772 protein-coding genes, 15 tRNA genes, 3 rRNA genes, 1 other RNA gene, 11 pseudogenes and 1 riboswitch (1 of these 803 only partly in view) are annotated in these 879,102 nt (G+C 62.7%); of the genes and pseudogenes, 364 read left to right on the top strand and 438 right to left on the bottom strand.

What is annotated here, in order from left to right:
- Positions 1 to 105: 105 nt before the first annotated feature.
- Positions 106 to 1,059 (bottom strand): FecR domain-containing protein, encoded by a 954-nt coding sequence (locus LGQ10_RS31325; protein ID WP_058433586.1) that lies wholly within the window; start codon positions 1,057 to 1,059, stop codon positions 106 to 108.
- A complete protein-coding gene (locus LGQ10_RS31320; RefSeq protein WP_058433585.1) occupies positions 1,056 to 1,568 on the bottom strand; it encodes a sigma-70 family RNA polymerase sigma factor in 513 nt (170 codons plus the stop codon). The genes LGQ10_RS31325 and LGQ10_RS31320 overlap by 4 nt, the downstream gene beginning before the upstream one ends.
- 303 nt (positions 1,569 to 1,871) lie before the next feature.
- Between LGQ10_RS31320 and LGQ10_RS31315 the strand changes: the two genes are divergently transcribed.
- Together LGQ10_RS31315 and LGQ10_RS31310 are read left to right on the top strand one after the other, a co-directional pair.
- Positions 1,872 to 3,590, top strand: a complete 1,719-nt coding sequence (locus LGQ10_RS31315) for a hydrogenase maturation protein (RefSeq protein WP_226524241.1) — start codon at positions 1,872 to 1,874, stop codon at positions 3,588 to 3,590.
- A gap of 144 nt (positions 3,591 to 3,734) precedes the next feature.
- Positions 3,735 to 7,019 carry a metallophosphoesterase gene (locus tag LGQ10_RS31310; protein WP_226524240.1) on the top strand — a complete coding sequence of 1,095 codons (3,285 nt, stop codon included), beginning with the start codon at positions 3,735 to 3,737 and terminating at the stop codon, positions 7,017 to 7,019.
- On the opposite strand, the gene LGQ10_RS31305 is transcribed toward LGQ10_RS31310, so the two are convergent.
- Positions 7,010 to 9,637, bottom strand: coding sequence for an MGH1-like glycoside hydrolase domain-containing protein (locus LGQ10_RS31305; RefSeq protein WP_226524239.1), 2,628 nt, complete (start codon positions 9,635 to 9,637; stop codon positions 7,010 to 7,012). The two genes, LGQ10_RS31310 and LGQ10_RS31305, sit on opposite strands and share 10 nt — an antisense overlap.
- Positions 9,638 to 9,797: 160 nt before the next feature.
- Here LGQ10_RS31305 and LGQ10_RS31300 point away from each other — a divergent pair, with 160 nt between their 5' ends.
- Positions 9,798 to 10,079: a hypothetical protein gene (locus LGQ10_RS31300; RefSeq protein ID WP_226524238.1), complete on the top strand. Its 282-nt coding sequence runs from the start codon at positions 9,798 to 9,800 to the stop codon at positions 10,077 to 10,079.
- A gap of 587 nt (positions 10,080 to 10,666) precedes the next feature.
- Positions 10,667 to 11,134, top strand: a complete 468-nt coding sequence (locus tag LGQ10_RS31295) for a hypothetical protein (RefSeq protein WP_058433504.1) — start codon at positions 10,667 to 10,669, stop codon at positions 11,132 to 11,134.
- On the opposite strand, the gene LGQ10_RS31290 is transcribed toward LGQ10_RS31295, so the two are convergent.
- The 4 genes from LGQ10_RS31290 to LGQ10_RS31275 form a co-directional block, all read right to left on the bottom strand.
- Positions 11,121 to 12,371 carry an EAL domain-containing protein gene (locus tag LGQ10_RS31290; protein ID WP_226524237.1) on the bottom strand — a complete coding sequence of 417 codons (1,251 nt, stop codon included), beginning with the start codon at positions 12,369 to 12,371 and terminating at the stop codon, positions 11,121 to 11,123. The genes LGQ10_RS31295 and LGQ10_RS31290 overlap by 14 nt on opposite strands.
- 139 nt (positions 12,372 to 12,510) lie before the next feature.
- A complete protein-coding gene (locus tag LGQ10_RS31285) occupies positions 12,511 to 13,443 on the bottom strand; it encodes a LysR substrate-binding domain-containing protein (protein ID WP_226524236.1) in 933 nt (310 codons plus the stop codon).
- Positions 13,444 to 13,495: 52 nt separating this feature from the next.
- Positions 13,496 to 14,011 (bottom strand): hypothetical protein, encoded by a 516-nt coding sequence (locus LGQ10_RS31280; RefSeq protein ID WP_226524235.1) that lies wholly within the window; start codon positions 14,009 to 14,011, stop codon positions 13,496 to 13,498.
- Between the two features lie 31 nt (positions 14,012 to 14,042).
- Positions 14,043 to 14,474: a DUF3969 family protein gene (locus LGQ10_RS31275; protein ID WP_226524234.1), complete on the bottom strand. Its 432-nt coding sequence runs from the start codon at positions 14,472 to 14,474 to the stop codon at positions 14,043 to 14,045.
- Positions 14,475 to 14,674: 200 nt separating this feature from the next.
- On the opposite strand from LGQ10_RS31275, the gene LGQ10_RS31270 reads away from it, so the two are divergent.
- Positions 14,675 to 15,850 (top strand): SRPBCC family protein, encoded by a 1,176-nt coding sequence (locus tag LGQ10_RS31270; RefSeq protein ID WP_226524233.1) that lies wholly within the window; start codon positions 14,675 to 14,677, stop codon positions 15,848 to 15,850.
- Positions 15,851 to 15,875: 25 nt separating this feature from the next.
- On the top strand, positions 15,876 to 16,985 hold the full coding sequence (locus LGQ10_RS31265) for an SMP-30/gluconolactonase/LRE family protein (protein WP_226524232.1): 1,110 nt from the start codon (positions 15,876 to 15,878) through the stop codon (positions 16,983 to 16,985).
- 259 nt (positions 16,986 to 17,244) lie between these two features.
- On the opposite strand, the gene LGQ10_RS31260 is transcribed toward LGQ10_RS31265, so the two are convergent.
- The 11 genes from LGQ10_RS31260 to lexA form a co-directional block, all read right to left on the bottom strand.
- Positions 17,245 to 17,478 (bottom strand): YdcH family protein, encoded by a 234-nt coding sequence (locus tag LGQ10_RS31260; protein WP_058435136.1) that lies wholly within the window; start codon positions 17,476 to 17,478, stop codon positions 17,245 to 17,247.
- 136 nt (positions 17,479 to 17,614) lie between these two features.
- Positions 17,615 to 20,329: an excinuclease ABC subunit A gene (locus tag LGQ10_RS31255; RefSeq protein WP_413247578.1), complete on the bottom strand. Its 2,715-nt coding sequence runs from the start codon at positions 20,327 to 20,329 to the stop codon at positions 17,615 to 17,617.
- Between the two features lie 101 nt (positions 20,330 to 20,430).
- Positions 20,431 to 20,697, bottom strand: a complete 267-nt coding sequence (locus tag LGQ10_RS31250) for a DUF1652 domain-containing protein (RefSeq protein ID WP_058433252.1) — start codon at positions 20,695 to 20,697, stop codon at positions 20,431 to 20,433.
- Positions 20,698 to 20,896: 199 nt separating this feature from the next.
- Positions 20,897 to 23,008: a hybrid sensor histidine kinase/response regulator gene (locus LGQ10_RS31245; RefSeq protein ID WP_226524230.1), complete on the bottom strand. Its 2,112-nt coding sequence runs from the start codon at positions 23,006 to 23,008 to the stop codon at positions 20,897 to 20,899.
- Positions 23,009 to 23,240: 232 nt separating this feature from the next.
- Complete coding sequence (locus tag LGQ10_RS31240; protein ID WP_226524229.1) at positions 23,241 to 23,897, bottom strand: DUF799 domain-containing protein; 657 nt, start codon at positions 23,895 to 23,897, stop codon at positions 23,241 to 23,243.
- A complete protein-coding gene (locus LGQ10_RS31235; protein ID WP_058439062.1) occupies positions 23,894 to 24,265 on the bottom strand; it encodes a DUF4810 domain-containing protein in 372 nt (123 codons plus the stop codon). Before LGQ10_RS31235 ends, LGQ10_RS31240 begins: the two co-directional genes overlap by 4 nt.
- A gap of 29 nt (positions 24,266 to 24,294) precedes the next feature.
- Complete coding sequence (locus tag LGQ10_RS31230; RefSeq protein ID WP_226526242.1) at positions 24,295 to 24,918, bottom strand: CsgG/HfaB family protein; 624 nt, start codon at positions 24,916 to 24,918, stop codon at positions 24,295 to 24,297.
- A 714-nt stretch (positions 24,919 to 25,632) separates the two neighbouring features.
- Positions 25,633 to 28,773, bottom strand: a complete 3,141-nt coding sequence (locus tag LGQ10_RS31225; RefSeq protein WP_226524228.1) for an error-prone DNA polymerase — start codon at positions 28,771 to 28,773, stop codon at positions 25,633 to 25,635.
- Complete coding sequence (locus LGQ10_RS31220) at positions 28,770 to 30,185, bottom strand: Y-family DNA polymerase (protein ID WP_226524227.1); 1,416 nt, start codon at positions 30,183 to 30,185, stop codon at positions 28,770 to 28,772. The genes LGQ10_RS31225 and LGQ10_RS31220 overlap by 4 nt, the downstream gene beginning before the upstream one ends.
- A 7-nt stretch (positions 30,186 to 30,192) precedes the next feature.
- Positions 30,193 to 30,810, bottom strand: coding sequence for a translesion DNA synthesis-associated protein ImuA (gene imuA / locus LGQ10_RS31215; RefSeq protein ID WP_058435422.1), 618 nt, complete (start codon positions 30,808 to 30,810; stop codon positions 30,193 to 30,195).
- Positions 30,810 to 31,427: a transcriptional repressor LexA gene (gene lexA / locus LGQ10_RS31210; RefSeq protein WP_226524226.1), complete on the bottom strand. Its 618-nt coding sequence runs from the start codon at positions 31,425 to 31,427 to the stop codon at positions 30,810 to 30,812. Before lexA ends, imuA begins: the two co-directional genes overlap by 1 nt.
- Before the next feature lie 192 nt (positions 31,428 to 31,619).
- Here lexA and LGQ10_RS31205 point away from each other — a divergent pair, with 192 nt between their 5' ends.
- The 3 genes from LGQ10_RS31205 (at position 31,620) to LGQ10_RS31195 (ending at position 34,922) form a co-directional block, all read left to right on the top strand.
- Positions 31,620 to 32,423, top strand: coding sequence for a helix-turn-helix transcriptional regulator (locus LGQ10_RS31205; protein WP_226524225.1), 804 nt, complete (start codon positions 31,620 to 31,622; stop codon positions 32,421 to 32,423).
- 190 nt (positions 32,424 to 32,613) lie between these two features.
- Entirely contained in the window at positions 32,614 to 33,738 is a 1,125-nt protein-coding gene (locus LGQ10_RS31200) for a class II histone deacetylase (protein ID WP_226524224.1), read from the top strand.
- Positions 33,735 to 34,922 (top strand): MFS transporter, encoded by a 1,188-nt coding sequence (locus tag LGQ10_RS31195; protein WP_226524223.1) that lies wholly within the window; start codon positions 33,735 to 33,737, stop codon positions 34,920 to 34,922. The genes LGQ10_RS31200 and LGQ10_RS31195 overlap by 4 nt, the downstream gene beginning before the upstream one ends.
- 67 nt (positions 34,923 to 34,989) lie before the next feature.
- Here the strand turns inward: LGQ10_RS31195 and LGQ10_RS31190 are convergent, their stop codons facing one another.
- Positions 34,990 to 35,874: a Dyp-type peroxidase gene (locus LGQ10_RS31190; protein ID WP_226524222.1), complete on the bottom strand. Its 885-nt coding sequence runs from the start codon at positions 35,872 to 35,874 to the stop codon at positions 34,990 to 34,992.
- Positions 35,875 to 36,119: 245 nt separating this feature from the next.
- The gene (locus LGQ10_RS31185; protein ID WP_058434495.1) at positions 36,120 to 37,154 is read right to left on the bottom strand and encodes an AraC family transcriptional regulator; all 1,035 of its coding nucleotides are present in this window, start codon (positions 37,152 to 37,154) and stop codon (positions 36,120 to 36,122) included.
- 258 nt (positions 37,155 to 37,412) lie between these two features.
- Here LGQ10_RS31185 and LGQ10_RS31180 point away from each other — a divergent pair, with 258 nt between their 5' ends.
- Positions 37,413 to 38,360, top strand: coding sequence for a transporter (locus LGQ10_RS31180; protein WP_226524221.1), 948 nt, complete (start codon positions 37,413 to 37,415; stop codon positions 38,358 to 38,360).
- A 160-nt stretch (positions 38,361 to 38,520) separates the two neighbouring features.
- Here the strand turns inward: LGQ10_RS31180 and LGQ10_RS31175 are convergent, their stop codons facing one another.
- The 8 genes from LGQ10_RS31175 to LGQ10_RS31140 all read right to left on the bottom strand — a co-directional run bounded on the left by LGQ10_RS31175 (position 38,521) and on the right by LGQ10_RS31140 (position 48,373).
- Positions 38,521 to 39,729, bottom strand: a complete 1,209-nt coding sequence (locus tag LGQ10_RS31175; protein ID WP_226526241.1) for a DSD1 family PLP-dependent enzyme — start codon at positions 39,727 to 39,729, stop codon at positions 38,521 to 38,523.
- A gap of 85 nt (positions 39,730 to 39,814) precedes the next feature.
- Positions 39,815 to 41,125, bottom strand: a complete 1,311-nt coding sequence (locus LGQ10_RS31170) for a D-arabinono-1,4-lactone oxidase (protein WP_413247644.1) — start codon at positions 41,123 to 41,125, stop codon at positions 39,815 to 39,817.
- A 103-nt stretch (positions 41,126 to 41,228) separates the two neighbouring features.
- A complete protein-coding gene (locus tag LGQ10_RS31165; protein WP_058436277.1) occupies positions 41,229 to 41,636 on the bottom strand; it encodes a c-type cytochrome in 408 nt (135 codons plus the stop codon).
- 197 nt (positions 41,637 to 41,833) lie between these two features.
- On the bottom strand, positions 41,834 to 42,637 hold the full coding sequence (locus tag LGQ10_RS31160) for an energy transducer TonB (RefSeq protein ID WP_226524220.1): 804 nt from the start codon (positions 42,635 to 42,637) through the stop codon (positions 41,834 to 41,836).
- Positions 42,634 to 43,080 (bottom strand): protein TolR, encoded by a 447-nt coding sequence (gene tolR / locus LGQ10_RS31155; protein ID WP_058436279.1) that lies wholly within the window; start codon positions 43,078 to 43,080, stop codon positions 42,634 to 42,636. Before tolR ends, LGQ10_RS31160 begins: the two co-directional genes overlap by 4 nt.
- A 16-nt stretch (positions 43,081 to 43,096) precedes the next feature.
- Positions 43,097 to 43,807, bottom strand: a complete 711-nt coding sequence (tolQ, locus tag LGQ10_RS31150; RefSeq protein ID WP_226524219.1) for a protein TolQ — start codon at positions 43,805 to 43,807, stop codon at positions 43,097 to 43,099.
- Between the two features lie 81 nt (positions 43,808 to 43,888).
- Positions 43,889 to 45,811 (bottom strand): phytase, encoded by a 1,923-nt coding sequence (locus LGQ10_RS31145; RefSeq protein WP_226524218.1) that lies wholly within the window; start codon positions 45,809 to 45,811, stop codon positions 43,889 to 43,891.
- A gap of 39 nt (positions 45,812 to 45,850) precedes the next feature.
- Positions 45,851 to 48,373, bottom strand: a complete 2,523-nt coding sequence (locus LGQ10_RS31140) for a TonB-dependent receptor (RefSeq protein WP_226524217.1) — start codon at positions 48,371 to 48,373, stop codon at positions 45,851 to 45,853.
- Positions 48,374 to 48,776: 403 nt separating this feature from the next.
- Here LGQ10_RS31140 and LGQ10_RS31135 point away from each other — a divergent pair, with 403 nt between their 5' ends.
- The 4 genes from LGQ10_RS31135 (at position 48,777) to LGQ10_RS31120 (ending at position 53,692) form a co-directional block, all read left to right on the top strand.
- Positions 48,777 to 49,691 (top strand): GGDEF domain-containing protein, encoded by a 915-nt coding sequence (locus LGQ10_RS31135; RefSeq protein ID WP_226524216.1) that lies wholly within the window; start codon positions 48,777 to 48,779, stop codon positions 49,689 to 49,691.
- A gap of 9 nt (positions 49,692 to 49,700) precedes the next feature.
- Entirely contained in the window at positions 49,701 to 50,738 is a 1,038-nt protein-coding gene (locus tag LGQ10_RS31130; RefSeq protein WP_058435960.1) for an AraC family transcriptional regulator, read from the top strand.
- Between the two features lie 172 nt (positions 50,739 to 50,910).
- A complete protein-coding gene (locus LGQ10_RS31125; RefSeq protein WP_226524215.1) occupies positions 50,911 to 52,536 on the top strand; it encodes an NADP-dependent glyceraldehyde-3-phosphate dehydrogenase in 1,626 nt (541 codons plus the stop codon).
- Between the two features lie 97 nt (positions 52,537 to 52,633).
- Positions 52,634 to 53,692 carry an FUSC family protein gene (locus LGQ10_RS31120; protein ID WP_226524214.1) on the top strand — a complete coding sequence of 353 codons (1,059 nt, stop codon included), beginning with the start codon at positions 52,634 to 52,636 and terminating at the stop codon, positions 53,690 to 53,692.
- Here LGQ10_RS31120 and glp (LGQ10_RS31115) read toward each other — a convergent pair.
- Together glp (LGQ10_RS31115) and moaB (LGQ10_RS31110) are read right to left on the bottom strand one after the other, a co-directional pair.
- Positions 53,689 to 54,891, bottom strand: a complete 1,203-nt coding sequence (gene glp / locus LGQ10_RS31115; protein WP_226524213.1) for a gephyrin-like molybdotransferase Glp — start codon at positions 54,889 to 54,891, stop codon at positions 53,689 to 53,691. The two genes, LGQ10_RS31120 and glp (LGQ10_RS31115), sit on opposite strands and share 4 nt — an antisense overlap.
- Positions 54,888 to 55,427, bottom strand: coding sequence for a molybdenum cofactor biosynthesis protein B (moaB, locus tag LGQ10_RS31110; protein WP_022639460.1), 540 nt, complete (start codon positions 55,425 to 55,427; stop codon positions 54,888 to 54,890). The genes glp (LGQ10_RS31115) and moaB (LGQ10_RS31110) overlap by 4 nt, the downstream gene beginning before the upstream one ends.
- A gap of 224 nt (positions 55,428 to 55,651) precedes the next feature.
- Between moaB (LGQ10_RS31110) and mobA the strand changes: the two genes are divergently transcribed.
- The 3 genes from mobA (at position 55,652) to fdhD (ending at position 58,128) form a co-directional block, all read left to right on the top strand.
- On the top strand, positions 55,652 to 56,266 hold the full coding sequence (gene mobA / locus LGQ10_RS31105; RefSeq protein WP_226524212.1) for a molybdenum cofactor guanylyltransferase MobA: 615 nt from the start codon (positions 55,652 to 55,654) through the stop codon (positions 56,264 to 56,266).
- Between the two features lie 96 nt (positions 56,267 to 56,362).
- Positions 56,363 to 57,256 carry a LysR family transcriptional regulator gene (locus LGQ10_RS31100; RefSeq protein WP_226524211.1) on the top strand — a complete coding sequence of 298 codons (894 nt, stop codon included), beginning with the start codon at positions 56,363 to 56,365 and terminating at the stop codon, positions 57,254 to 57,256.
- A 47-nt stretch (positions 57,257 to 57,303) separates the two neighbouring features.
- Positions 57,304 to 58,128, top strand: coding sequence for a formate dehydrogenase accessory sulfurtransferase FdhD (gene fdhD, locus LGQ10_RS31095; RefSeq protein ID WP_226524210.1), 825 nt, complete (start codon positions 57,304 to 57,306; stop codon positions 58,126 to 58,128).
- A 1,060-nt stretch (positions 58,129 to 59,188) separates the two neighbouring features.
- Here fdhD and LGQ10_RS31090 read toward each other — a convergent pair.
- Positions 59,189 to 61,468 (bottom strand): FdhF/YdeP family oxidoreductase, encoded by a 2,280-nt coding sequence (locus LGQ10_RS31090; RefSeq protein ID WP_226524209.1) that lies wholly within the window; start codon positions 61,466 to 61,468, stop codon positions 59,189 to 59,191.
- A gap of 236 nt (positions 61,469 to 61,704) precedes the next feature.
- The gene (locus tag LGQ10_RS31085; RefSeq protein WP_058436975.1) at positions 61,705 to 62,598 is read right to left on the bottom strand and encodes a DMT family transporter; all 894 of its coding nucleotides are present in this window, start codon (positions 62,596 to 62,598) and stop codon (positions 61,705 to 61,707) included.
- Between the two features lie 132 nt (positions 62,599 to 62,730).
- Between LGQ10_RS31085 and LGQ10_RS31080 the strand changes: the two genes are divergently transcribed.
- Complete coding sequence (locus LGQ10_RS31080) at positions 62,731 to 63,168, top strand: Lrp/AsnC family transcriptional regulator (protein ID WP_226524208.1); 438 nt, start codon at positions 62,731 to 62,733, stop codon at positions 63,166 to 63,168.
- An 83-nt stretch (positions 63,169 to 63,251) separates the two neighbouring features.
- On the opposite strand, the gene LGQ10_RS31075 is transcribed toward LGQ10_RS31080, so the two are convergent.
- Complete coding sequence (locus LGQ10_RS31075; RefSeq protein ID WP_058435873.1) at positions 63,252 to 63,923, bottom strand: Bax inhibitor-1/YccA family protein; 672 nt, start codon at positions 63,921 to 63,923, stop codon at positions 63,252 to 63,254.
- 123 nt (positions 63,924 to 64,046) lie between these two features.
- Here LGQ10_RS31075 and LGQ10_RS31070 point away from each other — a divergent pair.
- Both LGQ10_RS31070 and LGQ10_RS31065 read left to right on the top strand, forming a co-directional pair.
- A tRNA-Ser gene (locus tag LGQ10_RS31070) sits at positions 64,047 to 64,134 on the top strand.
- Positions 64,135 to 64,530: 396 nt separating this feature from the next.
- A complete protein-coding gene (locus tag LGQ10_RS31065) occupies positions 64,531 to 64,959 on the top strand; it encodes a hypothetical protein (protein ID WP_226524207.1) in 429 nt (142 codons plus the stop codon).
- Between the two features lie 461 nt (positions 64,960 to 65,420).
- Here the strand turns inward: LGQ10_RS31065 and LGQ10_RS31060 are convergent, their stop codons facing one another.
- The 6 genes from LGQ10_RS31060 to ykgO form a co-directional block, all read right to left on the bottom strand.
- Positions 65,421 to 65,840 (bottom strand): DapH/DapD/GlmU-related protein, encoded by a 420-nt coding sequence (locus LGQ10_RS31060; protein WP_226524206.1) that lies wholly within the window; start codon positions 65,838 to 65,840, stop codon positions 65,421 to 65,423.
- Positions 65,841 to 66,402: 562 nt separating this feature from the next.
- Complete coding sequence (locus LGQ10_RS31055) at positions 66,403 to 66,540, bottom strand: PA0050 family protein (protein ID WP_226524205.1); 138 nt, start codon at positions 66,538 to 66,540, stop codon at positions 66,403 to 66,405.
- Between the two features lie 54 nt (positions 66,541 to 66,594).
- On the bottom strand, positions 66,595 to 66,750 hold the full coding sequence (locus LGQ10_RS31050; protein ID WP_413247643.1) for a PA0050 family protein: 156 nt from the start codon (positions 66,748 to 66,750) through the stop codon (positions 66,595 to 66,597).
- A gap of 462 nt (positions 66,751 to 67,212) precedes the next feature.
- A complete protein-coding gene (locus tag LGQ10_RS31045) occupies positions 67,213 to 68,049 on the bottom strand; it encodes a bifunctional allantoicase/(S)-ureidoglycine aminohydrolase (protein WP_058433606.1) in 837 nt (278 codons plus the stop codon).
- A 177-nt stretch (positions 68,050 to 68,226) separates the two neighbouring features.
- Positions 68,227 to 69,111 carry a LysR substrate-binding domain-containing protein gene (locus LGQ10_RS31040; RefSeq protein ID WP_058433607.1) on the bottom strand — a complete coding sequence of 295 codons (885 nt, stop codon included), beginning with the start codon at positions 69,109 to 69,111 and terminating at the stop codon, positions 68,227 to 68,229.
- 158 nt (positions 69,112 to 69,269) lie between these two features.
- A complete protein-coding gene (ykgO, locus tag LGQ10_RS31035; protein ID WP_011062095.1) occupies positions 69,270 to 69,419 on the bottom strand; it encodes a type B 50S ribosomal protein L36 in 150 nt (49 codons plus the stop codon).
- 155 nt (positions 69,420 to 69,574) lie between these two features.
- Here ykgO and LGQ10_RS31030 point away from each other — a divergent pair, with 155 nt between their 5' ends.
- Positions 69,575 to 69,784 carry a hypothetical protein gene (locus LGQ10_RS31030; RefSeq protein WP_226524203.1) on the top strand — a complete coding sequence of 70 codons (210 nt, stop codon included), beginning with the start codon at positions 69,575 to 69,577 and terminating at the stop codon, positions 69,782 to 69,784.
- A 211-nt stretch (positions 69,785 to 69,995) separates the two neighbouring features.
- Here LGQ10_RS31030 and LGQ10_RS31025 read toward each other — a convergent pair whose 3' ends face one another.
- The 8 genes from LGQ10_RS31025 to LGQ10_RS30990 all read right to left on the bottom strand — a co-directional run bounded on the left by LGQ10_RS31025 (position 69,996) and on the right by LGQ10_RS30990 (position 79,791).
- Positions 69,996 to 71,228 carry a TPM domain-containing protein gene (locus tag LGQ10_RS31025; RefSeq protein WP_226524202.1) on the bottom strand — a complete coding sequence of 411 codons (1,233 nt, stop codon included), beginning with the start codon at positions 71,226 to 71,228 and terminating at the stop codon, positions 69,996 to 69,998.
- Positions 71,229 to 71,383: 155 nt separating this feature from the next.
- Positions 71,384 to 72,790, bottom strand: a complete 1,407-nt coding sequence (locus LGQ10_RS31020; protein ID WP_226524201.1) for an aldehyde dehydrogenase family protein — start codon at positions 72,788 to 72,790, stop codon at positions 71,384 to 71,386.
- 10 nt (positions 72,791 to 72,800) lie between these two features.
- Entirely contained in the window at positions 72,801 to 73,844 is a 1,044-nt protein-coding gene (locus LGQ10_RS31015) for a homoserine dehydrogenase (RefSeq protein WP_226524200.1), read from the bottom strand.
- A 298-nt stretch (positions 73,845 to 74,142) separates the two neighbouring features.
- A complete protein-coding gene (locus tag LGQ10_RS31010; protein WP_226524199.1) occupies positions 74,143 to 74,580 on the bottom strand; it encodes an Lrp/AsnC family transcriptional regulator in 438 nt (145 codons plus the stop codon).
- Between the two features lie 22 nt (positions 74,581 to 74,602).
- Complete coding sequence (gene thrC / locus LGQ10_RS31005) at positions 74,603 to 75,979, bottom strand: threonine synthase (RefSeq protein ID WP_226524198.1); 1,377 nt, start codon at positions 75,977 to 75,979, stop codon at positions 74,603 to 74,605.
- 16 nt (positions 75,980 to 75,995) lie between these two features.
- Positions 75,996 to 76,886 carry a LysR substrate-binding domain-containing protein gene (locus tag LGQ10_RS31000; RefSeq protein WP_058436264.1) on the bottom strand — a complete coding sequence of 297 codons (891 nt, stop codon included), beginning with the start codon at positions 76,884 to 76,886 and terminating at the stop codon, positions 75,996 to 75,998.
- Between the two features lie 41 nt (positions 76,887 to 76,927).
- Complete coding sequence (locus tag LGQ10_RS30995) at positions 76,928 to 78,364, bottom strand: amino acid permease (RefSeq protein WP_058436265.1); 1,437 nt, start codon at positions 78,362 to 78,364, stop codon at positions 76,928 to 76,930.
- A gap of 152 nt (positions 78,365 to 78,516) precedes the next feature.
- A complete protein-coding gene (locus tag LGQ10_RS30990) occupies positions 78,517 to 79,791 on the bottom strand; it encodes a cystathionine gamma-synthase family protein (RefSeq protein ID WP_226524197.1) in 1,275 nt (424 codons plus the stop codon).
- Between the two features lie 237 nt (positions 79,792 to 80,028).
- Between LGQ10_RS30990 and LGQ10_RS30985 the strand changes: the two genes are divergently transcribed.
- Positions 80,029 to 80,565 (top strand): DinB family protein, encoded by a 537-nt coding sequence (locus LGQ10_RS30985; protein WP_226524196.1) that lies wholly within the window; start codon positions 80,029 to 80,031, stop codon positions 80,563 to 80,565.
- Here the strand turns inward: LGQ10_RS30985 and LGQ10_RS30980 are convergent, their stop codons facing one another.
- Positions 80,566 to 80,877 carry a hypothetical protein gene (locus LGQ10_RS30980; protein ID WP_226524195.1) on the bottom strand — a complete coding sequence of 104 codons (312 nt, stop codon included), beginning with the start codon at positions 80,875 to 80,877 and terminating at the stop codon, positions 80,566 to 80,568.
- A 128-nt stretch (positions 80,878 to 81,005) separates the two neighbouring features.
- Between LGQ10_RS30980 and LGQ10_RS30975 the strand changes: the two genes are divergently transcribed.
- Positions 81,006 to 81,377 carry a YceK/YidQ family lipoprotein gene (locus tag LGQ10_RS30975; protein ID WP_226524194.1) on the top strand — a complete coding sequence of 124 codons (372 nt, stop codon included), beginning with the start codon at positions 81,006 to 81,008 and terminating at the stop codon, positions 81,375 to 81,377.
- Positions 81,378 to 81,438: 61 nt separating this feature from the next.
- Here LGQ10_RS30975 and LGQ10_RS30970 read toward each other — a convergent pair whose 3' ends face one another.
- Positions 81,439 to 82,212: an EAL domain-containing protein gene (locus LGQ10_RS30970; protein WP_226524193.1), complete on the bottom strand. Its 774-nt coding sequence runs from the start codon at positions 82,210 to 82,212 to the stop codon at positions 81,439 to 81,441.
- Positions 82,213 to 82,461: 249 nt separating this feature from the next.
- Here LGQ10_RS30970 and LGQ10_RS30965 point away from each other — a divergent pair, with 249 nt between their 5' ends.
- Positions 82,462 to 83,463 (top strand): AraC family transcriptional regulator, encoded by a 1,002-nt coding sequence (locus tag LGQ10_RS30965; protein WP_058436203.1) that lies wholly within the window; start codon positions 82,462 to 82,464, stop codon positions 83,461 to 83,463.
- A gap of 46 nt (positions 83,464 to 83,509) precedes the next feature.
- On the opposite strand, the gene LGQ10_RS30960 is transcribed toward LGQ10_RS30965, so the two are convergent.
- On the bottom strand, positions 83,510 to 84,031 hold the full coding sequence (locus tag LGQ10_RS30960) for an SgcJ/EcaC family oxidoreductase (RefSeq protein WP_226524192.1): 522 nt from the start codon (positions 84,029 to 84,031) through the stop codon (positions 83,510 to 83,512).
- Between the two features lie 172 nt (positions 84,032 to 84,203).
- On the opposite strand from LGQ10_RS30960, the gene LGQ10_RS30955 reads away from it, so the two are divergent.
- Genes LGQ10_RS30955 through LGQ10_RS30940 form a run of 4 tightly spaced genes read left to right on the top strand, consistent with a single transcriptional unit; the run spans position 84,204 to position 88,802 of the window.
- Complete coding sequence (locus tag LGQ10_RS30955) at positions 84,204 to 85,364, top strand: sensor histidine kinase (protein WP_226524191.1); 1,161 nt, start codon at positions 84,204 to 84,206, stop codon at positions 85,362 to 85,364.
- Positions 85,361 to 86,029, top strand: coding sequence for a response regulator (locus LGQ10_RS30950; RefSeq protein WP_058435379.1), 669 nt, complete (start codon positions 85,361 to 85,363; stop codon positions 86,027 to 86,029). Before LGQ10_RS30955 ends, LGQ10_RS30950 begins: the two co-directional genes overlap by 4 nt.
- Entirely contained in the window at positions 86,026 to 88,353 is a 2,328-nt protein-coding gene (locus LGQ10_RS30945; protein WP_226524190.1) for an ATP-binding protein, read from the top strand. The genes LGQ10_RS30950 and LGQ10_RS30945 overlap by 4 nt, the downstream gene beginning before the upstream one ends.
- Positions 88,350 to 88,802 carry a response regulator gene (locus LGQ10_RS30940; RefSeq protein WP_058435377.1) on the top strand — a complete coding sequence of 151 codons (453 nt, stop codon included), beginning with the start codon at positions 88,350 to 88,352 and terminating at the stop codon, positions 88,800 to 88,802. Before LGQ10_RS30945 ends, LGQ10_RS30940 begins: the two co-directional genes overlap by 4 nt.
- A 255-nt stretch (positions 88,803 to 89,057) precedes the next feature.
- Here the strand turns inward: LGQ10_RS30940 and LGQ10_RS30935 are convergent, their stop codons facing one another.
- Positions 89,058 to 89,855, bottom strand: a complete 798-nt coding sequence (locus LGQ10_RS30935) for an AraC family transcriptional regulator (RefSeq protein WP_058435376.1) — start codon at positions 89,853 to 89,855, stop codon at positions 89,058 to 89,060.
- A gap of 84 nt (positions 89,856 to 89,939) precedes the next feature.
- On the opposite strand from LGQ10_RS30935, the gene LGQ10_RS30930 reads away from it, so the two are divergent.
- The 5 genes from LGQ10_RS30930 (at position 89,940) to LGQ10_RS30910 (ending at position 94,764) form a co-directional block, all read left to right on the top strand.
- Entirely contained in the window at positions 89,940 to 90,938 is a 999-nt protein-coding gene (locus LGQ10_RS30930; protein WP_226524189.1) for a bile acid:sodium symporter family protein, read from the top strand.
- Positions 90,939 to 91,042: 104 nt separating this feature from the next.
- Positions 91,043 to 92,071: a hypothetical protein gene (locus tag LGQ10_RS30925; RefSeq protein WP_226524188.1), complete on the top strand. Its 1,029-nt coding sequence runs from the start codon at positions 91,043 to 91,045 to the stop codon at positions 92,069 to 92,071.
- A gap of 98 nt (positions 92,072 to 92,169) precedes the next feature.
- Positions 92,170 to 93,198 carry a hypothetical protein gene (locus tag LGQ10_RS30920; protein WP_226524187.1) on the top strand — a complete coding sequence of 343 codons (1,029 nt, stop codon included), beginning with the start codon at positions 92,170 to 92,172 and terminating at the stop codon, positions 93,196 to 93,198.
- Positions 93,199 to 93,350: 152 nt separating this feature from the next.
- Entirely contained in the window at positions 93,351 to 94,034 is a 684-nt protein-coding gene (locus LGQ10_RS30915) for a hypothetical protein (protein WP_226524186.1), read from the top strand.
- A 109-nt stretch (positions 94,035 to 94,143) separates the two neighbouring features.
- Positions 94,144 to 94,764, top strand: a complete 621-nt coding sequence (locus LGQ10_RS30910; RefSeq protein ID WP_226524185.1) for a LysE family translocator — start codon at positions 94,144 to 94,146, stop codon at positions 94,762 to 94,764.
- 64 nt (positions 94,765 to 94,828) lie between these two features.
- On the opposite strand, the gene LGQ10_RS30905 is transcribed toward LGQ10_RS30910, so the two are convergent.
- Positions 94,829 to 95,071: a hypothetical protein gene (locus LGQ10_RS30905; RefSeq protein ID WP_058437153.1), complete on the bottom strand. Its 243-nt coding sequence runs from the start codon at positions 95,069 to 95,071 to the stop codon at positions 94,829 to 94,831.
- Between the two features lie 86 nt (positions 95,072 to 95,157).
- Positions 95,158 to 96,036: a putrescine utilization regulator PtrR gene (gene ptrR, locus LGQ10_RS30900; protein ID WP_226524184.1), complete on the bottom strand. Its 879-nt coding sequence runs from the start codon at positions 96,034 to 96,036 to the stop codon at positions 95,158 to 95,160.
- 100 nt (positions 96,037 to 96,136) lie between these two features.
- On the opposite strand from ptrR, the gene LGQ10_RS30895 reads away from it, so the two are divergent.
- A complete protein-coding gene (locus LGQ10_RS30895) occupies positions 96,137 to 97,528 on the top strand; it encodes an aldehyde dehydrogenase family protein (RefSeq protein ID WP_226524183.1) in 1,392 nt (463 codons plus the stop codon).
- A gap of 75 nt (positions 97,529 to 97,603) precedes the next feature.
- Here LGQ10_RS30895 and LGQ10_RS30890 read toward each other — a convergent pair whose 3' ends face one another.
- On the bottom strand, positions 97,604 to 99,277 hold the full coding sequence (locus LGQ10_RS30890) for an alpha/beta hydrolase (protein WP_226524182.1): 1,674 nt from the start codon (positions 99,275 to 99,277) through the stop codon (positions 97,604 to 97,606).
- Positions 99,278 to 99,635: 358 nt separating this feature from the next.
- Here LGQ10_RS30890 and LGQ10_RS30885 point away from each other — a divergent pair, with 358 nt between their 5' ends.
- Positions 99,636 to 99,884: an Arc family DNA-binding protein gene (locus tag LGQ10_RS30885; protein WP_058436314.1), complete on the top strand. Its 249-nt coding sequence runs from the start codon at positions 99,636 to 99,638 to the stop codon at positions 99,882 to 99,884.
- A gap of 233 nt (positions 99,885 to 100,117) precedes the next feature.
- Positions 100,118 to 102,304: a TonB-dependent siderophore receptor gene (locus LGQ10_RS30880; RefSeq protein WP_226524181.1), complete on the top strand. Its 2,187-nt coding sequence runs from the start codon at positions 100,118 to 100,120 to the stop codon at positions 102,302 to 102,304.
- Between the two features lie 153 nt (positions 102,305 to 102,457).
- On the opposite strand, the gene LGQ10_RS30875 is transcribed toward LGQ10_RS30880, so the two are convergent.
- Positions 102,458 to 102,742 (bottom strand): helix-turn-helix domain-containing protein, encoded by a 285-nt coding sequence (locus LGQ10_RS30875; RefSeq protein WP_226524180.1) that lies wholly within the window; start codon positions 102,740 to 102,742, stop codon positions 102,458 to 102,460.
- Entirely contained in the window at positions 102,732 to 103,037 is a 306-nt protein-coding gene (locus LGQ10_RS30870; RefSeq protein WP_413247642.1) for a transcriptional regulator, read from the bottom strand. Before LGQ10_RS30870 ends, LGQ10_RS30875 begins: the two co-directional genes overlap by 11 nt.
- A gap of 428 nt (positions 103,038 to 103,465) precedes the next feature.
- On the opposite strand from LGQ10_RS30870, the gene LGQ10_RS30865 reads away from it, so the two are divergent.
- Genes LGQ10_RS30865 through LGQ10_RS30855 form a run of 3 tightly spaced genes read left to right on the top strand, consistent with a single transcriptional unit; the run spans position 103,466 to position 107,230 of the window.
- Positions 103,466 to 104,890, top strand: a complete 1,425-nt coding sequence (locus tag LGQ10_RS30865; RefSeq protein WP_226524178.1) for an FAD-binding oxidoreductase — start codon at positions 103,466 to 103,468, stop codon at positions 104,888 to 104,890.
- A gap of 24 nt (positions 104,891 to 104,914) precedes the next feature.
- The gene (locus LGQ10_RS30860) at positions 104,915 to 105,862 is read left to right on the top strand and encodes a LysR family transcriptional regulator (protein WP_226524177.1); all 948 of its coding nucleotides are present in this window, start codon (positions 104,915 to 104,917) and stop codon (positions 105,860 to 105,862) included.
- A gap of 48 nt (positions 105,863 to 105,910) precedes the next feature.
- Positions 105,911 to 107,230 (top strand): MFS transporter, encoded by a 1,320-nt coding sequence (locus LGQ10_RS30855; RefSeq protein WP_226524176.1) that lies wholly within the window; start codon positions 105,911 to 105,913, stop codon positions 107,228 to 107,230.
- Positions 107,231 to 107,359: 129 nt separating this feature from the next.
- On the opposite strand, the gene LGQ10_RS30850 is transcribed toward LGQ10_RS30855, so the two are convergent.
- The 3 genes from LGQ10_RS30850 to LGQ10_RS30840 form a co-directional block, all read right to left on the bottom strand.
- Complete coding sequence (locus LGQ10_RS30850) at positions 107,360 to 107,839, bottom strand: DUF4265 domain-containing protein (protein WP_226524175.1); 480 nt, start codon at positions 107,837 to 107,839, stop codon at positions 107,360 to 107,362.
- A gap of 82 nt (positions 107,840 to 107,921) precedes the next feature.
- Complete coding sequence (locus LGQ10_RS30845; protein ID WP_226524174.1) at positions 107,922 to 108,605, bottom strand: hypothetical protein; 684 nt, start codon at positions 108,603 to 108,605, stop codon at positions 107,922 to 107,924.
- Complete coding sequence (locus tag LGQ10_RS30840; protein ID WP_226524173.1) at positions 108,605 to 109,573, bottom strand: hypothetical protein; 969 nt, start codon at positions 109,571 to 109,573, stop codon at positions 108,605 to 108,607. Before LGQ10_RS30840 ends, LGQ10_RS30845 begins: the two co-directional genes overlap by 1 nt.
- 455 nt (positions 109,574 to 110,028) lie before the next feature.
- Here LGQ10_RS30840 and LGQ10_RS30835 point away from each other — a divergent pair, with 455 nt between their 5' ends.
- Positions 110,029 to 110,310: a fructose-bisphosphate aldolase gene (locus tag LGQ10_RS30835; RefSeq protein ID WP_226524172.1), complete on the top strand. Its 282-nt coding sequence runs from the start codon at positions 110,029 to 110,031 to the stop codon at positions 110,308 to 110,310.
- A 544-nt stretch (positions 110,311 to 110,854) separates the two neighbouring features.
- On the opposite strand, the gene LGQ10_RS30830 is transcribed toward LGQ10_RS30835, so the two are convergent.
- The 5 genes from LGQ10_RS30830 to LGQ10_RS30810 all read right to left on the bottom strand — a co-directional run bounded on the left by LGQ10_RS30830 (position 110,855) and on the right by LGQ10_RS30810 (position 118,219).
- Complete coding sequence (locus tag LGQ10_RS30830; protein WP_226524171.1) at positions 110,855 to 113,965, bottom strand: HsdR family type I site-specific deoxyribonuclease; 3,111 nt, start codon at positions 113,963 to 113,965, stop codon at positions 110,855 to 110,857.
- Positions 113,958 to 115,157: an AAA family ATPase gene (locus LGQ10_RS30825; protein WP_226524170.1), complete on the bottom strand. Its 1,200-nt coding sequence runs from the start codon at positions 115,155 to 115,157 to the stop codon at positions 113,958 to 113,960. The genes LGQ10_RS30830 and LGQ10_RS30825 overlap by 8 nt, the downstream gene beginning before the upstream one ends.
- A 1-nt stretch (position 115,158) precedes the next feature.
- Complete coding sequence (locus LGQ10_RS30820) at positions 115,159 to 116,364, bottom strand: restriction endonuclease subunit S (RefSeq protein WP_226524169.1); 1,206 nt, start codon at positions 116,362 to 116,364, stop codon at positions 115,159 to 115,161.
- The gene (locus tag LGQ10_RS30815; RefSeq protein ID WP_226524168.1) at positions 116,361 to 117,923 is read right to left on the bottom strand and encodes a type I restriction-modification system subunit M; all 1,563 of its coding nucleotides are present in this window, start codon (positions 117,921 to 117,923) and stop codon (positions 116,361 to 116,363) included. Before LGQ10_RS30815 ends, LGQ10_RS30820 begins: the two co-directional genes overlap by 4 nt.
- 92 nt (positions 117,924 to 118,015) lie before the next feature.
- Positions 118,016 to 118,219, bottom strand: coding sequence for a helix-turn-helix domain-containing protein (locus tag LGQ10_RS30810; protein WP_095962098.1), 204 nt, complete (start codon positions 118,217 to 118,219; stop codon positions 118,016 to 118,018).
- Between the two features lie 663 nt (positions 118,220 to 118,882).
- Here LGQ10_RS30810 and LGQ10_RS31440 point away from each other — a divergent pair.
- A pseudogene (locus tag LGQ10_RS31440) lies at positions 118,883 to 119,273 on the top strand (DUF6124 family protein).
- A 77-nt stretch (positions 119,274 to 119,350) separates the two neighbouring features.
- Here LGQ10_RS31440 and LGQ10_RS30800 read toward each other — a convergent pair.
- From LGQ10_RS30800 to LGQ10_RS30770, 7 genes are all read right to left on the bottom strand, one after another.
- A complete protein-coding gene (locus LGQ10_RS30800; RefSeq protein ID WP_226524166.1) occupies positions 119,351 to 119,644 on the bottom strand; it encodes a type II toxin-antitoxin system RelE/ParE family toxin in 294 nt (97 codons plus the stop codon).
- Entirely contained in the window at positions 119,632 to 119,904 is a 273-nt protein-coding gene (locus tag LGQ10_RS30795; RefSeq protein ID WP_226524165.1) for a CopG family ribbon-helix-helix protein, read from the bottom strand. Before LGQ10_RS30795 ends, LGQ10_RS30800 begins: the two co-directional genes overlap by 13 nt.
- A 360-nt stretch (positions 119,905 to 120,264) precedes the next feature.
- Positions 120,265 to 122,298 (bottom strand): LTA synthase family protein, encoded by a 2,034-nt coding sequence (locus tag LGQ10_RS30790; protein ID WP_226524164.1) that lies wholly within the window; start codon positions 122,296 to 122,298, stop codon positions 120,265 to 120,267.
- Positions 122,299 to 122,347: 49 nt separating this feature from the next.
- Positions 122,348 to 122,959, bottom strand: a complete 612-nt coding sequence (locus tag LGQ10_RS30785) for a hypothetical protein (protein WP_226524163.1) — start codon at positions 122,957 to 122,959, stop codon at positions 122,348 to 122,350.
- Entirely contained in the window at positions 122,959 to 124,254 is a 1,296-nt protein-coding gene (locus tag LGQ10_RS30780; RefSeq protein ID WP_226524162.1) for a sialidase family protein, read from the bottom strand. Before LGQ10_RS30780 ends, LGQ10_RS30785 begins: the two co-directional genes overlap by 1 nt.
- Before the next feature lie 43 nt (positions 124,255 to 124,297).
- Positions 124,298 to 124,843 carry a cytochrome b/b6 domain-containing protein gene (locus LGQ10_RS30775; protein ID WP_226524161.1) on the bottom strand — a complete coding sequence of 182 codons (546 nt, stop codon included), beginning with the start codon at positions 124,841 to 124,843 and terminating at the stop codon, positions 124,298 to 124,300.
- Complete coding sequence (locus LGQ10_RS30770) at positions 124,843 to 125,109, bottom strand: PepSY domain-containing protein (protein ID WP_058433935.1); 267 nt, start codon at positions 125,107 to 125,109, stop codon at positions 124,843 to 124,845. The genes LGQ10_RS30775 and LGQ10_RS30770 overlap by 1 nt, the downstream gene beginning before the upstream one ends.
- A 170-nt stretch (positions 125,110 to 125,279) precedes the next feature.
- Here LGQ10_RS30770 and LGQ10_RS30765 point away from each other — a divergent pair, with 170 nt between their 5' ends.
- From LGQ10_RS30765 to LGQ10_RS30750, 4 genes are all read left to right on the top strand, one after another.
- Entirely contained in the window at positions 125,280 to 125,942 is a 663-nt protein-coding gene (locus LGQ10_RS30765) for a response regulator (protein ID WP_226524160.1), read from the top strand.
- Positions 125,939 to 127,309 carry an ATP-binding protein gene (locus LGQ10_RS30760; protein WP_226524159.1) on the top strand — a complete coding sequence of 457 codons (1,371 nt, stop codon included), beginning with the start codon at positions 125,939 to 125,941 and terminating at the stop codon, positions 127,307 to 127,309. Before LGQ10_RS30765 ends, LGQ10_RS30760 begins: the two co-directional genes overlap by 4 nt.
- A 113-nt stretch (positions 127,310 to 127,422) precedes the next feature.
- On the top strand, positions 127,423 to 127,965 hold the full coding sequence (locus LGQ10_RS30755; RefSeq protein ID WP_226524158.1) for a hypothetical protein: 543 nt from the start codon (positions 127,423 to 127,425) through the stop codon (positions 127,963 to 127,965).
- A 94-nt stretch (positions 127,966 to 128,059) separates the two neighbouring features.
- On the top strand, positions 128,060 to 129,091 hold the full coding sequence (locus LGQ10_RS30750; protein ID WP_226524157.1) for a hypothetical protein: 1,032 nt from the start codon (positions 128,060 to 128,062) through the stop codon (positions 129,089 to 129,091).
- A gap of 42 nt (positions 129,092 to 129,133) precedes the next feature.
- On the opposite strand, the gene LGQ10_RS30745 is transcribed toward LGQ10_RS30750, so the two are convergent.
- The 8 genes from LGQ10_RS30745 to LGQ10_RS30710 form a co-directional block, all read right to left on the bottom strand.
- Entirely contained in the window at positions 129,134 to 129,907 is a 774-nt protein-coding gene (locus LGQ10_RS30745) for a 1,6-dihydroxycyclohexa-2,4-diene-1-carboxylate dehydrogenase (protein WP_226524156.1), read from the bottom strand.
- 41 nt (positions 129,908 to 129,948) lie between these two features.
- A complete protein-coding gene (benC, locus tag LGQ10_RS30740) occupies positions 129,949 to 130,962 on the bottom strand; it encodes a benzoate 1,2-dioxygenase electron transfer component BenC (RefSeq protein WP_226524155.1) in 1,014 nt (337 codons plus the stop codon).
- A 10-nt stretch (positions 130,963 to 130,972) separates the two neighbouring features.
- On the bottom strand, positions 130,973 to 131,461 hold the full coding sequence (gene benB / locus LGQ10_RS30735) for a benzoate 1,2-dioxygenase small subunit (protein ID WP_226524154.1): 489 nt from the start codon (positions 131,459 to 131,461) through the stop codon (positions 130,973 to 130,975).
- Positions 131,458 to 132,822 (bottom strand): benzoate 1,2-dioxygenase large subunit, encoded by a 1,365-nt coding sequence (gene benA / locus LGQ10_RS30730; protein WP_226524153.1) that lies wholly within the window; start codon positions 132,820 to 132,822, stop codon positions 131,458 to 131,460. The genes benB and benA overlap by 4 nt, the downstream gene beginning before the upstream one ends.
- A gap of 272 nt (positions 132,823 to 133,094) precedes the next feature.
- Positions 133,095 to 134,051: an AraC family transcriptional regulator gene (locus tag LGQ10_RS30725; protein ID WP_058436413.1), complete on the bottom strand. Its 957-nt coding sequence runs from the start codon at positions 134,049 to 134,051 to the stop codon at positions 133,095 to 133,097.
- A gap of 137 nt (positions 134,052 to 134,188) precedes the next feature.
- Positions 134,189 to 135,118: a catechol 1,2-dioxygenase gene (gene catA, locus LGQ10_RS30720; protein ID WP_058436414.1), complete on the bottom strand. Its 930-nt coding sequence runs from the start codon at positions 135,116 to 135,118 to the stop codon at positions 134,189 to 134,191.
- A 51-nt stretch (positions 135,119 to 135,169) separates the two neighbouring features.
- On the bottom strand, positions 135,170 to 135,460 hold the full coding sequence (catC, locus tag LGQ10_RS30715; protein ID WP_011062149.1) for a muconolactone Delta-isomerase: 291 nt from the start codon (positions 135,458 to 135,460) through the stop codon (positions 135,170 to 135,172).
- Between the two features lie 10 nt (positions 135,461 to 135,470).
- Positions 135,471 to 136,619 carry a muconate cycloisomerase family protein gene (locus LGQ10_RS30710; RefSeq protein WP_226524152.1) on the bottom strand — a complete coding sequence of 383 codons (1,149 nt, stop codon included), beginning with the start codon at positions 136,617 to 136,619 and terminating at the stop codon, positions 135,471 to 135,473.
- 124 nt (positions 136,620 to 136,743) lie between these two features.
- Here LGQ10_RS30710 and LGQ10_RS30705 point away from each other — a divergent pair, with 124 nt between their 5' ends.
- Complete coding sequence (locus LGQ10_RS30705) at positions 136,744 to 137,652, top strand: LysR family transcriptional regulator (RefSeq protein WP_058436416.1); 909 nt, start codon at positions 136,744 to 136,746, stop codon at positions 137,650 to 137,652.
- Positions 137,653 to 137,881: 229 nt separating this feature from the next.
- Here the strand turns inward: LGQ10_RS30705 and LGQ10_RS30700 are convergent, their stop codons facing one another.
- Entirely contained in the window at positions 137,882 to 138,634 is a 753-nt protein-coding gene (locus LGQ10_RS30700; RefSeq protein WP_226524151.1) for an outer membrane beta-barrel protein, read from the bottom strand.
- 185 nt (positions 138,635 to 138,819) lie between these two features.
- Between LGQ10_RS30700 and LGQ10_RS30695 the strand changes: the two genes are divergently transcribed.
- The 3 genes from LGQ10_RS30695 to LGQ10_RS30685 all read left to right on the top strand — a co-directional run bounded on the left by LGQ10_RS30695 (position 138,820) and on the right by LGQ10_RS30685 (position 140,419).
- Positions 138,820 to 139,275, top strand: coding sequence for an RDD family protein (locus LGQ10_RS30695; protein WP_058434616.1), 456 nt, complete (start codon positions 138,820 to 138,822; stop codon positions 139,273 to 139,275).
- A 61-nt stretch (positions 139,276 to 139,336) separates the two neighbouring features.
- A complete protein-coding gene (locus LGQ10_RS30690; protein WP_058434615.1) occupies positions 139,337 to 139,672 on the top strand; it encodes a DUF6388 family protein in 336 nt (111 codons plus the stop codon).
- A gap of 42 nt (positions 139,673 to 139,714) precedes the next feature.
- A complete protein-coding gene (locus LGQ10_RS30685; protein WP_058434614.1) occupies positions 139,715 to 140,419 on the top strand; it encodes a YoaK family protein in 705 nt (234 codons plus the stop codon).
- A gap of 12 nt (positions 140,420 to 140,431) precedes the next feature.
- Here LGQ10_RS30685 and LGQ10_RS30680 read toward each other — a convergent pair whose 3' ends face one another.
- Complete coding sequence (locus LGQ10_RS30680) at positions 140,432 to 141,181, bottom strand: SDR family oxidoreductase (protein ID WP_058434613.1); 750 nt, start codon at positions 141,179 to 141,181, stop codon at positions 140,432 to 140,434.
- 186 nt (positions 141,182 to 141,367) lie between these two features.
- Here LGQ10_RS30680 and tusD point away from each other — a divergent pair, with 186 nt between their 5' ends.
- The 6 genes from tusD to LGQ10_RS30650 all read left to right on the top strand — a co-directional run bounded on the left by tusD (position 141,368) and on the right by LGQ10_RS30650 (position 144,840).
- A complete protein-coding gene (tusD, locus tag LGQ10_RS30675; protein WP_226524150.1) occupies positions 141,368 to 141,760 on the top strand; it encodes a sulfurtransferase complex subunit TusD in 393 nt (130 codons plus the stop codon).
- A 1-nt stretch (position 141,761) separates the two neighbouring features.
- Entirely contained in the window at positions 141,762 to 142,124 is a 363-nt protein-coding gene (gene tusC, locus LGQ10_RS30670; protein WP_058434612.1) for a sulfurtransferase complex subunit TusC, read from the top strand.
- A complete protein-coding gene (tusB, locus tag LGQ10_RS30665) occupies positions 142,124 to 142,420 on the top strand; it encodes a sulfurtransferase complex subunit TusB (RefSeq protein ID WP_226524149.1) in 297 nt (98 codons plus the stop codon). The genes tusC and tusB overlap by 1 nt, the downstream gene beginning before the upstream one ends.
- A complete protein-coding gene (locus tag LGQ10_RS30660; protein WP_226524148.1) occupies positions 142,417 to 142,752 on the top strand; it encodes a TusE/DsrC/DsvC family sulfur relay protein in 336 nt (111 codons plus the stop codon). The genes tusB and LGQ10_RS30660 overlap by 4 nt, the downstream gene beginning before the upstream one ends.
- A complete protein-coding gene (locus tag LGQ10_RS30655) occupies positions 142,749 to 143,750 on the top strand; it encodes a glycosyl transferase family protein (protein ID WP_226524147.1) in 1,002 nt (333 codons plus the stop codon). Before LGQ10_RS30660 ends, LGQ10_RS30655 begins: the two co-directional genes overlap by 4 nt.
- Positions 143,751 to 143,838: 88 nt before the next feature.
- Entirely contained in the window at positions 143,839 to 144,840 is a 1,002-nt protein-coding gene (locus tag LGQ10_RS30650) for a glutathione S-transferase family protein (RefSeq protein ID WP_226524146.1), read from the top strand.
- Positions 144,841 to 144,908: 68 nt separating this feature from the next.
- Here the strand turns inward: LGQ10_RS30650 and cysG are convergent, their stop codons facing one another.
- The 6 genes from cysG to LGQ10_RS30620 form a co-directional block, all read right to left on the bottom strand.
- Positions 144,909 to 146,303 carry a siroheme synthase CysG gene (gene cysG / locus LGQ10_RS30645; protein WP_226524145.1) on the bottom strand — a complete coding sequence of 465 codons (1,395 nt, stop codon included), beginning with the start codon at positions 146,301 to 146,303 and terminating at the stop codon, positions 144,909 to 144,911.
- On the bottom strand, positions 146,304 to 147,584 hold the full coding sequence (serS, locus tag LGQ10_RS30640; protein ID WP_226524144.1) for a serine--tRNA ligase: 1,281 nt from the start codon (positions 147,582 to 147,584) through the stop codon (positions 146,304 to 146,306). It abuts the gene before it with no gap.
- A gap of 16 nt (positions 147,585 to 147,600) precedes the next feature.
- Entirely contained in the window at positions 147,601 to 147,975 is a 375-nt protein-coding gene (crcB, locus tag LGQ10_RS30635) for a fluoride efflux transporter CrcB (protein WP_058438869.1), read from the bottom strand.
- Entirely contained in the window at positions 147,972 to 149,297 is a 1,326-nt protein-coding gene (locus LGQ10_RS30630) for a replication-associated recombination protein A (RefSeq protein ID WP_226524143.1), read from the bottom strand. Before LGQ10_RS30630 ends, crcB begins: the two co-directional genes overlap by 4 nt.
- A 31-nt stretch (positions 149,298 to 149,328) precedes the next feature.
- Positions 149,329 to 149,952 (bottom strand): outer membrane lipoprotein chaperone LolA, encoded by a 624-nt coding sequence (gene lolA / locus LGQ10_RS30625; RefSeq protein ID WP_058433466.1) that lies wholly within the window; start codon positions 149,950 to 149,952, stop codon positions 149,329 to 149,331.
- Positions 149,953 to 150,021: 69 nt separating this feature from the next.
- On the bottom strand, positions 150,022 to 152,430 hold the full coding sequence (locus LGQ10_RS30620) for a DNA translocase FtsK (protein WP_226524142.1): 2,409 nt from the start codon (positions 152,428 to 152,430) through the stop codon (positions 150,022 to 150,024).
- Between the two features lie 296 nt (positions 152,431 to 152,726).
- Between LGQ10_RS30620 and trxB the strand changes: the two genes are divergently transcribed.
- From trxB to infA, 4 genes are all read left to right on the top strand, one after another.
- Positions 152,727 to 153,677, top strand: a complete 951-nt coding sequence (gene trxB / locus LGQ10_RS30615; RefSeq protein ID WP_058436917.1) for a thioredoxin-disulfide reductase — start codon at positions 152,727 to 152,729, stop codon at positions 153,675 to 153,677.
- Between the two features lie 70 nt (positions 153,678 to 153,747).
- Positions 153,748 to 154,428: a leucyl/phenylalanyl-tRNA--protein transferase gene (gene aat / locus LGQ10_RS30610; protein ID WP_226524141.1), complete on the top strand. Its 681-nt coding sequence runs from the start codon at positions 153,748 to 153,750 to the stop codon at positions 154,426 to 154,428.
- A 58-nt stretch (positions 154,429 to 154,486) separates the two neighbouring features.
- Positions 154,487 to 155,194, top strand: coding sequence for an arginyltransferase (locus tag LGQ10_RS30605; RefSeq protein ID WP_058436919.1), 708 nt, complete (start codon positions 154,487 to 154,489; stop codon positions 155,192 to 155,194).
- Positions 155,195 to 155,294: 100 nt separating this feature from the next.
- The gene (gene infA / locus LGQ10_RS30600; RefSeq protein ID WP_002553999.1) at positions 155,295 to 155,513 is read left to right on the top strand and encodes a translation initiation factor IF-1; all 219 of its coding nucleotides are present in this window, start codon (positions 155,295 to 155,297) and stop codon (positions 155,511 to 155,513) included.
- 136 nt (positions 155,514 to 155,649) lie between these two features.
- On the opposite strand, the gene clpA is transcribed toward infA, so the two are convergent.
- Positions 155,650 to 157,920: an ATP-dependent Clp protease ATP-binding subunit ClpA gene (gene clpA, locus LGQ10_RS30595; protein ID WP_226524140.1), complete on the bottom strand. Its 2,271-nt coding sequence runs from the start codon at positions 157,918 to 157,920 to the stop codon at positions 155,650 to 155,652.
- Positions 157,921 to 157,949: 29 nt separating this feature from the next.
- A complete protein-coding gene (clpS, locus tag LGQ10_RS30590) occupies positions 157,950 to 158,312 on the bottom strand; it encodes an ATP-dependent Clp protease adapter ClpS (RefSeq protein WP_058434067.1) in 363 nt (120 codons plus the stop codon).
- Between the two features lie 223 nt (positions 158,313 to 158,535).
- Here clpS and cspD point away from each other — a divergent pair, with 223 nt between their 5' ends.
- Positions 158,536 to 158,793: a cold shock domain-containing protein CspD gene (cspD, locus tag LGQ10_RS30585; RefSeq protein ID WP_058434082.1), complete on the top strand. Its 258-nt coding sequence runs from the start codon at positions 158,536 to 158,538 to the stop codon at positions 158,791 to 158,793.
- Between the two features lie 79 nt (positions 158,794 to 158,872).
- On the opposite strand, the gene icd is transcribed toward cspD, so the two are convergent.
- A complete protein-coding gene (gene icd / locus LGQ10_RS30580; RefSeq protein ID WP_226524139.1) occupies positions 158,873 to 160,129 on the bottom strand; it encodes an NADP-dependent isocitrate dehydrogenase in 1,257 nt (418 codons plus the stop codon).
- A gap of 506 nt (positions 160,130 to 160,635) precedes the next feature.
- On the opposite strand from icd, the gene LGQ10_RS30575 reads away from it, so the two are divergent.
- The 24 genes from LGQ10_RS30575 to LGQ10_RS30460 all read left to right on the top strand — a co-directional run bounded on the left by LGQ10_RS30575 (position 160,636) and on the right by LGQ10_RS30460 (position 187,703).
- Positions 160,636 to 162,861, top strand: a complete 2,226-nt coding sequence (locus LGQ10_RS30575) for an NADP-dependent isocitrate dehydrogenase (protein WP_226524138.1) — start codon at positions 160,636 to 160,638, stop codon at positions 162,859 to 162,861.
- Between the two features lie 189 nt (positions 162,862 to 163,050).
- Positions 163,051 to 163,497: an NUDIX hydrolase gene (locus LGQ10_RS30570; RefSeq protein WP_058434071.1), complete on the top strand. Its 447-nt coding sequence runs from the start codon at positions 163,051 to 163,053 to the stop codon at positions 163,495 to 163,497.
- A gap of 71 nt (positions 163,498 to 163,568) precedes the next feature.
- On the top strand, positions 163,569 to 164,702 hold the full coding sequence (gene mnmA, locus LGQ10_RS30565) for a tRNA 2-thiouridine(34) synthase MnmA (protein WP_226524137.1): 1,134 nt from the start codon (positions 163,569 to 163,571) through the stop codon (positions 164,700 to 164,702).
- A complete protein-coding gene (gene hflD, locus LGQ10_RS30560; RefSeq protein WP_058434073.1) occupies positions 164,699 to 165,322 on the top strand; it encodes a high frequency lysogenization protein HflD in 624 nt (207 codons plus the stop codon). Before mnmA ends, hflD begins: the two co-directional genes overlap by 4 nt.
- A gap of 129 nt (positions 165,323 to 165,451) precedes the next feature.
- Positions 165,452 to 166,822, top strand: coding sequence for an adenylosuccinate lyase (purB, locus tag LGQ10_RS30555; protein ID WP_226524136.1), 1,371 nt, complete (start codon positions 165,452 to 165,454; stop codon positions 166,820 to 166,822).
- Positions 166,823 to 166,905: 83 nt separating this feature from the next.
- Positions 166,906 to 168,075: a cupin domain-containing protein gene (locus LGQ10_RS30550; protein ID WP_058434075.1), complete on the top strand. Its 1,170-nt coding sequence runs from the start codon at positions 166,906 to 166,908 to the stop codon at positions 168,073 to 168,075.
- Positions 168,068 to 168,490, top strand: a complete 423-nt coding sequence (locus tag LGQ10_RS30545; protein WP_022639642.1) for a GNAT family N-acetyltransferase — start codon at positions 168,068 to 168,070, stop codon at positions 168,488 to 168,490. The genes LGQ10_RS30550 and LGQ10_RS30545 overlap by 8 nt, the downstream gene beginning before the upstream one ends.
- Before the next feature lie 170 nt (positions 168,491 to 168,660).
- Positions 168,661 to 169,431 (top strand): secretin N-terminal domain-containing protein, encoded by a 771-nt coding sequence (locus LGQ10_RS30540; protein WP_226524135.1) that lies wholly within the window; start codon positions 168,661 to 168,663, stop codon positions 169,429 to 169,431.
- 486 nt (positions 169,432 to 169,917) lie between these two features.
- Entirely contained in the window at positions 169,918 to 171,243 is a 1,326-nt protein-coding gene (gene aceA / locus LGQ10_RS30535) for an isocitrate lyase (protein ID WP_226524134.1), read from the top strand.
- 616 nt (positions 171,244 to 171,859) lie between these two features.
- Positions 171,860 to 172,273, top strand: coding sequence for an NADH-quinone oxidoreductase subunit A (locus LGQ10_RS30530; protein WP_058434079.1), 414 nt, complete (start codon positions 171,860 to 171,862; stop codon positions 172,271 to 172,273).
- Positions 172,274 to 172,283: 10 nt separating this feature from the next.
- A complete protein-coding gene (locus tag LGQ10_RS30525; RefSeq protein ID WP_058434080.1) occupies positions 172,284 to 172,958 on the top strand; it encodes a NuoB/complex I 20 kDa subunit family protein in 675 nt (224 codons plus the stop codon).
- 71 nt (positions 172,959 to 173,029) lie between these two features.
- Positions 173,030 to 174,811, top strand: a complete 1,782-nt coding sequence (gene nuoC, locus LGQ10_RS30520) for an NADH-quinone oxidoreductase subunit C/D (protein ID WP_226524133.1) — start codon at positions 173,030 to 173,032, stop codon at positions 174,809 to 174,811.
- Between the two features lie 2 nt (positions 174,812 to 174,813).
- Entirely contained in the window at positions 174,814 to 175,311 is a 498-nt protein-coding gene (nuoE, locus tag LGQ10_RS30515) for an NADH-quinone oxidoreductase subunit NuoE (protein ID WP_161757446.1), read from the top strand.
- Positions 175,308 to 176,663, top strand: a complete 1,356-nt coding sequence (nuoF, locus tag LGQ10_RS30510) for an NADH-quinone oxidoreductase subunit NuoF (protein ID WP_226524132.1) — start codon at positions 175,308 to 175,310, stop codon at positions 176,661 to 176,663. The genes nuoE and nuoF overlap by 4 nt, the downstream gene beginning before the upstream one ends.
- Before the next feature lie 137 nt (positions 176,664 to 176,800).
- On the top strand, positions 176,801 to 179,515 hold the full coding sequence (gene nuoG / locus LGQ10_RS30505; protein ID WP_226524131.1) for an NADH-quinone oxidoreductase subunit NuoG: 2,715 nt from the start codon (positions 176,801 to 176,803) through the stop codon (positions 179,513 to 179,515).
- Positions 179,512 to 180,519 carry an NADH-quinone oxidoreductase subunit NuoH gene (nuoH, locus tag LGQ10_RS30500; RefSeq protein WP_060840137.1) on the top strand — a complete coding sequence of 336 codons (1,008 nt, stop codon included), beginning with the start codon at positions 179,512 to 179,514 and terminating at the stop codon, positions 180,517 to 180,519. Before nuoG ends, nuoH begins: the two co-directional genes overlap by 4 nt.
- Positions 180,520 to 180,530: 11 nt before the next feature.
- On the top strand, positions 180,531 to 181,079 hold the full coding sequence (gene nuoI, locus LGQ10_RS30495) for an NADH-quinone oxidoreductase subunit NuoI (RefSeq protein ID WP_022639651.1): 549 nt from the start codon (positions 180,531 to 180,533) through the stop codon (positions 181,077 to 181,079).
- A gap of 9 nt (positions 181,080 to 181,088) precedes the next feature.
- Positions 181,089 to 181,589, top strand: a complete 501-nt coding sequence (nuoJ, locus tag LGQ10_RS30490) for an NADH-quinone oxidoreductase subunit J (RefSeq protein ID WP_226524130.1) — start codon at positions 181,089 to 181,091, stop codon at positions 181,587 to 181,589.
- Positions 181,590 to 181,593: 4 nt separating this feature from the next.
- Positions 181,594 to 181,917 carry an NADH-quinone oxidoreductase subunit NuoK gene (nuoK, locus tag LGQ10_RS30485; protein WP_016964784.1) on the top strand — a complete coding sequence of 108 codons (324 nt, stop codon included), beginning with the start codon at positions 181,594 to 181,596 and terminating at the stop codon, positions 181,915 to 181,917.
- Positions 181,914 to 183,767, top strand: a complete 1,854-nt coding sequence (gene nuoL / locus LGQ10_RS30480) for an NADH-quinone oxidoreductase subunit L (RefSeq protein ID WP_226524129.1) — start codon at positions 181,914 to 181,916, stop codon at positions 183,765 to 183,767. Before nuoK ends, nuoL begins: the two co-directional genes overlap by 4 nt.
- A gap of 39 nt (positions 183,768 to 183,806) precedes the next feature.
- Positions 183,807 to 185,339: an NADH-quinone oxidoreductase subunit M gene (gene nuoM, locus LGQ10_RS30475; RefSeq protein ID WP_058436308.1), complete on the top strand. Its 1,533-nt coding sequence runs from the start codon at positions 183,807 to 183,809 to the stop codon at positions 185,337 to 185,339.
- A 7-nt stretch (positions 185,340 to 185,346) separates the two neighbouring features.
- Entirely contained in the window at positions 185,347 to 186,810 is a 1,464-nt protein-coding gene (gene nuoN, locus LGQ10_RS30470) for an NADH-quinone oxidoreductase subunit NuoN (protein ID WP_058436309.1), read from the top strand.
- Positions 186,811 to 187,048: 238 nt separating this feature from the next.
- Positions 187,049 to 187,399, top strand: a complete 351-nt coding sequence (locus LGQ10_RS30465; protein ID WP_226524128.1) for a toxin — start codon at positions 187,049 to 187,051, stop codon at positions 187,397 to 187,399.
- Positions 187,386 to 187,703 (top strand): helix-turn-helix domain-containing protein, encoded by a 318-nt coding sequence (locus LGQ10_RS30460; RefSeq protein WP_226524127.1) that lies wholly within the window; start codon positions 187,386 to 187,388, stop codon positions 187,701 to 187,703. Before LGQ10_RS30465 ends, LGQ10_RS30460 begins: the two co-directional genes overlap by 14 nt.
- 72 nt (positions 187,704 to 187,775) lie before the next feature.
- On the opposite strand, the gene cysS is transcribed toward LGQ10_RS30460, so the two are convergent.
- Both cysS and LGQ10_RS30450 read right to left on the bottom strand, forming a co-directional pair.
- Complete coding sequence (cysS, locus tag LGQ10_RS30455) at positions 187,776 to 189,158, bottom strand: cysteine--tRNA ligase (protein WP_058435543.1); 1,383 nt, start codon at positions 189,156 to 189,158, stop codon at positions 187,776 to 187,778.
- An 18-nt stretch (positions 189,159 to 189,176) separates the two neighbouring features.
- Entirely contained in the window at positions 189,177 to 190,874 is a 1,698-nt protein-coding gene (locus LGQ10_RS30450; protein ID WP_058435544.1) for a glutamine--tRNA ligase/YqeY domain fusion protein, read from the bottom strand.
- Between the two features lie 269 nt (positions 190,875 to 191,143).
- Here LGQ10_RS30450 and LGQ10_RS30445 point away from each other — a divergent pair, with 269 nt between their 5' ends.
- On the top strand, positions 191,144 to 191,647 hold the full coding sequence (locus LGQ10_RS30445; RefSeq protein ID WP_058435545.1) for a peptidylprolyl isomerase: 504 nt from the start codon (positions 191,144 to 191,146) through the stop codon (positions 191,645 to 191,647).
- Positions 191,644 to 192,396, top strand: a complete 753-nt coding sequence (locus LGQ10_RS30440) for a UDP-2,3-diacylglucosamine diphosphatase (protein ID WP_226524126.1) — start codon at positions 191,644 to 191,646, stop codon at positions 192,394 to 192,396. Before LGQ10_RS30445 ends, LGQ10_RS30440 begins: the two co-directional genes overlap by 4 nt.
- Before the next feature lie 114 nt (positions 192,397 to 192,510).
- Here the strand turns inward: LGQ10_RS30440 and LGQ10_RS30435 are convergent, their stop codons facing one another.
- The 7 genes from LGQ10_RS30435 to LGQ10_RS30405 form a co-directional block, all read right to left on the bottom strand.
- Positions 192,511 to 194,040, bottom strand: a complete 1,530-nt coding sequence (locus LGQ10_RS30435) for a DHA2 family efflux MFS transporter permease subunit (protein WP_226524125.1) — start codon at positions 194,038 to 194,040, stop codon at positions 192,511 to 192,513.
- A gap of 68 nt (positions 194,041 to 194,108) precedes the next feature.
- Positions 194,109 to 195,308 (bottom strand): HlyD family efflux transporter periplasmic adaptor subunit, encoded by a 1,200-nt coding sequence (locus tag LGQ10_RS30430; protein ID WP_058436158.1) that lies wholly within the window; start codon positions 195,306 to 195,308, stop codon positions 194,109 to 194,111.
- 15 nt (positions 195,309 to 195,323) lie between these two features.
- A complete protein-coding gene (locus LGQ10_RS30425; RefSeq protein ID WP_226524124.1) occupies positions 195,324 to 196,793 on the bottom strand; it encodes an efflux transporter outer membrane subunit in 1,470 nt (489 codons plus the stop codon).
- The gene (locus tag LGQ10_RS30420; RefSeq protein ID WP_058436160.1) at positions 196,790 to 197,263 is read right to left on the bottom strand and encodes a MarR family winged helix-turn-helix transcriptional regulator; all 474 of its coding nucleotides are present in this window, start codon (positions 197,261 to 197,263) and stop codon (positions 196,790 to 196,792) included. The genes LGQ10_RS30425 and LGQ10_RS30420 overlap by 4 nt, the downstream gene beginning before the upstream one ends.
- A gap of 210 nt (positions 197,264 to 197,473) precedes the next feature.
- Entirely contained in the window at positions 197,474 to 201,145 is a 3,672-nt protein-coding gene (locus tag LGQ10_RS30415; RefSeq protein WP_226524123.1) for a translocation/assembly module TamB domain-containing protein, read from the bottom strand.
- A complete protein-coding gene (locus LGQ10_RS30410) occupies positions 201,142 to 202,869 on the bottom strand; it encodes an autotransporter assembly complex protein TamA (RefSeq protein ID WP_226524122.1) in 1,728 nt (575 codons plus the stop codon). Before LGQ10_RS30410 ends, LGQ10_RS30415 begins: the two co-directional genes overlap by 4 nt.
- 64 nt (positions 202,870 to 202,933) lie before the next feature.
- Positions 202,934 to 203,584 carry a GNAT family N-acetyltransferase gene (locus LGQ10_RS30405; RefSeq protein ID WP_058437994.1) on the bottom strand — a complete coding sequence of 217 codons (651 nt, stop codon included), beginning with the start codon at positions 203,582 to 203,584 and terminating at the stop codon, positions 202,934 to 202,936.
- A gap of 173 nt (positions 203,585 to 203,757) precedes the next feature.
- Here LGQ10_RS30405 and xthA point away from each other — a divergent pair, with 173 nt between their 5' ends.
- Positions 203,758 to 204,570 (top strand): exodeoxyribonuclease III, encoded by an 813-nt coding sequence (gene xthA, locus LGQ10_RS30400; protein WP_226524121.1) that lies wholly within the window; start codon positions 203,758 to 203,760, stop codon positions 204,568 to 204,570.
- Between the two features lie 48 nt (positions 204,571 to 204,618).
- On the opposite strand, the gene LGQ10_RS30395 is transcribed toward xthA, so the two are convergent.
- A complete protein-coding gene (locus LGQ10_RS30395) occupies positions 204,619 to 204,951 on the bottom strand; it encodes a DUF1508 domain-containing protein (protein ID WP_058438000.1) in 333 nt (110 codons plus the stop codon).
- A 293-nt stretch (positions 204,952 to 205,244) separates the two neighbouring features.
- Between LGQ10_RS30395 and LGQ10_RS30390 the strand changes: the two genes are divergently transcribed.
- Positions 205,245 to 206,627 (top strand): substrate-binding domain-containing protein, encoded by a 1,383-nt coding sequence (locus LGQ10_RS30390; RefSeq protein ID WP_226524120.1) that lies wholly within the window; start codon positions 205,245 to 205,247, stop codon positions 206,625 to 206,627.
- A gap of 40 nt (positions 206,628 to 206,667) precedes the next feature.
- Here LGQ10_RS30390 and LGQ10_RS30385 read toward each other — a convergent pair whose 3' ends face one another.
- The gene (locus tag LGQ10_RS30385; RefSeq protein WP_058437355.1) at positions 206,668 to 207,900 is read right to left on the bottom strand and encodes an acyl-CoA dehydrogenase; all 1,233 of its coding nucleotides are present in this window, start codon (positions 207,898 to 207,900) and stop codon (positions 206,668 to 206,670) included.
- A 202-nt stretch (positions 207,901 to 208,102) separates the two neighbouring features.
- On the opposite strand from LGQ10_RS30385, the gene LGQ10_RS30380 reads away from it, so the two are divergent.
- The 3 genes from LGQ10_RS30380 to LGQ10_RS30370 all read left to right on the top strand — a co-directional run bounded on the left by LGQ10_RS30380 (position 208,103) and on the right by LGQ10_RS30370 (position 210,530).
- A complete protein-coding gene (locus LGQ10_RS30380) occupies positions 208,103 to 209,038 on the top strand; it encodes a LysR family transcriptional regulator (protein WP_058437356.1) in 936 nt (311 codons plus the stop codon).
- Positions 209,039 to 209,166: 128 nt separating this feature from the next.
- Entirely contained in the window at positions 209,167 to 209,571 is a 405-nt protein-coding gene (locus LGQ10_RS30375) for a MerR family transcriptional regulator (RefSeq protein WP_058437357.1), read from the top strand.
- 59 nt (positions 209,572 to 209,630) lie between these two features.
- Positions 209,631 to 210,530: a hydroxymethylglutaryl-CoA lyase gene (locus LGQ10_RS30370; protein ID WP_226524119.1), complete on the top strand. Its 900-nt coding sequence runs from the start codon at positions 209,631 to 209,633 to the stop codon at positions 210,528 to 210,530.
- A 626-nt stretch (positions 210,531 to 211,156) separates the two neighbouring features.
- Here LGQ10_RS30370 and LGQ10_RS30365 read toward each other — a convergent pair.
- Positions 211,157 to 212,856: pseudogene (locus LGQ10_RS30365) on the bottom strand (AMP-binding protein).
- Between the two features lie 253 nt (positions 212,857 to 213,109).
- Between LGQ10_RS30365 and LGQ10_RS30360 the strand changes: the two are divergent.
- The 4 genes from LGQ10_RS30360 to LGQ10_RS30345 all read left to right on the top strand — a co-directional run bounded on the left by LGQ10_RS30360 (position 213,110) and on the right by LGQ10_RS30345 (position 218,762).
- Positions 213,110 to 214,273, top strand: a complete 1,164-nt coding sequence (locus LGQ10_RS30360; protein WP_226524118.1) for an isovaleryl-CoA dehydrogenase — start codon at positions 213,110 to 213,112, stop codon at positions 214,271 to 214,273.
- 105 nt (positions 214,274 to 214,378) lie between these two features.
- Positions 214,379 to 215,983, top strand: coding sequence for a carboxyl transferase domain-containing protein (locus LGQ10_RS30355; RefSeq protein ID WP_058433340.1), 1,605 nt, complete (start codon positions 214,379 to 214,381; stop codon positions 215,981 to 215,983).
- A 17-nt stretch (positions 215,984 to 216,000) separates the two neighbouring features.
- Positions 216,001 to 216,816 (top strand): gamma-carboxygeranoyl-CoA hydratase, encoded by an 816-nt coding sequence (locus tag LGQ10_RS30350; RefSeq protein ID WP_226524117.1) that lies wholly within the window; start codon positions 216,001 to 216,003, stop codon positions 216,814 to 216,816.
- Positions 216,816 to 218,762, top strand: coding sequence for an acetyl/propionyl/methylcrotonyl-CoA carboxylase subunit alpha (locus LGQ10_RS30345; RefSeq protein ID WP_226524116.1), 1,947 nt, complete (start codon positions 216,816 to 216,818; stop codon positions 218,760 to 218,762). Before LGQ10_RS30350 ends, LGQ10_RS30345 begins: the two co-directional genes overlap by 1 nt.
- A 60-nt stretch (positions 218,763 to 218,822) precedes the next feature.
- On the opposite strand, the gene LGQ10_RS30340 is transcribed toward LGQ10_RS30345, so the two are convergent.
- On the bottom strand, positions 218,823 to 219,488 hold the full coding sequence (locus LGQ10_RS30340) for a LexA family protein (protein WP_226524115.1): 666 nt from the start codon (positions 219,486 to 219,488) through the stop codon (positions 218,823 to 218,825).
- 132 nt (positions 219,489 to 219,620) lie between these two features.
- On the opposite strand from LGQ10_RS30340, the gene LGQ10_RS30335 reads away from it, so the two are divergent.
- Positions 219,621 to 219,968, top strand: coding sequence for a DUF6124 family protein (locus tag LGQ10_RS30335; RefSeq protein WP_226524114.1), 348 nt, complete (start codon positions 219,621 to 219,623; stop codon positions 219,966 to 219,968).
- A gap of 479 nt (positions 219,969 to 220,447) precedes the next feature.
- Positions 220,448 to 221,602, top strand: coding sequence for a M14-type cytosolic carboxypeptidase (locus LGQ10_RS30330; RefSeq protein ID WP_226524113.1), 1,155 nt, complete (start codon positions 220,448 to 220,450; stop codon positions 221,600 to 221,602).
- 45 nt (positions 221,603 to 221,647) lie between these two features.
- Here the strand turns inward: LGQ10_RS30330 and LGQ10_RS30325 are convergent, their stop codons facing one another.
- A complete protein-coding gene (locus tag LGQ10_RS30325) occupies positions 221,648 to 222,094 on the bottom strand; it encodes a winged helix-turn-helix transcriptional regulator (RefSeq protein ID WP_058436848.1) in 447 nt (148 codons plus the stop codon).
- A 102-nt stretch (positions 222,095 to 222,196) separates the two neighbouring features.
- Here LGQ10_RS30325 and LGQ10_RS30320 point away from each other — a divergent pair, with 102 nt between their 5' ends.
- Positions 222,197 to 223,426 (top strand): MFS transporter, encoded by a 1,230-nt coding sequence (locus LGQ10_RS30320; protein WP_226524112.1) that lies wholly within the window; start codon positions 222,197 to 222,199, stop codon positions 223,424 to 223,426.
- A 3-nt stretch (positions 223,427 to 223,429) separates the two neighbouring features.
- Here the strand turns inward: LGQ10_RS30320 and LGQ10_RS30315 are convergent, their stop codons facing one another.
- From LGQ10_RS30315 to LGQ10_RS30285, 7 genes are all read right to left on the bottom strand, one after another.
- Positions 223,430 to 224,407, bottom strand: a complete 978-nt coding sequence (locus LGQ10_RS30315; protein WP_226526239.1) for a spore coat protein U domain-containing protein — start codon at positions 224,405 to 224,407, stop codon at positions 223,430 to 223,432.
- Between the two features lie 59 nt (positions 224,408 to 224,466).
- Positions 224,467 to 226,824 (bottom strand): fimbria/pilus outer membrane usher protein, encoded by a 2,358-nt coding sequence (locus LGQ10_RS30310; RefSeq protein ID WP_226524111.1) that lies wholly within the window; start codon positions 226,822 to 226,824, stop codon positions 224,467 to 224,469.
- Positions 226,825 to 226,940: 116 nt separating this feature from the next.
- A complete protein-coding gene (locus tag LGQ10_RS30305) occupies positions 226,941 to 227,690 on the bottom strand; it encodes a molecular chaperone (RefSeq protein WP_226526238.1) in 750 nt (249 codons plus the stop codon).
- Positions 227,691 to 227,778: 88 nt separating this feature from the next.
- Positions 227,779 to 228,279: a spore coat U domain-containing protein gene (locus tag LGQ10_RS30300; RefSeq protein WP_226524110.1), complete on the bottom strand. Its 501-nt coding sequence runs from the start codon at positions 228,277 to 228,279 to the stop codon at positions 227,779 to 227,781.
- A gap of 4 nt (positions 228,280 to 228,283) precedes the next feature.
- Positions 228,284 to 228,820: a spore coat U domain-containing protein gene (locus LGQ10_RS30295; protein ID WP_058436844.1), complete on the bottom strand. Its 537-nt coding sequence runs from the start codon at positions 228,818 to 228,820 to the stop codon at positions 228,284 to 228,286.
- Between the two features lie 20 nt (positions 228,821 to 228,840).
- Positions 228,841 to 229,371 carry a spore coat U domain-containing protein gene (locus LGQ10_RS30290; protein ID WP_058436843.1) on the bottom strand — a complete coding sequence of 177 codons (531 nt, stop codon included), beginning with the start codon at positions 229,369 to 229,371 and terminating at the stop codon, positions 228,841 to 228,843.
- Between the two features lie 102 nt (positions 229,372 to 229,473).
- Positions 229,474 to 229,974 carry a spore coat U domain-containing protein gene (locus LGQ10_RS30285; RefSeq protein WP_226524109.1) on the bottom strand — a complete coding sequence of 167 codons (501 nt, stop codon included), beginning with the start codon at positions 229,972 to 229,974 and terminating at the stop codon, positions 229,474 to 229,476.
- Between the two features lie 439 nt (positions 229,975 to 230,413).
- Here LGQ10_RS30285 and LGQ10_RS30280 point away from each other — a divergent pair, with 439 nt between their 5' ends.
- From LGQ10_RS30280 to LGQ10_RS30270, 3 genes are all read left to right on the top strand, one after another.
- The gene (locus tag LGQ10_RS30280) at positions 230,414 to 231,028 is read left to right on the top strand and encodes a hypothetical protein (protein WP_226524108.1); all 615 of its coding nucleotides are present in this window, start codon (positions 230,414 to 230,416) and stop codon (positions 231,026 to 231,028) included.
- Positions 231,015 to 231,389: a hypothetical protein gene (locus tag LGQ10_RS30275; protein WP_226524107.1), complete on the top strand. Its 375-nt coding sequence runs from the start codon at positions 231,015 to 231,017 to the stop codon at positions 231,387 to 231,389. The genes LGQ10_RS30280 and LGQ10_RS30275 overlap by 14 nt, the downstream gene beginning before the upstream one ends.
- 98 nt (positions 231,390 to 231,487) lie before the next feature.
- Positions 231,488 to 232,801, top strand: a complete 1,314-nt coding sequence (locus LGQ10_RS30270; protein ID WP_058437769.1) for a leucine-rich repeat-containing protein kinase family protein — start codon at positions 231,488 to 231,490, stop codon at positions 232,799 to 232,801.
- A 66-nt stretch (positions 232,802 to 232,867) separates the two neighbouring features.
- Here the strand turns inward: LGQ10_RS30270 and LGQ10_RS30265 are convergent, their stop codons facing one another.
- The 3 genes from LGQ10_RS30265 to LGQ10_RS30255 form a co-directional block, all read right to left on the bottom strand.
- On the bottom strand, positions 232,868 to 233,572 hold the full coding sequence (locus tag LGQ10_RS30265) for a YebC/PmpR family DNA-binding transcriptional regulator (protein WP_058437768.1): 705 nt from the start codon (positions 233,570 to 233,572) through the stop codon (positions 232,868 to 232,870).
- A gap of 109 nt (positions 233,573 to 233,681) precedes the next feature.
- Complete coding sequence (locus tag LGQ10_RS30260; RefSeq protein WP_226524106.1) at positions 233,682 to 235,073, bottom strand: FAD-dependent oxidoreductase; 1,392 nt, start codon at positions 235,071 to 235,073, stop codon at positions 233,682 to 233,684.
- A gap of 23 nt (positions 235,074 to 235,096) precedes the next feature.
- Positions 235,097 to 236,416 carry an MFS transporter gene (locus tag LGQ10_RS30255; RefSeq protein ID WP_226524105.1) on the bottom strand — a complete coding sequence of 440 codons (1,320 nt, stop codon included), beginning with the start codon at positions 236,414 to 236,416 and terminating at the stop codon, positions 235,097 to 235,099.
- Between the two features lie 285 nt (positions 236,417 to 236,701).
- Between LGQ10_RS30255 and LGQ10_RS30250 the strand changes: the two genes are divergently transcribed.
- A complete protein-coding gene (locus tag LGQ10_RS30250) occupies positions 236,702 to 237,586 on the top strand; it encodes a LysR substrate-binding domain-containing protein (protein ID WP_058434600.1) in 885 nt (294 codons plus the stop codon).
- Between the two features lie 106 nt (positions 237,587 to 237,692).
- Here LGQ10_RS30250 and LGQ10_RS30245 read toward each other — a convergent pair whose 3' ends face one another.
- Complete coding sequence (locus LGQ10_RS30245; RefSeq protein ID WP_226524104.1) at positions 237,693 to 238,559, bottom strand: LysR substrate-binding domain-containing protein; 867 nt, start codon at positions 238,557 to 238,559, stop codon at positions 237,693 to 237,695.
- 110 nt (positions 238,560 to 238,669) lie between these two features.
- On the opposite strand from LGQ10_RS30245, the gene LGQ10_RS30240 reads away from it, so the two are divergent.
- The 3 genes from LGQ10_RS30240 (at position 238,670) to LGQ10_RS30230 (ending at position 241,458) form a co-directional block, all read left to right on the top strand.
- A complete protein-coding gene (locus LGQ10_RS30240) occupies positions 238,670 to 239,779 on the top strand; it encodes a 2-aminoethylphosphonate--pyruvate transaminase (RefSeq protein WP_058434602.1) in 1,110 nt (369 codons plus the stop codon).
- 104 nt (positions 239,780 to 239,883) lie between these two features.
- A complete protein-coding gene (phnX, locus tag LGQ10_RS30235; protein WP_058434603.1) occupies positions 239,884 to 240,711 on the top strand; it encodes a phosphonoacetaldehyde hydrolase in 828 nt (275 codons plus the stop codon).
- A 192-nt stretch (positions 240,712 to 240,903) separates the two neighbouring features.
- Positions 240,904 to 241,458, top strand: a complete 555-nt coding sequence (locus LGQ10_RS30230; protein ID WP_226526237.1) for a cytochrome b — start codon at positions 240,904 to 240,906, stop codon at positions 241,456 to 241,458.
- On the opposite strand, the gene LGQ10_RS30225 is transcribed toward LGQ10_RS30230, so the two are convergent.
- Positions 241,449 to 242,378, bottom strand: coding sequence for a 1-aminocyclopropane-1-carboxylate deaminase/D-cysteine desulfhydrase (locus LGQ10_RS30225; RefSeq protein WP_058434604.1), 930 nt, complete (start codon positions 242,376 to 242,378; stop codon positions 241,449 to 241,451). The genes LGQ10_RS30230 and LGQ10_RS30225 overlap by 10 nt on opposite strands.
- 221 nt (positions 242,379 to 242,599) lie before the next feature.
- The gene (locus tag LGQ10_RS30220; protein ID WP_226524103.1) at positions 242,600 to 244,639 is read right to left on the bottom strand and encodes an NADPH-dependent 2,4-dienoyl-CoA reductase; all 2,040 of its coding nucleotides are present in this window, start codon (positions 244,637 to 244,639) and stop codon (positions 242,600 to 242,602) included.
- A 210-nt stretch (positions 244,640 to 244,849) separates the two neighbouring features.
- Here LGQ10_RS30220 and LGQ10_RS30215 point away from each other — a divergent pair, with 210 nt between their 5' ends.
- Together LGQ10_RS30215 and LGQ10_RS30210 are read left to right on the top strand one after the other, a co-directional pair.
- Positions 244,850 to 245,977, top strand: a complete 1,128-nt coding sequence (locus tag LGQ10_RS30215) for a nitrilase-related carbon-nitrogen hydrolase (RefSeq protein WP_226524102.1) — start codon at positions 244,850 to 244,852, stop codon at positions 245,975 to 245,977.
- Positions 245,978 to 245,981: 4 nt separating this feature from the next.
- Positions 245,982 to 247,022 carry an AraC family transcriptional regulator gene (locus LGQ10_RS30210; protein WP_058434051.1) on the top strand — a complete coding sequence of 347 codons (1,041 nt, stop codon included), beginning with the start codon at positions 245,982 to 245,984 and terminating at the stop codon, positions 247,020 to 247,022.
- 342 nt (positions 247,023 to 247,364) lie between these two features.
- Here the strand turns inward: LGQ10_RS30210 and LGQ10_RS30205 are convergent, their stop codons facing one another.
- Both LGQ10_RS30205 and LGQ10_RS30200 read right to left on the bottom strand, forming a co-directional pair.
- Positions 247,365 to 248,213 (bottom strand): DUF2242 domain-containing protein, encoded by an 849-nt coding sequence (locus tag LGQ10_RS30205; protein ID WP_226524101.1) that lies wholly within the window; start codon positions 248,211 to 248,213, stop codon positions 247,365 to 247,367.
- A gap of 92 nt (positions 248,214 to 248,305) precedes the next feature.
- Positions 248,306 to 249,205: a LysR family transcriptional regulator gene (locus LGQ10_RS30200; RefSeq protein ID WP_058434053.1), complete on the bottom strand. Its 900-nt coding sequence runs from the start codon at positions 249,203 to 249,205 to the stop codon at positions 248,306 to 248,308.
- A 115-nt stretch (positions 249,206 to 249,320) separates the two neighbouring features.
- On the opposite strand from LGQ10_RS30200, the gene LGQ10_RS30195 reads away from it, so the two are divergent.
- The gene (locus LGQ10_RS30195; RefSeq protein WP_226524100.1) at positions 249,321 to 250,532 is read left to right on the top strand and encodes an MFS transporter; all 1,212 of its coding nucleotides are present in this window, start codon (positions 249,321 to 249,323) and stop codon (positions 250,530 to 250,532) included.
- An 81-nt stretch (positions 250,533 to 250,613) separates the two neighbouring features.
- On the opposite strand, the gene LGQ10_RS30190 is transcribed toward LGQ10_RS30195, so the two are convergent.
- From LGQ10_RS30190 to LGQ10_RS30150, 9 genes are all read right to left on the bottom strand, one after another.
- Complete coding sequence (locus LGQ10_RS30190; protein ID WP_226524099.1) at positions 250,614 to 252,485, bottom strand: SurA N-terminal domain-containing protein; 1,872 nt, start codon at positions 252,483 to 252,485, stop codon at positions 250,614 to 250,616.
- A 227-nt stretch (positions 252,486 to 252,712) separates the two neighbouring features.
- The gene (locus LGQ10_RS30185; RefSeq protein ID WP_022639715.1) at positions 252,713 to 252,985 is read right to left on the bottom strand and encodes an HU family DNA-binding protein; all 273 of its coding nucleotides are present in this window, start codon (positions 252,983 to 252,985) and stop codon (positions 252,713 to 252,715) included.
- A 147-nt stretch (positions 252,986 to 253,132) separates the two neighbouring features.
- Complete coding sequence (gene lon, locus LGQ10_RS30180; protein ID WP_226524098.1) at positions 253,133 to 255,529, bottom strand: endopeptidase La; 2,397 nt, start codon at positions 255,527 to 255,529, stop codon at positions 253,133 to 253,135.
- A 163-nt stretch (positions 255,530 to 255,692) separates the two neighbouring features.
- On the bottom strand, positions 255,693 to 256,976 hold the full coding sequence (gene clpX / locus LGQ10_RS30175; RefSeq protein ID WP_058437181.1) for an ATP-dependent Clp protease ATP-binding subunit ClpX: 1,284 nt from the start codon (positions 256,974 to 256,976) through the stop codon (positions 255,693 to 255,695).
- Between the two features lie 112 nt (positions 256,977 to 257,088).
- On the bottom strand, positions 257,089 to 257,724 hold the full coding sequence (clpP, locus tag LGQ10_RS30170; protein ID WP_226524097.1) for an ATP-dependent Clp endopeptidase proteolytic subunit ClpP: 636 nt from the start codon (positions 257,722 to 257,724) through the stop codon (positions 257,089 to 257,091).
- Between the two features lie 92 nt (positions 257,725 to 257,816).
- Positions 257,817 to 259,127, bottom strand: coding sequence for a trigger factor (gene tig / locus LGQ10_RS30165; protein WP_058435918.1), 1,311 nt, complete (start codon positions 259,125 to 259,127; stop codon positions 257,817 to 257,819).
- A gap of 403 nt (positions 259,128 to 259,530) precedes the next feature.
- A tRNA-Leu gene (locus LGQ10_RS30160) sits at positions 259,531 to 259,615 on the bottom strand.
- Positions 259,616 to 259,676: 61 nt separating this feature from the next.
- Positions 259,677 to 259,752, bottom strand: a tRNA-His gene (locus tag LGQ10_RS30155).
- Between the two features lie 32 nt (positions 259,753 to 259,784).
- Positions 259,785 to 259,861 (bottom strand) — tRNA-Arg (locus LGQ10_RS30150).
- Positions 259,862 to 260,141: 280 nt separating this feature from the next.
- On the opposite strand from LGQ10_RS30150, the gene folD reads away from it, so the two are divergent.
- Both folD and pbpG read left to right on the top strand, forming a co-directional pair.
- On the top strand, positions 260,142 to 260,996 hold the full coding sequence (gene folD, locus LGQ10_RS30145) for a bifunctional methylenetetrahydrofolate dehydrogenase/methenyltetrahydrofolate cyclohydrolase FolD (RefSeq protein WP_058435919.1): 855 nt from the start codon (positions 260,142 to 260,144) through the stop codon (positions 260,994 to 260,996).
- A 291-nt stretch (positions 260,997 to 261,287) separates the two neighbouring features.
- Entirely contained in the window at positions 261,288 to 262,226 is a 939-nt protein-coding gene (gene pbpG, locus LGQ10_RS30140) for a D-alanyl-D-alanine endopeptidase (protein ID WP_226524096.1), read from the top strand.
- A gap of 60 nt (positions 262,227 to 262,286) precedes the next feature.
- Here the strand turns inward: pbpG and LGQ10_RS30135 are convergent, their stop codons facing one another.
- The gene (locus LGQ10_RS30135; protein ID WP_058435921.1) at positions 262,287 to 262,961 is read right to left on the bottom strand and encodes a hypothetical protein; all 675 of its coding nucleotides are present in this window, start codon (positions 262,959 to 262,961) and stop codon (positions 262,287 to 262,289) included.
- Between the two features lie 222 nt (positions 262,962 to 263,183).
- Here LGQ10_RS30135 and LGQ10_RS30130 point away from each other — a divergent pair, with 222 nt between their 5' ends.
- Positions 263,184 to 263,354, top strand: a complete 171-nt coding sequence (locus LGQ10_RS30130) for a hypothetical protein (RefSeq protein ID WP_226524095.1) — start codon at positions 263,184 to 263,186, stop codon at positions 263,352 to 263,354.
- A 73-nt stretch (positions 263,355 to 263,427) separates the two neighbouring features.
- On the opposite strand, the gene LGQ10_RS30125 is transcribed toward LGQ10_RS30130, so the two are convergent.
- Positions 263,428 to 264,183: a TerC family protein gene (locus LGQ10_RS30125; RefSeq protein WP_226524094.1), complete on the bottom strand. Its 756-nt coding sequence runs from the start codon at positions 264,181 to 264,183 to the stop codon at positions 263,428 to 263,430.
- Positions 264,184 to 264,213: 30 nt separating this feature from the next.
- Positions 264,214 to 264,462: a hypothetical protein gene (locus tag LGQ10_RS30120; RefSeq protein WP_058435922.1), complete on the bottom strand. Its 249-nt coding sequence runs from the start codon at positions 264,460 to 264,462 to the stop codon at positions 264,214 to 264,216.
- Between the two features lie 133 nt (positions 264,463 to 264,595).
- Between LGQ10_RS30120 and nhaR the strand changes: the two genes are divergently transcribed.
- Complete coding sequence (nhaR, locus tag LGQ10_RS30115; RefSeq protein WP_058435923.1) at positions 264,596 to 265,501, top strand: transcriptional activator NhaR; 906 nt, start codon at positions 264,596 to 264,598, stop codon at positions 265,499 to 265,501.
- Position 265,502: 1 nt separating this feature from the next.
- Here the strand turns inward: nhaR and LGQ10_RS30110 are convergent, their stop codons facing one another.
- The gene (locus LGQ10_RS30110; protein ID WP_226524093.1) at positions 265,503 to 266,660 is read right to left on the bottom strand and encodes an MFS transporter; all 1,158 of its coding nucleotides are present in this window, start codon (positions 266,658 to 266,660) and stop codon (positions 265,503 to 265,505) included.
- A gap of 350 nt (positions 266,661 to 267,010) precedes the next feature.
- Between LGQ10_RS30110 and sstT the strand changes: the two genes are divergently transcribed.
- Positions 267,011 to 268,243 (top strand): serine/threonine transporter SstT, encoded by a 1,233-nt coding sequence (gene sstT / locus LGQ10_RS30105; RefSeq protein WP_058435924.1) that lies wholly within the window; start codon positions 267,011 to 267,013, stop codon positions 268,241 to 268,243.
- Between the two features lie 79 nt (positions 268,244 to 268,322).
- Here sstT and LGQ10_RS30100 read toward each other — a convergent pair whose 3' ends face one another.
- Together LGQ10_RS30100 and LGQ10_RS30095 are read right to left on the bottom strand one after the other, a co-directional pair.
- Positions 268,323 to 268,832, bottom strand: a complete 510-nt coding sequence (locus LGQ10_RS30100) for a DUF1993 family protein (RefSeq protein ID WP_058435925.1) — start codon at positions 268,830 to 268,832, stop codon at positions 268,323 to 268,325.
- Positions 268,833 to 268,902: 70 nt separating this feature from the next.
- Complete coding sequence (locus LGQ10_RS30095; RefSeq protein WP_226524092.1) at positions 268,903 to 269,931, bottom strand: AraC family transcriptional regulator; 1,029 nt, start codon at positions 269,929 to 269,931, stop codon at positions 268,903 to 268,905.
- A 162-nt stretch (positions 269,932 to 270,093) separates the two neighbouring features.
- Between LGQ10_RS30095 and LGQ10_RS30090 the strand changes: the two genes are divergently transcribed.
- On the top strand, positions 270,094 to 272,598 hold the full coding sequence (locus LGQ10_RS30090) for a flavin-containing monooxygenase (protein ID WP_226524091.1): 2,505 nt from the start codon (positions 270,094 to 270,096) through the stop codon (positions 272,596 to 272,598).
- Positions 272,599 to 272,814: 216 nt separating this feature from the next.
- Complete coding sequence (locus tag LGQ10_RS30085) at positions 272,815 to 273,465, top strand: YceH family protein (protein ID WP_226524090.1); 651 nt, start codon at positions 272,815 to 272,817, stop codon at positions 273,463 to 273,465.
- 15 nt (positions 273,466 to 273,480) lie between these two features.
- Here the strand turns inward: LGQ10_RS30085 and LGQ10_RS30080 are convergent, their stop codons facing one another.
- The gene (locus LGQ10_RS30080; protein ID WP_058435929.1) at positions 273,481 to 274,299 is read right to left on the bottom strand and encodes a shikimate 5-dehydrogenase; all 819 of its coding nucleotides are present in this window, start codon (positions 274,297 to 274,299) and stop codon (positions 273,481 to 273,483) included.
- A 241-nt stretch (positions 274,300 to 274,540) separates the two neighbouring features.
- Between LGQ10_RS30080 and LGQ10_RS30075 the strand changes: the two genes are divergently transcribed.
- The 3 genes from LGQ10_RS30075 to LGQ10_RS30065 all read left to right on the top strand — a co-directional run bounded on the left by LGQ10_RS30075 (position 274,541) and on the right by LGQ10_RS30065 (position 275,639).
- Positions 274,541 to 274,894 carry a hypothetical protein gene (locus LGQ10_RS30075; RefSeq protein ID WP_058435930.1) on the top strand — a complete coding sequence of 118 codons (354 nt, stop codon included), beginning with the start codon at positions 274,541 to 274,543 and terminating at the stop codon, positions 274,892 to 274,894.
- A 249-nt stretch (positions 274,895 to 275,143) separates the two neighbouring features.
- Positions 275,144 to 275,338 (top strand): hypothetical protein, encoded by a 195-nt coding sequence (locus LGQ10_RS30070; protein WP_058435931.1) that lies wholly within the window; start codon positions 275,144 to 275,146, stop codon positions 275,336 to 275,338.
- A 118-nt stretch (positions 275,339 to 275,456) separates the two neighbouring features.
- Positions 275,457 to 275,639, top strand: coding sequence for a hypothetical protein (locus LGQ10_RS30065; RefSeq protein ID WP_058435932.1), 183 nt, complete (start codon positions 275,457 to 275,459; stop codon positions 275,637 to 275,639).
- A 33-nt stretch (positions 275,640 to 275,672) separates the two neighbouring features.
- Here LGQ10_RS30065 and LGQ10_RS30060 read toward each other — a convergent pair whose 3' ends face one another.
- On the bottom strand, positions 275,673 to 276,734 hold the full coding sequence (locus LGQ10_RS30060) for an AI-2E family transporter (protein WP_058435933.1): 1,062 nt from the start codon (positions 276,732 to 276,734) through the stop codon (positions 275,673 to 275,675).
- Positions 276,735 to 276,891: 157 nt separating this feature from the next.
- Here LGQ10_RS30060 and yegQ point away from each other — a divergent pair, with 157 nt between their 5' ends.
- Both yegQ and LGQ10_RS30050 read left to right on the top strand, forming a co-directional pair.
- Positions 276,892 to 278,217, top strand: coding sequence for a tRNA 5-hydroxyuridine modification protein YegQ (yegQ, locus tag LGQ10_RS30055; RefSeq protein WP_058435934.1), 1,326 nt, complete (start codon positions 276,892 to 276,894; stop codon positions 278,215 to 278,217).
- A gap of 337 nt (positions 278,218 to 278,554) precedes the next feature.
- Positions 278,555 to 279,568 carry a LysR family transcriptional regulator gene (locus LGQ10_RS30050; RefSeq protein WP_058435935.1) on the top strand — a complete coding sequence of 338 codons (1,014 nt, stop codon included), beginning with the start codon at positions 278,555 to 278,557 and terminating at the stop codon, positions 279,566 to 279,568.
- Here the strand turns inward: LGQ10_RS30050 and LGQ10_RS30045 are convergent.
- Entirely contained in the window at positions 279,512 to 280,258 is a 747-nt protein-coding gene (locus LGQ10_RS30045; RefSeq protein WP_058435936.1) for an SDR family oxidoreductase, read from the bottom strand. The genes LGQ10_RS30050 and LGQ10_RS30045 overlap by 57 nt on opposite strands.
- Positions 280,259 to 280,519: 261 nt before the next feature.
- Between LGQ10_RS30045 and LGQ10_RS30040 the strand changes: the two genes are divergently transcribed.
- The 5 genes from LGQ10_RS30040 to LGQ10_RS30020 are packed head-to-tail and all read left to right on the top strand — an operon-like array spanning position 280,520 to position 288,230.
- On the top strand, positions 280,520 to 284,749 hold the full coding sequence (locus tag LGQ10_RS30040; RefSeq protein WP_319003938.1) for an amino acid adenylation domain-containing protein: 4,230 nt from the start codon (positions 280,520 to 280,522) through the stop codon (positions 284,747 to 284,749).
- Between the two features lie 31 nt (positions 284,750 to 284,780).
- Entirely contained in the window at positions 284,781 to 285,536 is a 756-nt protein-coding gene (locus LGQ10_RS30035; protein WP_226524089.1) for an SDR family oxidoreductase, read from the top strand.
- Positions 285,537 to 285,568: 32 nt separating this feature from the next.
- On the top strand, positions 285,569 to 286,384 hold the full coding sequence (locus LGQ10_RS30030) for a 2OG-Fe(II) oxygenase (protein WP_226524088.1): 816 nt from the start codon (positions 285,569 to 285,571) through the stop codon (positions 286,382 to 286,384).
- A gap of 53 nt (positions 286,385 to 286,437) precedes the next feature.
- The gene (gene serB, locus LGQ10_RS30025; RefSeq protein WP_058435939.1) at positions 286,438 to 287,331 is read left to right on the top strand and encodes a phosphoserine phosphatase SerB; all 894 of its coding nucleotides are present in this window, start codon (positions 286,438 to 286,440) and stop codon (positions 287,329 to 287,331) included.
- The gene (locus tag LGQ10_RS30020; protein ID WP_226524087.1) at positions 287,328 to 288,230 is read left to right on the top strand and encodes a DMT family transporter; all 903 of its coding nucleotides are present in this window, start codon (positions 287,328 to 287,330) and stop codon (positions 288,228 to 288,230) included. Before serB ends, LGQ10_RS30020 begins: the two co-directional genes overlap by 4 nt.
- A 68-nt stretch (positions 288,231 to 288,298) precedes the next feature.
- Here LGQ10_RS30020 and LGQ10_RS30015 read toward each other — a convergent pair whose 3' ends face one another.
- Entirely contained in the window at positions 288,299 to 289,615 is a 1,317-nt protein-coding gene (locus LGQ10_RS30015) for a Na+/H+ antiporter family protein (protein ID WP_226526235.1), read from the bottom strand.
- A gap of 382 nt (positions 289,616 to 289,997) precedes the next feature.
- On the opposite strand from LGQ10_RS30015, the pseudogene LGQ10_RS31700 reads away from it, so the two are divergent.
- Both LGQ10_RS31700 and LGQ10_RS31695 read left to right on the top strand, forming a co-directional pair.
- Positions 289,998 to 291,287 (top strand): annotated as a pseudogene (locus LGQ10_RS31700) (HAMP domain-containing protein); the annotation flags it as partial.
- A gap of 102 nt (positions 291,288 to 291,389) precedes the next feature.
- On the top strand, positions 291,390 to 292,145 hold the full coding sequence (locus tag LGQ10_RS31695; RefSeq protein ID WP_413247641.1) for a methyl-accepting chemotaxis protein: 756 nt from the start codon (positions 291,390 to 291,392) through the stop codon (positions 292,143 to 292,145).
- A 153-nt stretch (positions 292,146 to 292,298) separates the two neighbouring features.
- Here LGQ10_RS31695 and LGQ10_RS30005 read toward each other — a convergent pair whose 3' ends face one another.
- The 4 genes from LGQ10_RS30005 to LGQ10_RS29990 are packed head-to-tail and all read right to left on the bottom strand — an operon-like array spanning position 292,299 to position 294,899.
- Positions 292,299 to 293,612 carry a sensor histidine kinase gene (locus LGQ10_RS30005; protein WP_226524085.1) on the bottom strand — a complete coding sequence of 438 codons (1,314 nt, stop codon included), beginning with the start codon at positions 293,610 to 293,612 and terminating at the stop codon, positions 292,299 to 292,301.
- The gene (locus LGQ10_RS30000) at positions 293,609 to 294,277 is read right to left on the bottom strand and encodes a response regulator transcription factor (protein ID WP_226524084.1); all 669 of its coding nucleotides are present in this window, start codon (positions 294,275 to 294,277) and stop codon (positions 293,609 to 293,611) included. Before LGQ10_RS30000 ends, LGQ10_RS30005 begins: the two co-directional genes overlap by 4 nt.
- On the bottom strand, positions 294,277 to 294,591 hold the full coding sequence (locus tag LGQ10_RS29995) for a PepSY domain-containing protein (protein ID WP_058438085.1): 315 nt from the start codon (positions 294,589 to 294,591) through the stop codon (positions 294,277 to 294,279). The genes LGQ10_RS30000 and LGQ10_RS29995 overlap by 1 nt, the downstream gene beginning before the upstream one ends.
- Positions 294,591 to 294,899, bottom strand: coding sequence for a PepSY domain-containing protein (locus LGQ10_RS29990; protein ID WP_226524083.1), 309 nt, complete (start codon positions 294,897 to 294,899; stop codon positions 294,591 to 294,593). The genes LGQ10_RS29995 and LGQ10_RS29990 overlap by 1 nt, the downstream gene beginning before the upstream one ends.
- A 159-nt stretch (positions 294,900 to 295,058) precedes the next feature.
- On the opposite strand from LGQ10_RS29990, the gene LGQ10_RS29985 reads away from it, so the two are divergent.
- The 16 genes from LGQ10_RS29985 to codA all read left to right on the top strand — a co-directional run bounded on the left by LGQ10_RS29985 (position 295,059) and on the right by codA (position 309,416).
- Complete coding sequence (locus LGQ10_RS29985) at positions 295,059 to 296,138, top strand: patatin-like phospholipase family protein (RefSeq protein WP_226524082.1); 1,080 nt, start codon at positions 295,059 to 295,061, stop codon at positions 296,136 to 296,138.
- A gap of 128 nt (positions 296,139 to 296,266) precedes the next feature.
- Positions 296,267 to 296,623 (top strand): 6-carboxytetrahydropterin synthase QueD, encoded by a 357-nt coding sequence (gene queD / locus LGQ10_RS29980; protein ID WP_022639769.1) that lies wholly within the window; start codon positions 296,267 to 296,269, stop codon positions 296,621 to 296,623.
- 225 nt (positions 296,624 to 296,848) lie between these two features.
- Positions 296,849 to 297,301 (top strand): GNAT family N-acetyltransferase, encoded by a 453-nt coding sequence (locus LGQ10_RS29975; RefSeq protein WP_226526234.1) that lies wholly within the window; start codon positions 296,849 to 296,851, stop codon positions 297,299 to 297,301.
- 17 nt (positions 297,302 to 297,318) lie between these two features.
- Entirely contained in the window at positions 297,319 to 297,825 is a 507-nt protein-coding gene (locus LGQ10_RS29970; RefSeq protein WP_226524081.1) for a nucleoside 2-deoxyribosyltransferase, read from the top strand.
- A 140-nt stretch (positions 297,826 to 297,965) separates the two neighbouring features.
- Complete coding sequence (locus LGQ10_RS29965; RefSeq protein WP_226524080.1) at positions 297,966 to 298,826, top strand: MurR/RpiR family transcriptional regulator; 861 nt, start codon at positions 297,966 to 297,968, stop codon at positions 298,824 to 298,826.
- A 32-nt stretch (positions 298,827 to 298,858) separates the two neighbouring features.
- Complete coding sequence (gene ddpX, locus LGQ10_RS29960) at positions 298,859 to 299,416, top strand: D-alanyl-D-alanine dipeptidase (protein ID WP_226524079.1); 558 nt, start codon at positions 298,859 to 298,861, stop codon at positions 299,414 to 299,416.
- A 151-nt stretch (positions 299,417 to 299,567) separates the two neighbouring features.
- Positions 299,568 to 301,145, top strand: a complete 1,578-nt coding sequence (locus LGQ10_RS29955) for an ABC transporter substrate-binding protein (RefSeq protein WP_226524078.1) — start codon at positions 299,568 to 299,570, stop codon at positions 301,143 to 301,145.
- A 119-nt stretch (positions 301,146 to 301,264) separates the two neighbouring features.
- Complete coding sequence (locus LGQ10_RS29950; protein WP_058437095.1) at positions 301,265 to 302,281, top strand: ABC transporter permease; 1,017 nt, start codon at positions 301,265 to 301,267, stop codon at positions 302,279 to 302,281.
- A 1-nt stretch (position 302,282) separates the two neighbouring features.
- Positions 302,283 to 303,182: a D,D-dipeptide ABC transporter permease gene (gene ddpC, locus LGQ10_RS29945; protein WP_058437096.1), complete on the top strand. Its 900-nt coding sequence runs from the start codon at positions 302,283 to 302,285 to the stop codon at positions 303,180 to 303,182.
- Positions 303,179 to 304,174 (top strand): ABC transporter ATP-binding protein, encoded by a 996-nt coding sequence (locus tag LGQ10_RS29940; RefSeq protein ID WP_226524077.1) that lies wholly within the window; start codon positions 303,179 to 303,181, stop codon positions 304,172 to 304,174. Before ddpC ends, LGQ10_RS29940 begins: the two co-directional genes overlap by 4 nt.
- Positions 304,171 to 305,142: an oligopeptide/dipeptide ABC transporter ATP-binding protein gene (locus LGQ10_RS29935; protein ID WP_226524076.1), complete on the top strand. Its 972-nt coding sequence runs from the start codon at positions 304,171 to 304,173 to the stop codon at positions 305,140 to 305,142. The genes LGQ10_RS29940 and LGQ10_RS29935 overlap by 4 nt, the downstream gene beginning before the upstream one ends.
- A 101-nt stretch (positions 305,143 to 305,243) precedes the next feature.
- On the top strand, positions 305,244 to 305,867 hold the full coding sequence (locus tag LGQ10_RS29930) for an NUDIX hydrolase (protein WP_226524075.1): 624 nt from the start codon (positions 305,244 to 305,246) through the stop codon (positions 305,865 to 305,867).
- A gap of 82 nt (positions 305,868 to 305,949) precedes the next feature.
- Positions 305,950 to 306,324, top strand: coding sequence for a hypothetical protein (locus LGQ10_RS29925; protein ID WP_058435311.1), 375 nt, complete (start codon positions 305,950 to 305,952; stop codon positions 306,322 to 306,324).
- Positions 306,321 to 306,518, top strand: coding sequence for a helix-turn-helix transcriptional regulator (locus tag LGQ10_RS29920; protein WP_226524074.1), 198 nt, complete (start codon positions 306,321 to 306,323; stop codon positions 306,516 to 306,518). The genes LGQ10_RS29925 and LGQ10_RS29920 overlap by 4 nt, the downstream gene beginning before the upstream one ends.
- 190 nt (positions 306,519 to 306,708) lie before the next feature.
- Positions 306,709 to 307,974: a cytosine permease gene (gene codB / locus LGQ10_RS29915; RefSeq protein ID WP_226524073.1), complete on the top strand. Its 1,266-nt coding sequence runs from the start codon at positions 306,709 to 306,711 to the stop codon at positions 307,972 to 307,974.
- Between the two features lie 179 nt (positions 307,975 to 308,153).
- Positions 308,154 to 309,416: a cytosine deaminase gene (codA, locus tag LGQ10_RS29910; protein WP_226524072.1), complete on the top strand. Its 1,263-nt coding sequence runs from the start codon at positions 308,154 to 308,156 to the stop codon at positions 309,414 to 309,416.
- A 311-nt stretch (positions 309,417 to 309,727) separates the two neighbouring features.
- Here codA and LGQ10_RS29905 read toward each other — a convergent pair whose 3' ends face one another.
- Together LGQ10_RS29905 and LGQ10_RS29900 are read right to left on the bottom strand one after the other, a co-directional pair.
- Positions 309,728 to 310,723 (bottom strand): diaminopimelate epimerase, encoded by a 996-nt coding sequence (locus LGQ10_RS29905; RefSeq protein WP_226524071.1) that lies wholly within the window; start codon positions 310,721 to 310,723, stop codon positions 309,728 to 309,730.
- A 67-nt stretch (positions 310,724 to 310,790) separates the two neighbouring features.
- Positions 310,791 to 311,789, bottom strand: coding sequence for a cyclase family protein (locus LGQ10_RS29900; RefSeq protein WP_226524070.1), 999 nt, complete (start codon positions 311,787 to 311,789; stop codon positions 310,791 to 310,793).
- Positions 311,790 to 311,888: 99 nt separating this feature from the next.
- Between LGQ10_RS29900 and LGQ10_RS29895 the strand changes: the two genes are divergently transcribed.
- The gene (locus LGQ10_RS29895; RefSeq protein ID WP_226524069.1) at positions 311,889 to 312,779 is read left to right on the top strand and encodes a LysR family transcriptional regulator; all 891 of its coding nucleotides are present in this window, start codon (positions 311,889 to 311,891) and stop codon (positions 312,777 to 312,779) included.
- A 3-nt stretch (positions 312,780 to 312,782) separates the two neighbouring features.
- Here LGQ10_RS29895 and LGQ10_RS29890 read toward each other — a convergent pair whose 3' ends face one another.
- Positions 312,783 to 313,253 carry an Lrp/AsnC family transcriptional regulator gene (locus LGQ10_RS29890; protein WP_226524068.1) on the bottom strand — a complete coding sequence of 157 codons (471 nt, stop codon included), beginning with the start codon at positions 313,251 to 313,253 and terminating at the stop codon, positions 312,783 to 312,785.
- Here LGQ10_RS29890 and LGQ10_RS29885 point away from each other — a divergent pair.
- Together LGQ10_RS29885 and LGQ10_RS29880 are read left to right on the top strand one after the other, a co-directional pair.
- Entirely contained in the window at positions 313,252 to 313,788 is a 537-nt protein-coding gene (locus tag LGQ10_RS29885; RefSeq protein WP_226524067.1) for a hypothetical protein, read from the top strand. The two genes, LGQ10_RS29890 and LGQ10_RS29885, sit on opposite strands and share 2 nt — an antisense overlap.
- On the top strand, positions 313,742 to 314,893 hold the full coding sequence (locus LGQ10_RS29880) for an MFS transporter (RefSeq protein ID WP_226524066.1): 1,152 nt from the start codon (positions 313,742 to 313,744) through the stop codon (positions 314,891 to 314,893). Before LGQ10_RS29885 ends, LGQ10_RS29880 begins: the two co-directional genes overlap by 47 nt.
- A gap of 370 nt (positions 314,894 to 315,263) precedes the next feature.
- On the opposite strand, the gene LGQ10_RS29875 is transcribed toward LGQ10_RS29880, so the two are convergent.
- The 26 genes from LGQ10_RS29875 to LGQ10_RS29750 all read right to left on the bottom strand — a co-directional run bounded on the left by LGQ10_RS29875 (position 315,264) and on the right by LGQ10_RS29750 (position 340,616).
- The gene (locus tag LGQ10_RS29875; protein WP_226524065.1) at positions 315,264 to 317,708 is read right to left on the bottom strand and encodes a TonB-dependent siderophore receptor; all 2,445 of its coding nucleotides are present in this window, start codon (positions 317,706 to 317,708) and stop codon (positions 315,264 to 315,266) included.
- Positions 317,709 to 317,805: 97 nt separating this feature from the next.
- Positions 317,806 to 318,789: a FecR family protein gene (locus LGQ10_RS29870; RefSeq protein WP_058438420.1), complete on the bottom strand. Its 984-nt coding sequence runs from the start codon at positions 318,787 to 318,789 to the stop codon at positions 317,806 to 317,808.
- Between the two features lie 40 nt (positions 318,790 to 318,829).
- Positions 318,830 to 319,330 (bottom strand): RNA polymerase sigma factor, encoded by a 501-nt coding sequence (locus LGQ10_RS29865; protein ID WP_226524064.1) that lies wholly within the window; start codon positions 319,328 to 319,330, stop codon positions 318,830 to 318,832.
- A 183-nt stretch (positions 319,331 to 319,513) separates the two neighbouring features.
- Positions 319,514 to 319,870: a tail fiber assembly protein gene (locus LGQ10_RS29860; protein WP_226524063.1), complete on the bottom strand. Its 357-nt coding sequence runs from the start codon at positions 319,868 to 319,870 to the stop codon at positions 319,514 to 319,516.
- Complete coding sequence (locus tag LGQ10_RS29855) at positions 319,870 to 321,339, bottom strand: hypothetical protein (RefSeq protein ID WP_226524062.1); 1,470 nt, start codon at positions 321,337 to 321,339, stop codon at positions 319,870 to 319,872. The genes LGQ10_RS29860 and LGQ10_RS29855 overlap by 1 nt, the downstream gene beginning before the upstream one ends.
- Positions 321,339 to 321,914, bottom strand: coding sequence for a YmfQ family protein (locus tag LGQ10_RS29850; RefSeq protein WP_226524061.1), 576 nt, complete (start codon positions 321,912 to 321,914; stop codon positions 321,339 to 321,341). The genes LGQ10_RS29855 and LGQ10_RS29850 overlap by 1 nt, the downstream gene beginning before the upstream one ends.
- Complete coding sequence (locus tag LGQ10_RS29845; protein ID WP_226524060.1) at positions 321,911 to 322,981, bottom strand: baseplate J/gp47 family protein; 1,071 nt, start codon at positions 322,979 to 322,981, stop codon at positions 321,911 to 321,913. The genes LGQ10_RS29850 and LGQ10_RS29845 overlap by 4 nt, the downstream gene beginning before the upstream one ends.
- The gene (locus LGQ10_RS29840; protein WP_226524059.1) at positions 322,982 to 323,332 is read right to left on the bottom strand and encodes a phage GP46 family protein; all 351 of its coding nucleotides are present in this window, start codon (positions 323,330 to 323,332) and stop codon (positions 322,982 to 322,984) included.
- Between the two features lie 58 nt (positions 323,333 to 323,390).
- Positions 323,391 to 323,933, bottom strand: a complete 543-nt coding sequence (locus tag LGQ10_RS29835) for a phage baseplate assembly protein V (RefSeq protein WP_226524058.1) — start codon at positions 323,931 to 323,933, stop codon at positions 323,391 to 323,393.
- Position 323,934: 1 nt separating this feature from the next.
- Positions 323,935 to 325,059 (bottom strand): phage baseplate assembly protein, encoded by a 1,125-nt coding sequence (locus tag LGQ10_RS29830; protein WP_226524057.1) that lies wholly within the window; start codon positions 325,057 to 325,059, stop codon positions 323,935 to 323,937.
- Entirely contained in the window at positions 325,043 to 326,371 is a 1,329-nt protein-coding gene (locus tag LGQ10_RS29825) for a DNA circularization protein (RefSeq protein ID WP_226524056.1), read from the bottom strand. The genes LGQ10_RS29830 and LGQ10_RS29825 overlap by 17 nt, the downstream gene beginning before the upstream one ends.
- Positions 326,368 to 328,617 (bottom strand): phage tail tape measure protein, encoded by a 2,250-nt coding sequence (locus LGQ10_RS29820; RefSeq protein ID WP_226524055.1) that lies wholly within the window; start codon positions 328,615 to 328,617, stop codon positions 326,368 to 326,370. Before LGQ10_RS29820 ends, LGQ10_RS29825 begins: the two co-directional genes overlap by 4 nt.
- A gap of 440 nt (positions 328,618 to 329,057) precedes the next feature.
- Positions 329,058 to 329,426, bottom strand: a complete 369-nt coding sequence (locus LGQ10_RS29815) for a hypothetical protein (protein WP_226524054.1) — start codon at positions 329,424 to 329,426, stop codon at positions 329,058 to 329,060.
- Positions 329,427 to 329,430: 4 nt separating this feature from the next.
- Positions 329,431 to 329,802 (bottom strand): phage tail protein, encoded by a 372-nt coding sequence (locus tag LGQ10_RS29810; RefSeq protein WP_226524053.1) that lies wholly within the window; start codon positions 329,800 to 329,802, stop codon positions 329,431 to 329,433.
- Between the two features lie 12 nt (positions 329,803 to 329,814).
- The gene (locus tag LGQ10_RS29805; protein ID WP_226524052.1) at positions 329,815 to 330,912 is read right to left on the bottom strand and encodes a phage tail sheath C-terminal domain-containing protein; all 1,098 of its coding nucleotides are present in this window, start codon (positions 330,910 to 330,912) and stop codon (positions 329,815 to 329,817) included.
- A complete protein-coding gene (locus LGQ10_RS29800) occupies positions 330,909 to 331,136 on the bottom strand; it encodes a hypothetical protein (protein WP_226524051.1) in 228 nt (75 codons plus the stop codon). The genes LGQ10_RS29805 and LGQ10_RS29800 overlap by 4 nt, the downstream gene beginning before the upstream one ends.
- Positions 331,136 to 331,705 carry a phage protein Gp37 gene (locus LGQ10_RS29795; protein ID WP_226524050.1) on the bottom strand — a complete coding sequence of 190 codons (570 nt, stop codon included), beginning with the start codon at positions 331,703 to 331,705 and terminating at the stop codon, positions 331,136 to 331,138. The genes LGQ10_RS29800 and LGQ10_RS29795 overlap by 1 nt, the downstream gene beginning before the upstream one ends.
- Positions 331,705 to 332,196: a phage protein Gp36 family protein gene (locus LGQ10_RS29790; protein WP_226524049.1), complete on the bottom strand. Its 492-nt coding sequence runs from the start codon at positions 332,194 to 332,196 to the stop codon at positions 331,705 to 331,707. Before LGQ10_RS29790 ends, LGQ10_RS29795 begins: the two co-directional genes overlap by 1 nt.
- Positions 332,196 to 332,846 carry an HI1506-related protein gene (locus LGQ10_RS29785; protein ID WP_226524048.1) on the bottom strand — a complete coding sequence of 217 codons (651 nt, stop codon included), beginning with the start codon at positions 332,844 to 332,846 and terminating at the stop codon, positions 332,196 to 332,198. The genes LGQ10_RS29790 and LGQ10_RS29785 overlap by 1 nt, the downstream gene beginning before the upstream one ends.
- A gap of 2 nt (positions 332,847 to 332,848) precedes the next feature.
- Positions 332,849 to 333,757: a Mu-like prophage major head subunit gpT family protein gene (locus LGQ10_RS29780; RefSeq protein ID WP_226524047.1), complete on the bottom strand. Its 909-nt coding sequence runs from the start codon at positions 333,755 to 333,757 to the stop codon at positions 332,849 to 332,851.
- 25 nt (positions 333,758 to 333,782) lie between these two features.
- Complete coding sequence (locus tag LGQ10_RS29775; protein WP_226524046.1) at positions 333,783 to 334,178, bottom strand: hypothetical protein; 396 nt, start codon at positions 334,176 to 334,178, stop codon at positions 333,783 to 333,785.
- 2 nt (positions 334,179 to 334,180) lie between these two features.
- Positions 334,181 to 335,161, bottom strand: a complete 981-nt coding sequence (locus LGQ10_RS29770; RefSeq protein ID WP_226524045.1) for a phage protease — start codon at positions 335,159 to 335,161, stop codon at positions 334,181 to 334,183.
- Between the two features lie 292 nt (positions 335,162 to 335,453).
- Positions 335,454 to 336,002, bottom strand: a complete 549-nt coding sequence (locus LGQ10_RS29765; protein ID WP_226524044.1) for a phage virion morphogenesis protein — start codon at positions 336,000 to 336,002, stop codon at positions 335,454 to 335,456.
- A 24-nt stretch (positions 336,003 to 336,026) separates the two neighbouring features.
- Entirely contained in the window at positions 336,027 to 337,298 is a 1,272-nt protein-coding gene (locus tag LGQ10_RS29760) for a PBECR2 nuclease fold domain-containing protein (RefSeq protein WP_226524043.1), read from the bottom strand.
- Positions 337,299 to 337,524: 226 nt separating this feature from the next.
- Positions 337,525 to 339,075: a DUF935 domain-containing protein gene (locus tag LGQ10_RS29755; protein ID WP_226524042.1), complete on the bottom strand. Its 1,551-nt coding sequence runs from the start codon at positions 339,073 to 339,075 to the stop codon at positions 337,525 to 337,527.
- Positions 339,075 to 340,616, bottom strand: a complete 1,542-nt coding sequence (locus LGQ10_RS29750; RefSeq protein ID WP_264194086.1) for a hypothetical protein — start codon at positions 340,614 to 340,616, stop codon at positions 339,075 to 339,077. Before LGQ10_RS29750 ends, LGQ10_RS29755 begins: the two co-directional genes overlap by 1 nt.
- Before the next feature lie 56 nt (positions 340,617 to 340,672).
- On the opposite strand from LGQ10_RS29750, the gene LGQ10_RS29745 reads away from it, so the two are divergent.
- On the top strand, positions 340,673 to 341,140 hold the full coding sequence (locus tag LGQ10_RS29745) for a hypothetical protein (protein ID WP_226524041.1): 468 nt from the start codon (positions 340,673 to 340,675) through the stop codon (positions 341,138 to 341,140).
- A 2-nt stretch (positions 341,141 to 341,142) separates the two neighbouring features.
- Here the strand turns inward: LGQ10_RS29745 and LGQ10_RS29740 are convergent, their stop codons facing one another.
- The 22 genes from LGQ10_RS29740 to LGQ10_RS29635 all read right to left on the bottom strand — a co-directional run bounded on the left by LGQ10_RS29740 (position 341,143) and on the right by LGQ10_RS29635 (position 353,233).
- On the bottom strand, positions 341,143 to 341,655 hold the full coding sequence (locus LGQ10_RS29740) for a DUF3486 family protein (RefSeq protein WP_226524040.1): 513 nt from the start codon (positions 341,653 to 341,655) through the stop codon (positions 341,143 to 341,145).
- On the bottom strand, positions 341,655 to 341,963 hold the full coding sequence (locus LGQ10_RS29735) for a hypothetical protein (protein WP_226524039.1): 309 nt from the start codon (positions 341,961 to 341,963) through the stop codon (positions 341,655 to 341,657). The genes LGQ10_RS29740 and LGQ10_RS29735 overlap by 1 nt, the downstream gene beginning before the upstream one ends.
- Complete coding sequence (locus LGQ10_RS29730) at positions 341,960 to 342,292, bottom strand: hypothetical protein (protein WP_226524038.1); 333 nt, start codon at positions 342,290 to 342,292, stop codon at positions 341,960 to 341,962. The genes LGQ10_RS29735 and LGQ10_RS29730 overlap by 4 nt, the downstream gene beginning before the upstream one ends.
- Entirely contained in the window at positions 342,289 to 342,489 is a 201-nt protein-coding gene (locus LGQ10_RS29725) for a TraR/DksA C4-type zinc finger protein (protein ID WP_226524037.1), read from the bottom strand. The genes LGQ10_RS29730 and LGQ10_RS29725 overlap by 4 nt, the downstream gene beginning before the upstream one ends.
- A gap of 1 nt (position 342,490) precedes the next feature.
- A complete protein-coding gene (locus LGQ10_RS29720; RefSeq protein WP_226524036.1) occupies positions 342,491 to 343,129 on the bottom strand; it encodes a DNA-packaging protein in 639 nt (212 codons plus the stop codon).
- Positions 343,126 to 343,764: a transglycosylase SLT domain-containing protein gene (locus LGQ10_RS29715; RefSeq protein ID WP_413247577.1), complete on the bottom strand. Its 639-nt coding sequence runs from the start codon at positions 343,762 to 343,764 to the stop codon at positions 343,126 to 343,128. Before LGQ10_RS29715 ends, LGQ10_RS29720 begins: the two co-directional genes overlap by 4 nt.
- 2 nt (positions 343,765 to 343,766) lie before the next feature.
- Complete coding sequence (locus LGQ10_RS29710; protein WP_226524035.1) at positions 343,767 to 344,069, bottom strand: putative holin; 303 nt, start codon at positions 344,067 to 344,069, stop codon at positions 343,767 to 343,769.
- The gene (locus tag LGQ10_RS29705) at positions 344,066 to 344,386 is read right to left on the bottom strand and encodes a hypothetical protein (protein ID WP_226524034.1); all 321 of its coding nucleotides are present in this window, start codon (positions 344,384 to 344,386) and stop codon (positions 344,066 to 344,068) included. The genes LGQ10_RS29710 and LGQ10_RS29705 overlap by 4 nt, the downstream gene beginning before the upstream one ends.
- A gap of 116 nt (positions 344,387 to 344,502) precedes the next feature.
- Positions 344,503 to 344,955 (bottom strand): Mor transcription activator family protein, encoded by a 453-nt coding sequence (locus tag LGQ10_RS29700; protein WP_226524033.1) that lies wholly within the window; start codon positions 344,953 to 344,955, stop codon positions 344,503 to 344,505.
- Positions 344,952 to 345,353, bottom strand: a complete 402-nt coding sequence (locus LGQ10_RS29695; RefSeq protein ID WP_226524032.1) for a gp16 family protein — start codon at positions 345,351 to 345,353, stop codon at positions 344,952 to 344,954. The genes LGQ10_RS29700 and LGQ10_RS29695 overlap by 4 nt, the downstream gene beginning before the upstream one ends.
- On the bottom strand, positions 345,350 to 346,030 hold the full coding sequence (locus tag LGQ10_RS29690; protein WP_226524031.1) for a DUF2786 domain-containing protein: 681 nt from the start codon (positions 346,028 to 346,030) through the stop codon (positions 345,350 to 345,352). Before LGQ10_RS29690 ends, LGQ10_RS29695 begins: the two co-directional genes overlap by 4 nt.
- Positions 346,031 to 346,063: 33 nt before the next feature.
- Positions 346,064 to 346,474, bottom strand: a complete 411-nt coding sequence (locus tag LGQ10_RS29685) for a hypothetical protein (RefSeq protein WP_226524030.1) — start codon at positions 346,472 to 346,474, stop codon at positions 346,064 to 346,066.
- A gap of 5 nt (positions 346,475 to 346,479) precedes the next feature.
- Positions 346,480 to 346,552, bottom strand: an RNA gene (locus tag LGQ10_RS29680) — hammerhead ribozyme type II.
- Positions 346,551 to 346,784 (bottom strand): hypothetical protein, encoded by a 234-nt coding sequence (locus LGQ10_RS29675; protein WP_226524029.1) that lies wholly within the window; start codon positions 346,782 to 346,784, stop codon positions 346,551 to 346,553. The genes LGQ10_RS29680 and LGQ10_RS29675 overlap by 2 nt, the downstream gene beginning before the upstream one ends.
- Before the next feature lie 42 nt (positions 346,785 to 346,826).
- Positions 346,827 to 347,471, bottom strand: coding sequence for a DUF3164 family protein (locus LGQ10_RS29670; protein WP_226524028.1), 645 nt, complete (start codon positions 347,469 to 347,471; stop codon positions 346,827 to 346,829).
- Entirely contained in the window at positions 347,468 to 347,950 is a 483-nt protein-coding gene (locus tag LGQ10_RS29665; protein ID WP_226524027.1) for a hypothetical protein, read from the bottom strand. Before LGQ10_RS29665 ends, LGQ10_RS29670 begins: the two co-directional genes overlap by 4 nt.
- Positions 347,943 to 348,434, bottom strand: a complete 492-nt coding sequence (locus tag LGQ10_RS29660) for a hypothetical protein (RefSeq protein WP_226524026.1) — start codon at positions 348,432 to 348,434, stop codon at positions 347,943 to 347,945. Before LGQ10_RS29660 ends, LGQ10_RS29665 begins: the two co-directional genes overlap by 8 nt.
- Positions 348,434 to 348,919, bottom strand: a complete 486-nt coding sequence (locus LGQ10_RS29655; RefSeq protein ID WP_226524025.1) for a hypothetical protein — start codon at positions 348,917 to 348,919, stop codon at positions 348,434 to 348,436. The genes LGQ10_RS29660 and LGQ10_RS29655 overlap by 1 nt, the downstream gene beginning before the upstream one ends.
- A gap of 357 nt (positions 348,920 to 349,276) precedes the next feature.
- Positions 349,277 to 349,939 carry a hypothetical protein gene (locus LGQ10_RS29650; RefSeq protein WP_226524024.1) on the bottom strand — a complete coding sequence of 221 codons (663 nt, stop codon included), beginning with the start codon at positions 349,937 to 349,939 and terminating at the stop codon, positions 349,277 to 349,279.
- Between the two features lie 125 nt (positions 349,940 to 350,064).
- Positions 350,065 to 350,787, bottom strand: a complete 723-nt coding sequence (locus LGQ10_RS29645; RefSeq protein ID WP_226524023.1) for an AAA family ATPase — start codon at positions 350,785 to 350,787, stop codon at positions 350,065 to 350,067.
- Between the two features lie 63 nt (positions 350,788 to 350,850).
- Complete coding sequence (locus tag LGQ10_RS29640) at positions 350,851 to 352,896, bottom strand: DNA-binding protein (RefSeq protein ID WP_226524022.1); 2,046 nt, start codon at positions 352,894 to 352,896, stop codon at positions 350,851 to 350,853.
- Positions 352,889 to 353,233, bottom strand: a complete 345-nt coding sequence (locus tag LGQ10_RS29635) for a helix-turn-helix domain-containing protein (RefSeq protein ID WP_226524021.1) — start codon at positions 353,231 to 353,233, stop codon at positions 352,889 to 352,891. The genes LGQ10_RS29640 and LGQ10_RS29635 overlap by 8 nt, the downstream gene beginning before the upstream one ends.
- A gap of 149 nt (positions 353,234 to 353,382) precedes the next feature.
- Between LGQ10_RS29635 and LGQ10_RS29630 the strand changes: the two genes are divergently transcribed.
- Positions 353,383 to 354,111, top strand: coding sequence for a S24 family peptidase (locus LGQ10_RS29630; protein WP_226524020.1), 729 nt, complete (start codon positions 353,383 to 353,385; stop codon positions 354,109 to 354,111).
- A 177-nt stretch (positions 354,112 to 354,288) separates the two neighbouring features.
- Here the strand turns inward: LGQ10_RS29630 and LGQ10_RS31380 are convergent, their stop codons facing one another.
- Both LGQ10_RS31380 and LGQ10_RS29625 read right to left on the bottom strand, forming a co-directional pair.
- Complete coding sequence (locus LGQ10_RS31380; RefSeq protein ID WP_264194085.1) at positions 354,289 to 354,423, bottom strand: hypothetical protein; 135 nt, start codon at positions 354,421 to 354,423, stop codon at positions 354,289 to 354,291.
- A complete protein-coding gene (locus tag LGQ10_RS29625; RefSeq protein WP_226524019.1) occupies positions 354,414 to 355,319 on the bottom strand; it encodes a DMT family transporter in 906 nt (301 codons plus the stop codon). The genes LGQ10_RS31380 and LGQ10_RS29625 overlap by 10 nt, the downstream gene beginning before the upstream one ends.
- A 153-nt stretch (positions 355,320 to 355,472) precedes the next feature.
- On the opposite strand from LGQ10_RS29625, the gene LGQ10_RS29620 reads away from it, so the two are divergent.
- Positions 355,473 to 356,048: a helix-turn-helix domain-containing protein gene (locus tag LGQ10_RS29620; protein ID WP_226524018.1), complete on the top strand. Its 576-nt coding sequence runs from the start codon at positions 355,473 to 355,475 to the stop codon at positions 356,046 to 356,048.
- A 91-nt stretch (positions 356,049 to 356,139) separates the two neighbouring features.
- Positions 356,140 to 356,586 (top strand): hypothetical protein, encoded by a 447-nt coding sequence (locus tag LGQ10_RS29615; protein WP_058438411.1) that lies wholly within the window; start codon positions 356,140 to 356,142, stop codon positions 356,584 to 356,586.
- Between the two features lie 15 nt (positions 356,587 to 356,601).
- Here LGQ10_RS29615 and LGQ10_RS29610 read toward each other — a convergent pair whose 3' ends face one another.
- The 3 genes from LGQ10_RS29610 to LGQ10_RS29600 form a co-directional block, all read right to left on the bottom strand.
- A complete protein-coding gene (locus tag LGQ10_RS29610) occupies positions 356,602 to 357,018 on the bottom strand; it encodes a hypothetical protein (RefSeq protein ID WP_226524017.1) in 417 nt (138 codons plus the stop codon).
- A gap of 326 nt (positions 357,019 to 357,344) precedes the next feature.
- Positions 357,345 to 358,148, bottom strand: coding sequence for an AraC family transcriptional regulator (locus tag LGQ10_RS29605; RefSeq protein ID WP_226524016.1), 804 nt, complete (start codon positions 358,146 to 358,148; stop codon positions 357,345 to 357,347).
- 126 nt (positions 358,149 to 358,274) lie between these two features.
- Complete coding sequence (locus tag LGQ10_RS29600) at positions 358,275 to 359,159, bottom strand: LysR substrate-binding domain-containing protein (protein WP_226524015.1); 885 nt, start codon at positions 359,157 to 359,159, stop codon at positions 358,275 to 358,277.
- A 227-nt stretch (positions 359,160 to 359,386) separates the two neighbouring features.
- Between LGQ10_RS29600 and ampC the strand changes: the two genes are divergently transcribed.
- The 3 genes from ampC to LGQ10_RS29585 all read left to right on the top strand — a co-directional run bounded on the left by ampC (position 359,387) and on the right by LGQ10_RS29585 (position 362,430).
- Positions 359,387 to 360,559 carry a class C beta-lactamase gene (gene ampC / locus LGQ10_RS29595; RefSeq protein ID WP_226524014.1) on the top strand — a complete coding sequence of 391 codons (1,173 nt, stop codon included), beginning with the start codon at positions 359,387 to 359,389 and terminating at the stop codon, positions 360,557 to 360,559.
- Between the two features lie 320 nt (positions 360,560 to 360,879).
- On the top strand, positions 360,880 to 361,596 hold the full coding sequence (gene pcsA / locus LGQ10_RS29590) for a phosphatidylcholine synthase (protein WP_058434219.1): 717 nt from the start codon (positions 360,880 to 360,882) through the stop codon (positions 361,594 to 361,596).
- Positions 361,597 to 361,734: 138 nt separating this feature from the next.
- Positions 361,735 to 362,430 carry a hypothetical protein gene (locus LGQ10_RS29585; protein WP_226524013.1) on the top strand — a complete coding sequence of 232 codons (696 nt, stop codon included), beginning with the start codon at positions 361,735 to 361,737 and terminating at the stop codon, positions 362,428 to 362,430.
- A 41-nt stretch (positions 362,431 to 362,471) separates the two neighbouring features.
- On the opposite strand, the gene LGQ10_RS29580 is transcribed toward LGQ10_RS29585, so the two are convergent.
- Positions 362,472 to 363,254: a sulfite exporter TauE/SafE family protein gene (locus tag LGQ10_RS29580; RefSeq protein ID WP_226524012.1), complete on the bottom strand. Its 783-nt coding sequence runs from the start codon at positions 363,252 to 363,254 to the stop codon at positions 362,472 to 362,474.
- Between the two features lie 310 nt (positions 363,255 to 363,564).
- Here LGQ10_RS29580 and LGQ10_RS29575 point away from each other — a divergent pair, with 310 nt between their 5' ends.
- The gene (locus LGQ10_RS29575) at positions 363,565 to 366,216 is read left to right on the top strand and encodes a hypothetical protein (RefSeq protein WP_226524011.1); all 2,652 of its coding nucleotides are present in this window, start codon (positions 363,565 to 363,567) and stop codon (positions 366,214 to 366,216) included.
- On the opposite strand, the gene LGQ10_RS29570 is transcribed toward LGQ10_RS29575, so the two are convergent.
- The 6 genes from LGQ10_RS29570 to LGQ10_RS29545 form a co-directional block, all read right to left on the bottom strand.
- Positions 366,194 to 366,724: a DUF3087 family protein gene (locus LGQ10_RS29570; RefSeq protein ID WP_226524010.1), complete on the bottom strand. Its 531-nt coding sequence runs from the start codon at positions 366,722 to 366,724 to the stop codon at positions 366,194 to 366,196. The two genes, LGQ10_RS29575 and LGQ10_RS29570, sit on opposite strands and share 23 nt — an antisense overlap.
- A gap of 123 nt (positions 366,725 to 366,847) precedes the next feature.
- Positions 366,848 to 368,347, bottom strand: coding sequence for a PepSY domain-containing protein (locus tag LGQ10_RS29565; protein ID WP_226524009.1), 1,500 nt, complete (start codon positions 368,345 to 368,347; stop codon positions 366,848 to 366,850).
- 53 nt (positions 368,348 to 368,400) lie between these two features.
- On the bottom strand, positions 368,401 to 370,569 hold the full coding sequence (locus LGQ10_RS29560) for a TonB-dependent receptor (protein WP_226526231.1): 2,169 nt from the start codon (positions 370,567 to 370,569) through the stop codon (positions 368,401 to 368,403).
- Between the two features lie 118 nt (positions 370,570 to 370,687).
- A complete protein-coding gene (locus LGQ10_RS29555) occupies positions 370,688 to 371,071 on the bottom strand; it encodes a DUF2946 domain-containing protein (protein ID WP_226524008.1) in 384 nt (127 codons plus the stop codon).
- 225 nt (positions 371,072 to 371,296) lie between these two features.
- Positions 371,297 to 372,208 (bottom strand): universal stress protein, encoded by a 912-nt coding sequence (locus tag LGQ10_RS29550; RefSeq protein ID WP_226524007.1) that lies wholly within the window; start codon positions 372,206 to 372,208, stop codon positions 371,297 to 371,299.
- Between the two features lie 96 nt (positions 372,209 to 372,304).
- Complete coding sequence (locus LGQ10_RS29545; protein ID WP_226524006.1) at positions 372,305 to 373,432, bottom strand: MFS transporter; 1,128 nt, start codon at positions 373,430 to 373,432, stop codon at positions 372,305 to 372,307.
- 99 nt (positions 373,433 to 373,531) lie between these two features.
- Between LGQ10_RS29545 and LGQ10_RS29540 the strand changes: the two genes are divergently transcribed.
- Positions 373,532 to 374,296 (top strand): AraC family transcriptional regulator, encoded by a 765-nt coding sequence (locus LGQ10_RS29540; protein WP_226524005.1) that lies wholly within the window; start codon positions 373,532 to 373,534, stop codon positions 374,294 to 374,296.
- Positions 374,297 to 374,308: 12 nt separating this feature from the next.
- On the opposite strand, the gene LGQ10_RS29535 is transcribed toward LGQ10_RS29540, so the two are convergent.
- The 4 genes from LGQ10_RS29535 to LGQ10_RS29520 all read right to left on the bottom strand — a co-directional run bounded on the left by LGQ10_RS29535 (position 374,309) and on the right by LGQ10_RS29520 (position 378,327).
- Positions 374,309 to 374,749 carry a carboxymuconolactone decarboxylase family protein gene (locus tag LGQ10_RS29535; RefSeq protein WP_058434701.1) on the bottom strand — a complete coding sequence of 147 codons (441 nt, stop codon included), beginning with the start codon at positions 374,747 to 374,749 and terminating at the stop codon, positions 374,309 to 374,311.
- Positions 374,750 to 374,983: 234 nt separating this feature from the next.
- Positions 374,984 to 376,426, bottom strand: a complete 1,443-nt coding sequence (locus tag LGQ10_RS29530) for a mechanosensitive ion channel family protein (protein WP_226524004.1) — start codon at positions 376,424 to 376,426, stop codon at positions 374,984 to 374,986.
- A gap of 257 nt (positions 376,427 to 376,683) precedes the next feature.
- Complete coding sequence (ycaC, locus tag LGQ10_RS29525) at positions 376,684 to 377,310, bottom strand: isochorismate family cysteine hydrolase YcaC (protein WP_058434703.1); 627 nt, start codon at positions 377,308 to 377,310, stop codon at positions 376,684 to 376,686.
- Positions 377,311 to 377,451: 141 nt separating this feature from the next.
- Entirely contained in the window at positions 377,452 to 378,327 is an 876-nt protein-coding gene (locus LGQ10_RS29520) for a pirin family protein (protein WP_226524003.1), read from the bottom strand.
- Between the two features lie 97 nt (positions 378,328 to 378,424).
- On the opposite strand from LGQ10_RS29520, the gene LGQ10_RS29515 reads away from it, so the two are divergent.
- The gene (locus LGQ10_RS29515) at positions 378,425 to 379,333 is read left to right on the top strand and encodes a LysR substrate-binding domain-containing protein (RefSeq protein ID WP_226526230.1); all 909 of its coding nucleotides are present in this window, start codon (positions 378,425 to 378,427) and stop codon (positions 379,331 to 379,333) included.
- A 46-nt stretch (positions 379,334 to 379,379) separates the two neighbouring features.
- Here the strand turns inward: LGQ10_RS29515 and LGQ10_RS29510 are convergent, their stop codons facing one another.
- The 5 genes from LGQ10_RS29510 to LGQ10_RS29490 all read right to left on the bottom strand — a co-directional run bounded on the left by LGQ10_RS29510 (position 379,380) and on the right by LGQ10_RS29490 (position 386,093).
- Positions 379,380 to 379,778, bottom strand: coding sequence for a hypothetical protein (locus tag LGQ10_RS29510; protein ID WP_058437312.1), 399 nt, complete (start codon positions 379,776 to 379,778; stop codon positions 379,380 to 379,382).
- Between the two features lie 260 nt (positions 379,779 to 380,038).
- Positions 380,039 to 380,755 carry an MgtC/SapB family protein gene (locus tag LGQ10_RS29505; RefSeq protein WP_058437310.1) on the bottom strand — a complete coding sequence of 239 codons (717 nt, stop codon included), beginning with the start codon at positions 380,753 to 380,755 and terminating at the stop codon, positions 380,039 to 380,041.
- Positions 380,756 to 380,858: 103 nt separating this feature from the next.
- Positions 380,859 to 383,609, bottom strand: coding sequence for a magnesium-translocating P-type ATPase (gene mgtA, locus LGQ10_RS29500; RefSeq protein ID WP_226524002.1), 2,751 nt, complete (start codon positions 383,607 to 383,609; stop codon positions 380,859 to 380,861).
- Positions 383,610 to 384,123: 514 nt separating this feature from the next.
- Complete coding sequence (locus LGQ10_RS29495) at positions 384,124 to 385,461, bottom strand: lysine N(6)-hydroxylase/L-ornithine N(5)-oxygenase family protein (protein ID WP_058433454.1); 1,338 nt, start codon at positions 385,459 to 385,461, stop codon at positions 384,124 to 384,126.
- A gap of 149 nt (positions 385,462 to 385,610) precedes the next feature.
- Positions 385,611 to 386,093: a sigma-70 family RNA polymerase sigma factor gene (locus tag LGQ10_RS29490; protein ID WP_058433455.1), complete on the bottom strand. Its 483-nt coding sequence runs from the start codon at positions 386,091 to 386,093 to the stop codon at positions 385,611 to 385,613.
- Positions 386,094 to 386,413: 320 nt separating this feature from the next.
- Between LGQ10_RS29490 and LGQ10_RS29485 the strand changes: the two genes are divergently transcribed.
- The 5 genes from LGQ10_RS29485 to LGQ10_RS29465 all read left to right on the top strand — a co-directional run bounded on the left by LGQ10_RS29485 (position 386,414) and on the right by LGQ10_RS29465 (position 391,863).
- The gene (locus LGQ10_RS29485) at positions 386,414 to 387,586 is read left to right on the top strand and encodes an efflux RND transporter periplasmic adaptor subunit (protein ID WP_226524001.1); all 1,173 of its coding nucleotides are present in this window, start codon (positions 386,414 to 386,416) and stop codon (positions 387,584 to 387,586) included.
- Positions 387,587 to 389,560 carry a MacB family efflux pump subunit gene (locus LGQ10_RS29480; RefSeq protein ID WP_226524000.1) on the top strand — a complete coding sequence of 658 codons (1,974 nt, stop codon included), beginning with the start codon at positions 387,587 to 387,589 and terminating at the stop codon, positions 389,558 to 389,560.
- Positions 389,561 to 389,567: 7 nt separating this feature from the next.
- The gene (locus LGQ10_RS29475; protein WP_226523999.1) at positions 389,568 to 390,977 is read left to right on the top strand and encodes an efflux transporter outer membrane subunit; all 1,410 of its coding nucleotides are present in this window, start codon (positions 389,568 to 389,570) and stop codon (positions 390,975 to 390,977) included.
- 121 nt (positions 390,978 to 391,098) lie between these two features.
- Entirely contained in the window at positions 391,099 to 391,398 is a 300-nt protein-coding gene (locus LGQ10_RS29470) for a DUF3349 domain-containing protein (protein ID WP_226523998.1), read from the top strand.
- A 27-nt stretch (positions 391,399 to 391,425) separates the two neighbouring features.
- Positions 391,426 to 391,863, top strand: coding sequence for an SMI1/KNR4 family protein (locus LGQ10_RS29465; protein WP_058433459.1), 438 nt, complete (start codon positions 391,426 to 391,428; stop codon positions 391,861 to 391,863).
- Between the two features lie 21 nt (positions 391,864 to 391,884).
- On the opposite strand, the gene LGQ10_RS29460 is transcribed toward LGQ10_RS29465, so the two are convergent.
- A complete protein-coding gene (locus tag LGQ10_RS29460) occupies positions 391,885 to 393,513 on the bottom strand; it encodes a twin-arginine translocation signal domain-containing protein (protein WP_226523997.1) in 1,629 nt (542 codons plus the stop codon).
- Positions 393,514 to 393,721: 208 nt separating this feature from the next.
- On the opposite strand from LGQ10_RS29460, the gene pvdM reads away from it, so the two are divergent.
- The 3 genes from pvdM to LGQ10_RS29445 are packed head-to-tail and all read left to right on the top strand — an operon-like array spanning position 393,722 to position 397,343.
- On the top strand, positions 393,722 to 395,095 hold the full coding sequence (gene pvdM / locus LGQ10_RS29455; RefSeq protein ID WP_226523996.1) for a pyoverdine-tailoring dipeptidase-like protein PvdM: 1,374 nt from the start codon (positions 393,722 to 393,724) through the stop codon (positions 395,093 to 395,095).
- A 21-nt stretch (positions 395,096 to 395,116) separates the two neighbouring features.
- Positions 395,117 to 396,412 carry an aminotransferase class V-fold PLP-dependent enzyme gene (locus tag LGQ10_RS29450; protein WP_226526228.1) on the top strand — a complete coding sequence of 432 codons (1,296 nt, stop codon included), beginning with the start codon at positions 395,117 to 395,119 and terminating at the stop codon, positions 396,410 to 396,412.
- Positions 396,413 to 396,449: 37 nt separating this feature from the next.
- A complete protein-coding gene (locus tag LGQ10_RS29445; RefSeq protein ID WP_226523995.1) occupies positions 396,450 to 397,343 on the top strand; it encodes a formylglycine-generating enzyme family protein in 894 nt (297 codons plus the stop codon).
- 53 nt (positions 397,344 to 397,396) lie between these two features.
- On the opposite strand, the gene LGQ10_RS29440 is transcribed toward LGQ10_RS29445, so the two are convergent.
- Complete coding sequence (locus tag LGQ10_RS29440) at positions 397,397 to 398,260, bottom strand: N(5)-hydroxyornithine transformylase PvdF (protein ID WP_058433184.1); 864 nt, start codon at positions 398,258 to 398,260, stop codon at positions 397,397 to 397,399.
- A 204-nt stretch (positions 398,261 to 398,464) separates the two neighbouring features.
- Here LGQ10_RS29440 and LGQ10_RS29435 point away from each other — a divergent pair, with 204 nt between their 5' ends.
- Positions 398,465 to 400,117: a cyclic peptide export ABC transporter gene (locus LGQ10_RS29435; protein ID WP_226523994.1), complete on the top strand. Its 1,653-nt coding sequence runs from the start codon at positions 398,465 to 398,467 to the stop codon at positions 400,115 to 400,117.
- Between the two features lie 95 nt (positions 400,118 to 400,212).
- Positions 400,213 to 402,693: a TonB-dependent siderophore receptor gene (locus tag LGQ10_RS29430; RefSeq protein ID WP_226523993.1), complete on the top strand. Its 2,481-nt coding sequence runs from the start codon at positions 400,213 to 400,215 to the stop codon at positions 402,691 to 402,693.
- Between the two features lie 355 nt (positions 402,694 to 403,048).
- Here LGQ10_RS29430 and LGQ10_RS29425 read toward each other — a convergent pair whose 3' ends face one another.
- Genes LGQ10_RS29425 through LGQ10_RS29415 form a run of 3 tightly spaced genes read right to left on the bottom strand, consistent with a single transcriptional unit; the run spans position 403,049 to position 434,034 of the window.
- On the bottom strand, positions 403,049 to 416,287 hold the full coding sequence (locus tag LGQ10_RS29425) for a non-ribosomal peptide synthase/polyketide synthase (protein WP_226523992.1): 13,239 nt from the start codon (positions 416,285 to 416,287) through the stop codon (positions 403,049 to 403,051).
- Between the two features lie 12 nt (positions 416,288 to 416,299).
- Positions 416,300 to 422,887, bottom strand: coding sequence for a non-ribosomal peptide synthetase (locus LGQ10_RS29420; protein WP_226523991.1), 6,588 nt, complete (start codon positions 422,885 to 422,887; stop codon positions 416,300 to 416,302).
- Entirely contained in the window at positions 422,887 to 434,034 is an 11,148-nt protein-coding gene (locus LGQ10_RS29415; RefSeq protein WP_226523990.1) for a non-ribosomal peptide synthetase, read from the bottom strand. The genes LGQ10_RS29420 and LGQ10_RS29415 overlap by 1 nt, the downstream gene beginning before the upstream one ends.
- 209 nt (positions 434,035 to 434,243) lie before the next feature.
- Here LGQ10_RS29415 and LGQ10_RS29410 point away from each other — a divergent pair, with 209 nt between their 5' ends.
- Entirely contained in the window at positions 434,244 to 435,209 is a 966-nt protein-coding gene (locus LGQ10_RS29410) for a siderophore-interacting protein (RefSeq protein ID WP_226523989.1), read from the top strand.
- Positions 435,210 to 435,258: 49 nt separating this feature from the next.
- Here the strand turns inward: LGQ10_RS29410 and LGQ10_RS29405 are convergent, their stop codons facing one another.
- Positions 435,259 to 435,999, bottom strand: a complete 741-nt coding sequence (locus LGQ10_RS29405) for a thioesterase II family protein (protein WP_226523988.1) — start codon at positions 435,997 to 435,999, stop codon at positions 435,259 to 435,261.
- A 150-nt stretch (positions 436,000 to 436,149) separates the two neighbouring features.
- A complete protein-coding gene (locus tag LGQ10_RS29400; RefSeq protein ID WP_226523987.1) occupies positions 436,150 to 437,322 on the bottom strand; it encodes an MFS transporter in 1,173 nt (390 codons plus the stop codon).
- Positions 437,323 to 437,449: 127 nt separating this feature from the next.
- Here LGQ10_RS29400 and LGQ10_RS29395 point away from each other — a divergent pair, with 127 nt between their 5' ends.
- The 9 genes from LGQ10_RS29395 (at position 437,450) to LGQ10_RS29355 (ending at position 446,797) form a co-directional block, all read left to right on the top strand.
- Positions 437,450 to 438,037, top strand: a complete 588-nt coding sequence (locus LGQ10_RS29395) for a TetR/AcrR family transcriptional regulator (protein ID WP_058433785.1) — start codon at positions 437,450 to 437,452, stop codon at positions 438,035 to 438,037.
- Between the two features lie 82 nt (positions 438,038 to 438,119).
- Positions 438,120 to 439,946 carry a glycoside hydrolase family 15 protein gene (locus tag LGQ10_RS29390; RefSeq protein WP_226523986.1) on the top strand — a complete coding sequence of 609 codons (1,827 nt, stop codon included), beginning with the start codon at positions 438,120 to 438,122 and terminating at the stop codon, positions 439,944 to 439,946.
- A gap of 57 nt (positions 439,947 to 440,003) precedes the next feature.
- Positions 440,004 to 440,372, top strand: coding sequence for a VOC family protein (locus LGQ10_RS29385; protein WP_226523985.1), 369 nt, complete (start codon positions 440,004 to 440,006; stop codon positions 440,370 to 440,372).
- 121 nt (positions 440,373 to 440,493) lie between these two features.
- Positions 440,494 to 440,880: a hypothetical protein gene (locus LGQ10_RS29380; protein ID WP_226523984.1), complete on the top strand. Its 387-nt coding sequence runs from the start codon at positions 440,494 to 440,496 to the stop codon at positions 440,878 to 440,880.
- Between the two features lie 33 nt (positions 440,881 to 440,913).
- A complete protein-coding gene (locus LGQ10_RS29375; RefSeq protein WP_058433781.1) occupies positions 440,914 to 441,366 on the top strand; it encodes a hypothetical protein in 453 nt (150 codons plus the stop codon).
- 58 nt (positions 441,367 to 441,424) lie between these two features.
- Positions 441,425 to 442,330, top strand: coding sequence for an alpha/beta fold hydrolase (locus tag LGQ10_RS29370; RefSeq protein WP_226523983.1), 906 nt, complete (start codon positions 441,425 to 441,427; stop codon positions 442,328 to 442,330).
- Positions 442,331 to 442,407: 77 nt separating this feature from the next.
- Positions 442,408 to 442,881, top strand: a complete 474-nt coding sequence (locus tag LGQ10_RS29365) for a hypothetical protein (RefSeq protein WP_058433779.1) — start codon at positions 442,408 to 442,410, stop codon at positions 442,879 to 442,881.
- Between the two features lie 15 nt (positions 442,882 to 442,896).
- Entirely contained in the window at positions 442,897 to 444,339 is a 1,443-nt protein-coding gene (locus LGQ10_RS29360) for a TIGR01777 family oxidoreductase (protein WP_226523982.1), read from the top strand.
- 19 nt (positions 444,340 to 444,358) lie between these two features.
- Positions 444,359 to 446,797 carry an alpha/beta hydrolase gene (locus LGQ10_RS29355; RefSeq protein ID WP_226523981.1) on the top strand — a complete coding sequence of 813 codons (2,439 nt, stop codon included), beginning with the start codon at positions 444,359 to 444,361 and terminating at the stop codon, positions 446,795 to 446,797.
- 14 nt (positions 446,798 to 446,811) lie between these two features.
- Here LGQ10_RS29355 and LGQ10_RS29350 read toward each other — a convergent pair whose 3' ends face one another.
- Positions 446,812 to 447,798, bottom strand: coding sequence for a GlxA family transcriptional regulator (locus LGQ10_RS29350; RefSeq protein ID WP_226523980.1), 987 nt, complete (start codon positions 447,796 to 447,798; stop codon positions 446,812 to 446,814).
- A gap of 92 nt (positions 447,799 to 447,890) precedes the next feature.
- Between LGQ10_RS29350 and inhA the strand changes: the two genes are divergently transcribed.
- On the top strand, positions 447,891 to 448,577 hold the full coding sequence (gene inhA, locus LGQ10_RS29345) for an isonitrile hydratase (protein ID WP_226523979.1): 687 nt from the start codon (positions 447,891 to 447,893) through the stop codon (positions 448,575 to 448,577).
- 11 nt (positions 448,578 to 448,588) lie between these two features.
- On the opposite strand, the gene LGQ10_RS29340 is transcribed toward inhA, so the two are convergent.
- The gene (locus tag LGQ10_RS29340; protein ID WP_058437450.1) at positions 448,589 to 448,933 is read right to left on the bottom strand and encodes an antibiotic biosynthesis monooxygenase family protein; all 345 of its coding nucleotides are present in this window, start codon (positions 448,931 to 448,933) and stop codon (positions 448,589 to 448,591) included.
- Positions 448,934 to 448,958: 25 nt separating this feature from the next.
- The gene (locus tag LGQ10_RS29335) at positions 448,959 to 449,591 is read right to left on the bottom strand and encodes a LysE family translocator (RefSeq protein ID WP_226523978.1); all 633 of its coding nucleotides are present in this window, start codon (positions 449,589 to 449,591) and stop codon (positions 448,959 to 448,961) included.
- Between the two features lie 88 nt (positions 449,592 to 449,679).
- Between LGQ10_RS29335 and LGQ10_RS29330 the strand changes: the two genes are divergently transcribed.
- Positions 449,680 to 451,005, top strand: a complete 1,326-nt coding sequence (locus LGQ10_RS29330) for a PLP-dependent aminotransferase family protein (protein ID WP_226523977.1) — start codon at positions 449,680 to 449,682, stop codon at positions 451,003 to 451,005.
- Between the two features lie 264 nt (positions 451,006 to 451,269).
- Here LGQ10_RS29330 and LGQ10_RS29325 read toward each other — a convergent pair whose 3' ends face one another.
- Positions 451,270 to 452,073 carry an aminoglycoside phosphotransferase family protein gene (locus tag LGQ10_RS29325; protein ID WP_226523976.1) on the bottom strand — a complete coding sequence of 268 codons (804 nt, stop codon included), beginning with the start codon at positions 452,071 to 452,073 and terminating at the stop codon, positions 451,270 to 451,272.
- Positions 452,074 to 452,154: 81 nt separating this feature from the next.
- Positions 452,155 to 452,613, bottom strand: a complete 459-nt coding sequence (locus LGQ10_RS29320) for an SRPBCC family protein (protein ID WP_058437221.1) — start codon at positions 452,611 to 452,613, stop codon at positions 452,155 to 452,157.
- A gap of 88 nt (positions 452,614 to 452,701) precedes the next feature.
- On the opposite strand from LGQ10_RS29320, the pseudogene LGQ10_RS29315 reads away from it, so the two are divergent.
- The 6 genes and pseudogenes from LGQ10_RS29315 to LGQ10_RS29290 form a co-directional block, all read left to right on the top strand.
- A pseudogene (locus LGQ10_RS29315) lies at positions 452,702 to 453,565 on the top strand (ADP-ribosylglycohydrolase family protein); the annotation flags it as partial.
- Positions 453,566 to 453,616: 51 nt separating this feature from the next.
- Positions 453,617 to 454,066: a GFA family protein gene (locus LGQ10_RS29310; RefSeq protein ID WP_319003955.1), complete on the top strand. Its 450-nt coding sequence runs from the start codon at positions 453,617 to 453,619 to the stop codon at positions 454,064 to 454,066.
- Between the two features lie 39 nt (positions 454,067 to 454,105).
- A complete protein-coding gene (locus LGQ10_RS29305) occupies positions 454,106 to 454,507 on the top strand; it encodes a lysozyme inhibitor LprI family protein (RefSeq protein ID WP_226523975.1) in 402 nt (133 codons plus the stop codon).
- Positions 454,508 to 454,716: 209 nt separating this feature from the next.
- Complete coding sequence (locus LGQ10_RS29300; RefSeq protein ID WP_226523974.1) at positions 454,717 to 456,354, top strand: WG repeat-containing protein; 1,638 nt, start codon at positions 454,717 to 454,719, stop codon at positions 456,352 to 456,354.
- 99 nt (positions 456,355 to 456,453) lie between these two features.
- Positions 456,454 to 457,122 (top strand): HAD family hydrolase, encoded by a 669-nt coding sequence (locus LGQ10_RS29295; protein WP_226523973.1) that lies wholly within the window; start codon positions 456,454 to 456,456, stop codon positions 457,120 to 457,122.
- A 463-nt stretch (positions 457,123 to 457,585) separates the two neighbouring features.
- Complete coding sequence (locus tag LGQ10_RS29290; protein WP_226523972.1) at positions 457,586 to 458,353, top strand: AraC family transcriptional regulator; 768 nt, start codon at positions 457,586 to 457,588, stop codon at positions 458,351 to 458,353.
- 4 nt (positions 458,354 to 458,357) lie between these two features.
- Here the strand turns inward: LGQ10_RS29290 and LGQ10_RS29285 are convergent, their stop codons facing one another.
- The 3 genes from LGQ10_RS29285 to LGQ10_RS29275 are packed head-to-tail and all read right to left on the bottom strand — an operon-like array spanning position 458,358 to position 462,533.
- The gene (locus LGQ10_RS29285; protein WP_226523971.1) at positions 458,358 to 459,944 is read right to left on the bottom strand and encodes a DHA2 family efflux MFS transporter permease subunit; all 1,587 of its coding nucleotides are present in this window, start codon (positions 459,942 to 459,944) and stop codon (positions 458,358 to 458,360) included.
- Positions 459,937 to 461,049, bottom strand: coding sequence for an HlyD family secretion protein (locus tag LGQ10_RS29280; RefSeq protein ID WP_226523970.1), 1,113 nt, complete (start codon positions 461,047 to 461,049; stop codon positions 459,937 to 459,939). The genes LGQ10_RS29285 and LGQ10_RS29280 overlap by 8 nt, the downstream gene beginning before the upstream one ends.
- Positions 461,046 to 462,533: an efflux transporter outer membrane subunit gene (locus LGQ10_RS29275; protein ID WP_226523969.1), complete on the bottom strand. Its 1,488-nt coding sequence runs from the start codon at positions 462,531 to 462,533 to the stop codon at positions 461,046 to 461,048. The genes LGQ10_RS29280 and LGQ10_RS29275 overlap by 4 nt, the downstream gene beginning before the upstream one ends.
- Before the next feature lie 249 nt (positions 462,534 to 462,782).
- Between LGQ10_RS29275 and LGQ10_RS29270 the strand changes: the two are divergent.
- Positions 462,783 to 462,980 (top strand): annotated as a pseudogene (locus LGQ10_RS29270) (hypothetical protein); the annotation flags it as partial.
- 254 nt (positions 462,981 to 463,234) lie between these two features.
- Complete coding sequence (locus LGQ10_RS29265) at positions 463,235 to 465,172, top strand: amidohydrolase (RefSeq protein WP_226523968.1); 1,938 nt, start codon at positions 463,235 to 463,237, stop codon at positions 465,170 to 465,172.
- A gap of 182 nt (positions 465,173 to 465,354) precedes the next feature.
- Here the strand turns inward: LGQ10_RS29265 and LGQ10_RS29260 are convergent, their stop codons facing one another.
- The 3 genes from LGQ10_RS29260 to LGQ10_RS29250 are packed head-to-tail and all read right to left on the bottom strand — an operon-like array spanning position 465,355 to position 468,953.
- Complete coding sequence (locus tag LGQ10_RS29260) at positions 465,355 to 466,380, bottom strand: histone deacetylase family protein (protein ID WP_226523967.1); 1,026 nt, start codon at positions 466,378 to 466,380, stop codon at positions 465,355 to 465,357.
- A gap of 10 nt (positions 466,381 to 466,390) precedes the next feature.
- Entirely contained in the window at positions 466,391 to 467,620 is a 1,230-nt protein-coding gene (locus LGQ10_RS29255) for a Zn-dependent hydrolase (RefSeq protein WP_226526226.1), read from the bottom strand.
- A gap of 19 nt (positions 467,621 to 467,639) precedes the next feature.
- The gene (locus LGQ10_RS29250) at positions 467,640 to 468,953 is read right to left on the bottom strand and encodes an MFS transporter (RefSeq protein WP_226523966.1); all 1,314 of its coding nucleotides are present in this window, start codon (positions 468,951 to 468,953) and stop codon (positions 467,640 to 467,642) included.
- Between the two features lie 177 nt (positions 468,954 to 469,130).
- Between LGQ10_RS29250 and LGQ10_RS29245 the strand changes: the two genes are divergently transcribed.
- Entirely contained in the window at positions 469,131 to 470,066 is a 936-nt protein-coding gene (locus LGQ10_RS29245) for a LysR family transcriptional regulator (protein ID WP_226523965.1), read from the top strand.
- Here LGQ10_RS29245 and LGQ10_RS29240 read toward each other — a convergent pair.
- Genes LGQ10_RS29240 through LGQ10_RS29230 form a run of 3 tightly spaced genes read right to left on the bottom strand, consistent with a single transcriptional unit; the run spans position 470,060 to position 473,039 of the window.
- A complete protein-coding gene (locus LGQ10_RS29240) occupies positions 470,060 to 470,989 on the bottom strand; it encodes a 2-hydroxyacid dehydrogenase (RefSeq protein WP_058436588.1) in 930 nt (309 codons plus the stop codon). The two genes, LGQ10_RS29245 and LGQ10_RS29240, sit on opposite strands and share 7 nt — an antisense overlap.
- A complete protein-coding gene (locus LGQ10_RS29235; protein WP_058436587.1) occupies positions 470,986 to 471,741 on the bottom strand; it encodes a class II aldolase/adducin family protein in 756 nt (251 codons plus the stop codon). The genes LGQ10_RS29240 and LGQ10_RS29235 overlap by 4 nt, the downstream gene beginning before the upstream one ends.
- The gene (locus tag LGQ10_RS29230; protein WP_226523964.1) at positions 471,738 to 473,039 is read right to left on the bottom strand and encodes an MFS transporter; all 1,302 of its coding nucleotides are present in this window, start codon (positions 473,037 to 473,039) and stop codon (positions 471,738 to 471,740) included. The genes LGQ10_RS29235 and LGQ10_RS29230 overlap by 4 nt, the downstream gene beginning before the upstream one ends.
- 156 nt (positions 473,040 to 473,195) lie before the next feature.
- Between LGQ10_RS29230 and LGQ10_RS29225 the strand changes: the two genes are divergently transcribed.
- Positions 473,196 to 474,182 (top strand): LysR family transcriptional regulator, encoded by a 987-nt coding sequence (locus tag LGQ10_RS29225; RefSeq protein WP_226523963.1) that lies wholly within the window; start codon positions 473,196 to 473,198, stop codon positions 474,180 to 474,182.
- 1 nt (position 474,183) lies between these two features.
- Here the strand turns inward: LGQ10_RS29225 and mrdA are convergent, their stop codons facing one another.
- The 6 genes from mrdA to LGQ10_RS29195 form a co-directional block, all read right to left on the bottom strand.
- Complete coding sequence (gene mrdA / locus LGQ10_RS29220; protein WP_226523962.1) at positions 474,184 to 476,076, bottom strand: penicillin-binding protein 2; 1,893 nt, start codon at positions 476,074 to 476,076, stop codon at positions 474,184 to 474,186.
- Between the two features lie 286 nt (positions 476,077 to 476,362).
- Positions 476,363 to 476,478: ribosomal RNA gene (rrf, locus tag LGQ10_RS29215) — 5S ribosomal RNA — on the bottom strand.
- Positions 476,479 to 476,623: 145 nt separating this feature from the next.
- Positions 476,624 to 479,514: ribosomal RNA gene (locus LGQ10_RS29210) — 23S ribosomal RNA — on the bottom strand.
- 216 nt (positions 479,515 to 479,730) lie between these two features.
- Positions 479,731 to 479,806, bottom strand: a tRNA-Ala gene (locus LGQ10_RS29205).
- Positions 479,807 to 479,816: 10 nt separating this feature from the next.
- A tRNA-Ile gene (locus LGQ10_RS29200) sits at positions 479,817 to 479,893 on the bottom strand.
- 123 nt (positions 479,894 to 480,016) lie between these two features.
- Positions 480,017 to 481,553: ribosomal RNA gene (locus LGQ10_RS29195) — 16S ribosomal RNA — on the bottom strand.
- The 16S, 23S and 5S rRNA genes sit together here with 2 tRNA genes alongside, the layout of an rRNA operon.
- Positions 481,554 to 482,249: 696 nt before the next feature.
- On the opposite strand from LGQ10_RS29195, the gene rhtA reads away from it, so the two are divergent.
- Positions 482,250 to 483,137 (top strand): threonine/homoserine exporter RhtA, encoded by an 888-nt coding sequence (gene rhtA, locus LGQ10_RS29190; protein ID WP_226523961.1) that lies wholly within the window; start codon positions 482,250 to 482,252, stop codon positions 483,135 to 483,137.
- A 157-nt stretch (positions 483,138 to 483,294) separates the two neighbouring features.
- Positions 483,295 to 483,582 carry a hypothetical protein gene (locus tag LGQ10_RS29185; protein ID WP_058437821.1) on the top strand — a complete coding sequence of 96 codons (288 nt, stop codon included), beginning with the start codon at positions 483,295 to 483,297 and terminating at the stop codon, positions 483,580 to 483,582.
- A gap of 9 nt (positions 483,583 to 483,591) precedes the next feature.
- Here LGQ10_RS29185 and LGQ10_RS29180 read toward each other — a convergent pair whose 3' ends face one another.
- Positions 483,592 to 484,161 carry a TetR/AcrR family transcriptional regulator gene (locus tag LGQ10_RS29180; RefSeq protein ID WP_058437817.1) on the bottom strand — a complete coding sequence of 190 codons (570 nt, stop codon included), beginning with the start codon at positions 484,159 to 484,161 and terminating at the stop codon, positions 483,592 to 483,594.
- Positions 484,162 to 484,255: 94 nt separating this feature from the next.
- Between LGQ10_RS29180 and LGQ10_RS29175 the strand changes: the two genes are divergently transcribed.
- Entirely contained in the window at positions 484,256 to 484,987 is a 732-nt protein-coding gene (locus tag LGQ10_RS29175; protein WP_226523960.1) for an SDR family oxidoreductase, read from the top strand.
- Positions 484,988 to 485,023: 36 nt separating this feature from the next.
- A complete protein-coding gene (locus tag LGQ10_RS29170) occupies positions 485,024 to 485,620 on the top strand; it encodes a 2-hydroxychromene-2-carboxylate isomerase (protein WP_226523959.1) in 597 nt (198 codons plus the stop codon).
- A gap of 78 nt (positions 485,621 to 485,698) precedes the next feature.
- Here the strand turns inward: LGQ10_RS29170 and LGQ10_RS29165 are convergent, their stop codons facing one another.
- The 3 genes from LGQ10_RS29165 to LGQ10_RS29155 form a co-directional block, all read right to left on the bottom strand.
- Positions 485,699 to 487,507 (bottom strand): aminopeptidase P family protein, encoded by a 1,809-nt coding sequence (locus LGQ10_RS29165; protein ID WP_226523958.1) that lies wholly within the window; start codon positions 487,505 to 487,507, stop codon positions 485,699 to 485,701.
- A 53-nt stretch (positions 487,508 to 487,560) separates the two neighbouring features.
- Positions 487,561 to 488,730, bottom strand: a complete 1,170-nt coding sequence (locus LGQ10_RS29160) for a cysteine desulfurase family protein (protein WP_226523957.1) — start codon at positions 488,728 to 488,730, stop codon at positions 487,561 to 487,563.
- Between the two features lie 381 nt (positions 488,731 to 489,111).
- On the bottom strand, positions 489,112 to 489,372 hold the full coding sequence (locus LGQ10_RS29155; RefSeq protein WP_226523956.1) for a hypothetical protein: 261 nt from the start codon (positions 489,370 to 489,372) through the stop codon (positions 489,112 to 489,114).
- 397 nt (positions 489,373 to 489,769) lie between these two features.
- Between LGQ10_RS29155 and msuE the strand changes: the two genes are divergently transcribed.
- From msuE to LGQ10_RS29135, 4 genes are all read left to right on the top strand, one after another.
- Positions 489,770 to 490,333: an FMN reductase gene (gene msuE / locus LGQ10_RS29150; protein WP_226523955.1), complete on the top strand. Its 564-nt coding sequence runs from the start codon at positions 489,770 to 489,772 to the stop codon at positions 490,331 to 490,333.
- Positions 490,334 to 490,342: 9 nt separating this feature from the next.
- Positions 490,343 to 491,479, top strand: a complete 1,137-nt coding sequence (gene ssuD, locus LGQ10_RS29145; protein ID WP_058435443.1) for an FMNH2-dependent alkanesulfonate monooxygenase — start codon at positions 490,343 to 490,345, stop codon at positions 491,477 to 491,479.
- 102 nt (positions 491,480 to 491,581) lie between these two features.
- Positions 491,582 to 492,769, top strand: coding sequence for an acyl-CoA dehydrogenase family protein (locus tag LGQ10_RS29140; RefSeq protein ID WP_058435444.1), 1,188 nt, complete (start codon positions 491,582 to 491,584; stop codon positions 492,767 to 492,769).
- A 23-nt stretch (positions 492,770 to 492,792) separates the two neighbouring features.
- Positions 492,793 to 493,893, top strand: a complete 1,101-nt coding sequence (locus LGQ10_RS29135; protein ID WP_058435445.1) for a sigma-54 interaction domain-containing protein — start codon at positions 492,793 to 492,795, stop codon at positions 493,891 to 493,893.
- Here LGQ10_RS29135 and LGQ10_RS29130 read toward each other — a convergent pair.
- Positions 493,890 to 494,255 (bottom strand): antibiotic biosynthesis monooxygenase, encoded by a 366-nt coding sequence (locus tag LGQ10_RS29130; RefSeq protein ID WP_226523954.1) that lies wholly within the window; start codon positions 494,253 to 494,255, stop codon positions 493,890 to 493,892. The two genes, LGQ10_RS29135 and LGQ10_RS29130, sit on opposite strands and share 4 nt — an antisense overlap.
- Before the next feature lie 105 nt (positions 494,256 to 494,360).
- Here LGQ10_RS29130 and soxR point away from each other — a divergent pair, with 105 nt between their 5' ends.
- The 11 genes from soxR (at position 494,361) to LGQ10_RS29075 (ending at position 503,174) form a co-directional block, all read left to right on the top strand.
- Positions 494,361 to 494,840: a redox-sensitive transcriptional activator SoxR gene (gene soxR, locus LGQ10_RS29125; RefSeq protein ID WP_226523953.1), complete on the top strand. Its 480-nt coding sequence runs from the start codon at positions 494,361 to 494,363 to the stop codon at positions 494,838 to 494,840.
- Between the two features lie 253 nt (positions 494,841 to 495,093).
- A complete protein-coding gene (locus LGQ10_RS29120) occupies positions 495,094 to 495,561 on the top strand; it encodes a VOC family protein (protein ID WP_058435448.1) in 468 nt (155 codons plus the stop codon).
- A gap of 270 nt (positions 495,562 to 495,831) precedes the next feature.
- Complete coding sequence (locus LGQ10_RS29115) at positions 495,832 to 497,043, top strand: PepSY-associated TM helix domain-containing protein (RefSeq protein WP_226523952.1); 1,212 nt, start codon at positions 495,832 to 495,834, stop codon at positions 497,041 to 497,043.
- Positions 497,040 to 497,582, top strand: a complete 543-nt coding sequence (locus tag LGQ10_RS29110; RefSeq protein ID WP_226523951.1) for a thiamine pyrophosphate-binding protein — start codon at positions 497,040 to 497,042, stop codon at positions 497,580 to 497,582. The genes LGQ10_RS29115 and LGQ10_RS29110 overlap by 4 nt, the downstream gene beginning before the upstream one ends.
- Complete coding sequence (locus LGQ10_RS29105; RefSeq protein WP_226523950.1) at positions 497,579 to 497,917, top strand: hypothetical protein; 339 nt, start codon at positions 497,579 to 497,581, stop codon at positions 497,915 to 497,917. The genes LGQ10_RS29110 and LGQ10_RS29105 overlap by 4 nt, the downstream gene beginning before the upstream one ends.
- The gene (locus LGQ10_RS29100) at positions 497,914 to 498,486 is read left to right on the top strand and encodes a DUF6162 family protein (RefSeq protein ID WP_226523949.1); all 573 of its coding nucleotides are present in this window, start codon (positions 497,914 to 497,916) and stop codon (positions 498,484 to 498,486) included. Before LGQ10_RS29105 ends, LGQ10_RS29100 begins: the two co-directional genes overlap by 4 nt.
- A 35-nt stretch (positions 498,487 to 498,521) precedes the next feature.
- Positions 498,522 to 499,451 carry a metal ABC transporter substrate-binding protein gene (locus tag LGQ10_RS29095; protein ID WP_226523948.1) on the top strand — a complete coding sequence of 310 codons (930 nt, stop codon included), beginning with the start codon at positions 498,522 to 498,524 and terminating at the stop codon, positions 499,449 to 499,451.
- Entirely contained in the window at positions 499,448 to 500,191 is a 744-nt protein-coding gene (locus tag LGQ10_RS29090; RefSeq protein WP_058436378.1) for a metal ABC transporter ATP-binding protein, read from the top strand. The genes LGQ10_RS29095 and LGQ10_RS29090 overlap by 4 nt, the downstream gene beginning before the upstream one ends.
- On the top strand, positions 500,191 to 501,090 hold the full coding sequence (locus tag LGQ10_RS29085) for a metal ABC transporter permease (RefSeq protein WP_226523947.1): 900 nt from the start codon (positions 500,191 to 500,193) through the stop codon (positions 501,088 to 501,090). The genes LGQ10_RS29090 and LGQ10_RS29085 overlap by 1 nt, the downstream gene beginning before the upstream one ends.
- Positions 501,091 to 502,080, top strand: coding sequence for a metal ABC transporter solute-binding protein, Zn/Mn family (locus LGQ10_RS29080; RefSeq protein ID WP_058435358.1), 990 nt, complete (start codon positions 501,091 to 501,093; stop codon positions 502,078 to 502,080). It begins immediately after the preceding gene.
- Positions 502,081 to 502,346: 266 nt separating this feature from the next.
- Positions 502,347 to 503,174 (top strand): class I SAM-dependent methyltransferase, encoded by an 828-nt coding sequence (locus tag LGQ10_RS29075; protein WP_058435359.1) that lies wholly within the window; start codon positions 502,347 to 502,349, stop codon positions 503,172 to 503,174.
- Between the two features lie 128 nt (positions 503,175 to 503,302).
- On the opposite strand, the gene LGQ10_RS29070 is transcribed toward LGQ10_RS29075, so the two are convergent.
- From LGQ10_RS29070 to LGQ10_RS29055, 4 genes are all read right to left on the bottom strand, one after another.
- Entirely contained in the window at positions 503,303 to 503,527 is a 225-nt protein-coding gene (locus tag LGQ10_RS29070) for an MbtH family protein (RefSeq protein WP_058435360.1), read from the bottom strand.
- Between the two features lie 83 nt (positions 503,528 to 503,610).
- A complete protein-coding gene (locus LGQ10_RS29065) occupies positions 503,611 to 505,023 on the bottom strand; it encodes an aspartate aminotransferase family protein (protein ID WP_226523946.1) in 1,413 nt (470 codons plus the stop codon).
- 169 nt (positions 505,024 to 505,192) lie between these two features.
- Positions 505,193 to 506,518 carry an ATP-binding protein gene (locus LGQ10_RS29060; RefSeq protein WP_058435362.1) on the bottom strand — a complete coding sequence of 442 codons (1,326 nt, stop codon included), beginning with the start codon at positions 506,516 to 506,518 and terminating at the stop codon, positions 505,193 to 505,195.
- Positions 506,519 to 507,196, bottom strand: a complete 678-nt coding sequence (locus LGQ10_RS29055; RefSeq protein ID WP_058435363.1) for a response regulator — start codon at positions 507,194 to 507,196, stop codon at positions 506,519 to 506,521.
- A gap of 154 nt (positions 507,197 to 507,350) precedes the next feature.
- Here LGQ10_RS29055 and dsbD point away from each other — a divergent pair, with 154 nt between their 5' ends.
- From dsbD to dsbG, 3 genes are read left to right on the top strand one after another with little or no spacing between them, the layout of a single operon-like run.
- Positions 507,351 to 509,102, top strand: a complete 1,752-nt coding sequence (gene dsbD / locus LGQ10_RS29050; RefSeq protein WP_226523945.1) for a protein-disulfide reductase DsbD — start codon at positions 507,351 to 507,353, stop codon at positions 509,100 to 509,102.
- Positions 509,102 to 509,965: a TlpA disulfide reductase family protein gene (locus tag LGQ10_RS29045; protein WP_226523944.1), complete on the top strand. Its 864-nt coding sequence runs from the start codon at positions 509,102 to 509,104 to the stop codon at positions 509,963 to 509,965. The genes dsbD and LGQ10_RS29045 overlap by 1 nt, the downstream gene beginning before the upstream one ends.
- Positions 509,941 to 510,708: a thiol:disulfide interchange protein DsbG gene (gene dsbG, locus LGQ10_RS29040; RefSeq protein WP_058437391.1), complete on the top strand. Its 768-nt coding sequence runs from the start codon at positions 509,941 to 509,943 to the stop codon at positions 510,706 to 510,708. The genes LGQ10_RS29045 and dsbG overlap by 25 nt, the downstream gene beginning before the upstream one ends.
- A 69-nt stretch (positions 510,709 to 510,777) precedes the next feature.
- Here the strand turns inward: dsbG and LGQ10_RS29035 are convergent, their stop codons facing one another.
- From LGQ10_RS29035 to LGQ10_RS29010, 6 genes are all read right to left on the bottom strand, one after another.
- Entirely contained in the window at positions 510,778 to 513,219 is a 2,442-nt protein-coding gene (locus tag LGQ10_RS29035; protein ID WP_226523943.1) for a TonB-dependent siderophore receptor, read from the bottom strand.
- A 90-nt stretch (positions 513,220 to 513,309) separates the two neighbouring features.
- Positions 513,310 to 514,284, bottom strand: coding sequence for a FecR domain-containing protein (locus LGQ10_RS29030; RefSeq protein WP_226523942.1), 975 nt, complete (start codon positions 514,282 to 514,284; stop codon positions 513,310 to 513,312).
- Entirely contained in the window at positions 514,281 to 514,787 is a 507-nt protein-coding gene (locus LGQ10_RS29025; protein WP_226523941.1) for a sigma-70 family RNA polymerase sigma factor, read from the bottom strand. The genes LGQ10_RS29030 and LGQ10_RS29025 overlap by 4 nt, the downstream gene beginning before the upstream one ends.
- Before the next feature lie 113 nt (positions 514,788 to 514,900).
- The gene (locus LGQ10_RS29020; RefSeq protein WP_226523940.1) at positions 514,901 to 515,950 is read right to left on the bottom strand and encodes a hypothetical protein; all 1,050 of its coding nucleotides are present in this window, start codon (positions 515,948 to 515,950) and stop codon (positions 514,901 to 514,903) included.
- Positions 515,951 to 516,038: 88 nt separating this feature from the next.
- Complete coding sequence (locus LGQ10_RS29015; protein WP_226523939.1) at positions 516,039 to 517,076, bottom strand: hypothetical protein; 1,038 nt, start codon at positions 517,074 to 517,076, stop codon at positions 516,039 to 516,041.
- A gap of 498 nt (positions 517,077 to 517,574) precedes the next feature.
- On the bottom strand, positions 517,575 to 530,591 hold the full coding sequence (locus tag LGQ10_RS29010) for a non-ribosomal peptide synthetase (protein WP_226523938.1): 13,017 nt from the start codon (positions 530,589 to 530,591) through the stop codon (positions 517,575 to 517,577).
- A gap of 455 nt (positions 530,592 to 531,046) precedes the next feature.
- Between LGQ10_RS29010 and LGQ10_RS29005 the strand changes: the two genes are divergently transcribed.
- Positions 531,047 to 531,595 carry an RNA polymerase factor sigma-70 gene (locus LGQ10_RS29005; protein ID WP_058436697.1) on the top strand — a complete coding sequence of 183 codons (549 nt, stop codon included), beginning with the start codon at positions 531,047 to 531,049 and terminating at the stop codon, positions 531,593 to 531,595.
- A 48-nt stretch (positions 531,596 to 531,643) separates the two neighbouring features.
- On the opposite strand, the gene LGQ10_RS29000 is transcribed toward LGQ10_RS29005, so the two are convergent.
- From LGQ10_RS29000 to LGQ10_RS28990, 3 genes are all read right to left on the bottom strand, one after another.
- Positions 531,644 to 532,003, bottom strand: a complete 360-nt coding sequence (locus LGQ10_RS29000) for a hypothetical protein (protein WP_226523937.1) — start codon at positions 532,001 to 532,003, stop codon at positions 531,644 to 531,646.
- A 90-nt stretch (positions 532,004 to 532,093) separates the two neighbouring features.
- On the bottom strand, positions 532,094 to 532,888 hold the full coding sequence (locus tag LGQ10_RS28995; protein WP_226523936.1) for a substrate-binding periplasmic protein: 795 nt from the start codon (positions 532,886 to 532,888) through the stop codon (positions 532,094 to 532,096).
- A 97-nt stretch (positions 532,889 to 532,985) separates the two neighbouring features.
- A complete protein-coding gene (locus LGQ10_RS28990) occupies positions 532,986 to 533,609 on the bottom strand; it encodes a TetR/AcrR family transcriptional regulator (RefSeq protein WP_226523935.1) in 624 nt (207 codons plus the stop codon).
- A 187-nt stretch (positions 533,610 to 533,796) separates the two neighbouring features.
- Here LGQ10_RS28990 and LGQ10_RS28985 point away from each other — a divergent pair, with 187 nt between their 5' ends.
- The 8 genes from LGQ10_RS28985 to LGQ10_RS28950 all read left to right on the top strand — a co-directional run bounded on the left by LGQ10_RS28985 (position 533,797) and on the right by LGQ10_RS28950 (position 543,117).
- The gene (locus tag LGQ10_RS28985; RefSeq protein WP_226523934.1) at positions 533,797 to 535,587 is read left to right on the top strand and encodes an acyclic terpene utilization AtuA family protein; all 1,791 of its coding nucleotides are present in this window, start codon (positions 533,797 to 533,799) and stop codon (positions 535,585 to 535,587) included.
- A 9-nt stretch (positions 535,588 to 535,596) separates the two neighbouring features.
- On the top strand, positions 535,597 to 536,466 hold the full coding sequence (locus LGQ10_RS28980; RefSeq protein ID WP_226523933.1) for an SDR family oxidoreductase: 870 nt from the start codon (positions 535,597 to 535,599) through the stop codon (positions 536,464 to 536,466).
- 3 nt (positions 536,467 to 536,469) lie between these two features.
- Complete coding sequence (gene atuC / locus LGQ10_RS28975; RefSeq protein ID WP_226523932.1) at positions 536,470 to 538,086, top strand: acyl-CoA carboxylase subunit beta; 1,617 nt, start codon at positions 536,470 to 536,472, stop codon at positions 538,084 to 538,086.
- A 76-nt stretch (positions 538,087 to 538,162) separates the two neighbouring features.
- Positions 538,163 to 539,320 (top strand): citronellyl-CoA dehydrogenase, encoded by a 1,158-nt coding sequence (atuD, locus tag LGQ10_RS28970; protein ID WP_226523931.1) that lies wholly within the window; start codon positions 538,163 to 538,165, stop codon positions 539,318 to 539,320.
- The gene (locus tag LGQ10_RS28965) at positions 539,317 to 540,114 is read left to right on the top strand and encodes an enoyl-CoA hydratase/isomerase family protein (protein ID WP_058433684.1); all 798 of its coding nucleotides are present in this window, start codon (positions 539,317 to 539,319) and stop codon (positions 540,112 to 540,114) included. The genes atuD and LGQ10_RS28965 overlap by 4 nt, the downstream gene beginning before the upstream one ends.
- Positions 540,115 to 540,141: 27 nt before the next feature.
- The gene (locus LGQ10_RS28960) at positions 540,142 to 542,097 is read left to right on the top strand and encodes an acetyl/propionyl/methylcrotonyl-CoA carboxylase subunit alpha (RefSeq protein WP_226523930.1); all 1,956 of its coding nucleotides are present in this window, start codon (positions 540,142 to 540,144) and stop codon (positions 542,095 to 542,097) included.
- 121 nt (positions 542,098 to 542,218) lie between these two features.
- Complete coding sequence (locus LGQ10_RS28955) at positions 542,219 to 542,758, top strand: exonuclease domain-containing protein (RefSeq protein WP_226523929.1); 540 nt, start codon at positions 542,219 to 542,221, stop codon at positions 542,756 to 542,758.
- Positions 542,759 to 542,832: 74 nt separating this feature from the next.
- Positions 542,833 to 543,117, top strand: coding sequence for a pyrimidine/purine nucleoside phosphorylase (locus LGQ10_RS28950; protein WP_058433687.1), 285 nt, complete (start codon positions 542,833 to 542,835; stop codon positions 543,115 to 543,117).
- A gap of 78 nt (positions 543,118 to 543,195) precedes the next feature.
- Here LGQ10_RS28950 and LGQ10_RS28945 read toward each other — a convergent pair whose 3' ends face one another.
- The gene (locus LGQ10_RS28945; RefSeq protein ID WP_058433688.1) at positions 543,196 to 543,999 is read right to left on the bottom strand and encodes an MOSC domain-containing protein; all 804 of its coding nucleotides are present in this window, start codon (positions 543,997 to 543,999) and stop codon (positions 543,196 to 543,198) included.
- A gap of 80 nt (positions 544,000 to 544,079) precedes the next feature.
- Entirely contained in the window at positions 544,080 to 545,015 is a 936-nt protein-coding gene (locus LGQ10_RS28940) for a chemotaxis protein CheV (protein WP_058433689.1), read from the bottom strand.
- 562 nt (positions 545,016 to 545,577) lie between these two features.
- Between LGQ10_RS28940 and LGQ10_RS28935 the strand changes: the two genes are divergently transcribed.
- From LGQ10_RS28935 to LGQ10_RS28925, 3 genes are all read left to right on the top strand, one after another.
- Positions 545,578 to 546,015 (top strand): hypothetical protein, encoded by a 438-nt coding sequence (locus LGQ10_RS28935; protein ID WP_058433690.1) that lies wholly within the window; start codon positions 545,578 to 545,580, stop codon positions 546,013 to 546,015.
- Positions 546,016 to 546,548: 533 nt separating this feature from the next.
- Entirely contained in the window at positions 546,549 to 547,442 is an 894-nt protein-coding gene (locus LGQ10_RS28930; protein WP_226526225.1) for a sensor histidine kinase, read from the top strand.
- Positions 547,439 to 548,098 (top strand): response regulator transcription factor, encoded by a 660-nt coding sequence (locus LGQ10_RS28925; protein WP_058439048.1) that lies wholly within the window; start codon positions 547,439 to 547,441, stop codon positions 548,096 to 548,098. The genes LGQ10_RS28930 and LGQ10_RS28925 overlap by 4 nt, the downstream gene beginning before the upstream one ends.
- Before the next feature lies 1 nt (position 548,099).
- Here the strand turns inward: LGQ10_RS28925 and yegS are convergent, their stop codons facing one another.
- A complete protein-coding gene (yegS, locus tag LGQ10_RS28920) occupies positions 548,100 to 548,999 on the bottom strand; it encodes a lipid kinase YegS (RefSeq protein WP_226523928.1) in 900 nt (299 codons plus the stop codon).
- Positions 549,000 to 549,433: 434 nt separating this feature from the next.
- On the opposite strand from yegS, the gene LGQ10_RS28915 reads away from it, so the two are divergent.
- The 13 genes from LGQ10_RS28915 to LGQ10_RS28855 all read left to right on the top strand — a co-directional run bounded on the left by LGQ10_RS28915 (position 549,434) and on the right by LGQ10_RS28855 (position 564,931).
- Positions 549,434 to 550,867 (top strand): undecaprenyl-phosphate glucose phosphotransferase, encoded by a 1,434-nt coding sequence (locus tag LGQ10_RS28915; RefSeq protein WP_058437069.1) that lies wholly within the window; start codon positions 549,434 to 549,436, stop codon positions 550,865 to 550,867.
- A complete protein-coding gene (locus LGQ10_RS28910; protein WP_226523927.1) occupies positions 550,868 to 552,325 on the top strand; it encodes a mannose-1-phosphate guanylyltransferase/mannose-6-phosphate isomerase in 1,458 nt (485 codons plus the stop codon).
- 68 nt (positions 552,326 to 552,393) lie between these two features.
- Entirely contained in the window at positions 552,394 to 553,167 is a 774-nt protein-coding gene (locus LGQ10_RS28905; protein WP_058433548.1) for a polysaccharide biosynthesis/export family protein, read from the top strand.
- Between the two features lie 18 nt (positions 553,168 to 553,185).
- Positions 553,186 to 555,180 (top strand): GumC family protein, encoded by a 1,995-nt coding sequence (locus tag LGQ10_RS28900; protein WP_226523926.1) that lies wholly within the window; start codon positions 553,186 to 553,188, stop codon positions 555,178 to 555,180.
- Positions 555,180 to 556,370, top strand: coding sequence for a glycosyltransferase (locus tag LGQ10_RS28895; protein ID WP_226523925.1), 1,191 nt, complete (start codon positions 555,180 to 555,182; stop codon positions 556,368 to 556,370). The genes LGQ10_RS28900 and LGQ10_RS28895 overlap by 1 nt, the downstream gene beginning before the upstream one ends.
- Positions 556,360 to 557,652, top strand: a complete 1,293-nt coding sequence (locus LGQ10_RS28890) for a cellulase family glycosylhydrolase (RefSeq protein WP_226523924.1) — start codon at positions 556,360 to 556,362, stop codon at positions 557,650 to 557,652. Before LGQ10_RS28895 ends, LGQ10_RS28890 begins: the two co-directional genes overlap by 11 nt.
- A 2-nt stretch (positions 557,653 to 557,654) precedes the next feature.
- On the top strand, positions 557,655 to 558,872 hold the full coding sequence (locus LGQ10_RS28885; RefSeq protein WP_226523923.1) for a glycosyltransferase family 4 protein: 1,218 nt from the start codon (positions 557,655 to 557,657) through the stop codon (positions 558,870 to 558,872).
- The gene (locus LGQ10_RS28880; RefSeq protein ID WP_226523922.1) at positions 558,863 to 559,963 is read left to right on the top strand and encodes a glycosyltransferase family 4 protein; all 1,101 of its coding nucleotides are present in this window, start codon (positions 558,863 to 558,865) and stop codon (positions 559,961 to 559,963) included. Before LGQ10_RS28885 ends, LGQ10_RS28880 begins: the two co-directional genes overlap by 10 nt.
- Positions 559,963 to 561,378 (top strand): O-antigen ligase family protein, encoded by a 1,416-nt coding sequence (locus tag LGQ10_RS28875; protein WP_058437085.1) that lies wholly within the window; start codon positions 559,963 to 559,965, stop codon positions 561,376 to 561,378. The genes LGQ10_RS28880 and LGQ10_RS28875 overlap by 1 nt, the downstream gene beginning before the upstream one ends.
- Positions 561,375 to 562,196 carry an acyltransferase gene (locus LGQ10_RS28870; RefSeq protein ID WP_226523921.1) on the top strand — a complete coding sequence of 274 codons (822 nt, stop codon included), beginning with the start codon at positions 561,375 to 561,377 and terminating at the stop codon, positions 562,194 to 562,196. Before LGQ10_RS28875 ends, LGQ10_RS28870 begins: the two co-directional genes overlap by 4 nt.
- 9 nt (positions 562,197 to 562,205) lie before the next feature.
- Positions 562,206 to 563,621, top strand: coding sequence for a lipid II flippase MurJ (locus tag LGQ10_RS28865; protein ID WP_226523920.1), 1,416 nt, complete (start codon positions 562,206 to 562,208; stop codon positions 563,619 to 563,621).
- Between the two features lie 16 nt (positions 563,622 to 563,637).
- Positions 563,638 to 564,588: a glycosyltransferase gene (locus LGQ10_RS28860; RefSeq protein WP_226523919.1), complete on the top strand. Its 951-nt coding sequence runs from the start codon at positions 563,638 to 563,640 to the stop codon at positions 564,586 to 564,588.
- A 103-nt stretch (positions 564,589 to 564,691) separates the two neighbouring features.
- Positions 564,692 to 564,931: a hypothetical protein gene (locus LGQ10_RS28855; protein ID WP_058437081.1), complete on the top strand. Its 240-nt coding sequence runs from the start codon at positions 564,692 to 564,694 to the stop codon at positions 564,929 to 564,931.
- Between the two features lie 46 nt (positions 564,932 to 564,977).
- Here the strand turns inward: LGQ10_RS28855 and glp (LGQ10_RS28850) are convergent, their stop codons facing one another.
- Together glp (LGQ10_RS28850) and moaB (LGQ10_RS28845) are read right to left on the bottom strand one after the other, a co-directional pair.
- Complete coding sequence (gene glp / locus LGQ10_RS28850; protein ID WP_226526224.1) at positions 564,978 to 566,165, bottom strand: gephyrin-like molybdotransferase Glp; 1,188 nt, start codon at positions 566,163 to 566,165, stop codon at positions 564,978 to 564,980.
- 22 nt (positions 566,166 to 566,187) lie between these two features.
- Complete coding sequence (gene moaB / locus LGQ10_RS28845) at positions 566,188 to 566,727, bottom strand: molybdenum cofactor biosynthesis protein B (RefSeq protein ID WP_058437080.1); 540 nt, start codon at positions 566,725 to 566,727, stop codon at positions 566,188 to 566,190.
- A gap of 244 nt (positions 566,728 to 566,971) precedes the next feature.
- Here moaB (LGQ10_RS28845) and LGQ10_RS28840 point away from each other — a divergent pair, with 244 nt between their 5' ends.
- Positions 566,972 to 567,193: a YgdI/YgdR family lipoprotein gene (locus tag LGQ10_RS28840; RefSeq protein WP_058433335.1), complete on the top strand. Its 222-nt coding sequence runs from the start codon at positions 566,972 to 566,974 to the stop codon at positions 567,191 to 567,193.
- A 73-nt stretch (positions 567,194 to 567,266) separates the two neighbouring features.
- Here LGQ10_RS28840 and LGQ10_RS28835 read toward each other — a convergent pair whose 3' ends face one another.
- The 6 genes from LGQ10_RS28835 to LGQ10_RS28810 all read right to left on the bottom strand — a co-directional run bounded on the left by LGQ10_RS28835 (position 567,267) and on the right by LGQ10_RS28810 (position 571,555).
- A complete protein-coding gene (locus LGQ10_RS28835) occupies positions 567,267 to 568,157 on the bottom strand; it encodes a pseudouridine synthase (protein ID WP_058433336.1) in 891 nt (296 codons plus the stop codon).
- Positions 568,158 to 568,235: 78 nt separating this feature from the next.
- Positions 568,236 to 568,553: a hypothetical protein gene (locus LGQ10_RS28830; protein ID WP_058433337.1), complete on the bottom strand. Its 318-nt coding sequence runs from the start codon at positions 568,551 to 568,553 to the stop codon at positions 568,236 to 568,238.
- A 40-nt stretch (positions 568,554 to 568,593) separates the two neighbouring features.
- Entirely contained in the window at positions 568,594 to 569,031 is a 438-nt protein-coding gene (locus LGQ10_RS28825) for a S24 family peptidase (protein ID WP_226523918.1), read from the bottom strand.
- Positions 569,032 to 569,141: 110 nt separating this feature from the next.
- Positions 569,142 to 569,378: a glutaredoxin family protein gene (locus tag LGQ10_RS28820; RefSeq protein ID WP_058433793.1), complete on the bottom strand. Its 237-nt coding sequence runs from the start codon at positions 569,376 to 569,378 to the stop codon at positions 569,142 to 569,144.
- A 74-nt stretch (positions 569,379 to 569,452) separates the two neighbouring features.
- Entirely contained in the window at positions 569,453 to 570,424 is a 972-nt protein-coding gene (locus LGQ10_RS28815) for an acyltransferase family protein (protein ID WP_226523917.1), read from the bottom strand.
- Positions 570,425 to 570,460: 36 nt separating this feature from the next.
- Positions 570,461 to 571,555, bottom strand: a complete 1,095-nt coding sequence (locus tag LGQ10_RS28810; protein WP_058437791.1) for an acyltransferase family protein — start codon at positions 571,553 to 571,555, stop codon at positions 570,461 to 570,463.
- A 315-nt stretch (positions 571,556 to 571,870) separates the two neighbouring features.
- Between LGQ10_RS28810 and LGQ10_RS28805 the strand changes: the two genes are divergently transcribed.
- Positions 571,871 to 573,826 (top strand): monovalent cation:proton antiporter family protein, encoded by a 1,956-nt coding sequence (locus LGQ10_RS28805; protein WP_226523916.1) that lies wholly within the window; start codon positions 571,871 to 571,873, stop codon positions 573,824 to 573,826.
- Positions 573,827 to 573,885: 59 nt separating this feature from the next.
- Here the strand turns inward: LGQ10_RS28805 and LGQ10_RS28800 are convergent, their stop codons facing one another.
- Positions 573,886 to 575,094: an ammonium transporter gene (locus LGQ10_RS28800; RefSeq protein WP_058437805.1), complete on the bottom strand. Its 1,209-nt coding sequence runs from the start codon at positions 575,092 to 575,094 to the stop codon at positions 573,886 to 573,888.
- A gap of 332 nt (positions 575,095 to 575,426) precedes the next feature.
- Here LGQ10_RS28800 and LGQ10_RS28795 point away from each other — a divergent pair, with 332 nt between their 5' ends.
- The 10 genes from LGQ10_RS28795 (at position 575,427) to LGQ10_RS28750 (ending at position 592,436) form a co-directional block, all read left to right on the top strand.
- Positions 575,427 to 575,741, top strand: a complete 315-nt coding sequence (locus LGQ10_RS28795) for a DUF883 family protein (protein WP_058437792.1) — start codon at positions 575,427 to 575,429, stop codon at positions 575,739 to 575,741.
- A gap of 1 nt (position 575,742) precedes the next feature.
- On the top strand, positions 575,743 to 576,132 hold the full coding sequence (locus LGQ10_RS28790) for a phage holin family protein (RefSeq protein WP_058437793.1): 390 nt from the start codon (positions 575,743 to 575,745) through the stop codon (positions 576,130 to 576,132).
- The gene (locus tag LGQ10_RS28785; RefSeq protein ID WP_058437794.1) at positions 576,129 to 576,470 is read left to right on the top strand and encodes a hypothetical protein; all 342 of its coding nucleotides are present in this window, start codon (positions 576,129 to 576,131) and stop codon (positions 576,468 to 576,470) included. Before LGQ10_RS28790 ends, LGQ10_RS28785 begins: the two co-directional genes overlap by 4 nt.
- A gap of 112 nt (positions 576,471 to 576,582) precedes the next feature.
- Complete coding sequence (locus LGQ10_RS28780; protein WP_058437795.1) at positions 576,583 to 577,746, top strand: EAL domain-containing protein; 1,164 nt, start codon at positions 576,583 to 576,585, stop codon at positions 577,744 to 577,746.
- A 123-nt stretch (positions 577,747 to 577,869) separates the two neighbouring features.
- Entirely contained in the window at positions 577,870 to 579,201 is a 1,332-nt protein-coding gene (locus tag LGQ10_RS28775; protein WP_058437796.1) for a deoxyguanosinetriphosphate triphosphohydrolase, read from the top strand.
- Positions 579,202 to 579,989: 788 nt separating this feature from the next.
- Positions 579,990 to 581,657: a ShlB/FhaC/HecB family hemolysin secretion/activation protein gene (locus LGQ10_RS28770; RefSeq protein WP_226526223.1), complete on the top strand. Its 1,668-nt coding sequence runs from the start codon at positions 579,990 to 579,992 to the stop codon at positions 581,655 to 581,657.
- 99 nt (positions 581,658 to 581,756) lie between these two features.
- Positions 581,757 to 586,715, top strand: coding sequence for a hemagglutinin repeat-containing protein (locus LGQ10_RS28765; RefSeq protein ID WP_226523915.1), 4,959 nt, complete (start codon positions 581,757 to 581,759; stop codon positions 586,713 to 586,715).
- A gap of 203 nt (positions 586,716 to 586,918) precedes the next feature.
- Positions 586,919 to 587,545 carry a response regulator transcription factor gene (locus LGQ10_RS28760; RefSeq protein WP_058438916.1) on the top strand — a complete coding sequence of 209 codons (627 nt, stop codon included), beginning with the start codon at positions 586,919 to 586,921 and terminating at the stop codon, positions 587,543 to 587,545.
- A 43-nt stretch (positions 587,546 to 587,588) separates the two neighbouring features.
- On the top strand, positions 587,589 to 589,250 hold the full coding sequence (locus LGQ10_RS28755; protein WP_226523914.1) for a response regulator: 1,662 nt from the start codon (positions 587,589 to 587,591) through the stop codon (positions 589,248 to 589,250).
- 237 nt (positions 589,251 to 589,487) lie between these two features.
- Entirely contained in the window at positions 589,488 to 592,436 is a 2,949-nt protein-coding gene (locus LGQ10_RS28750; protein ID WP_226523913.1) for an HD domain-containing phosphohydrolase, read from the top strand.
- Between the two features lie 4 nt (positions 592,437 to 592,440).
- Here LGQ10_RS28750 and LGQ10_RS28745 read toward each other — a convergent pair whose 3' ends face one another.
- Together LGQ10_RS28745 and LGQ10_RS28740 are read right to left on the bottom strand one after the other, a co-directional pair.
- Positions 592,441 to 592,923 carry a GAF domain-containing protein gene (locus LGQ10_RS28745; RefSeq protein ID WP_226523912.1) on the bottom strand — a complete coding sequence of 161 codons (483 nt, stop codon included), beginning with the start codon at positions 592,921 to 592,923 and terminating at the stop codon, positions 592,441 to 592,443.
- Positions 592,920 to 593,810, bottom strand: a complete 891-nt coding sequence (locus tag LGQ10_RS28740; protein WP_058433418.1) for an ATP-binding protein — start codon at positions 593,808 to 593,810, stop codon at positions 592,920 to 592,922. The genes LGQ10_RS28745 and LGQ10_RS28740 overlap by 4 nt, the downstream gene beginning before the upstream one ends.
- Before the next feature lie 166 nt (positions 593,811 to 593,976).
- On the opposite strand from LGQ10_RS28740, the gene LGQ10_RS28735 reads away from it, so the two are divergent.
- Entirely contained in the window at positions 593,977 to 596,298 is a 2,322-nt protein-coding gene (locus LGQ10_RS28735; protein ID WP_226523911.1) for a response regulator, read from the top strand.
- Here the strand turns inward: LGQ10_RS28735 and LGQ10_RS28730 are convergent.
- From LGQ10_RS28730 to msrB, 3 genes are all read right to left on the bottom strand, one after another.
- Positions 596,282 to 596,743, bottom strand: a complete 462-nt coding sequence (locus LGQ10_RS28730; RefSeq protein WP_058433420.1) for a MarR family winged helix-turn-helix transcriptional regulator — start codon at positions 596,741 to 596,743, stop codon at positions 596,282 to 596,284. The genes LGQ10_RS28735 and LGQ10_RS28730 overlap by 17 nt on opposite strands.
- Positions 596,740 to 597,225 carry a glutathione peroxidase gene (locus LGQ10_RS28725; protein ID WP_058433421.1) on the bottom strand — a complete coding sequence of 162 codons (486 nt, stop codon included), beginning with the start codon at positions 597,223 to 597,225 and terminating at the stop codon, positions 596,740 to 596,742. The genes LGQ10_RS28730 and LGQ10_RS28725 overlap by 4 nt, the downstream gene beginning before the upstream one ends.
- A 227-nt stretch (positions 597,226 to 597,452) precedes the next feature.
- The gene (gene msrB, locus LGQ10_RS28720; RefSeq protein WP_058433422.1) at positions 597,453 to 597,845 is read right to left on the bottom strand and encodes a peptide-methionine (R)-S-oxide reductase MsrB; all 393 of its coding nucleotides are present in this window, start codon (positions 597,843 to 597,845) and stop codon (positions 597,453 to 597,455) included.
- A gap of 224 nt (positions 597,846 to 598,069) precedes the next feature.
- Between msrB and LGQ10_RS28715 the strand changes: the two genes are divergently transcribed.
- Together LGQ10_RS28715 and htpX are read left to right on the top strand one after the other, a co-directional pair.
- Complete coding sequence (locus LGQ10_RS28715; protein WP_058433423.1) at positions 598,070 to 599,281, top strand: pyridoxal phosphate-dependent aminotransferase; 1,212 nt, start codon at positions 598,070 to 598,072, stop codon at positions 599,279 to 599,281.
- Between the two features lie 303 nt (positions 599,282 to 599,584).
- Complete coding sequence (gene htpX, locus LGQ10_RS28710) at positions 599,585 to 600,472, top strand: protease HtpX (RefSeq protein WP_226523910.1); 888 nt, start codon at positions 599,585 to 599,587, stop codon at positions 600,470 to 600,472.
- Between the two features lie 62 nt (positions 600,473 to 600,534).
- On the opposite strand, the gene LGQ10_RS28705 is transcribed toward htpX, so the two are convergent.
- Positions 600,535 to 601,200 carry a thiopurine S-methyltransferase gene (locus tag LGQ10_RS28705; protein WP_226523909.1) on the bottom strand — a complete coding sequence of 222 codons (666 nt, stop codon included), beginning with the start codon at positions 601,198 to 601,200 and terminating at the stop codon, positions 600,535 to 600,537.
- 102 nt (positions 601,201 to 601,302) lie between these two features.
- Between LGQ10_RS28705 and LGQ10_RS28700 the strand changes: the two genes are divergently transcribed.
- Complete coding sequence (locus LGQ10_RS28700; protein ID WP_226523908.1) at positions 601,303 to 602,070, top strand: DODA-type extradiol aromatic ring-opening family dioxygenase; 768 nt, start codon at positions 601,303 to 601,305, stop codon at positions 602,068 to 602,070.
- Positions 602,071 to 602,152: 82 nt separating this feature from the next.
- On the opposite strand, the pseudogene LGQ10_RS28695 reads toward LGQ10_RS28700, so the two are convergent.
- A pseudogene (locus LGQ10_RS28695) lies at positions 602,153 to 603,878 on the bottom strand (DEAD/DEAH box helicase).
- 85 nt (positions 603,879 to 603,963) lie between these two features.
- On the opposite strand from LGQ10_RS28695, the gene LGQ10_RS28690 reads away from it, so the two are divergent.
- Entirely contained in the window at positions 603,964 to 604,269 is a 306-nt protein-coding gene (locus LGQ10_RS28690) for a hypothetical protein (protein WP_226523907.1), read from the top strand.
- Positions 604,266 to 605,057 carry a crotonase/enoyl-CoA hydratase family protein gene (locus LGQ10_RS28685; RefSeq protein WP_226523906.1) on the top strand — a complete coding sequence of 264 codons (792 nt, stop codon included), beginning with the start codon at positions 604,266 to 604,268 and terminating at the stop codon, positions 605,055 to 605,057. Before LGQ10_RS28690 ends, LGQ10_RS28685 begins: the two co-directional genes overlap by 4 nt.
- A 43-nt stretch (positions 605,058 to 605,100) precedes the next feature.
- Here LGQ10_RS28685 and LGQ10_RS28680 read toward each other — a convergent pair whose 3' ends face one another.
- A complete protein-coding gene (locus LGQ10_RS28680) occupies positions 605,101 to 605,856 on the bottom strand; it encodes a spermidine synthase (protein ID WP_226523905.1) in 756 nt (251 codons plus the stop codon).
- 160 nt (positions 605,857 to 606,016) lie between these two features.
- Here LGQ10_RS28680 and LGQ10_RS28675 point away from each other — a divergent pair, with 160 nt between their 5' ends.
- On the top strand, positions 606,017 to 607,363 hold the full coding sequence (locus LGQ10_RS28675; protein ID WP_058436760.1) for a class II 3-deoxy-7-phosphoheptulonate synthase: 1,347 nt from the start codon (positions 606,017 to 606,019) through the stop codon (positions 607,361 to 607,363).
- A 45-nt stretch (positions 607,364 to 607,408) separates the two neighbouring features.
- On the opposite strand, the gene LGQ10_RS28670 is transcribed toward LGQ10_RS28675, so the two are convergent.
- A complete protein-coding gene (locus LGQ10_RS28670; RefSeq protein WP_226523904.1) occupies positions 607,409 to 608,623 on the bottom strand; it encodes a winged helix-turn-helix domain-containing protein in 1,215 nt (404 codons plus the stop codon).
- A 298-nt stretch (positions 608,624 to 608,921) separates the two neighbouring features.
- On the opposite strand from LGQ10_RS28670, the gene LGQ10_RS28665 reads away from it, so the two are divergent.
- The gene (locus LGQ10_RS28665; RefSeq protein ID WP_226523903.1) at positions 608,922 to 610,097 is read left to right on the top strand and encodes a sensor domain-containing diguanylate cyclase; all 1,176 of its coding nucleotides are present in this window, start codon (positions 608,922 to 608,924) and stop codon (positions 610,095 to 610,097) included.
- A gap of 23 nt (positions 610,098 to 610,120) precedes the next feature.
- On the opposite strand, the gene LGQ10_RS28660 is transcribed toward LGQ10_RS28665, so the two are convergent.
- The 4 genes from LGQ10_RS28660 to LGQ10_RS28645 form a co-directional block, all read right to left on the bottom strand.
- Complete coding sequence (locus LGQ10_RS28660; RefSeq protein WP_226526222.1) at positions 610,121 to 610,336, bottom strand: DUF1127 domain-containing protein; 216 nt, start codon at positions 610,334 to 610,336, stop codon at positions 610,121 to 610,123.
- A 122-nt stretch (positions 610,337 to 610,458) separates the two neighbouring features.
- Positions 610,459 to 611,358 (bottom strand): hypothetical protein, encoded by a 900-nt coding sequence (locus tag LGQ10_RS28655; protein ID WP_226523902.1) that lies wholly within the window; start codon positions 611,356 to 611,358, stop codon positions 610,459 to 610,461.
- Entirely contained in the window at positions 611,355 to 613,046 is a 1,692-nt protein-coding gene (locus LGQ10_RS28650; RefSeq protein WP_226523901.1) for a hypothetical protein, read from the bottom strand. Before LGQ10_RS28650 ends, LGQ10_RS28655 begins: the two co-directional genes overlap by 4 nt.
- 213 nt (positions 613,047 to 613,259) lie before the next feature.
- Entirely contained in the window at positions 613,260 to 613,427 is a 168-nt protein-coding gene (locus LGQ10_RS28645) for a hypothetical protein (protein ID WP_226523900.1), read from the bottom strand.
- A gap of 364 nt (positions 613,428 to 613,791) precedes the next feature.
- Between LGQ10_RS28645 and LGQ10_RS28640 the strand changes: the two genes are divergently transcribed.
- The gene (locus tag LGQ10_RS28640) at positions 613,792 to 614,361 is read left to right on the top strand and encodes a peroxiredoxin (RefSeq protein WP_058438479.1); all 570 of its coding nucleotides are present in this window, start codon (positions 613,792 to 613,794) and stop codon (positions 614,359 to 614,361) included.
- A gap of 124 nt (positions 614,362 to 614,485) precedes the next feature.
- The gene (locus LGQ10_RS28635) at positions 614,486 to 615,340 is read left to right on the top strand and encodes a LysR substrate-binding domain-containing protein (RefSeq protein WP_226523899.1); all 855 of its coding nucleotides are present in this window, start codon (positions 614,486 to 614,488) and stop codon (positions 615,338 to 615,340) included.
- Here LGQ10_RS28635 and LGQ10_RS28630 read toward each other — a convergent pair.
- Positions 615,330 to 616,079, bottom strand: a complete 750-nt coding sequence (locus tag LGQ10_RS28630; protein WP_226523898.1) for a sulfite exporter TauE/SafE family protein — start codon at positions 616,077 to 616,079, stop codon at positions 615,330 to 615,332. The genes LGQ10_RS28635 and LGQ10_RS28630 overlap by 11 nt on opposite strands.
- 105 nt (positions 616,080 to 616,184) lie before the next feature.
- Between LGQ10_RS28630 and LGQ10_RS28625 the strand changes: the two genes are divergently transcribed.
- The 3 genes from LGQ10_RS28625 to LGQ10_RS28615 all read left to right on the top strand — a co-directional run bounded on the left by LGQ10_RS28625 (position 616,185) and on the right by LGQ10_RS28615 (position 618,306).
- A complete protein-coding gene (locus LGQ10_RS28625; protein ID WP_226523897.1) occupies positions 616,185 to 617,135 on the top strand; it encodes a LysR family transcriptional regulator in 951 nt (316 codons plus the stop codon).
- 75 nt (positions 617,136 to 617,210) lie between these two features.
- Positions 617,211 to 617,672 carry a MarR family winged helix-turn-helix transcriptional regulator gene (locus tag LGQ10_RS28620; protein ID WP_226523896.1) on the top strand — a complete coding sequence of 154 codons (462 nt, stop codon included), beginning with the start codon at positions 617,211 to 617,213 and terminating at the stop codon, positions 617,670 to 617,672.
- A 214-nt stretch (positions 617,673 to 617,886) separates the two neighbouring features.
- Complete coding sequence (locus LGQ10_RS28615) at positions 617,887 to 618,306, top strand: organic hydroperoxide resistance protein (RefSeq protein ID WP_226523895.1); 420 nt, start codon at positions 617,887 to 617,889, stop codon at positions 618,304 to 618,306.
- 71 nt (positions 618,307 to 618,377) lie between these two features.
- Here the strand turns inward: LGQ10_RS28615 and LGQ10_RS28610 are convergent, their stop codons facing one another.
- Positions 618,378 to 618,950 (bottom strand): elongation factor P, encoded by a 573-nt coding sequence (locus tag LGQ10_RS28610; RefSeq protein ID WP_058437251.1) that lies wholly within the window; start codon positions 618,948 to 618,950, stop codon positions 618,378 to 618,380.
- Positions 618,951 to 618,998: 48 nt separating this feature from the next.
- Positions 618,999 to 620,132 (bottom strand): elongation factor P maturation arginine rhamnosyltransferase EarP, encoded by a 1,134-nt coding sequence (earP, locus tag LGQ10_RS28605; protein WP_226523894.1) that lies wholly within the window; start codon positions 620,130 to 620,132, stop codon positions 618,999 to 619,001.
- 124 nt (positions 620,133 to 620,256) lie between these two features.
- On the opposite strand from earP, the gene LGQ10_RS28600 reads away from it, so the two are divergent.
- Both LGQ10_RS28600 and LGQ10_RS28595 read left to right on the top strand, forming a co-directional pair.
- A complete protein-coding gene (locus LGQ10_RS28600) occupies positions 620,257 to 620,652 on the top strand; it encodes a hypothetical protein (protein WP_058437253.1) in 396 nt (131 codons plus the stop codon).
- 2 nt (positions 620,653 to 620,654) lie between these two features.
- Entirely contained in the window at positions 620,655 to 621,137 is a 483-nt protein-coding gene (locus tag LGQ10_RS28595; protein ID WP_226523893.1) for a transcription elongation factor GreAB, read from the top strand.
- A gap of 12 nt (positions 621,138 to 621,149) precedes the next feature.
- Here LGQ10_RS28595 and cysB read toward each other — a convergent pair whose 3' ends face one another.
- The 5 genes from cysB to LGQ10_RS28570 form a co-directional block, all read right to left on the bottom strand.
- Positions 621,150 to 622,124, bottom strand: coding sequence for an HTH-type transcriptional regulator CysB (gene cysB / locus LGQ10_RS28590; protein WP_226523892.1), 975 nt, complete (start codon positions 622,122 to 622,124; stop codon positions 621,150 to 621,152).
- A gap of 111 nt (positions 622,125 to 622,235) precedes the next feature.
- Positions 622,236 to 622,736 carry a universal stress protein gene (locus LGQ10_RS28585; protein ID WP_058435001.1) on the bottom strand — a complete coding sequence of 167 codons (501 nt, stop codon included), beginning with the start codon at positions 622,734 to 622,736 and terminating at the stop codon, positions 622,236 to 622,238.
- Positions 622,737 to 622,823: 87 nt separating this feature from the next.
- Positions 622,824 to 623,729, bottom strand: a complete 906-nt coding sequence (locus LGQ10_RS28580) for a 5'-nucleotidase (protein ID WP_226523891.1) — start codon at positions 623,727 to 623,729, stop codon at positions 622,824 to 622,826.
- A gap of 30 nt (positions 623,730 to 623,759) precedes the next feature.
- Complete coding sequence (locus LGQ10_RS28575) at positions 623,760 to 624,716, bottom strand: putative 2-dehydropantoate 2-reductase (protein WP_226523890.1); 957 nt, start codon at positions 624,714 to 624,716, stop codon at positions 623,760 to 623,762.
- On the bottom strand, positions 624,716 to 625,102 hold the full coding sequence (locus LGQ10_RS28570) for a thioredoxin (RefSeq protein ID WP_226523889.1): 387 nt from the start codon (positions 625,100 to 625,102) through the stop codon (positions 624,716 to 624,718). The genes LGQ10_RS28575 and LGQ10_RS28570 overlap by 1 nt, the downstream gene beginning before the upstream one ends.
- Between LGQ10_RS28570 and LGQ10_RS28565 the strand changes: the two genes are divergently transcribed.
- Both LGQ10_RS28565 and LGQ10_RS28560 read left to right on the top strand, forming a co-directional pair.
- Positions 625,101 to 625,535, top strand: a complete 435-nt coding sequence (locus LGQ10_RS28565; protein ID WP_058435005.1) for a PilZ domain-containing protein — start codon at positions 625,101 to 625,103, stop codon at positions 625,533 to 625,535. The genes LGQ10_RS28570 and LGQ10_RS28565 overlap by 2 nt on opposite strands.
- 140 nt (positions 625,536 to 625,675) lie before the next feature.
- Complete coding sequence (locus LGQ10_RS28560; RefSeq protein WP_226523888.1) at positions 625,676 to 626,752, top strand: 3-deoxy-7-phosphoheptulonate synthase; 1,077 nt, start codon at positions 625,676 to 625,678, stop codon at positions 626,750 to 626,752.
- A gap of 57 nt (positions 626,753 to 626,809) precedes the next feature.
- On the opposite strand, the gene LGQ10_RS28555 is transcribed toward LGQ10_RS28560, so the two are convergent.
- A complete protein-coding gene (locus LGQ10_RS28555) occupies positions 626,810 to 627,091 on the bottom strand; it encodes a GNAT family N-acetyltransferase (protein WP_007931380.1) in 282 nt (93 codons plus the stop codon).
- 638 nt (positions 627,092 to 627,729) lie between these two features.
- Here LGQ10_RS28555 and oprI point away from each other — a divergent pair.
- The gene (oprI, locus tag LGQ10_RS28550; RefSeq protein ID WP_003448337.1) at positions 627,730 to 627,981 is read left to right on the top strand and encodes an outer membrane lipoprotei OprI; all 252 of its coding nucleotides are present in this window, start codon (positions 627,730 to 627,732) and stop codon (positions 627,979 to 627,981) included.
- 126 nt (positions 627,982 to 628,107) lie between these two features.
- On the opposite strand, the gene LGQ10_RS28545 is transcribed toward oprI, so the two are convergent.
- From LGQ10_RS28545 to LGQ10_RS28535, 3 genes are all read right to left on the bottom strand, one after another.
- Positions 628,108 to 629,082: a L,D-transpeptidase family protein gene (locus LGQ10_RS28545; protein WP_226523887.1), complete on the bottom strand. Its 975-nt coding sequence runs from the start codon at positions 629,080 to 629,082 to the stop codon at positions 628,108 to 628,110.
- Positions 629,083 to 629,217: 135 nt separating this feature from the next.
- A complete protein-coding gene (locus LGQ10_RS28540; protein ID WP_058438226.1) occupies positions 629,218 to 629,511 on the bottom strand; it encodes a hypothetical protein in 294 nt (97 codons plus the stop codon).
- Positions 629,512 to 629,567: 56 nt separating this feature from the next.
- On the bottom strand, positions 629,568 to 630,173 hold the full coding sequence (locus LGQ10_RS28535; protein WP_058438228.1) for an arylesterase: 606 nt from the start codon (positions 630,171 to 630,173) through the stop codon (positions 629,568 to 629,570).
- Positions 630,174 to 630,183: 10 nt separating this feature from the next.
- Here LGQ10_RS28535 and LGQ10_RS28530 point away from each other — a divergent pair, with 10 nt between their 5' ends.
- Together LGQ10_RS28530 and LGQ10_RS28525 are read left to right on the top strand one after the other, a co-directional pair.
- A complete protein-coding gene (locus LGQ10_RS28530; protein WP_226523886.1) occupies positions 630,184 to 630,867 on the top strand; it encodes an ABC transporter ATP-binding protein in 684 nt (227 codons plus the stop codon).
- Positions 630,867 to 633,377 carry an ABC transporter permease gene (locus LGQ10_RS28525; protein ID WP_226523885.1) on the top strand — a complete coding sequence of 837 codons (2,511 nt, stop codon included), beginning with the start codon at positions 630,867 to 630,869 and terminating at the stop codon, positions 633,375 to 633,377. The genes LGQ10_RS28530 and LGQ10_RS28525 overlap by 1 nt, the downstream gene beginning before the upstream one ends.
- Before the next feature lie 24 nt (positions 633,378 to 633,401).
- Here LGQ10_RS28525 and greB read toward each other — a convergent pair whose 3' ends face one another.
- On the bottom strand, positions 633,402 to 633,875 hold the full coding sequence (greB, locus tag LGQ10_RS28520) for a transcription elongation factor GreB (RefSeq protein WP_226523884.1): 474 nt from the start codon (positions 633,873 to 633,875) through the stop codon (positions 633,402 to 633,404).
- 297 nt (positions 633,876 to 634,172) lie between these two features.
- Here greB and LGQ10_RS28515 point away from each other — a divergent pair, with 297 nt between their 5' ends.
- Positions 634,173 to 634,802 (top strand): response regulator transcription factor, encoded by a 630-nt coding sequence (locus LGQ10_RS28515; RefSeq protein WP_058436979.1) that lies wholly within the window; start codon positions 634,173 to 634,175, stop codon positions 634,800 to 634,802.
- Between the two features lie 83 nt (positions 634,803 to 634,885).
- On the opposite strand, the gene LGQ10_RS28510 is transcribed toward LGQ10_RS28515, so the two are convergent.
- The 3 genes from LGQ10_RS28510 to LGQ10_RS28500 form a co-directional block, all read right to left on the bottom strand.
- On the bottom strand, positions 634,886 to 635,194 hold the full coding sequence (locus LGQ10_RS28510; RefSeq protein WP_058436980.1) for a hypothetical protein: 309 nt from the start codon (positions 635,192 to 635,194) through the stop codon (positions 634,886 to 634,888).
- Between the two features lie 299 nt (positions 635,195 to 635,493).
- The gene (locus tag LGQ10_RS28505) at positions 635,494 to 635,928 is read right to left on the bottom strand and encodes a DoxX family protein (RefSeq protein ID WP_226523883.1); all 435 of its coding nucleotides are present in this window, start codon (positions 635,926 to 635,928) and stop codon (positions 635,494 to 635,496) included.
- 102 nt (positions 635,929 to 636,030) lie between these two features.
- Positions 636,031 to 637,452 (bottom strand): transglycosylase SLT domain-containing protein, encoded by a 1,422-nt coding sequence (locus LGQ10_RS28500; protein WP_226523882.1) that lies wholly within the window; start codon positions 637,450 to 637,452, stop codon positions 636,031 to 636,033.
- A 237-nt stretch (positions 637,453 to 637,689) separates the two neighbouring features.
- On the opposite strand from LGQ10_RS28500, the gene LGQ10_RS28495 reads away from it, so the two are divergent.
- The 3 genes from LGQ10_RS28495 (at position 637,690) to LGQ10_RS28485 (ending at position 640,585) form a co-directional block, all read left to right on the top strand.
- The gene (locus LGQ10_RS28495; RefSeq protein WP_226523881.1) at positions 637,690 to 638,496 is read left to right on the top strand and encodes a TatD family hydrolase; all 807 of its coding nucleotides are present in this window, start codon (positions 637,690 to 637,692) and stop codon (positions 638,494 to 638,496) included.
- 85 nt (positions 638,497 to 638,581) lie between these two features.
- A complete protein-coding gene (locus LGQ10_RS28490) occupies positions 638,582 to 640,063 on the top strand; it encodes a methyl-accepting chemotaxis protein (RefSeq protein ID WP_058434428.1) in 1,482 nt (493 codons plus the stop codon).
- 159 nt (positions 640,064 to 640,222) lie between these two features.
- The gene (locus LGQ10_RS28485) at positions 640,223 to 640,585 is read left to right on the top strand and encodes a terminase (RefSeq protein ID WP_226523880.1); all 363 of its coding nucleotides are present in this window, start codon (positions 640,223 to 640,225) and stop codon (positions 640,583 to 640,585) included.
- 4 nt (positions 640,586 to 640,589) lie between these two features.
- Here the strand turns inward: LGQ10_RS28485 and LGQ10_RS28480 are convergent, their stop codons facing one another.
- From LGQ10_RS28480 to LGQ10_RS28470, 3 genes are all read right to left on the bottom strand, one after another.
- Entirely contained in the window at positions 640,590 to 641,387 is a 798-nt protein-coding gene (locus LGQ10_RS28480) for an acyl-CoA thioesterase (RefSeq protein ID WP_226523879.1), read from the bottom strand.
- A gap of 109 nt (positions 641,388 to 641,496) precedes the next feature.
- Complete coding sequence (locus LGQ10_RS28475; protein WP_226523878.1) at positions 641,497 to 642,264, bottom strand: CHAD domain-containing protein; 768 nt, start codon at positions 642,262 to 642,264, stop codon at positions 641,497 to 641,499.
- 144 nt (positions 642,265 to 642,408) lie between these two features.
- Positions 642,409 to 642,687, bottom strand: coding sequence for a hypothetical protein (locus LGQ10_RS28470; protein ID WP_058434425.1), 279 nt, complete (start codon positions 642,685 to 642,687; stop codon positions 642,409 to 642,411).
- A 222-nt stretch (positions 642,688 to 642,909) separates the two neighbouring features.
- Between LGQ10_RS28470 and LGQ10_RS28465 the strand changes: the two genes are divergently transcribed.
- The gene (locus tag LGQ10_RS28465) at positions 642,910 to 643,947 is read left to right on the top strand and encodes a patatin-like phospholipase family protein (protein ID WP_058434424.1); all 1,038 of its coding nucleotides are present in this window, start codon (positions 642,910 to 642,912) and stop codon (positions 643,945 to 643,947) included.
- On the opposite strand, the gene LGQ10_RS28460 is transcribed toward LGQ10_RS28465, so the two are convergent.
- The 6 genes from LGQ10_RS28460 to kdpF all read right to left on the bottom strand — a co-directional run bounded on the left by LGQ10_RS28460 (position 643,944) and on the right by kdpF (position 651,964).
- Positions 643,944 to 644,645, bottom strand: a complete 702-nt coding sequence (locus tag LGQ10_RS28460) for a response regulator (protein WP_058434423.1) — start codon at positions 644,643 to 644,645, stop codon at positions 643,944 to 643,946. The two genes, LGQ10_RS28465 and LGQ10_RS28460, sit on opposite strands and share 4 nt — an antisense overlap.
- A 100-nt stretch (positions 644,646 to 644,745) precedes the next feature.
- Complete coding sequence (locus tag LGQ10_RS28455; RefSeq protein WP_226523877.1) at positions 644,746 to 647,397, bottom strand: sensor histidine kinase; 2,652 nt, start codon at positions 647,395 to 647,397, stop codon at positions 644,746 to 644,748.
- A 106-nt stretch (positions 647,398 to 647,503) separates the two neighbouring features.
- Positions 647,504 to 648,049, bottom strand: coding sequence for a potassium-transporting ATPase subunit KdpC (gene kdpC / locus LGQ10_RS28450; protein ID WP_226523876.1), 546 nt, complete (start codon positions 648,047 to 648,049; stop codon positions 647,504 to 647,506).
- Between the two features lie 33 nt (positions 648,050 to 648,082).
- Positions 648,083 to 650,158 carry a potassium-transporting ATPase subunit KdpB gene (gene kdpB / locus LGQ10_RS28445; RefSeq protein WP_413247576.1) on the bottom strand — a complete coding sequence of 692 codons (2,076 nt, stop codon included), beginning with the start codon at positions 650,156 to 650,158 and terminating at the stop codon, positions 648,083 to 648,085.
- 10 nt (positions 650,159 to 650,168) lie between these two features.
- Positions 650,169 to 651,863 carry a potassium-transporting ATPase subunit KdpA gene (kdpA, locus tag LGQ10_RS28440; protein WP_058435662.1) on the bottom strand — a complete coding sequence of 565 codons (1,695 nt, stop codon included), beginning with the start codon at positions 651,861 to 651,863 and terminating at the stop codon, positions 650,169 to 650,171.
- Positions 651,864 to 651,874: 11 nt separating this feature from the next.
- Positions 651,875 to 651,964 (bottom strand): K(+)-transporting ATPase subunit F, encoded by a 90-nt coding sequence (kdpF, locus tag LGQ10_RS28435; protein ID WP_226523875.1) that lies wholly within the window; start codon positions 651,962 to 651,964, stop codon positions 651,875 to 651,877.
- 495 nt (positions 651,965 to 652,459) lie between these two features.
- Between kdpF and eat the strand changes: the two genes are divergently transcribed.
- Complete coding sequence (eat, locus tag LGQ10_RS28430; protein ID WP_226523874.1) at positions 652,460 to 653,824, top strand: ethanolamine permease; 1,365 nt, start codon at positions 652,460 to 652,462, stop codon at positions 653,822 to 653,824.
- 126 nt (positions 653,825 to 653,950) lie between these two features.
- Positions 653,951 to 654,118, top strand: a complete 168-nt coding sequence (locus tag LGQ10_RS28425) for a DUF2897 family protein (protein ID WP_226523873.1) — start codon at positions 653,951 to 653,953, stop codon at positions 654,116 to 654,118.
- A gap of 43 nt (positions 654,119 to 654,161) precedes the next feature.
- Here LGQ10_RS28425 and LGQ10_RS28420 read toward each other — a convergent pair whose 3' ends face one another.
- Together LGQ10_RS28420 and LGQ10_RS28415 are read right to left on the bottom strand one after the other, a co-directional pair.
- Positions 654,162 to 655,013 carry an urea carboxylase-associated family protein gene (locus LGQ10_RS28420; protein ID WP_226523872.1) on the bottom strand — a complete coding sequence of 284 codons (852 nt, stop codon included), beginning with the start codon at positions 655,011 to 655,013 and terminating at the stop codon, positions 654,162 to 654,164.
- Between the two features lie 15 nt (positions 655,014 to 655,028).
- Entirely contained in the window at positions 655,029 to 655,682 is a 654-nt protein-coding gene (locus LGQ10_RS28415; RefSeq protein ID WP_058434506.1) for a GntR family transcriptional regulator, read from the bottom strand.
- Positions 655,683 to 655,869: 187 nt separating this feature from the next.
- Here LGQ10_RS28415 and LGQ10_RS28410 point away from each other — a divergent pair, with 187 nt between their 5' ends.
- Positions 655,870 to 656,430, top strand: coding sequence for a TetR/AcrR family transcriptional regulator (locus tag LGQ10_RS28410; protein ID WP_226523871.1), 561 nt, complete (start codon positions 655,870 to 655,872; stop codon positions 656,428 to 656,430).
- A gap of 20 nt (positions 656,431 to 656,450) precedes the next feature.
- Here LGQ10_RS28410 and LGQ10_RS28405 read toward each other — a convergent pair whose 3' ends face one another.
- From LGQ10_RS28405 to mtnA, 24 genes are all read right to left on the bottom strand, one after another.
- Positions 656,451 to 657,245: an SDR family NAD(P)-dependent oxidoreductase gene (locus tag LGQ10_RS28405; RefSeq protein WP_226526220.1), complete on the bottom strand. Its 795-nt coding sequence runs from the start codon at positions 657,243 to 657,245 to the stop codon at positions 656,451 to 656,453.
- A 196-nt stretch (positions 657,246 to 657,441) separates the two neighbouring features.
- Positions 657,442 to 657,771: a ComEA family DNA-binding protein gene (locus LGQ10_RS28400; protein ID WP_058434504.1), complete on the bottom strand. Its 330-nt coding sequence runs from the start codon at positions 657,769 to 657,771 to the stop codon at positions 657,442 to 657,444.
- A 109-nt stretch (positions 657,772 to 657,880) separates the two neighbouring features.
- The gene (locus tag LGQ10_RS28395; RefSeq protein WP_413247640.1) at positions 657,881 to 659,875 is read right to left on the bottom strand and encodes a polysaccharide biosynthesis protein; all 1,995 of its coding nucleotides are present in this window, start codon (positions 659,873 to 659,875) and stop codon (positions 657,881 to 657,883) included.
- A gap of 90 nt (positions 659,876 to 659,965) precedes the next feature.
- Complete coding sequence (locus LGQ10_RS28390; protein ID WP_226523869.1) at positions 659,966 to 660,985, bottom strand: MraY family glycosyltransferase; 1,020 nt, start codon at positions 660,983 to 660,985, stop codon at positions 659,966 to 659,968.
- A gap of 102 nt (positions 660,986 to 661,087) precedes the next feature.
- The gene (locus LGQ10_RS28385) at positions 661,088 to 662,050 is read right to left on the bottom strand and encodes a UDP-glucose 4-epimerase family protein (protein WP_226523868.1); all 963 of its coding nucleotides are present in this window, start codon (positions 662,048 to 662,050) and stop codon (positions 661,088 to 661,090) included.
- A 137-nt stretch (positions 662,051 to 662,187) separates the two neighbouring features.
- Entirely contained in the window at positions 662,188 to 663,504 is a 1,317-nt protein-coding gene (locus LGQ10_RS28380; protein ID WP_226523867.1) for a hypothetical protein, read from the bottom strand.
- Positions 663,505 to 663,709: 205 nt separating this feature from the next.
- Positions 663,710 to 664,621 carry a glycosyltransferase gene (locus LGQ10_RS28375; protein ID WP_226523866.1) on the bottom strand — a complete coding sequence of 304 codons (912 nt, stop codon included), beginning with the start codon at positions 664,619 to 664,621 and terminating at the stop codon, positions 663,710 to 663,712.
- Positions 664,618 to 665,409 carry a glycosyltransferase family 2 protein gene (locus tag LGQ10_RS28370; protein ID WP_226523865.1) on the bottom strand — a complete coding sequence of 264 codons (792 nt, stop codon included), beginning with the start codon at positions 665,407 to 665,409 and terminating at the stop codon, positions 664,618 to 664,620. Before LGQ10_RS28370 ends, LGQ10_RS28375 begins: the two co-directional genes overlap by 4 nt.
- 76 nt (positions 665,410 to 665,485) lie before the next feature.
- Entirely contained in the window at positions 665,486 to 666,670 is a 1,185-nt protein-coding gene (locus LGQ10_RS28365) for a glycosyltransferase family 2 protein (RefSeq protein WP_226523864.1), read from the bottom strand.
- 4 nt (positions 666,671 to 666,674) lie between these two features.
- Positions 666,675 to 667,685 carry a polysaccharide biosynthesis protein gene (locus tag LGQ10_RS28360; RefSeq protein WP_226523863.1) on the bottom strand — a complete coding sequence of 337 codons (1,011 nt, stop codon included), beginning with the start codon at positions 667,683 to 667,685 and terminating at the stop codon, positions 666,675 to 666,677.
- 4 nt (positions 667,686 to 667,689) lie between these two features.
- Positions 667,690 to 669,051 (bottom strand): lipopolysaccharide biosynthesis protein, encoded by a 1,362-nt coding sequence (locus tag LGQ10_RS28355; RefSeq protein ID WP_226523862.1) that lies wholly within the window; start codon positions 669,049 to 669,051, stop codon positions 667,690 to 667,692.
- Positions 669,048 to 670,175, bottom strand: a complete 1,128-nt coding sequence (locus tag LGQ10_RS28350; RefSeq protein WP_226523861.1) for an aminotransferase class V-fold PLP-dependent enzyme — start codon at positions 670,173 to 670,175, stop codon at positions 669,048 to 669,050. Before LGQ10_RS28350 ends, LGQ10_RS28355 begins: the two co-directional genes overlap by 4 nt.
- Positions 670,176 to 670,182: 7 nt before the next feature.
- Positions 670,183 to 671,286 (bottom strand): DegT/DnrJ/EryC1/StrS family aminotransferase, encoded by a 1,104-nt coding sequence (locus tag LGQ10_RS28345; RefSeq protein WP_226523860.1) that lies wholly within the window; start codon positions 671,284 to 671,286, stop codon positions 670,183 to 670,185.
- 4 nt (positions 671,287 to 671,290) lie between these two features.
- A complete protein-coding gene (locus LGQ10_RS28340) occupies positions 671,291 to 672,118 on the bottom strand; it encodes a GNAT family N-acetyltransferase (RefSeq protein ID WP_226523859.1) in 828 nt (275 codons plus the stop codon).
- 345 nt (positions 672,119 to 672,463) lie between these two features.
- Positions 672,464 to 672,751 (bottom strand): integration host factor subunit beta, encoded by a 288-nt coding sequence (gene ihfB / locus LGQ10_RS28335; RefSeq protein ID WP_226523858.1) that lies wholly within the window; start codon positions 672,749 to 672,751, stop codon positions 672,464 to 672,466.
- 127 nt (positions 672,752 to 672,878) lie between these two features.
- Positions 672,879 to 673,163 carry a hypothetical protein gene (locus tag LGQ10_RS28330; RefSeq protein WP_226526219.1) on the bottom strand — a complete coding sequence of 95 codons (285 nt, stop codon included), beginning with the start codon at positions 673,161 to 673,163 and terminating at the stop codon, positions 672,879 to 672,881.
- Between the two features lie 178 nt (positions 673,164 to 673,341).
- Positions 673,342 to 675,036: a 30S ribosomal protein S1 gene (rpsA, locus tag LGQ10_RS28325; protein WP_058435296.1), complete on the bottom strand. Its 1,695-nt coding sequence runs from the start codon at positions 675,034 to 675,036 to the stop codon at positions 673,342 to 673,344.
- Between the two features lie 121 nt (positions 675,037 to 675,157).
- Positions 675,158 to 675,844, bottom strand: coding sequence for a (d)CMP kinase (gene cmk / locus LGQ10_RS28320; RefSeq protein ID WP_226523857.1), 687 nt, complete (start codon positions 675,842 to 675,844; stop codon positions 675,158 to 675,160).
- Positions 675,844 to 678,051 (bottom strand): bifunctional prephenate dehydrogenase/3-phosphoshikimate 1-carboxyvinyltransferase, encoded by a 2,208-nt coding sequence (locus tag LGQ10_RS28315; RefSeq protein ID WP_226526218.1) that lies wholly within the window; start codon positions 678,049 to 678,051, stop codon positions 675,844 to 675,846. Before LGQ10_RS28315 ends, cmk begins: the two co-directional genes overlap by 1 nt.
- 28 nt (positions 678,052 to 678,079) lie before the next feature.
- Positions 678,080 to 679,192, bottom strand: a complete 1,113-nt coding sequence (gene hisC / locus LGQ10_RS28310) for a histidinol-phosphate transaminase (protein WP_226523856.1) — start codon at positions 679,190 to 679,192, stop codon at positions 678,080 to 678,082.
- 10 nt (positions 679,193 to 679,202) lie between these two features.
- Positions 679,203 to 680,297: a prephenate dehydratase gene (gene pheA / locus LGQ10_RS28305; RefSeq protein WP_058437414.1), complete on the bottom strand. Its 1,095-nt coding sequence runs from the start codon at positions 680,295 to 680,297 to the stop codon at positions 679,203 to 679,205.
- A complete protein-coding gene (gene serC / locus LGQ10_RS28300) occupies positions 680,297 to 681,382 on the bottom strand; it encodes a 3-phosphoserine/phosphohydroxythreonine transaminase (RefSeq protein WP_058437416.1) in 1,086 nt (361 codons plus the stop codon). The genes pheA and serC overlap by 1 nt, the downstream gene beginning before the upstream one ends.
- A gap of 74 nt (positions 681,383 to 681,456) precedes the next feature.
- On the bottom strand, positions 681,457 to 684,201 hold the full coding sequence (gene gyrA / locus LGQ10_RS28295) for a DNA gyrase subunit A (RefSeq protein ID WP_226523855.1): 2,745 nt from the start codon (positions 684,199 to 684,201) through the stop codon (positions 681,457 to 681,459).
- A 357-nt stretch (positions 684,202 to 684,558) separates the two neighbouring features.
- Positions 684,559 to 685,635, bottom strand: coding sequence for an S-methyl-5-thioribose-1-phosphate isomerase (gene mtnA, locus LGQ10_RS28290; protein ID WP_058437456.1), 1,077 nt, complete (start codon positions 685,633 to 685,635; stop codon positions 684,559 to 684,561).
- Positions 685,636 to 685,744: 109 nt separating this feature from the next.
- Here mtnA and LGQ10_RS28285 point away from each other — a divergent pair, with 109 nt between their 5' ends.
- The 5 genes from LGQ10_RS28285 (at position 685,745) to LGQ10_RS28265 (ending at position 690,602) form a co-directional block, all read left to right on the top strand.
- A complete protein-coding gene (locus LGQ10_RS28285; protein WP_226523854.1) occupies positions 685,745 to 687,076 on the top strand; it encodes a TRZ/ATZ family hydrolase in 1,332 nt (443 codons plus the stop codon).
- Between the two features lie 60 nt (positions 687,077 to 687,136).
- On the top strand, positions 687,137 to 687,835 hold the full coding sequence (gene ubiG / locus LGQ10_RS28280; protein WP_226523853.1) for a bifunctional 2-polyprenyl-6-hydroxyphenol methylase/3-demethylubiquinol 3-O-methyltransferase UbiG: 699 nt from the start codon (positions 687,137 to 687,139) through the stop codon (positions 687,833 to 687,835).
- Positions 687,836 to 687,838: 3 nt separating this feature from the next.
- A complete protein-coding gene (mupP, locus tag LGQ10_RS28275; protein ID WP_226523852.1) occupies positions 687,839 to 688,510 on the top strand; it encodes an N-acetylmuramic acid 6-phosphate phosphatase MupP in 672 nt (223 codons plus the stop codon).
- Positions 688,511 to 688,566: 56 nt separating this feature from the next.
- Positions 688,567 to 689,307 (top strand): YciK family oxidoreductase, encoded by a 741-nt coding sequence (locus tag LGQ10_RS28270; protein ID WP_058437460.1) that lies wholly within the window; start codon positions 688,567 to 688,569, stop codon positions 689,305 to 689,307.
- A gap of 368 nt (positions 689,308 to 689,675) precedes the next feature.
- Positions 689,676 to 690,602: a GGDEF domain-containing protein gene (locus LGQ10_RS28265; RefSeq protein WP_058437461.1), complete on the top strand. Its 927-nt coding sequence runs from the start codon at positions 689,676 to 689,678 to the stop codon at positions 690,600 to 690,602.
- A gap of 65 nt (positions 690,603 to 690,667) precedes the next feature.
- Here the strand turns inward: LGQ10_RS28265 and LGQ10_RS28260 are convergent, their stop codons facing one another.
- The 7 genes from LGQ10_RS28260 to LGQ10_RS28230 all read right to left on the bottom strand — a co-directional run bounded on the left by LGQ10_RS28260 (position 690,668) and on the right by LGQ10_RS28230 (position 698,487).
- Complete coding sequence (locus tag LGQ10_RS28260) at positions 690,668 to 691,420, bottom strand: TenA family transcriptional regulator (protein ID WP_413247639.1); 753 nt, start codon at positions 691,418 to 691,420, stop codon at positions 690,668 to 690,670.
- 77 nt (positions 691,421 to 691,497) lie between these two features.
- Positions 691,498 to 693,957 carry an EAL domain-containing protein gene (locus LGQ10_RS28255; RefSeq protein ID WP_226523850.1) on the bottom strand — a complete coding sequence of 820 codons (2,460 nt, stop codon included), beginning with the start codon at positions 693,955 to 693,957 and terminating at the stop codon, positions 691,498 to 691,500.
- Positions 693,958 to 694,158: 201 nt separating this feature from the next.
- Positions 694,159 to 695,985: an ABC transporter ATP-binding protein gene (locus LGQ10_RS28250; RefSeq protein WP_226523849.1), complete on the bottom strand. Its 1,827-nt coding sequence runs from the start codon at positions 695,983 to 695,985 to the stop codon at positions 694,159 to 694,161.
- Entirely contained in the window at positions 695,978 to 696,580 is a 603-nt protein-coding gene (locus LGQ10_RS28245) for a DsbA family protein (protein WP_226526216.1), read from the bottom strand. Before LGQ10_RS28245 ends, LGQ10_RS28250 begins: the two co-directional genes overlap by 8 nt.
- Positions 696,581 to 696,616: 36 nt before the next feature.
- Positions 696,617 to 697,558, bottom strand: coding sequence for a rhodanese-related sulfurtransferase (locus LGQ10_RS28240; RefSeq protein ID WP_058434149.1), 942 nt, complete (start codon positions 697,556 to 697,558; stop codon positions 696,617 to 696,619).
- 101 nt (positions 697,559 to 697,659) lie between these two features.
- Complete coding sequence (locus LGQ10_RS28235; protein WP_058434150.1) at positions 697,660 to 697,959, bottom strand: BolA family protein; 300 nt, start codon at positions 697,957 to 697,959, stop codon at positions 697,660 to 697,662.
- 12 nt (positions 697,960 to 697,971) lie between these two features.
- Positions 697,972 to 698,487: a DUF2059 domain-containing protein gene (locus tag LGQ10_RS28230; RefSeq protein ID WP_058434151.1), complete on the bottom strand. Its 516-nt coding sequence runs from the start codon at positions 698,485 to 698,487 to the stop codon at positions 697,972 to 697,974.
- A gap of 181 nt (positions 698,488 to 698,668) precedes the next feature.
- On the opposite strand from LGQ10_RS28230, the gene LGQ10_RS28225 reads away from it, so the two are divergent.
- Complete coding sequence (locus LGQ10_RS28225) at positions 698,669 to 700,063, top strand: class II fumarate hydratase (RefSeq protein WP_058434152.1); 1,395 nt, start codon at positions 698,669 to 698,671, stop codon at positions 700,061 to 700,063.
- A 35-nt stretch (positions 700,064 to 700,098) separates the two neighbouring features.
- Here LGQ10_RS28225 and LGQ10_RS28220 read toward each other — a convergent pair whose 3' ends face one another.
- The 3 genes from LGQ10_RS28220 to pap all read right to left on the bottom strand — a co-directional run bounded on the left by LGQ10_RS28220 (position 700,099) and on the right by pap (position 704,013).
- Positions 700,099 to 701,058: a DMT family transporter gene (locus tag LGQ10_RS28220; RefSeq protein ID WP_226523848.1), complete on the bottom strand. Its 960-nt coding sequence runs from the start codon at positions 701,056 to 701,058 to the stop codon at positions 700,099 to 700,101.
- A gap of 155 nt (positions 701,059 to 701,213) precedes the next feature.
- Positions 701,214 to 702,398 (bottom strand): thiolase family protein, encoded by a 1,185-nt coding sequence (locus LGQ10_RS28215; RefSeq protein WP_058434154.1) that lies wholly within the window; start codon positions 702,396 to 702,398, stop codon positions 701,214 to 701,216.
- Positions 702,399 to 702,498: 100 nt separating this feature from the next.
- Positions 702,499 to 704,013 (bottom strand): polyphosphate:AMP phosphotransferase, encoded by a 1,515-nt coding sequence (pap, locus tag LGQ10_RS28210; protein ID WP_058434155.1) that lies wholly within the window; start codon positions 704,011 to 704,013, stop codon positions 702,499 to 702,501.
- A gap of 147 nt (positions 704,014 to 704,160) precedes the next feature.
- On the opposite strand from pap, the gene mnmC reads away from it, so the two are divergent.
- Positions 704,161 to 706,137 carry a bifunctional tRNA (5-methylaminomethyl-2-thiouridine)(34)-methyltransferase MnmD/FAD-dependent 5-carboxymethylaminomethyl-2-thiouridine(34) oxidoreductase MnmC gene (mnmC, locus tag LGQ10_RS28205; RefSeq protein WP_226523847.1) on the top strand — a complete coding sequence of 659 codons (1,977 nt, stop codon included), beginning with the start codon at positions 704,161 to 704,163 and terminating at the stop codon, positions 706,135 to 706,137.
- A 44-nt stretch (positions 706,138 to 706,181) separates the two neighbouring features.
- On the opposite strand, the gene LGQ10_RS28200 is transcribed toward mnmC, so the two are convergent.
- Positions 706,182 to 707,279 (bottom strand): acyltransferase family protein, encoded by a 1,098-nt coding sequence (locus LGQ10_RS28200; RefSeq protein WP_226523846.1) that lies wholly within the window; start codon positions 707,277 to 707,279, stop codon positions 706,182 to 706,184.
- A gap of 497 nt (positions 707,280 to 707,776) precedes the next feature.
- Between LGQ10_RS28200 and LGQ10_RS28195 the strand changes: the two genes are divergently transcribed.
- The 4 genes from LGQ10_RS28195 (at position 707,777) to LGQ10_RS28180 (ending at position 712,875) form a co-directional block, all read left to right on the top strand.
- A complete protein-coding gene (locus LGQ10_RS28195) occupies positions 707,777 to 709,549 on the top strand; it encodes an N-acetylglutaminylglutamine amidotransferase (protein WP_226523845.1) in 1,773 nt (590 codons plus the stop codon).
- 3 nt (positions 709,550 to 709,552) lie between these two features.
- On the top strand, positions 709,553 to 711,298 hold the full coding sequence (ngg, locus tag LGQ10_RS28190) for an N-acetylglutaminylglutamine synthetase (protein ID WP_058433789.1): 1,746 nt from the start codon (positions 709,553 to 709,555) through the stop codon (positions 711,296 to 711,298).
- Between the two features lie 79 nt (positions 711,299 to 711,377).
- Complete coding sequence (locus tag LGQ10_RS28185) at positions 711,378 to 712,562, top strand: osmoprotectant NAGGN system M42 family peptidase (protein WP_058433790.1); 1,185 nt, start codon at positions 711,378 to 711,380, stop codon at positions 712,560 to 712,562.
- A gap of 85 nt (positions 712,563 to 712,647) precedes the next feature.
- The gene (locus tag LGQ10_RS28180) at positions 712,648 to 712,875 is read left to right on the top strand and encodes a YheU family protein (protein WP_022640145.1); all 228 of its coding nucleotides are present in this window, start codon (positions 712,648 to 712,650) and stop codon (positions 712,873 to 712,875) included.
- Between the two features lie 33 nt (positions 712,876 to 712,908).
- Here LGQ10_RS28180 and LGQ10_RS28175 read toward each other — a convergent pair whose 3' ends face one another.
- Both LGQ10_RS28175 and LGQ10_RS28170 read right to left on the bottom strand, forming a co-directional pair.
- The gene (locus tag LGQ10_RS28175) at positions 712,909 to 713,241 is read right to left on the bottom strand and encodes a YnfA family protein (RefSeq protein WP_058433791.1); all 333 of its coding nucleotides are present in this window, start codon (positions 713,239 to 713,241) and stop codon (positions 712,909 to 712,911) included.
- A gap of 64 nt (positions 713,242 to 713,305) precedes the next feature.
- Complete coding sequence (locus LGQ10_RS28170; protein ID WP_226523844.1) at positions 713,306 to 714,121, bottom strand: SDR family oxidoreductase; 816 nt, start codon at positions 714,119 to 714,121, stop codon at positions 713,306 to 713,308.
- A 306-nt stretch (positions 714,122 to 714,427) separates the two neighbouring features.
- Between LGQ10_RS28170 and LGQ10_RS28165 the strand changes: the two genes are divergently transcribed.
- Entirely contained in the window at positions 714,428 to 714,580 is a 153-nt protein-coding gene (locus LGQ10_RS28165; RefSeq protein ID WP_003226960.1) for a DUF3309 family protein, read from the top strand.
- Between the two features lie 66 nt (positions 714,581 to 714,646).
- Here the strand turns inward: LGQ10_RS28165 and LGQ10_RS28160 are convergent, their stop codons facing one another.
- The 5 genes from LGQ10_RS28160 to LGQ10_RS28140 all read right to left on the bottom strand — a co-directional run bounded on the left by LGQ10_RS28160 (position 714,647) and on the right by LGQ10_RS28140 (position 720,601).
- Entirely contained in the window at positions 714,647 to 716,740 is a 2,094-nt protein-coding gene (locus LGQ10_RS28160) for an LTA synthase family protein (protein ID WP_226523843.1), read from the bottom strand.
- A 491-nt stretch (positions 716,741 to 717,231) separates the two neighbouring features.
- The gene (locus LGQ10_RS28155) at positions 717,232 to 717,423 is read right to left on the bottom strand and encodes a PLDc N-terminal domain-containing protein (protein ID WP_011062611.1); all 192 of its coding nucleotides are present in this window, start codon (positions 717,421 to 717,423) and stop codon (positions 717,232 to 717,234) included.
- Positions 717,424 to 717,508: 85 nt separating this feature from the next.
- A complete protein-coding gene (locus tag LGQ10_RS28150) occupies positions 717,509 to 718,039 on the bottom strand; it encodes a hypothetical protein (RefSeq protein ID WP_058436776.1) in 531 nt (176 codons plus the stop codon).
- A gap of 107 nt (positions 718,040 to 718,146) precedes the next feature.
- Entirely contained in the window at positions 718,147 to 718,665 is a 519-nt protein-coding gene (locus LGQ10_RS28145) for an ankyrin repeat domain-containing protein (RefSeq protein ID WP_226523842.1), read from the bottom strand.
- Positions 718,666 to 718,762: 97 nt separating this feature from the next.
- Positions 718,763 to 720,601: a long-chain-acyl-CoA synthetase gene (locus tag LGQ10_RS28140; RefSeq protein ID WP_226523841.1), complete on the bottom strand. Its 1,839-nt coding sequence runs from the start codon at positions 720,599 to 720,601 to the stop codon at positions 718,763 to 718,765.
- A 675-nt stretch (positions 720,602 to 721,276) separates the two neighbouring features.
- Here LGQ10_RS28140 and LGQ10_RS28135 point away from each other — a divergent pair.
- Positions 721,277 to 721,555: a DUF3509 domain-containing protein gene (locus LGQ10_RS28135; RefSeq protein ID WP_058436773.1), complete on the top strand. Its 279-nt coding sequence runs from the start codon at positions 721,277 to 721,279 to the stop codon at positions 721,553 to 721,555.
- Between the two features lie 77 nt (positions 721,556 to 721,632).
- Here LGQ10_RS28135 and LGQ10_RS28130 read toward each other — a convergent pair whose 3' ends face one another.
- The 3 genes from LGQ10_RS28130 to aroC all read right to left on the bottom strand — a co-directional run bounded on the left by LGQ10_RS28130 (position 721,633) and on the right by aroC (position 724,607).
- Positions 721,633 to 722,169: an acireductone dioxygenase gene (locus tag LGQ10_RS28130; protein ID WP_226523840.1), complete on the bottom strand. Its 537-nt coding sequence runs from the start codon at positions 722,167 to 722,169 to the stop codon at positions 721,633 to 721,635.
- A gap of 163 nt (positions 722,170 to 722,332) precedes the next feature.
- Entirely contained in the window at positions 722,333 to 723,487 is a 1,155-nt protein-coding gene (locus tag LGQ10_RS28125; RefSeq protein WP_226523839.1) for an MFS transporter, read from the bottom strand.
- Positions 723,488 to 723,515: 28 nt separating this feature from the next.
- Complete coding sequence (gene aroC / locus LGQ10_RS28120; RefSeq protein WP_226523838.1) at positions 723,516 to 724,607, bottom strand: chorismate synthase; 1,092 nt, start codon at positions 724,605 to 724,607, stop codon at positions 723,516 to 723,518.
- Positions 724,608 to 724,798: 191 nt separating this feature from the next.
- Between aroC and LGQ10_RS28115 the strand changes: the two genes are divergently transcribed.
- Positions 724,799 to 725,752, top strand: coding sequence for an alpha/beta hydrolase (locus tag LGQ10_RS28115; protein WP_226523837.1), 954 nt, complete (start codon positions 724,799 to 724,801; stop codon positions 725,750 to 725,752).
- 97 nt (positions 725,753 to 725,849) lie between these two features.
- Positions 725,850 to 726,641: a hypothetical protein gene (locus tag LGQ10_RS28110; protein ID WP_226523836.1), complete on the top strand. Its 792-nt coding sequence runs from the start codon at positions 725,850 to 725,852 to the stop codon at positions 726,639 to 726,641.
- A 51-nt stretch (positions 726,642 to 726,692) separates the two neighbouring features.
- Here LGQ10_RS28110 and prmB read toward each other — a convergent pair whose 3' ends face one another.
- Complete coding sequence (gene prmB / locus LGQ10_RS28105) at positions 726,693 to 727,601, bottom strand: 50S ribosomal protein L3 N(5)-glutamine methyltransferase (protein ID WP_058437210.1); 909 nt, start codon at positions 727,599 to 727,601, stop codon at positions 726,693 to 726,695.
- Between the two features lie 238 nt (positions 727,602 to 727,839).
- Between prmB and LGQ10_RS28100 the strand changes: the two genes are divergently transcribed.
- The 5 genes from LGQ10_RS28100 (at position 727,840) to LGQ10_RS28080 (ending at position 730,623) form a co-directional block, all read left to right on the top strand.
- Positions 727,840 to 728,430, top strand: coding sequence for a cysteine hydrolase family protein (locus LGQ10_RS28100; RefSeq protein WP_226523835.1), 591 nt, complete (start codon positions 727,840 to 727,842; stop codon positions 728,428 to 728,430).
- 142 nt (positions 728,431 to 728,572) lie between these two features.
- Positions 728,573 to 728,893, top strand: coding sequence for a hypothetical protein (locus tag LGQ10_RS28095; protein ID WP_058437211.1), 321 nt, complete (start codon positions 728,573 to 728,575; stop codon positions 728,891 to 728,893).
- Between the two features lie 76 nt (positions 728,894 to 728,969).
- The gene (locus LGQ10_RS28090; RefSeq protein ID WP_226523834.1) at positions 728,970 to 729,527 is read left to right on the top strand and encodes a Smr/MutS family protein; all 558 of its coding nucleotides are present in this window, start codon (positions 728,970 to 728,972) and stop codon (positions 729,525 to 729,527) included.
- Positions 729,528 to 729,604: 77 nt separating this feature from the next.
- Entirely contained in the window at positions 729,605 to 730,150 is a 546-nt protein-coding gene (gene folE, locus LGQ10_RS28085; protein WP_011062625.1) for a GTP cyclohydrolase I FolE, read from the top strand.
- Between the two features lie 101 nt (positions 730,151 to 730,251).
- On the top strand, positions 730,252 to 730,623 hold the full coding sequence (locus LGQ10_RS28080) for a glutathione S-transferase N-terminal domain-containing protein (protein WP_226523833.1): 372 nt from the start codon (positions 730,252 to 730,254) through the stop codon (positions 730,621 to 730,623).
- Between the two features lie 28 nt (positions 730,624 to 730,651).
- Here LGQ10_RS28080 and LGQ10_RS28075 read toward each other — a convergent pair whose 3' ends face one another.
- Both LGQ10_RS28075 and LGQ10_RS28070 read right to left on the bottom strand, forming a co-directional pair.
- A complete protein-coding gene (locus LGQ10_RS28075) occupies positions 730,652 to 731,254 on the bottom strand; it encodes a glutathione S-transferase family protein (protein WP_226523832.1) in 603 nt (200 codons plus the stop codon).
- Positions 731,255 to 731,264: 10 nt separating this feature from the next.
- A pseudogene (locus LGQ10_RS28070) lies at positions 731,265 to 731,776 on the bottom strand (aminotransferase class I/II-fold pyridoxal phosphate-dependent enzyme); the annotation flags it as partial.
- 229 nt (positions 731,777 to 732,005) lie between these two features.
- Between LGQ10_RS28070 and LGQ10_RS28065 the strand changes: the two are divergent.
- Entirely contained in the window at positions 732,006 to 733,355 is a 1,350-nt protein-coding gene (locus tag LGQ10_RS28065) for an NCS2 family permease (RefSeq protein WP_226523831.1), read from the top strand.
- Positions 733,356 to 733,499: 144 nt separating this feature from the next.
- Here the strand turns inward: LGQ10_RS28065 and uraH are convergent, their stop codons facing one another.
- A complete protein-coding gene (gene uraH, locus LGQ10_RS28060; protein WP_058435079.1) occupies positions 733,500 to 733,853 on the bottom strand; it encodes a hydroxyisourate hydrolase in 354 nt (117 codons plus the stop codon).
- Positions 733,854 to 734,274: 421 nt separating this feature from the next.
- Here uraH and puuE point away from each other — a divergent pair, with 421 nt between their 5' ends.
- From puuE to LGQ10_RS28020, 8 genes are all read left to right on the top strand, one after another.
- Positions 734,275 to 735,201 (top strand): allantoinase PuuE, encoded by a 927-nt coding sequence (puuE, locus tag LGQ10_RS28055; protein WP_226523830.1) that lies wholly within the window; start codon positions 734,275 to 734,277, stop codon positions 735,199 to 735,201.
- Positions 735,198 to 735,713, top strand: coding sequence for a 2-oxo-4-hydroxy-4-carboxy-5-ureidoimidazoline decarboxylase (gene uraD, locus LGQ10_RS28050; RefSeq protein WP_058435081.1), 516 nt, complete (start codon positions 735,198 to 735,200; stop codon positions 735,711 to 735,713). The genes puuE and uraD overlap by 4 nt, the downstream gene beginning before the upstream one ends.
- Positions 735,714 to 735,911: 198 nt before the next feature.
- On the top strand, positions 735,912 to 736,415 hold the full coding sequence (locus tag LGQ10_RS28045) for an ureidoglycolate lyase (RefSeq protein WP_058435082.1): 504 nt from the start codon (positions 735,912 to 735,914) through the stop codon (positions 736,413 to 736,415).
- Positions 736,416 to 736,466: 51 nt separating this feature from the next.
- Positions 736,467 to 737,774 (top strand): urate hydroxylase PuuD, encoded by a 1,308-nt coding sequence (locus tag LGQ10_RS28040; RefSeq protein ID WP_226523829.1) that lies wholly within the window; start codon positions 736,467 to 736,469, stop codon positions 737,772 to 737,774.
- A gap of 173 nt (positions 737,775 to 737,947) precedes the next feature.
- Positions 737,948 to 739,306, top strand: a complete 1,359-nt coding sequence (locus tag LGQ10_RS28035; protein WP_058435083.1) for a nucleobase:cation symporter-2 family protein — start codon at positions 737,948 to 737,950, stop codon at positions 739,304 to 739,306.
- Between the two features lie 132 nt (positions 739,307 to 739,438).
- Positions 739,439 to 739,930, top strand: coding sequence for a hypothetical protein (locus LGQ10_RS28030; RefSeq protein ID WP_226523828.1), 492 nt, complete (start codon positions 739,439 to 739,441; stop codon positions 739,928 to 739,930).
- Positions 739,927 to 740,712 (top strand): outer membrane protein OmpK, encoded by a 786-nt coding sequence (locus LGQ10_RS28025; RefSeq protein ID WP_226523827.1) that lies wholly within the window; start codon positions 739,927 to 739,929, stop codon positions 740,710 to 740,712. The genes LGQ10_RS28030 and LGQ10_RS28025 overlap by 4 nt, the downstream gene beginning before the upstream one ends.
- A 149-nt stretch (positions 740,713 to 740,861) precedes the next feature.
- Positions 740,862 to 741,716 carry a pirin family protein gene (locus LGQ10_RS28020; protein ID WP_226523826.1) on the top strand — a complete coding sequence of 285 codons (855 nt, stop codon included), beginning with the start codon at positions 740,862 to 740,864 and terminating at the stop codon, positions 741,714 to 741,716.
- Positions 741,717 to 741,733: 17 nt separating this feature from the next.
- On the opposite strand, the gene LGQ10_RS28015 is transcribed toward LGQ10_RS28020, so the two are convergent.
- Positions 741,734 to 742,906 carry a patatin-like phospholipase family protein gene (locus LGQ10_RS28015; RefSeq protein WP_226523825.1) on the bottom strand — a complete coding sequence of 391 codons (1,173 nt, stop codon included), beginning with the start codon at positions 742,904 to 742,906 and terminating at the stop codon, positions 741,734 to 741,736.
- Between the two features lie 51 nt (positions 742,907 to 742,957).
- Entirely contained in the window at positions 742,958 to 743,890 is a 933-nt protein-coding gene (locus tag LGQ10_RS28010; protein WP_058437985.1) for a lipid A biosynthesis lauroyl acyltransferase, read from the bottom strand.
- 121 nt (positions 743,891 to 744,011) lie between these two features.
- Between LGQ10_RS28010 and minC the strand changes: the two genes are divergently transcribed.
- The 9 genes from minC (at position 744,012) to LGQ10_RS27965 (ending at position 753,283) form a co-directional block, all read left to right on the top strand.
- Positions 744,012 to 744,749 carry a septum site-determining protein MinC gene (gene minC, locus LGQ10_RS28005; RefSeq protein ID WP_058437983.1) on the top strand — a complete coding sequence of 246 codons (738 nt, stop codon included), beginning with the start codon at positions 744,012 to 744,014 and terminating at the stop codon, positions 744,747 to 744,749.
- Positions 744,750 to 744,949: 200 nt separating this feature from the next.
- Complete coding sequence (gene minD, locus LGQ10_RS28000) at positions 744,950 to 745,762, top strand: septum site-determining protein MinD (RefSeq protein WP_058433395.1); 813 nt, start codon at positions 744,950 to 744,952, stop codon at positions 745,760 to 745,762.
- Complete coding sequence (gene minE, locus LGQ10_RS27995) at positions 745,762 to 746,016, top strand: cell division topological specificity factor MinE (RefSeq protein WP_007898843.1); 255 nt, start codon at positions 745,762 to 745,764, stop codon at positions 746,014 to 746,016. The genes minD and minE overlap by 1 nt, the downstream gene beginning before the upstream one ends.
- A 90-nt stretch (positions 746,017 to 746,106) precedes the next feature.
- Positions 746,107 to 746,742, top strand: coding sequence for an RluA family pseudouridine synthase (locus LGQ10_RS27990; RefSeq protein WP_226523824.1), 636 nt, complete (start codon positions 746,107 to 746,109; stop codon positions 746,740 to 746,742).
- A gap of 49 nt (positions 746,743 to 746,791) precedes the next feature.
- Positions 746,792 to 747,895, top strand: a complete 1,104-nt coding sequence (locus LGQ10_RS27985; RefSeq protein ID WP_226523823.1) for a hypothetical protein — start codon at positions 746,792 to 746,794, stop codon at positions 747,893 to 747,895.
- A gap of 109 nt (positions 747,896 to 748,004) precedes the next feature.
- Entirely contained in the window at positions 748,005 to 749,294 is a 1,290-nt protein-coding gene (locus LGQ10_RS27980; RefSeq protein ID WP_226523822.1) for a M18 family aminopeptidase, read from the top strand.
- Positions 749,295 to 749,413: 119 nt separating this feature from the next.
- The gene (locus LGQ10_RS27975) at positions 749,414 to 749,590 is read left to right on the top strand and encodes a hypothetical protein (RefSeq protein ID WP_226523821.1); all 177 of its coding nucleotides are present in this window, start codon (positions 749,414 to 749,416) and stop codon (positions 749,588 to 749,590) included.
- Positions 749,591 to 749,670: 80 nt separating this feature from the next.
- Positions 749,671 to 751,830, top strand: a complete 2,160-nt coding sequence (locus LGQ10_RS27970) for a mechanosensitive ion channel family protein (protein WP_226523820.1) — start codon at positions 749,671 to 749,673, stop codon at positions 751,828 to 751,830.
- 106 nt (positions 751,831 to 751,936) lie between these two features.
- Positions 751,937 to 753,283, top strand: a complete 1,347-nt coding sequence (locus LGQ10_RS27965; RefSeq protein ID WP_226523819.1) for an amidohydrolase — start codon at positions 751,937 to 751,939, stop codon at positions 753,281 to 753,283.
- A 46-nt stretch (positions 753,284 to 753,329) separates the two neighbouring features.
- Here LGQ10_RS27965 and LGQ10_RS27960 read toward each other — a convergent pair whose 3' ends face one another.
- On the bottom strand, positions 753,330 to 754,043 hold the full coding sequence (locus LGQ10_RS27960; RefSeq protein WP_058435768.1) for a UTRA domain-containing protein: 714 nt from the start codon (positions 754,041 to 754,043) through the stop codon (positions 753,330 to 753,332).
- A gap of 362 nt (positions 754,044 to 754,405) precedes the next feature.
- Between LGQ10_RS27960 and LGQ10_RS27955 the strand changes: the two genes are divergently transcribed.
- The 6 genes from LGQ10_RS27955 to LGQ10_RS27930 all read left to right on the top strand — a co-directional run bounded on the left by LGQ10_RS27955 (position 754,406) and on the right by LGQ10_RS27930 (position 759,716).
- Positions 754,406 to 755,473 carry an ABC transporter substrate-binding protein gene (locus tag LGQ10_RS27955; protein ID WP_058435767.1) on the top strand — a complete coding sequence of 356 codons (1,068 nt, stop codon included), beginning with the start codon at positions 754,406 to 754,408 and terminating at the stop codon, positions 755,471 to 755,473.
- Between the two features lie 127 nt (positions 755,474 to 755,600).
- Positions 755,601 to 756,407 carry an alkaline phosphatase family protein gene (locus tag LGQ10_RS27950; RefSeq protein ID WP_058435766.1) on the top strand — a complete coding sequence of 269 codons (807 nt, stop codon included), beginning with the start codon at positions 755,601 to 755,603 and terminating at the stop codon, positions 756,405 to 756,407.
- Positions 756,404 to 757,249 (top strand): ABC transporter permease, encoded by an 846-nt coding sequence (locus LGQ10_RS27945; RefSeq protein WP_226523818.1) that lies wholly within the window; start codon positions 756,404 to 756,406, stop codon positions 757,247 to 757,249. The genes LGQ10_RS27950 and LGQ10_RS27945 overlap by 4 nt, the downstream gene beginning before the upstream one ends.
- Entirely contained in the window at positions 757,236 to 758,036 is an 801-nt protein-coding gene (locus LGQ10_RS27940; protein WP_226523817.1) for an ABC transporter permease, read from the top strand. The genes LGQ10_RS27945 and LGQ10_RS27940 overlap by 14 nt, the downstream gene beginning before the upstream one ends.
- Positions 758,033 to 759,022 carry an ABC transporter ATP-binding protein gene (locus tag LGQ10_RS27935; protein WP_058438345.1) on the top strand — a complete coding sequence of 330 codons (990 nt, stop codon included), beginning with the start codon at positions 758,033 to 758,035 and terminating at the stop codon, positions 759,020 to 759,022. The genes LGQ10_RS27940 and LGQ10_RS27935 overlap by 4 nt, the downstream gene beginning before the upstream one ends.
- Before the next feature lie 40 nt (positions 759,023 to 759,062).
- Positions 759,063 to 759,716, top strand: coding sequence for an HAD family hydrolase (locus LGQ10_RS27930; RefSeq protein WP_226523816.1), 654 nt, complete (start codon positions 759,063 to 759,065; stop codon positions 759,714 to 759,716).
- Positions 759,717 to 759,755: 39 nt separating this feature from the next.
- Here LGQ10_RS27930 and LGQ10_RS27925 read toward each other — a convergent pair whose 3' ends face one another.
- The gene (locus LGQ10_RS27925) at positions 759,756 to 760,718 is read right to left on the bottom strand and encodes a zinc-binding dehydrogenase (RefSeq protein WP_226523815.1); all 963 of its coding nucleotides are present in this window, start codon (positions 760,716 to 760,718) and stop codon (positions 759,756 to 759,758) included.
- A gap of 139 nt (positions 760,719 to 760,857) precedes the next feature.
- Here LGQ10_RS27925 and LGQ10_RS27920 point away from each other — a divergent pair, with 139 nt between their 5' ends.
- Both LGQ10_RS27920 and LGQ10_RS27915 read left to right on the top strand, forming a co-directional pair.
- On the top strand, positions 760,858 to 762,942 hold the full coding sequence (locus tag LGQ10_RS27920; protein WP_226523814.1) for a carboxy terminal-processing peptidase: 2,085 nt from the start codon (positions 760,858 to 760,860) through the stop codon (positions 762,940 to 762,942).
- A gap of 133 nt (positions 762,943 to 763,075) precedes the next feature.
- Positions 763,076 to 764,884, top strand: a complete 1,809-nt coding sequence (locus tag LGQ10_RS27915) for a bifunctional diguanylate cyclase/phosphodiesterase (RefSeq protein ID WP_226523813.1) — start codon at positions 763,076 to 763,078, stop codon at positions 764,882 to 764,884.
- Here the strand turns inward: LGQ10_RS27915 and LGQ10_RS27910 are convergent.
- The 5 genes from LGQ10_RS27910 to LGQ10_RS27890 all read right to left on the bottom strand — a co-directional run bounded on the left by LGQ10_RS27910 (position 764,853) and on the right by LGQ10_RS27890 (position 767,545).
- Positions 764,853 to 765,251: a sel1 repeat family protein gene (locus LGQ10_RS27910; protein WP_226523812.1), complete on the bottom strand. Its 399-nt coding sequence runs from the start codon at positions 765,249 to 765,251 to the stop codon at positions 764,853 to 764,855. The genes LGQ10_RS27915 and LGQ10_RS27910 overlap by 32 nt on opposite strands.
- Entirely contained in the window at positions 765,252 to 765,623 is a 372-nt protein-coding gene (locus LGQ10_RS27905) for a hypothetical protein (RefSeq protein WP_058438980.1), read from the bottom strand.
- Complete coding sequence (locus tag LGQ10_RS27900; protein WP_058438982.1) at positions 765,620 to 765,961, bottom strand: helix-turn-helix domain-containing protein; 342 nt, start codon at positions 765,959 to 765,961, stop codon at positions 765,620 to 765,622. The genes LGQ10_RS27905 and LGQ10_RS27900 overlap by 4 nt, the downstream gene beginning before the upstream one ends.
- A gap of 115 nt (positions 765,962 to 766,076) precedes the next feature.
- On the bottom strand, positions 766,077 to 766,532 hold the full coding sequence (locus LGQ10_RS27895; RefSeq protein WP_226523811.1) for a YkvA family protein: 456 nt from the start codon (positions 766,530 to 766,532) through the stop codon (positions 766,077 to 766,079).
- 290 nt (positions 766,533 to 766,822) lie between these two features.
- Positions 766,823 to 767,545 carry an FKBP-type peptidyl-prolyl cis-trans isomerase gene (locus LGQ10_RS27890; protein ID WP_226523810.1) on the bottom strand — a complete coding sequence of 241 codons (723 nt, stop codon included), beginning with the start codon at positions 767,543 to 767,545 and terminating at the stop codon, positions 766,823 to 766,825.
- A 267-nt stretch (positions 767,546 to 767,812) separates the two neighbouring features.
- On the opposite strand from LGQ10_RS27890, the gene LGQ10_RS27885 reads away from it, so the two are divergent.
- Together LGQ10_RS27885 and LGQ10_RS27880 are read left to right on the top strand one after the other, a co-directional pair.
- Positions 767,813 to 769,621 (top strand): di-heme-cytochrome C peroxidase, encoded by a 1,809-nt coding sequence (locus LGQ10_RS27885; RefSeq protein WP_226523809.1) that lies wholly within the window; start codon positions 767,813 to 767,815, stop codon positions 769,619 to 769,621.
- The gene (locus tag LGQ10_RS27880) at positions 769,618 to 770,787 is read left to right on the top strand and encodes a catalase family protein (protein ID WP_226523808.1); all 1,170 of its coding nucleotides are present in this window, start codon (positions 769,618 to 769,620) and stop codon (positions 770,785 to 770,787) included. The genes LGQ10_RS27885 and LGQ10_RS27880 overlap by 4 nt, the downstream gene beginning before the upstream one ends.
- 303 nt (positions 770,788 to 771,090) lie before the next feature.
- On the opposite strand, the gene LGQ10_RS27875 is transcribed toward LGQ10_RS27880, so the two are convergent.
- The 4 genes from LGQ10_RS27875 to LGQ10_RS27860 form a co-directional block, all read right to left on the bottom strand.
- Positions 771,091 to 771,167 (bottom strand) — tRNA-Asp (locus LGQ10_RS27875).
- A 19-nt stretch (positions 771,168 to 771,186) separates the two neighbouring features.
- Positions 771,187 to 771,262 (bottom strand) — tRNA-Val (locus LGQ10_RS27870).
- 187 nt (positions 771,263 to 771,449) lie between these two features.
- A tRNA-Asp gene (locus tag LGQ10_RS27865) sits at positions 771,450 to 771,526 on the bottom strand.
- Between the two features lie 20 nt (positions 771,527 to 771,546).
- Positions 771,547 to 771,622: transfer RNA gene (locus LGQ10_RS27860), tRNA-Val, on the bottom strand.
- Between the two features lie 160 nt (positions 771,623 to 771,782).
- Between LGQ10_RS27860 and rdgC the strand changes: the two genes are divergently transcribed.
- Positions 771,783 to 772,703, top strand: a complete 921-nt coding sequence (gene rdgC / locus LGQ10_RS27855; RefSeq protein WP_058438971.1) for a recombination-associated protein RdgC — start codon at positions 771,783 to 771,785, stop codon at positions 772,701 to 772,703.
- Positions 772,704 to 772,774: 71 nt separating this feature from the next.
- Entirely contained in the window at positions 772,775 to 773,731 is a 957-nt protein-coding gene (locus tag LGQ10_RS27850; protein ID WP_226523807.1) for a bile acid:sodium symporter family protein, read from the top strand.
- Positions 773,732 to 773,839: 108 nt separating this feature from the next.
- Here the strand turns inward: LGQ10_RS27850 and LGQ10_RS27845 are convergent, their stop codons facing one another.
- The 3 genes from LGQ10_RS27845 to LGQ10_RS27835 all read right to left on the bottom strand — a co-directional run bounded on the left by LGQ10_RS27845 (position 773,840) and on the right by LGQ10_RS27835 (position 778,567).
- Complete coding sequence (locus LGQ10_RS27845) at positions 773,840 to 775,714, bottom strand: MFS transporter (protein WP_226523806.1); 1,875 nt, start codon at positions 775,712 to 775,714, stop codon at positions 773,840 to 773,842.
- Positions 775,715 to 775,797: 83 nt separating this feature from the next.
- Entirely contained in the window at positions 775,798 to 776,949 is a 1,152-nt protein-coding gene (locus LGQ10_RS27840) for a TDT family transporter (RefSeq protein WP_058438974.1), read from the bottom strand.
- Positions 776,950 to 777,361: 412 nt separating this feature from the next.
- Positions 777,362 to 778,567, bottom strand: coding sequence for an MFS transporter (locus LGQ10_RS27835; protein WP_226523805.1), 1,206 nt, complete (start codon positions 778,565 to 778,567; stop codon positions 777,362 to 777,364).
- 93 nt (positions 778,568 to 778,660) lie between these two features.
- Between LGQ10_RS27835 and LGQ10_RS27830 the strand changes: the two genes are divergently transcribed.
- Together LGQ10_RS27830 and LGQ10_RS27825 are read left to right on the top strand one after the other, a co-directional pair.
- Complete coding sequence (locus LGQ10_RS27830; protein WP_226523804.1) at positions 778,661 to 779,218, top strand: TetR/AcrR family transcriptional regulator; 558 nt, start codon at positions 778,661 to 778,663, stop codon at positions 779,216 to 779,218.
- Positions 779,219 to 779,361: 143 nt separating this feature from the next.
- The gene (locus LGQ10_RS27825; protein WP_058433866.1) at positions 779,362 to 782,835 is read left to right on the top strand and encodes a PAS domain-containing hybrid sensor histidine kinase/response regulator; all 3,474 of its coding nucleotides are present in this window, start codon (positions 779,362 to 779,364) and stop codon (positions 782,833 to 782,835) included.
- Positions 782,836 to 782,850: 15 nt separating this feature from the next.
- On the opposite strand, the gene rmuC is transcribed toward LGQ10_RS27825, so the two are convergent.
- Positions 782,851 to 784,188, bottom strand: coding sequence for a DNA recombination protein RmuC (gene rmuC, locus LGQ10_RS27820; protein ID WP_226526215.1), 1,338 nt, complete (start codon positions 784,186 to 784,188; stop codon positions 782,851 to 782,853).
- 205 nt (positions 784,189 to 784,393) lie between these two features.
- On the bottom strand, positions 784,394 to 784,717 hold the full coding sequence (locus tag LGQ10_RS27815) for a sel1 repeat family protein (RefSeq protein ID WP_058433868.1): 324 nt from the start codon (positions 784,715 to 784,717) through the stop codon (positions 784,394 to 784,396).
- 869 nt (positions 784,718 to 785,586) lie between these two features.
- Between LGQ10_RS27815 and LGQ10_RS27810 the strand changes: the two genes are divergently transcribed.
- The 3 genes from LGQ10_RS27810 to LGQ10_RS27800 all read left to right on the top strand — a co-directional run bounded on the left by LGQ10_RS27810 (position 785,587) and on the right by LGQ10_RS27800 (position 787,995).
- A complete protein-coding gene (locus LGQ10_RS27810; RefSeq protein WP_058433869.1) occupies positions 785,587 to 785,811 on the top strand; it encodes a hypothetical protein in 225 nt (74 codons plus the stop codon).
- Between the two features lie 270 nt (positions 785,812 to 786,081).
- Positions 786,082 to 786,564 (top strand): hypothetical protein, encoded by a 483-nt coding sequence (locus LGQ10_RS27805; protein ID WP_226523803.1) that lies wholly within the window; start codon positions 786,082 to 786,084, stop codon positions 786,562 to 786,564.
- 144 nt (positions 786,565 to 786,708) lie between these two features.
- Positions 786,709 to 787,995: an OmpP1/FadL family transporter gene (locus LGQ10_RS27800; RefSeq protein WP_058433871.1), complete on the top strand. Its 1,287-nt coding sequence runs from the start codon at positions 786,709 to 786,711 to the stop codon at positions 787,993 to 787,995.
- Between the two features lie 86 nt (positions 787,996 to 788,081).
- Here LGQ10_RS27800 and LGQ10_RS27795 read toward each other — a convergent pair whose 3' ends face one another.
- From LGQ10_RS27795 to cobO, 14 genes are all read right to left on the bottom strand, one after another.
- Complete coding sequence (locus tag LGQ10_RS27795; RefSeq protein WP_058433872.1) at positions 788,082 to 788,633, bottom strand: glutathione peroxidase; 552 nt, start codon at positions 788,631 to 788,633, stop codon at positions 788,082 to 788,084.
- A gap of 55 nt (positions 788,634 to 788,688) precedes the next feature.
- A complete protein-coding gene (locus LGQ10_RS31375) occupies positions 788,689 to 788,811 on the bottom strand; it encodes a hypothetical protein (RefSeq protein WP_264194084.1) in 123 nt (40 codons plus the stop codon).
- Positions 788,808 to 790,010 (bottom strand): MFS transporter, encoded by a 1,203-nt coding sequence (locus LGQ10_RS27790; RefSeq protein WP_413247575.1) that lies wholly within the window; start codon positions 790,008 to 790,010, stop codon positions 788,808 to 788,810. The genes LGQ10_RS31375 and LGQ10_RS27790 overlap by 4 nt, the downstream gene beginning before the upstream one ends.
- Before the next feature lie 52 nt (positions 790,011 to 790,062).
- Positions 790,063 to 790,467 (bottom strand): MarR family winged helix-turn-helix transcriptional regulator, encoded by a 405-nt coding sequence (locus LGQ10_RS27785; RefSeq protein ID WP_058437273.1) that lies wholly within the window; start codon positions 790,465 to 790,467, stop codon positions 790,063 to 790,065.
- A 70-nt stretch (positions 790,468 to 790,537) separates the two neighbouring features.
- On the bottom strand, positions 790,538 to 791,269 hold the full coding sequence (locus tag LGQ10_RS27780; protein WP_058437272.1) for an adenosylcobinamide-GDP ribazoletransferase: 732 nt from the start codon (positions 791,267 to 791,269) through the stop codon (positions 790,538 to 790,540).
- A 1-nt stretch (position 791,270) separates the two neighbouring features.
- On the bottom strand, positions 791,271 to 791,846 hold the full coding sequence (cobC, locus tag LGQ10_RS27775; RefSeq protein ID WP_058437271.1) for an alpha-ribazole phosphatase family protein: 576 nt from the start codon (positions 791,844 to 791,846) through the stop codon (positions 791,271 to 791,273).
- A complete protein-coding gene (gene cobT, locus LGQ10_RS27770; protein ID WP_226523802.1) occupies positions 791,843 to 792,898 on the bottom strand; it encodes a nicotinate-nucleotide--dimethylbenzimidazole phosphoribosyltransferase in 1,056 nt (351 codons plus the stop codon). The genes cobC and cobT overlap by 4 nt, the downstream gene beginning before the upstream one ends.
- On the bottom strand, positions 792,895 to 793,416 hold the full coding sequence (cobU, locus tag LGQ10_RS27765) for a bifunctional adenosylcobinamide kinase/adenosylcobinamide-phosphate guanylyltransferase (protein WP_226523801.1): 522 nt from the start codon (positions 793,414 to 793,416) through the stop codon (positions 792,895 to 792,897). The genes cobT and cobU overlap by 4 nt, the downstream gene beginning before the upstream one ends.
- 42 nt (positions 793,417 to 793,458) lie before the next feature.
- The gene (locus tag LGQ10_RS27760) at positions 793,459 to 794,910 is read right to left on the bottom strand and encodes a cobyric acid synthase (protein ID WP_226523800.1); all 1,452 of its coding nucleotides are present in this window, start codon (positions 794,908 to 794,910) and stop codon (positions 793,459 to 793,461) included.
- Complete coding sequence (cobD, locus tag LGQ10_RS27755) at positions 794,907 to 795,899, bottom strand: threonine-phosphate decarboxylase CobD (protein WP_058436235.1); 993 nt, start codon at positions 795,897 to 795,899, stop codon at positions 794,907 to 794,909. Before cobD ends, LGQ10_RS27760 begins: the two co-directional genes overlap by 4 nt.
- Positions 795,892 to 796,800 carry an adenosylcobinamide-phosphate synthase CbiB gene (gene cbiB / locus LGQ10_RS27750; RefSeq protein WP_058436236.1) on the bottom strand — a complete coding sequence of 303 codons (909 nt, stop codon included), beginning with the start codon at positions 796,798 to 796,800 and terminating at the stop codon, positions 795,892 to 795,894. The genes cobD and cbiB overlap by 8 nt, the downstream gene beginning before the upstream one ends.
- Entirely contained in the window at positions 796,797 to 797,447 is a 651-nt protein-coding gene (bluB, locus tag LGQ10_RS27745; RefSeq protein ID WP_226523799.1) for a 5,6-dimethylbenzimidazole synthase, read from the bottom strand. Before bluB ends, cbiB begins: the two co-directional genes overlap by 4 nt.
- A complete protein-coding gene (locus LGQ10_RS27740) occupies positions 797,440 to 798,768 on the bottom strand; it encodes a cobyrinate a,c-diamide synthase (RefSeq protein ID WP_058436238.1) in 1,329 nt (442 codons plus the stop codon). Before LGQ10_RS27740 ends, bluB begins: the two co-directional genes overlap by 8 nt.
- Positions 798,769 to 798,778: 10 nt before the next feature.
- Positions 798,779 to 799,390, bottom strand: a complete 612-nt coding sequence (cobO, locus tag LGQ10_RS27735) for a cob(I)yrinic acid a,c-diamide adenosyltransferase (RefSeq protein ID WP_226523798.1) — start codon at positions 799,388 to 799,390, stop codon at positions 798,779 to 798,781.
- 79 nt (positions 799,391 to 799,469) lie between these two features.
- A riboswitch (cobalamin riboswitch) is annotated at positions 799,470 to 799,703 on the bottom strand.
- Positions 799,704 to 799,871: 168 nt separating this feature from the next.
- On the opposite strand from cobO, the gene LGQ10_RS27730 reads away from it, so the two are divergent.
- Positions 799,872 to 800,453: a hypothetical protein gene (locus tag LGQ10_RS27730; protein ID WP_226523797.1), complete on the top strand. Its 582-nt coding sequence runs from the start codon at positions 799,872 to 799,874 to the stop codon at positions 800,451 to 800,453.
- 68 nt (positions 800,454 to 800,521) lie between these two features.
- Positions 800,522 to 801,841 carry a PQQ-dependent sugar dehydrogenase gene (locus LGQ10_RS27725; RefSeq protein WP_226523796.1) on the top strand — a complete coding sequence of 440 codons (1,320 nt, stop codon included), beginning with the start codon at positions 800,522 to 800,524 and terminating at the stop codon, positions 801,839 to 801,841.
- A gap of 2 nt (positions 801,842 to 801,843) precedes the next feature.
- Here the strand turns inward: LGQ10_RS27725 and LGQ10_RS27720 are convergent, their stop codons facing one another.
- The 6 genes from LGQ10_RS27720 to LGQ10_RS27695 all read right to left on the bottom strand — a co-directional run bounded on the left by LGQ10_RS27720 (position 801,844) and on the right by LGQ10_RS27695 (position 807,138).
- Entirely contained in the window at positions 801,844 to 802,506 is a 663-nt protein-coding gene (locus LGQ10_RS27720) for a class I SAM-dependent methyltransferase (RefSeq protein ID WP_226523795.1), read from the bottom strand.
- Between the two features lie 21 nt (positions 802,507 to 802,527).
- A complete protein-coding gene (locus LGQ10_RS27715) occupies positions 802,528 to 803,061 on the bottom strand; it encodes a C40 family peptidase (protein WP_226523794.1) in 534 nt (177 codons plus the stop codon).
- Positions 803,062 to 803,225: 164 nt separating this feature from the next.
- Positions 803,226 to 803,846 (bottom strand): C40 family peptidase, encoded by a 621-nt coding sequence (locus LGQ10_RS27710; protein ID WP_058437078.1) that lies wholly within the window; start codon positions 803,844 to 803,846, stop codon positions 803,226 to 803,228.
- A 218-nt stretch (positions 803,847 to 804,064) separates the two neighbouring features.
- Positions 804,065 to 804,769: a DnaA regulatory inactivator Hda gene (gene hda, locus LGQ10_RS27705; protein ID WP_226523793.1), complete on the bottom strand. Its 705-nt coding sequence runs from the start codon at positions 804,767 to 804,769 to the stop codon at positions 804,065 to 804,067.
- A 217-nt stretch (positions 804,770 to 804,986) separates the two neighbouring features.
- Positions 804,987 to 806,060, bottom strand: coding sequence for an AI-2E family transporter (locus LGQ10_RS27700; RefSeq protein WP_226523792.1), 1,074 nt, complete (start codon positions 806,058 to 806,060; stop codon positions 804,987 to 804,989).
- 37 nt (positions 806,061 to 806,097) lie between these two features.
- A complete protein-coding gene (locus LGQ10_RS27695) occupies positions 806,098 to 807,138 on the bottom strand; it encodes a DUF2066 domain-containing protein (protein ID WP_226523791.1) in 1,041 nt (346 codons plus the stop codon).
- Between the two features lie 363 nt (positions 807,139 to 807,501).
- Here LGQ10_RS27695 and purM point away from each other — a divergent pair, with 363 nt between their 5' ends.
- From purM to LGQ10_RS27675, 4 genes are all read left to right on the top strand, one after another.
- Complete coding sequence (purM, locus tag LGQ10_RS27690) at positions 807,502 to 808,560, top strand: phosphoribosylformylglycinamidine cyclo-ligase (RefSeq protein ID WP_058435392.1); 1,059 nt, start codon at positions 807,502 to 807,504, stop codon at positions 808,558 to 808,560.
- 11 nt (positions 808,561 to 808,571) lie between these two features.
- Complete coding sequence (purN, locus tag LGQ10_RS27685) at positions 808,572 to 809,222, top strand: phosphoribosylglycinamide formyltransferase (protein WP_058435396.1); 651 nt, start codon at positions 808,572 to 808,574, stop codon at positions 809,220 to 809,222.
- Positions 809,223 to 809,230: 8 nt separating this feature from the next.
- Positions 809,231 to 809,944 carry a DUF3108 domain-containing protein gene (locus tag LGQ10_RS27680; protein WP_058435393.1) on the top strand — a complete coding sequence of 238 codons (714 nt, stop codon included), beginning with the start codon at positions 809,231 to 809,233 and terminating at the stop codon, positions 809,942 to 809,944.
- 285 nt (positions 809,945 to 810,229) lie between these two features.
- A complete protein-coding gene (locus LGQ10_RS27675; protein ID WP_058435394.1) occupies positions 810,230 to 810,418 on the top strand; it encodes a hypothetical protein in 189 nt (62 codons plus the stop codon).
- A gap of 101 nt (positions 810,419 to 810,519) precedes the next feature.
- Here LGQ10_RS27675 and LGQ10_RS27670 read toward each other — a convergent pair whose 3' ends face one another.
- The 7 genes from LGQ10_RS27670 to LGQ10_RS27640 all read right to left on the bottom strand — a co-directional run bounded on the left by LGQ10_RS27670 (position 810,520) and on the right by LGQ10_RS27640 (position 818,765).
- On the bottom strand, positions 810,520 to 811,059 hold the full coding sequence (locus tag LGQ10_RS27670; RefSeq protein ID WP_226523790.1) for a DUF2058 domain-containing protein: 540 nt from the start codon (positions 811,057 to 811,059) through the stop codon (positions 810,520 to 810,522).
- A gap of 26 nt (positions 811,060 to 811,085) precedes the next feature.
- Positions 811,086 to 811,919, bottom strand: coding sequence for a nucleoside triphosphate pyrophosphohydrolase (mazG, locus tag LGQ10_RS27665; protein WP_226526213.1), 834 nt, complete (start codon positions 811,917 to 811,919; stop codon positions 811,086 to 811,088).
- A 23-nt stretch (positions 811,920 to 811,942) separates the two neighbouring features.
- Positions 811,943 to 814,186, bottom strand: a complete 2,244-nt coding sequence (relA, locus tag LGQ10_RS27660; RefSeq protein ID WP_226523789.1) for a GTP diphosphokinase — start codon at positions 814,184 to 814,186, stop codon at positions 811,943 to 811,945.
- A gap of 124 nt (positions 814,187 to 814,310) precedes the next feature.
- On the bottom strand, positions 814,311 to 815,663 hold the full coding sequence (rlmD, locus tag LGQ10_RS27655) for a 23S rRNA (uracil(1939)-C(5))-methyltransferase RlmD (protein WP_226523788.1): 1,353 nt from the start codon (positions 815,661 to 815,663) through the stop codon (positions 814,311 to 814,313).
- Entirely contained in the window at positions 815,663 to 816,565 is a 903-nt protein-coding gene (cysM, locus tag LGQ10_RS27650; RefSeq protein ID WP_226523787.1) for a cysteine synthase CysM, read from the bottom strand. Before cysM ends, rlmD begins: the two co-directional genes overlap by 1 nt.
- A 117-nt stretch (positions 816,566 to 816,682) precedes the next feature.
- A complete protein-coding gene (locus tag LGQ10_RS27645) occupies positions 816,683 to 818,056 on the bottom strand; it encodes a sensor histidine kinase (RefSeq protein ID WP_226523786.1) in 1,374 nt (457 codons plus the stop codon).
- A complete protein-coding gene (locus LGQ10_RS27640; RefSeq protein WP_226523785.1) occupies positions 818,043 to 818,765 on the bottom strand; it encodes a response regulator transcription factor in 723 nt (240 codons plus the stop codon). Before LGQ10_RS27640 ends, LGQ10_RS27645 begins: the two co-directional genes overlap by 14 nt.
- Positions 818,766 to 818,977: 212 nt before the next feature.
- On the opposite strand from LGQ10_RS27640, the pseudogene LGQ10_RS27635 reads away from it, so the two are divergent.
- From LGQ10_RS27635 to LGQ10_RS27620, 4 genes and pseudogenes are all read left to right on the top strand, one after another.
- Positions 818,978 to 821,731, top strand: a pseudogene (locus LGQ10_RS27635) (response regulator).
- A 64-nt stretch (positions 821,732 to 821,795) separates the two neighbouring features.
- Positions 821,796 to 822,785: a 2-hydroxyacid dehydrogenase gene (locus tag LGQ10_RS27630; protein ID WP_226523784.1), complete on the top strand. Its 990-nt coding sequence runs from the start codon at positions 821,796 to 821,798 to the stop codon at positions 822,783 to 822,785.
- 89 nt (positions 822,786 to 822,874) lie between these two features.
- The gene (locus tag LGQ10_RS27625; RefSeq protein WP_058438746.1) at positions 822,875 to 823,312 is read left to right on the top strand and encodes a hypothetical protein; all 438 of its coding nucleotides are present in this window, start codon (positions 822,875 to 822,877) and stop codon (positions 823,310 to 823,312) included.
- Positions 823,309 to 823,713 (top strand): META domain-containing protein, encoded by a 405-nt coding sequence (locus tag LGQ10_RS27620; protein WP_058438748.1) that lies wholly within the window; start codon positions 823,309 to 823,311, stop codon positions 823,711 to 823,713. The genes LGQ10_RS27625 and LGQ10_RS27620 overlap by 4 nt, the downstream gene beginning before the upstream one ends.
- Before the next feature lie 33 nt (positions 823,714 to 823,746).
- Here LGQ10_RS27620 and LGQ10_RS27615 read toward each other — a convergent pair whose 3' ends face one another.
- Positions 823,747 to 824,211 carry a TlpA family protein disulfide reductase gene (locus tag LGQ10_RS27615; protein WP_058438750.1) on the bottom strand — a complete coding sequence of 155 codons (465 nt, stop codon included), beginning with the start codon at positions 824,209 to 824,211 and terminating at the stop codon, positions 823,747 to 823,749.
- 138 nt (positions 824,212 to 824,349) lie between these two features.
- Between LGQ10_RS27615 and arsC the strand changes: the two genes are divergently transcribed.
- The 7 genes from arsC (at position 824,350) to LGQ10_RS27580 (ending at position 831,257) form a co-directional block, all read left to right on the top strand.
- Complete coding sequence (arsC, locus tag LGQ10_RS27610; RefSeq protein WP_058438752.1) at positions 824,350 to 824,703, top strand: arsenate reductase (glutaredoxin); 354 nt, start codon at positions 824,350 to 824,352, stop codon at positions 824,701 to 824,703.
- A complete protein-coding gene (gene wrbA, locus LGQ10_RS27605) occupies positions 824,700 to 825,314 on the top strand; it encodes an NAD(P)H:quinone oxidoreductase (protein ID WP_058438754.1) in 615 nt (204 codons plus the stop codon). Before arsC ends, wrbA begins: the two co-directional genes overlap by 4 nt.
- Positions 825,298 to 825,723: a DUF2069 domain-containing protein gene (locus tag LGQ10_RS27600; protein WP_058438761.1), complete on the top strand. Its 426-nt coding sequence runs from the start codon at positions 825,298 to 825,300 to the stop codon at positions 825,721 to 825,723. Before wrbA ends, LGQ10_RS27600 begins: the two co-directional genes overlap by 17 nt.
- A 60-nt stretch (positions 825,724 to 825,783) precedes the next feature.
- The gene (locus LGQ10_RS27595; protein ID WP_226523783.1) at positions 825,784 to 826,455 is read left to right on the top strand and encodes a DNA-3-methyladenine glycosylase I; all 672 of its coding nucleotides are present in this window, start codon (positions 825,784 to 825,786) and stop codon (positions 826,453 to 826,455) included.
- A gap of 452 nt (positions 826,456 to 826,907) precedes the next feature.
- A complete protein-coding gene (locus tag LGQ10_RS27590) occupies positions 826,908 to 827,588 on the top strand; it encodes a histidine phosphatase family protein (protein ID WP_413247574.1) in 681 nt (226 codons plus the stop codon).
- A 321-nt stretch (positions 827,589 to 827,909) separates the two neighbouring features.
- A complete protein-coding gene (gene arnT / locus LGQ10_RS27585; RefSeq protein ID WP_413247573.1) occupies positions 827,910 to 829,601 on the top strand; it encodes a lipid IV(A) 4-amino-4-deoxy-L-arabinosyltransferase in 1,692 nt (563 codons plus the stop codon).
- 120 nt (positions 829,602 to 829,721) lie between these two features.
- A complete protein-coding gene (locus LGQ10_RS27580) occupies positions 829,722 to 831,257 on the top strand; it encodes an ArnT family glycosyltransferase (RefSeq protein ID WP_226523781.1) in 1,536 nt (511 codons plus the stop codon).
- A gap of 49 nt (positions 831,258 to 831,306) precedes the next feature.
- Here the strand turns inward: LGQ10_RS27580 and ttcA are convergent, their stop codons facing one another.
- Positions 831,307 to 832,131: a tRNA 2-thiocytidine(32) synthetase TtcA gene (ttcA, locus tag LGQ10_RS27575; RefSeq protein ID WP_058437313.1), complete on the bottom strand. Its 825-nt coding sequence runs from the start codon at positions 832,129 to 832,131 to the stop codon at positions 831,307 to 831,309.
- Between the two features lie 286 nt (positions 832,132 to 832,417).
- On the opposite strand from ttcA, the gene LGQ10_RS27570 reads away from it, so the two are divergent.
- On the top strand, positions 832,418 to 833,020 hold the full coding sequence (locus tag LGQ10_RS27570; RefSeq protein ID WP_058437314.1) for a Yip1 family protein: 603 nt from the start codon (positions 832,418 to 832,420) through the stop codon (positions 833,018 to 833,020).
- Positions 833,021 to 833,178: 158 nt separating this feature from the next.
- Positions 833,179 to 833,673, top strand: a complete 495-nt coding sequence (locus LGQ10_RS27565; RefSeq protein ID WP_058437315.1) for a SprT family zinc-dependent metalloprotease — start codon at positions 833,179 to 833,181, stop codon at positions 833,671 to 833,673.
- 6 nt (positions 833,674 to 833,679) lie between these two features.
- Here the strand turns inward: LGQ10_RS27565 and LGQ10_RS27560 are convergent, their stop codons facing one another.
- Entirely contained in the window at positions 833,680 to 834,861 is a 1,182-nt protein-coding gene (locus LGQ10_RS27560) for a CaiB/BaiF CoA transferase family protein (RefSeq protein ID WP_226523780.1), read from the bottom strand.
- 147 nt (positions 834,862 to 835,008) lie between these two features.
- Entirely contained in the window at positions 835,009 to 836,340 is a 1,332-nt protein-coding gene (locus tag LGQ10_RS27555; protein WP_058435229.1) for a dicarboxylate/amino acid:cation symporter, read from the bottom strand.
- A gap of 334 nt (positions 836,341 to 836,674) precedes the next feature.
- Between LGQ10_RS27555 and LGQ10_RS27550 the strand changes: the two genes are divergently transcribed.
- On the top strand, positions 836,675 to 837,673 hold the full coding sequence (locus tag LGQ10_RS27550; protein WP_226523779.1) for an AraC family transcriptional regulator: 999 nt from the start codon (positions 836,675 to 836,677) through the stop codon (positions 837,671 to 837,673).
- Between the two features lie 9 nt (positions 837,674 to 837,682).
- On the opposite strand, the gene LGQ10_RS27545 is transcribed toward LGQ10_RS27550, so the two are convergent.
- The 3 genes from LGQ10_RS27545 to LGQ10_RS27535 form a co-directional block, all read right to left on the bottom strand.
- Positions 837,683 to 839,029 carry an ATP-binding protein gene (locus LGQ10_RS27545; RefSeq protein WP_058435231.1) on the bottom strand — a complete coding sequence of 449 codons (1,347 nt, stop codon included), beginning with the start codon at positions 839,027 to 839,029 and terminating at the stop codon, positions 837,683 to 837,685.
- Positions 839,026 to 839,703 carry a response regulator gene (locus LGQ10_RS27540; protein WP_022640261.1) on the bottom strand — a complete coding sequence of 226 codons (678 nt, stop codon included), beginning with the start codon at positions 839,701 to 839,703 and terminating at the stop codon, positions 839,026 to 839,028. The genes LGQ10_RS27545 and LGQ10_RS27540 overlap by 4 nt, the downstream gene beginning before the upstream one ends.
- Before the next feature lie 120 nt (positions 839,704 to 839,823).
- A complete protein-coding gene (locus LGQ10_RS27535) occupies positions 839,824 to 840,426 on the bottom strand; it encodes an outer membrane beta-barrel protein (RefSeq protein ID WP_058435232.1) in 603 nt (200 codons plus the stop codon).
- 205 nt (positions 840,427 to 840,631) lie between these two features.
- On the opposite strand from LGQ10_RS27535, the gene LGQ10_RS27530 reads away from it, so the two are divergent.
- Positions 840,632 to 841,357, top strand: a complete 726-nt coding sequence (locus LGQ10_RS27530; protein ID WP_058435233.1) for a 4'-phosphopantetheinyl transferase family protein — start codon at positions 840,632 to 840,634, stop codon at positions 841,355 to 841,357.
- Positions 841,358 to 841,360: 3 nt separating this feature from the next.
- Here LGQ10_RS27530 and LGQ10_RS27525 read toward each other — a convergent pair whose 3' ends face one another.
- Entirely contained in the window at positions 841,361 to 842,971 is a 1,611-nt protein-coding gene (locus tag LGQ10_RS27525) for an ATP-binding protein (RefSeq protein ID WP_226523778.1), read from the bottom strand.
- The gene (locus LGQ10_RS27520; protein WP_226523777.1) at positions 842,968 to 843,690 is read right to left on the bottom strand and encodes a response regulator; all 723 of its coding nucleotides are present in this window, start codon (positions 843,688 to 843,690) and stop codon (positions 842,968 to 842,970) included. Before LGQ10_RS27520 ends, LGQ10_RS27525 begins: the two co-directional genes overlap by 4 nt.
- A gap of 759 nt (positions 843,691 to 844,449) precedes the next feature.
- Between LGQ10_RS27520 and LGQ10_RS27515 the strand changes: the two genes are divergently transcribed.
- Positions 844,450 to 847,341 (top strand): ribonucleoside-diphosphate reductase subunit alpha, encoded by a 2,892-nt coding sequence (locus tag LGQ10_RS27515; RefSeq protein ID WP_226523776.1) that lies wholly within the window; start codon positions 844,450 to 844,452, stop codon positions 847,339 to 847,341.
- Between the two features lie 251 nt (positions 847,342 to 847,592).
- Here LGQ10_RS27515 and flgE read toward each other — a convergent pair whose 3' ends face one another.
- The 6 genes from flgE to LGQ10_RS27485 form a co-directional block, all read right to left on the bottom strand.
- The gene (gene flgE / locus LGQ10_RS27510; protein ID WP_226523775.1) at positions 847,593 to 848,927 is read right to left on the bottom strand and encodes a flagellar hook protein FlgE; all 1,335 of its coding nucleotides are present in this window, start codon (positions 848,925 to 848,927) and stop codon (positions 847,593 to 847,595) included.
- Between the two features lie 29 nt (positions 848,928 to 848,956).
- Positions 848,957 to 849,685 carry a flagellar hook assembly protein FlgD gene (flgD, locus tag LGQ10_RS27505; protein ID WP_226523774.1) on the bottom strand — a complete coding sequence of 243 codons (729 nt, stop codon included), beginning with the start codon at positions 849,683 to 849,685 and terminating at the stop codon, positions 848,957 to 848,959.
- Between the two features lie 15 nt (positions 849,686 to 849,700).
- Positions 849,701 to 850,144 carry a flagellar basal body rod protein FlgC gene (gene flgC / locus LGQ10_RS27500; RefSeq protein WP_058433332.1) on the bottom strand — a complete coding sequence of 148 codons (444 nt, stop codon included), beginning with the start codon at positions 850,142 to 850,144 and terminating at the stop codon, positions 849,701 to 849,703.
- Positions 850,145 to 850,147: 3 nt separating this feature from the next.
- The gene (gene flgB, locus LGQ10_RS27495) at positions 850,148 to 850,555 is read right to left on the bottom strand and encodes a flagellar basal body rod protein FlgB (RefSeq protein ID WP_058433333.1); all 408 of its coding nucleotides are present in this window, start codon (positions 850,553 to 850,555) and stop codon (positions 850,148 to 850,150) included.
- A 255-nt stretch (positions 850,556 to 850,810) separates the two neighbouring features.
- Entirely contained in the window at positions 850,811 to 851,638 is an 828-nt protein-coding gene (gene cheR, locus LGQ10_RS27490) for a protein-glutamate O-methyltransferase CheR (protein ID WP_226523773.1), read from the bottom strand.
- Positions 851,639 to 851,681: 43 nt separating this feature from the next.
- A complete protein-coding gene (locus LGQ10_RS27485; protein ID WP_058435563.1) occupies positions 851,682 to 852,614 on the bottom strand; it encodes a chemotaxis protein CheV in 933 nt (310 codons plus the stop codon).
- Between the two features lie 75 nt (positions 852,615 to 852,689).
- Between LGQ10_RS27485 and flgA the strand changes: the two genes are divergently transcribed.
- From flgA to LGQ10_RS27465, 4 genes are all read left to right on the top strand, one after another.
- Complete coding sequence (gene flgA, locus LGQ10_RS27480; RefSeq protein WP_226523772.1) at positions 852,690 to 853,451, top strand: flagellar basal body P-ring formation chaperone FlgA; 762 nt, start codon at positions 852,690 to 852,692, stop codon at positions 853,449 to 853,451.
- 151 nt (positions 853,452 to 853,602) lie between these two features.
- Positions 853,603 to 853,920: a flagellar biosynthesis anti-sigma factor FlgM gene (gene flgM, locus LGQ10_RS27475; protein ID WP_058435564.1), complete on the top strand. Its 318-nt coding sequence runs from the start codon at positions 853,603 to 853,605 to the stop codon at positions 853,918 to 853,920.
- A gap of 48 nt (positions 853,921 to 853,968) precedes the next feature.
- Entirely contained in the window at positions 853,969 to 854,436 is a 468-nt protein-coding gene (locus tag LGQ10_RS27470; protein WP_226523771.1) for a flagella synthesis protein FlgN, read from the top strand.
- A 96-nt stretch (positions 854,437 to 854,532) separates the two neighbouring features.
- Entirely contained in the window at positions 854,533 to 855,279 is a 747-nt protein-coding gene (locus LGQ10_RS27465) for a flagellar brake protein (protein WP_058435566.1), read from the top strand.
- A 65-nt stretch (positions 855,280 to 855,344) separates the two neighbouring features.
- Here the strand turns inward: LGQ10_RS27465 and LGQ10_RS27460 are convergent, their stop codons facing one another.
- A complete protein-coding gene (locus tag LGQ10_RS27460) occupies positions 855,345 to 856,712 on the bottom strand; it encodes an MFS transporter (RefSeq protein ID WP_226523770.1) in 1,368 nt (455 codons plus the stop codon).
- A 71-nt stretch (positions 856,713 to 856,783) separates the two neighbouring features.
- Entirely contained in the window at positions 856,784 to 858,025 is a 1,242-nt protein-coding gene (locus tag LGQ10_RS27455) for a glutamine synthetase family protein (protein WP_226526211.1), read from the bottom strand.
- Positions 858,026 to 858,343: 318 nt separating this feature from the next.
- Here LGQ10_RS27455 and LGQ10_RS27450 point away from each other — a divergent pair, with 318 nt between their 5' ends.
- Positions 858,344 to 859,261: a LysR family transcriptional regulator gene (locus tag LGQ10_RS27450; protein WP_226523769.1), complete on the top strand. Its 918-nt coding sequence runs from the start codon at positions 858,344 to 858,346 to the stop codon at positions 859,259 to 859,261.
- 7 nt (positions 859,262 to 859,268) lie between these two features.
- Here LGQ10_RS27450 and LGQ10_RS27445 read toward each other — a convergent pair whose 3' ends face one another.
- Together LGQ10_RS27445 and LGQ10_RS27440 are read right to left on the bottom strand one after the other, a co-directional pair.
- Entirely contained in the window at positions 859,269 to 859,958 is a 690-nt protein-coding gene (locus LGQ10_RS27445) for a sensor histidine kinase (protein ID WP_058434786.1), read from the bottom strand.
- Positions 859,955 to 861,559 (bottom strand): tetratricopeptide repeat-containing response regulator, encoded by a 1,605-nt coding sequence (locus LGQ10_RS27440; protein ID WP_226523768.1) that lies wholly within the window; start codon positions 861,557 to 861,559, stop codon positions 859,955 to 859,957. The genes LGQ10_RS27445 and LGQ10_RS27440 overlap by 4 nt, the downstream gene beginning before the upstream one ends.
- 508 nt (positions 861,560 to 862,067) lie before the next feature.
- Here LGQ10_RS27440 and LGQ10_RS27435 point away from each other — a divergent pair.
- From LGQ10_RS27435 to LGQ10_RS27425, 3 genes are read left to right on the top strand one after another with little or no spacing between them, the layout of a single operon-like run.
- The gene (locus LGQ10_RS27435) at positions 862,068 to 864,395 is read left to right on the top strand and encodes a hypothetical protein (protein ID WP_226523767.1); all 2,328 of its coding nucleotides are present in this window, start codon (positions 862,068 to 862,070) and stop codon (positions 864,393 to 864,395) included.
- A gap of 2 nt (positions 864,396 to 864,397) precedes the next feature.
- Entirely contained in the window at positions 864,398 to 865,624 is a 1,227-nt protein-coding gene (locus tag LGQ10_RS27430) for a hypothetical protein (RefSeq protein ID WP_226523766.1), read from the top strand.
- Between the two features lie 7 nt (positions 865,625 to 865,631).
- Positions 865,632 to 866,294, top strand: coding sequence for a DUF1266 domain-containing protein (locus LGQ10_RS27425; RefSeq protein ID WP_226523765.1), 663 nt, complete (start codon positions 865,632 to 865,634; stop codon positions 866,292 to 866,294).
- A 272-nt stretch (positions 866,295 to 866,566) separates the two neighbouring features.
- Here the strand turns inward: LGQ10_RS27425 and LGQ10_RS27420 are convergent, their stop codons facing one another.
- Positions 866,567 to 867,742 carry an FkbM family methyltransferase gene (locus tag LGQ10_RS27420; RefSeq protein WP_226523764.1) on the bottom strand — a complete coding sequence of 392 codons (1,176 nt, stop codon included), beginning with the start codon at positions 867,740 to 867,742 and terminating at the stop codon, positions 866,567 to 866,569.
- A 483-nt stretch (positions 867,743 to 868,225) separates the two neighbouring features.
- Here LGQ10_RS27420 and LGQ10_RS27415 point away from each other — a divergent pair.
- Positions 868,226 to 868,592 (top strand): annotated as a pseudogene (locus LGQ10_RS27415) (recombinase family protein); the annotation flags it as partial.
- A 35-nt stretch (positions 868,593 to 868,627) separates the two neighbouring features.
- Here the strand turns inward: LGQ10_RS27415 and LGQ10_RS27410 are convergent.
- Together LGQ10_RS27410 and LGQ10_RS27405 are read right to left on the bottom strand one after the other, a co-directional pair.
- A pseudogene (locus LGQ10_RS27410) lies at positions 868,628 to 869,624 on the bottom strand (IS3 family transposase).
- Between the two features lie 185 nt (positions 869,625 to 869,809).
- Positions 869,810 to 869,886: transfer RNA gene (locus LGQ10_RS27405), tRNA-Arg, on the bottom strand.
- 290 nt (positions 869,887 to 870,176) lie between these two features.
- On the opposite strand from LGQ10_RS27405, the gene LGQ10_RS27400 reads away from it, so the two are divergent.
- Both LGQ10_RS27400 and LGQ10_RS27395 read left to right on the top strand, forming a co-directional pair.
- A complete protein-coding gene (locus tag LGQ10_RS27400; RefSeq protein ID WP_226523763.1) occupies positions 870,177 to 870,413 on the top strand; it encodes a hypothetical protein in 237 nt (78 codons plus the stop codon).
- Positions 870,414 to 870,426: 13 nt separating this feature from the next.
- Entirely contained in the window at positions 870,427 to 870,606 is a 180-nt protein-coding gene (locus LGQ10_RS27395; RefSeq protein WP_226523762.1) for a PA3371 family protein, read from the top strand.
- Here the strand turns inward: LGQ10_RS27395 and phnN are convergent.
- Positions 870,581 to 871,162, bottom strand: a complete 582-nt coding sequence (gene phnN, locus LGQ10_RS27390) for a phosphonate metabolism protein/1,5-bisphosphokinase (PRPP-forming) PhnN (protein ID WP_226523761.1) — start codon at positions 871,160 to 871,162, stop codon at positions 870,581 to 870,583. The genes LGQ10_RS27395 and phnN overlap by 26 nt on opposite strands.
- 97 nt (positions 871,163 to 871,259) lie before the next feature.
- Complete coding sequence (locus tag LGQ10_RS27385; protein ID WP_226526210.1) at positions 871,260 to 871,451, bottom strand: hypothetical protein; 192 nt, start codon at positions 871,449 to 871,451, stop codon at positions 871,260 to 871,262.
- Positions 871,452 to 871,542: 91 nt separating this feature from the next.
- On the opposite strand from LGQ10_RS27385, the gene LGQ10_RS27380 reads away from it, so the two are divergent.
- A complete protein-coding gene (locus LGQ10_RS27380) occupies positions 871,543 to 871,869 on the top strand; it encodes an Arc family DNA-binding protein (protein ID WP_016968184.1) in 327 nt (108 codons plus the stop codon).
- Between the two features lie 110 nt (positions 871,870 to 871,979).
- Here LGQ10_RS27380 and mgtE read toward each other — a convergent pair whose 3' ends face one another.
- From mgtE to ltaE, 9 genes and pseudogenes are all read right to left on the bottom strand, one after another.
- Complete coding sequence (mgtE, locus tag LGQ10_RS27375) at positions 871,980 to 873,422, bottom strand: magnesium transporter (RefSeq protein ID WP_058435827.1); 1,443 nt, start codon at positions 873,420 to 873,422, stop codon at positions 871,980 to 871,982.
- 412 nt (positions 873,423 to 873,834) lie between these two features.
- Positions 873,835 to 873,911: transfer RNA gene (locus LGQ10_RS27370), tRNA-Arg, on the bottom strand.
- Between the two features lie 71 nt (positions 873,912 to 873,982).
- Positions 873,983 to 874,059, bottom strand: a tRNA-Arg gene (locus tag LGQ10_RS27365).
- Between the two features lie 72 nt (positions 874,060 to 874,131).
- Positions 874,132 to 874,208: transfer RNA gene (locus LGQ10_RS27360), tRNA-Arg, on the bottom strand.
- Between the two features lie 107 nt (positions 874,209 to 874,315).
- Positions 874,316 to 874,406: transfer RNA gene (locus tag LGQ10_RS27355), tRNA-Ser, on the bottom strand.
- A 62-nt stretch (positions 874,407 to 874,468) separates the two neighbouring features.
- Positions 874,469 to 874,656, bottom strand: a pseudogene (gene csrA, locus LGQ10_RS27350) (carbon storage regulator CsrA).
- A gap of 188 nt (positions 874,657 to 874,844) precedes the next feature.
- Entirely contained in the window at positions 874,845 to 876,086 is a 1,242-nt protein-coding gene (locus LGQ10_RS27345) for an aspartate kinase (protein ID WP_226523760.1), read from the bottom strand.
- Positions 876,087 to 876,181: 95 nt separating this feature from the next.
- The gene (gene alaS, locus LGQ10_RS27340; RefSeq protein ID WP_058436025.1) at positions 876,182 to 878,800 is read right to left on the bottom strand and encodes an alanine--tRNA ligase; all 2,619 of its coding nucleotides are present in this window, start codon (positions 878,798 to 878,800) and stop codon (positions 876,182 to 876,184) included.
- 146 nt (positions 878,801 to 878,946) lie between these two features.
- On the bottom strand, positions 878,947 to 879,102 hold the 3' portion of the coding sequence (gene ltaE / locus LGQ10_RS27335) for a low-specificity L-threonine aldolase (protein ID WP_226523759.1). Its footprint extends 849 nt past the window's final position; the window shows 156 of its 1,005 coding nt (coding positions 850–1,005); its start codon lies beyond the right edge, outside the window; it ends in the stop codon at positions 878,947 to 878,949.

Below are 879,102 nucleotides of genomic sequence, written 5' to 3'. Positions count from 1 at the left end.
TCCGGAGCGCTTCCCTGTTGAGTGCAGTTGCAGGGAATGAGCAGCGGCCAGCGGTTTTTTATAGGGTGGCGCTTAGGCCAAGGGGCTATGAACTTATAACCCGCCTCAGCGCGGCTCGACACTGACCCAGTAGGGGCTGTGGTAGTGCACGCGGATCGGCAGCGAACGCTCCAGCAACTGCAGGGTGCGGTCGCTGTCGTCCAGGGGATAGAGGCCGCTCAGGCGCAAGCCGGCTATCTGGGGATCGACTCGCAGGATGCCGCGCCGGTAGCGCCGCAACTGCTCGACGATCTCGCCCAGCGGCCGGTCGCGAGCCTCCAGCAGGCCCTGGGTCCAGGCGTTTTCATGGCCCTTGGCCGCTTCCACGGCCAGCAGCCCCTGGCCGTCGAAACGCAGGCTCTGGCCCGCCGTCGCGATCTGGCGGGTGCCATTGGCGGTCAGGACCTCGACCTGCGAGTGCAGCATCACCAACTGGGTGGTGGCCTCATCGCGGCGCACCATGAAACGGGTGCCCAGGGCCCGCATGCGACCATGGGTGGTCTGCACCACGAAGGGTCGCGACGGGTCCTTGGCCACCTCCACCTGCAATTCGCCGCTGCACAGTTCCAGGCACCGCTGGGCCTGGTCGAAATGCGCCAGGACCCGGGTGCGAGCGTCGAGAACCAGTGCACTGCCATCGTCCAGGGTCAGGCTGCGGCGCTCCCCGACCCCGGTGTACAACGCGCCGGCCGGTGGCAACAGGTCCAGCTGGCGCCCCAGCAACCCCGCCGCCAGCGCCACGCCCAGCACACCCAGGCTATTGCCGATGAAGCGCCGCCGGCTCGACGGCGCATCGAGGGCATGCAGCAGGCTCTGCCGACTCAACTGACGCAAGGCGTTGTGGTGCAGGGCGGCAATGCCACCGCTCATCAGGCCAATGACCTGTTCGTGATGGGGGTCGGCGGCGCGCCAGGCGGCAAAGGCCTCGCGCTCCGGCTCGCTCATCTGGCCCGATTGCAGCAGGGCCAGCCATTGCGCGGCCTCGTCCACCACCGCCTGCTCGCCCCGTGGCCGGCTCATGTGTCCGCCAGTGCCAGGTAGCAGCGCTTGAACGCCTCGGCCATGTACTGCTGCACCCGGCTGGTGGACACCCCGAGGCAGTGGCCGATCTCGGCATAGGTCAGGCCATCGAGCTGGTGATACAGGAACGCCGCCTTGGCCTTGGCCGACAGGCCGTCGAGCAAACGGTCCACCGCCAGCAGCGCCTCGATCAGCAGCGCCCGCTCCTCGGGGGAGGGATGCACCGGCAATGGCGCCAGCGCCAGGCTTTCCAGGTAGGCGCGTTCCAGGTCCTGGCGGCGCCAGCCCTCATAGACCAGGCGCCGGGCGATGGTGGTCAGCAACGCCCGCGGTTCGCGGATGGCCGTCGGATCGGGAAGCGCCAGGACCCGGAGGAAGGTTTCCGAGGCAATGTCCTGGGCACTGTGATGGCAGCCCAGGGCCCGGGCGACGCAAGCGCACAACCATTGATAGTCCTTTTTGAACATCTGCCCGATCAGCGGGTAATGAGGGTTCAGATTCGCACCCATGCCTTGCTCCCTCAGCAGGCGGCCGACCGCCTGGCGTACCGATGATTGCGCCGGGCCAGCCCCGGTTCCGGATTGAGGAGCGACTGTGCAACAGGGCTGAACCTGTTTTGAAGTAATTAAAAATTCTCTTTGGCTAACAAAAAAGCATAAGCCACTCGGCGGGCTGCCCGGCCTGCCCACCGCTTGATTGATCTCGGTCAGCAGCCGGACGTCCATCGCCCCCTACTCTTGCGCCTCCATCACGGCCAAGGACGGCTCATTGGGAGCCGCCGGCCAATCAGCCACTCACGGAAGAGTCTTGTTATGCGATCACTGAAGATCATCCTGCTGTCCACCGCCTTCAATGGCCTGACTCAACGGGCCTGGCTCGACCTGCGCCAGGCCGGGCACCGTCCCAGCGTGGTGCTGTTCACCAGCGAGGAGGACGTCTGCCGGCAGATCGAGGACGCCGGGGCTGACCTGGTGATCTGCCCCTTCCTCAAGGACCGTGTGCCGCAAGAGCTGTGGAGCAACACCCAGCGGCCGGTGGTGATCATCCATCCGGGCATCGTCGGCGACCGTGGCGCCAGCGCGCTGGACTGGGCCATCAGCAACGAGCTCAAGCGCTGGGGCGTCACTGCCTTGCAGGCAGTGGAAGAAATGGACGCCGGGCCGATCTGGTCCACTCACGAATTCAACCTGCCCGCCGGCATGCGCAAATCCGAGCTGTACAACGGCCTGGTCAGCGACGCGGCGATCCACTGCATTCGCGACGTCGTGGAAAAATTCCGCAGCGGCTTCACCCCCGAACCCCTGGACTACGACAAGCCTTCGGTGCTCGGCCGCCTGCAACCGAACATGAAACAGTGCGACCGCACCTTCAGCTGGCATGACTGCGCCCGGTTCATCAAGCGCAGCATCGACGCCGCCGACGGCCAGCCCGGGGTCCTGGCCAGCCTCGCGGGCGGTCAGTACTACGTGTACGACGCCCACCTGGATGCACGCACCGGCACCCCCGGCGAACTGCTGGCAGTGCACGACGATGCGGTGCTGGTGGCCTGCGGCGACAGCAGCCTGTGGATCGGCTCCCTGCGGATCAAGCCCCAGCCCGGCGAGGAAACCTTCAAGCAACCCGCGCGGCATGTACTCGGCGAGCGCCTGGCCCAGGTGCCGGTACTGGACTGGTCGGTTTCCAGCACGCCGTTCAGCACCGAGGCCTACCAGCCCATCCGCTATCGTGAATCGGGCAAGGTCGGGGAGTTGACCTTCGAGTTCTACAACGGCGCCATGAGCACCGAACAATGCCAGCGCCTGGTCACCGCCCTGCAATGGGCCAAAGCCCGGGATACCCAGGTACTGCTGGTGCGCGGCGGGCGCGGTGCGTTCTGCAACGGTGTGCACCTGAACGTGATCCAGGCCGCCCCGGAGCCGGGCCTGGAGGCCTGGGCCAACATCCAGGCCATCGACGATGTCTGCCGCGAGCTGCTCACCGCCCGCCAGCTGGTGGTCAGCGGCCTGACCGGCAATGCCGGCGCCGGCGGCCTGATGCTGGCCCTGGCCGCCGACGTGGTCCTGGCCCGAGCCGATACCGTGTACAACCCCCATTACAAGAGCATGGGCCTGTTCGGCTCCGAATACTGGACCTACAGCCTGCCTCGGGCGGTAGGCCAGCCACTGGCCCGGCAGTTGACCGAAGCCTGCCTGCCCATCAGTGCGCTCCAGGCCCTGCAGATGGGCATGGTCCAGGAAATCGGCCCGCGCGACCCCGAGGAGTTCGGCCTGTGGCTGCTGCAGCGGGCCAATGGCGTGCCCAGCGACCCGCGCTACCAGCACCTGCGCCAGCGCAAGCTCGACGCCGACCCGCAACTGATGCAGCACTGCCGCAACGCCGAGCTGGAAGAAATGCACATGGACATGGTGCAGAACCGCAAGGGCTTCGCCGAGAAGTGCTGCAACTTCGTGTACAAGCGCAAGACCTGCTGCACGCCGCAGCGCTTGATCGAGGACTGGGCAGTGCCGCAGCCGGATACCTTGAGTACCTGAGCGGGCACACTCCCCTCGGGCTTGATTGCCAGCCTGCACCACGCTGTCACAAAGACTTCGCAGTGCAGGCCGGGGACATTGGATCCCATCCATTTGCAGGGCTATGCTAGCGCCCCACTGCCTTTTTCATGATTGCTCAATACCATGCCCAATCACCACTCGCTAAATTGGCTCCACCTCTCGGATATCCACTTTCATCAAAAAACTGCCTGGTCGGATAGCCATGCACGTCGCCAGTTACTGGAGTTCCTGAACCAAAAGTTCCAGAACGGCACACTGCCCAAACCACAGTTGATCTTCTGCACGGGCGACATTGCTTTTGGTCAGACACCGGACTGTCCAATGCTTGAGCAGTACAAGCCGGCCAAAGACTTCTTCAATCAGCTGCTTGCCTGTTGTGGCCTGGAGCGGGAGCGGCTGTTCGTCGTACCGGGCAATCATGATGTGAATCGCAAGAAAGTCCTCGCCGGCCAGCAACATCACTTACGGACCATGGCCAAAGACTCCATGCAACACCAGCTCGAAATCAGCTCCCGCTTTGACAGCCTGCCCCCAGAGTTCAAGGCTGACATGCAGCGGATGGAAGACTATGGTGTATTCACCGCAGAGTACCTGCCACATCTGCATGACTCAGTACGACACCTTTATGCTCACCGGATCAACCTGAACGGTATCAAGGTTGGCATCGCCGGATTCAACTCTGCATGGAGTTGCTACGACAACGACGATAAGGGGCAGATGTGGCTTGGAGCACAGTGGCAGTTCAACCACATGAGCAGTGCCTTGGAAGGGACTGACCTGAAGATTGGCCTGATCCACCATCCCCGGGACTGGTTCAATCAAGCCGAAATGGAGCTCATCAAAAAACGCAAGGCTCACGATTTCCAGTTCTGGTTGCATGGGCATAGTCACAACCCCTGGCTCGATCCCGGGCAACGCCTGATCAAGCTCGAAGCAGGCGCCATTGGTGCCGACACCGATGACCAGTTCGGTTTCAACCTCGTCAGCCTCGACCTGCAACAAGGTGACGGGGTGGCTCATCTGTTCGAATACAAGAATGGTTGGAAAGTACAGACTGTTGCTGATATGGCGCCCGACGGACTCTGGTCCTTCAAGCATTCAGTCCGGGCTGCCCTGGCGTCGGCTGTAGCAGTCCTAGACATAGTGGAAATCCCACCGTTGGCAGTGCATGACCATCCATCGCACCACCAAACCCCGGCACCGGCAGAGCTATTCGGTCGGGACAAACTGATCGCCAGCCTCTGTACCCTGCTCGAGGAAACACCCTCCATTGCGTTACATGGCCTAAGTGGCAATGGCAAGACTACACTGATCAAGGCACTGCACAGACAGGTATCCTTCCAGGGAATGGTCTTTGTCGATATTCACTCAAGTCGCCAGATGACCTGCGGTGAATTTTTCCGCCGACTGCTGGATGTGCTCAATAGCCGTCGAGAAGATCCACTGCCACCCAGCGGAAGCATCGAAGAACAGACACAAGAGCTCAAACAGCTTTATCCCCATGCCCAGAACGCGTTCATCTGGGTCGACGGCGCGCACCTACTGTTCAAGAAATCGCAATGGCGCAACCCTGAGATTCGTACGCTGCTGGCAGCTCTGGCTCGTGCCTTCCCCCGCTGGAAGTGGGTCTATGAACTGAGCGAAAAACCGGAAGAAGGCAGCTTTGGCCGTGACTGCACGATCCTGGAAATACCCGGTCTGGACCGGGCAGGCCTGGCTTCCCTACTGGCAGCCAGGGCTCCTCAAGAGCAGAAAGCCGAGTGGACTTATACCGGCAATAACTTGAGAGCACTCTACCAGTGGCTGGGTGGAGGACAGGGAGGCACTGCCCATACCCTAGCAATCGAGTTGCTTGCCACCATTGCGCTAGAAAGGAAAAGCTCTCCTCTGGCGGTCTATCAGAACCTTCGCCATGAGGTCATCGAACGCCTGGACGAAAAACTGCTCGGTATTATTCACGACGAAATACTGGGCAATGCCGAACAGACACTGCTCAAGGCTCTGGCGCTGTACCGCAATGCGATTCCACAGGATCATGCCGACTCCCTGGAGGACCGTCTTGGTATCAAGGATGCCTGGCAGAACCTCAGAAGGCGCGGACTGCTTCCTCTGGACAGCAACAAGGATCACTACCTGCATGGTTTCATCGCGAGTTGGACACGACAGAAAAAGCTGGCACTCAAGGATGCCGAACTCACTCCCGACTATGCAGGCGAAATTCCAGCGCAAGTAGCGGAAATGCATCTGGTGATCGCCCATTGCTGGCAGCAGCAGATTGGCCGACAGAAGGAGCAGATCAACCTCCAGCGCGCCAACGAAAGTTTCTATCACCTGCTGTGTTGCGATGAGTTGGGGAACATCGAGAGGTGGATCGATCATTTGACCGGAAAGGAAATCGGCTGGAGCAATGAGGCCCTTTGGGCCATTTACCACCGTCGCCGCGATGCCGGGGAGTCGATTGAACGACAACAGGAAGTCCTACGACTGCTGACCAATATTCATCCTCGCGAGCACAAGGCCCAGCGCTTCCTTGGCGAATGCCTGCAGAAGACCCAAGGAGATACTTGCGATGAGGCCTTGCAGGCCTTTGAAAAAGCCCTGGAGCTCAGCCCGCAGTTTCCACCCTACCTGGCTAATCTCGGCAAGCTGCTTCTGGGGCGAGGTCCGATTGGAGCGGAAGAGTTTCTGGCACGGCTTGAGGAGCACCAGAAAGCCTACCCTGAAGCCATCAACAACCATGTCCAGTCCATCCAGAACCGTTGCCAAAAACTTGTAGGAGATCCGAATGAGGCCATGCTTCAGCGCCGTCAAGCCATAGAAGACGGCAGTAATAACTCTGCGTTCTACACCGAAGAAGCCAAATACCAGTTGGAACAATCCAAGGATGCCAACGAGGCTCTGCGCATTTTGGATCTTGCTATAAAACGCCAGTGTTCCAACGATCACAGCTTAGCCATCCGGAACAAAGTGCTCGAAAACCTGAACCGTGGCCCAGAGGCTTCCGTTCAACGTCGTCAAGCTATTAATGACGGCACTAAGAGCTCAGCGTTCTACAACGACGAAGCAAGATACCAATTGCTGCAATGTAATGATGCCAATGAAGCATTGCGTCTTTTGGACCTTGCCAGCAAACGCCAGTGCTTCAACGATTACAGTTTCTCCATCCGAGGCACAGTGCTCGAGAAACTGGGTCGTGGCGCAGAGGCCTCCAAATCACGCCTGGCCAGAATAGAAGCAGGCACTCGCGACCCAGTGCTCTACGCTGAAGAAGCAACCTACCAAATGGAAAAGCTCAACGATCCTGATGAGGCCCTACGCATATTGGATCTGGCTTGTGTGCGCGGCTGTAACGATCACGTAACTCAGAACATTCGACGCACGGCCCTACAGCGTAAAAATCAACGCTGAAACAACAACGCCACCAATGCGGTCCAGCCGGTCTGGTGGCTGGCCCCCAGCCCGCGTCCGTTCTCGGCGTGAAAGTATTCATGGAACAGCACCAGTTCGCGGTCCCGGGCATCGGCCTGCAACTGCGGGTAGCCGCTCATCGAGGGGCGCCGCCCGTCTTCATCCAGGAGAAACAGCCGGGTCAGGCGCTGGCTCAGGCTGTCGGCCACCTCTTGCAGGGACGCCAGGTAGCCGGAACCCCGGGGATATTCCACCGAGAAGTTGACGTCGTAGTAGCGATGGAATTCACGCAGGGATTCGATCAGCAGGTAGTTGATCGGCATCCACAGCGGCCCGCGCCAGTTGGAGTTGCCGCCGTACAGGCGCGAGTCGGACTCGGCCGGTTCATAGCGGGCGCACAACTGCTTGCCATCGACCTGCAGGACGAACGGTTGCTGGAAGACCTTGGACAGCGAGCGGATACCGAACGCCGAGAGGAACTCCGCCTCGTCGAGCATGCGCTTGAGCAAATCCTTGGTGCGCTCACCGCGCAGCAGCGCCAGCAGCAGGCGATTGCCCTTGCCCGGCTCGTACCAGCGCGACACCAGGCTGGCGAGGTCCGGCCGATGGTGCAAAAAGCCCAGCAGGCGCTGGGCCAGCCCCGGCAGGCACTCGTGCTCGTGCTGCTCCAGCACCTGCACCGCGAACAACGGCAGCAGGCCGACGATGGAACGCAGGCGCAGCGGCTCGCTGCGCCCGTCGGGACGTTGCAGCACGTCGTAGAAGAACTGGTCCTGTTCGTCCCACAGGCCCTCGGCGCTGTCGTCCACGCGGTTGATGGCCCCGGCGATGTACAGGAAATGCTCGAAGAACTTCACCGCGATATCCACGTACACGGGGTTGCGCCGGGCCAGTTCCAGGGCAATGCGCATCAGGTCCAGGGCATAGGCCGCGACCCAGGCGGTGCCATCGGCCTGGTCCAGGCTGAAACCTTCGGGCAAGGGCGCGGAGCGGTCGAACAGCGCGATGTTGTCCAGGCCCAGAAAACCGCCCTGGAACAGGTTGCGGCCTTCAGCGTCCTTGCGGTTGACCCACCAGGAGAAATTCAGCAGCAGCTTGTGCAGGACCCGCTCGAGAAAATCCATGTCACCTTCGCCGGTGAGGGACTTTTCCTGCTGGTAGACCCGCCAGCAGGCCCAGGCATGCACCGGCGGGTTGGCGTCGTCGAAGCGCCATTCATAGGCCGGTAGCTGGCCGTTGGGGTGCATGAAGCGATCCTTGACCAACAGCAGCAACTGTTGCTTGGCGAACTCCGGGTCGATCAGGGCGAACGCCACGGCCTGGAAGCCCAGGTCCCAGGAGGCGTACCAGGGGTACTCCCAGGTATCGGGCATGCTGACGATGTCGCAGTTGGACAAGTGCCGCCAATGGCTGTTGCGCCGGTGCAGGCGCTGGCCGGGCGGCGGCGGTTGCCCGGGATCGCCATCGAGCCACTGATTGACGTCGAAGTAGTACAGCTGCTTGGACCACAGCAGCCCGGCTAGGGCCTGGCGCTGCACATTGCGTGCATCCGGATCGGCCATCCCGTGCTGCAGTGCGCCATAGAATTCATCGGCCTCGTGCCGGCGCTGCTCGAACAGGCGACGCGCATCCACCGGTTCGCTGCCGGCAGGGGCGAAGCGCAGGTACAGGCTCTGGCTCTGGCCACCGGCCAGCTCCAGGACAAAATGCGCGGCGGCCTTGGTGCCGGAATCGAAGGTCACCGCCCCAGCCTGGCCATGGACCAGGTAATCGTTGATCCCGTCCTTGAACGGCCCCGGTGAGGCCAGGCCATCGAGCCGCTGGAAGTTGCTCTGGTTGTGGCAGAACAGCCACTGGCAGGGTTCGGCGCCCCAGGCGCTGACTTGGCGTTCGGGCAGCCTGGGGTGCCGCGCCGTCAGCCGGTCGCCGTCCAGATTCAGGCTCGGCCGTGGCTCGCCGCCGCCCCAGCTCCAGGTATTGCGCGCCCAGACCTGGGGCAGCACCCGCAGGCGCGCCGGCTGGTGGTAGCGGTTGTGCACCGTGACGCGCATCAACAGGTCGTCGGCAGTGTGCTTGGCATACTCCACCGTCACGTCGAAGTAGCGGTCGTCCTCGAAGATCCCGGTATCGAGGATTTCGTACTCGGCGTCCTCCAGGCCTCGGCGGGCGTTTTCCGCCACCAGGTCGGCATAGGGAAAGGCGCCCTGGGGGTACTTGTAGAGCATGCGCATGTAGGCATGGCTGGGCACCCCATCGAGGTAGAAGTACAGCTCCTTGACGTCCTCGCCATGATTGCCTTCGGCGTTGTCCAGGCCGAACAGGCGCTCCTTGAGAATGCCGTCGCGCTCGTTCCACAGCCCCAGCCCCAGGCACCAGTGCTGGTCCTTGTCGGAGAACCCGGCCAGGCCATCCTCGCCCCAGCGATAAGCTCGGCTGCGGGCGTGGTCATGGGGAAAATACTTCCAGGCCTCGCCATCGGCGCTGTAGTCCTCGCGCACCGTGCCCCACTGCCGTTCGCTCAGGTAGGGCCCCCACTGCCGCCACTGTGCGGCGTGCGGCCCTTGCAGGCGCTGGCCTTCAAGGGTTTCGAGAATGCTGGTGGGGGATCTTGCCGGCATGGGGGAATCTCCTTGGCCACGGGAACCAGTGGCAGTGTAGAAGCAGGTGCGTGCGGGGCCGATGACAAAGACTTCATGTTCGAGCCACACGGCATGCGGTTAATTCCACCGCGCCTGATTCGTTATAATCGGCAACCCCTTTTCTGGCAGTGCGAAATTCATGATGTTCAGTTGCAAGGCGTTTTTCCCGGGGCTGCTGCTGGCCGCGCTGGCACTTCCCGCCCAGTCCGAAGGGCTCGACCTGAGCTACCCGGAACCGGCACTGGCGGCCCCCAGTGCCAGATCCCAGGCGCAGGAGCCGGCCACCCCCAGGCTCAAGCTGCAGTTCAAGCCGGCCATCAGCTACGACCACACGTGCAGTGGGCAATGCACCTACGAGACCAATATCGATCAGTTGCACGACCGCGAGACTCGCCAGAGTTCCAGCATCGGTTTCGACTGAACGGGCCCGGGCTGACAGCCCTCTGCCTGATGCACCGAGCACCTTACGGCCGCTGCGCGCCCGGGCGCAGCCTCGCCATGGCTCGACAGCGGCTACACCGGTTTCGTGTAGCCGCTGCCGCAGGCTGCGCACGGCTCGGCACGAGCCGCCAGCGAACGGCCTGATGCACCGCGTACCTTACGGCCGCTGCGCGCCCGTGCGCAGCCTCGCCATGGCTCGACAGCGGCTACATTCGGTTTCGTGTAGCCGCTGCCGCAGGCTGCGCAAGGCTCGGCATGAGCCGCCAGCGAACGGCCTGATGCACCGCGCACCTTCACGGCCGCTGCGCGCCCGGGCGCAGCCTCGCCATGGCTCGACAGCGGCTACATCCGGTTTCGTGTAGCCGCTGCCGCAGGCTGCGCACGGCTCGGCATGAGCCGCCAGCGAACGGCCTGATGCACCGCGCACCTTACGGCCGCTGCGCGCCCGGGCGCAGCCTCGCCAGCTCGACAGCGGCTACAGAGGGTTGAACGTCGGCCAATGTTGATCTGTGCGCCAGCCATGCCTACCCTGCTATACCGTCCCGCCGCAGCGTCCAAGGATCGCCCATGAGCCCCCTATCCCGCACCGCCCTGTTCATTACGCTGATTGCCGGCCTGCTCGGCGCCTGTACCAGCGTGACCCGCGAAATCGAGTCCGAACCCACCGTCACCTCCGCCGGCATCCTGGCCTTTCGCGATATATGCCTGAAGTCTGCCCCTTCCTTCAACGGAGCTGAAACCGCTGCCCGCGAACATGGCATCGGTGTCCTGACCGATGCCGGATTCGCCAGGATGGGCATGAACCAGGACCAGACCCTGGGAGTCCAGGTACAGGCCAACAAGGAATGCGCCGTCACGACCCCGAGCCAGAACGACAGCTCCCTGACCCGGCAGTTTCTCGGCGTTGCCGGCAAGTTCTCCAGTACGGCGCTGGGGCAGACCCTCCCCGCCCGGCTTACCATCGATGGCCAGGCATACCTGCTGATGCACGATCGGCGTGGCGGCGAAGCCTATGTGATGCTCAAGGCGCCTTGAGCCTGCGGCTGCCGCGCACTCCCGGTTCCTGGCGAATGGTTCGCGGTGCCGGGTCCTGGGTGGCCAGCAAGCGGAGCAGGCTGGCGCCCTCCATCGGCTTGTAGAACAGGTAACCCTGGGCAGCGACCACACCCAACCGTTGCAGGTGCGCCCGCTGCACCGGGGTCTCGACGCCTTCGGCCACCAGTTCCAGCTCAAGGGAGCGGGCCAGTTGCGCCACCGCCTCGATGATCCGGCTTTGCTTGGTTCCCAGGGCGTTGCCGATCAATCCTGCATCGAGCTTGACCTGGCTGAAGGGCATGTCCGCCAGGCGGGTGATCGACGAATGCCCGCTGCCGAAGTCATCGAGGGACAGGCGCACTCCACTGTTCACCAGGACGCTGATGTTCTCGATGCTCGGCATGTCCAGGGCCAGGGCCTCGCGCTCGGTAATCTCCAGGGTGACCTGGCCGGCCGGTACTGCGGCGGCTTCGATCCGCTGCAGCACCTGCCGGGCGAACTCGGGGTCGCACAGTTGGCTGGCCTCGACGTTGTAGGAAAACACCAGATCCGGCCCCTTGCGGGCCTGCAACTGGCGCTGCAGTTCCAGGCCCTGTTGCAGCAGGCTGTGGAACAGCTGTCGATGGTGGTCAGGGTGGTCGAACAGGCCCAGAAAGGCCGCAGGCCCCAGCACGCCCCGGCTCGGGTGCAACCAGCGAACCAGGGCTTCGGCCCCGGTGATGCGCCGGGTCTTGAGACACACCTGGGGCTGGAAAAAAGGCACGATCTGGCGCTGCTCAAGCGCCTGGAGGGCATCCGCCTGCGAGACCTGCCGGTCCGGCAGCCGTGGCTGGCGGTTCTGGCCGGCCATTCTGGATTTGAAGGCCAGGGCCTTGAGCAGCATTTCGCCGAACCGTGGCGCATCCAGCTCATCGAAACTGCCCAGGCAGTGCTTGCCCGAGTGCCCACGGAAGTTGGCCAGCCCCCAGCGGACCGAGGCCTCCAGTGCTTCGCTCTCGATCATCGAGAAAACCCCGTAGTGCTCGCAGAGCCGGCGCAGGTAATGGATCGCCGCAGAAGACGGCAAGGAGTCGCAGATCACCAGGTCCGGGGATTGCGCACAGGGAGGAAAACAGGCCCAGTCGCGGTCGCTGCAAATCACCTGGAGCTGGACGAATGCCGCGCTTCCCAGCAGCCGTGAGAAACGCCGGACCCTGAAGGTGCTCGAACACAACAGCAATACGTTCAGGGTCTGCATGGCCAGCGGCTCCGGGCAAAAATCCATGCTAGCCAAACCACCACCCGGCTGGACTCAAGACACTTCTTGAATAGAGGTAGGAAAAATCTCGGGGCAGGCCAGTACCCGCAAAGGCTCCAGTCCCGTGAAAGCCTGGCTGCTAACCGACAGGCATCTGGCTCGCCGCCGTGCCCGACAAAGCAGCAATTTCGCCCCGTAGCCATTGCAGCCCAGGTGCCTGTTGCTGTTGGCGATGCCAGATCAGGCTGACCTGCACCGGCGATGCCAGCAGGGGCAAGCTGGCGATGCGAATCGGCAGCAGCGCGGCGAAATGCTCTGCCAGGTGACGCGGTACCGTGCCCAGGAGATCGGACTGGGCGACGATCAGCGGAATGCTCAGGTAGTTGGGCACGAACAGCTGTACCTGGCGCTGGACGCGCGCCGAGCCCAGGACGATTTCCAGCGGCGAGCCACGTCCGCCACGATCGGGAATCGCCACATGCCGGCACCCCTGGTAGGCCGCCAGGTCCAGTCGCGGTTCGAAGGCCGGATGCCCGGCACGACCGATCACCACCAGATGTTCTTCCAGCAAGGGCTGGTAGCACAGGTCCGGGTTGTCGAAATACAGGTAGTCCACCGCCAGGTCGAGCATCCCTGCGCTCAGCCAGGCGGCCAGCGAGTCGGCGCTGTCGCTGCGTACGGCCAGGCGAATCCGCGGCGCCACGTGCTGCAAGCGCTGGGACAACGCCGGCAACAAGCGAGCCTGGGCGTAGTCGTTCATCGACAGGGTGAACAGCTGGTCGGCCGCCGCCGGGTCGAACTCGGCGGAGGGGTCCAGGCCCTGTTGCAGCAGATGCAGGGCCTGGCGCACCGCAATGTGCAGGCTCTGGGCCCGGGAAGTGGGCTGCATGCCACGGGCGGTACGGATGAACAGCGGCTCGTCCAGGTGCCGGCGCAGGCGCGCCAGGGCATTGCTCACCGCAGGTTGGCTGAGGTTCAGGCGCACCGCTGCCCGAGACAGGTTCTGTTCCTGCATCAAGGCGTCGAACACCCGCAACAGGTTGAGGTCCAGGCGCTGCAGATTCAGCTTCATGAATAGGGCCTACTCCGGTTATCCATGACCTGGATAATCTGCAGCCCGTGCTTCACGTGTCAATGATCGCCGTCCGCTCCCCGGCAACGTTCTCGGGCACCGGGCTGCCAAGGTGCCGTTTTGGCAGGAAGCAACGCGCCGCCAAGCCGCACGTCAGGGCACCGAGGCCAAAGAGCACCAGCAGTTCAGGCTGATAGTCGCTGAAGCCCACTTTCCCGGACTCCCTGACCACAAGCGCAATGAGCGGCAACACCCACAAGGCCGCGAGACTGCCACCGACCAGCGCCAGTACGCCACAGGCGCGTGGGCTGCGACGAACCTTGAGCAACATCACCATCAGGGCCAACCCCAGGGCCGGCAAGAGGAACAGCAACTGGGCCATCAGTGGCGCCAGGATCGGCACCAGCATCAACTCGCCCCCTCTCACTTCACCGATCAAGCGTGGGTTGCTGGCCAGGTGCGCCAGGAGCGCGACGAACTGGTAGAGACCAGCGACCAGGCCGGCCACCAGGGGGCAGAAAAAGAACCCCAGAAACACCCGGCGTCGCGGGTAACCGATTCCATCCAAGGCTTGCGTCTCGGGTTTGTGAGGCACAGCGTCAGGCAATGACAAAAAGACGCTCCCGTCCGACTCTCTCGTCGGCCCTTTGTGCATAACCTGCATCCGCCCGGAGTACCGCGGTGAAGCACTCGATCAGGCGCTGCACATGGGCATCCAGCCGCTCGGGTATCAGGCTCTGGACATCCTCCAGCTCGCAGCCCTGAAGCACCAGCTCGCTCAGTTCGTCGGGCAGGCCCTTGGCCCGCAAGATGCTTGCAGTCCCTGGCGTGAACACCATCCTCTCGGCCTCTTCCAGAGCAATGGCCCCGGCGCGCAATGCGCACAGCGAACCGATTGCCAGCGTACAGATCAGCCGAGTGGCCTCGTCCCTGCCAAGGGCCTGCACAAGCAATGAAACATCCTTCACTGGATACCGCTCCAAACGAACCTGAAGGGCAGGATTCTCCAACACGCGCAGCAGACGCGGCAAGCGTCCTGGCCCATCCTGCCCCCAAGCCAAGCCCCTCCGCCGAACCCCGCAAATGCCCTGGAGCGCACTGCATCCGGCCTCAGCTGCCGAGCCGACAGTCTTCAGCTTGATGAATATTGCTCATTCCCACTATCCATTGGCTGGATAATTAACCGCCGGCTACGCTGCTGCCCAACAAGAACAGCAACGGGAGCGACACCGTGCGCGATACCACCCAGCATTTTCGCCAGCAATACCGGGCTGCGGTCAGTCCGCGCTACAACCCCTGGCTTCACGGCGGTTTTGTCCTGGCCTATGGCCTGCTGTGCATCGCCCTGCTGTGGAGCACCCTGGACCGGGTGCAGCCGCTGGAATGGCTGGCGGTACCGCTGGCCCTGCTGTTCTTCAACCTGTGCATCTACGTGGTGCACCGCTGGCTGGGGCATCACAAGCAGCGTTTTGCCCGGATGTTCTACGCCCGGCATACCGGTGATCACCACAGTTTCTTCACCCCTGGGCTGATGACCTACGAAGGCCGCCGGGACTGGCGGGTGATCCTGTTTCCGGCGTGGCTGATCGTGCTCCACAGCCTGCTGTTCGCCCTGCCGCTGTGGGGCATGCTGGGCTTGTGGAACGCCAACGTCGCGGCGCTGTTCGCCAGTTGCACGGTGATCGGCTACCTGGCCTACGAGATCTTCCATGCCTGCGAACACCTGCCGGCCAGTCACCCTCTGGCACGCCTGCCCTGGATTCGCCAGATGCGGCACCTGCACGAACTGCATCACCGCCGCGACCTGATGCAGGAACGCAACTTCAATATCGTGCTGCCGCTGATGGACTGGCTGTTCGGCACCCTGTACTGGCAAGCGCAAGACACTCCGGTGCCGTCCCACTCCCTCACCAGGTCCACGCCCATGACTCGCATGCAGCACCAGGTCGACATTCCCCGCAGCAGCGCCGATACCCTGGCCTATGCCGCCAGCCCACGGTGCTGGCCGCAATGGCACCCCTCGTCGCTCAAGGTCCAGGGCGCTGATGGCCCCCTGGCGGCAGGCCAGGGTTTCGAGGAAGACATCCACGCCGGCGGACGCAGCGGCCACCTGAGCTGGCGGGTCGAGGAGTACCTGCCGGGCCAGCGCTGGCGCGCTACAGCCCGGGGCGATCATGGTCTATGGTTGCAGGTCACCTACGAATGCCAGCCCCTGGCAAACGGCCACAGCCGTTTCGTGCGGACCCTGGAGTACCGCTTCGACAGCCTGCTGATGCGCCTGGGTAGTCGGCTGTTATTCAAGCGACGGATAGAACAGGAGTCCGCCGCCTCGATGCAGGCATTGTGCAAAATGGCCCAGCAAGCCATTGCCCAGAAGCCCGCCGTCCCGGCAGGCAGCCCGTCCTGAACCGGACACAGACAGGAGTCACTGCATGAACCAGATCGCCCCTCGCCGCTTCGGTGCCGGCCGGATCATCCTGCTGCTGGTCGTCGCCATCCTGGCCTTCCTGCTGCTGGCGCCGACCCAGGTCCAGCCGGTGGCCTGGAACCCCGCACCGGCCCCCTCGCTGAGCCAGGGCCCGTTCGCCGAGAACCACAAGCTCAAGGCGGTACAGGCCGTTGGAGCCAGGGACATCGCCGGCCCCGAAGCCCTGTTGCTGGAACATGACCAGTTGATCGCCGGCCTGCACGACGGCCGAGTGATCCAGACCAGCCTCGACGGCACGGCACTCAAGGTGCTGGCCAATACCGGTGGCCGGCCCTTGGGCCTGGCCCGGCATCCGGATGGCCGCTTGATCGTCGCCGATGCCATCAAGGGCCTGCTGGCCCTGGACGACCAGGGCCAGGTGCATCCCCTGAGCAGCGAGGCCAATGGCCTGAAGTTCGGTTTCACTGACGATGTCGCGGTGGATGCTGCCGGACGCTATGCGTACTTCAGCGATGCCAGCAGCCGCTGGGGTTACGGCCACGACGGCGAAGCGGTGATCGAGCACGGCGGCGACGGCCGACTGTTGCGCTACGATTTCCAGAGCGGTCGCACCGAAGTCCTGCTGGACGGGCTGGAGTTCGCCAATGGCATCGCCCTGGGGCCGGACGAAGCCTTTGTCCTGGTCAATGAAACCGGGGCCTATCGCATCAGCCGCTACTGGCTCAAGGGAGACAAGGCCGGCCAGCACGACCTGTTCATCGACAACCTGCCAGGCCTGCCGGACAACCTCAGCTTCAATGGTCGCGACCGGTTCTGGGTAGCCTTGTATGCGCCGCGCAATTCGCTGCTGGACGGCACCGCGCCCTATCCGTTCGTGCGCAAGATGCTGGTGCGGGCGATGCTGGTCCTGCCCAAGCCGGTGGAGAAACGCGGCTTCGTGCTGGGGCTGGACACCCAGGGCCGGGTGATCGCCAACCTGCAGGACGGCAGCAGCGGCAACTACTCGCCGATCACCACGGTGCGCGAATACGGGGACGCGTTGTACCTGGGTTCCCTGAGTGCCCGGCACATGGCGCGCCTGCCGTTGCAGGAGGCCCTGGCTGGCGAACGTTGAACGCCCGGCCCGCAGGGGCGTGCGGCGAACTCGGGTGGGTTGAAGGTCCTGCGGACCTTGGCGCAGCCTCGCAGGCTCGGCAGCGGCTACAACAGCTTCGTGTAGCCGCTGCCCAAGGCTGCGCATGACCGCGCAGCGGGCACCAGATGAATCAGCCCAAACGCTGACCTGCGGCCGCTGCACGACCGGTCGCAGACGCGGTAGCTTGGTTGAGTTGAAGGCGGCCTGTGGCCTGGCCACAGGCGCGATGGACGGGAGGTCAGGAGCGGGCGGTGAGTTTCTGGGAGATCTCGTCCTTGATCAGCAGGCGTCGTTCCTTGAGTTTCCTTACTTCGTCGTCTGCGGCAGCCGCAGCTTCGGCCTTGAGCACCTGGTCGTCGATACTGTTGTATTTGTCGAACAGGGCATTGAGGTGGGGATCCTCGGCACGACGCTGTTGAATGTCTTCTTTGCTGCAGCTCAGGTCCTGGTAAAGATCGTGGGTCACCGGCATGGAACACCTCCGTGGTTGATCGGTAGCAGGGGCGCCGTGACGCCCCTGCCAGTCATCAGCATGGCCTTGGCCCCCCGGGTCTGTCGACCGTCAATCAGACCAGCGGTAACCGTTCGTCGCCATCGGCTGTCCTGGATCAATCCCCAGCCAGGGCTGCGGCCAGGAAGGGCGCGGTGCGGCTGTCACCCTGCCGGGCCAGCTGCTCGGGCGTGCCACAAGCCACCAGGCGGCCTCCCTCATCCCCTGCTCCGGGACCGATGTCGATGACCCAGTCAGCCTGGGCCACCACGCGCATTTCGTGCTCGACCACCACCAGGCTGTGCCCTGCCGCCACCAGCTTGTCCAACTGCTCCAGCAGGCGATCCACATCCCGAGGGTGCAGGCCGGTGGTGGGTTCGTCCAGCACATACAGGGTCGCGCCCCGGGCATTGCGTTGCAGCTCGGTGGCCAGCTTGATGCGCTGCGCCTCGCCGCCGGACAGCTCAGTCGCCGGCTGGCCCAGGCGCAGGTAATCCAGGCCGATATCGCGCAGCACTTCCAGGGCGCGGCGGATGCCCGGTTGCTCGGCGAAGACTGGCAAGGCCTGCTCGACACTCAACTGCAGCACCTGGGCGATGTTCAAGCCCTGCCAGGTCACGGCCAGGGTCTGGGGGTTGTAGCGCGCGCCATGGCAGGTCGGGCACGGGGCGAAGACGCTGGGCATGAACAGCAATTCGACGCTGACAAAACCCTCGCCCTCACAGGCCGGGCAACGCCCCTTGGCCACGTTGAAGGAAAACTGCCCGGCATCAAACCCCCGTTCCCGGGCCTCGGGGGTCGCGGCGAACAGCTTGCGCACATGATCGAACAGCCCGGTGTAGGTCGCGAGATTGGAGCGCGGGGTGCGGCCGATGGGTTTCTGGTCCACCTGCACCAGGCGCTTGATCTGCTCCATGCCGGCCACCACCCGGCCGCCGCTGCTGACCGGCGCGTCGTCCTCCAGGTCCAGCGCCGGGGCTTCGTCGCCGACCGATGCCTTGCCCAGGTGCGCACCCACCAACTCCAGCAGGGCCTGGCTCACCAGGCTCGACTTGCCGGAACCGGAAACCCCGGTCACCGCCGTGAAACAGCCCAGGGGAAACTCGGCGTCCAGCGCCTTGAGGTTATTGCGAGTGATGCCGGCAAGGCGCAGCCAACCCTGGGGCGAACGCGGAGTCCGCCGGGGCGGCGCCTGTTCGGCGAACAGGTAGGCCCGGGTCTGGGATTGCGCCACATCGACCAAGCCTGCCGGCGGCCCGCTGTACAGCACCTGGCCGCCCCGCTCTCCCGCCGCCGGGCCGACATCCACCAGCCAGTCGGCGCGGCGCATGGTCTGCACATCGTGCTCCACCACGAACAGCGAGTTGCCGGCGGCCTTGAGCCGCTGCAAGGCCGTGAACAGCGCCTCGGCATCGGCCGGGTGCAGGCCCGCCGACGGCTCGTCCAGCACATAGATCACCCCGAACAGTTGCGAACCCAGCTGGGTCGCCAGGCGCAGGCGCTGCAACTCGCCGGAGGACAGGCTCGGCGTGCTGCGCTCCAGGGCCAGGTAACCCAGGCCGAGGTCGGTCAGGGTGCTGACTCGCTCCAGCAGGTCCTGGGCGATGCGCTGGGCGGCCAGGCGTTTTTCCGGGGACAGGTTCGGCGTATGCCGCACATCCGGCGCCCCGCGATGTTCAGGAGCCCCCTGGGCATGCCGTTGCTGGCGCGCGGCGCGGGTCTGCGCAGGGCTCAGCACCTGATCATCGGCCGCCGCCTGCTCCAGGTAATCCGCCGCCGCCACCGGCCGCAACACCTCGGCCAGCTGCAGCAGTGGCAGGCGCGCCAGCTCGCCGATATCCAGCCCGGCGAAGGTTACCCCCAGGGCCTCGCGCTTGAGGCGCTTGCCCTCGCACAGCGGGCATGGGCTGCCGCGCATGAACTGCGACACGCGCTTTTTCATCAGCGCGCTCTGGGTATGGGTGAAGGTGTGCAGCACGTAGCGCCGGGCGCCGCTGAAGGTGCCCATATAGCTGGGCTCCTGTTTGCGTGCAAGGGCTTCGCGGGTCTGCTCCGGGGTCAGCCCGGCGTAAACCGGCGCCGTGGGGGTCTGTTCGGTGAAAAGAATCCAGTCGCGCTGTTTCTTCGGCAGTTCGCGCCAGGGGATGTCGACGTCGTAGCCCAGGGTCACCAGGATGTCCCGCAGGTTCTGTCCCTGCCAGGCCAGGGGCCAGGAGGCAATGGCGCGCTGGCGGATGGTCAGTGAAGGGTCGGGGACCATGCTCGCTTCGTCGACCTCGTACACCCGGCCCAGGCCATGGCACTGCGGGCAGGCACCCTGGGGCGTGTTCGGCGAGAAATCCTCGGCATACAGCATCGGCTGCCCCGGTGGGTAGCTGCCGGCCCGGGAATAGAGCATGCGCACCAGGCTGGACAAGGTGGTCACACTGCCCACCGATGAGCGCGTGCTGGGGCTGCCGCGCTGTTGCTGCAGGGCCACCGCTGGCGGCAAGCCATCGATGCTGTCAACGTCCGGCACCCCGACCTGGTCGATCAGGCGCCGGGCGTAGGGCGCCACCGACTCGAAGTAACGGCGCTGGGCCTCGGCGTACAGGGTCGAGAATGCCAGGGACGACTTGCCCGACCCGGACACGCCACTGAACACCACCAGCGCATCCCGGGGAATGTCCACGTCGACATTGCGCAGGTTGTGCTCGCGGGCACCACGCACCCGGACGAAGCCGGAATGGTGGACCGGTGCCGCGCCGGCCTGGGAATTTGAGGAGCTATCTGAGGAGCTATTTGAGAGCCCATCTGAGGAGCGATCGGAAGGGCTATCGGACGGAGAAGTCATGGGCCTGCCTTGTCTGGGAAACCGCGAAGTGTGAGGAGCGCCGACCGCCGATCATCACACACTCCCCAGGGCCCGGGGCAAGCCTGCGCGCCGACGGATCTTCAGCGTCCCGCCGGGCGCTGGCCACCTTGCTCCGCAACCAGCCCGGCATGCCGAAGGTCGTAGCGCAGCTCGGCGACCAGCTCGCAGATGGCCCGCGCACTGGTCAGCGAGCGCGTGGCGATGCCGGTCACGAACAGGTCGACACGACCGCTGGCCGGATCGCAGATACGCACGGTCATGGCACCGTCGTGACCGATGGTGCATTGGCAATGCAAGGGCAGGAAACTGGTTTCGATGATTCTGCGCAGTTCGAGGGCTGAGATCACGGCAGAGGATCCAAAAAGGGTTGAAGGAAAAAACCGCGCAAGACAAGCATCATTATGGTGGGATCAGGCGGTCAGCGCCCCTGTCCTTGGTCACCGGCAAAACAGTACAAGTTCATTCAATTTGGTACAGCGTAGAAGCTTGCCGCCAGTTTGTCGCCGGACCCATGGCTTTTTTATGCGCTCCGTCACATCGACGCCATCAGCTCCCCAGCAACGAACGCACCATGGCGTTCAGGTCATCGGGTCCGTAGGGCTTGCCCAGCAGGTGCGTGTCCGGGCTGAGCAGGTGGTCGCGCGCGATCAGGTCGCGGGTATGGCCGGAGGTGAACAGCACCGCGATCGGCGGGACCTGGGCCTTGGCCCAGGTGGCAAGGTCGGTGCTCTTGATCAGGCCGGGCATCACCACGTCAGTGAAGATCAGGTCGACCTCGAGCCCATCCATCAACAGCTGCATGGCGGCATCACCGCTGGCCGCCGTGCGTACCCGATAACCGTCGAGCTGGAGCATGTCCACGGCAGCAGTGCGCACCTCGGCGTTGTCCTCCACCACCAGGATGCGTTCCTGGCCGGAGGGCACCTGGCGGCCTGGCCGGTGGAGCCCGACGGCTTCCCGGCCGACGCAGCGGGCGAAGTACATCTGCACCCGGGTCCCCCGCTCGGGGCTGCTGAAGATCTCTACATGGCCGCCACTCTGCTTGACGAACCCGAACACCATGCTCAACCCCAGGCCGGTGCCCTGGCCTTCGGTCTTGGTGGTGAAGAAGGGCTCGAAGGCCTGTTCGAGCACCGCGGCCGACATGCCGCCACCGCTGTCGGCCACGCTCAGGCACAGGTACTGGCCGGGCTCGATGTCCTTGCCGACGCAGTCGTCGTGCCCCAGCATCCGGTTCTCGACGCGAATCTGGATGGTGCCCTCGCCGCCCATGGCATCCCGGGCGTTGAGCATCAGGTTGAGTACCGCGTTTTCCAGCTGGTTGCGATCGACATGGATGCACCAGGGCGCCTCGGGCAGTTGCACCTCGATGCGGATGGTTTCCCCCAGGGCGCGTTGCAACAGTTCACCCAGGTCTTCATACAGGTGGCGCGGATCGTAGACCGCCGGAGACAGCGGCTGGCGCCGGGCGAAGGCCAGCAGCTGGGCCGACAGCTTGGCCCCCCGCTCCACCGCTGCCAGCGCGGCACCGGTGCGCCGCTGCACATTGGCGTTGTCCGGTTCGTGACGGGCCAGCAGGTGCAGGTTGCCGGAGATCACCTGCAGCAGGTTGTTGAAGTCATGGGCCACGCCGCCAGTGAGGCCGCCAATGGCTTCGAGCTTCTGCGCCTGGCGCAACTGCTCCTCGGCACTCAAGCGCGCGTCGACTTCCTCCACCACCCGCTGTTCCAGGTCACGAGTCAACTGGCGCAGAGATTCTTCGGCGATCTTGCGCTCCTGGATATCGATCAGCACCCCGGGAAAGCGCAGGGCCTGGCCCTGGTCGTCGAGCTCGCAGCGACCACAGGCCAGCACCCAGTTGTAGCTGCCGTCGGCACGCCGCACCCGGTATTCGGCGCTGTAAGGGCCGCCATGGGTCAGGCTGTAGTCCACCAGCTCACGGATGCGTGGCAGGTCGTCGGGATGGATACGGCTTTCGGCGATGGCAATCGGCAGGTCCTCCAGGGACTGCCCTGCCGGGTAGGAAAAGGTCCGGGCAAAACGCTCATCGCTGGAGAACACCTGGTGCTTGATGTCCCACACGAAAGAGCCCAGCAAGGCACCGGCGTTCAAGGCCAGCTGGACCCGTTCGTTCTCTGCCCGGTAAGCCGCCTCGGCGGCCTGCCGGCGCTGTTCGGAAATCACGTGGGCGGTGGTTTCCACAACGATGGCGATGACCCCGGCCGGTGCCTGGTCGTCACCTGCCACGGGGCTGTAGTAGAGGTCCAGCCAGACACTTTCCGGGTCGCCATTGCGCAGCAGCACCAGTTCCTTGTTGTGATAGGTCAGGGTGCCGCCGTTCAGGCAGGTGTTCATCACTGCACGATTGAATTCGGCCACCTCCGGCCAGCCGCGCTCCACCGCGCACCCGAGCAGGTAAGGATGACGTCCGCCCGCGAATACCGCATAGGCGTCGTTGTAGATCATGTACCCCAGGGGGCCCCAGAGCATCACCATCGGCACTGGCGAACCCAGCATCAGTTGCACCGTGCTGCACAGGCTGTGGCTCCAGTGCTGCAGCGAGCCGAGGCTGGTCTGGGACCAGTCGAAGGCGCGGATGCGCCCGGCCATCTCGCCTTTCCAGCCCTGGCACCCGTGATGATCGGATAAGAACGGCATGAACGGACTCTGCGAAAAACGTGGCATGACTTGAGTGGGCAAAGGACCGCACGCACTCTCCGAAGTCTTGGAGCATGGCCCGGGCCAATGGTTTCAGGGTTTTCGCCGCAAGACCTGCCCCCCAGGCAAACTGAGCCAGGCAAGGCTGAATAAACAGGATAGGCGATGGCGACCAGTCCGGGCGGCGGCTCGCGGCCGCCGCCCGGCAGAGAGCGGGTTGCCCGCTCCCGGATCAGTCGGTGCCGTATTTCGGTGAATGCGGACCGTACAGCAGGCCGTTGTGTTGCCCGGCCGACAGCAAGCGCTGGCTGGTGATGCCGGCGATCGGATGGCCGGCATCGGTGGAGGTGTTGATGATCTGCTTCACCGCAGCGGTAATCAGCATGCCCACCAGGCCACCGCTATTGTTGTTGCCTTCCTCGCTGGAGGCCCGGGCCGTGCCGGTCCACAGCGTGGTGCCGGTCTTGAGGTCGACCAGGGTCGCGCTGGCGGTGACCGCGGTCTCGCTGCTGATCAGCATGTAGCTGGTGCCGTACTCCTTGACGGTGATGTACAGGCCGGCATCGGCGCCGAAGATTTCGTTGAGCTTGGCAGGCGGCAGGCCATGGATGTCCGCCGGGTTGGTCAGGCCGTTGTGGCGGAAGGTTTCATCCACCACCGCAATGGGCATCACGTAGTAACCGGCCTCGGCCAGGGGCAAGGTCACCTGGGACAGCATGCTGTAGGTGGCCTTGATGTCCGGCGATTCATTGAGCGGTGGCAGCACCAGGATCGACTTCGGCCGGGCCTGCTTGTAGGCCGCGTAGTCCACCGTCTTGGGGGCTGCGCAGCCCACCAGCAGGCTGACGGCCAACAGGCCCAGGAGGTTGCGCAAGGTCGGCAGGTTCATTGGGCAGCCCCCTGCTTGGCGCTCTTGAGCAGCATGTCCATGTACTTCGCCGATTCCGGGAACAGCGCCTTCTCGGTATTGAACTGCTGCACCATCTGGTCATCCTTGCCCAGGCCGGCGTAGAGCATGCCCAGGTGTGCGTGGTATCCCGGTGGCACTGCCTTGCCGGTGGACTTGATCTTCTGCAGGTCGCGCTCCAGCGCCTCGATCTGGGCCTCGCGGGCGCCTTCGCCCTTGAAATACTCGTAGGTCTGGGTCTGGTAGCTTTCCCACTGGTACAGCGTCTTCGGCGCGCTGCAGCCGGCCAGCAATACGCAGCCCAGCACGGCAGCGGCCATCACTGGCCGGGCCATCATCGTCTTGAACATGTGTGCACTTTCCCTGTTGGCAGTGGTGATCAGCGGCCCGGTTTCCAGGCTCCGGCGTCGATGGCCTCGACCATGCGGTTGACGGCCTCGCGCATGGCCAGGTCCAGGACCTTGCCGTTGAGGGTCGAGTCGTAGGAGGCCGTGCCGCCGAAGCCGATCACTTCGCGGTTGGACAGCGCGTACTCGCCGGCGCCCTGGGTCGAATAGACCACTTCGGAGGTGCTGATGTTGACGATGTTCAAGGCCACCTTGGCGTAGGCCACCTGGGTCTTGCCACGGCCGAGGATGCCGAACAGCTGGTGGTCGCCGGTTTCCTTGCGACCGAACTCGGTGACGTCGCCAGTCACCACGAAATCCGCGCCCTTGAGTTTTTGCGCCTGGCCCTTGATCACCGCTTCCTGCTGGATCTCGCCCATGTTGTCGCGGTCCAGCACGCTGAAACGGTTGGTCTGCTGCAGATGAGTGATGAGGATGGTCTTGGCCTGGCCGCCGAGACGGTCGACGCCATCGGAGAAAATCCCGCGCATGTAGCTGGAACGGTTGTCGAACTTGCCCACCGCCATCGGAACCCGGACGCCGCTCCAGACCTGGCTGGCGCTCTGGACTTTTTCCACCGGCAAGGCCCGGGAGCTTTCCGTGGCACAACCGCTCATACCTGCCAGCACCGCCACTGCAGTGCCTGACAACAGCAACTTCGAGATCACTCTCACTCTATGTTCCTTCTTGAGTATCCATTGAACGCGTTTTCACCCCGCCACACTGCATCGAAGCCGGACTGTGCGGGCTGCGAAGTGGCAGGCAGGATGCTCTGAAACGGGATGCGAAGGCATCATCGGCGGCGATTATGCCAAAGCGATATCACGTCGAAAAGGAATAAAAATCATTAATGCTTGGCTGTGGCCGCTGCCGCAAGCCGCCCAGCAACGTGCTGATCTTCAGAGTGCCGACGGTCCGGCGGGAGATGGCCAAGCAAGGCCCTGCGGGCCTTTTCGCAGCCTCGCCTGGGCTCGACAGCGGCTACATCGGTATTGGCTTCGTGTAGCCGCTGCCGCAGGCTGCGTACGACCCGCAGGGGCGCGGCGATCTTGAATGGGCTGAAGGTCCTGCGGACCTTGGCGCAGCCTCGCCTGGGCTCGACAGCGGCTACATCAGTATTCGCTTCGTGGAGCCGCTGCCGCAGGCTGCGTACGACCCGCAGGGGCGCGGCGATCTCGAATGGGTTGAAGGTCCTGCGGACCTTGGCGCAGCCTCGCAGGCTCGACAGCGGCTACACCGGTATTGGCTTCGTGGAGCCGCTGCCGCAGGCTGCGCATGGCCCGCAGGGGCGCGGCGATCTTGGGTGAGGACAGGGCTCCAGGCCAGATCCGTCAGCGAAAGTCCCGGCTGCGCACATTGATGCCGTCCAGCAGCAGGGTCAGGTCGCTCAGTCGCCCGGCCACCAGGTGGCGTACCCCACCCTCGCTTTCCAGGATGCCGTCGACCTTGAGCAACTGCGACCCCACCAGCACCCTGCGTTGGCGCTCAGCCAGGTCGCGCCAGACCACCACATTGAGGTTGCCGAATTCGTCTTCCAGGGTGACGAAGGTCACCCCGCTGGCGGTCCCCGGACGCTGGCGTCCGGTCACCAGCCCGGCCACGCTCACCGGCCGTCCGTGCTCCAGCGCCTGCAGGTCGCGGGAGCTGCGGCAGCGTAGGGCCGCGAGCTGCGGCCTGAGCAAGGCCAGGGGATGCGGGCCCAGGGTGGTGCCCAGGCTGAGGTAGTCGGCATGCAGGTCTTCGCCGACACTGGGCCGAGGCAGCTCCACCGGGGCATCTTCCCGGGCAGGCAGGTCGGCGAACAACCCCAGTTGCTTCTCCACGCCCGCCACATCCCAGCGGGCCTGGAACCGATCCCGGGCCAGGCCGCGCAAGGCCCCGGCATCGGCCAGAAGCTCCAGGGCCCGCAGATCGAGCCGGGCCCGCTCCCCCAGGTCGGCGACATCGACAAAGACCTGCTGGCGCCGGACCTGCTCGATGCGCAGGGCATCCTCCTGGCGAAACCCCTTGATCATCCGCAATCCCAGGCGCAGGGCCGGCTGCCCGGAGGCGGTGCAAACGACAGCATTCGACAGCCCTGCACGCGCGACCGGTTCATCAGGGCCGGGCCGACCAACGATCGGCTCCAGGCTGCAATCCCAGGCGCTGGCACCCACGTCCACGGGGAGGATCTGCAAGCCATGGCGGCGGGCATCCTGGAGGATCTGGTCCGGGCTGTAGAAACCCATGGGCCAGCTGTTGATCAGGGCGCAGGCAAAGGCCGCCGGTTCGTGGCACTTGAGCCAGCAGCTGGTGTAGGTCAGCAGGGCGAAACTGGCGGCATGGGACTCGGGAAAACCATAGCTGCCAAAACCCTTGATCTGCTCGAAGATCTGCGCCGCGAATTCCTCGCTGTAGCCTTTGCTCTTCATGCCCAGGCGCAATCGCTCGCGATGCGGCTCCAGGCCACCGTGCCGTTTCCAGGCCGCCATGGAGCGGCGCAACTGGTCGGCTTCACCCGGGGTGTACTTGGCCGCAACCACCGCGATCTGCATCACCTGCTCCTGGAACAGCGGCACCCCCAGGGTGCGCACCAGCACCTCTTCAAGCTCAGGCGAGGGATAGGTCACCGGCTCCTTGCCATCGCGCCGACGCAGATAGGGATGAACCATGCCGCCCTGGATCGGCCCGGGCCGCACGATGGCCACCTCGATCACCAGGTCGTAGAACTTCTTCGGCTTGAGCCGGGGCAGCATCGACATCTGCGCCCGCGACTCGATCTGGAACACGCCGATGGTGTCGGCCCGGCCGATCATCGCGTAGGTCGCGGGGTCTTCGCCGGGAATGCTGGCGAGGCTGTAGCGCTCGCCACGATAACCGTGGATCAGGTCGAAACAGCGGCGGATGGCGCTGAGCATGCCCAGGGCCAGGATATCCACCTTGAGCAGGCCGACCATGTCCAGGTCGTCCTTGTCCCACTGGATCACCGTGCGCTCGGCCATGCTGGCGTTCTCCACCGGCACCAGGCTGTCCAGTGGCTGCTCGGAAATCACGAAGCCGCCGGGGTGCTGGGACAGGTGCCGGGGGAAACCGATCAGTTGCCCGGTCAGGCTCAGGACCCGGCGCAGCACCGGGCTCTCGGGGTCGAAACCGGCTTCGCGCAGGCGCTCGACGCTCGGTGGCGTATCGCTCCAGCGGCCACAGCAGTCGGCCAGGGCGTTGATCTGGTCCGGTGGCAGGCCCAGGGCCTTGGCCACATCGCGCACCGCCCCGGCACCGTGATAGGTACTGACCACTGCGGTCAGCGCCGCACGGTGCCGGCCATAACGGCGGAACACGTACTGCAGTACCTCTTCGCGGCGCTCGTGCTCGAAGTCGACGTCGATGTCCGGCGGCTCGTTGCGCTCCCTGGAGAGAAACCGCTCGAACAGCATCACCGAGCGGTCCGGGTCGATCTCGGTGATGCCCAAGACGAAACACACCACCGAGTTGGCTGCCGAGCCGCGCCCCTGGCAGAGAATGTACTGCTCGCGGGCGAACGCGACGATGTCATGCACGGTGAGAAAGTAACTCTCGTAGCCAAGCTCGCCGATCATCTCCAGTTCTTTGTCGATCTGCCCCAGCACCTTGGCCCGGGCCCCGGCCGGCCAGCGCCGGGCGATGCCGCGCTGGACCAGGACCCGCAACCACGAGCCGGCGTCATGTCCCTCGGGCACCAGCTCCCGGGGGTACTGGTAACGCAACTGGCCCAGGTCGAAACAACAGCGCCCGGCGATGACCAGCGACTCCTCGAGCAACGCCTGGGGATACAGGCCCTGCAACACCTCCAGCGGCCGCAGGTGGCGTTCGCCATTGGCGAACAGACGCTGCCCGGCCTCGGCCACCGGCAGGTGATGGCGGATCGCGGTCATGGTGTCCTGCAAGGCCCGGCGCCCACGCACATGCATGTGCACATCGCCGCAAGCGACCGTTGGCAGATCCAGCTGCCGGGCCAGGGCCAGCCGCTGTTGCAACTGCCGGGCATCGTCCTGGCCGCAGTGCAGCTCCACCGCCAGCCACAGCCGCCCGGGGAACACCTGCTGCAACCAGAGGCCTGGCCCGGGATCGCCAGTTTCATCGGCCAGCCACAGTGCCAGCAGCCCCGGCAAGGGTTCGGCGAAATCCTCCCGCAGCAGGCGATAGCAACCTTTCTCGGCACGGCGCCGGGCGCGGGTGATCAACCGGCACAGGGCCTGGTAACCCGCCAGTTCTTCCACCAGCAGCACCAGCCGCGGCCCCTCCTCGACCTGCATTTCACTGCCGACGATCAGCTTCAGGCCGGTGTCGCGCGATGCCTGCCAGGCCCGCACGATGCCGGCCAGGGTGCATTCGTCGGTGATGGCCAGCGCCTGGTAACCCAGGGCCTGGCCACGCTCGAACAGCTCACGGGCACTGGAGGCGCCACGCTGGAAGCTGAAGTTGGACAGGCAATGCAACTCGGCATAAAGGCTCATGCGAACCAGCCCTGCAACAGCAGCGGCCCGGGCTCGCCGACCTGGCGGTAGGCCCAGCCCTGCTGGCCGGCGTGGGTCTGGACCAGGTAATAGTCACGGCGCACATCGGCACCGTCCCACCAGCCGGACTCGATGCGCTCCGGCCCCATGACGATCTGCACCGTGCCCTCGCCCAACGGCTGGGGTTCGGCCAGCAACCAGCCCGGACGGCGCAGGCCGGGGCTGGCCGGGCACGGGCGAGCATCGGTGCGGGGTTGCCAACTGAGTTCCGGACGATGATCGGCACGGTGGCCCAGGCCCTGCACCGCCTCATCCCCCAGGCGTGCACGCAGGCGCTCGCGCAGTTGCTCCCACGGCAGGTTCTGCTGTGGCCGCTCCTCGAACAGCTGCGCATGCCGGGGCACGAACAGCGGCAGGTCCTCGGCCACCAGGCGCAGGTTGCGCACTGGCGCGGGCACCTGGACCTGCTCCAGGCGCCCGCGGGCCAGTTCGAAGAGCATCGCCGGATCGCGTTCAGCACTGAGCAGGCCTACCGCGACCAGGGTGTCGGCGCCCTCGACGTGCTCCAGGTGCAGGACGAAGCGCTGCACGCCACTGTCGCGACCACAGAGAAAGGCCGCCAGGTCGGCGGTCAGCCGGCGCAAGGGAAACAGCAGCGCCTGGTGGGACTGCACATCGAAGTTCAGTTCGATGCGCCCGTCGAAGCGATCCGGGGGCTGATAGAACGCCAGCCCTGATGCGCGCCCGCCCAGCAAGGTATCGAGGTGCTTGAGCAAACCGCCATCGAAACGCCGGGCCAGGCTCTGGCGCGGCAAACCATGGAGTTGCGCGAAACTGCGCACGCCCATGCGCGACAAGGCCGTGGCCTGCTCCGGCGCCAGCCCCAGGCGTTCGATGGGCATCGGCCCCAGGGCCTGGTGCAGGGCTTGCGAGTCGGCCACCGCCAGGCCGTCGTAGGCATTGGCCAGGACCCGCGCCGCCGCCGGGTTCGGCGCAACGACGATCCGATGGCGAAAGCCCAATGCCTGCAGCTCCCGGCGCAAGCGAGCCTGCAACTGTGGCCAGGGGCCGAACAGGCCCAGGCTCGACTCGATCTCCAGCACCAGGGTGCGTGGGTAGGCCACGCTGACCTGGGAACTGAAGCCATAGGCCCAAGCCGCGAGAAATTGCTGCCAGTGGTCGATCTGCTGCGCATCGTACTCGGCACAGGCAAAGGCCTTGCTCAGGGCCTGGGCGGCAGTCAGCGACTGCCCGGGGCGCAGGCCCAGTTCGCGGGCAGCCTCGTTCACCGCCTGGATCACCCGCCGCTGCGGGCTGCCGCTGAGCAGTGCCAGCGGCGCCTGGGGTTCAGTACGCTGACGCAGTACCGCGTCCAGCGCCAATTGCGGGAACAGGATGCACACCCAGCGCATATCGACCTCAGTGCCCGGCTTGCAGGGCAATCGGCAGCGGGTGGGCCAGGCCACCCCGGCACTTGAGTACCCGCAGTTGCGGAGGATGGCCTTGCAGGGTCAAGCGCAGGGCTGCCGGCGACGGGTTGTGCGCAGCCTCCAGGGGACGGTAGGCAAAGGCCAGGGTCTGGCCGCTCTCCGCCGCCACCTGCAAGCGCCGCAGGGCCCGGTCGTCAGCCTGTTGTGGCCAGCACAGCACCGCACCGCAACTGCCCGAGCGCAGGCACTGCTCGGCAGCCCACAGCGCATCGCGCTCCCCGGCCTGGATGATCGACAACTGGCGCACATCCACCCCGGCGTTCTGCCAGGCCAGGGGAAAAGGCACGAACGGCGGCGCCACCAGGACGATGCGCTCGCCCGCCGCCGCCAGCCTTGCCAGGCTGGGCCAGAGCAACTGCAACTCGCCCAGGCCCTGGGCCGCCACGAGAATTTCGGTCAACGCCGCCTGCGGCCAGCCGCCGCTGGGCAGCACTGCATCCAGGGCCCCATGGCCGGTGGCATGCGTACTGACAGGCACGGCAGCCGGGCGGCCCTTCCACACCCGGCCGGCATTGAACAGCGAGTCCAGTGCAACCACGGCGCCCATCAGCCTTGCCTCACCAGGCCGCAGAACACGCCTTCGATGAACAGTTCGTGATCGGCCGTGACCTCGATCGGCTGGTAGGCCGGGTTGCGCGGCAGCAGGCGGATGCCCTGGCCCTTGCGCTCGAAACGCTTGATGGTCACCTCGCCGTCCAGCCGGGCGATCACGGTCTGGCCATTGCGCACATCGCTGCTGCGGCGTACCGCCACCAGGTCACCGTCGAGGATGCCGTCGTCGATCATCGAATCGCCCTGGACCCGCAACAGGTAGTCCGGGGTACGGCTGAACATCCCCGGGTCCAGCAGCAACTGGCCGTGTACCTCGGCATCGACACCGATCGGCGCACCGGCAGCCACCCGCCCCAGCACCGGGATCTCCAGCAACTCGGGACGCCGCGGCTGGTTGAGCAGGCGAATGCCCCGGGCCTGATGCGGGTTGACCTCGATGAACCCGGCCTCGGTCAGGGCCAGCACGTGCTTGCGCGCCACGCTGCGCGAGGCGAAACCGAAGGCCTGGCTGATTTCAGCGAGGCTTGGGGGCTGGCCGTGATCGGCGATGCGTTCGCGGATAAAGGTCAGGATGGCACTGCGCCGGGGAGATAAATTCGTCATGGAGTACATTTGTACTCTTCTCGGAATTTTCTTACAAGAAACGTACGAAATATCTGATTGCCATCTGTCCGATCGCAGGCTGTCAGCCGCTGCAAGCTCGGCAAGCACGACCACACGAACACCCTGGCCAACCCCAAGGTGGCACCGCATTTGCTGCCCAATGCTGACACAAGCACCCGACACTCGAACGAGGGGACGCGCATGCAACTGACCAGGCTGCTGGCAAAGTGGGAGGTCGCCGATTGGCACCAGATGCTCGCCAGGTTGCTGGAGAACAGCACCCACCCGGGGTTCCCGGACCTGCTGTCGCACTCGCTGCAATCCTTGCTGGCCCACGACAATGTGGTCATCAAATCCTATCGCCCGGGCTGTCGCCCGCAGATCCTCTACGAGGACTACCCCGCGCAGCATCACGAGCGCTACATCGCCCGCTACCTGGACGACATCTATCGCCTGGACCCGGTGTCCTGCTCCATCGTCGATGGCCGCACCAGCGGCATCCTGCGCATCAACCCGCGCACCTGCCAGCTGCACGGCACCGACTACTACCGCCATTACTACCAGGAGCTGGACCTGGCCGACGAGATCGACGTGCTGGTACCTGCCGATGCCCGGACCACCCTGGTCATGTCCATCGGCAGGCGTTCACGCCGCCCGGCCAGCACCCGGGAACTGCAAGCGCTGCACAACGTCTATCCGATCCTCCAGCACCTGCTGCGCAGCTTCAGCGAGCAGCATCCCGGGCAGGCGGGCCCGGCGATCAGCCCGCTGGAAGCGGCGCTGGCGACTTTCGCCGAGGACCTGCTGACCCCGCGGGAACGCCAGGTCGTGCGACTGATGCTGCAAGGCAACCCGGGCAAGCTCATCGCCCGCCACCTGGGCATCAGCCACGGCACGGTCAAGGTGCATCGGCGCAATATCTACGCGCGCCTCTCGGTGTCCTCGCAAATGCAACTCTGCGACCTGTTCCTCAAGCAGGCTTCCCGGCCCCTCGCACCACCATGACCCCCTCCCTGGCCAACACTGTTTCCGAAGGAAACACTCCCCCGCCAGATCTGGACAAGAGCGCCAGCCAGCACTACCTCCACGGGTGTATTTATCGATTGCCACGGCCTTTCTAACCTCGGTGCGTGCCTCCCCGGCACCCTTCCGAGAACCTGCGCACCGCCCCGTGCGCCAGCGAGGCAAAGACCCCATGCACACCGCACTTGTCTGGCACGAACTCTACATGTGGCATTCCACCGGCAACCATGCAGGCCTGTTCGCTCCCGGCCTGCAGATCCAGCCTGGCCTGCATTTCGAGAACCCCGAGAGCAAGCGACGGCTGAAGAACCTGCTGGACATCAGCGGCATCACCGAGCAACTGCTGCTGGTCAAGCCCAAGGCCGCCACTGACGAACAACTGCTTCGCGTGCATGGTGCCGACTACCTGCAAGCACTACAAAGGCTCAGCGACCAGCAAGGTGGCGACGCCGGCGACAACACGCCGTTCGGCAGCGGCAGCTTCGAGATCGCCAGGCTCTCGGCCGGTGGCGTGATCGATGCCGTCGAACGGGTGCTGCGTGGCGATGCACGCAATGCCTACGCGCTGGTGCGTCCCCCTGGACACCACGCCGAAGCCGACCGTGGACGCGGTTTCTGCCTGTTGGCCAATGCGGCGCTCGCGGCCCATGAGGCACTGGCGGTCCATGAGCTGCAACGGATCGCGGTGGTGGATTGGGACGTGCACCACGGCAACGGCACCCAGAGCATTTTCTGGAGCGACCCTCGGGTGCTGACCATCTCCCTGCACCAGGACGGCAACTATCCCCAGGACTCGGGCACGGTGGAGGAGCAAGGCGCAGGCGCCGGCCTGGGCTTCAATATCAATATCCCCCTGCCCCCGGGCGCAGGTGAAGGCGCCTACCTGCATGCCTTCGACGAAATCGTGCTGCCTGCCCTGGCCGCTCACCGTCCCGAACTGATCCTGGTGCCCTGTGGCTTCGACGCCGGGGCCCACGACCCGCTGGGACGCATGCTGTTGCACAGCGAGGCCTATCGGAAACTGACAGCCCGCCTGATGCGCGCCGCCGAACAACTCTGCGGCGGTCGCCTGGTGCTGTGCCATGAGGGCGGCTACGAGGCCAACTCGGTGCCCTACTTCGGCCTGGCGGTCATCGAAACCCTCAGCGGCCTGCACAGCGGCATCGTCGATCCTCACCTGAGCGCCATGCGCGCGCTGCCGGGCCAGGCGCTGGCCGAGCACCAGCGGCAATGGATCGCCCAACTCAAGGCCAGCCTGCATTCGCCACTGCTGGGCGAACCGGAGTCATGCCCATGAGCACCCTGACCGCCTCTGCCCTGTCCATCGTGCGAAGCCGGCCCAGCCTGCGCCTGCTGGCGGTGATCCTGTTCTCCTCCATCGGCCCGCTGGTGCTGCTGACCGCACCGGCGCTGGTCAGCCGTTACATCGTCGAACTGGGCATGGACAACCGGCAGGTCGGCTGGCTGTTCAGCCTGGAGCTGGGCGCCATGGCCCTCTCCACCCTCCCGACCTACCTGTGGATGCGCCGCTACGACTGGCGCTGGATTGCCGGCCTGGCCGCCGCCCTGTTCCTGCTGGGCAACCTGCTCACCGCCTTGCTGATGAACAGCCCGGCGCCCGGCTTCATCCCCCTGACCGCGCTGCGCTTCAGTACCGCCTTCGCGGAAGCCGCACTGGTGCTGGTCTGCCTGGGCACCGCCGGAACCTTGTCCAACGCCACCCGTGCGTTCGGGCTCTGGGTCACCGGCCAGCTAGTACTGGCAGCGCTATGCCTGCAGTTGATGCCGTGGCTGTTCAGCCACTGGGGCCTCTCCAGCTTCTTCCTGCTGATCGCCGTGTTCACTGCCTTGATCCTGCCCCTGGTGCTGTCCTTGCCAGCCGGGAGTCAAGACGATACCCAGCCCCTGCCGCCACACCAGGCACGTGGGGTTTTCCTCAAGGTCGGCCGGGGCATGCTGGCGATCTTTCTTTTCTACCTGAGCCTCAGCGGCATCTGGACGTTCGCCGGTGAATTGGCACGCCTGCAAGGCATTGCCGTTGACGACAGCGCCAGTGCCCTGGCAACCGCTTCGTTGATGGGAGTGGCCGGTGCGGCCATGACCAGCTGGATCGGCGCCCGGGGCCAGCGTGCCTGGTTGCTGGCCCTGGGTTACCTGGCCATGACCGCCGGCCTGTTCGGCCTGCTTGGCGAGGTCTCCTCCTGGCGCTACCTGCTGGCGGCCTGCGCCTTCAAGTTCGCCTGGACCTTCGCACTGCCCTTCTTGCTGTCGGCGATCAGCGACTACGACCGCCAGGGCGGCAAGCTGGTGGTACTGGCCAATCTCGCCATCTGTGGCGGCCTGGCCGTGGGACCGTCCCTCGCCGCCTGGCTGCTGGGCGACACCCTGGACTTTCGCGTGTTGCTGCTGGCCTCTGCAGCGATCTGCGCGCTTTCGTTCCTGGCCATCCTGCCGCTGGCCCGCCAACAGCCGCCCAAGTGAGGCTTGCGCCCACCTGGTGCTATCGAGGCCGGACCGCCACCCGGGCGGGAGGCGGCCATGCGCTCGGTCAGGCCGCTTGCAAGGCGCGCAGGTCGAGCTGGCCGTCCAAAAGCGGTGGGCACCAGTAGTAGCCACCGGTGATCGGCCGGCTCATGCGGTACAGGCCGTCGGTGATGCCGTCTTCCAGGCCGCTCATGCGCCGCAACTGGGCTTCGAAGGCGCTGAAGGAATGACCGAAGGCCAGGAACATCAGGCCGCCCTTGTCGCCTTCGATCCACGGCATCGAACGGCGCACGAGGAAGGCTTCCGGGGCGAAGCTTTCCTGGGCCGTGCGCTTGACGTGGGCCGAGACCGGTGCGTCGTCCAGCTCTTCGTTGTCGCTCAGGCGCCGGCCCATGATGTTGTCGCGTTCCTCGGGCTGCATCGCGGCAAAGCCCTTGAAGTCGTGCTGCCACTGCTGGATCGCGGCAAAACTGCCGCCGCGCAAGCCGGCTTCACCGTCGGCCAGGGCCGCCGTGGCCGCGGCTTCGTCCTGGGGGTTCTCGGTGCCGTCTTCGTAGCCGGTCAAGTCGTGGCCGGTCTTGTGGCGGAAGGCCTCGTTCATCTGCACCAGGCGAAAGGCCGGGGCCAGCGCGGCCTCCAGTTCGTTGCTGCGGTGCATCAGCTCACCACGCTCCTCGCCATGCAACCAGACCCACAGGGCGTGCTGGGTCGAAGGGTTGTCGACGCCGACCCCGGTCAGCCCCGGGAACGCCTTCAGGCCGGCTACACGAGCGCCCAGGGCCTTGACCAGCGAGGCACCGAACCCGGCTACCGCCGAGGCACCGTCTACCCGGGCCAATAATTGATCGAGCGCCCGGGGCAACGCCTCGATGGACTCGAGGGCGAAAAACAGATGGCGGGCCTGTGACGGAACGGGGGCAGCGAGGATGCCGGGCTGGTAATGATTCATGGGAGCTCCTGAATAAAGCCCGGCAGTTTACCGCCATGGGCCGCCAGCGTGTAGCCGCTGCCGTAGGGCGCGCCAGCGAAGGAACGGGAGATGCTTCGTGTAGCCGCTGCCGCAGGCTGCGCATGGCCCGCAGGGCCACGGGGGGTGCAGGATCGCTGAAGGTCCTGCGGACCTTGACGCAGCCTCGCCATGGCTCGACAGCGGCTACAGGCCTCGTGTCGCCGCTGCCCCGGGGCGAGCAAGATTCAATGCAACGCCGCTTCTTCGCGAAAGGCGCTGGGGCTCAGGCCGGTCCAGCGCTTGAAGGCTCGGCGGAAGCTGCGCACGTCGCTGTAGCCTACTTCCTCGGTGATGCGTTCGATGGACAGCTCGGGGTTGCCCAGCAGGTTCAGGGTCCGGGCCTGTCGCACTCGCTCCAGCAGGGTTTCGAAGGTCAGGCCGTGCTCGGTCAGGCGCCGACGAAGGGTACGTCCGCTCATGTTCAGGTCCCGCGCCACCTGCTCGATATGACTGCCGCAGCGCAGGTCCCGGGACAGGGCCCGCTCCACCGCCTGGATCAGGTCCATCTTCTGGTGCACCTGGGCGCTTTCCAGTTCCAGCAGCTTGAGGGCCTGGCGCAGGGCCACCGGGTGATGATTGGGCAAGCGCGCCTGCAACCAGCGGGCCTCGATCACCATGCGCGCGTGCAGGCAACCAAAGTGCACGTTCGGTCCCAGCAGTTGGGGGTAGAGCCCGGCATAGGCCGGCGCGGCGTGCATGAATTCCACCCGTAGCGCCTGGAAGTCGGCGTTCAACAGTGCCCGGCCATAGATCAGCAAGCTGGCGAAGAACTCCTCCGCGGCGAAGATCTGCACCTCGCCATAGGGCAATCGGCATTGCAGCTCGACAAAAAATTCGTCGCCCTGGCAGTCGACATCGGCCCTGACGATGGTGCCCGAGGTGTGCTGGTGGCGGATGCCCAGCTCGAAGGCATCGCCCAGGGTCCGGCACAGGGACAGGGCATGCCCCAGCAGTCCCAGGGTGCCCAGCACGTTGCGGCTGCCGACCCACAGCCCCAGCCCTTGCTGGGGCAGCGCCGCCAGGGCGCGCTCGATCATCGCGACCGCCTGGCGATAGGAAATGCGCAAGGTCGGGTCTTGCAGGTCGTCCAGGGTAAACCCCAGGCCCCGGCACAGGCGCTCGGCACTGACGCCCTTGTCGCTGGCGACATCGGCCAGGGTCTGCAACAGGAAGGGCGACACCAGCGCCAACTGGTCATGGGAATCGACGGCTTTGTTCATGGAGGTGGTTTCCGGGCCGCTTGAGCGGCTGTTCTTATTGTCGGACGGCAGCGGTGCCAAGGGCTCACCGGCCAGCCAAGCATATCTCGTAGCACGGGCATTGACGGCGGAATGTAACAAGGCATTGCAAGCTGTCCGACAAAGTCCCCCTGAGTGGCCGCCAATACCCTGCCCCACTGGCCGGCCAGGGCTTATTCCTATGGGGCGGCCGGTGCGGTCGCCGCATCCTCCCTACTAACAATAAGAATGAGCCCAACCATGCACCCGACCCGTCCCAGCTTTCCCCTGCGTCCAGGCCTTGCCATGGCCCTGGCTGCCTGCTGCATGAGCGCCCAGGCCAGCGAGTCCGGGGTCGACAACATCGGCCCCGGCACCGACGGTTTCTACGTCCTGCCCCTGGGGTCCGACCAGCTCCCGGACCACATGTTCTCCTTCAACCTCTACTACAACCACTACCAGGCGAAGAAGCTCGACATCAGCTCCTTCGGCGGCAAGGTCCCGGGGGTCAAGATCACCTCCGACGCCATCATCCCGCGCCTGGACTACCTCAGCCCGGTGCGCATCCTCGGCGGTCGCCTGGGCGGCTACGTGGCCCAGCCGTACCTGCGCCAGCAGGTGTCGATGTTCGGCCAGAGCGACCGCCGCGAAAGCATGGGCGACACCACCCTGGCGCCGATCATCCTCTGGGACATGGGCCCCGACCTGACCCTGGCCGCGGCCCTGGAAGTGACCTTGCCCACCGGCGAATACGACAAGGAACGGATGGCCAACACCAGCAACAACTTCACCACCTACAAGCCGCTGTTCTCCATGACCTGGCTGCCCACCGAGCGTACCGAGGTGTCGCTCAAGAGCACCTACAGCTTCAACAAGGAGAACCATGCCACCCACTACCGTTCCGGGCAGATCTTCCACTTCGACTACTCGGCCAGCTACCGGGTGACCGACGACCTGAGCCTGGGGCTCAACGGCTACTACCTGAAGCAGACCACCGACGACAAGCAGTTCGGCAAGACCGTGACCTTCATGGGCGAGGACGTCAGCGATGGTGTTCGCGGGCAGGTGTTCGCCATAGGCCCGGCGCTGCACCTGCGTTTTCTCAAGTACGCCAGTGCCGAGATCCGCTGGGCCAAGGAGTTCGACGTGGAGAACCGCCCCGAGGGCGACATGTTGTGGGCCAAGTTGAGCATTCCCTTCGCCCTGTGAATCCGCGGCGGCGACCGGTTTCGTGTCGCCGCTGCCGCAGGCTGCGCATGGCCGGCAGGGCCACGGGGTTGCAGGATCGTTGAAGGTCCTGCGGACCTTGGCGCAGCCTCGCCGTGGCTCGACAGCGGCTACAGGCTTCGTGTCGCCGCTGCCTCGGGGGTCAGGCGTAGACCGGCCAGCGTTCGACGATGCGCCCACCGCGCAGGGCCAGCAGGTCGCCGAACTGCAGCAGCACGGCCTCGCTCTGGTGGGGGCGCAGGAAGATCTGGTCGTCCACTGACAGGCCCACGGCACTGGAACCGTTGACCATCTCCTGGTTGGAGCTGCGGCCGAACAGGCCATTGCTCTGCAACCCCGCCGGCGACTCGAAGTCCGCCAGCCAGTACCCGCCGTAGATGAAAAAGGTCTGGCGCTGGTTGCTGTCCCACCAGGACAACAGCCGCGACTTGTCGTCCAGCGCCGGAATCCGCACCGGGCCGGTGCTCTTGAGCACCGGAGTGGCGATGAACACCGCCGGCACATGTTGTTCCAGGGAAGGCAGGTCGTAGTGGCTGGGCTTGAGCATCGCCGTGCCCACCGAGACCTCGGTGCTCAGGGACTCCTGCTCGTGCCGGCGATAGCTGGGACTGCCGGCGGTGTTCAAGGTCAGGCCCGGGCGCCACAGCGCCGGGTATTGCTGGCGGGTGAAGTCGACGAAGCCGTTGTAGATGACCATGACCTTGGCGAACAGGCTTTGCGGCGAGCCGAGAATCCCCGGTACGCCCATGTCGACGAAGGGGTCGTACCCCATGAACCCGGCAAACTCCAGGTGCTGCGGGTGGGCGGCGATCAGCGCCAGCATCTGCCCGAGCACGGCGTTGTCCGCCACCCCACCACGGTGCAGGCCCACGTCCAGCTCGATATTGATGCGCATCCTGGTGCCCAGGCCCTGGGCCAGCGCCAGGTACTGCTGCAAGCGTTCGGGAGAGTCCAGCAGCCACTGCAACTGCCGGGACGGATCGAACGGCCCCTGGTGCTGCTGGTAGAACAACTCGGCAGCGCGTACCGGCAGCGGTTTGCCCAGGAGAATGTCGGCGTCGGCGAAGACCTGGGCATCGTGGTTGAGAAACGGCTGGTGGAACGACATCAAGCGCTGGGTGCCGGCACGCCGGGCGATATAGGCCAGCAGCCCGGGCGATGGCAGTGACTTCTCCACCAGGCGCAGTTGCTTGCCACCGCGCTGCACCGACTGCATGACCACATCGATGTTGTGATCCAGGCGATCGAGGTCGATCAGCATCACCGGCTGCATCGGCCCCTTGGCCTTGAGTTCGCGATTGAGTTCGGCGAAGTACGGGCTGTAGGGCGCGCCCCGGTCACCCGGTCGCAGCCAGGCGCCGACACCCGCCAGCAATACGCCGGCACCCAGGGTGCCGGCCATGAAACGACGACGGTTCATGAGTCTGATCTCCGGTTCATGCCACCCCCAGCACGCTGGCCAGGTGGGCGTTGATGAAAGTGCCCTTGGGGTCCAGTTCCTGGCGCACCCTGGCGAAAGCCTGCCACTGCGGGTACAGCCCCTGCAGGGTGCGGGCGTTGAGGCTGTGGTGCTTGCCCCAGTGCGGACGCCCCTGGTACTTCCAGAAAATGGGCTCCACCGCAGCGAAGAAGTTGTGGTGATCCATGCTGTAGTGCTGGTGCACCGAGATCGAACAGCTGTCGCGGCCCTCGAACATGCTCAAGGGAATGTCGTCGGCCTTGACGTAGCGGTACTCGATGGGAAACCAGGTGCGCAGGTCCTTGTCGTGGATCAGCGCAAGGATCTCGCGCAGGCACGCCGGCCCCAGGTGCGCCGGCACCGAGTACTCCATCTCGTTGAAGCGCACGCTGCGCACGTTGGCGTAGACCTGGAAGGAGTCGCCCACCCGCTCGTCGAAACGGGCCAGCCAGCGCAGGCTATTGAGCAGATGACGGCGGGTGTCGGGGAAGTCGCTGACGTACTTGTCGAGGTTCTCGATCAGGCTGACGAACTCGTTGCCGCCCTCCTCGGCCGGGTCCGTGGGCGGGGTTGCCGGGTCGGTGGTCTCGTTCAGCGCCACCGCCAGTGCGTAGTCGGAATGGGTGACCACGAGCATTTCCCAGTGCTGGTTGTCGCGGGTCAGGTGATCCATGTCCTCCAGCAGCTCATCGGTCCTGGCGATCCATTGCTTTTCCCGCAGGCGGTAGGCCGTCCGGTTCTGCAAGCGAATCCGGGTCGTCACCCCCAGCGCCCCCAGGGACACCCGCGCGGCCTGGAACACCTCGGCGTTGCGCTGGCGATCGCAGTCCAGCACCTGGCCATCGGCAGTCACCAGTTGCAGGCCGCAGACCTGGGTCGAATAGGAACCGAAGCCGACCCCGGTGCCATGGGTCGAGGTGGCAATGGCGCCGGCCAGGGTCTGGTAGTCGATGTCGGCCATGTTCCACAGGGCCTGCCCCACCTCCTTGAGCGCCGGCCCCATCAGCGCCATCGGCGTACCGCCGGCGAATTCCGCCTGCAGGGTCTTGGGATCGTGTTCCAGCAGGCCGTTGAAATAGGCCAGGGACAGCAAGGTGCCGTCGGTGGGTACCAGGGCGCTGAAGGAATGCCCCGAGCCCACCGGACGGATCTTGCCCGGGGCATTGCGGATCACCTGGACCAGCTCGTCCAGGTCCTTGGGGGCCAGGCGTGCCTCGGGCAGGCAGCTTTGCGCGCCGGACCAGTTGCGCCAGGGAATCAGCCGCGGCGCGCGAACCAGTTCGGCCATCAGCGGGTTGCTGCACAGCGCGGTGAATGCGCCGAGGGCGCCGGCCCCTTGCAGCAGTCGGCGACGAGAGAGGTGCATGACCATGGAAGGTGACCTTGTATTTTTATTGAAGTGAATGGCCGGACATGAAGCGGATCAGCGCCAGGAACTGCTCTTCGGAGCACTGCATGCACTGGCCCATGGGCGGCATGCCCTGGTAACCGTTGATGCTGTGGTCCAGCAGGGTGTCGGCGCCCTGGGCCACGCGCGGCGCCCAGGCCTTGGCATCGCCGGCCAGCGGCGCTCCGGAAGCTGGATTGGCGTGGCACAGCTTGCAGCTGCTGTCGTAGATCCGCGCCAGGTGCGGATCGGCCGGGCTCTGGCGGGCCGTGTCGAGGCGCCCGATGGCAGGCGGTTCAGCCTCGCCGCAGGCACTCAGCAACAGGCCCAGGGCCAGCGTCAGGGCGCTGCGAGCAATCAGGAAACTGTGACGCCGCGACGGGCGCGGGCAAACGGGAGTGACGATGGGCATCAACGGTCCTCAGTGCAGCCAGGGCAAGGGAACCGCCCCGACGACAGGGGCGGACCACACCCGGTCACACTAAGACACCCGCGCCCCGGGGTTGAGGGCATTGGCGGCCAGCCAAGGGGACAGGCTCGGCCAGCCAGGGTGCGTGCAATCAGCCAGGAGACCGCCTGGACGGCAACGAAGGCAGGCCTGCCCCCGACTCATTTGATCCGGTAGTGAAAGGTGTTGCGTACCGCCGGCACCGTCACGGCCTGGCCATCGATCAGCCGCGGCTGGTAACGGAACGTCGCCACCGCCGCCAGGGACGGGCGCATGAACAGCGGATGGCAACCGTCGATGACCTTGGGGTTCTCCACCCGCCCCTGGGAGTTGACGCTGTATTCCACGGTGCAGTCGCCTTCCAGGTTCTTGTCCAGGGCCCGTTGCGGGTAGTCCGGAGCCTCCTTGCTCAGGGGCTGGTACTGGCGGCTATCGGCCGCTGCCTGGGCCGCCTGCTGGCGCCCGCGCTCTGCCGCCAGCCGCGACTGTTCGGCGCGCCGAGCCTGTTCCTGGGCCAGGCGTTGCTCGGTATCGCGCTGGCGCTGCTCGGCGTCCAGGCGCTCGCGCTGCTGGCGTTGCTGCTCCTGCACCTGCTCATGTTTCTTGTCTTGCACACGCTTGCGCGCCAGGGCCGCCTGCTCCAGCTTCTGCGCCTGAACCTGAGGGTCCACCCGAGGTCTTGGGGGTTCCAGTGGAGCTGCGGGCGCGGGTGGTGGCGCCACCTCGGCCACTGCCGGCAGCGGTTCTGCGGGGGCGGCAGGCGGCGCCAGCATCACCAGCTGGGTGGTCAGTACCGGTGGCGCCTCGACCTTGGGCTTGTCCACCGACCAGCCCAGCATCAGCGCCACCAATACTCCGGCGTGCAGGGCCAGGGCCAGGCTCGCCGCCAGGCTGTTGCGCCAGAAGCCCGGCGCCTCGGGCCGCAGGGACATCGCGGTAGGAGTGTGCATGATCATCGCCGTCATTGCGGGGCCTCGGTCACCAGCCCCAGGTTGTGCACCCCGCCCTGCTGCAACGCCGCCATGGCCGCCACCACGCTGGCGTAGGCCGCGTCCTGGTCGGCGCGGATATACACCTGGGTGTCGCCGCGACGGGCAATCACCTGGGCCACCTTGGCGCGCATCTGCCCAAGGTCCACGGCGCTGTCGGTCTGGTTCCGGGTGTCCAGTTCGCTGCCCAGGTTCCAGTAGTAGCCGCCGCCGGCCTGCACCGACAGGGTGAGGATCTGCTGGCGGCTGTCGGTGGCCAGGGCCTCACTGGCGACCTTGGGCAATTGGATCTTCACTCCCTGGGTGAGCATCGGTGCGGTGACCATGAAGATCACCAGCAGCACCAGCATTACGTCGATGTAGGGCACCACGTTCATTTCCGCCTTGGGTCCGTGCTTGCGTTGCGGCCGGGTCAACATCGGCTTGCTCCTTCTCTCAGGCGGCCACGGCCAGGTGGCTCGGGGTGCCCTGCAAGGTGCGATGCAGGCGTACTTGCAGTTCATTGCCGAAGGCGTAGTAGCGGGTCAGCAGGGTCTGGCTGCGGGCGGAGAAGCGGTTGTAGGCGATCACCGCGGGAATCGCCGCGAACAACCCGATGGCGGTGGCGATCAGCGCCTCGGCAATGCCCGGGGCCACGGTGGACAGGGTCGCCTGCTGCACCTGGGACAGGCCGAGGAAGGAATTCATGATTCCCCACACAGTACCGAACAGGCCGATATAGGGGCTCACCGAACCCACGGTGGCCAGAAACTGCAGGCCCTTTTCCAGGCGGGTTTCCTGCTCGCTGATGGCCACGTACAAGGCCCGCTCCACACCTTCCAGCACACCTTCGCCGGCACTGCCTGGCTGGCCGCGCAGGTGGTCGAATTCCTGGTAGCCGGCGGCAAAGATCGGCTCCACGCCGCCTTCGGCATCGCTGCTCTTGGCCACTTCGCGGTACAGCGGCAACAACTCGGGGGCGACGCGAAAGCGCTGGATGAAATCCTTGAAGCGCTGCTCACGACCGCGCAGCACGGCGCCACGCTGGATGATCAGGTACCAGCTGAGCAAGGACGCCAGGAGCAAGGTCAGCATCACCGCCTTGACCAACAGGCTGGCATCGCTGATCAGCCCCCAGATGCTCATGTGTTCGAGTGTGGCCTGCATGGTGGAACTCCTTCTCGGGTGCCCGCCTGGGCTGGCGGGGCTATTCGATGACATTCAAATGACCAGGTGATGACCGCCGGCTCAGGGCAGCTTCAGGGCCTGGGTGACCTCGGCCCAGGGTACGAACTTGAAGTTCTGGGTCTGCTCGGGCATGCGCTTGCGTCCATCCTGGACCACCAGCAAGCCCTGGCTCCAGGGCCCGCCGAGGTTGGCCGAGGTGACTTCCAGGCCGTCGGTTTCCGAGGCGCCGTCGATCCCCGCCTCGGCATTCAGGCTGACCCGGAAGGCGCCGTGGGAGGCGAACGGCGGCTCGGCATCCAGCACCAGGTAGCTGTCGTTGCCCTGGCTGGATATCACCAGGTAGTCGCGGGCGTTGCTCTGGTACAGGGCCAGGCCCTCGACATCGGCCTGCAACAGGCCGCCGACCTTGATCACGCTGTGCAGGATCGCCGGCTGCTCGGGCCGGGCATCCACCGCCCAGACCCCGACGTCCTCTTCACCGAGGAACAGGCGCTGGCGCTGGTCGTCGGCGACGCAGCCCTCGGGCTGGCTGGCCACCTTGAACTGGCGCACCAGCTCGCCCTGGGCGGTGCCGCCAGGGGCGCTCAGGCGGTACTGGACGAAGGTGCCATCCTTGTCGTTGGCAATGGCGTAGATCTCGCCGCTGGCCGGCTGGAACAGGCAGATGCCGTAGATTTCCTTGAGCGGCGTGGGCACCTCCCCGGCCTCGCTCAGTTCGCCGTTGGCCCGGTCGATGGCGAACAGGCTGAGGCTGTTGCGGTCGCGGTTGCTGGCTACCGCCAGGTCCACACGGCGCTCGCCGAGCTGGAAGTTGGGCCGCACGTCGACGTTGTTCAGGCGCCCCACCGCCAGCTCCTGCAACAGCTTGCCCTGCAGGTCGTAGGCCAGCAGGCCCTGCTTCTTGTTGGTGCCCAGGACCCGGCTCAGGGACGGTTGTTGCGGGTGGACCCAGATCGCCGGGTCATCGGCGGCATCGCCCTGGCGCCCCACCGGTTCGCTCTGCACCGCCGCCTGCACGGTAGGCAATACCGGCGGCAGCGCCACCGGAGTGGCCTGCCAATTCAACTGGCCCTGGTACAGGCGCCCGTCCTGGTCATCGCGCAGCAGCACTTGCAGGCCTTTGCCGCTGACCCGCAGGGCAAGGTTTTCCGGCTCCTCGAGGCCGGCCAGGGGCAGCGTGGCCTGGGCCACCCAGCCTTTTTCCTGCTGCTGGTAGAGGTGCAGTTGCGCGGCTTTCGGGTCCAGCCCCAACACCCCGCCGGGCACCAGGGCCATGGCCCCGGCGCTTTTGCTGATTTCGCCAAAGGGCGCGCGCAGGGCCACCGGCTGGCGCGCGGTGTCGGCCTCGGCATGGGCCGGGTAGGCCCACCAGCCAACATTCTGTTCATTGACCAGCAATTGCTGGGCGCCATCGTCCACCTGGCAGAACTTGGCCTCCGGCGGCAGTGGCAGACCACGCACCCGCTGCGCTTCGGCGCTCAACTGCGCGCCGTTGCCCACCAGCCACTGCTCGCCCTTGCCCTCCTCGCCCACCAGGAACAGGAACAGGTTGCTGGCCTCGTCGCGGTACAGGCACAGGCCGTTGACCGGGTAGTCCCGGGGTGGCAGGTACAGCGGCTGGCCCCAGGTGCGGCTGGCCGGGTCGAGGCTCACCAGCAGCGCCTGCTGGCGTTCGTTGTCCAGGCTGGCCACCAGCAGTTGCCCGCCGGTGGCGCGGCTGTCCAGGCCGTTGAACGAGCCCTTGAAGCGGCTCAGTTGCCGGCCCTGCTCATCCAACAGCAACAGGCCTTCGCGCTCGCTGGCCAGCAGCCGGTCGGCGCCTGTGCCTGCGGGCACAAAACCCAGGCCGGTGACGCCCGGGGTCTGCTCGGCCCAGGGCTTGAGGTTCAGGCCAGGCACGCTGGGCGCGGCCAGGGCGGCAGTGCTGGCCAGGCCAATGCACAGGGCCAGCAGGCCGTTTTTCGCGGTAGATACAGTGCTCATCACAATCCTTGGGTGTGCAATCGGGCAAGGGCCCGCTACTTAGAAATGGGTGAAGGTCAGGCCGAGCTTGTAGGTCGGGCCGTATTCCTCGTACTGGGCGTTGTAGGAGCGGTGACCGGTGTAGACGAAGTACGGCTGGTCGGTGAGGTTCTGCGCCTCGAAGCTCAGTTGCAGGTTCTTGGTCAGGGAATACTTGGCGCTGAAGTCGACGAAGGTCTGGGCATCCACGTGCAGGTCGTGGGCCTTGTCGCTGATGGACGCCAGTTCGAACAGATAGGCCGACTTGTAGTTGGCTGACAGGCGCAGGCTGAGCTTGTCGTCCTCCCAGCCGAGCATCAGGTTGCCCACGGTGTCCGACTGGTTGGGCAGGTCGATGTCGCGCTTGCGGTTGACCCCGGCCTTCTGGTCGAAACCCTCGATGCTTGCGCTGGAGCGGCTGAAGGTGCTGTTGGCGCCCACCAGCAGGCCGCTCCACGGCGCCGGCAGCCAGTCGAACTTCTGCGAGTAGGCCAGTTCCAGGCCGTACAGCTTGGCACTATCGCCATTGGCGAAGGTGTGGGCCTCGGAGAACCCGCTCCAGGCGCCAGTGCCGGCCAGGTCGGTGTTGTAGACGAAGTTCTGGATGTCCTTGTAGAACACGAAGGCCGAGACGGTGCCGGCATGGCCCATGTAGTGCTCGATGCCCAGGTCCAGGTTGCTCGACTCCAGGGGCTTGAGGCCGGGGTTGCCGAAGGTCGCCTCGTCGCCGTCGATGACAAAGCCCGGGGCCAGTTGGCCGAAGGTCGGGCGCACCACGCTCTTGGTCCAGGCCGCGCGCAGCTGGGTGTTCTTGTCCAGCTGGTAGCGCGCATGCAGCCCCGGCAGCCAGTGCTGGTAGCGGCGCCGGGTGTCGGTGGCGGTGAAGGCGCCGTCGGTGACCCCGGTGCCCTTGGCCTCGAATTCGGTGCCCTCGTAGCGCAGGCCGGCGATAAAGCGCCAGTCGTCGATGTCCAGGGTGTTCATGAAGTAGCCGGCGTTGATGTCTTCGCGGATCTTGAAGTCGTTGGCCCGGGATTCTTCCGCGTCGTAGAAGGCCGCCGGATTCAGGCCGCCGATCAGCCCCTTGATGGCGCTGCCACTGATGCCCGGGCCGAAGCGGCCGAGGGAATAGTCCACGCTGCCCTTCTGGAACTGCCCGAGGTTGAGCTGCTGGTCAGTGAAGCCCAGGCTGTCGAAGTCCTTGTAGACCCAGGCCTCCAGGTCGTTGTCCTTGTTGCGCCGGCTGAGCTTGCCGCCGAACTTGAACTGCGCCGCATAGCCACTGAGATCGTAGTCCCGGGCCAGGTCCAGGCGCAGGTTCTTCTCGGTGTCGGTGGTGTTCTGCTTTTCCCAGTCGACCTTGTCCAGGGTGAAGTTGGCCGCGTCATAGAAGCCGGCGCCGATCACCGGCCGTGGCTTGCCGTTGCCGGAGAAACCGCTGTCGGAAAAATCGCTGTTGCCCTTGAAGGTGGCCCCGGCGATATGCGCCGGGCTGTCTTCGCTGGAACGGCTGTAGCCGGTCTGCCCGCTGAGGGTCCACAGCCCCAGCTGGCGCTCGCCACCGAACACGTAGGACTGGATCTGCTGGGTTTCCTCGCGCTGCTTGAGCTTGCGCGAGGCTTCGGCGTCGCCGCGCTCGCCGGCCGCCTGGGGGTCGGCGAACTCGATGCTAGTGGAGTTGCGGGTCTCGCTGTCCTTGTAGCGGCTGTAGAGGGTGCGCAGGTAATAGCTGCTGCTGTCGTCGGGCTTGTAGTCGAAGTTCAGGCCGCCACCGGCGCGCTCGCGGCTGATGGCGTAGTCGCGCTGCTCGAACTCCTGCAGCTTGGCGCCCTGGCTGAAGTCCCAGGCGCCGCCGGTCTCGACGTTGTCGGAACCGAAATCGCGCTTCTGCCAGCTCAAGGCCGCAGCCACGCCGAAGTTGTCGACGCCGTCGCCGAGGCTGAAGCGGTTGCTCGCCGCGCCGGAGAATTTCGGGCTGGTCTGGCGTGTGTTCTGGTCGTAGCTGGCCTCGCTGCTGCCGGTGTAGAACAGGCCCTTGTGGTCGAAGGCCGAGAGGCTTTTCACGTCCACGGTGCCGCCCAGGGAGTTGGCGTCCATGTCCGGGGTCAGGGTCTTGATCACCGACAGCGACTGCACCAGCTCCGAGGGCAGTACATCCAGGGCCACGGCCCGGCGCGCGCTTTCCGGCGAAGGCACCAGGGTGCCGTTGATGGTCACGCTGTTGAGGTCCGGGCCCAGGCCGCGAACGCTGACGAAACGCCCCTCGCCCTGGTCGCGCTCGATGCTGATGCCCGGCAGGCGCTGTACCGCCTCGGCAACGTTCTGGTCCGGCAACTGGGCCACGCCGTCGGCGTGCACCACGCTTTCGATGCTGTCCGAGCGACGTTGCTCCTTGAGCGCCTGGTCGACGCTGGCCGCCTGGCCCACCACTTGCACATGCTCGGTGGCGGCCGTTTGCGCGGCGCTCAAGCGTTCACTGGCGATGGCCATGGCCAGCGCGGTCAAGGTAAAGCTGACAAGCCCGGGACTGCTGCGCTTGTACATGATGGTCCTCCCCCAAGAGTCCGCTGACGCCGGGCAAGGGGCCCGGCAACTGGGAGGGCACGCTAGGGTCGGCGAATGACGGTTCTGTGACAGGCCAGGGCGGCGAACGGCGCAAACGCCCTTTTGCCCGGGGTTCGGCCGGCACAATGAGCTGAAATGACCCCCGCACGTCATCCCCGGGCAGGTGCCTGCCTCACGGCTCCTGCTTTGGGCGCGCTACGCACGCCAGCGGGAACAAGCTCCCTCGCCACACAAAGCGGGTTCGGCAGGGGGCGCAGGTAAAAAAAGACGTCGACGCGGTGAGCTGATTCGACCTCCCGCAGGTTTTTCCCGGCGTCACCCCACTGTCACAAACATCTGCTGTGCTGGCGCCCTCTCACTCCTGGCAAAAAGGACCACGGCCATGTTCTCCGTGCTCAAACCCCACCGCTGGAAACTCGCCGTACTGTTGCTGGCGGCCAATGCCGGGCTGCTGCTGCACCTGGCCTGCGGCAGCCTGAAATCGGTCGACGAGTGGCAGTGGCTGGACATCATCGGCGAAGGCGGCTCGGCGCTGCTGGCCTTGGTCTGGCTGGGGCTGGTGCTCAAGAGCCGCCCCGCCGGGCGGGTCACCAACTACCTGGCCATGGGCCTGAGCTGCATTTTCTTTTCCTGGTGGATCGACAGCCTCGACGAGTTCATCCGCCTGCCTGACAGCATCACCTGGGACCACTGGCTGGAGTCCGGTCCGATGCCCATCGGCATGATCCTGCTGACCATCGGCATCTACCACTGGCACCGCGAACAGCTGGCCATCAGCGCGCAGATGGAAAAGAAGGAGCGGCTGTTTCGCGAACACCGCCAGTTCGACAAGCTCACGCCCCTGGCTGGCGCCGACTACCTCAAGCGCGAGCTGGCCAGCAGCCTGGCCGACAGCCGCCGGCAGCAGCAGCCCCTGTCGTTGCTGGCTCTTGACCTGGACCACTTCGCCGCGATCAACCAGGACTACGGCCATGCCGAGGGTGATGCGGTGTTGCAGGCCCTGAGCCATGTACTGCTGCTCAACCTGCGGCGCCAGGACCTGCTGTGCCGGCTGGCCGGCGACCGCTTCGTGGTGCTGCTGCCCAATACCGGGGAAAGCCAGGCGCGGCTGCTGGCCCTGGAACTGCAACAGGCGGTGCAGGGCCTGGCGCACAAGACCCGGCAACACGGCGAGCGCCTGCACCTGGCGGCCAGCACCGCGGTGGTGATGGCCCTGGAGGAAACCCCGGAGGGGCTGCTCAAGCGCCTCAACCTGGCCCTGGCCCGGGCCAAGCAGCCCCTGGCGAAAACCGCCTGAGGCACCGTCATGACCGTGAAAACCAGTTGGTACGAAGCCGATACGCGGTTCATTCCCGGGCACTATCAGCCGGCGGCGCTGATCGACCTGGCGCTGTCCCGGGACATCGACAGCCACCGCCTGCTGCGCGGCACCGGGCTGTTCCACGAGGACATCCTGGCCGGTCACACCCGCCTCAGCCCCCGGCAGTTCCTGGCGCTGATCGGCAACGGCCGGCGCCTGCTGGAAGCCGATGACAGCAGCTTCCTGTTTGGCCAGCGCCTGCTGCCCGGGCACTACGGCGCCGCCAGCCATGTCCTGCGTCATGCGCAGAACCTGCACCAGGCCCTGGATGCCCTGGTGCAGCAGCAGGCCCTGCTCAGTCCCCTGGCCAGCCCGCGCCTGGTGCTCGATGACCAGCATGCCTACTGCTACTGGCTGGACAGCTGCGGCGCCGGCGAGCACTGGCGATTCCTGCTGGAAGCCAGCATGACCTCGCTGGTGGCCATGAGTCAGTGGCTGGCCGGCCAGCGCCTGCCCTGGGAATGCAGCTTCAGCCACAGCGAACCGCGCTACGTCGAGCAGTACTGGGTACACCTGGGGGAGCAGACCCAGTTCCAGCGGCCCCTGGACCTGATGCGCATCCCCCGGGAATACCTGACTCGGCCCTGGCCGGGCGCCTCGGCCACCGCCGGCCAGGTGGCGCGCCTGGAGGCCGGCGAGCACCTGCGCCAGCTGGGGTTTGCCAGCAGCTTCCTCGACACCCTGTACCGCTACCTGAAAACCCAGGTGCGCAGCACTCCGAGCCTGGAACAGGCGGCCCAGGATTTCGCCATGAGCCCGGCAACTCTCAAGCGCAAGCTGAGCAAGCACCACAGCGGCTACCAGCAGCAGGTGGACCGGGTGCACAAGCACGTGGCCCTGTACCTGTACCAGATCAAGGGCTGGAGCAACGAGGCGGTGGCCGACTACTTGAACTTCAAGGATCCGGCCAACTTCCGCCGTTCGTTCAAGCGCTGGACCGGTAGCACCCCGACCCTGATCCGGCAGTTGCTGGGCAGCAGCTGAAACGTTTAATCTCGAACCGCGACCGCTGGCCCACAGGCTTGTGCCAGGGGCCGTCGCGCTCGCGCGCCCGGCACAGAAACCGCTAAAGCACCGGGCCATTAAGGCGTATAAACCATGGAGCGATGCCGCCGCTGTCACCGCGCCGGAGCCATTTCCTACACGGGGTAGAGTCATGACCACAGCCAATCTCTTGAGCAATCTGTTTCCTGCCGCCGCCGATATCCCCGAAGCCTTTCGCCTGCCCGACCCGGTGGAGCAGCGCGACTACCTGGTGGACGGTGAGCTGCGCACCTGGAACGGCCCGCTGGCCCAGGTCCGCAGCCCGATCTACCTGAGCGATGCCGACGGCGACCGCCAGGTGGTTCTCGGCAGCACCCCGCTGCTGGATGCCGACACCGCCCTCACCGCCCTGGACGCCGCCGTGCGCGCCTACGACCGGGGCCAGGGCGCCTGGCCAACGATGCGCGTGGCCGAGCGCATCCAGCACGTGGAAGCCTTCCTGGCGCGCATGCGCGAGCAGCGCACCGCAGTGGTCAAGCTGCTGATGTGGGAGATCGGCAAGAACCTCAAGGACTCGGAAAAAGAGTTCGACCGCACCTGCGACTACATCGTCGACACCATCGGTGCACTGAAGGAACTGGACCGGCGCTCCAGCCGCTTCGAGCTGGAGCAGGACACCCTCGGCCAGATCCGCCGCGTGCCCCTGGGCGTGGCCCTGTGCATGGGGCCCTACAACTACCCGCTGAACGAGACCTTCACCACCCTGATCCCGGCGCTGATCATGGGCAACACCGTGGTGTTCAAGCCGGCCAAGCTCGGCGTGCTGCTGATCCGCCCATTGCTGGAGGCGTTCCGCGACAGCTTCCCGGCCGGGGTGATCAACGTCATCTACGGCAGCGGCCGCGAGACCGTCAGTGCGCTGATGGCCAGCGGCAAGATCGACATCTTCGCCTTCATCGGCACCAACAAGGCCGCCAGCGACCTGAAGAAACTCCACCCCAAGCCCCACCGCCTGCGCGCGGCCCTGGGCCTGGACGCGAAGAACCCGGGGATCGTGCTGCCCGATGCCGACCTGGACAATGCGGTCAGCGAAGCCCTGACCGGCGCCCTGTCGTTCAACGGCCAGCGCTGCACCGCGCTGAAGATCCTGTTCGTCCATGAAGCCGTGGTGGAGCGCTTCATCGAGCAGTTCAACACCAAGCTGCAAAGCCTCAAGCCGGGCATGCCCTGGGAGCCGGGGGTGGCCCTGACGCCGCTGCCGGAGAACACCAAGGTCGACTACCTGCACGCCCTGGTGGCCGATGCCCAGGCCCATGGCGCGCAAGTGGTGAACCCCGATGGCGGCGCCTCCCGGGCTTCGTTCTTCTACCCGGCGGTGCTGTACCCGGTGAACCCGCAGATGCGTGTGTACCACGAGGAGCAGTTCGGCCCGGTGGTGCCCATCGTGCCCTACCGCGACCTGGAGACCGTGATCGACTACGTGCTGGAGTCGGACTTCGGCCAGCAACTGAGCCTGTTCGGCAGCGACCCGGCGCAGATCGGCCGGCTGGTGGACGCCTTCGCCAACCAGGTGGGTCGGATCAACATCAACGCCCAGTGCCAGCGCGGGCCGGACACCTTCCCCTTCAACGGCCGCAAGAACTCCGCCGAGGGCACGCTGTCGGTACATGACGCGTTGCGCACGTTCTCGATCCGCACCCTGGTGGCGACCAAGTTCCAGGCGCGCAACAAGGAGCTGATCAGTGACATCATCCGCAACCGTGACTCCAGCTTCCTGACCACCGACTACATTTTCTAGCACGACCGGGGGCCTGCCTGGCAGGCTCCCTTCCATTCGCTGCCTTTCACCCACCACAGGAGAAACCGGTCTGGGCCCGTTCAACCACCTGCGGGGCATGACCCTGCCCTCCTGGCTGCGCCACCTGCTGCGGCCAGTGCTCGACCCGTACCGGCGCTACCGTCACGCCCGGCTGATCCACGCGGTGCGGGTAGCCCTCGGGCTGGTCGCCACCATCTTGCTGACCACCGGCCTCGACCTGCCCCACGGCGAGTGGGCATCGGTGACCATGCTGGTGGTGATCGGCGGCCTGCAACACCACGGCAACATCGGCAAGAAAGCCGCCGAGCGGGCGATCGGCACCCTGGTGGGCGCCGGGGTCGGCTTGCTGCTGATACTGCAACAGGCGTACTTCGGCCACCCCTGGCTGACCTACCTGGGCATGTCGGCGGTATGTGGCTACTTCTCCTACCACGCCATCGGCAAGGGCGGGTACACCGCGCTGCTGGCGGCGATCACCGTGTTCATCGTCGCCGGCCATGGCGACAACCAGGTCAGCGACGGCCTGTGGCGAGCGGTGGACATCCTCATCGGGATCGTCCTGGCCCTGGCGTTTTCCTTTGCCATCCCGCTGTATGCCGTCTACTCCTGGCGCTACAACCTGGCCAGCGCCCTGCGCGATTGCGCGCAGTTGTATGGGCGGATCATCAAGGGCCAGTCAGTGACCGATGACGAGCACCTCAGGCTGCTGGGCCGGGTCAACAGCGCCATGCTGCAACTGCGCTCGCTGATGCCTTCGGTGTCCAAGGAAGTGCGAATTTCCATGACCGAACTGGACGCCATCCAGCGCAACTTGCGGATGTGCATCAGCACCCTGGAGATTCTCGGCAACACCCGCCCCGACGCTGGCGATCACCAGGCCATGGCGCAGATGCAACTGAGCCTCAAGGCCGAGCACCGGCAAATCCGCATGCACCTGGTGGGCATGGCCCGGGCCCTGCAATCTGGTATCACTCAGCGCCTGGAAAAGCCTCTGGAAGGTCCTCTCGAAAACGCTCTGGAAGCGCCGGTGCATTCGGCCCTGGACGGCTATCAATTGCTGACCCGGCAACTGGTGGCAACCCTCGGCGAGATGCGCCAGCGCCTGGCCAAGAGCGCCCGGCACTGGAAGATCTAGAACAGTTCGCTGAAGGGAATGAAACGTGCCAGGGCTCCCACCCGCAGGGTGTGGCCTTCCAGGATCTCCACCAGGCCATCGGCCCAGCAGGCGCCCAGCAACACCCCGGAACTCTGGTTCGGATAGAGCACCGCCCGCCCCTGCTCCAGGCGGGCGCGCAGGTACTCTCGACGACTGCCGGCCCGGGTCCAGTCGAAGGCCACGGGAACCATGACGCCCAGCGGCTCGATGTCGCGCATGCCCTGGATCCGCAGCAGGTATGCACGGGCCAGCAGGCCGAAGGTCACCAGGGCCGAGGCCGGGTTGCCCGGCAGGCCGATCACCGGCACCTGGCCGAAGTAACCCACGGTCAGGGGCTTGCCGGGCTTGATGGCGAGTTTCCAGAACAGCGGCCGGCCACTGTCGCGCAGCACCTGGCCCAGGCAATCGGCATCGCCTGCGGACACCCCGCCCGTGGTCAGTATCAGGTCGATCCCGTGCTGCAATTGCTCGAGCCGCAACCGGGTCTCTTGCGGCTGGTCGGGAAGCGTCCCGGCGTCGATCACCTCGCAGCCCAGGGCATCGAGCCAGTGCATGAGCAGGGTGCGGTTGCTGTTGTAGATGCAGCCTTCGCGCACCGGCATGCCCGGCTCCAGCAGTTCATCACCGGTGGACAGCAGCGCCACCCGGGGCTTGCGCACCACCGGCAACTGGGTACAACCCTGGGCGGCGGCCACTGCCAGCTCGAAGGGCCCAAGGCGCGTGCCGGCCTCGAGCAGCACCTGGCCCAGGCGGTTCTCCTGGCCCTGGGGGCGGATGTTCTGCCCCGGCTTGAGCGCCTGGGTGAAACGCACCCGACCATCCTCCAGCAGCTCGACGTTTTCCTGCATCTCGACGCAGTCGGCGCCGGCAGGCACCGGGGCCCCGGTGAAGATCCGGGCGCAGGTGCCAGGTTGCAGCGGCGTGCCGGGCCGACCGGCAAACACCGTCTGCGCCACCACCAGCGGCTGGCCATCCCAGTGTTCCAGATCGAGGGCATAACCATCCATGGCGCTGTTGGGCCAGGGCGGCAGGTCCAGGGTCGCCACCAGGTCGCTCGCCAGCACCCGTTGCCGAGCCTCGTCCAAAGCCAGGGTTTCGCTCTCGGGCAAACGCTGGGCATCGGCCATGGCCAGCAGGCTGGCCAGTGCCTCTTCCAGCGGCATCAGGCGGTTGTTCATCCCCGGCTCTCGCAAGCCTGTACCGGCTTGAGGTGCGGGACGAAGTTGCACGGCCGATGCCGGGCATCCAACTGTTCGGCGAGGATGCCTTCCCAAGCGGTCCGGCAAGCGCCGGTGGAACCCGGCAGGCAGCACACCAGGGTGCCGTTGGACAGCCCGGCCAGGGCCCGGCTCTGCACGGTGGAGGTGCCGATATCGAGGATCGAGATCGCACGAAACAGCTCGCCGAAACCATCGATGCGCTTGTCCAGCAGGCAGCCCACGGCTTCGGGGGTGCTGTCGCGGCCGGTGAAGCCGGTGCCGCCGGTGATCAGCACCACCTGGATGCGTTCGTCGGCGATCCAGGTCGCTACCTGGGCGCGAATCTTGTACAGATCGTCCTTGAGCAGGTTGCGCTCGCTCAAGGTATGCCCGGCTTCGAGCAAGCGGCTGACCAGCAACTGCCCGGAGGTATCGGTGGCATATTCCCGGGTATCGCTGACCGTCAGCACGGCAATATTCAAAGGTACGAACAACGCATCCGCCTTCACGCTCATGTCACTCTCCGACCGCCAAGATGAAAATCATGGGCCCAGGCTAAAGGCCGTAAAGCGCGGCTGTCTAATCGTTCCGGCTGACCGGATTATCGACCCGCTCTATCGCCATCAGCCCCAGGCCAGGGCTCGATAAGCCGGGTCGATCAGCCATTCGAATGTTCCGATTGGACGCAGCGGGCAGACAATGAGATCGTGCCCGCCATCGACCCGACGTGCCTGTGACCATGACCCCGACCCAGCCTGCCCACGCGACCTCCCTGCCCTGCTCGATCCTGCTGCTGGCCGGCGGACGCGGCCTGCGCATGGGTGGCCGGGACAAGGGCCTGGTGCCCTGGCAGGGGCGGCCACTGATTGCCCATGTGCATGACGTGGTGCGGCCCTTGAGCGATGACCTGATCATTTCCTGCAACCGCAACGCCGAACAGTACCGGCCCTACGCCGATCAGTTGGTGGCCGATGCCCAGCAGGACTTCCCCGGCCCCCTGGCGGGGGTCCTGGCCGGCCTGGCTCGGGCGCGACATCCCTGGTTGCTGGTGCTGGCCTGCGACGCCCCACGCATCGACAACGCCCTGCTGCACGCCCTGCTGGACGCCCGGGCCGATGATGGACAAACGGTGATGGTGCAGCAGGACGGCCAATGGCAACCCATGTTCAGCCTGTTGCCGACGGCACGGCTGGGCGATCTGCGCCAGGCCTGGGACCAGGGCGAGCGCAGCCTGTTGCGGGCCCTGCGCGTACACGGCCTGACGCCCTTGCACTGCGCCACCGACGACCCCCGATTGAGCAATTTCAACAGCCCTGAACTACTGTCTGAAACACCCCCCGGCTCCCCGTCCTGAAGGCTGGCGGAACTGCCCGGGGCGATCTTCGGGTCTTCCCACAGCTTGAACCTCTGCGTTAATACTGATGACGACACTCCCACAGCAGGTGCCCTTGTGGACATCAAGCAACTGAAGTTTCTGATCGCGCTGGAACAGACCCGCCACTTCGGTCAGGCTGCCGCGCGCTGCCACATCACCCAGCCGACCCTGTCGATGCGCCTGCGCAACCTGGAGGATGAACTGGACCTGATCCTGGTGACCCGAGGCCAGCGCTTCGAAGGTTTCACCGAGGCCGGCGAACGGGTGCTGGCCTGGGCCAAGACGCTGCTGGCCGCCCATGACGGACTGTTCGCCGAAGCCGCCGCCTGCCGCGGGCAACTGGTGGGTAACCTGCGCCTGGGCCTGGTGCCCCTGAGCGGCTTCAACCCCATCAGCTACGTGCAGAAACTCTCGGCAAGTTTTCCCGAACTCAAGTTCAGCCTGTCGTCCGGAAGCTCCGATCGCATCATCGAGGAGATCGGCAACAACCAGCTGGACCTGGGGGTCTGCTACCTGGACCACGTCAACTCCAACTACCTGGACTTCTTCGAGATCGGCGAGACCCGGGTCGGCCTGCTGTACGACACCCGGCACTATCATTTCGAGGGCACCGAGCTGAGCTGGGAAGACGCCGCCGAACTGCCGCTGGGCATGCTCAGCACCGGCATGCACTATCGCAAGTCCATCGACCTGAGTTTCCGCAGCCGCGGCCTCAACCCGCAGCCGATCCTGGAAAGCGATTCGACCTACCAGCTGTTCCAGGCCATCCACGAAGGCTTCTGCTGCTCGATCATGCCGCTGGAGAGCGGGCTGGACTCACCCATCGAGAACCTGGCCTTCATCAGCCTGCCCGATGCCAGCGTGCTGGCGCCCCTGGGCATGGTGATGCGCAAGACCGAACCGCGCTCGGCGATTGCCGAGAAGTGTTTCGCCGAAGCCCGCAAGCTGTTTGCGATCAAGGGCGAATGACCGTTTAACGCGTCCCTGGGGCGCACCGAGCAGCAAGAGGTGGATGCATGGTTTGCCGGATCGAACAACCGGATCAACAACCCGAGGCCAACGCACCGGCCCCGGCGCCCCAGAGCGTGGCCTATCGCGAATACGGCGCGCAGGAAACGGCCCAGGCCCCCCTGGCCGCCGAGATTGCCCTGGCCATCACCTACAACGGCCTGAGCCAGGCGGTGATGATGGTCTCTCCGGGCAACCTCGAGGACTTCATCCGTGGCTTCAGCGTCACCAACGCCATCGTCACCGGCCTGGACGAGATCTACGACATCCGCCTGAGTCATTTCCCCCAGGCCTGCCAGGCCGATGTGCAGATCTCCAGCCGCGCCTTCTGGGCCCTCAAGGACCATCGCCGGCAAATGGCCGGCACCAGCGGCTGTGGCTTGTGCGGGGTCGAGGCCCTGGAGCAGGCCCTGCCGCAGCTACAGATCCTGGAAGCTGCAGCACTGCCGCCGTCCGAGCACCTGCTGGGCCTGCGCGAGCGCATCGAGCAGGCCCAGCTCATGGGTCGCAGCAGCGGCGCCTTGCATGCGGCGCTGTACGTCGATGAACAGGGCCAGGTACGCCTGTGCCAGGAAGACATCGGCCGCCACAACGCCCTGGACAAGCTGATCGGCGCCCTGCTCCACGCCGGGATCGATGCTCGCCAGGGCTTTACCGTGGTCACCAGCCGCTGCAGCCTGGAGCTGATCCACAAGGCCGTGCGGGCACGCCTGGGCACCCTGGTCAGCCTCTCGGCGCCCACTGCCCTGACCGTGCAGTGGGCCAACAAGCACCACCTGAACCTGATCCACGTCCCCCACCGCAGCCCCCCGAGGATCTACAGCCCGGTGTAACCCCACAGCCTCGCCATCCACTGGCCAGGTGCTCGATCAGGCAGATCGAGGATTCAGGTCTTGCGGCCGCTGCGCAGCCGAGCGGGAGCGAGCTCCCTCGCCACCACAGCCGGTTCCAGGCCAATAGCAGCAGTGCCCCCACTCCCCGTGGCGAGGGAGCTTGCTCCCGTTGCAAGGCGCAGCCTTGCCATCCGCTGCGCAGGTGCTCGATCAGGCAGATCGAGGATTCAGGTCTTGCGGCCGCTGCGCAGCCGAGCGGGAGCGAGCTCCCTCGCCACCAAAGCCGGCTCCAGGCCAATAGCAGCAGTGCCCCCACTCCCCGTGGCGAGGGAGCTTGCTCCCGTTGCAAGGCGCAGCCTTGCCATCCGCTGCGCAGGTGCTCGATCAGGCATGTCGGGGATTCAGGTTTTTCGGCCGCTGCGCAGCCGAGCGGGAGCGCGCTCCCTCGCCACCAAAGCCGGCTCCAGGCCAATAGCAGCAGTGCCCCCACTCCCCGTGGCGAGGGAGCTTGCTCCCGTTGCAAGGCGCAGCCTTGCCATCCGCTGCGCAGGTGCTCGATCAGGCATGTCGGGGATTCAGGTCTTGCGGCCGCTGCGCAGCCGAGCGGGAGCGAGCTCCCTCGCCACCACAGCCGGTTCCAGACCAATAGCAGCAGTGCCCCCGCTCCCCGTGGCGAGGGAGCTTGCTCCCGTTGCAAGGCGCAGCCTTGCCATCCGCTGCGCAGGTGCTCGATCAGGCATGTCGAGGATTCAGGTCTTGCGGCCGCTGCGCAGCCGAGCGGGAGCGAGCTCCCTCGCCACCACAGCCGGTTCCAGGCCAATAGAGGGTGATCAGGGTTGCGGCTGGCAGCTTGCTGATCGTTCGCACGACTCTCGACCCAGTGCTCGCCGCTGCTTCCAGAACGGGGCGCGGGTCTTCAGGTAATCCATGATGAGACACTGGCCTCGCACGCCCCTGTAGCCGCTGCTGAGCCTGCGAAGCTGCGCAAAGGCCCGCAGGGCCTTGCTTGGAGCCGCGGCGCTTTCACGATCTTCGCGGCCGCTGCGCGCCCGTGCGCAGCCTACGGCAGCGGCACGGTTGAACGCACGACGCGTACAGGCACCGATTTGTAGGACGGCGTGCCGCTGTCGACGTCCAGGTAGTCCAGCGGCACCAGGCGGTTGGCCTCGGGGTAGTAGGCACCGACGGTGCCCGGGGCGATCTTGTACTCGACGGCGGTGATGTTCTCGTAGCGCAGACGCCGGCCCTCGGTCACCGTCTCGATGTCCACCAGGTCGCCATGGGCCAGGCCCCGGGCCGCCAGGTCCGTCGGGCTGATGAACAGCACGTCGCGACGGCCGAATACCCCGCGATAACGATCGTCCAGGGCATAGATGGTGGTGTTGTACTGGTCGTGGCTGCGCAGGGTCACCAAGCGCAGGACATCAGCACCGTCCACTTCCTTGTCTTCGTGCAATCCGGGGAAGACAAAGAACTCGGCCTTGCCCGAGGGCGTCAGCCACCGCCGCTCGGCCGCCGCCAGGGGCATGCGGAAACCGCCCGGCACGCGGATGCGGGCGTTGTAGTCGTCGAAGCCGGGCACGGTGCGTTCGATCAGGTCGCGGATCTTGTCGTAGTCGGCCACCAGTTCCAGCCACGGCACCTTGCTCGCGGTCAGCGTCGCCTTGGCCATGCCGGCGACGATCGCCGGTTCCGACATCAGGGCTTGCGAGGCCGGGGCCAGCTTGCCGGCCGAGGCATGGACCATGGACATCGAGTCCTCGACGGTGATCGCCTGGCGCAGGCCGTCCTGCACATCCAGTTCAGTGCGGCCCAGGCACGGAAGAATGAAGGTTTCCCGGGCCACCAGCAGGTGGCTGCGGTTGAGCTTGGTGGCGATGTGCACGCTCAAGTCGAGCTGGCCCATGGCCGGGAAACACTGGCCAGGGTCCGGCAAGGCCACGGCGAAGTTGCCGCCTAGGCACAGCAGGGCCTTGGCGCTGCCGGCGATCATCGCCTGCATGGCTTGCACCGCGTCATGGCCATGGGCTGCCGGTGGCTTGAAGCCGAACACTTGCTCGAGTTTGTCGAGAAACGGTTGCGCAGGTTTTTCAGTGATGCCGACGGTGCGGTTGCCCTGCACGTTGGAGTGGCCGCGCAGCGGGCAGATCCCGGCCCCGGGCTTGCCCAGGTTGCCCCTCAGCATCAGCAGGTCGCAGATCAGCCGGACATTGGCGGTGCCCTCGTTGTGCTGGGTGATGCCCATGCCGTAGGTGACGATGGTGGCATTGGACTTGGCATAGGCCGCGGCGACCAGTTCCATGTCTGCCTGGTGCAGGCCGCTGGCCTGTTCGATATCCGCCCATTGGGTGGCGTGCAGGTCGGCCTCCAGCGCAGCGAAGCCCAGGGTGTGCTGGGCAATGAAGTCGCGGTCCAGCACCTGTCCCAGGCTGTCTTCCAGGGCCAGCAGGGCCTTCATGATGCCCTTGATCGCGGCCGCGTCGCCGCCGGCCTTGACCTGGAAGTACGACGAGGCGATGCGGGTGGAGCCATAGGTGGCCATCTCTACCATGTTCTGCGGATCGGCGAACCGCTCCAGGGCCCGCTCGCGCAGCGGGTTGAAGACCATGATCGGCACCTTGCGCCGTGACGCTTCGTGCAGGGTGCCCATCATCCGCGGATGGTTGGTGCCGGGGTTGTGACCGATGGAGATGATCAGCTCACAGGTATCGAAATCCTCCAGCGATACCGTGCCCTTGCCAATGCCTATGGACCTGGGCAGACCGACGCTGGTGGGCTCGTGGCACATGTTCGAACAGTCCGGGAAGTTGTTGCAGCCATACTCCCGGGCGAACAGCTGGTACAGGTAGGCCGCCTCGTTGGAGGCGCGGCCCGAGGTGTAGAACTCCACCTGTTCGGGGGCCAGGCCGCGCAAGATCTGGCCAATGCGTTCGAAGGCGGCTTGCCATTGCACTGGCTTGAAGGTGTCGCTGGCACGGTCGTAGACCAGCGGCTCGGTGAGGCGCCCGAGGTCCTCCAGCTGATAGTCCGAACGCTGCAGCAGCGAGGCCACCGGATGGCTGGCCAGGAACTCGGACGTCACCCGTTTGTTGGTGGCCTCCCAGGTCACCGCCTTGGCGCCATTCTCACAGAACTGGAAGGTCGACTTGTGCTCCTTGTCCGGCCAGGCACAACCCGGGCAGTCGAAGCCGTCGGGCTGGTTGGTGCGCATCAGGGTCAAGGGCGCCTTGAGGGTGTCCATCTGCTCGCGCACGGCCGTGGCCGTTGCCTTGAGCGCACCCCAGCCACCGGCGGGACCATCGTAGCTACGGACTCCGGGAACCTTGCGTCGAGTGCTCATGATCGCTCCGGCGCCAACCGGTCCTGTGGGGCGCGAGCTGGCAATGACAGGTGATCGACCACCGGGGCGGCGCAGGCATGCGCCATGCACCCGGCGATGATCCAGGCATCAATGGCCGGTTCGCCAGGCGGCTGGATCATGGGGGACGTGCGCCACAACGTCGCGGCGCATGGTGAAATCTAGCCCTGCGCCCCTGGCTGTCAAGGCCGGGCGTCGGTCGGTGCGGCCGGGCTCGCTCACTGCTGGAGGGCACGCCAGGGCCTCAAGCTCCACCCCTGTTGCATGCCCGCGGCGGCCAGCAGGATGGCCCCCACACCGAGCCACTGCAGCCAGCCCAGGCGATGCCCGAACGCCAGCCAGTCGACGAAGATCGCCGCAATCGGATAGATGAACGACAGGGCGCCGATCAGCGCGGTCGGCAGCTTCTGGATCGCGCCGTAGAGCAGCACGTACATCACCCCGGTATGGATGATGCCCAGGGCCAGCAGGCTGGCCCATGCAGTGGCCTCCTGGGGCGGCGTACCGAGGTTGGCCCAGGGTGCCAGCAACAGCACCCCGGTGCAGACCTGGACCAGCGCGATCAGGTGCGGCGGGATACCCTTCAAGCGCTTGATCAGCAACGCGGCGAAGGCATACAGCAAGGCCGCCCCCAGGGCCAGGGCGATACCCAGCAGGTAGTCGTTGCCGGCTTCCCCCTGCCCTTCATGGGCACTGACGATCGCCAGCATCCCGGCGAACGACAGGCCCAGCCAGGACAGTTTCTGCGCCGTGATCCTTTCCCCCAGAAACAGGGCACCCAGCCCCACCAGGATGAACGGCTGGACGTTGTAAACCGCAGTGCCGATGGCGATCGAGGCCCGGGAATAGGAGCTGAACAGCAGCACCCAATTGCCGACGATGGCCGCACCGCTGACCACAGCCAGGATCAGCGCCTGCCGGGAGAGAATGCCCCTGCGCAGGAAACCCAGGGCGGCGCAGATCAGCAGCAAGGCGGCGGCGCCAAACAGGCAGCGCCAGAACACCACGTCCAGCACCGGCTGCCCGGAGACCAGGACGAACCAGCCAATGGTCCCGGAAATCAACATGGCGGCGCTCATTTCCAGCGATCCGCGACGAATCAGTGCATCCATCATCAGGCTCCTTTATCAGTCACCAGATTATGCGCAACCCATCGGTAGACTCACCATGGCCAATCCTAGGCTAGACTCAGCCGGCACCTTTTTTATCAAGGCAAAACCACCTATCAACCTAACGAGATTGCCATGCTGGATGCTATTGACCAGGCACTGATCAGTGCCCTGATGCAGGATTCCCGACGTTCGCTCAAGGCCCTGGGGCAAATCAGCGGGTTGTCCGCCCCCAGTGTCGCCGAGCGCCTGCGCAGGCTCGAGGAACGCGGGGTGATCAGCGCCTATACCCTGGAAGTCGATCCCAGGTTCCTGGGTTACCAGTTGCAGGCCATCGTGCGTATCCGGCCATTGCCGGGCAAGCTGCAGGAAGTCGAGCGGCAGATCCTGGCGATTGCCGAATTCACCGAGTGCGACAAGGTCACCGGCGACGACTGCTTTATCGCCCGTCTCCAGGTGCGTTCCATGGAACAACTGGACAGCTTGCTGGACCGTCTCAACCAGTACGCCGAAACCAATACCTCGATCGTCAAGAAGTCGCCGATAAAGCGCCGACTGCCGCCCATGGAATGATCACGGCCCCTGCCCCGGCCAGTAGAACCGAGCCATAAAAAAACCCGCCGAAGCGGGTTTTTCCAAGGTCGTGGACCTGGAGATCAATCGTCGCGGCTCATGATGCCGAACAACTGCAGCAGGCTGACGAACAGGTTGTAGATCGATACATACAGGCTGATGGTCGCCATGATGTAGTTGCGCTCGCCGCCGTGGATGATGGCACTGGTCTGGAACAGGATGCACACCGAGGAGAACAGCACGAAGCCGGCGCTGATCGCCAGTTGCAGGCCGCTGATCTGGAAGAACAGGCTGGCCAGCACGGCGCCCATCAGGACGAAGAAACCGGCGGTGATGAAACCACCCAGGAAGCTCATGTCCTTGCGAGTGATCAGCACGTAGGCCGACAGGCCACCGAACACCAGCGCCGTCATGGCGAAGGCCGAGCTGACGACTTCAGCGCCGCCCTGCATGCCCAGGTAGCGGTTGAGGATCGGGCCCAGCAGGAAACCCATGAAGCCGGTCAGGGCGAACGTCGAGACCAGGCCCCAGACCGAATCGCGGAGCTTGCTGGTGAGGAAGAACAGACCGTAGAAACCGATCAGCACTACGAAGACGTTCGGGTAGCCGACACGCATCTGTTGTGCCACATAAGCCATGACACCGCTGAAGGCGAGGGTCAGGGCCAACAGGCCGTAGGTGTTGCGCAGGACGCGGCTAACCTCTAGCTGCTCGGCCTGCACGCCGTTGTTGACTGCGTAATCCTGTTCGCGCATGGCGACACTCCTGTTGGGGGAAACATTTAGTGGCAAGGATGATAACAGAGGCGCTGTAACTCGCGACGCAGAGAGTTTGACAGTGTGTTTCATTCGGGTATTATGGCGCCCGCAACGCGATCTGGAGGTGTGGCCGAGTGGTTTAAGGCAGCGGTCTTGAAAACCGCCGACTGTAACAGGTCCTAGAGTTCGAATCTCTACGCCTCCGCCAAATCTCAACGAGAAAGCCCTGATTTTTCAGGGCTTTTTTGTGTCTGGCATATTTTGCTTCTGACCTATCGGCATCGACCAAGCTCAAGCGTTTTTGGACGCGTCCGAATATTTTGATCTTTTGAAGAGGCTTTCGCCTCAATCTACTGCAACCGCAATATGCCGATGGCGCATACTGCTGTAGCCCGCCTCCGGCGCTCTGCCGAGCCAGCAGCCTCCCTCCCCACATACAGTTCGTCCGCTTCCGGTAGCCGGAACTTTCAATCGAAATACTGTATGCACACAGAACGATCTCCCCGCTTTCCCTTAATCAATGCGTAACAGGCGATTGGCTTGCGCCCGCTGGACAGAATAATCAGTCCGCTATAGTTTTGCGTTCCCACCAAGGAGGAAGCAAATGGCCATCGAAATTGGAGCAGCTGCACTCGAGGCACTCAAGATCTTCAATAGTCCCACCGGATACCTCATTGACGCATTCGAAAAATCGGTGAGTGATCGCCTTGAGCCAGTTGAGATCGAGGAGCTGCGCATCGAGGCCGAGCGCAGGGAGCTAGAAATGCGCATGTCCGAGGCTGAGGCGCGGGTAGCCCAAGAGCTGGCTATCGCGCGGCGCATCGAAACAGCCCATGAAGTGGAAATGACAGAATATTTCGATTATTCGGGCAAGGGTCACGCCGGGGTGAGAGCCGACGGCGAAGGCTTCAGCGCCGGAATAGGAGCCTCTGGCCGAAAAGTGAGCAAACGGAAATTCGTTTTCAAAGGCGGCCCAGCATTTGCTGAGGTTGAAAAGAATCTCGAACAGACTCAGGTTACTACGGACGCTTAGACTCGCGCTTCTTTGAAAAACAAGCTCCAGTAATGCAGCAGTAGCGTTCAAATCAACCTGAGGGCCGTACAATCAGCGGCCTTCTCCTAAAATTTCGTCTAGTACAGTTCATCGAGCTCCATCCAGAAAGACAGGAAGCTTTCGAACAGTATTAGCCCCCCATACCCCATACATCTCGTCGCCTCAAATCGCAGGCCTGCGAAACCTCGATTACTGTATGTATACACAGAATAGGATTCGAGGTAGTACCGTGCATACCGAAGAGAGCGACACAGCCGATTGGCTGCCGTATCTCACACACCACACGATAGAGCGCACTCGCAGAAGGATTCCATGTATGTCGTGTTCAGCGGCCGCTGATTCGATGACCAGTACCGAGCACGGAAGATGCTTTGCGAGTTCTTTGCCAGGCCTGTACTTGCACACAAGACATGCCCCGGCGCGAAGCAGGCATGGCCCGTTCAAACCGGGGGCGGGGTTACAAGCCACTTCTTGAACCTGGCCGGCGAACCGGCATAAAGCGCATTGGGCGCGACATCCTGGGTCACCACGCTGTTGGCCGCCACCACGCTGTTTTGCCCGATGCTGACACCTGGCAAGACCACGGAGCCCGCCCCTATCCAGGCATTGTCCCCGACGGTGATTGGCGCGGTGTAGTCGTTGCTCTTGCGCCGATCCGGGTGCACATCGTGGCTAGTGGTGCACAGCCGCACCTGTGGCCCCAGCATGGCGTGGCGACCAATGCGAATGGGCGCTTCGTCCAGGAATACGCAACCGCTGTTGATGAAGGCCCCTTCACCCAGCTCCAGGTTGCCACGCTCGAAATAGAACGGTGGGCGAATGACCACGCGCCCCTCGGTGCGAATGCCCGTTTTGGCCATGAAGCGATTTGCCTGTTTCTTGCCCAGATCGTGGGTATCAAGCAACCGGATGAATTGACGTGGGGATAACCTGCGCTTGAGTTTTGCGACGAGTAAAAGCAAGTGAGACATCCAATGACGTGAGGGCTGTTCAAGACCGCATGACCCACGACCGAAACAAAGCGAGCGGGCTTGAGGAGCGAGATGTTCCGGAGGCAATGGCATCGCCAGGTCGGGCTTTGCGTCTCAACGCTTGATCGCTTGAGCCGATTGCCCTGGCTTGCACTCGACCCGGAACGTCGAATCTGGGGGAGCGTAATACTCCATCCAAGTGCAAATTGCCACTCTTTCGCCAGGCGAACGCGGGACGGCCAACCCAGGGAAAAAGCCGTGCGCCAAGGGGCTCATGAGAGCAGTGAGGGTGGTCGGCCTCAATAGCGTTTCACCCACGGGGCAGTCAGGGTGATATCGATCACGCCAGGAAAAGCCTTCAGCGTTTGGGGAGTCCTGCGCGAAGTGCAGGCACTATCAAGCGTCTTGCCCGGCAGGCCTGGCGGGTGCCAGGTCTGCCGGGCAAGTTACCTTACGGGCACACGCAGGTGGATGGCCCAAATACCGGGCCACTGCACGGGTCCTTGGACGGACCGAACACCGGGCACGAGGCCTGGGCAGTCAGGGAGAAACCGCACAGCAGCAATACCGCCAACATCACTTTCTTCATTCAAGACCTCCTGGTCAGTCACACAACATTCCATAGCCCTTGTCGGGGTACAGGTCAGTTACTGGGGCACTCGCACACCGTGGGCGTCGGCCCGAGCACAGGCTTCGTGCACGGATCATCCCAAGGGCCCAATACCGCGCAATCGGCGTACGCCGTGGCCGAGAACACCCAAAACAGCAGCGAAGCCGCCATAAATTTCTTTTTCAACATGACCTCCTTGGTCGAAACATCGATAACGATCCGCGTCCATTTCTGCAGCGTTACAAGCATCTACAGGAAGCTGGACACCCGCCCACCCTGCAGTGTGAAGCGATATCCGCCTGCACCAGAGCAAGCCCGCAACAGCAAACACCAAGCCGCGCGATCACGCCAGTGCGACACGCTGTCACGCGGGCCTGAACACCGACGAAACACAGAAGGTGGCCGGACGAGGCGCTTGCCAAACCATCCATTGCGGGTTGGTTCACGCCGGGTATTCCCTCAGGTCACCGGGGCCGGTTGCAACGTCCGGCGGGCTTGGCCGCGACGGAGCGGCCTGAGGGAGCAGGCAGATCGGCCGGGCCTGCTGCTCCGGTCTGCTGCCGGGACAAAAGAAAACCGGCGATCGCTCGCCGGTCTTGTCGGAATCTGTACAGCCAGGGCAGGAGTTGATCGCTGCCCTGGCCACGCGCATCAATGTGGCGCGTTCAGGGTCAGGCGCATCTGGCGGTTCACATCCTTGTACAGCAGGTAGCGGAAGCGACCCGGGCCGCCGGAATAGCAGGCCTGCGGGCAGAACGCACGCAACCACATGAAGTCACCAGCCTCGACCTCGACCCAATCCTGGTTCAGGCGATACACCGCCTTGCCTTCCAGCACATAGAGGCCATGTTCCATGACGTGGGTCTCGGCGAACGGAATCACGCCGCCCGGCTCGAAGTTGACAATGTTGACGTGCATGTCATGGCGCATGTCACTCATGTCGACGAAGCGGGTGGTGCTCCAGCGACCTTCGGTGTCGGGCATCACCCGCGGCTCGATGTCTTGCTCGTTGGTGACGAAGGCCTCCGGGTACGGCACGCCATCGACCTTCTGGTAGTGCTTGCGGATCCAGTGAAAGCGCGCTTCGGTGCCAGTGGTGTTGCGCAGCTTCCAGTCGGCAGCCGGCGGGATGAAGGCATAACCGCCCGGCGTCAGCACATGCTCCTGGCCTTGCAGGGTAAGCGTGACTTCGCCTTCGACGACGAACAGCACCGCCTCGGCGTTGGGGTCCTGTTCAGGCTTGTCGCTGCCGCCATTGGGACCGACTTCAACGATGTACTGGGAGAAGGTCTCGGCGAACCCCGACAGCGGGCGAGCGATGACCCACATGCGCATGTTGTCCCAATGGGGCAAATGGCTGGTGACGATGTCGCGCATCACGCCCTTGGGGATCACCGCATAGGCTTCGGTGAACATCGCACGGTCGGTGAGCAGCTCGGTCTGGGCCGGGTGCCCGCCGTGCGGCGCGTAGTAAGTGGACTTGGACATGGAGACTCTCCTCATTGTTGTTTTGCTGCCCCGCGCATGACAGGTGGCGGGGTGAACAAAGCCTGGGTCCAACGCAACGACGCGGACGGCCATGACCGCCACGATATCCAGCGGCAACTTCATGCACAAATTAAATACTGAAATACGCGACATTCATTTATCGAATTACAGACCGACTTATCCCGCCGTGTCCTGGGCCAGTACCCGGGACAATACCCGCGCCAGCTCCTTGACCATCGGGTCAGCCGCTGGACGGTGCAGCAGCGCCACCTCGAACACATCCACTGCCGGCAGCCCGGTGGTCCTGGACAGTACCTGGTGGTCCGCCGTGACCGCTCGCAACGGCAGCAGGCCGATGCCCATGCCGTCGGCAATGGCGGACTGCAAGCCACTGAGGCTGGAGCTGGTGAAGCTGATGTGCCAGCGTCGACCGACGCCCTCCAGGGCATTGATCATTTCATCGCGATAGACCCCCCGTGGCGGAAAGGTCACGATCGGCAGCGGATCCAGGTCGATGCAGGGGTTCCTCGCACTGTCCACCCAGCGGGTTTTCTCCGGCCAGCAGGCCTGCGCCTCACGGCTGTTCTGGCGTTGCTTGAGCAGCACCAGGTCCAGCTCACCGCGGTCGTAGCTGGCACTCAGGTCGCGACTCATGCCACTGGTGACCTCCAGCTTGACCTGCGGGTAATGCCGATTGAAGGCCGCTAGCTGTTCGGTGGTCCGGCCGGTGGCAAAGTCATCGGGTACGCCGATGCGCACCGTCAAGGCCACCGTGGCTCCGGACAGGGCCTCGAGCATTTCGTCATTCAGCGCCAGCAGGCGCCGCGCATAACCCAGCAGCGTCGTACCGGCATCGGTGGGCAAGACATCGCGGTTGCCGCGCTCGAGCAGCCGATGCCCGGCCATCTCTTCCAGGCGACGAATCTTCTGGCTGACCGTGGATTGGGTAGAGTGCAGGCGCGTGGCCGCCGTGGTGAAACTGCCGCAGTCGGCCACCGTGACAATGGCCCGCAACAAGTCGAGGTCGAACAGGCGGCTATTGGGTTTCTCAATGTCGCTCATGCTGATATCTGTTTTCTGAATGCGTTGCGCCTTTCTACCGGGTCTGGCCCGGGGAAACAATGGCCCGCATCCCACGGGGCAACGCGCCCAGGGCCCGGGGCGCTGTCGAGAGCGGGCAGTTCGCACAGCGCCCTGCTCCTCCCGACCTACCGCTGCACTCACCCCTTGTTCCGGTTCTTGGCCCCGCCCTGGCGGGCCTTGAAGCGCGGGTTGGATTTGCAGATCACATAGATCCGACCACGGCGCTTGACGATCTGGCAGTCACGGTGGCGATTCTTGGCTTCCTTGAGGGACGACAGGACTTTCATGGGCGATGTTTCCTTGGGCTGATTTAGATGTAATAACATAACATAATAAACAATGAGAACAATTATCAAACTCACCAAAAACAACCCCCAGCACTAAAGTCCGGCAAAGAACGGCCGCTACCCAGGGTTCAACCCTCACTCACGGAAGCAGTGACATGAACATCAGCAATCGCCCTCTGCCCCCACTGACCAGCGGCGGCACTCACGGCCCCATCACCCTCCCCGTCTCCGACACTCCGCCGCCACCACTGACCGCCGAACAGAAGGAAGCACTGGAGCGGCTCAGGGACAAGCTCAAGGAAACGCCTACCCCACCGGTCGCGCTCCCTCCGGCAAAAACCTCACTGATCGATGAAGTGGTCTGATCGGCAATCGGCGGACACGGCCATGCCATGGCCGGTCCGCACACGGTATGAACCGGCGAACGCCATCAGGCCATGATCGTGAAGCGGGTGGGATTTGCCACGAGGTGTGCAAGAGGATGTTCGCCCGGCCTCACCCACTGTTGGCGCAGCAGTCACTCAACCCATGAATCCGCACGCGCTGGCGCAACTCAGGTTGTCCTCCCCTGCACCGTCACCAACTGCCCGACGCCCCGCCACCGCCACTGGAACCGCCGCCCCCGGAGAAACCGCCCCCCGAGCTTGAGTGGCCACCACCGCTGCTGCCACCGCCGCTGCTCCAGCGAAAGCCACTGCCGACGGCAAACAGTATGAAACTCAGGAAATAGGCGAACGGCACTACCGTCAGCCAACGCTGGGCCGCCTGCCAGGCATCCACGCCCAGGCCCATCAGCAGGACCAGCGTCAGCAGCACGGCAAAGCGCCACAAAAAGCCCCGAGGGCTCCTGCGCCAGCTGTTGCGCATCATCCAGTACAGCAGCCAATGGCCGCCCAGCACCAGTAGCACCCCCGCTGGCCAGGCCAGGCCATAGAGGAAAGTCAGACTGCCCAGATACTGGCTGACCAGGGTCAGCAGGCCGATGTACAGCAGCAGTCCCAGCACCCCGTAGAACACCCCTCGTGCCTGCCACAGTCCGGCGAAGGTCGCACCGCCGATCAACATGCACAACGGCACCAGGAACAACTGCGCCAGCCACTCATGGCCGCCCACGGCTCCCACCAGCACCGCTATCAGCACCACTGCGCCCCCCAGTACCCGGCGCCAGTTCCAGCCGGCAGCCAGCATCACCCCCGCCACCGAGCCGAAAATGAACGCCAGCAGCAAGGCATAGGCTTCCAGTGGCACCGCCAGCTCCGCAGGCTCCGGCAGCCCCGCAGGCTTGGGCAACAAGCCCCCGTCCACCAGCAGGATCAGGTCGTCCAGGGCACGGTCGATACCGCCGGCAAAGTCGCCCTGACGAAAGGCCGGGGCCAGGTCTTGGGCGATGATCTGCCCGGCCAGCAGGTCGGTGACCACCGGCTCCAGGCCATAGCCGACCTCGATCCGCACCTTGCGGTCGTTCTTCGCCACCAGCAGCAGGATGCCGTCGTCTACGCCCTTGCGCCCCAGCTTCCAGGCACGAAACAGCTGGTTGCCCAACGCCTCGATGCTCTGCTGGCCCAGGTTGGGCACCAGCATCACCGCGATCTGCGCGCCGCGGCGCTGCTCCAGCGCCTCCAGCTTGTGCACCATCCGCTCCTGGGTGGCGCTATCCAAGGTCGCGGTCAGGTCGATCACCCGCCGGTCCAGGGGCACCTTCACCAGCCCCGGCGGCGCTTCCTCGGCGTGCACCAGGGCCGGCAACAGCAGCCCGAGAAACAGCGCGAGCCACAGGCCACGCCCTTGTTGCAACCACACTTTGATCATCGGCCTGCTTCCCGCATCGTTCATCCTGAAGCGGCGAACTCTACCACTGCCCGTATCGCGGCCGATTCACCGCCCCGCGTCGCCAGCAAAAAAACACCGGGCAGGTGACCAAACCTGCCCGGTGCCGACGACCTGTCGTGTTACGGCTACGCTCTTCAGCCGAGGCGGTTCAAGCAGATCACCTTGGGCTGGGTCATTTCCTCATAGGCAAAACGCACCCCTTCGCGCCCCAGGCTGCCGTACTTGAAGCCACCAAAGGGCATGGCATCGAAACGGTAGTCGGAAGAGTCGTTGATCATCACCCCACCCGCCTCGATGCGCCGTGCGGCATCCATGGCGATACGCAGATCGTTGGTGAAGATTCCCGCATGCAGGCTGTACTCCGGCTGGTTGGCCAGGGCGATGGCCTGGTCCAGGTCGTCGAACGGTTGCAAGACCACCACTGGCGCAAAGACCTCGTCCTGCCACAGGCGACTGTGGTGGTCGACGTTCTCCAGCACCGTGGCGGCGTAGCAGGAACCCTGGCGCTGGTGCCCGCACAGCAGCCGCGCGCCTTGCTGCAGGGCTTCGTCCACCGTCGCCTGGGCGCGCTGCGCCGCCTGCAGGCTGATCATCGGTCCGATGTCCGTGCTGCTGGCCAGCGGGTCGCCACTGACCTGAGTACGGGCAAGACGGACAAAAGCCTCGCGAAACGCCTCATAGATCGGGGCCTGGACCAACAGGCGCTGGGTGCCGATGCAGTTCTGCCCCGCCGCCCAGAAGGCCCCGGACACGCAGCTTTCCACCGTCGCCGCCAGGTCGCAGTCGGCCATCACGATTACCGGCGCGTTGCCGCCCAGGTCCATGGCCAGCTTCTTCAACCCGGCGCTGCGGGCGATCTGCTCGCCGGTGACGAAGCCCCCGGTGAACGACACCATGCGCACCTCGCGGGCCTCCACCAGGGCCCTGCCCAAATCCGCGCCACCGGTGGCCAGGGTCACCACCGACGCTGGCAGGCCGGCATCGCACAGGTACCCCACCAGCTTGATCGCCGACAGCGGCGCCAGCTCCGAAGGCTTGAGAATCACCCCGTTGCCGCCAGCAATCGCCGGACCAAGCTTGTGCGCCACCAGGTTCAACGGATCGTTGTAAGGCGTGATCGCCAGGATCAGCCCCAGGGGCTCGCGAGAGAACCAGCCCTGGCGGTTTTGCGAGCCTTCGTAAGCGTCGAAGGGCAGTACCTCACCGGCATTGCGCTTGGCCTCTTCGGCCGACAGCTTGAGGGTATTGACGCAGCGCTTGACCTCCTTCTGCGCCTGTTTCAGGGTCTTGCCCGCCTCATCGACGATCAACCGGGCGAAGTGTTCGGCGTCACGTTCAATGTTCAGGGCCGCCTGCTCGAGAATCCGCGCCCGCTGGAAACGCGGCAGCGCCGCGCAGGCCTGCACGCCCTCGCGGGCCTGCTGCAACAGGTAGGGCACGGCGCTGGCATCGGTGCGCGGCACGCTGCCGATGACCCGTCCATCAAAGGGGCTGCGCACTTCAATCGTATCGGCGACAGGCACCAGGCGAGACAGATTCATGGGCATTCTCCTAGCGAGCCGAGCGCGACTGGTGGATATGGATGATGTCCGAGAGCAAGGCAAAGGCCGTCTCGATGCGCCCGGCGCCCGGACCGGAAACCGTCACCGCCCCCAACAGCTCGGTGTTGAACGACAGCGCATTGATCGCCCCGGAGATACCTGCCAGCGGATGCTCCTGCGCCAACAGGCACGGCTCGACACTGGCCTGCAGGGAGCCGTCGGCAAGACGCCGGGCGGAACCGACCAGCTTCCAACACGCGCCCTCGGCACGGGCCTGGGCCAAGTCCTGGGCCGTCAGGCCGGAGATCCCGCGACAGGCAACGTCATTGACCGTCAACTGTGCACCCAAGAGTTCGTTGGCCAGGATCACCACCTTCAGGCGCACATCGAAGCCTTCGACATCCGCGCTCGGATCGGCCTCGGCGTACCCCAGGGCCTGGGCCTCGGCCACCGCTTCGGCAAAGCCCAGGCCGGCTTCCATTCGGGTCAGCACAAAGTTGGACGTGCCGTTGAGGATGCCTTCGAAACCCAGCAGCCCACTGCCGGCCAGGGACTGCTTGGCCATGCGGATCACCGGGGTGCCGCTCATCACCGCGCCTTCGTACTCGAACGCCGCCTGATTGCGCTGGGCCAGGGCCTTGAGCTCGGCGCCGTGCAGGGCAATGGGGCCCTTGTTGGTGGTTACCACATGCTTGCCCCGCTCCAGGGCCCAGCGGCAGAAGGTGCTGGCCGGCTCGCCGTCCACCGGATTGGTGAAGGTAGCCTCGGCGATGATGTCGGCGCCGGAGTCCTTGATCACCTGTTCGTTGAGCGCCTCCACCTGGCCGCCCGGCAGTTGCGCCAAGGCGCCCTTGGTTGCCGGCAGCTTGCTCAGCAGACCGGCATCCAGCCCCTGGGGAGCGACGATGGAACCCAGGAACAGATCGCTGATGCCAACGATCTTCAAGCTGAAACCCAGTTGTTTTTTCCACGCCTGATTGCGCTCGGCAATCAGTTGCGCCAGGGCTCGGTTGACCCCGCCGAAGCCCACCAGGGCGATGTTGTATTCAGTCATTTTTGTTGTGTTCCATCCGGGTTGAGAAGCTGATGGACACAAGGTTAGGGGTCGGGCCCGGGCAGTGAAATATGCCGTTTTGCTGTATTTGCTGAGCATTTTGCCCAGCGCCCGTGACCACTGCCGAAGGCTGCGCCCGGCTCCGCAGGAGACGCTAACCCTGGCGGTGCGGTCCATCAGGACACCACACAGGGTTCCATTCATCGCAACATGCTGATTTACCGCGCGGGAAGGTCCTTCGGGCCTTTTAGCAGGCTGCGCCAGCGGCTACAGGAGGCCAGAAGATCGGGCTTCGCGCTCAGGCCACCGAGGACAAGACAAAGGACGTCACGGTGTTTTCCACCCCGGGCAAGGCGGCGATTTCATTCCACACCCGATGCACCCGCTCAGCCGTCGCCGCGCTGACCCGCACCAGCACATCGAACTCGCCGCTGAGCACTTCGCACTGGACGATCTCCGGCATCGCGCGCAGCGCCTGCAATACATCGGCACCGCGCATGCGGTCGTAGCGGTAGACGAAGATCAGCGCATTGATCCGGGTGTGCGCCCCACGCCCCTCGCCCACCCGGATGGTGTAGCCCTGGATCGCACCGTCGCGCTCCAGGCGCTCGATGCGCTGGCGCACCGCGTTGCGCGACAGGTTGACCTTGGCCGCCAGCTCGGCATGGGCCGCCCGGGCATTGCGGGTCAGCTCGGCGATGATGCGCTCGTCCAGTGGATCCAGAATCCGCTTCATGAAGCCTCCTTCGCGGTGCCCATCACAGTGCCTTCAGGCAGTGCACTACGGCGGCAAAATCATCCGCCGCCAGTGCCTGCCACTGCGCCGTGTAAGGCGCCGCGAGCGGCTGAGGCGCCAGCCCGGGAATGCCCAGGGAAGCCAGCAGACGCGCCGACTTGGCCGGTGCGATTTCCCCCAGGGTGACCATGGGCGCCACCAGGCTGCGGCGGTACAGGCGCGCCGCCAGGACGCCGATGGCGGCATGCGGGTCGATGATGTAGCCGGTATCGCGATAGAGGCTGCTGATCTCCTTGCCGGTTTCTTCATCGCTCACCGAATAGGAGTCGATGATCATCCGTGCCTGCAGCCAGAACTCGTTGCCCAGGCTCATCTCGCCGCTGTCTTCGAAGCGCTGCATCAGGCCCGCCACCGCTTGCGGGTCATGGCCATACAGCTCCCAGACAAAACGCTCCAGGTTGGCGAACAGCGACAGGTCCATGGCCGGCGACAGGCTCTGGCTGGCCGGGGCGCGGCAATAGCGATTCTTCAAAAAAAGCTGATGCAGGGCGTCATTGCGGTTGGTGGCGACAATCATCTGGGTGATGGGAAGGCCCATTTTCTGCACGATATAGCCGGCATAGACCTCGGCGAAGCTCGCCGCCGGAACGCTGAAACCGATGGGCCGCTGGCCACCCCCCAGTTGCAGCACGGCATGGAAATACAGCACCAGTTGGGCCATGACCCCGACCCAGTTGCTGGAGTTGAAGCCGATCACCTCACGCTCCGCCAGGGGCCACTGGCGCAGCAAGCGACCCACCAGGGTCTGGCAGTCGTCGAAGCTGCCCTGCACGGCAAAGCGCCACAGCCCGGGGTTGTGCGCGGCCTGCAACTGCTGCCCTTGCTGCTCGGGCACGCCGTGCTGCGGATAGAACACCAGCACCTGGGTCTGCGGACAGTCCTTGAAGGCGTCGATGGCCGCCAGCGCGGTATCGCCGTTGCTGGCCCCCACCAGCACCCCGCGGCGCTGTCGGCGCTGGAGGAAATAGCCCACCAGTTGCGCCTGCAACCGCGCGGCAAAATCCTTGGCCGAGCCAGTGGGGCCATGGAACAGTTCCAGCACCCATTCGTTGCGGTCGATCTGTCGCAGGGGCGCCACCGCGCGGTGGCCAAAGCCGCTGTAGGCGCGGCAGAGCAAGGCCTTGAAATCCGCCTCGGGCAGGCACTCGCCCACAAAGGGGCTGAGCACCCGGAAGGCCAGTTCGGGGTAATCCAGGGTCGACCAATTGGCGATCTCCTGGGGGCTGAAACGTGGCAGCTCGGCGGGCACGTACAGCCCGCCATCGGCGGCCACGCCAGACACCACCACGCTTTCGAAATCCACCTGCACGGTGGTACTGCGGGTACTCACATAACGCATGCTTGGCTCCGGCCAGTCATTTATGGCGATGGGCCTGTTCCACCAGCCAGGTGGAAAATTCCAGCGCATCGGGGTGTGGATCGGCCCCGGCACCACGCACCAGGTAAAAGGATTCGCTGGCTTCGATGCGCTGGCTGAAGGGCTCCAGCAAACGCCCATCGGCGAGCATCTGGTCGACCATGGAGGAGCGCGCCAGGGCCACGCCCAGGCCCAGTTCGGCCATGCGCAAGGTAGAGATCAGGGTGTCGAACTGCATCCCCCGGGACGAATCCACCTGCTCGGCGCCAGAGCGCTGCAACCAGTAGCCCCAGCCCTCTTCGTAGCCCAGCACATGCAGCAGCGGATGCCGGGCCAGGTCCGCCGGTACCTCGAGCGGCGCCCTGTCCAGCAAGGCCGGGGCGCACACCGGGAACAGCGTGTCCCAGGTCAGCCGCTGGGCCACCAGCCCCGGCCAGTGGCCATGACCCCAGCGAATTTCCAGGTCGTCTTCGCCGTCCAGTTCCTTGACCCAGATATTGCTGATGTAGCGGATATCCACCAGCGGGTGCCTGTGCTGAAAATCCGCCAGCTTGGGCGCCAGCCAGTGGACGAAAAACGCCAGGCTGCCGCGCACCTTGATCGGCCGGCGCTTGTGCTGGCCGAAGATTTCGTTGGTGCCCACCGCCAGCCGGGTAATGGCGTCCTGCACCACGGGCAGGTAGGAACGACCCTCTTCGGTCAGGTCCAAGCCCCGGGGCAGGCGCTTGAACAGCGCCACCCCGAGGTGGCTTTCCAGCTGGCGGATCTGCTGGCTCACCGCACCCTGGGTGAGGAACAGCTCCTCGGCGGCGTGGGTGAAATTAAGGCAACGGGCGGACACCTCGAACGCGCGCAGCCAGTTCAGCGGGGGCAAGCTTTTCTGCTTCATGGCCTGGCTCTCATGGACACCCTGGGCGCCGGGCGCACTCCTCAACCCTGCAGGGCATCGGAGGGCCGTGCCAGCGCTGCCAGGGACAGGCGCCGCTGGCGGCTACTGCGGGTAATGTAATACACGAAGTAGCACCAGGCGATGAAGGGCAGGCCGAAGTACAGGGCCACGCGCTGCTCGGGGTCGAAGCCGATGCCGACACAGGCCAGGGCGCAGCACAACAGCGCCCCCAGCGGCACCCAGGGGTAGCCACGAACACGGAATTTCAAGTCGCGCACATCACCGCCGTTGGCCACGAAGTGCCGGCGAAAGGCGATCTGGCTGGCGGCGATGCTCATCCACACCACCACCACCGCTAGCCCGGAAATCGACACCAGGGCCAGGTAGATGGTGTCCGGGGCAAACACGCTGCTGAGCAGGGAAGCCGCACCGCCGGCCATGCTCACGATGATCGCGTTGAGCGGCGTGCCCATGCGGGTCAGGACCGAGAACTGCTTGGGCAGGTGGCCCTGGTCGCTCAGGGTCCAGAGCATCCGCGAGGCGGCGTACAGCCCGGAGTTGGCGGCGGACAGCAGCGCACTGATGATCACGAAGTTCATGATGTCCGCCGAGTACGGAATGCCGATGTAGGTGAACACCGTGACGAACGGACTTTCCACCAGCCCCGCCTGCTCCCGGGGCAACAGGGTGGCGAGGACGAAGATGGTACCGACGAAGAAGATCGCCAGGCGCAGCACTGTGGTGCGGATCGCCCGCGGTACGTTGCGTTGCGGGTCGCGGGTTTCGCCGGCGGCGATGCCGATCAGTTCGGTGCCGGAGAAGGCGAACGCCACTGCAAGCAGGGTCATGGCGATCGGCATGAAGCCGGTGGGAAACAGCCCCTCGCGGGTGAAGTTGCTCAGGCCGATGCTGTGGGCCTGGTCGATGTGCAAGAGACCGAGAATCGCCCCGCCGCCCACTGCCAGAAACGCCAGCACGGTGATCACCTTGACCAGCGACAGCCAGAACTCGGTCTCGGCGAACAGCCGCACCGACACCACGTTGGACAAAAACACCACCATGGCGAACAGCGCGCTCCAGATCCACACCGGGGTTTCGGGGAACCAGCGGGCCATGAGGATCCCGGCGGCGGTGAATTCCGAGCCGATGGCCACGGTCCAGGTCAGCCAGTACAGCCAGGCCACGGTGTAGCCGGTGCCAGGGCCGAGAAAACGTGTGGCGTAGGTGCTGAAGGAACCGGTCTCGGGCATCTGCACCGCCAGCTCGCCGAGGCACATCATCACCAGGTACACCATCAGCGCACCGATGATATAGGCAATCACCGCGCCCAGCGGGCCGGCCTGGTTCACCGTGTAGCCGGAGGTGAGGAACAGCCCGGTGCCGATCACCCCGCCGAGGGCGAGCATGACAATGTGCCGGGTCTGCATTTCTTGCTTGAAGCCGCCGCGCAAGTCGGTCTGTTGTTCTTGTTGGGACATGATGGTTCTCATGAAAGTTGTCAGGGCAAGTCTCAATTTCTGCGATTGTGGAAATGGGCAGAAAACAAATCGGATGCCACCAGGTTTTTATTGTTATTCCTCTTCATGAAGCCCCCACTGGCTGCCTTGCTGTGGGGGTATTGCGCGCTCTTTCAGTGGGCGACCTCGGCCCGGGCATCCAGGGAAGAGGCGCCGCCGGGGGCCGCGTTCTGCTTGAGGGATTGGCGCAGCCAGGCGAAGGCCTGCTGCAGGTCCGCCAGCAGGTCATCGGTGTCTTCGATGCCTACCGAGATCCGCACCAGCCCTTCGGAAATACCCAGGGCCTGGCGCTCTTCCAGGGTGTTTTCGACATGGCTGGTGGTGCGTGCCGGACCGTAGATGGTTTCCACCGCGCCCAGGTTGCCGGCGCAGTGGGCATAGCGCAGGCGCGGCAACAGCAGCTTGACGCTGTCCATGCCACCCACCAGGACGAAGCTGACGATGGCGCCGAAACCGCGCATCTGCGCACAGGCCACGGCGTGGTTCGGATGGCTGGGCAGGCCCGGGTAGTTCACCGCCTCCACCAGCGGCTCGTTGAGCAGGAACTGCGCCAGTTGCGCGGCGCTGTGCTGTTGCTGGCGCATGCGCAGGGCCAGGGTCTTGATCCCGCGGATGATCAGGTAGGCCGAGAACGGATCGAGGCTGGCACCGTTGATTTCCCGGTAGTGACGCACCTGGCTCATCAGCGCTTCGCTGCCGCAGGCCACGCCACCGAGCACATCGCCGTGGCCGCTGAGGAACTTGGTGGCGCTGTGGATCACCACATCCACGCCCAGCGCCAGGGGGTTCTGGTTCAGCGGCGTGGCAAAGGTGTTGTCCGCCACCACCAGGGCGCCGACCTGCTTCGCCGCGGCGACCAGGCGCTGGATGTCGACGATCTTCAGGGTCGGGTTGGTCGGGGTCTCCAGGTACAGCAGGTCGCAGCCCTTGGCGATCTCGGCCTCGATCTGCTGCTGGTCGAAGGTTTCGCAGAGGGTGACGGCCACGCCCATGCGCGGCAGGAATTCCTCGAAGATCTTGTTGGTGCCACCGTAGCTGTCCTTGGTCGACACCACCCGCTGGCCGTGGCGCAGGAAGCTGTAGAGCACGCCGCTGATGGCCGCCATGCCGCTGCTGAAGGCCACCGCCGATTCGGCACTTTCCAGGTCCCGCAGCTTGGCCTCCAGGGTTTCCACCGTGGGGTTGCTCATGCGGCTGTAGATAAAGCCCGGGGCCTTGCCCAGGGCCACGTCGTACCACTGGTCAATGTCGTCGTAGCCATAGGCGGCACTGGCGACAATCGGCGTTTGCGTGGCGTTGTAGGGGTGACGGACCTGCTCTCCGCCCCAGACCACCCGAGTAGCGGTCCCGGGGTTTTCCAGCCCTGTGCGTTCAGGTTTTTTATTCATTGCGACGGCTCACCATAAAGGGTGCGCGGCCTGTTGCCGCGCTGGATCTGGTGGCCAATATAGAGAAAAGCCCAAGCCCCGAGAAACGATGTTATCGGGGCCAAAGGGGCGGTTTTTTTAATGGCTGAAAGCCCTGCAAACGGCCTGTGCACAAGGCTTTTACGACGCCTCTTGCATTGCGACACCGGGGCTTGCGAAGCTGCTGTGCGCCAGCCTGCAAACCCGAAAGGAGCCGCAATGAACCGCACCGAGCACCTGTGCCTGATGGCCCGCTACAACCAGTGGATGAACAGCCAGCTGTACAGCGCCGCCATGAACCTGCCGGATGTGCAACTGGCTCTGGACCGGCAGGCCTTTTTCGGCTCGATCCTCGGCACCCTCAATCACTTGCTGGCCGGCGACACGATCTGGCTCAAGCGCCTTGCCCGGCACCCGGCGCGGTTTGCGGCCCTGGCGCCGCTGCAGCAGGTGGCCACGCCCCAGGACCTCAAGACCCTGCTGTTTGCCGACATCCGCGGGCTGTGGCAGCAGCGTCAGTGGCTGGATCAACTGATCCTCGATTTCAGCCAGGGGCTGAACGAGACCGAGCTGGACAGCAGCCTGTCCTACAGCAACACCCAGGGCATCGCAGCCGAACGCAATGTCTACGGCCTGCTGGTGCACTTCTTCAATCATCAGACCCACCACCGCGGCCAGGCCACTACCCTGCTGAGCCAGGCAGGGGTGGATGTGGGCGCCACCGACCTCCTGCTGCTGATTCCCTCGGCGAGCTGATCAGGCGCCAGCCCACCGCTTGCGCAGCAGTGGCAACCCCTGGTCACGCCAGAACTGCGGGGAAATTCCCCCGCTGGACATGCCGCCATGGGCAAAGGCTTCGACGAAGAAATGCTCCTGAGCATCCAGGCCCCTGCCGGTCAGTTGCTCGAACGCCTGGGTGAGCATGGCGTCCAGTTGCTCCAGGCTGTCCGGCCAGGGTGCATTGGCCAGTTGCACCGCCATCGCGCGCCACAGGTACGGGTCACCCCGCAACCCCCAGGTCAACGGTTCTTCAACGAATAACAGGTCGGTGGTGCGCGTGGCTTTCATCGGGGCTCCTGGTGGCGAGGATTTTTCCGCGGCCAATCTAGCGTCTGCAGCAGGCTTCTGCGAACATGCGCGCGCAAAAAATCCACTGGCTAAGGAATGGCGCCATCAAACTCCTCTCGACTGCACTCGTGCTCACCCTGCTGGCACTGACAGGCTGCGGCACCTACATGGCCCGTGGCGGCGCCCTGGACTGGCGCGATGACCGCTACTACCGCAGCACCCAGACCAGCGCCCAGGTGCTTACCGGCTACCACCTGGATGGCTACGGCCGCATGATCACCGGCGGCTGCTGGGTACTGGTGGTCTGCCCCATCGCGATCATCGTCAGCCTGCCGGCAGATGCCCTGCTCGATACCGTACTGCTGCCCTACGACGCCATGCAGCCGGAGCGGCCCAAACGCAAGATGAACTCAGAAAGAAAGTACCCGGACCTTGAAGGCACCTCCCCGCTGGGCGAACCCTTCCTGGACGTTGGCGAGTTGTGCGTGCCACCGGCCTGAGCGCTGGGATCAACGCGCAGGTGACACTCCCCGAGGCTGGCCATGGTGAGATGGGGCCGGCTCAGGCCTGGTTCGGGGCACACAGCTCGGGCTGGGTCCGCTGCAAGCGACATGTACGCCCCAGGCGTTCCACCTGGGGCCGGCCAAACAGGTAGCCCTGCCCCCACTCGCCGCCACAGGCACTGGCCAACCCCTGGTCGGCGGCGCTTTCCACGCCCTCGATGATCACGCAGGGGGCCAGGGTCTTGCACAGCTGCACCAGGTGACCCAGGGTCTGCACGCTGTTGGCCTCGCCCCGGGCACGCTGGATGTAACCCTTGTCGATCTTGACGATGTCCGGCCGGGTCTGGCGGATGAACTCCAGGGTTCCCAGGCCTGCGCCGAAATCATCGATGGCCACCCGGCATCCCAGTTCGCGCAGGGCCAGGACAAACTCGCTGGCCGCCTCGATGCTCGGCGGCGTGGCGCTCTCGGTGATCTCGATCACTAGCCGCGCGGCCACCGATGGAGCCTCGCGCAACGCCTTGAGAATACCGAACCAGAACGGATCGACGATGGCGCTGCGGGCCGAGATGTTGCAGCCCAGGCGCAACCGCTCGTCTCGCCGCAGGCAGTCGATCACGCAGAGCACCACGGCGCGATCCAGCTCGCGCATCAGTGGATGCGATTCCAGGGAAGCCAGCGGATAGGCTTCACCGCCACGGGCGGCGTCCTGTCGCAACAACCCTTCGTAGTACAGCACCCGGCTGCTGTCGGGCAGCCAGACCACCGGCTGGAAAGCCAGCAGCAGACGGCCGGCGGCCAGTTCACGATAAAACTCATTGCTGCTTTGCATGACAGATCCCTCGACAAGGCAACGGCACTCCCTGGCAAGAGTGGCGCGGCAAAGCGGTTGCCGCGGTCACCCAAGGGTCCCTGCCCGACCATGATCGGTCCTCACTCTGTCCAGGAGGAAGTGTTCCCGGACACCTTTCGCTTGTCCTCGGAAACCTGCCCCCCTGCTTAATCGTCTGCGGCCTTTTGTTTATTGCAATCATGCCCGAGGCCGCATCGGCATCGTTTAGCCACCAGTCCAGGAAGACCTATGCATAGAATGACCAGCGCCAGCTTTCGGGTGCTCGCCGATGTCATGAAAGAGGGCGGCGCCAACGTCGACGCCCTGCTCGAGCACTTCGGCAGCAGCATCCAGGACGTTGATGAAAATCCCAGGGGCGTCCGGTTGGAACTGGTCTACCAGGTCATGGGCGAGGCCTCGCGTCGCACGGGCAACCCGGACCTGGGCCTGCTGGCCTACAACAAGGCCCACCCGGCCAACCTCAAGGCACTGGGCTACGCGGTGATGTCCTGCGCGACCCTGGGCGCGGCGCTGCAACGCCTGGTGGACTACCACGCGCTGATCAGCAACGGCTTCTGCATGTGCCTGGAACGCCAGCCGCAGGCCATGCAGTTGATCGGCTTCGACGTCACCGCCGAGCCCTCGCTCATGCCCCGGGCGGTGATCGACGCCGGTGCCGCCCAGACCCTGGGCCTGCTGCACTGGCTGTTGCCCCAGCACAAGCCCCGCCCCATGGCCGCGGCGTTCACCTACGCCGAGCCGGCGGACACCCGGGCCCTGCGTCGGTTGCTGGGAGAAAACCTGGAGTTCTGCGCGCCCCACAACAGCCTGACCTTCAGCAACCAGGACTGCGCCATCGAGCTGCCCAGTGCCGACCCGGCCCTGGACGTGTTGCACATGGAATACGCCCGCACCCGACTCAACGTGCTGCTCAGCGGTTCCATGACTGCCCGGGTGCGCCGGGCCCTGTCCGAGTGCCTGGCCCGGGGTGCCCCCAGCGACCTGCCGCACATCGCCGAGATGGTCGGCGTCAGTGCCCGCAGCCTGCAAAGGCGCCTGGGCCATGAAGACGTGCACTTCTCGGCGTTGCAGGACGAAGCCCGGCTAATGCTGGCCCACAGCTTCCTGCGCAACTCCCTGCGCAGCGTGAAATACATCGGTGCCCTGCTGGGCTTTCGCGACCAGAGCAGCTTTCACAAGGCCTGTATCCGTTGGTTCGGCATGACCCCGGGGCGCTACCGCGAGCAGTGACAACAACGCCGAGCAAAGGCTCGGCGCGAGGCTGCAAAGGCTTGGATCAGTGGCTGGCTTGCAACTGCGGCTGCACCTGCGGCATGGCCGAAGAGTGGTGGTTGAGGATTTTCCACTGCCCGCCCAGGCGTTCGTAGAGGAAGGTGTAGCGAGCCTGGACCTGCTGCTTCTTGCCGTCGGCGGCCGTCAGGGTGAAGGTGTAGACGCCGCTGTCCATGGCCGCATCCGGGCCCAGGTGACGAATTTCCCGGTAGTTGATCTGGCCCACCGGCCGCGAGGCCATGAAGTGCTCGAAGTAGTCCTGGATCTGCGCGTGGGTGCTGCGCACCTGGTTGGAGACGGTGGGTTGCAGCACTGCATCCGGTGCATAGAGGCTGACCACGGCTTGCGGGTTGCCCGTCTGCAGGGCGCTGTTCCAATGGTCGAAGAGGCCGGCGATTTCCCGGTCCTGCAGGTTCTGCGGCTGCTCGGCCACGGTGCGGTACACGTAGGGAGTGGCTTCCAGGGCCTGGGCCAGTGGCGCGCTCAGCACGAAGAACAGGGCCAGGGCGGTGGTTTTCAGTTTCATTCACGGACTCCAGTGGGTTTCAATGACCCCCACTGTGCCCAGGGCCGCCGCCCGTGCCATCGGCCAACTGGAGCCCGCGGCCTATGCCATTCGGCAGATAGGCGCGATACCGGGCGCGGAGTCTAATGCCCTGCCCCGAACCACTGCACCGCCCCCACCCTGGAGTTTCCCGATGCCCAGCCCGCCCCTCGATCCCGCCAGCGCCCTGGCCCTGCGCAGCCAGTACCGGCAGTCGCAAAGCCGCGCTGCGCGCCTGCGACTGCTGGTGGACACGGGCCAGGAACTGCTGCGATTGCCCCCCGAACAGATGCGCCAGCGGGTGGTGCAACGGGCCTGCGCCTTCGTCGCCATGGACCAGGGGCTATTGCTGGAATGGACCAGCGACGGCGTGGCCCATGCCAGCGCTGAACAAGGTCACGGCGAGTGCCTGCAAGCCCTGCGTGCCGTGGCCGGGCAAGCCCAGTGGCTGGAGCGCCCGCTTGCGCAAACCGGGGTGCTGCGCGTACTGCTGCACCGTGCCGACGGCCAGCCCTTCGGCGCGCTGCTGCTGGCCAACAGCGTGCCCATCAGCGCGCCGGACAGCGAAGACCTGGAATCCCTGCAACTGCTGGCCACGCTGTTGGCCACGCACCTGGAAAACCAGCGCCTGCTGCAAGACCTGCAAGCCCGGGAACGCAGCATGTCGGAGCTGGTGCAGCGCCTGTTCAGCGCCCAGGAGGATGAGCGCAAGCGCGTCGCCTACGACCTGCACGACGGCCTGGCGCAAACCCTGGCCGGGCTGCACCAGCGCCTGCAGGGTTTCGCCGGGCGCTGCCCGCCACTGCCAGGGCCCCTGCACGATGAATTGCAGACCATCCTGCAACTGGCCCAGGGCTGCGTCGGCGAAGGCCGGCAACTGATCGGCGGCCTGCGCCCCCATGTGCTGGACGACTTCGGCCTGCTGCGGGCCATCGACCGCGAGGCCGACCGCCTGCGCGACGCCGGGCTGGCGGTGCACTGGCAGCAGCGCTACCCGGGACGCCTGCCGGCGGCCCTGGAAATCGCCCTGTTTCGCATCGCCCAGGAAGCCATCAACAACATCCTCAAGCACGCCCGGGCCCACAACGTCAGCCTGAACCTGGCCCTGGAAGCGGGCCAGGCCGTGCTCGGTATCAGCGACGACGGCGCAGGTTTCCAGCCGGCATCCGGCCAGGGCATCGAACAGTTGGGCCAGGTGGCCATGCAGGAACGCGCCCATTTGCTGGGCGGGCGTTTCACCTGCCACAGCCAGCCCGGCAGCGGCACCCGGATTCTCGCCCACGTGCCGGTCCATGCCTTGGAGCATGCGTTATGAAAGCGCTGATACGCCTGGTCCTGGCGGACGATCATGAAGTCACCCGCACCGGCTTCATCGCCCTGCTGGCGGGCAACCCGGAGTTCGAGGTGGTGGGGCAAGCCAGGGATGGCGAGCAAGCCCTGGCCCTGTGCGAACAACTGTGCCCGGACCTGGCCATCCTCGACATCCGCATGCCCCTGCTCAATGGCCTGGGGGCCGCGCGCCTGCTGCAACAGCGCCAGCCGGAGATCAAGGTGGTGATCTTCACCATGGACGACAGCCCCGATCACCTGGAAGCCGCCATGGCCGCCGGCGCCGTGGGTTACCTGCTCAAGGACGCCAGCCGCGAAGAAGTCCTCGACGCCCTGCAGCGCGTGGCCCGGGGCGAAGAGGCCCTCAACAGTGCCGTCAGCGCCCGCCTGCTGCGACGCATGAGCGAACGCGGCAACGGCCAGGCGCCCCAGGCTCAGGCCCTGACCGCCCGGGAGCGCCAGGTGCTGGGGCTGGTGGCCGGCGGCTTCAGCAACCGCGAGATCGGTGAAAAGCTCGGCATCACCACCGGCACCGCCAAGGCCCATGTGGAGCGGGTGATCGGCAAGCTCGGCGCCGCCGACCGCACCCAGGCCGCGGTGCGCGGCATCGCCCTGGGACTGGTGGCGCAACCTGCCGGGCAGTGGCCGTGAACCTGCTCAGCGCCCGGCGCTGGGCCGACCTGCCGCTGCGGGGCAAGGCGCTGGTGGTGATCTCCCTGCCGCTGGTGATCCTGTTGCTGTCGCTGGTGCTGATCTACAGCACCGAGCGCCAGACCGCCCGCGCCGAGGAGGACGTGCGCCGGGTGCTACTGGTGCAGGGCGATATCCAGGCGGTGCACACCCTGCTGGCCGAGGCCGCCGCCAGCGTGCGCGGCTACCTGCTGACCCGGCGCGAGGACTTCCTGCCCGCCTACCTCCAGGCCCGGCCGCAGATCGAGGCCGCGCTGCAGCGCCTGGACCAGAATGTCCAGGACCCGCGCATGCGCGACTACCTGCAGACCATCACCCCGCTGATCCGCACCAAGCTCGACGGCCTGGTGGCCCTGCGCAACGGCAGCCGCGACGACGCTGCGACGATGACCGCGATCCTGATCGACAACAAACAGGTGCTGGACGTGCTGCGCGAGCAGATCAGCGCCATGCGCGTGCGCGAGGATGCACTGCTGGCCGAACGTAGCGCAGCCGCCGCGGCGACCCGCATGCGCCTGCTGTTCGCCACCTTGCTGGCCGCCGGCTGCGGCCTGTTCGGCGCCATCGTCGCGGTGCTGTTGCTGTCCCGGGGCATCGTCACGCGGGTGCAGCAGGTACAGGGCAATGCCCAACGCCTGGCCCTGGGCCAGCCGCTGCGCCCGCAGGCGCCGGAGCAGGATGAGATCGGCCAGCTGGGCACTCGCCTGGTGGAGGCCGGGCAACTGCTGGCCGAGCGCGAACGGGCCCTGCGTGATAACGAAGAACGCCTGCGGCTGATCATCGACGGGGTCAAGGACTACGGGATCTTCGCCCTGGACACCGCGGGCCGGGTCACCACCTGGAACGTCGGCGCGGAACGGATCAAGGGCTACAGCGAGCAGGAAATCATCGGCCGGCATTTTTCCCTGTTCTACCTGCCGGAAGAATGCCCACAGCACCCGGACATGGCCCTGCGCGAAGCCACCGCCCACGGCCACTACATGGAAGAGGCCTGGCGCTGCCGCAAGGATGGCAGCCGCTTCTGGGCCAGTGTGGTGATCACCGCGCAGTACGACGCCAGCGGCGCCCTGCGGGGCTTTTCCAAGATCACCCGGGACATCACCGACCGCCGCGCCGCGGAAATCGCCCTGGGCACCGCCCGCGAAGAAGCGGAAAGCGCCAGCCGCGCCAAGAGCGAATTCCTCTCGCGCATGAGCCACGAACTGCGCACTCCGCTGAATGCCATCCTTGGCTTCGCCCAACTGCTGGACATGGACTCCAGCGCCGGCCAGCGGCCGCAGGTGGGGCATATCCTGCGGGCCGGGCAGCACCTGCTGGGGCTGATCAACGAGGTGCTGGACATTGCTCGCATCGAGGCCGGGCGCCTGCCACTGAACGTCGAGCCCATGGCCCTGGCGGCGGTGCTGCACGAAGCCCTGACCCTGGTGTCGCCCATGGCCACCGACGCCGGCATTGCCCTGGCGCCGCTGCCGGAACTGGCGGCGGACAGCGGCGTGGTCGCCGACCGCCAGCGCCTGATCCAGGTGCTGCTCAACCTGCTGTCCAACGCCATCAAGTACAACCGCACGGGCGGCCGGGTCAGCATCGACGTGGAGATCGAGGCCTCGCGCCTGCGCATCAGCGTGCTCGACACCGGCGCCGGAATCACCGCCGAGCGCCTGGAGCGCCTGTTCAAGCCCTTCGAACGCCTGGATGCCGACCCCAAGGTCGAGGGCACCGGCCTGGGGCTGGCCCTGAGCAGGAGCCTGCTGGAAATGATGGACGGCAGCCTGGGCGTGAATAGCACCCCAGGCAGCGGCAGTTGCTTCACCCTGGAGCTGCCCTTCTTGCGCCTGGCCGCTACAACCGCCGTGGCGCCCTTCGACGCCCCGGCGCTGAATGTGCCGGCGCCACAGCCCGCAAGCCGCTACCTGGGCAAGGTGCTGTGCATAGAGGACAACCTGCAAAGCCTGGCGCTGATCGAGACCCTGCTGCAACGGCGTCCGGGCATCCAGCTGCTGTCGAGCATGCAGGGCCAGATGGGCCTGGACCTGGCCCGCCAGCACGCGCCGCAGATGATCCTGCTGGACGTCAACCTGCCGGACCTGCCCGGCCTGGACGTGCTGCAACGGCTGCGGGCCTGCGGCGCCACGGCCAACACCCCGATCCTGATGATCACCGCCGACGCCAGCGAACCCACCCGGCGCGCCCTGCTCGATGCCGGGGCCACGGCGATCCTGACCAAGCCGATCCACATCCCGGCGTTCTTCGCCCACCTCGATGCCTGTCTCCCGGAGCTCCCATGACTGCCGACATGCGCATCCTCATCATCGATGACCAGCGCCCCAACCTCGACCTGATGGAACAGCTGCTGGCCCGCGAAGGGCTGCACAATGTCCTCAGCAGCACCCAGCCGCTGCGCGCCCTGGAGCTGTTCAACAGCTTCGAGCCGGACCTGGTGATCCTCGATTTGCACATGCCCGAGTTCGATGGCTTTGCCGTACTGGAGCAGCTGAACCGACGCATCCCGGCCAACGACTACCTGCCGATACTGGTACTCACCGCCGACGCCACCCGCGACACCCGCCTGCGGGCGCTGGCCCTGGGCGCCCGGGACTTCATCAGCAAGCCCCTGGATGCCCTGGAAACCCTGCTGCGGATCTGGAACCTGCTGGAGACCCGGGCCCTGTATAAAACCTTGCGCACCCTGGTGCCGCCGGAGCGCATCGAACTGCTGCGCCCATCAAAGGCCTGACCTGTCGCACCTGCCGCACCTGTCGCACCTGTCGCACCTGTCGCACCTGTCGCACCTGTCGCACCTGCCGCATCGTCGCATCGTCGCATCGTCGCATCGTCGTACCCTGTAGCCGCTGCCGCAGGCTGCGAACGGCCCGAAGGGAAGTAGGGTTCTTAAGATCGATAGAGGTTCGACGGGAGGTCGTCAAGCAAGGTCCTGCGGACCTTTGCGCAGCTTCGCGGGCTCAGCAGCGGCTACAGGAATCGCGGGGGCTCAGAGGTCGCGGAAGAATTCGCCCGGGGTGGCGTCGAACTGTTGGCGGAAGGCGGCGATAAACGCCGAGGTCGAGTCATAACCACAGGCCAGCGCCACATCGGTGACCCGCTCGCCCTGCTCCAGGGGAGTCAGGGCACCGAGCAATCGCAGGCGCTGGCGCCAGGCACGGAAGGTCAACCCGGTGTCCTTGAGAAACAGGCGGCTGAGGGTCTTCTCCGTCACCCCGAGCTTCTGGCTCCACTGGCCCAGCGTCGTGGCCTGCTCCGGGTGCGCCTGCAGGCTGCGGTAGATCGCCCGCAGGCGCACGTCGTGGGGCAGCGGCAGCATCAGGTCCAGTTGCGGCGCGGCGGCCAGCTGGTCCAGCAGCACCTGCACCAGGCGGCCGTCGGCGCTGTCCTGCACATACGCCACCGGCAGCTCGCTGAACGTGCGGATCAGCTCGCGCAGCAGGTCGCTGACCGCCAGCACCTGGCAGCGGTCGGTGGCGGCCCAGCCGGTGACGCTGCAATCCAGGTACAGGCTGCGCATTTCAGTACGCGGCGAACTGAACACCCGGTGCGGCACCCCGGCGGGTATCCACACCGCCCGCTGCGGGGGCGCGATGAAACGCCCGCCGCTGGTCTGGATCTCCAGCACCCCGGCAATCGCATAGGACAACTGCACCCAGGGATGGCTATGGCGCCGGGTCAGGGCCCGATTGGGCAAGGATTCGGTTCGCCCGTATACCGGTCGCGGCAGGCTCGGCAACCCGGGAATAGTGCGCCGGACGATCTTTTCATGTCCTTTAGGCGGCATTAACTGGCTCCTTGGCGTTAGTCGGTAAAACACAGCCACGTTAGAGTCGCCCCACCGCACTTGGCAACCCCGGATGATCCCGCTATGACTCGCTCCCGCCTTTTACCCGACAACTTCACCCTGACCCTGATCGGCGTCGTCCTGCTGGCCAGCTTCCTGCCCGCCAGCGGCCAGGTGGCGGTGGGCTTCGGCTGGCTGACCAACCTCGCCATCGGCCTGCTGTTTTTCCTCCACGGCGCCAAGCTGTCGCGCGAGGCGATCATCGCCGGGGCCGGCCACTGGCGCCTGCACCTGCTGGTATTCAGCCTGACCTTCGTACTCTTCCCGTTGCTGGGCCTGGCCCTCAAGCCATTGCTGTCGCCGCTGGTGGGCAACGAGCTGTACCTGGGCATGCTGTATCTGTGCGCCCTGCCGGCCACGGTGCAATCGGCGATTGCCTTCACTTCCCTGGCCCGGGGCAATATCCCGGCGGCCATCTGCAGCGCTGCAGCCTCCAGCCTGTTCGGGATCTTCCTGACGCCGCTGCTGGTGACCCTGCTGCTCAACGTCCATGGCGACAGCGGCTCGACCGTGGATGCAATCCTCAAGATCAGCGTGCAACTGCTGCTGCCCTTTATCGCCGGGCAGATTGCCCGACGCTGGATCGGCGCCTGGGTCGGGCGCAACAAGAACTGGCTGCGCTTCGTCGACCAGGGCTCGATCCTGCTGGTGGTCTACGGCGCCTTCAGCGAAGCGGTGAACGAAGGCATCTGGCACCAGATCCCGCTGTGGGAACTGGGCGGGCTGGTGGTGGCCTGCTGCATCCTCCTGGCGCTGGTGCTGCTGGCCTCCAGCGTCCTGGGCAAGCTGCTGGGCTTCGACCAGGAAGACCGCATCACCATCCTCTTCTGCGGCTCGAAAAAGAGCCTGGCCACCGGCGTGCCCATGGCCCAGGTACTGTTCGCCGGTAGCACCATGGGGGTGTTGATCCTGCCGCTGATGCTGTTCCACCAGATCCAGCTGATGGTCTGTGCGGTGCTGGCCCAGCGCTACGCCAAGCGCCCGGAGTCGGTGGCCGAGCTGATGGGCCAGGTCGACCCGTAGCCGGTGCTGCAGGGCGGCTCGGCGACGGCCCGGGGTTGCGCGCGCATGGCGGTGAAGATCACGCAATGGCATGATGCCGCGGCGAAAATCATCAAGGACCGCTGATGTTTCCCCATCGAATTCAAGCCCCCTGCCAGGCCGACCTGGAACTGCAGGTTAGCGCCCGCCTGGAGGCCGATGACCAGGCCCAGGTCATCGTCCAGTTCGCCAAGGCCGAACAGTACGACGGCGAACTGCTGAGTCAGCTCGACACGCTCTGCGCCCGTTTCGGTGAACGCCTCAAGTTGCGTTTCTATAGCCATTACCCGGGCAGCGCGTTCGATGCCCGGGTGTTGCTGGCCCTGCCCCATGTGCAGTCCCTGAGCCTGGACTGCCTCGACACCCTGGATCACTACGAGGCCATCGGCCGCCTGCCCCTGCTTCGGGAATTTGCCCTGCAGGTGATCAGCGCCGACCTGCCTGAACTGCTCAGCCTGCCCAACCTGGAGCAACTGCACAGCCTGCGGCTGTCCCTGGACAAGGGCCCGGCGATTGAACTGGCGCCGATTGGCTGGATGCCCGAGTTGCACAGCCTGAGCATCAGCGTGCAGAGCCATCAGCTGGATGTGCTGAGCCAGTGCCCGAGCATCAGGCACCTGAGCCTGCATCGCCTGCCGGCCAAGACCACCCTGGGCATGGTGGCCGACATGGCCGGGCTGCGCAGCCTGGCGCTGAGTTTCGGCAGCCGCGAGAGCATGCCGGAGTTGCGCAACCCCCAGGTCACGGATCTGGAGATCCTGCGGGTGCGCGGCCTCCACCAACTGCAACTGGATGGCTTTCCACAGCTTGAGGTCCTGAAGATCGAGGACCAGGCGCAACTGCGCCGGCTGGATCTCGCCGGGCTGGAGCGGCTGCACCAGCTGAGCCTGATCAACCTCAAGAGCCTGGGGGAACTCAGCGGCCTGCAAACCTCGAACATCACTGACCTGCGCATCATCAAGGCCCCACAGATGGATCTGCTGGCACTGATCGACAGCCAGCTACCGCCCAGCGTGCAGCACCTCAAGCTAATCAGTGGCAAACGCGCCATGGACAAACAGCTCGAAGCCCGGCAACAGCAACTGGGCATTCCTGAACCCACCGGCCCGTATTGATCGCAAGCACTTCGACCGCGGCGGCCAGTTGGCCATCAGTGTTACGCCGAGCCCAGAGTGATGGCATTATGCCGCGCGACAATCATCAAGGACCGCTGATGTTTCCCCATCGAATCAAGGCACCGACCCAGGCCGACCTGCGTCTGCAGGTCGGTGCGCGGCTGGAGGCCGATCCGCGGGCCCGGGTCATCGTCCAGTGGCACAGCGTCGAACAATACGATTGCCAACTGCTGGAACAGATCGATGCCCTCTGCGCACGTTATGGCGAGCGCATCACCGTGCGTTTCTACAACCATTACTCGAGCAGAAGTTTTGATGGCCGGACCTTGCTCGCCCTGCCCAACGTCCACTCGCTGAGCCTGGACGGCCTCGAGACCCTGGACCACTTCCAGGCCATTGGCAGCCTGCACCAGCTCAGGGAGCTTGCCCTGGAAGTCTTCCGGGCCGATCTGCCCGGGCTTCTGGCCCTGCCCAACCTCGAACGCCTGCACAGCCTGCGACTCTGCCTGGACCAGGGCCCAGCCATCGATCTGGCGCCGCTTGCCCGCATGCCCGAGTTGCAGAGCCTGCACCTCAGCCCGCAAGGCCATGACCTGGAGATCCTGCGCCAGTGTCCGAGCATCAGCACCCTGAGCCTGCATCGCCTGCCGGCCAACACAACCCTGGAGATGGTCGCCGACATGAGCGGCCTGCGCAGTCTGTCGGTGGCGTTCAGCAGCCGTGAGCAGATGCCCGAGTTGCATAGTCCCTGCGTCAGGGAGCTGGAGATCATGCGCGTGCGCGGCCTCGAGCGCCTGGACCTGGACGGCTTTCCACAGCTTGGCGTGCTGAAGATCGAGGATCAGGCGCAATTGACCCGGCTGGACCTTGGCGGTGCGCCGCTGTTGCGCAAGATGAGCCTGATCAACCTCAAGACCCTGGAGGAACTCAGCGGCCTGAAAACTTCGAACATCACTGACCTGCGCATCATCAAGGCTCCTCAGGTGGATGTACTGACACTGATCGACAGCCAGTTGCCGCCCAGCGTGCAGCACCTCAAGCTGCTCAGTGGCAAACACGCCGTGGACAAACAGGTCGAAGCCCGGCAACTGCAACTGGGCATCCCGCAACCCTGCAGCCCGTTTTGACCGCAGCCCTCTCGCAGGAGCGAGCTGGCTCGCCAAGGACGGCAACGATAGCGCGCACTCACAGGAGCATGCGGTGCTTTGGCAAGCATCGCGAGCAAGCTCGCGCCTACAGATCACCCTGCCCCCCTTTTTGCACCTGATACGGAGATCCCATGTCCTTCGTTCCTCGCTTCACCGAACTGCTGCTGACCCACCTGCAACAGGAAGAACGCCAGCGCATCCTCAAGTCCATCGTCGTTGCCTCCGCTCCCGAGCTGTGGCTGAGCCTGGAGTCGGCAGCGCTGCTGGACATCAATCGCGACCACTTCGGCCTCGGCGGCCAGCTGGATGAACGCGAAGACTACCGCCTCTGCTCCGACCAGCCGCCGCGCAGCAACGTCCCGCGCTGGCTGATCGCCGCCGAGCGACGCAAGGTGGATATCTGGGTCGAGGACAGCTACGGCGAACAGCCCTCCACCGCCATCGAATTCAAGGTGATACACAACAACAAGAATGCGTATGACAAGATTCGGCAAATTCGCAGGGACCTGGCCAAGCCAATTCCCCACACCAGCCCTGACGAACACATCGAACGCTGGGGCATCGTGCTGCTGACCTACTCGCGCTTCTACAGCGACCAACGAGGCAACTATGTCTACGGCAAGTTCGCCAACCGTGAGGCCTTTCTCCAAGCCTTCAGGCATGCACTGAGCGATCACGCTGACCGTTACAAGGGCACCCCCGAGCTGGAACTTGCGATGGAGCCGATTCAGGTCGCCGACCTGGAAGGCGCCCATTACATCGAGTCGGAGAAAGAGGCCGGGGTGTACCTGGCACTGGTCAGGTGCAAGGCCTGAGGCTCGCCCCGGACCACCAGCGGCAGCGGTCTAACACGGGCATCCGTGGAGCAGATTGGCACTCCACGGCTGTGCTAACGTTCGCAACCCTGCCCCTGGAGCCCTGCCCATGTCCATCACCGAGAATCTCCTGGCCTTCACCTTCGCCGCCACGTTGCTGACCCTGACCCCGGGCCTGGACACCGCCCTGGTGCTGCGTACCGCCACCGTGGAAGGCAAGCGGCAGGCTCTGCGCGCAGCGTTGGGGGTCAACGCCGGCTGCCTGCTCTGGGGCGCGGCCGTGGCCTTCGGCCTGGGGGCCTTGATTGCGGTGTCGGAGCTGGCCTTCAACCTGCTCAAGTACTGCGGCGCCGCCTACCTGGCCTGGCTGGGGCTGAACATGCTGCTGCGCCCGCGCCGCACCGTTGCCCCCGCAGGCACCGACGCCAAGCCCGATGCCAACTGGTTTCTCAAGGGCATGCTGGGCAATGTGCTCAATCCCAAGGTGGGGATTTTCTATGTGTCCTTCCTGCCGCAGTTCATTCCCCAGAGGCAGCCGCTGGTGCCCTGGACCTTCGCCCTGGTGGGCATCCATGTGATGCTCGGGCTGATCTGGTCACTGCTGCTGATTGGCGCCACTCGCCCCCTGAGCGGGGTACTGCGGCGGGAAAAGGTGATTCAGTGGATGGATCGCACCACCGGCATGATCTTCGTGCTGTTCGCGGCTCGCCTGGCCTTGAGCAGGCGCTGAGAAACCGCTCCCAGCCACTGCCTGCGCTCCCGAAAACCCACCGCAGGCACGCCGAGACGGCCGCTCAAGCTCGGTTTTCGCGCCGATACTGCTGCCATTGCGCCCAGCAGTCCTCGGCCACCAGATCGCGATAGCCCCGCTCGTTTTCCATGCTCAGTGCTACCGCTACCGGCAACGCAATGCAGGCGGCGTTATCACGAATCTCCAGCACTTCGGCTTCGGTCAGGGGCGTGCCCTTGGTGGTCTCGGCATTCAGCAGCACCGCCACCAACGCCGGCACGAACACAAGGCAAAGCTGATCGGTCATGGCTCATTTCCAGGTGCGAGGCAAAGGCCGAAAGCCTACACAAATCGCACCGAGGCAGCCATCGAACGATGGCCGAGCAGGCCCACTCATTCCTCAGCCAGCACGGCCCCCCGCTCCTCCAGCAACTTCACAAAACTGCTCAAGCTCTGGGACACGGTGCCGCGCCGCCAGACCAGCCAGGTGCGCAGGAAACGAAAGCGCGGAGACAGCGGCCAGACACTCACCGTGGCACAGCCGGGCATGCTTTCGAGCATGCTGCGGGGCATCAGCGCCAACCCGGCGCCGGCGCTGACGCAGGCCAGCATGCCGTGGTAGGACTCCATCTCGTGGATCTTGCCCGGCACTGCGGCGTCCTGGGTGAACCAGCTTTCGAAGTGATGGCGATAGGAGCAGTTGGCGCGAAAGGCATAGATGCTTTCACCGTTGACCTCCTGCGCCCGGGTGATGGGCGTATGCCCCAGCGGAGCGATCAGTACCATCTCCTCCTCGAACACCGGCAGCCCTTCCAGGGTCGGGTGGCGCACCGGGCCGTCGACAAAAGCCGCCACCAGACGACCCGAGAGCACCCCCTCGATCATGGTCCCCGAGGGGCCGGTGGACAGGTCAAGCTCGACCTTGGCGTACCGCTGGTTATAGGCCGCCAGCAGCGCCGGGATGCGCACCGCCGCGGTGCTTTCCAGGGAACCCAGGGCAAACGGGCCCTGGGGCTCCTCGCCGGCCACGGTCAGGCGCGCCTCGGCCACCAGGTCGAGGATGCGCCGGGCATAGTCGAGGAAATTCCAGCCGGCAGGCGACAGGCGCATGCGACTCTTCTCGCGGATGAACAATTCCACGCCCAGGTCCTGCTCCAGCTGCTTGATCCGCGTGGTCAGGTTCGACGGCACGCGGTGGATCAACTGCGCGGCAGCGCTGATGCTGCCCTGTTCGGCTACGGCCTTGAAAATTTCCAACTGGACCAGATCCACAGCATTCTCCATTCGTGAATGACTTGCTTAGTATTATTCAGTTTTCAGCAAAGAACCAACTCCGTAACCTGCCGCTACTACCCCCTTGCAGGACGGTGCCATGACCTCTGTTTCCAGCCACACCCACGCCCTGTCGATCAACCCCGCCACCGGCGAGCAGATCGGCGCCTATCCCTACCAGTCCGAAACCGAACTGGACGCGGCCCTGGAGCGTGCCCGCCGCGGCTTCGGCCAGTGGAAGCGCCTGGACGTCAGCGAACGGGCCAGCCGCCTGGTCGCCCTGGCCCAGGTATTGCGCGACAACAGCGAGCCGTTGGCCCGCATGATCACCCAGGAGATGGGCAAGCCTTTGCCCCAGGCCCGGGGCGAGGTCGAGAAATGTGCGCAGCTGTGCCTGTGGTATGCCGAACACGGGCCGGCCATGCTGGCCCCGGAAGCGACCCTGGTTGAAAACAACAAGGCCCGCATCGAATACCGGCCGCTGGGACCGATCCTGGCAGTGATGCCCTGGAACTTCCCGCTCTGGCAGGTACTGCGCGGCGCGGTGCCGGCGCTGCTGGCGGGCAACACCTACGTGCTCAAGCACGCGCCGAACGTCATGGGCAGCGCCTACCTGCTGCTCAACGCCCTGCACGGTGCCGGTTTCCCTGAAGGGGTGTTCGAGCTGGTCAACGTCACCCCGGACGGGGTGTCCTGGGCCATCGCCGACCCGCGCATCGCCGCCGTGACCCTGACCGGCAGCGTGCGCGCCGGCATCGCCATCGGCTCCCAGGCCGGCGCTGCGCTGAAGAAATGCGTGCTGGAACTGGGCGGCTCCGACCCCTTCATCGTGCTCGACGACGCCGATCTGGACGAGGCGGTGAAAGCCGCAGTGATTGGCCGCTACCAGAACACCGGACAGGTCTGCGCCGCGGCCAAGCGCCTGATCATCGAACAGGGGGTGGTGGAAGCCTTCACCCACCGTTTCGTCGAAGCCACCCGCGCCCTGGTCATGGGCGACCCGCTGGCCAGCGACACTTACCTCGGCCCCATGGCCCGCTTCGACCTGCGCGACGAGTTGCACCAGCAAGTCCAGGCGACCCTGGCCGAAGGCGCTACCCTGCTGCTGGGCGGCGACAAGCTTGAAGGTGCCGGCAACTATTACGCGCCTACGGTGCTGGCGGGCGTCACCGACCAGATGACCTCGTTCAAGCAGGAACTGTTCGGCCCGGTGGCCTCGATCATCACCGCTCGCGATGCCCAGCACGCCCTGGCGCTGGCCAACGACAGCGAGTTCGGCCTCACCGCAACGATCTTCACCCAGGACCTGGAGCGGGCCCGGCAGCTGGCCGACGAGCTGGAAACCGGCGGTGTGTTCATCAACGGCTACAGCGCCAGCGACCCCCGGGTGACTTTCGGTGGGGTGAAGAAAAGCGGCTTCGGCCGCGAGCTGTCGCACTTTGGCGTGCGCGAGTTCTGCAACGCCCAGACCGTGTGGCTGGATCGACGCTGAGACCGGGCGGCCACCCCAAGGGCGCAATGCCCAGATGAAGAAACGGACCTGGATCAGGTCCGTTTTCTGGAAGGCTCAAATGGTGTTCAGCACAAAATAAAGCAGCAATATCCCGGCGATCACCAGCCCCTCAAGATCATGGGTAAACCCCCACCAAGCGCCATAGAACGCGACCCCTACCCCCAGGGCCGTCAGCAGGGCAAAACCATACATCCTGGCCCTGAACCAGAATGATGGACGCTCGCACAGATCGGCCCCTGTCGGAGCGGGCAGCAAGGGGGTCGCGATATGCGGGGACAGCACATAGTTGACGATCTTCGATTGGTTCGGCCGTTGCAGAGGTTTGCCGTGATCGCCCTTGAACCACAGGGTCTGAGGCTGGGTCGGCAAATCCTGCAGTTCGTCGAAGCCATCGACGCCACCGGTCCCCACGTCACGAAAGCCGATCAAGTGCAGGCCCCGGCACAACCCGCCTACGGGCCAGTCCTCGGAACTGCACTGGTTCGCCACGGTCGCCACCTGGCGCTGCAACATCATCCGCCGCCATGGAAACTCCCGAGGCAGTACGCTGCCCGCCAGGTACACCCGGTCGAACTTCAGTGACGACACCTCAAGCAGGCTGGTGCCGAGGATATAGGTGCCATTACTGTGGCCGACAAAGTGGAACTGCACGTCTGGATTGCGCGCCACGTGGTAGCTGTAACGGTCGAGAAACCAGGCCAGGTTGCCGCGACGCACCCACGGCAAGGCAAACTTGATTGCGGAAAACCAGCCATAGGTGGAGCGATCCACCAACACCGGCGACTCATGACTCGAACAGGTAGCGGCCGGTGGCTTGTCCTGCCCGTCTGACTTGGCCTGTTGCTCTATGGCTTCGGCAATGTCGGTGACCCAGCCCGAATTGCCGTCACGGATTCCGTGGAGCACGAACACCACTCGCCCAGGTCCGGTGGCTGGCAACTCGCCGGCCTGCTCGGGCTCATGCAGTTGAGGGTCCGGGTTGCGGAACACCTCCAGTATCCGCACAAAACCCGCGGCACCAGGAGGCGCCGCCGGATCGAACAGGTTGCTGTGATCGGCCCCCTCGATGGTCACCGTGTAGGAGTTGGCAAACGCTTCGGTATCGCGCACATCCTCACGGGCCACCACGCCATCGATATCGCCGAGAAACTGCACCACGAACGGCCGATGCTCACCGTCCCGTTCATGGAAGTGACGCATCCAGGACAAGCGCAGATCCGTAACAAAAAAAGAGCCCTTTTCCAACTCCATCAGCCAGCCCAGGGCAAACCAGGAGGGTGGCTTGAGCAGCAGCCACTGCAGCGAAACCAGCTTCATCAGCGCCATGCCCAAGGCCCAGGTAGCGGTTGCGTAAGGGCGAAAGCCGCGGTTGATGGAGGCAAACAACAGCACCGACTCGACCTTGCTCCACCATTCACGTCGTGACGGCTGATCCGGGTAGGCACCTGCCGCCAGCAGATAGGCATCGCGCACGATCATGCCGCCGGCACTGTGCCCGACCAGGATGATCCGCCGGTAATCCCCGGCCAGCCGGTCGATGTTGGCCAATAGCGCTCGGGTCAGGTCACGTACCCGGCCAGCCCGCAGGATGCTGCCCACTCCCTGGGTGTCGTAATGGTGCCAGTCTCCGCTGATCCCTTGATCGTGCAACCGCGCCTCCAGTCGCTTCCAGGCAGCGTGATGATTGCCAAGGCCACCAACCACGATAATGAGCGGGTGTTCATGCATAAAGTGTCTCCCCGAGGGCTGCCGGCAGTCATAGCGTTGCGCCATCCTAGGTATAGGCTGTTTTCCACGGGCCGCTACTGGGGCTGCGTCATGACGTTGTGGTTTGGCTCAAGTGGGCCGGCGCTTCGAGCGAGCCTGTACCGGGGGCCAAGCCGGCGGGAACGATGGGGAGTCGGTCGGGAACGTTATGTTCTCGAGCGCTCGGCATCGGGACCCCGAATGGTTCCAGGAGGGCTGGTATCTCGATGATTGCCTACCCCTAGCCCAGCACAATCCGCATTTTTTTCAGAATTTTCCTGAAGCCACCGGGCTCACGGCCTTTTTATGATGCGATTTTTCAACCGGCTGGAATTCCGCTATGCGTGCCCAGGTTCAGAAGTTCATCGTCCGCCTGCCCAATGACCTGCATGCCCAGGTCAAGCGGGTGGCCCGCAGGGAAAACCGCAGCATGAACCACGAAATCGTCGATCGCCTGGAAAAATCCCTGGCCAGCGACGATGCCCGCAACATCGACGAGAAGCTGGTCGCCCTGCTGTTGCGCCGGGTCGAGTTTCTCGAGAAACAGATCGAGGCCTTGCAGAAGGCCAGCCAGGACCCCGGGCGCTAGCCCTACCCTTCTTTGGCAGGTGCCCCTGCCGCGCTCTCCTTTGGTGCGTTCCTGCCTTTACCCCTTCGTTGCAACTTGTATGATGGCGCCAACCCAAAAGCCGCGCGCCGATTGCCGCCCTGCGTCGACCCGACATCCTGTGGCTTGCCCTGCTCGCACAACTCGCCACACGCCAGCTCCAGGAACCTGCCCAGGCACCTGCCACGGAACAGGCTGGCCCTCAAGGAATGCCCATGAACCGCACCCATCCGACCACCCCAGCGCCAGAGCGCGCCACGGGACTGAGCCTCAATCGCCTGACCCTCGGCCTGCTGCTGGCCGGCAGTGCCACCGCCGCTGGCGCCGCTACCGAATTGCCGACCCAGACCGTCAGCGGCAACCAGGCCTATGGCTATCGCAGCGACAGTGCGTCGGTGGGCAGCTTCGACGAAGCGCCGCTACTGGATACCCCGGCCTCCATCAGCGTGATCAACGAGGACATGATCAAGGACCAGCAGGCACGGCTGCTCAGCGAAGTGCTACGCAACGATGCCTCGGTGGGCCAGAGCTACGCCCCCGTGGGCTACTACGAGAATTTCGAGGTGCGCGGCTTCTCGCTGAATGCCGCCAGCAGCTACAAGATCAACGGCCGCACCATCACCGGCGAGCAGAACGTCGCCCTGGAAAACAAGCAGCGGGTGGAAGTGCTCAAGGGCCTGTCCGGCTTGCAGAGTGGGGTCAGCGAACCCGGTGGGCTGATCAACTACGTGACCAAGCGGCCCACGGATATTCGCTCGGTCACCGTCTCCACCGATGATCGCGGCAGCGGCTACCTGGCCACCGACGTGGGTGGCTGGTTCGGCAGCGAGCAGCAGTTCGGCCTGCGGGCCAACCTGGCCCACGAAGACCTGCACTCCTATGTCGAACACGCCAATGGCCAACGGGATTTCGCCTCCCTGGCCTTCGACTGGAACATCAGCCCCAACGCCCTGCTGCAACTGGACATCGAGTACCAGAACAAGGAGCAGCGCTCGGCCCCGGGCTACCAGCTGCTGGGCGGCACGGCCCTGCCGCACCACGCCTCGCCGAAGAAGCTGCTGGCCCACCAGAGCGGCTCGAAACCGGTGACCAACGAATCGCTGAATGTCAGCGGCAACTTCGAGTACCGCTTCAACGATGACTGGAAGGGCAACTTGAGCGCCTCGCGCAGTCGGGTGGTGATCGATGACTACAGCTCGTTTGCGTGGGGTGGCTGTACCACTGACTGCGTCAACAATAAGGGCAATTATTTCAGCCCTGAAGGCAACTACGGCATCTACGATTTTCCCAGCCCCGACGACACCCGGCGCAACGACGAAATCCAGGCAGTGGTCAATGGCCGCTTCGATACTGCGGGCCTGAGGCATGAGCTGAGCCTGGGCACCAGTGCGTTCCGCCGAGTGGTGCATAACCGTGGCCAGACGATGTATCCAATCGATACTGGCAACATCTACAGCGAGCCGAAAAACTTCCCCCGCTCCACTCAACAGCTCAACGACTCCCACAAACGCCTGGACAGCCGTCAATACGGCCTGTTCTTCAGCGACCGCATCAGTTTCAACGAACAATGGCAGACCGTGCTGGGCGGGCGTGAAGTGCGCCTGGATGAAGAAAGCTTCGATACCAATGGCGTGCGTGAACGCCATACCCAGCGCTACATGTTCCTGCCCCAGGCAGCGCTGATCTACAAGCCGGTGGCCAACCTGTCGCTCTACACCCAGTACAGCAAGGGGCTGTCCCTGGGCGGCCAGGCGCCTTGGTACGCCAGTACCGAGAATGGCACCACCACCCTGGCCCCCACCGTTTCACGGCAGATCGAAGCCGGGGTCAAGTACGACTGGCAGCGCATGAGCTTCACCGCCGCGCTGTTCCAGATGCGCCAGGCCTACCAGTATTCGCGTCCGGAAGACAACGGCGAATTCACCTACATCCAGCAAGGCCAGCAGAAGAACACCGGCCTGGAGCTCTCGGCCAATGGCTGGGCCACCCAGCGCCTGCAGATCGCCGCCAGCGTCGCGGCGATTCGCTCGCGGGTCGAGGACACCGGCACCCCGGCCTACGAAGGCCACCAGGCCCTCAACGTGCCACGCCTGCGGGCCAGCCTACAGGGCGACTACGCCCTGCCCTGGCTCGATGGCCTGGCCCTGCTGGGCGGGATGCAATACAGCGCCAGCAAGTACGCCGACCGCACGGGCAATGTCAGCGCCGGCAGCTACGCGATCTTCAACATCGGCAGCCGCTACAGCACCCGCATCGATGGTTACGACACGGTGTTCCGCCTGACCGTGGACAACCTGTTCGACAAGCGCTACTGGCGCGACGTCGGCGAATACCTGGGCGACGACTACCTGTTCCAGGGCGCGCCACTGAATGCACGCCTGAGCGCCTCGATCAACTTCTGAGGCATAACTGTCCTAGGCCGTTGTAGGAGCCGGCTTGCCGGCGAAGGCGATCTCACAGGCCCCTTCGCTGGCAAGCCAGCTCCTACACGGGTCTTTCAGGCATACACAAAAAAGCCGGTCCTCAAGACCGGCTGGCTATCGCATTGCTCACCGTCACACCGGCTGCAAAGCACGCAAGGCTTCAGGGTACTGGCTGGCCACACGCAACAGCGTTTGCGCCGCGCCCGTCGGCTGGCGCCGGCCTTGCTCCCAATCCTGTAGCGTGCGCAGGCTGACTCCCAACAACGTGGCGAATGCACTCTGAGACAGGCCCACCTTGGCCCGGGCCTCTGCCGCCACGGACAGCTTTACCGTCGTGGCACGCGCCGCCTTGCTGGCTTTCATCTGGCCCACTGAAGTCAGCAAATCCTTCTGAAACTGCTGCAGTTCATGGTCCATGCCTGATTCCCTCTTTCAATTGATTCAGAAAGCCACTGGGCAAGTTGTCGAACTTCGCCTTGGTGTAGACGATCAACAACCAGATGAGACCTTCCGAAAGCAGGTTGTAGTAGATGACTCGTGTACCGCCGCGCTTGCCACTGCCACTGTACGACCAGCGAACCTTGCGCAGCCCTCCGGTACCGGGGATCACATCCCCGGCCCATGGGTCAGCGACCAGCCAGGTGATGAACTCCAAGCGCTCGGTGTCGTTCCAGATCGGCTCGGCGTACCGCTTGAAGACCTCAGTTTCGATGACGGTCTACATGACCCCACCATATACGGCAAGGCCGTATAGACGAACAGACAGGCATTCGTCCGATACAACCTGCTAGCCCAAGAAAGCCCAATACCCCCTCCGACAGCGGGACATCGCGAGGGTTGGGCATTTGATCAACTAACCACCGAGGGTGGTCGCAATCATCGAGAGCAGCCACTGCTTACGGTAAATACAGACATGCCTTACAGGCTCGCCGGCGAAGGGGCCCACACGACTGGCGCTTGTCTCAAGGACGCCTTCGCTGGCAAGCCAGCTCCTGTATGGGGCGGGGCGGCGACCATCTGCCCTCGCGATAAGGCCATCTCCAATCTGCACGACCGGCACCACGTTCATGCAGTTAGGATATGGGCAACTCCCCGCCCTGGCCCAGCCAAGGGTGCGAACAACAAACCGGAGATTGCCCGATGCTGCCCCCTGCCCCCGATACCGCCCGACTCCAGCCCTTGCCCGCCGCCCTAGTGGATGAACTGACCCGCCTGCTGGGCCAGCGCTTCAGCACCTCCGCCAGTGTTCGCGAGCACCACGGCCGGGACATCTCCGCCCTCGATCCGCTGCCGCCGCAAGGGGTGGCTTTCGTCAATCACCTCGACGAAATCATCGCCGTGCAACAGGCCTGCCACCGCCATCGGGTGCCGATCATTCCCTACGGCAGCGGCAGCTCCCTGGAAGGCTGGCTGCATGCGGTTCACGGCGGGATATGCATCGATGTGTCGGCGATGAACCAGATTCTGCAAATCCGCGTCGACGACATGGACGTCACCGTGCAACCGGGGGTAACCCGCAAGCAGCTCAACGCCGCGCTGCACGGCACCGGCCTGTTCTTCCCCATCGACCCTGGCGCCGACGCCTCCCTGGGCGGCATGGCGGCGACCCGGGCCTCCGGCACCAACGCCGTGCGCTATGGCACCATGCGCGAAAACGTCCTGGCGCTGACCGCGGTACTGGCCGACGGCCGCGTGCTGCACACCGGCGGCCGGGCACGCAAATCCTCCTCGGGTTACGACCTCACCCACCTGCTGGTGGGCTCCGGCGGCACCCTGGCCACGGTGGCCGAGCTGACGGTGAAGCTGCACCCGATTCCCGAAGCGATTTCTGCTGCGGTGTGCAATTTCCCCAGCGTTGATCAAGCGGTGCAAATGGTGATCCAGGCCATCCAGCTGGGGGTGCCGATTGCCCGTATCGAACTGATCGACGCCCTCACCGTGCGCGCCCTGAACGCCTACAGCAAAACTCAATTGAACGAGGCGCCGTCGCTGTTCTTCGAGCTGCACGGCTCGGAGTCCTCGGTCAAGGAACAGGTGGAAACCATCCGCCTGCTGGCCGACGAACACGGCGGCCAGGACTTCGAATGGGCGGTGCACCCGGAAGACCGCAGCCGCCTGTGGCAGGCGCGGCACGATGGCTATTTCGCCGCCGTGGCCCTGCGCCCCGGCTGCCGCGCCCTGACCACCGACGCCGTGGTGCCGATCTCGCGCCTGGCCGAATGCATCGAAGCCACCGCCGCCGACCTGCAACAGCAAGGCCTGCTGGCGCCGATCTTCGGCCATGTCGGCGACGGCAATTTCCACGCGGTGATCCTGGTCAACCCCGACGACCCCGAGGAAGTGCGGCGCGCCGACGGCGTGGCCCAGCGCCTGGCGGAACGGGCCATCGCCCTGCAGGGTTCCTGCACCGGCGAGCACGGCGTCGGCCTGACCAAGCAGGCCTACATGAGCCTGGAGCACGGGCAGAACGCGGTGGACGTGATGGCGGCAATCAAGGCCGCCCTCGACCCGCGGCAACTGATGAACCCGGGCAAGATCTTCCCCCGCGGCCCGGCAATCGACTAAGACCACGGCCGCCAAGGAGCACCCATGGAAATCCGCCAGCTGAAGTATTTTGTCGCCGTGGTCGATGCCGGCAGCCTGTCCCGCGCCGCCCGGGACGTGCACGTGGCGCAATCGGCCCTGAGCAAGCAGATGTCGGCCCTGGAAGCCGACCTCGGCGCGCAACTCTTCCATCGCAGCAACAGCGGCATCCGCGTCAACGACGCCGGCAAGCTGTTCTACGAATACGCCCAGGGCCTGCTCAAGCACCTGCAGGACGCCCGCGCCGCAGTCAGCAGCGAACCCGGCGCACTCAGCGGCTCCATCGTCGTCGCCCTGCCCCAGAGCGTGGCCAGCACCGTGGCCCTGCCGCTGATCCAGGCCGTGGCCCGTACCTACCCCAAGGTCGAGCTGCACCTCAATGAAGAACTCACCGGCAACCTGGTGGACCAACTAGTGCGGGGTCGGGTCGACATTGCCCTGTTCACCCCCATCGGCCTGCCGCCGCAGGTCAGCTTCAGCCCGCTGCTGGAAGAAGACTTCTACCTGATCCACCGCGCCGACGACTGCCACGCGCCGCCAGCAGGCGACGTCACCCTGGCCGAAGCCGTGGCCCGGCCACTGGTGTTTCCCAGCCGCGCCCACAGCCACAGCACCCGGGCCTGCGTCGACCAGGCCCTGGAACGCCTGCACTTGCCACCGGCCCAAGTGGCCATGGAGGTCAACTCGGTGCACATCCTCAAGAGCGCCGTGGAAGCCGGCATCGGCCCCAGCATCATGCCGCTGAACCTGGCCCTGCGCGAAGTCGCCGAAGGTCGGCTGGTGGCCCACGCCATCCAGCCCCGGGAAGTCTTCCGCACCCTGGGCATCTGCGTCTGCGAGGCCCTGCCCGGCAGCAACCTGCGCAGCGCCATCGCCAACCTGTTCGCCCAGGTGGTGCGCGACATGAGCCGCTCTGGCGAATGGCCCGCCACCCGCCTGCTGCCCGAGGCCTGAACCGCTGTTTCATCCATTGCTTCGACAACAAGAATAAAGAGGCTAGCCATGAACCCACCTTCCCCGCCGCCTGCGGCCCTCGACGACGCGGCCCTGCACTCGGCCTACCGCAAGACCGCCTGGCGCATCATCCCGCTGCTGATTTTGTGTTACCTGGTGGCCTACCTGGACCGGGTCAACGTCGGCTTCGCCAAGCTGCAGATGCTCGACGACCTGAAGTTCAGCGAAGCGGTGTACGGCCTCGGCGCCGGGATCTTCTTCGTCGGCTACCTGTTGTTCGAGATCCCCAGCAATATCGCCCTGCACCGCTTCGGCGCGCGGCGCTGGATCGCGCGGATCATGGTCACCTGGGGCCTGCTGTCAGCGGCCATGATGTTCATCCAGACGCCGCTGACCTTCTACGTGTTGCGGCTGCTGATCGGCATTGCCGAAGCCGGCTTCTTCCCCGGCATTATCTTCTACCTCACCACCTGGTTCCCCAGCCAGCGCCGAGGAGTGATGACCGCCCTGTTCATCATGGCCCTGCCGATTTCCAGCCTGTTCGGCTCCCTGATCTCCGGGCTGATCCTGCAACACCTCAACGGCGTGTCCGGCTACGCCGGCTGGCAATGGCTGTTCGTCATCGAAGGCCTGCCCGCCGTGGCCCTCGGTGCCGCGGTGTTCTTCCTCCTGCGCGACCGCATCGCCGACGCCCACTGGCTCACCCCCGAAGAACGCCACGGCATGCAAGCCGCCATAGACCGTGAAGCCGCCCACAAACAAAGCCACCGCCTGCGCGACGGCCTGCTCAACCCACAGATCTGGCTGCTGGGCGCGGTGTACTTCTGCCTGGTGCTGGGCCAATACGTCATCAGCTTCTGGCTGCCCACCATCATCCGCAACAGCGGCGTGCAGCAGCCCTGGGCCATCGGCGTACTCACCGCCCTGCCCTACGCCGCCGCAGCTGTGACCATGGTGCTGGTGGGCCGCAGCTCGGACCGCCACGGCGAGTACCGCTGGCACCTGGCAGTCTGCGCCGGAATTGGCGCGCTAGGCGTGGCCTTCGGCACCTTCTTCGGCGACAACCTGGTATTGGCCATGCTCGGCCTGATCATCGGCACCGCCGCCATGATCAGCAGCCTGCCGGTGTTCTGGGGCCTGCCCACCGCCGTAGTGGGCGGCGCCGCAGCTGCCGCGGGCGTGGCATTGATCAACACCCTGGGCAACGTGGCCGGATTCTTCAGCACCATCGTGGTGGGCTGGCTGACTCAGGTAACGGGCAATACCCAGGCCGCGATGTACTTCATGGCCGCCATCCTGCTGATCGGCGGCGGGCTGGGCTTGATGGTCAACCACGTACGCAAGACAGCACGGCTACAAACTGCCTGACGCCGCCCCACTGTAGGAGCCGGCTTGCCGGCGAAGGCGTCCTCAAGACCGCCCTCGCCGGCACCAATATCGAAACCATCTACGCCGCCCCGCCACACCCGAGAGCAACACCATCGCGGACCACTTGAATCAGTCCAACCACCAGTTCAACAGCGTCTCGTCTTCATCGTCATCGAGGTTCTGATAGACGTTCGCGTAGTACCACTGGATCCCGGTCTTTTCGCGGAAACCATCGAAAAACCGGTTGATGTTCTCCATCCCGTTTTTTGCCGGGACCGCCAACGCTAGCGTCCCCCCGCACACCCCATCCAGAGTTCCTTCCAGCTCACGAATGACATCGCTTTCGAGTGCCGTAATCACCGCCGGATCAATGTAGTCGGCGTAGATCTGGATGCAGAAATTCCCGCCCCGCTTCAGCACTTGCGCCGGAGCATCGGGATGGCGAATGGAAACGATATCGCCCCGCGCCAGGTTTTGCGCCAGCCCCGGCGAGGACAGCAACTCGTAAGTATCCCCGTCGATCCGGCGCGCCAGCAGCTCCTCGCGCACGGCGCCATCATCATCGGCCATGTACACCTGAATCAGCACAGGGGATTGCTTGTCATCCATACGGGGCTCCACAGTGTCCACGTTCAATACTCCTTTTCTCACCACCCGGCGCCTGCAAACTGCAGCACACCCATCCCCTGCCTCAAGGCAACGGTGCAAAGCTCCCACCGCCCTCATTCCAGCGAAACCCCGGAAACGTGCAGTCCTTGAAAGCGATCCGCAGTTGCTCTCCCTCACCCTGCAACTGCAAGGTATCCACCCCCTGATTCGGACACCCCGGTGCCGCGATCGCCAGGCTCACCAGCAACTTGCCAGTGGCCTTGTCCATCACCTCCACCGTCGTGATCCTTTGATCATTGCCCGGCATCGGCACCTGGAAGTACCAGCGCTTGGTGGAAGCGCTCTGCAACAGCGTGGTGACCGGCTGCGGCCACGAGCGATCCGAATCCACCAGGCCCACCAGCTTCAGCGCAATGGGCAAGGTCTTGCCCGTGCGATAACTGGTCCAGGTGCCGCGTACCTGCTCCTGCTGGCGGTAGTTCATCAAGTCATTGAACTGCAGGCGCGCCACTGGCAAACCTTGCTCATCCAACTCATCCATGGCCAGCACGCTGCTGAAGTTCAAGGTCGGCTTGAGACGGATCGGCGTGCGATAGCGCTGATAGGCATAGGTGCCCTGGTAGAGCGCATTCTGGCTGCCCAGGGTCAAGACAATCGCCTGCTTGCCCACCGTGCCCTCATACACCCCATGGGACGCCTGCGCCGGCAGCAACCACAGCGCCAACAACCCAGCCACCAACCCCCGAGCAAGATCAAACCCGCGCATCAGAAACGCTCCTCGCCCGACGACAGATATTCCAGCCGGTCAGGGGTGATTACCCGGTAATAATCCCAACGCTGAATGCGCTTGTCGTAATTGACAAAGGCCTGCTTGCTGAACTCCATCTGACCACTGGGGGAAAAGCGCAACGAACCGTCCACCGCGAACTGCTCCAACAGCGGATGGCGCAGGTACTCACGGTTCTCGCGGTTGAACAGGTAATACTGGGTCGGCGCGCACCACACCCGGCCATCCGACTCATCCAGGCGATGGCCCTGCACCTGGAAATCGATCCGCGCCTCGGCCTGGAAATGCCCGAAGGTCAGGGTCCTGGTGCCGACCGACGACAGGCACCACTGCCCCCGGATCTCCTGCACCCGCTTGCCGGTGGTACGACTCATCACCCGGATACTGTCCACCCGCGCAACATCCTCCCCGGCCTTGCCCACCGCATGCACACTGAAATAGAAATCCCGATCGAACACCGGCTGCAGCACATCGGCCTCGAAAGCCGTCCGCTGACTGTCGCCAAAGCGCGCCACCCGCTGCAACTGCAACGGCTGCTGCGTGCCCGTGCGCAAATCCACCAGACTGCCCTGCAACACGTCCGCCCCCTCGGCGAACGGCTGCAACGACACCGCTGTCGCCGGCAGGGTCGGGTTGTCCATGATGTTGATCAAGAGCGCGGAGCCAGGATGGAAAGGCGTGGATTCCAAGGCCATGGGCAGGCGCTCGGCCTCGGAAAACCAGTAGCCAGACATACCGCCGCCGTATCGCGAGTCGTAGGTAAGCGCCAGTTCAACCGGGGTGGAACCGAGAGTGCCGCGGTAGGTGGTGGTGGGGTTGGCTTGCGCGGTTGGGGTGAGGAGCCCGATGCCGAGCAAGAGTGCTGCGGTCAGACGGAAAAGGAGGTGTGGCAGGTGACGCTGTTGGCCAGCCCTTGTTTGCGTACTGCTGCCAATGGGCTGGGTCATGCCTGCGCTCCTTGCGGTGGGGAAAAGGGGCGCAGGATAGCAAAATCAGGTGAGCATCTGATGGTATAAGGTCGCGTAATCGCTGACGAAAGATACGAAGAGCTCCAGAATCTCTCCTTACGACAAAAATCAGCAAAACAGCCCTTCCCTACCCACAATCAAGACGCTTCCTACAGCTCCGCTGTTGCACCCATTAATACCCAAGTTTATAGTTCGCCCCGTCCGCTGGCTCCGGCCAGCGACAGGGTTTCGCAGCCCTACAGATACGATTAACCCAAGCACCATAAAACACCGGCCGCTCCTCGCGTCCGAAGTTTGTTTTATGGCGGCTGTGTGCGGGAGATCTTCGGATCTGCCGAGTTCTCGTATCTTCGGTCTGCGAACCCGCGCACAGCTGCCACCCATTCGATTCGCAGCGAACGGCAGCCGTACATTTCGATACGAGGAGTAATGCCATGAAGACTCAAGACGAGTCCCAACGTTTTATCCCCCTGACTCCAATTGCCAGTGACATTCCGGTGCTGTTTATCGACAGCCATGCACCGTTGGTGGATCTACATGCGTGTGCTAGCGAGCGCTTGCTCACTACTCTCGACTATCTGAATCTGATGGCCTGTACTACTTTGCGAGATGCGAGCGATAAGGACATTGGCACCATTACCAATACTGCTAGGTTGTTGCTGCAAGATGTCCGGGATGTGTTGGCGGCGATTGAAACAAGAGTGTTTAGTACTTGATTTAAATACTAAAAAAGCCGGCCACAAACCGGCTTTTTTACTCTCCAAAATAAACCTATCCCATCCGGTAACTCACCTGATAGCTTAGCTATTCTTGGGGGCGTGTATTCCCCTGTCCAATGGCGTACAACGTCATTTGTACCTCATCCGACGATGAAGTGGTGGAGACAGGCGGGGGACACAACGGAAGATAGGAAAAAACCAATAGTAGGATACAAGGGCTGCGGGTACTGACAGAACGGGGCTCACCCATGAAAATGCACGCTCAGCTTTTTATTAACCTGCTGCTGGTGATCGGCATCTTCGCCGGCGTTTGTATGGTCATAGCCCTGCTATTGACCCTACCGCGTTTCCCACTACTACTTGTAGCCTTGCTGCTAACAAGCTGGGCTTGATTAAAGCTCAACCCCCTACTCACTCGCTAAAGCAATGGTGTTCGGAGAGCCACAGCTCTGACTGTAAGCTCTCTGTTTTTGTCAACTTGGGTTTAAATAGCTAACAAATGAAGCATATTCACGCTAAATGAAGCTCCAAGAGCTAAATTTCATATTTTCCAGACACTCCCACCCACACCTTTAAACTTCTCGACAAACGCAGCGATCTTTCGGAACACGCTCTGCTTCTTGGTTAGGTATTGTGGGTTCAGCGGGCTCATCTTGGGTAGCACGGCGTTGAGCTCTGTGCCGCTGTCGCTGGCGAACTCCCTCTTGAGAGCAGTGGTGATATAGCGTCTGGCCGCTTCTGCATTAAGGTTCTCAGCGCTAATCAGTTCCTGAGCCTCTCGTTGTTGTTCCGCTTGGGCGAAGATGAAGAAGGCGTCTATCACACTGGCCTTATCGCCAATCTGGTCAAGGTCGTTTTGATTGATGAAGTCCACAAGCAAGCTCTCTTTGGCGCGGTTGCCCAGACTTGCGCGAATCACGCGACGCACCTCATCCACTAGGTCGGACTTGCTCTTGACCTTTTTGTTGTGCTCGAAGATCAGCTCCAGGATGTAATCTAGGTTGATTTCTTGCGACTTGAGCAGGTCCACCTCAAAGACCACATCATCCCAATCGATAGTTGATTTTTCATTGTCGTTGGAGGACTTCTCCCGACGCAGCCAATCGCGAACATCGTTATAGGTTGAGCGATAGTCCTGAATTTTCCGCTCTGCCGGCATCTTAATTGTTTGCAACGCAGCCAGATCTTCATCGTTTAAATAGTGCTTGGCCTTAAATGCCTCAACTGCCTCCGGATCATTCAGGTCGACACTTTGCAAGGCCTTCAGGCTGGCAAATTCATCGTAGTTCTGCAGCACGTTCTCAACGCGCAAATACTCGCCGAACAGTTTCGCGAAGGCTTTTTTATCGGACTCTTTTTCAATGGCTGAAGGGTCAGGAAAACGCTGTTCCAACTCTTTCACCACTCCCACAAAACCGCGCCGCGCTTCACCGGTGGCCACATCGGTAAAGCCCTCCATGTATTCCTTGTAGCTCTTCTCCAACACCACATTCTTGGTGTTTTTATCTCCAAACAAGGTAATGGCGTCGATGGTCGCCTGTTCCAGGTCGCGGAAGGTAACGATATTGCCAAAGGTCTTGGTGGCGTCGAAAATTCGGTTGGTACGCGAGTAAGCCTGCATCAAACCGTGGTAGCGCAGGTTCTTGTCCACAAACAGGGTGTTCAGCGTGGGGGCGTCAAAGCCGGTCAGGAACATGCCGACCACGATCAGCAGGTCAATTTCCTTGGCTTTAACCTGCTTGGCCAGATCACGGTAGTAATTCTGGAAGCCATTGCTGTCCACGCTGAAGTTGGTTTTGAACAGCGTGTTGTAATCGACAATGGCCGCGCTCAAGAACTCCTTGGCGCTGCTGTTCATGGCAGCCACATCAAAACTTTCGTCCTGAATGTCGCCAATCGCATCCTGCTCCTCGTTGGCAGCGAACGAGAAGATAGTGGCCACCCTCAGTGGTTTTTCGCTGCTCTTCTGCAGCTCCCTGAAGCACTCGTAGTACAGCTTGGCTGCATCCACGCTGCTAACCGCAAACATGGCGTTGAAGCCTTTTGTTGCAGATTGCAGGCGGTGGGTTTTTTGCCGGAAGTTATTCAGGATGTACTGCGTAATCTCGCGGATACGGTCGGGGTGCAACAGGGCTTGCTTGTTCTCTGCTGCGCTCAGCTTTTTCTCGTCTGTCTCGGTTTCGATGGCTTTGAACTGCGGGCGCACATCGTTGTAGTCCACCTTGAACTTGAGCACTTTTTCATCACGAATGGCGTCGGTAATTACATACGAATGCAACTCCCGACCGAACACGCTGGCAGTAGTGTCCGCGCCCAGGGCGTTTTGCGGAAAAATAGGAGTGCCGGTAAAGCCAAACTGATAGAACTTTTTGAATTTCTTCTTTAGATTTTTCTGAGCTTCACCGAACTGGCTTCGGTGGCATTCATCAAAAATAAACACCACCTGCTTGTTATAGATGGGTAGGTCGCCTTCGCTTTTCATCAGATTATTGAGCTTCTGGATCGTGGTGACGACAATCTTGTTGTCGTCCTTATCCAGGTTGCGTTTCAGGCCGGCGGTAGAGTCAGAGCCATTCACACTATCCGGTGAAAAACGCTGGTATTCCTTCATGGTCTGGTAATCCAGATCCTTGCGATCCACCACGAAGAACACTTTGTCGATGAACTCAAGTTCGGTAGCCAAGCGCGCCGCTTTAAAACTGGTCAGCGTTTTGCCTGAGCCGGTGGTATGCCAGATAAAGCCGCCGCCCTCAAGCTGACTCCAGCTCTTGGCCTGATAAGCGCTGTTGATCTTCCACAAAATTCGCTCAGTGGCAGCAATTTGGTAGGGACGCATTACCAACAGCGCATTGCTAACATCAAACACCGAATAATGCAGCAACACATTGAGCAGGGTGTTTTTCTGAAAGAACGTAGCGGTAAAGTCTTTCAGGTCTTTGATCAGGCTGTTATCCGACTTTGCCCAATTCATGGTGAAGTCGAAGCTGTTTTTGTTACGCTGGGTGGTGTTGGCAAAATAACGGCTATCGGTGCCGTTGGAAATGACAAACAGCTGCAAATACTTGAACAAAGACTGCTCGCTGTTAAAGCTTTCTTTGCTGTAACGGTGCACCTGATTAAAGGCTTCGCGAATCGCCACGCCTCGCTTCTTCAGCTCCACCTGCACCAGCGGCAGACCATTGACCAAGATCGTCACATCGTATCGGTTGGCATGGCTGCCCGCTTGCTCAAACTGCTTGATCACCTGCACCTTATTACGGACAATATTCTTTTTATCCAGCAGATATATGTTCTGAATATGACCATCGTCAAACACAAAGTCATGGATATAGTCATCATGGATCTTGCGGGTTTTATCGACGATGCTGTCGCTGGGTCTGTCCAGATAGGTTTCAACAAAGCGCTGCCACTCGCCTTCAAGAAACTGCATGTTGTTCAATGCCTGCAACTGCTCGCGCGCATTGGACAGCAGTTTCGCAGGTGTGTTTAAACCAAGGGCATACTCGTAGCCCTGATTCTGCATGTCTTGAATAAACTCTCGCTCTAGGTCGCCTTCGCTTTGGTAGTTTTCTGCGACGTTCCATTCTTGGGTGTATTTGTCCAGAACGATGAAGCTATTCGATTCGGCGATGGGCTTTGTGTAATCAACCATTTTGATTTTCCTGCTGCCAAAATCTGTAGGTGCTCGCCAAGTGATTAAGCAATAGCGCGACCGTATTTTTTTCTGGCTCACTAGGCTCGGCGACGGTTTCGTGGGATAAGGTGCTATGACTGGTAAATTGAATAATAAACTTTAAATAGGTTTGTTTATCGTCAGGCAAAAGCTCCGCCCATCTTGGATAGCCCAGATAACTGGCTGTTTTCTCATACAAATTACGCAAGAGTGTAAAATGATATTTTTGCACCTGATTATCAGCAATAGCTTTCTCAAGAATTTTCTTAAGGTGCAAGTGATAGGAAAAGCTTGTATCGGAGTCACCATGCTTTTCAACCAGATCAAAGGTGCCATCCTCAAGTCGCCCCAACATGTAACAGGTTTTATTTTTTAGCTCATTATGCAGCACGTTATAAAACAGCGGACTGTGCGTTGTAATGATGAACTTTAGAGAAGATTGACTGGATTTTATCAAGCTCGCCAAGTTGACGGACAATTCAATTAAATGGTTCTCATCGAGAGAGCTGACTGGATCATCAATAAACACATATTCCAATTTATCGAACTGGTTGGTTTCTCTCTCACTAGGCTCGACGATATTTAAAATCGTTACAACTTGATCTAGCAGAGTATGGAAAACGCTCCAGATGAAGTTACTTTCTTCGCCTTTTGATATTTTGATATGACCGGTACGTTCATCGTCACCTCGCTCTAGTGAAAAGCTAACTTCAGTAAAGTCTTCGCTAAAATGCGGAGTTAGTTTGTCATTCGCATATCGCTGGAAGTAGGTAACGATGTTTCTATCTTGGCCGAGATCTTTGAGTAGAGTGAGCAGCCAGTCTGTATAAGAATTGGGCTGAATTTTTAGTTTCGGTTCTGCATCACTCTCCAGATCGTTATCCCAATAAAACAAGTCCTCGGTAAAAGCGTTGTAATAAAGGACTTTGTTGCGCGTCAACTCAGCCTGATTGGGTTCATCATCGCCCTCATTGTCATCGGCTTTGGGCGCAATCAGCTGTTTGAACTCCCGTGAAAGGCGTGTCTTGCCTGTACCATTAAAGGCATATATCAGCTGCACCTTTGGAACCGGCTTGGCTTCTTCAACCTCCTTGGTTTTTTCAGGTACAGTTTTTTTAACTGTTTTTGGTGTACTCAGTTGTTGAGCAATTTCTGTTAGCGTCCTGCTCATGTTATGCCCCCATCTCTTCAGGCTCAGGGAAGCTCAGCAGCAAATCGCGGTAATGCTCGTATTGCTGTTGGCGCAACGCAATTTCGCGCGGCAAGCCTTCCGTGATAGAGCTGGCGAGCGCGTCGAATTTGTCGAGGATGGCGACGATGCGTTCTTTTTCTTCAGGTAAAGGATTTGGAATTTTAATGCCATTTAAGTTCTTTTGATTCAGCTTCGGCTGAGCAGACCCTGAAATGTATGGCGTTAAATCAATGCTATTTAAGTAATACTCAACGTATCTTCTTTCGGCGTATGTCTCAAATTTAAGTACATGTGCGTGATTGTTTACCCAGCTTTTACCACTAACGCTAAATGCTATTGGCGTGTTTCGTGCCAACAGGTTTGCACCGTCTTCAGAAACAAGCAAAAAGTCACCATCAAAAATGTAATCTTTAACGTAATCGACAATGCCCGACGCGCCGTAGTATGGAATATTACCAACATCCCTTAGTCCACTCCTTATAGGCTTGCGCTTTGAGTCAAGGTTTTCAGCAAGCTCACCCAACGTCTTCCACTCCACGTCCCTTTCATCAAAATTCAACAACTGATCGCGATAGTAGTTGTATTGTCTTTTGCGGGCAGTAAGTTCGGCGGCAAGTTCGGCGGCAAGTTCGGAGAAAGCGTCCAGAATTCGGACAATTTCGGCTTGGATTTCAAGCGATCTCTTTGGGTTTTCCGGGCAGGGGATGGGGATTTTGATTTTTGCGAGGCTGTCACCAGATATGCGGCGAACCTTAATCCCTGTGATGTGAGGCTTCTTCTGTGTCTGAAATAGTTCGGTTTGAAAGAAGTACGACATGTACTTTGGGTCAATGGTGTGCCGATAGATGTAGGCATCCGTGCTAACTGCCACTTCCTCTTCTCCCAGCCACGCAACGGCTTTGGCTACAGCAGCATCATCCTCGCTGGTCGTGGCAATCACCAGATTGCCGGTATTTGCTTTCCGTAGGCGTTCAGCGAATTCAGGGTTAATGAACGACTTGGTTTTAACAGCCCATGTGCCGTAGTGCGTATGAATCTGGCCGTAGTGGATGCAACCAGCGCCCGACTCCGTGAAGTCCGACTTTTGTATGCCTGAGCCACGAATAAAATCTCCAATATCGCCCAATGTCTTCCATTGAACTTCGTAGCCATCCAGCAGCTTTTCCATAAAGCTCATGCTGCTCATGCCTCTAGCTCCTCGCCTTCAATCTCTGCGACGATGGCATCAATATCGATCCGAAGCTGGTCGATCTTGGCTACGGTAATTTTTAGTTCGGCATTGAGCTCACCAATATCTACCACTTCGCGGTTGTCCTTCGCTTCGACGTAGCTGCTGACGGACAGGTTGTAATCGTTGGCGGCCACTTTCTCGAACGGAACGGACAAGGCGAAGTGCTCCACATTCGCCTTGCTGTCGAACACCGCCATGATCTGGTCTATGTGCCTATCCAGCAGCACGTTGTTGTTAGTTTCCTTCTTGAAATAGTCTTTGCCGCTGGCATCAATGAACTGCGTGTTGGTGTCCGTTTTGTGTTTGGACAGCACCAGAATATTCACAGCAATGGTGGTGCCAAAGAACAGGTTGGGTGCGAGCGAAATCACGGTTTCAACGTAATTGTTATCCACCAGATATTGACGAATTTTCTGCTCAGCGCCGCCACGGTAAAAAATACCGGGGAAGCAAACAATCGCCGCGCGGCCTTTGCTTGAAAGATAGCTGAGGGCATGCAGCACAAAAGCAAAGTCGGCTTTCGATTTGGGAGCCAGCACACCGGCAGGCGCAAAGCGGTCATCGTTGATCAGGGTGGGGTCGTCCGCCCCCTTCCACTTCACCGAATACGGCGGGTTGGAGACGATGGCATCGAAGGGTTTATCGTCGCCAAAGTGCGGCTCGATCAGCGTATCACCGAGCTGGATATTGAATTTGTCGTAGTTGACGTTGTGGAGGAACATATTCATCCGCGCCAGGTTATACGTCGTGTGGTTGAGTTCCTGACCGAAAAAACCGTCTTCGATGATGTGTTCATCAAAGTGCCTCTTGGCTTGCAGCAGCAGCGAGCCCGATCCGCAAGCGGGATCGTAGATCTTGTTGATACTGGTTTGCTTGTGCATGGCGAGCTGGGCGATCAGCTTGGAGACCTGCTGTGGAGTGAAGAACTCACCGCCCGATTTGCCGGCATTGGCGGCGTAGTTGGAGATGAGGAATTCGTAAGCGTCGCCAAACAGGTCGATGTGGCTTTCGTCAAAGGTGCCAAAGTCCAACTTGGCTACACCTTTGAGCACGTCGGCGAGGCGCGCATTCTTGTCCTTTACGGTATTGCCCAGACGGTTGCTAGTGGTGTCGAAGTCCGCAAACAGACCTTTTATGTCGCGCTCGGAGGGGTAGCCGTTTGCCGAGTTTTCGATAGCGGCAAAGATGGCGGCTAGATCGGTGTTCAGGCTTTCGTTGGTGTTGGCACCGGCAGCGATAGTGGCAAACAACTGGCTGGGGTAGATGAAATAGCCCTTGGTCTTAATGGCATCGTCTTTGATATCTGCGGTGATGACCTTATCGGGCAACTCAGCGTATTTGATGCTGTCGTCTCCGCCCTCAATGTAGCTGGCGAAGTTTTCGCTGATGAAACGGTAGAACAAGGTGCCAAGCACGTACTGCTTAAAGTCCCAACCATCGACTGCGCCACGAACATCGTTAGCAATTGCCCAAATCTGGCGTTGCAGGGCGGCGCGTTGTTGGGTGCTGGTCATGGGGTATTCCTATTGATTATCTAAATGTTTGTCATTTGTTTGATGTAGTTAAGACGTCTGTTTGTGATCTGGAGCCTTGGCGGCAGCGCCATCTATGTTTGTGTCAGCTCAAACAGATCGCCTATTTGGCATTCAAACAGCAGGCACAGCCTCTCAATGGCTTCCAGATCCACTTTCTGCGCTGTTTCTTTGTAGAGCAGGGTTACCGTGGCGCGGCTTAGCCCTGTTTCTCTGGCAACATCAGCAATACGCATCTTGTGCTCACCCATCATGCGGGCGAGGTGGCAGCGGATCATGGCTGTGCCCCTAGCAATTTCTCTTCTCATGAAGCCCCGAGAGTAACACGACGTCTCTTGTAGAACGACATTTTGTTAGTCAACCTAAAATTTTACAACCCAAAGTAACTTTTTAGCGGCTTTCAACTTGTTTGTAGATTGAGCGCGAGATCAAGCCTTGGTAGGAAATCCGCTCCAGCCGCTATTCGGCAAACGCCTTCGTGGGCTATCCCCTATCCAAGAAGCTGTAACCAACCAAACCACGCCTGCTCAAACTCGGCTCGCTGTGTAGCGTGTGTTTGGTGTGGTAGATCACGCTTTGTGCACATGACGACGAATCGCTTGCCCCCTCCCAAGGACTAAAGCGATGTCCCATATCCAAAAGACCAAGCCAAGGCAACTCCCTTCCTTCCGTTAACAAATGCCTCCCCACAGCTCATCTGCCTCGACAGCTTCCACAAAACGCTCGGCAGTAAATCCGTCTGGGAACAATGAGCCTTGACTATCTTCGCCAAACACACCGGGAACAAACTCCGCACATGGCGATTGACACGAGCGTTGTCGACGAAAAGCTGATTGTCTCTGAGGCGCAACGCAAGACACCAGCCTGTTAACCTGCGAACAGCCACCACTCAATCCTTTAGCAGCGACGATGACTCCACAAGCTGTACTAGGAGATACGTCATGAAAAAACTCATTCCCATATCCCCTGTCAATATTCGGGCAGTTCAGAACCCCCGAACACGATTTCGACACCCAGCGCATTCGCTTGGCCTTGGCGGCGCATAGCGCTGAAACCTCGATCCTCAATAACCTGAAAGACACCGTACCTACGTCCGTAGGTCATCAATCCATGTTTAGTGTCCGCCCCGGCATCAATGCCGAAGAAGCGTTGGTGCATGTGTTGTTGCTGCTGGACTGTGCGGTACAGGTCAGCGATGAAATCACCGAGCGCGCCAGCGGTGTGGAGCGTGGGTTGATTTGGTCGATGATCCATTCGGTGGAGATGGCTAGAGCGGTGGTGGATTCGTTGCTGGATGCCAGTAGACCGGCAGAAAACATTCAGCAAATCTGAGGAAGGAGAAAACGGGGTAAGCCGTGACTTACCCCGTTGCCATCTAACTGAAGCGCTAAACAGCTTGCGACCAAAACTCAGTAACCGGCTTCTTTCTGATGCCGAAAGGCAAGTAGGTAAACAGCATCATCCACACGCTCATGCCGATAAAGTGCGACATAACCCGAATCACCGAACTCGATGATCAGCTCGCGCAGCTCCGGCAGTTCTGGAAAGGGACGACCGATTTCTGGGTCTTCCTCCAGTCGAGCAATTTGACGCTCAATCACTTGGGCTGCTCGTTGAGCGATCAGCGGGCCTTTCTCGACTAGAAACTGGCGACAACGCTCCAACCCTTGCGCAGCACCTTCGGTGAGAATCAATCGTGGCACTTAGGCAGCTCCGTCTCAGCCTCGGTACCCCAGGTATTGAGCCAAGCCCGAGTTTCTTGGCCGGTCAGATGCCGACCCGTTTCCTGATACGCCGCCCAAGACGCCAAGGCTTCTTGTTTGAAACCCTCACGGGCTTCCTCGCGCTCGACGTACTGCGCTATTGCTTCGCGCATAATCCAGTGGGACGAACGTTGACGCAGTCCTGCCAGATGCTGAATGCGTTTTTTTAGCTCGTCATCAATCTTGATAGAAGTGGCCATAGCCGAACCCTTGTTATCTAAAGGTATTACCTTTCGATAAGGTATCAGGCACCCAACGCAGCTGTCCATGCACCGAAAGCGCGGATAATGTCACGCAGCACCGGCCTGGGAGGACACGTGGGTAGACAGATATGTATTTAAAAATAAGCCTGATTTAACCCGTTTCCATCTAACTTCTGCTGCTCGCAAGAACAGGCTGTTCGACGACCGGCGCTTGATACAGCGCTCAAACGCCTAACCACCAGTAGCTTCAGACCTGAACTGGCTGTCTGTTAAATAGAGCTCAGGCGGTCTTGCGGCCGCCTTCGCTGGCAAGCCAGGCTCCTACACGGGCCAGCGTCACCCGATGGTTATGCGGTGTCAGCGCACGTTGCGGTAGAGCATCAACCGCGCCCCCTCATGCATTCCCCGCGTCAACTCAAGCAACCGTTCAAATTCCTGCGGATGCTCTTGCGCCACATCCTCCCGCGGGGTGCTCGACGCCAAATCATGCAACGTAGCCTCACTACCGTCGTGCTGCATCTGCAGCAGAAAATCCTTGGTCACACCGCCAATCACCGGGAAGGTCCCTTCCCTCAATACCAGCGGCACCACCCGCTCCCCCTCCGGCGCTGGCTGCTGAATATCCCGCCCCATGGCGCCATTAGTGAACGGCATCCCCGCCATGCCGGCCACGGTGGGCAGCAGGTCGGCGAGGCCGACGGCTTGTTCGATCACTCTGGGCTGCAACATCCCTGGCGCATGAATCAGCAGCGGTACGTTATTGCTTTCCAGCCCCAGCTGTTCAAACGCGGGGGCCATGTGGGGGATCTGGCTGATGCGGGTGTTGTGGTCGCCGAAGAACACGAAAATCGTGTTGTCGTAGTAGCCACCCGCCTTGGCGATCTCCATTAAACGGCCGATGTTGAAGTCCAGCAGGCGTACGGCGTTGTATTGCGCAAGGCTGCGCGAACCCGCGGCCTGGACTTGCTCCAGGGGCAGGTCCTGGGCTTGGAAGCCGTCGTTGTCCTTGGGGATGGTGAACGGGCGGTGGTTGCCGGAGGTTTGCAGGTAGGCGAAGAACGGTTGGTCCTGGGGGATGGCGCGCAGCAGGCGATCGCTTTCCTTGAACAGGTCGAGGTCGGAGATGCCCCAGACGTCCACCAGGGGCGATTGCCAGTGGCTTTCGTCGTATAGACGCACGTTGTCGATGCTTTGGCGGATCAGGCCGTTGATGTTGGCCCAGCCGGCGTTGCCGCCGATCAGGTAGAGCCTGTGGTAGTCGCTGAAGGCGTTGATCAGGCTGTGTTGCCGGGTGATCAGGGGCTGGCGGGTGGCGGTCTCTTGGCGGGTGACGTCGGGCACGCCGGTGATGCTGGCCCACACGGTCTTGGCGGTGCCGGTGACCGGGACGTAGAAGTGTTTGAAGAACCAGCTCTGGCGGGCCAGGCGGTCGAGGTTGGGGGTGGGGTTGAGCGGGTTGCCGTAGGCGCCCACGGCGCTGGTGCCGAGGGATTCGAGCATGACGAAGATGACGTTGGGCGGCCGCGGGCGGTCGATGCGGTAGGGCTGAATACCTTGTTGGCGGGTGAAGGTCAGGCTGTGCGGGTCGGGGTGGTCGACGCCGAGGTAGCGGGCCAGGGCCGAGTAGTGTTGGCGCACTTGGGCTTCGTCGTACTGGGCCTGGCCGGCCTTGAGGGTGTCGTAGAAGAACAGCACGGGGTTCAGGCCCAGGGCGGCGATCTGGCTGTTGCCGGAGAAGTAGGCGTCGCTCCAGCGCAGGGGCACGGGGTTTTCCAGGTTGAGGTTGTCTACCCGGCCCAGCAGGGCGAGGAACACGGCGACGATGCCCAGGGCGCTGACGCTGGCCAGGGGCAACCGACCAATGGCCTGGGCCGGGCGGTCGAGGGTCAGGCGTTCCAGGCGCAGCAAGGCGTAGCACCACAGGGCCAGGGCGGTGCCCCAGGCGAGGACGATCCACAGCACCGGGTAGCTTTCCCAGAGCATTTGTCGGGAGATCTGTGCGTCGTCCAGGTAGCGCAGCACCGTGGCGTTGATGCGTACGCCGAGGTAGGCGAAGTGGCCGAAGTCGATGATGTACAGCAGCCCTACCCCGCCCAGCACCAGCAGCAGGTAGGCCCGGGCCAGCCAGCGCAGGGCCGGCAGGCGCAGCAGGTTGTAGCGCGGCAGCCAGGCCAGCAGGGCCAGGGGCAGCAGGAGCAGCAGGGTCAGGCGCAGGTCGAAGCGCAGGCCGATGCCGAGGGTCTGGAGGATGGCCTCGCGCTCATTGGCAGCGCTCAGGTCGACCCCGGAAAAACCCACGGCGAACAGCAGCCGCAGCAGTGCCAGCAAGCCGAATACCAGCCCTATCGCGCCCACGCCGTAGCGCAGGCGGCGTGATTGCAACCCGCCCATCATTGACCTCTGTGTGGTGTTGTCGAAGGCCGCGGCGCGGCCTGTTGGTTTATCCGGCAAGGGGCTGCCCGCGGCTGCGGAGGACAAAGCGGCGCCACAGCCACAGCAGCAGCCCGACGCTGCCGGCGATCAGGCAGTAGCCCGCCAGCAGCGGGTCCATCAGATAGTCCCAGTAGTTTTCCGAGGGCTTGAGGCGCAGGGCAAAGGCCAGGGTGCCGGCCACCAGCATCAGCACCCCCAGCAGGTTGCGCTGCCACAGCAACAGCAGCGCCGCCAGGCCTATGAGCACAATCATCGGCCGCGGGTTGTAGCCCCAGCGATAGGGGTCGAAATAGGTCAGGCCCAGGGTCGCGGGGTACAAGCTCAGGGTCAGGCCGATAAACAGCAGCAGGACCTGCACTCGGTGTTTGCCGGGCAGCGGCGCAACCACCCCCAAGCGCCGCAGGCTGACCCAGCCCAGCAGCACCAGGGTGCTGATGGCCAGGTCATCGGTGAAGCTGCGCACATAGGCCGCCAGTGGTAGCTGGTTGAGTGGGATAAAGCTCACCAGGGCCAGCACGGGCAGCAGCCAGGGGCGCCAGGGCGCGGTCAGGCGCAGGCTGCCGAGCAGCACGAAACCCAGGAGGATAAAACTCAGGTGGGCTTGCCACAGCGACATCATCACAGGCGCTCCGCCAGCCACGCCGCGTTGAAGCTGACGTGCTTGATAAAGGTGTTGTTCCAGGAATAGACCAGGTGGTACATGCCGTCCGCCCCGCGGCTGAAGTAGGGGTATTCGTACTCGAAGTCGCAGCCCCGGGGCTTGCACACCCGGTAGTCGAGGTTGCTCAGAAAGCGCTGTTCCAGTGGCAGGCGCCGGGCGCCGCTGGAGGCGCGGAAACCTTCGCCGATGATTGCCTTGTAGGCCTCGTGGGAGAACGGCTGGCCCAGGGGATCGGGGGACTGGTCCAGTTCCACCAGAGGGCGCCATTGGCTGAGGCCGGCGTCGGTGCCGTACAGGCTGAGTTTGAAGCGCCCGTCCTGCAGGTCGTTGAGGGCCACCAGCAGGCCCTGGTGGTCGGTGCCCACCGCCGCCAGGGACGAGTTGGGGTTGGACGGTTGCAGAGGATAGGGCTCGCTCCAGGTCTGCCCGGCGTCTTCGGTGCGGCTGGCCAGGACCTTGTGGTGGGTGTCGCCGGCGTAGCGCAGCATGGCCACGGCGCGGCGTTCGTCCAGGGGCACGATGGTCGGTTGCAGGGAGTGCTTGCCGCGACTGATGCGGAATTTGTCGATCACCGCGCCGTCGGCACTGAGGTACAGGTACTCGGCGAACTTGCCCATGAACTCGTGGTACACCGGCAGGCCGATGGCGCCGTCGGCATGGAACACCGGTGCGGCGCGCACCAGGGTGCTGATGTTGAAGAACGGCGAGGTCACCAGCTGGCGCGGCGCCGACCAGCTGTGCCCGAGGTCGTCGGAGACCATCAGGTTGATGGCGCTGGTGGCCCAGCCGCCCACCGACACCGATACGTAGAACATCCACAGGCGCTGGTCCGGGCCCAGGGCGATCACCGGGTTGCCGAGCTTGCGAATGTAGCGCCCGGTGCCGTCACGGGTCGATTCCCGGGTGGCCAGCACCTGCTCGGCGCCCCATTCGCCGCTCTTGGCGTCAAAGCGTGCGCTGCGCACCTGGACGTCGGCAGCGCCTTCCCGGGAGCCGGCGAACCACACCGCCATCAGGTCGCCACCGGGCAAGGCAGTCACCGAGGAGGAATGCACGAAGTCATCCAGCTCCGAGGAGACGAAGCGGCTGGTGTATTGCGGTGTGCTGTTGGTCTTGGCCGCATCGTCGCTGACAGCAGCCTGGGCAAAAGGCGCCAGCTGGTGGGGCGGATGGCTGCGCCAGGCGGCGATGAAGACGACGACCAGCAGCAAGCTGCTGCTGAGCAAGATCAGGCGAAAGGACAGCGCACGCATAAAGAGGCCCGTGGCAAGTGCCGGTTGGGAACAAGGGAAAACGTCAGTGCCGGTCTCTGTCCGGCAAGGGCCGACGGCGGCCGGTGAGCATCGACAACGGCAGGTTGTCGCGCACCTGCACACTTTCAAAAATCGCCGCGCAGACGTGCAGCAGCACCAGCCCCAGCAGCACATCGGCGCTGGTTTCGTGCACTTGCAGCGGCCAGTCGGCGCCCCACAGGGCATCGACCTCTTCCATCAGGAAACCGCTGATGCCGATCAGCAACAAGGCCAGCAGCATCAGCAACATCACTAAAGCCCCGAGGGGCGAATGCCCCAGGCGATGCTCGGGGCGCCCGGCCAGCAGCGAGCGCAGATGCCCCGTCAGCCGCGCCCGGGTCGGCCAGAAGTCGGACCAGCGCGCACTGCGCGGCCCGACAACCCCCCACACTGCGCGCAACAGCAGCCAGGCCATGGCGTAGTAGCCAAGCCAGACATGCCAGTCGTCACCGGCCTCATTGAAGAAGTAGTTGCCGATAAAGACCCCGGCGATGGACAGGTGAAACAGTCGCACCAGCGGGTCCCACAGTCGCAGGGAAGCCTCTGGCATCAGCCTTTGATCTCGGTCTTCACTGCCTTGCCGGTGACCGGATCGTGGTAGATCTCGACCTTGCGCTTGTCCTTGTCGAAGCCGTAGATCTCGTAGCAGTTGCCGTCGGTGACCTTGAACTTGCTGATCTCGTAGCCCTGGGCCTTGAGCTGCTCCTGGAAGGCTTTCTGATCCTGCCACTGTGAACGTTCGGCGGTGGTGCACTGAGGGCCGGCGATGGCCAGGGGGCTGGCGAGAATGAGGGACAGCAGCAGGATCTTGCGCATGAAAAACAGCTCCGCAGGTGTGTGGGCCGCCACTGTGCAAAACCAAGCTTAATGAAAGCTTAGGCCGCAACGTGCCGTAACATTTCCCCCCGGCAAAAGCCCTGACGAAGCCTCGCGACCGGCGTCATCATGCGCCCCTCCCTGCCCCCTCACCCTACCGAGAACCGCCCATGCGCCTGCTGCTTGTCGAAGATGATCGCGCCCTCGGCCAGGGCATCCGCGTGGCCCTGGGCGCCGAGGGCTACACCCTGGACTGGCTGCAGGATGGCGCCAGCGCCCTGCACGCCCTGCGCAGCGAAAGCTTCGACCTGTTGCTGCTGGACCTGGGCCTGCCGCGGCTCGATGGCCTGGATCTGCTGCAGCAACTGCGCGCGGCGCAGCAGGACCTGCCGGTGCTGATCCTCACGGCCCGCGACGGCACCGCCGAGCGTATCGCCGGGCTGGACGCCGGGGCCGACGACTACCTGGTCAAGCCCTTCGACGTCGACGAACTGAAGGCCCGGGTCCGCGCCCTGTTGCGCCGCAGCCAGGGCCGCGCCCAGCCATTGCTGGAGCACGCGGGCATTCGCCTGGACCCGGCCAGCCAGCAGGTGCACTACCGCGAGGCCGAGGTGGTACTGACCCCCATGGAATACCAACTGCTGCATCAACTGATGGCCCGCCCGGGCCAGGTGGTCACTCGCGAGCGCCTGTCCCGGGCGCTGTACGGCTGGCAGGACCGGGTCGAGAGCAACACCCTGGAGGTGCTGATCCACAACCTGCGCAAGAAGCTGTGCGCCGAGCTGATCCGCACCGTGCGCGGTATCGGCTACGTGCTGGAGCTCAAGCCATGAACTCGGTGCGCGCACGAATCCTGCTGCCGGTGCTGGTGCTGGTGCTGCTGGGGGACGTGCTGATCAGCTGGCTGGTGCTGCGCGACAGCCACCATGAAATCGAAGAGGTCTACGACGCCCAACTGGCCCAGAGCGCGCGGCTGCTGCAGGGGGTCTTGCGCTCGCAGGCGCCGGGCAATGCCGACTGGGAGCGTCTGTACCAGGCCTTCGACCAGGCCATGAGCCGGGTCGGCGTAGAGGGCGCCGCCCACCCCTATGAAACCCGCCTGACCTTCCAGGTCTGGCGTGACGACGGCCAGTTGCTGGTGCGTTCCGCCGAAGCCCCGGTGCTGGAGACTCCGCCCACGACCCTGGGGAGCCATGACCTCCTGGAAAACGGCAGGGACTGGTGCGCCTTTCTCCTGGCCGATCCGCAACAGGGCCTGCTGATCTGGGTCGGCGAGCGTGACGACATCCGCCAGGACCTGATCCAGCGCATCGTCCGTCATACCCTCTGGCCAACCCTGATCGGCGTGCCGCTGCTGGCCCTGCTGACCTGGCTGGCCATCGGCTGGGGCCTGGCGCCACTGCGGGCCATGGCCCAGGCCATTCGCGGTCGCAATGCCGAGACCCTGCTGCCCCTGGCGCTCAAGCCGCTGCCCCAGGACCTGGAGCCGATGCAGACCGCCCTCAACCAGTTGCTGGCGCAGATCGATAGCCTGCTGGAACGCGAACGGCGCTTTATCGCCGATGCCGCCCATGAACTGCGCACCCCCCTGGCGATCCTGCGGATTCATGCGCAGAACGCCCAGAGTGCCAGCAGCCCGGAGCAACGCCAGGAAGCCCTGGACTTTCTGGTGAGCGGCGTCGACCGGGCCACCCGCATCGGCAGCCAGTTGCTGACCATGGCCCGTATCGAGCCGCAGTTGAGCAACCCGTGCCTGAGCCGCATCGACCTCGGCGCCCTGGTGCGCGAGGAGCTGGCGGAACTCACTCCCCTGGCCCTGGAGAAGCAGGTGGAACTGGTGCTCGAAGGCGACGAAAACTGCCTGATCGCTACCGACCCGTTGGCCCTGGCCATTGCCCTGCAGAACCTGGTGACCAATGCCCTGAACTTTGCCCCCGCGGGCAGCGAGGTGCGGGTCAGCCTGCGCCCTCAGGCGAACGGTGCCATGCACCTGTGCGTGGAAGATGCCGGGCCCGGTATCAATGAAGAAGAGCGCGGGCGTTTGCTGGAGCGTTTCTACAGCCAGGGCAACGCCAATGGCGCCGGGCTGGGGCTGGCGATTGTGCAGATGATCGTCGGCAAGATCGGCGGGCGCCTGGAATTGCATAATCGACCTGAGGGCGGGTTGTGTGCGCTGTTGCTGCTGGGGCCGGTGCTTTAGTTGGCGGCGCGAAGGGCCTATCCTGTGCGCCGCTCGGCCATGGCGGCAGTCTTGCGCCCCCATCCGCCGACCAGCCGACTCACACAAATGAAATGACGATCAGGGAGACCCACATGGCCATGCCGGAACGGCTGAAACCAACACCAGCGACGCCGAAAGTACGTGCCTTGATGAAGGACTTGCTCAAGCAGATCCTCGACACGACCTGGGACAACCAGGAACGGGAAAGCCCCGAGATCAATGCACTGATCCAGCAGTGGAACAGCCACGCCGGCCGAGCTTTCGAGTTTCACGAATTTCGCGACATGCACAGCCATACCAGCGAGGCGAACTTCCTGCGTACGGCCTTTCATCAAAAAAAGTACGTAGACGATTTGAGCTTCGAAGAGGCCTGTGCAGTGACGGATTTCATCTGCCAGTGCGAAGGTACGGAGTCTGATACGGACTACGCCCTAGACCTGCTGGAAACCAACTTCCCGGAGGCCAATGCCTCGGACCTGATCTTCTGGCCCAACGAGTGGTTTGGGGATGAAGGGATGCTGCATGTCGAGCTGAGCTCGGCGCAGATCATCGGTTACCTGATGGTGAAATCCTCGCGCCAGCTGCCGGATGCCCCGCCGATCGACTTGCCCTATGCCGTTGCCCAGGAAGCATAAGCGCGAGCTGCAGACTGTTCAGCGCCAGCGCCTCGGCAGCCGCAAGGTTTCAGCTATGATGCGCGCCCGTCAGACAACCGGAAGTCCGATCCCCATGCTCAAGCCCTTGACCCTCCTGGCCCTGGCCGGTGTTTCAGCTTACGCCGGTGCCGCGTCCGCCGAACTTGCCGGGGTATGGACCGGCACCCTGGGGAAATCCGCGATCACCGCCTGCTTCAACGCCGCCCCCAACAGCAACGGCAGCTACTACTACCAGCGCTTTGTCACGCCGATCCAGCTGACCCAGGCACAGGTCGGCGCGCCCTGGGCCGAGGACGGCCAGACCGGGTTCTGGCAGCTCGACGCACCCCGGGGCGATCGCCTGAGCGGCACCTGGAGCAAGGCCCCGGGCGGCGCGCCGTTACCCTTGGCACTGACCCGCACCAGCACCGAGGGCTGTGGCGGCGATGCCTACAACGCGCCGCTGGAGGCCGTGCCGCCGCCGATCAAGGTGGAGAAGAAAATCTTCGGCACACACCGCTATCAGCGGAGGACCCAAGGCGCCCAGGTCAGCCTCAGGCTGGAGGGTGATGGCCCGGCGCTGAAGAACATCAACCGACAGCTGGAGCGCCTGGCCATCAGCCCCGAGGGCCAGGAGGAATTCTTCAGCGAGCGCCGCGAATACCTGGGCCGCAACGGTTCCGCCCATACCAGCGAAATCAGTGTCGAACCCCAGTATTGGTCGTCGCAATGGATCACGGTGAGGTTTTATCGCTGGACCGCCGGCATGGGGCGCAACGGCATCAGTTGGGGCCTGCACAGCTGGAACCTGAAGACCGGCGAGCGCGTCGATCCCTGGACCTGGGTAGGCGGGCGCCAGCAGTGGCATGACGCCTACTCCGGCCAGGTGAAACTGGCGCCCGGTTTCGCCACCTGGCTGGAACGGCAAACCACCAAGGACGCAGACTGCCCGGCCGTCAGCAGCTACTCGAGCTACGACCTGAGCTTCAACACCCAGGGCCTGCAGCTCTCGACCCCCGCCTACGGTGACGGTTGCGACAATGAGCTGAGTTTCACCTGGAAGCAGTTGGCGCCGGTGTTGTCGGCCCAGGGCAAGGCGGCACTGCCCAGCTTGCAGTTGCCTTAGCGGCGCTCGCCACCCGGGCAGTCCAGCGCTTGCCGGGCCGACTCAGCCCTGGTCACCGCCGCCCACCGGCAGCACCGTGCCAGTGATGTAGGAGGCTTCGTCGGAAGCCAGGAACAGGATCGCCGCTGCCTGTTCGTCAATGCTGCCGTAGCGATGCATCAGGCTGCTGTCGAGGGTCTGCTCGACGATCTGCTGGTACCAGGCCTGCTCCTCGGGGCTTGGCTCGGCGCTGTTGCGCGGGATGCGCCGTGGCGGCGCTTCGGTGCCACCCGGCGCGGTGGCGTTGACCCGCACACCACGGCCGGCGGTTTCGAAGGCCAGGCAGGCAGTGAGTGCGTTGATCCCGCCCTTGGCCGCGCCGTAAGGCACGCGGTTGAGGCTGCGGGTAGCGATGGACGAGACGTTGACGATGGCCCCACGGCCCTGTTCCAGCATCTGCGGCAAGGCCGCGTGGCAGCACCACAAGGTCGGGAACAATGAGCGGCGCACTTCAGCCTCGATCTCCTGCGGCTGGTAGTGCTCGAACGGCTTGGCCCAAATGGTGCCGCCGACGTTGTTGACCAGCACATCGAGGCGACCGAAGTGGGCGATGGCGGCTGCCATGATCCGGCTGCATTCGGCGTACTGTTCCAGGTCGGCGGTCAGGGCCAGGACCGGGTAGCGGGGGCTGAGTTCGGCGGCCAGTTCGAAGACCAGTTCCGAGCGGTCCACCAGCACCACCCGGGCGCCCTCCTCGGCCAGGCGTTCGGCAACACGACGGCCAATGCCCTGGGCGGCGCCGGTGACCAGGGCGACTTGGTTGTGGAAGCGGTTCATGGGGACCTCGACAATAGCGTTGCGATGAAGGTGATGGAGGCTCACGCCACACTGGCGGCGAACTTCTCATAGTAGAAGTTCGCCGGGGCGATGCCCTGCTCGCGAATGAACTGGCTCACCGCCTCCACCATCGCCGGCGGCCCGCACAGGTACACATCCACATCCCCTTGATTGAGGTGCGTAGGCTCGATGTGCTGGGTGACGTAGCCCTTGCGCGGGTAAGGGCTCTCGGGATTAGCCACGCAGGCGCTGAAGCTGAACTGGGGGATGCGTGCAGCAAAGTCTTCCAGGCGATCCAGCTCCACCAGGTCGAAGTCGTTGGTCACCCCATAAATCAGGTGCAGCGGGTGCTCACTGCCCTGCTCGGCGATCTTCTCCAGCATCGCGGTGAACGGCGCTAAGCCGGTGCCACCAGCGAGCAACAGCAACGGCCGGCGGATGTCCCGCAGGTAGAAGCTGCCCAGGGGCCCGGCCAGGGTCATGCTGTCGCCGGCTTTGGCGAGACTGGTGAGGAAGCTGCTCATCAGGCCACCGGGCACATTGCGGATCAGGAAGCTGATCTCGCCATCGCGCTGCAACGAACTGAAGGAGTAGGCCCGGGCCTGCCCGCTGCCAGGCACCTCGAGGTTGACGTACTGCCCCGGCAGGAACGCCAGCTGGTTCAGGGCCTCGCCCTTGATCGACAGGGCGATGGTGCTTTCGGACAACAAGCGCACCGCGCTGATGCTGGCGTCGAAGGTGGCCTGACCGGCGCGACAGACCTGGGACGAGGCTGGCACCCGCACCACGCAGTCGCTCAAGGCGCGCATCTGGCAAGTGAGGACAAAACCCTGCTCGGCTTCGTCGGCGCTCAGGGCGTCTTCGATGTAGTCCTCCCCCAGTTCGTAGCGCCCGGATTCCGCCAGGCACTTGCAGGTGCCGCAAGCGCCGTCGCGGCAGTCCAGGGGGATGTTGATGCCCTGGCGGTAGGCAGCATCGGCCACAGTTTCACCCAGGCTGGCGCTGATGAAACGGGTCACGCCGTCTTCGAAGTGGAGTGCGATTTGATGGCTCATGGCGGCCGCCTCAGAGGTGGTAGATATCGACGACCTGGCGAACGTAGTCGTTCTTCAGGATGACTTTCTTGGCCAAAATTCGCGGGTTTTCGCCCCGCAGATCGAGGGTGTAGAAGCTGCTGCCGAAGTAGCTGTCCACGGTCTTGTAGCGAAAGCTCAGGGTGTGCCAGTTGAAGCGCAGCTGGCACAGGCCGTCGCCCTGCTCCAGCAGCTCGATGTTGCTCAGGTTGTGGGAGGTGCGGGTGTCGGGAATGCTGGCGCTGGAGCGCTCGGTCTTGATACGGAACACCCGGTCTTCCAGGCCGCTGCGGTTGCCGTACCAGATCAGCGAGATTTCCCGCTGCGGGTCTTCGGTCAGCTGGTCGCTGTCGTCCCAGGACGGCATCCAGAAGGTCGCGTCCGGGGCGTAGAGCTCCAGCCAGCGGTCCCAGTCCTTGTCGTCCAGGTAGCGGGCTTCGCGATAGAGGAAATCCCGCACGGCGTCGTAGGAAATAGTCATTGCACGGCCTCCACGTTGATCTGGCGAGAGGCTTCACGCTCAAGGGCCGCCAGCAGGGTTTGCTGCCAGTACTTGTGCTGCATCACGAACAGGCCCTCGTCCTCGGTGCGCACGCCGCTGAGGATCGGTTGCAGGTCGATTTCCCTGGCTGCATCGTCCGCGCCCCGGACCCAGTGCTCGGCACCGCGGGACATATCGTTCCAGCCCGGGGTGCTGCCCTGGTAGCCGAGCTGGCAGGAGCGGAACTCCTCCAGGTCGTCCGGGGTGGCCATGCCGCTGACGTTGAAGAAGTCTTCGTACTGGCGGATGCGCCGGGCCCGGGCTTCGTCGCTTTCGCCCCTGGGGGCGATGCAGTAGATGGTGATTTCGGTGCGGTCCACGGAGATTGGCCGGGCGATGCGGATCTGCGAGCTGAACTGGTCCATCAGGTAGACGTTGGGGTACAGGCACAGGTTGCGCGAGTTCTCGATCATCCAATCGGCCCGGGCCTGGCCGAAATCCCGGGCGAGTTCGTCGCGGCGCTCGTACAGCGGCCGATCCTCGGGGTTGGACCAGCGGGTCCAGAGCAGCATGTGGCCCTTGTCGAAGGAGTAGAAACCGCCGCCCTGCCTGGCCCAGGTGCCGGCGCTCATGGTGCGGATGTCTTGCCCGGCCTCGCGCTGCTTGCGCTGGTTCTGGGTGGCGGCGTAGTTCCAGTGCACCGAGCTGACGTGGTAGCCGTCGGCGCCGTTCTCGGCGGTGAGCTTCCAATTGCCTTCATAGATATAGCTGGAGGAGCCGCGCAGCACTTCCAGGCCATCGGCGGACTGGTCGACGATCATGTCGATGATCTTCGCCGACTCCCCCAGGTGCTCGGCGAGGGGCAGCACGTCGGGGTTGAGGCTGCCGAACAGGAAGCCACGGTAGGACTCGAAGCGCGCGACCCTGGTCAGGTCGTGGGAGCCTTCGCAGTTGAAGCTGGCCGGGTAGCCCGCGGCGGCCGGGTCCTTGACCTTGAGCAGCTTGCCGGCGTTGTTGAAGGTCCAGCCGTGGAACGGGCAGGTGAAGGAAGCCTTGTTGCCGGTCTTGTGCCGGCAGAGCATGGCGCCACGATGGCTGCAGGCGTTGAGGAAAGCGTTGAGTTCGCCGTGCTTGTTGCGGGCAATGAACACCGGTTGCCGGCCCATGGTGGTGCTGTAGTAGTCGTTGGGGTTGGGGATCTGGCTTTCGTGGGCCAGGTACAGCCAGTTGCCTTCGAAGAGGTGCTGCATCTCCAGGTCGAACAGCCGGGGGTCGGTGAACATCTCCCGCTTGCAGCGGTAGATGCCCTGGTCGGGGTCTTCTTCAAGCAGGGAGTGAAGGTATTCGGGTCGCAGGGACATGGCCGCCGCCTCCATTGTTTTTATTCAGGCAGCTCCATGCTAGGGCGGGGTCGGAGCGGGCAATAGCCGATGCGTGCAGACCTGTATCCGTTTTCTGCAAAGGGCCCGTGGCCGCTGCAGGCCTGGCTGGAGGCGCCAGGCTCGGCAGCGGCTGCGAACGGCTCCGAAGGAGACGCTGCGATCCTGAGACCGCTGCAGGTCTGGCTGGAGGTCGCCAGGCAAGGCCCTGCGGGCCTTTGCGCAGCCTCGCGGGCTCGGCAGCGGCTACAGGATCAGTGGCGGCGCTTGAGGGTGTCGGAGGGCAGTTCGCCGTATTGCTGGCGGTAGCTCTGGGCGAAACGCCCCAGGTGCAGGAAACCGAAGTCCAGGGCCAGTTCGGTGATGTTGCGCACCGGGCTGTGCGGGTCGCTGAGGCAGGCGTGCACCCGTTGCAGTTTCTGCTGGCGGATGTAGTGCTTCGGGGTGGTGCGGGCGTTGCGTTCGAACAGGCCGTACAGCGAACGCAGGCTCATGCTCGCCTGTTGCGCCAGCTCTTCGCAGCCGATGTCGTGCTTGAGGTTGCGTTCGATGTAGTCGGCAAGCCGTTCGAAGGTCGCCGCCGAGGTACCCGGGGCATCACGCTGTACGTTGGTGTGCATCAACCCCAGCAGCTTGCCCACCAGAATCTGTGCGTAGTGCTCCTGGACCTTGGGCATGGCTGCCTGGGCTTCGGCCTCCTGGCACAACAGGCTCAGCAAGGGCACGAAGCCTTCGAGTTCCAGCAACTGGTAACGCTGGCGCAGAAAGCGCACGCCCTGCCCCGGGTACTGCCAGCGTTGTTCCTGGCAGGCCGCCTCCAGCAGGCGGGTGGGTATCTTGATGATGAATTTTTCGCAGTCGTCGGAATAGGTCAGGTCCACCGGGTCGTCGGGGTTGATCAGCAGCAGTTCCCCCGGAGCGAAGCAATGTTCCTGGCCCGGTCCGCGCCACCGGCAGTGACCCCGCAGCAGCACTTGCAGGTGGTAGATGCTTTCCAGTGCCGGCGAGGTGACGCGCACGCTGCCGCCGTAGCTGATGCTGCACAGGTCCAGGCTGGCCAGGGCACGGTGCTGGAGGCTGGCCTGGAGATGGCCGGCCCGGGGCAGGCGAATGCAATGGCTGCCCACGTGCTGGTTGACGTAGCCGGATACGGCATAGGGATCGGCTTGAACAAACACGCTGCTGCGCTCGGTCAACAGAGGCATGTGCATGATCGGCTCACTCTGATGGTTCTTGTCAGGTCTGGGTTGCAATTGCGCAGCGCAGGCTCGTCAGGCCAGGCATAACGGCAAAAGCCACGGGGCACCTGGGTTGGTGCTCCGTGGCGGGGTCAAGCGTGATCGGCGGATCAGTCCTCCAGGGCGCGGACTCGCTCATGACGCTGCTGCTCTTGCGGCTGGGCCGAGGACTGCAGGGTGAAATCGAACTCGATCTCGGCAAAGCGCCCGCTGACCCCCAGGGCCTTGGCCCGGGCCTGGTCTTCGCTGAAGGTGATCTGGGCGATCAGCTCGTCGCGGGTGGCATAGGCGAAGTCGTCGTGCAGGTACTGGTCGCCATCCAGGTTGATCTGGGTGGTCAGGTGGCGATGGTCGTCGGCAGAGATGAAGAAGTGAATGTGCGCCGGGCGCTGGCCATGGCGGCCCAGTTGGTCCAGCAGTTGCTGGGTCGGGCCATCCGGCGGGCAGCCGTAGCCGGACGGCACGATGCTGCGAAAGCGATAGCGGCCTTCGGCGTCGGTGACGATGCGTCGGCGCAGGTTGAACTCCGACTGGCTGCCGTCGAAGTAGGAATAGGTGCCGCCGGTGTTGGCGTGCCAGACGTCGACGATGGCCCCGGCCAGGGGCTGGCCGGCGGTGTCCCGGACCTGCCCCCGCATGAACAGCACCACCCCCGGGTCGACACCGTCGTCCAGGCGTGCCTCGCCCTGGCTCAGGGGCGCGCCGGCCACGTACAGCGGGCCTTCGATGGTGCGTGGGGTGCCGCCGGTCTTGCCCGCCTGTTCATCGGCGGCGTCCATCAGCAGGTCCAGGTAATGCTCCAGGCCCAGGCCGGCGGCCAGCAGCCCGGCCTCCTGGCGGGCACCGAGGACGTTGAGGTAGTTGACGGCCTTCCAGAACTCTTCCGGTGTGATCTCCAGGTCTTCGATGATGTTCACCGTATCCCGCAGGATGCGATGCATGATGGCCTTGGCCCGGGGGCTGCCGCCTGGGGTGGACTGGCCGCTGGCTTCTTCAAGAAACTGCTGGGCGCTGGCAGTGTGGGAAATTCTGACGCTCATGATTAATCCTCATCTTGTATTTATTAGAGTGGTGAACAAGCTGGCACGGACTCAGCGGTCATCCTCATGAATGGACGAAGGATGCCTGCACATGGCGTCAACTTCGATGGCCATGTACGGGTACAACGGCAATTGCATCAGGGTGTCGTGCAGTTCCTGCACGCTGTCGACATCGAACACGCTGTAGTTGGCGTACAGCCCGGCAATGCGCCACAAGTGGCGCCACTTGCCTTCGGCCTGCAGGCGCTGGGCCAGGGCTTTCTCGTCGGCCTTGAGCTGCGCGGCGCGCTCGGGGTTCATGTCGACCGGCAGGTTCACGGTCATTTTCACGTGGAATAGCATGCAGCCCTCCTCAGGTGTGATGCAGCACGGGGGTGGTTTTGTCGCGACGGAAGTACGCCAGGCGCTCTTCGTCCAGGCTCAGGCCGAGGCCCGGTGCCCGTGAGACATGCAGGTGGAAATCCCGGTATACCGGCGGCTCGGCGAGGATGTCCTCGGTCAGCAGCAGCGGGCCGAACAGCTCGGTGTCCCAGCTCAGTTTGTTCAGGGTCAGGAAGGCGTGGGCCGAGGCCAGGGTGCCGATCCCGCCTTCGAGCATGGTGCCGCCATACAGGCCGATGCCCGCCGCTTCGGCAATCGCCGCGGTGCGCAGGGTGGCGCGGGGGCCACCGTTCTTGGCGATCTTCAGGGCGAACACCGAGGCCGCCCCTTCCCGGGCCAGGTTGAAGGCATCTTCCACACATTCGATGGATTCGTCGGCCATGATCGGCGCCGGGCTGCTGGCATTCAGGCGCACCATGCCGGCGCGATTGTTGCGCGAAATCGGCTGCTCGATCAGGTCGATGCCGTTGCTGCCCAGGATGCGGCACGCGCGCAGGGCCACGGCCTCGTCCCAGGCCTGGTTGACGTCGACCCGCACGCTGGCGCTATCACCCAGGGCCTTCTTGATGGCGATCACGTGGGCCAGGTCGCGGGCCACTTCACCGGCGCCGATCTTCAGCTTGAAGATCCGATGGCGGCGCAGCTCAAGCATTTCCTGCGCTTCGGCGATGTCCTTGGCGGTGTCGCCGCTGGCCAGGGTCCAGGCCACCGGCAGGGCATCGCGCACCCGGCCGCCCAGCAGTTCGCTGACCGGCAGGCCAAGGCGCTTGCCCTGGGCGTCGAGCAAGGCGCTTTCGATCCCGGACTTGGCAAAAGTGTTGCCGCGAATGCTCTGCTCCAGGCGCAGCATCGCGGCGTTGATGTTGCTGGCGTCCTGGCCGACCAGCAGCGGGCTGAAGAAGCGGTCGATGTTGGTCTTGATGCTGTCCGGGCTTTCATTGCCATAGGCCAGGCCACCGATGGTGGTGGATTCCCCCAGGCCTTCGATGCCGTCGGCGCAGCGCAGGCGGATCAGCACCAGGGTCTGGTTCTGCATGGTGTGCATGGCCAGCTTGTGGGGGCGAATGGTCGGCAGATCGACGATGATCGTTTCGATCGATTCAATGGCAGAAGCGTGCATGTCCATACCCATCAGGTTCTTGAAGTTCTGCCGGCGATTCTGTCTCGGCTTTTTACGGGGTTCCAATATAGAATTGGTCTGGCTTGATACCTTAAAGGTATGCACTCACCACTGGAGAGCTGTCATGGAATTGCGTCATCTGCGCTATTTCCAGGTGCTAGGGGAAACCCTCAATTTCACCCGCGCCGCCGAACGCCTGCACATCGCCCAACCGCCGTTGAGCCGGCAGATCCAGCAGCTGGAAGACGAGTTGGGGGTGCTGTTGCTGGAGCGTGGCCGGCCGCTGCGCCTGACCGCCGCCGGGCGGTTTTTCTACGAGCACTCCAACCGGGTGCTGGAGCAACTGGGCAAGGTCTGCGACAACACCCGGCGCATCGGCCTGGGGCACAAGACCTGGCTGGGCATCGGTTTCGCGCCTTCGACCCTGTACGGCGTGCTGCCGCAACTGATTCGCCGCCTGCGCAGCAACGGGACCCTGGAGCTGGAATTGGGCCTGTCGGAGATGACCACCCTGCAACAGGTGGAAGCCTTGAAGGCCGGGCGCATCGATATCGGCTTCGGGCGTATCCACATCGACGACCCGGCCATCGTGCAGAAGGTGCTGACCGAGGACCGGCTGGTGGTCGCCCTGCCCGCTGGCCACCCGCTGCTGGGGCAACCGGTGAGCCTGGCACAACTGGCGGACGAGCCTTTTGTGCTGTACCCGGCCAACCCACGCCCGAGCTACGCCGATCATGTGATCGCGCTGTTCAATGCCCGGGGCCTGAACCTGAAGATCGCCCAGTGGACCAACGAATTGCAGACCGCCATCGGCCTGGTGGGCGCTGGCATCGGCATCACCCTGGTGCCGGCCTCGGTGCAGGTGCTGCACCGTGACGACATCGGCTTTTGCCCGTTGCTGGAGGCCGAGGCGACCTCGCCGATCATCCTCAGTCGCCGGGTCGGTGAACCGTCGCCGGGCCTCACCCACTGCCTGCACCTGATCGCCCTGTTCCGTGCAGAGATCGGTCGCGAGCCAGCCATGGTCAGCTGAAAGCACAACCGCCGGCCCCATCGAAAGACGGGCCGGCGGCTAGTGCTGGCAAGCACTGTACTTGTGGCGAGGGAGCTTGCTCCCGCTGACGCGCGCAGCGGCCCCAAGAATGGGACGGCTACGCCCTGGAGCGCCGACCGGTCCCAGGGGAGCAAGCGCCCTCGTCACAGGTTATTTTTCGTTAGTTCTTGCGCTTGGCTCTGTCGCGGCTTGAAGCGGGCTGCGACCCTTAGAAGGTCAGGCCGACCTTGAAGCCGTACTCGTCACGCTTGAGCTTGGTGTTGTCGGCCACGGGCGTATCCTCGTCCAGCTTGTACTCAGTGCGGGTGTAGTAGACCCCGGCCATGACCGGCAGCGAGCCGTTCTGGTTCATCAGGAAGTTCACCTCGGCGTAGGGGTTGGTGCGGTTCTTGAGGTCCACGGTGTCGCTGCCGACGTCATCCACCTTGAGCCGCGCCCTGCCGTTGATGGTGTGGCGCGCACCCAGTTCGACACGCATGGTCACATCATCGAATTGGTGGTTGTAGCCCACGGCAGCCTTGGCGAAGGGCGACTTGTTGGTGAGCTTCATGTCGTAGTCGCCGGTGTCCGGCTCGTAGCGGGTCCAGGTGTAGCCACCGCCCACCAGGACGTCGACGAAGTTGCGCGCGTCCAGGGCGGCACGCCAGCCCAGGTCCAGGTCGGCCTGGCCTTCCTTGAGCTTGTTATCGTTCTTCTTGCCGAACTTGGCTTCGACCCCGGCCTGGTAGATCAGGCCCGATTCGGCGGTCATCTTGTTGCCGAAGTTGTAGAACACGCCCCCTTCACCCAGGTGCTCCTTGTCGCTCTTGCTACCGCCTTCGAGCTTGAAGTCGTTGTAGCTGCCGAGGATACCCAGGGTGGAAATCGGCCCGGTGTTCGGTGCGGCCATGGCGTTGCTGGAGAGGGCCAGCAAGGTGGCGGCTGAGGTGGTGGCCAGGAGGGTTGCGAATACCTTTGACATCGTGTGTGAATCTCCCTGTTTGAAGAAAGGCAAATGCTGCAGGAGCCTTTTCGAGGGAAGTCGAAAGCAAAAGGTTCTAATTATTTTCACGTTTTTTTCACATCGCTGCAGCGCCTCGCCACCTGCCGGAGTTTTAGGCCTTACAATACGCTGCTCAATACAGGGCGAAGTCTTGGGGGCAATGCATGGAAGTATCGAGAGCCGGCCTGATCATCCGACGCGTTCTGGCTTATGGGGTCGACGGCGTGCTGGTACTGCTGCTGTGGTTTGTTCTGTGCCGACTGGCCGAACGCCTCCAGTACCCGGATATGGAGCAATTCTCCACCTGGTGCCTGCTGGTCACCTGGTGCCTGTATTTTCCCCTCAGTGAATACCTGTTGCGTGGCTACACCGCCGGCAAAGCGCTGTGCGGCCTGCAAGTGATCAATGGTATCGGCCAGCCACCCTCGCTGTTGCAGGTGCTGATCCGCTCGGCGACCCGACCGTTCGAAGCCACCATCAGCCCCGTGACCCTGCTGGTCTGCTGTGAATCGAGTCGCTGCCAGCGCATCGGCGACCGACTGGCGCGCACCTATGTCATCCCACGCAAGGACCTGACGCGGCTACGGGCCCTGATGGCCACGCAACCTGCCCTGTCTTGAGCGTCTGGCCCTGCCCCATCCTATCTCGCGCCTTGGCGTGGCACTTTTTCCAGGAGTCTTAATGGCCATCGATCAACACCCGCATGAACAGGCCTTGGGCAGGTTCCTCGAACAGCGCCCCGAATTGCGTCAACAGCTGGATAATCTCAACCCCCTGGAGGCCCGAGCCCGCGGCGAGACCCCGGCGCAGTACCGAGCCGAACGCCTGCACGAAGCCTTCGAGGCCGAAGCCGAGCGCCTGGGGCTGTTCGCTTGGGAGCTGAGCCTGCAACTGACTGCTGCCAGCCCGGAGGAATTCCACGCCCAGCGCCTTGAGGTGCACAAGGAAGTGGCGGAAATGGCCGGCATGCCGTGGGACGAATACTGCACCCTGCACCACCTCGACCCACGGCCTTGAGCCGCTCCCGTTCCTAGCAGTTCCTGTTCAGGAGAACCGACGATGTTGCCCTCGACTTCCACGCAGTCCGCCAATGCGGCGCTGCAGCACACGCAGAAATGGCGCGGACGCGTCGGCCTCGGGCTGGTGGCCTGTCTTTCAGTACTGGCCGGGATGACCGACGCCATCGGCTTCATGGCCACCGGGGATTTCGTGTCCTTCATGAGTGGCAATACCACCCGCATGGCGGTGGCCATCAGCGATGGCGAGCTGGGCCTGGTGCTGCGCCTGCTGCTATTGGTGACGGCCTTCATCGTCGGTAACGCCTTGGGCGTGGTGCTCAGCCGCCTGGCCGGACACCGCGCCCTGCCCTTGCTGCTGAGCATCGCCGCGTTGCTCTGCGCCTCCGCCGCGTGGCCCTTCGAGCAGCAGTTGCCAGCCCTGCTGGCGGCCATCGTCGCCATGGGCATGCTCAATGCGGCAGTGGAGGAAGTGAATGGCCTGCCCATTGGCCTGACCTACGTCACCGGTGCCCTGTCGCGCTTTGGCCGCGGCCTGGGGCGCTGGATGCTCGGCGAGCGGCGCAACGGTTGGCGGGTACAGCTGATTCCCTGGACCGGCATGTTCGCCGGGGCGGTGCTGGGAGCGCTGCTGGAACAGCACCTGGGGCTCAAGGCGCTGTATGCCAGCGGGTTGTTCGCCGGGCTGCTGGGCGTGGCCTCGCTGAGGATTCCACGCCGCTGGCAGCTGGGCTACAAGAGCCGCTGATAGCAGGTGCAATCAGCCGAACAAGCCCCCATTGTCCGTGTCAATGACGATGGAGGACAGGCTCACATGTCGCGGCCGGGTGAGTGCGAAGACCACCGCCTCCACCACATCGCGGTTGGTGCCCGCCTCGCCCTTGCGCCGTTCCGGCACCTGCTGCCAGGCCTCGTCCAGTGGCGAGATGTCCTCCAGGTAGGGCGGGTGCACGCACAGTGAGCGAACCGGTGTACCTCGCAGGACCTGGCGCAGGCCGTCGGCCAGGGCCAGTTGCCCATGCTTGGCGGCGTAGAACGGCAGCGACACGCTATGCAGGGGTGCATTGGGCAAGCCGCTGATGGAACCGATGGTGACGATGTCCGGACGCCTGGAAGCCTTGAGCGCCGGCAGCAGGCCCTGGGTCAGGAGGAAGGTGCCGCTCAGCGCGGCGTCGATCACTCCGGCGACTTCGGTAGCGCTGTGGGGCTGCTCGCTGGCCTCCAGCCACATGGCGCCGTTGTTGATCAGGATATCGACCTGGGGATGACGTACGTGGATCTCCGCCAGGGCGGCCTTGACACTGTCGCTGCTGGCCAGGTCCACCACCACATGATCGGCGCCACGGCCGGTGCGCGCCTCGATGGCGGCGCTGACCTGCGCCAGGGCCTGCGGGTTGCGCCCGCAGAGAATCAGCTTGCAGCCCAGGTCCGCCAGGCTGATGGCCAGCGCGGCCCCCAAACCCCTTCCGGCTCCCGTGACCACTACCACCGCCGAGTTCAAATCCATCATTCCTTGCTCCTTGTCCTTGGTTGAATGAAGGCGCGAGTCTAGTCCTCGCTCCCTGCTTTGGGGCCAGGCAAAGCTTTACCCGATATGTCCTGGAGCGCCGGAGCCAGAGCCTTCGGGGTGAAAGGGGTTTAGCCGATCCTCGGAGAAAGCTTTATCATGGCCGCCGTGTCATTCAACGAGGCCGTCATGAAATTCGCCATCGCCCTGTTCTCCGCCGCCCACGCGCCCTCCTCGCGCCGCGCCCTGCTGTTCGCCCAGGCGGCGCTGGCGGGCGGGCATGAGATTGTCCGGCTGTTTTTCTACCAGGACGGCGTCCATAACGCCGCCAACAACATCGTCACGCCCCAGGATGAACAGGACCTGCCCAGGGAGTGGCGCGAGTTCGTCGGCCAGCACCAGCTGGACGGCGTGGTCTGCATCGCCGCGGCCTTGCGCCGGGGCATGCTGAACGCCGACGAGGCCCAGCGCTATCAGCGCACGGCGGTGAACATCGAGGGGCCCTGGGAGCTCTCCGGGCTCGGCCAGTTGCATGATGCGGTGCAGAACGCCGACCGCCTGATCTGTTTTGGAGGGGCGTGACATGGCCAAATCCCTGTTGTTGATCAGCCGCCAGGCGCCGTGGTCCGGCCCCGGCGCCCGGGAGGCACTGGATATCGTCCTGGCCGGCGGTGCCTTCGACTTGCCCATCGGCCTGCTGTTTCTCGACGATGGCGTGCTGCAACTGGCGCCCGGGCAACAGGCCTCGCTGCTGCGCCAGAAGGACCTGAGCGCCAACCTGCAGGCGCTGTCGTTGTTCGGCGTCGACGAATTGTTTGCCTGCAACGCCAGCATCGCTGCCCGCGGCCTCGACCCGGCGGCCTTGAGCCTTGACGCTGTACAGCTGCTGGACGCCCCGGAACTGGCCGGGATCATCGACCGCTTTGACCAGGTGATTACCCTCTGATGTCGACCTTGCATGTGTTGTCCCACTCACCCTTCACCGACACCCGCCTGGACAGCTGCCTGCGCCTGCTGGGCAGCGCCGATGGCCTGCTACTGTGCGGCGATGCCGCCTACGCCCTGCAACCGGGCAGCGCCATCTGCAGCGAACTGAGCACCCGTAGCGGTTTGAATCTGTACGTGCTCGAAGAGGACCTGAACGCCCGTGGCCTGGCCCTGCCCGCCTGGGCCGTGGCCGTGGACTACCCGGGTTTCGTCGAACTGTCGATCCAGCATGACAAGGTCAATACCTGGCTATGAGCACCCTGACCGTAGGCGCTCGCGCCATCGAACTGGACAAGGACGGCTACCTGGTCAACCTCGACGACTGGTCCGCCGAGGTGGCGCAAGCCCTGGCCGCCAACGAGGAACTGGAGCTGAGTCCGGAGCACTGGGAGATCCTCGAACTGCTGCAGGGCTTCTACAAGGAGTTCCAGTTGTCCCCGGCCACTCGCCCGCTGATCAAGTACACCGCCCTCAAGCTGGGCCCGGACAAGGGCAACAGCCTGCACCTGAACCGCCTGTTCAAGGGCACTCCCGCCAAACTTGCCGCCAAGCTGGCGGGCCTGCCGAAGCCGACCAACTGCCTATGAACGATTCAACCCCACTGTTCACCGAAACTCCCGAAGAACATCCGTTCGCCCAGTTCGTGCGCATTCTTGGCAAGGGCAAACGCGGCGCGCGTGGCCTGACCCGGGAGGAAGCACGGCAAGCCATGGGCATGCTGCTGGACGAACAGGTCGAAGACACCCAACTGGGCGCCTTCCTCATGCTGCTGCGGCACAAGGAGGAAAGCGCGGAGGAACTGGCCGGCTTCACCCAGGCCTTGCGCGAACGCCTGAACGCCCCCGCCATCAGCGTCGACCTGGATTGGCCCAGCTACGCCGGCAAGACGCGTCACCTGCCCTGGTACCTGCTGGCGGCCAAATGCCTGGCCCAGAACGGTGTGCGCATCCTGCTCCACGGCGCCGGCGCGCACACCGCCGGGCGCCTGTACACCGAGCAACTGCTGGAGCCCCTGGGGATTCCCCTGTGCCGTGACTGGCAGGCGGTAGGCGCCGCCCTGGACCAGGGCAACCTGGCGTTCATTCCCCTGGCAGACTGGGCACCCCAACTGCAACGCATGATCGACCTGCGCAATATTCTCGGGCTGCGCTCGCCGATCCACTCCCTGGCGCGCCTGCTCAATCCCCTGGGCGCCCGTTGCGGCCTGCAGAGCATCTTCCATCCCGGCTACCAGGCTGTGCACCGCGAGGCCAGCGGCCTGCTGGGTGACAACGTGATCGTCGTCAAGGGCGACGGCGGCGAGATCGAGATCAACCCGGACACCATCAGCCACCTGTACGGCAGCACCGGCGGAGTCAGTTGGGATGAGGAATGGCCAGCGCTGTCGGCACAACGCCATGTGAAACCTTCGAGCCTGGAACCCGAGCACCTGAAGGCGCTGTGGCGCGGCGAGGTACAGGACAGCTACCCGCAATTGGCCCTGCTGGCCACCATGGCCCTGGCCTTGCGCGGCCTGGGCACGCCCCGGGAGCAGGCCTTCGTCCTCGCCCAGCAGTACTGGGATGCCCGGGACAGATCGATTTAATCGATCAAAACCGCCCATGCTTTGCGCTTTTTGTTCGACCCCAGGGGCATAGACTGCACTCCAACGCACAACAGCTGAGGAGCATTCCATGGGTCTGCTGATCGAAGGGCGCTGGCATGACCAGTGGTACGAAAGCGGCAAGGACGGGGCCTTCCAACGGGAACAGGCGCAACGTCGCAACTGGGTCACCGCCGATGGCCGCCCAGGCCCCAGCGGTGAGGGCGGTTTTGCCGCCGAGGCCGGGCGCTACCATCTTTATGTCTCCCTGGCCTGCCCGTGGGCCCATCGCACACTGATCCTGCGCAAGCTCAAGGGGCTGGAACAGCTAATCGACGTGTCTGTGGTCAGCTGGCTGATGCGCGAGAACGGCTGGACCTTCGACAAAGCCTTCGGCTCCAGCGGCGATCCCCTGGACTCCTTCGATTTCCTGCACCAGCGCTATACCGCCGACACAGCGGACTACACCGGTCGCGTTACCGTGCCGGTGCTGTGGGACAAACAGCGCCAATGCATCGTCAGCAACGAATCGGCGGAGATCATCCGCATGTTCAACAGCGCCTTTGACGGCCTGACCGGCAATACCCTGGACTTTTATCCGCAGCCCTTGCGCAGCGAGATCGAAACACTCAACGGGCGTATCTATCCAGCCCTGAACAACGGCGTGTACCGCGCCGGCTTCGCCACCTCACAAAAGGCCTACGAGGCGGCGTTCGATGATGTGTTCGCCGAACTCGATGAGCTGGAGCGCTTGCTCGACCGGCAGCGCTACCTGGCTGGGGATCGCCTGACCGAAGCCGATGTGCGCTTGTTCACCACGCTGATCCGTTTCGACGCGGTGTACCACGGCCACTTCAAGTGCAACCTGCGACGAATCGCCGACTATCCGAACCTGTCGAACTGGCTGCGGGAGCTGTACCAGTGGCCGGGAATCGCCGAAACGGTGGATTTTGCCCATATCAAAGGGCACTACTACGCCAGCCATGCCACCATCAATCCCACCGGGATCGTGCCCAAGGGGCCGCTGCAGGACTTCAACACCAGCTATGATCGGCAGCGTCTGGACGGGCGTGGGGTGTGGCAGAGGGACTGATTGCTGGGGGAAAGCGCCATCGCCGTCGTGGGTTTCCAGCAGGAAACGAATGACGGCGACGGTTTTTTTCAGACGTCTGACTGAGCGCCTTCGAACCAGGCCAGCTTCTCGCGCAGCTGGACCACTTCGCCGACGATCACCAGGGTCGGGGCATGCACTTCGTGTTCCGCCACCAGGGTGGGCAGGTTCGCCAGGGTTCCGGTGAACACCCGCTGGTTGCTGGTGGTGCCCTGCTGGATCAGCGCCGCCGGCGTATCGGCACTGCGGCCGTGCTTGATCAACTGCTCGCAGATGATCGGCAGCCCCACCAGGCCCATGTAGAACACCACGGTCTGGGCCGGCGCCACCAGGTCGGCCCACGGCAGGTTGGTCGTGCCATCCTTGAGGTGGCCGGTGACAAAACGCACCGACTGGGCGTAGTCGCGGTGAGTCAGCGGTATCCCGGCATAGGCAGAGCAACCGCTGGCCGCGGTGATCCCCGGCACCACCTGGAAAGCGATGCCCTGGGCCGCCAGCTCCTCGATCTCTTCGCCACCCCGGCCGAAGATGAACGGATCACCGCCCTTGAGCCGCACCACGCGCTTGCCTTGCTTGGCCAGGGTCACCAACTGCTGGTTGATCTGGTCCTGGGGCACCGCATGATCAGCGCGACGCTTGCCCACGTAGATGCGTTCGGCATCGCGGCGGCACAGCTCGAGGATCGCCGGAGCCACCAGGCGGTCGTAGAGCACCACGTCGGCCTGCTGCATCAGGCGCAGGGCCCGGAAGGTCAGCAGGTCCGGATCGCCCGGCCCCGCGCCCACCAGGTACACCTCGCCCGGCGCGTGAGGCGCCTTGCCAGCGATCTTGGCCTCCAGCAGACGTTCGGCCTCAGCCCCCTGCCCCGCCAGTTGGCGATCAGCAATGGGGCCTTGGAACACGTCCTCCCAGAACGCTCGGCGTTGCTGCACATCCGGAAACAGGCCTTTGACCTGGGCACGGAAGCGCGCCGCCAGCCCGGCCAGTTGGCCATAGGTGGAAGGAATCCAGGTTTCCAGCTTGGCCCGGATCAACCGTGCCAGCACCGGCGCATCGCCGCCACTGGACACTGCGATGACCAGCGGCGAACGATCGACGATGGCCGGGAAGATCACGCTGCACAGGGCTGGCGCATCCACCACATTGACCGGGACGCAGCGCCGATGGGCATCGGCGGACACTTGGGCATTGAGGGGTTCGTCATCGGTGGCGGCAATGATCAGGGTGCAACCATCCAGATCCGCCTCGACATACCCGCGCCGCAGGGACTCACCGCCGCTGGCGACGATCAGTTCCTGCAATTGCGCTTCTATTTCAGGTGCGACCACCCGCAGCTGCGCACCGGCATCGGCCAGCAGACGGGATTTGCGCAAGGCAATCTCCCCTCCACCGACCACCAACACACGACTGCCGCGAAGGTTGTGAAACAGCGGCAGGAATTCCATTTAGCCGATGACCTCGATGCCACCCATGTACGGCTTGAGCACGTCCGGCACGCGGATCGAACCGTCGGCCTGCTGGTAGTTTTCCAGCACGGCCACCAGGGTGCGGCCCACGGCCAGGCCGGAACCGTTGAGGGTGTGCACCAGCTCCGGCTTGCCGGTTTCCGGGTTGCGGAAACGCGCCTGCATGCGCCGGGCCTGGAAGTCGCCACAGTTGGAGCACGAGGAGATCTCGCGGTACTTGTCCTGGCTCGGCACCCAGACTTCCAGGTCGTAGGTCTTGAGCGCGCTGAAACCCATGTCGCCGGTGCACAGGGCCAGTACCCGGTACGGCAGTTGCAGCAGTTGCAGGACTTTCTCGGCGTTGGCGGTCAGGCCTTCCAGGGCTTCCATGGAGGTCGAAGGCTCGACCACCTGGACCATCTCGACCTTGTCGAACTGGTGCTGGCGGATCATGCCGCGGGTATCCCGACCCGAAGCACCGGCTTCACTACGGAAGCACGGGGTATGGGCAACCAGCTTCAGTGGCAGCTGCTTGGGATCGAGGATCTCGCCGGCGACGATGTTGGTCAGCGACACTTCAGCGGTCGGGATCAGGTACAGATCGGCTTCGCCCTCACGAGTGATCTTGAACAGATCTTCCTCGAACTTGGGCAGCTGGCTGGTGCCGAACAGCGACGGTGCCTGCACCAGGTACGGAGTGTAGGCCTCTTCGTAGCCGTGCTCGCCGGTGTGCAGGTTGATCATGAACTGCGCCAGGGCGCGGTGCAGACGGGCAATGGGGCCGCGTAGCAGGGCAAAACGCGCACCGGACAGCTTGGCGGCGGTTTCAAAGTCCAGCCAGCCATGGGTTTCGCCCAGGGCCACGTGATCCTTGATCGGGAAATCGAAGGCTGCCGGAGTGCCCCAGCGGCGCACTTCGACGTTGCCGTCTTCGTCTTCACCTACCGGCACCGACTCGTGGGGCAGGTTGGGAATGCCGAACAGGATCGAATCCAGCTCGCCCTGGATACTTTCCAGCTCGATCTTGCCGGAGCTCAGCTCGTTCCCCATGCGCTCGACGTCGGCCATCAGTGGGGCGATGTCTTCGCCGCGCTGCTTGGCCTGTCCGATGGACTTGGAGCGCGCGTTACGTTCGGCCTGCAGTTGCTCGGTGCGGGTCTGCACGGTCTTGCGCTGTTCTTCCAGCGCCTCGATGCGTGCCACATCCAGGGCAAAGCCGCGGGATGCCAGGCGATCCGCTACGTCCTGAAGGTTGCTACGTAACAGTTTGGAATCGAGCATGTCGTTCTCTCGTTTATCAAAGTTTGGTCAGGGACAGGCCAGCCCAGGTGGCGAGCAGCCCGCCGAATACACTCAGCGCCGCATAGCCCAGGGCCAGCGCCACTTGTCCGCTTTCCAGCAGACGCACGGTATCCAGTGAAAAGGATGAAAAAGTCGTCAGGCCACCGAGGAAACCGACGATCAATCCGGCACGCACTTCGATCGGCACTTCCGGACGAATCAGGAACAGCCCGTACAACACGCCGATCAGCAGGCAGCCCACGATATTAACGGCCAGCGTCGCGGTATAGAAGTGCCGCGGCCAATTGGCGCTGATCCAGTTGCCGGTGGCGAAGCGCAACAGGGTGCCGGCCACACCGCCAGCGGAAACGGCAAGAATCAGCGCGATCACGGTTTTCTCCGCTGCAGGGGGCTGGCCCGGTCCAGGGCCGCCAGGTGCTTGAGCTTCTCGCCGATCTTCAACTCCAGGCCGCGGGGCACCGGCTGGTAGAGGGGCAAGGGTTCGAGTTCTTCGGGAAAGTAGTCTTCACCGGCGGCATAGGCGTCCGGTTCATCGTGGGCGTAACGGTATTCGTCGCCATAGCCCAATTGCTTCATCAGCTTGGTTGGAGCGTTGCGCAGGTGGATCGGCACTTCCAGCGAACCGTGCTCGGCAGCGGCACGCATGGCGGCCTTGAAACCCATGTACACCGCATTGCTTTTCGGCGCGCAGGCCAGGTAGGTGATGGCCTGGGCCACCGCCAGCTCCCCTTCCGGGCTGCCCAGGCGCTCCTGCACATCCCAGGCGGCCAGGCACAGACTCAAGGCCCGGGGGTCGGCGTTGCCGATGTCTTCGCTGGCCATGCGCACCACGCGACGGGCCAGGTACAGCGGGTCGCAGCCGCCGTCGAGCATGCGCGCGAACCAGTACAGGGCACCGTCGGGGTTGGAGCCGCGCACGGATTTGTGCAGGGCGGAAATCTGGTCGTAGAAGGCCTCGCCGCCCTTGTCGAAACGCCGACGGGTGTCACCCAGCAGGCTTTGCAGCAGGTCGATGCCGATCTCGCCACCGTCTTCCGCCAGGTCCGAGGCGTTCTCCAGCAGGTTGAGCATCCGCCGGCCATCGCCGTCGGCCGCCGACAGCAGCATCTGAAAGCCCTCATCGCTGAGACTCAGCTGGCGTTTGCCCAGCCCCCTCTCTTCGCTCAGGGCACGCTGCACCAGGCTGCCCAGGGCTGCCTCGTCCAGGCTCTTGAGCACGTAGACCCGGGCCCGGGAGAGCAAGGCGTTGTTGAGCTCGAAGGAGGGGTTTTCCGTGGTGGCCCCGATGAAGATCAGGGTGCCGTCTTCCACGTAGGGCAGGAAGGCGTCCTGTTGCGACTTGTTGAAGCGATGCACTTCATCGACGAACAGGATCGTGCGCCGACCGTACTGGCCGGCCTGCTGCTTGGCGATCTCCACCGCCTGGCGGATCTCCTTGACCCCGGCCAGCACCGCCGAGACGGTTTCGAAGTGGGCATCCGAGACCTCCGCCAGCAGCCGCGCCAGGGTGGTCTTGCCGACCCCGGGCGGGCCCCAGAAGATCATCGAATGCAGGGCGCCCTGCTCCAGGGCCTCGCGCAGCGGCTTGCCCCGGGCCAGCAGATGCTGCTGGCCGACGTACTCGTCCAGGTTGGTCGCACGCAGGCGTGCGGCCAGGGGCTGGGCGATCGGGGCACTACGAAACAGGTCCATGGACTACCTTCGAAACCTCGGGTGCAGTGGCTTACTCTTGGATCACGTCGGCACCCTTGGGGATGTCGAACTTGAACCTGGAGGCCGGGATCTTCTCGTTGGCCTTGACGCCGGTAAACAGGATATTGGTGCGCTGGCCAACACTGTCGATCAGTTGCATGTCGTTGATCATGCCGTTGCGAAACGACAGGCGCAGGCTGTCGAACAGCGTATCGCGGGTCTTGGGCTTGAGGACGAAATCCATGACGCCGCCCGCTTCCTTGGAGGTGATGTCGAAGCTTTCACTGATCTTCGACACGTCGCCGGAGAGCAACAGGGCCGGGGTCTGGGTCAGGCGCTGGTCGAGCTTCTTGATGGTCACCTGTTCCAGGTCCGGGTCCCACAGGGAGACTTTCTGGCCGTCGGAAACCATCAACTGCTCTTGTGGCGCATCGGTGTGCCAGTAGAACAGGCCCGGGCGCTGCAGGGACATTTCACCGGCGGTTTCCTGCAGCTGGGTGCCGCTGCCGTCGAGGGTCAGCTGCGAGAAACGCGCGCTCAGGGTCTGGGACTTTTCCAGCAACTGGGTCAGGCGAGCCACATCCTTGGGATCGGCGTGGACCGACAGGGTGGTCACAGCCAGGACCGGCAGCAGCAACATGCGAATCAGGCGCATGGAATTCCTCGTTCAATTGGATGGGTGTGCGAGCGGCGTGACATCACACCGCTCATATCGAAACAGGGATCAGTCGCGCGACGGGCCCGGGGCCAGCACTTCGCGGGAGCCGTTGGTATTCATTGCCGTCACTACGCCGGCCATTTCCATGGCTTCGATCATCCGCGCGGCACGGTTGTAACCAATCTTCAGCTTGCGCTGCACGGCGGAAATCGAAGCCCGGCGGCTTTCCAGCACGAACTGTACGGCTTCGTCGTAGAGCGCGTCGGCCTCCGGGTCATCGCCATCACCACCGCCGCTGCTGCCTTCGAAACCGCTGCCCGCCTCTTCGACACCGTTGAGGATGTCATCGTTGTACTCCGGCGCGCCGCGCAGCTTCCAGGCTTCCACCACGCGGTGCACTTCATCGTCGGAGACGAAAGCGCCGTGGACACGGATCGGCAGGCTGGTGCCGGGCGGCATGTAGAGCATGTCACCGTGGCCCAGCAGTTGTTCGGCGCCGCCCTGGTCGATGATGGTCCGCGAGTCGATCTTGCTCGACACCTGGAACGCCATGCGGGTCGGGATGTTGGCCTTGATCAGGCCGGTGATCACGTCCACCGACGGCCGCTGGGTCGCCAGGATCAGGTGGATACCGGCGGCCCGCGCCTTCTGGGCGATACGGGCGATCAGCTCTTCGACCTTCTTGCCGACGATCATCATCATGTCGGCGAACTCGTCCACCACCACCACGATGGTCGGTAGCTTGGTCAGCAGCGGCGCTTCATCGTGAATGCTCTCGCGGTTGTAGAGCGGATCGGCCAGCGGAGTACCGGCCTCCTCGGCTTCCTTGACCTTGGCATTGAAGCCCGAAAGGTTACGCACGCCCATCTTGGCCATGAGCTTGTAGCGCCGTTCCATCTCGGCCACGCTCCAGCGCAGGGCATTGGCGGCATCCTTCATGTCGGTGACCACCGGGCACAGCAGGTGCGGAATACCCTCGTAGATCGACAGTTCGAGCATCTTCGGGTCGATCATGATCAGCTTGGCGTCTTCGGGGCCGGACTTGAACAGGATCGACAGGATCATGGCGTTGACCCCCACCGACTTGCCGGAACCAGTGGTACCGGCCACCAACAGGTGCGGCATCTTCGCCAGGTCGGTGATGATCGGCTTGCCGCCGATATCGTGGCCCAGGGCCAGGGTGACCGGGGATTTGAAGTTGTCGTATTCCGGGGTGGACAGCACCTCGGAGAAACGCACGATCTGCCGGTCCTCGTTGGGAATCTCGATGCCCACCGTGGTCTTGCCCGGAATCACTTCCACCACGCGCACGCTGGTCACGGCCAGAGAGCGCGCCAGGTCCTTGGCCAGGTTGGCGATCCGGCTGACCTTGACCCCCGCCGCCGGCTGGATTTCGTAGCGGGTGATGACCGGACCGGGGTGGATGGAGTCCACTGCGACCTCGACCCCGAACTCCTTGAGCTTGATCTCCAGCAAGTGGCCGACGGCCGCCAGGGATTCGGGGGAATAGTTGAGCTGTTTCTTTTCTGCCGGATCGAGGATCGAGATCGGCGGCAAGGTGCCCTCCACCGCGCTGTCGACGAACAGGGGAACCTGTTTTTCCTTCTGCACGCGCTTGCTCGGCTCCGGCGCCTTGGTGGCGACCGGCGTGATCACCGGAGGCACCTGTTTCTCGCGCTCGGACATGTGCTTGCTCAGGGCCTGCTCGCGCTCGATCAGGCGTTCCTTGACCTTGGCCTGCTCGCGCTTGTCGGCGACGCTTGGAGCCACCACCTCGTCGACCCGGGCATCCACCTCGCGCAGTTGCGCCACCAGCTGCTTGCGCTCCACGCGCTCATCCCACCAGCGGTTGGCCGCGCCATGGACCAGCTCGAACAGGTCGAGGGTGATCTTGCCCGTGACATCCATGACCTTGAACCAGGACAGGTCGGTGAACACCGTCAGGCCGAACAGGAACAAGGCGATGAACATCAGGGTGCTGCCCTGCACATTCAGGGCATTCTTGGCCAGGTCACCAAGGCTTTCGCCCAGGGCGCCGCCCGCTCCGGCCGGCAGGCCTGTGGCAGCATGGAAATGGATGTGCGCCAACGCCGCGCCGGACAGCACCAGGAACACCAGCCCGATCAGCCGCCAGGAAAACAGCCAGCCGCTCCACTGCCAGGGTTCATGACGCTGGCGGAAAATCTGGTAGGTCTTGATCGCCAGCAGCAGCGGGAAGATATAGGCGAAATAACCCAGCACCATGAACAGCATGTCCGCGCTGTAGGAGCCGGCGGGACCACCGAAATTCTGCACATCCTCGATCTTGCTGTTGTGGCTCCAGCCCGGATCATCCTTGCCGTAGGTCAGAAGTGCCATCATCAGGAACAGGCACAGGGCTCCGATGGCGATCAGTGCACCTTCCTTGAGCCGGTAGTGCAATTGTTGACGCCAGAGCGGAACAACGGGTTTGGGTGCTGCGGTGGATTTCTTCAAAACGCGTCTTTTCCTGCGCCAGAGGCGCGTCCAACGGGTGATTGACTACACAGATACTGCTCAGGCCGAGCAGGTAAATAAAGTTGACCGGCGTAACTGGGGCTACTTTTAACACTGTGCCCCGTGCTTCTGAAACAGTGCAATCGCGAATAAGCCTGGCGCATCGTCACATTGTACGGATTTGTTCACGCCATGCCACGCCAGGAAGGTCTGCCGGACATCGTTTCCTGCCTGTCATGTAGTGTTCAATTGGAGCATGCATTCTCTTTGGTGACAAAGGCTTATGAGGTGTTTTTATGAACGATGCGAAGCATTCACGCCTGATCATCCTGGGCTCCGGCCCTGCTGGCTACAGCGCCGCCGTCTATGCCGCTCGCGCCAACCTCAGGCCGACCGTGATCACCGGCCTGCAAGCCGGCGGTCAACTGACCACCACCACCGAAGTGGACAACTGGCCCGGTGATGTCGAAGGCCTGACCGGCCCGGTACTGATGGAACGCATGCAGAAACATGCCGAGCGCTTCGACACCGAGATCGTTTATGACCACATTCATACTGCTCAGTTGCAACAGCGCCCCTTTATCCTCATCGGCGACAGCGGCACCTACAGCTGCGACGCCCTGATCATCGCCACCGGTGCATCGGCGCAATACTTGGGCCTGCCCTCCGAGGAAGCCTTTTCCGGCAAGGGGGTTTCCGCGTGCGCCACCTGCGATGGCTTCTTCTATCGCAACCAGGTGGTGGCAGTGATCGGTGGCGGCAATACCGCCGTGGAGGAAGCCTTGTACCTGTCGAACATCGCCCGGGAAGTACACCTGGTGCATCGTCGCGACAAGCTGCGCGCAGAGAAGATTCTTCAGGACAAACTGTTCGACAAGGCTGCCAACGGCAACATCCGCCTGCACTGGAACCAGCACCTGGACGAGGTACTGGGCGATGGCAGTGGAGTCACTGGAGCTCGCCTCAGGGATAGCCAGACCGGTACCACCCAGGATCTGGCGCTGTCCGGAGTGTTCATCGCCATCGGTCACAAGCCCAACACCGACCTGTTCCTTGGGCAATTGCAGATGCATGACGGCTACCTGCGGATCAAGGGCGGCAGCGAGGGCGACGCCACCGCCACCGACATCGAGGGCGTGTTCGCCGCCGGCGACGTGGCCGACCACGTCTACCGCCAGGCCGTCACTTCCGCCGGTGCCGGTTGCATGGCAGCCCTGGACGCGGAAAAATTCCTCGACGACCACTAAGGCCTCACCCTACGCTTGGGGCGGGCCCGCTGGCCCGCCGCCACCCTCCCCTGCCGCAAGTCTGGACGCCATGCTGACCTGGTTACAACGCAACAACCTTGACTTCCCCCCACTGGAAAAGGCCATGCGCGAGCCCAACGGCCTGCTGGCCGCGGGCGGCGACCTGTCGGCCGAGCGCCTGGTCCAGGCCTATCGCCACGGCTGCTTCCCCTGGTTTTCCGAGGGCCAGCCCATCCTCTGGTGGTCTCCAGACCCACGCACGGTCCTGTTTCCGGACGAGCTGCATGTATCGCGCAGCCTCGGCAAACTACTGCGCAAGCAGCGCTACCAGGTCACCTTCGACCAGGACTTCGCCGCAGTCATCAGTGCCTGCGCGGCACCAAGGACCTACGCCGACGGCACCTGGATCAGCGAAGCGATGCAGCAGGCCTACTTGCGCTTGCACCGGCAAGGCCACGCCCACTCGGTAGAAGTCTGGGACCAGGGCACGCTGGTGGGCGGGCTGTACGGGCTGGCCATGGGCCAGTTGTTCTTCGGCGAATCGATGTTCAGCCGCGCCGACAATGCCTCGAAGGTAGGTTTCGCGACACTGGTCGAACAGCTGAAGGCCTGGGGATTCGTCCTGGTCGACTGCCAGATGCCCACTGACCACCTGCACAGCCTGGGGGCCCGCGCCATTACCCGGACGGAGTTTGCCGACTACCTCAAACATCATCTGGACCAGCCGAGCCGCGCCACATGGCTTTCCTAGGCGGGCTTGGCGGTGGTGGCTTACACTTAAACCCAAAGCTTATCCCGAGGGTTGACTCATGACCGAGTTGGCGCGCCTGAAGTTCTATGCCACTCAACCCCACTCCTGCAGCTACCTGCCCGGCGAACAGGCCACCACCTTGTTCCTGGACCCCAGCCAGCCCATGGATGTGCATGTCTATGCGGACCTGTCGGAAATGGGCTTTCGCCGCAGTGGCGACCATCTGTACCGACCCCATTGCCAGAACTGCAATGCCTGTGTGCCTGCACGCATCCCGGCAGCGCAGTTCCTGCCCAATCGCCAGCAGAAACGCATTCTCAAGCGCAACAGCGACCTGAGCGTGCAAGCCGCCAAGCCCGCTTTCAGCGAAGAGTATTTCGACCTGTACCAGCGCTACATCGAGCAGCGCCATGCCGATGGCGACATGTTCCCCCCCAGTCGCGACCAGTTTTCGACGTTCCTGGTTCGTGACCTGCCTTTTTCACGCTTCTATGAGTTCCGCCTGGAGGGACGCTTGCTGGCCGTTGCCGTCACCGACCTGCTGCCCAACGGTCTCTCGGCGGTCTACACCTTCTACGAACCCGACGAAGAACGGCGCAGCCTGGGCCGTTATGCGATCCTCTGGCAGATCGGCGAAACCCTGCGCCTGGGGCTGGACGCGCTCTACCTGGGCTACTGGATCAAGAACTGCAAAAAGATGAACTACAAGACTCAATACCGCCCCATCGAGCTGCTGATCAACCAGAGATGGGTGATCCTGAACTAGAAGGTCTTGGCGTGAACCCCATTTTTCGGGCACAATGCACGCCGCTTTTGCCTGGCGCAGTTGCACCGGGCCATTAACTGGACACCGAGGGCTTTACTGCATGTCGAAAGAAGACAGCTTCGAAATGGAAGGCACTGTCGTCGACACCCTGCCCAACACCATGTTTCGCGTGGAGTTGGAAAATGGGCACGTCGTAACCGCGCACATCTCCGGCAAGATGCGCAAGAACTACATTCGTATTCTTACCGGCGACAAGGTGCGCGTCGAGCTGACTCCCTATGACTTGAGCAAAGGGCGCATCACTTACCGCGCTCGCTAAGCAAGTCAATACAAGACGCCCGGCCATGCCGGGCGTTTTTGTTCGCGCCTGAAAAAACCCGCGGCCAGGTTTCAAGCCCCCAGATAGCACAAAGGCACCTTTCGGTGCCTTTGGCGTTTCTACGAGGCTTGCGATATCAGGCCATTTCCGCCGTGGTCTCGAAATCGAAGGTCAACTCGCCATCCTTGATGTCGATGTGCACCACACCGCCATGGTCGGACAACTCGCCGAACAGGATCTCCTCGGCCAGAGGACGCTTGATCTTGTCCTGGATCAGACGCGCCATCGGGCGGGCGCCCATGGCCACGTCGTAACCACCGGCCGCCAGCCAGCTGCGGGCGGCATCGGTCACCTCCAACTGCACGCGCTTGTCTTCCAGCTGCGCTTGAAGCTCGGTAAGGAACTTGTCCACCACGCTCTTGATCACTTCGTGGCTCAGACGACCGAACTGGATAATGGTATCCAGGCGGTTGCGGAACTCCGGCGTGAAGCTCTTCTTGATCACTTCCATGGCATCGGAAGAATGATCCTGATGAGTGAAGCCGATGGAGGCGCGTGCCGCGGTCTCGGCTCCAGCGTTGGTGGTCATGATGACGATCACGTTGCGGAAGTCCGCCTTGCGCCCGTTGTTGTCGGTCAGGGTGCCGTGATCCATCACCTGCAACAGCAGGTTGAAGACTTCCGGGTGAGCCTTCTCGATTTCATCGAGCAGCAGCACGCAATGCGGTTGCTTGGTGATCGCCTCGGTCAACAGGCCGCCCTGGTCGAAACCGACATAACCGGGAGGCGCACCGATCAGGCGCGACACGGTATGCCGCTCCATGTACTCGGACATGTCGAAACGCACCAGCTCGATCCCCATGGCCTTGGCCAACTGCCGCGCCGCTTCGGTCTTGCCGACGCCGGTAGGACCGGCAAACAGGAACGAACCAACCGGCTTGTCCGGTGATTTGAGGCCAGCCCGGGACAACTTGATCGCAGTCGCCAGCGAATCGATCGCCGCATCCTGGCCGAACACGGTCAACTTGAGATCGCGCTCGAGGTTGCGCAGCAGCTCCTTGTCGGAACTGGTGACGTGCTTTGGCGGAATACGCGCGATTTTCGCCACGATATCCTCGACCTGAGGCACTTCGATGCGCTTGACGCGCTTCTCGGCCGGCTGCAGGCGCTGGTAGGCGCCCGCCTCGTCGATGACATCGATGGCCTTGTCCGGCATATGCCGGTCGTTGATGTAGCGCGAGGCCAGCTCCGCTGCGGCACGCAGGGCTTCATCGCTGTATTCGATGCCGTGGTGCTGCTCGAAACGTGGCTTGAGTCCGCGCAGGATGCCGATGGTGTCCTCGACCGAAGGCTCGGTGACATCGACCTTCTGGAAGCGCCGAGCCAGGGCCCGATCCTTCTCGAAAATGCCACGAAACTCCTGGAAGGTGGTCGAGCCGATGCAACGAATGTCACCCGAGGACAGCAATGGCTTGAGCAGATTCGATGCATCCATCACTCCGCCGGAAGCCGCACCGGCGCCGATGATGGTATGGATCTCGTCAATGAACAGGATCGCCTGCGGACGCTTCTTCAGCTCGCCCAGAAGCGCCTTGAAACGCTTCTCGAAGTCGCCACGGTACTTGGTACCGGCCAGCAGGGCTCCGAGATCCAGGGAGTAGACCACGCTGCTGGTCAGCAGGTCGGGCACCTGGTTATCGACGATGCGTTTGGCCAGGCCTTCGGCAATCGCGGTCTTGCCTACGCCGGCCTCACCCACCAGCAGAGGGTTGTTCTTGCGTCGGCGAGCGAGGATCTGCGCCACGCGCTCGACCTCGTGCTCGCGCCCAACCAGCGGATCGATGCGCCCCTGCCGGGCCAGTTCGTTGAGATTGCTGGCATAGGCATCCAGGGGATTGCCCGAAGAGGACGACTCACCACCCTCCTCGTCCTGCATTTCCTGTTCACCCTCGGAATGATCACCATGCCCGGGCACCTTGGAGATGCCATGGGCGATGTAGTTGACCACGTCGATGCGGGCAACGCTCTGCTGCTTCAGCAGGAACACGGCCTGGCTCTCCTGCTCGCTGAAGATCGCCACCAGCACATTGGCACCGGTGACTTCACGCTTGCCTGAGCTCTGCACATGAAACACAGCGCGCTGCAGCACACGCTGGAAGCCCAGGGTTGGCTGAGTCTCACGGTCTTCATCGTGCACGGGAATCAATGGCGTGGTGGAGTCGATGAACTCCTGCAGGTCATGCTTGAGCTTGTCGAGGTTTGCTCCGCAGGCACGGAGAACAGTTGCGGCGGCCTCATTATCCAAAAGAGCCAACAGAAGGTGCTCGACGGTCATGAACTCATGACGCTTCGAACGAGCCTCCTTGAAGGCGAGATTGAGGGTGACTTCGAGCTCGCGGTTTAACATAGCTTCACCTCATACCCAAGTGGTCGGCGTTAACCGTCCTTCTCGATTTCACAGAGTAGCGGATGCTGGCTTTCCCTGGCGTACTGATTGACCTGCATGGCCTTGGTCTCGGCGATGTCGCGGGTAAACAAACCACATACTGCCCGCCCTTCGGTATGGACGGCCAGCATGACCTTGGTCGCCAGCTCGCGATTCAGGTTAAAAAACAACTCGAGCACTTCGACGACGAAATCCATCGGGGTGTAGTCATCGTTGAACAAAACCACCTTGTACATCGGCGGCGCCTGTAGCGCAGGCTTGGCCTCCTGTACCGCCAAGCCAGCGGAATCGTCGTCGTGCAAGTCCGGTCGATCCTGATTGAATGTTAGTCGAATCTGGCTGATTGCATGCATGGAAAGAAGGTTCGTCAGTTGTGCAAATACAGTGGTGGGGGCGCCCTGGATGGAATTCAACTCCGACCGCCGGGTCACCTTGACTATCGGCAAAACGGTGTTACAACCAATAGGGCCCACATTGGGTAATAAACGTCCAAGGCGTCAACCTTTTTACCAGGTTCGACGGTGGATGAACTGGATGATACTCCAGTGATGGAGTCTGTTGCAGAGGGATATGAGTATGGCTAGCGGTAAGGTCAAGTGGTTCAACAATGCCAAGGGTTACGGCTTTATTAATGAGGAGGGTAAGAGCGACGATCTGTTTGCTCATTACTCGGCCATCGAAATGGATGGCTACAAGACCTTGAAAGCCGGACAGGCCGTGAGCTTCGAGATCATCCAAGGACCCAAGGGGCTGCATGCGGTCAAGATAAGCTCCCTGAAGGCGCCCGGAGAAATCCTTGCCGCCGAGGCCCTGCAAGAAAGCGCCTTGAGCTGAATTACCCAACATCCAGTCATGAAAAAACCGGCCGATTCAAGGGATTGAATCGGCCGGTTTGTTTTGTGCGTGATGCGGCTTACATGTGCGAGATCAGGGCATCACCGAAGGCCGAGGAAGACAACAGGGTTGCACCCTCCATCAGGCGTTCGAAGTCATAGGTCACGGTCTTGGCCGAGATGGCGCCGTTGGTGCCCTTGATGATCAAGTCCGCCGCTTCGGCCCAGCCCATGTGACGCAGCATCATCTCCGCGGAGAGAATCAGCGAGCCCGGGTTGACCTGGTCCTTGCCGGCATACTTGGGTGCGGTACCGTGGGTGGCTTCGAACATGGCCACGGTGTCGGACAGGTTGGCACCTGGAGCGATACCAATACCACCGACTTCCGCCGCCAGGGCGTCAGACAGGTAGTCACCATTGAGGTTGAGGGTTGCGATCACATCGTATTCGGCCGGGCGCAGCAGGATCTGCTGGAGCATGGCGTCGGCGATGGCATCCTTGACGATGACGTTCTTGCCGGTTTTCGGGTTCTTGAACTGCATCCACGGGCCACCGTCCAGCAGGGTCGCGCCGAACTCTTCGGCCGCCACTTCATAGGCCCATTCCTTGAAGGCACCTTCGGTGAACTTCATGATGTTGCCTTTGTGCACGATGGTCAGCGAGTCACGATCGTTATCCACTACGTATTGCAGCGCTTTGCGCGCCAGACGCTTGGTGCCCTGCAAGGAAACCGGCTTGACGCCGATGCCGCAGTTTTCATCGAAACGGATCTTGGTGACACCCATTTCCTCTTTAAGGAACTTGATGACCTTGGTGGCTTCTGCCGAACCGGCTTTCCACTCGATACCGGCGTAAATGTCCTCGGAATTTTCACGGAAGATGGTCATGTCCACATCACCAGGCTTCTTCACCGGGCTGGGCACGCCTTCGAACCAGCGCACCGGGCGCAGGCACACATAAAGATCGAGCTGCTGACGCAGGGCCACGTTCAGGGAACGGATGCCACCACCGACCGGCGTGGTCAGCGGGCCCTTGATGGAAACCACGTAGTCTTTCACCGCATCCAGGGTTTCCTGAGGCAGCCAGGTGTCCTGGTCGTACACTTGAGTCGCTTTTTCCCCGGCATACACTTCCATCCAGGAAATCTTGCGGTCGCCGCCGTAGGCTTTTTTCACTGCAGCATCGACAACCTTGATCATGACCGGGCTGATATCAACGCCAATACCGTCGCCTTCGATGAAAGGAATAATCGGGTTGTTAGGAACATTGAGAGAATGGTCTGCGTTGACGGTGATTTTGTCGCCGACTGCTGGAACCTGAATCTTCTTGTATCCCATGCTGAACTCCGTTGTGTGGATTGAACATCTGGCTGCATTCGAGCGTAACCCAGTTGAATCTGGACGGGAACCTCATGTTCCACCCATATGCCGCGAAAGCGTTGCAACACGCGGCCTACAAGCCTGAAAGCAAAGGGAAAAGTGCCAAACTCAAGCACTGGCGCCGACTCTACGCCGCGGCCCTGCCTGCGACCTTTAGACCAATGGACGAGCGCCTGCGCCTATGAAGCATCGGCGTTTTGCCAGCTACCTATGTATAATGCCGCCGCTGACCACAGAGTCACGACGGCCGAACGCTCTGCTACCGGAAAAAGACTAGCCGAGACTGGCCGCCCAAAGCCGGGTTGTTACCGCAACCCACCCGCTTGACGCTCGACTGATGCACCCAACATCACCGCGAAGAAATCTCGACATTCGGCTCATGGACGACCTTTGAACGAAAGCGCTTACCCGGCGCACCTCGAGTTTCTGCGCACGCTTTAGCAAAGAAGAGAGTTAATCCGAATATGCCCACCCGCTCGAAGATCATCTATACCTTCACCGACGAAGCCCCGGCCCTCGCCACCTATTCCCTGCTGCCTATCGTAGAAGCCTTCACCGCTTCGGCTGATATCGCCGTGGAAACCCGCGACATCTCCCTGGCTGGGCGTATTCTCGCCAGTTTCCCCGAGCAGCTGGGCGCCAAAGCGGTGCCGGATCACCTCGCCGAACTGGGCGAGCTGGCGGTCACCCCGCAAGCCAACATCATCAAGCTGCCGAACATCAGCGCCTCGGTACCGCAACTGCAAGCCGCGATCAAGGAACTGCAGGCCCAGGGTTATGCCCTGCCGGACTACCCCGAGACCGTCGCCAGCGACGCCGACAAAGACGCCAAGGCCCGCTACGACAAGGTCAAGGGCAGCGCCGTGAACCCGGTCCTGCGTGAAGGTAACTCCGACCGCCGCGCACCGCTGTCGGTGAAGAACTACGCACGCAAGCACCCGCACAAGATGGGCGCCTGGGCCAAGGACTCCAAGTCCCACGTTGCCCACATGAGCAACGGCGACTTCTACGGCAGCGAAAAAGCCGCCCTGATCGAAGCAGCCGACAGCGTCAAGATCGAGCTGATCGCCCAGGACGGCACTGCCACCGTCCTGAAGGAAAAGACCACCGTGCAAGCCGGTGAGATCCTCGATTGCGCCGTGATGAGCAAAAAGGCCCTGCGCGCCTTCATCGCTGCCGAAATCGAAAGCGCCAAGCAACAAGGCGTACTGCTCTCGGTACACCTGAAGGCCACCATGATGAAAGTCTCCGACCCGATCATGTTCGGCCAGATCGTTGCCGAGTTCTATCAGGACGCCCTGAGCAAGCACGCTGCCGTGCTGCAGGAAATCGGCTTCAACCTGAACAACGGCATCGGCGACCTGTACGCCCGCATCAAGGCCCTGCCGGCCGACCAGCAAGCCGCCATCGAAGCTGACATCCAGGCCGTCTACGCAGCCCGCCCTGCCCTGGCCATGGTCAACTCTGACAAGGGCATCACCAACCTGCACGTGCCGAGCGACGTGATCGTCGACGCCTCGATGCCAGCCATGATCCGTGACTCCGGCAAGATGTGGGGCACCGACGGCCAGCTGCACGACACCAAGGCCGTGATCCCGGACCGTTGCTACGCCACCATCTACCAGGCTGTGATCGAAGACTGCAAAGCCAATGGCGCGTTCGATCCGACCACCATGGGCAGCGTGCCGAACGTTGGCCTGATGGCGAAAAAAGCCGAAGAGTACGGCTCCCACGACAAGACCTTCGAAATCAAGGCTGACGGCGTGGTTCGCGTCACCGACGGCAAAGGCAGCCTGCTGCTGGAGCAGAAAGTCGAAGCCGGCGACATCTTCCGCATGTGCCAGACCAAGGACGCGCCGATCCAGGATTGGGTCAAGCTGGCGGTCAACCGTGCTCGCGCCAGCAGCACCCCGGCCATTTTCTGGCTGGACCCGATGCGCGCCCACGACGGCGTGATGATCGAGAAAGTTCAGGCCTACCTGAAGGATCACGACACCAGCGACCTGGACATCCGCATCATGTCTCCGGTTGAAGCCATGAAGTTCACCCTGGCCCGCACCCGCGACGGCAAGGACACCATCTCGGTGACCGGCAACGTCCTGCGCGACTACCTGACCGACCTGTTCCCGATCATGGAACTGGGCACCAGTGCCAAGATGCTGTCGATCGTACCGCTAATGAACGGTGGCGGCCTGTTCGAAACCGGCGCTGGCGGCTCGGCGCCGAAGCACGTGCAGCAACTGCTGGAAGAGAACTTCCTGCGCTGGGACTCCCTGGGCGAGTTCCTGGCCCTGGCCGCTTCCCTGGAGCACCTGGGCAACACCTACAACAACCCGAAAGCCCTGGTACTGGCCAAGACCCTGGACCAGGCCACCGGTCAGTTCCTGGACAACAACAAGTCGCCATCGCGCAAAGTCGGCAACATCGACAACCGCGGCAGCCACTTCTACCTGGCGCTGTACTGGGCACAGGCCCTGGCTACCCAGACCGAGGACACTGCCCTGCAAGCGCAGTTCAGCACCCTGGCCAAGACCCTGGCCGAGAACGAAGCGACCATCGTCGCCGAGCTCAACACCGTACAGGGCAAGCCCGTGGACATCGGCGGCTACTACAGCGCCAACCCTGAGCTGGTGAGCAAGGCCATGCGTCCGAGCGCCACGCTCAACGCGGCTATCGCTGCACTGGTTTAAGTCGTACCGCTGTAATGCAAACCCCGGCCCCGCGCCGGGGTTTGTGCTTTCTGTACAACACCCTTGCTTGCGACAAGGGGCCGCGATGGGCCAAGCGAAACGCGCGACCTTCATCGCGAGCAAGCTTCGCTCCTACAGGAATGGGTGTTCGATTTATGATGGTCGCCCACTCAACACGGAGCCTTATCCATGGAATGGCAACCCCATATCACCGTCGCAACTGTCGTCGAGGACCAGGGACGATTCCTGTTCGTCGAGGAGTACCAGGGCGAACAGGCAGTGCTCAATCAACCCGCCGGACACCTGGACGCCAACGAGAGCCTGCTCCAGGCAGCCGTGCGCGAGACCCTCGAGGAAACCGGCTGGGACGTGGAATTGACCGGCGTAGTGGGCATCTACCTCTACACCGCCCCCAGCAACGGCGTGACCTACCAGCGCGTGTGCTTTGCCGCCAAGCCGCTGCGCCACCATCCGGACTATCAACTGGATGACGGCATCATCGGCCCGCGCTGGCTGAGTCGCGACCAGTTGCTGGAGCAACGACCCCACTGGCGCAGCGAGCTGATCCTGCAGTGCCTGGACGATTATCTGGACGGCCAACTGCACAGCCTGGCGCTGATCCGTCCGTCGCTTTAACCGCAGTTTTAGCCTTGCAGGCCTCAGCCTGTTAGAATCGCGTCCTTTTTCAAGACACCCGTTGAATTCCTATGCGTGATCCAGCCCCTTCTGACACCCAAAAGAAGCGCGTCATTGTCGGCATGTCCGGCGGCGTGGATTCTTCCGTTTCCGCCCTCCTGCTGATGGAGCAGGGTTACCAGGTGGAAGGCCTGTTCATGAAGAACTGGGAGGAAGACGACGGAACCGAATACTGCACCGCCATGGACGACCTGGCCGATGCCCAGGCCGTCTGCGACAAGCTCGGCATCAAGCTGCACACCGCCAACTTCGCCGCCGAGTACTGGGACAACGTGTTCGAGCACTTCCTGGAAGAATACAAGGCTGGCCGCACGCCGAACCCGGACATCCTGTGCAACCGCGAAATCAAGTTCAAGGCGTTCCTCGACTACGCCATGATGCTCGGCGCCGACCTGATCGCCACCGGCCACTATGTGCGCCGCCGCGACATCGATGGCCGCACCGAACTGCTCAAGGGCCTGGACCCGAACAAGGACCAGAGCTACTTCCTGCATGCCGTGGGTGGTGAACAGATCGCCAAGACCCTGTTCCCGGTCGGCGAGCTGGAAAAACCCGAAGTGCGCGCGATTGCCGAGAAACACGATCTGGCCACGGCAAAGAAGAAAGACTCCACCGGCATCTGTTTTATCGGTGAACGGCGCTTCAGCGACTTCCTCAAGCAGTACCTGCCGGCCCAGCCCGGCGAGATCAAGACCACCGAAGGTGAAGTCATCGGTCGCCATCACGGCCTGATGTACCACACCATCGGCCAGCGCCAGGGCCTGGGCATCGGCGGCCTGAAAGACGCCGGCGACGAGCCCTGGTACGTGCTGTTCAAGGACCTGGAACATAACGAGCTGATCGTCGGCCAGGGCAATGATCACCCGTGGCTGTTCTCCCGCGCCCTGCTGGCATCCGACATCTATTGGGTCAACCCCGTCGACCTGAGCCAGCCCCGGCGCCTCACCGCCAAGGTGCGCTACCGCCAGAGCGACCAGCCCTGCACCCTGGAGCTGACCCCCAGCGGCTACCGCGCGACCTTCGACGACCCGCAGCGCGCCGTGACGCCCGGTCAGTCCGTGGTGTTCTACGACGGCGAGATCTGCCTCGGTGGCGGCGTGATCGAAGTGGCCGAACCCTGGAGCAGCAAGGACGCCCGTCCATGAGCCCGACTCAGGAGCAACTGACGGCCCTGGGCGGCGTGTTCCTGGCCGCCGTGCTGGTGGACCGGATCGCCAAGACCGGACAGGTCAGCGAGGCCGCCCTGAGCTGCATGCTCGGCAGCCTGCTGATCCGCGACCCGAAGGACACCCTGGAGGTCTACGGCGGCGACGACATCAACCTGCGCGAAGGCTACCGGGCCCTGATCGGCGCCCTGGAGCGCGACCCCAGCACCCTGCAGCGCGAGCCCCTGCGCTATGCCCTGTCGATGCTCGGGCTGGAGCGCCAGCTGGCCAAGCGCGACGACCTGCTGGACACCATCGGCAAGCGCCTGCCGCAGATCCAGTCCCAGGTGGAACACTTCGGCCCGGCCCATGAAAACGTCATCGCCGCGTGCGGCGGGCTGTATCAGGACACCCTGAGCACCCTGCGCCAGCGCATCCAGGTACATGGCGACATGCGCAACCTGCAGCAGCCCAGCAACGCCTCGAAGATCCGTGCCCTGCTACTGGCCGGCATTCGTTCGGCACGCCTTTGGCGGCAGTTGGGCGGCCATCGCTGGCAACTGGTGATCAGCCGGCGCAAATTGCTCAAGGAACTCTATCCATTGATGCGCAGCAGCTGAGCTGCGCTCGCGCTACCCGCTTTTTTCAAGAGCTGCGCGTAAGACGCTGGTCAGTTGGCAACGGACCGGCGGATATTTTCATGTATGATACGCGCCCCATTTCGTTGCCCGACTGTCCGAGAACACCCCATGCAGCTCTCTTCGCTCACTGCGGTTTCCCCTGTTGACGGCCGCTACGCCGGCAAAACCCAGGCCCTGCGCCCCATTTTCAGCGAATACGGCCTGATCCGTGCTCGCGCCCTCGTCGAGGTACGCTGGCTCCAGCGCCTGGCGGCCCACAGCGCCATCAGCGAAGTCCCGGCGTTCACCGCCGAAGCCAACGCCGTGCTCAACACCCTGGCGGAAAACTTCGCCCTCGAGCACGCCGAGCGCGTCAAGGAAATCGAGCGCACCACCAACCACGACGTCAAGGCCATCGAGTACCTGCTCAAGGAACAAGCCGCCAAGCTGCCTGAGCTGGCCAACGTCAGTGAATTCATCCACTTCGCCTGCACCAGCGAGGACATCAACAACCTGTCCCACGCCCTGATGCTGCGTGAAGGCCGTGATGAAGTGCTGCTGCCGCTGATGCGCCAGATCGCCAATGCCATCCGCGAGCTGGCCATTCGCTTCGCCGAAGTACCGATGCTCTCGCGCACCCACGGCCAGCCGGCGTCGCCGACCACCCTGGGCAAGGAACTGGCCAACGTGGTGTACCGCCTGGAGCGCCAGATCACCCAGGTCGCAGCCGTCCCGCTGCTGGGCAAGATCAACGGTGCCGTGGGCAACTACAACGCTCACCTGTCGGCCTACCCGGACATCGACTGGGAAGCCAACGCCCGCGCCTTCATCGAAGACGAACTGGGCCTGGCCTTCAACCCCTACACCACGCAGATCGAACCGCACGACTACATTGCCGAACTGTTCGACGCCATCGCGCGCTTCAACACCATCCTGATCGACTTCGACCGCGACATCTGGGGCTACATCTCCCTGGGCTACTTCAAGCAGAAGACCATCGCGGGTGAAATCGGCTCCTCGACCATGCCGCACAAGGTCAACCCGATCGACTTCGAGAACTCCGAAGGTAACCTCGGCATCGCCAACGCGCTGTTCCAGCACCTGGCCAGCAAGCTGCCAATCTCCCGCTGGCAGCGCGACCTGACCGACTCCACCGTGCTGCGCAACCTGGGCGTCGGTTTCGCCCACAGCGTGATCGCCTACGAGGCCAGCCTCAAGGGCATCAGCAAGCTGGAACTCAACGCCCAGAAGATCGCCGAGGACCTGGACGCCTGCTGGGAAGTGCTGGCCGAACCGATCCAGACAGTGATGCGTCGCTACAACATCGAAAATCCTTACGAAAAACTCAAGGAACTGACGCGCGGCAAGGGCATCAGCCCCGAGGCGCTGCAGACTTTCATCGACGGGCTGGACATGCCTGCCGCGGCCAAGGCCGAGCTGAAACAGCTCACCCCGGCCAGCTACATCGGTAATGCCGCGGCCCAGGCCAGGCGCATCTGAAGTAGCGCCTGAGCTGTTGACGCCCGGCCGCGCCGGGCGTTTTTATTCCTGGTAGAAAAATACATTTTTTCAATAGGTTACACATGAATCCTGATACTCCTCTGCAACTTCTGGGCGGCCTCACCGCACGGGAATTCCTGCGTGACTACTGGCAGAAGAAACCGCTGTTGGTGCGCCAGGCCATGCCTGACTTCCAAAGCCCGATCGACGCCGACGAACTGGCCGGCCTGGCCCTGGAAGAAGAAGTCGAATCGCGCCTGGTCATCGAGAACGGCGAGCGCCCCTGGGAGCTGCGTCGCGGCCCGTTTGCCGAAGACGAGTTCAGCAAACTGCCGGAGCGCGACTGGACCCTGCTGGTCCAGGCCGTGGACCAGTTCGTGCCGGAAGTCGCCGAGTTGCTGGAGCAGTTCCGCTTCCTGCCCAGCTGGCGCATCGACGATGTGATGATCAGCTTCGCCGCGCCAGGCGGTAACGTCGGCCCGCACTTCGACAACTACGATGTGTTCCTGCTGCAGGGGCATGGCAAGCGCAACTGGAAGATCGGCCAGATGTGCGACTCCGAAAGCCCGTTGATGCAGCACGCGGACCTGCGCATCCTCGCCGAATTCGAAGAAACCGAAAGCTGGGTCCTCGAGCCGGGCGACATGCTCTACCTGCCGCCGCGCCTGGCCCACTACGGTATCGCGGTCAACGACTGCATGACCTACTCGGTAGGCTTTCGCGCACCAAGCGCCGCCGAAGTACTGACCCACTTCACCGACTTCCTCAGCCAGTTCCTGCCCGACGAAGAGCGCTACACCGACGCCGACGCACAACCTGTCGCCGACCCGCACCAGATCCAGCACGATGCCCTCGACCGCCTCAAGGGGCTGCTGGCCGAGCACATGGGTGACGAGCGCCTGCTGCTGACCTGGTTCGGCCAGTTCATGACCGAACCACGCTACCCCGAGTTGGTGGCAGGCCCGGAAGCCATGCCCGAGGAAGACTTGCTGGATAGCCTGGAACAGGGCGCGGTACTGATTCGCAACCCGAGCGCGCGCCTGGCCTGGTCCGAAGTGGATGATGACTTGTTACTGTTTGCCAGCGGTCAAAGCCGCCTGCTTCCCGGTAAACTGCGCGAGCTGTTGAAAATGATTTGCGCCGCCGATGCGCTGCACATCGACAACCTCGGCCCCTGGCTGGCGGATGACGACGGGCGCGGCCTGCTGTGCGAACTGGTCAAGCAAGGGAGCCTGGGATTTGCCGATGAATAAGATTCACGTACGTGTCGCAGACTGGCAAAAGGATAACGCCGAGATCCGGCGCATTCGTGAAGCGGTATTCATTGCCGAACAATCGGTTCCACCTGAACTGGAGTGGGATTCGGACGACAACGGTGCCGTGCACTTCCTGGCTTTCGAAGGCGACTTCGCCATCGGTACCGCACGCCTGCTGCCCGATGGCCATGTTGGCCGGGTTTCGGTACTCAAGGACTGGCGCGGCCTGAAGGTCGGCGACGCCCTGATGCGTGCAGTGATCGACGAGGCCGAAAAGCGCGGCCTGAAACAGCAGATGCTCAGCGCCCAGGTCCAGGCCACGCCATTCTATGAGCGCCTGGGCTTCTCCATCGTCAGCGAGGAATTCCTCGAGGCGGGCATCCCCCACGTCGACATGGTGCGCGGCGCCTGACCGCTCGTTCATCCGGCGAGCAATGCAAGCGCCCCGCCATCCCCTGCGCCAACAGGCCCAGGACCAGGATGGCGGGGCGTTTTGCCGTCTAGGATTCAACTTGCCCCACCCAAAGCCGACAAAGTGTCAAACTCGAGGCTTTACGCCAGCTATTCGCGGAGATAACGGATATGTCCCTACGCACCTTGCTCACGACGCTGCTGCTGACCTTTGGCTGCTCGGTCATGGCAGCCACCGAAATCGTGCCCCTGAACAACCGCACCAGCGCCGACCTGCTGCCGGTGGCGCAGAACTTCCTCGGCAAGGACGGCAAGGTCAGCGCCTATGGCAACCAACTGATCGTCAACGCCGAGCCGGACAAGATTGCCGAACTGCGGGCCTTCATCGCCCAACTGGACACCGCAGCCAAGCGCCTGCTGATCACCGTCGACACCAACGAGAACAACTTCCAGGACAATCAGGGCTACACCGTCAACGGCGCACCGCAGACACGCATCATCAATCGCAGCACCGAGAGCCGCGACGGTGGCATCCAGCAAGTCCAGGCCAGCGAAGGCGTGCCGGCGCTGATCCAGGTCGGCCAGAGCGTGCCCCTGACCACTACCCAGACCGACACCTATGGCCGTCTGCAGAACCAGACCCAGTACCGCAACGTCACCCAGGGCTTCTATGTGACCGCCAGCGTCACCGGCGAGACCGTGCACCTGAGCATCAGCACAAACCGTGACCGAATGAGCCAGGAACGTCCCGATGTAGTGAACGTGCAAAGCACCGACACAACGGTCAGCGGCCGACTCGGCGAGTGGATTACCCTAGCGGGCGTCAATCGCCAGACCCAGGCCGATAAACTGAGCCAGAGCCGCAGCTACTCGACTCAGGGGCGGGATGACATGACTTTGCGGGTCAAGGTCGAGGCACTGGACCAAAGCACCAAAAACTGACTGATTAGTCGTCTTAGACCAAAGATGTAGTGCCACAAAAAAAGCACTACAAAACATTTGACGAGCTAAAAAAGCGCGGGCATGATGGCCTCGCTCCCGCTAATCAGGGGCCCTGGCAAGGGCCTTCGGATCGCTGCTCTAACCTACCCACCTGAGCCGATTCGTGTCTGTACCGCCCACAAGGCGCGCTTGACGAGATTGCGACTGGAACGAAGTTGTCCCGAGGGACGGAAGCGTAACTAGGTAGATCGGCAACACACTGAAGGAACGCGAAAAGGCCCACGACGCCCGGACGCTCCCTGCAGCTGGCCTCCACCTGCTCACTCTCCCCTCGAGCCCATCGTTCATCCGTCGCAATTCCCGCCAAGTTCGACTTGAGCACCTAGCCTCTGGTCAGCGAGCAGCCCACTACGCACTTTTTCAGAACCTGCGTAATCGGCGGAGCAGGAATTTTCCACCAAGACCTATGCGACGAGGTTTATCTCCATGGCACTGACACGCGAACAGCAAATTGCAGCCCTCGAAAAAGACTGGGCCGAAAACCCGCGCTGGAAAGGCGTGACCCGTACCTACACCGCCGCCGATGTCGTTCGCCTGCGTGGTTCCGTTCAGCCAGAGCACACCCTGGCCCGCATGGGTGCCGAGAAACTGTGGAACCTGATCACCAAGGGTGCTCACCCATCCTTCCGTCCGGAAAAAGATTTCGTCAACTGCATGGGCGCCCTGACCGGCGGCCAGGCTGTTCAACAGGTCAAGGCTGGCATCCAGGCCATCTACCTGTCCGGCTGGCAAGTGGCTGCGGACAACAACTCCGCTGAATCCATGTACCCAGACCAGTCGCTGTACCCGGTGGACTCGGTTCCAACCGTGGTCAAGCGCATCAACAACTCGTTCCGTCGCGCCGACCAGATCCAGTGGAAAGCCGGCAAGAACCCGGGCGACGACGGCTACATCGACTACTTCGCTCCAATCGTGGCTGACGCCGAAGCCGGTTTCGGCGGCGTGCTGAACGCCTACGAGCTGATGAAGAACATGATCGAGGCAGGCGCTGCCGGCGTTCACTTCGAAGACCAGCTGGCCTCGGTTAAAAAATGCGGCCACATGGGCGGCAAGGTACTGGTACCCACCCAGGAAGCCGTGCAGAAGCTGAGCGCTGCCCGCCTGGCAGCCGACGTTGCTGGCGTACCGACCATCATCCTGGCCCGTACCGACGCCAACGCCGCTGACCTGCTGACCAGCGACTGCGACCCGTACGACCAGCCATTCGTGGTCGGCGACCGTACACCGGAAGGCTTCTACAAAGTCCGCGCCGGCCTGGATCAAGCCATCGCCCGTGGCCTGGCTTACGCGCCATACGCCGACCTGATCTGGTGCGAAACCGCCAAGCCGGATCTGGACGAAGCCCGCCGCTTCGCCGAAGCGATCAAGAAGGAGTACCCGGACCAGATCCTGTCGTACAACTGCTCGCCTTCCTTCAACTGGAAGAAGAACCTGGACGACGCCACCATCGCCAAGTTCCAGCGCGAACTGTCGGCAATGGGCTACAAGCACCAGTTCATCACCCTGGCCGGCATCCACAACATGTGGCACGGCATGTTCAACCTGGCGCACGACTACGCCCGCAACGACATGACCGCCTACGTGAAGCTGCAGGAGCAGGAATTCGCCGACGCATCCAAAGGCTACACCTTCGTTGCGCACCAGCAGGAAGTGGGTACCGGCTACTTCGACGACATGACCACCGTGATCCAGGGTGGCAAATCCTCGGTAACCGCCCTGACCGGCTCCACCGAAGAAGAGCAGTTCCACTGATTCAGGTACTACACCTGATCGAGCGGCCAATGCAGGACCGGTAAGAACAACTGCATTGCTGTAAATCTGACGCCCCGACTGGTTCGGGGCGTTTTTTTTGCCTGCCCCCACCACCTCGAGCCTGGCACGGTGACACGCCATCCCCCTGTCGCCGCTTATCCCGCCCCCTCTCGCGACCCGGTACCGCAGCCGAGCGCACGAAAAATCGGCAAAACATTGATCCAGAGCGGTGTCCTCGACGAGGAAACAGGTTAAAAGGTGCGCCCCTGCTACTTGCAGTAACAGGGATATAACAAGCAACTTTCCCACGCCCCGAAGGAAAGCAGTTTAAAACAACCCCCAAACAATATTGATTATCATTTAGATATTGCGAATTTCGTTACAGCAGAAACAAAACATAATTAACAAAACCTCCGCTAATGCCCGCAGGCCGCGGCTTGCGGGACTGCGAAGGTGAGCTATGTCCTTATTACGATAAACAATTTCGCTTCAGAAATTTTACTTGCCCGTTGTTTAGCCATAAAATCAGCGCGATTGATTGCACTGCGACATATCGTCACTGCGTTATTTCTTTATCAAGCTCAGAGACTCTTGCTCTCTGTTAAGGATTACCAGCATGCCCGAAGCGACAGGACTCATGGCCCACAACTGGGGCTTTGCCATTTTCCTTCTGGGTGTTGTCGGCCTATGCGCCTTCATGCTCGGCCTCTCCAGCCTCCTCGGGTCAAAAGCCTGGGGCCGCAGCAAGAACGAACCGTTCGAGTCCGGCATGCTACCTACCGGTGGCGCCCGCTTGCGGTTCTCAGCCAAATTCTATCTGGTCGCGATGCTCTTCGTGATCTTCGATATCGAAGCCCTCTTTCTCTTTGCCTGGTCTGTGTCCGTCCGCGAAAGCGGCTGGACCGGATTCGTCGAAGCTCTCGTTTTCATAGCAATTCTGTTGGCAGGTCTTGTCTACCTTTGGCGAGTGGGGGCTCTTGACTGGGCTCCGGAAGGTCGTCGTAAGCGGCAGGCGAAGCTAAAACAATGAGGCTTTGGCAATGCAATACAATCTCACCAGGATCGACCCGGATGCTCCTAACGACCAGTACCCGATCGGCGAACGGGAAACCGTTTCCGATCCGTTAGAGGATCAGGTCCACAAAAACATCTTCATGGGCAAGCTGGAAGACGTGCTGAACGGCGCGGTCAACTGGGGGCGTAAGAACTCCCTGTGGCCGTACAACTTCGGCCTGTCCTGCTGCTACGTGGAAATGACCACTGCCTTCACGGCGCCCCACGACATCGCGCGCTTTGGCGCCGAGGTTATCCGGGCATCGCCGCGTCAGGCGGACTTCATGGTTATCGCCGGTACCTGCTTCATCAAGATGGCGCCGATCATCCAGCGTCTCTATGAGCAAATGCTCGAGCCAAAATGGGTTATCTCCATGGGTTCGTGCGCCAACTCCGGCGGCATGTACGACATCTACTCCGTAGTTCAGGGGGTGGACAAGTTCCTGCCCGTGGACGTCTACGTACCTGGCTGCCCGCCCCGCCCTGAAGCGTTCCTGCAAGGCTTGATGCTTTTGCAGGAGTCGATTGGCCAGGAGCGTCGCCCACTGTCCTGGGTCGTCGGTGATCAAGGCGTGTATCGCGCCGAAATGCCGTCGCAAAAGGAAGCGCGCCGCGAACAGCGTATTCAGGTCACCAACCTGCGCAGCCCTGACGAAGTCTGATCCAGATCTGTTCTTAACCAAGAAACGACACTGGCTTCACTCTTTACGTTGACCGAAAGCGATAAAAAACCATGACTACAGGCAGTGCTCTGTACATCCCGCCTTATAAGGCTGACGACCAGGATGTGGTCGTCGAACTCAATAACCGTTTTGGCCCCGAGGCGTTCACCGCCCAGGCCACCCGCACCGGCATGCCGGTGCTGTGGGTCGAGCGCTCCAAGCTCGTCGAAGTACTGACCTTCCTGCGCAACCTGCCCAAGCCATACGTCATGCTCTATGACCTGCATGGCGTGGACGAGCGCCTGCGCACCAAGCGCCAGGGCCTGCCAGGTGCCGACTTCAGTGTGTTCTACCACCTGCTGTCGATCGAACGAAACAGCGACGTGATGATCAAGGTGGCCCTGTCCGAAGGCGACCTGAACCTGCCGTCCGTGACCGGTATCTGGCCCAACGCCAACTGGTACGAACGTGAAGTCTGGGATATGTTCGGCATCGATTTTGCCGGCCACCCTCACCTCTCGCGCATCATGATGCCGCCGACCTGGGAAGGTCACCCGCTGCGCAAGGACTTCCCGGCCCGTGCCACCGAATTCGACCCCTTCAGCCTGAACCTGGCCAAGCAGCAGTTGGAAGAAGAAGCCGCACGCTTCCGTCCAGAGGACTGGGGCATGAAGCGTTCCGGCGCCAACGAGGACTACATGTTCCTCAACCTGGGCCCGAACCACCCTTCGGCCCACGGCGCGTTCCGCATCATCCTGCAGCTGGACGGTGAAGAGATCGTCGACTGCGTACCGGACATCGGCTACCACCACCGTGGTGCCGAGAAGATGGCCGAGCGCCAGTCCTGGCACAGTTTCATCCCCTACACCGACCGCATCGACTACCTCGGCGGGGTGATGAACAACCTTCCGTACGTGCTCTCGGTAGAGAAACTGGCCGGCATCAAGGTGCCCGAGAAAGTCGACACCATTCGCATCATGCTGGCCGAGTTCTTCCGGATCACCAGCCACCTGCTGTTCCTGGGCACCTATATCCAGGACGTCGGTGCCATGACGCCGGTGTTCTTCACCTTCACCGACCGCCAGCGTGCCTACAAGGTCATCGAGGCCATCACCGGCTTCCGCCTGCACCCGGCCTGGTACCGCATCGGTGGCGTGGCCCACGACCTGCCGCGCGGCTGGGACAAGCTGGTCAAGGAATTCGTCGACTGGCTGCCCAAGCGCCTCGACGAGTACACCAAGGCTGCCCTGCAGAACAGCATCCTCAAGGGCCGGACCATCGGTGTCGCCACCTACAACACCAAGGAAGCCCTCGAGTGGGGTACCACCGGCGCCGGCCTGCGCTCCACCGGTTGCGACTTCGACCTGCGCAAGGCCCGTCCATACTCGGGTTACGAGAACTTCGAATTCGAAGTGCCGCTGGCCCACAACGGCGATGCCTACGATCGCTGCATGGTCCGTGTCGAGGAGATGCGCCAGAGTATCCGCATCATCGACCAGTGCCTGCGCAACATGCCGGAAGGCCCGTACAAGGCGGATCACCCGCTGACCACGCCGCCGCCCAAAGAGCGCACCCTGCAGCACATCGAGACCTTGATCACCCACTTCCTGCAGGTTTCGTGGGGCCCGGTCATGCCGGCCAACGAGTCCTTCCAGATGATCGAAGCGACCAAGGGCATCAACAGTTATTACCTGACGAGCGATGGCGGCACCATGAGCTACCGCACCCGGATCCGTACCCCAAGCTTCGCCCACCTGCAGCAGATCCCTTCGGTGATCCGCGGCAGCATGGTCGCGGACTTGATCGCGTACCTGGGTAGTATCGACTTCGTTATGGCCGACGTGGACCGCTAAGCATGAACAGCACGCTTATCCAGACAGACCGTTTCGCCCTGAGCGAAACCGAGCGCTCGGCCATCGAGCACGAGATGCATCACTACGAAGACCCGCGCGCGGCGTCCATCGAAGCCCTGAAGATCGTCCAGAAGGAACGTGGCTGGGTGCCGGACGGCGCCGTCTACGCCATCGGCGAGATCCTCGGCATTCCAGCCAGCGATGTCGAAGGCGTGGCCACCTTCTACAGCCAGATCTTCCGTCAGCCGGTCGGCCGCCACATCATCCGCGTCTGCGACAGCATGGTCTGCTACATCGGCGGCCATGAATCCGTGGTCAGCCAGATCCAGAGCGAGCTGGGCATCGGCCTCGGCCAGACCACCAGCGACGGCCGCTTCACCCTGCTGCCGGTGTGCTGCCTGGGCAACTGCGACAAGGCCCCGGCGCTGATGATCGACGACGACACTTTCGGCGACGTGCAGCCTGCTGGCGTGGCCAAACTGTTGGAGGGCTACGTATGACCCTGACATCCTTCGGCCCTGCGAACCGCATCCAGCGCAGCGCAGAAACCCACCCCCTGACCTGGCGCCTGCGCGACGACGGGGAGCCGGTATGGCTCGACGAGTACCAGGCCAAGAACGGCTACGCGGCGGCCCGCAAGGCCTTCGCCGACCTGTCCCAGGACGACATCGTGCAGACCGTCAAGGATGCCGGCCTCAAGGGTCGCGGCGGTGCGGGCTTCCCCACCGGCGTGAAGTGGGGCCTGATGCCCAAAGACGAATCCATGAACATCCGCTACCTGCTGTGCAACGCGGATGAAATGGAGCCCAACACCTGGAAGGACCGCATGCTGATGGAGCAACTGCCCCATCTGCTGATCGAAGGCATGCTGATCAGTGCCCGTGCACTGAAAACCTACCGTGGCTACATCTTCCTGCGCGGCGAGTACACCACCGCCGCCAAGCACCTGCGTCGTGCCGTGGAAGAAGCCAAGGCCGCAGGCCTTCTGGGCAAGAACATCCTGGGCAGCGGCTTCGATTTCGAGCTGTTCGTCCACACCGGCGCCGGGCGGTACATCTGCGGTGAAGAAACCGCACTGATCAACTCCCTGGAAGGCCGTCGCGCCAACCCGCGCTCCAAGCCGCCCTTCCCTGCCGCCGTGGGCGTGTGGGGCAAGCCGACCTGCGTGAACAACGTCGAGACCCTGTGCAACGTGCCGGCGATCATCGGCGACGGCGTGGAGTGGTACAAATCCCTGGCCCGCGAAGGCAGCGAAGACCACGGCACCAAGCTGATGGGCTTCTCCGGCAAGGTGAAGAACCCCGGCCTGTGGGAGTTGCCATTCGGCGTGACCGCACGTGAGCTGTTCGAAGACTACGCCGGCGGCATGCGCGATGGCTTCAAGCTCAAGTGCTGGCAGCCAGGTGGCGCCGGTACCGGTTTCCTGTTGCCAGAACACCTGGATGCACAGATGTATGCCGGCGGCATCGCCAAAGTGGGCACCCGCATGGGTACCGGCCTGGCCATGGCGGTGGACGACAGCATCAACATGGTGTCGTTGCTGCGCAACATGGAGCAGTTCTTCGCCCGCGAATCCTGTGGTTTCTGCACCCCTTGCCGCGATGGCCTGCCATGGAGCGTCAAGCTGCTGATGGCCCTGGAGAACGGCCAGGGTCAGCAGGGCGACATCGAGACCCTGCTGGGTCTGGTGGGTTTCCTCGGCCCAGGCAAGACCTTCTGTGCTCACGCACCGGGTGCCGTGGAGCCATTGGGCAGCGCCATCAAGTATTTCCGTCCAGAGTTCGAAGCCGGCATCGCGCCCACCAGCGCCGCTGTCCCGCCTCTGGCCCGACCGATCGTAGTCGGCGCGTAACGCTTAAATGAGAGCGCAGGGTCCGTGCCCTGCGCTCGACGTGCGATGACGCCGTTAACGGCTGTGTTGATTCGCACGCATAACAAGATTCCATTAGCCACGCCCGCTGACACCGGGCCAACGAAGAACTTTGAACCATGGCCACTATCCACGTAGACGGCAAAGCGCTCGAAGTCGATGGGGCGGACAACCTGTTACAGGCTTGTCTGTCACTAGGCCTCGACATCCCTTATTTCTGCTGGCACCCCGCTCTCGGTAGCGTCGGTGCCTGTCGCCAGTGTGCGGTCAAGCAGTACACCGACGAGAACGACACCCGTGGTCGTATCGTCATGTCCTGCATGACCCCGGCCACCGACAACACCTGGATCTCCATCGATGATGAAGAATCCAAGGCGTTCCGCGCCAGTGTCGTCGAGTGGCTGATGACCAACCACCCGCACGACTGCCCGGTCTGCGAGGAAGGCGGTCACTGCCACCTGCAGGACATGACGGTGATGACCGGCCACAACGAGCGCCGTTACCGTTTCACCAAGCGTACCCACCAGAACCAGGACCTCGGCCCGTTCATTTCCCACGAGATGAACCGCTGCATCGCCTGCTATCGCTGCGTACGCTTCTACAAGGACTACGCCGGGGGCACCGACCTGGGCGTCTACGGCGCCCACGACAACGTGTACTTCGGTCGCGTTGAAGACGGCACCCTGGAAAGCGAGTTCTCCGGCAACCTCACCGAGGTCTGCCCGACCGGTGTGTTCACCGACAAGACTCACTCCGAGCGCTACAACCGCAAGTGGGACATGCAGTTCTCGCCGAGCATCTGCCATGGCTGCTCCAGCGGTTGCAACATTTCCCCGGGCGAGCGCTACGGCGAGCTGCGCCGCATCGAGAACCGCTACAACGGCTCGGTGAACCAGTACTTCCTCTGCGACCGTGGCCGCTTCGGTTATGGCTACGTCAACCGCAAGGACCGCCCACGCCAGCCACGCCTGGCCGATGGCACCCAGCTGAACCTGGACCAAGCCCTGGACCAGGCGGCCGACCTGCTGCGCGGTCGCAACATCGTCGGTATCGGTTCGCCTCGCGCCAGCTTGGAAAGCAACTACGCGTTGCAGGAACTGGTGGGTGCCGAGCACTTCTACTCCGGTATCGAAGCCTCCGAGCTGGAGCGCATCCGCCTGGTGATGCAGGTTCTGAACGACAGCCCGCTGCCGGTTCCGAACATGCGCGAGATCGAAGACCACGACGCCGTTTTCGTCCTTGGCGAAGACCTGACCCAGACTGCCGCTCGCATGGCCCTGGCCCTGCGCCAGTCGGTCAAGGGCAAGGCCGAGGAAATGGCCGATGCCATGCGCGTCCAGCCTTGGCTCGACGCTGCGGTGAAGAACATCGGCCAGCACGCGCTGAACCCGCTGTTCATTGCCAGCCTGGCTGAAACCAAGCTCGACGACGTGGCCGAGGAGTGTGTACACGCCGCTCCAGACGACCTGGCACGCATCGGTTTCGCCGTGGCCCACGCCATCGACGCCAGTGCTCCTGCCGTGGAAGGCCTGGACAGCGAAGCCCTGGAACTGGCCAAGCGCATCGCCGATGCCTTGCTGACAGCCAAGCGCCCGCTGATCATTTCCGGTACTTCCCTGGGCTCCAAGGCACTGATCGAAGCCGCGGCCAACATCGCCAAGGCCCTGAAGCTGCGCGATAAAGCCGGTTCCATCAGCCTGGTGGTGCCAGAGGCCAACAGCCTCGGCCTGGCCATGCTCGGTGGCGAATCCCTGGACGCAGCCCTGCAAGCGCTGATCGACGGCCGTGCCGACGCTCTCGTGGTGCTGGAAAACGACCTCTACAGCCGCACCGATGCGGCCAAGGTGGATGCAGCGCTGAGCGCGGCGAAAGTGGTGATCGTCGCCGATCATCAACAGACCGCCACCGTCGAACGCGCGCACCTGGTGCTTTCCGCAGCGAGTTTCGCCGAAGGCGATGGCACCCTGGTCAGCCAGGAAGGTCGCGCCCAGCGCTTCTTCCAGGTCTTCGATCCGACGTACCTGGATGCCAGCATCATGGTTCACGAAGGCTGGCGCTGGCTGCATGCCCTGCGCAGCACCCTGCTGAACAAGCCGGTGGACTGGACCCAGCTGGACCAGGTGACCGCAGCCTGTGCCGCGAGCAACGCGCAACTGGCCAACATCGTCGATGCCGCGCCGTCCGCCGCGTTCCGCATCAAGGGCATGAAGCTGGCCCGCGAACCGCTGCGCTACAGTGGCCGGACCGCCATGCGCGCCAACCAGAGCGTGCACGAACCACGTACACCGCAAGACCCGGACACCGCCTTCGCCTACTCCATGGAAGGTTACTCGGGCTCCGCCGAACCACGCTCGCAAGTGCCATTCGCCTGGTCGCCGGGCTGGAACTCGCCGCAGGCCTGGAACAAGTTCCAGGACGAAGTCGGCGGCCACCTGCGTGCCGGTGACCCGGGTACGCGCCTGATCGAAAGCCAGGGCGACCGCCTCAGCTGGTTCGCCAGCGTACCGCGGGCCTTCTCCCCGGCCCAGGGCACCTGGCAGGCCGTACCGTTCTACCACCTGTTCGGCAGCGAAGAGAACTCTTCGAAAGCCGCTCCGGTGCAGGAACGCATTCCGGCTGCCTACGTGGCACTGGCCAAGTCCGAGGCCGACCGCCTGGGCGTCAACGACGGTGCCCTGCTCGCGCTGAACGTGGCCGGCCAGACCCTGCGTCTGCCGCTGCGGATCAACGAAGAGCTGGGAGCTGGCCTGGTGGGCCTGCCTGCCGGTCTGGCGGGGATTCCTCCGGCGTTTGCAGGCTTTTCCGTTGACGGTCTGCAGGAGGCGGCGCAATGAGTTGGTTTACCCCTGAAGTGATCGACGTGATCCTGACGGTCGTCAAGGCCATCGTGATCCTGCTGGCGGTGGTCATCGCCGGTGCGCTGCTGAGCTTCGTCGAACGTCGCCTGCTGGGCTGGTGGCAGGACCGTTACGGTCCGAACCGCGTCGGCCCGTTCGGCATGTTCCAGATCGCCGCCGACATGCTGAAAATGTTCTTCAAGGAAGACTGGACCCCACCGTTCGCCGACAAGGTGATCTTCACCCTGGCGCCGGTCGTGGCCATGTCCGCCTTGCTGATCGCCTTCGCGATCATCCCGATCACCCCGACGTGGGGCGTGGCGGACCTGAACATCGGCCTGCTGTTCTTCTTCGCCATGGCCGGTCTGTCGGTCTACGCGGTGCTGTTCGCCGGCTGGTCGAGCAACAACAAGTTCGCCCTGCTGGGCAGCTTGCGGGCCTCGGCCCAGACCGTGTCCTACGAAGTGTTCATGGGCCTGGCGCTGATGGGCATCGTGGCCCAGGTCGGTTCGTTCAACATGCGCGACATCGTCGAGTACCAGGCACAGAACCTGTGGTTCATCATTCCGCAGTTCTTCGGCTTCTGTACCTTCTTCATCGCTGGCGTGGCCGTGACTCACCGTCACCCCTTCGACCAGCCGGAAGCGGAACAGGAACTGGCCGACGGTTACCACATTGAATACGCCGGCATGAAATGGGGCATGTTCTTCGTTGGCGAGTACATCGGCATCATCCTGATCTCGGCACTGCTGGTCACCCTGTTCTTCGGTGGTTGGCACGGTCCGTTCGGCATCCTGCCGCAACTGTCCTTCGTCTGGTTCGCCCTGAAGACCGCGTTCTTCATCATGCTGTTCATCCTGCTGCGCGCCTCGATCCCGCGCCCGCGCTATGACCAGGTGATGGACTTCAGCTGGAAATTCTGCCTGCCGCTGACCCTGATCAATTTGCTGGTGACGGCTGCTGTTGTGTTGTTGAACACGCCAGCTGGCGCGGTTCAGTGAGGATTTGACCCATGTTCAAATATATTGGCGACATCGTTAAGGGTACTGGTACCCAGTTGCGCAGCCTGGTGATGGTATTCGGCCATGGCTTTCGCAAGCGCGACACCCTGCAATACCCCGAAGAGCCGGTGTACCTGCCGCCCCGCTACCGTGGCCGCATCGTGCTGACCCGCGACCCCGACGGCGAAGAGCGTTGTGTTGCCTGCAACCTGTGCGCCGTGGCTTGCCCGGTGGGTTGCATCTCGCTGCAGAAAGCTGAAACCGAAGACGGTCGCTGGTACCCGGACTTCTTCCGCATCAACTTCTCGCGCTGCATTTTCTGCGGTCTCTGCGAGGAAGCCTGTCCGACCACCGCGATCCAGCTGACACCGGATTTCGAGATGGCCGAGTTCAAACGTCAGGACCTGGTTTACGAGAAAGAAGATCTGCTGATCTCCGGCCCCGGAAAGAACCCTGATTACAACTTCTATCGTGTTGCAGGTATGGCCATTGCCGGTAAGCCCAAGGGCACCGCGCAGAACGAAGCCGAGCCGATCAACGTGAAGAGCTTGCTGCCTTAAGGAAGAACGATGGAATTCGCTTTCTATTTCGCGTCAGGTGTTGCGGTGGTCTCCACACTTCGTGTGGTGACCAATACCAACCCTGTGCACGCCCTGCTCTACCTGATCATTTCGCTGATCGCCGTGGCGATGACCTTCTTCAGCCTCGGCGCGCCGTTCGCCGGTGCCCTGGAAGTGATCGCCTACGCCGGCGCCATCATGGTGCTGTTCGTGTTCGTGGTGATGATGCTCAACCTTGGCCCGGCTGCGGTCCAGCAAGAGCGAATCTGGCTCAAGCCGGGTATCTGGATCGGGCCGGTGATTCTTGCCGGCCTGCTGCTGGTCGAACTGCTGTACGTACTGTTCAGCCACCAGAGCGGTGCCGGTATCGGTCAAACCACCGTGGACGCCAAGGCCGTGGGCATCAGCCTGTTCGGCCCTTACCTGCTGGTGGTCGAACTCGCCTCGATGCTGCTGCTGGCTGCAGCCGTCACGGCATTCCACTTGGGCCGCAACGAGGCGAAGGAGTAATACGATGCCTACTATCCCTCTCGGTACTATCCCGATGGAGCATGGCCTGGCGGTTGCCGGCATCCTGTTCTGCCTCGGTCTGGTCGGCCTGATGGTCCGCCGTAACATCCTCTTCGTATTGATGAGCCTGGAAGTGATGATGAACGCCTCGGCACTGGCCTTCATCGTCGCTGGCGCCCGCTGGGCGCAGCCGGATGGACAAGTGATGTTCATCCTGGTGATCAGCCTGGCAGCCGCCGAAGCCAGTATTGGCCTGGCGATCCTGCTGCAGCTGTATCGCCGCTTCCACACTCTGGATATCGATGCTGCCAGCGAGATGCGCGGATGAACCTTCTCTTTCTGACTTTCGTATTCCCCCTGATCGGTTTCCTGCTGCTGTCGTTCTCCCGTGGACGCCTCTCGGAAAACCTCGCGGCCCTGATCGGTGTCGGCTCCATTGGCCTCTCGGCCATTGTCGCCGCCTACGTGATCTGGCAATTCAACGTCGCCCCGCCCGAAGGCGGCCACTACACCCAGGTACTGTGGCAGTGGATGTCGGTGGATGGTTTCGCACCGAACTTCGCCCTCTACCTGGACGGCCTGTCCGTGACCATGCTCGGTGTGGTGGTCGGCGTGGGTTTCCTGATCCACCTGTTCGCCTCCTGGTACATGCGTGGTGAAGCCGGCTACTCGCGATTCTTCGCCTACACCAACCTGTTCATCGCCAGCATGCTGTTCCTGATCCTGGGCGATAACCTGTTGTTCCTGTACTTCGGCTGGGAAGGCGTGGGCCTGTGCTCGTACCTGCTGATCGGTTTCTACTACAGCAACCGCAACAACGGTAACGCCGCCCTCAAGGCCTTCATCGTCACCCGCATCGGCGACGTGTTCATGGCCATCGGCCTGTTCATCCTGTTCCAGCAACTGGGCACCCTGAACGTCCAGGAACTGCTGGTGGCAGCGCCGCAGAAGTTCCAGGCAGGTGATTTCTGGATCACCCTGGCGACCCTGATGCTGCTGGGTGGCGCCGTCGGTAAATCGGCCCAGCTGCCACTGCAGACCTGGCTGGCGGACGCGATGGCCGGCCCGACTCCGGTTTCGGCACTGATCCACGCCGCGACCATGGTCACCGCCGGTGTCTACCTGATCGCCCGTACCCACGGCCTGTTCACCCTGGCGCCGGAGATCCTGCACCTGGTGGGCCTGGTCGGCGGTGTGACCCTGGTCCTGGCTGGCTTCGCCGCACTGGTACAGACCGACATCAAGCGGATCCTCGCGTACTCCACCATGAGCCAGATCGGCTACATGTTCATGGCCCTGGGCGTCGGCGCCTGGGATGGCGCGATCTTCCACCTGATGACCCACGCGTTCTTCAAGGCCCTGCTGTTCCTTGCTTCCGGTGCGGTGATCGTCGCCTGCCACCACGAACAGAACATCTTCAAGATGGGCGGCCTGTGGAAGAAACTGCCCCTGGCCTACGCCAGCTTCATCGTTGGCGGCGCGGCCCTGGCGGCCCTGCCTCTGGTGACCGCAGGCTTCTACTCCAAGGACGAGATCCTCTGGGAAGCCTTTGCCAGCGGCAACCATGGCCTGCTGTACGCCGGCCTGGTGGGTGCGTTCATGACCTCGCTGTACACCTTCCGCCTGATCTTCATCGCCTTCCACGGTGAAACCAAGACCGAAGCCCACGCTGGCCACGGGATTTCCCACTGGCTGCCGCTGGTGGTGCTGATCGTACTGTCCACCGCGATCGGCGCAATGATCACTCCACCGTTGCACGGCGTGCTGCCACTCAGCGCCGGCCATGCCGGTGGCGAAGCCAAGCACAGCCTGGAAATCGCCTCGGGCGCCATCGCCCTGGCCGGTATCCTGCTGGCTGCCCTGTTGTTCCTTGGCAAGCGTCGCGTTGTGACCGCCATCGCCAACAGCGGCATCGGGCGTCTGCTCTCGGCCTGGTGGTTCGCCGCCTGGGGCTTCGACTGGATCTACGACAAACTGTTCGTCAAGCCATACCTGGCGATCAGCCATGTACTGCGCAAGGACCCGCTCGATCAGACCATCGGTTTGATCCCGCGTATGGCCAAAGGGGGCCACAACTCCCTGAGCCGTACCGAAACCGGTCAACTGCGTTGGTACGCTGCCTCGATGGCTGCTGGAGCCGTGCTGGTCATCGGCGCCATCGTGCTGGTAGCGGTCTGATATGAACCTTGCGAACTTGCGAAAGGAATTGAGCCCGTCATGATTCTGCCTTGGCTAATCCTGATCCCCTTCATCGGTGGCCTGCTGTGCTGGCTGGGTGAGCGCTTCGGCGCCACCCTCCCCCGCTGGATTGCGCTGCTGACCATGACCCTGGAACTCGCCCTCGGCCTCTGGCTGTGGGCCCACGGTAACTATTCATATGCTCCGGCGCCTGGCGTCGATCCGACCTGGGCCCTGGAGTTCAAGCACCAGTGGATCCAGCGCTTTGGCATCAACGTGCACCTGGCCCTGGATGGCCTGTCGCTGTTGATGATCCTGCTGACCGGCCTGCTGGGTATCCTCTCGGTACTCTGCTCCTGGAAAGAGATCGAGCGCCACGTGGGTTTCTTCCACCTGAACCTGATGTGGATCCTGGGCGGCGTTGTCGGCGTGTTCCTGGCGCTGGACCTGTTCATGTTCTTCTTCTTCTGGGAAATGATGCTGGTGCCGATGTACTTCCTCATCGCGCTCTGGGGTCACAGTTCGGCAGACGGCAAGAAGACCCGGATCTACGCGGCGACCAAGTTCTTCATCTTCACCCAGGCTTCCGGCCTGATCATGCTGGTGGCGATCCTGGGCCTGGTGCTGGTCAACTTCAACAACACCGGGGTCATCACCTTCGATTACGCCCAGTTGCTGAAGACCAAGATGTCCACCGCCACCGAGTACATCCTGATGCTCGGTTTCTTCATCGCCTTCGCGGTGAAGCTGCCAGTGGTACCGTTCCACTCCTGGCTGCCTGACGCTCACGCCCAGGCACCGACCGCAGGTTCGGTAGACCTGGCGGGCATCCTGTTGAAGACCGCGGCCTACGGCCTGCTGCGCTTCGCCCTGCCGCTGTTCCCCAACGCTTCGGCGGAGTTCGCACCGATCGCCATGACCCTGGGCCTGATCGGGATCTTCTACGGTGCCTTCCTGGCGTTCGCCCAGACCGACATCAAGCGCCTGATCGCCTTCTCCAGTGTGTCCCACATGGGCTTCGTGCTGATCGGCATCTACTCCGGCAGCCAGCAAGCCCTGCAGGGCGCGGTAATCCAGATGCTGGCCCACGGTGTTTCGGCCGCCGCGCTGTTTATCCTCAGCGGCCAGCTGTACGAGCGTACCCATACCCGCGACATGCGTGAAATGGGCGGCCTGTGGTCGCGCATCGCCTACCTGCCAGCGATCAGCCTGTTCTTCGCAGCCGCCTCCCTGGGCCTGCCGGGCACCGGCAACTTCGTCGGCGAGTTCCTGATCCTGATCGGCACTTTCGTCAGCGCCCCATGGATCACCGCTATCGCCACTTCCGGCCTGGTGTTCGGCTCGGTCTACTCGCTGATCATGATCCACCGTGCCTACTTCGGCCCGTCCAAGTCGGACGCGGTGCTGCATGGCATGGATGCTCGCGAACTGATCATGGTGCTGGGACTGGCGGTGCTGCTGATCTACATCGGCGTGTACCCGCAACCGTTCCTCGATACCTCTGCCGCCACCATGCATGGCGTGCAGCAATGGCTCAGCACCGCCTTCACTCAACTCGCTTCGGCCCGGTAAGAGCGCTATGGACTTTACGATTCAACACTTTATAGCCCTGGCGCCGCTGCTGATCACCAGCGCCACCCTTGTGGTGGTGATGCTGGCGATCGCCTGGCGGCGCAATCACTCCCAGACCTTCCTGCTGTCGGTAGCGGGCCTGAACCTGGCATTGCTGTCGATCTTCCCGGTGCTGAAAGTGGCCCCCCTGGCGGTCACCCCGCTGCTGCAGATCGACCAGTTCGCCTGCCTGTACATGGCCTTGATCCTGGTCGCCACCCTGGCCTGCGTCACCCTGGCCCACGCCTACCTGGGCGACGGCAGCAGCGGCTACCCGGGCAACCGTGAAGAGCTGTACCTGCTGATCCTCCTGGCCGCCGCGGGTGGCCTGGTGCTGGTCAGCGCGCAGAACCTGGCCGGCCTGTTCATCGGCCTGGAACTGCTCTCGGTACCGGTCTACGGCCTGGTGGCCTATGCCTTCTTCAACAAGCGCTCCCTGGAAGCCGGCATCAAGTACATGGTGCTGTCGGCAGCCGGTTCGGGCTTCCTGTTGTTCGGCATGGCCCTGCTCTACGCAGAAGCCGGCAGCCTGAGCTTCAGCGGCATCGGCCACGCCCTGGCGGCCACCGGCCTGCCAAGCCCGCTGGCTCAGCTGGGCCTGGGCATGATGTTGATCGGCCTGGCCTTCAAGCTGTCGCTGGTGCCTTTCCACCTCTGGACCCCCGACGTCTACGAAGGGGCCCCGGCTCCGGTAGCGGCCTTCCTGGCCACGGCCAGCAAGGTGGCGGTGTTCGCAGTGCTGGTGCGCCTGTTCCAGCTGTCGCCAGTGGCCAGCAGCGGTGTCCTGAGCAACGTCCTGACCGTGATCGCGATTGCCTCGATCCTGGTCGGCAACCTGCTGGCGCTGACCCAGAGCAACCTCAAGCGACTGCTGGGTTACTCGTCCATCGCCCACTTCGGTTACCTGCTGATTGCCCTGGTGGCAAGCAAGGGCCTGGCGATGGAGGCCATCGGCGTGTACCTGGTTACCTACGTGATCACCAGCCTGGGCGCCTTCGGCGTGATCACCCTGATGTCCTCGCCGTACAAGGGCCGTGACGCCGACGCACTGTACGAGTACCGCGGCCTGTTCTGGCGCCGTCCGTACCTGACCGCCGTCCTCACCGTGATGATGCTGTCCCTGGCCGGCATCCCGCTGACCGCTGGCTTCATCGGCAAGTTCTACATCATCGCCACTGGTGTCGAAGCACACCAATGGTGGCTGGTAGGCTCGCTGATCCTGGGCAGTGCCATCGGCGTCTTCTACTACCTGCGCGTGATGGTCACCCTGTACCTGATGGAACCGAACCTGCGTCGCGTCGATGCCCAGCTCCACTGGGAACAGAAAGCCGGTGGTGTCATGCTGCTGGCCATCGCGGTGCTGGCATTCTTCCTCGGCGTCTACCCGCAGCCACTGCTGAACCTGGTCCAGCATTCCGGCCTGGCGGGCTGATCGCCCCAGCTACAACGCTCCACACAGAACGGCACCTTCGGGTGCCGTTTTGCATTTCAGGTCCCCACCCTCCCCTCTTCCCTGGCACAGTCGGAATCGCCCTTCCTGGCGCCGCGGCCTGGTCCGACATTCAGCCAGAGGCTGGCGGCATAGACTGTTGCCAGATCAAACGCGGCACTCAGCGGGCCTTGACCAAAGCTGCAGCGCCATCCATCGCTATACGCAGGAAGCGTATAAGATGAATGCTCTATTTATTGAACTACCGGCATTTGGGCGATACCGAAGGGACTTCCTTGATGACGAGTTGTTCTGCGAATTGCAGATCGAGTTACTGCGCCACCCGCACGCAGGTGTCTTCATCCAGGGCACTGGCGGCTTGCGCAAGATGCGTTTCATCGATGAGCGGCGCAACAAGGGCCGACGTGGCGGGCTGAGGGTAATTTATTACTGGTGGTCCGGAGGGGCGCAGTTCTGGCTCTTTACCTTGTTCGACAAGGACCAGTTGGACGACCTGCTACCGCAGCAGCGACAACAGCTCAAACAATTGCTGGAACGTGAAATCGAGGCCAGAAGACATGACCAAGCGTGACATCTTTTCCGAACTGCTGGAGGGCATCGACGCCCTCGCCCAGGAACGCCAGGGCAAGATCACCCTGCGCAGCCATAACGTGAAACTCGACAAGCTACCACCCATCACCGCCGCCGAGGTGATGAATATCCGCCAGCAACTCAACCTCTCGCGCTCGGTATTCGCCATGTACCTACGCACCAACACCCGCACCCTGGAGAACTGGGAACAAGGCCGAGCTACCCCCAATGCCCAGGCCACTACCCTGATGCGCCTGGTGGAGCGCTATCCCGACACGGTGGAACGCCTCGCTTCGCTGGCCTGAGCCAGTAGGCATCGTTCAACAGGCAACAAAAAACCCGCACCAGGCGGGTTTCTTGTTGCAGCGAACGCCGGCTTAATCAGCCAGGCGCCAGGTTGTGCCACCCTTGCCGTCTTCCAGAATCACGCCCATGGCGGTGATCTGGTCGCGGATCCGGTCGGACTCGGCCCAATCCTTGTTGGCACGGGCTGCCAGGCGAGCCTGGATCAGTGCCTCGACCTGCTCCGCATCGACCCGATCGCCGGCACCGGCCTGCAGGAAGTCCTCGGCCTCCAGCTGCAATACGCCCAGCACATCGGCCAGTTGCCGCAAACGGGCCGCCAGGCCAGCCGCCGCGTCGAGATCACTCTCACGCAGGCGGTTGATCTCGCGCACCATCTCGAACAGCACGGCGCAGGCTTCCGGCGTACCGAAATCGTCGTTCATCACCTGGGTGAAGCGTTCGACGAAGGTTTCGCCACCGGCCGGCGTCACTTTCGGCAGGCCCTTGAGCGCATGGTAGAACCGCTCCAGGGCGCCCTTGGCGTCCTTGAGGTTATCTTCCGAATAGTTGATCGCACTGCGGTAATGGCTCGATACCAGCAGGTAACGCACCACTTCCGGATGGTATTTCTCGAGCACGTCGCGAATGGTGAAGAAGTTGTTCAAGGACTTGGACATCTTCTCGCCATTGATGCGGATCATGCCGCAGTGCATCCAGGCATTGGCGTAGGTCTTGCCGGTGGCCGCCTCGCTCTGGGCGATCTCGTTCTCGTGGTGCGGGAACTCCAGGTCGCTGCCACCACCATGGATGTCGAAGGTCTCGCCGAGGCAGCAGGTGGACATTACCGAGCATTCGATGTGCCAGCCCGGACGACCAGCGCCCCACGGCGACTCCCAGCTCGGCTCGCCCGGCTTGGTAGCTTTCCACAGGACAAAGTCCAGGGGATCCTGTTTCGCTTCGTCGACCTCGATCCGCGCACCGATACGCAGGTCCTCGATTTTCTTGCGCGACAGCTTGCCGTAGCCCATGAACTTGGCGACGCGGTAGTACACGTCGCCATTGCCCGGAGCATAGGCATACCCCTTGTCGATCAGGGTCTGGATCATGCTCAGCATGCCAGGGATATGGTCCGTGGCACGTGGCTCCAGGTCAGGCTTCTTGATGTTCAGCCGGGCCTCGTCCTCGTGCATCGCCGTGATCATGCGTTCGGTCAGTGCATTGAACGGCTCGCCATTCTCACGCGCCCGATTGATGATCTTGTCTTCAATATCGGTGATATTGCGCACGTAAGTCAGGTTGTAACCGCTGAAACGCAACCAGCGGGTCACCAGGTCGAAAGCCACCATGCTGCGGCCATGGCCAATGTGGCAGTAGTCGTACACGGTCATGCCGCACACGTACATCCGCACATTGTTGCCATCCAGGGGCTTGAAGACTTCTTTGCTCTTGGTGAGCGTGTTGTAGATCGTAAGCACTTTAGTTCCTTGACTGAATCACTGACCCCAGGAGTCGCGCAGGGTCACGGTACGGTTGAATACCGGGGCACCTGGTTTCGAGTCCTTGAGATCTGCGCAGAAGTAGCCTTCGCGCTCGAACTGGAAACGGTCCTCCGGCTGTGCGTTGCCCAGCGAGGGTTCGGCACGACAACCAGTGAGCACTTGCAGGGAGTCAGGGTTGATGTTGTCCAGGAAACTGGCGCTGTCTTCGGCCCTCTCCGGGTTCGGAGAACGGAACAGACGATCGTACAGGCGTACTTCGCACTCGACGCTGGCAGCAGCCGGCACCCAGTGGATCACGCCCTTGACCTTGCGGCCTTCAGGGTTCTTGCCCAGGGTGTCCGGATCGTAGGAGCAACGCAGTTCGACGATGTTGCCATCGGCATCCTTGATCGCTTCGTCGGCACGGATCACGTAGCTGCCGCGCAGGCGCACTTCACCGGCTGGTTCCAGGCGCTTGTAGCCCTTGGGCGGCTCTTCCATGAAGTCGTCACGGTCGATGTAGATTTCACGAGCGAACGGCAGAGCACGCACACCCATGTCTTCTTTCGGGTGACGCGGCAGCTCGAGGTTCTCGACCTGGCCTTCCGGGTAGTTGGTGATCACGACTTTCAGCGGACGCAGCACGCACATGGCGCGCGGGGCGCTCTGGTCGAGGTCGTCACGGATGCTGAACTCCAGCATGCCGAAATCCACCACGCCATCAGAACGGTTGGTACCGATCATCTCGCAGAAGTTGCGGATGGACTTGGGCGTGTAGCCGCGACGACGGAAACCCGAGAGGGTCGACATGCGCGGATCGTCCCAACCATTGACGTGCTTCTCGTCCACCAGTTGCTTGAGCTTGCGCTTGCTGGTGATGGTGTAGTTCAGGTTCAGGCGGCTGAACTCGTACTGGCGCGGCTTGCATGGCACCGACAGGTTGTCCAGGAACCACTCGTACAACGGACGATGACTCTCGAACTCCAGCGTGCAGATCGAATGGGTGATGCCTTCGATAGCGTCAGACTGGCCGTGGGTGAAGTCGTAGATCGGATAGATGCACCACTTGTCGCCGGTCTGGTGATGGTGGGCATGACGGATGCGGTAGAGGATTGGATCGCGCAGGTTCATGTTCGGCGAAGTCATGTCGATCTTGGCCCGCAGGACACGCTCGCCATCCTTGAACTCGCCAGCCTTCATGCGAGCGAACCAGTCCAGGTTCTCTTCCACGGAACGGTCGCGGAACGGGCTGTTCTTGCCCGGCTCGGTGAGGCTGCCGCGGTATTCCTTGGCCTGCTCGGGAGTCAGGTCGTCGACATAGGCCTTGCCCGCCTTGATCAGCTCCACCGCCCAGTCGTGCAGCTGGTCGAAATACTGCGAGGCATAACGGACTTCACCGGCCCAGTCGAAACCCAGCCACTTGACGTCGCGCTCGATGGCGTCGATGTACTCCTGGTCTTCCTTGGCCGGGTTGGTGTCGTCAAAACGCAGGTGCGTGACGCCACCGAATTCCTGGGCCAGGCCGAAGTTCACGCAGATCGACTTGGCATGACCGATGTGCAGGTAGCCGTTGGGCTCCGGCGGGAAACGGGTCACGATCTGAGTGTGTTTACCCGAGTCCAGGTCCGCCTGGATGATCGGGCGCAGGAAGTTGACCGGTACAGCCGGTCCAGTCTTGGCATTGGAAGCAGGGTCGACAGTGGGCTTGCTCATAGGATCCTTGAACGTACAAGTGCGTGGCCGGATGCGGCCTTATAAATCAAAACGGATATCATAGCCGATGCGGTCAAGTGCCTGACAGAGCGCAGCTTTAAAACTGCGGCTATTAATAGCAGGCACGTTAAAAAACCGCCTCGAAATTCGTGGTTGTCAGGCTAAACTGCGCTCCTTGGCCGCAGGATGGCCAGATCGGGCCGGGCCACTGATGGCTCCCGGCCCCGAGGATTTTCTTGAAAACGCTTTCCTTACAAAGAGTACCGACCATGACCCAAGTCAAACTGACCACCAACCACGGCGAGATCGTGCTGGAACTGAACGCCGAGAAAGCCCCGTTGACCGTGGCCAACTTCGTCGAATACGTGAAAGCCGGTCACTATGAAAACACCGTCTTCCACCGCGTCATCGGTAACTTCATGATCCAGGGCGGTGGCTTCGAACCTGGCATGAAAGAGAAGAAAGACAAGCGTCCAAGCATCCAGAACGAAGCGGACAACGGCCTTTCCAACGACAAGTACACCGTCGCCATGGCCCGTACCATGGAGCCGCATTCGGCCTCCGCGCAGTTCTTCATCAACGTCACCGACAACAGCTTCCTCAACCACAGCGGCAAGACTGTGCAGGGCTGGGGCTACGCAGTCTTCGGCAAAGTGGTCGCCGGCACCGACGTGGTCGACAAGATCAAGGGCGTGGCCACCACCATGAAGGCTGGCCACCAGGACGTGCCTGCAGAAGACGTGATCATCGAGAAAGCCGAGATCATTGAGTGATACTGCTGATTTCAGACCTGCATCTGGAAGAGCAACGCCCGGACATTACCCGGGCGTTTCTGGATTTACTCGGTGGCCGCGCCCGCGACGCCGAGGCGCTGTACATCCTCGGGGACTTCTTCGAGGTATGGATCGGCGACGATGCCATGACCCATTACCAGCGATCCATCTGCCAGGCGCTACGGGAGCTCAGCGATAGCGGCACCCAGGTTTTCCTGATGCATGGCAACCGCGACTTCATGCTTGGCCAGGCCTTCTGCAAGGCTGCCGGTGCCACCCTGCTCAAGGACCCCAGCGTCGTCGACTTCTATGGCGAGCCGGTGCTGCTGATGCACGGCGACAGCCTGTGCACCCGGGACGAAGCCTATCAGCGCATGCGTCGCTACCTGCGCAATCCGCTGAGCCTGTGGATCCTGCGGCACCTGCCCTTGCGCATCCGCCAGAAGCTGGCGCGCAAGTTGCGTAACGAGAGCCAGACGCAGACCCGCATGAAAGCCAACGACATCGTCGATGTCACCCCGGAGCAAGTCCCCCTGGTGATGCAGCAACAGGGTGTCAGTACCCTGGTGCATGGCCACACCCACCGGCCGGCGATCCACAAGCTGCAGATCGGCGACCAGGCCGCCAAGCGCATCGTGCTGGGCGACTGGGACCGCCAGGGTTGGGCACTGCAGGTGGACGAACAGGGCATGCAGCTGGCGGCCTTCGATTTCGTGCCCAGCCAACCGGCGCTGCCTGACTTGTCCTGAGCAAGGCCTGCGAAAAATGATCTGCGGCGTGCCGGCGAAGAGCCGCCTGGACCAGTAGCGGTTCCAAGAACCTCTTCGCCAGCGCGCTGTTTTTTTTGCCCTGAGCGTCGGCCGTCAGTGACCGCCCGATGCCGGTCCGGCCTTGGCGGCAAACGGTGGCTTGGCCAGCCAGACCAGCAGGATCAAGCCCATGAACCCCCAACCCAGCAACGTGAAGTAGTCCACGGTGGACAGCATGTACGCCTGGCTGGTCAGGACCTGATCCAGCTGCGCATAAGCCTTGGTGCTCGCACCCCCGAGATTGGTCAGCGCATCCCGGGTCACCGGGTCGAAGGTGCTCATGCTTTCGCTCATGTAGGCGTGGTGCTGGTCTGCCCGGCGAATCCAGATCCAGGTGGTCAACGATGCCGCGAAGCTGCCCCCCAGGGTCCGCAGGAAGGTCGCCAGGCCGGCACCGTCGGCAATCTCGTGGGGCGGCAGGTCCGACATCAGGATGCTCAAGGTCGGCATGAAGAACAGCGCCACGCCGATGCCCATGAACAACTGGACCAGGGCGATATGCTGGAAGTCCACTTCATTGGTGAAGCCGGCACGCATGAAACAACTCAGGCCGATGGCCAGGAATGCCAGGCCGGCCAGGAGGCGCAGATCGACCCTGTGGGCGTACTTGCCGACAAAAGGCGACATCACCACCGGCAGGATGCCGATCGGCGCCACCGCCAGGCCGGCCCAGGTCGCGGTATAACCCATCTGCGTCTGCAGCCACTGCGGCAGGATCAGGTTGATCCCGAAGAACCCCGCATACCCGCCCACCAGCACGATGGTACCGATGCGGAAGTTGCGATGGGCGAACAGCCGCAGGTTGACCACCGGATGCCGATCGGTCATTTCCCAGATCACGAACGCCGCCAGGGCGATCGCCGAGACCAGCGTGCCGATGATGATGAAGTTGGACTCGAACCAATCCAGGTCGTTGCCCTTGTCGAGGACGATCTGCAAGGCGCCGACCCCGATGATCAGGGTCAGCAGGCCGATGTAGTCCATCGGCTGGCGACTGGTGACCACCGGCCGCGCCTTGAGCTGCTGCTTCACCACCCAGGCGGCGAACAAGCCGATGGGCACGTTGATAAAGAAGATCCAGGGCCAACTGTAGCTGTCGGTGATCCAGCCACCGAGGATCGGCCCGGCAATGGGCGCCACCACCGTGACCATGGCCAGTAGCGCCAGGGCCATGCCTCGCTTGGCCGGAGGGTAGACGGCAATCAGCAGGGTCTGGGTCATCGGGTACAGCGGCCCGGCCACCACCCCCTGCAAGACCCTGAAGCCCACCAGTTCGGGCATCGAGGTGGAAATGCCGCACAGGAACGACGCCAGCACGAACAGCAGCGTCGCCCAGACGAACAGCTTCACCTCGCCGAACCGCCGGCTCAACCAGCCAGTCAATGGCAAGGCGATGGCGTTGCTCACCGCGAACGAAGTGATGACCCAGGTGCCCTGCTCCGAACTCACCCCCAAGTTGCCGGAGATGGTTGGCAGCGCCACGTTGGCGATAGTGGTGTCGAGCACCTGCATGAACGTCGCCAGCGACAGGCCGATGGTGCTCAGCAGCAGGCTGGGCGGGGTGAAAGACGCGTTATTGCTCATCGCGAATCCTTTGGAACGAGGCAGGCGCCCCGGTTCCTAGGGGAAACCGAGGCTGGCGGATTGGCGATTCAGCGCTTGGCGGTCTTGCCGATGGCAGCGCTGTTGTCGTGGATCAGGCGGGTAATCAGGGCATCGGCCTCGACCAGCTGGCGGTCATAGACACCGGTGCTGAAGGACGCCTTCTGCGGCGGTTGCTGGGCCAGTACCGGCCCGCTCTGATCCCGCAGGTTGACGTTGACCACCGTCGACAAGCCGACCCGCAGCGGATGCTTGGCCAGCTCCTCGGCATTGATATGAATGCGCACCGGTACCCGCTGGACGATCTTGATCCAGTTGCCGGTGGCGTTCTGCGCCGGAAGCAAGGCAAAGGCGCTGCCGGTACCGGCGCCGAGGCTGTCCACGGTGCCGCTGTACTTCACGTCGCTGCCGTAGATATCGGCCTCGATGTCCACAGGCTGGCCGATGCGCATGTCCCTCAGCTGGGTTTCCTTGAAGTTGGCGTCGATCCACAGCTGGTCCAGGGGAATCACGGCCATCAGCGCAGTGCCCGGCTGTACCCGCTGGCCCAGCTGCACGGTGCGCTTGGCCACATAACCGGTGACCGGTGCGATCAAGGTGCTGCGCGCGTTGTTCAGATAGGCCTGGCGCAGTTGCGCGGCGGCCGACTGCACATCCGGATGGTTGGAGACCACGGTGTCGTCCACCAGGGCATTGGTGGTATTGAGCTGCTGCTGGGCGTTGGCCAGGGCGTTCTGCGCCGTGGTCAGGTCATCCCGGGCATGGGACAGTTCTTCCTGGGAAATCGCCCCGCTGGCCGCCAGGTTCTTGCGGCGACTGAAGTTGTCCTGGGCCTTCTGCACCTCGGCCTTCTGCGCCGCCACCTGGGCCCGCATGCCGTCGACGTTGCTGTACAGGCCGCGCACCTGGCGCACGGTCCGGGCCAGATTGGCCTCGGCGCTCTGCAAGCCGACCTGGGCGTCGTTGGGGTCGAAATTGATCAGCACCTGGCCTTCGTGCACCAGGTCGCCGTCGTCGGCGCCGATGCTGACCACGGTACCGGTGACCAGCGGCGTGATCTCCACGACGTTGCCGTTGACATAGGCGTCGTCGGTGTTTTCGTTCCAGCGTCCATAGAGCTCATGCCAGGCGAATACGCCCAGCCCGCCCAGGACGACGATGACCGCCAGCCCCAGCAGCATGACCTTGCGTTTGCGCGGGTTGGCGTTGTCCGGAGTGTTTGCAGATGTTTGAGTGTCGGCGGTGGCCATGACAAATACCTCGAATTATTTGGTCTGCGGGGCTGGGACGGGGTTGGCCGAAGCCAGGTTCTGGGCGTCGAAACCGCCCCCCAGGGCCTGCATCAGCTGGATCGACAGATCGATCTGTTGGGCATTGAGCGTGGCCAGCTGACGCTGGGCCTGTAGCAGTTGCTGCTCGATGCTCAGCACGTCCAGGTAGTTGCCGATGCCGGAACCGTAGCGCTGGACCACGGTGTCATAGGAGTCCTGGGCAATATCGGTGGCATGTTGTTGAGCTGCGATCTGCCGGCCGATATCACGCAGTTGGGAAATGCTGTCGCTGACGTCCCCAAGGGCCGTCACCAGGGTCTTGTTGTACTGCGCCACCGCCAGGTCATAGTCGGCATCCCGGGCGTCGAGGCTGGCCCGCAGGCGACCGCCATCGAAGATCGGCAGCGAGACAGTCGGGGCAATGCTGAAGAAACGGCTGGCGGAACCGAACATCGCATCCCCCAATACCGACTCGGCTCCCGCGCTGGCGCTCAGGTTGAGGTTGGGATAGAAGCGGGTCTTGCTGGCATCGATGTTCTTGCTCGCTGCCTCGACACGCCAGCGAGCCGCCACCAGATCGGGGCGACGACCCAGCAGTTCCGCCGGCAGCACCGATGGCAGGGCCACGGCGCTGGCCTGCAGGACCTTGGGCCGACTGATGGCGTCGGCACGGTCCGGCCCCTTGCCGAGCAGTACCGCGAGGGCGATCCGGGCGCTCTGCAGTTGTTTTTCGGCATCGATCTGGCTGGCCTGGGAGCTGGCCTCCAGGCTCTCGGTCTGCTGGTACTGATATTGGCTGTCGATCCCGGCGCTCAGGCGGCGCTTGCTCAGGTCGAGCATCTGCCGGGTACGTTTCAGATCCTCGGTGGCCAGATCATGGACGATGTGCGCACGGCCCAGGTCGCTGTAGGCGCGGGCGACATCGGCAGCCAGGGTCAGGCTGGCGGCCTGGCGATCCACTTCCGCAGCCCGGGCCTCGCCCAGCGCGGCTTCCCAGGCGGCGCGCTGGCCGCCCCAGAGATCGAAGTTGTAGTTGAAGCTGGCGCCGAGGTTGCGCACCGTGGAATAGGCGCCGCCCTGCCCTCGCGGGTCCTTGTCACGGGCCAAGCGCGAGCGGCTGATACCGGCGCTGGCGTCCAGGGTCGGCATCCGCTCGGCATCGGCGGCATAGGCCGCGGCGCTGGCCTGATGGGCCCTGGCGCTGGCGACCTGCATGTCCGGACTGTCACGCAGGGCTTCCTGGATCAGCCCGTCGAGCTGGCTGTCGCCCAGGCTCTTCCACCAGTCGCTGCGGGGCCAGGCCGCCGCCGACAAGGTCACGCCATTGAGTGCCTTGCCGGCAGCCAGGCTCTGGGCCGACAGGCTCACACCCTCGGTGTCCAGGCCACTGTAGTTGGCACAACCAGCCAGGCTCATCGCCATCAGCACCAGGCTGGCGCGAGTACGCAAGGTTCTACTGCTCATTTGGCACCTACCCGCAGGATGGTGATCGGGTCACCAGCGGCCAGCAAAATTTTCTTGAGGATCTGTTCCAGGGTGCCCAACTCCTCGGGCGTGATGGCACCGACCAATTCGTTCATCGCGTCGGCGCCGATATCGGGCAGGCGGTCGGTGAGCTTGCGTCCTTCTTCCGTGAGCACCAGTTGCACCTGGCGCCGATCGCCTTCCGAACGCCGACGGGCGAGGAAGTCCTTCTGTTCCAGGCGATCGAGCATGCGGGTCATCGATCCGCTGTCCAGGGACAGGTGGCGACACAGCTCGGCCGGGGTATCGACGCCGAACTGGGCCATGATGATCAGCACCTTGAACTGTGCGGCGGTGATGCCATGGGGCTCCATGTGGGTGTCGATGATCCGGTCCTTGAGCAAGGCGGCACGTCCCAGCAGCAGGCCGAGATGGCAATTGTGAAAGTCGTCCGGCTTGAAATGCTTCATCTGCTCACCAATTAGCTGCCTAGGCAGGGAGTGTGTGTCAGAATGTTACTGCCTAGGCAGCGAATGTCAACGTAATAATTAGCATGCTCTGTATTTGGCCCACGCACCGGCGCGCGGTCACCGTGGAGCGGGTGACGAGGAAGGAAATAGCAGGTCGTGCAAGCCCGGGCCGCTGCCGCAGGGTGCGTCAACGGCCGGGAATGGCAGGCGCTAGAAGTCGCGCTTGTAGAAGATGTCCAGGGAGCTGGCAAAGCCGCTGGCGGCCTCCAGATACACCTTCTTGCTCAGCTTGTAGCGCAAGGCGATGGTACTGGCCGGCTCGAACACGCCTACGCCATAGCGCAGGCTCAAGCGTTCGGAAATGTTGCCGCTGGCCACCACGCTGGTGCTGTTGCCACTGCCTTGGGTATCGAGCTGGAAGTCCTCGATGCCCAGGTTCTTGGCGATGCCGCCGGTGAGCTCCGAGCTGCCCATCAGGCCCAGGCCCAGCGCAGCCTGGGCAAGCATGTTGTTGTCTTCACCGTTGGAACTCAGCGGACGCCCCAGCACCAGGTAGGACAGGGCCTGTTCCTGGCTCATGGCCGGCTCGGAGAAGATCTTCGTCGTCGGCTGCTCGGCGCTGCCGCTCAAGCGGATGCCGGCGATCACGTTGTCGGTCTGGCGCACGGCCTCGATGTCCAGGTACGGCTGATCGATGGGGCCGGCGAACAGCAGTCGTGCCCGGCGTACGCTCAGGCGCTGGCCATAGGCCCGATAGCGACCATCGTTGAGCCACAGCTCGCCACGGGTGTCCATGTTGTCGCCGATGTGCACATGCCCCTGCAGGTTGGCCGTCAGGCCAAAACCACTGAAGGCCAGCTTGTCCTGCCCCACTTCCACATCGATGTTCATCGCCATGGCCATGGGGGTTTTGCCCTCGGCCGTCTGCTGGCCGACGATCACCGTGTCATCGGAGACCTTGACCGTCGACGGCGGCAGTTCACGCACGGTGATCTGGCCCTTGGGGATCGACACCTTGCCGCTGATCGCCAGTTTGTTGTCCTGCAGCGCGATCTTCAGGTCCGGAGCAACTTCCAGGGCGGCATAAGGCTCGACCGTCACCGGCAACTGCGTGCCCTTGAGGTTGAGGTCCACCAGCAGGTTGCTGCCCCAGGCCAGATTGCCGTCCAGGCTGCCCTGCCCGGTCTTGCCTCCCTTCCAGGTGCCATCGAGCCGCACGCTTTCGCCCGTGATCTGCGCAGTCAGCTGCAAGTCCTCGATGCTGGTGGGCAATTCGGAACCAGCCACCTGGCCACCACTGAGCTGCAGGTTGCCGTTGACCTGGGGTGCCAGCAATCCGCCAGACAGCCTGCCACTGCCATTGAGGTTGCCATTGAGCTTCTCCACCATGGGCACGAATGGTCGGGCCACGGACAGGTCCAGGCCACTGAGGCGGAACTCCCCGGACAGCGGCTTGTTCTTGGGCAGCGGGTTGATCTGCGCCTGGACCATCAGTTGCCCGAGCTTGCCACCATCGAATTGCAACTGGGTGTCGATGCGCTGCGGGCCAAGACGCGAGTCGAGCTTGAGCGTCTGGTAAGGGAAATCCAGCCACTGCTCCTTGTCCTTGACGCGCAAGGTACCGTTACTGGCATCCACGATGATCTGCCCCTTGGGGCCGCTGGCCGGCAGGTCCAGCTGGACATCGGCGTTGAGCAGTCCCTTCCAGGCGAAATCCTTGGGCAGCCACTGGGCCAGGCTGTCGATGGGGAACCGCTTGAGGTGGTAGCGCAACTTCGGATCGGGCATCAGCCGCTGATCCTCGCCGCACAGGCTGGCATCCCCGCTGACCCAGCAATGGGCGGCGAAATTGAGCGTGCCGTTGGCCAGGCGTTCAAGCCGGGCCGGGTTCTGCAGTGTCCAGGCCTGGCCACCACTGTGTACCTCGCCCGTGGCCAGGCGTCCGCGCCAGTTGCCTTGGTCCAGCGCGCCATCCAGGCCCAGGGCCAATTTCAGCAACGGGCCCTGCAGGTCCAGTTGCAGTTTCTGTTTGCCGATATCGCCCTGCCCGGCCAGGGTCAAGGAGCCCAGCTGGGTCTCACCGACCTGGATCCCGCTACCCTTGAGATCGACCCGGGCCTTTTGCCCCGCATCCAGGCTGGCATCCAGCTTGAGACTCTGCAGATGGTTATCGGCAAAGGCCAGTTGCTGTCCGGTCAGGTCCGCCTTGCCCTGTGGTGCCTTGAGCGTGCCGGCCAGGTCTACCCGGCCATTGAGTTGACCACGCAGTTGTGGCCAGAGCTGGCCCAGGCGCGGCATCCTGATGTCCAGTTGGCCGCTGATTTTCTGCTGCAGGCTGGCGGTGCCATTGATCCGGTTATCCCCGAGACGCACATCCAGGGCGCTGAGCTGCCATTGCTCCCCGGCCCCATCGGCCTTGGCCTGCAACAGCGCAGGCTGGCCCCGCAGACGGCCCTTGAGATCCAGGTCGGCATTGAGCTTGAGCTGCTGGTGTTTCATCTCGCCCTGGCTGCGCAGCGGGCCGGCCAGGGTACCGGGCAGTTCCGCCAGCCAATAGGCAGGGTTGATCGCCGACAGTTCCAGGGCCGTGTCCCAGGCAATGCCGTCGGCGAACTGCAGGTTCAGGTGGCCCTGGGCCTTGCCCTGGCCCGCGGTCAGCTGCAATTGCGGCAGGTGGATCTGGCCCAGGTCGCCACTGAACGGGCTGCCAAGGCTGAAGGCACCGGCCGGGCCATCCAGGTCACCCTGGAAATTGCCCAGGTAGTTGCCATCGCGGTACGCCACCTCGGCGTTGAACGTGCGCACCACCACGGCCGGTTCGTCGATCAACGGATAGAGGCGATGCCAGGGAAAATCCAGCCAGGCCAGGCGGGCCTCGGCGGAAAAACCCTGGCTCCAGTCCAGCTGGCCATTGAGCTTGAGGCTCTGCCGGTCGCTGGCCAGCAGGTCCAGCGCCGCAACCTGTGCGCCCTTGGCGTCGACCTTGCCTTGCAACGACAACGCCACCGGCCCTTGCTCGGCGGGCAGACTGGCCTTGCCGACGAGTTGGTAACCGCGTTTCAGGTCGCCCTTGCCCGTAAGCTCCAGGCCGTCCAATTGCAGGGTATCCGGCAGCTCGGCACTGGCCTTGAAGCCATCGGCGGTGATGCGAACCTGCGCGGGCAGGTCCTCCACCAGCGGCTGCAGCTCGCCAGCCAGTTGCCCTTGCAGATACCCGCTGCTGTCGGCATGCAGCGTGAGGGTCTTGAGCAGGTCGCCCTCGACTTTCAGCGCCAGGTTCCAGGGGCCGCCACCGGGGGCTGGCAGGCCAAGGCTGCCCTGGGCCGCCAGCGGCCAGTCGCCGCTGGGTTGCAACAAGCCGGTGAGTTGCAGGACGAGGTCATCGCGCTGCAGGTGCAAGGAGTCGATGCTCAGCCCTTCGGTGGTCCAGTGGGCTGCCAGTTGCAGCACCTTGAGTTGCTCGCTGCCGTCGAGCAGCAAGCTGCCGACTCGGACCTGCCCCAGTTCGATGGCCAGCGGCAAGTGCAGATCAGGGAGGCTGATGGGGCCTGAGCTTTCATCGCTGCCGGCAGGAAACTGCAGGCTGACCTGGTCGGCCTCCAGTTGCTCGATGCACAGGGTCATGCGCAACAGGCACGCAGGTGACCAGGCGAACTGCACACCCTGCAGCTCGACCCGGGTATCACCCTGCTGCCACAGCAGGTGAGCGGCCGCCCACTGGCCACCCAGGCGCCCGTCGAATTGCTCCAGGCTCAGCCCCGGCACCTGGCGCAAGGCCCAGCGGCTGCCGGCCTGGGTGCCCAGGATGGCGGCCAATGCCAGGAGAAACAGGATCACCAGCGCAAGGATCGCCAGCAGCGTTATCTTCACACCACGCTTCAAAGCTCTGGCCCCATGGAAAAGTGCAAACGTATACCGCCGTCATCGTTCATCGCGTGGGCCAGATCGACCCGGATCGGCCCCACGGGCGACACCCAGCGCACACCGACCCCGACCCCGGTCTTGAGGTTCGGCAGCTCCAGCTTGTTGAAGGAGTTGCCCTGGTCGACGAAGGTCGCGATCCGCCATTTCTCGGCGATGGAATACTGGTACTCGACACTGCCTGCGACCATGTAGCGGCCGCCGATGCGATCGCCTTCGGAGTTCTTCGGCGACAGGCTCTGGTAGTCGTAGCCACGCACGCTCTGGTCGCCACCGGCGAAGAAGCGCAGCGATGGCGGTACCGATTTGTAGCCATTGGTGGCGCTGCCGCCGAACTGCACTCGCCCCAGCAAGCGATGATTGTCCCAGACCGTGGTCAGGCCCTTGAGCAAGACCGTGCCATACAGCAGGTTGTTGTCCGAACCCAGGCCCTCCTTGGCCAGCTTGGTATCGAACTGGAGGCGATAGCCGTTATGCGGATCGATCCGGTTGTCGCTGCGCAGGTAGGAATACGTAAGGCCCGGCATCAGCAGGTTGCTCAGGCCCGAGTCATCCCCCAGCCGGTACTCCTCGCGCTGGTACTTGAGCGACACCACCCGCTGCCAGCCACTGGGCAGCTTGCTGTGCCATTCGGGGCCCAAGGTCAGCAGCTTGCTCAACGTGTCGGTGCCGGAAATTTCTTCATTCTGATAGCCGCCGGCAAATCGCAACTTGTCGGTCAGGGGTGGGTCCAGGGGAATGTCGTACCACAGGCCGACGTTCTGCCGTGGCGCCGAGACTTCCGCCTCCCAGCCGTAGCTGTGGCCCTGGGGATTGACCCAATGCCGGGTCCAGTTGGCCTTGACCCGGGGGCCGACGTCGGTGGAATACCCCAGGCCCAGCCCCATGGTGCGGGGCTTGCGGGTTTCCAGTTGGACCGCCACCGGAATCACCTCATGCTCGGCGGCGGAAGGCGCAGCGTCGACCCGTACCGATTCGAAATAACCACTGGATTGCAAGGCCTGGTTGAGCTCGGCGATCAGTTCGGAGTCGTAGGCGGCCCCCGTCTTGAACGGCACCATGCGCCGCAGCAGGTCTTCATCGAACAGCGAGTCGCCGGCAAAGTCGACCTTGCCCAGGGCATAACGCGGGCCGCTGTCGTAGACCAGTTCGATGTCCGCCACCCCGGCCTGGGGGTCCACCCGCAACTGCTGCTGGGTGAAACGCCCGCTGAAGAAACCATAGCGCGAAGCCTGGTTCTGGATCAGCCGCTTGGCATCTTCATAACGCCCATGGTTGAGCACTGCGCCAGGCTTGAGCTGGTCGCTGTCGGGGGTACGAAAGGACTTGAGGGACGCCGCCGGGCCTTCGACCCGGATCGTCACGTCGCGCAGGTGCACCGGCTCGCCGGGATCGACACGCAGCATCAGGCGCGGCTTGTCGCCGCCGCGCACCTCACTGGAGATCAGGGGTTGGTAGTAACCCAGGGCCTGGGCGGCTTTCTTCGCCTGCTCTTCAGCGCCCCGGCTGAACCTGAGCAGGGCTTCTTCATCCCGATCACCCAGGTCACCGATATAACCTTCGATATTGGCCTTCAGCTCATCGTTGGCAGGCTTGACCCTGACAGCCAATTCGCTCTGCGCCAGCGCCGCACAGCTTGTGAACAACAGCAAAAAGCCGCTGGTGAATCTTCCGGAAAACTTCATAGGCGCGGATGCTATCACGAGCTTGGGAGGGCGATAGAGCACTCGAAGGCCGGGAAAGTTCTATTCAGCCCGTCGCGCTTTGCAGACGCTGTGGATTGGCATGAAAGAATACATGCTCGCGGACAGGCCCCACCGCCACTTCGCCGATCTCCAGGTAGCCCTGGCGCTGGTAGAAGGCCAGGTACCGCGGATTGCCGGTATCAAGCACCACGCCCTGGGAATGCGCATCCTCCGCGCACCAGTTGTGCACCGCTTTGAGCAACTGCTCACCGAAATGCTGGCCCTGGAACTGCGGATGCACCCCCAGCAACGGCAGCACATGCAGTGCGTCATTGGGCAGGCAGGCCTGCACGGCATCGTGATACTCCAGGTAGCGCCGGGTACAGCGAAAACCGGTACTCAGCACCATGCGCAGGCGCCAGGCCCAGCTCTCGGTGATTCCCAGGCGCCGCTGCGGCGGTGCGATCAGGGCGATGGCGATCAACCGATCGTTGACCAACAGGCCGATGGCCGGCAGGTCCTGCAAAAAGTGCTGCTTGACCAGCTCGCGTACCGTGGCCCGCACGCGCTGCTCGTAGCCGGGGCGCTCGGACTCGAAGATGAAACCGAAGGTCGGTTCGTGCCGGTAGGCCTGGTACAGCAATGACCGCGCTTCACGGGAATACCCGCTGTCGAGCATGTGGACATCGGCAATGGCGTTGCTGGCATCAGGCATGACGGTCACTCCTCCCTGGCGCGGCGTGAAGGGCCGCGCTCTTGTAGTACGAGCCTTGCGCGCCGCTGATCGTTCCCACGCCCAAGGACATTAGCAGCGCATCGGCGACGCTGCCACGCTGGTCGGCCCGGGCGTAGTCAGCTAGCATCGGTGTTTTGCCAGGACCGCCGACCATGAAGATCGTCTCGTTCAATATCAACGGCCTGCGTGCCCGCCCCCATCAGCTGGCGGCGCTGATCGACAAGCACCAACCGGACGTGATCGGCCTGCAGGAAACCAAGGTTTCCGACGACCAGTTCCCCCTGGCCGAGGTCCAGGCCCTGGGTTATCACGTGCATTACCACGGCCAGAAGGGCCACTACGGGGTCGCCCTGCTCTCGCGCCAGGCGCCACTGGCCCTGCACAAGGGGTTCGAAGGCGATGACGAAGACGCCCAGCGCCGCTTCATCTGGGGCACCTTCGCCGATGCCGATGGCACGCCGGTGACCATCATGAACGGCTACTTCCCCCAGGGCGAAAGTCGCGACCACCCCACCAAGTTCCCGGCCAAGGCGCGTTTCTACAGCGACCTGCAACAGTTGCTGGAAAGCCGCTTCAGCCATGACCAGCCGCTGGTGGTCATGGGCGACGTGAATATCTCCCCGCAAGACTGCGACATTGGCATTGGTGCCGACAACGCCAAGCGCTGGCTCAAGACCGGCAAGTGCAGCTTCCTGCCGGAAGAGCGCGAGTGGATGGCACGCCTGAAGAACTGGGGGTTGGTGGATAGCTTCCGGCACCTGAATCCCGAAGTGAATGATCGCTTCAGCTGGTTCGACTACCGCAGCCGCGGCTTCGAGGACGAACCCAAGCGGGGCCTGCGCATCGACCTGATCCTGACTTCCCGCGGCCTGCTGCCACGAGTCAAGGACGCCGGGGTCGACTACGAGTTGCGGGGCATGGAGAAACCTTCCGACCATGCACCGATCTGGCTCGAGCTGAGCTGACGGCCAGGCACAAAAAAGCCCATCTGATGATGGGCTTTTTTCTGCCTGCTAGAGCTGCACGTGCTCGACGCGGTCCGTGGCGCCAGCACTGACGATCGCGCCGATGGCGCTCTCAAGAGCCTCCTCCGAGTCGTACAGGTGGCTGACCAGGATCACATCCTTGCCGGATTTGAGCTTGAAAAAAGGTTTTCCGCCCGACGAAATTTTCTTGACGTAGCGCTCAGGGGAAGCGCAGTGTGCGCGGAACAGGCCGAGAGCCATCTCGGCACTGTCCCGGCAAGGGTAGCGGTCGCTTTGCAGCATGGTCTGCGCCTCCTTTGTCTTCAGCAAGAATCTGCATGCACCACTGCCATACTGCTTCAGTTCGAACCAGGCACTCATTTGCAACTCCTTTGAACGCGATGAAATAGCAGCTCCACGCTGCGAGGGCATCTGCGGAGATGGCGCGTTGGCAGTCGCCCCAATCCCCTACAGACAAAGTTGTCCACTCTACGTGGCGCCACAGGGTGCGGTCGTTGGGCAAAATCGTAAAAAATCTAGAGAAAACAGATATTTATCACGTAGGACTTTCGCCATTCATTTGCGACAAGCGTCCTTCGTCACAGGACTGTCACTTCCCTGACTTAATCTCGCCGGCATTCACCTCCTCCTCTATATAGAAGGCCAGTGCCGCCATGCCCCGCGTTTCCTCCGCCAGCGAACGAGATATCTGGTGCCGGACCATCAGCCTGTTTCTGATCGGCTTCATTTGTTACGCCCTGCCCTGGTCGGTATTTGCCGCCCTGCCCCTGGCAGCGGAAAACACCCAGGTGCTGCGCATCCAGGGTTCCAACACCATCGGCGCCCGACTGGGCCCGGCGCTGGTCAAGGGACTGATGGAACAACAGGGCCTGCATGACGTCAGAATCGAAGCCAGTGGCAAGGACAACGAACAACGGGTCATCGGCCAGACCGTCCAGGGCCGACAGGTCCGGGTGGACGTGGCGGCCCACGGCTCGAGCACCGGCTTCAGCGCACTGCAGAACGGCCAGGCCGATCTCGCCGCAGCATCGCGACCGATCAAGGACCGTGAACTGGTGGAGCTGGAAAACCTCGGGGACCTGAAAAGTCCCGACGCCGAACAGGTGATTGCCATCGACGGCCTGGCAATCATCCTCCACCCGCACAACCCTCTGACCCGACTGAGCACCGAGCAACTGGCCCGGCTGTTCAGCGGCGAAGCCAGGACCTGGGAAGATCTGGGCGGCGCCGGTGGCGCGGTACACCTGTATGCCCGGGATGACCAGTCCGGCACCTACGACACCTTCAGGGAACTGGTCCTGGGCCGACGCGGCAAGACCCTGAGTCCCAGTGCAAAACGCTTCGAATCCAGCGAACAGTTGTCCGACGCAGTCAGCCGAGATCCCCAGGGCATAGGTTTCATCGGCCTGCCCTACGTACGCCAGGCAAAGGCGGTGGCCATCGTCGACGGTGACTCGCAACCCATGTTGCCGCTCAACAGCCTGATCGCCACGGAAGACTATCCGCTGTCACGGCGCCTGTACCTGTACTTGCCACCCAGCAGCCAAAACCCTTGGGCCAAAGCCCTGGTGAGTTTCGCCCAGAGTGCCAAGGGCCAGGCCATAGTGGCCGCCAACGGTTTCGTCGCCCAGACCGTGCAAGCCATGAGCGTGGAGCCCGGCCCGCAGATGCCCGAGGCGTACCAGGCACTGGCCCGGGAGGCCCAGCGCCTGAGCGTGAACTTTCGCTTCGAGGAAGGCAGTGCCAGCCTGGACAACAAGGCGCGCCAGGACCTGAACCGGGTCCTGGACTACCTGCGCCAGCACGGCAAGCTGAACCGCCAGGTAACCCTGGCCGGATTTGGCGACGCCAAGAGCGACCCGACCCGCGCGGCCTTGCTGTCCAAGCTGCGGGCCATGGCGGTGCGTCGGGAGCTGGTGAAAAGTGGTGTGGTGTTCCGCGAGATTCGGGGTTTCGGCGCACAGTTGCCGGTGGCCGCCAACAACCTCGACGAGGGCCGGATCAAGAACCGGCGAGTGGAAGTCTGGGTGCACTGAACCACAACCGCGACCTGCTGACAGGCCGCGGTGCTGGAGATCAGTGTCCGCTGCTGCGCATAAGTTCCCTGGGCACATATTTACCGATTTCGTACTTGCCGATCGCAGCCCGGTGAACCTCGTCCGGACCGTCCGCCAGCCGCAGCGTACGCTGCATTGCATACATGTAGGCCAGCGGGAAGTCGTTGGACACCCCGGCCCCGCCATGGATCTGGATCGCCCGGTCGATCACCCGCAGGGCGACGTTCGGTGCCACCACCTTGATCTGGGCGATCTCGCTCTTGGCCACCTTGTTACCGGCAGTGTCCATCATGTAGGCGGCCTTGAGGGTCAGCAGGCGGGCCATGTCGATTTCCATGCGCGAGTCGGCGATCTTGTCGAGGTTGCCCCCCAGCCGCGCCAGCGGCTTGCCGAATGCGGTACGGCTCACCGAACGCTTGCACATCAACTCCAGGGCGCGTTCGGCCATGCCGATCGAGCGCATGCAGTGATGGATGCGGCCCGGGCCCAGGCGCCCCTGGGCGATCTCGAAGCCACGGCCCTCACCGAGCAGCACGTTTTCATAGGGCACGCGAACGTTGTCGAATACCACTTCGGCATGGCCATGGGGCGCGTCGTCATAACCGAAGACCGGCAATGGGCGGACGATCTTCACCCCGGGGGCATCCACTGGCACCAGGATCATCGAGTGCTGCTGGTGGCGCGGTGCATCGGGATTGCTCAGGCCCATGAAGATCAGGATCTTGCAGCGCGGATCGCAGGCGCCCGAGGTCCACCATTTCTTGCCGTTGATCACCCACTCGTCACCCTGGCGCACTGCCCGGGCCGCCATGTTGGTGGCGTCGGACGAAGCCACGTCCGGCTCGGTCATGGCGAAGGCAGAACGGATCTCGCCGCGCAGCAGCGGCTGCAACCAGCGCTGTTTCTGCTCTTCGTTGGCATAACGCACCAGCACTTCCATGTTGCCGGTGTCGGGGGCCGAGCAGTTGAACGGCTCCGGACCAAGCAGGGAACGCCCCATGATCTCCGCCAGCGGCGCGTATTCCAGGTTGGTCAGGCCGGCCCCCAGTTCCGACTCGGGCAGAAACAAATTCCACAGCCCTTCAGCCTTGGCCTTGAGTTTGAGCTCCTCCATGATGGCGGTCGGCTGCCAGCGGTCACCCTCGGCAACCTGGCGCTCGAAGACAGCTTCAGCCGGATAGACATAGGCATCCATGAATGCGGTGACGCGTTCACGCAGTTCCTGGACCTTGGGGGAATAGGCGAATTCCATGGGCAGCTCTACCTCTGTGAAAACGGGTGTGGGGGGACTGAAATCGATGCTAGTTCAGCTACGAAAATTTACCTAGCCTATTCTCGGCGTGTATTAACATTCATCACCGATATATGATCGGCTGATTCTGCAGGCTTGCGAGCCGCCCCCTCACGTGCCCTAACGCCCCCCTCGCCGGGGTCAACAATAAGAGTGCAGCGCCATGAATCTGAGCAAGGTCGACCTCAACCTCTTCATCGTTTTCGACGCGATCTACACCGAAGCCAACCTGACCCGCGCCGGCCAGATTGTCGGCATCACCCAACCGGCGGTGTCCAATGCCCTGGCGCGCCTGCGCGAAACCTTCAACGATCCGCTGTTCGTCAGGACCGCCCAGGGCATGGTGCCGACCCCCATGGCGCAGAACATCATCGGCCCGGTGCGCAACGCCCTGTCGCTGCTGCGGGTCTCGGTCCAGGAAAGCCGGATCTTCAACCCCTTGCAGGCCGCCAAGACCTACCGCATCAGCATGACCGACCTGACCGAGGCGGTGATCCTGCCGCAGCTGTTCCAGCGCCTGCGGCGCCTGGCGCCCACCGTGGTGATCGAGAGCTTCTTGTCCAAGCGCCGGGAAACCACCAAGGAACTGGCGGCCGGACGCCTGGACTTCGCCGTGGATGCGCCGTTGAACACCGACCCCCAGGTGCGTCACGTCAAGCTCATGGAAGACCGCTACGTCTGCGCCATGCGCAAGGGGCACCCGCTTGCCGGCAAGGATAAGTTCACCCTGGACGACTATCTGTCCCTCACCCATGTGCACATTTCCAGCCGGCGCAGCGGCCTGGGCCATGTCGACCTGGCCCTGGGCAAGATGGGCATCCAGCGCAAGATCGCCCTGCGGTCCCAGCATTACCTGATGGCCTCCCTGGTGCTGCAACAGACCGACATGGTCATGACCGTGCCGGAGCGGTTTGCCCGGCGCCACGAACTGCACGCCTTCAACCTGCCGGTCAACGACGTGCCACCGGTGGAAACCCACCTCTATTGGCATGAAAGCACCGACCAGGACCCGGCCAACCGCTGGATGCGCGAGCAGATGATCGAGTTGTGCCAGCAGGTCACCGCCCACGAGAAGAAACTCGACCGGCAAGCGGTGTGAGCTCCAGCAGCCGGCAAACCCACTCCTGGCGCTACGGGCAGGAACCGGGCCGCCGGCGCGAGGGGATTGCTTGACGTATACGTCAACCTGCCTTTAGCTTAGCGCCAAGTCCCCTCTCGAGCGCCTCCATGAGCAGCCAGACCTACAGCATTTCCGACCTCGCTCGCGAGCTCGACATCACCACCCGGGCCATTCGCTTCTATGAGGAGCAGGGCCTGCTGGCACCCGAGCGGCGTGGCCAGGAACGCATCTACTCGCCACGGGACAAAGTCAGCCTGAAACTGATCCTGCGGGGCAAGCGCATCGGTTTCTCCCTGGCCGAGTGCCGTGAACTGATCGAGCTCTACGATCCCTCCAGCGGCAACCTCAAGCAACTGCACAGCATGCTGGCCAAGATCACCGAGCGCCGTGAACAGCTCGAACAGCAGTTGCTGGATATCGAACAGATGAAGCTGGAACTGGACACGGCCGAGGAGCGCTGCACCCAGGCGCTGCAGCAGACGATCCAGAACCAGAACAGCACCGCCCCCTGACGCCAGCGGCCATGTGGCCTGCGACGGCACCCGCCATCACTTGAAAGAAGGTGAACCCCATGTCCCTCCCCAGCCATGTACGCCTGGTCGAAGTCGGCCCGCGCGACGGCCTGCAAAACGAAGCCCAGCCCATCAGCGTCGACGACAAGGTTCGCCTGGTGGATGCCCTGACCGAAGCGGGCCTTGGCTATATAGAAGTCGGCAGCTTCGTTTCGCCCAAGTGGGTACCGCAGATGGCCGGCTCGGCCGAAGTGTTCGCCCGCATCCAGCGCAAGCCGGGAGTGATCTACGGCGCCCTGGCACCCAACCTGAGAGGCTTCGAGGATGCGCTGGCGGCCGGGGTCAAGGAAGTGGCAGTGTTCGCCGCAGCCTCCGAAGCCTTCTCCCAGCGCAACATCAACTGCTCCATCAGTGAAAGCCTGGCGCGCTTCGCACCGATCATGGAATCAGCCCGGCAGCATGGCATCAGCGTGCGCGGCTACGTGTCCTGCGTGCTGGGCTGCCCCTACGAAGGCGAGGTGGCCCCGGAGCAAGTCGCCGCGGTAGCCCGCGAGCTGTACGCCATGGGCTGCTACGAGGTGTCCCTGGGCGACACCATCGGCACCGGCACCGCCGGCGCCACCCGCCGGATGTTCGAGGTGGTCGGCGCCCAGGTACCCCGGGACAAGCTCGCCGGGCACTTCCACGACACCTACGGCCAGGCCCTGGCCAATATCTACGCCAGCCTGCAAGAAGGCATCGCGGTGTTCGACAGCTCCGTCGCCGGCCTGGGCGGCTGCCCCTATGCCAAGGGCGCCAGCGGTAACGTGGCCACCGAAGACGTGCTGTACCTGCTCAATGGCCTGGGCATCCACACCGGTATCGACCTGGAGCGCCTGGTCGAGGCCGGAAACCGGATCAGCCGCGTCCTGGGCCGCCCCACCGGCTCGCGCGTGGCCAAGGCGCGAAGTGCCGGTTAGCCATACTGTGCGGCCGGTGTGTTACCGGCCGCTCTGGAATGGGGCGGGAACGAGTAACACGGAAACAGTTTGTCGATTTTTTTGCAGAACAGATTGTCCTACAAAATTTCAAGCCATTGATTTTAAAGGATTTTAAAAAGTTGGCACGGCTTCTGCTATCTCTATGGCATAACAAGAATAAAAAGCAGCAAACCTAATAAAAATAAGACGAAACGACTCTGACATAACAAGAACAACACGGCAGAGACGCAGCTAACAGATTTTTTTGGAGAAGGTGTAGTGTGCGGGACGGCTTGCAAGAGTCATCCGCAATCGGTCAGAGAATAATAAAACTACCCTTCAGGTAGCTCCCGAACCGGTTGGATCGCCCTGGCGACACATTGAATCAGCGCTCAAAAAAATACGTTTGCTCTTGATCCCGGATGGGGATCGCCCAAAACAGCGGTAAAGGGCCACGGTCGACAAAAACAACAACAGGCCGCCCTTCAATAATAAAAAAAGAGCACGCAACGACAAATTAAAGGGGAGCTTCGGCTCCCCTTTGTGCTTCCTGCCTTTCCTGGTTTGCCTGCCCTTCCCGCCCTGGCGCGTGCACCGGAACCGATGCACACCCCTCTGGACACTCATCATCTACCCAGGTGCTCGCCCAGCTCTTCGACGCTGATTTCACGCATGCGAAACTTCTGGATCTTGCCGGTAACGGTCATCGGGAACTCTTCGACGAACTTGAAGTAACGCGGTGTCTTGAAGTGCGCGATGCGCTCCTTGCACCAGGCCTGCAGCTCCAGTTCGCTCGCCGAATGCCCGGGATGGAACTTGATCCAGGCCACGATTTCCTCGCCATAACGGGCACAGGGGATGCCCACCACCTGCACATCGGCCACCGCCGGGTGCGTGAAGAAAAACTCTTCCAGCTCCCGCGGATAGATGTTCTCGCCACCCCGGATGATCATGTCCTTGTTGCGCCCGGCGATGCACACGTACCCCTGATCGTTCATGGTGGCCAGGTCGCCGGTATGCATCCAGCCGGCCTGGTCGATGGACTCCCGGGTGCCCTGCGGGTTGTTCCAGTAGCCAAGCATGACGCTGTAGCCCCGGGTACAGAGTTCACCGATGGTGCCACGCGGCACCACACTGCCGGCCTCGTCGATGATCTTGCTTTCCAGGTGCGGCTGGGTCCGGCCCACGGTGGTCACCCGCAACTCCAGGTCATCGGCCGGGCCGGTCTGCAGCGATACCGGGCTGGTCTCGGTCATGCCATAGGCGATCTGCACCTCGTTCATGTGCATCTCGCTGATCACCCGGCGCATCACTTCGATCGGGCAAGTCGCCCCAGCCATGATCCCGGTGCGCAGGCTCGACAGATCGAACTCGCTGCGCCGAGGCTGATCGAGCATGGCGATGAACATGGTCGGTACCCCGTACAGGCCGGTGGCCCGTTCTTCGGCCACGGCGCTCAGGGTCAGCAGCGGATCGAAGGCATCGCTGGGGTAGATCATGGTGGTGCCATGGGTGATACAGCCCAGGTTGCCCATGACCATGCCGAAACAGTGGTACAGCGGCACCGGGATCACCAGCCGGTCATTGGCCGTGAGGCCCAGGCTCTGGCCAACCATGTAGCCGTTGTTGAGGATGTTGTAGTGGCTCAGGGTCGCGCCCTTGGGGAAGCCGGTGGTGCCAGAGGTGTACTGGATATTCACCGGCTGGTCGAAATCCAGGCTGTCCTGGCGGGCCTGCAATTGCTCGGCGCTGGTGCCGGCGGCCAGGTCGCCAAGCTGCGACCAGGGCAGGAAACCCGACGGTGGCCGGGCGTCCAGGCTGATCACTCCACGCAACTCTGGCAACAGCTGGCTGTGCAACTGGCCGATGGACTGCTCGGCCAGTTCCGGCAGCAGCCCCTGGAGCATGACGTGGTAATCGGAGGTCTTGAAGGCCCCGGCACAGATCAGCCATTGGCAGCCGGACTGCTTGAGCACGTACTCCAGTTCGGAGGCGCGATAGGCCGGGTTGATGTTCACCAGGATCACGCCGATCTTGGCACTGGCGAACTGGGCGATGCACCACTGGGCGCAATTGGGGCCCAGATACCCAGGCGATCGCCGGTCTTGAGCCCCAGGGCCAGCATGGCCCTGGCATGCAGGTCCACCGCCTCGCGCAGTTGCCGCCAGGTGTAGCGCAGTTGCTGATGACGAACCACCAGGGCCTCGCCCTGGGGATGGGCCGCAACGGTGCTGTCGAAGGCCTGGCCAATGGTCAGCGCCAGCAAGGCACGGTCTTGCGTACCACGGGTATAGCTACGATCCGGCTGGGAGCCCGAGTGTTCCATGACGACCCCTATTGTCTTTATTGTAGGAGCGAGGCTTGCCCGCGATTGGAGCGCCGCGGCGCCGCTATGCGACCGCGTGATCCTTCATCGCCAGCAAGCTCGGCGCCTACAGATTCGCTCAAGTTGACGTTTACGTAAAGGGCGATTGACAGTCCTCTGGCGCAGGTTTACGTTAACGTAAAGGTGAGAGCCTGGCAGCGCCGCTCTCCACGCCCGACCCCTCGATAAAAACAAATTCTGAAGGTGCCCCGCCATGAGTTACCCGACCCTGAACTTCGCCCTCGGTGAAACCATCGACATGCTGCGCCAGCAAGTCCAGGCCTTCGTCAAGGCGGAGCTGGCGCCCCGGGCGGCGCAGATCGACGCCGACAACCTGTTCCCCGCCGACATGTGGCGCAAGTTCGGTGACATGGGCCTGCTGGGTATCACCGTCCCGGAAGAATACGGCGGTGCCGGCCTGGGTTACCTGGCTCACGTGGTGGCCATGGAAGAAATCAGCCGCGCCTCGGCCTCGGTGGCCCTGTCCTACGGCGCCCACTCCAATCTCTGCGTGAACCAGATCAACCGTAACGGCAGCCATGAGCAGAAGAACAAGTACCTGCCCAAGCTGATCAGCGGCGAACACATCGGTGCCCTGGCCATGAGCGAACCCAACGCGGGCTCCGACGTGGTGTCGATGAAGTTGCGCGCCGACAAGCGCGGCGACCGCTTCGTGCTCAACGGCAGCAAGACCTGGATCACCAACGGCCCGGATGCCAACACCTACGTGATCTACGCCAAGACCGACCTGGAAAAGGGTGCTCATGGCATCACCGCGTTCATCGTCGAGCGCGACTGGAAGGGCTTCAGCCGCAGCAACAAGTTCGACAAGCTGGGCATGCGCGGCTCCAATACGTGCGAGCTGTTCTTCGATGACGTCGAAGTACCGGAAGAAAATATCCTCGGCGTGCTCAACGGCGGGGTCCGAGTCCTGATGAGCGGCCTGGACTACGAGCGCGTGGTGCTCTCCGGTGGTCCGACCGGGATCATGCAGGCCTGCATGGACCTGGTGGTGCCCTACATCCACGACCGCAAGCAGTTCGGCCAGAGCATCGGCGAGTTCCAGCTGATCCAGGGCAAGATCGCCGACATGTACACCCAGCTCAATGCGAGTCGCGCCTACCTGTACGCCGTGGCCCAGGCCTGCGAACGTGGCGAGACCACCCGCAAGGACGCCGCCGGGGTGATCCTCTACAGCGCCGAGCGCGCGACCCAGATGGCCCTGGATGCAATCCAGATCCTGGGCGGCAACGGCTACATCAATGAGTTCCCCGCAGGTCGCCTGTTGCGTGACGCCAAGCTCTACGAGATCGGTGCCGGCACCAGCGAAATCCGTCGCATGCTGATCGGCCGTGAGCTGTTCAACGAGACCAAGTAAGAACAGCCGCCAGTTGCAAGCTGCCAGCCGCAAGGACACGCGGCTGGCATCCGATCCATTCTTGCAGCTTGAAGCTTGTCGCTTGAAGCTGCCGAAGGCCCTCCCATGATTCTGAAGTCCCAACTCAATCCAAGATCGCCCGAGTTCGTGGAGAACACGGCCGCCATGGCGGCCCAGGTCGACGCCCTGCATACCCTGCTGGCCCAGGTCCAGCAAGGCGGCGGCGCCAAGGCCCAGGAACGCCACACCTCACGGGGCAAGCTGCTGCCTCGCGAGCGGATCAACCGCCTGCTCGATGTCGGCTCGCCCTTCCTCGAGATCAGCGCCCTGGCAGCCCATGAGGTCTATGGCGAAGACGTGCCCGCCGCCGGGGTGATCGCCGGTATCGGCCGGGTGGAAGGCGTGGAATGCATGATCGTGGCCAACGATGCCACGGTCAAAGGCGGCTCCTACTATCCACTGACCGTGAAAAAGCACCTGCGGGCACAGACCATCGCCCTGCAGAACCGCCTGCCCTGCATCTACCTGGTGGATTCCGGCGGCGCCAACCTGCCGCGCCAGGACGAGGTGTTCCCGGATCGCGAGCACTTCGGACGGATCTTCTTCAACCAGGCCAACATGAGCGCCCAGGGCATCCCGCAGATCGCCGTGGTGATGGGCTCCTGCACGGCCGGTGGTGCCTATGTGCCCGCCATGGCCGACGAAGCGATCATGGTCCGCGAACAAGCCACCATCTTCCTCGCCGGCCCTCCCCTGGTGAAAGCCGCTACCGGTGAGGTGGTGAGCGCCGAGGACCTGGGCGGCGCCGACGTGCACTGCAAGGTCTCCGGGGTCGCCGACCACTACGCCGAAAGCGACGAGCATGCCCTGGCCCTGGCTCGACGCAGCGTGGCCAACCTCAACTGGCACAAGCAGGGCCAGTTGCAGCAACGCACGCCGATCGCCCCGCTGTATGCCCGCGACGAACTCTACGGTGTGGTACCGGCCGACCCCAAGCAGCCGTTCGATGTACGCGAAGTCATCGCCCGCCTGGTGGACGGTTCGCTGTTCGATGAATTCAAGGCGCTGTTCGGCACCACGCTGGTGTGCGGTTTTGCCCACCTGCATGGCTACCCGGTGGCGATCCTGGCCAACAACGGCATCCTCTTCGCCGAAGCGGCGCAAAAAGGCGCGCACTTCATCGAGCTGGCCTGCCAACGTGGCATCCCGCTGTTGTTCCTGCAGAACATCACGGGGTTCATGGTCGGCCAGAAGTACGAGGCCGGCGGCATCGCCAAGCACGGCGCCAAGCTGGTGACCGCAGTGGCCTGCGCCCAGGTGCCGAAATTCACCGTGATCATCGGTGGCAGCTTCGGGGCCGGGAACTACGGCATGTGCGGACGCGCCTACGACCCACGCTTCCTGTGGATGTGGCCCAATGCGCGGATCGGCGTGATGGGCGCCGAGCAGGCTGCCGGCGTGCTGGTACAGGTCAAGCGCGAGCAGGCCGAGCGCAGTGGGCAAGGCTTCGACGCCGCCCAGGAAGCACAGATCAAGCAACCGATCCTCGATCAGTACGAGCACCAGGGGCACCCCTACTACTCCAGCGCACGGCTGTGGGACGACGGCGTCATCGACCCGGCGCAAACCCGCGAAGTGCTGGCCCTGGCGTTGTCCGTGTCCCTCAACGCCCCTATCGAACAGAGCCGTTTCGGCGTGTTCCGCATGTAATCCTGCGCGAGAAGATCATGAACGACTTCAATACCCTGGAACTGCTGCGCGATCCTCGTGGCTTCGCCACCTTGTGGCTCAGCCGTGAAGAAAAGAACAACGCCTTCAACGCCGAGATGATCCGTGAACTGATCCTGGCCCTGGATCAGGTACAAGGCGACCCTGGCCTGCGCTTTCTGTTGCTGCGCGGTCGTGGCCGGCATTTCAGCGCCGGTGCCGACCTGGCCTGGATGCAGCAATCGGCTGAACTGGACTACAACACCAACCTCGACGACGCCCGGGAACTGGCGGAGCTGATGTACAACCTGGCCAAGCTGAAGATCCCGACCCTGGCCGTGGTGCAAGGCGCAGCCTTTGGCGGCGCCCTGGGCCTGATCGGCTGCTGTGACATGGCCATCGCCAGCGACGACGCACAATTCTGTTTGTCGGAAGTGCGCATCGGCCTGGCGCCGGCCGTGATCAGCCCGTTCGTGGTCCAGGCCATCGGCGAACGTGCGGCCCGGCGCTACGCCCTCACCGCCGAGCGCTTCGATGGCCCGCGTGCGCGGGACATCGGCCTGCTGGCCGAGAGTTATCCCGCAGCGGAACTGGAGCAACAGGTCTCGCGCTGGATCGACAACCTGCTGCTCAACAGCCCCCAGGCCATGCGCGCCAGCAAGGAGCTGCTGCGTGAAGTGGGCAACGGCGCCCTGACCACGGCCCTGCGTCGCTACTGCGAAAACGCAATTGCACGGATCCGGGTCAGCCCCGAAGGCCAGGAAGGTCTGCGGGCGTTCCTGGAGAAACGCCCACCCAGCTGGCAGACCGAGACCTCGACCAAGGAGTCCCGCTGATGAACGCCCCTGTTCTAGATACCCTGCTGGTGGCCAACCGCGGCGAGATCGCCTGCCGCGTGATGCGCACCGCCAAGGCCCTGGGCCTGACCACCGTCGCCGTGCACAGTGCCACCGACCGCGATGCCCGGCACAGCCGCGAGGCGGATATCCGGGTTGACCTGGGCGGCAGCAAGGCCAGCGAAAGCTACCTGCAGATCGATAAACTGATCGCCGCCGCCAAGGCCAGCGGCGCCCAGGCCATCCACCCCGGTTATGGATTTCTTTCCGAGAATGCCGGGTTTGCCCGCGCGATCGAAGCCGCCGGGCTGATCTTCCTTGGCCCCCCCGCCTCGGCCATCGATGCCATGGGCAGCAAGTCGGCGGCCAAGGCCCTGATGGAGACCGCCGGCGTGCCGCTGGTGCCGGGTTACCACGGCGAAGCCCAGGACCTGGAGACCTTCCGCAGCGCCGCCGAGCGCATCGGCTACCCGGTGCTGCTCAAGGCCACTGCCGGTGGCGGCGGCAAGGGCATGAAGGTGGTGGAGGACGTCAGCCAGCTGGCCGAAGCCCTGGCCTCGGCCCAGCGTGAAGCACAGTCGTCGTTCGGCGATTCGCGGATGCTGGTGGAAAAATACCTGCTCAAGCCACGGCACGTGGAGATCCAGGTCTTTGCCGACCAGCACGGCAACTGCCTGTACCTCAACGAGCGTGACTGCTCGATCCAGCGTCGCCACCAGAAAGTGGTGGAAGAAGCCCCGGCCCCAGGCCTGAGCGCCGAATTGCGCAAGGCCATGGGCGAGGCCGCCGTGCGCGCCGCCCAGGCCATCGGCTATGTCGGCGCCGGTACCGTGGAGTTCCTGCTCGACGCCCGCGGCGAGTTCTTCTTCATGGAAATGAACACCCGCCTGCAAGTGGAACACCCGGTCACCGAGGCCATCACTGGCCTGGACCTGGTGGCCTGGCAGATCCGCGTGGCCCGCGGCGAAACCCTGCCCATGACTCAGGATCAGGTGCCGCTGCTGGGACATGCCATCGAAGTGCGCCTGTACGCCGAAGACCCGGGCAACGACTTCCTGCCGGCCACCGGCCGCCTGGAGCTGTACCGCGAATCGGCCAGCGGCCCTGGCCGGCGAGTGGACAGCGGCGTCGAGGAAGGCGACAGCGTGTCGCCGTTCTACGACCCGATGCTGGGCAAGCTGATCGCCTGGGGCGAGGACCGCGAACAGGCCCGCCTGCGCCTGCTGAGCATGCTCGACGAGTTCGCCATCGGCGGCCTGAAGACCAACCTGGCCTTCCTGCGGCGCATCATCGCCCATCCGGCCTTCGCCGATGCACAACTGGATACCGGCTTCATTCCGCGCTACCAGGAACAACTACTGCCGGCAGCCCGCGAACTGGACGAGGACTTCTGGCAGGCGGCGGCCCAGGCCTACAGCCAAAGCCAGGCACGGCGCGAGCGCCAGGACGATCCGTATTCGCCCTGGGCGGCGGTCGATGGCTGGCGCAGCGGCTTGCCAGCGCAGATCGCCCTGCACCTGAGCGTCGACGGCCAGGAGCGAGCCATCAGCCTGGGCGCCCCTGGTGCCGACTACCGGTTGCAGGATGAAAACCTGCTGGTGGAGCGCCAAGGCGTGCACCGCCAGCACCGGGCCATCCGCCGTGGCGAAACCCTGTACCTGCACTGGCAGGGCGAGATGCACAGCGTCACCGCCTACGACCCGATTGCTGCAGTCGATGCCAGCCACAGCCAGCACGGTGGCCTTAGCGCCCCCATGAACGGCAGCATCGTCAGGGTTATGGTGGACGTCGGCCAGAGTGTCGAAGCCGGTGCGCAACTGGTGGTGCTCGAAGCCATGAAGATGGAACACAGTATCCGTGCACCCCAGGCCGGGGTCGTCAAGGCGCTGTATTGCCAGGAAGGCGAGATGGTCAGCGAAGGCAGCGCGCTGGTGGAGCTGGAGTAATACCGACATGAAAAAGCCCCTTCCTGCTGGCAGGAAGGGGCTTTTCAGATTATTGGGATCTCAGAACTTCGCGGTCGCTTGCACGACGACGCCAATGACCCGGCAATCGTCGACATAGAGCATCTTCGGATAAGTGGGATTCAAAGGCACGAGGTAACGCTGGCCGCCCTCCTGCACCAACTTGCGAAAGATCGCCTCGCTGCTGCCGGGACACTGCACGACCACCAGTTTACCGGGCTCGACCGCAATGGCCGGGTCTACCAGGATCAACATCCCCTGGCTGATGCTCATGCCACTGGGCGCGATCATCGCATCCCCCACCACCCTCAACCAGAACGCCGGGCCCTGAGCCTGGTAATCGGACAGTTCGTAGCGCTCCGGCACATAGCCCGGCATTCCGTCTTCACGAAGCTCACCGGCAGTGCGCCAGTCGCTGACCGGATAACGGAAGTACGGATTGTAGCGATCCACCAGCGAAGGTTCCTGCTCCAGCGGTTCGCCATCATCGCCGAGCTGCGGTTTCTCGCGGACCACCAGCACCACTTCGAGAAAACCCATGCCGATCTCTTCCAGCACCCGGTTCATGTCTTCGATCTTGGGCTGGCGCCGCTTGCTCAGCCAATGACCGATGCCGCCTTGGGACATGCCCAGGCGCTCGGCGAGCTTTTCCTGCGTGACCTTGCGGCCTTTCATGTTGGCCTTGACCAACTCGATCCATTTATCCATGGGCGGAACAATACGTTGTGTACTTTCCGCCTCAACACACAAGTTGTAGTATTTGAAATGGCGTCACAATTACAATACGTATTAACCTGTACCTGCCCCCTCTTTTCCTTTTCTCAAGACAAGGCAGAACCCATGAACACAAGCAGCAAGGACGTGCCGGAACTCGATACAGAGGCCACATTGAGCTCACTCAAGGGCAGCCACGCAGCGCGACGAGCAATGGACTATTACCTGAAACCGCCCCACGGCGATATCGGCAAGGAGGAGAAATTCTTCGAGATAAGAAGCAGCCTGAGCAGCGAGGAAGCGATGATCCACGCCTCCGATCTGCTGCGCTGCGCCGCAGCCACTGCCTACGATGCAGCCGACAACCTGCACGGGCCCAATCGGGACCTGGCGTTCTCGGTGGTGCACATGATCGATCTAGCCAAGGCCCTGGTGGACAAGTCCCTGGAAGGCCAGCGACATGAATCCGCATGACATGCAGACGCCCTGCGGTCCCGGACGGGGGCAGGGAAATGGTGAATGAAAAAAATTCGAGCAGGCAGGGAAAAACGTTTGACTTGCAAATGATAATGATTATTATTGCAGGCAACTGATCGCGAGATCAGTCGATGACCCAAAGGACCTTAGGTCGGACCTTTGGATTATCTCCTCATCAGGCTAATCACGGTTTTTGACCCGGCTTTTTCGCCGGGTCTTTTTTTTGCCAGTCATGCTGGCTTGGCTTCAGGCTAATGAAGACGTGGGTGACGCAAAAATAATGGCGGCGATGATAGCAAAACAATGCCCTTTTGCAAGTTGCTGCCAATCGCACACGTGTCGAAATTCAAAAGTAGCGCTTGAGAATCAATCGCATACACACTAAGCTTCCTCAGCGTCAAGGACGACGCCCCCCTTCTTTTACCCCCTCCGATGTGTAGAGTAACGGTCACAACAATCCTGTTCGGGAACCGACCATGACCGTGGGCAATCACTCTTCTTTTCAAATCAGCGCCGACTTCGACAGCGGCAACATCGACGTACTGGACATCAGCAATCCGTTGCAAGTGCAACTGGCCATCCGCCCGGACACCCAGAGTGCGCACTTCCAGTGGTTTCACTTCAAGGCCAGCGGCCTGCATGTCGGCCAGGAACACTGGTTCCGCCTGACCAACGCCAGCCAGTCCTCCTACAACAAGGCCTGGACCGGTTACCAGGCCGTTGCGTCCTACGATCATGTGAACTGGTTTCGCATACCAACGATTTTCGAAGGCGATGCCCTGCGCTTCAATCTCGAAGCCACCCAGACCCACGCCTGGTTCGCCTACTTCGAGCCCTACAGCCGCGGCCGCCATGACTGGCTGATCGAACAGGCCATGAACAAGGCTGGGACTGACCTGCTGGCCGTGGGCAAGAGCGTCGAAGGCCGCGACATCCAACTGCTGCGCAAGGGCAGCGGCGCACCCGGCCAGCGCAAGGTCTGGATCATCGCCCAGCAGCACCCTGGCGAACACATGGCCGAGTGGTTCATGGAAGGAGTGATCGAGCGTCTGCAACGCCATGACGACGCCGAGCTCAACGCCCTGCTGGCCAAGGCCGACCTGTACCTGGTGCCGAACATGAACCCGGACGGCGCACTCCATGGCCACCTGCGTACCAACGCCAGGGGCCAGGACCTCAACCGCGCTTGGCAGAACGCCAGCCAGGAACTCAGCCCGGAAGTGCTGTTCGTCCAGCAACAGATGGAGCAGTACGGGGTCGACCTGTTCCTCGATGTCCATGGCGACGAGGAAATCCCCCATGTGTTCACCGCCGGCTGCGAGGGCAACCCGGGTTACAGCCCACGCCTGGCCGACCTCGAGGAAGCGTTCCGCAGCCACCTGAAGCACAAGACCCGGGACTTCCAGACCACCCACGGCTACGCCCGCGATAATCCCGGCCAGGCCAACATGGCCCTGGCCTGCAATGCCGTCGGGGAAAAGTACGACTGCCTGGCGCTGACCCTGGAAATGCCGTTCAAGGACCATGATGACGCGCCCAACCCGCTCACCGGCTGGTCCGGCAAGCGCTCCATGCAGCTGGGCAAGGATGTCCTGAGCACCGTGGCCCACCTGGCGGACAGCCTGCGCTGAGCCCTGGCGGCGACTGCGCGAACCCTTCGCGCAGTCGTCTGTGCCTCACGCCACCGGTATCCGCAGGCAATCGTCCGGCCCCAGCAGGCGGCCATCGGCGGAACGCAGTTCCAGCGCCTGCAACGGTTGCCGGGTCTGGCGGTCCACCAGGCGCGAATGCGCCTCCCCTTCTTCGTAGAAAAATGCCTCGCCCCACTGGCGCAAGCCGATGATCAGCGGGAACAGGCCCTTGCCCTTGTCCGTCAGCACGTACTCCTGGTAGGCGCTGCCATCGGAAGCCGGCACCACCTCCAGCACCCCGTGCTCCACCAGGGTCTTCAGACGCGCGGCCAGCATGTTCTTGGCCATCCCCAGATTGCGCTGGAATTCGCCAAAGCGGCGGATGCCATCGAAGGCATCACGCACGATCAGCAACGACCACCAGTCGCCAATCGCATCGAGTGAACGCGCGACCGGACATTCGGCGTCTTGCAGGCGGGTTCGTTTGACCATGGCAGGAAGGCTCCGATCGACCGTGTGAAAGTAGTTGCAATATAAAACCATGCTCACTACCGTACAACTGGTTTTATAAAGAAACCACTTACGGAGCCCGTCATGTCCCGCGATCCCGACCACGCCATCCCCTTGATTCTCTCGACCAAGGTCGTGCTGCTGTTCGCCATGGCCTGCGGCCTGGCAGTGGGCAACGTCTACTATGCCCAACCCTTGCTGGATGCCATGGCCCGGACCTTCGACTTGCCTGCGGCCACGGTGGGCATCGTGATCACCCTGACCCAGGTGGGTTATGGCCTGGGCCTGCTGTTGCTGGTGCCCCTGGGGGACCTGCTCAACCGCCGCCGACTGATCGTCACCCAGACGCTGCTGTCGGTGCTGGCCCTGCTGGTCGTGGCCTTGGCCCCGAACGGCACTTGGCTGTTGCTGGGCATGGCGTGCATCGGCTTGCTGGCAGTCGTCACCCAGGTACTGGTGGCCTATGCCGCCAACCTGGCACAGCCGGAACAACGTGGCCGCGTGGTGGGCGTGGTCACCAGCGGCGTGGTCCTGGGCATCCTCCTGGCACGCACTGTCGCCGGGACCATGGCCGACCTCGCGGGCTGGCGCTCGGTGTACCTGCTGTCTGCCGGATTGACCCTGCTGGTGGCCCTGGCGCTGTGGCGCGTGTTGCCGAACGCCGAGCAACCACCGGCTACCCAGGGCTACGTGAAGCTGTTGGGCTCATTGCTGCAATTGTTCAAGGAAGAGAAGATCCTGCGCGACCGGGCCGTCCTGGCTATGTTGATCTTTGCAGCTGCCACCACCCTCTGGACCCCGCTGGTGCTCCCCCTGAGTGCCCCACCCCTGTCGCTCAGCCACACCGAGATCGGCCTGTTCGGCCTGGCCGGGGCTGCCGGTGCCCTGGGCGCGGCGCGCGCCGGCTACCTGGCCGATCGCGGCCTGGGCCAGTGGACCAGCGGCCTGGCCTTGGGCCTGATGCTGTTGTGCTGGTTGCCCATCGCCTTCACCCAGTGGTCACTCTGGGCCCTGCTGCTCGGCGTGATCGGCCTGGACCTTGGCCTGCAGGCCGTGCACGTCACCAGCCAGAGCCTGATCTACAGCGTGCGCCCCGAAGCCCAGAGCCGCCTGGCCGCCGGCTACATGCTGTTCTACTCCATCGGCAGCGCTGCAGGTTCCATCGCCGCCACCAGCCTCTATGCCTGGGCCGGCTGGACCGGTGTCTGCCTGCTGGGCGCGAGCATCAACGCCGTGGCGCTGGGCTACTGGTGGTGGAGCCTGATCCCGGAGCGTCCACGCGCCAGCAATCCCTGCCCGCTGGAAAGCGCCTGATGTTCAGAACCCCACATCCAGCACCACGTTGTCCAGGTAGGTCCCGGCCGGCGGCGTGGCCTGGTCGGTGTAGATCCTGGCGTTGTAATTGAAGACCTGGCTACCGGTGCCCAGGCCGTTGCCGGGGTTGACCTCGGCATCGGTGCTGGAGCGTCGGTCACTGCCGACGCTGCCCCAGCGGGTGGTCCCGGCACTCTTGAAGATGTCGTAGGCCAGGTAGTTGCCACCAGACACCATGCGCCGCCGACCACTCACGCCCAGCGGATTCTGGCCATCGTTCAGGCCCACGGTGTAGGCACTGCCCTTGGTGCAGGCCAGGTTGATGGTCTGCCCGCTGACCGTGGCAAAGGCGCTGATCACCGGCGCACTGCCGAAGCTGATGTTCGGCGCGGTGATCACGCAATCGTTGGCGACCGTCAGGGTCACGGTGAGGCTCTGGGTGCCGCTGCCGATATCCCGGCCCAGGCAGATACCCAAGGCAGCGATCCCGGAGCAATAGTTCCAGCTCCAGAGGATGCTCAGGTTCTCGGTGTAGACCCCGGCCGCGACGTTGCTGCCGGTGAGCGTCCCCAGGTAGATGGGCACCGTCTTGGCCACCGTGGGGCTGCCCAGCAACCCCAGCAGGTCGATGATCGAGTTGCGCGCGAAATCGAAGGCGACGCCCCGGGCAATGGGGTAGCTGGTGCTGTTGTTGGCATACAGGGTGTAGTTGATGATGTCGCCGGTAGGCCCGACCAGGCCGCTGGTCGAGGAGGTGATGGTGGCGTAGAAATGGTCGTTGGTGGCCAGCAGCGACAACAGCGAACCGGTGCACCTGAGCCCGGCATTGGTGGTGGACGCCGGCTGCGACGTAGTGCGCACCAGGATCGAGCTGACCGTGCCGAACCCCGCTGGCGTGGTGCTGACGGTCGAGCACAGGGCCTGGGCCGACGAGGCCAGCAGGCACGCCAGCAGCCCCAGCAGTCGCTGCCCCCATGTCATGCCCCGGCGGGCCTTGAGTCCATTCATGCGTCGCTCTCCTTTAGCTACCGCTCACTCGGCTACTGACACACCAGCGGGCCCACCAGCGGTATCTGCTGTTGTTGCAGGTCGATATCGAATTGCGCCTGGCAACGGCTGCCATCGGCCAGGCTCACCGCCAGGCTGTTGTGGGCCGAGAGGTTCTCCAGGTACACCAGCCCGTCCCAGCCCACCACTGCCCGCGCCCCACTCTGTTGGTGGGTGACGGTGCTGCCCAGGGGCAGTTCGCGCTGCTGGGCGTCCACCAGGACAATGCTCGCGGCAATCACCCGGGTCAGCGGGAACTCCAGCAGGTAACCGCTGCCACGACGCACCGCCACCCGCTGCTCCACATTCGGGCTCTGCACGTTGGCCGGCAGGTTCAGCGGATCGATCTCGTACTTGCCGCGGTAGTAGGCGCTGCTCCAGGGCACCAGCAGATGGCCGTTCTTGTCGGTCTGGCCCACCAGCTGGTTTTCATAGCGCACCGGAATGTCCTTGTAGCCTGCGGTGCTGACCACCACGAAGGCGTCGTCGATCCGGTTGGCAGCGAACACCTGGTGGTCCATCCACACCAGTGAACCACTGGCGTCGGCCCAGCGCGTCTCGGCCTCGCTCGTGCCGTAGACCCCGGCTTGCAGGCGCACCGACTGCAGGCGCCAGGTGACATCGGCCTGGCGGTAATCCGGGCCATCACCGGTGGCGTAACCCAGGTTGTAGCCCAGCCCGCCCTCCAGCGGCACCGACCGGCTGAAATTGACCCGCTGGCGATTTTCCCCGGCCTTGCTGCGCTCGTTGCTCAGGCTCAGGCTGCCATGCAGATCGAAGGGCACCACCAGCTGCGCCTGCATCGCCCACTGGCTGTCGCCGATCTCCCGGTTGGCCGAGAGGTAGAAGCTGCTGCTGCGCCACAGCGGCTTGCTCCAGGTCAGGTTCAACAGCCGGGTGCGAGTCGAATCCGCGGCGCGCACGTCGAAGTAGCCGGCCCCCAGGCTGCCGAAGCGCTCCAGGTTGAGGCTCAGGGTCAGCTGTTCGCTGCGCCGGCTGAGGCTGGTGTAGGGGCTGTCCACCACGGTCAGGTCGGCATATTGGTCGCGACGCTGCACACGCTGGTAGGACAAGCTGTAGCGCTGGCTACTGTACTGGTAGCCGACGCTCAATTGCTGGCCGCCATTGCCATCGAAGCGGCTCTGGCTGAACGCGGTATTGAGCACGCCGAACTGCCCCAGCCGCAGGTTGCCACCAAGCCCGCCCAGGGCCAGGGACTGCGAGGCCTCGGCATGGCTTTCCAGGGTCAGGCTGTCATTGAGGCCATGGCGCAAGCTGGCGGAAGTCACGCCGGGACCGTAGCCGAAGTCGCGCAGCGTGTAGTCGCGGCGCAAGGTGCCAGCGGCCACCGAGAAGTCCGTCAGGCCCTGTTGCAACAGGCTGCTGGTGACATAGAACGGCACCGTGGTGGAGACCTGCCGCCCCAGGGCGTCGGTGGTGACCACCACCGCTTCGCCGGCGCCGTTGATGAAGGGGATGTTGGTCAGGGTGTAGGGGCCGGGCTGCAGCTCGGCGCTGCTGGATTTGTAGCCGTTGATGAACAAGTCCACCGAGCTGGGCACCGCGGCTTGCCCGGCGAACTGGGGCAAGGGATAGGTCACCAGGTCCGGGCGCACGGCGAAGTCCCGGGACAGCTGGACCCCGCCCAGGCGCACCGAGCTGCTCCAGGGCAAGGCGCCACTGACCAGGTCGCCGGCTTCGTAGGTCAGCAGGCGCTCGTCGTCCGAGAAACGCCAGGTGGTGTCGTAGCGCCGGTAGCCATTGTTCAGGGAGGCGCCCTGGCTGCCGGAAATTGTCCGCCGGTATTGCCCGCTGCTGGACAGCGTGCCCCAGGTGTCGAACAGCCGCAGCTCGTTCCCCGCCGCCAGGTAGGTGCCCCCGTCATCGGTGTCGTTGAGGTACAGGTCATAGTTGAGCAGCGCACCGAAGCTGCTCAGGGCGGGAGTGCGTGGATAGGCCTGGCGGCTGCCGATGAACTGCTCCGGCAGCCAGTCCGACGGGACTTCCAGCAGCAGCCGCTGGCCCTGGCTGTCGTACTGGCTGTGCAAGCCCGGGACGCCGTCCAGGTCCACCTCGCCGGCCTGCCCGGTCGGCAACTTGATACCATTTTCCTCAAGGGCCTGGGCGGCCACGGCCAAGCGTCCCGCACGCTGCTGCACCGCCACCACCTTGCCGGTGTTCATCTGGTTGATCACCAATTCCAGGTACAGCTGGGCGTCAGCCACCGCCTCCAGGCTGCTGGGCGGCGGTGGCAGCTCGCCGGCCTGCAGGCCGGCGCCGAGCAGCAAGCCCCACAGGCCGACCAGCGCGCCTTGCAAGCGCCGGGAACGACGAGCCGGTTCCTGGCTCATGGCGGGTTCAAGTCCATCTATGGACATCTCCATCCCTGGACGGACACTCCTTCGCCCTCGTCCGCCCGTACTTCCCCCCACCGCCCTCCTTCAGGCGGTGCTGATCCGAATGTGGCTCAGCGCGAAGGCGCCAGGTCCTGGACCTGCGGCGCCCCATTGACCCGCAACAGCAGGCTCGACTCGGCCGCCAGCGACTCGGCCACCGGCCAGCGCATCACGGCCCCGGGCAGTACATAACCCAGCAGGCCCGGCGCCAGTGGCCGGGTCTGTCCGCCCTGCTTGAACGCGACATCGGTGAGCCGGGCATGCACGGCCCCCTGGTTGCGCAACTCGACGAAGGTCTTGCCGTCCGCCGCCACCTTGCGCCAGCTCAGGTCCGGCACGCCGATACTCTTGGGGTCGCGGGGGCGTGTGGTGTCCTCCTTGCTCCACAACCCTGCGCCATAGGCGAACAGCGGCACCGAATAACGCATCTGGAAGCGGATGGCGGCCACGCTCTTGTCCTCCCCGCCGGAGGTCGCAGGGGTGGCGGAAGGAATCTCGTCGATGATGATGCGGTACGCCAACTCCTGCCCCGGCGGAATCTCCCGGGTGCGGGTCAGGCGTACCAGCTGCTTTTGCCCGGGTTCGATCTTCGCCACCGGCGGACTGCCGATCACATCACGCTGATTCTGGTACTGGTCGACATAACCGCTCTGGCTCCAGGCAAATACCCGGATCTGCAGGTTGGCCGTCTCGCTGCCGCGGTTTTCCAGCCACAGCGCGCTGGCTTGCTGGTCGGCCTCCAGCACCGGATCGATGGGCCAGATCAGCACCGAACTGGCGGCCCAGGCCCCGGGCACGCTGCTGCACACCCCCGCCATCATCAGGTAAATCCAGACCCGCAGGCCCCCTACAGATAAACGCATCCTGCCACTCCTTGTCCGCCTGCCGGCCGGTCGTTGAATCGCCCCATCACCACGACAGCTGCACCTGCAGCACGTCGCTGTATGTCCCCCCAGGCTGGTTGCCCGGCAACTGCACCTGTCCGTAGATCGGCAGGCTGATGTTATTGGCATCGCTGTAGGCCACCGCCACGCTCTGGCCGATGCCCAGGCTCTGGCTGTAGGCCGCATCGCGAAACAACTGGTAGGCCACCCGGGCGCTGCCGCTGTTGAGCTGCATGTTGCGCCCGCCGTTGTTGTACTGGCCGCCGTCCACCGTCATGTTGAGGTTCACCCCGGGGGTGCACTGCAGCCGCACGCCACCGGCCAGCGCCACCTTCACGGTACTGGTGGACAGAGCCGACTGGCTGCCGAACGCCAGGCTGCCGTAGTTGCTGACACCCCCGACCACCAGGCACCCGGCGGTAATGGTGGCGCTGACCTGGAAGCTCTGGCTGGTGGCCGCGGCGATCCACCCCGGCCAGGCAACGGCACAGATCAGCGCCAGCAGCGCATGACCATGGCGGGCCATGGCATCAGAAGGTCAGCTGCACGGACACCGTGTCGGTGTAGGTGCCCGCCGGCAGCCCCGCCTTGCCCACCGCCTGGCCATAGATGTTCACGGTCTGGGCCACCCCGGTGCTCGGCGCCAGGTTGATCACCCCGTTGATCGCCAGGACCTGCGAATGCCCGGCGTCGGTGTACAGGTCATAAGGCACGTAGTTGGCGACCCCGTCATACAGGGCCCGGGTGCCGCCGGTGGACTTGCCGTCGTTGCTACCGCCCTGGATCGTCAGGCTGGGAGTGGTACCGCTGGAGCAAAGGATCGACAGGGCCCCGCCTCCACCCCCCAATACCTGGCCGCTGGCGGTGGTGAACAGGCTGTCGGTGGTGCCGAAGTTCAGGGCGCCGAAATTCAAGCCTGTAGTGCCGCCCACTCCGTTGACCTGGCAGCTGCTGGTGAGGATCAGGGTCGAGCTGATCTGCCCGGTGACCGTGGTCGCCGCATTGGCCGTGGAGGCCATGGCCAGGCCCAGCAATGGCCAGCCGATTCTGGATACAAGCGCGTGCATGGTGTACGTCCTCTCGTGGTTTACCAATCCAGCGTGATGGTCAGGGTGTCGGTGTAGACCCCTGCCGGAACCGCGCGGGTATTCGCGACCACCGAGCCGAACACCGGAATGGGGATCCGGCTGCCACTGCTCACTGCGAAATTGCGCTGCTGGCCGATGCTGTAGCTATCGCTACCCGAGGCATCGACGAACAATCGATAAGGGAGGGTCTGGCGGCCGTTACTCAGGCGCCGGGTCGTGCCGTCGCCGTTGAGGCCGCCATTGATGCTCACCGTGAAACCGGTGACCGAGGGATTGCAGGCCACCTGCAACTGGCCCTCGCCACTGTTGTCGAGGCTGGCCTTGATGGGGTTGACCCAGGTAGGTCCCTGTTGACCGAAATCCAGCACACCCGGGTCGCTGAGCGGACTGGCCGCGCCGCTGCTGCTGACCTGGCAACTGGCGCTGATCACCAGGCGCGCCTGGATCTGCCCGCTGATCGCCGCCTGTGCATCGTCGACCACCAGGCACAGCGAGCCCAGGGCGACGATTGTCCAGGTCTTGCGCTTCATTGCACCCTTCCCGGTTCCATCAGGACTCCTGCCTGAGCCGTGCACCTGCAACGGCTTTCCCTGTTCTGCGCGGTTCCCCCGCGACAGCATCAACGACCCTGGCTACCAGGTCAGGGTCACCTTCAATACATCGGAATAACCCCCGGCCCGGGGAATCTCGGCCAGGGGCTCGATACGCCCGTACAAGGGCAGGTCCACGGTGCCGGAATCCGGCACCCGGCCACTGACCGGGACATCGACCGGCAGCGGGATGCGCCGCGCCGGGTCCTGGTAGAGGCGATAGGGAATGGGCTTGCCCGCAGGGCCACGGCTGGCCAGGTAACGTACTTCGCCGACACCGCCGTGCAGGCCGCCGTCGATACGCATCTGATAGGGGGTATCGGGATTGCACTCCAGGCGCGGCTGGCGGCTGCTCCCCAATGCCGCGCCCAGGGGGCCGGCCGGTTCGTCCAGGCGTGCGGTGGTGCCGAAATCCAGGGTGCCAAGCTGCTCGACCCCGGCCTCGCGCTGCTGCCCCACCAACTGGCAGCCACGGGCCACGTCGACCCGAACCTGCACTTGCAAGTCTGCGGCCCCTGCCGTAGCGCCGAGCAATGCACTCATGACTGCCAAACCCTTACATCCATTCAAGGCCTCAATTCCTGATGAGGAGCATTTGCAGACATGAGGTTAGCAACCCGGGGAGAAACCGCCAGTTAGCGTATTAATTTGCCGCACGCTTGTCCCAGAGGGCTCGGCAGCCGCAGCCAGGCCTTTTCGAGATCGCTGGATGACTGGTTTTCCATTGGCCAATTGGCTTCTGGGCTTTTAAGGTGTGCGCCCAGGAACCACCCGGGCAATCATCCTTGGCCGCTCTAGCACCCACACCTGCATCGCTCCCATCGCGCTGGCATCACCGGTTTGCCAGGCCCGACCGGCAAACGGCAGCGCACGCCGGGTTGATCCAGGATCACTTTCACAAGATCCAGGACGTGGGCTACACCCCGAGCGCTGGCCAGTTGCAGGAAATCGGTCCCGAACATCCACTTCACCGAGTATCCCCATGAGGTCCATCACCGTTGCCCAACTGGTGTGCCTGCACCTGCAGGATTCAACGCTCAAGCATCCATCGCTGTTCGGCCTCGAGCGTTTCTCTGCCGCCGAACTTGCGGCAAATGGCTATGAACGGGTGGGTGAGCCCCAGGGCTTTCACCTGTATGAAAAAAACTGCGCGCCACGCCATCACCAGCGAACGCTGGACGTACTGTTCAAGTGCTATTTCCTTGACTGCCAGCTTGTCGGCACTGGCCTACGCCTGGCCCCCGGAGCCCGCCTGACGACCATGCTCAAGTACAGGAAACGCCTTGCAGCACGGGAAAACACTCCCCCTTCGCAACTGGCCTTTTATTTTTCGGACGACAAGAAGGACGGCGCCGTGATCCTCGATGACCGGCACGTGATGCGTTTCAACCAGTGGAGCCCCCAGGCCGCTTACCTGATGACAACCCTTGAGAGCGACTTCGACCCGAGCAACCCGCTGGGCAGAGCCGCCACCGAGGCGGTTAAAATGACCCTTGAACATCACCGCCTGGAATCGATGCTGGGTGAAACCAGGAATCCCAGGCACCCCACGGCATTTCGCCGGCTGGCTGGAGCACTGCACGATGCAAGCATTTGACCGGGAACAGATCTACCCACTGGCAGAAGCGCTGTTGCGCGCCATTCAAGCGGGCCAGCCGCAGGGGCTGTCGGAGTTTGGTGTGAGCCCGGCCATTCATGCGGAAATTCTCGAAGAACTGGACAGCGCGGGAGAACAGGCCGCGGACCTGACCCTTGCGCCCTATGACAAGGCATTCCAGCCCGACCGCAGCGGCCGGGTGGCCCTGGACCTTTACCCGCTGGAGAGCGAGCCACACACCACGAGAGTGGCCTGCCAGCTATGGTCCCAGGGCCGCAAGACCGACCTCACCCTGACGGCCGACTGCACCAGGCAACAGGGACGAGCCGCTCTGACCTTCAGGCTCCTGGAAACCCAGTGATCCTGGCCCCGTCGACCAACAACCGCTCAGGCAGCAAAAACCGCCGATCTCCTTTATCCTGCCCGCCCTTCTCCTGCTTTCGAGTGTCGACGCTGTTCATGGATACCCTTGCCCAACTGCGAGCTGGCCAACTGACCGGGATCAAGCGCCTGGACCTGTCCTGTGGGCTGAGCGAGTTCCCCCGGGAAATCTTCGACCTGGCCGACTCCCTGGAAATCCTCAACCTCAGTGGCAACGCCCTGAGCAGCCTGCCCGAGGACCTGCACCGCCTTAGCCACCTGCGCATCCTGTTCTGCTCGGACAACCTGTTCAGCGAACTGCCCGAGTGCCTGGGCAGCTGTGCACGCCTGAGCATGATCGGCTTCAAGGCCAACCGCATCGAACGAGTCCCGGCCGCCGCGCTGCCACCGCAGTTGCGCTGGCTGATCCTGACCGACAACTGCATCACTGAATTGCCGCAAGCACTGGGCGAGCGTCCACTGCTGCAAAAACTCATGCTCGCCGGCAACCGCCTGACCCACCTGCCGCCAAGCCTGGGCCAATGCCAGCGCCTGGAACTGCTGCGGATCGCCGCCAACCGCCTGACCGAACTGCCGGCGTTCCTGCTGAACCTGCCACGCCTGACCTGGCTGGCCTACGCGGGCAATCCGCTGGAGTCGGAAGCCGACGCCACGGCCCTGGAATCCACGCCGAACATCCCCTGGACCGAGCTGGCCCTGGAGCAGCGCCTGGGGGAAGGCGCGTCCGGGGTGATCCACCGGGCAACATGGCAGCCCGCCGGGCAACCGGCACGAGCGGTGGCGGTCAAGCTGTACAAGGGCGAGATGACCAGCGACGGCTCGCCGCTGCATGAAATGAACGCCTGCATCAGCGCCGGGCTGCACCCGAACCTGATCCGTGTCGAAGGCCGGATCCTCGACCACCCCCAGGGGCAGAACGGCCTGGTGATGGAGTTGATCGACCCCAGTTTTGCCAACCTGGCGGCGCTGCCGAGCCTGGACTCCTGTTCCCGGGACGTCTACCCGGACCCGGCCAGCTTCAACGCGGGCGCCACCCTGGGCATCGCCCGCGGCATCGCGTCAGTGGGCGCCCACCTGCACGCACAGGGCATTACCCATGGCGACCTCTACGGCCACAACACCTTGTGGAATGCCCAGGGCGACTGCCTGCTGGGGGATTTTGGCGCGGCTTCCTTCCATGCCCAGGACGACACCGTGCAGAGCCGCGCGCTGCAACGCCTGGAAGTGCGAGCCTTCGGTATCTTGCTGGAAGAATTGCTGGAGCGCGGGGATGGCTCGCTGAGCCAGGAGCAGCGGCAGAAACTGGCGGCGCTGGTGCAGCGCTGCTGTCAGCCCGAGGTGCTGGCGCGACCGGGTTTTGCTCAAGTCTGCGAGGAATTGGCGGGGCTTTGACAAGCCTCGAGGGCCGGCCGGCTCCTGCAGGGGAATGCGGGAGCGACCGGCCGGCGAGTCGCGGTATCAGCCCGCCAGGCCGACGAACATGTCCTGCACGTCGTCATGGTTGTCCAGGCCTTCGAGGAACGCCTCGACTTCAGCCATCTGCTCATCGCTCAGGCCGCTGACCGGGTTCTTCGGCTGATAACCCAGCTTGGCCGACAGCACGGTGAAGCCTTGCTCCGGCAGGGCCTTCTGGACCGCGTCCAGGTCCGCAGGTTCGGTCAGGAACAGGGTCGCGCCCTCGTCACCCGGCTCGAAATCCTGGGCGCCGGCCTCGATGGCCGCCAGCTCCGGATCGGCGTCGGGAGTGTCCGGCGAGGCTTCGATCATGCCCACATGGTTGAAGTCCCACGACACCGAACCCGAAGCGCCCAGCTGGCCCTTGCGGAACGCCACGCGGATTTCCGCCACGGTGCGGTTGATGTTGTCGGTCACGCATTCAACGATCAGCGGCACCTGGTGCGGGGCAAAACCTTCGTAGGTCACGCGGTGGTACTGCACGGTCTCGCCCAGCTGACCCGAGCCTTTCTTGATGGCGCGCTCAAGGGTTTCACGCGGCATCGAAGCCTTTTTCGCCTGCTCCACCACCAGCCGCAGGTGGGCGTTGGTGGCGGTGTCGGCGCCGTTGCGTGCGGCGATAGTGATCTCTTTCACCAGCTTGCCGAAGATCTTGCCCTTGGCATTGGCTGCCGCTTCTTTGTGTTTAACCTTCCACTGTGCGCCCATTACTCACTCTCTTGATCTGTGGCGTCGAGTTGGATGTGGCCGACGCGAGGGGCAAGTTTATACGTCCTCAGGGCCCTGATCGACCAAAAAGTCAGTGGTTTGCCAGCCTTCAGCCCTTGTCGGCCTTGCCTGCCGCCGCGGCGAAACGTGCCAGGCGCACATCCAGGTGCCGCGGCCGATGCCCATGGTCCTCGGCCCGCTCCTTGCGGCGGATGGCGTTACGCACCAGCAGCGACCCGAGGTAGCGGATCGGTTCTGGCGGGAAGTAGCCCAGGGGGCCATTGACCAGCGGCGAGCGGGTCCAGGGGTTGTCCAGCCCCTGCACCAGGGAGGCGAGGATCTGCCCGCCCATGTGGCAAGGGCCGACGCCACTGCCGGAATAACCGAAACCGTAGAACACGTTGCCCGCGCGGCTCATCTGGCCGAAGAACGGCAAGCCGGTCACCGAACGATCCGACGGGCCATTCCAGGTGGCCGCTATCGGCACCTGGGCGAAGTCCGGGAAGAACTGTCCCAGGCTGTGCTCGAGCAGAGCGGCGCAGGGCGACGGCTGGTCGAACACCGGCAGCATCCGCCCGCCGTAGGCGAAGGTGTTGCCCCCCTTGCCGAGCATGATCCGACCGTCCGGGGTGTTGTGGTAGTAGTGCACGAAGATCCGCGAATCCAGCACCGTCACCCCGCTGGTCAGGCCGATCTGCTGTAGCAGCTGGGGACGCGGCTCGGTGATCAGCATGTCGCTGGAAACGATCGCCACGCTGCGCTCGAACTGCGCGAAGGCCCGGGCCATCCAGGCATTCATCGCCAGCACCACGCGCTCGGCGCGAATCTGCCCCTGGGGCGTGCGCAACAGTGCCGGACGCCCCTCCTCCAGCCCGGTCATGGCGGTGTGCTCATGGATCCTGACCCCCAGTTGCAAGGCCACCCGCCGCAACCCACGCACCAGCAAGCCCGGCTGCACGCTGGCCGCTGCCGGGGAAAACCAGCCTTCCAGGTGCTGCCTGGAACCCGCCATGCGCTGCACCTCGGCCAGGGGTCGCTTGTCGAAGGAGTTGATGCCTCGGCGCTCCAGTGCAGCGATCACGCCATCGGTGGAACCGACCTGGGCCTGGTTGGTGGCGGTGTACAAGGTGCCGTCGAGGCGATAGTGGGCATCCACCCCATAACGTTCGCAGAAGGCACCTATGGCATAGATGCTCTGCTCGGATTCCTTGACCAGGCGCACGGCCTCCTCGACACCGAACAACCGCTCCAGGGTGAGGTACTTGGCCGACCAGGACAGCGCGCAGCCACCGTTGCGCCCGCTGGCGCCAGCGCCGCAGATATCCGCCTCGATCAGCAGGACGTCCAGCCCGGGGTCCTGCTCCTTGAGCAGGATGGCCGTCCACAGCCCGGTATAACCACCGCCGACGATCGCCACCTGGCAAGTGGTGTCGCCCTGCAGCGGCGGACACGCCTGCGAGGGTTGCTGTTGCAGGGCCTGTTCCAGCCAGAAAGGTCGCATGGTCGGTTCTCCGTGAAAACGCGTCAGGAACGCAAGGGCTTGATCAGCAGCGGCCCGTTGGGCACCACCGCGGGAGGCTCGACCCCATTGGGCCGGCTGTTCCAGAAGGGCAGCAGCAATAGCGCCGCGGCCAGGGCACAGCCGGCGAACAGGATGAACACCGTCACCGTGTCGAAGTAACCCGGCAACAGGCCGCCGAGCACCGCGCCCACCGAGCCGCATCCGTTGACGAACCCCGCCGCCGTGGCGCCGGCCCGAGCCGAACCGAAGTCGATGGCTGCCGCGCCGCTGATCATCGAATCCGGCCCGTACAGGGTCAGGCCCATGAAAAACAGCAGCGCCACCACGGTCACCACGCTGCCGCTGTGCAAGGCCCCCATGAACAGCCCCAGGGACAGGGTCAACGCCAGCAGGCTGAGGACACAGGCCGGCATCCGCCTGGCGCCGAACAGCTTGTCCGACGCCAGGCCGATCATGATCGGCCCCAGCAGCCCCGCCAGCTCGAAGGCCGTGGGCACGATCGCCGCACCAACCTTGCCCAGCGACGGCATCTGCTCGTAGACGATCACCGGGCCCCACAGCAGGATCGCGTAGCGCGCCGGCTTGAGCAGGAAGTAGGCCAGCCCCAGGACCAGCACCGTGCGATTGCGCAGGATGGCCCGCAGCGGCGCCCAGACACCCACTGGATGGCCGCCCTGGGCACGCTCTTCGCCCATCGGTGGTTCCTCCACCGCCGGCAGGCCCACGTCCTGCGGGGTATTGCGCTGGAAGACAAAGAACAGCACGGCGGTCAGGCCGACCACCACGGCGCTGGAGATGAACGCCGCATGCCAGGTGCCCATCAGGGTATAGGCCCACCAGCCGGCAAAGGGCGAGGCCACCAGGCCGCCAAAGGCGTAGCAGGAACTCCACAGTCCCAGCACTCGACCGCGCTGCTGGGCGGGAAAGAAGCTGCCGATGTTCTTGCACAGCCCGGACCAGCCGGTCGATTGCGCCAGCCCCTGGACCAGCATGCACGTGGCGAACACCGGCAAGGTGGCGAAGCTGCCCATCACCAGCGCCGCGACGGCGGAAATCAGCAGGCCGCCCAGCACCACCACCCGGGGCCCGAAGCGGTCGGCGAACATCCCCCAGACGAACTGCCCCACGGCATAGGCGGCCAGGTAAATGGCATCGAGATTGGCCATGGCCATCTTGTCGAGGGTGAAGTCGGGATCGTCGGCGATGCCCAGCTTGGCGACGGAAAAGGCTTTGCGGGTGAAGTAGAAGGCCGCGTAGGCGATCCAGGTGATGGCGAAAATCTGCACGCGCCAACGTTTGATGGTGCCGATCTGCTTGTTCATGGTGAGTCTGACCTCGGGGTGAGTGTGCCGGCAGGATGCTGAGCAAACGCCTGTGTGTTTTTATTCTTGAGCACGGCGGCAGGACCCTTGCGGCGGGCGCTGCCGGTCAGATGAGGCCTGTTGCGCTCCCGAACGGGAGATTGCGAATGCACGCACAGGCATCAGGGCCGGGTGGCGTTCGAGCGACCGCTCACCAGGCCTTGAAAGATGGAAACAATTACCCACTGATAAATGAAATCGATTTATCGTATTTCAAATATAAGTCCAGCTTGTAAGAGGTATTCGATGTCGGTTTCCCACGCCCAGTTGAAAGCCTTCCATGCCGTGGCCGTGCACGGCAGTTTCACCCGAGCCGCCGAACACCTGTACCTGACCCAACCGGCGATCTCCGACCAGGTGCGCAAGCTGGAGGAACGTTTTGGCGTTCTCCTGTTCCAGCGCAACAAGCGCTCGGTACGCCTCACCGACCTGGGGGAACGATTGCTGGCCATCACCCAGCGCCTGTTCGTGGCCCAGGCCGAGGCCAAGGAGCTGTTGCAGGATTCCCAGGCGCTGCAGACAGGCAGCCTGGTGCTGGCGGTGGACGCGCCGGTGCACGTGCTGCCGCAGATCGCCCGCTTCTGCGAGTTGTACCCGGGGATCAACGTGCGTATCGAGACCGGCAACACCGACGAGTCCCTGTTGCGCCTGTTCAACTACCAGGCCGACCTGGCCCTGCTGGGCCGGGAAGTGGACGACGAGCGCCTGTGGTCCGTGACCCTGCGCAACGATCCGATGGTGGCCTTCGTGTCGCGCCATCACCCCTGGGCCGAGCGGCAATCCATCTGCCTGGCCGACCTGGACGACACCCCGATGGTGCTGCGCGAAACCGGCTCGGTGACCCGCCAGACCCTGGAAGAGGAAATGCACCGCGCCGGCCTGCGAATCCGTCCGGCCATCCAGGTCGAAGGCCGGGAAGCCGCGCGTGAGGCGGTGGTGGTGGGCATCGGCGTGGGGGTAGTGTCGGCGGCCGAATTCGGCGCCGACTCCCGGGTCTGCGCGCTGCCCATCGTCGACTGCCAGCGGCGCATGACCGAAACCCTGGTGTGCCTGCGCGAGCAGCGTTCGCGGCGGATCGTCGCGACCTTCCTCGAACTGGTGCACGCCTCCCTCGAACCTGAACACCTGTAGCCGCTGTCGAGCCACGGCGAGGCTGCGACAAGGCCCGCAGGGCCTTCAGGGTGGAATTCGCAAGAGTTGCGCCCGCTGCGCAGCCGTACGCAGCCTGCGGCAGCGGCTATACCGGTGCTGGGGCCAGGCCGAGAAAGGCCTGGATCAGCCGCAGCTCCCGGCGGCGCTCCAGGCAACCGATCATGTGCTGGTTGACCAGGCCCGCCCCGCGAATCGGCACCACCTGCACCCGCGGGTCGTGGCCCACCTCCAGCGAGCTGACGACCCCTACTCCCAGGTGCGCCGCCACCGCCTCGGTCACCGCTTCGCGGCTATCGAGCTCCAGCAGGACCCGAGGCTGGACCTTGGACAGCGCACATGCCTCGTCGAACGTACGCCGGGTGATGGAGCTGGGCTCGCGCAGCACCATGATCACCTGGTCCAGCTGCTCGATGGCGATGCCTTCGGCCTGTGCCAGCCACTCATGCCCGAGGGGCACCAGGGCACACATCCGTGATTGTCCGAGGCTCTGCAGGTGCAGGCCCTTGCGCGCCTCGACCTCGGTCAGCACTGCCACGTCGGCATGTTCGGACAACAGCGCCGCCAGGGTTTCCTGGGCATTGCCCAGGCGCAGGTTGACGGTCACCCCCGGGTAACGTTCCCGCAGGCTGGCGAGCATCGGCATGACCAGGTGCGGGCCGTCCGCCGCGACCTCCAGGCGCCCGGTCAGCAACTGGCGGTTGGCCTCGAGCATGGCCTGGGCCTCCTCGGCCAGGCCGAACATCGCCCGGGTGATGGCCGCCAGCTTGGTGCCCTCCTCGGTCAGTTCCACACGCCGGGCGGTACGCCGCAAAAGGGTGATCTGGTAGTGCTCCTCCAGCGCCTTGATATGCCCTGTGACCGCCGGCTGGCTGATGAACAGGCGCCCGGCGGCCCGGGTGAAACTGCCTTCACGGGCCACGGCATCGAACGCACGGAGTTGGAACAGGTTCATATCTATCGGCCTCACTTATGGCAGGCATAACAACAAACAATTTGATTGATGACAAGGCAAATTGCAATTTAGTCCCCGTAGCTTGAGCCCATCAATTTCGAGGACACAGCATGAGCATCGCCGAGCCAATCCTGCTTACTCCCGGCCCCCTGACCACGTCTGCCCGCACTCGTCAGGCGATGCTGGTGGACTGGGGATCCTGGGATGACCGCTTCAACCAGCTGACCGCCAGCCTCTGCCGGCAGTTGCTGGCCATCGTCAACGGCAGCGACAGCCACCACTGCGTGCCTCTGCAAGGCAGCGGCACCTTTGCCGTGGAAGCGGCCATCGGCACCCTGGTGCCCCGCGATGGCAAGGTCCTGGTGCTGATCAACGGCGCCTATGGCAAGCGCCTGGCGAAGATCTGCGAAGTGCTCGGCCGCGACTTCAGCACCTTCGAAACCGCCGAGGACGAGCCCACCACCGCTGCCGATGTCGAGCGCCTGCTCCAGGCCGACCCCGCCATCAGCCATGTGGCGCTGATCCACTGCGAGACCAGCACCGGGATTCTCAATCCACTGGCGCAGATCGCCCAGGTCGTTGCCGATCATGGCAAGCGCCTGATCATCGACGCCATGAGCTCCTTCGGCGCACTGCCCATCGACGCTCGGGAAATTCCCTTCGACGCCCTGATCGCTGCCTCCGGCAAATGCCTGGAAGGCGTGCCCGGCATGGGATTTGTCTTCGCTCGCAAGGAGTCCCTGGCCCAGGCGGCGGGCAACGCCCACTCGCTGGCCATGGACCTGCACGACCAGCATGCCTACATGGCCAAGACTGGCCAGTGGCGCTTCACCCCGCCGACCCACGTGGCGGCCGCCCTGCATGAAGCCCTGCTGCAGTACCACGAGGAAGGCGGTCTGCCGGCACGCCTGGCACGCTATAGCGACAATTGCCAAACACTGCTGCAGGGCATGGGTGAACTGGGCCTGCACAGCTTCCTGCCGGCATCGATCCAGGCACCGATCATCGTGACCTTCCATGCCCCCAAGGACCCGCGTTACCAGTTCAAGGACTTCTACGAGCGGGTCAAGGCCAAGGGTTTCATCCTCTACCCGGGCAAGCTGACCCAGGTCGAGACCTTTCGGGTTGGCTGCATCGGCCATGTCGATCGCAGCGGCATGCAGGCCGCGGTCTCGGCGGTGGCCCAAGTGCTGCGGGAAATGGAAGTCCTCGACATCTGACGCATTCCCGTGTCCTGTAGGAGCGAGCTTGCTCGCGATACAGACAACGCGATCCCAGAATCCATTTTCACGAGCAAGCTCGCTCCTACACAGGCATCGAAACCATGAACTACAGCACCCCCTCCCACCTGCAAGCGGCCATTCTCGACTGGGCCGGCACCGTGGTCGACTTCGGCTCCTTCGCCCCGACCCAGATCTTTGTCGAGGCCTTCGCCGAGTTCGATGTCCAGGTTTCCATCGAGGAAGCCCGAGGCCCTATGGGCATGGGCAAATGGGACCACATCCGCACCCTGTGCGACCTGCCCGAGGTGGCCGAGCGTTATCGCAAGGTGTTCGGCCGCACGCCAACGGATGCCGACGTCACCGCCATCTACGAACGTTTCATGCCCCTGCAGATCGAGAAGATCGCCGAGCACTCGGCCTTGATTCCCGGAGCCCTGGAGGTGATTGCCAAGCTGCGTGAGCAAGGCATCAAGATCGGCTCCTGCTCCGGTTACCCCAAGCTGGTGATGGACCGGGTGGTGGCCCTGGCCGCCACCAACGGCTATGTCGCCGACCATGTGGTGGCCACCGACGAAGTGCCCAACGGTCGCCCCTGGCCAGCCCAGGCCCTGGCGAACGTGATCGCCCTGGGGATCGATGATGTCGCTGCCTGCGTGAAGATCGACGACACCGTGCCGGGGATTCTCGAAGGCCGCCGCGCCGGCATGTGGACCGTCGCCCTGACCTGCTCGGGCAACGCCCTGGGCCTGAACTACGAAGACTATCGGGCCCTGGCCAGCGATACCCTGGCCGAGGAGCGCCAGCGCATCCACACCCTGTTCGAGCCATCGCGCCCGCACTACATGATCGACACCATCGCCGACCTGCCCCAGGTGATCGCCGACATCAACCAGCGCCTGGCACGGGGTGAAACACCCCAGGGCCAGTGATCCCATTCGTGAACATGACGCAACGGCGACTTTGACAAGTCGCCGTTTTTTCATGGGTCCCCGAATCGGCGCCCTGATCCAGGCGACGAAAGCCCCCGGAGCGCCAGGCAAACCGGTAGAAAGCGGCTTACAGTTAAAGCACTCCGTCGCTCAAGAACGGAGGCTTGAACCCTGATGACCGAGGACACCGGTATGCCGTGGAAAAACACCGAGGCGCGCTACAGCACCCTGACGATCGTCCTGCACTGGCTGACGCTGGTGCTGCTGGTGGTGGTTTATGCCTGTATCGAATTTCGCGGAATCTTCCCCAAGGGCAGCGGCGGCCGGACCCTCATCACCGAAGCCCATTTCATGCTCGGCCTGACGGTCTTCGTGCTGGTCTGGCTGCGCCTGTTCGCCCGGGCGCAGGGGGTGGCGCCCAGGATCGAGCCCGCGCCGCCGCAGTGGCAAAGGCTGCTGGCGACGCTGATGCACTGGGCGCTGTACCTGTTCATGATCGCCATGCCGCTGCTGGGCTGGCTCACCACCAGTGCCAAGGGGCACCAGGTGATGTTCTATGGCCTGGACCTGCCGCTGCTGGTGGGCGAAGACAAGGCGCTGGCCAAGCAGCTCCAGAACTGGCACGAGCTGCTGGGCAGCCTGGGGTACTGGCTTATTGGCCTGCACGCCCTGGCAGGGCTCTATCACCACTACGTCATGCACGACAACACCCTGCAACGGATGTGGCGCCAGCGCGGTCAGGCCTGAGGGGCGAACCCGCGACGGCCCTGCAAGCCGCCGGTGTGGACGAAGATCAGCCGGCAACCGGGGGCGAACCGTCCGCCCAGGACCTGCTCGTGCAGGGCCAGCAGCGCCTTGCCGGTGTACAGCGGCTCCAGCGGCAGGCCACAATCGCGCTCGGTCTGGTCGATGAACGCTTCCAGCACCCCATCCACCTTGGCGAAACCGCCACGGCTAGCGTCCAGCAGTTCATAGCCACCGATCTCTCCTCCCGCCTCCTGCAGGATCTGTGCGACTTGCCGTGGCACTCCGTGGTCCATCGGCACCGCCAGGGCGCCATGCACCGGGTGCGCTCCGGCTTCGGCCAGCACCAACCCGGCCAGGGTGGTGCCGGTGCCGGCAGCCAGCCACCAACCGTCATGGTCGGCCCAGCCCAGGGCTGGCAACTGCTGCCGTACCTGCTCCAGCAATGGCCCGCAACCCAGCGCCCCAGCCAGGCCGCCACCGCCCTCGGGCACCGGGTACAGGTCCGGGTATCGTGCCTGCCAAGGCGTCCAGAAACCGGGCTGGTGGCGTGCCCGGTAGCCGCCGTAGCCAAGCCAGTGCAACTGCATGCCGAAGCGCTCCAGGTCGAGGACGGTCGGGGTGTCCTGGCGTTCGCCGCGCAGCAGGCCGACCGTGGCGAAGGCGAAACGCTGGCCGGCGGCGGCCAGGGCATGCAGGTGATTGGAGTGGGCCCCGCCGAGGCTGATGATGCCCTGGGCGCCCTGGCGATGCGCTGCCGCCAGATGGTGGCTGAGCTTGAACCATTTGTTGCCGCTGATCAGCGGATCGATCAAGTCCAGGCGCAGCACCGCCACCTCGACCCCAGCCTGATGCAACCAGTCCAGGTCCAGCCGTTGCAGGGGGGCTTGGGGCAAGTGGTCGAAGGACTCGGCAAAGGACATCGTTGGCAGGCTCGGCGAACAGGGAGGCGCATTCTAGCAATCCCGGGGCAGATCGCCGGGCCCTGCAGGACACGCTTCGTGTAGCCGCTGCGCAGGCTGCGTAAAGGGCCGAAGGACCTTCAGGGCCGACAGGTGGGTGTGGGCCGGAAGATCCCGTGCCCCTGCGGGGCATGCGCAGCCTGCGGCAGCGGCGACAGGGGCCGCTGCCGGGGTGGGAGGGCCTAGAGTTCGGCCGCCAGGCGCGAACCCTGGTTGATGGCGCGCTTGGCATCCAGTTCGGCGGCCACATCGGCGCCGCCGATCAGGTGCACGTTCTGTCCGGCGGCCACCAGGCCATCGTGCAGCTCGCGCAGCGGGTCCTGGCCAGCACAGATGACCACGTTGTCCACCGGCAGTACCTGGGGCTCGCCTGCCTCGCCAATGCGGATGTGCAGGCCAGCGTCGTCGATCTTCAGGTATTCAACGCTGTTGAGCATCTGCACCTGCTTGTTCTTCAAGCCGGTGCGATGAATCCAGCCGGTGGTCTTGCCCAGGCCGTCGCCGACCTTGCTCTTCTTGCGCTGCAGCAGGAATACCTGACGCGCCGGAGCATGGGGCTCGGCCTTGATCCCCGATACCCCTCCACGGGCCTCGAGCCGGGTATCGATGCCCCACTCCTTCCAGAACGCCTCACGGTCCTGGCTGGTGGCGACGCCCTGGTGCACAAGGAATTCGGAGACGTCGAAACCGATGCCACCCGCGCCGATCACTGCCACCTTCTGCCCCACTGGCTTGCGCTCGAGCAGTACGTCCAGGTAACTCAGGACCTTGGCGTGCTCCACGCCCGGGATGGCCGGTACCCGCGGGGCAATGCCGGTGGCCAGGATGATTTCGTCGAAACCACCGGCCACCAGTTGCTCGACATCCACCCGGGTCCCCAGGCACACCTCGACGTGGCTGGTCTGCAACTTGCGCTTGAAGTAGCGCAGGGTCTCGTAGAACTCTTCCTTGCCCGGCACACGCTTGGCGACGTTGAACTGGCCGCCGATTTCACTGGCCGAATCGAACAGGGTCACCTGGTGCCCACGCTCGGCGGCCACGGTGGCGGCGGACAAGCCGGCCGGGCCGGCACCGACCACGGCGATCTTCTTGAGCTCCTGGACCGGCAGGTAGTTCAGCTCGGTCTCATAGCAGGCGCGCGGGTTGACCAGGCAACTGGTCAGCTTGCCGCCAAAGGTGTGGTCCAGGCAGGCCTGGTTGCAGCCGATGCAAGTGTTGATCTCATCGGCACGGCCTGCGGCAGCCTTGTTGACGAAGTCCGGGTCGGCCAGGAACGGCCGGGCCATGGACACCATGTCGGCATCGCCCTCGGCCAGGATCTGCTCGGCCACTTCCGGGGTGTTGATGCGGTTGGTGGTGATCAGCGGGATGCTCACCGAGCCACGCAGCTTGGCCGTGACCTTGCTGAACGCAGCCCGTGGCACCTTGGTGGCGATGGTCGGGATCCGCGCTTCGTGCCAGCCAATACCCGTGTTGATAATGGTGGCACCGGCCTGTTCGATGGCCTTGGCCAGTTGCACGATTTCTTCCCAGGTGCTGCCGCCTTCCACCAGGTCGAGCATCGACAGGCGGAAAATGATGATGAAGTTCGGCCCCACGGCCTCACGCACCCGACGCACGATCTCCACCGGCAGGCGCATGCGGTTCTCGTAGCTGCCGCCCCAGCGGTCAGTACGGTGGTTGGTATGGGCGGCAAGGAACTGGTTGATGAAATAACCTTCCGATCCCATGATCTCGACACCGTCGTACTCGGCCTTCTGGGCCAGGACCGAACAGGTCACGAAGTCACGGATCTGCTTCTCGATGCCTTCCTCGTCCAGCTCCTTGGGCTTGAACGGGTTGATCGGCGCCTGGATGGCGCTGGGCGCGACCTGCTTGGGGCTGTAGGCATAGCGCCCGGCATGGAGGATCTGCATGCAGATCTTGCCGCCGGCCTCGTGCACCGCCCGGGTGACGATCAGGTGCTTCTGCGCCTCTTCCTCGGTGGTCAGCTTGGCGGCCCCGGAATACACCCCACCTTCATCGTTGGGACCAATGCCACCGGTGACCATCAGGCCCACGCCGCCACGGGCGCGCTCGGCAAAATAAGCCGCCATGCGCTCGAAACCGCCGGGCTTCTCTTCCAGGCCGGTGTGCATCGAGCCCATCAGGGTGCGATTGCGCAAGGTGGTGAACCCCAGGTCGAGGGGGGCCAGCAAATGCGGGTACGGGGCAGCAGCCATGGCGTCACTCCAGATCGGGCTATCACGGTAGGTGCGGAAGCTCTGCGGCTTCCGTCGGTAGTGCGGCACAGACTAAAAGCACACCAGCTGTAGGCTCAATGACCGTAACTGACAAGTTATTGATCCAAACGCACAGCGCCCCTTGGCAAGCATGGGCTGCCGTCCTACCCTAGTCGCCGAATCCTGCACACGGCTGCCGACTGTTTTCCCATGCGCAAACTTCTGTACATCACCCTCGCCCTGGTCCTGATCGCTGCCATCACCCGCTATGGCGCCTGGACCCAAGACCGCCCGGAGGCACATTACCTGTCGGACTTGCGCATCGAACTGGCCGTGGACCAGGGCGTGCCCGCAGGCCACGGCAACCTGCTGGCGATCCAGCCGGAGCTGTTTCCCACCGACTACCAGAGCAGCAAGCGCCTGCACCGCAAGCTCGCGGCCTACCTGCAAGAGGCTCGCGACCGCGGCCTGGTCAGCGCCAAGACCATCGTCGTGCTGCCGGAACACATCGGCACCTGGCTGATGGTCAGTGGCGAGAAGAACGAGCTGTACCAGGCCACCACTCTCAAGGAAGCGATGAACTGGCTGGCGGTGAGCAACCCGCTGCCCTTCTTCAAGGCGCTGGCGGGCGCCAAGGGCGACAGTCGGGTAGACGATGCCTACCTGCGCATGAAGGCCAAGGAGATGGCCAAGGACTACCAGACGCTGTTCGGAGGCCTGGCCAAGGAATTCCAGGTGACGCTGGTGGCCGGCTCGATCATCCTGCCCGAGCCCAGCGTCAGCCAGGGCAACCTGCAGGTGGGACGCGGCGCGCTGTACAACAGCGCCGTGGTGTTTGGCAGCGATGGCCAGCCCATTGGCCAGCCACAGCTGCAGATCTACCCTAGGGCCTCCGAAAGCGGCTACATCCACGGTGATGCCCGCGAGGCGGTGCAGGTCTTCGATACCCCGGCCGGGCGCCTCGGGGTGCTGATCGGCAGCGACAGCTGGTACCCGGACAACTACCGCAAGCTCGATGAACAACAGGCACAGCTGGTGGCGGTGCCAGCCTTCATCATGGGCAAGGGCCGCTGGGAACAGCCTTGGCCCAGCGACAACGGCGCCGCCTTGGGTGCCGCCGCGTCCAAACCGGGAGCGACCAGCGAAGGCGAGGCCTGGCACCGCTTGACACTCACCAGCAGGCCCGCGCTCAGCCAGGCCAGGGGCGGTGCCAGCGTGTTCCTGCGTGGCCAGTTCTGGAACCTGGGCACCAGTGGCCAGAGCTTCGTGAGCAGCGCAGGCCAGACCTTCGCCGACGATGGCAGTCGTGGTGCTCGCCTGCTGAACTTGTGGTTGTAGGCCGATGAAAACCGCACCGATGCGCCTGGGCGACCTGTCGGTGGGAATCGTCCATAGCCTGGCCGATGCGATTCGCAGCCATGGCCAGGACCCGTTGCCCTTGCTGGAACAGTATGGGCTGGACTCTGCCCGGTTGGCCGAGGCAGGGGCGCGGCTGTCGATCCCTCGCTACATGCGCCTGGGCCACGGGGCGATCCAGCTCACCGGCGACCCGGCACTGGGCCTGCGCATGGGCCGGCTCAGTCGCCTCAGCCAGGCCGGCCTGGCCGGGGTCACTGCCGCCCAGGCACCCACCGTGCGCGAGGCGGCACGCTGCCTGACCCGTTTCGAGGCCCTGTACGGCTCCAACTATCGCGGCCAGTCGAGCTTCTGCGAGGATGCCGACGGCGCCTGGCTACGCTTCTACTCCATCAGCCCGTACAACGCCTATAACCGTTTCGTGGTGGATTCGATCATGTCCGGCTGGTTGCAGCAGCTGTCCAACCTGGCTGGACAAACGGTGCATGCGCAACGGATCGACATCGAATTCGAACAGCCCGACTACCACGAGGCCTATGCCGTGCTCGGCCCCGCGCCGATCCATTTTGGCGCCGAGCGCAACCAGTTGCGCCTGGATCAGGCCAGCCTGGCCTTGCGCAACCCCGAGCATTGCCCAAGTACCTGGCGCCACCTGCTGCTGTTATGCGAAAGGGAACTGGAACAGCTGACCCGCACCCGTAGCCTGCGCGAGCGCATCATTCAGTTGCTGGGACCTTTGCTCAATGGCGGCCGGGAACCGGACCTGGAGGAAGTGGCCGCACGCTTGAAGCTGCCGACCTGGACCTTGCGCCGCAAGCTGGCGGAAGAGGGAACGCAATTCCGGGCGATTCTCAATGACACCCGTCGCGACTTGGCCATGACCTATATCCGCGATACCGAACTGGCGTTCGGCGAGATTGCCTATCTGCTGGGCTTCGCCTCGGCCGAGGCGTTTCAGCGAGCCTTCAAGCGTTGGAACGGCCAGACTCCCGGGGAGTTTCGCCGCAGCCATCGCCAGTTCGGCTAAAAAAAAGCCACCGGCGTTACAGCTCGGTGGCGTCTTCTGCGGGTTCCAGAGGGTCAAGCTCGAAAGCCTGGTACTCCAGCAGTTCTTCTTGGTACTCGTCCATACGGACTCCTTTGCTCGTTGATTGAATGCCCTGGATGACCGTCGGGACCAGCATAAGGTGCCGTTATGACAGGAAAAATACTACCCCTTCGGTCAACTTTCCTGTCATTGAAACGTAACGGCGCGTAAGAAATTTACGGGTTGCACAAGGCCAGGGGGCGATTGGAAGGCAACGAATGCAGGAAGGCTGCGCAGGGGCCACCCAGGCGGAAGCGGGCAGCGCCTTTGCGCGGGGGCGTTTCAGCGACCGTTGCCGGGCAGTGCCTGGATCGGCTCGTTCGGAGGCGGCAAGGTACTGGCTGGCGGCGGGCTGATGGTTTCGCCCACAGGAGCCGGCTCGCTGGCCGGCGCCGTTACGATGGGCGCCACTTCAGCGGGGGGCGCCACTGGCTGGGAAGCGGCCGGTTCGACAATTGGCGCGACCGGTGGCACCAGTGCCGGGGCTGCAGCAGCCGGCTCCGGGTGTGGCTCAGGCTTGGGCTGGGGCTGGTTTTCCGGCTTGCTCTCCGGGACGCCCAGGTCAGCCTTGGGTTTTTCTTCGATGTGGGCCGCAGCCTTGACATCCTGGGGCAGAAACAGCTCCAGCAGGGCGAAGTAACGCTCATAGAACTTGGCGGACGACACCGTCTCGCTCGCCACCTTGACCATCGAGTCGTCGGTGGAACCAATAGGCATCGACACCGAGCCCAGTACCCCTACCCCGAGGCTGGCCGAATTGTTCAGTTTTTTCAGGGCGTAGCGGTCCTGCAGGGCGTTGGCGAATACCGTCGAACGATGTCCGCCGGTACCGTCCTTGGCGCAGACGACGTTGAAGCTGATCTCCAAGTGAGTCTCGCCGGTCTGCTGGAAGCTCTTGTGGCCACTGACCAGCCTTGGGTCGTTGCTGGTGATGATGTAACCCTGGCTGAGCAGGGCCCGTCGCGCGGCTTCACAGGACGCTGCATCACTGACCGGGTAATTGCGCGAGAAGGTGCCGGAATCGTCGAAGCTTTCATGCTCGTAGATGGCAGTCTTGTTCGAAGAGCAACCGGCGACCGCAGACAGCAGCAACACTCCGGCCGCAGCACGCAGATGAAATGATCTAAACATCGAAAATCCTGAGGAAAACGCTCTGGGGCGTATTGTGCAACAGAACAACGTCCTACAGCGCGGCTAATTGATGTCTTAAATTTCACTCAAGACTACTGACCGCACGAGGTAGGAAAAAGTCGTTCGCTCAGGTGTTCGATCAGCACTCGCAGCTTGGCTGCCGCATGACGGCTCGAGGGCCACAGCACCCAGAACGTGCCGTTGAATTGCAAGTACTCATCGAGTACGGCCTGCAACGCTCCGCACCGTAGCGAGGCTTGCACCATGAAGTCCGGCAGGCAGGCAATACCCAGGCCACTGCGTGCCGCGTGCTCCAGCGCCTCGGTGGAACTGCTGGTCAGGCGGGTCGGCAGCAGCGGCTCGGGCTGATGGAGCTGCGGCTTGAAGGGCCAGGGCTCGAGCTTGCCAGTGTGGTGGAAGGTATGCCGCAGGCAGGCATGCTCATGGAGCTCCTGGGGCGATTGCGGCAGCCCATGCTCACGAAAATATCCGGGACTGCCCACCAGCACCATGCGAAAGGATCCCACTTGTCGGGCCAGCAAGCGCGAATCCTTGGGGTTACCGGTGCGTATGACCAGGTCGAAACCCTCCTCCACCACATCCACCATCCGGTCGGACAGATCGACATCCAGTTCGATCTGCGGGTAGCGCTGCATGAATTCCGCCAGCACCGGCATCACCAGACCGTGGACCTGGGGCGCACTGATCCGCAGCTTGCCCACCGGTGCACTGGCCGAATCGCACAACTGGAACTCCGCCGACTCGGCCTCGGCGGCGATCCTGCGACAACGCTCGAGCAGCCCAATGCCCTCTGCCGTCAGGCTGATACTGCGTGTGGTGCGGTGAAACAGGCGGGTTTCCAGGCGTTCCTCGAGGCGGGCAATACTCTTGCCCACCGCCGAGGACGAGACCCCCAGCAGGCGCCCCGCCTCGGTAAAGCTGCGGGTCTCCGCCACCTGCATGAACACCGGGATACTGCCAAGCCAGTCCATTGAACACTCCAGCATTAAGGACTTGAGAGTCCGATAAGTTCGGAACATTAGCCTATTTTTCCGCCATGCGCAGCGCCCTAACCTGTGCCTTCCCTATTGCACAGCTGAGCCCACCATGAACCCTACCGTCGATGCCTGTGAATCACTGCAAACGTCCAGCGACACCCGTGAAAGATTGCCCATCAGCGGCTTGCTGGCCCTGGCCTGCGCAGGCTTCATCACCCTGCTGACCGAAGCCATGCCGGCCGGATTGCTGCCGCAGATGAGCCGCGGCCTGGAGATTTCGCCCGCACTGGTCGGCCAACTGGTCACGATCTACGCCCTCGGCTCGCTCCTGGCCGCGATCCCCCTGGTGAGCCTGACGCAGAGCTGGCGACGACGCCCGTTGCTGCTGATCGCCATTGCCGGCTTCGCCATCGTCAACAGTGTCACGGCCCTGTCGAACGACTACAGCCTGACCCTGGTCGCCCGCTTCTTTGCCGGGGTGTTCGCCGGCCTGCTCTGGGCCCTGCTGGCCGGTTATGCCAGCCGCATGGCGCCCCCGCACCAGCAAGGACGGGCAATCGCCGTGGCCATGCTCGGCGCGCCCCTGGCGCTATCAATCGGGGTTCCCGCCGGCACGTGGCTGGGCAACCTGGTGGGCTGGCGCATGAGCTTCGCCCTCATGACCCTGCTGACCCTGGTGCTGATTGTCTGGGTACTCCGGCAGGTGCCGGACTTTCCCGGTCTGCGTGGCCAGAAACGCCTGCCCTTGCGCCGCGTGCTGGCCTTGCCGGGTGTAGGCCCGGTGCTGTTCGTGACCTTCGCCTATGTGCTGGGCCACAACATTCTTTACACCTACATCGCACCGTTTCTGGAGTCGACAGGCCTTGGCGGGCAGATCGAGGGCGTGCTGCTGGTATTCGGCCTGGCTGCACTGTTGAGTATCTGGGTAGTCGGCTTGCTGATCGATCGCTGGCTACGTGAACTGGTATTGGCCAGTTGCTTGCTGTTCATCGCCTCGATCCTGCTGCTCGGCTTGTTCGACCGAGGACCCATGACCGTTTATGGGGCCATCTCGATCTGGGGCTTGGCGTTCGGAGGCCTGGCCACCTTGCTGCAAACCGCGCTGGCCAAATCCGCGGGAGCACAGGCGGACGCTGCGCAATCGATGCTGGTGACCCTGTGGAACCTGGCCATCGCCGGTGGAGGCGTGGGCGGTGCCCTGCTGTTGCAGGGCCCGGGTGTGCAGACTTTCCCCTGGGTGATTGGCGCCTTGTTGCTGGCAGCCTTGCTGGTGGCAAGCAGCGCCCGGGGCAACGGTTTCGTTTCCGACCGCCAGGTGTAAGCCCTGGCCTGGGCTTTCCTGGCGGCAAAAAAAGACCCCGGCCTTGCGGACGGGGTCTTTTTCACCACTGCGGAACAGGCATCAGTAACGCTTGATATCCGCCTGGTTTTCCAGCTGCTTGCGGTAGGCAGCGAAGTCTTGTTGCCCTACACGCGAGGCCAGGAAGCGACGGTACTGGGCTTTCTCTTCCTCGGTCGGCGCCGCAGCTTCATTGACGCCATTCAGTTGCAGGACCAGCAGGTTGCCGTTGGGCAGGGTCACGCTAGTGAACGCCGGCTTGTCCTTGGACTCAGGCTTGCTCATGCGGAACAGCGCCTGCAGCACGGTAGGATCGATACCGTCCTGGCCACGGGTAACGGCTTTCGCCACTTTCCAGTCCTGGCCATCCACCGGCTTGTTCAACGCAGTCTTGCCGTCACGCAGGCTGGCAATCAGCGCCTCGGCCTTGGTCTTGGCGGCAGCACTGGCGTGCTCCTTGGCCAATTGCGTACGAATGGCACTGGCTACGCTTTCCAGCGGCAGTTGCTCGGGCTTGCGGTGCTCCTTGGCACGCAGCACGAGAACGGTTTCCGGATCCAGCTCGATGGCGCTGCTGTTGGCACCCTCGTCGAGGACTTCGGTGCTGAACGCCGCTTGCACCACTGCCCGGTTGGCCGCGATACCGTCACCGCCTTCACGGCCGAACGGCGCGGAAGTATGGACAGTGAGTTTCAGGTCCTGGGCTGGCTGGGCAAGGTCGGAGGCTTCGAACGCAGAGTCTTCCAGTTGCTTGGTAGCCTCGACGAAACGCTGCTCGACCTGCTGGGTCTTGAGCTCGCGAGTCAGCTTGTCCTTGAGGCTGGCGAAACTCGGAACTTCTGGCGCTTCGACACCCAGCAGCTTGATCAGGTGGAAACCGAAGTCAGTGCGTACCGGAGCCGAGACCTGGTCCTTGCTCAGAGCGTACAGCGCTTTTTCGAAGGCTGGATCGTAGACACCGGGACCGGCGTAGCCCAGGTCGCCGCCATTGTTGGCCGAACCCGGATCCTGGGAAAACTCCTTGGCCAGCGCCTCGAAGCTCTCGCCCTTGGCCAGGCGAGCCTGGACCTCCTCGATCTTGGCCTTGGCCTGGGCCTCGTTCACCTTGGCATTGACTTCGATCAGGATGTGCGCGGCACGACGCTGCTCGGACAGGTTGGCGATTTCTTTCTGATACAGGGTCTGCAGGTCTTCGTCCTTGACGCTGACCTGATCGAAGAACGAAGCCTTCTTCAGCTCGATGTAATCGATCACCACCTGGTCCGGCGTCATGAACTCCTTGGCGTGCTGGTCGTAGTAGGCCTTGACCTCTTCGTCAGTCAGCTTGGCAGCTGCCGGATCGGCCTTGATGGTCAGGGAGGCGAAGTCCCGAGTCTGTTTTTCCAAGCGGGCGAATGCCAGCACCTGGGCATCAGTGACGAAACCACTGCCTGCCAGACCCGCACGGACCTGACCGATCAGCATTTCCTGACTCAGCATCTGCCGGAACTGCATACGGCTGTAACCCAGCTGGCGGATGACCTGGTCGAAACGTTCCGAGCTGAACTTGCCTTCGACCTGGAATTCCGGCGTCTGCAGGATGACCTGATCCAATGCTCCCTCGGAGAAGGAAAACTTGGAATCGTGGGCCCCTTGCAGCAGCAACTTGCGGTCGATCAGCCCCTTCAGAGCCGCCTCGCGCAGCATTTTTTCGTCGAGCAGGGAGGCATCGAAGTCCTTGCCCAACTGCTGCATCAGCTGACGACGTTGCATGTCGACGGCCTGGCTCAACTCGTTCTGAGTGATCTCCTCGCCATTGACCTTGGCCGCATCCTGGCTATGGCTAGTGGCGTTGAAAATGGCATCGAAACCGGTCAGCGCCATCAAAGCGACGATAACCCCGATGATGGTTTTGGCAATCCAGCCTTGTGAATTGTCCCTGATATTCTGCAGCATGCGTCCCCCAGAAACGGCTGTACTTCTGTTTCAAGCAACCGTGGAGCGTGGGTAGAGTCCGGATAGAAGAAAGGCGCATCCGAGGATGCGCCTTCTCGTAACTGGCGGAGCGGACAAGAGTTGAACCTGCGACCCTCGACGTGAACCGGGCATATACCGGTCAACTGGCGCCCCGCTGCCGGATCAGGCATGACCCCAATCCGGATGGGCAAAGACCTTGAAGAAACTTAGTTGACAGCTTCTTTCAGTGCTTTACCGGCTTTGAAACCTGGCTTTTTAGCAGCGGCGATTTCCAGAGTCTTACCGGTCTGAGGGTTACGACCAACGCGAGCTGGACGATCAGTTACCGAGAAAGTACCGAAACCAACCAGCACAACAGAGTCACCGGCTTTCAGAGCGCCAGTAACGGATTCGATTACTGCATCCAGCGCACGGCCAGCAGCAGCTTTCGGGAGATCAGCAGATGCAGCGATAGCATCAATCAGTTCCGACTTGTTCACTCTAAGTCCCCTTTATATCTATGAGTATGATTCTAAGTTTTTTGGTGAAAGCAAAAACGAGTGCTGAATGGCCTACAGGCACTTAAGAGCCGCTTTATAACAAGGGCTCTAAAAAGCTGTCAAGGAAGCCCCCCAGGCTAATGCGTACTAATGCGTGCTAATTCTTTCCTTAGAGTCAGACTCGCGTTTTTCATCCTTTGCAACTATCTCGGGAGCCACATCCGGCAAGGGCTCCGGCGCGTATTGCAGCGCAATTTGCAGGACTTCGTCAATCCATTTAACGGGTTTGATCTGCAGATCCTGCTTGATATTGTCAGGAATTTCTTTCAAATCGCGAACATTCTCTTCCGGAATGATCACCGTCTTGATTCCACCACGGTGGGCGGCGAGTAGTTTCTCTTTCAAACCACCGATGGCCAGTACCTGGCCGCGCAGCGTGATTTCGCCGGTCATCGCCACATCAGCTCGTACCGGGATGCTGGTCAGGGCCGAAACCAGAGCCGTGCACATGCCTACGCCGGCACTCGGGCCGTCTTTCGGGGTCGCCCCTTCAGGCATGTGGATATGGGTATCGCGCTTCTCGTGAAAGTCCAGGGGAATGCCCAGGCTCTTGGCCCGGCTGCGCACCACGGTCAAGGCCGCAGTAATCGACTCGACCATGACGTCGCCCAGGGAACCGGTCTTGATCAACTGGCCCTTGCCGGGAACCACGGCCGCTTCGATGGTCAACAGCTCACCACCCACCTGGGTCCATGCCAGGCCGGTCACCTGACCGATCTGATCCTGTTGCTCGGCCAAGCCGTAGCGGAACTTGCGCACGCCCAGGAAATGCTCCAGCAGGTCGGAGGTGACCTTCACCGAGAAGCGTTTTTCCATCGCATGCTCTTTCACCGCCTTGCGGCAGACCTTGGCAATCTGGCGCTCCAGGCCCCGCACACCGGCCTCGCGAGTGTAGTAACGGATGATGTCGCGGATCGCTGTCGGATCGAACTCCAGCTCGCCCTTCTTCAGGCCGTTGGCCTGGATCTGCTTGGGCGACAGGTACTTGACCGCGATGTTGATCTTCTCGTCCTCGGTGTAGCCCGGCAGCCGGATCACTTCCATCCGATCCAGCAAGGCCGGTGGAATGTTCATCGAGTTCGAGGTGCAGAGGAACATCACATCGGACAGGTCGTAGTCGACTTCCAGATAGTGATCGTTGAAGTTGTGGTTCTGTTCGGGATCAAGCACCTCGAGCAGAGCCGAGGCAGGATCGCCGCGCATGTCGCTGCCCATCTTGTCGATTTCGTCAAGCAGGAACAACGGGTTGCGCACGCCAACCTTGGTCATCTTTTGAATCAATCTTCCGGGCATCGAACCGATGTAAGTCCGGCGGTGACCGCGAATTTCCGCCTCGTCACGTACGCCGCCCAAGGCCATGCGCACGAACTTGCGGTTGGTGGCATTGGCGATGGACTCGGCCAGGGAGGTCTTGCCGACCCCAGGAGGACCGACCAGGCACAACACTGGGCCACGAATCTTCTTCACACGCTTCTGGACGGCGAGGTACTCAAGGATCCGCTCCTTGACCTCTTCCAGGCCATAGTGGTCGGCATCAAGGATGTCCTCGGCGCGAGCCAGGTCCAGGCGCACCTTGCTCTGTGCCTTCCACGGCACCTGCACCAGCCAGTCGATGTAGGAACGGACCACGGTGGCCTCGGCGGACATCGGCGACATCTGCTTGAGCTTGTTCAGCTCGGCCTGGGCCTTGGCCATCGCATCCTTCGGCAGACCGGCGGCCTCGATGCGTTTCTTCAGCTCTTCAATTTCGTTGTGACCTTCGTCACCGTCACCCAGCTCCTTCTGAATGGCTTTCATCTGCTCATTCAGATAGTACTCACGCTGGCTGCGCTCCATTTGCTTCTTGACGCGGCCACGAATGCGCTTTTCCACTTGCAGCAGGTCGATCTCGGCATCCAGCAAGGCCAGGACATGCTCGACCCGTGCGGACAGGTCGATGATCTCGAGGATTTCCTGCTTCTGCTCGATCTTCAACGCCATGTGCGCCGCCATGGTATCCACCAGGCGACTCGGCTCATCAATGCTATTGAGGGAGGAAAGAACCTCGGCAGGCACCTTCTTGCCCAACTGCACATACTGCTCGAATTGGGACAGCAGGCTGCGCACGAACACTTCCGACTCACGGTCGGGAGCATCCACTTCATCGATCAGCGCGACTTCGGCACGGCAATGGCCGTCCACTTCGCTAAAGCGCTCGACTGCGCCACGTTGCTCGCCTTCGACCAGCACCTTGACGGTGCCATCGGGCAGCTTGAGCAACTGCAGCACGGTTGCAATGGTTCCTACACGGTAGAGTGCATCTTCACCGGGATCGTCATCAGCAGGGTTTCTCTGAGCCAGCAGGAGAATCTGCTTGTCGCCCGTCATCGCTGCCTCGAGGGCTTCGATCGACTTCTCGCGCCCCACGAACAGCGGGATAACCATGTGCGGATAAACCACGACATCACGCAATGGCAGGAGAGGCAATTCGATGGTTGTCTTCATGATTTCGCCTCTACGGCGGCCGTACGGCCGTAAACAGATGGAAGTAAGCTTGAAACCAAGATGGGGGCTGCCTTAAAAAAAAACAAGCTCAAAGACAGCACTTTAAAGACGCTAAAAACAAAGGGGCCCGAAGGCCCCTTCTTTCAAACAGACAGCCCGACACTTAGGCGTCAGGTGCTGCCTTGGCCGTCGGCTCACTGTTCTCATAGATGTACAGCGGCTGGGACTTGCCTTCAATGACGCTTTCGTCGATCACTACTTTACTCACCTCGGACTGCGAGGGGATCTCGTACATGGTATCGAGCAGGACACCTTCGAGAATCGAGCGCAGACCACGAGCACCGGTCTTGCGTTCAAGAGCCCGCTTGGCCACCGCTTTCAACGCGTCACTGCGGAACTCCAGATCGACACCCTCCATCTCGAACAGCTTGCCGTATTGCTTGGTCAAGGCGTTCTTCGGTTCGGTAAGAATCTGGATCAGCGCAGCCTCGTCCAACTCGTCCAGGGTTGCCAGGACAGGGAGACGACCTACGAACTCTGGAATCAGGCCGAACTTGACCAGATCATCAGGCTCGACTTCACGCAGGGACTCGCCAACCTTCTTGCCCTCCTCCTTGCTGCGTACTTCGGCATTAAAACCGATGCCACCGCGAGTGGAGCGATTCTGGATAACCTTTTCCAGGCCGGAGAAGGCACCACCACAAATAAACAGGATGTTCCGGGTGTCGACCTGCAGGAATTCCTGCTGTGGATGCTTGCGGCCGCCCTGGGGCGGAACAGAAGCAACAGTGCCTTCGATCAGCTTCAACAGTGCCTGCTGTACACCTTCGCCGGAAACATCCCGGGTAATGGAAGGGTTGTCGGACTTGCGGGAAATCTTGTCGATTTCGTCGATGTAGACGATACCCATCTGGGCCTTCTCCACATCGTAGTCGCACTTCTGCAGCAGCTTTTGAATGATGTTCTCGACGTCCTCACCCACATAACCGGCTTCGGTCAGGGTGGTGGCATCGGCAATGGTAAAGGGCACGTTCAACAGGCGCGCCAGGGTTTCCGCCAACAGCGTCTTACCCGAACCTGTAGGACCGATCAGCAAGATGTTGCTCTTGCCAAGCTCGACGTCGTCACTCTTCTTGTCACGTTGGTTCAGGCGCTTGTAGTGGTTGTACACCGCTACTGCCAGAACCTTTTTTGCACGCTCCTGACCAATCACGTACTGATCAAGGATGCCGCTGATTTCTTTAGGCGAAGGCAATTTATGCGCGCTGCTCTCGGCCTGTGCTTCCTGCACCTCCTCACGGATGATGTCATTGCACAGGTCGACGCACTCGTCGCAGATAAAGACCGAGGGGCCGGCAATCAATTTGCGTACTTCATGCTGGCTTTTGCCACAGAAGGAGCAATAAAGCAGTTTGCCGTTGTCCTCGCCGTTGCGGGTGTCAGTCATTCGTTCGATCCAAATCCGATAGGCTTGCAACACAAGATGAAGGCTATTGCGGGCTTTTTCAAGCCCGCCACTGATCGGAACAACCGACCAAGCCTATTTTGAGCTGCTTATTTTAGGCGGGGCGCTGGTTGATGACTTCATCGATCAACCCGTACTCGCGCGCAGCTTCGGCGCTCATGAAATTATCGCGGTTGGTATCACGCTCGATTTCTTCCAGAGTGCGCCCGCTGTGCTTGGCCATCAGCGAGTTGAGACGCTCACGGATGAAGAGGATTTCCTTGGCATGGATTTCGATATCCGACGCTTGACCCTGGAAACCGCCCAGTGGCTGGTGAATCATCACTCGGGAGTTCGGCAGGCAGAAACGCTTGCCAGCGGCACCGGCTGTCAGCAAGAACGCGCCCATGCTGCATGCCTGACCAATACAGGTAGTTGAAACATTGGGCTTGATGAACTGCATAGTGTCGTAGATCGACATGCCAGCCGTCACCGAGCCGCCCGGGGAGTTGATATAGAGATGGATGTCCTTGTCCGGGTTTTCCGCTTCAAGGAATAGCAGTTGCGCACAAATCAGGTTGGCCATGTAGTCCTCTACCGGACCCACCAGAAAGATCACTCGCTCCTTGAGGAGGCGCGAGTAGATGTCGTAGGCGCGCTCGCCACGAGCAGACTGCTCGACAACCATCGGGACCAGGCCGCCTGCGGCCTGGATATCAGAGTTCTGCTGAATATAAGAATTACGGAACATGCTCTGCAGTCACTCCCAAATAGTCACGTCTTGAATACGCATAAGCCAGCACGAAGGCTGGCTTATGGTGTGTGCTTCGAACGAGAAGAAAATCAGTCGGCTTGAGGTGCTTCTACCGGCTTGACCGCTTCTTCGTAGGAGACCGATTTGTCGGTCACGCTAGCTTTCTGCAGAACAGTATCCACAACTTGTTCTTCCAGCACAACCGAACGAACTTCGTTCAATTGCTGCTCGTTCTTGTAGTACCAGGACACGACTTGCTCAGGCTCCTGGTAAGCCGAAGCCATTTCCTGGATCAGCTCGCGAACGCGGTCTTCATCAGGCTTCAGATCGAATTGCTTAACAACCTCAGCAACGATCAGACCCAGGACTACGCGACGCTTGGCTTGCTCTTCGAACAGCTCGGCAGGCAGTTGATCCGGCTTGATATTGCCACCGAACTGCTGAACAGCCTGAACGCGCAGACGGTTAACTTCGTTGTCCAGCAGCGCCTTTGGTACTTCGATCGGGTTGGCGGCCAGCAGACCATCCATAACCTGATTCTTCACCTTCGACTTGATGGCCTGACGCAGCTCGCGCTCCATGTTCTTGCGAACTTCGGCACGGAAACCATCCAGACCAGATTCCTTGATGCCGAACTGAGCAAAGAACTCTTCGGTGAGCTCAGGCAGCTTGGGCTCGGAAACGCCGTTGACGGTAACAGTGAACTCGGCAGCCTTGTTGGCCAGGTCCAGGTTCTGATAGTTCTCTGGGAAGGTCAGGTTCAGAACGCGTTCTTCACCGGCTTTGGCGCCAACCAGGCCATCTTCGAAACCAGGAATCATTCGACCGGAACCCAGCACCAGCTGAGTGCCCTGGGCTGAACCGCCAGCGAAGACTTCGCCGTCGACTTTGCCAACAAAATCGATGTTCAACTGATCGTCATTCTGGGCGGCACGATCAGTCGCTTCGAAACGAACATTCTGCTTGCGCAGGATTTCCAGCATGTTGTCCAGATCAGCGTCAGCAACGTCGGCACTCAGGCGCTCAACGGCAATGCCTTCGAAACCGGCTACGGTGAACTCAGGGAACACTTCGAAAGTAGCGACGTATTCCAGATCCTTGCCCTTCTCCAGCACTTTAGGCTCAACCGAAGGAGCGCCAGCCGGATTCAGCTTCTGCTCAACAACAGCTTCGTAGAAGGAAGCCTGGATCACATCACCCACTGCTTCTTGACGCGCATCAGCCTCATAACGCTGACGGATCACGCTCATTGGAACCTTGCCAGGACGAAAGCCCGGAATTTTGGCCTTTTGGGCAGTCTGCTGCAGACGCTTGTTGACCTGGCTCTCGATGCGCTCAGCCGGCACGGTGATGCTCATGCGGCGCTCAAGAGCAGAAGTATTTTCAACAGAAACTTGCATGGATATTCCTCGTTGCACAGACGATTAGCCGGCCGTTTTCCGACCCCAGAATCAAGGGCATGCATTCTAGTGGGTCAAACCCAAGAAGTCACCCTACCGAAAACGGGTAAAAAGCGGCCGGCCATGTGAAGACAGGGACAAAGGTTCCAGCCCCGTCATGAGAGCAAATACTACGAATCAAACCAGGGCCTCCACACCAACCCTTCTATATATAGAAGGAGCCGGCCCGAGCCCTCGAACACACCAGCCAACAGCATGCTCGCCCGGATACTCGACGAACACACAGGGATTCACTTCGCCACTGGCCCGTACCGCAAACCTGACCGCAACAAACGCGAAAACGAAAACGGCGCAGCCCCTTTCAGGTACTGCGCCGTCATCTGCTATTAACTAGCTACTTTATTGGTGCGGACGAAGAGACTCGAACTCTTACACCTTGCGGCGCTGGAACCTAAATCCAGTGTGTCTACCAATTCCACCACGTCCGCGAACAAGCTTTCTTTTAAAGCAAAGGCGCCAGACTGTTAATCTGGCGCCTTCTTTCGAATATGGGGTGGACGATGGGGATCGAACCCACGACAACAGGAGTCACAATCCTGTGCTCTACCAACTGAGCTACGCCCACCATATTGCGTTACTTGTGCCAAAGCTGCCTAATGGCGCACCCGGCAGGACTCGAACCTGCGACCATCCGCTTAGAAGGCGGATGCTCTATCCAGCTGAGCTACGGGCGCCTTATTAATCTGTACTCTTTAAATGACTACAAACTAATTGCTTCAGTCGTTGCGAGCTAAACTTCAACTCTGCCCGACCTTCTTAACCAGTGCTAGGCTGTGCCCGACAAGTGCGACGAATGTTATAGACGAGCCGTTAGGTCGTCAACTCTTTTTTGAAAAAAATTCATTTAATTAAAGGGGTTAGGGCAATTTGCAGATCAAGCGCCTTTGCCCTCTCGTTCCGACATGCGAGAATGCGTTCTCTTTTTCTCTCCCTCTCGATGGTTAATCACGCGTCATGACTGCACAACTAATCGACGGCAAAGCGATCGCCGCTAGCCTGCGCCAGCAGATCGCCAAGCGTGTCGCCGAGCGTCGCCAGCAAGGCCTGCGTACTCCGGGCCTCGCGGTGATTCTGGTCGGCAGCGACCCAGCCTCCCAGGTCTATGTCTCGCACAAGCGTAAAGACTGCGAAGAGGTTGGCTTCCTTTCACAAGCCTATGACTTGCCGGCTGATACCACCCAGCAAGCCCTGGCAGATCTCATTGATCGCCTCAACGATGACCCGAACATCGATGGCATCCTGCTGCAACTGCCCCTGCCCGAGCATCTGGATGCTTCTCTATTACTGGAGCGCATCCGCCCGGACAAAGACGTGGATGGTTTCCATCCTTATAACGTCGGCCGCCTGGCCCAGCGCATTCCCCTGCTGCGCCCCTGCACCCCCAAGGGCATCATGACCCTACTGGAAAGCACCGGCGCAGATCTGTACGGCATGGATGCAGTCGTGGTCGGCGCATCCAACATCGTCGGGCGTCCCATGGCCATGGAGTTGCTGCTGGCCGGTTGTACCGTGACTGTGACCCATCGTTTCACCAAGGACCTGGCGGGCCATGTCGGCCGGGCCGACCTGGTGGTCGTGGCCGCCGGCAAGCCGGGCCTGGTCAAGGGCGAGTGGATCAAGGAAGGCGCCATCGTCATCGATGTCGGAATCAACCGCCAGGAAGACGGCAAGCTGGTGGGCGATGTGGTTTATGAAACCGCCCTGCCCCGAGCCGGCTGGATTACCCCGGTGCCGGGCGGCGTAGGCCCCATGACCCGCGCCTGCCTGCTGGAAAACACTCTGTACGCCGCCGAGTCGCTGCATAGCTGAGTTGCCCAGCACGAGTAGAAGCCCGCCACTGGCGGGCTTTTTTTATTCCTCGAACCTGCAATGGCCAGCCTCGAATATCGCCAGCGGTTCTCGAGCCCATGCTTTCACCGCCCCTCGAACCGACACGTCACGACCGTTCAGGAAAAAACCGGGCTTTTTCTTGGTTTTGAAAGGCTTTCACCTGACTGCTGAAGAGCAATCGACAGTTCTTCCGCCATACTCATAAAATGTAACGTTTTTCCGAAAAAGCCCGTGGCGACACGGCATATCCATCCTATCGAGTCCACCAGCGTGAAAATTCGTCTCTCCATCCTCAGCTTGTTGTTCGCTGTGTCCGGCACCCTGATCGCACATAGCGCCAGCGCCGCCGAAACCACCGCAGCGCCCAGAGACACTTCACAACTGCACATCGCCTCCGGCAGCGCGCTACTGCTGGATCTGCAGACCAATAAAGTCATCTATTCAAGCAACCCGGACGTCGTGGTCCCCATTGCCTCGGTGACCAAGCTCATGACGGCCATGGTGGTCCTGGACGCCAAGCTGCCCATGAACGAATACATTTCCGTGAACATCAGCGACACCCCGGAAATGAAAGGCGTGTTTTCCCGGGTCAAGCTCAACAGCGAGCTGAGCCGCCAGGAAATGCTGCTGATCACCCTGATGTCCTCGGAAAACCGCGCCGCCGCCAGCCTGGCCCACCATTACCCGGGCGGCTATGCCGCCTTCATCGCCGCGATGAACGCCAAGGCCAAGTCCCTGGGCATGATCCACACCCGCTATGTGGAACCTACTGGCCTGTCGATCCATAACGTGTCCACTGCCCGCGACCTGAGCAAGCTGCTCCTGGCCGCCCGCAAATACCCCATGCTGAGCGAACTGAGCACCACCAAGGAAAAGACCGTGGCGTTCCGCAAACCCAACTACACCTTGGGCTTTCGTAATACCGACCACCTGGTCAACAAGGACAAGTGGGACATCAAGATCACCAAGACCGGCTTTACCAACCAGGCTGGCCACTGCCTGGTATTGGTCACCAGCATGGGCAACCGACCGGTGGCCCTGGTCATCCTTGATGCCTTCGGCAAATACACCCATTTCGCCGATGCCAGTCGAATCCGCAACTGGATGGAAACCGGCAAGAGCGGTTCGGTACCGGACGTAGCCCTGCGCTACAAGGCGGAGAAGAACCTCAAGAGCCGCCAGACCGGCGTGACCCAGGCCTCCCACTGATCGACCGCAGCCGCCCTTGCAACAACGGCGCCCTCGGGCGCCGTTGTCGTGTGTACAGGATCAATGATTCTCGAGCGCCCTGCTCGCCCGGGCCGCCGCCTGCTCCTGTCCCGCCTGGGCCAGTTCATTGACAGCTTTGAGCCAACGCTGGCGATCGACTCCGGCCGGTAGCTGGTTCGGCGCCTGGATCAACACCGCAAAGCTGCCGGCATCCTTCCAGGCAGACTCGAACGCATCGAACTCCATCAACTGCCGACGCAGCTTGGCTCCTCGCAGCAGGACCGTCTGCTTGTCGCGGTTGTAACCTGCCAGCACGGCGTAACGCGGCTCGGTCCAGAAGGCCGAACCTTCGGTGAAGCGCACCAGCACCGGATAACCCGCAGCGACCTGGGCCAGCAAGGCCGCCAGGTTGGCGTCCAGGGGATAAACCACCATGCCGTACTCACGAGCCAGGTTCTGCATGTTCTGCTGCAACTGAGCCTCGGCTCCCGGCAGGTGCAAGGGCTTGTCCAACAACCCCGGGGTGATCGCGATGCCCTGTTGCGACAGCATGCTGGCCAGGGCCCCAGGCCCGCTCTGGTACATCTCGCCACGAAAGAACGGCACGCTGTTGAGCTCCACCCGCTCCGGCAGGCGCTGGATCTGCGGCTGAGCGCTACCGGCACAGCCCGCCAGGCCCAGGACACAGGCACTGACCACCAGCGCCGCTCGCAATCGAGGAAATACCCGCACCATCATCGCTCTCTATATCTGACGCCGGGCATCCTGCTCCCGGCTGGGGCCCTGATCATAGGGCGCTTGCGAGCGAGGGTATAGCGCCATCCTGCAGTTAATTGAAAACCATAGAGCGAAGTGTTCGAAGACTCTCGACTATTGGTCAATTGCTTGAAACACATGGGCTACTAGACTGTCGGTTAGTAAGAGTGTGTGCCCCAACGGGCATGGAAGGAGGCACTTATGAGCCTGACAACGACAATCCTGATGCTGATCCTGGGCTGGCTGGCGGTAGCCGGAGCCATGCTCTGGGGCGTTCTGCGCATCACCCGCCGCCACCACCAACCCCGGCAGCCTGCCGCAACCGTAATCGCTGCGGAAAAAACCGGCCGGCGTCCCGCTTCCGCCCACTGACAGCCTCCATCAACAAAGCGGCCGCCTGGCTCCAGGGAGCACAGGCGGCCGCAGGTCGTGCCTCCAACTCAGGTCAGGCCTGGGGCTGGTCTTCCTGGCGCTTCTGCCGGGCGCGGCGAGCCAGCATGTTCAAGCACTCGATAGCCGCCGAAAACGCCATCGCCGCATACACATACCCTTTGGGCACGTGAGCGCCAAAACCTTCGGCAATCAGGGTCATGCCGATCATGATCAAGAAGCCCAGGGCCAGCATCACCACGGTCGGGTTGTCATTGATGAACTTGGCCAGCGGTTCGGCCGCCAGCAGCATTACCAGTACCGAGGCCACCACCGCGATGATCATGATCGGCAGGTGCTCGGTCATGCCCACGGCGGTAATGATGCTGTCGATGGAGAACACCATGTCCAGCAACAGGATCTGGCCGATCGCCGCAGCAAAACCGATGGCAACGCCGGGCGCCTCGGTTTTGCCTTCTTCAGGCTTGGCATCCATGCTGTGGTGGATTTCCGTGGTGGCTTTCCACACCAGGAACAGGCCACCGGCGATCAGGATCATGTCCTTCCAGGAGAAGCTCTGCCCCATGACATCGATCACCGGCTCAGTGAGCTGGACAATGAACGCCACGGTACTGAGCAGCGCCAGGCGCAGGAACAGCGCCATGCCGATACCCAGGCGCCGCGCCTTGGCCCGGTGCTTTTCCGGCAGTTTGTTGGTGAGGATGGAAATGAAGATCAAGTTGTCGATGCCAAGCACGATCTCCATCACCACCAGGGTGGCCAGGGCGACCCAGGCGGTGGGACTGGCAGCGAGCTGTAAAAGGTAATCCATGGGTCAATCCTGACTCGGGTGAATGAAAAATCAGATTTCCTGGGACGACTCGGCCTGCTTGGCATCGTCGTCCTGGTTCTTTTCCTTGCCAATCGCGCCGCCAGTGGCATCACTCAGGGCTTGCTCTGCGGCCTTGTGAGTGTCGTCGATGGCCTGCTTGGCTGCCTGCGCCGTCTTGTCCAGCACCTGCTGGGCACTTTTTTCCGCTTGCTCACAGCCAGCCAGGGCAAGCATAGACAGGGTTAGCACCGAGACCGTGCCCAGGGTTTTCAATGACATGCTCTTTCCTCGAGAGTACGGACAGGGCCAAAGGCTGGCCCGTCGATGGCGAGGAATTCTAAGGAGCGCAATACTTCAGGAAAATTCGTATTTTCAGCAGCTATACTTCGGTTTTTACGAACTTAAGGTCGCCATGCTCAACTATCGCCAATTGCATTACTTCTGGGTCGTGGCCAAGACCGGCAGCATCGTGCGCGCCTGCGAGCAGCTCAACCTGACACCCCAGACCATCAGCGGGCAGATCACGCTGCTGGAACAAACCCATGGCGTGGAATTGTTTCGCCGGGTCGGACGCCAGCTCGAACTGACCGAGGCCGGGCGCCAGACCCTGCCCTACGCCGAACAGATGTTCCAGCTGGGCGGCGAACTGGAGGCCATGCTTCGTGCTCGCCCCGACGAGCAACAGATCCAGTTTCGCGTAGGGGTGGCGGACGTGGTGCCCAAGTCCATCGTCTACCGGCTGATTGCCCCAACCATGGAACTCAGCGAGCCGATCCGCCTTACGTGCCGTGAAGACAAGCTGGAGCGCCTGCTGGCCGACCTGGCCATCCAGCGCCTGGACCTGGTGATTTCCGACAGCCCCATGCCGACCCACCTGGACATCAAGGGCTACAGTCAGAAACTGGGTGAATGCGGCATCAGCTTCTTCGCTACCGAGCGATTGGCCCGCCTGCATGGCAGCGACTTTCCCCGTGGCTTGCACGGGGCGCCGCTGCTGATCCCCGGACAGGAAACCGTCGTCCGCAGCCGCTTGCTGCGCTGGTTCGCCGAGCAGCAACTGCAACCGCGAATCATCGGTGAGTTCGATGACAGCGCGCTGATGCAGGCTTTCGGCCAGTCCGGCAGCGGCATCTTCATTGCCCCCAGCGTGATCGCCGATGAAATCCGGCAACAGTATGGGGTGCAACTGATTGGCCAGACCGACGCCGTGGCCGAGTCGTTCTATGCCATTTCCGTGGAGCGCAAGGTCAAGCACCCCGGCATCGTGGCCATTACCGAAGGGGCGCGGCGGGAACTGTTCACGCCCCTGAACCACTGACTCAGGAAGCGCAGGCCCGGGGTGCCTCCACCTTCATCAACAGCAGCGCCAGGACGATGGACAGCAGGATGAAGCCGGCGGCCGTGAATCCCAGATGGCCCAGGCCGAAGGTATCGATCACTCGGCCACCGACCATCGCGCCCAGGCCCACACCGACGTTGGCCCCGGCAATGTTCAGCGAGGCTGCAAATGCCGGCGCCTGCGGAGCGGCCTTCATCATTCGCACGTGGCTGACCAGGAACATCGCCGCCTGGGTCATGCCCCAGATCCCCATGGCCGCTGCCAGCCCCAGGGTCGAGTGAATACTCGGTACCAGGGCCACCATGCCGCCCATCATCAGGGCACAGAACACCATCGAGGCGATCAGTGGATGGCGGTCCACCACCCGGCCGCCCAGGGAGTTGCCGATCAGCCCCACTGCACCAAACCCCATCAGGCACCAGCCCACCAGCGTGCCGTTGAAACCGGCCAGACGCTCCAGGATGTCCGCCAGGTAGGTGTAGGCGGTGAACATGCCGCTGAAGACCAGAATCGACAGCAGCACATGCCCCTGCATCAGCGGATTGCGCAGGATACGAAACTGCGAGCCCAAGCTGGCCTGCTCATCGTGTACCGCAGTCTTGGGCAGGTAGAAGTACAGCAGCAGCGCCTTGGCAAAGGCCACCAGCGCCAGGATGGCGAACGCACTGCGCCAGCCGAAGACGTCGGCAATCAGGGTGCCCACCGGAATCCCGAATACCGTGGCGCAGACAATGCCGAAGCCAATCTTGGAAATGGCACGCCCGGCATCGTCCGGCCCCACGATGTCCACCGCGGTTTCACTGGCCAGGGCCCAGAACACCGGCAGCCCCAAGGCCGGCACCAGCCGCGCGATGGCCATCACCCAGATGTTCGGCGCCAGGGCCGCCACGGCATTGGACAAGCCGAACAGCACCAACACGATGATAAATAGCTGCTTGCGCGGAAAACGCGCGAAGTAGGCCGTCAGAAAAGGCCCGAAGGCCGCGACGGTGAAGGCGAACAGAGTCACCAGCAAACCCGCCTGGGACACGCTGACCTGCAAGTCGCGGGCGATCGCCGGCAACAGGCCGACGATCACGAACTCGGTGGTCAGGATGGTGAAGCCCGCAGCCGATAACAGCAGGATGGGAAACAACATGAAAAACTCCAGCAACGACCGATGACAGCGACGACCCGAGGGGCGCGCTGAGCAGAAAGGCAAAAAGGGGATGGCGAATAGTAACAGACCCGATGCAGGTCAAGGCAAGCCTCATGCCGCCATCGCAAGTGCCGACAAGTGGCAGATCGTCACATCGACACGGGAATCCGGGCCTGCTGTGATAAAGTCCGCCCCTGCCCCAAACGGACATCGGGTACGCGTCTGCCACGCAAGTCGTCCGATAGTCGGTTGCTTTCCGACCGCAGCCTGGTGTCGCGGTTCAGTCCCGCAGGTCGCGCGGCCCCGGGAGCCCGATATGCACTGCACATTAAAAAAATAGAGATACCCTCATGAGCGCTTCGCCCCCTTCCTTCCTGCACTCCCTCAAACGCCTGAGCCTGGTGACCCAGATCGTCATCGGCCTGATTGCCGGCATCATCCTGGCACTGCTGGCACCCGAGGTGGCCAAGTCCACCGCGTTCATCGGCAAGGTGTTCGTCTCGGCGCTCAAGGCCGTGGCCCCGATCCTGGTGTTCGTGCTGGTGATGGCGTCGATCGCCAACCACAAGCACGGCCAGGAGACCCACATCCGGCCGATCCTGGTGCTCTACCTGCTGGGCACCTTCGCCGCCGCAGTGGTCGCGGTGATCGCCAGCAGCCTGTTCCCTTCCGCGCTGGTCCTGTCCACCCATGACGTGGCCATCAGCGCACCCGGCGGCATCAGCGAAGTGCTGCAGAGCCTGCTGCTGAGCGTGGTGGACAACCCGGTCAGCGCCCTGATGAACGCCAACTTCATCGGCATCCTGGCTTGGGCCATCGGCATGGGCGTGGCCATCCGCCATGCAGGCGAAGCCACTCGCAACGTGCTCGACGACCTGTCCAACGGCGTGACCCTGATCGTACGGGTGGTGATCCGCTTCGCTCCCCTGGGGATCTTCGGCCTGGTGGCCTCGACCCTGGCCACTTCCGGCTTCAGTGCCCTGCTCGGTTACCTGCACCTGCTGGCCGTGCTGATCGGCAGCATGCTGTTCGTCGCCCTGGTGATGAACCCGCTGATCGTCTACTGGAAGATCCGCCGCAACCCCTTCCCGCTGGTGCTCACCTGCCTGCGCGAGAGCGGCATCACCGCGTTCTTCACCCGCAGCTCGGCGGCCAACATCCCGGTCAACCTGGAGCTGAGCAAGCGCCTGGGCCTGCATGAAGATACCTACTCGGTCTCCATCCCCCTGGGAGCCACCATCAACATGGCCGGCGCGGCAATCACCATCACCGTGCTGACCCTGGCCGCCGTGCATACCCTGGGCATCGCCGTCGACCTGCCTACCGCCGTGCTCCTGAGCGTGGTCGCGGCCATCTGTGCCTGTGGCGCGTCCGGTGTCGCCGGCGGTTCGCTGCTGCTGATCCCCCTGGCCTGCAGCCTGTTCGGCATTCCCAGCGAAATCGCCATGCAAGTGGTCGCCGTGGGCTTCATCATCGGCGTCCTGCAGGACTCGGCGGAAACAGCGTTGAACTCCTCCACCGACGTACTCTTCACCGCGGCCGCCTGCCTGGCCCAGGAAGACAAGGGCCAGGCGTCGGCCTGATTCTGCCCCCATGAAAAAGCCCGGCCAGGTTGACCCTGGCCGGGCTTTTTCATGCCTTGGACAACGACCTGGCGAAACCTCAGAAGGCGCCCATGTAATCGCGCTTGCCCACCTCCACACCGTTATGACGCAGGATCGCGTAGGCGGTGGTGACGTGGAAGAAGAACTGCGGCAACCCGTAGGTCAGCAGGTAGGACTGGCCGCTGAAGCGCTTCTCTTTCGGAGTGCCTGGACGGGTGACGATCTCGATACCTTCCTTGCCGTCGACCTGGGCTGGCTGGATACCGTCGAGGAAGGCCAGCACCTTGGCCAGCAGCGCCTGCAAGTCGGCGAAAGTGGCTTCGTTATCGTCGTATTTGGACAGCTCGATCTCGGCCAGGCGCGAAGAAACCCCCTTGGCGAAGTCGACGGCGATCTGGACCTGGCGCACCAGTGGGAACATGTCCGGATACAACCGGGCCTGGAGCAAGGCATTGGGCTCGATGTTCTTGGCCAGGGCATGGGCTTCGGCCTTGTGCAGCACATCGCTCAGGGCCTTGAGCATCTGCTTGAAAACGGGAACGGAAGCGGCGTACAGGGAAATGGTCATGACAGTCTCGATCAGGGGTGGCGGGAATACAGCGACCGAGCATTATAGCCGCAGCCAGGGGGGCAACGGGTTACTCGGGTGGGCCCTGGCGATAGACACTGGGCGCCACTGCGAACCAGCGCTTGAAGCTCTGGGAAAAACTCGAGAGATCACTGAAACCCAGGCGCTCGGCGATCTGGCTCAGGCTCAACCCAGGGTTGGCCAATAGCTCCAGGGCCCGGGCGCTGCGCTGCTCGGCCAGCAACTGGCGGTAGCTGGTGCCCTCCTCCTGCAAGCGTCGCTTGAGCGTGCGCACGCTGGTGTGATTCAACCGGGCCATGCCCGGCAGGTCCGGCAGGCTGCCGGCCGCTAGAGCCCCCAACTGCTGGCGGACCTGCGCCGCGCTGCCCCGGGGAGCCTGGCGGCGCTCCAGCAACTGGGAGCACATCTGCTCGCACATCGACACCGTGACCGGGTTGGCCTGGAGCAACGGGCGCTGCAGGAAACGCCGGTCGAACACCAGGCTGTGGCAAGCGGCCCGGAACTCGGGGACCAGGCCAAAGATTCCCTGCACCGCCCCCCCATTGCCGTGGACAGGAGGCGCCCCGCGGCGGGTCAGTCGCAACAGGCGAAAATCCTGGCCGACGATTTCCTTCATCAGCACCGCTGCCGCGGCCATGTCCCGCTCCAGCAGAAAGGCGCGCACGCCGATATCGCTCAATGCAGGTTCACCAAAGGTCAGCACCCCCACCCCGGGCTCCTGGTGATAACCGATATGGCTGAAGGCATAGGTCAGGGGCAGGAAGCGCAAGGCCAGGCGCAAGGCATCGGCCGGGGTCGCGCTGCTGATCAGGCCATAACCGAACAGGCCATAGGTAGAGAAGTGATAACGCAGGCCCACCTCATGCCCCAGCCCCGGGGGGTGCCCCAGCAAGGCCAGCAGGTTGCCCACCACACAGAGCTCCTGGGCCGCCGACAGCAGGCTGTTGGGGTCCTGCAGTTGCTCCATGGACAGGCCCGTGCCGGCCAGCAAGCGCGCCAGCGCCAGCCCCTTCTCAAGGCCGAAGTTCACCAGCAGCAGCGCGCTGGAGGGTCCGCGGGTGAATGACTGAATACTCATGGGCCGGCTCATCGCGTCATGATTTGGCCCAAATACTAAAGCACTTGTCCTCTTGCAGCATGGGGTCGCTGGCCGATTGCCCGCATGCTTCACTGACCAGGGCCGCAGCAACCGCACAGGAACGTGGCCCCGTTGCCCCACGACAATAACAATGAGGTCCTCATGCCCGCATCCACCACTGCTTCGAACCCCGAACTCGACCTGCCCCTTGAAGCGATCATCATCGGCGCCGGGTTCGGCGGCCTGGGCATGGGCATTGCCCTGCGCAAAGCCGGGGTCAGTCGCTTCGTCATCCTGGAGAAGGGCCAGGACGTCGGCGGGGTCTGGCGCGACAATGTCTACCCCGGTGCTGCCTGCGACGTGCCGTCACATCTGTACTCGTTTTCCTTCGAGCCCAATCCCCGCTGGTCCCGGACGTTCGCCCCCCAGGCGGAGATCCACACCTATTTGCAGCACTGCGCCGAACGTCATGGCATGGCACCGCATATCCGCTTCGGCGCCGAGGTCGACCAGGCGCGGCTCGACGAAACCCGAGGCTGCTGGCGCGTCACCTGCAACGACGGCCAGGAGCTCCTCACCCGCTTGCTGATCAGCGCCACTGGCCAGTTGAGCCGGCCGGCGCTGCCGAAACTGACCGGCATGGAAAGCTTCGGCGGCCATGTCTTCCATTCCGCCAACTGGGATCATGACCACTCCCTGGCCGGCAAGCGGGTGGCGGTCATCGGCTCCGGCGCCTCGGCCATCCAGTTCGTGCCGCAGATTGCCTCCCAGGTGGCAGCACTCAAGGTTTTCCAGCGCTCGCCGGCCTACATCATGCCCAAGGCCGATCGCCCCTACAGTGCCCGGGAGCAACAGCATTTCGAGAGGCATCCGCTCTGGATGAAGCTGGTTCGCGCCGCTCACTACCTGCATTTCGAGTCCCGGGCGCTGGGCTTCACCCGCTTGCAGGGCCTGACCCGCTGGGTCGTGGGACGGCCCTTTCACCAATTGCTGGACGCCTCGGTGTCCAACCCCGAACTGCGCCGCCAGATGACCCCGGACTACCCCATCGGCTGCAAGCGCATCCTGCTGTCCAACGACTACCTGGCCACCTTCGACCAACCCCACGTGCAACTGCTGACCCAAGGCATCGAGCGCATTACCGAACAGGGTATCCAGACCCTGGACGGCGAGCAGCACGAGGTCGATACCATCATCTATGGCACCGGTTTCGCCGCCACCGAGTTCCTTTCGCCGATGCGCATCACTGGTCGCAACGGACTCGACCTGAACCAGGCGTGGCAACAGGGCGCGGCCGCCTACCTGGGGCTGAGCGTGCCCGGCTTCCCCAATTTCTTCATGCTCTACGGCCCCAACACCAACCTGGGCCACAACTCCATCATCCACATGCTGGAAAGCCAGATATCCCATGTGATGAATGCCCGCCGAGCCTTGCTGGCCAGTGCCGCCCAGACCGTGGAGGTGGATGAACAACCCCACCGCCGCTTCCAGCAACGGATCCAGCGACGCCTGGCCACCTCGGTATGGAGCGGCTGCAGGAGCTGGTACGTGGATGAACGGGGCCACAACAGCACCAACTGGCCCGGCTTCACCTGGTCCTACCGCTGGCTGACCCGTCATGCCGGGCTCGCGGCCTACCACCTGTCCAGCCCCCTGGACCAGGCCTCACCCCTCAGCGCCGGCCAGCGCGTGGCGGCCCCCGGGGACTGGCTGGAACGGGCCAACGCCGCGTTCCTGCGGCTGTTCCTGCGCCTGAGCTTCAAGGCCCTGATCGGGCCGCCACGCGCCCTGGCCAGCCAGCGCAAGATCGTCGCCGGCCTGTCCTGGTTGATGCCCCCGGCCCTGGGGGTGAAACGCCGGCGCACGCACCTGGGCGCACTGCCCCTGCAGATCATCGAACCCAAGGCCCGGGCCGCCAAGGGCGTGATCCTCTACTTGCACGGAGGTGCGTTCTGCCTTGGCAGCCCGGACACCCACTACAGCGTCACCAGCCGCCTGGCCAGGGACAGCGGTTGTGCCGTCTGGGCTCCGGACTACCGACTGGCACCGGAGCACCCCTACCCGGCGGCACTGGACGACTGCCTGGCCTGCTACGACGCGATCCGCGCCCAGGGCTGCCCGCCGGAACAACTGCTGATTGCCGGCGACTCTGCCGGTGGCGCGCTGGCCCTGGCGCTGGCCCTCGCCTTGAAGGAACGTGCAAGCGGCATCGCCGCCGGGCTGATGCTGCTGTCGCCGGTCACCGACCCCGGGCTGGGCGGTGCCAGCCTGCAGAGCTGCCAGGCCAGTGATCCAATGATTCGCCGCGACTGGCTGGAGCAGGCGCTGCAAGCCTATGCGGCGCCCAGCCAATCACCGTTGCACCGGCCCCTGGATGTCGATCTGGGCGGCCTGCCACCCATGCTGATACAGGTGGGCGACCAGGAAACGCTGCTGTCCGACTCCTGCCGCCTGGCCGAGCATGCCCGAGCCTGCGGAGTCGCCTGCCAGCTGGAAGTCCACCAGGATCGCTGGCACGTCTTCCAGCTACAGGCCTTCTACCTGCGCTCCGCCAGGAATGCCCTGCGTACCCTCGCTCGCTTCGCCCGCCAGCGCCTGGCCCCGCCGCTACCGACCAGCCCCCAGCCAGCGGCGATCAAACCCGCCACTCAGGCCCAGCCCGGCTGATCCGCAACGACCGTGCCTGCTGCGACAAGCCCCATGGCCGGTGTTGTCGCCAGGTGCCTGTTACCAAGTTCTGATGGCCAGGAACGGGTTCTGCAGGTAAAACAGAGCCCCTCGAAAGCGGCCGCCATGGCCATGCCGGAAGACCCGCGCGCCCATCGGGCATCTCCCGCCGGTTTTCCCTGCGTCTTTCCATCAGCCACCAAGGGAGCAGCACCCATGAGCAGCGAACACGAAACCTCCAGCGACCCCCTGCGTCTTGGCAGCACGGAGATCCGTATCCTGGGTTCATTGATCGAAAAACAGGCTGCCAATCCGGAAACCTACCCCCTGACCCTCAACGCCCTGGTCATCGCCTGCAACCAGAAGACTAGCCGCGAACCCGTGATGAACCTGACGCCGGGCCAGGTCGGGCAGAGCCTTCGGACCCTGGAAGCCCAAGGCTTCACCCGCCTGCAGATGGGCAGCCGCGCCGATCGCTGGGAGCAGCGCCTGGACAAGGCCCTGGAACTGGTGCCGGCGCAATTGATCCTCTGTGGCCTGATGTTCCTGCGCGGTCCGCAGACCGTGAACGAGCTGCTGACCCGCAGCGGTCGCATGCACGATTTCGAGGACAGCGAGCAGGTCCAGCATCAGCTCGAGCGCCTGGTGGCTCGTGGCCTGGCCCTGCACCTGCCGCGCCAGGCCGGCCAGCGCGAAGACCGCTACACCCATGCCCTGGGTGATCCAGCGGATATCGAGGCGATCCTGGCCGCCCGTGGCAACCCGGTGGAACGCAGCACGGGCAGCAGTGTTTCCCTGGAGCGCATCGAAGAACTGGAAGCGCGGATCGCCGCGCTGGAAGAACGCCTGGCCCGCCTGGAAGGCTGACCTCCCGCTCCGACCTCAGGCCCGGGCGAAGGCCACCGCCTTCTGGAACTGCTCCTCGCTCGGGCGCACGCCGGTATACAGCACGAACTGCTCCAACGCCTGGATGGCAATCACCTCAAGCCCGGTGATGACCTGCTTGCCCTCGGCCCGAGCCCGCAGGATCAACGGCGTCTGCGATGGCACCGCCACCACGTCGAACACCGTCTGCGCCGCCGCTATGGCTTGGGCGTCGAAGGCCAGTTGCTGCGCTTCAAGGCCGCCGCTCATGCCGATCGGCGTGACATTGACCAGCAACTGCGGCCGCAACTCGCCGAGCTCCGCTTGCCACTGGTAGCCCAGGGCACTGGCCAGGGCACGCCCGGCCACCTCATTGCGGGCGACGATCACGCCGTTGGCATAACCGCCATCACGCAAGGCACTGGCCACCGCCTTGGCCATCCCGCCGCTGCCACGCAAGGCAAACGTGGATTCCCTGGGGACGGCGTGGGCCGCCAGCAACTGCGCCACGGCGATGTAGTCGGTGTTGTAGGCCTTCAAGTGGCCATTGGTGTTGACGATGGTGTTGATCGAAGCAATGGCCCGGGCCGATGGGTCCAGTTCGTCCACCAGGGCAATGCAGTCTTCCTTGAACGGCATGGACACCCCGCAGCCACGAATTCCCAGGGCGCGGATCCCGCGGACCGCACCCGGCAGGTCCTGGCTGCCGAAGGCCTTGTAGTAGAAATTCAGCCCCAACTGTTCATACAGGTGGTTGTGGAAGCGCAAGCCGAAATTCCCCGGACGCCCGGACAGCGACATGCACAATTGAGTGTCCTTGTTGGGGTTCATCTGCATTTTCATCTCCTCGTTCGGCACTTTCGGATAGACGGGATTAGCCAAATGCCGCGCTTGTGCCCGATCCTGTCGGCGCGTGTTCCAAGGTCCCGCACCGCCCAGGGATGACGGTAACGAGACCGGTACAGACCTTACACAACATTTACCCTGGGGCCGTGCAGTTTTTGCAGGTTCCGCTGTCTTAGAAGTATCCCCGCGTCATCCAGACCACAGACCCCGGGGGTTGAATCGAGGAAATACCATGATCTCCAAAATCCCCAAGATAGCCTTGCTCATTGGTGCACTCGCTGTCGCAGGCCAGGCATCCGCCCATGGTGGTGGCTGGGCCGGGCCGGCCGCGCTGGGTGCGGTCGTCGGCGCTGCCGTCGTGGGTTCGGTGATCGCCAACCAGGATCGTCCGGTCTACGTGCAGCAAGCACCGGTCTACGTGCAACCGGCGCCCGTGTACGCCGCGCCGCCCCCGCCGGTCTACTACCAGCCGGCGCCCGTCTATGTGCAGCAGCCGATCTACTACCGCCCCGCGCCGGTGTACTACGGGCCACCGCGTGGCTACTACGGCCATCCGCATTACTACTACGGCCCCGGCCGCTGGTAATCGACAGCAGCACCCAACCACAGGCCCCGCCCCCGAAGCGGGGCCTGTTGCATTCCGGCATCGCCCGGATGTCTGAATAATTCTGCAGGATGTCGTGACTGGAACAGTACTTGCGTTTAAATCCGGCAATAGTGTGGTGATCCCGGGGGCGACCCGGGCGACACGAAACGGTCATGTTTGTGTCATTCAAGGGCTGCAAGATCGATCCAGTCCGATCGCCACAGGCCCACAACAACAAGGACGCTCCCCATGCCTACGCAAAACCCCCATCGCATTGCCGGCCGCTGCACCTCCAGCCGGGTGTACGACGCCCTGACCGAGCTCAAGCACCTGGAAGGCCATCGCAATGCCAAGTTCCTCTCGCTGTTGACCCAGAATCTGGTGCGCAAGGGACTGCTCAACGAGCATGAGGTGTTGCAGATGCTCGACCAGGTCGTGGACTGATCCCGCGCGCGCCGTGGGTGAATATCCTGCCCACCCATCGATGTCCACTATCGATCCGGGTGATTTTTCGTAGCACTGCACGCTTTGTAAGGTAACCGCTCCCCTGAAGGAGGTTGCCATGCCCAAGGTCCAGATCATGTCCGTCGTCGGCAGTGCCGTTCCCGCCCCGCTTCGAGCCTCGGGATTGCTCGCCTGCTGGTACCTGGTCCGCGATGGCGAGACCGTCAGCGGCCCGCTGGCATCGCTGACCGCCGCCCAGGCCCTGTCCCGGCAACTGGAACGCCAGGTGCTGCACGCCTAGATTGCCTGTGCCAATACCCCGGTGAACACCGCCTCAGGGCAACCGTACCCGCGGTCGGGTTTCGACGAACAGCGCCCAGCTGGACAGGAACAACGCGGCGATCAAGGGGCCGATGACAAAACCGTTGAGGCCGAAAATCGCCAACCCGCCCAGCGTCGAGATCAGGATCAGGTAGTCAGGCATCCGGGTGTCCTTGCCCACCAGGATCGGTCGCAACAGGTTATCCACCAGGCCGATCACCAGCACCCCGAACAAACTCAGCACCACCCCCTGCCAGATCGCCCCGCTGAGCAGGAAATACACCGCCACCGGCCCCCACACCAGCCCCGCGCCCACCGCTGGCAACAATGACAGGAACGCCATCAGCACCGCCCACAACAACACGCTGGGAATGTCGAGGAACCAGAAGATCAGGCCGCCCAGCGCGCCCTGGGTCACCGCCACCAGCACATTGCCCTTGACCGTGGCCCTCACCACCCGCGTGAACTTCAATTGCAGGCGCCGCTTCTGGTACTCGGCCAGCGGCACGGCAGCGCGGAACTTGCGCACCAGCTCCGGTCCGTCGCGCAAAAAGAAGAACAGCAGGTAGAGCATGATGAAGAAGCCCACCAGGAACTCGAAGGTGCCCTGGCCGAAGCTGAAGGCCTGCGTCGCCAGGTAATGGCTGCCCTGCATCGCGCCCTTGACCACCTTTTCCTGCAGGCCCTGGAGCTCGCCCAGGCCGAAGCGATCAAGCAAGGCCTGGAAGGTCGGCGGCAACCGATGCTTGAACAGGTCCAGGTAGCCGGCGATATCCAGTTGCCCGCTTTCGATCTTGCGGTACAGCTCGGCCCCCTCCTGGACCAGCAGCACGCTGGTGACGATCACCGGCAGGATGGCGATCACCAGGCAGATGCCCAGGGTGCACAGCGAACACAGGTTGCGCTTGCCCCCCAGGTGCAGGAGCAGGCGGCGCTGCAAGGGGGCGAAGATGATGCCGAGGATCACCGCCCAGAACAGCGCACCGTAGAACGGCAGCAAGATCCAGATGAAGGCCACCGTCACCATCGCCAGCAACAGCAGCAGGCTCTTGTTTTGCAGGTTGTTCTGATTCATGTCCGGTCCAGTTCGATCGACGCGCCACTGGCGTCCTGAAACTTAGTCCGCCGCCATGCCGCCAAGTGCCGTGATTTCTGTAGCGGACATAGATCCAGGTCAATGAATGCCGCTGGACACTGGCTTACCCTCGCGACCTTTTGCGACCGACAGCCCCATGACGCTCCTCGCCAAACCCGAACTCCTGGCCCCCGCCGGCACCCTGAAGAACATGCGCTACGCCTTCGCCTATGGCGCCGACGCCGTGTATGCCGGGCAACCGCGCTACAGCCTGCGGGTGCGCAACAACGAATTCGACCACGCCAACCTGGCCCTCGGCATCCGCGAAGCCCAGGCCCAGGGCAAGCGCTTCTACGTAGTGGTCAACATCGCCCCGCACAACACCAAGCTCAAGACCTTCCTCAAGGACCTGGCGCCCGTGATCGAAATGGCCCCGGACGCCCTGATCATGTCCGACCCGGGGCTGATCATGCTGGTGCGCCGGCATTTCCCGCACATGCCTATCCACCTCTCGGTGCAGGCCAACACGGTGAACTGGGCCAGTGTCGAGTTCTGGCAGCAGCAGGGCCTGACCCGGATCATCCTGTCCCGGGAACTGTCGCTGGAAGAAATCGAGGAAATCCGCCAGCAGGTTCCGGACATGGAGCTGGAAATCTTCGTCCACGGCGCCCTGTGCATGGCCTATTCCGGCCGCTGCCTGCTCTCGGGCTACATGAACAAGCGCGATGCCAACCAGGGCACCTGCACCAACGCCTGCCGCTGGAAATACAAGGCCGAGCCAGCCACCGAGAACGATCTCGGGGAGATCGTCCAGACCTTCGAGCCCGAGCCGACCCTGGGCCTGGGTGCACCCACCGACCAGGTCTTCCTGCTCCAGGAAGCCAACCGCCCGGACGAGCAGATGCCAGTGTTCGAGGACGAGCACGGCACCTACATCATGAACGCCAAGGACCTGCGGGCGGTGCAGCACGTGGACCGCCTGACCCGCATGGGCGTGCATTCGCTGAAGATCGAGGGCCGGACCAAGTCCCACTTCTACTGCGCCCGCACCACCCAGGTGTATCGCCGGGCCATCGATGACGCCGCCGCCGGACGCGGGTTCGACCGCAGCCTGATGAACGACCTGGAGTCCCTGGCCCAGCGCGGCTACACCGAAGGTTTCCTGCGTCGCCACGTGCACGACGAATACCAGAACTACCAGAACGGCAGTTCGGTCTCGGAGCGCCAGCAGTTCGTCGGCGAGCTCACCGGACAACGCCGCGACCGCCTGGCCGAGGTCAAGGTGAAGAACCGCTTCGCCCTGGGCGACCACATGGAGCTGATGACGCCCAAGGGCAACTTCCACTTCGACCTGCATGAACTGCACAACGCCCAGGGCCAGACCATAGAAGTTGCACCCGGCGACGGCCACACCGTGTACTTGCCGATTCCAGACCAGGTTGACCTGCGCTTCGGCCTGCTGATGCGCGATATCGGCGCCTGAAGCGCACCACCCGCCCTTCCCCTACCCCACCTTGGACGACCGCCCGGCGCAAATCGCGCCGGGCACACGCATTCCTTCCCCTCCCGTCCAGGGCCCGTCACGAAACCCTGCTAACCCTGGCCGAAAGGGTCTGCAACCGCTGTTGAAAAATCGTTGAAAACGCTCTGGACCGGCCCGCCAACCCGCTCCGCTCCAGGCCTGGCTGCCCCGGCCCGCGCGGCTGGGAGAATACGTGGGACGTTATACTTTTCGACCGTGAAAGCAGACCGCATTCGCGAAAAAAGCAGCTCCTGCAGTCGCAGAATTACAACGATAATTACAAAGGAATGTCTTGATTATGTCCGACTCCAATCTGCATCGGCTCGCCAGCCAATTCTCTCCCAGACCCATGGAGCATCGCCTGGAGCTCCGTCATCTGCGCTACTTCAAGGCCGTGGCCGAAGAGCTGAGTTTCACCCGGGCAGCCGAAAAGTTGCACATGGCCCAACCTCCGTTGAGCCAACAGATCAAGCAACTGGAAGAGGATCTCGGCGCCTTGCTGTTCGAGCGCCAGAGCCGCCCGCTGCGCCTGACCGAGGCCGGCGGGCAATTCCTGCTCAAGGTCCGGGCCATCCTCGACGATGTGCAATCCAGCGTCCGGGAAATCCGCGGACTCGCCGAAGGGCATACCGGGCGCCTGTCCATCGGCTTCGCCGGTTCAGTGATGTACAACCGGTTGCCGGAGGTGCTGGGCCTGTTCCAGCAGTGCTACCCGGGCGTGGAGCTGGCGTTCAAGGAACTGCTGGCAGCGGATATCGCGCCGGCACTGCTGGAGCATCACATCGACATGGGCTTCGCCCGGCCACCGATCAACGACGACCCGGCAATCGAGCAACGCTTGCTGCTCAAGGAACCGCTAGTGGTGGCACTGCCGGCTCGCCATCGCCTGGCCGGGCGCAAGAGCCTGGAGGTCAAGGACCTGGACAACGAGAAAGCCGTGCTCTACCCCCGCTACCCGCTGCCGAGCCTCACCGACCTGATCCTGGGCAGCCTCGAACAGCTCGGGGTCAAGGTGCGCATCGTGCAGCAGATCGAGAATCTGCAAGCCGCCCTGGGCCTGACCAAGGCCGGCGTGGGGCTGACCTTCGTGCCCCGCAGTGTCGGTGCCGAACAACGCCAGGGCATCGTGTTCCTGCCTATCCGTGGCAACCCGCTGCACTCGCCGCTTAGCGCCGCCTGGCTGCCGGGGTCCAACTCGGTGGCGCTGCGCAACTTCCTGCCCCTGCTCAGCCTGGTGGAAGAAGACCCCCACGCTCTATCGGCCCCCGGCAACCGGGATAATGGCCCCGGTGACATAGCTCGCCGCCGCTGAGGCCAACCAGCACACGCAGTCGGCCACTTCCTCCGGCAATCCTGCCCTGCCTGCGGGCACTCCCGTGGACATCTCAGCCAACCGCTCGGGTTTTCCGGCTGCGGCATGCAGTTGTGTCTCGATCAAGCCTGGGGCCACGGCATTGACCCTGATGCCTTCGCCAGCGACTTCCTTGGCCAGGCCGCGGGTCAAACTGTCGATGGCCCCTTTCGTCGCCGCGTAGTGGATCCACTCCCCACCACCGCCCAGTTCGGCGGCCCGGGACGACAGGTTGACGATCACCCCGCCCTCTCCACCATGGGAACGCCCCATGCGTCGCACCGCTTCGCGGGCACACATGAAGGCACCGAACACATTGACCTGGAAGACATGCTCCAGACGCTCGTAGGACAACGCCTCGAGTTTGCTGAAACCTTCCGTGACCCCGGCATTGTTCACCAGCAGCGACAAGGGTTCGGGCTGCTGGTCCAGGGCTTCGAACAACGCCACGATGGCCGCCGGCGAAGCGATATCCAGCTGTCGGCACCAGGCCCGGCCCCCCGTCGCAACGATCGACTCGACCACCTGCCGGGCCGCTTCGTCGTCACGCTCGTAGGTCAGGCAGACCTTGTAGCCCAGTTGCCCAAGCTGGCGCGCCACCGCCGCACCGATTCCACGACCTCCTCCTGTCACCAATGCCAGACCGGCCATATCGATTTCCTTATCAGAAACAGTGCAATAAACCTTGAATATGAAAGTTCAACTCAAGGAACTAATTTTTATAAATCGCGCTTCACACGACTGTCAACGCCGAAGACTACGACTGACAACTTATATATAGCCCATATAAAAGCATACGCAGCCGATATTGGACTCCAAGCCACGTGCTGCATAGCCTTCGAGCCAATTCACTCATCTGTTGATGTTTTCCAGGCCACAACTTCGGCCACCAGGAAAGTTCTAATAACGGAGATGGAAATGGCTGAACTTCTGATAGAGCGGCTGACCGGATGGATGTCACGGTCAGCGGAACAAGTCGCCCTCAGCGATGCCTCCCGGCACATGACTTATTCAATGCTAGAACAGGATGCCCGGGCCGTGGCCGCGCAGATCTCTGCGCGGGGTATCGGCGACGGGCAACTGGTGGCAATCGTCGGGTCCCGGTGCCTGGACATCGTGGTCGGGCTGGTGGCCGTGATGTTCAGCGGCGCGGCCTACACCATCGTCGAGGTGGCGGCCCTGGACGAGGATGCCGGCACGCGCCTGGAGCAGATCGGTGCCGACCTGGTGCTCGCCGTGGGCGGCTACGCCATGCCGGGCCACGGTTCGCTGGCCTATGCCTTCACCGGTTCGTCCGGGACCCCCGCCCCGGCGCCGCTGCCAACCGGCGACACGGGCGGTTCGACGGCCTACGTGCTCTATACCTCGGGCTCCACCGGCACGCCCAAGGGCGTCGCGGTATCCCCGCGCAACATTGCCCACTATTGCCAGGGCGTGGCCCGGGCGCTGGGGGTTACCCATGGCCTTCGTTATGCCCACGTCAGCACCCTGGCGGCCGACCTGGGCAACACCACACTGTTCCTCGCGCTCTGGACCGGCGGCAGCCTGTACATCGCCGACGAATACGAACGCAAGGACCCACGGGCCCTGTACCGGATGCTGTCCGAGCGCCAGATCGACGTGCTCAAGATCACCCCCACCCACTGGCGCACCCTGCTTGACCAGGCCACAGCGGGCCAGGGCCCGGGCCCGACCCTGGGCTGGCTGGTACTCGGCGGCGAAGCCCTGGCCCCGGAGCTGGCGCGCAGCACCCTGGCCAGTGGCACGGTGACCCGGCTGTTCAACCATTACGGCCCGACGGAAACCACCGTCGGGGTCACGGTCCAGCCCGTGCAAGCCGACCAGTTGGCGGCCCTGGGCGAGGCCAGCGTACCCATTGGCCGAGCGCTGGGAGACAGTCGCCTGCTGGTGCTGGACGCCAATGGCCGCGACTGCCCCGCCGGGACCATCGGCGAACTGTACATCGGCGGTCCGCAGGTCGCCCTGGGCTACTGGCGGCGGCCGGACCTGGATGCCGGGCGCTTCGTCGAACACCAGGGCCACAGGCTCTATCGCTCCGGCGACCGGGTCCTGCTGGACGACCAGGGTCGGCTGCACTTCGCCGGCCGGGCCGACCGCCAGGTCAAGGTCAATGGCTACCGGGTCGAGCTGGGGCATGTCGAGGCCGTGCTGCAACGGCTTCTGGAGCAGCGGGCGGTAGTGGTCCATCGCCGCTTCGCCGAACGCGATTACCTGCTGTGCGCCTACGAAGGGCCACCCAAGAGCAGTGGCTGGCTGCGTGCCGGGCTCGCCCGACAGGTGCCCGGCTACATGCTGCCATTCAGCTTCGACAACCTGGCGAGCCTGCCCATGAATGCCAACGGCAAGCTCGATCGCCAGGCCGTCGAACGCCAGTTGCAGGAAGGCTTTGCCGCAACCATGGCCAGCACCCTGGATGAAGCGGCCCCCGCAGACGACCCCTACGGCAAGCTGCTGGGCGCCTTTCGTCGCCACTGCCGGGCGGCGACCGCGGGAGTCGACAGCGACTTCTTCGACCTGGGTGGCGACTCCCTGGATGCCGTGCGGCTGATTTCCGAGCTGCAACTGGAGGGCTTCGAGGTCACCGCCCGGGCGTTCCTGGGCAACCCCACCCTCGCAGGGCTGGTGGCGCAACTGCAACACGCCAGCACGCCCACCGAGGTCAACGAAGACCGTGGCGACGCGGCCAGCCAGGGCATCGCCGGCCCGGCCCAGCAATGGTTCCTGCAGCAGGACATGGCAGAACCCGATCGCTGGACCCAGTCCATGCTGGTGCAGGCCGAAGTGCGCCTGGACCCCGAGCGCCTGGGCCAGGCCTGCCTGCAAGTGCTGCAGGCCCATGAGATGCTGCGCTCGCGCTTCGCCTACGACGATGAACAGCAGGCTTGGGTGTTCGAGGCTGTCGCCGCTTACCCCGAAGTGTTTTCCCACCTGGAGGGCGAGCCCCCCGAAGACAACCTCGAGGCATGGGTCAACCGGCGCTACGGCGTCCTCGAAAGCCGCCTGAGTATCAGTAGCGGACAGTTGTTCTTCATCGAGCTGATCACCTATCACGACCAGCAGTACCTGCTGCTGGTCGCCCATCACCTGGCCGTGGACGTGGTTTCCTGGAGCCTGATCCTCGACGAGTTGATGATCCGCTACACCAGCGACAACCGGGCCAACCCCTTGCGCTGCGCCAGCTACGCCGACTGGGTCGGGCACCTGCAGGCCCACCGCGACCTGCTGGCCCGGGATACCGCCTACTGGCAGCAACGACTCGGCAATCCGGCGCAGCAACCCTTTGCCGCTGGCACCGAGAAAGACGCGCAGACCGCCTGGATCACCTTCGACGGCGAGCAGACGGCGCGCATCCTCGCTGCCGCCGCACGCAGCGGCGTGTCCATCGACCAGTACCTGCTGGGCCAGTACCTGGCCGAGGCCAACCGCCACTGGCCCGAGCCGGTGCTCAATGTGACCTTCGAAAGCCACGGCCGGCTGAGCCTCGACGACCAGACCGAAGTCTCGCGCACCGTCGGCTGGTTCACCGCCGCGTTTCCCCTGGCCCTGGCATCCACCGACCTGGCCCGCACACCGGTCGCCGCGGTCCGCCAGGCGCTGGCCGCAGTCCCGCACCTGGGGCACTCCCATGGCTGCAGCGGGCTGCCCCAGGTCGCCACCCGGCATTGCTTCAATTACCTGGGCAAGGCCAGCCTGGGTCTGCGCGACGACTGGAAACTGAGCCCGGCGCCCGTCACCTACGCCGGACTGCGCGGTCGCGAGAACCCGCGAATAAACCAGTTCAAGCTCACCGGCAGGCTGGCGGGCGAACAACTGATCCTGGACTTGAACTTCAACGCCCAGGCCACGGCCCCGGCGCTGATCGGCGAATTCGCCCAGGCCCTGCGCTGCGCCCTGCTCGACAGCCCGGCTCCCGCAGGCGGCGTGTACCTGTCAACCAGCAGCTCCAGCGGCGCCTTGTGGAACATCCCCGCGCCGGCAATCGGCAGCGGTGCCGTGGCGCTGCCAGGCAAGGCGGCGCAGAACATCCTGCTGACCGGCGCCACGGGATTCATCGGCATCCATGTCCTGCGCGAGTTGCTGGAGCAGAGTGACGCCACCCTTCACTGCCTGGTCCGGGCGGAATCTGCGGCAGCGGCTCGGGCACGCCTGGCAAGCGCCTGGAGCCACTTCTTCGCGGATGCCAGCGCGCTGCCACCGGAACGCGTGCAGGTCTGCGTCGGTGACATGAGCCAGGCCGGTTTCGGCCTGTCCCAGGCCCAGTGGGACAGCCTGGCCAGCAGTATCGACGCGGTCTACCACTTCGCCGCCGATACCCGCCTGGTGGGCAGCCGCAGCGACATGCAGCGCAATATCGTGTTCCCCACCCATGAACTGGTGCGCTTCGTCGAGAGCGGGAGCAGCAAGGCCCTGCACTTCATGTCGACCCTGGCCGTCAGCGGTTGCTACCGGGGCGCCGAACCGGTGGTGTTCGACGAAGACGCACTGGACGTGGGCCAGGACTTCCTCAACGAATACGAGCGTTGCAAGTTCCTTGCCGAAGGCATTGTCCGGGAACTGGCCTACCGCGGGCACAGCGCCTTCATCTATCGCTCGGGCAATGTCACCGGCCATTCGCAGACCGCGATGTTCCAGCGCAACGCCAACGCCAACCGCTGGGTGCAGTGCATCAATGCCATTGCCCATGCCGGCTATGCACCAGCCCAGTACGACGAACCACTGGTGCTCAGCCCGGTGGACATCGTCGCCCGGGGCATCGTCAGCCTGTCGCTGGACCCGTCCCTGCGAAGCGGCACCTATCACGTGGATTCGCCCTACTCGATCTCCTCGAGCCTGTTCGTGGATTCATTGCAGGACCTGGGCATCCCGATCAAGCGGGTCCGCGCACGCAGCCTCAAGGACGCCCTGGAGCACTCCGGCAAGACCACCCAGGCCGAGGTCGCGCTGGGCCTGTTCTGGGCCTCGCGCGAGGCGCGCAACCTGACCTACGACCACTCCAGGACCCTGTCGCGCCTCATGGAGCACCGGGTCGAGTTCTCCCAGCTGTCCCAGGACTGGGTACTCAAGTTCGTGCGGCGACTGAAGGATCTCGGATTGTTCGGGTACGCCCGGACCAACGGGTGACCACGACCACCCCCCATTGAAGGAGCAAGCAATGAACAATCATTCGACCGTGGCGATATCGGGCGGCACCTCGGGCATTGGCCGCGCCGTCGCCGAATCCCTGTTGCAGGCCGGGGCCAACGTGGCCATCAGCGGCCGCGACCAAACCCGCCTGGAGCAGGTCTGCGCGGCAGCCAACGACAACGCCAGGCGGGCCGTCGGCCTCGCCATGGATGCCAGCGACCCGGCCCATGTATCGCAACTGTGGCGAGCCGGCGAACAAGCCTTCGGCGAGCGCCCCAGCGCTTTCGTGCTGTGCGCCGGACGCGGCCTGCCGGGCTCGTTGCTGGGCTCCGACAGCGAGCAATGGCAGGAACTGGTGGAGGTCAACGTGCTGGGCGCCATGCACCAGCTGCGCTCCGCCGCCAAGGCCTTCCTCGAACAGCGGCGCGACAGCGAGCGGGTCCAGGACATCGTGGTCATCGGTTCCACCGTGGGGCGCAACCTGTCCGCAGGCAACCCAGTGTACGGCGCCACCAAGTTCGCCCTGCACTCGCTGGTCGAATCCCTGCGCCAGGAGCTGGCCAGCAGCCTGATCCGGGTGACCCTGATCGAGCCCGGGTTCGTGCGCACCGGCTTCCAGGAGACCGCGGGGTACGACATGCACGGCTTCGCCGCGCTGGAGCGCGACCAGGGGCCGTTCCTCAGCCCCGAGGACGTGGCCCGCGCCATCCGCTTCGTGCTCGAACAACCCGAACACGTCCACATCGACGACATCCGCATCCGCCCTTCGCGGCAACGCATCTGACCCGCAACGCCACTTCCCAAGAGGATCCATGCATGAACATGCTCGTCAAACCTGCAAGAAGAGAAACCGCGCCACCGGTGGTCGCCACCGAACTGAGCACCGAGTCGCTGCTGGCGCTGGCCGCCCGCGAGATCGGCGCGATCCACGTCAAGGGCTACTACCCCGTGGACATCGCCGAGCGGGCCGCCGAGGCAGCCATCGAGCACCCCAAGCTGGGGTACTACAACAAGAAGTACACCAGCAGCGTGGGCCGGATCTGCACGCCGCACATCGATTCGGAATGGAACCAGGAAGCCGGGCGCAAGTACCACGCCGAGGCCGTGGAGAACATCCAGGACCTGCGCTCCCTGTTCGAACCGCACCTGACCCCAGCCGACAAGATCCGCCTGCAATTGCAGGAATACTGGCCCGGTGGCGCCCACATCCAGCGCCTGTACGGACACACCTGCTTCGTTGGTGCGATCCGCGTGTTCAAGCCGTCTTCCTCGCGTTTCTACCCGCACAACGACACCATCATCGAGGAGTCGGATGCACCGGAGCTCGAGGGGATCGAGGAACAACTGGTGGCCAACATGTACCTGCGCACGCCCCGGCACGGCGGTGACCTGCAGCTGTGGCTGCGTGATCCGAACCCCGAGGAGCTGATACAGATCCGCGACGTGGAAGGGCTGCTGCCGGAGAAGGTGGAGAAGCCGCCATTGGTGCTGCATCCGGATGCCGGCGACCTGATTATCTTCAGCTCGCGCATGCTGCATGCCGTGACTCCCAGTGAAGACAGCTATCGTATCGGTATGGCAGCCTTCATCGGCTGCTACGGCAGCGACCGGCCCCTGACCTACTGGAGCTGATCGTCCCGTGAACGTGGCGCCGGCCCCATGCGGCGCCACCTTGGCGAAAGGTTATGACCAAGAACCTCATTCTGTTCGGCTTCACCCCGGCACGGCAGGCCACCCTGGCCAGCGGTCTGCAACGCCTCGGTTTCGACGCTCCCCGGTGCGGCCACGGCGGCCTCATGACCCGCTGGCAACAGCACCATGAAACCCGGCGCGGGGAACTCTTCAACGGCCTGCGCAAGCTGGCCACGGATTTTGCAGTGCTGCCACCGGGCCTGGCCCTGGAAGACTTCCGGCTGCTGGCCTGCGACATGGACTCCACCCTGATCGAGGTCGAGACGATCGTCGAGCTCGCGGCCTTCGTCGGCGCGGCCGAGGAAGTCGGCCGCCTCACCGAACGCGCGATCAGCGACACCCGGGACGACTACGCCACCAGCATGCGCTACCGCATCGGGCTGCTGCGCGGCCTGGCCCTGGACGACCTGCACCGGGTGATCGAACGCACGGCCCGGCTCTCCCCTGGCGCCCGCGAGCTGGTGCACACGGCGGCCCGGGCCGGCCTGCGGACGGTCATCGTCAGCGGTGGTTTCGACCTGGTGGCACAGCGCATCAGGCAGCAACTGGGCATGGATGAAGCCTTCGCCCATGAGCTGCAGGTGATCGATGGCTGCCTCAACGGCACCCTGCTCGGCGAAGTGATCGACGCCCCGGGCAAGGCCGCCATCGTCCAGCGCCTGTGTGCCCGCCACGGTATCGCAGCGCACCAGGTGATCGCCGTCGGTGACGGTGCCAATGACCTGGAGATGGCTCGGCAAGCCGGGCTGTTCGTCGGTTTCCGGGCCAAGCCGGCGCTGCTGCCGGCCTGCGACATCGTCCTGGACCACGGCGGGCTGGACGGCCTGTTCGCGGCGCTGGCCCAGGCCCGCCAGGTCGTGCGCGAGCCTGACGAGGAAGTCCGGTGAACAATCTGCTGATGAGCGTGCACAAGCGGCCGGACCTGTGGATCTCCGGCCTGTTCCTCATGCTGTGGTCGTCGGGCTTCGCCATCGTCAAGGTCGGGCTGCAGTACTGCAGCCCGATGATGTTCCTGTGGCTGCGCTACGTGATCGTGGTGCTGGTGCTGCTCCCGGTGGTGCTGGTGCAACGTCCGCCCCTGCCCCGGGGACGCCCCTTGCTGGCGATGATCTGCAGTGGCGTGCTGATGCAATGCGTGTACTTCGCCGGGACCTACCTGGCCATCGATGCCGGCATCAGCGCCGGCCTGCTGGCGCTGATCGTCTCGCTGCAACCGGTAGTGATCGGCGTTGCCTCGCCCTTGCTGCTGCGCACGCCGGTGGCCGGCAAGCAGTGGCTGGGCCTGCTGCTGGGGTTCCTTGGAGCGGCGGTGGTGATCCTGGCCAAATCCGGGGTGGAGCGCTTCACCGTGCTGGGCATGGGCCTGGCCTGGTTGTCGCTGCTAGGCCTGAGTGCCAGCGTGCTGCTGGAAAAGGCCTCGACCCCGCAGCCCATCATCCTGTCGCTGTTCAGCCAGTACTTGCTGGGCATGCTGCTGGTGTCGCCCCTGGCCTTCACCCTCGACCCGCAACCGATCCAGTGGACCTGGCCGTTCATCGGGTCCCTGGGCTACCTGTCGTTCTTCAATTCGCTGCTGGCGATCGCCTTGCTGATGCTGCTGGTACGGCGCAACGAGGCGGCCAGGGTATCGGCGGTGTTTTTCCTGGTGCCGCCCTGCGCGGCCCTGGTGGCCTGGCTGCTACTGGGCGAACCGATGCCCTGGCTGGCCTGGGGTGGAGTGATCCTGGCGGCCATGGGGGTGCGCCTGTGCAGCTCGCCACTGCCGGCCAAGCCATTGCTCAAGTGAGGGTCTGCCGGCTGGCAGCCTAGGCGACGGTGGGGAGCCGGCGCGGCTCCCCGGGCGCAAGGTGGTGCTCAGAGCACCATCGCCGCCACCCAGCCGAAGGCCAGCAGCGGCAGGTTGTAGTGCAGGAAGGTCGGGACCACGGTGTCCCAGATGTGGTGGTGCTGGCCGTCGATGTTCAGGCCCGAGGTCGGCCCCAGGGTCGAGTCCGAGGCCGGCGAACCGGCGTCGCCCAGGGCCCCGGCGGTGCCGACGATGCAGACGATGGCCAGCGGGCTGAAGCCCAGTTGCACGCACAGCGGCACGAAGATCGCAGCCAGGATCGGCACCGTGGAGAACGACGAGCCGATGCCCATGGTCACCAGCAGGCCCACCAGCAGCATCAGCAGCGCGCCCACGCCCTTGCTGTGGCCGATCCAGCTGGCCGAGGTCTGCACCAGGCTGTTGACCTCGCCGGTGGCCTTCATTACCTCGGCGAAACCCGAGGCGGCGATCATGATGAAACCGATCATGGCCATCATCTTCATGCCTTCGGTGAACAGCTCATCCGTCTCGCGCCAGCGCACGATGCCCGACATCGAGAAGATCAGGAAACCGCACAAGGCACCGATAATCATCGAGTCCAGCAGCAACTGGACGACGAACGCCGCCACGATCGCCAGGCCCGCCACCAGCAGGGTGCGCGGGTTGTACTGCACCTCCACCTGCTCGACCTTCTCTATCCGTCCCAGGTCGTAGACGCGCTTCTTGCGATAGCTGAAAAACGCCAGCGCCAGGCCGCAGACCATGCCCAGGGCCGGGATGCCCATGGCGTGGGTGACATTGACCTGGCTGATGTCGACACCGCTGCGGGCCACGTTGGCCAGGAGGATCTCGTTGAGGAAGATGTTGCCGAAGCCCACCGGCAGGAACATGTAGGGGGTGATCAGGCCGAAGGTGATGACACAGGCGACCAGCCGCCGGTCCAGCTGCAGCTTGGTCAGCACATACAGCAGCGGCGGCACCAGCAGCGGAATGAACGCGATGTGGATCGGCAGGATGTTCTGCGAGGCGATAGCCACCACCCACAGCAGGCCGATCAGCAGCCATTTGACCTGGCCGCCGCCGTGGGCATCCTGGCGGTCCACCAGCAGCAGGATCTTGTCGGCCAGGGCATGGGCCAGGCCGGACTTGGCGATGGCCACGGCGAAGGCGCCGAGCAAGGCATAGGACAGGGCCACCGTGGCGCCGCCGCCCAGGCCACTGTTGAAGGCCTTGAGCGTGGCCTCGATCCCCAGGCCACCGGTGAGGCCGCCTACCAGCGCCCCCACGATCAGGGCGATCACTACATGCACGCGGGACAGGCTGAGCACCAGCATCACGCCTACCGCGGCAATTACTGCGTTAATCATCGTTACCTCGTTACTGCGGGCAAAAACCGCGCAAAAGCCTGTGTCCGACTGGAAGACAGCACGCTGCCGACATCGGGATGAAAAGAGGTTGTTGTTAGAGGGCGCGCACTTTGCAGCAGTGGGCCCGGCTTGTCAAAACCGCCGCCCGGCGCCCACCGGCGCCCGGCTTCGTGCAGCCGCTGCCGCAGGCTGCGCACGGCCCGCAGGGTCGCAATGGTCGCAACAACGCTGAAGGTCCTGCGGACCTTGTCGCAGCCTCGCGGGCTCGGCAGCGGCCACAGATGGGGGGGGATGGATTTCGAACGCTCGTTTAAAGAAACCCGACCAACGGCCGTTACAGGGCAAAGTCTCAGATATTTATCGAATAAAGGACGTCTCCATGTCGCTCAGACAACTTTCCATCCAATGGAAGATCACCTTGCTCGCCGGACTCTGCCTGTTGGGCATCGTGTCGTTGCTGGTGGGGCTTTCGCTGTACCGCATGGAGCACAGCTCCGAGCTGGTGAAGGCCTCAAGCATGGAGATGCTCAACGAAGCCGCCCAGGCCAGGATCGAGGCCCAGGGCGAAGTCCAGGCCCTGGGAATTCGCCAGCAGTTCATGGATGCGTATCAATACGGCCATGGCTTCTCGCGCCAGGTCCTGTTCCTGCGCGAGCAGGCCGAAAAACGCTTCCTCGATGCCTTCGACCTGCGCGAGGACCTGACTCGCCAGGTCAAGTCGGCGCTGCAGGCCAACCCCGACCTGCTGGGCCTGTCCCTGGTCTTCGAAGCCAACGCGCTGGATGGCAAGGACAGCCTGTTCACTGGCCAGGGTGAACTGGGCAGCAACGAGAAAGGCCGCTTCGCCCTGTACTGGTCGCAACCGACCCCGGGCCAGTTGACCTCCATGCCGCTGCCGGAAAGCGACATGAGCGACACCCGCACCGGCCCCAGCGGGCAACCGGCCAATGCCTGGTTCACCTGCCCGCGCAGCACCCTCAAGCCCTGCGTGATCGAGCCCTACTTCTATGACATCGCCGGGCAGAAGGTGCTGATGACCAGCATCGTCTTCCCACTGCAGGTGGACGGCAAGGTCATCGCTTCGCTGTCGGTGGACATCAACCTCAACAGCCTCCAGGCCGTCAGCCAGAACGCCAGCCGCAAGCTCTATGCTGGCCAGACCAATGTCAGCATCATCAGCCCCGAAGGCCTGCTGGCCGGCTACAGCCCCGACGCCAGCAAGCTCAGCCAGCGCCTGGAGAGTGTCGACAGCACCAACGGCGCCGAGCTGATTCGCCAGCTGGCCAACAGCTCGCAGACCCATAGCCTGCACAGCAACCGGCAGCTCAAGGTACTGGCCCCCTTCACCCCGATCCCTGGCGGCAAGCCGTGGGGCGTGTTGCTGGACGTGCCGGAAAAGGTCCTGGTGGGCCCGGCCGAGACCCTCAAGAGCGAGCTGGATGCCAGCAACAGCAGCGGCACCCTGATGGAACTGGGGCTGGGCCTGCTGGCCGCGGTCGTCGGCCTGTTCCTGGTCTGGCTGATGGCCCGCAGCGTGACTCGGCCGATCCTCGGCGTGGCCACCATGCTCGAGGACATTGCCAGCGGCGAAGGCGACCTGACCCGCCGCCTGGCCTATGACAAGCACGATGAGCTGGGACAATTGGCCGGCTGGTTCAACCGCTTCCTGGACAAGCTTCAGCCGATCATCGCCGAGGTCAAGCGCTCGGTTCAGGATGCCCGTGGCACCGCCGACCAGTCCTCGGCCATCGCCGCCCAGACCAGCGCCGGCATGGAACAGCAGTACCGCCAGGTAGACCAGGTGGCCACTGCATCCCATGAAATGAGTGCCACCGCCCAGGACGTGGCCCGCAGCGCGGCCCAGGCGGCCCAGGCCGCACGGGATGCCGACCAGGCGACCCGGCAGGGCCTGACCGTGATCGACCGCACCACCCGCAGCATCGATCTGCTGGCGGCCGACATGAGCACCGCCATGGGCCAGGTCGAAGGCCTGGCAAGCGACAGCGAACAGATCGGCTCGGTGCTCGAGGTGATCCGCACCATTGCCGAGCAAACCAACCTGCTGGCCCTCAATGCCGCCATCGAAGCCGCACGGGCCGGGGAAGCCGGCCGCGGTTTCGCGGTGGTGGCCGATGAAGTGCGCAACCTAGCGCAGCGTACCCAGGAGTCGGTGGAAGAAACCCGGCAGGTGATCGAACAGCTGCAGAACGGCACCCGCGACGTGGTGGCCTCCATGGGCAACAGCCATCGCCAGGCCCAGGGCAGTGTCGAGCAGGTGGGTCAGGCGGTGACCGCCCTGCGCCAGATCGGCGATGCGGTGACGGTGATCAGCGACATGAACCTGCAGATCGCCAGCGCCGCCGAGCAACAGAGTGCCGTGGCCGAGGAGATCAACAGCAACGTGGCGACGATTCGCGATGTCACCGAGTCGCTGTCGGAACAGGCCAACGAATCGGCGCGAGTCAGCCAGTCGCTGAACAGCCTGGCCAACCAGCAGCAGGGCCTGATGGACCAGTTCCGCGTCTGATCGCCATAGCCGCTACCAAGCCCGCGAGGCTGGCCCGCAAGGCCTTCGGCGCCATCGAGGGCGGCGTCCCCTTCGGGGTCGATCGCAGCCTTCGGCAGCGGCTACACCGCCAGGCCTGCACCCGGCCGCAATGCAACGCGGCACCTGGCAAGCTCAGCGCCGGGGCAGCTCGATCGCCACCCGCAAGCCGCCCAGCGGGCTTTGCCCCAGGCTCAGGGTTCCTCCCCAGGCCTCGACGATATCGCGCACGATGCCCAGGCCCAGGCCATGGCCATCGGTCTGCTCATCCAGGCGAGCGCCACGGCTGAACACCTGTTCGCGGCGCTGCTCCGGAATCCCTGGGCCATCGTCGTCCACCGCCAGGCAAAAGCCCGAACCACGCTCCTCCACCTGCAACTGCACCTGGGCGTCCGCCCACTTGCAGGCGTTGTCCAGCAAGTTGCCCAGCAGTTCCAGCAGGTCCTCGCGGTCCCAGGGCAGGCGCAGCCCCGGCGCCGCGTGGTAGCTCAGCTCCAGGTGCTCGCCATGGATCATGTTCAAGGTCGCCAGCAACCCCGGCAATTCGGCATCGCATTCGAACAACGCGCCAGGCAGCGCATCGCCGGCCAGTCGCGCCCGGTTCAGTTCGCGATTGAGCCGGGTCTGTACCTGCTCCAGCTGCTCCAGCAAAATCTTGCGCACCTCCGGCTGGGCCGCGAGCTTGGGGCCCGAGGCCAGGCTCAGCAGGACCGCCAGGGGCGTCTTCAAGGCATGCCCGAGATTGCCCAGGGCATTGCGCGAGCGTTTGAGGCTGTCCTCGGTATGGGCCAGCAGATGGTTGACCTGGGCCACCAGCGGCTCCAGTTCCACCGGCACCTGGGCATCGAGCTGGGAGCGCTGGCCCAACTGCAACTGGGCAATCTGCTCGCGGGCCGTCTCCAGCGGACGCAGGGCCCGGCGCACGGTCAGCCGTTGCAACAGCAGGATCAGCAGCAGGCCCGCCAGGCCCAGGCCCAGGCCGATCTGGCGCATGCGCTGGAAACTCTCGCGCACCGGGGTGTAGTCCTGGGCCACGCTGATGCTGATCGACTGGCCGAAACGCTTGTAGTCGCTGCGCAACACCAGCAGTTGCTGGCCCTCGGGCCCCAGTTGCAGATTGCCCTGCAGCCCGGCTTCTTCCAGTTGCGGCAGGTCCTGGTCCCACAGGGAGCGGGAGCGCCAGTGCACATTGGCAAAGTCGATACGAAAGTAATGGCCGGAGAACGGCCGCTGATAGGCCGCCGACAACCGTCGCTCATCCAGTTGCAGGCCTTGCGGGCCGCGAACCAAGGCCAGCAGCAGGCTTTCGCTGGCATTGCGCAGGCCAGCCTCCAGGTAGCGTTGCAGGCCCACTTCGAACAGCCACAGGCTGGTCTGGGCCAACGCCAGCCCGACCACCAGCATGACCCCCACCAGACCCAGGCTCAGGCGACGCTGGATCGACCTCACGAAGCCACCCCGCCGAACAGGTAGCCCTGGCCCCGGCGGGTTTCAATGACGCTGCGTCCCAGCTTGCGCCGCAGATGGTTGACGTGGACTTCCAGCACATTGGAGTCGCGCTCGGTCTCGCCGTCGTACAGGTGTTCGGCCAGGTGGCTCTTGGAGAGGATCTGCTGTGGATGCAGCATGAAGTAGCGCAGCAGGCGAAACTCGGCAGCCGTCAGTTGCACATCCTGGCCATCGCGGACCACGCACTGGCGTCCCTCGTCCAGGTGCAGCCCGGCGGCTTGCAGGGTCTGCTGGTTGGCCTGGCCATGGGAACGGCGCAGCAGCGCCTGGACTCGCAAATGCAACTCCTCGGGGTGGAACGGCTTGCTCAGGTAATCGTCGGCGCCGGCCTTGAGGCCCTCGATGCGCTCGGCCCAGGAGCCCCGGGCGGTGAGGATCAGCACCGGAGTGGCCAAGCCGTCGACGCGCCATCGACGCAGCACGTCCAGTCCCGGCACCCCGGGCAGGCCCAGGTCGAGAATGATCAGGTCATAGGGTTCGCTGGCGCCCTGGTACAGGGCGTCACGGCCGTCGGCCAGCCAGTCCACGGCGTAGCCCTGGCGATTGAGGCCCTCGAGCAGTTCATCGGCCAGGGATACATGGTCTTCCACCAGGAGCAGGCGCATCAGTCGTCTTCCTCGTCTTTCAACAGGCGCCCGGTGGCGGCATCCAGGTCCAGTTCGCGAACCACGCCGTCCACGGTCAGGAGCTCGACTTCATAAATGAACACATCGTGTTTTTCTTCCAGCTCGGCCTCCAGCAGCTTGGCCCCCGGGTAGCGGTCCATGGCCTGCTGCAGCAGTTGCTCCAGGGGCAGGATGACTCCCTGCTGGCGCAGGCGCAGGGCCTCGTCCTGATCCAGGTCGCGGGCCGCAGCCAGCGAGCAGAATAACAACAGCGCCAGGGCTACCCGGCTGCCGATGGGCAATCTCCGATTCATTACGTGTCCTGATGATCCTTGAGCAACTGGCCGCTCACGGCGTCCAGTTCCAGGTCCCATTCCAGCCCCTGCGGGTCGCGCAGCTCGACCTGGTAGATGTACTTGCCGTACTCCTCTTCCAGCTCGGTTTCGCTGATGCTCGCCCCAGGATGTCGGGACAGGGCCATGGCATTGAGTTTTTCAAAGGATACGATGGTACCAGCGTCGCGCAACCGCAGCGCTTCATCCGGGCCCAGGTCGCGGGCATGGACCAGGCTGGCGGTAAGGGCGATCAGGCTGGCGCCGAACAGGGCGGTCAGGGTTTTCATGGCAGGTCTCCAAGGCAGTGGCCAACGGCCGATATTGCCAACGATACCCAGGACAACTTAATTGAAGCTGAATGCCTCCGGCGGCCTGACAGAACTTTCATTCGGCCCGCCAGGTCATGCTTCTCTATACTCGACGGCTGATTCGACAGTGAGCCCGATATGACCGCCATCCATATCAAGTTTCCCGCCCTGACCCTCAAGGCCGGCCCGCGCGCCCTGGCGCGTATCCGCCGACAAGGCCTGCATGCCGGAGAGGTCGGCACCTTGCCGGGCGCCGCCGGCGGTCCCAAGGCCCTTGGCATCCAGGGGCTGGACCTGGCGCTGTTCGGCGAATGGCTGCCCGCCGTGCCTCGCGCGCGCTCGCTGATTGGCGCCTCGGTGGGCTCCTGGCGGTTCGCCAGTGCCTGCCTGCCCGACGCCGCCGAAGGCATTCGCCGCCTGGGCCAGCTGTACAACGCCCAGAGCTTCGCCAAGGGCGTGACCATGGCGCAGATCAGCCAAAGCTCGCGACAGATGCTCGACGACCTGCTCGAGGGCCGCGACGCCACCATCCTCGACAACCCCCACTACCGACTGAACATCATGGTGGTCAAGAGCCACGGCCTGCTCGCCGACGACCATCGCGGGCGCCTGGGCCTGGGCCTGTCCTCGGTGATCGCCGACAATCTGCGGGGTCGTGCGCGCCTGGCCCGGCACTTCGAGCGCCTGGTCCTGCACGACCCACGCCAGGCGCCGCCGCTGCACGCGCTGGAGGACTTCCCGTCGCGCTTCGTGCCCCTGGATCGCGGCAACCTGCGCCAGGCGCTGCTGGCCTCGGGCTCGATCCCCATGGTCATGCAGGGTGTACGCGAGCTGCCTGGTGCCGGTGCCGGCACCTTCCGCGACGGCGGCCTGCTGGACTACCACCTGGACCTGCCCTACAGCGGCAGCGACATCGTGCTCTACCCGCACTTCACCGACCGGGTGATTCCCGGCTGGTTCGACAAGACCCTGCCCTGGCGCCGGGCCAGCCCCCAGCGCCTGCAGGATGTCCTGCTGCTGGCGCCGTCCCGGGAGTACCTGGCTCGCCTGCCCTACGGCAAGCTGCCGGACCGCAACGACTTCAAGCGCTTCATGGGCGACGATGCCAGCCGGCAGAAGTACTGGCGCAGCGCCATGGACGAGAGCCTGCGCCTGGGCGACGAGTTCCTCGAACTGGCCAGCCAGGGCCGCCTGGGCGAGCGCCTGCAAAGCCTCTGAGACCCGGAACGGCTGCGGACTGACCCTTTAGTCAGGGTTTTTCCGCAAGCGGTGGGGCAAGCTGATAGACTCGCCGCCTGCCTCATTTCGCCCCAGGGCGATGCCATCCGACAGAGCTGACCGACACCGTGGAAATCTTCAAAGAATTTACCTTCGAATCCGCCCACCGCCTGCCTTTCGTGCCCGAGGGCCACAAGTGCGGCCGCCTCCATGGCCACTCGTTCAAGGTGGCGATCCACCTGAGCGGCGAGGTCGATCCGCATACGGGCTGGATTCGTGACTTCTCGGAAATCAAGGCGATCTTCAAGCCACTGTACGAGCGCCTGGATCACAACTACCTGAACGACATTCCCGGCCTGGAAAACCCCACCAGCGAAGTCCTCGCCAAGTGGATCTGGAACGAACTCAAGCCCCTGCTGCCGGAGCTGAGTGCCATCCGCATCCATGAAACCTGCACCAGCGGCTGCATCTATCGCGGTGAATGAGCCGGCCTGAAACCTCCCTACGGGGTAATGCCGGTCAGTGTGACGAGGGAGCCTTCCACTGGGGCGCGCAGCGGCCCCAATAAAGAGGACTGCTAAGCAGTCCAGCGCGAGCAAGCTCCCTCGCCACAAGAACAGCGCTTGGCCTTGGCTGAACGGCATTGCGCCATGGGGTGGTTTTTTATGCCTATGCTTGCCCCATCCCCCGCCGCCCGAGCATTCGCCGCCATGCCGCCGACCATACGCCCCGCCGCCCTGCCCGACCTGAGCGCCATCGAACGCATCGCCAAGAGCGCCTACGCGCCCTATATCGCGCAGATCGGCCGGGAACCGGCGCCAATGCTCGAAGACTATTCCTGCCTGGTGCTGGCCGAGCAGGTCTGGGTGCTGGAGGAGGAGCAGGCGATCGCCGGTTTCATTGTCCTGCTCGGCGCCCAGGAAGCCCTGCTGCTGGACAACCTCGCGGTCAGCCCCGAAGCCCAGGGTCGAGGCCATGGCCGGCAACTGCTGGCCTTTGCCGAGCAACAGGCCCTGGCTGCCGGCCACAGTTGCGTACGCCTGTACACCAATGAAGCCATGACCGAGAACATCGCCCTGTACGGCCGCCACGGGTACGTGGAAACCCACCGCACGGTGGAGAATGGACTGCGCCGGGTGTACATGAGCAAACCGCTGGACTGAACCGCACAGGAGCGCCCATGCCCCCACGTATCTACCTCGCAGGCTTCGACGTGTTCCGCACCGATGCGAAGGACCATGGCACATACCTCAAGCGACTGTGCAGTGCCCAGGGCCTGCACGGCCTGTTTCCCCTGGATAACCAGGCGCCGCCAAACCTCTCGCCAGCGGCCACGGCCCAGTGGATCTGCCGGCAGAACCTGCAGATGATCCACGACTGCACGGCGCTGCTGGCCAACCTCAACGATTTTCGCGGCCTGGAGCCGGATTCCGGCACCGCCTTTGAAGTGGGCGCAGCCATCGCCCTGGGCAAACCGGTGTGGGCCTACTTCGAAGGCCCCGCCACCCTGCGCCAGCAAGTACCCCATGACGCCTGCGGGCGCGACGCCCAGGGCTTTGCGGTGGAGGACTTCAACCTGCCGCGCAACCTGATGCTGGCCTGCACCTGGAGCGGCCGCAGCACCTGTGTGGAAGCCGCCATCCGCGACCTCGGGCAGTGGCTGAGCGCTTCCCCTCCATCGGCCTGAGATAGCCAGCAGCGTCACTTTCTGCCGAAAACGACCACCCCGGACAAAAGCCTTGTTTTGACGCGAAAGCCGATGTTATGTTTCTAACACAAAATACAAAAATGAAATTCCAATAACATTTTCCGCGAACGCCCGGCGAGATGGTCATGGACAAGAACAGTTTCCAAGTCACCCTGGAACAGCAGTTTGCAAACCTGACGCCCACCGGCAAGCGCATCGCCACCTACCTGCTGGCCAACCTCCAGCAGTTGCCCTTCGAGACCGCCGACAGCATCGCCCAGCAAGCCGGCACCACGGGGATTTCCGTGGGGCGCTTCCTGCGTTCCCTGGGCTATCGCAACCTGGATGACGTCAAGCAGGGGTTGCGCGGTGATGCCCCGGCCTCCTGGCTGATCACCGACCGGCTGGGCGCCTTTCGCAGCGAGGCGGACCAAGACGACGCCCTGGAGCGCTCGATGCATCGCGAGATCGAGGCCATCCAGCATGTCTATGGCCTGGCGCGCAGCCAGTCCTTCGCCGCCATCGTGCAACAGATCGTCGAGGCCGACGCGGTGTTCATCATCGGCATCCAGTCGACCCGGGGCATCCTCAACGCCTTCCACAGCCACCTGGAATACATCCGCCCCAAGGTCTACTACGTGGACGGGCTGTCGGGCATCTACGCCGAGACCCTGAACTCCGGCTTCGCCAAGCTCTACGCGATCATCTCCGACTTTCGCGCCTACTCCGCCATCACCCAGACCTTCTGCGAAGTGGCCAATGCCAACGCCCTGCCCCTGGCCCTGGTCACCGACCTGCAGTGCCCCTGGGCCCGGGACTACCCGCTGGACCTGCTGCAGTTGAAAACCGACGTCGGCCAGTTCTGGGATTCCCTCGCGCCCCTGACCTGCCTGTTCAACCTGATGGTGTCCGCCGTGGCCGAGGGCTATGGCGAGCGCCTGGACCAGCGCCTGGCCAAGAACCGCAAGCTGCAGGAAGCCTTCGGCCAGTTCGAATCCTGACCTTCAAGCGTTATCCAAGATGGAGTGAGTGAGTGAACAACAGCCCCCTTGTCGAAATCGACGCCCAGCGCCACCAACTGGAAATCGACCTGGTGTACGCCAGCGCCGACAACCTGGCCGGCCAGGTGATCTACCGCAACGCCCGCTGCCTGCTGCACAAGGACGCCGCGGCCTGCCTGTACAAGGCCAGCCAGCTGGCGCGCATGGCCGGCCTGGGCCTGCGCATCTACGACGCCTATCGCCCGGCCTACGCCCAGCAGCTGCTGTGGCAGGCCCTGCCGGACCCGGACTACGTGCGCGACCCGCGCCTGGGCTCGCACCACACCCGGGGCGTGGCCGTGGACCTGACCCTGGTGGATGAAACCGGCCAGCCGCTGGACATGGGCACCGCGTTCGATGCCATGGAACCCAAGTCGCACCAGTTCTACAGCGACCTGCCGCCCCAGGTGCAGCGCAATCGCCTGATGCTGCTGGGGATCATGCTCAGCGCCGGCTTCGAGGCGATCCCTACCGAGTGGTGGCACTACGAACTGCCCAACGCCGAGGATTTCCCCCTGATCCAGGAGCACGAGCAGCCCTTCGAACACTGATGTCCCGTTCCCCAGCCGGCCACAACAACAGGCAGCCCACTGCCCCAAGCCGGTCGTTACCCGCCCCACCGCTTCAGCTCCAACTGCCCGGTTATAGCTTTTATAAAAAACCTGACGAACTTCCAATCATCGAATGATCAAGGAAACCGGCATGACCCCTAGCCCCCGTAATCACCCTGATGTGCGTCTGTCCACCCGTGTCGTCCTGTCGCTGCTGTGCGCAGCCCTGAGCCTGGGCGCCTGGCAGGCGGCCAGCGCCGCCGCGCCCAAGGACACCCTGATGATCGGCAAGGCCGCCGATCCGCAGACTCTCGACCCCGCCGTGACCATCGACAACAACGACTGGGCCGTGACCTACCCGGCCTACCAGAAGCTGGTGACCTACAAGGTCGAGAACGGCAAGGGCAGCACCGAAGTCCAGGGCGACCTGGCCGAGAGCTGGAGCACCTCGGCCGACAACCTGACCTGGGATTTCAAGCTCAAGCCCGGTAACAAGTTCGATGACGGCAAGCCGGTGGACGCCGCCGCGGTGAAGTTCTCCTTCGAGCGCCTGATGCAGCTCAAGCAGGGGCCGTCCGGGGCCTTCCCGGATGACATGGGCGTGGCCGTGGTCGACCCGCTGACCGTGCGCTTCACCCTGAAGAAGCCCTACGCGCCCTTTCTCTACACCCTGGCCCACAACGGCGGCGGCATCATCAACCCGGACGTGGCCAACAAGGGCGAGGACGTCAACGCCTACCTCTCGACCCACACCGCCGGTTCCGGGGCCTTCCGCCTGAGCAACTGGCAGAAGGGCCAGTCGCTGACGCTGGAACCCAACAGCTACTACGCAGGAACCAAGCCGAGCCTGAACAAGGTGGTGATCAAGATCATCAGCGAAGCCTCGGTGCGCCGCCTGCAACTGGAACGCGGCGACCTGGACATCATCGAGGACATGCCCGAAGACCAGCTCGGCACCCTGGCCGGCAAGTCCGGGATCGTGATCCAGACCTTCCCCTCGCTGCGGGTCAACTACCTGTACCTGAACAACCAGCGTGCGCCCCTGGACAACGTCGAGGCGCGCCAGGCCATTGTCCAGGCCATCGACTACAAGGGCATTGTCGACGGCATCCTCAAGGGCCAGGCCAAGCTGATGAACGGGCCGATCCCCGACGGTATGTGGGCCCACGACCCGAGCCTGCCGCTGATGCAGCAGAACCTCGACGGCGCCAAGGCCAACCTGGCCAAGGTTCCGCAGAAAATCAGCAACCTGACCTACCTCTACTCTGACAAGGACGCCAACTGGGAATCCATCGGCCTGACCCTGCAAGCGGGCCTGGCGCCCCTGGGCATCAACCTGAAGATGGAAAAACTGGCCAACGCCACCATGCGTGAACGGGTGGGCAAGGGCGACTTCGACGTGGCCATCGGCTCCTGGAGCCCGGACTTCGCCGACCCCTACATGTTCATGAACTTCTGGTTCGACTCCAGCCTGCAGGGCTTGCCGGGCAACCGCTCGTTCTACAGCAACCCCGAGGTCGACAGCCTGATCCGCGAGGCGGCGGCCACCAACGACACCGCCAAGCGCATCGAGCTGTACCAGAAGGCGCAGAAGATCGTCCTCAAGGACAACGTCTACGCCTACCTGTACCAGAAGAACTACAGCCTGCCGATGCGTGATTCGGTGAAGGGCTACGTGTTCCATCCGATGCTGGAACAGGTGTTCAACATCGCCGAAATCAGCAAGTAGGAACGGCTCTGCGTTCCCCATCGCCAACCCCTGAACCGGGCTGGCGACGGGTTGCCGTGTTCCCGCTGGGGTGCCGTCGTGCCCCCCTGCCGTTCGTCAAGCGTTAACGAGGTTGCCTCATGGCCTTCCTGAATATGTTGCGTAAACGCCTGCTCGGCCTGTTGCTGGTCGTGGTCGGGGTCTCGCTGATTACCTTCACCATCTCGCACCTGATTCCCGGTGACCCGGCGCGGCTGATCGCCGGCGACCGGGCCAGCGACGCCATCGTGCAGAACATCCGCCACCAACTGGGCCTGGACCTGCCGCTGTACCAGCAGTACGGGCGCTACATGCTCGACCTGCTGCACGGCGACCTGGGCACTTCGATCCGCACCAGCCGCCCGGTGCTGGAAGACCTGCAGGCATTCTTCCCGGCGACCCTGGAGCTGGCCCTGGCAGCGCTGTTGCTGTCGGTGCTGGTGGGGGTGCCGCTGGGGGTGTTGTCGGCGGTCTATCACAACCGCTTTATCGACCAGATCGCCCGCACCCTGGCGGTCACCGGGATTTCCACCCCGGCGTTCTGGCTGGGGCTGGGACTGATCGTGCTGTTCTACGGCCACCTGGGCTGGCTACCCGGCAGCGGGCGCCTGGACGAGGGCCTGGAACCACCACCCACGGTCAGCGGCTTCTACCTGATCGACTCGCTGCTGGCCGGGGACATCCCGCTGTTTCTCAATGCCCTGCAGCACCTGATCCTGCCGGCGTTGACCCTGGGTTTCGTCAACCTCGGGGTGGTGGCGCGGCAGATCCGCTCGGCCATGCTCGACCAGCTGGGCGAGGACTACATCCGCACCGCCCGGGCCTACGGCCTGTCGCGCTGGGCGGTGATTTTGCGCCACGCCCTGCCCAATGCGCTGATCCCCTCGGTGACGGTGCTCGGCCTGACCCTGGGCGACCTGCTGTACGGCGCGGTGCTGACCGAGACGGTGTTCGCCTGGCCGGGCATGGGCGCCTATGTGGTGAAGTCGATCCAGGCCCTGGATTTCCCGGCAGTGATGGGCTTCGCGATTCTGGTGTCGTTCATTTATGTGCTGCTGAACATGGCGATCGACCTGCTGTACCGGGTGATCGATCCGCGCATTGGCGAGGTAAGTTGAGATGTCCGCTCCCTTGAACATTCCCCTGCCGCCACCCACGGCCCAGGCCAGCGGCTGGCGCCCACGCCTGGCCTACCTGGGCTACCGCGTGCGGCAAAGCCCGCTGACCATCGCCGGGCTGTGCATGACCCTGCTGGTGCTGCTGTGCATGGCCTTCGCCCCCTGGCTGTCGAGCCATGACCCCAACGCCCTGAACCTCGCCCAGCGCCTGGCCGCCCCGAGCGCCGCCCACTGGTTCGGCACCGACGAAGTCGGCCGCGACCTGTTCAGCCGGGTGCTCCACGGCAGCCGCCAGTCGGTGGGCGTGGGCCTGTTCGTGGCCTTTGCCTCGTGCCTGGCCGGGGGCCTGTTGGGTTGCCTGTCGGGGATCATCGGCGGGCGCTTCGACAGCCTGGTCATGCGCCTGATGGACATCATGCTCTCGGTGCCGTCGCTGGTGCTGATCATGGCCCTGGCCGCCGCCCTGGGCCCAAGCCTGTTCAACGCCATGCTGGCGATCACCCTGGTGCGCATTCCGTTCTATGTGCGCCTGGCCCGGGGCCAGGCCCTGAGCATCCGCCAGATGGGCTACGTCAAGGCGGCCCAGACCTACGGCGCCGGACGCTGGCACATCGTCAGCTGGCACGTGGGGCGCAACGCCATGCCGCCGCTGCTGGTGCAATTGAGCCTGGACATCGGCAGCGCCATCCTCATGGCCTCGGCCCTGGGCTTCATCGGCCTGGGGGCGCAGCAACCCACCGCCGAATGGGGGGCGATGGTCGCCACCGGGCGCAACTTCATCCTCGACAACTGGTGGTACTCGACCTTTCCCGGGCTGGCGATCCTGTTCACCGCCACCGGTTTCAACCTGCTGGGTGACGGCATCCGTGACCTGCTCGACCCACGGCAACAGGGGAAATGACCATGAGCTCATCCGCCGTTCTCAACATCGATAACCTGAGCCTGGAATTCCCCGCCTACCGCAGCAACGTGCAGGCCCTCAACGGCGTGTCGCTGCACGTCAACCCGGGGGAGATCGTCGGCGTGGTCGGCGAGTCCGGTTCGGGCAAGTCGGTGACCGCCATGCTCAGCCTGCGCCTGCTGCCCGAGCGCAGCTACCGCATCACCTCCGGCAGCCTGTCCCTGCTGGGCCGCGACATGCTCGCCACCCCGGAAAAACAACTGCTGCAGATCCGCGGCCGCGACGCGGCGATGATCTTCCAGGAGCCGATGACCGCCCTCAACCCGACCCGGCGCATCGGCCGGCAGATGCTCGACGTGATCATCCATCACCAGCGCCTGAGCCAGGAGCAGGCCCGGGCCAAGGCCATCGCCCTGCTGCGGGACATGCACATCGCCGACCCCGAGCAGGTGCTGCAGGCCTACCCCTTCGAGCTCTCCGGGGGTATGCGCCAGCGGGTGATGATCGCCCTGGCGTTTTCCTGCGACCCGCAGTTGCTGATCGCCGATGAACCGACTACCGCCCTGGACGTCACCGTGCAGCGCCAGGTACTGCTGTTGCTGCGCGAGAAGGCCCGGCAACGGGGCACCGCGATCCTCCTGATCACCCACGACATGGCGGTGGTCTCGCAGTTCTGCGACCGGGTCTATGTGATGTACACCGGCGCCGTGGTGGAACAGGGCAGCACCGCCCAAGTCATGCTCGACCCCCAGCACCCCTACACCCGTGGCCTGCTCAGCGGCCTGCCGGAACAGGTCGCCCCCGGCGCGCCGCTGCTGACCATTCCCGGGCAGGTGCCCAACCTCGCCCACCTGCCCGGCGGCTGCACCTTCCGCGAGCGCTGCCCGCAGGCCATGGCGATGTGTGCCCAACGGCCACCGCTGCATTCGATCAACGCCGGCGAGCAGCGCAAGAGTGCCTGCTGGCTGGCCGCCCCGGAGTCCGCCCAATGACCGCCACACACTCCCAAACCGGCAACGCGCCGCTGCTGCGCCTCAACGACGTGCAGGTGCGCTTTCCCCTGAGCAACGACTGGCTGGGCCGGCCCCGGGCCTTTGCCCACGCGCTGAACGGCATCGACCTGGAACTGCGCCCGGGAGAAACCCTGGGCATCGTCGGCGAATCCGGCTGTGGCAAGAGCACCCTGGCGCAGCTGCTGATGGGCCTGGTCAAGCCCAGCAGCGGCGACCTGCGCTGGGCCTACGCCAGCGACCGCGAGCGCCACAGCCACGTGCAGATCGTGTTCCAGGACCCGCAATCGTCCCTGGACCCGCGCCTGCCGATCTGGAAGATCATCACCGAGCCGCTGTTCGCCCTGGGCAATACCCCGGCCGCGCAGATGCGCGAGATAGCCGCCAAGGTGGCGCAGCAGGTGGGCATCCGCGGCGAGTACCTGGAGCGCTACCCGCACCAGTTCTCCGGCGGCCAGCGCCAGCGCATCGCCATTGCCCGGGCCCTGGCGTCGAACCCGGACATCATCGTCCTCGATGAACCGACCTCGGCCCTGGACATCTCGGTGCAGGCGCAGATCCTCAACCTGCTGGCGGACCTGCAACGCAGCCGCGGCCTGACCTTCGTGCTGATCTCCCACAACGTCTCGGTGGTGCGGCACATGGCCGACCGGGTGGCGGTGATGTACCTGGGACAGGTCGTCGAGCTGGGCAGCGCCGAACAAGTGCTGGAGCGGCCACGCCATCCCTACACCCAGCTGCTGCTGGATGCGGTGCCGCGCCTCGGTGCGCCCCTGGCAGATACTCAGGTCTCGGCCCCCACCGAGCTGCCGGGCAACCGCAAGCTACCCACCGGCTGCTTCTTCCTCGAGCGTTGCAGCCGCCGTGGCCCGGGCTGCGAGCTGCCGCAGCAACTGCTGGGGGATGCCACCCAACAAGTGCGCTGCCATCGGCAAGGCGCCGGGGGTTGATGTTCCGGCACCACGCCGCCGGCCGCGGCGTGGTGCTTGCTCCCGACGCGCCGAGGGCTTAAAACAGGCGCCTTGTCTCTGACCTCGCAGGAGCATCTCTCATGGAAAGCAGCTGGTTGACCCACGCCAAACGCCTGCAAGCCATCGCCTCTACCGGCCTGCATTTCTGCAAGGATGCCCACGATCGCGAGCGTTACCAGGAAGTCGCCGATATTGCCCACCAGATGCTCGCGCAACTGGGCAATGTGCCGCTGGAGCGCATTACCGAACTGGTGTCGGATTTCGCCCAGCGCTATTCGACCCCCATGGTGGAAGTGCGCGGCGCCCTGATCGAGGACCACAAGATCTTGCTGGTACGGGAGATCACCGACGGCCTCTGGGCTCTGCCCGGCGGTTTTGCCGATGTCGGCCTGTCGGCCAGCGAGAACGTGATCAAGGAAATCCACGAAGAGGCCGGGATCGAAGTGGCGGTGCGTGGCCTGTACAGCATTCGGCACAAGGCCAAGGGCCCCTACAAGGCCGATCATCGCGACTTCTACAAGCTGTATTTCCTCTGCGACCGGCAACAGCGCCGGCAACCGATGGCCGGCAGCGAGGTCAGCGAGGTCGGCTTCTTCGCCCTGGACCGACTGCCGCCGCTCTCCCTGGGGCGCACCGTGGAGCGGGATATCCACGAAGCGTTCGACTTCCACCAGGGCAGGACGGCGCGGGTGCAATTCGATTGAGTTCCACCTGATGTAAAGCGAGCTTGACACAGCCGTGTCGCCTCACCTAATGTAAAGCTCACTTTACATCAGGAGATCGCCCATGGGCGCCAAGCGTTATATCGTGGAATTCACCTTGACCCTGCTGGCCTATATCGCCTGCGTCGTGCTCAGCAGCCATTGGCTGGAAGGCATGGCGCCGGGCCCTGGCAAGATCGCCCTGGCCCTGGTGCCCGTGGTGCCGATGATCGCCATGGCCCTGGCGGTTGTCCGGCAGTTGCGGCGCATGGACGAAATGGTCCGGCGCATCCAGCTCGAGGCCCTGGCCCTGTCCTTTGTCTGCACCGCGTTGATCACCTTCAGCTACGGCTTCCTGGAGACTGTCGGCCTGCCCAGGCTGTCGATGTTCTACGTATGGCCGCTGATGGGCCTGATCTGGGCCCTGGCCACGGTAGCCGGCATGCGGCGCTACCAATGAACAACCAGGTACGCGAACTGCGCACCCGGCAAGGCTGGTCCCAGGCCGAACTGGCCACCCGGCTCGAGGTGTCACGCCAGACGGTGAATGCCATCGAGACCGGCCGCTACGACCCCAGCCTGCCCCTGGCGTTCAAGATCGCCCGGGCCTTCGAAATGCCCATCGAAGACATTTTCAGCCCGGGCCCGGACTGACCTCTATCGGTGCCCACGGGCCTTTTGCGCCGGGCGGTGCACCGTTTTACCCCGCGCACTCAGCCTCTTTGCCGGGGTATTGGCTATAACTGCTGGGGCGTCCTGCTCCAGCAGCGGCGTCCAGCCATGGCCGTCGAAGAGTGGCACGGCACCTGCAGCAGCATGGCATCACTCAGACCAGGGACAGGCCATGACCCAGCACGCACCCGGCAACGACTACCCCTTGAGCGAAGTCCCGCAGCACGCCCGCAAGGGCCTGGCCTCGATGGCCATGGTGCTGCTGGGGTTCACCTTCTTCACCGCGACCATGTTCGCCGGCGGCAAGCTGGGGGTGGCCTACGACTTCCCCACCCTGCTGGCGGTGATCGTCCTGGGCAACCTGCTGTTGGGGGTGTACGCCGCGAGCCTGGGCTACATCGCCTTCAGCAGCGGCCTCAACTCGGCCCTGATGGGGCGCTTCTGCTTCGGCGAGCGAGGCAGCAAGCTCAGCGACCTGATCCTGGGGTTCACCCAGATCGGCTGGTACGCCTGGGGCACCGCCACCGCCGCCGTGGTGCTGGGCAAATACTTCCAGCTGGACCAGGGGGCAGTGCTGGGGTTGATGCTGCTGTTCGGCATGGGCTTTTGTGCCACGGCCTACATCGGCTATCGCGGACTGGAGATCCTGTCGTGGGTGGCCGTCCCGGCCATGGGCCTGCTGCTGGTGCTGTCGATGTGGACTGCCACCGAACAGGTCGGCGGGCTCGATGGCCTGCTGGCTCGGCAACCCAGCGGCTCCCTGGACCTGTCCACCGCCATCACCTTGGTGTTCGGCACCTTCGTCAGCGGCGCCACCCAGGCCACCAACTGGAGCCGTTTTTCCCGTTCGGCACGGGTCGCGGTAGGCGCCAGCCTGATCGGTTTTTTCATCGGCAACGGCCTGATGGTGCTGATCGGTGCCTACGGCGCCATCGTCTACCAGCAGCCGGACGTGGTCGAAGTCCTGCTACTGCAGGGGTTTGCCCTGGCCGCCATGGCCATGCTGCTGCTGAACATCTGGAGCACCCAGGACAACACCATCTACAACTTCGCCGTGGCCGGCTGCAACCTGCTGCGCACCGACCGACGCAAGACCGTGACCCTGGTGGGCGCAGTGATCGGAACCCTGCTGGCGATGCTCGGCATGTACGACCTGCTGGTGCCTTACCTGATCCTGCTGGGCACGGTAATCCCGCCGATTGGCGGCGTGATCATGGCCGACTTCTTCTACCGCTGGCGCGGCCGCTACCCGCGCCTGGCCGACAGCCAGTTGCCAGCCTGGAACTGGCCCGGCCTGGCCGCCTATGGCTTGGGCACCCTGGCGGCCTTCTGCTCGCCCTGGGTCGCGCCCCTGGTGGGCATCGCCGTCGCGAGCCTGAGCTACATCCTGCTCAGTGCCTGGCTCGGCGCACGCGTCACTACCACCGCCCAGGCCTGAGCCCGGCCTTGGTCAGCGGGCGCATTGCGGGTCTATCATGGCCCGGTCACGCACTACCCTGCCTCCTTGCACCGGCCCTGTCGCGACCGGTGCAAGGACAGCCCAATGACCATGGGACAAGGCCTGCGCCCTGATCCGATGGCTGAACCGCTGATTGCCCGACCCGAGGAACTGCTCCAATGCTGATCACCAACGCCCGCCTGCGCCACCGTGAAGGCCTGCACCAACTGCACCTGGAAAACGGCCGCATCGCCCGCATTGTCCTGCAGAGCCCGGACGCCCCCACCACCGCACCGGCCTTCGGCCCCGAGCACCTGGACGCCGGGGGCAACCTGGTGGTGCCGCCCTTCGTCGAACCGCACATTCACCTGGACGCCACCCTCACCGCAGGTGAACCACGCTGGAACATGAGCGGCACCCTGTTCGAAGGCATCGAGTGCTGGGGTGAGCGCAAGGCCACCATCACCGCCGAAGACACCCGCGCCCGGGCCCACAAGACCATCCGCGCCCTGGCCGCCCATGGCATCCAGCAAGTGCGCACCCATGTGGATGTCACCGATCCCGAGCTCACCGCCCTCAAGGCCATGCTCGAAGTACGCGAGCAGGCTCGGCACCTGATCGACCTGCAGATCGTCGCCTTCCCCCAGGAGGGTATCGAATCGTTCCGCAACGGCCGTGAGCTGATGGAGGAAGCCATTCGCCTGGGCGCCGATGTGGTGGGCGGCATCCCCCACTTCGAATACACCCGCGACCAGGGCGTGAGTTCGGTGAAGTTCCTCATGGACCTGGCCGAGCGCACCGGCTGCCTGGTGGACGTGCACTGCGACGAGACCGACGACCCGCACTCGCGCTTTCTCGAAGTACTGGCCGAAGAGGCTCGCAGCCGCGACATGGGTTCGCGGGTGACCGCCAGCCACACCACCGCCATGGGCTCCTACGACAACGCCTACTGCGCCAAGCTGTTCCGCCTGCTGGGGCATTCAGGCATCAGCTTCGTCTCCTGCCCGACCGAGAGCATTCACCTGCAGGGCCGCTTCGATACCTTTCCCAAGCGCCGTGGGCTGACCCGGGTCAAGGAGCTGCTGGACGCCGGGATGAACGTCTGCTTCGGCCAGGATTCCATCGTCGATCCCTGGTATCCCCTGGGCAACGGCAACATCCTGCGGGTGCTGGAAGCCGGCCTGCACATCTGCCACATGCTCGGCTACAGCAACCTGCAGAGCGCCCTGGACCTGGTCACCGACAACAGCGCCAAGGCCCTGGCCCTGGGCGATGGTTATGGCCTGGAGGAAGGACGGCCGGCGAACCTGTTGATCCTGTCCGCCGACAGCGACTACGAGATGCTCCGCAGCCAGGGCCTGGCGCTGTATTCGATCCGCCACGGCAAGGTGCTGATGCAACGGCAGATGGCCCAGGTGCAATTGCTGGACACCCCGTTGTAGTCCCAGCGCCTGGTTTCACGGATGCAGCCTCGCTTCGTGTGGACGCTGCCGCAGGCTGCGCACGGCTCGGTACGAGCCGCAAGGCCGGCACCCATGGCATACCTGATGCACCGCGTCGCCTGGTTTCACGGTCGCTGCGCGCCCGGGCGCAAAGTTGCTTCGTGTAGCCGCTGCCGCAGGCTGCGCACGGCTCGGTACGAGCCGCAAGGCCGGCACCCATGACGTGCCTGATGCACCGCGTCGCCCATCTTCGCGGCTGCTGCGCGCCCGGGCGCAGCCTCGCCAGCTCGGCAGCGGCTACAGGCCTGCTGTCACGAGGGCAGGCGTTGGGCGGTGCCGAACAGGCTGACCCGGCGCAGGACTCCCTCGTGCTCCTCCAGGCGCAACGGCGCGGTGCCACCCGGCATCACCACCTTCACCTCACCGGCCTTGACCCAACCCACCCGCCAGGCGGCGCAGGCCACCGCACTGGCACTGGTGCCCGAGGATGCCGTCGGCCCCTCGCCACGCTCGAACACCCGGGCGACCAGGCACTGCGCCGATTCGCGGGCCGCCCATTGCAGATTGACCCCGGCCGGGCACGGTTCGCCGCTGCCCACCGGTAACGCGAAGGCGGTGGCCGTCAGGCCCTGGGCCAGGGGTTGCTCAAGCATCTGCCGGTTGTCCGGCAAGGCACTGGCGTCATCCACCAGGGTCACGCAGTGGGGATTGCCAATGCGCACGAACTGGCTGTACTCCCATTGCGGATTCAAGGCCTGCAACGGGCCGACCCGGCTCACCCGGCAGCCGTTGAAGAGCACCGTCCCAACGCCCAGGGCCGCCACTGCCTCGGGGCCGAACGCCGGTTGCCCCAGATCCAGCCAGAAGCCCTGGATGCCTGCCACCCGGGCTGGCTCCACGAACGTGGCCACCGGCGACACCCCGGTGCTCTGGTCGTGATGGACCTGCAACAGGGTCTGCCCCTGGCTCTGCAGCAACCCTTGCTCGGTGAGGGCCTGGGAGAAGATCGTCAGGCCGTTGCCACTGCGCTCGGCCAGGGTGCCATCGGTATTGACGATCAACAGGTCGAACGGCGCGCAGTCCTGGAACGGCCCCACCAGCAGGCCATCACTGCGATGGGCCTTGGCCCCAGGCGGACGGCTGCCCGGGGCCCAGTCGCACAAGGCGGCGATGGCCTGCTCGGCCCACAGTCGCCGGTCACGTGCCGCCTGGGCCGCAGTGCCCGGCAGGGCCACCCCCAGGCGGCGCAGCGCCGAGGGTGAAACCACGCCATAGAGATTGCCCCGTGCATCGTAGAACGCCGCCATCGCCCCATCTCCGGAAAAAACCAGCCGCTGACATTACGGCCAATGCAGCGGCCGTACCAGAGGGCAATCAACGAATCGGCAAGGCCATCGGCCGGATCGGCGCGGCATCGGCACCGCGTAGCTTGAGCGAGGCACCGATGAAGGCGAACTGGTAGACCTTGTCCCGGGCCAGGCCCTCGAGGTTCACCAATTCCATGATCGGTGCGCCCTGCATCGCCAGCAGGTAGGTGTGCAGCGGCAGGTAGTTGCCTTCGACCTCGGACGGGAAGGTCTCGAAGCTCAGGTTGTCCGCCCCCACCACCATGGCACCGCCCTCTTCCACCAGGAACTTCGCCCCATCCAGGCTCAGGCCCGGCGGGTTGGCCATGTACACCTGGGCATTCTCGTAGTCACGCATGCGCCCGGTGCGGATCAGCACCACATCGCCCTTTTCCAGGGAGACTTGCTGCTTGGCCAGGGCCTGCTTGAGGTCGGCGCGAGTTACCCGATAGCTGTCGGCCAACTGGTCCAGGCCCTTGGCCGCGGCGACGTCGATCATCACCCCGCGGGCAATGATCGGCGGCAGCTTCTCGGCCCCGGTAACGTTCCAGCCACGGTCGCCCAGGTGCTGGTCGGCACGAAAGCCGTTCCAGATCTTGCCGTTGAGGCCGAAGTGGTTCAGGGCATCGATATGGGTGCCCATGTGGGCATACATCGACACCGCCGAACCGCTGTAGCTGACGTGCTGGTTCATCGGCTCACCGACCTGCATCGGGTCGGCGATCACATTGCCGTGGGGGGTGTGGGTCATCCACATCTGGTACGGCGGATCACCGGCGGCCTGCCAGCTGGGCATGCCGACGAAGTAGTCCACCGCCAGGTCGTAGGCCTGCTCGCCACTGACCCGGGACATGATCGCCGCCCGGGACTGGGGGGTGATCAGGTTCAGGCGGCCGATCTCGTCCTTCGGCCCCCAGGGGCTGATGCCCACCTCCGGCTGCTGCGCCGTGGCGGCGCTGCAAGCGGCACTGACAAGTGACAGGGCCAGGACCCCGGGAAGGATTTTCGACATTGCGCGGATACCCATGAAACCACTCCTTTGAAATAGACGTAGCCATGGTATTGATCGCTGATTCAGAGATAATCAGCCGATTGGTGAATAGATATTCAACCCAGAGGAAACAATATGGATGTACTGATGGCCATGCGCACCTTTCGCCGAGTGGTCGAGCGTGCCAGCTTCAACCTCGCCGCCGCCGACCTCGGGCAGTCCACCGCTGCGGTGAGCAAGCAGGTGCGGCAGTTGGAAGAACGCCTGGGCAGCCTGCTGATCCTGCGTACCACTCGACGCATGAGCCTGTCTGAAGCGGGGCAGAACTATTTCACCGAATGCTGCCACCTGCTGGACGAATTCGATGCCCTGGAGCGCGCCACCCAGGCCGGACTGAGCGAACCCGGTGGGCGCCTGCGGGTCAATGCGCCGCTGTCGTTCGGGCTCAAGGTGCTGTCGCCGATCCTGGTGGCCTTCATGCAGCGCTACCCGCAATTGCAGGTGGACCTGACCCTCAACGACCAGGTGCTGGATGTGGTGGGCGAGGGGTTCGACGTGTCGCTGCGGATCCGCCGCCAACTGGAGGACTCATCGTTGATCGCCCGTCACCTGGGCGAGGTCGAGCAAGTGGTCTGCGCCGCACCGGCATACCTCCAGGCCCAGGGAACGCCCGTGGGCATCGCCGATCTGCACCAGCATCGCTGGCTGGCCTATCGCCTGGCCGAACATCCCGGGCGCTGGCAGCTGGAAGGCCCCGAAGGCCATACCCGGCTGGAGTTGCCGGTGCACTTCGCGGTGGACAACAGCCTGATGCTGGCCGACATGCTGGTGGCCGGCCTGGGCATCGGTGCCCTGCCCGCCTTCGTCGCCCAGCCCCTGCTCGACAGTGGCCAACTGCTGCGGGTGCTGCCCGAGCAACGCCTGCCCAGCCGGCATATCTATGCCTTGTACCCCAGCCAGCGGCACCTGTCGCAGAAGGTCCGGGTGTTCGTCGATTTCCTCGTCGAGGCCCTGCCCCAGCCCTGAGGTTCAGCCGTCGGTGGGCACTTGCAGTCCGACCTTGACCCGGTTCATGGCCACCAGGGTCTTGAAGCGCTTGACGTTGTCGTTGCCGAAGAACAATTCGCGGGTCAGCTGGTTGTACTGGGCCATGTTGCGCACGCATAAGATCAGCACGAAATCGCACTCGCCGGCCACGTAGTAGCACTGCTGGACCTGAGGGCAGGCCTGGAAACTGCGCTTGAGCGCGTCGAGCTGGTCGACCCGCTCACTTTCCACTTCCACCTCGACGATGATGCTCAGCTCATGGCCCAGGGCATCGGGGGCGACCACCGCCGTGTAGCGCTCGATCACCCCTTCCTCGCCCAGGCGCTTGAGGCGCCGGTTGACGGCAGCCGTGGACAGGTTGACCCGCAAACCCAGCTCGCTCTGCGCGGTACTGGCATCGCGTTGCAGCTCAGCGAGCAGTTTCAGGTCATAGGCGTCGAGGCTGGTATTCATGGCAGGTGGAACTCCGGGTGCGGCGGCGCAGCAGTGGAATAAATTTGTTCAAAAACACCCGATTATGCGAAACAAACCCGCAGCCGACGAAATATTATTTCTGCTCGTCGTTCCGGGCACCTGCGGCGCCGGCCTGTGCGAGGTATCGGCCCTGGCATGGTTATTTCTGCAACCTTCGATCGATAGTTTTGTCACAATCCCCGATTCGGCCGCACTGCACGCCATGCGTCAACCAGCGGCCGGCAGTGAGTGCGACAGGCCACTGGCGGCGGGAGCGTCCGGCGCCGCAGGCCTTGCAGGGCTCACGCAACTGGCCGGGGACCCCGCCCACAGGCGGAACACGCGGCTCGATGCGCATTCACGCATCCTCTTGATCAACACTGAAGACGCCACCGACACCCGCCCGTACCGGCGCTGGGTCGGCGAGACGGCTCAATCGGTCACCCGGCGTCGCCGCTACGCTCGATGCCTGACCAGCAAGGATTCTTATGACCGCCAGCAATACCCATCTCCAGGCCGCCCCCGGCCGCCTTGAACAGATGTCCACGCGCATCGCGTACTTGATCGCCGGTTTCGGCATCGCCGCCTGGGCCCCCCTGGTGCCCTATGCCAAGACCCGGGCCGGGCTCGACGAAGGCACCCTGGGCCTGCTGCTGTTGTGCCTGGGGGTGGGTTCGATCCTGGCGATGCCCATCGCCGGGGCACTGGCGGCACGCTACGGCTGTCGCAAGGTCATGTCGGTCGGCACCCTGCTGATCTGTATCGCCCTGCCCTTGCTGGCGACCCTGAGTTCAGTGCCCTTGCTGATGGCGGCGTTGTTCCTGTTCGGCGCCGGACTGGGCGCCGTCGATTCCACGGTCAACCTGCAAGCGGTGATCGTCGAGCGAGCCAGCGGCAAGACCATGATGTCGGGCTTCCATGGCATGTTCAGCCTTGGCGGGATCGTCGGCGCAGCCGGTGTCAGCGCCCTGCTGGGCCTGGGCCTGTCGCCCCTTGGGGCGACCCTGGTAGCGGTAGTCCTGATGCTCGTGGCCCTGCTCAAGGCCGCACCCCACATGCTGCCCTACGGCAGCCAGAGTTCGGGACCGGCCTTTGCCATGCCCCACGGCGTGGTGCTGTTCATTGGCTGCCTGTGCTTCGTGGTGTTCCTCGCCGAAGGCGCGGTGCTGGACTGGAGCGCGGTGTTCCTGACTGGCGAGCGCGGCCTGGATGCCGCCTACGCCGGCCTGGGTTATGCCGCCTTCGCCCTGACCATGACCGCTGGCCGCCTGACCGGCGACGCCATTGTCCATCGCCTGGGCGCCCGCCGGGTGATCTTCATCGGCGGCGCTACCGCGGCGGCAGGCCTGCTGCTGGCCACCCTGGCCCCGGCCTGGGAAGCGGCGCTGCTGGGTTATGCGCTGGTGGGCGCCGGTTGCTCGAACATCGTCCCCGTGCTGTACACCGCAGTGGGCAAGCAGAAAGTCATGCCCGAGAGCATCGCCGTTCCGGCGATCACCACCCTGGGTTATGCCGGCATCCTCGCGGGCCCGGCGGTAATCGGCTTCATTGCCCACGGCAGCAGCCTGAGTGCAGCCTTCGGCCTGATCGCCGCGCTGCTGCTGGCAGTGGCCGCCAGCGCCAAGGTGCTCAAGGTCTGATCCGCCCTTGATCCGCCCCTGTAGCCGCTGCTGAGCCTGCGAAGCTGCGCACGGGCGCGCAGCGCCCGCAAACCCTGCGACGCGCAATGTCAGCCCAGCCCCAATCGCCCTCCCGGCGTCTGCTGCGCAGCCGTACGCAGCCTGCGGCAGCGGCTACACGAAGCCAACTGCGCACGGGCGCGTAGCGCCCGCAAACCCTGCGACGCGCAATGTCAGCCCAGCCCCGATCGCCCTCCCGGCGTCTGCTGCGCAGCCGTACGCAGCCTGCGGCAGCGGCTACACGAAGCCAGTTGCGCACGGGCGCGCAGCGCCCGCAAACCCTGCGACGCAAATGTCAGCCCGGACCCGATCACCATCGCGTCGGCACGCCTCAGAAACCGACGCTGGCCTGGACGAAGAAGGTCCGTGGCGCGCCCACGTAGATCCCCGAGTTGTTGTCGCTGGAACGGGTGTAGTACTGGCGATCGAAGACGTTCTTCACCCCGGCGCCCAGCTTCAGGTTCGACAACTGCGGGCCGAAGTCATAGCCGCCACGGATGTTCCACAGCACATAACCCGGCATGTCGCCGTACTGTCCATCGGCGCTGCCATCGGTGATGTAGTTGCCGGTGAAGCTGCCGTTGCTCTTCACCCCTGTGCCAGGCGAACGCTGCCCGGACTGGGCGAAGGCGTCGATGTTGTAGGTCCAGCGGTCGATGTCGTAGCGCAACCCGGCAGTGGCCACCTGGCGCGAGTAGAACGGCAGGTCGCGGCCCTTGAACCCCGGGATCTCTCCTTCGTAGCTGGCCCGGGTATAGGTGAAGCCGGCGTTGGCGCTCAGCCCCTCCAGGCGTGGGTCCAGGGCGCCCAGGTTGTAGTGCAGTGAGGTTTCCAGCCCCTGGTGCTTGGTGGCGCCGAGGTTGGTCCAGCCCACGTCATTGCTGATGTATTGCAGTTCATCGTCGAAGTCGATGTAGAACAGGGTCACCTCGCCTCCCCAGACATCGTCGTTGTAACGCGTGCCGACCTCGTAGGTCTTGGCCTTCTCCGGGCTCAGGCCATTGGCGGTCTGGTCACCCTGGCCGCCCTGGCCCAGCTGGAAGTACTGCAGGCTGCCGAAGGACGTCTCGTAGTTGGCGAACAGCTTCCAGGCGTCGGACAGGTGGTACATCACGCTCAGGGCCGGCAGCGCTTCGTTGCTGTCGATGCTGCGACGCTTCTCCTGCACCCGCGTGCCGTCGGTCCCCAGGACCGGCCGATCATGCCAACGGGTGCTGATGTCTTCGAAGCGGATACCCGGGGTGATCGTCCAGTTGCCGACATCGATCTTGTTGTCGATGTAATAGGCATGGGCCTCGGTGCCCCCGGTGCGATCCTGGTAGACATGGCCATCGGAGTCCTTGGTCAGCACCGGCTGGTTGTTCACCAGCGCCACGCGACTGGCCTCCTCATGCATGCCTTCCTTCAGGTAGCGATACCCCACACTCACCTCCTGGGTCGTGGGCCCGAGGTCGAACACATGGGACACCCGGGGCTCGATGCCGAAGGTGTAGTAGGTCCGTGGATAGGACACCAGGGTCTTCTGGTCGCGGGCGGCGATATTGCTGCCACGAAAGCTGTCGGAGTAGTAGGTCAGCACTTCGAACTGGGTGCGATCGTCCACCTGGCGCAGGTACTTGAACGACACACCCTTGCGCCGGCCACTGAAGTTGTCCCAGTCCCGATCGGAATCGTAGGGGTGGGCGTCGTACTGTTTCTGGGTGAGGCCACCGGGCATGTCGGCGGTCGCGTCGTAGTAGTGCAGGTTCAGCGAGAAATCGTCCTGATCGGTGGGTGCCCAGTGGGTCTTGAGGATCACGTCGTCGATGTCGTTGCCGTTGTTGCGCTCGCGATAGCCGTTGCCATTGACCCCGGAATACAGCAGCGCTACCCCCAGGCCGTTGTCGGCGGTGCCGCCGAGGAACGCCGTGTCGATATGCTTCCAGCCGCCACGCCGGGAAGTTTCCAGGGTGGTGCCGATTTCCCCGGTCGCCTGCTCCGGGATGGCCCGGGTCACGAAGTTGATCACCCCACCGACGTTCTGGGGCCCGTAGCGCACGGAGCCGGCGCCACGCACCACGTCGATGCTGTCCAGGTTGCCCGAGGAGATGGGCGCCATGGACAACTGCGGCTGGCCATAGGGAGCGAAGGCCGCCGGAACGCCATCGATCAGTACCGTGGAGCGCGGCGACAGGCGCGAGGTCAGTCCGCGCACACCAACGTTGAGTGCAATATCGCTGCCCCCGGTACCGTTGGCATCCTGCACCTGCACCCCCGGCACCCGGCGCAGCACATCCCCGACGTTCATCGCCCCCTGCTCGACCATGGCCTCGCGGCGAATCACGGTGCGCGCGCCCGGGTGGTTCCGGACTTTCTCGGCATCGGCATCGGCCAGCCAGTCGCCCACCACGCTGATGCTGGTGGAATCCAGCTGCAAGGTGCCATTGCCAGCCACCGGGGCCGGGCTCAGGGTCACCGAACTGCCGTCGATCCGGTATTGCAGGCCGCTACCTTGGAGCAACTGGCCCAGGGCCTGCTCCGCCGAGAGGTTGCCGTCCACCGCCGGGGCTTGCTTGCCAGCCACCAGCCCAGGGCTGAAGAACAGCTGCAGCGAGGTCTGCAGGCCCAGTTGGCTCAGGGCCTGGCCCAGGGGCTGGGCCTGGATATGAATGGCACTGGCACCCTGGCCGGCCTGGGCCTGGGGCAACGCCGCAGATACCGCCAGGGCCAGCGCCAGTGGCAACCAGCGACGGACAGGCAAGGAAGTTACGGCAGGAGAAACGGCTATTTTGTTCACGTTGGCAGCTGTCCTGTGGATCGCACCGGAGTGCGTCTGTTAATGCAAACCAGTTGCAGTTGGACAAGAAGACGACGAACTGGAAAAAAACCTGAATCTAACGGGAAAAAATTTCCTGGCTGCCGTCGGCACGGGTACGCACCGCCACCGGCAGGATGCTCGGCAGGGCCTTGAGCAGGGCATCGATGTCATCGGACCTGAACACGCTGGTCAGGCGCAGCTCGCCCAGCGCCGGGCTGGCCAGGTGCAAAGGTCGCTCGCGATAACGCGAAACCTCGGCCAGCACATCGACCAGCCGAGCGTTGTTGAACACCAGCTTGCCGCTGCGCCAGGCCGTCAGTTCCTCGGGGTTCACCGCATAGGCCGGGGCTACCTGCCCTTGTGCATCGACATGGGTCCCCTGGCCCGGGGTCAGGGTAATGAAGTCATCGCTGGCGGCCTGCCGGCCCTGGACCTTGACCCGCCCCTGGGTCACCGCCACCCGGGTCTGCCGGGCGTCGCGGCGTACGTCGAAACGGGTGCCGGTCACCGTGACCTTGCCGGGCCCGGCACTCACCACGAAGGGCCGGGCACTGTCGTGCTCGACACTGAACAGCGCCTCGCCCTCCTCCAGCTCCACCAGGCGCTGGTCGTTCGCATAACGCACCTGGAGCCGGCTGCGACTGTTGAGTTCGACCTGCGAACCATCGGGCAAGGCCACCACGCGTCGTTCGCCCAGAACGGTGGCGAAGGTGGCGTCATAGGACGTCGTGGGGCCCAGGCCGCTGAACGTGCCCAGGGCCACGGCCACGCTCACCACGGCAGCGGCCGCGGCAAAGCGCAACCACGGGCGGCGCTTGCCAGTTGCCGGGGCCTCGGCGCACAAAGCCTGCAGGCGGGCTGCGGGCACCAGGTCTGCGGCGGCCCACAACGACTGCAGCACTTGCCACTCATGGGGATGTTGCGGGTGCTCGGCCAGCCAGCGCTGGAAGTCTGCCTGCTGCTCCAGGCTCAAGCCGGGCTCCTGCAGGCGCACGAACCACTGCGCCGCTTCGTCGCGGACCCTGGCCTGTCCACAGGCACAAGCGCGGCTGTCCATCATGCAGATTCCTGTTTGGCTGAGGGTGAAAAGACGCAGCGACTCATGGGGCAGCCCCATCCAGGCGGTCGCGCAGGTGCCGCAGGGTGCGGATCATATACTTTTCCACCATGTTTTTTGACAGCCCCAGGCGCTCGGCGATCTCGGCCTGGGTCAGGCCCTCGATCTTCTGCCAGATAAACACCTTGCGACAGTTCAGCGGCAATTCGCCAAGGGCCCGCTCGATGGAATCGGCCAACTGGATCGCGTGCATGAAATGCTCCGGGTCGCCAGTGGACGACACGCCGAGATGAGCCTGATAGTCCTCCAGTCCGGCACGCCGGTCTTCGCGCCGAAAGGCGTCCACGGCAATGTTGCGTGCGGTCTGGTGCAGATAGGCCCGTGGCTGCTGCACGGTGGAGGCGTCGGATTCCAGCACCCGGACAAAGGTGTCGTGGGCCAGGTCCTCGGCCTGCTGGCGATTGCGCAAGCGCCGGGTCCAGGTGCCGATCAACTCTTCGTAGTGTTCGAAAAAGCCTGGTCTGCGGGGCGGCTTGGCTGTCATCGCAATGCGCTGGGAACGTGGGGGCGTGAATAGTAATGCTTCGCATTAGTGCCGGCAATGGATCGGCGACCACTTGCTCCCTAGCGCCTGTGAGGCCACGGTGGCTCGACGAACAGTGTAAGCGCGCGCCGTATTTGGCACCAACGGGCGCCGTATTTGGCACCAACGGGCTCTGCTGGTCATTCAGGACACGACCTCACCGGGCGATAGCGGCCAGTCAATTTGTGCTGGAAAACCTTTCTGCTGTTCCACGCGGTTCAAGTCGATCCGATAGTCTTTCCATTGCCCGAGCAACTCGACCTCGGTGGCGGTGGCCCTCTTGCGGTCTACCGCGTCCTGAAGCGGCCCCATTCGATTTGCCGCCACAACCAGCAACTGGTCCCGCGTGTCCCGTGCCTTGCGCGTCGCTTCCTCGTGGCTGGGCGGCAAGGCCACCGGAGCAGGCGGCGCACCTTCACAATACGTTTCATGCGATTCAACATCGTCCGGCCCGTCAATAGCGCGGAAGCCCTGGCCATCTTTTCTAACTGCATAGCTCATTAATATAACTCCCAACCGTTAACAGTAATGCCATTGCTTGGTGAATTTATGACCACGTAAATACTCTGGCCTTGCAAACACATTTCAATCGGCATTGACGTGGCCACGTAGTAACCTGGAGCGCCCACACTTTGAATGGAATATGCCACATGATTTAGCGGGGTAGGTGCATAGTAATCACCAGTTAACGAGCCGTTAGGGTGAATGAAAACAGTAGAAGTTGGAGCGTTAGCGCAATGCGATGTCAACGAAACAGAAAGCGCGCCTGGCGGAACATGCGCAGCAACAGAAACAGGAACAAGTACAATCGGGTTCGTAGTTCCTTGAACCCCGGCAACGATAACCGGGAAGGCCGGGAGATTGGCCGAACCTGGCATATATTGCGCCTTCTTGCCTTGCTGAATAAACGGCAAAACAAAACGGTTAGCCGTGTTGTCTGTGCGCACATAGCCTAAGCGGGCCTTACCCGTGTAACCAGGCGGCATAACCGGCGCCGTGTCGCTCAGGGAAGCGAGCAGCGCAAAGGCAACCCCGGGCGCCTCGATCATCCAGATCGAGTACCACCGTGAAGCCACTACCGCCCCCGTGTCCAGTCCATTGGCACCTGACGCCAAAAGATTTACAGAACCGCCCCAAGCCGAAACTGATCGGTAGTTACCATCGTTGTGCCTGAGTGTAAGTTCCTCGAAGTTGACATAAACAGTGCAGCTATTACCATCCGCTGTAAGTTTCAACCTGGACGATGCCCCGGCAATCGGGCCGTTATTGAAAATTGTGCTAACATGCGCTTTAGTTGCCAGGCCATCAGACAGTTCTTTTTTTGTTGCGCCGTCCGTAATGCCATAACCCGCTAGACTGGTTGCCTTGTTCGCCTTGTCTTGCGGATTAAAGTTGCCGGCGTGCCAGGCCGTATTCCCGAAAAAAGTAGCGGCTTTATTGACCACGTCAAGCGCAAACGGATAAGTTGTTACGCCGTCATTGAAAGCGAAGAACCTTAACGTCTTACCAACAGCATCAACCCGGATATCAAACCCCGGTGTTTGCCATGAGATTTCCGGGGAATCGATGCTCCCATTGTCGAGCACAATAGAACCTGTAAGCTTTCCTCCGCTCGTCGGCAGCAGCCCTGCAACGTCCTTCTTTGACGCCAAGTAGCTCAGCGCTAATGCCAACTCGCTTTTTGTCGGCGCATCAGTAATGCCGAAGCCCTCAACGGTGGAGGGTTTATTGCCCAGCTTCTGCCACGTATTGGCGGCTGTCAAAAGCGACTGTACAGCCTTCAACAGCTGAGAATCATCAGTTGCATCCAGGCTCAAACCCGCCCCTTCAATCAAGCGAATTAACTCCCGCTGTACCGCATTCAACCATGCGGCCTTGATCAGAGTTGCAGCTACTCCGGCCCCTGGACTGCCCTCGGTAAATTCACCGAGAGAGTTTGCCGTGGTGGTACTTGTACCGATCTTTTGCATTAGTTGTCTCCGTAACCGAATAGAAGAATGGATTCGGCGGGCTTCATTTGGCTGAGCCTGCACTCAAGGGGCCTATTGCCCCAGGACGCCAGCGGGTCGCCAGCTCCAGTGATTCCTGCAACGGCCCGGCTCACCGTCACTGCCGGTGCGTTGACACGCCAGGCAAACGCCCAGTCGCCGCCATTGATTGGGTCTCCAGCCCGCGCTACGCCTGCAAGAGCAGGGCTAAAGGTGTCGATGGTTATGTCGTAGCCGAGGGACTTTGCCAGGGCGATAAAAAAGGACCGGCTTTGACCGCCACGACCTTGCAGCTTGCTGACAACCGCTTGCACACGCTGGCGAACCGATTGCGGCACACCAGCAAGGCAAGGATCAGGCAAAGCAAGAACACGCTCCCAATCCGCAAGCCCCATTCCAGAGTCGGCAAAAATGGCGCTGTAAGCTGCCTCGGCATGGGCTTCGGCAGATGTCAGCGCGCTAGCCTCAGCCTCAATCGCAGCCGAGAGGCGGGGCGCCGATCCGTTATATGAGACCGGAGGAAGGAGCAGCCGGAGCTGGTCTGCGAGACTGGTCATCTCATCAGCCCCAACTTGATGGTTCCGGGGCGAATCCAACCGATCAAGCTAGCGTCTTCAGAGGCTTTGACGTTTCCGGCTGGGGCCGTAACGGAGCGATCCGTAACCCCGGCCAGATTGTTGAGCATGGCCTCAATCTGTGAGCGCCTGAGGATCTCGCGAGGCTTGAGCGCTCCAAGCAAGGCGTTGTATGCAACCTGCGCAGCCGCTTGCACGTCGACAAGCTTGTAACCGCCCTCCAGCTCTACAAGAGCAGTGGAATCGACTGTGCGGACGACTGGGGCATAAACCCACACATCGGCAATCACCGAACATTTGCCCAAGATGAACTCTTTGCAGTTGGCTATGACTTCGGCCGATGGGCTGCCGCTACTTGTGGTAATCACAACATCGACAGTTCCCGCGCCGCGACGCATAGGCAGCACAAGTGCATCGGTAACGCCGTCCACACTTCTGGCCCAGCGCTTGAAGTCATAAGCTGTACCACCTGCCGGTGGAGACTGAATGAGTTCCAGGAGCCGGCCCCGCAAGGACTCGGTTTTTTCCTGGTCATCACCACCAATAGTTTCGCTGACAAAACTTGCGACACCGGACATTGCCAACGGCGGGCTATTGACGACAAGCTCACCACTTAAACCATTAAGCGCAAAACCGGCTTTAATAGCACTTACACCGACAGCCACAGTTCCATCCTGGCCAATCTGAGCACTTGAAGTCGTCGCGAACTTTTCGCCCGTGGCGACATGAGTGAGCGTCGATCCTTGCAGCAGATTGACACCAGGCGCACCACTCAACAGTACTGACGCTGTAGCCGCCACAGACCCTTTCTGAAAAAGCCCCTGAATCGCGGCGTGATGCAGCAACTCTTCATCATCTGCCGTATCCGCGAAAATCTGCCGGTAAACCCACGAAACTTTTTGATAGAGCCCTTCGACTGCCGCCGCAAATGCCGCCGAGCGGGCGTAATTGTCACTGTCTTTGCCGATATCGGCCTCAGGCTGCAAGTTGCGAATATCCCTCAGAATATTTCCAAGGATACTTTCGAATGCAAGAACCGAGATTGCCATTTAAATAACCCTTACAGGGAAACGAAACACCTGCGTATTGCCGGTGGCGTCAGTGACTTTGATTTCGAGATTGAGCCAGCCGTTATGGGGCTGTTCAGTTGTTACGCTGATGGCGGTAGCGCGATTGTCGTCGAGCAGTTGCTTTAGCGCGGCCTCTGCGTATTGCTTGGCCAACTTTCCGACCCGAGAAAGATCTTTCTCACGGCGCAGCTCATGCAGGCGGGAACCAATCTCGGGAGCTGCCCAGTAGCTCCCGAGAGGGGTCGCGATTCTGATGTAGACGGCATTAGCCAGCGTGTAGATTCGCTGTCCAGTTGCATCGCCTGTGTTTGGGTCTATACCTGCGTCCATGCGGGCAGAATGACAATGTTTATCGGCTAGTGAGTTTCAGCCGGATTTAAGCCGAGTCTTACTGTTGCTTATCCGGTGGAGGGCCTTGGTTATGCCCATGGACGTTATAAATATCCCGGTCGGCCTGCATAGTTCGAGTATGGTCTGCAATCTCGCCTATGGCCTTGATGTCGCCGGTCGTCTCGATCAAAGGCGTATCAAAACTAACTTTCGTGGTCGCCTTCACCAAAAGAGTCTCCGTCTCTACTTCAATCACACGCCCACGCTTCATATGAACGCGGTCGCCTTCGTCGGTGTACAACGCGACCTCACCGCCCTGTACCGCAAGCCTGTAGCGACCGTCCTCACTTGCAACCACCACAGCGTGGTTGGTGCTGCCGCCGACCGGGATCACGATGTACTCAGCACCTGGTAGCGGTGCCGAGGTGAAACCATAGTGCTGGAATAGTTCACCGTCGACTGTCTCGCCGGCCAGGCCCTCCATCTGCACGCCCTGGAGCTTGCCCTGAGTGTTACTGGCGGCAACTGCCCGGAATGTCTGGCGCACTTGCTGGAAAGCACGCTGTACCTGTTCACGAACCTGCCTCGCTAGCCCGGTCATCTCAGGCGCTCCTGATCTGTTCGATGAATGCAGCGTCCGGGTTTAACTTGCCTTTGTGCTTCTTGATCTTGGCCCCGTCCAGCACCCACATTTTATCCTCCCTCAACCGCAACTCAGTGATTGCACCCTGCCCACGAGTGAGCCGCATTGTGCGGGCCATCAGAAAATAAACGGCATTCAAGCCATGCGGCTCGCTGTAGACGTGTACCCGTTGGCCGGGATTCCAGACCTGGCCGGATGCTGTCCGGTATCCCTTGACGATTGCGCGGATCTCGAACCCTTCAAGACGACTGTCCGCCAGCAGCTTCCGCGCACGGGTCGTCGCCATATTCTGGTTCTCTGTACTGTTGTCGATTACAACCTTTGGCCGAAAGATGCCGCGCTGGGCCAACGTCTCGTCCTTGATGACCGACTGAAGGTGCGAGCGCTTTGTATCCAGACCATCATTAGCGTATTGGCCGTGCTGACCGAGGACGGTGATTTGGCTGTAGCGGTTCGCGATTGAACGCCGGACAGACAGACGCTCAACGTTGTTTCCCATACCGTCCAAGCGCAGCACCAGGCCGTCGACGGGCGCTGCGTCATAGTCCGGGCCACCGAATACCAGCGTGCCATCGGGTTCAAACCACGGCCACAAACCGCTTGCCTCGGCTGCCTGTAGCAATGCTTCCCAAGCGGTCTGCCCCGGCTCGATCTGAACACGACGACGCCCTTTTTTGGCCGACTGTGGCTGACGAACATCAATCTTGCTGATGCCTAGCGGCTTCACCACCTTGCTGATCACCTCATCCAGCGACGCCTCGCGCATCGATACGAAAGGACAAGAGCAGTCGACCAGGGGGGCAGCGCCGTCGCGGCCGTTGATTCGGATTGCGATACCATTCCGACTGACGTCATGCTCGAACTCGTCGATTTGTCCTGTCAGAACCCGATCCCGGCCTAGGTTCAGCGTACAACTTACCCCCTCGACCAAGACCGCTGGCAGCTTCGCTGTATCGCGAACATACAACTCAAGTTCAAATGCATCAGACGGAGTAAGCAGATCCGACTCGACGGACCACCCGTCCCATGTTGCGTGTGTCATGCCGCCAATAGTCAGGCGAATTGCGTCATTTGGCGTAGGCACGTAGCACCTCTCCCGCTTCTATATTGTGTGGGGCCTTCAGCCCTGGATTGAGCCGCATCAGCTCGGCAGCACGCACATGATCGCCATACCAGTGATGGGCCAGCCGCCGCAGACTGGTAGCGCTAGAGACAGTTCGCTCAATGAGTGGCGGGCTGAGCAAGATCACTGACCGAGCACGCGCCTGCACCAGGCCCGCAACTGAACGCAGTGCGTTAATGACCGGCAACGCGGACTCGACGTCGTAAAGGCGACGGTGCAGTAGCACCGCGGACTCAGCCAGCGAGCGCGCTAGATTGACCAGCCGCTCCAAATCTTCCGGGCTCAGCGTTGGCGTATCCGCCTCGCCCTCGATGACAGCAGCCACAGCCTGAGCGTGCGAAACAGCCAGCTCAGTGATAACCAGCACGACCAACCCGAAGGCCGACGTTTCGACCGGATCACTCGGCATTTCAGCAGGCAGTATCGCCGAATCAGGTTCAACACCTTGTTGAGCTGCCAGCAGGAAAGCAGAACCTGCACGTGCCGCACCAGTGGTCAGGCTTTCGCCTCCCGGCATCACGAACGGCACGCCGGTACGTGAGAGCAGCTCACGGGAGGTGCTGGGTGTGCTCTCTTGGATGACACTACGAATCTCGGTAGGCGTTCGTAGCAGATCAGTCAGCGGGTCGAAGGCCGAGATCGGGTTACTCTTGAACAGGTCGACAACACCAGATACGACGCCGAGAATCTGGCTACGCAACTGCTGCAAACGCAAACCGATACCAGGCAGGCCTAGCGCTTTTTCAAGTAACCCCGTCCAGCCGCCGCCAATCCATTCCTGAATCTGGGCTACCAGGCTGTCGATAGCAGCAAGAAAATCAAAAACGCCGTCCTGCCAGGTGTACTCATCCTCCACCAGCAGCTTTTGCTCGATGGTGTAGATGAGGTCACGGTTAAAAAATGGCTCGTCTGGCGTATGCGCCAGGAAATGCAGCTCCACCTGCGCATAGTCAGGGCGCTCAGCACTGTGATGCACGGTGTAGCCTTTCGACACGACGGTGACACTGCCATACACCGGGTGAACCAGCTCGCCTGGCCCGAGGATGTCCAGCGCGCCGAGAAGCAACCGCAGCTCAAACTCATAGTTGGTGCCAAACAGCACGGCCCGCATCGTGTAAACCCGAGCACCTTGCCCAAGGTCCTCAACGGCATCGCCGTCCTGGTATGGCGTCCCGTGCTGAGCCAGCGAGCGCTCCGCCTGGGTACTTTCCTCAACAACGTCGAATTGCACACCACGAAAAGAGGCGTCCAGCAAGTTCTCTTCCCAACTCATTGGCCGCGCCTCACTTGAATATCAGTTCGACGCTCAACCTCAGCCTGGATCGCGTGCGAGTCTAGGCGCAGATCGATGACCAGCGGCTTAGAAAGCAGCGCCTGCAATCTGGCGTCTGCGGGACCCTGACCGCTCGCCTGCTGCATGGGAGCAAGCGTCGCATCAGTGAGGCGCTGGGAGGCGTTTGCTGCCCATTCCCGCCCCCCCTCAACCGATCCACCCGATGCGGTTAGCCCGGTCTGGTCATGGGCCAGACGCTGGGCTTGGCTCGAAAGCCAATCGTCCGAGGCCCCGGGGTTGTCTTTCGCAAGATCGATACGGTTCCGATAGAAGGCGGCCTGGTAGGTACGCTGCTCATCGTTGATCAGCTTGTTGCGGGGCACCATAGCCAAGCGATCTTCATCCGTTTGCTGATTACTGGCGCCTCCAAGCTGAGTGGATGTTGCTGCCAACGCTAGCGGTGCCAACCATGACGCGATAAAACCACCAAGCTTGCCCTTGCTTGAGGTTGATGATCCGCCCGGTAGTTCTGGCATGCCACCACCCAACGCGCCCGATGGCCAGTTGGTGACAAACACCGAGGTTACGCCTGCCGCTTCCTCAAGAACTTTGCCGACTGCAATATTTTTCAGTGTTTCCGGGCCACCCAAAAACTTATTGAACAAGGCACCTGCGCCGGCTTTTGCGCCGCGACCCGCGTAATAACCTCCAACACCCACCAGGGCTCCACCGGCCAGCATTTGCTCGCCAGACAGATTGAGGTCGTCAAGCAAGTAACTACCGAACTCAGAAAACCCCTTGTTCAGCGGCTGCGCCATACGGTCAATGGCCTGCCCAAGCGTGGACTTCATCCGGCTACCGGCACCAGTGGCGCTATTCACGTTATCAACAAGGTCTTTTTCAAAGATTGGCTTGGCCTGTTCAATCTCTTTAGATTGTTCGGAAAACGTTGCGTTCTTGTTGCCACTCAACATGATTCGCGCGCCGCGAACTGTGTCTTGATCCATACCTTTAAATACAACACCCATGAACTTTGCGCGCTGTTCATCGGTTTTCATGCGGTCATACTTACGCTTTAGGTCCGAAAATACATCTTCCGGATTTCGCGAACTACCGTCTTTATTAAAAAACTTAACGCCAGATGCTTTTGTAACTTGGTCGCGATAAGTTTTGTTACTGAATACTCGCAAAGTTGATTCAGCCAATGTTCCCAGTCGCTCTGGCTGTAGCTCAACAGTGGACAATGTTTCAGTGAACGCCAGCGCCTGAGCGATAGACATCCCTGCGGCCTGGGCGGCGCCGCCGATTTTGGGAAAAAGGTCTGCCAGGTTCTCAAGCTCGGCATTACCCAGGCGACCCGCAACCGTCATCTTTTGCAGCAACGCCAGCGCGACGCCTTCTTCGTTCAAGTCGAGGTTGAACGCACTGGCGCCTGCGACCACCGCCTTACCCAACACCGCAGAGTCAGCACCAGTAACCGCCGTACCCTGGCCTATGGCATCAGCGGTCTTCTTCGCCGCGCTGTAGTTGACCCCGGATGCGATCAGAGTATTGAAACCACTGTCCACACCTTCGCGGTCAAGACCGTATTTCTTGGCGATGCGGAAACCTTCCTCTCGCCACTCGTCACGCTGAGCGTTCGACATGTCTGCGGTCTGCTGCGTGCGGATCAACTGGCGATCCAACCTCGCACTACCAGTCAGCCCGGTCGCAACACCGAAGCCCAGACCCAGCCCGGCAAGCTGGCCTTGGGCCGACCCGCCGAATCGCTTGAGCCTGTCGAACTCTTCGCGAACACCTGTCGCCAAACGCTTGAGAAGACGCAGGTTATTGCCGCCACTTTGAGCCAGACGGCGCATGCTGGCCTCGGTCTTGTCGACGGACTGGCGAAGCGGTTCGGAACCTTCTTTCGCCGCCTTGGCCAACTCACTTTTTGCATCGCCTGCAGCCTTACGGGCGGTTTCGCCCATTACCTTTATTGCGCTAGTTGATTGAGCAACACCCGCACGCCAGACACCTTGCCCCTGCGCGGCCTCGCGCACTGCTTGCCGGATGATCTTGTAGCTGGTTGCGCCCGCCTGACCGGCGTTACGCAATGCGGTTCCGGACTTGTTTGCCTCTTCCGTGAGCGCGCGCGCGCCCTTCTTGCCAGCATCACGCAATGAGCTATCAAGCGCCTGAACTTCGCGGCGCGCATCACCGGAGTGCGCTTGAACGCGCAGTGCTATGCGCAGGTCCGAACTCATCGACGAATCTCCCAAAGACTTTCATACAGAAGAAAGGCCCTAATCGGGCCTTGAATCAGTGGTGGGTCGCGGCTTTATCTACTTCCCAGCACAGGTGGGCACTACCGCCTGGCTTGAGCCTCACCGAATAGCTCCCGGGCTCGCCGGGAGCCAGGCCCAGCCGCTTACCAGCGGCGACAAGATCCTTTTGAAATGCCTGCATCGGCTCCTGAGCACCCGGCACAAGAAGCGCGGCGCCACGGTGAGCGTGGAACGAGTTTTCAAGAGCCTCAAAGTCGGCCTGGGGCAAAGCCACACATTGGATAGTCATCGTCTTTTCTTCCCTTTCCCTCGGGCCACGTATCGAGTTGTGTTTTTCTTCCTACCGATCAGCAGATCGATTCGCGCGTCGATCTCTTGTCGAGTCATTGCGCGGATCTCGTCGAGCCGGTAGCCGTGCCTTACGAGGGCGTGCTCGATGCGTCGCCAGTCGGTGACTGTGCCGCCTTCTGCGGCTTGAGCTTTTTTTCCAGTCCGACATCCGCCTCAGAAATGAGCGCCAGGTCGGACTCGGCCAGCTCTTCCAGCAGTAGCTCCGTGGTCAACGCATCTGCCGGGATCTGCCCCAGCGAAAGCAACTGGCGACGGTAAACCTCGACAGTGATGAGTTGCAGCGGCCCCTCGGGGTGCTGTTGCTGGGCGGCGATCATGTCACCGGCCACAGCCACACGCAGGGCAAATTCCTTGTGCCGCGTGCCTGCGTACCACACCCCGATTTCCAACTGGCCCTTGATGGTGAGCCCATCCCAACGCTTGCTTTGATCAGTCATAACGTCACTCCATGTAGTAGTTCAGAGCAGAAAGGGTCAGATCGCGGGTGGCCTCACCTTCGAGCTGGTACTTGCTGCCCATTTCCATCAGAGCGACACCCGTCCAGGTCTCGCGCTGACCGCCACCGTCGAGAGGCTCGATAGTGATTTTGGCGTCGAGCATGGCGCGCCAGTTGGGTTCGCCAGTTTTCGGAACCGCAACGGTTACACGCAGCTCATGGTCTTCGATGCCTTTGGCGGTGCCCTTGGGGCGGCCGGTGCGGTTCATCGTCTTGACGACAACTCGACCTGTTTTCAGCGAGTGGTCGAGGCTCTTAATGTCATAGTCTTGGCCGTTGATGGACAGAACGATCTGCCCTACATGGTTATCAGACATGGGGATCTCCGGTTAGAGCAGCAGGTCGATTCGGCCAGCAAACACATGCAGGCCATTCACAACATCGGCGGGAATGGAACCGTTCAGCCGGTTCGCGTCTTGACCTGAACGCTCGACGACCAAGCCGTCTGCGTTGTCATCGACGTTCTCGACAATCTCCAGATCCTCAAGCTTCTTGAGCACGTCGAGCAGCTCGCCGCGCACCGCTGCCGGGGTCCTGCTCGACAGCTTGTCGCGCGGGAAGCGCAAACGAATCCGGTCACGACAGGCCTGCCGCACGTAATACAACGTGCGAATGGTTGTCAGATCGAGCAGCGAAACGTCACCTGCACCGGCCGCGCTTTTGGTGTAGGTAGAGATGGCACGAACGATCTGCACCACATCACCCACCCCCACCTCCAGCGGGGTGACGCCGTTCTTGAGACAGGTTTCTTGCTCGGTTCGCCCCAGACGCTTGGCGACTGGCGGAACGGCAGTACCTGTAAGTGTCAGGGTGTTGAGTGGCCGGGCCGGATCTTCTTCCGAAGCGATCATTGCAGCGTAAGCGGCGGCGACCTGGCGCGCAGATGATGAAGTACCTGGCAGCAGCGCCAGACTGATTGCGCCACTGTTCAGCGACGCAGCCAGGGCAGTTGCAGCGGAAATTGTCGACGTGACGGCACCAACACCGAGGATGGATTGCTGTTCAATCGAGTCGGTATAGGTATTGATGTGGGTACGCAGCGACGTCATGGCCGCCTGACTGAACCAGGCTGGCACCAGAATGGTGTAGCCGCCCAGGGCACTAGCCGCCAGTGCTGCCGAGATATCAGGCTCTTCGGTGCCGATCACAGCGATACCGACACAGGACACCGCTGCATAACGGTAGGCCGCGAGCAAAGCCGAAACCATTTCCCCGGCCACAGGGCCGAACTGCTCTTGCGCCTCGGCCGCGCTGTAGACCTGGACCGGCACCAACGGTTCAGCAGTGGCTCCAGCTCCCAGCGGAACAACCAGGCAGATGTGCTGGGGATTGGTCGGCAGGTTCCGCACCGCCATGCGCAGGTTGAATTCCATGTATACGCCCGGCTTGCGGATCGATGCAGGGATCGTGTCAAAAGGAATGGTCATTGAGCGGTATCCTTGGCGACCGTTTTGGCACCGCCCTTGCCGGTACTGGTGGTGGCTGGCTGATCATCAGCAACAACCTTCAGCTCGCCGGAAGCAATGCGGCGCTGGTAGTAAGAGTGCTCAGGCACGTCGATAGGATCAGCCGGGGCTGGCTTGATAAAGCCGCTCGACTGGTCGCCGGCCGGGAGCATTGGCACGGGATGCTCAGTAGCGATAACACGCATCACAGGTTCCTCAGTTCAATCGAATCGGTTACGACCACATCCGGGTTGTCAGCCGGTACGTGGTACGACAGGTCAATGCCCTCCAGCATTGGCAGTTCTTCTTCTGGGATCTCCCAGTCCAGCTCGACGGCGAAGCTCTGACCAAGCACCGACAGGTGACTGGCGTCGAACTTGCCGTTGACCAGGTTTGCGAACTCGGTTGGCGACACACGGGCTCCACCTGGCCTGTGTTGCCAGCCTGTCAGCAGGCGCATGCAGCTTTCCCAAATCCAGTAGCTGCCAGGGTCTGAGGCAACTGTGCCGCGCCGGGTTTCACGCTCACCACGAACAGACCGGCTTGAGATAACCAGGCGAAACACCACCGCTGCCGTGTAACGCCGGACTTGGCTCGCCTTGCGGAAGGTTACTTTCGGGGTCGTGATCAACACACTTGGGGTGAGCTTGAGCAGGTCGACCAGTAGGTCTGGGTCGCTCAGCTCGCCGCCGTAGCTGTCGACATGCAGTCGCGGCAATTGCTTCAGCAACTCCTTCAGCCGCGCTTGAATGGCGTCCTCAAACTCGCCAAGCATCACAACCCCCTTAACGTGCTGCGGCTGAACATCCGCGACTGATGACTGATCTGAAGACCAGACTGTCCAGACTCGGCCGCACCGCGCTTCTCGTCCTCGGCGGCAAGGTTTTCAAGCCGCTTGATGATGTCGCGGTAGCGCAGGCGCACAGCCGATTCGGCATTGGCCTTCTCGCCGTACAGGTGAAACCGGGTTAGTTCGGGCAGATCGTCAGCCACCCAGTCCGGGGCATCCTGTCCAGCTTGGCGATAGCGCAGGTAATACTGAACCTCGCTGCGAGCGCGGCTAGCGGCGTCAGCGATCCTTGCCAACGCAGCCACGGCCGACGCCACATCTTCCGGCTCCCAGTCATCCAATGGCGAACCGTTGGCCGCCGCCTCCAGAAGCGCGCCGTCAATGGGCCGATGGGTTTGAGGGACCGCAAGATCCGCAATATCACGGGCACCGAAGCGGGTGATGATCGCGATTGCGCTCGGCAGCGAGAGGTTCATTACTCGGCTCCCTTCTTGCTGGCCGCACCGCGCTTGCCCGCAGCCTTTTCGGTCACGGCCTCCGGCTTATCACCAGTTGCCGGAGCCACTGCCGGAAACGGCGCCGGACTCGGCGACGACTCAAGATTGCCGGCACTGTCGAGCGTCGAGTTGCGTCCATGGTCCTGCGCCTCCAGCGCCTGGGTATGCGGTCGAAGGTGCTCGATGACGAGGGCGGCCAGGCTGTCAGCCAGGATACAAATCGCGCCCTCCTGCGCGGGATCTGCTGGAGTCAGCAGCTTTGCCGCCTCAACGATCAGACCAGGTGCTGCCTGATGTTGAGCGAGCACCGCCACCAGGTCGGAAGACGCCGCCATCAGTCCGGCGCGAACTTGCTCCAGATCGCGCTCCAGCGCTGCAATAGCGCCACTTGCCTCCGATGTCATCGTGGCGATTGTGTTGCGCATTTCCTGAACCAGCTCAGCGTTGTCCTGGCCTACCTGGAGAGCCCCCTCTTGCACGCCCTCGACGACCAGCAGACCAGGGTCAACTCGCATCATGGCTAGTTGTTGCTCGGTCAGTGCGCCGTCTGGGTAATAGGTGCCCTTGGCGCGATGAGCGATACCACCGCGACGAAACCCGTCAGTAGTGGATTTGATGATTACGCCCATGATTAGCTCCCCGTACCAGTGGAGCCATAGGCCAGTTGCCAGAAACCGTAGCCAGCCGCCGCACGCGCCTCGGCGCCGAACTTGAATTTCTTGCGGTTGAAAACATCGTCGGCTTCGGGGGCGGTTTGCTGGACGAACACCGGCGCCTTGCGTTCTTGGTAGATGAACGGCAGGACCGGCTTGCTGGTATCCAGCAGGAACCACGCAGTGCGTGAGGTGAGGCGAGGTTCAACGACCACTTCCGCAGTGCCCTTGTAGGGGTTGTCCTCGCCGTTCGCCAGCTTCTCCGTGGTCAGCAGTCGGCGCGCAGTGTCTCGCAGTGCAGGCGGCACCAGCAGCACAGTTGGCGCAACGTTGATGGGGCGGCCGTCCTCGTCCTTGAACTCCTGCATGACGGTCCACGCGGCACCGTAGCTGGCTTCGGCATCGGCCAGGGTCGCAATGGACAGACGCTTGGTCCCCATGTTGCTAACACTTTGGCCCGCCACCGGGTGATCGGTATCAAAGAAGTACTGGCCGTCATAGCAGCGCTCGGAGAAGGACTTGTTCACCAGTTCGAACACAAGTTCGTCAGGAAGCTGCTTAGCTGAGAAACCAGCCATCTTGGCTTGGGGGTCGTAGATACCGAGTTGGTCGTCTTCGATGTGGTTGCGATCCACTTCCACAGTGGCCTCGAAGTCCTCGTTCACCACCGAATAGGTGTAGGCCTGGAGGTTCTTGACGTGCTTGTCACCGATCCAGCGGCGCATCCGTGGAAACGCAGATAGCCAAGCGTAGAGGTTGCTCCCCGTGCTGGAGGGCACCTTCATGGCGATTTTTTCCCAACTGCTCGGCGCCGCTGCAAAGGCGTTGTTGAACAGGGTCTTGATGGCGACGAATGCCGCCTGAATGGAACTCTTATTGACCAGCATGCGCAATGCGCTCCTTTATTAAGGGTTACTCGACCCAAACACCGTCAGAATCGACACCAACAATCAGCCCAGAATGCGAGCGAGTGCCGCCACCGTCGGTAGCGCTTACCGTGGCGTCATCGACGACATAGGCCTGTTTCAGCAGATGGGCTTGAGTGACGGTCCCGTCGTTGCCCCACTTGAAAGCTCCGCCACGGCTGACCTCGACGGTCTTCGCACCATCAGTACCTCCTGTGTTGTCAGCGGACTCTTCGGCACGGCCGACGTAGGTGAGGCCGGCGGCGGTTTTGCCTGGCACTGCAAAGCCAGACGGAGAGAGAACAACCTGCGCTCCGGCATAGATGAGCGCACCAGCCCCCACGCGGAGCGCCAAGGTTTTTGCTTGCTGCATCGGGGTATTGCGATCAGCGGTCAAAGCCATGATCAGCCCTCACTCTTCAGGTTTTTTGCGAACTCCACGGGGTCCAGGCCGAGCTGAGCACATACGGCCCGCTGTTCGGCGTTGAGCGCGGTAGCGATGACTTCCGGTTGGCGCTCGTCCAGGCCGGACGGGTCGCCAACAGCAGGCGCGGCCTTTACGTATTCGCGGAAACGGTCGAGCCCGGCCTGCTCCGAACAAGCGGCACGGTGGTAGTCGACGGTGGCCGGCGTGATCTTGCCGGCCTTCAGCGCAGCAGCGATTTCGGTTTCGACGACTGCCTTGTGATCATTAGCCTTGCGGGTTTCCAGGGCCTGTTCGGCGTTCGTTGCGCGGGACACGGCTTGGTCGTAGTCGCCACGCGGGACGAATTTGTCCAGGCTCGGTTGCTCGCTGTTGCGGGCGGTGGCGGTTGCCTTGAGTTGAGTTACTGCGGCGACGGCTTGTTCATCGGTTGCGCTGGCGTCCAGCCCGAGGGCCGCCGCTAATGCGAGAGAAAGTGGCACTTTTTGAGTCTCCGATTGCTCATGGTTCAGTGCTGTCAGCACCAGGTTCGGTTTGTTCGTCAGGCCGACGCTGACCATCCGAAGAATTCGGCGGTAGGTGTCGTCGTAGTCGAATACGGGGGATACAAAGCGATACTCGCGGGCCACGACTTGAGCCTCTGCCCTGGGCGTCCAGGTGACATGGCCCCACAGAGCGCCGTCGCGCAGTTCTAAGCGATCGATCCAGCCCGAAGCAGGGGCTTCTTCCCCCTTGGGCGCCACCACTTCGGTGGCGTGCTCCCAATCAATCACCATATCGATACCGCGACCGACAAAGGCTGCGAGCACGAGCTGCTGAGCCAGGTCGTCGAACAGCCAGGTACGGCCATCACGACCAGTGACATTCGGGCCGGAGGGAATCAGCTCGATCCACTCAGGCGCCTTGCCTTCAGTGGAAGGCATCGCCGACAGATCAGTGTTTAGTGCGAGAAGTGTTTTCATGCCGCCAGTTTGTTCGGCATGAGGGAGAGAGTGTTTTTAAGCCCGACGCAAGAAAGCGCAGGCTGAGAGGGGTTACTTGAGAGCCGAGAATGCTACCTCGCTTCGAGCCGCGAGCGGGTCAGTTTTTGGGGTTTTCCAGCCTTTAGAAGAATCTCAATGCCAGCTACTGGCCGACGATGGCCCCAGAACGAAATCTAACGGTGGTCTAACGGTGCTTTAGCTCGATTCCCAGCCGGATGCACCAGCTATGCCCTTCAGCACGCTCAAATGAGCAATTTTTTAGATGACCCGCTTACCCCTTCAGGTAGGCACCAACGATCTCCACAATCTCCACCTCGTCCTCGCTCGACAATCCAAGGTAGGGACGCGCTGGCATTTCTACGGATCTCGCTCCGTGCGTCACCCACTGTGAGAAATTCGATTGCCTCTTCTTCACGAAGCGGTTGCCGACCACGCCACCTTTCTCCTTGAAGTACACCTGCTGCGATCTAGCCGCATGATTGACCTTGCCGCCGAACTGGTGGATAGCTCCGTAGGGCCGGTCTGTACCGAACTGGAGTTCTTCATTGCTGACCTGGTGACGCAGCGTGTCGAGCAGCGCACCCGTATCGCGGAGGATTTTATTTCCGCGCTTCCTTGCAAGGGTGCGCGGCGACAAGGGAGCCCAAGGCGATCCATCCGGCCCAACCTGGCGCCGTGCCCGCCCGTCAACGGACATGTGCAGATACTCACCAATGTCGTTAAGCGGCACCCTCAACGAGCCAAGGCGCTCAATCAGCAGCTCCAGCCCGCGTCCGGCTACCGACGTATCAATGGTTACATCAAGCACTGCCCCTGCCACGGATGCCTCCTTTATATGTACTGATCACTCGCGGCCCGAGCGGCGATAGAGCCGCACGCCGAGGCGAAGTTGTTCTAGGTAACCGGAATCACTGGCGGCAGGTGCAAGCGTGGTGATGCCACTCCAACCGTCGCTTCCCACCTCAAACACCGCCAGTGCGGGCACCGCTTCACCGGGAAGCTTGAACTGGCGGATATAGCGGCGACGCATTACGGCCTTATTCTGCTCATGCTGCCATTCGAGCCTGGTCCATACCTCATCCGGCTCTTTCAATGCGTCAGCCAGCAACAGCAGCTCACGCGCCTTACCGCCCCTTGGCGCGCCGGATATGGCACCGTCAGCGAACATGTCGCGGCCAACCACCACGCTGTCGCCAACCTTATCCTTGAACACAGCAGGACTGTCCGCAGCGGCACCAAACTCCCCAAGAAAGCGGTCGATATACTCGTCATCTGCCAGCCCTTCGGGCATGACCCGACTGGTTGCAACCGGACGAGGCGTAGGCAGCGGGCCTGGCGGGCGACGGTTTGGCAGCCCAGCTCGCGGCGCCGGATTGGCGTTACCAGGCACAGGCAGCGGGTCATGGGCTCGCGGCATCGGCACGGCTGAGGACAAGCGCGACTGACCCGGTGCATGCTCGAAACCAGGATCGATACCCAGTGGTACACGCACGCTACGCGGGCCGTTGGGGCTGTTGACGCCGATGATGCGGGTTTCGTACTCGATCACTGGAGCCGGCCCAACCTTGAGGCCCATACGCTCAACGTCTCGCTCGCTGACCATGAACTTTTTGCACTTGCAGCCCCAGCCGTTCTGCGGGCTGTGCGATGACCACCAAGCGTCATCGAGCGGCAGAACCGTGCCATTCCACGCCAGGTGCTGAGGGCGCGGGCGAGCGCTGTCGCCGTGGCGGTAGAGGCCATAGGGCCGCTTCTTCCGCAGCTCTGGGTCAGCCATCTGTTCCTCACGGCCTGCGTTATAGGACTGCCGCAGGTTCGTCTCGAAGATGGTGCGCGTCCGCCAGGCCCGGCCGCCGTTGTACTCCCAGCCGTGCTGGGCGACGATGGTGTCGAAGTCTGTCCTAAACTGTTCCAGGGTGCGGCCCGTCGTGATTGCCTTTTCTACAGCACCGCGCATGTCGGACAGCAGATCGCGCTTGGTTGCCCCAGCCACGACGAAAGCCCAGTCATGCTCAGTAGCGTACGCATCTGTCCAGGCCCGGGAGGGCAGATTGGTCTTGCCCCTGAAGTAGTCGATCTGTTCTTGAAATGGCAAATTGCCATGAGATACTGCCATTTTCACCACTCACGGAGTTCAAGATGGGAAGATTTCAATCCGTTCTCTATAGATTTGAAGACTGCCAATGTCGCAACGTTGCCGGAGGCCTGGACTCTATCCCGGCAGGCACTTACTCCGTTGCCGAACTGGACGCAGTAACTGTTTACGTGGGCGCAGCAACCTTCGACTTGAACAAGTCCGCTTTCAACCTTCTGAAAGCAGAAGGCAAAGCCAGAAAGGTCGGCTAAAGCCCCCTAAGTACGTCGTATCGGCCGGCCAAGCTCGCAGCCATCATCCCATCGGCCATTGCATTGGCGAGCTGGGCCGTGCTCATTGAGGGGTAAGTCTCGATCAGGCGGTCGCGAAACTCCTCAAGACTGGACACCGATTCCAACAGCTCCTTCATTGCATCCACCATCTCATCCATGGGCGCGGCGACAGCCGCCTCAAGCGTCTCGACCTGGCTGTCTACGATATCCGGCACCACTGCCGGGACCACTACCCCCTCTCGATTGAGTGCAGTAGCCACAGGAGCCGCAGGCGTAACCGAAGCCCCGAGAACCTCTGCGTCCTTTGCAGGCTCAGGCAGGCCAAACTTGTCGCGGATAACCGACTGCTCGACCCGCAACCCTAATGGGACGAACGCCGTAACAGCCTTGATCAGCAGCTCAAGGTTTTCAGGCTTCGGCACATCAATGATCAACTTCGGATAGCGTCGACCAGGTGCAAAATTCAGGTCGCAGAAAGGCCGCACGAACATCCGGTTCAACGTGTTCGACTCGGCCTTGGCATCGGCTTCCAGCAGATCCAGGCGAACCTCGTTGTGAACCTTGGCCTGAGCCAGGCTGGCCCCATCGTCTGCGCTCATGGTCTGGCCGACAATGGCCTTGGACATTTGCTTGTCCCACCATTCAGCCAGACCTTTAAAGAACTCGCCTGCACCATTGACGTTGGCAGCTTGGGTGAAGTCGATCCGCATGGATTCGGGAATAACGGCGGCCGCATCGCTTCCAAGGTTCGCCACAGCCGACATCAGCACGCCTATGTCTTCCTTGCTTGCATTCGGCCCATAGCGACCCACGCGCATCGGTATACCGTAGATGTCAGCAAAGCCCATCCAGTCTTTCCACACCCACGCCTTGCACATGTAGCCGACCGCCGCTAAGCGCGCCAGACCACCACGGATCGGCAAGCCAGCGCGCAGCCTCGGACGATGCACAATGAACTTGTAGGGAGCCAGCGCGATGCCGTTGAGCATGTCTGCCTCATCGAGCAGGCGCAGCTCTTGGCCGGTTTCCCGGTCGAACTGAAAGAACCTTGGGTCGCGCAATTCGAAGCGCTCGGGCACCCACGTCTTACCGCTGCGGTCCCATATGATCTCAACTACTGAGTAACCTTTGCTCAGGGCGTCAGTGAGGTCAGTTTGCGCCTCGCCAAATTCAGCCGACTCAACGACCTCGCGCACGATGTCAGCCCGGCGAACATCTTCCGCGTCATCGGTGGCGGCTTCGATTCGGATGTTGAGTCCTGCCAAGGCAAGCTTGCGCGTACCGAGTACCGACGCATAGTGCAGGTCCCGCTCTTCCATTTCTTCAGCAAGAGTCAGGTAGTCGCGGGCGTCTCCTTCAGTAGCGGCCTGCAACAAGGAGGCAAGACGCTCAGGCGTCAGACCACCTGCCACAGATGGGTGCCAAACCTGGCGCACACCGGTTACACGCGGCGCGGCCACATCCTCACAGAGCTGATCGTATTCGATGGCTCGGCCGTATTGATCGACGATGGGTGAACGTGCCATTACCAGATGCCTTTTCCTGAGCGCCAACCCGCCCCATGCTTAACCTGTCGGTCATGCTGAGTCGATTGCTGGACGCGGTGATATTCAAAGATTTCTACCTCCTGCCGACTGGCGAAGTCAGCAAGGACGAGGGCTACGCCCGCGTCACCGTGGCGCTTGTCGCCGCCTTTTTCCGTGGTTCGTTGTTCAGGGATACGCGCGACGCCTTTCACCACCCGGAAAGCACGCACGTCTCCTGTAACGTCCTTGTCGGCAGGTATGCCATAAAGGGTGTCGTCCTCAAGCGCGGCCTTGAATGGCGGCATGTTGTCCCGATACCAGCCCTCGGTGAGCATGACCTGCTCAATACGGTTAAATCCGAACTCCACAGCAGCAGCCTCGGCGATCTGCTGGCCGTTGCCTCGGGCGTCATGCGCGCCCTTGAGGAAGTTCGGCAGGCGCCGGACCACATAGAAGAGAATCTGCTCTTGCTGCTTGAACGGTACGTTCCGCATCTCCAGCACGAACGGTGAGCGCTTGCGCAGGTTCTGCTCCTTGAGCAGCGGCCAGAAGACCGACAAGTCGCCCGAGCGAGCGAAGTCCATCCCATAGAAACTCTGTGCGTCGGTCGGCATGGCCTTCAGCAACGGCAGCAGCTCTCGCTCGCACCACTCCAGCGACTCAGCCAGGCGCACATGCTCTGGCGCTGTCTCGTAACCCTGCGGGTACTTGAGGCGCAGCACCGGAGATTCTCGACTTGCACGGCTCTCGACCAGGGCCAGCGAAAGGTACGCGCCGCCGCCCTGGCTCGGGATGCAATCAAGCTCCTCATTGGCTGCTTCGCCGTAGAAGTCATAGACATCCTGCACCCAGGCATCACGCTCCGACTCAACGAACGGAATACCTTTGCGCATGCACACCCGGTCATACAGGCCATCTTCGACAGCCTCACGGAACGTGCATCGGAACACCACGCCCTTTCGCTTACCCGCCCGGATGTCCTCAACAAGCTCGTTGAATGCGTTCTCAGTGCCGTCATGGGTACTGATCACGTGCACCTCACCACCCCAGATCAGCAAAGCCAGTGCGGCTTTCAGCAGCTCAGCCAGATCCTGGTGAAACGCGGCCTCATCGATCACCACCACCCCTTGGCGACCGCGAAGGTTACTCGGTCGACTGGTAAGGGCGACAATACGGTGCCCACTGGGGAACACGATGGTGAAGGTCTTGATGTGCTTGTCCGGGTCCTCATCCGGCCAAATACCCTCCTCGATCTCGCCCGCAGCGTAGTTGAAGGCGCGCGACCACATTGCACAGGCCTGGATGTACTCGACCGTCATGTCCTGGTTGTAACCCAGGTAGTAGACCGTCTGCCCCCCGGCCTTCTTTTCTGCGGAAGCCACAAGCACATTGTCGGCAGCCTCCGCCCAGGTCAGGCCGATCCGGCGCGATTTCTCGGCGACCTTGAGGGGCGCGCGAATGTTGACCCAATCCTTTTGATACTCCAGAAGGACTGACGGAGCAGCAACGCCGGCAGAACTCAACATAGACAAGCTGCTCACGTACACCTCCAGAATGCTAGGCTGTTGCGATCATCAATATGTCGCAGAGGTGCAAAATGATTGACTGGCTTACAGGTGCAGTGGAGAGCGCGAAGACCATTAAGGATATCGGCCAGTCGCTGCTCACGATTCGCGACGAGGGAATCATCCGCGAGCGCGTCTACGCGCTGAACAACAACCTTCTGGAACTTCAGCAAAAGCTGCTCGAAGCGCAGCTTAGCCAGATGGAGTTGGTCCAGCGGATTCAAACGCTTGAGACCGAAAGGGATCAAGCGAATCAGTCCAAAGACGTTATGGCGCAGTACACTCTTAAGCTCTTCCAGACTGGGGGTTCTACGTACGTTCTGAAGACCGAGGCCGATGCAGAACCAACCCAGTTCTTCTGCACCAACTGCCTGGAGACTGAATCCGTAGCAGTCACCCTGCAGGGCGCCCGCATAAAAACCTGTCCTAAATGCAGTACCTCGATTGCGACGGCGCCCAAACCTCCAGTCCAGATGCCACGCCGTATACAGCGTTGGTAGAGTCACGAGGCAACCCCCAATATTTCCCGGCGAATCTCTGCTACCGTCTTGGCGCTGAGTCCACCTTTCTTAGCGATTTTCTCGACCTGATTCGCCGCGTCCTCGGCCTTGGCCCGGACTTCAGCCTTCCACTTCGCCTGCACGACAGACGCCCGGCCCAACTCTGCAACGGCCTTGGCAACCTTGGGCAGATCGATCTTGCCGCCCGAGGTCATGAGCAGCTTGAACAGGTGCTCTTGCACCAGCCGCATCAACGCCTCGTTGACCGCGCCCTCATCATCTGGAGCGGCTTGGACTACGGCCTTAGCCTGTTCGCTGGACATCCTCAGGGCGGCAAGCTTGTCCTCGAACTCACTCCCGTACCGATGCAGCGCGCTCTTGCCAATGGAATAGCCACGCGACTCCAGCTCAGCAGAAAGCAGCTCGTAGCCGCTAAAATTCGATTCGACCAACGACTGATCCAACCAGGTTTTCACCTCGGCCGGCAGCGCGGCGACTTTGCTGCGCGGAGGCATTACCAGTACTTCTCTGGGCGCGAGATGCCCGCCCGGCATTCGACGGTGTACTCGGCGATATCGACGCCAAGTGCTGTGAGACCGGCAACCCATGGCCCGGCCGGGGACTTCACGAGTGTGACCAGGGAGCGGTCGCATAGGTAGTCCAGTTCACGACGCAGCTCCAGCGCAGTGGCATCGGGATAGATGCCTTGCACCGTGGACAGCACTACTGCTTCATGCGGGTCGACCGGGCGGCTAGTGTTGAGAGTGAGCAGGATGTACCAGCGCAGCGATTCGCGGCGCACTTTAGCTGGATCAATATTCATTGACGGGCTCCCCGGAGCTGCACGTTTTCAAGCTTGAGTGCCACCGCGTCGAGCTTGGCCTCAATGACGGTTTGGTTGCGCACAAAGTCTTCCCGGCGCACGTAGTGCAACGGCATCTCCCCGCGCAGCCTCTCAAGACCAATCTCGACCTGTCGCAGTCGGTCGGAGTCTTTGGCGAGGTCTTCGAAGCGGCCATCCATCAGCGCGAAGCGCTGGTCGAGGCGGCGCTCGATGGCGGCGACCAGCAGCTTCAGGAGGGCCAGCAGTGCGCCGACCAGGCCGACGCCGATGCTGATCAACTGCCAGACCGGCAGCTCGACAGTGCTCATCGGCCACCCATCCGTTCGACATGCTCCTTGCACGGCACGCAGAGCGCCACACCTGGCAGCGCCAGTCGACGACCTTCGGGAATTGCTTCACCACAGTGCTCGCAGTGAGTTGCCGATATCCCTTGAAAGCTGCCTCCAAGCGCGAGCTGCGCGGCTAGCGCATGCTCACGAAAGGCCTCTTCCACTTCGGTGGCCATGTCAGTTACTTCCATTTTTTGCATTCCATTCGATCAGTTTCTTGAGCTGGGCACGGCACAAGGCATAGCCCTCGCTGTTTCGCACGTGGTTAGCCAGCAGGTCAGCGCGGGTCACTCCCGCGATCAGGTCGTCAGCGGTTCCGGCTCCGGTGCCAGTCGCATCAGTTCGGCTGGAGGCTGAGCTGGAGGAAGGCACTGCAACTGGGGAGGCGGTGCCAAAGAGCGCGCTGTTCCACACGCGTACAAAGCCAGCAGTGAAGACAGCAGGAGGTAGCGGCTCAGGCTGCGCATCGATAGCGCGGCGATATTTGGTCGTGACACGTTGAATTTCTCCGTTGAGTTTGTCGGTGACGGCTCGCAGCTCTTCCCGCTTTGCGCCGAGTTCAGCCGCCAGCTGATTGCTTCTGGCCCGCTCAGCGATCAGGTCGTCTGCGGCCTTCTTCAGCTCAACAGCGGCGGACTCAGCGAGGCGGCGCATCTGCGCCTCACGCTCTTTAGCCTGCTTGCCCAGCACTGCCTCACCCTCAGCTTTCGCCAAGGCGAAACCCTGGTCGTAGCCATCGCGGTACGTCAGGGTCAGGCCTCCAACAGCAACAGCGATGACAGCGAGCCAGATGAGCAAAGGCTTGATGGCGTTCACGAACACACCCCTTCACCCCAACCAGCGGCGATATATCGGGCTTCAAGGGTCTTGAGGATGAGGCGCGGATAACCCCGGTTTTCATTGAAGGCGGCGGCCGAGCGGCCCGCGTTGAACCGCTCGATGGAACCGAACCAAACCAGCGGGTCGGCGCCCTTTGCCGACGCCAGCTTGCGATCACGGATCAGCCAGCCTAGGCCGCCGTTGTAGGACGCCAACACCATCGCGTGCTTTTCACAGGCGTCACGACCTTTGATGCGACTTGCCAGCCATCGGTCGTAGGTAACCAGAGCCATCAGCGACCATGTGGGGTTGTAGGGCTCAACGTCGCCCAGCGTGCGCGGGAAAGTTTGTGCAAGCCAGGAGGCGGTGGTGGGCATGATCTGCCCCAGCCCTTGAGCGCCCACGGGAGACTTAGCATTGAACCGCCACCGCGATTCCTGATGCACCTGGGCGGCGAATGTCGCGACAGGTGCATCGAGCCCCCACTCGGCTTGTGCGATACGGGTCAGTTCGCGGCGGTACTGCTGAGCCTCTGCTGGCACGTCAGCACGGACAGTGGGTACGCTGCTTAGAATCGCGGCCATCGGGATGATGAACAGCAGTATCAAAGGCGTGAGGTAGTTGTTGCCCATGGTCAGAGCCCCAGAGTCAGGCCGATGATGCAGGCCAGTACGATCAGGGCGCGGCGGATACCCGCCCATGGCTGGTGCACTGCTCGGACCTGATCGGGCCTGGCATACGGGAACAAAGCGCGGTCGATCCAGTAGCCCAACACGCCACCACCAGTGACCAACGCGACCTTGTAGAGAACAACCGCGATCTTGGTTGGGGCAACGAGATAGAGCGCGACCAGTAGGCCGATGGTGATGAGCGACCAGAAGGTAAGGCGTGGTGCACGGGGCCGCCGAAGACGCAGGCGGCTGCGAAGATGGCTCATTGATGAACCTCCGTTGTGGGATTGAGAGCGGCGCGGATCTTGGCGATAGCGCTTGCGGCTACGCCTGAATTGCCCCGGCACTGGTCCGGTGCGATGTAGCGCCCAGTTTTGGGGGTGCGGGCTGGGGAAGACTTGTAGCGCTGACCACCTTGGCTGGCGTCTTTAGCTACTTGCCGCCGATGAATTGCGACCCGCGAAATGACATAGGTTCGCCATTCGCTCGGGCATTCATCGATCATCTTTTGGCGCACTGTCTCGCAGCGCTCGTCAATGACGCGTTGTGCGTATCCCGCTGAAAGAGGTTCGTGCTCAAACATGTTCGAATCTGCCAGATGAAATGGACCTGGCTAGATTCGCCCGCGTTGCGCGGGTGCTGTATTTCCGGAGGCTTTAAGCAATAAGCCCCGCAGTGCGGGGCTTATTGAGATGTCGGTTAGTGCAACTGCTTTGGCACATCTTCGTACCCGAAGAGGTCTGGCTCTTGCTGCCGATGCAGTACGCGTTGACGCGCAATAATGTCATAAACAGCCTGACTGGACAGGTCAAACTTGCGGGCCAGTACATCAGGCCGCACGTTCTTCTCCCTCCAGGCGCGAAAGATCTCCGCGTCTCGCAATGCCCTACGCAATGTATCGCCGCGAGGGATATAAACAACAGAACCGCCCATGGTTTCGCATATCGCGTACACAACCGCTCGGGCGATATTCGGCACTTCGTCGAACTTGTCCGGCAACACTTGGCGCAACTTGTTCTCAGCAATACCGGCCATTTCAGTCAGCGTTCCTTCCCACCGTGCCAGCACCACCGCATCGTTCATATGCGCCAACACTTTAGCAGGGTCTAATTTATCGACCTCCCCACTTTCAAATAACTCTCCATTATTCATTGTCTTCTCCCATTTCGTTGTGCGTCCTTGGCTAGAGCAGTGACAACTCCCCGCAACTGCAATGAGTCAAGCCACTCCAGCCGCTCTACCTGGTACATCCGTTTTGCCATGCCGTCGCCGTACTCCCACGGTCGGCCGGCTTCAGCTAACTGAGCCTCGATCTTGCCAACCAGCTTTGCCCGGTCCGCCGTAGGCTTAGGTTTGGCCCGGCCTTTCTTTGGCTGCCATCCCAATCGTTCAAGCTCGCTCAGCACCGCCGCGACCTGGACCGGGCTCAAGTCCTTGGCTGATGATTTGCCCGTCACCCGACTCAGCAAGGAGCGGTAGGTTTCGTCATCGAGCGACAGCTCTTTCTTCGCGATGTGGATCTTGCTGAGTTGCTGGTTGCGCCTGTTCATGAGGCGCCCAACGCCAACGGCGCCTCAGTGGCCATGCCGTGATTCAGGCGCACATCAGCCGCAGCCAACACTCCATGCAGCGCATCTCCGATAGCCCGAATCCCAGCCTTGCGGCGAGTGGTGGCGTTGCGATCCCGTGGTTTCTGCTGCACCAGGTCTGGATAGTGGTGGGCCAGGTACTGCTCAACAGCCGGGGACAGCTTGGCCCCTGCGAAGGTTGCGACCTGCTCATAAACCGCGTGAACCCACGCCTCGCAGAACACATCGGCACGACGCACCTTTGTCGCCTGCTTGCAGTTCTTGAGTCGAGTCAGAGTGAAGTCGCGGCGCGCTTGGCGTACCTGGCGCAGCAGCACAGTCATGGTGTACCCAGCCACCTCAGCCATTTCGCCGATGAAGTTCCAGCGCCCAATCCCACTGGCAAAGATCACCTTGCAGGTGTAAGCCCTTGCCACGGTGTGAGCCAGTTGCGCCTCCCATTTCGCCGGGGTCCGCTTTGAACCAGCTACTGCGGTGCACTCAAGCACGTCCGCCATGTTCACGTCGGTCTGACCGATACCGTACTGCTGCATCAGCGCCTGAGCCTGGCGCATTGCTACAGCCGCTTCATGAGCGTTAGCACTGGTCGCCAGCCGTAGGCATTTCTTGATCTTGTCCAGGGCCTTGATACGGTCCATGTGATGTCCTATCTATCGCGAAGTTGTCGCCGCTCAGTGCAGGCGCTCAATGCTGGTGTTGTTGGCTTCAAGATGCTTCCTCAGCGAGTTGAAGTTTTTCCAGGACCAGTCATAGGTGATGAATTTTTGGGCGGCCTTTTTGTCAGCATCTCGCTTCCCGAAAACCTTCCGATAAGCCTCAAGCTCCTTCTTTTTGTACAGGCCGCGTTCGCTCTTGCGGTAGAAACGGCGCGTTTCTTCATGTTCGGTTTCGCCGGTTTTATGGTTGCAGCTGAGCCAGATACCCTTGAGGTATCCGTCGACGTAAACCGTAGTGCCCCAGGATTTCTTGCCTGACTCAATCATCTGCACCAGGTCAACTTCATAGTCATCGCACTTCAACTTCATAGACCCGTAAGGGGTACTCATCTGCTTTTTCAGTTCATCCCAGTCTGCTTGCTGCATGTCGTCCTCGGCTGCTCGTCAGTGCCCGGCCACCACGGCGGGCAGACCATCCCCGGTCAGGCCGGGGTGGTTTCGCTTAGTGGATAGTGGGTTTGGTCTGCAACAGCTCGCGGGTCGCCTTGCAGACCTCGCAGTCACAGCCAGGCATAGGCGAGCAGATTGGCAGCGCAATGCGCCCCAGCAGCTTTGCGCCATTAACCATGGCGTCGACCACACGACCCGCTGGGCTGCTGTGCAAATCTTTTTGGTTGTCGATGCTGATAGAAACAGCGCCTTCAGCGTCATCTACGGTGATTTGGAATTTAGCCATTTGGACTACTCTCTCGATTCGGGAATTGGTAGAAATCGGGGATCAATGCAGGGTCGACGACGCCTGGTCGTCGACGAAGATGCTTGCGACATCCAGCGGAATCGGTGCGTACTGATCTGACGTCCCGATGCGCTCATAGACCCGGATGTAGCTCTTCGAACCCACGACCTGGACGGCATCACCGATGGCCTGCATTGCGCGTTGCCAGCGCTCGTCCTCAATATCCAGTCGGCGCAGTCCGAGAACTCGGCCGGTGCTAATTTCCCCGGCCTTGTCCGTGCGGAATGCCTCATTCACCAACACGCGTACCTCGCTGCGAGCGTCTTGAGTCCACTCCGCTGCGCACTCGTCAATCAGAGCGCGGGCTGCCTGTAGGCGCTCGTCGAACTTGATCGAATCCTGCACCGCATGAATGATCTTGTAGCGCCCGTCAAACGACAGCAGGGTGACGTTTCCTTTCTTGCCACCAATGGTGGCCTTGTACTGCTCGGCCGACATTTCGACGAATGCCTTGATGTCGCCAAAGGCGGCTGCCTTGAACTGCGCCAGCGCTGCCGACACAGACTTAGCGCGGTCGACCAGCTCTCTGACCAGCTCGTCACGGGCCATGTCGATTGGTTTAACCAACTCCAGCGGCACCAAGTGACCTTTGGCATCTTTCAAAAAACCTTGAGGAACGTTACTCATTTGTCTTGTTGCTCCATAAATTGAGAATCCCGTTTATTCAGTTCCGCAGCGGTGACTTGTTGCGAGCGCTGCCGGGAGTATTCGAACTGCTTATCTGTCTTCAATGCGGTGACACGTTGAGTGCCGGCCCGCCCCTTGAGGGTCGCGACGATGTTGTCCAGCGCCGCATTACCGCTCTTCAACTGTTCAGTGCTTCGCTCTGGCTTCGGCAACGCCACCGGCAACTTGCGAGGTTTCAAATCACGCAGAAACCGAGCAGGTGACGGCCAGGTTTCGCAGCCTGCAAACAGTGACTCGAAAGTCGCCTTGATACGCTCAGCATCCAGCTCCTCATCCCACTGACGGTTCTTGGTGAGCGCGATCAGCCAGACATCGAGTGTCATAGTCACCGCATCTGCGGCGGGAGCACCGTCCAGACGCAGAGTGACTAACCCCTGAAGACCCGTGCCGATTGCTCGCACGAACCACTTTTCAGCCATTCATTCGCTCCTCAAGCGCAGCCACGGCCGTGGCTGTCGCGCTTTGCGGACGCGGGGCCAAGCGTGGCGGCTGCCTCATTTCTGGTGCCAAAATCGGCGTCACGGCGTTGGCCTGGTACTGGCTCATGACCTGATACAACCACCCATGACCCTTCAGCGGCGTTGCAAGGCGACCGGCTTCACGTGCAGCCAACGTCTGATCAATCGCCCAGATCCAACACTCAGGCGGTGCCTGAAAGACCTGTCCGCCACGCTCGATACGCTGAGACTGCAAGTCAGGCAGCAGCTCGCCCAGCAGCTTTGCCACTCGATCCATAGTCAGCTCTCGGGTTTCCGGCCGGAACAGGCCCAAGTAGCGCACCAAGGCATGCCCGAGAGAACCGGATAGCTTGAACGCCACCCCCAGCGCCTCACGAGCACCGTCGTGTGCAATCAGCGCATCGAGCGAAAGCGTCGCACCACAGTTCGGGCAACGAGTACGCATCAGTGCACCCCCAGCTTTCGGACTGTCAGCGAGCCACCGCAGGCCGACGCCATGGGTGCCGGGTGATTGCGGAACCAGTCAATTTGGGCAGTCGACCATTCCCCGCCTTCATCAGTCGGCGGCCGCATTTCGTCGTATGTCTCGACCGCATCCCGGAACCAGCGCGCTACTTTCTCCGAAGTGAAAAAGCGGATTGGCGTACCGTCCTTTGCCTCGACAACCCAAAGCGTCAGCACCGGGCACTGACCAGAAATGTCACATTTTTCTGAGCCCATTGAACCGAACGAAACTTCCGATGTCGCATCAACGCCAGAATTCACACTGCGATTTGGAATCAACGAAAAAAGTTGGTCTAACTGATCAGCTACATGACCAGCAGAGCGGTAGGACACCGCGAATCCGACACATTGACCAGCGAACATCAACTGAATCAGGCCAGGGCCTTTCAGGTGAATCTGAGTAGTTGGCTTAGTGCACTGTTGCATTGGCTTTTCCTCCACAGTTCGGGTTAAACGGGCACTGCTGGCAGACTCGCCAATGCTGCATTGCCTGTGGGTTATGGGTCGGTGCCTGGCGCTGGTAGAACCCCTGGCACTGTTCGACTGTCAGTGTGTCGCCAATGGCGACACACTCAATACGGCCGAGCACATCCATAACGCGCTTTTCAACGCGGACAGTGCTTGGGCTTGGGTATTTGTTTCCAAGAACTAGGCTCACCGCAGACCGACTCATACCGATCCGAGCCGCAGCCTTTGTTCTGTTAGTCGCAGTTACTTCCGCAGCGAGCAAGCGGATGAACAACGGCGGCTCATCCCCCCACTTCGAGATATTTACGGCTTTGTTCATTGCAAGCCCCCTGACTCTTCCTGTGAAGCCAACTCAAGCTGAGTTCGCTGCACCAAGTCAGTCGGAAGCAGGACAGGCCCCTTCGCAGTGCTTGCCAAGGTCAACCATTCGCCCAATAGCTCTCGGGTCCGCGCCAAATCGATACTGGGCTCAATCAAACTACGATCCGCGCCGGGCGAACCGGTCGTTTTCGTGTAAATCAGCCGATTGAGATTCGGGTCGTAAATCTGCAATGACTCAAGCTGCCGAATCTCCGGAGGGCGAGGACCGGTGTCTTTATTTGGGATGAGACGGAAAAACTCAGGAATCCCCCTGGGCCTATCACACGGAGTCTTAGCCAAATAACCAGCTTCACTAAGGGCATTCAGGTACTGTCTAACCTTTGTAGCCGTAAGCGACACCGTGCCAACCGACGCTGCACTTACTACATCCCGAACCGTTACATTCCCCCGAAGAATGCGAAGGGAACGCCAGATATTCTCTGTAGCCAGGTGGTCATAAGTGCGCTCACCTTTGTTATTGAGGCGCGGGTGTTCGGCGCCCTCATCCTTGACCAACTTGTAAAGGCGAGTTTTCCCCTTGCAATAATCATCCTCCACAATCTCGACCACACCCGCCTTTGTTAATGCATCAAGGTAACGAGCGATGTCATAAGGCATTTGATTACTACGCCTTGCGATATCGTGAACATTGAATCCTTGAGCCAAGACGCGCACTGCTTCCCACATACGCTGCTTTGGGCTCTTACCGCCTGAAACGATAAGTTGAGGGTTCCGGCCTGCCATTACACAGCCCTCCGGGTAGGGGCCTCACCCGTGTACCAACCACGCTTTCCCCAAGCTTTCAAATCCACTTGGTCAAGCATCATTGCCGAAGCTTCGGATTGGACCTTGTAGAGGTTCACCGCCACTCGACGTAGGCAGCCCTTAGTTGCGTTATTCAAATCAGACAACAGGTCATCTGCGAAACTGACACCTGGATAGTTGTCTCGCGCCAGTTGGCGCACATCGTCGAGAGTTGCTGCCTGTGCGGGAACCCACTCCAGCACACGATTATGTAAACGCTCTAAACGCTGAAGCGATGCTGGAACACGCTCTTCGCCGATAAGGACAATTGTTCCTTCGCTCGCGTTGTAGATATCTGTCAGCACATTCGCGACAGACTTATCCAGCAGATATTGCACATCATCGACTATCAATGGGCGACGCGAGGTGGAAAGCTGGACGGCGATCTGGTCAACCATTTCCGATAATGTGCGGCAAGGCAGTAGACTCATCTCCCGAAGAATGGCGTCCAGAAACGCTTTTTTACTCCATGTATCGCGACATTCGATGTAATAGCAACGATGCTGATTAGCGGAAAATGCCGCCGCAGCGCTCTTGCCATAACCACTTGGCCCATACATAGCCACCAGTCCTGGCAGCCCTACTGGACGCGCCATAGCGCGACTCATTGCGCCGGACAACAGACCGACATTTGTCAAAGGAACAATTTTCGCTACACTCACTGTGCTTCTCCTATCTAGTCCGGCGTGCTGCAACACGCCGACTTCCTTTAGGCGGGGATATCTTTATCCCGCGTGTTGTTGAAATACTTCTTGCATCGCAATGAAGTCCTGGTGGTTTGGGTATCGCTCATGCCACCGGGCTTCTTCTTGGCTAAGCTCTTCCCCAGCCGTTTTCTTCTGATCCAGTTGAATCCAAAGCCTGTATCGCGCCACGTCATCGCCAGGAATCACGAATTCCGGGCGCTGCTGCTCTAATGACTTTGCGTACTCTCTTGCAGCCTCCAGAGCCTCCACCGAAAGGTTTGCGGGCGGCGCTGTGGTAGGTGCGATCATCTCGACCCGGCGACCTGTCAACGTTTCCAGCTTATCTACCGAGCGCTTGACCTGACCCTGCTCACGCTTGGCCCGGCTCTTTTCCACCATGCTCATTGGCATGTAATCCGATGAGTTACCATCCAATCGGGCTTCACCGATCAACTCGCCGTCTAACGCATATGCCCACACACGCTCAGCATCTCTAACGTCATATGCCAGCCGTATTTCTTGACCATGCAAGGACCGAAGACCATCAAGGAAATAGGTCTGGCTCATCCATTGGATTTCGCCACGATGGGTTTTCCTGATCACTTGCGGTCGCATCAACGACTCAACCAGTTCCGGGGTAGCGACTATCGGCTCCCAGCCTTGATCAATCGCTGCCTGCCAAGCTTCGTCGGGGCTTGGATGCCGCTGAATCCCTGTGTAAGGGTCACGAATCTTTTGTAACCCTCGGTGTGGTGTTCTGTTGTAGGTAGAGATTTCATCCTCAACCCCAGCCATAAACTCCCCAAAGGTCGGCATCAAACGAGTGGCGCCAGTCTCCTTGAGCTGCTTGCGACCCAGGCGGTGCACTCGGGTCCCCGCATGCTTGTCCATTTCGGCACCGATGTAGCTCGTCAGTTTCTTGGCTGCCCGAACCCATATGGTCTGGTGCCCTCGCTCCGAAAGCCCTCGTGCCTGGCTGTTATAGGGGATCGAATGCTGCATGGTGCCGCCCAGCCGATCGACCACCTCTCGAACCATGTCGTTGTCGAAGCCAGAGCCGTTGTCGACATAAAAAATGCCGAACATGCATTTACGCACTGCATCCCGCAGGGCATCGAGCACTCCAATTGCCGACTCGGCCTCACCCACGGAAATGCCGACCACACGACGCGTAGCCACATCCAGGACAGTAGTAATCTCCGGCCTGTAAGGTTTTCCCGTAATTGGGTTGATAACTTCCGCGTCGAACTTGTGGCCGTCAGCTGTATACACATCACCAGGAAACAGATGTTTTGTGGTCCGACGCCGGAATGGCTGGAGCATTTTTAGTTCTTGAGCGCTCATCCGGCCGGCTTGCAGGGCTTCAGGGGACAGTTTTTTCAGAAAGCGCTGGACAGCGTGAATGCTAGGTAACGTGCCCTTATAGCCACGCGCAAACTCGGTGTAGCTTGCCGCAATGCTGGGCTTGGTTGGTCTCTGGTAGCACCTGAGAAAATCCTTCGCCCATTCAGGAACAGTTAGGCCCTGCCTCTGGCGCAACGGAGCAAGTCCCGCCTCCCCATTAACACGATACGCAGCGATCCAACGCTTGAGAGTGCGTTCAGAAAGGGCACGGTCATCCGATTTCTTGTGGTTCGCCAATTCAAGGCGGTTCATTAGGTACGGACTAAGGGCGCCGTCATGGGACTGCCTCACCAGAATTTCTATCGCCCGCTTTTGGGAACTGACGGCGCTCATCCGTTCGATTTCACGGATGAAACAAAGCCGGGCGATCATGACTTCTCGCTGAACATCATTCAGCCGTGACACCGACTTAGGTATTACCGATTCAGTTCTAGCCGCTAAAACTACTTGCGACACAACAGGGGCTAACGCTTCTGTTGGCCTTGCCTCAGCAACCGATTGAGCCATCAAGGCCGCCTGGGTTTCGACTGGCAAGCAGGAGAATGGATACTCCAATGCCTTGCTTCCGGTACGTTTCTGACCTTCCCACCCGAGGCGCGCAGCAAGCTTTCGGATGCCAGGCACTGTGCCTGGAAGCCCCGGAAGTCCTGCAAGCTCTTGCAACGAATACCAATTACGCATCGGAGTCTTTCCGCTGGGTTTTACTGTGACCAACCGGACCTTTTTCGGTATGCTTTCGATATACCGAATTGGACTCAGCTCGGTTCGGACGCTGGCGAATGGGCAAGCCGCCATCTTTCCAGCGTTCCGGCCAAATTTGGACCGGCTCAAGCCCGAGGGCCTTGGCGATTGCCCGCTCCACACTCGGATACGGCCGTTTCTTCGCGTTGCGGATCGCCCGATCATTCAGGCCATGTTCTCGCGCCAGCTCGGCAAGATTTGTTCCGCGTAGTCGGAGCTGGAATTTGATCCACTCCCAGCGGCTTTCGATATCAAGCGGTATGTCGAAGGGTTTCATTGCATAACCATCGTCTAAGGGTGGTTTTTTTCGGCCCTCTAACGGCCGGTTCAGGACAATATATCCCGTATACGGGACTTGGTAAACCGAATTCGGGAGTTTTTATTCCGAATTTGGGTCTCTATATCGAGGGCACTGGGAAAAAACCCGTGGAATCAGTGACTTACACAGAAAAGAAACATCCTCCACGTGGCGAAAATGCGGTTTCTTTTCCGAATACGGGAATAGAAACCCGTATTGCGGCGGTGGCTGACCTTTTTGAATCCCGAAAACAGGCTGCCGCAGCTGCGAATGTGGGATTGTCGTCGCTTCACCGCTGGATCGCGGGGGAAGGCGTACCAGCGTTTAACTCGCTGGCACTTCTTGCGTCTGCGGTAGGGGTATCCCTGGACTGGATCGCGTCAGGGCGAGGCGAGATGCTGCCCAGTGAGAGACAGCCAGAACATGCAGAGGATGAAGACACTTACGCCTACGTCCCTTTATATGATGCTTACATCAACCAGGGTCATGCCGCATGGAGCGAGGGCGCCCGCATCCTGACCATGCTAGCGTTCACCAAGTACAGCTTGCGCAAAAAGGGCCTGACGCCCTCGGAGCTTGCCGCAGTACGCGTAGACGGCGATTCAAACGAGCCATTTATGAAGGACGGCGACACGGTTATGGTGGACCTTTCCCGCAATGTCATCCAAGGAGAAGGGGTTTATGTGATCCGCCTTGATGACTTGCTCTACGCCAAGCGGCTACAGCGCCAGTTGGACGGCGGCGTCATGGTTATTAGCGCCAACACAGCCTACCCGCCGATCAGCGTGTCGGCAGACCGCTTGGAACGCTTACAGGTGGTTGGCAGGGTAGTCTGGTCAGGCGGATGGATGATCTGAGCACTAGCGCCAAAAGGCCCGCTTAAAACGGGCCTTTTCATTCTCACTACGGAATTTTGCTTTCGCACCTCATTTGGCACTGATATTTCCTACCTAACAGGCTCCACCCCCCGTCTTTCCTACCTCACCCTGTTTCTTCCCTCTTCTTCCCACCAGTTTCCTTTAGTGCCATATCTCTCACTGCCTCACAAACAGGTGGGTCTGGCCGGCCACCAGCCAGTCCCCCAGGCACGGTTGCAGGTGCGCCAGGCAATACAGGAGTTGCCATGCCTGGGCATAGGGAAAATCCAGCAGGCGCAGGCTTAATCCCATGTTGCATCGTGTCGGCGAACGCCGTTCAAGCGCAGGCTCCAGCCGAGGTTGAGTCCGGCGGCCGCCAGGAGGATCGCCACGCCGCCCAGGATCTGCAGCCCGTCCAGCCGGTGATCGAAGGCCAGCCAGTCCACCAGCACCGCCATCAATGGGTAGATGAACGACAAGGCCCCCACCAGCACCGTGGACAGCCGCTGGATGGCCCCATAAAGCAAGGTCGACATCAGCCCGGTGTGAATCACCCCGATCGTCATCAAGTAGATCCACGCCTCCCCGGCCGGAACCGCGCGGGCCCCGAGCGCGAAGGGAGCGCTGAGCAGCAGGCCGACCAGCATCTGGATCAGCACGATCAAGGGTGCAGGAACCTCGCGCAACTGCTTGGTGGTCGCCGCGGCAATGGCATAGAAGAAAGCCGCGCCCAAAGCCAGCAGGATGCCGACCAGGTAGTTGCCCTCGCCCCTCCCCGAATCAGGCCGAGCGCAGACGATGAACAGCATCCCGGCGAATGCCAGGGCCAGCCAGCCGAACTTGCCCAGCGTCAGGCGTTCGCCGAACAGCAGCGCGCCCAAGCCCACCAGCATGAACGGCTGGGTGTGATAGACCACCGTGGCCACTGCAATCGACGCCTGGCTGTAGGCACTGAACAGCAGCATCCAGTTGAGCATCAGGGCGCAACCGCCCAGGGCGATCAGCGCCAACTGCCGCCCGCTCAGGCGCAGGCCGCGCAACAGGCCCAGGGCGGCGCAGGCCAGCAGCATCGCCAGTGCTCCGAAGACACAGCGCCAGAACACCACGATCCAGGGCGCCTGTCCCGAACCCACCACCAGCCAGCCCACGGTGCCGGAAATCACCATGGCCGCGACCATCTCCAGGGTTCCCCGAGTCTTCATATCCATCCTGTGCGTCCCGCTTGCCGGCGCCAGCGGCGCACCGGCATGAGAAACTCCGGGGCGCAGCGAGCACTATTCATTAAAATGAACGATCGACCGCCATAATGAACATCCCGAATTATGCCCGTCAAGCCTTTCAAGGATGATTTAATAGACGCCATGAACGATAAAACGAACGACCTGCCGCATTCCTCCCCCATCGGCCTGCTGGCCATGGCGATCAAGCGCGAGCGCCTGAACGCTGGGCTGTCCGTCTCGGAATTGGCCAAGCGGGCCGGGGTGGCGAAATCCACGCTGTCGCAATTGGAAGGCGGGGTGGGCAACCCCAGTATCGAGACCCTGTGGGCCCTGGCCATGGCCATGGGGTTGCAAGTCACCCGGTTCCTGGAACAGCCCACACCGCAGTTGAAGGTGATCCGCGCCAACGAAGGCGTGACCGTGCACGCCGAGGACGCCCCCTACGCCGCAACGCTACTGGACAACTGCCCGCCCGGCGCCCTGCGCAACCTCTACCGAGTGCTCGCCCAACCCGGTCGGCAACGCCTGTCCCGGGCCCACCCGCCGGGCACGGTGGAGCATGTTCTGCTGTGTCGCGGCCGGGCCCTGGCCGGCCCCCTGGATCAGCCCCTGTGCCTGGAACCCGGGGACTACATCAAGTACAGCGCCAGCAGCGCCCACCTGTTCGAGGCCCTGGAGCCCGACACCCTGGCGCTGATCGTGATGGAACACCCCTAGGCACCGGGACCGGGCCACGGCAAAACAGGCATTTATCCGGGCGGCCAATTCTGGAATCATCAGGGTTTTGCCGCCACAGGACCGAGCCTCGATGCCACCTCTACCCCGCCTGGCCACTGCCCTTCTCGGCCTGCTGCTGGGCAGCCTGGCCGCCAATGCCGCCCAGGCTCCCGAACCCCATATCTACTACAGCATGGTGCCCGGCCATTACCTGTTCATCGGCAAGGAGCCCGACGGTGGCCCGACCTATTCCGGCACGGCAGTGATCCGCTTCGAAAACCAGGCCCTGACCCTGGTCAAAACCCTCAATGGCCAGACCACCACGGCCATTGGCAAGGTGGAACGGGCAGTGATGGGCGAGGCCAACGTGTTGCGCTTCAGTTGGCCGGGACACAGCTCCACCTGCCTGGTGCGTGGCGACCTGGACAACTACTCGCGCCTGACCTGCTACTGGGTCAAGGCCGGTATCGAGCACCTGGAGCCTGGCCTGGAAGCCTACTTCCCCACGGAAACTTGGCCCGGCCACCAGCACGAGTAACGGTCGCGCTCGTCTCTACCAATTGTGCTGGTTGTTGCGTGATGAGCTGAGCAGTTGCTGGGCCAGGTGCACCGCTGACAGGGGCGAGGCGCTGTGCAGCAAGGGATAACCCCAGAACTTCTCGTAATTGCCGGCAAAGGCCTCGACGCCGGCCCGGGCTTGCGGGTCCGGGGCGATCACGATCATCGCCTTGATCCAGCGCCGGATCGTTGCCTTGTTGCGTTTCATCCACAACGCCCCCTGCTTGAGCCGGGCCCGGCTTTGCTCGCTGGCACGCTCCTGTGGATCGGGCATGCCCTCGCTCAACAAGACGAAGGCATGCCCGCGCGTCATGAGTTGTTCGAGTTGCTGGAACGGGTCGGTTTCAAACGCCGGGTCCGGGGCGGCATGACGCATCCAGACCATGGGAAAATGCTGGTGATCGAAGTACATGGGACACCTCTCGAAAGAGCTTAAACAAGAATCACTATCATCTTCGAGAGAAAAAATGTCTGCATCAGTCAATATCGACAATTTATTGATCAATCCAGCCAAAGCTGGGCATTCCACATCCAGCGACCTTAGATCCCAGACGGTCGGCCGATCGCTGAAGGCCCTGCGGGCCTTGGCGCAGCCTCGCAAGCTCGACAGCGGCTACAGATCGCACCGCCGCTTCGTGTAGCCGCTGCCGCAGGCTGCGCACGGGCGCGTAGCGCTCGTAAATCCCAGGTGGCCGGCCAGGTGCCGCAGCGGTTACAGGGGATACGGGGTAAGCGTGTTCACAGGTCGTGGTCCAGGATCTGTCGGCGTTCGGTAAAAAACCGCCCCGGGGGCTGGCCCACGGCCTTCTTGAACATGCGGATGAAGGCACTGGCGCTGTCGTAGCCCAGGGTCAGCGCCACTCGCTCCACCGAGTCGCCGCGTCCCAATTGCTTGAGCCCCAGCAGGATATGCAACTGGCGCTGCCACCGACCGAAACTCAGGCCGGTTTCGGCCAGGATCAGGCGACTCAGGCTGCGCTCGCTGAGACCGATCAGTTCGCCCCACTGCTCGAGACTATGGCGCCGTTGCGGCTGCTCGAGGATCTGCTGGGCCAGACGGCGCAACTGGGCGTGGCGGGGCATGGGCAAGTGGATCTGCTCCCTGGGAGCAACGGCCAGTTCGTCCAGGGCCACCGCCATCAGCCGCCCCTCGGCGCCGTCCAGGTTGTACAACTGCGGCAACTGCGCGCAACGCCGCAACAGCTCCTGCAACAGCGGTGACACCGCCAGGGTGCAGCAGGCATCGGGCAGGTCCCGAGCCTGTTCCGGCTCGACGAACAGGCAGTACCCCTGGGCATGCTCCAGCCCCTGGACCCGATGGGCGATGCTGCTGGGAATCCACACGGCGCACTGCGGTGGGGCCAACCAGAGGCCCTCGGCGCTTTCACAAATGAACACCCCGGCCAGTGGAAACAGCAACTGCGCCTTGCGGTGACTGTGCCAGGGCTGCTCCCAACGCTCCGCCTGGGCCGAGATCCGCAAAGCGCACACCGGACGCGGGATGGCGTCCGGATCCTGAAGTTCGTCTTGCTGGTTGAACATGGCAGCCTGCCCTCACGTCTCGTGGCTCGATGCCCCTGGCGGCGACCAAGGCTGCGCGGCACGGCCAGGCATTGTGCCCAGCATCCAGGCCCTGGCCAAGGGCGATCCATGGAGCCGCAGAAGTTCTCAGGGAACGTGACGGGCCATCTGCTCCAGCAGCCAGCCCCTGAAGGCCGTCATCGCAGCGGTCTCGGCCCGGGATTGCAGGCGGGTCAGCCAGTAGCTGCCGGTGACGATACCCACAGCGAAGGGCTGCTCCACGGCGCCACTGGCCAGTTGCCGCTCGAACATCAGGGGCGGCGCCAGGGCCACGCCCATGCCCTGCAGGGCGGCTTCGAGCATGCCCAGGGACGAATCGAAAACGATGCTCTGGGGCAACAGCGCATGGGCTCCCAGACCTGCTGCCTGGAACCATTGCGGCCATTCATCGGTGCGGTAGGAACGCAACAGGGTCTGCCCCAACAGGTCCGAGGGGGTCTGCAATTGGCGGGCGATCTCGGGGATGCACAACACCGACAGCGGCGCCTGCATCAGCTGCATCGCATCAGTGCCGTGCCAGGCCCCGCTGCCAAAACGGATGGCATAGTCCAGGCCCTCGGCCGCCACGTCCACCCGGTTGTTGTTGGTGCTCAGGCGCAGGTCGATGTAGGGGAAACGCGCCTGGAAATCCGCCAGGCGCGGTAGCAGCCAGCCCACGGCAAAGGTGCCCACCGCCCCCACCGTCAGCACTTCGCGATAATGTCCGCCGTCGAAGCGCCCCAGGGTCTGGGCGATGCGGTCGAAGCATTCGCGCAGCACCGGCAGCAGGGTCTCGCCTTCGCTGGTAAGCATCAGCCCCCGGGGCAAGCGCTTGAACAAGGTGACGTTGAGCTGCGTCTCCAGGCTCTTGACCTGGTGGCTGACGGCGGCTTGGGTCACGCACAGCTCGATGGCCGCGCGGGTAAAGCTCAAATGGCGCGCCGAGGCTTCGAAGGCTCGCAGCGCATTCAACGGCAAATGAGGACGAAGCATACCGATACCTTAATTTTTCTAATGGCTCCTGCGAAATATCGTCGTTTGTCGATCACACGCAGACTGCCTAGATTAGCCTCGCTCGCTCAGCACCCTGCCCGCTCCTGCCAGCCAGCAAACCTGCACGAGTCACGTGTCCTGGGGGTAGCCAAACAGCCCCCCAAGGTCGGAGAGCCGCTTGGAACACCGCGGCCAAAACAATCAGAACACATGGAAAACCAGCCATCATGCGGCAAACAACCTTGACCGGATTGACCCTGACCAGCGCCTGCGCGCTGCTCCTCGGCGCCTCCCAGGCCCTGGCCGGAACCAGCGCCGACCTCTCATTGAAAACCACCGTTGACGCCACCATCCGCCCCCTGATGCACCAGCAGGGCATCCCCGGCATGGCGGTGGCGATCATGAGCAACGGCCAGCGACATTACTTTAACTACGGTGTTGCGTCCAAGGACAATCAGCAGCCGGTGGACAACGACACCCTGTTCGAGGTGGGGTCGGTGAGCAAGACCTTCACTGCCACCCTGGGCGCTTATGCCCAGGCCAGCGGCAAGCTGGCCCTGCAGGACATCGCCAGCCAGTACCTGCCAGCCCTGCGCGGCAGCGTCTTCGACGGTGTCAGCCTGCTGCAACTGGCCACCTACACCGCCGGTGGCCTGCCGCTGCAATTCCCTGACGAAGTCCAGGGCGAAGCCAAGACCCAGGACTACTACAGCACCTGGAAACCGCGCTTCGAACCCGGCACCCAGCGTCAGTATTCCAACCCCAGCATCGGCCTGTTCGGCTACCTGGCTGCCCGCAGCCTGGGCCAGCCATTCGACCAGTTGATGGAGGGCACGCTGTTTCCCAAGCTGGCCCTCAAGCACAGCTACATCCACGTACCCAAGGACCAGTTGAAGCACTATGCCCTGGGCTATGACAAGCAGGACAAGCCGATACGCCTCGGCTCCGGCCCCCTGGATGCCCAGGCGTACGGGGTGAAGACCAGTGCGCCGGACCTGTTGCAGTTCGTTGCCGACAACCTGCAGCCGGGCGAGCTCGACGACACCCTGCAAAAAGCCCTGGCCAGCACCCAGAGCGGCTACTACCAGGTAGGCGACATGACCCAGGGCCTGGGCTGGGAACGCTATGCATACCCTGTACCCCTGGCGCGCCTGATGGCCGGCAACTCATCGCAGATGGCCCTCGAACCCCACCCGGTGCAATGGCTGAACCCGGCCCAGCCGCCCAAGACCGACGCGCTGTACAACAAGACGGGGTCCACCAACGGCTTCGGTGCCTACGTCCTGTTCGTGCCGGGCAAGCAGATCGGCATCGTGCTGCTGGCCAACAAGAATTACCCCAATGAGGAGCGGATCAGGGCCGCCCACGCCATTCTCGGAGCCCTGGACAGCGCCAGGTAACGGATCGCAACCTGACGCCCAGCACCGCGGCATGACCAGACGCCACGCGCCGACAACGGCAGCGTGGCGCCTGGCTTGTCGCCTCGGCCGTGGCGCCTAGACTCAAGGAATCCCCTCGACCGTTTACCCGGGCGACGTTGGACAAAGGTGGATTTATCGCGCCACGACATGGCTCCAGCGCCCCAGGAATGTCAGGGCCCGGGCCTGTGCGCTGAACCTTCCACGCCGCTTTCCGGTCGATAACTGCAACCAGGCCCGGGGTGCCGGCGTGTTCGCGCCGGTGACCGGCCGGGTACTTCAGCCGCCGGAGAGACGCCCCCGTGATCACGACAATGCAAATCGCCAGAATCAAAGCCTGGGGTGCCCATGGCTTCACCGCGACCGGAGTGGTCAGCGCCCTGCTCGCGACCCTGGCGCTGTTCGATAACCAGCCCAAGGCCTGCCTGTTGTGGCTGGGAGTGGCGCTGCTGGTGGATGGTGTCGACGGCTCCCTGGCACGCAAGGTCAAGACCAGCTCGGTGCTGCCCAACATCGACGGTTCGGTACTGGACCTGGTGATCGACTACCTGACCTACGTGTTCATCCCGGCGCTGTTCATCTACCGCTACATTCCCCTGCCGGAATACAGCGCCCTGCTGGCCACCTCGCTGATCCTGCTATCGTCGCTGCTGTGCTTCTGCAACGTCAACATGAAGAGCCACGACAATTACTTCCAGGGATTCCCCGCAGCCTGGAACGTGGTCGCCCTGTGCTTCTACCTGATCGAGCCGGGCCCCTGGACGAGCCTGCTGAGCATTTTCATCCTGGCCCTGCTGACGGCGACCCGGGTGCAGTTCCTGCATCCGTTCCGGGTGCGCAAGTGGATGCCGCTGAACATCATCGTCACCTTCGTCTGGTTGCTCAGCGGCGCCCTGCTGATTCTCGGCCACCCGCAGCACAACCCGGCGATCATGGGCCTGTGGCTGGCCGCCTCGGCCTATTTCCTCGGGATCTGCCTATGGCGCTCGGCGCAGGAGTGGCTGGGCAAGGGTTCTTGAAGCGACGCCATCAACAATGACTTTAGAGAGGGAAGGAGGCTGAGGCCTCCTTCCCTCATGTCTGCGCTCGCAACTTCCATTCAGCCCATGATGCGTATCCGGTAGGCTGTCGACAACGACTGCCGAGCCAGGAAACACATGAGCCACCTGCCACTTATCGATCTTTATCCCATCAGCGATGAGCCACCCTCGCCATGGGAAGTCAGCTTGCATCAAGCGGCTCTCCAGAACGGTTGGCCCACCCAGCCATTAAGAGAACAGCAGACAGTCAACGATGCCCGGGAACTGGTCATCCATACCCTGCACCACTACTCACTCTCGGGAATCATCAGTGAGCTGCACCGCCAGCTCAAAGCCCACCCTCATCTGCAGCAGGCCAAGTCGGAAATGCCCTACCTGAAGGATTCCGAGCCACTGCGGCAGTATCAAAAAGGCTCGGACAAGTTTCCTTTGGCGACGTTGAACGATGAAGTCAGGCGCCACGGCAAACTCCTGGCTCCCCGCCAGGTGCTGTTCCACGGTGGCTCCTGCGGGCCAAATGATGTCGAATCCTTCGTCACCAACCGTCCGTTATCGACCTCGCTCTGCCCACAGATAGCCGCCTGGCATGCCTACAACGACCTGCTGCCTGCCCCCAACCCTGCCCCCGCGATATGGATCCTGGAAGCTCCTTATGGCAACAAAAAAGCGGTGATCTACCGCAAAGGCGGGGCAGGCATGGAAAATGAACAGGAGGTTCTGATCGAGTCGGGTGCCACCATCAGCCCCTGGCGCCAGTTCAACGTCCGCACCCCATCGGCCAACGTCCTGGTGATCGAAGCGACCTTGACCTGAGAGAGACGGGGTGCGGCATGACGGGTGCCCGGCGCTAAAGGTCAGAACGCCAGCTTGTAGCCGATGGAAAACAGCATAACCGCCAGGCACGGACGCAGGATCTCATCGGAGATCCGGCCGGTCATGTGGCTGCCGAGCCAGATGCCTGGCAGCGACCCCATCAGCAGGAAACCCAGCAGGTGCCAATCCATGTTGCCCATGCTGGCGTGGCCCAGGCCCGCCACCAGGGTCAGTGGCACGGCATGGGCGATCTCGGTGCCCACCAGGCGCTTGGTCGCCAGGAACGGATAGAGCAGGAACAGCGCCACGGTGCCCAGGGCCCCGGCGCCGATGGACGTCAGGGCAACCATGCAGCCCAGGATCAACCCGGTCACCACGGTGAGGAGTTTGAGGCCCCTGGGGCTTGGCCGGTAGTCGCCGCCATGGCGCTGGGCGAAGGCCATGAGCCTTTTCTTGAACACGATGGCCAGGGCCGTCAGCAGCAGGACCACCCCCAGCCCCTGCTTGATCACCGCATTGAGGGACTGGGGATCGGTGTGCAGGTTCTTCAGGAACCACAGGGTCAGCAGCACCGCCGGCACGCTGCCCAGGGTCAGCCAGCCGGTGATGCGCCAATCGATGTTGCGATGCTTCTGATGCACCAGCACGCCACCGGACTTGGTAATGGCGGCATACAGCAGGTCGGTGCCCACGGCCGTGGCTGGATTGATCCCGAACCACAGCAGGATCGGGGTCATCAACGAACCGCCCCCCACCCCTGTCATACCCACGATGAACCCGACGATCAGGCCTGCGACGACAAAACCGAAATTACCCACATCCATCAAATAAAGCCCTACACATCACGCGGCCAGGTGAAAAACTGGCGGCAGCATAGCGGCTAAAGCTTATGACCATTTATATGAATAAAATCTAACGTTATAACCGGCCAACCCGCTTCAATGCGCCAGGCGCATGCCACGGCAGCGCTGCTTGCATCCCGTACACGGCTACACCGCCTGCTGCGCTCCCTGACTGCAGCGCACCATGGCGTCCCCGCGCCCGGTTGCATACCCCGGCCAGCGCATCCGGTATCCTGCTGGGCGCTCGCCGGCATGCCCGGCCCAGCGCGCCCCGTGCTCCCAAGGAAGGCCCATGACATCCGCCGACACCCCCTACCTGATCGAACAGCAACGCATTCGCTTCAGGCGCCTGAGCCTGCACCAGCAGCCCGAAGCCGCCAACTGGGGACTGGCGCTGTCCGGTGGCGGCATCCGCAGCGCCACCTTCTGCCTCGGGGTCCTGCAGGCGATGGCGCGGGCTCCGGCCCCCGGCACCCCTGCCGACGGTGCTGCGCAACCTGGGCAAAGCGCCCGGGAGAACAGCCTGCTGTCGCGCTTCGACTACCTGTCCACGGTCAGTGGCGGCGGCTACACCGGCAGCTTCTTCTCCAGCCTGTTCCTGCCTGGCCGCTTGCGGCCCGCGGACGCCCAGGACCCGGTGGGCCAGGCGGCACGCGACGCCTACCAGACCCTGCGCTACGAACCGCCGGGACGCATCAGCACCGGTGTCGATTACGCCGAGCGCCCGGTAGGCCAGGGCCCAGCGGCCTGGCTGCGGGAAAACGGCCGCTACCTGACGCCCACCGGCGCCGGCGACATGCTGTATGCCCTGGCCATGACCTGGCGCAACTGGCTGTCGCTGCACGCCATGCTCGGCCTGCCGATCCTGCTGGTGCTCAGCCTGCTGAGCCTGTTCCAGGTGCTGAGCCACAGCAGCCTGCTGCTCTGGCCGCTGATGGCCGCCCTGCTCTTCGCCCTGCCCTGCGCCGTGGCGTACTGGCTGGTGATCCCCCGCGGCGACCTGGACCAGCCCCCCCAACTGGCCAACGCCGCTTACCGCAGCCTGCTGGCGATCGTCGCCGGCCTGTGGCTGGCCGGCGGCCTGGCCTATGGCGTGGCCCAGTGGCAGGCGGCGGGCGGCCTGGCCCTGGCTGGGGCCCTGATCGGCAGCAACGCGTTGCTGATCACTCGCCGGCTGGTGCGCAGCCTGGCGAACAACCGCGACCCGGGCAAGGACAGCCGGTGCCAGAACTGCGTGCGCAACTACCGGGTCCAGATCACCCGCGCCCTGGGCCGGGCCATGGTCGCGGTCACGGGCCTGGCGTTCCTCGCCCTGCTGGTGAGTGGCGCGCAGCTGCTGTACGGCTACCTGCAGGCGTATCGGGCCCTGGGGGCCATGGCATTGCTGGTGGGGGTCCTGTGGCTGGTCCGCCGCCTGGTGCTGCTCAAGGACGAAAAACCGCTGCCGGGCTGGATGCGCAAGCTGCCCCTGGACGTGCTGGCACTGATTGCCGGTGGCCTGCTGCTGACCCTGCTGTGCCTGTGTTGGGCGTTGCTGGTGCAGTGGGTGGCCCACGACGGTGGCGTGGTGGCCTATGACTCGGCGGCGGCCTGGCGCCTCCTGGCCCTGAGCCTGCTGGCGGCACTGCTGGTCTGTGCCAGCGGGCGTTTCATCGGTTTTCTCAATACGTCGTCGCTGCAGGCCTTTTACAGCGCGCGGCTGACCCGGGCCTATCTCGGGGCGTCCAATGGCCGGCGCTTCAACGGTCCGGCGCAGCAACGCCGTACCTACCTGAGCGTCGCCGAACCGATGTCCAGCGACGACCTGTCACTGCAGCAGTACTACGCCACCCCCAGCGCCGGGCCGGTGCACCTGATCAACATCACCATGAACCTGACGGTGGACCCCGCCGAACAGCTGGTCCAGCGCGATCGCAAGGGCCAGCCGCTGTGCATCGCCCCCAACTGGGCCCCCGCCCTGGACGGTACCTGCATGCCCTGCGACGGTCCGGCCGAAGGCTACACCCTGGACGGCAAGCCCTACCGCCGCGACCTGCGCCAGGCACCGGCCTCGGAAATCATGCTGCCCCTGAGCCTGGGCCAGTGGATCGGCGTCTCGGGCGCCGCCTTCAGCACCGGCCTGGGCCGGGCCACCAGCCTGGGCATGTCACTGGTGCTGGGGCTGGCCAACATACGCCTGGGGATCTGGTGGCCCAGCCGCTTCCTCGACCCTGGCCAGCAGCATTGGGTCCGCCAGGACCTCAAGCCCTGGACGTACTACAGCACCCAGGCCTATCTGTTCTATGAGCTGACGGCGCGATTCCACGGCTACCGCCGCGACTACCAGTACCTGTCCGACGGCGGGCACTTCGAGAACACCGCCACCTACGAGCTGCTGCGCCGGGATCGCCAGGTCCGGCTGATCGTGACCTGCGACAGTGGCTGCGATCCGGACTACCGCTTCGACGACCTGGCCAACCTGGTGCGCCTGGCCCGTATCGACCAGGCCCTGGAAATCCGCGAGGACCCGGGCGTGCTCCAGCATCCGCAGCTCAAGGCGCTGTTCGCCAGCCAGGAGGAGTTCCGCCAGCCGGCGACGACCGCCAGCCGCCAGTGCGCACTGCTGCTCAACGTGCATGCCCGTGCAGCGGGATGCGAGGCGGGCATGGCGGCCCAGCCCCATTGCCGGATCCTGGTACTCAAGCCACGCCTGATCGCCCGGCTGGCCCCTGACGTGCTCAATTACGCCCGCAACAACCCGGGCTTTCCCCACCAGAGCACCGTGGACCAGTTCTTCGACGAAGCGCAGTTCGAAAGCTACCGGCAACTGGGCCTGGAGATGGGCCAGGCACTGTTCGGCCAGAGTGGCCAAGCCAATGAAATGGCCGAGGCCCTCTGGCGCTACCTCGACGGCAACGAGTCAGAGCGTGAAACCGCCGACCTCAGCGCGGCCGATGCGCCTTGACCGCTTCCAGCCACTGCGCGTCCAGGCGCTCCTGCTGCGGGTCGATGTCCTTTTCTGCCAGCAGCGCCAGGTGCCGCTCCACCTCGCCGAGCATCTGCCCATGGGCGCTGGAGTTGGCGTCCAGCTGATGCATCTGGGCCAGCCCCAGATGATAGAAACGCAGCAGCTTGAGGGCCGCCGGGTCACCGGCGGCAACCCCGGCCGTGACCTGGTGCATGACGTTGGTCACCCGCATCAGGCTGCGCTTGAGGCGCCAGCCATAGACCGCCGCCGCCATCCACGGTTGCTGCCAGAACACACAACGCACCAGGGCCGCGCAGACCAGCAAGCCCACGCCGACCCCCAAGGCGTTCCAGACCAGGTTGTCACCGCCGCTCTGGCCGAACAGCGCCACGGCGGTGCTGGCAAACAGCATGGCCAGGGCAATGAACACCAGCGCGATGATCAGGGTGCTGCGGCGGGTTTGCCGACGGTAGAGCTCAGGGTCCTGGGGGGTGATGACGAACATGGCGCGATGGGCTCCACTGGCTGAAGAAAGGGGCGGGCATTATCACCGCTGCCTGGCGAATCGGTGACGAAATTCGCCGGCCAGGGCGTAAATATCCCAAGGCATTGATCCAGGTCGGTGTATTCATCCCCGGTCTCCCTGGCGGCGCCCGGGCCGCAGCGACCGGCCCAGGCGCCGCCAGCCCAGCACCACGCCGCTGACGCTGATCAGCAAACCGCCGGCGCTGAACAGCAGCATCCACACGTCCCACAGGGGCCGGTTGCCCAGCAGTGGCAACCAGTCCCAGCTGTGCAGCAGGGCGAACAGCCAGCGCGAAGCTCGCCGTGGCTGATCCAGCTGCCCCACCACCGCGCCGGTGTAGAGGTCCAGGTGCAACCAGGTACGCGCCGGATCATCAAAACGCAGTCGCAGCACCGGCAGGCGCTGCTCCAGGTGACCGAGCATGCTCTGGGGCTCCCGGGCGTAGTAATAGAAGTCGTAGGCCTGAAGTTGCTCGGCCTGCACCGCCCACTCGGGAGCCATGGCCTGGGCCGCCTGTTGCAGGGTCTGCGGGGCAAACTGGTGCAGGACCCGGTCGGTGGTCATGTCCAGGATTCGTGTGTGCCCGGCGCCGTCGAAACCGATCACATAACCCCGGCCGGCGATCATCCGCCACTCCAGCTCCCGCACACGTAGCCCGTCATCGGCAAAACGCTGCAGGGCCTGGCGGGCACTCAAGGGAAAGGCCGCCGCGTCGAGCGCCGCCCCCTGGTATGCCGCCAGCGACAGCGGCCGGGCACTGCTGAAGACCTTCCACGGATTCATCGACATCAGCCCGCTGAAAACCCAGGTAATGACCAGCACCCCGAACAGCAGGCCGCCCACATGATGCCAACGGGCGAAGCCCTGGTAGGGTGAGTGCGAGCCGTTGCGATAAGGCCGCCCGAAGCGCCAGCGCAGCACCCCGACCGCCAGGCCGAGCACCGCCATCAGCGTCGCCCCCAGGGACAGGTAAATGACGATCGGCCCCCAGGCGCCATCGATGCCGATACCTCGCAGGGCATACAACCAGTGCAGCCAGGCACCGATCCAGTTCCAGGCGCGCTCATTGGCCGTGGCATCGCGCACCACTTCGCCAGTGCTGCCGGAGACGTACAGCAGCCGCCCTTGGGCATCGGCAACCGCCACCCGATGCAGGGGCCTGTCGCCGTCCAGGGCCCGGGACAGGCTCCAGGTGTCCTGCTCGACCACACCACGATCGCTCGCCGCCACCCCGGGAGCGAACTGGCGAGCCGCGGCCAGCGCCTGTTGCAGATCAGTCGGGGGAGCGGGCAGCGCACTTCGGGCATCCACTGCCACCTTGCGCCCGCCCGGGTACTGCAGGACATAACGCGGGGCTCCGGCCACCGTAAGCAGGCGAATGCCTGTGGGTGGCTGCCCGGTTGCGGCTGCCACCAGCACCTGGCCCAGGCTGGCGCCCTCCTCGTCCAGGACCAGGGGCGGCAAATGAGCCAGGTGTTCGGCGGGTGTCAGCTTGGGATAACCGACATACAGCATCACGGCCCCGGAAACGAACCACAGGGCCATGAACAGGCAAGCGACGATTCCCAGCCATCGGTGCCAGAGATACAGGTAACGCTTCATAACACGCATCTCGCAGAGGCGCGGGGTGCCTTCAGGCACCTCGCAGGTTCAGGTCAAAACCGCGTTTGCAGCGCCAGTTCGAAGGTCCGCGGCGCTCCCAGGTACAGCTGGGTAGACGCAGTGCTGCGGGCGTACACCCGGTCGGTGAGGTTGCGCACCCGGGCAGTGATCCGCGTGTCGGCATCGATCCGGTACCCGACGAATGCACCGAACAGGGCATAACCCGACGCGTAGCGGGTGTTGGCCGCATTGGCGTACATCGACGACACATAACGGCTGTCGGCGCCCACCTGCCAGGACGGCGTCAGGTCATAGGTCAGCCACAGGTTGGCGACCTTCTCGGGGATATTCGTGGGGCGGTTGCCCTTGCGCGACACCGGCCGGCCGCCGACGTTTTCATAGAACTCGTCGTACTGGGCGTCGACATACGCGAAGTTGCCCTCGGCCAGCAGCCTGGGCGTGACCCGCAAGGACGCGGCCAGCTCGACCCCGCGTGAAGACTGCTGGCCCACCGGTTGGCTGTTGCCGGGATTGGCCGGGTCAGCGGTGGACAGGTTCTTGCGCTCGATGCGGTAGGCCGCCAGGGTGGCCGAGCCACGACCCTCGAGGAAATCGAACTTGCTGCCAATCTCCCACTGGTTGCCGGTGCTGAGGTCGAAGTTGCGCACCTGGCCATAGCTGGCGGTGGTCAGGACACCGGCCGGCGGGTCGGCCGCGGTGCTGTATTGCACGTAGACGTTGGCCGTCGGCGTCAGCTCGTAGACCAGGCCCAGGCGCCCGGTGGTGGGCCGGTACTTGCGCTGGAAGAACGCCGGGTTGGCTTCGTTGACGGCCCGGTAGTTGGTCACTTGCAGGTCGATCCGGTCGTGGCGCAGGCCACTGAGCAGCGACAGGCGCTCGGTGAGTTGCAGGCGGTTTTCCAGGAACAGCGCCCAGGTATCCACCTGGTTACTGCGGTTCTTCTCGAAGCTGCGGCGTACCCCTGGCAAGCTCCAGAAGCTGCCGGGGTCGAAGCGGTCCGGGTCGAGGCTGTCCACCGGGCCAGGCAAGGACAGCGGGTAGTTGCTCATGACGTTGTGGCTGTAGTCGACGCCTGCCGACCATTGGCTGTCCAGGCCGAACAGGCTGGCGTGGTGCAGCAGCTCGAAGCGGTTGCCATTGAGCTCCTGGGCATGGCGCTGGAGCAAGATGCCGGATCGCACCACTTGGGTGTTGTCGTCGTTGTAGGCGTAGTTCTCCACGTTGCGGTATTCGCGATCGGCGTTGTAGTGATACAGGGTATTGCGCAGGGAGGTGGCATCATCGACCTGGTAATCGATGATCGAACGCAGCCAGCGCACCCGCTGCTCGTAACGGCCGTCGCTGACGTTGTAGTTCTCGAAGCGTCGGCTGCGGTCCACCTGCATCTTGCCTTCCAGGGGGGCCAGGGCCGGTGTGCCCCAATAGGGGCTGTCGACGCGCTCATCCTGGTATTCGAAGGCCAGGGTATGGGACAGCTGGTCGTTGACGTCCGTCAGCAGGGAAAACGCCAGGGTCCAGGCATCACGCTGTTCGCGATCGATGTAGCCATTGCTGGTGCTCTGGTTCAGGTCCAGCCGCGCGTAGTGCCGGGGGCCCGGACCGGCGTTGAGGGCGTGGTTGAAACCCAGGGACAAGTCGCGACGATCATGGGAGCCATAGCTCATGCGTCCTTCGTTGAACGACTCGCTGCGCGAGGCCAGCTTGGTGATGTAGTTGATGGAACCCCCTACGGCACCCGCGCCATGGAGAAAGCTCGACGGCCCGCCCACCGCCTCCACCCGGTCGTAGATCCAGCTGTCGACCGGCCGTGCGGCGATGGAGTCGTACTGCACGCTGATGCCGTTGAACAGCTGGGTGATCTGCGGTCCGGAGAACCCGCGATAGGACACGAACCCCGGTATGCCTGGTGACGAGGCGGCGTTCATGCCCGGCATGCCCAGCAGCACGTCCTGGGTAGTGGTGGCGCCGCGCTGCTCGATCTGCTGGCGCTCGACCACACTGATCGACGCCGGGGTCTGCCTGGGGGTCAGGCCCAGGCGCGAACCGGTGGTGCCCTGGGCATCGAGTTGCAAGCCGAACTTTTTCTCTTCATCGGCGCTGATGCGCATCTGCGGCAGTTCCAGCGTGCCCTCGGCCAGGGCATTGAAAGACAGGACGCAGCACAATGCCGCGCAACGGGGAGAGCGATACAGGTACTTCATAGTCTCGGACTCGGAAAAAACCATCGAATGCCACCCGCCCGTGGCCACGCGAGCGAGCGCACGGCAACAGGCCAGGAACGGCAAGGACGCGACCGCGATGGGTCGCCGGGGAGCCAGGTCAGCTCAGAGGGGGAGCCCGAGGGTTGAGGGGCGGCCAGCCATAGCGTGGCGGCGCCTTGTCATGCCGCGCGACCCTGGGTCGTTGCGGACGCTGGCGGCGCAATAGCCAGGCCAGGCAAAACAGCAGTCCCAGGCCAAGGGTCACGGCCGAACACAGGGGACAGACCAGGGTATTGAGCCAACCGGCACCCGCCTGGTCACTGAAGTCGGTGTCCACGCTCGGCCCCTGGTTGCCCATGGCGGAGCAGAACTGCCCGCCTACGCCATTGAGCTCCAGGCCGGCCACCTGGCCATGACCCAGGCCGCAGACGAACACGTTGAACAGCACGCAGAAATACAGCGTCCAGGCAACGTGGTGGCGATGGGGTGAGGTGCGAGTCATGGGGCGCAAGATTAACAGCCGGCAACGCCATGGAAAATGACCGTTACATTTTTCCTGGGCACGCCCGCAGCGCTTCGTGTAGCCGCTGCCGCAGGCTGCTCACGGTCCGGCACGGACTGCCCGGGGCTTGCGCGTCCAGCCTGGAACACCGCGATGGCGGGCGCTGCGCCCCCCCCCGGTCGCAGCCTCGCCCGCTCGGCAGCGGCTAGGGGGTTGCGTAGGCGGTCATTGGCGATCCATGGACTTCACCGCCAGGATGCTGCCCGGCATCGAGTACAGCGCCCGTTCGGTGGTGCTGCCGATCAGCCGGCCAAAGCCCGTGCGGTGCACGGTACCCATGACCACGGCGTCCACCAGGTACTCATCGACGAACTGGGCGATGCCCGGCACCGGCGGCCCCATGATGAAGTGACGGAATTCCTGGGGAACGTTGTGTGCATCCCCCAGGCGCTCGAACTCCTTGTGCAAGGAGTCGCGCAGTTCGTCCAGGCAACTGGCGCTCCAGGCCGTGGAGGCTACCGGGGCCACGCCGTCGATCATTGGCATCAGGTCGTAGGCATACAACAGGTGCAGTTGCGCATCGCACTGCAACGCCAGGGCGTTGGCGGTGCGGATGATCTGGGCGTTGAGGCCACTGATCTGGGTGTCGGACTGGGCCGGGTCCACGGCCGCGACGATCCGCCGTGGCAGATTGTTCGGTGCATCGTTGACCAGGTGCACCGGCACGGGCGCATCGCGCAGCAGGTGGCAATCCAGCGGCGTCACGAAGACCCGCTTGAGGACCGATTCCAGGGTCACGTCCTTGATCAGCAGGTCAGGCTTGATTTCGGCGATGCAGTCCAGCATGTCCTTGAGCACCTGGGTGCTCCAGATCACCTGGGTGGTGACCTCAACTCCCTGTTCGCGCATCCATTGCGCCTCCACCTGCAACCAGCGCTCATGGCGTTTCAGGTAAGCCTGGCGCTCACTGTCCTCCAGGTGCTCCTCCCACAGGTAGGTACGTGCTGGTGGCTCGACGAAGAGCAGGGCATGCAGCCTGGCGCCGCTGGCCCGGGCCAGGGCGGCGGCCCGGCGAGCAGCGGGAGACTGGTGCTGTTGGGGATCGGCGATCAGCAACAGACGCTGGTACTGGCTCATGGTGCACCTCCTTGTTTGGCTATGACCTTGAGTGTCGAGCCTGTCGAGCCCGGGCGCCTTGATACGTATCAACGGCAAGCGGCCTTGCGGCCAGGATCAGCCACGCGCGCCCTTCAGGCACAGCGCCAGGGCCAGGACGCCGCACAGACACAGGCTGATCCCCAGGGCCTGGGCCCAGCCCACCAGCAACAGCCCGATGCCGATCAACAGGTAATAGAACAACCCGAACAGCGCCCCGGCGCTGCCCAGTCGATCGCTGTAGGCAGCCAGGGCCGAACCGAGGATATTCGGGATCGCCAGGCCGAAACCCAGCACCACGGCCCCCATCGGCAATACCAGCCACAGGCTGTGCTGCAGGGCCAGCACCCCCAACCCTCCGACCAGCACCGCCAGGGCCGCCAGCACCAACAATTGCCCGCTGTGCCAGCCTCGCCCCAGCAGATGGCGGTTGCACCAGGCACCACAACCGGAAGCCAGGGCCAGCAGCGCACCGCTGTAGCCAAACCACCGCTCGCCCTGCTCCAGGTCGCGGAACAGGAACGGTGCCAGGCTGTAGTAGCTGAGCAGCGCAATGTTGAACAGTGCCACCAGCACGGCCGAACGCCAGATACCGCGATCGCGCAGCATCTGCACCAACGTGCCGGCCAGGGGTGGCAGAGGCTGGGCCGGCGGGCGGGTTTCCGGCAGGGAGTGGGCACTCCAGGCCAGCAGGATCAGGGCCAGGACCAGCAGCCCGGCCAATGTGCCACGATACCCAAAGGCCTGGGCCAGGGCGGAGCCGGCGAACAGGCCGATGGCCGGACTGGCCGCCAGGACCATGCCCACCAGCGAGAACACGCGGATCAGTTCACGCCCCTGGAACAGGTCTCGCAACAGGGTCTGGGTCACCACCGACCCCGCCGCCACACCCAGGGCGGCCAAAGCCTGGCAACACAACAAGGCGCCAAAGCTGTCCGCCTGCAGACCCAGGCACTGGGCCAGGGCATACAGCGCCAGGCCGCCCAGCAGGGCCGGACGTCGACCCCAGCGATCGCTCAGGCGGCCCCACAACACCACCCCGGGCGCAAATCCCAGGAGCAACACCGAAAGGCTCTGGGCCGCCTGCTGCGCAGCCACGCCGAACGCCTGGCCGACATCGGCCAGCGCCGGACTGTAGAGGGTCTGGGCGATCTGCGGAAACATCAGCAGGGCCATGGCCAGGGGCAACAAGGTACGGGGATTCATCGCAGGAAACTCGGCAGGAAACACATGCCGGCGATTCTAGGCAGCCGCTATTGGCGTATTATCGAACTCTTGCCAAAAACTATCGGAAACCAGACAACCATGGCATGGCTCGAGCCCCAGGCGCACTTCGACCCGGACACCTTCAGCGCACCAGTGCTCGGTGTCGCCGCGACCCTGGGCGATCACGACTCCGGCCTGCACCGGCATCGGCGCGGCCAGTTGCTGTACACCCGCCAGGGCTGCACGCGCATCACCCTGGCCGACCGCCTGTGCCTGCTACCACCCTCGCGAGCGGCGTGGATCCCCTCGGGCGTCCAGCACCGTGCCCAGATGCAACAGAGCGTGGACTATCGCTCGCTGTACTTCTGCCCCGAGCTGGCACTGCGGCTGCCGCCTGAAGTGACAGTGATCGACGTCAGCCCGTTGCTGCACGCGGTGCTGGAGCCCATGGCCCAGGCTGCGTTCGATTGCGACTGGAGCCAGGGCCGCTACCCTCACCTGTTGGGTTTGTGCCTGGAAGAAATCAGCACGGCCTCGCACCAGCCGCTGTCCCTGCCCCTGCCCCGGGACAAGCGCCTGCAACCTTTGCTGGAGGACCTGCAACGCCTGCCACCGGAACTGCAGGTACTGGCCACCCGGGTCGGCGCCAGCAGCCGGACCATCGGCCGCATCTTCCAGCGCGAGACCGGCCTGGGCTACCAGCAGTGGCGCCAGCAATGGCGGCTGATGCGCGCCATCGAGTTGCTGGCCACCGGCCGCAGCATCGGCTACAGCGCCTTCGAACTGGGCTTTGCCAGCGACAGCATCTTCATCGCCTTCTTCAAGAGCATGACGGGCACCACGCCCCGGGCTTATTTCAAGTGAAGCACAGGGCATTCAGGCCTGGGGCAATTTGCGAAAACCCACCGCCAGGCGATTCCAACTGTTGATGGTGGAAATCGCCATCGTCAGGTCCACGCACTCGCTGGGGCTGAATTGACTGGTCAACAACTCGTAGTCGGCGTCCGGCGCCTGGGTCTCGCTGAGCCGGGTCAGGGCTTCGGTCCAGGCGAGGGCGGCACGCTCGCGCGGGGTGAAGAACGGGCTTTCGCGCCAGACCGCTACGGCGAACAGGCGACGTTCGGTTTCCCCGTGCTTGAGGGCATCCAGGCTGTGCATGTCGACACAGAAGGCACAGCCGTTGATCTGCGAAGCCCGCAGCTTGACCAGCTCGACCAGGGGCTTTTCCAGGGGTAGCCGCGAGACCGAGGCCTCCAGGGCGAGCATGGCCTTGAGGGCCTCGGGCGAGGCGGTGTAGAAATCCAGGCGAGGTTGCATGGGTGAAACTCCGGGTCAGTCAGGATGTGGCTAAGTTACGTCGGCCCATGGCAGTGGCCAATGACCAATCCGGCGGAACTTGAATAGACCAATGCTCGGTGTTTTCTGTCGCCGCTGCGGTGGGCCTGGATTCCGTATCGGCGGGTGCGGTGCACCCGTGCGCAGCCTCGCGGGCTCGGCAGCGGCTACAAGGGCTGGCACGGTTTCGTGTGGCCGCTGCCGCACGAGTGGGCCTCAGGTGCGGCTGCGCAGCCACTGCAGGAACCCTTTCTTGAGCACCGGCTTGGGCTGCGCCTGGGTCAGGCTCTGGGCCATGTGCCGGCGGAAGTCCAGGAGGTTCTTCATGGCGTCGTTGATGTCGTGGCGAGCATCCAGGCACGGCTTGAGGAACTCGTTGTCGATGCGATACAGGCTGCAGAAGGTCTTGGCCGAGAACTGGGCCTGGGTCGCTTCCTCGGATACCACGCCGGCTTCGCCGATCACCTCGCCCGGCCCCATGCGCCCGGCCTCGAACGGCGCCCCTTCGCGTTGCATGGTCACCGACACCACACCGGATTCGATGATGAACAGATGATCGCTGACCTCGCCGGCCGGCAGGATGATTTCGCCGGCGCGGAAGGTTTGTAGCTGCATGTTCTGGCTGAAGGTGTCCTTCTCTTCCTGGCGCAGGGTGGAAAAGATGCTCGAGGCGTCCAGCAATGCCCGGGGCCGGGACAAGGCCGCTGGCTGGCTGGCCTCGTTGCTCGACAACAGGCTGATGCCACTGGCCTGCAAGTGGCGGAACGCCAGGTCGAACAGCTGGTTACGCACTTCGCGTTTCTGTCCCATGCTGGCGACAAAACCGCTGATCTCGTATTCCGCACCGCCGCTGCTGGTGCTCTTCATGGCGACGCTGGCGCCTGGACTGGCGAGCAGGAACCGACAGCCCAGGGTCGCACGCTCCAGGGCCTCGATGACCTTCTGCGGACGCGCATGGGGGCTGACCTGCACGCTCACCGCCAACCCGTGGATATCGCTGGGGCGGCTGAAATTGGTGATCTTGGCCTTGGAGGCCAGGGAGTTGGGAATCACCACCATGCTGCCTTGTGAGGTCTGCAGCCGGGTGGCTCGCCAATCGATATCCACCACCCGGCCCTCGGTGCCATCGATGGAGATCTGGTCATCGATCTGGTACGGCTTGGTGGTGTTGAGCACGATCCCGGAAAACAGGTCGCTGAGGGTGCTCTGCAATGCCAGGCCGACGATGATGGCCAACGCCCCGGAGGTGGCCAGCACTCCCTTGACCGGCAACTCCAGTACATAGGCCAGGGCGGCGATGATGGCGATCAGGAAGATCAGCGCGCCCATCAGGTCCTGGAGCAGCCGCCCGGTGTGGCCGACCTGCTGCATCATCAGGGTGCCCAGCAGCACCGTCAGGGTCCGGGCGCCGAACAGCCACCAGCCGATCTGCAAGCCGGTGGCGGCCAGGTGCAGCGGCACGTCGTCCGGCCAGGGCGCGGCCTGCATGGGGTTCATGCCCTGGTTGAACAGCATCAGGCTGTAGAGACAGAAGATCAGCACCCGAACCGCCAGTTTCCAGTGTTCGCCACGGGCGCCTATCACGCGCCAGAGCACGATATCCAGGAACAGCAGGAACAGCGCGGCCAACAGGGGGTGATCGGCGAACAGGGAAAACATCGAGGCGCTCCAGCAAGACGAGGACGGCAAGATCGCACGAAAGAGGTTGCAGCAGGTATAGCCGCAAAAGCTGGAGCATGGCGGGCAGGCGCGAGAGGCATCCCGGGCACTCGCACATCAGGTGTAGCCACTGCCGCAGGCTGCGCACGGCTCGGCGCGAGCCGCCAAACCTGCCTGCGCGATACCTGGGTACCGCGCATTGGCGGGCGCTGCGCACCCGGTCGCAGCCTCGCGAGCTCGGCAGCGGCTGCGGGGGCTTACTTGCCCTGGGTCAGGGTGTTGTAGCTGGTCATCAGGTTGCGGTAGTCGGGGATGTGGTTGGAGAACAGGGTACCCAGGCCCTCGATGTCGTTGCGCCAGTCGCGGTGCAACTCGCACGCCAGGCCGAACCAGGTCATCAACTGGGCGCCGGCATTGGACATGCGGTTCCAGGCCGAGTCGCGGGTCAGTTCATTGAAGGTGCCGGAGGCATCGGTGACCACGAATACCTCGAACCCCTCCTCCAGGGCCGAGAGCGCCGGGAAGGCCACGCAGACTTCGGTAACCACGCCGGCAATGATCAGCTGTTTCTTGCCGGTGGCCTTGACCGCCTTGACGAAGTCTTCGTTGTCCCAGGCATTGATCTGGCCAGGGCGGGCAATGTACGGGGCATCGGGGAACAGGCTCTTGAGTTCCGGCACCAGCGGGCCGTTGGGGCCAGTCTCGAAACTGGTGGTGAGGATGGTCGGCAGCTTGAAGTACTTGGCCAGGTCGCCCAGGGCCAGGACGTTGTTCTTGAAGCGATCGGGGTCGATATCGCGCACCAGCGACAGCAAGCCGGCCTGGTGGTCCACCAGCAGAACGGCGGCGTTGTCCTTGTCCAGGCGTTTGTAAGCAGTAGTCATGATGAAGTCCTCGCTAATGATCGATGCCGGGCAACCCGGCCTGAGTGAAACCCGTGGTGCCCACCACCACAAAGTGGTGGGCAGCGGGGTGTAGCACGTGGCGTGCAGGGCCAGCCCTGCACACCGCGCCAACGCTGGCGGTCAACGACCGACAGCGTCCATCCGGCCAAAGCGTCCCGATTGGAAATCGACAAAGGCCTGATGAATCTCCTCTTCGCTGTTCATCACGAACGGGCCATGGCCGACGATGGGTTCGTCGATGGGCTCGCCGCTGAGCAACAGCACAATCGCATCGGTATCGGCCTCCAGGCCGATCAGGTCGCCATCACGCTCCAACAGTACCAACTGGCCTTCGCGCACCTGCTCCTGGCCGTTGACCTGCAAGGTGCCACGCAACACTACCAACGCCGTGTTACGCCCCGAATGCAGTTCCAGGTCCAGGAACTTGCCGGCCCGCAGGCGCAGGTCCCAGACGTCGATCGGCGTGAAGGTCCGGGCCGGGCCCTGGCGGCCGGCGAACTGGCCGGCAATCAGGCGCAGGCTGCCGGCATTGCCTGGTAACGGCAGTTGCGGGATATCGCTGGCCAGGATCGTCTGGTAGCCGGGAGCGGCAAGCTTGTCCCGGGCCGGCAGGTTGACCCACAGCTGGACCATCTCCAGGTTGCCGCCACGGCGGGCGAAATCGGCAGAGTGAAACTCCTCGTGGAGGATGCCCGATGCAGCCGTCATCCACTGCACGTCGCCGGGGCCGATCTTGCCGCCGCTACCGGTGGAGTCGCGATGTTCCACCTCCCCATCGTAGACAATGGTCACGGTCTCGAAGCCGCGATGGGGATGCTGGCCAACACCGCGCCGGGCGCTGGTGGGGCTGAACTGCTCCGGGCCGGCATGGTCGAGCAGCAGGAACGGGCTGATGTGCTGGCCCATCTGGTCGTAGGAAAACAGGGTACGGACCGGGAAACCGTCACCCACCCAATGGGGCCTGGGGCTGGTGTAGATACCGATGATGTTTTTCATGTAGTCCTCCAGAACTTTCTGATGGACACACCTTAAAACTCACACCTTTGCCACGCTAGACTGCAAAAATCACCCTTAGCGTTCTATTTGGAGAACGATATTGGAAGACCTCAATACCCTCTACTACTTCACCCAGGTGGTGGAGCATCGCGGTTTTGCCGCCGCCGGCAGGGCCCTGGACATGCCCAAGTCCAAGCTCAGCCGGCGCATCGCCCAGTTGGAAGAGCGCCTGGGCGTGCGCCTGATCCAGCGCACCAGCCGGCACTGTTCATTGACCGAGATCGGCCAGGAGTACTACCAGCGCTGCCTGGCCATGCGGGTCGAGGCCGAAGGCGCGGCGGAAGTCATCGAGCGCAACCGCTCCGAACCCCAGGGGCTGGTGCGCGTGGCCTGCCCCACCGCCCTGCTCAACTCCTGGGTCGGGCCGATGCTCACCCGCTTCATGCTCAAGTACCCGCTGGTGGAACTGTTCATCGAAAGCACCAACCGCCGGGTCGACCTGATCCATGAGGGCTTCGACATCGCCCTGCGGGTGCGCTTTCCGCCCCTGGAAAATACCGACCTGGTGATGAAGGTACTGGGCAACAGTACCCAGTGCCTGGTGGGTCATCCGGACTTTCGGCAGCGCCTCTCGAACCCGCCCTCGCCAGCCGACCTCAGCGGTTTGCCGAGCCTGCACTGGGGCGCGGCGCAACGTGACTACCACTGGCAATTGCTGGGCCCGGACGAAGCCGAGGCGTCGATCCGTCATCGCCCGCGGATGGTCACCGATGATCTGATCGCCCTGCGCCACGCGGTACTGGCTGGAATCGGCGTCGCCCATCTGCCCAAGGTGGTGGTACGCGAGGACCTGGACGCCGGACGCCTGCACGAGCTGATCCCGGGCTGGGCACCGCGCTGCGGGATCGTCCACGCCATCTTCCCCTCGCGCCGCGGCCTGCTGCCTTCGGTGCGCAGCCTGATCGATTTTCTTGGCGAGGAGTTCAGCCACAGCGACATGGCCTGAGGCATCCCGGATGCCCGCCACGGCCACCCGCTGCGCAGTTGAACGCCTAGGCCGGCGAGAGCCGGTTTCCCGGAGGATCGATGGAAAACATCAGTTGCCGGATCGCGTCGCGGTCCGGCAGCTCGGCCCGGATGACCCGGACCCGCTCGTGCCGCTGGCTGGAAAACGGCGGGAAACACCCGCTGCCATAGATCAGCACTTGATGGAGTTGCGGATGGTCCAGGCAGAACGCCAGGAGATCGAATCCGCTGTGGAGCGCCAGGGCGCCATTGATGATCAGCAGGTCGAAGGGTTCACCGGCGTAGTCCACCAGCGTCAGCAACTCCTCCAGCCGATGCACGGGGACCACCCGGTAGTAGTTCAATTGGTTGAGGGTTCTTTCGATCTGCATCCGGTGAAAGTGCTGATGGTCGGCGATCAATATGCGCAGCGCTCTGTTGGACATGGTCTCGATCCAGCTGGTGAGTTGTGCCCGGTGGGTGCGGGCCTCCTGAATCGGTGGAAGGCTGAGGGAAGCGTCCGTGACGCTGCCATGAGATTGTTCTGAAAATCCGCCGATTTCACCCTTGTGCTGGTGCATGAACGACCCACGACAAGACTGAGCATCGCCGTCAACCGACACCCGATGCTTTCAGCGCCAGGCCAGCTGTGCGAAAGCTCTTAATATCCCGTAAGGGCTTTCCCTGTCAGCCCTCCCCACGTGGATTACTCCGTGGTGCTCGGGCTCCAGAACGCCTGCTGCACCAGGGGCGAGCCCGACAACCGCGCCACCAGGGCATCGAGTTCATCACCGTCCACCGAGGTGGTGGCCAGGGTGGCCTCGATCTGCACGTCCTCGCTGCCAAAGGCCTGCACGTCGACGTCGCTGGCCGGGTAGTTGCAGCGCGCCAGTTCAGACTCCAGCAAGGCGAACACAGTCTTCTGCCTGGAGCGATGGGTAATCACATAGACGATGTTGGTGACCTCGGCAGAGATCACATCCAGTGGCTGGCGGTTGATGTTGTTGACGATGGGGCGCAGCAGGGTATTGGCCGCCAGTACGAACAGGGTCCCGAGCAAGGCTTCCAGGACCAGGTCGGCACCGGCGCAAGCGCCGACCCCCGCCGAAGCCCAGAGGGTGGCGGCGGTGTTCAGGCCGCGCACATTGCCCTCCTCGCGCATGATCACCCCGGCCCCGAGGAAACCGATGCCCGAGACCACGTAGGCCACCACCCGCACGGCGCCTTCGGCTCCCCCCAGGCGGTTGGCCATATCGACGAAGATCGCTGCGCCCACCGCCACCAGCACGTTGGTGCGCAGGCCGGCGGTACGCTGGCGGAACTGACGCTCGAAGCCGATCAGGCCTCCAAGGATGAAGGCCGTACTGAGGCTGACCAGGGTATCGATCAGCGAGTCCAGGTTGACGTTGTGCAGGGCTTGCATGGCGTAGATCCTCTTGGCGACATGCGGCAAGTTACCCGCGGCAGGTTACAAGCAGCACACCGGCCCCTGGAACCTGCCGCTCGCGGCGAGCCATTGCTGCGCCTTACTGCCAGCCGAAACGCCGGACATAGAAGCCCTTCACGGCCTGGGTCAGAGCCATGTAGGCCAACAGGATCACCGGCAGGAACACGAAGTACAAAGACGGCAGCGCCTGCAGCTTGAAGTAGTGCGCCAGCGGCCCCATCGGCAGGAAGATCCCCACCGCCATGATGACCCCGGTCATCACCATCAGCGGCATGGCCGCCCGGCTTTGCAGGAACGGGATCTTCGGGGTGCGGATCATGTGCACGATCAGGGTCTGGGTCAGTAGCCCCACCACGAACCAGCCGGACTGGAACAGCGTCTGGTGGTCCGGGGTATTGGCATCGAACACGTACCACATCAGCGCAAAGGTGGTGATGTCGAAGATCGAGCTGATGGGCCCGAAGAACACCATGAACCGCCCGACATCTGCCGGCTGCCAGCGCTGGGGTCTGGCCAGCATCTCGTCGTCGACGTTATCGAAGGGAATGGCGATCTGCGAAATGTCGTACAACAGGTTCTGCACCAGAAGATGCATCGGCAGCATCGGCAGGAACGGAATGAAGGCACTGGCCACCAGCACCGAGAACACATTGCCGAAGTTGGAACTGGCCGTCATCTTGATGTACTTGAGCATGTTGGCGAAGGTCCGGCGGCCTTCCAGCACGCCCTCCTCCAACACCATCAGGCTCTTTTCCAGAAGGATGATATCCGCCGCTTCCTTGGCGATATCCACCGCGCTGTCCACGGAGATGCCGATGTCGGCAGTACGCAGCGCCGGCGCATCGTTGATGCCATCGCCCATGAACCCCACCACGTGCCCATTGGCCTTGAGCAGGCGGACGATGCGCTCCTTGTGGGTCGGCGTCAGCTTGGCGAAGACATTGGTGGTCTCCACTGCCTTGGCCAGTTGCTCGTCGCTCATGCGCTCGATGTCGTTGCCCATCAGCAGGCCTTGCTGTTCCAGGCCCACTTCACGGCAGATCTTGGCCGTGACCAGCTCGTTGTCGCCGGTCAGCACCTTGACCGCCACCCCGTGCTCGGCCAGGGCCCTGAGGGCTGGCGCCGTGCTGTCCTTGGGCGGGTCGAGGAAGGCCACGTAACCGATCAGGGTCAGCTCGCACTCGTCCGCCAGGCTGTAGGTATCCCGCCCGGCGTGCATCGGCCGCGCCGCAACCGCCACCACCCGCAGGCCCTCTTCGTTGAGGTCGGCGGTAACCCGGCGGATGCGCGCCAGCAATTCCTCGGTCAAGGCCTCCTCGGCTTCGCCGTGGCGCACATTGCGGCAGACCGCCAGTACTTCTTCCACGGCGCCCTTGCAGATCAGCAGCGGGGGCAGGCCCTGTTCCGCCACCACGACCGACATGCGGCGGCGGGTGAAATCGAAGGGGATCTCGTCGACCTTGCGAAACGCGGTGCCGACCTCGAGCTCCCGGTGGATTTCAACATGCTCCAGCACCGCCACGTCCAGCAGGTTTTTCAGCCCGGTCTGGTAGTAGCTGTTGAGATAGGCCATTTCCAGCACGTCGTCGGACTCCTCGCCCCACACATCGACGTGGCGCGCCAGGAAGATCTTGTCCTGGGTCAAGGTGCCGGTCTTGTCGGTGCATAGCACGTCCATGGCGCCGAAATTCTGGATCGCATCCAGGCGCTTGACGATGACCTTCTTGCGCGACAGGAACACTGCGCCCTTGGCCAGGGTCGAGGTGACGATCATCGGCAGCATTTCCGGGGTCAGGCCCACGGCGATGGACAAGGCGAACAGCAGGGCCTGCATCCAGTCGCCCTTGGTGAAGCCGTTGATGAACAGCACCAGCGGGGCCATCACGAACATGAAGCGGATCAGCAGCCAGCTGACCTTGTTGACCCCATGCTGGAACGACGTCGGTGCGCGATCGGTGGCACTGACCCGCTGGGCCAGGGCGCCGAAGTAGGTGCTGTTGCCAGTGGCCAGGATCACCGCCGTGGCAGCACCGGATACCACGTTGGTGCCCATGAACAGGATGTTGTCCAAGTCCAGGGGATTGCTGGTGTCGGCATCCTGCTGACGCGCGAACTTCTCCACCGGCATGGACTCGCCGGTCATCGCGGCCTGGCTGACGAACAGATCCTTGGCGCTGAGCACCCGGCAGTCGGCGGGGATCATGTCGCCGGCCGACAGCAGGATCAGGTCGCCCGGTACCAGTTGCCGGATGGGCAGTTCGATACGCCGCGCACCGCCGGCCTCGGCTGCCAGGCGACCGGGGCCGGCCAGGGGAGCCGAGTCCGGCCGCATCACGGTGGCGGTGTTGCTGACCATGGCCTTGAGGGCATCGGCGGCCTTGTTCGACTTGGTTTCCTGCCAGAAGCGCAGCAAGGTCGAAAGCACCACCATGGAAAAGATCACCGTGGCCGCCTTCATGTCCTCGGTCAGCCAGGAAATCACCGCCAGCAGGGTCAGCAGCAGGTTGGAGGGGTTCTTGTAGCAGTGCCACAGGTGGGTCCACCAGGGCAGCGCCTGCTCATGCTCGACCTCGTTGAGCCCGTACTGCTCACGCAGGGCATCGGCCTCCTCGGTGCTCAGGCCATCGGTGTGGCTGCCAAGCTGGTCCAGCAACTGCGTGGCACCGCTGTTGGCCGCCGCCACCAGGGTCTGGGCCAGGGTTGGCGGTACGTCGCGGCTGACGCTGGCATCGCTGAAGCTTTCCAGCAGGGCCAGGCGGCGGAAGTGCCGGGCGAAATGCCGGGTCCGCAGGAAACCGGCGAAGAACTCTTTCAACAGGGTGAGCTTCATGATGATGACTCCTGCACGGGCGGCGCTGGAGATGCTCCGGACAGGTACCGCCGAAGCTTGCGCGTGGCGCGCCTGACGCCCACGCAAGAACGGCCCGCAGGCCCCGGGAGACTTGCGCGTCGAAGCCGCCACGAAGCGGCACCAGGCCGGATCGGGCGTTGATCGGAGTCATCAGGAAGGGAGATCGGGAACGACCCGACGGGGTCGCGACCGTAATGCCGCCTCTCGCTGGATGGCGAGACAACGGCAGGAACGAAGGCTGCGCGCTATCTTGCCGGGACCGCGCCGGTTACCGAGACCGGCTGACTCCTGTCACTCGAACAAGTACCCACACCGGGCCTCCATTGATTGAAAACGCGCGCAGCTTACGCCGCGCTTTTTGCAGAGTAAACCTGGGGAAAACCCTGGCCGAGGGAATTGAAAAGTTCTTCAGCCAGGGTTCAGGAAAAGACAAAACATAACGCTTTTGTTGCACGCCAGCCGCCGCCGCAGGCCTGCGGCAGCGGCTGGTGCCTCAGCTGGCGGTGGCCAGCAGCATGTCGCGAACCGAGCGGCTCTGGCCACGGGTCTTGCCATGTTCGTACAGCGAATCGGCAATCTCTTGGGCACGGATCGGCAGCACCGACAGCAAGGTATCGCTCAAGCCATGGCTGGCCTGGCTGAAGCCTTGCAGGTAGATGCCGGCCTTGCAGCGCTCATCGGTGACCAGGCGATAGTTGCGATCGACTTCGAAGTCACCCAGGTAGGTATCCAGCGGCGCCAGCAGGTCGCGGTACAGGTTGCGCTCATAGCCGGTGGCCAGGACCACGGCGTCGTAATGACGAACCTCGCGTTCGCCGGTGGCGGCATTGCGCAGGATCAACTCGATGCCAAGGTCGGTGGCCGTGGCCTTCTCCACCGTGGTCAGGGTACGGAACGCATGACGCGCGATACCGGAGACCTTCTGGCGATAGAAGATCCCGTAGATGCGCTCGATCAAGTCGATGTCCACCACCGAATAGTTGGTGTTCTGGTATTCGCTGACCAGACGCTCGCGCTCGCTGTTGTTCTGCTGGAACACCAGGTCGGTGAAGGCCGGGGAGAACACTTCGTTGACGAACGGGCTGTCATCGGCCGGTTTGAGGGCCGAGCCGCGCATGATGATATCGGCCTGCACCGAGGGGAAGCTGTCATTGAGGTCGATGAAGGCCTCGGCAGCACTTTGTCCGCCGCCGATGATGGCGATGTTCATCGGCTTGCCGTTGACACAAGGCTGCTGGGCCATGCGTTCCAGGTACTGGGAATGATGGAAGACCCGGGCATCGCCCTTGAGGCCCTTGAAGATCTCCGGAACCCGCGGCGTCCCACCGGTACTGACCACTACCGAACGGGTGGTGCGCACCTGCTCGACGCCCTGGGCGTCACGGGAGATCACTCGCAGCGCCTCGACCTGCTGGCTGTGCAGCACCGGTTCGATGCCCAGCACTTCTTCGCCGTAGCGGCTGTGTTCCTGGAAGTGCCCGGCCACCCAGCGCAGGTAGTCGTTGAACTCCATGCGGCACGGATAGAAGGTGCCCAGGTTGATGAAGTCCACCAGGCGATCGTGGTGCTTGAGGTAGTTGACGAAGGAGTAGGGACTGGTGGGATTGCGCAGCGTCACCAGGTCCTTGAGGAAGGAAATCTGCAGCTCGCTCTGGGTCACCAGGGTGTTGCCGTGCCAGCGATAGTCCGCCTGCTTGTCGAGGAACACCGCGTCCAGTGGACCGTGCTCCTGACCGCGCTCTTCCAGCGCAATGGCCAGCGCCAGGTTCGAGGGGCCGAAACCGATACCGATCAAATCGTGAACGTGGGCCGATGCAATTGCCTGTGTCATTTCCAGTGTCCTCTGGATAAACCGCCTCAACGCGGGGGATAAAGTGTCACGGTGACCCGACTGGCCCATGCAGCGCAGCAGATCGTCTGTTGAGTAGGGACGAGGACAATGAAAAAAAATTTAACTAAATAAGACGCAATGCGCTTGACCTATTGGGCTTCCCACTGACGCAGGCGAACACGGCAGTGTTTCATGGCATTGACGATGTGTTTCTCCACCAGGCTGCGGGAAATCCCCAGTTGCTCGGCAATCTGCGGATGGGACATTCCCTCGAGCTTGCGCAGCAGGAAGCTCTCGCGACACAGCCTGGGCAATTCGGCCAGCGCCCGTTGCAGCATCTCCAGGCGCTGGCCCTGGTCCAGGCTGGTTTGCGGCGAAGGATTGAAATAGCGCTCTTCGTTATCCAGCACTTCCAGGGGCTCGGATTGGCGCAGGGCGTTGCGCCGATGGCCATCGATCACCAGGTTCAACGCCGTACGATAGAGGAACGCCCGCGGCTGCTCGATCGGCGTGTCGCTGGAGCGCTCCAGTACCCGGATGTAAGCGTCGTGCACAACATCCTCGGCCACCTGGCGATTACCCAGCTTGGCATGGAGGAAGCACATCAGCTCGCGATAGTAACTTTCCAACATGGCTCCCAACCGCCCCCTCGGCGATTCTGTCCTTGAGCGACACCGGCGACAGCCGGTTGGCCCAGTGATTCAATGATGGCAGTTTTGAACCAGCGTAATTTATAGTAATTCTCATATAGATTTAAAGTACCGCAGGGTCGCAGTGGGTTTATTTCAGTGCCAGGGCAGCTGTAACGCCATATGTCGGCAGTTAAATTCCCCCTGCGGCCTCTCGTTTACCTGACAGCTCCCCCGTCCCTGCCGTGTATGCGGCAACGTGAGCCGGATCGCCCACTGCATCCGGCCACCATGACGGACCATACCTCTGGCCGGAACCCTGCATGAAACGTCCTAGAAATACCCGACGCGCCCTGCTTGCCGCACTGTGTGTGATTCCTCTCGTTGCCATCGCCGCCTGGAAATTCATTCCTTCGGGCCGCGACCAGTTCACCACCGTGCAGGTGCGCCGTGGCGATATCGAAAGCAGCGTCACCGCCCTGGGCACCTTGCAGCCGCGCCGTTATGTAGACGTCGGCGCCCAGGCCTCCGGACAGATCCGCAGGATCCACGCGGAAGCCGGCGACGCCGTCAAGGAAGGCCAACTGCTGGTGGAAATCGACCCGTCCACCCAGCAGGCCAAGCTCGATGCCAGCCGCTTCGCCATCGAGAACCTGCAAGCCCAACTGCAGGAGCAGTACGCCCAGAACCAACTGGCCCGCCAGAAGTACCAGCGCCAGCAGAACCTCGCTGCCGGCGGCGCGACCCGCGACGAGGACGTACAAACCGCCCAGGCCGAGCTCAAGGCCACCCAGGCGCGGATCGACATGTACAAGGCCCAGATCCGCCAGGCCCAGGCCAGCCTGCGCAGCGACCAGGCCGAACTGGGCTATACCCGCATCTATGCGCCGATGTCCGGCACCGTGGTGGCGGTGGATGCTCGCGAAGGCCAGACCCTCAATGCCCAGCAGCAGACCCCTTTGATCCTGCGGATCGCCAAGCTCTCGCCAATGACGGTGTGGGCCGAGGTCTCCGAAGCCGACATCGGTCATGTGAAACCCGGCATGAGCGCTTATTTCACCACCTTGAGCGGCGGTGGCCGACGCTGGACCAGCACCGTACGGCAGATCCTGCCGATCCCGCCCAAGCCGCTGAACGAAACCAGCCAGGGCGGCGGCAGCCCCAGCAATACCAGCAAGAGCGGCAGCGGCCGCGTTGTGCTCTACACCGTACTGCTGGACGTGGACAACGCCGACAACGCACTGATGGCGGAAATGACCACCCAGGTGTTCTTCGTCGCCAGCTCGGTCAAGGACGTGCTCACCGCCCCCATCGCCGCCCTGCAGGAAGGCGAGGCGCCGGGCCAGCAGATTGCCCGAGTCGTGGCGGACAATGGCGCAGTCAGTGAGCGCAAGGTCCGGGTCGGCATCAGCGATCGCCTGCGAATCGAGGTGCTCGAGGGCTTGAACGAAGGAGATCACCTGCTGATCGGTCCTGCCAACAGCAGCGGGGGTTGAATGCAGACGCCTCTGATCGACCTCAGGAACATCCGCAAATCCTACGGTGGCGGCGACAGTCCGCAGGTCGACGTCCTGCGCGGCATCGACCTGTCGATCCATGCCGGGGAGTTCGTGGCCATTGTCGGCGCTTCGGGCTCCGGCAAGTCGACCCTGATGAACATCCTCGGCTGCCTGGACCGGCCGACCTGCGGCGAATACCTGTTCGCCGGCGAGAACGTCGCCCACCTCGATAGCGACGAACTGGCCTGGCTGCGCCGCGAGGCCTTCGGCTTCGTGTTCCAGGGCTACCATCTGATTCCCTCGGGCTCGGCCCAGGAAAACGTCGAGATGCCGGCCATCTATGCCGGCATCCCGGCGGCCGAGCGCCATGCCCGTGCCGCCGCCCTGCTGGAGCGCCTGGGCCTGGGCAGCCGCACCGGCAACCGTCCGCACCAGCTGTCCGGGGGCCAGCAGCAACGGGTGTCCATCGCTCGCGCCCTGATGAACGGCGGGCACATCATCCTCGCCGACGAACCCACCGGCGCCCTGGACAGCCACAGCGGTGCGGAAGTCATGACCCTGCTGGACGAGCTGGCCAGCCAGGGCCACGTGGTGATCCTCATCACCCACGACCGCGAAGTGGCCGCGAGGGCCAAGCGCATCATCGAGATCCGCGACGGCGAGATCATCAGCGACACCGCCGATACCGACCCTACGGTCCAGGCCAGTGCCAATACCGGCGCCTTGCAGGCTGTGGACCTGCGCCAGCGCCTGGCGCAGGGCAGCGAACCCACCGGAGCCTGGAAAGGCGAACTGGTGGAGGCGGTGCAAGCGGCATGGCGAGTGATGTGGATCAACCGCTTTCGCACCGCCCTGACCCTGCTGGGAATCATCATCGGCGTGGCTTCGGTGGTGGTGATGCTGGCCGTGGGCGAAGGCAGCAAGCGCCAGGTGATGGCACAGATGGGAGCCTTTGGCTCCAACATCATCTATCTGAGCGGACATTCGTCCAACCCCCGGGCTCCCGCCGGGATCATCACCCTGGATGACGTGGCCGCCCTGGGCGCCCTGCCCCAGGTCAAGCGCATCATGCCGGTCAATGGCGCCGAGGCCGGAGTGCGCTTCGGCAACCGCGACTACATGGCCTATGTGGGCGGTAACGACACCAACTTCCCGCATATCTTCAACTGGCCGGTGGTCGAGGGCAGCTACTTCAGCGAAGCCGATGAACATTCCGCCGCTCCCGTGGCGGTGATCGGCCACAAGGTCCGCGAAAAGCTCCTGCAGGATGTGGCCAACCCCATCGGCCAATACATCCTGATCGAGAACGTGCCCTTCCAGGTGGTTGGCGTGCTGGTGGGCAAAGGTGCCAGCTCCGGCGACAGCGACAGCGACGACCGCATCGCGGTGCCCTACTCCGCCGCCAGCACCCGGCTGTTCGGCAGCCGCAACCCGGAATATGTGGCCATCGCCGCCGCCGATGCCAGCAAGGTCAAGGAGACCGAGCAGGCCATCGACCAGCTGATGCTGCGCCTGCACAACGGCAAGCGCGACTACGAACTGACCAACAACGCCGCCATGATCCAGGCCGAGGCACGAACGCAAAACACCCTGTCGCTGATGCTCGGCGCCATCGCCGCCATCTCCCTGCTGGTCGGTGGCATCGGAGTGATGAACATCATGCTCATGACCGTGCGCGAGCGCACCCGCGAGATCGGTATTCGCATGGCTACCGGTGCCCGCCAGCGGGACATCCTGCGCCAGTTCCTCACCGAGGCGGTGATGCTCTCGGTGGTCGGAGGCCTGACCGGTATCGGCGTGGCCCTGATCATTGGCGGCGTGCTGATCCTCAGCGAAGTGGCGGTAGCGTTTTCCCTGGCCGCGGTCCTCGGCGCCTTCGCCTGCGCCCTGGTCACCGGCGTCGTCTTCGGCTTCATGCCGGCCCGCAAAGCTGCCCGGCTCGACCCGGTCACGGCCCTTACCAGTGAATGATCGATCGATGAAGACCACCCTGACCCTGATGGCCGCCAGCGTATTGCTGGCAGCCTGCAGCAGCTCCACCCCGCACCCGGACAGCGGCCTGCAAGCGCCAACGGCCTGGCATGCCCCCAACCACCCCGAAGGCCAGCAACAGGACCCACGCTGGTGGGCCCGCTTCGGCAGCCCGGAACTGGACCGCCTGATTGCCGAAGCGCGAACCGGCAGCCATGACCTGGCGGCGGCCATGGCCCGGGTCCGCCAGGCCCAGGCCAGCGCCATCGTGGCCGGCGCCCCGCTGCTGCCCTCGGTCGAAGGCAGCTTCAATGCCAGCCGGCAAAAACGCATGGGCGGCAAAGGCAGCAACCAGCAGGACAGCACCAGCAGCGACAAGACCGAGAATGCGTTCGATGCCGGACTCAGCGCCACCTATGAAATCGATTTCTGGGGCGGCCGGCGCGCAGCGCGCGACAGCGCCCTGCTCAGCGCCCAGGCCAGCGAATTCGACCGCGCCACCGTGGAGCTGACCCTGCTCAGCGGCGTGGCCAACAACTACGCCCAGCTACTTGCGCTACGGGAACAGAACCGGATCGCCGAACTCAACCTGGCCAACGCACAAAGCGTCCTGCGCCTGGTTCAAACCCGCTACGACTCAGGCTCGGCCACGGCCCTGGAACTGGCCCAGCAAAAGAGCCTGGTGGCCTCCCAGCAGCGCCAGATACCGCTAGTGCGGCAGCAGGCCGAAGAGGCCCTGATCACCCTCGCCACCTTGCTCGGCCGGCCAGTGCAAAGCCTGTCCCTGAACGAACAACCTTTCGCCGAGCTGACATGGCCGGATATCGACGCCGGAATCCCCAGCGAGCTGCTGGCCCGCCGCCCGGATATCGCCAGCGCCGAAGTCCGGCTCGCGGCAGCCCAGGCCGATGTCGGCGTAGCCCGGGCCGCCATGCTGCCCACCGTGACCCTCACGGCAAAGCTGGGCTCGAACGCCGACAAGTTCGACGATATCTTGCGCAACCCCTTCTACAACCTCGCCTCCGGCCTCGTGGCACCGATCTTCAATGCCGGGCGCCTGAGCGCCGAACGCGACCGGGCCACGGCACGCCAGGAGGAGCTGCTGGAAACCTATCGCGGGGCGATCATCAATGGCTTTGCCGACGTGGAAAAAGCCCTCAACAGCATTCGCGGCCTGGACCAGCAACGGCAATGGCAGAGTGAAGAACTGGAGCAGGCGCAACGAGCCTTCGAGATATCCCAGAGCCGCTATCAGGCCGGCGCCGAAGACCTGCTGACAGTGCTGGAAACCCAGCGCACCCTGTATGCCGCCCAGGACCAGAACGTGCAGTTGCGGCTGTCGCGACTGCAGTCCAGCATTGCGCTGTACAAGGCACTGGGTGGCGGCTGGCAGGTATCCACGGCACCTGCGCGCTAGGCGCTACGGAGCTAGTCGCCGGACGGCTGGCGAAGCCTTGCGCATCGCCAGCCACCAGGACAACCAGTCGGTTGTTCGCCTAGAATCGACGGCTCGCTCCCCATCCCAAGCAGAACCTGCGATGCCTCTCAGAACCGAGCTGGACGAACCATTAGCCGAAGTCGTGTCAATGCTGCACAAAGCCTTCCCGGACGGCGTCGGTTCATCCGACTACTACGCCCTGCTGACCGTCCTGTATGAGCACTTTTCCGATCGCAACCTGGCACAGGTCGTGGCGCAACTGACCCACCGGGACCCCGAGCGCGTGCTGAATGACCTCCACCAGGCCGTGACCCTGGCAAAACCGAGCCCAGAGGCGATCGAAGCGCTGACCAGCTGCCTGCACCGCCACGGAATCGACAAGCTGTTGGCCGACGACTGATTACCCGACACATCAAAGGACTGGACAATGGACTTCGAGGATTTCAAGCAACTGCTGGACAACAAGCGCAGCGCCAACCCCATCTGGTTTGAACTGCCCTCGGACAGCGTCGCCACCGAAGCTGAAATCATTGAATTCGAACAGCTGATGGCGTTACGGCTGCCCGCCCAATACCGGCGCTTCCTCAAGACCTATGGCGGCGGCTACTTTGCCTTGGGCACCGTGTATTCACTGGACCAGACCAGCGATTTCAATCTTCTGGAAATCAACCGCGCACACCGGACCTCTGGCAGCAACCACCTGCTGTTTTCAGACAATGGCTGCGGCGACTTCTACGGGTTCAGGATAGAAAACGGCCAATGCCTGGAACAGGTGCTGTTTTTCGACCATGGCCTTGAACAATGGCAAGCCACTCGATACCCAGGACTGTTCAGCTTCCTGGCCGAAGTGGCCCTTGCCAACTGAATCCGACTGTCCGTCAACGCCTTACAGCTTCAAGTGCTGTGCATACCAGGGACGACGCGGTGCCCGCTTGAGCAAGTCAGGTACTTCCTCGTCACGGCTCAGGGCAATGCGCAGGGCCAGCTTCATGACCTCCTGATCCATCTCCAGCGACATTTCGCCCGGAGCGTTGCCCAGGGGGCCGCAGCCATGGGTCGAGGCCCCCAGCCAGGGATCGTCGACCTCTACCCAACGCCCAGGGGCGAACCAGGGCACGCCATTGACCTCCCGGCGCAATACTTCACCAGGGTGATAGCGTTCGTGCGCACGAAACCAGTCGTCGATCCGGTCATCGATCCAGCCATGAAACTTCCAGAACACCGGATGGACATGGGACGAGAACGGATCACCGAGGAAATCATTCGGCGCCAGGTACCAGCGCCCGGCGAAGTCCGAGGACATGCGCGCCTCCATCACCGGCATACCATTGGAAGGATCACGAGCAACATCCGCCCAGCGCATATGCAACCAGTCATGCATGCCCAGCTCGATCTCGGAACCAAACTCGCCCAAGGTCATGCGACTCAGGTATTCCGGATCCTGGTACTGCGACTCCCAAACCTGAAAGTTGCCATAGAAGGCTGCATCGCTCTTGAGACCATGCAGCCACTGGGTGAACTCGTCATCATCCTCGGATATCCATGCAGGAGGCACCGAGCAGCCATCACGGTTCTCGTAGTAACGAATGAAAGCCTGTCGATCCTGCTCAAGGCGAGCTGATGGTTGCGGTATCTGACGCCACGACACCAAGTCAGGTTGTAGCGAGCGTGCATGCAACAACATGTGCCGATGCATGAACAGAAAATCGATACCTGAGGCATTACGATGCTTGCGCCGCCCGCGAGCACCGCGCTCATGATTCACCGGCCCTGGCTGCCAACCAAGCCCGCGCAGGCTGTTGCGTTTTTCCTTGGGCAAGGTATGCCAGCGATCACGGGAGGCGTGCCAGAGCTGATGAAACAATCGGTGCTGTGCAGAGACCAACCATGCCAACAAGGCGGGACTCAGGCCAGCCTGCTCTCGTGCAGCAGGGAAAAGCCGCTTGCGAGCGACGAAACGTCCGGCCGGCACGGGAGCCAAGGGAGAAAGCTGCAAGGACTGCACACTACCACTCAAGGTACCAGCGCCAGCATTACCCCAATTCGCCCAGACTTCATCGAGCACTACCCGGCACTCATGAGTAGGAGAACCGGCAATCTGCCCATCAGGATATAGCCGCCAACGCAGCTTCGCAGCGTCCAACGACGCCAGGTCGCCCAGGACCAGGAACTCCGCATCCTTGTCTCCGCGCAGGCTTTCCGGACGTCCCAGGAAGCCTCGCAGGCCGCGTCCGGCAGGCCCGGCGTCAAGCAATAACTCACAACCACGACGAGGCAGGGAGTGAGGACCATCGGCGTCCAGGAACTCAATATCCCAAATACCCCTCAGGTGATCGGCAAGGCGTATTCCAGGATCCTGGGCCACTTCCAGCTTGGCCTCCCCCGGGGTGATCTCCTGCTCTTCCTTACGGCGAACATCCTGACGCAGCAGTTCCTTCTGGGTATAGATCGCCACGGGGATAGCCGCCCCCGTCACCGCCAGACCGGTCAAAAATCCTCGTCTCGAAAACCTCATCGCTCTACCTTTATCCAGTGGCGCGTCACGCATCTAGCTAGAACGTTGGATTTGCAGGGAAATTTACCGGCGCGCCGAATCCGGATGGCTAAATTTGCCACCCGCCAGCTCGTTTATCGCGGATAGATGTGCACAAAAAGGTCGGGCCTGTTAGCGCTGCATCCTCACGCCCCGCCTCGTCATCAGCCCGCCTGCGACTGGGATAGCAATGAGCAAAATATCTGGAAAGAAAACCCTCTATCTGAGCCTGCTGATACTGATCGTCGCCGCCCTCGGTGCCGGAGCCGGAACCGCCTGGCACTACTACTGGAAGGACCGCGTGTCCTACCCCAGCGAAATCGTCAAACATGCCAACGATCTGCAGGAACGCATCATTTCCTTCGACAGCCATATCACCGTGCCGTTGGATTTCGGCACCGAAGGCACTGAAGCCGACAAGGACACTCATCGCCAGTTCGACCTGGTCAAGGCCGGACGCGGCAGGATGTCCGGCGCGGCCCTGAGCATCCTCGCCTGGCCGGAGATGTGGAATGGCCCCAACGCCCCCCACCACCCCACCGCCGGTTTCGCCGAAGAAGCTCGTCACCAACGCGAGACCCGCTACCGGATCATCCAGGGCATGGTGCGCGATTTCCCCAATCAGGCCGCCATTGCCTACACCCCCGCCGATCTGCGCCGCATCGCCTCCGAAGGCAAGCTGGCCGTGGTGATCAGCCTGCTCAACGCCTATGCGATGGGGAACGATCTCGACGAGCTGGACAAGTGGGCCGCCCGCGGCATGCGCCTGTTCGGCTTCAGCTATGTCGGCAACAACGACTGGGCCGACTCTTCGCGCCCCTTGCCATTCTTCAATGACACCCGGGACGCGCTCGGAGGTCTCTCGCCCATCGGCAAGCAGGCCGTGGAGCGGCTCAATGACCTGGGGGTGGTGATCGACGTTTCGCAGATGTCCAGCAAGGCCCTGGAGGATGTTGCAGCCCTGACCCGAGCTCCGGTAGTGGCCTCGCACTCCGCACCCAGGTCGCTAGTGGATATCCCACGCAATCTCAGCGACAAGGAACTACAAGTCATCAAGGCTACAGGAGGCGTCATCCAGGTCGTGGGGTTCTCCACCTACCTGCGCCCACTCAGCCAGCCGACCCTGGACAAGCTGAACGCACTGCGCCAGCGCTTCGATCTGGGCCCACTGCAAGGACTGGAAAACGCCCTGATGCCAGGAGACGCTGTCATCACTATCTGGCCGGAACAACGCTTTGGCGAATATGCCAGTTCGCTGTACGGCATCCTCGACGAAGAACCCAAGGCGAGCCTCAAGGACTATATCGATGCCATCGACTACACGGTGAAGAAGGTCGGCATCGATCACGTCGGCATCAGCTCCGACTTCAACGAAGGTGGCGGCGTCAACGGCTGGATGAGCGTGGCGGACAACCGCAACGTCACCGCAGAGCTGATTCAACGCGGCTACACGGACATCGAGATCGCCAAGCTCTGGGGTGAAAACTACCTGCGCGTCTGGGAACAAGTGCAGAAGCTGGCCAAGCCCGCCAAGACCTCCATACAGCCCGGCACCGCCGGCTGAACCATGATCATGAGAATTCCCGTGACCAATCGCCGGACCTTCCTCAAGCAAGCAGGCCTACTGGCCGCAGCCATGCCTCTGGGCAACCTCGCGCTAGCCTCCGCACAGGCGGCCCGTCCGCCGGCAACCAGCACTTCGACATGGAGCCAGCTGCGCCAGTTATTCGATCTTGACCCGGACTATATCCACCTCTCCAACTTCCTGATTACCTCGCACCCCAGGCCCGTACGCGAGGCCATCGAGAAATACCGCGCAGTGCTGGACCGCAACCCGGCCCTGGCAATGGACTACGACACTGAGTACACCTGGCAACGCGAGGCTCAGGTACGTGATAGCGTCGGACGCTATCTGCAGATCAAACCCTCCCAGATAGCCCTGACCGGCAGCACCACCGAAGGCCTGGCCATGCTCTACGGCGGCATACAGGTGAGCTCTGGACAGGAAATACTGACAACGGTGCATGAGCATTATTCGGCCCGCAATGCACTCAAGTACCGCACACAGCGCGAAGGCACCCAGGTACGCACCATTGAACTGTTCAAATCGGCTCACCTCATGTCCGCCGACGAAGTGCTGGGCAACATCGATCGCAGCATTCGCCCGAACACCCGCGTACTGGGAATGACCTGGGTACAGTCGGGCAGCGGGGTGAAGCTGCCAATCGGCGAGATCGGCAAGCTGGTGGACCATCACAACCGCAATAGAGACGAACGCGACCGGATTCTCTATTGCGTCGATGGCGTACATGGCCTGGGGGTAGAAGACATCACATTTGCCGATCTCAACTGCGACTTCTTCGTCGCCGGCACCCATAAATGGATGTTCGGCCCCCGCGGAACCGGGATCTTCTGTTCACGCTCGGAAAAACTCAAGCACCTGACTCCGATGGTGGCGACCTTCTCCGAGAACAAGGACTTCGCCACCACCATGACCCCTGGCGGCTACCACAGTTTCGAACACCGCTGGGCCGTGGACCAGGCCTTTGAACTGCACCTGAAGCTGGGCAAAGCCAACATCCAGTCCCGTATCCACCAGCTCAACAGCTATCTCAAGCAACGCCTGCAGGAACACCCCGGCATCGAACTGGTGACCCCACTGAGCCCGGAGCATTCGGCCGGCTTCACCTTCTTCCGCGGCAAGGACCTTGATACCGATGCCACCGCCGCCTGGTTGATCAAGAACCGCGTCCTGGTCGACGCCGTGCACCGCGATGCCGGACCAGTGGTGCGCATGGCTCCCGGGCTGCTCAACAGCACAGAAGACATCGACCGTGCCATGGACCTACTTGGCAAGCGCTTGCGCAGCAAGAGCGTCTGACACCTGCCCGTTTCCTAACATTGAAGGTTATTGACGAATGAAACCCATCGCCTACTCCTCACTGGCTGCGCTGGTCGGTTGCCTGATCAGCCTGAATGCACAAGCGGTAGAACCACCCAAGCCCGGCAGCGTATTCAAGGATTGCAAGAACTGCCCGGAAATGGTGGTACTGCCCGCCGGGAACTTCGTCATGGGCACCCCTGAAGATGAAGTCGGCCGGGAACCCGATGAAGGTCCGCAACATACCGTGACCTTCAAGAAAGCCTTCGCCATGAGCCGTTTCCACGTGACCGCCGCCGAGCTGGACGCCTATATCCGCGAATCGGGGGCCGTGATCAAGGATGGTGACGACCGCCCCGGCCGCCTGTGCAAGGCCAGCAAGCCAAGCTACACACAAGGACCGCGCCAGCCCGCCGTATGCGTCGACTATGCCGATGTACAGGCCTACACCCAGTGGCTGTCGAAAAAGACCGGCAAACACTACCGAATGATCAGCGAAGCCGAACGCGAATACGCTGCACGAGCCGGCAGTACAGGCTCGTTCCCCTTCCCGTTCGATGAAGACGGCCAGTACCAGATCACCAAGCATGCCAATACCTACGGGCCCAAGGATGGCTTCAGCTTCACCGCCCCGGTGGGCAGCTATCCGGCCAACGCCTTCGGCATGTATGACATGCATGGCAACGCCTATGAGTGGGTCGCCGACTGTTGGCATCCAGACTATATCGGCGCCCCTGACGATGGCAGCGCCTGGATGGAAGCATCTGAAGGGGTCTGCCTGGATGCCCAGATCCGCGGCAATGACTGGGGCGAAGCACCGGTATTCTCGCGCTCGGGCAACCGCAACAGCCGTAAACGCGAAGTCCGCGGCGATTGGCTGAGTTTCCGGGTGGTGCGCGAACTTGAACAACCAGGGACCAGCCACCCGTGACAAGCTCGCTCGATGGCGGTCAAGCGCGACACTGCGCTTGACCGTCGTCAGCCTCAGACCTCGACCAAGGGTTGGGTAACCGGCTGCGGTTCAAGCTGCTTGGCCAGCAGCGCCAACCCTTCGTGCAAAGCCGGGAACAGGCTGTTGTTGAAGTTGTTCCAGCGCAGCTCAAGGATGGTGTCCTCGGGGGATATCACGGTGTTGAGCACATCGTGGAACACCTCGCCGGAATCGATGCCGTTGTCCACATAGTGGAACGACGCCCCGGTGAGATACAGGGGCTCGGTCGGCACGGTCTCCCGGGTCGTCCAGTCCACGATTTTCTCTCCCCGGGCGCCATGCAGGGCGTTCCAGGTGGCGTAGGCGCCACGGCGCTCATAAGGCGATTCGATGCGAGTGATGCCCGGGTGGATGTTCATGATCCGCCGAGCGAACGGTGCACCCGGACGCACCAGCTCATCGAGAATCACCAGCAGACCGTCCAGCACCACGATATCGGCCTTGAGCTCCACCAGGGTGTCGTGCAGGCGACGCTCGAAGTCCTGCTTGCCGGCAATGTGCTCGGCGCTGCCCCGCGGATGGCGGCGATAAGTGGATGGCACGCTCAGCAGCAGATCGTTGACCAATCGCCCCTGCACAGCCAGATCTGCCGGATACAGCCACTGGCGCCCCGGCTGGTAGGCAAAACCGTAGTCGCTCACCAGTTTCTGGTCCCGCGGCGATTGCTCGTCATCGTCGTAGACCACGCCCACCAGGTTGTAGGCCTCGCCCAGGGACGTCTGGTTCAACGCCTCCACCAGAGACTCCAGCACCGATTTCATGTAGCGCTCGTGGTCCTTGTAGGCCACCGGCTGCCCCGCCTTGTCGGCCGCGGCGTTTCGCAGGGACCAGACATAAACCAGATTCTTCTTCGTCATTCGTTCGCTCTCGCTCAATGGATCAGGCACTGCGTCGATACACGTGCGCCCACAGAACAAGAACGAACCAGGCTCCGGGCAATTTATCCGGGACGCCGCCGCCCGGCGGTGGCAGGCAAAGCTAAATAGTCGCCGCGACGCTTCGTTTGTTCAGGGGTAAGGGTCCGTGTGCCCGACCCTCTATCCACTCTCTGGGAAGTACTTATGACCGACCCCAAGCGCGGCGCCCTCCAAGGTTTGCTCGCATTGCTCAGGCCCTTTCGCACCATCGTGCTGGTTTCCGTGGCCCTGGGCATGGCCGGAGGCCTGGCCATCACCCTGCTGCTGGCCACTATCAACAATGCCCTGCACTCGGACGGCGGTATGACCCAGGGCGTGGTCCTGACCTTCGCCGCGCTGTGCGTGCTGGCCCTGATCAGCGCCATCGTCTCGGACATCGGCACCAACTACGTAGGCCAGCGGATCATCGCCGCCCTGCGCAAGGACCTGGGCGAGAAGGTGCTCTCGGCCCCCATCACCCAGATCGAGCGCTACCGCTCCCACCGCCTGATTCCGGTGCTGACCCACGACGTCGACACCATCAGCGACTTTTCCTTCGCCTTCACCCCCCTGGCCATCGCCGCCACGGTCACCCTGGGCTGCCTGGGCTACCTGGCATACCTGTCGGTGCCGATGTTCCTGATGATGGTGGTGGCGATCATCATCGGTACCAGCGTGCAAGTGGTGGCCGGCGGCAAGGGCATCAAGGGTTTCGATGAGGCACGTGATCACGAGGATGAGCTGCAGCGCTATTACAACGCCATTGCTTCGGGCGCCAAGGAACTGCGCATCCACCGGCCACGGCGTTTCCGCATGAACACCCATCGCATCCAGGAAACCGCAGACCGCATCAGCGACATCCAGGTGCGCTCGGTGAACATCTACATCCTGGCCAAGAGCTTCGGCTCGATGCTGTTCTTCGTCGTCATCGGCCTGGCCCTGGCGATGCAAGCCTACTACCCCAATCCGGACCCTGCCGTGATCACCGGCTTCGTGCTGGTGCTGCTGTACATGAAGGGGCCACTTGAACATGTGGTCGGTTACCTGCCCATCGTCGGCAAGGCGAAGATTGCGTTCGCCCGTATCAGCGAGTTGTCCGAGCGCTTCTCCTCCCCCGAACCGCATCTGCTCATGGATGCCAGCGAAGCGCCCCAGCCCGTGGTGCACAGCCTGGAACTGCGCGGGGTGAGCTACAGCCCGCCGCCAGTGGAAGGCAGCGAGCCGTTCCACCTGGGACCGATCAACCTGAGCATCAAGCAGGGCGACATCGTGTTCATCGTCGGCGAGAACGGCTGCGGCAAGACCACCCTGATCAAGCTGCTGCTGGGCCTGTACCAACCCCAGTCCGGAGAGATCCGCCTCAACGGCGAAACGGTGACCGACCAGGCCCGGGACGATTACCGGCAACTGTTCACCACCGTTTTCTCCGACTACTACCTGTTCGACGACCTGGTGCAGGGCAATGCCGGCAAGTCGCTGGATGTCGCCACCCAATACCTGGATCGCCTGGAGATCGCCCACAAGGTCAGCGTCAAGGATGGCGCCTTCACCACCACCGACCTGTCCACCGGCCAGCGCAAGCGCCTGGCCCTGGTCAACGCCTGGCTGGAAGAACGACCAGTGCTGGTGTTCGACGAATGGGCCGCCGACCAGGACCCGGCCTTCCGGCGGATTTTCTATACCGAGCTGTTGCCCGACCTCAAGCGCCTGGGCAAGACCATCATCGTGATCAGCCACGACGACCGCTATTTCGATATCGCCGACCAACTGGTGCGCATGAAGGCTGGACGCATCATGACTCAGTTGCAGCCCGCATGATTATTTCCGGTTTATGGCAGCTGGTGCGTCCTATTACAGGAATTGAGAATCACTAGCATTAACAACCACTACACCTGCCGGATCTAAAAGAGCATATGAGCATGCCCGCACAACATCGATTGTCTCCTTTGACGAAAGCGCTGCTTTGCCAAGCGTTCTCGCCAAAAATGGCTTCCCGCACCTTGGGCCTGGCCTTGACCTTGCCCCTGATGGCCCAGGTCCAGGCCCAGGAAATCCAATTCAGCATCGCCTCGCAATCCATGGCTTCTGCCCTGCAGGAGTTCGGACGCCAGGCCAACATGCAGGTGCTCTACAGTCCCGACGATGTGCAGGGCAAGCGCAGCAACGCCCTCAACGGCAGCTATTCGCCGGAGCGGGCCATCGCGGCAATGCTCAATGGCACGGGGGTGGCCTACACCTTCAAGGGCAACTCGATCACCATTCTCAATCGTGCCACCGTCGGTTCGCTGGAACTGGGAACCAGCACCATCTCTGGCCAGAACCTGGGAACCACCACCGAAGACACTGGCTCCTACACCACCGGCCAGATGCAGACCGCCAGCAAGCTTGCGCTATCAGCCCGGGAAACCCCGCAATCGGTTACGGTCATCACCCGCCAGCGCATGGATGACCAGAACATGAAATCCCTGGAGGACGTGCTCAGGGCTACCCCGGGCATTGCGGTGACCAAGGCAGGCCCGCAACGCTCGACCTTCTACTCCCGTGGTTTCGCCGTTGAAAACCTGATGACCGACGGCCTGCCCAACGACTTGAGCCACTACCTGACCCGGGACATGAACTCCGCTCCGGACATGGCAATCTTCGATCGAGTGGAGGTAGTGCGTGGCGCCACCGGCATGATGCAAGGTTCGGGTAACCCATCGGCGGCGATCAACATGGTGCGTAAACGTCCAACCGCCACACCACGGGTCACCATCACCGGTAGCGCCGGCAGCTGGGACAACTATCGTACTGAGTTCGATGCTTCCAACGCGCTCAACGAAAGCGGCACCTTGCGCGGTCGCGTGGTGACCGCCTATCAGACCAAGGACAGCTTCCAGGACTTCGTCAGCTCCGAGCGTTCGGTGTTCTACGCCATCACCGAGGCGGACCTGAATGAAAATACCACCTTCACCTTCGGCGCCTCCAACCAGAACGCTAACAACAACAGCGCCTGGGCCGGCCTGCCCGTGGGACGTGACGGCAGCGACCTGCATCTCAAGCGCTCCAGCTACCTGGGCAGCGACTGGGAATATTGGGACCAGGACAACACTACCGCGTTCACCCGACTGGAATACCGCTTCGCCAATAGCTGGAAAATGCTCCTGGCCGCCAGCAAGAGCTGGTCGGACCTGAAAATGCATGGTTCCATTCCGCTGCGCATGGGTACCAACTACGACGAATTCGGCCAGAACATCGGGCGCTACGAATACGAAGACCAGCAGAACAGCTACGACGGTTATGTCACCGGCCCCTTCTCGCTGTTCGGGCGTACCCACGAGTTGGTGGTCGGTGCCAGCAGGCGTGATCTTTCGTTCAAGGGCAAGGGCAACCCCATCGACCTTCCGACCCATACGAACATCTACAACCCCAGCGGCATAACCAAGCCAGACATGAGCGCCACTCCCTGGGTGCAACGCCGTACCAGCGACGAAGAAGCGGCCTATGTCACTACTCGCCTGAGCATTACCGACGACCTCAAACTGATTCTCGGCGGCCGACTGGACTGGTACGACTATGACGTCTACACCGCCTGGGACGGCAAGCCCTACTCTTCCAGCCGTCCCAATAAAGTGACGCGTAACCTGACCCGCTATGCAGGGGCCATCTATGACCTGGACCAGCACCATTCGGTCTACGTCAGCTACACCGATATCTTCAAGCCGCAGACCGAGCTCGACGCGTCCAACGGCGCAATCAAGCCTATCGAGGGCAAGAACTACGAGATCGGCATCAAGGGCGAATACTTTGACGGCAGCCTGAATGCCAGCGCGGCGATTTTCCGTATCGACCAGCAAAATCGCGCCAAACAGCTGAACTCCAATCAATGTACTCCGCGGGGAACCACATGCTATGAGGCAGCAGGTGAAGTACGCAGCGAAGGCATCGACCTGGAAATCAACGGCTCGCTGATACCAGGCTGGGAGCTGGGCGCGGGCTATACCTATGCTGCCGCCAAGTACACCAAGGATAGCGACAAGAACAAGGAGGGACGCCTGTTCAGCACCGACATCCCTCGGCACATTTTCAAGGTATTCACCACCTACCAGCTTCCAGGCGACCTCAATCGCTGGACCATTGGTGGTGGCATGTATAGCCAGAACACCATCTACAACAAGGGCGCCAACAGTGACGATGGCCCACCACCATACGATTACCGCATAGAACAGAAGGCCTACACCCTCGTCGACCTTATGGCCAGCTACAAAGCCACGGAAAACCTGGACGTTCGCCTGAACCTGAACAACATCTTCGACAAGCGCTACTACCAGACCATCGGTAGCAACACTGACTATGGCAACAACCTGTACGGCGATCCGCGCAACGCGATGGTCACCGTCCGCTGGTCCCTCTGATCCCTCCAACCTCGCCAGAGACCGCCCTCGACCAGGGCGGTCCCCATGGCACCGCACCACCGGCATCAGCCTGATACCGCCCTCGAACGGCCTGAGGCCTCTGCTCCTTAGCGATCTATCTCCCTATTGCCGATTCCCGAGACAAGCGCTCAGTACAAACGCGCTAGCGCCTTCGTTGCCGGAGGTTGCAAGTAGCCGACTGCGCGCGGGATGAGCGGCTGCCGGCTCAGCGTCCAAGCCACTCCAGTGCCTGAATGAAGGAGAAGGTGTGCGACCTACTCCATCTGTGGCCGGTGCCATACTCCAGAAACGACAAAGGCCTGGACCGCTACCGATCCAGGCCTTTGTCGGTGACTCAGCTCAAGCAGCTCAGCAACCGCTCCTCGAAGCGCTCCAGCAAGCGAGGGTCAGCGGCCATTTCCTCATGGCGGGCCAAGGTCCTGAACGAATCCAGGACCTCTCTGTCTAGCACCTCGCTACCCATGGCCCGCTCCATCCGCACAATCTGCTCATCCTGATAATCACGGGACCACCACAGTTGTGGCACAACCCGCAATGGACGATAAGCATAAGCTGCGGACAAGCTGCTCAAGTCATTGAATACGCTACTGACCAACGAAGCATCGAACTCGGCCTTGAACAGTCCCACCACCCGCTCCAGCTCGCCGGGAGCCAGAGGGATATTGCCGGCCACCCAGTCATGGACGCTCTGCCAGTCGAGCTCGGCTTCACGCTTCAAGCGGCTCTCGATCATCCCTGCACTGCCCGGGAACTGCTGGCAGAGTTTGTCGATGATCGCCCGCCACTCGGACTCGATCGTCACAGTGACCGGCGCCTCCTGCGCCTGAACCTGATCGTCCCCGGCACCCTGGGGCGGTGTCGGGTCGAGCAGGCCAAGGAAACGCACTGTCTCTCCCGCCGCCTCCAGTTCGCTGGCCACGTCCATGGCAATGGATCCGCCCAGGGACCAGCCCGCCAGATAGTAGGGACCGCTCGGCTGCACCTGGCGAATGCTGGCGACATAGCGCTGAATCATGGCCAGCCACGAAACCTCGCTCCAGTCGGCTTGCAGGTAGGCCTGATGCAGCACGCCATACACCGTGCAATGGTCGCGCAACTGCGTCGCCAACGGCAGGTAGCCATACACGCTGCCCCCCGCCGGGTGGAAGCAGAACAGCGGCTGGCCGGAACCGCCCAGGGCGATGACATTCTGCGCACTGACGGGCTGACCGGCTGCGATCTCGCCAGCCAGTTGCCCCACAGTTGGCGCCGTGAACAGCGCATTGATGCTCAGTTGCACAGCCAGTGCCTGGTTGATGGCGCCGATCAGGCGCAAGGCATCCAGGGAATGCCCACCCAGCTCGAAGAAGTTGTCGTCCAGGCCCACCTGATCGACGCCCAGCACCTGGCTCCAGAGGGCGGCGATCTGCTGTTCCAGTTCGCTCTCTGGAGCGTTGTAGGCCTGCTGCAGCAGGCTGGCATCGGCCTTGGGCAGGGCCTTGCGGTCAAGCTTGCCATTGGGGCTCAACGGCAGCGCGTCGAGGAACAGCAGGTGCGCCGGCAACATGTAGTCCGGCAGCACCTCCTTGAGGGCCGCTTTCAATTGCTCGCGCAATTGCGCCTGGGCCTGCGGCGTATCGGCCGCCACCTGCGCGGCTGGCACTACGTAAGCCACCAACTGCGGACCGCTCGCGCCGTCCTGGGCCAGCACAATCGCCTCGCGTACTTGCGTCAGCTCCAGCAGCCGCGCTTCGATCTCGCCCATTTCGATACGGAAACCGCGGATCTTCACCTGGTGGTCGATGCGCCCGGCGTACTCGATCACGCCTTCGGCGTCATAACGGGCCAGGTCGCCGGTGCGGTACAGACGACCGCCATCACTGCTGAACGGATCGGGAATGAAACGCTCGGCGGTCAGGCCTGGGCGGTCGTGGTAACCCCGGGCCAGCAGGTCGCCACCGATCATCAGCTCGCCAATCACACCGTTGAGTGGCAGGTTGCCGCTGTTGTCCAGCAGGTAGATGGAGCGACCCGGCAGGGCCTTGCCCAGTGGAATTACCGCTGGCATCGGCTGAGCACCATCCAGGTAGGCGCCGCAATCATGGGCCGTGGCACTCACGGTGGCCTCGGTAGGCCCGTAGGTATTGAGCAGGCAGGCGTGTTTCAGGCCGGCCTGTTTCCACGCAGCCACGCCTTCCGCCGGCATGGCCTCGCCCCCCAGGTTGAGCTGGCGCAGGCGGCCAAAGTCCCGTGGCCCCTTGGCGGCGAAGTCCTTGCCAAGCATGAACCAGTAGGCGGTGCTCAAGTCGACGATGCTGATGCCCTGCTCGATCAGCTCGCGGTAGAAGGTTTCGCTGTCCCACAGCGCCTTGCCGCGGATCACCACCGACGCACCACGGATCAACGCCGGGTACAGCTGTTCGACAAAGGCGTCGAAGTTGAAGGTAGAGAACTGCAAGCCACGGTCCGCAGCCGTCATGTTGAAATGGCTGGCGGTGGCCCGTGCGTGCTGGCTCAGGGCATTGTGGGTGATGCCTACGCCCTTGGGCCGGCCGGTGGAACCGGAGGTGTACATCACGTAGGCCAGGTTTTCTGCACTGCTGCGTTCAGGCGGGTTGCCCTGCGCCATACCGGCCAGCCAGGCGGGGGCCTGGTCCAGGCACAGGTACGGCACCGCGAGGCCATCCTGCAAACGCTCCAGCAGCGGCGACTGGGTCAGCAGCAACTGGATGCCGCTGTCCTGCATCATGTAGTGCAGGCGCTCCTGAGGGTATTCAGGGTCCAGCGGCACGTAGGCGCCGCCGGCCTTGAGCACCGCCAGCAGGCCGACAATCATGTCCAGCCCGCGCTCCACGGCGATGCCCACCCGCACATCCGGGCCCACGCCCTGCTCGATCAACTTGTGGGCCAACTGGTTGGCCCGCTGGTTGAACTGTCCATAGCTCAGTTGCTCACCGGCGCACAGCAGCGCCACGGCATCCGGAGTGCGTGTGGCCTGGGCTTCGATCAACTGGTGGATACTGAGGTCCCGGCCCACTTGGCCGACCGCCTGGCAGGACTCTTGTTCAACGGCCGCCCGTTGCCCGTCGCTGAGCGGCGAAAGATTTCCCAGGCACTGCCGGGGGTTGCCGATCATGGCCAGCAGCAGCTGTTGCAGGCCCTCGGCCAACTGCTGGATCGCGGCGGCACTGAAGTGCTGGCACGAATAGCTGTAGTCGAACGACAGGCGCTCAGCGACGAACACCGACAGGGTCAGCGGGTAGTTGGTCTGTTCATGATTGCCGACCGCGCCGAATTGCAGCTGTGCCGGCGAGCCTTTTTCCAGGGCCTCGGACACCGGGTAGTTCTCGAACACCAGGATGTTGTCGAACAGTGCCTCGCCTCCCAGGCCGGCCCAGCGCTGTACGTCGTACAGCGGCGTATGTTCGAAGTCGCGCAGGGCCAGGTTGCGCTCCTGCACCACCTGCAACCAGTCGCCTACCGACTGCTGCGGGCGTGGTGCAGCCACTACCGGCAAGGTGTTGATGAACAGCCCGATCTGCTGCTCCACGCCCTTGAGCTCCGCCGGACGACCGGACACCGTGGCGCCGAACACCACGCTGTCCTGCCCGGTGCAGCGTTGCAGCAGCAACAGCCAGGCGGCTTGCACCAGGGTGTTGACCGTGACTTTCTGCTGGCGGGCAAACTCGCCCAGGCTGCGGGTCTGGACCTCGTCGAGGCTGCAGTCATGGCGGCCATGGCCCTCCTCCAGCAACGCTTGTGCACCAGGAACCATGGCCTGGGCCAGCCGGGTCGGCTCCTCCAGCCCCTGCAGTTGCTGTTTCCAGAAGGTCTCGGTGAGCGTTGCATCCTGGCGTTGCAGCCAGGCGATGTAGTCGCGGTAACGCCCGCTCGGATGGTGCGGTAACTGGCCGGCATAACGTTGCAGTACTTCACCGAGCAACTGCGAGTTGCTCCAGCCGTCCATCAGGATGTGGTGGTTGGTGTAGATCAGGTGGTAGCGCTGCTCGCCAGTGCGCACCAGGGTCAGGCGCAGCAGGGGCGCAGCGGCGAGATCGAAGCCTCGTTGACGCTCGACCGCAGCCAGGGCGTCCAGGGCTTGCGGGGTCTGCTCTGTCGAGCGCCAGTCGTGCTCGGCACACTCCAGGCTGACCTGCTTGTACACCACCTGGAGCGGCGCCGGCAGTTCGCCCTGCCAGAGGAAACCGCTGCGCAGGATGTCATGGCGCTCGATGGTTGCCTGCCAGGCCTGGCGGAAGCGCTCGGGGTCGAGCCCGTCCACATCCACCCGCAACTGGTTGATGTAATCGCCACCGTCCTGCTGGTACAGGGTATGGAACAACATGCCCTGCTGCATCGGCGACAGCGGATAAAGGTCCTCGACCTTGGCCAGTGCCAGGGGCAAGCGGTCCAACTGCTGCTGGTTCAGGCCCGCCAGCGGGAAATCCGACGGCGTCGCGCCACGGTGCTCGGGCTGGCTGCAATGCTCGATCAGCGCCTTGAGCTCCTTGGCATACTCGTCCGCCAGGCGCTGGATGGTGGCGGTATCGAACATCGCCTGGCTGAAGTTCCAGCCCAGGCTCAGCTCACCGCCATAGACCTGACCGTTGAGGGTCAGCCAGTTGCCCAGGGGGGCGTGCAGGCTCTGGTCGTCGCCCTTGGCTTCATTGGCCGGGGCAAACCAAGCCTGCTGGTCATCGAAAGTGCCGTCGAACTGCCCCAGGTAGTTGAAGGTAATGCGTGGCACGACCAAGGCCGCCAGCGCCTCCTGCGCACTGGCATCCCCCAGGTAACGCAAGGCACCGAAGCCGATGCCCTTGTTCGGCACCGCCCGCAATTGTTCCTTGATCAACTTGATCGAGTCGCCCAGGGCCGGCTGCGGCGTCAGCTTCACCGGGAACACGCTGGTGAACCAGCCCACAGTGCGACTCAGGTCGATGCTGTCGAACAGCTCCTCGCGGCCATGGCCTTCCAGTTGCACCAGGGCGCTGCTGTCGCCGGTCCAGCGGGTGATGACCCGGGCCAGGGCGGTCAGCAGCAGGTCGTTGATCTGGGTGCGATAGGCCGCCGGCGCGTCCTGCAACAGGCGCTGGGTATCACCCTTGCTCAGCCGGGTTTCGACACTGCTCGCGTGCTGGTTCTGCAACCCGTCGTGGCCGTGGTCGCAGGGCAGGTTCGACTCGACACCCTGCAACTGCGCCTGCCAGTAACCCAGTTCCTGCTGCAGCGCCGCGCTGCCGGCATAGGCTTGCAGCTGCCCGGCCCAGGCCTGGGTCGAGCTGGACTTGGCCGGCAGTGCCTGATTGCCCAACAGGGCTTGCAGATCCTCCAGGAGAATCCGCCAGGACACCCCATCCACCACCAGGTGATGAACGATCAGCAACAGGCGCTGGCTCTGGTCGGCCAGGGTGAACAACACGGCCCGCAGCAACGGCCCCTCTTGCAGGTTGAGACTGCGCTGGGCCTGCTCGGCAAACTGTTGCAACGCCTGGGCGTCGGCGACATTGGCCTGCCACAGCAGTTGCACCGGCTCATCGGCATCGGCAAAGGCTGCGCTCCACGTGCCCTGATGTTCGGCAAAGCGCAGGCGCAGGGCATCGTGCTGCACCGTCAGGGCCTGCAAGGCGCTTTCCAGGGTCTGGGCTTGCAGGGGCTGTAGCGGTTTGAGCAGCACCGACTGGTTCCAGTGATGACGTTCCGGCACCGGTGTATCGAAGAACCATTGCTGGATCGGCAGCAGCGGCATTTGCCCACGCACCGGGCCCTGGTCGATCTGCAAACCGCCCTCGCCCTGCTCCGCCACCGTGGCCAGCCCCTGCACCGTCTGGTGCTGGAACAGGTCCTTGGGGGTGAAGCGGATACCGGCCTGACGGGCCCGGCTGACCACCTGGATCGAGATGATCGAGTCGCCGCCCAGCTCGAAGAAGTTGTCGGTAACGCCCACCTGCTCAAGCTTCAGCACATCGGCCCAGATCGCCGCGATCTGTTGCTCCAGTTCGTTCTGTGGCGCCACATAAGTCTGCTGCATCAGCTGCGCATCGACCTTCGGCAGCGACTTGCGGTCCAGCTTGCCGTTCGGCGTCAGTGGCAGCGCTTCGAGGAACAGCAGGTAGGTCGGCACCATGTAGTCCGGCAGGCTTTCCCGCAGGCGCGCCTTGATGCTTTCGCGCAACTGCGCCTGGCGCTCGTTGCTCAACGCCACTTCAGCGTCCACCGGCACGATGTAGCCCACTAGTTGCTGGCCGCTCGGCCCTGGCTGGGCGATCACCGCCACTTCCAGCACCGGGTCCTGTTCCAGCAGGCGCGCTTCGATCTCGCCCAGCTCGATACGGAAGCCCCGCACCTTGACCTGATGGTCGACACGGCCCACGTATTCCACCAGCCCGTCGGTGCGGTAGCGGGTCAGGTCGCCGCTGCGGTACAACCGGGCGCCGGTGGTGCTGTAGGGGTCAGGAATAAAGCGTTCCGCCGTCAGCCCCGGACGATCCAGGTAACCCCGGGCTACGCCCAGGCCACCCAGGTACAGCTCGCCCGCCACGCCCACCGGCAACAGATTGAGGTTGGCATCGGCCACATAGGCGCTACGGTTGCCGACGATGTTGCCGATAGGCGCATAGGCCGCATCGCACGGGTCCCCCGCCTTGGCCTTCCAGATCAACGGCGTAACCACCGTCTCGGTCGGGCCGTAGCCGTTGAAGATGTACTTGGGACGCAGCACCCGCCAGGCCAGGTCATAGCTGGCCTGCGGCACGGCATCGCCGCCGAAGCAGTAGACCCGCACCGCAGGCGGGTTGCCGTCGCGCTCGGCGTGTACCGCCAGTTGCTGCAGGTATACCGGCGGGAACACCCCCACGGTGACGCCATAGCGGTGCATCTGCTCATAGGTAAATTCCGGCGACCACAAGCTATCGTCGCGGATCAGCACGCTGGCGCCGTAGATCAGTGGGTGCATCCAGCCTTCGTGGGAGCCGTCGAAGGCGAAGGACATGAAGTGCAGCTCGCAGTCCGCCGGGCTCATTTCATAGCGCTCGCCGGTGGCCAGGCTGTGCATGGCCAGCGGGCCATGGGACACCGCCACGCCCTTGGGCAAGCCGGTGGAACCGGAGGTGTAGATCACATAGGCGAGGTTTTCCTCGGCCAAGCCCACTTGGGGGGCGCTGGCCGGGTAGCCGGCAAAATCTGCGGCCCGTTCCACCGACAAGGTCGGCAAACCGTCCGGGATCGGCAAGCGATCCAGCAGATGACTCTGAGTCAGCAGCAGCCACGCGCCGCTGTCCTGCATCATGTAGCGCAGGCGGTCCTGGGGGTATTCGATGTCCAGCGGCACATAGACCCCACCGGCCTTGAGCACGGCCAGGAAGGCCACCATGATTTCCGCACAGCGCGGCATGGCGATGGCCACCCGCACCTCCGGGCCAACGCCCAGTTCGATCAGCTGGTGCGCCAGTTGGTTGGCTTGCGTATCCAGCTCGCGATAGCTCAGGCGCTGCTCGGCGAAGAACACTGCCGGCGCGTCCGGGGCCTTGGCCGCCTGATCGGCAAACAGCTGGTGGACAAAACGGTGGGTCGGGTAGACCACATCGGTGTGGTCCCACTCCTGGCGAATGCGCCGCTGCTCGTCCCGAGTCAGCAATGGCAACTCACCCAGGCCGGTTTGCGCATGCTCCATCAGGCTCAGCAACAGGCCCTGCAAGTGCCCGCCCAACTGCACCATCGAAGGTTCAGAGAAGGATTCACGGGCATAGATGAACTCGAACGACAGGCTCGCCCCCAGGTTGACTGCAACCGTCAGTGGGTAGTTGGTCTGCTCGTGGTTGCCCACCGCGCCAAAGCGCAGTTGCGCCGGGGCGCCTTTTTCCAGGGCCTCTGACACCGGGTAGTTCTCGAACACCAGGATGTTGTCGAACAGCGCGTCCCCGCCCAGCCCGGCCCAGCGCTGCACTTCGTACAGCGGCGTGTATTCATAGTCACGCAGCGCCAGGTTGCGGTTCTGTACCGCCTGCAGCCACTGGCTCACGGTCATATCCGGGCGTGGCGTGGCCACCACCGGCAAGGTGTTGATGAACAGGCCTACCTGCTGCTCGATGCCCTTGAGCTCAGCGGGGCGCCCCGCCACCGTGGCGCCGAACACCACGCTTTCCTGCCCGGTGCAACGTTGCAGCAACAGCAGCCACGCCGCCTGCACCAGGGTATTGACCGTGACCTTCTGCTGCCGGGCAAATTCGCCAAGGCGTGCCGTCTGTGCCAGGTCCAGCTCGCGATGATGCTTGCCGTGGCCGGTGTCGGCCGGAATGTCCGCGACCCGGGACAGCGCCTGGGTCAGGCGGGTCGGTTCATCCAGCGTCTGCAGCTGTTCTTTCCAGAAGCTTTCACAGGCCTGGGCATCCTGGCGTTGCAGCCAGGCGATGTAGTCCCGGTAACGGCCCGGCGCGTGGCTCGGCAGTTGACCGGCATAGCGCTGCAGCACCTCACCGAGCAGCTGCGAGTTGCTCCAGCCGTCCATCAGGATGTGATGGTTGGTGTAGATCAGGTGGTAGCGCTGCTCGTCGATACGCACCAGGGTCAGGCGCAACAAGGGCACCGCATCCAGCTCGAAGCCACGCTGGCGCTCGGCGGTGGCCAGGGTGTCCAGGGCCTCCTGCTGCTGTGGCTGGCCGCGCCAGTCATGCAGCGTGTAATCCAGGGCAATGTGCTTGTGCACCACTTGCAGCGGCGTCGACACCTCGCCCTGCCAGATAAAGCCGGTGCGCAGGATGTCATGCCGATCGATGGCCGCCTGCCAGGCCTGCTGGAAGCGCAGCGGATCGAGGCCGTCCACGTCCACCCGCAGTTGATTGATGTAGTCGCCCGCCGCCTGCTCATAGAGGGTATGGAACAGCATGCCCTGCTGCATGGGCGACAGGGGGTAGAGGTCTTCGACAGAGGCCATCGACACCGGCAGACGATCCAGTTGCTGCTGGTTCAGGCCCGCCAGCGGGAAGTCCGACGGGGTCGCGCCCGCCTGCTGCGGTGCGCAGCAATGCGCCACCAGCGCCTTGAGCTCCTCGGTATAGTCGTCGGCCAGCCGCTGCACGGTGGCGGTATCGAACATCTGCTGGCTGAAGGTCCAGTTCAGGCTCAACTCGCCGCCATAGACCTGGCCATCCAGGCTCAGCCAGTTGCTCAGCGGGGCCAGTGGGCTCTGGTCGTCGCCCTTGGCTTCACCGCTGGGTTTGAACAGGGAATCCTGCTCGTCGAAACTACCGTCGAACTGGCCCAGGTAGTTGAAGGTAATACGCGGCACGGCCAGGGCTGCCAGGGCCTGCTGCGCCTGAGCATCCCCCAGGTAGCGCAAGGCACCAAAGCCTATGCCCTTGTTCGGCACCGCCCGCAGTTGTTCCTTGACGAACTTGATCGAGTCGCCCAAGGACGCCTGGGGCGTGAGCTTCACCGGGAACATGCTGGTGAACCAACCCACGGTGCGGGTCAGGTCGATGCTGTCGAACAGGTCTTCGCGGCCGTGGCCTTCCAGTTGCACCAGGGCACTGGCCTCGCCGGTCCAGCGGGTGATGACCCGGGCCAGGGCGGTGAGCAGCAAATCGTTGATCTGGGTGCGGTAGGCCGCCGGGGCGTCCTGCAGCAGGCGCTGGGTATGGGCCTTGTCCAGGCGTGAGCTCAGGTTGCTGGCGTGCTGGTTCTGCAATTCGGTGACCGGGCGATCCTGCGGCAGGTTCGACTCGACGCCCTGCAACTGGGCCTGCCAGTACTTGAGTTCTTCCTGCAGCGCTGCACCTTGGGCATAGGCCTGCATCTGTTCGGCCCAGGCCTGGGTCGAGCTGGTCTTGGCCGGCAACGCCAGGGTCTGGCCGGCGCTGAGTTGAGTGTGGGCCAGTTGCAGATCCTCCAGCAGGATCCGCCAGGACACACCGTCCACCACCAGGTGGTGGATCACCAGCAACAGACGCTGGCTGCCATCCTCCAGACTGAACAGCACGGCCCGCAGCAGCGGCCCGTCCTGCAGGTTCAGGCTGCGCTGCGCCTCGACCGCCGACTGCTCCATGGCCTGGGCGCTATCCACCGCAACCTGCCAGAGCAGCTGCGGCCGCTGGCTGGCATCGGCAAAACGCGCCGACCAGCCATCAGCCTCCTGGCGGAACTGCAACCGCAAGGCGTCATGCTGCACCCGCAGCGCCTGCAAGGCGCTCTCTACCACTTCGGCACACAGCGGCTGGGACGGTTTGAGCAGCACTGACTGGTTCCAGTGATGACGTTCGCTCATGGGCAGCTCGAAGAACCACTGCTGCACCGGCAGCAACGCAGTCGCGCCATGCACCGGGCCCTGGTCGATCTGCACCCCGCCTTCACCCTGCTCGGCCACTGCCGCCAGCCCCTGGACCGTCTGGTACTGGAACAGATCCCGCGGGGTGAAGCGGATACCGGCCTGCCGCGCACGGCTGACCACCTGGATCGAGATGATCGAATCACCGCCCAGCTCGAAGAAGTTGTCGGTCGCCCCCACCTGCTCCAGCTTGAGCACATCGGCCCAGATCGCCGCGATCTGCTGTTCCAGCTCGCTCTGCGGCGCCACATAGACCTGCTGCATCTGCTGGGCGTCGACCTTGGGCAGGGCCTTGCGATCGAGTTTGCCATTCGGGGTCAGGGGCAGCGCTTCGAGGAATAGCAAGTACGCCGGCACCATGTAGTCCGGCACGTGTTCCTTGAGTGCACTCTTGATGTTCTCGCGCAGGGTGGCCTGGGCATCCCCGGCGACGGCCATTGCCGCGTCGCTCGGCACAATGTAGGCCACCAGTTGCTGGCCGTTCTCGCCGTCATGGGCCAGGACAAAGGCCTCACGCACCGCCGCCTGCTGCACCAACCGCGCTTCGATTTCCCCCAGCTCGATACGGAAGCCGCGGATCTTCACCTGATGGTCGATGCGACCGATGTATTCGATCACCCCATCGGCGCGGTAACGGGTCAGGTCGCCGGTGCGATACACCCGGCCGCCGTCGCTGGAGAACGGATTGGGCACGAACTTCTCGGCGGTCAACGCCGGGCGTGCCAGGTAGCCACGGGTGACCCCGGCACCGGCCAGGTACAGCTCGCCGGCACTGCCCACCGGCACCGGTTGCAGGTCCGGGCTGAGAATGTAGCTCTGGGTGTTGCTGATGGCCCGGCCGATATTGGCCTGGCCGCCCGCCTCGCGCCGGGTGTAGGTCGAGTAGGTGGTGTCTTCCGATGGGCCGTACAGGTCGTAGACATGCACCAGCCCGGGCTGCTGGTAAAGGCTATCCACCAGGGCCTGTTTCAGCGGCTCACCCGCCAGGTTGATGATCCGCACGCTGGGCGGAATCTGCCCGCTGCGCTGCAGCGCGGCAATCGCCGAGGGCACGGTATTGATCAGGCGCACCCGGTCGCGGTCCACCAGTTCCGGCAGTTCCAGGGCATTGCGCGCCAGGACGATGGAACCGCCGCTGGACAGGGTGACAAACAGCTCCCACACCGACAGGTCGAAGCAGATCGAGGTAGAGGCCAGCACCCCTTGCAGGTCTTCAGTGCTGTACACCCGGTTCGACCAATCGATCAATGCCAGCACGTTGCGATGGGCAATCGCCACGCCCTTGGGCAGGCCGGTGGAACCGGAGGTGTAGATCACATAGGCCAGATTGTCCGGAGTCGCGCGTGGCGCCGGGTCGTCTGTCGAGTAGCCATCCAGCCAGCCCGGCTGGGCATCCAGTTGCAGGGTCTGCAGGGATTCCACGGACGGCAGCAGCGACAGCAAGGCGCTTTCAGTCAGCAGGATCTGTGCCTGACTGTCGCGCAGCATGTGGGCTAGACGGTCCTGGGGATAATCCGGGTCCAGGGGCACATAGGCGCCACCGGCCTTGAGCACCGCCAACAGGGCCACGACCATTTCCGGGGTGCGTTGCAAGGCCACGCCCACCCGCACTTCAGGCCCCACGCCCAGTTCGATCAACTTGTGCGCCAGGCGGTTGGCCCGGGCATTGAGTTCCCGGTAGCTCAGGCGTTGGCCGGCGAATAACAAGGCCTCGGCATCGGGACTTTTCAGTACTTGTGCTTCCACCAACTGCTGCACGCAACCATCGCTGGGGAACTCACCGGTGGCCGGGGTCCACTCGTGCAGCAACTGGTGCTGCTCGGCAGCGCCCAGCAGCGGCAGGTCTCCCAGGCGCTGGCGCGGCTGCTGGACGATGCCCTGCAGCAACTGCACCCAGGACTGGGCCAGACGCTCGATGGTGGAGGCCTCGAACAGGTCGGTGGCGTAGGTCAGGGAGGCCCAGAGGCCGTCCTCGGATTCGAAGGTATCCAGGGTCAGGTCGAACTGCGCGGCACGCCCCTGCCAACTCAGGGTCTCGATGCTGAGGTCGTCCAGACGCTGGCTCTGCCCACCCTTCTTGACCGCGGTCTGGTGGTTGAACATCGCCTGGAACAGCGGGCTGTGGCTCAGGCTGCGCTCGGGGCGCAGTGCTTCCACCAACTGCTCGAAAGGCAAGTCCTGGTGGGACTGGGCCATCAGCGCGGTCTGCTTGACCTGCTGCAGGAAATCATTGAAGCCCAGCTGCCCGTCCACCTCGGCCTTGAACACCTGGGTATTGACGAAAAAGCCGATCAGGCGTTCGGTTTCCACCCGGTTGCGGTTGGCGGTCGGCACCCCGACGCGGATGTCCGCCTGGCCGCTGTAGCGGTGTAGCAATACCTGGAACGAGGCGAGCAACAGCATGAACAGAGTCGCGCCTTCGCGCTGGGCCAATTGCTTGAGGCCAAGGCGCAGCTCTTCCGGCAACGGGATATCCAGCAGCGCCCCCCGATAGCTCTGGATTGCCGGGCGTGAATGGTCCAGCGGCAGCATCAGCAAGGGCTGCTCCCCGGCCAGTTGCTCCAGCCAGTAGTCCAGTTGCCGTTCACGCTCGCCGGCGTCCATCCACTGGCGCTGCCAGTTGGCATAGTCGGCGTATTGAATCGGCAGGTCAGGTAGGCTGACCGGGCGCCCCTGGCGGTAGCCGGCATAAAGTTGGATCAGCTCGTCGACCATCACCCCCATCGACCAGCCATCGGAAACGATGTGGTGCTGAGTCAGGACCAGCACATGCTCGTCTGCTGCCACCCGCAGCAGCTTGGCACGCAACAGCGGGCCGTTACGCAGATCGAAGGGCGGTTGGCTCTTGCTGTCGGTCAGGGCATGGACCTGGGCCTCATAGGACAGGCCATCGGTGTGTAATTCAATGACCTCGATGTCCAGCGGTGCCGGTGGATGAACCACCTGTACCGCCGTGCCATCGTCTTCGGAAAAGGTAGTGCGCAGGGTTTCATGCCGGGCAATCAGGGTATCGAATGCATGGCGCAGTGCGTCGAGGTCCAGTTCTCCAGTCAAGCGCAGCGCCGTGGTGATGTGGTAGGCGGTGCTGTCGGGTTCCAGTTGCCAAAGGAACCATTGGCTTTCCTGGGTATAGGAGAGAACCGGCGCCTCGTCGGCGCCGCGGCTGCAGATAGGAGCGATACCAAAGAGGTTGATGCCCTTTTCTTTAAGCAAAATCGCCAGGGCTTTTCTTTCTTTGGAAGAAAGCGTGCCTACCGAGTCGATTAAAGCTTGCATGTACTACCTCGCCTAAGAAATTATTTTTTCAAGATCATCGGGAGATAAACGTTTGAGGGCCTCCAAAGATTTAGCCAATTCATCCTGCAGCGAAGAAGTTGTCTGCCGCAGGGCCTGAACCTTCTCGACAAAGGCCGCGAGGCTCTCCGCGCCGAACAGCGACTTGATGGGAATATCCACGCCAAGCTGCTGCTTGACCCGGGTCACGACCTGGGCCACCAGCAGGGAATGGCCACCCAGTTCGAAGAAGTTGTCGCTCAGGCCCACCCGATTCAGCTTCAGCACATCGGCCCAGATCGCTGCGATCTGCTGCTCCAGCTCGCTCTGCGGTGCCACGTAGACTTGCTGCATCTGCTGGGCGTCGACCTTGGGCAGGGCCTTGCGATCGAGTTTGCCATTCGGGGTCAGGGGCAGCGCTTCGAGGAACAGCAGGTACGCCGGCACCATGTAGTCCGGCACGTGTTCCTTGAGTGCACTCTTGATGTTCTCGCGCAGGGTGGCCTGGGCATCCCCGGCGACGGCCATTGCCGCGTCGCTCGGCACAATGTAGGCCACCAGTTGCTGGCCGTTCTCGCCGTCATGGGCCAGGACAAAGGCCTCACGCACCGCCGCCTGCTGCACCAGCCGCGCTTCGATTTCCCCCAGTTCGATACGGAAGCCGCGGATCTTCACCTGATGGTCGATACGGCCGATGTACTCGATCACCCCATCGGCGCGGTAACGGGTCAGGTCGCCGGTGCGGTAGACCCGGCCCCCATCGCTGGAGAACGGGTTGGGCACGAATTTCTCGGCGGTCAGCGCCGGGCGTGCCAGGTAGCCACGGGTGACCCCGGCACCGGCCAGGTACAGCTCGCCGGCACTGCCCACCGGCACCGGTTGCAGGTCCGGGCTGAGGATGTAGCTCTGGGTGTTGCTGATGGCCCGGCCGATATTGGCCTGGCCGCCCGCCTCGCGCCGGGTGTAGGTCGAGTAGGTGGTGTCTTCCGAAGGGCCGTACAGATCGTAGACATGCACCAGCCCGGGCTGCTGGTAAAGGCTATCCACCAGGGCCTGTTTCAGCGGCTCACCCGCCAGGTTGATGATCCGCACGCTGGGCGGAATCTGCCCGCTGCGCTGCAGCGCGGCAATCGCCGAGGGCACGGTATTGATCAGGCGCACCCGGTCGCGGTCCACCAGTTCCGGCAGTTCCAGGGCATTGCGCGCCAGGACGATGGAACCGCCGCTGGACAGGGTGACAAACAGCTCCCACACCGACAGGTCGAAGCAGATCGAGGTAGAGGCCAGCACCCCTTGCAAGTCTTCAGTGCTGTACACCCGGTTCGACCAGTCGATCAGTGCCAGCACGTTGCGATGGGCAATCGCCACGCCCTTGGGCAGGCCGGTGGAACCGGAGGTGTAGATCACATAGGCCAGATTGTCCGGGGTCGCGCGTGGCGCCGGGTCATCTGTCGAGTACCCCTCCAGCCAGCCCGGCTGGGCATCCAGTTGCAGGGCCTGTAGGGACTCCACGGAGGGCAGCAGTGACAGCAAGGCGCTTTCGGTCAGCAGGATCTGCGCCTGACTATCGCGCAGCATGTGGGCTAGACGGTCCTGGGGATAATCCGGGTCCAGCGGCACATAGGCGCCACCGGCCTTGAGCACGGCCAACAGGGCCACGACCATTTCCGGGGTCCGTTGCAAGGCCACGCCCACCCGTACTTCAGGCCCCACGCCCAGCTCGATCAGCTTGTGCGCCAGGCGGTTGGCCCGGGCATTGAGTTCCCGGTAGCTCAGGCGCTGTCCGGCGAATAACAAGGCCTCGGCATCGGGAGTTTTCCGCGTCTGAATCTCCACCAACTGGTGCACACAGTGCTCGCTCGGAAACGCGACAGACACCGCTGCCCATTCATGCAGCAGCTTGTTCTGCTCGGCGTCCGCCAACAGCGGCAAGTCCCCCAGGCGCTGGTGCGGCTGCTGGCTAATCCCCTGCAACAACTGCACCCAGGACTGGGCCAGACGCTCGATGGTGGAGGCCTCGAACAGGTCGGTGGCATAGGTCAGGGAGGCCCACAGGCCATCCTCGGACTCGAAGGTGTCCAGGCTCAGATCGAACTGGGTCGTGCTGTCCTCGCCACTGAGCATCTGCACCTGCAACCCTGGAACTTCCAGGACTGCAGCGCCTTGGCGGGCGGCGGCCTGGTGGTTGAACATCACCTGGAACAGCGGGCTGTAGCTCAGGCTGCGCTCGGGCTTGAGGGCTTCCACCAGCTGTTCGAAGGGCAGGTCCTGATGCTCCTGGGCATCCAGGGCGCACCCTTTGACCTGGTGCAGGAAGTCGCTGAAGCTCAGTTGCCCGTCGACCTCTGCCTTGAGCACCTGGGTATTGACGAAGAAGCCGATCAGACGCTCGGTCTCGACCCGGTTGCGGTTGGCAATGGGTACACCGACGCGGATATCGGCCTGGCCGCTGTAGCGATGCAGCAGTACCTGGAACGAGGCCAGCAACAGCATGAACAGCGTGACCCCTTCGCGCTGGGCCAGCTGTTTCAGGGCACCCGGCAAGGCGCCCTCCAGGCTGATGCCATGGCGCGCACCCTTGTGGCTTTGCTGCAACGGCCGCGGATGATCCAGGGGCAGGTCCAGCACCTGGGCGCCGCCTTCCAGTTGCTGCAACCAGTAATCGAGTTGCCGCTCGCGCTCACCGGCTTCCATCCATTGCCGTTGCCAGGCCGCGTAGTCCGCGTACTGCACCGCCAGCGCCGGCAACTCGGCCTGTTGCCCCTGGCTATGGGCGCCATAGAGCTGGATCAGTTCCTCCACCATCAACTGCATCGACCAGCCATCGGAAACGATGTGGTGCTGGACCAGTACCAGTACATGTTCGTCCGCTGCCAGGCGTACCAGGGTGGCCCGCAGCAACGGCCCCTGGCGCAGGTCGAACACCTGACGTACCTGGGTCTCGATCACCTGCTTGATCAGATCATCGGCGGTGCCGGCTTCCACCAGCAGGGACAAGTCCTGCTGGCTGATGGGCAAACGGGCCTGGGTCGCGATCACCTGGGTCAGGCCCTGGGCGGTCTCGACAAAGTGCGTACGCAAGCTTTCATGGCGGGCGATCAAGGCATCGAAACTGCTTTGCAGGGCCTGGCTATCCAGCACGCCACGCAGGCGCAGGGCCATGGGAATGTGATAGGCGCTGCTGTCGGCATCCAGTTGCCAGAGGAACCACTGGCGCTCCTGGGCGTAAGACACCGCCAGCGGCTGTTGCCGGTCCACCCGGGGAATCGACTGGAGTTGCTGGGTGGTTTCCGGCCCCAGCAGGCGGACGAAATCCTCCAGCGATTCACCTTCGAACAACAGCTTGAGGGGGGCATCGATGCCCAGCTCCTGGCGGATGCGCGACATCACCTGGGTGGCCAGCAGTGAATGGCCGCCGAGCTCGAAGAAGTTATCGGTCAAGCCAACCTGTTCCAGTTTCAGCACCTGGGCCCAGATCCCGGCCACTTGTCGTTCGCGCTCGCTGCGCGGGGCCACATGAGCCTGCTGCAACAGGCTGCCATCGATGGCCGGCAAGGCCGTGCGATTGAGCTTGCCATTGGCGGTCAGGGGCAGCGCCTGGAGGAACAGCACATGGGCCGGAACCATGTAGCCCGGCAGGTGCTCGCGCAGCCCGATCTTGATGTCGTCGCGCAGTGCCAGTTGCCCGGCAACCAGGTCCTGGCTGTCCCAGTCCAGGCCGGCGGGCACCACATAGGCCACCAGCTGCGGACCGTCGGGGCCCTCCTGGGCCAGCACTACCGCCTCGCGCACTGCCGGCAATTCCAGCAGCCGCGCCTCGATCTCCCCCAGTTCGATGCGGAAACCGCGAATCTTCACCTGATGGTCGATTCGGCCGATGTAGCCGATCGAACCGTCAGCCTGGTAGCGCGCCAGATCGCCGGTGCGGTAGAGACGCCCACCGGCCTCGCCAAACGGGTCCGGGACAAACCGCGTCGCGCTCAAGTCGCCGCGGTTCAGGTAGCCCCAGGCCAGCCCGGCACGCCCGACATACAACTCACCAATGCAGCCCTTGGGCACCGGTTGCAGGTTAGCGTCCAGCAAGTACCAGGACATGTCGGGAATCAGCTCGCCAATCGGACTGGCCCCCGCCAGGCTCAGATCCGCCACGGACAAGGGACGATAGGTCACGTGCACCGTGGTTTCGGTGATGCCGTACATGTTCACCAGCCGCGGGCGCTGATCGCCGAAACGCTGGAACCAGTGTTGCAGGGTATTGACCTCCAGGGCCTCGCCACCGAACACGATGTAGCGCAGCCGATGCGCAGGCTCGGCGCTGCAGGCCACGTGCATCAACTGGCGGAACGCCGACGGCGTCTGGTTGAGTACCGTCACGCCCTCGCTGCACAGCAGCGGGTAGAAGTCCTGGGCCGAGCGCGCCACCTCCTGGGGCACAATCAGCAGCCGCCCGCCATACAGCAGGGCACCGAAGATCTCCCACACCGAGAAGTCGAACGCATAGGAGTGGAACAGGCTCCAGACATCCTCGGGCCCGAACTGGAACCACTGCTGGGTGGCCGCGAACAGGCGCAGGACGTTGTGGTGCGGCTGCAAGGTACCCTTGGGCTTGCCGGTGGAACCGGAGGTGTAGATCACATAGGCCAGGTCCTCGGGCGTTACCCCGACCTCGGGGTTGTCGGCCCGGTAGCCGTCCAGCGGCTGCTCCAGCAACCAGGTGCTGCCAGCAAACGCCGGCAAGCCCGGCAGCAGATGCCCCTGGGTCAACAGCAGCACAATGGCGCTGTCCTGCATCATGTGCTGCAGGCGATCCTGGGGATAGGCCGGGTCCAGCGGCACATAGGCGCCGCCGGCCTTGAGGATCGCCAGCAGGCCGATGACCATCTCCAGGCTCCGCTCCACCGCCAGCCCCACCAGCACATTGGGCCCCACGCCCTGCTCGATGAGCTTGTGCGCCAGGCGATTGGCCCGTTCGTTGAGCTGCTGGTAGTCCAGGCTCTGCCCGCCGAAGGTCAGGGCAATGGCCTGGGGCGCTGTGGCCGCCTGGGCCTCGATGAGCTGATGGACGCAGGCCCGGGAAGGGAATGCCTGCTGCAGCCGGTTCCACTGGCCAAGGATCTGCGCCTGCTCGTCGACCTCAAGCAATGGCAACAGGCCGATGCGCTGTTGGGGCTGGCTGGCCACACCTTGCAGCAACTGCCGCCAATGGGCAGCCAGGCGCTCGATGGTGGCGGCGTCGAACACATCGCTGGCATAGACCAGGGACGCGGCGATCCGGCCCTGGGTTTCCACGGTGTCCAGGGTCAGGTCGAACTGCGCCGACTGCCCTTGGGAGTCCAAGGTCTCGATGCTCAGGCCCGGCAGGTTCAGGGGTTTGCCTGTGCCTGCCGCTTCCACCTGGTGGTTAAACATCACCTGGAACAGCGGGTTGTGGCTCAGGCTGCGCTCCGGTTGCAAGGCCTCTACCAACTGCTCGAACGGCAGGTCCTGGTGCGCCTGCGCCGCCAGGGCGGTCTGGCGTACCTGCTGCAGCAACTGGCTGAAGGACATCTGCCCGTCGATCTCGGCCTTGAGCACCTGGGTATTGACGAAGAAGCCGATCAGGCGCTCGGTCTCGACTCGGTTACGGTTGGCAATGGGTACACCGACGCGGATATCGGCCTGGCCGCTGTAGCGGTGCAACAATGCCTGGAAGGAGGCCAGCAACAGCATGAACAGGGTCACCCCTTCCCGCTGGGCCAGGCTGCCCAGGGCTTCACTCAACGGCTGCTCCAGGGCCAGCTCCAGGCGCCCGCCCCTATGGCTCTGCACCGCAGGGCGCGGGCGATCCAGAGGCAGCTCGAGCAAGGGTTGCTCGCCGCCCAGTTGCGCCGTCCAGTAGGCCAGTTGCCGGTCCTTTTCACCGGCTTCCATCCAGTGGCGCTGCCAGAGGGCGTAGTCGGAATACTGGATCGGCAGCGCCGGCAATGACGCCGTCTGCCCTTGGCAGAAACCGATGTAGAGCGCGATCAGTTCATCCACCATGACCTGCATCGACCAGCCATCGGAGACGATGTGGTGCTGGGTCAGGACCAGCACATGGTCATCCTCAGCCACCTGCAACAGACCAACCCTGAGCAGCGGCCCGGCCAGCAAATCGAACAGTTGCCGGGTCTGGGCCTGGACGAAGTCCTGCACGGCCGCCTGGATCTGCTGTTCGCTCGCCTGGGCCGGCAGTACCTGGCGCAGCAGTTCCAGGTGCGCCTCGGGGGCGACCACCTGCAGCGCCGTGTCGGCCTCCTCGACAAAATGCGTGCGCAGGCTTTCATGGCGGGCGATCAGGCTGTCGAAGCTGCGCTGCAAGGCCTCGACGTTCAGCTTCCCGCGCAGACGCAGGGCCTTGGGAATGTGATAGGCGGTGCTCTCGGGCGCCAGTTGCCAGAGGAACCACTGGCGTTGCTGGGCATAGGACAGCGGCAGGCGCTCCTGGCTCAGGCGCACCTCGGGAATCGGCAGGTTGGCCGGGGAGATGCCCTGTTCGAGCATCTTCTGCAGGTAGACCTTGCGCTTCTCCAGGGGCAGCAGGATGAAGCCTTTGACAATTTTCAGCGCGGTGGTGTTGTCCATTACACAGCCTCCATTTCGTCGAGCAACAGTTCCAGCGCACTCAGGTCGGCGCCTTGCACCTGTCCGGGTGTCTGTTGCAACTGGCTGACGAACAGCCCCAGGGTGGGAAATTCAAACGCCATCTGCACACTGACCTGGCGCCCAAGCTTGAGCTGGACTCGAGAGACCATCGCGGTTACCAACAAGGAATGCCCACCTAGTTCAAAGAAGTTATCGTTCATGCCCACTTGCTCGACCTCCAGCACTTCGGCCCAGATCGCCGCGACTTGCTGTTCCAGTTCGCTCTGTGGGGCGATGTAGGCCTGCTGCAACAGGCTGGCGTCAGCCTTGGGCAACGCCTTGCGGTCCAGCTTGCCGTTGGGGCTCAACGGCAGCGCGTCGAGGAACAGCAGATGGGCCGGCAGCATGTAGTCCGGCAGCACCTCCTTGAGGGCCGTTTTCAATTGTTCGCGCAACTGCGCCTGTTCTTCCTGACTTTCCACCGCCACGCCCGCAGCCGCAACGATGTACGCCACCAGCTGTGGACCACCGGCCGCCTCCTGGGCCAGGACAATCGCCTCGCGTACTTGCGTCAGCTCCAGCAGCCGCGCCTCGATCTCGCCCATTTCGATACGGAAACCGCGGATCTTCACCTGGTGGTCGATGCGCCCGGCGTACTCGACCACACCTTCGGCGTCATAACGGGCCAGGTCGCCGGAGCGGTACAGGCGCCCGCCATCGGTACTGAACGGGTCGGGAATGAAACGTTCGGCGGTCAGCGCAGGCCGGTCGTGGTAACCCCGGGCCAGCAGCTCGCCGCCAATCATCAGCTCACCCGTGGCGCCGCTGAGGGTCAGGTTGCCGCTGTTGTCCAGCAGGTAGATGGCACGGCCCGGCAAGCCCTTGCCCAGCGGTATCTGGCTTGGCAGGGTTTCACCGTCCTGCAGGTAGCGGCTGCAATCATGGGTGGTAACGCTCACCGTGGCCTCGGTGGGTCCATAGGTGTTGAGCAGGCAGGCATCCTTCAGCCCGGCCTTCTTCCACGCGGCCACGCCTTCCGCCGCCATCGCCTCGCCCCCCAGGTTGAGCTGGCGCAGACGACCGAAGTCACGGGGTTCGCCGGCAGCAAAATCCTTGCCCAACATGAACCAGTAGGCGGTGCTCAAGTCGACGAAGCTGATGCCCTGCTCGATCAGCTCGCGGTAGAAAGTCTCGCTGTCCCATAGCTCCTTGCCGCGAATCACCACCGAGGCGCCACAGATCAGCGCCGGATACAGCTGTTCGACAAAGGCATCGAAGTTGAAGGTGGAGAACTGCAAGCCACGATCGGCCACGCTCATGTTGAAGTAATCTCGGGAAACCTGGGCGTGCTGGCTCAAGGCACTGTGGCTGATATCCACACCCTTGGGCCGGCCGGTGGAACCGGAGGTGTACATCACGTACGCCAGGTTGGCGCCGTGCGCCCGTGGTTGCGGGTTGCTCCGGGCATAGCCGTCCAGGCCCTGCTGATCCAGGCACAGGTGGGGCACAGCCACTCCGTCGCGCAGGCGCTCCAGCAGCGGCGACTGGGTCAGCAGCAGCTGGATGCCGCTGTCCTGCATCATGTAGTGCAGGCGGTCCTGGGGGTACTCGGGGTCCAGCGGCACGTAGGCGCCACCGGCCTTGAGCACCGCCAGCAGGCCGACAATCATGTCCAGCCCGCGCTCCACGGCAATGCCCACCCGCACATCCGGGCCCACGCCCTGCTCGATCAACGCATGGGCCAACTGGTTGGCCCGCTGGTTGAACTGGCCATAGCTCAGTTGCTCACCGGCGCACAGCAGCGCCACGGCATCCGGAGTGCGCGCGGCCTGGGCCTCGATCAACTGCTGGACGCAGAGCGGCGACAGGTCTCGCACCGAAGTACGGCTGCGTTGCTCCTCGATCAAGCGGCGCTCGGTAGCGCCAGTCAACGCCAACTCGCCGATGCTCGACTGCGCCTGCTCCACCAGCGCCATGAGCACCTGCTCCAGGTAGCCCGCCACTTGCCGGATGTTCGCCTCGGCGAAATGCTCCAGGGCATAGCTGTAGTCGAACGCCAAGGTCTGCCCCAGGTACACCGACAGGGTCAGCGGATAGTTGGTCTGCTCATGGTTGGCCGCCATGCCGAAGCTCAACTGCGCCGGGGCGCCTTGGGCCAGGGCCTCGGACACCGGGTAGTTCTCGAACACCAGGATGTTGTCGAACAGCGCCTCGCCCCCCAGGCCGGCCCAGCGTTGCACGTCGTACAGCGGCGTGTGTTCGAAGTCGCGCAGGGCCAGGTTGCGTTCCTGCACCAGCTGCAGCCAGTCACTGACCGGCATGTCCGGACGCGGCGCAGCTACGACCGGCAGCGTGTTGATGAACAGGCCGATCTGTTGCTCCACGCCCTTGAGCTCCGCCGGACGGCCGGAGACCGTGGCGCCGAACACCACGCTGTCCTGCCCGGTATAACGCTGCAGCAACAGCAGCCAGGCAGCCTGCACCAGGGTGTTGACCGTGACCTTCTGCTGCCGGGCGAACTCGCTCAAGCGTTGCGTCTGTTGCAGGTCCAGGTGCTGTTGATGGGCGGCGTAGCCCTTCCCGGCCAGGGCCTGGCCACCGCGGCTGATGGCCTGGGCCAGACGGGTTGGCTCATCCAAAGTCGCCAGCTGCTGTTTCCAGAAGGTCTCGCTGAGCTGGGCATCCTGGCGTTGCAGCCAGGCGATGTAGTCGCGGTAGCGCCCGGGTGCCTGGCTGGCAAACTGCCCCGCATAGCGCTGCAGTACTTCCCCTAGCAGCCGTGAGTTGCTCCAGCCGTCCATCAGGATGTGGTGGTTGGTGTAGATCAGGTGGTAGCGCTGTTCGCCAGTGCGCACCAGGGTCAGGCGCAGCAGTGGCGCGGCCAGTAGGTCGAAACCACGCAGGCGCTCCTCCTCGGCCAAACCATCCAGGGCGCTCGGCACGGCCTCGTTCGCCCGCCAGTCATGCTCGACAAAGTCCAAGCGGATACGCTTGTGCACCACCTGAATCGGCGCCGGCAGTTCGCCCTGCCAGAGGAAACCACTGCGCAGGATGTCATGGCTGTCGATGGCCGCCTGCCAGGCCTGGCGGAAGCGCTCGGGATCAAGCCCGTCCACATCCACTCGCAGTTGGTTGATGTAGTCGCCCGCGCCCTGCTCGTAGAGGGTGTGGAACAGCATGCCCTGTTGCATCGGCGACAGCGGATAGAGGTCCTCGACCTCGGCCAGGGCCAGTGGCAACTGGTCCAGTTGCTGCTGGCTCAGGCCCGCCAGCGGGAAGTCCGACGGGGTCGCGCCACGGTGCTCGGGCTGGCTGCAATGCTCGATCAGCGCCTTGAGTTCCTTGGCATACTCGTCTGCCAGGTGCTGGATGGTGGCGGTATCGAACATCGCCTGGCTGAAGGTCCAGCCCAGCTTCAATTGGCCGCCATAGACCTGGCCATTGATGCTCAGCCAGTTGCCCAGCGGAGCCTGGGCGCCTTGATCGGCACCCTTGGCTTCGGCGCTGGGGGCAAACCAGGCATCCGGCTCATCGAAGCTGCCATCGAACTGGCCCAGGTAGTTGAAGGTAATGCGCGGTACGGCCAAGGCCGCCAGAGCCTCCTGCGCATCGGCATCCCCCAGGTAGCGCAGGGCCCCGAAGCCGATACCCTTGTTGGGCACGGCACGCAGCTGTTCCTTGATGAGCTTGATCGAGTCGGCCAGGGCCGGCTGCGGCGTCAGCTTCACCAGGAACACGCTGGTGAACCAGCCCACGGTGCGGCTCAGGTCGATGCTGTCGAACAGCTCTTCGCGGCCGTGGCCTTCCAGTTGCACCAGGGCGCTGCTGTCGCCGGTCCAGCGGGTGATGACCCGGGCCAGGGCGGTGAGCAGCAGATCGTTGATCTGGGTGCGATAGGCTGCCGGCGCATCCTGCAACAGGCGCTGGGTATAGCTGGGGTCCAGCTCGGTGCTGACGCTCAGGGCGTCCTGGATCAGCACCTGATCGGTAGTCCGGTCGCAAGGCAGAGCGGATTCGACATCCCGCAGTTGCGCCTGCCAGTAACCCAGCTCCTGCTGCAGCGCCGCGCTGCGGGCATAGGCTTGCAACTGCCCGGCCCAGGCCTGGGAAGAGCTGGTCTTGGCCGGCAGCTTGATGGCTTGCCCGGCAGCCTGCAGTACCAGGGCCTGATGCAGATCCTCCAGCAGCACCCGCCAGGACACCCCGTCCACCACCAGGTGATGAATGGCCAGCAGCAGGCGCTGGGTGCCATCACGCAACGTGAAGAGCACGGCACGCAGCAGAGGCCCCTGTTGCAGATCGAGGCTGCGTTGTGCGGTATCGCACAGGGCTTGCAACGAATCTTCAGTGACGTCGTCCGCCAGCCACAGCAGCGCATCGGCCTGCATCGCCGCCAACGGTGCCGCAGTCACCGGCCCCAGCGGAGCATAAGTCGCGACCCAGGCTGCGCCTTCTTCCACGAACTTCAGGCGCAAGCCGTCGTGGTGTTCGAGCAAGGCTTGCAAGCCCTGCTGCAGCGCCTCGGCACTCAGGATTTTCAACGGCTTGAGCAGCACCGACTGGTTCCAGTGATGACGTTCCGGCACCGGGGTGTCGAAGAACCATTGCTGGATCGGCAGCAGCGGCATCTGCCCGCGCACCGGGCCCTGGTCGATCTGCAAACCGCCCTCGCCCTGCTCCGCCACCGTGGCCAGCCCCTGCACCGTCTGGTGCTGGAACAGGTCCTTGGGGGTGAAGCGGATACCGGCCTGACGCGCACGACTGACCACCTGGATCGAGATGATCGAGTCGCCGCCCAGCTCGAAGAAGTTGTCGGTGACGCCCACCTGCTCAAGCTTCAGCACATCGGCCCAGATCTCGGCAATCCGTTGCTCCAGGTCGTTCTGCGGCGCCACGTAGGTCTGCTGCATCAGCTGCGCATCGACCTTCGGCAGCGACTTGCGGTCCAGCTTGCCGTTCGGCGTCAGTGGCAGCGCTTCGAGGAACAGCAGGTAGGTCGGCACCATGTAGTCCGGCAGGCTGTCCCGCAGGCGCGCCTTGATGCTTTCGCGCAACTGCGCCTGGCGCTCGTTGCTCAATACCACTTCAGCGTCCACCGGCACGATGTAGCCCACTAGTTGCTGGCCGCTCGGCCCTGGCTGGGCGATCACCGCCACTTCCAGCACCGGGTCCTGTTCCAGCAGGCGCGCTTCGATCTCGCCCAGCTCGATACGGAAGCCCCGCACCTTGACCTGATGGTCGACACGGCCCACGTATTCCACCAGCCCGTCGGTGCGGTAGCGGGTCAGGTCGCCGCTGCGGTACAACCGGGCGCCGGTGGTGCTGTAGGGGTCAGGAATAAAGCGTTCCGCCGTCAGCCCCGGACGATCCAGGTAACCCCGGGCTACGCCCAGGCCACCCAGGTACAGCTCGCCCGCCACGCCCACCGGCAACAGATTGAGGTTGGCATCGGCCACATAGGCGCTACGGTTGCCGACGATGTTGCCGATAGGCGCATAGGCCGCATCGCACGGGTCCCCCGCCTTGGCCTTCCAGATCAACGGCGTAACCACCGTCTCGGTCGGGCCGTAGCCGTTGAAGATGTACTTGGGACGCAGCACCCGCCAGGCCAGGTCATAGCTGGCCTGCGGCACGGCATCGCCGCCGAAGCAGTAGACCCGCACCGCAGGCGGGTTGCCGTCGCGCTCGGCGTGTACCGCCAGTTGCTGCAGGTATACCGGCGGGAACACCCCCACGGTGACGCCATAGCGGTGCATCTGCTCATAGGTAAATTCCGGCGACCACAAGCTATCGTCGCGGATCAGCACGCTGGCGCCGTAGATCAGTGGGTGCATCCAGCCTTCGTGGGAGCCGTCGAAGGCGAAGGACATGAAGTGCAGCTCGCAGTCCGCCGGGCTCATTTCATAGCGCTCGCCGGTGGCCAGGCTGTGCATGGCCAGCGGGCCATGGGACACCGCCACGCCCTTGGGCAAGCCGGTGGAACCGGAGGTGTAGATCACATAGGCGAGGTTTTCCTCGGCCAAGCCCACTTGGGGGGCGCTGGCCGGGTAGCCGGCAAAATCTGCGGCCCGTTCCACCGACAAGGTCGGCAAACCGTCCGGGATCGGCAAGCGATCCAGCAGATGACTCTGAGTCAGCAGCAGCCACGCGCCGCTGTCCTGCATCATGTAGCGCAGGCGGTCCTGGGGGTATTCGATGTCCAGCGGCACATAGACCCCACCGGCCTTGAGCACGGCCAGGAAGGCCACCATGATTTCCGCACAGCGCGGCATGGCGATGGCCACCCGCACCTCCGGGCCAACGCCCAGTTCGATCAGCTGGTGCGCCAGTTGGTTGGCTTGCGTATCCAGCTCGCGATAGCTCAGGCGCTGCTCGGCGAAGAACACTGCCGGCGCGTCCGGGGCCTTGGCCGCCTGATCGGCAAACAGCTGGTGGACAAAACGGTGGGTCGGGTAGACCACATCGGTGTGGTCCCACTCCCGGCGAATGCGCCGCTGCTCGTCCTGTCCCAGCATCGGCAGCTCGCCCAGGGCCAGCTGCGGTTCAAGCATGCCTTGCAGGAGGTTGCGCCAGTGGTCGGCCAACTGTTCGACGGTGGCCACCTCGAACAATTCGCCGGCATAGATGAACGAAGCGTTGATCCCGGCGTCGGTCTCCAGGGTTTCCAGGGTCAGGTCAAATTGCGCGGTACCGCCCTGCAGGACCATTTCCTCGGCTTGCAGGCCCGGCAGGCTGGTGCCGTCGGTGCTTTCCCCGGCAATGCTCAGGTGGTTGTACATCACCTGGAACAACGGGTTCTGGTCCAGCGCACGCTGGGGCTTGAGGGCATCCACCAGACGATCGAACGGCAGGTCCTGATGGGCCTGGGCGGCCAGGGCCGTGGCCTTGACCTGACGCAGCAACTGCCCCACCGGCAGGCTCGGCGCCAACTCGACGCGCATCACCAGGGTATTGACGAAGAAGCCCATCACCCCTTCCATTTCCTGGTGGCGGCGATTGCTCACCGGCACCCCGATGCGGATATCCGGCTGATTGGAGTAACGGTGCAGCAGCAACGCGAACGACCCCAGGAACAGCTGGAACAGGGTCATGTCATGTTCCCGCGCCACGCGTCGCAGCCCTTGCTCCAGGTCCGCTGGCAGACGCAGGCCCAGGCGCTCCTGGCGATGGCTGACCAGGGCCTGGCGTGGATGATCCAGGGGCAGCTCCAGAACCGGATGTTCCAGCCCCAGCTGCTGGCGCCAGTAATCCAGCTGGCGCTGTTGCTCGCCCTGCTCCAGCCAGCTGCGGTGCCAGTTGGCGTAGTCGGCGTACTGCACGCTCAACGGCTCGAACTGCGGCGCCTGCCCCTGGATCAAGCCGCGGTACAACGCGACGAATTCCCGGGCCAGCACACTCATGGAGGCGCCGTCGGAAATGATGTGGTGCAAGGTCACCACCAGCAGGCAATCCTGCTCGGCGATCTGCAGCACCCGGGCCCGACACAGGGGCCCGCGCTCCAGGTCGAACAGTTGCTGGGTCTCCTCCAGGGCGCGGGCCTGGATGGCTTCGCGGGGCAAGCCCGGCGTCAACCGCTCCCAGGCCACGCTGATCGCGCCCTGTGCATGCACCACCTGGCACAGGCGCTCCTGATGCTGGGTGAAGGTGGTGCGGAATGCTTCATGGCGCTGGGCCAGGGCATCGAAGGTCTGCTGCAAGACAGCCTGGTCCAACTCGCCCTGCAAACGGACCACGATCGGCGTGTGGTACGCAGTGCTCTGCGGATGCATCTGCCAGAACAGCCATTGCCGCTGCTGGGCATGGGAGGCCGGCAAGGGCTCATCACGCTCCAGCACCTCGATCTGCGGCAGTGCCGCGGCGCCCGCGCAGGCCTGTACCTGTTCGACGAATTCGTCCAGGCGCGAGGTTTCGAACAGCACCCGCAGCGGCACGTCCGCCCCCAGCAGGCGACGCACCCGGGACATGATCTGGGTCGCCAGCAGTGAATGGCCGCCCAGGGCGAAGAAGTTGTCGCCCAGGCCCACCCGCTCGACCTTGAGCACCGCCTGCCAGATCGCCGCGATGCCCTGCTGCAACTCGCTGACCGGCGCCACAAATGCCTCCACCGGCGCCTGCTGCTGTAAGGGCGGCAAGGCCCGCAGGTCGAGCTTGCCGTTGGGAGTCAAGGGCATGCCGTCCAACGCCAGGAAATGCATCGGCAGCATGTAGTCGGGCAACGCCACCGCCAGTTGCCGGCGAATCTCCTGCCACGCCGCCTCCGGTTCCTGAGCCTTGGCCATTACCACATAGGCCGCCACTTGCGACTCACCCGCCACACTGACCACCTGCGCCACAGCGTCCTCGACCTGGGGCAGTTGCTTGAGGGCCGCAGTGATTTCCCCCAGTTCGATGCGGTAGCCGCGGATCTTCACCTGATGGTCGATGCGACCCAGGTAGTCGATCGCCCCGTCGTCCAGATAGCGCACCAGGTCACCGGTGCGGTACAGGCGCTGCCCATCGCCGCTGAAGGGATCCGGCACGAAGCGCTCGGCGGTCAAGGCCGCACGCTGGTGGTAACCCCGCGCCAGGCCGGCGCCACCCAGGTACAGCTCGGCCGAGGTGCCGGACACCACCGGTTGCAGGGATGCATCCAGGACCCGGGCGCGGACGTTGGCCAGGGGCTGACCCAGGGGCACCACCGCCAGCTTGTCCGCCAGCGCAGCGGTGGTCATGGTCAGGGCGCCGACCGTGGTTTCCGTGGGGCCGTAGTGGTTGAACACCGCGCACTCCGGCGCCAGGGTCGCGATTCTGCGAACCAGCGCTGCCGGGCAAGCCTCGCCGCCCAGCACCAGGCACTGGCGCGGCAGGGAACGGGCCGGCTCTTCGCCGCTCATCAGTGCCTGCAAATGCGAAGGGACGATCTTCAAGACATCAATCTGGTGGGTGTGCAAATAGGCACCGAAGGCGTCAGCGTCCAACCCGGTATCCAGTCCGATCACGTGCAGGCAACTGCCGGAACACAGGGCACCGAACAGCGTGGTGTGGCCAAGATCCGCGGCGATGGTCGAGACCACGGCCATGGTCCGTGCGGCTCCCAGCGGCAGGCGCTGGATGATCGCCTGCACGTAGTTGGCCAGGGCCCCGTGGGTGATGGTCACGCCTTTGGCAGCACCGGTGGAGCCGGAGGTATAGATCGCATAGGCCAGGTTCCCGGCAGCGATCCCGGGCAATGCTGCCAGCGCGTCACTGGCCGGCGCCCAGGCCTCTACCTGATCCAGCAACAGCACCTCGACCCGGGGCTCCAGCGGCAGCCGCGGCTGCACCGCCGTCTCGCTCAGCAACAGGCGTACACCGCTGTCTTCAAGCAAGTAGCTCAAGCGCTGTTCGGGGTATTGCGGGTCCAGCGGCACATAGGCGCCACCGGACTTGAGCACCGCCAACAGGCCCACCACCATTTCCAGCGAGCGCTCCACGGCGATGCCCACCGACACTTCCGGCCCCACACCACGCGCCACCAGCGCCGTAGCCAGACGGCTGGCACGCTGGTCCAGTTCGCAGTAGCTCAGGCTCTGCCCGGCGAATACCAGGGCCGGCGCCTCGGGCTGCGCGGCGACCTGGCGGGCAAAGAGTTCGAGGACTGACTCGGCACTGAACACCTGCGAGGCGCCAACTCCCTGGGCCAGGATGTCCCGATGCTGTTCGACACTGAGCAGCGGCAGTTCAGCAAGCGCCGACTGCGGCTCGCGCACCATTGCCCACAGCAGGTTCTGCCAGTGGCCGGCCATGCGCTCGATGGTCTGCGCTTCGAACAGCTGGCAGTCGTAGGTGAACGCGGCCTGCAACTGGCCGCCACGCTCGAAGGTATCCAGGGTCAAATCGAACTGCACCGTGCGCTCGTTGCGCGGCAAGGCCTGCACCTCCAGGCCGGAGCGGCTGCGCAGGGTGGTCAGCTCGGTGACCTGTGGCTGGTGGTTGTACAGCACCTGGAACAGCGGGCTGTGGCTCAGGCTGCGCTCCAGGTGCAAGGCCTCCACCAGGCGCTCGAAGGGCAAGTCCTGATGGGCCTGGGCGCCCAGGGTGGTCTCACGGATGTCGGCCAACAGTTGCTGCACCGTCAATTGCGGGCTCAGCTCGGTGCGCAGGACCTGAGTGTTGACGAAGAAGCCGATCAGCCCCTCGGCCTCCTGGCGCGTGCGGTTGGCGATGGGCACGCCGACCCGGATGTCCTGCTGGCCGCTGTAGCGCGACAGCAGCAGCTTGAAACCGGCCAGCAGCACGGCAAACAGGGTCACCCCCTGCTGGCGCGCCAGGGCGCCCAGTTGCTGGGCCAGGGGTTGCTCCAGGGCAAAATCCAGGCGGCGGCCCTGGCGACTGGAATGGGCACGCCGTGGATGGTCGGTGGGCAGTTTCAGCGGCGGATGCTCGTCACCCAGCTTCGCCCGCCAGTAGTCCAGTTGCCGCTCCTGCTCCCCCGCCTCCAGCCAGCTGCGCTGCCACAGGGCATAGTCGCGGTACTGGATCGGCAGCGCCGGGACATTCGGCACCTCACCCTGGAGCAGGCTGTCGTAGGCATGCAGGAATTCCTCGATCAAGACCCCCATCGACCAGCCGTCCGCGACGATATGGTGCAGGGTCAGCAGCATCACATGCTCCTGCTCGCTCAGGCCCAGCACGCAGACCCGCAACAACGGCCCCTGCTGCAGATCGAAAGGCCGGCGCGCCTCGGCGTCGGCCTGCTGCTGCACCCGGACTTCACGCTGCACCGGCTCGAGGTCGCAGAGATCCCGATAGTCGATGTCAACCCGCGCCTCCAGGATCACCTGCCGCGGTTCATCGTCCTCCAGGCCGAAGACCGTGCGCAGGCTCTCATGCCGCTCCAGCAGCCAGTCGAAGGCCTGTGCCAGCACTGCCCGATCCAGGGGCCCGTTCAGGCGGACCGCATTGGGCAGGTTGTAGGCCGCGCTCTGCGGGTCCAGTTGCCAGAGAAACCACATGCGCTGCTGCGCGTAGGACAGGGCCTGGCGATCGGGCACGGCGACCCCCGCAGGAATCGGCAGCAGAGAGAAGTCGACGCCTTCCTTGTCCAGAGCCTTCAAGAACAGCCGGCGCTTTTCCAGCGGCAGTTCAATGAATCTACGGGCGAGCTTCAAGGAGTCATCTGCATTCATCGGGGGCATCCGTACTTACTTGTTGGGTTTCGAGCGTTGGCTCGGTCATCCCTACGGAACGGATGAAGACCCGGAAAAATTAACCCCCTGGCCCGCCCGAACAACCGATGCACAAGCCCTCCAGACCAGTCCGACGAACGGCATCGCCGGTAAATCCAGCCGGCAACCCTTCGTTCCTTCCTTAATATTTACTGCAGCAGGTAAAGCCCATGTCCTCCGCCCAATCGCTGACTGACATCCTCGCCCAAGGCTTACGCAAACTGACCGGTATCCACCGATCGAAACCAAAGGGCTACCGGGTGATCAATGTCGAGCTCAAGCAGCGTATCGATCTCAGTCCATCCCTGGTGCGACTGGTGTTCGCTGGCGAGGACATCGCCCAGGCCCGCACCCTGGCGCCGGACCAGCGCATCAAGCTGTTGTTTCCCGCCGCCGATGGCAGCCTGCCGCAAGTGCCGGTCGAAGGTGACTGGCATGCCGCGCGGCGCAAGCTGCCGGTCGAGCAGCAACCACCGATGCGCACCTACACCATCCGCGCCCTGCGCCTGCAGCCGGCGGAGCTGGATGTGGACTTCGTGCTGCACGGGGTCAACGGGCCGGCGTCGAGCTGGGCGACCTGCGCGCAACCCGGTGACCGGCTGCAGATGGTGGTGCCGAACAAGGCTTTCAGCGGCGATCCTGGCGGTTATGAGTGGCAGCCGCCGGCAGGCATTCGCAAGGTCCTGCTGATGGGCGATGAAACCGCCCTGCCGGCGATTGCCGGAATTCTCGAGGAGCTAAAGGAGTACCCGGACTATCCGGATGTGCAGGTGTTCATCGAGGTGCCCTGCGAAAGCGACTGCGTCGACCTGCACTGCCATCCACTGACCCGGCTGAGCTGGCTGCCCCGCGATGTACTCGCCGCCCACCATGGCGAACCGCTGATCCACGCGGCCCGGGAGCTGGCCGAGCTGCCACCGGCGAGCGCCGGGCGCCGGCCGGTCAAGGCCGGACGCGAGGAGCTCGAGCGCCCCTGGGAAACCGCCACTCCGGCGGACAATCATTTCTATGCCTGGGTGGCCGGCGAGTCGGCCACGGTGATGAACATTCGCCGCCACCTGATCAACGAGCGCGGCCAGGAGCGACGCAACCTGACCCTGATGGGCTACTGGCGCATGGGCACCTCCCTGGGCTGATCCCCGGCCGGCAAGGCTGGAACCTCAACCAACCCGCGCGCGACAGCAGCTACAGGGAGAGGGCCATTTCTGGCAGGTGGCGGCGCCGGTGCACGTCGAGGTGGCCCTTGATCAAGCTCAGCACCTTGGTCTCATGCTCATGAATGAAGAAATGCCCGCCGGCCAGCATGTCCACGGAGAAACTGCCGTTGGTTTCCTTGCTCCAGCCGATCAACTGCTCGGTGGTGGCACGGTCGGCCTTGCCGCCCAGCACGTGCACCGGGCAATTGAGCAGCGGACGCTGCACGGGGCGGAAACGGCCGCACAACAGGAAGTCGGCCCGCAGGATCGGCAACGTCAGGCTCATCAGTTCCTGGTTGGCCAGCACTTCCTCGCTGGTGCCGTTGAGGGTGCGCAGTTGCTCGATCAACTGCGCGTCCGTCTTGGGCTCGGCAAACCCACGGTCGTACTCGGTACGCAGGGTCGGCGCGGCGGTTCCCGAGGCGAACAGCGCCACCGGTTCCGGACAGCCCAGGGCCCGCAGGGCATGGGCCAGTTCGCAGGCCAGCAGCGCTCCCAGGCTATGGCCGAACAAGGCATAGGGCGCGCGCAAGGTGGCCTGGATTTCCCCGGCCAGTTGCCTGGCCAGTTCGCGCATGTCGGTGTGCAGGGGCTCGACATAACGGGCGCCACGCCCGGGCAACTCCACCGGTGCCAGGTGCAGCCATTGCGGCAACTTGCGCCGCCAGCGGCTGTAGACCATGGCGCTGGCTCCGGAGTACGGCAGGCACAGCAGGTTCAACTGAGTCACGGTTTTCCCTCGACAAATGATCGGTCGGCAGCCCCTGAAAGACTGCTGCGCCAGCCCGACCGGGGATTGCTCGCTCCCGTGGCCGGCTACCTTTTCAGGGGCTCCAGAGAAAAAACGCAGCGCGACGCGGACAAATTAGTCCCCGTCGCTTCAGCGCAGGTGCCGATAGCTCTGCAGGGCCGCCACCAGCACCACCGCGCCGCCGGCCAGGGCCAGCCAGAAGCCGCTGGGGGCGCCGAACTGGTCCACCAGGCCGCCGGCACCGGCGGCCCCCAGGGCGACGCCCACCCCCAGGCCGGTCACCAGCCAGGTCAGGCCCTCGGTCAGCTTGGCCGGCGGCACGATGCGCTCCACCAGGGCCATGGCAACGATCAGGGTTGGCGAGAAGAATAGCCCGGCGACGAACACCGCCAGCGACAGGCCGAGGATGTTGCCGGCCAGCAACAGCGGCAAGGTGGTCAACGCAGTGGCGATGCCGCTGTACATGAACAGCCGGGGCAACGGCGTGGACAGTTTCAGCGCCCCGAAGGCAATGCCCGCCAGGCACGAACCCGCAGCGTACATCGACAGCACGATGCTCGCCGCCGCCGGCTGGCCCTGCTGCTGGGCGAAGGCCACGCTGACCACGTCCACCACGCCGACGATCACGCCCATGGCGGTCATCAGCAGCAACAGCAGGCGGATCTGCGCCGAGCGAATGATCGAACCCGAATGCTGCTCGTCATGTGGGTGCACCGGCGGCTCGGTGGACTTCTGCACCACGAACAGCGCCACCCCCAGCGCCAGCATCAGCAGCGCCACCAGCGGCCCGGCCTCGGGAAACAGGCCGACGCTGAGGCCGACCGAGATCGGCGGACCGACAATGAAGCACACCTCGTCCAGCACCGATTCCAGGGCGTAGGCAGTCTGCAGTTGCGGCTGGCCACGGTACAGCTCGGTCCAGCGAGCCCGGACCATGGCCGACATGCTGGGCATGCAACCGGCCAGGGCCGCGCAGAGGAACAGGGTCCAGTACGGAGCTTGCAGACGCGTGCACAGCAACAGCGCCAGTAGCGCACCACCGCCCAGGCCAGCCGCCAGGGGCAGTACCCGGCCCTGGCCGAAACGGTCCACCAGGCGCGAGACCTGGGGAGCACAGAAGGCCGTGGCCAGGGCGAAGGTAGCCGCCACCGAGCCGGCCAGGGCGTAGCCGCCGTGCAGTTGCGCGAGCATGGTGATCAGGCCGATGCCGGTCATGGAGATCGGCATGCGCGCGATCATCCCGGCCAGCACGAACGCGCGGCTGCCGGGGGCCTTGAACAACTCGCGGTAGGGATTTGCCATGTACAACGACTCCTTGGGGGTCACCAGGTTGGCTTTGCAGGTAGCAGCACATACGCCGCGTATGTTAAAAAAGCATGAAAATATACGCCTCGTATGTCAATCCACCAGATGTTGGGGAATTGTGTTCATGAGCAGCCGCCCGCGCGCCGAGATGATCGAAATCACTCGCGCCAAGCTGATTGCCAGTGGCCGTCAGGCCTTTGCCCGCCTGGGCTACGCCCGAACCTCCATGGACGACCTGACGGCCGAGGCCGGCCTGACCCGAGGCGCCCTGTATCACCACTTCGGTGACAAACAGGGGCTGCTGGCGGCGGTGGTAGAACAGATCGACAGTGAGATGGACGCCCGCCTGGATGAAGTCTGCGACCAGGCCAGCGATCCCTGGGAAGGCTTCACCCGGCGCTGCCGGGCGTACCTGGAAATGGCCCAGGAGCCGGAAATCCAGCGCATCGTCCTGCAGGACGCCCGCGCCGTGCTGGGCGAGCGCCTGCCGGCGCAGGAACACTGCATCGACTCCCTGGGGCGCCGCCTGCAGCAGTTGGCCGAAGCCGGTCTCATCAGTCCCGCGCCGAGCCAGGCCCTGGCCCGCCTGGTCAACGGCAGCCTGGTGGACACCGCCCTGTGGATCGCCGCGGCAAAGGCGCCCGCTGCCCGCCTGGAGCAGGCATTGCAGGGCCTGGAACTGCTGTTGCGAGGCCTGCGAGCCAACCCCTGAACTGAACTCCCGGGGTGCTGTGCAGGTCAGCTCAACAGAGACCGGGCCCGTCGGCCCGGCCTGAACCCGGAGTCCTGCGGCCATGGCTGACCAGCACCCTGTGACCCAACGTCCCATCGACGCCCACGGCATCATCGGCGATATGCGCAGCGCCGCCCTGGTGGATGACCAGGGCAGCATCGACTTCTTCTGCTGGCCGGAATTCGACAGCCCGACGATCTTCTGCTCCCTGCTGGACACCCCCCACGCTGGAATCTTCCAGCTGGCACCGGTGCTGGCCAATGCCCGCCGCCAACAGATCTACCTGCCCGACAGCAATGTGCTGCAGACCCGCTGGCTGGGCAACGAGGCGGTGGTGGAAGTCACCGACCTGTTGGCCATCGATGAAGACGCAGAGCTGTTGCCACTGCTGATTCGCCGGGTCCGGGTGGTCAGCGGCCAGGCCCGCTTGCACCTGCACTGCGCCCCCCGGCTGGACTATGCCCGGGCCCCGACCCGCGCGCGGATGGACGGCGCCACGGTGTGTTTCGAGGCCCCCGGCCAGCCAGCGCTGCGCCTGGCAGGCGACCAGTCGTTGCAGCTGGAACAGGACGCCGCCGTGGCCGGGTTCGTGCTGGAACAGGGCCAGAGCGCCGAGTTCATCCTGGGGGGCATCGACGACCCCAGGGTGCGCTGCGGCACCAGCGACCTGCACCTGGTCCGCACCCTGAAGTTCTGGCGCGACTGGATCGGCCATTCCAACTATCGCGGGCGCTGGCGCGAGATGGTCAACCGCTCGGCGCTGGCGCTCAAGCTGCTGACCTCCAGGCGCCACGGCGCGATCCTCGCCGCGGCGACCTTCGGCCTGCCGGAAAGCCCGGGCGGGATACGCAACTGGGACTACCGCTATACCTGGGTGCGCGATGCCTCGTTCACCGTCTACGCCTTCATGCGCCTGGGCTTCGTCGATGAGGCCAACGACTACATGCGCTGGCTGCGCGGACGGGTCAGCGACTGCCATGGCAAGCCGATGAAACTCAACATCCTGTATGGCATCGATGGTCGCCAGGAGCTGCCGGAAGTCGAGCTTGCCCATCTCTCGGGGCATGGCGGCGCGCGACCGGTGCGCATCGGCAACCAGGCCTACGAGCAGGTGCAACTGGACATCTTCGGCGAGCTGCTGGACGCGGTGTACCTGGTGAACAAGTACGGCGAAGCGATCTCCCACGAAGGCTGGAAACACACGGTGCACGTGGTGGACCGGGTCTGCAGCCTCTGGCAGGACAAGGATGTGGGCATCTGGGAGATGCGTGGCGAGCAGCATCATTTCCTGCACTCGCGGCTGATGTGCTGGGTGGCCGTGGACCGGGCCATCCGCCTGGCGTCCAAGCGCTCGCTGCCGGCACCGTTCGCCCGCTGGGACCAGGCACGCCAGGCCATCTACGACGACATCTGGAGCCAGTTCTGGAACGAGGAGCGCGGGCATTTCGTCCAGCACATCGGCAGCACCGCCCTGGACGGCTCGATGCTGCTGATGCCCCTGGTGCGTTTCGTCAGTGCCCGCGACCCGCGCTGGCTCTCCACCCTGCAAGCCATCGAGAACAGCCTGGTACGCGACGGCATGGTCTACCGCTACCGCAACGATGACAGCCGGATCGACGGCCTGGATGGCACCGAGGGGGCCTTTGCCGCCTGCTCGTTCTGGTACGTCGAGTGCCTGGCCCGGGCCGGGCGCCTGGAACAGGCTCACCTGGAGTTCGAGCAGTTGCTGCGCTACGCCAACCCCCTGGGCCTGTATGCCGAGGAGTTCGACAGCCATGGCCGTCACCTGGGCAACACGCCCCAGGCCCTGACCCACCTGGCGCTGATCAGCGCGGCCAGTTTTCTCGACCGGCGCTTGAGCCGTGACAAGGGCGTCTGGCAACCTTGAGCCTACCCCTGGCCGACCCGGGGCCCTGTCCTCGCCAATAGCAATGGAAGTGCTCCCATGCCCGACTCCCCGATCATCGCGGTGATGATCCATGCCGCCGACTGGCGTGCTGCTACCACCTGGTACGCCCAGGCCTTTCCCGACGCTCGCCGGATCGTTCATGAACCGGATGACTTCGGCCATCTGCAGCTCGCCGGCCTGTCGCTGGAAATCGTTCCCTGCGACGCCAAGGTCGACCAGGGCCCGGCCGGCTCCGTGGTGTACTGGCGCGTCCAGGACCTGCCGGCAGAAGTACGGCGCCTGTCTGCCCTGGGCGGCCGCTTGTATCGCGGCCCCATGGCCATCGAGGGTGGCGAGTGGATCTGCCAGGTGCAGGACCCCTGGGGCAACTGCATCGGCCTGCGCCAGCCGGCACCCTTGGCCTGAGGTAAAAGATGGCGCTCCTCCTTCAAGCAGCGGGTCCACAGCGCCGACCTGCAAGTGAAGCCGGTGCGGCGAGCGACACCGCGCTAGAATCCGCCCCTCGACTTTCCCCTGGGGACCCCTCATGAGCCTGGAGTTGCACCTTGAAGCCGACAAGCGCCTGACCTCGGCGCTGCTCGGCCGTCTGCTGGAGGGTCTTGCGGGAGCCGAAATGGCCGCTGCGTCCAGAGGCCTGCAGGCGACCTTCCCGTCAGGGCTGAGCCTTGACAGCGAGGATTCGAACCTGGAGCCCGAGATCCGCGCCGAAGACCGCAAAGGCTGCGACTTCGCCGTCGGCCTGCGCTGCGGCTTGCGCATCAAGGGGCCCGAACCCGAGGGCCACAGCGCCCTGGATGACCTCCGACGACTGCTGGACAGCATTGCCCAGGGCAGCGAGGCGATGTTCATCCTCTCGTTCCAGTACGAATCCACGCTTTACTGGCGCGACGCCGAAGGGCTGCATGAAGCCTGAGCCACGAAAACCACCACGAGTGACACCACCCCGATGAAAACACTGGTCGCCCTGCTTGCCCTGCTATTCAGCAACGTCGCCCTGTGTGCCTCGTTCAGCGATTCCCCCGAAGCCCTGGTGCGCCAGTTCATTGCCGACTATCAGCAGTGGAGCGACAACGCCAGCGCACGCCAGCCGGTGGACGCTCCCCTGCAATCGCTCGACCTGGCGCAGCAGGAGTACGCCCGGTTGCTGGCCAAGTTCTGCCTGCCGGGCTTCCAGGGCCAGCCGATTGCCTTCACCTCCCCGGCCAGTCATGGCACGGGCTATGAGCAGGTTCTCTCGAGCAGCCGGACCGGTGATCGCGCGCTGGTGAAAACCCGGGCGATCAGTCCCGGTACGGGGTTTGCCGCCGATTACCACTACCAGCTGATCTTTCGTGACCAGCGCTGGTACCTCAGCGAAGTGTTCTATGTGGACGATGAGGGCCAGTACGAATCGCTGTAGATCACCTGCAAGCCATTTTTGCGCTAGGGTGTTGCGAGCCACCGAACCCGGAGTCACGATGCCCAGTCCAGCCTCGATGCATCACGTCACGACCTCCAGCCTGCACATTGCCTACGAGGAACACGGCCCGCGCAGTGGCGAGCCGGTGATCCTGCTGCATGGTTTCCCCTATGACCCGCGAGCCTTCGATGAAATCGCCCCGCCCCTGGCCGAACTCGGTTATCGGGTGATCGTGCCGTACCTGCGCGGCTACGGGCCAACGCGCTTCACCCACCCTAGGATCATGCGCTCCGGGCAGCAGGCAGCCCTGGCCCAGGACCTGCTGGACCTGATGGATGCCCTGCAACTGCCCCGGGCCACGCTCGCCGGCTACGACTGGGGCGGACGCGCGGCGTGCATCGTCGCCGCTCTCTGGCCGCAACGGGTGCGCGGCCTGATGAGCGCCGATGGCTACAACATCCAGGATATCGCCCAGGCCTGTGAGCCCCGGGCTCCGGAAACCGAGCTGCGGCTGTGGTACCAGTACTACTTCAACACCCAGCGCGGGGTGGACGGCCTGCGCGCCAACCGCCGGGAATTCTGCGAGCTGCTGTGGCGCCTGTGGTCGCCGACCTGGCAACAAGGGCCCGGGCTCTATGGGGCGAGTGCGCCGTCCCTGGACAACCCGGACTTCGTCGAGGTGGTGATCCATTCCTACCGCCACCGCTTCGGCTACGCGCCAGGCGATCCGGCCCTGGAACCCATCGAGCAGGCACTCCTGGCCCAGCCACCGATCCAGGTGCCGACCATCGCCCTGTGCGGCGCCGACGATGGCGTCGGCCCGCCGCTGGAGCCGGACCCCGACGGCCCGCTGTTCACGGGGGGATATGAGCGGCGGATCCTGCCTGGGGTCGGCCACAACGTGCCGCAGGAGGCTCCGCAGGCCACCCTGGAGGCCGTGCTGGAGTTGCTGCGGGACGCTTGAGGAGCGCGACTGGCGCACGCCATGCGGGGGGAAAAGCCGGTACACTGCGCCGCCTCGATCCCCCCACAGGACATGGAATGTTATCCGCCGCCTCCTCTTCACGCTCCGGCCTTCGCCGGGGCCTGGTGCTCTGGCTGTATGCCGCCGGCGCCGGCCATCTGCTCGCCGGCCTGCTGTTGACCTGGGCCGGCCAGCACGCACTGTTCAACGACTACCTGACCCACATCGAGCAAGCCTTCTGGGGCACTGCTGCCCCGGCGCCAGGGCGCGCCCAGCAGATCTGGTGGCTGGGCCTGTTCGGCGCCACCTTGCAAAGCTACTCCCTGTACCTGCTGGGCCTGGTGCACCTGGGCAATCGCCTGCGCGCGCCGGCAGCCTGGGCCTGGCTGATGGCCGGGATCCTGCTGTGGGCGCCCCAGGACATGTGGCTGTCCTGGCAGAAGGGCATGCATGCCCACCTGTGGATCGACAGCTTCGCCCTGCTGGTCCTGCTGCCACCGCTTGTGTGGCTGCACCGGCATGACCGCCTTTCCCCTCGTTCTCTTTCGTAAAAGGATTTCACCATCGTGGCTGACTTGCCGTTCCTGCAGTGGGCCGTCGCCCTGCTGCTCGCCCAAGGCGTACTGGGCGCCCTCGACACGCTCTATCATCACGAGCTCACCGTGGCCCTGCCCCAGCGTCACAGCGCCCGCAAGGAACTGAGCATCCATGCCCTGCGCTCCTGCTTCTACGGCATCCTGTTCATGGGGATCGCCAACCTGGCGTTCCAGGGGACCTGGGCGCTGGTGATCGCCTTGCTGTTCGGCCTGGAAATCTGCCTGACCCTGTGGGACTTCGTGGTCGAGGACCGCAGCCGCAAACTGCCGGCTATCGAACGCATCATGCACACGGTGCTGGCGATCAACGCCGGTGCCTTCTTCGCCCTGTACGGTGCGCAGCTTCTGGAGTGGTCGCGCCTGCCCAGTGCCCTGGCCCCCATCGACCTGGGCTGGCAGGGCTGGGCCTTGAGCCTGTTCGCCGTCGGGGTGACGGCCTCGGGGATTCGCGACGGCCTGGCGGCCCTGCGCCTGCAACGCCAGGGGCAGGCGGTCAATCCGTTTACCGGTGGGCCCGGCAAGCGCGTGCTGGTCACCGGCGGCACCGGATTCATCGGCGAAACCCTGGTCAACCAGTTGCTCGACGCCGGCCATACGGTCAGCGTGCTGGCCCGGGACCCCTTGCGCGCCGCCTACCTGTTCGACGGCCGCGCCCGCTGCCTGCGCTCCCTGGACAAGCTGGGCCACGGCGAAGTGTTCGACGTGATCATCAACCTGGCCGGCGCCCCGGTGGCCGGGCCGCGCTGGTCGGCCAAGCGCCAGGCCCAGTTGCTGGCCAGCCGGGTCGGCACCACCGAAGCCCTGCTCAACTGGCTGCAGCACGCCCAACACAAGCCGCAGTTGTGGATCCAGGCGTCGGCCATCGGCTTCTATGGGGTGCGCGACGCCAGCCAGGCGCTGGATGAGAACGCCGAGCGCGGCGAAGGCTTCATGGCCGACCTGTGCGCCCGCTGGGAGTCCTCGGCCGAGCCGGCCAGTCGTTTCGGCGTGCGCCAGGTGGTGCTGCGCCTGGGCATCGTATTTGGCCCCGGCGGCGCCCTCAAGCCACTGCTGATGCCCTTCTACTTCGGGTTTGGCGGACGCATGGGCGATGGCCAGCAGATCATGAGCTGGGTGCATCGCGACGATGTCCTGCAGGTCATGGCTCGCGCCATGCACGACGACTCGCTGAACGGCACCTACAACCTGGTGGCCCCGGATGCAGTGAGCCAGGGCCAGTTCGCCGAGAGCGTCGGCAAACGGCTCAAGTGTCCGGTATGGCTGCACGTGCCGGCGGCGCCGGTACGGGCCCTGGCCGGGGAAATGGCCCAGCTGTTCTTCGATGGCCAGAAGGTGGTGCCGGCGCGGCTGTTGCAGGCCGGCTACCGCTTCCGTTACCCGACCCTGGACAGCGCCCTGCGCGACCTGGCCTGAGCCGAACCGAGGAATGTCGATGAGCAAGCCCCTGTTGTACTTGCTGGCGGGCAACGGCAGCGCCGCCGACTGGTGGGACGATGCCACACCCCACTTTCGCCGCTACCAGGTGCAGGCCCTGGAGCTGCCCGGCTTTGGCGACAACCCCCAGCCGCCCTGCGAGGACCTGGGGCAGTACGCCGAGGCCCTGCTGGCGCTGACCACGCCAGGTTGCGCGATTGTCGCGGTAGGAGTCAGTGCGCTGGTGGTGCTGCATGCGCTGGAGCGCCGCCCCGGGCATTTCTCCCGCAGCGTGCTGCTGTCGCCGGTGGGTGCCTTTCTCTGGCAGCGCCGCCTGCCCGCGCTGATGTCGCCGCTGCCGGCACGGCTGCTGATCCATGGCCTGCTCAGCCACAAGCCAACCTGGTTCGCCCACAAGTTCTCGCGCCAGCCCTGGAGCCCGCAACAGTACCGGCGCATGGGCGCCGGTTATGCCCGCTGCCGGGCCTTCGTGCCGCTTTGGCAACAACTGCGAGCCGACACCGCACTGCCCTTGCTGGAGTGGATCAAGGACCCGGTGGAACTGGTGTGGGGTGACCAGGACCGGCTGCTGGGGATTGCCCAGGCCGCAGCCTGGTCGGCGATCCTGGCCCGCGCCGACCTGCGGGTCAGCCTCCAGCCGGGCTGGGGCCACTACCCCTGGATCGACGCACCCGCCGAGTTCGTCGCCTGGCTCGAAGCCGGCGACCAAGGTTTTGTCGCCCATACCAAGGGCGGCCGCCTGCGCCTGGCGGAACTGGCCGGCCAGCCGGTGCCGGCTGCCCTGTCCCTGGACAGCGCCAACGACCCGCGGCTCGGCCCACTGCTCGCCAGCCAGCCCGATGCCCTGTGGGCCGTGCGCTCCTCCAGCTACGGTGAAGATCAGGCCGACTCGGCCAATGCCGGGCTCAGTACCACCTACCTGCGAGTGGCCAGCGCCGAGGTGCCCCGGCGCATTGGCGAACTGCGCGACGCCGGGGTCGAGGAAGTGGTGGTACAGCGCTTCATCCAGCCGACCCTGTCCGGGATCGCCTTCGTCCGCCACCTGGCGGTGGAGCTGGAGTGGGTCGAGGGTCATCTGGAAAGCCTCGCCGATGGCCAGGTCAGCCCCGAGCGAGCCGTGCTGTCACGCCTGGGCGAGGCCTGGGCCAGCGGCACCTTCGCCACCCGCCATGGCCTGTCCGCCAAGGTCTTGTGGGATTTTCTGCAAGGGGTGCTGAAGGTCTTCCACTATGTGCCCGGAGACATCGAATGGGCCTGGGACGGCCAGCAGCTGTGGCTGCTGCAATACCGCCCGATCAGTGACTATGGCTGGCGCCGGCACCTGACCGCGGCCAACATCGCCGAGATCCTGCCACCGCAGCCCAGCCGCTTCGTCGAGTACGGCCAGCGCCGGGCAGCAGCGAGCATCCCGGCGATCATGGCCCGCTGGGACGCCCGGGTGCTGGAGAACAACGAGCCCTTCACCGCGCTGTTCGGCGGTGCCTCGTACATCAACAACGATCTGTTCCTGGCCCGGCTGGCCGACTGGGGCCTGCCTTCTTCCGGTTACGCCGCGGAAGTCGGGGGCGCCGCTCCGGCCCTGCCCTTGCGGCCCTTGCGCTTGCTGCGGTCGCTGCCGCGCTTCTTGCGCATGCAGCACATCGCCCGGGGCCATTTGCTGACCCTGGAACCTGGCCTGCGGCGCTTCGATCGGGAGCTGGCGCAGTTGCACGAAGGCGGCGCCGATGGCCAGCAGCTGGCGGACTGGTTCAGCCGGTTCTATGTGTTCGTGGTCCAGGGCAACCTGTGCATCGCCACCGCCCTGGCCAGCAGCGGCGGCGCCCTGCTCGGCCGCCCGCCCACCGCCTACGACAACCTGGACAACAGTCCCCATCGCCTGCCCTGGGAGACGGACCCCGGCACCCCGCGCCCAGCATGCGGGCCACTGCCGTTGCAAGCGTTCCCGCACTGGAATCCGACCATCACCCTGGCCCACCGCCTGGGCGTGCCGGGCATGCGCGGTTATTACCTGCAAGTGCGCGAGTGGTACCGGGACAACCTGATGCGCATCTTCATGCGCCTGCACCATGCGGTGCCCGAGGCCGATCGCGCGTACTGGTTCGCTCCCCATGAACAGGTGCGCAGCCGGGGCGGGAGTTTCTGGCAGGACGGCCGTGAGGGCAGCGAACAGGCCAGCGGCTTCCTGATCTACCCGGGCCAGGCCCAGGGCATCCTCGGGGTGGAGATCCTCCTGGAAGAGACCCTCGACCCGGGCCGACACGCCCACTATCAGCAGGCCAGGGCGGTGATCGCACGCATGGGCGGACGCCTGTCCCACGGCTCGACCCTGCTGCGGGAGCTGCGCAAGCCCTCGGCCGTGCTGCCCCAGGTGGACCCAAGCTGGATGGGCCGCGAAGTGCGTTACAGCGATGGCCAGTTGAGCCTGGTCCAGGACTGAGCCAAGCCCCCGGTTCAACCGGGCGGCAAGGGTGCCGCGAAGCGTTCGCGATAGGCCTGGGGCGTTACGCCCAGGGCCCGCAGCACACTGCGGCGCAGGGTCTCTTCGCTGCCAAAACCGCACTGCACCGCGATGCGCTTGACCGGCAGGCCGGTGTCGGCCAGCAGCCGGCGGGCGGTTTCCACGCGGATCAGCTCGATGGCCCGGGCCGGAGTCTGGCCGGTGTTGGCACGGTAGTGGCGCACGAAGCTGCGCTCGCTCATGGCCGCCTGCCGGGCCAGGACCGGCACCGTCAAGTCACGATTGAGGTTCTCGGCGATCCAGGCGTGCAGCCCGTCGAAACGCCCGCCGCCCTTCTGCAACCCCAGGGTCACGCTGAACTGCGCCTGCCCTCCCGGGCGCTTGAGAAACACCACCAGTTGCCGAGCCACGTCCAGTGCCGCTTCGCGCCCCAGGTCAGCCTCCACCAGGGCCAGGGCCAGGTCGATGCCGGCCGTGACCCCGGCCGACGTCCAGACCGGGCCGTCGTTGATGAAGATCGGATCGGCCTCGACCCGCAGTCGTGGATATTGCTCGGCCAACTGCTCGCAGCGAGTCCAGTGGGTCACTACCCGGCGCCCGTCGAGCCAGCCGCTGGCGGCCAGCAGGAAAGCCCCGGTGCAGACCGAGGCCACGCGCCGCGCCGTGCTGGCCCTAGCTGCGACCCAAGCCACCAGGTCCGGGTCGTGGGCGGCTGCGTAGACGCCTCGGCCACCGGCGACGACCAGCGTATCGCAGGGTTGCTCCGGACCCGGCAGCGGCTCGGCCAGCAGCGCCAGCCCCGATGAACTGAGCACCGCCCCGCCCGGGCTGGCGACCACCCGGGGATGGTAGGGCAGCGGCCGGTCCTGCTCGCGGGCCCGATCATTGGCCGAGGCGAACACCTGCAACGGCCCGGTGACATCCAGCAACTGGGCATCGGCAAAGGCCAGGACAAACACGGTTTTCGCAGTCAGGGACATGATTGGCGTAAATCGAGGGCAAGTTGGCGTGTGCGCCAAATCCTAGAAGGCTAGAGTCAGCTCGTCCACCCCATCGATACAAGGAACTCGCCATGGCCGTACAGATCGGTTTCCTGTTGTTCCCCGGAGTCCAGCAACTGGACCTGACCGGGCCCTATGATGTACTGGCCGCACTGCCGGATACGCAAGTGCACCTGCTGTGGAAGGTGCCGGGGCCGATCAGCTCCAGTGCCGGGATGCTGCTGCAAGCCACCACCGGCTTCGCCGCCTGCCCGCCCCTGGATGTGCTCTGTGTGCCGGGCGGCGCCGGCGTCGGCGCGTTGATGGAAGATCCACAGGTGCTGGATTTTCTCCGCCAGCAGGCCGCCCAGGTGCGTTACCTGACCTCGGTCTGTACCGGCTCCCTGGTACTGGGGGCGGCCGGCCTGCTCCAGGGCAAGCGTGCCACCACCCATTGGGCCTATCACGAACTGCTGGCGCCGCTGGGGGCCATCCCGGTCCATGAACGTGTGGTGCGCGACGGCCACCTGTTCACCGGTGGCGGTATCACCGCAGGTATCGACTTCGCCCTGACCCTCGCCGCCGAACTGTTCGGCCCGGAGACCGCGCAGCGGGTGCAACTGGACCTGGAATACGCCCCGGCCCCGCCCTTCGACTCTGGCAGCCCGGACACCGCTCCCGCCCCCCTGGTGCAACAGGCCCGCCAAGCTACTGCGGCCTCCCTGGGCAAGCGCCGGGAAATCACCCTGCGTGCCGCCGCCCGGTTGCAGGCCGGCTGATCCGGCCAGCGTCAGGCACGGCGCACCTGGCCGTGGCGGTCGTTGGCCAGCAATGGGTCGATGCCGCCATCACCGTAGACCCGCTCGACCCGGGAAATCACCACCTGATAACCGGCGTACCAGCGCCGGTACTGGCGCTTGGCTTCAAGGTGCCTGGGGTGACGGGCGAAGGCCTGGATCGAGGCCTCGTCTTCCCAGTAGTAGCTGGCATTGACCAGCCCCTGGTCAGCGTTGGCCCAGGACTGGGCACCGACGAAACCCGGCAGGCTGGCGGCGACTTCGTCGATGATCGCGCTCAGACGCTGGAACTCTTCGTCGGCCTGGCCCGGCTTATAGATAAAGGCGGCGATGTACATGCTCGAACTCCATTGGGGGGATGAATCAGTTTGTCTGGGGCACCAGCGCCAGACGCAAGGCCAGGGCCAGCAACACCACCGCCAGCAGCCAGGACTGCAACCTGGCGACACCTGCCGTGCGGGCGGCCAGGCCACGTCCCAGGGCGGCACCGCAGATTCCCAGGCCCGTGTGGAAGACCCCGCTGACCAGGGTGAGTACCAGCCCCAAGACCACCAGTTGCCAGGCGATGCTGCCCTGCCCGGGGCTGACGAACTGCGGCAGGAAGACCATGAAGAACAACAGGGCCTTGGGGTTGAGCAGGCTGTTGCCCATGGCGCGGATGAACACGGTAGCCAGCGGCACCCGGGGGGTATTGGCGAGCTTCAAGCCAGCCCTGCTGCCCAGGGCTTTCCAGGCCAGCCACAGCAAGTACGCGACCCCGGCATAACGAATCAGGTCCAGGGCCGGCGGCCAACTGGCCACCAATGCGGTGATGCCGGAGGCGGTGAGCAGGGTCAGGCAGATATCCGCCATCCCGATCCCCAGCCCGGACACGACCCCTCCACGCCAGCCATAGGCCATGCCCTGGCTGATGACGAAGGCCATGTTCGGCCCCGGTGACAACAGCAACAACAGTACGGCACCGATGAAGATCGATAGGGTCGTCCAGTCCGGCATGCTCGCGCGCTCCTGCGGAAAGCCGGTAGATTAGGAGCTCATCCTGATACAAACAAAAAACTGTTCTAGATACACCGGGAGCCCAAGCATGCGCCGCACTCGCTACAAGGCCATCGTCGATGACTTCGCCCAATGCATCCGAACCGGCCAGCTGGCCCCGGGTACCCAGCTGCCCACGGTGCGAGCGCTGATGGCCAGGGAGCGCGTGGCCCTGGCCACCGCGTTGCGGGTGTACCAGGAGCTGGAGGCCATTGGCCTGGTGGTGGGCGAAGCCGGGCGCGGAACCTTTGTCCGCGACAGCACCCTGCCCCGGGGCATGGGCCTGGAACAGCAACCGGCCAGCGACGCCTCGGTGGACCTGGCCTTCAACTACCCGTCCCTGCCCGGCCAGGAGCAGAACCTGCGTGAAGGCCTGCGGGCCATCGCCGCTTCCGGCGACCTGGACGCCCTGTTGCACTCCGCCCCCCAGGGTGGACGTCGCCATGAACGCCAGACTGCCGCCCGGCACCTGCGCAACCGCGAGATCCGGGTCGGCGCCGAACAGGTGCTGATCGTCAACGGGGCACAGCAAGGGCTGGCAGTCAGCCTGCTGGCGCTGCTCCAGCCCGGGGACATCCTGGCGGTGGACGCCCTGACCTACCCGGGCCTGAAGACCCTGGCCCAGGTCCATCGACTGGACCTGGAGCCACTGCCACAGATCGATGGCCTGACCGACCTCGATGCCTTGCAGCAACTGTGTCGCCGGCGGCCGGTGCGCGCGTTATACTGCATGCCCACCCTGCACAACCCGCTCGGCACGGTGATGCCCCTGGCCCAGCGCCAGCGCCTGGTGCAACTGGCCCGCGAGCATGACTTCTGGCTGCTCGAGGACGGGGCCTATGCCTTTCTGGCCGAACCTGCGCCTGCCCCCCTGCAGACCCTGGCACCGGAGCGCACGCTGTACATCTCGGGCTTGTCGAAAAGCGTCGCCTCGGGCTTGCGCATCGGCTTCATCGTCGCGCCGCTGGCGTTGATCCCGGCCCTGGAGCGGGCAATTCGCGTCTCCAGCTGGAGCACGCCGACCCTGACCGTGACCCTGGGGTGTCGGTGGATCGAGTCGGGGCTGGTGGACAGCCTGGAAGAGCAGAAGCGCGAGGATGCCCGCAGCCGCCAGCAACTGGCCAGGCGGGTGCTCGAGGGCTGCGACTGCCAGGCCTATGCCACCTCGTATTTTCTCTGGCTGAAACTCCCTGATGGGCTGCGGGCCAGTGCCGTGGTGGCGGCCCTGGCGCATCAGGGGGTCACGGTGACGTCGGCCGAACCCTTCGCCACCACCGCCCACGTGCCCCAGGCGTTGCGCCTGGCCCTGGGCTCGATCGGCCTGCCGCAGCTGGAGCAGGCCCTGGAAAAGGTCCGCAGCGAAATCACCCGCTGACATGACGTGGCCTGGAACCCATGGCGTATCGGAACAGGCAGAATCCAGGCGAAAAAAAACCCGCCGAAGCGGGTTTCTTTCAAGACCATCATGACATCCTGTCTGCAGCATCCGTGCTAATGGTCGATCTTCCGTGATCCTGAGCGCGTCCTGCGCTGCAGTTGTGGGAAGAGATATTAAACACGCGACCCAAGGTGCAGAAGGCGCATTGAAGTACAGCGCGTGTAGGAAATTGACTACAGCGCACCTACGCAATCCCTGAGGTCATCGCGCCAGCGCCTGAACCGCCAGGGCCGCAAGCTTGAGCTGATGGCGGGCCGCGGCGTGATGATCGTCCTCGAGAAACCAGGCAGCGGACAGGCCACTGAAAGCCAGGACCCACTGCACCAGGCGCCGGGGTTGCAGGTCGGCCGCCTGGGCAATCACCTGCACCTGGCGTTCGAAACGCCGGGGATCGGTGGCGCTGGGCAGGTCCGGGTTGCAGATCAGGTTGGCGAAGTCGAAGGTGCGCTCGCCGTATACCCGCTTGGGGTCGATGACCAACCAGCCCGCCTCGCCGAAATCCAGCACGTTGTCGTGGTGCACATCGCCATGCAGCACCACTTCATCCCGAGGGGTGGCCAGCAGCTGTTCCGCCATGGCCAGGCTTTCAAGGAACAGGCCACCCTGTTGCCGCGCCGCCTCGCGCAGATCCTTGAACCAGTGATCCAGCGCCAGCAACGGCGGCAGCGGCTTGGCCCGTGGCGCATGCAGGCGTGCCAGGGTCGTGCAGACGACCTGGCTGACCGCATCATGCTGCCCGGCAAGGGCCATGCGCATCAACGAGCCAGCACCCATGGCACGCGCCATCAGCAGCGCATCGTCTTCTTGGGCATGCACCCGGGCCGCGCCCTCCCCGGCCCACCAGGCCATCAGTCGGTTGCCAGCCTGTTCGTCTTCGTCCAGGGCGATCTTCAGCATCGCCGGTGCCCCCGTCTCCAGGCGCACCGGCAACAGGCGACTACCCGGGGTGAGGATGGGCTCGCCATCGGGCACCAGGTGCCAACGTTCGATATAGGCAGCAAACACAACAGCAGCTCCAGGCAGTCAACGACAAGCTGCAAGTTTCAATCGCCGCCCGGCACACGCGCAAGCCTGGCCGCCTCGGCATCAGCGCTGGCGCAGGTAGTTCTCGATATTGCCCATCTGCTCGTCCCAGCCGCGGCTGTTCATGCGAAACGCCTTGAGCCGACGGTCGGCGGCAATGCCGTCGAAACCCGACTCGGTGACTCGCAACAGGGTCGCGGCGCCGTGCTCTTCCAGTTCGAACTGCACCAGGGTAGTAGGCTCGCTCGAGTAGTCCACGGCCGGGTCCACGGCATAGGGGTGCCAACGGAAGGAGAACAGTTCCTCGGGCAGCATCTGCTCGACCTGTACCTCCAGCATCAGGTGTTCATAACCGGGATACGTGATGGCGCCGCGGGCCTTCTGGCCGGGTGCGAAATGCTGGTCGGCGAGCGTCACGCCAAACCAGCGACCGAAACTCTCGGCCTCGCTCAGCGCGGCCCAGACCTGCGCCGGACTGGCCTGGAGCAGGATCTTGCGTTCGATGCGATTTGAAGAATTCATAAGTCACCTCCAGTGATCAACACTAGTGCGCCCTGGGCCGAGCGCAACCTTTGGCGGACCGCGAGCCGCCTGATCGACGCCAGGAAAAATGCTACTGTCAGCGCCCCATCGCCAAAGCAAAGGACCTGCCATGCCCACCGCCCTTATCGACCGCTATCGCGGCAGCCTGCTGGGCCTGGCCTGCGGCGATGCCGTCGGCACCTGCGTCGAGTTCAAGCCCCGTGGCAGCTTCCCACCCGTTACTGACCTGCAAGGCGGCGGGCCGTTCAACCTCAAGCCCGGCCAGTGGACCGACGACACCTCGATGGCCCTGTGTCTGGGGGAAAGCCTGCTGCGCAAGGAGGGTTTCGATGCCGCCGACCAGATGGGTCGCTACCTGAACTGGTGGCAATGGGGCTACCTCAGCGCCACTGGCGAATGCTTCGACATCGGCATGACGGTGCGCCAGGCCCTGGCCGACTACCAGGAGCATGGCCGGCCCTTCGCCGGTTCCAGCGATCCCCAGACCGCCGGCAACGGCTCGCTGATGCGCCTGGCGCCCGTGGTGCTGTTCTTCCATCCCGACCTCGCCCGGGTCCGGCAGTTTGCCGGTGACAGCTCGCGCACCACCCATGGCGCCGCCGAGGCCATCGAGTGCTGCCAGTTGTTCGCCACACTGATCGCCAGGGCCCTGGGCGGCGCCTCCAAGCAGGAGCTGCTGGAGGTGGACGACATGCCCTTCGAACAGGCCAAGGTGAGCGCCCTGGCTCGCGGCAGCTACCGGAACAAGAGCCGCGAAGCGATCCGCGGCAACGGTTATTGCGTGGACTCCCTGGAGGCCGCGCTGTGGTGCTTCCAGCACAGCGACAACTACGCGGATGCCGTGCTGGCCGCAGCCAACCTGGGGGACGATGCCGACACCACCGCCGCCATCGTCGGCCAACTGGCCGGGGCCTTCTACGGTATCCAGAGCATACCGGCGCACTGGCTGGCCCAGCTGCACATGGGCCAGGAGATCCAGGCCATGGCCGACGACCTGCTGGCCGCGGCCCAGCGCCACGCGCCTGCCAGGCCGTTGCACGGCAGCTGCCTGTGCAAGGCCGTGCAATACCAGGTCGAGCGCCTGGACATGCCCATCGGCCACTGCCATTGCCAGACCTGCCGCAAGGCTCACGCCGCCGCCTTTGCCTCCACGGCCGGGGTGATGCGCGAGCACTTCCAGTGGCTGCGTGGCCAGGAGCACCTGAGCCGCTACGAATCGTCCCCGGGCAAGCTGCGGCACTTCTGCTCGGTCTGCGGCTCTCATCTGCTGGCCGAACGCGTGGGGCAGCCCCATGTGATCCTGCGGGTAGCGACCCTGGACGATGATCCGGGGCAGACGCCACAGGTGCATATCTGGACATCCCACGACGTGCCCTGGCTGGCTCACGCAGGCCTGGACAGTTGGCCGCAGTGGCCACCCAGCCGCGACTAGACTGCCTCTCTACCCCATTGATCGATAGCGAGACCTCCCATGCGCCCGACCCTGATCCTGGCCCTTGCCCCCCTGCTGCTTGTGTCATTGGCCCACGCCGACGAGTGCAGCAATGCGCCCACCCAGGCGGCTCTGAACCAGTGCGCCAGCGTTCAGTACAAGACTGCGGACAAGGAGCTGAACCGCCTTTACCAAGAAATCGGCCAAGGCTTGAAAAACCAGGCCCAGACCAAGCAGCGGCTGGTCAGCGCCCAGCGCGCCTGGGTGGCGTTCCGCGATGCCGAGTGCAGCTACGCCACCTCCGTTGTGGAAAGTGGCAGCCTCTATCCCCTGGCCTACAGCCAGTGCATGACGGCACTGACCAAGGCCCGTGTGGAGAACCTCAAGCATTACCGGAATTGCGAGGAAGGTGATCTGAGCTGCCCGGTGCTGGGGCTGTAGAAGGGTCCTGTTCCCGGCCCGGTTGAAGGCCATGCAGCAATAGCAGTGTTCCAGGGGCGCGGCCTGAGACAGCTCGCGCCGCTGTACTGGAGGTTTTCTTTGCAATTGGACCTTGCATTTATCCGTCGCCACCGCAGAATCACCCCGCCGCGCCCATCCGCTCGCCAGCAGGCTCGGCATTTCCCCCTATTACAAGGAACCTGAAGTTCATGGATAGAAGCGCCAGTGCCCGTCTCGGCTCGCTGATCCTCTCGTTGTCTGCTCTGACCCTGGTTGGATGCAAGGAAGAATCCAGTCCCAAGACGGTGGCCACCGCGCCTGCCCCGGCACCTGCGGCCATGGTGATTCCGGTGTGCGCCAATGGTGAATGTGCAGTACTGGACCAGAACGGTTCCGTGCTGGTCAGCGCCGACAACGACTATGACGCCGTGGTCACCCTGCCCCTGGACAAGAGCTTCCTGTTCGCCAAGGACGGGACCTGGAACCTGGCCAGCGGCGATGGCAAGCAGATCCTGCTGGCCGACTTCACCGACGACCTGCGCCTGCTGACGCCCGGGTATTTCGGTTTCGGCAAGGATGGCAAGGTGGGCGTCATCGACCAGACCGGCAAGCAGGTCCAGCCTGCGCGCTTCGACGACCTGTACGTCGGCGGCCAGGACGACTTCATCGTCTACGAGCTGAATGAAAAGCGCGGCCTGCTGGACACCCAGGGCCAGGAGCTGACCCAGGCGCTGTATGACAGCAGCGTGGTGCGTGACAACTTCGCCAAGCGCGGCGGGTGGATGACGGCCGAGCGCGGCAATGAAAAGTGGGCGTACAACCTCAAGACCCACGAACAGAAGCAGGTCGAGTTCGACAGCATCGACAGTGCCGCCAACGGCTACCTGGTGGTCAGCGATGAGCGGGGCAAGGCCCTGGCCGATACCCAGGCGCAACTGATCGGCAGCAACCATTACTACTGGCTGGGCGTGCCGGGCGAAAACCGGGTGGCCTTCAAGGAGAAGTACGACAGTCCTTGCGGCTACCTGGACATGCAAGGCAAGACGGTCATCCAGGCCCAGTTCGCCAACTGTGAAGTGTTCGGCAAGCAGGGCGCGCTGGTTGCGGCCAGGAACGCCGAAGGCGAGAGTGGCAAGGTCGGCATGATCGACCAGCAGGGCCAATGGAAGGTGCAACCGGCATACGATTCGGCAGAGCCCGCCGGCTTCAGCCCCAATGGCCTGTTTTCCCAGGTTCCGGGGCTGAACCAGGTAGCCGTGCTGCAGAACGCCTTCAGCGCGACCTTCGGCATCTTCGATGTGGACAAGGGCGTCGAACTGTTCAAGCCGACCTACACCAATATCGGCGCGATCACCCCCGACCTGTTCGCCTTCAGCACGCCTGAGAGCCCGACCAAGCCGGTCACCCTGTTCGGCGAAGCGACCAAGATCGCCACCGTGGGCCTGATGGACGCCAGCGGCAAGGTCCTGATGGAGCCTGGCCAGTACGTGGACATCCGCCTGGACGACACAGGCCACTACCTGCTGGCCAGCGAAGACACCTCGCCACTGGCGACCGTCGCGCTGCTGGACCTCAAGGGCAAGCGCCTGATCTCCAGCAAGTGGCAGGAGCTGGTGGTGGACGAAGCCCGTGGCGCGATCTTCGGTTTTGCCGTGGAAGGCCTGGGCGATGACCAGTCCCGCAGCATCAAGGCCCTGTATCGCCTGGACGGCACCCCGAGCTTCCAGGTGACCCAGGTCGACTGCGGCGCCGAGCAGGTCCTCGATGGCCAGGGCAAAGTGCTGTGGCCAACCAACCCGCAGGATCACTGCCCGGCGCCTGACGACGAAGACCAGGCCCAGGGCTGAGCCCCGCGCACCGGCCACGGCTGCGATCAAGCCTGCTAGCATGCGGGCTTGATCGATTCAGCCAACCGGCCCCGATGGGCCCGACAGGAACTGTCTCCCATGCTCAACGCTTTGCTCTTCGACCTCGACGGTACCTTGACCGATACCGACGCCCTGCACCTGCTGGCCCTGCAACAGCTGCTGCTGGAAGAAGAAGACCGGATCTTCAGCCACGAAGAATTCATGGTCCATGTCAGCGGCCAGGCCAACGCCAACCTCTGCCGCTACCTGTTTCCAGGCCGCAGCGTGGCCGAACATGAAGCCTTTGCCGAGCGCAAGGAACAGCGCTTTCGCCAATTGTCCCCCCGACTGGCCCCCATCCCCGGCCTGTTGCGCCTGCTGGACTTCGCCGAGCAGCACGGCATCCGCACCTGCGTGGTGACCAATGCACCACGCGCCAATGCCGAGCACATGCTCCAGGCCCTGGACCTTGTGCAGCGCTTGCCCATTGTCCTGGTGGCCGAGGAGTTGCCCCGGGCCAAACCCGCCCCCCTGCCCTACCTGCGCGGCCTGCAATGCCTGGATGCCGAAGCCGGCCACGCCCTGGCCTTCGAGGACTCGGTCCCCGGACTGACCGCGGCAGTCGGCGCCGGTATCTGCACTTTCGGCCTGGCCACCAGCCAGCCGCCCGCGACGTTGCTGGACGCCGGAGCCCATCGAGTGATTGGCGATTTCAATGATCCGCAGTTGTGGGCCGAAATCCAGCGGCGGCTCGAACGGCCAGCCTGACCCTGGCACGAAGGGTGGGAAGCAAGGAAAGGAACGGGAGCAAGCAACAGCGAAGGGATTGACGAGAGGGAGGGAGGAAAGGGTGCTCGCCCATCACTTCGGCCATGGCATCTTAAGCCGAAGCCCCCCTTTGGCTGGGCGAGCAGGAGGCCATGTTACGGAGACTCCCTGGATGGCCCTATCGGATAAATCCTAGAAGTGTGAGGGATTGTGGAAAAAACCGATGCGTTTTTTCCTCAGCACGACCTTTCTTTCACGGCTCTTTCACCTCCCCTCCCGTAGATTGAGCAGCACTCCTGAACGAATCCCATTTGGCCCGCCCTTGGCGGGCTTTTTTTTGCCTGGCCTGCAGCCCGCCGTCGGCTGCAAGTCCTGCGCTGATTTCGCTTTTATTGTCTTGAAACAGACACTCGGCTTTATGATGTGCCTCCTTGTTCCCCGCTGCCCGGAGGCGCCCCGTCCCATGTCCGACCTGCTGGTGGTTTCGTCCATCGATAGCCTCGCGGTGCCGGTCACCAGCATTGCCGTGGACTATCCCAATGGCCACACGATCCCCTCCCACAGCCATCCCCGTTCGCAACTGGCCTATGCCATCGAAGGCGTGCTGGTGATCGATACCCAATCCGGACGCTGGGTCGTGCCCCCCAGCCGCGGGGTGTGGTTGCAGGCCGGGGTCGAGCATCGGGTGCGCATGCGCGGCGCGGTGCGCATGCGCAGCCTGTTCGTCAACGTCGACGCCATCAGCGGCTTGCCTGAACATGACTGCGTGATCGAGGTTTCGCCCTTGCTGCGCGAATTGATCCTGGCCGCGTCCCAGGTGGACGAGCACTACCAGGCCGACAGCCGCGATGGCCGCCTGATGCGCCTGATCCTCGATGAAATGCGCTCGCTGCCGGTGCTGCCGTTCAGCCTGCCCTGGCCCCAGGACCCGCGCATGCTCCACGTCTGCCAGGCCCTGGCCGATGACCCCGCGGACAGTCGCACCGCCGAGCAGTGGAGCGACCGCCTGGCCATGAGCGCCAAGACCTTCCACCGCCAGTTCCAACGCCATACCGGCATCACCTTCGGCCGCTGGCGCCAGCAGGCGCGGCTGCTGATGTCCCTGGAGTGCCTGGCCCAGGGCATGCCGGTGGTCCAGGTGGCCTTGCAACACGGCTACGATAGCCAGAGCGCCTTCGCCGCCGCCTTCAAGCGTCAGTTCGGCACCCCGCCGTCGGAGTTCTACCGCTGACGACTCAGGCCCGGCGCAGCATTAACCCAGCCAGTACGCACAGCAGCATGGCCAGCCCGGCCAGCAGGAAGGCGTCGCTGTAGGCCATCAGCAAGGCATCGCGGTGCAGCACCCGGTTCATCAGTTCCAGGGCCTGGCGGCGCAGCGGTGCCGCCGCCGCCGAGTGCAGCGCGCTGGCGTGGTCCAGGAACGACCCGGACAACTTGCGCACCCACTCCACCAGGCGCTCCTGGGTGGCCTGGGTGAACAGATTCACCGATTCGCCGATGCGCTGGCCGTGGAACTTCTCCCGCTCCACCACCACCTGGCTGGACAGGGCGATCCCAATGGCGCCACCGACATTGCGCACCATGGAGAACAGGCCCGAGGCAGAACCCACCTGGTCTTTCTCCAGCCCCTGGATGGCCATCACGCCCAGCGCCACTACCACCAGCGACTGGCCAATGCCGCGGATCACCAGCGACGGCACGATGACGTTGACCGAAGCATCGGGGTTCAGGTGCATGTTCATCAGGCAACCGATGCCGGTAATGGCGAAACCGGCAATGATGATGGTGCGCGCGCTGGTCCAGCGCATCAGGCGCGGGGTGGCGAAGGACATGGCGAACTGGATCAGGCCATACGGGATCATCATCAGGCCGATCTGCCGGGCGTTGTAGCCGTGGATCTCGGCGAAGTAGTTGGGCACCAGGAACACCACGCCAAACACCACCGCGCCAAAGGTGAACTGCATCAGGCTGGCGATGCCGAAGTTGTAGCGTGCCAGCAGGCGCAGGTTGATCAATGGCTGGGGACGTCGCAACTCGATGAACACGAAGGCCAGCAGGCCGGCGCAGGCCAGCACCGCGCAATTGACGATGAACGACGAAGCCAGCCAGTCATGGCGCCCGCCCTCCTCCAGCATGATCTGCAAGGCCGCCAGGCCCACCGCCATGCTGGCGATGCCGCCCCAGTCGCCCTGGCGCAGTTTCTCCAGGACCATCGGCTGCGGCCGCACCGACCAGCCGATGGCGGCCAGCAGCAACAGCCCGGGCGGTACTTGCAGGTAGAAGATCCAGCGCCAGGAATAGGCATCCGTGAGCCAGCCCCCCAAGGACGGTCCCGCCGCCTGGGCGACGTTGTTGGCCACCGCGAACAGCGCCATGCCCATCGGATGGCGGGCCGCCGGCAGTTCGGTGACGATCAGCTGGAACGACAAGGGGATCAGCACGCCGCCGAAGGCCCCTTGCAGCACCCGCGCCAGGATCAGGCTGTGGATGTTCGGCGCCAGGGAACAGGCAATGGAGAACAGTACGAAACCGGCAGTCCCGACCATCAGCACCCGGCGCATGGAAAACACCGAGACCAGCCAGCCCGTCATGGGAATGATGATGATCTCGGCCACCAGGTAGGCGGTGGTGATCCACGAGCCCTCTTCGAAGGTGGCGCCCAGGGAGCCGCGCACATCGGGCAGCGAGGCGTTGGTCACGTGCACGTTCATCCCGGCCATGAAACAGCCGACCACGCTGCCCAGCACCGCCACCCAGGTGCGCAGGCTGATGGCCGGCACTGCCTCGGCCACCGGTTCGGACACCCGTTCGGCGCTAGTCATGGCGAGTATCCACGGTCACCACCACCGACATGCCCGGGCGCCATTCACCCTGGCGCGGCTGCCCGGGGTCCAGGTGAATGCGTACCGGCATGCGCTGCACGATCTTGGTGAAATTGCCGGTGGCGTTGTCCGGTGGCAGCAAGGCGAACTGCGCGCCGGAGGCCGGGGCAAAGCTGTCGACCCGGCCGGTGAGCACCTGGCCGCCCAGGGCATCGATCTCGATCCGTGCCGCTTGCCCGGGGCGCATGCCGTCCACCTGGGTCTCCTTGTAGTTGGCCACCACGTAGGCCTCCTGAGGCACCACTGCCAGCAAGGGCGCACCCACTTCCACGTACTGCCCCAGGCGCAGGCTGCGCTGCCCGGCGATGCCGTCCACCGGGCTGCGGATCTGGGTCCGCGCCAGGTCGATGCGGGCCAGTTGCAGTTGCGCCACCACGCGGGCCACACCGGCCTCGAGCTTGTCCAACTGGGCCCGGGCGCTCTGTTGTTCGGTATTGAGCACTGCCACCTGCTGGCGGCGAGCGGCCAGGGTGGCCCGGGCCGCCACCAGCGCGGCATCGGCCTGGCGGGCCAGGGCATCGGCGCTTTCCAATTGCTGCACGCTGCTGACCTGCTGGCTGGCCAGGTGCCGTTGCCGGCGCCCTTCCTGACCGGCCCGCAAGGCCTCGGCCTCGGCAGCGCCTACGCGCGCCTGGGCTTCACCGATCAGGCTCTGCTGTTGCTGCTGGCGCGCCTCCAGGTTGGCTAACCGGGCCTGGCCGGTGCGCTGTTCGGCACGGGCCTCGGCCAGCATGGCCTCGGCCTGCTCGACCCGGGCCAAATAATCGCTGTCATCGATTCGGGCCAGGAGATCGCCGGCCTTGAGCAACTGGTTGTCGCGCACTTCGACGCGAGTCAGGTACCCGGCCACCCGGGGCGCGACCGTGACGATATCGGCCCGCAGGTAGGCATCGTCGGTCTCCACCAGGAAGCGGCCGTTGAACCACCAGTACAGGCTCCAGGCCAGGATCAACAACAGGCCCAGGACCAGCGCGATGCACAGCAGCAGGCGGCGCCGGGTCAGGCCATGGGTAGCGGGAACGGGAGTAGCAGCGGTATCGGTCATTGCGGGGTCTCGCCATTAGCTCGAAGGGAAGGAGCTTGAAAAGAAGAGGTACGAAAGGAGGATGGCGTGGGCAGGATCACCGGCGGAGCATCGCGCCAGCCGCCGCCAAAGGCCTTGAACACCAGGACCTGGGTATCGATCAGCTGGGCATCGGCCCGTGCCGCCGCGGCTCGCGAGGCCACATCGGTGCGCTGGGCATCGAGATAGTCCAGGGCGCTGGATGCACCCGCGGCGCGGGCCAGCCCGGCCAGGCGCAGGGTTTCGTGGTTGCGCTCGGCCGCCAGGTGCAGGTCTTGCCGGCGCTGTCCGGCGGCCTGGTAGTCGCTCAGGGCCTGGCGCTGCTCCTTGAGCGCCAGCAAGATGCTGCGGTCGAACTCCGCCAGCGCCGCGCCCTCCCGGGCATCGGCCTGGGCGATGCGGGCGCGGACCGCATTGAAGTTGGGAAAACTCCAGGACAGCAGCGGTCCCAGGCGCCAGGCCGAGGCATCACGCTCATCGAAACCACTGGGATGATGGGCCGAGCTGGCGATCCCGGCGCCCAGGCTGATACGCGGATAGAGATCGGCCCGGGCTACCCCGATCCGCGCGGTGGCCGCTGCCAGCCGGCGCTCGGCCTGGCTCACGTCGGGACGCCGACGCAACATGGCCAGGGCATCGTCAGCGGGCATGGCGGCAATCAGCGCCGGTGTCCGCCGGCAGGCCTGTGCCGGCGCCGGAACATCCCCGGGCAGGCGCCCGAGCAGCACCGCCAGTTCGGCCAGCGCGCGCTGGCGCCCAGCCTCCAGTGGCGGCAGGCTGGCCCGGACCTGCCCCACCAGGCCTTCGGCGCGTGCCACATCCAGCGCCAGCGCAACACCGGAACGATGCAGCTCGGCGGTCAACTCCCGCCCCTGCTCCACCAGCGCCAGGGACTGGCGCGCCACATCCAGGCGCTGGCCATAGCTGCACGCCTGCAACCAGGCGCGGGTGGTTTCGGCGGCCACCACCACACGCAGGCCATCCTCGGCAGCCCGGGCGGCTTCGGCGTCGGCCCGGGCCGCTTGTTCCAGCCCTTGCAGGCGACCGAACAGGTCCATTTCCCACTGCACGTCCAGGCCGATACCGTAGCGGGTCCCGGTACGGATACGCCGACTGTCGCCCAGGGCCGCCTCCAACTGGTCGTCCGCCGTACTGCCATAACCGGCGCTGGCCGACACCTGGGTCAGCGGCTGGTCCAGGATATCGGTCTCGCGCAGCAGGGCCTTGGCCTGCAGCAGGTTGGCCGCTGCCACCCGCAGGTCGCGGTTATGGCCCAGCGCCTCCAGCACGGCGGCGTTCAACCCCGGCTCCCGGTACAAGCGCCACCACTGCTCGGTCTCGGGCGGCGAGGTCGGAACGGCTGCGGCGGGCAGGTTCAAGGTCGTGCTCGGCGGTCGCTGCGGACCGACACTACAGGCACCCAGCAGGGCACACAGGGCCAGCACGGGCCCACGATGAATAGGCATGACGGGTACTCGATGGTTCGATGCACCCACTTTATGAAGGCCCCTGACGACCGTCTAACGAGAATATCCTTTTTATTATCGCAAAATGGTCATATTAAGGAATTGCACATCGTTGCACTCCGCCGCTGAAGTCCTCGGCCTGCCATGGGGCTGTCGCCCGGCTGAACGAAATGGCGCCAGTCCAGCCGGGCGTCAAGGCCGTAGCTACACTTCGCAACCTCTTCCCTGCCCTCCTTCCGATCGATCGCCATGACCGAAGACTTCGAAGTGCCCAGCCCCCACGAAAAACATGTGGAACACGTGAGCGAGCACGCCCATGCCCGCAGCGACAGCTTCGCCAGCAAGATCGCGGTCACCACGGCGATCATGGCCACCCTCGGCGCCTTGCTGAGCTACCAGGCCGGCTCCAGCGAGAGCCTGGCGGCCATGGACAAGAGCGCTACTGCGGCCAATGTCGACCAGCGCCATCCGCAGGCGGAGACGGGGCATGCGGCGATCGAGCACTGCACCGAATCGGTATTGATCAAACCCTGACTCCCAGGCTGCCAGGGACCTTGCCAAGAGGCACGGGACCGGGCCGCTCCTGGCAATGGGCCAGCTTGCTCGGCGAACGGCTGCTACGCTCAGGGCGAGCCGGATCTGTGCCCCAGGGCTCATGGACCTTACCCCCTCAAACCACCAAGAACCTTGAGGAACGCATCATGGGATCAAATGGAAATGATCACGACTACATCCAGTGCGGGTGTCACAACCCGGTCTGGGAAGCGCTGAAGCACAGTCTCGACCCAGCCCGCTACATGGCCGGGCTGCCCCGCGAAAACCATGGCCCGCTGCAGGAACCGGACGGCGCATCCATCGTCTTCACCAATGGCATCCTCTATCCCCTGCGCGAGGGCAACATGGACGACCGCGTCGAGGCCCTGGGCATCCATGCCGGCGACGTGGTGGCCGTCGGCACCCTGGCCGAGGTCAAGGCGCGCATGCAGGACTTGAACATCACCTATGCCATCCAGGACCTGGGCGGCAGGACCCTGCTCCCCGGCCTGGTGGAACCCCACGCCCACATCGTGCAGAGCTGTGCCATGGATGGCTGGCTGAACCTGGGCGCCATCGTCAACGACGTCGATACCGACCCCGACAGCAAGGCCTTCAACCACGACGAGCAGCAGAACCAGCGACTGCGCCCCGTCTATGACTGGAACTGGCTGAAGAGCACCATCCAGGCCCAGCTGCCCAAGGACGACTCGACCTGGATCCTCGGGCACATGGTCGATCCGGCGCTGATGCCCTTCACGGTGGTGCCCGGGGGCGAGAACCAGCTCATCACCCTGGGCTGTGGCTTCGACGAAGAAGTCGGCAACCTGGACAGCATCGACAAGCTGCACCCGATGCTGCTGGTCAGCGCCTCGATGCACACCGCCTACCTGAACAGCGCCGCCAGCGAATTGGTCGCCAAGGCCGGTATCCCGGTCGATAACGGCACAGTGCAGGAAGAGGATGTGTTCAAGGCGATCCTGGTCATTCCCCTCAAGCAGCAACTGGAGATGCTCACTATCTTCAAGCGCCTGGACCACTATTTCGCTACCGCCGCGCGGCGCGGGATCACCCTGTTGTACGACGCCATGATGGACCCCATCTCCAGGCTGCTGCTGGATGCCTATTTCCTCAATCACCCGCGTACCCTGCGCATCGGCTACGCCGCAGCCTGCAACGGCACGACCAAGAGCATCAACCAGCTGCCGACCTACCAGGCGGCCACCCGCGAACAGGCCAAGCGCATGTACCAGGGCTCGGTGAAGCTGGTCTCGGACGGCTCCAACCAGGGGCTGACCGGTTACCAGGCCACCGACTACTGCTGCAATGCTGGCGCCCGGCCCAAGGGCAACTTCAACTTCTGCGACGAGGGTGACCAGGATCCGCAAGACCTCCCCGTCGCCTATCAGGACCTGGTCCAGGCCGTCGCCGCCAAGGGCTGGCCGCTGATGATCCACGCCAATGGCGACCGGGCCATCGACTTCACCCTGCAGGCCTACCAGAAAGCCTTCGAGCAGGGGGTGGGCCTGAACAAGCGCCACCGCATCGAACACTGCTCGCTGCTCAGCGAAGATCGCCTCAAGACCATGGTCAAGCTGGGGCTGTCGCCCAGTTTCCTGGTGGGGCATGTCGGCTACTGGGGCTACGCCTTCCAGCAGGCGATCTTCGAGAATCGCGCCGACACCATGCTCGACCTGTGCCAGATGGCTCTGGGCAAGGACCTGCGGATCTCCCTGCACAGCGATTGCACGGTCACGCCGCTGGGCCCACTGCGTTCGATGGAGCAGGCGGTGACGCGCAAGATGGAAGGCCTGCGCCTGCCAGGACAGATCCCCTATGTGCAGGACCCGCAACAGCTGCCGGTGCTCAACGCCCAAGAGTGCCTGACGCGCAAGCAAGCGCTGAAGGCCATCACCTACGATGCCGCCTGGCAGTGCAATGCCGAAGCCTGGACCGGCTCCCTGGCCGTGGGCAACTTCGCCGACTTGGTGATCCTCGAGCAGGACCCGCTGGACGAAAACGTCCCGGCCACCAGCATCCGCGACATCAAGGTGCATGAGACCTGGAAAGGCGGCCAGCGGGTGTATTCCAGCAGCGCCAACTGACGCCTCGGCAAGCCCGTTCCCGCAGCACCGGCGATGGTGTTGCGGGGTACTCGAGCGCTTGCGGCTGCCAACACCCGAGGGTCGTAGAGGAGATTGCCGGGAAACGGACGCCCTGCATCCGTTCCCCAGGCAAGAACAAACCAGAGCCTGGCCCGGTCAGCGGGGCCGTTCAAAGGTTCCGTTCAGAAGGTCCAGGCCGCGGCGTCAGCGAAGAAGGCCCGGGCGTTGTCTTCCAGGCTTTCCAGATGATAGCCGCCTTCCTGGACGATCAGGCACGGCAGGCCCAGGCTGCGGATTCGCTGGCCAAGGATGGCGAAGCCGTCCCGGGTCACTGCCACCTTGCTCTGCGGGTCGAGTTCATAGATATCGAACCCCAAAGACAGCACCAGCACCTCGGCATCGAACGCCTTCACCGCCACCAGGGCCTGTTCCAGACGGGCGAGGAAATCCCCTTCGCTGGCGCCATGGGCCATCGGCAGGTTGAGGTTGTAGCCCTCCCCCGCCCCGGCGCCACGCTCTTCGGCGAACCCGGCCACCCCCGGGTAGAAGTTGGTGGGGTCGCCATGCACCGAGACATACAGCACATCAGCGCGCTCGTAGAAGATTTCCTGGATGCCCTGGCCGTGGTGCATGTCGGTGTCCAGCACCGCCACCCGGGCGTACTTGTCCCGCAGGACTTGGGCCGCCACTGCCGCGTTGTTCAGGTAGCAGAAACCGCCTGCGGCTTCGGCCCGCGCGTGGTGGCCCGGCGGGCGGCACAAGGCGTAGGCCGCCGGCTCACCGTCGAGCAACGCCTGGGCCCCGGCGATGGCGCTCTGGGCCGACCAGTAGGCCGAGCGCCAAGTCGACTCACCCACCGGGCAACTGCCGTCGGCCAGGTAGCACGCGGCCTGGGCCAGGACCCCGCGCAGGGCATTGGGCTCGCGCACGAAGATGTTGGACATCACCTCATCGCCCCAGTCTTCGGGGATGTCCTTCCAGCCCTGGTGCGCATCCTGCAGGAACGCCAAGTACGGCGCGCCGTGTACCGCCAGCAACGGTGCCATCCCGGCATCCCGTGGCTGCTCGACGGCAAAACCCAAGGAGTGTGCGGCCTGCACCAGGCGCTGGGCGCGCTCCGGCACCTCCTGGGGTATGCGCATCTGGCCGCGCGAGTAGTAGCTGCGTGGATGGTGGAGCAACTGTTCGGGGTGGAAAAAACTGCGCATGACCTTCTCCTTATTCAACCTGGCCGGCACGGGCCAGCACGGCGTTAAGCAATACATCGGTGCCCTGGCGCACGTCCTCGGGCAACACGTCTTCGGCTTCGTTGTGGCTCAGGCCGCCGACACAGGGAATGAACACCATGGCTGTCGGGCAGTAACGCGCCAGCAAGATGGCGTCGTGGCCGGCGCCGCTGACGATGGACTGCTGAGGGTAGCCCAGGCCATCCACCGCCTGCTGCACCGCCGCCACGCACTCGGCATCGAACGGCGTGGCCGGGCTGACCCAATGCCGGCTGATACTGACCTTGAGCCCGCGCTGGCCGGCGATGGCCTGCAGGCGTTCCTCGACCTGCTGCTCCATGGCGGCGATCTGCCGATCCTGGTGGTGGCGCAGGTCGACGGTGAAGCTCAACAGGCCGGGAATGGTATTGCGCGACGACTTGGCGATGCTCAGCTCACCCACGGTGGTCAAGCCCTGGGGGGCAAAATCCGCCGCCAGCTGTTCCACCGCCAGGATCATCTGCGCCGCGCCGTACAGGGCATCCTTGCGCAGGGGCATCGGCGTGGTGCCGGCATGGGCCGCCATGCCCTCGACTTGCACGTCGAGCCAGCGAATCGCCTGGCCACCGCTGACCACGCCGATGCTCTTGGCGTTGTCCTCGAGGATCGGGCCCTGTTCGATATGGGCCTCGAAGTAGGCATCCACCGCCCCGCCCAAGGGGCGACTGCCGGCATACCCGGTGCGCTGCAGGGCCTGGGCGACGCTGATGCCATCGGCGTCGCGCACCGCCAGGGCGGTGTCCAGGGCCATGACCCCGGTGAACACCGCCGAGCCGAACATCGCTGGGGTGAAACGCGCGCCCTCCTCGTTGGTCCAGACCGCCACTTCCAGGGGCTTGCGGGTCTGGATGCCCAGGTCGTTCAGGCGCCGTACCACCTCCAGGCCGGCCAACACCCCGTACACACCGTCGAAGCGCCCGCCTTCGGGCTGGGTGTCGAGATGGCTGCCCATCATCACCGGGGCGGCGTCGGGGTCGCTGCCAGGACGGCGGGCAAACAGGTTGCCGATGGGATCGACGCTCAGGCGCATGCCCGCCTGCGTGCACCAGTGGGCAAACAGCTCGCGACCGGCCCGGTCTTCATCACTCAAGGCCAGCCGGCAGCTGCCACCGCGGGCGGTAGCACCGATTTCGGCCATGGCCATCAGGCTCGCCCAGAGGCGCTCGCCATTGATCTTCAACATCATCAGGTTCTCCAGACAGTCAGGCGTGGGATGCCATTTCCAGGCGTTGGGCGTTGGCGTGACGGCGCGCCAGGGCCAGCACGCAGATCAGCGATACGGCAGCGATCAGGCTGTAGAAGACTGCCATCGGCCACCATTGGCCGATAAAGCGATGGGCCAGCCAGGTGCCGATCAGTGGCGTCAGGCCCCCGGCCAGGGCACCGCAGACCTGATAGGCCAGGGAGATCGCGGTATAGCGCACCCCGGTCTCGAACATGCCGCTGACGTAACCGGCGATCACCGCGTAGAAAGACGCCATGCACACCACCGCCAGGGCGATGCCGAGGATCATCAGCGGCGCCTGCCCGGAACTCACCAGCACGAACATCGGATAGGGCGAGGCCATGGCCAGCAGCGACACCAGGCAGAGAAAGCGCGTGGCACCGATTTTCTCGGCGGTCCAGGCGGCCAGGGGCTGGATGCAGAACTGGATGAGCGCCACCACGAACAGGCATTCGAGGATCAGTGACCGGGGGAGCTCAAGCTGCTGGGTGGTGTAGGCAATCATGAAGGTGTTGGTGAAATACACCCCGGCAATCCCCAGGGTGTTGGCGCCGATGCACAGCAGCAAGGGACGCCAGGCGCTGCGCAGCACCTGCATCACCGGCGCCTGTTCGTGGCGCGCAGCCTTGGCCGCCTGCTCGCGGCTGGCGAGGAATTCCGGCGACTCGTTGACCCCCAGGCGAATCGCCAGGCCCACCAGCAGCAACAGCGCGCTGGCCAGGAACGGCAGGCGCCAGCCCCAGCTCATCAGGGCATCCTCGGGCAGGCGGGTTACCGCGCTGAAGGCCAGCAGCGACAGGATCAACCCTGCCGGGCTGCCCAGTTGGGCGAAGGAGGCGAAGAAGTTGCGCCGGCCCTTGGGCGCATGCTCACCGGCCATTAGCACCGCCCCGCCCCACTCGCCACCCACGGCAATGCCCTGGACGATGCGCAGCAGGACCAGCAGCACCGGCGCCAGGGCGCCGATCTGCGCATACGTCGGCAGCAGGCCGATGCAGACCGTGACCACGCCCATCATCAGCAGGGTGATCACCAGGGATTTCTTGCGGCCGATGCGGTCGCCGATATGGCCGAAGATGATGCCCCCCAAGGGCCGGGCGAAGAAACCCACGGCAAAGGTGCCGAAGGCGGCCATGGTGCTGAACAGCTTGTCGCCCGAGGGGAAGAACAAGGCTCCGAACACCAGCGCCGCGGCGGTGGCGTAGATGTAGAAGTCGTACCACTCGATCATGGTGCCGATAAAGGCGGCGGCAGCAGCCCGGCGAGGCTGGGGCGAAGCGGAAGGCTTCATGGTTGGCTCCCTTGATTATTTTTTTGGCAGGAGAAAGGGTCAGGCGCAGGGGCTCTTGCTGGCGCCTGTCTGGGGGGATTTATCCGTTTCGCTGGATAATTAGTCAATTTTCTATTGGTTATCTCTATTATTATTTCAGCTTATTATTGGCCTTCAACCCGTTCCAGAGCCCTTGCCATGTCCGATCGCGATGCCCGCCGCCTGCTCAACGACCGCCTCGACTGGAACCTGTTACGCACTTTCCGGGTGATCGGCCAGGAACTGAGCATCAGCCGCGCGGCGGCGCGCCTGCACCTGACCCAGCCAGCGGTGAGCCAGGCGCTCAAGCGCCTGGAGGAACAACTGGGCAGGCAGTTGATTGCCCGGCGCGGCCCGCGCTTTGCCCTGACCGAAGTGGGCGAGCAGATCTTCGCCCTGGCCGGGGAGATCTACGGTCAGATGTCCCAGGTCAGCAGCGTGCTGGAACAACCCGCTGACGAGGTGATCGGCAAGGTGCGGCTGTTGATCATCAGCCGGATCTTCAACGAGCGTTTCGACGGCTTCCTCGCCGACTTCCACCGCCTGCATCCACGGGTCGACCTCGAGGTGGAAGTGATGCGCAGCTCGGACATCGTCAGCGCCCTGCAGGAAAAGACCGCGACCCTGGGCCTGAGCCTCAACCGCAGGCCGCAGCCGCGCCTGGAACAGCGGCTGTTCCTGCGCCAGCGCTATGCGTTCTTCTGCGGCAAACACCACCCGCTGTTCGGCCGTGCGGATGTGGCCGAGGGCGACCTGCAACGGGAGAACTTCGTCAGTTTCACCAGCGACCAGATCGGCGGCATGCTTTCGCCGCTGACCATCTTTCGCGACCAGCAGGGTTTCAGCGGGCGCATCGTCGCCTCCTCGCCGAGCCTGGAGGAAGTGCGGCGCCTGGTGATCGCCGGCTTCGGCATCGGCTGCCTGCCGGAGCATGTGGTGGCGGCCGATGTCGACAGCGGCCTGCTGTGGCGCCTGCCACCCCAGGAGGGCATCGCCGATGTCGACATCCACCTGCTGTGGAACCGCGAACAGCGCCTGAGCCGCGCCGAGTCGCTGTTCCTCGAGCTGTTGCAAGCGTGCCTTGAGGCTCAGTAACCCAGGGTGCGGTCGGCCAAGTTCAGCAGTGGCTCACCCGCCTCCAGGCGGCGCAGGTTCTCCGCCACTTGCAGGGCAATGCAGTCGTGAGACGCCGCCGAGGCCATGTGCGGGGTGATGACCACCCCGGGCAAGCTCCACAGGCGCTGGTCGGCGGGCAGCGGTTCCTCTTCGAAGACATCCAGCACGGCCCCGCGCAGCTGGCCGCTGGCCAGGGCCTGCTGCAGGTCGTCGATACACAGGTGGCCGCCGCGTCCACAGTTGACCAGCGCCGCGCCGGGCGCCAGCCGGGCGAAGGTGGCATGGCCGAGAATGCCGCGGGTCTCGGCGGTCAGGGGCAACAGGTTGACCAGCAGGTCCAGGCCCTCGAGAAAGCTGTCCAGGGCCTGGGGGCCGGCAAAGCAACGTACTTGCGGCACCTGCTTGGCACTGCGGGCCCAGCCGCGTACCTGGTAACCGCCAAGGGCCAGGTCCTGGGCAATGGCGCCGCCCAGGGAGCCCAGCCCCATGACCCCGACCTTGAACTGCTGCGCCGGCAGTTGCTGCGGCCGCTCCCAGCAGCGCTCGACCTGTTGCCGCAGCACCCGGTCAAAACCCCGGTGGTAATGGATCACCGCCCAGCGCACGTACTCGGTCATGCCCTGGCGATGCCCGGGATCCACCACTCGACACACGGGCAATGGCGGGCAGGAGGGATCGTGTTCCAGGTGATCGATGCCGGCCGCCACCGAATGGACCAGCTGCAATGCGGGCAATGCCTGCAGGCTGCCTGGCGGCGGGAACCAACAGGCTGCCAGGGGTGCATGGGCCGCCTGGGGATCATCCGCCAGCAGCGCGCGTACCTGCGGCGCGCTGCGGGCAAAGGCCTGTTGCAGTTGTTGCAGCAACAGGCGGTCGCGGGACAGCAACACCACACTGCTCATGACAGGTAGGACTCGCGCTGGTGTTCGATCAGGGTCAGGGCCGCCGCCCAGGCGAGTTCGATGATGTTGTCGGCATCGTCGCGCTCGAACTGCTCGGCAGTGTGGGCACAAACCTGCGGCGACGGGTAGTTGAGCACTGCCCCGCCGGCCAGTGCCTGCACCTGGGCCTGGCAGGCGCGCTCCAGGAAGTGGATCTCCTGGAACGCGTGCGCCACGCTGGCGCCGCCGACCAGCAAGCCGTGGTTACGCAGGATCATGGCCTTGTGCGGCCCCAGGTCGGCGATCAGACGCTCGCGTTCGTCCAGTGACAGGGCGATGCCTTCATAGGTGTGATAAGCCAGCTTGCCGTAGAACTTCAACGCGTGCTGACTGATGGGCAGCAGCCCCTGTTGCTGGGCCGACACTGCAATGCCGGCAGCGGTGTGGGTGTGGATCACGCAGTTGAGATCCGGGCGGGCCATGTGGATCGCCGAGTGGATGACAAAACCGGCGGCGTTGACCCGGTGCCCGCTGTAGTGCGGATCGACGATGCGCCCGTCCTGGTCGATGCGCACCAGGTCGCTGGCGCGCATGCGATCGAAAATCACCCCGTAGCGGTTGATCAGGAAATGATGCTCCGGCCCGGGAATGCGCAGGGTGATGTGGGTGTCGATCAGGTCGGTCATGCGAAAGTGCGCCACCAGGCGATACAGCGCCGCCAGTTCGCAACGGGCCTGCCATTCGACAGCACTCATGTGTTCAGGTTTGCTCACGAATACACCTCTTTGGAAGCGGGTTGGACCATTGGGTTGGCACGCATCCGCGCCAGTCCGCAGACACCGATCAGCGACAACGCCGAGAGCAGGCTGAAGAACAGCGCCAGGGGCAGCCATTGCCCGGAAAACTTGCTGGCCAGCAGCGTGCCCAGCAGCGGCGTGGTGCCGCCGGCCAAGGCGCAACTGAGCTGGTAGGCAATGGAGATGCCCGAGTAGCGCAGGTGTACCGGGAACGCCTGGGTCATGTAGCCGGCGATCACTGCATACAGCGCCGAGAGAATCACCACCGCCAGGGCGATGCCCAGGGTCATCAGGACTATGTTCTGGGTGCCTACCAGGAGGAACATCGGATACGGAGTGAGCATGCACAGCAGCGCCACCAGGATCAGGAAGCGCCCTTCGCCGATGCGCTCGGCCAGCAATGCCGACAGCGGTTGCGACAGCAGCTGGATCACGGTCACCAGGAACAGGCAGTCGAGGATGGTCGCCCGAGGTATGCCCTGGTACTGAGTGACGTAGGTAATCATGAAGGTATTGGTGAAAAAGAAGCCGGCCGAGCCGATGGTCACTGCCGCGGCGGCCAGCAGGATCTGCCGCCAGCAGCTGCGCAGCACTTCCATCACGGGGTATTCGGCGGTCTGCTTGTTGTCTCGAGCCTTGGCGAACTCCGGTGACTCATGCACTCCGCTACGGATCATCAGGCCCACCATCATCAGCACGCCACTGGCCAGGAACGGCAGGCGCCAACCCCAGGCGAGGAAGTCTTCGGGCTCAAGGCTGGTGACCAGGCGAAAGGCGATCAATGCCAGCAACAGGCCGGCCGGGCTGCCCAACTGGGCGAAGGAGGCGTAGAAGGTCTTGCGCCGGGCGGGAGCGTGCTCGCTGGCCATCAACACCGCCCCACCCCACTCGCCCCCTACGGAAATGCCCTGGATCAACCGCAGCACGATCAGGCCGATGGGCGCCCAGATCCCGACGCTGGCATAGCTGGGCAGGAGACCGATGCCAGTGGTGGCCAGGCCCATCAGCGCCATGGTCACCAGGAGCATCTTCTTGCGTCCGAGGCGGTCGCCCAGGTGGCCGAAGACCATGCCCGCCATGGGCCGTGCAATGAAACCCACGGCAAAGCTGCCGAACGCCGCCAGGGTGCTGGTCACCGGATCACCACTGGGGAAGAACACTTGCCCCAGTACCAGGGCCGCTGCCGTGGCGTAGATGTAGAAGTCGTAGAACTCGATGGTGGTGCCGATAAAGGCCGCTGCCGCGGCGCGGCGCGGTTGAGGGGTGCTGTGCATGCAAGGACCTGTGTATTTGTAGTTATGGGCAGGTGCTGAAGGCTGGGTCACGGGGGCGCTCTATGGCGCTTGTGGGCTTTATCGCCGCCGTGCCAGGATTAGTCAATTTTCAAATTCTTATCTTAACTATTAGCCCTGCTACTACTTGAGGCGTACATGTCGACACTCGATCCTGCTACTGGCGCCTGGGCCGGACGGCGCTTTCTCAACGACCGCCTGGACTGGAACCTTTTGCGCACCTACCTGGTGATCGGCCAGGAAGGCAGCATGAGCCGCGCCGCCGCGCGCCTGCACATCACCCAGTCGGCGGTCAGCCAAGCCCTCAAGCGCCTGGAGGAACAGCTCGATTGCCTGTTGATCGCCCGCAGCGGAAGGCGCTTCGAGCTCACCGAGACCGGAGAGGAAGTGCTGCGCATCGCCACCGATATCTATGGTGATATCTCCCGCCTCGGGACAGTGGTGCAGAGCCACCAGGACGACGTAGTGGGCAAGATTCGCATCCTCACCGTCAGCGGAGTGAAGGCCGGGCACTACGATGAGTTTCTCGCTGATTTCCATGCCGCGCATCCGAAGATCGAGCTGGAAGTGGAAGTGATGGGCAGCCCGGACATCATCAGTTCGCTGTTGCAGAAGACCGCGACCCTGGGGGTCGGGCTATGCCGCTTGCCCCAACCCAGGCTGGAGCAGCGGGTGCTGTTTCGCGAACGCTATGCCTACTTCTGCGGCCAGCGCCACCGCCTGTTCGGCCAGGAAAACCTCAGCCTGCAGCAACTGGCCACGGAGAACTTCGTGAGTTTCACCAGCGATCAGTTGGGGGGCAACCTGTCACCCCTGACGCTGTTTCGCGACCAGCAAGGTTTTACCGGCAAGATCGTCGCCTCCTCCACCAGTTTCGAGGAAATTCATCGGCTGATCTGTGCAGGTTTCGGCATTGGCTGCTTGCCGATCCACCTTGTGCGCAGGGACGTCGAGCAAGGTCTGCTGTGGCGTTTGCCGCCGGAAGACGGCGTGGTCGACTTCGATATCCAGCTGTTGTGGAATCGCGAGCAGAAGATGAGTCAGGCCGAGGTGCTGTTTCTCCAGAGCATCCATCACATGCTCAGTATCCACGAGCAGGTGCCGGAGAGCCTGGTGCTTCGCTGACTCAGACGTGGGGGTCACCGGGGGTCTTGGCGGGGGCGGCGTATTGCGGCTTGAGGTGGCCGTTCTGGTCCAGCAGCCAGGCATCCATGATCTGCCGTACCACGGGGCCGGCGACTCGGCCACCGGCCTCGCCGTTCTCGATCATCACCGAGATCACGATCTGCGGATGCTCGGCGGGAGCAAAACCGACGAACAGGGCGTTGTCGCGGTTACGCTCGCGGGTCTTGAGGCGGTCATAGCGCTCACCCTGCTTGATCGCCACCACCTGGGCGGTGCCGCTCTTGCCGGCAATCCGATACTGCGCCCCGGCCGCGGCCGCGCGGGCGATACCGCGAGGGTCGTGCATGACCATCTGCATGCCGTGGTTGACCTGGTCCCATTCCCGCGGGTCCTTCAACAGGATGTCGGGCATCGGGTGCGGATCCACCGGGGCCACGCCGTCGATGGTCTTGGCCAGGTGCGGACGGTTCCACACGCCCTTGTTGGCAATCAGCGCAGTGGCCTGGGCCAATTGCAGTGGCGTGACCTGCATGTAGCCCTGGCCAATGCCGAGGATCAGGGTTTCCCCCGGGAACCAGGCCTGACGGCGGGTAGCACGTTTCCAGGCCTGGGATGGCATGAGCCCCGAGGCCTCTTCGAACATGTCCAGGGAGACCTTTTCTCCCAGACCGAACATGGCCATGTAGTCGTGCAGGCGGTCGATACCGAGCCTGTGGGCCAGGTCATAGAAGTAGGTGTCGTTGGAGCGCATGATCGCAGCGTCCATGTCCACCCAGCCGTCACCGCTGCGGTTCCAGTTGCGGTACTTGTGGTCGTAGTCTGGCAGCTGGTAGTAGCCAGGATCGAACACCCGGGTCGCGGCAGTGACCACTCCGGTATCGAGCCCGGCAATCGCCACTTCCGGCTTGATGGTCGAGCCCGGTGCATAGAGACCGCGTAACGCCCGATTGAACAGTGGCCGGTCGATGGAATCATGCAGGGCGGCATATTCCTTGAAGCTGATGCCCGTGACGAACAGATTGGGGTCGAAACTGGGGTTGCTGACCATGGCCAGTACGTCACCCGTGGACGGATCCAGAGCCACCACGGAACCGCGCCGATCACCCAGGGCCTGCTCCGCAGCCTCCTGAAGCTTCACATCCAGGCTCAGGACGATGTTTTTCCCCGGGACGGGATCGGTGTGCTTGAGCACGCGCATGACCCGGCCCTGGGCGTTGGTCTCCACCTCTTCATAACCGACATGGCCATGCAGTTCTGGCTCATAGAACTTCTCGACACCGGTCTTGCCGACGGATTGGCTGCCCCGGTACTCCACCGAGTCCAGGGTCTTGGCTTCCTTCTCGTTGATCCGCCCGACATAACCGACGGAATGGGCGAAGTGTGTGCCCAAGGGGTAATGGCGGACGAACTGTGCTTCGACATCCAACCCTGGCAGACGGTACTCGTTGACCGCCAGTGCGGCGATCTGCTCCTCAGTGAGCTGGTAGAACAGGGTGACGGGAACAAAGGGATGGCGAGCCTGCTTCATCTCCTTGTCGAACAGCGCACGGTCTTCAGGCGGCAGGTGCAGGAGGTTGACCACCGCATCCAGCTCGCCCTTGAGATCGGTGACACGCTCACGGGTGATGGTCAGGTTGAAACTGGGGCGGTTGTCTGCCAGGACCACGCCATTGCGGTCATAGATCACACCGCGGGTCGGGGTGATCGGCAGGACATGCACGCGGTTGTTTTCCGAGACAGTGGAGTGGTAATCGAACTCCACCACCTGAAGGAAATACAGGCGGCCCACCAGGGCACAGGTGATAGCCGTTACCAATACAGCGCAGGCCAGCAATCGTTTGTTGACCAGGCGAGTTTCTTTTTCGTGGTCCTTGATCGGAATCGCTTCGGGCATTGCTACAGCTTCTCGTTGGAATAGAGGTCAACGCTGGTCCGTGCGCAATGAAATAGGGTCCGTCAAAAAGAGCTGCACCATACCAAAAACCGGCGCGGTACTTTGCCGGGATTTTTCTGGAGGCGGATCAATGGTTCCTGCCAAGGCCCTTTATCGAATGACGATTCACGGCGGCTGTTCCTACTCGTGGGTTTTCCGTCTTCACCTAGATCGCGGCCACTGGCATGTTTTTCGCGCACAAAGACAAAACCCCAACTGCTTTCGCAATTGGGGTTTCGGAATTTAATCTTGACGATGACCTACTCTCACATGGGGAAACCCCACACTACCATCGGCGATGCATCGTTTCACTACTGAGTTCGGGATGGGATCAGGTGGTTCCAACGCTCTATGGTCGTCAAGAAATTCTGGAGCCGATCCGTTGCTTATGCAACGAGCCAGCAAATGGGTATGTAATAGGTTTGGTTTGTGCTTCAAACTTTCGGTCTGTCATCTTCACACACCGCAATCTGGCCTCTTTCGAGTTCGCAAATTGCTTGGGTGTTATATGGTCAAGCCTCACGGGCAATTAGTATTGGTTAGCTCAACGCCTCACAGCGCTTACACACCCAACCTATCAACGTCGTAGTCTTCGACGGCCCTTTAGGGGATTCAAGATCCCAGTGAGATCTCATCTTGAGGCAAGTTTCCCGCTTAGATGCTTTCAGCGGTTATCTTTTCCGAACATAGCTACCCGGCAATGCCACTGGCGTGACAACCGGAACACCAGAGGTTCGTCCACTCCGGTCCTCTCGTACTAGGAGCAGCCCCTCTCAAATCTCAAACGTCCACGGCAGATAGGGACCGAACTGTCTCACGACGTTCTAAACCCAGCTCGCGTACCACTTTAAATGGCGAACAGCCATACCCTTGGGACCGGCTTCAGCCCCAGGATGTGATGAGCCGACATCGAGGTGCCAAACACCGCCGTCGATATGAACTCTTGGGCGGTATCAGCCTGTTATCCCCGGAGTACCTTTTATCCGTTGAGCGATGGCCCTTCCATACAGAACCACCGGATCACTAAGACCTACTTTCGTACCTGCTCGACGTGTTTGTCTCGCAGTCAAGCGCGCTTTTGCCTTTATACTCTACGACCGATTTCCGACCGGTCTGAGCGCACCTTCGTACTCCTCCGTTACTCTTTAGGAGGAGACCGCCCCAGTCAAACTACCCACCATACACTGTCCTCGATCCGGATAACGGACCTGAGTTAGAACCTCAAGATTGCCAGGGTGGTATTTCAAGGATGGCTCCATGAGAACTGGCGTCCCCACTTCAAAGCCTCCCACCTATCCTACACAAGCAAGCTCAAAGTCCAGTGCAAAGCTATAGTAAAGGTTCACGGGGTCTTTCCGTCTAGCCGCGGATACACTGCATCTTCACAGCGATTTCAATTTCACTGAGTCTCGGGTGGAGACAGCGCCGCCATCGTTACGCCATTCGTGCAGGTCGGAACTTACCCGACAAGGAATTTCGCTACCTTAGGACCGTTATAGTTACGGCCGCCGTTTACCGGGGCTTCGATCAAGAGCTTCGCTTGCGCTAACCCCATCAATTAACCTTCCGGCACCGGGCAGGCGTCACACCCTATACGTCCACTTTCGTGTTTGCAGAGTGCTGTGTTTTTAATAAACAGTCGCAGCGGCCTGGTATCTTCGACCGGCATGGGCTTACGGAGCAAGTCCTTCACCCTCACCGGCGCACCTTCTCCCGAAGTTACGGTGCCATTTTGCCTAGTTCCTTCACCCGAGTTCTCTCAAGCGCCTTGGTATTCTCTACCCAACCACCTGTGTCGGTTTGGGGTACGGTTCCTAGTTATCTGAAGCTTAGAAGCTTTTCTTGGAAGCATGGCATCAACCACTTCGTCGCCTAAAGGCAACTCGTCATCAGCTCTCGGCCTTAAGATCCCGGATTTACCTAAGATCTCAGCCTACCACCTTAAACTTGGACAACCAACGCCAAGCTGGCCTAGCCTTCTCCGTCCCTCCATCGCAATAACTAGAAGTACAGGAATATTAACCTGTTTTCCATCGACTACGCTTTTCAGCCTCGCCTTAGGGACCGACTAACCCTGCGTCGATTAACGTTGCGCAGGAAACCTTGGTCTTTCGGCGTGGGAGTTTTTCACTCCCATTGTCGTTACTCATGTCAGCATTCGCACTTCTGATACCTCCAGCAAGCTTCTCAACTCACCTTCACAGGCTTACAGAACGCTCCTCTACCGCATCACTTACGTGATACCCGTAGCTTCGGTGTATGGTTTGAGCCCCGTTACATCTTCCGCGCAGGCCGACTCGACTAGTGAGCTATTACGCTTTCTTTAAAGGGTGGCTGCTTCTAAGCCAACCTCCTAGCTGTCTAAGCCTTCCCACATCGTTTCCCACTTAACCATAACTTTGGGACCTTAGCTGACGGTCTGGGTTGTTTCCCTTTTCACGACGGACGTTAGCACCCGCCGTGTGTCTCCCATGCTCGGCACTTGTAGGTATTCGGAGTTTGCATCGGTTTGGTAAGTCGGGATGACCCCCTAGCCGAAACAGTGCTCTACCCCCTACAGTGATACATGAGGCGCTACCTAAATAGCTTTCGAGGAGAACCAGCTATCTCCGAGCTTGATTAGCCTTTCACTCCGATCCACAGGTCATCCGCTAACTTTTCAACGGTAGTCGGTTCGGTCCTCCAGTCAGTGTTACCTAACCTTCAACCTGCCCATGGATAGATCGCCCGGTTTCGGGTCTATACCCAGCGACTAAACGCCCTATTAAGACTCGCTTTCGCTACGCCTCCCCTATTCGGTTAAGCTTGCCACTGAATATAAGTCGCTGACCCATTATACAAAAGGTACGCAGTCACAGAACAAAGTCTGCTCCCACTGCTTGTACGCATACGGTTTCAGGATCTATTTCACTCCCCTCTCCGGGGTTCTTTTCGCCTTTCCCTCACGGTACTAGTTCACTATCGGTCAGTCAGTAGTATTTAGCCTTGGAGGATGGTCCCCCCATATTCAGACAAGGTTTCTCGTGCCCCGTCCTACTCGATTTCACTTCTAAGATCCTTTCGCGTACAGGGCTATCACCCACTATGGCCGCACTTTCCAGAGCGTTCCGCTAAAATCAAAGAAGCTTAAGGGCTAGTCCCCGTTCGCTCGCCACTACTAAGGGAATCTCGGTTGATTTCTTTTCCTCAGGGTACTTAGATGTTTCAGTTCCCCTGGTTCGCCTCTTGCACCTATGTATTCAGTACAAGATAACCATCTTATGATGGCTGGGTTCCCCCATTCAGACATCTCCGGATCACAGTCTGTTTGCCGACTCCCCGAAGCTTTTCGCAGGCTACCACGTCTTTCATCGCCTCTGACTGCCAAGGCATCCACCGTATGCGCTTCTTCACTTGACCATATAACCCCAAGCAATCTGGTTATACTGTGAAGACGACATTCGCCGAAAGTTTGTTCTCACAAACTTTACCTTAGCCTGATCCACTACCAGTGAAAGTAGTGTTCAGTCTATCTTTCTATCACATACCCAAATTTTTAAAGAACGATCTAATCAAAAGACTAGAAATCAACATTCGTGTCTGAATGCTCATTTCTAAGCTTTTCGAAGCAGTTTATGGTGGAGCCAAGCGGGATCGAACCGCTGACCTCCTGCGTGCAAGGCAGGCGCTCTCCCAGCTGAGCTATGGCCCCATAACAAAATTGGTGGGTCTGGGCAGATTCGAACTGCCGACCTCACCCTTATCAGGGGTGCGCTCTAACCAACTGAGCTACAGACCCAATTTCGAGCTTGTAACTGTTAGCTTGGAGCTATCAGCTTGGAGCTTAAAGCTGCTTCTATCGTCTTCTTCAATGAATCAAGCAATTCGTGTGGGTGCTTATGAAGCAGCTGATGTCGTCGATTAAGGAGGTGATCCAGCCGCAGGTTCCCCTACGGCTACCTTGTTACGACTTCACCCCAGTCATGAATCACACCGTGGTAACCGTCCTCCCGAAGGTTAGACTAGCTACTTCTGGTGCAACCCACTCCCATGGTGTGACGGGCGGTGTGTACAAGGCCCGGGAACGTATTCACCGCGACATTCTGATTCGCGATTACTAGCGATTCCGACTTCACGCAGTCGAGTTGCAGACTGCGATCCGGACTACGATCGGTTTTGTGGGATTAGCTCCACCTCGCGGCTTGGCAACCCTCTGTACCGACCATTGTAGCACGTGTGTAGCCCAGGCCGTAAGGGCCATGATGACTTGACGTCATCCCCACCTTCCTCCGGTTTGTCACCGGCAGTCTCCTTAGAGTGCCCACCATAACGTGCTGGTAACTAAGGACAAGGGTTGCGCTCGTTACGGGACTTAACCCAACATCTCACGACACGAGCTGACGACAGCCATGCAGCACCTGTGTCAGAGTTCCCGAAGGCACCAATCCATCTCTGGAAAGTTCTCTGCATGTCAAGGCCTGGTAAGGTTCTTCGCGTTGCTTCGAATTAAACCACATGCTCCACCGCTTGTGCGGGCCCCCGTCAATTCATTTGAGTTTTAACCTTGCGGCCGTACTCCCCAGGCGGTCAACTTAATGCGTTAGCTGCGCCACTAAGAGCTCAAGGCTCCCAACGGCTAGTTGACATCGTTTACGGCGTGGACTACCAGGGTATCTAATCCTGTTTGCTCCCCACGCTTTCGCACCTCAGTGTCAGTATCAGTCCAGGTGGTCGCCTTCGCCACTGGTGTTCCTTCCTATATCTACGCATTTCACCGCTACACAGGAAATTCCACCACCCTCTACCATACTCTAGCTTGCCAGTTTTGGATGCAGTTCCCAGGTTGAGCCCGGGGCTTTCACATCCAACTTAACAAACCACCTACGCGCGCTTTACGCCCAGTAATTCCGATTAACGCTTGCACCCTCTGTATTACCGCGGCTGCTGGCACAGAGTTAGCCGGTGCTTATTCTGTCGGTAACGTCAAAACAGCAAGATATTAGCTTACTGCCCTTCCTCCCAACTTAAAGTGCTTTACAATCCGAAGACCTTCTTCACACACGCGGCATGGCTGGATCAGGCTTTCGCCCATTGTCCAATATTCCCCACTGCTGCCTCCCGTAGGAGTCTGGACCGTGTCTCAGTTCCAGTGTGACTGATCATCCTCTCAGACCAGTTACGGATCGTAGCCTTGGTGAGCCATTACCTCACCAACTAGCTAATCCGACCTAGGCTCATCTGATAGCGCAAGGCCCGAAGGTCCCCTGCTTTCTCCCGTAGGACGTATGCGGTATTAGCGCTCCTTTCGAAACGTTATCCCCCACTACCAGGCAGATTCCTAGGCATTACTCACCCGTCCGCCGCTGAATCCATAAGCAAGCTTACTTCATCCGCTCGACTTGCATGTGTTAGGCCTGCCGCCAGCGTTCAATCTGAGCCATGATCAAACTCTTCAGTTCAATACTGCTTGGGTTTTTAAGTAACCCTAAACTTGGCTCAGCAATCTCAAATGACTATGTGATTTCTCGCATGGTCACTCGTGATGCTGATAATCTTTCTGACTATCAGTCTGACTACACAAGCACCCACACGAATTGCTTGATTCAGTTGTTAAAGAGCGGTTGGTTAAGAGCTTTCGTCTCAACCGAGGCGCGCATTCTACAGCAGCCTCATTTGCTGTCAAGTGATTATTTTCAGAAGCTTTCGAAGATTTCTTCAACAACTTCAACCACTTGCGCTTCCGATCTCTCGTCAGCGGGAGGCGAATTCTACAGCGTTACACGCTGCTGTCAACACCTCTTTTTATCCGCTTTCGATCGAGAGGATCGAAACGCTAACAAGGCGAAAAACGCTGCCTTATCAGCTCCTTCTGGGCTTCGATGAACTGAAGCGTTATCGCTGTCGAAAACCGTGTAACTCGTTGAATCTCAAGGAGTTTTCCGTTTCGACTGCGCCGGAAGTGGGGCGAATTATAGACCTGTAGAATCGAGCGTCAAGTATTAATTTGAATTTTCTATGATTCAACGCAAAACAGCATGCTCACAGCGTCTATATAGAAGTATCAAAAAAGCTTTGCGCACTATATTGCTCATACGTCCTCAGTTGAGCATCATGACTCCACCGCCTTTCTCCCCCACCTTCCGGACGCCCCTTGCATGAATGACCAACCACGCAGCCTTGCATCAACCCTGTTCCCGGTTGGCTTGCTGCTTATCGCCATGGCGTCGATCCAATCAGGAGCCTCTCTGGCCAAGGGCATGTTCCCTGTCGTAGGCGCACAAGGCACGACAACCCTCAGATTGGTGTTCGCCAGCATCATCATGCTGCTTCTGCTAAGACCGTGGCGTGCCACATTCACAGGCAAGGCGCTGCAGACAGTGCTGGTCTACGGACTGGCCCTGGGCGGAATGAACTTCCTCTTCTATATGTCACTCAGAAGCGTACCGCTGGGAATCGCCGTTGCACTGGAGTTCACTGGCCCACTGGCTGTTGCCCTCTGTGCTTCGCGCAAGCCGCTGGACTTTCTGTGGATCGCCCTGGCAATCGTCGGCCTGCTGCTGTTGATCCCAACCGGCGCCTCCGAGACCGCCATCGATCCGGTCGGAGCCAGCTATGCATTGGGTGCCGGGGTCTGCTGGGCCCTGTATATCCTGTTTGGGCAAAAAGCCGGGGCCGAGAACGGGATCCAGACAGCAGCCCTGGGCGTGCTGATTGCAGCATTGCTGGTTACCCCCCTGGGTATCGCCCACGCTGGAGCCGCGCTGCTCACACCCTCTCTGATTCCCATGGCACTGGGGGTCGCCGTCTTGTCCACCGCACTCCCCTATAGCCTGGAGATGGTCGCCTTGACCCGTATACCAGCGCGCACCTTCGGCACCCTGATGAGCATCGAGCCTGCCTTCGGTGCACTTTCCGGCCTGCTGTTCCTGCACGAATACCTGTCCCTGGCACAATGGGCGGCCATTGCCTGCATCATCTTTGCCTCGATCGGAGCCACCATGACCATGCGCCGTGATTCCAAGCCATTAGTTGCGTCTGATTGAGACGCAACTCTGGTAATTAGCACTCAATTAGGCCATGTTTAGCCATCTGATCAACGTCAACAGGAAGCTGTCTGGCAGGGATATCGCCAACACAAAAGATGCCAGGTACTGCAGTCACACTCGGACATCAGATCCGAGGCTAGCGATAAGGACGGGGATGAAACGATTTTTGATTCTGCTGACCATACTTGCCATCGCAGGTTGTGCGGCAACGGCAACGACCAGAACTGAAGTCAAACGAGGGAAGAAAGGGCTCCATATCAATTGCTCGGGCCTGTCCTCCTCCTGGGACAAGTGCTACACCAAGGCAAACGAGTCCTGCGGTCCCAAGGGTTACAAGGTGATCGCCAAATCCGGCGATGCTGTCGAGGATCCAGGAGATTACCCCTTCGGCCTGAACCCCGCCGGTTACACCAGCCGCAGCATGATCGTCATCTGCAAGTAACCCGCCCCATCAATCTTCGGGCAAGCGCTCCAGCTGCCCGATGATCTGCTCATGGTTGGATGCCAGAAGCTGGCTCTGGAGACCAGGACTCACCAGCATCCGTGCCACCACCAGCGCCCCGACGCACTGAGACAGAATCGACCAGGCCAGGCTCTCGCTACCCAGCGTCTGCGCCCAGGCCCGGTGCAGGCAACAGATCAGGTCTTCGGCCTGCTGCCGTACCTCCACCGCCCCCCGGGAAACCTCCGCTCCCAGCGCAGGCAATGCACACCCAGCGCCCGGCTGCTGCACATGGCTCATGCTCAGGTACTGCTTGAGGCAACGCCGCAGCTTTTCCCGATTATGCTGCCCGTTCCCTCCCAGGCGCTCCAGGCTCTGGCGCAGCTCACGCTCGACAATCGAACCAAACAGCTCGTCCTTGGAGGCGAAGTGGCTGTAGAAAGCCCCACCACTCAGGCCGATGGCCTTCATCAAGGCATCAACACCCACCGTGGAAAAACCTTCGTCCTTGGCCTGGACCGCGCTGCTCTGCAATAGGCGATCCCGGGTTTCCTGCTTGTGACTGGCTGAATAACGCATTCTCCGAAGAACTCCCTCGACATTCTTGACGACAGAAAAATCATAGCATAACGTTCGTTTACCTAACGATCGTTTACCAAAGAGCGAGTCCTTCATGACCTCAAACAAGAAAGTCGTACTGGTGGTGGGTGCCGGCGATGCCACTGGCGGTGCCATTGCCAAGCGTTTTGCCGCCGAAGGTTTCATCGCCTGCGTCACCCGGCGCAGCGCAGACAAACTGCAACCGCTGGTGGACAGCATCCAGCAGGCCGGCGGTGAGGCCCACGGATTTGCCTGCGACGCTCGCAAGGAAGAGGAGGTGATCGCGCTCATCGAGCAGATCGAGACGCAGCTGGGTCCGATCGAGGCGTTCGTGTTCAACATCGGTGCCAACGTGCCTTGCAGCATCCTCGAGGAGACGGCACGCAAGTACTTCAAGATCTGGGAAATGGCCTGTTTTTCAGGCTTCCTCAACGCGCGTGAGGTCGCCAGGCGGATGGTCGCACGGCAACGTGGCACCATCCTGTTCACCGGGGCCACCGCCGGAATCCGTGGTAGCGCAGGTTTTGCCGCCTTCGCCGGAGCCAAGCACGGCATTCGCGCATTGGCCCAGAGCATGGCTCGGGAGCTGGGTCCCCTGAACATTCACGTCGCCCATATCATCGTTGACGGTGCCATCGATACCGATTTCATCCGCACCAGCTTTCCCGAGAAATACGCCCTCAAGGATCAGGACGGCATCCTCGACCCCGAGCATATCGCCGAGAACTACTGGTACTTGCACAGCCAGCCCCGGGATGCCTGGACCTTCGAGCTCGACCTGCGCCCGTGGAGCGAACGCTGGTAATCCCTCCTCCGACAAGAACAAGCACCGAGACCCATCATGAATAAAAGCGTGGAGTTCTTCTTCGACCTAGGCAGCCCGACCGCCTACCTGGCCTACACCCAACTGCCAAAGATCTGTGCCGAGACCGGCAGCCAACTGGTCTATCACCCGATGCTGCTGGGGGGCATCTTCAAGACGACCGGCAACGCCTCGCCCGTCAGCATCCCCGCCAAGGGCCGCTACATGCAACAAGACCTGGCACGCTTCGCCCGACGCTACCAGGTGGAACTCAACTTCAATCCGCATTTCCCCATCAACACCCTGCTATTGATGCGTGCGACCACGGGCGTGCAGATGCACCTGCCGCACCGTTTCGTCGAGTTCATCGATCGCCTGTTCCGCGCCCTCTGGGTCGACAAGCGCAACCTCAACGATCCCGCCACCGTCACCCAGGTCCTGGAACAAGGCGGTTTCGATCCACAACAGATCCTTGACCTGAGCAATGACGAAGAGGTCAAGGCCAGGCTCAAGGACAAGACCGAGCAAGCATTGAAACGAGGCGTGTTCGGCGCACCCAGCATGTTCGTGGGAGATGAACTGTTCTTTGGCCAGGACCGCCTGGACTTCGTTCGCCAAGCACTGGACGGACGCTGACGCCGCATGTTCCCGGCTACCTCGTTGCCAGGAACATGCCCCTTGGCATCACCCGCCTTGCACGGGTGATGCTGCTTTTCAGATTGCCGCGGTACGCACCTGCAGCCACTCCAGTGCTGCCCCTTGCAACAAGGGACTCAAACGCCGCAGCACCTCCTCGTGATAGGCATTGAGCCAATCACGCTCGTCCTGGCTGAGCAACGAAGGCTCCAGGCAACGCGTATCGATCGGGCACAGGGTCAGGGTTTCGAAACGCAGGAACTCACCGAACTCGGTACTACCCGCCTCGCGGTTCAACGCCAGGTTCTCGATCCGTACCCCCCAACGCCCGGGACGGTAGGTTCCAGGTTCAATGGAGGTAATCATCCCCGGCTGCATAGCCGTCTGCGGTGTCGGCGCCGCCTGGTAGGCGATCACCTGCGGGCCCTCATGGACATTGAGGAAATAACCGACGCCATGCCCGGTGCCATGCCCATAGTCCACGCCTTCAGCCCAGATCGGTGCACGGGCAATCGCATCCAGCAACGGCGAAAGAATGCCCCGGGGGAACTGCGCACGCGACAGCGCGATGACACCCTTGAGCACCCGGGTGCAGTCTCGCTTCTGCTCGGCGCTGGGCGTACCGACCGGCACCATGCGTGTGATATCGGTGGTGCCGCCCAGGTACTGGCCGCCGGAGTCGATCAGCAACAGGCCGTCGCCCTCGATCACCGCGTGTTCCTCGGGAGTCGCGTGATAATGAGGCATCGCGCCATTGGCGTTGAAAGCGGCAATGGTGTTGAAGCTCAGCGATACATACCCTGGGCGCCGCTCACGGGCCGCCGTCAGGTGCTCATCGATGGTCAGCTCGGTGATGCGCTCCTGCCCCAGGGCGCCATCCAGCCAGGCGAAGAACTCGCAGAGCGCCGCGCCATCCTGTTCCATGGCCTGGCGAATATGCTCGGCATCGGCCAGGCTCTTGCGCGACTTGGCCAGGGTGGTGGGGTTGAGCCCCTCGACCAACCGTACCTGTGGATCAAGATTTTCCAGCAGCCCCACCGTGACCCGTGCCGGATCGATCAGCAGGCCCGCCCCGCCGGGCACCTCATGCAGCGCCGCCGCCACCTGCGCATAATCACGCAGGCTCACACCATCGGCTTCGAGCACGGCACGCAGGTGCGCATCGACCTTGTCCAGGGCCACGAACAAGATGGCCTGCTGCGGGTTGATCAGGGCGAAGGACACAAACACTGGATTGAAGGACACGTCTGCGCCACGCAGGTTGAACAACCAGGCGATGTCATCCAGGGTGGCGATGAAATGCCAGTCCGCACCACGCTCCTTCAGGGCCTCGCGCAGCGCTGCGAGTTTTTCCGTCCGGCTCTGGGTGGCCTGGGGCGGCAAGTGCTGATACACGGGTTGATCGGGCAAGCCAGGGCGATCGCTCCACGCCTGCTGGAGCAGGTCGATATCGGTCCGCAGGCTGGCTCCGCGCTCGGCCAGCTTATCGCCCAGAGTACGAGCCGAGGCCAGCGCCATGACCGCACCGTCTACCGCAACCACACCACCGGCAGGCGTCTGCTGCGCCAGCCAGTCCAGTGGGCCAGGCTGGCCAGGCACCAGTTTCACCAACTCGATACCACTGCCCTTGAGCTCCTTGGTCGCCTGCTCCCAGTAACGGCTATCGGCCCAGACACCGGCAAAGTCCGCAGTCACGATCAGGGTGCCGACCGAACCATGAAAACCCGACAACCATTGGCGCCCCTGCCAGTATCCCGGCAGATACTCCGACAGATGCGGGTCGGCCGAAGGCACCAGCAAGGCGTGGATACCCTCGCGGTTCATCAACTGGCGAACGTGCGCCAGGCGCTGGGGCACCCCTGCGTTGGTCGAAGGCTGCATAGTCATTGTGTCTCCTTACCGGCTAATCATTGTTATGGAAGATCGGGCCCGCCCGATCCTCAGGTCTGGGCTCCGGCCCAGAATGCCGGAGCAGTAGCAGCTGTCGCCTTGAGCAGTTGTACCGCACGATCCACATCCTGCTCGGTAGTGAAACGCCCGAGACTCAGGCGTAGGGTCCTGCCGGCCTGCCTGGCATCGAGCCCCAGCGCCAGCAGCACATGGGAGGGAGCATTGTTCGCCGAGTTGCAAGCCGAGGTGGTGGAAAACGCCATGGACGCACTCAGCGCCGCCGCATCGAACTCACCCTCGTGGAAGGTCAGGCTCAGGGTATGGGGAATGCGCTGGCTGGCACTGCCATTCAAACGCAGGCCGGCGACCTGCGCCAAAGGCTCCAGCAACCGCTGGCGCAGACGCACGATCTTTGCGGTCTCTTCCTCCCACAGCTCACCGGCCAGGGCAAAGGCTGCGCCCATGGCCGCAATCTGGTGGGTAGCCAGCGTCCCGGAACGCAAGCCGCCTTCATGTCCACCGCCATGGATCTGCGCCTGCAGTTGCTGTCGCGCCCGTGGACCGACATACAGCGCACCGATCCCCTTGGGACCGTAAAGCTTGTGGGCGGAAAACGACATCAGGTCCACCGGCCAGCCAGCGAGATCGATGACAACCTTGCCCACGCCCTGGGCGGCGTCCACATGCAGCAAGGCACCCCGCTCACGAACCACTTGGCCGATCGCCGGAATGTCGTTGAGAGTACCCAGCTCATTGTTCACCAGCATCAGCGACACCAGCACGGTGTCATCGCGCATGGCCTGGCTGACCGCCTCGGGGCTGACCAGCCCATCGGCATCGGGGGGCAGGTAGGTCACCGCCACGCCAGCGCCCTGCAATTGCCGGGCAGTGTCGAGTACCGCCTTGTGTTCGATCTGGCTGGTGATGACATGACCACCCGCCAGGCCACGGAACTGCATCACGCCCTTGAGCGCCAGGTTGTTGGATTCGGTGGCGCCCGACGTCCAGACGATCTGCTCCGGCTGCGCACCGACCAACTGCGCCACCTGCTGGCGGGCATGCTCGACGCTGCGGCGCGCTTCCTGGCCAAAGGCATGGGAGCTGGAAGCCGGATTGCCGAAATTGGCATCCAAGCCCAGGCACTCGAGCATCACCTGGATAACCCGCTCATCCACTGGCGTGGTGGCGGCATAGTCGAAATAAAGAGGACGTGTGTTCATGGCTGAAAACCTGCAGAGCTTGTTCCAGGACCGGGTCGGCTCGAAAAAGAGGCCCCATCGATGCGTCAATCGCAGCAGACGCATCAACGGCAGTCAGCGAAGCGATACCCAATCAGATGCTTAAAGGAAGAGGGCTTCTTTTAACAGTGCGTAGGAACGCTCCTGCCAGGCAGCTTAACAGGCCAGGGGCGCAAAATTGAAGTGGGACTTAACAAACCCCATCAATGAGCCATTGCGCCAAGGGCAGCAACTGGATCGCATCGCCATGATGCAGAGCGGTAGATAGCAGCGCAGATGAGTCATCTCGGACCTTGCCCCTCATCTGCGGCCCCGATGAAACCCCGGGACAATGGGGCAAAATTTCGACCCATACAGTTGCTGTCAACTAGCGGGGTGGTGGCGACTGACATTGCGTTGGGCGCTCATCTCGCGCTGGTCATCGAAGACTGCGGAACGCCCCATCAGCCCAGCTTTCTGCTGTTGATATTCATCGAACGACAAGCCTCGACGACTCAGTGCCTCCAGTGCCAGCTCACGGGATTCCTCAACGGTGTAAGGCCGCAACTCGGGAGCTCCCGGGCTGACGCAACCGGCCAGCACACTGGAAACCAACAACAGCAAGACAACGGTTAAAGCCTTCATGGCGAGCACCTGGAGCAGGTTGCGAACGATGGAGCCAGGCTACTCGCGGGCCGAGCGGGGCAAAAATCATCCCGCTCGATACTCGCTATCGACTGTTAATGAATCGACGCTAACCAACAGCCATATTCTTGAAAATTCTATAAATATAGAAACACGCTCTTTTGCGGAATAAAAAACAGTCTTTATAACAACCGCATTCCGTCATTCAACTGTTGCCAGGGCAACTGTTGTGTCAGCAACAGCCAAACAACAAAACAGTGCTGGGCCAACAGCAGTCAAATCCGCCGTCAAGACGCATGCCCCATGGCATAAGGCTTTCGGACATTGGTACAGCTCTTGCTCAGGGCCTGGTCCCTGCCATCGCTCACCGAGCCACTGCTTTACAAAGGAGTTGTCCATGTCCCGCCCCTTGAATGTCGTCGCCCTCTCCGGTGGAACCTGGCGTCCATCCCGGACCCTGGTCCTGACCCAGGCCCTGCTGGCCGAGCTGTCCGCCCAACTGCCGATCGACAGCCACTTGATCGAACTGGGCGATATTGCCCGACCAGTAGGCGCGGCCCTGTCTCGCCAGGAACTGTCGGACGAAGTCAAGGCCCAGCTGCAGGCCATCGAAAACGCCGACCTGTTGATCGTCGCCGCCCCGGTCTATCGCGGCTCCTACCCTGGCTTGCTCAAGCATCTGTTCGACCTGATCGATCTCAACGCCCTGATCAACACCCCGGTGCTACTGGCCGCCACTGGCGGTAGTGAACGCCACGCCTTGGTCCTGGATCACCAGTTGCGACCACTGTTCAGTTTCTTCCAGGCCCTGACCTTGCCGATTGGCGTGTATGCCACCGAGGCCGACTTCAGCGACTACCGGATTACCAGCGAGCTGCTGCAGGCGCGCATCCGCCTGGCCGCCGAACGAGCCGCGCCACTGTTTGCCGCCCACCCGGGCACGCTGCTGAAAATCGCCTGAGGAATGGTCATGGATGTGTTCTGGTTTCTCCCCACCCATGGCGATGGCCATTACCTGGGCACCACCCAGGGTGCGCGCCCGGTTACCCTCAACTATCTCAAGCAAGTGGCCCAGGCCGCAGACACCCTGGGCTACCACGGTGTGCTGATTCCCACCGGACGCTCTTGCGAAGACTCCTGGGTCATCGCCTCGGCGCTGGTACCGCTGACCGAACGCCTGCGCTACCTGGTGGCAATCCGACCGGGGATCATCTCCCCCACGGTGTCGGCACGCATGGCGGCGACCCTCGACCGACTGTCCAACGGCCGCCTGCTGATCAATGTGGTGACCGGTGGCGACCCGGACGAAAACCGCGGCGATGGCAGTTTCCTCGACCACCGTGAACGCTATGAAGTCACCGACGAATTCCTGCGGATCTGGCGCCGGGTCCTGCAAGGCGAGGCCGTGGATTTTCAGGGCAAGCACCTGCATGTACACAATGCCAAGGCGCTCTACCCACCGGTGCAGAAGCCCTACCCACCGCTGTATTTCGGCGGCTCTTCCGAGGCGGCCCACGAACTGGCCGCCGAGCAGGTGGATGTCTACCTGACCTGGGGCGAGCCACCGGCTGCGGTAGCACTCAAGCTTGCCGACGTACGCGAGCGTGCTGCCCGCAAGGGGCGCCGAGTGAAGTTCGGCATCCGCTTGCACGTCATCGTGCGCGAGACCGAGGACCAGGCCTGGAAGGATGCCGACCGGCTGATCGAGCACATCAGCGACGAGACCATCGCCGCCGCCCAGCAGTCCTTCTCGCGCTTCGACTCCGAAGGCCAGCGGCGCATGGCTGCCCTGCATGGTGGACGCCGCGACCGGCTGCAAGTGGCCCCCAACCTCTGGGCCGGCGTCGGCCTGGTACGCGGCGGTGCCGGCACGGCCCTGGTGGGCAATCCGCAACAGGTGGCTGAACGGATCAAGGAATACGCAGACCTGGGCATCGACAGCTTCATCTTCTCCGGCTACCCACATCTGGAGGAAGCCTATCGCTTCGCCGAACTGGTGTTTCCACTGCTGCCGGAGCCTTACGCCAGCCTGGCCGGCCGAGGTCTCACCAACCTGACCGGACCGTTCGGCGAAATGATCGCCAACGACGTGCTGCCCAACCGCTGACGTGCGTAGCCGGCCGTTACCGAGCTTGCCTGCCGGCACCAGCAACGGCCCTGAACAGCCCTTTCCACGGCCGCTGCAACGGCCAAGAACGAGGAACACCGCGTGACTGCCACACCGCAAAGCGCCCTGTTGTCCCCCTTGCAGACCGCCCGCCAACTGGCCGCCGAGTTTGCCCTGACCGCTGTCGAGCGCGACGAGCGCGGCGGCACCCCCAAGGCCGAGCGCGACGCCTTGCGCCAGAGCGGCTTGCTGGCCCTGAGCATTCCCCGTCAGTTCGGCGGCCTGGGCGCCTGCTGGAGCGAAACCCTGGAGATCGTCCGGGAGTTCGCCAGGGTCGACAGCTCCATCGCCCATGTCTTCGGCTTCCATCATCTGATGCTGGCCACCGTGCGCCTGTTCGCCCGGCCCGAACAATGGCAGCCATGGTTCGAGCAGACGGCACGCAAAAACTGGTTCTGGGGCAATGCCCTCAACCCGCTGGACACCCGTACGGTGGTCAAGAACCTGGGCGGCTGGCGCGAGTTCTCGGGCAAGAAGAGCTTCTGCTCCGGGGCCAGCGATTCGGAAATGCTCATCGCCTCGGCAGTAGATGAAAGCAACGGCGGCAAGCTCCTGATCGCCGCCATTCCCAGCGGCCGCAGCGGCATTACCCTGCACCACGACTGGAACAACATGGGCCAGCGCCAGACCGACAGCGGCAGCGCCACCTTCGAGCGAGTGCGAGTCGAGGAATCCGAACTGTTGCTCGACCCAGGGCCTCTGAGTACGCCCTTCGCCTGCTTGCGCCCGCTGATCGCGCAACTGACTTTCACCCACATGTTCCTCGGGATCGCCGAAGGCGCCTTCGCCGAGGCCCGGCAATACACCCTCGGTGAAACCCGGGTCTGGCACCGCTCCAGCGCCCGGGAGGCACATCAGGATCCCTACATCCTCAGCCACTACGGCGAGTTCTGGGTCGCGCTGGAGGGCATTCGCCTGCTGGTGGAGCGTGCCGCGACCCTGCTCGACCAGGCCTGGGCCAAGGGCCCCGCCTTGAGCGCCGAAGAACGGGGACACCTGGCCACGGCCATCGCCACCGCCAAGGTCGCCGCCAGCCGCCAGGGGCTGGAGCTGTGCAGCCGGTTGTTCGAGGTCACCGGGGCCCGCTCGACCCATGCATCCCTGGGCCTGGATCGGCATTGGCGCAACCTGCGCACCCAGACCCTGCACGACCCGCTGGATTACAAGCTCCATGAGCTGGGCGACTGGGCGCTGAACCAGGTCCAGCCAACCCCGACCTTCTATTCCTAGCCTTCTGCCTGAGGAGAATGCCCATGCAGCTACTGACCCTGCCCCCCTCGCCCGCCCTCGCGACCTCGATCCGTGCCACCGCCCAGGTGTTCGAGGACCCGAAATCCCAGGCCCTGCTGGCTCACCTGCAACAGGTGGCACCGAGCGAAGCCAGTGTGCTGATCATCGGCGAGACCGGGACCGGCAAAGAGCTGGTGGCACGGCATATCCACAACCTCAGCGCCCGGCGCAACCGGCCGTTCGTGGCAGTGAACTGCGGCGCCTTCTCGGAATCCCTGGTGGAAGCAGAATTGTTCGGCCACGAAAAAGGCGCGTTCACCGGTGCCCTCAGCGCCAAGGCCGGCTGGTTCGAGGAGGCCGATGGCGGCACCCTGTTCCTCGACGAGATCGGCGACCTGCCCATGGCTATCCAGGTCAAGCTGCTGCGCGTGCTGCAGGAACGGGAAGTGGTGCGCCTGGGTTCGCGCAAGAGCATCCCCATCGATGTACGGGTGCTGGCCGCCACCAACGTACAACTGGAAAAGGCCATCAATGCCGGGCATTTTCGTGAAGACCTGTACTACCGCCTGGATGTGGTCAGCCTGGAGTTGAGCCCACTGCGCGAGCGTCCCGGCGACATCCTGCCGCTGACCCGGCATTTCATCGAGGCCTACAGCCAGCGCCTGGGCTACGGCAACGTCAGCATCAGCCCGGAGGCCGAACACAAGCTCAAGCACTACAGCTGGCCGGGCAACATCCGCGAACTGGAAAACGTCATCCACCACACCCTGTTGATCTGCCGCAACGGCGTCATCGCCCAGGGCGACCTGCGTTTGTCGAACATGCGCATTGAGCGGGCCGACGATCACCACGCGGGGCCCGATGATTCGGCCGAAGGCCTGCTGGAGCGCGCCTTCCAGAAACTGTTCGAGGAACAGGCCGGTGCCCTGCACGAGAAAGTCGAGGACACCCTGTTGCGCGCGGCCTACCGTTTCAGTCACTGCAACCAGGTCCACACCGCCAACCTGCTGGGCCTGAGCCGTAACGTCACCCGCAGCCGACTGATCCGCATCGGCGAACTGGCCGTGAACAAGCGCCGTCCTGTCGACACTCTGAGCGAACGCATCCTGCAGCTTTCGATCTAGCCTGGCAGGTGGCAGTGCAACGCATCGTCGTGGCTGCGGGCGATGCTCGTGCGCACCTGGAACGAACCGAAGGTCACGGTCTTGGCCTGGTACGCCAGGAGCAACTGCCAGAAATCCTGCTCACCACTTTCGAAACGCTGGAATGCCGCCTCGCCGGCTTCGCGGGTTTGCCATTGCAGGTAATTGAGCACCCGGCGACCGTCATCGCTGGCTTGCACGCTGGCACTGAGAAAGCCGTCATACCCCAGTGCCAGGCATTCGCTCTGCGCTGCCAGGGCCGATACCAGGGCTTCTTGCTGATGAGGCTCGATCTCGAACTCGATCAATTGGGTAAAGCTGCGGTGTCTTTCAAAGGCGCTCATGGGTCATTCCCTACTGCGGAGAGGTTCTTGCGATTGGATGTACGGCAGGGTAAAACCTCCAGTTAAGTAAAGGTCAAGCCTGTTTTTTCAACTTTCGGTGCCCCGATGATCGATCACGACACCCTGCACAAGGAACTCACCGTCGGCCAGTTGGCGACTCGCAGCGGCGTGGCGGTGACCGCGCTGCATTTCTACGAAACCAAGGGGTTGATCAAGAGCCAGCGCAACCAGGGCAACCAGCGCCGCTACCCACGCTGGGTGCTGCGTCGGGTGGCGCTGATCAAGGTCGCACAGCGCCTGGGCATACCCCTGGCGGAGATCGGCCGAGCCCTGGCCACCCTGCCCGATGATCGCGCGCCCAGCGCTGCAGACTGGCAGCGCCTGTCCGAGCAATGGAGCCGCGAGCTGGACGCACGCATCCAGCAACTGAGCCTGCTGCGTGAACGCCTGAACCTGTGCATCGGCTGCGGCTGCCTGTCGATGGACGGCTGCCCGCTGCGCAATCAGGGCGACTATCTCGGGGAAGCCGGCCCGGGAGCCCGGCTGCTGGAGCCCGACGCCCCCACCGACAATCTGCCGTCCTAGCAACCTCGCCCAAGGCGGTGGCCGCCCGTCGCGCGAAGAATCGCGAGCGCCCTCAAAGGCGGGACAGTCCCGACACGCCCAAGAAAGCACTCATCGACAGCGGGACCAGGTGCCGAACCGCTGTAGCCCGGAGAACAGCGCGGCGATGTTGCCTGGACAACACCTCGTCGGCTCGTCCCGGTCCTGCAACATCCCGGGTATAGAGTGAAACCTGCTCGATTCGCTTCCAACAACAAGAACAAGGAGCCCCACCATGAGCGTCAAACCCATTCCCGAAGGCTTCAGTGGCGTCACCCCTTACCTGGGTATCCGGCGCGCCGCCGAGGCCATCGAGTTCTACAAGAAGGCCTTCGGGGCCGAACAGACCATGCGCCTGGACATGCCCGACGGCAGCGTCGGGCATGCCGAACTGCGTATCGGCGGCTCGGCCATCATGCTCGGCACCCCCTGCGACGAGACCCCGATGGAGAGTCCGGACACCCACAAGACTTCGGTAGGCCTGCATTTATATGTCGAGGATGTGGACAGTGTCTTCGCCCGGGCCATTGCCGCCGGCGCCAGTGAGGCATCACCGATCAAGGACCAGTTCTATGGTGATCGCAGTGGCAGCCTGCGCGACCCCTTCGGCCATATCTGGTTTATCGCCACCCGCAAGGAAGACCTGAGCGTCGAGGAAATCCACCAGCGCGCTGCACAACTGTTCCAGCAACAGCCCCATTGATTCCCCCCGGCGCCAGCATCCACAGGGGCTGGCGCCGGTCAGCCCAGCCTCGAGCCCTGCGGCTTTCCCGCCCGCCACGTCGAAAATCCCCTGGGTTTGAATCCGCTCTGAAACATTTACTTTCATATCACCTTTCGGGATTTACGATTCTCATTCGTCTTAATTAGATGCAGCAGGCCGCGTTGGCCATGGCCATGCCCGGCGCGAACTGCATCAGGCTCGGCCACGGTTCCAGTGCCGCTCCACTCCTCGAATCAAGACGTCCATTCAATGTCGAAGAAATCCCGTTCAAAAATCTGGTTTCTGGTGCACAGCTGGCTGGCACTGCCCATCTGGTTCTTTGTGCTGATCGTCTGCGTCACCGGCACCCTGGCGGTGGTCAGCCAGGAGATCGTCTGGCTGGCCAATCCCGATGTCCGCGCCAGCAAACCCACCGATGACGCCCAGCCCCTCAACTACGACCAGATCGTCCAGGCCATCAAACGCGCCGAACCCCAGACCCAGGTGCAGACCATCATCACTCCGGACGAAAGCCATTTTGCCCTAAGTGTCAGGGTCAGCTACCCAGATGGCCGCTCGCCAACGCTCTACGTCAATCCCTATAGCGGGGCGATCCAGGGCACCAGCCCGGATTTCGACTTCCAGGCGTTCACCCGCGCCCTGCACGGCTGGTGGCTTGTGCCCTTCACCAACGGCTACAGCTGGGGCTGGTACCTGGTGTCCTTGCTGGGCCTGCCGATGCTGATCTCGCTGATCACAGGCCTGGTGGTCTACAAGAAATTCTGGAAGGGTTTCCTCAAGCCGACCCTGCGCCTGCGCCATGGCGCACGGATCTTCTGGGGCGACTTCCACCGCCTGAGCGGCATCTGGTCGATCTGGTTCATCGCGGTAATTTCCATCACCGGCACGTGGTTCCTGATCGAGGCGACACTCTCGGACAACCACATCAGCATCTCCAGCGAGCCCATCGTCCCGGTAATCGCCCGGGAACAGGTACCGGTCAGTGCCGACGGCACCCCGGCTCCGATGATCAGCCTGGATCAGGCCATCGGCACCGCCACCCAGAAGATCCCCGGCTTCGACATCAGCTTCGTCAGCTTGCCAAGCAACGCCTACAGCCATCTGTTCGTCGGCGGGCGCGGCTGGTATCCACTGATGTTCCAGACCGCCAACATCAACCCCTACACCGGCTCCCTGGATTCCTCGTACCTGCTGGGCGACCGCTCCACTCTGGAGTTCGTCACCGAATCGATGCGTCCCCTGCATACCGGTGATTTCGGCGGAATCTGGATCAAGCTGATCTGGTTCTTCTTCGGCCTGGTGCTGAGCATGATGGTCCTCAGCGGCCTGCTGATCTGGACCAAGCGCACCGCCCTGGCCACCGCCAACGCCCTCAAGCGCGAGGAAAAGGCCGCCCGCGCACGCCCCAACCGCAATCCCGCCCCGGTCCTGGGCAGAGAAACCTCGGAGAGCCCCCTGTGAGCAAGACCCAGACCGCCACCCCGGACTCCCCCTTGAGCCGGCTCTGGCACAAGTGGCGCTTCCACCTGAACATCCTGCTGGTACTGATTCCCCTGGGTTTCATGCCCAAGTACTTCGCCGATGCCGCACTGTTTCGTGGCGACAGCGGCCTGGGCGAGCGCGAGATAGGTGAAGTCCAGGTCGGCCCCTGGAGCCTGCGCCTGGCGGAAATGCGCATCGAGCCACCTCGCAGCGACGGACCCGCCGGTTACCTGAAGAGTTTTAACGCCGCCCTGTGCCAGGCCTGTATCGATCCGGTCAAGGCCACCTACCTGCGCATCGGCAAGCCTCGCAGCCTGCGGGCCGCCGGGGTGATCTTCTTCGGCAGTCCCTACCGCATGGGCGCCAGCCTGCCGATCCCGGAAAAGACCAAGACCGACGCTGAACTGTGGATCACCATGGAAGGCTGGGACGGCAGCATGCACCAAGCGGCCATTCCCCTGCGCCAGGCTTCGCCGGCTACCGTGGCCTGGCTCGAAAAACAAGGAGGCAAACCATGATCCGCGCACTCTTCACCCGACGCGTCGGCGCCGCAGCCCTGCTGCTGGCCGGCGCGGCGTTCAGCCACAGCGCCCTGGCCCACAACCCCATGTGCGAATGCAAGGCCATCGACGCCGAGCAGATCCGCTGCACGGGCGGGTTTTCCGATGGCAGTGGCGCACCGGGCGTGACCCTGGATGTGATCGGCTACGACGAAACCATCCTGGTGCCCGGCAAGCTGGGGACCGATTCGACCCTGACCTTCAAGAAGCCCTCCAGTGAGTTCTACGTACTGTTCGATGCCGGCCCCGGCCACGTCGTCGAGATCGACCAAGCGGATATCGAGGCCCCATGACCCCTGCCACCACCCAGGTCGTGCGCCCCGCCGGCGCCGGCCATGAAACCCTCTACGTCCTGCTGCTCTGCCTGCTGATTCTGTGCACGGCCGCCAGCGTGGTGCTGTGGCATGGCGAAACCGACACCAGCAGCAGGGTCGCCGCCCACCAACTGGACGCACGACGCGACCTGAGCGCCGGCGAACAAGGCATCTACGCCGACCTGCGAGTGACCCTCGACGAGATCCACCTGCTGCAAGCCGAAGGACAAGCGCTGCCCACCCCCGGGCAACTGGCCGAGGAAGGCTTCGCGCCGTTTGCTCAGGACGCCAGCTCGGTCAGTCGTGGCGGCCACGCCTGGCAAGTGCTGGACCAGGCCTACCTGGGATTGAGCCAGAACCCCCAGGTCGCGGGCTCCTTCCTGATGCGCATCGACCTCGAAGACAGCGCCAGGGTCGACATCTGGCTCAACCGCAACCCTTCGCCTGCCGCCCCCGACAACCTTGGCGAACAACAGCTGATCGCTGCTGGCTGGCTGCAGGTGGTCGCGCAATTCGATGCCGGAGTGACCCGCCAGCACCGCCACTGAGTCCATGCATTTCCCCGAGAGAAGAACACTAGCCCATGCCCATTTCATCTCAACGCCGCTCATTCCTGCAGGTGCTGCTGGTCAGCTTGCTCGCCCTGGTCCTCAGCCCCCTGGCCAGCGCCGATACGGCCAAGCGCCTGCGCATCGGCATCACCCTGCACCCCTATTACAGCTATGTCGCCAACATCGTGGGCGACAAGGCCGAGGTGGTGCCGCTGATTCCGGCTGGCTTCAACCCCCATGCCTACGAGCCTCGGGCCGAAGACATCAAGCGCATCGGCACCCTGGACGTGATCGTGCTCAATGGCGTGGGCCATGACGACTTCGCCGATCGCATGATCGCCACCAGCGAGCGCCCTGACATCCCGGTGATCGAGGCCAATGAGAACGTGCCGCTGCTGGCCGCCACCGGCATCGCCGCCCGGGGTGCCGGCAAGGTGGTCAACCCGCATACCTTCCTGTCTATCAGCGCCTCCATCGCCCAGGTCAACAACATTGCCCGGGCACTGGGCAAGATGGACCCGGCCAATGCCAAGGTCTACACCCAGAACGCCCGCGCCTATGGCAAGCGCCTGCGACAGATGCGCGCCGACGCCCTGGCCAAGCTGACCCAGGCACCCAATGCCGATCTGCGGGTGGCCACCGTGCACGCCGCCTACGACTACCTGCTGCGCGAATTCGGCCTGGAAGTCACCGCCGTGGTCGAGCCTGCCCACGGTATCGAGCCCAGCCCCAGCCAGTTGAAGAAGACCATCGACCAGCTGCGCGAACTGGACGTCAAGGTGATCTTCTCGGAGATGGACTTTCCGTCCACCTACGTCGACACCATCCAGCGCGAATCCGGGGTCAAGCTCTACCCGCTGTCACACATTTCCTACGGCGACTACAGCGCCGACAAGTACGAAAAGGAAATGAAGGGCAACCTCGACACCGTGGTCCGGGCCATCCAGGAGGCCGGCGCATGACCGCCATCGAGACCCTGCTGCGGGGCCCGGCCATCGAGTTCGACCAGGTCAGCCTTACCCTCGGCCGCACCACCATCCTCGACCAGGTGACGTTCCAGGTGCAGCCGGGCAGCGTGCATGCCCTGGTGGGGCCCAATGGCGGCGGCAAGAGTTCGTTGATCAAGACCCTGCTGGGGCAGATGCCCCACCAGGGCGAGCTGCGCCTGCAGTGGCCGGATGCCCCGGGCACCATCGGCTACGTGCCCCAGGCCCTGGAGTTCGACCGTGGCCTGCCCATGACCGTGGACGACTTCATGGCTGCCATGTGCCAGCGCCGCCCGGCTTTCCTCGGTCTCAGCCGGCACTACGCCCAGGCGATCGGCGAAGCCCTGGAGCGGGTCGGCATGCAGGACAAGCGCAAGCGACGCATGGGCGCCCTGTCCGGTGGCGAACGCCAGCGGGTGCTGCTGGCCCAGGGCCTGATCCCGGCACCGCAGTTGGTGGTACTGGACGAACCCATGTCGGCCCTGGATGAGGCGGGAGCCCAGGTTTTCGAACGCTTGCTCCAGGACTGGCGCCAGAGCGGCATCACCCTGCTGTGGATCGAGCACGACCTGGAGGCCGTAGGTCGCCTGGCCGACCGGGTCACCGGTCTCAACCGCCAGGTGCTGTTCGACGGCCCGGCGCAGCAGACCCTCACCCCCGAGCGCCTGCTCAGCCTGTTTTCCACCCATCCACGTGCCGGCGGGAGCGCCATCTGATGAGTTACGAAGCTTTTCGCCTGATGGTCCAGGGCTGGGCTTCTTCCGGTTACCTGCCGGAAGCCCTGGCCTATGGTTTTGTGGTCAACGCCCTGCTCGCTGGCCTGCTGATCGGCCCGGTACTGGGCGGCCTGGGCACCCTGGTGGTGGTCAAGCGCTTCGCCTTCTTCTCCGAAGCCGTGGGCCACGCGGCCCTCACCGGGGTAGCCATCGGCATCCTGCTGGGCGAGCCCTACACCGGCCCCTATGGCAGCCTGTTCGGCTACTGCCTGCTGTTCGGCATCCTGCTCAACTACCTGCGCAACCGCACCGGCCTGGCCCCGGATACGCTGATTGGGGTGTTCCTCTCGGTATCCCTGGCCCTGGGTGCCAGCCTGCTGCTGATCCTGGCCGGCAAGATCAACGTGCACATCCTCGAGAACGTGTTGTTCGGCTCGGTACTCACCGTCAACGGCAACGACCTGCTGGTGCTGTTGATCGTCGGTTCGCTGGTACTGGGCCTGAGCCTGCCGTTGTACAACCGCATCATGCTGGCCAGCTTCAACCCGCAACTGGCCGCGGTGCGCGGGGTCGCGGTGAAGACCCTGGACTACCTGTTCGTCATCCTGGTGACCCTGATCACCGTGGCCGCAGTGAAAGTCATCGGCGCCATCCTGGTCGGCGCCCTGCTGGTGATCCCGGCTGCGGCGGCGCGCCTGCTCAGCCAGTCGCTCAAGGGCTTCTTCTGGATCTCGGTGAGCATTGCCACCGTCTCTACCCTGTGCGGCATCCTGCTGCCCATCGTCTTCGACCTGCCGGTCCCCTCCGGCGCCGCGATCATCCTGGTGGCCGGCATCTGCTTCGCCCTGGCCGCCATCGCCCGCGGCACCGTCCCCAGCCTGAAAGGGAATATCGGATAAATGCACAACTCATTACCTCTCCTGCCGCTGCATCGCCTGGCCCTGGCCCTGGTTCTTGGCGGGCTGATCAGCAGCCCGGCCCTGGCCGAGCGTGACCACTTCGAACCGATGCGCGTGGTAGCCAACCACGGCATGGGCAACACGGCGCTGCACCGCGCCACCTCAAGCAAACCGCTGACGGTGCTGGCTTCCCTGCCGGTGACCTTCGGCCTCGGCCAGCTCCTCCTGCAAGGCACGGACATCCAGTTGGAACGGGCGGCCCCGGCCAATTTGCCAGGCTCGCGGCAGACCGCCTACTTCACCGGACGCGGCGCTCCGGCCCTGGGCAAGCTGGCACAGGGCGCAGATGCAGTGATCGGCTTGCGCTCGATCTGGCCGGACGACCCGCTGTACCCCAACGCCCGGCGCAGCAATATCCGTATCGTCGAAATCGACGCCGCACGCCCCGTGGACGGCGCCCTGCCCGGCGTCGCGCTGCAACCGGGCAAAAGCGACGGACTGAACGCCCAGCCCTGGCTGTCGAGCAACAACCTGGGGCGCATGGCCGATGTGCTGGCGGCCGACCTGGTCCGCCTGGCCCCCGAGGCCAAGCCCCGGATCGAGAGCAACCTGGCCGGCTTGAAACAACGCCTGCTCAAGCTCAGCGCCGACAGCGAAGCGCGCCTGGCCGAGGCCGACAACCTCAGTGTGCTGAGCCTCTCCGAACACTTCGGCTACCTGATCGGCGGCCTGAACCTGGAGCTGCTGGAGGTGGACGCCCGGGCCGACAACGAATGGACGCCCGAAGCCCTGAAGAAACTGCAGGCACGGCTCAAGGACAACGACGTGGCACTGGTGCTGCACCATCGCCAGCCATCCGATGCGGTCAAGGCCACCATCACCGCCGGCGGCAGCCAGCTGCTGGTCCTGGAAACCGACAGCGCCGACCCAGCCAGCGAACTGGAAACCAACCAGCAGAAGATCATCCAGGCCCTGGCCCCGCAAACCTGATCCTGTAGCCGCTGCCGAGCCTGCGAGGCTGCGCAAAGGTCCGCAGGACCTTGCCTGGCGATTTCCCGTCGAACCTCCAGCGGTCTTGAAAACTCTACGTCCCTGCGACGGAGTGCCCCTAGACCGTTCGCGGGCCAGGCACCGGCTACAGGGCCGGGCGAACCAGCGGGCAAGGCGGCGGCGCTTACATATTCCCTCAAGATCGCAGTTGTTTCCCGGTGCTAGTCTGCTGGCCGTCAATGATGCCCAGACAGGAAATCTGCACCATGAGCGACTCCTTCGACCTCAACCGGACCAACTGGGATGAGCGCGCGCCCCTCCACGCCGCGTCGCCCGATTATGCAGTCCAGCGCTTTATCGATGAGCCCGACTACCTGTCGGACGTGGTGCAGTTCGACCGACCGCTGCTGGGCGATATCCGCGGCCTGCGCGGGGTGCATCTGCAATGCCATATCGGCACCGACACCCTGTCCCTGGCACGCCTCGGCGCTCAGATGAGCGGGCTGGATTTTTCGTGCGCCTCGCTGGCCGAAGCCCGCACGTTGGCGCTGCGCTGCGAAACGCCAATCGACTACGTCGAATCCGAGGTCTACAAGGCTGCGCAGGTGCTGCCCGAACAGACGTTCGACCTGGTGTACACCGGCATCGGCGCCCTGTGCTGGCTGCCACAGATCGAGCCCTGGGCTCAGGCCGTCAGCGCGCTGCTCAAGCCGGGTGGACGGCTGTTCATCCGTGAAGGCCATCCGATGCTCTGGGCACTCAACGAAGAACACAGTGACTCGCTGCAGGTAGAGTTTCCCTACTTTGAATACCACCAGCCACTGGTCTGGGACGACGAAAACACCTACGTCGAAACCAGCGAGGCGCTCAAGGCCACGGTGACCCACGAATGGAACCATGGTCTGGGCGAAATCATCAGCGCCCTGCTGGCCCAAGGCCTGGAGATCACCGGCCTGGTGGAACACCAGAGCATTCCCTGGGAAGCCCTGCCCGGGCAGATGGACGTCGATGATTTCGGCGAGTGGCGACTCAAGGAGGCGCCATGGCGCCTGCCGTTGAGCTACACCCTGCAGGCCGTCAAGCGCAGGGCCTGAGGGCCGGGCATGAAAAAGCCTGCTGAACGCTAGGGTTCAGCAGGCTTTTTTGCGTTTGGCGAGGCTGAAGGACCAGCGGCCCTTTTCTCAGCCTCGCGCTGCCTGGCAGGCACCGCAGGTGCCGAGGATCAGCCGGCCACGGCCTGCTGGTCCATCTTCTGACGCAGGCTCAGTGGACGCATGTCGGTCCAGACCTCCTCGATGTAGGCCAGGCATTCTTTCTTGAAGCCGCTCTTGCCCACGGTGCGCCAGCCTTGTGGCACGGCCTTGTAATCAGGCCAGATCGAGTATTGCTCTTCATGGTTGACCACTACCTGGAACAGGATGTCGTCGCGGTCGAATACGGAAGTCATTGCTTGTCTCCATCACTGAATGAGTGTCGCCGCACCCGGGGCACGGCGATGCTGTAGAAGGAACGAACCAGGGCGACGGAAAATTAGAGGCTGGCCACCGCGGCCGCCACCGCCTTGCTGAAGATCTCCGCCACCTGGTCGATCTGCGCCGCAGTGATCACCAGCGGCGGCAGGAAACGCACCACGCTGCCATGACGCCCGCCCAATTCCAGGATCAGGCCGCGCTTGAGGCACTCGCGCTGCACCAGCGGCGCCAGGCGCTGATGCTGCGGCGGATGCCCCAAAGCGTCCGGCGTACCGGCCGGGTCCACCAACTCCACGCCAAGCATCAGGCCGCGACCCCGCACGTCACCCAGTTGCGGGTAGTCGCGCTGCAGGATCGACAGATGCTCGCGTAGACGCTCGCCCATGGCCGCCGCATGTTCGGTCACCCGGTGTTCCTTGAGATATCGCATCACCGCGGAACCGGTGGCCATGGCCATCTGGTTGCCACGGAAAGTGCCGGCATGGGCGCCTGGCTGCCAGGTGTCGAGCCAGTCGCGATAGACCATCACCGCCAGCGGCAGGCTGCCGCCGATGGCCTTGGACATCACCACCACGTCCGGGATGATTCCGGCGTGCTCGAAGGCGAACATCTTGCCGGTCCGCCCGAAACCGCTCTGGATTTCATCGACGATCAACGCCACCCCGGCCTTCTCGGTAATGCGGCGCAAGCCCCGCAGCCAATCCAGATCGGCCGGGATCACACCGCCCTCGCCTTGCACAGCCTCGACAATCACTGCCGCGGGCAGGGTCACGCCGGCCTCGGGATCGGTCAGCAGGTTTTCCAGATAGTTCAGATTGGCCTTGACGCCTGCGGCGCCGCCAAGCCCGAACGGGCAGCGGTAATCATAGGGAAACGGCAGGAACTGCACGCCATTGTTCAACAGGCCAGCCAGCGGCCGTTTCGGCCCCAGGCTGCCCATCAGGCTCAACGCGCCCTGGCTCATGCCGTGGTACGCCCCCTGGAACGACAGCACGGTGCTGCGGCCAGTGGCGGTGCGGGTCAGCTTCAAGGCAGCCTCCACCGCATCGGTGCCGGTCGGTCCGCAGAACTGGATCCGGGCCTCGGCGGCTAGGGCCTCGGGCAGTAGGCCGAAGAGGTCCTGGACGAACTGGTCCTTGACCGGCGTGGTCAGGTCCAGAGTCAGCAACGGCAGCTCATCGGCCAGCACCTGCTGGATCGCGGCAATCACCACCGGATGATTGTGGCCCAGGGCCAGTGTCCCTGCGCCGGCCAGGCAATCGATGAAGCGGCGCCCTTCGACATCCTCGACGTGGATACCGCTGGCCCGCTTGAGCGCCAGGGGAATCCGCCGCGGGTAGCTGCGGGCATTGGATTCCTGGCGATTCTGGCGAGCCAGCAGGGGCGACTCGTCGAACTGATAAAGCGTCTCGGCCGCAGGGGCGACAAGGCCCACCGGCTGATCTTCCATAAGGCTGGTAACGGCTGACATTTGTGGAACCCTCACGCTGCAATTTGAGCAAAACGGCCACCGGCCGGATGCGCAGCCAGGTGGGGGTGCGCATTGACAGGCTTTCCTGTTCTGAAAACGCACCAGCAGGGTCGGGATTTACACCTTGGATCGGGAAATTGCACAAAGGCCCGTTGCGGGCCAGAAACGCTCAGGCGCGCCGGGCCGGCAGGGTCAACTCCACTCGCAGGCCGTCGGGCCGGCTGTCGAAATGCAGGTCGCAAGCGCAGCGCTGGACAATCGCCTGGACAATCGCCAAGCCCAGGCCACAGCCGCTGCTCTGGCTGTCACGCCAGAAACGCTGGGTCAGGTGCTGCAGGTCTCCGGCGGGAATGCCCGAGCCATGGTCGCGCACCTGGAAACGCACGCGGCCGCCAACGACCTCCAGGTTCAGTTCCACCGGGCATTCATCCGGCGTGTGGCGCAGGGCGTTGTCCAGCAAGTTGCGCAAGGCCGCGATGGCCAGGGTCGAGGGCATGTCCACCGGCGCCTCGCCGGCCTTGCCTTCCATATGCAGCTTGACCCGGGCCCGGGCGCCCACGGCGGCGTCCTGGATCGCCAGGCGCGCTACCTGTTCGGCAGTGCAATGCACGCCGTCATCGAACGACAGGCTGCCCTCCACCCGGGCCAGCAACAGCAGTTGCTCCAGGGTCCGGTGCATGCGATCGGCGCCCTCCTCGGCCCGCGCCAGGGACTGGTCCCGAGCCGCGCCTTCGGTCATGCGCGCCACTTGCAGGTGGGTCTTGATCGCGGTCAGCGGGCTGCGCAGTTCGTGGGCGGCATCACCCGTCAGGCGGCGTTCGCGCTCGATGGTCTTGGCGATGCGCTGGAATAGCTGGTTCTGGGTTTCCAGCAGTGGGCGCAGCTCGCTGGGCATGGGCTGGATCTGCAGCGGCTCCAGGGAATCGGCGCTGCGACGCATCAGCGCGTCGCGAATCCGGTTCAGCGGCGCTAGGCTCTGGCCGATCCCCAGCCACAGCAGCCACAGGCAACCGAGCAAGGCCACGCCCACCGGCACCGAAGCGGCCAGCAGGATCGACAGGTTAAGGGCTTCGCGCTCCACCTGGCGGTCGGCGGTGGTGATGCGCATATCGCCGCGTACCAGGGTGAAGGTGCGCCAGGGCGCGCCATCGATCATCTGGTCGTGAAAGCCCAGCTTCTCGGCTTCCAGCGGGTGCTCCGGAGTGCTGTGGCTGCGGGCCAGGATCTGCCCGCGCAGGGAACTGACCTGGCAGGCCATGCCGCCGGGAATGGCCAGGGCCGCGCTGTTGATCTGGTTGCTCGGGCCATGGGACGGCAGCGCCGGCATCTGCTCCAGCAGGCCACCGACCATCCGCGCCGAAGCCACCAGGCGCTGGTCCAGTGAAAACATCATCTGGTTGCGCAGGTCACTGAGCATCCAGGCCGCAGCCAGGGCCCAGATCAGGATGAAGGCAGCGCCCAGGGTCATGCTCAGGCGCAGGCGCAGGCTCCTCACTTAGCGGTTCTCCTCGCCGTCGGCCGGGCCCAGGCGATAACCCAGGCCGCGCACGGTTTCGACGATGCCGTTGCCGAGCTTGCGACGCAGGTGATGGATGTGCACATTCAGGGCGTTGCTCTCCAGCTCATCGTTGAAGCCGTAGACACTGTCCTTGAGTTGCTCGCTGGAAAGTACCCGGCCGCGGTTGTGCAACAGCGCCTGCAGCAAGGATTGCTCGCGCCGCGAGAGGTCCACCGGCTGGCCACCGAGCAGGGTTTCCCGGGTGCTGGGGTCATAGGTAAGGCGCCCATGCTCGATCAGGTTGACGCTGCGTCCCGCTACCCGGCGCAGCAGAGTGTGCAGGCGCGCCGCCAGCTCGCGCAGGTCGAAGGGCTTGAGCAGGTAATCGTCGGCACCGGCCTGCAGGCCATCGACCCGGTCGGTCACCGAATCGCGGGCGGTAAGGATCAGCACCGGAATCTCCAGGCCTTGCTGGCGCTGCTGCTTGAGCAGCCTCAAACCGTCTTCATCCGGCAGGCCAAGATCCAGTACCATCACATCGAAATCGGCCACGCCGAGCATGGCCCGCGCCGCCGAAGCGGTCGCCACATGCTCGACCGTCAGGCCCTGGGCCGTGAGGCCAGCGACGATCCCGCTGGCAATCAGCTCATCATCTTCACAGACAAGTACGTGCATGGTCGGTCCCGTAACAAAGGCGTTGATTAGGCGGGCAGTGGATTAAGCGGACATTATGCCCGCCGTTTCCCGGCCACAAGCCAAGTATGGTTAATCATCGGTTAATCAGGGCCGGCCATTGTGCTCGCAACTTGCACCGGCTTAAGGCTTGACCATGCGTCGATTGTTCATCCTGTTGTTCATGCTCCTCACCACCCTGGCGCACGCCGGCAACAACCCGTTCGAGGTCAAGCCCGACTTCCTACCGGTGGGCCAGGCCTTCGTGTTCACCTCCGAACGCCTGCCCTCGGGGGAGACCCAGCTGTTCTGGCAGATCGCCGACGGCTACTACCTGTACCAGAAACGCCTGAAGTTCGACGGCCTGCCACCGGAGCAGCAGCCGAGCCTGCCGTCGGGCGAAGCCCACAGCGACGAATTTTTCGGCGACCAGACGGTGTATCGCCAAGGCCTGGAAGTGAAGCTGCCGGCAGCCGCCAGCGGCAAGATCAAGCTGGGCTGGCAGGGCTGTGCCGACGCCGGCCTGTGCTACCCGCCGCAAACCCTGGAAGTGGACCTGGGTGGTGCGTCGGCGGTGGCCACCAGCAACATCGCCGCCACCAGCAATGGCTCGGCCCAGGACCAGTTGCTAGCCAATGACCTGCAACAGAAATCCTGGGGCCTCGGCCTGCTGGCCTTCTTCGGCTTCGGCCTGCTGCTGGCCTTCGCCCCCTGCTCGCTGCCGATGTTGCCGATTCTGGCCGGCATGGTGGTGGGCAGCGGCGCCAGCCCGCGCCGGGGCTTTGCCCTGGCCTCGAGCTATGTGCTGTGCATGGCCCTGGTGTATGCAGGCATGGGGGTGATCGCCGCCCTGCTGGGCAGCAACCTGCAGGCCTGGCTGCAGCAGCCCTGGGTGCTGGGCAGCTTCGCCGCGCTGTTCGTGCTGCTATCACTGCCGATGTTCGGCTTCTTCGAACTGCAGATGCCGGCGTTCCTGCGTGACCGCCTGGAAGGCGCCAGTCGCCAGCGCCAGGGTGGCAGCCTGATCGGTTGCGGCGTCCTCGGCGCGTTGTCCGCCCTGCTGGTGGGCCCGTGCATGACCGCGCCCCTGGCCGGTGGCCTGCTGTACATCGCCCAGACCGGCAACGCCCTGTTCGGCGGCCTGGCGCTGTTCGCCCTGGGGCTGGGGATCGGCTTGCCGCTGTTGCTGCTGGTGACCCTGGGCAATCGCTTCCTGCCCAAGCCCGGCCCGTGGATGAATCTGCTCAAGGGCGTGTTCGGCTTCCTGTTCCTCGGTACCGCCATCTACATGCTGCGTCCGGTACTGGATACCAGCCTGTGGATAGGTTTGTGGGGAGCCCTGAACCTGGCATTGGCCTACTGCACCTGGCAGCAACGGGCGATCAGCGGCCGCCTGGTGCACCTGTTCGGAGCCGTCGCGCTGCTGTACGGAGTCTGGGGCGGCATGCTGCTGGTGGGCGCCGCCGGTGGCAGCGACGACCCCTGGCGGCCGCTGAAGATCTACAGCGGTGGCGGCGTAGCCGGCAGCGTCACGGCCCATGATGCCTTCAGCACCGTGAAGTCCCCTGCCGAGTTGCAAAGCGCCCTGGACAGCGCCCAGGCCCAGGGCCAGTGGGTGCTGCTGGACTACTACGCCGACTGGTGCGTGTCCTGCAAGATCATGGAGAAGACCGTGTTCGGCCAGCCCCAGGTGCTGGAAGCCCTCAAGGGCGTACGCCTGCTGCGCCTGGACGTGACCCTGGACAACGCCGACGGCCGCGAACTCCTGAGCCGCTACAAGGTGCCCGGGCCACCGAGCATGCTGTGGATCGGCCCGGACGGCAGCGAGCGCCGCAGCCAGCGCATCACCGGCGAAGTGGATGCCGACGCCTTCCTGCAACGCTGGACCCAGACCCGGGAAGCTCGTTGATGCTGACCTTTACCATCGGCACCTTTGCCATCGCCCTCAATCACCTGCTGCTGATCAGTGCCCTGGCCCTGGCCACCCTGGTGGGCTGGCGCGTGGCCAAGCGCGGCGGTGACAACCCCGAGTCGGTACTGTTCTCACTGTTCCTGATTGGCATGCTCGCCGCCAGGGTCAGTTTCGTCATCGCCTACTGGAAGCACTACCGGCATGACCTGTGGATGATCATCGACCTGCGTGACGGTGGTTTTCTCGCCTGGCCGGGGGTGATCGTCATGCTCCTGGCGGCCCTGGCCTGGGGCTGGAAACGCCCGGCGCTGCGCCGCCCCCTCGGGGCCGGGATCGTTACCGGCCTGGCGTTCTGGCTGCTGGCCACCTTGTCCCTGAGCCTCTACGACCAAGGCACGCGCCTGCCGGAAGTGGCCCTGCGCAACGCCGTCGGTGACACCGTGCAACTCACCGACTACCAGGGCGGCCCGCTGGTGATCAACCTCTGGGCCACCTGGTGCCCACCCTGCCGGCGAGAAATGCCGGTGCTGGAAAGAGCCCAGCAGCAGCGCCCGGACCTGACCTTCCTGTTCGTCAACCAGGCCGAAAGCATGCAGAGCGTCGCGACCTTCCTCGCCACCCAGGAGCTGAACCTGGACAACGTCCTGTTCGACGGCAGTGGCCGCCTGGGCAAGGCCGTGGGCTCCATGGCCCTGCCGACTACGCTGTTCTACAGCGCCGATGGCCGCCTGCTGGGCAGCCATCTGGGAGAGTTGTCCGAGGCCAGCCTGGCCCGGGCTCTGGAAAATTTCGACGGCACACACCCGACTTCGGTCGCCCCTTCAAGGAAACAGCCATGCCCCTCATCCGCCACCTGCTGAGCCTGTCTTTGGGCGCGGCGTTACTCAACGCCCCGCTGCTACAGGCCGAAGAACTGCCTGCGCCGATCCGCAAGATCGAGGAAAAAGGCGCCAAGATCATCGGCAGCTTCGACGCCCCGGACGGCCTCAAGGGCTACGCCGCGCAGTACCAGAACCGAGGCATGACCCTGTACCTCACCCCTGACGGCAAGCACGTGCTGCTGGGCAACCTGTACGACGCCGACGGCAAGGACCTCAGTGCCGAACCGTTGCAGAAGCTGGTCTACGCGCCGATGGCCAAGGAAGTCTGGGGCAACCTGGAAAAGAGCAGCTGGATCGCCGACGGCAAGGCCGATGCACCGCGCATCGTCTACCTGTTCAGCGACCCCAACTGCCCCTACTGCAACATGTTCTGGGAACAGGCACGGCCCTGGGTCAAGGCCGGCAAGGTACAACTGCGGCACATCCTGGTGGGCATCATCCGCGAAGACAGCCCGGGCAAATCCGCCGCCCTGCTGGCCGCCAAGGACCCGCAGAAAGCCCTGGAAGATCATGAAAAGGCCGGCAAGGGCAGCGCCCTGAAACCCCTGGCCAGCATTCCCGCAGCGGTGCAGGCCAAGCTCGACGCCAACATGAAGCTGATGGAAGAACTGGAATTGTCGGCCACCCCGGCCATCTTCTACCTCGACAGCAAGGGCGAACTGCAACAGCAGCAAGGCGCTCCGGCCCCAGGCAAGCTGACCCAGATCCTCGGCCCTAAATAAAGCCCTCTCGGTGACGAGGGAGCTTGCTCCTTCGCCACAAAAAATCATCGCGAAGGTGCTCGCCCAAGGTTACCAGTCGTAGCTCATTTCCACCGAGGCCACGCGCTCCTGGCCGTAGTAGCAGCCAAAGTTGTAGTTGCAGTCGGAGACATATTCCCGGTCAAACAGGTTCTGCACGTTGAGGCTGCTTTTCAGCCCGCGCAGGCTTGGATCGAGCTTGCCCAGGTCATAGCTGACGGTGGTGTCGTACACCACATAGGCCGGCGTGGTGAAGGTGTTGCCCGAGTCTCCCGGCTTCTTGCCGGTGTAACGTGCGCCCACGCCGAAGGTCAGGCCGTTGAGTGCCGCCTGGGTGAAGTGGTAGTCGACCCAGGCACTGGCCGATACCGGGGCCTGGGCTTCGGTACGATTGCCTTTCTCGGCGTAGTTGCTCTTGGTGTAGAACGAATCGATGTAGGTGGCTGCCGCCATCAGGTCGATGTTCTCCAGGCTGGACTTGATCTCCAGTTCGACCCCGCGCGAGCGCACCTCACCTTCCTGGATCTGGTACTCGAGATTGTCCACGTCGCCGGTCAGCACGTTCTTCTGCTTGATCTGGTACACCGAGGCGGTCATCAGGGTCTTGTCGAAGGGTTGGTATTTCACACCCACTTCATATTGCTCGCCCTCGGTGGGCTTGAAAGGTTTGGCACCGCGCTCCGGTGCCCCGGTGCCCACGGTCGGCAGGAACGACTGGGAGTAGCTGACATAGGGCGCCAGGCCGAACTCGGTGACGTAGGTCAGGCCCACCCGGCCGGTGAATTTATGATCGCGCTGTTCGACGATGCTGCGGGCCAGCAAATCCTTGTTTTCCACTTCGGCCCAATCCTGGCGGCCGCCGATGGTCAGGATCCACTGGTCGAGCTTGATCTGGTCCTGGGCATAGATACCGGTCTGCTTGATCGTGTTGTCCCAGCGGGTGGTCAGCTCCGGGGTGACGCTGCCAGTGTCGTAGTTGTTCTTGCCGTACAGGTCCACCGGCAATACCCCATAGGCGTTGTAGCCGGTGTACTTGCGGTTGAAGTGACGGTAGTCCACGCCGGCCAGGGCGGTGTGTTCGAGAGCGCCGGTGTTGAAGCGATACTCCAGGTTGTTGTCCAGGGTGTAGGCGGTGTTGTGCTGTTGCCAGTCGAGCTTGGTACGGGTGGCCCGGGTGTAGTCGGTGACGCCGCCAGCATCGGTGACGAAGCCCCGCAGGAAGAACCCCTTGTAACGGTCGCGCACATCGATGTAGCGCGCGGTGGAGCGCCATTTCAAGTCGTCGTTGAGGGCCTGGCTGAAGTCATAGCCAAGGATGTACTGGTCGCGCTTGTAGTCGTTGTAGCGCGAATCGCCGTTGAAGAAGTCACGGTCGATCTTGCGTCCATCGGGGCCGCGCTTGAGGGTGCCGATCATTGGCAGCGCCTGATAGTCGGCGAGGCCGTCGTCACGCTGGATCTGCGCATACAGGGTCAGGCGGGTGGCATCGCTCGGACTCCAACTCAGGCTCGGCGCCAGTAGGGTGCGCTGGCTGTTGGTATGCAGCACCTGCTCACCGCCCTTCTTCGCCACACCGATCAGGCGGTAGGAAAACTCCCCTTGATCATCCAGCGGCCCGCTGCTGTCCAGGGCGCCATTGACTCGGTCATAGCTGCCCAGGCCAAACTTGACCTGATGCTGGGCGGTGCTGGCAGGACGCTTGGAGACCATGTTCACCAGGCCGCCGGGCTGGTTCTGCCCATAGAGCACCGATGACGGCCCCTTGAGGACCTCGATGCGCTCCAGGGTGTAGGGATCGATCTGCGGCGCGCCCCCAAGGCTGCCGGCATACGGCAAGTAGGCACCATCGAGGTACAGCGGGGTCGGGGCGAAACCGCGGCTGGTGATCTCGTCGGCAATGGTGTTGCGGTCGGTGTAGCCATTGACACTCAGCCCCGGCGTGTAGCGCAGGACCTGGGTCAGGTTGCGCGCGCCCTGGGTCTGCACTTGATCGGCGGTGACCACGTTGATGGTCTGGGGAATTTCCAGGATCGGCGTGTCGGTCTTGGTCGCGGTGGCGCTGCGGGTAGCCACGTAGCCGTCCACCGGCCCCCAGGCCTGCTCCTGGGCCTGGCCCTGGATATGGGTCGGTTGCAGTTGCAGCGTCGACCCCGTGGGCAACAGGTAGAGGCTCCAGGTGCCGCTGGGTGTGGTGGTCAGGCCCAGGCCGCTGCCCGCCAGGGCCTGCTGCATGGCCTGCTCGGGGGTCAGTTGGCCGCTGACCCGGCTCGCGCGTTTGCCGGCGAGCAGCTCCGGGGCCACCGACAGCACCCGGCCGCTGTCCCGGGCGATGTGGCTCAAGGTCTCGCCCAGGTCACCGGCGGGCAGATCGAACGACCGGGTGGCCTGGGCCTGTTGCGGGTCGGCCGCGGCCTGGACGACAGCGGGCAGCACGGCATAACTCAGAACGACAGCCATCGCCAGCAGGCTGGGACGGAAAATAATCTGGGACATGGAAAGGGCTCGTTGTAGGTTGGCTTTCCATAACCAGGACACGGGAAAACCCCAACCCCCTCATCGTCCCGGCATTATTCTGGAAAAAAATCAGCGCAACTCGATGCGGGTCAGCCAGAAGCCATAGCGGGTCACCCGGATCGGCAGGGTTTCGCCGAGAGACACCAGCACCTGATCGCTGTCATCCAGGGGAAACACCCCATACACCCGGACTCGCGCCGCTTCTGGGCTGATGCGCAACAGGCCGCTGCGGTAGGGCCGCAGCAACTCGATCAACTCGCCCAGGGGCTCGTTGCGCACATCGATGCGGCCGTCGAGCCAGTCCACCCGGGTGCGCAGCGAGGGCGCCTGGCGCTCAATGCCTCGCCCATCGAAGGCGAAAGCGTCCCCGGCCTCGATTCGCTGCTGGAGACCCTGGGGGGTGGTCAGCAACACGCTGTGCTGCTGCACAGAAACCAGGCTGCCGCGGTCATTGCGGCTGACCATGAAACGCGTGCCCAGGGCCTGTACCTGCCCATCGCGGCTTTCGACGATAAACGGCCGCGCAGGGTCGGCAGCGACATCGACCTGCACCGTGCCTTCACGCAGGATGATGCGCCGCTGTACGGCATCGAAGCGGATGTCTACCGCGCTGCGAGCATTCAGGTGGATCCGGCTGCCATCGACCAGGGTCATGGCGCTGCGCTGGCCGGTGGCGGTATCCAGATCGGCCAACACATGGCCCAGGGGCAGCATGCGGTTGACCAGGCCGGCAGCGCCGCCGCCCAGCAACAGCAGGGCCAGGCCACCACCCAGCACCTTGCGCCGCGAGGGTGCAGGCAGCGAACGCAAGGCCCGGCTAGCCGCTTGCAGTTGCCCGGGACTGCGCTGCTCGGCGCCCTGCAGATGCTGCAAGGGCTGGCTCAGCACGGCGTTGACTCGCTGCCAGGCAGCGGCATGTTCACCACCCTGCGCCAACCAGTGGGCAAAGGCCTGCTGCACGGCATCGCCCGGTGTGCTGGATTCAAGCTTCAGCAACCAGTCCACCGCGGCGCGATTGGCTTGCTCGATAGCGGTACGGCTCATACGGCGCACTCGCTGAGACAATGCAGGAACGCCCGTCGCAGGTCGCGTTCGACGGTCGCCAGGGACACCTCCAGGCGCTCGGCGATCTGTGGCTGCGACAGGCCTTCAAGACGATGCAGGATAAAGGCATGGCGCACCCGTTGCGGCAAACCTTCGAGCAGCCGATCGATCGACTCCAGCGCTTCGCGCACCAGCGCCAGATCTTCTTCGGAGGGGCTGAAGGCCTGCGGCATCCGCGCCAGTTCCAACAGGTATTGCTGCTCCAGGGCGCGGCGTCGAAACAGATTGCTCAACAAGCGTTTGGCCACGGTGGCCAGAAACGCCCGCGGCTCGTTGAGATCGGCCAACTGGCCGGCCGTCAGTGTGCGCACGAAGGTGTCCTGGGTCAGGTCCGCTGCATCCTGCGGACACTGCAATCGGCGATACAGCCAGGCCCGCAACCAGCGGTAATTCTCGCTGTAGAGGTTGGCGACTATGGCTTTGGTGTCTACGGGACTGTGCATCGAGACCGGCGCGCTAATGGTAATTGTTATCATTATCCAGTTTGCCGGTCGCGAAAATCAACGTTCGCCATTGCAAAACCCAGGTTGCCACGGGAAATCCCGGGGGGAAACGCTCAGCGGTATTCTTCAGGCGCCTCGCGCTCGAGGATTTCCTCCAGGTCGCTCAGGTCACCGCGCGCCTTCAGGATTCCATTGACCTGGTCGATCCACACCTGCTCCGAAGCGATGCCGGCCCAGGACTGGCTACCAAAACCGTGGTACGGCCGATCGTCGAAGGTGCTGATCAGCAGCTGGTTGAAACGCCCGGTGTCCAGCTTCTTGCGCTGGACCTGCACTTGCAGCGCCCCCAGCACCTTCTGTTGTTCATCCGGATTCGGACGATAGCGGTAGAGCCGTGGAGAACTGAGCACCAGGAACTCCGGCGGCAGGTTTTCATCGATGGCCGCCTGCAGGCGGCAATGGCCATCGAGGATCAGGTGGCAGTTCAGGCCGCTGACGTACCACAGCAGGATCGGTGGCAAGCTGCCTTCGCGGGCTTTCTTGCGCCACCATTTCAGGCGCCCGGAATGCGGGTCCACGGCGTGCAGGCCGACCACCGCCCCGCCGCCCTCGTACAATTCGACCCAGCGCGCCGCACCGGGCTGTTGGTTGTCGAGGATGTTGCGCCCATGGATCGCCCACTGCGCCATGTGGCTCCGGGCATCTTCGCCGCCCTTGAAGTACCAGGCTTCGGTGCCGGTGAGCATGGGTCGCATGGGTTTCTGGGATTCCGGGCGCAGGGCCCGCACCAGCCAGTAGCCGGGGTAGAAAAAGTCCGGCTGGTGCTGCATCAGTTGCTGGACGAAGAAGCGGCTCCAGGCCTTGAGGCGCAGCGCCGGATCAAGGCGCGCCTGTTGTTCCACCATGGGGGAATCGATGGAGTCGACCAGGGTTTGCGGCAATTGCTCGAGCAGGTGATTGCGCACCAGCCACACGCCGTAGAGGCAGCGCGACATGGTGCCCCAGAGCAGGGTCTGGTCACCCAGTACCAGTTGCATGCGCTCGTTGTGGCCGCTGAGCAGGCGCAGGTTCGGCTTGCCATTGGCGGGGCGCTTGACGTCCACGCCGAGGCCGTTCCAGTGGCCGGCCAAATCCTCGATATCACGCCAGAAAATCTGTTCCACGATTGTCCCTGATCCCTAATCATCAACCTGCCCTGCGGCGAACGGGCGCGACTATAGCAGAGGGTTTGGAGACCTGTTCGCCAGCGCCCTACCCCCGCCGGGCGATCACCGCGTCCACCTCATCCGCCAGCCCCTGCCCGCCCAGGCACTGTCGCACTTCGTCGCACCACTGCGCTTCCGGCTCGTTGCCGGCCCAGGCCGGGGTAGCGCTGCGGTACTGCGGCCGGTCGTCGAACGCCTGGATCAGCACCCGGTTGAGGTTCTCGGTACTCAGGGCCTGGTTGCGCGGCACCGCGTCGCCGCGCTTGCGCAGCGAATCCATGACCCGTTGCTGGTGTTCCAGGCTCGGCGTGAACTCCCGCGCGCGGGTAGCACTGACGACGATGAAGGACGGCGCGAGATTTTCCGCGATGGCGGCCTGCAAACGGTAGTGCCCATCGATCACCAGGTAGGACGCCAGTCCGCCGACGTACCACAACAGCACCGGTGGCAGGCTGCCCTCTCGGGCCTTCTTGCGCCACCACTTCAGGCGCCCGGCCTGGGGGTCGACGCGGTGCAGGCCGATGAGCTTGCCGCCGCCGTGCCACCAGTCGATCCACTCCAGGGTCTGGGGTTGCAGGTTGTCGAGAAAATCCTCGCCGTACAGGTGCCAGCTGGGCACGTGGGTCAAAGGGTCGATCACCGAGCTGAAGCGCCAGTTGTCCAGGCCGCGCGCGGTGCTGGAGGGATCCGGCAGCAGGCTCTGGGCCAGCCAGAAACCAGGGGTGAGGAAGTGCCGGGCGCTTTCGCTGAGACGGCTGACGAAATAGCGGCTCCAGGCCTTGATCCGTTGCTCGGCAGCCAGTGCTGCGTACTGCTCGACCGTGGGTGAATCGATGGGCGCCAGCAGCCGGCATTCGGCGCCGTCCGCCAGGGCGTTGCGCACCAGCCAGACACCGCCGTGATCCCGGGCGAAGGTGGCCCAGAACAGTGGCGTGTCGTGGTGCATCAGCTTGATCCGGGCATTGTCGCCGGTGCGCAGGTACAGCGGCGGTTTGTCCGTGGGGCCCGGTTCCACCTCGACACCCAGGCCACTCCAGTGGCCCAGGGAGTCTTCGATATCGTGCCAATAGAGCTGTTCTACCATGGTTCCGGTCCTTGAACTGTCTGAAACGACAAAGCCCGACAGGGCTGCTGTCGGGCAATGTGCGGCGGACTATAGCAAGGATCAGCGGGCAGGCCGAAGCCCCCGGTGTGGCGAGGGAGCTTGCTCCCGCTCGGGCGCGCAGCGGCCGTAAAGCCTGAGTCTGCGAGCTTCCTGGAGGTACAGAGGTGCAGCCATTGGGGTGGCAGTGCCACCCAGCGGGAGCAAGCTCCCTCGCCACAGGAAGGCATTACCACCGCTCGGGCGCGCAGCGGCCGTAAAGCCTGAGTCTGCGAGCTTCCGGGAGGTACAGAGGTGCAGCCATTGGGGTGGCAGTGCCACCCAGCGGGAGCAAGCTCCCTCGCCACAGGAAGGCATTACCACCGCTCGGGCACGCAGCGGCCGTAAAGCCTGAGTCTGCGAGCTTCCTGGAGGAACGGAGGTGCAGCCATTGGGGTGGCTGCGCCACCCAGCGCGAGCTTGTTCCCTCGCCACAAAAGCTTACAAGCCCTCCAGCTCGGCCATCAGGTCGCTCAGGCGATCGACCTTCTCCTCGCTGATCTCACTCCCGGCCAGGCTATCGATGTACGCGGCCAGTTCCTGCACCGTGCTGCATTCGAACATGGCCCGCAGCGGCACGTTGCGTTGCAGGGTCTTCTGTACCCGCGAGGCGATCTGGGTCGCCAGCAGAGAATGCCCGCCCAACTCGAAGAAGTTGTCGCGCACCCCTACTCGCTCGACCTTGAGCACTTCGGCCCAGATGTCCGCCAGGGTCTGCTCCAGCTCGCTGCTCGGGGCCAGGTAGTCCTCGCTCTGCAACTGGCCGATCTCCAAGGCTGGCAAGGCCTTGCGATCAAGCTTGCCGTTGGCATTGAGCGGCAGGCGCTCCAGCCACAGCCAGTGCAGCGGCACCATGTATTCCGGCAGCTCGGCGCGCAGGCGCGGCTTGATCCGCTCCAGGCGCTCGGTGGGTGTCAGGCCCGATTCGCTGGCCACCAGGTAACCCACCAGGTGCTTGCCATTGACCCCTTCCTGTACACCGACGGCCGCGTCGCGGATTTCCGGCTGTTCATGCAGGCGGGCTTCAATCTCGCCCAGTTCGATGCGGTAGCCGCGGATCTTCACCTGATGGTCAATGCGGCCGACGTACTCCAGCACACCATCACTGCGCCGGCGTGCCAGGTCGCCGGTGCGGTACAGGCGTTCGCCCGCAGCACCGAACGGATGGGGCACAAAGGCTTGCGCGGTACGCAACGGGTCGCTGACATACCCACGGCCGACACCGGTGCCGGCCACGCACAATTCACCCACCGCCCCCAGGGGCACCAGCTCCAAGGCTTCGTCCATCAGGTACAACTGGTTGTTGTCAGTGGGCGTGCCGATGGGCAGGTAGGCACCACGGGTCGAGGCCAGGTCGACACGGAAGAAGGCCACGTCATCGGAGCATTCCGCCGGGCCGTAGGCATTCACCAGGCCGATCTGTGGATAACGCAGCAGCCACTGGTGCGCCAGCTCGGGGGGCATGGCCTCGCCGGTGGGCAGCATCCAGCGCAGGCCATCCAGGGCAATGGCGTCTTGGGCGAGCATGCCCTGGATCAGCGATGGCACGCTTTCCAGCACGGTGATGCCCTGTTCCTCGACGTGGGCCAGGAGGCCCTGGGGATCGTGAGCAATGGTGTTGGGCACGATGTCCACCCGGGCACCGAACAGCGGCGCGGCGAGGAACTGCCAGACCGAAATGTCGAAGCTCTGGGAGGCGGTCTGGGCGATCACGTCAGCCTCGCTCAGCTGCAGGTACGGCACCTTGCTCAGCTGGTTATTGAGCATGCCGCGCTGCTCCACCATCACGCCCTTGGGCAGGCCGGTGGAACCGGAGGTGTAGATCACATACGCGAGGTTGTCCGGCGCGCTGTAGCGGCCCGGGTTGCTCTGGGCATGCCCAGCGGCTTGCAGCTCTTCCCAGACCAGCAGCCGCGGACGGCCGGCGCAGCCGAATTCGTCCAGCAGGGCCTGGGCCTGTTCACGACAGGCCGCGGTGCACACCAGGATCGGCGTGCGACTGAGCTCGATGATCCGGCCCAGGCGCTGGCCCGGCAGGCCCGGGTCCAGGGGCAGATAGCCGGCCCCGGCCTTGAAGCTGCCGATGATCATGCCCAGCAGCTCCAGGCCACGCTCGGCCAGCAAGGCCACCGGCTGATCCAAGCCCACGCCGTTGGCGATCAGGGCATGGCCCAGACGGTTACTGCACTGATTCAACTCGGCGTAGCTGTAGCGCTGGTCCAGGCAACTGGCGGCGATGCGTTGCGGATGCGCCGCCACCTGGGCCTCGAACAGTTCCACGTAGCTGCGCTCTAGCGGGTAGTCATGCTGGCTCTGGTTGCAACCGGCCAGCAGGAAGTCCTGCTCCTCTTCACCCAGCAGCGGCAGTTCGGCCATGTCGCCATGGAATCCCTGCATCAGGGCCAGCAGCAGGCGCTTGAACTCGCCGAGCATGCGCTCGATGGTCGCCTGCTCGAAGTAGCGCTGGTCGTAGGACAGGTGCAAGCCCAGGTCATCCCCCGGGTAGCACACCGCGGTGATCGGGAAGTTGGTGTGAGTACGGCCGGAATCCGAAGTGGCGTTCAGGCTCTGGGCACGGTCCAGCACCGAGACCTCCACGGGCGCGTTCTCGAACACGAACAGGCTATCGAACAGCGGCTGGCCCTTGGGCAGTTCGCTGGTTTCCTGGATTGCCACCAGCGGCAGGTACTCGTATTCGCGCAGCTGCATGTTGCTGTCGAGCAGGCCGCTGAGCCACTGGCGCACGCTGCAGCGCTCACCGTCCTGGGGCAGCTTGACCCTCAGGACGATGCTGTTGATGAACAGGCCGACGGTGCGTTGCATCTCCGGCATCTCTACCGGACGTCCGGCCACGGTGACCCCGAACAGTACGTCGCGATCGCCGCTCATGCGCCGCAGCACCAGGGCCCAGGCCGCCTGGGCGAAGGTGTTGATGGTCAACTGATGCTGCTGCGCCAGCTCGCGCAGCTGCGCGCCGTCCCGGGCATCGAGGCGGGTATAGCAGTCGCCGACGATCATGCCGCCGCTGTCCCCGGCGTGTTCACGCAGGAACGGCCGGTCGCTGGGGATCGGCGTTGTTCGTTCGAAACCTTGAAGGTTCTGCCGCCACCACTGCCGCGCTTCCGACAGGCTCTGGTGCTGCAGCCAGCCGATGTAGTCGCGGTAGCGCGGCGGCACCGACAGTTGGGCCTCGCGGCCTTCGCCCAGGGCCGTGTAGATCTCGAAGAAGTCGTTCATCAGCAAGGAGCGGCACCAGGCATCGATAAGGATGTGGTGGTTGCTCATCATGAACCAGTAGCGCGCGGCGCCGACGCGGATCAGCCGCAGGTGGAACGGCGCCTGGTTGAGCAGATCGAAACCGGTCTCGCGCTCCTGTTTATGCAGGACCTGGAGCTTGGCTTCTTGCTCGGCCTCGGGCACTGCGCTCCAGTCGAGGCACTCGATGGGCGTGCTGCCCGGCTTGTGGATAACCTGCAGCATGTCTTCGCCGACGTTCCAGCAAAAAGACGCGCGCAGGGCCTCATGGCGGGCCACCACGGCCTGCCAGGCCTGGGCGAAACGCTCGGGGTCCAGCTCGCTGTTGATGCGGTAGCGGTCCTGCATGTAATAGAGGCCGGTGCCCGGCTCCAGCAGGGTGTGCAACAGCATGCCTTCCTGCATCGGGGTCAGCGGGTAGACGTCCTCGATCTGCGCCGCCGGTACCGGCAGGCCATCGAGCTGGGCCTGGGTCAGGCGCGCCAGGGGGAAGTCCGACGGCGTCAGGCCACCGGCATCGTCCCTCAGGCAATGGGCGATCAGGCTGTGCAGCTCGCCCAGGTAGGCGTCGGCCAGCTCGCCGATCAGCTCGGCGTCGAAACGCTCGGCGCTGTAGGTCCAGCGCAGCACCAGTTCACCACCATAGACCTGGCTGTCGATGCTCAACTCGTTGGGCAACGGCGCTTCAGGTGCGTGGGCCGGGCCGACGGACTCATCCAGCGGGCGCAGCAACGCATCGGCGCCAAAACTCTGATCGAACTGCCCCAGGTAGTTGAAGGTCACCGGTGCCAGCGGCAACGCCGCCAGGGCCTCGCGGCAGCTTTCATCCGCCAGGTAGCGCAGCACGCCATAGCCCAGGCCCTTGTGCGGCACACCGCGCAGTTGTTCCTTGATGGCCTTGATCGAGGCGCCCTGCCCGGCTGCTTCTTCCACCTGCAACGGAGTCAGGCGCAGCGGGTAGGCGCTGGTGAACCAGCCGACGGTACGGGTCAGGTCGATCTCGTCGAACAGCGCCTCGCGGCCGTGGCCTTCCAGTTGCACCAGGGCCGAAGGCTGTCCGCTCCAACGGCACAGCACCCGGGCCAGGGCGGTCAGCAGCAGGTCGTTGACCTGGGTGCGATAGGCCGCCGGCGCCTGTTGCAGCAGTTGGCGGGTGCGCTCGGCATCCAGGGTCACGCTGTGGCTGCGGGCCTGCTGATGCTGCTGGCTGCCGGCGATATTCAGGCCCGGCAGTTGCGCGGCCGGGCCAGCCAGTTGCTGTTGCCACCAGCTCAGTTCTTCACGCAGGGATTCGCTGCCGGCATAGGCCAGCAGGCGGCTCGACCAGTCCCGCAGGGCGCTGGTCTTGGCCGGCAGGTTCAGGGCCTGCCCGGCCTCCAGCTGGCGATAGACGTTCTGCAGATCTTCCAGCAGCACCCGCCAGGACACACCGTCCACCACCAGGTGGTGGATGGCCAGCAACACGCGTTGCTCGCCTTCGGGCCCGTCCACCAGCACCGCCCGCAGCAGCGGCCCGTGTTCCAGGTCGAGGCTGCGCTGGGCATCGGCGAACAGCGCCTCGCAGGTGGCCATGGACGGCACCCGCACTTGCCACAACAGAGGGGCGTCGGACAGCGGCAGGTACTCGGCGCGCCACTGGCCACCGGCCTGGTTGAAGCGCAGACGCAGGGCATCGTGCTGCTCCACTACCGCCATCAGCGCCTGTTCCAGCAATTGCGCATCGAGCACGCCCAGCGGCTCCAGCAACAGCGCCTGGTTCCAGTGCTGCGGCTGGGGAATGGCGCTGTCGAAGAACCAGTGCTGGATCGGCGTCAGCGGCGCCTCGCCACTGAGCTGGCCCTGCTCGGCGCTGACGCGCTGAGTGTGGCTCGCTACCCGGGCCAGGGTCTGTACGGTCTGGTGCTGGAACAGGTCGCGCGGGGTGAAGTGAATCCCCAGCTGGCGAGCGCGGCTGACCACCTGGATCGACAGGATCGAGTCGCCCCCCAGTTCGAAGAAGTTGTCGTTGAGGCCCACTTGCTGCACGTTCAGCACTTCGCCCCAGACCTTGGCCAGGGTCTGCTCCAGTGCGTTGCTCGGTGCCACGTACTGCTGGCGGTTGAGCTCCGGGTCCGGCATTGGCAGGGCCCGGCGATCGAGCTTGCCGTTGGCGGTCAGCGGCATGCTGGTCAACAGCATCAAGTGGGTCGGCACCATGTAGTCCGGCAGTTGGGTCTTGAGCTGCTGCTTGAGGACTTCGCGCAGGTTGGCCTGCTGCACCTCGTTCTGCTCAGCCACCTCAGTCACCAGGTAACCGGCCAGCTGTTTGCCGGCGGGGGTATCCAGGGCCAGTACCACGGCTTCGCGCACCGCAGGATGATCCAGCAGGCGGGTTTCGATTTCCCCCAGCTCGATGCGGAAACCGCGAATCTTCACCTGATGGTCGACCCGGCCGATGTACTCCACCTGGCCGTCGGCGCACTGGCGCACCAGGTCACCCGTGCGGTACAGGCGCCCGCCATCGCCGGCAAACGGGTCGGCGACAAAACGTTCGGCGCTCATCCCCGGACGACGGTGGTAACCCTGAGCCAGGCCGGCGCCGCCGACATACAGCTCACCGGTCGCACCTTGCGGCACGAGTGCCAAATCGGCATCGAGAATGTAGGCCACCCGCGCCCCGACGATGCTGCCGATGGGCACGCTGGCCACGCCTTCGGCCAACTGCTGCGGCGCCAGGCTGGCCAGGGGCATGACCACGGTTTCGGTAGGACCGTAGGCGTTGAAGAACAGGCTCGGCTGGAAGGCTGCACGAATGCGTTGCAGGTGCTCGCCGGTCAGGGCTTCGCCACCGGTGATGCACATGCGCACCGGCAGCGCCTGCTGCTGGGTCGCCAGGTGCTGGGCCAACTGGCTGCCATAGCTGGGGGTGAAGCCGAGGATGCTGATGCGGTGCCGGCGGATCAGCTGGCAGATTTCCTCGGCGTCCCACTGGCCCTGGGCCCGCAGTACCACCTGGGCACCGCTGAGCAGCGGCACCAGCAGACGCTCGGTGGCGGCGTCGAAGTTGATGGAATAGAAGTGCAGCTCGCAGTCGTCCGGGCGCATGCCGAAACGGCGGATCACCGCCTGGCAGTGCATGGCGATCTCACCGTGGGACACCACCACGCCCTTGGGCTGGCCGGTGGAACCGGAGGTGTAGATCAGGTACGCCTGGTGCTGGGGCAGGCTGATGAACGGCAACTCGCTGGTGGGGTAGTCGGCCAGCAGCGCGCCGTCCTCTTCCAGGCACCAGCGGCCGACACCGGCCGGCAGCTCGCCCAGGGCGGCGAACATTCGCGCGTCGCTGAGCAGCAGGCCGATGCCGCTGTCGTCGATCATGTAGTGCAGGCGATCCAGGGGGTACTCCGGGTCCAGGGGCACATAGGCGCCCCCGGCCTTGAGGATCGCCAGCAAGCCGACGACCATTTCCAGGGAACGCTCCAGGGCCAGGCCGACCCGCACTTGCGGGCCCACGCCGCGCTCGCGGAGCATCCAGGCCAGACGGTTGGCGCGACTGTCCAGCTCGCTGTAGCTCAGAGTCTGCCCGGCGAAGGTCAGAGCCGGGGCGTCGTGGCGCGCCAGGGCCTGCTCGCTGAACAGGTGGTGGATGCACTGGTCCAGGCGTTGCTCGCCAGGCTCGACGCCCAGACTGTCCAGCAGGTGCTGCTGCTCCTCGGCCTGCAACAAGGGCAACTCGCACAGGCGCCGCTGCGGGTCGCTGAGCAGGGCCTCCAGCAGGTTGCGCCAATGGCCGGCCATGCGCGCAATCCGTGGCTCGTCGAACAGGTCGGTGCTGTAGGTCAGGCAGCAACCCAGGCGATGGTCCAGGTCGGTGACTTCCAGGTTGAGGTCGAACTTGGTGGCCCGGGCATCGTTGACCAGGTACTCCACGGTCATGCCCGCCAGTTGCCGGCTTTGCTGGAATTCCCAGCGCTGGACGTTGCACATCACCTGGAACAGCGGGTTGTAGGCGGCGCTGCGCGGGGGTTGCAAGGCTTCCACCAGATGGTCGAACGGCAGGTCCTGGTGCGACTGGCCCTCGATCACGGTGTGCCGTACCTGCTCCAGCAACTGGCCGACGCTCATCTGCCCGTCGAGTTGGCAACGCAGCACCTGGGTATTGAGGAAGGCGCCGATCAGCCCTTCGCTTTCCGGGCGGATGCGGTTGGCCACCGGCGCGCCGATGCGCAGGTCGGTCTGGCCGCTGTAGCGGTACAGCAACACCGACAGCGCTGCGGTCATGGTCATGAACAGGGTCAGGCCGTGCTCGGCATTGAAGGCGCGCACCCGGGCCGCCAGTTCATCGCTCAAGTCGAAGCGGTACAGCTCGCCCTGATGGCTCTGCACTGCCGGCCGTGGCCGGTCGCTGGGCAGTTCCAGCAGTGGATGCTCGCGGCCCAGTTGCCCGGTCCAGTAATCCAGCTGACGCTGGCGTTCGCCGGACTCCAGCCACTGGCGCTGCCACACGCTGTAGTCCAGGTACTGCACCGGCAAGGGTTCCAGGGGCGACTCGCGGTCGTCGAGGAAGGCTTCGTACAGCGCCCCCAGTTCGCGAGCGAAGATATCCATGGCCCAGCCTTCGGTGACGATGTGGTGCAGGGTCAGGACAAAGTAGTGCTCCTGCTCGCCGGCCTTCACCAGGCAGGCACGCAGCAAGGGGCCGGTCTCCAGGTCGAAGGGCTGGTGCGCTTCGCTGTCAGCCAGTTGTTGCAGGCGCTGCTGCCGCGCATCAGGGGCCAGGGCCGAGAAATCCTTCCAGGCCATGCGCAGGCCGGTGTCGGCATGCACCTGCTGATGGGCCACGCCGTTGACGCTGGGGAAGGTGGTGCGCAGGGTTTCATGACGCAGGATCAGCGCTTGCAACGCCGCCTCGAAACGGCCGACGTCCAGCACCCCGGACAGCCGCGCCATGCCACCGACGTTGTAGGCCGGGCTGTCCGGCTCCATTTGCCAGAGGAACCACATGCGCTGCTGGGAATAGGACAGCGGCACCGGCTGGCTGCGGTCGACCCGGGCAATCGGTGGCTGCTGGTTGCGCGCACCGGATTCCTGGACCAGCAGCACCTGTTCGGCAAACGCCTCCAGTTCACTGGCTTCGAACAGCGTCCGCAGCGGCAGCTCGACATCGCAGGCCTGGCGGGTGCGGGAAATGATCTGGGTGGCCAGCAGCGAATGCCCGCCCAGGGCGAAGAAATCGTCCTTGAGGCCGATTTGCGGCTGGCCCAGCACTTCGCGCCAGATGGCGGCGATCTGCTGCTCCAGCTCGGTGCTCGGTTCAACGTGCTCGCGCACCTGCCATTGCGGCTCCGGCAGGGCCCGACGGTCGAGCTTGCCACTGGGGCTCAGGGGCATGGCCTCCAGACGCACCAGTTGCGCCGGCACCATGTACTCCGGCAGCTCGGCAGCCAGGGCGGTTTTCAGCCGGGCGCTCTGCTGTTCTTCGTGTTCATCGCCTGCATGGGGCGTGTAGTAGCCGATCAGCTGCGGGCCGGCCACGCTGTCCCGCACCAGCACCGCAGCCTGGGCCACGCCGTCCTGGGCCAGCAGGCGCGCTTCGATTTCCTGGGGTTCGACGCGAAAGCCCCGCAGCTTGACCTGCTGGTCGAGGCGGCCGAGGTACTCCAGCACGCCGTCGGTGCACCAGCGCACCCGGTCACCGGTGCGGTACAGGCGCGCGCCCTCCTCGCTCAACGGGTCCACCACAAAGCGTTCGGCAGTCAGCGCCGGGCGCCCCAGGTAACCCCGGGCCAGGCCCTGGCCGCTGATGCACAGCTCGCCCGGAACACCGGCCGGCAGCGGATTGAGATCGGCGTCGAGCACCCGGCACACCACGTTGCCCAGGGGACGGCCGATGGGTGAACGCTCGCCGTCCTCCAGCGAGCACTGCCAATGGGTGACGTTGATCGCGGTTTCAGTCGGGCCGTAGCGGTTGTGCAATTGTGCGTCGGGCAACTGCTGCAGCAGGCGGTTGCGCAGCTCGGCCGGCAGGGCTTCGCCACCGGAGAACACCCGGCGCAGGCTGTGGCATTGGGCGCTCAGCGGTTCATCGACGAACAGCTGCAACAGCGGCGGCACGAAGTGCAGCGTGGTCACGCCGTGCTCCTGCACTAGCTGGGCGATGCGATGGGGATCGCGGTGCTCGCCGGGGGCGGCGATCAGCAGGCGGCAACCGGTGATCAGCGGCCAGAAGCATTCCCATACCGACACGTCGAAGCTGATGGGAGCCTTCTGCATCAGCACATCGTCGTCCTGCAACTGGTAGCTGTCCTGCATCCATTGCAGGCGCTCCATCAGTGCTTGATGGGTATTGCCGACGCCCTTGGGCTGGCCGGTGGAACCGGAGGTGTAGATCACATAGGCCAGGTTGTCGCCGTGCAGGTGCAGGCCCGGCGCATGGCTTGGCCAGCTGTCGAGCTTGAGGCTGTCCATGGCGATGGCGCTGACACCAGGGGCTTCAGGCATCTGGCCAAGCAGGTGAGCCTGGGTCAGCAGCAGCTCCACGCCACTGTCGCCGAGCATGTAGGCCAGGCGTTCGGCAGGGTAGTCCGGGTCCAGGGGCACATAGGCGCCGCCGGCCTTGATGATCGCCAGAAGGCCGATCAACAGTTGCGGCGAACGTTCGGCGGCGATGGCCACGCACACGTCCGGGCCGACGCCCTTGTCCCGCAGGTAGTGGGCCAGGCGGTTGGCCTGGGCGTGCAGTTCGGCAAAGTTCAGTTGCCCGCCGTCCCACACCAGCGCGGTGCGCTCCGGGGTCTGGCGCAGTTGTTCGTGCAGGCGCTCCGGCAGCCAGTGCTCGGCCGGTGCGCAGGGGGCCACGCTCCATTGCTGCAGTTGCGCCGCCTCGGCCTTGCTCAGCATTGGCAGGTCACCAAGGGCATTGCCCGGGTGCTGGCAGGCGTGTTCCAGCAGGCTGATGAAGTGCCCGGCCAGACGCTCGATGCTGGCCGCGTCGAACAGCTCGTCGGCGTAGTCGAAGGCCAGGCTCAGGCGGCCATTGCGGTCTTCCTCGGTGTGCAGTTGCAGGTCGAACTTGGCCTCGCGGCTATGCCACGGCAGCTCTTCGGCGAGCAGGCCCGGCAGGCGGCGCAAAGCGCTGAGGTCACGTTGCTGGTGGTTGAACATGACCTGGAACAGGCCCTGCTCGCGAGCCTCGGGGAAGGCTTCGAGCAGTTGTTCGAAGGGCAGGTCCTGATGGGCCTGGGCCTCCAGGGCGGTGCGGCGAGTCTGTTGCAGCAGCTCGGCGAAGGTCTGGCGCGCATCCAGTTGGCCGCGCAGGACCTGGGTGTTGATGAAGAAGCCCAGCAGGCCCTGGGTTTCCAGGCGCGGGCGGTTGGCATTGGGCACGCCGATGCGGATGTCGCGCTGCCCGCTGTAGCGGTGCAGCAGGGTCTGGAACGCCGCCAGCAACAGCATGAACGGCGTGGCCTGCTGGGCCTGGGCGGTCTGGCGCACGGCCTCGCTGAGGCTCGCGCTCAGGCGCTGGCTGTGGCGCGCGGCGCTGTGACGAAGCTGGGCCGAGCGTGGGTGGTCGGTGGCCAGGCTGAGCACCGGGGCTTCGTCGGCCAGTTGCTGTTTCCAGTAGTCCAGCTGGCGCTGGCCCTCGCCCTGGGCCAGCCACTGGCGCTGCCAGCTGCCGTAGTCGGCGTACTGCAGGGCCAGCGGCGCCAGCTCCAGGTTCTGGCCCTGGGCCGCGGCGGCGTAGAGGCGCGAGAACTCGTCGATCAGCACATTCAGCGACCAGCCGTCGGCGATGATGTGGTGCAGGGTCAGCAGCAGTTGGTGTTCTTCTTCATCCAGGCGCACCAGGGTCGCCCAATACAGCGGGCCCTTCTCCAGGTCGAACTGGGTCCGGGACTCGTCTTCGCGGATCTGCTGCGCCCGGGCTTCGCGCTCGGCCGGTGGCAGGTCGCTGATATCGATCAACTGCAGGTTGAATTCGCCGGCGGCATCCACCTGTTGCAAGGCCTGGCCGTCACGCTCGAAAAAGCGCGTGCGCAGGGCTTCGTGGCGCTGGATCAGTTGCTGGAAGCTGGCGCGCAGGGCGTCTTCGTCCAGCTCGCCGCGCAGGCGCAGGCCGCCGGGAATGTTGTAGGCGCTGCTCTGCGGGTCCAGTTGCCAGGTGATCCACAGGCGGTTCTGCGCCAGGGATTGCGGCAGCGGCTGCTGGCGCGACAAGGCATTGATGCTGCCCTGGGCGACGCCGCCGTCCTGTTGCAGGCGCGCCACCGCGGCGCTGAAGGCGCCCAGGGTCGGGGCCTCGAACAGCAGGCGCAAGCTCAACTCCAGGCCCAGCTCCTGACCCAGGCGAGCCATGACCTGGGTGGCGGCAATCGAGTTGCCCCCCAGGAGGAAGAAGTGATCATCGCCAGCCACGGAAGCGCATTGCAGTTGTTCCTGCCAGATGCGCCCGATCAGGCTTTGCAGCTCGTCACTGGAGCTTTCTGCGGCGCTGGCCGTTACGCTGCCGGCCTGTGGGAACAGCGCGTAGTGATCCAGGCTGCCATCGGCTAGACGGGTACGGCAGGCAGAACGCTGCAACTTGCCGCTGGAGGTTTTCGGCAAGGCCCCGGGGTTGAGCAGCACCACCACGCTGGGCGCTTCCTGGCAGGCTTCGGCCACCGCCTGGCGGATGGCCTTGATCAGCGCTTCGGGCGGCAGGATCTTCTGCACGCTGCGGCTGATTTCCGCGGCAATGCCGATGCCTTCCTGGCCCTGCTCGGTGACCGCGAACGCCGCCACTCGGCCTTTGCGCACCACCTCCACTTCACGCTCGATGGTCTTTTCGATGTCCTGGGGATACAGGTTGTGCCCGCGCACGATCAACAGGTCCTTCAGGCGCCCGGTGATGAACAGCTCACCGTCGCGGATAAAGCCCAGGTCACCGGTGCGCAACCAGGTACGGCCGGCATGCTGAACGAAGGTCTTGGCGGTGGCTTCAGGATTGCGCCAGTAGCCATGGGCAATGCTCGGCCCGGCGGCCCAGACTTCGCCAATGCGATTATCAGGCAGTTCACTGAGTTGCTGCGGGTCCATCACCAGCACCGCGTGTTCCGGCTGGCTGAAGCCACAGCTCATCATCGCGCTGCCCTGCCCCGGCTCGGCGTGATTCTGCATCAGGGCCTGGTCGTCCAGGTGCAGGGCCGGGATACCCTGGCCGCGCACGCCACCGGCAACGAACAAGGTGGCTTCGGCCAGGCCGTAGGAGGCGAGGAAGTTGTCATCGCTGAAACCGCACGCGCTGAACTTCTCGGCGAAACGTTCCAGGGTGTCCAGGCGGATCGGTTCGGAACCCGAATAGGCCACGCGCCAGCCGCTGAGGTCGAGGCGCTCCAGGGCTGACTCGCTGACTCGCTCGCTGCACAAGCGGTAGGCGAAATCCGGGCCGCCACTGATGGTGCCGCCGTATTCACTGATGGCTTCCAGCCAGCGCACAGGTCGGGCGAGGAAATAGGCCGGCGACATCAGCACGCACGGCACGCCACTGAAGATCGGTTGCAACAGGCCGCCGATCAGGCCCATGTCGTGGTACAGCGGCAGCCAACTGACAATCACGTCGTCCGGATTGAGGTCGATGCCGAAGCCCCGGCGAATCAACAGTTCGTTGGCCACCAGGTTGCCGTGGCTGACCTGAACGCCCTTGGGCAGCGCAGTGGAACCCGAGGTGTATTGCAGGAAGGCGATGTCGTCGCCAGCAAGCGCCACGGCCTGCCAGTCCTCGGCCAACCCGGCTTCCAGGGTGTCCACGCACAGCAGTTGCGGCGCGCCTGCAGCCTTGAGTTCGTCCATCTGCAACAAAGAGTCCCGCAGCCCGGCGCTGGTCAGCAGCAGCCGAGGCTCGGCGTCGGCCATGATGGAAATCAGCCGTTCCTGGTGATGACGACGAGTGGACTCCGGCGGATAGGCCGGCACCGCAATCACCCCGGCGTACAGGCAGCCGAAAAACGCCGCGACGTAGTCCGGGCCGCTGGGGAACAGCAGCACTGCGCGATCGCCGAATTCGGCGTTGGCTTGCAGGGCTGCGGCAATGGTCCGCGCACGAAGGTCCAGATCCCGGTAACTGAGGACCACGCTCTGATCCTGCTCTTCGGCGATAAAGCGCAATGCCACTTGATCAGGTGCCAGGACTGCCCGGCGTTGAAGGGCTTGGGCCAGGGTGCTGGGGAGTTCGAACGCGTCCGTCATGGGGTTTCCTGCCAGGATTGTGCTTGCAATGGAGATCGGGCCCTGCGCTGCCCTGCCTGGCAGACCGTCGACGGATCGAAAGGTCATGCGTGGGCCATGGGCATCTGGAAGGCGCCGAGGCCGGGTCTGCTACCCGGAATCTTTCTCCAATGGGAACGGATGGCGTCTGGAAATAATTAGGTCTGCCGCCCTTCGCTGGCAAGCTTCTTCCCGATGCCCGGCGCAGCGTCGTCGCGCGTTGTCACCAAACGGGAACAGACCCTGCTGCATGCTGCCCGACAAGCCCTCCCTCGGACCGCTGATGCGCGCCCGTTCTCAATCTGTAAATCAGGAGAGCATTAGTTCTTTTTCTCAATTGACAATCATTATCATTCAGCCTAATTTGTCGCTCGATGTGTAGGACGAATCTGAGATCTCAGTAGTCCCGCTACCCTCTTTGCAACAAGGTGATTTCCATGACGGAACAAGTATCCACAAGCAGGTGCGATTCACCGTTACTTCAGGCTTTTGTCGACAACCGCCTGATCCTGGTCAAGATCGCAGCACGCATTACCGGCTGCAGGTCCAGGGCCGAAGATGTCGTCCAGGACGCCTTCTTCCGCCTGCAATCGGCACCGCAAATCACCTCGTCGTTCAAGGCGCAGCTGAGCTACCTGTTCCAGATCGTGCGCAACCTGGCCATCGACCACTACCGCAAGCAGGCGCTGGAGCAGAAGTACTCGGGCACCGAAGAGGAAGGCTTGAACGTGGTCGTCCATGGCGCCTCACCTGAAACCTCCCACATGAACTTTTCCACCCTGGAAAACATCGCCGAAGCGCTGACCGAGCTGCCCTCGCGCACTCGGTATGCCTTCGAGATGTATCGCCTGCACGGTGTCCCGCAGAAAGACATCGCCAAGGAGCTCGGTGTTTCGCCGACCCTGGTGAACTTCATGATTCGTGATGCCCTGGTGCATTGCCGCAAAGTGTCGGGCAATCGTCCCGATACCTACGCCCGTCGCTGATACGCGACCGGCACCGGGCCATCGTGGCCCGCACCACCGGGCCTGAGCTCAGCCCTCGAGCAGGCCGCTCCGGCCCAGAACCAGCAACGCCGCGCGCTTGTGCAACAGATCGAATTCCTGCTGGCAATACCGACAACGGTCATGCCCGGCACAAGCGGGCTGATGGGTAGAAATCGGTGGACGCTCGGAGCCCGGCGGATCCAGATACAGAGCATGCACCTGCGCCGACAGCCAGAATGCCAACCGGTCCTGCCGGGCTTCCTGTGCAGCCTGGGCATCGAGGACCTCGGGCGCCTGCCCCGGGAGCCGCAATGACTGGAACAGCACCTGGCGGGCAGCGATCTCGTCGATACCCAGCATCCTGCCAGCGGCGGCCGGCTCGACACTCAGCGGATTCACAAGGGCCATGGCAACAGTCACCGTTGGTTGGGCATTCAACCAAGTGACGTGAGCCGCAGGAAAAAATTTAGCCCGGCACGAAACCGGCCTGGAGTCGCCTCAAGCGTGTGGCACGACTGACACCACGATGCGGTAGGGTTCGAAGATCTTCAGCATCTGGCCATTGGCCCGCAGCCGCTGCAGGAGCCCGGCGAAGTCTTCGGCGCTGATGGGAGCCTTGGGCCGGATCAGGCTGTAGTGGTGATACACCTGGTCGATACGCTCGGACACCAGCAACCGGTCGGTGCTGTCGGCATTGCGAGACAGGAAATCACTGAGATAGGAACGGGTCACCAGGGCAATGTCCGCCCTGCCGCGCAAGACCATCAGCAGGTTGCTGTCGTGGGAATAGGTCAGCGTCGCGTTGTAGGTGTCGGTGAGGTACTTGGAGTCGGCGTTGAACTGGGCGAAAGCGTAGTGGTAACCGCTGAACAGGGCCAGGCGCTTGCCCGTGAGGTCGGCGAAGTAGTCCTGGCCACGTCCGGGCTGGCGCTGAGCGACGAAGATCTCCGCATCCTCGAGCCCCATGTCGACGCTGGTGTGCTCGATGTTCTGCCAGCCCCAGGCAGGATTCTCGAAAATGGCCATGTCCACCCGCCCCTGCTCGAAATCACGGAAGCGCCGGGGAATCGAAGTGGGCACCAGGACGAACTGGTAATCGCTCTGGGACTGGTTCAGGGCCTCCACCAACTGCGGCAGCAGGCCGGTGTCGGCGCCGGTTTCGGGACGAACGGTATACGGAGGGAAATGAGCTGCCGCGACCCGTACCAACTGGGCCGAGGAGGCCGGGCCGACCCAAAGTGTTGCCAGAGCCAGCAAAAGCGTTCGCAAGGCTGGCCGCAAAGGCAGGAACATCAAGGCAACACACCTCGGAGACAAAGAATGGGAATGCCCTAAAGCTAGGCGTTTTCCGGCGCTTCGACAATCTCGCCGGCGATAATTAATCGGCGTGTCAGCGATCCTTGAGCACCAGCAGCAAAGCCTCTTGCGCCAGTTGCTCCAGGGTCATGCTGCCCTCGGCCCGGAACCAGGTGGTCGTCCAGGACAAGGCACCGGTCAGAAAGCGTCGAGTGATGAACACATCACCCTTGATGAACCCAGCCTGCTTGGCGTCTCCAAGCACCTGTAGCCAGATCTGCTCGTAGATATCGCGCAGGGCCAGGACCGCCGCCTGCCCCTCGGCCGACAACGAGCGCCACTCATAGACCAGCACCGCCATGGCTTCGCCGCTGCCCCCCATGATCGACTGCAGCTCGCAGCGGATCAGCGCCAGCACCTGCTCGCGCACACCGTCGGCCTCGGCCAGTTCGGCGCGCATCAGGGCGGTGTTGTAGTGGATGGTTTCCTGCATCACTGCACGCAGGATGTCGTCCTTGCTCTTGAAGTGATGAAAGATGCTGCCCGACTGGATGCCCACCGCACTGGCGAGGTCGCGCACCGTGGTGCGTTCATAGCCCTTGTTGCGAAACAGGTGCGCAGCCGTGCGCAGCAGCTTGCCCCGGGCACTCTCGGGATCGGTCACTTGTCCGCTGGCGATCAGCTCGCGCACGACCTGCAAGGCTTTTTGCTCGTCCACCGCTGTTCTCCTACTTCACTTCATCGATAGCCCTGGGGCTGGCCCGGGTAAACCGGTCATGGCGCGCGCAATTTAAGCCCCTACCCGGCCCCAAGCAAGCGCTTGGGTAGAAGAATAGATCAGGTCATTTACAAACCAAGCGCTTGCTTGGTAGCCTCCGTGCAGTTCTTTTCTCGAGAGCCCCGCCATGACCAAGACTGTACGAATCGGCTGCGCCAGCGCCTTCTGGGGCGATACCAGCAGCGCTGCCGCGCAACTGGTGCAAGGTGCGAACCTGGATTACCTGGTATTCGACTACCTGGCCGAGATCACCCTCTCGATCATGGCCGGAGCCCGGATGAAAGACCCGGGAGCGGGCTACGCCACGGACTTCGTCGAAGTGCTCAGCCCCTTGCTGGCCTCGATCCATACCCAGAAGATTCGTGTCATCAGCAATGCCGGCGGGGTCAACCCGCAAGCCTGCGCCGCCGCCCTGCGCGCCGCCTGCGAAAAGGCCGGGGTGGCGCTGAAGGTCGCCGTGCTGCTGGGCGACGATCTGCAACCGCAACTCAAGGCACTGGCCAGCGCCGAAATCGTGGAAATGTTCACCGGTGCGGCGCTGCCCCCGGTGTGCGTCTCCACCAACGCCTACCTCGGCGCCCCCGGGATCGTCGCAGCGCTGGAGCTGGGGGCGGACATCGTCATCACCGGGCGCGGCGTCGACAGCGCCGTGGTCAGCGCCGCGCTGGTGCACGAGTTCGGCTGGTCCTGGCACGACTACGACCGCCTGGCCCAGGCCGCGTTGGCCGGGCATATCATCGAGTGCGGCGCACAATGCACCGGTGGCAACTTCACCGACTGGCGCGATGTGCCGGACTACGAACACATCGGCTTCCCGGTGGTGGAAGTCGCAACTGACGGCCACTTCGTGGTGAGCAAGGCGCCAGGCACCGGCGGACTGGTCAGCCCGCTGACCGTCGGCGAACAGCTGCTCTACGAAATCGGCAACCCGCAGGCCTACCTCCTGCCGGACGTGACCTGCGATTTTTCCCAGGTTCAACTGCAGCAAAAGGCCCCCGGCGAAGTCAGCGTCCAGGGCGCCAAGGGCCTGCCCCCCAGCCACCAGTACAAAGTCAGCGCCACCTACCCGGACGGTTTTCGCTGCACGGCCAGTTGCCTGCTGGCCGGTATCGACGCGGTGGCCAAGGCGCGCCGGGTCAGCCAGGCGATCATCGACAAGACCAGCGAGATGTTCAGCCAGCGCGGTTGGGGCCCCTACAGCGAAGTGAACATCGAGCTGCTGGGCAGCGAGGCCACCTACGGCCCCCACGGCCAACGCCAGGACAGCCGCGAAGTGGTGATCAAGCTCGCCGTGCGTCATCCGAACAAGGCGGCCCTGGTGCTGTTCTCCCGGGAGATCGCCCAGGCCGCCACCGGCATGGCCCCCGGGCTGACCGGCATCGTCGGCGGGCGGCCAACGGTGTACCCGGTGATCCGCCTGTTCTCCTTCCTGCTGGAGAAGGACCGCTGCCACCTGGAGGTCGACTTCGCCGGACAACGCCACGCCTGCACCCTGCCAGGGCCCGACGACCTGGACTCGGGCGCCCTGCCCGCTGCCCATTCCGTGCCCAGGCCCCAGGGCCAGGCCGATGCCAGCGTGCCCCTGGTCAAGCTGGCGGTGGCCCGCTCCGGGGACAAGGGCAACCACAGCAACATCGGGGTCATGGCCCGCCACCCCGACTACCTGCCGTGGATCGCCGAGGCCCTGACCCCCGAAGTCCTGGTGGACTGGATGAGCCATGTGCTGGACCCGGTTCATGGCCGGGTGCAGCGCTGGTACCTGCCGGGCACCCACAGCCTCAACTTCCTGCTGGAAAACGCCCTGGGCGGGGGCGGTGTCGCCAGCCTGCGCATCGACCCCCAGGGCAAGGCCTTCGCCCAGCAGTTGCTGGAAATCCAGATCCCGGTGCCCCAGCGCATCGCCGACGCCGTCAACTAAGGAGCTGCCGTGGTGTACGACTCGATCTTCAAAGCGCAATTGTTTGCCGGCCAGACCATCCTCGTCACTGGCGGCGGCAGCGGCATCGGCCGTTGCACCGCCCATGAGCTGGCGGCCCTGGGGGCCCGGGTGCTGCTGGTGGGACGCAAGGCGGAAAAACTCCAGCAAGTCGCCGGCGAAATTGCCGAGGACGGCGGCAAGGCCGACTGGCAGGCCTGCGACATCCGCGACGAGGAAGCGGTCAAGGCCCTGGTCGGCGAACTGATCGGGCGCTTTGGCCCGATCCATGGCCTGGTCAACAATGCCGGCGGCCAGTACCCGGCACCCCTGGCTTCGATCAACCAGAAGGGTTTCGAGACTGTGCTGCGCACCAACCTGGTGGGCGGCTTCCTCATGGCCCGGGAAGTGTTCAACCAGTCCATGAGCAAGCACGGCGGCAGCATCGTCAACATGCTCGCCGACATGTGGGGCGGCATGCCCGGCATGGGCCATTCCGGCGCGGCGCGCTCGGGAATGGACAACTTCACCAAGACCGCCGCCTATGAATGGGGCCATGCCGGGGTGCGGGTCAATGCCGTGGCCCCGGGCTGGATCGCCTCCAGCGGCATGGATACCTACGAGGGCGCCTTCAAGGCGGTGATCCCCACCCTGCGCGAGCATGTGCCCCTCAAGCGCATCGGCAGCGAATCGGAAGTCAGCGCGGCCATCGTGTTCCTGCTCAGCCCTGGCGCGGCCTTCATCAGCGGCAGCACCCTGCGCATCGACGGCGCCGCCAGCCTCGGCAGCCGTGCCTGGCCCCTGGGCAAGGCGCGCAACAGCCACTCCTACAACGGCTTCCATCGGGCCTACCTGCCCGATGTACTCAAGGGCGAGGAGTAAGCCATGCCGGTCATCCAATCCCAGCTCGACCCCCACAGCTCGCAGTTCGCGCAGAACCGCCAGGCCATGCTGGCCGGCCTGCAACAGCTGCGCGACATCCAGCAACACCAGTTGGACAAGGCCGCCGAGGCCCAGGCCAAGTTTGAAAAGCGCGGGCAACTGCTGCCCCGGGAGCGCCTGAACCTGCTGCTGGACCCGGGCGCGCCGTTTCTCGAACTGGCCGGCCTGGCCGGCTACAAGTTGCATGACGACAAGGACGGCAGCCAGGCCGGCGGCGGCCTGATCGCCGGCATCGGTTATGTCTGCGGGGTACGCATGCTAGTGGTGGCCAACAACAGCGCGATCAAGGGCGGCACCATTTCCCCCAGCGGCTTGTACAAATCCCTGCGCCTGCAACAGATCGCCATGGAAAACAAACTGCCGGTGGTGACCCTGGCCGAAAGCGGCGGCGCCAATCTCAACTACGCGGCGGAAATCTTCGTCGAGGGTGCGCGCAGCTTCGCCAACCAGGCACGGATGTCGGCCATGGGCCTGCCGCAGATCACCGTGGTGCATGGCTCGGCCACTGCCGGCGGCGCCTACCAGCCCGGACTCTCGGACTACGTGGTGGTGGTGCGCGGCAAGGCCAAGCTGTTTCTCGCCGGACCACCGTTGCTCAAGGCCGCCACTGGTGAGGTGGCCACCGACGAGCAGCTCGGTGGCGCCGAGATGCACGCTCAGGTTGCCGGTACCGCCGAGTACCTGGCGGAAAACGATGCCGACGGCATCCGCACCGTCCGCGAAATCGTCAGCCTGCTGCCGTGGAACGCCCAGTTGCCGCCACAGCCCCCCAGGACCTGGAGCGAGCCCTTGTACCCGGTGGAGGAACTGCTGGGCCTGATTCCCGACGACCCGAAGAAACCCTATGACGCCCGGGAGATCGTCGCGCGCCTGGCGGACGGATCGCAGTTCCTGGAGTTCAAGGGCGAGTTCGATGCCCAGACCCTCTGCGGCCACCTGCAGGTCCAGGGCCGGCCCTGCGGTTTCATCGGCAACAACGGTCCGATCACCCCCCAGGGCGCGAGCAAGGCCGCGCAGTTCATCCAGCTCTGCGACCAGAGCCAGACGCCGCTGCTGTTCTTCCACAACACCACCGGTTTCATGGTCGGCACCGAATCCGAGCAGCAGGGGGTGATCAAGCACGGCTCCAAGCTGATCCAGGCGGTGGCCAACGCCCGGGTGCCGAAGCTGACGATCGTGGTCGGCGGCTCCTATGGTGCCGGCAACTATGCAATGTGCGGCCGCGGCCTGGACCCGCGCTTCATCTTCGCCTGGCCCAACAGCCGTACCGCGGTGATGGGCGGTGCCCAGGCCGGCAAGGTGCTGCGCATCGTCACCGAGGCCAAGCACGCCAAGAACGGCCAGGAGGCCGACCCGAAGATGCTCGACATGCTGGAGCAGGTGACCGCGCAGAAGCTCGACAGCCAGTCCACGGCACTGTACGGCAGCGCCAACCTGTGGGACGACGGCCTGATCGATCCGCGCGATACCCGCACCTTGCTGGGCTTGCTGCTGGACATCTGCCACGAGGCCCAGGTTCGCCCGCTGCAGCCCAACAGCTTTGGCGTGGCGCGGTTCTGATCGCGCCGAACAGCCCGCAGGTGCGGGACAAAAAGATCCGCTGGTGACGCCACTCAACTTGAGAAGGACAACAACAATGATCTTCACCCAGGAACACGAAGAACTGCGGCGCACGGTGCGCAACTTTGTCGAGCGCGAGATCAACCCCCATGTCGAGGAATGGGAGAAAGCCGGGCGCTTTCCCATCCACGAGATCTTCCGCAAGGCCGGCGAACTGGGGCTGCTGGGCATTTCCAAGCCGGAAAAATTCGGCGGCATGAGCCTGGACTACAGCTACTCGATCGTGGCGGCCGAGGAGTTCGGCACCATCCATTGTGGCGGCATTCCCATGTCCATCGGCGTGCAGACCGACATGTGCACCCCGGCCCTGGCGCGTTTCGGCTCCGACGAACTGCGCGACGAGTTCCTGCGCCCGGCCATCAGCGGCGAGCAGGTGGGTTGCATCGGCGTCTCCGAAGTCGGGGCCGGCTCCGATGTCGCCGGGCTCAAGACCCACGCCCGCAAGGACGGCGACGACTACGTGATCAACGGCAGCAAGATGTGGATCACCAACTCACCCAGCGCCGACTTCATCTGCCTGCTGGCCAATACCTCGGACGACAAGCCCCACGTCAACAAGTCGCTGATCATGGTGCCGATGAACACCCCGGGCATCAGCCTCAGCTCTAGCCTGGACAAGCTCGGCATGCGCAGTTCGGAAACCGCCCAGGTGTTCTTCGATAACGTGCGGGTGCCCCAGCGCAACCGCATCGGCCATGAAGGCGCCGGTTTCATGATGCAGATGCTGCAGTTCCAGGAAGAGCGGCTGTTCGGTGCGGCGAACATGATCAAGGGCCTGGAATACTGCGTCGACAGCACCATCGAGTACTGCAAGGAACGCAAGACCTTCGGCAACCCGTTGATCGACAACCAGGTGATCCACTTCCGCCTGGCCGAGCTGTCCACCGAGATCGAGTGCCTGCGGGCCCTGGTGTACCAGGCCACCGAGCAGTACGTGCGTGGCCAGGACGTGACCCGCCTGGCTTCCATGGCCAAGCTCAAGGCCGGTCGGCTGGGCCGCGAGGTCAGCGACAGTTGCCTGCAATACTGGGGTGGCATGGGCTTCATGTGGGACAACCCGGTGGCGCGGGCCTACCGCGATGTACGCCTGGTGTCCATCGGTGGTGGCGCCGACGAGATCATGCTGGGGATCATCTGCAAACTCATGGGCATCCTGCCCGGGAAGAAAAAATGAGCCCGCTGCCGACCTGCCGGACGCTGTTGCTGGAGTCACGCGGCGGCGTGCTGTTCATCACCCTCAACCGCCCCGAGTGCCGCAACGCCATGAGCCTTGAAATGGTGGCGGAATTGCGCACGGTACTGGCCGTCGTGAACGAGCGACGCAGCATTCGGGCCCTGGTGCTGCAGGGCACCGAAGGCCACTTCTGCGCTGGCGGCGACCTCAAGGACATGGCCGGAGCCCGGGCCCGGGGTGCCGCGGCCTACCGGGAATTGAACCGGGCCTTCGGGGCGTTGCTGGAAGAGGCGCAGAAAGTCCCCCAGGTCCTGATCTGCCTGCTGCAGGGCGCAGTACTGGGCGGTGGTTTCGGACTGGCCTGCGTCAGCGACATTGCCATCGCCGAACACTCGGCGCAGTTCGGCATGCCGGAAACCAGTCTCGGCCTGCTGCCGGCACAGATCGCTCCGTTCGTGGTCCGGCGCATCGGCCTGACCCAGGCCCGGCGCCTGGCCTTGACCGCCGCCAGATTCGACGGCGAACAGGCCCGGCAGCTGGGCCTGGTGCACTTCGTCGAGAACGATGCCAAGGCCTTGCAGGAGCGCCTGGAGCAACAACTGGCCCAGGTCCTGCGTTGCGCGCCCGCCGCCAACGCCCAGACCAAGGCCCTGCTCCTGGCCAGCGTCGATCAGCCCCTGGGCCCGCTGCTGGACCAGGCCGCCGACGATTTCGCCCAGGCGGTCAGCGCAGAGGAAGGCCTCGAAGGCACCTTGGCCTTTGTACAGAAACGCAAACCGTCCTGGGCCGGCTGACGCCCCTACAGATACAGGAAGCCTACGATGCCCGCGTTCACCAAGATCCTGATCGCCAATCGCGGCGAAATCGCCTGCCGGATCCAGCGCACCGCCCAGCAATTGGGCTATCGCACTGTTGCCGTGTTCAGCGACGCCGACGCCGATGCCCCCCATGTGCGCATGGCGGACGAAGCCGTGCGCATAGGTCCCGCTCCGGTCCAGCAGTCCTACCTGGACAGCGCCGCGATCCTCGATGCCGCACAACGCAGCGGGGCCGATGCGCTCCACCCCGGCTACGGCTTCCTCTCGGAAAACGCCGAGTTCGCTGCGGCCTGCGAAGCCGCTGGCATCACCTTCATAGGCCCCAGCGCTGCGGCCATCGAGCTGATGGGCAGCAAGCGCCGCTCGAAGATCGCCATGCTCGCAGCTGGCGTGCCCTGCATCCAGGGTTACCAGGGCGAAGAGCAGGACGATGCCACCTTGCAGCGCGAGGCCCAGCGCATCGGCTATCCCCTGATGATCAAGGCCAGTGCCGGTGGCGGCGGCCGCGGCATGCGCCTGGTACAGGAACCCGGACAACTGCTGGAGCAGATTCGCACCGCGCGCTCGGAGGCCTTGCATGCCTTCGCCAGCAACGAGCTGATCCTGGAACAGGCGCTGCTCGAACCGCGTCATGTGGAGATCCAGGTGTTCGGCGACCATCACGGGCAGTTGATCTACCTGGGCGAGCGCGACTGCTCGATCCAGCGTCGCCACCAGAAAGTCATCGAGGAAGCGCCCTGCCCGGTCATGACCCAAGAACTGCGCCAGGCCATGGGTGAAGCGGCGCTGAAGGCCGGGCGCGCCGTGGACTACGTCGGCGCCGGCACCGTGGAGTTCTTGCTCGATGCCCGAGGGCAATTCTATTTCCTGGAAATGAATACGCGCCTGCAGGTGGAGCACCCGGTCACCGAGCTGGTCACCGGCCTGGACCTGGTGGCGCTGCAACTGCAGGTGGCCGCCGGCGAGCCACTGCCGCTGAAGCAGGAGCAAGTGCGTTTGTCCGGCCACGCCATCGAAGTGCGCCTGTATGCCGAAGACCCGGCCCAGGGCTTTCTGCCACAGACCGGCCAGGTATTGCGCTGGGAGCCGGCACCGGGCATCCGCACCGATCATGGCTTGCAGGAAGGCCAGCACGTCAGCCCCTTCTACGATCCGATGCTGGGCAAGCTGATCGCCCATGGCGCCACCCGCGAGGAAGCCCGGCGCAAGCTGTTGCGCGGGGTCGAGGATTGCGTGCTGCTGGGGCTGGAAAGCAATCGCCGGCTGCTGGCCAACCTGCTGGGGCACCCGGTATTCGCCAGTGGTCGCTTCAGCACCGCTTTCATCGCCGAGCACTTTGCCCAGGATCCCAGCCTGCGGCCCCTGCTACCCGACCACGACATGCTGGCCATTGCCGCCACGCTGTTCTATCACCACAGCGCCACCGCCCATTGCGAACCACTGGCGGCCTGGCGCAACAATGCCGGCATCCCTCTGCACTATCGTCTGGGCCTGGACCAACAGCAGTGGTCACTGCAACTGAGCCCGGGAGCGGCAGGCCAGGTGCAGGTCCGCCAGGCAGAACAGGTACAGGAGCTGAAGATCTGCAGCGCCGACGGTCGCCAGGCAACCCTGGAGGTTGGCGGCATTCGCCGGCGCTACGCCTATCACCTGGAGAACGGCGAACTCTGGTTGCACAGCCGCCAGGGCAGCCTGCACCTGCAGGACCGTACCCTGGCCCCGGTGCAGGGCCAGTTGGGGACCCATTCGGGAACGCTCAAGGCCCCCATGGATGGCGCCATCGTCGACGTGCTGGTCAGCGAAGGCATGCCCGTCAGCAAGGGCCAACTGCTGCTGGTGCTGGAGGCGATGAAAATGGAGCATCCGCTCAAGGCCGGGATCGACGGGGTGATCACCCGGGTCCAGGTCAATCTCGGCGACCAGGTGAAGAACCGCCAGGTGCTGCTGGAAGTGGAATAGACCGCCAGGTTCGCATCGATGCCCGCCGGACGGCATCCCGCCCGGCGCTCCCCACTAGGCGGATGCCCCGGCTTTGGCTACGCTCAAGCGTCATCGAGATGGTTGAAGGCTGGAATTTGTGATGCCCCACTGGCTGGTAATAGATCTGGAAGCCACGACGGATGAAGGGGGCTGGCCGGTTAGCGAGATGGAAATCATCGAAATCGGCGCCACTCTGGTCAACCGCGAGGGTCGGGAACAGGACCACTTCCAGCGTTTCATCCGCCCGCTGCGGCGCCCGATGCTGACGCCGTTCTGCCGCGAACTGACTCACATCACCCAGGCCAATATCGACTGCGCCGCCCCCTTGAGCGAGGTCTGGCCCTTGTTCGAGCGCTGGCTCAGCCAGCATCAACCGCGCCTGGAAGGCTGGGCGAGCTGGGGCGACTACGACCGCAAGCAACTGCAACTGGAATGGCACAACCACCAATTGCACAGCCTGCTCAACGATGTCCCGCACATGAATCTCAAACAGCGTTTCGCCAAGGCCCGGCGCCTGGAGCGGCCCCTGGGCCTGAATGCAGCCCTGCAACTGGCCGGCATGCAATTCAATGGCCAGCAGCATCGAGCCCTGGAAGATGCGCGCAATACCGCGCGCCTGTTACCGCTGACTCTTCCCTGATGGCGACAGGTGACGGCCCTTCGGGCCTTGTGCATACTGGCCGCCCCTTTTTGACCCTTTCTTGAGGAACGCCCATGTTTAAAGTCAACGAGTACTTCGACGGCACCGTCAAGTCGATTGCCTTCGGCACGGCCGAAGGCCCCGCGACCATTGGCGTCATGGCGGCGGGCGAATACGAGTTCGGCACCGCGCAACGGGAAATCATGCATGTGGTTTCCGGCGCGCTGACCGTCAAGCTGCCAGGCAGCGAGGAATGGCAGACCTTCGCTACCGGCAGCCACTTCAACGTTCCGGCCAACAGCAAGTTCCAGTTGAAGGTCGCGGTGGACACCGCCTACCTGTGCGAGTACCGCGGCTGATCTGCCAGTCGGATTTCATCCGCGCACAAAAAATGCCCGCCCCCAAAAGGAGGCGGGCATTTTTTTGCCTCGCCAGTGCTACTCGAGGACAGTGACCGGCATGCCCACCTGCAACTGACCATTGCCGTCGTTGACCAGGTTCTGGCCGAACATCGCCCCGTCTTCCCGGGTACGGTACTTCTGCAAGGTTGCCAGGGGCTCGCGGTCGGCGCTGCGCTCGCCCGTCCTGGGGTCGATGGTGGTGAGAATGCAGCGCGCGCATGACTTGACCACGCGAAACTCGACATCACCGATACGCACCCGCTTCCAGCTGTCCTCGGCGAACGCTTCGCTGCCCTCGACCACGAGGTTGGGTCTGAATCGCAGCATTTCCAGGGGCCGTCCCACCCGGCCAGCCAGGTCGTCCAGGGAGGCCTGGCCGATCAGCAGCAAGGGAAAACCGTCGGCGAACGCCACCTGGTCATCATCCTTGCCATAACCGGCAGCGGTGGTCCGTGCCCGCTCCGGCGGCACCTGCACCAGGCGGGTGGGTTTGCCGATGAACTCGCTGACCCAGGCAGCGGCTTCGTCGCCGGCATCGGGAACCCGCAGGGTGTCCTGCCAGATCGTCACGCCTCGCAGGGCTGCCTCGCCATCCGGAACCGCTACATCCAGCGGCAAGAAACCCGGAGCGCTCAGGGTCAGGCCGCCTTGGGCGTTCCACAGGGCCGAGAGCTGGCTCATCCGTCCCACGGCGCGCTGGGTCAGAAAGCGCCCGCTGGCTTCATCCACCAGCATCCAGCGGCGATCGCCCTCGAGACCGAGCTTGTCCAGGCTGATCTGCTGCAGGGTTTCGCCCTTGCCGGATTTCAACGGATATCGATAAAGCGCGCTAAGACGCATGTCCTGCTCCCTCCTGGGAAAACCCCCACCCTATACCAGCGCCCCGGTGAAACAAAGGACCGCGAGGCCGACAGGCAGAGTCAGGCGCTGACCTCATCCAGCAGCAGGCGCTGGCGGACCACATCCACCAGTTTGTCGGGCTGGAACTTGGAGAGGAAGTTGTCGCAACCGACCTTCTTGACCATGGATTCGTTGAAACTGCCCGACAACGAGGTATGCAGCACCACGTAGAGACCGCGCAGGCGTGGGTCATTGCGGATCTCGGTGGTCAGGCGATAGCCGTCCATTTCCGGCATCTCGGCATCGGTGAACACCATCAGCAGCTTCTCGGTCATGTCGACCCCGGTATCGGCCCAGGCCTTGAGCATGTTCAAGGCCTTGAGGCCATCGCTGGCGATGTGCATCTTCACCCCCAACTGACCCAGGGTGTCGCGCAACTGCGACAGGGCCACGTTGGAGTCGTCCACCAGCAATACCTCGCGGTCACGGGCGCGAGCCAGCAGCGGGTCGTCGAGCTTGTCACGGGAAACCTTGGCGTTGTAGGGCACGATCTCGGCCAGCACCTTCTCGACATCGATGATTTCCACCAGTTGGTCATCGACCTTGCTGATGGCGGTCAGGTAATGCTGGCGACCGGCGCTGGTCGGCGGCGGCATGATGGCTTCCCAGTTCATGTTGACGATGCGATCCACACCACCGACCAGGAATGCCTGCACCGACCGGTTGTATTCGGTGACGATGATGGTGCTGTTGGGCCCCGGCACCAGCGGCCGCATGCCGATGGCCTGGGACAGGTCGATCACCGGCAGGGTCTGGCCACGCAGGTTGACCACGCCGCAGACGAAGGGGTGGCGCTGGGGCATCAGGGTCAGTTTCGGCAGTTGCAGGACTTCCTGAACCTTGAAGACGTTGATCGCGAACAGCTGTCGACCGGCCAGGCGGAACATGAGGATTTCCAGGCGATTCTCACCCACCAGTTGCGTGCGTTGATCTACCGTGTCGAGAATGCCGGCCATTAATGACTCCTGGGCTGTGCTGATGAATTCACTAAAGACTGATATCGGCCAGGTGCGCCGTATCTTGACCCGTATGCAAATTGCCATACAAAGCCATTGATGTCACATTAACATCATGCTTTACTGAAGTGGTCAATTCAGCAGCATGCCTGCTGCGCCGCCGAGACCTCTATCTCGGTGGAAGGTTCCCGTGCCTAGGGGATTCCCCTATCAACAATCAGGACCAGCCTGATATTCGCAATATCCAATAGCCATTAATGTGACGCCATTCTCACTGCATGAATGGAGTCAGGCTTTTGTTTTTAATCGCAGAAGGGTGGCCCGGCCCCCTTTCAAGCCTAAAGCCCCCCGTTCACACAGTCCCGGCACCCATGCGCTGCCTCGCTGCGGGCGGTATCCGGCTACCAGCGGCAAACGATGAAACACGCTCATCGCGCCAGGTTGCGACTACTGAAAAAACGCCAGACTTGTCTACTACTCAAACTCCCAAAACACCTTCCAACTTGAAACCGTTCAGCCAACGCCCTATCCCGCCATCGGAAACGAAGTCATGGAGATAAGCATGCTAAAGGACGGCCATGAGTGCACGACCCCTCTGCCCGAATTCCTGCTTGAAGCCCAGACCCTGCTGGCAAAATCGGAAGACTGCCTGAGCCATCTGCACCTGATCAGGAACGACGACGAAGCCATCAGTTGCCTGCTCGTCACCCTGCAGCGCCTGGCTCAGTGCGCGGCCCGTCACGCCATCAGCCCACTCTCGGAATTTTCCCTGCACATCCACGGCCTGCTCAAGGGCACGCATCACCCGCTGGATCTCAACGACCAGGTCCTCGAGGCCCTCAAGAGCTGCCTGACGCTGATGGCCTGGCAACTGGAACTGATCGACCCGCGCGATGGCCAGCTCAACATGGATGACAGTGAGCAGGTCATGCTGATCGAGGAACTGAGCGACCAGGTTTCGCAAAACTGCACCTGCGCACTCCCCTCTTGCAGACACTGAAGTTGCACTAATCAAACAGGTGCCGGATAGAACATCGGCAACGATAGCCAGGCCCCATAAGATAAATAAGTAGGCGGCTAACTATCCAAACCACTGTCGTTATTGAACAGCCCATACCCAAGAACGACATCGACCGCCGAAATAGTTCCAACTTTCGTCCAAGCCGGCACTCATGGTTCCGGGACTTGCGCGTGCCTGGCGGAGCGAATTGCACCCCGGATTCATTGCCCTTGATACTCCCCTGGCAACCCGGGACAGCAGCAATTAACCCCTGCTTTCCTGACCTCCGGGACATATATGCCTAGGCGCATTAACGCGACCGACGGTATCTTCGGTGGTATTATGTGGCGCACTAATGGACATACTTAATGGCACATTGACTCCAATATAGACAATCACTACAAAGCCTGTAGCAGAGATACAGGCAGAGTTGATTGAAATCGGACATTCAATCAGTACCGTTTCTCAAACAAGCCTGGTCATCGACCCGTGACCAGCCTCCTCGCAGCGAACATTCATTGGCTCCATCCGCTATGTACGCCAGCCTCAAGTCACTCCTTTCCTGGCCTCCCACCCGTGATCACCTGCGCTGGCTCAGCCTGTTGCTGTGCTCCTGCTCGGCAGTGGGCACGGTCCTGGTCTATTGCCTGGGTCACTCCCTGCCCCTGACCCTGGTGGTCCTCAACGTGGCAGCACTGGCCTGCATCTGGGTGCAATACGGCTACTCGCGCAAGTCCATTCGCTTCCAGCCCCAGGAACTCGCCGAGCGCCTGCTGCAGGTCAAGGAAAACGAACGCCACCGACTCAGCCGCGAACTGCACGACGACATCGGCCAGTTGCTGACTGCCGCCAAGTTGCAGGCTGACTGGCTCAAGCGCCGCCAGCCAGAAGACCTGCAGGAACATTTCGCAGTACTCGGCACCACACTGGAAGAAACCCTGACCAAAGTGCGCGACGTTTCCGCCATTCTCAATCCCCGGCAACTCACCAGCCTGGGCCTGGAAGCCAGCCTGCGCGCGCACTTGCTCAAGACCCTGGAAAACACCTCGGTGCACTGGAGCCTGGAATGCCACCAGCGCCTGGCGGGCATTCCCGAGGAAATGGCCGTCGCCGCGTTCCGCATCACCCAGGAAGCGGTGACCAACATGCTTCGGCATGCCCGGGCGACCAACCTGCTGGTGCGCCTGCAACGCCTGCCCGAAGGCTTGTCGCTATTCATCAGCGATGACGGCCAGGGGTTCTCCCCGGCCGCCAACCCCGGTGCACAGGGGCAGCGCGGCATGGCCGGGATGCAGGAGCGGATCAGCCAGCTGGGCGGTTTCCTCAAGGTCACTAGCGAGACCGACCAGGGCACCCAGATCGAAGCACTCTTTCCCTGGGCCCCTCGCACTCTGGAGCGGGCCAGCACGAATAAGGCTCTACCTTGACCTGTAACTTACTGTTGGTGGATGACCACTCGCTCATCAGGGCTGGCGTGCGCGCCCTGGTCATGGACATTCCCGGATACGCGGTGATCGGTGAAGCCGATGATGGCGCGCACCTGCTGGAAATGGTCGAAAGGCTGCATCCGGACATCGTCCTGCTGGACCTGTCGATGAAACACACTGGCGGCCTGGATGCCCTGCGTCGGCTCAAGGCAAGCCATCCGTGCAGCAAGGTCCTGATCCTGTCGATGCACACCGATCCGACGCTGATCATGCAGGCGCTGGAGTCCGGCGCCCACGGCTACTTGCTCAAGGACACCACCGCCACCGAACTGGAACACGCTCTCGAAGCATTGCGCAACGACGAACGCTACCTGAGCCCGGCCATCGCCCATACCGTCATCACCCAGGCCCTGACCCGCAGCCAGAAGAACCAGCCGCCACCGGTGGACAGCCACAACCTGACGGCACGCCAGCTGGAGATCCTGCGCCTGATCGTGCGCGGCAAGTCCACCCGGGAAATCGCCCAGGGGCTGGGCCTGAGCATCAAGACGGTGGAGACCCACCGGTCGCAGATCATGAAACGCCTGCAGATCTTCGACGTCGCCGGGCTGGTGCTGTTCGCCGTGCGCGAACGCATCATCAGCCTCGACGACTGACTCAGTGGGCGCCACCCAACAGGGGTGAATCGGCCGGCAGGTGCACCTGCAAGGCCGCGGGCCGCACGGCAAAACGCAACCGGTCGCCTTGCAGCGGCTCACCGTCGAGATTGATATCCAGCCCCCGCGAAGCCTTGATCTCGACCCAGGGCAAGCGGGTGCGAATGAACAGATTGTCGATGCCCATCCCCCCGGCCAGCAAGTTCTTCAACGTCCCCATCAGTTCCTGGGGTGCCGGCAGGATGCTGACATCCAGTAGACCATCGTCCGCCAGGGCCTGGGGACACAACTCATGCCCGCCACCCGCCTGGCGCCCGTTGCCGATGCCCAGGGCCAGCAGCTCGCCATGCCAATGGAAGTCCGGCCCCTGCAACTCGCCATAGGCAGCGCTCAGCTCGGCAAACCGCGACAACCCGGTGAACAGGTAGGCAACGCCGCCCAGGACCTTCTTCAAGTCTTCCGAGGTATTGGCAGTGACCTGGCTGCCGAAACCGCCGGTGGCCATGTTGAGGAAGACTTCCCCGTCCACCTCTCCCAAGTCGATCGGCCGGGCCGGCACTTCCAGCAATTCCAGGGCCGCCGCCGGCTCCAATGGCACCCCGGCAGCCCGGGCGAAGTCATTGGCGGTGCCCAGGGGCAGCAATACCAGGCTGCACGGGCTCCCGGCATCGGCCAGGGCCTGGGCGACATCCCGTAGCGTGCCGTCACCACCACCGGCGATCAGTCGCCGGTAGCCTGCAGCCAGCGCCTCGCCCACCAGGCGCTGGGCATCCCCCGCCTCCCAGGTCAGGCGCACCGCCAGCTCCCAACCGGCAGCCCGTCGGGCTTCGACCGCTGCCCGCACTTGCTCGTTGAGGGCCTGCTTGCCATGCAGTATCAAAAGTGCCTTGCGCTCACTCATCGCCACGACTCCCATCGTTCAGTGTTCCCTGATGGATGTTGACCTCGCCCCGCCAGGAAAAAGTCTGCCGGATCGAATTATTTTTCTCCTCCGCAACCCGCCTGGCACGCCCGCCCCAGGGGCCGGCAGGGGATTAAAGGTACAGGGCAAAAGATCTTTCATCGCCGCCCGGCTTTCGGCTCGCCAGTCGCTGTTTCATGAGCTTTACTCAGCCAAGTCGTTTAGAGGAGCAAGCACAGCCGTCGGGTCGATCGGTGCTAGGAGCCCAACCCGCATAGGTGCGCACTGGCTTGCCCAATGGATACCGATTGATGCCAGGGAAGGTTGGCCTGGTTTCGCGCGGTGCCGGGACTGTGCGATGTGAAGGTGCATTTGTTGACCGGTGTCCGATCTTTCCAGGTCCCGGTTTGCCTCGGATCCAGGGAATTGATCTTATGCGGTTGCAACCTGTAGACAGCCTGTTACTGACTCGGCCGAGCATGGTCGAGTACTTTCTGTTCGGCATCCGCGTGGTCCATGGTCTGACCGCGATCCTTCCCGGGCTCCTGCTTCTGCTGCTGGCGAACCCCGAGTATCCGGCACTCAAGAACGACCTGACCATCCTGGTGTTCTTCAGCATCATCAGCGTGCTGATTTTCCAAGCGCTGGGGGTCTATGCCGAATCCATCTTCAGCAACCAGTTGCGTTTCCAGCTGACCCTGTTCGCCTGGTCGGCATCCTTTTGCGTGCTGCTGTTCATGCACTACTCGATGCAGATGTTCAGCGCCATCGACAATCGTGGGCTGCTGGCCTGGTTCTTCGGCAGTTTCGTGCTCTTCGGCATCGAGCGCCTGATCCTCCTGACCCTGTTCCAGCAACTGATGCAGCGTGGCGTGTTCCTGCAGAACGCAGTCATCCTGGGCGCCACGGAGAACGGCCAGCGTTTGGCCGAATACCTGGCCCAGCACCAGGATATTCGCTCCGGAGTCACGGGCTTCATCGACGACCGTATCGGTCGCCTGCCCAAAGTCCTGTGCAACCTGCCGTTGCTGGGCAATTCCAGTGACCTGGAGCGGCTGATTCGCGAGGAAAAGGTCACCCAGGTCCTGGTAGCTCTGCCCTGGTCGGCAGAAAACCGCATGGCCTACGTGATCCGGGAACTGCGCAGGTTGCCGGTGAACGTGTTGCTGGTGCCCGACATGGTGGCCTTCCGGCACGCCCACAACCGCATCACCGAAGTGGCCAACCTGCCGATGTTCAACGCCTCCGAAGTGCCGCTGCGGGGCTGGTCGCCATTCTTCAAGCGCATGGAGGACATGATCCTCTCGAGCATCGCTCTGGTGTTGCTGTCTCCGATCATGCTGATGGTGGCCCTGGCCATCAAGATCGACTCCAGGGGCCCGGTGCTGTTCAAGCAGAAGCGCTACGGCTACAACAACCGCCTGATCCAGGTCTACAAGTTCCGCTCCATGCACCAGCACCTGAGCGATGCCAACGCCGAGAAGCAGACCACCCGCGGCGACCCGCGCATCACCCGAATCGGACGTTTCATCCGCAAGACCAGCCTCGACGAGCTGCCACAGCTGTTCAACGTGCTGGGCGGCAGCATGTCCATGGTCGGTCCGCGCCCCCACGCCACGGCCACCAAGGCGGCCGGCATTCTCTTCGAGGAGGCGGTCAAGGAATACACCTCGCGCCACCGGGTCAAGCCGGGGATCACCGGACTCGCGCAAATCAACGGTTACCGGGGCGAAACCGATACCCTGGAGAAAATCGAAAAACGTGTCGAATTCGACCTGGAATACATTGAAAACTGGTCGGTCTGGTTCGACCTGTACATTCTGTTCCGCACCGTTCCCTCAGTGATCATGACCCGCGAGGCCTTCTGAATGAGCACACTCATTCCCTGCATCATCGCTGGCGGTGCCGGCACCCGTCTGTGGCCGGTATCCCGCGAGGCGATGCCCAAACCCTTCATGCGCCTGCCCGATGGCGAAAACCTGCTGCAGAAGACTTTCGTACGGGCCACGGCCCTGAACGATGTCGGTCGCCTGCTGACGGTGACCAACCGCGAAGTGTTCTTCCGCACCCTGGACGACTACCGGCTGCTGAACAAGCAGCGGATCGACCTGGACTTCATCCTCGAGCCCTCCGGACGCAACACCGCGCCGGCCATCGCCGCCGCCGCCCTGCACGTCAGTCGGCTGTACGGCGAGGATGCACAACTGCTGGTACTGCCAGCCGACCACCTGATCAAGGATCTGGACGCCTTCATCGCCGCCGTAGACAGCGCCCGGCACCTGGCCGACCGGGGGTGGCTGGTGGCCTTCGGCATCGTGCCGACCCACGCCGAGACCGGCTTTGGCTACATCGAGAAAGGCAAGGGCCTGAATAAAGACGGTTTCCAGGTCAACCGTTTCGTCGAAAAACCCGACGCCGCCACCGCCCAGCGCTACGTCGACGGCGGCCAGCACCTGTGGAATGGCGGCATGTTCTGCATGCGCGTCGATGCCATCCTCCAGGAACTGCGCGAATGGGTTCCCGAGGTCATCAACGCGGTCGAGCGCTGCCTGGAGCTGAGCCACCGCAAGGAGGGCAAGCACGAACTGCAAGTGGAACTGGACGGCGACAGCTTCGCCCAGGCCCCGGACATTTCCATCGACTACGCGGTGATGGAACGCTCGAAAAAAGTCGCAGTGGTGCCCTGCCAGCTCGGCTGGAGCGACATCGGCTCATGGCAGGCGATGCGCGAACTGACCCCCGCGGACGAACACGGCAACCAATGCAACGGCGAGACCGTGCTGCACGACGTCAGCAACTGCTACATCGACTCGCGCAAGCGCCTGGTGGGTGCGGTCGGCCTGAACGACCTGATCATCATCGACACCGCCGATGCCTTGCTGGTCGCCGATGGCAAGCGCAGCCAGGATGTCAAGCTGATCGCCCAGGAACTCAAGCGCCTGGGCCACGATGCCTACAAGCTGCATCGCACGGTGACCCGCCCCTGGGGCACCTACACCGTGCTGGAGGAAAGACCGCGCTTCAAGATCAAGCGCATCATGGTCAAGCCCAACGCATCCCTGTCGCTGCAGATGCACCACCACCGCAGCGAACACTGGATCGTCGTCAGCGGCATGGCCCGGGTGACCAATGGCGAAGACGAGTTCCTGCTCAACACCAACGAGTCGACCTTCATCAAGCCTGGTCGTACCCATCGCCTAGTCAATCCCGGGGTGATCGACCTCGTGATGATCGAGGTGCAAAGTGGGGAATACCTCGGCGAGGACGATATCGTGCGCTTCAACGATATTTACGGACGGGCACCCGCTGAGACCGCCAAGACCTGAGACCACGCTCCACGCCCCAATCTGGCCCGACAGGGAGTTGTGACTATGTACGCCAGGAAGACCGCTCGATGAAAAGACTGCTGCTGATTTCCAGTATTCTCATGCTGTGCGCCTGCTCCATACCGGCGAAAGTGGAGCTGCCCCCCGGACAGGACCTCAAGGAAGGCCACCGTGCCGGCGAGGCCCTGGCCGGCAAGCCGTTGCCGCCACAGCGAATTCGTCCGGGAGATACGCTGCGCATCGTGCGCAACACCGGTGAGGCACCGTCGATCTCGGCGTTCACCGCCAACTCGATCTACGAGCTGACGCTGTTCACCGTGCTCAACGACGGCACCTTCTCCTATCCCTATGCCGGCCAGGTCAAGGCGGCGGGGCTCACGCCGCAGCAACTGACCCAGGTCCTGGAAAACAAGCTGAAGAACATCTACCAGGACTCGGCGCTGACCGTGAACATCAACCAGGCGCCGGGCAACACGGTGTTCGTCGGCGGTTCGGTGCGCAACCCGGCCTCCCTGCCCGTCACCGTGACCACCACCCTGGAGCAGGCCATCGTCGGTGCCGGCGGGCTGCTGTCAGTGGGCGACAGCCGCAACATCGCCCTGCTGCGCGAAGGCGAGGACGGGCGTTACAAGACGTACTTCTTCGACTACCGCAAGTTCATGATCGCCGGTAATGCCGGGGCCTCACCGGTGCTGCTGCAACGTGGTGACGTGGTGTTCGTGCCCAAGTCCAGTGTCGGCAATGGCATCGAATGGGTGGATGTGTACCTCAACCAGCTGATCCCGTTCACCAAGTCGATCGGTATCGGAGCCAGCTACGAAATCAACCGCCGATCCAATTGATCGCCAAGGACTGCCCATATGATCAATATCCGTTCCTTTCGCGATTTGCTGCGGCTGTTCTTCATCTTCAAGCGCGAGGTCAAGATCACCGTCCTGGTAACGTTCATCATCATCGTGCTGGGCGCCTTCCTGCTGCCCAACCGCTTCGAGTCCACGGCCCTGCTGCTGGTCAAGCCGGGGCGCGATACCAGCACCTTGCCGATCGAGATCGCCGATCGCCAGGCGGTGGTGATCCCCAGTGCCCAGCGTGACCCGATCCTCGACGAGGAACGCATCCTCAGCGGGGCGCCCATCGCCCGCAAGGTGGCGCAGCAGTACCTCGACGACCTGTCCCGGCAACCGCAGCCCGGTGGCGTACTGGGCAGCATCAAGAATGCCGTCAAGGGCGCAGTGGAAGGCATCGTCGACCTGCTTCGCGGGCTCCTGCAACTGGTGGGCCTGGTGGAGAAACAGACCCCGGTCGAACGCCTGACCGAGCGCATGCTGAAGAACTTCAGCGTCACCCACGCGGCCGGCTCCTCGGTGATCGAAGTCAGCTTCGTCTGGAACGACCCCGAAGTGGCCCAGACGGTGGTCAAGAGCTGGATCGAGCAGTACCAGCAGGAACGCGCGCAGACCCTGGGACGCAAGAGCCTGTACGCCTTCTATGAAACCGAAAGCACCAATACCAACCAGCGCATCCTCGGCTACAAGACTCAGATCACCGACTACCTCAATCAACTGGGGGCCGTGAGCATCGACGAGCGCTTGAACGACATCTCGCGCAACCTCAACAACTTGCGCGGCGAACACCTCAATACCACCCGTGCAGTGGCCTCGACCAAAAGCGGCCTGGACACCATCCAGCAGCAGCTCAACAGCATGCGCAAAGAGATCAGCATCGGTCGCCAGATGAGCCTCAACCCCGACCGCCAGGACCTGCAACAGCGGATCAACGCCAAGCAGATCGAGCGCCAGGAAATGCTCCGCACCTTCAAGGAGGGCGCGCCACCGGTGCGTGCGATGGACGCAGCGATCGCCAATCTGCAAGCCCTGCTGAGGGCGGAAAACGCCACCGTGCAGCGCAGTGAGAACCTGGCGCCGAACCCGGTCTACACCCGCCTGCAAAACAGCTTCGCCGACCAGCAGGCCAGCCTCAGCCGCTTGCAGACCCAGGCCGCGCAACAGCAAAGCCAACTGCTCAAGCTCGAGCAGGACCGACGCCAGGCCCTGGCCATGGAGCCTGAACTGGCCCGCTTGCAGCGCGAGCTCAACGCCGCCGAGAAAAGCTTCGCGCTGTACAGCGACAGTACCGAGAAAGCGCGGATCGACCGTGAACTGGACCAGAGCCAGATCAGCAACATCGCGGTCATCGAGGAGGCCACCTTCCAGCCCAGCCGGATCTTCCCCAAGAGCCTGACCATGCTGCTGGCGGCCATTCCCCTGAGCCTCGCGGTGGGCCTGCTGGCCCTGTACTTCTTCTACCTGCTGGACCAGCGGATCCACGATGCCGACCAGCTCGAGGAACGCTTCGGAGTCAAGGTCTGGAGCAGCCTGCAGGACCTGGACAGCCACCTGCCACAACGCAACAGTGCCTTCACCGCCAGCCTGTACCGGCTGTACGGCGTGCTGCCGCTCAAACAGGTGGCCGAGCGCGGGCTGGTGATCGGCCTGACGTCGGCCCGCCATGGCGAGGGGGTGAGTTTCGTCACCGGCCACCTGCGCGACCTGTTGCAGGAGCGAGGCCATACCGTGCGGGTCAACGGTTCACCCACCGCGCTACCTGGTGAAATCGTGCTGCTGGAGGCCTCGGGCTTCTTCTCCAATCAAGAGGCCTTCGTCAGCCTGCGCGAAGCCGACCTGATCGCCCTGATCATCGAGGCCGAGACCACCACGGTGCCGGTGCTGCAAAACGCCCTGTCGATCCTCAACACCGCGTTCAAGCGGGTCGATGGCATCATCCTCAACCGTCGACGCTTCGGCATTCCTGAAAGCGTGCTCAACGTCATGGCACGAATCAGGAGCCCCCATTGATGCATATCGCCGTGCTGGCCCCCATGCCACCCGAGCAGAACGGCATCGCCGACTATGCCGCACACCTGCGCACGGCCCTGCAGGACCAGGGGATACGGATCAGCACGCCGTTGCAGGGGCTGGGCAACGACCCGCAGCGCGCCATCGAACGCGTGGCCCAGACCGATTGGCAGGGCATCGACCTGGTCCATGCCGAACTCGGCGGCGGCCGGCTGGCGGAGTTCCACGCCCTCAGGGCTCTGCGCCAGCGCTTTCCGAGCTTGCCCCTGAGTGCCACCGTGCATGATCCCGAGCGCCTGGTCTGGCGCCGGGCCAGGCTGCCCTGGCCCTTGTCGCTGGCCGCAAGGCTGCCCTCGCCGCTGCCGCAGATCGCCACGGTGCTGGCCGACCCGATCTGCCTGCACGAGGAAAAACAGTTGGCCCGCAGCCTGAACCGGCTGATCACCCTGACCCACGCCGGCGGCGAGTGCCTGCGCCAGCGCATGGGATTGCAGGCCGAACAGATGGCGGTCATTCCCCATGGCAACCTGGCCATCCCGGCCCGGCCGCTGCCGCCACCCACGCCCCTCAAGCTCCTGTATTTCGGCTTCATCTATCGCGGCAAGGGCATCGAGGACCTGCTGGACGCGCTGGCCATGGCCTTCGCCCAACAACCGGATATACGCCAGCGCATGCGCCTGACCCTGGCCGGCGGCAGCGAACCGGAAATGGCCTTCGGCACTGCCGGCAGCTACCTGGAGCAGTTGCGCCAGCACATCCAGCGCCTGAATCTGCAGGACAGCATCGACTGGCAGCTGGACCTGCCGGCCAGCGACATTCCCCGAATCATCCAGGACCATCACGTGATGGTCCTGCCCTACCGCGAGTCGAGCAAGCTCAAGCTGCTGGGGCAACTGCGGGGAACCAGCGGAGCGCTGTCCTGGGCGGTCGCCTGCGGACGCGGGGCCATCACTTCCGATGCCCGTTCGTTCGCCGAAGAAGTGGCCCAGAACAACGGGGTGATCTTCCCCCAGGGCAACGTCGCGGCCCTGGCCGCCGAACTCAGCCACTTGTGTGCCAGCCCGGAACTGGTGGAACGCTGGGCCGAACATGCGGCGGTGATCGGCGCCCGGAGGGCCTGGAACCACACCGCCGAGCGTTTCGCCCGAGTGTTCGCCGATGCCTGTGGAGGCAATGCCCATGCCACGTAGATCCGGCCTGCTGTTGCTGCTGGCCTGCCTGGCCTGGCCAGCCCTGGCGGACAATACCCTGCGCGGGCCACGGCCGGTGGTCTGGAAGGACTTCCTCGGGGTCAACGCGCAGTTCCAGTACTTCGCCCCCAGCGTCTACCAGAAGCAGATGAACCGGCTCGACGCCCTTGGCCTGAACTGGGTTCGCCTGTCCATTCACTGGGCCATGATCGAACCGGCGGAAAACGACCTGCAACTCGACCCCCTGGATGGCGCGATGAACGCCATGAGGGATCGCCAGTACAAGATCCTGGCCTACATGGTCGGCTCGGCCCCTTTCGCCGCCAACGTCCCGGTCGGCGCCCCGCCTTCCGACCAGTACCCGCCCAAGGACTTCAGCGTGTTCGCCCAGCGCATGAAGATGCTCGCCCAGCGCTATCCCCAGGTGAATACCTGGCAGGTCTGGAACGAACCGAATATCGTCTGGCTGCCCAGGGAAGACCCCAGCGCCTACGACCAGTTGCTCAGCACCACCAGCGACGCCATTCGCACCGCCCTGCCGGGCAAACCGGTGGCCACCGCCGGCATGGCCTACTACAGCCAGATGCGCAGCACCCCGGGGCTGATGCTCGAGAAGCTGCTGGCCCAGGGCCTGGGCAGCGACAACCTGATCGCGGCCTACCATCCCTATTCCGAATACCCCGAAGGCGATGATCCGGCGGCCAAGGACTTCCTGCTCCGGGGCAACTTCCTCAACAGCGCCCTGCACGGCAAGGGCGTGCAACAGGTCTGGGCCACCGAATGGGGCTGGTCGAGCTACACCACCGGCGAACGCGAAATGCAGGCGATGATCGGCCCCAGCGGCCAGGCCGACTACACCCTGCGGCGCCTGGCATTGATGGCGGCCATGGATTACCAGCGCATCTTCCTGTTCAACCTCAGCGACCTGGATGCCCGGGCCAGCAACCGCGATCAATCCTATGGCCTGGTGGACCTGGCGGGCGACCCCAAGCCGGTCTACACCGCCCTCAAGTATTTCCTCGAGACCACTGGCCCCAGCCTGGCCCCGGACAATCCACCGCCACTCAGCAACGCCCCGGCGGACCTGTACAGCATCGCCTGGACCCGCCCCGACGGCTCCCATGTATGGATGTTCTGGAGCGCCAGCGGCAGCAGCGTGCAGATCCCCGGCCTAGCCAACGCAACGCTGCATGACCCAATGACCGGGACCCACACCGACCTGAGCAGCCCACAGGGCATCAGCGTCCCCCTGAAAACCAGCCTGCAACTCCTGGTGTGGTGAACATGAAGATCCTCTGGACCCTGCCCTATCTGCCCTGGCCCGCCACCAGCGGCGGCAAGACCCGGCAATATCATCTGCTGCGGGCCCTGGCGGCCAGGGGGCATCGCATTACCTTGCTGGTGCAATCCAAGACGCCCCTGGACGAAACCTCGCGCGCCGCCCTGGAGCCCTGGCTGGAACGCCTGATCGTGCTGCCACGTCGCCCCTTGCGCAGTCTCAAGACCCTGCTGGCGGTGCCGGTGGCGCCCTATCCGATGCTGGCCACGATCAACGGCCTGGCCGATCCATTGCAACAACGTTTTCGCCAGTTGCTGGACGAACCCTGGGACGTGGTCCAGATCGAGCACAGCTACAGCTTCCAGCCCTTCGAGCAGCCGCTGCGCGAGCGTGGACAGGACTTCATCCTTACCGAGCACAACGTCGAGTCGGCGCTGGGGGCCGCCAGCTACGACCGTCTGCCCGCCTGGTCCAAGCCCTTCACTCGCTATGACCAATGGCGCTACCGACGCTGGGAAAAACGCGTGTTCCAGCAGGCAGCCAGGGTCATCGCCGTGACCGAGCAGGATGCCGTGACCCTGGGCCAGCTCAGCAGGAAGCCGGCGGCAGTGGTGGTCAACGGCGTGGATTGCGGACATTACGCGTCGGTGCAGCCGGACCTCTCCAGCCAGCGCTTGCTGTTCATCGGCAACTACGAATACAGCCCCAACCTGGATGCCGTGGAATGGGCCCTGGACGACATCCTGCCAAGGCTGTGGGCGATCAACCCGGACGTGCACTTCGCCATCTGCGGTTATGCCCTGCCTGACAATTTCCGCCAGCGCTGGACCGATCCGCGCATCGAGTGGCAGGGTTTCGTTCCCGACCTGCGCGACCTGCAACGGCGCTCGACGCTGTTCTTCGCCCCGCTGCGCCAGGGCGGCGGCTCCAAGCTCAAGGTGCTGGAGGCCATGGCCGCCGGCTTGCCGGTCGTCACCACCGCCCAGGGCAGTTCAGGTCTGCAGGTGGAAAACGGCCAGCATTACCTGGGCAGCGAAGACCCCGGCGCCCTGGCGCAGATCCTGGCCCAGGCGCTGGCCGATCCCGAGCGCCTGCGGCGCATTGGCGATGCCGGGCGCGCCTATGTCATGGCCAAGCATGACTGGAGCGCCGCTGCCGCCCAACTCGAAGCGGTCTATCACCAACTCCCCTCTGTCAAGGAAGAAGTGTCCGTATGCGCATAGGCCTGGATTACCGCCCCGCCGCGGGCTACAGCAACACCGGCATCGGCCGGCAGAATCTGGCGCTGGAAGAGGCCCTGCGGGCCAATCCGCAGGTCAGCCTGCAGTTGTTCGGCGTAGCCCCCCAAGACCATCCCCTGCGACGCCGGGTGCACTGCCCGCGCTGGGGCTCGGCGCTGCAAGGCATCCACCGGCTGCCCGGACGATTGCGCTTCGAAGGCGGTTTCCTGCCCGGCGCCCTGCGCGAGGCCGGGATCGAGGTCTACCTCTGCAACTTCAACATGGGGTTGCCGTTGGGCAAGAAACCCCAGGGTTTGCGCTATGTGCTGCAATTGCACGACCTGTTTCAGCTGACCCTGAGCAACAGCCATGGCTCACGCCTCAAGGAGCGCTTCTACCGCCAGAGCGACAAGCTCTCCATCGGCTATTCGGTAAAGCAGGCAGACCGCATCTGGACGCCCTCGCAGTACACCGCCGATGAGCTGGTCAAACTGTTCCCGGCGGCCCGCGACAAGGTCCGGGTGCTGCCCAACCTGGTCGCCGGTTTCGCCGGCGAGCCTGCTGATATCAGCGACCTGCAATTGCCCGAGCGCTACTGGCTGGCAGTGGGTACCCGCGAGCCGCGCAAGAACATTCCCTGGTTCGTCGCCGCCTGGCAGGCCGCCCGCCTGCAGTCGACCGACGTGCCGGAGCTGGTGCTGATCGGCGCCCCCGAGCATCTGCCCGGCGAACTGAGGGCCCTGCATGGCCTGCATTTTCTCAGCGACATCAGCGACAGCCAGTTGCATGCCGTCTACCGCCAGGCCCTGCGCCTGTGGCAACCGTCCTATGCCGAGGGATTCGGCCTGCCGGTGATCGAAGCGTTGAGCGTCGGCACACCGGTGGCGGTGGCCTCGGGCTCGGCCCTGGACGAGATCACACCGGCCGACAGCCCACGCTTCTCACCCACCGACAGCACCGCACTGATCCAGTTGATGGTGCAACTGGCCAGCGCCTCGGCCGAGGATCCGGCGCAGCTTCAGGCCTGGGCGGCCGGTTATGCCGAGCACGCCTATCGCCAGCGCGTGAATGAATTGCTCGAGGAGCTCAAGTAATGCCCATTGCCCTGCCGCTGGCGCTGATCTTCAGCCTGGTGTTCGGCGTGCTGATCTGGCTGCTGCCGCCCTTGAAGGTGCTGGTGCTGATGGTCGCCATCGCGGCAGCGGTGACCGTGGTGCGCCAGCCCTTGCGCGGCCTGCTGCTGTTCGCCGTGCTGGCCACCTTCCTGCCCTATTCCACGGTGCAGATCGGCTTGCGCACCACCGTCTCGGAAGCGTTGCTGCTGCTGGTCTGGGTCAGCGTCCTGACCCAGAACCTGTTCTCCAACCTGCCACGGCCCCCTCGCATGCTGCGCACCGAGAAGCTGCTGTTGGCACTGATGGCCTTCAGCGCCGTGCCCTTCATCATCGGTCAACTGACGGTCGACGCCGTGGGCAACGGTCCGGTGAACTGGGTGCGCTGGCTGCTCAACCTGTCGGCGCTGTTCCTGGTGCCACGCCTGCTGCAAGAGCAGCGGTCCCGGGAACAACTGGTCTGCGGGCTGCTGCTGGGGACTCTACTGCTCCTGCTGCTGTCGATCTCGGTATTCCTCAAGAGCGGTACCGCCACCGCCATGACCCCGATCCTGGAGAAACTCGGTTATGGCGGCATCGCCGTGCTGGGCGACAGCCTCAGCGCCCTGGCCAACCGCATGGGCTCACCCTGGATGCACCCCAACGTCACCGGCGGGGCCATGGCGCTGCTCCTGCCACTGGCTTTCTGCTTCGGCCTGACCCGCAGCGGCTGGGAACGCCGCCTGGGGCTGGGGGTGGCGCTATTGGGTGCCGCCGGGCTGCTGCTCTCGGGTTCGCGCGGGGCGTTGCTCAGCCTGTTGGTGGTGTTGATCTGGATGGCCCGCCAGCGGGTGCCCTACACCGGACGCATGCTCATGGGCGGCTTCGTCCTGGGCGCCCTGCTGATGATGTCCTACCCGCCCCTGCAGGATCGCCTGCTGACCCTGTTCACCTCCAACGATGCCAGTACCAGCGTGCGGGTCGACGAATACACGCACTTCCCCGAAGCCATGGCGATGTTTCCCTTCGGCATCGGTTTCAAGGTCGATCCGCCGGTGCCTGGCACCGGCCTGTGGGGGATCTCCAACCTGTGGTTGAACTACATCTACAAGATTGGCGTACCCGGCATGCTGCTGTTCGTCGCGGTGATCTGGAGCTGGTGGCGGGAAACCCGGGCCCCTGGCCTGCAAACCCGCCTGACCCGGGACAATGCGCTGTGGCTGGGCAGTGGCGCGGGCCTGAGCGCGGCGCTGATCAGCGGCCTGTTCGACCACTATTTCAGCTTCACCCAGGTACTGGCAGCCCTGTTCTGGCTACTGCTGGGCCTGAACCTGCATGAGGCCAGGCGCCTGCGGCTCAAGGCCCTGTCCACGGCGCCGGACGCTACTGAATCCCCTAGCTCAGGAATCCATCCATGAAACATCGCCTTTTCCACTCGCAGAACCTGAAGCAGGCACTGCCCGAATATGCGCAGAAAATGGGCGTGACCCTCGAGGAACTGGAAGCGGCCTATCAGTGGATGCTGGAAAACGACGTGATTTTCGAGCAGCCCCTCAAGGGCAACACCCTCACCTATATCAGCTACCTGAACATCGAATCGAAGATCGAACCGGCCCTGCCTCGGCGTTTCTATGCCCTGCTGGGTCGCGAAGTCAAAGGCGCGCTGATCCCCATGTACGGCATCAACTGGCCAACCCTGCGCGATCGCATGCTGCGTACCTGGGAGCAGATGTACAACATCCTGATCTGCAAGATCCCCAGCCATACCCTGCGCCTGCTCTGGTTGCGCATGGGCGGGGCGAAGATCGGCAAGGGCTCCACGGTCTGGCGCAACACCGAGGTACTGGGTATCGACAGCCTGCGCATCGGCCAGGACAGCACCGTGGCCTGGCACTGCCAGCTGGATGCACGGGGCGGGCTGATCATTGGCGACCATGTGACCATCGCGTCCCACGTACTGATCATCGCCGGTGGTCATGACCTCAAGGAACCGGAATTCTGGGCGGTCGGCGGGCCTATCTACATCGGCGACTATGCCTGGATCGCCAGCCGTGCACTGTTGTCGTTTGGTGCCGACATCGGCGAGGGCGCGGTGGTCGGCGGGCAAACCGTGGTGTCCAAGCCGGTGCCGCCCTATGCCATCGTCAGCGGGCCGGATGCGGCGATCAAGGGCGAGCGCTGCCGCAACCTCAACTACAAAGTGGGCGGCAAAGGCCTGTTCACTTTGTTCCACTAAGCCCGGCCCATGTTCGGCGCAACGCTGTGGTTGACCCTGGCCACCCTGACCGGCCTGGCGGCCGGCTTTGCCCGTGAATGGCTGCTGGTGGCGGCCTGGGGCGCCGGTGGCCAGAGCGACGGTTTCCTGGTGGCGATGTTCCTTCCCGAGGCCCTGCGCATGGCCCTGGCCGCGGGCCTGCTGAGCGCCGCCGCGCTGCCGTTGTACCAGCAGCGCTCGGCCGAGGAGCAACAGGCCTGGCTCAGTGCCCTGGCGCCACGCCTGTTGCTGTGTGGCCTGCTGCTGGCGCTGCTGCTGAGCCTCGGCGCGCCACTGTGGGTACGCCTGATCGGCCCCGGACTGGGCAGCGACGGTTATGCCCTGGCCAGCGGCGGCCTGCACTGGCTGGCCTGGTGCGCCCCGGGGTTCATCCTCCATGGCCTGTTTTGCGTGCCCCTGCAGGCCCGGGCCCGTTTTGTCCTGGCGGGCCTGGGCTCGCTGCTGTTCAACCTGCCACCGGTGATCTACCTGGCAAGCCTGCACCACGCGGCGACCCCCACCGGGCTGGCTGCGGCTTGCGTGCTGGGCAGCCTGCTGATGCCGATGGTGCTGTTGCCGAGCCTGCTGCGTGCTGGCTGGCGGCCCTGGCGAATGCAGGCCGCGCCCGGTGCCGCACGCGAGCTGCTGCAACGCATCGGCCCGCTGCTGAGCAGCAACCTCGCCAGCCAGGGCCTGGCTCTGCTGGAGCGCATGGCGGCCTCATTGCTGGGTGAAGGAGCGGTGACCTGGATCAACCTGGCGCGCAAGCTGATCAACCTGCCGCTGATCGCCCTGATGAGCCTCAACCAGGTACTGCTCGGGCTGATGAGCGGCAGCTCCGGCGAACAGCGCCTGGACCTGCTGCGCAAGGGCCTGAGCAGTGCCACATTGCTGACCATTCCAGCGGTGGTCGGGCTGATCGGCGCGGCAGCGGCGCTGGTGCACCTGTTGCTGCCCAATCAAGCGGCCGGTAGCCCCTTGCCGGAGCTTTTGGCCTGGTTCTCGGTGCCGCTGCTGTTCGGCGCCTGGAACGCCTTGCTGGCACGCTACGCCTACGCCGCCGGCGACACCCGCATGCCGCTCAACTGCGAGCTGGCCGGCAGCCTGCTCAATGCCCTGCTGCTGGCCGCCCTGCCCTATTTCCTCGGTCTGATTGGCATTGCCCTGGCGGCGATCTGCGGGGTAATCCTGACCGGCCTGCTGCTGATGCGCCGCCAGCAGTTGCTGGGGCTGGTGCCCTGGCGCAGTCACTGGCTGATCGGCCTGGGCGGCATGGCGCTGGCGGCGCTGGTCCTGCACCCGCTGACCTCGATGTGGTGGCAACTGGGCCTGAGCAGCGCCTGCGGCCTGCTGCTGTTGCTGATCCTCGCGGCCTGGCTGCGGCCCTGGCGCCAGAACCCGACCTGAACCGGAGGCATGGACAATGTCGACACTGCGCGTGGCTTGTGTGATTCCCACCTACAACGGTTGCCGGGACCTGGCACGGCTACTGGACTCCCTGGCCATCCAGAGCGCGGTCTTCGACACCCTGATCGTCGACTCCAGCTCCAGCGACGGGACCTACGAACTGGCCGTGTCACGCTGCCCCCACGTGCTGCGCATCGACAGCCGCGACTTCAATCACGGGGGTACTCGACAGTTGATGGTGGAGCGCCATGCCGACTACGACGTCTATGTGTTCATGACCCAGGATGCCTACCTCGCCGACGCCGAGGGTATCGCCAACATCGTCGCACCCTTCACCGATGCACAGGTAGGCGCCGTGTGCGGTCGCCAGCTGCCACACCTGGATGCCAGCCCCCTGGCCAGCCATGCACGGTTGTTCAACTACCCGCCCACGTCCCAGGTGAAAAGCCTGGCCGATGTGCCTGTGCTAGGCATCAAGACCGCCTTCATGTCCAACTCCTTCTGCGCCTACCGCCGCGAGGCGCTGATGCAGGTTGGGGGGTTTCCCAATCATGTGATCCTTTCCGAAGACATGTACGTGGGGGCCAGGATGCTCCTGGCCGGTTGGAAGGTTGCCTATGAGGGCAGTGCCTGTTGCCGTCACTCTCACAACTACAGCCTCAAGGAGGAGTTCCGCCGTTATTTCGACATCGGTGTATTCCATGCCCGTGAGCCGTGGATCCGCCAGGCCTTCGGCGGCGCTGGCGGCGAGGGCCTGCGCTACGTCAGGTCCGAGCTCCAGTTCCTCGGCCCGGGACGGCTGCCGCAGTGGCCGGGGTCGCTGCTGCGCAACGCCCTGAAGCTGTTCGCCTACAAGCTCAGCCAACAGGAACGCTACCTGCCCCTGGGCCTGAAAAAGCGATTGGGCATGTACAAACGCTACTGGGACAGCCCCTACGCTCGACCCCAGCCAGGGCCGCAGCAGTAACTTTTCTGACCGCAGAAAGAGAATTCCCCGAATTGACCCGATAAGGCCGATCAGTGACTGTGGATGCCAGGCACTGACGCCTCAAACAGGGAAGTACAAGGTCATGAATGACAAGGGGTTCTATCCACGAGCGCATTCGTCGCTCAACCACATCAAGGACAACACCTGGCTGGCCAGCCCTTCAAGTCGGGAAGCCTGCGAACCACAGCCGCCGCATTCCCGCTTGTCATCGCTGCTCAAGCGCATGGCTCAATTGGCACTGGCAGCGGCACTGGTGGCGGGCCTGGTGACCTGGGGTTTCTACAGCCGTTTCGGCCTGCTGCTGTTGTTGCTGCTGCGCTGAACGACCTGGAGCAGGCCCCGGCCCGGCAAGGGCCTGCTCCAGAGGGTCAGTCCAGCAGTTCGCTCAGGGGAATGAAGGTGACCTGGTCACCTTCGGCCAGGGTCCGCCCTTCGAGCACTTCCACCAGGCCTTCCGCCCAGGCTGCGCTACGCAGGACTCCCGAGCTCTGGTTGCGATAGATGATCGCCCGTCCACCCTCGAGCCGGCCCCGCAGGTATTCGCGACGATTGCCCGGCTGGGGCCAGGCAAAACCGGCCACTACCTGGAAGCGTAACGGCTGGACCTGTTGTACGCCCTGGCGCCGCAGTAGGTAGGGACGCGCCAGCAAGGCGAACGTCACCAGGGTCGATGCCGGATTTCCCGGCAGGCCAATCACCGGTACGCCCTGGAAGTGCCCGAAGGTCAGGGGCTTGCCGGGCTTGATCGCCAGCTTCCATAACGCCAGCTCGCCCGCCTCGCGCAGGGCCAGGCCAAGGAAATCCGCTTCGCCTACCGAGACACCGCCGGTGGACAGGATCAGATCGACATCCTTGAGGCCCGCCAGGCACTGACGGGTTGCCTCCAGGTCATCAGGCAGGATCCCGGCGTCCAGTACTTCGCAGCCCAGGCGCTGCAGCCAGCTGCACAGCAACACCCGGTTGCTGTTGTAGATCTGCCCTGGCCCCAGGGCTTGGCCTGGCTCCACCAGTTCGTCACCGGTGGACAGGACAGCCACTCGCACCCGCCGTACCACCTCCAGCTCGGAAAACCCCAGGGAGGCTACCAGCCCCTGCTCTATTGGGCCCAGGCGCGTACCCGCCACCAGGATCTGTTCGCCGACAGTGGTTTCCTGACCCTGGGGGCGGATGTTCTGTCCAGCCTTAAGCGGCTCGGTGAAACGTACCCGCTGATCGCCCTCGACCTGGGCGTTCTCCTGCATCTCGACGCAATCCGCGCCGGCCGGCACCGGGGCCCCGGTAAAGATTCGTGCACAGGTCCCCGGCTGCAGCGGTTCCGGGGACTGCCCGGCAAAGATCCGCTGGCTGATCGACAAGGGCTCGCCCTTCCAGTCTTCCAGGCGCAGGGCATACCCATCCATGGCGCTGTTGGGCCAGGGCGGCAGGTCCAGGCCGGACACCAGTGCCTCGGCCAGCACCCGCCCTTCGGTGGCGGCCAGCGGCACGCGCTCACGCTCGAGGATGGGCGCCGCCTCGGCCATCGCCAGCAGGCGCTCGAGCGCCTCCTCCACCGGCATCAGGGTCCCGAGCTTGCCCGGCTTATCCACGGGATTCACAGGGTGCCGCCTGTTTCAGGTGAGGAACGAAGTTGCAGGGCCGATGCCGCGAGTCCAGCTGCTCGGCAAGGATCCCGTCCCAGCCGGTCCGCACCGCGTTGGTGGAGCCCGGCAGACAACAGACCAGGGTGCCGTTGGCCAGGCCGGCCAGTGCCCGCGACTGCACAGTGGAAGTGCCGATGTCCGCCACGGAAATCTGCCGGAACAGCTCACCGAACCCGTCAACCTGCTTGTCCAGCAGGCAGGCCACCGCTTCCGGGGTACTGTCGCGTCCGGTAAAACCGGTACCGCCGGTAATCAGCACCACCTGCACCTGATCATCGGCGATCCAGGTGGCGACCTGCGCACGGATCTTGTACAGGTCATCCTTGAGCAGGACCCGCGCCGCCAGGCGGTGACCCGCCGCACCCAGGCGCTCGACGAAGAGCTGGCCGGAGGTATCGGTGTCCAGGGTGCGGGTGTCGCTGACAGTCAACACGGCGATGTTCAGCGGAGCAAAAGGTACATCAGCCTTGGCTTTCATAGGCTCGATCCAGTGATGGGGAAACAGGCCGGTGTTATATCACAGCACCCTGGCTCCCCGCCGCGCCACGGCGGCCAGGCGGAACCTGGCCCTCGTGGGGCAATCAGACTCAATGTACGACTCGTACCAGCGAACGCCTGCGATCGTCCCGCCAACGTGGCAGAATGTCCCTGGCCAAGGAACTTGCAGACGTTGTATACGTCTGAAGACCAGCACTCAAAAGTACTCATTTCGGAGACATACAATGACTCAACGGACCCTCGCCACTTTCATGCTCGCATTGGGCCTTGCCACTCTCGCCGGTTGCGCATCGCCGACAGTGATCACCCTGAATGACGGTCGCGAAATCCAGGCTGTGGACACCCCTAAATTCGACAATGACTCGGGCTTCTACGAATTCGAACAGCTGGATGGCAAGCGCACCCGTATCAACAAGGACCAGGTGCGTACCGTCAAGGAGCTGTAAGCCTGGCGACTGCCGATCTGAAAACGATAAAACCCGCCTGGTGCGGGTTTTATCGTTTCTGCGGCCTGGGTATTCACCAGTCGAGGCGAAGGCCACTCTCGAACTCGCGCTGCTGGCCAGTCAGCGGGTCGATGAAGCTCAAGCCCTGGGCCAATAGCTTCAGTGGCTTGGCCAGGTCGTCCTCGACGTCCTTGAGAACTTGCGGATAAAACGGGTCATTGCAGATCGCAGCACCCAGGGCGCTCATGTGCACCCGCAGCTGGTGCTTCTTGCCCGTTACCGGATACAACCCGTAACGCCACAAGTCACCCTGCTTTTCCCGGACTTCGACCAGGGTCTCGGTGTTGCTCGCCCCTGGGGCCTCCTGCATGCGAAAGAAAGGCTCACCATCCACCAGCCGGCTCTTGTGCAAAAGCGGAAAATGCAGATCAGGCAAAGCTCCGGCGATCGCTTCGTAACGTTTCTCGATCTGCCGGGTGGGGAAAAGCGCCTGGTAGGCCGAACGGCTACCTGGGTTGGCGGAGAACAACACCAACCCTGCCGTATGCCGGTCGATGCGATGCAGGGGGACCAGGTGCGGGTTGTCCAGGCGCCGGATCAGCCGCCGCAGCAGGGTCTGTTCGACATACTCGCCCGCGGGGGTCACCGGCAGGAAGTGCGGTTTGTCCGCGACCACCAGATGTTCGTCGGCATACAGGATCGTTTCCACTACCGGGATCACCTTTTCATCCGGCACCTCGCGAAAATAGTGGATCAGCAAACCTTCGCGGTAGGCCAGGTCCAGGTCGATGGGCTGCCCCTTCCCGTCCAGCACCCGGCCCCGGGCAATACGATCCAGCCATTGTTCACGGCTGATGGCCTTGAAGTGATCACACAGGCAGTCCAGCACGGTCGCCCAGGGACCTGGAGGCAGGTACAAAGTGCTGGCCTGGTGCTGTGCAGCAGAAAAGCTCGCGCAAGACATACAAAAAACTCGAGGAATCAATGCAAGGCGGCATTATCCAACAGCGATCCCCCACAGCCTAGAAAGAGTTTCCCCCCATCAGGCACAGGATTGCCGGGCCGCAGCAGCCTCGGTGAACTCCTTGAGCCAGCGCAGCACGTCCACGGCCTCCCAGCGAGCAGGGTCATAGAGGGCATACAGCAACCCCTGGTAACCCACCACATCCAGTTGTCGATGGTATCCGGCACGCTGGAACAGGGCTTCGATCTCGGCGAAACAGGTGTTGAAGTGCAGCTTGTTGAAGGGCGTCTTGCCTTCGGTGACCAACCCGTCCAGGCGCATTTCATGCACCGCTTCGCGAAGCACGTCGGGGGACATGCTGTTCACGCTGTTTTTCAGTTGTTCGACATTGACCATCATCTATTCCTTTAACGGTTTGAAGCGTCCACCACACTCATCAGGGCTGCTTGCGCCCCACGTAACTGACCACCCACAGCACCACGCCCCAGATCTCGATCGAACCCAGGTCATCCAGGACAATGGAAGGGATTGACGGCCGCGCAGCCTTGAGCAACAACCCGCCACGGGGATCGGGTGCCAGCAGGCGCAACGAATATTCGCTGGAACCCGCAGTTCGCACGACCAGGTATTGATCCACCACCGGCGTGGCAGAGCGGTCGACAATCAGGCGGTCGCCGGGGTACATGCCGAACCCCAGCAGGTTGTCGTCATCCACCAGCAGGCCATGGATCTGCGGAGCACCCAGGCCCAGGGTCCGGTCCAGGGAGAAACCACTGCCGCTCGGCTCATCGGCCGGTTCACTGTGGTCCAGCGCCAGGAGCTGGGCTGGCAACGGCTGCGAACTCCCGATACTGGTCAGGAAGGTGAGAGACATGACGAGATTCCTCGGTTGCTGTATATGCATACAGTAACCGAATCGACTGATCTCGCCAACGAAATCCAGGCAAGGGCGACGGGCGGAGGCCCATCGCATGCGAGTCGCTTTCAGCGCAGGAACGCCACCACTTGCTCGCCGTCGAAGGGCCAGCCCAGCTCGGCACCATTGTCCACCCGGCGCAACACCGGGATACGCAGGCCGTAGGTGTCGAACAGTACCTGGCTCTCGGCAATGTCCACCAGCTCGACCATCAGGCCGTGCTCCACCAGTGGCATCAGTTCGGCCTCGGCCAGTTCGCACAGGTGGCAACCAAGGGTGCCGAACAATTGGCATTCAGGGGGCATGACAGGGCAACCATTGAAATGAGGAACAGGCACTCATTGTAGGGCCTGGAAGAAAACACCGTCGACCCGCCCCATCACAGGATGAAACGCACGCGGCGGCTGGCCAGGATCAGCAACGGCGCCACCGCGAACGCCAGCACCAGCACCACGACCGCCATCAGGTTGCCATAGACCATGCCCGCCGACAGCGCACCATAGACGAACCAGGGATGCACGTAATACACCGCCGACGACAGCTTGGCCGGAAAGTTGCTGTGGCTGGCCCGGAAGTACGCCTGGGGCAACAGGAACAGCGCGGGGGTAATCACCAGCAGCGAGGCAAGGAAGTCGAAGTTCTGCTCGACATCGGCCCGCAGCGCGAAATTCAGCGCAGCCTCGCCCAGGATCAGCACCAGCCCAAGCACCAGCCAGCCCCATAGCAACGGGCGGCCAATGCGCTGCGCCAACTCATGGCGGGCACAGAGAAAACCGATGGCCATGAACGGAAACCCCATGAACACGAAGTTGCGCGCCGTGTAGTCGTTCTGGTTGAAGTGCTGGAGAAAGGCGTTGGGCAGCTCGAAATAGACCCGCGCGTATTGCAGGCACAGGCCGATCAGGAACGCCACCAGGGCCAGGCCGACCAGGGCCGGCGAGCGCCAGTTGCGCAGCATCAGCAAGATCAGTCCGCCACCGAGCATGCCCAGCAGGTACCAGAGGTGGAAATAGCCGATCAGCAACTTCTTCACGACCCCCAGTATCCCGCCCAGGCTGGCGATGGTTGCCGGGTCGACGTATTGCGGGCTGTAGACCAGCATCCAGAACAGGTAGATCAGCAAGCCGCGCTTGAACCACTGGCCGAAGGAGTGGCCACCCTGCAGGGTCTGGTACAGGTAGTAGCCGTTGATGATGAAGAAGGTCGGCACCGCTACCCGAAACAGGCCGTTGCACAACAGGTAGCCGGCCCAGGTGTAGTTGCCCCCCAGCAGCTTGCAATGCAGCGTGACCACCATCACGGCCAGCAGGACCTTGAGGGCGTCGAGATTTCCATTGAGAACTTTCGGCATCGCATGGCTACCCGAACAGGCAGGAAAAGTCCCGGTCTACACCGGACCGTAGTGTTTGCGCTGGCTGGTTGAGCTGAAACGACGCTTGCAGTAGGCCGTGGCCCGGTCGAGGATCGGCTTCTCGTAGAACTGGTAACCCACCCAGCCATAGCAGACCACCGCCGTCATCATGAGCACCAGGAACAGCAGGTTATCGACATAACTGGCGGGCCAGGCCCCGATCACCTGCCAGGCCCTGCCCACCACGCCCAGCACCAGCAGATGAGACAGGTAGATGGTGTAGGACATATCGCCAGTAGCCGTCAAAAAGACGGGCATTCGAATCAGTTGCCGACGCTCCAGCAGCGCCAGGGACAACACCAGGGTGCCGAACACCAGCCCTACCGCCAGCATCCTCGGCAATCCTTCGTTGAGAAATAGCCGGTAGCTGTAGATCAGCGGGAAACCCAGCAGCAGGACTGTCACCAGCGCGGCCCAGGCCAGCCAGTTGGGCACCTTGGCGCTGTAGGGTCCGTAGAAGAACAGGGCCAGTGCGCTGCCGACGATGAACTCCAGGGCATAGGGGTGCAGCATGATCTTCAGGGCCGGGGAATAGTCCTGCCAATCCTGCAGGAGATTGAACACCACCAGCGCCACCGCCCACAGCAGCAGGATCAGCGGCAGCCAGCGCTCCTTGAAGAACAGGAACACCGTGAACATCAGGTAGAACCACAACTCGAACAGCAGCGACCAGGCCACCATCACCAGCAACACCCGGTCGTTGGGCAGCAACAGGAACGACATCCACAGGTTCGAACCGCCATGGGAGCTGTTCACCAGCGCCGGCTGCCACAGGTACACCCCCAGGGTGATGAAGAAATACAGCCAGTAGGTGGGGTAGATCCGCGACAGCCGATTGAACAGGAAGCGCTGGGTCTCGACGCTTTTCTGGAAACGCCCGCGGCTGACGATCACCATCACGAAACCGCTGATGACAAAGAACAGGTCGACCCCGAGCTGGAAGAAATCCAGGAACACCGGCAGCAGGATATCGCCGCCGGAATACTTGGTCTCCACCGACATCATGTGGAACAGCACTACCCCCAGCACCGCGGCACCACGCAACCCTTGCAGTGAATACAGACGCTCCATAACCTCTCCAGCTCCTCACTGACGGGCCCCAGGGGACCACCTCGCAGCCCCGGCAGGCTGCTTGAACACTGCCATGCGTCTTCGGCTCGGTCGCGCTGCGCCAGCCCGCTCCACCCAGCTCTCGCAGGAGTGGTCCCGCACCCTGCCGGGCACAGCCTCCATCGACAGTTTTTGAGCATAGCGAAGGCTCGTGAAGATGGGACATTCTCGCGAAAGAATGACATGGGTCAGCACGGTTTCCTGCCGCTCGGGCGATCCTCCCGGCCTTTTTGCCTCTACGCTTTGCCCTGCCCGCCCCTTGTCCGGAGATAGCCGTTGTTTGCCAACCTGCTGATCATTCTTGCCTCCTCACTGGTGGTCATCGCGCTGTTCCGACGCCTGAGCCTGCCACCTGTGCTGGGTTACCTGTCGGTCGGACTGATGGTCGGCCCTACCGCCCTGGACTGGGTCAACGACAGCGAGGACCTGCCGGACCTGGCCGAACTGGGGGTGGTATTCCTGCTGTTTTCCCTGGGGCTGGAGTTCTCCTTGTCGAAAATGCTCGCCCTGCGCCGCGTGGTATTCGGCCTCGGCAGCCTGCAGGTGCTGTGCACCGGCCTGGTACTGGGCGCGCTCCTGGCCCTGTCCGGCATGCCCCTGAGCTCGGCGTTGATGCTGGGCACCGGGCTGGCCCTGTCGTCCACCGCCATCGTCAGCAAGGAGTTGACCAGCCTGGGCGAGATCTTCAGCAGCCACGGCCAGAACGCCATCGGCGTGCTGCTGTTCCAGGACGTGGTGGCCGTGCTGTTGCTGACCCTGGTCCCGGTGTTCGCCGGCAATACCGACCAGGCCTGGTACTGGGCCCTGCCCATGACGCTGGGCAAGACGGTGGTGCTGTTCGTCGGCCTGCTGCTGGCCAGCCGCTGGCTGCTGCCACGGCTGTTCCATGAAGTCGCCGCCTCCCACTCCGCCGAGCTCTTCGTCCTGCTGGCCCTGGTCATCGTCCTGCTGACCGCCTGGCTGACCCATCTGCTGGGGCTGTCGCCGGCCCTGGGGGCATTCCTGGCCGGCATGCTGCTGGGAGAAAGCCATTACCGACACCAGATCGAGGCCGATATCCGGCCGTTTCGCGACATCCTGCTGGGGCTGTTCTTCGTCAGCATCGGCATGCTCATCGACCTGCAGCTGTTCATCGACCACAGCCTGCTGATCATCGGCCTCACCCTGGCCCTGCTGCTGATCAAGGGCACGGTGGTGGCGGCCCTGCTCAAGCTGCGTGGCAGCGATGGCGAGACCGCCTGGCGCAGCGGCCTGGCCCTGGCCCAGGGGGGTGAATTCTGCTTTGCCCTGATGGCCCAGATGCAGCTCAGCCAGATGATCCCCTCCGAGATCAGCAGCCTGCTGCTGGCTGCCACGTTCTGCTCCATGCTGCTGACCCCTCTGCTGTTGCGGGCCGCGCCGATGATCACCGCCCGCCTGCACCGCAAGCCCAACCAGGCGGCGCAACTGGAGGAGATCAGCGCACAGAACGCCCAACTGCAAGGCCATGTGCTGATCTGTGGTTATGGTCGGGTCGGCCAATCCATCGGCCGCTTCCTGCGCCACGAGCAGCTGCGCTACATCGCCCTGGACGACGATCCGGTCAGGGTCCAGGAAGCCTCTGCGGCGGAAAGCTGCGTGCACTATGGCGATTGCCGGCGGGGCGACCTGCTGGCAGCCGTAGGCCTGGAGCGGGCGCGCTTGCTGGTGATCGCAGTGGACAAGACCGATATCGCACTGACCGTGCTCAAGGCCGCCCGACGCCTGGACAGCAGCGTCCCGATCCTGGTGCGCACCCGCGACGACAGCCAGTTGGCGGAGCTCAAGGCCGCCGGCGCCAACGAGGTGGTGCCCGAACTGCTGGAGTCCAGCCTGATGCTCGCCTCCCATGCACTGATCATGCTGGGCCTGCCCGAACAACAGGTGCAGCGCACCGTGGACGAGGTGCGCCACAGCCGCTACCAGCTGCTCCATGGCTTCTACCACGGCGGGCAGAGCGATACCCAGGACAACCGCGAGCCCCCTGCCGTCCAGATGCACGCAGTGAACCTGGATGCCGACGCCCATGCCTGCAACCAGCCCCTGCAAGCCCTGGCCCTGGAGGGGCTGGGGGTGGACATCCGCGCCGTGCAGCGTCACGGCCACGACCTGCCCCTGGGGCCGACCTTGCGCCTGCAAGCAGGCGACCGGGTACTGGTGTCCGGCCCACAGAATGCGATCGAAGCCTGCGAAGCGCGCCTGCAGGGAGGCTGAGCCCAGTGCGGTACGCCCCGCAGTGCTGGATCACCAGCCCCGGGGCAGCAGCGTCATCGTCATTCCTGGTTGACCGCGCCGATCTTGTGCAGCGACAGGTCGGCGCCGTAGTACTCCTGCTCCTGACTCAGGCGCAGGCCACAAACGGCCTTGATCGTGCCATACACGGCAAAACCTCCCAGCAGCGCCACCAGTACGCCAAGGCCCGTGCCGATCAGCTGGCTGACCAGGCTCACACCGCCCAGCCCGCCCAGTGCGGACTGGCCAAAGATCCCGCAGGCGATCCCGCCCCAGACTCCGCACAAACCATGCAGCGGCCAGACCCCGAGCACATCGTCGATCTTCCATTTGCCCTGGGCCGCGATGAAACACCAGACGAACAGGGCCCCGGCAATCGCCCCGGTGAACAGCGCCCCCACCGGGTGCATCAGATCCGAACCGGCACAGACCGCCACCAACCCGGCCAACGGGCCGTTGTGCAGGAAGCCCGGGTCATTGCGCCCCACGATCAGCGCCGTCACGGTACCGCCGACCATGGCCATCAGCGAATTCACCGCCACCAGCCCGCTCACGCCCTGCAGTGTCTGGGCGCTCATCACGTTGAAACCGAACCAGCCGACGATCAGGATCCACGACCCCAGCGCCAGGAAGGGAATGCTCGACGGTGCGAAGGCCACCAGCTTGCCGTCGCGATAGCGGCCATGGCGCGGTCCCAGCAGCAACACCGCCGCCAGCGCCAGCCACCCCCCCATGGCATGCACCACCACCGAACCTGCGAAATCGTGGAAAGCGGCACCGAAATGCGCCTGCAACCAGGCTTGCAAGCCAAGGTTGCCATTCCATGCCACGCCTTCGAAGAACGGGTAGACGAACGCCACGATCAGCACCGTGGCACACAGTTGCGGGACGAACCGCGCGCGCTCGGCAATACCGCCGGAGATGATCGCCGGGATCGCCGCAGCGAAGGTCAACAGGAAAAAGAACTTCACCAGGCCATAGCCATGATCGGAGCTGAGCACCGCCGCAGGTTGCAGGAAACTCACCCCGTAGGAAATCCAGTAGCCTATAAAGAAATAAGCCAGGGTCGAGACGGCGAAGTCACTGAGGATTTTCGACAGGGCATTGACTTGGTTCTTCTGCCTGACCGTCCCCACTTCGAGGAAGGCAAAACCGGCATGCATGGCCAGGACCATGACCGCCCCGATCAGGATGAACAGCGTGTTGGAACCGTGGACCAGGGTGTCCACAGCGCTTTGCAGATTTTCCATGGAGTAGGCAGATCCGGTAATGGCAGCCGGTTGCATAGCGCTCGTCATGCTTCCTGCACCAAGTTGGCTCCGGGACGCACCAAGGGCACATCCGGTGAACCGTTTTGGCGCGCCGCAGGCTGCACATCGAACCGCACGCACGGCAATGGCCAGGGGTGGTGGTTCATTTGGCCAGGGTTGGCGCGGCTTGCACGCCCGCCCCGCTCGTTTTCAGCGCAGGCCACGGGGCCTGCGCACCAGGACAAAGCAAAAGCTGTACCAGGCAATTACAGTGAACCTTCACTCGGGGCTCACACTCATAGCTCACACAAGCCACCCAAGGAGGCATCAACATGGCCAGCAAAACGGCAAAGACGGCTCAAGAAGTACTGATGGCGGATTTTCAGGCACTGGTCAGTGACACGGAACGTCTGCTGGAACACACCGCGACCCTGGCCGGCGACCAGGCCGACGAGTTGCGCGAGCAGATCCACGAGAGCCTGCTCAAGGCCCGGGAAACCCTGCAACTGACCGAGGATTCCCTGCGCCAGCGCGGCCAGGCAGCGGTCACGGCCGCAGAAGACTACGTGCAGACCAACCCCTGGCAATCGGTGGGCATCGCCGCCGGTGTGGGATTCCTAATTGGCCTTCTGGCGACGCGGCGCTGATATGGCGATCGACGAATCCAGCGCATCCGGCAGTGGCCCGAGCGCTTCTTCGCGGCGCCTGGGGGCGGCAGTCCTGGGCCTGTTGCACAGCCATGTCGAACTGTTCGGCATCGAATTGCAGGAGCAGAAGGCGCGGACCGTGAGCCTGCTGCTGTTCGCCGGGCTGGCCCTGGTGTTTGCCCTGCTGTTGCTGGTGGGGCTGTCGGCACTGGTGCTGATCCTGCTGTGGGACAGCTATCGCCTGGCAGGTATCGTCGGCCTGTGCGTGTTCTACGCCCTGGCGGCGATCTTCTGTGGCGTGCGCCTGAAGTCGGCGGTGTTCGACGAGTCCTCGCCCTTCCATGCCACTCTCGAAGAGCTGGCCAATGATCGGGAGCGCCTGTTGCCATGAACCTGCCTGATATCCCGCAAAAGGCCTCGCGCCGGGAAATGCGCAAGGCCCTGATCCGCCTGCGCATGGAGATGCACCGCCAGGAGATCCGCCATGAGTCCCGGCAAATGCTGCAACCCCTGCAGCGGATGCGCAACCTGGGCCAGAACTGGCAGGAAGGCTTCGGCATCAAGCACGCTCCACTCTGGGGCGTGGCGGTGGTGACGCTGCTGGGTTTCATCACCGGCAAGGGCGCCAAGAACGGTGGCGCCGGCAGCCTGGCTCGCCTGGTGCGCCTGGGCACCAGCCTGGTGCCGTTGATCAAGCTGGTGATGCAGGGCTCGTCGCGCAAGTCCTGAGCCGCGATCTGGCTGCATTCTTGCTAAGCAACCCGGATCGGCCCCTTTGACCTAGGGGCCGGCCCCCGGCTGCAATCTTTCCCTGCCAACCCGCTGCCCAAGAGGAGGCCCTGTGATCGACGGGCAACCGCTCGCCTGCTTCCAGCCATTCATCGATACCGCTACCGGACGCATCGCCGGGGTCGAAGCCCTGGGTCGCCTGCGCGGCCATGACGGCCAGCTGGCGTCGGTCGGGCCGCTGTTCGCCGACCCGCGTACCCCCGCGACCGCCCTGCGCCGGCTCGACCGGCAGATTCGCGAAGACGCCTTGCACCGCCTGCACCAGGCTCCAGCGGACTGGTTCCTGAGCCTGAACATCTCCCCGCGCTGGATCAGCCAACTGCGTCCTGGACAACCCCTGCCGAGCCTCGAGCAACTGCAGCGCAACCAGGTCGACCCACAGCGCATCGTCTTCGAGATCACCGAGCTTGACGGCGATTGCGAGCGCCTGGCCCAGGTGGTGGCACGTTATCGCCAGGCAGGGGCACGGATCGCCATCGATGACTTTGGCGCCGGCTATTCGCAACTCGACCGGGTGCTGGCCCTGCAACCGGATATCCTCAAGCTCGATATGCGCCTGTTCCAGGCGGCGGCTCGCGGCGGCCCCAGCAGTGACGTGGTCAGGGCCCTGGCGCAGATGGCGGAAAAGACCGGGTGCTGGATCATCGCCGAAGGCGTGGAAACCGAGGCCGAACTGCACTTCGCGCTGGAGTGCGGATCGCGCTATATACAGGGGTTCCTCTTCGCCCAGGCCCGAGAGCGCTTCTTTGCCAGCGACGCGTTCGTCCAGCCCTTCGCCCGCCTGCGCCAGGCCTATGTACAGGGCAAACTGCAGGAGCGTGGGCGGCTGATGCAACTGCGCCAGGAACTGGCGCAATGGATGAGCCTGCTGCAGGACTGGGCCGCCGCCCAGGCGCCACTGGACCTACTGCCTCGAGTCGAGGCGTTTCCCTGGCTGCTGCGCTTCTACCAGTGCGACCGTCACGGCACCCAACTGACCCCGAACCTGGAGTGGCGCGACGGCCGCTGGCAGGCGGACCCCAGCTATGTCGGCCATAACTGGTCCTGGCGCCCGTACTTCTATCACCTGCTGGCCGAGGGCTGGGAAGAACGACGGCTGATTCTGTCCAGCACTTACCGCGACGCCACCAGCAATCAGTATTGCCTGACTGCGGGCCAGTTCTTCGCCAGCGGCCAGCGCCTGCTGCTGATCGACATCGACGCGGCCGGGTTCTGAGCGACCAGTAACGCCAGGACGACCGCAGAGCGCAGCCGATGATATTTAGCTTCACGCCCCCTTGCGGCCATGTTCGGGAACCCGGAAGCTGGGCACTTCAGTTTTCTTCGGAGAGACCCCGCCTTGGATTGGCAGACCCTGCTCAACCGTGAACGCCTCGCAAAGCCGGTGCACAGCCCGGAAGAACTTGGCCGCAGCCCTTTCCACAAAGACCACGACCGCATCATCTTCTCCGGCGCCTTTCGCCGCCTGGGGCGCAAGACCCAGGTGCACCCGGTGTCCAGCAACGACCATATCCACACCCGCCTGACCCACTCCCTGGAAGTCAGCTGCGTGGGTCGCTCCCTGGGCATGCGTGTGGGCGAAACCTTGCGCGGGGCCCTGCCTGAATGGTGCGAACCCAGCGACCTGGGCATGGTGGTGCAATCGGCCTGCCTGGCCCATGACATCGGCAATCCGCCCTTCGGCCATTCCGGCGAGGACGCCATCCGCCACTGGTTCCAGCAAGCGGCCGGGCGTGGCTGGCTGGATGCGATGAGCGCAACCGAACGCCAGGACTTCCTCAATTTCGAAGGCAATGCCCAGGGTTTCCGGGTGCTGACCCAGCTCGAATATCACCAGTTCGACGGTGGTACCCGGTTGACCTACGCCACCCTCGGCACCTACCTGAAGTACCCCTGGACTGCGCGCCATGCCGACTCCCTGGGCTACAAGAAACACAAGTTCGGCTGCTACCAGAGCGAGCTGCCGTTGCTGGAGCAGATCGCCCACAAGCTGGGCCTGCCCCAACTGGAGGAACAGCGCTGGGCCCGGCACCCCCTGGTGTACCTGATGGAGGCTGCGGACGACATCTGCTATGCCCTGATCGACCTCGAGGACGGCCTGGAGATGGATCTGCTGGAATACGCCGAAGTCGAGTCCCTGCTGCTGGGCCTGGTAGGCGACGACCTGCCGGAAACCTACCGCCAGCTGGGCCCGGGAGATTCACGCCGGCGCCGCCTGGCGATCCTGCGAGGCAAGGCCATCGAACATCTGACCAACGCCGCTGCCCGCGCCTTCGTCGAACAACAGGATGCACTGCTGGCCGGCACCCTGCCGGGCGACCTGGTGGAACACATGCATGGCCCGGCCAAGCGCTGCGTGCTCAACGCCAAGGACATGGCCCGCAAGAAGATCTTCCAGGACAAGCGCAAGACCCTGCACGAAATCGGGGCGTACACCACCCTGGAGATCCTTCTCAACTCCTTCTGTGGCGCCGCACTGGAACAGCATGGCGGCAAGAGCCCTTCGTTCAAGAACCGGCGCATCCTCGATCTGCTGGGCAACAACGCACCGGACCCGAACTGGCCGCTGCATCAGTCCTTCCTGCGGGTGATCGACTTCATCGCCGGCATGACCGACAGCTATGCCAGCGAAATGGCCCGGGAAATGACCGGCCGTTCCAGCCCGCAATGACCCTCCCCGCCAGGGCCCGTTCGGGCCCCGGCAACCTCCCCGAGACCTCGCCGGCAACTAAGGGATTCCCCTACCCCGCCATCTGCCATTAGCGGGTGGATACTTTTTGAATTAACCGAAAACCGGGCCGAATAGCCAGGTTCGCATATCTAGGGAAAACCCTGAGTGAAACTAATTTCATCAGGACCAGTAAAAATAGAGCAACTACTCAACTAGAACACTCTAACTAATCAGTGACACTCCTTAATCCATTAGTAGATGTTCAGCCTCCATCACAGAATTAAACAATTGTGTGACCACTCAACCAGACATCCGACCTTTGGCATTTTGCCACCTTAGCTGCAGCCCTCGCCAATCAAGGACATAAGAGAAAAATAGTTAGCCTTCTATGCACTTACAATTTACGTACAAATAGAGTTTTTAGTTTCGGATAGTCTCGAATTCAACAGGAAATTTCCCCGCTGATCGCCCCCGAAAAAAAATAATTCCGCTCTGCGCTGTAACGTTCCCAGGCCAACTCACTCAACCTATTTGTCATACCTGAAACTGCACTGACTCACCCGGTACTCACTCAGGAACTGTCACTCTCGAGCCCTTGAACATTGTTCCCCGATAGCGATATCGACGGCGCACCTATTCATAGGCGGAACTAAAAGCGACGTCACTAGTTGAGCCCGCTGACCGGCTTCTCTGTTGTTCGTCACTTGGTCTTTTTACAGTAAGGACGCCAAGTGCCCCATTCATCACGCACTGCTCGCTTTCTCCTCCCCCGCACCGGCGGCTGGTGCCTGGGGCTGCTGTTCGGCCTGTCCCATCTCGGTCCGGCCCTGGCCGATGACCTGCAGCCGGGCCAGGAAGCCCTGCGCCTGCAACAGCAGCAGCAACGTGATTTGCAACAACTGCAACTGGAACAGCGCCAGCGGCAAATGCAGCGTGGCAGTTTCAGCAGCACTCCGGCCGCGCCCAGCCAACCAGTGCAGACCGCCAGCGACGAACGCTGCTGGCCCCTGAGCGGGACTCGCATCGCGGGTGCCAGCCTGTTCGACAAGACCCGGCTCAATGACTACATCAAGCCGTATATCGCGCCGTGCATGGGGGTCAACCAGATCAACCAGCTGCTGGCGGCCATCACTCGCCTCTATGTAGAAGCCGGCTACATCGCCAGTCGCCCCTACCTGGCCAGCGCTCCTGCCGCCGGGCACAGCCTGGACATCCTGATAGAGGAAGGCTACGTCGAGGCCATCGAGCTGGCCGACCAGAGCTTGCCGGTCTCGTTGCGCGGCGCATTCCCCGGCATGCTCGGCAAGCCGCTGAACCTGCGCGACCTCGAGCAAGGCCTGGACCAGCTCAACCGCCTGCGCTCGCTGGACCTGACCGCCGACATCGCCCCCGGCAGCCAGCCCGGGGCCTCGCGAATCATCCTGCGCTCACGCAGCAGCGCCGCTCGCTGGGGTCTGGGCCTGGGCGTGGACAACCTGGGCAGTGCCAGCACCGGCCGCGACCGGCAGTCGATCAACTTCAACCTCGACAGCCCGTTGCAGCTCAACGACGCGTTGAACCTGAACTACAGCGATACCCTCAACCACGGCCCGCGCTACAGCCGCAGTTCCAGCCTGTTCTATTCGGTGCCCTACGGCTACTGGACCTACAGCCTGTTCGCCAGCCATGCCGAATACCGCGCGCCGCTCAAGCTGGCTCGCACCACCCTGTACAACAGTGGCCGTACCGACATGGTCAGCGGCCGCGCCGACCGGGTGCTGTGGCGCGGCCAGAGCCACCAGCTCAGCGCCAACCTGCAACTGGCCTACAAGGATGTGGACAGCTACCTGCAAAAGGCCCACCTGAAGATCCAGAGCCCGACCCTGACCGTGGCCGAGGCCGGGCTCAATCTGTTCTGGCTCAACAGTGCGGTATGGAACCTGGATGCCAGCTACGCCCAGGGCCTGACCTGGTTCGGCGCCGACGACGACTCACAGCAAGTGCAACGCAACCTGCCCCAGGCGCAGTTTCGCAAGTACCGCGCCGGCCTCAGCCAGTGGCGCAACGGCCAGCTGGGCACGCAGCGCTGGCAATGGCAGAGCCAGCTCTCGGCGCAGTACAGCCCGGACCCGCTGCCGGCCATCGAACAACTGCTGGGCACCGACGACTCGGCGGTGCGTGGCTACCGCCTCAACAGTGCCTCCGGCGCCATCGGCGCGGTGTGGCGCAACACCCTGCGCCTGCCGCTCAACAGCGAGCTGCCGGTCAAGATCACCCCGCGCCTGGGCCTGGACAACGGCTGGATCAAGGCCGAGCAAGGCGCCCAGAGCCGGCACCTGAGCGGTGCCAGCGTGGGGCTCAACCTGAGCTGGAAAAAGCTCCAGCTCGACCTGGACTACCAACGCAACCTCAACACTCCGGTGGGTTTCCGAACGGAACCGGAGGTCTGGCTGGCCAGGTTCAGCCTGCAGATTTGACCCGACCGCCGATTAGCCTGAATCAATCGATGAACCTGAGCACCACGCGCCGCTACACCGAAGAACGCGCCGGGCTCAACCACTCAGAACGAGGTTCTCATGCCTGACAACACTCACAGCTTCCACCTTTCACCCCAGGGCACCTTGCGCTGGACCATCGCCAGCCTGCTGCTGGTCTCCCACCTGCCCCTGGCCCTGGCCAACGGCATCACCGTGGTCGAAGGCCCGGGCGGCGTACCCATCCTGCAGGACCAGGGCGGCGTACCCATCGTCAACATCGTCGCGCCCAACTCCGGCGGCCTGTCCCATAACCAGTTCCTGGACTACAACGTCGGCCAGCAAGGCGTGGTGCTCAACAACAACAGCGATGTGTTGCACCAGGCAGCTTCGCAACTGGCGGGCCAGGTGGCGGCCAACCCGCAGTTCCAGGGCCAGGCAGCCAGCGTGATCCTCAACGAAGTGATCAGCCGCAATGCCTCGCAGCTCAACGGTATCCAGGAAATCGCCGGTACCGCCGCCGATTTCGTGCTGGCCAACCCCAACGGCATCTCGGTCAACGGCGGCAGTTTCCTCAACACCCCCAACGCCAGCCTGGTGGTAGGCCGTCCGGAAATCGAGGGCGGCAAACTGCAAGGCCTCAATACCCAGGCCGCCCAAGGCCAGCTGGATATCCGCGGCCTGCGCAATGACGCCGGCTCGATCAACCTGATCGCCCCACGTATCGACAGCCAGGGCGAACTCAAGGCCCAGAATCAGTTGAACCTGACCGTGGGCCGCAACCAGGTCGACTACCCCAGCGGCCAGGTACGCCATGTCGACCCTGCCGGCCACACCCAGGAACAGCGCATCGACGCCAGCTTGTTCGGCGCCATGCGAGCCGGGCGGATCAATATCGTCAGCACCGCCGAAGGGGCCGGGGTACGAGTTGGTGCGGTGCAACTGGACGGCCATGACGGCGTCAAGCTGAGCTCCGCCGGCGACCTGGACATCAGCGGCCAGGCCGTCGCCAACAGCCTCGACGCCACCCGCGCCGACCTGCGCAGCCAGGGCGACATCGACCTGCATGGCGACCGCGACCTGAACCTTGCCGCCACCGACGTCAGTGGCCGCAACGTCAAGCTCGATGCCGGACGCAACCTGACCCTGAGCGCCATCGAAAGCCGCAAGCTCCAGGAAAAGCGCCAGCAGTGGGAAAACAGCACCATCGGCATCACCTGGGAAACCTACGATCGCACCGAGAGTGGTAGCGACAGCCGCCAGCACGGTAACAAGGTAGTGGCCCGGCAGGATGCCGAGCTGAAGTCCGGCGCCAACACCCGGATCCAGGGCAGCAGCATCGAGGCCGGCAATCGCCTGTCCGCCAGCAGCGCCGGCGACCTGCAGCTCACCGCGGCCACCGAAACCCACACCCAGCGCGACCAGGGTCAGCACCGCAAGCACCTGTGGAAGGAAAACTGGGACACCGCCAGCAGCGAACAGCGCACCGTCACCAGCCAGCTCAAGAGCGGCAGCCAGCTGCAACTCGACAGCAAGCAGAAGCTGCGCCTGGAAGGCGCCGAACTGCACAGCAAAGGCGACATCGAGCTGGTTGCCAAGGACGTGGACATCAACAGCGCCAGCCGCCTGAGCAGCAGCAGCGAACAGCGCTACTCCGGCGACCTGGTAGGCGGTGGTTTCTTCGGCAAGAACGCCGACGGCGACAAGGGCAAGACCCAAAACCAGGGCAGCAAGGTCAATGCCGACGGCAAGTTGATCGTCAAGGCCGACAGTGTGCGCATCAGCGGCAGTCAGGCCCGGGGCGGCACCCAGGCCAGCGTCATCAGCGACAAGGGTTCGCTGACCATCGACGGCGTGCAGGACACCACCCACGCCAACAGCCACAGCAATGACAGCAAGTTCTTCGGTATCGCCAAGGACGAGAGTCGCCAGCAAGACAAGCACAGCACCACCGTCGGCAGCCAGCTGCATTCGGACAGCAACCTCAAGCTGCAAAGCGCCCAGGACCTGGCCATCAGCGGCTCCCAGGTCAGCGCCAAGGGCCATCTGGACGCTAGCGCCAAGGGCTCGGTCAAGGTGGCGGCAGCCGAGGATACCCAGCACACCAGCAGCAGCTCGCAGCAGCGCGGCTTCGATGCCTATGCCAAGCAAACTGCACCGGGCAGCGGCCAGTACCGCGCCGGCGTGCGCTACCAGGACCAGCAACGCAACGACAGCAGCGACACCACCCGCCAACAGGCTGCCAGCCTCAGCGGTGGCAGTCTGGCAGTCAGCGCCGGCGAAGACGTGAGCGTCCAGGGCAGCAAACTGGCCGCCACGGCCGGTGATGCCAGCGTGAGCGGCAAGAACGTCGAACTACTGGCGGCGGACAACCAGCAAGACAAGCGCAGCGACAGCACCACCACCGGCGGCGGCTTCTACTACACCGGCGGCCTGGACCGCGCCGGCAACGGCGTGGAAGTGGCCCACAACAGCAGCCAGGACAGCAGCAGCAAGAGCACCGCGCAAACCAGCAACATCGCCGCCAGCGGCAACCTGACCATCAGCGCCGGCAACCGCCTGAGCACCGAAGGCGCCCAGGTCAAGGCTGGCGACAAGCTGCAGGTCAGCGCCGGGCAGATCGACAACCGCGCCGCGCGCAATAGCGAAAGCAGCCACCATCAGGACAACAACTGGGCGGTGGATGTCGGCGCCAACGTCGAATACAAGGGGGTGGCCAGGCCGATCGAGAAAGCCGTCCAGGGCGTGGCCCAGCGCAAGTTCCACCAGCCCGGGGTACTCGACGCCCTGGAACAGCCCAACATCGGGCTGGACGTGGATGTCAGCCACCAGAACCGCCAGCTCGACACCAGCGGCAGCACCGCGGTGGTCAGCCAGCTGACCGGCGGCCAGGTCCAGGTCAAGGCCGACGGCCAGTTGCAGGACCAGGGCACCCAGTACCGCGCCACCGATGGCACGGTGAAGATCGATGCCGGCAGCCTGGTGGCCAACGCCGCCAAGGACACCCACAGCAGCAACGAACAGGCGGTGGACGCCAAGGTCGGCGTGCGGGTCTACACCAACACCGGTGAAGACCTGAACATTCGCGGCAGCGGCGCCGGTGGCAGCAGTACGGTCACCAGCAGCACCGAGAAGGCCCAGGTGGGCAGCTATGCCGGCAGCCAGGGCGTGGAGATCAAGCTCACCGGCGACGGCCGCTTCGAGGGCAGCCAGTTCAATGGCGGCCAGGGCGACGTGAAGATCAAGGCCGGTGGCGAGCTGGCGTTGAACCAGGCCAATGACCGCCAGGACAGCAGCAACTCCAGCCTGCGTGGCGATGCCTCCTTGAGCCTGGGCACCCTGCCCGGCAGCAGCGGCACCAATCTCAACGTCGGTGCCGGGGTCCAGCTGGACCACAAGCGCCTGGACAAGCAAGACAGCCAGGCGCAAGTCGCCAGTATCCAGGGCCAGGGCAAGGTGCAGCTCGACAGTGGCGGCAACCTGACCCTGCAAGGCACCCAGATCGGCAACGCCGCGCGCCCCACCGGGGATATCAGCCTCAATGCCGGCGGCAAGCTCGACCTGCAAGCCGCGACCGACACCCACGCCAGCCAGGGCAGCAACCTCGGTGGCGGCCTTACGGCCGGTGGTGGCAAGACCAGCAGCGAGCAGAGCAGCGGCAAGAGCGCCAACCTCAGCGCCAACTTCAACATCGGCCGAGTCTCCGAGCAGGACCAGGACCAGCGTGGCGGCCAGTTCTACAGTCAGGGTCAGGTAACGCTCGCCAGCGCCGCCAGTGGCGATGACGCGATTCACCTGCAAGGCACCCGGATCGACGCCGGCAAGGTGGTACTCGATGCCGCCCAGGGCGGCATCCAGCAGGAATCGGCGCAAGCCACCCAGGTCCACAACAACTGGGGCCTGACCCTCGGAGCCGGGGCCAACCTGAGCCAGACCACCCCGACCGACGCCGAGCAGGGATCGTCGAAGAATGCCCACGGCATCAACGCCCGGGCCAAGATCGACGTCGACCGGCGCCAGAACACCACCCAGCACGACAGCCTGATCAAGGCCGACCAGGTCCTGCTCGCCAGTGCCGGCAACGTGCACCTGGCCGGTGCGCACATCGACGCGCAACGGGTCGACGGGGCCATCGGTGGCGACCTGATCGTCGAAAGTCGCCAGGATCGGGTGCGCTCCACCCAGGTCAACCTCGACGCCAAGCTGGATGTGGAGAAGAACCAGCCAGGGTTGGTGAGCAAGCTGGCCAAACCCGCCGGCCCGCTCAAGGACGACCTGCAGGCCAAGGCCGAGAAAAGCTTCGGCAAGCACCGGGAAAAACTGGAGAACGCCGTCGACAAGGGCGTCGACAAGCTCGGTTCGGCCAAGGACAGCCTGGTCAGCCAGGCCGGCAACGCCAAGGAGCGCCTGGGCGAGAAGCTCAGCCGCAGCGCCAGCTACGACGTCAACCCCGAGCCTCGCGGTGCCATCGGCACGAGCGTGGACAAGGCCAAGGGCTACCTGGCCGACAAGGCCGACGCCGTGGGCAATCGCTTCTCCAGCCTGAAGGAACGTTTCTGGCCCAAGACCAGCGACAGCTACTCGGTCAACGAGAAGACCACCACTGGTGCCAGCGTGGCCAACACCACGGAAAACGTGCTGTTCGGCGACAAGAGCGGCAATACTTCCTACACCCCGACCTTGAACCTGAACCTCAGCCACCAGGGCAAGGACAGCGTGGAGCGGGCCTCGGGCATCAGTGGCCGGCAGGGAGTCAACCTGTCGGTCAGCGGTGAAACCAAGCTGACCGGTGCCCGCATCGGTGCCAGCGACGGACGCGTCGACCTTGGCGGCTCGCGGGTCACCAGCACCGCACTGGCCGGCTCGGACTATCGCGTCGACGCCGGGGTCAACCTGTCCAAGTCGCCCGTCAACCTGGCCCTGGGCAGTGGCAATGAACTGACCCGCAAGCAGGACGACGCCACCCAGAAGGACCAGGTATTCAACCTGGGCCCGCTGCGTGTCGGCGGCCACAGTGACAGCCAGTTGCTGCAGGCCGGTATCGACCAGAAAGCACCTTGAAACCCGGGCCGCCCTCCTCCAGGGGGCGGCCTTTCCCGCTGACCTGCCCGCATGGGCTTCCTCTCACTGCCACCTCACTGTAATACCTCCCCTTATTCGCTGTAGGACCGTTCTTGAATTGGTTCTATGGACTTTTTCGCAACGCCTTCCCCAAGGCTGCTGGGCTACTGTTCGGGCTTTCCATTCATCGGCAGGAGGCCAGCATGCGCTCGGTACTTATCATCGACGACCATCCCGTCATACGCCTGGCCATCCGTTTTCTCCTGGAGCACGAGGGCTACGTGGTCATTGGTGAGACCGACAACGGCGTCGATGCCCTGCAGATGGTCCGCGAGTACGAGCCGGACCTGATCATCCTCGATATCTGCATTCCCAAGCTGGACGGCCTGGAACTCCTGGAGCGCTTCAACAACATGCACGGCCCCTTGCGGACCCTGGTCCTGACCGCCCAGTCGGCGACCCTGTTCGCCAATCGCTGCATGCGCGCCGGCGCCAGCGGCTTCGTCTGCAAGCAACAGGACCTGAGCGAACTGCTCAGCGCCATCAAGGCCATCTGCAACGGCTACAACTACTTCCCCAGCCAGGCGCTGCTGGCCAACCGGGCGGCACTGGGGGAACCCCTTGAACTGGCCCAGTTCAACTCGCTGAACGACCGGGAACTGATGGTCATGCAGCTGTTCGCCATGGGGCAGACCAACCAGCAGATCGCCGTGGGGATGTTCCTCAGCAACAAGACCGTCAGCACCTACAAGAAGCGCATCATGCAAAAGCTGGCGACCACCTCCATGAACACCCTGGTGGACCTGGCCAAGCGCCATGCACTGATATGAACAGCCCACCCCTGGTGTCCTGGTCAGTCCGCAGGCCGGGGCGATGATCGAGTCCCTGCTGCAACAACCCGCCCCCTGGACCTTGCTCCTGGTTGCAGGACTGGGCCTGGCCTGGTTGTCCTGCCGACTGCGCCGTAGCCGGACCTCGTTGCAGGAGGCATTGCGCACTGCCCAGGCGCTGGAGGCCGACAAGCATCAGGCACAGGAAACCAGCCGGGAAAAGAGCCGGTTCCTGGGCAACATCGGCCACGAGATCCGCACCCCGCTCAATGCCCTGGTCGGCCTGCTGGAACTAGTGCTGCGCCGCACCCAGCCGCTGGACCCGAACCGCTCCTCCATGGAGCTGGCACTGGGGGCCGCCAGGGACCTGCGAGAACTGCTGGCGGACCTGCTGGACGTGACCCGGATCGAATCCGGACAGATGTCGCTGAACCCGGACTGGATCCGCCTGCGGGACTGCGTCGACCCGGTGCTGGGAATCTTCCAGGTGCTGGCCCGACGCAACCACCTGGACCTGCACCTGGAATTCAACGTCCCGCAGCCCGAGCCTCAGGTACTGATCGATGCCTTGCGCTTCAAGCAGGTACTGAGCAACCTGCTGAGCAATGCGATCAAGTTCACCCACCAGGGCGAGGTCAGGGTCAGGCTGAACCTGATGCCCGACACCCAACCGGATCAGTTCAAGCTGCGCCTGCAGGTGCTGGATACCGGGCCAGGCATCGCCGAGGAGCAACGTCAACGCGTGTTGCTGCAACCCTTTGCCCAATCCGCCACGAACGGCCAGTCGCCCCGCGACAGCACTGGGCTGGGCCTGCCCATCAGCCATCACCTGTGCCAGAAGATGGGCGGCAGCCTGAGTCTGCACGGGCGCAGCGGCAGCGGCACCGAAGCCCGGGTCCGGTTATCGCTGGCCGGACGCGTGGCGCCCGTCCCAGTAGCCGAGGAACCGGCGCACCAGATCGCCAGCCCACCGCTGGACATCCTGCTGGCGGACGACCATCCCGCCAGCCTGGTGCTCCTGCACGGGCAGTTGGAATACCTGGGACACCGGGTCACCTGCGCCGAGGATGGCATGCAGGCCTACCGGCTGTGGCAGGCCGGGGACTTCGACCTGCTGATCGTCGACTGCAACATGCCCGGGATGAACGGCTGCCAGCTGGCCGAAGCCATACGCCGGGACGAAGCCCGGACCCAACGCCCGCCGATGACCGTGATCGGCTACAGCGCCAGTCACGACCGGGAAACCGTCCAGCATTGCCTGGACGCCGGCATGCACGATTGCCTGTTCAAGCCGCTGGGCATCAACCTGCTGGGCCGCAAGTTGGCGATGCTCGATCCGCTGCCCAGGGCGGACTGCTTCAACATGGCGGCCCTGCGGACCCTCACCCGTGGCGAAACCTCGTTTGCCTTGCGCATGCTCAGGGAGCTGCTGCAATGCTGTCACGACGATCGCCGGATGCTGGGGCTGATTGCCGTCGGCAACCAGGCCGAACTGCGGACCCTGGCCCACAAGGTCAAGGGCTCGGCGCTGATGGTCGGGGCCGACACCCTGTATCGCCGTTGCGAAGCCCTGGAACAGGCCTGCCAGGACAACAGCGGGATCGACACGCTCAACGCCACGGTGCGCGACCTCGACCTGGCACTGGTGCACTTTACCCAGTCCCTGCACCGGCATATCGAGCACCAGCGCCAGCCTGCTGCCTGACTCCAGACTCCACCCGCACATCACGGCCGCCACGAACTGGCGGTCGCCTGTCGCTTCACCCTCTTGCCAGAAAGATATCAAAAGGCCAGTATTCTTCGCCGTGACCCGCATCCATGAAGCGCACACCTGCGAATGAGTCGACGCCCACTAGCCCCGGGCAAGACCGAGGCAGGAACGGCTGCCTTAACTATGCTTGGTTTCTGAGCCCCGCCCGATGCGCCCCTGGAGAGAAATGGAATGCCGAGCACGCCCTTGCCCGCACAGCGCCGCTTCCCTCTTCATATCCATATCAGCGCAATGTTCACCCTGCTGCTGCTCCTGACCGGGATAGTACTGGGCATCTACAACTACCACGCCACCACCCGCATCATCCTGGACAGCAGCGAAAAGCTCTTCCAGCGCATCGAGCAGGATGTGCGCGGCGACCTCAAATCCACTTACGAACCCATTCGCCACTTGCTGAGCCTGCTGGCGGGCAGCCCCGAGGCCCAGGCACCGGACCTGGTGCAACGCCTGACCCTGCTCAGGCCCTTCAGCCAGGCATTGCAGGACAACCCGGACCTGGCTTCGCTGTACCTGGGGTATGCCAATGGCGACTTCTTCATGGTGCGTCCCCTGCGCGACGTCCAACTCAGGAACAAGCGCCAGGCACCGGCGAACAGCGCCTATGAGGTGTGGAGCATCGAGCGCGAAGCCGACACCGGCAAGGTCCGCTCCCAATCCCTGTTCTATGACGCCGGGCTGGTACTGCTCGGGCGCCTGGAACACGCCGACGAACGCTACGACCCGCGGGCCCGCGACTGGTTTGCCAATGCCCGGGGCAATGCCGACCAGATCACCACCCGGCCCTACGTGTTCTATTCCACCCTCAACGTCGGCACCACCCTGGCCCGCAGCAGCGGCAAGATGGCAGTCATCGCCGCCGACCTGACCCTGGAACAGCTGTCCTCGACCCTGGCCAAGCATCGGGTCACCCCCGCCACCGAAATTGCCCTGCTGGATGACCAGGGCAACGTCGTGGCCTATCCCGATAGCCACAGGCTGTTGCTGGAGCAACGCTCCGCGCGCCTGATCAAGGCTAGCGACCTAACCCCGGCACTCGATGCCCTGTTGCAAGGCCGGATCGTAAATGGCCATTTGCAGGCTCAGGGCCGCAGCTGGATCGTGGCCAGCAGCCATATTGCCGAAGGCGGTCCCGGCGGGCTGCAACTGGACATGCTGGTACCCGAGGATGAGTTGCTGGCCGATGCCTACCGCCTGCGCTGGCAAGGTGCACTGATTACCCTGACCACCTTGCTGTTGTGCCTGCCCCTGGGCTGGCTGATCTCGCGCATCCTGGTCCGCCCGCTGCGCACCCTGGTGCAGGAAGCCGATGCCATCCGCAGCTTCGACTTCCATTACCCGGCATCACGTCGCTCGCCAGTGCTGGAGGTGGACCAGCTGAGCGTGTCCATGGCCCGGATGAAAAGCACCCTGGCCAGTTTTTTCGAAATCAATGCCAGCCTGTCCGAGCAGACCCGCTTCGACCCGCTGCTGCAACGGGTGCTGTTCGAAACCGTGAAGATCGCCCAGGCCCAGGCAGGTCTGATCTACCTCAGCGAAAACAAGGGATCGCGCCTGGAGCCCCACGGGCTGATCATCGATGGCCAGCCTCAAGACCTGGCGTCGTTCGATATTGCCACCCAGGACCTGGCCGCCCCGCACAATCCGGACTGGCTGCGCCAGCTGGCCGACCACGACACCGTGGTCACCACCCTGGGCTTCGAACAGGCAGGCCGCCTGCAGCGGATACTGCTCGTCCTGGACAGCCCCCGCACCCATCTGGTGGGGATTCGCCTGCGCAACCGACACCACGAAACGGTGGGCATGCTCCTGCTGTTCCTGGTGGACAGTGGCACCGAGGCGGACCTGGACAAGCTCAGCCCGGACCGCATTGCCTTCATCCAGGCGGTATCCGCCACTGCTGCGCTGTGCATCGAAAGCCAGCGCCTGCAGGACAAGCAGAAGCAGTTGCTGGACGCCTTCATCCAGCTGCTGGCAGGCGCCATCGACGCCAAGAGCCCCTACACCGGCGGACATTGCCAGCGCGTGCCGGCGCTGGCGCTGATGCTGGCCGAAGCCGCCGCAGCCAGCCAGGAGCCGGCATTCGCCCACTACCAGCCCAGCGAGGATGATTGGGAAGCCCTGCATGTGGCCGCCTGGCTGCACGACTGCGGCAAGGTCACCACACCCGAGTACGTGGTGGACAAGGCCACCAAGCTGGAAACCCTGAACGATCGGATCCATGAAGTCCGTACCCGCTTCGAAGTGCTCAAGCGCGATGCCTGGATCGACTATTGGAAAGCCCTGGCCCTGGGCTCCAAGGAAGCCCCCCTGGCCAGCGAGCGCGATGCACGCCTGCAAGAGCTGGACGAGGACTTCGCCTTCGTCGCCCGCTGCAACCTGGGGGCGGAGTTCATGGCCGAGGCCGACCAGCAGCGTCTGCAGCGTATTGCCCTGCGCACCTGGAGCCGTACCCTGGACAATCGCCTGGGGGTGTCCTGGGCCGAGAGCCAGCGCATGGAGCGCACGCCAGTGCCCAGCCTGCCGGTCATGGAACCGCTGCTGGATGACAGGGCCGACCACTTGCTCGAACGCGACAGCTCGGAGGTTCTGGCCGCGGACAATCCCTGGGGGTTCAAGCTCCAGGTGCCGCTCCATAAATACAACCGCGGCGAGCTGTACAACCTGAGCATTCCCCGGGGCACCCTGACCGCCGAGGAGCGCTATGTGATCAACCACCACATCGTGCAGACCATCATCATGCTCGAGCACCTGCCCTTCCCCAGCCATTTGCAGAACGTGGCGGAGATCGCCGGTGGCCATCACGAAAAAATGGACGGCAGTGGTTATCCGCGCCAGCTCAAGCGCGAGCAGATGAGCCTGCCGGCCAGGATGATGGCCATCGCCGATATCTTCGAGGCCCTCACCGCTGCGGATCGCCCCTACAAGAAGGGCAAGACCCTGAGCGAGGCACTGAACATCATGGCCATGATGTGCCGGGACGCCCATATCGATCCGCAGCTGTTCGAGCTGTTCATTCGACAGCGGATCTATCAGCAGTACGCCGAACGCTTCCTCACGCCGCAGCAGATCGATTCAGTGGATCAGGCGGCCTTGCTGGGCAAGGCCGGGTTGGCCGGCTGACGACTCAGCAGTCGCTGGCGTCCAGGAATATCTGCGCCAGGCGCTCGATGCCGGCCTGGTCCTCGACGCCAAAGCGCGCCAGCTTCGGGCTATCCAGGTCAAGCACGCCGATCAGTTGGCCGTCCTTGACCAGCGGTACCACCAGTTCACTGTTGGAGGCGCTGTCGCAGGCGATGTGCCCGGCGAAGGCATGCACATCCTCCACTCGCTGGGTCTGCTGCGTCGCTGCTGCGGTGCCGCAAACGCCCCGACCAAAGGGAATGCGCACGCAGGCGATCTGCCCCTGGAACGGGCCAAGCACCAGTTCCTGGTTGCGGTTGAGGTAGAAACCCGCCCAGTTCAGGTCCTCGAGCTGGCTGAACAGGAAGGCCGAGAACTGTGCCGCGTTGGCGATGAAATCGCGCTCATCGGCCAGCAGCGACTCCAGCTGGGCACACAACAGCCCGTAACCGTCCAGGCCCTGGCCGGTGCTTTTCAGATCGATCATGCTTTTTGCTCCAGCAACTGCAGGCCCACCCAGTAACGGGCGAATTGATAAGCGCAACGACCATTGCGGTTGCCGCGACCGGTGGCCCAGCGCACCGCCAGGATGTCCAGGGCTTCGTCGCGCTGCCATTGCAAGCCGGCCTTGCGCGCCAACTCGCCGATCCAGTGCTCGACCACGTTGAGAAAGTGTTCCTGAGTGAAGGGATAGAACGACAACCACAGGCCGAAGCGGTCCGACAAGGCAATCTTGTCTTCCACTGCCTCGCTGGGGTGCAGCTCGCCGTCGACGCGCTTCCAGTTCTCGTTGTCGCTTTCCTTTTCCGGTACCAGGTGCCGGCGGTTGGAGGTGGCGTACAGCAGCACATTCTCAGGTGCCTGCTCCAGGGAGCCGTCGAGCACGCTCTTGAGCACCCGGTAGTCGCCCTCGCCGGACTCGAAGGACAGATCGTCACAGAACAGCACGAAACGCTGGGGCAACTTGACCAGTTGCTCCACCACCCGTGGCAAGTCCGCCAGGTGATCGCGCTCGATCTCGATCAGGCGCAGGCCGCCCTTGGCGTGCTCGGCCAACAGAGCCCGGACCAGGGAAGATTTTCCCGTGCCGCGCGAGCCCCAGAGCAAGGCATGGTTGGCCGGCAGGCCGTCGAGGAACTGCTGGGTGTTGCGTGCCAGTTGCTCACGCTGCTTGTCGACCCCGATCAAATCGCTCAGGCGCATGTCCAGGCTAACGTCCAGGGGCAGCAGGAAGCCGCTGCGACCTTCACGTTGCCAGCGGGCAGCCAGGCACTGGTTCCAGTCGATGGCTTGGCGCGGGGTGGGCAACAGCGGCTCGAGACGGGCCAGGACCGCATCGGCGCGTTCAAGAAATGCATTCAATCGGGCATCCACGACTTTTCCTCAGGCACGTTCAAGGTAATGATGCGGCACACAGACGAAACGCAGTCCTGATCAAGGGGTCTACAGGCCCAGTCAACTGCTGCCAGCCCAGGCCGGTAATTCAAGATGATCAGCTATGCTTGCGCAGCGAAGGGAAACGAAAGTGGTTCAACCCCCCATGGATATCAAGTTCACCAACCGCCTGTCCTATAAACAGGCCCGGCTCACCGTGTTGGTGGGTTTCATTCTGGGGACCGCGCTCAGTCTGGTGCAAATCGGTATCGATTATGCCAGCGAAGACGCCTCCATCAATCGTGAAATCCACTCGCTGCTGGAAATCAGCCATAACCCGGCTTCACGTATCGCCTACAACATCGACTCCGAACTGGCCCAGGAACTGACCCTCGGCCTGCTGCGCTCCCCGGCAATCATTCGCGCGCAACTGATCGACAACAACAATACCCTGCTGGCCAACGTCGAGCGCCCGCCGCTGCAGAGCCGCTATCGGGCCATCAGTGACTTCCTGTTCGGCGCCGACCGGCAATTCGAGGACCGCCTGTACCTCAGCCACCTGCCGGAGGAATCCCTCGGCACCCTGCACCTGGATGTCGACACCTATGCCTTCGGCAGCCGTTTCCTGCGGCGCGCCGAGGTGACCCTGCTCAACGGCTTCGTCCGCAGCCTGATCCTGACCGGGATTCTCCTCGGGCTGTTCTACGTGATGCTGACCAAGCCCCTGGTGGAGGTGATCCGCGAGCTCAGCAGCCGTGACCCCCGTGGCCCGCAGCAGACCAAGCTGGACTTTCCCCATGGGCACGAGAACGACGAGGTCGGGGTACTGGTCAAGGTGGCCAACCAGCAGTTCGAGGTGATGGCCACCGAGATCCAGCAACGGCGCAACGCCGAGAACCGCCTGACCGAATACCTCGGGCAACTGGAAAGCATCGTGTCGGCCCGCACGACCGAGCTCAAGGCCAGCAATGCCCGGCTCAGCCAGTCCAACGAGGAGCTGGAAGCCGCTCGACGCACGGCCCTGGACATGGCCCAGGCCCGCGCGGCGTTCCTGGCCAACATGAGCCACGAGATCCGCACACCGCTCAATGGCCTGCTGGGCATGATCGCCCTGTCCCTGGACAGCCCGCTGAACCCCGAGCAGCGCCAGCAGCTGTCCATCGCCCATGACTCCGGCAAAGTGCTGGTGGAGCTGCTCAACGACATCCTGGATATGTCCAAGTTCGACGCCGGGCAACTGGAACTCGAGCGCATCCCCTTCGACCTCGGGGTACTGGTGGAAGACACCGCCAACCTGCTGTCGCAGAATGCTGCCGCCAGCGTCGAGCTCACCTGCCTGATTGCCCCGGACTTCCCGGCCCTGGTGCTGGGCGACCCGACCCGGGTCCGGCAGATCGTCAGCAACCTGCTGTCCAACGCGCTCAAGTTCACCCGCTTCGGCCGAGTCGATGTGCGCTTGAGGACCCAGGCCGACGGGGTGCGCATCGAGATCTGCGATACCGGCATCGGCATCGCCCAGGAAGCCCAGGTCAAGATCTTCCAGCCCTATACCCAGGCCGGCGCGGGGATCACTCGCCAGTACGGCGGCACCGGATTGGGCCTGGCATTGACCTACAACCTCTGCGAAGCCATGAACGGCCGCCTGAGCATCAGTTCCGAAGTCGGCTTTGGCAGCCAGTTCTGCGCCGACCTGCCGCTGCCCTGCCACACTCCGGCCGCACCACCACCGAGGCTATCCGGCAAGATCATCGCCATCACCGACACCGGCAGCGGCCTGGCCGAGCTGCTGTCGAGCCTGTTGCCGGCCTGGGGCCTGAGCTACCAGCGCTGCGACATCGAGGATTCATTAGCCGGACTCAATCCCGACCTGCTGATCACCGACTGCCCGGAATGCCTGTTCGGCCTGCGTCCGGCCATCAGCGCCCCGATCCTGCTGGTGACCGCCTACGGCAGCTTCCTGCCCAGCGAAGAGGCCAGCGCCCTGGCGCCGCTGCAGCAGCAGGCCCGGCCCCTGGCGCGCAATGCCCTGTACCAGACGCTGCGCCGTTCGCTGCAGAGCGAACCCATTACCCTCAACGATGAACAGCTACAGATGCCGGTGCAGATCCGCCGGGCGAACATTCTGCTGGTGGAAGACAACCCAGTGAACCAACTCGTGGCCAAGGGCATGCTGAGCAAGCTGGGGTGCGCCGTGACCGTGGCCGTCCATGGGGCCGAGGCCCTGAATCAGCTGGAGCACAGCAGCTTCGATCTGATCCTGATGGACTGCAACATGCCGGTCATGGACGGCTATGAGGCCAGCCGGCAGATTCGCCGCAGCGGGCGCTGGCCCGACCTGCCCATCATCGCCTTGACCGCCAACGCCATGCCCGAGGAACGTGAGCGCTGCCGGGCCGCGGGCATGAGCGACTACCTGGCCAAGCCGTTTCGTCGCGAAGAGCTGATCGCCCTACTGGACCTGTGGGTGCCGACTACGACAAAGCTCTGATCTGCTGCAGCAATTGGTCGAGGCTGTCGCGCAGTGGGCCCAGGCTGTCGAGGTCGATCCCGCTCTCGCACAACAGTGCCGCCTTGAGCGGCGCGACCTGCTCGCGCAGGGCCAGCCCCGTGTCACTCAGGCTCAGGTGCACTTCGCGCTCATCGCGCCCCGACCGCCGACGCTGCACCAGGTGCAACTGCTCCAGGCGCTTGAGCAATGGCGTCAAGGTGCCGGAGTCCAGTGCCAGGCGCTCTCCCAAGGCCTTCACCGTCGGCAAGGACGGCGGCGCCGCATGCCACTCCCACAACACCAGCATCGCCAGGTACTGCGGATAGGTCAGGCCCAGGCGATCGAGCATCGGCTTGTAGCCACGCACCACTGCCCGCGAAGCGGCATAGAGCTTGAAGCACAACTGACTGTCGAGCTGCAGTGATACGCCAGGCTGGTCGTTCATTTGAGCAGGGCTTCGATCTCGCCGACCAGGTCCTTGGGTTTGGTGGTCGGGGCAAAGCGCTTGACCAGCTTGCCGTCCTGGCCGATCAGGAACTTGGTGAAGTTCCACTTGATGCCCTGGGAGCCCAGGACCCCGGGGGCACGCTTCTTCAATTGGACGAACAACGGATGGGCCCCGGCGCCGTTGACCTCGATCTTCTTGAACAGCGGGAAACTCACGCCATAGTTGAGTTCGCAGAACTCCGAGATTGCCCCTTCGTTACCCGGCTCCTGCTGACCGAACTGGTTGCACGGAAAGCCCAGGATCACCAGGCCTCGGTCCTTGTAGGCCTGCCACAGCTGCTCGAGCCCCTTGTACTGGGGCGTGAAGCCACACTTGCTGGCCGTATTGACCACCAGCACGGCCTTGCCGGCGAAATCCGCCAGGGTCTTCTGTTCGCCCTTGATGGTGGTGCAGGGAATAGTCAGCAACGCGTCAGTCATGGCGGCAACTCCACTCGAGGTCAGGAACGGATAAAAATAGTACTCAATTAAATTGCATGCAATTTAATTCACGAAAAAAGGGCTCCATTGAGCTTAATGCCAGTCAGTTAAGCAAGGTGATCCCTGTAGGAGCGAAGCTTGCTCGCGATGCTTGTAAACGGTAGCGCGTACTGACTGGATAAACGCAGCGCTCCATCACGGGCAAGCCTCGCTCCTACACCTTTCGCCTAGCGTGCCACCAGGTCCAGGCAGACGGAATTGATGCAGTAGCGAAGGCCGGTGGGCGGCGGGCCGTCCGGGAACACATGGCCCAGGTGGGCATCGCACTTGGCGCAGACCACTTCGGTACGGATCATGCCGTGGCTCAGGTCGCGGATCTCGATCATGGCGCTGTCAGCGATGGGCTCGTAGAAGCTCGGCCAGCCACAACCCGAATCGAACTTGGCCCTGGAGTCGAACAGCGCTTCGCCACAGCAGACACAGTGATACACCCCGTCGGTCTTGGTGCCGTTGTACTCGCCCGAGAAGGGGCGTTCGGTGCCCTTGAGCCGACAGACGTTGTACTGCTCCGGATCGAGCATCGCCCGCCATTCTTCCAGGGTTTTTTCCAGCTTTTCCATGGTCCTTCCTCTGCAACGGAAAAAGCCCGATCTGTATCTTTTCCACGGATCGGGCGGCACGTATGATTGCGCCTCGTCAGACGCCAGTCTGGCAGCCGCGCTACACCCATTCAAACGGATTTTGCCGCAGCCGGTGCGGGCTACAGCCCGGTGTAACACGGCAGGATTCCCAGTACGGTAGTTCATCCTCCGCCTGGATCGTTCATTTTCGGGAACACATCGCCATGCAGGTCAGCAAATCGAACAAGCTCGCCAACGTCTGTTATGACATTCGCGGCCCGGTGCTCAAGCACGCCAAGCGCCTGGAAGAGGAAGGCCATCGCATCCTCAAGCTGAACATCGGCAACCCGGCGCCCTTTGGTTTCGAAGCGCCGGACGAGATTCTCCAGGATGTGATCCGCAACCTGCCGACCGCCCAGGGCTACAGTGACTCCAAGGGCCTGTTCAGCGCGCGCAAGGCGGTGATGCAGTACTACCAGCAGAAGCAGGTGGAAGGCATCGGCATCGAGGACATCTACCTGGGCAACGGTGTTTCCGAACTGATCGTGATGGCCATGCAGGCCCTGCTCAACAACGGCGACGAAGTGCTGGTCCCGGCCCCCGACTATCCATTGTGGACCGCAGCGGTCAGCCTGGCCGGCGGCAACCCGGTGCATTACCTGTGCGATGAACAGGCCAACTGGTGGCCCGATCTTGCCGACATCAAGGCCAAGATCACCCCGAACACCAAAGCCCTGGTGATCATCAACCCGAACAACCCCACCGGCGCGGTGTACCCCCGGGAAGTGCTGCTGGGCATGCTGGAACTGGCTCGCCAGCACAATCTAGTGGTGTTCTCGGACGAGATCTACGACAAGATTCTCTACGATGACGCCGTGCACATCTGCACCGCCTCCCTGGCCCCGGACCTGCTGTGCCTGACCTTCAACGGCCTGTCCAAGTCCTATCGCGTGGCCGGTTTCCGCTCTGGCTGGGTGGCCATCTCCGGTCCCAAGCAGCACGCCCTGAGCTACATCGAAGGCATCGACATGCTGGCCAACATGCGCTTGTGCGCCAACGTGCCCAGCCAGCATGCGATCCAGACCGCCCTGGGTGGCTACCAGAGCATCAACGACCTGGTTCTGCCACCTGGCCGCCTGCTGGAACAACGAAACCGCACCTGGGAGTTGCTCAACGACATTCCCGGCGTGAGCTGCGTCAAGCCCATGGGCGCGCTGTATGCCTTTCCACGGATCGATCCGAAGGTCTGCCCAATCCACAACGACGAGAAGTTCGTCCTTGACCTGCTGCTCTCGGAAAAACTCCTGGTCGTGCAAGGCACCGCCTTCAATTGGCCATGGCCGGACCACTTCCGCGTGGTGACCCTGCCACGGGTGGACGACCTGGAACAGGCCATTGGCCGGATCGGTGGCTTCCTCAAGTCCTACCGTCAGTAAGCCAATGAACGCCGTGCGATCTGTCGCGGATCGCACGGCGATTAATTCAGCAACACATCTTCACTGACCTTCCCCGCTCCCCTTCTACTAAGCTTGCACTTTCCGTCGCGCCCACTGTCACAGCGTCTGCGCCGCAACCGGGCGACGGTCGTCCGTGGCGACGGGTCATGAGCCTGCAATACCCCTGTCATGCCCGCCCCATGCGACACAGTTTGAAATAGAAGCCGTGTTGAATAGGTGGTTGCCGCGCCTTATATACCCCGCGGAACGCTACATCTTTAGCTTGAGGAGATTTCTACAACCATGATGCGAATCCTGCTGTTTTTGGCCACTAACCTTGCGGTCGTGCTGATTGCCAGCATTACCCTGAGCCTTTTCGGCTTCAACGGGTTCATGGCGGCCAACGGGGTTGATCTGAACCTCAATCAGCTGCTGATTTTCTGTGCGGTCTTTGGTTTTGCCGGCTCGCTGTTCTCGCTGTTCATCTCCAAGTGGATGGCGAAGATGAGCACCAGCACGCAGATCATTACCCAGCCGCGTACCCGCCATGAGCAATGGTTGCTGCAGACCGTTGAACAACTGTCCCGCGAAGCCGGCATCAAGATGCCCGAAGTGGGGATTTTCCCGGCCTACGAGGCCAACGCCTTCGCTACCGGCTGGAACAAGAACGACGCCCTGGTGGCGGTCAGCCAGGGCCTGCTGGAACGGTTCTCGCCCGATGAAGTCAAGGCGGTGCTGGCCCACGAGATCGGTCACGTCGCCAATGGCGACATGGTGACCCTGGCCCTGATCCAGGGCGTGGTGAACACCTTCGTGATGTTCTTCGCGCGGATCATCGGCAACTTCGTCGACAAGGTGATCTTCAAGAACGAAGAAGGCCAGGGTATTGCCTACTACGTGGCGACCATCTTCGCCGAACTGGTACTGGGCATCCTCGCCAGCGCCATCGTCATGTGGTTCTCGCGCAAGCGCGAATACCGTGCCGACGAAGCCGGCGCCCGCCTGGCCGGGACCAACGCGATGATCGGTGCCTTGCAACGCCTGCGCTCGGAACAGGGCCTGCCAGTGCACATGCCCGATACCTTGAATGCCTTCGGCATCAACGGCGGCATCAAGCAGGGCCTGGCCCGGATGTTCCTGAGCCACCCGCCACTGGAAGACCGCATCGACGCCCTGCGCCGTCGCGGCTGATCCGCACGACGGCAACACCCAAAAGGGCGACGCGAGTCGCCCTTTTGCATGGGCCTGGAAACTCAGCGTGCGCCCTGCTTCTCCAGGCGATAGACCCGCTCCACGAGCCGGGTGACCCCGCCCTGGAGAAACTTCCAGCTTTCACCCAGGATGTCGCGCTCGGTTTGCACCTGCAACTGCCAGTTGCCTTCCAGGCCCTGGCGAACTTCATCGTCCAGCACGGCGAAGGGGGGCCCATCCAGCTGGGCCTGATCGTAGTCCATGGTGATCAGCAGTCCGCGGCTGCCGACTGGCAACAGGCCATTGAGGTGGGCGACGTAGCGTTGGCGCATCTCCCGAGGCAAGGCGATCATCGCCGCGCGGTCATACAAGGCCGTGCAATCGGCAACGTCCTCGGCAGTCAAGGCAAAAAAATCCCCACACCAGAGCTGGATCGAACCCAGGGTGTAGACCTTGAACACGCCTTGCTGGCGGACCTCTGGCTGCGACGCGTGCTCGCGGAAAAAATCCTCCACGGCCTTATCCGAAAGCTCGACCCCCAGCACCCGGTGCCCACGGGCGGCAAGCCAGGCCAGGTCCAGGCTCTTGCCACACAGTGGCACCAGCACCCGACTTTGTTCCTCCAGACCAAGGTCCGGCCAGTACTGCTGCAAATAGGGGTTGACCTCTGCCAGGTGAAAGCCGATCTGGTCGCGTTCCCAGCGCTTGTGCCAAAAGTCTGCTTGCATGGAATGTCCTTGGAATTCGATCAAAAAGCCCTAAAACTTATATTAGATTTAGATCAATGATCTGATTGAAGATGGCGCATCTTAACCTTCAGGACCTTTTTCATGCTCCCCAGCCTGTTCATTTCCCATGGGTCCCCCATGCTGGCGCTGGAACCCGGCGAGAGTGGCCCCGCCCTGTCAAGCCTGGCGGCGCAACTGCCTAGACCCCGAGCGATTCTGGTGGTGTCGGCTCACTGGGAAAGCCCGGACCTGCGAGTCAGCGCCCATCCGCATCCCGAGACCTGGCATGACTTCGGAGGATTTCCCGCCGCCCTGTTCGCCGTGCAGTACCCGGCCCCGGGAGACCCGGAGCTGGCGGCACAGGTGGTGCAGTTGCTCCAGGCCAGCGGCCTGGCAGCCACACTCGACGCCCGGCGCCCTTTCGATCATGGCACCTGGGTGCCGCTGTCGCTGATGTACCCGCAAGCGGACATCCCGGTGGTCCAGCTGTCCCTGCCCAGTCGCCAGGGTCCGGCGCTACAGACTCGCATCGGCCGCGCCCTGGCCAGCCTGCGCGAACAGGGCGTGCTGCTGATCGGCTCCGGCAGCATCACCCACAACCTGCGGGAACTGGACTGGCAGGCCGGCCCTGAAAGCGTCACCCCGTGGGCCAAGGCCTTTCGCGACTGGATGATCGAAAAACTGACCGGCGATGACCAGGCAGCACTGCATGACTACCGGCAGCAAGCGCCCCACGCCGTTCGCAGCCACCCCAGCGACGAACACTTGCTGCCGCTGTATTTCGCCCGGGGTGCCGGGGGCGCCTTCAACCTCGCCCACCAGGGATTCACCCTGGGCGCGCTGGGCATGGACATCTACCGCTTCGGCTGAGGCCCGGGCAAATCGCAGGCAAAAAAAATCCCCGGACCCGCCGGGGATTTTTCATGCTCGATCGATCAACCCAGAGGGCAGATCAATCCTCGCGGTAGCGACGCAGCTTGAGCTGCTTGCCGGCAACGCGAGTGTCCTTGAGCTTGGCCAGCAGACGGTCCAGGCCATCTTCCGGCAGCTCGACCAGGCTGAAGCTGTCACGCACCTGGATACGGCCGATGGCTTCACGAGCCAGGCCACCTTCGTTGAGGATCGCCCCCAGGAGGTTCTTGGCAGCAATCCCGTCACGCGCGCCCAGCGCGGTACGGCAACGAGCACGACCTTCGGCCAGCGGGGCCGGTGCGCGACGCTCACGATCGCCACGGTCACCACGATCTGCGCGATCGGGACGGTCGCCGTAACGCTCGGAACGTTCGCCACGCGGGGCGTTGTTAGGCACCAGTGGACGCTCTTTCTCGATGGTCGCCAGGTCCAGCGCCTGACCATTGGTGGCCTTGCGCAGCAGGGCCGCAGCCAGGGCGCGCGGACTGCAACCGATGTCGGCAGTCAGGCGGTCCAGCAAGTCGCCATGGCTCGCTTCGGCGTCAGCCACCAGCGGGGCCAGGCTGTTGGTCAGCTTCTTGATGCGAGCATCGAGCACGGCCTGGGCATCCGGCAGGCGAACTTCTGCCACTTTCTGCCCGGTTACACGCTCGATTACCTGCAGCATGCGACGCTCACGCGGAGTCACCAGCAGCAGGGCACGGCCTTCGCGACCGGCACGGCCAGTACGGCCGATACGGTGTACGTAGGACTCAGGATCGTAAGGCATGTCCACGTTGAACACGTGGGTGATACGCGGTACGTCCAGGCCACGAGCGGCGACATCGGTAGCCACCACGATATCCAGGCGACCATCCTTGAGGGAGTCGATCACACGCTCACGCTGGTTCTGGGCGATATCGCCATTCAGCGCGGCAGCCTTGTAGCCTTTGGCTTCCAGGGCGCTGGCCAGGTCCAGGGTCGCTTGCTTGGTGCGCACGAACATGATCAGGGCGTCGAAGTCCTCGACTTCCAGCAAGCTCAGGACAGCACCGGTCTTCTGGTCGGCATGGACCAGCAGGTGAGCCTGCTCGATCGCGGTGACGGTCTGGGTCTTGCTCTGGATCTTGACGTGTTTCGGGTCCTTCAGGTGACGCTCGGCGATCGCACGGATCGACTGCGGCAGAGTGGCCGAGAACAGCACGGTCTGGCGGGACTCGGGCATGGCCTTGAAGATCACTTCCAGGTCATCCATGAAGCCCAGCTTGAGCATTTCGTCGGCTTCGTCCAGAACCAGGTGGTTCACGGTGGCCAGGACCTTTTCGTCACGACGCAGGTGGTCGCACAGACGGCCCGGGGTGGCGACAACGATCTGTGCGCCATTACGGATTGCCTTGAGTTGTGGGCCCATCGGCGCACCGCCGTAGACGGCCACAACAGTCACGCCCGGCATTTGCTTGGCGTAGGTTTCAAAGGCGGTTGCTACTTGTAGCGCCAACTCACGGGTTGGGGCCAGGATCAGAGCTTGCGGCTCGCGCTTGGACGGATCGATGCGGTGCAGGATAGGCAGGGCAAAGGCAGCGGTCTTACCGGTACCGGTTTGCGCCTGGCCAATCATATCGTGACCGGCGAGGATGATCGGGATCGATTGCTGCTGAATGGCCGAAGGCTCTTCGTAGCCGGTGGCGACTACCGCTGCAACAATACTGGGATGAAGTTCAAGAGCGGCGAAGCCGCCGATTTCCTGGGTCATGGGTCTGCCTCTAAGTGCATCCGCAAAGACCCATGCTCCAAAGCTGCGCATGCCGTGTAAGACTCGAGAGTCACCCTGGCAGCTTTGTCGGCGGGGATTTGCGAAAACGATTGAAAGAAATGAACGTCAAGGATAGTCCGCGCAGCGGACAAGCAGCCGAAGCTGACTTCGGGGAATTGCGTCACCTAAACGAGGCCCTGCTAAAGGCCGGCGCGCACTATACCGGAATTACTAAAAAATGGGAGTTTTTTTTGTCGGAAAAATCCGCTGAACGCCCAATTTCCATGGGCTTTGCGCAGGCCTGGACGGCAGGTTACTTTGCTCTAGCCCGGGCGTATCGGGCCCTGCAGCTTAAACGGTTCACCTTGATGCTCGAAACCAACCCGGCAAACCGCCCCTTCCCTTCCCAAGGACAGCGTCCATGAATCAGCCCCGTGCCAGCCGTGTCACCCGTGAACAACGTGGCCATCTGTGGCTTATCGGCCTGGACCGGGTCGCCAAGCGCAATGCCTTCGACCTGGAGTTGCTCGACCAACTGAGCCTGGCCTACGGCGAGTTCGAAGCCGATGACCAGGCACGGGTCGCCGTGGTATTCGGCCATGGCGAGCATTTCACCGCCGGCCTGGACCTGGTCAACGTGGCTGCCACCATGGCCCAGGGCTGGCAGGTCCCGCCCGGCGGCTGCGACCCCTGGGGCGTGTTCGCCGGGCCACGGGTAAGCAAGCCGGTGATCACCGCCGTTCAGGGCTACTGCCTGACCATCGGCATCGAGCTGATGCTGGCCGCCGATATCAACCTGTGCGCCAGCAACACCCGTTTCGCCCAGATGGAAGTGCAACGAGGGATCCTCCCCTTCGGTGGCGCCACCCTGCGCCTGCAACAACTGGCAGGCTGGGGCAACGCCATGCGCTGGCTGTTGACCGGAGATGAATTCGACGCCCACGAGGCCCTGCGCCTGGGGCTGGTACAAGAAGTCATGGCCAGCGAGGACCTGTTGCCACGGGCCATCGAACTGGCACAACGGATTGCCCGGCAGGCGCCACTGGGCGTCCAGGCCACGCTGATGTCGGCACGCCAGGCCCGCCTGGAAGGAGAAACCGCAGCCGCCCAGGCCTTGCCATCGCTGGTGCACGAGCTGATGAACAGCGAGGACGCCAAGGAGGGTGTACGAGCGATGCTGGAGAAACGTCCCGGGGTGTTCAAGGGCTGCTGAAGCCCGGCTGACAGCATTCTTGCGCTGTCAGCCGGGGACGCCCTCAGGTGGCGGGACGAATGTCCTTGATCAGCGATTGCAGCGAGTAGCCCAGGCGCGGCGCCAGGGCCTCGCCCCTGGCAACCAGGCCCGGCGTGTCCAGTTCCTGGTCAAGGTCGGCTGGCACGATCAGGATCACGTTGCCCTCCTTGACCGGCAGTTCCCAGTAGTGCCGGTGATAGAGCCCTCGCAGCAGCGCGGCGCCCAGGGGCTTGCCGTCATCGGTAGCCCACTGGTTGATCACCAGCCAGCCTCCTGGATTGAGGCGTTTCTGGCAGTTTTCCAGGAACCCCCAGGCCAGGTGCCCGACCCCCGGCCCCACATCGGTGTACAGGTCGACGAAGATCAGGTCGGCCGACTCGGCGCTGTCCAGCAACTCCAGGGCATCACCAATCCTTATATAAAGGCGCGGATCGTCGTCCAGCCCCAGGTACTCGATGGCCAGGCGTGGCACTTCCGGGCGCAGCTCGATGGCCTCGACATCCTCCAGGGGGAGGAACTTCAAGCACGCCTGGGTCAGGGTACCGGCACCGAGCCCGAGAAACAGCGCGCTCTCCGGTGCGTCATGGCACAGCGCACCAATCAGCATCGCCCGGGTGTAGTCGTACTCCAGCCAGCTGGGATCGGCGGTGAACACACAGCTTTGCTCGATGGCCTCGCCGAATTCGAGAAACCGGTAATCGGCCACTTCCAGGACCCGGATCATGCCGAATTCGTCGTGAACTTCAGCCAGTACACGCTCGACGCGTTCCTCAGTCATTTCATCTCCTAGTCGCGCAGGCCAGGAACCTTGCCGACGCGATAAACCTGCCGCTCTTTGGCGAGCGCAAAGGCGCGATTGTCGACCAAGCAAGAGGAGCAGGTCACGCACTAATTTGCTGCTAACATGCCCCTCCCACCGTAAAGCAATCGAGTCCGCGATGAGCCAACCCTGGAGCCCCGACAGCTGGCGCGCCCTGCCAATCCAGCAGCAACCCCATTACCCCGACGCGGCGCACCTGCTCAAGGTCGAGCAGAGTCTGGCCAGCTATCCGCCCCTTGTGTTCGCTGGAGAGGCCCGGGAGTTGCGCCGCCAGTTCGCCGAGGTCACCCAGGGTCGGGCCTTCCTGCTGCAGGGCGGCGACTGTGCCGAAAGCTTTGCCGAGTTCTCCGCGGCCAAGATCCGCGACACCTTCAAGGTGCTGCTGCAGATGGCCATCGTCATGACCTTTGCCGCCGGTTGCCCGGTGGTCAAGGTCGGGCGCATGGCCGGCCAGTTCGCCAAGCCACGCTCGGCCAACGACGAAACCATCAACGGCGTGACGCTACCGGCCTACCGTGGGGATATCGTCAACGGCATCGGTTTCGACGAGAAAAGCCGGGTACCGGATCCCGAGCGCCTGCTGCAGTCCTACCACCAGGCCACTGCCACCCTCAACTTGCTGCGAGCCTTCGCCCAGGGCGGATTCGCCGACCTGCACCAGGTGCACAAGTGGAACCTGGACTTCATCGCCAACTCGGCCCTGGCCGAGAAGTACAGCCAGCTGGCCGACCGCATCGATGAGACCCTGGCGTTCATGCGCGCCTGTGGCATGGACAGCTCGCCGCAGTTGCGCGAAACCAGCTTCTTCACCGCACACGAAGCGTTGCTGCTCAACTACGAGCAAGCGTTCGTCCGACGTGACAGCCTGACCAACGACTACTATGACTGCTCGGCGCATATGCTGTGGATCGGCGACCGTACCCGGCAACTGGACGGCGCCCACGTGGAGTTCCTGCGCGGGGTGAACAATCCGATCGGGGTCAAGGTCGGCCCCAGCATGAACACCGACGAGCTGATTCGCCTGATCGACATCCTCAACCCGGACAATGACCCGGGCCGGTTGAACCTGATCGTGCGCATGGGCGCCAACAAGGTTGGCGATCACCTGCCGCGATTGATCCGCGCCGTGGAGAGCGAAGGCAAGCAGGTGCTCTGGAGCTCGGACCCGATGCACGGCAACACCATCAAGGCGAGCAGCGGCTACAAGACCCGGGACTTCGCACAGATCCTCACCGAGGTCAGGCAGTTCTTCCAGGTCCATCAGGCCGAAGGCAGCTATGCCGGCGGTATCCATATCGAGATGACCGGACAGAATGTCACCGAGTGCATCGGTGGAGCCCGCCCAATCACCGAAGACGGCCTCTCGGACCGCTACCACACCCATTGCGACCCGCGAATGAACGCCGACCAGTCGCTGGAACTGGCGTTCCTGATCGCCGAGACCCTCAAGCAGGTCAAGCGCTAGGGCGAGAGCCAGACGCCTCGCGGAGCAGCCCGGTCCGCGAGGCCTTCAGACCAGTACCTGGCGCAAACGCCGCGCCCCTTCGCGCTGACAGTTCAGCTGGATATCCGCCAGTCCCAGCCAGCCGGCCATCTGGCGCAACTGGCTGGCCAGCGCCTGGATGCCCTGTTCGTTCAGGCCGGGCGTTTCCTCATGCACCGCATGCACGGCCAGACGCCCCTGGGCCCGCTCCGCCCGCAGATCGACCCGCGCAGCGATACGCTCGTTGTGCAGGAAGGGCAGCACGTAATAGCCATAGACCCGCTTGTGCTGCGGCGTGTAGATCTCCAGCCGATAGTGGAAGTCGAACAAGCGTTCCGTGCGGCTGCGCTCCCAGATCAGCGAATCGAAAGGCGACAACAAGGCACTGGCGCTGACTTTGCGCGGTACCCTGGCCTCGGGCAGGCAATAGGCCGGCTGGCGCCAGCCCTGCACCTGGCAGACCAGCAACTGGCTGTCTTCCACCAATTCGGCCAATCGCATTCGGCTGTCTGTGGGCTCGAGGCGATAGTAATCGCGCAGGTCCTTTTCCGTGGCCACGCCCAGGGCCCTGGCCGCCTGCAACAGCAATTGACGCTGGGCCTGGGCCTCGTCCGGCAACGGCTGCCGAAGAATCGCCTGGGGAATCACCCGCTCCGGCAGGTCGTACAAGCGCTCGAAACCGCGACGCCCGGCCACTGTCACTTCTCCTGCGGCGAACAGCCATTCCAATGCGTGTTTTTCGTCACTCCAATCCCACCAGGGTCCCGCCCGCTCTTCACGGGTGGACAAGCTGCCGGCCCCCAATGCGCCTTGCTCCTGCACCGCCGCCAGCACCCTGCCGATGGTGGCCTGGCGTTCGCGGCCAAAACGCGCCAGCTGCGAATAGATGCCCTGGCCCTGGCTGGCCCGCTGCATCCGCCAACGCATCAGCGGATACATGGACATCGGCAGCAGCGATGCCTCATGCCCCCAGTACTCGAACAAAGTGCGTTGTCGCCCCTGGCTCCAGGCTGCCTGGTCCAGCAACTGCTGTGGATAACTGCCCAGCCGGGAGAACAACGGCAGGTAATGGGCTCGGACCAGGGCGTTGACCGAATCGATCTGCAACAGGCCCAGGCGCTCTATCTGCTGGTTGAGCCGCGCGGCCTTGATGGACGCCGGCGGCTGGCGACCGCCAAACCCCTGGGCGGCCAGGGCCATTCGGCGCGCCTGCTTGAGGGAGAAGCAATGAGCTGCGGGCATGGGATTCTCCTTGTTTGCCCGCACGCTATCGCACCCACGGCCCGCTTGGATAGTCACCTGGGAGCCATTTTCCCGCCCAGCATCGACCTGGCCAACGGATGACAACGCTGAGCTCGCCTGTCCGGGTCGAGATGGCGTGTGCCGCATCGGAATCGGTGCGGCTTGAGGTAACGACGGTGGATGTCCAGTTCCTGCACCCACGTCCCAATGTTCTCGCTACAATCGCGCCCACTAATAGCCATTGGCCGCATCGGCGGTTGTTTATCCACCCCGCCTCTTGCTGACGAGAACCCAGGATATGGCGCTGCACCTCCCCACCTTGCTTGTGGTGTCCGTGTTCATCTTCTTCCTGATGGGCCTGCTGACGCTCCATGCCTGGCTGCGCGAAAGCCGTGAACGACCACTGGCGTACCTGGGCAGCATGATGCTGCTGGCGACAGTCGGCGTGGTGCTGGTGAGCTGGCGCCACGAGGGGGCGGATTTCGTCCCCGTAGTGCTCGGCAACGTGATCCTGTTGTTCAGCGCGGCGCTGAACTGGACGGCCATGCGGGTTTTCGCCGGGCGCTCGCCCCACGTACCCGGCATGCTGGCCGGTGCTGGCTTGTGGGTGGCATTGTGCCTGGTCCCGCCCTTCTATCAGTCGATGACCGTGCGGGTCACGGTGTACTCACTGCTCGCGGGCGGTTATGGCGCGCTGACGGCCCTGGAGTTCTGGCGCAGCCGCAGGAGCCTGGAAGTGGCCTACCTGCCGGCACTGGCCTTGACCTTGCTGCACACCTGCTTTTATGCCGTGCGCAGTGTCATCGACCAAGGACTGGGCCTGGCCCAGGCTCTGAAGGGCGATGGCGAAGGTGTACCGTTCTTCTCGTTCATGCTGTTCGAATCGATGGTCTACGTAATTGGTATCGCCTTCGTGACCCTGGCCATGGTCAAGGAGCGGGTGGAGCGTCGCTTCAAGGCTGCCGCCTTCTGCGATGCCTTGACCGGAATCGGCAATCGTCGGGCTTTCATGGTCAACGGCGAACTTCTTTTGGCCGACGGCCGCCGACAAGGTGCCTCAGTGGCCTTGCTGTTGTGCGATCTGGATAACTTCAAGCGCCTGAACGATGCCTTTGGCCATCAGACCGGCGACCAGGCCCTGATTGCCTTCAGCCAAGTGCTGGCGCACGCCTTGCGCGAAAACGACGTCTTTGCGCGTATCGGTGGCGAGGAGTTCGCTTGCCTGTTGGCAACGGTGGACGAACAGGAAGCCGTGCATGTAGCCGAGCGAATCCGCATGGCTTTCGCGGGCCTGCCGTTGCTGGAACCCGGCCTGCTCAGCGTCAGCATCGGCGTGGTGACCAGCCAAACCCTGGGCTACGACCTGTCGCGCCTGCTCTCCCAGGCCGACGAGGCGCTGTACCAAGCCAAGGGCAAGGGCCGCAACCGGGTCCAGACCCTGTCGCGGCACCCCCTGGAGCTCCAACCGGGTTGAAATCTCGACCCGCCTGCAACCTCTCATTTCTGCAGTGGATCGTCCCAGAACGGACGCGCCCTTTCATGCTCCACGTCCGCCCGGGACAGGCCGATGTCCTTGAGTGCATCGTCGTTCAAACCGGCGAGCATCCGCCTCTCATGACCCAGGACATACCAGCGCGCCACCTTGTGCCACAGGGCAGCGAGCGAGAAGCCATGGAACGACTGGACCAGCAGATAACCCTTTTGACCTTTCATCATCTTGCCCTCCTGTGGGATGACGACAGTGTCTGCCGGGGCCAATGATCAATCCAACGAATGTTTCTTATATCCTGCATCTCAGAATTTGATGGATCATCCCTGCGCCATCCGATATTGCCTCAGAGCCGGTAATCCCCCGGCCAGCCACCCAGCGGATCCCGCCCAAAACCGTCGAGGCTGGCCGAAGTGGCACCGTCCCATGCCAGCACGCTGTAGCCACCCAGGTCATCGGGCAACGTCGTGGTCGACGACGGTGCCAGGACGATGGATGGATGCAATTGCCCGAGTACCTCCTGCACCGTGCTGCCGGTCGCCGGCCTGGCACCGTCGATGGCCAGCACCGCCGCACCCGGAGCCAATGCTTCGACGAGGACGGTGTGACCGTGATTGCTGCAACTGACCGAGAGCCGGCCTTGCCTGCGCTGCTCTTCGATCAGCCGCGCCGGTTCTTCCTGAACTGCCATGACCACGGCGCAGCAGCCCGTGGCGCCAATGATCCGGGCCTCCGGATAAGCACTGCGCAGGTTGGCATACGTGGCCTGCTTGCCCGTGAGCACGATCAGCCCGGCCCGATCATGGAACTGCCTGACCAGGCTCGCCGATGGCTGATCGCTGACCTGCAGCCAGTCCTGCACATCGAGCAGGATCGCCAGCTCGGCAATGACCGCGCAGGCCTCCTGGTATCGATCGTCACGCACAGACACCGTGGTGGGGATGCCCATCAACGCGAACGGCACCGCACGGCGAATGGCGTGCAGGCAGAAACCATAGTAGGGCAGCAGGCACAGGACTTCCTCGCCGTAGCCCTGGCCATGTGGCTCAGCCAGCCCCTCCTTGGCACGGATCAGCGCCCAGCGGAACAATCCCAGCAACTCGCTGTGCAATACATCGCGCCACATGGCCAGCGGCATTCGCGGTTCCGGCAGGCGCCTGGCCAGTGCATCGAAGTCGTCCTGCTCGAACAGCAACTCATGCAGGCGCGCCAGGGGCTGCACCGTCTGGAAGTAGGGCCGGTTCATTTGGCGCTCCAGGCCTGGCGCTGCAGCACCGAATCCTTGCCTGAGCCATAGTGCGCGCGAATGCCATCCAGGAAACTCCAGGCCATCGATGGCAACATCGCCGCACGCGCCACGGAGTCGCGGCTCACCTCGCCCCGCGCCAAAAGGTACTGGATATTGCGCGAGGGTCGCAGGTCATGCCCCAGCTCGTCGTCCAGCTCATCGTGGGCGGCCATGGCGCCAAGCAGCGCGGCACAGCGTGGATTATTGGCCGACACCCGGGAATAGAACTTCATGTGGCGATCATCTCCACGGCATTCGCTGAGGCTTTTTTGCAGGTAGGTCGAGCCGATCAGGTAGCCCTTCCAGTCATGCCGTGCCAGGTCGCTGAGATAACCGACGAAGGCCGCGGTAGTCGGCAAGGGGCGCATAGCCGTCGGCTGCCTGACACCCAGCTCCCTGAGCCGGGGCTTGAGGATGTCGCAATGGGTGAGCTCATCCTGCAGGTGTTGCAACAGGTTCTCCCGGATCCGCGCATCCTGGCAGGCAGCGATCGCCGGGCTGACGTGCCGGGTGGCCGAGGCCAGGTAATGGAAGTTCTCCAGCATGTAGCCGATCACCAGTTCGTCACTGCAGCCCTCGGTCATCTGCTGCCACAACGGATGGCCGTCCACGGACACCAGCCAGTCCGTGGTCATGCTTTCGATGGCCGCGACACTGTCGGCGCTTGTGTCCTGGCCATCGACCAGCTGTTCATGGATCTGGTCCAGCAACAGGCAGAACGGGGCGCCACTGGCCGCCAGCTGCGGCACCCGATGCCCCAGGGCATAACAGGAAGCAACGATGATGTCCGACGGATTGTCCTCGCCGGAACGCTCGCCATTGACCAGGCTCATCACGCTGGCCGGCCAGACCGGCAGCCCCTGGAAGATTCCCACCTCCAGCGGCGAATCCGGGTCGTGCAGTGGCCGGTCCAGACCGTCCTCGGCCATGACCTGAGCCGCCGTGACAATCGAACTGGCGCAGCCCTGCTCGAGGGCGGACAACCAGCGATAGATCATCTCGCTCAGGCTGCACACCGTATTGAGCACCGTGGCCACGACCGATGCGGGGTGGCAGTCCTGGGTACGGACTGCTTTCTTCCAGTTCTCGGAGTGCCCGTACTCGAGGTCGGTGGAAAAGTGTCCCAGGACTTTATTGGTTGCCAGGCGGCTCAGCAGGTTGTGGCCCACCAGCAGATCGTGCCAGCCGAGCACGGCTTCCTTCTCCACCGAGGAATGCTCCATGAAGCCGGAACACGCCGCCGACACCAACTCGCCCATGGCCGCGATCTGCCGGGACAGGTGAATCCACTCCAGCGTCGCCGGCAAGGGCCTGGCCAACCTGACCATGTCGTTCGAGCACCCGATCAGCCCCAGCGCGTCGTTGAAGAATTGCGCGTGATCCCATTCCTCCAGCGCATGCCTGGAGAGCATCAGCGTGATGGGCGACAAGCCGATGCCCGGGCTCACCGCAGGACACATCCTGGAGGCAGCGGCGGCCAGGTAATGCCGGGTTTCCAGCAGATAGGCATACAAGGCGGATTGATCGCCTTCGCGGATCTTTCTCCAGATGGGATGACCATAAACGAACTCTTCGGCGGCGGTATATTGCTCGCCGAGCAACAAGATGAACTCTTCCGCACTGAAGTGGCTGCCCAGCGTCGACAAGTTGAGACTCTGGGCAAGTCGTTCGGTAAATGCGGCATTATCGCTCAGTGTCGAAATGGGTGCTTCGAGGCTTCCCAACAACAGCACCGAATGATTGCCAAGGGTACTTCGCGCTAAAAATGGAGGGCTACGCAATGGTTCAGATACATCAACATGATTGTTCCGAGTAGTGATTTCCATTTCTGATCCCGCCCTCCAAAGCGTTAGCGTCGGTTATTCGACGATGGCTGCCCTAAGTTGCTTGGCCGCCTTCTCCGTACGCTCCACCAGGCCGACCAGGGCCTTGAGGTCTTCTGGCGCCAACTTGCCGGCCTTGAGCTTCGCCTTGAGCTGGGTAAGTTCCACGTTAGTTGGTTCGGTATGTTCCGCTTTCGCGCTCATGAAAGGACCCTCCAAAATTGGTCACAATCCCAGTACAGACCATCTGTACATGGCAAACGAACACTAGTAGCGGATATTGCTTTAGGCAAACTCCAGGAACAATAAACACCACCATTAATCGGGCTATCTGCCACTGACTAATTTTTATCGCCACAGGCAATTAAGCCAACAAATCCTATAGCCAACAAAAGCAACTAAACCATCTACTTATATCCAAGCCTGATAGCAACTATTGCGAAACTCTTATCTGCAACTCACTCCCGGTCACGGGCGTGGCGAAGCAATAGCGCCTATAACCAGACATGCAGTTGCCGGAACCGACGACACGGCAATCGCATCCCAGCACAGCCATGGAGCACTAGCGATGAGAGACATGCTGAACGTGGACTGGTCGAGCATCCCGGCGCCCCAGGATGACGGTGCGGCTCGGCACTTGTCCGGCCTGCAGATGCCCGAGCTGTCCCTGCCCTCGACCACTGGCCAGAGCGTGGATCTGTCGGCGTTGCCAGGCAGGACGGTGGTGTATATCTATCCGCGCACAGGCCGGCCAGACATGCCATTGCTGGAGGGCTGGGACATCACTCCCGGTGCCCGTGGCTGCACTCCGCAATCCTGTGCCTTCCGGGAACATGCCCGGGAACTTGCATTGGCCGGGGTGGACCGACTGTTCGGCCTGTCCACCCAGGACAGTGCCTATCAGCGTGAAGCCGTCGAACGGCTCCACCTGCCCTTCCCCCTGCTGTCCGATGCCCAGGGGCAACTGACCCGGGCCCTGGCCTTGCCGGAGTTCGAGCTCAATGGCAGGCGATTTCTCAAACGCCTGACCCTGGTGATCAAGGATGGGCAGATCGAGCACCTGTTCTATCCGGTATTCCCTCCTGATCGGAACCCGCAACAGGTGCTGGCCTGGCTGTCGTCACAGCAGCCGGCATGAATGGACACGCCAGCGGCCATGCCCTTGATCGCCTGTCCATGCTCCAGTAATGGCGGCGGTGTCCTGCGCAGCATAAGATCAAGCACAAGAATGCTTCCCGCCTAAACATCTCAGGGTTTGATGAATGTCCCAGTTCCCCAGTATCGATACCGACGTGCTGCGTACCTTCGTCGCGATCGCCGACGAAGGCGGTTTCACCCGGGCCGGCGAGCGGGTCAACCGTACCCAGTCGGCGGTGAGCATGCAGATGAAACGCCTGGAAGAAGACGTGCTGCAGCGCCAGCTGTTCCAGCGCGATGGGCGCCAGGTCAAGCTGACCGCTGAAGGCCAGGTATTGCTGGGGTATGCCCGGCGCATCCTGAAGTTGCACAGCGAGGTGTTCAACACCTTGCGCGAACCGCACATGGTGGGGCTGGTGCGCATCGGCACTCCGGACGACTATGTGATGCGCTTTTTGCCCGGCATCCTCTCGCGCTTCGCCCAGAGCTACCCGCTGATCCAGATCGAGGTGCATTGCGAATCGTCCAGGCAATTGTTGCAACGCCAGGACCTGGACCTGTCCATCGTCACCCGCGAGCCGGGCAACGAGATCGGCCAGCTGCTACGCAAGGAACGCTTCGTCTGGGCCGCCGCCGAGTGCTTCGCACCTCCGGCCCAGACACCCCTGCCCCTGGCGATGTTCAACAGCGACTGCTTCTGCCGGTTATGGGCCTGCAATGCCCTGGACGCCATCGGCCTCGACTATCGCATTGCCTACAACAGTTCCAGCCTGGCAGCGCTCATGGCGGTGGTCAGCGCAGGCCTGGCCATCACCGCACAACTGGAAAGCCTGATCACCCCTGACCTGCGCATCCTGGGAGAAACCGACGGACTGCCACTGCTGCCAGAGGCCAGCATCATGCTGTTGCGCAACCTCCACAAACCTTCGCCCATCACCGAGTGCCTGGCCGAGCATATCGTCGAAGGTTTCAGAGCTTGAGGCCAAGCATCACCGCGCACACCACCAGGAAAGCGCAGAACAAACCGCGCAACAGGCGCTCCGGCAGGGCATGGGCGACCTTCACCCCCCAACTGATGCTCAACAGGCCGCCGACTGCCAAGGGCAGGCCCACCAGCCAGTTCACCTGGTGATGCAAGCCGTAGGTCACCAGGGTGACGCCGGTGCTGGGCAGGGCCAAGGCCAGGGACAGGCCCTGGGCCACCACCTGGGTGGTGCCGAACACGCTGGTCAGCACCGGCGTGGCTACCACCGCGCTGCCCACCCCGAACAGACCGCCCAGGGCGCCGGAGGCCGCCCCCAGCGCCCCCAGCCAGGGCCAGGAATAGCGCATCGAGGAGGCCGCCGCAGGCCTGTCGCCCAACAGGCGCAAAAGGTTGTAACCGGACAGGGCCAACAGGAAAGCGACGAAAATGACGCGCATTTTTTGTGGATCGATGCCCACTGCCCAGATCGAGCCGAGCCAGGCGAAACTGAAGCCCATCAGCGCCAGGGGCAAGGCATGGCGTGCTTCGATCCGGTTGTGCTGGTGATAACGCCATAGCGCCAGCATTACGTTGGGCACCACCATCACCAGCGCCGTCCCCTGGGCCAGTTGCTGGTCCAGGCCGAACAACACGCCCAGCACCGGGATGGCGATCAATCCGCCGCCGATGCCGAACAGACCGCCAACCGTTCCCAGCGCCGCGCCCAACAATAGATACATCGCCCATTCGATCAAGACCGCCCTCCTCACTTGAGGCTGGCATGCTACGCAGTCACCGCTGGTACGGAAACGCATAGCAACGCACAATGGCTTTGCCGTTTTCGCATAAGCGAGCTCACCATGAATCCCAATGCCCTCACTGAACAACTCGGACTGTTTCTCGATGTGCTGGAGGCCGGCAGCTTCTCCGCCGCCGCCCGCCGCCATCCCTTGACCCCCTCGGCCGTGGCCCGACGCATCGACGGCCTGGAAAAAGCCGTGGGTACGACCTTGTTCATGCGTACCACCCACGCGGTGGTGGCCACCGCCGCGGGCCTGGCATTCGCCGAACGGGCCCGGCGCATCGTCGCGGAGCTGCAACTGGCCCGGGCCGAGGCGGTGTCCTTGAGCCATGCGCCGGAGGGCCTGATCCGCATCGACGCCCCCGCAGCCTTCGGGCGTCGCCACCTGGCTCCAGCCATCGCCGATTTCCTGGTGCTCTATCCGGGCCTGGACGTGCAGTTGCACCTGATCGACAGCTTCATCGACATGCAGGGCTCGCACCTGGGCAAGGTCGACCTGGTACTGCGAGCCGGGCAGCAGGTGGATACCCGCATGGTCGCCACGACGCTGGCCAGCATCGTGCGCATCGCTTGCGCCAGCCCGGCCTACTTGAAGAGCCGCGGCACCCCGAGCCACCCGAGCGAACTCGAACGACATGACGGCCTCGACTGGGATGGCCTGGCACCGCTGTTCGCCTGGCGGTTCGAGCTCGACGGTCAGTTGCAGAACCATCGCCCGCAACGGATCCGCTTGAGTGCCAACAATGCCGAGGCCCTGTTGTCCGGCGCCCTGGCCGGCCTGGGCATAGCTCACCTGCCGACCTGGCTGGCCAGTGAACATCTGTTGCGCGGGGAACTGGTGCCACTGTTTTGCGACAGCGGTTTGCCCAAGCCGGAAACCGCCGGCATCTACGCCCTGCGCATGGAGCAACACCCCAATGCCCGTAGTCGCCTGCTGCTGGAGTACCTCAAGAGCCGGTTCAGCCCGATTCCTCCCTGGGACCTGGCACTGCAAAGCGCCATGGGCTGACGTTTGGCGAGAATTACCTGGCGCATTAAAGACTCGCCCGCTAGATTCAGGATCATTAACGATCAAGGCTGCCACATGACCACCGACCGCATCACCCCATCCACTTGCGATCCGCTGCTGCTGGACAACCAGCTGTGCTTCGCCCTGCACTCCACTTCACTGCTCATGACCAAGGTCTACAAGCCACTGCTGCAAGGCCTGGGGCTGACCTACCCGCAGTATCTGGCGATGCTGGTGCTCTGGGAGCGGGATGGATTGACTGTCGGCGAAATCAGCCAGCGCCTGCTGACCGATCCCGGATCCCTGACTCCCTTGCTCAAGCGCCTGGAGTCCGAGGGACTGCTCAGCCGCACCCGCAGTCGCGAAGACGAACGCGTGGTGATTGTCGAATTGACCGAACAGGGGCGCGTCCTGCAAGCCCAGGCCAAGGAAATACCGCAATGCATCCTCGGTGCAAGCGGCCAGACGGTGGCGCAACTGCGCCAGTTGCAGGAAGACCTCCTGGCCTTGCGCCGCAATCTGCAAGAAAGCCTCTAGCCCCCCCGCAAAGACTGCCGGCCCCGCCTTGGGGCTGGCCCTGTGAATAAAAAATTCTCCATTACCAATCAATTGGTTAGCCATGAAAAACCATCTGAGGATGGCGTGGCGCGAAAATTTAACTTGCGCACTAAATATTTGCGCAATATATTTTATTCCATATTATTTAGCGCACCAACAATTAGCACCCACACCCCAGAAAGAGGCTTTCACCATGCAGACTCTCTATACCGCAGTTGCAACCTCCACCGGTGGCCGTGACGGCCGCGCCGTATCCAGCGACAACATCCTCGACGTCAAGTTGGCCACCCCCAAGGAGCTGGGGGGCGCGGGTGGACAGGCGACCAATCCCGAACAGCTGTTCGCCGCCGGCTACTCGGCGTGCTTCATCGGTGCCTTGAAGTTCGTCGCCAGCCAGAGCAAGCGCAAGATCCCGGATGACGCCTCGATCACCGCCCATGTCGGCATCGGCCAGATCCCTGGTGGCTTCGGCCTGGACATCGACCTGCACGTCAACCTGCCAGGACTGGCCCAGGACGAGGCACAGAGCCTGGTAGATGCGGCCCACCAGGTCTGCCCCTACTCCAACGCCACTCGCGGCAATGTTGACGTACGCCTGCACGTGAGCGTCTGAAGCGCCAGATCCCAGGCACAAAAAAGCCCGACTCGAGGTCGGGCTTTTTCATCTACGCAAGCAGGCCAGGTTTAAACCTTGGCGCGACCTTTGTAGGAACCGCCTTCGCGGGTATCGATCTCGATCATGTCGCCGATTTCGATGAAGTCCGCAACGCTCAGCTCGGTACCGTTCTTCAGTTTGGCAGGCTTCATCACCTTGCCCGAAGTGTCACCACGAGCGGAACCTTCGGTGTAGTCGATCTGACGCACGATGGTGGTCGGCAGGTCAACGGAAACCAGACGATCTTCGAAGAACACGGCTTCACAAACGTCGGTCATGCCTTCTTCGATGAACGGCAGAACGGCTTCGATATCTTCAGCGTTCAGCTCGTACATGGTGTAGTCGGTGGTGTCCATGAACGTGTAGGAGTCACCGCTGATGAACGACAGGGTCGCTTCTTTGCGATCCAGGATCACGTCGTCCAGCTTGTCGTCCGCACCGTACACGGTTTCGGTCTTGTAACCGGTCAACAGGTTCTTCAGCTTGGTCTTCATGATCGCGCTGTTACGACCGGACTTGGTGAATTCAGCTTTCTGAACCAGCCAAGGATCGTTGTCGATACGGATCACGGTACCGGGTTTGAGTTCTTTACCAGTTTTCATTGCGAATATCCGAATTTGGATGGGATTGACAAAAATCTAGGCCGCGTATCATATCCAATTTAGGTAAAACTGTACCAGCGCCGCAGCAAGATCGACCTGCGAGCCCTGTTCCAGGCACCATTGCTCGGCATGCGCGGTGACTTCCGGCCAGTGCAGCAGCAGTTCTCCCCAGGCTTCGGCCATCTGCGCCTCGGTGTTCCAGGACCGCCACAACGCCTGGACCGCCGCCCTGGCTGCGGGAGACAGGGCTCGGGTATACAGCGCCAGAAACGCCTCGAGCTTGTCCAGGTGGATGTCTTCATCCTGGCGATAGATGTGCCAGAGCATCGGCCGCCCTGCCCATTGTGCCCGCACGAACGAGTCTTCTCCCCGTACCGCATTGAAGTCGCAGCACCACAGCAGGCGATCGTAGTCCTCCTGGCGGATGAACGGCAGGACTTGCACCGTCAGCGACTGGCGGACCTGCAGGTTGCCCACCGCCAGCGAATCGACGCCCAGCCAGCGTTGCACATCGCCCAGGATACGCCCCTCGGGCACCAGCAAGTGGGTCGGGTGCAGATCACAGGCCAAGGCGTCCAGCCAGCCGCCCAGGCCGGCGTTCTCGTAGGCGAACAGCGACATCAACCGGACACCCGCGGCAGGCATTACCCCCAGCGCCTGCAAAAATGCCGCCCGAGCCTGGCCGTCCGCCTGGAACGCCCGGCGCTGCGCCAGCAGCCCGCCCTCGCGCAACAGTCCGCCGGTTTGCGGCTGGAACCCGGGGAAAAAGAAGTACTTCTGCACGCCACGGAACTTCACCGAGGGTAGGCCATGGCAGCCGCCGACCCAATCCTCGGCGCTCAGGTAATCCAGGTTCAGCCACAGGGGAGGCTGCTGGCGATCGGCCATGGCTTCCATATAGACATGGGGCAACTGGCAGGCGAACGCGGCGATCACCACATCGGCAGCGGTCTCCGGCTGCCATTGGGCCGGCCAGTGCCGGACCTCGACCCCGTCCTGTTGCTGGCAAGCCTGGCGGATATCGATCTGCGGGCAGATCCGCTCGAATGCGCGCAAGTCATCGACCCACAGGCGCACCGCACAGTGATGCTCGGCCACCAGTTGCCGGGCCAGGCGCCAGGTCACGCCGATATCGCCGTAGTTGTCGACCACGCTGCAAAAAATGTCCCAGGAGGCTTTCATTCCAGTCCCCGATTGGCAAAGGCGCCGATTGTCCGCATAAATGCTCCAGCGCAGAAGGGCCAACCTCGATTAATCTTCGTGCGACAATCGGCTCTCGCTCAACACTGCCCGCCAGGAGGCAACCATGCCGCATCATCCGCCCGCCCGTCGCTCGCTGCGCATCAGTTTCAATGCCCTGGCGCTCAGCGGCAGCATCGCCTTGGGCCTGTGGCTGGGGTTCCTGGCAATTGTCCTGAGTTGCTGGCTGGCACTGCGCTTTCTGCCCAGCCCGCACCTGGCACCCATTGCCCAGGCAGTGCAACAACTGACTCAACCCACCATGACCACTCCCGAGCAGCCCAACCGCCTGTTCGAGCAATACCAGGAGAATCTGCGCAAGAACGAGGAACTGCAGACCCTGGATAACGCTCGCAGCAACCCGCGCAACCTGGCCAATCCCAAATGCCAGTTCTGGCTGCAGCAAGACCAGAACGCGCCGAGCGAAAAGAGTCGGGCCAATGTCCTGCAATTCTGTAATTGACCATGAATAAACAGTCCGTGTACCGATTAGTCCTGCAACAGCTTCAGGACGATCTGGATGTCGCCGTGCGCGCAGCGCAAACGGCCTACGAAACCGCAACCCATGAAGAGAATGTCGCCGAAAACAAGTATGACACCCTGGGGCTGGAGGCTTCGTACCTGGCGGCTGGCCAGTCCCGACGAGTGGAGGAAATCCGCCAGGCCCTGAACCTCTGGCAGAACCTGGTGCTGCGCTCCGACAACCCGCAATCGGGCATCCAGATCGGCACCTTGCTGGGCCTGGAGGACGAAGATGGCCACGAACAATGGCTGTTCCTCGGTCCAGATGGGGCAGGCCTGAAGGTCCAGGTGGTCGGGCAACTGGTGACGGTCATCACCCCGCGCTCCCCCATGGGCCAGGGCCTGCTGGGCAAGTTCGAAGACAATGAGGTGGAAATCGTGGTAGCCGGCACCCGGCGACAGTTCACTGTCACCGAGGTGTGCTAGGCGGGCGGGAGATCAGTGAACCGGCAGTTCGACGCCGTCGAACAGCTCTTCGAGTTCCTGCTTGTTATGGCACTGGATAGCCTTGGCCATGACTTCACGGGTCAGGTGCGGGGCGAACTTCTCGATGAAGTCGCACATGAAGCCACGCAGGAAAGTACCGCGGCGGAAGCCGATCTTGGTGATGCTCGATTCGAACAGCTCGCTGGCATCCAGCACCACCAGGTCGCTATCGAGCTTGGTGTCCACTGCCATCTTGGCGACGATGCCCACGCCCAGGCCCAGACGAACATAGGTCTTGATCACGTCGGCGTCGGCGGCGGTGAACACCACCTTGGGCGTCAGGCCACGATGACTGAAAGCCTCGTCCAGCTTGGAGCGGCCGGTGAAGCCGAACACGTAGGTCACGATCGGATACTCGGCCAGTGCCTCCAGGGTCAGTTTCGGCAGCTTGGTCAGGGGATGCCCCTGGGGTACCACCACACAGCGGTTCCAGCGATAGCACGGCATCATCACCAGGTCACCGAACAGCTCCAGGGCTTCGGTGGCGATGGCGAAGTCCACGGTGCCGTCGGCGGCCATCTCGGCGATCTGCATCGGTGACCCCTGATGCATATGCAGGGCTACGTCCGGGTACTGCTTGATGAAGCTGCTGATCACCGGTGGCAGGGCATAACGTGCCTGGGTGTGGGTGGTGGCGATGGACAGTGTGCCCTTCTTCTCGTTGGAGAATTCCTGGGCGATCTGCTTGATGCTCTCGACCTTGCGCAGGATCTCGCCGGCGGTGGTGATGATCCGCTCGCCAGCCGGAGTCACGCGGGTCAGGTGCTTGCCACTTCGGGCGAAGACTTCGACCCCCAGTTCATCCTCGAGCAGGCGGATCTGCTTGCTGATACCCGGTTGCGAGGTGTAGAGGCTTTGGGCAGTAGCGGAAACGTTGAGGTCGTGGTGCGCCACTTCCCAGATGTAGCGCAATTGTTGAAGCTTCATATCAATCCCTCAAAGCAGATAGGCGCCACGGGTATCAGCGACGGTATATAACTATATTAATGGTCAGGAGAATAAATCTAGAACTTTTATTCAGAATTTTCCATTCCGTCCTCAGGCATCGCTCTGGCGTCGCCGCTGCACCAGAGGGACCAGGTAGACCGGCACTTTAGCCAGCTGCAAGACCCGTGCGGCCGTGCGCCCCAAAGGGGTTTGCGCCCCCACCCCATGACTGTGGCTTCCCACGATCAGCAGATCCACCGAGAGTTTCACCGTCTGCTCGAGTATCACCTGCGAAGGATCGCCTTGAAGAACGCGTACCGACTGGATCAGGGTCAGGTCTTGCATCCCCTCCCCCAGTTCCTCGCGAAAGCTGTCCAGCACTCGCTGTTCGATGTTGGCCATGACCGTATTGAGCCCCTGGCGGTGAAACTCGTTCAGCGACTGCTCATCCAGATAGCTCTGCAACACCGACTCGGCGAACAGTCCCATGGGTTCGACGGCGTGTACCACATGCAGGTCGGCATTGAACGTTCGAGCCAGTTCCAGGGCGTGTTGCATCACAAAGGGGGCGTACACGCCGAGGTCAGTGGCATACAGCATCGAACGAATCATATGACCTCCTCAACTGCCAATCTGGCGGAGATTGATTCAGCTTAGCAGTGCCTGCGAGTGTGGGAGGTGGGCCCCGGGCTCCGGGGATCAGGCCTTGGCTTCGTTGCTGACACCATGGGGCACATGACCGGTAGCCACCACCTCCCGTGCCAACTCGCAGTGACCCGCCTGATCATCGAAAAACACGTCGGCGGCGAAGGCCTCGAGGAAGGCGGCCTTTTGCAGGCCGCCAAGGAACAGAGATTCGTCGAGACGGATATTCCATTCGCGCAGGGTGCGGATCACCCGTTCGTGGGCCGGGGCGGAACGCGCGGTGACCAACGCCGTGCGGATCGGGCAGGCATCGCCGGGGAACTCGCCCTGGAGCAGGTTGAGTGCAGCCAGGAAGCCCTTGAACGGCCCTCCCGGCAACGGCTCGCGGGCCGACTGGCGCTCGCTGGCCTGGAAGGCTTCGAGTCCGCCGGCCTGGTAGATCCGCTCCGACTCATCGGAAAACAGCACGGCGTCACCATCGAAGGCGATGCGCAACTCGCCATTCTCAGCTCGCCGTGCGCCACCTGAAAGAATAGTGGCCGCGGCAAAACCGGCGTCCAGTGCGCTGCGCACATCTTCTGCATGGGTGGAGAGAAACAGATCGCTGCCAAAGGCCGCCAGGTAGGGATAGGGGCTACGCCCGCCAACGAAGGCCGCCCGAGAGATGCCCAGGCCATAGTGCTCGATCGAGTTGAACACTCTCAGGCCGGTATCGGCGCTGTTGCGCGACACCAGCACCACTTCGACCCGTGCTCGCCCCAGGCTGGCATTCAAGCTCAGGAGTTTCTTCACCAGGGGAAAGGCATCGCCCGGCCCGAGGATCTCTTCCTCATGTTCGATCTGGTATTGCCGGTAAGCCTCAACCCCCTGGGCCAGGTAGACCTTGTGGCTGTCTCCCAGGTCGAAGAGCGCACGCGAGGAAATCGCCACCACCAGCTTGTCATCCAGACCTTTTGCCATGTTCCGTCCTCTTGAGGTGATGAGCCGGGCTCACGCCGAATGCCGGTCGATGAAGCTCAGGGCCTGGTACAACGCACGCAGCTTCGGCAACTCGCACCCCGCAGCACGAGCCGCCGCCAGGGGAGCAGCATAGATGGCCGCCAGTTCCAGGGGGCGCTGGTGCAGAAAATCATGGTACATGCTCGGCCAGTAGTCGGGCATGAGTTCGGTGGACTTGAACAACTGCTGCGCATAAGCCTGTGGGATGACATGCCCACAAGCTGCGGCGCCCTGCAGGACCTCCTGCATCAGGTCCTGGATCAGTTGCCGGCAGTCCGGGTCGGCCATCAGCGGCGTGGTGCTGGCCCGCAGCAATACCGACAAGCCGTTGTACGGCACATTCCACACCAGCTTCTGCCAGCGCGCCTGATGCAGGTTGCCCATGGCCTGGGAGTCAATCCCGGCCTCACGGAACAGCCCAGCCCCCTCTTCGACGATAGCCCGGCTCAAGGCCGGGTCGGCAGCCGCCGGGCCACTGTGATACCCAAGGTTCACCGCCCCCAGAGCCTGATGCTCGATCTGTCCGGGGCCGGCGCGGTGGACACAGATGAAGCACAGCCCACCCAATAGATGCAACGAATCGGGCAGGACACCACGCAACTCGTCTTCGACATCCAGGCCGTTCTGCAACAACAGGACCTTGGCATCCGGGGCTGCCGCCTGGACGATCGCCGGCGCCAGTTGCAGGTTGCTGGTGGTCTTGGCACCTACCAGCAGCCAGTCACAGGGCGGCATCTGCTCGGCACTGGCGTAGGCCTGTACCGGGTCGAGGGTCAAGGCACCATGCTGGGTGCTGTTCAAGCGCAGCCCCTGTTCGACGACCGTCGAGAATTCGCTGCGCAGCAGAAAGTGCACGTCGAAACCTGCCCGGGCCAGCATCACCCCGTAAAAACCGCCAATCGCCCCGGTCCCGATAATACCCACGCGTGGCTTGCGAACTGCATCCATCAAGGCAACTCCTCTGGTATTCGTTCAAGCGCCTGACCCAGGTTCCGAGTGAGCTCCAGAGCCGTCAGCCGCGACTGCAACTCTCCATAAAACTGCCCATCGCGCACCACGAACAGGGCTGGCAAGTGGAACATCTGGTAACGCTCCACCGCCCCACCGTTGTCCCCGGCATCGACCCAGCACAGCCGCTCGATCGGCAAGTCGAGCCCGGGCAGTTGCGCCCGCGCCCAACGGCAACCGGAACAGCCCGGGCTGGTGAAGATCACCAGGGACACACCCGCCAGCTCCAGCAGGGTCCGGTCGATGTCGAAATCCGTCAGCTGCAATTCGACCACTATACTGGGGGAAATAATGTCAATTGGACGACACTCGGAGTCTGCGGTCATGGGACGGTTTCTGCCTCATCCTGATGATGTTCCGGTTGAGTTGACCCTGCGCCAGCACGCCTGTATTTCACGCCAGCGGTTGCACACTATCAGCCTGGGTGGCATGGCATGCAATTATCACCGCGCCTGGCGCCGCGGCACCGCCCTGGAAGTGCACATGCCGACACTGGGCGAGAATGCCCGCTACAACGGCTACGTAGCCTGGTGCCTGAAACGCAAGCGAGGTTATCTGGTCGGCATTGCCTTCGTCGACGCACAGACACTGTTCGGTGCGCGCATGAGCGAACAGGTCTGCCAGATTGCCCGCTACTGTCGCCGACACGAAGCCCAGAGCGAGCAACAATGCATCGAAGCCCTGGCCCTGGACTGGGTCGAGCGCCATGCACAGGATTACTCAGAAGACCGGGTACACCAGGCATTCATACAGTCATAGCCCAATAAAACCGCAGCCGGCCCATTGTCGAGCCACCGGTTAACGCGCTAAGGTTCGGCTCCCCGACGCGCTCAAATCCGCTGTGCTCCGCCGCTCGGGGATCGCTGGCGGCCGGCATCCGTGACCTGACGAGTAACACGATGGCTGATTTACCGATCAACGACCTTAACGTCGCCTCCAACGAGACCCTGATCACCCCAGATCAACTCAAGCGAGACATTCCGCTGAGCGACACCGCCTTGCGCACCGTGACCCGTGGTCGCGAAGTGATCCGCAATATCCTCGATGGCACTGATCACCGTCTGTTCATCGTCATCGGGCCTTGCTCGATCCACGATATCAAGGCGGCTCACGAGTACGCCGAACGACTCAAGGCCCTGGCGGCCGAAGTTTCCGACACGCTTTACCTGGTAATGCGGGTTTACTTCGAGAAACCTCGCACCACCGTCGGCTGGAAAGGCTTGATCAACGACCCTTACCTGGACGACTCGTTCAAGATCCAGGATGGCCTGCACATTGGCCGCCAACTGCTGCTGGACCTGGCCGAAATGGGACTGCCCACCGCAACCGAAGCCCTGGACCCGATCTCCCCGCAATACCTGCAGGACCTGATCAGCTGGTCGGCCATCGGCGCGCGCACCACCGAATCCCAGACCCACCGCGAGATGGCTTCCGGCCTGTCCTCGGCCGTGGGGTTCAAGAATGGCACCGATGGCGGCCTGACCGTCGCGATCAACGCCCTGCAATCGGTTTCCAGCCCTCATCGGTTCCTGGGGATCAACCCACAGGGTGGCGTCTCCATCGTCACCACCAAGGGCAATGCCTACGGCCACGTAGTGCTGCGGGGCGGCAACGGCAAGCCGAACTACGACTCGGTCAGCGTCGCAGTCTGCGAGCAGGCCCTGAACAAATCCAAGATCAAGCCGAACATCATGATCGACTGCAGTCACGCCAACTCCAACAAGGACCCGGCGCTGCAACCGCTGGTGATGGAGAACGTTGCCAACCAGATCCTCGAAGGCAATCAGTCGATCATCGGCCTGATGGTGGAGAGCCATCTGAACTGGGGCTGCCAGGCCATTCCCAAGGACCTCTCGGAACTGCAGTATGGTGTATCGGTCACCGACGCCTGCATCGATTGGGAAAGCACCGAGAAGACCCTGCGCAGCATGCACGCCAAGCTCAAGGATGTCCTGCCGCAACGCCAGCGCAGCTGATAATCGACAGGCACAAAAACGCCGGGCCAAGCCCGGCGTTTTTCATGGTCGCTTCGGTCAGAGCTTTGCAGCGTGGCGCTGATGGCGTTCCATGTAACGCTCCACGTACGAGCAGGACGGGATCACGGTATAGCCCATGCGATCAGCGTACTCCAGGGCTTGCTCGGTCAACGCCGCAGCAATGCCCCGCCCGCGCAGGGCGTTGGGCACGAAGGTGCGATAGATATCCAGGGTCTGCTTACCCAGGTCCATATAGGTCAAGTAGGCACGATGACCGTCCACATTGGTCTCGAACTGATGACCAGCCTGGTCATGGTGGATGGACAACGCCTCGCTCATCACTACTCCTTGCGGGTCTGGAATACCGACCCCTACCTTACCGATGTTTTTCCGGCGAAGGAACAACTTACGCCACCTCGTGCCTGTCGGACGCCAAGTCGAAGCTATCGCTCTTGCACCACGAGCACGTTACAAAATATTAGGCGCCCTTGGCACGATTGCTCAAGCCATACCCGTCACAGATCAGCACAAAAGGACCTTGCGACCTTTCAGCTGGCCCTGCTGGGTCCCAGGTTCAAGATGCCTTGCAGCCACACATCGCCGGATGCTGAAACATAAGACGAACCAAGCCTTTTAAAGTCACCGACAACAGGGATAAAGAGCCTGCATGGAATCTCAACAAAAGTGTCACCGACACGATATAGACCGACTTTAGTCTAGCCCCTGAAACTGTGCCTGAAAAATGCCAGGATCAATGCTGGCAAATAAGCAGTATCCCCCTTGCCAAGCCCTCTGCGCTGAATATTTTTTATACAACCAGCTAAAGAGTTGCTCGAAAAAGAATCAACACCTAGAATTTTTTTTGCTTCTTGCGCTACGTCAGTTTACTTACTACAAGTAATGGGTAGTATGTACGCCGGCTATTTCCTCACTCTGAGGTGATAGCTACTAATAGAAAGTCCTTGAAGGGGAACACGATGAACAACGTTCTGAAATTCTCTGCTCTGGCTCTGGCCGCAGTTCTGGCTACCGGTTGCAGCAGCGTATCCAAAGAAACCGAAGCTCGTCTGACTGCTACTGAAGACGCAGCAGCTCGTGCTCAGGCTCGTGCAGACGAAGCCTATCGTAAAGCTGATGAAGCTCTGGCTGCTGCTCAAAAAGCACAACAGACTGCTGACGAAGCTAACGAGCGCGCTCTGCGTATGCTGGAAAAAGCTAGCCGCAAGTAATAGTCCCTCGGGATTGTTATCAAGCCGATCCATTTTTTGGATCGGCTTTTTTATTGCCCGGACTTTGGTCTGGGCAATAAAAAACCCGCCGTTACCAACAGGTTACGGCGGGTTCTGTTAAACCGCTTACTGCGGCATATCGAAAGGCGTACTGGACACTGATGTCGCCGACGCAGCCGTCGGCACGGCAATCTCCACTGGCAAGCCATCTTCAGCCGCCACAACATCCCGCACCACGTCCCAGTTCATTCGCAGGTTGTTAGCCAGATCCTCTCGCTTGAGCAGGGCGTTGATGACCGCAGTGTGCTTGTCGACCACCGAAGGATTGCCTTTATCATCCAATGGCATGTGTGCTTCAAGATAGACTTTGCCGGCACTGACCCCGAACTTGTAGGGTTCATTGATGATACGCACGGAAGTTCCTACCGGCACCATGCCTGCCATTTGCAATACGTTATTGTTAAGCATGCGGAAACAGCCATGACTGGTGCGCATGCCAATACCGAACTTCTTGTTCGAACCGTGAATCAGGTAGCCCGGTGTACCCAGGGTGAACTTGAATGGTCCCAGGGGATTGTCCGGCCCGGCCGGAACCACGCCAGGCAACGGGTCGCCATCGGCAGCATGCTCGGCCCTGATCGAGGCGGGTGGCGTCCAGGTCGGATTCGGCGTCTTCGCAGTGATGCTGGTATGCGCAATAGGCGAGCCCCAGCCCTCACGGCCGATCCCTAGCGGAAAGGTGTAGACCACGCCCTGGCCCTTGGGGAAATAGTACAGGCGATACTCCGCCAGATTGATCACGATACCTTCCCGAGGCCCGGGCGGCAGGATGAACCGGGTAGGCAGGATCACTTCGGTGCCCGCCCCCGGCAACCAGGGATCGATTCCCGGGTTGGCCGCCACCATCTCCAGGTAACCCAGGTCGTTGGCCGTCCCCAGGTCGGCGAAGGTGTCTTCGTACTTGGCCTTGATCACCTGCACCTGGCCGACGACGTCTTCTCCGGGGGGTGGCAGGGGGAATTCCAGTGCTGCAACGGGACCGGCCACGCACAGTGCGGCAAGTGTCAGGCAGCGGGTGATGACAGGGAGGCGCGGCAACATCCGGATAATCCTTCGCATGTACAACCAATGAAAGAAACACAATTGTACACCCCACCCCAAGGCTCCGGGAGCCAGGCCGTGAGAGACAAGCGCAGACAAATGAAATCCCTTTCCAGACGACCCGTTATCGGCCGCCTATAGCTCGAAACGCAGCTCGGGCCAGATGGGTGGTGTGCCACGCTTCTGGGATTCCAGAATCGCCCGACACAATGGGCAGAGTCGCTGATCCTGGAAAATCGTGCGCTGCACCGTCGACCATCGCGGTTGTGCCGGCAGCAGGGTGCCGCACAACGTGCGGTCGGCGGAGCCACCAAGCTCCAACTGGCGTGTCACCAGGTGTACCCGAACCTCCTGGCAAGCGAACAGGTCAAGCTGTTCATCAGGCTCGATCAGTTGATAGGCAAACAGGGACCAGGCGGGACGCGGCATCGGGGGCTCCAAATCGGGGGCGCCACATTAGCCGAAACACTGCCACTAGAAAAGCGTCAAAGCAGCGGTTTTAGCGTCGGCCAGACATTTTCCAGCAACTTGCCCTGAGCCGCTGCCGCAGGGTGCAGACCGTCCGCCTGCATCAGTTCCGGATGGCCGCCAACCCCATCGAGGAAAAACGGCACCAGGGCGACCTGCTTCTCGGTAGCCAACTGGTCATACACCTTGGCGAAGGCCTGGGTATAACGAACACCGTAATTGGGCGGCAGTTGCATACCCAGGAGCAGCACCTTGGCCCCTGCGGTCCGGGAGCTGTCGATCATCGAGGCAAGATTTTGTTGCAATTGCTGGGGCGGCTGGCCACGCAGGCCATCATTGCCTCCCAGTTCGAGCACCACGACCTCGGGCTTGTGCTCTGCAAGCAGCGCCGGCAGCCGTGCCTGGCCGCCTGCACTGGTGTCGCCACTGACCGAGGCATTGACCACCCTGGCGCTGAAACCCTGGTCGACGAGGCGTTTTTCCAACAGCGCCACCCAGCCCTGGCGGGTATCCAGGCCGAAAGCTGCACTGATACTATCGCCCACGATCAGGACCGTACCCGCCGCTGCGTTCTGGGCCATGCACATCAAGGCCAGGCCGGCACTCAAAAACCATACACGCATCGGATTCTCCATGGGCGCAAGCATTCTCACTGCGCGGAACCTTAGCAAAGTGGTTCCCAGCGCGGAAGGCGAGTTGACTATCCTCCACGAACTCAGCCTGGAACTCGACCAGGGCGACAGCCTGGCCATCGTCGGTGCTTCCGGCTCCGGCAAGTCCACACTGCTCGGCTTGCTGGCCGGGCTCGACTTGCCCAGCCGCGGCGAGGTCATTCTCGCCGGGCAGAGCCTGGGCCAACTGGATGAAGACCAGCGGGCCCGCGTCAGGGCCGAACATGTGGGATTCGTCTTCCAGTCCTTCCAACTGCTCGACAGCCTCAATGCCCTGGAGAACGTCATGCTGCCCATGGAGCTGGACGGCCGTCGCGATGCCCGCGAGCGCGCTACCGAGCTGCTACAGCGGGTCGGCCTCGGACAGCGCCTGAGCCACTCGCCACGCCAGCTCTCCGGTGGCGAGCAGCAACGGGTGGCCATTGCCCGGGCGTTCGCCGCCGAACCTGACGTGCTGTTTGCCGATGAACCCACCGGCAACCTCGACAGCCACACCGGAGAACGCATCAGTGACCTGCTGTTCGAACTCAACCAGGAAAGCGGCACCACCCTGGTACTGGTGACCCACGATGAACGACTGGCTCATCGTTGCCGGCGCCTGATCCGTCTTGAAGCGGGCTCGCTGGTCGCCCCCCTGGAGCCTTGATGGCACGCCTGCCCCTGCTGCGCCTGTTCAGCCTCGCCCTTCGCCAGTTGCTGCGCGACGCCCGTGCCGGCGAGTTGCGGGTGCTGTTCTTCGCTTTGCTGGTGGCCGTTGCGGCCAGCACCGCCATCGGTTACTTCGGTGCACGCCTGAATGGCGCCATGCAGTTACGGGCCACCGAGTTCCTCGGTGCCGACCTGCTGCTCGAGGGCAGCTCCCCCCCACGCCCGGAACAACTCGACAGCGGACGCCAGCTGGGCCTGAAACAGGCCAGCATCGTCGAGTTCTCCAGCGTTATCGCCACAGACAACGGCATCCAACTGTCAAGCATCAAGGCCGTGGACAGCGCTTACCCTTTGCGTGGGCAACTCAAGAGTGCCGAAGTCCCTTATGGCAACGAAGTCACCGGAGGCGGCCCGGGGCCAGGAGAAGCCTGGGTCGAGCCACGCCTGCTGAGTGCACTGGACTTGAAAATCGGCGACAGCATCGACGTTGGCAGCAAGACCTTGCGCCTTGCCCGAGTTCTGACCTACGAACCGGATCGTGCCGGCAACTTCTACAGCCTGACGCCCAGGGTGCTGATCAGCCTGGATGACCTGCAAGCTACCGGCGTGGTCCAGCCTGGCAGCCGGGTCAGTTACAAGGCACTCTGGCGCGGTCCCGCTCCAGCGCTCGAAGCCTACCGCCAACAGATCAAGCCGGGGTTGCAGGCCAACCAGCGCCTGCAGGATGCGCGCGATGGCAACCAGCAGATCGGCGGAGCACTGGGCAAGGCCGAACGCTATCTGAACATGGCCAGCCTGGTGGCGGTGTTGCTATCGGGTGTTGCAGTGGCGCTGTCCGCCAATCGTTTCGCTGCCCGCCGCTTCGATGCCAGCGCCCTGTTGCGTTGCCTGGGGCTGTCGCGTCGGGAAACCCTGCTGCTGTTCAGTGCACAGCTGGTGCTGCTCGGCCTGCTGGCCAGCCTCGGCGGCGCGCTGCTGGGCTGGCTGGCGCAACTGCTGCTGTTCTATTTGCTGCACGGTCTGCTGCCTGCCGAGGTACCGCCCGGAGGATTGCTGCCGGCCATCGCTGGCGTCGGTACCGGACTGGTAGCCCTGGCCGGTTTCGCCCTGCCGCCGCTGGCCGCGCTGGGGCGCGTGCCTCCCCTGCGGGTACTGCGTCGTGATCTGCTACCGATCCCACCCAGCACCTGGCTGATCTATGGCCTCGCGCTACTCGCCCTGGGCCTGATCATGTGGCGCTTGAGCCTGGATCTGGTCTTGACCTTCGCCTTGCTGGGGGGCGGCCTGGTGGCCGCACTGGCCCTGGGAGGGCTGCTATTGCTGGTGCTGCAGAGCCTGCGCCGACTGCTGGCTCGCGCCTCCCTGCCTTGGCGCCTGGGACTGGGCCAACTGCTACGCCATCCTCTGGCCGCGGCGGGACAATCCATGGCCTTCGGCCTGATTCTGCTGTCCATGGCACTGATCGCACTGCTGCGTGCAGAGCTGCTGGACACCTGGCAAAATCAACTGCCGAAAAATGCCCCCAACTACTTCGCCCTGAATATCCTGCCTGCCGAAAAGCAAGCCTTCACCGAGCGCCTGGTGCAACTATCCGCTCCCTCGGCTCCCTTGTATCCAGTGGTTCCCGGGCGCCTGGTCAGCATCAATGGCGAACCGGTGCAGGAGCTCGTCACCAAGGAGTCGAGCGGCGATCGCGCGGTGCAACGCGACTTGAGCCTGACCTGGTCCGCCGACCTGCCTTCGGGCAACAGCATCACCGAAGGGAACTGGTGGACACCCTTGCCCCAGACGGATGATTCGTTGCCTGGCGTATCGGTGGAGGCCAAGGTGGCCCAGAGCCTGAAGCTGAAGCTGGGTGACCAGTTGACCTTCACCGTCGCAGGCGTCAATCGCCAAGCCCGGGTGACCAGTCTGCGCAGTGTCAACTGGGACAACTTCCAGCCGAACTTCTTCATGATCTTCCAGCCCGGCACCCTCAAGGACCTTCCGGCGACCTACCTCACCAGTTTCTACCTGGGTCCCGGGCACGATCAGCAAGTAGTGGAGCTGTCCAGGGCATTTCCCGCAGTGACCATCCTTCAGATCGAGGCGCTGCTGGAGCAATTGCGCAGCATTTTGGCCCAGGTCACCCTGGCAGTGGAGTATGTGCTGCTGTTCGTGCTGGCTGCGGGGATGGCGGTGCTGCTGTCGGGCTTGCAGGCAACCCTGGACGAGCGCATCCGCCAGGGGGCATTGCTGCGAGCACTGGGCGCCAAACGGCAATTACTGGTCAAGGCGCGGCGGATCGAATTCGGTCTGCTCGGAACCCTGAGCGGCTTGTTGGCGGCCCTGGGGTGCGAGCTGGTCAGCCTGGTCCTCTATCGATTCGCCTTCGACCTGCCCTGGCACCCTCACCCGTGGCTGTTGCTGCTGCCACTGGTCGGGGCCGTGCTGGTCGGAGTGGCCGGCGTCTTCGGGACCCGACGGGCACTCAATGCCAGCCCGTTGAGCGTGCTGCGCGAGGGATAACGGTGCGCCGGCCAGCCGGCGCACCTACTTCACGTAATCGATCTGGTTGATCCACCAGCAGGTCTCGCCTGCAGGAGTCACCACCATGGCCTCGTCCCCCACCTCTTTCTTCAACAGGGCACGAGCCATGGGCGAGTCAATCGAGATGTAGTCCTTGCGCTGGTAGATCTCGTCATACCCGACGATGCGAAAGCGCTTGATCTCGGCCGTTTCGCTCTCGACTTCGACCCAGGCGCCAAAGAACACCCTGCCCTCCTGCTCCGGTGCATACCCGACCACCCGCATATCCTCGAGGCGCTTACGTAGATAGCGCACACGGCGGTCGATTTCCCGCAGGAGCTTTTTGTTGTACTGGTAGTCGGCATTCTCACTCCGATCTCCCAATGAGGCAGCCCAGGTGACCTTCTGCGTGATGTCCGGACGCTTTTCCCGCCACAGGTAATCCAGCTCCTGCTTGAGCAAGTCGTAACCTTCCTGCGTGATGAGCTTGGTACTCAATTGGCCTGTCATCTCCCAGCCTGGTGGAGGCTGTTCCGTAATTTGAATGAACCGCAAAAGCACAGCCGGCTACAGAGAGCCGCTCTCCTTTCGCATCTTCCCTATCCAACTATCAGATATGCCCAATTTAGGTATCAGAAAAGTCGGCCAATCATAGGTGCAAGCGAACAAAGCTTACGACCTCTGGCGACTTTCAACGGCGGGTTCAGTATCCAGCAGCACCGGAACGCTTGAAACCCTCTCTCCCGAAGAACTCGCCAGCCTCCTCCAACTGCGGCAAGCAAAAGGAAGCTACCGATGGGCAGCATCATTATCGTCGATGACCATCCAATGATCCGCCTGGCTCTCAGGTCTGAACTGGAGGCCTGGCAGCACACCATAGTCGCCGAAACCGATAATGGTGCGGACGCCGTGCAACTGGTACGCCAGCACACCCCGGATCTGTTGATCCTCGACCTGGGCATTCCCAACCTGGACGGCTTCTCGGTCATCGATCATATCCGGTGCATCCAGATGCATCTCAAGATTCTGGTGGTGACGGCAAGTGAATCGAAGAACTTCGCGCTGCGCTGCCTGCAGGCCGGAGCCGTGGGATTCCTGTGCAAGACCGAGAACCTCCACGAACTGGGGCATGCCGTCAAAGCCATATTGTCCGGCTACATCTATTTTCCGGATGACGCGATCAACATCCGCCAGCAGAACAACCAGGCCACCAACCACGAGAGCGAGCTGATTGCCCGCCTCAGCGACCGAGAAATCACGGTCCTGAAGCTGCTGGCCAGTGGTCTCAACAACAAGCAGATCGCCGCGACCCTACTGATTAGCCACAAGACCGTCAGCACCTACAAGGTGCGCTTGCTCAAGCGCTTCAGTGTTTCCAGTCTGGTGGCCCTGGCCGAGCTGGCAAAACGCAACTCGGTGGTATGAGCGCCCGCGCCACTGGTGTCCTGGACTGGACAAGATGCATGGCCTTGCAATCGATGCAGGCCAATCCGGAAACCGACCGGCAGTCAGCGACGAACGATCAGCCCTTGTCGAGCGACGCGGGTCAGTTGCTTGATGACTTCAGCGGCATCCTGCGCCCGGGGAGCCGGAATAACCGCCAGATCGAAACTGTCGCTGGCAAAACGCGCAAGGGATTCGCCATCTTCGACAAATTGGATCAGGAACGCTGCCGGGCCCACGGAACGCCGCGGCCAGCCGTCGAGATAACGCAGCAGGGTCGGTTGGTGTTTACCGCTGAGGAGGATTTTCGGGTTGCGCTGGGAAAGACTCGCCGTGAGCGGCGCAAGACGTACAAGGGGGCGTGGTGCATTCATCGTATCGTGTCTCTGCCTCAATTATCTGCCGGGCAGGTGAGAGGCAACACCGAACCAGCGCTTTAGCGGTACTTCGAAGCCCGAAATGGCTTCTGGCAGCAAGCTTCTGGCTTACCTGGCGCCCCGCAAGTAGCTGTTTAAATCGGCGCATGAACAGCATCCTAGAGAAGCTGGCCGGTCAGTGTCAAGATTCCAGCGAAACGAAAAAAGGCCTGCATCGGCAGGCCTTGGTTCATCTTCGAGGCAGTTGATCCAGGGCAATCACAGACCTGGCGTCGACTGGCATCACCCAGTCAGGATCACTTGGCGATGGCCGCATCCAGCGACAACTTGCCAGCACCTTCAAGCAGCACGGCCAGGGTTCCACCGAGCAGTGCCAAGGCGAATTCGTAACCGTTGTTGGCCATGAACAGGCCGTTGCTGATATGCACGGAGAAGATCGCCACCAACAGGGTGAAGGTCAGCCCCAATGCCGCAGGACGTGCCAGCAGACCGATGATCAGTGCCAGACCGGCAAAGAATTCGGTCCCGCCCGACAGCAGCGCCATCAGGTAGCCCGGGGCCAGACCAATGCTTTCCATCCACTGGGCGGTCCCCGCAAGACCGCCACCGCCAAACCAGCCAAAGAGCTTCTGCGAACCGTGGGCCGCGAAGATGATGCCGACCAGAATGCGCACGACGGTCAGGCCATAACCTGCGCGGGTTCCCAATACGTTTTTGATCAAAGTGCTCATGCCGTGTAGTCCTGTATAAGGGGGAGAAGTTGGTCGCCATATTAATCAGTATTTGAAATGTAAAAAGCGGAAATAACCCGACATAACAATCAGGTTTTTCGATTATTTACGTGACACAACTTTTCGCTCCCGAGGCTCCAGGGAGTCTCGTTCGCGGTCGAAGGCCAGATAGTATTTGTTGACACTATTAACATAGCTGACTGCCCCCATCCCCACCTGCTCCAAGGCGATACGTTCTACCTGAAAGAACCACTGGTTGGGATTCAACCCCCTGCGCCTGGCTTCGGCACGCATAGCCTGGACCCGTTCGGGGCCCATGTTGTAGGCGGCCAGGACAAAGGCCATTCGTTCGCGCTCATTGAGCTTGGGACTGGCGAAGAACTTGCGACGAATCATGGCCAGGTACTTGGCCCCTGCCTGCACATTGCTGTCCACGGATTGAATATTGCCGACGCCAACTCGCTGCGCCGCAGAAGGCGTGATCTGCATCAGCCCGGTAGGGCCGCTGCCGCTCCTGGCACTGGGTTGCAGTGCCGACTCCTTGAACGCCAGGGCCGCCAGGTTCAGCCAGTCCATGCCCTGTTCCCCGGCATGCTTCTGCAAGACCGGGCGCAGTTTCTCCAGGCGCTGGCGATCAGCCCGGGCCAGGGGATAGTGCACCTGGTACTGGCGCCGATAGATATGCAGGAACGCCGTATCCTGGTCGGCCGGCGCCTTGTAGGTCTTGAGGAAACGATCGATGCTCGCCCGCAGCATCGACGCATCACGTCGGACAAACCAGTGCTCCTCCCCGGGCTCGCTGATCTTCAGCTGCCGATCCAGGCGCAACTTGCCCAGGATCCGGCTCCAACGCTCGGCAATGGGTTGCTCGACGATGGTCAGATGGAAGATGCCGCCCTGGACCATCTCCAGTACGTCCTCCACCGCGAGACTGGGATCTACCCACTCGACCTTGATCGGTGCCAGCTTGCGCAAGGCCAGTTTCTGGTTGATCTGACTCACGGCCTCGCCGGCAGCGCTGCCAGTGGCAAGGGTCAGGGTTTTGCCGGACAGTTGCTCGACCCGTGTATAACGGCGCTCGCCCTTGATGCCCACCAACAACAGCGGAACGTTGCTGGCGATCGGATCGCTGGAGCTGACCGCCTGCCCGGACAGGGGCTCCAGCAATTCTCCGGGGGCCACCAGGTCCCCTTCTGCGCGCTGCAAGGCTCCCAGCAACTGGTCCTTGGCCTTGGGGATGATCTTCAGGCTGATTTCCTGGCCGTCCCGAGCATGGCCATTGAGGTACTGCTCGAACGCTCGCAGGCGATGGTACTCGATCCCAATGGGCTGGCCCTGGACTTCGCCGGAACTGTTGCGACTCTGGTTGACCAGCACCCGCAGCACCCGACTGCTACGGATTTCCGCCAGGTCGCGGACCTTGCCCGCAGCCAGGGTTTCCGGTGGTCCGGCCAGGCGCGCCACAGCCGGTAACGGCAAGAGCAGAGTCAGGCACAGCGCCAGCAATAAAGAGGGTCGGGTCATCCGTTCTCCGCAGGAAATGCTGTTCAACCCTTCGTCGGTTTTGTGGGGTTGATCGCCAGAAACAGAGCGTCGTGAGCACTGGAATATGGCGAAAGGCTGCTGAAATGGCCGGTCGAGTCACTGCAACCATCGCTGTTTTCGACAGCAAGAGACAGCCTCAACTCGTTGTAGTTCTTGGTTTTTCTTAATAGATCTACAGCTCTGATATGCTTTCCGACCGCAGGCGGAGATAGCACCATGCAACTCATCGATATCGGCGTCAACCTGACCAATTCTTGTTTTACTGAAAAACGCCAAGCCGTTCTCGATCGTGCCTATGAGGCCGGCGTCTGCCAGTTGGTCGTGACCGGGACCAGCCTGGAAGGCAGCGAACAGGCCCTGGAACTGTGCGAGCAACTGGACCCGAGCGGGCAGAGACTGTTCGCCACTGCCGGCTTGCACCCTCACAGCGCCAGTGAATGGAACGCCGATAGTGCGCGGCGTCTGTGGGCCCTGCTTGGCGAAGCACGGGTACGAGCGGTGGGCGAGTGCGGCCTGGATTTCAATCGAGACTTCTCCCCTCGCCCGCAGCAGGAAAAGGTCCTGGAAGAGCACCTGGCGCTGGCCGCCGAGCTGCAATTACCGGTGTTTCTCCACGAACGCGATGCCAACGAGCGCCTGCTGGACATCCTGAAGGGCTTTCGTGACCGTTTGCCGGCCGCCGTGGTGCACTGCTTTACCGGTGAGCAGCGGGCACTGTTCAGTTACCTCGACCTGGATTTGCACATCGGGATTACCGGGTGGATTTGCGACGAACGTCGGGGAACTCACCTGCATCCGCTGGTCCGCGAGATTCCCCGGGGTCGCCTGATGCTGGAGAGCGACGCTCCCTACCTGTTGCCACGCAGCCTGCGACCCAAACCGAAGAACGGCCGAAATGAGCCGGCCTACCTGACCGAAGTACTGCGCGAAGTAGCCTTGCATCGCCAGGAAACGCCCGAAGACCTGGCTCGCCATAGCACCGCCTGTGCCAGGGCATTTTTCGGCTTGTCAGAAATTGCTTGATGCATATCAAGATTTTTCCGAACGCATGACGGCACAATAATGGCACCTTGCCAATACTATTCCGCTCAATCAGAGAAGACCTTCTATGGGTGCCTGGCTTAGCAATATCTCGCTGAAATACAAATTCTGGGCGGTCAATGCCGTCGCCTTCGTCACCACCTTGTTGCTCGTGCTGTATGCCGTGCAGTTGGAACAACAGGCTCGCAGCCAGAATGCCCAGGCCGCAGCCCAGGCTCAGGCTCGCCTGCTGGATGCCTGGCCTGCCGGAAGCCCCCTGCCCGAGGCCGAAAACCTGGTGCGTTTTTCCCGAGGGCAGACACCGGCACTGGGCGAACAGGCCATCCCTGAGCTGAACGGGGCCAGCGGCTGGGTCGAACTCAACCACCTGCCACTATTTGGCGACAGCCCCTTGCTGGGCGCCGAAGTCATTGGCCGCGCCGATGGCCAGCAGGTCGCCGTGCTGGCCCATGCCCCTAGCCTTGCACAGGTCTTCAGCGATCGTTTTGCCAACTATGCAGTCGCCGTATTCATCCTGATGTTCGCGATGCTCTGCGCTTCGCAGTTGCTGATCCGCTTTCTCCTCAGCCAGCTCAACACCCTCAAGGACGTGATGTTGCACGTGGAGAAAACCGGTGATTTGTCAGCCCGGGTACCACTGTCCTGCAAGGATGAGGTGGGACAGATGGCCACCGCCTTCAACGCCATGCAAGCCGGTTACCAACGGGTGGTGAACACCGTGGCCAATACCGCTCGCCAGTTGGACCAGGGCGCCGCCCGCCTGGCATCGAGCATGAACGATGTACGCCACGGCATGCTCGGCCAGCAAAGCGAAACCGACCAGGCCGCCACAGCGATCAACGAAATGTCCGCTACCGTCTACCACATCGCCCAGCATGCCGGGGCGACTCGGGATCTCTCGCAGACCGCCGACACGCTGGCCGGCACCGGGCATGAGGTGGTGGGCCGGGTGCAAAAGTCCATTGCGGGGCTGTCCAACGGCGTGCAGCAGACTGCCGAGATGATCCAGAAGCTGGCCGAAGACAGCCAGAAGATCAACGGCGTGGTCAACGTTATCCACAGCATCGCCGAACAAACCAACCTCCTGGCGCTCAATGCTGCCATCGAAGCCGCCCGGGCCGGCGAGATGGGCCGCGGCTTCGCCGTAGTGGCTGACGAAGTGCGCAACCTGGCCAAGCGGGTACAGACCTCCACCGACGAAATCACCAGCATGGTGTCAGCCCTGCAGGCCGGCACCCGTGATGCGGTGGACTTCATGCAGGAAAGCTCGTTCAAGGCCGACGACTGTGTGCAGCAGGCCCAGGAGGCCGGCGAAGCCCTGGCGGAGATCACCGGTGCCGTGGCCCAGATGCGCGAAAGCAATACCCAGATTGCCGTCGCGGCGGAACAGCAGAGCCAGGTAGCGGAAGAGATGAATCGGGCGGTAGTGAGCATCCGCGACGTCACCGAGAATACCGTGCAGCAGACCGTGGCTTCCGCCACCACCAGCAGCGAGCTGGCGACCCTGGCCGGCGAACTGAGCAAGGCCATCGGCCAGCTCAAGCTCTGAACCGGCGATGCCTGCCTGGGGGACGAGCTGGTCTCGTCCCCCTTCTGCCTTCCCATTCCTTGCGAGCGCTATCGGATCGATAGCCAGCCTTGATTCGTCGTCGCGCAGCCTGCGCCCTATCCTCGGTCCATGAGTTTTCAGACACTGAGGATGATCAACATGGGCCAACGTCACCCCAACCTTCCTGCCTGGCAATGGCGGGTCTACCCACACAGCCACCAGCACCCGACCAACCTGGTATTGCACCTGATTGCCGTGCCGCTCTTCATCGTCGGGTTCCTGCTGATCGTCTCGGGAGTGTTTTCCCTGAGCCTGTTGAACCTAGCCATTGGTGTGATCGGCATCCTCGCGGCCCTGGGTTTGCAGCGCCACGGACACAGCCTGGAGGCCCAGGTCGCCGAGCCCTTCACTGATCGTCAGGACGCCGTGCAACGTTTGCTGGTCGAGCAGTTCGTGACATTCCCGCGCTTTGTTCTAAGCGGGGCATGGTGGCGTGCCTGGCTGCAACGCCACCGACACTGAGGGTTCAAGCGAAAATGGTCACCGTCTGCCGGCTCAGGGCGATCAGCCGGCCATCGGGACTCCACAGCGCCGCCGCTGCGTGCCCATAACCATCACGAGCATGCTCGATCTCCACCCGGTACTTGCACCAGTCCAGGGTATCGAGCTCCAGTAAGGGCTGGATGAACTCGATGGTCCAGGTCAGCGTGCTGCCGGCAGCAGGCTTGGTCAGGTGTGGCAGCAGGGCCGGCGGCCAGGCGTCCACCAGGGCCAGGATGTGCGCCTCGGTCACCGGTTCTTCCTTGACGTCACCGCGCAGGCGTACCCAGCCGCCCATATCCCTGGAGCGGTTGCCGGTGAACGGCATGCCGCCGATGCTCCAGCGCATCGCCAGGTGGCGCATGAACTCCGGAGTCACACCCGGGATATAGGGCAGTTCCTGGCAATCATCCCAGTGCTTCATCTCGGGGGCCGGCAAGGCCTCGACATTCACCACCGACTCGCGCGAGGCACCGAAACTGCCCTGGACCAAGGTCACCACCTGGCCTTCCTGCATCACCCGTCCCAGCACCTGGCTGACCGCCTTGCCCTCACGCAGTACATCCACCTCAAAACTCACAGGGACTTCGGGGGCCACAGGGCCGACAAAAGTCACGGCCAGGGAGCGCACGGGGCGGTCCGCCGGAACCTTGGCCCGCATCGCTTCATACTGCAGAGCCACCACTAGGCCGCCGAAGCTGGCCCGCCCCTGAGCCCACTGCGCCGGAATGGCCAGGGCCTGGGGCTGATGGCGAACCGCTTCGAGCAAATCGAAAAAACGCATGAAAACCTCGACAAGCAATAGTTGGATGCAAGGATCTTAACCAGCGAGCCAGAGCGGTACAGCCACTATTCCCGCCAAAGCAGCGGACAGATAGGCCGCCGGATGGCGCTCAACGCCCGAAGCAATCGCTCTGCAGCTTGTCCAGCACCTGGTCCGCACGAGTCTCGGACTTGAGCATGGTACGTCGCCAGGTCGCCACGCAAGGCAGCAGATCCGCTTGCTGCTCGGCCTGGGCCAGCCACTGCCAGCAGTCATGCCAATCCCCAAGGGCCGCCTGGGCCGCCTTGAGACGCTTGATGGCCCGGGCAGGCAGGCGCTCCAACTGCGGATAGGCCTCGGCAGCGTAACGGACCCGCTTGATCAGCAACCGCAGGCGATGGCGATCATGGGCCGGATCCTGCAGCGCCTCGCCCAGGACCTTCCACTGCTTGTCCAGACGCTTTTCGATGCGCTTGCGCAAACCACCCAGCAACCCCTGGCGCTGGGCGGCCCGGAGAAAACGCGGGAATGCATCCAGAACCATGAACAGATGCGAGAGCTCCGGTCCCTGCGCCACCGCCGGATACTCCCTGGCCAACTGCACGGTACGCCGGTCGGCGGCGATAGGCTGGCCATGCCGGTGCAGGTAGGCCGCGAGCACCTCGCGATCGCGTATCGGCGTAGTCACGCGCCCTACTTCACTGGCAGCCTGCTCCAGCTGCTCCACGCCCGGCAGACCACGCAAAGGGCGCAGCAGGCTGCGCAAGCGGCGCACACCGACGCGCAAATCATGCAGCGCCTCCGCATCCGTGACGGCCACCAAGCGCGCATGGCAAGCCAGCAAGTTCACGTCCAGGCTCAGGATCTGAGCCACCAATCGATCAACCAGGGCAGACATCAAGGATTCCCCAACACAACTCATCCAACCCGGTATCGGTGCATCCGCTACCGGAGTGACAGCACGAGCCGCAGGCCTCTATTGCACCCGACCTGCGGCCCGCGCTCGCCGATTTTGCCGACTCAGCGTAGCGCTTGTCGCGGCTCAACGCCCGGCGCGGGACTCGCGAATGTAGAAACGTGCCTTTTCGGCCTTGTTGGTGCAGCCTTCAAAGGCCTCGAACTGCTGCTGGGTCTTGGCGCCCGTCAGCAACGACAACGCCTTGGAGTAACTCACGGTGCCGGCAAAACCCTCGGCCTTGGCTAGGTCCAGCTCACGCCAGGCCGCGTCCAGCTGGGTGCCGCAGCTGTCACGGTAGGCGGTCTTGCCTGCGCAACCGCTCAGAACCAATGCAATCAGGGGCAAGCAGATCCAGGCTTTCATCAATGACACCTCAAGAATGGGAATACCGTCGTACGGATTAAGACGGTGGTGGCGAAAAAAAGTGCCGAACCCACCCCAGGGAAATATAGCCGCAGGCACAAGCGCTCGGGGCCCAACGCGGGCTCTGGCGACTGCGTGGCACCGCTGTTGCGTGCCATCGGCGATTGAACCCAAGGGCGCTACGGGTGCATTGTGACGACCTGCCTGGCGAAAGGACGAATCATGAGTAAACGTGTCGCATTGGTCCTCGGTTCGGGGGGCGCCCGCGGGTACGCCCACATCGGGGTCATCGAGGAGATCGAAAAACGTGGTTACGAAATCGCCTGCATCGCTGGCTGTTCAATGGGTGCGGTGGTAGGCGGTATCTACTCGGCGGGCAAGCTCGACGAGTATCGAGAGTGGATCGAGAGCCTGGATTACCTGGACGTGTTGCGCCTGGTGGACGTGAGCTTTCGGCTGGGGGCGATTCGTGGCGAGAAGGTGTTCGGCCAGATTCGCAAGATCGTCGGCGACATCAACATCGAGGACCTGCGCATTCCGTACACTGCGGTGGCCACCGACCTGACCAACCAGCAGGAAATCTGGTTCCAGGAAGGCTGCCTGCACCAGGCCATGCGCGCCTCGGCGGCGATCCCCAGCCTGTTCACCCCCGTGATGCAAGGCAACCGCATGCTGGTGGATGGCGGCCTGCTCAACCCGCTGCCCATCGTGCCGGTCGTTTCCAGCCATTGCGACCTGATCATCGCGGTCAACCTCAACTCCACCAACCAGCGGCACTACCAGTTGCCGGTGATCCAGCGTCCACCCGCCTTCAAGAGCCGTTTCGACAGCCTGATCAACTCCCTGGGCTCGCACCTGCCATTCCGGCGCAAGCAGGCCGAGCAGCTGTTGCTACTGGAACAGGAAGCCTTCAGGAGCGAGACCGCGAAGATCAATCCGTGGGTCGAGGGCGCCGAACCGGAATCCCAGCAGCCCGCGGCGGCCCCGACAACCGACGGTGCGCCCAGATCAGCCAGCGGCTCGTTCATCGTCGACAACGTCGGCCCGGCTTCGTTGCTGGACCTGGTGAACCAGAGCTTCGAGGTCATGCAGACGTCCCTGGCCCAGTACAAGATCGCCGGCTATCCACCCGACGTGCTGATCAACGTGCCCAAGCGCGTGTGTCGTTTCTTCGAGTTCTACAAGGCACCGGAGCTGATCGCCCTGGGTCGGGAAATCGCCAGCGACACCCTTGACCGCTACGAACAGGAACAACTCTAGACGCAGGTCTCGCCGCCCAGCAGCCGGTAGCCGACCCCTGCCTCGGTGACGATGAAGCGCGGCCGGGTCGGATCGTCCGCGAGTTTCTGGCGCAGGTGCCCAACCACGATCCGCAGGTAGTGGCTGTCTTCGGTATGGGTCGGGCCCCAGATATCCTTGAGCAACTGCTGCTGGGTGATCACCCGGCCGGGATGGCGAGCCAATTGCGCCAGCACCGCGTACTCCTTGCGGGTCAAGGCAACCTCGACGCCGTCGAGCAAGACTCGGCGGTAGGCCAGGTCCACGGTCAACGGTCCCACCTGCAAGGCTGCCTCCTGGGTTTCGCCCATCGGGGCCTGACGCAACAGCGCGCGGATCCGCGCCAGGAACTCCTGGATACCAAAGGGCTTGGTCACATAGTCGTTGGCCCCGCCGTCCAGCGCCTGGACCTTCTGCAGTTCGCTGGCGCGCACCGAAAGCACCAGCACCGGCACTGTCGACCACTCGCGAAACTCGCGCAGGACCTGCTGGCCATCCATGTCCGGCAGCCCCAGGTCGAGCACCAGCAGGTCCGGCTTGTTCAGCGCCGCCTGGGCCAGGCCCTCGGTACCGGTGCCGGCTTCAATCACTTTGTATCCCTGGGACACCAGGCTGATGCGCAGGAACTTGCGGATCTGCGGCTCGTCGTCGATGACCAGGATGGTCGCGGTCTGGCTCATGAATTCAGTTCAAGACAAATTAAGGGGCAAAGAGTAGCGCACGCCAGGCCGTTCCCGGAGGGTTTCGGCCTGCCCGGGCGCCCGTCAGTTCCAGAGCGATTCACGGCTCGTCCTCGAGCTGCGGCTGGGCCTGCAACGGCAAATGCAGGGTGATGCAGGTGCCCTGTCCATCGATGCCGTCCGCGACGCTGATATGCCCGCCATGGGCTCCGACCATGCCCTGGCAGATCGCCAGGCCCAGCCCCGTACCCTGTCCGCCTCGGTCGCCCCGCGCCGCGGTATAGAACATGTCGAAGATCTTCGACCGTTCCTCCTCGGGAATTCCCGGGCCCTCGTCGCTGACGGCAAAGCTCAATTCTTGCTCATCGGCCTGGACCCGCAATTGCAGGCGTCCATGGGCCGGCGAGAAACGCGCAGCATTTTCCAGCACGTTGACCAGCGCCTGCTCGATCAATGCCGCATGTACATGGAGCAATGGCAAGTCCTGCGGCAACTCGGTACTTACCCGCAGGGGCGCCAGCACCGTTCGCAGACGATTGAGCGCACTGCCGACGATATCCCCGGGGGTGACCCAATCCCGAGCCAGCTTCAAGGCACCATGGCCGAGCCGGGTCATGTCCAGCAGGTTCTGGATGTAACGGTCCAGGCGCTCGGCCTCGTCCCGAGTGCCTTCGAGCAGTTCCCGGCGATCCTCCAGGGGGATCGCCTCGCCCAGCGCCAACAGGCTGTCGATGCTGCCGCGCATGGAGGTCAGTGGGGTGCGCAAGTCATGGGACACCGACGCCAGCAAGGCGCTGCGCAGCTGTTCAGTCTCGCCATGCAGGCGCGCCGCCTCCAGGTCCTCGGCCAGGCGTGCGCGGGCCAGGGCCTGCGCCAATGGCTGGCTCAGAGCGGTCAGCAGGCGCCGGCGCTGGCCACTCAAGGCTTCACCCTCGCGGGGGCACACCCCCAATACCCCCAGGGGACCGTCGTCCACCGACAGCGGCCACCACCACCAGCGCCCGAAAGGCAATGTGTCGGTGCCCAGGCCCGCGGGCTGTTCATGCTGCCAGGCCCAGTCGGCCGCCGCCCGCTCGGCCTCGGAGAACTGCGGCGTGCCTGGGGTCTCGACCTTCCAGGCGCCCTGGCCATCGCGATTGAGCAGGCAGATACGCATCTGGTCACGCCCTTGCAGATGCTGGGCCGCGGCGCTGATCACCGCTTGCCGATCGGTAGCAGCGGTGAGCTTGCGCGACAGATCAAGCAGCTCGCTGGTTTCCTCCTGGGTATCACGCAGCGCCTGCAACTGGCGACGCTGGCGGGCGGCAAGATTGCCGGTCAGCGCGGCCATGAGCAGGAAGAAAAGCAGCGTCAGCACGTCCTCTTCGCGCTGGATGGAGAAAGAGAAGTTCGGCGGGATGAACAGGAAGTCGTAGCTCAGGAACGACAGCGCGGCGCAGGCCAGGGCCGGGCCCAGGCTGCTGCGCACCGCCACCAGGAGCACCGCGGCGAGAAACACCAGAGAGATGTTCGGCAACGCCAGGATGCTGGCCACGCCCCAAGCCAGGCCACTGGCCAGAAGTGTCGCGACCAGCGCCAGGGCATAGTCGAACCACACCAGGGGATGCTTGATCCGCAACCCCGGCTGGCCGGCCGGCGGCTCGCTATCCAGGACGTTGATCTCCAGGCCATCGGCATTGCGTAGCAAACGCGCCGCCAGCCCCCCGCCAAACCAGCGACGACGCCAGCGACGACTGGACTGCCCCACCAGCAGCAGGCTGGCGCGACGCTCGACGGCATGCTGGACCAGGGTCTTGGCCACCTCGCCCGCCCGCAGCAGCACCACTTCGCCGCCCAGGCGCTCGGCCAACTGCTGGGCGGCCTGCAGGCGCAGGCGCGACTGCTCGTCGCCCAGGCGACCGTTGTCCACATGCACCAGGCTCCAGGGCAGATGCCGGCGCTGCGCCACACGACTGGCATGGCGCACCAGGCGCTCGGCCTGGGCATCGCCGTCGACCCCCACCAGCAAGCGTCCGCGCACCGTCGGCGCGGCCTGGCCCATCCGGCGATAGCCCTGGGCCAGGTCGTTGTCCACCTGGGCCGCCGCGGCCTGCATCGCCAGCTCGCGCAGGGCCGTGAGGTTGGTCTGACTGAAGAACGCATCGATGGCCGCTCGCGCCTGCTCCGGCACATAGACCTTGCCATCGCGCAGGCGCTCCAGCAGTTCCCGGGGTGGCAGGTCCACCAACTGCAGCTCGTAGGCTTCCTGCAGCACCCAGTCGGGCAAGGTCTCGCGGACCTGGACCCCGGTGATGCCGCGCACCTGGTCGTTGAGGCTTTCCAGATGCTGGACGTTGACCGTGGTGAACACGTCGATACCCGCCGCCAGCAGTTCCTGGATGTCCTGCCAACGCTTGGCGTGCCGGCTCCCCGGAGCGTTGCTGTGGGCCAGTTCGTCCACCAGCACCAGCTTGGGATGGGCCTTGAGCAAACCATCCAGGTCCATCTCCTCGAGCATCACCCCACGGTATTGCGAACGGACCAACGGCTGCTGGGGCAGTCCGCTCAACAAGGCTTCGGTCTCGGCGCGGCCATGGGTCTCCACCACCCCGGCAAGCACCTTGACCCCCTGGCGCATCTGCATATGGGCGGCCTGGAGCATGGCGTAGGTCTTGCCGACCCCGGGCGCGGCACCCAGGAATACCTTGAGCCGGCCCCGGCCATCCCGGGGCAGCTCGGCAAGCAGCGCATCGGCGCGACCGGCATCACTCATGGGTTATCTCTCTGCGACCAGACAGTGGATTTCAATCGCTACTCCTCGGCCTTCAGAGCCGGGCAAGCCCTGCGGGGCTTTCGCAACCTCGCAGGATCGGTGGTGGTTACAGGTGTTCCAGCGCCAGGTTCAACGCCAGCACGTTGACCACGGGTGGGCCGATCAGGGGCCGCTCAGTGTGCTGAGCCACCAGCGCCTGGAGCTTGACTGCCGGCAGGTTGCGCGCTGCTGCGACCCGCGCCAGTTGATAGTCAATCGCCGCCGGTGGCAAGTGCGGATCGAGCCCGCTGCCCGAGGTGGTCAGCAACGCGAGGGGCACTGGCCCCTGCTCGGGCACCCACAACTTGTTGGCATCGTCGATCACCCGCGAGGCCAGCGCCGGGTTGCTCGGGGCCAGGTTGCTGGCACCACTGGACACCGTGGCGAAGGCCCCTGCCGAAGGGCGTGGGTGAAACCAGGCGTCGCCGACAAAATCCTGGGCGACCAGGGTCGAACCCCGCACCCTGCCCGACTCGTCGCGCACCAGGCTGCCGTTGGCCTGGTCCGCGAATGCCAACTGGGCCACGCCGGTCACCGCCAGCGGATAGGCCACGCCGGTGACCAGGGTCATCAATACAATCAGGCTCAAGGCCGGACGCAATACGCTAGACATTTCTGAATCCTCGATTCGTTCAGGACAGCTCGTTCACACCAGGTGCAAAGCGGTAAGCAGCAGGTCGATCAACTTGATTCCGGCGAAGGGCACCACGATCCCGCCCAGGCCGTAGATCAGCAGGTTGCGTCGCAGCAACTGGGCCGCGCTGGCTGCTTGCACCCGCACCCCGCGCAGGGCCAGGGGGATCAGCACCACGATGATCAGGGCGTTGAACACGATCGCCGAGAGAATCGCGCTCTGCGGGCTGGCCAGGTGCATGATGTTGAGCACGCCCAGCTGTGGATAGATCGACGCGAACAGCGCCGGCAGGATGGCGAAGTACTTGGCCACGTCATTGGCAATGGAAAAGGTGGTCAGGGCGCCCCGGGTCACCAGGAGTTCCTTGCCGATCTGCACCACGTCCAGCAGCTTGGTCGGGTCGCTGTCCAGGTCGACCATGTTGGCCGCCTCGCGGGCCGCCTGGGTGCCGTCGTTCATCGCCATGCCGACATCGGCCTGGGCCAGGGCCGGTGCGTCGTTGGCACCATCGCCGCACATGGCCACCAGGCGTCCGTCGTTCTGTTCATGGCGGATGCGCGCCAGTTTCTTCTCCGGCGTGGCTTCGGCCAGCACATCATCGACCCCGGCTTCGGCGGCAATCGCCGCGGCAGTCAGCGGGTTGTCGCCAGTGACCATCACGGTGCGGATCCCCAGCTTGCGCAGTTGGGCGAAACGCTCACGGATGCCGGGCTTGACCACGTCCTTGAGGTGGATGGCACCGACTAACCGGCCCGCGGCGCAGACCAGCAGCGGAGTACCGCCACTCTGGGCGATCTTGTCGACTTCACGGGACAGGGCCGGGGCCAGGTCGCTGCGCTTGAGGCCCACGAAACTCAGTACCGAATCCACCGCCCCCTTGCGATAGGCCCGACCTTGATAGTCGACCCCGGACAGGCGGGTTTCTGCACTGAAAGGCACCGCATTGAACTGCTCGCTAGCCGGTTCAGGCTGTGGATAAAGTTCACGCAGGTATTCGACGATGGATTTGCCTTCGGCCGTGTCGTCGGCCAGGGACGCCAGCAAAGCAGCCTCGGCCATCTCTTCGGGGCTGACGCCCGGGGCCGGATGGATGGCACTGCAGCGGCGATTGCCGAAGGTGATGGTGCCGGTCTTGTCCAGCATCAACACATGGACATCCCCGGCCGCTTCCACCGCGCGCCCGGATTTGGCGATCACGTTCAGGCGTACCAGGCGGTCCATGCCGGCGATGCCGATGGCCGACAGCAGGCCGCCGATGGTGGTCGGGATCAGGGTCACCAGCAGCGCCACCAGGAACACCAGCGGCAGGCTGCCATTGGCGAAGTGGGCGAATGGCTGCAGGGTCACCACCACCAGCAGGAAGATCAGGGTCAGGCCGATCAGCAGGATATCCAGGGCCACTTCGTTGGGGGTCTTCTGGCGCTTGGCGCCCTCCACCAGGGCGATCATGCGGTCCAGGGTCGATTCGCCGGGATTGCTGGTGATACGCAGCAGCAACCAGTCGGATACCAGCCGGGTATTGCCGGTGACCGCCGAGCGGTCACCACCGGATTCACGGATCACCGGCGCAGACTCACCGGTGATCGCCGCTTCGTTGACCGCGGCAATGCCTTCGATCACCTCGCCGTCGCCCGGGATCATCTCCCCGGCTTCGACCCGTACCACATCGCCCTTGCGCAGGCTGGCTGCGGGCACCAACTGAAAGCCCCCATCGGCGCCTCTGCGCCGGGCGCTCAAGCCTTCGCTGCCCGCCTTGAGGCTGTCGGCACGGGCCTTGCCACGGCCTTCGGCCAGGGCCTCGGCGAAATTGGCGAACAGCACGGTGAACCATAACCACAAAGCAATCTGCGCGGCGACGAAGGTCGGCACCGCACTGTTGGGCACCAGGCACAGCACCGTGGTGAGGATCGCCGTCAGCTCCACCACCAGCATCACAGGCGAGCGCTGCAGCTGGCGCGGATCGAGTTTGACGAAGGCCTGGACCAGCGCCGGTCGCCACAGGGCCGACACGCTGGTGGTCGAAGATTGCGCCGCTGCGTTCTTGGCCTTGGCCACTACCTTGTTCGAGGCACGAACATGCATATTCATCATCAGATCCTCAGAAACCCATGCTCAAGTGTTCGGCGACAGGGCCCAGCGCCAGGGTCGGCAGAAAGGTCAGGCCGCCCACCAGCAAGATGGTCATGGTCAGCAGGGCCACGAACAACGGGCCATGGGTGGGAAAGCTGTTCTGGCCCACGGGGACGGTTTTCTTCAGCGCCAGGCTGCCGGCCAGGGCCAGCACCGGCAGGATGTAGCCGAAGCGCCCGACCAGCATGCCCAGGCCCAGCATCAGGTTGTGGAACGGCGTGTTGGCGCCGAAGCCGGCGAACGCCGAGCCATTGTTGGCACTGGCCGAGGTGTAGGCGTACAGCAACTGGCTGAAGCCGTGGGGTCCGGGGTTGCTGATGGCCGCGGCAGGCCCCGGCAGGCTGGCAGCCAGGGCACCGAGGACCAGCACGCCGACCGGCATGACCATCAGGGTCAACACCAGCAATTGCACTTCCCTGGCCTGGAGCTTCTTGCCCAGGTACTCCGGCGTCCGGCCGATCATCAGCCCGGCCAGGAACACGGCGATCAGCACGTTGAGCAGCATGCCGTAGAGGCCGGCGCCCACACCGCCGAAAATCACCTCGCCGACCATCATGTTGATCAACGGCACCATGCCGCTCAGCGGATTGAGGCTGTCATGCATTCCGTTGACCGAGCCGTTGGAGGCAGCCGTGGTGGTCACCGACCAAAGCACCGTGGCGGTGGTGCCAAAGCGTGCTTCCTTGCCTTCCAGGGGCGCGGTCTGCTCTACCGCAGCGTTCTGCAGCGCCGGGTTGGGCTGGTATTCGGCCCATAACGAGGTCGCGCCACCAATCAGGAACAGGGCGAGCATACAGGCGATGATTGCGCGGCTCTGGCGCAGATCCTTGACGTAATGACCGAAGGTGAACACCAGAGCCACCGGGATCAGGATGATCGAGGCCAGCTCGAACAGGTTGCTCCAGGCCGTGGGATTCTCGAACGGATGCGCCGAGTTGACGCCGAAGAAACCACCGCCGTTGGTGCCCAACTGCTTGATGGCAATCTGACTGGCCGCCGGCCCCAGGGGAATGACCTGGTCCTGGCCTTGCACGGTCAGGGCATCCACATAGTGGGCGAACGTCTGGGGCACGCCCTGCCAGACCAGCAGCAATGCCAGCAGCAGGCACAGCGGCAGCAACCCGTAGAACGTGGCGCGGGTCATGTCCACCCAGAAGTTGCCCAGGCTTGCGCTTGAGCGCCGGGAGATGCCTCGGCACAGCGCAACCAGGACCGCCAGGCCGGTGGCGGCGCTGACGAAGTTCTGCACGGTCAGGCCGGCCATCTGGCTGAGGTAGCTCAGGGACGCCTCACCGCTGTAGGACTGCCAGTTGGTATTGGTCATGAAACTGACTGCGGTGTTGAACGCCTGGGTCCACTCCTGCCCCGGCAAGTGCTGCGGGTTGAGCGGCAGCTGGTCCTGGAACAGCAGAATGGCGAACAACAGGGCGAACCCTGCGCAGTTGAAGGCCAGCAAGGCCAGGGTGTACCTCTGCCAGCTCTGCTCCACTTGCGGGTCGACGCCGGCGATCCGATAGCAGATGCGCTCCAGCGGGCCCAGGACCGGGGTCAGCCAGGTGCGCTGGCCTTCCATCACCTTGTAGTAGAAACGCCCCAGCCAGGGTGCAGGCAGCAGCACCAGCGCAAAGAAGGCAAGGAGCAGCCAATAGTCATAACTGTGCATCAACGTAGCTCCTAGTTCCGGTCTGCGCACAACAGTGCAATCAGTAGATAAACGAACAGGCCCACGGCCAGCAGCAACGACACCGCGTCGAGAGTGTTCATGGAATGTCTCCGAAGTACGGCGATTGCCGCGAATGCAGGCATTGTCCGCAGGCTGCCTGTAAAGGAACGAGAGCGACGGGCCAGGTAGCCCGTAAAAAAAGCGTAAAGACTCGCCCCTTGGGGTAATGCTGTTCACTTAAGCAAGGTGATCCCCTGTAGAAGCAGCCGGTCGACGCTCGATTGCTCGCGATGGTCGTTAACGGTAGCGCGTGTTTACTGGATAAACGCGGCGCTCTGAAGACCATCGCGGGCAAGCCTCGCTCCTACCATTTCCTTAACTGAACAGCATTACGCCCCTTGGGGGCCTGCTGGGGTTGGCGCCCCTGCCCCAAAGGGAGGCGGCGAGCAGCACCAGGTTGCACCGCCGCCAGCCATCAACCGCCGGGAAACATCCTCGATACGACAGCTTTCCATGCTTTACGACGACTCCAGCGGCCCTGGCATGGGCACTGCACGGTCTCCTGCCGAGACTATCCAACCCTCCAGGAGCAATCGATGAACACACGACTCAAGCCCACCCTGGGCACGCTGCATCTATGGGGCATCGCGGTCGGGCTGGTCATTTCCGGAGAGTATTTCGGCTGGAGCTATGGCTGGGGCGTTGCTGGAACCCTAGGCTTCCTCGTGACTTCGCTGCTGGTCGCCACGATGTATGCCTGCTTCATATTCAGCTTCACCGAGCTGACCACAGCCATTCCCCATGCGGGTGGCCCCTTTGCCTATAGCCGCCGCGCCTTCGGGGAAAAAGGTGGACTGGTCGCAGGGTTGGCGACCCTGATCGAATTCGTCTTCGCCCCTCCCGCCATCGCCCTGGCCATCGGCGCCTACCTCAACGTGCAGTTCCCGACACTGGATCCCAAGCATGCTGCGGTAGGGGCATACCTGGTCTTCATGGGCCTGAATATTCTCGGAGTGAAGCTGGCGGCGACCTTCGAACTGGTGGTGTGCATCCTGGCGGTGGCGGAGTTGCTGGTGTTCATGGGCGTGGTGGCTCCGGCCTTCAGCTTCAGCCATTTCGCCCTCAATGGCTGGGCCGGTTCGGACATTTTCGGGGCCCCGGCGATTGCCGGCATGTTCGCGGCAATCCCCTTCGCCATCTGGTTCTTCCTGGCCATCGAAGGCGCGGCGATGGCTGCCGAGGAAGCCAAGGACCCCAGGCGCACCATCCCCAAGGCCTATATCAGCGGCATCCTGACGCTGGTGCTGCTGGCCCTGGGCGTGATGTTCTGCGCCGGCGGCGTTGGCGACTGGCGCAACCTGTCGAACATCAATGACCCTCTGCCCCAGGCCATGAAAGCCGTGGTAGGCGACAGCTCCGGCTGGCTGCACATGCTGGTGTGGATCGGCCTGTTCGGCCTGGTGGCCAGCTTCCACGGGATCATCCTCGGCTACTCCCGACAATTTTTCGCCCTGGCCAGAGCCGGCTACCTGCCCGCCTCGCTGGCCAGGCTATCGCGATTCCAGACCCCGCACCGGGCGATCATTGCCGGTGGGCTGGTAGGCATCGCCGCTATCTACAGCGATGGCCTGGTCAACCTTGGAGGCCTGTCCCTCACCGCAGCCATGATCACCATGGCTGTGTTCGGCGCCATCGTGATGTACATCATGAGCATGCTCAGCCTGTTCAAGCTGCGCAGAACCGAACCCGATCTACCACGCAGCTTTCGCGCTCCCGGCTATCCGCTGGTGCCCGCCATTGCATTGCTGCTGGCCACGGTGTGCCTGGTGGCCATGGCCTGGTTCAACGCCCTGGTCGGCCTGGTGTTCCTTGGCCTGATGGTGTTGGGTTTCATCTACTTCCAATGCACCGCCCAGGCGCGCGCCAACGCACCGGACGACGCCATGCTCACCGGCCTGTAGGGAGGCTGCCTGGCAGGCGGATCAGGCATACAATGGAACCCTTGCAAAAGACTTTGACTCAAAGCGTTACAGGCCGCTCCGGGGCGAATCTTCGTTCCCGGCAAGTGGCCGATCAAGGAGAACCCTATGCCCTGGTATGCCTGGTTGATTCTGGTGGTCGCTATCGGTTCGATCGTGGGCGGCCTGATGCTGCTGCGCGACACCGCCAACAAGGTCGAACTGACCGATGAGCAACGCCGACGCGTGGCCGAGCGCAACGCAGAGGCAGACGCCAAGGAAGCACGTGACCGTTGAACCGGCCAGCCCCTGCACCCGCGGTGCAGGGGCCAATCCTGCCTCAGCCTTCCCATTCGGCCCTGGCGATCTGCAAGCCATGCATGCCTTGGTAGGCCGCCCGCTCAGGCGGGCTCCAGCCCTCGAGCAATGCCTCATCCAGGCGATAGATCTCCACCCCCAGTGGGCGACATACACTGAGCGGGTCCTGGGCCTCCGGCCCCCACATCGGTAGAGACAAATCCCCGCCCGGGCAGGTCGACAAGGCGCACAGCAGGTCGATTTCAGCAAAAAACTCCAGATAGTCTCCCTTCTGCGCCGGACAGGCTTTCATGAAATACAGATCGTCGTGATTAAGGCCCGTGCATTGGAAGATATTCAGCACATCATGCACGTCGAACTCGGTAAGGCCATGGGGCAGCACCGCCCGCGTCAGGTTGGAATGGCAGTGATGGTGGAAGTCTTCGCCGGTGAGCATTCGATTCACATAGGGATCGCAGCGAGTCCCCAGCAAATCATGCAGGCGCCCGCCATGCTCATCGACCCCGTAGCCTGCCAGGCTGTCATCGGTGATGGTCACCAGCGGCCGCAGGAAAGGCAGATTGGACCAGAGTCGATCATGGGTACTGACATGCGCACCCTGCAGTTGCCGGGTACGGGCAGCCCATAGGCGTTCACGCGGGTCATTGGCATTCCACACATTGAAGTCCCCCACTTGCGGGCCCTCGGGAGTGGTAACCCGGAACACATGGCCCGCGGGAACCTTCCAGGCACGACCCGTGCGGATCGGCACCTCGAAATGTTCGATCCGTGTACGCTGCGCGGGGTTGTCACGAATACGCCCATAGAAAGCGGTGTCCACTTGCAGTGCCGAGCCCTTGCTGACCTGGTAAGCCGCTGGATAGTCCTTGTACATCGCCATGCTCCTCGTTCAATGGTGAAGGGATTGATCGAACATGTTCAGCAACAGACGCTCGGAGTCGTCCAGGTAGGCCTCCATCGCCTCGAGAGCCGATTGCTTGTCGCCTGCGGCCAGCCACTCGTGAATCTGCCTGTCACGCGCCAGCCACTGGTCCTGGAACAACGCCTCGTCCGGTGCACAGCAAAATACCAACCGCAATTGCGCCACGACGTTGGTGAAGAACTCATCCAGCAGGGGCGAATCCAGCAGCGCCACCACCTGCTGGTGAAAAATCAGCCCATGGGTACCCACGGATCGCCAGTCCTCCCGCTCCCTCGCCAGTTCGACGGCCTCGATCGCGTCGAGCATTCGGTCCGACTGGAACTCGCGCAGCGGCCTGGCATGGGCGATCGCCTGCAACTCCAGAGTCCGGCGTACCCGGAACAGATCACGTAAGTCATCACGATCCAGGCGGCGCACCATCACTCCCTTGTGGCGCACATAACGCGTCAACCCCTCCTGCCCAAGACGATGCAGCGCCTCGCGGATGGTATTGCGCGACGCGTTGTAGGCCCTGACCAGTTCGCTTTCCACCAATGGCATGCCAGGCAACAGGCGGCCACCAATGATGTCCGCACGCAACTCCACCCGAATGTGATCTGCCAGGGATAAACCATCACTCATGGGAAGGCCTCAGGATTGTTCAACAATGGATGAGCGATGAGTTATCACTAATCGTGCCAATTCCTGAGCTTCACCCACGCAGTGAAACCTGTCGCAAAGCTGTAGCAGCCAACCAAAACCCGTGCAGAAATGGATGAGATCAGCTGAACCCTGGTTAAAATGGCGCATTGTTGCGGAGGCTTCTCAGATGCGTTATTCAGCAGATCACAAATCCCAGACCCACAAGCGCATCATCAAGGAAGCATCGGAACGGTTTCGTCGCGACGGGATAGGTGCCACGGGCCTGCAACCCTTGATGAAAGCCCTGGGCCTGACCCATGGTGGTTTCTATTCCCACTTCGGTTCGAAGGACGAGTTGGTGGAAGAGGCGCTCTGCGCTGCCGCCGAAGACCTCGATACCCAGTGCGCCCAACTGTTCGCCCAGGAACATCCCCTGCAGGCGTTCATCGACAACTACCTCTCCGAATGGCACCAAACCTCACCCCACCAGGGATGCCCGCTTCCGACCATGAGCGCGGAACTCGGCCAGCGCGGCCAACCCAGCGCCACCACTGACATCGTGCTCAAGAACAGGCTCGCGCAAGTGGAGGCGGCTCTGGAAGGCGAGGACAAGACGAAACGCAGCCTGATGATCATGGCGACCCTCGCTGGCGCATTGATGCTTTCGCGCAGCGTTGAAAATCCGCAATTGGCCGCGCAGATACTCAAGACAGTCCGTGAAGGCCTCAAGGAACAGGAGCGCAAGTAACACTGCTTGCGGCCGACAGCCTACTTGTAACGGGCGGCGGCACCGCTGTGCGACAGGTTGGGCGCCAGGGCCAACCGCGCAGCAACCACGGCCTGCCAATCTGCGGCATCAGGTAGCGACGGCAGGGTGACCAATTCCTGCTGGTCGAAACCGCTCAGCGCAGCATCTACCATCTCCCCTACCTCCATCACCATGTGCGCAGGAATCACGGACGCATCCATACCCGCTCGCTCCCAGATCTCGGTACGAGTGACACCGGGCAGGACTGCCTGGACCTGGACTCCACTACCCTTCAATTCGGCCGCCAGGGTTTGGGTCAGGCTCAGGACATAGGCCTTGGTTGCACTGTATGTAGCGTTGAAGCGCTCCGGCAACAACGCCACAACGGAGGCGATGTTGATGATCGCTCCTCGCCCCGCCACAGAGAAGCTGGCAGCAGCAACGCTCGCCAGGCGAGTCAGGGCTACTATGTTGAGCTGAATCATCTGTTCCATTCGATCCAGGTCCGCACCGGCCAGGGGCCCGCTTGCCGCCACGCCGGCGTTGTTCAGCAACAGGCTGATCGTCGTATCTTCATGCAGACGGCGTTCGACCTCGAGCAGATCCTCCTTGGCGGTCAAATCCGCTTTCAATACCTCGACCTGCACCGGGTAGCTGCCTGCCAAGGCCCGGGCTGCCGACTGTAGACGATCCTCGTCCCGGGCAACCAGCAGCAAATCGAAACCACGCGCTGCCAATCGTTCGGCGTACACCGCGCCAATACCGGATGAAGCCCCTGTAATCAATGCCTTGCCTTGGGAACGAACCGAATTCATAGCTGCACTCCTGACGCTGAATGAAAGTGATGAAACGATCGCGATATCAAAGATCCGACCATGAAAAATATTACTATCATAATATTTGCCCGCCTTCATGAAAAACTATCACATCGATACGGAAGGGCTTTCAGGAGGTCCCCTTCCTGAAAGCAAAGGCCGTTCAGCGAACGGCCTCCGTTTCAGCTGGGTTGCATCAATTGACTTGAAGTTTGCCCCGATTACGCTCGAGGATCGCCCGACCAATACCCTTGACCTCCAGCAGTTCGTCCACCGAGGCGAAGGGGCCGTTTTCCTCGCGATAGGCGACTATCGCCTTGGCCTTGGCCTCACCGATTCCGAACAGTTCACGCTGTAGAACATCGGCATCGGCAGTATTGAGATCGAGCCTGGTCGAATTGGCTGTGGAATGCTCCACCACTTCGGTGGCGGCCTCCTGCACCTTGGCAATCGGCGCTGCCTGGGTGGCAAGCGAAAAACTGGCCAAGGCTGCGAAGAACAGGGAGGAAAAATAGGGGATACGCATAATGACACTCCATGACATCAGTAAGGAAAGCAGCTTTCCGAAGCTGCCTTCCAAACCTAGGAGATACATGGAGCAAGTCAAAAGCGGGAAAGTTACCGCTTGTGTAGAGTCAGGGTTTGAGTCGTCGCTGCTGATAAACCCAATCGACAATTTCGCCGTCCGGCGTGTAGCCACTGACGGTCTCGCGCAGCAACTGCCGAACCCGCGAATAATCATCACAATCAAGCGCAGCAAGGAGTTCATCGAGCTTGGCCTTGAGTACATCCCAAGCCAGGTAATCCTCGTTGGCACTCATAATCATCGGGTGCTGAGTGGCCACCACGTTGTCACCTATCAGCAACTCCTCGTAAAGTTTTTCACCTGGTCGTAGCCCGCTGAACTCAATGGCTATGTCGCCGTGGGGATTTTTTTCCGAGCGTACGCTCAACCCGGAAAGATGGATCATCTTTTCAGCCAGTTCGACGATCTTTACCGGCTCTCCCATGTCCAGCACGAATACATCCCCACCCTGTCCCATCGAACCGGCCTGGATAACCAACTGGGCGGCTTCCGGAATAGTCATGAAATAACGGGTGATCTTCGGGTGAGTAACCGTCAACGGCCCGCCCGACTTGATCTGCTTATGGAACAGCGGGATGACCGAACCCGAGGAGCCCAGCACATTGCCGAAACGGACCATGGTGAAGCGGGTCTTGTTGACGCGCGAAATGTTCGACGGGTCGTTGAATAGAACCGGGGCCAGCTCCTTGCTCAACGCTTGCAAGGTAAGTTCAGCAAGACGCTTGGTGCTGCCCATCACATTGGTGGGTCGAACGGCTTTGTCAGTGGAGATCAGCACGAAATTGGCCACGCCCGATTGCAACGCGGCCTGGGCAGTATTGAGGGTCCCCATGACGTTGTTGAGCACACCCTCGGCAATATTGTGCTCTACCATCGGAACATGCTTGTAGGCTGCAGCGTGATAGACCGTATCGACATTCCAGGTGTTCATCACGCCCAGGAGTTTTTCATAGTTGCGTACCGACCCAAGGATCGGTAGCAACCTTACCGTCAAAGACTCCCTGGACAGACGCTGTTCCAACTCGGACAAGATGCTGTAGAGATTGAATTCACTGTGGTCAAGCAGTATCAGGGTGGTCGGACGCAGGCTCAGGATCTGCCGGCACAATTCCGAACCGATGGAGCCTCCCGCGCCAGTCACCAGGACCGTTTGTCCCTTGATGCAATGAGCCAGCAGGTCACCCTGGGCAGGAACGGAATCACGGCCGAGCAGGTCGGCAATATCCACTTCCTGGATGTCGTCCACCTTCACCCTACCGCTGGCCAGATCCATGAAACCCGGGACACTCCTCACATGGAGAGGGAACCCTTCGAGGTACCCCAATATCTCCCGGCGTCGGCTACGGCTGGAAGAGGGAATGGCCAGCAGGATTTCTTCCGCGCCAGTCTCGTCGATCATCTGCTGGAGGTGCTTTGGCTTGTATACCTGCAGTCCGGCAATGACCCGATCAGCGATACTGCCATCATCGTCGATGAACGCCACCGGCCGCATCATGCGCCCCAGGCGCAACGCCGCGACCAGCTGGTTACCCGCTGCTCCGGCCCCATAAACTGCCACCTTGGGCAAACCATCGTCTCGGCTGGTGAAAGGTACATGCTGGCTAGCGACAAACCAGTCACCGAGGAAATATTGACGCATGGCCAGCCGCAGGCCCCCAATCATTACCAGACTCAACCACCAGTAGTTGAACACGATTGAACGAGGTACAACGGTTTGGTGGTTGCTATATAAGTAAACAACCAGAGCTAGGATCAAGGACGAAAGGCTGACGGCCTTTACGATTGAAATTAATGCATCGTTACCGAAATAACGCATTACAGCACGATACATTCCGAATCTTATAAACAGGGGAATAGCAATAATTGGCGCACTGAGGAAAAGCCAAAGATGAACGATGAATGGATTGTTCAAATCGTCGAAGCCCAACCGGACGAAGAAAGCCATCCACAGCGCGCCCCAGATCAGGAAAAGATCGGTCGCAACTTGGATAATACGTTTCTTCCGGCGCGAGAGACCTAATAAAAATTTTCTTATTCTGGCCATCACCTCTTCAACCCCTCCTTTTTTTAGCCACAACAGAAGTCAAATATGACAATATTTGAAAACTGGACTGCCTTGAAAATTTCATAAACATCAGCAGTCGTTCCCCGAGTCTCCGGCACGAAACTTGAGAGCGAGGAGCAACAGAGGTAAATAGGCCAAAACAATACCCCAAACACCATCAAGTCCAAATAGACCAACTGCAGCCGCTATTGGCAACAACCAGAGTACATTTATTGCTAACACAGCCAGTGTCACAGGCAAGTGCTTGCCAAACCGGCGAGAAGCAAATTGGTAGGCGTGACTACGATGAGCTTCATAGACTTTATCGCCCCGTAGCAAACGCCGAATCAGGGTAAAAGTCGAATCGACAATAAATACTGCAAGTAATATCAGCCATACCCAAAGGAACCGCGGAGAGCTCCAGGCTGCCTGTATTGAAAAAACCCCAAGCGTCATACCCAGGAATCCACTGCCCGCATCCCCCATGAAAATTCGTGCAGGAGGGAAATTCCAGTAAAGAAACCCCAAAACGGCCATGGCTAACAACAAGGGAGGCCAGATCATTGACTGGTTTCCGCTCAGCCAGTAGATCAGACAGGCTCCCAGACAGACGGAGACAGCCTCGACACTCGCAATTCCGTCAATTCCGTCCATAAAGTTATAGAGGTTGAGCATCCAGACCAAGTAAAACGCAGCAAGAACATGACCTAGGTACCCCAGCTTGAACTCGACTCCTAGAACGTGCAACGGCGGTAATCCGTTCATCCAGCACATTGCCCACGCAGCAGCCAGAAAATGCGCCAACAGGCGCCAACGAGCTGCGATATGGCCATGATCATCCAGGAAACCAACCACCGCAGTAAAAATCCCCGCCCCCAGTAGCGGCCAGATAACGCTCCACGGAATCAGACCAATAGCTGTCAAAACAGGTAAAGCAAAAACAAAACTGAGAACAATTGCCACTCCACCACCTCGGGGAGTCGGCAACGAATGAGAGCTACGTCCATTCGGAATATCAACCAAGCTACGCGCCAAAGCGTAACGGCGAACAGCCCAAGTGAGTAAAACCGAGACCCCGGCAGTCGCCAGGAAAAATAACCAAATTGCCATCTACTATCCAATTCCTGAAACTAACAAGAGATGGCTGGATGCCAAAGCCACCTCTTAGAAACTAAAGAAGGTCATGACCGGCCATGATACCTCTGTTTCTGTTCAATCACGTAACGTCAGAAAGTATTTGGCCGTCTCGTTGAGAGCTGAATCAACAGTTATGGGCGGCGTCCATCCGAGCAGCTTCTGTGTTTTGCTGATATCGACCTGTAGCGAACCACATAGACGGTGAGAGAGTGATTTTTTTCCAAGCAGAGCTGCCCCCCCAGATAGGATCCAGACAGGCACAGGTATCAAACGAACGGGAACCTTCAATGCCCTTGCCATCCGGCGTAAAAGCTCAGTGGTAGAAAGATCCTCTCCGTCACTGACCAGGAATGTTTGATTTGCTGCCGCCGGGTGCTCAATGCAAACCCTGATCAGGTCAACCAGATTACCCAAGGCCACTAGGCTACGTTTATTACCAATGGCACCGAAGGGCAATGGCACTCCCTTTTGCAGCCACCGCATCATTGCCAGGAAGTTAGCCTTCACGCCGGGCCCATACACTAGTGGAGGGCGAATAATGACGACTTCTAAACCTGTTTGCTCTGCTATCTTAAGCAAACCCTGTTCCGCCTCCATCTTGGAAATTCCATAATGATCAAGAGGCATTGGCTGTGCGTCTGCAAAGTAAGGTGCAGCCGTATCTGTTCCTTCTCCATTCACCTTGATAGAGCTTATGAATATAAAGCGACGAACGCCGGCGGAAGCTGCCTGTCGAGCCAGGTTTAGTGTTCCCTCAACATTTATTCTACGAAACTCAGTCAGCGGATCTGAGGAAGTCTCATTCATTACATGAACTCTGGCTGCAGCATGGATCACAACACTGCATTCAGGTAGAAACGAACTCCAATCCGTAGCCCCGGTTATTTCAGTAACCTGACAAAGTGCAACTGTCCCTGGAAGCTCTAGTGGTGGCTTACGAAAAACAGCAGCTAACTGAAAATCAGTACTTCTGGAAAACTGATCCATGATCGATCGTCCCAGAAAACCAGACGCTCCTGTTAGTAGAATCTTGACCATAGGCACCTCACCGCTGATTTGACAGAACTAAAGCTGGAAAACTCATATTTGAAAATTAAAATATGAGATTTTTCAATCTCGAATGACACTCCTCACATACCTGCTTCGCATGCGGATTATTCGAGCTCCAGCTTTCTTTAGCTTACCTTGCTGGCACGCGCCCGCCCATTAATGTAAGAGAAAATTGATATTGTACATACAAAGCAAGACCAGTATACATACCTAAAGTCACCAGCAGGAGTGATCGGTATATATGTCATAATATATGAAAACCCTGAAACAGGAAGAAGCCAGAACAAAGTATTTTTAAACGCCGAGTCAAACCAAAATAGAAACGCAATACAAGCCAAAGAAACCATCCAGACATATGGTTTGAATAGCCCTGGGAAAAGCTTCTTGAATCCACCAACGTATTTTCTGAAAAATTTCTCCTGAGCAGACTCCGAACGAATACCTGAGTCAAGTTCATACGGTGGCTTAACTACGCGAAATTCACTTTCATAATATACTGACTGCCAAGGTGAACGAACAAGCTGAGAAAAAGCCGAGAGCCTATAGGCAACATAAGTAGGAAAATTATCAGAAACGTTCTTGACCCAAGAGAGCTTCAACTCTTGATAGTTGTTTATCGTTATTTCCTTAAATCGATCTCCATCAATGCAGAATGCAGCCCCAACCTTGTTTTCATTCAAATATTCACACGATGCAATTGTAGAAATTTCATCCTGTGTCAAGAAATCTAGCGTGACATCCACTCCCCTCAGTTTTAATGCAACCACATCATCGAACATTACATAACTAACGGAGTTGGCCTTTTTTGCTCCTATGGCAGAATTAACAAGAAATGTAATTACGAAAAACCCGAAAAACGCCATCGTCATGAATGCCAAAACATGTTTGACTCCCTTCTTCTTAAAAATTTGGCCGGCCAAAAACGGAAACAAGAAAACAGCAGCTCCCAACGAATTGCTCCGTACGAGCATGCCATATACAAACAAGGCCAGAACTATAAACGCAACGCTCAAGGGAAAACGTTCACGAGACTTATAGCATAAACAAAGAGCAAGTGCCGCACCCCAGGAATAGGCCATCCCAACATCTTTCCAAATAACAAATTCAAAATTCAAAACCCAAGGAAATGCCGGAATCAGTAAAAACAGAAACCCATATTTATATCCCTCATCAAGAGCCCATTTAAACAAGAAAAGAGCAGTGCTCCACAGCAGTAAAAGATGAAAACAAAGCATAACACCCGGACCATCAGCAACGTTCAGCAGCACCCCCCAGACAAATGCCATTACGGGTGGCTGCCAATCCGAGTAATCGGCCATCCTTGCCTGTCGCAACTGATCCAGGCTATCCCACGTCATTGCTCCAGGATAAAAGGAAAAAAAAGCAAACAGCGAAAACAATATCGATGCAACTGTAAAAAAATTAGAATAATTAAACTTCATTATTTAATCCATTAATAGAGCAGAACAGCCAGAGTTTCTCTCGATCGCAAGACACTAATAACCTTCTATTACACAAGAGACGCAGACACTCAGCAAAGCTTTAAATTAAAATATTGCCTGCCCAGTGCCCGCGCCGGCTACCTATTTAAAAAATCAAGATATGCATTGATACCTTATTAAAGGTACATATCAAAAACATCACGACTCAATAAATACCAAGAAAAACCATAATCACCAAAAAAACACGATCACGAAATCTACGGCGCACCTCATTGAAATTAAAAACAAGAAAATAGCGTGATATATACCCTCTTTCAACCAAGTCTCTAGGCAAGCTCTGAACATTCGGCAAAATCAATTTTGCGATTTTTGAAACTTCATTGCGATACCAACCGGCACGTAACAATGACAAGCGCGCCTTAATAGCCTTTAAGCCTTTATTGGCACCTACCTGATTAGTCTCGTGTTGGCGATATAGTATCTTCGGCACCGGATCTATGAACCAAACTAATCCTACCGATCTGAACCACGCATAAACTAGCCAATCATGTAGGGAAACGTCATTAACGTCCTGCCAATTCTCAATTAGGAAATTTTTGAACCTAAGAGTCTCGGAAACTTTTAATACATAGCCACACCCGGGACCAGCAGCCTCAAAAAGGTAATCATACCTGCGCTGCCTTTGTGCTTTGTCTAAAAGTAACCCCCGTCCCCCGGGCCAAAAGGCTGTAACATTGCAAGAATAAGCAGAAGCAGTAGACGAGGAAATTTTTCTATGAGCCGTAGACAGTTTATCTAGAAGCCAAACATCATCCTGATCAGCAAACGAAACATAATCAAATCTTGAAAAATCTACGTCTCGAATCAATCTGAAGAAATTCTTGGCTGCGCCTCCAAACTTTTCGCCTACAGGCAGGACAATTAACCTGTCATCATGAGCTGACACAGATTTAAACCAATCCTCAGTTCCATCAGAGGACGGATCTATGCTTATAAAAATTGTTACCCGAACATCAACTTGAGAAAGTATGCTTTCTACCTGAGACTGAAGCCACCGAATCCCGTTATATGCTGCAAGCAAAACAGCAAAACTAGGAACCTTCTTGATATCGTTCATTTCTTATATTTTCTAATTTTAGAAAAAAACAACCTCAACGGATACTTCAATCTTTCACACGTTGTGGCTGCGATAAAAAAAGCTCTACTAATATTTCCTTCCGCCCTCAAAGCTTTAAGGACATCAAGATAGCCCTTATGCATAAGCCTTAATGATCCAGAGAGACCCGACTCGCCAACGGGTGCCTTAAAACCCGCAGCTAGAGCTTCAGCTAGCATATAAACGTGACCATTGGACATGTTTTCATACCAGCACTTGTAATCATCCACTCTACGATAGCGCTCATCAAAAAGTATAAAATCTTCTCTCTTGGCCATTACGGTAGGGGTAAAAAACGGATTGCCCCACATAAATTCGCGCTTCATGACCAAGCGATTACTTAAAGACACTTCCTTAATGAATGAGCTACTTGAAATATCGAATAGATAGCCATGTCCAGATAGAAATGCTCCATTTTTTTCCATGAACTCATATTGAGTCTTTATTTTTTCTGGATGCCAAATATCATCTGAATCCAAGAAAGCGATATATTTACAAGTAGCATTCTTTATAGCTATATTTCTTGCATATGCGGCACCCTGATTTTTCTTTAGAAAAATCAAACGAATATTAATCAGGGCCTTGTAGCCAGAGACTATATCAACAAGCTCTTCTGCACTAACACTACAGTCATCTACAATTATAATCTCCTCAACACACAAAGTCTGTGCGATAACAGAGTCGATGCTGCGCCCTATTGTATCGGCTGCATTATAATGAGGTAGGATTACAGAGACCGAAGACTTCATGTCATGCCCCTAGAAACTTTTCTAACACAGTAAAGCCTTATATCAAATACAAAAATTAACAACCCATACAAATAAATCACAAAGATGGAAGCTTTAGCTTTACAGGATGCTCATGCAAATATTTTTTTAGCGCCCTGCTACCATCAAGGCTAGTATCAAGAGCATTGATCACACTAATGTTCTTCTTGATATACCTGGACTTTAAACGAGTGACAATACGGGACATTCCCCAATAAAACTCAGAGCCAATAGCAATCACTAACTGCGAAACAACCCTAGCTCTTCCAAATGAACGAAAAGCCTCATTCAAGGCGTATCTCGTCTCACCGCTGGAGGATGGAAAGTAAATAAAACATTTGAGGAACAGCCGACCAAAATTAGGGGTTCCTTGAAACTTTGAATTATTTTCTTGAACTTTCTCAACGGCTTTTAGCAGGGAATAAGACCAAACGGTAGGCACCGAATAGAACTCAGGTATCTTTTTATCCCAAACAAGATTTTGAAATGCCGAAATGTGAGGGTTTTCTCTGAGCTTACCATAGTGGGCACCGGAATTACTCTGTCCTGTTGTACTGAGGCCAGACGCGCCAGGAACAATAACAGGGTAATCAACTAGAACACACTTTTCAGATTCAATTGAAATTAGAAAGGAGCTGTAGATATCAGGACTAACACCACCAAACAATGCACCATGTTTATCAACAATTTTTCTAGCCAAGGAAGATGAAATCATCCCAGCATAGGCTCTTGGCATACCAAATACACCACCACCAAAATTGCTTAATGCAGGAACAACTGATTTCTTGGCGTCATACAGGCTAACACTCCCCGTATATTCCCCGACATGTAGAGTTCCAGAATATACATCGCCTCTCGTCGCGTGATAAAAATCACACCAGTAGTATAAGGCCGGGAAATTAAATTTTACCGAATCGACGGCATGTTCCGAAGCCCAATTAACGACATCCATAATTTCCCGCGAGACAAAATCATCATCCCCAAGAAAAACAAGGTACTCTCCGTCAGCGGAGCGAAGACCCAAGTTAAAATTGTCTACAACACTAATACTCTTAGCTGTTCTGACATATTTTACCCTTGACGCAAAAGACTCTCCTAAAAAATGATGAGAAAGAAGATCCTCATCACTAGAGTCACAAACAACTACTTGAACATCCTCCAGCAGCTCTAAAATAGAGGCCACTGTTTCAATCGCACATTTTGCACGATTATGAGTAGGAATAATAATACTTAACTTAATCATGAGGTTACTGGCCAAGTGAGTCCCTAATGAAGGGCAAGGTAAGTAGCAGTGACTTTATCTCTTCAACATTCAACAAGTCAGTATTATGTGAAGTGTAATCATCCACAAGGTTCGCTTCTGGCTGCCCTTCAAGAATATATTTATCGTAATTTAGATCCCGATTATCTGCCGGAATCCTATAATAACGCCCCATGTTTTTTGCTTTCACCATTTCTTCACGAGAAACCAGAGACTCGTAAAGTTTTTCTCCGTGCCTTGTCCCAATAACATTCACAGCAGCATCGCTGTTAAAAAGTTCTTTCAAGGCAACTGTCAAGTCACCAATGGTGCTCGATGGAGCTTTTTGAACAAAGATATCTCCCTGCTCACCATGTTCGAAAGCATGTAGGACCAGATCAACAGAGTCTTCAAGGCTCATTAGGAAACGTGTCATTTTTGGATCTGTAACGGTTAAAGGCAACCCAGATTTAATCTTATCGACAAATAAGGGTATTACCGAACCACGTGAGGCCATCACATTTCCATAACGGGTCGCACATAAAATCGGGCCATTGCCACGTATTGTACGAGACTTGGCAATGAGTACTTTTTCACCCATGGCCTTAGATATACCCATCGCATTAATGGGGTAAACGGCCTTGTCAGTACTAAGTAAAACAACTCTTTTGACATTATTATCAATAGCTGCGTTCAAGACATTCTCAGTTCCCATTATATTTGTGAGTACGGCTTCAACCGGATAGAACTCACAAGAAGGAACCTGCTTGAGCGCGGCAGCATGAAATACGTAATCTACCCCTACCATTGCACGACGAATACTTTCAAAATTTCGCACATCGCCAATATGAAACTTTACCTTGGGGTTATTTAGCGCGATACGCATATCTTCTTGCTTTTTTTCATCGCGGCTAAATACTATAATTTCTCTAACAGAGGTATCTAAGAACCTATTAAGAACAGTATTACCGAAAGAACCGGTACCACCTGTAATCATCAAAACTTTATCGTCAAACATATAACTACCTCTCGAAAAACATGAAGCCAACCACTGAAAACAACAAAGAAAATAGCAAAAGCAACTTCAATGTTGTTATCGCAGAGTTACGCGCACTAATTTTTGTTTCTGGAAGCCTGCCAGCTCTAATCCACGAAGATAAAGTAGAGAGCACATGGTATGCCGAGTACACAAAACATATTGCCTCTATATTTTTGTTAACCGCTGCCATCGCGGTTAGCATCAACGTGACCACCGTCAAAGTTGCAGACAGTGTGGCTTGAAAGCGAAAGTCTCTTGCATAAAGCAGAAGACTGTACGGAATAAACCCCAGAGCTCCGATAGCCACACCTGGTAACAAAATTTCAAGATACCTGGAGACCAGAACGTTAGAAGGGTTTTCCCCCAGCCATATACCTATGATCTGTTCTCTGAACAGCCATAGTACCAAAGTGGGAAGCGCAACTATAAGAAATGTCGACAGAACAAATTTTCTAATTACTCGCATAGCACTTCCATCCTGCCCCATCGTCATTTCACGAATGACCATAGGCTGGAAATACTGGCTTATCGGACTTGCCAATATCGATATCGGAGTCATGCATAACAAGCTAGCAAGATAGTAGGGAGCAACACTAGCTGTAGAAGACAGAGCAGATATTATGGGCTTATCCAATTGCAACACTGCAGCTCCAGCAGCAGAAAAGAGCACCAGTGCTCCTCCTGTTTTTGCCACTGATAAAATTTCGGCGACGTTGGCTTTGGCGCCCCCAGTAGGACAGATTGAAGAAAGCTCACCTAGACAAAAAGCACGCGATACCAAGAAATGAATGAATGCCAATACTGCTTGAGTCAGGACAAACGCTTCGACGGATGCGGAGATAAACACTAATACGTAAACAGTGATGGCAGCTCTAACCATCACACCGGCTATTTGTATAGTGCTTCCTAGAATATATTTTTGCCTAGCAAGTAATACCGTATAGTATAAATTCTGCAGCGCGAGAAAAAAAAACAAAAGTGCGGAGAAGACGATAACACTCCAAGAAATATTCGATACTTCAAACACCAACTTTATTAAAAAGAAAAGAAACACAAGCCCTATATAAAAAACAGACAAAATGATTTCAGCAGATGAAATCATTTTTAATAGGGAACCACTACCTTTAGTAGTTATTGCTGCCTCTCTAGAGGCAAGAGTTGACATTCCAAGGTCAAGCATTACCAAGAGCGCTTGTAATGAGATAATTACAACAATCGTACCAAACTGCTCCTCGCCAAGAACCCGACCATATAATGGTAGAAATACAAAAGCGACAAGTAAACTGGATGTCTTGCCCCCGTACAACATAAGCATTCTTAGAAGTGTAGCGCTATTTTTTTTCATATACCTACAGCGCTGATCGATTTTCTTAATGCATTAGAAATTGAATCTAAATCATCATCCTCAAGCCACCATCCACAAGGAATACCCAAAATATGATTTTGTAGATACTCAGTATTTTTCAGCTGAACTTCCTGAGTAGAGAAACCGCTATAAAGATCATTACGTTGATGAATACTAGAAGCCATTACTCCATATTTCTTTAAATTACTTAAGACAGCGTCTCGGTGCTCGACAAATACAAGCAGCACCCAGAAATCTGCGACACCATCACTTTCAACAGGAACAAACTTCAGCTCTTCAATGTCAGAAAGTAGAGACTTCAGTTTCTCCACATGAACCAGTGTCTTTTTATGCCGTACCTTTAGCGAACTGATCTGAGAGAACCCAATTGCAGCACATAAATTATTGAGTGTCATGCTCCACCCAATTTCAGGAATGTCTGAACCTTTATTTATTTCACCGTTGGGCAGTCGAAAATCACTGTAATTAATTCCAAACTTCCTTAACTTTCTTGCCGTTATCGCGAGACTATCCTTTCGACAGACTAATGCGCCCCCTTCGGTAGCATTAATTTGTCGATTTGGATAAAAAGAGTAAACGGCAAAGTCCCCTACAGTACCAACTACCGCAGAGTCTCTACTCGCGAACATGGCGTTATTGCAATCTTCAATCAGATAAATATTATAATTCTTGCATAATCTTGCAAGTTCTTTGGCAGGACCAGGATACCCTGCGACATGGTAAAGGATGACGGCTTTGGTCTTATTTGTTATTTTTCTCTCAAAATCTTTCAAGTCCATATCCATGGATTGATGACATACGTCAACCCAAACTGGTTTGGCTTTTATTTGAGCTATTGCTGAGTTTGTAGAAAGACACGCAAAAGCCGTTGTCAGTACCTCATCACCTTCCTTTACACCTGCCAAGTGTAAAGCCAAAAATAATGCGCTGGTCATATCGATAGTAGAAACTACATTTTGATGACCCGTTAATTTACCAAACTCTAACTCAAATCTGCTTACCCATTCGCCCCCGGAAATTCGGCCTGAACGAAGAACACTTAACGCAGCCTCTTCCATCTCGGGCAAACTGACTACACCATATAAAGGAATATTATTAGGCATTTATTTTCTAACCACGCTTCAGCAAATTGACAATACGATCTCGCTGTTCATCTGTAACCCACCAACCACATGGTATATGAAGAAGTTTTTTATAAAAATTCTGCAATGCAGGCAGGTCACTGACGAAAGGTTTGAAAACTGAGTGCAAGTGATTAGGCCTATGAAGCTTTGATGCCATGACTCCGTTAGAGTTTAGAAGTTTCTCGACATCTTCAGAATCATCTGCACAAAGTGTATAGAGCCAGTAGCTAGGATCCGCGATGCTCTCGACAGAGGCAGGGAAAATTCCTGGAATCCCTGTTAAGGCCTGGTCGAAATATCGCCCGTTCTGACGATGACGCTCCAGCAATGGAGTAACACTATTCAATTGCTCAAGTCCAATTACAGCGGCCACATTACTCATATTGTACTTATAGCCAACTCGAGTAATATCAACTTCGGTACGAGGAACCCCCTTCGAAAGACCAAACCAGCGAAGCCGCCGAGCCAAATCAACTTTCTCTGAAGTTTTTAATGTTAAAACTCCACCGTCAACCGTGGTCATGTGTTTAATTGCTTGAAATGAGAATATTGAATAATCTCCAATTGAACCTATTGGTTTGCCATCATATTTCGCCCCCAATGCATGAGCACAATCTTCGATTAAAAATATACCGTTACGATCTGCAATTCCTCGAAGTTCATTTAGCTTTGCTGGATAGCCCGCATAGTGAACTACGCAGATAGCCTTTGTTTTATTGGTAATTAACGACTCAACCGAATCTGGAGATAAGTTACCAGTGCTCGCTTCTACGTCAGCAAATACCGGAATGGCACCTAGCTGTAGGATAGTGGTATTTGTTGGTTCGGCAGTCATTGAAGTCGTAATAACTTCATCTCCAGACTCTACACCGGATAAAATCAATGCGATGTGCAGAGCTGCTGTACCACTGCTGGTAGCTAATACATTCTCTACACCAAATTTTTTTGAAAACTCGGACTCGAACCGATAAACATGCTCGCCTTCAGCGATCATTCCGCTATAAAGTACTGACTCCAAGGCAGGCATCAAAACTTCCTTCGGAGGCATGGCAACTTTTACTAATGGAATAATTTCATTGGAAACGGGCATGAGGTTAAATTCGATCCATAATATTGATTTGTGGAATCTTGATACTCGTTACAGCATCAAGGACTTTTATCATACGTACAGAGGAAGAACGATATTCAACATGAAAGCCTTGCTCTTTCAACAAAAGCATCAGCCTCTCATCTTTATTTGAAGTCAGCGCCCAATGATCAGGTAGAGCAGAATGCAATAGACTAATTACATCTACACCCTCTCCTTCCCAATCCACTAGCGTGGAAATTTGTGCAGAATGAAAAACCACCAGACTTGCCTTTTGGCTTTTAATAATTTCACCAGAGGTGGCAAACGGTGCCAGACCTTGTTTTTTTTCAAGAGCCTTTTTGTCAGGCCAACTATTCGTTGAATATTTTTCTGCTGGGTAAATTGAAATATTTTTTTTCACATGACTAAAAATATCTTGTTCATCTACCCGAAACCCCTGTCCCACATAGACATCCGGCTTTTGGGTCCACAGCACCAGGGCAGATAGATTTATCTCTCGTCCTAAATCAGCTGCTTTAGACAACAGTTTTGTGCTTAGCCCCTTTCCGCGCCACTCTTCAGCAACACAGACCAACCCGACTAGGCCAATGCATTTTCCCTTGGCAACATCAACCTTTCTGATCACCAGGGCTGCCAGAGGCGTATCGTGAGTGCCAGGACGTACATCTGCGATCTGTAGACAAACCACATCTATCTCATCCTCCAACCACGGAAAATGAGCATCCAAGCTGATACCTCGCCCTCTTGACGCAAAAAAAACCAGCCAGAACAGTTCACGAACGGACTGAGGTACCCCTTGACTAGCAGAAACAACAAAGTCTTCTGGTCTCATTTTTTACAGGCTCACTAAACACCCTATATGCTCCCATAATGCGCCTATGACGGGAAGGTGTTCAGGCAAAAAGGTTCCATCACCACAGGCAGAAGGGAACCTGCCATAGCGGTAAAGAATAGTGAGGAGGGTATGATCGATTACGATGTGATACAGGAAGGCTGGATAGCTAATCCAGGCTAGAAAATACAAAAAAACATAAAACCTTAAATAAGATAATAAATTACAACCAAAAACAATATACAGAAAATACAGGAAACACATGCAGTACAACTGGTCAGCTCTGCATAAGATAATTCATTAAAAACTCAATGATTGATTATCAAAAAATAGACTTAACCCCTGTTACTGCTCGTCTTCATTAACACGATCTCGTAACTCTTTCCCTGGCTTGAAATGTGGCACAAACTTCCCATCAAGACTCACAGACTGGCCAGTTTTAGGATTTCTCCCCACACGCGGGGCGCGGTAATGAAGCGAGAAGCTACCGAAACCACGGATCTCAATCCGATCACCAGTAGCCAGACACTGAGACATTTGCTCCAGCATCGTCTTGATGGCCAACTCGACATCCTTGGATGACAGCAGCCCTTGATGGGTGACAATTCGTTCGATCAACTCCGACTTCGTCATATTTTTCCCTTCTTTTTCAAGCAGCTAGGTCAGTGCTCAGAAGGTTTTAGCATGCCCGGAAGGTTTTGAACAGCCCATATGCAGACAGAGCGATGCAAACGAGAAGGCGTCCGACTGACTCAAACGTCTATCGACACATAATGAACATAGTCCTGGTGACATAGCCTGCCGGATTCCAGCCAAAGAGGTAATCACCCTCCTCATCTTTTACATCACTCGACTTGGCGATGACCCTGTAACGGCCAGCCCCACACTCACGTGTAGCACGCGTGTAACACTTATCCCAATCCGAACCCAGTCCGGAACAATCGATCTCGATTCCCTGGCCTCCAGGAACCTTATGGCTCTTTACATTGGCCATGCATCCAGCCAAAAGTAGAACCAAAACTATCACTGCCAATTTCCCCTCCATTTTCCTCCCTACGACCACATCTGCCATGTCAAACATCATGCCTGCAGAACAGCCATTTAATAGATGTCTCATGAGAAGACAGCTCATTACACCCTTTGGTTTCCTATACTGGTTTTGACATGATTTTCAGACACAAAAAAGGGCGACCGAAGTCGCCCTTTTTATGGTGAAACAGAACTTAGTTCTGCTTTTCCATCTGTGCACGCAGCAGGTCGCCCAGAGTGGTAGGACCAGCAGCAATATCCGAAGTCGCTGGCTTGTCGCGCAGGCTCTGGATAGCTTCTTTCTCGTCTTCAACGTCTTTCGACTTGATCGAGAGCTGGATTACACGGCTCTTACGGTCAACACTGATGATCTTGGCTTCAACTTCTTCGCCTTCTTTCAGAACGTTACGCGCGTCTTCGATGCGGTCACGGCTGATTTCGGAGGCTTTCAGAGTAGCTTCGATATCGTTGGCCAGGGTGATGATGGCGCCTTTGGCGTCAACTTCTTTTACAACACCCTTAACGATTGCGCCTTTGTCGTTCTCTTGTACGTACTCGGAGAACGGGTCGCTTTCCAGTTGCTTGATACCCAGGGAGATACGCTCGCGCTCTGGGTCAACAGACAGGATAACGGTGTCCAGCTCGTCGCCCTTCTTGAAGCGGCGTACGGCTTCTTCGCCCACTTCGTTCCAGGAGATGTCGGACAGGTGAACCAGACCGTCGATGCCGCCGTCCAGACCAATGAAGATACCGAAATCGGTGATCGACTTGATGGTGCCGGAGATTTTATCGCCCTTGTTGAACTGGCCAGAGAAGTCTTCCCATGGGTTGGACTTGCACTGCTTGATGCCGAGGGAGATACGACGACGCTCTTCGTCGATGTCCAGAACCATAACTTCCACTTCGTCGCCGACTTGTACGACTTTCGAAGGGTGGATGTTCTTGTTGGTCCAGTCCATTTCCGAAACGTGCACCAGACCTTCAACGCCTTCTTCCAGCTCAGCGAAGCAGCCGTAGTCGGTCAGGTTGGTTACACGAGCGGTAACGCGGGTGCTTTCTGGGTAACGAGCCTTGATAGCGACCCATGGATCTTCGCCCAGCTGCTTCAGGCCCAGGGAAACACGATTGCGCTCGCGATCGTACTTCAGAACCTTGACATCGATCTCGTCGCCAACGTTGACGATTTCGGAAGGATGCTTGATGCGCTTCCAGGCCATGTCGGTGATGTGCAGCAAGCCATCGACGCCACCCAGATCGACAAATGCGCCGTAATCGGTGAGGTTCTTGACGATACCTTTGACTTGCTGACCTTCCTGCAGGGATTCCAGCAGAGCTTCACGCTCAGCGGAGTTCTCGGCTTCGAGGACGCTACGACGGGAAACGACAACGTTGTTGCGCTTCTGGTCGAGCTTAATGACTTTAAACTCGAGCTCTTTGCCTTCCAGATGCGTGGTGTCGCGCACTGGACGGACGTCAACCAGAGAACCTGGCAGGAACGCACGGATGCCGTTAACGTCGACAGTGAAGCCGCCTTTAACCTTACCGTTGATAACGCCCTTGACCACTTCTTCGGCTGCGAAGGCTGCTTCCAGAACGATCCAGCATTCAGCGCGCTTGGCTTTTTCACGGGAGAGCTTGGTTTCACCAAAGCCGTCTTCAACCGAATCCAGAGCAACGTGAACTTCATCACCAACATTGATGGACAGTTCGCCAGCATCGTTGTAGAACTGCTCAAGCGGGATCAGCGCTTCAGACTTCAGACCAGCGTGAACGGTTACCCAACGCGCTTGGTAGTCGATGTCGACGATAACACCGGTGATGATGGAGCCTGCCTGAAGGTTCAGGGTTTTTAGGCTTTCTTCAAAGAGTTCCGCAAAGCTTTCGCTCATTTTAATTCCTGTTGATAAGGGCGAAGAATCCGCCCATCTGCCACATCCCAGACGACGTGGGTTACGTTCATATAAAAGAACGATCGCAGGACTATGACTGGTCCCCTGCAATCGTTCTTGTTCACCCGGCGATATCGCGAAGGGCGATCTCACTCAAGATGCGTTGCAACACCTGATCAATGGACAACTCCGTGGAATCCAGCTGTATGGCGTCAGCCGCCGGCTTGAGCGGGGCCACCGCTCGCTGGGTATCGCGCTCATCGCGCGCACGGATCTCATCTAGCAGACTCGACAGACTAACACCATCGATCTTTCCCTTCAACTGCAAGTAACGGCGACGAGCACGCTCCTCGGCACTGGCGGTCAAAAAGATCTTCAATGGTGCATCAGGAAACACTACCGTCCCCATGTCACGACCATCGGCAACCAAACCTGGTAACTCGCGGAAGGCTCGCTGACGTTGTAACAAGGCGTCCCGTACCGCCGGCAAGGCGGCAACCTGGGAGGCCCAGGCCCCCACCTGCTCGTTGCGCAGGTCGTCAGTCACATCGTCGCCTTCGAGGACGATCCGCTGCGGATGGCTTTCGGTGGCCCCCAGAAACTGTACATCCAGATGAGCCGCCAGCAATTTCAACGACTCCTCGTTGGTGAGGTCGACCCCATGATTGCGAGCGGCGAAAGCCAGCAACCGGTACAAGGCTCCAGAATCAAGCAGACACCAGCCCAGATGCTCGGCCAGCTTGCCAGCGATGGTGCCCTTGCCCGAACCGCTCGGACCATCGATGGTGATTACAGGTGCCTTGCTCATCACGAGTGAGCCTCTTGAGCAACACGAATACCGACTTGGGCACACAGCGCTAGAAAATTCGGGAACGAGGTGGCGACGTTGGCGCAATCATGGATGCGAATCGGCGCATTGGCACGCAACGAGGCCACACTGAAAGCCATGGCGATCCGGTGATCCCCATGACCATGGACTTCACCACCACCCATCTGGCCACCCTCGATGATGATACCGTCCGGAGTTGGCTCACACTTGACGCCCAAGGTGATCAGGCCGTCGGCCATTACCTGGATACGATCGGACTCCTTGACCCGCAACTCTTCTGCGCCACGCAGCACCGTACGACCCTCGGCACAGGCCGCCGCGACGAACAGTACCGGGAACTCATCGATCGCCAGCGGCACCAGCTCTTCGGGAATCTCGATGCCCTTGAGCTTGGCGGCACGCACATGCAGATCGGCAACCGGTTCACCGCCAACTTCCCGCAGGTTTTCCAAGCGGATGTCGGCCCCCATCAGGCGCAGAATATCGATCACTCCGGTACGGGTCGGATTGATCCCCACATGCTCCAGCACCAACTCGGAGCCCTCGGCGATCGAAGCAGCCACCAGGAAAAAAGCGGCGGAGGAAATATCAGCAGGAACCTCTATATGAGTGGCCTTGAGCTTGCCGCCCGGCGCCACCGACGCAGTCGCGCCTTCGACATCCACCGAATAACCGAAACCGCGCAGCATGCGCTCGGTATGATCGCGAGTCGGAGCCGGCTCGGTCACTGTGGTCTTGCCTTCGGCATACAAGCCGGCCAACAGCAGGCAGGACTTCACTTGAGCACTGGCCATCGGAAGGCGGTAGGTCAACCCCTTGAGCTTCTGACCACCACGGATCACCATCGGAGGGCGACCTTCGGCCGCTGTCTCGATCACTGCCCCCATTTCCCGCAGCGGGTTGGCCACGCGATTCATCGGGCGCTTGGACAACGAAGGATCACCCGTCAGGGTGCTGTCGAAATCCTGTGCCGCCAGCAAACCGGAAAGCAGGCGCATGGAGGTCCCGGAGTTGCCCAGGTAGATCGGCCCCGGCGCTGGCTTCAAGCCATGCAGGCCAACGCCGTGAATGGTCACGCGACCATGATGCGGGCCCTCGATGACCACCCCCATGTCGCGGAAGGCCTGCAACGTCGCCAGTGCATCTTCGCCCTCGAGGAAACCCTCGACTTCAGTGGTGCCCTCGGCCAGGGAGCCGAGCATGATCGAGCGATGGGAAATCGATTTGTCACCTGGTACACGAATCCGCCCGTTCAGGCGGCCACCAGGACTTGCCAGGAAAATCATATCGTTGGAGTTCATAGCGTCCACATAGGCCCGGCGGGCCAGGATTTTACCAAAATGCTCGCGGGCCACCCGGGCGCGAGTGAATACGCCCAACAACTGATGCCCGTCCCCCGAATCGACCGCGTCGCGCAAGGCGTCGAGGTCATTGCGAAATGTATCAAGTGTGCGCAGCACCGCTTCGCGATTGGCGAGGAAGATGTCATGCCACATGACCGGATCACTGCCAGCGATTCTTGTGAAATCGCGAAATCCGCCGGCAGCGTAACGGAAGATGTCAAGATTTTCACTGCGCTTGGCTAGCGAATCGACCAGGCCGAATGCCAGCAGATGCGGCAGGTGACTGGTGGCCGCCAGAACTTCGTCATGACGCTGGACCTGCATATGTTCGACATCTGCCCCCAACTCCCGCCACAACGTGTCGACCAGCGCCAGCGCCCCTTTGTCAGTCTCTGCCAACGGCGTCAGGATCACCTTGTGACGACGAAACAGCTGGGCGTTGGAAGCCTCGACACCACTTTGCTCTGAGCCGGCAATCGGATGCCCTGGAACGAAGCGCGCCGGCATGCCGCCAAAAACCTCGGTGGCCGCCCGCACCACATTACCCTTGGCACTGCCGACATCGGTCAGCACCGCCTGCCCCAGATCCATGCCTGCCAGCTTGGCCAACAGTTTCTCCATGGCCAGGATCGGCACGGCCAACTGGATTACATCAGCCCCCTGGCAAGCCACGACCAGGTCTTCCTCACAACGGTCCACCACTCCCAGCTCAACCGCCAGCTGGCGGGACTGCGGATCCAGATCGACACCGACGACTTCTTGGCAGAGACCACTTTCACGCAGCCCCTTGGCAAAGGAACCACCTATCAATCCCAGGCCGATCACCACCAGGCGACCGATCATAGGCACAGCAGATTGCACCGGAATGACATCAACCACGAGCCATGACCTTGGCCAGCGCCTCGAGCAAGCGGGTGTTTTCTCCAGGCAGACCAATGGTCACGCGCAGGTGATTGGGCATTGCGTAGTTGGCCACGGGACGGACAATAACGCCTTCACGCAGCAACCCCTGAAATACTGGCGCAGCCTCACGCCCCAGATCCACGGCGATGAAGTTGCCCCTGGACGGAATCCAGCCGAGGCCCAGCTCGCGAAATCCCGCCTCCAGCTGCAGCATCCCGGCTTCGTTCAAACGACGGCTTTCAGCCAGGTACTCGTCGTCCTGCAACGCGGCACAAGCTGCCGCCAGGGCCAGGCTATTGACGTTGAAAGGCTGACGCACCCGATTCAGGACATCCGCTACCACACGGGTAGAAAGGCCGTAACCGACCCGCAAGGCCGCCAGGCCATAAGCCTTGGAGAACGTCCGCGACACCAGCAGGTTCGGATAGGCCGCCAGGAAGTCCAGGCCATCGGGCAGATCGCTGCCTTCGGCATACTCGATGTAGGCCTCATCCAGCACCACCAGCACATGAGCCGGCACATCCTGGAGAAACTCGTCCAGCGCCTCGGCATCGAACCAGGTCCCCGTGGGGTTGTTCGGGTTGGCAATGAATAGCACTCGGGTCTGTGCGTCGATCGCCTTGAGCATGGCTGGCAGATCATGCCCCCACGCCTTGGCCGGCACCACCCGCGCCTGTGCACCGACAGCCTGGGTGACGATCGGGTAGACAGCGAAGGCATGCTCGCTGAACACGGCGTTCAGCCCCGGCGCAAGGTAGGCACGGGCGACCAGCTCAAGGATGTCGTTGGAGCCATTGCCCAGGGTCACCTGCTGGATTTCGACGCCACAGCGTTCGGCCAGCAGGGACTTGAGGGCAAAACCATTGCCATCCGGATAACGGGTCAGCTCGGCCAGTTCTTCACGGATCGCAGCCAGCGCCTTGGGGCTGGCACCCAACGGGTTTTCATTGCTCGCCAGCTTGACGATGGTGGCCGGATCGATATCCAGCTCACGGGCCAGCTCGTCCACGGGCTTGCCCGGAACGTAAGGCGAAAGTTGTTGCACCCCTGGCTGTGCCAGGGCGAGGAAGTCGCCACTCATTGTTAAAGCCTCAGAGAACCGCTTTCGGGTAGGAACCCAGCACCTTGAGTGCTACTGCTTCCTGACTGATTTTCTCCAGCACACCCTTGACCAGGGGGTCACGGTGATGGCCGACGAAATCGATAAAGAACACATAGGTCCATTTGCCACTGCGCGAAGGCCGGGTCTCGATCCGCGTCAGGTCGATGCCGTTGTCATGAAACGGCACCAGCAGCTCGTGCAGCGCACCAGGCTTGTTGCTCATGGAAACGATGATCGAGGTCTTGTCGTCGCCGGTCGGCGGCACTTCCTGGTTACCGATCATCAGGAAGCGCGTGGAGTTGTCCGGACGGTCCTCGATCTTGTCTGCAAGACGGGTCAGGCCATACAGACTCGCCGCCATGTCGCCGGCGATCGCTGCCGAGTTCCACTCACCCTTGACCCGCTTGGCCGCCTCGGCATTGCTCGACACAGCCACCCGCTCGACATTTGGGTAGTGAGCATCGAGCCACTTGCGGCACTGGGCCAGTGACTGGGCATGGGAATAGATACGGCTGATGCTGTCAGTCTTGGTGTTTTCACCCACCAGCAGATGGTGGTGGATACGCAACTCCACCTCTCCACAGATCACCATGTCGTGCTCGAGGAAGCTGTCGAGGGTGTGGTTGACCGCACCTTCGGTGGAGTTTTCCACCGGCACCACACCGAAGTTCACCGCACCGGCGGCCACTTCGCGAAACACCTCGTCGATCGCAGCCATCGGCCTGCTGATCACCGCATGGCCGAAGTGCTTCAAGGCTGCAGCCTGAGTGAAGGTGCCCTCGGGACCCAGGTAGGCCACCTTCAGCGGCTGCTCGAGCGCCAGGCAGGAAGACATGATCTCGCGGAACAGCCGCGCCATCTCCTCGTTGTCCAGCGGACCCTGGTTACGCTCCATCACCCGCTTGAGAACCTGGGCCTCGCGCTCGGGACGATAGAACACCGGCACCTCGCCCTCGGGCAGGGACGCCGTCTTCACCCGGGCGACTTCTTGAGCGCAACGCGCGCGCTCGCTGATCAGCTCCAGGACCTTTTCGTCCAAGGCATCGATGCGCAAGCGCAGGGCCTTGAGTTCTTGCTCTGACATCAGCCGTGTTCCTTCTCGAACTCCGCCATGTAAGCCACCAGCGCGTTGACCGCATCGATGTCCACGGCGTTGTAGATGGAGGCTCGCATGCCACCTACCGAGCGGTGACCCTTGAGGTTCAACAGACCACGAGCATCGGCACCTGCCAGGAAAGGCTTGTCCAGACGATCGTCGGCCAGGCGGAACGGCACGTTCATCCACGAACGGTCGGCCTTGTTGATGGGGTTGCTATACAGACCACTGGCATCGATGAAACCGTACAGCGTGCGCTGCTTGGCATCGTTGAGCCTGGCCATGGCTTCTACCCCACCCTGCTCCTTGAGCCATTCGAATACCAGACCGGACAGGTACCAGGCCAGGGTCGGCGGGGTGTTGTACATCGAACCGTTATCTGCCGCGACCTTGTAGTCGAGCATGGTCGGGCACAGCGGGCGAGCACGACCCAGCAAGTCTTCGCGAATGATGTTCACCAGGATGCCACTAGGACCGATGTTCTTCTGCGCACCGGCATAGATCATCCCGAAGCGGGAGACATCCACCGGACGCGAGAGAATGTCGGACGACATGTCGGCCACCAGCGGAACGTCACCGGTCTGCGGGATCCAGTTGAACTCCAGGCCACCGATAGTCTCGTTTGGCGCGTAGTGCACGTACGCGGCGTCTTTCGACAGCTGCCACTCGTCCTGACCGGGAATCGCAAAATAGTTGGAGGACTTGGCACTGGCCGCCACGTTCACCTGCCCGTAGCGGGAAGCTTCTTCAATGGCTTTCTGCGACCAGATGCCGGTATCCACGTAATCGGCCTTGCCACCCTCGGGCAGCAGGTTCAGAGGGATCTGGGCAAACTGCTGGCTGGCGCCGCCTTGCAGGAACAGGACTTTATAGTTCGAGGGGATATTCAGCAGGTCACGCAGGTCCTGCTCGGCCTTGGTGGCAATGGCGACGAACTCATCGCTGCGATGACTCATTTCCATGACCGACAGGCCCTTGCCATGCCAATCCAGCAATTCGGCCTGGGCACGCAACAGGACAGCTTCAGGTAGCGCAGCGGGACCTGCGCAGAAGTTATAGGCTCGTTTGCTCACATCCACTCTCGCTCTGCTTCATTCATGAAGCGGGGCGATCATAATGATCGCCCCGCCCGAGTTATTGCGCTGCGTTACTCCTGGGGCGCCTCGTCGGCGGTGCCAGGCTCCTCGCCTTCGACGTCGATCACGTCACCCTCCTCGAGCACGTCTTCGAGCTCATCGGATGCCTGGACACGCTCCAGGCCCACCAGAGTCTCATCGTCGGCCAGCTTGATGAGCGTCACGCCCTGGGTGTTACGACTGAGGCTAGACACCTCGTCGACCCGCGTTCGCACCAGGGTACCCTGGTCGGAGATGAGCATGATCTGCTCGTCTTCGTGCACCTGGATGGCACCGATCAGATTGCCAGTACGTCCCTTCATGGCGATCACACCTTGACCGCCACGCTTGCGGCGCGGGAACTTGGCCAGCTCGGTACGCTTTCCGATGCCGCGCTCGGACGCCGTGAGAATCTGCGCGCCGGACTCGGGGATCAACATGGAGATCAGTTGCTGCGACTTGCCCAGCTTCATCCCGCGCACACCACCGGCCACACGACCGCGCTCGCGAACTTCGCTCTCGATGAAGCGGATGACCTTGCTGGCGCTGGAGAACAGCATGACTTCCCGCGCACCATCGGTGATGGCCGCTGCGATCAGCGTATCTCCGTCCTTGAGCTTCAAGGCAATCAGGCCGGCCTTGCGTGGCTTGGCGAAACGAGCCAGCGAAACCTTCTTGACCAGTCCGAAGGCGGTTGCCATGAAGACGAAGGCACCTGTCGGCTCAGCGACCCACTCAGGTGTATCGCGATCTTCGTCGTCCTCGGCTTCCTCGACGTCCAGCACTTCAGCTTCGGCCAGTGCGTCGTCTGCCTCTTCGACTTCCTCAGCATCAGTGCCTTGCTGCAGGGACTCGAGATCCACCTGCAACATCGCGGTGATACGCTCGCCCTGCTCCAGCGAGTCGATGATGTTCACCAGCGGACGACCGCGGGCGGCGCGGGAGGCTTCAGGAATCTCGTAGGTCTTGAGCCAGTACACCTTGCCCTTGCTGGAGAACAGCAGCAGGGTGGCATGGCTGTTGGCTACCAGCAGGTGCTCGATGTAGTCCTCATCCTTCACGCCAGTCGCCGACTTGCCTTTGCCACCACGGCGCTGGGCCTGGTAGGCCGACAGCGGCTGGGTCTTGGCGTAGCCGCCATGGGAAATGGTTACCACACGCTCTTCTTCGGGGATCATGTCGCCGTAGTCGAGGTCGTGGGTCGCATTGACGATCTCGGTGCGGCGCACATCGCCATATTCGGCGCGGATCACCTCCAGCTCTTCGCGGATCACTTCCATCAGGCGCTCGGCGCTGTTCAGGATGCGGATCAATTCGCCGATCTGATTGAGGATCTCCTGGTACTCGGCCAGCAGCTTCTCGTGCTCGAGACCAGTCAGGCGATGCAGGCGCAATTCCAGGATGGCTTGCGCCTGTTCCGGGGACAGGAAGTACTTGCCGTCACGCAGACCGAATTGTGGATCGAGGTTTTCCGGACGGCAGGAGTCCGCACCGGCGCGCTCGACCATGGTCATGACCGCACTGGACTCCCAAGGCGTGCTGATCAGTGCTTCCTTGGCTTCCGACGGAGTCGGCGAGGCCTTGATCAGGGCAATGACCGGGTCGATGTTGGACAGGGCAACGGCCTGACCTTCAAGGATGTGCCCACGCTCACGGGCCTTGCGCAGCTCGAACACGGTACGACGGGTAACCACTTCGCGACGATGGCGAACGAAGGCTTCCAGCAGATCCTTCAAGTTGAGGATTCGCGGACGGCCATCGATCAGCGCAACGACGTTGATACCGAACACGCTCTGCAGCTGGGTCTGGGCGTAGAGATTGTTGAGGATGACCTCGGGCACTTCACCACGACGCAGCTCGATTACCACGCGCATACCGTCCTTGTCGGACTCGTCGCGCAGCTCGGTGATACCTTCGAGTTTCTTTTCCTTGACCAGCTCGGCGATCTTCTCGATCAGGCGCGCCTTGTTCAGCTGGTACGGCAGCTCGGTGATGACGATCTGCTGGCGGCCACCGACCTTGTCGATGTCTTCAACGCAGGAGCGGGCGCGCATGTAGATGCGGCCGCGACCGGTGCGGTAAGCCTCGATGATGCCCTGGCGCCCGTTGATGATGCCCGCGGTGGGGAAGTCCGGGCCGGGGATGAACTGCATCAGGTCATCGACGGTCAGCTCCGGGTTGTCGATCAGCGCCAGGCAGCCGTCGATCACCTCGCCCAGGTTGTGCGGCGGGATGTTCGTCGCCATGCCCACGGCAATACCACTGGAACCGTTAACCAGCAGATTGGGGATCTTGGTCGGCATGACCGCGGGAATCAGCTCGGTGCCATCGTAGTTGGGCACCCAGTCCACGGTTTCCTTGTGCAGATCGGCCAGCAGCTCGTGCGCCAGCTTGGTCATGCGCACTTCGGTGTATCGCATGGCCGCCGCGTTGTCGCCGTCCACCGAACCGAAGTTGCCCTGGCCATCTACCAGCAGGTAGCGCAGGGAGAATGGTTGGGCCATGCGGACGATGGTGTCGTACACCGCTGTATCACCGTGGGGGTGATACTTACCGATCACGTCACCGACCACACGGGCAGATTTCTTGTACGGCTTGTTCCAGTCGTTACCGAGCTCGCTCATCGCGTACAGCACACGCCGGTGCACGGGCTTCAAGCCATCGCGCGCATCAGGCAGTGCCCGCCCGACGATTACGCTCATCGCGTAGTCGAGGTAGGACTGTTTCAGCTCGTCTTCGATATTGACCGGTAGGATTTCTTTGGCCAGTTCGCCCATGAGAAGCCTGATTCCTTTTTCTGGTGAAACTTCGCCACATCCAGACGGGACGAACGAAGCTCGCCGCTGCAGGCCCAGTGCCAGCACCGACTTACGACAAATCAACAAGTTATGACATGGATTTGCGCAGTAGAGGTGGCCGCATCGGACCACCTTGGAAACCGCCGGATGTTATCACAATCGCCGCCACGCACCTATCCCCCTGATGCGCCTGGGGGAGCATAGCCAGTTGCCCGATGACCGCCTGAAAGGGGACGACAGGGCCTCAGAGGGCGAATTCGCTCCAACGAACCCGGCTTTTACCGGCCCGACAGCGACAGTAGGCACAACTCCATCGGGGCGAACACCGTCCCAAGGTCAGTGCAGGCGCTTGCGGCACAGCAACTGGGCCAGTTTTGCGGCATCCGGCCGCTCGACGACGCCCTTTTCAGTGACGATGGCGTCGATCAGGTCGGCGGGCGTGACATCGAACACCGGGTTGAAGACGTCGACCGCCGCGCCCAATGGCTTGCCACCCACCTCCAGCAACTCCCGGGCATCACGCTCCTCGAGGGGAATGTCTTCACCACTGGCCAGGCTCATGTCGACGGTCGAACTGGAGGCCACCACCATGAAACGCACACCATGGTGCATGGCGTTGACTGCCAGCTGGTAGGTACCGATCTTGTTCGCCACATCACCATTGGCGGCAATCCGGTCGGCCCCGACGACCACCCAGGTCAAGCCCTTGGTCTTCATGATGTGTGCCGCCGCGGAGTCGGCATTCAAGGTCACGGGCACGCCTTCGCTGGCAAGCTCCCAGGCGGTCAGTCGCGAACCTTGCAACCAGGGCCGGGTTTCATCGACATAGACGCGCTCCACCATACCCTCCAGCCAGGCACCGCGGATCACCCCCAGGGCAGTGCCGAAACCGCCGCTGGCCAATGCCCCTGTATTGCAGTGGGTCAGCAGCGTCTGCGGATTGCCCTGGTGCCGGCGGATCAGCTCCACACCCAGCTGGGCCATGGTCAGGTTGGCCTCACGGTCGCTTTCATGGATTGCCAGGGCCTCGACCTCCAGAGCAGCCACCGGATCGGCATGCTCCCTCACTCGCTCCAGGCGCTCGCGCATGTGGCTCAAGGCCCAGGACAGGTTGGCCGCCGTTGGGCGCGTGGCTTCCAGCAGGTCGAAGTCGGCATTGAGCGCAGCCACCCAGTCGCCACCCGCGGCGAAACGCGCACGAGCGGCCAGGACGATGCCATAGGCGGCGCTGATGCCGATGGCTGGCGCACCACGCACCGCCATCACGCGAATGGCCTCGGCCACCGCCGCAGCACTATTACAGGCCAGCCAGCTCTCTTCGAATGGCAAGGCCCGCTGATCGAGCAGATACAGAGTGCCATCTCGCCAATCAATGGCCTTGACCTTCTCCGCAGCCAACAGACGATCGCGCATCCCTCACCCCGCACTCATGAACAAAGCCGCCGATTATAGCGATCCCCCGGCGAAGACGCTCGGGTATACTTCGCCATCCTTTGTCTCTTAAGCCCTGGACCGATACTCGATGCCGAACCGTGAACCTGCGCTCGACCTCCTGCTGCTGCCGACCTGGCTAGTGCCTGTAGAGCCAGCCAGCGTCGTCCTCAAGGAGCATGGCCTGGGTATTCGCGAGGGTCGAATCGCCTTCATCGGCCCAAGGGACGAGGCCCTGAAACATCAGGCCAGCGAAGTCCGCGAATTACCCGGCATGCTGCTCAGCCCAGGCTTGATCAACGCCCATGGGCATGCGGCCATGACGCTGTTTCGCGGCCTGGCCGACGACCTGCCCCTGATGACCTGGCTGGAAAAGCACATCTGGCCCGCCGAAGCCAAGTGGGTCGATGAAGCCTTCGTCCGCGACGGCACGGACCTGGCCATCGCCGAGCAGATAAAGGGCGGCATCACCTGCTTCAGCGACATGTACTTCTTTCCCAAGATCGCCAGCGAGCGGGTCCACAACAGCGGTATCCGCGCCCAGATCGCCATACCGGTGCTGGACTTCCCGATTCCCGGGGCCCACGACGCCGCCGAGGCCATTCGCCAAGGCGTGGAGCTGTTCAGCGACCTCAAGCATCACCCGCGTATCCGGATCACTTTCGGCCCCCACGCGCCCTACACCGTCGGCGATGAGAACCTGGAAAAGATCCGCATGATCGCCGAGGAACTCGACGCCTCGATCCACATGCACGTGCACGAGACGGCATTCGAGGTCCAGCAGTCCCTGGAGCGACATGGCGAGCGACCACTGGCCCGCCTCGCACGCCTGGGCCTCCTGGGACCGCGCTTCCAGGCCGTTCACATGACCCAAATCAGCGATGAAGACCTGGCTTTGCTGGTAGAAACCAACACCAGCGTTGTGCATTGTCCGGAATCCAACCTGAAGCTGGCCAGCGGCTTCTGCCCGGTGGAGCGCTTGTGGCAAGCCGGGGTCAACGTTGCAGTAGGCACCGACGGCGCGGCCAGCAACAACGACCTGGACCTGCTGGGCGAAACCCGCACCGCAGCGCTGCTGGCCAAGGCCGTGTCAGGCTCGGCGACCGCCCTGGATGCCCATCGCGCCCTGCGCATGGCTACCCTCAACGGTGCCAGGGCGATGGGCCTGGAAGCCGAAGTGGGCTCGCTGGAGCTCGGCAAGGCCGCGGACCTGGTGGCATTCGACCTGTCCGGCCTGGCCCAGCAACCGATTTACGACCCGGTGTCGCAACTGATCTACGCCACCGGCCGCGACTGCGTGACGCATCTGTGGGTTGCCGGCAAACAATTGCTGGACAACCGACAGTTGACCCGCATGGATACACGGCAGCTCGGCGAAACAGCTCGCGACTGGGGCCGGCGCATCAGCGGACACGCCCAATAATCCGGACCTTAAGCAAATGCTCGAGGCCCTAACGAATTCCTTAGCTTTGGAGCATTACCCATGAGCAACGTCGACCACGCTGAAATCGCCAAATTCGAAGCCCTGGCCCACCGCTGGTGGGATCGCGAGAGCGAGTTCAAGCCCCTGCACGACATCAATCCGCTGCGGGTCAACTGGATCGACGAGCGGGTCGGCCTGGCCGGCAAGAAGGTCCTGGACGTCGGCTGTGGCGGCGGCATTCTCAGTGAGGCCATGGCCCAGCGCGGCGCCACCGTTACCGGCATCGACATGGGCGAAGCGCCGCTGGCGGTCGCCCAACTGCATCAGCTGGAATCCGGGGTGAGCGTCGAGTACCGGCAAATCACCGCCGAGGCCCTGGCCGAGGAAATGCCCGAGCAGTTCGACGTGGTCACCTGCCTGGAGATGCTCGAACACGTTCCCGATCCTTCATCGGTGATCCGCGCCTGCTTCCGCATGGTCAAGCCCGGTGGCCAGGTGTTCTTCTCCACCATCAACCGCAATCCCAAGGCCTACCTGTTCGCCATCGTCGGTGCCGAGTACATAATGAAGCTGTTGCCACGCGGCACCCATGACTTCAAGAAGTTCATCCGCCCATCGGAACTCGGCGCCTGGAGCCGCTCCGCCGGCCTGACCGTCAAGGACATCATCGGCCTGACCTACAATCCGCTGACCAAGCACTACAAGCTGGCGGCGGACGTCGACGTCAACTACATGATCCAGACCCTGCGCGAGGAGTGACACATGGCCATCAGAGCCGTTCTTTTCGACATGGATGGCACCCTGCTCGATACCGCGCCAGACTTCATCGCCGTCTGCCAGGGCATGCGTCGTGATCGCGGCCTTGCGCCCATAGCCGACCAGCACATCCGCGACGAGATCTCGGGGGGTGCCCGGGCCATGGTGGCCGTGACGTTCTCCATGGACCCCGAATCCCCGGGCTTCGAAGAACTGCGCCTGGAATTCCTCGAGCGCTACCTCGCAGATTGCGCAGTGCACAGCCGGCTCTTCGACGGCATGGAGGAACTCCTGGCCGATATCGAACGGGCAAACCTGGTCTGGGGCGTGGTGACCAACAAGCCCCTGCGCTTTGCCGCACCGATCATGCAGCAACTGGGACTGGCCGAGCGCTCGGCCCTGCTGATCTGCCCAGACCATGTGAAGAACAGCAAGCCGGACCCTGAACCCCTGATCCTCGCCTGCAAGATGCTCGACCTGGATCCGTCCACCGTGCTGTTCGTTGGCGACGACCTGCGAGACATCGAATCCGGTCGTGATGCCGGCACCAAGACCGCGGCCGTGACCTACGGTTATATCCACCCGGACGACAACCCCCGGCATTGGGGCGCCGACGTGGTGATCAGCCACCCACTGGAACTGCGCCAGGTCCTGGACAATGCATTGTGCAGTTGCTGAGCCGCAACCTGTCCGCCTGAACCCCGGCCCCGTCCCCCTTTCTGTTGAGACCTTTTATGTTTGACTACTGTGCTCGCCCCGAACTGCTCAAGGACCGGATCATCCTGGTGACCGGCGCTGGCCGCGGCATCGGCGCCGCCGCCGCCAAAACCTACGCCGCCCACGGCGCCACCGTGCTCCTGCTGGGCAAGACCGAGGCCAACCTGACCGAAGTCTACGACGCCATCGAAGCCGCCGGACACCCGCAGCCAGCAGTGATCCCGTTCAACCTGGAAACCGCCCTGCCCCATCAGTACGACGAACTGGCGGCAATGATCGAAACCGAGTTCGGCCGCCTAGACGGCTTGCTGCACAACGCCTCGATCATTGGGCCGCGCACCCCGCTGGAACAGTTGTCCGGGGAAAACTTCATGCGGGTCATGCAGATCAACGTCAACGCGACCTTCATGCTGACCAGCACCCTGTTGCCTCTGCTCAAGCTGTCCCAGGACGCCTCGGTGGTCTTCACCTCCAGCAGCGTGGGCCGCAAGGGCCGGGCCTACTGGGGCGCCTACGGGGTATCCAAGTTCGCCACCGAAGGCCTGATGCAGACCCTGGCCGACGAACTGGACACCGTCGCCCCGGCGCGCGCCAACAGCATCAATCCCGGCGCCACCCGCACCAGCATGCGCGCCCAGGCGTACCCAGGCGAAAATCCCGGCAACAACCCACTGCCGGAAGACATCATGCCGGTGTACCTGTACCTCATGGGTCCGGACAGCACCGGCATCAATGGCCAGGCATTCGACGCGCAGTAAATTCCCTCCGTTCGTCGCGACGGAATACCGTCGCGACACCTCGATAAGACCTGTTCGGCGCTGGTTGGAAGCCAAACAAATGCCACTTTTGATGATGGCATTTTTTATCAACTTCCCAAGCATTTGAATTAAAACGAATTTTATTCATCTGAACCGAATGGCACGACTTTCGCTCTAAGAGCACTCAACACACAGTGCCTTGGCACCGTGGAAAACGGCATTGATCAGGGCGTGGTAGCCCCGAATGAAGCGGCATAAAATGTGCGCGATTGTCCTACGGGACTGAAGGAACAGTACGACGCGCAGCTCCGAGCCGCTCTCACCCAGCCAGCAAGACCCTACACCGTGCTCAGGGGGCGCAAGCTCAGATGAAGATTCCCACCCAGAACAACGCAATTGACTTCGACAGCGCCAAATTGCAACGCCTGGGCTTTACCCAACAGTCCCCCTTGCTCAAGCAACCGGTGAGCCTGGCCCAACTGCGTCAGCAATTGGGCCTGCAACTCCAGACCAGCCTGGAGCCGCAGCGCATCCTGGGCCTGTTTTTTCGCGAGGTGCAGCGCCTGGTGCCTCTGGATGCCCTGCATTACCAGCACCTTCCCAGCGACCTGCGCCTGGAATTCGGCCAACGCGGACACCACTCCATCAGCTACAGCCTCAGCCACGAAGGCGAGCCCATGGGCGAACTGGTCTTCCGCCGCAACCAGCGCTTCAGCGATATCGAACAGGGCCACCTGGAGTCCTTGCTGTCCACCCTGCTCTATCCGATGCGCAACGCCCTGCTGTACCGCGCCGCCACCCGCAGCGCCCTGCGCGACCCGCTGACCGATACCGGCAATCGCATCGCCATGGACCAGACCCTGCAACGGGAAATCGAAATGGCTCGCCGCCACCTGCTGCCACTGTCATTGCTGATGCTGGACATCGACCACTTCAAGCGCATCAACGACAGCCACGGCCACAGCGCCGGCGATGAAGTGCTCAAGAGCGTTGCCGCCTCGATCAAGGGACAATTGCGCAATGTGGACATGGTGTTTCGTTTTGGCGGAGAAGAGTTCCTGATCCTGCTTTCCAACACCGGACGCGAGGCTGCGGCCATGGTGGGTGAACGCCTGCGCAATGCCGCTCAGACCCGGGAGTATCGGGCCGATGGCAAGCTGATCGAACTGACCGTGAGCCTGGGCTGTGCGACGCTGTTGCCCGGAGAGTCTGCCGAAAGCCTGCTGCGCCGCGCCGACAGTGCGCTTTACGTTGCCAAGCGCGAAGGGCGCAACCGCCTGGCCATGGCGGGCTAGGCGTCCTGCAAATATCGCCACAAGCGCCTAGCCGCTTGTGGCGATCTGTCCTGCCAACTGCTGACTCAGCCCTCGGCCAGCGCCAGGCGCTCGCGGGTGACCGTGCTCTTTTCCTGCTGCATGCAGCGCTCCAGGAACAGATACATGTAGTCATAGCTCTTGCAGATCGCCTGGCGCAGCTCGGCCTGCAACGCCTTGCTCGGGCTCAGCCCGGCCAGGGTGACGATGATTTCCAGTGCTTCCCATGGATGGGCATCGTCATACTGCGCATGCATCTTCAGCCATTTCATCGCGCGCTTGCGGTCTTCTTCGGGAAAGGACGCAGCATAAATGCCGTTGGAGCAAACCAGGGCCGACCATTCGCCGGTTGCCCCTTCGATGGCGTAGTTGGTAGCGGCAATGGCCACGATCAGAGAGTCCGCCGAGCTGGTATGCCAGCACCAGTGGCTCAGGGCGTGCAGCTCCGGAGGCACCTGCTGAGCCTGCAGGTCTTCCAGGGCCACCCCGTGGGCCCGACTCCAGTGAACCCAGTAATCGGCATGGTTGAGCTCGACACGAATGTTGCGCATCAGCCAGCGGCGCGCCATGTCTTCACCTGGATGGCGGGCAAAACGGGTCTTGGTCAGGTTTTGTGCCATGTACAGGGCGAACTGCTCGACCACCGGCCAGCCACCGATCAGGTACTGGCGCATGACTTTCGAACTGAGCTTGTTGTCTCGCATGCGCTGGTACAGCTCATGCTCCACGACGCGGCGCTTGCTCTCACTGCAGTCCTGGATCAATTGCTGGGTCCAGGCGGGGTAGCTGGCAGCTTCCATGAGCGGGCCGGTTCGGCTGAATGTGTCGATCACTGTCGGGCTCCTTTTGATTGTGATGTACGGATCCAAAAGAGGTTTCAACGGAACGTGCCGGGCGCCTTGAGCAACACAGGCCGTGGTCGCACGGGTCGACACTGCAGGCTGTCACAGGTGAACAATTGCGGGCGCTCGATGTTGTAGCCCTGAGCATAATCCACGCCAATCTCGAGCAGAGCCTGTTCGATCTGCGGCGTTTCGACGAATTCGGCAATCGTGCGCTTACCCATGACATGCCCGATATGGTTGATCACCTCGACCATGGCCCGGTTAATCGGGTCGTCCAGCATATCCTTTACGAAACTTCCATCGATCTTCAGGAAGTCTACAGGCAAATGTTTGAGATAAGCGAACGACGACATTCCCGCACAAAAGTCGTCCAGCGAGAAATGGCAACCCAAGCCCTTGAGTTCATTTATAAAACGAATCGCACTGCCTAGATTGGCGATGGCGCTGGTTTCGGTAATTTCAAAACAGATCAGCCGCGGCGGCACCCGGTAGGCGTCGAACTGTTCCCGCAGGAAATCGAGGAACTCGTCGTCACCGATCGTGATACCGGACAAGTTGATCGCACACATGGCCATCGGCCCTTCGCGCCCCTCCTCGAGGCATTGGGCGATAATCTTGAACACGTTCTGGACAACCCAGCGATCAAGGGACGTCATCAAGCCGTAACGCTCGGCGGCCGGGATGAAGCTGTCCGGCAGGATCATGCGACCGGCCTCATCGTGCAGGCGCAGGAGAATCTCCAGGTGACCACCATCGCCTGCCATGTGACCCAAGGGGGTGATTTCCTGGGAATACAGACAGAAGCGATTCTCCTCCAGGGCCATGTGCAGACGCTGGACCCAGGCCATCTCGCCGAAACGCAGGGACAACTCCGAGTCGTCGGCATGATAGACCTGCACCCGGTTGCGACCCTTTTCCTTGGCCATGTAGCAGGCCATGTCCGCAGCGCGCAGGGACGCCTCGAGCGTCGTCGGGATTTGGGTGATATGCACCAGGCCGATGCTCACGGTGGTCACGAACGGCCGGCCCTTCCAGACAAAATGCAGGTTCTGCACCGTCTGGCGCAGGCCCTCGGCAATCTTCTCCGCCGCATCCGGCGAGCAGTTCTCCAGGAGGATGCCGAACTCGTCCCCGCCCAGCCTGGCCAGGGTATCGCCCTCGCGCAGACCCGATTGCAGCAAGGCGCAGATATGCCGTAGCAATTCGTCGCCGGCAGCATGGCCGCAGGTGTCGTTGACCAGCTTGAACTGATCCAGGTCCAGGAACATCAGGGCATGCCGCGCAGGCTGGCGAGCCAGGCCGTTCAGGGCCTGCTCCAGGCGGAATTCGAATTCCCGGCGATTGGCCAGGCCAGTCAGCGCATCGTGGGTAGCCTGCCAGGACAGGTTGGCGATGTATTGCCGCTCCTGAGTCATGTCGTGCAGCACCAGCACCGTACCGCTGACCTTCCCGGCATTGCGGATCGGCGCCCCCACCAACGTCACCGAGACCGTGCTGCCATCCAGGCGCTGGATCAGCTTGGAATGCTCGCTGCCGCCGCTGAGCTGGCCGCTGAGGATGTGCTCGATCAGGGTGAAACCGTCGGCCTGGGCGTTTTCATCCAGCAGGTTGAACAAGGCCGCCAGGGGCAGGCCAACGGCCTGCGCGGCCTTCCAGCGCGTCAGCTCTTCCGCCGCCGGGTTCATATAGGCAATGGCCCCTTCGACATCGGTGGTGATCACGCCGTCGCCGATGGACTGCAGGGTGATCTGCGCCCGCTCCTTTTCCAGTTGCAAGGCGCTGGCAAAGGCATGGCGCTGAGCCAGCAATTTGTGAGTGCGCAGCAACGCCAGGCCAATCAGGAACAGCGCCGTGGCCAGGTTGGTCACCAGCAACAGCCGCAGGATCACCCGAGAGCCCTCGCCCAAGGCATCGCTGAACGCCTTGGCTGCCGGGGTGACGCCGTCGTTGATGGCGAAGATTTCGCTCTTCCAGCGCAGGATATCGGCATCGCTGGCGCTGTTGCTGCTGATGCCCTGGTGCATCTCCCGCGCCACCGTATCCAGCTGCAGCAGGTAGCTGTCGCCCACGGTCCAGCGGTCGATGGCCTTTTCCAGGTAACTGAAGTGTCGGAAGTTGAGATACAGCCAGATCAGGCTGGCAACGTCGTCCGGATGGTTGCCACCCTTGAGGATGCCCAGCCGCGCTGCTTCCAGGTCCGGCGGCTGGTGATCCAGCGCCACCCGCAGCTCATGCCCGCCCTGGGGCACGGCAATCGCGTTCTGGTACTTGAGGAAGGTGCCTTCGTTGCGGCTGTCGGCGTACAGGCTGAGGTAGTAGATGGCGTCTTTCTGGCCTTTGGACCACAGGCTTTCGCCGGCAACGTAGCCGCGCACTGCCGACAGGACGTACAGGCTGAGTCCACCCAAGAGTGCCTGGAATAACACCACTGCAATGAAGGGCCAGACAATGCCCAACAACCGTGGCGTTGCGAAAGTCCGCTTTTGCTTCATGAGGGTCCTTGCTTCAGCACTGCTAAATGAACACCCAGTAGTCCCGCCTCAGACAGCACAGATTAGGCTAATTTCCCCCATTTCGAGACAGGGCGAACGGCCGTTGGGCCGGGTCCCCTGCAGCAGGTCCCGAGCCTCGCGTTCTGAAGCGTTCAATACACCTGGGAATTCAAGCACTAAGCACAGAAAGCCGGATAAAACTCAAGGCGCTCGAACCTGCTGCAAATGCCCATAGAGCTTGGCATAGAGCCCGCCATCGGCAATCAGTTGCTGATGGTCGCCATCTTCGGCGATCTGTCCGCCATCGAAGACCAATACCCGGTCCGCCTGTTTCACCGCCGACAGGCGATGAGCAATGATCAGCGTAGTCCGGCCACGCAAGAATCGCGTCAAGGCCTGGTGCAGGTTGTATTCGGTGGCCGCATCCAGGGCGGATGTGGCTTCATCGAGAATCACCACCTTGGGTTCGGCCAGGACCATCCGTGCGATCGCCAGGCGCTGGCGCTGGCCGCCGGACAGGCGCACCCCGGAACGACCGACCACGGTATCGAGCCCCTGGGGCAAGGCCCTTATCGTGGCATCCAGCTGGGCGATTTCCAGTGCTTGCCAGCAAGCCGTGTCGCTGCGCTCGCGCCCCATGGTCAGGTTGGCCCGCACGGTATCGTTGAACAACGCCGGATGCTGCAGTACCACGGCGACGTTTTCGCGCACGGTTTCCAGGCCGATCGCCTGCTGCGTCGAACCGCCAAAACGGATACTGCCGGTCTGCGGGGTGTAAAGGCCCAGCAGCAATTGCACCAGGGTGCTCTTGCCGCCGCCGCTGGCACCGACGATCGCCACCTTTTCTCCCGGGGCGATGGACAGGTTCATGTTGTCCAGGACCCGCTCGTCGCCATAACCGAAGCTCAAGCCCTGCACCTCGATGCCAACCGTCTCGCGCCCCTGGAAGGGATCCACACCCCCCGGGTATTGCGGCTCGTCGGCTCGCGCCAGCAGCTCGTTGATCCGGGTCAGCGCCCCCCCTGCGGCGTAATAGGCGTACTGCAGGTTCAGCAACTGCTCCACCGGACCGATCATGAACCACAGGTAGCTGAACACTGCCAGCATCTGGCCAATAGACAGATCGGACAGCAGTACGGTGAGCATTGCCGCGGCGCGAAAGATGTCGATGCCGAACTGGAACAAGAGCCCGCTGGCACGGCCCGAGGCATCGCTTTTCCACTGCGAGGCGACGGCGTAGTCCCGCACTTCCTCGGCTCGCCGTCCCAGGCGGCCGAGAAAATAGCCCTGGCGGTTGCCGGCGCGGACCTCCTGGATGGCTTCCAGGGTCTCGGTCAAAGCCTGGGTAAAGCGCGAGGTGCTGTCGTTCTCCAGTTTTTTTAGGTGCTTGACCCGCTTGCCCAACTGCACCGTGGCAAAGATCACCAGAGGATTGAACAGCAGGATCAGCAAGGCCAGCTTCCAGTGCATCCACATCAGGATCCCGGCCGTGCCCACCAGTGTCAGCATGGCCACCAGGAAACGACTCAGGGTTTCACCGACGAACTTGTCCACCGTGTCCAGATCGGTCACCAGGTGAGCACTGATGGTGCCGCCCCCGAGGCTTTCATACTCGCCCAGGGAAATGCGCTTGAGCCGCTCGATCAGGCGAATGCGGATGCGGTAGACGATGTCCTTGGCCAGGCTGGCGAACAGCCGGGCCTGGACCACGTTGAACACCAGGGCAGCGCAACGCAGGATCAGAGTCGCCAGCAGCATCAGGCCGATATAACCGGGCGCGCTGTGCCAGGCACTCGGCAGAAAGCGCTGCATCACCAGCAACGCAGCATCGCCATGCCCCAGCAGCACTTCATCCACCAGCAACGGCAATAGCAGCGGGATCGGCACACTGCACAGGGTCGCCAGCACAGCCACGCCGTTGGCGATCCACAGTGACTTGCGGTGTTGCAGGGCCAGGCGGCGGATCTGCGCCCAGCTCAGACGATCGACGGTTTTGCCGCTGGCACCTGGATCGACCGGCTCAGGCACAGGCAGCACGCTCCAGCCAGCGACCCAGCAGTGGCGACAGCTCCTCCAGTGGCTGGTAACCGTTGGTCAGCAGAGCCAGCTGGCCATTGCGCTCAGCCAGCAAGGTGGGGAACCCGGCAATCCCCAGGTCCTGGACCCAGGTGAAGTCCGCCGCGGTGGCCGCATGCTGTTCGGCCCGGTCGAAGGCCTCGGCAAATTCGATGCGCGGTACTCCGGCCTGCTCTGCCAGTTCCACCAGCACGCTGGCCAGGGTCACGTCCCGGCCTTCGACGTAGAACGCCCGCTGGATCAGTCCCAGCAGCTTCCACGCGCAATCTGCCGCCAGGCCACGCGCCGTGACGATGGCCCGGCAGGCCGGCTCGGTGTCATAGACGAATCCATCGGGCAGAGCCTGGTCGAACCTGAACGGCTGGCCGGTGGCCTGGTGCACCGCCTGCCAGTGTTCGAGGATATAGCGCCGGGTGCTGGGCTCCAGCGCCGCACCACTGCCGGTGCGCAGGCCGCCCACCACCAGGTGCAGCTCGACACCGGCGGCCTGGGCCTGCTCAACCAGGGCCTGGGCCACGGGAGCGAACCCCCAGCACCACGAACACATCGGGTCCATCACATAGAGCAGGCGGGCAGACATGACTCAGGCCTCGTTGGATGCTTGCTTGTAGTTGTAGCCAATCGGGTGCGGCTGGTTGCGGGCCTTGGCCAACTCGATCTGCTTCTGCCGGTCGACGGCGCTGCGGCGAGTCTTCTCGCTCAGCGTGTCCCAGCAATGCGGGCAGCTGATACCCGGCACATAGTGCTCGGAGGTACGCTCCTCGACGCTCACCGGAGTACGGCAGGCATGACATTGATCGTAGTCGCCTTCGGTCAGGTCGTGGCGCACGGTGACCCGGTTGTCGAACACGAAGCAGTCGCCCTGCCACTTGCTCTCCTGCTGCGGTACTTCCTCGAGGTACTTGAGAATCCCGCCCTTGAGGTGGAACACCTCGTCGAAGCCCTCGCTGAGCATGTAGCTCGAAGCCTTCTCGCAGCGGATGCCGCCGGTGCAGAACATCGCCACCTTTTTGTGCTTGCTGGGGTCGAAGTTGGCCTTGATGTAGTCCGGAAACTCACGGAACGTGGTGGTCTTCGGGTCGATGGCCCCTTCGAAGGTACCAATGGACACTTCGTAATCGTTGCGAGTATCGATCAGCAGTACTTCCGGATCGCTGATCAGGGCGTTCCAGTCCTGGGGCTCGACATAAGTCCCGACCTTCTTGTTCGGGTCCACGCCGGGCACGCCCAGGGTGACGATCTCTTTCTTGAGCTTGACCTTGGTGCGGTAGAACGGCTGCTCGTCGCAGTAGGATTCCTTGTGATCGATATCCACCATGCGCGGATCGCTCTTGAGCCAGGCCAGCAGCCCGTCGATGCCTTCGCGGCTACCGGAAACCGTGCCGTTGATGCCTTCGTCGGCGATCAGCAGGGTGCCCTTGATGCCGTTGTCGAGCATGGCCTGCAGCAAAGGCTCGCGCAGGCTGACGTAATCTTCGAGGGTGACGAACTTGTACAGTGCCGCCACGACGATGGGTTGAGTCATGGGTAATCTCCAGGTGGCTACCCTCGCAAAGGGTGAACCGGATGCAAAAAAAAACGCGCCGGCTAAGCGGCGCGTTGCGGATTCTATCAAAAAAACCGCGATTAATGCTTGCTGCCCCCGGCGCACGTCGGCGAAGCCGGAGCCACGCCAATCTTCGACCATTCCTCGGGCGTATAAGTGTGCAACGCCAAGGCATGGAACTGGCCCATCAGCTCACCCAGGGTGGCGTAGACCTTCTGATGGCGCTTGACGCTGTTGAGGCCGGCGAACTGCTCGCTGACCAGCACTGCCTTGAAGTGGGTTTCCTGGCCACGGCTATGCATGTGGCTTTCATCCAGCACCTGCAGATGCTCGGGCTGCAGCCCTTCCAGCGCCGTTTCGATCCGTTGCTGCATGGTCATCACGGGCTCCGCTTACTTCTTCTTCGCCGGAGCAGCCTTGGGCTCGAGCTCGGCGGTCATGTCGGCCAACAGCTTGTTCACCACTGGCACTGCGCTTTCCAGCTTGCCCTGGGTCATCTGCGCCGACTGCTGGGTCAGCTGCGGCATTTTTTCCAGGACTTTCTTGCCCAGGGGCGACTGGTAGAACGCCACCAGTTCCTTGAGCTCCGATTCACTGAAATTGCTGGTGTAGAGCTTGACCATGTCCGGTTTCAGCTTGTTCCAGCCAATGGCCTGGTCCAGGGCAGCATTGGCCTTGGCCTGGTAGGTTTCCAGCAATGCGCGCTTGGATTCCGGAGCCTTGGTCTGCTCGAACCGCTGGGCGAACATCTGCTGCACTTGCATATAGACCGGGGTACCGAGCTTGTCGGCATGGGCCAGGGTCAGGAAAGCCTCGGCACTGGCGTTGTGGCTGGCGGTATCGGCAAGCACCTGGCCGCTGGCACACACCAGAACAACCGCGGTACAGAGGGCACGAAGACGGGTCATCGAGTTTCCTTATCTAGCAGGCGAGGTAAAACCCCAAGGGCGCTCATTCTGCGCCTATTGTTCCGCGTCCCTCAACCCCACCCGGATTTGCCCGGCCCAATGGCACGGATACACCCGGCCAAGGGAACCCGAGCCGCGGATCAGGGCCTAAACTGGCCAGTAGACTAGGAGGATTGCCACGATGAATCGAATCGAAACTGACAGCCTGGGCCAGGTTGAAGTCCCGCAGGAAGCCTACTGGGGCGCACAGACCCAACGCTCGCTGGTCAACTTCGCCATCGGTACCGAACGCATGCCGCTACCGGTCCTGCATGCCTTGGCGCTGATCAAGAAGGCCGCAGCGCGGGTCAACAACCGCAACGGCGATCTGCCCGCGGACATCGCCCGACTGATCGAGCAGGCCGCCGACGAAGTGCTGGCCGGCGAACACGACGACCAGTTCCCGCTGGTGGTCTGGCAAACCGGCAGCGGCACCCAGAGCAACATGAACGTCAACGAAGTGCTGGCCGGGCGCGCCAATGAGCTGGCGGGCAATCCCCGGGGCGGCAAGGCGCCCGTGCACCCCAACGATCACGTCAACCGCTCCCAGAGCTCCAACGACTGCTTCCCCACAGCCATGCACATCGCGACCGCCCAGGCCGTGCAATTGCAGCTGCTGCCGGCGATCGCCGAGCTGTCCGGCGGGCTGGCAGAGCTGTCGGCCCGGCACATGAAACTGGTGAAGACCGGTCGCACCCACATGATGGATGCGACGCCGATCACCTTCGGCCAGGAAGTCTCGGCCTTCATCGCCCAATTGAGCTACGCCGAGCGGGCGATCCGCAGTGCCCTGCCCGCGGTGTGCGAGCTGGCCCAGGGCGGTACCGCCGTGGGCACCGGGCTCAACTCGCCCCACGGTTTCGGCGAAGCCATCGCCGCCGAACTGGCCGCCCTGGCAGGCCTGCCGTTCGTCACCGCGCCCAACAAGTTCGCTGCCCTGGCAGGCCATGAGCCACTGACCACCCTGTCCGGAGCGCTGAAGACCCTGGCGGTATGCCTGATGAAGATCGCCAACGACCTGCGCCTCCTGGGTTCCGGTCCCCGGGCCGGACTGGCGGAAGTCAAGCTGCCGGCCAACGAGCCGGGCAGTTCGATCATGCCCGGAAAGGTCAACCCGACCCAGTGCGAAGCCTTGTCGATGCTGGCCTGCCAGGTCATGGGCAACGACACCACCATCGGTTTTGCTGCCAGCCAGGGTCATCTGCAACTGAACGTGTTCAAGCCGGTGATCATTCACAACCTGCTGCAATCGATCCGCCTGCTGGCCGACGGCTGCAGCAACTTCCACCAACACTGCATCGCCGGCCTGGAACCCGACCCGGTGCAGATGGCCGCCCACCTGGAGCGCGGCCTGATGCTGGTGACCGCGCTCAATACCCATATCGGCTATGACAAGGCCGCCGAAATCGCCAAGAAGGCCTATGCCGAGAATCTGACCCTGCGCGAGGCGGCGCTGGAACTGGGCTACCTGGACGATGCGCAATTCGACGCCTGGGTCCGCCCGGAGAACATGCTCGAGGCCGGCAAACAGGGCTGAGCAGATACAGGGGCAGCCAGCCAGTCGCCCCTGCATCACTGCCCGCCGGCGCGCCGACGCCGGGCTCGCAACCCTTCGATCAGCGACGGCCCCAGGGCCGTCAGCGCCGACCCCAGCACCACCAGCAGCGCACCGCCATAACCCAGGCCGTTGATCTGTTCCGCGTGCACGTACTCCGGCCACATCCAAGCCGCCCAGGCCACGGCGGCAAAGGTCACCAGCGGCGTGATGGCCAGGGTCGCGCTGACCCGCGACGCCTCCCAATGGGCCAGGGCCTCGGCAAAGGCGCCGTAGGCCACCAGGGTGTTCAGGCAGCAGGCCAGCAACAGCCAGCCCTGCAACGGACCCAGCTGCAAGGCCTCGAGCGGATGGACCCAAGGCGTGAGCAGCAAGGCGCAGGACAGGTAGATCACCATCATCACCTGCAAGGAATTCCACACGCTCAGCAGCTGCTTCTGGCCCAGGGCATAGAAGGTCCAGACCGCCGACGCCGCCAGCACGATGAGCACGCCAGCGGTGTAGTCGCCCAGGGAGGTCAGCAGCTCGGCCAGGCGCTGGTTGAAGAACAGCCCGAACCCCACCAGCAGCACCAACAAACCCAAGCCCTGCCCCAGGCTGAAGCGCTCCTTGAACACCAGCACACTGGCGATCAGCAGCAGGATCGGCCCCATCTGCACCACCAATTGCGCGGTGCCGGGGCTCAGCAGGTTCAGGCCCATCAGGTACAGCACGTAGTTACCCACCAGGCCGGCCACCGACAGCGGCAGCAGCCAGGCACCCCGTGGCCCGAGCAGGCGCCAGTCGGGCAGGCGCCGGACCGCCGCCAGGTAGACCAGCAGGCAACCGCCGGACACCAGCAGGCGGAACCAGGTCACCGTGACCGGATCCATCACCAGCAGCACTTGCTTGAGCTTGATGGGCAGGATGCCCCACAACAACGAGGTCACTAACGCGAGGAACAGGCCATAGGCCCAACGACCGGACGAAACGTGCATGCCAACCCCACAAGACCTGCCAGCGACGCGCCCATTCTAGGGCCCGGGCACGGGGCGACACAGAGACCGTCGACGGCCGAGCGCAAACAGGATGGTCCAGGTCGCAAACACACAAGCCGGCCCGCGGGAGCCGGCTTGCCAGACCCCACGCGACGCTAGCGCACCGCCTCGAATAGCCCGGTCGCCCCCATCCCGCCGCCCACGCACATCGTGACGATGCCGTAGCGCAGGTTGCGCCTCTGCAACTCACGCACCAGGTGCCCCACCTGGCGCGAACCGGTCATGCCATAGGGGTGGCCGATGGCAATCGAACCGCCGTTGACGTTGTACTTGGCGTTATCGATCTCCAGGCGCTCGCGGGCATACAAGCACTGGGAAGCAAAGGCTTCGTTGAGTTCCCACAGGTCGATGTCGGCCACTGTCAGCCCCTTGGCCTTGAGCAGCCTGGGCACCGAGAACACCGGGCCGATGCCCATCTCGTCCGGCTCGCAACCGGCCACGGTGAAACCACGGAAGAACGCCTTGGGCTTGAGCCCCAGGGCCAGGGCCCGCTCCAGGCTCATCACCAGGGTCATCGAGGCGCCATCGGACAGCTGCGAGGAGTTGCCGGCAGTGACCGAACCGTCCTCGGCGAACACCGGCTTGAGCGCCGCCAGGTTCTCCAGGGTAGTGTCCGGCCGATTGCAGTCGTCACGGTCCACCACCGCGTCCAGGATCTGCACCTGCCCGGTGTTCTTGTCCTCGACCTTGTACTTGACCGTCATCGGCACGATCTCGTCGCTGAACAGGCCCGCCGCCTGGGCCTGGGCGGTACGTTGCTGGCTCTGCAGGGAATACAGGTCCTGGCTCTGGCGACTCACGTTGTAGCGCCGGGCCACCACCTCGGCGGTCTGCCCCATGGGGAAATAGATGCCCGGCACCTGCTCCTTGAGCAACGGGTTGATCAGGTTGTCGGTATTGACGCTCTTCATGGTCAGGCTGATGGACTCGACACCACCGGCGACGATGATATCGCTGCAACCCGAGGCGATCTGGTTGGCGGCGATCGCGATTGCCTGCAGGCCCGAAGAACAGAAACGATTGAGGGTCATGCCGGCGGTCCCAGTGCCCAGGGCCGAAAGCACGGCGACATTGCGCCCGATGTTGAAACCCTGGGCCCCTTCGTTGGAACCGGCGCCGACGATGCAATCCTCGACGCTGGCCGGGTCGATGCCATTGCGCGCCAGCAGCGCATTGACACAGTGGGCGGCCATGTCATCCGGACGAGTCTGGTTGAACTTGCCGCGAAAGGACTTGGCCAGGCCAGTCCGCACGCTGTCGACGATCACCACTTCACGCATGACGCTCTCCTTGTTGTAGCAGGCTGCAAGAGCGTCGAGCTTAGATCCGCGCCCCTGGGGGCGCGACGATCATTCATTGGGCGTATGCGCGGCCATCGATCTACTTCTTGTGTTTCTTGTCGTGCCGGTCGCTGCGCTCGAAGGCCTCTTCCAGGGTCCGGTTGATGGTGCGCAAGACCTTGACCCGGGCCCAGCGCTTGTCGTTGGCCTCCACCAGGGTCCAGGGCGCCACCTCGGTGCTGGTACGGTCGACCATGTCGCCCACGGCAGCGCGGTAGTCGTCCCACTTGTCACGGTTGCGCCAGTCGTCCTCGGTGATCTTGAAGCGCTTGAAGGGGATCTCCTCCCGAGCCTGGAAACGCTCCAGCTGGGTGTCCTTGTCGATGGCCAGCCAGAACTTCACCACGATCACCCGGGCATCGGCCAACTGCTCCTCGAAGTCGTTGATCTCGCTGTAGGCCCGCAGCCAGTCGGCCGGGCTGCAAAAACCCTCGACCCGCTCCACCAGTACCCGGCCGTACCAGGAGCGATCGAAGACCGTGAACTTGCCCCGTGCCGGGATCTGCCGCCAGAAGCGCCACAGGTAGGGCTGCGCCCGTTCGTCTTCGGAAGGCGCGGCGATCGGCACAATGCTGTACTGGCGCGGGTCCAGCGCCGCCGCGACCCGGCGGATGGCCCCGCCCTTGCCCGCCGCATCGTTGCCCTCGAACACCGCCACCAGGGCATGCTTGCGCATGCGCTTGTCGCGCAGCAGGCCGGCCAGGCGCGCCTGCTCGGTGATCAACTGCTCCTCGTAGTCGTCCTTGTCCAGGCGCTGGGTCATGTCCAGGCTGTCCAGCAGGCTGAACTGGTCCACCGCCGGCGGCAACGGCGCCGCATTGACCTGGGCCGGCTTGAGCGGCATGCGCGCCAGGGCGCTCTGCAACCCCTCCAGGAGGATCCGGCCCACCGTGAGACTGCGGTAGTGCGGGTCAACGCCCTCGATCACATGCCAGGGCGCATAGTCGCGACTGGTGCGGCGCAGCACCCGCTCGCCGTACTTGACGAACTTGTCGTAGGTCTCTGATTGCTGCCAGTCCAGCGGGCTGATGCGCCAGCTGTGCAGTGGGTCGTCCTGCAGGGCCTTGAGCCGGGCCTTCATCTGCTTCTTGGACAGGTGGAACCAGAACTTGAAGATCAGCGCGCCCTCGTCGCAAAGCATCTTCTCCAGGCGCTCGGCGCCATTGATCGCCTGGTCCAGGCGCGGGTCCTTGATCTGCCCGTGCACCCGCCCCTGGAGCATCTGGCTGTACCAGTTGCCGAAGAACACGCCCATGCGCCCCTTGGCCGGGAGCATCCGCCAGTAGCGCCAGGCCGGCGGCCGCGACAGCTCTTCATCGGTCTGCTGGTCGAAGGTGCGCACTTCGATCAGGCGCGGGTCCATCCATTCGTTGAGCAGCTTGACCGTCTCGCCCTTGCCCGCCCCTTCCACGCCGTTAATCAGCACGATCACCGGAAACTTGGCCTTCTGGCGCAGCTCGAACTGCGCCTCCAGCAAGGCTTCGCGCAAGGCTGGCACTTCGGCGTCGTAGGTTTCTTTGTCGATGGCGTGACCGATTTCAGCGGATTCGAACATGGGCGGCTCCCTTCCAAGAATTTTCCAAGACTAGCGGATGGACCTCGGCCAGGGAAAACAAATCCGGAAGCACCCACGGCTTGCCATGGATCAAGCGCCAGCCCGGTGATCGGCTAGAATGGCCGCCTTGCGCCACACGAGCCGAACATGACAGCAGAACTGCCCCACGCCCAGCTCGACTGGGACGACCAAGGACGCCCGCGCTCGCGGGTCTTCGACGATGTGTATTTCTCCAGCGAATCGGGCCTGGATGAAACCCGTCACGTGTTCCTCGAACAGAACCGCCTGGGCGAGCGCTTCACGGCCCTGGCCGCCGGCGAACGCTTTGTCATCGGCGAGACCGGTTTCGGCACCGGGCTGAACTTCCTCTGCGCCTGGCAGCTGTTCCGCCAGCAAGCACCGGCCGACGCACGCCTGCATTTCGTCAGCGTCGAAAAATACCCCCTGAGTCATGCCGATCTGCAGCGAGCCCTGGCCCTGTGGCCGGAACTGGCCGACCTGACCCAACCGTTGCTGGCGCAGTACGTGGCGATCCACGGTGGCTTCCAGCGCCTGGTTCTGGAGGGCGGCCGGGTCACCCTGACCCTGTTGATCGGCGATGCCCTGGAGCAACTGCCGCAGCTGGACGCGCAGATCGACGCCTGGTTCCTCGACGGCTTCGCCCCGGCGAAGAACCCCGACATGTGGACCCCCGAGCTGTTCGCCGAACTGGCCCGCCTGGCGGCGCCCGGCTCCAGCATCAGTACCTTCACCAGCACCGGCTGGGTGCGCCGCCTGTTGAACGCCGCGGGCTTCAAGATGAAGCGCACGCCGGGCATCGGCCACAAATGGGAAGTGCTGCGCGGCGAATTCCTCGGCTGGCCCGAAGAGGCACCGGCACCCGCCAGGGCCAGGCCCTGGTTCGCCCGCCCGCCCCAACCGGACAAGACCGCCCTGGTGATCGGCGGCGGCCTGGCGGGTTGCGCCAGTGCCGCCAGCCTGGCGTCCCGTGGCTGGCAGGTGCAGTTGCTCGAACGCCACGGGCAACTGGCCCAGGAGGCGTCGGGCAACCCCCAGGGCGTGCTGTACTTGAAGTTGTCGGCCCATGGCACGGCGCTGTCGCAGATGATCCTCAGCGGCTTCGGTTACACCCGGCGCCAGCTAGAGCACCTGCAACGCGGCCTGGACTGGGACGGCTGCGGCGTACTGCAACTGGCGTTCAACGCCAAGGAAGCCGAGCGCCAGGCACAACTGGCCACGGCCTTCCCCCACGACTTGCTACATATTCTGGATCGGGAGCAAGCCCAGGCCCGCGCCGGCATCGGCCTGGAGCATGGCGGCCTGTTCTTCCCCGAAGGCGGTTGGGTCCATCCCCCGGCGCTGTGCCAATGGCAAGCCGGGCATTCGGGCATCCAGCTCCTGCCCCATCGGCATGTGCTGGAACTGCGTCGGGTCGGCCAGCAATGGCAAGCCTGGGACGGCGAACAGATGCTGGCCAGCGCCGCCGTGGCCATCCTCGCCGGCGCCGCCGAGATCAGGCAGTTTCCCGCCAGCGCCGATTTGCCCCTCAAGCGTATCCGCGGGCAGATCACCCGCCTGCCACAGACGGCGCAGAGCCGGGCCCTGGCCACGGTGGTCTGCGCCGAAGGTTATGTGGCCCCACCGCGCCTGGGGGAGCACACCCTGGGTGCGAGTTTCGACTTCAACAGCCAGGACCTGAATCCGACCACGGCCGAGCACGCGGGCAACCTGGAAATGCTGCGGGAAATCTCCAGCGACCTGTTGCAACGCCTGGACGCCGAACACCTGCCAGTGGACAGCCTGCAAGGCCGCGCGGCCTTTCGCTGCACCAGCCCGGACTACCTGCCCATCGTCGGCCCGCTGGCGGACGCCACGGCCTTCGCCGACACCTATGCGGCCCTGGGCAAGGACGCCCGGCAAGTACCAGACCTGCCCTGCCCCTGGCTCGAAGGCCTGTACATCAACAGTGGCCATGGCTCACGCGGCCTGATCACCGCTCCTTTGTCAGGCGAGCTGCTGGCCGCCTGGCTGGAAAACGAACCCCTGCCACTGCCTCGAAGCGTGGCCGAAGCCTGCCATCCGAACCGTTTTGCCCTGCGCCGGCTGATTCGCGGCAAGGCCTGAGCCAATCCACGGAGCCGTTGTCGTCAGCGGCTCCCCTTGCGGCACTAGCGGGTCGCGTCGGGCAGGCTGGGCACTGTTGCAGATTGAGAAAATTTATCTTTAAGCCGTAGGAAATGAACTTCAAACAGGTAATACGAGGCTATTGAAACAATATAAGCCAGCATCAACGAGCACAGCACCGTGACTGGGTAAGACAGAATACTGGGATACTTCAACGCTGCCTTCTCCATGACAATGAACAAGACAAAGTGCCAGACATACAAGCCGTAGCTGATTTTCCCGGTAAACGCGAAAACCCGAAACTCCATGAACCTGGCAAGCAACTTGCCCTTGTCATTAGCGAGAAGCCAAACCGGCAGCCCGAAAACAAAAGCAAGTGCGGTAAACATGTATGGCGCGTAACGTACCCAATCCTGTGGATTCCAGAAGGCATCGAGCCCTAGTTTGCTTATGGAATACATCAACAGGGCACAACCGACGACAAAGAGGGAATACACGATCCGCGCGCCGAAATGACCGATGCTGAAAAAGGCAATGAGCGCACCGTAGGCCATCATGTCCAGGCAACTGAGCAGTGTTACGTTTGCCATGTATACATTGTCGGACATGGCAACGATCAGATACCTGGAAATGGGTGCAACCACGATCAGCAGGGCGCAAACCCAGACAAGGCTCCTGCGCCCGAGAAAATAAATGATAAATGGCCATATCAGGTAAAACTGCTCTTCCACGGCAAGCGACCATGTATGAGCCACCATTCCCGGAATATTGCCTGCTTCGAACAGTTGCCTGCCGATATGATAATTCTGCAGATACACCAGGTACCACGCATACCCTTCAGTCGGACGATTGAGTGCCAGCAAGAAGATAAAGTTGACGAGGATGTAGGCATAGAACAAAGGAAATATTCGCAACGTGCGCTTAAGGTAAAACACCCGTAAATACTCGGAAAGCCTTGCATCACGCCCCTCGATCAAGATCCTTGTTATCAGAAAACCCGACAGCACGAAAAAAAGAGGAACCCCGGACCATCCGAGCGAAAAACCGGGAATTTTCAAATGAAAGAACATGACCAGCAAAATGGCCACTCCCCGCACGCCATCCAGCGCTGGAATATGCTTGATCTCACCGTGTGCCTGCATTCAGTCACCATTTCAGTTGACGAAAAACCGTTTTTTCATCGACTTGACCCTGACGGGCACAGCCTCGATCCATCGACAATCGACATATCGAGCATTTCCGCGACCTTTCCATCACAGGCCCAACAGCCTGGACATCATTGCAGACCCCGAACGAAGCCAGGGTTATCAGCGCGGATGTCGAATGACCCGATAGCCTAGCTGGAAAAATGCGTCCTGCTGCTGCCCCGGAACATGGTCGAGGCCTGCCGTCCGAAGCGCTTCGCCCTGTGCCGGCTGATTCGCGGCAAGGCCTGGAGCAGAGCCCCGGTTGCCGCTTGTCCGGTTAGCTGATGGTGATTCCGAGTCCTATGCAAACCCGGCTGGGGGTTGAACGGAGCCAGCTACTTATAACTTATCGATCTAAAACTCCCCAGTTATGCATAGGTCAGTTTCCAGGTAGCCGTCATTTTGACGGCGACGGATTGACTCCTCCCCAACGGAAAAACCGGTAAGGACTTATGTGCGGATTAGCTGGAGAACTACGTTTCGATCATCAACCTGCCGACCTTGCGGCAGTTGAACGCATCACCCACCACCTGGCCCCCCGCGGCCCCGACGCCTGGGGCTTCCATAGCCAGGGCCCGATCGCCCTCGGCCACCGGCGCCTGAAGATCATGGACCTGTCGGACGGCTCGGCACAGCCCATGGTCGATAATCAGCTGGGGTTGTCCCTGGCGTTCAACGGCGCGATCTACAACTTCCCCGAGCTGCGCGCCGAACTGGAAGCCAAGGGTTATGCCTTCTACTCCGGCGGCGACACCGAAGTGCTGCTCAAGGGCTACCACGCCTGGGGCGCGGACCTTCTGCCCAAGCTCAACGGCATGTTCGCCTTCGCCATCTGGGAGCGCGACAGCCAACGCCTGTTCCTGGCCCGCGATCGCCTGGGGGTCAAGCCCCTGTACCTGTCGCGCACCGGCCAGCGCTTGCGCTTCGCCTCGGCCCTGCCAGCCCTGCTCAAGGGTGGCGACATCGATCCGCTGCTCGACCCGGTGGCGCTCAACCACTACCTGAACTTCCATGCCGTGGTCCCCGCACCACGGACCCTGCTGGCCGGTATAGAAAAACTGCCCCCGGCCACCTGGATGCGCATCGAGGCCGACGGCCGCACCGAGCAGCAGACCTGGTGGACCCTGCCCTACGGTCCCCATGCCGACGAAGCCAACCTGACTCTGGAAGACTGGCGTGACCGGGTGCTGGACAGCACTCGCGCAGCGGTCGCCATCCGCCAACGGGCGGCGGTGGACGTCGGCGTGCTGCTGTCAGGTGGGGTCGACTCCAGCCTGCTGGTGGGCTTGCTGCGTGAAGTCGGGGTGGACGATCTGTCGACCTTTTCCATCGGTTTCCAGGACGCTGGCGGCGAACGGGGCGACGAGTTCCAGTATTCCGACCTGATCGCCCGCCACTACGGCACCCGCCATCATCAGTTGCGGATCGCCGAGCACGAGATCATCGAACAGTTGCCGGCGGCCTTTCGCGCCATGAGCGAGCCGATGGTCAGCCATGACTGCATCGCCTTCTACCTGCTGTCCCGGGAAGTGGCCAAGCACTGCAAGGTGGTGCAGAGCGGCCAGGGCGCCGACGAACTGTTCGCCGGCTACCACTGGTATCCACAGGTGGACGGCGCCAGCGATCCATACGCAGCCTACCGCGACGCCTTCTTCGACCGCAGCTACGACGACTACGCCGCCACCGTGCAACCGCAATGGCTGACCGCCAACGATGCCGCCGGCGATTTCGTCCGCGAGCATTTTGCCCGGCCCGGGGCCGAGGCCGCCGTGGACAAGGCCCTGCGCCTGGACAGCACGGTGATGCTGGTGGACGACCCGGTCAAGCGGGTGGACAACATGACCATGGCCTGGGGCCTGGAAGCCCGTACGCCGTTTCTCGACTACCGCCTGGTGGAGCTGTCGGCCCGGGTGCCGGCGCGCTTCAAGCTGCCCGACGGCGGCAAGCAGGTACTCAAGGAGGCCGCACGCCTGGTGATTCCCAGTGAGGTCATCGACCGCAAGAAGGGCTACTTCCCGGTGCCGGGACTCAAGCACCTGGAGGGCAAGACCCTGGATTGGGTCCGCGAACTGCTGCTGGACCCGAGCCAGGATCGCGGCCTGTTCAACCCCGCCATGCTCGACCGCCTGCTGACCGACCCCCAGGGCCAACTGACACCGCTGCGCGGCTCCAAGCTGTGGCAGCTGGCCGCATTGAACCTGTGGCTCAGCGAACAAGGAATCTGACCGATGAAAGCTCACGCCACGGCTTACAGCCAACGCCTGCTGCGCGGCCAGGCGCCGTCCTATGAACGCCTGCAGGCACGCTTTGCCGAAGACGGCAGCGAACCCGGCCGCGAGCCGATCGCCGTGCATTGCGGCTGGGGCCGCTTGCTGATCGGCCATACCTTTCCCGACCCCGCCAGCCTGGCCGAGGAGTTGCTCAACGAGCGCCCTGGCGAGCGCGATATCGCTCTCTATGTGGCGGCCCCGCAACAGGTGCTGGGGCTGGAGCCGGCGCAGTTGTTCCTCGACCCCTCCGACACCCTGCGCCTGTGGTTCAGCGACTACCGCCAGGCGACCCGGGTGTTTCGCGGTTTTCGCATCCGTCGCGCCCAGAGCGAGGCCGACTGGCACGCCATCAACCAGCTGTACCTGGCACGGGGCATGTTGCCCATCGACCCGCAGTTGCTGACCCCGCGCCACCAGGGCGGGCCGGTCTACTGGCTGGCCGAGGACGAAGACAGTGGCGCGGTGATCGGCAGCGTCATGGGCCTCAATCACCACAAGGCCTACCAGGATCCGGAACACGGCAGCAGCCTCTGGTGCCTGGCGGTGGACCCCGACTGCAGCCGGCCGGGCGTCGGCGAGGTACTGGTGCGCCACCTCATCGAACACTTCATGAGCCGCGGCCTGAGCTACCTCGACCTGTCGGTGCTGCATGACAACCGCCAGGCCAAGAACCTCTACGCCAAGCTGGGATTTCGCACCCTCTCGACCTTCGCCATCAAGCGCAAGAACGGCATCAACCAGCCACTGTTTCTTGGCCCCGGGCCCCAGGCGGAATTCAACCCCTACGCCCGGATCATCGTCGAGGAAGCCCATCGCCGGGGCATCGACGTGCAAGTCGATGATGCCGACGCCGGGCTGTTCACCCTCAGCCACGGCGGGCGCCGAGTGCGTTGCCGCGAATCCCTGAGTGACCTGACCAGCGCCATCAGCATGACCCTGTGCCAGGACAAGAGCCTGACCCACAAGGTGCTCAAGGGCGCCGGCCTGAACCTGCCGGCCCAGCGCCTGGCAGGCAATGCCGACGACAACCTGGAGTTTCTCGACGAGCACCAGCGTGTGGTGGTCAAGCCCCTGGACGGTGAACAGGGCCACGGGGTAGCCGTAGACCTGCGCAGTATCGAAGACGTGCAACAGGCCATCGAGCACGCCCGCAAGTTCGACAGCCGGGTGCTGCTTGAAAGTTTCCACGAAGGCCTGGACCTGCGGATTCTGGTCATCGGTTTCGAGGTGGTGGCCGCGGCCATCCGACGCCCCGCCCAGATCATCGGCGATGGCCAGCACTCCATCGGTGCGCTGATCGAGGCCCGCAGCCGCCGACGCCAGGCCGCCACCGGTGGCGAGAGCCGCATACCACTGGACCACGAGACCCAGCGCACCCTGCACGCCGCCGGCTACGACTACAACAGCGTGCTGGAGCCGGGCGAACTGCTGTGCGTGCGGCGTACTGCCAACCTGCACACCGGTGGCACCCTGGAAGACGTTACCGGCATCCTCCATCCGCAGTTGGCCGAGGCGGCCGTACGCGCGGCCCGGGCCCTGGACATCCCCATGGTCGGCCTGGACCTGCTGGTGCCGGCGGCGGACCAGCCAGAGTACGTATTCATCGAGGCCAACGAACGTGCCGGGCTGGCCAACCATGAACCGCAACCGACGGCCGAACGATTCGTCGACCTGCTGTTCCCCCTCAGCCAGCCGACCCCTTGAGTGATCAGGCGCGGCGGCGCCAGCGAGCGCCGCGCCCCTGCTTCGCCCCATCGCTGAGCGCTTTTTGTCAGGAGTATCCATGACTCGCAAGATTGCCGAACCGGACCTCGCCTACCTGCAGAAGGTCCTCCTGGAAATGCTCGCCATTCCCAGTCCCACCGGTTTCACCGATACCATCGTGCGTTATGTCGCCGAGCGCCTGGAGGAGCTGGGCATTCCCTTCGAATTGACCCGGCGCGGCACCATCCGCGCCACCCTCAAGGGCCAGCAGAACAGCCCCGACCGGGCTGTCTCGGCGCACCTGGACACCATCGGCGCCAGCGTGCGCGCGGTGAAGGACAATGGCCGCCTGACCCTGGCTCCAGTGGGCTGCTGGTCCAGCCGTTTTGCCGAGGGCAGCCGAGTCAGCCTGTTCACCGACAACGGCGTGCTGCGCGGCAGCGTGTTGCCACTGATGGCCTCCGGGCATGCCTTCAATACTGCGGTGGACGAGCTGCCCATCAGTTGGGACCACATCGAACTGCGCCTGGATGCCTATTGCACCACGCGGGCCGACTGCGAATCCCTGGGTATTGGCGTGGGCGACTTCGTGGCGTTCGACCCCTTGCCGGAGTTCACCGAAAGCGGCCACATCAGTGCCCGACACCTGGATGACAAGGCCGGGGTCGCGGCTCTTCTGGCAGCGCTCAAGGCCATCGTCGACAGCGGCGAACCCCTGATGATCGACTGCCATCCGCTGTTCACCATCACCGAGGAAACCGGGAGTGGCGCCGCAGCGGCACTGCCCTGGGACGTCAGCGAATTCGTCGGCATCGATATCGCTCCGGTCGCGCCGGGCCAGCACTCCAGCGAGCACGCGGTCAGCGTGGCGATGCAGGATTCCGGCGGCCCCTATGACTATCACCTGTCCCGCCACCTGCTGCGCCTGGCCGGGGAGCACGAGTTGCCGGTGCGCCGTGATTTGTTCCGCTACTACTTCAGCGATGCCCACTCGGCAGTCACTGCCGGCCACGACATCCGCACCGCGCTGCTGGCCTTCGGCTGCGACGCCACCCACGGCTATGAGCGCACCCACATCGACAGCCTGGCCGCGCTGGCTCGCCTGCTGAGCGCCTACATTCTCAGCCCTCCGGTATTTGCAAGCGATGCGAAACCGGCCCAGGGCTCCCTCGACCGCTTCAGTCACCAGCTCGAGCACGACGCGCAGATGGAAAGCGACACCCGGGTGCCTTCGGTGGATAGCCTGGTGGGCAACCGCTCCTGAAGCGCATCGACAGCTTTGTGCCGGCCGTGGCTGGCGGGCGGCTGCCCGGCGCAGTAGCATTCGGGATTGTTTGCCGGAGGCCTCCATGCTGATTCCCCACGACCGACTTGAAGTCGACACCCTGACCCGCCTGATCGAAGACTTCGTCACCCGCGAGGGCACCGACAACGGCGATGAAACCCCGCTGGAAACCCGGGTCCTGCGGGTCCGTCAGGCCCTGGGCAAGGGTCAGGCGGTCATCGTCTTCGATCCTGACAGCGAACAATGCCAGCTGATGCTCAAGCACGACGTGCCCAAGGAGCTGTTCGACTGAACAAGCCGCCGGCCCAGCCCCGGGCCGGTTTTTTCAAGACGCGCTGAACCGTGGGCCGAACAGGATCACGCTCGCGCCGATCACGCACAGCGCCAACCCCAGCCAGTCCGAGCCCAGGGGACGAACCCGCTCCACCACAGCCAGCCAGCCAATCGAAGCAACGATGTAGATGCCACCGTAGGCGGCATAGGCGCGCCCGGCGTAAACCGCCTCGACCTTGGTCAGCAACAGGGCAAACAGGGTCAGGCTGATCAGTGCGGGAATCACCCACAAGGCACTCTTGCCCTGGCGCAACCACATCCAGAAGGCATAGCAACCGAAGATTTCGAACAGCGCGGCGAAAAAGAACCACAGATAGTTGAGCATGCAAGGTCTCGTCAGGATTGCCAGATGCCGGCAACCCTAACGAGGCCTCCGCCGGTGGGCAAGCTCAGCTGGCGTTCTGCCTGGTCTTGGCCCGCATCTTGTCGGCCATCAGGGTCATCTCGTCATACAGCGCCTGCGGGTTCTTCTGCTTCAGGGCCCAGGCTGCGCGACCCTGCTCATGGGGCAGGATCATGAACTGGCCGGCCTGTACCTGCTGGTGGATGTAATCGGCGATCTGGGTGGCATTGATCGGCGAGCTTTCCAGCAACTTGCCCACCTGGGCCTTCATGGCCGGGGTCGGGCCCCGGAAGGAATCCAGCAGGTTGGTCTGGAAGAACGACGGGCAGACCACATGCACGGCGATCTCCTGTTGCGCCAGCTCGACCAGCAGGCTTTCCGAAAGCGCCACCACACCCGCCTTGGCCACGTTGTAGTTACTCATGGCCGGTCCCTGCATCAAGGCGGCCATTGAGGCGATGTTGATGATCCGCCCCTTGCTCTGCTCCAGCAGCGGCAGGAACGCCTTGCAACCCTTGACCACACCCATCAGGTTGATTGCGATCTGCCAGTCCCAATCCTCCAGGGACAACTCGCTGAAGAAGCCGCCGGAGGCGACCCCAGCGTTATTGACGATGATGTCGATACCGCCGAACTTGAGCTCGCAAGCCTGGGCGAATGCGGTCAACTGGCTGTAGTCGCGCACATCGCAGCGCTGCACGAAACCATCGCCACCGGCTTCGCGAACCATCCTCAGGGTTTCCTGCAAGCCCGCCTCGTTGACGTCGGACAAAGCCAGCCGCCAGCCGTCGCGCGCCCAGCGCAAAGCGATTTCACGCCCCAGGCCGGAGCCGGCGCCAGTGATCATCATGCGATTCTGCATAGGAGTTGCCTTGTGGTTCCGGGAAAGATGAGCGCCAGTGTAGCGAAGGCCCCGACGGCCCCCACGCACCATCAGGGTGCTGAATGCCCCAGGCAAACCGGGGCCTCGGTGCGGCTTGCAGGCAAGTCGCCCGGCCTCGTACCCGGAGCCTTGCCTTGCAGTTGGCGACGAAATCGACCGCCAGTCCAAAAGACTGGAAAAACTTGGAGTCATCTTCCAACACACGCAGTCGGAATGATTAAGCGGTTCGGATCAGTGCATGCGAACCGGTGGCGTCATCTCGATCATCCAACAAGGAAAAACGACATGGGCACAATCCTGATCATTATTCTGATTCTCCTGCTGATCGGCGGTCTCCCGGTATTCCCGCACTCCAGAAGCTGGGGTTACGGTCCGTCCGGCATCATCGGCGTGGTGTTGGTGGTCTTGCTGGTCCTGCTCTTGCTGGGTCGGATCTAGTCGCCAGGGCCTTGTAGCAGGCAAAAAAAGAGGCCCGATGGGCCTCTTCTTCTGCTGCACGCACTATCAATCCGGCGTGCCGTGCTCCACACCTGCGGTGTTGTCCAGCAGGCTCTTGGTCGCGGTCTGCAGGAAGGCTTCGAGCTTGTGCTTCAACTCGGCGGTACGCGGTGCGTCCGGCACGACTTCAGCGCGTGGATTGGCCCCCAGTTCGTACTGGTAGATCCGCGGCGCCATTTCCTTCTCCTTGGGCAATACCAGGATCTGGTCGGCGGTGATGATGGCCGTGGTCTGCTCGCTGCCCGAGGGCTTGATCACACCGAAACCGGTGTCGCCTGCCGGCAGGTTGAGCAGGTCACGTCCCCAGCACTGGTGACGCACTTCGCCACCCAGGCGCCCCATGATGGTCGGCACGATGTCGACCTGGGTACCCACGGTGTGGTTGCGCTGGCCGAACTTCTCCTGGATGCCCGGTGCAATCATCAGCATCGGCACGTTGAAGCGGCCCAGGTCCATTTCGGTGATCTGGCGCTCGTTGCCGAACCCGTGGTCACCCACGATTACGAACAGGGTCTGCTTGAAGTACGGCTCCTTGCGCGCCTTCTCGAAGAACTGGCCCAGGGCCCAGTCGGAATAGCGCATGGCAGTCAGGTGTTCGTTCAGGCTGCCGCGGTCGGTCACCTTCTCCACCGGCAACGGCGTCGGCAAGGCGTACGGCGTGTGGTTGGACAGGGTCTGCAGCAAGGCATAGAACGGCTTGCCGTTTTCCCGCGCCTTCAGCTCCTGCAAGCCACGCTCGAACATGTCCTGGTCGGACACGCCCCAAGTCGGATCGGAAAACACCGGGTCGACGAAATCGTTACGGCCAACGAAGTTGGTCATGCCCTGGTTGCTGAAGAAACCCGACTGGTTGTCCCAGGCGAAATCGCCGTTGTAGACATACACATCGTCATACTTGCGGGCGCTGAGCACCTGCGGCAGACCGGACAGTTTGTGGCTGCCTTCCGGCGTCTGCATCAGGTACTCGAAACCCGGCAGGTTGGGGAAGCAGGCCATGGTCGCGAACATGCCCTGGTGGGTATGGGTGCCATTGGAGAAGAAGCGGTCGAACAGCAAGCCTTCCTTGGACAGCTGGTCCAGGTACGGCGTGATGTTGCCCGGGCCGCCCAGGGCGCCCACCGAGTGACCGGCCATGCTTTCCATGAGGATCACGACCACGTTCTTGATCGGCAGGGTCTTGTCGGCCGGCGGCATGTAGTCGCGGCGCACGGCAGCGATATCGGCGTCCACCAGCTTGTCGTCCGGCATCACCAGCAAATCACGCACCACCTGCTGTGCTTCGGGCTGCGGCAGGGTGGCTTTCCAGATGTTGCCGCGATCCTCGCCCATCCGGCTCTTGGCGGCCTCGATCAGTGACAGGGTGCCATTGAGGCCCAGTTGGTTGGCGAAGTTCGAGTCGGTGGTATAGACATCACCCCAACGCATCGGCGGGCCCTGGCGCAGGGTGCCACGGATGGCCACGACGCAGATCACCAGGCAGACCACGAAGACCGCCAGGCGGGCATACCAGGGAGCGATCGGACGCACTCCGACGTTGCCGCCGGTAAAGGGGCCACGGGGACGGGTGGCCCGATCCGCGCCCTTGAACGCCAGGCTCAGGAGCCAGGTGCCCACGATCCAGGCCAGGATGTAGCGCACTACCGGGAAGCCGTACCAGAGCATGCTCATCACGGTCTTCGGGTCTTCCTTGACGTACTGGAAAACCAGTCCGTTGAGGCGCTGGTGGAATTCGCGGTAGAAGTCCATCTCCATCAGGCCCAGGAACAGCGCGATGCTGGAGGTCAGCGTCAGCCAGAAGCGCAGCAGCCCGCGTGCGGCCATGGCCCGGACACTGAACAGCGCCAGCACCAGCGGCACGCTGATGTAGGTCACCAGCCGCAGGTCGAAACGCAGGCCATTGGCAAACGCCTCGAGGAAGGTCGAGGCCGGCGTATCGAGGATCATCTCGCGGTTGTAGACCAGCAGCGCAACGCGCAACAGGGTGAACATCACCATCATGACCAGCACACAGAGGAGCGTGTAGGCCAGATGGGATTTGACGGTCGGTTGCAGCAGGCGATTCGAGGATCGCTGCTGGCTCAGGGCATCCGAGTTTGCCATGTCGTTTTGGGACCCATTGGAAGTTTAAGTTGCAAGGATGAAGCGGCGTTCAGCCCTCTTGTTGCCGCCAGGGCGACGGGGAATACGCAGTGCGCAGATGTTGCACGATCACTGGAGGCATTGCCATTGATTAGTAGGCGGTGTCGCCAACACCTTGCCAGGGCTCTGGCACAAGAGATTGCAGGGAAAAACACCGAAAAAAAGCGCCGGCGAATTGTCTTAGAGCGATTGTGAAAATTTCGTTCAACGCATGTTTAGTCACAAAAAAAGAGCCTACAGACTAATGCCAGTCAGTTAAGCGAGGTGATCACCTGTAGGAGCAGCCGGTCGACGCTCGATTGCTCGCGATGGTCGTTAGCGGTAGCGCGCATTCACTGGATAAACGCAGCGCTCTGAAACCCATCGCGGGCAAGCCTCGCTCCTACAATTTCCTCAACTGTTCGGCATTAGGCCTGTTGGCCCTTTTTTGGTGAGCATCCTGCCGGGTCGGCTCAGAGGCGGACATTCCCCCGGGGACCGGCAATGGCCCAGATGATCAACCCGAGCACTGGCAGCAGGATGATCAGCAGCACCCAGAGAATCTTCATGCCAGTCTCGGCGCCGCTCTTGAGGACGTTGATGATGGCCCAGATATCCAGGGCCAGGATGATCAGGCCAACCAGGCCATTGAAGGTGGAACCCATGATGTCGCTCCCGAATGATGATGTGCCTTCTCTAGGATAGCCGGGCGCCACCAGGGTTCCGCTGCACCGTCATGGCCGTGGCGCTTCAGACGTGCACGGCAATCTTCAGCGCTTCCAGGGCCGGAGCCGCGGCGATGCCCACTTCGGCACACAACTCCAGCACCCGCGGTACATCGTCACCGTAGACCAGCACCATCTGCAGCTCATCGTCCAGCAGCTGGCTGAAGTTCACCAGCACATAACCGCCGTTCTCCGGGCTCATGCTGCCCATCTGGATCTGAATCCGGTTCAGGGCAGTCAAGGCTTCGGTCTTGGCCAGTTGCTTGGGCTTGATGTTGAACGGCACGTCCTGGCCAAAGGACCCGATGATCTGGGTGAGCAATTCAACGTAGGTGTCGGCCTGGAACAGCACGGTATCGGGCAGGCTGCCGACCACCACCCATTCACCCAGGGGGATGGGGAAGCTGTCGTCGTAGTTGACATCGGGGTTGGCGGCCAGGAAAGCCTCGGGATCGGCGTAGGCCTGGGTCGCTTCGTCGGCGATCCGCTGGATCTCGGCATCGCCCATGCAGCCCGAGCTGATTTTAGTGATGAGTTCGATTAGGGCGGTTTTCATGGGCGCATCCTGGAGGCAAGGAAATTTCGAGGGCGCGAAGGATAGCCTAAAGTCCGTGGCTGGTCCCGTCGCAGCGACGAGGGCCTGATGCCCTCGTCCTGCGCGCCTCAGACCAGGAGTTTTTCCAGTTGCGCAGTGGTGTCCACCGCGCCCATGGTCCTGGCCGCCTCCAGGGCGCTGACGCCGTTGGCGTCGCGAGCCTTGGGGTCGGCCCCCTGGCTGATCAGGTAGGTGACGATCTCGGTCCGGTTGAACATGGCGGCCATCATCAGCGCAGTGCGCCCGTCGAAAGAGGCGCCCTCGACTTGCGCGCCGCCCTCCACCAGCGCCTTGACCACGGCCAGGTCGCCCTTGAACGCGGCCCCGGCAATCGGGCTCTGGCCATTGTCGTTGCGAATCTCGGGGTCGGCCTTGTGCTTGAGCAGCACCTGTACAGCCTCCACGTGCCCGTAGTAGGCAGCCAGCATCAGCAAGGTATCGCCCTTGTGGCTGCGCAAATTGATCGGCAGGCCACCGTCGGCCAGCCTGTCGAGCATCTGGGCATCACCCTGGCGGGCCACGTTGAACACCTGCTCGACAAACTGGGCGGCCTCGTCTTCTGTCATCTGGCGGCTTTTGTCGGTCATCGGAAACTCCAGGTTCGGCAAATCGGAAAGCCGCTAGTTTCCCCAAGCCGGCCATCCGCTGTCACCCCCTTTTTCCCAAGGGCCACCATAGTCAGAATCAATAACGCAGGTGCCCGCCCTGGATGTCCGCCAGGATCTGCGGGGTCAACCGTACATAGGTATCCGAACCTGGCAGCCAGGCATAGATCGGGTCGTCCCCGGTCAGCGCCAGGTCGAACGCCTGTTCCTTGAGGCGACTCTTCTGGTACTTGAAGGTGCCGGTAGTGTCCATCTTCACTTTGATCCGCAAGAACAGCGGCACCGCATAGGCCGGCAACTGCTGCCGGGCGAACTGCAACAAGGTACTGAAATCCAGGGTCGCCAGGGATTCTGCCGGCGTGATCGCCACCATCCCCGCACGGCCGTTGGTGTTGTGGACCTCGACCCCATAGGCCACCACTTCGGCGACCTGCGGGTGACCCAGGAGAATGTTCTCCACCTCGGTGGTGGAAACGTTTTCGCCCTTCCACCGGAAGGTATCACCCAGCCGATCGACGAATTGCGCATGGCCAAAGCCGATGTCACGCAACAGGTCGCCGGTATTGAAATAGCTGTCGCCCTTCTCGAACACATCCCTGAGGATCACCTTGAGATTCTTCTGCGGATCGGTGTAGCCGTCCAGGGGCGCCTTGTCGTCGATCTTCGCCAGCAACAGGCCCTGCCCACCCTTGGCGACCTTCTGCATGAACCCCTGGCTGTTGCGCAACGGGGCGCCGGTGTCATGGGCGTACTCCACCAGCGCCCAGGGAATCAGGGAGAACCCCACGGTATTGTCGAAGTTGAGAATGTTGCTGAACCCGATATTGCCGTCGCTGGCGGCATACAGCTCACAGATGTGACCGACGCCGAAGCGCTGCTTGAACTCGCTCCAGACACCCGGGCGCAGGCCGTTGCCGATCATCTTGAAGACCTTGTGGTCGCGGTCGCTTGGCGAGCCGGGCTGGTCGATCAGGTAGCGGCACAACTCGCCGACATACCCGATGGTGGTCGCCTTGAAACGGCGAGCGTCACCCCAGAACTGGCTGGCGCTGAACTTGCGGCGAATGGCGAAACCCGAGGCACCGGTGATGGCCGAGCCCCAGCACACGCACAGGCCGGTGGCGTGATACAGCGGCAAGGTGCAATACAGCACGTCTTCAGGCTGCATATCCAGGGCAATGGTGCCGAAACCCGCACTGGTGCGCATCCAGCGCCCGTGCTTGAAGATGCCCGCCTTGGGCAGGCCGGTGGTGCCGGAGGTGTAGATATAGAAACAGGGATCATCGAGGAAGATGCGCTGGGTCTGGGGCAGGTTGTCCCCAGGGTAGCCGGCGCTCTCGGCCATCAGGTTGACCAGGCCCTCGGGGCTCGGACCGGGCTCGGCCAGGGTGTCCTGATCGGCCACATACCAGGTGCGCTGTGGCTCGATGCCAACCTGGTCGCGTACCGCCGAATAGGCCGCCAGCAACTCGGCACCGACCATGATCGCCACCGGCTTGACCAGATTGAGGCTGTGCACCAGCACGCTCTGGGTCTGCGCGGTGTTGACCATTGCGCAGATCCCGCCGAGCTTGGCCACCGCCAGCACCGTGACCAGCAACTCCGGACGGTTCTCGATGAAGATTGCCAGCACATCGCCCTTGCCGATGCCCTGCCCCTGCAAGTAGGCGGCGATCCGGTTGGCCCACTGGTTGACCTGGGAATAACTCAACACCCGGTCACCGTACAGCACGGCCGGCCCCTGGGGGTTGCGCCGGGTCGCCTGCTCGAAGCTCCAGCCCAGGCCACAGGGCTGGTCCGCCTTCTCGATGTTCCCAGCCTTGATACCTCGCACCACCCGCGGCAGTGCCCTGGCAATGGACGGCACCTTACGCAGCATCATGCCCCAGGTGATCATGTCGCTATTGTGTTTGTTCATGGTTGCTCCAGGTCGACGACAGAGGTCTGCGCCCTGGCTGGCTCGCCGGGCGCCCGCAACGGTTGACGCAAAGGATTCAGCCGGGGGTGTCGAGTTGGCATCCCACACGCCAAAGGCAGAGGTCGCGGACAGCACTGGAGGGGAGCAGGAGGCGGGGCGTGCACAAGGCTGCAGGCAGCCCTGGCGAGAGTGCGCAGAGGTCGTTCATGGAGGGCGTCCTATATTCTTATTATCCGTCGGGCAGGATCATCAGGATCACGCCGCAACACATTCCATGTCGCTGAAACCCCTTCTGCCGCACCGGTGCAAGGCGCGTGCTGCAGGGGTAACGGACTGAAAAATACGTCAGCCGTCTCGAGCCTGTACACGAGGTTTTTGCAAACTTTTGTATCTCCGCCAGCACGGTTTTGCCCCGATGTTCCACCTGGCAACGAGTAGTGAATTTCCTTGCAGGCACGGTGGTCACAATGAGCAGGCCTGCCCTGCGCCCTGGGCGGGCATAACCTGCAAAATGCAGGATGCACGATGGCCGTTCATGCAATTTGCACGAGGCGAATTTCTGAATGAATTTTTAACTTATTGATTTATAAGAATTTTTTAAAAAAACAATACTGGCACAATCGCTGCACCTATCACTCCACGCTTGCCCTTCAAGAACTCACGGAGCTGATAGACATGAGCCTGATCCAAGAAAAATTTTCCTCCCTGTTCTCCAACTTCGAAGTGACAACCCTGGCGCGTCCCGATGGCGGCATCCTGCTGACCCTGCGCAACAGCGATGGCAAGGAATTCAAGCGTTCGATTTCCTACGCCCAATTGCATGCCGCCGATCAGCTGTCCTGGGTCATCAGTGCCATTCGCCGTGACCTGGCCGAGCAAGCCAGCGAACTGCCACAGATTTCGCTGCTGCAAAGCCAGAACCGCTTTGCCCTGCCGACTTACCATTCCCTGTAAGCCCGCCACATCCAATCGCCCGGGCCGGCCCCACCTTGTGTGGCGCCGGCCCGAGTACGTCTGGGGCTATCTGGTTTTCAGTCTTCGAGGCGGGGGAAACGGCTGGCGATATCGTCGCCGGTGACCTTGCCGGCAGGGGTCGTGCCTGTGCCGAACAAGCGAATGGCTACCAGGTTTGGCTGCTCGCCCAGGTCGAACCAGTGGGCGGTGCCAGCCGGCAACGACACCAGCTCATGTCTTTCGCATACCAGGCCATACACATAGTCATCGATGTGCAGGCAGAGCAAGCCGCGCCCCGCCAGCAGCAACAACGCGGCATCGCCCTCCAGGCGCTGTTCTTCAGGCAGGACGCTGTTGATGTCGGCATAACCGCCCTTGCGGCTGAGCACCTCTAGCGCAGCATGGCCGCGCTCGCTCATCAAGGGATCGAGCTGGGCCTGGCAGGCGGCCAGGACCTCTTGTTCATCAGCACCGGGCTCGACACGGGTCGCGTGAGGCCAGCGCTCGAACCCTATGCCCTGCTCGGCCAGGGTCGCGGCAATATCCTCGAAATGGGTCAGAACCTTGTTCGGCAGGTCCGGGCTGGAGACGTGGTAGACGGACAGGCTGCTCATAGTGGTGACTCCTAGGATTTGAGTGGCACGCTCGGGGCTGCAACAGGCAGCCCCGACGCGATACAACGCCGGACGATGGCTCTTTCGCCGAAGGCACCTTCACGGCTTGAATGGCTTGCAACAGGCTGCGTGGGCACCCTGGAGCCTGGACTACAGCAAGGGCTCAGGCTCCTTGCTCTTGCATGCGAGTGGCAATGATAACGGCTGCGGCCAGGGCGGCGACGCTGGCAATACTAAAGGTCAATGTGGCCCCCAGGGCATTCCAGCTGTATCCGGAATACAAGGCGCCCAGGGCACCACCGGTTCCGGCCAGGGCGGCATACAACGCTTGGCCCTGGCCTTGCTGGCGAGCACCGAAGCTGCGCTGCACGAAATGAATGGCCGCCGCGTGGAAGCTGCCGAAGGTCGCGGCGTGCAGTACCTGGGCCAGCAGCAGTACCCAGAGGAACTCCGCCAGGCTGCCCAGCAGCAGCCAGCGCAGTGCCGCCAGCAGGAAACTGGCCAGCAGCACCCGGCGTACGGAAAACCGCGCCAGGATCCGGCTCATGGCCAGGAACATCAGCACCTCGGCCACCACCCCCAGCGCCCAGAGCATGCCGATCAGGCCGCGACTGTAGCCCAGTCGTTCAAGGTGCAGGGTCAGGAAGGTGTAGTAGGGGCCGTGACTGAGTTGCATCAGCGCCACGCACAGGTAGAAAGCCAGCACCCCCGGCGCCCGCAACTGCCTGACAAACCCCTCCCCTGCCAGGCGCTGCCCCTGGGCCAGCGGCTGGGCATTGGGTACCCACAGGCTGCTGACCACGATGCCGCCCATGATCACCACCAGGGTCACGGGATAGATGTCCAGGCTCAGCCACTCGAACAAGCGCCCCAGGGCCACGACCGTGAGAATGAAGCCGATCGAGCCCCAGAGACGGATCTGGCTATAGCGCGAAGCCTGCCCCTGCAGGTGGGCCAGGGTGATGACCTCGAACTGTGGCAGCACGGCATGCCAGAAGAAGGCGTGCAGGGCCATGACCATCGCCAGCCAGGCATAACTCTTGTCGATGAAGATCAGGGAAAAGCACACCAGGGTGCAGACCGCGCCAAACCGCACGATGGCCAGGCGCCGGCCGGTGTAGTCGCCAAGCCAGCCCCAGAGGTTGGGCGCCACGCAACGCATGAGCATGGGAATGGCTACCAGTTCGCCGATCCGCGCACTGGAAAACCCCAGGTGATCGAAGTACAGCGCCAGGAACGGAGCGGTCGATCCCAGCAGCGCGAAATAGAACAGGTAGAAACTGGAAAGCCGCCAGTACGGCAATGCCGCCACGGCCATCAGGCCGTGACGACTGGCAGGCTAGCCATTACAGCTGGCCCAGTACCGGCGTGCCGACACGCACGTCGGCGTTCTGGCCGCGGTGGCGCAGCAGGTGGTCCATCAGCACGATGGCCATCATCGCCTCGGCGATCGGCGTGGCGCGAATGCCCACGCACGGGTCGTGACGACCCTTGGTGATCACGTCCACCGGGTTGCCATCGACATCGATGGAGCGGCCCGGGGTGGTGATGCTGGAAGTCGGCTTGAGGGCCAGGTGGGCAACGATCGGCTGGCCCGAGGAGATACCGCCGAGGATGCCGCCGGCGTTGTTGCTGAGGAAACCTTCCGGCGTCAGCTCGTCCCGGTGTTCCGTGCCACGCTGGGACACCGAGGCGAAACCGGCTCCGATTTCCACGCCCTTGACCGCATTGATGCTCATTAGCGCGTGGGCCAGCTCGGCGTCGAGGCGATCGAAGATCGGCTCGCCCAGGCCCGGCATCACACCTTCGGCAACCACCGTGATCTTCGCGCCCACGGAATCCTGGTCACGACGCAACTGGTCCATATAGGCCTCAAGCTCCGGCACCTTGTCCGGATCGGGGCTGAAGAAGGCGTTGTCCTGCACCGAGTCCCAGCTCTTGAACGGGATTTCGATCGGGCCCAGCTGGCTCATGTAACCCCGCACCACGATGCCCTGGCTGGCCAGGTATTTCTTGGCGATGGCCCCGGCCGCCACGCGCATGGCGGTTTCCCGCGCCGAGCTGCGGCCGCCGCCGCGGTAGTCGCGCAGGCCGTACTTGTGGTGGTAGGTGTAGTCGGCATGGGCCGGGCGGAACAGGTCCTTGATGGCCGAGTAGTCCTTGGACTTCTGGTCGGTGTTGCGGATCAGCAGGCCGATGGAGCAACCGGTGGTCCTGCCCTCGAAGACCCCGGAGAGGATCTCGACCTCATCGGGCTCCTGGCGCTGGGTGGTATGGCGACTGGTGCCGGGCTTGCGCCGGTCCAGGTCATGCTGCAAGTCCTGCAGGGACAGCTCCAGGCCCGGCGGGCAGCCGTCGACAATGGCGACCAATGCCGGGCCATGGCTTTCGCCGGCGGTGGTGACAGTGAACAGCTTGCCGTAGGTATTGCCGGACATGCGGGGCGCTCCGTGAAATCAGCGGGAATGACTCAATCTGGACCAGGGCCTGTTACGGTTTGTCGATCATCCATCGACCCACGGCAATAGCACCCGGCAGCCCGGCAGTATACGCAGGCTACCCGACTAGTTCATCCTCGAACCTTCTGCCCCGACCCGAGTCCAACGGGCACCTTACCCATGATGGCGTGATGATGCTGCGAGTCCTTCTGCTGAGTCTTTTCCTCTTCACCGGCCTGGCCCAGGCCACTGTCCTGCAACGCCCCATCAGTGTGGATACCGGCCATGGCGAACTGTTCGGGTCGCTGCTGCTGCCCAAGTCCGAACGACCGGTACCGGTGGTCCTGATCATCTCCGGTTCCGGTCCCACCGATCGCGACGGCAACAACCCCGACGGCGGGCGCAACGATAGTCTCAAGCGCCTGGCCTGGGTGCTGGCCCGACACAACATCGCCAGCGTGCGCTACGACAAGCGCGGAGTGGCCGCCAGCCTGGCCGCCACCCCGGATGAACGCGACCTGACCCTCGATGCCTACGTGGCCGACGCCGTGGCCTGGGGCAACAAGCTCAAGGCCGATCCACGCCTGGGCAGCCTGGTCGTGCTGGGGCACAGCGAAGGGGCTCTGATCGCCAGCCTGGCCGCCCCGCAAGTGGATGCCGCCGGGGTGATCTCCATCGCCGGCACGGCCCGCCCAGTGGACCAGGTCCTGCGCCAGCAGTTGAGCTATCGGTTGCCACCGGCCTTGATGATGCGAGCCAACGAGTTGCTGGACAGTCTCAAGGCCGGCAAGGTCGATGCCGACGTGCCTCCTGCACTGCAGGTGATCTTCCGCCCCAGTGTGCAGCCCTACTTGATCACCCTGTTTCGCGATGATCCGGCCGCCGCCTTCGCCCGCCTGAAGATGCCCGCCTTGATCGTGCAGGGCAGCAACGACATCCAGGTCAGCGTCGACGACGCCAAAGTGCTCAAGGCCGCCAAGCCAGATGCACAACTGACCCTGATCGAAGGCATGAACCATGTGATGCGCATCGTACCCAACGACCTGCAGCGTCAACTGGCCTCCTACAAGGACCCGCAACTACCCCTGGCAGCCCAACTGGGCAGCGCCATTACCCGTTTTATTGACGGACTTCACACCCGTTAGCTTGCTTTACCCTCCAGTCCTGGAGAAAACGGCCGATAAGCCTTTGCCGGCCGTTCGATTGCTGTCGGCGCACAGCGATTGGACAGGACTTGCCGTTATGACTGATACCCAGAATTCACCCGCCGCCGAGCCGGAAACCGTCGCCCCGGAGCCGGCACTAAGGCCCTGGGCGGACGTCCAGGTCGAACACCGCAAGATGCTGCGCCTGGCGCCCCTGCAAACCGATCGTGCTACCGGCACCCGTCCCCTGCGCTTCATCGAGTTCGGTTATGCCGAGCGCAGCAACAAGCAGTGCAGCCTGCTGCGCCTGAACGTCAGCCTGCCAGGGCAACGGGTGCGCAAGGAACAGAACCACCTGGATGTGTGGGTCGAACACGATACCCGCCGGGTGGTCTTCGAGCCGGAAGGTGGCCTGCAGATCGAGCCCCTGAACCGCGGGATCGGTCGCTTCCTGATGGCCCAGGCCGCGCAGTGGGCACAGAAGAAGTGGCCGCACTACCGGGTAGAGGGTTTCGACCTGGCCAACAAGGATGCCCTGAACGAAGACACGCGCCTGCGCCGCGATCATGTGCTGCGCATGCAGGGCTTCGACGTGGCGTATGCCGACGCCCAGCACCTCAAGGGTAGCGTCAAGGAAGTCCAGGTCGGGGAACTGCTGAGCCAGTGGAACACCGAGAAACTGCAGTTCGTGGAAATACTCGAAGCCGCACAGATGCTCCAGCAGGCCGAACAGAACCTGGAAGAATTGGAAGGCAAGCTGCGCAAGCAGGACGAGAAAGTCACCAAGTACAAGCGTGAGGATGCCGGCTTGCGGTTCACCATCACCTGCCTGGTGGCCTTTGCTGTGTTCCAGGCCGGCTTGCTGATCTGGATCGCGACCCACCGCTGAGTCGCAACCCCCTGCCAACAAGGCCCGCATTGCACGGGCCGGCAAATCCCGTCAGAGACGAGAAGCGAACAGCGCCTGGTGCTGGCGGCACTGCTCGGCCGTCAGCATGAAGACTCCATGGCCTCCGCGCTCGAAATCCAGCCAGGCGAAATCGACTTCCGGGTAGAGCGCCTCGACGTGCACCTGGCTGTTGCCAACCTCGATGATCATCAGGCCCTTCTCGGTCAGATGGTCGGCTGCCTCGGCCAGCATCCGCCGCACCAGGTTCAAGCCATCATCGCCACAGGCCAGGCCCAGCTCGGGTTCGTGCTGGTATTCCTGCGGCATGTCGGCAAAGTCCTCGGCATCGACATAGGGCGGGTTGGAGACGATCAGGTCGAAGCGCTGGCCCGGCAGGCCTTCGAAACCATCACCCTGCACAGTGAACACCCGCTCCTCGACACCATGGCGCTCGATGTTCTGGTTGGCCACTTCCAGGGCCTCGAAGGACAGGTCCCCCAGCACCACCTCGGCATCGCGGAATTCGTAGGCACAGGCGATACCGATGCAACCGGAACCAGTGCACAGGTCGAGGATGCGCGCCGGCTCATTGGCCAGCCAGGGCTCGAAGCGCTTCTCGATCAGCTCGCCAATGGGCGAGCGCGGAATCAGCACGCGTTCGTCGACGATGAACGGCAGGCCACAGAACCAGGCCTCGCCCAACAGGTAGGCCGCTGGCACGCGGTCATCGATCCGACGCTTGAGCAAGTGCTGCAGGTGGACCAGCTCGTTGTCCTCCAACGCGCAGTCCAGGTAGCTATCGGCAATTTCCCAGGGCAGGTGCAGGGCACCGAGCACCAATTGGCGCGCCTCGTCCCAGGCATTGTCGGTGCCATGGCCGAAGAATAGATTCTCCCCATGAAAGCGGCTGACGGCCCAGCGGATATGGTCACGCAAGGTGCGAAGACGGGAAGTGATCACGGAACAGACTCCTGACAAAACGACCGGCGATTCTAACAGCCAAAGTCGTCGCCGACTAAGCGTGAAAACCATCACGGCATCATCGATCGATGGCTGCCTTGCCCTTCCCGGGGGCTCTCGATGATGGCTCTTGACATGGCTGCAGGCCAGCAACGGCGCCCCTTACGTTAGTAGCGATTCACAGAACCGCTCCGCCAGAGGACAATGTCGCAAACGCCCCACTCACAGGAGCCCCAGAATGTCCGTTCCAAAGACGATGTTTCAACTCAGCGGTCGTGGTTATGCGGCGGCCAATTTGAGCCACGCGACCCTTGTGATCATCGACGCCCAGAAAGAGTACCTCAGCGGCCCGCTGGCCCTGTCCGGCATGGATGCGGCAGTGGCCAACATCCGCCAACTGCTGGCCGCTGCCCGGGCCGCCGGCCGGCCCATCGTGCATGTACGCCACCTCGGCACCGTGGGCGGCCTGTTCGACCCCCAGGGCGAACGCGGCGAATTCATCCCCGGTCTCGAACCCCAGGGTGACGAGACCATCATCGGCAAGTTGCTGCCCAGTGCCTTCCACGGCACCGAACTGGAAAAACGCCTGCAGGACCTCGGTTCGCTGGACCTGATCGTGGCGGGCTTCATGAGCCACTCCAGCGTCAGCACTACCGTTCGCGCAGCAAAGAACCTGGGCTTTCGCTGCACCCTGGTGGAGGATGCCTGCGCCACCCGCGACCTGCCCTACAAGGGCGGCATCCTCAGCGCCGAGCACGTGCAGCAGACCGAGATGGCGATCATGGCCGACAATTTCGCCACCCTCGCCCTGACCGCCAGCCTGATCTGATCGCCCCTGGTGAGCGGCTGCAGGCCGCTCATCCAAGAACGCCACGCATTTGACGCCATGCATTTGCAGTAATTACCCGAGCCTCAGGAACCACCCGATCAACTTCCGGTCGAAGGGCCGATACCCACTGAGGAAGGTCGGAATGAAGATATCCGATGGTTTTGACGCACGCCGGTTGCGCCCCAAGAGTCCGCGCAACTGGCGCTTGCGCTTGGGAGCAGCATTCTCCGCGTTGCTGGCGACCTGCGGCGTGCTGCTGGCCATGGCCGGTGTCGCCAGCCTGCTGGGACGCGCACCCGCGCTGGGTGAACTCAATGCCCAGCCGCTGGGCTCGTCGGTGGTTCTGCTGATCGGCCTGGTACTGCTGTATGCCGGGGTACGCCTGTGGCGTCGCTGCCGGCGCCGCATGCGCCAGCCACTGGCGCTGAGCTTGTCTGCGCACCTGATGAAAAAACACGACTGACCCTGCCCGAGGCGCAATTTGCGCGCCTTAAGGCGCGCCGAGTTGGGTAAACTGGCCGCCCTTCGCGGAGGCTGATATGCAAGACGACGATTTTTCCCTGTTCAAGAACGAGATGCGCGGCATCAAGCCGATCAAGCATGATCGTGCCGAAACAGGCAAACCCAAGACCGACCGGGCACAGATCGCCAAGCTGCGCCAGGCTGCCACCGTCCGTAGCGAAACCACCACGGTGGATGGGCTGTCCGACCAGTTCGTCATCGACGTGGGCCCTGAAGATGAGCTGATGTGGGCCCGCGACGGGGTTCAGGACAGCCAGATGCGCAAGCTGAAGATTGGTCAGATCCCCTTTGAAGGCAGTCTCGACCTGCACGGCATGACCGTGGAGAAAGCCCGAGAGACCCTCTGGGCCTTTCTTGCCGAGGCCACGCGGTTCGAAATCCGCTGCGTGCGGATCACCCATGGCAAGGCCGTGCGCCTGGACGGCAAGCGCCCGATGATCAAGAGCCACGTCAACACCTGGCTGCGCCAGCATTCACAAGTGCTGGGCTTCGCGTCCTGCCAGGCCAAACATGGTGGCACCGGAGCGCTGTATGTGATGCTCAAGCGCACCATGATGGAAGGCCGCGACGAATAAAGCGGCTGCGCCAAGCTTGCAGCGCCGTGCCGGCCACCGTACCCTTGCCCTTTGCGTAAAATCCCACAGGTAGTTTCATGTCCCTGGAACAGAATTACACCGCGATCCTCGGCCAACTGGGCGAGGACGTCTCCCGCGAGGGCCTGCTCGACACGCCCAAGCGCGCCGCCAAAGCCATGCAGTACCTTTGCCGCGGTTATGCACAAACCCTGGAAGAGGTCACCAACGGTGCCTTGTTCAGCTCCGACAACAGCGAAATGGTGCTGGTCAAGGACATCGAGCTCTACTCGCTGTGCGAACACCACCTGCTGCCCTTCATCGGCAAGGCTCATGTGGCCTACATTCCCAGCGGCAAGGTCCTGGGACTGTCGAAGGTCGCGCGGATCGTCGACATGTACGCCCGGCGCCTGCAGATCCAGGAAAACCTCAGCCGGCAGATCGCCGACGCCGTCCAGCAAGTGACGGGCGCCCTGGGCGTTGCGGTGGTGATCGAGGCCAAGCACATGTGCATGATGATGCGCGGCGTGGAGAAGCAGAACTCGTCGATGATCACTTCGGTGATGCTCGGTGAATTCCGCGAGAATGCCGCGACCCGCAGCGAGTTCCTCAGCCTGATCAAGTGACAGGCGAGGCATGAAAGAACCGGCGTTGATCGCCGGTTTTTTTTGCCCGGTGAAAATCAGGTAAGCTGCCGGCCCTTCATCCATGGGCAAGAGGCAAAACCGTGATCGTCAAAGCACTGCGAGTCGGCCTGGGCCAACTCATCATTTTCATCGACTTCATCACCCGTCCGCGCAAGCAACAGCGTAGCGCCGCCGCCCAGTCCCAGGTCGAACAGGCCGCCAAGGGCCTGACCCTGTACCAGTTCCATGCCTGCCCCTTCTGCGTGAAGACTCGCCGCACCCTGCATCGCCTGAACGTGCCAGTGGCACTGCGCGATGCCAAGAACAGCCCGCAGGACCGTCAGGCCCTGCTGGAACAGGGCGGCAAGATCAAGGTGCCGTGCCTGCGCATCGAAGAGAACGGACAGACCACCTGGATGTACGAGTCCAAGGTCATCATCGATTACCTGAACCAGCGTTTTTCCGCCGCCTGAACAACCCGGCAAGGTGCCGGGCCCCTGCTCAATCGAACATCGCGACATGCAGCGGGTGGCTTGCCACCCGCTGCATCCAGGCCTGGATCCCGGGGTAGCCTGCCAGGTCGAAACCGCCCTCGTGAGCCACATGGGTATAGGCGTACAACGCGATATCGGCGATGGAATAGTGCTCGCCCACCAGGTATGGCGTGCGACTCAGCTGCTTCTCCATCACATCCAGCGCCTTGTGCCCACGCTTGTGCAGCTTCAGGTATTCCTCCTTGCGCTCCTCGGGCAGCCCCTCGTACAGCTTTATGAACCGCGCCACGGCGATATAGGGCTCGTGGCTGTACTGCTCGAAGAACTGCCACTGCAGGACCTGGGTGCGCAGCCGCGGCTCACTGGGCAGGAACTCGCTGCCATCGGCGAGGAAGTTGAGAATCGCATTGGACTCCCACAGGCAAGTGCCATCCTCGAGCTCCAGGACCGGAATCTTGCCGTTGGGATTCTTTGCCAGGAATGCCTCCGTCTGGGTATCGCCCCCCAGGATATCCACCGCCTGCCATTCATAAGGCAGCCCCAGCAGATTGAGCATCAGCTTGATCTTGTAGCAGTTGCCCGAACGGTAATCGCCGTAAACCTTGTACATGGCCCTCCCCTTAGGCTGCCTGTGCAGCCTGTGCTTGACGTATCACGGTGGCCAGCCGCTTGAGGCCTTCGTCCAGCCGAGCTGGATCGATATGGCTGAAATTCAACCGCAGATGCCCGTGATTGTGCTCCGGATCGGCAAAGAACGGTTCACCGGGCATGAATGTGACATCGCGCTCCAGCGCCGACTTGAGCAAGGTGCGGGTGTCCAGGGGCTGTTTCAAGCTCAGCCAGAAAAACAATCCGCCCTCGGGCAGCTCTACCAGTGCGCCAGATCGGCGAAATGGGTGTGCAAGGCCGCCTGGAAAGCATCGCGGCGCTGACGGTAGAAACTGCGCAGTTCAGCCAGGTGTCGCTGGAACCTGTCGCTGCCGATCCACTGCATGGCCTGCCACTGGCCAAAGCGATTGGTGTGCAGGTCCGCCGACTGCTTCAGGCGCAGCAGGTGCGCAAACAGGTCCGGGCTGGCAATCAGGTAGCCGACCCGCAGCCCTGGCAGCAAGGTCTTGGAGACGGTGCCGCTGCTGCAACAAGGCGCCAGACCTTGATATAGCCGCGCCCGCCAGTGGTTTCGCACACAAGACCAAAAACATTATTTGCTTTCTTTGTATACAAAAGCATAATCGCCACGTGTGAGTTCTTGACCCAAAGGTCAACAAACCCCACAAGCCCTGCCTGCCTCAAAGAGCCGCTGCCCACCTTCGCGTGTCCGGTTCTGGAAAAAACAATAAAACTCTTGAGGAGTACTCGCTGTGGAAAGCCGCAAATCCGAAGCCTCTCCGCTCAACCTCTCGTCATCGCCGAACAGTGGCTGGCTGGAGCGCATCTTCAAACTCAAGCTGCATGGCACCACGGTGAAGACCGAGCTGATTGCCGGTGTGACGACCTTCATCACCATGGCCTACATCATCTTCGTCAACCCGAACATCATGGCCGACGCCGGCATCGATCACGGCGCCGCCTTCGTCGCCACCTGCATCGCTGCAGCCCTGGGCTGCCTGCTGATGGGCCTGTACGCCAACTGGCCGGTGGGCCTGGCACCGGGCATGGGGCTCAACGCCTTCTTCACCTACACCGTGGTCGGCACCATGGGCTACTCCTGGGAAACCGCCCTTGGCGCGGTGTTCATTTCAGGCGTGCTGTTCATGTTCCTGACCCTGTCGCGGGTCCGTGAATGGCTGCTCAACAGCATTCCGGTGAGCCTGCGGTTCGCCATGGGTGCCGGGGTCGGGCTGTTTCTCGGACTGATCGGCCTGAAGACCGCCAACATCATCGTCGACAGCCCGGCCACCCTGATCAAGCTCGGTAACCTGCGTGACCCCGGCCCACTGCTGGCGGCCGTCTGCTTCCTGATGATCGCAGTGCTCAGCTATCACCGGGTCTTCGGCGCGATCCTCATCAGCATCATTGCCGTGACCCTGGCCGGCTGGGGCCTGGACCTGGTGCACTACAACGGCATCATGTCCACGCCGCCGAGCCTGGCGCCGACGTGGATGGCCATGGACGTCGCCGGGGTCTTCAACGTCAGCATGATCAGCGTGGTCCTGGCGTTCCTGTTCGTGCATATGTTCGACACCGCCGGCACCCTGATGGGCGTGGCCCAGCGTGCCGGCCTGGTGAATGCCGACGGCAAAATCGAGAACCTCTCACGCGCACTCAAGGCCGACAGCGCCTCCAGCGTGTTCGGTGCCGTGGTCGGTGTGCCACCGGTCACCAGCTATGTGGAAAGTGCCGCCGGGGTCGCCGCCGGTGGTCGTACCGGGCTGACTGCGGTCACCGTGGGCGTGCTGTTCGTTGCCGCGATGTTCTTCGCTCCGCTGGCCGGCATGATTCCCGCCTACGCCACGGCCGGCGCCTTGATCTATGTAGCGATGCTGATGATGGGCGGCATGGCCCACATCAACTGGGACGACGCCACCGACAGCATTCCGGCCATCGTCACCGCGATCATGATGCCCCTGACCTTTTCCGTCGCCGACGGCATTGCCCTGGGCTTCATCACTTATGTGGTGCTAAAGGCTGGCACCGGCAAGTACAAGGAAATCTCCATCAGCCTGTATGTGCTGTGCGCGATCTTCATCGCCAAGTTCATTTTCCTCTAGGCCTCGCAAACGCCTCCAGGCCCTGTCCCACCGGACGGGGCTTTTTCATGGGTGAGCCACCTGAATACGGACGAAAAAAAGCCCGCAGTGTGAGCGGGCAAGGACCAAAGAAAGCTATTTGCGCAGGATTCTTGGGGGAATGTCCTAGCTTCCTCGATAGGTCGAATAACTGTAGGGCGAGATCAGCAGCGGTACGTGGTAGTGATCCTGCTCGGCGCTGACGCCAAAACGCAGGACCACCACATCGAGGAATGCGGGTTGCGGCAATTGCACACCACGGGCGCGGTAGTAGTCGCCAGCGTGGAAATGCAGCTGATACACCCCGGTACGGTAGTCATCGCCCTGCAGCAGTGGCGCATCGCAGCGGCCATCGCTGTTGGTCAGGGCAGTGGCAACCAGCTCCAGCTGCGCCCCCTCGACCCGATACAGCTCGACCTTGATGGCGCTGCCAGGGCAGCCGTGTGCGGCATCCAAAACGTGCGTAGTCAAACGTCCCATTGATTCTGCGTGCCTGCCGCGATAGGGCTTCAGGCCTCGCGCCTCCCGGAGTCAGTGAATGAAGGGGGAACCATGGCCGGTGCATCAGCAACGGCTACGGCGAGACCGCGATTAAGACATTTTCCAATAAAATTGTACACAATAATAATCACGAATATTCCACTGGCCACCCTCACCTCAGGCCCCTGCCAATTTGGCCTTAGCCCATGAGAACAGGAGACTTTCCATTCATGAATTGACCCATTGGGCAGGTTTTTTGCAGGGCGACAACCCAGCAATAAAAGCGGAAAAATGCAAAAAAACGGGCTTACAAACTGAATATAAACTTGTATACAATCAGGTCATCGCAGTGACGCTCACCTGGTTTCCGGCTTCAGGTCCCGCCACGCCACCGTTATCACGAACAAGAAGGAAGACTGCAGTGAGCGCTGACTACCCTCGCGACCTGATCGGTTACGGCTCCACCCCTCCTCACCCTCACTGGCCAGGCAATGCCCGCATCGCCCTGTCCTTCGTGCTCAACTACGAAGAAGGCGGCGAGCGCAACATCCTTCATGGCGACAAGGAATCCGAATCCTTCCTTTCCGAGATGGTTGCCGCCCAGCCCCTGCAGGGCGAACGCAACATGAGCATGGAGTCGCTGTACGAGTATGGCAGCCGTGCCGGTGTCTGGCGGATCCTCAAGCTGTTCAAGGAATTCGACATCCCGCTGACCATCTTTGCCGTGGCCATGGCTGCCCAACGTCACCCGGACGTGATCCGGGCCATGGTCGAGGCTGGCCACGAGATCTGCAGCCACGGCTATCGCTGGATCGACTACCAGTACATGGATGAGGCCCAGGAGCGCGAGCACATGCTCGAAGCGATCCGCATCCTCACCGAGATCACCGGCGAACGCCCCCTGGGCTGGTACACCGGTCGCACGGGCCCGAACACTCGGCGCCTGGTGATGGAGGAAGGCGGTTTTCTCTACGACAGCGACACCTATGACGACGACCTGCCCTACTGGGAGCCGAACAACACCACCGGCAAGCCGCACCTGGTGATCCCCTACACCCTGGACACCAACGACATGCGTTTTACCCAGGTACAGGGCTTCAACACGGGTGACGACTTCTTCCATTACCTCAAGGACGCCTTCGACGTGCTGTATGCCGAAGGCGCAGAAGCGCCGAAGATGTTGTCCATCGGCCTGCACTGCCGCCTGGTAGGCCGTCCGGCGCGCCTGGCCGCCCTCAAGCGTTTCATCGAGTACGCCAAGGGCCACGAGCAAGTGTGGTTCACCCGTCGGGTCGATATCGCCCGCCACTGGCACCACGTCCACCCTTGCCAGGGAGCCGCGAAATGACTGCCTTCCAGACCCTCAAGCCCTCGACCCTGGACCGCACCGCGTTCGTCGAGGCCTTCGCCGATATCTACGAACACTCGCCATGGGTGGCCGAACGGGCTTACGACCTGGGCCTGGACGCCTCGGTCGACCAGGTCGAGGGCCTGCACCAGCGCATGAGCGACATCCTGCTCAGCGCCGACCATGCCCGCCAACTGGCGCTGGTCAACGCTCACCCGGACCTGGCCGGCAAGGCGGCGATCCAGGGTGAGCTGACGGCGGCCAGCACCAACGAACAGGCCGGCGCCGGCATCCACCAGTGCACCGCCGAAGAGTTCCAGCGCTTCACCGAGTTGAACGACGCCTACAAGGCCAAGTTCAAGTTCCCCTTCATCATGGCGGTGAAGGGCAGCGACCGGCATCAGATTCTCGCCGCCTTCGAAACCCGCATCCACAACTCGGTGGAGACCGAATTCAAGTGTGCGCTGGAGCAAATCAACAAGATCGCCCTGTTTCGCTTGCAGACGCTGTAGCCACTGGCGGGCCTCGTCCAGGAACGGACGCCCCGGGGCTGCGCCAGCCAAACACCGAAAAAGGCTGACAACAACAATGAACAATCACGCCACCTCCTGCCAGCAGCTCGCCGCCCCGAACGGGCCCTGCGTGGCTGCCATGACCCCGGGGTCCGGACGTGGCCTACAGCAACCCTTAGAGCATTGAAGAAGAACAGCATGCGCACACTGACGATTGAACCCCTGACCAAAGAAGCCTTCGCCCCTTTCGGAGACGTGATCGAAACCGACGGCAGCGACCACTTCATGATCAACAATGGTTCGACCATGCGCTTTCACCGCCTGGCGACGGTCGAGACCGCCCAGCCGGAAGATCAGGCGATCATCAGCATCTTCCGCGCCGACGCGCTGGACATGCCGCTGACCATCCGCATGCTGGAACGCCATCCGCTGGGCAGCCAAGCCTTCATCCCGCTGCTCGGCAACTCCTTTCTGATCGTGGTCGCGCCCGTTGGCGATGCACCTGTATCGGGTCTGGTCCGCGCCTTTGTCAGTAATGGCAGGCAGGGCATCAATTACCATCGCGGCGTCTGGCACCACCCGGTGCTGACGATCGAAAAGCGGGATGACTTCCTGGTGGTTGATCGCAGTGGCTCCGGCAACAACTGCGATGAGCATTTCTTCAAAGAGGATGAGCGTTTGATCCTCGCCCCCCACCAATAAGAGAAGGCTCGATCACCTGACAACAAGGGTGACGGGCATGAGGTAAAGACTGTGGAAGCACATCTGTTTGAATGGCTCAACCTGAGCGTGCGCTGGATACACATGATCACGGGTGTGGCCTGGATCGGCGCATCGTTCTATTTCGTCTGGCTGGAGAACAACCTCAATCGCACCAACCCGGGGAACGGCCTGTCCGGTGATCTCTGGGCGATCCACGGCGGCGGCATCTACCACCTGGAGAAATACAAGCTGGCGCCCCCCTCGATGCCGGAGAACCTGCACTGGTTCAAGTGGGAGGCCTATTTCACCTGGATGTCGGGGATTGCCCTGCTGTGCCTGGTGTTCTACTGGAATCCGACCCTGTACCTGCTGGCTCCCGGCAGCACCCTGAGCGGTGGTGAAGGTATCGCCATCGGTGTCGGCTCGCTGATCGCCGGCTGGTTCATCTACGACTTCCTGTGCGACTCGCCATTGGGCAAGCATCCTGCGCTGCTGGGCCTGGTGTTGTTCGTGCTGATCATCGCCGCCTGCTTCGGCTTCAGCCAGGTGTTCAGCGGTCGCGGCGCCTACCTGCACACTGGCGCGATCATCGGCACCATCATGGTGGGCAACGTGTTCCGCATCATCATGCCGGCCCAGCGCCAGCTGGTGGCGGCCATCGAAGCCAACCAGACCCCGGACCCGGTGCTGCCGGCCAAGGGCCTGCTGCGCTCGCGCCACAACAACTACTTCACCCTGCCAGTGCTGTTCATCATGATCAGCAACCACTTTCCGAGTACCTACGGCAGCCAGTACAACTGGCTGATCCTGGCCGGTATCGCCGTGGCAGCGGTGTTGGTACGCCACTACTTCAACACCCGCCATGACAGCCACAAGTTCGCCTGGACCCTGCCCGTCGCGGCGCTGGGCATGATCTGCCTGGCCTATGTGACAGGCCCGACGCCGACGACCAGCGCGCCGGAAGTGGCCAAGACCCCCGCCAGTATCGAGTACCAGCCACTGCCGGAAACCGCCCTGGGCGGTGGTGCCAAGCCAGCTGTCCAGGCTCCCGCACCGGCACCTGCCGCCAGTGCGCCGACCCAGGCGGCCAGCGGTGGTGCGAACTTCGACAAGGTCCATAGCGTGATCCAGGAGCGTTGCGCGGTCTGTCACTCGGCCAAGCCCACCAGCCCGCTGTTCAGTGCCGCGCCCGCCGGGGTGATGTTCGATACCCCCGAACAGATCCGCCTGCAAGCGGCACGTATCCAGGCCCAGGCCGTCGCCAGCCAGATCATGCCGCTGGGCAACATCACCCAGATGACCCAGCAGGAGCGTGAACTGATCGGCGCCTGGATCGCCCAGGGAGCCCAGACCAACTGATCAGCGCCTGACGCCAGGCCGCTCGGCGAGCAGGCTCGCCTCTACAGGAACGTTGCCCTGTGTAGAGGCGGGCCTGTTCACCATCGGCCGATCATGATTTGCCTGTAGCTGCATACCACCACGCGCATGACGCGGTGGCTAAATCACAAGAATAAAAAGATCCGAGGTGTTGCATGTCCGATTCATCCGAACAGTGCGTCCCCGATGCGCCCGCCATTCAGCGCCTGCCTTTCCTGCAGCTGATCCTGGTTGGCTTGCAGCATGTCTTGCTGATGTATGGCGGTGCGATTGCGGTTCCACTGATCATCGGACAGGCCGCTGGCCTGAGTCGTGAAGAAATCGCCTTCCTGATCAACGCCGACCTGTTGGTGGCTGGCATCGCCACCATCGTCCAGTCGTTCGGCATCGGCCCCATGGGCATCCGCATGCCGGTGATGATGGGGGCCAGTTTCGCTGCCGTGGGCAGCATGGTCGCCATGGCCGGAATGCCCGGCATCGGCCTGCAGGGCATCTTCGGCGCCACCATCGCCGCCGGTTTCTTCGGCATGCTGATCGCGCCCTTCATGTCCAAGGTGGTGCGTTTCTTCCCGCCCCTGGTCACCGGCACCGTGATCACCTCGATCGGCCTGTCGCTGTTCCCCGTGGCAGTGAACTGGGCCGGTGGCGGCGGCACTTCGGCACAGTTCGGCTCCCCCATCTACCTCGCCGTTGCCGGCCTGGTGCTGGGCACCATCCTGCTGATCCACCGTTTCATGCGGGGTTTCTGGGTAAACATTTCCGTGCTGATCGGCATGGGCCTGGGCTACGTGCTGTGCGGGCTGATCGGCATGGTCGACCTCGGTGGCCTGGCCCAGGCTCCCTGGTTGCAGGTGGTGACACCCCTGCACTTCGGCATGCCGCAGTTCAACCTCGCGCCCATCCTGTCCATGTGCCTGGTGGTGGTGATCATCTTCGTGGAGTCCACCGGCATGTTCCTCGCCCTGGGCAAGATCACCGGCCAGGAAGTTACCCCGCGCATGCTGCGCCGCGGCCTGTTGTGCGATGCCGGCGCTTCGTTCTTCGCCGGATTCCTCAATACGTTCACTCACTCCTCCTTCGCCCAGAATATCGGCCTGGTGCAGATGACCGGGGTCCGCTGCCGCTCCGTGACCATGGTCGCCGGCGGCCTGCTGATCCTTCTCAGCCTGCTGCCCAAGGCCGCCTACCTGGTGGCGTCGATTCCACCGGCGGTGCTGGGCGGCGCGGCCATCGCGATGTTCGGCATGGTGGCGGCCACCGGGATCAAGATCCTCCAGGAAGCCGACATTGCCGACCGGCGCAACCAATTGCTGGTGGCGGTAAGCATCGGCATGGGCTTGATCCCGGTGGTGCGTCCGGAGTTTTTCGCCCACCTGCCCCTGTGGATGAGCCCCATTACCCATAGCGGCATCGCCATGGCGACCTTGAGCGCCCTGCTGCTGAACTTGCTGTTCAACATCCTCGGCGGCGCCGAGCGGGCAGGCGGCAGCTCCCGGCAAGCCCACCAGCACTGAACCTGACCCGGGCGCCGTGGCGGCACCCGGGCCTTGCATCACCTTGACCTGATACCGCGGCGGCGCCTCGACCTGGGCCCGCCGCCTGCAACCGCTGCGCCTTGACAATAAGAACAAGCAGGGAGCAACACCATGCAGACTGTCCGCTGTCATCCAGTGGCCCCCATTCGCCGGACGCCTCGCGGCAAGGCCGGTACCGGGCATCCATCCGCCATTACCCATCTTTGCAAGCCGGTGACCAGACCTTGCACCCGGCCTGCCCCTAAGTGGCTGCAAGTACAGCGCTGCGCTGTACTTGAGCCCCGCCGTGGGAGCCAGTATTCTCCGCGGCCGCGCAACTCCGAGGTAAAAAAAAGCCCGGATGAAAAACCTGACCTGAAAGCCAACTTATTCCGGCCCAGGCAGGCACCAAGGCGCAGGAATCAATGCACAAGAACCCTCTCCCGACTGTATCGCTACAGCCGGGTGGTGGTTCTTTCGCTTTTTTCGGCCTTGCCACAGCAGCCGTCAAAAGCGGCCGAGCTGAGCGATCGGACAGTGTTCGAAGCAACGAAAAAAGGCGCCACACCAGAGCGCCAGACCAAAAAAAATATTGAAACACCTACTTTGGGAGCAACCGAATGAAATCTGTGAGCACACGCCTGATGCTGGCCGCCGGGCTGCTGGCGGGGAGCCAGGCCATGGCCGGGGACCTGCTGCAATGGCAGAACAACAGCCTGACCTACCTGTACGGCAAGGACTTCAAGATCAACCCGCAGATCCAGCAGACCGTGACCTTCGAGCACGCCGACGCCTGGAAGTACGGGGACAATTTCTTCTTCCTCGACCGCATCTTCTACAACGGCAAGAAAGACGGCAACGTGGGCCCCAATACCTACTATGGCGAGTTCACCCCGCGCCTGTCGTTCGGCAAGATCTTCGACCAGAAGCTGGAGTTCGGCCCGATCAAGGATGTGCTCCTGGCCTTCACCTATGAATTCGGCGAAGGCGACAACGAGTCCTACCTGGTCGGCCCCGGTTTCGACCTGGCGGTACCCGGCTTCGATTACTTCCAGATCAACTTCTATCAGCGCCACACCGAAGGCAGTCGTGCAGGCGACAACGTCTGGCAGATCACCCCGGTATGGTCCTACACCATTCCCGTGGGCAGTTCGGACATCCTGATCGACGGCTACATGGACTGGGTCGTGGACAACGACCGCAATGCCAAGGGCACCTACCACGCCAACCTGCACTTCAATCCGCAGGTCAAGTACGACCTGGGCAAGGCATTGAACTGGGGCGCCAAGCAGTTGTACGTCGGCTTTGAATACGACTACTGGAAGAACAAGTACGGCGTCGAGGACTCCCGAGGGTTCGAGACCAACCAGGACACCGCCAGCCTGCTGGTCAAGTACCACTTCTGACTACTGCTCGCAGTCGCTGCCTCTACCCCGGTGGAGGCAGCGTGCAATACATCTACCCATTCGATAGAACCTCCGCAAAATTCGCAACCATCGATCAACTGGGCAGGCATAACATGCCGTTCATTCCCCCATCGATCAGGAGTTGCCCCATGACCCCACTGCGCAAGGTACTCAGCGTCCATAGCGGCCAACCCGCATCCGACGGCGCCGGAGTGACACTGACCCGAGTCTTCGGAGGCCAGGGCGTCGAACGCTTCGATCCGTTCCTGATGCTCGACGAATTCGGCTCGCAGAACCCCGACGACTACATCGCCGGTTTCCCGCCACACCCACACCGCGGTTTCGAAACCGTGACCTACATGCTCGAAGGTCGCATGCGCCATGAAGACCACCTGGGCAACGTCGGCTTGCTGCAGAGCGGCGGCGTGCAATGGATGACCGCTGCCAGGGGCATCATTCACAGCGAGATGCCGGAACAGGAAGAAGGCGTGATGAGAGGTTTCCAGCTCTGGCTGAACCTGCCAAGCCAACACAAGCTCGACCCGGCCACCTACCGCGATATCCAGCCCCGGGACATTCCCCGGCTGACCACCGCCGACGGCGTCGAAGTCGTGGTGATCGCCGGACACTTCGACGACGGCCAGCGTCAGCAGGTCGGGGCAGTGGAACGGCCCCATACCGAACCTCATTACTTCGACCTGCACCTGCCGGCCGGAACCAGCGTCAGCCCCCATCTGCCGGAGGGGCATCGGGCGCTGCTGTATGTCTACGAAGGGACGATCGAGCTTGCGGGGCATCCGCAGAGTGTGGGCAGCCACCGCCTGGTGCGCCTGTCCGACGCAGGCGAGCTGCGCCTGAACAGCAACGACGGGGCCCGAGTACTGCTGATCGCCGGCAAGCCCCTGGGGGAGCCCGTGGTGCAATACGGGCCTTTCGTGATGAACACCCGGGAAGAAATCGAGCAGGCCTTGCGCGATTTCCGCGATGATCGCCTGACTGCCTGAGGCTCCAGGCCCTGGCGTCAGGCCGGCGCCAGGACCTTGCGCAAACCGAGGAAACGCGCCAATTCCTCGGCCTTGGCCAAGGCATCGCTACGGCCCAGCTCGATCAGTTCGCTGCAGTAGGCAGCCTCGAACAGCAGGTAGCTCAGAACCCCGGCGCCACTGGTGCGAGTTGCCCCAGGCCCGCGCAGGAACAAACGCAGCGCCGCCGGCAACTCCTGGCGGTGACGCGCAGCAATTTCGTCGATCGGCTGGCTGGGGGCAATCACCAGCACTTCCACCGGGGCGATGCCCAAGCCACGCTCGGTGGCACCTCCCGGGACCAGCCGAGTGAAGTGATTGAGCCGCTCCAGCAGCTCGATATCGCTTTCCAGGCTGTCGATGAAGGTGCTGTTGAGCATGTGGCCGCCAATCTGCGCCAGGGTGGGCTCCTGCCCGGTGTAGGTACGCGGCATGACGTTTTGCGGATCATTGCCTCGCGGGTTGCCACTGACGCCCACCACCAGGACCCGGCTGGCGCCCAGGTGCAGGGCCGGGCTGATGGGCGCCGACTGGCGAACCGCACCATCGCCGAAATACTCCTCGTCCAGCTTCACCGGAGCGAACAGCAGCGGGATGGCCGAGCTGGCCAGCAGGTGATCCACCGTCAGGCGAGTGGGCAGGCCGATCCGCCGATGCCGCAGCCAGGGATCGATCAAGCCGCCACCTTGATAGAAGGTCACCGCCTGGCCGGATTCATAACCGAAGGCCGTAACCGCCACCGCATGCAACTGGCCCTGGGCGATAGCCTCGCCAATCCCTGAAAACTGCATGTGCTGGTTGAGCAAGTCGCGCAGTGGCGAACTGTTGATCAGCGCCACCGGCACCTGTGCCCCGAGGCCCAGCAGGCTGTGGCCGACGAAGCGGCTGGCCTGGCGAATCACCCCGGGCCAATCGCTGCGCATCACCTGATGGCTGCGAAAGTTGCCCCAGAAGTTCGTGAGGCGCTCGATCGCCGCCGAGAAATTACTGGCGCCACTGGCCAGGCTCACCGCATTGATGGCCCCGGCCGATGTACCGACGATCACTGGAAACGGATTGCGCGCGCCGGGGCCCAGCAGTTCGGCGATCGCCGACAGCACACCCACCTGATAGGCCGCCCGGGCTCCACCACCGGAAAGAATCAAACCTGTGACCGGTTGCACCGCACTCATCCATTCTCTCCATCCATGACGCCCAGGGGCCGTTAAGTCAGTGCCGGGGGATCAGCCGCGCTTCGGATACAGCCTGGGCTCGCCAGGGGGACGGCTCTTGAAGCGCCGGTGGGCCCACAGGTACTGCTCGGGGCAGGCACGCAGGGCATGCTCGACCCATTGATTGATCCGCAGGCAATCCTCTTGCTCGCTGGCGCCCGGAAAATCCGTCAAGGGTGGGTGGATCACCAGGCGATAGCCGCTGCCATCGGCCAGGCGCTCCTGGGTGAACGGCACCACCAGCGCCTTGCCCAGGCGGGCGAACTTGGTGGTGGCGGTGACCGTCGCGGCCTGGATGCCGAACAGTGGCACGAACAGGCTCTGCTTGGCACCGTAGTCCTGGTCCGGCGCGTACCAGATGGCCCGGCCGGAACGCAGCAGCTTGAGCATGCCACGTACGTCATCACGCTCCACGGCAAGGGAGTCGAGGTTGTGCCGCTCGCGGCCACGACGCTGGATGAAGTCGAACAGGGGGTTCTTGTGCTCGCGGTACATGCCATCGATGGTGTGCTGCTGGCCCAGCAGCGCCGCACCGATTTCCAGGGTGGTGAAGTGCAGGGCCATGAGGATCACTCCCCTTCCTTCACGCTGGGCCTGCTGCAGGTGCTCCAGCCCCTCGACATGCGCCAGGCGCGCCAGGCGCGGCTTGGACCACCACCAGCTCATGGCCATTTCGAAGAAGGCGATCCCGGTGGACGCGAAGTTCTCCTTGAGCAGGCGCTTGCGTTCCTGGGCGGACTTTTCTGGAAAGCACAGTTCCAGGTTGCGCTGGGCGATCCGCCGGCGCTCACCGGCGACCCGATACATCAGGGCCCCCAGGACACGACCGATCTGCAGCAATAAAGGATAGGGCAACTGGACAACCAGCCATAACACTGCGAGCCCCAGCCACAACGGCCAGAAACGCGGATACAGAAATGCAGCTCGAAAACGCGGGCGATCCATTACAGATTCCGGACAGACAACAAGGTCGCGCATTCTACAACGGTTCGACCTGGCTTGCGGCCCGGGGGCGTTCTCGTTATAAGTCTCGGCACTTTTAGCGACAAGCCGCCTTCTGCAGACCATGAGCCAAACCGAATTGCTAGACCAAGATCCTGTCTTCCAGTTAAAGGGCAGCATGCTCGCCATCACGGTGCTGGAACTGGCCCGCAACGACCTGGAAGGCCTCGATCGCCAACTGGCCGCCAAGGTGGCCCAGGCGCCCAATTTCTTCAGCAACGCTCCCCTGGTGCTGGCGCTGGACAAACTGCCCGCCGCCGAAGGCTCGGTGGATCTGCCCGGCCTGATGCGCGTGTGCCGCCAGCACGGGCTGCGGACCCTGGCCATCCGCGCCAGCCGCATCGAGGACATCGCCGCGGCGATCGCTGTCGACTTGCCGGTCCTGCCACCTTCCGGAGCCAGGGAGCGTCCGCTCGACCCACCGGAAAGCGAAGTCCGCAAGATTCCGGAAAAACCTCCCGAACCCACCGTCAAGCCAACCCGCATCATCACCTCACCGGTACGCGGCGGTCAGCAGATCTATGCCCAGGGTGGCGATCTGGTAGTAGTGTCCTCGGTCAGTCCCGGCGCGGAACTTCTCGCCGATGGCAATATCCATGTATACGGCCCAATGCGTGGCCGGGCCCTGGCTGGCGTCAAGGGTGACACCAAGGCACGGATTTTCTGCCAGCAACTGAGTGCCGAACTGATTTCCATCGCCGGCCAGTACAAGGTCTCCGAAGACCTGCGGCGCGACCCCTTGTGGGGCTCCGGAGTCCAGGTCAGCCTGTCGGGTGACGTGTTGAACATCACACGTCTTTAACGGATACTGCCGCATTTTCCAAGCATCTCTAAAACGTAGCGAATACGGCTCAAACGAAGTGGGAAATTGGCAATAAGCAGCGTTTATCGAGGATAAATCCTGCCACTGACCGAGCTCCAGCCAAGGCTGTCCGACTGCAGTAGTTTTCAAGAGATGTTTTTCAGGGACCCAAAGTCCTTTTTCCTTAGGGGTGAAACACCTTGGCCAAGATTCTCGTTGTTACATCCGGCAAGGGTGGTGTGGGTAAAACCACCACCAGCGCCGCTATCGGTACCGGCCTCGCTCTGCGTGGCCACAAGACAGTCATCGTCGACTTCGACGTCGGCTTGCGTAACCTCGACCTGATCATGGGCTGCGAGCGTCGCGTGGTGTATGACTTCGTCAACGTGGTGAACGGCGAAGCCAACCTGCAACAGGCCCTGATCAAAGACAAGCGCCTGGAAAACCTCTACGTGCTGGCCGCCAGCCAGACCCGCGACAAGGATGCCCTGACCCAGGAAGGCGTGGAAAAGGTCCTGATGGAGCTCAAGGAAACCTTCGACTTCGTGGTCTGCGACTCCCCGGCCGGCATCGAGAAAGGTGCTCACCTGGCCATGTACTTCGCCGACGAAGCCATCGTCGTGACCAACCCTGAAGTGTCCTCGGTCCGTGACTCCGACCGCATGCTGGGCCTGCTGGCCAGCAAGTCGCGCCGGGCGGAAAAGGGCGAGGACCCGATCCAGGAACACCTGCTGATCACCCGCTACCACCCCGAGCGCGTCGAAAAGGGCGAGATGCTCGGCGTCGAAGACGTCAAGGAAATCCTCGCCGTTCGCCTGCTGGGCGTGATTCCGGAGTCCCAGGCAGTGCTCAAGGCCTCCAACCAGGGTATCCCAGTCATCCTCGACGACCAGAGCGATGCCGGCCAAGCCTACAGCGATACCGTCGATCGCTTGCTGGGCAAGGAAAAAGAACACCGGTTCCTGAATGTCGAGAAGAAGGGATTCTTCGAGCGCCTGTTTGGAGGTAGATAATGAATCTTTTTGACTTCTTTCGTGCCAGCAAAAAGGTCAGTACCGCGTCGGTAGCGAAAGAGCGTCTACAGATCATCGTGGCGCATGAACGTGGCCAGCGCAGCACTCCCGATTACTTGCCCGCCTTGCAGAAGGAACTGGTGGAAGTGATCCGCAAGTACGTCAATATCGGGTCCGACGATGTGCATGTCGCTCTGGAAAACCAGGGCAGCTGCTCGATTCTGGAACTCAACATCACCTTGCCTGATCGCTGATCGACCAGGCGGTAACCACGGCGGCTCGGGAGCCTCATGCATGCATGGAGCTTCCGAGCCGCCGTTGGCGTTTGTTACGAGACTGTTTTAATGCCGTTGTCCAATATCCACATCCTGCACCAGGACGCCGCCGTTCTGGTGGTGAACAAACCCACCCTGCTGCTTTCAGTGCCTGGTCGCGCTGATGACAACAAGGACTGCCTGATTACCCGCCTGCAGGAAAACGGGTATCCCGAAGCCCGTATCGTCCATCGACTGGACTGGGAAACCTCGGGGATCATTCTCCTGGCCCGCGATCCGGACACTCATCGCGAGCTGTCCCGGCAGTTTCACGACCGCGAGACCGAGAAGGCCTACACCGCCCTGTGCTGGGGCCAGCCGGAGCTGGACAGTGGCAGCATCGACCTGCCCCTGCGCTACGACCCGCCCACCAAGCCACGGCACGTGGTGGACCACGAGCAGGGCAAGCACGCCCTGACCTTCTGGCGGGTGCTGGAACGCTGCGGCGACTGGTGCCGGGTCGAGCTGACCCCCATCACCGGCCGCTCCCACCAGCTACGAGTCCACATGCTATCGATCGGCCATCCGTTGCTGGGTGACGGCCTCTATGCACACCCACAAGCCCTGGCCGCCTGGCCGCGCCTGTGCCTGCATGCCAGCATGCTCAGCTTCACCCACCCCCAGACCGGTGAACGCCTGCGCTTCGAATGCGCCGCGCCCTTCTAGAACACCAGATCAATCCTGCGCCTACCCAGTAGTAAGGACACTCGAATCGATGACGTTTTCAGCAGTACAGCCGTCCCCGCACGCCCCCGTAAAAGCCCCGCAACAACTGCTCTACCTGGTCTACGGGGGCAACGCGGTCTACCGGCGCGAGGTCAAGTTCAGCATTCTCACCGCCCTCAGCCATTTGAAGGGCAACGAGCAGCTCTGCATCAGGATCATGACCGACCGACCGCAGGACTACGATGGCTGGCCCGTGGAAACCGTCGTCCTGGATGAACAGACCCTGCATCAATGGCAAGGCCAGAATGGCTACCCCCATCGGCGCAAGGCCTGCGCCATTGCCAGTGGCTTGAAACTCGCTGAGAAAACCCTGTTCGTAGACACCGACACCCTGTTCCTGAAGAGTCCGATGCTGCTGCTCAAGCAGATCCGTCCCCAGCACTACCTGATGGACTGCTTCGAATATCACTGGCGGGACGTCAGCTCGCGCCAGGTCTACCAGAAGCTCGGCCAATGCCTGAAACCTCACGGCATCGAGCCCGACAGCGACTTCAGGCTCTACAACAGCGGGTTGTGCGGACTCACCGATAGCGACGCCTCGATGCTGGAAACAGCCATCGAAATGATCGACGAGTGGACCCGGGACTCCTACGACATCCACACCATCGAACAAGTCGCGCTGTCCTTCACCATGCGGGGCAAGCCGGTACAGGAAGCCCGGAAGCACGTTTATCACTACTTCGCGGCAAAACGCTTCTTCCATGCCATGCAGGCCCATTTCTTCTCCCTGCATGGCGAGGCCTACCGCCCCGAGCTGATTGCCCTGTGCCAGGAAATGCCGCGTCAAAAGCCCTTGCCGCACCTGTGGCAACGACTGCGGATCAAGTGGCAGTTGCGCCGGCTCAAGGGAGGCCAGAAAAAAATCGGCCGCGACGTTCTCTACGGCAGCTCGCTGCCCGATACGCCTTATCACTCGGCCTGCAAACACGCCTGGTGGGAGTGCGCTTCCCGTGAGATCGGTCGCTGGGACGAACAACAGCAGCAACCCCTGCTGACCCTGGAAGACGGCACCTGGCCGGAACACCTGCCACGCCCCAACTGCCCCGAAGACCGGCGGGCCATCCTCAACTACCTGCGCCAACCCATCGCCTGAACGATCTGCCAAGTCGTCCTGCAAGGGCTGGGCAAGCCCCATCGCACACGCTTGCCCATTGCCCTGGCCCAATACGTTAAACTCGCGCCACTGCTGTCTGGAGCTACTTATGCGCGAAGAGTTGAACCAAGGCCTGATCGACTTCCTCAAGGCCTCCCCTACCCCTTTCCATGCCACTGCCAGCCTGGTTCAACGCCTGGAGGCAGCGGGCTACCAGCGCCTGGACGAGCGCGAGCCCTGGACCACCGAAGCCAACGGCCGCTACTACGTCACCCGCAACGACTCCTCCATCGTCGCCATCAAGCTGGGTCGACACTCTCCACTGCTGGCTGGCATCCGCATGGTCGGCGCCCATACCGACAGCCCGTGCCTGCGGGTCAAGCCCCAGCCGGAACTGCAGCGCCAGGGCTTCTGGCAGCTGGGCGTGGAAGTCTACGGCGGCGCGCTGCTGGCCCCCTGGTTCGACCGCGACCTGTCCCTGGCCGGGCGAGTGACGTTCCGTCGCGATGGCAAGGTCGAAAGCCAGCTGATCGACTTCAAGGCACCGATCGCGATCATTCCCAACCTGGCCATCCACCTCAACCGTGAAGCCAACCAGGGCTGGGCGATCAACGCGCAGAACGAACTGCCACCGATCCTCGCCCAGTTCGCCGGCGACGAGCGCGTGGACTTCCGCGCCGTACTGACCGACCAGCTGGCCCGCGAGCACGGCCTCAACGCCGACGTGGTGCTGGACTACGAACTGAGCTTCTACGACACCCAGGGCGCGGCAGTGATCGGCCTGCACGAGGACTTCATCGCCGGCGCACGCCTGGACAACCTGATGTCCTGCTACGCCGGCCTGCAAGCCCTGCTCAATGCCGACAGCGAAGAAACCTGCGTACTGGTGTGCAACGACCACGAGGAAGTCGGTTCCTGCTCGGCCTGCGGCGCCGACGGCCCGATGCTCGAGCAGACCCTGCGCCGCCTGCTGCCCGAGGGCGACGAGTTCGTGCGGACCATCCAGAAATCGCTGCTGATCTCCGCCGACAACGCCCACGGGGTCCACCCCAACTATGCCGACAAGCACGATGTCAATCATGGCCCCAAGCTCAATGCCGGGCCGGTGATCAAGGTCAACAGCAACCAGCGCTACGCCACCAACAGCGAAACCGCCGGTTTCTTCCGCCACCTGTGCATGGCCGAAGAAGTCCCGGTCCAGAGTTTCGTGGTGCGCAGCGACATGGGTTGCGGCTCGACCATCGGCCCCATCACGGCCAGCCACCTGGGAGTGCGGACCGTGGACATCGGCCTGCCGACCTTCGCCATGCATTCGATCCGCGAACTGTGCGGCAGCCATGACCTGGCGCACCTGGTCAAGGTACTGGGCGCGTTCTACGCGAGCCACGAACTGCCTTGAACGCACGCTTCTGATGCCCTGGAAACAGGCGGCAAGCCGCCTGTTGCTGATGCATATCACCATCGTTAGCGACAAAACGACCTAGACTTATAAGCATTCCTTCTGAGGAGGCCATTGCCATGATCTCGATGTCTTCATTCCATGCCATGCTCGTGCCGATCCTCATAGGCATGCTCCTGCTGGCCATCGGCTTCAATTTCCGCGACAAGAACGTGGGCGTGTTCAGCATGTGGATCGGCATGCTGCTGATCCTCGGCACCGTGGTCTACAAGATCCTGGCCAAGCTCGCGGAATAAATGCAGCGCTCGCCCTCGCATTGAATTTGGCGGCCTCGTACACTCGGTCGACCCGCATTCGTTCCGAGGTTGACCGCCCAGTGTTCGCTCGTCTTTTCGCCCTGCCCTGCTATGTGCTCGTCTGCCTGCTGGCCCTCTTGCCCCTGAACAGCGCCCACGCCGTGGGCCTGCCTGGCCTGCTGGGCACTCAGCCCAAGGCGCAGCCACAGGCCGAAGAGCCGCTGGGGCAATCCCTGGACGAAGTGATCAAGTCCCTGGAGAACGACCAGCAACGGGGCAAGTTGCTGGCGGACCTCAAGCGCCTGCGCGATACCACGAAAAAGGCCCAGCCCACGCCCGAGGAAGGCGTACTGGGGCTGATCGGCGGCACCCTGTCGACCCTGGAGAAGCAGTTTTCCGGCGCCGACAGCCCCGTGACTCGCTGGACCGACGAGTTCGAGCAGGCCCAGCAGGAGCTGGCGGCCCTGGTACTGCCGGCCAGCCAGTGGCTGCCGATCATCTTCGCCTTTGCCCTGATCCTCATGGTCTGGAGCCTGCTGGCGGCCGCGCTGATCTGGCTCAGCCACCGTGTGCGCCTGCGCTTCGGCCTCACCGAGGATCTGCCCCAGCACCCCAAGACCTGGGACCTCTTGCGCTTCGCCTTGCGCAAGCTTGGCCCCTGGCTGATCGCGCTGCTGATCACCGTGTACATGACCTACTCCCTGCCCTCGTCACTGGGCAAGGACCTGGCCATGGTCCTGGCCTATGCCCTGGTGGTCGGCACCTGCTTCTCGGCGATCTGCGTGGTGGCGTTTTCGGTGCTCGACGGCCCTCACCGTCATCGCGCCCTGTACATCCTGCGGCGCCAGGCGTTTCGCCCGTTGTGGTGGATCGGCAGCTTCGCCGCCTTCGGCGAGGCCCTGAGCGACCCGCGCATGGTGGCCAGCCTGGGCCAGCACCTGGCCCATACCGCAGCGACGTTCGCCAATGTCATGGCCGCCCTGTCCACCGGGGTGTTCATCCTGCGCTTTCGCCGGCCGATCGCCCACCTGATCCGCAACCAGCCCCTGGGACGGCGCCTGACCCGCCGCGCCTTGAGCGATACCATCGAGATCATCGGTACCTTCTGGTACCTGCCGGCCCTGGTGCTGGTGGGCATCTCGCTGTTCGCCACCTTCGTTTCCGCCGGCGACACCAGCACCGCCCTGCGCCAATCACTGCTATGCACCGTGCTGCTGGTCCTGTGCATGGTGATCAATGGCCTGGTCCGCCGTCACGCCCTGCGCCCGCATCACGGACACAAGCGCCACGCGCTGTATTCCGAACGGCTCAAGGGCTTCTTCTACACCCTGGTCCACCTGACCGTGTGGCTGGCCTTCATCGAACTGGGCCTGCGGGTCTGGGGGATGTCCCTGATCCGCTTCACCGAGGGTGACGGCCATGAAATCAGCGTCAAGCTGTTCAGCCTTGGCGGCACCCTGATCTTTGCCTGGCTGATCTGGATCCTCAGCGACACGGCGGTGCATCACGCGCTGACCCGCTCGCGAAAAGGCCTGGCCAATGCCCGCGCCCAGACCATGATGCCGCTGATCCGCAACGTGCTGTTCGTGGCAATCTTCATCATTGCCACCATCGTCGCCCTGGCCAACATGGGCATGAACGTCACGCCGCTGCTGGCCGGTGCCGGCGTGATCGGCCTGGCCATCGGCTTCGGCGCCCAGTCGCTGGTGGCGGACCTGATCACTGGCCTGTTCATCATCATCGAGGACTCCCTGGCCATCGACGACTACGTGGACGTCGGCGGCCACCTGGGTACCGTCGAAGGCCTGACCATCCGTACCGTGCGCCTGCGCGACATCGACGGCATCGTGCACACCATCCCGTTCAGCGAGATCAAGAGCATCAAGAACTACTCCCGGGAGTTCGGCTACGCCATCTTCCGCGTGGCGATTCCCTACAACATGGAGATCGACGATGCGATCAAGCTGATGCGCGAAGTCGGCCAGAAGATGCGCACCGACCCCTTGCAGCGGCGCAACATCTGGTCGCCCCTGGAGATCCAGGGCGTGGAGAGTTTCGAATCCGGCAGCGCCATCCTGCGGGCGCGCTTCAAGACCGCGCCCATCAAGCAATGGGAAGTGTCCCGGGCCTTCAACCTGTCGCTCAAGCGTCACCTCGACGAGGCCGGGCTCGACCTGGCCACCCCACGCATGAGCGTGCAAGTGATCACCGCCGGCGGTGGAGCCCAGTCAGACAAGTAACACGTACGCCGCGCCTGGCAAGGGCGCGGCCGCGCGCTCCAGGACTGCGGCAGTCACAGGTTCCGATACCCGAACAACACAACAATAATCATGGAGAGGATTTCCTATGCAGCTATCCACTATCGCCCAGGCCTGCCTGGCCGGCGTCCTGGCGCTGTCCGGCCAGGCCGCCCATGCTGTCGACGACAACACCCGGGAACAGGCCCGCCAGTACATTGCCGAGCAGGCCAAGGCCCTGGAGCCGACGCTGCTGGAAACCCGACGCGATATCCACGCCCACCCCGAACTGGGCAATACCGAGCACCGGACCGCGGAGCTCGTAGCCAGGCAATTGCGCGCCCTGGGCCTGGAGGTCAAGACCGGCGTCGCCCGCACCGGCGTCGTGGCGGTGCTCAAGGGCGCCCTGCCCGGTCCCACCGTGGCCCTGCGCGCCGACATGGACGCACTGCCGGTCAAGGAGGTCGCGGACCTGCCGTTCGCCTCCAAGGCCAAGGGGCGCTACCTGGACAAGGAAGTGGACGTCATGCACGCCTGCGGCCACGACGCCCACACGGCCATCCTGCTGAGCACGGCGAAAGTCCTCAATGGCCTGCGCGAACGCCTGCCCGGCACGGTGGTGTTCTACTTCCAACCCGCCGAAGAAGGCCCGAGCGATTTCATCCCCGACGGCAAGAACACCTGGGGCGCGAAGATGATGGTGCAGGAAGGCGTGATGAAATCCCCCCGGCCGGATGCGGTGTTCGGCCTGCATGTCTGGGCCGGGATCCCTGCCGGGCGCATCGCCTACCGCCCTGGCCCGACCCTGGCCAGTTCCGACGACCTACGTATCAGGATCCTCGGCAAGCAGACTCACGCCGGCCGCCCCTGGGACGGCATCGACCCGATCACGGTGGGCGCCCAGGCCATCGTCGGGCTGCAAACCGTGGTCAGCCGCCGCACCGATATCTCGTCGTTCCCCTCGGTGGTGAGCATTGGCACCATCAACGGTGGCACGCGCTACAACATCATCCCCGAGTCGCTGGAGATGACCGGCACCCTGCGTTCCTACGACTACGGCATTCGCCAGAAACTGCACGGCGACGTGCGCCAGACCGTGGAGAAGATCGCCGAAAGCGGCGGTGCCAAGGCCGAGGTGACCATCATCGAGAAGTACGACCCGACCATCAACGATCCGGTCTTGACCGAGAAAATGCTGCCGAGCCTGCGCTGGGCGGCCAAGGACGATGTGGTGCAGGGCCCGCTGGTGAGTGGCGCCGAAGACTTTTCCTTCTATGCCAAGGAGGCGCCGGGGCTATTCGTGTTTCTCGGCGTGACGCCACGGGACCAGGAGATGGCCAAGGCTGCGCCGAACCACAACCCGGGGTTCTTTGTCGACGAATCGGCTCTGGTGGTCGGCGTGCGCACCCTGGCGTCATTGACCACGGACTATCTGCTAGCCGGGGCCAAGCCTTAGGGGGTAGAAACCCTCGGGCCAGCCCGCTCCCGCAAGGGGAGCGGGTTCAGATCACGTCCACGCCGACATGGATCGCATCATGTCGCCAGAACTCCAGATCGCAATCGATCAGCCGCTCGTGCTGGTCGTAGTTGACCCGGGCGATCCGCAGCCCGGGGCTGCCCAGCGAAACCTTCAGGGCCGCCGCCGCTTCGGGCTGCAGCGAAGTGGGCACGATCTCGAAGCGCACCCGCCCGTAATGCAGGTCGTAGTGCCGCGCGTAAAGCTCGGTGATCGACTGGTTCAGGTCCAGATCGAGAATGCCCGGGAAGTACTGCGGATTGAGGTAATGCTCGACATACAGCACCAGGCGCTCGTCGATCCGCCGTACCCGGCAGATCTGGATCACGCTGGACAGGGCCGGGAGTTGCAGCCAGGCGCAGACTGCCGCCGAAGCCGGCAGCAGGCGGGCACTAATGACCTCGGTGGACGGAACCCGGCCCTGGGCGCTGACCATGGCGTGGAAATGACTGCGCTGCATCAGGTTGTAGGCCAGGCGCGGTGGCGAGATGAACCAGCCCCGACGCTCCTCGCGATAGATCTGGCCCTGGGCCTCCAGTTGCAGCAAGGCCTCGCGCACGGTGATCCGAGTGGTGGCGAACAACTCGCTGAGCTTGCGCTCGGCCGGCAGCTTGCTGCCCGGTGCCAGCAAACCGTGGGCGATCTGCTCTTGCAGGACCTGGCCGATGGCTGTCACCGCCTTGGTTGCCTCTGTACGCATCAACGTTACCTATCTGGACTAGACCAGCACTGTTTCAGGGCTTCATGGGGGCCAGGGCGGCCCTCTGCTTCTGCCTGCAAAGCCTAGGCAACACAGATGACTGATATGTGACAGAAGCGCCAAACGGTCTTGCCCGACACCGCATTTTGTCCGCCAGGTCCTTGCAAACAGGGGGGATGGCCATGGTCTAAGCTTAGTTTCCAGTGTCGAACCTGTGCCTGGTTCCGGGCGTTCATCGCAGGCCTCGACATAAAAGTGTCATCCAACAGGCTTAGATTGGCTCAGGTATTGCTGACCTAGACCAACTCACCGCAAGACCGTCGATAACAACGCAGCGTTGAACACGCCCAAAGGAGCTTCGGATGAAACAGCTTTTCCTGGCATCACTGTTAGGCTCGACCATCGCCATGTGCACCGCCGCCATGGCCGCTGACACTGACTTGAAAACCCTGGAAGCCGCTGCGAAGGCGGAAGGCGCCGTCAACAGCGTCGGCATGCCCAACGACTGGGCCAACTGGAAAGGCACCTGGGAAGACCTGGCCAAGATCTATGGCCTCAAGCACATCGACACCGACATGAGCTCGGCCCAGGAAATTGCCAAGTTCGCCGCCGAGAAAGACAACGCCAGCGCCGATATCGGCGACGTTGGCGCCGCTTTCGGCCCGATCGCCGTCAAGCAGGGCGTGGTCCAACCCTACAAGCCCAGCACCTGGGCACAGGTCCCGGACTGGGCCAAGGACCAGGACGGCAACTGGGCGCTGGCCTATACCGGCACCATCGCGTTCATCATCAACAAGAAGCTGCTGCACGGCTCCGAAGCGCCGAAAAGCTGGGCCGACCTGGAGAAAGGCAAGTACAAGGTGTCCATCGGTGACGTGAGCACCGCCGCCCAGGCTGCCAACGGCGTCCTGGCCGCCGCCATCGCCAAGGGTGGTGACGAGAAGAACATCCAGCCGGCACTGCTGATGTTCGCCGAGATCGCCAAGCAGGGCCGCCTGTCACTGGCCAACCCGACCATCGCCACCATGGAGAAGGGTGAAGTGGAAGTCGGCGTGGTCTGGGACTTCAACGGCCTAAGCTACCGCAACAAGATGGTCAACAAGGACGACTACGAAGTACTGATCCCATCCGACGGCTCGGTCATCTCCGGCTACACCACCATCATCAACAAGTACGCCAAGCACCCGAATGCGGCCAAGCTGGCCCGCGAATACATCTTCAGCGACGCCGGGCAGATCAACCTGGCCCGGGGCAACGCCCGTCCGATCCGCGCCGAGCACGTCAACCTGCCGGCCGAGGTCAAGGCCAACCTGTTGCCCAACGAGCAGTACAAGCACGTGACACCAATCAAGGACGCCGCCGCCTGGGAGAAGACTTCCAAGGCCCTGCCGCAGAAGTGGCAGGAAGAAGTGATCATCAACATGCAGTAATGCTGCATCCGAAGGAGCGAGGCTTGCCCGCGATCCAGGCGCTGCGATCTATCTTGAAATCGCAGCGAGACCATCGCGAGCAAGCTCCGCTCCTACGAGATTGTTCGGTCTTGCGGAGCCCTGCCCCATGTCACACAACGTCATCCTTGTCGTGCTCGACGGTCTCAGTCACCAGGTCGCTCGCCACGCCATGGGACACCTTCAAGCCTACGTCGGCGCAGGACGCGCAGCGCTGTACCAACTGGAATGCGAGCTTCCAGCCCTGTCCCGCCCGCTGTACGAGTGCATCCTCACGGGCGTGCCGCCGATCGACAGCGGCATCGTGCACAACCAGGTCTCGCGCCTGTCCACCCAGCGCAGCGTGTTCCACTACGCCCGCGCCGCTGGCCTGGGTACCGCTGCCGCGGCTTACCACTGGATCAGCGAACTGTACAACCGCACACCCTTCAATCCGGCCCGGGACCGGCACACCGCCGATCCTGCACTGGCGATCCAGTACGGCCACTTCTACTGGAACGATCACTACCCCGACTCCCATCTGTTCGCCGATGCCGAGGACCTGCGCCTGCGTCATGCCCCCAACCTGCTGCTGGTGCATCCGATGAACATCGATGACGCCGGGCACAAGCATGGCCTGGACAGTGCCCAGTACCGCAACAGCGCGCGCTCGGCAGACATCATCCTGGCCGACTACTTGCAGGGCTGGCTCGACGCCGGCTACCAGGTGCTGGTGACGGCCGATCACGGCATGAATGTCGATCGCTCGCACAACGGCCTGCTGGCCGAAGAGCGGGAAGTCCCACTGTTCGTGTTCGGCGACGCCTTCAGCCTCGACCCCGCTGCCGCACCGAAACAGACCGAGTTGTGCGGCACTGTCTGCCAACTGCTGGGCGTAGCCCATGACAAACCTTTCTGCCGGGAGCTGTTGAAGTGAATTCAGTGACCCGCGGCAAATGGCTGGCGGCCCTGTGCCTGGTGCCATTCGCCCTGTTCTTCATCGTGTTTCAGATCGCGCCACTGGCGTGGGTGCTGATCAACAGCCTGCAATCCGAGGAGTTCGGCTGGGGCCTGGCCAACTTCAACAAGATCTTCAGCTCCAAGTTCTACCTGCAGGCCATCCAGTACAGCCTGGAGATCAGTTTCTGGTCCAGCGTGTTCGGCATCATCATCGCGGTGCTGGGCAGCTACTCGCTGCGCCGGGTGGACTCCAGGCTGCGCAACTTCGTCAACGCCTTCGCCAACATGACCAGCAACTTTGCCGGCGTGCCCCTGGCCTTCGCGTTCATCATCCTGCTGGGCTTCAACGGCGCCATCACCCTCATGCTCAAGCAGTCGGGGATCATTCAGGACTTCAACCTGTACTCCAAGACCGGGCTGATCATCCTCTACACCTACTTCCAGATCCCCCTGGGGGTGCTGTTGCTGTACCCGGCCTTCGACGCCCTGCGTGAAGACTGGCGCGAGTCGGCCGCGCTGCTGGGGGCCAGTGGCTGGCAGTTCTGGCGGCATATTGGCCTGCCGGTGCTGACCCCGGCACTGCTGGGGACCTTCGTGATCCTGCTGGCCAATGCCCTGGGCGCCTACGCCACGGTCTATGCCCTGACCACCGGCAACTTCAACGTGCTGCCGATCCGCATCGCCGCCATGGTGTCCGGGGATATCTCCCTGGATCCGAACATGGCCAGCGCCCTCGCGGTGGTGCTGGTGGCGCTGATGACCCTGGTGACCATCGTCCATCAGCTGCTGCTGAAGAGGAGCTACCATGTCTCGCGCTGAATCCGGCTCCGCCGCCCTCTACCATCGGTTCGTGGTCTGGCTGCTGTTCGCCATCCTGTTGCTGCCGCTGCTGGGGACCTTCGTCTACTCCATCGCCAGCAGTTGGTCGGCGACCATCCTGCCCAGCGGCTTCACCTTCAAGTGGTACCTGCAGCTGTGGAGCGATCCGCGCTTTCTCGCGGCCTTCGGCCAGTCGCTGCTGGTCTGCGTCGGCGCCCTGGTGCTGTCGGTGGTACTGATCCTGCCGCTGCTGTTCGTGGTGCACTACCACTTCCCCAAGCTCGATGCGCTGATGAACATCCTGATCCTGCTGCCCTTTGCGGTGCCGCCGGTGGTGTCCTCGGTGGGTCTGCTGCAGCTCTACGGCTCAGGACCTTTCGCCATGGTGGGCACACCCTGGATTCTGATCGGCTGCTACTTCACCGTGGCCCTGCCATTCATGTACCGGGCCATCACCAACAGCCTGCAGGCGATCAACCTGCGGGACCTGATGGATGCCGCCCAGTTGCTGGGCGCCAGTACCTGGCAGGCAGCCTTGCTGGTGGTGCTGCCGAACCTGCGCAAGGGCCTGATGGTGGCCTTGCTGCTGTCCTTCTCGTTCCTGTTCGGCGAGTTCGTGTTCGCCAACATCCTGGTGGGTACCCGCTACGAAACCCTGCAGGTCTACCTGAACAACATGCGCAACAGCAGTGGCCACTTCACCAGTGCACTGGTGATTTCCTACTTCTTTTTCGTGCTGGTCCTGACCTGGGCCGCCAACATCCTGAACAGGGACAAGAGCCAATGAGCTTCGTCAGCGTCCAACACCTGCAAAAGAACTACGCGGGCACCCCGGTGTTCAGCGATATCAATTGCGAAATCCGCAAGGGTGAATTCGTCACCCTGCTGGGCCCCTCCGGCTGCGGCAAGTCGACACTGCTGCGCTGCATTGCCGGACTGACCCCCGTCGATGACGGCAAGATCCTTCTCGACGGCCAGGACATCGTGCCCCTGAGCCCGCAGAAACGCGGGATCGGCATGGTGTTCCAGAGCTATGCACTGTTTCCCAACATGACCGTGGAACAGAACGTCGCCTTCGGCCTGCGCATGCAGAAGGTCAAGGCTGACGATAGCCACAAGCGGGTCAGCGAGGCCCTGCAGCTGGTGGAGCTCAAGGATTTCGCCAGCCGCTATCCACACCAGCTGTCCGGCGGCCAGTGCCAGCGGGTGGCCCTGGCACGCTCCCTGGTGACCCGACCACGCCTGCTGTTGCTGGACGAGCCGCTTTCAGCGCTGGATGCGCGGATCCGCAAGCATCTGCGCGAACAGATTCGCACCATCCAGCGCGAGCTGGGCCTGACCACCATCTTCGTCACCCATGACCAGGAAGAAGCCCTGACCCTGTCGGACCGGATCTTCCTGATGAACCAGGGCCAGATCGTCCAGAGCGGCGACGCCGAGACCCTGTATACCGCGCCGGTGGATGTGTTCGCCGCAGGTTTCATCGGTAACTACAACCTGCTGGATGCCGAGAGCGCCAGCAAGCTGTTGCAACGCCCGGTCACAGGCCGTATCGCTATCCGCCCGGAGGCCATCGAGCTGCGCAAGGATGGCCAGCCGGACGCACTGGTCCGCAGCCACAGCCTGCTGGGCAACGTTATCCGTTATCGGGTCGAGGCTCGTGGTGTGGAACTGGTAGTGGATGTCCTCAACCGTTCGGCCGCCGACCTGCACAGCGACGGCCAGCGCCTGGCGTTATCCATCGATCCGAGTGCCCTGTGTGAGGTAGCCTGATGCCTTCCACGCAATCGATCCTGAAGAGAGAGCTGTACTGATGGCCCTGGCAATTTTTGATCTGGACGAAACCCTGATCCACGGCGACTGCGCCACCCTCTGGAGCGAACAGATGGGGCGCCTGGGCTGGGTCGACAGCGAGTCGTTCATGCGACGCAACAACGAACTGATGGATGCCTACAGCCACGGCAAGCTGGCCATGGAAGAGTTCATGTCCTTCAGCCTCGAGCCCATGGCCGGACGTACTCCCCAGGAGGTGGCCCACCTGGTGGAGCCCTGGGTCGAGGAGGTGATCGAGCCGATCATCTTCAGCGATGCCTGCAAGACCCTGGCTGCCCATCGCCAGGCCGGCGACCGGATTCTGGTGATCTCGGCCTCGGGCACCCACTTGGTACAACCGATCGCCCAGCGTTTGGGCATCGATGAAGTGCTGGGGATCGAGCTGCAAGTGCTCAACGGCGTCTACACCGGCAATACCGTGGGCACCCTGACCTACCGCGAAGGCAAGATCACCCGCCTGCTGCAATGGCTGGAAAGCGAGCAGGAGAGACTGGAAGGCGCGACGTTCTATTCCGACTCGCGCAACGACTTGCCGTTGCTGCTGAGGGTGGATCATCCCCAGGTGGTCAACCCGGACCCGGTGCTGCGCGAGCATGCGCAACAGGCCGGCTGGCCGATCCACCACTGGAAATGATTCGTCGGGAACTGGCCCACGGGCCAGTTCCCATGGCGGTTACACCAGAGCGGGATCGATCACCAGCACCAACTTGCCCGATACCTGGTTGGTCGCCAGTTCGGCGAACGCCGCCTCCGCATCCTGGATCGCGAAGGTCCTGGCCAGTTGCGGGCTCAGGCGCCCGTCACCGAACAAGGGCCAGACGTTCTGCCCCAGGTCGCTCAGCAGGTCGGCCTTGAACTGATCGCTGCGGCTGCGCAAGGTCGAGCCCAGCAACTGGATACGCTTGGCCAGCACCTGTGCCAGGTCCACTTGCGTCTCGCGTCCACCCATCAGGCCGATCAGGACCCAGCGCCCATCGAGCGCCAGCAGCTTGAGATTGTTGCTCGCGTAGCTGGCCCCCACCGGGTCCAGGATCACATCGAACGGACCGAAATCACGCAGTGCCTGCACGCCATCGGTGCGCACCACCCCCCCCTGGGCACCGAGTCCCTCGCAATAGGCCAGTCGCTCGGCGGAGCCAACACTGACCCAGCACGGGCTGCCAAACGACTTGCACAACTGGATCGCCGCCGAACCGACGCCACTGGCGCCAGCGTGCAGCAACACTTTCTCCCCGGGCTTGAGCGCCGCCAGCTGGAACAGGTTCAGCCAGGCTGTGGCATAGACCTCGGGCAGCGCCGCCGCCTCGACCAGAGACAACCCTTCGGGGACCGTCAACACATGCCGCGAATCGACCACCACTTCCTCGGCCATGCCACCGCCGGCCAGCAGTGCGCATACCCGATCACCGATTTTCCAGGACGAACCCGGACCGACTTCGCTGATTACCCCCGAACATTCCAGCCCCAGTACCTGGCTGGCCCCGGCGGGTGGCGGATAAAGCCCCGCGCGTTGCAACAGATCGGCCCGGTTCAGGCCGGCGGCCGCCACACGAATGCGAACCTGGCCTGCATCGCAGGCCGGGCTTGGCTCTTCAACCCACTCCACATGACCTTCAACGCCTTGCAATGCTTTCACAGTGCCTCCATAGTGAGTCTGGACTGAGCCCGGAGCTTATAGCACCGGGCTTTTTGCATTATGCGACCGGCCTTAATGGAACCGGCGACTTCAAAGACGGCCTAATATGCGTTATCAATTGCCCCCGCGTCGAATCAGCATGAAGCATCTGTTCCCCAGCACCGCACTCGCTCTTTTCATTGGTTTCGGCCTGCTGCCGATGTCGACCACTACGTTCGCAGCCAATAGCTGGGACAAGCTTCAACCCGATCGCGACGAGGTAATTGCCAGCCTCAATGTTGTAGAACTGCTCAAGCGCCATCACTACAGCAAACCGCCGCTGGATGACGCACGCTCGATCATCATCTACGACAGCTACCTGAAACTGCTGGACCCCTCGCGCAGCTACTTTCTGGCCAGCGATATCGCGGAGTTCGACAGGTGGAAAACCCAGTTCGACGACTTTCTCAAGAGCGGTGACCTGAACGCAGGCTTCACCATCTACAAGCGCTACCTGGACCGGGTCAAATCCCGCCTGGACTTTGCGCTGGCAGAACTGGGCAAGGGCGTCGACAAGATCAACTTCACCACCAAGGAAGACCTGCTGATCGATCGCAAGGATGCTCCCTGGCTCAAGACCACCGCCGAACTCGACGACCTATGGCGCAAGCGCGTCAAGGACGAAGTACTGCGGATGAAGATCGCCGGCAAGGAACCCAAGCAGATCCAGGAAACCCTGACCAAGCGCTACAAGAACCAGCTGGCGCGCCTGGACCAGACCCGGGCCGAGGACATCTTCCAGGCCTACATCAATACCTTTGCTATGTCCTACGACCCGCACACCAACTATCTGTCGCCGGATAATGCGGAAAACTTCGACATCAACATGAGCCTGTCCCTGGAAGGCATCGGCGCGGTACTGCAAAGCGACAACGACCAGGTCAAGGTCGTGCGCCTGGTACCGGCAGGCCCAGCGGACAAGACCAAGCAAGTGGCACCTGCGGACAAGATCATCGGTGTTGCCCAGGGCAACAAGGAAATGGTCGACGTGGTGGGCTGGCGCCTGGACGAAGTGGTCAAGCTGATCCGCGGCCCCAAGGGCACCCTGGTACGCCTGGAAGTGATTCCGGCCAGCAATGCGCCGAACGACCAGACCAGCAAGATCGTGCCCATCACCCGCGAAGCAGTGAAACTCGAAGACCAGGCGGTGAAGAAGTCGGTCCTCACCCTCAAGCAGGATGGCCGCGACTACAAGCTCGGGGTGATCGAGATCCCGGCGTTCTACCTGGACTTCAAGGCATTCCGCGCCGGTGACCCGGACTACAAGAGCACTACCCGCGACGTGAAGAAGCTGCTGACCGAACTGCAGAAGGAGAAGGTCGACGGCGTGGTCATCGACCTGCGCAACAACGGCGGCGGTTCCCTCCAGGAAGCCACCGAGCTGACCAGCCTGTTCATCGACAAGGGCCCCACCGTGCTGGTGCGCAATGCCGACGGTCGCGTGGATGTGCTGGAAGATGAAAACCCTGGCGCCTTCTACAAGGGGCCGATGGCTCTGCTGGTCAACCGCCTCTCGGCCTCGGCTTCGGAGATTTTCGCCGGCGCCATGCAGGACTACCACCGAGCGCTGATCATCGGTGGCCAGACCTTCGGCAAGGGCACGGTGCAGACTATCCAGCCGCTCAATCATGGCGAACTGAAGCTGACCCTGGCCAAGTTCTACCGGGTTTCCGGCCAGAGCACCCAGCATCAGGGTGTTCTTCCGGATATCGGTTACCCGTCGATCATCGACACCAAGGAAATCGGCGAAAGCGCGCTGCCCGAAGCCATGCCATGGGACACCATCCGTCCGGCCATCAAGCCGGCAGTGGATCCGTTCAAGCCATTCCTGGCCCAGCTCAAGGCCGAGCATGAAAGTCGCTCGGCCAAAGATCCGGAGTTCGTGTTCATCCGCGACAAGCTGGCCCTGGCCCAGAAGCTGATGGCGGAAAAGACCGTGAGCCTCAACGAAGCCGATCGTCGTGCACAACACGCCGATATCGAAGCCAAGCAGTTGGCCCTGGAAAACACCCGTCGCAAGGCCAAGGGCGAAGAGCCGCTCAAGGAGTTGAAGAAAGAAGACGAGGACGCGCTGGCCGCTGCCGAGCCGAACAAGACCAAGCCAGAAGACGACGCCTACCTCAGCGAAACCGGGCGTATCCTGCTGGACTACCTGAAGCTCAACACCTCGGTGGCCAAGCACTGAGGATGATGGCAATTTAATTCGATCGCTCTTCGGAGCGTCATTAAACAGTCATCATTCTGTCGTGAAATAAAGGACCGGCGCCGCCCCTGGACCAGGGGCGCGCCCGGTCCTTTTTTTATTGACAGAGATCGCCATGACCACGACCGAACAGCTGAGTGCATTGAGTTCAATCCTGGCTCAAAGCGGTCTGCACAGCCTGTTCCAGCCCATCATCTGCCTTTCCGAGCGACGCATCCTCGGCTATGAGGCTCTGAGCCGAGGCCCCTCCAACAGCCCCCTGCATTCACCGGTGACCCTGTTCGCGGTGGCGCGCCAGGCCGGACGCCTGAGCGAGCTGGAGATCGCCTGTCGCTATAGCGCCTGCAAGCGATTCAGCGAGCAATTGTTGCCCGGCAAGCTATTCCTCAATGTCTCGCCCGAGTCGCTGCTGGAGGCCGCCCACCAGCCTGGGCGAACCTTGCAACTGCTCCAGGACTTCGGCATCCCGCCCAGCCAGGTGGTGATCGAGCTCACCGAGCAGACCCCCATCGACGATTTCCAGCTGCTGCAAAACGCCCTGCACCACTACCGCGACATGGGGTTCTCCATTGCCCTGGATGATCTGGGCGCCGGTTACTCCAGCTTGCGCCTGTGGTCCGAGTTGCGACCGGACTACGTTAAAATCGACCGACACTTCATCGACGGCATTCACCAGGATGCGCTCAAGCGCGAGTTCGTCGGCTCGATCCTGCAGATCGCGAAGGCCTCCCGGGCCAAGGTGATCGCCGAAGGCATCGAGCTGGCTGAAGAACTGGCGGTGCTCACCGAGATGGGCATCGACCTGATCCAGGGTTACCTGCTGTGCCGCCCCCAGGAACAGCCACCCCAGGACGCCTGGGGGATGATGCCCAAGCACGACAGCACCAGCGTGGCGCTGAACGATGAAGGCAGCGACTTGAGTGCCCTGCTCAACGAACAACCGGCAGTGGCACGCAATACGCCCACGGCCAATGTGCTGGAAGCCTTTCGCCGACAGGCCAATCTCAATTCCTTGGCAATTCTCGACGAGCAGGGCCAACCCTGCGGGATCGTCCATCGGCATTCACTTTCCGATGCCCTGCTCAAGCCATTCGCCACCGACCTGTTCGCTCGCAAACCCATCAGCCGCCTGATGAACGACGACTTCCTGGCCGTTGAGCTGAGCCAATCCCTGCAACAGGTCAGCCGCCTGATCACCAGCCGCGCACGGCAACGCATCGAGGAGGACTTCATCATCACCCTCAACGGTCATTACCTGGGACTGGGACGGGTAATCGATGTACTCAAGCTGATCACCGAGCTGAAGATCCAGCAGGCACGCTACGCCAACCCGCTGACCCTGCTGCCGGGCAACGTGCCCATCCAGCAGTGCCTGACTCGCCTGCTGCAACAGGGCCGTGAATCGGTGATCTGTTATGTGGACATCGACAGTTTCAAGCCCTTCAACGACATCTACGGCTATGGGCGCGGCGACGAAGTACTGTTATGCCTGGCGCAATGCCTGAATGACCGGGTGGACCCCAGCCGCGACTTCGTCGGGCATATCGGCGGGGATGATTTCCTGCTGGTGCTGGGACCAGAGGACTGGCGCAAGCGGCTGAACCAGCTGCTGGACGATTTCCACAGCCAGTGCCGGCGCTTCTATCGCAGCGAACACCTGGAGGCCGGCTGCTTCGTTGCACCCAATCGCCAAGGAGTTCGCCAGGAGTTTCCCTTGCTGTCACTGTCGATCGGCGTGGTGCACCTGTCCCCACAAGCCTGTGGGCAACTGGACTCCAGCCAATTGGCGGAACTGGCGTCGCAGGCCAAGCATCATGCCAAGAACGTGCAAGGCTACAGCGTCCACGTGATCGACAGCCTGCAAGCCCTGGACCACCAGAGAGGCGGTCCCCTCAATGCTGCGGATCTAGCTGCTCCAGCTTGATACTTGCCAGGGGGTGCCCGGCCTGGGCCGAGAGCCGCCACCAACGGGCCGCTTCGCCAGCATCGGGCGCCTTGCTGGCCGAGCCAGCCAGACTGAGCACACCGAGCTGGTAGGCGGACTTGGCATCACCTGCCAGAGCCGCCAGACGCAATAGCCGGATACCTTCCTCCCGCGCACCGAGCCCCTGGCCACGAAAGACCAGGATATGCCCATAGAAACTTTGCGCGCCGACGTGGCCCAGGTTGGCCATGCGTGCGTACTGCCCCTGCATCCAATGCCAGCTGCGGGGCTGACGGATGAACCAGGGCCAATGAAACAATCGGCGGGCCACCCAGTAGCCGACCCGCGCCTTGAATCGCCAGAACATTCAGGCCTCCACTGATTCGGGATACGTGTACTCGAACACTCGCACCACTTCCGAGGCGTGCCAGGATGCTGCGGCAACACCATCGGACGGCCCGGAAAAACGCCCCAGCCGCTCGACACACTCAAAGAAGCCGGTCCGCGGCAAACGGCTGGCACCCTGGCTGATCACCAGGGAGCTGCGCAACGGTTGCTCAGCCCGTGCGTCCAGGGCCGCCAGGTGCTCCAGCGCGGCCGTGAGGGTCTGCATCGCCGGGCTGGGCAGTTGCAACCGCTCCAGCAATGCACGGTAGGTTAAGAGATGGCGCTGACGCCGGGCCTGATCCAGCTCACCCAACAGCCCATCCCAGTGCTGACGACTGATCCTTACACTCACAATGGCTCCCTCCACCCCGGCACTGTCAGCTCCCAGGCCAAGCTGCGGCGAATCGCAGCGTCGGGTTGACGCTCGCCACTTTCAATCAGGGCCAGGTAAGACGGACTGATACCTACTTTGCGGGCCAACGCCTCGATGGCGATGCCCTTCCCTTCGCGTAGACTGCGTAATTGATCCAGGCCCGGAAGACCCTCGGCCTGTGTCGCTGCCTGAGCTGTAGCAGCAGCGTGTGGTGCGTGTTCGGTGAGACCTGCGGCTTGCAATAAAGCTTGATACTGAGCCCACGGCAGAACCGCATATTCGGGTTCACCGTCGCGTTCAATAATCTGGATATCCATCACTACCCCGTAGGACTACGACACTTAACGAGTCGGACTTTTCCCTAAAGTGTAATCCTAACAGCGATGGTGGTCGCGCAGAGCATGATTGTCATCAGGTAACGGAGCTGTTACCTCAGTTTTTCCCCGGCCCTTCCAGGCGCAATTGCTCTGGGGTGTCCGGCAACCTCTCGACCACCGCCAGCTTTTCCGGGGCCTGGCGACTGCGCCAGGCTCGAAAGGCATCGAGCTCATCGCCCAGGGTTTTCATCAGCCAGGCCAGCACGGCGATGTCATCGAGCATGCCGAACACCGGAAGAAAGTCGGGAATCGCGTCCAGCGGGCTGAGGAAATACATCAGGCCGGCGACCACCGCCAACAATGCCTTGGGACTGATCGCCCGGTACTCTCCTCGCCAGTAGGCCAGGCACAATGCCTGCAGTAGGCGCAGGTCTTGCTTGACCTTGCCCAGGCGCCCACCCTGGAAGGCACCCTTGCTGGCGACAGCGAACAACAACGTCGGCAGGCGGCCACGACTTAAGAGCCGAGCCGCCAGGGGCAGGAAGCGGGCAAAATTCCAGGGTGCTTTCATCTTCACTCCCACTGAAATGTTATCCACACAAATTGTGGATAACCTTGTGAACAGAGCTCCTTTTCAGCGCTGAAAGCCCCGTTTCACAAGGGCTGAGCTCAGATCGGGCGTTTTTTACTCACATAAAAAAACCCATTATTTCATTGACTTGGCAGTCTTCAGCGACTAGTGCCAGCGCTACCCTGTTCTGACTGTCGACAATGCCGTCAGTTCGGATTTTTTACCACTACCGGCTTGCAGAAACGACAACGCCCCGCAAGAGCGGGGCGTTGTTTGGGCGAACCAGCAGGTTACTTGGCAGCGCCCTGCTTGTCCTGCTTGGCTGGATCCTTGATGCCCAGCAGTTCCAGCTCGAACACCAGCACCGAATTGGCCGGGATCGCCGGGCTTGGGCTTTGTGCGCCGTAGGCCTGGTCGCTAGGGATATACAGTTTGTATTTCTCGCCCACGTGCATCAACTGCAGGCCTTCGACCCAACCCGGGATCACGCCGCTGACCGGCAGGTCGATCGGGCTGCCACGCTCTACCGAGCTGTCGAACACGGTGCCATTGGTCAGGGTACCGGTGTAATGCACGGTCACCACGTCAGTCGGCTTGGGTTGAGGACCATCAGCCTTCTTCAGCACCTCGTACTGCAGGCCGGAAGCAGTGGTGGTCACGCCTGCCTTCTTGCCGTTCTCTTCGAGGAATTTCTTGCCGGCAGCCGCCGATTCTTCACTCATCTTGGCCATGCGCTCTTCAGCACGCTTTTGCAATGCGGCAAAGGCCTCGATGAGATCTTCATCCTTCAGCTTCTGTTCTTTCTTGCCGACGGCATCTTCGATACCCAGGGCGACGGCCTTGGAATCCAGGTCATCCATGCCTTCCTGGGCCAGGCTCTTGCCCATGTTCAGGCCGATGCCATAGGAAGCTTTCTGCGCCGGGGTTTTCAGCTCTACGCTGGTCTGCGAGTCACAACCGGCAAGTACCAGGCTAACCAGGGCCACCGCCGCCGCCAACCGATGCTGTTTCATGCTATTTCCTTGTTCATGCGCCTAAAGGGCAATCGAATAAAGCCGCGAGCTTATCAGGCCGCCACGACCAATGGCTACCGGCATAGGAGCGGTAAACCATTGATAAGTTCACGCCTGCAAACGCATTTTGTGGTCTGGGATATGCCCCGTTCAGGTAGATCGCGAGGCATGTGAAAGAGCGCGAATAACCATAGCTCAAGTAATGGCTACTTGCCCCGTCAGATGCGCTCAGGCATAAGGAAACCAAATTCGACAAGGAAGTACATCTTGCGCCTCATCTACCGTGTATTGCTGTTGATTGCCGTATTGATCGGCCTCGCCCTGGCCGTGGTGGCCTACTACATCGCCAATCCGAAACTCCCCGACTATGCGCCTGCCGAACAGGTGCATTACCTGGACCAGTGGGATGCCCAGGACCGTCAAACCTACTACTTCACACCCCAGGGCACCCAGGTCAAGGGCTTGCGCTATGACTGGTTCGTCGCCCTGGAACTGCCCTTCTCCGAGCAATCCTTCGCCGCCCCCGAGTACCTCGCGCGCTTCGGCTTTCTGGTGGAGCCCGGGCAGAAGGCCACGACGCAGAACCCCGGCAACCTGCCGGTAGGGTTCGCCCGCCACCAGAACCCGGGCAATGCCGAGCAGTACCTGGACATTACCTGCGCCGCTTGCCACACCGGCGAACTGCGCTTCAATCACCAGGCGCTGCGGATCGACGGCGGCTCGGCGCAGCATGTCCTGCCATCGAGCGTGCCCACCCTACGCGGCGGCAGCTTTGGCCAGGCCCTGGTGGCCGGCCTGGCCATGACCTATTACAACCCGTGGAAATTCGAGCGCTTTGCCCGCAAGGTGCTGGGGCCGGACTACGACCAGCAGCACGAGCAATTGCGCCGGGACTTCAAGGCATCGCTGGATACCTTCCTGAAGGTGGCCTGGAACGACACCCATCGCGGTCTCTACCCCACCGAGGAGGGACCAGGACGCACCGATGCCTTTGGCCGTATCGCCAATGCCAGCTTCGGCGACGCGATCTCCCCGACCAACTACCGGATCGCCAACGCTCCGGTGGACTATCCACAGCTCTGGGATATCTGGACCTTCGACTGGGTGCAATGGAACGGTTCGGCGCAGCAACCCATGGCCCGTAACATCGGCGAAGCCCTGGGCGTGGGGGCGACCCTGAATCTGTTCGACGCTGCCGGCCAGCCACTGACAGGGGATGCTCGCTATCCGTCGAGCGTGCGCGTGCGCGATCTCAACCTTATCGAGGAGACCCTGCAGCGCCTCAAGCCACCCACCTGGCCGCAAAACCTGCTGGGCGAGATCGACAAGCCGCTGGCTGCCAAGGGCCGCACCTTGTTCGCCAACCATTGCGCCGGCTGCCATGTGCCCGCAGTCAGCGAGAACAATGGCCGGCCGGTCCAGCAACTGAAGATGCTGCCGGTCTCGGTGATCGGCACCGACCCCAACTCGGCCAGCAATATTGCCGACCTGCGTTATGACCTGAGCACCTTGCAATGGGATACCGCGGAACTGGCCAAGTCCAACGTCGAACTGCACCCGACGCCCACCGAGCCCCTGGATCTGCGGCAGATGTCCGCTGCCAAGGGCCTGGCGTACATCACGGCCTTCGTCGAGGAACGCGCCTATCGCGATGCCCAGGTCACCCCCGAAGAACGCTCGCGCCTGGACGGCTACGGCCTGCCGATCGGCGTTCGCGAGTTGCGCGCCTACAAGGCCCGCCCGCTGGCCGGGGTCTGGGCGACCCCGCCCTATCTGCACAACGGTTCGGTGCCCAACCTCTATCAGCTGTTGTCTCCCCAGTCGGAACGCTCCACGACCTTCTATCGAGGCACCTTCGAGTACGACCCCAAGCACCTGGGTTATCGCCAGGAAGCGTTCAAGAACGGCTTTGAATTCGATACCCGGATCAGCGGCAACCACAACAGTGGTCACGAATTTCGCGCCGGCCAGCGGGGCAATGGCGTCATCGGCCCGCTTTTGCAGCCTGAAGAGCGCTGGGCGCTGCTGGAATACCTGAAAGTGCTGGGCGGACCGCTGGAGTCGCAACTGCCATGAAACTCGATCTTGCAAGCAAACGCCCCTCCCTGCTGGGCCGGCTCTGGCTGCGCCTGGGCGCGCTACTGGGCAAGCTGCTGTTGCTGCTGGTGGTGCTCGGTCTCTCGTGCTGGGCCCTGGCCAGTGCCTGGTTCGCCTGGCAGCACCGCGGCCCGGTAGCAGTACAAGAACAGATTCCCGCCGATGAAGCGGCGCGCACCCAGGACATCATCCAGACCGCCGTGCGTATCGTCGACCAGCATCGAGAGGGCACCCGCTACCTGCGCGACGCCCATGCCAAGGCCCATGGCTGCTTGAAAGCCGAAGTCCAGGTGCTCAAGGGCCTGGCCCCGGAGCTGCGCCAGGGGGTCTTCGCCAACCCGGGGCAAACCTGGCAGGCCACGGTGCGCCTGTCCAATGGCAATGCCTACCCGCAGTTCGACAGCATTCGCGATGCCCGTGGCATGGCGATCAAGCTGCATGAGGTCCCCGGGCAACAGTTGATGGCGTCGGAGGCTGCACGCCACGAACAGGATTTCGTGATGTTCAACCACCCGAACTTCTTCGTCAGCGATGTAGCCGAGTACCAGCAGAACATCGCGGCCCAGGCCGACGGCCAGAAAGTCGGCGCCTTCTTCCCCGGCCGGGATCCACGCAGTTGGCAGGTCCGCCACTTGTTCATCGCCCTGGCGACCCTGGCGCCGGCGCCGGCGAGCCCGACCCAGACCACCTACTTCTCGGTCTCGCCCTACAAGTTCGGCAAGGCCAACGCCAAGTTCCGGGTCATGCCGGATCCGGACAGTTGCCAGGCTTACCAACTGCCGGCACAGAACCAGGACCTGCCCAATTTCCTGCGCAGCGCCCTGGTCCAACAGCTCTCCACGGACCGGGTACCAGCCTGCTTCGTATTGCAGATCCAGCGCCAGGACCCGAGCCGCTTCATGCCGATCGAGGACACCAGCATCGAGTGGAAAGAAAAGGATGCACCCTTCGAAACCGTGGCCCGGGTGACGATTCCCGCCCAAGACTTCGATACCCCGGTGCAGAACCTGGCCTGCGACAACCAGTCGTTCAATCCCTGGTTCGGCCTTGAAGCCCACCGCCCCATCGGCGGCATCAACCGCCTGCGCAAGGCGGTGTACGAAGCCGTCAGCGATTATCGGCACAGCCGCAACGCCGAACAGTAAGCCTGAAACGAAAAAAACGGTCTCAGGACTAATGCCGATCAGTTGAGGAAATGGTAGGAGCGAGGCTTGCCCGCGATGGACTTCAAAGCGCTGCGTTTATTCAGTCAATACGCGCTACCGCTAACGATCATCGCGAGCAGGCTACGCTCCTGCAGAGATCAGCTCGCTTAACTGACTGGCATTAGCTTCATGGCCGCTTTTCTTGACTCATGCAGAACCTGGACAAAACCCAGACAGCAAAAAGCCCGCATTGAGCGGGCTTTCTGTGGTGACCTGGCGTTCAGTGGTCCAGGTTACCTAATATGGCGCAGCGGACGGGACTCGAACCCGCGACCCCCGGCGTGACAGGCCGGTATTCTAACCGACTGAACTACCGCTGCGCGTAGCGTTGAAAGTAAGTGGTGGGTGATGACGGGATCGAACCGCCGACATTCTGCTTGTAAGGCAGACGCTCTCCCAGCTGAGCTAATCACCCTTTACCTTCGTTGCGGGGCGCATTATGCCACAGAAATTCTTAAAGTGTTGATTTAATTGATAATTTTATCAAAAAAATCTGAATCCCCATGGTTGCCGCACTACCCGCACAACCCTTTACAGCAAAAAGCCCGCGTTAGCGGGCTTTCCGTGGCGACCTGGCGTTCAGTGGTCCAGGTTACCTAATATGGCGCAGCGGACGGGACTCGAACCCGCGACCCCCGGCGTGACAGGCCGGTATTCTAACCGACTGAACTACCGCTGCGCATAACACAATCAAACGAATGGTGGGTGATGACGGGATCGAACCGCCGACATTCTGCTTGTAAGGCAGACGCTCTCCCAGCTGAGCTAATCACCCTTCTCGTTCGGTGTGGCGCGCATTCTACGGAGCGTCCCCTACTCTGGCAAGCACTTTTTATAATAATTTTCTCAGCCCTTCCAAAGGCTTAGCGAAGGGTTGGCCTGAGCAGCAGCGAAGAGAATAATGCCCTCCTTTGTATAAAGGAGAGATTCACCCCATGTGGTTCAAAAACCTGCTGATCTATCGCCTGACCCAAGATCTGCCTTTTGATGCCGAGGCGCTGGAAACTGCACTGGCGACCAAACTGGCGCGTCCCTGTGCAAGCCAGGAGTTGACCACTTACGGTTTCGTCGCCCCTTTCGGCAAAGGCGAGGACGCTCCCCTGGTACACGTCAGCCAGGACTTCATGCTGGTAGCGGCGCGCAAGGAAGAACGCATCCTTCCGGGTAGCGTGGTGCGCGACGCGGTCAAGGAAAAGGTCGAAGAGATCGAAGCCGAGCAGATGCGCAAGGTCTACAAGAAGGAACGCGACCAGATCAAGGATGAAATCATCCAGGCGTTCCTGCCCCGCGCCTTTATCCGTCGCTCCTCGACCTTCGCCGCCATCGCCCCGAAACAGGGCCTGATCCTGGTGAACTCGGCCAGCCCCAAGCGTGCCGAAGACCTGCTCTCCACCCTGCGTGAAGTGCTCGGTACCCTGCCGGTGCGCCCGGTGACCGTGAAGACCGCCCCGACCGCGATCATGACCGACTGGGTCAAGACCCAGCAGGCCGCCGATGACTTCTTCGTCCTCGACGAATGTGAGCTGCGCGACACCCATGAAGACGGCGGTATCGTGCGTTGCAAGCGCCAGGACCTGACCAGCGAGGAAATCCAGTTGCACCTGAGCACTGGCAAGGTGGTCACCCAACTGTCCCTGGCCTGGCAGGACAAGCTGTCCTTCATGCTGGACGACAAGATGGTGGTCAAGCGCCTGAAGTTCGAGGACCTGCTGCAGACCCAGGCCGAGGAAGATGGCGGCGACGAGGCCCTGGGCCAGCTCGATGCCAGCTTCACCCTGATGATGCTGACCTTCGGCGACTTCCTGCCGGCGTTGTTCGAGGCCCTGGGCGGCGAAGAAATCCCGCAGGGCATCTGACACCTTGCCTGCCAGCCACTGCACCAGACGCCACCGCTTTCGGTGGCGTTTTCACATATAAGGAACAGGCCATGCGCGCACTGGCTGCACTGAGCCGCTTCGTCGGCAATACCTTCGCTTACTGGGTACTGGTCTTCGCGGTACTGGCGTTTTTCCAGCCAGCCTGGTTCATCGGCCTCAAGGGCGCCATCGTGCCTTTGCTGGGACTGGTGATGTTCGGCATGGGCCTGACCCTGAAACTCGAGGACTTTGCCGAAGTCGCCCGTCACCCCTGGCGAGTCGCCCTGGGCGTGGTGGCGCATTTCGTGATCATGCCCGGGGTGGCCTGGGCGCTCTGCCAGGGTTTCGAGCTGCCGCCGGAGATCGCCGTCGGGGTGATCCTGGTCGGCTGTTGCCCGAGCGGCACCTCATCCAACGTGATGACCTGGCTGGCCCGGGGCGACCTGGCCCTGTCGGTGGCCATCGCCGCAGTGACCACCCTGCTCGCGCCACTGCTCACGCCCGCCTTGATCTGGCTGCTGGCTTCAGCCTGGCTGCCGGTGTCCTTCATGGAGTTGTTCTGGTCGATCCTGCAGGTGGTGCTGCTGCCAATCGTGCTCGGGGTACTGGCCCAGCGCCTGCTGGGCCAGCGGGTACGGCATGCGGTGGAGGTGCTGCCGCTGGTATCGGTGGTGAGCATCGTCATCATCGTCGCCGCGGTGGTAGCCGCAAGCCAGGCAAAGATCGCCGAGTCCGGCCTGCTGATCATGGCCGTGGTGATGCTGCACAACAGCTTCGGCTTCTTGCTGGGCTACTTCACCGCACGCGTGTTCAAGTTGCCGCTGGCCCAGCGCAAATCCCTGGCGCTGGAGGTCGGCATGCAGAACTCTGGCCTGGGAGCCGCTCTGGCCAGCGCCCACTTTTCACCGCTTGCGGCGGTACCCAGCGCCCTCTTCAGCGTATGGCACAACATTTCCGGTGCCTTGCTCTCGACCTGGTTTCGTCGCATGCAAGAACCCGACGAGCCCAAGGCACAAATTGCAGAGTGACTGAAGACCCGGCAACCCGCCCGGCGCTGGCGGGCTTGGATCTGGGAGCGGCGGTACAGGAACAAGAACGCCCGCAATCTCGCGGGCGTTCTTCCATCTATAGACGGCTTAGCGCCGCTCCCCTCGCAGCGCCCCCACCAAGACCTGCAGCTGCCCAGGCTCGGCTGCCTCCACCGCCACCGAAGGCCCTGCCACCAGGGTGACCCGCGACCAGAAACGATGGAAAAGACCCTTGTTCGGATCGCGGCTGAAAAAACTGCCCCACAGGCCTTGCAGGGCCAGCGGGATCACCGGTACTGGAGTTTCCTCGAGAATCCGCGTCAGGCCACCCTTGAATTCGTTGATCTGGCCATCGGCAGTCAACTTGCCTTCAGGGAAAATGCACACCAGTTCGCCATCGCGCAGGTACTCGGCAATCTTCTTGAAAGCCTTTTCATAGATATCCAGGTCTTCATGGCGGCCGGCAATGGGAATGGTCCCAGCGGTACGGAAGATGAAGTTCAACACCGGCAGGTTGTAGATCTTGTAGTACATCACGAAGCGAATCGGCCGACGTACCGCACCACCAATGAGCAAGGCATCAACAAAGGAAACGTGGTTGCACACCAGCAACGCGGCACCCTCATCGGGAATCTGCTCGAGATTGCGATGCTCGACACGGTACATGGAATGGCTGAGCAGCCAGATCATGAAGCGCATGCTGAACTCGGGCACCACCTTGAAGATGTACACGTTGACCGCGATGTTGAGCAGCGACACCACCAGGAACAGATGAGGAATGCTCAGCTCGACCATGCTCAGCATGACGATGGAGACAATCGCCGAGACCACCATGAACAGTGCATTGAGAATGTTGTTGGCGGCAATGACCCGCGCCCGCTCGTTCTCCGGAGTACGGGACTGGATCAACGCATACAGCGGCACTATGTAAAAGCCGCCGAAAATCCCCAGCCCCAGCACGTCGAGCAACACCCACCAGGCCTGTCCGAAGCCCAGCACTTCAAGCCAGCCATGGCCATTGACGCTCTCCGGGATACCCCCGGAGTGCCACCACAGCAGCAGGCCGAACACCGTCAGGCCCAGGGAGCCGAACGGTACCAGGCCGATCTCGACCTTGCGCCCCGAGAGCTTCTCGCACAGCATCGAGCCCACCGCGATGCCCACCGAAAACACGGTGAGAATCAGCGTCACCACCGTTTCATCGCCGTGCATCCACTCCTTGGCATAAGCCGGGATCTGGGTCAGGTAGATCGCCCCGACGAACCAGAACCACGAGTTGCCGACGATCGAGCGCGATACCGCCGGGGTTTGCCCCAGGCCCAGGCGCAAGGTGGCCCAGGACTGGCTGAAGATGTTCCAGTTCAGGCGCATTTGCGGAGCGGCCGCAGCCGCACGCGGGATGGCCCGGCTGGCCAGATACCCCAGCACCGCGACACCGATCATGGCAGCCGAAACGATCGACGCGTAATGCGCCGAGGACATCATGATCCCGGCGCCGATGGTTCCCGCCAGGATCGCCAGGAAGGTGCCCATCTCCACCAGGCCGTTGCCCCCCACCAGCTCCTCCTCACGCAAGGCCTGGGGCAGGATCGAATACTTGACCGGACCGAACAGTGCCGAGTGGGTGCCCATGGCGAACAGCGCCAGCAGCATCAGCGACAGGTGATCGAAGGCAAACCCCACGGCCCCCACCACCATGATCACGATCTCCCCCAGCTTGATCAGGCGAATCAGCGCATCCTTGGCGAACTTTTCACCGAACTGCCCGGCCAGTGCCGAAAACAGAAAGAACGGCAGGATGAACAGCAAGGCGCAGAGATTGACCCAGATCGAGCGGTCACCCTCGATGCTCAGCTTGTAGAGGATGGCCAGAATCAACGACTGCTTGAAGATGTTGTCGTTGAAGGCGCCAAGGGACTGGGTGATGAAAAACGGCAGGAATCGCCGTTTGCGAAGCAAGGTGAATTGCGAGGGGTGACTCATCTTCCGTGTTCCTGAGTGGCGAGGATACTGTTATTGGAATGCCGCACTTCGATCCAGGCCACAACCTTACCTGTGTTTGCCGATTATTTATGTAGGCCGGCAATGCACGGCGAAACAAACAGCTCTCCTTTATAGGCGCCCTGCAACGTGCGCCTGGCAACGATCAGCCACATCACGGCCAGGGCCGCCACCAGCACAGCGCCCACGACATCGAAGAACACCAGGTGCAACGTGCTGCCCAGCTTGAGCGTCGCCAGCGAGTACACCCCCAGGGGGAAGGTAAACCCCCACCAGCCAAGGTTGAAGGGGATTCCTTCGCTCAGATAGCGCCGAGTGATCAACACTGCCATGAGCATCCACCACAGGCCGAACCCCCAGAGGGTCAAGCCCGCCACCAGCCCCAGGCCGGCCGCGATTTCGCCGATGCCCGACAGGCCATTGGCGGCGAAGATCGCCGGAGCGTCCGCGCCCAGCACCAGCATGCCCAGGGCGCCCGTGCCGATCGGCCCCAGGGCCAGCCAGCTCGAGGCCGCCATGCTTTCATGGGGCAGCTTGTGCAGGGCCATGCGCAGCAACAGGATGGTCAGGATGCTGAACGCCACCGGCAGCGAAAAAGCCCATAGCACGTAGCTGGTACTCAACATCACCAGCTGCGCATGGGCATCCACCAGATGCGGAGCCAGCAAGCCACCGCTGGCCGCAGCCACCTCGGCCGCCACCACAGGCAGCAGCCAGACAGCGGTCATCTGGTCGATGCTGTGCTCCTGGCGGGTGAACATCATGTAGGGAATCAGCACCCCACATGCCAGCGACATGGCCACGTCCAGCCACCAGAGCAGTTGCGCCGGCACCAACACTGCATCGCCCCAGTGGGCATGACCGAACAACAGCAGGCCATTGATGATGGTGGCCAGTCCCATGGGAATGGTGCCGAAGAACATCGAGACCGTGGAATGTCCGAAGATCCGCCGCGCCTCGTCGAAGAACATTACCCAACGCGCGGTGTACATCGCGGTAAACAGCAGGAACAGGGCGATGGTCAGCCACCAGAACCCCTCCGCCACCAGGCGCAGCCCGGGAACCTCGGCTGGCCATTGGGCCAGCGCGAGGGCGAGGACGCCGGTGCCCATGGTGGCGGCGAACCAGTTGGGGGTGAACTGGCGAATGGCTTCACGCGGATGCTGCAGATGACTCAAGGGCCGGCGGCCAACTTTGACGCTTTGGGTACATGTCACGATGGGGTCTCCTGTCCTCTGAAGAGGTTGAGCCCATGGTAGAACCGGATCGAATATCTATATAACGGGTAATTTCTCTAACTGTTATCTGTTTTGCAGATATAGAGCAGCGAGCGCTTCTATTCCTTGCGCCGGGCCAGGCCGGAGTACCGATAAAATTGAGCGTACTCGTGATAAAGACCCCTTCCAGGAGTAACCCACGCTCATGACTCGCCACACTCTCATCACCTCCGAGCAGCAGGAAACGCAAAAAGGTAGCGCATTGCATTGTCGACTGCCTGCTCATCGGGCAACTGCTCTCCCACGACTGCATACTTCCCGTACTCGCATTGCTTGAGTAGCAGTGTCTCTGCCGGAGACACAGCCCCCAAGTGTCCATCAACTTCGATCAAAGGACGGTCGACACTTGGGTTCAGGACCCTGGCGCATCACATTGCAAGGCCGGGCGGCGTCGCATCAGGGCCATCAGTGCGCCAAGGGCCAATAGGATCAGCACCGCGCCATAACCATCAGTGGTGGCGATCAGCCCGTTACTGCGGGCGAGGCTCCCGGCCAGCAGTGCCGGCAAGCAGAACGCCAGGTAGCTCAGGACATAGAATGCCGACAGCAGCCCTGCCCGCTCATGGGGCAAGGCCAGGGGCACGACACTGCGCAACGCCCCCAGGAAACCACCACCGAAGCCGCTGCCCAGCACCAGGGTCCCGAAGAAGAACAACAGCAGACTGGCGCTGTGCACCGCGCCAAGGATCAGTAGCATCCCCAGCGCCAGCAATCCGGCCCCCAAGCGCAGGACCGATTCGGGATGACGTTCGCGCAGGCCGTAGATCATCGTCGCACCGCTGAGCGTCAGTACGGCGACCAGCGCCCCACCGATCAGGTTCGAGGTGGAGCCGGTGGCGGCTCGCACCAGGGACGGCGCCAGGGACAGGTAGAACCCGCCCACCGCCCAGACCGCCACATCCACCGGCAGCGCCAGCCACAACGCGCGTCGCGCTTGCGGCGGCACATGCAGGGTCGGTCTCAGGGACGCCCACGCCCCGGGTTGCCGGCTGACGCTTTCCGGCAGGCGCCAGAGGTACACCGCCTGCAGCACGAACAGCCCCAACAGCAGCCAGTAGCTCAGTTGCAGCGGCAGCGGCGCGAGCTCCACCAGCAGGCTGGCGCCCATGGCGCCACACGCCATGCCCAGCAGCGGCGCGACGCTGTTGATCAACGGCCCCTGCCGGCGATCAGTATCCAGCAGCGCGGCTCCCAGCGCACTGGTAGCCATGCCGGTGGCGAACCCCTGCACCATTCGCGCTGCGATCAACCATTGCACGCTGCTCTCATTGATGAAGAGCAGCATCGCCAGGCCGTTGAGCAGCAGGCCGATGAAAATCACTGGACGACGTCCCAGGTAGTCCGATAACGATCCAACCGTAAGCAACGCCGCCAGAAGGCTCATCGCATAGACACCGAATACCAGCGTCAGCATCGCCGGCGAAAAGTGCAGGCTTTGCTGATACAGGTGGTACAAGGGGGTTGGCACGCTGGAGGCGGCCAGGAAACCGAGCAGGGTCACCGCCAGGAAAACCAGGCTGCAACGGTTGGACACGCGAGTGTCGATGGCATCAGGCATAGGGCACGCTCCGCTAAAGCTAATATTTTGCTTTTGCGAAGTGTGCTACCGCCAGGGGCTTAAAGCAAATTCTTTGTGTTAAGGTTCGACCCCATGATTATCAGAGAAGGTTTACGCCCAGGCGGTCGCAGCGCCCGGGTCCAGGAATCCATCCACCGGGCAGTGCGCGAGCTTCTTGAGGAACAGGAGCGCTCGAGCCTGACCGTCCCGCAGATCGCCAGCCGCGCCGGCGTCACTCCCTCGACCATCTACCGGCGCTGGGGCGATCTGGCGACCCTGCTCGCCGATGTCGCCCTGGCCCACATGCACCCGGACAGCGAACCGGCCGACACCGGCAGCCTGCGCGGCGACCTGCGGGCCTGGGCAGAACAGTATCTGGATGAAATGAGCTCCGAGCCCGGGCGCAACATGATGCGCGACGTGCAATGCAGCGCCACCCCTGGGTACTGCGCGACCATCCTCGGCGGCCAGTTGCAGATCATTCTCGAGCGTTATCGGGCCAGCGATGCCAGCCTGCCGGAGGTGGACCGGTTGCTGAACCTGATCGTGGCGCCCACGGTGTTCCGAATCCTGTTCGCTGCCGCGCCCCTCAAGCTGCAGGAGCTCCACGAACTGATCGACATCGCCTTGCTGCCATCACCAAAGGCATGACCCGCCCCCCTGTGCCTGACGGGTGAACAAGCCCTGCGACATCAGGCCGCGCTGATACCTTGGTCGACACTGACGACAACCCGACATCGTGCCAGACTGTCTGGCCGGGCTAATGTGCCCGGTGTATCTGCTTCGGAGTTCCCATGTCGTTGTCCAGCGGGCTGATTGCAGCCGTTGCCCTAGCCTATATGGCCATCATGTTCGCCATCGCCTTCTACGGCGACCGTCGCAGCGCGCCCCTTCCGCCGCGCGTACGGGCCTGGGTGTACAGCCTCTCGTTGGCGGTGTACTGCACCAGCTGGACCTTCTTTGGTGCAGTGGGCCAGGCCACCGAACAATTGTGGGCCTTCCTGCCGATCTACCTGGGGCCGATCCTGCTGCTGGTGTTCGCGCCCTGGGTGCTGCAGAAGATGGTGATCATCAGCAAGCAGGAGAACATCACCTCCATCGCCGACTTCATCGCCGCCCGCTATGGCAAATCCCAGTCACTGGCAGTGGTGGTGGCGCTGATCTGCCTGGTGGGCGTGCTGCCCTATATCGCGCTGCAGCTCAAGGGCATCGTGCTGGGGGTCAACCTGCTGATCGGTGCCGGCGCCGACACCACGGGCACCCGCGCCCAGGACACGGCGCTGATCGTGTCGTTGATCCTGGCCCTGTTCACCATCGTCTTCGGCACCCGCAACCTGGACGCCACCGAGCACCACCGGGGCATGGTGCTGGCAATCGCCTTCGAGTCCCTGGTCAAGCTGTTCGCCTTCCTGGCGGTTGGAGTCTTCGTCACCTTCGGCCTGTATGACGGCTTCGACGACCTGTTCAGCCAGGCCATGCTGGCGCCACGCCTGGAACAGTACTGGGAAGAAACCATCAACTGGCCGTCGATGGTGGTGCAGACAGGTGTGGCGATGATGGCGATCATCTGCCTGCCACGGCAGTTCCACGTCACCGTGGTGGAGAACATCGAGCCCCAGGACCTGCGCCTGGCCAAGTGGGTATTCCCGGCCTACCTGGCCCTGGCCGCACTGTTCGTGGTGCCTATTGCCCTGGCCGGGCAGATGCTCCTGCCCAGCAGCGTGCTCCCGGACTCCTTCGTCATCAGCCTGCCGCTGGCCCAGGCCCATCCGGCCCTGGCGCTGCTGGCCTTCATCGGCGGAGCGTCGGCGGCCACCGGCATGGTGATCGTCGCCAGCGTGGCGCTCTCCACCATGGTTTCCAACGACATGCTGCTGCCCTGGTTGCTGCGGCACAAGAATGCCGAACGCCCCTTCGAGGTGTTCCGCCACTGGATGCTCTCCGTCCGACGGGTGAGCATCGTCGCCATCCTGCTGCTGGCCTATGTCAGCTACCGGCTGCTGGGCTCCACCGCCAGCCTGGCCACCATTGGCCAGATCGCCTTCGCGGCCGTGACCCAGCTGGCCCCGGCCATGCTTGGCGCTCTGTACTGGAAACAAGCCAACCGCCGGGGGGTGTTCGCGGGCCTCGCGGCCGGTACGTTCATCTGGTTCTACACCCTGGTCCTGCCGATCGCCGCCCACAGCCTGGGCTGGTCCCTGAACAGCTTCCCGGGCCTGGCCTGGCTGCACAGCAATCCGTTGAACCTGCCAATCACGCCCTTGACCCAGGGCGTGGTGCTGTCCATGGCCGGCAACTTCACCCTGTTCGCCTGGGTTTCGGTGCTGTCGCGCACGCGGGTTTCCGAGCACTGGCAGGCTGGGCGCTTCATCGGCCAGGAAATCACCGGCCGCCTGAGCTCACGCTCGATGCTGGCAGTGCAGATCGACGACCTGCTGAAGCTGGCCGCGCGTTTTGTCGGCGATGAACGCGCTCGCCAGAGCTTCATCCGCTTCGCCTATCGCCAGGGCAAGGGCTTCAACCCGAACCAGAACGCCGACGGCGAATGGATAGCCCATACCGAGCGCCTGCTGGCCGGCGTGCTCGGGGCCTCCTCGACCCGTGCGGTGGTCAAGGCCGCCATTGAGGGTCGGGAAATGCAGCTCGAGGACGTGGTGCGCATCGCCGACGAAGCCTCCGAAGTCCTGCAGTTCAACCGTGCCCTGCTACAAGGGGCGATCGAGAACATCACCCAGGGCATCAGCGTGGTGGACCAGTCCCTGAAACTGGTGGCCTGGAATCGCCGCTACCTGGAGCTGTTCAATTACCCCGAAGGATTGATCAGCGTCGGCCGACCGATTGCCGACATCATCCGTCACAATGCCGAGCGCGGCCTGTGCGGCCCCGGCGAAGCCGAGGTGCATGTGGCCCGGCGCCTGCACTGGATGCGCCAGGGTCGAGCCCACACGTCCGAGCGCTTGTTCCCCAATGGCCGGGTGATCGAGCTGATCGGCAACCCGATGCCAGGTGGCGGGTTTGTCATGAGTTTCACCGATATCACCCCGTTCCGCGAGGCCGAGCAGGCACTCACCGAGGCCAACGAGGGCCTGGAACAAAGGGTGGCGGAACGTACTCATGAATTGTCGCAACTCAACGCGGCGCTGACCGATGCCAAGGGCACCGCAGAAGCGGCCAACCAGTCCAAGACACGCTTCCTGGCCGCGGTCAGTCATGACCTGATGCAGCCCTTGAATGCCGCAAGACTCTTTTCCGCCGCCCTCTCCCACCAGGAAGACGGCTTATCGGCAGAGGCCCAGCAACTGGTGCAACACCTGGACAGCTCGCTGCGCTCCGCCGAGGACCTGATCAGCGACCTGCTGGACATTTCACGCCTGGAAAACGGCAAGATCACACCAGACCGCAAGCCTTTCATCCTCAACGAACTGTTCGACCCCCTGGCCACGGAGTTCAGGGCCCTGGCCCAGGAACAGGGCCTGCAGTTCCGGGTGCGGGGCAGCCACCTGCGCGTCGACAGCGACAGCAAGCTGCTGCGCCGGGTCCTGCAGAACTTCCTGACCAACGCCTTCCGTTATGCCAAGGGTCCGGTGTTGCTGGGCGCAAGGCGCCGCGGCGACATGCTGAGCCTGGAAGTCTGGGACCGTGGCCCGGGCATTCCGCTGGACAAGCAGCAAGTGATCTTCGAGGAATTCAAACGCCTGGACAGCCATCAGACCCGCGCCGAAAAAGGCCTGGGCCTGGGCCTGGCGATTGCCGACGGCCTGTGCCGCGTGCTCGGTCATCCGCTGCAGGTGCGCTCCTGGCCGGGCAAAGGCAGTGTTTTCAGCGTCAGCGTCCCACTGGCCCGCAGCAGCACAGCAATGCCCGGCAAGGCAGCGGAACTGAATGGACAGCCCCTCAACGGCGGGCAAGTGCTGTGCGTCGATAATGAAGACAGCATCCTGATCGGCATGAACAGCCTGCTGACCCGCTGGGGCTGCCAGGTCTGGACTGCGCGCAACCGCGAGGAGTGTGCCGCGCTGCTCGCGCAAGGCATACGGCCGCAACTGGCGCTGGTGGACTATCACCTGGACGACGGGGAAACCGGGACAGAGGTCATGGCGTGGTTGCGAACCCAACTGGGCGAGCCGGTGCCTGGTGTCGTGATCAGCGCCGATGGCCGCCCGGAAATGGTCGCCCAGGTACATGCTGCTGGCTTGGACTACCTGCCCAAGCCGGTGAAGCCCGCCGCTTTGCGTGCCCTGCTCAGCCGGCACCTGCCCCTGGGCTGACAGGCGCCGGACGGATCAGTCCGGCAGTTCCAGCTCGCGCCCATCGATATCGGTCATTGCTTGCTCCAGCAGGTCCGCCGGCAAGCTCTTGCTGGCGCGAGCCCCGAGCAGCTTGAGCTGTTCGCTGCGGCTGATCAGGTTACCGCGCCCCTCGGTCAACTTGTTACGCGCCGCCGCGTAGGCCTTGTCCAGCTGCTGCAGACGACCGCCGATTTCATCCAGGTCCTGGATGAACAGCACGAACTTGTCATAGAGCCAGCCTGCGCGCTCGGCGATCTCCCGGGCATTCTGGCTCTGGCGCTCCTGCTTCCACAGGCTGTCGATCACCCGCAAGGTGGCAAGCAAGGTAGTTGGGCTGACGATCACGATATGCCGGTCGAACGCTTCCTGGAACAGGTTGGGCTCGGCTTGCAATGCCGCGGAGAAAGCCGCTTCAACGGGCACGAACAACAGGACGAAATCCAGGCTGTGCAAACCCTCGAGGCGCTTGTAGTCCTTGCCGGCCAATCCCTTGACATGATTGCGCAGCGACAGGACGTGCTGCTTCAAGGCCGCCTGGGCAACCTGCGGATCATCGCTGCCGACATACTGCTGATAGGCAGTGAGGCTGACCTTGGAGTCCACCACCACCTGTTTGTCGCCGGGCAGCATGATCAGCACATCGGGCTGGAACCGCTCCCCGTCCGGCCCCTTGAGACTGACCTGGGTCTGGTATTCGCGGCCCTTTTCCAGGCCGGCGTGCTCCAGCACCCGCTCGAGGATCAGTTCGCCCCAGTTGCCCTGGGTTTTCTGGCCCTTGAGGGCACGAGTCAGGTTGGTGGCTTCATCACTCAGACGCAGGTTCAACTGCTGTAGGCGCTCCAGTTCCTTGGCCAGGGAAAAACGCTCGCGGGCCTCGGACTGATAGCTTTCTTCCACCCTTTTTTCGAAGGACTGAATGCGCTCCTTGAGCGGGTCCAGCAATTGCCCCAGCCGCTGCTGGCTGGTTTCGGCGAAACGCTGCTCGCGCTCATCGAAAATCTTGCCCGCCAGCTCGGCGAACTGTGCTCGCAGTTCATCCCGGGAACCCTGCAGGTCCATCAGGCGCTGTTGATGGCTTTCCTGTTGCTCGCGCAGCTCGGCAGCCAGCGAAGCGGCCTGGGCATCCAGCCGGCGCAGTTCGTTTTCCTTGGCTCCCCGCTCCAGGCTCCAGGCGTGGGCTGCATCACGGGAATTGTCGCGCTCGATCTGCAGCAGCTCGACCTCGCGGCCCAGGGCGGCCAGGTCCGCTTGCTTGAGGGCATTGGCCTGACTCAGGTCGCTGACTTCGTCGCGACTGGCATCCAGCTGCGCCAAAAGACCTTCCTGGGCCATCTGGGCCGTGGCGAGGCGCTCCTCCAGGAGGGACAACTCGACCTGGCGGGAACTTGCGCGCCGCTGCAGTTGCCAGGCCAACGCCAGCAGAGGCAGCGCCGCACCCGCCAGGCCAAGCAACATGCTGGTCAAGTCCATAGCCATAGCGACTCCTGCCATCGAGAGAAGAAATGAAGGTTAACCAAGCCACCGGGGGTTGGACAGCTCAGTCTTCGATCAGACCCAGTTCCTGTTGTGCACTGCGGTCACCGGCGCGAGCCGCCTGGCGCAGCAGGTCATGGCCGATGCGTCGGTCCCGGGCATTGCCGCATTCGCGGCACATCAACTGGCCCAGGCGGCTTTGCGCCGCGACCACACCGTCACGGGCCGGCTGCTTGAGCAGGCGCCCGGCAAAATGCTTGACGCTGGGGCTATGACCTAGATGCGGGCTGTCCAGCAACCACAGGGCGACCCGCAGAGAAAAACGCTTGGGTTCGGTAACACTGGAGGGGGTCGCGGTAACAGAAGGTGATACTGAGCGAAACTTCATAAAGCACTGTGGGGCAGATCGGAAGGCGCGCCACTCTACTCCTTTTTTCGCCCGGGTAAAGTCCAAAAGAGCCAGCACGCCCGTCCTAGAGCAAGCGCTTGGGACAATCCACAGAAGCTGTGGATAACTCAGTGGACAACCGCCCCACAACCCTCTCAAAGCCCCATGAGACGGGCCTTCCAGTCAAACTGACGATTTTTTCACCAGTTAAAAAAAGCGATGTTTTTCATTGACTTAAATTCTCGAGACAGGCTATGGGGGCACCTCGAGGGAAGGTGACAAGCAGGTGACACGCTGCGCAACAAGTGTGCACAACCGCATTGAAATTGACACCGGTAACGCACTGTTTTCGTACACGCCCCAAGCGTAGGCTCGGAGTGACGGTTTACTGACTCCTGATGAAAATTTTCCTAGCACACTTGCGTTCCAGGCTACAACTCATTAGAATCCGCCCCGTTAGTACCAAGCTGAAAGTCAATTCTGGTCGAACAAGTCCCGCCGGCAACGCCTCCAAACGAGCAGCACGCCAATACCAGGGACCGACCATCTCGCTGGTTTCCAGGTAATACCCACAGCTGCGGCACCTTTGGAATGCTTCCAAGGCTGCAAGTGAGTCACTTACTCTGACCGAACCAACCTGCAAATTGATCAGGATCTCCACCCTGGGCCCAGAACCTCTGCCCTTGCTGTGCTGCCTGCCCTCCTAAGTACCTACCTGCCAGCCTTAGCGCAACTGTAATCAAAGCGCTGCAAACTGGCTGCTTTGTTCCAGACAGGTTCTTCGTTCGACCCTGAGCGGTCGACGTCACTGGAACGTTTTAACGTTGCACGGTTCTTAACCGTGTCATTTGTAGGAACACCTAATAATTATGTCTATTCAAATCCAGACCCAGAATGCAATTAGCACCCTGACCCACGCTTTTGCGCCATTGAACTGCCTGATCATGGCCAGCCGCAAAAGTGGCTTCAGCTTCACCCTGGTTAACGAACATGGCATCGCCCGTCATAGCGAACGCCTGTATCCCGACCAGTACTCCAGCGACGAACCACTACAGGCAGTGATCGAGCGCACCCGTCAGGCCCTGGTGGCCTGATCCGGCAATCGCCGAAAAGCCCAAAACCCCGCCTTGCCGCGGGGTTTTTTATTGCCCGTGATTTAAGGGCAGGCTCGAACGATCAAAGCACCAATCGATATAAGGCTTATAACAAGGGAGCGGAAATATTTTAAAAACAATCCTTTACAGCATAGATATGACACTAGACTTCAACTCAAGCGGCTCGGCCCGCTTCCGGCAAACCTGATCCCTTCACTCGCCGCCAAGCGCTTTCAGGTTCTGCCGGCCACTTCAATCCTCGAGGGCATTATGGGTATCGCCGCCAGCGAGTTGTGCCGCTATGTGATCCGCCCAACACTGATGTACCTGGGCAGCCATAGCAAAACCGCTGAAGCCTTGCTGCTGGGTATCGCCGCCAGCCAGTCACAGCTCGGATCGGCGCTGCACGATCGCCGCGGCCATGGTCTGTACCGCATTACCGAACCACGCCACCGGGCTCTCTGGGATCACTACCTGGCGCTGGACCCGGAACGCGCTAGTCTAGTTCGCGGGTTGGCGAGCCAGCATGCGTTCCTCAGCGGACCGCATCTGGAGCTGACCGTCAACCTGCGCTACGCCACGGCAATCGCCTGGTTGCTGGTGGAAGAACAACACACCCTGCTACCCGCTGCCGACGACCTGCTCGGCATGGCCCGGATCTGGAGGAAGACCTTTCAACCACAAGGACGTTTAAGAGACTTCACCTGCGCCTGGCAGACCTGTGTTTCGCCACCCAGCCTGGTCGCCTGCTGACTACGACTTTTACAAAATCAGAGAAAAACGCTGATTTTGGTCGGATTGTCCTACAAAACCGCTCTAAATCAACTATTGCAGCCTATAGCGTCGAGGCAGAAATGTTGGTAGTTTTCGCCTCGGTGATCATCAGGAGTTCTAATAATGAAAAAAGTAATGCTCAAATCCACCATAGGCTTGGCCATTGCGGTGGCATCGAGCCAGATCTTCGCTAGCGGCTTCGCCCTTAACGAACAAAGCATCAGCGGCATGGGTACCGGTTTTGCCGGCCGTTCTTCCTCCGCTGACGACGCCAGCACTGTATTTGGCAACCCTGCCGGTATGTCTCGGCTGAAGAAGCAGCAAGTCACTGTAGGTGTGGCGGCCATCGATGCCTCCACAGACCTCAAGGACACCAGCGGCACTCAGAAAGGCACCAACAAAGGCGACATGGTTCCCTTCACTGCTGTTCCGATGGGCTTCTACGTCAACCCTATTGATGAGCACTGGGCGTTCGGTCTAGGGGTCTACGCGCCATTCGGCCTCGTGACCAACTATGAAAGCGACTTCCAGGGCCGCAACTTCGGCAGCAAGAGCGACGTCAAGGTAATTACCGTTCAGCCGACCGTCAGTTATGCCTTCAACGATAAGGTATCGATCGGTTTCGGTCCTACCATCAACCGTATTTCCGGCGTGCTGGAATCGGCCCTGACCACTCCTGTCTCCCCCTATGACGGCAACGTCAAGATCAAGGGCGATGACGTGGGCTACGGTTTCAACATCGGCGTCCTGGTCCAGGCAACCGATACCACCCGCGTGGGCCTGACCTACCACTCGAAAGTGAACTACAAGCTGGAAGGTCACACCGAGGTCACTGCCGCTCCTAGCAGCCCTGCCCCATTCCTGAAAAGCAATCGCTACGATGCTTCTCTGAAAATCGAAACCCCAGAGTCCTACGACCTGTCGGTCACCCAGGATCTGAACGAGGCCTGGAAGCTCTATGCCGGTACTACCTGGACTCGCTGGAGCCGCCTGAAAGACATCACCGTCAACAACGATGGCGTTACAGCTGCAGCAGGTGGTGCACTTTCGCCGATGCTGGGCCTGGGCACCATCAAGGAAGATCAGAACTGGCACGACACCTGGGCTTACGCCATCGGTACCTCTTACCAGCTGAACAAAGAGTGGGTCCTGCGTACCGGCCTGACCTTCGACCAGTCGCCGACCAATAACAAAGACCGCTCGCCGCGTATTCCTACTGGTGACCGGACCATCTTCAGCATTGGTGCAGGCTGGACTCCAATCGAAGAGCTGACCATTGACGTCGCTTACTCCTACCTCAAGGAAGAGAAAGTCAACGTCAACCGCAGCAACGCACTTGGCCAAACCTACAACGCCAAGTACGAGAACAGTGCGAACGGTTTCGGCGTAGGTGCAACCTACCGCTTCTAAGCCTCGAAGCCAGGCAAGAGCCCGGCCCACTGAAAAAGCCCCGGCATCTTCATGATCCGGGGCTTTCTATTTTTTTGAACCGGTAATCAAGACCCCGACGCCAGCGCTTTCTCCACCGCCTCGACAAACTCCGGATTATCCGGTTTGGTCAGGCTGGAGAAATCAGCGATCACCTTGCCCTGGCGATCCACGACATACTTGTAGAAATTCCACTTCGGCGCGCTGCTCTGTTGCGCCAGTACCTTGAACAGGTGCACCGCATCAGCTCCCCTGACCTTCTGCGGCTCGGTCATGGTGAAGGTCACACCATAATTGACGTAGCAGACCTTGGCAGTTTCGGCACCGTCCCTGGACTCTTGCTTGAAGTCATTGGATGGAACTCCCACCACCTCCAGCCCCTGGTCCTTGTAGCGCTGGTACAACGCTTCGAGCCCCTTGAACTGCGGGGCGAACCCGCAAAAGCTCGCCGTATTGACCACCACCAGCGGCTTGCCGGCGAAGCGCTGGCACAGATCGATGGACTCCTTGGCGTGCAGCTTGGGCAGCGAGCCCTCCAGCAGCGCCGGGCAATCGGCCGCCCAGGCCGAGCCTGCGAAGGTGGCGAGCAAAGCGGGAACAGCAATCCAGCGGATGACCATGTCAGGTGTCCTTGAAAAAACCTCAAGCCCCGACGTTACTCGCCCCCATGATCACCTAGCAAGCGCCCATGCCCAACTGCATCAGCGCCAGTCCGCTGTGCTGCCAGCCCCACCAGGCCAGCAGCAATGACGAGACGCCCAGGCCCAAGCCGATCCCCCAACCGATGCGCGACTTCATGCAACCCTGGCCTGCAAGCGCGCTACCGGCCGCTCACGTACCGGCCAGTTGAGCGCCGCGGCCAGCAGGCTGAGCAGAATCGCCACCTGCCAGATCAGGTCATAGCTGCCGGTCCGGTCGTAGACCACACCACCCAACCAGCCACCGAGGAACGAGCCCAGCTGATGGAACAGGAACACGATGCCGCCCAGCATCGACAAGTTCCTCACACCAAAGAGGGTCGCTACGGTGCCGTTGGTCAAGGGCACCGTGGACAGCCAGAGAAAGCCCATGGCCATGCCGAACAAATAGGCACTGGTCTGGGTCACCGGCAACCACAGGAACAGCGCGATCACCACCGCCCGCAGCAAGTACAGGCCGGTGAGCAGGCGCGGCTTGGACATGCGCCCACCCAGCCAGCCCGCGGTGTACGTCCCGAAGATGTTGAACAGGCCAATCAGTGCCAGCACCGTAGTGCCGACGGTAGCCGGCAGGTGCTGGTCCACCAGGTAGGCCGGCAAGTGCACGCCGATGAACACCACCTGGAAACCGCAGACGAAAAATCCGAACGCCAGCAACCAGAACCCCGAATGGGAACAGGCCTCGCGTAGCGCCTCCACCAGGCTCTGCTCGTGGCCGTGCACGGGCAGTGGCTGATCCTTGAGCATGCTCACCAGCGGCACGATCAGGGCCACCAGCAAGCCCAGCACCAGCAGCGCCGTCGACCAGCCCAGCCAACCGATCAGGCCCAGGGTGCCCGGCAACATGGCGAACTGGCCAAAGGAACCTGCGGCACTGGCGAGCCCCATGCCCATGCTGCGTTTCTCTGGCGGCAACGCCCGACCGACCACGCCGAGGATCACCGAGAAGGAGGTGCCGGACAGGCCGATACCGATCAATAGCCCGGCACTCAGGGACAACGACAGAGGCGAATCCGCCATCCCCATGAAGACCAGCCCCACGGCGTACAGCACGCCACCGACCAGGACCACCTTCGCTGCACCAAAGCGATCGGCCAGGGCCCCGGTGAACGGCTGGGCCAGGCCCCAGACCAGGTTCTGCAAGGCGATGGCGAAGGCGAAGACCTCCCGCCCCCAGCCGAACTGCGCACTCATGGGTGGCAGGAACAGGCCGAAGCCATGCCTGATCCCCAGCGACAAGGCCAGGATCAACGCGCTGCCGAGAAGTACCCAACTGCTGGTACGCCACATCGATGACATTTTTATTCTCCGTCTACGGGTATATACCCGCTTATAGTCGAACGAACCGGCCTCAGGCCAGTTCATTCAGCAAGGCCAACAGGGTTTCACGCTTTTGCACACCCAGCCGATCGATCAGCCGCTGCTGGGCTGCTTCCCACGCCGGCAAGGCTGCGGCCAGGCGTTCATGCCCCGCCTCGGTCAATTGCACCAGGCGATTGCGCTGATCGTCGCCTTCGGTCAACTGCAGCAGCCCAGCCGCCTCCAGCACTCGCACGTTGCGCCCCAGGGTGCTGCGATCCAGGCCCATGGCTTCAGCCAGGCTGGAAATGCTCGGCTGATCGAGGCGCAACAGGTTGTTCAGCAAGGAATACTGGGCGACGTTGATTCCGAAGCCATCGAGGGCGCCGTCGTAGAACTTGCTGACGCCACGCGCGGCGCGACGCAGGTTGGTGCACAAACACTGAGAGGGAAGCATGATGCGTGTATATACCCGCGACTAATCCAAGGCAACTATTTTCAATGAAAATACCGCACTGCGGTAGCACTCAGGACAGCGCCACAGCCAGCAGCACTGTCATCTCCAGCAACTCCAGCACCGCGCCGGCCGTGTCGCCGGTGGTGCCCCCCAGGCGCCGCAGCATCAAGTGCCGCAGCCAGCAGAACACGGCGAATGCCAACAGCAGCGCCCACAGACCGCTGTATCCCCCCAGCAGCAGGCAGGCCAGGACACTCAGCCCCAGCACTTGCCGCCCCACCAGACGCGGCAGGTGGTCGGCCAGGGCCTGGCCCAGGCCACCGGCTCGCACATACGGCGTACTGAGGAACAAACCAAGCAACGCCATGCGTCCGATCAACGGCGCCAGCAACAAGGCGAACCCCTGCTGTTGCTCGATCAGAACCACCAGGGCGGCGAACTTGAGCAACAGCACCAGCACCAGGGTCACCACGGCAATCGGCCCGCTGCGTGGATCTTTCATGATGCTCAGGGTACGTTCACGATCACCGAAGCCGCCGAGCCAGGCATCGGCGCTGTCGGCCAGGCCATCCAGATGCAGTCCGCCGCTGAGCAGGACCCAGGCAGCCAGCAGCAAGGCTGCGTGCAACAGGGGCGGAACACTGCCGAGCAAAGCACTCAATGCCCACAGCAATGCGCCGAACAGCAATCCAATCAGTGGATAGAACAGCAACGAGCGCCCCAGCGCCTCGGGCTCCGGCATACCTGGCAAGCGCACCGGCAGGCTGCTGAGAAATTGCAAGGCAATCCAGAACGGCAGCATCTCAGGCCACCTCATGCAAGTGGCCGGTCGCTGCCACCTGCAGGCCGAACAGCGCACCATGCCCCACTTCGACACTCAACAGCTGCTCGCGAGGCAGCCCGCGCGCCCTGGCCAGCAGCAGGCGCATTACACCACCATGGCTGACCAGCAATACCCGTCGCCCGGCATGGGCCTGATACAAGCCGTCGATGGCCTCCAGCACTCGCTGCGAAAAAAACTGCACCGGCTCACCTTCAGGCGGAGTGAAGCCATAAGGGTCGGACCAGAAACGCCCCAGCCCCACGGCATCGGTCTGCATCAACAGCGCCGTGCTCTGGCCTTCCCAGGCCCCGAAATGCAGTTCCTGCAGGCCAGGCTCCAGCACCAGCGGCACGTTCAGGCGCGCCGCCAGCTGTTCGGCAAAACGTGCACAGCGTTGCAGGGGCGAACTGACGATGAGGTCCCACGGCCCGCGCCCATGGACACCCTCGTACATCTGCTGCCAGCCGCGATCGGTCAATGCGTCGTCCAGGCTGCCACGCAGCCCCCCGCCCAACTCGGTCTCGCCGTGGCGCAGCAGGTCCAGGTGCAGGGTCATGCCGGGCGATCCGCCACCGCGGCTTCGGCAAAGGTCGCCATCTGCCCGTGCAGGTCGCAGGCCAGGCGCAGCAGTGGCACTGCCAGCGCCGCGCCACTGCCCTCGCCCAGGCGCAGGCCCAGGTCCAGCAAGGGGTCGGCCTCCAGCACTTGCAGTACGTGTCGATGCCCTGGCTCGGCGCCCTGGTGGGCGAACAGCAACCAAGGGCGGCAGCCCGGATTCAAGCGCACCGCCGCCAGCGCCGCGACGCTGCAGATGAAACCATCCACCAGCACCGCGATCCCCTCCTGAGCACAGGCCAGGTAAGCGCCGACCAGCGCCGCGATCTCGAAACCGCCCAGACCCAGCAGCGCCTGCCAAGCGTTATCACGAGCATCCTGATGCAGCGCCAGGGCCTGTTCGATGACGCGGGCCTTGTGGCTGACGCCTTCGACGCTCAGTCCGGTACCCGGGCCAGCCAGCTGCGTCACCGGAATGTCCAGCAAGGCACAGGCAATGGCACTGGCAGCAGTGGTGTTGCCAATGCCCATTTCCCCGCCGATGAACAATTGGGCGCCGTGTTCCAGGGCCCTTGATGCGCTGTCGCGACCGGCTTGCAGTGCCAGCTCGCCCTGGGCCCGGCTCATGGCCGGCCCCTGGAGGAAGTTCGCGGTGCCCGGCCCCAGGTTCAAGTGACGCACCCCAGGCAGTTCCAGGCCTGGATTGACGGTGCCCAGGTCTACCACTTCCAGCTGAGCCCCCAACTGGCGGGCCAGCACGCTAATCGCGGCGCCGCCACTGACGAAGTTCAACAGCATCTGCCCGGTCACTTCCTGCGGGTAGGCCGACACCCCTTCGGCCACGACGCCGTGATCGCCGGCAAAGATCGCGATCCACACCTGCTCGATGGCCGGCTTGAGGCAGCCCTGCAACCCTGCCAGACGCACGGCCAGGGGTTCGAGCTGGCCGAGCGAACCCGCCGGCTTGGTCAACTGCTGTTGCCGGGCCAGTGCTTGCTCCACTACCTGAGCATCGATCGCCTTGCACGGCTCCAGCCACCAGGAATTACTCATAACGCAGGTCCTTTCAAAGTCAGGGGCAGGCCGGCAACGGTCAGTACCACTCGCTGACAACGTTCGGCCAGGGCTTGATGCAGCCAACCGGCTTCATCCACATAGCGGCGAGTCAATTCGCCCAGCGGCACGACACCCATGCCGGTCTCGTTGCTGACAAAAATGATGTGCCCCGGCAGCTCGGCCACGCAATGCAGCAGCGCTTCGCGCTCGGCATGCAGGCGGTCCTGGTCCTCGAGCATCAGCAGGTTGGTCAGCCACAGGGTCAGGCAATCCACCAGCAGGCAATGCCCATGGCCAGCGGCCTGTTGCAGCACTCGGGCCAGCTCCAGCGGCTCCTCGATCAGCCCCCAGTGTGCGGGGCGACGCTGTCGATGATGGGCGATGCGCTGGTTCATCTCGCCATCCAGCGGCTGGCTGGTGGCGATGTAGGTCACCGCCAGCGCACTGTCGCTGGCTAGTGTCTCGGCCAGGCGGCTCTTGCCGGAACGGGCACCACCGAGGATCAGTTGCAACATGCTTGGGTACCTTTGAAAAGAAGACGGGATAGCACTGTGGGGCTACAAGCCACACAGCTGGCGCAATGCGCCGGTATCCAGGTGATGTTCCACCAGGTCCGCCAGGCGCTCGATATCGCGCTCGCGCAAGGCGTGGTAATCCACCACCTGCACCTCCTCCAGGCCAGCCCAGCGCAACAGCGCCCCACAGGCGGCCGGCGTCTCGAACAGGCCGTGCAGGTAAGTGGCGATGATCTGCCCGTCAGCGCTGCGCGCGCCGTCGCTGCGGCCATCATCCAGGCACGCCGCTGCCCGCTGCAGGGCCGGGCCACGACTGACTCCGGCGTGGATCTCGTAACCGCTGACCTCGGCGTCTTCCAGGGTCAGGCGGCCACTGACGTTGCGCAGCTGTTTTTCCGCCTCGAGCACGGTATCGAAAGCCAGCAGGCCCAGGCCCGGACTGGAGCCGGCGACCCCTTCCAGGCCCAGGGGGTCGTGCAGTTGTTCGCCGAGCATTTGCAAGCCCCCGCAGATCCCCAGGAGTTTGCCGCCATAACGCAGGTGTCGGGCGATGGCGCTCTCCCAGCCATTGGCCCGCAGGTAGGCCAGGTCGCCACGCACGCTTTTCGAACCGGGAAGAATGATCAGGTCGGCAGCGGGAATCGCCTGCCCGGGACCAATGAACTGCAGGTCCACCTGGGGATGCAGGCGCAGCGGATCGAAATCCGTGTGGTTGCTGATACGCGGCAGCACCGGCACCACCACCTTGAGCACCTGCTCGACTTTGCCGGCCTGGCGCGAGTCGATACCGTCCTCGGCCTCCAGATGCAGGTCCATGACATAGGGCAACACACCGAGCACCGGTTTGCCGGTGCGCTGCTCCAGCCAATCCAGGCCCGGTTGCAGCAGGGCGATATCACCGCGGAAGCGATTGATGATGAAGCCCTTGACCCGCGCCTGCTCGCTGGGCGAAAGCAGTTCCAGGGTGCCTACCAGGTGGGCGAAAACCCCACCACGGTTGATATCGGCGATCAGCAGTACCGGACAGTCCACTGCCTCGGCAAACCCCATGTTGGCGATATCCCCGGCACGCAGGTTGATCTCGGCCGGCGAACCGGCGCCCTCCACCATCACCACCTGGTAGGCCTCGCGCAGGCGCTGGTGAGAGGCCAGAACTGCCTGCATGGCAATGGCCTTGTAGTCGTGATAGGCCACGGCATTCATGGTGGTCACGGCCCGGCCATGGATGATCACCTGAGAGCCGGTGTCGCTGTTGGGCTTGAGCAGCACCGGATTCATGTCGGTATGAGGTGCCAGCTTGGCGGCCTGGGCCTGGACCGCCTGGGCCCGACCGATCTCGCCGCCATCGGCGGTCACCGCACTGTTGAGGGCCATGTTCTGCGGTTTGAAAGGCACCACGCCGACACCCTGGCGCAACAGCCAGCGGCACAGTGCAGTCACCAGGGTGCTCTTGCCGGCATCTGAAGTCGTGCCTTGCACCATCAGCGTGGTCATGGGTAATCCTTGCGATAGGCTTGCAGGGCCTGCTCGAGGCGAGCCCAGTCGGCCTCATCGGCAGGCAGGCCGAAACGCAGGCTGCTGTTGTGGGCGAACAGGCGCAGGAGGATGCCGCGCCGTGCCATGAAGTGATGCAACCGCTCGGCCTCGCCGGTGATCAGCCACTGGAACAGGGCGCAGCCACCCTGGGGCTTGAAGCCATGGCGCTCCAGGACCTGCACCAGTCGCTGGCTGGCCACCTCGCTGCGCTCGCGCTGGCGAGCATGGCCTTCGACATCCTGCAGGCAGGCCTGTCCCAGGACCCGGGTCGGGCCGCTGACGGCCCAGGGCCCGACCTGTTCGGCCAGCAGTCGCAGCAGCCGGCGTTCGGCCAGGACAAACCCCAGGCGCACGCCAGCCAGCCCAAAGAACTTGCCGAAGGAGCGCAGGACGATCAGCCCCACCTGGTGGGCATGCCGCGCCAGGCTCAGTTCCGGGGTGTTGTCCATGAAGGCTTCATCCACCACCAGCCAGCCGCCACGCTGGGCCAGCCGTCCATGCCACTCCAGCAGGCGCTCGGGGGTCAGGCTCAGGCCCGTGGGATTGTTGGGGTTGACCACCACCAGCACATCGAGGCTATCGAGAAAGAAGTCCACTTCCTGCTCCAAGACCTCGCGCACCCGATAACCACTGCGACGCCAGGCTTCGGCATGCTCGGCGTAACAGGGCGACAGCACGCCGACCTTGCCGGTGCGCCGCAAGCGCGGCAACAGCTGGATCGCGGCCTGGGAACCGGCCACCGGCAATACTTCATCGGCCCCGTAATAAGTACAGGCCGCCTGTTCCAGGCCGTCATCGGTTTCCGGCAGGCGGGCCCAGGCACGCTGCGGAATCTGCGGGATAGGAAAGGGCCAGGGGGCCAGCCCACTGGACAGGTCCAGCCAGGCCTCCTCGGCAATGCCGTGCTCCCGGGCCGCCCTGCGCAACCGCCCACCATGCTCAAGCATAGAATTCAGCCCCCAGGCAAAGAATCAGCAGCCACAGCCATACTCCCCGCTGCACCAACTGCCAGCCGTGATCGATGGACGCGGCACTGGCCGGCTCCCCCTCACCCAATTGCGGACGCTGATGCAGCTCGCCGTGATAGACCGCCGCGCCTCCCAGTTCGACCCCCAGGGCTCCCGCCCCGGCCGCCATCACCGGGCCGGCGTTGGGACTGTCCCAGGTCGGTCCCTGGCGATACCAGCACTTGAATGCCAATCGGGTCTTGCCCAGCAAGGCATAGGTCAGGGCCACCAGGCGCGCCGGAATATAGTTGAGCAGATCGTCGATCCGCGCGGCGGCCCAGCCGAAGCGCTCGAAGCGCTCGTTGCGATAACCCCACATCGCATCCAGGGTGTTGCTCAGACGATAGAGCACCACCCCCGGCGCGCCCGCCACGGCAAACCAGAACAGGGCCGCAAACACCGCGTCGCTGCCGTTCTCCAGTACCGACTCGGTGGCCGCTCGCGCTACGGCGGTGGCGTCCAGCTCGCTGGTCTGGCGACTCACCAGGAACCCCACGCGGCGTCGCGCCTCGTCCAGATCATCGCTTCGCAGGGCCTGGGCCACCGGTTCGACATGCTCGCCGAGGCTGCGCAGCCCCAAGGCGCAGTACAACGCCAGGATCTCCACCAGCCAGCCAATGTAGGGCAGCCAGGACAAGGCCGTGGCCACCAGGGTCAGAGGTAGCACCGCCAGTACCCAGGCAGTGACACCATGGCTGCGCCACCCTCGCCCCGCGGCATTGAAGCGCTGCTCGATGCGGTCCGCCAGTCGCCCGAACGCCACCAGTGGATGCCAGCGCTTGGGCTCGCCCAGCAGCGCATCCAGCGCCACCCCGGCGACACTCAGCAACGCCACGCTCATCGACTCACTCCCCAGTAATTCTCATACAGCAACTCACTCAATGGTCGGGGCTGGGCCCAACCTTCCAGCGCCAGCATCGGCGCCGGGTAAAATTCGGCAACCGGCCCCAGGCACAACACCGCCAAGGGCTTGGCTCCCTCGGGCAAACCCAGCAGTGCAGCCAGGGCCTGGGGCTCGAACAACGAGACCCAGCCCATGCCCAGGCCTTCGCTGCGCGCCGCCAGCCACAGGTTCTGGATTGCGCAGGACATCGACGCCAGGTCCATTTCCGGGAGCGTGCGGCGGCCAAAAACATGCCGCTCGCGGCCATCCATCAAGGCGGCCACCAGAAGCTCGGCACAATCGTTGATGCCCTCGACCTTGAGTTTCATGAACTCGTCGGAACGCTCCCCGAGGGCCTCGGCAGTACGCACTCGCTCCTGCTCTACCAGTTGCCGAATACTTTCGCGCAGCGCTCGATCACTGATGCGGATGAAGCGCCAGGGCTGCATCAGCCCGACACTGGGCGCCTGGTGCGCAGCCTCCAGCAGACGCTGCAGCACCTCGGGGGCAACGTTGCCGCCGGCGAAATGGCGCATGTCACGGCGTTCGGCGATGGCGCGGTAGACCGCCTCGCGCTCGGGTGCGGAAAAAGCCAGCTCACTCACTCGCCTGGCCCTCGCCAACCATATGCTGCGGCGCGAACAACGCCGCCACCGCCAACGGATTGGACGGGAAATAGAAGTGCACATAGGAGGCGGTCATCCGCCCATCGCGATACACCGCCTCGGCGCCACGCCCACCGTTGGGGCTCACGCCCCGAGCGATGGGCTCGAGCGTCGTACTGGTCAGGGAGTGATGGTAGGTATGCCCGCGCAGGCTGCCTTCCGGCAGGTCCACCGCTTGCAGGGCCAGAGCTGCCAGACGTTTCTGCATCACGGCCTCGCCGGGCAACAGCCCCAGCAGTTCGGCACGCAGGCCTTCGACGTCGGTCAGGGCATCGAGCAGGTAAAGCATCCCGCCACATTCAGCAAGCAACGGCTTGCCGGCGGCATGGTGAGCACGAATGGCATCCAGCATGCCGGTGTTCTGCGCCAGCGCCTGATGGTGCAGCTCCGGGTAACCGCCGGGCAGGTACAGGCTGTCGGCCGCCGGCAATTCACGATCATGAATCGGCGAGAAAAAGTGCAACTGCGCGCCCATGGCCCGCAGCAGATCCAGGCTGGCGCCATAGGTGAAAGCAAACGCTTCGTCCTGCGCCACGGCGATCCGCACCCCCTCCAGCAATGGCTCACACACCTGCGGGGCCGGCGCGGCAAACCCCACGGCCGGTGGCAACGCTACCTGGCAACTGCTGGCCAGGGCTTGGGCAGCAGCGTCCAGGCGCAGGTCCAGGTCATTGAGTTCGTTGGCCTGCACCAGACCCAGGTGGCGACTGGGCAGTTCGATGCCAGTTTCCCGGGACAACGCGCCATACCAGCGCAGTCCCTCGGTCAGGCTGCCTTCGAGCAACTGCGCATGACGCACAGTACCCACCCGATTGGCCAGCACCCCGGCAAACGGCAGGTCCGGCTGGTAACGCGCCAGGCCAAGGGCCAGGGCGCCGAAGGTCTGGGCCATGGCAGTGCCATCGATCACCCCCAGTACCGGCACGCCGAAATGCCGCGCCAGGTCAGCGCTGGACGGGGTGCCGTCGAACAGCCCCATGACGCCTTCGATCAGGATCAGGTCGGCCTCCCCGGCCGCCTCCCACAGCAGGCGGCGACTCTCCTGCTCACCCACCATCCACAGGTCCAGCTGGTACACCGGGGCACCGCTGGCACGCTCGAGAATCATCGGGTCGAGAAAGTCCGGACCGCACTTGAAGACTCGCACCTTGCGCCCCTGGTTGCGGTGCAGGCGCGCGAGGGCGGCGGTCACGGTGGTCTTGCCCTGGCCGGATGCCGGTGCGGCGATCAATACCGCCGGGCAATGACGAACATCAGTCATGGATTCACGCTCACAGCTCGATGCCCTTCTGCGCCTTGATACCCGCTTGGAAGGCATGCTTGAGCATGCCCATCTCGGTCACGGTATCGGCCAGCTCGATCATTTGCGGCTTGGCCCCCCGCCCGGTCACCACCACGTGCTGCATCGGCGGACGGGCCTGCAGGTCGCCCAATACCTGATCCAGGTCCAGGTAACCGTGCTTGAGGGCAATGTTCAGCTCATCGAGTACCACCAGGCCGACATCGGGATTGCTCAGCAACTCCCGGGACACTGCCCAGGCGGCTTCGGCAGCGGCAATGTCTCGCTGGCGATCCTGGGTCTCCCAGGTGAAACCCTCGCCCATCACATGAAAGCTCACCTGCTCGGGGAAACGCCGGAAAAACAGCTCTTCACCGGTGCTTTCGCGGCCCTTGATGAACTGCACAACGCCACAGCGCATGCCATGCCCCATGGATCGGGCCAGCATGCCGAAAGCCGAGCTGCTCTTGCCCTTGCCATTGCCCGTCAGTACCAGCAGCAGCCCGCACTCGTTGGGCGAGTTGGCGATGCGCTCGTCGATCAGTGCTTTTTTGCGCAGCATGCGCGCCAAATGACGCTCGTCACGCTCGAGGGATTCACTCATTGAGCAGTTCTCCGTTGGGGCTTGGGGAACGGGGGCAGAAATGGAAACAAATGGCTTAAGCCTGGCATCGCCCACCGTGATGCCGTTGGATGGATCAGGCCGGTCTCCGGGCTCGTGAGCGGCATCGCTGCCGAACTGCGCGCCTTCCCATGTCGTCTTCGACACAGTGGCACCTGCACAGCCTTGACTCACCTACCGTTGCGGGGGCAGCGCCGGAATCGTCGCCAGCCCCATCACTGGAACGGCCCTGACCGGCTTCCCTGTTTCACCCTGTCGGCCAAGACCACAGAGCACCTGAAACAAGTCGCGAAGGTTAGAGGGTTGGGGGTAGAGCGTCAATTGAAGCTGTCCATCGCATCCGACGGAAAACTGCACTGCATCAACAAACTGACGCCAATCTTGTGCCACACTGGAAGCAATGATATCAAATAGCCACTTTCGGGGCCGACGCCCCTCCGCACAACAATAAGGGGTGAGTTCGATGCAAGGCATGATCATCAGCAATCCAAAGCTGGAATTCCTGCGTCCGATGCTGGAACGCTGGTTCGATTGCATTGACCGCTACAACGCGGTTCGCGGCGATAACGAAACCCCCTACTGGTTCGATGAACAAGCCAACCTGGGCCTGCTCTCCGCGGCAGCCTGGATGGCCGAGATGGTGAGCCTGGAGCACAGCCCCAGCAAAAAGCAGCTCGAGGAAGGCGCGCGCAATGCCCGCACCGACCTGTACCTGGCAACCAAGGAAGAACGCGCCTACATCCAGGCCACCCAGCGCTGGCCACGGGTCAACAACCTGAACCTGGCCCAGCCCCTGGCAGACATCGCCAGCGAAGCGAAGAGGATCAGCTATGCCAGCGACCTCAAGCTCGGCTGCCTGTTCGTCGCGCCACACAAGCTTCAACACAGCGCCACCCCCGAAGAGCTGCAAGACCTGCTCGACGATTTGCAGAAAGAGCACTGCTGCGCCGTGGCATGGTACTTCCCCTATGCCTATCGCAAGCTGCACAACGAAGCTGGCTGCTATCACCCCGGGATCGCGGTGCTGTTCAAGGAAGCCCGCTGAAAGAAGGGAACCCTGCCCGACGATGCTTCTCTATGATTGAACGTTCGCGCACTCATAGGGATATCAGCATGCTCACGCTTCGACACACCTTGCTCCTTGCCATCGCCGCCAGCCTCGCTGCCTGCGGCGAAACCTCCAGCCTGCAGGTCGCGGATGGAACCGGCCCGAACCCCAAGCTGCCGGAACCCAATCCCACGCTGATCCCCACGCTGAACATCGCCCCGGCCGTCGGCTGGCCCCAGGGAGCAAAACCACTGGCGGCCAGCGGAACCCAGGTCAATGCCTTCGCCGAGGATCTCGACCATCCGCGCTGGCTCTATGTACTGCCTAACGGGGACATCCTGGTGGCGGAAACCAATGCCCCGCCCAAACCGGACGACAGCCAGGGAATTCGCGGCTGGGTCGCCGGCAAAGTGATGGGCCGCGCTGGCGCGACAGTTCCCAGCGCCAATCGCATCACCCTGCTACGGGATGCAGATCACGACGGCGTGGCAGAAACCCGCAGTGTATTCCTGGAAAACCTCAACTCGCCCTTTGGCATGACCCTGATGGGCAACGACCTGTATGTGGCGGACACCGACAAGTTGCTGCGTTTCCCCTACCAGAACGGTGACACCCGGATCAGCGCCAGCGCCACCAAGGTGCTCGACCTGCCGGGTGGCACACTGAATCACCACTGGACCAAGAATGTCATTGCCAGCAAGGACGGCAGCAAGCTGTATGTCACCGTCGGTTCCAACAGCAACGTCGGCGAAAATGGCCTGGACAAGGAGCAAGGTCGCGCGGCGATCTGGGAAGTGGATCGTGCCAGCGGCCAGCACCGGCTGTTCGCCACCGGCCTGCGCAACCCCAACGGCATGGCCTGGGAACCTGCAAGCGGGGCACTCTGGACTGCCGTGAATGAACGAGATGAGATCGGCAGCGACCTGGTGCCCGACTACATCACTTCGGTCAGGGACGGTGCGTTCTATGGCTGGCCCTTCAGCTACTACGGCCAGCATGTCGACGCACGGGTCAAGCCTCAGGACCCGGCCCTCGTGGCCAAGGCGATCGCCCCGGACTACGCCGTGGGACCGCACACCGCCTCACTGGGACTGACATTTGCTGAAGGCAGCAAACTTCCGGCGCCCTTCACCGAAGGCGCCTTCATCGGCCAGCATGGTTCCTGGAACCGCAACCCCCACAGCGGCTACAAAGTGATTTTCGTGCCTTTCAGCGACGGCAAGCCCCAGGGTCAGCCGGTCGACGTGCTCAGTGGTTTTCTCGATGACGACAAACAAGCAATGGGCCGTCCGGTAGGGGTGGTGATCGACCAGCAGGGAGCCCTGCTAGTGGCGGATGACATCGGCAACAAGATCTGGCGAGTAACGGCCGCCAAGCAGCCCTGACATCAGCGCTTGCGGCACAAGGTCAGGCCGTCCCCCAGGGGCAACAGCGACAAGTCAACACGCGGGTCATCCCTGAGGGCACGATTGAGGGCCTGGATGGCCCGGGTGTCCTCACTGGCCGGTTCCGTCTCCAGAACCCGGCCACTCCATAGCGTGTTATCGAACACCGCCAGGCCCCCAACACGCAGCAGGCGCAGTGCGGACTCCAGGTAGCTCGGATAGTTGGCCTTGTCGGCATCGATGAAGATGAGGTCGTAAGCTGCGCCCTGCCCCATCCTCTCCAGGCTGTCGAGAGTGTCCAGCGCAGGCGCCAGACGCAGGTCGATGCGCTGCTCGACACCAGCCTCCTGCCAGTAACGCTGGGCAGTGGTGTTGTAGTCACCCGGAATGTCACAACAGACCAGCAAACCATCATCCGGCAACGCTTGAGCCATGCACAAGGCGCTATAACCGGTGAAGGTACCCACCTCCAGCACTCGGCGGGCGCCGATCAACTTGATCAACAGGGCGAGAAACTGGCCCTGCTCGGGCGCCACCTGCCAGCGTGCAGTGGGCAGGGCCTGGGTCTCGTCTCGCAGACGGCGCAACAGGGGCGTTTCACGCAGGGAAACGTCCAGCAGGTATTGGTAGAGAGCATCGTCGAGGTTGAGCGTACGGGCCGTCACGAGCACCTCGACCGGAGAGAGTTACGGGTTGTGCGCCAGATGTTCCGGCTGCAGTACGCGCTTGGCGCTCAGATAGGCCTTCTGCCAATAGGCCTTCGAAAGGCTGTCGAGCTTGACTGTGCCACCGGTAGCCGGGGCATGCACGAAACGCCCCTCACCGACATAGATCCCGGCATGGCTGACCTGGGAACCGCCATTGGTGGCGAAGAAGATCAGATCCCCCGTCTGCAGGGCATTCTTGCCGACATCCGGAGCCTGCATGCCAATCATTTCCCGGGTCGAGCGTGGCAGGGAGATACCAGCAGCATCGCGATACACATAACCGATCAGGCCACTGCAATCGAACCCCGTGGCTGGCGTGTTGCCGCCCCAGCGATAAGGCGTGCCCACCAGGCCCAACGCACGAAACAGCACGTCTTCGGCAACCGGAGAAAAGGTCTGGGAGGAATTGAATACCGGAGCCCGCACCACGGGCGCAGGGGGCGGGGTACGGCTGGCGCAGGCGCTGAGCAGCGCTGCGAGGACAATCAGAGCAATGCGGGCCGAGGTCGACATAAGCTGGACAATCCTGATCGGGATGCGGCTTTCTCTGCCGTGGTACTGAAAACAAAACCGCGTAAGCAGGACTTACGCGGTTAGTTTCAACAATAGATCAGAATTCTAGCGCCTACACACCAAACTTCAAGTAAGACTTTAACTTCGCCCTACAAATAGTCTGTTTATTTGCGTGCGGTGACCACTGTCGGAGCCATGGCGAGTGCACGCTTGGCCTCGATGAAGGTCTTGCTCCAGTAGCTGTCACCCAGGCTGTCGACCCGCACACCGCCACTACGACGGCTGCTGGAATGGATGAACTGGTCGTCGCCCAGGTAGATACCGGCATGGCTGACGCGCCCACGGCCGTTGGTGCTGAAGAACAGCAGGTCACCCGGCTTGAGGTTGTTGCGCGCCACCAGGGGTGCCTTGACGTTGATCATTTCGCGAGTGGAGCGTGGCAGGTTCATGCCAGCCTCTTCACGAAACAGGTAACCGATGAAACCGCTGCAGTCGAAACCCGCTTCGGAGGTGCCGCCGAAACGATAGCGGGTACCGATCAGGGACATGCCACGCTCGAGAATGCTGTCGGCCAGAACTGGCAACTGGTAAGGCTTGCTGTCAGCGAATTCTGCCAGTTCCTTTTCAGTTGCCAGCTCCTCCTGATAAACAGCGGAAGACTGGTTCTTGGTGGTGACTTGAGCCTGCTGTACGACCTGTTGTTGCGACACCGGTGCATGGGAGGCGCAACCAAACAGCAGGGTAACGAGTGCGAGAGGCACGAGGGGTGCGAAGCGATTTAGCATGGGCACGACCGTGGCTTGAAATAAAAGAAGAAGCGACTATGCCTTCTATCGCCCTCATTTGCAAATTCAATCGATCAGAATGTGACTTATGAGTTTCTTCCGTACATCTAAGGCTTTAAGCCCATTTAAGCCCTGGCCGCCCCTGGAAACACTTCCAAAGGCGCGTTTTCTGGCGCCTGGAATATGCCGGAACCCGACCAGAAGGGCTTCGCCTTGCCTTACCAGCCCAGGGTTTCTTTCAAGAAAGGAATGGTCAATTTGCGCTGAGCCTGCAGCGAGGCCTGGTCCAAACGCTCCAGCAGCTCGAACAGAGCGCTCATGCTCCGCGTGCCCCGGGTCAGGATGAAATGCCCGACTTCGTCGGTCAGATGCAGGCCTCGCCGGGACGCCCTCAACTGCAAGGCACGCAGCTTGTCTTCATCGGAAAGCGGACGCATCTGGAAGATCAGCGCCAGGGTCAGGCGGGACTTGAGGTCTGCCAGCTTCACCGGCAGCTCGCGAGGCGACGTCGAGGCAGCAATCAACAGGCGCCGACCGCTGTCGCGCAGACGATTGAACAGATGAAACAGCGCCTCTTCCCAGTCCGCCTTGCCAGCCACGACCTGCAAGTCATCCAGGCAGACCAGCTCGTATTGCTCGAGATGGTCGAGGATCTCGATTCCGCGATCCAGCAGCTCCGCCAACGGCAGGTATACCGCAGCCTCCCCCAACTGCTCGAAACGCAGACAGGCCGCCTGCAGCAAATGAGTGCGCCCCACACCATCCTTGCCCCAGAGGTAGATCAGGCTCTCGGTCCAGCCGGCATCGGCTTCGCAGAGACGCTCGACATAGCCGAGTGCCGCAGCGTTGGCGCCGGGATAGTAGTTGATGAAGGTGGCGTCATCACGCAGACGCACCCCCAAGGGCAGCTGAATCGGTTTCATGCTGGCTGAACAGTTCCAAACGAACCGTTAGTGGCCTCTGTGTAAATTTTGCAAAGTTTATACCCGTGACGCCGAGTGCACAATGCAGCAGACCACAAGCAAAATCAAAGGTTTGCGTGAGCCGAAAGGGCCGCAAAGGGGTTCATTGAGAGCCAGGATCGCGCCACAGGCACCGGCACGAATGGGGCGCCAGCACCTGGCACCCCTTCCAACAGCCCTATAGATCGGGTTCCTGGGTCCCACTGTAGAGGTCCGAGTCCTTGTACAAGTCGTGCACATGACGCACCAGCACCATGATCACCGCCGCCACGGGCAGGGCCAGCAGCACCCCGGTGAAACCGAACAGCTCGCCACCAGCGAGGATGGCAAAAATCACGGCCACCGGGTGCAGGCCGATACGATCCCCCACCAGCAGAGGTGTGAGCACCATCCCTTCCAGCGCCTGCCCCACCATGAACACCGCGACGATACCGATCATGGGATACAGGTCGCCACCGAACTGGAACAGCCCCGCGATCAGTGCCGCACCAATACCGATGATGAACCCCATGTAAGGGACGATGGCCGCCAGCCCGGCAATCAGGCCAATCAACAGCCCCAATTCCAGCCCCACCAGCATCAGCCCCGCGGCATAGATCACGCCCAGAGCCACCATCACCAGCAACTGCCCACGCACAAAGGCCCCCAGCACTTCATGGCACTCCCCCGCCAGGGACACCACCCGCTCTTCGCGATCACGCGGCAGCAGGCTGCGAACCTTGGCCATCATCAGATCCCAATCCCGCAGCAGATAGAAGCTGACCACAGGAATCAGTACCAGATTGGCCAGCCAGCCGATCAGCGCCAGACCAGAGGCCGTGGCCTGACTCAGTACCACGCCGACAATGTCCGTGGTCTGCCCCATATGCTCGCTGATGGCAGTCTTGACCTTGTCGAACTTCCAGAAACCGTCGGCCAGCCCCAGTCGCGATTGAACCCAGGGCATGGCCGTGTGCTGAACCCAGTCGAGCATCTGTGGCGCCAACTCGTAGAGGCGCACCAACTGCTTGGCCAGCATCGGAACCAGGACCAACAGCAAGGTCATCACGATCAGGGTAAACAGGGCGAATACTGCCACCACCCCCCAAGTCCGGGACAAACCCCATTTTTCCAGGCGATCCACCAGCGGATCGAACAGGTACGCCAGCAACAGCGCTACCAGGAACGGACTGAGGATCGGGTGCAGCAGGTAGAGGAACCCGCAGACCAGAAGCACTCCACCCAACCAGACCCAACGACGGGTATCAGCCATAAAGCACTCCTGCTTCTATATATAAGGAAACCAACCGCTACCAACGAAAGCGCAACTGCGCTCCAGAGTCCTGGGTAACCGGCGCAGCACCATCCACGCCCGGCGCAGGTGCTGGCTGCACCTGCCCGGCAGGAATCTCCTGCAACTTGGCCAGGGACAACTGCGCACGCAACTGCTCGGCGCTGCCATTGACCCGATAGACGACTCGATCACCGTCGACGCTACGCAACTGCCCACCAAACGGCTCCAGCAAATGCCCCAGGGCCGCGTAGTGCTCCAGATTCATGCCCTGCACCTCAAGCAACTGTTCGCTGGAAACTCCCGGGCGCGCCACGAAGCGCGGCGCCAGGCGCTGGCTCACCGCCAGCAGCACGGCATCGGCCAAGGCACCGGTATCAGCCCCCTGGACCGAACCCTGCTCCTTCTGGTCGCCCAGCCATAACCGCCACTTGGCCTGCCACTGACCACCCTCTTCGCGGGCGTGCACTGCCAACAGCGCATCCGCCCCATAACGCTCCGAAGCGTCACGCAGCGGGGCCGGGTCCGCACCCTCGAGGTTGGGCGCAGTAGCAACGATCTGTTCGGTCAAGTCCCCCAGCGGCAAGCGCAACGGCAATCCGCGATGCTGGGCCGCTCGCCGCAGTGGTTCTGCGCTGGCCTGGCCATCACCCACCAGGCTCGAGCCTTCGGTAGAGTCATTCAACCACCAGCCGAGGATGGACGGGCGATTGCTCCCCCACAACGACAAACCCGCCTGGCGCAGGGCGCGGTCGGTGCTGACCGGATCGAAGTCCACTTGCAGGCTCTCCGGCGGCCCGGCGTCATAGCCGTACTGGCTGACGATCTGCTGCGGGTCCTTGCGAATATCCGCCAGCCCCGGCCCCTGAGCGGCCTTGGCATCGCCGGTCAGGCGCAGCACCAGGGTCTCCAGGGCTCGCTGAGTAGCCTGGTCGCGCTCCTGGGGCGACTGACTGCTCACCGGCTCGCGAACCTGATACAGACCGTTGAGGGTTTCGGCATGACTTGCCAGGCTGACCAATGACAAACAGCCCACAACTAGAAATTGACCCAGACGCATGGAAGATTCTCGATGGCAAAAACGATTGAAACAGCGCGCGCTTCGCTGTGGACAGGACTGTGACCACAAGCCCTGGCAAAACATTCACCGGCATCCACCGGTTTTCACGCTGACATAACGACAACCACTCAAGCGCTATACCTTATACGGGCATGGGCGGAACCACCAAGCAGGGCAATCGTGGTTTTTTTAACGGGATATGCCTCTACCCGTCGGCCCGAGGATGGCCGCTGCCCCTCAAGCCTGATAAAATCGCGCGCCTTCGCAGACCGCCACCAGCGGGCCCTTGAACCACCCTTGCAGTGGCTCAGCGGTCTCATTGGTTCGGTCGATATCCCTGAATCCCCCTAAAGGCCTGGATCAATGAGCAAGCAACCCTCCCTGAGCTACAAAGACGCCGGTGTAGACATCGACGCCGGCGAAGCACTGGTCGAACGCATCAAGGGCGTCGCCAAGCGTACCGCACGCCCTGAAGTCATGGGTGGCCTGGGCGGCTTCGGCGCCCTCTGCGAGATCCCGGCCGGCTACAAGCAGCCAGTGCTGGTCTCCGGTACCGACGGCGTGGGCACCAAGTTGCGCCTGGCCTTGAACCTGAACAAGCACGACAGCATCGGTCAGGATCTGGTCGCCATGTGCGTCAACGACCTGGTGGTGTGCGGTGCCGAGCCGCTGTTCTTCCTCGATTACTACGCCACCGGCAAGCTCAACGTCGATGTGGCTGCCACCGTGGTCACCGGCATTGGCGCCGGCTGCGAACTGGCCGGTTGTTCGCTGGTCGGTGGTGAGACCGCCGAGATGCCAGGCATGTACGAAGGCGAAGACTACGACCTGGCCGGTTTCTGTGTCGGCGTAGTGGAAAAAGCCGAGATCATCGACGGTTCGAAAGTGGCCACCGGTGATGCACTGATCGCACTGCCCTCCTCCGGCCCACATTCCAACGGCTATTCGCTGATCCGCAAGATCCTCGAAGTATCCGGCACCGATATCGACAGCACCCAGCTTGACGGCAAGCCGCTGGCCGACCTGTTGATGGCCCCGACCCGCATCTACGTCAAGCCGCTGCTGCAACTGATCAAGGAGACCGGCGCGGTCAAGGCCATGGCCCACATCACCGGCGGCGGCCTGCTGGACAACATCCCGCGCGTACTGCCAAAAGGCGCCCAGGCGGTGGTCGACGTGGCCAGCTGGCAGCGTCCGGCCGTCTTCGACTTCCTGCAGGAAAAAGGCAACGTCGATGAACATGAAATGCACCGTGTGCTGAACTGCGGCGTAGGCATGGTCATCTGCGTGGCCCAGGATCAGGTCGATAACGCCCTCAACGTCCTGCGCGCTGCCGGCGAGCAACCTTGGGTCATCGGCCAGATCGCCAGTGCCGCCGAAGGCGCAGCCCAAGTCGAACTGAAGAACCTCAAGGCTCACTGATGCAAGAGCGGATGTTGCCGACCTGTGATGTTGTGGTGCTGCTGTCCGGCACCGGCAGTAACCTGCAAGCCCTGATCGACAACGCGCGGACCGACGACAGTCCGGTCCGCATCGCTGCCGTGATCTCCAACCGCTCAGACGCCTATGGCCTGCAGCGCGCCAAGGAAGCGGGTATCACTACCCGCTTCCTCGATCACACTGCCTTCGAGGGCCGCGAGGCCTTCGACCAGGCACTGGTCGAACTGATCGACACCTTTCAACCCAAACTGGTGGTCCTGGCCGGGTTCATGCGCATTCTCAGCGCAGGTTTCGTCCGTCACTACCAGGGTCGCCTGTTGAATATCCATCCTTCGCTGCTGCCCAAATACAAAGGGTTACACACTCACCAGCGAGCGCTTGAGGCCGCAGACACGGAACACGGCTGCAGCGTGCACTTCGTCACCGAGGAACTCGATGGCGGGCCTCTGGTCGTACAGGCTGTGATCCCGGTAGAGTTGCACGACTCGCCCCAGAGCCTGGCGCAGCGAGTGCATGTCCAGGAACACCGGATTTACCCAATGGCCGTACGCTGGTTCGCCGAAGGCCGGCTAACGCTCGGCGACCAAGGTGCTTTACTGGATGGCAAATTACTGGCCGCCAGCGGTTACTTGATTCGAACCTAGGAGATTTTATGCGTCGCGCCCTGCTCTTCGCTTGTGCTCTGTTCGCCCTGCCAGTTGTGCAGGCGGCAGATCTTCACCCGTTCTCCGCAAGCTACACCGCCGACTGGAAGCAATTGCCCATGAGCGGCACTGCCGAACGCAGCCTGGAAAAAACCGCCAGCGGCGTCTGGAAACTCAGTTTCAAGGCATCGATGATGATCGCCAGCCTGACTGAGGAAAGCACCCTGACCCTGGAAAAAGACACCCTGGTCCCCCAGTCCTACCACTTCGAGCGTGGCGGCCTGGGCAAGGCCAAGAAGTCCGACCTGGATTTCGACTGGGCTGCGAAGATGGTCACCGGCACCGACCGTGGCGATGCGGTGAAGCTGCCGCTGAACACCGGAATGGTGGACAAGTCGACCTACCAGCTGGCCCTGCAGCATGATGTCGCTGCGGGCAAGAAGACCATGAGCTACCAAGTGGTCGACGGCACCGATGTCGACACCTACGACTTCCGCGTCCTGGGCACGGAGAAGGTCGATACCAAGGCTGGCCAGATCGACGCCATCAAGGTCGAGCGGGTACGCGACCCCACACAAAGCAAACGCACCACAGTGATGTGGTTCGCCAAGGATTGGGACTACCTGCTGGTCCGCCTGCAACAGGTCGAAACCGACGGCAAGGAGTACAACATCATGCTTCTCAACGGCACCGTCGACGGCAAGAACGTCAAGGGCAGTTGAACCAGCCACCAGAAGAAGCCTCGCCCATGCGGGGCTTTTTTTTTGCCCGAGATTCTTCAAGCAGCCGCGCAAGAAAGCCGATCGGCAAGACGCCGAAGATGAAACTTTTGTCATGAAACTTCTCGCCCTGCGACCAAATGTCACGGTTTTCGGGGGCTGCGCAATTGTTTTGATTTTTGCAAAGGTCTATTGCAAATTCGGATAATTTACTTAGCTAGCTAACAAAATATATAACGGAGTCCTGCACACGCCTTGCTGCAGATCAACAGAGATTGGAGCTAGCAGATGACTGTAAAAGTAACTGAACGCGACGATTCACATATGTCCCATGAAGGCGTAGCCGCGGGTGTACGTATCTGGGACGTGCATCAACAAGACATGCTGGTGGGCATGTTCCATTCCGAAAGCGACGCCCATAGCTACAAGGCAGAACTGGAAAAGCTCGAACAGCAAAACACCCTGCAGAGCTCCTGAGCCAAGGCCAAACCGGGCCCCTGGAAGTCTCCACGCGGACTACCACGCCCCAAAACGACAAACCCCGCTCATGGCGGGGTTTGTCGTTTTTTTTGGGGCCGTTACCACATCAGATCGTCAGGGATCTGGTAGGCCGCGTACGGATCATCCTCATCCGGTGCCTCGGTCGGCACATTCATCTGCACGATACGGCCAGGATCACGCTCCTGGATCTTCAGCGCCGCCTCCCGCGGGATCACCTCATAACCACCGGCATGGTGGACGATGGCCAGCGAGCCGCTGCTCAGCTTGTTGCGCATCAGGGTATTCACCGACAAGCGCTTGACCTTCTTGTCATCGACGAAGTTGTAGTAGTCCTCGGTGTTCAGCTTGGGCAGGCGCGAAACCTCGATCAGTTGCTTGATCTGTGCCGCCCGGGCCTTCTGCTCGGCCTTCTCCTGCTGCTGACGATTGAGTTCCTGGTCACGCTTGATCTTCTCGGCCTGCGCCTCCTGGGCGGCGCGCTGCTGGGAATCATCGAGCACGGCCTGGCCCTTGTGGACCAGGCGCTGCTGCTTCTGCTTGTCCTTGCCGACCTGCTTGGCCTGCTTTTGGTTGACCAGCCCTGCTTTGAGCAACTGGTCGCGAAGGGAAAGGCTCATGGTGCTTACTCACTTAGGCAATGGCCTCAGCCACAGCTGGGCAAATTCTTTTCCTGACGTTTGGCTTCGCCCCACAGGGCGTCCAACACTTCGAGGGTGCAATCTTCCATGGGACGACCGCTATCGCGCAATGCCTGCTCGATAAATCGAAAGCGTCGGTCGAACTTGGCATTGGCGCCGCGCAGCGCGGTTTCCGGATCGACCTTGAGGTGCCGGGCCAGGTTGACCACCACGAACAGCAGGTCACCGATCTCATCGGTGATAGCAGCCGCATCATTGTCAGCCATGGCCTCCAGCACCTCGTCCAGCTCCTCGCGAACCTTGTCCACCACTGCCAGGGCTTCAGGCCAGTCGAAACCGACCTGGGCCGCGCGCTTCTGCAATTTGGCGGCACGGGACAGGGCCGGCAAGGCTGTCGGCACATCGTCAAGCAGGGACAATTGCTGAGGTGCATCGGATTTCTCCGCACGCTCCTCGGCCTTGATCTGCTCCCACCGCTCCTTGACCTGGTCCTCGTCGAGCCGCGGGATATCCAGTGGGGCATACAGGTCCCCGGTCGGGAAGACATGGGGGTGACGACGAATCAGCTTGCGAGTGATGCCATCCACCACCGCGGCGAACTCGAAACGCCCCTCCTCCCGAGCCAGCTGGCTGTAATACACCACCTGGAACAACAGGTCCCCCAGCTCGCCCGGCAGGTGGTCGAAGTCGCCACGCTCGATGGCGTCGGCCACTTCGTAGGCCTCCTCCAGAGTGTGGGCAACGATGCTCGCGTAGTTCTGCTTGAGATCCCAGGGACAGCCGTACCGAGGGTCCCGCAGGCGCGCCATGAGGTGAAGCAGGTCGTCGAGGCTGTACATCGATTCGTTCATTTCCTGAGCCATCATGGGGTCCGGTTGCGCCGGGTCTCGATGATGTTCGGTAGCTGGGAGATTCGCCCCAGCAAACGCCCCAATGCATCCAGCCCCGGGATCTCGATGGTCAGGGACATCAGCGCGGTGTTGTCCTCCTTGTTCGAGCGGGTATTGACCGCCAGCACGTTGATCCGCTCGTTGAGCAACACCTGGGACACGTCACGCAGCAGCCCGGACCGATCGTAGGCACGAATGATGATGTCCACCGGGTAGGTCAGCACCGGCACCGGACCCCAGCTGACCTGGATGATCCGCTCGGGTTCGCGACCAGCCAGTTGCAGCACCGAGGCGCAGTCCTGGCGGTGAATGCTGACTCCCCTGCCCTGGGTGATGTAGCCGACGATGGCATCCCCTGGCAGCGGCTGGCAGCAACCGGCCATCTGGGTCATCAGGTTGCCCACGCCCTGGATCTGGATGTCGCCGCGCTTGCCCGGCTTGTAGCCGGCAGCCTTGCGCGGGATCAGCTCCAGCTGCTCGTTGCCACGCTCGGGCTCCACCAGTTGCTGGGCCAGGTTGACCAGTTGCGCCAGGCGCAGGTCACCGGCCCCCAGGGCAGCGAACATGTCCTCGGCGATCTTCATGTTGGCCTTCTCGGCCAGCTTGTCGAAATCCACCTGCGGCAGGCCCAGGCGGTTCAGCTCGCGCTCCAGCAGGGTCCTGCCGGCAGCGACGTTCTGGTCGCGGGCCTGCAGTTTGAACCAGTGGACGATCTTCGCCCGCGCCCGGGAAGTCGTGACGTAACCCAGGTTGGGGTTCAGCCAGTCACGACTTGGCGTGCCGTGCTTGCTGGTGATGATCTCCACCTGCTCGCCGGTCTGCAGGCTGTAGTTGAGCGGTACGATGCGTCCATTGATCTTCGCGCCACGGCAGTTGTGGCCGATCTCGGTGTGCACCCGGTAGGCGAAGTCCAGTGGCGTGGCCCCCTTGGGCAAGTCGATGGCGTGACCGTCAGGGGTAAAGATGTACACCCGGTCCGGCTCGATATCCACCCGCAACTGCTCGGCCAGGCCACCGATGTCGCCCAGTTCCTCGTGCCATTCCAGCACCTGGCGCAGCCAGGAGATCTTCTCTTCGTAATGGTTGGAACCGGACTTGACGTCGGTACCCTTGTAGCGCCAATGGGCACAGACGCCGAGCTCTGCCTCCTCGTGCATCGAGTGGGTGCGGATCTGCACCTCGAGCACTTTGCCCTCGGGACCGATCACTGCGGTATGCAGCGAGCGGTAGCCGTTTTCCTTGGGGTTGGCGATGTAGTCGTCGAATTCCTTGGGAATGTGCCGCCACAGGGTGTGCACGATGCCCAGCGCGGTATAGCAGTCGCGCATTTCCGGTACCAGCACTCGCACGGCACGCACATCGTAGATCTGGCTGAACTCAAGACCCTTGCGCTGCATTTTGCGCCAGATGGAATAGATGTGCTTGGCCCGACCACTGATATCGGCATCGACCCCGGTGGCCTGCAGTTCACTCTGCAACTGGCCCATCACGTCGGAGATGAAGCGCTCGCGATCCAGGCGCCGCTCATGCAGCAGCTTGGCGATCTGCTTGTACTGCTCGGGCTCCAGATAACGGAAGGACAGGTCCTCCAGCTCCCACTTGATGTGCCCGATGCCCAGGCGATGGGCCAGGGGCGCATAGATGTCGAAGACTTCCCGCGCAACCCGGTTGCGCTTCTCTTCGTCGGCTCCCTTGACTGCACGGATGGCGCAGGTCCGCTCGGCCAGCTTGATCAGGGCCACGCGCACGTCGTCGACCATGGCTACCAGCATCTTGCGCAGGTTTTCCACCTGGGTCTGGGTGCCCAGCACCAGGGATTGCCGCGGGCTGAGGCTGGCAGTGATCGCCGCCATGCGCTGCACGCCGTCGATCAACTTGGCCACCACCGTGCCAAAGCGCTGGCTGACCGCCGCCAGCGGGATCTGTCCTTCACGGACACCGCGGTACAACACCGCGGCGACCAGTGAGTCCTGGTCCAGCTTGAGATCGGCGAGGATCTCCGCGATCTCGAGGCCCGTGCTGAAGCACGATGCGTCCTCCAGACCCAGGCTCTTCGTCGCCATGTATTGCTGCTCTGCCTCGCGAGCGAACTCGCAGGCTTCCTTCAAGGCTTCACGGTCCAGTGCCATGTCGATACTGACCGTATGATCGAGCCATGCCTCGAGATTGATACTGCCGTCGGTGTTGATCGGCTGGTGCGCTCTCACCTGTACCATCTTGCTTTACCTTCCCTACGACGCACCTTCAATGCGTCAAATCGCTGACCTTCACAACACTCAGGTCTTGCTCGCAGGGCCCGCGAGTCGGACCTGACGGACCAGTCGGATTAGACAAGCCATCCTAGCTCGCTTCGAATAACGCCATGGCCTCGACATGCGCCGTCTGAGGAAACATATCGAGAATCCCGGCACGTTTTAACCGATAGCCCTGCCTGGTCAGTTCGACCGTGTCACGGGCCAGTGTCGCCGGGTTGCATGACACATACACCAACCGCTTGGCGCCGAGGGTCGCGAGCTTGCGAACCACCTCGAAGGCACCGTCGCGGGGTGGATCCAAGAGTACCGCAGAAAAGCCCTGATCGGCCCACTCGGCAACACCCAGGGGCTGGGATAAATCGGCTTGAAAAAAGCTGGTGTTATGCAAATTGTTGCTGGCAGCGTTTGCAGCAGCACGCGCCACCATGGTCGCCACGCCTTCCACTGCCACCACTTCTTTCACCCGGCGAGCCAGCGGCAGGGCAAAGTTGCCCAGGCCGCAAAACAGATCCAGCACTCGCTCATCGGCTTGTGGCGCCAGCCATTCCAGGGCCTGGGCCACCATGGCCTCGTTGACCCCGGCATTGACCTGGACAAAGTCCCCCGGCCGATAAGCCAAGTGCAGGTCCCACGTCTCCAGGCGATAGCCCAGGGTTTGCGACGGATCGAACGGTTGCGGCTCGCCCTCGCCTTGCAACCACAACTGCGCCTGATGGAAATCGCAGAAATCCTTGAGGATTCCCAGGTCGGCTTCGGACAACGGCGCCATGTGTCGCAGCAACACGGCCAGGGCCGAGCCGCTGAACAACTCCACATGCCCCAGAGCCTGGGGCTTGCTCAGGCGGCGCAGCATGGCCGGCAAGCGCTGCATGATCGGTTGCAAGGCTTGTACCAGCACCGGGCAATCGTCGATGGCGACGATGTCCTGGCTGCCGGCCGCGCGAAAGCCCACTTCAAGCTGCCTGGCCTTGTTGTCCCAGCGCACCGCCACCCTGGCCCGGCGTCGATAGCCGAACTCCGGACCGCTCAAGGGCTCGGCCCAGGCTTCAGGCTCGACACCCGCGACCTTGGACAGTTGCTCGGCCAGCATGCGCTGTTTCAGGGCAAGCTGTTGCTCGTGGGGCAGGTGCTGGACGCTACAACCGCCGCAACGCCCGGCATGGGCGCAGGGCGCCGGCCGACGCAGTTCGCTGGCGCTGAAGATGCGCTCGGCGCGGGCCTCCACCACTTTGCCATGGGTACCCAGTACCCGCGCCTCGACCTCTTCACCGGCGAGGGCGCCATTGACGAACCAGGTGCGCCCTTCCAGGAAGGCAATGCCGCGGCCATCGTTGGCCAGGCGCTGGATGCTCAGGCGTTGTTTCTTGCCCACCGGAATCTGGGGTGCCCGGCTGCCGCCCGCAGGCTGGAAGCGCAGGCCTCTCTCGTTCTTAGCCATCAGTTGGGCGCATCGAAAATGCCGGTCGAAAGGTAACGATCGCCACGGTCGCAGATGATCGCGACCATGACCGCGTTTTCCACTTCCCGGGACAAGCGCAGCATCGCCGCCACCGCACCACCGGAGGACACGCCACAGAAGATGCCTTCTTCGCGAGCCAGGCGTCGGGTCACGTCCTCGGCCTCGCCCTGGGCCATGTCGACGATCCGGTCGACGCGGCTGGCCTGATAGATCTTCGGCAGGTACTGCTCGGGCCAGCGACGGATGCCGGGGATGGCCGAGCCTTCCATCGGTTGCAGGCCAACGATCTGCACCTCGGGGTTCTGCTCCTTCAGGTAGCGAGAGGTCCCCATGATGGTGCCGGTGGTGCCCATCGAACTGATGAAGTGCGTGATGCCGCCCTGGGTCTGGCGCCAGATTTCCGGGCCGGTACCAGTGTAGTGGGCCTCGGGATTGTCACCGTTGGCGAACTGGTCGAGGACCTTGCCACGCCCTTCGGCCTGCATCTGCTCGGCCAGGTCGCGGGCGCCTTCCATGCCTTCCTCCTGGCTCACCAGGATCAGTTCGGCGCCATAGGCGGTCATCGCCGCCTTGCGCTCGGCACTGGAGTTGTCGGGCATGATCAGGATCATCTTGTAGCCCTTGATCGCCGCAGCCATGGCCAGGGCGATACCGGTATTGCCCGAGGTCGCCTCGATCAGGGTATCGCCGGCCTGGATCTGCCCGCGCAACTCGGCCCGGGTGATCATCGACAGTGCCGGACGGTCCTTGACCGAGCCCGCCGGGTTATTGCCCTCGAGCTTGAGCAACAGGGTGTTGCTGGTGACACCGGGCAGGCGCTGCAAACGAATCAGCGGGGTGTTGCCGACGCAATCGGCGATGGTTGGGTATTGCAGGGTCATGGCGTATTCGCAATCCAGACTGCGGGGGCGCCTATCATACCGGCAAACCCTCTGACGCCATATCACGCAAAGTGAGGGTCTTATGGCTTATTGGCATAAGACCGACTGCCGGGCACTTCAGGCACTCGCTGGCAACCGTGCGGCCCGCAAGCGTAGATGGATACGCAAGCCATGTTCGGTATTGCACGCCCAGATCTGTCCGCCCTGGCGCCCCACGGCATTGCGCGCGATGCTCAAGCCCAGGCCAAAGCCACCGTCCCCGGGACGAGAACCGTCCAGGCGAGTAAAGGGCGCGAAGATCCGCTCCAGATCCTGCTCGGCCACCCCTGGTCCCTGATCGTCCAGCCACAGGTGCCAGTACCGGCCCTCGAGCTGGCCAGCCAGGGTCACCCGGGCGCCGGGCGGGGAATGCCGGATAGCGTTGCGCAAGATGTTTTCCAGGGCCTGGGCCAAGGTATTGAGGTGGCCTTGCACCCAGCAGTCGGCTGCCAGCTCACAGCGCAACTGCCCAGTTGGCCAATCGCTTTCGAAGCAGGCATTTTCACTGAGCATTTCCCACAGGGCCTGGATCTGGATCTGCTCCTCGGCCAGGGGCGTGCGCTCAGTGTCCAGCCAGGCCAGTTGCAGGCTGTCTTCCACCAGGCGCTGCATGCCATCGATTTCCCGGCCCAGGCGCTCACGCAGCGCCGCAAGGCTCTGTTCCCCCTCGCAGGCCACCCGCAGGCGACTCAAGGGCGTGCGCAGCTCATGGGACAAGTCTCGCAACAACTGTTGCTGGGTCGCCACGGTGCTTTGCAAGCGCTCGGACATTTGGTCGAACGCCCGGCCCAGGTCCCCCAGCTCATCCCTGCGCAAGGTCGTTTCGCTGCTGAGACGCACGTTCAGTTGTTCCGCGCGCCAGGCATTGGCCTGCTCGCGCAGCTGGTTGAGCGGTACGACCAGCAAGCGGTACAGCCCCACGCACAGCAACAGGGTGAAGAGGCCGGGTATCACGCCATTGGTCATGACCTGCCAGAACAACCGGTAGCGACCGGGCATGAAGCGCTGCGGCAGTTCGATCACCAGGCTGCCAGCGGAGGGCTCGTCGGGGAACGCGACCTTCAACCATGGCAGGCCCCGGGCATGCCGGCTCACCGGCCAGTCCGGCCCTCTGAGGAAGGTCAGGCGCTGGGCCTCCATGGGCTTCAAGGGATAGCTGCTCAGGGACTGCAGGTCGCTGCCGATGACCCCGACCCAGCTCTTTTCGCGATTGGCCATCTGCTGGACCCAGACATCGACGCCGGTCTGCTGGCCGCTCTTCCAGGCCTGTTCAGCCTCCCCTGCGTAGGCGCGCAGGGTCGCGCGGGCTTCATCGGACAGGTACAGGTTCTTCTGCTCGACATAACGCCCCCAGGACCAGCTCAGCCAGATCATCAACAGGCAGAACGCCACCAGCAGGAATGCCAGCTTCCAGAACACCGAATGCCGGCCAGGCAGTTCAGGCCAGTTCATCGAGGGCACTCAGCACATACCCCTTGCCCCACACAGTGCGTAACTGGCGCTCGCTGTACCCCAGCACCTTGAGCTTGCGACGGATCTGGCTGACATGCATGTCCAGGCTACGGTCATGGGCGGCATAACCACGCTGCAGCACATGCTGGTAAAGGAAGGCCTTGCTCAGCACTTCATCGGCATTGCGGTGCAGGGTCTCCAGCAGGCGGTACTCGCTGCGGGTCAAGCCGGCCCATTGCTCGGCGAAGAACACATCGCACAGCTCGTCGTCGAAACGCAGGCTCTGCAACAGGCTGCCGGAGACCGGTGGCATCGGGCGCCGGTCCAGCGCCACCCGACGCAGGATGGCTTCGATGCGCACCCGCAGCTCGGCGATGCTGAAAGGCTTGGGCAGGTAGTCGTCGGCCCCCAGGCGAAAACCGCTGATGCGATCGGCTTCCGCCCCCAGGGCCGACATCAGCAGCACGGGCGTGGAATGGCTCTGGCGCAAGTGGGTCAGTACCGTCAGACCGTCCATGCCGGGCAACAGGATGTCCATCAGCAGGACATCGAACGGTTGCTGGCGGGCGATACCCAGCCCTTCCTGGCCGTTGCGGCACCAGGTCACGGCAAAACCGCAACGCTGCAGCTGCTCATGCACATAGGCACCGAGCACCGGGTCGTCTTCTATGGCCAGGATGCGGGGAGGGTCGATAGATGCGGGAGTCATTGGCTTGTGCAAGTGATTCTCAGTTGGCGGATTATTCAAGATTGCCCGGGACACGGCAACCGATGCCTTGGTCGCACCCTGCCTTCCCTGACCACCGGCAGTGGCGAAACAATTTGCCAAGATTGGCCCTCGGCAAATCGTTACACTGCGCAGGTGGCGCATCACGGACGTGCCGTAGACCTATCAAAATCGCGTGGAAGCAGGAGAGTTGCGTGCTCAAGAAACTGGGAATCAAAGGCCGCGTACTGTTGCTGACCTTGCTGCCTACCAGCCTGATGGCCCTGGTGCTGGGTGGCTACTTCACCTGGATGCAGCTCTCGGACCTGCAGACCCAACTCCTGCAACGCGGCGAAATGATCGCCGAACAGCTGGCCTCCCTGGTGGCCCCGGCCATGGGCACTCGCAACACCCAGACGCTGGAGCGCATTGCCACCCAGGCCCTGGAACAACAGGACGTACGCGCAGTGTCGTTCCTCGCCCCCGACCGCACACTGATGGTCCATGCCGGACCCAGCATGCTCAACCCGGCGCCCACCGATAACAGCACCCAGATGGTCAAGCGCAGCGGCAACGACGCGACCCGCTACCAGATGCCGGTCTTCGGCCGTCATCGCAACCTTGCGGGCGACCTGATCCCCGACGAGTCCGACCGTCTGCTGGGCTGGGTGGAACTGGAGCTGTCCCACAGCGGCATGTTGCTGCGTGGTTACCGAAGCCTGTTCGCCAGCCTGCTGCTGATCGCTTCCGGCCTGGCCGTGGCTGCCCTGCTGGCGGTGCGCATGGGACGGACCATCAACGACCCGCTGAGCCAGATCAAGCAGGCGGTGACCCAGCTCAAGGACGGCAACCTGGAAACCCGCCTGCCACCCCTGGGCAGCCAGGAACTGGACGATCTCGCCTCGGGCATCAACCGGATGGCCGGCACCCTGCAGAATGCCCAGGAAGAGCTGCAGCACAGCATCGACCAGGCCACCGAGGACGTGCGCCAGAACCTGGAGACCATCTAGATCCAGAACATCGAGCTGGACCTGGCGCGCAAGGAAGCCCTGGAAGCCAGCCGGATCAAGTCCGAGTTCCTGGCCAACATGAGTCACGAGATCCGCACACCACTCAACGGCATCCTCGGTTTCACCCACCTGCTGCAGAAAAGCGAACTGACTCCGCGCCAGCTGGATTACCTGGGCACCATCGAGAAGTCCGCCGACAGCCTGCTGGGGATCATCAACGAGATCCTCGACTTCTCGAAAATCGAAGCCGGCAAGCTGGTGCTCGACAGCATCCCGTTCAACCTGCGAGACCTGCTGCAGGACACCCTGACCATCCTCGCCCCGGCGGCCCATGCCAAGCAGCTGGAGCTGGTGAGCCTGGTCTACCGCGATACGCCCTTGTCGCTGGTGGGCGACCCGCTGCGGCTCAAGCAGATCCTCACCAACCTGGTGAGCAACGCCATCAAGTTCACCCGCGAAGGCACCATCGTCGCCCGAGCCATGCTCGAGGAGGAGCACGAAGACAGCGTGCAACTGCGAATCAGCATCCAGGACACCGGCATCGGCCTGTCGAACCAGGATGTGCGCGCCCTGTTCCAGGCCTTCAGCCAGGCCGACAACTCGCTGTCACGCCAACCCGGTGGCACGGGCCTGGGACTGGTGATCTCCAAGCGCCTGATCGAGCAGATGGGCGGCGAGATCGGCGTCGACAGCACACCGGGAGAAGGCTCCGAGTTCTGGATCAGCCTGAGCCTGCCCAAGACCCGTGACGACGCCGATGACCTGCCCGCGCCACCACTGCTGGGCCGACGCGTGGCCGTGCTGGAAAACCACGAACTGGCCCGCCAGGCCCTGCAACACCAGTTGGAAGACTGTGGCTTGGAAGTGACGCCGTTCAACACCCTGGAAGCCTTGACCAACGGCATCACCGGCGTCCACCAGAGCGACCAGGCCATCGACCTGGCGGTGCTCGGCGTAACCACCAACGACATGCCGCCCGAGCGCCTGAGCCAGCACATCTGGGACCTTGAACACCTGGGCTGCAAGGTCCTGGTGCTGTGCCCGACCACCGAGCAGACGCTGTTCCAGCTTTCGGTCCCCAACCCCCACAGCCAGTTGCAGGCCAAGCCGGCCTGCACACGCAAACTGCGCCGGGCGTTGTCCGACCTGGTCACGCCCCACCGGGCCCGCAGCGAGCCTGAAGAATCACTTTCCAGCCGCGCACCACGGGTGCTGTGCGTCGACGACAACCCGGCCAACCTGCTGCTGATCCAGACCTTGCTGCAAGACATGGGCGCCAAGGTGCAGGCCGTGGATAACGGCTATGCCGCACTGAAGGCGATCCAGCTCGAACCGTTCGACCTGGTGATGATGGACGTACAAATGCCCGGCATGGACGGTCGCCAGAGCACCGAGGCCATCCGCCAATGGGAAAGCGAACGCCATGGCACTCCTCTGCCGATCGTCGCCCTGACCGCCCATGCCATGGCCAATGAAAAACGCGCGCTGCTGCAAAGCGGCATGGACGATTACCTGACCAAGCCCATCAGTGAACGGCAACTGGCCCAGGTGGTGCTCAAGTGGACCGGCCTGGCGTTGCGCAACCAGGGCTCGGAGCGCTCCGGCGAGCGCCTGGAACTGGGCCTGGAACTGCAGGTACTGGATCAGGACGAAGGCCTGCGCCTGGCCGCCGGCAAGGCCGACCTGGCTGCCGACATGCTGGCCATGTTGCTGGCGTCACTGGAAGCTGACCGTGAGGCGATCAATACCGCGCGGGCCGCCAACGACCATGGCGCCCTGATCGAGCGGGTCCATCGCCTGCACGGTGCTACCCGCTACTGTGGTGTACCGCAGCTGCGGGCGGCCTGCCAGCGTAGCGAGACGTTGCTCAAGCAGGAGGACGCCAAGGCCTTTGCCGCCCTGGACGAACTGGACCATGCCATCAATCGCCTGGCCAGCGAAGCACGGGTCAAGGCCTGACCCAGGGCAACTTCAGCCGAGCGTCCAGGCCGCATGCTGGGCGCCTTCGAACAAGGATGCAGCCATGCGTACGATTCTTTTCAGCAGCCAGAACTACGACCGCGAGAGCTTTCTGGGTGCCCAGCAGCCCGCAGGCCTGGAGCTGCAGTTCCAGGCCGCGCGCCTGAGCATGGACACCGCAGCCCTGGCCGAGCGCCATGACGTGGTCTGTGCCTTCATCAACGACGACCTGGGTGCGCCGGTGCTCGAACGCCTGGCCGCTGGCGGCACGCGGCTGATCGCCCTGCGCTCGGCCGGCTACAACCATGTCGACCTGCCCGCCGCCAAGCGCCTGGGACTGGATGTGGTCCGGGTTCCGGCCTACTCGCCCCACGCCGTGGCCGAACATGCCGTAGCCCTGATCCTGGCACTCAATCGGCGCCTGCACCGGGCCTACAACCGCACCCGCGAAGGCGACTTCACCCTGCATGGCCTGACCGGCTTTGACCTGGTCGACAAGACCGTGGGCATTGTCGGCACCGGACAGATCGGCGCCACCTTCGCCCGCATCATGGCCGGTTTCGGTTGCCAGTTGCTGGCCTACGACCCGTACCCCAACCCGGCCGTGCAGGCCCTCGGGGCACGCTACCTGAGCCTGCCGGAGCTGCTGGCGCAATCGCAGATCATCAGCCTGCATTGCCCGCTCACCGACGATAGCCGCTACCTGATCAACCCGCACAGCCTGGCCCAGATGCAACCCGGTGCGATGCTGATCAATACCGGCCGCGGTGGCCTGGTGGATACCCCGGCGCTGATCGATGCCCTCAAGAGCGGCCAGCTGGGCTACCTGGGGCTGGACGTCTATGAAGAAGAGGCGCAACTGTTCTTCGAGGACCGCTCCGACCTGCCGCTGCAGGATGACGTGCTGGCCAGGCTGCTGACCTTCCCCAACGTGATAGTGACCGCGCACCAGGCCTTCCTGACCCGCGAGGCACTGGCGGCGATCGCCGACACGACCCTGCATAACATTGCCAGCTGGTTCGCCGGCCAGCCGCAGAACCTGGTCCATGGCTGAACCCTCGACCCGGGCTGATCGAAGGTCGCCAGCCCGCGCCCTGTGGCGCCGGGGCCCGTGCTAGCATACGCGGCAGATTTGGAGGACCCATGGTCGAACACGATTTCCGCTACACCCTGATGAGCCCGCAACACACCCTGATCGAATGCCGCGCACTGGTGCCGGGACGCTATCAAGTCACCGGCAATGGTGGCTCGATCCGTGCCAACGATGTACTGCTGGTCACCCTCAAGGGCAGCAAGGACCTGTCCATGCGCCTGACGGTGGACACCGTACGCCACCTGATCAATCCGGTCGGTCAATGGGTTGCCGTAGCCAGCGGCCCGGTATTCGGCGAACTGGCCATTCATCAATGGCAGGTCAACTGCGACAGTTGCTCGAAGCAACTGGACTTCGAGTTCGCAGTGGACGCCAAGCTCGGCGAAAAGGCGCGCAAACCCGCCGCCAGCGCACGGATCGCCGAACTCGGCTGGAGCAGTGAAGGCGAGCACCACCGGTGCCCGAAATGCCAGCAGGCCGCTCAATGAAACGCCTGGCGCTCATCGCTGCCCTTGGCGCCGGCCTGCTGGGCTGCGCCGCCGAGCCGCTGAAACTGCAACAGGATCGCAGCTATATCCTTGAGTGGATCGGTGAACGCCCGCTCATCGACTACAGCCACCTGACCATCACCCTGGGCGCGGATGGCCGCGCCTATGGCAATGGCGGTTGCAACCACTGGTTCGCCCCCTACACGCTGGACGGCGACAAGCTCAGCTTCGGCAAGGTGGGCAGTACCCGCAAGCTCTGCGCTCCGGCACTGATGGAACAGGAACGACGTTTCCTCAAGAGCCTGGAAACCGTCGAGCGCTGGGATGTCTCGCCCATCGAGCAGGTGCGCTTCTGGCCTGCCGAAGGCAAGCCGCTGCGCTGGTGGCTGGAAGAAGGCTGACCCTGAGTCGCCGCCAGCCGGCCACAGCCCCCATCAATGACCGCGCAGGGCCTGCAGTTTCGCCAGCACGCCCGCCGCGGTCTGCTCCCCCAGCAACTGTTCACGCACCTTGCCCTGGTCGTCGATGATGTAGGTCACCGGCAGTGCCTCGGTGCGCGGCAGGTCGAAGATCGGCGAAGGATCCTGGGCCAGTACGGTGAACTTGATCCCCAGCTTCTCGCTGGCGCTCTTGAGTTCTTCGCCCTGCACGTTGTCGAAATTGACCCCCAGTACCGTCACCGACTGCCCCTTGAGCTGCTCGTCCAGGGCATTGAGCTCAGGCACCTCGGTGCGGCACGGGCCGCACCACTCGGCCCAGTAGTTGAGGACCAGCCACTGCTTGTCGAGCCGTTCGGCAGCGACTTTGCGGCCGTACTGGTCGACCCCGTAGTCGTTGCCACACCCGCCCAGCAACAGGGTCGTGATGATCGCCAATGCTGCTGCCAATTGCCTTGCCATGCCTGTTTTCCCGTCGTCGAAAGTGTCTTGGATAATGCGCGCCAACCGCCAAGCGCTGCGACCTATCGACTCCCAGGTTCAGCAGAGCCCGTCGCGCGGGTAGAATAGCCGCCACCTTACGCAAGATGCGACCCGCACATGACCGACCTGACGCTTTATCACAACCCGCGCTGCTCGAAATCCCGTGCTGCACTGGAACTGCTGGAACAACGCGGCCTGGCTCCCACCGTGGTCCGCTACCTGGAAACTCCACTGGACGCCGCCCAACTGCGCAGCCTCCTGGCCAAGCTCGGCATCGGTGCCCGCCAGTTGCTGCGCACCGGGGAAGACGAATACAAGGACCTGGGCCTGGCGGACACCAGCCTCGGCGAAGAGCAGTTGATCGCCGCCATCGCCCAGCACCCCAAGCTCATGGAGCGCCCGGTTCTCGAAGCCGGTGACAGGGCCATCATCGGCCGGCCGCCGGAAAACGTGCTGGAGATCCTGCCTTGAGCACGCCCTACATCCTGGTGCTGTACTACAGCCGCAACGGCTCCACCAGCGAGATGGCCCGGCAGATTGCCCGGGGCATCGAGCAGGCCGGCCTGGAGGCCCGCCTGCGCACCGTCCCGGCCATTTCCGCCGAATGCGAAGCGGTGGCCCCGGCGATTCCCGACAGCGGTGCGCTGTACGCCAGCCTCGATGACCTGAAGAACTGTGCCGGCCTGGCCATGGGCAGTCCGACCCGCTTCGGCAACATGGCGGCGCCCCTCAAGTACTTCCTCGACGGCACCAGCAACCTGTGGCTGACCGGCGCCCTGGTGGGCAAGCCCGCTGGCGTGTTCACCTCCACCGCCAGCTTGCACGGCGGCCAGGAAGCGACCCTGCTGTCGATGATGCTGCCGTTGCTGCATCACGGGATGTTGATCACCGGCCTGCCCTACAGTGAATCGGCCCTGCTGGAAACCCAGGGCGGCGGCACGCCTTATGGCGCCAGCCACCATGCCGGGGCCGACGGCAAGAGCCCGCTGGACCAGCACGAGATCGCACTGTGCCGGGCCCTGGGCCTGCGCTTGGCGAAGACCGCCCAGCAACTGGAGAGCGGCCGTGGCCAAGAAGCCTAAGATCCTGCCCGAAGTGCAATGGCTGGAGCCCCGGGTCCGCGTGGCCCGATTCGTCAGCCTGGGGTGTTTCTTTGCCCTGGTGGGCCTGCTGTGCGGCTACTACCTGCTGGTCGCCGACCTGCATGGCGCCCGCCCCTGGGTGATCCTGCTGATCGAGCTGGTGCCCCTGCTGCTGATGGCCCCCGGCATGCTCAGCGGCAGTGCCCGCGGACACTCCTGGATGTGCTTCGTGGTCAACCTGTACTTCATCAAGGGCGCGCTGGCGGCCTACGACCCGAACCGCCAGCTGTTCGGGCTGCTGGAGATGTTCGCCAGCCTCGCGGTGTTCACCTCGTCATTGCTGTACGTGCGCTGGCGCTTCCAGCTCAACCGCCGGCTGGCCGGCGAAGGCGCCACCGGGCCAGCCTGATGCCTCCACCTTGCACCACGGCCCCCTTGATCGACATTCGCGAAACGACCCGGAGCAGGCATGCACGACTACAAATGGCTGAATGAATACTGTCTCAACCGCTTTGGCTCCGCCGCGGCCCTGGAAGCCCGGCTGCCGACCCCGGCCAGCGATGACTATCTGCGCGCCCTGGGCGCCGATCGCTATCTGTCGCTGCTGGCCTTGCGGGTCTTTCGCGCCGGCCTGAAACACAGCCTGGTGGACGCCAAGTGGCCGGTCTTCGAGCAGGTGTTCTTCGGTTTCGATCCCCACAAGGTGGTGCTGATGGGGGCCGAACACCTGGAGCGGCTGATGCAGGACGCCCGGATCATCCGCCACCTGGGCAAGCTCAAGAGCGTCCCGCGCAACGCCCAGATGATCCTCGACGTGGAGCAGCAGCACGCCAGCTTCGGCGCCTTCATCGCCGACTGGCCGATCCAGGACATCACGGGCCTCTGGCAGTACCTGGCCAAGCACGGCAACCAGATGGGGGGGCTCTCGGCTCCACGTTTTCTGCGCATGGTAGGCAAGGACACCTTCATTCCCAGCAATGACGTGGTCGCAGCCCTCAACGCCCAGAACATCATCGACAAGGTGCCCAGCAGCAAGCGCGACCAGGCCCTGGTGCAAGAGGTGTTCAACCAGTGGCAGCAGCAGAGCGGCCGCCCGCTCTGCCAGCTCTCGGCGATGTTGGCCTTTACGGTCAACCACTGATCCTATCCCCGCGTGCCGCCTGGCCATGCCTCCCTGCCCGCAACGGGCAGGGCACTTTGCTGGCTCCTGCCCTCCCTCAAGCTGACAATAAGCTGAACTAAACGCGGGGATTTTTCACCCACTGTTTCTGATCGGATACAGTCCGCCCTGAACTTCCCACAACCTCCATAACGTTCGGCAAAGAACTAGCAGACTCAGCACTCTGCAAACACTAGATGCACATAAACGGGCTCAAAAAGCATAGTCCAGGCCAGCAACCTGAACAGAGCCTGTCGGCTTTTAAAATAACAATCGAGAGCCTTCGTTTTTTTCACATTGCTTTCACCCTTCGCTAACTTGGCCCGCTCTAAATTGACAGCCAGTTACAGCCCAGGTCCCGATGCCGGTCTTTTCAGAACAGCAGCTCCAACCCGAATGCCAAGTCCCTATCCAAACCAGTTCAGGTAAGCGAAGTGAGCAATACTGTCAAACTCGGAATGGGCGCCAAGCACTCCCGGCCACAGCGACTGCGCAAGATCATCGCGTGGACCAGTGCAACGACCCTGGCAGCGCTGGTCAGCGGCTTCGTCCTGTGGCCCGCCACCCCTCTGGACCTGGGAGTCGGCAACCAGATGGAAAGTGCCGGCGTCTATCGCCACTGGCAAAACGGAGACGTGATTGCCCTGGTCCGCCACGCCGAGCGCTGCGACCGCTCGACCGCGCCCTGCCTGGGCCCTGCCGATGGCATCACCCTGCCTGGAAGCCGCATGGCCAGGGGGCTGGGCCGGTCTTTCCGCTCGCTCGGCATGGCCACCACCGATGTCTTCAGCAGCCCGGCTACCCGCACCCGCCAGACTGCGCAATCGATGTTCGAGCAACCGGTCAAGACCCAGGATTGGCTGCATGCCTGCGGCCAGGGCTTCAGCGAAGTGATCAAGGCGCACAAGGCGCCGAAACGCAACCTGGTACTGGTCACCCACAGCGACTGCATCAGCGACCTGGAGAGCCAGCTGGGCTTTGAACATGCCCTGCACAGCGAATACAACAGCTCATTGTTCGTGACTCTCAACAGCGACGGCACCCTGCAGATACTGGGCACCATCAACGCCGAAGACTGGCAACGGACGGCTGGACAAACACCCTCCAAGCTATAACCATTTTTAACAAACTCCCAATAGACTTTGTTCAACGGGAAGACACACTAGCTCATCAGAAAATTGACTTGCGCATAACTTGTACTAATAGAAAAAGCACAGCTTTACTTATTCCCCCAGCGAGGTCTTTAACAGGACCACGCCAAGGGGCATATGTGCCCGACCGCAAGTTGCAAAAACTTTAAAAGATACTACGCCCGGCAACTATTGATGGTTTATCGGTCAATCCCGATACAAGTAACGACGCCCAGCTCTCTGCAGATGACTTCGAGGACACACATGCACCGCACTTTACCGCCCCGGGCTTATGGAACAAGCTCCATGCCGCTGGGCCATGCCGTGGGCGCAAGGACAACCGGCATCCTCCACCGCTGGGCCTTGCTCTGTTTACTGCTGGCCTTCGGCCTGTTCTACCTGCTGCCCCTCACCAGCCACGGCCTGTGGATTCCGGACGAAACCCGCTACGCGCAGATCAGCCAGGAGATGCTGCTCACGGGCGACTGGGTCGCCCCGCATTTCATGGGCATCCGCTACTTTGAGAAACCCATTGCCGGCTACTGGATGATTGCCATCGGCCAGGCCCTGTTCGGTGACAACCTGTTCGGCGCACGCATCGCCTCGGCCGTGAGCACCGGGTTGAGCGTGATCCTGGCCTACCTGATCACCCGGCGGATGTGGAACGATCCGCGCAAGAGCCTTGCCGCAGCCCTGCTGTACATGAGCTTCGGCCTGGTGGCCGGCCAAGCCGGGTATTCCAACCTCGATCCGCAATTCACCTTGTGGGTCAACCTGAGCCTGGTGGCATTGTGGTTCGCCCTGCACGCCCAGGCCATGCGCCCCCGCCTTCTGGCCTGGGCCACCCTGGGGCTCGCCTGCGGGATGGGGTTCATGACCAAGGGTTTCCTGGCCTGGCTGCTGCCGGTGTTGATCGCCCTGCCCTATGCGCTGTGGCAACGGCGTCTCGGCGAACTGTTGCGCTATGGCCTGGTGGCGGTAGGGGTGGCAATCCTCGTCAGCCTGCCCTGGGTACTGAGCATCCACGCCCAAGAACCGGATTTCTGGCGGTTCTTCTTCTGGCATGAGCACATCCGTCGCTTTGCCGCGGAAAACGCCCAGCACACCCGCCCGTGGTGGTTCTACCTGCCCATACTGGTAGTCTCGAGCCTGCCCTGGGCGGCCCTGCTGCCTGGCGCCCTGCTCCAGGCCTGGAAAGACAAGCGCCAGGCCGCCAACGGGTTCCTGCTGTTATGGCTGCTGCTGCCCCTGGCGTTCTTCAGCCTCAGCCGGGGCAAGCTGCCCACCTACATCATGCCGTGCCTGCTGCCTCTGGCCGTGCTCATGGGCCATGCCCTGATCGAGCGGGTCAGCGCGGGACAAGGCCTAGGAGTGCGCCTCAACAGCCTGCTCAACCTGCTGATCGGCGTCGGCGCCCTGATAGCACTGGTGGTGATGCAGATCACCCGGCCACTCTATGGGCACGATGAAATGCTCAGCCTGTCCCTGGTCTTCATCATGCTCATGGGCTGGATCATCGCCAACCTGCTGCCGGCCTCAAGGCCCCTGCAGTACTGGGCGGCACCGGCCCTGGGCATCGGACTGCTAGTGGCGCTGCTGCCCGCGGGCATGCCGGGAATGATCGTCCACAGGGAAATGCCCGACCAATTCATCAAGGAACATCTTGAAGAACTCCAGCAGACCAAGACCCTGCTGAGCAATGATCTGGGGGCGGCATCGGCCCTCGCCTGGCGCCTGCAACGCCCGCAAGTGGCGCTGTACAACACCGAAAGCGAATTGAAATACGGCCTGGCATATGCCGACTCGATCGACCGCAAGGTCAGCATGGAAAATGTCGCCCAGTGGATGAGCGACGCACGCAAGCAGGGTTCGGTCGGCGTGGTCATGCGGGTCAAGGATGTGGTGGAAAACCAGGAAGTCGCCCTGCTGCCGCCCGGTGGCAAACGCTATGTGAAGGGCAACCTGCTGATCCTGATCCTGCCTGCGACCCAACCCTGATCGATACCCGTCCCTGATGTCGCCCCGACAGCGTCGGCGCCCCAAGTGGGCGCTGGCGCCTGTTTGCACCACGAGGGCGATGAATCGCCCCTTCCTGATCCTGTCCACGGAACTGCGCCCATGAAGACCTGCAACAGCGACCGCAAGGCCCTGGCCCTGCTTCTGGGCGTGTCTGCCCTGATCCTGCTCCTGGGCCTGGGCTCGCGCGAGCTATGGGGACCGGAAAGCCGTTGGGCCAACATCGTGCTGCAGATGCTGCAGAGCGGCGACTATTTCGTCCCCTACCTCAAGGGCAGCCCCTATTACGACAAACCCCTGCCCTCCTACTGGTTGATTGCCGCCAGCGCCTGGCTGGCCGGCGGCCTGGGGCACTGGTCGCTGCGCCTGTCCTCGGTGCTTGCCGCGTGGTTGAGCATCTGGCTGGTGTACCGGCTCGGCGAGCAGCTGTTTCACAAGGGCACCGGCCTGATCGCCGGCTGGATGCTGGCCACCACCTTCTACTTCGCCTTCTGGGCTCGGGTGGCCACCGCCGACATCCTGACCGTGTGCGGGGTACTGGCCGCGGTGTGGTGGTACTGGCGGGGGCCGGAGGACACCCGACTAAGCCGCTACAGCGTGTTCTTCCTGTTGCTGGCCGCCACGTCGCTGTTCAAGGGCCTGATCGGTTTTGTCCTGCCGGGATTGATCCTGCTGCCCCACCTGCTGAGCCAGGGGCGCTGGAAACGACACCTCAACCTGCGCCTGTGCCTGGCCCTGCTGATGGCCGGAGCCTTGTACACGGTGCCGTTCCTGCTCTCACAGGTGTATGGCACGCCAAACGCCGGCGAAAGTGGCCTGAGCCTGGTGTTTCGCGAGAACGTGGTGCGCTTCTTCGAACCGTTCGACCATATCGGCCCGATCTATACCTACCTGATCTACTTGCCGCTCTACACCTTGCCCTGGGCTCCCTGCTGGATCCTCGGCCTGTGGGTTGCGGTCCGTCACTGGCGCCAACTGCACGCCAACGAGCGCTGGCTGATGTGGGCCCTGGGCCTGCTGTTCCTGTTCTTCACCGCCAGCGGTAGCCGGCGCAGCTATTACGTCCTGCCACTGGTGCCCTTCGCCCAACTGCTGGGTGCCTGGTGGCTGTCGCGGCGCCTGGAACAGGATCGGAGCAACGGCCAGGATCGTCGTCGTGGATGGACCCTGGGGTTTGCCAGCGCGGGCGCCGTGATGCTGTTGGTGCTGGGGGTGGCCTATCCCTGGAGCAACGGTGGCGGCGGGGTCATCCAGTTCGCCACGCAAGTCAGGACCGAGGCCAGCTGGATCGCCCCCTGGAACCAGTGGCGGATGGTGATGGTGGAGGTCGACAACAAGCTGCCGATGTACCTGCAGAACCAGGGAGCGCCGTTCTTTTATGTGGCGCAGACCCAGGACTTCCCGAAGACCGGTACCAGTGCCGATTTCATGGCCTGGCTGGACCGCAGCAGTGGCCAGCACTGGGACCCTCGGCGCACCTTGATCTTCGTGGAGCAGAACCGCCAGGGGCCGCAGTTGCTCGACTACCTGGGCAACGATCACCAGGTGATCCGGACCCAGGCAACCAACGGCGAGCGGCTGGCCGGGAAGGCCGCGCAAGGCAACCTGGCGTTCATTCCCCAGGCCGCCACGGACTGAAAGCAGCGCACCGCGCCACCAAGCAAAGGCGCGGCGGGCTCATGGCGAATTAAAGGTTCACCACGTTGACGAAGCGCGGCGTGGCGCTTTCATCGATGCGCAGGCTGGTGAAGTCGAACAGGTTGCGGTCCGCCAGCTGGGACGGAATGACGTTCTGCAGGCCACGGAAAATGCTCTCCGTGCGTCCCGGACTCTTGCGTTCCCACTCCTGGAGCATGTCCTTGACCACCTGGCGCTGGAGGTTCTCCTGGGAGCCACACAGGTTGCAGGGGATGATCGGGAACTGCTTGAGGTCGGAATAGGCCTGGATGTCCTTTTCGCTGCAATAGGCCAGCGGGCGGATCACCACGTTGCGCCCATCGTCGGCCAGCAACTTGGGCGGCATGGCCTTGAGCGAGCCGTTGTAGAACATGTTGAGGAAGAAGGTCTCGACGATGTCATCGCGATGGTGCCCCAGGGCCATCTTGGTCGCGCCAATTTCGTCGGCGAAGGTGTACAGGGTGCCGCGGCGCAGGCGCGAGCACAGCGAGCAGGTGGTCTTGCCTTCCGGGATCAGCTCCTTGACCACCGAGTAGGTGTCCTTCTCGACGATGTGGTACTCGATCCCCAGTTCCTTGAGGTAGGCCGGCAATATGTGCTCGGGGAAACCAGGCTGCTTCTGGTCCATGTTCACCGCGACGATCTCGAACTTGATCGGTGCCACCTTCTGCAGGTGCAACAGCACGTCGAGCATGGTGTAGCTGTCCTTGCCGCCGGACAGGCAGACCATGACCTTGTCGCCATCTTCGATCATGTTGAAATCGGCGACCGCTTCGCCTGCCTGGCGGCGAAGGCGTTTCTGCAGTTTGTTCTGGTTGACCGTAAGAGTGCCCATGGCGCTTGGAATCCGCGAAATGTGTGACGAAAAGCCGGACATTTTACGCAAGAATCCCGCCCCCGCGAAAGCGCCCACGAGCAGCGGCCATCGGCCCCGCGCGACAGAGGTCCTGGCGATTAACCCGGTGGTTTACAGCGCAATTTGCTCTAAAGGTGCGCACATCTGCCGACAACTCCTCCCTATACTGCGACATAAGGTCGCACATAAAGACCTGTACCGACCGTGCCACGTGGTTGTAACGCTCCGTTGGGGGGCGATGGCAACAATAAAGGAGTGACTGACCATGATTCATCATGTCGTAGGACTCTTCACCCACCCCGATCAGGAATGGCGAGACATCCGTGGCGATGCCGAAGAAAGCATCAGCCACATGTACCTCACTCACACGCTGATTCTGGCGGCGATCCCTGCGATCTCGGCCTTTATCGGCACCACCCAGGTCGGCTGGGTCATTGGCAGTCGCGCGCCGGTGATGCTCACCACCGAAAGCGCCCTGTGGATGACCATCATGTCGTACCTGGCCATGCTGGGCGGGGTCGGTGTCATGGGCGCCTTCATCCACTGGATGGCCCGGACCTATGACGCCAATCCAAGCCTGGCGCGCTGCGTGGCCTTTGCTACCTACACCGCGACCCCACTGTTCGTCGGCGGCCTGGCCGCGCTCTATCCCCATATGTGGCTGGGCATGATCGTCGGCACCGCGGCCATCTGCTACACGGTGTACCTGCTTTATGTCGGGCTGCCGACCTTCATGAACATCCCGTCGGACGAAGGTTTCCTGTTCTCCAGCTCGGTGCTGGCGGTGGGACTGGTGGTGCTGGTGGCGATCATGGCGTTCACCGTGATTGTCTGGGGCCTGGGCGTCGGCCCCATCTACACCAACTGACGCCTCGCCAATAATAATCCTCTGTCTGCCAATACAGGCCGCCGCAAGGCGGCCTGCCTCTTTGCGGGGCCGTGGAATGCGACGACCATTCGGCGCCTGGACGATTCGGATTGCGCGACCTTTGCGGCATACTCGGCTGCTCTGGAGAACCGTTAAGCATGCCCGAGCTACTCAATACCCGCGTCGAAGACTGTTTCCTGCTCGCTGAATCCTTTTTCAAACGCCCCTTCAAACGCCCGGTGGTCAGCCTCAAGTTGCGCGGCCAGAAAGCCGGGGTCGCCCACCTGCACGAGAACCTGCTGCGCTTCAACCCGCAGCTGTACCGGGAAAACGCCGAGGACTTTCTCAAGCAGACCGTGGCTCATGAAGTGGCACACCTGATTGCCCACCAGCTGTTCGGTGACCGCATCCAGCCCCACGGCGAGGAGTGGCAGCTGATCATGCGCGGGGTGTACGAATTGCCGCCCGATCGCTGCCATACCTATGAGGTCAAGCGGCGCAGCGTGACACGCTACATCTATCGCTGCCCTTGCGCCCAGAGCGATTTCCCGTTCTCCGCCCAGCGCCACAAGCTGGTGGCCCAGGGCCGGCGCTACCTGTGCCGACGCTGCCGCCAGACGCTGGTCTACAGCGGCGAAACCCGGATCGAGTGAAGTGTCCTAGGCGATCACCCCGTTGCGCCGCAGCGCTTCGATTCGCTCAGGCTCATAACCCAGCTCGGCCAGGACCTGGACCGTGTGAGCGCCCAACCTGGCGCCAACATGCCGGGGCTCGGGCAGCCCTGCGGAGAACTTCAACGGACACGCGATCTGCGCCTGCCGGCTACCATCCTCCCGAGGCACCTGGCTGACCAACTGGCGGGCCTGCAACTGCGGATGCTCCACCGCCTCGGCCAGGCTCAGCACCGGCTCGACGCAGGCATCGACCCCTTCGAACATCCGGCAAAGCTCAGCGAAATCGTGCTTCTCGAACTCGACCTGCAGGGCCAGCTTGAGCACCTGCTGCTGTTCCGGCAGCGGTGACAGCCCCTGGGCAGCCAGTTCAGGCCGGCCAAGCGCCTGGCACAGCCGCTGCATGAACACCGGCTCCAGGCTGCCCACCGACAGCCAGCGACCATCGCGAGTACGGTAGTAGTCGTAGAAACTGCCGCCATTGAGCACCTGCTGTTCCATCCCGGGCTCCACGCCACAGGCCAGGTAACCGGCACCCGCCATGGCGTTGAGGCTGAACACGCAGTCGGTCATGCTCACGTCCAGGTGCTGGCCCTGCCCGCTGTGCTGGCGGGCGATCACCGCCGCCAGCAGGCCGATCACTCCGTGCAGCGAGCCACCGGCGATGTCCGCCGCCTGGATGCCCAGGGGCAACGGCCCCTGCTCCCGGCGTCCGGTCTGGCTGGCCAGCCCGGCCAGGGCCAGGTAGTTGATGTCGTGCCCGGCGCGATCCTTGTAGGGGCCGGTCTGGCCATAACCGGTGATGGACACGTAGATCAGCCGTGGATTGATCGCCTTCAGGGCCTCGTAGCCCAGCCCCAGGCGCTCCATCACTCCCGGGCGAAACTGTTCGAGGACAATGTCGTAGTCCTGCACCAGTTGGCGCACCACTTCCAGGGCCTGCGGCTGCTTCAGGTCCAGGGCCAGGCTGCGCTTGTTGCGATTGAGGTAGGCATGGCTGGCCGATACGCCCTGGTCGTGCGGTGGCAGGACCCGCACCAGGTCCATGCGGGTCGGCGACTCGATGCGCAGCACCTGCGCGCCCATGTCCGCCAGCAGCAACGAGGCGAACGGCCCCGGCAGCAGCGTGGAGAAATCCAGTACCTTGAGTGACGCCAACGGCCCTTGCATGTGCCTCTCCTCTTGATCGACTGCCCACAGAGTAGGCAGCCGTGGCGGGTCCGCCAATCACCGCAACGGTCAGGCGCAATGACCGTTGTGCTCAGGCAACGGCCAATAAAAAACCCGCCGAAGCGGGTTTTTCACAGGCAACCAGGCTTACTTGATGCTCGGTGCCGGACCTTCGGCCACGCCCAGGTCGTCGACTTCACGGGTGTCGGTAATGGCCCGGCCACCGGATGCCAGTTCGGCCTGCAGCTTGTCTTCGTCCAGTTCCTTGACCCACTTGGCAACCACGACGGTGGCCACGGCATTGCCCACCAGGTTGGTCAGGGCGCGAGCCTCGGACATGAAGCGGTCGATGCCCAGGATCAGCGCCAGGCCGGCCACCGGCAGGTGACCCACGGCCGACAGGGTGGCCGCCAGGACGATGAAGCCACTACCGGTCACGCCGGCAGCCCCCTTGGAGGACAACAGCAGCACCAGCAGCAGGGTGATCTGGTGGGTGATGTCCATATGGGTGTCGGTGGCCTGGGCGATGAACACCGCAGCCATGGTCAGGTAGATCGAGGTACCGTCCAGGTTGAAGGAGTAGCCGGTAGGAATCACCAGGCCCACGACGGATTTCTTGGCACCCAGGCGCTCCATCTTGATCAGCATGCGAGGCAGCGCCGATTCCGACGAGGAGGTACCCAGCACGATCAGCAGCTCTTCACGGATGTAGCGGATCAACTTGACCACGCTGAAGCCGTGAGCACGGCAGATGGCGCCCAGGACCACCAGCACGAACAGCACGCAGGTGATGTAGAAGCAGAGCATCAACTGGCCCAGTTGCACCAGCGAACCCACGCCGTAGGCACCGATGGTGAACGCCATGGCACCCAACGCACCCAGGGGCGCGAGCTTCATGATCATGTTGATGATGTTGAACATCACGTGGGCGAAGCGGTCGATGAAATCCAGTACCGGCTTGCCGTAGGCACCCAGGCGGTGCAGGGCGAAACCGAAGATCACCGAGAACATCAGCACTTGCAGGATGTCACCGTTGGCAAAGGCGCCGACGATGGTGGATGGGATGATGTTGAGGATGAAGCCGACGATGCTCTGGTCATTACCGGCCGTCACGTAGGCCGCGACTTTCGAGGCGTCCAGGGTCGATGCATCGATGTGCATGCCGGCACCCGGCTGCACGACGTTGACCACGACCAGGCCGATCAGCAGGGCGATGGTGGAGACGATCTCGAAGTACAGCAGCGCGTAGCCGCCGGTCTTGCCCACCGACTTCATGTTCTGCATGCCGGCAATACCGCTCACCACGGTGCAGAAGATGATCGGGGCGATGACCATCTTGATCAGTTTGATGAAGCCGTCGCCCAAGGGCTTGAGGGCCACGCCGGTCTGCGGGTAGAAGTGACCGAGCAGGATGCCGATGGCGATGGCAACGATCACCTGGAAATACAGGGATTTGTACAGCGGCTGACGAGTCGTCATTGCAAAGTTCCTCAAAAGCCCCGGCATGCTGCTTCCATCACGGCATGCGGTGCCTAAAGTGCGAACCCTCCTGCACTGGAGGGATTTGTTGTGTCGAGCTGCGTACCGGCAGATCTGCTGGTTCTATCGCAAGCCCCGTGCCACTTTGTAAAAAAACACTTCAGGCCTTGTAAAACAGGTACTTAGAGTCCGGACTCACACCCCACGAGCACGGTGAGCCTGGCGGATTTCCGCCCGCCAGCCGAGCCTCGTCCTACAATTTGGCGGATATCCGCCTTGTCCCCAGGTGGGAGCGCTGGCTAAGATCCGCCACTCAATGGACGGATCAGCCCGCATGCGCGAACGCACCATCGCCAGCCACTTCGCCCGCGCCGCCCTCGGCGGGGCACGCCGGCGCGGCTATGACTCCATGCCGCTGCTGCAGCAATTGGGGATCAGCCCCGAACTGCTGAACGAGCCCAAGGCCCGCATCGCTCCCGAGCAGTTCACCCAATTGCTGCAACGGCTATGGCTGGAACTGGATGACGAGTACCTGGGATTCGGCCACGGCCCGAGCAAACGCGGGACCTTCGCGATGATGTGCCATGCCCTGATCCACTGCCGCACCCTGGAGAAGGCACTCAATCGCGGGCTGATGTTCTATAGCCTGTTCCCGCACGCCCCACGCTTGAGCCTGACGCGTGAAGGGGACATGTCCCGACTGAGCCTGGACGACGCCGGACTCTGGGACCCCGAGCACTTTCTCAGCGAATGCCTGCTGGTGATCTGGCATCGGCTGGGCAGTTGGCTGATCGGGCAGCGGATTCGCCTGGAACAGGCGGCCTTCAGCTACCCGCGCCCCGAACATGGAGCAGAATACGACCTGCTGTTTCCCTGCCCGCTGCAGTTCGACCAGACCCACAGCAGCCTGCTGTTCCACAGCCGCTACCTGGGCATGCCGTTATTGCAGGATGAGCGGACCCTCAAGCATTTTCTCGAACGCTCCCCCGCCGACCTGCTGTCACGCCCCGATGAAGGCGACAGCCTCGGCAGCCAGTTGCGGCGCCTGCTCAGCCGCGACCGCGAACACTGGCCCGACCTCGAAAACGTCGCCCAGCACATGCACGTCAGCCCCCAGACCCTGCGCCGGCACCTGCGCGAAGAGGGCCTGAGCTTCCAGGAACTCAAGGATGAGCTGCGGCGCGATATCGCCATCTACCACCTGGGGCGTGCCGATCTGTCGTTGCAACAGATCGCCGAGCAACTGGGTTTTTCCGAACCTTCGGCCTTTCACCGGGCGTTCAAGAAGTGGACGGGCCTGACCCCGGGCGCCTATCGCGCCAGGAGTCAGTGAAGCGCCTCGCTAGAGGTCCGGAAAGTGAATCCGGAAGGCTGCGCCCCCCAGGGCGGAATCCCCCAGGGCCAGGCGTGCGCCGTAGCTCTCGATGATGTCCTTGACCACCGCCAGGCCGATGCCCTGCCCCGGGTGCTGGCGATCCAGGCGCTCACCCCGCTGAAGGATCCGTGCACGCTGGTCCAGCGGCACCCCCGGCCCGTCGTCCTCCACGCACAACTCGGAGCCATCGAGGGTCTCGCGCACACTGATCCGTACCGAACCCAGGCACAGACGATAGGCGTTTTCCAGCAGGTTGCCCAGCAACTCCAGCAAGGCCCCCTGTTCGATCGGCAAGTAGCAGCGCTCGGGCAGGTCGAACGACACCCGCACCTGCTTGTCGCGATAGACCTTGTCCAGGGTGTCGCACAGGCTCTGCAACACCGGCCGCAACCGCACCTGATGGCGCACCAGGCCGCTCTTGCGCAGGCTGGCTCGCTGCAACTGATAACTGATCTGCTGGCTCATGCGTTCGATCTGCGTCTGCAGGACCCACGCCTGCTCACGATCCTCGGGACGCAGCGCCATGTCCTCGCTGACGCCCTGCAGCACCGTCAACGGGGTCTTCAGGCTGTGGGCCAGGTCATCCAGGGAGTCGCGGTAGCGACTGCGCTGCTCGCGCTCGCTCTGCAGCAGGCGGTTCAGCGAACCGGTCAGGCGCAGCAGCTCGCGAGGATGCTCCTCGCTCAGGCTCTGGCGGGTACCACTCTCGATCTGGTCCAGCTCCTGGCTCAGGCGTCGCAGGGCCTGCAAGCCCCAGGTCAGGCCCAGCCAGAGCAGCGCGAGCAGCACCAGCAGCGCCGCGCCGAAGCCCAGGTAGAGGTTCTCCCGGACCCCTTCCAGGGTCTGCTGGTACTCACGCACCGGCTGCAACGCGACGATACTGAAGGCCGCGCTCTTGCCACCCAGCAACTTGATCTCGACGTCGTAGACGAAGAATTCCTGGCCGTTGGCCTCGCGGATCCTGGCAAATTCGTTGCCACGCCCGTCATAGCGCGGCCGGTAGTTGATGTTTTCTTCCTGGGTGGCCCGGGAACGCCAGACCAGGTGCCCCTCGCGGTCGTAGATGTAGCCCAGCAGGCGGCTGTCGGCCAGGTTGAAGCGCTCGTCAGGCAGTTGCGCCGGCATCTGCAGACGGTTGTCCTCGATGCGGGCCGCCGAGATCAGGGTGGTAACGTCGGAGGCCAGGCGTTGCTCGATGGAATCCTGCAAGGCCAGGCTGAACGCCCCCTGCATGGCCGGCAGCAACGCCAGCATGAACAGCACGGCCAGGATAGTGGCAGCCAGCATCAGCCGCAGGCGCAGCGAGCGAATCATCGGCAGCGCTCATTGAACAGGTAGCCCAGGCCGCGCACCGTATCGATCGGCTTGAAGCCCGATGGCGCCTCGAGCTTGCGCCGCAGCCGCCCCACCAGCACCTCGATGACATTCGGGTCACGCTCGTCATCGTCCGGATACAGCTGCTCCATCAACCGGTCCTTGGCCACCACCTGCTGGTGATGCCGCATCAGGTACTCGAGGATCCGGTATTCATAGGCCGTCAGGGCCAGGGGCTGCTCGTCCAGGGAGGCCTGCTTGCGATTGAGATCCAGCAGCAGCGGGCCGGCAACGATGGTGGATTGGGTAAAACCGCTGGAGCGTCGCAGGAGCGCATTGAGCCGGGCCTCCAGCTCTTCGAACTGGAACGGCTTGACTACATAGTCGTCGGCACCGGTCGCCAGCCCCTCGACCTTGTCCTGCCAGTTGCCGCGGGCAGTGAGGATGAGGATCGGGAACGTCTTGCCTCGGGCGCGCAGTTGCCGGATCAGGTCCAGGCCGCCCATGCCCGGCAGGCCCAGGTCGATCACCGCCAGATCGTGGTTGAACTGCTCGGTCTGGTACAACGCCTCTTCGGCATTCGCCACGGACTCGACGACATGCCCGCTGTCAGTGAGGCGGGTTTGCAGGTGATGGCGCAGAAGCGCCTCATCCTCGACGACCAGCAATTTCATAATGCTCTCCCAGGCAAAAATTCGACGTCCGCGGGGCACTCCTGTGCCACGGTGATGGATATGCCAACGCCGGGCCGTGCCTTGGGCACGGTCCGGCGTGGTTCAAGCCCGGCCGCTTGTTCAGAAAGCGTAGTTGGCCGAGAGGTAGGTCTGGGCGCTGCTGGTGAGACTCAGCGAGCCCTGCTTGCTGCCACCGCGCGCGCTCATCTCGGTCCCGGCATTGCTGCGCAGATACCGGTAACCGAGCTCCACCGAGGCATTTTGCGAAACCTGCTGCAGTACACCGGCCTGCACGCCCAGCGCATAACCGATATCGCTGTCACGGCTGAACCCCGGAGATTCCTGGGTCAACTTGGTCAGGCCTGCGCTGGCGCCGCCGAACAACCGGGTGCTGCTGGTCACCGGCAGGAACCGGTCGTAACTGCCCAGCAGGTTCTGCTGGCGCAGTTTAACGCCATTGTGCGAGCCGGAAACGTAATCGTAGGTGGCGTAGTGACGGCCCTGGTCATTCTGCTGGCCGACTCGCAGCCCCCAGGTAGTGTCCTTGCCGATCACCCCGTCGGTATTCGGGTGGCCGAGGTTGCTGTTGAGCGCACCGGATTTCTTGATCTTGTCGCTGGTCTGGCCGAGGGTCAGGCTGGCGAAGTTGCTGTCAGTGGCCTGGGCTGCGGCACTGGCGCCGAGAACGGTAAAGGCCAGGATCAGTTTTTTCAATGAAGTCATGGGAAACTTCCTTTGGCGTTTGACATTTGGGTACGGGGCTAGAGTAAACAACCCGCCCTGAACTCCCACTGAACACCCCCTTAACCTCACCTGAACCACAGCACTGCCACGTAGTGCGAGCCGCTGCGCCTCCCGCTGACATCAGCCCTCTTTATATGCTGCGCACGGCTACCCTCGAATGTCGCAACCCGGCACACTAGCGGCCATGAACGAACACCACTCCCTCCCCGCCTGCTGCACCTCCCCGGACGCGTCCTGGCCCTTGCCGGATGCCTTGCCCCATGCCCTGTTGCTCAGCACCCGGTTCGACCCCAAGCAACTGGCCACCGATGACTTCCAGCGCAGCGGCATCGAGGCGCCACCGAACATCCAGCGCTCGGTGACCAAGCGCCAGGCCGAGTTCCTGGCAGGACGCCTGTGCGCGCGCAGCGCCCTATGGCAATTGCAACAGCTGGACTGGGTTCCCCCGATCGGCGCGGATCGGGCACCGATCTGGCCAGAGCATATCTGCGGTTCGATCACTCACAGTACCGGGCGCGCTGCGGCCATCGTCGCCGACAAACAGCACTGGCGGGCACTGGGCATGGACCTGGAAGTGCTGCTCGAGGGCGAGCGCGCAGCCAACCTGGCAGGACACATCCTGACACCCGCCGAGTTGCTGCGCCGCGACCAGCTCCCCCCCGAACTGCACGCCCTGGCGGTGACCCTGACGTTCTCGATCAAGGAAAGCCTGTACAAGACCCTTTATCCGCTGGTGCAGAAGAACTTCTACTTCGAGCACGCCGAAGTGCTGGAGTGGAGCCTCGAGGGCCAGGTGCGACTGAGGTTGCTGACCGAGCTGTCCGAGGAGTGGCACCAGGGCCGCGAGCTGAGCGGCCAGTTCACCGTCCAGGACGGGCAGGTCCTGAGCCTCATCGCCATTGCCGCCTGAGACCTAGCGCGACTCCTGTTGCCGCGGCCAGCTCAGGCTGAAGCAGGCGCCTCCCAGGCTCGTGCTTCGGCTGATCAGCGCCCGGCCGCCATGCCAGTAGATGATCCGCCGCACGATCGACAACCCTAGCCCATGGCCGCCGGACGCTCGGGTCCGGCTGTCATCCAGGCGCAGGAACGGCGTGAAGATCTTCTCCCAGGCACTCTCCGGCACCCCGGGGCCGTCATCTTCCACATCCACCCGGCAACGCGACTGCCCCACCTGGTAACTGACGGTCACATGGGACTCGGCATGACGCATGGCGTTGCCTACCAGGTTCTGCAGCGCCCGGTGCAGGTAACGCGGTTCGGCCTCGACCCAGGCGCCATCGCAGTCGGCGGCGGACAGGCACAGGCCGCGCTCGACCTTGAGGTTGGCGCGCAATGGCGCCAGCTCACCGATCACCTGGTTGATCAGCGCATCCAGGTTGATGCGCTGGAAGTCCAGTGCTGGCGAACCCTGCTCCAGCCGTGCATAAGTGAGCATCTCGTCCACCAGCCGGTCGAGGTCCTGGATATCGTTGTCCATGCCGTCCAGATACTTCTGGCGCCCCTGGTCAGTCCCCGCCGAGGCGATCATCTCCAGGCCGAAACGCAGGCGCGCCACCGGAGTGCGCAGCTCATGGGACACTGCCCGCACCAGTTCGCGCTGGATCGCCAGCAACCGCTGCAGGTGCTCGGCCATGCCGTTGAAGGCCGCCGCCAGGCGCCCTACCGAATCCGCACCCCGGGTCGGAACCCGCACCTCCAGACTGCCCTTGGCGATACGCGTGGCCGCCGCCTCCAGGCCATTGACCCGACGTTCCAGTTGCCGCACCAGCAGATAGACGATCAGGCCGATCAGGCTCAGGCCCAGCACGGCAATCAGCACCAGCCACTCAGGGGGATAAGGGTTCATCTGGTACAGCGGACCGATCTCCAGCACCCAGGGCGTGCCCACCAGGCCGGCGAATACCCGGATCGAATCCCCTCCCTTGCCCAGCGCCATCACCGTGTCGCCTTCAGCAACCCGGCGACGCTGATCGTCGTCCATGTCGGTGGCATCGAGGGTGGACAAGTGCATGTCGAAACCAAAGCCCTTGTCCTGCTTCAACGCCGCCAGACGCTGGGGTTGCTCGGCCACCGGATAGCGCACCAGCTCGTCCGCCAGCAGGTAGATGGTGGCCCGGGCCAGTTGCTCGCTGATCTGCTGCACCTCGGCACTGAGCAACAGTTGTTCCCTTTCGCTGACCAGACGATAGATCCGGGCGGCGAACGGCCCGGTCTGCTCCACCAGGGCCTGGCCGCGCAACACCCGGCCACGCTGGCTACTGTCCAGGTCGGTCTGGCCGAAGGTCTTGAGGCTCAAGGGAATGCCCAGCAATCGCTCCCAGACGGCCAGGGCCCGGCGGCGCTCGATCTCGCTCATCGGTTGCAGGTTGTCGGCCATCAGGGAGAACGTGCCATGGGCCAGACGCTCACGGTACTGCTCGCTGCGCACCTGGTTGAGCAGGTGCAGGGCCAGTACCCCGAGCAGCGCCACCAGGATCAGTGCCGCACACATGCCGCCATAGATGCGCAGGAAGATCGAGTTCACAGGGGCAGGCCGGTAGCCGCTTCGGGCACGAACAGATACCCCTTGCTGCGAATGGTCTTGATCAGGCGCGGATGGTCCGGGTCATCGCCGATCTTCGGCCGGATACGCGAGATGCGCACGTCGATGGAGCGGTCCTGGCCGTCATACCCGATGCCGCGCAGGGCCGTGAAGATTTCTTCTCGGGAAAGAATTCGCCCAGCATTGGCCACCAGCAGCCACAGCAGGTCGAACTCGGCACTGGTCAGTTCGATCCCTACCCCGCTGAGCCAGGCTTCGCGCAGGGCGTTGTCCACCATCAGCGGGCCGAACTGCAGGCGTCGGGTTTTCTCCTGGATCGGTTCCGGCGCTTCGCTACGCCGCAGCAGGGCCTGGATCCGCGCGAGCAGCAAGCGTGGACGCACGGGCTTGCAGACATAATCATCGGCCCCCAGGTCCAGGCCCATGACCTGGTCCATGTCGTCGGTACGGGCGGTCAGCATGAGGATCGGCCCGTCGTAGCGGTCCCGAACCTTGCGGCAAATGCTCAGGCCATCTTCTCCCGGCAGCATAAGGTCGAGGATCACCAGGTCCGGCTGCTCGGCGATGATCCGTGCCCCAGCCAGGGCGCCATTGCCCTCGATCGTCACCCGCAACCCGTTGCTCTCCAGATATTCCCGGGTCAACTCAGCCAGACGCTGGTCATCCTCGACAATCAGTACCTGCCACGCTTCTTGCTCCACGCTCGACCTCTTCTTGATTGTTGTTGCCAGCATTGGGCGCCAATGAATGCGTACATCGTTGTGTCATGAAAAAGGCCGATAACCGGCCCGGTACAAGATGCATTGCGCACAGTGGATCGCGACGGATTGTAGCAACCGCCACAAGGCCCCATACAAGCGGCTGAAACGACTCGGTCAGGGCGCTTTTTTGTGATAGGGTTCGCGCCCGCAAAAATCCGCCTCTGGGCAATTTTTCACGGTAAAAAACAGTGACAAACGGTTCCATGCAGCGGGACTGCGGGCTGCAAGAGTTTTACCCAGTTCATGCACACTTTACGCACAAACTTATCCACAGGCCGTACATTGCAACCACCCCCCAAACGCATTATCTTGTAGCCCGGCGGCTAAAAAACCCTACATCTAGGGTTTTGCCCAAAAAACCAAACACAATTCAGACAAGAAACTCAAGCGCTTTTCTTGCGCCTGTTTGGTGAACCAATCGCTGTTTTAGAAGACCAACACCGCGCGTGCGGATGGCACCGTTTTCCACCCTGCCCAGGAGAAGACGGTACGGGTGTTGCAGCAACAGTCTGTGACCCGGAAATACGGTACCGGAGCCAATGCCCGGCACCCAGGACTTCGGCATGGAAGCGGCGCCAGCAGCCCTTCCTGAACTGTCCCGAAGTCGTCATGCCGGCCTGCGCCGGTTGTAGTGCTTCAGGACGGAACGGTGGGCACCTTATTGGTGCCCAAACAAACATAGAGAACGTGGAGACACCCATGCAAACCGACACAACTCGCGAGAACCCGCAGGCCAATGCGCCGCAGGCCGCCGATTCCAACCTGGATCTGTCTGCTACCGCACCTGGCCAATTGCGCGTGATCAAGCGTAACGGCACTGTCGTTGCCTATACCGACGACAAGATCACCGTCGCTATCACCAAGGCGTTCCTTGCAGTTGAAGGCGGCACCGCTGCCGCCTCGTCGCGCATCCACGACACCGTGGCGCGCCTGACCGAACAGGTCACCGCAACCTTCAAGCGTCGCATGCCATCGGGCGGCACCATCCACATCGAAGAAATCCAGGACCAGGTCGAACTGGCACTGATGCGTGCCGGCGAGCAGAAAGTCGCTCGCGACTACGTGATCTACCGTGACTCCCGTGCCAAGGAACGCGCCACCCGCTCCACCAGCGAAGAGCCGGTGAACGCCCACCCTTCGATCCGCATCTCTCGCGCCGACGGCAGTTTCGCGCCCCTGGACATGGGCCGCCTGAACACCATCGTCAGCGAAGCCTGCGAAGGCCTGGAAGAAGTCGACGGCGACCTGATCCAGCGCGAAACCCTGAAGAACCTGTACGACGGCGTGGCCATCAAGGACGTCAACACCGCCCTGGTGATGACCGCCCGTACCCTGGTTGAGCGCGAGCCGAACTACTCGTTCGTCACCGCCCGCCTGCTGATGGACACCCTGCGCGCCGAAGGCCTGGGCTTCCTGGGCGTGGCCGACAGCGCCACCCACCACGAAATGGCCGACCTGTACGCCAAGGCGCTGCCAGCCTACGTCGCCAAGGGTGTCGAGTTCGAACTGCTGAACCCGGTCCTGGCCGAATTCGACCTGGAGAAACTCGGCAAGGCCATCAACCACGAGCGTGACCAGCAGTTCACTTACCTGGGCCTGCAGACCCTGTACGACCGCTACTTCATCCACAAGGACGGCGTACGCTTCGAACTGCCACAGATCTTCTTCATGCGCGTGGCCATGGGCCTGGCGATCGAAGAGAAGCAACGCGAAGACCGCGCCATCGAGTTCTACAACCTGCTGTCGTCCTTCGACTACATGGCATCGACCCCGACCCTGTTCAACGCCGGCACCCTGCGTCCACAGCTGTCGAGCTGCTACCTGACCACCGTGCCGGACGACCTGTCGGGCATCTACCACGCGATCCACGACAACGCCATGCTGTCGAAATTCGCCGGTGGCCTGGGCAACGACTGGACGCCTGTGCGTGCACTGGGCTCCTACATCAAGGGCACCAACGGCAAATCCCAGGGCGTCGTGCCGTTCCTGAAAGTGGTCAACGACACGGCCGTTGCGGTCAACCAGGGCGGCAAGCGCAAGGGCGCTGTCTGTGCCTACCTGGAAACCTGGCACCTGGACATCGAAGAATTCATCGAGCTGCGCAAGAACACTGGTGATGACCGTCGTCGTACCCACGACATGAACACCGCCAACTGGATCCCCGACCTGTTCATGAAGCGCGTCTTCGATGACGGCAAGTGGACCCTGTTCTCGCCAAACGAAGTACCCGATCTGCACGACCTGACCGGCAAGGCCTTCGAAGAGCGCTACGAGTACTACGAAGCCCTGACCGAATACAACAAGATCAAGGTATTCAAGACCATCCAGGCCAAGGACCTGTGGCGCAAGATGCTCTCGATGCTGTTCGAGACCGGCCACCCGTGGCTGACCTTCAAGGACCCATGCAACCTGCGTTCGCCACAGCAGCACGTGGGCGTGGTCCACAGCTCGAACCTGTGCACCGAGATCACCCTGAACACCAACAAGGATGAAATCGCAGTCTGCAACCTGGGTTCGATCAACCTGCCGAACCACATCGTCGACGGCAAGCTGGACACCGCCAAGCTGCAGCGCACCGTGAACACCGCCGTACGCATGCTCGACAACGTGATCGACATCAACTACTACTCGGTGCCGCAAGCGCAGAACTCGAACTTCAAGCACCGCCCAGTGGGCCTGGGCATCATGGGCTTCCAGGACGCCCTGTACCTGCAGCACATTGCCTACGGTTCCGACGCTGCCGTCGAGTTCGCCGACAAGTCGATGGAAGCGGTCAGCTACTTCGCGATCCAGGCCTCCTGCGACCTGGCCGACGAGCGCGGCTCGTACGAGACCTTCCAGGGTTCGCTGTGGTCCAAGGGCATCCTGCCACTGGATTCGCAACAGATCCTGATCGAAGCCCGCGGCCAGAAGTACATCGATGTCGACCTGAACGAAACCCTGGACTGGGCACCTGTCCGCGCTCGCGTACAGAAAGGCATTCGCAACTCGAACATCATGGCCATCGCACCGACCGCGACCATCGCCAACATCACCGGCGTATCGCAGTCCATCGAGCCGACCTACCAGAACCTGTACGTGAAATCGAACCTGTCGGGCGAATTCACCGTGATCAACCCCTACCTGGTTCGCGACCTCAAGGCGCGCGGCCTGTGGGACTCGGTCATGATCAACGACCTGAAGTACTACGATGGTTCGGTACAGCAGATCGAACGCATTCCGCAGGAGCTCAAGGACCTGTACGCCACCGCGTTCGAAGTCGAGACCAAGTGGATCGTCGATGCCGCCTCCCGTCGCCAGAAGTGGATCGACCAGGCCCAGTCGCTGAACCTGTACATCGCCGGCGCCTCGGGCAAGAAGCTGGACGTGACCTACCGCATGGCCTGGTACCGTGGCCTGAAAACCACCTACTACCTCCGTGCCCTGGCTGCCACCAGCACCGAGAAGTCCACCATCAACACCGGCAAGCTGAATGCCGTATCCAGCGGCGGCGACCATGGCGACAGCGCAATTCTCGCTGCCCCAGCCGGCCCCGCTCCAGTGCCGAAGGCCTGTGCCATCGACGAGCCGGATTGCGAAGCTTGCCAATAAGCTGAGCCGACAGGCGCCCTTGCAGGCGCCTGCCCCAACCCCCGATACGCCACTGGTGTATCGGGGGTTTTCTTTTGCCCCAACAACAGGCCAGCATGCCGGGGCAGCCCCTCCCTCTCCACTCCCCCTGCCTTTCTCCACACCCCAACCGCATGACCAGCCCAGGCCCAGGCAGGTCCTGGCAGCAGAATGCAGGCATGAAAAAGCCCCTCGGAGAGGGGCTTCTTGTCCAGCGTGTCAGCGAACCTGCATCAGGTCATCTGGATGGTGGTCTGCATGATGGTGCTCTGGGTGGAGATGGTCTTGGCGTTCGCCTGATAGTTGCTCTGGGCCTTGATCAGGTTCACCAGTTCGTTGGTCAGGTTGACGTTGGACTCTTCCAGAGAGTTGGACTGAATGGCTCCCAAGGTGCCAGTCTTCGGCGCGTCATAACCCGGGATACCGGACGCGTAAGTCTCTTTCCACTGAGTGCCGCCGACTGGCTGCAGGCCTTGTTCGTTAGTGAAGCTGGCCAGGGAGATCTGGCCGATCGCCTTGGTCTGCTCGTTGCTGAAGTTGGCCAGCATGACACCTGTACCATCGATGGTCAGGTTGCTGATCTGGCCGGTGGAATAGCCGTTCTGCGCGATCACGGTACGGTTGCTGTCGCCAAGCACCGAGCCGGTCTTGGTCATGTCGATGCTGACGCCTGCCGGAGCGGCCTTGGCACCGTTGGGGGTAAAGGTGCCATTGACCACCCGGCCAGGGGTCCAGGCCGCAGCCGACATGACGATCTTGTTACCGGTGATAGTGAACGGGCTGACTGCAGGAGCCGTCGGCGGAGTCATGGAGGCAAGCTTGCCGGACGAGTCGAAATTGATAGTGATCGGCGACTGGAGCGGGTTGTTGAAAGCAGTCCCGTCCGGGTTGCGGCCTTCGATCAGGGTGTAGGTCTGCCACTGGTTAGGGCCGGTCTTGATCATGTACTGATCCATGACGTGCTTGTTGCCCTGGGTATCGTAGACCGGAGTGCTGAAGCTCTTGGTGTAAGTGGTGTTGTCGTTCGGGTCGAACTTGTAGGTCGTCGCCGCCGTGTTGATGGTGGTGGCGTCGGAGTTCAGGTTGATGGTCGAGGAAATCGAGTCGGTTGGCTTCGGCGCCAGGTTCGACGTATCGATCCGCAGGTCGGTCAGAACCCCGTTGATGATCTTGCCGTTGGCATCCACGGCATAACCTTGCAGGCGAGCAGTGCCATCACTGTTGGTGATGTAGCCTTCCTTGTCGGCCTTGAAGGTACCGGCACGGGTATAGGACAGCGAGCCATTGGTGCTCAGCACGAAGAAACCCTGGCCCTGGATGCCCATGTCCAGCACGTTGCCGGTGTTGTTGATGTCACCGTTGGTGAACTGCTGGGACACGTTGGACAGGCGTACGCCGTTACCCACTACCTGAGTGCCGCTGCCCAGCTTGGTGGCCGAGTACACGTCAGCGAATTCCGCGCGGGAAGACTTGAAGCCGGTGGTAGCAACGTTGGCAATGTTGTTGCCTGTCACGTCCAGTTGCTTGTTGGCAGCGTAGAGACCGCTAAGGCCGATATTGAAAGACATATTCCACTCCTTGTGCCGGTTAGTCGGCTCTAGATACCAATGGTTTGTACTTTGGACAGCCCGATAGGACTGCTCATGCCCGCCAGGTTCAGCATCAGCTCACCGCCGGTCTGGCTGATGGTGACGCTGTTGACCGTGGCCGGCAGGTAAGTGATCAGGTCAATGCCCTTGCCATCGATGGTGGTGCTGGCCTTGAACGTATAGCTGCCCGGTTCCGCCTTGGTACCGTCAGTCTTGGTACCGTCCCAGACGAAGCTGGCGCTGCCGGCTTTCTGGCTACCCATGTCGATGGTCTTGACGGTCTTGCCGTCCTTGTCGGTGATGGTCACGGTGACCGAGCTCACACTGGCCGGCACGCTCACCGAGCCGGTCATGCTCTTGCCGGTATCGACCTGGGTGTTACCGGTCTGGACGATCACCGAACGGCCTACCAGGGACGACGCCTGCAAGGCCTGGGACGACTTGTAGTTGCCCGTGATGGAGTTCACCGAATCATTGAGGGTGGTGATCCCTTCCAGAGTCGAGAACTGTGCCAGCTGGGCCACGAACGCACTGTTGTCCTGGGGATCCAGCGGGTTCTGGTTCTTCAGCTGGGTCACCAGCAATTTGAGGAACGCATCCTTGCCCAGGGCCTTCTTGCCGGAAGCGCTGTTGGTTGCGGCAGCCAGGCCATCGGCACTGGTATTCGCCGTCTTTTTCGACGAATTGGCCAACACATCCTTGAGGGATGGGGCTGTAGTGGTATCAGTAACGCTCATCGAATTCGCCCCTTATCACTGACCCAGGGTCAGGACCTTCTGCATCATGGTCTTGGCGGTGTTCATCATCTCGGCGTTGGTCTGGAACGAACGACTGGCGGAAATCATGTCGGCCATCTCCTCCACTACGTTGACGTTGGGGTAAAAGACATAACCCTTGGCATCAGCGGCCGGATGGTTGGGCTCGTAGCGGGCCTCGAGATTGCTCTGATCCTCGACGACACCCAGCACCTGCACACCCTGGCCGGCTGCATCCTGGTTCTGGAACAGCGAGCCGCTGTCACCGCCCTGGGCATTCTGGAACATGGTGGCGAACACCGGATGGCGTGCACGGTAGGTCTGGTCGATGCTCGACGAGACGCTCTCGGCGTTGGCGATGTTACTGGCGACGGTATTCAGACGGGTGGTCTGAGCGCTCATGCCACTACCGGCAATATTGAAAACACTGGCAAGGGACATGGATTACTCTCCGCGCAGGGCTGCAACCAGCCCTTTGAATTTGCTGTTGAGCAGCGTGAAGCTGGCCTGGAATTCCACCGCGTTCTGCGCATAGTTCGATTGCTCGAGCTGGGCATCCACGGTGTTCTGGTCGATCGAGGGCTGCATCGGGGTGCGATATTGCAGCGATTCGTCGCCACTGCTCACACCTTGCGCTTCGATATGCCGGTTATTGGTCAGGTTCAGGCCGAATGTGCCCTTGTTGGCCTTGTCGTTCTGCTCGGCGAGCACAGCGGAAAAGTCCAGGTCCCGAGCCTTGTAGTTCGGGGTGTCGGCGTTGGTGATGTTGTTGGCCAGGACTTCGGCACGCTTGGCGCGAAAGCCAAGTGCCTGTTCGTGGATACCGAGCGCTTTATCGAAGCTGATGCTCATTTCGGGAAACCTTTGGGTGACCTGATTTTTCGTTGGCTTGAACAAAGCAATCTGCGTGCCAAATAGCAAAGCCCCGTAAACAGGGGCTTTGCGGGCAGCGGCAAGGCGGCAAATGCCAGAAAAGCGGCAATGGTTTTCCGCGAAGTGCCGGCAAAGCGGCAATCACCCTGCCGTTCCGGCATGAATGGCAGGCATGAAAAAAGGAGGCCCGAGGGCCTCCTTTTCGTGTCGATCACCGGCAGCGATCAGCGTAGGTTATTTCGCCTGGTAGATGATCCCCGGGTTGCACTGCACCATCTGGTAAAGGTCCGGCAAACCGTTGAGCGCCTCGGATGCCCCCAGGAACAGGTAGCCACCCGGCTTCAAGGTGCTGTGGATACGCATCAGGATGTCCTTCTTCACCTCCGCCGAGAAATAGATCAGGACGTTGCGGCAGAACACCATATCGAACTTGCCCAGGCTCGCGTAGCTATCCAGCAGGTTGAACGAGCGGAACTCGACACGGTTCTTGATCGGCGCCTTGACCACCCAGCGGCCCGGCCCCTTGGGGTCGAAATAACGCTGCAGGCGCTCGGCCGACAAGCCACGACCGATAGCCAGGCTGTCGTATTCGCCAGTCTTGCAGTTGTTGAGCATGGTCCCCGACAGGTCGGTGGCAACGATCTGCGCGCCCATCTTCAACTGACCCATGTTGCTGCGCTCGAACTCGTCGATGGACATCGACAACGAGTAGGGTTCCTGCCCCGACGAACAGGCCGCGGACCAGATCCGCAAGCGCTGGTTGGGACTGGCCTTGATCGCTTCGGGAAGCACCTTGTTCTTCAACACCTCAAAAGGATAGGTGTCGCGGAACCACAAGGTCTCGTTGGTCGTCATGGCGTCCACCACCATCTCGCGCAAACCGCCGCGAGGCTGGGTCTGGATACGCTGGACCAGCTCGCCCAAGGTTTTTATACCTTGCTGCTCCATCAGTTTGTTGAGACGGCTCGAGACCAGATATTGCTTGTTTTCCCCGAGCAAAATACCACAGGCTTTTTCCAGGAAGACCCGGAACTGTTCAAAATCCAAATTACCCGTAGACAATGCTGCCGCCTCTTAAATCTAGGTCCACCAAGGGCCGCTGCCCTCAGCTGTGGTCTGCTGCTTTGATCCGGTCGACTACCCGGGATGCCAGGTCATCAGGACGGAACTTGGCAAGGAAGTCATCGGCACCGACCTTCTTCACCATCGCCTGATTGAACACCCCTGACAACGAAGTATGCAGGATGATATGCAGCTTTTGCATGCGTGGATCATTACGTATCTCGGCCGTGAGGGTGTAACCGTCCATTTCGGGCATCTCGATGTCGGAAATCATCATGAGGAATTCCTCTTCCGGCTTCTTGCCCTCGTCAACCAACTTGCGCAGGTAGTCCAGCGCCTGTCGGCCGTCGTTCAACGCCACCACTTCAACGCCCACGGTCTGCAGGCAGCGAGTGACCTGCTTGCGCGCCACCGACGAATCGTCGACGGTCAGCACCCGCAGGGAAACGGCCTTGTGCTGGGTCTCGACATCCACCACTCCGACCGAAATCGACTCGGAGGTGGGCGCGACTTCCGCCAGCACTTTCTCCACATCGATGATTTCGACCAGCTGGCTGTCCACCCGGGTCACCGCCGTGAGGTAGTGATCGCGCCCGGTCCCCTTGGGTGGCGGATGGATCTCTTCCCAGTTCATGTTGACGATGCGTTCCACCGAGCGCACCAGGAAACCCTGGGTCTTGGTGTTGTACTCAGTGATGATGACGAACGGATTGCTCTGATCCTGCAAACCGCCGGACCCCGTGGCCATTGCCAGATCCAGGATCGGAATGGTCGCCCCTCGAATATTCGCGACACCACACACGACAGGATTGGATTTGGGCATCAGGGTCAGCTTCGGGCATTGCAGCACCTCGCGAACCTTGAATACGTTGATCCCGTAGAGCTGCCCGCCGTCCAGACGGAACAGCAGCAGCTCCAGGCGATTCTGCCCAACCAATTGCGTGCGCTGGTTTACCGAATCCATTACACCAGCCATGCCCAGACTCCCCAAAGCTTTAAGATCCGACGCACGCTCATCGCTAAACGGCACGGCGCTTGCTTTTTAACTGTTATGAACGCCAAAACGACATTTTTTCGACGCCTGACATCACCTGGCCGCAGAGTGCTCTGCGCCCTTGCGATGCTGTGCATTTTAAACCCTGGCGGCCCTGCCGTTGCTGATTCGGTCACCCTGCCTGATCTACTTATCGGCGTCACTCAAGGGTTTCTTGAATTCACGGTAGAAGACTACCTGGCAACCAGTCAAACGGAAGGACGCTATGAAATCGAGGTCAAGCAGCTCGATCCACGAATGCACATGCCTGCCTGCGACAAGGAATTGACAGCCAGCCTGGAAAGTCCGGCCCAGCCCCTGGGGCGAGTGACGGTCAAGGTCCGCTGCGAAGGCACCTCGCCGTGGGGGGTGTTCGTGCCAGCCCAGGTCAAGCTATTCCGCGAAGTAGTCACCAGTACTCGCCCCCTCAAGCGCGCCGCCATCATCGAGCCTGAAGACGTGGCATTGCGTGAGCGGGACATCAGTTCGAACAGCCAGGGCTACCTGACGTCGGTGGACCAGGCCATTGGTCAGAAACTTGTCCGACCAATGGTCGCCGATCAGCTCATCACCCTGGTCCACCTGGAACAGGCGGAGGTGGTGCGCAAGGGCGATCAGGTAGTGATCAGCGCACGCAGCGGCTCATTGAATGTACGAATGCCCGGCGAGGCGCTGTCCAACGGCGGCATGAGCGAACAGATCAGGGTCAAGAACCTGAACTCGCAACGGGTGATCAAGGCTCGGGTCATTGCACCGGGCCAGGTGGAAGTGGCCATGTAGATCACTGGCGCTTGTCCGGCTCGTTCCCTAAACTGTGATCGATAACGGGTCACAGATACCTGCCTCGGCTTGTCGACAATTGAGCCTAAAGTTTTCCAGGGTATGGCCGAGAACATGGCAAGCGTCCAAATACCCAGAGGTTTTACTCATCATGGTCATCGATTTCAGCCGTTTGAACAGTTCCCCCTCACTGACAGGCAGCACGCGTGCCGGCGCCAGCAAGGAAACCAGTGAGGCCGGCAAACCCGCGCCCCAGGTGACCACCGCCGAGACCAGCAAAAGTGGGGAATCGGTACACCTCAGCAATGAGGCCCAACAGTTGCAACGAATCACTGACAAGCTGCGCGACCAGCCTGTTGCCGACAAAGCTCGGGTGGAGGCGCTGAAACAAGCCATCGCCGACGGCAGTTACAAAGTCGACAGCAACCGTGTAGCCAGCAAACTGCTCAACTTCGAAGCCCAGCGCTAGCCACAGGCTTGCGCCAGGCTTTTGGACGCTTAATTCCCAAGGCCAGCCATGCACGACACCAATCTACTGCAACTGATCAACGATGACCTTGTTCCAGCTCAACAACTGCTGGAACTGCTCCAGGCCGAATCCATAGCCCTGCATGGCCGCGACATGCCGCTGCTGGAGGAGATCCTGGCGCAGAAACAGGCGCTGATCGTCTTGCTGGAGCAGCATGGCCGCACACGCACTCAGGTCCTCGACAGCCTCGGCCTGCCGGCCAATCGCGAAGGCCTCGAACAGCTGGCCGGCCATTCCAGCCTGGGCACGCAACTGCTCGAGCAAGGCGACCTGCTGGTCCAGTTGCTGGCTGAATGCCAGGCAACCAACGAACTCAACGGTCGCTCGATCCAGATCCAGCAAGCCACCACTGCCAACCAGTTGAAAATCCTCAACGGTGGCGAACCTCCAGCCCTCTACGACGCCCGCGGCACAACCTCGATGCTTGCGAAGCAACGCCCACTCAGTCAGGCTTAGGCCACAAAAATGAGCGCGTGCTATCAAGCCGCGAAACATGCTGGCAAAATGCTAGCCCCTGCGTGTAGTTGTATTTTGTCTGGAGATTGATGAACCGTGTTCACTGCATCAAGCGCGGAAGATGCTCCGCAGCCACCCAAGGTGCTTACCACCCCGTTGGAGATCTCCTCCAACCTCCGGTTGCTGCAAGAAAGCCACGACCCTCTGATCATCACTTTCCATGAGCGCAGCCAGCGCTTCCAGAGCTACATGGTGGAAGTCGATCGCGACAGCAACATGATCGCGCTCGACGAAATGATCCCCCGTGACGGTGAACGCTTCATGCTGGCCGGCGAGCCGTTTCGCGTCGAAGGTTTCCATGACGGCGTGCGCATCGCCTGGGAAAGCAACGGCCTGCCAACCCTGGACGAATCCAATGGCGGCCGCTGCTACCGCACCCCGCTGCCGGACGAAGTGGTTTACCACCAGCGCCGCAATGCCTTCCGCGCCGCCTTGAAGCTGGCCCAACTGGTGGACATCGAACTCAGCGGCGACAAGCTCAAGTCGCCCCTGACCGGCAAGCTGCTGGATATTTCCGCCACCGGCTGCAAGCTGCGCTTCGACGGCGAAATCTCTGCCCGCCTGCAACTGGGCCAGGTCTACGAGCGCTTCATCGCCGCCCTGCCCTTTGGCAGCATGACCGCTCCCGTAGAGCTGCGTTACCTGCACTATGAAGAGAGGATCGACACCACCTTCGCTGGCGTACGCTTTCACAACATGAGCGGCCTGGTGCAGCGCCAGGTGGAGCGCTTCGTCTACCAATTGCAGCGTGAGGCACGGCGTTTCGACAAAGACGACCTCTGATCCTCAAAGGTCCATGAAAAACGGGCAGTGCCTTGCGGCAACTGCCCGTTTTTTTATTCCGACGCCTAGGGCCTGGCCTCCACAGCCGGCGCATCGTCGCGCTCCACCGCAGCTTCATCCTGCCCGGCCTCGGATTCAGGCTGCACCGGTGGCACGACATCCTCGACCGGGGTGACCTGCATTTGGTCCTGCACGACTTGCTCGTCCACCCGTGGGTCGAGGGCCGCCACCAGCGGCGAACTGGACATGCTGTCCGGCATCGCCACGTGATGCAGCGGAGCATCGTCGACCTGGTGCAGGTTGGTCACGGCCTTCGGCCGGATTCGCCAGACCAGCACCAAGGCAAAGAAGCTGAAGAAGGCGTAGAGCATCTGGCTGCCGAACAGTTTCATCAGCACCCCCGCCGCCAAGGGGCCGATGCTCGCACCCACCCCATAGGTCACCAGCAGCATCGCTGTCAGCGACACCCGTCGATCCCCTTCGACATGGTCATTGGAGAAGGCCACGGCCAATGGGTAGAGGCAGAACTGCACCAGGGAACAGAGGAACCCCAGGATGAACAAGACCTCCAGGGGCACCGTGGGCAAGATGGCCAGAGGCAGGGCCATCACCGCCAGGAACAGGGCGAAGCAGCGAATCAGCAAGGCCCGATCGAAGCGATCGGAAAGCCAGCCCAGGGGCCACTGCACCACCAGGCCGGCAAAGATGCAGCTCCCCATGAACAGCCCCACCTGCTCGGTGCTCAGGCCCTGTTGCGAGGCATAGAGTGGTGCCAGGCCATAGAACGAACCGACTATCAGGCCCGACCCCAGCACCGTACTCAACGACTGAGGCACCCGCTTGATGAAGAAGCGCGGCTCCATGGGGGCCGGACGCAAGGGCGCGGGGTGGATACGCCGGGTCATCGCCACCGGCACCAGGCACAAGGCGAAACACAGCGCTACCAGCATCAGCAGCTCCAGCCCCAGGGCCGGGTGCATGACCAGGATCAACTGCCCCAGGACCAGCCCCAGGTAGGACGCGATCATGTAGCCGCTGAACACCAGCCCGCGCTGCTTGGCCTCGGCCTGTTCGTTGAGCCAGCTCTCGATGACCATGTACTGGCACATCATCCCCAGGCCCACGATCATCCGCAGCACCAGCCAGGCCGGCAGCCAGTTCACCAGCCCATGGCCGAGTACCGCCGCACCGACGATACCGGCACAGGTGGCATAGGCGCGGATATGCCCGACCCTGGCGATCAGCCGATGGCCGAGCTTGCCCCCCAGCACCAGGCCGAAATAGTTGGCAGCCATCAGGGCCCCGATCCACAGGCCGTCGACATGATCAGCCGCCAGGCGCAAGGCCAGGTAGGTACTGAGCAGGCCCGAGCCGATCAACATCATCAGCGAGGCGAAATACAACGCACGAAAGGATTTCCAGATCTGGCGCATCGGCGTTCCGGGCGGCTCCTTGAATGAGGTTGCAGGCCCTCGGGACGAGGGCCTGACCAGCGACGGTTCGGTTATGCCTGGGCCGCTAGTACACGCCGTTCCCAGGGAGTGATTTCATCGAAGAAACTGGTCAACTCCATGGTTTTCGAAGCGATGTAGCCTTCGATGAACTCGCTGCCGAACAGTTCCCTGGCCAGCTGGCTACGCTTGAGGCGCTCCAGCGCCGCATGCAGGGTACAAGGCAGCGACAGGTTGTCCGGCACTTCGAATTCTCCCTGGATGGCCGCCGTTGGCGCCAGCTCGTTCTCGATTCCATGCAAACCTGCTGCCAGGCTGGCGGCAATGGCCAGGTAAGGATTGGCATCCGCCCCCGGCAGGCGATTCTCCACTCGTCGTGCCACGGGCGAACTGGCGGGAATTCGCAGCCCTGCGGCGCGATTGTCGTGGGACCAGCAGGCATTGTTCGGCGACGCATAGGGGTGGCACAGGCGCTGGTAGGAGTTCACGTTGGGCGCAAACAACGCCGTGAAATCCGCCATGCCGGCTTGCAGGCCACCGATGAAATGGTGGAACTGGGCGGTGGGCTGCCCGGACTCGTCACTGAAAACGTTACGGCCGCTACCAATCTCCACCAAACTCTGGTGGATGTGCATGGAACTGCCCGGGGTATGGGCCAGCGGCTTGGCCATGCAGACCACGATCAGGCCATGCTTGAGCGCCACTTCCTTGAGCAGGTGCTTGAACAGGAAAGTCTGGTCCGCCAGCAGCAGCGGATCGCCGTGCAACAGGTTGATCTCGAACTGGCTGACGCCCATCTCATGCATGAAGGTATCGCGGGGCAAGCCCAGGGCCGCCATGCATTCGTAGACTTCCTTGAAGAAGGGTCGCAGGCCGTTGTTGGAGCTGATGCTGAAGGCCGAGTAGCCCTCTTCCCGTCGACCGTCCTTGCCGACCGGTGGCCGGAAGGGCTGCCCCGGATCCTCGTTGGGCGCGAACACGAAGAACTCCAGCTCGGTGGCCACCACCGGCGCCAGGCCCAGGGCCGCATAGCGTGCGATCACGTGCTTGAGCTGGCCCCGGGTCGACAAACGCGAAGACTCGCCGCTGAGCTCGTCCGCGTCGCAGATGGCCAGCGCACGTGGCGTCTCGCTCCAGGGCAGGCGATGAATCTGCCGCGGGTCGGCAGTGAGGGCCAGGTCGCCATCATCGCTGCCGTAGAAACGCGCTGGCGGATATCCGCCCATGATGCATTGCAGCAGCACGCCGCGCGCCATCTGCAGGCGCCGCCCCTCGAGGAAACCCTCGGCAGTCATTACCTTGCCGCGCGGTACGCCATTCAAATCCGCAGTAACACATTCGATTTCATCAATGCCCGTCAATCGCTCGGCGAGTGAACTGTGGCCATCGGTTGTCATGACTCAATCCTTGTTGTTATACGAGCCGCGAACGGCGACCCGTACAAAATACGCACCACCCGTTCGGGATTTCAAGCACGGCAGCACAAATTCCCGGACATGCCTGTCACCGCCAGTACCTGTTTATCCGCGACCCTCCATCGCCCCCCTGCATGTACTCGCCAGGCCGATGCAGTAGGCTCGGCCGGTGACCTGAAACCGGCCACTGGAGGCGCCATGCTGGGAAATCTTGCCGACATCGACCTGCGGATGCTGCGGGTGTTCTGTGCCATCGTCGACGCGGGCGGTTTCACCGCCGCCCAGGCGCGGCTCAATACCAGCCTGTCGCGACTGAGCGTGGTGGTGCGCGATCTCGAGGAGCGCCTGGGCTACTCACTCTGCCGGCGTGGCAGCAGCGGCTTTCAACTCACCGACCAGGGTCACGAACTGTTCGAGGCGGCGCAAGGACTGTTCGCTGACATCGAGCGCTTTCGCCAGCATGCCAACCGACTGGGCCCGACCAGCCGCGAACACCTGCAGATCGGCAGCGTCGACAGCCTGGTGAGCCTGCCCTGCGCGCCCCTGTCCCTGGCACTGATGCATTTGCGTCAGCGCCTGCCCCAGGTACGACCGAACCTGCACCTGATGCGCCCGGATGAACTGGAACAGGCCGTGCTCGACGACCGCCTGCAACTGGCTATCGGCGCCTTCCACCATCAACTGTCAGGATTGAACTATCAGCACTTGTTCGACGAGGAGCAGAACCTGTATTGCGCCAACGGGCACCCGCTGTTTGCCCTGCGCGACGAGGAGCTTAGCCTGGAACGCCTCTGCGCCGCCGATTACGTCGGTCGCGGCTACATGGCCGAGCACCAGCGCCCCCACGACCTGCACTTCAACCAGGCCGTCAGCGCCTACAGCATGGAAGCCATCGCAACGCTGATCTTTTCCACCACCTACCTGGGCTACCTGCCCAGCCACTATGCTGCAGGCTGGGTCGCCAGGGGCCAGTTGCGCGCCCTGCTACCGGAGCGCCTGGCCTATCGCTCGAGCTTTCACTGCATCACTCGCCAGGGCCAGGAGCCGCGACCGGCCCTGGCGGCGCTCCTGCAATGCCTGGACCTGGCAGGGCAGCAACTGGGCAACCGGGCCTGATCACCGCTCAAGGCAGGTAGAGCTTGAACAGGCCACCGCCCAGTGGCCCGCCATTGCCGATACGGGTATGCCCGCACACACCATTGCGCTGATGCAGCTCGGCGATACGCCCGGCGAAGTACAACCCCAGGCCAGTGCTGCCGCTGCTCTGGTTGATGCCCTGCAGGTAGTCGGCCTGGCGCTCGATCATCGCCAGGGGATAGCCCTCACCGTCGTCGTTGATCGACAGCACCACCTGCCCCTCCTCGTCGCTGACGCTGATCAGCAGGGCATGGCGGGCATGACGGACTGCATTGTTGATGCAGTTGGCCAGCACCGAGGCGATCAGCTCGCGATCGAAGAAACCCAGGGGACTCAACGGGTCGACCTCGAAGGTGGCAGAGATCCCACGGCTCTTGAACACCTCCTGATGGCTCACCAGCTGCGCTTCGATGAAGTCGTCCAGCTCGTGGTAGGCCGGCTGCAGCGGCAGCTGATTGACCCCCAGCTTGTAGAGCCCCAGCAGCTGCACCAGCATGCCATTGAGATGGGCGAACTCGTAGTCGATCACGCCCTGCTCGGCAGGCACCTGCCCCGCGGGCAGGCGAGCCAGCCATTGGGCGTGGGCCTGCATCAGCATGGCCAGGGAGTTCTTCATGTCATGTACGGTGGAGGCGATCACCGTGGAAAAGTCGAGCGCCTGTTGCTTTTCGATCATTCGCCAAACGCCTTGCTTCGCAGCTTCTGGTAGCGCGGATAACGCGCATCGGTATCGGGCATCATGCCGACCATCTTCAGGCACGCCCGGCATTCCTCCAGGAGTACCGCATCCGGGTTCGCATCGGCGCCATGCAGCAACGACTGCGCCATGTTCAGGGCGACACTGATGTTCTTGGGTTGCAGGGCCAGGGCCTTGCGGAACAGCTCCCGGGCCTCGGCCAGGTTGCCGGCCTTGTAGCTGCGCACTCCCTGGCGGTTGACGTCGGCCGCCGCATTGGAAGAACTGAGGATAGTCGGGTCATCGGTCAACTTGGCAATGTTCTGCATCACCTTCGGATCATCGCCGTAGATTTCCGCGCAGTTCTTGAGCATCGAGGCACCGGCACTGGCCTGCCCCAGCATCTGCAGTTGCTTGGCCACCAGCAGCGCTGCCTCGGGGCTCATGAATTGCTCCATGCCTTCGAGCCGCTGCAAGGCCTGCTCGGTGAGCTTGTCGGCAGTCTCCGCATCGTTGAGTAGCAGGCTGGTGGCCTTCATCAGCCGTGCGCGAATCTGCAGGCCGGGATCCGCCGGGTTTTCCTTGGCCACGGCACTCAGTGTCTGGTTGATCTCCAGGCGGGTGCGCGTATCCAGCCCGCGCTCACTGCCCTTGCTGATCAGTGCATGGGCCAGGCCCAGGTTGCTTTCCGGGTCCTTGAAACGCGATTGCGCGCCCTGGCTGACGGCCTGGCGATAAGCCCTGGAGGCGCTCTCGAAGTCTTCGTTGGTCATCGCCAGCTTGCCCAGCAGCGCCTGGCGCCGAGGGGCCAGTGGCGACAGGCGCACCGCCTCCTCGAGCACGCTCTGGGCACGCTTGGTGTCACCCTCGGCCACCAGTACATCGGCCAGGCCGTCGTAGAGCCCCGGCATCATCGGGAATGCCTTCAAGGCCTTCTCGTATACCGCCTTGGCCTCGGTGGCCTGGCCGCGCTTGAACAACAGCCGCCCCAGCCCGACATAGGCCCAGGGCAGGGGCCGGTCCGCCAGGATGCTGTTGTACAGGCGCTCCAGGGGCTCGTTCTGGTTCATGTCGCGCAGGGCATCGGCCCGGTAACGCAAGCACAGCGGTGCATAACGCGGGTCCTGCTTGCACAGGGTGACGCAGGCGTTGAGCACTTCCACCGGCTTGCCCCGGTCCAGGGCCTGGAGGATCGGCTTGAGCAGGGTCTTGCGTTGCTGCAGGCGCTCCAGGCGCTGGGCCAGGCCGGAGCGATTGAAGGGTTTGGTCAGATAGGCATCGGGCTCGTGTTCCAGGGCACTGAGCACCATGGCCTGGCTGCTCTCGGCGGTGACCATGAGGAATACGCTTTCATGGCTGATGAGCTTTTCCAGCATCAGGTCTTCGAGCACTTGCTGGCCGTTTTTCTTGCCATCGCCCAAGTGGTAGTCCTGCAGGATGAAGTCGTAACGCTTCTGCGCACACATGCGCAGCGCCTGCTCACCCGAGTCGGCGGTATCCACATCCTTGACGCCCAGCTCACGCAGCATCGAACGCACCGAACTGCGGTAGTCCGAGAAATCATCGACGATCAAAAAGCTCTTTTGGTGGTACGCCAGCATCGAAGATTCCAGGCCAGTAAGAAGATCAATCCAGAAACGCCAGGGCCCGCCCGGCTTCGCAGCCCCCTGAGCGGGCAGATAATAGCTGCTGGCCGAGGGCTATCAAGCACTTTGCAGCCGACCTGTGATCCAGGTCGCCGCTTGGGGACACCATTGTCCATCGCAAGTTATCGGCCGGCTCGGGCATTCCCTTATAGAAGATCGGCAGCATTTGTCGCGCTTTGGCCAAGGCCTGCAAAAACATCGGAAAAATGGTCTTCGCCGACCGGGCAAACCTTGGATTCTGAAACACCAGCTGATAGCGTGCTGCGCCTCGAAGCCTCGATCGTTTTGCCGGGATGCCAGACAGGCCCGACGGCAGCAGGCCATCAGCGGCAAGTCGCAAAGGCTTGCACCCCGGGTGTCGAAGGATCGGCAGGCGCCCTGCGATGGTGTTGACGACGAGGAATGCCGGTCTGCCAGGCGATGCATCAATGGATGCACACAGCATTATCGAATGGAGCTAACGATGGCGCAGGACAGCAGTGCAATGACCGGTATTGAGCTTGAACAGTTCATGGACCGCCTCGAAGCGCAACAGCAAGAGCAGGACAACGGCACCCTGCTGGCCCAGTTGCAGGCTCAGCCACTGCGGGCCGACTCCCTGCCCTCCATAGGCCGCCTGCATACCTTGTGGATGCAGGCCGGCGATTCGGCAGCCGCCCGCGCCGTCATCGACGGTGACGGCGACGCTTTGTTGCAGTCCGCGCAGGAGTCGGCCCGTGCCGAGTTGCAAATCAACCTGCACATCCTGCGCCTGCAGGTCGCCAACTACCTGGATGACGATCCGGCATTGCTCGAGGTGCTCGAGCAACTCAACCAGATGGCCACCCAGACCCTGGACTTCGACGTCGAGCACTATCGGCGCTATCGGATCTTCGACCAGCTTGAGCAAGGCAGCGCCGAAGTGGCGCTCAAGACCCTCGAGGTGCGTTATGCCCTGACCCTGATCAACCCTGAGCGCACCGCCTTGCGGGCCTGGGACGACGCAGACCGGCATCGCCGTCGAGCTCGGGTCCTGGCCTATCACGAGCGCGATGAAGAAGCCCGCGCCGCGGCCCTGGATGCGATCAACGCAGTGCGCAGCGCCGGCCCCGACCAGGACATCGACGAAGGTGACTGGCTGTGGCTGGGCAACTCGCTGATCGAGATCATTCCCCTGCGCCTGGCTCTGTTCGAACAACCCATCGCCCAGCTCACCGCAGGCCTGTCGCAGCCCAAGCGCCGCGAGTGGGAAGTGCGTACTGCGCGTCTTGCGGCTCGCTCCCTGCGCGCCCAGGACGATTTGGCCGGCGCCCTGAAAATCTGCCACGTTGCAGCCATGAGCCTGGACAGCGACGGTGGCAACAGCTTCATCGAGTTCGAGTTGCCCTGGCTGGTGGAGGCCGGGCGCATGGAAGAAGCTGGCCATCGCGCCTTCCTCGACATCTACGACAGGCAGTCCGAAATGTGGCCGGCTACCGCACGCCTGGTCCTCGAACGCCTGCAAGACCCCGAGGACCGTAACGCCTGGTGGCCGATCTGCATCATGCGCGCCTGTATCAACCAGGAGCTGCTGCAGACGTTCCTCGAACCGCTGCCCCAGATCGACCCCGAAGAGCCGGCGAGCACTCCCCTGCTGGCGACCCTGTATGCCGCGATCAATGACCTTGAACTGCTCGATCAGCTGTTTGACGAAGCCCGCGCCGAAGCCTTGCGTCGAACCCCCGAGCAGCCCTGGATCAACCGGCTGGCGGCCGTGCATGACGCCGAGCGCGACGTGATCGATGCCGCCACCGAGTTCGACCTGTTGCACCGTGCCATCGAGACAGGCCGCCTGCATGATCACCGCAGCGCCTATTCCCTGTTTGTCGCCACGGTACGCAAGCTGGGCATCATCGAGGCGCTGAAACAACCCAAGCCGAAGCTGTCCAGCGGCCGGTACGCCTACAACTATGCCCTGACCATCGAGGAACTGGCGGAGCCGGAGGCGGACAAGCTGTCGGACGAAGCCCGCGATGAAGCCTACTCGTTGCTGCGCGATGCCCAGAGAGATGCCTACGAGCAAGGGCAAGCCCATATGGAGCGCTACTTCGCCAGCGGCAGCGGCCATCCGTTCGATGCGTGCGCACACCTGTACTCGATGCTCTGCAACAACCTGGCGATCAACTACCGTTGCTACAACGAACAGCGCTACGAAGACGCCATCGAACTGCACCAGCGCGGCATCGCCGCCAGTGCCTTCTCCGAGCACTTCAACGGCGTGCTCAGCACCCGCATCGCCATGGACGATTACCCGGGCATCGCCGAAGCCGCGGAGCAGCTGTGGCACTACTCGATGGAGCACGGCTACAGCCGCCACAACCCGGAGAACTACATCGTCTCGGTGGCCTACGCCCTGTACTCGCTGGATCGTGACAGTGAAATCCTGATCTGGCTCGAGCGCTTGCTCAACTGGCAGCAAAACCAGGAAGTCAGCGACCAGCAACTGGACTACTCGGCGCTGTTCGACCGGATCAAGCTGGCGCGCTACCTGGCCCATGCCCATCCGGACAATGCCGACAGCCTCTGGCAGCGCTACGAACCACACGTCCTGAAGATGAATGAAGTGTCGGTGATGGCCTGCTCGGTGGACTTCTTCAAGGCCCGCGGGCGCATCGAGGAAGCCCTGGAGTACTGCGCCCGGACCCTGGCGCTGTGCGACCCGTGCAAGGACTACGACGTGCAATGCAGGGCCCGGATCGAGTCGATCATCGCCGAACTGCAAGCACCGCCCGCCCCTGCCGCCAAGAAAGGCTGGTGGCAGATATGGAAGTAGCCGTGGACAAACGCAGCTCCAGCTACGCGCCGCGCAACCTGCTCAACGCTGCCGAGCTCAAGCGCGGCATCAAGCAGCGCAGCCAGGCCCGGGAAGATGAAGCACCGGTGCAAAGCTGGTTGCTGAACCACTTCTACCGGCACCTGGCCGGCAATTTCGAGCCGGCACGGCGCCTCCAGAACCTGCAAGATGCCAGCGCAGCCCTGGGCGGCGAAACCTTGCCGGAGTGGGTCTCCAGGCATTTCGAGGAGCTGGGCAAGGCCGATGCGCAGGAAGCCGGCAGCGTGCCTCCCCTGGTATGGGTCGACCCGCAGGAGCCACAACTGCTGCAGCAGGAAACCCTGCTGGTGGAGTTCCTGATATCGCGCAAGGGCACCACGCTGGAGGGCAAGCTCGATCGCATCAATTGCCCCCAAGCCCTGGCACTGTGGGAAAAAGAACACGCACAGATGGCCGCCCGGGTGGACCAGGGCTGGCGCCAGAGCTCGGCCCAGGCCTTGCAAGTGGTGGTCAGCTGCGCCGAGCACAACTGGGTAGAACTGCTCCCGGACAGCCCATTGCTGCGGGCCGAAATGGCCTTTGAAAGCTACGTGATGCGCCATTGCCTGGGGCAGTTCGCCGATCGCCGTGGCCTGACCGGAGGGTATGGCGAACGTTATGCCGAGGCCGTGGAGCAAGCGGACATGCGGGTCTTCAGCCTGCGTGACGCCCAGGGCCAACCCCATATCACCGTCAGCCTGATCGTCCAGGGCACGGGGGCGCTGACTGTGGAGCAGGTCAAGGGCAAGCAGAACCGCCCGCCGATCGAACGCTACTTCCAGGACCTGCTGCTGTTCCTGGATACCATGGGGACCGACCAGCAGACGCCGGCCGACTGCATCGCCATTGGCATCGTGCGTACCGAGGCCGGCTGGTTGCGCATCGAGGCGGTTAGCGATCCCCAGGCCCAGACCCGCCTGGTGGCGCGCTACCCGCAGTTGTTTTCGCGGCTGGAGGCGCCCACGCCCATGGTCCAGTGGCTGGTGGCCGCCCGCCAGAGCGACCTGCTGCTGGAACTGGAGCCCCAGGCCCCGGCAGTCAAGTACGCCACCCGCCATCTCTACAAAAAGAGTCCCTGGCCAGAACGCCGCCCCGAGGATCCGCTGTACCAGACCGAGGGCGTGCAATGGACGGACATGTCTTGCGCCCAGGCCGAGCACATCCGCGCCTGGCACGCCGAGAACCCATGAGGCGAAGATGCTGACGATTATTGGTTTACTGCTCGGTGCCTGGCTGGTCTGGGGTTACGTACGCCGAGCCCCCAGCGGCACGTCCCTGGTGATCTTCCCGCCACGCAAGCGCTGGGCGCTGACACTGGCACAACCCATGGTGGATGCCACCGGAATGACCGGGTTCTTCGACCCCGCGACCACTTATTTCGCGGACCAGGCACGAAACACCCTCAGGGCCCCCCTGTTGCACCAGATCGGCTTTCGCAACAACGCCACCGACACCGAGGTCCTAGAGCACCTGAACACCACCCTGGAGCGCCAGTGGTTCCGTATCGACCTGCACGGCTTGAAGCCCAGCGACGACCCTCAGGCCGCCATGGCGTTCGCCTGCGTACGCAGCGCGTTCTTCGTCCGCTGCGCGATGCTGATGGGCTGGCTGGAGGCTGAAAGCGGGTGGCGCATCATGCTGCTCAATGCCCAGCGAGCCCAGGACTGCTTCGCGGACTGGGAAGACTTCGGCAGGGCTTTCATGCGTGGCCGCCAGCAATGGGTAGCCGCGTTCAGGGCCGACGCCCTGGGACAAAGCTTCAACGAAGACACCTTGAGCCGGCTGCTCGCATCGGACACGGGGGCCTGGGCAGCAACGCCCTGGAAGGGTTTGCCGGCGTTCAGTCCGCAGGCGGATTAAGGGCTAAAGACAGTTCCGACAACACGCGAATTTGTGCTGACTTAATAAAACCTAATTAATAAAATTTAACGAAATAGCGTGATTACTTAATTCATCACCCAATCTGGCTGTGGTCAGGATCTGGATTGGTTCCCTCAATCCGATCCACACCACATCCAAACACGTTGCGATAAAGATAAACCTATCTGTTCAACACCAACTCCCAGAGCGCCCTTGAACTCCCGGAAATTACTATTGAAAGAGCTGGCATTGAACAATACAACCAGATTCGCTTACGCAATCACTTGCGCATAGACAATCGAATCATAGTAGTAAAAAAAATGATGACGCAAACGTAATTCATAGTTAGGCTCAAGTTCCGTCACCAGATCTACAATATCAAGCAAATCATCAGCGAAGTGATATCCCGTCACCGCCAACCGCGGCTTGTGGGTTTGGATCAATTTACGTGCGCCTCGCAACACTCTGGTTTCATGCCCCTCGACATCCATTTTTATAAAAGTCGCATAATCGACAATTTCGTCGAGCGGCAACGCCTGAATATGAGTATTACCTTCAAGATCCAATCGACTTCCCATAGTACCTGTCTGGGAGAAACGCATGGTGCTACGTGTATCTGACAATGCAACGTTGTACGCTTTGAAGTTAGGTACTGTTAAGGAAAAATTTTTCTCGAGGGCTGCAAAATTTTCAACGTCAGGTTCAAATGCGTGGATGGCCGAGTACTGCCAATGCGTGGCAGTGATGAACTTACGAACTGTAGTTCCGACGTGAGCGCCAATGTCACATAACACTTCCTCCTGACCCAGCCTGAAGGTGTCCGTGCTTCCAGCAGGGTGAGGCGTAAAGTATTCGTCTTCAGGGCTGCACAACACGGGTAACAAGGCATTGCGATCGAAGTTCAATCTCAACGTCAACATCGCCAGCAAAGTCTGGATACTAAGCGGGTCTGCCAAGCGTCGTGCCAGCTTACGGTAATCATCAGCACGGGCTATGGTCTGGGCACGCATGGCGCTGGCAGTCTGATAGATTACCGGGATTTCGCATGCATCCAGGGCAGGAATCATATCCACCTCAGCCATCTGGACACGCTCGGCAACTCGCGAGAAATGACCGTGCACAAATGGTGAGCTCGACATGTTAATGGCGACAGCCGCGCCCTGACCCTCTGCCTGGGAAATGAACGCGTCGGTACTCAACACTGGCCATTCCTGCCAGTGATCACCTTTAGCTGAGTAATGATCATCGACAAAGACGACCTGCTTGCCTTGTAAGCTTAGATGTTTGGCCAACATTGGAGTATAGAACAAGCCAACTAAAGAGCTGGGAGCAAGCAGGTAGACAAATTCGGCAGACGCTAGTAACGCTGGCGCTCGGGAGGGAGGCGCAGACTCCAGCAAAGCGTTGAACTCATTATCGAACTGAAGAAGAGCGGAGTTTAGATTCATGTTACTTATTTTCACCAGAAATTAGATACAACTCACCGTTGACGGCACGGGCATTCTACATCCTGCACCTTACAAAAAAACAATCGCTTAAAGCATCAAATATAAAACCTGCAAATAAAATCACAATCACAGAGACATATCAATAAAATTTACAATCCATCTTCGTTGACATCTAAAAATCCAGGCAACTCATCGGCAACCACGTCCTCAGTTCATCCTTTACTCTTAACGCGATATCCAAAAAATAAAACCGTAAACACATTCATAAAAAACACTACCCTTCGAGCAAATAATTAAATATTGAAAAAACAACAATTAACCCTAGCTAAAACCCAATAAAACCCAACTTCAACTTCGTTAAAATATCTCTGCGCCAGCGTAAAGCAATGCCTACCCAGATACGGCAGATTTTGCCTTGCTTGATAAGTGACACCCAAAGTAAAACAGCATTAAGAGAACACCCTAACTGATACAGATTGCATTATGTTCATCCGCACTTATCTCCGAGCCTCAACCGACGAGCAAGATGCCGGCGGCGCCCGAACAGCTCTCGAAAGGTTTGCGAGCGACCAGAACAAAGTCATTGCCTGCGAGTACCTGGAGAACGCCCGCGGAGCGGCCTGAGTTGCTACGCCTGCTCAAGGATGCTCGCAAGGGTGGTGTGTTGCTGGTGGAATCAATAGACCGCCTCTCACGACTTCCTGTGGACGACTGGCAGAGGCTCAAGGGTGCAATCGACTCCAAGGGCTTGCGCATCGTCGCGCTTGATCTGCCGACCAGCCACCAGGGAATGCAGGACACCAAGGGAGACGAGTTCACCGGCCGAATGCTAGGGGCGATCAACTCAATATCTAGTCCTGAAATAGGTTTACACCTATTTCAGTCTCAAAACGCCCGATGCACCGCATCGGGCGTTTTGTATTTCAGCGATAAGTGCGGGCGCTCTCCGTTGTAGATCAGCACCGATTCATCCACCATTTTCACTGCATCCGCCAAATCTTTGGGGCGGTGCAGCAAAACTCAGTTTTCAAAATCCCGTTTACCCGCTCTGCCATCGCATTCTGATAGCAATCATAACCATCGGTCATAGAGCACTTGATCCCATGCGTGGTGTGCATCCGCTGGTATAAATCGGAGCAGTACTGGGCTCCGCGATCTGAGTGATGAATGAGCGGCTGCCTGGATGTTCGCTAGCTAACAGCCTTCTGCAGCGCCTTGACCACCGACTCCGTATGCAAGCTGTCATGTACATGATGGCCAACGATTTTGCGTGAGTACACGTCTGTTATCTGGCTGACGTAAGCAACACTTTCCCGGGTGGGCAGATAGGTGATGTCTGCCACCCAGACCTGCTCGGGTCTGCTGGCTACAACTTGTTCCGTGCCTGCTTTGAGTAGGTTGGGATGGCGCATCAAAGGTTCGGTTGCGCTTGTAATACGCTTGGCGCGAAATACCCATGAACAGGCAAGCCCTGGTAATGCTCAGGTCTTGGATTTGCCCTTGCGAGAGGACTTGCCGGCTCGCTTTTTTACGATGGAAACACCGTAGTCATTTTTCAAGACGTTCACGACAGCTTCAAAGAACTAGGCTTTCTGATTGCTCAGCGCCAATTGCTCTTCAAGCTCTTTGATCCGCTGTTCAGGTGTTAGCGGGAGGTTGGGTTCGGTCATTGGCCTGCTCCGCGGCGCTCGGATTGATGCGCCTTGGCTCCAGTCCTGTCGGCCATGCTTGCGTAACCAAACCAGTACCGTGGACCGACCCTGAATGCCAAGCGCCGTTGAGCCTCTTTATAACTCAACTCGCCTTTTTCGACTTGGTCTACGACCGATAATTTAAAAGCTAGCGTGTAGTCACGCTGGCTGCGCCTTTTGCCCGTATCCATTGGGTCCTCCTGAAGATGGGTCAGAAGGTGTAAACCTTATTCAGGACGGGACACCTACAAAAAAGCCCCGCCAGGCATGACCCGGGCAGGGCTTTTTTATTGCTCCACCGCTACTGATTGCAACTACCCTGCCCCCATAAGAGTTAAGCGGATAAATCAGAAATTGCTGGAAGCCTTGAATTATATGGTGTCCCAGGGCAGGTTCGAACTGCCAACCTTCCCCTTAGGAGGGGGATGCTCTATCCAATTGAGCTACTGAGACAAAAGACAAGTGCCTGATAGGGCACGAAGGACGGCGTGCATGTTAACGGCCAGCGCTGTATTTGTCATGTCATCGGTAGGGCTTTTTACAGCAACCCCCAAGGACTGTGCCTCACTGGCCAGGCCGCGTCGTGCAAATTGCATCACCGCAAAAAGCCATCATTGCAAAATGCACTTCAGCGAACCACTTATAATAGGTTAAATGTCTGTTTTTAAAGGGTTTAATGCCATGTACACTCTTGGCACGCGGCCTGCTTTATCCATGGATAAAACACCGCAGAGATGATGCCCATGAACAGCGTCCTGTTTCTCTTGAATGCGACAGCCATTGCTGTACTGATGGCCTTTCACTTTCTACCGCTGGGCACAACGCCCGATGGGCCCTCCGTTACCCACCACAGCCAGCGCCTGACAGCGCAGTTGGCCGTGCTCAATACCCAAGCCCCACCCGGCCCCCTCACCCAGATCGCCACCGGAGAGGCTTCGCAACTGCCTGCCGGACCACAGGCCGAACACTGGGTGTTCTAACCAGGAGTCATTCATGTCCACTGCAGCCAAAAGCCTGCTTGCCCTGGCATTGCTCAGCGCAATCGCTGCCATGTCATTGCCCGAGCAGACCGCAAGCCTGGTTTCCCTGGTCGCCTGCGGAGCGTTTTCCAGCCTGTTCCTGCTGGCGCTGATCGTAGGGCGCAAGATCAAGTTCGATCCGGTGCTGCGCTGACGCCATGCTCGCGCAGTTTGTCCAGTAATCGCTCCACGGTGATCTGTAGTTCCCCGGAGTTGTCCAGGCGCACCACCTGCCCACCATCAAGCCAATCTGCAGGAGCAAACAATTCATTGCGCTGCAGACGACTCTCGATCTGCGCCAAGTTTTCCCGTCCTCGACGCAACAAGCGCTGGCGTAACACTTGGGAATCCACGGTCAACATGACGGGCAGTAAGTCAGGATAGCGCTCCCGAGCCTGCGCCAGGTGCCCCCGGGAACCGTTGATGAGTACATGACGCCCTTGCGCCAGCCAATGATCGATCTGCCTGCCAATACCGTATCCCAGGCCATTGGCCCGCCAGGACAAGGCGAAATCCCCTTGAGCCAGACGTCGCTCGAACTCCTCGAAGGTGACGTCCTCAGCCTGTTCTCCCTGCGACTCGGCGGAACGGGTGATCACCCGCCTGGCGACCTCACAGCCCAACTCATCCAGAGGCTGCCTGGCCGCGTCGATCAGGCTGTCCTTGCCGGCTCCCGAAGGCCCCATCAGATAGATGAGCCTACCAGGCATGGCTTGCAGATCCGGATAACACAACTAGTAAATCGGCCATTTGCCACTATCCTCTAACAGGCAGGGATCACGGAACTCATCCGCATCGCAGGCATCTTCACCGGTGCACTGCCGCTCCCAGGTGGGAGGCAGACCGCGGCCAACAAACCACAACAGCGATCTTTTCAAACCAGTCCGCATTTCTGATAATTGGTGCTGGCATAACGCCTTTATCCAGTTCAATATTTGTCACAGAATTGACGCCAATGATCTGGCAATTTTTGAGGCATGATGCGGGCCTCTTAACAATTCAGGTTGAACATTTGGCATTCAGGCTTGTCCTAAAAAACAGCTCGCGGCCAATTCCGAGAACCGCTCCCCTGAACTAACCGGTTAAATATATGCGCCCATTGAAACAGGCAATTTATTCCAGCCGTACGGCTGACAAGTTCGTCGTACGTCTGCCCGACGGGATGCGTGAACGCATTGCCGAGGTGGCTCGCAACCATCATCGCAGCATGAACTCCGAAATCATCGCGCGCCTGGAGCAGAGTCTTATTCAGGAAGGCGCCTTGGGTGAAGAGTTGAGCATGCGCCTGGACAGCCCCGAGCTGTCCTTGCATGAGCGCGAACTGCTTCAACGTTTCCGCCAACTTTCACATCGCCAGCAGAACGCGCTGGTTTCGCTGATTGCACACGACGCAGAAATGGCCGCAGACGCCAACTGATTTCGTCCCGAAAGCTCGAGCCAGCCTAGTTGCTGGCTTTTTTTTGCGCGCATGAAAGCAACGAAGCGCCATGAAGGCGCTTCGCAGTGGAAATTAGCACAGACAAGGGCTCAGAGCAGAAAGATCGTCGCCAGGCCGAGAAAGATGAAAAAACCACCACTATCGGTCATGGCCGTGATCATCACGCTGGCCCCCATGGCTGGATCACGCCCCAGGCGTGCCAGGGTCATGGGGATCAGGACGCCCATCAATGCCGCGAGCAGCAGGTTCAGGGTCATGGCCGCGGTCATCACCACCCCCAATGACCAGCTTCCATACAGCATGTAGGCCACGACACCAATCACTCCCCCCCAGATCAGGCCGTTGATCAGGGCTACTGCCAGCTCCTTGCGCATCAGGCGCGAAGTATTACCGGTACTGACCTGGTCCAGGGCCATTGCCCGAACGATCATCGTGATGGTCTGGTTACCCGAGTTGCCACCGATACCGGCAACGATGGGCATCAAGGCCGCCAATGCCACCAGCTTCTCGATAGACCCCTCGAACAGGCCAATCACTCGAGAGGCCAGGAATGCAGTAATCAGGTTGATGGCCAGCCAGGCCCAACGGTTGCGCAAGGACTTCCAGACCGAGGCGAAGATGTCTTCCTCTTCACGCAGACCGGCCATGTTGAGGACTTCGCTTTCGCTCTCCTCTCGGATCAGGTCGACCATTTCATCGATGGTCAAACGACCGATCAGCTTGTCGTTCTTGTCGACCACCGGGGCCGAAATCAGGTCATAACGCTCGAAGGCCTGAGCCGCATCATAAGCGTCCTCATCAGGATGGAAGCTTACTGGGTCGCTGGCCATGACCTGCGCAACCTGCTTCTCTGGATCATTGACCAACAATCGCTTGATCGGCAGGACCCCCTTGAGCACGCCATCGTAGTCGACCACGAACAGCTTGTCGGTATGGCCAGGCAACTCCTTCAAGCGGCGCAGGTATCGCAAGACCACTTCAAGACTGACATCCTCGCGGATGGTCACCATCTCGAAGTCCATCAGCGCACCGACCTGCTCTTCATCATAGGACAGTGCGGAGCGGACACGCTCACGCTGCTGGCCGTCAAGGGCCTCCATCAGCTCATGGACAACGTCTCGCGGCAGCTCGGGAGCCAGGTCAGCAAGTTCGTCAGCGTCCATCTCCTTGGCAGCAGCCAGGAGCTCGTGATCGTCCATGTCGGCGATCAGGGTTTCACGTACGGAATCGGATACTTCGAGGAGGATGTCGCCATCGCGCTCGGCCTTGACCAGCTGCCAGACCGTCAGACGCTCTTCCAGGGGCAAGGCTTCGAGGATGTAGGCTACGTCGGCAGAGTGCAGGTCATCGAGCTTGCGCTGCAGTTCGACGAGATTTTGCCGATGGACCAGGTTTTCCACCCGATCATGGTGATGGCCTTCCTGACGATGCGTCAGGTCTTCGACCACCCGCTGGCGCTGCAGCAGCTCAACGACTTGAGCGAGGCGATCCTGCAGGCTTTCCTGCGTTTTCTTTACTTCTACTTCGGTCATAGGCGAACTCCACTCCCAGCAGAGGAGCACGCCGGAAGGATCAATCAGTCAGTTCATGATTGTGAAAACGAGATACTGAGTAACTACTGGGTAAGTCCATGGAGATATTCCACAAGCCCCGGCGGGGCTGACGGGCGCAATCATACACCGCCTGGCGGCTTTAGACGTCAAAAAATCGCGGCAAGAACAAGCGCTTGCGACATAAACCTGTGCAGCACCTGAATCCATGGAACTGCGACGCCCCCACAGAAAAAGAAAACACAGACTCGACAAAAAAAGTCCACGAATAGGTCAGCACGCTGGGTATCCGACCTCCAGCCAAGCGAGCCGTTCCAGGCAAATGAACAAGAAGAGAGAAGATAAAAATGCACAAAAAAAAGCCCGTATCTTTCGATACGGGCCTTCTTAAGTATGGTGCACTCGACAGGATTCGAACCTGTGACCGCTCGGTTCGTAGCCGAGTACTCTATCCAGCTGAGCTACGAGTGCATGTGTGTTTTTAGACCAGACCACAACTGGTTGAAGCCGAGTTATTTATATCGCTACAACTAACTCTTAAATGGTGCACTCGACAGGATTCGAACCTGTGACCGCTCGGTTCGTAGCCGAGTACTCTATCCAGCTGAGCTACGAGTGCATATTGTGTTTTTAGACCAGGCCACAACTGGCTGAAACCGAGTTATTCATATTGCTACGACTAACTCTTAAATGGTGCACTCGACAGGATTCGAACCTGTGACCGCTCGGTTCGTAGCCGAGTACTCTATCCAGCTGAGCTACGAGTGCATGTGTTGCCGCGCATTATAGTCCGTCGAATCATTTTTTTCAGCACTTTTTCTAGTAAATTCAACAACTTACAGAAGAAGCCAGATTACAACGTACTAAGCAAATAATGGCGGAGAACGGGGGATTCGAACCCCCGACACCCTTTTGAGGTGTACTCCCTTAGCAGGGGAGCGCCTTCGGCCACTCGGCCAGCTCTCCGCAACACGGGGCGTATATTAACCACCTTTCTCCCCGTTTGCAAACAAAAAAAACGAGAAAAATTAATGGCTTGGTTCTTCGTCCTTCTCTTTCTTTATCCGCAGGTAAATTTCCTCACGGTGGACCGCCACTTCTTTGGGGCGTTGACACCAATACGCACTTGATTACCTTTGACGCCGAGCACGGTCACAGTGATTTCGCCATCACCAATGATCAGGCTCTCTGCACACCGACGAGTCAGAATCAGCATACCTTTCTCCTCACGCATTACATTTCAGGGACTACAGTCTGCAAAAAAAAGGGTGTTGGCCTACAACCAGCTCGGGAGTAGTCCTACACGCCTAAGTATTGACTAGCACGGGCAAAAGAACAGCTTTCCCCCGAACCAATCAAAAACACAAAGGGCGCGGTCAGACCGCGCCCCCTTTCAAACACGCATCACTCGCCCTGACGGGCCGGAGCATCAAGCTCGAACGCGGTGTGCAGCGCACGTACCGCAAGCTCCAGGTACTTCTCCTCGATCACCACCGAAACCTTGATCTCGGATGTGGAGATCATCTGGATATTGATGCTCTCCTTGGCCAGTGCCTCGAACATACGGCTGGCAACACCTGCATGGGAGCGCATGCCGACACCCACGATCGAGACCTTGGCAATATCGGTATCGCCCACCACTTCCCGGGCACCAATCTCACGCGCGGTATTTTCCAGCACGGTCTGGGCAGCCAGGTAGTCGTTGCGGTGCACAGTGAAGGTGAAGTCGGTGGTGTTATCGTGAGAAACGTTCTGCACGATCATGTCGACTTCGATGTTGGCTGCACTGATCGGGCCGAGAATCTTGAAGGCCACGCCAGGATTGTCTGGCACGCCACGGATGGTCAGCTTGGCTTCATCGCGGTTGAAAGCGATGCCGGAAATGATCGGCTGTTCCATGGATTCCTCTTCATCAATAGTAATGAGGGTGCCCGGACCCTCCTGGAAGCTGTGCAACACGCGCAGCGGAACGTTGTACTTGCCGGCGAACTCGACCGCCCGGATCTGCAACACCTTGGAACCCAGGCTGGCCATTTCCAGCATTTCCTCGAAGGTGATCTTGTCCAGACGCTGAGCCCTGGCCACTACACGCGGGTCGGTGGTGTAGACGCCATCCACATCGGTGTAGATCTGGCACTCGTCAGCCTTCAGGGCCGCCGCCAACGCCACACCCGTGGTGTCGGAACCACCACGCCCGAGGGTCGTGATGCTCCCGTGCTCGTCGACGCCCTGGAAACCGGCAACCACTACGACACGACCGGCCTTCAGGTCAGCACGGATCTTCTGGTCATCGATCTGCAGGATTCGCGCCTTGTTATGTGCGCTGTCGGTCAGGATGCGGACCTGGTTACCGGTGTAGGACACCGCCGGAATACCACGCTTGATCAGCGCCATGGCCAGCAACGCGATGGTCACCTGCTCGCCCGTGGACACGATCACGTCCAGTTCACGGGGAACTGGCTGGGAATCGCCACTGATCTGCTTGGCCAGATCGATCAGGCGGTTGGTTTCGCCACTCATCGCCGACAACACAATCACCAGGTCGTCGCCAGCTTCGCGGAACTTCTTCACCTTGTCGGCAACCTGCTCGATCCGCTCGATAGAGCCGACCGAAGTGCCTCCAAATTTCTGTACGATCAAAGCCATTTCTAAGCCGCCTCAGCCCGTCAAGGGGCGCCCGTTAAACAATCAAACTGCACAGCGCAAGGACCCGCCACTAGACGGCGAGTCCGCTCGACGCCTTAAATGCCCTGCTCGACAAACGGTACGGTCAGGGCCAGTGCGGCATCCAGTGCAGCAGCGTCGACACCACCACCCTGCGCCATGTCTGGACGACCACCGCCCTTCCCGCCCACTGCCGCAGCGGCCTGCTTCATCAAATCACCGGCTTTGAGTTGGCCAGTCAGGTCCTTGGTTACGCCTGCAACCAGTACGACCTTTTCCTCATGGACACTGCCGAGCAGGATCACTGCGCGACCGAGTTTGTTTTTCAACTGATCCACCAGTGCCAGCAGAGCCTTGCCGTCCTGGCCATCAAGGCGCACCGCCAGGACTTTCACCCCTTTGACCTCCAGGGCCTGGCCAGACAGGTCGTCGCCGGCTGCAGCCGCTGCCTTGGCCTGCAACTGCTCGAGCTGTTTCTCCAGCAGGCGGTTGCGTTCCAGCACAGCCGACAGCTTGTCGATCAGGTTGTCACGGCTGCCCTTGACCAGGGTCGCCGCTTCCTTGAGTTGCTCTTCGCCAGCATTGAGGTAGGCCAGGGCCGCAGCACCGGTGACCGCCTCGATACGCCGCACACCGGAAGCCACGCCGCCTTCACTGGTGATTTTCAGCAGGCCGATATCACCGGTACGGTTGGCGTGGATACCGCCACACAGCTCGACGGAGAAATCGCCACCCATGCTCAGTACGCGAACGCTGTCGCCGTACTTCTCACCGAACAGCGCCATGGCGCCCTTCTTCTTGGCGGTATCGATATCGGTCTCTTCGGTTTCCACCGGGGTGTTCTTGCGAATCTCGGCGTTGACGATGTCTTCCAGTGCCTTGATCTGCTCAGGCTTGATCGCCTCGAAATGACTGAAGTCGAAGCGCAGGCGCTGGCTGTCCACCAGCGAGCCCTTCTGCTGTACGTGTTCGCCCAGCACCTGACGCAACGCGGCGTGCAGCAAGTGCGTCGCCGAATGGTTCAGCGCAGTGGCGTGGCGCACGTCAGCTTCGACCTGAGTTTGCACCGGCGCACCAACGATCAGGCTGCCCGACGCCAGCACGCCGTGGTGCAGGAATGCGCCGCCGGTCTTGGTGGTATCACGCACGTCAAAACGGCTGTTGCCGGCCTGAATGAAACCGCAGTCGCCGACTTGACCGCCGGATTCGGCGTAGAAAGGCGTCTGGTTCAGAACGATCACAGCCTCTTCGCCTTCATTCAAGACGTCGACCGACTGGCCTTCTTTATAAATAGCCACGACGTTCGCCGAACCGCTGGTGCTGTGGTAACCGGTGAACTCGGTGGCCACATCGACCTTGACCAGCGTGTTGTAGTCCAGAGCAAAGGAGCTGGCCGAACGCGCACGAACACGCTGGGCCTCCATCTCACGCTCAAATCCGACTTCATCGACAGTCAGGCCGCGCTCGCGGGCGATGTCAGCAGTCAGGTCCATCGGGAAACCGTAGGTGTCGTAGAGCTTGAACACCACGTCGCCCGGCACCACGGTGCCCTTGAGCTCAGACAGATCCTGCTCGAGAATCTTCAGGCCATGCTCCAGAGTCTTGGAGAACTGCTCTTCTTCAGCCTTGAGGACGCGCTCGATATTGCTCTGCTGCTTTTTCAGTTCAGGGAAAGCTTCGCCCATCTCGGCCACCAGGGCCGCGACGATCTTGTAGAAGAAGGCGCCGGTTGCGCCCAGCTTGTTGCCATGACGGCAGGCACGGCGAATGATCCGGCGCAGCACGTAGCCACGCCCCTCGTTGGATGGGAGCACGCCGTCGGCGATCAGGAAACCGCACGAACGAATGTGGTCGGACACCACCTTGAGCGACGACTGATCGCCATTTTCGCAGCCGATCGCTTCAGCCGAAGCCTTCAGCAGATTCTTGAAGAGGTCGATGTCGTAGTTGGAGTTGACGTGCTGCATCACCGCACTGATCCGCTCCAGGCCCATGCCGGTATCCACCGAGGGTGCTGGCAACGGATGCAACACGCCATCGGCGGTGCGGTTGAACTGCATGAACACGTTGTTCCAGATCTCGATGTAACGGTCGCCGTCCTCTTCCGGCGAGCCCGGTGGGCCGCCCCAGATATGGTCGCCGTGGTCGTAGAAAATCTCGGTGCAAGGGCCGCACGGGCCGGTATCGCCCATGGTCCAGAAGTTGTCGGACGCATACGGCGCACCTTTGTTGTCGCCGATGCGGATCATGCGCTCGACCGGCACGCCGATTTCCTTGGTCCAGATGTCGTACGCTTCGTCATCGGAGGCGTAGACAGTGACCCAGAGTTTTTCCTTGGGCAGTTTCAGAACACCGGTCAGGAAGGTCCAGGCGAAGGTGATCGCGTCGTGCTTGAAGTAATCACCGAAGCTGAAGTTACCCAGCATTTCGAAGAAGGTGTGGTGACGAGCGGTATAACCGACGTTTTCCAGGTCACTGTTCTTGCCACCGGCGCGCACGCATTTCTGGCTGCTGGTCGCGCGGGTGTAGGCACGTTTTTCCTGGCCCAGGAAGCAGTCCTTGAACTGGTTCATCCCCGCGTTGGTGAACAGCAGGGTTGGGTCGTTGCCAGGGATCAAGGAGCTGGAGGCTACACGGGTGTGGCCTTGCTCTTCGAAGAAGCGGAGGAAGGCTTCACGGATTTCTGCGCTTTTCATTAGGTTCTTCCACGGAGACTGCGGCCAAAGGCCTGTGCGCAACGTCAACAGACGAAACGACGGCAAAGGGCCGCATTATATCGGCGTTAATCACTTGGTACAGCGTGTTTGTACGATACAAACAGTCAATTGGACGGAGAACACTGTCACTTACGGGAAAACTCGGCAAAAGTGCTCACCACCTGCTCGATTTGCTCGCGATCGACGTCCAGGTGGGTCACCAGGCGCAACCTGGGCGCAGCGCTCAGGCGTACGCCCCGCTCGCCGGCGAAGGCCTTGAGCGCCTCGGCCTGCTCCCCCAG

It is taken from the genome of Pseudomonas sp. L5B5, from assembly GCF_020520285.1.
Lineage (GTDB): Bacteria > Pseudomonadota > Gammaproteobacteria > Pseudomonadales > Pseudomonadaceae > Aquipseudomonas.
Note: the sequence above shows the minus strand (reverse complement) of the source record. Positions and strands in the feature narration are given on the sequence as shown.

Bases quoted from the DNA above. Each gene is read 5' to 3' on its own strand.
- LGQ10_RS31325 (WP_058433586.1), bottom strand. From the start codon at position 1,059: ATGAGCCGGCCACGGGGCGAGCAGGCGGTGGTGGACGAGGCCGCGCAA.
- LGQ10_RS31320 (WP_058433585.1), bottom strand. From the start codon at position 1,568: ATGGGTGCGAATCTGAACCCTCATTACCCGCTGATCGGGCAGATGTTC.
- LGQ10_RS31315 (WP_226524241.1), top strand. From the start codon at position 1,872: ATGCGATCACTGAAGATCATCCTGCTGTCCACCGCCTTCAATGGCCTG.
- LGQ10_RS31310 (WP_226524240.1), top strand. From the start codon at position 3,735: ATGCCCAATCACCACTCGCTAAATTGGCTCCACCTCTCGGATATCCAC.
- LGQ10_RS31305 (WP_226524239.1), bottom strand. From the start codon at position 9,637: ATGCCGGCAAGATCCCCCACCAGCATTCTCGAAACCCTTGAAGGCCAG.
- LGQ10_RS31300 (WP_226524238.1), top strand. From the start codon at position 9,798: ATGATGTTCAGTTGCAAGGCGTTTTTCCCGGGGCTGCTGCTGGCCGCG.
- LGQ10_RS31295 (WP_058433504.1), top strand. From the start codon at position 10,667: ATGAGCCCCCTATCCCGCACCGCCCTGTTCATTACGCTGATTGCCGGC.
- LGQ10_RS31290 (WP_226524237.1), bottom strand. From the start codon at position 12,371: ATGCAGACCCTGAACGTATTGCTGTTGTGTTCGAGCACCTTCAGGGTC.
- LGQ10_RS31285 (WP_226524236.1), bottom strand. From the start codon at position 13,443: ATGAAGCTGAATCTGCAGCGCCTGGACCTCAACCTGTTGCGGGTGTTC.
- LGQ10_RS31265 (WP_226524232.1), top strand. From the start codon at position 15,876: ATGAACCAGATCGCCCCTCGCCGCTTCGGTGCCGGCCGGATCATCCTG.
- LGQ10_RS31260 (WP_058435136.1), bottom strand. From the start codon at position 17,478: ATGCCGGTGACCCACGATCTTTACCAGGACCTGAGCTGCAGCAAAGAA.
- LGQ10_RS31255 (WP_413247578.1), bottom strand. From the start codon at position 20,329: ATGACTTCTCCGTCCGATAGCCCTTCCGATCGCTCCTCAGATGGGCTC.
- LGQ10_RS31245 (WP_226524230.1), bottom strand. From the start codon at position 23,008: ATGCCGTTCTTATCCGATCATCACGGGTGCCAGGGCTGGAAAGGCGAG.
- LGQ10_RS31240 (WP_226524229.1), bottom strand. From the start codon at position 23,897: ATGAACCTGCCGACCTTGCGCAACCTCCTGGGCCTGTTGGCCGTCAGC.
- LGQ10_RS31235 (WP_058439062.1), bottom strand. From the start codon at position 24,265: ATGTTCAAGACGATGATGGCCCGGCCAGTGATGGCCGCTGCCGTGCTG.
- LGQ10_RS31230 (WP_226526242.1), bottom strand. From the start codon at position 24,918: ATGAGCGGTTGTGCCACGGAAAGCTCCCGGGCCTTGCCGGTGGAAAAA.
- LGQ10_RS31225 (WP_226524228.1), bottom strand. From the start codon at position 28,773: ATGAGCCTTTATGCCGAGTTGCATTGCCTGTCCAACTTCAGCTTCCAG.
- LGQ10_RS31220 (WP_226524227.1), bottom strand. From the start codon at position 30,185: ATGCGCTGGGTGTGCATCCTGTTCCCGCAATTGGCGCTGGACGCGGTA.
- imuA (WP_058435422.1), bottom strand. From the start codon at position 30,810: ATGGGCGCCGTGGTTGCACTGGACTCGCTGTTCAATGCCGGCCGGGTG.
- lexA (WP_226524226.1), bottom strand. From the start codon at position 31,427: ATGTACTCCATGACGAATTTATCTCCCCGGCGCAGTGCCATCCTGACC.
- LGQ10_RS31205 (WP_226524225.1), top strand. From the start codon at position 31,620: ATGCAACTGACCAGGCTGCTGGCAAAGTGGGAGGTCGCCGATTGGCAC.
- LGQ10_RS31200 (WP_226524224.1), top strand. From the start codon at position 32,614: ATGCACACCGCACTTGTCTGGCACGAACTCTACATGTGGCATTCCACC.
- LGQ10_RS31195 (WP_226524223.1), top strand. From the start codon at position 33,735: ATGAGCACCCTGACCGCCTCTGCCCTGTCCATCGTGCGAAGCCGGCCC.
- LGQ10_RS31190 (WP_226524222.1), bottom strand. From the start codon at position 35,874: ATGAATCATTACCAGCCCGGCATCCTCGCTGCCCCCGTTCCGTCACAG.
- LGQ10_RS31185 (WP_058434495.1), bottom strand. From the start codon at position 37,154: ATGAACAAAGCCGTCGATTCCCATGACCAGTTGGCGCTGGTGTCGCCC.
- LGQ10_RS31180 (WP_226524221.1), top strand. From the start codon at position 37,413: ATGCACCCGACCCGTCCCAGCTTTCCCCTGCGTCCAGGCCTTGCCATG.
- LGQ10_RS31170 (WP_413247644.1), bottom strand. From the start codon at position 41,125: ATGGCCGAACTGGTTCGCGCGCCGCGGCTGATTCCCTGGCGCAACTGG.
- LGQ10_RS31165 (WP_058436277.1), bottom strand. From the start codon at position 41,636: ATGCCCATCGTCACTCCCGTTTGCCCGCGCCCGTCGCGGCGTCACAGT.
- LGQ10_RS31160 (WP_226524220.1), bottom strand. From the start codon at position 42,637: ATGACGGCGATGATCATGCACACTCCTACCGCGATGTCCCTGCGGCCC.
- tolR (WP_058436279.1), bottom strand. From the start codon at position 43,080: ATGTTGACCCGGCCGCAACGCAAGCACGGACCCAAGGCGGAAATGAAC.
- tolQ (WP_226524219.1), bottom strand. From the start codon at position 43,807: ATGCAGGCCACACTCGAACACATGAGCATCTGGGGGCTGATCAGCGAT.
- LGQ10_RS31145 (WP_226524218.1), bottom strand. From the start codon at position 45,811: ATGAGCACTGTATCTACCGCGAAAAACGGCCTGCTGGCCCTGTGCATT.
- LGQ10_RS31140 (WP_226524217.1), bottom strand. From the start codon at position 48,373: ATGTACAAGCGCAGCAGTCCCGGGCTTGTCAGCTTTACCTTGACCGCG.
- LGQ10_RS31135 (WP_226524216.1), top strand. From the start codon at position 48,777: ATGTTCTCCGTGCTCAAACCCCACCGCTGGAAACTCGCCGTACTGTTG.
- LGQ10_RS31130 (WP_058435960.1), top strand. From the start codon at position 49,701: ATGACCGTGAAAACCAGTTGGTACGAAGCCGATACGCGGTTCATTCCC.
- LGQ10_RS31125 (WP_226524215.1), top strand. From the start codon at position 50,911: ATGACCACAGCCAATCTCTTGAGCAATCTGTTTCCTGCCGCCGCCGAT.
- LGQ10_RS31120 (WP_226524214.1), top strand. From the start codon at position 52,634: ATGACCCTGCCCTCCTGGCTGCGCCACCTGCTGCGGCCAGTGCTCGAC.
- glp (WP_226524213.1), bottom strand. From the start codon at position 54,891: ATGAACAACCGCCTGATGCCGCTGGAAGAGGCACTGGCCAGCCTGCTG.
- moaB (WP_022639460.1), bottom strand. From the start codon at position 55,427: ATGAGCGTGAAGGCGGATGCGTTGTTCGTACCTTTGAATATTGCCGTG.
- mobA (WP_226524212.1), top strand. From the start codon at position 55,652: ATGACCCCGACCCAGCCTGCCCACGCGACCTCCCTGCCCTGCTCGATC.
- fdhD (WP_226524210.1), top strand. From the start codon at position 57,304: ATGGTTTGCCGGATCGAACAACCGGATCAACAACCCGAGGCCAACGCA.
- LGQ10_RS31090 (WP_226524209.1), bottom strand. From the start codon at position 61,468: ATGAGCACTCGACGCAAGGTTCCCGGAGTCCGTAGCTACGATGGTCCC.
- LGQ10_RS31085 (WP_058436975.1), bottom strand. From the start codon at position 62,598: ATGGATGCACTGATTCGTCGCGGATCGCTGGAAATGAGCGCCGCCATG.
- LGQ10_RS31080 (WP_226524208.1), top strand. From the start codon at position 62,731: ATGCTGGATGCTATTGACCAGGCACTGATCAGTGCCCTGATGCAGGAT.
- LGQ10_RS31075 (WP_058435873.1), bottom strand. From the start codon at position 63,923: ATGCGCGAACAGGATTACGCAGTCAACAACGGCGTGCAGGCCGAGCAG.
- LGQ10_RS31065 (WP_226524207.1), top strand. From the start codon at position 64,531: ATGGCCATCGAAATTGGAGCAGCTGCACTCGAGGCACTCAAGATCTTC.
- LGQ10_RS31060 (WP_226524206.1), bottom strand. From the start codon at position 65,840: ATGGCCAAAACGGGCATTCGCACCGAGGGGCGCGTGGTCATTCGCCCA.
- LGQ10_RS31055 (WP_226524205.1), bottom strand. From the start codon at position 66,540: ATGAAGAAAGTGATGTTGGCGGTATTGCTGCTGTGCGGTTTCTCCCTG.
- LGQ10_RS31050 (WP_413247643.1), bottom strand. From the start codon at position 66,750: ATGTTGAAAAAGAAATTTATGGCGGCTTCGCTGCTGTTTTGGGTGTTC.
- LGQ10_RS31045 (WP_058433606.1), bottom strand. From the start codon at position 68,049: ATGTCCAAGTCCACTTACTACGCGCCGCACGGCGGGCACCCGGCCCAG.
- LGQ10_RS31040 (WP_058433607.1), bottom strand. From the start codon at position 69,111: ATGAGCGACATTGAGAAACCCAATAGCCGCCTGTTCGACCTCGACTTG.
- ykgO (WP_011062095.1), bottom strand. From the start codon at position 69,419: ATGAAAGTCCTGTCGTCCCTCAAGGAAGCCAAGAATCGCCACCGTGAC.
- LGQ10_RS31030 (WP_226524203.1), top strand. From the start codon at position 69,575: ATGAACATCAGCAATCGCCCTCTGCCCCCACTGACCAGCGGCGGCACT.
- LGQ10_RS31025 (WP_226524202.1), bottom strand. From the start codon at position 71,228: ATGATCAAAGTGTGGTTGCAACAAGGGCGTGGCCTGTGGCTCGCGCTG.
- LGQ10_RS31020 (WP_226524201.1), bottom strand. From the start codon at position 72,790: ATGAATCTGTCTCGCCTGGTGCCTGTCGCCGATACGATTGAAGTGCGC.
- LGQ10_RS31015 (WP_226524200.1), bottom strand. From the start codon at position 73,844: ATGACTGAATACAACATCGCCCTGGTGGGCTTCGGCGGGGTCAACCGA.
- LGQ10_RS31010 (WP_226524199.1), bottom strand. From the start codon at position 74,580: ATGAAGCGGATTCTGGATCCACTGGACGAGCGCATCATCGCCGAGCTG.
- thrC (WP_226524198.1), bottom strand. From the start codon at position 75,979: ATGCGTTATGTGAGTACCCGCAGTACCACCGTGCAGGTGGATTTCGAA.
- LGQ10_RS31000 (WP_058436264.1), bottom strand. From the start codon at position 76,886: ATGAAGCAGAAAAGCTTGCCCCCGCTGAACTGGCTGCGCGCGTTCGAG.
- LGQ10_RS30995 (WP_058436265.1), bottom strand. From the start codon at position 78,364: ATGTCCCAACAAGAACAACAGACCGACTTGCGCGGCGGCTTCAAGCAA.
- LGQ10_RS30990 (WP_226524197.1), bottom strand. From the start codon at position 79,791: ATGAATAAAAAACCTGAACGCACAGGGCTGGAAAACCCCGGGACCGCT.
- LGQ10_RS30985 (WP_226524196.1), top strand. From the start codon at position 80,029: ATGAACCGCACCGAGCACCTGTGCCTGATGGCCCGCTACAACCAGTGG.
- LGQ10_RS30980 (WP_226524195.1), bottom strand. From the start codon at position 80,877: ATGAAAGCCACGCGCACCACCGACCTGTTATTCGTTGAAGAACCGTTG.
- LGQ10_RS30970 (WP_226524193.1), bottom strand. From the start codon at position 82,212: ATGCAAAGCAGCAATGAGTTTTATCGTGAACTGGCCGCCGGCCGTCTG.
- LGQ10_RS30965 (WP_058436203.1), top strand. From the start codon at position 82,462: ATGCATAGAATGACCAGCGCCAGCTTTCGGGTGCTCGCCGATGTCATG.
- LGQ10_RS30960 (WP_226524192.1), bottom strand. From the start codon at position 84,031: ATGAAACTGAAAACCACCGCCCTGGCCCTGTTCTTCGTGCTGAGCGCG.
- LGQ10_RS30955 (WP_226524191.1), top strand. From the start codon at position 84,204: ATGCCCAGCCCGCCCCTCGATCCCGCCAGCGCCCTGGCCCTGCGCAGC.
- LGQ10_RS30950 (WP_058435379.1), top strand. From the start codon at position 85,361: ATGAAAGCGCTGATACGCCTGGTCCTGGCGGACGATCATGAAGTCACC.
- LGQ10_RS30940 (WP_058435377.1), top strand. From the start codon at position 88,350: ATGACTGCCGACATGCGCATCCTCATCATCGATGACCAGCGCCCCAAC.
- LGQ10_RS30935 (WP_058435376.1), bottom strand. From the start codon at position 89,855: ATGCCGCCTAAAGGACATGAAAAGATCGTCCGGCGCACTATTCCCGGG.
- LGQ10_RS30930 (WP_226524189.1), top strand. From the start codon at position 89,940: ATGACTCGCTCCCGCCTTTTACCCGACAACTTCACCCTGACCCTGATC.
- LGQ10_RS30925 (WP_226524188.1), top strand. From the start codon at position 91,043: ATGTTTCCCCATCGAATTCAAGCCCCCTGCCAGGCCGACCTGGAACTG.
- LGQ10_RS30920 (WP_226524187.1), top strand. From the start codon at position 92,170: ATGTTTCCCCATCGAATCAAGGCACCGACCCAGGCCGACCTGCGTCTG.
- LGQ10_RS30915 (WP_226524186.1), top strand. From the start codon at position 93,351: ATGTCCTTCGTTCCTCGCTTCACCGAACTGCTGCTGACCCACCTGCAA.
- LGQ10_RS30910 (WP_226524185.1), top strand. From the start codon at position 94,144: ATGTCCATCACCGAGAATCTCCTGGCCTTCACCTTCGCCGCCACGTTG.
- LGQ10_RS30905 (WP_058437153.1), bottom strand. From the start codon at position 95,071: ATGACCGATCAGCTTTGCCTTGTGTTCGTGCCGGCGTTGGTGGCGGTG.
- LGQ10_RS30895 (WP_226524183.1), top strand. From the start codon at position 96,137: ATGACCTCTGTTTCCAGCCACACCCACGCCCTGTCGATCAACCCCGCC.
- LGQ10_RS30890 (WP_226524182.1), bottom strand. From the start codon at position 99,277: ATGCATGAACACCCGCTCATTATCGTGGTTGGTGGCCTTGGCAATCAT.
- LGQ10_RS30885 (WP_058436314.1), top strand. From the start codon at position 99,636: ATGCGTGCCCAGGTTCAGAAGTTCATCGTCCGCCTGCCCAATGACCTG.
- LGQ10_RS30880 (WP_226524181.1), top strand. From the start codon at position 100,118: ATGAACCGCACCCATCCGACCACCCCAGCGCCAGAGCGCGCCACGGGA.
- LGQ10_RS30875 (WP_226524180.1), bottom strand. From the start codon at position 102,742: ATGGACCATGAACTGCAGCAGTTTCAGAAGGATTTGCTGACTTCAGTG.
- LGQ10_RS30865 (WP_226524178.1), top strand. From the start codon at position 103,466: ATGCTGCCCCCTGCCCCCGATACCGCCCGACTCCAGCCCTTGCCCGCC.
- LGQ10_RS30860 (WP_226524177.1), top strand. From the start codon at position 104,915: ATGGAAATCCGCCAGCTGAAGTATTTTGTCGCCGTGGTCGATGCCGGC.
- LGQ10_RS30855 (WP_226524176.1), top strand. From the start codon at position 105,911: ATGAACCCACCTTCCCCGCCGCCTGCGGCCCTCGACGACGCGGCCCTG.
- LGQ10_RS30850 (WP_226524175.1), bottom strand. From the start codon at position 107,839: ATGGATGACAAGCAATCCCCTGTGCTGATTCAGGTGTACATGGCCGAT.
- LGQ10_RS30845 (WP_226524174.1), bottom strand. From the start codon at position 108,605: ATGCGCGGGTTTGATCTTGCTCGGGGGTTGGTGGCTGGGTTGTTGGCG.
- LGQ10_RS30840 (WP_226524173.1), bottom strand. From the start codon at position 109,573: ATGACCCAGCCCATTGGCAGCAGTACGCAAACAAGGGCTGGCCAACAG.
- LGQ10_RS30835 (WP_226524172.1), top strand. From the start codon at position 110,029: ATGAAGACTCAAGACGAGTCCCAACGTTTTATCCCCCTGACTCCAATT.
- LGQ10_RS30830 (WP_226524171.1), bottom strand. From the start codon at position 113,965: ATGGTTGATTACACAAAGCCCATCGCCGAATCGAATAGCTTCATCGTT.
- LGQ10_RS30825 (WP_226524170.1), bottom strand. From the start codon at position 115,157: ATGAGCAGGACGCTAACAGAAATTGCTCAACAACTGAGTACACCAAAA.
- LGQ10_RS30820 (WP_226524169.1), bottom strand. From the start codon at position 116,364: ATGAGCAGCATGAGCTTTATGGAAAAGCTGCTGGATGGCTACGAAGTT.
- LGQ10_RS30815 (WP_226524168.1), bottom strand. From the start codon at position 117,923: ATGACCAGCACCCAACAACGCGCCGCCCTGCAACGCCAGATTTGGGCA.
- LGQ10_RS30810 (WP_095962098.1), bottom strand. From the start codon at position 118,219: ATGATCCGCTGCCACCTCGCCCGCATGATGGGTGAGCACAAGATGCGT.
- LGQ10_RS30795 (WP_226524165.1), bottom strand. From the start codon at position 119,904: ATGGCCACTTCTATCAAGATTGATGACGAGCTAAAAAAACGCATTCAG.
- LGQ10_RS30790 (WP_226524164.1), bottom strand. From the start codon at position 122,298: ATGGGCGGGTTGCAATCACGCCGCCTGCGCTACGGCGTGGGCGCGATA.
- LGQ10_RS30785 (WP_226524163.1), bottom strand. From the start codon at position 122,959: ATGATGTCGCTGTGGCAAGCCCACCTGAGTTTTATCCTCCTGGGTTTC.
- LGQ10_RS30780 (WP_226524162.1), bottom strand. From the start codon at position 124,254: ATGCGTGCGCTGTCCTTTCGCCTGATCTTGCTCAGCAGCAGCTTGCTG.
- LGQ10_RS30775 (WP_226524161.1), bottom strand. From the start codon at position 124,843: ATGCCAGAGGCTTCCCTGCGACTGTGGGACCCGCTGGTGCGACTGTTT.
- LGQ10_RS30770 (WP_058433935.1), bottom strand. From the start codon at position 125,109: ATGCGCAAGATCCTGCTGCTGTCCCTCATTCTCGCCAGCCCCCTGGCC.
- LGQ10_RS30765 (WP_226524160.1), top strand. From the start codon at position 125,280: ATGCGCCTGCTGCTTGTCGAAGATGATCGCGCCCTCGGCCAGGGCATC.
- LGQ10_RS30760 (WP_226524159.1), top strand. From the start codon at position 125,939: ATGAACTCGGTGCGCGCACGAATCCTGCTGCCGGTGCTGGTGCTGGTG.
- LGQ10_RS30755 (WP_226524158.1), top strand. From the start codon at position 127,423: ATGGCCATGCCGGAACGGCTGAAACCAACACCAGCGACGCCGAAAGTA.
- LGQ10_RS30750 (WP_226524157.1), top strand. From the start codon at position 128,060: ATGCTCAAGCCCTTGACCCTCCTGGCCCTGGCCGGTGTTTCAGCTTAC.
- LGQ10_RS30745 (WP_226524156.1), bottom strand. From the start codon at position 129,907: ATGAACCGCTTCCACAACCAAGTCGCCCTGGTCACCGGCGCCGCCCAG.
- benC (WP_226524155.1), bottom strand. From the start codon at position 130,962: ATGAGCCATCAAATCGCACTCCACTTCGAAGACGGCGTGACCCGTTTC.
- benB (WP_226524154.1), bottom strand. From the start codon at position 131,461: ATGACTATTTCCTACGACGCCGTGCGGGATTTCCTCTATCGCGAAGCC.
- benA (WP_226524153.1), bottom strand. From the start codon at position 132,822: ATGTCCCTGCGACCCGAATACCTTCACTCCCTGCTTGAAGAAGACCCC.
- LGQ10_RS30725 (WP_058436413.1), bottom strand. From the start codon at position 134,051: ATGCACATGCCTCTGTTGACCGAGCGCAGCAGCGTGTTTGTTCAAGCC.
- catA (WP_058436414.1), bottom strand. From the start codon at position 135,118: ATGAGCGTCAGAATTTCCCACACTGCCAGCGCCCAGCAGTTTCTTGAA.
- catC (WP_011062149.1), bottom strand. From the start codon at position 135,460: ATGCTATTCCACGTGAAAATGACCGTGAACCTGCCGGTCGACATGAAC.
- LGQ10_RS30710 (WP_226524152.1), bottom strand. From the start codon at position 136,619: ATGCACGCTTCTGCCATTGAATCGATCGAAACGATCATCGTCGATCTG.
- LGQ10_RS30705 (WP_058436416.1), top strand. From the start codon at position 136,744: ATGGAATTGCGTCATCTGCGCTATTTCCAGGTGCTAGGGGAAACCCTC.
- LGQ10_RS30700 (WP_226524151.1), bottom strand. From the start codon at position 138,634: ATGTCAAAGGTATTCGCAACCCTCCTGGCCACCACCTCAGCCGCCACC.
- LGQ10_RS30695 (WP_058434616.1), top strand. From the start codon at position 138,820: ATGGAAGTATCGAGAGCCGGCCTGATCATCCGACGCGTTCTGGCTTAT.
- LGQ10_RS30690 (WP_058434615.1), top strand. From the start codon at position 139,337: ATGGCCATCGATCAACACCCGCATGAACAGGCCTTGGGCAGGTTCCTC.
- LGQ10_RS30685 (WP_058434614.1), top strand. From the start codon at position 139,715: ATGTTGCCCTCGACTTCCACGCAGTCCGCCAATGCGGCGCTGCAGCAC.
- LGQ10_RS30680 (WP_058434613.1), bottom strand. From the start codon at position 141,181: ATGATGGATTTGAACTCGGCGGTGGTAGTGGTCACGGGAGCCGGAAGG.
- tusD (WP_226524150.1), top strand. From the start codon at position 141,368: ATGAAATTCGCCATCGCCCTGTTCTCCGCCGCCCACGCGCCCTCCTCG.
- tusC (WP_058434612.1), top strand. From the start codon at position 141,762: ATGGCCAAATCCCTGTTGTTGATCAGCCGCCAGGCGCCGTGGTCCGGC.
- tusB (WP_226524149.1), top strand. From the start codon at position 142,124: ATGTCGACCTTGCATGTGTTGTCCCACTCACCCTTCACCGACACCCGC.
- LGQ10_RS30660 (WP_226524148.1), top strand. From the start codon at position 142,417: ATGAGCACCCTGACCGTAGGCGCTCGCGCCATCGAACTGGACAAGGAC.
- LGQ10_RS30655 (WP_226524147.1), top strand. From the start codon at position 142,749: ATGAACGATTCAACCCCACTGTTCACCGAAACTCCCGAAGAACATCCG.
- LGQ10_RS30650 (WP_226524146.1), top strand. From the start codon at position 143,839: ATGGGTCTGCTGATCGAAGGGCGCTGGCATGACCAGTGGTACGAAAGC.
- cysG (WP_226524145.1), bottom strand. From the start codon at position 146,303: ATGGAATTCCTGCCGCTGTTTCACAACCTTCGCGGCAGTCGTGTGTTG.
- serS (WP_226524144.1), bottom strand. From the start codon at position 147,584: ATGCTCGATTCCAAACTGTTACGTAGCAACCTTCAGGACGTAGCGGAT.
- LGQ10_RS30630 (WP_226524143.1), bottom strand. From the start codon at position 149,297: ATGGACCTGTTTCGTAGTGCCCCGATCGCCCAGCCCCTGGCCGCACGC.
- lolA (WP_058433466.1), bottom strand. From the start codon at position 149,952: ATGCGCCTGATTCGCATGTTGCTGCTGCCGGTCCTGGCTGTGACCACC.
- trxB (WP_058436917.1), top strand. From the start codon at position 152,727: ATGAACGATGCGAAGCATTCACGCCTGATCATCCTGGGCTCCGGCCCT.
- aat (WP_226524141.1), top strand. From the start codon at position 153,748: ATGCTGACCTGGTTACAACGCAACAACCTTGACTTCCCCCCACTGGAA.
- LGQ10_RS30605 (WP_058436919.1), top strand. From the start codon at position 154,487: ATGACCGAGTTGGCGCGCCTGAAGTTCTATGCCACTCAACCCCACTCC.
- infA (WP_002553999.1), top strand. From the start codon at position 155,295: ATGTCGAAAGAAGACAGCTTCGAAATGGAAGGCACTGTCGTCGACACC.
- clpA (WP_226524140.1), bottom strand. From the start codon at position 157,920: ATGTTAAACCGCGAGCTCGAAGTCACCCTCAATCTCGCCTTCAAGGAG.
- clpS (WP_058434067.1), bottom strand. From the start codon at position 158,312: ATGCATGCAATCAGCCAGATTCGACTAACATTCAATCAGGATCGACCG.
- cspD (WP_058434082.1), top strand. From the start codon at position 158,536: ATGGCTAGCGGTAAGGTCAAGTGGTTCAACAATGCCAAGGGTTACGGC.
- icd (WP_226524139.1), bottom strand. From the start codon at position 160,129: ATGGGATACAAGAAGATTCAGGTTCCAGCAGTCGGCGACAAAATCACC.
- LGQ10_RS30575 (WP_226524138.1), top strand. From the start codon at position 160,636: ATGCCCACCCGCTCGAAGATCATCTATACCTTCACCGACGAAGCCCCG.
- LGQ10_RS30570 (WP_058434071.1), top strand. From the start codon at position 163,051: ATGGAATGGCAACCCCATATCACCGTCGCAACTGTCGTCGAGGACCAG.
- mnmA (WP_226524137.1), top strand. From the start codon at position 163,569: ATGCGTGATCCAGCCCCTTCTGACACCCAAAAGAAGCGCGTCATTGTC.
- hflD (WP_058434073.1), top strand. From the start codon at position 164,699: ATGAGCCCGACTCAGGAGCAACTGACGGCCCTGGGCGGCGTGTTCCTG.
- purB (WP_226524136.1), top strand. From the start codon at position 165,452: ATGCAGCTCTCTTCGCTCACTGCGGTTTCCCCTGTTGACGGCCGCTAC.
- LGQ10_RS30550 (WP_058434075.1), top strand. From the start codon at position 166,906: ATGAATCCTGATACTCCTCTGCAACTTCTGGGCGGCCTCACCGCACGG.
- LGQ10_RS30545 (WP_022639642.1), top strand. From the start codon at position 168,068: ATGAATAAGATTCACGTACGTGTCGCAGACTGGCAAAAGGATAACGCC.
- LGQ10_RS30540 (WP_226524135.1), top strand. From the start codon at position 168,661: ATGTCCCTACGCACCTTGCTCACGACGCTGCTGCTGACCTTTGGCTGC.
- aceA (WP_226524134.1), top strand. From the start codon at position 169,918: ATGGCACTGACACGCGAACAGCAAATTGCAGCCCTCGAAAAAGACTGG.
- LGQ10_RS30530 (WP_058434079.1), top strand. From the start codon at position 171,860: ATGCCCGAAGCGACAGGACTCATGGCCCACAACTGGGGCTTTGCCATT.
- LGQ10_RS30525 (WP_058434080.1), top strand. From the start codon at position 172,284: ATGCAATACAATCTCACCAGGATCGACCCGGATGCTCCTAACGACCAG.
- nuoC (WP_226524133.1), top strand. From the start codon at position 173,030: ATGACTACAGGCAGTGCTCTGTACATCCCGCCTTATAAGGCTGACGAC.
- nuoE (WP_161757446.1), top strand. From the start codon at position 174,814: ATGAACAGCACGCTTATCCAGACAGACCGTTTCGCCCTGAGCGAAACC.
- nuoF (WP_226524132.1), top strand. From the start codon at position 175,308: ATGACCCTGACATCCTTCGGCCCTGCGAACCGCATCCAGCGCAGCGCA.
- nuoG (WP_226524131.1), top strand. From the start codon at position 176,801: ATGGCCACTATCCACGTAGACGGCAAAGCGCTCGAAGTCGATGGGGCG.
- nuoH (WP_060840137.1), top strand. From the start codon at position 179,512: ATGAGTTGGTTTACCCCTGAAGTGATCGACGTGATCCTGACGGTCGTC.
- nuoI (WP_022639651.1), top strand. From the start codon at position 180,531: ATGTTCAAATATATTGGCGACATCGTTAAGGGTACTGGTACCCAGTTG.
- nuoJ (WP_226524130.1), top strand. From the start codon at position 181,089: ATGGAATTCGCTTTCTATTTCGCGTCAGGTGTTGCGGTGGTCTCCACA.
- nuoK (WP_016964784.1), top strand. From the start codon at position 181,594: ATGCCTACTATCCCTCTCGGTACTATCCCGATGGAGCATGGCCTGGCG.
- nuoL (WP_226524129.1), top strand. From the start codon at position 181,914: ATGAACCTTCTCTTTCTGACTTTCGTATTCCCCCTGATCGGTTTCCTG.
- nuoM (WP_058436308.1), top strand. From the start codon at position 183,807: ATGATTCTGCCTTGGCTAATCCTGATCCCCTTCATCGGTGGCCTGCTG.
- nuoN (WP_058436309.1), top strand. From the start codon at position 185,347: ATGGACTTTACGATTCAACACTTTATAGCCCTGGCGCCGCTGCTGATC.
- LGQ10_RS30465 (WP_226524128.1), top strand. From the start codon at position 187,049: ATGAATGCTCTATTTATTGAACTACCGGCATTTGGGCGATACCGAAGG.
- LGQ10_RS30460 (WP_226524127.1), top strand. From the start codon at position 187,386: ATGACCAAGCGTGACATCTTTTCCGAACTGCTGGAGGGCATCGACGCC.
- LGQ10_RS30450 (WP_058435544.1), bottom strand. From the start codon at position 190,874: ATGAGCAAGCCCACTGTCGACCCTGCTTCCAATGCCAAGACTGGACCG.
- LGQ10_RS30445 (WP_058435545.1), top strand. From the start codon at position 191,144: ATGACCCAAGTCAAACTGACCACCAACCACGGCGAGATCGTGCTGGAA.
- LGQ10_RS30435 (WP_226524125.1), bottom strand. From the start codon at position 194,040: ATGAGCAATAACGCGTCTTTCACCCCGCCCAGCCTGCTGCTGAGCACC.
- LGQ10_RS30430 (WP_058436158.1), bottom strand. From the start codon at position 195,308: ATGGCCACCGCCGACACTCAAACATCTGCAAACACTCCGGACAACGCC.
- LGQ10_RS30425 (WP_226524124.1), bottom strand. From the start codon at position 196,793: ATGAGCAGTAGAACCTTGCGTACTCGCGCCAGCCTGGTGCTGATGGCG.
- LGQ10_RS30420 (WP_058436160.1), bottom strand. From the start codon at position 197,263: ATGAAGCATTTCAAGCCGGACGACTTTCACAATTGCCATCTCGGCCTG.
- LGQ10_RS30410 (WP_226524122.1), bottom strand. From the start codon at position 202,869: ATGAAGTTTTCCGGAAGATTCACCAGCGGCTTTTTGCTGTTGTTCACA.
- LGQ10_RS30405 (WP_058437994.1), bottom strand. From the start codon at position 203,584: ATGCCTGATGCCAGCAACGCCATTGCCGATGTCCACATGCTCGACAGC.
- xthA (WP_226524121.1), top strand. From the start codon at position 203,758: ATGAAGATCGTCTCGTTCAATATCAACGGCCTGCGTGCCCGCCCCCAT.
- LGQ10_RS30395 (WP_058438000.1), bottom strand. From the start codon at position 204,951: ATGAGTGCCTGGTTCGAACTGAAGCAGTATGGCAGTGGTGCATGCAGA.
- LGQ10_RS30390 (WP_226524120.1), top strand. From the start codon at position 205,245: ATGCCCCGCGTTTCCTCCGCCAGCGAACGAGATATCTGGTGCCGGACC.
- LGQ10_RS30385 (WP_058437355.1), bottom strand. From the start codon at position 207,900: ATGGAATTCGCCTATTCCCCCAAGGTCCAGGAACTGCGTGAACGCGTC.
- LGQ10_RS30380 (WP_058437356.1), top strand. From the start codon at position 208,103: ATGAATCTGAGCAAGGTCGACCTCAACCTCTTCATCGTTTTCGACGCG.
- LGQ10_RS30375 (WP_058437357.1), top strand. From the start codon at position 209,167: ATGAGCAGCCAGACCTACAGCATTTCCGACCTCGCTCGCGAGCTCGAC.
- LGQ10_RS30370 (WP_226524119.1), top strand. From the start codon at position 209,631: ATGTCCCTCCCCAGCCATGTACGCCTGGTCGAAGTCGGCCCGCGCGAC.
- LGQ10_RS30360 (WP_226524118.1), top strand. From the start codon at position 213,110: ATGAGTTACCCGACCCTGAACTTCGCCCTCGGTGAAACCATCGACATG.
- LGQ10_RS30355 (WP_058433340.1), top strand. From the start codon at position 214,379: ATGATTCTGAAGTCCCAACTCAATCCAAGATCGCCCGAGTTCGTGGAG.
- LGQ10_RS30350 (WP_226524117.1), top strand. From the start codon at position 216,001: ATGAACGACTTCAATACCCTGGAACTGCTGCGCGATCCTCGTGGCTTC.
- LGQ10_RS30345 (WP_226524116.1), top strand. From the start codon at position 216,816: ATGAACGCCCCTGTTCTAGATACCCTGCTGGTGGCCAACCGCGGCGAG.
- LGQ10_RS30340 (WP_226524115.1), bottom strand. From the start codon at position 219,488: ATGGATAAATGGATCGAGTTGGTCAAGGCCAACATGAAAGGCCGCAAG.
- LGQ10_RS30335 (WP_226524114.1), top strand. From the start codon at position 219,621: ATGAACACAAGCAGCAAGGACGTGCCGGAACTCGATACAGAGGCCACA.
- LGQ10_RS30330 (WP_226524113.1), top strand. From the start codon at position 220,448: ATGACCGTGGGCAATCACTCTTCTTTTCAAATCAGCGCCGACTTCGAC.
- LGQ10_RS30325 (WP_058436848.1), bottom strand. From the start codon at position 222,094: ATGGTCAAACGAACCCGCCTGCAAGACGCCGAATGTCCGGTCGCGCGT.
- LGQ10_RS30320 (WP_226524112.1), top strand. From the start codon at position 222,197: ATGTCCCGCGATCCCGACCACGCCATCCCCTTGATTCTCTCGACCAAG.
- LGQ10_RS30315 (WP_226526239.1), bottom strand. From the start codon at position 224,407: ATGACATGGGGGCAGCGACTGCTGGGGCTGCTGGCGTGCCTGCTGGCC.
- LGQ10_RS30310 (WP_226524111.1), bottom strand. From the start codon at position 226,824: ATGAGCCAGGAACCGGCTCGTCGTTCCCGGCGCTTGCAAGGCGCGCTG.
- LGQ10_RS30305 (WP_226526238.1), bottom strand. From the start codon at position 227,690: ATGATGGCGGGGGTGTGCAGCAGCGTGCCCGGGGCCTGGGCCGCCAGT.
- LGQ10_RS30300 (WP_226524110.1), bottom strand. From the start codon at position 228,279: ATGGCCCGCCATGGTCATGCGCTGCTGGCGCTGATCTGTGCCGTTGCC.
- LGQ10_RS30295 (WP_058436844.1), bottom strand. From the start codon at position 228,820: ATGCACGCGCTTGTATCCAGAATCGGCTGGCCATTGCTGGGCCTGGCC.
- LGQ10_RS30290 (WP_058436843.1), bottom strand. From the start codon at position 229,371: ATGAAGCGCAAGACCTGGACAATCGTCGCCCTGGGCTCGCTGTGCCTG.
- LGQ10_RS30285 (WP_226524109.1), bottom strand. From the start codon at position 229,974: ATGAGTGCATTGCTCGGCGCTACGGCAGGGGCCGCAGACTTGCAAGTG.
- LGQ10_RS30280 (WP_226524108.1), top strand. From the start codon at position 230,414: ATGAGGTCCATCACCGTTGCCCAACTGGTGTGCCTGCACCTGCAGGAT.
- LGQ10_RS30275 (WP_226524107.1), top strand. From the start codon at position 231,015: ATGCAAGCATTTGACCGGGAACAGATCTACCCACTGGCAGAAGCGCTG.
- LGQ10_RS30270 (WP_058437769.1), top strand. From the start codon at position 231,488: ATGGATACCCTTGCCCAACTGCGAGCTGGCCAACTGACCGGGATCAAG.
- LGQ10_RS30265 (WP_058437768.1), bottom strand. From the start codon at position 233,572: ATGGGCGCACAGTGGAAGGTTAAACACAAAGAAGCGGCAGCCAATGCC.
- LGQ10_RS30260 (WP_226524106.1), bottom strand. From the start codon at position 235,073: ATGCGACCTTTCTGGCTGGAACAGGCCCTGCAACAGCAACCCTCGCAG.
- LGQ10_RS30255 (WP_226524105.1), bottom strand. From the start codon at position 236,416: ATGAACAAGCAGATCGGCACCATCAAACGTTGGCGCGTGCAGATTTTC.
- LGQ10_RS30250 (WP_058434600.1), top strand. From the start codon at position 236,702: ATGTCGGTTTCCCACGCCCAGTTGAAAGCCTTCCATGCCGTGGCCGTG.
- LGQ10_RS30245 (WP_226524104.1), bottom strand. From the start codon at position 238,559: ATGAACCTGTTCCAACTCCGTGCGTTCGATGCCGTGGCCCGTGAAGGC.
- LGQ10_RS30240 (WP_058434602.1), top strand. From the start codon at position 238,670: ATGAGCATCGCCGAGCCAATCCTGCTTACTCCCGGCCCCCTGACCACG.
- phnX (WP_058434603.1), top strand. From the start codon at position 239,884: ATGAACTACAGCACCCCCTCCCACCTGCAAGCGGCCATTCTCGACTGG.
- LGQ10_RS30230 (WP_226526237.1), top strand. From the start codon at position 240,904: ATGCCGTGGAAAAACACCGAGGCGCGCTACAGCACCCTGACGATCGTC.
- LGQ10_RS30225 (WP_058434604.1), bottom strand. From the start codon at position 242,378: ATGTCCTTTGCCGAGTCCTTCGACCACTTGCCCCAAGCCCCCCTGCAA.
- LGQ10_RS30220 (WP_226524103.1), bottom strand. From the start codon at position 244,639: ATGGCTGCTGCCCCGTACCCGCATTTGCTGGCCCCCCTCGACCTGGGG.
- LGQ10_RS30215 (WP_226524102.1), top strand. From the start codon at position 244,850: ATGCGCAAACTTCTGTACATCACCCTCGCCCTGGTCCTGATCGCTGCC.
- LGQ10_RS30210 (WP_058434051.1), top strand. From the start codon at position 245,982: ATGAAAACCGCACCGATGCGCCTGGGCGACCTGTCGGTGGGAATCGTC.
- LGQ10_RS30205 (WP_226524101.1), bottom strand. From the start codon at position 248,213: ATGTTTAGATCATTTCATCTGCGTGCTGCGGCCGGAGTGTTGCTGCTG.
- LGQ10_RS30200 (WP_058434053.1), bottom strand. From the start codon at position 249,205: ATGGACTGGCTTGGCAGTATCCCGGTGTTCATGCAGGTGGCGGAGACC.
- LGQ10_RS30195 (WP_226524100.1), top strand. From the start codon at position 249,321: ATGAACCCTACCGTCGATGCCTGTGAATCACTGCAAACGTCCAGCGAC.
- LGQ10_RS30190 (WP_226524099.1), bottom strand. From the start codon at position 252,485: ATGCTGCAGAATATCAGGGACAATTCACAAGGCTGGATTGCCAAAACC.
- lon (WP_226524098.1), bottom strand. From the start codon at position 255,529: ATGAAGACAACCATCGAATTGCCTCTCCTGCCATTGCGTGATGTCGTG.
- clpX (WP_058437181.1), bottom strand. From the start codon at position 256,976: ATGACTGACACCCGCAACGGCGAGGACAACGGCAAACTGCTTTATTGC.
- clpP (WP_226524097.1), bottom strand. From the start codon at position 257,724: ATGTTCCGTAATTCTTATATTCAGCAGAACTCTGATATCCAGGCCGCA.
- tig (WP_058435918.1), bottom strand. From the start codon at position 259,127: ATGCAAGTTTCTGTTGAAAATACTTCTGCTCTTGAGCGCCGCATGAGC.
- folD (WP_058435919.1), top strand. From the start codon at position 260,142: ATGACTGCACAACTAATCGACGGCAAAGCGATCGCCGCTAGCCTGCGC.
- LGQ10_RS30135 (WP_058435921.1), bottom strand. From the start codon at position 262,961: ATGGTGCGGGTATTTCCTCGATTGCGAGCGGCGCTGGTGGTCAGTGCC.
- LGQ10_RS30130 (WP_226524095.1), top strand. From the start codon at position 263,184: ATGAGCCTGACAACGACAATCCTGATGCTGATCCTGGGCTGGCTGGCG.
- LGQ10_RS30125 (WP_226524094.1), bottom strand. From the start codon at position 264,183: ATGGATTACCTTTTACAGCTCGCTGCCAGTCCCACCGCCTGGGTCGCC.
- LGQ10_RS30120 (WP_058435922.1), bottom strand. From the start codon at position 264,462: ATGTCATTGAAAACCCTGGGCACGGTCTCGGTGCTAACCCTGTCTATG.
- nhaR (WP_058435923.1), top strand. From the start codon at position 264,596: ATGCTCAACTATCGCCAATTGCATTACTTCTGGGTCGTGGCCAAGACC.
- LGQ10_RS30110 (WP_226524093.1), bottom strand. From the start codon at position 266,660: ATGTTGTTTCCCATCCTGCTGTTATCGGCTGCGGGCTTCACCATCCTG.
- sstT (WP_058435924.1), top strand. From the start codon at position 267,011: ATGAGCGCTTCGCCCCCTTCCTTCCTGCACTCCCTCAAACGCCTGAGC.
- LGQ10_RS30100 (WP_058435925.1), bottom strand. From the start codon at position 268,832: ATGACCATTTCCCTGTACGCCGCTTCCGTTCCCGTTTTCAAGCAGATG.
- LGQ10_RS30095 (WP_226524092.1), bottom strand. From the start codon at position 269,931: ATGAGTATTCAGTCATTCACCCGCGGACCCTCCAGCGCGCTGCTGCTG.
- LGQ10_RS30090 (WP_226524091.1), top strand. From the start codon at position 270,094: ATGCCCGCATCCACCACTGCTTCGAACCCCGAACTCGACCTGCCCCTT.
- LGQ10_RS30085 (WP_226524090.1), top strand. From the start codon at position 272,815: ATGAGCAGCGAACACGAAACCTCCAGCGACCCCCTGCGTCTTGGCAGC.
- LGQ10_RS30080 (WP_058435929.1), bottom strand. From the start codon at position 274,299: ATGCAGATGAACCCCAACAAGGACACTCAATTGTGCATGTCGCTGTCC.
- LGQ10_RS30075 (WP_058435930.1), top strand. From the start codon at position 274,541: ATGATCTCCAAAATCCCCAAGATAGCCTTGCTCATTGGTGCACTCGCT.
- LGQ10_RS30070 (WP_058435931.1), top strand. From the start codon at position 275,144: ATGCCTACGCAAAACCCCCATCGCATTGCCGGCCGCTGCACCTCCAGC.
- LGQ10_RS30065 (WP_058435932.1), top strand. From the start codon at position 275,457: ATGCCCAAGGTCCAGATCATGTCCGTCGTCGGCAGTGCCGTTCCCGCC.
- LGQ10_RS30060 (WP_058435933.1), bottom strand. From the start codon at position 276,734: ATGAATCAGAACAACCTGCAAAACAAGAGCCTGCTGCTGTTGCTGGCG.
- yegQ (WP_058435934.1), top strand. From the start codon at position 276,892: ATGACGCTCCTCGCCAAACCCGAACTCCTGGCCCCCGCCGGCACCCTG.
- LGQ10_RS30050 (WP_058435935.1), top strand. From the start codon at position 278,555: ATGTCCGACTCCAATCTGCATCGGCTCGCCAGCCAATTCTCTCCCAGA.
- LGQ10_RS30045 (WP_058435936.1), bottom strand. From the start codon at position 280,258: ATGGCCGGTCTGGCATTGGTGACAGGAGGAGGTCGTGGAATCGGTGCG.
- LGQ10_RS30040 (WP_319003938.1), top strand. From the start codon at position 280,520: ATGGAAATGGCTGAACTTCTGATAGAGCGGCTGACCGGATGGATGTCA.
- LGQ10_RS30035 (WP_226524089.1), top strand. From the start codon at position 284,781: ATGAACAATCATTCGACCGTGGCGATATCGGGCGGCACCTCGGGCATT.
- LGQ10_RS30030 (WP_226524088.1), top strand. From the start codon at position 285,569: ATGAACATGCTCGTCAAACCTGCAAGAAGAGAAACCGCGCCACCGGTG.
- serB (WP_058435939.1), top strand. From the start codon at position 286,438: ATGACCAAGAACCTCATTCTGTTCGGCTTCACCCCGGCACGGCAGGCC.
- LGQ10_RS31695 (WP_413247641.1), top strand. From the start codon at position 291,390: ATGGAACAGCAGTACCGCCAGGTAGACCAGGTGGCCACTGCATCCCAT.
- LGQ10_RS30000 (WP_226524084.1), bottom strand. From the start codon at position 294,277: ATGCGCCTGCTCCTGGTGGAAGACCATGTATCCCTGGCCGATGAACTG.
- LGQ10_RS29995 (WP_058438085.1), bottom strand. From the start codon at position 294,591: ATGAATCGGAGATTGCCCATCGGCAGCCGGGTAGCCCTGGCGCTGTTG.
- LGQ10_RS29990 (WP_226524083.1), bottom strand. From the start codon at position 294,899: ATGAAAACCCTGACCGCCCTGTTCGGCGCCAGCCTGATCGCCCTTACC.
- LGQ10_RS29985 (WP_226524082.1), top strand. From the start codon at position 295,059: ATGACCGCCATCCATATCAAGTTTCCCGCCCTGACCCTCAAGGCCGGC.
- LGQ10_RS29975 (WP_226526234.1), top strand. From the start codon at position 296,849: ATGCCGCCGACCATACGCCCCGCCGCCCTGCCCGACCTGAGCGCCATC.
- LGQ10_RS29970 (WP_226524081.1), top strand. From the start codon at position 297,319: ATGCCCCCACGTATCTACCTCGCAGGCTTCGACGTGTTCCGCACCGAT.
- LGQ10_RS29965 (WP_226524080.1), top strand. From the start codon at position 297,966: ATGGTCATGGACAAGAACAGTTTCCAAGTCACCCTGGAACAGCAGTTT.
- LGQ10_RS29955 (WP_226524078.1), top strand. From the start codon at position 299,568: ATGACCCCTAGCCCCCGTAATCACCCTGATGTGCGTCTGTCCACCCGT.
- LGQ10_RS29950 (WP_058437095.1), top strand. From the start codon at position 301,265: ATGGCCTTCCTGAATATGTTGCGTAAACGCCTGCTCGGCCTGTTGCTG.
- ddpC (WP_058437096.1), top strand. From the start codon at position 302,283: ATGTCCGCTCCCTTGAACATTCCCCTGCCGCCACCCACGGCCCAGGCC.
- LGQ10_RS29940 (WP_226524077.1), top strand. From the start codon at position 303,179: ATGACCATGAGCTCATCCGCCGTTCTCAACATCGATAACCTGAGCCTG.
- LGQ10_RS29935 (WP_226524076.1), top strand. From the start codon at position 304,171: ATGACCGCCACACACTCCCAAACCGGCAACGCGCCGCTGCTGCGCCTC.
- LGQ10_RS29930 (WP_226524075.1), top strand. From the start codon at position 305,244: ATGGAAAGCAGCTGGTTGACCCACGCCAAACGCCTGCAAGCCATCGCC.
- LGQ10_RS29925 (WP_058435311.1), top strand. From the start codon at position 305,950: ATGGGCGCCAAGCGTTATATCGTGGAATTCACCTTGACCCTGCTGGCC.
- LGQ10_RS29920 (WP_226524074.1), top strand. From the start codon at position 306,321: ATGAACAACCAGGTACGCGAACTGCGCACCCGGCAAGGCTGGTCCCAG.
- codB (WP_226524073.1), top strand. From the start codon at position 306,709: ATGACCCAGCACGCACCCGGCAACGACTACCCCTTGAGCGAAGTCCCG.
- codA (WP_226524072.1), top strand. From the start codon at position 308,154: ATGCTGATCACCAACGCCCGCCTGCGCCACCGTGAAGGCCTGCACCAA.
- LGQ10_RS29905 (WP_226524071.1), bottom strand. From the start codon at position 310,723: ATGGCGGCGTTCTACGATGCACGGGGCAATCTCTATGGCGTGGTTTCA.
- LGQ10_RS29900 (WP_226524070.1), bottom strand. From the start codon at position 311,789: ATGGGTATCCGCGCAATGTCGAAAATCCTTCCCGGGGTCCTGGCCCTG.
- LGQ10_RS29895 (WP_226524069.1), top strand. From the start codon at position 311,889: ATGGATGTACTGATGGCCATGCGCACCTTTCGCCGAGTGGTCGAGCGT.
- LGQ10_RS29885 (WP_226524067.1), top strand. From the start codon at position 313,252: ATGGCAGGTGGAACTCCGGGTGCGGCGGCGCAGCAGTGGAATAAATTT.
- LGQ10_RS29890 (WP_226524068.1), bottom strand. From the start codon at position 313,253: ATGAATACCAGCCTCGACGCCTATGACCTGAAACTGCTCGCTGAGCTG.
- LGQ10_RS29880 (WP_226524066.1), top strand. From the start codon at position 313,742: ATGACCGCCAGCAATACCCATCTCCAGGCCGCCCCCGGCCGCCTTGAA.
- LGQ10_RS29870 (WP_058438420.1), bottom strand. From the start codon at position 318,789: ATGATGGACAGCCGCGCTTGTGCCTGTGGACAGGCCAGGGTCCGCGAC.
- LGQ10_RS29865 (WP_226524064.1), bottom strand. From the start codon at position 319,330: ATGACAGCCAAGCCGCCCCGCAGACCAGGCTTTTTCGAACACTACGAA.
- LGQ10_RS29860 (WP_226524063.1), bottom strand. From the start codon at position 319,870: ATGAGCTATGCAGTTAGAAAAGATGGCCAGGGCTTCCGCGCTATTGAC.
- LGQ10_RS29855 (WP_226524062.1), bottom strand. From the start codon at position 321,339: ATGCAAAAGATCGGTACAAGTACCACCACGGCAAACTCTCTCGGTGAA.
- LGQ10_RS29850 (WP_226524061.1), bottom strand. From the start codon at position 321,914: ATGACCAGTCTCGCAGACCAGCTCCGGCTGCTCCTTCCTCCGGTCTCA.
- LGQ10_RS29845 (WP_226524060.1), bottom strand. From the start codon at position 322,981: ATGGCAATCTCGGTTCTTGCATTCGAAAGTATCCTTGGAAATATTCTG.
- LGQ10_RS29840 (WP_226524059.1), bottom strand. From the start codon at position 323,332: ATGGACGCAGGTATAGACCCAAACACAGGCGATGCAACTGGACAGCGA.
- LGQ10_RS29835 (WP_226524058.1), bottom strand. From the start codon at position 323,933: ATGACCGGGCTAGCGAGGCAGGTTCGTGAACAGGTACAGCGTGCTTTC.
- LGQ10_RS29825 (WP_226524056.1), bottom strand. From the start codon at position 326,371: ATGAGTTGGGAAGAGAACTTGCTGGACGCCTCTTTTCGTGGTGTGCAA.
- LGQ10_RS29820 (WP_226524055.1), bottom strand. From the start codon at position 328,617: ATGAGTTCGGACCTGCGCATAGCACTGCGCGTTCAAGCGCACTCCGGT.
- LGQ10_RS29815 (WP_226524054.1), bottom strand. From the start codon at position 329,426: ATGACTGATCAAAGCAAGCGTTGGGATGGGCTCACCATCAAGGGCCAG.
- LGQ10_RS29810 (WP_226524053.1), bottom strand. From the start codon at position 329,802: ATGTCTGATAACCATGTAGGGCAGATCGTTCTGTCCATCAACGGCCAA.
- LGQ10_RS29805 (WP_226524052.1), bottom strand. From the start codon at position 330,912: ATGACCATTCCTTTTGACACGATCCCTGCATCGATCCGCAAGCCGGGC.
- LGQ10_RS29800 (WP_226524051.1), bottom strand. From the start codon at position 331,136: ATGCGTGTTATCGCTACTGAGCATCCCGTGCCAATGCTCCCGGCCGGC.
- LGQ10_RS29795 (WP_226524050.1), bottom strand. From the start codon at position 331,705: ATGCTTGGCGAGTTTGAGGACGCCATTCAAGCGCGGCTGAAGGAGTTG.
- LGQ10_RS29790 (WP_226524049.1), bottom strand. From the start codon at position 332,196: ATGAACCTCTCGCTGCCGAGCGCAATCGCGATCATCACCCGCTTCGGT.
- LGQ10_RS29785 (WP_226524048.1), bottom strand. From the start codon at position 332,846: ATGGGCGTAATCATCAAATCCACTACTGACGGGTTTCGTCGCGGTGGT.
- LGQ10_RS29780 (WP_226524047.1), bottom strand. From the start codon at position 333,757: ATGCTGGTCAATAAGAGTTCCATTCAGGCGGCATTCGTCGCCATCAAG.
- LGQ10_RS29775 (WP_226524046.1), bottom strand. From the start codon at position 334,178: ATGGCTTTGACCGCTGATCGCAATACCCCGATGCAGCAAGCAAAAACC.
- LGQ10_RS29770 (WP_226524045.1), bottom strand. From the start codon at position 335,161: ATGAAAACACTTCTCGCACTAAACACTGATCTGTCGGCGATGCCTTCC.
- LGQ10_RS29760 (WP_226524043.1), bottom strand. From the start codon at position 337,298: ATGGCAGTATCTCATGGCAATTTGCCATTTCAAGAACAGATCGACTAC.
- LGQ10_RS29755 (WP_226524042.1), bottom strand. From the start codon at position 339,075: ATGGCACGTTCACCCATCGTCGATCAATACGGCCGAGCCATCGAATAC.
- LGQ10_RS29745 (WP_226524041.1), top strand. From the start codon at position 340,673: ATGATTGACTGGCTTACAGGTGCAGTGGAGAGCGCGAAGACCATTAAG.
- LGQ10_RS29740 (WP_226524040.1), bottom strand. From the start codon at position 341,655: ATGCCTCCGCGCAGCAAAGTCGCCGCGCTGCCGGCCGAGGTGAAAACC.
- LGQ10_RS29735 (WP_226524039.1), bottom strand. From the start codon at position 341,963: ATGAATATTGATCCAGCTAAAGTGCGCCGCGAATCGCTGCGCTGGTAC.
- LGQ10_RS29730 (WP_226524038.1), bottom strand. From the start codon at position 342,292: ATGAGCACTGTCGAGCTGCCGGTCTGGCAGTTGATCAGCATCGGCGTC.
- LGQ10_RS29725 (WP_226524037.1), bottom strand. From the start codon at position 342,489: ATGGCCACCGAAGTGGAAGAGGCCTTTCGTGAGCATGCGCTAGCCGCG.
- LGQ10_RS29715 (WP_413247577.1), bottom strand. From the start codon at position 343,764: ATGGGCAACAACTACCTCACGCCTTTGATACTGCTGTTCATCATCCCG.
- LGQ10_RS29710 (WP_226524035.1), bottom strand. From the start codon at position 344,069: ATGAGCCATCTTCGCAGCCGCCTGCGTCTTCGGCGGCCCCGTGCACCA.
- LGQ10_RS29705 (WP_226524034.1), bottom strand. From the start codon at position 344,386: ATGTTTGAGCACGAACCTCTTTCAGCGGGATACGCACAACGCGTCATT.
- LGQ10_RS29700 (WP_226524033.1), bottom strand. From the start codon at position 344,955: ATGAATAATGGAGAGTTATTTGAAAGTGGGGAGGTCGATAAATTAGAC.
- LGQ10_RS29695 (WP_226524032.1), bottom strand. From the start codon at position 345,353: ATGAACAGGCGCAACCAGCAACTCAGCAAGATCCACATCGCGAAGAAA.
- LGQ10_RS29690 (WP_226524031.1), bottom strand. From the start codon at position 346,030: ATGGACCGTATCAAGGCCCTGGACAAGATCAAGAAATGCCTACGGCTG.
- LGQ10_RS29685 (WP_226524030.1), bottom strand. From the start codon at position 346,474: ATGCAGCAAGCAGACTGGGATGAACTGAAAAAGCAGATGAGTACCCCT.
- LGQ10_RS29675 (WP_226524029.1), bottom strand. From the start codon at position 346,784: ATGGCTAAATTCCAAATCACCGTAGATGACGCTGAAGGCGCTGTTTCT.
- LGQ10_RS29670 (WP_226524028.1), bottom strand. From the start codon at position 347,471: ATGAGTAACGTTCCTCAAGGTTTTTTGAAAGATGCCAAAGGTCACTTG.
- LGQ10_RS29665 (WP_226524027.1), bottom strand. From the start codon at position 347,950: ATGGCTGAAAAGTGGTTCGTGCGAGCAATCGGCACGGGTCTTCAGGGG.
- LGQ10_RS29660 (WP_226524026.1), bottom strand. From the start codon at position 348,434: ATGCGTACTCGTTGCCCGAACTGTGGTGCGACGCTTTCGCTCGATGCG.
- LGQ10_RS29655 (WP_226524025.1), bottom strand. From the start codon at position 348,919: ATGCAACAGTGCACTAAGCCAACTACTCAGATTCACCTGAAAGGCCCT.
- LGQ10_RS29650 (WP_226524024.1), bottom strand. From the start codon at position 349,939: ATGCCTTATGACATCGCTCGTTACCTTGATGCATTAACAAAGGCGGGT.
- LGQ10_RS29640 (WP_226524022.1), bottom strand. From the start codon at position 352,896: ATGCGTAATTGGTATTCGTTGCAAGAGCTTGCAGGACTTCCGGGGCTT.
- LGQ10_RS29635 (WP_226524021.1), bottom strand. From the start codon at position 353,233: ATGAAACCCTTCGACATACCGCTTGATATCGAAAGCCGCTGGGAGTGG.
- LGQ10_RS31380 (WP_264194085.1), bottom strand. From the start codon at position 354,423: ATGGGATTAAGCCTGCGCCTGCTGGATTTTCCCTATGCCCAGGCATGG.
- LGQ10_RS29625 (WP_226524019.1), bottom strand. From the start codon at position 355,319: ATGGATATGAAGACTCGGGGAACCCTGGAGATGGTCGCGGCCATGGTG.
- LGQ10_RS29620 (WP_226524018.1), top strand. From the start codon at position 355,473: ATGAACGATAAAACGAACGACCTGCCGCATTCCTCCCCCATCGGCCTG.
- LGQ10_RS29615 (WP_058438411.1), top strand. From the start codon at position 356,140: ATGCCACCTCTACCCCGCCTGGCCACTGCCCTTCTCGGCCTGCTGCTG.
- LGQ10_RS29610 (WP_226524017.1), bottom strand. From the start codon at position 357,018: ATGTACTTCGATCACCAGCATTTTCCCATGGTCTGGATGCGTCATGCC.
- LGQ10_RS29605 (WP_226524016.1), bottom strand. From the start codon at position 358,148: ATGTTCAACCAGCAAGACGAACTTCAGGATCCGGACGCCATCCCGCGT.
- LGQ10_RS29600 (WP_226524015.1), bottom strand. From the start codon at position 359,159: ATGCTTCGTCCTCATTTGCCGTTGAATGCGCTGCGAGCCTTCGAAGCC.
- ampC (WP_226524014.1), top strand. From the start codon at position 359,387: ATGCGGCAAACAACCTTGACCGGATTGACCCTGACCAGCGCCTGCGCG.
- LGQ10_RS29585 (WP_226524013.1), top strand. From the start codon at position 361,735: ATGAGCCACCTGCCACTTATCGATCTTTATCCCATCAGCGATGAGCCA.
- LGQ10_RS29580 (WP_226524012.1), bottom strand. From the start codon at position 363,254: ATGGATGTGGGTAATTTCGGTTTTGTCGTCGCAGGCCTGATCGTCGGG.
- LGQ10_RS29575 (WP_226524011.1), top strand. From the start codon at position 363,565: ATGACATCCGCCGACACCCCCTACCTGATCGAACAGCAACGCATTCGC.
- LGQ10_RS29570 (WP_226524010.1), bottom strand. From the start codon at position 366,724: ATGTTCGTCATCACCCCCCAGGACCCTGAGCTCTACCGTCGGCAAACC.
- LGQ10_RS29565 (WP_226524009.1), bottom strand. From the start codon at position 368,347: ATGAAGCGTTACCTGTATCTCTGGCACCGATGGCTGGGAATCGTCGCT.
- LGQ10_RS29560 (WP_226526231.1), bottom strand. From the start codon at position 370,569: ATGAAGTACCTGTATCGCTCTCCCCGTTGCGCGGCATTGTGCTGCGTC.
- LGQ10_RS29555 (WP_226524008.1), bottom strand. From the start codon at position 371,071: ATGACTCGCACCTCACCCCATCGCCACCACGTTGCCTGGACGCTGTAT.
- LGQ10_RS29550 (WP_226524007.1), bottom strand. From the start codon at position 372,208: ATGAGCCAGTACCAGCGTCTGTTGCTGATCGCCGATCCCCAACAGCAC.
- LGQ10_RS29545 (WP_226524006.1), bottom strand. From the start codon at position 373,432: ATGAATCCCCGTACCTTGTTGCCCCTGGCCATGGCCCTGCTGATGTTT.
- LGQ10_RS29540 (WP_226524005.1), top strand. From the start codon at position 373,532: ATGGCATGGCTCGAGCCCCAGGCGCACTTCGACCCGGACACCTTCAGC.
- LGQ10_RS29535 (WP_058434701.1), bottom strand. From the start codon at position 374,749: ATGCAACCTCGCCTGGATTTCTACACCGCCTCGCCCGAGGCCCTCAAG.
- LGQ10_RS29530 (WP_226524004.1), bottom strand. From the start codon at position 376,426: ATGTTTTCCCTGTTCGCCGATCACCCCCTGTTGGCCGCGCTGTTCCTG.
- ycaC (WP_058434703.1), bottom strand. From the start codon at position 377,310: ATGACTACTGCTTACAAACGCCTGGACAAGGACAACGCCGCCGTTCTG.
- LGQ10_RS29520 (WP_226524003.1), bottom strand. From the start codon at position 378,327: ATGAAAAACATCATCGGTATCTACACCAGCCCCAGGCCCCATTGGGTG.
- LGQ10_RS29510 (WP_058437312.1), bottom strand. From the start codon at position 379,778: ATGTCCAACAGAGCGCTGCGCATATTGATCGCCGACCATCAGCACTTT.
- LGQ10_RS29505 (WP_058437310.1), bottom strand. From the start codon at position 380,755: ATGCAAGCCCTGCACAACGTCAACCTGGACTCGCTGATCGATACCCTG.
- mgtA (WP_226524002.1), bottom strand. From the start codon at position 383,609: ATGAAGCTCACCCTGTTGAAAGAGTTCTTCGCCGGTTTCCTGCGGACC.
- LGQ10_RS29495 (WP_058433454.1), bottom strand. From the start codon at position 385,461: ATGACACAGGCAATTGCATCGGCCCACGTTCACGATTTGATCGGTATC.
- LGQ10_RS29490 (WP_058433455.1), bottom strand. From the start codon at position 386,093: ATGTTGGAAAGTTACTATCGCGAGCTGATGTGCTTCCTCCATGCCAAG.
- LGQ10_RS29485 (WP_226524001.1), top strand. From the start codon at position 386,414: ATGAAACGTCCTAGAAATACCCGACGCGCCCTGCTTGCCGCACTGTGT.
- LGQ10_RS29480 (WP_226524000.1), top strand. From the start codon at position 387,587: ATGCAGACGCCTCTGATCGACCTCAGGAACATCCGCAAATCCTACGGT.
- LGQ10_RS29475 (WP_226523999.1), top strand. From the start codon at position 389,568: ATGAAGACCACCCTGACCCTGATGGCCGCCAGCGTATTGCTGGCAGCC.
- LGQ10_RS29470 (WP_226523998.1), top strand. From the start codon at position 391,099: ATGCCTCTCAGAACCGAGCTGGACGAACCATTAGCCGAAGTCGTGTCA.
- LGQ10_RS29465 (WP_058433459.1), top strand. From the start codon at position 391,426: ATGGACTTCGAGGATTTCAAGCAACTGCTGGACAACAAGCGCAGCGCC.
- LGQ10_RS29460 (WP_226523997.1), bottom strand. From the start codon at position 393,513: ATGAGGTTTTCGAGACGAGGATTTTTGACCGGTCTGGCGGTGACGGGG.
- pvdM (WP_226523996.1), top strand. From the start codon at position 393,722: ATGAGCAAAATATCTGGAAAGAAAACCCTCTATCTGAGCCTGCTGATA.
- LGQ10_RS29445 (WP_226523995.1), top strand. From the start codon at position 396,450: ATGAAACCCATCGCCTACTCCTCACTGGCTGCGCTGGTCGGTTGCCTG.
- LGQ10_RS29440 (WP_058433184.1), bottom strand. From the start codon at position 398,260: ATGACGAAGAAGAATCTGGTTTATGTCTGGTCCCTGCGAAACGCCGCG.
- LGQ10_RS29435 (WP_226523994.1), top strand. From the start codon at position 398,465: ATGACCGACCCCAAGCGCGGCGCCCTCCAAGGTTTGCTCGCATTGCTC.
- LGQ10_RS29430 (WP_226523993.1), top strand. From the start codon at position 400,213: ATGAGCATGCCCGCACAACATCGATTGTCTCCTTTGACGAAAGCGCTG.
- LGQ10_RS29425 (WP_226523992.1), bottom strand. From the start codon at position 416,287: ATGCAAGCTTTAATCGACTCGGTAGGCACGCTTTCTTCCAAAGAAAGA.
- LGQ10_RS29420 (WP_226523991.1), bottom strand. From the start codon at position 422,887: ATGGACAACACCACCGCGCTGAAAATTGTCAAAGGCTTCATCCTGCTG.
- LGQ10_RS29415 (WP_226523990.1), bottom strand. From the start codon at position 434,034: ATGAATGCAGATGACTCCTTGAAGCTCGCCCGTAGATTCATTGAACTG.
- LGQ10_RS29410 (WP_226523989.1), top strand. From the start codon at position 434,244: ATGTCCTCCGCCCAATCGCTGACTGACATCCTCGCCCAAGGCTTACGC.
- LGQ10_RS29400 (WP_226523987.1), bottom strand. From the start codon at position 437,322: ATGGCAAATCCCTACCGCGAGTTGTTCAAGGCCCCCGGCAGCCGCGCG.
- LGQ10_RS29395 (WP_058433785.1), top strand. From the start codon at position 437,450: ATGAGCAGCCGCCCGCGCGCCGAGATGATCGAAATCACTCGCGCCAAG.
- LGQ10_RS29390 (WP_226523986.1), top strand. From the start codon at position 438,120: ATGGCTGACCAGCACCCTGTGACCCAACGTCCCATCGACGCCCACGGC.
- LGQ10_RS29385 (WP_226523985.1), top strand. From the start codon at position 440,004: ATGCCCGACTCCCCGATCATCGCGGTGATGATCCATGCCGCCGACTGG.
- LGQ10_RS29380 (WP_226523984.1), top strand. From the start codon at position 440,494: ATGAGCCTGGAGTTGCACCTTGAAGCCGACAAGCGCCTGACCTCGGCG.
- LGQ10_RS29375 (WP_058433781.1), top strand. From the start codon at position 440,914: ATGAAAACACTGGTCGCCCTGCTTGCCCTGCTATTCAGCAACGTCGCC.
- LGQ10_RS29370 (WP_226523983.1), top strand. From the start codon at position 441,425: ATGCCCAGTCCAGCCTCGATGCATCACGTCACGACCTCCAGCCTGCAC.
- LGQ10_RS29365 (WP_058433779.1), top strand. From the start codon at position 442,408: ATGTTATCCGCCGCCTCCTCTTCACGCTCCGGCCTTCGCCGGGGCCTG.
- LGQ10_RS29355 (WP_226523981.1), top strand. From the start codon at position 444,359: ATGAGCAAGCCCCTGTTGTACTTGCTGGCGGGCAACGGCAGCGCCGCC.
- LGQ10_RS29350 (WP_226523980.1), bottom strand. From the start codon at position 447,798: ATGTCCCTGACTGCGAAAACCGTGTTTGTCCTGGCCTTTGCCGATGCC.
- inhA (WP_226523979.1), top strand. From the start codon at position 447,891: ATGGCCGTACAGATCGGTTTCCTGTTGTTCCCCGGAGTCCAGCAACTG.
- LGQ10_RS29340 (WP_058437450.1), bottom strand. From the start codon at position 448,933: ATGTACATCGCCGCCTTTATCTATAAGCCGGGCCAGGCCGACGAAGAG.
- LGQ10_RS29335 (WP_226523978.1), bottom strand. From the start codon at position 449,591: ATGCCGGACTGGACGACCCTATCGATCTTCATCGGTGCCGTACTGTTG.
- LGQ10_RS29330 (WP_226523977.1), top strand. From the start codon at position 449,680: ATGCGCCGCACTCGCTACAAGGCCATCGTCGATGACTTCGCCCAATGC.
- LGQ10_RS29320 (WP_058437221.1), bottom strand. From the start codon at position 452,613: ATGAATTCTTCAAATCGCATCGAACGCAAGATCCTGCTCCAGGCCAGT.
- LGQ10_RS29310 (WP_319003955.1), top strand. From the start codon at position 453,617: ATGGCCGACGACCTGCTGGCCGCGGCCCAGCGCCACGCGCCTGCCAGG.
- LGQ10_RS29305 (WP_226523975.1), top strand. From the start codon at position 454,106: ATGCGCCCGACCCTGATCCTGGCCCTTGCCCCCCTGCTGCTTGTGTCA.
- LGQ10_RS29300 (WP_226523974.1), top strand. From the start codon at position 454,717: ATGGATAGAAGCGCCAGTGCCCGTCTCGGCTCGCTGATCCTCTCGTTG.
- LGQ10_RS29295 (WP_226523973.1), top strand. From the start codon at position 456,454: ATGCTCAACGCTTTGCTCTTCGACCTCGACGGTACCTTGACCGATACC.
- LGQ10_RS29290 (WP_226523972.1), top strand. From the start codon at position 457,586: ATGTCCGACCTGCTGGTGGTTTCGTCCATCGATAGCCTCGCGGTGCCG.
- LGQ10_RS29285 (WP_226523971.1), bottom strand. From the start codon at position 459,944: ATGACTAGCGCCGAACGGGTGTCCGAACCGGTGGCCGAGGCAGTGCCG.
- LGQ10_RS29280 (WP_226523970.1), bottom strand. From the start codon at position 461,049: ATGACCGATACCGCTGCTACTCCCGTTCCCGCTACCCATGGCCTGACC.
- LGQ10_RS29275 (WP_226523969.1), bottom strand. From the start codon at position 462,533: ATGCCTATTCATCGTGGGCCCGTGCTGGCCCTGTGTGCCCTGCTGGGT.
- LGQ10_RS29265 (WP_226523968.1), top strand. From the start codon at position 463,235: ATGGGATCAAATGGAAATGATCACGACTACATCCAGTGCGGGTGTCAC.
- LGQ10_RS29260 (WP_226523967.1), bottom strand. From the start codon at position 466,380: ATGCGCAGTTTTTTCCACCCCGAACAGTTGCTCCACCATCCACGCAGC.
- LGQ10_RS29255 (WP_226526226.1), bottom strand. From the start codon at position 467,620: ATGTTGAAGATCAATGGCGAGCGCCTCTGGGCGAGCCTGATGGCCATG.
- LGQ10_RS29250 (WP_226523966.1), bottom strand. From the start codon at position 468,953: ATGAAGCCTTCCGCTTCGCCCCAGCCTCGCCGGGCTGCTGCCGCCGCC.
- LGQ10_RS29245 (WP_226523965.1), top strand. From the start codon at position 469,131: ATGTCCGATCGCGATGCCCGCCGCCTGCTCAACGACCGCCTCGACTGG.
- LGQ10_RS29240 (WP_058436588.1), bottom strand. From the start codon at position 470,989: ATGAGCAGTGTGGTGTTGCTGTCCCGCGACCGCCTGTTGCTGCAACAA.
- LGQ10_RS29230 (WP_226523964.1), bottom strand. From the start codon at position 473,039: ATGCACAGCACCCCTCAACCGCGCCGCGCCGCGGCAGCGGCCTTTATC.
- LGQ10_RS29225 (WP_226523963.1), top strand. From the start codon at position 473,196: ATGTCGACACTCGATCCTGCTACTGGCGCCTGGGCCGGACGGCGCTTT.
- mrdA (WP_226523962.1), bottom strand. From the start codon at position 476,076: ATGCCCGAAGCGATTCCGATCAAGGACCACGAAAAAGAAACTCGCCTG.
- rhtA (WP_226523961.1), top strand. From the start codon at position 482,250: ATGAATGACCAACCACGCAGCCTTGCATCAACCCTGTTCCCGGTTGGC.
- LGQ10_RS29185 (WP_058437821.1), top strand. From the start codon at position 483,295: ATGAAACGATTTTTGATTCTGCTGACCATACTTGCCATCGCAGGTTGT.
- LGQ10_RS29180 (WP_058437817.1), bottom strand. From the start codon at position 484,161: ATGCGTTATTCAGCCAGTCACAAGCAGGAAACCCGGGATCGCCTATTG.
- LGQ10_RS29175 (WP_226523960.1), top strand. From the start codon at position 484,256: ATGACCTCAAACAAGAAAGTCGTACTGGTGGTGGGTGCCGGCGATGCC.
- LGQ10_RS29170 (WP_226523959.1), top strand. From the start codon at position 485,024: ATGAATAAAAGCGTGGAGTTCTTCTTCGACCTAGGCAGCCCGACCGCC.
- LGQ10_RS29165 (WP_226523958.1), bottom strand. From the start codon at position 487,507: ATGACTATGCAGCCTTCGACCAACGCAGGGGTGCCCCAGCGCCTGGCG.
- LGQ10_RS29160 (WP_226523957.1), bottom strand. From the start codon at position 488,730: ATGAACACACGTCCTCTTTATTTCGACTATGCCGCCACCACGCCAGTG.
- LGQ10_RS29155 (WP_226523956.1), bottom strand. From the start codon at position 489,372: ATGAAGGCTTTAACCGTTGTCTTGCTGTTGTTGGTTTCCAGTGTGCTG.
- msuE (WP_226523955.1), top strand. From the start codon at position 489,770: ATGTCCCGCCCCTTGAATGTCGTCGCCCTCTCCGGTGGAACCTGGCGT.
- ssuD (WP_058435443.1), top strand. From the start codon at position 490,343: ATGGATGTGTTCTGGTTTCTCCCCACCCATGGCGATGGCCATTACCTG.
- LGQ10_RS29135 (WP_058435445.1), top strand. From the start codon at position 492,793: ATGCAGCTACTGACCCTGCCCCCCTCGCCCGCCCTCGCGACCTCGATC.
- LGQ10_RS29130 (WP_226523954.1), bottom strand. From the start codon at position 494,255: ATGAGCGCCTTTGAAAGACACCGCAGCTTTACCCAATTGATCGAGTTC.
- soxR (WP_226523953.1), top strand. From the start codon at position 494,361: ATGATCGATCACGACACCCTGCACAAGGAACTCACCGTCGGCCAGTTG.
- LGQ10_RS29120 (WP_058435448.1), top strand. From the start codon at position 495,094: ATGAGCGTCAAACCCATTCCCGAAGGCTTCAGTGGCGTCACCCCTTAC.
- LGQ10_RS29115 (WP_226523952.1), top strand. From the start codon at position 495,832: ATGTCGAAGAAATCCCGTTCAAAAATCTGGTTTCTGGTGCACAGCTGG.
- LGQ10_RS29105 (WP_226523950.1), top strand. From the start codon at position 497,579: ATGATCCGCGCACTCTTCACCCGACGCGTCGGCGCCGCAGCCCTGCTG.
- LGQ10_RS29100 (WP_226523949.1), top strand. From the start codon at position 497,914: ATGACCCCTGCCACCACCCAGGTCGTGCGCCCCGCCGGCGCCGGCCAT.
- LGQ10_RS29095 (WP_226523948.1), top strand. From the start codon at position 498,522: ATGCCCATTTCATCTCAACGCCGCTCATTCCTGCAGGTGCTGCTGGTC.
- LGQ10_RS29090 (WP_058436378.1), top strand. From the start codon at position 499,448: ATGACCGCCATCGAGACCCTGCTGCGGGGCCCGGCCATCGAGTTCGAC.
- LGQ10_RS29085 (WP_226523947.1), top strand. From the start codon at position 500,191: ATGAGTTACGAAGCTTTTCGCCTGATGGTCCAGGGCTGGGCTTCTTCC.
- LGQ10_RS29080 (WP_058435358.1), top strand. From the start codon at position 501,091: ATGCACAACTCATTACCTCTCCTGCCGCTGCATCGCCTGGCCCTGGCC.
- LGQ10_RS29075 (WP_058435359.1), top strand. From the start codon at position 502,347: ATGAGCGACTCCTTCGACCTCAACCGGACCAACTGGGATGAGCGCGCG.
- LGQ10_RS29070 (WP_058435360.1), bottom strand. From the start codon at position 503,527: ATGACTTCCGTATTCGACCGCGACGACATCCTGTTCCAGGTAGTGGTC.
- LGQ10_RS29065 (WP_226523946.1), bottom strand. From the start codon at position 505,023: ATGTCAGCCGTTACCAGCCTTATGGAAGATCAGCCGGTGGGCCTTGTC.
- LGQ10_RS29055 (WP_058435363.1), bottom strand. From the start codon at position 507,196: ATGCACGTACTTGTCTGTGAAGATGATGAGCTGATTGCCAGCGGGATC.
- dsbD (WP_226523945.1), top strand. From the start codon at position 507,351: ATGCGTCGATTGTTCATCCTGTTGTTCATGCTCCTCACCACCCTGGCG.
- LGQ10_RS29045 (WP_226523944.1), top strand. From the start codon at position 509,102: ATGCTGACCTTTACCATCGGCACCTTTGCCATCGCCCTCAATCACCTG.
- dsbG (WP_058437391.1), top strand. From the start codon at position 509,941: ATGCCCCTCATCCGCCACCTGCTGAGCCTGTCTTTGGGCGCGGCGTTA.
- LGQ10_RS29035 (WP_226523943.1), bottom strand. From the start codon at position 513,219: ATGTCCCAGATTATTTTCCGTCCCAGCCTGCTGGCGATGGCTGTCGTT.
- LGQ10_RS29030 (WP_226523942.1), bottom strand. From the start codon at position 514,284: ATGAGCCGTACCGCTATCGAGCAAGCCAATCGCGCCGCGGTGGACTGG.
- LGQ10_RS29025 (WP_226523941.1), bottom strand. From the start codon at position 514,787: ATGCACAGTCCCGTAGACACCAAAGCCATAGTCGCCAACCTCTACAGC.
- LGQ10_RS29015 (WP_226523939.1), bottom strand. From the start codon at position 517,076: ATGGTAGAACAGCTCTATTGGCACGATATCGAAGACTCCCTGGGCCAC.
- LGQ10_RS29010 (WP_226523938.1), bottom strand. From the start codon at position 530,591: ATGACGGACGCGTTCGAACTCCCCAGCACCCTGGCCCAAGCCCTTCAA.
- LGQ10_RS29005 (WP_058436697.1), top strand. From the start codon at position 531,047: ATGACGGAACAAGTATCCACAAGCAGGTGCGATTCACCGTTACTTCAG.
- LGQ10_RS29000 (WP_226523937.1), bottom strand. From the start codon at position 532,003: ATGGCCCTTGTGAATCCGCTGAGTGTCGAGCCGGCCGCCGCTGGCAGG.
- LGQ10_RS28995 (WP_226523936.1), bottom strand. From the start codon at position 532,888: ATGTTCCTGCCTTTGCGGCCAGCCTTGCGAACGCTTTTGCTGGCTCTG.
- LGQ10_RS28985 (WP_226523934.1), top strand. From the start codon at position 533,797: ATGACCAAGACTGTACGAATCGGCTGCGCCAGCGCCTTCTGGGGCGAT.
- atuC (WP_226523932.1), top strand. From the start codon at position 536,470: ATGCCGGTCATCCAATCCCAGCTCGACCCCCACAGCTCGCAGTTCGCG.
- atuD (WP_226523931.1), top strand. From the start codon at position 538,163: ATGATCTTCACCCAGGAACACGAAGAACTGCGGCGCACGGTGCGCAAC.
- LGQ10_RS28965 (WP_058433684.1), top strand. From the start codon at position 539,317: ATGAGCCCGCTGCCGACCTGCCGGACGCTGTTGCTGGAGTCACGCGGC.
- LGQ10_RS28960 (WP_226523930.1), top strand. From the start codon at position 540,142: ATGCCCGCGTTCACCAAGATCCTGATCGCCAATCGCGGCGAAATCGCC.
- LGQ10_RS28955 (WP_226523929.1), top strand. From the start codon at position 542,219: ATGCCCCACTGGCTGGTAATAGATCTGGAAGCCACGACGGATGAAGGG.
- LGQ10_RS28950 (WP_058433687.1), top strand. From the start codon at position 542,833: ATGTTTAAAGTCAACGAGTACTTCGACGGCACCGTCAAGTCGATTGCC.
- LGQ10_RS28945 (WP_058433688.1), bottom strand. From the start codon at position 543,999: ATGCGTCTTAGCGCGCTTTATCGATATCCGTTGAAATCCGGCAAGGGC.
- LGQ10_RS28940 (WP_058433689.1), bottom strand. From the start codon at position 545,015: ATGGCCGGCATTCTCGACACGGTAGATCAACGCACGCAACTGGTGGGT.
- LGQ10_RS28935 (WP_058433690.1), top strand. From the start codon at position 545,578: ATGCTAAAGGACGGCCATGAGTGCACGACCCCTCTGCCCGAATTCCTG.
- LGQ10_RS28930 (WP_226526225.1), top strand. From the start codon at position 546,549: ATGTACGCCAGCCTCAAGTCACTCCTTTCCTGGCCTCCCACCCGTGAT.
- yegS (WP_226523928.1), bottom strand. From the start codon at position 548,999: ATGAGTGAGCGCAAGGCACTTTTGATACTGCATGGCAAGCAGGCCCTC.
- LGQ10_RS28915 (WP_058437069.1), top strand. From the start codon at position 549,434: ATGCGGTTGCAACCTGTAGACAGCCTGTTACTGACTCGGCCGAGCATG.
- LGQ10_RS28910 (WP_226523927.1), top strand. From the start codon at position 550,868: ATGAGCACACTCATTCCCTGCATCATCGCTGGCGGTGCCGGCACCCGT.
- LGQ10_RS28905 (WP_058433548.1), top strand. From the start codon at position 552,394: ATGAAAAGACTGCTGCTGATTTCCAGTATTCTCATGCTGTGCGCCTGC.
- LGQ10_RS28900 (WP_226523926.1), top strand. From the start codon at position 553,186: ATGATCAATATCCGTTCCTTTCGCGATTTGCTGCGGCTGTTCTTCATC.
- LGQ10_RS28895 (WP_226523925.1), top strand. From the start codon at position 555,180: ATGCATATCGCCGTGCTGGCCCCCATGCCACCCGAGCAGAACGGCATC.
- LGQ10_RS28890 (WP_226523924.1), top strand. From the start codon at position 556,360: ATGCCACGTAGATCCGGCCTGCTGTTGCTGCTGGCCTGCCTGGCCTGG.
- LGQ10_RS28885 (WP_226523923.1), top strand. From the start codon at position 557,655: ATGAAGATCCTCTGGACCCTGCCCTATCTGCCCTGGCCCGCCACCAGC.
- LGQ10_RS28880 (WP_226523922.1), top strand. From the start codon at position 558,863: ATGCGCATAGGCCTGGATTACCGCCCCGCCGCGGGCTACAGCAACACC.
- LGQ10_RS28875 (WP_058437085.1), top strand. From the start codon at position 559,963: ATGCCCATTGCCCTGCCGCTGGCGCTGATCTTCAGCCTGGTGTTCGGC.
- LGQ10_RS28870 (WP_226523921.1), top strand. From the start codon at position 561,375: ATGAAACATCGCCTTTTCCACTCGCAGAACCTGAAGCAGGCACTGCCC.
- LGQ10_RS28865 (WP_226523920.1), top strand. From the start codon at position 562,206: ATGTTCGGCGCAACGCTGTGGTTGACCCTGGCCACCCTGACCGGCCTG.
- LGQ10_RS28860 (WP_226523919.1), top strand. From the start codon at position 563,638: ATGTCGACACTGCGCGTGGCTTGTGTGATTCCCACCTACAACGGTTGC.
- LGQ10_RS28855 (WP_058437081.1), top strand. From the start codon at position 564,692: ATGAATGACAAGGGGTTCTATCCACGAGCGCATTCGTCGCTCAACCAC.
- glp (WP_226526224.1), bottom strand. From the start codon at position 566,165: ATGCCGGTGGAGGAGGCGCTCGAGCGCCTGCTGGCGATGGCCGAGGCG.
- moaB (WP_058437080.1), bottom strand. From the start codon at position 566,727: ATGAAAGCCAAGGCTGATGTACCTTTTGCTCCGCTGAACATCGCCGTG.
- LGQ10_RS28840 (WP_058433335.1), top strand. From the start codon at position 566,972: ATGACTCAACGGACCCTCGCCACTTTCATGCTCGCATTGGGCCTTGCC.
- LGQ10_RS28835 (WP_058433336.1), bottom strand. From the start codon at position 568,157: ATGTCTTGCGCGAGCTTTTCTGCTGCACAGCACCAGGCCAGCACTTTG.
- LGQ10_RS28830 (WP_058433337.1), bottom strand. From the start codon at position 568,553: ATGGTCAATGTCGAACAACTGAAAAACAGCGTGAACAGCATGTCCCCC.
- LGQ10_RS28825 (WP_226523918.1), bottom strand. From the start codon at position 569,031: ATGTCTCTCACCTTCCTGACCAGTATCGGGAGTTCGCAGCCGTTGCCA.
- LGQ10_RS28820 (WP_058433793.1), bottom strand. From the start codon at position 569,378: ATGCCCCCTGAATGCCAATTGTTCGGCACCCTTGGTTGCCACCTGTGC.
- LGQ10_RS28815 (WP_226523917.1), bottom strand. From the start codon at position 570,424: ATGCCGAAAGTTCTCAATGGAAATCTCGACGCCCTCAAGGTCCTGCTG.
- LGQ10_RS28810 (WP_058437791.1), bottom strand. From the start codon at position 571,555: ATGGAGCGTCTGTATTCACTGCAAGGGTTGCGTGGTGCCGCGGTGCTG.
- LGQ10_RS28800 (WP_058437805.1), bottom strand. From the start codon at position 575,094: ATGGAAAATCTGCAAAGCGCTGTGGACACCCTGGTCCACGGTTCCAAC.
- LGQ10_RS28795 (WP_058437792.1), top strand. From the start codon at position 575,427: ATGGCCAGCAAAACGGCAAAGACGGCTCAAGAAGTACTGATGGCGGAT.
- LGQ10_RS28790 (WP_058437793.1), top strand. From the start codon at position 575,743: ATGGCGATCGACGAATCCAGCGCATCCGGCAGTGGCCCGAGCGCTTCT.
- LGQ10_RS28785 (WP_058437794.1), top strand. From the start codon at position 576,129: ATGAACCTGCCTGATATCCCGCAAAAGGCCTCGCGCCGGGAAATGCGC.
- LGQ10_RS28765 (WP_226523915.1), top strand. From the start codon at position 581,757: ATGCCTGACAACACTCACAGCTTCCACCTTTCACCCCAGGGCACCTTG.
- LGQ10_RS28760 (WP_058438916.1), top strand. From the start codon at position 586,919: ATGCGCTCGGTACTTATCATCGACGACCATCCCGTCATACGCCTGGCC.
- LGQ10_RS28755 (WP_226523914.1), top strand. From the start codon at position 587,589: ATGATCGAGTCCCTGCTGCAACAACCCGCCCCCTGGACCTTGCTCCTG.
- LGQ10_RS28750 (WP_226523913.1), top strand. From the start codon at position 589,488: ATGCCGAGCACGCCCTTGCCCGCACAGCGCCGCTTCCCTCTTCATATC.
- LGQ10_RS28745 (WP_226523912.1), bottom strand. From the start codon at position 592,923: ATGATCGATCTGAAAAGCACCGGCCAGGGCCTGGACGGTTACGGGCTG.
- LGQ10_RS28735 (WP_226523911.1), top strand. From the start codon at position 593,977: ATGGATATCAAGTTCACCAACCGCCTGTCCTATAAACAGGCCCGGCTC.
- LGQ10_RS28730 (WP_058433420.1), bottom strand. From the start codon at position 596,743: ATGAACGACCAGCCTGGCGTATCACTGCAGCTCGACAGTCAGTTGTGC.
- LGQ10_RS28725 (WP_058433421.1), bottom strand. From the start codon at position 597,225: ATGACTGACGCGTTGCTGACTATTCCCTGCACCACCATCAAGGGCGAA.
- msrB (WP_058433422.1), bottom strand. From the start codon at position 597,845: ATGGAAAAGCTGGAAAAAACCCTGGAAGAATGGCGGGCGATGCTCGAT.
- LGQ10_RS28715 (WP_058433423.1), top strand. From the start codon at position 598,070: ATGCAGGTCAGCAAATCGAACAAGCTCGCCAACGTCTGTTATGACATT.
- htpX (WP_226523910.1), top strand. From the start codon at position 599,585: ATGATGCGAATCCTGCTGTTTTTGGCCACTAACCTTGCGGTCGTGCTG.
- LGQ10_RS28705 (WP_226523909.1), bottom strand. From the start codon at position 601,200: ATGCAAGCAGACTTTTGGCACAAGCGCTGGGAACGCGACCAGATCGGC.
- LGQ10_RS28700 (WP_226523908.1), top strand. From the start codon at position 601,303: ATGCTCCCCAGCCTGTTCATTTCCCATGGGTCCCCCATGCTGGCGCTG.
- LGQ10_RS28690 (WP_226523907.1), top strand. From the start codon at position 603,964: ATGAACGTCAAGGATAGTCCGCGCAGCGGACAAGCAGCCGAAGCTGAC.
- LGQ10_RS28685 (WP_226523906.1), top strand. From the start codon at position 604,266: ATGAATCAGCCCCGTGCCAGCCGTGTCACCCGTGAACAACGTGGCCAT.
- LGQ10_RS28680 (WP_226523905.1), bottom strand. From the start codon at position 605,856: ATGACTGAGGAACGCGTCGAGCGTGTACTGGCTGAAGTTCACGACGAA.
- LGQ10_RS28675 (WP_058436760.1), top strand. From the start codon at position 606,017: ATGAGCCAACCCTGGAGCCCCGACAGCTGGCGCGCCCTGCCAATCCAG.
- LGQ10_RS28670 (WP_226523904.1), bottom strand. From the start codon at position 608,623: ATGCCCGCAGCTCATTGCTTCTCCCTCAAGCAGGCGCGCCGAATGGCC.
- LGQ10_RS28665 (WP_226523903.1), top strand. From the start codon at position 608,922: ATGGCGCTGCACCTCCCCACCTTGCTTGTGGTGTCCGTGTTCATCTTC.
- LGQ10_RS28660 (WP_226526222.1), bottom strand. From the start codon at position 610,336: ATGAAAGGTCAAAAGGGTTATCTGCTGGTCCAGTCGTTCCATGGCTTC.
- LGQ10_RS28655 (WP_226523902.1), bottom strand. From the start codon at position 611,358: ATGAACCGGCCCTACTTCCAGACGGTGCAGCCCCTGGCGCGCCTGCAT.
- LGQ10_RS28645 (WP_226523900.1), bottom strand. From the start codon at position 613,427: ATGAGCGCGAAAGCGGAACATACCGAACCAACTAACGTGGAACTTACC.
- LGQ10_RS28640 (WP_058438479.1), top strand. From the start codon at position 613,792: ATGAGAGACATGCTGAACGTGGACTGGTCGAGCATCCCGGCGCCCCAG.
- LGQ10_RS28635 (WP_226523899.1), top strand. From the start codon at position 614,486: ATGTCCCAGTTCCCCAGTATCGATACCGACGTGCTGCGTACCTTCGTC.
- LGQ10_RS28625 (WP_226523897.1), top strand. From the start codon at position 616,185: ATGAATCCCAATGCCCTCACTGAACAACTCGGACTGTTTCTCGATGTG.
- LGQ10_RS28620 (WP_226523896.1), top strand. From the start codon at position 617,211: ATGACCACCGACCGCATCACCCCATCCACTTGCGATCCGCTGCTGCTG.
- LGQ10_RS28615 (WP_226523895.1), top strand. From the start codon at position 617,887: ATGCAGACTCTCTATACCGCAGTTGCAACCTCCACCGGTGGCCGTGAC.
- LGQ10_RS28610 (WP_058437251.1), bottom strand. From the start codon at position 618,950: ATGAAAACTGGTAAAGAACTCAAACCCGGTACCGTGATCCGTATCGAC.
- earP (WP_226523894.1), bottom strand. From the start codon at position 620,132: ATGAAAGCCTCCTGGGACATTTTTTGCAGCGTGGTCGACAACTACGGC.
- LGQ10_RS28600 (WP_058437253.1), top strand. From the start codon at position 620,257: ATGCCGCATCATCCGCCCGCCCGTCGCTCGCTGCGCATCAGTTTCAAT.
- LGQ10_RS28595 (WP_226523893.1), top strand. From the start codon at position 620,655: ATGAATAAACAGTCCGTGTACCGATTAGTCCTGCAACAGCTTCAGGAC.
- cysB (WP_226523892.1), bottom strand. From the start codon at position 622,124: ATGAAGCTTCAACAATTGCGCTACATCTGGGAAGTGGCGCACCACGAC.
- LGQ10_RS28585 (WP_058435001.1), bottom strand. From the start codon at position 622,736: ATGATTCGTTCGATGCTGTATGCCACTGACCTCGGCGTGTACGCCCCC.
- LGQ10_RS28580 (WP_226523891.1), bottom strand. From the start codon at position 623,729: ATGGCAAAAGGTCTGGATGACAAGCTGGTGGTGGCGATTTCCTCGCGT.
- LGQ10_RS28575 (WP_226523890.1), bottom strand. From the start codon at position 624,716: ATGGATGCAGTTCGCAAGCCACGCGTGGGTATTATCGGGACCGGGGCG.
- LGQ10_RS28565 (WP_058435005.1), top strand. From the start codon at position 625,101: ATGGGACGGTTTCTGCCTCATCCTGATGATGTTCCGGTTGAGTTGACC.
- LGQ10_RS28570 (WP_226523889.1), bottom strand. From the start codon at position 625,102: ATGACCGCAGACTCCGAGTGTCGTCCAATTGACATTATTTCCCCCAGT.
- LGQ10_RS28560 (WP_226523888.1), top strand. From the start codon at position 625,676: ATGGCTGATTTACCGATCAACGACCTTAACGTCGCCTCCAACGAGACC.
- LGQ10_RS28555 (WP_007931380.1), bottom strand. From the start codon at position 627,091: ATGAGCGAGGCGTTGTCCATCCACCATGACCAGGCTGGTCATCAGTTC.
- oprI (WP_003448337.1), top strand. From the start codon at position 627,730: ATGAACAACGTTCTGAAATTCTCTGCTCTGGCTCTGGCCGCAGTTCTG.
- LGQ10_RS28545 (WP_226523887.1), bottom strand. From the start codon at position 629,082: ATGTTGCCGCGCCTCCCTGTCATCACCCGCTGCCTGACACTTGCCGCA.
- LGQ10_RS28540 (WP_058438226.1), bottom strand. From the start codon at position 629,511: ATGCCGCGTCCCGCCTGGTCCCTGTTTGCCTATCAACTGATCGAGCCT.
- LGQ10_RS28535 (WP_058438228.1), bottom strand. From the start codon at position 630,173: ATGCGTGTATGGTTTTTGAGTGCCGGCCTGGCCTTGATGTGCATGGCC.
- LGQ10_RS28530 (WP_226523886.1), top strand. From the start codon at position 630,184: ATGGGCGCAAGCATTCTCACTGCGCGGAACCTTAGCAAAGTGGTTCCC.
- LGQ10_RS28525 (WP_226523885.1), top strand. From the start codon at position 630,867: ATGGCACGCCTGCCCCTGCTGCGCCTGTTCAGCCTCGCCCTTCGCCAG.
- LGQ10_RS28515 (WP_058436979.1), top strand. From the start codon at position 634,173: ATGGGCAGCATCATTATCGTCGATGACCATCCAATGATCCGCCTGGCT.
- LGQ10_RS28510 (WP_058436980.1), bottom strand. From the start codon at position 635,194: ATGAATGCACCACGCCCCCTTGTACGTCTTGCGCCGCTCACGGCGAGT.
- LGQ10_RS28505 (WP_226523883.1), bottom strand. From the start codon at position 635,928: ATGAGCACTTTGATCAAAAACGTATTGGGAACCCGCGCAGGTTATGGC.
- LGQ10_RS28500 (WP_226523882.1), bottom strand. From the start codon at position 637,452: ATGACCCGACCCTCTTTATTGCTGGCGCTGTGCCTGACTCTGCTCTTG.
- LGQ10_RS28495 (WP_226523881.1), top strand. From the start codon at position 637,690: ATGCAACTCATCGATATCGGCGTCAACCTGACCAATTCTTGTTTTACT.
- LGQ10_RS28490 (WP_058434428.1), top strand. From the start codon at position 638,582: ATGGGTGCCTGGCTTAGCAATATCTCGCTGAAATACAAATTCTGGGCG.
- LGQ10_RS28485 (WP_226523880.1), top strand. From the start codon at position 640,223: ATGGGCCAACGTCACCCCAACCTTCCTGCCTGGCAATGGCGGGTCTAC.
- LGQ10_RS28480 (WP_226523879.1), bottom strand. From the start codon at position 641,387: ATGCGTTTTTTCGATTTGCTCGAAGCGGTTCGCCATCAGCCCCAGGCC.
- LGQ10_RS28475 (WP_226523878.1), bottom strand. From the start codon at position 642,264: ATGTCTGCCCTGGTTGATCGATTGGTGGCTCAGATCCTGAGCCTGGAC.
- LGQ10_RS28470 (WP_058434425.1), bottom strand. From the start codon at position 642,687: ATGAAAGCCTGGATCTGCTTGCCCCTGATTGCATTGGTTCTGAGCGGT.
- LGQ10_RS28465 (WP_058434424.1), top strand. From the start codon at position 642,910: ATGAGTAAACGTGTCGCATTGGTCCTCGGTTCGGGGGGCGCCCGCGGG.
- LGQ10_RS28460 (WP_058434423.1), bottom strand. From the start codon at position 644,645: ATGAGCCAGACCGCGACCATCCTGGTCATCGACGACGAGCCGCAGATC.
- LGQ10_RS28455 (WP_226523877.1), bottom strand. From the start codon at position 647,397: ATGAGTGATGCCGGTCGCGCCGATGCGCTGCTTGCCGAGCTGCCCCGG.
- kdpC (WP_226523876.1), bottom strand. From the start codon at position 648,049: ATGTCTAGCGTATTGCGTCCGGCCTTGAGCCTGATTGTATTGATGACC.
- kdpB (WP_413247576.1), bottom strand. From the start codon at position 650,158: ATGAATATGCATGTTCGTGCCTCGAACAAGGTAGTGGCCAAGGCCAAG.
- kdpA (WP_058435662.1), bottom strand. From the start codon at position 651,863: ATGCACAGTTATGACTATTGGCTGCTCCTTGCCTTCTTTGCGCTGGTG.
- kdpF (WP_226523875.1), bottom strand. From the start codon at position 651,964: ATGAACACTCTCGACGCGGTGTCGTTGCTGCTGGCCGTGGGCCTGTTC.
- eat (WP_226523874.1), top strand. From the start codon at position 652,460: ATGAACACACGACTCAAGCCCACCCTGGGCACGCTGCATCTATGGGGC.
- LGQ10_RS28425 (WP_226523873.1), top strand. From the start codon at position 653,951: ATGCCCTGGTATGCCTGGTTGATTCTGGTGGTCGCTATCGGTTCGATC.
- LGQ10_RS28420 (WP_226523872.1), bottom strand. From the start codon at position 655,013: ATGTACAAGGACTATCCAGCGGCTTACCAGGTCAGCAAGGGCTCGGCA.
- LGQ10_RS28415 (WP_058434506.1), bottom strand. From the start codon at position 655,682: ATGAGTGATGGTTTATCCCTGGCAGATCACATTCGGGTGGAGTTGCGT.
- LGQ10_RS28410 (WP_226523871.1), top strand. From the start codon at position 655,870: ATGCGTTATTCAGCAGATCACAAATCCCAGACCCACAAGCGCATCATC.
- LGQ10_RS28405 (WP_226526220.1), bottom strand. From the start codon at position 657,245: ATGAATTCGGTTCGTTCCCAAGGCAAGGCATTGATTACAGGGGCTTCA.
- LGQ10_RS28400 (WP_058434504.1), bottom strand. From the start codon at position 657,771: ATGCGTATCCCCTATTTTTCCTCCCTGTTCTTCGCAGCCTTGGCCAGT.
- LGQ10_RS28395 (WP_413247640.1), bottom strand. From the start codon at position 659,875: ATGGCCAGAATAAGAAAATTTTTATTAGGTCTCTCGCGCCGGAAGAAA.
- LGQ10_RS28390 (WP_226523869.1), bottom strand. From the start codon at position 660,985: ATGGCAATTTGGTTATTTTTCCTGGCGACTGCCGGGGTCTCGGTTTTA.
- LGQ10_RS28385 (WP_226523868.1), bottom strand. From the start codon at position 662,050: ATGGTCAAGATTCTACTAACAGGAGCGTCTGGTTTTCTGGGACGATCG.
- LGQ10_RS28380 (WP_226523867.1), bottom strand. From the start codon at position 663,504: ATGAAGTTTAATTATTCTAATTTTTTTACAGTTGCATCGATATTGTTT.
- LGQ10_RS28375 (WP_226523866.1), bottom strand. From the start codon at position 664,621: ATGAACGATATCAAGAAGGTTCCTAGTTTTGCTGTTTTGCTTGCAGCA.
- LGQ10_RS28370 (WP_226523865.1), bottom strand. From the start codon at position 665,409: ATGAAGTCTTCGGTCTCTGTAATCCTACCTCATTATAATGCAGCCGAT.
- LGQ10_RS28365 (WP_226523864.1), bottom strand. From the start codon at position 666,670: ATGATTAAGTTAAGTATTATTATTCCTACTCATAATCGTGCAAAATGT.
- LGQ10_RS28360 (WP_226523863.1), bottom strand. From the start codon at position 667,685: ATGTTTGACGATAAAGTTTTGATGATTACAGGTGGTACCGGTTCTTTC.
- LGQ10_RS28355 (WP_226523862.1), bottom strand. From the start codon at position 669,051: ATGAAAAAAAATAGCGCTACACTTCTAAGAATGCTTATGTTGTACGGG.
- LGQ10_RS28350 (WP_226523861.1), bottom strand. From the start codon at position 670,175: ATGCCTAATAATATTCCTTTATATGGTGTAGTCAGTTTGCCCGAGATG.
- LGQ10_RS28345 (WP_226523860.1), bottom strand. From the start codon at position 671,286: ATGCCCGTTTCCAATGAAATTATTCCATTAGTAAAAGTTGCCATGCCT.
- LGQ10_RS28340 (WP_226523859.1), bottom strand. From the start codon at position 672,118: ATGAGACCAGAAGACTTTGTTGTTTCTGCTAGTCAAGGGGTACCTCAG.
- ihfB (WP_226523858.1), bottom strand. From the start codon at position 672,751: ATGACGAAGTCGGAGTTGATCGAACGAATTGTCACCCATCAAGGGCTG.
- LGQ10_RS28330 (WP_226526219.1), bottom strand. From the start codon at position 673,163: ATGGAGGGGAAATTGGCAGTGATAGTTTTGGTTCTACTTTTGGCTGGA.
- rpsA (WP_058435296.1), bottom strand. From the start codon at position 675,036: ATGAGCGAAAGCTTTGCGGAACTCTTTGAAGAAAGCCTAAAAACCCTG.
- cmk (WP_226523857.1), bottom strand. From the start codon at position 675,844: ATGAGCAAGGCACCTGTAATCACCATCGATGGTCCGAGCGGTTCGGGC.
- LGQ10_RS28315 (WP_226526218.1), bottom strand. From the start codon at position 678,051: ATGATCGGTCGCCTGGTGGTGATCGGCCTGGGATTGATAGGTGGTTCC.
- hisC (WP_226523856.1), bottom strand. From the start codon at position 679,192: ATGAGTGGCGACTTCCTCGCCCTGGCACAGCCAGGGGTGCAACAACTT.
- pheA (WP_058437414.1), bottom strand. From the start codon at position 680,297: ATGTCAGAGCAAGAACTCAAGGCCCTGCGCTTGCGCATCGATGCCTTG.
- gyrA (WP_226523855.1), bottom strand. From the start codon at position 684,201: ATGGGCGAACTGGCCAAAGAAATCCTACCGGTCAATATCGAAGACGAG.
- mtnA (WP_058437456.1), bottom strand. From the start codon at position 685,635: ATGCGCGATCGTCTGTTGGCTGCGGAGAAGGTCAAGGCCATTGATTGG.
- LGQ10_RS28285 (WP_226523854.1), top strand. From the start codon at position 685,745: ATGCCGAACCGTGAACCTGCGCTCGACCTCCTGCTGCTGCCGACCTGG.
- ubiG (WP_226523853.1), top strand. From the start codon at position 687,137: ATGAGCAACGTCGACCACGCTGAAATCGCCAAATTCGAAGCCCTGGCC.
- mupP (WP_226523852.1), top strand. From the start codon at position 687,839: ATGGCCATCAGAGCCGTTCTTTTCGACATGGATGGCACCCTGCTCGAT.
- LGQ10_RS28270 (WP_058437460.1), top strand. From the start codon at position 688,567: ATGTTTGACTACTGTGCTCGCCCCGAACTGCTCAAGGACCGGATCATC.
- LGQ10_RS28265 (WP_058437461.1), top strand. From the start codon at position 689,676: ATGAAGATTCCCACCCAGAACAACGCAATTGACTTCGACAGCGCCAAA.
- LGQ10_RS28260 (WP_413247639.1), bottom strand. From the start codon at position 691,420: ATGGAAGCTGCCAGCTACCCCGCCTGGACCCAGCAATTGATCCAGGAC.
- LGQ10_RS28255 (WP_226523850.1), bottom strand. From the start codon at position 693,957: ATGAAGCAAAAGCGGACTTTCGCAACGCCACGGTTGTTGGGCATTGTC.
- LGQ10_RS28245 (WP_226526216.1), bottom strand. From the start codon at position 696,580: ATGTGTTCGTGGTGCTGGGGGTTCGCTCCCGTGGCCCAGGCCCTGGTT.
- LGQ10_RS28240 (WP_058434149.1), bottom strand. From the start codon at position 697,558: ATGACTCAACCCATCGTCGTGGCGGCACTGTACAAGTTCGTCACCCTC.
- LGQ10_RS28235 (WP_058434150.1), bottom strand. From the start codon at position 697,959: ATGACCATGCAGCAACGGATCGAAACGGCGCTGGAAGGGCTGCAGCCC.
- LGQ10_RS28230 (WP_058434151.1), bottom strand. From the start codon at position 698,487: ATGACCCGTCTTCGTGCCCTCTGTACCGCGGTTGTTCTGGTGTGTGCC.
- LGQ10_RS28225 (WP_058434152.1), top strand. From the start codon at position 698,669: ATGAATCGAATCGAAACTGACAGCCTGGGCCAGGTTGAAGTCCCGCAG.
- LGQ10_RS28220 (WP_226523848.1), bottom strand. From the start codon at position 701,058: ATGCACGTTTCGTCCGGTCGTTGGGCCTATGGCCTGTTCCTCGCGTTA.
- LGQ10_RS28215 (WP_058434154.1), bottom strand. From the start codon at position 702,398: ATGCGTGAAGTGGTGATCGTCGACAGCGTGCGGACTGGCCTGGCCAAG.
- pap (WP_058434155.1), bottom strand. From the start codon at position 704,013: ATGTTCGAATCCGCTGAAATCGGTCACGCCATCGACAAAGAAACCTAC.
- mnmC (WP_226523847.1), top strand. From the start codon at position 704,161: ATGACAGCAGAACTGCCCCACGCCCAGCTCGACTGGGACGACCAAGGA.
- LGQ10_RS28200 (WP_226523846.1), bottom strand. From the start codon at position 707,279: ATGCAGGCACACGGTGAGATCAAGCATATTCCAGCGCTGGATGGCGTG.
- LGQ10_RS28195 (WP_226523845.1), top strand. From the start codon at position 707,777: ATGTGCGGATTAGCTGGAGAACTACGTTTCGATCATCAACCTGCCGAC.
- ngg (WP_058433789.1), top strand. From the start codon at position 709,553: ATGAAAGCTCACGCCACGGCTTACAGCCAACGCCTGCTGCGCGGCCAG.
- LGQ10_RS28185 (WP_058433790.1), top strand. From the start codon at position 711,378: ATGACTCGCAAGATTGCCGAACCGGACCTCGCCTACCTGCAGAAGGTC.
- LGQ10_RS28180 (WP_022640145.1), top strand. From the start codon at position 712,648: ATGCTGATTCCCCACGACCGACTTGAAGTCGACACCCTGACCCGCCTG.
- LGQ10_RS28175 (WP_058433791.1), bottom strand. From the start codon at position 713,241: ATGCTCAACTATCTGTGGTTCTTTTTCGCCGCGCTGTTCGAAATCTTC.
- LGQ10_RS28170 (WP_226523844.1), bottom strand. From the start codon at position 714,121: ATGCAGAATCGCATGATGATCACTGGCGCCGGCTCCGGCCTGGGGCGT.
- LGQ10_RS28165 (WP_003226960.1), top strand. From the start codon at position 714,428: ATGGGCACAATCCTGATCATTATTCTGATTCTCCTGCTGATCGGCGGT.
- LGQ10_RS28160 (WP_226523843.1), bottom strand. From the start codon at position 716,740: ATGGCAAACTCGGATGCCCTGAGCCAGCAGCGATCCTCGAATCGCCTG.
- LGQ10_RS28155 (WP_011062611.1), bottom strand. From the start codon at position 717,423: ATGGGTTCCACCTTCAATGGCCTGGTTGGCCTGATCATCCTGGCCCTG.
- LGQ10_RS28150 (WP_058436776.1), bottom strand. From the start codon at position 718,039: ATGAAAACCGCCCTAATCGAACTCATCACTAAAATCAGCTCGGGCTGC.
- LGQ10_RS28145 (WP_226523842.1), bottom strand. From the start codon at position 718,665: ATGACCGACAAAAGCCGCCAGATGACAGAAGACGAGGCCGCCCAGTTT.
- LGQ10_RS28140 (WP_226523841.1), bottom strand. From the start codon at position 720,601: ATGAACAAACACAATAGCGACATGATCACCTGGGGCATGATGCTGCGT.
- LGQ10_RS28135 (WP_058436773.1), top strand. From the start codon at position 721,277: ATGAGCCTGATCCAAGAAAAATTTTCCTCCCTGTTCTCCAACTTCGAA.
- LGQ10_RS28130 (WP_226523840.1), bottom strand. From the start codon at position 722,169: ATGAGCAGCCTGTCCGTCTACCACGTCTCCAGCCCGGACCTGCCGAAC.
- LGQ10_RS28125 (WP_226523839.1), bottom strand. From the start codon at position 723,487: ATGGCCGTGGCGGCATTGCCGTACTGGCGGCTTTCCAGTTTCTACCTG.
- aroC (WP_226523838.1), bottom strand. From the start codon at position 724,607: ATGTCCGGCAATACCTACGGCAAGCTGTTCACTGTCACCACCGCCGGC.
- LGQ10_RS28115 (WP_226523837.1), top strand. From the start codon at position 724,799: ATGATGCTGCGAGTCCTTCTGCTGAGTCTTTTCCTCTTCACCGGCCTG.
- LGQ10_RS28110 (WP_226523836.1), top strand. From the start codon at position 725,850: ATGACTGATACCCAGAATTCACCCGCCGCCGAGCCGGAAACCGTCGCC.
- LGQ10_RS28100 (WP_226523835.1), top strand. From the start codon at position 727,840: ATGTCCGTTCCAAAGACGATGTTTCAACTCAGCGGTCGTGGTTATGCG.
- LGQ10_RS28095 (WP_058437211.1), top strand. From the start codon at position 728,573: ATGAAGATATCCGATGGTTTTGACGCACGCCGGTTGCGCCCCAAGAGT.
- LGQ10_RS28090 (WP_226523834.1), top strand. From the start codon at position 728,970: ATGCAAGACGACGATTTTTCCCTGTTCAAGAACGAGATGCGCGGCATC.
- folE (WP_011062625.1), top strand. From the start codon at position 729,605: ATGTCCCTGGAACAGAATTACACCGCGATCCTCGGCCAACTGGGCGAG.
- LGQ10_RS28075 (WP_226523832.1), bottom strand. From the start codon at position 731,254: ATGTACAAGGTTTACGGCGATTACCGTTCGGGCAACTGCTACAAGATC.
- uraH (WP_058435079.1), bottom strand. From the start codon at position 733,853: ATGGGACGTTTGACTACGCACGTTTTGGATGCCGCACACGGCTGCCCT.
- uraD (WP_058435081.1), top strand. From the start codon at position 735,198: ATGACTGCCTTCCAGACCCTCAAGCCCTCGACCCTGGACCGCACCGCG.
- LGQ10_RS28045 (WP_058435082.1), top strand. From the start codon at position 735,912: ATGCGCACACTGACGATTGAACCCCTGACCAAAGAAGCCTTCGCCCCT.
- LGQ10_RS28035 (WP_058435083.1), top strand. From the start codon at position 737,948: ATGTCCGATTCATCCGAACAGTGCGTCCCCGATGCGCCCGCCATTCAG.
- LGQ10_RS28030 (WP_226523828.1), top strand. From the start codon at position 739,439: ATGCAGACTGTCCGCTGTCATCCAGTGGCCCCCATTCGCCGGACGCCT.
- LGQ10_RS28025 (WP_226523827.1), top strand. From the start codon at position 739,927: ATGAAATCTGTGAGCACACGCCTGATGCTGGCCGCCGGGCTGCTGGCG.
- LGQ10_RS28020 (WP_226523826.1), top strand. From the start codon at position 740,862: ATGACCCCACTGCGCAAGGTACTCAGCGTCCATAGCGGCCAACCCGCA.
- LGQ10_RS28015 (WP_226523825.1), bottom strand. From the start codon at position 742,906: ATGAGTGCGGTGCAACCGGTCACAGGTTTGATTCTTTCCGGTGGTGGA.
- LGQ10_RS28010 (WP_058437985.1), bottom strand. From the start codon at position 743,890: ATGGATCGCCCGCGTTTTCGAGCTGCATTTCTGTATCCGCGTTTCTGG.
- minC (WP_058437983.1), top strand. From the start codon at position 744,012: ATGAGCCAAACCGAATTGCTAGACCAAGATCCTGTCTTCCAGTTAAAG.
- minE (WP_007898843.1), top strand. From the start codon at position 745,762: ATGAATCTTTTTGACTTCTTTCGTGCCAGCAAAAAGGTCAGTACCGCG.
- LGQ10_RS27990 (WP_226523824.1), top strand. From the start codon at position 746,107: ATGCCGTTGTCCAATATCCACATCCTGCACCAGGACGCCGCCGTTCTG.
- LGQ10_RS27985 (WP_226523823.1), top strand. From the start codon at position 746,792: ATGACGTTTTCAGCAGTACAGCCGTCCCCGCACGCCCCCGTAAAAGCC.
- LGQ10_RS27980 (WP_226523822.1), top strand. From the start codon at position 748,005: ATGCGCGAAGAGTTGAACCAAGGCCTGATCGACTTCCTCAAGGCCTCC.
- LGQ10_RS27975 (WP_226523821.1), top strand. From the start codon at position 749,414: ATGATCTCGATGTCTTCATTCCATGCCATGCTCGTGCCGATCCTCATA.
- LGQ10_RS27965 (WP_226523819.1), top strand. From the start codon at position 751,937: ATGCAGCTATCCACTATCGCCCAGGCCTGCCTGGCCGGCGTCCTGGCG.
- LGQ10_RS27960 (WP_058435768.1), bottom strand. From the start codon at position 754,043: ATGCGTACAGAGGCAACCAAGGCGGTGACAGCCATCGGCCAGGTCCTG.
- LGQ10_RS27955 (WP_058435767.1), top strand. From the start codon at position 754,406: ATGAAACAGCTTTTCCTGGCATCACTGTTAGGCTCGACCATCGCCATG.
- LGQ10_RS27950 (WP_058435766.1), top strand. From the start codon at position 755,601: ATGTCACACAACGTCATCCTTGTCGTGCTCGACGGTCTCAGTCACCAG.
- LGQ10_RS27940 (WP_226523817.1), top strand. From the start codon at position 757,236: ATGTCTCGCGCTGAATCCGGCTCCGCCGCCCTCTACCATCGGTTCGTG.
- LGQ10_RS27935 (WP_058438345.1), top strand. From the start codon at position 758,033: ATGAGCTTCGTCAGCGTCCAACACCTGCAAAAGAACTACGCGGGCACC.
- LGQ10_RS27930 (WP_226523816.1), top strand. From the start codon at position 759,063: ATGGCCCTGGCAATTTTTGATCTGGACGAAACCCTGATCCACGGCGAC.
- LGQ10_RS27920 (WP_226523814.1), top strand. From the start codon at position 760,858: ATGAAGCATCTGTTCCCCAGCACCGCACTCGCTCTTTTCATTGGTTTC.
- LGQ10_RS27915 (WP_226523813.1), top strand. From the start codon at position 763,076: ATGACCACGACCGAACAGCTGAGTGCATTGAGTTCAATCCTGGCTCAA.
- LGQ10_RS27910 (WP_226523812.1), bottom strand. From the start codon at position 765,251: ATGTTCTGGCGATTCAAGGCGCGGGTCGGCTACTGGGTGGCCCGCCGA.
- LGQ10_RS27900 (WP_058438982.1), bottom strand. From the start codon at position 765,961: ATGGATATCCAGATTATTGAACGCGACGGTGAACCCGAATATGCGGTT.
- LGQ10_RS27895 (WP_226523811.1), bottom strand. From the start codon at position 766,532: ATGAAAGCACCCTGGAATTTTGCCCGCTTCCTGCCCCTGGCGGCTCGG.
- LGQ10_RS27890 (WP_226523810.1), bottom strand. From the start codon at position 767,545: ATGAAACAGCATCGGTTGGCGGCGGCGGTGGCCCTGGTTAGCCTGGTA.
- LGQ10_RS27880 (WP_226523808.1), top strand. From the start codon at position 769,618: ATGAAACTCGATCTTGCAAGCAAACGCCCCTCCCTGCTGGGCCGGCTC.
- rdgC (WP_058438971.1), top strand. From the start codon at position 771,783: ATGTGGTTCAAAAACCTGCTGATCTATCGCCTGACCCAAGATCTGCCT.
- LGQ10_RS27850 (WP_226523807.1), top strand. From the start codon at position 772,775: ATGCGCGCACTGGCTGCACTGAGCCGCTTCGTCGGCAATACCTTCGCT.
- LGQ10_RS27845 (WP_226523806.1), bottom strand. From the start codon at position 775,714: ATGAGTCACCCCTCGCAATTCACCTTGCTTCGCAAACGGCGATTCCTG.
- LGQ10_RS27835 (WP_226523805.1), bottom strand. From the start codon at position 778,567: ATGCCTGATGCCATCGACACTCGCGTGTCCAACCGTTGCAGCCTGGTT.
- LGQ10_RS27830 (WP_226523804.1), top strand. From the start codon at position 778,661: ATGATTATCAGAGAAGGTTTACGCCCAGGCGGTCGCAGCGCCCGGGTC.
- LGQ10_RS27825 (WP_058433866.1), top strand. From the start codon at position 779,362: ATGTCGTTGTCCAGCGGGCTGATTGCAGCCGTTGCCCTAGCCTATATG.
- rmuC (WP_226526215.1), bottom strand. From the start codon at position 784,188: ATGGCCCAGGAAGGTCTTTTGGCGCAGCTGGATGCCAGTCGCGACGAA.
- LGQ10_RS27815 (WP_058433868.1), bottom strand. From the start codon at position 784,717: ATGAAGTTTCGCTCAGTATCACCTTCTGTTACCGCGACCCCCTCCAGT.
- LGQ10_RS27810 (WP_058433869.1), top strand. From the start codon at position 785,587: ATGTCTATTCAAATCCAGACCCAGAATGCAATTAGCACCCTGACCCAC.
- LGQ10_RS27805 (WP_226523803.1), top strand. From the start codon at position 786,082: ATGGGTATCGCCGCCAGCGAGTTGTGCCGCTATGTGATCCGCCCAACA.
- LGQ10_RS27800 (WP_058433871.1), top strand. From the start codon at position 786,709: ATGAAAAAAGTAATGCTCAAATCCACCATAGGCTTGGCCATTGCGGTG.
- LGQ10_RS27795 (WP_058433872.1), bottom strand. From the start codon at position 788,633: ATGGTCATCCGCTGGATTGCTGTTCCCGCTTTGCTCGCCACCTTCGCA.
- LGQ10_RS31375 (WP_264194084.1), bottom strand. From the start codon at position 788,811: ATGAAGTCGCGCATCGGTTGGGGGATCGGCTTGGGCCTGGGCGTCTCG.
- LGQ10_RS27790 (WP_413247575.1), bottom strand. From the start codon at position 790,010: ATGTCATCGATGTGGCGTACCAGCAGTTGGGTACTTCTCGGCAGCGCG.
- LGQ10_RS27785 (WP_058437273.1), bottom strand. From the start codon at position 790,467: ATGCTTCCCTCTCAGTGTTTGTGCACCAACCTGCGTCGCGCCGCGCGT.
- LGQ10_RS27780 (WP_058437272.1), bottom strand. From the start codon at position 791,269: ATGCTGCCGTTCTGGATTGCCTTGCAATTTCTCAGCAGCCTGCCGGTG.
- cobC (WP_058437271.1), bottom strand. From the start codon at position 791,846: ATGACCCTGCACCTGGACCTGCTGCGCCACGGCGAGACCGAGTTGGGC.
- cobT (WP_226523802.1), bottom strand. From the start codon at position 792,898: ATGAGTAATTCCTGGTGGCTGGAGCCGTGCAAGGCGATCGATGCTCAG.
- cobU (WP_226523801.1), bottom strand. From the start codon at position 793,416: ATGTTGCAACTGATCCTCGGTGGTGCCCGTTCCGGCAAGAGCCGCCTG.
- LGQ10_RS27760 (WP_226523800.1), bottom strand. From the start codon at position 794,910: ATGACCACGCTGATGGTGCAAGGCACGACTTCAGATGCCGGCAAGAGC.
- cobD (WP_058436235.1), bottom strand. From the start codon at position 795,899: ATGCTTGAGCATGGTGGGCGGTTGCGCAGGGCGGCCCGGGAGCACGGC.
- cbiB (WP_058436236.1), bottom strand. From the start codon at position 796,800: ATGAGCGTGGCGTTGCTGAGTGTCGCCGGGGTGGCGCTGGATGCGCTG.
- LGQ10_RS27740 (WP_058436238.1), bottom strand. From the start codon at position 798,768: ATGACTGATGTTCGTCATTGCCCGGCGGTATTGATCGCCGCACCGGCA.
- cobO (WP_226523798.1), bottom strand. From the start codon at position 799,390: ATGAGTGAATCCCTCGAGCGTGACGAGCGTCATTTGGCGCGCATGCTG.
- LGQ10_RS27730 (WP_226523797.1), top strand. From the start codon at position 799,872: ATGCAAGGCATGATCATCAGCAATCCAAAGCTGGAATTCCTGCGTCCG.
- LGQ10_RS27725 (WP_226523796.1), top strand. From the start codon at position 800,522: ATGCTCACGCTTCGACACACCTTGCTCCTTGCCATCGCCGCCAGCCTC.
- LGQ10_RS27715 (WP_226523794.1), bottom strand. From the start codon at position 803,061: ATGTCGACCTCGGCCCGCATTGCTCTGATTGTCCTCGCAGCGCTGCTC.
- LGQ10_RS27710 (WP_058437078.1), bottom strand. From the start codon at position 803,846: ATGCTAAATCGCTTCGCACCCCTCGTGCCTCTCGCACTCGTTACCCTG.
- hda (WP_226523793.1), bottom strand. From the start codon at position 804,769: ATGAAACCGATTCAGCTGCCCTTGGGGGTGCGTCTGCGTGATGACGCC.
- LGQ10_RS27700 (WP_226523792.1), bottom strand. From the start codon at position 806,060: ATGGCTGATACCCGTCGTTGGGTCTGGTTGGGTGGAGTGCTTCTGGTC.
- LGQ10_RS27695 (WP_226523791.1), bottom strand. From the start codon at position 807,138: ATGCGTCTGGGTCAATTTCTAGTTGTGGGCTGTTTGTCATTGGTCAGC.
- purM (WP_058435392.1), top strand. From the start codon at position 807,502: ATGAGCAAGCAACCCTCCCTGAGCTACAAAGACGCCGGTGTAGACATC.
- purN (WP_058435396.1), top strand. From the start codon at position 808,572: ATGTTGCCGACCTGTGATGTTGTGGTGCTGCTGTCCGGCACCGGCAGT.
- LGQ10_RS27680 (WP_058435393.1), top strand. From the start codon at position 809,231: ATGCGTCGCGCCCTGCTCTTCGCTTGTGCTCTGTTCGCCCTGCCAGTT.
- LGQ10_RS27675 (WP_058435394.1), top strand. From the start codon at position 810,230: ATGACTGTAAAAGTAACTGAACGCGACGATTCACATATGTCCCATGAA.
- LGQ10_RS27670 (WP_226523790.1), bottom strand. From the start codon at position 811,059: ATGAGCCTTTCCCTTCGCGACCAGTTGCTCAAAGCAGGGCTGGTCAAC.
- mazG (WP_226526213.1), bottom strand. From the start codon at position 811,919: ATGTACAGCCTCGACGACCTGCTTCACCTCATGGCGCGCCTGCGGGAC.
- relA (WP_226523789.1), bottom strand. From the start codon at position 814,186: ATGGTACAGGTGAGAGCGCACCAGCCGATCAACACCGACGGCAGTATC.
- rlmD (WP_226523788.1), bottom strand. From the start codon at position 815,663: ATGGCTAAGAACGAGAGAGGCCTGCGCTTCCAGCCTGCGGGCGGCAGC.
- cysM (WP_226523787.1), bottom strand. From the start codon at position 816,565: ATGACCCTGCAATACCCAACCATCGCCGATTGCGTCGGCAACACCCCG.
- LGQ10_RS27645 (WP_226523786.1), bottom strand. From the start codon at position 818,056: ATGAACTGGCCTGAACTGCCTGGCCGGCATTCGGTGTTCTGGAAGCTG.
- LGQ10_RS27640 (WP_226523785.1), bottom strand. From the start codon at position 818,765: ATGACTCCCGCATCTATCGACCCTCCCCGCATCCTGGCCATAGAAGAC.
- LGQ10_RS27630 (WP_226523784.1), top strand. From the start codon at position 821,796: ATGCGTACGATTCTTTTCAGCAGCCAGAACTACGACCGCGAGAGCTTT.
- LGQ10_RS27625 (WP_058438746.1), top strand. From the start codon at position 822,875: ATGGTCGAACACGATTTCCGCTACACCCTGATGAGCCCGCAACACACC.
- LGQ10_RS27620 (WP_058438748.1), top strand. From the start codon at position 823,309: ATGAAACGCCTGGCGCTCATCGCTGCCCTTGGCGCCGGCCTGCTGGGC.
- LGQ10_RS27615 (WP_058438750.1), bottom strand. From the start codon at position 824,211: ATGGCAAGGCAATTGGCAGCAGCATTGGCGATCATCACGACCCTGTTG.
- arsC (WP_058438752.1), top strand. From the start codon at position 824,350: ATGACCGACCTGACGCTTTATCACAACCCGCGCTGCTCGAAATCCCGT.
- LGQ10_RS27595 (WP_226523783.1), top strand. From the start codon at position 825,784: ATGCACGACTACAAATGGCTGAATGAATACTGTCTCAACCGCTTTGGC.
- arnT (WP_413247573.1), top strand. From the start codon at position 827,910: ATGCCGCTGGGCCATGCCGTGGGCGCAAGGACAACCGGCATCCTCCAC.
- LGQ10_RS27580 (WP_226523781.1), top strand. From the start codon at position 829,722: ATGAAGACCTGCAACAGCGACCGCAAGGCCCTGGCCCTGCTTCTGGGC.
- ttcA (WP_058437313.1), bottom strand. From the start codon at position 832,131: ATGGGCACTCTTACGGTCAACCAGAACAAACTGCAGAAACGCCTTCGC.
- LGQ10_RS27570 (WP_058437314.1), top strand. From the start codon at position 832,418: ATGATTCATCATGTCGTAGGACTCTTCACCCACCCCGATCAGGAATGG.
- LGQ10_RS27565 (WP_058437315.1), top strand. From the start codon at position 833,179: ATGCCCGAGCTACTCAATACCCGCGTCGAAGACTGTTTCCTGCTCGCT.
- LGQ10_RS27560 (WP_226523780.1), bottom strand. From the start codon at position 834,861: ATGCAAGGGCCGTTGGCGTCACTCAAGGTACTGGATTTCTCCACGCTG.
- LGQ10_RS27555 (WP_058435229.1), bottom strand. From the start codon at position 836,340: ATGACGACTCGTCAGCCGCTGTACAAATCCCTGTATTTCCAGGTGATC.
- LGQ10_RS27550 (WP_226523779.1), top strand. From the start codon at position 836,675: ATGCGCGAACGCACCATCGCCAGCCACTTCGCCCGCGCCGCCCTCGGC.
- LGQ10_RS27545 (WP_058435231.1), bottom strand. From the start codon at position 839,029: ATGATTCGCTCGCTGCGCCTGCGGCTGATGCTGGCTGCCACTATCCTG.
- LGQ10_RS27540 (WP_022640261.1), bottom strand. From the start codon at position 839,703: ATGAAATTGCTGGTCGTCGAGGATGAGGCGCTTCTGCGCCATCACCTG.
- LGQ10_RS27535 (WP_058435232.1), bottom strand. From the start codon at position 840,426: ATGACTTCATTGAAAAAACTGATCCTGGCCTTTACCGTTCTCGGCGCC.
- LGQ10_RS27530 (WP_058435233.1), top strand. From the start codon at position 840,632: ATGAACGAACACCACTCCCTCCCCGCCTGCTGCACCTCCCCGGACGCG.
- LGQ10_RS27515 (WP_226523776.1), top strand. From the start codon at position 844,450: ATGCAAACCGACACAACTCGCGAGAACCCGCAGGCCAATGCGCCGCAG.
- flgE (WP_226523775.1), bottom strand. From the start codon at position 848,927: ATGTCTTTCAATATCGGCCTTAGCGGTCTCTACGCTGCCAACAAGCAA.
- flgD (WP_226523774.1), bottom strand. From the start codon at position 849,685: ATGAGCGTTACTGATACCACTACAGCCCCATCCCTCAAGGATGTGTTG.
- flgC (WP_058433332.1), bottom strand. From the start codon at position 850,144: ATGTCCCTTGCCAGTGTTTTCAATATTGCCGGTAGTGGCATGAGCGCT.
- flgB (WP_058433333.1), bottom strand. From the start codon at position 850,555: ATGAGCATCAGCTTCGATAAAGCGCTCGGTATCCACGAACAGGCACTT.
- LGQ10_RS27485 (WP_058435563.1), bottom strand. From the start codon at position 852,614: ATGGCTGGTGTAATGGATTCGGTAAACCAGCGCACGCAATTGGTTGGG.
- flgA (WP_226523772.1), top strand. From the start codon at position 852,690: ATGAACGCCAAAACGACATTTTTTCGACGCCTGACATCACCTGGCCGC.
- flgM (WP_058435564.1), top strand. From the start codon at position 853,603: ATGGTCATCGATTTCAGCCGTTTGAACAGTTCCCCCTCACTGACAGGC.
- LGQ10_RS27470 (WP_226523771.1), top strand. From the start codon at position 853,969: ATGCACGACACCAATCTACTGCAACTGATCAACGATGACCTTGTTCCA.
- LGQ10_RS27460 (WP_226523770.1), bottom strand. From the start codon at position 856,712: ATGCGCCAGATCTGGAAATCCTTTCGTGCGTTGTATTTCGCCTCGCTG.
- LGQ10_RS27455 (WP_226526211.1), bottom strand. From the start codon at position 858,025: ATGACTGCCGAGGGTTTCCTCGAGGGGCGGCGCCTGCAGATGGCGCGC.
- LGQ10_RS27450 (WP_226523769.1), top strand. From the start codon at position 858,344: ATGCTGGGAAATCTTGCCGACATCGACCTGCGGATGCTGCGGGTGTTC.
- LGQ10_RS27445 (WP_058434786.1), bottom strand. From the start codon at position 859,958: ATGATCGAAAAGCAACAGGCGCTCGACTTTTCCACGGTGATCGCCTCC.
- LGQ10_RS27440 (WP_226523768.1), bottom strand. From the start codon at position 861,559: ATGCTGGCGTACCACCAAAAGAGCTTTTTGATCGTCGATGATTTCTCG.
- LGQ10_RS27435 (WP_226523767.1), top strand. From the start codon at position 862,068: ATGGCGCAGGACAGCAGTGCAATGACCGGTATTGAGCTTGAACAGTTC.
- LGQ10_RS27425 (WP_226523765.1), top strand. From the start codon at position 865,632: ATGCTGACGATTATTGGTTTACTGCTCGGTGCCTGGCTGGTCTGGGGT.
- LGQ10_RS27420 (WP_226523764.1), bottom strand. From the start codon at position 867,742: ATGAATCTAAACTCCGCTCTTCTTCAGTTCGATAATGAGTTCAACGCT.
- LGQ10_RS27400 (WP_226523763.1), top strand. From the start codon at position 870,177: ATGAACAGCGTCCTGTTTCTCTTGAATGCGACAGCCATTGCTGTACTG.
- LGQ10_RS27395 (WP_226523762.1), top strand. From the start codon at position 870,427: ATGTCCACTGCAGCCAAAAGCCTGCTTGCCCTGGCATTGCTCAGCGCA.
- phnN (WP_226523761.1), bottom strand. From the start codon at position 871,162: ATGCCTGGTAGGCTCATCTATCTGATGGGGCCTTCGGGAGCCGGCAAG.
- LGQ10_RS27380 (WP_016968184.1), top strand. From the start codon at position 871,543: ATGCGCCCATTGAAACAGGCAATTTATTCCAGCCGTACGGCTGACAAG.
- mgtE (WP_058435827.1), bottom strand. From the start codon at position 873,422: ATGACCGAAGTAGAAGTAAAGAAAACGCAGGAAAGCCTGCAGGATCGC.
- LGQ10_RS27345 (WP_226523760.1), bottom strand. From the start codon at position 876,086: ATGGCTTTGATCGTACAGAAATTTGGAGGCACTTCGGTCGGCTCTATC.
- alaS (WP_058436025.1), bottom strand. From the start codon at position 878,800: ATGAAAAGCGCAGAAATCCGTGAAGCCTTCCTCCGCTTCTTCGAAGAG.